The following is a 908156-nucleotide window of genomic DNA, read 5'->3' on the forward strand; positions in this document are numbered from 1 at the left end:
AGGTGCTGGCTGACCAGCGGCTGGGGGACGTCGAGCGCATCGACGAGCTCGTGCACGCAGCGCTGGGACTCCCGGAGCTGCATCACGATGGCGATGCGTATCGGGGCGGCCAGGGCGCGCAGCAACTCACCGGCGCGATCCAGGAGGTCGGCGGACAGCTGCGGTGCCGCATCGACATCAGCCCAATTGGAAACGGTTTTCATATACGGCCAGAATACATGCGCAGTTGTGCATGTCAACGCCACCGGCGGCGGCGGGGCGGCATCGCCGGGTCGCTAGGCTAAGGGACTGTTGCCCGATAAGCCGAGACAGATACAGCAGACAAAGGAGTGACACCCTCGTGGCGTCCGTGATCGATAACGTCGTCAACCTGGCCAAGCGACGTGGCCTGGTCTACCAGTCCGGCGAGATCTACGGCGGTACCAAGTCGGCGTGGGACTACGGCCCATTGGGTGTCGAACTCAAGGAGAACATCAAGCGGCAGTGGTGGCGCTCGGTGGTCACCGGTCGCGACGACGTCGTCGGCCTGGACTCCTCGATCATCCTGCCCCGCGAGGTGTGGGTGGCCTCCGGTCACGTCGCGGTGTTCAACGACCCGTTGGTCGAATGCCTGAACTGCCACAAGCGCCACCGCCAGGACCACCTGCAGGAGGCCTACGCCTCCAAGAAGGGAATCGACGATCCCGACTCGGTGCCGATGACCGAGATCGTCTGCCCGGACTGCGGCACCAAGGGCCAATGGACCGAGCCGCGTGACTTCAACATGATGCTCAAGACCTACCTCGGCCCGATCGAGTCCGAGGAAGGCCTGCACTACCTGCGCCCGGAGACCGCGCAGGGCATCTTCGTCAACTTCGCCAACGTGGTGACCACATCGCGCAAGAAGCCGCCGTTCGGCATCGGCCAGATCGGCAAGAGCTTCCGCAACGAGATCACCCCCGGCAACTTCATCTTCCGCACCCGCGAGTTCGAGCAGATGGAGATGGAATTCTTCGTCGAGCCCGACACCGCCAAGGACTGGCACCAGTACTGGATCGACACCCGCCTGCAGTGGTACGTCGACCTCGGGATCAAACGCGACAATCTGCGGCTCTACGAGCACCCGCTGGAGAAGCTGTCGCACTACAGCGCGGGCACCACCGATATCGAGTACAAGTTCGGCTTCGCCGGCAACCCCTGGGGTGAGCTGGAAGGTATCGCCAACCGCACCGACTTCGACCTCAAGACGCATTCGGAGCACTCCGGCACCGACCTGTCGTTCTACGACCAGGCCTCCGACACGCGCTACGTCCCTTACGTCATCGAACCCGCAGCGGGACTGACCCGTTCGTTCATGGCGTTCCTGGTCGACGCCTACTCCGAGGACGAGGCGCCGAATGCCAAGGGTGGGGTGGACAAGCGCACGGTGCTGCGGCTGGACCCGCGGCTGGCGCCGGTCAAGGCTGCGGTGCTGCCGCTGTCGCGCAACGAGGAGCTCAGCCCCAAGGCCCGCGACCTGGCCGCCGAGCTGCGCAAGTACTGGAACATCGAGTTCGACGACGCCGGCGCCATCGGACGCCGCTACCGCCGCCAGGATGAGATCGGCACACCGTATTGCGTCACAGTCGATTTCGACACCCTCGACGATCAGGCCGTGACCGTGCGCGAGCGTGACCAGATGACCCAGGAGCGGATCGGCCTGGACTCGGTGGTCGACTACCTGGCCACCCGGCTCAAGGGCTGACCGCTCACCCTCCAGCGCGAGCGTGCGTGTCGGTACAGCGACACGCCGCTCAGGCGTGCATTTCGTGCACGCTCGCGGCCGAAACCGACCGCTAGAACCGGCCCCCGCCGCCGAGCATCCCGCCGCCCGAGGAGCCCTGCGAGCCGCCGTAGGTTGCGCCCCCGCCGAACCCGCCACCGAATCCGCCGCCGCGGCCTCCGCCGGACAGGATGTTGCCCAGGATGATGCCGCCGATCACCGCACCCATGTCCGACGAACGGCCAACGCCGCCATAGTGATTCATGTAGGCGCGCTGGGCGGCCTGCACATCGCTGTTGGCCAGCTGCTGGGCCTGGGCAGCCAGCATCGACGCGCCGTTGGCGTGGGCGATGGCCTCGGAGATGTTGGACTTCTTCTTCGACTGTGCGGCCTCGAGCTGGCGCACCGCCTCATTGAGCCGGGTGCGGGCCTCCGGGCCGACGCTGCCGCGGCGGGTGTCGACGTAGTCCGACACCGAACGCACCCGCGACTGCGCGGTGAACAGCGCCTGGTCGTAGGACCGGTTGAGCCGCTCGGTAGCTTCGCGCTCCTCGGCCACCGCCGCCAGCAACCGGTCCAGCTGCGCGTCGGCCTCGGTGAGGGTGGTGAATGCGCCGAGCGGATCGGCGGTTCCGGTGCTCTGGGCGGCCGTCACCGCCTTGACCGCGGCGTCGCGCGCCGCCGACAGTTCTGCCGGGTTGGCCAGCTCACCCTGGGCGAGCTGGGTGGCGGCCTGGTTGATGCCGTTCTGAATGTCGGCGATCGCCGCCGGCAGCGTGGACACCGCGCGCCGGATGTCGGTGGCCGCGCTGTCCACCGCGTCGAGCATCGAACCCGCTTGCTGCAGAGCCGATTCCGCACCGCGGACGGAGTCGACCAGTTCGGATTGCTTGCCGGCCACCGGCTTGGCCACCAGCTCACGGCCGCGGGTGATGGACTCGTCGGCGAAGGCCAGCCGCTCCTTGGCGGCATTGACGTTGCGCGCCACCGATGCCAGGGCGGACTCGGAGAACTCGGTGTGCAGCTGGGTGAGCTTCTGCTGGGACGGATCGATCCGGGCGGTGATGTCGACCAGCTGCTGGGTCAGCGCGTCGAGCCGGTCCGGTGCGTTGATCACCAAATCGCGCAGCTGGTGGAACGACTCGGTCTGGGTTTCCAGTTCGCGGTTGGCCTTGGCCGCGGCCACCACCACCCGGGTCAGCAGATCGCGCCGCTGGGTCGGTGTCTCGGGGACGTCGTCGTCGAGCTGCTGGCGGACGTTGAACGCCTGCTGCAGCGTGATCCGGGCGTTCTCGACGGCCTTGGCGAACGGCGCGGTCTGCTGCTCGCCGAACTCCTCGACGGCCAGCGTCAGTTCGTTGTTGCTGGTGCGCACGGCGTTGTCGACGTCGACGACGATCGAGCGGGATAGCTCGTCGAGAGCATCCAGCGGTACCGCGGCCAACGCGGTGGGGTCGGTCGGGTCGACCCGCTTGGCGGCGGCGACCTCGGCCTCGTGCCGCTTGCGCTTGCGGTGCTTGCTCCACAGGATGAGCAGCGCGATCGCCAGCAGCACGATCGCGGCGATGATCAAGGCGGGCACGATCGAGATGCTCCCCGCCGCCGCACCGCTCGAGGCGCCCAGTGCGGCCAGGCCGTTGGCGGCCGCGATCGCCGAGCCTGCCCAGTCGTTGGATCGCAGTGCCGGTTCGATGCGGTCGCGCCGGATGTCGTCGACCTTCGTGGAGCTGCCGCCCGCCGCGGCTGACGGCACCAGGAACGAGTACGACCGGTCCTTGGTCGCCACCGCCAGGATCGCGTCCTCGTCACCCAGATCGCTGACCACCCGGGTGTCCTGGGCCCACGACATCGCGCCCTTGGGGGCGAACGAGTCCACGAACACCACCCACAGCCGTACCCGTCGGTCGGAGTAGAGCTGGTCGACGGCCTTCTGCACGTCGGCGAGCTGCTTGTCGGAGAGCACCCCGGCGTTGTCGGTGACGTAGTCGGGCAGCCGGAACGGTGGCTCGGCGGTGGCGGCCGGTGCCACCAGGGTCGCCACCGTCAGGATGGCGGCGAGCAGGCTGAGCAGACGGGCGAGGCGCATGAGCATCCAATCTAGTGGTGTACAGGCGGCGCGCCCGTGAAACTTCGACGCAATCGTCGTCGTCGGGGCCTGGCAGACTGTGCCCCGGTATGACGAATCAGTACGGCCGTTACGACGAGGCCGACCGCGAACGGGTGGTGACCGAGCCGCCCAAGGCTGCCGGGCTCCCCGGCACCAGCACCGAGCACCGCAGCGACTTCGCCCGCGACCGTGCCCGCGTGCTGCACTGTGCTGCCCTGCGCCGGCTGGCCGACAAGACCCAGGTGGTCGGGCCGCGCGAGAGCGAGAATCCGCGCACCCGGCTGACGCACTCGCTGGAGGTGGCGCAGATCGGGCGGGGGATGGCCATCCCGCTGGGCTGCGACCCCGACCTGGTCGACATGGCCGGCCTGGCCCACGACATCGGCCACCCGCCCTACGGGCACAACGGCGAACGCGCGCTCGACGAGTTCGCGGCCTCCTGCGGCGGGTTCGAGGGCAACGCCCAGAACTTTCGCATCCTGACCCGGATCGAGCCGAAAGTGCTTGATGCGCAAGGGCGCAGCGTCGGGCTGAACCTCACCCGCGCCGGGCTGGACGCGGTGACGAAGTACCCGTGGTTCCGCGGTGAGCAGGGCCGCAAATTCGGCTTCTACGACGATGACCGTGAGCTGGCGCAGTGGGTGCGCGGCGGTCATCCGGCGCGCCGGCCCTGCCTGGAATCACAGGTGATGGACTGGGCCGACGACGTGGCCTACTCCGTGCACGACGTCGAGGACGGTGTAGTCTCGGGCCGTATCGACCTGCGGGTGCTGGCCGACGACGACGCCGCGGCCACCCTGGGCAAGCTGGGGGAGTCCGATGCCGTGGCCGCCGCCGAACTGGAGGAGGCGGCCCGGCGGCTGTCCCGGCTGCCGGTGGTGGCGGCGGTGGGCAAGTACGACGGCACGCTGACCGCGGCGGTGGCGCTCAAGCGGTTGACCAGTGAGCTGGTCGGCCGGTTCGCCTCAGCCGCGATCGCGCTGACCCATGAGGTCGCCGGGCCGCAGCCCCTGGTGCGCTACCAGGCCGACCTTCAGGTGCCGGCCACCGTGCGCGCCGAGGTCGCCGTGCTCAAGACCCTTGCGCTGCAATTCATCATGTCCGATCCGCGGCACCTGGAACTGCAGGCCCGCCAGCGCGACCGCATCCATCAGGTGGCGAACTGGCTGCTGTCCGGCGCGCCCGCCACCCTGGACGCCATCTTCGTCCCGGAGTTCAACGCGGCCGCCGACGACGCCGCCAGGATGCGGGTGGTGGTCGACCAGATCGCCTCGTTCACCGAGGGCAGACTCGAGCGCATCGTCGCGCTCTAGACTGTGCCGATGGCAGCAGGCGTGGGCGGGGACCGCAAGGGGCGCATCTCCGACCGTGACATCGCCGCCATCCGGGAGCGCGTCCGGATCGAGGACGTCGTCGGCGACTACGTCCAGCTGCGCCGGGCCGGGGCGGACTCGATGAAGGGGCTGTGCCCGTTCCACGACGAGAAGTCGCCGTCGTTCCACGTTCGGCCCAACCACGGCCACTTCCACTGCTTCGGCTGCGGTGAGGGCGGCGACGTCTACGCCTTCCTCCAGAAGATCGAGCACGTCAGCTTCGTCGAGGCGGTGGAGACGCTGGCCGACCGGATCGGCTACTCCGTCACCTACAGCGGCGGCGGCACCAGCGTGCAGCGCGACCGCGGCAGCCGCAGCAGGCTGATCGCCGCCAACGCCGCGGCCCAGGAGTTCTATGCGGCCGCACTGGACTCCGATGAGGCCGCACCGGCTCGAAAGTACTTGACGGAGCGCAACTTCGACGCCGCCGCCGCCCGCCAGTTCGGCTGCGGCTTCGCCCCGTCGGGCTGGGACTCGCTGACCAAGCACCTCATCCGCAAGGGTTTCGAGTTCAAGGAACTCGAAGCGGCGGGACTCTCCCGGGAAGGCCGTCGCGGCCCGATGGACCGCTTCCACCGCCGGCTGCTGTGGCCGATCCGCACCGCCAGCGGCGAGACCGTCGGCTTCGGGGCGCGCCGCATCTTCGACGACGACCAGATGGAAGCCAAGTACGTCAACACCCCGGAGACGGTGCTGTACAAGAAGTCCAACGTGCTCTTCGGCATCGACCTGGCCAAGCGGGATATCGCCAAGGGGCATCAGGCCGTGGTGGTCGAGGGCTACACCGACGTGATGGCCATGCACCTGGCCGGGGTCACCACCGCCGTCGCCTCGTGCGGCACCGCGTTCGGCGACGAGCACCTGTCGATGCTGCGCCGGCTGATGATGGACGACAAGTTCTTCCGCGGCGAACTGATCTACGTCTTCGACGGCGACGCTGCGGGCCGGGCGGCCGCGCTCAAGGCGTTCGAGGGTGAGCAGAACCTGGCCGGGCAGAGTTTCGTCGCGGTGGCTTCCGACGGGATGGATCCCTGCGATCTGCGGCTGGCCCAGGGTGACGGCGCGCTGCGCGACCTGGTGGCCCGGCGCACCCCGCTGTTCGAGTTCGCGATTCGCACCGCCCTGGCCGAGCACGACCTGGACCTGGCCGAGGGCCGGGTGGCGGCACTGCGCCGCTGCGTGCCGATGGTCGCCCAGATCAAGGACCCGACCCTGCGCGACGAGTACGCCCGCCAGCTGGCCGGCTGGGTGGGCTGGGACGACGTGGCCCAGGTAGTCGGCCGGGTCCGCGAGGAAGCCGGCCACAAACCCGGCGCCCGCGCCGACAACCGGCGTCAGGCCACGGCCCGGCCCCGGCCGGCCGGTGATGCCGGTGCGGCCCGCCCCGACCCGCGCGACCCGACACTGTGGCCGCAGCGCGAGGCGCTCAAGGCGGCGCTGCAGTACCCGGCGCTGGCCGGTCCGATCTTCGACACCCTGACTGTGGAGAGCTTCACCCATCCCGGCTATGCGGCGGTGCGCATGGCGATCGAGACAGCCGGCGGCACGTCGTCGGGAGCCACCGGTGGGTTGTGGATCGACATGGTGCGGGAAAAGGCCGGGTCCGCGGCGGCTCAAGGCCTGATCACCGAGCTCGGCGTGGAGACCATCCGGGTCGAGGACGAGGACAAACTGCCCCGCTATATCGGCGGCGTGCTGGCCCGCCTGCAGGAAGTCTGGGTGGGGCGGCAGGTCGCCGAGGTGAAGTCCAAGCTGCAGCGGATGTCGCCGGTGGAGCAGGGAGACGAATATCACGCCCTGTTCGGTGACCTGGTGGCCCTGGAGTCCTATCGCCGCAGCCTGCTCGAACAGGCGAGCGGCGACGACCTGACTGCGTGACCACTGTGATCACGGTATGGTTAACACGCTGCCTGTCTCCGGCGAAAGGTCAGATATGACTACCGCGAATTCTCGTGCACGGCGTCTCGCCGCCTTCGGCGCGCTTGCCGTGGCTGCGGCTGCGGTGCCGGCCCTGGCGGCGCTGACCGACGCCAGCACGTCGAGCACCTCGGCGACCGGCACCTGCCTGGCCTGGGTGGGTTCCCGCAACGACGGCCAGTGCATCTCGTACTCCAACGGCACCCCGGCCTTCATCGGCACCCCGGACTTCGGCATCTACGGCCCGGACGCCAACGGTGGCAATGGTGGCGGTATCGGTGTCACCACGGGTCCGCTGCTGCCGGGCCAGACCATCAGCATCCCGCTGGGCTGAGCTTTCTGATCACAGCCCTCCGCCATCGCGGCGTGAGGGCTGTTTTCGCGTGCGCTCAGCGATCTCGCTGGACGGGTTCCACCACGGTGGTCTCCGCGTCGATCTCGGTCAACGTCACCATCTTGGGATCCGGGTCCGGTGAGACCCGGTCAGCGATCTTGCGTCGGCCGGCGTCGAGCACCGTCTTGGTGGTCGGATTCTCGGTGAGCGCACGGTAGGTACCTACGATCTGCTCGTAGCGACGACGTCCGGCTTTGGTGCCCAACACGTAGCCCACGCCCAGTACGGCCAGATACCGAATCACTGCGCTCCCTTCCTCGGCTCTGCCCCCATCCTGCCTGACGCGGTTGGGTGCCCGCTCGTCCGCCCGTTTTGGCATCAGGGGACCCCGGTAGGCTAGAGTCACTTTCCGGTCCGAGTCAGCGCGCGAGCGCCTGGACGGACAGGTAGTCCCCTGTAGCTCAATTGGCAGAGCTTCCGACTGTTAATCGGACGGTTGATGGTTCGAGTCCATCCGGGGGAGCAAGATCTCCCCAGTGCCGCGCTTCTAGAGCCAGAGATACAGGCCCGAGAGCACCGCCCACAGCCCCACACAATAGATCTCGAACGCCACGCGCAGCGGGATCGGGGCGTGCCGCAGCTCCATGAAATCCAGCCCCACCAAACGCACCTTGATGGCCGCGATCCCGAGCACGGCGACGGCCACCCAGGACCCGGTGCCGTGGTCGGCGCCCACCGCCCAGGACGCCAGCGTGGCGGCGATCAGGATCAGCCAGCTCAGCCCGGCCCGATTGCGGATCAGCGACAGCATCAGCTCACCAGGTACAGCAGCGGGAACAGGACGATCCAGAGCAGGTCCACCAGGTGCCAGAAGCATCCGCCGCCCTCGATCACGGCCAGCCGGGTGGCCGACAGCTCGGTCCGGCGGGTCTGGGTGAGCAGGAGCACCAGCACGACGATGCCGATGAGCACGTGCAGCAGGTGCAGCCCGGTCAGGATGAAGTAGTACAGGTAGAAGTTGTTGTCGCCCGGGCTGTGTCCGGCCCCGGCCAGCAGCACGTATTCGGTGACCTTGAGCGCCACGAACAGCACACCGCAGCCGATGGCGCCCCACAGCGCGCGGGCGGCGATGGTGCGGGCACCGGTGCGGATCCCGCCCACCGCGGCGACCACCAGCAGTGAACTGGTGAGCAGCACCAGGGTGTTCACCAGCCCGATGTTGAGGTGCAGTGTCTTGCGGGCGGCGTCGAAAACAGCTGGTGCTTTTGCTCTTTCGACCATGAACGTGGCGAAGAACACCCCGAACACCAGCATGTCGCCGAACAGGAACACCCAGGTGCCCTGCTCGCCGGGGATGCGGCGGGGCGCCGGCGGTGCGGACGGGCCCACCGCCGTCACGCGGCCTGCGCCTTCTGCTGGGCCGTGATGCCGCGCAGCAGGACGTAGGTCGTGGTGAACATCCAGACCGTCAGCGCCGCACCGGGGATGTAGAACGCGAACACCCCGGCCCAGGCCAGCGGTCCGTCGTTGAACACCACCACCACACACCCCGGCAGCGACAGCAGCGCCACCCACAGGTTCAGGTAGCCGTACCACCGCGGGAAGGTCTGGGGCTCGGTCTTGTCGATGAACGCCGTGATGGCCAGCACGATGTTCTGCATGATGATCGTGCCGACGATGCCGATGAACATCAGCCAGAACACGTCGTTGAGCGCGAGGGTGACCTCCGGCGGCCGGGTGTCGGGCCGGAAGGCCGCGGCGGCCATGATCAGGAACGGGAACAGCAGCGCGGGAACGAAGATCGCCGCGGCGAACAGCTGGGTGACCGTGAGCATGCCCCAGTGGCCCTCGACGCGGCGGATCCGCAGCACGATGGTGGCCAGGAACGGCAGCGCGATCACCGAGGTCAGCAGGCAGCCCGCGACGCCGATCCGGATCCAGATCTTGTGGTCGATGTAGAAGTCGGCGACCGTCTCGGCAGACCAGACCGGTGACATCGGCGGGAACATCCGCGCGATACCCGACATGGACGTTCCATAGAGGATCAGCATGACTGTCCCGGACCAGGCACCGATGCGCTGCAACGTCAGTTCCACGCCGCAGACCTTACTGCGCAATCAGCTGTGTTTTGTCAAAATTGTCAAAACTAGGCGAGGTGCTCCGGGTGCAGCATCTCCGCGTAGCGCAGCTGCTCAGGAATCCCGAACCCGTCGACGAGGGCTTCGGCGTAGGGCCGCAGCGCCCGGCAGCGTTCGTTGATGCCCCGGGTGACGGCCTTGGCCCGCTCGGTGGACAGATACCGGTGCTCGATGAACCAGGCCTTGTCCGCGTCGATCACCGACAGTGCGTACAGGTCGCAGACCATGCCCAGCACCCGGCGCGCCTCGGCGTCCTCACAGGCGTCGATACCGGCGACGAATGCCTCGAGCACGATCCGGTCGATGTGGGCCTGCGCGGTGTGCAGCACGTGATCCTGCACGGCGTTGAACGCGTCGAAGGCCGACATCTCCTTGGACTTGCGCTGCAGCCGGCGGGCCACCGAGGACAGCAGGTATTGCTCGCGGTCCTCGAACATGTTGACCTGGGTGCCCCGGTTGAACAGGCTGCCCTCCTCTTCACTGTCCTGGCGGGTGTCGAGGATGGTCTGCATGATCGTTTCGGCCGCAGTCCTTTTCAGTACCCGGTCACCGGCGAAGTTGGCCGCGAAGCGCACCCATTCGACCGGGCTCATGCCCTTGATGTCATCGGCGTAGGCGGTCAGCAGTTCCTTGGCGACCAGCTGGGTGAGCACGTGGTTGTCACCCTCGAAGGTGGTGAACACGTCGGTGTCGGCGCGCAGCGCGATCAGGCGGTTCTCGGCCAGGTAGCCGGCGCCGCCACAGGCTTCCCGGGCCTCCTGGATGGCCGCGCTGGCGTGCCAGGTGTTGGCGGCCTTGAGCCCGGCGGCCCTGGACTCCAGCTCGCGCTGCTCCTCGGCGTCGGGGTTGTCGGAGGTCTGCAGGTCATGCAGGCGGGCCACCAGCTCGTTCTGGGCGAACTGCAGCGCATACGAGCGGGCGATCAGCGGGAACAGCCGGCGCTGATGCACCAGGTAGTCCATGATCAGCACCTCGCCCTCGTCGCCCGGGGCACTGAACTGCCTGCGCTGCAACGCATATCGCACCGCGATGTCCAGTGCCACCCGGGCCGCGGCGGCCGCGCTGCCGCCGACGGTGACCCGGCCGCGGATCAGGGTGCCCAGCATTGTGAAGAACCGGCGGTTGGGGTTCTCGATCGGCGAGGAGTACGTGCCGTCGGCGGCGACGTCGGCGTACTTGTTGAGCAGGTTCTCCCGCGGTACCCGAACGTGGTCGAACATGATCCGGCCGTTGTCGACGCCCGGCAGCCCGCCCTTGTACTGACAGTCCGAGGTGGTGATGCCGGGCAGGTCGTTACCGTCCTCGTCGCGGATGGGGACGACGAAGCAGTGCACGCCGTGGCCCTCACCGCCCGTGATCAACTGGGCGAAAACAGCTGCCACCCGGGCGGTTTCGGCCGCACCGCCGATGTAGTCCTTGCGCGACGACGGGGTGGGGGAGTTGATGACGAACTCGCCGGTGCCCGGGTCGTAGGTGGCCGTGGTCTCGATGGACTGGACATCGCTGCCGTGGCCGGTCTCGGTCATCGCGAAACAGCCGAGCAGGTCGAGGTCGATGATGCGCCGCACGTAGGCCTGATGATGGCGTTCGGTGCCGAGGTTCTCGATCGCCCCGCCGAACAGCCCCCACTGCACACCGGCCTTGACCATCAGCGACAGGTCCGACATCGCCAGCATCTCGATGCGCGTCACCGCCGCACCCACGTCGCCGTTGCCACCGTGCTCCTTGCGGAAGCCGTCCTCGGCGGCGCCGGCGGCGGCCATGATCTTCAGCTGCTCGGCCACTTTCGCCCGGGCGATGGCGGTGTTCGGTGTGTAGTGCGGCCGGAACACCTCGGTGGAGAGTTCGGCACGGACCCCGTTCTTGACGTCGCGCCAGCGACCGTCGAGCGCATTACGAAGATGCTCCGCAGTGGTAGTCATACGTGAAAGTAGCCCGCTTCTTGTTCGCGCAAACGCTCTTGTGGCAAACACAGGTAAACCTGAGTCGCAGTGGCGCAGACGGCACGCGTTGAATAGCGGTCATGCCCGATCAGACCGGGGGCACCACGCAGCCTGAGGTTGCCCTTCCACACGAGATCGACCACTCGCACGCCGATGTCACCGGCGGCTGGCTGCGGGCCGCCACCTTCGGCGCCATGGACGGCCTGGTGAGTAACACCGCGCTGATCGCCGGCGTGGCCGCGAGCGCCAACGCGCAAACAGTCGTGCTCAGCGGCGTGGCCGGCCTGCTGGCCGGCGCGTTCTCGATGGCGCTGGGTGAGTACACCTCCGTCACCACCGCCAACGAGCAACTCGACTCGGAGGTGCGCGCCGAGCGGCTGGCCTTCGAACGCCATCCGCACGCTGAGCAGATCGAACTCGTCGCGATGCTGATGGACATGGGGATGACCGAGCCGACGGCCCGCAAGGCCGCCGAGGAGATCCACCTCGACGAGGACAAGGCCGTGCACTTCCACATCTCCCAGGAGCTGGGCGTGGACCCGCGCGAGAAGCCGTCGGCGATGGTGGCCGCGGTCTCCTCGTTCCTGCTGTTCGCGGTGGGGGCCATCATCCCGCTGCTGCCGTACCTGTTCGGCGTTGAGGCGCTGTGGCCGGGCTTGATCTGCGGCGGGGTGGGTCTACTGCTGGCCGGTGCCATCGCCGCCAGGTTCACCAAGGGCTCGCTGTGGTTCGGTGCCGGGCGCCAGCTCGCGTTCGGCGTCGTCGCGATCGCCGCCACCTACACCGTCGGAAAGCTCATCGGCACAGTCGTGTGACGGTGTGGCGCTAGCGGCTCACCGGCATTTGGCGACGACGGCTTCGGCGAACCGTTCGATGGGGGCGCGGTAGCGCTCGACGTCGGTGCCGTTCTCGATCTCGGGGACGGTTACCCACGGGGCGCACATCACCGCGGTGATCCCGATGTCCTCGGCCCGCTTGTACAGATCCGGGGTGGGGCGTTCCAGCAGCGCCACCATGATGTCGAAAGGTTCATCGGCGCGGCCGAATTCGCGGCGCAGCGCGGTCAGCTTCTCGACGTAGGCCACCGCGCCGTCCCAGCTGTAGGCCGTGCCGATCCAGCCGTCACACAGACCCGCCGCCCGGCGCAATGCCGCATCGGACTCGCCGCCGCACCAGATCGGAACCGGCTGCGGGGGATGGGGTTCGATCATCATCTCGGGAACCTGGTAGTAGGTCCCCTCCCAGGACACCCAGCCGCCCTGCCACAGCGCCCGCAGCGCCGGGATCATCTCGTTCAGCCGCTTGCCGCGGTTGGCGAACTCCTGGCCGAGAAGCTCGTATTCCTCACGCATCCAACCGATTCCGACGCCGAGCGACACTCGGCCGTCGGACAGCGAGGCGGCGGTGGCGACCTGCTTGGCCACCTCCACCAGCGGGCGTGCGGGTGCGACATACACCGCGTTGGAGAACCGCAGCCGGGTGGTCACCGCGGCCATCGCGCCGATCAGAACCCAGCTGTCCGGCCACGGCGTCTCCGGGGCCCAGCCGGGTTCACCGCTGGGCGATGGATACGGCGAGCGCAGCTCTCGCGGATAGATCAGGTGGTCGGCGGTGATCATGCCGTCGTAACCGGCCTCGTCGACCATGCGGGCCACCGCAGGGCCCTCGGCCGGTCGCTTCATGAACGGGGTGCCGCACCAGAACTGCATCGTTCTCCTCGGGTCCGGCCCCGCCGCGGCCGGTCAGCTGTCGCTGCCGACCGTCACCGCCGTGGCCTGATCGGTGATCTCCTCGAGCTCATCCTCCTCGAAGTCCACACCGCTCAGATGCCGACTCGTCATTCCCAGCACGCCAGCGCCGAGCAGCACCGCAGCCGCGCCCACCCAGAACGGGAGATGCGCGCCGTACCGCTCACCGAGCACACCGGCCAGCCACGGCGCCGCCGCCGCGCCACCGAAGCGCACGAAGCTGTAGGCCGCCGACGCCACGCCCCTTTCCACCGGTGCCGCCTTCATGACGGTCTCGGTGATCAGCGTGTTGTTGACGCCGATGAACAGACCCGCCACCACCACGCAGGCGGCCAGCACGGCCTTGTGGTCGGTGCCCAGCGCCATCACCACCAGTACGGCCGACATGCACAGCAGGTTGACCAGCAGCGTGGGGACGGTGCCGAAACGTGCCTGCAGCCGGGGTGCCACCACCACCGAGGTGAAGGCCAGCGCCAGGCCCCAGCCGAAGAAGATCAGCCCGATCTGGTGGGCGCTCATGTCCAGCGGGAACGGGGTGAACGCCAGCAGCGTGAAGAAGCCGAAGTTGTACAGCAGCGCGGTGATCGCGACCCCGAGCAGGCCCCGGTGGCGCAGCGCGCGGAACGGGTCGGCCAGCGTGGTGGCCCGCTGCGGGCGCGGGGTTTCCGGCAGCAACACCGCGGTGACCACCAGGGCGACGGCCATCAGCACCGAGACCCCGAAGAACGGCCCGCGCCACGAGATCGAGCCGAGCACCCCGCCGACCAGCGGGCCGACGGCGATGCCCAGGCCCAGCGCGGCCTCGTAGAGGATGATCGCCTGCGCCACCGAACCGCGCGCCGAGCTGACGATGGTGGCCAGCGCGGTCGCGATGAACAGCGCGTTACCCAAGCCCCACAGGGCCCGCCAGCCGACGATGCCCATTACGGTGTCCGACATCCCGGCCAGGCCGGCGCCGGCAATGATGATGACGAGGCCGAGCAGCAGCGTGCGCTTGGGGCCGATGCGGCTCGACACCACTCCGGTGATGAGCATGGCCACTCCCATGACGGCCATGTAGCTGGTGAACAGCAGCGACACCTGGGACGGTGTGGCATTGAGGTTGTCGGCGATCGGTTTGAGGATCGGGTCGACGAGTCCGATGCCCATGAAAGCGACGACGGACGCGAAAGCAACGGCCCAAACAGCTTTGGGTTGGCGCCACATGTGTGGCCCCTCCTAACTTCTGTTGTGCGGTCAGTGACTATTGGGGAGAGGTGTCGAGATCGCCGAGGAGGCGGTGCAGGGCACCGACGGCGTCCGACAGAATGGCGCGGTCCTCCGCGGAGAGCCGATCGATCCGCGGGTCGATCACCGCGGCGCGATCCGCACGGACCTGTGCCAGCACCCGCTGACCTTCGGCCGTGATGCGGATCCGCACGGCACGGGCGTCGTCCGGATCGGGGGTGCGGGCCACCAATCCCGCGTCCTCGAGTCGGCGCACCTGGGTGGTCATCGTCGGCTGCGAGCAGTGGTCGAGTTCGGCCAGATCCGAGATCCGCGCCTCGCCCTGGTCGTCGATCGTGCTGAGCAGCCGGGCCTGCGCCCAGGGCAGCGGTAGCCGGATGCGCTGGGTGGCCAGCCGGTTCAGTTTGGCGACGACGCTGAGCAGTTCGGAACCCAGGCCAGTGGTCTGTGGGGGCGTCGAACTCATCTCTCCATATTTACATAGATTTACTATGTTAAGCGAACCCGGTAAGGGGTGGCTTTCCTCACAGGGGCCTCGGATCGGCGACCAGGACGTCCCGACTGGCAGAATCGTGAGATGACCGCGACGCGACCGGGAGCGCTTGAGCACTCTCCCGACTCCCCGTCGCAGGCCCCCGTCAGCCGATCGATGACGCCAATCGAGATGGCGCACGCCTCGGTGATGGCCGCCCTCGCTGCAGCGTTGTCCATCCTGTCGGTGGTGATCCCGTTCGCCGGCGGGCTGTCGCTGCTGGTGACCGTGCCAATGGGGCTGCTCGGCTACCGCTATCGGCTGCGGGTCCTGGTCGCGGCCACCTTCGCCGGCAGCATCATCGCGTTCCTGATCGGCGGGATCGCCGGATTCATGGTGGTGCTCAACTGCGCGTACGTGGGCGGGCTGACCGGCATCATTAAGCGCCGCAAGCGCGGGACACCCACGGTGATCGCGGTGTCGGTGGTGGCCGGGGTGATCTCCGGGCTGTTCATCATCGCCGCCCTCACCGTGCTGGTCCGGCTGCGCACCCTGACCTTCGACGCGATGACCGCCAACGTCGACGGGGTGGTGTCGGTGATGTCGCGGTTCGAGCCGTTCCGGCCCGCCGCGCAGGACTTCAAGGCGTTCTTCAGCACCGCGCTGCAGTACTGGCCGCTGATCATCATGGTTTACGCGATCTTCTCGATCATGGTCGTCACGCTGGTCGGGTGGTGGGCGCTGTCCCGGGTGCTCGAGCGGCTGCGCGGCATCCCCGACGTGCACAAGCTGGACGTCCCCGCCGAGACGGGCCCGGTCGCGCCGGTGCCGGTGCGGCTGGCCGACGCCCGCTTCCGCTACCCGGGTGCCGACCATGACGCGCTGCGGCCCCTGTCGATGACGGTCGAGGCTGGGGAGCACGTCGCGATCACCGGGGCCAACGGGTCGGGCAAGACCACCCTGATGCTGCTGCTGTCCGGACGGCAGCCGACGTCGGGCACCCTCGAGCGTCCCGGCTCGGTCGGGCTCGGGCAGGTCGGTGGGACGGCGATCATCCTGCAACACCCCGAGAGCCAGGTGCTGGGCACAAGGGTCGCCGACGACGTGGTGTGGGGTCTGCCGCCGGGAACGCAGACCGATGTGGCCACCCTGCTCGACGAGGTCGGCCTCACCGGGATGGAGGAGCGCGACACCGGTGGGCTGTCCGGCGGTGAGTTGCAGCGGCTGGCCGTCGCGGCGGCTCTGGCCCGGCAACCCTCGATGCTCATCGCCGACGAGATCACCAGCATGGTGGACCAACGCGGGCGCGAGGGTCTGCTCACCGTGCTGTCCGGGCTGACCGAACGGCACCGGATGGCCCTGGTGCAGATCACCCACTACGCCAACGAGGCCGACACCGCCGACCGGATCGTCAACCTCAGCGAGTCGCTGGACAACATGACCATGGTCGACAGTGCGGACGCACCGACCACCACCGCCTCGGCGCACGTGCCGCGCGGCGGTGCTCCGGTGCTGGAGTTGCAGGGCGTCGGGCACGAATACGCCAGCGGCACACCGTGGGCCAAGCCCGCGCTGCGCGACGTGAACTTCACCGTCCGCGAGGGCGAGGGCCTGCTCATCCACGGCGGCAACGGATCCGGGAAGTCGACGCTGGCCTGGATCATGGCGGGGCTGATCACCCCGACCACCGGCTCCTGCCTGGTGCGCGGCCGGCCCGCTGACGAACACGTCGGGGAGGTGGCGATCGCGTTCCAGGCGGCCCGCCTGCAGTTGATGCGGGCGCGCGTCGACCTGGAAGTGGCGTCGGCAGCGGGCTTTTCGCCCGATGACAAGGCCCGGGTAGCCGAGGCGCTGGCGACCGTCGGACTGGACGCCTCACTGGCGCGCCGGCGCATCGACCAGTTGTCGGGTGGTCAGATGCGGCGCGTCGTGCTGGCCGGTTTGCTGGCCCGCTCGCCGCAGGCGCTGATCCTCGACGAACCGCTGGCCGGTCTGGACGCCGGCGCTCAGCGCGGGCTGCTGCGCCTGCTGACCGATCTGCGCCGCAACACCGGGTTGACCGTCGTGGTGATCTCGCACGATTTCGTCGGACTCGAGGAGCTGTGCCCGCAGACACTGCATCTCGACGACGGGGTGCTGGCCGCGGCCCCGACGGCGGCAGGAGGGATGGCATGACGTCCACCCGCCAGCGCCGGCCTGTGGTCCTGCTGCGCCCGACGCCGGGCACCTCGACTATCCACGAACTGTGGGCCGGCACCAAGATCCTGATCGTACTGGCGCTCTCAGCGCTGCTCGCGTTCTATCCGGGCTGGGTGCCGATCGCGTTGGTCACCGTCCTGGTCGGCGTCGCGCTGTGGCTGGCGCGTGTCACCTGGGGTGTGGTGCCGACCATCCCGAAGTGGTTGTGGCTGTTGATCTTCCTGGGCGGTGTCACCGCAGCGCTAGCGGGTGGCAGCCCGGAGATCCACCTCGGACCGCTCACGATCGGCCTGCACGGCCTGCTGAACTTCCTGCGCCTGACCGCGGTGTCCTTCCTGCTGATCGCCCTGGCCGGCCTGGTGTCGTGGACGACGAATGTCGCCGACGTCGCTCCGGCCGTGGCGAAACTGGGCCGTCCGTTCAAGGTCTTCCGCATCCCGGTCGATGACTGGGCGGTCGCACTGTCGTTGGCGCTGCGGGCTTTTCCGATGCTGCTCGACGAGTTCCGGATGATGTATGCCGCCCGGCGGCTGCGCCCCGCCCCGGTGCTGACGTCGCGGCGGGCCCGCCGCCGGCGCTGGGCCATCGAGATCGTCGACCTGCTGGCGGCCGGTATCACGGTGACGCTGCGCCGGGCCGACGAGATGGGCGACGCCATCACCGCCCGCGGCGGCACCGGTCAGATCGCGGCCGCCCCCTCGGGTCCGCGCCGCGCCGACTGGGTGGCCCTGGCGGTCACCGCCACGGTGTGTGTGCTGTCGATCGTCCTGGAACTGACCGTCTTCGGCTAGCGGGTTGCCGCGATGTTGGCCGCCCGTTGTGCGGCGGCCAGGGCGTCGGCCACCGGCGTTCGGCCCAGGAACATCTCGTCGAAGTAGGGCTTGATCGCCTGATACCCGGCCGCGAAGCCCGCTCCGCCGGGTGCGGCGATCCGCGGGCCGTCGAGCACCCGGAAGAACGGGCTGACGTCGATGCCCTTGGCCGACCAGTAGTCGAAGTAGACCTGTTGTGCGGGCAGGACGGCGGGGATGGCTGCACCGCGCCGGCCCAAGTACGCGTTGCCCGGAGTGCTGCCCAGCCAGGCCAGTACCTCGCGGACCGCACCCGGGTGCTTGCTGGCCGGATTGCCCGCGGCGGCAATGCCGTTGGTGACGCTGACCCGCCCCGCCGGGCCGATCGGAAGCATCGCCACGCCCCAGCGGAACGGCGCCTGCTCGGCGATCTGCGCCAGGTTGTAGGTGCCGGACTGGAACAGTGCCATCCGCCCGGCCAGGAACTGGTTGCGGGAGAAGTCGCCATTGCCGTTGGTGTCGGATGCCGGCGGTGCGACCTTGTCGGTGTTGATCAGGCCGACGATGTAGTCGAACGCGGTGACCGCCTGCGGGTTGTCGAAAGCGAACCGGTCGTCGGTGGCGAACACGCCGCCGGCTGAGCCGATGTAGTTGAGATAGATGCCCTGTAAGTCGTTGGCGGCGTTGTAACCCCACTGCCTGCCGTGGGTGAGGCGCTTGAGCAACGGCCGCAGGTTGTCGACGGCGGGGTCGGGATCCCACCGCAGCGTGTCGAGTTCGTTCGGGCGCACGCCGTCGGCGGCCAGCAGGTCGGCGTTGTAGTAGACGGCAATACCCGCGTCGGTCAGTTGTGGCACACCCCAGAGCACACCGTTGCGGGTGAACTGGTTGACCACCGAGCGGTCCCAGTCCGGGCCGGGTTGCAGGGCCATCAGTCGGTTGTTGTCGGCGTATTCGGCGAAGTAGGCGTTGTTGATCCAGAAGATGTCATCGGCGCCGCCGCCGGCCACATCGGTGCGCAGGGTGTCGAAGTAGCTGGCGTAGGCCACCACATTGGTGCGCACCTCGATACCGGGGTGGGTCCGGTTGAACTCGGCGAAGGAGTCGCGGTAGGCGGCGGCGACCTGCTGATCCCACAACCGCACCGTGATCACGACCTTGCCGCTGGGCTCGTCGGTGCGGCCGAGGACCCACACACAGCCGATCAGCACCAGCACCACGGCCAGCAGTGCGCCCAGCAGGAGAGTCGAAGAGCGCGGCCTCATTTCAGCCCCGTCACCACGATCGAGCGCACGATATGGCGCTGGAACGCCAGGAACAGCCCCAGCAACGGGACGATCGCCACCGTCGTCGCCGCCATCACCAGCGTCCACTGCGCGTTGTACTGCGTCTGCAGGCCCGCGGTGGCCACCGTCAGCACCCGCCAGGTGCGGCCGCTGGTGATGACCAGCGGCCACATGAACGAATTCCATTGCGAAACAACAGTGATCAACGTCAGCGTCACCAGGATCGGCTTGCTGGCCGGCAGCACCACATGCACGATCACGTCCAGGGTGTTGGCGCCGTCCAAGCGGGCGGCGTTCACCAGATCAGCCGGGATGGCCCGAAAGTACTCCCGCAGCAGGAAGATCGCGTACGGCGAGCCGAACAGGAACGGCAGCACCAGCGCCCAGAACGTGTTGCGCAGCCCGAGTTCGGCCATCATCAGATACAGCGGCACCACCGTCACCGTCGCCGGCACCATCAGGGTGGCGATGTACACCCAGAACAGGGCGTCGCGGCCGCGGAAGTTCAACCGGGCGAACGCATACCCGGCCAGCACCGAGAACACCAGTTGTGCAAGGGTGATGATCGCCGTCATCAGCGCGGTCACCGCCAGCGCCCGCCCAAACCCCGCGTCGCCCAGAGCGCCGTAGTTGGCCAGCGTCGGCGGGTTCGGCATCGACAGTGGGGTACCCGTGGCGAACTGCTGAGCCGAGGTGAACGACGTCAGCAGCCCGAGGCCGAACGGCGCCAGCGTGATCACCGCCCCGGCCACCAGGCAGCCGTAGACCAGCGCGTTACGTGAGGTCATAGCTGATCCGTCGACGGAAGTAGAGGTGCTGCACGATCGTCGCGCCGACCAGGATCACGAACAGCACCAATGCCATCACCGCGGCCCGTCCGATCGCGGCCGCCCCGAACGCCTCGGCGTAGATGCGATGCGCCACCAGGTCGGTGCGGCCCGCCGGCCCGCCGCCGGTGAGGGCGTAGACGGTGTCGAACACCTGCGCGGCGCTGACGATGCCGGTGACCGACACGAAGAACAGCGTCGGGCGCAGCATCGGCAGGGTGACATGCCAGAACCGCTGCCAGCTGGTCGCACCGTCGAGGCGGGCGGCGGCCTGGATCTGCGGCGGGATCGCCAGGATCCCGGCCAGGAAGAACAGCGTCACGTAGCCGACGTTGGTCCACACCGTCACCGCCGACACCACCGGCAGGGCCAGGCCGGGGTCGGTCAGCCACTCCACGGGCCGGCCCAGCACGGTGCTCACCGCGCCGTCGGTGGGTGCCAGGATCCAGTGCCACAGGACGGCCACCGCCAGCGGCGAGCACACCCACGGCAGCACGTAGAGGGTGCGGAACACGCCGCTGCCGGGAAGTTCGCGGGCCAGCAGCCAGGCCGCCAGCAGTCCGAGCAGAATCTGGGCGGGCACCACGATCGCGATGAACGCCAACGTCACCAGCAGCGAGTTGCCGAACCCGGGATCGGTCAGCACCGAGCGCCAATTATCCAGTCCCACATAGCGGATCGGGCCCAGCAAGTCCCAGCGGTGCAGGCTCAGCCACACCACCACCAGCATCGGCAGCAGCAGAAAACACACCACGCCGAACAGGCTCGGCGCCAACAGCGCGTACCCCAGCAGGGTGCTGCGCCCACGCCGATTACTCACCTGAGCATTAAAGCCCGTGAGCGGGGCCGCCGGTTACGGTGTAGCGGTGAGTTCTCGTGACGTCGACCCCGACTTCCTGGCCCTGCCACGTCACAAACTGGCCGACGCCGCCCTGTCCGCGGCCCGGGCCGCCGGCGCCAGCTACGCCGACCTGCGCATCCACGCGATCACCAACGAGGTGGTCCAGCTGCGCGACGGCGAGCTGGAGGCGGCGGTCACCGACCGCGAGATCGGCCTGGCGGTGCGGGTGATCGTCGACGGCACCTGGGGCTTCGCCTCGCACGCCGAACTGGCACCCGAGGTCGCCGCCGACACCGCCCGCCGGGCAGTGTCCGTCGCGACCACCCTGGCCGCGCTGAACGCCGAGCGCATCGAGCTGGCCGCCGAGCCGGTCTACTCCGATGCCACCTGGGTCTCGACGTACGCCATCGATCCGTTCAGCGTGTCCACCGCCGACAAGATCGCGCTGCTGGGGGAGTACTCCGGCCGGCTGCTGGCGTCCGACGGGGTGGACCACGTCTCGGCGATGGTCAACACCGTCAAGGAGCAGGTTTTCTACGCCGACACCTTCGGCTCGAGCATCACCCAGCAGCGGGTGCGGGTGATGCCGATGCTGGAGGCGGTGGCCGTCGACGCCGCCGCGGGCAGCTTCGAGTCGATGCGCACCCTGGCCCCGCCCACCGCGCGCGGGTGGGAGGCGGTCGCCGGTGACGAGGTCTGGGACTGGACCTCCGAGCTCGCCGAACTGCCCACCCTGCTGGCCGAGAAGACCAAGGCGCCCAGCGTCGTCGCCGGCCCCACCGACCTGGTGATCGACCCGACCAACCTGTGGCTGACGATCCACGAATCCATCGGGCACGCCACCGAATACGACCGCGCGATCGGCTATGAGGCGGCCTATGCCGGCACCTCGTTCGCCACCCCGGACAAGCTCAACACCATGCGCTACGGCTCACCGGTGATGAACGTGACCGCCGACCGTACCGTCGAATACGGTTTGGCGACAATCGGTTACGACGATGAAGGGGTGGCCGCGCAGAGCTGGGATCTGGTGCGCGACGGCATCTTCGTGGGCTACCAGCTGGACCGGGTGTTCGCCCCGCGGCTGGGCCAGGCCCGCTCCAACGGCTGCTCCTATGCCGACTCTCCGCACCACGTGCCGATTCAGCGGATGGCCAACGTCTCGCTGCAGCCGGGCGCCGAGGACCTGTCCACCGACGACCTGATCAGCCGGGTCAGCGACGGCATCTACATCGTCGGTGACAAGTCGTGGTCAATCGATATGCAGCGCTACAACTTCCAGTTCACCGGGCAGCGGTTTTTCCGGATTCGCGACGGCAAGCTGGACGGCCAACTGCGTGACGTCGCCTATCAGGCCACCACCACCGACTTCTGGAACTCCATGGAAGCCGTCGGCGGGCCCTCGACCTGGCGCCTGGGCGGGGCGTTCAACTGCGGCAAGGCCCAGCCCGGTCAGGTCGCCGCCGTCAGCCACGGCTGCCCGTCAGCCCTGTTCCGCGGTGTGAACGTGCTCAATACCCGTGAGGAGGCCGGCCGGTGATCCCCGCACAGCAGGTCGTCGAACTCGCCCTGGCCGCCGCCACTGCCGACGAGACCATCGTCATCGTCACCGACCGGGCCGAGGCGTCGCTGCGGTGGGCCGGGAACTCGATGACCACCAACGGCGTCGGAACCACCCGCACCACCACGGTGATCTCCATCGTCCGCAAGGGCAGTGCCGCCCACACCGGGGCGATCCGCACCAGTGACGTCGACCCGGCAGCGATCCCCGCCGTGGTGGCCGCCGCCGAGCAGGCGGCCCATGCCGCACCCGAGGCCCGCGACAATGCCCCGCTGCTGTCCGGTGGCAGCACACCGCAGGACTGGAACGAGGCGGTCGCCGGGACCGGGGCCGAGGTGTTCAGCGACGTCGCCGAATCCCTGACCCGCGGATTCGCCGGCACCGACAAGCTCTACGGCTACGCCCATCACCTGGTCGAGACGACGTTCCTGGCCACTTCGACGGGGGTGCGCCGCCGCTTCACCCAGCCCACCGGAACTGTGGAGATCAACGCCAAACGTGACGGCGCCAGCGCCTGGGCCGGGGTCAGCACCCCGTGGTTCACCGACGTGCCCACCGACGCCCTGCTCGACGACCTCGCCCTGCGGCTGGGTTGGGCGAAGAGGACCGTCGAGCTGCCCGCCGGCCGCTACGAGACGCTGATGCCGCCGTCGACGGTGGCCGACATGATGATCTACCTGGGCTGGTCGATGGACGGTCGGGGCGCGCAGGAGGGCCGCACCGCGCTGTCGGCGCCGGGCGGCGGAACCCGGGTGGGGGAGAAGCTCACCGACCTACCGCTCACGATGTACTCCGACCCGTTCGCGGCGGGCCAGGAGTGCGCGCCGTTCGTGCACGCCACCAGTAGCTCGGAGCGAATCTCGGTGTTCGACAACGGAATCGACATCGGCCGCGTCGACTGGATCCGGGACGGCGCCATCCACGCGCTGGCCTACCCGCGCGCGGCCGCCGCCGAGTTCGGTACGAACCCCGCGGTGCCCGCCGACAACCTGCTGATGACCGGTGGTAGCGCCGATCTGGCCGATATGGTGGCCGCCACCGAGCGGGGTCTGCTGCTGACCACCCTGTGGTACATCCGTACCGTCGACCCCACCACGCTGCTGCTGACCGGGCTCACCCGCGACGGGGTGTACCTGATCGAGGATGGCGAAGTGACCGCCGCGGTCAACAACTTCCGGTTCAACGAGAGCCCGCTGGACCTGTTGCGGCGGGCCACCGAAGCCGGTGTGGCCGAGGCGACCCTGCCGCGCGAATGGGGTGACTGGGCCACCCGCGCGGTGATGCCCACCCTGCGAATCCCGGACTTCCACATGTCCTCGGTCAGCCAGGCGCAATAATCCTGAAGATGAGCGACGATCTCGATGCTGAGCTGACCTCCCTCGTCGTGCAGTCCGCGCCCGACCAGCAGCGGCTGGTGGGGTTGATCCGCTCGACGTGCGCGACCGCACTGCAGCTGACCCCGCTGCCGTCCGAGCAGGCGGTGACCGAACCCGAGTCGGACACCGAGCGGATCGTGGCCGATTTCGCCGAACAGTTCAGCGTGGACGTCTCCGCGGTGTCGGATGCCCAGCGCGCGGCGCTCACCGGTGCGCTGGGCGCGGCGAGCTTCGGGGCGGTGATCCAGATGTTCGTCGCCGACTTCCTGCCGCGGGTCCGCAACGGGCTGGAGGTACTGGGGCAGCCGATCCCGTGGCTGCCCGAGTCGCCGCGCTGGGACGCCGGCATCGACGTCGGCGACGTGGTGTTCAACCGGCTGCTGCCCGGGGTGGCCCGGCTGCGGGCACTGGATCCGGTGACCTCCGAGGTGGTGCGGCTGCGCGGCGCGGCCCAGCACAACTGCCGGCTGTGCAAGTCGCTGCGCGAGGGCAACGCGCTGGACGCGGGTGGTTCGGAAACCCTCTACGAGGACATCGAGCACTACGAGAACTCGGCGTTGCTCTCCGATGCGCACAAGGCCGCCCTGCGCTATGTCGACGCGCTGATCTGGTCGCCGGCCCGGATCAGTCCCGCGGTGGCGGCCGGGGTGCGCGAGCACTTCACCGCCGAGCAGGCCCGCGAGCTCACGCTGGATGTGATGCGCAACGCCAGCAACAAGATTGCGGTGGCGCTGGCTGCCGACGCCCCCCGGGTTGCCGAGGGCACCGAGCGTTATCTCATCGACGCGGACGGTCAGACGCAGTACGCCTGAGCACGCCGAGTGCGGCGTCGACGTCTTCGTCGGTGGTGGCCCACGAGCAGACGAACCGCACCGCCGGTTTGTGCGGGTCGGGGACGTGGACGACGAAGTGCTCGCGAATCGCACGCAGGGTGTGCGGGTCCAGCTCGACGAACACCTCGTTGGCGTCGGCGGGGGAGGCCAGCGGCAGACCGAGATCGGTCATGCCGGTGGACAGCCAGGCTGCCATCGCATTGGCATGGGCAGCCGCTCGCAGCCACTCGCCGTCGGTCAGCATGGCGTCGAATTGCGCTGATACGTAACGATGTTTACTGGCGAGATGGCCGATCTGCTTCTGGGTGAACTCGATACCGGTGAAGTGTTCGGGGCGACGCACCAGAATGGCGTCGCCGAACATCATGCCGATCTTGGTGCCGCCGACCGTCACGATATCGGCGTCGGCGATGGCTTCGGCCGGTGTAACGCCTAGAGCGGCAATGGCATTGGCGATCCGGGCGCCGTCGACGTGGACCAGCAGATCCAGGCTGTGGGCATGCTTGACGAAAGCCGCCAGGGCATCGGGCTGCCAGACCCGGCCGTTCTCGGTGGACTGGGTGATGCTGACAATGCGCGGCTGGGAATGGTGCACCTCACCGCGGCGGGTGATCCGCCGGGTCAGCAGCTCCGGGTCAATGATGCCGTCGTCGCTGGGCAGTGGGACCAGGCTGGCGCCGGAGATGCGGACCGGGCCGCCGGCCTCATCCATCAGGGAGTGCGCGATATCGCTGCACAGGATTTCGTCCCAGGGGCGTACCGCTGCGGACAGCGCAATGATGTTGGCGGCGGTGCCGGTGAAGGCGAACAGCACTTGGGCCTCCGGCGCCTCGAACGTTTCCCGGATCCGCTCGCTGGCCCGGTGGGTGATCGGGTCGGCGCCGTAGGAGGACAAAGCGCCGTGGTTGGCGGCGATCACGGCATTGAGTGCGGCCGGATGTGCGGGGGCGGCGTTGTCGGAAGCGAAGGCGGCGGACGTGTGCGGCACAGGTTTCATCGTTACACCCGGATTCGGAGTGAGGGAAACGCTCGACCATCCCGACCGCCGCTGGGACACTCCGGGTATGGCGAGCGCAGAACCCCACAAGACCGATACCACCGCAGGACTGGCGCCCTTGGCCGGCCGGTTGGACAAGATCGCCGAGCAGTTGGGGGTGAAGTCGGTGCTGGTGATGCGTTCGGAGCCTGACTCGATGGTGGTGGCTGCGACCGCAGGTGAGGCCACCCAGCACTACACCGTCGGCGCGGCGGGCAAGAAGGCGCTGGCCGACGAGTCCCGGGTGCCGCTGTACTGCGAGCGGGTGGTCGACTCCGACAGCCCGGTGTTCGTCCGCGACTCCCGGGAGGACGCGACCTTCGCCGGCAACGAGGACGAGGTGGAGTTCGGTCTGCACAACTACCTGGGCCTGCCGGTGCACGACGGTTCCGGCCGGGTGGTGGGCACGGTGTGCGTGCTCGACGACTCGGCGCGCGAGTACACCGAGGACGAGCTGGCGCAGCTGTCGGCCCTGGCCGGCGAGGTCGAGGGCATCATCGACAGCGACGGCAGCGCGCTGGGCTGACCTGGGGCTTGTCGCGGCCGAACCCCCGAGCATGCGACCATAGGTCCGCACCGGGGGCGGTAGCTCAGTCGGTTAGAGCCGCGGACTCATAATCCGCTGGTCGCGGGTTCGAGCCCCGCCCGCCCTACTCAAGATCAATCCGCCGCGGCCCGGCCATACTGGGTCTGGTGAGGCAACTGACATTCGTCGAACCAGGCGTGCTGGCGTGGCAGGACGCCCCTGACCCGCAGCCCGGCGCCCGCCAGGCCGTGGTGCGGCCCTTGGCCGTCTCCCGCTGCGATCTCGATATCGCGATGGCCGCCTTCGGCCTGTTCCCAGGGCCCTTCACCGTCGGCCACGAAATCGCCGCCGAGGTCATCGACGTCGGCCCCGGCGTCGACCGCATCCGACCCGGTCAGCGGGTCGCCGTGCCGTTTCAGGTCTCGTGCGGCACCTGCGCGCCCTGCTCCGAGCGGCACTACGCCGCGTGTCTGCCCAACCAGGCCCGCGCCGGGGCGGCGTTCGGCTTCGGCGCGGCAGGCGGCGGCCATGGTGGCGGACTGGCCGACCTGCTGCTGGTGCCCGATGCCGACCATCTCCTTGTGGAGGCGCCGCCCTCGATCAGCGACGTCGCGCTGGCCACCATCCCCGACAACGTCATCGACGGATACCGGGCCGTCGTCGACGGCCTGCGGGAACGGCCGGGCTCTGACGTCCTCATCGTCGGCGGAGACGCGCCGTCGATCAGTCTCTATACGATCCTGTGCGCGCAGGCCTTGGGCGCCGGACGGATCCGCTATGCCGACGGTGACCCGCAGCGGCTGGCCGCCGCCGCCGACCTGGGCGCCGACGTGATCGACGTGGGCGGTGAGTTTCCGCGCCGCCTCGACCGGGCCCCGATCGTCGTCGCCGCTTCCCTGCAGCAGGAGGGCCTGCACTGCGCGATCCGATCCACTGAGGCGTACGGCCGGCTGACATCGGTGACGATTCACTTCACCCCGGAGACGCCGCTGCCGTTGCTCGAGATGTACACGCGCGGAATCACTTTCCACACCTCGCGAGCTGATTCCCGGCGCTACCTTCCCGAACTACTCGACCTGGTGGCGGCCGGCCGTATCGATCCGCTCGCCGTGCCCACCACCACGGTCGGCTGGGACGACGCGGCCGGGCACTGGCTGCAACCGGCATTGAAGATGGTGGTCGTCCGGAACTAGTGCGCCAATTGTTCACGTTTCAAGTGATCTGATTCTGCATCCGTCCGGACCAAGATTTGCCATGCTGAGGCAACATCGTGAGGGACGGGGGTCCCAGTATGGGCAAAGCTGCCCGATCAGGGATGGCGACCATTCTGGTTTTCGGCGCCGTGTTGTTGCTGGCACTGACGCCGCTGCCGTCGGTGGTCGTCGCGCTGACTGCCACGGCGCTCTACCTCGGCGGCACGGGTCATCCGCTCAGCATTCCCGAGGACACCACCGAGTTCATCACCCAGTACATCGACAAGGCCGGCTCCCTGTACGTCTCACCGTCGGGATTGTGTGGCGGGGTGTGCTCGCCGGCCGCCGTCTACAGTCCCGAGCAGTTCCGGTTCGACACCGGCTTCTGGGACCTGCCCTACGACGAGTCGGTGGCGATCGGACTGGCGAATCTCGATGCCTGCCTGCGCAAGAAGCCGTGCACCGTCACCAAACCTCCGTACACCCTGACCGAGACGGCGACACTGACCGACGCCTCGTATGTGGTGTTCGGGTACTCCCAGAGCGCGGGGATCGCCGCTCTGGAGAAGTACGACCTCATTGCGCACCCGCCGCCGGGAACCACGGTGAGCTTCGTGCTCAACGCGAACCCGAACCGGCCCAACGGCGGCATCCTGGAGCGCTTCGTCGGGTGGTACCTGCCCGTCATCGGCGTGACGTTCAACGGGGCGATGACCACGAATTCGCCTGAGCCGCATCCGATCACGACTGTCGACGTCGCCAATCAGTACGAGCCGGTGGCTGACTTCCCGACCAACCCGCTCAACCTACTCGCCGATCTCAACGTCCTCGTCGGGTTCCTCTACCTCCACCCCGAGACGGCCTACTTCGCGGCGACCGATATCCGGCTGCAGGGCCAATACCAGGACACCACCTACTATCTCGCGCCCGCCAAGACGGTGCCGCTGCTGATGCCACTGGAGCAGATCCCGCTCATCGGCCCGGCGTTGGCCGCCACCCTGGATCCGCCCCTACGCGTTCTCATCGAAGCCGGCTACGACCGTACGATCAATCCCGGCCAGCCCACGCCGGCCCAGTGGCTCTACGTGCCCGACCTGCTCAAGACCACGGTCAACTTTCTCGAAGCGATCCCGACGGGATGGGACAACGGGATTGCCCTGCTCACCGGCGATCCGGCGAACCGGCCGTTCCACACCACCCCGCCGGGACCGTACGGGGTGGGCGGGCCGCCGGTGTACGCCGGCGCTATCGACCCTTACGGCGATCCGACGCCCCTGACGCCCACACCCAGCCCGGTGGCATCGACGCGGACTGCCGCCACCGCCACGGTGGCCCGGCCGGCCCGCAGCAAGCGGTCGGCCCCGGCCAGGCCGTCCCGCACCGCGACCGAGCCACGTGAACGCGGCACGTCGCATACCGGGGCCAGCGGACGGCATCGCGCCCCAAGTCAGGCTGACTGAGCGTGATGAACCGGCACCGGTGTGCCGCCCCGCGTGATATGTCTTCGCCAGGAAGCTGTGCATCAGCACTGTTCCAGAGCCCACGGGGGGTCAGGATGTCTGGTTCATCGAGAAAGACACTGCCGGTGGTGCGGTGGCTGCAGGTGGGTGCCGCTGCGGCTGGCGTGGGCATGGCCCTTCTCGCCGCGCCGGGAACAGCCCTGGCCGATGACGACACGGGCTCGGCCCCGTCCGCCGGGTCGCACTCCACAGCAGGCCACCACAAGCCACGATCGTCGGCGGCCAGCACCAACTCGGCCCGTCCCGCGTCGGCAACCCGGCCCACCGCTTTTGCCAGCAGAGCACCGGTGCGCCGCGTGGTCACCGTCGTGGGATCGACACGGCGAGTTCTGTCCACCGCCCCCACGCCGGCGCTGTCCTCCGCACCCACCCCGGCCCCGACGCTGCCGCAGGCCGTGAACGGACTGCTGTATTCGGTGGCGAACCTGCTCTCGGTCCTTCCGCAGGGGCCCGTCAACTACGTTCTCGAAGCTGCCGCAGGCCGTGAACGGACTGCTGTATTCGGTGGCGAACCTGCTCTCGGTCCTTCCGCAGGGGCCCGTCAACTACGTTCTCGAAAGCGCGCTGTGGGTGGTCCGCCGGACGCTGTTCCCCGCCAGCGTCGGCGTCATCACCACACCCATCACGGTGCCGCTCTACTTCACCGACATCGACTCCGACGGGGACGGAACAGCCGATACCAAGAAGCTTGGCATCTACGCCACCCTCGGTAACGGCGCCACCCCGAAACTCTTCGAATTCGACACGGGCGCTTCAGGATTCTTCGCGGCCTACGCATCCAATGACCCGAAGATCTCGGACTGGTGGGGCAACGGCGTGCGCGGCTCGACCACCCTGGTCTCGCGTGGCGACGACAGTGGGATCACCTACAGCGGCGTGGCCGCCACCACCACGGTGTCGTTGTTCGCGCAGGGCAACTCGCTGCCGCTGGCGTCCACCGGGAGCGTGCAGGTCGGGCAGGCCAACCTCATCACCAACGGAAGCAGAAATCTGTGGACGCCCAGCGGAACGTCGATCGACGGCGGCATCCATCCGCCGCCGGTGGAGAAGGCGTTCTACGGCGATTTCGGCGTCGGGCCCAACTACGAAGCGGACGGCCTCACAAGTCTGCTGTCCCAGTTCACCTTCGCCAATGGCATCGCACCAGGATTCATCGTTCATGCCGACGAACAGAGCCAGACGGCCTGGGTTCAGATCGGGCTGACGGCAGCGGATCTGCAGAACTCCGCGACGGCCTTCTTCGCCATGGACAAGGACAAGTCGGCCGAGGACAAAACGGTTCCCAACAGCGGGGTTCGCTTCTACAAGCAGGACCTGATCAAAGCCAAGATCAATATCTTCGACGGCACCGAGCACGTCATCAAGGACTCCGAGGTCAAGGTGGTCGTCGATACCGGTGCCAAGACCACCATCCACAACACCGACAAGAGCCCTGAGGCCACCGACTACGACAAGATTCTGCAGCCGTCGCACGACGACGAGAAGAAGGGCGTTCTAGTCGCCAATCTGTCCTTCTCGCTGAAGGGCGACACCACGTCCGGAAACCATCAGACGTACTTCGAGATCACCACGACCACCGATCGCCAGGAGGCGGAGGGCTCGACACAGGTGGTGGAGTATCGCAATGACGGGGACCGCTACGGTGTGGACTCCGACAAGGCCAAGTACTACCTCAACTCCGGGATCCAGCTGTTCTACCAGTACGACGTGGTCTACGACCTTGGCACCTCAGCCGGTGGCGGCCAGCTCGGGGTGACCCCGGTGACGACCTAGGACAACCCGCCGAGGTCGTCGGGCACGTCGACGGCGTACTGCTGCAACGTTTCCAGCGGCACCAGGTCCAGCGTGCGTTCGTGGGTGCAGGCCAGCACCACCGGTGCCGCACAACCGTCCTGATGCGCCCGCAGCCAGTTTCGGGCGGTGACGCACCAGCGGTCCCCGGGTGCCAGCCCGGGAAATCGGTACTGCGGCATCGGCGTGGCCAGGTCGTTGCCGATCGAACGCTGGTGGTCCAGGAACTCCGCGGTCACGACCGCGCAGATGGTGTGCAGGCCGACATCCTCCGGACCGCTCGAACAACAGCCGTCCCGGTAGAAGCCGGTCAGCGGTTCGGTACCGCAGGGTTGCAGTTCGCCTCCGAGGACGTTGCGATCAGCCACCGCACCATTATCGGCCCCGAGCGCGCCAACTGCGGTAACCCCGGTGCGCGGCGAACGCCCCGATGATCGCGGTCACGCACCAGACCCCGATGGCGGCATACGCCAGCGGAGAGGAAAGATCCGAGATCGAGGCCCCCAGTGCGGTGTAGACGAAGGCGCGCGGCGCCGACCCGATGAACGCACCGATTGCCATCTGCCACAACGGCATTCCGAACGCGCCGAACGCGTAGGAGGCCAGCGCGTCGGAGATGCCGGGGATGAAGCGCTGTCCGACGACCGCCCACAGCCCGCGGCGCTTGATCTGGCCGTCGATGCGCTGGGACCACTCCTCGCCGATTAGTGCCCGCGCGCTGTCCCGTCCGGCGCGCCGGCCCACGAGGGCGGCGATGGTCGCCGTGGTCACCGTCGACCCGAGCGTCACGAACGTGCCCAGAACAGGCCCGAACAGAAAGCCGCTGCCGGCGGCCAGCAGTGGGCCGGGGACGAAGATCGCGGCCAGGACGGCCGCCACCAGGAGGTAGGCCACCGGCGCGACAGGGCCGGTGGCGGCGACGGCATCGCGGATCTGGTCGACGTTGATCACGCGAGCGATGGCGACCAGGTAGAACATCGTCAGCAGCAGGGCGACGAAGACCGCCAGACGCAGGATGTGCGGCCAGCGCCGAACTGCGGGGGAGTCCTCCCCGTCAGCCATTGAGGATCTGCAGCGCGGCGGCCTGACCTTCGCGGAGAAACTCGACGATCTCCGTCGCGGTGGTCTGTACCTGCTTGCGGTTGGCCCGTTCGGGTCCCAGCAAGGCGGTCACCGCAGGGCCCAACACCTGGAGCGGATCGGTGCCGACCCAGTCCGGCTCGGGCCGCACGATCGAGGTCACGGCACCGGTGATCAGGAGGTGCAGTGCCATTGCCTGCTCTTTGACTTCCCAGTCCTCGCGGGCCAGCCCGTGGCGGCGCCAGATCGGCAGGATGCCGTGCAGCATGGCGCTCGGTCCGAGCTCACGGTGCAGGGTCACCGACCGGGGGTGGTCGGCCAGCACGCCGAGCAGGTCCTCGTTGTGGTCCTGCAACGCGGAGATGAGGGGATTGGTGGCCACGTTCTGCAGCATCATCGGGCAGAAGCGTGACGGCCGGACCAGGTCGGGCTCGTCGGTGACGCGCTGAACCAGGCCGTCCATGATGCTCATGAAATTGCGGCCGAGCAGCCCGATCAGCAGGTCCTCTTTGGTGGGCCAGTACAGGTAGACGGTCCCTTTGCCGACGTGCGCCCGCTGCGCGACATCGGCGACGGTGAATCCCTTGACCCCGCGCGCGACCAGCAGGTCACTGGCCGCCGCCAGCAGCCGGGCCGCCTTGGCCGAGTGCTGCTCGGGCAGGCCGTCGAGGGAAGTGCTCACCGTCGTGACTATATCGGCGGGCACGTTGATCACTGACACATCGCCGTCTATCGACACGCCGACCATTGTGACATACTGACCAAAATGGTCGATTGGTCAGTTTTGGGTTAGCATCAGATGCCTCGCCGGGACCCCGGCCGAGGACACGTACCGCGCCGTTGAGGAAGTCAGCCGAAAGGGGAGTCCGTGTTAAAGGTGTTGAGGCGCATATGGATTCCCCTGCTGATCGTGGCGATACTGGCGCTGGCGGCCACCACGATGTCGCGGGTACGCACCTTCTTCGACACCGGCGCGCAGTTCGGTGCGCCCAAGCCGGTTGCCGACGATGCCAAACCCTTCGACCCGAAGATCGTCACCTATCAGGTCTGGGGTGACGGGACTGCCGCCGACATCAACTATCTGGATCTCAAGACCCAGCCGCAGCGCCTCGACGGGGCAGCACTGCCCTGGTCAGTGACATTGCAGACCACCGACCCCTCGGTGTTCCCGAACCTGGTGGCCAAGGGCAACGGCCAGTCCATCAGCTGCCGCATCACCGTCGACGACGTCGTCAAGGACGAGAAGACCGCGACCGGAACCGGTGCGCAGACCTTCTGCCTGGTCAAGTCCGCATGAGCGCCGTCGAGCCGCCCGAGCATCGCGGCCCCGCGGTGTGGATCCGGAAGCTGGCCGTCCCGATCATCCTGGGCTGGATCGGCATCATGATCACGCTCAACGTGGTGGTGCCCCAGTTGGAGGTGGTGGGCAAGCTGCGTTCGGTATCGATGAGCGCCAACGATGCCGCCTCGGTGGTCGCGATGAAACACATCGGCACGGTGTTCGGCGAGTACAACTCCGACAGCTCGGTGATGATCGTCCTGGAAAGCGATCACGCCCTCGACGACGCCGCGCACACGTACTACGACGAGTTGGTCCGCAAGCTCGAAGCGGACACCAAGCATGTCGAACACGTTCAGGACTTCTGGGGCGACCCGCTGACCGCTGCGGGTGCGCAGAGTAAGGACGGCCGGGCCGCCTACGTCCAGATCTTTACCGCCGGAAACCAGGGTGAGGATCTGGCCAATGAATCGGTCGCGGCGGTCAACACCACCGTCAACAGTGTCTCGCCGCCGTCGGGGATCAAGGCCTACGTCACCGGAGCCTCGGCGATGACCAGCGACCAGCAGGTCGCCGGTGATCGCAGTATGAAGGTCATCGAGAACCTCACCTTCGCGGTGATCATCGTGATGATGATGTTCGTCTACCGCTCGATCATCACCACCGTGCTCACCCTGCTGATGGTGATGCTCAGCCTGGCGACGACCCGCGGGGTGGTGGCTTTCCTGGGCTATTACAACGTGATCGGGCTGTCGACCTTTGCCACCAGCCTGCTGGTGACGCTGGCCATCGCCGCCGCAACGGATTACGTCATCTTCCTCATCGGCCGGTATCAGGAGGCGCGAAGCAGGGGTCAGGATCGGGAAGCGGCCTATTACGAAATGTTCCACGGAACCGCTCACGTGATCCTGGGCTCCGGCCTGACGATCGCCGGGGCGACGCTGTGTCTGCACTTCACCAACCTGCCCAACTTCCAGACGCTCGGCATTCCGCTGGCCGTCGGCATGCTCGTCGTGGTGCTGGTCGGCTTGACCCTGGGGCCCGCCGTCATCACCGTCGCCAGCCGGTTCGGCAAGGTCCTGGAACCCAAGCGCGCCATGCGAGTTCGGTTGTGGCGCCGTATCGGCGCGGCCGTGGTGCGCTGGCCCGGGCCCATCCTGGTTTCGGCTGTCGCCTTGTCACTGGTGGGTCTGCTCGCCCTGCCCGGGTACCGCACCAACTACAACGACCGGCACTACCTGCCGTCTGACCTGCCGGCCAACTCCGGGTACGCCGTCGCCGACCGGCACTTTTCGCAGGCCCGGATGAACCCCGAATTGCTGATGCTGGAAAGCGATCACGATCTGCGTAACCCGGCCGACTTCCTCGTCATCGACAAGCTGGCCAAGGCCGTGTTCCGGGTGTCCGGTATCAGCCGGGTGCAGACCATCACCCGACCCCAGGGAACGCCCATCGAGCACACCTCGATTCCGTTTCAGATCAGCATGCAGGGCATCACCCAGACGATGAACCAGAAGTATCAGCAGGACATGATCGACGGACTGGGCGACCAGGTCAACGCGATCCAGAGTTCCATCGACTCCCTGGAGAAGATGCAGAGCGTCACCGGTCAGATGTCGGAATCGATGCACCAGATGGTCGCCAAGATGAAGACGATGTCGATGGACGTCGCCGAAATGCGGGACGGCATCGCCAATTTCGACGACTTCTTCCGTCCGATCCGCAACTACCTCTACTGGGAACCGCACTGCTACGACATCCCGATGTGTCAGTCAATGCGGTCTGTCTTCGACACCCTCGACGGTATCGACACCATGACCGATGACATCCAGGACATGCTGCCGGTGATGGAACGGCTGGACGGTCTGATGCCTCAGATGGTCGCGGTCATGCCCAACATGATCGAGACCATGAAGACCATGAAAAAGACCATGGAGACGATGTATCACACCCAGAAGAGCCAGCAGGATCAGTCGGATGCGATGCAGAAGAACTCGACGGCCATGGGGCAGGCCTTCGACGCCGCGCAGAACGACGACTCGTTCTACCTGCCACCGGAGACCTTCGACAATCCGGACTTCAAGCGGGGCATGAAGATGTTCCTCTCGCCGGACGGGCATGCGGTGCGGTTCATGATCAGCCATGACGGAGATCCGCTGACACCGGAAGGGCTCAGTCACGTCGAGGCGATCAAACATGCTGCCAAGGAGGCCATCAAGGGCACGCCGCTGGAAGGTTCCGGACTTTATCTCGCCGGTTCGGCGTCGATGTTCAAGGACATGCAGGAAGGCGCGAACTGGGATCTGGTGATCGCCGGAATCGGCTCGCTGTGCCTGATCTTCATCATCATGCTGATCATCACCCGCAGTGTGGTGGCCGCAGCAGTGATCGTCGGAACCGTGCTGCTGTCCCTGGGTGCCTCTTTCGGTCTGTCAGTCCTGTTGTGGCAGCACATCATCGGTCTCGAGCTGCACTGGATGGTGCTGGCCATGTCGGTCATCATCCTGCTGGCGGTCGGCGCGGACTACAACCTGCTGCTGGTGGCGCGACTCAAGGAGGAGATCCACGCCGGTATCGGCACCGGCATCATCCGGGCGATGGGCGGCAGCGGTTCGGTGGTGACCTCGGCGGGCCTGGTGTTCGCCTTCACGATGATGTCGATGGCGGCCAGCCAATTGACCGTGATCGGCCAGGTCGGCATGACCATCGGGCTCGGTCTGTTGTTCGACACCCTGATCATCCGGGCTCTCATGACACCGGCGATCGCAGCACTGCTCGGCAAGTGGTTCTGGTGGCCGCAGCGGGTCCGGGAACGGCCCGTCCCCGAGCCGTGGCCCGCCCCCATCCAACAGGATCCGGCAGCCACCCTGACAGGAGCCACCTCATGACGATGCGACGGGTCGCGTTGGCGGTCCTGCTGGCCGCCGGTGCGATCACCATGGCCCCGACGGCCCAGGCCGACCCGGACACCGACTTCGCCACGCAGTTGCACCAATTCGGCATCTACGGGCCCAGGGATTACAACGCCTGGATCGGCAAGATCGCCTGTACCCGGCTGGCCGGCGGGGTGGACGCCGACGCCTACCAATCGGCAGCGTTCGTCAGCGAACAACTGCAGCACGGCAGCACCACCGACCAGGCCTGGAAGTTCCTCGGCCTGGCGATCGCCACCTACTGCCCCGATCAGACCCCGGCGCTGCAGCGCGCCGCGCGCACATCCTAGGAGGCCCAGCATGATTCGGTATCTGCGCGCCGCGCTTGCGGCAGTGGCGGCATGTGCGGTGCTTGCGGCCGCGTGTGCGGCGCTGCTGGCAGCATCGCCGGCGGCCTCGGCGGACGCCACCGACGACTATCCGATTCCGCACCGCATTCTGACGACGGGGTGCACCGCCGAGCAGATCATGGCCGCCGCCCGAGACGTCGAGCCGATCTACTACGAGCGCTACATGATCGACTACAACAACAAGTCGGCCGATGTGCAGCAGGCGGTCCAGGACCGGATCCACTGGTTCTTCTCGATGGACTACGCCGGACGCCGGCAGTACTCGGAAGACACCGCCACCAATGCCTTCTACGAATCGCTAGCCTGGAATTGGCCGAACTGGGCCAAGCTGTTCTTCAACAACAAGGGCGTCGCGGCCCACAGCACCGACGTCTGCCAGAACTATCCGCCCGCCGACATGTCGGTCTGGGCGTGGACGTAGCAAGGGAGCGATTTCATGCCGAACACCGTGCCGGACAACGAGTCCAACGACGTTCCCGAGCTGGATCACCTCATCAACGAACCGAGCCGGGTGCAGACCCTCACCAAAGCGATCCTGGCGGTGGCCGACCGATTGAACCCGATCGTGGATTTCGGTAAACCCTATGTCGACGGATTGGAGAACCTGCCCCGGGACGGGCGCTTCCTGCTGGTGGGTAACCACACGGCATTCGGGATCGCCGAGATCCTCATGATCCCGTATTTCGTGCACCGGGAACTCGGGATCCGGGTGCGCGCGCTGGCCGACCAGCAGTTCGGGACCATGACCGGCTTGGTCGCCGACGTCATGGCGGCGGCCGGAGGGGTCGTCGGCACCCCGGAGAACGCCGCCATGCTCATGGCCAACGACCAGACCGTCCTGGTGTTCCCGGGCGGTGGGCGGGAGATGCCGAAGTTCAAAGGCGAGAAGTACCAGTTGAATTGGGAGCGCCGGATCGGATTCGCCCGGCTGGCAATCGCGCATGAGTACCCGATTGTCCCGGTCGGGCTGGTGGGCGGTGACGACGTCTATCACGGCCTGGTGGAACGAGACAGCCTGGTGGGCCGGATCAGTCAGTTCCTCGGCAGTCGCATCGGTGGCAGGCCGGAGATGGTCATGCCGCCGGTTCGTGGCCTCGGGCCGACACTATTGCCCGATCCCCAGCGGATGTACCTGCGGTTCGGGACGCCCATCACCACCGTGAAACCGGCGCGGACGAAAGTCGAGACCTGGCAGGCGACGGTCAAACAGGAGACGCAGACCGCGCTTGAAGTGATCCTCGCCGATCTGCAGAAGCTGCGCGCCACCGACCCCTACCGCAAGCTCAACCCGCTGGGCTGGGCGCGGGCCGTGCAGCCGTCAGCCGCGTCCTAGCCGCTCCCGCACGGTGTCGGTGATGAACCGCACCGGTGACGCCGGCCGAAATGCCTTGGCGGCCGCGGTCAGCGCATCCCGGGACGCGGCGGGCAGTTCGATATCGGCTGCGGCCACGTTGAACTCGAGTTGCTCGACGCTGGAGGCGCCGGGGATGGCGACCACCCCGGGAAGGCTGATGAGCCAGGCCAGTGCCACCTGAGCCGGCTGGGCATTCACCTCGGATGCCACCTCGCGCAGCGTCTGCAGCAGCGGTTCGGCCCGCCGCAGGTTCTCGGTCCCGAACAGCGGGTTGACCGCGCGAATCCCGCCCGGGCGGTTATCGAGTCCGTACTTGCCGCCCAGCAGACCCTGCTCCAGCGGGCTCCACGCGATGATGATCCGGTTCTCCTGCTCGGCGAACGGCACGAGATCGTCGAGCGGGCCGGCGTGCGCCAGCGAGAAGTGCACCTGATTGCTGATCACCGGGCGGCCCAGCGCGGCATCGGCTTTGCGCCACCGGGACAGCGAGTAGTTGGACACTCCGGCCGCGCCGATCGCGCCGCTGTCCAGCAGATCGCGCATACCCGGCATGATCACCGAATCCGGCACCACCGGGTTGGGTTGATGAATCTGGTAGAGCGGAATCCGGTCCAAACCCAGTCGCTGGGCGCTGGCCTTCTCGCGCTGGCGGATCACCGGCGGGAAGGGCGCCACCGGGAACACCTTGCTGGCCACCGCCACGTTGGCCCGTTGCGCGCCGAGTGCCTCGCCGAGAATCCGCTCACTGCGCCCGAAGCCGTAGACCTCGGCGGTGTCAAAGAATGTCACGCCCAGCGCCAAAGCGCGTTGCACGATCTCGCGGGCCGCGCCCTCGGCGTACTCGTCGCCGTAACCCCATTCGCTGGAACCGAACTGCCAGGTGCCCAGACCGATCCGGCTGACCCGGCCCACACCCTCGACGTCGATGTACTTCATGCCACCAACCTACGTGGCCGGCAGCTGTGCCTGCATCGCGGTCTTGTCCGGGTCAAAGCTGAGGAGGCCGGCGATGGGCAGGCTCTCCGGCAGCGGGTCGTCATAACTCCACGCGACGTCGTCGACCACGACGTCGCCGATCCTGGCCGACCAATAGGTCGCCACGCCCTTGTAGTTGCAGTAACTGGTGGTCTCGGTTGGGGTGAGCAGGTCCATCCGGACCTGGTCGCGGGCGACATACAGCCGCGGCTCGAGTGCGGTCTCGAACAGGATCATGGTGTCGTCGGTGTCGACCAACGTCGTGCCGGCGACCTCGACGCGCAGCCGCCGAGTGGTCGGCCGGCAGTCCACCCGGTGATACGGGTTGGGCGGATAGTGGACCAGCCGCCGGCCCTCCTCGAGCCAGGTGTCCACCGAATTCCAGCGCACCACAACGTAGCCCGGCGCCAGCGGTTCGGGCTCATGGGGCAGGTCGCCGACCTCGTCGTGCGGGAAGGCGTAGCTCAGCGGCTCGCCGGCGCGGTGCACCAGCAGCGCCCGCTCGGTGTCGATCACCGTGCGGCCGTGGCGAATTGCCTGCACGCGCCGGGGGTGTGGCTCCAGGTAGACCAGCGCCTCGGGGATCGGGGCGGAGAACCTGCCTGCGGGATCAGGCCCCAGCGGTCCCCGTCCCGCCACCAGGCTCACCGGATCACACCACCGTGGTGTGCAGCGGCGTCAGGTCGGTCTGCATCAGCGTGACGTTGTACGGACCCCACAGCGACATGTTCCAGTACAGGTTGCTGACGTCGGCGTTGCCGCTGCTGTCCGTCAGCTTTCCGGTGCCCGACCACGGATGGATCATCGGCGCGTAGAGCCCCGGGTACTGCACCGAGGTCGCGATGGTGATCGGATCCGACCACGGGCCCTCGGGCCGGTCGGCGGTGCGCAGCACCACGTTGTTCTGGCCGTTGCCGTACAGCACCACGTACTTGTCCAGATACTCGTTGTACTGCACCGACATCTCGCTGACGTTGCCGCCGGTCTTGGCTCCGGTCAGCCCGGCGAACCAGCCGCCGAAGAAGTTCGGGTTGTTGGCCAGATCGATGATCGGCCCGAACAGGCCGGGGGAGCTGGTGGAGTCACCGAGGATCGGTGCGGCGACGGCGGGTTTGCCCTGCACCCAGTTACTGCCGTCCCAGTACTCGTACTTGCTCAGATCGGTGATGTTGTCCTTGGCCACCCGCGACAGGTAGGCCGACCCGGCCCGCCCGGACGGTGTGCCGAAGGCGTACACATACTGCGGGTCACCCTCGGCCACCTGGTCGGCGGGCTGCAGCACGTAGGCGGCCTGCTGGAAGTTCTGGCTGCCCGGCACATACGGCGTCGAGGACCGGAACCACCCGGCCGAGCGGATCGTCGAGGGCACCAGCACCCACTTGTCGGTGGCCTGGTCGTACATCGAGATCGCCGAGTAGTTGGTGGTCCAGCGGCCCGGGGTGTCCCAGGACTTGACCGACATGTAGTTGACGTACTGCTGCTGGTTCACCGAGATCGCCGCCGTCGGGATGATCGTCACCTCGGAGTTGAGGATCGGGAACAGCGCACCCGGCGCACTCGGAATGAACTGGTAGGCATAGCCGGTCTGCAGCAGGCTCAGTCCGTTGGTGAGGTTCGTGTCGGTGCTGAGCAGCAAGACGTTCGAGCGCCAGTCGCCGGTCATGTTCGGCCCGCTGAAGGTATCGCCGAACGCCAGCTGGATCTTGCCGGTCAGCCCGTTCTCCCACATGATGCCGAGATCGGTCCCGTAGATCCCGAAGCCGTTGGTGATTCCCGGACCGGTCACCCAGCCGACGTTGCGGGTGGCCAGCGTCCCCGTCGAGGTGGTTGCCGCGGCGGCCACAGCAGCCGTCTGGGCGGCCTGGGCAGCCTGGACGGTGGCGGGCGTGGTGTCGAGTTCACGTCGCGTCCAGGCGGCCAGCGTCCAGATCGCCGGGGACGGAGCGGGTGTCGGGGCGACCGGCGAGGTGGCGGTTCCCACTGGGGCCAGCCCGACGGCCGACAGGATGCGCGACACCACGGGTGCGGCGACTGGGATGGCGGTGGCTTTCGGCGGTGTGACGATGCGGTTTACCGGTTCGGTGACGGCGGTGCTTCCCGTCGCTGCTGCCGGGACCGGTTCGGCCGCGGCACTCTCCGGAGCTGACGACGCAGCCGACGATGAGGTCGTGGTCCCGCTGGTGACGGCGCCCCCGGAACTCGTCACGACGGGCCGCGCGGCCGCGCTCTTGCCGGACTTCTTCGACGATGACGCACTGGAATCCGATCCCGGTGTGCGCGGGCTGCGTGCCGAGGACCCCGTCGACTTCGACGCGTCCTTACCCGGGGAACTCGCGGTCGAGCCGGCGCCGCCGGCGCCCGGGCTGTCGTCAGCCCAGGCCGCCGCGCTGCCGTTGGCGATGGCCGCGCCGACCCCCAGCGCTACCGCCAGCGCCCCCATCCGGCCCACGTACATCCCTGCATTCTTCGAAGCACCCATCAAAGCCACCCCTCATCAACTGTTCTGCAGCAGTTCACCCATCGCGGGAACGATCGTGTGTAAAGCCTTCAGCGGTCTGATCATCACCTTGACGGAGGTGATCTTGCCGTCGTCGTTCCAGTGGATCATGTCGATGCCCTCGACAGTCACGCCGTCGACCTCAGCGGCGAATTCCAGTACCGCCGAACGGCTCTCGATCCACTTGCCGACGTAGCGGAAGTTCGCAGCGGAGAACAACGTCTCGGCGGCCCGCAGATACTTCGCCGTCAGCTCCCTGCCCCGCTGGGGGGTGAACACCGCGGGCGAGTAGAACACGGCATCCTCGGCGAGCAGGTCCTCGAGTTCGTCGGTCTTCCCGGACTCGATGACGCGCAGCCATCGATCGATGACAGAAACGGTCACCTCGCTGGTCCTTTCGCATTACGGGCTTCCAGCGTCCCACAGCCGCCCGGTTCGGTGGTTCGGGTAGGTCCAGTCGACGCGAAATTGGGACCTTCGTACCCCGATGCCCGCGAAGCCAGCAAAGAAAAAACATTGCTCAAGTGGTTGCCAGTTCTGCAGATTCGTGACAGTATTCTCCCGTCCGGCGAAGTCAAATGCCGCCGGCCAGAATTTTCGCGGCGAACCTTTTTCTCGCCGCCAGAAGAGGAGAAATCCCATGAACGCAGGTCGTTCCTACGCCAGCCTGGCAATTGTTGCCGGCACCTCCATGCTGATCGCCTTCAGTTCGCTCGTCGCCGGTTGCGGCAACGACAGTAAAGAGGCTCCGGTCAGCACGACCCCGACGAGCAGCACACCGGCCTCCAGTGCGCCGGTGTCGCCGACGGAGAAGTCGCTGAGCCCGACCGAGGGCAACAAGTTCACCCCGCCGGTGGTCGCCCCGCCCGCACCCACCGAGGGCACCGGCAACCACCATCACGGCCTGAACGGCATCGGCTAGGCCGATCCGGCCTGCAGTTCCCGCGCGATCGCGGCGTGATAGCGATCGATGTTGGCCGGGTTGACGATTCGGAAGAAGCCGTCGGGCATCGGTTCGTCGCGGGGCGCTTCGATGGTCATGGTGCGGCGGAACAGGGTGAGGCCCTCGCCGGGCTGGGTGAAGTGATACTGCACGGTGATCCGGCCTGCCATCCCGCCGTTGCCCTGCCGGTCGTGACCGAGTCGGCCCACCGAGGTGAACTCCCACAGTGACGGCCGGACCGCGATCGCCAGGTGCCAGGTGAAGATGCGCTCGCCATCGGGCCCGCCCTCTTCCCAGGTGTCACCGACCTTCAGCGGCAGTGCGTCGAGCTTGCCGACGTAGTTGCTGCCGGGGTAGGTCTTGGTCCAGTTGGCCGGATTGGTGACGAAGTCGTAGAGCGTTTCCGGCGAGTGCTGGAATACCGTCTCCGAACTCGTTGTGACGATGCCCAATTGGGGTGCCCTTTCACCTCGGCGATGTGTGCGTAGTTTACACATTCGCGTCGATTTGTAACTATCTACCGGCTCCGCCGGATAGTGTTCGACGATGCGTTCGGTGATCCGGTTCGGAGCTCATGTCGGCCGCGGGGTGCATCGGCTTGCCGTCGACACCGCGCTGGGCGCCCGTCGTGACTTCCCGCGCCGCATCGACGATCTCGACGCGGCCGCCCTGTCGACGATCATCGGCCGGTCGGTGGCCACCGTCTCCCGGCTGGACGGCACCGCGGGCACCTCGAGTCGCGCCCGGCTCGCCCTGAGCGGCGACGGCGTTCCGGACTCGGTGTTCGTCAAGATGTCGGCGGCCACCGCGGGCATCCGGATGCTGGGGGAGTTGGCGTCGCTGGGTGAAACCGAGGCGCGCTTCTACGGCGAACTCGCCCCGCTGCTGCGCACCGGCGTGCCGCACTGCCACGGCTCGGCGTTCGACGCGGTCACCGGGCGGTTCGTCATCGTCCTGGAAGACATGGCCGCCACGGACTGCCTGTTCCCCGACACCCTGCATCCGCTGTCGACCGACCAGCTGGCTCAGGTGCTCGAGGTGCTTGCCGGACTCCACGCCACGTTCTGGGGTCGACTGCCTGTCCAGCCCGGGGGCAGCGGCCCGTTCGGCTGGCTGCAGGCCCCGTCGTCGGATCCGGCCAACCTGCTCACGCCATCGGTGATGAAGCTGTCGGCTCGCAAGCTTGCACAGACCACCTCGATCCCGGTGGACGCCGGCCGCTACCTCTGGGAGAACTTCGGCCACGCCACCGCCGTTGTCGACAGCGGCCCGCATACCGTCCTGCACGGCGACAGTCATCCCGGAAACACCTACTTCCGGGATGGCCGGGCCGGACTGCTGGACTGGCAGGTGGTGCGCCGTGGCCATCCGTCACGCGATCTCGCGTATGCGATCGTGCTCGGCACGCCCGCCACCGACCGCCACGACGTGGAGGCTGACCTGCTGGCCGTCTACCGGTCGGCTCTGAAGGCCGCTGGCGGGCCGGATCTCGACGGCGACGAGCTGTGGACCCGGTACCGGCAGGCGGTGGTCCACCCGTACCTGTCCGCGCTGAGCACGGCGGGTCTGGGCGGGCTGCAGGATGACGATATCGCCCTGGAGGGATTGCGCCGGGCGGTCACCGCGCTCGACGAGCTCGAGACGGTCACCGCCCTGGCGGCGGCCCGGTGAACTACTTGGCGCAGTTGATCGTCACGTAGGCTATCGGCTGGCTGCCCGCCGAACCGGCGGTGTTGATGTCGGTCACCGTGCACTGCGACAACCCTGCGTTGGGGACGCCGTTCTCGTACTGCAGAGACACGTCGTATCCCGCGGCATCGAGGTCGCCGATGGTGGCGGCTGCCGACTCCGAACCGGGCTCGGGGATGTTGGGCGGATCGGCAAACGCCATGGGAGCCAAGGCGATCGACACGCCAAGGCCGATCGTCACAGAGGTGGCGCAACGCAAGCGGATCGACATGTCAGGACTGTCGCGGTTGCGGCTTGCCAACCGGGGGACGACAGGTGAACGGATCCCTAACGGGACGTGTCGGGTCAGCTCACCAGTTCCACACGGACATATCGTCCGGCGGGTAGTTCATGCAGACGTCGGTGGTCTTGGCGGCCACGCCCTTGTTGTTGAAGAACAGCTTGGCGTGGTTGGGCCAGCGGAAGACCAGCGGATCGGAGTAGATGTTGGTGGCCATCTCCTCCGACCAGCCGCGGCGCGCCGCGGCGTCCAGCGAGTAGAACCAGTGCACGTAGTCCTGGGCTGCCTGCTGCACGTCGGCCGGCTTGTTGTTGTAGTCGATCATGTAGCGCTCGTAATAGACGGGCGTGACGTCGCGGGCCGCCGCCATGATCTGCTCGGCCGTGCAGGTCGTGATGATCATGCGGTGCGGGATCGGGTAGTCATCCGAGGCGTCCGCCGACGCCGTCGCCGGCATCGCCAGCGCGGCCATACCCAGCGCCGCCGCAGCCGCTCCCATGCGGACAGTCCTGCTCATCGTTGTCATGTTGAACCTCCCTCAGGGCTGGCGCCCACGGATAGCCGATCCGTATCGTCCGATTCGTCGCGGCGCGGTGCCGGCCAGTTCTGCGGGAGCGGGCGCTGGCGCACCCGCTGCGGCCACCAGAACCACCGGCCCATCAGCGCGGCGATCGACGGTGTCATGAATGACCGGACGATCAGTGTGTCGAACAGCAGACCCAGCGCGATCGTCGTGCCGACCTGGCCACCGACCCGCAGCGGGCTGATCACCATCGACCCCATCGTGAACGCGAAGACCAGGCCCGCCGATGTCACCACCGAACCGCTGCCAGCCATCGCCCGGATGATACCGGTGTTGAGTCCGGCGTGGATCTCTTCTTTGAACCGGGCGACCAGCAGCAGGTTGTAGTCCGAACCCACCGCCAGCAGGATGATCACCGCCATCGCGATGACCATCCAGTGCAGCGGCTGGCCGAGGATGTGCTGCCACAGCAGGACCGACAGACCGAACGAGGCGCCCAGCGACAACAGCACCGTGCCCACGATCACCGCCGAGGCGACCACCGCCCTGGTGATCACCAGCATGATGACGAAGATCAGGCACAGCGCCGCGATTCCGGCGATCAGCAGGTCGTAGTTGGCGCCGTGCTGCATGTCCTTGTAGACCGACGCGGTGCCGCCGAGGTAAACCCTCGACCCCTCCAGTGGACTGCCCTTGATGGCCTCGAACGCCGCGTTCTTGATCTTGTCGATGTGCGAGATGCCTTCCGGCGTCGCGGGGTCACCCTCGTGAGAGATGATGAACCGCACCGCTTTTCCGTCCGGGGAGACGAACATCTTCAGACCGCGCTTGAAGTCCGGGTTGTCGAACACTTCCGGTGGCAGATAGAACGAATCATCGTTCTTCGAGGCATCGAACGCCTGGCCCATCGCGGTGGCGTTCTCCTGCATCGCCTCCATCTGGTCCTGGAAGCCGTTCATCGTCGACTGCATCGTCAGCATCGACGCCTTCATGTTCTTCATGGTCGCGATCATCGGCGGCATGATCTGGACCATCTTGGGCATCAGGACGTCGAGCCGATCCATGTCGACGACGATCGACGACAGGTCGTCACTAAGGGTGTCGATGCCGTCCAGGGCGTCGAAAATGGACCGCAGCGCATGGCAGATCGGGATGTCGTAGCAGTGCGGTTCCCAGTAGAAGTAGTTGCGGATCGGCCGGAAGAAATCGTCGAAATCGGCCAGGTTGTCCCGGATTTCGTTGGTGTCGGCGACCATCTGCTTGGTCTTGGCCACCATGTTGTGGGTGACCCCGACCATCTCTTTGGTCAGGGCCAGCATCCGCTCCATCGTGTCGATGGTGACCTGCAGTTCGTCACCCATCTTCAGCAGGTCCTTCATGCGGTCCTGCAGGTAGGACATGTTCATCGTCTGGTTGGTGCCGGACATGCTGATGATGAACGGAATCGAGGTGTGCTCGATCGGGGTGCCCAGCGGGCGGGTGATGGTCTGCACCCGGCCGATGCCCGGGATGTGGAAGACGGATTTGGCGACCCGGTCGATGACCAGCATGTCCGCCGGATTCCGCACGTCGTGGTCGGTTTCGATGAGCATCAGCTCGGGGTTCATCCGGGCCTGCGGGAAGTGCCGGTCGGCGGCGGCGTAGCCCACATTGGCCGGGATGTCCTTGGGCAGATAGTTCCGGTCGTTGTAGCTGGTGGTGTAGGACGGCAACGCCAGCAGGCCGACCAGCGCCAGCGCGATCGAGGCGACCAGGATCGGCGCGGGCCAGCGCACCACCGCGGTGCCGACCCGGCGCCACATGTGGGTGTTCATCTTGCGCTTGGGCTCGAAGATGTTGCGGAACCGGCTGCCGATCGAGATCACGGCGGGTCCGAACGTCAGCGCGGCGAAGACCACCACGAGCATGCCGATGGCCAGCGGGAAGCCCAGCGACATGAAGTACGGCAGCCGCGCGAAGTGCAGGCAGAACGTGGCGCCCGCGATGGTCAGACCCGAGCCCAGGATCACGTGGGCGGTGCCGTGATACATCGTGTAGTAGGCGGTCTCGCGGTCCTCGCCAGCGAGGCGCGCCTCGTGATAGCGCCCGATCAGGAAGATCGCATAGTCAGTGGCCGCGGCGATGGACAGCGTCGCCAGCAGGTTCACCGCGAACGTCGACAGACCGATGACCTCGGCGTTGCCCAGGAACGCGATGACACCGCGGGCTGCGGTGAGTTCCAGGAACACCATCACCAGGATCAGCACCGTGGTGACGATGGATCGGTAGACCAGCAGCAGCATCACCAGGATGACCGCGATGGTGACCATTTCGACGACCTTGACTGCCGAGTCGCCGACGTTGTGCTGGTCGTGGCTCAGGGCCGTCGGCCCGGTGACGTACACCTTGATCCCGGCCGGCGGGGGGTTGGCCGCGACGATCTTCTGGACCGCGTCCACCGATTCGTTGGCCAGCGCCTCGCCCTGGTTGCCGGCCAGATACACCTGGACGTAGGCGGCCTTGCCGTCAGCGCTCTGCGAACCGGCCGCCGTCAGCGGATCGCCCCAGAAGTCCTGGATGTGCTCGACGTGCTTGGGGTCCTCGCGGAGCTTCTTGATCAGCCCGTCGTAGTACTGGTGGGCGTCGGCTCCCAGTGGCTGGTCGCCTTCCAGCAGGATCATCGCGCTGCTGTTGGAGTCGAACTCCTGAAAGTCCTTGCCGACCTTCTGCATCGCCTTCATCGACGGCGCGTCCTGCGGCGCCAGCGAGACGGTGTGTTCCTGGCTGACCTGCTCCAGTGGCGGGACCGCGACGCTGAGCACCACGACCAGGCCGACCCAGAACAGCACCACGGGGATCGCGAAGGTCCGAACCAGCCGGGGGATCAGCGCATGCGCTCCGGATGACGGGCTCATGCGGACTTCACCAGGCAGAAGGTCTGGGCGTTGACACCGGTGGAGGTCTTCTCGTCCTTGAGCACACCGTCGACCAGGATCCGGCAGCCGATGGTGTCGGTGTCACCCTGGGCGACGATGTTGGCACTGGCCGCCGGCGCGGTGGTGGTCAACGTGATGGACCAGGGCAGGGTGACGTCGCGCGCGATCTGGGGCTGGGCGTCCAGGTCGAGGTAGTTGATGGTCGCGACCGCCCCCTGCGGTCCGTAGATCTCGTAGGTCACCTGCTTGGGGTTGAACGGCTTGGTGTCATTGGCCAGACCGCTGCCCGGACGGGTCAGTTCGGTCTTGCCGAAGACGCCGTGCAGGCGGAACACCGCAAACCCCGCGATGGCCACCACGATGACGATGACCACCGGTATCCACCCGCGTCTGAGTGCCTTGACCATAGGTTTCTTCCGACGAGGTCAGGACGCCGACACGGGCAACGCGCAGAATCCTGCGACGCCGATCGTGAGGGTGCCCGTTCGTCTCATCTCAACCCCGATTTTCTCGCGCCGCGACCGATTAGCTGATGTAACCCAAGAGATTAGCCCACTTAACTGATCGGACAATACCCCCGGGTAGCTCGACGGTCCGATTTCCCTCACCCGTTCGTGCCCGAGGTCACACCGGGCTTCCGCGCGTGTGGTTAGCAGGCCTACAATTCCGACTCATGAACGTCACGAGGCTTGCCATGGTCGCCGCAGCTGCCATCGCGGCACCGCTGGTCCTGGCCACGCCGGCGCACGCCGACCCCGACATCGATTTCGCCAATGAGCTGCACGGTTTCGGTATCTACGGGCCCCGGGACTACAACGCCTGGATCGGCAAGATCACCTGCAAGCGGCTGAACAACGGCCTGGACAAGGACGCCTACCAGTCGGCCAAGTTCGTCCTGACCAATCTGCCGAACGGCTCGACCCAGACCCAGGCCGTGCAGTTCCTGGGGGCGGCGATTACCACCTACTGCCCGGAGCAGATCGGCGTCCTGCAGCGGGCCGCCGTCCAGTAAGGCCTGCTCATGGCCGGGCCGGTTGACCGGACCATCAGCGAGGACGTACCCGGTGCGCCGGACGACGTCCGCGACCACTACGTCGACCTGGACAACATCACCGACATCCACCCCTTGGTGGTCTCGGTGCGCACCCTGCATCGCAGCGAGTCGCCCGAGGGATATGTCCACACCTACCAGGTGGCCGACCGCATTCCGCTGGGCCCGGCAACCCTGCCGATCAGCTACACGGCGACCCTGCGGGTGCCCCGAACCGGCCCCGTCATCACCGAAGCCCGCCAGTTCCCCCGGGTCCGGCTCGACGGGGTGGTGTCCTTCGACCCCACTCCCGGCGGTACCCGGCTGACCGAGCGGATCCGGATCAGCGCGCCCTGGCCGCTGCTCGCGATGACCGCCCGGCAGGCGGTCGCAGCGCATCAGGAGATGCTCGCCGGGATCCGGCGACGCTTCGAAGAGGGGGCTTAGCCCGCGGTCTTGCCGTTGTCCACGTTGTAGACCGCGCCGTGGATGGTCGATGCATCGTCGCTGGCCAGGAAGGCGATCACCTTAGCGACGTCGCGCGGGTCCATCATTCCGCGGGGTGCGGCGATCCGCATGATCAGGTTCCAGTCGGCGTCATCGGGCGTCGCGAACTCGGTGACCTGCGGGGTGAGCATGCCGCCCGGGCACACCACATTCACCCGCAACTGCTCCTTAGTGAATTCCACCGCCAGGGCCCGGGTCAGACCGACCAGGCCGTGCTTGGCTGCGCAGTAACCGGCCGAGTAGACCTCACCCTCGATCCCGGCGATCGACGCGACGTTGACGATGTTGCCGCCGGCTTCGAGCAGGTGGGGCAGCGCCGCCCGGCACAGGTAGAACGGGCCGTTGAGGTTGACGGCCAGGTCGTAGTCCCAGTCGGCGTCGGCCACCGCGGGGGTGTGCCGCATCTGGTGAAAGCCCGCGGCGTTGACCAGCACGTCGAGCCGGCCGAACCGCTCCACACAGCCCGCGACGGCATCCCGGCAGGCCTGGGCGCTGGTGATGTCGACCGAGGCGAACTCACCGCCGGGGACGGACTCGAACACTCCTGCCATCCGCTCGGTGTCGCGGGCGATCCCGTAGACCGACGCACCGCGTTCGGCGAAAACCTGAGCCACCGCCGCCCCCAGTCCCGACGACGCTCCGGTCACCAGGGCGACTTTCCCGCTCAGCTGTGTCATCTTCCAACCTCTCCAGGCCCGATTTCTCCGCCCGGCTGGGCGTGGACGTTGCGCAGGCCCACCGCGTTGCGCAGTCCCGAGCAGTTGTAGCACCCGACACATCCCACGCAGTCGGTGCACCGGGCACAGGCCAGGCACGCCATGCACGTGCGGCACGCGAAACATGCTGCGCAGGCCACACATTCGCGCATCGCGATGCACAGCAGCGTCAGCACGCAGCCCGTCAGCACCGCGCTGCCGGCGCTCAGGATCGAGCCGGCGATCACCGCGCTGCCCGCGGTGGCGATAGACCCCGCCACCACGGCGCTGCCCGATGTGGCGATCGAGCCGCCGACCACCGCGCTGCCCGCGGTCGCGATCGATCCGGCCACCGCCGCGCTGCCGGTGGTGGCGATGGATCCGGCAATGGTCGCGACGTCCTCGCTGGCGGTCCGCATCGGCCCAGTATTCCAGCAGGTAGACGGACTTTTGGGGGCATCTCGGTCGCGGTGCAGAAAATTACGCGTACGTGACCATGTGCGTTCTGACAAGGCATCGAGGTCACTACTCGCCTTGAATTGGACCCAAGAGCACCACCGTCTGGTTGCATCGGCTATCAGAGGGGTATCGCATGCACGGTGCTCGGCCCGGGTCGAGGTGGCCCGCCACGGGGAAGGAGCAGCCATTGCGCGCATCTGACGCAGTCTCGCTGAACGGCGCGCGTGTGCCCGCGGCCACGGGTGTGGCCGTCGAACACGACGCGCAGTTCGAGATCTGGCGCAACGGTGTGCGGCAGTCTGCGCTCGCCCACGTCGCCGACTTCGTCGACGGCCACTGTGTTCCGCAACTGGCCGGCGCCGGAATCGACGTCGCCGCCGACATCCTTGTGCAGTTCGTGGGCGGCGGAAAGTGCTTGCGCTCCACGTTCATGTACCTGGGCTGGCTGTGCGGCGCGCCGGCCGACGACGCCGCGCTGCGGGCCTCCGCCGGTCTGGAACTGCTGCACGCCTTCGCCCTGCTGCAGGACGACGTGATGGACGACTCGGACATGCGTCGCGGCGCTCCCGCCGCGCACGTGCAGTTCGGCCAGTGGCATCGCGACCAGGGCTTCAGCGGATCGCAATGGCGCTTCGGTGCCTCGGCGGCGATCCTGCTGTCGGATCTGTGCCTGGTTTGGGCCGAACAGATGATGCGTGACAGCGGCGTGCCCGCCGATGCGCTGGCACGCGCCTGGCGGCGCTACGACGCGATGCGGGTGGAGCTGGCCGTGGGCCAGTTCGCCGACGTCGCCAATGACTACGGTGCCCTGCCCACCCTGGACCAGGTGCTCGACGTCGCCCGCCGCAAGTCGGGCAACTACACCGTGCGACGGCCGCTGGAGATCGGTGCGGCGATGTCCGGCTGCGAGGACCTGATCGGCGCGCTGGGGGAGTATGGCAGCGCCGTCGGCGAGGCGTTCCAGTTGCGCGACGACATCCTCGGCGTGTTCGGGTCACCGACGGTGACCGGCAAGCCGATCGGGGGAGACCTGGCCGAGCGAAAGGCCACCAGCGTCGTGGTCGCGGCTCACCAGATGGCCGATGCCACCATCCGCAGGCAGTTCGTCGAACTGATGAACGCCGAGGAACTCGACGCCGCCGACATCACCCGGTGGCGCAACCTGATCGTCGCCACCGGCGCCGTCGAGTGGATCGAGGACATGATCGACGAACTGGTCGGCACCGCGGTGAACCACGTGTGCGACAACCGAATTGACGACTGGGTGCAGTCGACGCTGGCCAATATGGCGGCGGCCTGCACCCTGCGAGTGACCTAGAGAACAGGAGACGATGATGCGTACCGTCCCAGGGGCGACCGACCACGTCGTGGTGGTCGGAGCCGGGCTGTCCGGGCTGTCTGCTGCCCTGCAGCTGGCGGGCCGCGGCCGGAGGGTGACGGTGGTCGAGCGCTACCCGTTCCCCGGCGGGCGAATGGGCCAGGCCGACATCCGCGGTTACCGCATCGACACCGGACCCACGGTGCTCACGATGCCCGACATCATCGAAGAAGCGTTCGCCGCGGTCGGCGCCTCGATGGACGACCACCTGCAGCTTGACCTGGTGGACCCGGCCTACCGGGCATCGTTCGCCGACGGCTCGTCGCTGGACGTGCATACCGATGCCGCCTCGATGGCCGCCGCCATCGAGGAGTTCGCCGGTCCGGCCGAGGCGGCCGGCTACCACCGGCTGCGCGACTGGCTCACTGAGCTCTACCAGCTGGAGATGAAGGGCTTCATCGCCTCGAACTTCGACTCCCCGCTGTCACTGCTGACCCCGCAGCTGGCCCGGCTCGCCGCGATCGGCGGCTTCCGCGGCTGGGAGAAGATGGTCAGCAAGTACATCAAAGATGAACGGCTGCAACGGGTTTTCACCTTCCAGGCGCTCTACGCCGGAGTTCCGCCGCAGCATGCGTTGGCCGCCTATGCGGTGATCGCCTACATGGACACCGTCGCGGGTGTCTACTTCCCGCGCGGCGGTATGCGTGCGGTGCCCGAAGCGCTGGCCGCTGCCGCAGCCGCTGCCGGGGTGGACTTCCGCTATCAGGCCTCGGTGACGTCGCTGGAGAAGTCCGGCTCGCGGGTGACCGCGGTGCGTACCGACAACGGTGACCGGATCGCCTGTGACGCGGTGGTTCTCACCACCGAGCTGCCGCTGACCTATCAGCTGCTGGGTCGTACCCCGCGGCGCGCGGTCAAGATCCTGCCCGCCCCGTCGGCGGTCGTCGTCCACGCCGGGGTGCCCGCCGTCGGCGACAAGCTGGTGCACCACAACATCAGCTTCGGCAAGCAGTGGTCGCGGACGTTCGATGAGATCATCCGCGACGGCACCTTGATGAGCGATCCGTCGCTGCTGGTGACCAGGCCCACCGCGGGTGACGCCAGCTTGGCTCCTGTCGGCCGCGACCTGCTCTACATCCTGGCACCGGCCCCGAATCTTGATGTGGGCGTGGTGGATTGGTCTTCCGCCGGTGAGGCATATGCCCACCAGGTGGTGGCCAAGGCCGGGGAGCGGCTGTTGCCGGGCCTGGACGAGGACGCCGACATCCTCGACATCGTCACCCCGGCGGACTGGGCCAAGCAGGGCATGGCTGCCGGCTCGCCGTTCGCACTGGCCCACACCTTCTCTCAGACCGGCCCGTTCCGGCCCGCCAACCTCGTGCGCGGGATCGACAACGCGGTGCTGGCCGGCGGATCCACGGTGCCCGGCGTCGGTGTTCCCACCGCCCTGCTGTCCGGCCGGCTCGCCGCCGAGCGGATCGCCGGCCCCGTTGACGAATTGTTCCGCAAGCGCATCATCACCAGGTCGGGAAGCAGGTAGCGATGATCCACACCGAGTTACACGCCGCGGGGATCGACGACGAACGGCTGCGCGAGTCCTACCGGTACTGCCGCAGGCTCAACGCCCAGCACGGCCGGACGTACTTCCTGGCCACCCGGCTGCTGGCCCCCTCGCAGCGGCCGGCCGTGCACGCGCTGTACGGGTTCGCCCGGTACGCCGATGACATCCTCGACGATCTGGAGTCGACGGCCACCATCGCCGAACGGGAGGCCCGCCTGGATCGGCTGTCGGCCAAGTTCTTCAGCGGCACAGCCGATCCCAGTGAGCCGGTGTTGCCCGCGGTGCTGCATACCGCGCGCACCTACCGCATTCCGCTGGATCTGTTCGACGATTTCCTGACGTCGATGCGGATGGATCTGACCGTCACCGACTATCCGGACCGGGCCGCGCTCAACCACTACATGCGCGGGTCGGCCGAGGTCATCGGTCTGCAGATGCTGCCGATCCTGGGCACGGTCGGTCCGACCGCCGAGGCCGAGCCCTTCGCCGAGGCGCTGGGCCGGGCGTTCCAGCTGACCAACTTCCTGCGGGACATCGACGAAGACCTCGACCGCAACCGGGTCTACCTGCCCGCCGACGAGATGGCCGCCTTCGGGGTGGACCGCGACCTGCTGACCTGGTGCCACCAGAGCCGTCGCACCGATTCCCGGGTCCGTCAGGCCCTGGCCGCCCAGCACGACATCACCCGGGAGATCTACCGCGAGGCCCGCAAGGGCATCGCGCTGCTGGCCCCGCAGTCGCGGCCGTGTGTGGCCACCGCGTTCACGCTGTACTCGGAGATCCTCGACCGCATCGAGTCGATCGACTTCGAAGTGTTCAGCCAGCGGGCTACCGTCGGTACGGGTCGCCGGGTCCAGGTGTTCGCCGGCGGACTGGTCCGTGCGCGACGGGCCCGAAGGTACGGCGCTGCCTGATGTACTGCATCATCGGCGCTTTCGATCGAAAGGATCGCCAGTGGTAAGTGTCGGCCAGCGAGGACTGCAACGGGAACAGGTTCCCGGCGCCTTCGACGTCGGCGCGGCGGCCTACGACCGGCTGGTCGGCGCCAACCCCGGCTATCACGACCACCTGCGCATCTCGGCACGCCGGATGCGGATCGCCGACGGCGGCCGCGGGCTGCGCCTGCTGGACGCCGGCTGCGGCACCGGTGCGTCGACCGCGGCCCTGCTCGAGGCAGCCCCGCATGCCGAGATCGTCGCCGTTGACGCCTCGGCGGGCATGCTGACCGAGGCCAGGGCCAAGTCGTGGCCGGACAATGTGCGCTTTGTTCACACCCCGATCGAGGGGATCGCCGAGGCCGGGGTCGAAGGGCCGTTCGACGGCATCCTGGCTGCCTACCTGCTGCGCAACCTGGCCGATCCCGACACGGTCCTGCGGACCTTCCGTGGCCTGCTGCGGCCAGGTGCCACCCTGGCGGTGCACGAGTATTCGGTGAGCGATTCGCGTGCGGCCAAAGCGATTTGGAACGCCGTGTGCTGGGGCATCATCATCCCGGCGGGCTGGCGGCAGACCGGGGACAGCACCCTCTACCGCCACCTCTGGCGCAGTGTGAACACCTTCGACGGTGCCAAAGACTTCCAGCGCAGGCTCGCCGCCGCCGGGTTCACCGGCGTGCACAGCGAGACCATGCCCGGCTGGCAGCGCGACATCGTCCATACCTTCCTGGCGGACGCACCACAATGATCGATCCACGCCGAGTCGCACATCCGGCTCAGTCCGGGCTGCCGCATGCCAACGCGCTGCCCAACACCCCGCACGTCGTCGTCGTCGGCGCCGGTATCGCCGGTCTGGCCGCGGCCACCGGCCTGGCCGAGCGCGGGGTCTCCGTCGAGGTCCTGGAACGCCAGGACTATCTGGGCGGCCGCGTCGGCGGCTGGACCGAGACCCTCGATGACGGCACCGAGGTGGCCAACAACCGCGGCTTCCACGCCTTCTTCCGGCAGTACTACAACCTGCGTGCCCTGTTGCGCCGCAGCGATCCCGGACTGGACCGGTTGCGCCCGGTCGAGGACTACCCGCTGGTCGACGGCGAGGGCCGCCGGGACACCTTCCGCGGCCTGCCCAAGACACCGCCGTGGAACGCACTGGTGTTCGCGCTGCGCAGCCCCACCTTCCGGATACGGGATCTGTTGCGGCTCAACGCACCTGCGGCGGCTCCGCTGGCCGCGGTGTCGGTGCCCGAGATCTACGATCAGCTCGACGATCTGGACGCCGAGACGTTCCTGACCAACATCAACTTCCCGATCGCGGCCCGGCACCTGGCCTTCGAGGTGTTCGCCCGCAGCTTCTTCGCCCGCCCTGAGCGGTTGTCGGCCGCGGAGCTGGCGGCGATGTTCCACATCTACTTCCTGGGCTCCAGCGAAGGTCTGGTGTTCGACGTCGCCGAGTCGAACTTCAACACCGCGCTGTGGGATCCGCTGGGGGAGTATCTCGTCGAGCAGGGTGTCGTCTTCCGCACCGGGGTGTCGGTGGATTCGGTCAACCAGGGTGGTTCCAAGACGCTGCAGGTGAGCGTCTCCGACGGCACCACCATTGATGCCGACGCCGTGGTGCTGGCCACCGATCCGGGCGGCTTGCAGCAGATCGTGGCGGCCTCGCCGGGACTGGGTGATGAGCAGTGGCGCGAGCAGGTGGCACGTTTGCGCACCGCGCCGCCCTTCGTGGTGCAGCGGCTGTGGCTGGACCGGCCGCTCGACGCGGGCCGCCCGCCCTTCCTGGGCACCGGCGGACTTGAACCGGTCGACAACATCAGCGTGGTCAGCAACTACGAACGCCAAGCCGCCGAGTGGGCCCGCGCCCACGGCGGTTCGGTGGTCGAGGTGCACTCCTACTCGGTGGTGGACCCGCCGCCGTTCGAGGGGCTGCGGGAACGCATGCTGGGCCGGTTGCACCAGCTCTACCCGGAGACCGCGCAGGCCGGGATCGTCAAGGAGACCATCCTGTTCCGCGAGGACTGCCCGCTGTTCTACCCGGGTTCCTTCGCCGACCGGCCCACCGTCGAGACCCCGGTGCCCAACCTGATGCTCGCCGGTGACGGCATCCGCATCGACCTGCCGGTAGCGTTGATGGAGCGCGCCGCCACCACCGGGTGGACGGCCGCGAACCGGCTGCTGGCCGGCTGGGGGGTCAGCGGACATACGGTGCACACCGTTCCGGTGCAGGGTCGTTCGCCGGTTCTGCGCCGGCTGGCCACCCCGAGAAAGGCTCAGGCGTCATGAGCATCACGTCGCGGCTGGCCGCCCGTTTTCCCAAAGGCATTCCGCTGCAGGTTGTTCCGAAGCTGGACTGGGCCAACCAGAAACCCACCTATCAGGATGCCCAGCCCGCTCTGATCAACTCGGCACTGCAACGCGCCGAGCAGCGGGCCAGCGGTAACTGGTTCGTCTTCGCCGCCAGTTCGGATGTCAAGTCCGACAAGCCGTTCGGCACCCGGGTCGGCGGTGTGGAGATCGTGGCCTGGCGCGACCAGCAGGGCGGGCTGCACGTCGGCCCGGCGGCCTGCCCGCACCTGGGCGCGGACCTCGCCACCGGCACGGTGGACTGCGGTGCGTTGATCTGCCCGTGGCACGGCCTGAAACTCGCAGGCAAGCGGGAGTTCGGCTGGAAACCGTTGCCCGCGTTCGACGATGGCGTGCTGGTGTGGGTCCGGCTGGATCGCGTCGGCGGTGAGGAACCGCTGGAGCAGCCGGTGATCCCGCCACGGCCGACGGGTGCGCGGCTGGCCGCCGTGACCCGGCTCGAAGGCATCTGCGAACCGTCCGATGTCATCGCCAACCGGCTGGACCCGTGGCACGGCGCCTGGTTCCACCCTTATTCGTTCACCCAGCTCGAGGTGCTCAGCGCCCCGCCGGACGATGCCGACGAGGACACCGACCGGTTCCTGGTCGCGGTGACGTTCCGGATGGGTCGCCTCGGTGTCCCGGTGATCGCGGAGTTCACCACCCCGGAGCCGCGCACGATCGTTATGCGGATCGTCGACGGCGAGGGCGCGGGCAGCGTGGTGGAGACCCATGCGACCCCGATCGGCCGCGGACCCGACGGGCGGCCCCGCACCGCGGTGATCGAGGCCGTCATCGCCCAGTCCGACCGCACGGGTTTCAAGTACTCGCTGCGGGCCGCTCCGTTGATCACCCCGCTGATGCGGGTGGCCGCCGCGCGGCTGTGGCGCGACGATCTGGCTTACGCCGAACGTCGATTTGCTTTGCGGGACAACTCATCCAGCTAGGCTCCGAGCGTGGCTAAGCGAATAGTGATCTGGGGTACCGGTTTCGTCGGCAGGATGGTCATCCCGGAGGTGCTCAAACATCCCGAGTTCGAACTGGTCGGGGTGGGGGTGAGCAACCCGGCCAAGGTCGGTGTCGACGTCGGCGAGATCTGCGGACTGTCCGAGCCGACCGGGGTACTGGCAACCGATGACGTCGACGCCCTGATCGCGCTGAAGCCCGACGCCCTGGTCCACTACGGGCCCACGGCCGCGCACGCCGACGCCAACATCGACCTGATCAGCCGGTTCCTGACGGCCGGCATCGATGTGTGCTCGACGGCCATGACGCCGTGGGTGTGGCCCAAGATGCACCTCAACCCGCCGAACTGGATCGACCCGATCACCAAGGCTTGCGAGGAAGGCCGCTCGTCGTGCTTCACCACCGGCATCGACCCGGGGTTCGCCAACGACCTGTTCCCGATGACCCTGATGGGGCTGACCTCCGAGGTGCGCCGGGTGCGAGCCTCCGAACTGCTGGACTACACGAACTACGAGGGTGACTACGAGTTCGAGATGGGCATCGGCCGCGAGCCGGAGTTCAAGCCCCTGCTGCAGAACTCCGACGTGCTGGTGTTCGCCTGGGGCGCCACGGTGCCGATGATCGCCTACGCGGCCGGGATCGAACTCGACGAGATCACCACCACCTGGGACAAGTGGGTGACCCCCACCGAGCGCAAGACCGTCAAGGGCGTCATCCAGGCGGAGCATGTGGCTGCGGTGCGATTCACCATCAACGGCGTCTACCGGGGCGAGACCAGGATCCAGCTCGAGCACGTCAACCGGATCGGCAGAGACGCCGCCCCGGATTGGCCCTCGGGTGACCAGGACGACGTCTACCGGGTCGACATCGAGGGCACGCCGAGCATCTTCCAGGAGACCGCGTTCCGCTTCACCGACGGTTCCGGACGCGATGCCGCCACCGCCGGCTGCCTGTCCACCGGCCTGCGCGCGCTCAACGCCGTCCCAGCCGTGAACGACCTGTCCCCGGGCTGGGTCACACCCCTGGACCTGCCCCTGATCCCGGGTCGCGGCATCATTCGCTGAGTAACGTCCGCGGCGGTCAGACCGACATTTCCGGTGATGACTGACGCAACGAAACCGGCCATTGGCCTGTCGGTCGGAGCTACCACACTGGCTGCTGTGACGTCGGACCGAAGTGTCACGCGCAAGCCCGTTCTCACGCTTCCCGGCCTGACGATCAGCGACTTCGTCGACCGTGTCGGCGATCCGGTGGGCATCGTGGCCGCCGACGGATCGGTGCATTCGGCAGGAGATTTGCTGGCCGACGCGCTGCGCGGGCTGGGCTACGAGGCCACCGCCGGCCGTCCGCTGCCGCCTGCCGCCGCGCTGACCTACCCCGCGCACTGGGCACCGGCAGCTGTTGAGGGTCTGCGCCGTGCCCTCCGCCGCCTCCCCGAGTGGTCGGCCGCTGACCTGCTGCTGGTCCCCGATGCGGCAGCGGCTGCGACGGCCTTGCAGGTCGACCCTGGGCTGCCGGCACGCGGGTTGGTGGCCCTGTGTGACGTCGGCGGCAGCGGGACCACGGTGACCCTGCTCGATGCGGCGGCCGGATATCGGCCGATCGAGGCGCCCCTGCGCTACCAGGACTTCTCCGGTGACCTGGTCGACCAGGGTGTGCTCGCCCATGTGGTGGGGGAACTGTCCGCGGGCATCGACATCACCGGCACCTCGGCCATCGGTTCGCTCACCCGGCTGCGGGCTGACTGCCGGGCCGCCAAGGAACGGCTGTCCACCGCCTCGGTGACCGCGATCCCGGCCCAGCTGCCCGGTTTCACCGGTGACGTCCGGCTGACCCGGCTGGAACTCGACGAAGTGCTGCGCCGGCCGCTGGCCGACCTGGCAGCGGCAGTGATGGACCAGCTGAGTCGGGCGGGGGTGCGTCCGGCCGAACTGGCCGCCGTCGCGACGATCGGCGGCGGCGCGGCCATCCCGGCACTCACCACGACCCTGTCCGAGCATCTGCGGGTGCCCGTCATCACCGCGCCGCGCCCGGGCCTCATCCCGGCGATCGGTGCCGCATTGCGGGCCGCCCGCGGCCCGGCTGACGACAACCCGACCGCGCTGGCCGCCGCCCCGGTTGCGGCGCCCCTGGTCGCACCGGCCGCCGATCCCGCGCCCCTCACCGGCGCCGCGCTGGCCTGGTCGCAGGCCCCGGACGTGCCGGACATCAAGGCACCCGAGCCCGAACCCGCCGTCGCTATCCGGCCGCCCATCGACTTCGAGCACGAGCCCGCCGAGGTGGCCGACGGCCCCGCGCCCTGGTATCGCAGGCCGTTGCCGGTGGTGGCGGCTGCACTGGCCGTGATCGCGCTGGCCGGGGCCGGAACGGCCGTTGCGCAGCGTCGCCCAGTCCGGTGCAACTGCAGGCGCCGGTCGAGCAACCGGCACCGCGGACCGTGGTGCAAGCCCCGGCGCCGGTGACCCAGGTGGTCGAGGCTCCGCCGCCCCCGCCAGTGACCGAGACGGCGACGACGACCGTCGTCACCACGACAGTGTCGACCCCGCCGCCGGTCACCGAGACGGCCACTGTCACTGCGCCGCCGCCGATCATCCCGACGATTCCGCCGATCCCGACGATTCCCGGCCTGCCGCCGTTCTTGCAGCCCACAATCTCAGGCTGACGGCCGCTTCTCCAGGACCAGCTTGGCCAGCGGGATCGACATCTGCTCGGGCGCGGCAGCCAATTGGGCGGCTACCCCGGCCTCCAACCGGTCGACGAACTCGGTGCCCCGTGGGTCGCCTAAGCCGCCGTCGAGCGCGGCGGCCAGCGTGGGGAAGATCGAGGCACGAAGGAACCCAGCCCAATTCGCGCCGAATACCGTCGCGTCCTTATTAGTGCGGTACTGCGCCCAGAACCGGTCCTCGGCGTTGAACAACTCCAGATGCTCGATCGACAACCCCTCGAACCGGCCCGACGGCGCGAACGGTGCGCGAAAGTCCTTCTCGTCGCGGCCCATTGACGGTATCGACATCCGTCGCACCTCATCGCTGGTGACGAACTTGTCCTCGACCATCTGCCGCAGCTGGGCGACCACCGCGTCGAACGCCGGCCGAAACCCCGAGCCGCCATCGGGTTCCAGCCCGACGGTCAGCACCACCAGCCGGCCGCCGGGGGCCAGTTCGCGGCCGCGGAATGCGACGAACTCGTGCCAGTCCTCGGCGGCCTGGCGCGCGTAGGCGCGGCGGGCCTGTTCGTCGGAGCTGTAGGAGATCTGTACGTGGTCGGGGATCGGCGTCGGCACCCGGCTCAGCCAGTGCACCGCCCACGAACTCCAGCCCAGCGCAATGCTGTCCGAGGGCAGGATCTGCTTGTAGAACGATCGCCCGACCGCGGAGGCGAAGGTGGCGGCGTCCTTCTTCAGGTAGCTGTCCTGATCATCGGACAGGGTGGCGAACAGCGCACTGAAGTCGTTGTCGGGGACGTCGGTGTGGGCCACCAGGATGGCGTGGTCGGGACGGGTGCGCCCGCGCACGATCGCGATGGCCGCGCTGATCGGGAGCAGCGAGTTGAACCCGTTGGCCGCGCCGTAGTCCGCGATCGCGATCGGCTGCGGGGCGCGCGGCAGCGGCACACTGCGGGCGGCGTCCTCGAAAAGGGCGATGGCAGGGCGCAATCCGGCTGCCTGCAGTCGCGAGGAGGCAGTGTAGGTGGCGCTGTCCATCGGTTGTGGACGCACCACGATGCTGGACTCGGGCACGTCAGTTTCGGCGACGGCGACCCAGCAGCAGGCCGACCACGACGCCCACGACGAGCATCGCGGTCAGCAGCAGCCACATCGGTGACTCCACGGTGATCCACAGAACGTGCACCTGCTGGCGATCGCGGTTCTGGCCGATGAAGACCGCCGCGAGCACCACCAGCAGGATGGCCAGCCAGTAGCGCAGCGCGAATCGCTGTACCGCCCCGCCGGTGGGCTTGGACTCGTCAGGGGACATGGCGACCTCCCGTACTCGCTGCTGTGCAGGTGACGGTAGTCGCCCCGGGATCAATTGTTGGGATAACGCACGCCGGTGAGATCTTCCGAGATCTGCCAGAGCCGCCGGCATCCGTCGGCGTCGGTGGCGCGGGGCAGGATCTTGCCTTCCTTGACCCCGCCGCCGGCCATTTCCATGAAGCCCTTGGGCCCGTAGAACTGGCCGCCGCGGGCGTTCGGGTCGGCGGCGGCATAGAGCACCGGGAGGATGCCCTCGTCGACCTCCTGCCACATGAACGGCATGTAGCGCCAGCTGAACTGGTAGAACCGGGCGAGTGCGGTGGGCTTCTCGCGGCCGTGTGACGGTCCGCTGATCTGCAGGTTCGTCTTGCACAGGCCGGGGTGCGCGGCGTTGGACAGGATGCCCCAGCCGTGCTGGCGGCTGAGCCGGTCCAGTTCGATGGCGAACATCAGCGTCGCGCTCTTGGACTGCGCGTAGGAGGCGTTGGCGGAGTAGCTGCGCTCGAAGTTGGGGTCGTCGAAGTTGATGCCTCCGATCCGGGCGGCCAGGCTGCTCAGCGAGACCACGCGGGGGTTGGTCGCGGCCCGCAGCAGCGGCAGCAGGTGGGCGGTGAGGGCGAAGTGGCCCAGGTGGTTGGCGCCGAACTGCAATTCGAAGCCGTCGGAGGTGGTGTCGCGCTGCGGCGGCTGCATGACGCCGGCGTTGTTCACCAGGATGTCGATCGGGCGGCCTTCGGCGTTGAGCTCCTCGCCGAGCGCGGCGACGCTGGCCAGCGAGGACAGGTCGATGCTCTTGAGCGTGAGTTTGGCGGCCGGGTTGGCGGCGCGAATCTCGGCGGCCGCGGCTTCGCCTTTGGCCTGGTTGCGGATCGCCATGATGACTTCGGCGCCGGCGGCCGCGAAGCGCTTGGTGACGCCGAGGCCGAGGCCGCTGTTGGAGCCGGTGACGACGGCGAGCTTGCCGGACAGATCGGGAACGGTGAGGGAGAGGTCAGCCATGGCCGCGACAGTAACAGAACGCTGGTCTGATAACAAGAGAACGGTGGTCTGCTAAATTATGGCCGTGACGTCGACGTTCCAGCGGGCCCGCCGGCCCGAGCAGATGGCCGCCCGGCGGACGGCCATCCTGGCCGCCGCGCGCGAGGCGCTGGCCGTCAGCGGTGTCGACGGCGTCACATTGCGCGATATCAGCGAACGCGTGGGGCTGGCGAAGTCCAATGTGCTGCGCTACTTCGAGAGCCGCGAGGCGATCTTCCTGGAGCTGCTCGACTCGGAGTGCCGGTCCTGGCTCGTCGAGCTGGATGAGCGTCTGGGTGCACCACAGCCGCGAAAGCCGAACTACGACAGCGAGATCCGGGTCGCGGCCGTGATCGCCGAGACACTGGTGGAGCGGGCTCTGCTGTGCGAGCTGCTCGGCGCGATGGCCGGGGTGCTCGAGCGCAACATCTCCGCCCAGTTCGCTTTGGACTTCAAGGTCCGGGCCATGCAGACCATCGGTGAGCTGTCGGCCGTGGTGGGCAGGCAACTGCCGTGGCTGGCCGAGGAGTTCCTCGGATTCATCGGGGAGGGCATCCTGACGCTGGTCGCCGGGATGTATCCGTTCTCGGTGCCGACCGAGCCGGTGCGCCAGGCCGTCGAGGAACTCGGCTTTCCCGACCCGGCATGCCGGTTCGCCGACGGGCTGCAGGCCGGGCTGACGACCTGGCTGATTGGGGCGGCGGCGCAGAGCCCGTCGTGACACACTTGGCGGCCATGAAGGGCAGCTGGTCGGCCTCCCGGATCATGGCCATCACCGGAATCCTCGGCATGGTCGTCGGCGGGGTCGGGTTCATCATCGTCATGGTGCTCAATGCCTTCGTCCTCGACGAGTTCGATGCCTACGGCGAGATCCCGATCCCCGGCTCCGGTCAGATCGAACTGCCGGCCGGCGAGGTGCAGATCAGCTTTCACACCTCGGTGACCGGATCGCCGTCAGGCAACTTCCCGGTGCCGGCCCTGAAGCTGAGCATCATCCCACCGGAGGGCGCCCCCGACCCGGTGCTGACCGAAAAGCCCAGTGGGACAACGACGGTCAACAGTGATACCCACCTGCGAATCTGGATCGCCCAGGTGGACACCGCGGGCGTCTACCAGATCAAGACCGGCGGCGACGTCAACGGTTACATCAACCCGAGGCTGGCGTTCGGTCACGAGAGCGACTACGACTTCCTGCACTGGGTGTTCCTCGCGGTGTTCGGGGTGGGGTTGCTCGACGTGATCCTGTCGCGGGTGTTCAAGCGGCTGCACAACAGCGGGTCGCAGGGGGTGGGACTGCAGGAGATGCCGACTGCCCTGTCCCCGCCGGTGGACCCGTTCGCCCCCACTGACCAGGGCGTTCGTCTTGAGCAGCTGAAAACCATTGCGGCCCTGCGAGACTCGGGTGCGCTGACCGAGGCCGAGTTCGAAGCGGAGAAGCGGCGAATTCTGCGGGGATAGCGCGGCCTACACTCGGCGCTGTGAAGGCTGTCAGCTGTGTGCAGGGAACATTGTCGGTTGTCGAGATCGCCGCTCCGCGGCCCGCGGACGGGCAGCTGGTGCTCGACGTGCGAAGCTGCGGGATCTGCGGGTCTGACCTACACGCCAAGGACCATGCCGACGAGTTGGCCGGGATCTTCGAGGAGACCGGTTATCCGGACGGCATGCGCGGCGACACCCCGACCGTCTTCGGACACGAGTTCTCCGGCGAGGTGGCCGAGCGGGGGGCCAAGACGCCGAAGGCCTTCAAGGTGGGCACCAGGGTGGTGTCGTTCCCGATGGTGCGGGCCCACGGTGGTGTCCAGCTGACCGGGCTGTCCCCGCTGGCACCCGGTGGTTATGCCGAGCAGGTCCTGGTCGAGGCGGCGATGACCTTCGCGGTGCCCAACGGGCTGTCGATGGACGTCGCGGCCCTGACCGAACCGATGGCGGTGGCGTTGCATGCGGTGCGACGCGGCGAGGTCACCAAGCGCGATACGGCCATCGTGATCGGCTGCGGGCCGGTCGGGCTGGCGGTCATCTGCCAGCTCAAGGCCAGCGGCGTCGAGACGATCGTCGCCAGCGATTTTTCGCCCGGCCGGCGCGCTCTGGCCGCCCGCTGCGGTGCCGACATCGTGGTGGACCCGAAGGTGGAGTCGCCTTATGACCGGGCGTCAGGCAAGGGGGTGGTGACTGACTTCTCCGGCCTGACCGACCTCGCGGTCGGGTCGATGGAGAAGCTGCGCAAGCTGCCCGGGTGGCAGCACGTGTACCGCATCGCCGATGCGCTCGGTGCCGCTGGACCCAAGCGCCCGGTGGTCTTCGAATGCGTCGGCCTTCCGGGGATGATCGACGGAATCATCGCCGCCGCGCCACTGGGCTCACGCGTGGTCGTCGTCGGCGTGTGCATGAGTCCCGACACGTTCCGACCTGCGCTGGCCGGCGGCAAGGAGATCGACCTGCGCTTCGTGTTCGCCTACACGCCATTGGAATTCCGCGACACCCTGCACATGCTGGCCGACGGCAAGCTCAACGCGTCACCGTTGATCACCGGCAAGGTGGGCCTGGCCGGGGTGGCTGCGGCGTTCGAGGCGCTGGGGGATCCGGAATCTCACGCGAAGATTCTGGTGGACCCCCGCAGCGCTGCGACCACGCCCTAGTGGCCTCTGGCGACCCAGTCGTCGTAGTTGACCAGCTCGTCGCCGATCCGGGTGGTGTCACCGTGGCCGGTGTACACCACGGTATCGGCGGGCAGTTTGCCGAGCTTGTCCTTGATCGACCCGAGGATGGTCGGGAAGTCCGAGAACGAGCGTCCGGTGGCACCGGGGCCGCCCTGGAACAGGGTGTCCCCGGAGAACACCGCACCCAGTGCCGGTGCGTAGAGGCAGGTTGAGCCGGGGGAGTGCCCCGGGGTGGCGATCGCGTGCAGCTCGATGCCGTCGGCCTTGAGCACCTGACCGTCCTCGATGGCGCGGAACTGCTTGTCGCCGTGGGTCATCCGCCAGAGCATGTCATCGGCCGGGTTGAGCAGGACGGGTGCGTCGAGGTCCGCGCTGAGCTGCGGGGCGACGGTGATGTGGTCGTTGTGGCCGTGGGTGCAGACGACCGCGACGACGTGCCGGTTGCCGACGGCATCCTCAATGGCTTTGGCGTCGTGCGCGGCGTCGATGACGATGACCTCCTTGTCGTCACCGACGATCCAGATGTTGTTGTCGACTTCCCAACTGCCACCGTCGAGTTCGAAGGTGCCGTGGGTGACGAGCCGCTCGATGCCACTCACAGGACGACCACCGAACGCAGCACTTCGCCGGCGTGCATCTTGTGGAAGGCGTCCTCGATACCTTCCAGGCCGATGCGCTCGGAGACGAACTTCTCCAGGGGTAGCCGGCCCTGGCGGTAGAGGCTGATCAGGGTGGGGAAGTCGCGCTCGGGCAGGCAGTCGCCGTACCAGGACGACTTCAGCGCCCCGCCGCGGGAGAAGAAGTCCACCAGCGGCATCTCCAACTTCATGTCCGGCGTCGGAACACCCACCAGCACAACGGTTCCGGCCAGATCGCGGGCGTAGAAGGCCTGCTTCCAGGTCTCCGGACGGCCGACCGCGTCGATCACCACGTCGGCGCCGAACCCGTCGGTGAGGTCCTGGATGGTCTCGACGACGTCGAGCTCCTTGGCGTTGATGGTGTGGGTGGCGCCGAATTCGCGGGCCCAGTTCAGCTTGGTGTTGTCGGTGTCGACGGCGATGATCGTACGGGCCCCGACCAGAGCCGCACCGGCGATGGCGGCATCGCCCACGCCACCGCAGCCGATGACCGCGACGGTGTCGTCACGGCCGATATGCCCGGTGTTGACCGCGGCGCCCAGACCGGCCATCACGCCGCAGCCCAGCAGGCCCGCGACAGCGGGGTCAGCCTCGGGATCGACCTTGGTGCACTGACCTTCGTGCACCAGCGTCTTGTCGGCGAACGCGCCGATGCCCAGCGCCGGGGTGAGCTCGGTGCCATCGGTCAGGGTCATCTTCTGGGTGGCGTTGAAGGTGTCGAAGCAGTACCACGGACGGCCGCGCTTGCAGGCGCGGCACTGGCCGCAGACCGCGCGCCAGTTGAGGATCACGAAGTCACCGGGGGCGACGTTGGTGACGCCGGGGCCGACGGCTTCGACGGTGCCCGCGGCCTCATGGCCGAGCAGGAAGGGGTATTCGTCGTTGATGCCGCCCTCGCGGTAGGTCAGGTCGGTGTGGCAGACGCCGCACGCGGTCACGTCGACTACGACTTCACCCGGACCGGGGTCGGGGATGATGATGTCGACGAGCTCGACGGGCTGCTTCTTGGATCGAGAAATCACACCGCGCACTGTTTGACTCATGAGTCAAACCTTAGCGTGAGTCCGCCGGAATGCCGCATGCCAGTTCCAACCAGCGATACGGTTGAGGCTTGCTTGCCGTACGACTCGAAACCCAGCCTGATCTCCTCGCCGCCGCCCGCGCCGCTTACCGGGAGGGCGACTGGGAGAACAGCTATGCCGCGTTCTCGCGGGCCGGTGCGGTCGGTCCGCTGAGCCTCGACGACCTTGATGCGATGGCCGTCGCGGCCTGGCGGTTGGGGCACGGCCGAGAGGCGGTGCGCGTCGCGGAGATGGTCTATGTGCGGCTGGTCAGAACCGATCCCGGGGCCGCGGCGGCCAAGGCTGTCGAGCTGGGATCGGCGTGGCTGGCCCGCGGGGACGTGGCTGTCGGACAGAGCTGGATCAGCCGGGCCCGCGGCTTGCTGGGTAGTGCGCCCGACGGCCCGGCCGTGGTGCGGCTGACGTATCTGGAGACCGTGGTCGCGGTGCTGACCGATCACGCTGAGGGGGTGGCCGAGCGATCGGCGGCGCTGCGCGGGGTGTCGCGGCCGTTCGATGCGGCGGTTGAGGGCGAGCCGGTAGAGGCTGCGGCGCGGCGGGCCCGCGGGGAGGCGTTCTACGAGTTGGGCGAGGTGCGCCGGCGGCGCGGGGATGTCGACGGCGCGTTCGCTGCATACGCCAGGGCCCGCGAACTCGGGGTGGATCCGCAACCCGGTGAGGCGCTGCTGCGCTGCGCACGCGGCGACGTGGACTCTGCGCGCGAGCATGTGCAGGCGGCGCTGGCCGAGGCTGACCCGCGTCACCGGCTGCGGCTGATTCGTGGCGCGGCTGAGATTGCCCTTGCCGCAGGTGATCTGGATGCCGTGGCAGGTTATCTGCGCGAGCTTGACGAGGCCGGATCGCCCGATGTGGTGCTGCGTGGGGCGCTGCTGGCGTGCCGGGGCCACTACCGCGATGCGACTGTCGCTCTGCGGGCGGCGTTACGTGACCCGCGGGTCAACGGGGTGGAGTACGAGGTCGCCGAGGTCTACCGCTGGATGGCGGTGGCACACCGGGGACTCGGCGCCCGGCTGGGCTAGCCTCACCGGATGCACACGCCACTCGACGTCATTGCCGACTGGCCGGTGCCCGCGGCGTCGGCCGCCGTGGTCGGACCGGCCGGGGTGCTCGCCCGGTATGGCGACCTCGATGCCTCGTACCGGCTGGCGTCGGTCACCAAGCCACTGGTCGCCCGGGCGGCGCAGGTTGCGGTGGAGGAGGGGGTGGTGGAACTCGACACCCCGGCAGGCCCGCCCGGGAGTACGGTCCGCCACCTGCTGGCGCATGCGTCGGGGCTGGCCATGCACTCGGCCGAGGTGATGGCCGAGCCCGGCAAGCGGCGGGTGTATTCGAACTACGGGTTCACTGTGCTGGCGGAGACGATCGAGGCGAACTCGGGGATCGAGTTCGGGCAGTACCTCACCGAGGCGATCTTCGAACCGCTGGGGATGGCGTCCTCGGGATTGGCTGATGGCGCGGTCGCGGCCGGCTATGGGGCGGTGTCGACGGTCGCTGACCTGGCGGTATTCGCCGGCGACCTGCTGGTGCCGCGGACGGTGTCGGCCTCGATGCATGCCGAGGCGACCAGCGTGCAGTTCCCCGGACTGACCGGCGTGCTGCCCGGGTTCGGGGTTCAGCGGCCCAACGATTGGGGGCTCGGCTTCGAGATCCGCGACGGGAAGTCGCCGCACTGGACCGGGGCGGGCAACTCGGCGCGGACGTTCGGGCATTTCGGCCAGACTGGCACGTTCATCTGGGTGGACCCGGAGCGGGCATTGGCCCTGGTAGTGCTCACATCGCGGGACTTCGACGAGTGGGCCAAACCGTTGTGGCCGGCGTTGTCTGATGAAGTTCTGAGAGAGTACGGCACCGACTAGCGCAACAGGCGCCTCACAAGGCACAATAAACACGCACGAAACAACTGCATCTTCTGCACACACCAGGTCGTTGGGGAAGACGTCCCTCGTGGAGCCGAAGGAGCAAGTTATGCGTGCGTCGAACCAGTTCGCCGACGCGACGACTGGCGTGGTGTATGTCCATGCCTCGCCCGCGGCGGTGTGCCCACATGTCGAGTGGGCGTTGTCGTCGACCCTGAATGCCAGGGCGAATCTGAAGTGGACCCCGCAACCGGCCATGCCTGGCCAGCTGCGCGCGGTCACCAACTGGGTGGGCCCGGTGGGTACCGGTGCCCGGTTGGCGAATGCGCTGCGCTCGTGGTCGGTGTTGCGTTTCGAGGTCACCGAGGACCCCAGTGCGGGCGTGGATGGCCAGCGGTTCTGCCACACCCCGCAGCTGGGTCTGTGGAGCGGATCGATGAGCGCCAACGGTGACACCATGGTCGGCGAGATGCGCCTGCGAGATCTGATGGCCGCCGGCGCCGACACCTTGGCCGCTGAGTTGGATTCGGTGCTCGGCACCGCGTGGGACGACGCGCTGGAGCCCTATCGCGATGGTGGCGACAGCGGCGAGGTCAGCTGGCTGAGCCGCGGGGTCGGCTGAGCCGCGGTCAGAACGGCGGCGGTGCGTTGCGTTCCGCGACCCGTGCGTCATTGAGTGCGCGTTCGCGGCTGATGTAGCGGGCCCGGTTCTGGGCCCGGGTTCGTCGCCGGGTCGGCATCATCAGGGTGCGGGCACGCGATGGATCGACTTTTCCCGGTGGCGGCAGCGAACTCGTCGTGGTGTTCCACTGCGGGAGAAGTAGCCGGCTGCCCGGTGTGGTCAGGTAGACCCTGCCGGTCGGAGACGTCCACTCGACAGTGCCGTCGGGGAACTGCACATCGGACCATCCGTCCCAGAACGTCTTGAGCAAGTGGTCTTTTCGGCACATGCACTTGAGGTTGGACGCATGGGTCGGGCCGAATGGCCACGGGATCGTGTGGTCGATATCGCAGAGTTCGGCCGGCACGTCGCAGTTCGGGAATCGGCAGGTGAGATCGCGGAGGCGGACGAACTCCGCCAAAGCCGCCGACGGGCGGTAGCCCGACTCGGGCTCGTCGGCGGGCCTGCGGATGTTCCGCACCCGGGCGCCGCCACGGATGTACTCGGCCAGCAGCGGTGTCGGAACGACCCCGCCGCGACCGGTCAACGTCGCGGTGCCTGTCTGCCCCGGCGCGTCATCGTCGGCATCGACATCCTCGCCGGACATCGCTGGATCCGGGGTGAGGGTGGTGACGTCGGCATCGGTGATCACATGGATCACGACGCTGCCGGCGCGTCCGTCGTCGTCGGCCGCCGGGCAATCCGGTGCGCCGCACTGGCAGGCCAGCCGATCCGACCCGGCCGCCAGGGCGCCGAGTGCGTCCGCTCGGCGTTGCCCCGTGGTGCGCGGATCGTCGTCGCAGACACCGCGGGCCATTTGCATGAGGCGGCGGTCGAGCAGGGCGGCGTCGGTGGCGTAGAGGCGGCCGCGCACTGAGGTCGTCCCGCCCGCATCATTGCGTGAGCCGAATTCGACGTCGCGATCCCTTGCCCGCGAACGGGTCTGATGCAGTGCGCCAGGATCGATCCGGTCCACCCAGGCATCGACGGCCTTCTCCAGCTTGTACGCCGACAGCACGCCCCACGAGCGGGCGTGCTCGGCGATCGCGGAGTCGATGAGGTGAAGGGCCGTGCGGTCCTGGATCAGGTCGGTGCGGTCGGCGATCGCGGCGCACACCCGGTAGCTGATGAGGCCTTCCAGAAACAGGTCGGCGACCTGGGGCAGGCGGTGGCGCAGCGAGAGACCGAGGAACATGTCACCGGAAGCGCGGCCCCGGCTCACCCCGAGGGCGGCGCCGATCTCGGCGGCAGCGGCATCCCACGGGTCGCAGGCCCAGTAGCCGCGCTCGTCATCGCCGCAGCGCCTGCGCACCAGTTCGCTGATCGCCGCGACGCGCCTGGCGGCAGTCCTGGCCTCCTCGCGGGCGAGGTCCGCGATCGCCGTCACGACGTCGGCGTCGCTGGCGAATCGAAGACCATTATCGAACATGTGTTCGAGTATGCCAGATGGGTCTGACAAGATGTGTTCGCGCGACGATCTGGTAAGTGACCTGCGACGTGACGAGTTCGCTGACGGGCGCGAAGCCGAGGCTGCGGGTGAGGGACAAGCTTCGGGTGTTCCAGGACTGGACGGCCGCGCGCACCGTCTTGCTTGGGAATCGCTCCTCGACGAAACGCAGGACGATGGCTCCGAACTGCTGACCGTTGCCCCGGCCGGTGAGGTCGGGACGCAGTCCGAGACCGAGATCGACCGTGTCCTTCTCTTCGGTCATCCCGGCTACTCGCGCGGCCGCTCCGGTGCAGAGGAAACCGACGGGCCCGGAGCCGTCCTCGACAACGAAGTACAGGGGGAGCTGATCGAGGAAGGCGGACACCGACGGCTGGTCGTATACCGCCCAATCGCCGTCGTAGCGCCACCCCGCGACGAGTTCGGCGTCCGCGGCCGTCATCGCCCGCACACGAGCGCTCGGCCACTGCACCATCGAATCCACCTGAGACCCCCTCTCGACAATGGGGTACCCCAACACTAGTTTCCGGTCCGCGGTGACCGTATACGGCCTAGCCTGCAAATATGCTGCACCTGCGCGTCGAGCGGACCATCGCGGCGCCGCCGGAACGAGTCTTCGACTGGCTGGCCGATCCGGTGAACCTGACCGCGACGCCGCTGATCTTCCGGGCTGGTTGGTCCGCGCCGACCGTTGAGCCGGGGGTGGGTGCGGTTCGCGAGGCGGTGGCGGTCTCGATGTGGCTGCGAGAGGAGATCACTGCGTTCGATCGGCCGCACGGATACTCCTACCGCATCATCCGATCGTTCCCACCGATGCACCATGACGGTGGGAGCCTCACTCTCACCCCCACCGCCGCCGGAACTCACGTGGTGTGGGTGAGCGATCTGGCCTATCCGCTGCGGGCCGGCGGGCGACTCACCGAGGCGATCGCCGCGCCGCTTTTGCGGTCCGGGTTCTCGTCCATCCTCGCGGGCTGCGCAAAGGCGCTCGAGGGCTAGGCCGGAACGAAAATCTTCAGCGCGCCGGGCACCGCCGAGATCTCGGCGGGCAGCGGGCAGACGTAGTCACCGTCGGCGTAGGCGTTGATGCCGGGGCACTCCACGGTCACGGTCCGGGCCCGGTCGACGGTCACCTCGTCGAGGTTGACGTGGGTGCCCTTGAACACCGTGGGGAACAACCGGATCAACCGGGTCCGCGATTCTGAGTGCACCATCGTGATGTCGAGCATCCCGTCAGAGTGGTTGGCGCCCGGGCAAATCTGCATCCCACCGCCGTAGCTGCGGGTGTTGCCGAACGCCGCCAGCGTGAGTCGGGTGTTGATCTCTCGCTCGCCGTCGAGCACCATCCGGAACGGCAGCAGCCGAAGCTTCGACAGCTCGGCCACCATCGCCAGGTTGTAGCGCATCCGCCCGTGCGGCCAGCTCATCCGGTTCACCCGGTCGCTGACCAGCGAGTCGAAACCCGTTGCCGCGACGGTGCCGAACCACGTGCTGCTGCCGTCGACACCCTTGATCAAACCCAGGTCGACAGTCTCGAGACGTCCGGCCGCGATGATGTCCACCGCGCCTTCGGGATCGCTTGTCGGCAAACGGTATTCGCGTGCATGGTCATTTCCCGTGCCGGCCGGCACGATCCCCAGCGGAATCTCGGTACGCGCCACCGCCTGCAGCGCCAGCCGGATCACCCCGTCACCGCCCACCACGACGAGTGCGTCGGTGTCCTGGCTCAGCGCCTCGTCCACCAGTTCACGGGCATGGGCGGCGTCACGGCCGACAACCTGGACGACATCGATTCCCAACTCCTGGAACCGGGCCACCGCCCGCTCCGAGGCATGCGGGGCATTGCCATGCCCCGACATCGGATTCGTCAGCAGCGTGACATGGCTGATCATGGAATCAGCTTGCCCGGGTTCAGGATTCCGGCCGGATCCACCGCCTGCTTGACGGCCTGCAGCACCTTCACTCCGAGTTCGCCGACCTCGGCGGTCATCCACGGACGGTGGTCGGCACCCACCGCGTGGTGATGGGTGATCGTCGCTCCGACGCGCGTGATCGCCTCGCAGGCAGCCACTTTCGCGGCCCGCCACTGCTCGGTGACATCTCCGCGCTGGCCCGCCACGACAGTGAAGTACAGCGACGCTCCGGTGGGGTACACATGCGAAATGTGGCACATCACCAGCGCCGGTGTGCCGCTTTCGGCCAGCGAGGTCGTCAGCGCCTCCGTCACCGCCGCCTTCAGCACCGGAAGATTCGACCACGTGGTCGCTGTCTCGAGCGTTTCGCACAGTGCCCCGGCCGCCAGCAGCGAGTCGCGCAGATAGGGGGCGTCGAAACGGCCGTGCTCCCAGGCGCGTGCCGGGCCTTCACCCAGCGACGTCCCGCCGTTGGCCTCCAGTACCGCCCGGGTCTCGGCGTGCCGGCTCTCGGCATGCTCGGGGGTGCCCTCGAACACCGTGATACCCAGGCAGCCGCCGGTGATGGTCTGCTCGCCGATGCTGCCGGTGGTGGCAAGGTTGACGCCGGTCTCGGCCTCGTCGGACAGCCGCATCACGGTCGGGCCGGTGCCGGTCTGGGTCACCGCGCGCAGGGCCGCGGCGCCGGTGCTGAAGTCCGGGAACGACCATGCCTCGTAGCGCACCGCCGCCGGAACCGGGTGCACCCGCAGCCGGACCCGGGTGATGACGCCGAAGACGCCCTCGGATCCGGAGAACAGCTCACGCAGATCCGGCCCGGCCGCGGTCTCCGGCGCCCGGCCGAGGTCGAGAACGCCGACCGGCGTGACGACGGTGAGTCCGCGGATCATGTCGTTGAACCGGCCGTACCCCGCGGAGTCCTGTCCCGAGGACCGGGTGGCCGCGTACCCGCCGATGGTGGCGAAGCGGAAGCTCTGCGGGAAGTGTCCGAGGGAGAAGCCGCGCTCGCCGAGCAGTCGCTCGGCGTCCGGGCCGGTGACGCCCGCCCCGAGTTCGGCCTCGCTGGACGTCTCGTCGAGCCAGTGCAGTGCGTCGAGGCGTCGCAGATCCAGGGAGATGACCGAACCGAACTGTCCGCGGATCGGATCCAGACCGCCGACCACACTGGTGCCGCCGCCGAAGGGGACCACGGCGATGCCGTGCTCGGTGCAGTACGCCAGCACGGCGGCGATCTGATCCTCATCGGCGGGCAGCAGCACCGCGTCCGGCGCATCCTGGTGAGTCTGCTTGCGGCGCAACAGGTCCAGCGTGGACTTGCCGCCGGCGTACAACAGACGCTCACGGTCGGCGGTCCGCACATAGTCTGCACCGACGATCGCGACCAGGCCCTCCCGGTCGCTGGCCGGCAGTGACGACGGCCGCAGCACGACCTCGTCGATGCTCGGGGCTGCCACGGTGGAGGTGGTCACTCCCAGGGCCTGCTCGAGCAGGCTACGAATGCCGTCGGACAGCGGTTTGGCCGCTTCCGGGTCGCCCCAGGCGTTCCACGCCATCGGCGGAATGAGGGTCTTCTGGCCATCGTCGTTGATCATGCGTTACAGTATTACACATGCTGTCAATCAGTAACGCAGATTCGGTCGCCATCGACGATCGCATCATGACCGCCGCGGCCAGCTGTGTCCGCGATTTCGGCGTCGATCGGGTCACCCTGGCCGAGATCGCCCGTCGCGCGGGCGTCAGCCGCCCGACCGTCTACCGGCGCTGGCCCGACACCCGCACGATCCTGGCGTCGCTGCTCACCGACCGGATCACTGGAACGTGGACGTCCATCCCGGCCCGCCAGCCGGGGCGCGAAGGTGTGGTGGCCCGGGTTGTCGAGGTCGCCCAACGGCTGCGTGACGACGAACTGATCGTCGCGGTCCTGCGGTCGGCCCCGGACCTCGCGATGGTTTACATCACCGGCCGGCTCGGTACCAGCCAGCAGATCCTGATCGACCTCGTCGAGAAGGAACTGCGCACCGCCCAGGCCGACGGCAGCGTGCGGGCCGGTGACGCCCGGCAGATGTCGGCCATGGTCCTGCTGATCGCCCAATCGTCGATCCAGTCCGGCCCGATCGTGGAAACCATCCTCGACGCCCAATCCCTGGCCGTCGAACTCGCCCATGCACTGAACGGATACCTCGCACCATGAGTGACCTCACCGCCCTCAACGCCGCCCGCCGCACCGCCGACCTGACGGCACTCGGAGACGACGGCCGCGTCGACGTCATCGTCATCGGTGGCGGCATCACCGGCGCCGGCATCGCCCTCGACGCCGCCAGCCGGGGACTGTCCGTCGTACTGGTCGAAAAGCACGATCTGGCGTTCGGCACCAGCCGCTGGAGTTCCAAGCTGGTCCACGGCGGCCTGCGCTACCTGGCCACCGGCAACGTCGGTATCGCACGCCGCAGCGCGGTCGAGCGCGGGATCCTGATGACCCGTAATGCGCCGCATCTGGTGCACGCCATGCCGCAGTTGGTGCCCTTGCTGCCCTCGATGAGCCGGGCTCAGCGTGCCCTGGTCCGGGTCGGGTTCGTCGCCGGTGATGCGTTGCGCGCGTTGGCCGGAACGAAATCCGCCACTCTGCCGCGGTCGCGGCGGATCGGCCCCCAGCAGGCCGTGGCGATGGCGCCGACGGTCCGGCGCGACGGCCTCGACGGAGCACTGCTGGCCTACGACGGCCAGTTGATCGACGACGCCCGCCTGGTCACCGCGGTTGCGCGAACCGCCGCCCAGCACGGCGCGCGGATCCTGACCCGGCTGTCGGCGACGTCGGCCACCGGCGACTCGGTGCTGCTGACCGACGAACTGACGGGGGAGACGCTGACCGTGGCGGCCCGCGTGGTCATCAACGCGACGGGAGTGTGGGCGGGCGAAGTGGACTCGTCGATCACGCTGCGTCCGAGCCGGGGAACCCATCTGGTGTTCGACGCCGCCTCGTTCGGTAATCCCACTGCGGCACTGACCATTCCGATCCCGGGGGAGATCAACCGCTTCGTCTTCGCCATGCCCGAACAGCTGGGCAGGGTGTACCTGGGACTCACCGACGAGGACGCCCCGGGGCCGATTCCCGATGTCCCCGAACCGACTCCGGCCGAGGTCGGCTTCCTGCTCGACACCGTCAATACCGCGCTGGGCACGGCACTGGGCACCGCTGATGTGCGCGGCGCGTACGCCGGTCTGCGGCCACTGATCGACTCCGGTGAAGGCCGTACCTCCGACCTGTCCCGCGACCACGCCGTCATCGAATCCGGTGCCGGGGTCTTCAGCGTGGTCGGCGGCAAGCTGACCGAGTACCGGCACATGGCGCAGGACACGCTGGACCGCGCGTTCGCCGCCCGATCGGTGAGCGCCGGTCCGTGCCGCACCCGCAACCTGCCCCTGGTTGGTGCGCCGGCCAATCCCGTTGCCACGCTGCGCACGACGGCTGAGCTGCCCGGGTCGCTGGTCGCCCGCTACGGCGCCGAGTCGCCCAACGTCATCGCCTCGGCGCGCTGCGAGCGGCCCACCGACCTGGTCGCCGACGGGATCGACGTGACCCGTGCGGAGTTCGAGTTCGCCGTGACGCACGAGGGCGCGCTGAGCGCTGACGACGTCCTGGACCGGCGCACGCGGATCGGCTTGGTGGCGGCCGACCGTGAGCGGGCGACCGCGGCCGCCGAGGAGTTCCTCGCCGCGACCAGCTGACAGGCTTAACCGCCGGCTGAAATGGGCATTCAACGTCTGTTTCCCGCGACGCCGGAGGATGCCATGACAGCGACACCGACCTTGAAGAAGGCCCTCAACCAGCGGCAATTGCGAATGATCGCGATCGGCGGCGTGATCGGCGCCGGCCTGTTTGTCGGGTCCGGAGTCGTGATCGGCGATACCGGTCCGGGAGCGTTCATCACCTACGCGCTCTCGGGCGTCCTGATCATCATGGTCATGCGGATGCTCGCCGAGATGGCGGTGGCCAACCCGTCGACCGGGTCGTTCGCCGACTACTCCCGCGAAGCACTCGGCCACTGGGCCGGCTTCTCGGTTGGCTGGCTGTACTGGTACTTCTGGGTGATCGTCGTGGGCTTCGAGGCGATCGCCGGCGCCAAGATCGTCCAGTACTGGGTCGATGTCCCGCTGTGGTTGTGCGCCTTGGTGTTCATGGTGCTGATGACGGCGACCAACCTGTTCTCGGTGAAGTCCTACGGCGAGTTCGAATTCTGGTTCGCCGGAGTCAAGGTCGCGGCCATCCTGGTCTTCATTGCGATCGGAGCCTGCTTCGTGCTGGGGCTGTGGCCCAACAAGTCGCTCGACTTCGGCAACCTCACCAGCAACGGCGGCTTCCTGCCGATGGGTGCCGGGGTGATCACGGTCGGTATCGTCACGGTGATCTTCTCCATGGTCGGCCCGGAGATCGCCACCATCGCCGCTGCCGAGTCCTCAGATCCGGAGAAAGCCGTTGCGCGAGCAGCGAATTCGGTGATCATGCGGATCCTGGTGTTCTACGTGCTGTCGGTGTTCCTGATCGTGACGATCGTGCCGTGGAACGACAGCGGCCTGGCGGCCTCACCGTTCGTGGCGGCGTTCACCAAGATGGGCATTCCCTACGCCGACGACATCATGAACGCCGTCGTGCTCACCGCGGTGCTGAGCTGTCTGAACTCCGGGATGTACACCGCGTCGCGGATGATGTTCGTCCTGGCGGCGCGACGGGAAGCACCCAAGGCGTTGGTCCAGGTGACGGCACGCGGAGTGCCGGCCAATGCCATCCTGTTCTCGTCGATCATCGGCTTCGCCTGTGTCATCGCCGCCGCGTTCGCCGAGGACACCATCTTCGCGTTCCTGCTGAACTCCAGCGGCGCGATCATTCTGTTCGTCTACCTGCTGATCGCGGTCTCACAGATCGTGCTGCGCTACCGGCACGGACACGCCGAACTGCGGCTGAAGATGTGGCTGTTCCCGGTCCTGTCGATCCTCACCATCGTCGCGATGCTGGCGATCCTGGTGCAGATGTACCTCGACGACAAGCTCCGCTCGCAACTGCTGCTGAGCCTGCTGTCGTGGGCGGTGGTGGTGGTCCTGTACTTCGTGGCGCGCAGATTCACCCGCGAGCCCGAATCCAGGGAACCGGCCACGGCCTCCCGTTAGGGACGGGTTACAGCGGAATGTTCTTGTGGCGGCCGCGACGGGCGGGTGCCTCGGCCAGGGCCTGGGTGACCTTGCCGCGGGTGTGCGCCGGGTCGATCTTCTCGTCGACCACGCCGATCTCGATGGCGGAATCCACCCCGCCGGCGATCCGCTCGTGCTCGGCGGCCAACTCCTCGTGCAGCGCCTCGCGCTCGTGATCTTCAGCGGCGGCCAGCTTCTTCTTGTGCAGAATGCCGACCGCGGCCTTGGCGCCCATGACCGCGACCTCGGCGTCCGGCCACGCGAACACCTTGGTGGCACCGAGCGAGCGTGAGTTCATCGCGATGTAGGCCCCGCCGTAGATCTTTCGGGTCACCAGCGTGACGCGGGGGACCGTCGCCTCGCCGAAGGCGTGCAGCAGCTTCGCGCCGCGACGCACCACGCCGCCCCACTCCTGGTCGACACCGGGCAGGTAGCCCGGCACGTCGACGATGACCACCAGCGGGATGCCGAACGCGTCGCACAGGCGAACCAGACGTGCTGCCTTCTCGGCACTTTCGGAGTTCAGGCAGCCGCCCAGGCGTAGCGGGTTGTTGGCAAGGATGCCGACGGACCGGCCGGCCAGCCGGCCGATGCCGACCACGATCGACGGCGCCCACTTGCCCTGGAACTCTTCGAATGTCGAGTTGCCCTCGTCATCCTTGTCCAGCAGTGCCTCGACGAGCGGGTGCACGTCGTAGGCGCGGCGCGGGGACTCGGGCAGCAGTGCATGCAGATCGACCTCGCCGGCCTCGGCCTTGCTGCGGTCGAAATGACCCTGCTGGCTGAACAATCCGACCAGCCGGCGGCCGCGGGCGTAGGCGTCGAGCTCGCTGTCGGCGACGATGTGGCACACGCCGGACTTCTTGTGGTGGGTGTCGGGGCCACCGAGCGAGGCCATGTCGACGTCCTCACCGGTGACGCTGCGCACCACGTCCGGACCGGTGACGAACACCCGGCCCTCGCTGGCCATGATGACGACGTCGGTCAGCGCCGGCCCGTAGGCGGCACCGCCGGCGGCGAAGCCGACGACCACCGAGATCTGCGGGATGTAGCCGGACGCCCGGATCATGGCCTCGAACACCAGGCCCACGGCGTGCAGGGCCTTGACGCCCTCGGCCAGCCGCGCGCCGCCGGAGTGCCAGATGCCCACGATCGGACTCTGCTCCTCGATGGCGGTGTCGTAGGCGTTGACGATGTGCTGGCAGCCCTCCACACCCATGGCGCCGCCCATGACGGTGCCGTCGGTGCAGAACGCGATGGTCCGCACACCGTTGACGGTGCCGGCCGCGGCCAGGACACCTGAGCGGTCACGCTCGTGCAGCAGCTCGACGCTGTCGTCGTCGAAGAAGGTGCGCAGGCGCAGCAGCGGGTCGCGCGGGTCGAGCGATTCGCCGACCGTCTCAGGTGCCATGATCGTCATCCAAATCTCCTTAGTGCGCGCCGGTCGTCCGACGCCTTCGGTACTCAGTACTTTCCGAAAGCGATCGCGACGTTGTGACCACCGAATCCGAACGAGTTGTTTACCGCGTATTGGTAGTTGCCTGGCCGGGGTTCGCCGGCCACCACGTCCAGATCGATCTCCGGATCGAGGTTGCGCAGGTTGAGCGTGGGCGGGATGACTCCATCCCGCAGCGCCATGATGGTCAGGATCGACTCCACCGCTCCGACGGCACCCACCGAGTGGCCCAGCGCCGACTTGGGCGCGTAGACCGCGGGCCGGTGTGAGCCCATCGCGTTGTTGATCGCCTTACCTTCCGCCACGTCACCAACCTGAGTGCCCGTCGCGTGTGCGTTGATGTGATCGATATCTGTCGGTTGCAATCCAGCCACCCGGATGGCCCGGGTGATCGCCTGTCCTGCTTGGTCTCCCGTGGGATCAGGCGCCACGATGTGGTAGCCGTCCGAGGTGATGGCCGCCCCCATGATGCGGGCCAGAATGTTGGCGCCGCGGGCCTTGGCGTGCTCCTCGGTCTCGATCACCAGCAGCGCGCCACCTTCGCCGAACACGAACCCGTTGCGATCCTTGTCGAAGGGCCGGCAGGCGCCGGCGGGATCGTCGTTCGTGGTCGACAGGACGATGCGCATCTGGGCGAAGCCGGCGATCGGCACCGCTTCGATCTTCGTCTCGACGCCGCCGCACACCGCGATGTCGGCCTCGCCGAGCACGATCTGCCGCCACGCCTGCGCAATACCCTCCGACCCGGATGCGCACGCGGACACCGGGGTGATGACCCCGGCCTTGGCGCCGAGTTCCAGGCCGACCGCCGCGGCCGCGGCGTTGGGCATATACATCTGAACTGCCAACGGCGACACGGCGCGAAGACCCTTCGCGCGCATGCCGTCGTAAGCGAACACCAGCTCCTCGGTGGACCCCATGCCGGTACCGATGGAGACCATCAGCCGTCGGGTGTCGACCTCAGGGGAGCCGGCGTTCTGCCACACTCGCCGACTCAGAACGACGGACATCTTCTGGAGGTAGGACAGCCGACGCAGTTCGACCCGCGTCAGTTCCCCGTCGAAGTCCTCGACCAGATGTCCGCCGATCCGGACGGGCAAGTCGTACTTCTCGACGAACTCGTCTTCGAGCAGTCGGATACCACTTTGCCCGTCCAGCAGCGCCTTCCAGGTGCTGTCGGCGTCAGATGCCAGGGCTGTCGTCATGGCAATACCCGTGACGACCACGTTGGGGAAACCGTTCCCCGTTGACAGTTGTGTCAACCCTGCCATTCGCTGTTGTTCGTCCTTTCCCCCCGGATCAGTAGCGCCCGAAGGCGAGCGCCACGTTGTGTCCTCCGAATCCGAACGAGTTGTTGATCGCGTACTGGTAGTCGCCGTAACGCGGTTCGCCCGCAACGACATCCAGGTTGATCTCCGGGTCCGGAGTCTCGTAGTTCAGCGTCGGCGGGATGACCCCATCCCGCAGTGCGAGCACGGTGAGGATCGACTCCAACGCACCCACGGCACCGATCGAGTGGCCCAGGGCCGACTTCGGTGCGTACACCGCGGCGTGGTCCACACCGGCGACCCGGATGGCGTTGGCCTCGGCGACGTCACCGATCGAGGTGGACGTGGCGTGAGCGTTGACGTGGTCGATGTCCTTGGCGGACAAGCCCGCCAGCTCCATCGCCCGGGTCATCGCCCGGCCGGCCCGCAGGCCGTCCGGAGCCGGCGCCACCATGTGGAAGGCGTCCGACGTGATACCCGCACCCATCAACCGGGCCAGCGGCTTGGCGCCGCGAGCCTTGGCGTGCTCCTCGGTCTCGATGATCATGAGCGCACCGGCCTCGCCGAAGACGAAACCGTCGCGATCCTTGTCGAACGGACGCGAAGCGCCCGCCGGATCATCGTTGCGGGTCGACATCGCGCGCATCATCGAGAACGTCGCGATGGGCAACGCCTCGATTCCGCCCTCGACACCGCCGCAGACCGCGAAATCAGCGTCACCCATGACGATCTGGCGCCACGCGTGGGCGATGGCCTCCGACCCCGATGAACAGGCCGACACCGGCGTGATGACGCCGGCGCGGGCACCGAGCTCGAGGCCGACGACCGCCGCCGCACCGTTGGGCATGATCATCTGAACGGCGAGCGGGGACACCTTGCGAGGCCCGCCCTCGTTCATCGCGTCATAGGTTTCGACGATCTTCTCGCCGCCACCCAGGCCCGTGCCGACAACGACGGCGAAGCGGTCCGGGTCGACCTCCGGCTTACCGGCGGTCTCCCACAGCTGAGCGCTGAGGAACTTGGACATCCGCTGGACGTAGGACATCCGGCGGAAGTCGAGCCGACCCATGTGGTCGTCGACCGGATCCTTGAGGTGTCCGCCGATCTTGACCGGCAGATCCCATTTGGTGACGAAGTCGTCCTCGAGAACGCGGATGCCGCTCTCGCCGGCCAACAAACCCTTCCACGTGCTCTCAATGTCGCCCGCGATGGAGGTGGTCGCCGTAACGGCGGTCACCACCACATTGGGGAAACCGCCGTTAGAAAGGGAAGGCTTGGTCACTGTGCGAACTTCTTGCGCACGCCGCCCAACAACCCCTCCCACGTGCTCTCAATGTCGCCCGCGATGGAGGTGGTCGCCGTAACGGCGGTCACCACCACATTGGGGAAACCGCCGTTAGCAGTGGAAGGCTTGGTCACTGTGCGAACTTCTCGCGCAGCGCGGCAGCAGCCTCGGGGTTCTCTTCCTCGAGCTTCTGGATGTAGCTGACCACGTCACCGACGGTGCGCAGGCCGGCCAGATCCTCATCGGGGATCTTCACGCCGTACTTGTCCTCGGTCTGAACGGCGATCTCCACCATCGACAGCGAGTCGATGTCCAGGTCGTCGACGAACGACTTCTCGGGGGTCACCTCAGACGGCTCGATACCGGTGACCTCTTCGATGATCTCGGCGAGACCGGCGATGATTTCTTCCTGGCTGGCGGCCACAATGGCTCCTTCGTAATTGGTTGTGTTACTTGGTGAATCTGTGTTGACGTGCGTTATGTGGTTGTCTGGCGGATGCCGGCCCAGGTCTAGAGCTCGGTCAATTCGTCCAGGTCTGCGGGTGTCTTGACGGCGCGCGTCGCGACCCCCCGAAGTTCTCGTTTGGCGATTCCGGTCAGAGTGCCCGCAGGCGGGAACTCGACGATCGCCTCGACAGCAAGCTGCCGCATGGTCTCGGTGCACAGGTCCCAGCGCACCGGACGGGTCAGTTGGGCGACGAGCTTGTCCATCGCGTCGGCCGCCGAGCTGACCGGCTGGCCGTCGGCATTGGACAGCAGCGTGGTGGTCGGCTCGCTGGTCGCGACCTCGGCGGCCGCGGCGGCGTAGCCGTCCAGCGCGGAGGCCATGAAGTGGGTGTGGAAGGCACCGGCGGTGGCCAGCTGGCGCACCCGGGCCTTGGCCGGGGGATCCTCGGCCAGCTTCTCCAGTGCCGCGACCGCACCGGCGGCCACGATCTGGCCTGCCGCGTTGCGGTTGGCCGGGACGAGATCCAGCGCCTCGAGGCGGGCCAGGACCTCGGCCTCGTCACCGCCCAGGACGGCGGACATGCCGGTGGGCTCGACCGCGCAGGCTTTGGCCATCTCGGCGCCACGGACGGCAGCCAGCTTCACTGCATCGTCGGGGGAGATGACGCCGGCGATCGCGTAAGCGGCGATCTCGCCGACGGAGTGGCCGGCGACGACGGTCTTCTTGCCGGCGAGCACGCCGCGCTTGACCAGTTCGGCGTTGGCCAGCAAGGTCGCGGCCACCACCAGTGGCTGGGTGACCGCGGTGTCCGTGATTTCCTCGGCCGTCGCCGTCGTACCCAGCTGGGCCAGATCCAGGCCGCTGATCTGCGACCACGCCGCAATCTGATCGGCAGCACCGGGCAGCTCGAGCCAGGGCGCGAGCATGCCGGGGGTCTGTGATCCCTGTCCGGGAGCGAGCAAAGCAATCACGTTCTTAAGGGAACACTGTGAAACCGGTTTTGCGCGGTGTAAGAGATTATGAACCTTGTCTTAGGTTTTTGTAGCTTGTCCACAAAAGTGCATGTGATGCGACTTCGTTGAGATCTTCTCGCAATCTGTGGCCTGGGTCACTTGAAGCCGTTGACGCTCGCCAGTATCGGTGTGAGCTGCGCTACAGATCTGTTTGCCATGGTCTGAGGCGGCGCAGGGTAGCCGAGGCGGGCGACGGTAGCCGCGACCCGCAGCACGTACGCATCGCGCGGCATGGTCGGATCACGGCCGGTGAAGTCGGTGATCCGCTTCAGGCGGTACCGCACAGTATTTGGATGAACGAACAGTTTTCTGGCGCAAGCTTCAATTGCTCCGCCGCTGTCGAGGTAGGCGTCGAGCGTCTCGGTGAGCGCCGGGCCCGCGTCGGCCAGCGGCCGCATGATCTCGGTATGCAGGGATGCGATGGCCAGGGTGTCGCCGAGCAGCGCCCGCTCGGGCAGCAGTTCGCGGGCCAAGACCGGTCGGGGCGCCCCGCTCCAGCCGACCACGGCGTTCATCCCGGAGATCGCTTCGATGGCGCTGTGGTGGGCCGCGGTGAGCATCGCTGCCGTCGGCCCGATCACCACCGGGCCGTCGGAAAACGCGGTGAGCAGCTGGTTGAAGAACTTGTCGGTCGGTGACAGCGGGCCGGAGATGATCGCGATGAGCCAGGTGCCGTGTACGTCGGCCAGCGCGCCGCGCTCGAAACGCAGCGCGATCTCGCGGATGTCCTCGCTGGCCAGGTCCTCCCGGCCCGGTGGCGGGGTGCCGACGACCACCGTCGCCGGTGCGGTGGTGTCCCAGTTCAGGGCGGCCGCGCGGGACAGCAGCTCCGGACCGGCGTCCCCGCGGACGATCGCGTCGACCACGCTGGCTTCCATCCGGCTGTCCCACGAGCCGCGAGCCTCGGCGGCGTCGGCGTAGGAGGCGGCCGCCGCGAAAGCCAGGTCGCGGCTGTAGCGCAGGATGCCGATGGTCAGGGCGGTGAGCTGCTCGTCGGTGCGGGCCAGCAGCGGCACCACCTCTTCGAAGAACTCCATGGTGACCCGGACCATGTCGACGGTTTGGGCCAGCGCGATGCGCCGGGTCAGATCCTGCGGAACCAGTTCGAAGGCCTGGGCGGTGTAGCCGACCTGGCTTTCCGGGTTGCGCATCCACTCGACGAAGTTGACCACCGCGGCCTGCACCACCAACTGGACGCTGGCGCGCTGGGAGGCCTCGAGGTCACCGAAGAACGGCAGCCGCTCCTCCATGGCGTGCACGGCCTGGGTGGCCAGCCGCCCGGAGTATTGCTTGAGCCGGCGCAGGGTGGAGTCCGGAACGTTGGCCAAAAGCTCCAACGGCGGGCGCGGCCCGTCCGGGCGCGGGTTGTCGGGCATCCCTAAAAGCTACGCCTTGGTTATGGATGTTCCCACCAAAGACGCGGCTGGCCGCCCCGCGCTTCCCCCGCGAGTGTGCGGTTTCATCCGCAACACGCCGCCGCGGGCGTATGCCGATGCACACTCGCGAGAGGAGCAGGGGCAGGCTAGGCGCTCCCGGTGTCCACGTAGGAGACCTGAGCCGCCTGCACGTCGTCGATCTGGTACTCGCGTGCCGCGGCGACCGCCACCGACGGGTCGATCTCGCCGTCGCGGGCCAGCGCCTCCAGCACGGCTACCACCACCGACTCGGCGTCGGTGTTGAAGTACCGGCGCGCGGCAGGCCGGGTGTCGGAGAAGCCGAACCCGTCGGTGCCCAGCGTGACGTAGGTGTTGGGCACCCACGGCCGGATCTGCTCGGGCACCGCCCGCATCCAGTCCGACACCGCGACGGCCGGGCCTGCGGTCTCGGCGAGCACCTGGGTGATGTACGGCGTCGCGGCCGGACGATCCGGATGGCGCAGCAGATCCTTCTCGATCGCCACCCCGTCGCGGTTCAGCTCGGTCCAGCTGGTGACCGACCAGACGTCGGCGGCCACATCCCAGCGCTCGGCCAGCAGGTCGGCCGCCCGCAGCGCCTCCGGCATCGCCACACCCGAGGCCAGGATCTGCGCCACGTTGGAGCGCTTCTCGGTGGCCGCGCGGTAGCGGTAGATGCCGCGCAGCAGACCTTCGGGGTCGAAGTTCTCCGGCTCGGCGGGCTGGGCGTAGGGCTCGTTGTAGATGGTGACGTAGAAGTAGATGTTCTCCGGGTTCTCCCCGTACATCCGGGACAGCCCGCTCTCGACGATGTAGGCGATCTCGTAGGCGAACGCCGGGTCGTAGGCCACCACGGCCGGGTTGGTCGACGCCAGCAGCAGCGAGTGACCGTCGGCGTGCTGCAGACCCTCACCGGTCAGCGTGGTCCGGCCAGCGGTCGCACCGAGGACGAAGCCGCGGGCCATCTGGTCGGCGGCCGCCCAGAAGCTGTCGCCGGTGCGCTGGAACCCGAACATCGAATAGAAGATGTAGATCGGGATCATCGGCTCGTTGTGCGTGGAGTACGACGTGCCGACGGCGGTGAACGATGCCGTCGAGCCCGCCTCGTTGATGCCCTCGTGCAGGATCTGGCCGACTTCGGATTCCTTGTAGGCCAGCATCAGCTCGGCATCCACCGCGGTGTACAGCTGGCCGTTGCGGTTGTAGATCTTCAGGCTGGGGAACCACGAGTCCATCCCGAAGGTGCGGGCTTCGTCGGGGATGATCGGAACGATCCGATCGCCAATGTTCTTGTCGCGCAGCAATTCCTTGAAGGTGCGGACGATGGCCATGGTGGTGGCCACGTGCTGCTGGCCGGAGCCCTTCTTCAGCGGCTTGTACACGTCCCGCGACGGCAGGGTCAGCACCTTGGACTTGGTGCGCCGCTCGGGCACGAACCCGCCGAGCGCGCGGCGGCGATCCACCAGGTAGCGGATCTCGGGTGCCTCCGGTCCCGGGTGGTAGTACGGCGGCAGGTAGGGGTCTTCCTCGAGCTGGGAGTCGCTGATCGGGATGCGGATGGCGTCGCGGAAGTCCTTGAGGTCTTGGAGCGCAAGCTTTTTCATCTGATGGGTGGCGTTGCGGCCCTGGAAATGGGCGCCCAGCGAATACCCCTTGATGGTCTTGGCCAGGATGACCGTCGGCTGGCCCTTGTGCTCCATCGCCGCGCGGTAGGCGGCGTACACCTTGCGGTAGTCGTGGCCGCCGCGCTTGAGGTTCCAGATCTCGGCGTCGGACATGTTGGCCACCAGGGCCTTGGTGCGCGGGTCGCGGCCGAAGAAGTGGTCGCGCACGTAGGCGCCGTCGTTGGCCTTGTAGGTCTGGAAGTCACCGTCGGGCGTGGTGTTCATCAGGTTCACCAGCGCGCCGTCCTTGTCGGCGTGCAGCAGGGCATCCCATTCGCGGCCCCACACCACCTTGATGACGTTCCAGCCGGCGCCGCGGAAGAACGACTCCAGCTCCTGGATGATCTTGCCGTTGCCGCGCACCGGGCCGTCGAGGCGCTGCAGGTTGCAGTTCACCACGAAGGTCAGGTTGTCCAGACCCTCGTTGGCGGCCACCTGGATCAGGCCGCGGCTCTCCGGCTCGTCCATCTCGCCGTCGCCGAGGAACGCCCACACGTGCTGATCGGAGGTGTCCTTGATGCCGCGGTCGTGCAGGTAGTGGTTGAACCGGGCCTGATAGATGGCGTTCATCGGGCCCAGGCCCATCGACACCGTCGGGAACTCCCAGAAGTCGGGCATCAACCGCGGGTGCGGGTAGGACGGCAGCCCGCCGCCGGGGTGGCTGTGCTCCTGGCGGAAGCCGTCGAGCTGGTCTGCGGACAGCCGCCCTTCCAGGAACGCCCGGGCGTAGACGCCGGGGGAGGCGTGGCCCTGGATGAACACCTGGTCGCCGCCGCCGGGATGGCTCTTGCCGCGGAAGAAGTGGTTGAAGCCCACCTCGTAGAGCGCGGCGGAGGAGGCATAGGTGGAGATGTGGCCGCCGACGCCGACGCCGGGCCGCTGGGCCCGGTGCACCATGATCGCGGCGTTCCAGCGGATCCAGGCCCGGTAGCGGCGCTCGACGTCCTCGTCGCCGGGGAACCACGGCTCCAGCTCGGTGGGGATCGTGTTGACGTAGTCGGTGGAGGTCAGCGCCGGAATGGCAACCCGCTGCTCACCGGCGCGCTCCAGCATGCGCAGCAGCAGATAGCGGGCCCGGGCCGGCCCGGAACGCGACAGCAGTTCGTCGAACGACTCCAGCCACTCGGCCGTCTCCTCCCCGTCGATATCGGGCAGGTAGGACGCAACTCCCTCACGGATCACTCGCACACGATCAGATTCGGTTGGGCTGTTTGAGTTTTGAGCCAGATCGTGGCGCGCGAACTCGGTGGTCAACATCAGCTCCTTAGTAGCTGGTGCAGGTTTTGCACCCTCTGCCCACTATCGTGCCGCACTTGGGGCTATACCGACGAGTAGTCAAAGAGCCGACCGGTGAAATTAATGCACCGCGCCGAGCTGGGCAGTTTGCCGGTAACCTCTCGGGCTGTGCTCATCAGAACGGCTCGGGGGTTGCGGATTGGCGGACTGCTGGCCGGCAGCGCCGCGGCCATCGTCATGGGCGTCGTGGGTTGTACGACGGTCAGCGACGGCACCCCCAGGGTCAATGCCGGTGATGCACCGGCCTACCGGACCTCGATGTCGGTGTCGTTGTCGGAGTCCGCGGCCTCGTCGAGCGCCCGCGAATCCGAGCGGCAGGCCTCGCTGACCACCCAGGCCATGCACGACACCTGCGAGACGCTGTCGACCACCAGCGCCGACGCCATCGACGCGGTCAACACCTATGTCGGCGCCTTCAACGAAGGTGGCGGCAACACGTCGGCCACCGAGGGGCCGGCCGTCGACGCTCTGAACCAGAGCGCCGATGCCGTGCAGGGCAGCATCACCGACGCCATTCCGGACGAACTGCGCCAGGCGTTCACCGATTGGGTGGACGGAGCTCGCGCCACCGCCAAGGCGATCACCGATCAGGCCCCGGCCGACGAGTTCAACAAGACGATCAGCGACCTCAACGACACCCGGTCCAACGCCTTGAGCCTGTGCGACGCGACGTATTGAGTCGCCACCGCGCGGCGTGCAATCGCGCGTGTCGTGCGACGATAGCCCTAGACAGCCGACCCTGACGATGAGGAGGTCCTGAAGGTGGTCGCGGAGAGTGGCCCCCCGAACTACGCCCAGAGGCTGGGCGTACTGAAGGGTCAGGTCGTTCAGGAGTTGGGCTGGGACGAGGACACCGACGACGACATCCGGGCCGATGTCGAGGACGCCAGCGGTTCTGAGCTGCTCGACGAGGACGCCGACGAGGTGGTTGACGTGGTGCTTCTATGGTGGCGCGACGGTGACGGCGACCTGGTGGACCGGCTGATGGACGCCATCGCACCGCTGGCCGACGACGGCATCATCTGGGTGCTGACGCCCAAGACCGGTAAGCCGGGCCATGTGGTGCCCGCCGAGATCGCCGAGTCGGCGCCGACCGCAGGGCTGATGCCGACCTCGTCGGCCAACCTCGGCGACTGGAGCGCCAGCCGGCTGGTGCAACCGAAGTCGAAGGCTGCCGGACGGCATTCGTGACGGCCGCCGTCGGTAGCGAGGCGCCCGACTTCACCCTCAAAGACCAGAACGGCCAGCCCGTCACGCTCAGCGACTTCCGCGGCCGCAAGAACGTGCTGCTGGTGTTCTTCCCGCTCGCGTTCACCGGAATCTGCCAGGGCGAACTCGATGAGATCCGCGATCATCTGCCGGTCTACGAAAACGACGACACCGCCACCCTGGCGATTTCGGTCGGACCGCCGCCCACGCACAAGATCTGGGCCGTGCAGAGCGGCTTCCTGTTTCCCGTGCTGTCCGACTTCTGGCCGCACGGGGCGGTGGCCCAGGCCTACGGCGTCTTCAACGACGGGGCCGGCTATCCCAACCGCGGAACGTTCGTGATCGACCGTGCCGGGGTGATCCGATTCGCCGAGTGCCTGGAGCCGGGCCAGGCCCGCGACCAGTCGGTGTGGACCGAGGCATTGGCCGCGCTGAGCGCCTGACCGGGATTTCCCTGCACCCGCGCACTCCGTGTAACCTGCCCGGGCACGGGCGTGTAGCTCAGTGGTAGAGCTCTGGTTTTACACACCAGCGGTCGGGGGTTCGAAACCCTCCGCGCCCACCAAGAAATCCGCAGTTCAGCGGTTCGCTAGCCGGCTTCTCCGGATACCCACTAACCCCCGTTGTGCCAAGAATGTGCCAACAGTTTTCGAGCGCTGGTTGGTCCGCGCGCGGTGCAACCTGCTGGAGGACGTACCAGTTCTGCGGCTAACTTGGTCCGGTGACATTGGTACTTGCGCTGGCGTCAGAACACGAAGTTCATATGACTTGTGATTTCAGGCTCACCTACCTGGATCCGCCCGACCGTCAACCCGATGACAACACGCACAAACTGATTACGGTGGCACGGAGCGACTTTGAGGCAATCATCGGCGTTACGGGGTGGGCGTTTCTAGGCAGGACGCCGATCGGCAAATGGGTCGCAGAGAAGACTTCGGATCTAGCATTCGACGCCACACTCAACGATTTGCTCGATGTGCTGCACAGTGCATCCGTGTCGCTATCCCGCGTGCAAAATCGTTACAAGCAGCATCGCAGACTCACTCTTGTGGTGGGGGCCATCCAAGGGTCTCAGTCGGTCGTATGCATGCTCTCGAACTTTGAGAATCTGCGTGGACGATTTCTCGCGGATGGTGAGGAGCCGGGCCACGAACTCGTCTCCGACATCACGAGGCCGAGCAGCGTCCAGCTTTTCACCGCCGGGTCAGGTGCTGCATTCGTCCATGAGGATGAGAAGAAGCGACTCGAATATCTCCTCCGGAGCGGCCTTTCCACGCCCGAACGGATACAGGAAGCAATGGCCGGCCTTAACGAGCAGGTAGCAGGACGCACTACCGATGTCAGCCAGGGCTGCTATGCCGCGAGTCAATTTGCGACCGGCTTCGGGCAGACGCGCCCGTTCCTCGTTGAACAAGTCGGCAATTTCAACCCGCCCGCGTTCCACGAGTTGTTTAAGCGTATGGGTATCGTTTTGAATCCAAAGATTCGACCTGACGGCACGCCGGAACCAATCCAGATGACAAGTTCAAGCTCATTCAGCTACAACCCGAGTCCGGCCTGGTTCCGCGAGCAGTTTAAATTGCGGCCGCACGACGCTGAACTCTGGAATAACTTTGGCACCTTTAAACAAGGACGCGGTCTCGTAGACGAAGCAATAGAAGCGTACGAAAAGGCTCTCGAACTTGACTCGAAGTATTACAATGCAGCACGCAACCTTGCAAATTTGCTATGGTCCGCTCGTGGCGAACGAACGCGCGCCCTTGAATTATTTGAAGTCGCCCTTGAGAACCCTGATTCAACCCAACGTCGCGAGACATTAGCCTTGCGCGCTGATTGGGCGGCGTTTCGGGACAGGGATCTAGACGCGGCACGTGAATACTTCGCCGAGGCTGTGGTTGGCGACTTCATGCCGAGCGTATCGGTTCTCTGGTCTCGCATGATGCTCGTTTTTGACCCTCCGGAACACTTGGTAACCGTAGAACAGTTAGCGGATCAAACGTTGCAAACGACACCTTCAGATGCCATGGCAACGACCATTAAGGCGACCTGTATATGGTGGCTGCATGGAGATCTTCCGGCGGCGAATTCCCTAATCGCGACCTCGCTCGAAGGCTATCCTAAAGATCAACACTTATTGGCGACTGGCATTCGTCTGGGTGTGGCCGCTAATGATCTAGACCTGGCCGAATCTTTGCTAGCCCGGCTATCGAAGGTTATCGCGGATGAAGATAGTCAACTGTTATTGTGCTATCGAGTGATACTGGGTATTTGCCGCGGAAATAGTTTGTCCGATCTGATCGCACTGTTTCACGGTCCGGGCCTCGATAATGCAGTAAGTCTTGCGCTGTTACTTTGGGCTCAAGAGCGAGATGAGGAATGCGAAGAGATAGTCGCTTGCGTCGCGCGTGACGCCCTCACCTATCAGGGGAGAATCGAGTTCGATGTGCTGCAACGCTTGCTCCACGCCGACGTCTCCAGCGAGTACACCGATCTGGCCGGCCACTTGCTCGACCCGACCACCTTGCGTGCGATTTCGGCACATCCCGAGCTGTCAGAGTCACGGCGGGACCGACTGAATGCTGTTCTCGACGCTATCCGCGCCTGAATTCTTGCCAGAGATGTTGTCTAGCAGCGCATTTAGGCGAAGGTGTAGCAATGGCGCGTATCGAAGTGCTACCGGCCGTTCCTTAGAGTTCTCGCGCCCCTGGCCATCCGGCTTCGACGTCGGGCATGCGGACTTTGTCGAGCACATAGCGAATGGACCTGCGGCCAAGACCTCGCTTCGGGAGTCGTGGCCACGAGACTTCCAATACGGGTCTGGGCGTGATCTAGTTCCTGGCGGGCCGCGCCGCTGACTGAGTGGCGTCACACGACAGAAAATGTCGGAGGCCGTTGGCATACTCCCGCCATGACCGAGAGCACATGGGACAGCCGAGATCTGCCGGTGTTGAGAGCGGCGGTGGACATCTACGAGCGGACTGGACGCACGATGAGGCCGCGCCAGATCGAGCAGGAGACCGGCTTCGATGGGGACACCGTTCAACGTGCGCTGCGGGTGCTCAACCGCGAGCCCTATTTCGAGAAGGTCAGTGGTGCGTTCGGGGGTCAATTCCTCATGGTGGGCGCACCGACTGCCGACGCCTTGCGCGTGGCCGGGCAGTGGCCAACACCAGAGAACCAACTGGAGCGGATGATCGCCGCCTTCGAGGCTGTCGCCGCCGATGAGGCCCGCCCAGAGGAGGAGCGGAGCCGCGCCAAACAGGTTGGGCTCTGGCTCGCCGGGGCGCTGTCCCAGGTCGCCATCGGGGCGCTCGGCGGCGCTGGCGGCAACATGCTGACCGGGTAGCGGCACGCCTATGTCTAGTGCGTATCTTGTCGTGACGGTGTGTCTGCGGAATCGCCCCGCAGACAGGCCGTTTCGTCTATCCCGTCTGGTTTGGTGTCGGGCCGTTTGGGCGCATCTTGGCCACTTCTTGGCCATCCGGGGGTCAGCTCGCCCAGGTGTTCGACGGACGCAAGTTCGGCGCTTGGCGGGCTTGAAAAGTCATTGCTCAAAAATGGGCAAGGTCCTAGGGGTCGCCTACAGAGTCCGGGCCGGCGGCATCGCTAAGCTCGTTATAGCGAACCATCACTCGATCAAGTGCGCTTTGGAGACGCGGACGTTCTGAGGAAAGCGCCTCAAGATCCACCACCCGGTACAACTCGCGCGCGACTTTCTTAAGGGCTTCATGCAGCGAAAGCAGCACGTAGTCTGCGTAGTTGTTCAGCCCTAAGAGTCGATCGACGCCGGCAAGGGCCTCGTCCACACGATCGATGTGGAGCTGTGCAATGACTCTCATGGCGTCGAGAATTACTTCGCCCTCCAGCGAGGTGCTCGCCGCCGCGAACTGGTCTGTGAAATCGAGGAGTTCTGCGAACCGACCCGCCTCGTAGAGCTCGTTGGCCCGTCTCATTTGAGTCGCCTCCTGCGTAGCAAGTGACGGGTCTCGTTGGGTCACTTCGGAAAGTCTTTGCCTGATTGCAGAGAGTCCCGGGGCATCACGGTAGACATCCAGTCGGTCTATGGCAGCCAACGTATCGCCCGCAAGGGTGTAGGCCAACGCGCGGACTGCTTCATTGCCGTCGAATTCAGCCTCAGCCACTGAGCTAACAAACGGTATCGCACACCTCCGAAGTGCTTCTGGAGGTGCCTGCGCCATGCTCAGATCCGCAATCAAGTTGGCGAGTATCTTCATTGCTATCCGCCGAGCGTAAGGCTCGTGCATGTACCGCGACAGTGTCTGAAGAGCTGATCGTCCGAGATCAAATGCCGCCTGCAACCTGCCGCGGCTAGCCGCGCAAGTGCTTAACTCCGCCTGCAGCAGCGTCTTTGCGTATGTGTAGACCCGCGCGCTGTTCGGCGAGAACGAGGACATTGGTTCGTTGTCAGCCACGAGCTCCAAAAGCGCGTTGGCGTGCAACCGCAGTTGTTCGACTGCGAAGTATTCGCCCGCGGTCCGCATCGACCCAAGCCAACCGATCAGGAAGTACATGAACACTGTGCACTGCGATTCCAGGTAGCCGGGTGGAACCGCTGCCAAGTAAGAGCGTTGGAGAATGTCGTGAACTAGCGGGTGGATTGCGACTGTGTCGCTGACCGCCGTGTGACCGCCGTCTCCCTCGTTGACTACTCGCCGCGCGATTGTCTGCGTTCGCAAGGTGGAGAGGACTCCCCTTAAGGTCACCTTGTCGACTTCCGCGGGCTTTGGCAGATTGGCCAAGTCCAACTGCATCTCTCCGGGCGTCGCGAACAGAATGAAATTCAGGGGCAAGAGCTCTGGGGCCAGCAAAGATCCGATCTCTAACACCGCCCGAGCCGACCTGCCGTAGGTGTCGCCGGCGGGCGTGCCCTTCCCGAGGTTCCGGACCGCGTACTGAATTGCCGCGAAGGCCGTTCTTGGAAAGCCCGGGGGTCTGGAATCGCTGTCCGCTAGAGCTTCGAGATCGCTAAAATACCGCAGCGCCATCTCATGAAGCTGGCCCTCAGTGTTCTTGAAGTAGATTGCGGACATACTGACTGCTAAAGGTATTAATCCCAGCCGCCTTACAATCTCCAAAATCGAAGACCGAACATCTTCGAGATTTGCTTCACCAACGCCCGCGTAGCTGGCGAAGCAGTCGACAGCCTCGGCTTCTGTCATTTCGCCAACTTCTATCACGGGCACGTCTGGCCACCAATTGAGGCTGTTGTTGGAGGTCACAAGAATTGAACCGTTTCCCATTGACGGAATATATGCATCGATGTCACTTCGATTTTGGATGCCGTCGAATACGAGTAACCATGGCCCGCTGTGGCGTCCAAGTATGCCGGTAAATACCGAAGGGATCGCCGCGTCAGGAGCCATCTGCTCCCTTGTCAGCTGGAAAATGAGGTTCCGAACCTGTGCCTCAATGAAGTCGACCTCGCGGCAATCGATCCAGCATATGAATTCGTACGAGATAGATTCGACATGGCAATAGTCGGTTGCAAGTACGGTTTTGCCGTTGCCTGTGCGGCCGGTCAACACAACCCTGGCTGGTGAGGTGGTCGCGTCATCGGGGGCGAGATACTCCTGCATCTGCTCCAGATAGTCGACCCGAGGGACGGTTGACAAGTAGTTTGGGATACCGGTGATTGGGACGCCCCAATCAAACCCGCCGGCAACGTGGGCAATACGCGGATCCGGCATAGCCAGCATTTCGAGCAGGTCAAGCGCACTGATTCTGCTCTGCTGCTGTCCCGCAGCTGCGGAGAATATGTAGTCCTGCAATATCGGTACGAGAAGCCTGGCTGACACCACGCCTTGGCGTAGCTCTCGTTGGCCCCGGAAGAACCTTATAAGTTCCGCGATCGAGTTGCGGATCTCGACCGGCTTTCGAGAATCAACGATGATATTGGGTGGAGCTCCAGTTTCACCGGGTTGCCTCTGCGGGCCTTTTGCCCACGTGTAACGGGTAGTCGTTTCTACACCGTCTCCGGGCTCGGTTTCGACCTCGTCGAGCAAATCTGGAGAAATCGGCTTATTCGTCAGAAGAATAATGTTTGGCGCTCGGTGGACAACTAGTCGGTCCAACGCAGTGCGTGCGGGAGCGGGTTGGAGTGGATACTTGTCAGGCTCCGAGGAGGCTTTTACCTGAACGCTGTACAGCACCTCGCCGTCAACCTCAATGGCGAAGTCGACGACATCGTCGTCCTTGCCATCGGCTTTTATTCGCAAAGGCTCAATCACTAGCGCCGCACGGGCGATGAGCTCGGGGTTCTCCCGGAGCAGACTGAGAAATACTTCGGCAGTCTGCAAATACTGATAGTTGAATCCGAAAGCGGCGACCCCACCACCGCCTAGACCACTATTCATTGGGTCCTGCCCTTTTGGTCGGACATCGACCGCGCCGGCTTGCTGCGCCAGAGACGATCTCCAGTTTCGTTGGCTAGACCCTAAACCGTTTCATCTCGGCAGTGGGCTTGTCTACGCCTTTCTAACGAGGCGCTTACGGCCACGGCAGCTAGCGCGGGCGAAGCGATGTAGCTTCGGCGTGGGTGTCGCACGGCTTACAGTGATCGACAGCTTGATGCCGCCCCGGCCGCCGCGTCGTCGGTGACCCCGAATGCAGCTAGGACGTCTGCGTGGCTGATCTCACCACGGGCGGCGTTATTGGCAAACGGCCCGCGCGAGTCCGACCCATCAGCGCGTCGCCAGCCGCCGCCAACGCGTCGTCAAAGACATGCCCGTACACCCGCAGGGTGATGGCAGGACCGTGGCCTATCCATCTCGCGGTCGCGGTCGCGGTCGCGGTCGCGGTGGTTCCGCCATCCACTAGCATGGTCGCAGCAGTATGGCGAACGTCGTGCAGTCGAATCCCAGGGACTCCAGCAGCTTTCGACTGGTGGGCGAAATCAGCCGAGTAGTTTTCTGGCCGAATCGCCGATCCGTCCTCGTTGACGGCCACCAGCCCGCTGTCGCGGTAATCGTTCCCCAACGCAAGGCGCTCGGCGGCCTGCTGAACCCTGAATGTGCTTAGCGCGGGGAAAATCTCAGGAGTCATCGGAAACGCGCGTCGTGATCGCTTCGATTTCGGATCACCTGTCACAGTTCCAACACCTTGGACCACGACGCGGCCCTGGGCCACGGACACTGTGCCCGCGTCGAAGTCCACATCAGACCACCGCAGCCCCAGGACATCTGATCGCCGCAGCCCCGCGAGGGTGAGCAGCCAACACGCTGCAAGGCGATCATCACGGATGTGGTCCCAAGATTGCGTCGCTTGCTCAGGTGTCCACGTGGCCATCTCGTAGTGCTTGACCGCGGGACGCTTCACCATGCGGGCGACGTTGCGGGTCACCAAAACCCTGCCTCACCGCGCCGTCGAGCGCCGCTGAGAAGATAACCAGCATGCTCACCACCGTTCGCGCCGTGACTCCGCCGGGTATCTTCGGACGCTGAGGATCTGCGGGCTGTGCCGCCAGCTAACGTCCCCGCGTTGGCCGCATCACATCGCCGGCTTTCACCAGTCGATCGAGTGCCTTGCTGTCCGAATTGCCCAAGGCGGCATAGATATCCGAGTACTGCGCTCAAGCGGGGTGACTGCGAGAAATGCGAGCACCTCTGCTGCGCGCCGGCCCCACTTGTCCCGTTGCGCGACGGGCTTTCCTTCGAGCCAACGAATCATCTTGTGTCGTCGAGATCGTCATAGGCCCGGGCGGCAATGTTCACTCTGAGCGTGCTGTTCGAATGCTGTTGCAATCCAAGGGTTATAACCCAGATCAGGTGACGATCATCTAGTCTTTGGCCCCATGCCGCGACTAGGAGGACCGGCTTGGCCGTGCGCGATCCTCCCGGCGCGCTTCGTTGAGAGCTACATGGATTAATCAAGGATCCAAGTCAGGTTATTCATGGTGACGGGCAGGGCCTATCGGCAGCAAAGTGGTTCTTCAGCTATCGACAGGCTTTGCCCTGGGCCGCCGACACAGTTGCGGAGCGGTCAATCAGCGAGCAAGCGCCTACGGCACAGGCACCGGAACAACCGCACGCGTGGACGATAGCGTCGCGCCCGCTGGCGCGATTGATACCGCCGGCTCACCCAAACTCAACTACGACGGCGGCATGGTCGAAATGTCGCAGCTACGTTGGCATTGCATTTCAGGTCTCGTTAGTCAGTCTCGGCAAGCGTGAACTCGCTGCGGCGGCTGCCATCGCTTCCCGCTGCTCACCAGTCGTCATCGCGTTCGTAAGGTGCATCGAATTCGTAATCCGACCAGTCACGATCTTCCTCAGGCCACGATGAATGAGGGTTAGCGGATTGGTACATCTCACGCAGTGGAATTAGGCCGAACAGGGCGTCCAGGCAGCCGGGGTGAAACGCGAGCGGTAGTTGGCTCTCTGGCAATTTTTCGATGTCCCAGGCGAAACGCTTGCCGGCGTCGTTGACCTTCGTATGGGCGCTGTAGTCGTCGAGCAAGGCCTCGTCGAGGTGCACCAGCGAGTTCCGAAGCTGACGAACGAGGTCATCGACGCCGTCGCCGTGGGCCTTTCTGCGCCACATCTGGAAGTGAAAGTACGCCTCGACTGCTTGTTGGCCGCTGACCCACCATGCCGCTAACTCGTCCCGCAATTCGCGCTCAGTGGGTGACCAATCCTCGCCCTTGTCTATCGCCCAATCTGTCCAATTGACCAAGCATGCGAGACGGTAGTACCGCTCGCCCGTCCTTACCGCTTCCCTCGCCCAAGTGATCAGCATCCGAGCTTCGTGCTGTGCCGCGGAATCCTTGGCTGGGGCGCTAGCGGTAATCCCATCGGGGGGAATCAACAGCAGCCCCTCGCCGGAAAGGGGTATGGCTGGACGATTGAACTTAGGCCTGAAACTAGGCGGCACCTCTCGTTGATAACTCGTGAACCAGCGTGTGGGTGGCCAAGGGGTGATGTCTGGATCATCCATGCCGGAGATGGTGCCACTTGCTCCGTCGATTGACGTGTACGCCTATCAGGCACACAATGGAGGGCATGGCTACGAAGTCTGAACGTTTCGCGGTGCGCCTGACCCCTGAGCAGGACGCGCTGATTCGCCATGCCGCCGAGGTCGAAGGGACAGACCTCACCACTTTCACTGTGACGGCGACCGTTGCGCACGCGCGTGACGTGCTGGCTGACCGCCGGCACTTCCTAGTCGACGACGCCGCGTGGTCCGAGTTCAACGCCTTACTCGACCGGCCAGTCCAGTACAAACCCGCGTTGGCAAAGCTATTCGCCAAGCCGTCGTTATTCGATCCCGAAGCGTGAGCGGATACACCCTTCCAAGGCCGATCAGCGCCGAGGACGACACCACGGCATTCGACAGCGGCGAATCCAGCCTCGACGACTACCTGCGGAAAAGGGCGTTAGCCAACCATATTGGTGGAGCGTCTCGGTGTTTCGTCACCTGCCTAGATGGCCGAGTCGTCGGCTACTACGCGATCGCCTCTGGGTCGGTATCTCACTCCGGAACCAGCGGCAAGTTTCGCCGAAATATGCCCGACCCGATACCAGTGATCCTGTTGTCCCGCCTAGCGATTGATCGTAAACACCAAGGCTGCGGGCTTGGCGAGAACCTGCTGCGCGACGCAATTGCACGCTGCGTCGAAGTCGCCGATCAGATCGGTGTCCGAGCGATCCTCGTCCACGCGCTTCACGATGAAGCAAAGCGGTTCTACCTCCGATACCAATTCGAGCCGACACCCACTGATCCCCTCCACCTGATGCTGCTAATCAAAGATGCCAAGGCGAGCGTCGGGGGCTTGGGGCAGCAAGCGGACCAAGCAAGCCAGCGTCGCGCATTGACCGACGACATGGTGGCCGAGGGAGCGGACCGTGACCATCTGGACTCGTTGACTGACGAGCAGTTCAGACGTTTAGTCGCCCTTTCGATGCTCGCGAACGCTGAGCGTTTGCGAGAGCTTATCCCAGACGGCGCAGAGTCGGCGCTGGCTCTTGCGCGGGAAATCACCGGCTTCGTCGACCGAGAATTACGAACGGTGACGCTCTCGGATGGCACTGGGGTCCTCCTCGGTGACGATAACGAGGCGACCGACGATGAGATCCGCGAGGCGTTCGACGGCGAGGACTGAAGAATGTGGACCGGCTCATTGGCTCACTAGAGGTTGTCCTCTGGTTCCACAAGGAACAAAACTGACCCCCCGTTGTGCCGAGGGTGTGCCAAGAGAGGCAAGAACAGACGATTGTCCGTCGACGTAGTGGAACGGCTACGACGCCCTCAGCTGCATAGACTCGGATCGGACGCATCAGACTAGACGCCACGAATATCTCAACAAACCCTTTACACACCAGCGGTCGGGGGTTCGAAACCCTCCGCGCCCACCACATCTCAGTCCAGTTCGGCGAGAGCCTTTCGGGCTGCTTCCAGTTCGGCCTCCAGTGCCGCCACCCGGGCGGCCTGCTGGCGGCGGGCCTCGTCGATCACCTCGTCGATGGGCCCCGAGAGATCCTCGTGCAGTTCCTTGGCCGCCCGCGATACCGCCGCGGCGGCGACTGCCAGATCACGGGCCAGGTAGCTGCTGCCCTGCTTGAGTTCCGCGCGCCACTCACCGTCGGCGGTGCCGGTCACCGTGAGGGTGAGCTCGAGAGTCTTGGCTTTCTTGCCGGGCCCGCGTTTGGCGGGAGCCTTGGCGGGGGCGGATTCGCTGGCTTCGGCGACCGGGCTGTCGACCGAATGCAGCAGCGGCGGGGTGAGGGTCTCTACAGTCATCGGGTGGCGCTTTCCTGGTGGATGTCGCCCGTGATGCGGGCCGGGGACACCATTAGAACATCTGTTCGACTTAGTGCCAAGCTTCGGCGCGCCGCCCGCTAATCGGGTTGTGCCTCAAGTGCTTCGACTCTGCGGCCAGGCAGGTATGACAGGCTAGCGCGGTGAACCGCCACGAACCGGACCTGTCAGCGGCGGAACGCACAGCGGCGAGTGCCCTGCTGGTGCTCGCGGTGGTCCTGGTGGCGATCAATCTGCGTCCGGCGGTCACCAGCGTCGGTCCCGTCCTGGGCGACATGCAGCGGGCCATGGGCGCGTCGGCCGTCTGGGCCGGCGTGCTGACGGCCCTGCCCGGGTTGTGCTTCGCGGGGGCGGGCCTGGCGGCGGCACACGTGTCGCGCCGATTCGGGCTGTTTCGTTCGATCAGTCTGGCGCTGGTCGCTGTGGTTGTCGGTCTGCTGATCCGCGTGGTCGATGGGCCGTGGGTCGTCATCGGCGGAACGCTGATCGCGACTTCGGGGATCGCCGTCATCAACGTGCTCATTCCGGCGGTCATCAAAGAGTCGTTTCCCGCTCGCCTGGGCATGATGACCGGGATCTACACCGCGGCGCTCCAAGGGGGAGGGGCGCTGGGCTCGGCCGCTACGCCGCCGCTGGAAACTCTGGGTGGTGGGTGGCGGCCGGCGCTGGGCAGCTGGGCCCTGCTGGCGGCCGCCGCATTGGCCTTGTGGCTCATGGCTTCCCGTCGTGACGACCCTGCGCCGGACCGCACCGACGTGCCGGTCGCGCGTCGCTCACTCCTGCGCAACCGGCTGGCCTGGACCATCACGCTGTTCTTTGGAACGCAGGCGATGCTGGCCTACATCATGCTGGGCTGGTTGCCCGAGGTGTTCATCGATCACGGCGTGAGCAAGACGAACGCCGGACTGCTGGTCGGGCTGCTCTCGGTGATCGCCGTGCCGATCAGCCTGATCCTCGCGCCAATCGCTGCCAGAGGTAGCCATCAGAGTGGCTGGATCGCAGCCCTGGGCGTGGCCGGCGTCGCCGGTGTGGTGGGGCTGCTCGTCGCGCCCGATTTCAGTCCGCTGCTGTGGAGCTTCCTGGTCGGTGTCGGCATGAGCGTGTTCTCGTTGGCGCTGACGGTGATCGGATTGCGGGCCCGCACACATGAGGACACGGTGCAACTCTCGGCGATGGTCCAAGGATTCGGGTATCTGCTCGCCGGGATCGGGCCGTTCCTGTTCGGGATGCTCCACGATGTGTCCGGTGGCTGGACGGTTCCCTGGCTGCTGGTTCTGGCCGTCTACGCCGTCCAGATCGTCACGGGCGTGCTGGCTGGGCGCAATCGCTACGTCTGAGTGGGAAGTGCTGAACGCCGCGAGCCCGCCCGGTGATCGTCACGGGCGGGCTCGGGCGGGTTCGGTGGGTCAGCTACCGGCGTAGCAGCGCTCGTCGCCGTTGTCGTTGATCCAGCAGTTGTTGCTGATGAAGTGGGCGCCGGGGCCGGGCAGGTTGAGTACGCAGGTGCCGTTCTCCAGGTGGTAGCCGTAGCCACAGCCGTCGGCGGCATTCGCAGCGGGGGCGAAGCCGAGGCCCATCGCGAGCGCGCCGGTGGCCAGAGCACCGGTGAAGAGTCCTGCGGCCCGCTTGGTGATCTTGCTGTTCATGGTTTTCTCCAGGGTTGTTCGTTGTTCTTTGGTTGGTGGGCGTTCGGGGTGTTCTCGAACGTCGAGATGAATAGTGCGCCCGCTCACAGTCGCTGTATGTCCCCCTGCCGGCCATTGCATGTGATGAACCTCGGGTCCCCCGATCGGTGGACAGCTCAGCCAAAGGCGCTGGCGCACAACACAATTCTGCCCGGACCCTCAGGGCCCGGGCAGAATTGGTCAGTTGTTGGCTCAGTAGCAGCGCTGATCACCGTTGTCGTTGATCCAGCAGTTCGGGTGGCCGGGGTCGGCCTGTGCGCCCGGGCCGGGCGCGTTGGCCACGCAGCTTCCGCCGTCGAGGTGGTAGCCGTAGCCGCAGCCGTTGGCGGCGCTGGCGGTCGGCGCGAAGCCGAGGCCGAGGGCGAGCCCGCCGGTGGCCAGTGCGCCGGCCAGCAGTCCTACCACGCGCTTTGAGATCTCAGCAGTCATTGTGTCCTCCAGGTCTTGGGTCCGCCCTCCCATGAGCGGCTCGAGATGAATATTGCGCCGCCGCCACCGGTGTCGTCTGTCCGCCAAGTGGGCCCTGAACTGGACGAATCGCGTGTCCCCCGATCGGTGGACACGGCCGTTTCTGACACGTTCGACAATCAACCCCGGATCGTGATCGCGGCAGCCAATACTGGACGGGCGATCAAGGGGGTAGTGCATGCGAACAGCGGCGTACGTAGGCCGAATCGGCGGGCTGGCGATAGCTCTGGGTGTGGGCACCGCACTGGCCACCGGCACCGGGATTGCCGCGGCCGATTCCGGTGACTCCACGTCCAGTTCGTCCTCGACGGCCCACTCGCCGCGCCACCAACGCACCGCCGCCAAGCCCACCGCGGCCAAGCCGGCGAGAGCGGCGGCCACCACCACGGCCAGAGCGGCTGCCGCCGCCGACACCATCGACACACCGAAAGCGCTGCCCCGCAGCGCTTCCCGTAGCACCGGCCGGTTCGCCCCCAACCGCCCCGCCGCCCCGGTCGACCCAACTCCGTTGATCGCGTTCGCATCCTCCCGTAGCACCGGCCGGTTCGCCCCCAACCGCCCCGCCGCCCCGGTCGACCCAACTCCGTTGATCGCGTTGGCATCCTGGACCCGCCGCGATCCGGAGACCGCCGCCGTGACCGCGGTGACGTCGGCGCCGGTCACCACGAGAGTCGGCTGGGTCACCGGACCCGGCAACGGCACGTCGGCCCGGTTCGGTATCTACGGCACCGACGTCGGGATCATGTGGGACAACGGCATGACCGGCGACCAGCACCAGGTGCTGATGATCTTCGGCGACACCTTCAGCGGCCCCAACCAGAGCGGCGTGTGGCGGTCGAACGTGCTACTGCGCACCACCGACCCGATCACCCGTGCCTTCGCGACCGGCTCGCTCACCGACCCCTTCGCGGGCTCGCCGTTGACCTCCACCGGTATCTCCAAGCAGGTGATCCGCGGCAATGCCAGCTATCTGGGCCTGTTCGGCTCCGAGGTGACGATCATCCCGACCGCGGCGATCTCGGTGCCCTACGACAACACCTATGGCGCGCGGCAATACTTCAACTTCATGTCGGTGCGCTCGTGGGACTTCGGCGGGCAGTGGACCACCAACTACTCGGCGATCGCCTACTCCGACGACAACGGGCAGAACTGGACGGTGGCCCCGCAGACCATCCGGGCCGCCAGCTGGCTGCGCTCCAGCCGGTCATTCGTCTACGGAAATCAGAACTTTCAGCAGGGGGCCTACGTCAAGCCGCCCGCCGACTCCGCGGACGCGGGCTACGTCTACTCCTACGGAACGCCCTCGGGCCGGATGGGTTCGGCCTACCTCTCCCGGGTCAAGGAAGCCGACATCCTCGACCTCACCCAGTACGAGTACTGGAACGGCTCCTCGTGGACCATCAACGACCCGGCCGCCGCGGTGCCGATCCTGCCGCCGACCTCCCAGAACCAGAACGCCGGCGGCTTCCTGGGACAGCTCGGTCTGTTCTTCGGAAGCTGGGTGGCAGGCGTATTCGGTGTCGGCGGACCCAACGGGCATGTCAGCGAAATGTCCGTGCAGTACAACACCTATCTGAACAAGTACGTGGCGATGTACTCCGACGGCACCGGCACCGTGGTGATGCGGACGTCGGACTCCCCGCAGGGCACCTGGTCGTCGGCCACCCCACTGGTCACCTCGCTGCAGTACCCGGGGCTCTACGCCCCGATGATGGACCCGCTGTCCACCGGCCAGGACATCTACTGGAACCTGTCGCTGTGGGGTGACTACAACGTGGTCCTGATGAAGACCACGCTGGCCTAGCAGCAGGTGCGGTGTGCCTTATCGTTGAGATGGGTGTGCTCGCCGGCGTCGACACCCTTGACGGCGCCGAGGAAGGCGTCGAGGTCGATTCGCTTGCCGCTCAACCACGTTCCACTGACCTGAGCCTTCTCGGCCAGCGTCGCGGGATCGACGGTGTACGGGTCGGCCGTCAGCTCGGTGAAGTCGGCGAGCTTGCCGACGCTGATCGACCCGACGAGGTCCTCACGGTGCAGAGTGCGCGCCGCGTCGATGGTGTGGGCTCGCAGCCCGGCGTCCAGCGAGATGGCCTGTTCGGGGCCGTGCACGTTGCCCGCCCGGGTTCGCCGGCTGACCGCGGTCTGGATGTTGAGCACCGGGGTGGGCGGGGACACCGAGCCGTCGTTGTGCAGTGACACCACCGCGCCACTGGCGACCGCGTCGCCGAAGGCCTGCCACCGGCTGCCGTGCTCGTGGTCGAAGAGCTTGCCGTCCAACAGCTCTCCCCAGTAGTAGTACTGGAACGGCGCCATCGAGATGTAGACGCCCAGGGCGGCCGCACGCTCGAACTGAGCTCGGGTGCCGGCCCCCAGATGTTCCAGCCGCCAGCGGTGATCGGTGCCGATCAGGTTGTAGCGGTGCAGCGCAGCCTCGTAGGCATCCAGCGCCAGATCGATCGCCAGATCACCGTTGGCGTGGAACGCCATCTGCCAGCCGGCCGGCGCGGCCTTGTCCAGCGTGGCGTCGAGCTGTTCTCGGCTGTAGTTCATCGATCCGATCCCACCGGCCACCGCGGGATCGATCCCGGCGTCGCGGGTGGTCTCGTTGCTCAGGTACGGAAAGGAGATCGCGATATTGCCGATCCACGGCGAGCCGTCGGTCCACAGCTTGACGCCGCGCTTGACCAGCATGGCCTCACCCGCGGCGAAGCTCTCCGGCTCGGTGAAGCCATCCGAGGTCGACATCTCCCACATGCTGATCCGCAGCGGACACGACGGTGCGGCGGCCAGTGCCTCGTAGGCGGGTTTGAGCGCCCGGTCGTAGGTCATGTCCGAGGTGGAGGTGTAGCCGCCACGCGCCATCGTCGCGTAGTACTCCGCGGCGCTGACCAGCGGATTGCCGCCGATCTGTGTCATCACGGGCGCGGCGATGGACATGATGGCCGGGGTTTCGAAGGCCTGCCCGTTGAGGCTGCCGTCGGGATTGCGGCCGAACCGGCCGCCGACCGGATCCGGCGGGACCGTCACGTCCCAGCCGTTGCGCTTGATCAGCGCGGTGTTGAAATACGCGCCGTGCCCGGAGTTGTCGGTGATGACCGCGATCCGGTCGCCGAAGATCCGGTCGAGTTCGTCGACCCTGGGGGAGGGCCGGCCGTGCAGCAGGGCGTCGAACCCGGCGAACAGCAGCGGGGTGGCCGGGTCGGTGGTGGCGATCGCGTCGGTGATGATCGCCTCGGCATCGGCCCATGACGGCGCCACCCAGGGTGCGATCGAGCGGGCGGGCGGTTGGGTGGCCACCCCACTCATCACCGGATGGCTGTGCGGTTCGATGAATCCGGGCAGCAGCGCGGCCACCCCGGTGTCGACGACTTCGGCGTCCGGGCTTGCTGCCCGGCACTCGTCGAGCGACCCCACTGCCGTGATCCGCCCGTCGGTGATAGCGACGGCCTGCGCCCGCGGACGGTCCGGATCCATCGTGATGATCGTTGCGGCCGTGAGTATCTGGCTGGACATGTATTCCCCCTCGATGGTGATCAGACGATGCGTTGTCCCAGGCGGGCTCGGGCCCGCATATCCCAGAGATACATCTGGTAGCCGAGAATCCAGGCGCGGTGCGGGATCAGCGCGTCGGCCAGCCGAAGCGCGCTGAGTAGCCACTCGAAGCGGCGCTGCTGGGTTTCGCCCCAGGGCAGCTTCATCATGGCGCGAAACTCCGGGGGCAGGAATCCCGTGGTGGCGAACAGGTTGAAGCGGCCCAGCGTGGCGCGCACCGGCCACGGCATGAACGCCATGCCGGCAACACCTTTCAGGTGCTCGCGCACTGGCGGATCGATGGACAGCTCGTCGAGCGAGCGCTTCCAGTACTCGTCGAAGGCCAGCCGGTCGGCCGGCCACATCGTCTCGCGCACCTGCAGTGTGGTGCCCAGCCGCTTGGCGTCGGCATACACCGCGTCGGCGGCTTCGTCGTCGAGCGGGCCGTGCAGGAACTCGTGCTGGTCGACGTAGTAGCGGTACAGGCAGGCTGCGACCCACAGCTGCAGCTTCGGGTCGAATGCCCGGTAGGACACCGGGCTGTCCGGCCGCGAGCGCACCTGGGCGTGCGCGGTGTCCACCGCCGACCGGATCATGGCGCGGTCGGCGTCGGTGCCGATCGTCGCCACCGCCAGGTAGGTGCCGGTCGTGCGGGCCCGCTTGATCGGGTGCTTGTAGACGTTGCCGCTGTCGACCGGGCTTTCCAGGACGCCGTAGCCCACCCCGGGGTGGGCGAGTTGCATGACGACATTGGCCGCGGGCAACAACACCGCGGCCGGGTTGAGCAGGTCGGCAACCCGCATCGGGTGTCGCGTCATCGCGGCCTCATGGGGGCAGTACACCACGTGTGAGAGAGTGCCGGGGTGTTTGTGCGCAGACCGTGGCGAGCCGCCGGGATCGCGCTCGGCCAACTGGCCGACGTCGCCTTCGCCGACCCCGCCCACTGGCACCCCGTCGCGGGGTTCGGTTGGTGCGCAGCCGCACTCGAAGCCAGGACCTACCGCGACAGCAAGGCCGCCGGAGCGGTGCACGTGGGTGTCCTGCTGGGTGGGTTGGCGCTGCTGGGAGTGGCGGTGCAGCGCGGCGCCCGGGGCGGTCCAGCGCTGGGTGCGGTGACGGCCGCGTCGACCTGGGTCACGCTCGGCGGGACGACGCTGGCCCGGACCGGCACCCGGCTCGCCGATCTGCTCGACGCCGGCGATATCGACGGGGCCCGCGCCCTGCTGCCGTCGCTGTGCGGGCGTGACCCCTCGGTGCTCGACGCCGACGGCCTGGCCCGCGCAGCGCTGGAGTCGGTGGCCGAGAACACGTCCGACGCCCAGGTTGCCCCGCTGCTGTGGGCGGCGGCGGGCGGGGTGCCGGGGGTGCTGGTGTATCGCGGGGCCAACACGCTGGATGCGATGATCGGCAACCGCTCGCCGCGCTACGCCCAGTTCGGCTGGGCGGCAGCACGATTGGACGATGCGGCCAACTACGTCGCGGCCCGGGTGGGTGGGGCCCTGGTGGTGCTGTGCGCACCGCTGATCGGCGGGTCGGCGGCCGGTGCGCTACGGGCCTGGCGCCGCGACGCAGCGCGGCATCCGAGCCCGAATGCCGGGGTGGTGGAGGCGACGTTCGCCGGTGCACTCGGGGTGCGGCTCGGCGGGCCCACCCAGTACCGGCAGCGCACCGCTGATCGGCGGGTCGGCGGCCGGTGCGCGACGGGCCTGGCGCCGCGACGCAGCGCGGCATCCGAGCCCGAATGCCGGGGTGGTGGAGGCGACGTTCGCCGGTGCACTCGGGGTGCGGCTCGGCGGGCCCACCCAGTACCGGCACGAGCTGGAGATCCGCCCCACCCTCGGCGACGGGCGGGTACCGCAGGTGGCCGACCTGCGCCGCTCGGTGCTGCTGTCGCGGGTGGTTCAGCTGGCCGCGGCGGTGCTGGCCGTCGGGCTCAGCGCCGCCGGCCGTAGCGGTCGGCGAGCTTGTCCTCGACGGTGAGCGGTTCGGCGGGCGTGACGGCCGCCGCGGCCTCGGCCTCGCGGCGGCGGGCTTTGAGCTCGGAATACACGAAGTAGCCCAGCCCAATCGGCGCCACGATGCCGAACGCGATCCACTGGATGCCGTAGGACAGGAACGGCCCGGCGTCCAGGTGCGGCAGTTCGGCGACGCCGAGCCCACCGGGCTGGTTCTCGACCAGCTGCAGGTAGGTCCCCGCCAGCGGAACCCGGGTGGCCGCCGACACCGCGCGGGTGTCGATCGCATACACCTGGGTGATGCCGTTCTCGGTGAACGGACCCTTGTCCGGCGGTGCGGTCTCCGAGTCGCGCAACCGCGCGGTGATCGACACCGTGCCGGACGGTGCGGGCGGGATATCCGGCACTGCGGTGCCCTTCACCGGCCGGACGTACCCCCGGTCGACCAGAACGGTGGGCCCACCGTCGACGGCGAACGGCACCAGCACCTCGTAGGCCGGTTCACCGCCCACCACCCGCAGCCGGGCCAGCACCTGGGCCTCGGTCAGGTAGCGGCCGGTCGCGGTGACGCGGTGCCACTGCGTATCGGGCGCCGACGAATTCTGTTGCGGCAGATACGTTGTCACCGGGACCGGCTCGGCCGACAGCGACGACTGGATCTGCTGATTCTCCCGCTCGGTCTTGGTGTTCTTGCCGAGCTGCCAGGGGGCCAGCACCGTGAAGCACAGGTAGGCGAACGCCACGACCACCAGGCCCAGCGCCCACCAGCCGGGCTTCAGCAGGAACGACCACCGCTTCATCTAGCCCGCCAAACCCTCGGTGGCCAGTCGCTCGTCGACCCAGCTGTGCAGACCGGGCAGGGCCGCCTCGATGACGGTGAAGGTCTCCTCGAAATCAGCGTGGTCGCCGTAGTAGGGGTCCTCGACGTCCGGGGCGTGCGCACCGGACCGTGGGTCGAAGGAGCGCAGCAACCGCACCCGGTCGGGCTCGACCCCCAACTCGGTGAGGAACCGCAGGTGGTTGCGGCCCAGGGCGATCACCAGGTCGGCGCTCAGGTGGTCATCACCGAGGCGGGCGGCCCGGTGGTCGGTGGGGTAGCCGTGCTGGCGCAGGACGGCGTTGGCCCGGCGGTCGGCCCCTTCGCCGACATGCCAGTGGCCCGTCCCGGCGCTGCTCACCCGCACCACGTCGGCCAGACCGCGCTGGGCGATCTGGTGGCCGAACATCTTCTCGGCCATCGGCGAGCGGCAGATGTTGCCCGAGCACACGAACGTCACATGCACGAGGTCAGACACCGAGCACCTCCCGCAGTGCGGACACCGAGGTGACGTGGGCGGCGGCCGCGGCGGCGGCTTCCGGGTCGGTGAAGTCCTCGGCGCCGTAGCCCCAGCCGACGACGACGGTGTCGATCCCGTGCTCGGCTGCGCCCTCGACGTCGTGGGCGCGGTCGCCGACCATGACGACCCGCTCGGGCAGCGGCTGCAACTGGTCCAGGGCGTGCGCTACCACGTCGGACTTGCTGGAGCGGGTGCCGTCGACGCTGGCCCCGGCGATGACGTCGAAGTGTTCGGCCAGGCCGAAGTGCTCCAGGATGCGGCGCGCGGTCGGCTCGGCTTTGGAGGTTGCCACCGCCAGCCGCACGCCAGCGGCCCGCAGGTCTTCCAGCAGCTGCGGAATGCCGTCGAACAGGCTGTTCATCGACCATCCGCGGGTGGTGTAGTCCGCCCGATAGGCGGCGATCGCGTCGTCGGCCAGGTCCCCGAGCCCCATGCTCTGCAGCGTCAGGTGCATCGGCGGACCGACGATGCGGCCGGCCAGATCGCCACCGGGAACCTCGGCACCCACCGCGGCCAGGGCATGGCGGAAGCTGGCGACGATACCGTCCGCCGAGTCGGTCAGGGTGCCGTCGAGATCGAAGAGCACCAACTGCGGGCGGGTATCGGAGGCCGTGCGGGTCACGGCCCCATTGTCCCTGATCGCCCGACGGTACTGTGCTTCACGTGGTGGAGACGACGCGATGAGCACAACACTCGCCGAGATCATCGCCGTGCTCGACGAGGCCTACCTGCCTGGTCTGGCCCACAGCTGGGACTCGGTGGGCCTGGTCTGCGGCGACCCGGCCGACACCATCGACTCCGTCACCGTCGCCGTCGACGCCACCGCCGAGGTGGTGGCGTCGGTGCCCGAACGCGGACTGCTGCTGGCCCACCACCCGCTGCTGCTGCGCGGGGTGGATACCGTCGCGGCCAGCACCCCGAAGGGCGCCCTGATCCACCAGTTGATCCGTCGCGGCGCCGCGCTGTTCACCGCCCACACCAATGCCGACGCGGCCGATCCGGGGGTGTCCGACGCGCTGGCTGAGGCCCTCGGCCTGACCGTCGAGGCGGTGCTCGACCCGGCGGCCGCAGCGCCGGACACCGACAAGTGGGTGATCCTGGTCCCGCCGGAGAACACCGACGCCGTCCGCGACGCCGTGTTCGCCGCCGGTGCCGGTCATGTCGGCGCCTACTCGCACTGCAGTTGGAGCGTCACCGGCAGCGGGCAGTTCCTGCCGGGCGAGGGCGCCACCCCGACGGTCGGGACGGTCGGCACCGTCGAGCACGTCGCCGAGGAACGCCTGGAAGTGGTAGCCCCGACGCGGCTGCGAGCCCAGGTGCTGGCCGCGCTGCGCGCCGCGCATGTCTACGAGGAACCGTCGTTCGACTTGCTGAGCCTGGCACCGCTGCCCGCCGGTGTGGGCATCGGCCGGATCGGCCGCCTCGCCGAGCCGGTGCGGTTCGCCGACTTCGTCGCCCGCGCCGATGCCGCGTTGCCGCGGACCACCTGGGGGGTGCGGGCCTCCGGTGATCCGGATGCGACGGTGTCCCGGATCGCGGTCTGTGGCGGGGCGGGGGACTCGCTGCTGGGCGCGGCCTCGTCGGCCGGAGTCGATGTCTATCTGACGGCCGACCTGCGCCACCATCCGGCCGACGAACATCGCCGGGCCGGCGGTCCGGCGCTCGTCGACGTCGCACACTGGGCCAGCGAGTACCCGTGGTGCGCGCAGGCCGCCGCGCTGCTGAGCGCGCACTTCGGCCCGGCGCTGCCGGTCACGGTGTGCGATATCCGAACCGATCCGTGGAATATCGAGCATCACTCATCGAAAGGCAGCCTGTGAAAGCTGACGTGACACAGCAGCGTTCGCTGCTGGAGCTGGCCGAGCTGGATGCCGAGCTGAGCCGCGCCGCGCATCGGGCGGCCAACCTGCCCGAGCAGCAGACCTACGAACAGGTGCAGGCCGATCACCGCGCCGCCGGTGACCAGCTGGCCGCGCTGACGCTGGCGATCGAGGATCTCGACGCGCAGGTGTCGCGGTTCGAGTCCGAGATCGACGGGGTGCGCCAGCGGGAGGACCGCGACCGGGGACTGCTGGACTCCGGCACCGTCAACCCCAAGCAGCTCGAGGAGTTGCAGCACGAGCTGGAGACGCTGGAGCGCAGGCAGGCCAGCCTGGAGGACTCGCTTCTCGAGGTGATGGAACGCCGCGAGCAGTTGGTCGCCGAGCAGTCCGAGGCGTCGGCGAAAGTCGAAGCGCTGCAGCATGATCTGTCCACCGCGGCGGCCGGCCGGGACGCGGCATCAGAGGAGATTGACAAGGTGCGGGCCGAACGGTCGGCGCGTCGTGGTGAGGTGCTGGCCGGGCTGGACACCGCGCTCGCCCAGCTCTACGAACGCCAGCGCACCTCGTCGGGCGTCGGTGCGGCCCGGCTGCAGGGTTCGCGGTGCGGGGCGTGCCGGATCGAGATCGACCGCGGCGAAATGGCCCGGATCTCGGCGGCCGCCGAGGACGAGGTGGTGCGCTGTCCCGAATGCGGGGCAATCCTGTTGCGTATCACCGGGTTCAGCCGATGAAGGTGATCGTCGAGGCCGATGGCGGGTCGCGGGGTAATCCCGGGCCGGCCGGTTACGGCTGCGTGGTGTGGTCGCAGGACCGGCAGCGGGTGCTGGCCGAGCATGGCAACGCGATCGGTGTCACCACCAACAACGTCGCCGAGTACCGCGGCCTGATCGCCGGGCTCGAGGAGGCGCGCAGCCTGGGGGCCACCGAGGTCGCGGTGTTCATGGACTCCAAACTCGTCGTCGAGCAGATGTCCGGGCGCTGGAAGGTCAAGCACGCCGCGATGGCCGAGCTGCACCAGCAGGCCCGCGCGCTGGCGTCGACCTTCGATGAGGTGACCTACGAGTGGATTCCGCGCGAGCAGAACGCCTATGCCGACCGGTTGGCCAACGAGGCGATGGATCAGCCCGCCTCGATCGCGGACCCGCCCGCCGGGGCGGTGGCCGTCCCGCCGTCGGCCTGGACCGGCAATCGGGGTGCCCCGACCCAGCTGCTGCTGTTACGGCACGGCCAGACCGAACTGTCTGTCGCACGGCGCTATTCGGGACGCGGCAACCCGGAGCTGACCGAGACCGGCCGCCGGCAGGCCGAGGCGGCGGCCCAGTATCTGGGGGAGCGCGGCGGGGTAGCCGCGGTGGTGTCCTCACCGCTGCAGCGCTGCGTCGCGACGGCGACGGCGGCGGCCACCGCGCTCGGTTTGGACGTGACGATCGATCAGGACCTGATCGAGACGGACTTCGGGGCATGGGAGGGTCTGACGTTCTCCGAGGCCGCCCAACGCGATCCCGACCTGCACGGCAACTGGCTGCGCGACACCAGCCTGCGCCCGCCCGGCGGAGAGAGCTTCGATGACGTCGCCCTGCGGGTGCGCCGCGCCCAGGACCGCATCATCGGTGAGCATCCCGGCCAGACCGTGCTGGTGGTGTCGCACGTGACGCCGATCAAGACCATGCTGCGGCTGGCGCTGGACGCCGGGGCCAGCATTCTGCACCGGCTGCATCTGGATCTGGCGTCGCTGAGCATCGCGGAGTTCTACCCCGACGGCGGGTCGTCGGTGCGGCTGGTCAACCAGACGTCGTATCTGGCCTAGTCGCGCAGGTGCACGCGCTCGCCGTGCGGGCCGAACAGGATGATGGCCTCCACGGCGGTGTCGACGGCGCCGAACCAGTGCGGTGTCCAGGTGCTGAACTCGACCGCTTCGCCGGGGTCGATGACGAAGTGGCGCTCGCCCAGGATCAGCTGGAGCCGGCCGGAGAGCACGTAGAGCCACTCCTGGCCCTCGTGGGTGGGCAGTTCGGCCGGTGGGGTGCGGCGGCGGGCACTGATCCGGATCTTGAAGGCCTGTAGGCCGCCCGCCCCGCCGCCGCGGGTCAGCGGCCAGTAGGTGACCTGGTGGCGGGTGTGCGACGCGGCCCGCACGCGGGGGTCGGCGGCCTGGTGGCTGCCCAGCAGCTCGTCGGTGCTGACCGAGAGCGCGGCTGCCAGGCGGGGCAGGTGGTCGAGGGCCAGCCGTCGTTTCCCGGACTCCAGCCGGCTCAGCGTCGAGACGTCGATTCCGGCTCGCGAGGCGACGTCGTCGAGCGTCATGCCCTGGCGGGCCCGCAGCTCACGCAGCCGCCGGCGCACCCTGAGGTCGACGTCGTCGTCGTTTGCCTGCATGGCAAACAACATTGCCAGTCAGGCGGGGGACCGGCAAGCTTTGAGGCATGGACAACGAACACCACAGCCACTGGGAACAGCGCTACGCCGAGAAGCCACAGATCTGGAGCGGACGGGTCAACGCCCGGTTGGAGGAGATCGTCCCGCAGATCGACGGCGACATCGTGCTGGATCTGGGCTGCGGTGAGGGTGGCGACGCCATCTGGTACGCCGAACACGGCTGGGAGGTGGTGGCCGTGGACGTGTCGAGTACCGCGCTGGCCCGGGCCGCCAAGGAAGCCGACAAGCGGGGAGTGCTGTCGCACATCGACTTTCAGCAGCACGACCTGACCCAGACCATGCCGGAGGGACCGTTCGATCTGGTGTCGGCGCAGTTCTTCCACAGCATGGTGGACATGGACCGGCCGGCCATTCTGCGCCGCGCCGCGGCCACCGTGGCACCCGGCGGCACGCTGTTGATCGTCGACCATGGCGGCGCGCCGCCGTGGGCACCCGAGGAGGTTCGCCATCACGTGTTCCCGGCGGCCGAGGAGGTGGTCGAGAGCCTGGCGCTGGACCCCGTCCAGTGGGAGCGGGTTCGGGTGGACAGCGTGGCGCGGTCGGCCACCGGGCCGGACGGTCAGCAGGCCGAACTGCTCGACAACGTGATCCAGCTGCGACGCCGATGAGCTACCGTGATCAGGCGGACGAGTTGGCCGGGCGGCCGCGGCGAAAGCCGAGGAAAGTCCGGACTTCACAGAGCAGGGTGATTGCTAACGGCAATCCGAGGTGACTCGCGGGACAGTGCCACAGAAAGCAAACCGCCACCCTTCGGGGTGGTAAGGGTGAAACGGTGCGGTAAGAGCGCACCAGCATCCCGGGTGACCGGGATGGCTCGGTAAACCCCACCCGAAGCAAGGCCAAGAGGCCGCACCTGGTGCGGCTGCGCAGGCGTTCGAGGGCTGCTCGCCCGAGCCTGCGGGTAGGCCGCTCGAGGCACCCGGCGACGGTGTGCCCAGATGGATGGTCGCCGCCGCCTTGCCACGGTCAACCGGGGCAGGGCGGAACAGAATCCGGCTTACAGGCCAACTCGTCCGCCCCGCGTGGGTCCCACGCTCGGGGGCGGCATGGCTGCATGCTGAGTGGATGTCGAAACGCGCGGAGTACGTCATGGCGCTGTACGAGGGGTCGTTGGCAGAACCTGGCGATCGGAACCCCTACGCCGGAGAGTCGCTCGTTTTGGCGAAGTTGTGGATGCGCGGGTATCTGCGGATGTTGCACGTGCGGGTCGAGACTGGGCCGGCGATGCAGAGGTACCGCCGAGCGCGCGCCGAACGTGGGGTTTATGCATGCTTGTGCTGGATTTCGCGTACATAACCCCCACAGTCGGCGCACCGTCTAGTGCGACTTGGCCACCGCCCGCTTCAACGCCGCCAAGGCCTCGTCGAGCTGCTCGCGCGAGGTCCGGGCCAGGTCGTCCTCCTGCTGGTAGAGCAGGCCATAGGTGAAGGTGTCCTCACCGGCGGCGTGCGCAGCCTCAGCCTGCTGGCTCAGGTGCGTCCGGCTGACCACACTGTCCTGGTGATCGCCCAGCAGGGTTTGGATCGTCTTGGCCTTGTCGGAGACCTTCGACTCGCCGGTGGCCGCCGCGACATAGCGAAGACGCTTGGCGCCCTTGCGAATTCGGTGGAGTGCCTCATCCTTGTGCTCTTCTTCGGCGTGCGCGGCCGTCCTGGCGGCCTTGCGGATCCGCTTGTACGCCGAGTCGATGGTCACCGGCGCGTGCTCCTCACCGGGCGCCGGCGGGGCGGGCTCGGCGGCCACCAGCGCCTCCAGCGCATCGAGCAGCCGGAAGTAGCGCGGCGAGCGCATCGCCGTCAGCGAGCGGCGCAGGCCGGCCTGGTAGCGGCGATTGGCGCCGTCGACCAGCCGCTCGCGCACCTGCCCGCGGACCAGCTCCGGCGGCAGTTCGTCCAGCGCCCGCTCGTAGCGCTCGGCGAGCACCTCGGCGTCGCGCGCCACTCCGAGCACACCGGCGAGCTGACGCAGCTCATCGAGCACCCAGGCGTCGTCGGTCAGCCCGAATGCGTCCTCTGATGCCTGCAGCAGGCTGCGAATCTTGCGGGTGGTCACCCGCATCTGGTGCACGGAGTCCCAGGTGTCGGCCCGCACCGCACGATCCCACTCCAGCAGCTGATCCACCTGCTCGGCCACCGCGCGGTGCACCGGGTCGGCGGACGGTTCGGGACGGGCAGGCGCGGGTGCGCCGCCCTGCAGCACCTTGGCCAGCTTCGAGCCATGCCCGGCCGGAGCGGCACCGGCGTCGATCAGCCGGTTGGCCAGCCGGCGCAGCACGTCCTTGCCGCCGGCGACTTCGCCGTCGACCAGTTCGAGCTCCCACTCGTGCCAGCGCTGCTCCTCGCCCGGGGTGCCGTCGGCGGGGTCGATCGCCGACGCGCTGACCTCGTCATCGCAGAATTCGGCCAGTGCGGTGCCATCGGTGCCGTAGATCATCACCACATTGCGGGTGGTGCTGATCCGGGCGACCGGCACCAGCGGCCGGTCGCGCACGATGGCGAGCACGATATCGACGAGGTCCGCGGGAACCTCGCTGCCTGCCGCGTGGGCGCCGCCCTCCAGTGGCGCGTGCACCTCGGTGCGGGCGTCGGGACCGGCGGGCAGTTTCAGGTGCCAGCCGGCGTCCGGTCCGCCGGTTCGCCGGCGCAGGGTGACACGCCGCCGGGCCAGATCCTGACCGGATGTGTCGAAGTACACCGCGTCCAGGGATTGTGACGGGAGCCGCTCGACCCGGGAGACGAACGTCAATCCCTCGAACGACGGGAACACCGTCGCCGGGGGGACGTCGAACTTTTGCTCAACCTCCACGTGGCGGGACGAACCCGCAGCTTTTGCAGCCATTTCCACCTTCGCTCGTGCCACCGTTGGCGGTCCGTGTGCCGCACAGGGTGTCACATCCAAGTGAACACGAAGCCGCGCCGCGGTGTCGGCGGCTGTCGCCGTGGTCAATAACGGCCGGGCCTGCGGGGGGCGCGGCAGCCGGGGAAATGCGCTGGCCGACCGTAAAATTCGCTCATGAGCCACGAACCCGCAGCTGCCTCCGGTCAGGGGATTCGGCTCAAGCTTGAGGACTATCTCGACGAGCACGGGAACATCGCGCTGCCCGCAGACCAGACGATCACCCGGTTCCTCGACCACAACATCGATCAGTTCGGCGAGACCGCCGCTTACCGCTACCTGGACTTCGAGCACGACGCCGCAGGCGCGCCCGTCGAGCTCACCTGGCGCGAACTCGGCGTCCGGCTGCGCGCTGTCGGTGCGCGGCTGCAGCAGGTCACCTCGCCCGGCGATCGGGTGGCGATCCTGGCGCCCCAGGGTGTCGACTACGTCGTCGGCTTCTTTGCCGCCATCCAGGCCGGCAACATTGCGGTGCCGTTGTTCGCCCCGGAGCTTCCCGGGCATGCCGAGCGCCTGGACGCGGTGCTCTCGGATGCGCTGCCCTCGGCGGTGCTGACCACGACGGCGGCCGCCGAGGCTGCCCAGGCTTTCGTGCGCAAGCTGCCCCGCGCCCGACGCCCGCGGGTGATCGCCATCGACGCGGTACCCGATTCGGTCGGCGAGACGTTCGTGCCGGCCGAACTGGAGAGCAATGGCATTGCGTATCTGCAGTACACCTCCGGCTCGACCCGCACGCCGGCCGGTGTCGAGATCACCCACCGCGCGGTGTGCACCAACGTGGTGCAGATGATCATCTCGGTGGGTCTGGACTGGGACACCGCCAGCGTCAGCTGGCTGCCGCTGTTCCACGACATGGGCCTGCTGATGATCATGTTCCCGGCGCTGTTCGGCGCCCAGTTGACGTTGATGTCGCCGACAGCGTTCGTGCGCCGGCCGCACCGCTGGATCAAGGAGCTGGCCGCAGAGGCCAAACGCGGGCGTACGTTCGCCGCGGCACCGAACTTCGCCTTCGAACTCGCGGCCCAGCGCGGTCTGCCGGCCGCCGGCGACGACCTCGACCTGAGCAACGTCGCCGGCCTGATCAACGGCTCCGAACCGGTGAACATCACGTCGATCGACAGGTTCAACGCGGCGTTCGGTCCCTACGGGCTCTCGCCGACCGCGGTCAAGCCGTCCTACGGGATGGCCGAGGCGACGCTCTTCGTGTCCACCATCGGCTCCGAGGACCGCGCGACCGCGATCTACCTGGACCGCGAGGAACTCGGCGCCGGCCGTGCCGTGGTGGTGGCACCAGATGCCCCCAATGCCGTCCCGCAGGTGTCCTGCGGGAAGGTCGCCCGCAGCCAGTGGGCGGTGATCGTGGACCCTGAATCCGAGGCCGAGCTGCCCGACGGGCGGGTGGGCGAGATCTGGCTGCACGGCGAGAACGTCGGCCGCGGCTACTGGGGTCGCGACCGCGAGACCGACCAGTCCTTCCGCAACAAGCTGCAGGTGCGGTTGGACGCCGGTAGCCACGCCGACGGCGTCGCCGCTAACGCGATGTGGTTTCGCACCGGCGATATGGGCGTCTACCTCGACGGCGAGCTCTACATCACCGGCCGGATCAAGGATCTGGTGATCGTCGACGGCCGCAATCACTACCCGCAGGACATCGAGGCCACCGTCGCCGACGCGTCGAGCGCGGTGCGGCGCGGTTTCGTCGCAGCGTTCTCGGTGCCCGACGGCACCGGCGAAGCGCTGGTGATCATCGCCGAACGCGGGCCCGGCGCGGGCAAGGCCGATCCCGAACCGATCATCGAGGCGATCCGCGCCGCGGTGTCCCGACAGCACGCGCTGCCGGTGGCCGACATCCGGCTGGTGGCGGCCGGCGCGATCCCGCGCACCACCAGCGGCAAGCTGGCCCGCCGGGCCTGTCGCGCCGACTACCTGGCCGGTGTGCTGGCCGCACGCTAGCTGGCCAGCTGACCGGAGAACTCACCGGCCTTGTCCCAGGCCTGCCGTTCGGCGGCGAACGCCTCGGCCTGCTGGGCCCGGAACGTCGCGATGCTCTCGGCGTTGGATGCCAGGAACCGGTCGTACTCCGACATCGAGAACTGGCCGTCGTGGATTTCGACGTTGCCGCGCCCGGCTGCCATATCGGCCCGCAGATCCAGTAGTTCCTCGGCGCTGACCGGGTAGAAGCCGATCCGGTCGAAGTAGCGCAGCAGCCACGGAGTGCCCGGCTCGAACGACTGAGAGTCGTTGGGGTGCTGGTGATTCCACACCTGGGTGGTGCGCCCGACGAACTGGTAGCCGCCTGGGCCCTCCATCCCGTAGATGCACAGGTAAGCACCGCCGATGCCGACGGCGTTCTCCGGTGTCCAGGTGCGCGCCGGGTTGTATTTGGTGGTGACCAGTCGGTGGCGCGGATCCAGGGGAGTGGCCACCGGCGCGCCGAGGTAGACGTCGCCGAGGCCGAGCACCAGATACTGGGCGTCGTAGACGATGTCGTGCACCGCATCGACATCGGCCAGACCGTTGATGCGCCGGATGAACTCGATGTTCCACGGGCACCACGGGGCATCGGCACGCACACCGTGGATGTAGCGCTGGATGGCCTCGTGCGTCGAGGGGTCGTCCCACGACAACGGCAGCCGCACGGTGCGGCTGGGGACCACGAGTTCGTCTGTGGCAGGCAGGGATTCCTCGGTGCGGGCCAACAGGTCGACGAGTTCGGGCATCGAGATCACCGCGGGGTCGAACTGCACCTGCAGCGAGCGCACCCCGGGGGTCAGCTCGGTGACGCCGGGGACGCCGGTGGCCAGCATCGACTCGTAGAGCACGTGGACCCGCGCGCGCATCGCCAGGTCGAGCACCATCGGCCCGTACTCGACGAGCAGGCCGCCGTCGCCGGCCCGGCGCACGGTGATCGCGGTGTCGTCGGCCGCGGTGAAACGGGTGAGCACGCCGTCGTCCTCGTCGCCGGAAGTGGAGATCACCAGCGGCAGCGAGGCCCGGCGGTCGGCGTCGATACTGCCCAGGGACGGGGCGCGGTCGGCGCGGACCGGCACGAAGCGCACCGTGTCACCGGGTGCCATCTGGCCGAGCTTCCACCGGTCGCCGCGCACCACGGTGACCGGGCAGACGAACCCGCCCAGGCTCGGGCCGTCCGGTCCGAGCAGGATCGGGGTGTCGCCGGTGAAGTCCAATGTGCCGACGCAGTAGGCGTTGTCGTGGATGTTCGACGGGTGCAGGCCGGCCTCGCCGCCGTCGGTGCGGGCCCACTGCGGCTTGGGGCCCTCCAGGCGCACGCCGGTGCGATCGGAGTTGAAGTGCACCGTGTAGTCGGTGTTGACCAGGGTGTCGATATCGGCGCGGGTGAAGAACTCCGGTGCCGCGTGCGGGCCTTCGGTGACCGCCACCTCCCAGCGATGCCCGATTGCGGGCTGCTCGTCGATCGCGGCGCGGGCCGGCCGGCTCGACACCGGCCCGGGATCCTCACCCGCGGTCAGCTCGTCACCGACGCGCAGCGGCCTGCCGTCGTGCCCACCGAACGTGCCGAGGGTGAATGTCGCTGTACTGCCGAGATATTCGGGTTCGGTGAGCCCGCCGGCGATCAGGATGTAGCAGCGCATACCGGGGCCGTCGACCATGCCGACGTCGAGCACTCCGCCGGCCGGAACGGTGACCGATTGCCACTGGGCAACCGGGGTTCCGTCGAGGGTGACCGGGGCCGGTGCGCCGGTGACGCACACCCGTCCACCGTCGGGAAACCGCAGTGCCGGACCGGCTTTGGTGCACTCCAGGCCGGCGGCGCCTTCGGGGTTGCCCAGCACGCGGTTGCCGATCCGGAACGAGAGGTCGTCCATCGGACCGGACGGGGGCACGCCGACATGCCAGTAGCCGATCCGGCCGGGCCAGTCCTGAACGGTGGTCAGCATTCCCGGCCGGACCACCTCGAGGGTCGTCATGATGACGTGATCACCATCCGCACCGGCGTGGGGTCGAAACCGTTACAGGGGTTGTTGATCTGCGGGCAGTTGGACACCAGTACCAGCGTGTCGCTCTCGGCGCGCAGCGTCAGCGACTTGCCCGGGGCGGACAGGCCGTCGACGATGCCCAGGGTGCCGTCGGCCTCGACCGGCACGTTCATGAAGAAGTTCACGTTGGAGACGATGTCGCGCTTACCCATTCCCCACTTGGCGGCTTCGGCGAGGAAGTTCTCCGCACAGGCATGCTGATGAACCGTGTGGTGGCCGTAGCGCAGAGTGTTGGACTCCTTGGAGCAGGCGCCCGCGATGGTGTCGTGGTTGCCCACCTCGTCGGCGACGATCGTCACCAGCGGACGGCCGTCGGCGGCGAGCAACGTCGATCCCGTGGTCAGGAAGATGTTGCGCTGCGCGGCGATGGTGGTCTGAGCGCTGTAGCGACCGGCCGGATCGACGCGGTCGCCGTCGACGGCGTAGAAGAGCGTGTCGACCGCCTGGTTGCCGTGCAGGTCGATGATCTGCAGGGTCTGGCCGGTGCGCAGGATGGCCGACCACGGCGCGCAGGCGCCCACGACCTCGTCGGCGATCACCGTCGGTGTTGCGGTTGTCATCGAAGTGCCTCACTGGATTGTGCTGCGGCCCAGGTTGATTCGGTGTTGAACAGGGCCCTGAGATATTCGGGGTCGTCATTGACCGGGGTGGCGAGCTCCTCGGGGGCGCGCCAGCCGACGATGTCGAGTCCGGTGACAGCTGGCGCGGGGTCGAGCGGATGGGCGGTGTTGACGACTGCCACGATCACCGGCAGGTGGATCAGCAGGTCGATGGAGGCGCCGGGGCCGGCCGAGCCGGTGAAGGTCAGTGCACCGGATTCCTCCACCGCGGCGCCCTTGAACAGGGTGGCCGACGGCGCCACGTCGCGAATGTCCATGCCGTGCTTGATCGCGGCAAGCAGCATGGTCGGGCGTGCCGACGGCGGCAGGCCGCAGAGCATGTCGTGATGGCCGGAGGTATCGGCGACGACGGTGGCCAGCACCCGGCCCTGATCGGACAGCAGGGGATGGCCCGGACCGAGGTAGGCCTGCCACGGCACCTTCATGGTGTCGGCGACGTTGAGGCGCTCCCATGACGCGTCGGCGCGAAAGAGCAGCAGGTGCGCGCAGGCGCCGCCGTCGGGGTCGGTGAACCGCAGGCGGGTGCCACGGCCCAGCACCCGGGTGGCGTAGGACTCCGCGGGCACGGCCTCCGACCACACCAGGCGAGTGTCGTCCACACCGTCCGGCAGGGCCGGGATGCGCATGTCCGCTGCCGCCGCCTGAGAGCGGGCGTGCGAGCGGGCGCCGTCGGTCGACGCGGTGGTCATGGTGTCACTCCTGTCCGGGCAGGGCCCGATTAACTGTCACTTGAAAGTTTTCTGCGACACCGTTCCCGTCGGGTGTCACCGGTGTAACGTCTGCGTTGACTCTATTTCTATCAAATGACAGGTATTCCCGCATTCCGGGAATGCAACAATGTCGTATGCGCAGCGAGGGCCGAGGAAGGCCGCGGCTCGAACAATCCCGCCGACCGGGCAACACGGCGCGCGAGGAGATCCTCGATGCGGCAGCTGAGCTGTTCACCACCGTCGGGTACGCCGCGACGTCCACCCGCCGGATCGCCGACGCGGTGGGGATGCGGCAGGCCTCGCTGTATCACCACTTCGCCACCAAGGACGACATCCTGGACGCGTTGCTGGCCGGCACCGTCGACCAGCCGCTGGCGCTGGCGGCCGATCTGCTCGACCAGCCGGGGCCGGCGGCCGAGCGATTGCATGCCCTGGTGGTCGGCGACGCCTCGCAGCTCTGTGCCAAGCGCTGGAACCTCGGTGCCCTCTACCTGCTGCCCGAATTGCGGGTGGACCGCTTCGAACAGTTCCGGATCAGCCGCGAGCAGCTGCGCGGGCGCTACCGGCAGCTCGCGGCGGCGGTGATCCTCGAATGCGACGGGGTGCCCGACGCCGACGACCTCCCGTTCCGGCTCGTCGAGTCGGTGATCAACAGGCGCTCCGACGATGGCGTGTGCCCGCCGGAGACGCCGTGGATCATCGCCGACGGGGCGGTGCGCATCCTGGGCTGGCGGGGTGACGTCGCCGCGCTGCGGGAGCGCAGTGCCGCGCGGCTGGAGACCCGGCGTGAGGAGCCCGCGGTCACCGGTTAACGTGTGCCGCGTGAGCGAATACGAGACGCTGAGCTTCGAGCAGAGTGGCCCGATCGTCAAGATCGTGCTGGACCGCCCTGAAGCCGCCAACGGCATGAACGACACCATGACGCGTGAACTCGCCGTTGTCGCGCAGCGGTGTACCGCGCCGGAGGTCAAGGCCGTCGTGCTCACCGGTGCGGGCCGGTTCTTCTGTGCCGGTGGCGATCTGAAGGCGATGGCCGCCTCCCCGCTGGGGCCGGGCCGGTTCGTCAAGGGCATCGCCGACGATCTGCACAAGGCCATCGCGATCTTCGCCCGGATGGACGCGGTGCTCATCACCGCCGTCAACGGAACTGCGGCCGGAGCTGGCTTCAGCCTTGCGGTGGCCGGTGATCTGGCGCTGGCCGCCGACACCGCGTCGTTCACCATGGCCTACACCAGGGCCGGTCTGAGCCCGGACGGCAGCTCGTCGTACTACCTGCCGCGACTGGTCGGGGTGCGCCGCGCCACCGAACTCATGCTGACCAACCGGACGCTGAAGGCGGCCGAGGCGCTGGAGTGGGGATTGCTCACCGAGGTGGTCGCGGCCGACGAGCTGGCCGCCAGGGCTGACGCTCTGGCCGCTCAGATCGCCTCGGCGGCAAAGGGTTCCAGCGGTGCGGTCAAGAAGCTGCTGCTGGCGTCGTTCGGCAACACCATCGAGGACCAGATGGATCTGGAGTCCGAGTTCATCGGCGCGTGCGCCGACAGCCCGGACGGCCGCGAGGGTATCGACGCGTTCCTGAACAAGCGGGCTCCGAACTTCAGCTGACCGCGGGTTCGCGCCGAGCCCTAGAAGCTGTGCTCCTCGGCGGGGAAGGTGCCGGTCGCCACTTCGCTGGCGTATTGCGTTGCCGCACGGCGTAGTTCAGCGCCGACGTCACCGAATCGCTTGACGAACTTGGCCGTCTTGCCACTGGTGAGCCCGGCCATGTCCTGCCACACCAGAACCTGGGCGTCGCAGTTGGGGCCGGCGCCGATGCCGACGGTCGGGATGGTCAGCTTGCCGGTGATCTGGGTGGCCAGCTCCGCGGGCACCATCTCCATCACCACCGCGAACGCACCGGCCTCCTGGACGGCGATCGCATCGTGAATCGTCTGCTCGGCGGCGTCGCCGCGACCCTGAACCTTGAAACCGCCGAGGCCGTTGACGCTCTGCGGTGTGAAACCGATATGGGCCATCACCGGGATACCGGCGGCGGTCAGCGTGGCGATCTGGTCGGCCACCCGCTCGCCGCCCTCCAGCTTGACCGCGTGCGCGCCGGCTTCCTTCATGAAGCGGGTCGCGGTCTGGAGGGCTTGTGCAGCGCCACCCTCGTAGCTGCCGAACGGCAGGTCGGCGACCACCAGGGCGTGCTCGGCGCCCCGCACCACACCGCGCACCAGCGGGATCAGCTCGTCGACCGAGATCGGCACCGTGGTGTCGTAGCCGTAGACGACGTTGGCGGCGGAGTCACCGACCAGCAGCACCGGAATCTCGGCCTCATCGAAGGCGCGTGCGGTGGAGTAGTCGTAGACCGTGAGCATGGCCCACTTGTGGCCTTCGGTCTTCCACTTGAGCAGGTGCGGGGTGCGTACCTTAATGCGAGGTGCAGAAGGCGCGCTACAGCCACCGTAGACAGTCTGTTCAGACATCATTGTCCCCATGTGATGGTCGGGTCGATCCTCGTGGCCCATCCGGGTCCCCGGGTTCGTCTGACGTCCTTCAGTCTGCCACCGCGCCATGGCGAAAATGAACGCGAACCGCAGTGGACTTTGTCACACCACAATCCGTGCGAGCTGCTCAGCGTTGGGCGAATCCGGCTCGGCTGACAGGCTGCGGACATACCATCGGCGCATGGTCCAACACCTGCAGCGGCTCAGCGGACTCGACGCCAGTTTCCTCTATCTCGAAACACCCTCCCAGCCACTGCACGTGTGCTCGGTGCTGGAGTTGGACGCCTCCACGATTCCCGGCGGCTACACCTTCGACCGGCTGCGCGACGCGCTGCAACTACGGATCAAGGCCATGCCCAACTTCCGGGAGAAGCTGGCCAACAGCTTCCTGAACCTCGACCATCCGGTGTGGGTGGAGGACGAGGACTTCGACATCGACCGGCACGTGCACCGCATCGGGCTGCCCGCACCCGGCGGCCGCGTCGAACTCGGCGAGATCTGCGGCCATCTGGCGTCCCTGCCGCTCGACCGCCGTCACCCGCTGTGGGAGATGTGGGTGATCGAAGGGGTGGCCGGCACCGACGCCCGTGAGGGCGGCCGGCTGGCCGTGCTCACCAAGGTCCACCACGCCGCCGTCGACGGTGTTACCGGCGCGAACCTGATGTCGCAGCTGTGTTCCACCGAACCCGACGCCCCGCCGCCGGCGCCGGTCGACGGTCAGGGCGATGCCAACCCGCTGCGGATCGCGCTGGGCGGGCTGGGCAACTTCGTCTCCCGGCCGCTGCACCTGGCCACCAACGTGCTGCCCGCCACCGTCACCACCGTCGTCGACACCGTCAAACGGGCGGTCGGCGGCCGCGCGATGGCGGCCCCGTTCGCCGCGCCGCAGACGCCGTTCAACGCCAGCGTCACCGCGCACCGCAACGTCGCCTTCGCCCAGCTGGAACTCGAGGACATCAAGAAGGTTAAGAACCACTTCGGGGTCAAGGTCAACGATGTGGTGATGGCGCTGGTGGCCGGGGTGTTGCGCCAGTTCCTGCTCGACCGCGGCGAGCTGCCGGATTCGTCACTGGTGGCGATGATCCCGGTTTCGGTGCACGACCGCTCGGATCGGCCCGGCCGCAACCAGGTTTCGGGGATGTTCTCCAAACTCGAGACGCAGATCGAGGATCCGGCCAAGCGGTTGCAGGCCATTGCCGAAGCCAATGACATGGCCAAGGAACACAGTTCGGCGATCGGGGCCACCCTGCTGCAGGACTGGAGCCAGTTCGCCGGCCCGGCGATCTTCGGTGTCGCGATGCGGGTGTACGCCCGGAGCCGGCTCACCGAGGCCCGGCCGGTGCACAACCTCGTCGTCTCCAATGTGCCCGGCCCGCAGATCCCGTTGTACTTCCTGGGCGCCGAAGTGACCGCCATGTATCCGCTCGGGCCGATCTTCCACGGCTCGGGCCTGAACATCACCGTGATGTCGCTCAACGGCAAGCTCGACGTGGGGCTGATCTCCTGCCCCGAGCTGCTGCCCGATCTGTGGGATATGGCCGACGACTTCGCCGTCGGGATGAAAGAACTGCTCGACGCGACGAAACCGGCCGCAAAACAAGGCCGGAAGTGACCGTCGGCTGACGTCACAGCCCCGTCGGCGGGTCGGTGTGCGAGGCACCCCCGCCGAACATGGCAGCATGTTTGCCATGAGGCAGTACCCCCGCCCGCGCGTCGTCCGCACCGCACTGGTGCTCACCGCTGTGGCCGGGCTCGTCGCGAGCGCCGGTTGCAGCACCATGGTCTCGGGACGGGCGGTCATCGCCGAACCGCAGATCGGCCAGCCCGTGCAGTGGGGGCCGTGCCGGGTAGCCGGCGGTGGCGGGGGTAATGCGCTGCCGATCCCGGCGGGTGCGCAGTGCGGCAAGATCGCCGTCCCGGTGGACTACTCCAAACCCGACGCCGGGACCGCCAGCCTGGCGCTGATCCGGTTCCCGGCGACCGGCGACAAGATCGGCTCGCTGATCATCAACCCCGGCGGGCCGGGGGAGTCCGGTATCGAGGCGGCCGCCAGCATCGTCGAGAACCTGCCTGCCAACGTGCGGCAGAAGTTCGACCTGGTCGGGTTCGACCCGCGCGGTGTCGGAGCGTCGACCCCGGCGCTGTGGTGCAACTCCGATGCCGACAACGACCGGCTGCGCGCCGACCCGCAGGTGGACTACAGCCCCGAGGGTGTCGCGCACATCGAGAACGAGACCAAGGCGTTCGTCCAGCGCTGTATCGACAAGATGGGCAAGGACTTCCTGGCCAACGTCGGTACGGCCAGTGTGGTCAAGGACATGGACGCGCTGCGCGCGGCCGTCGGCGACGAGAAGATCACCTACCTCGGCTACTCCTACGGCACCCGCATCGGTGCGGCCTACGCCGAGGAGTTCCCGGAGAAGGTCCGGGCGATGATCCTCGACGGCGCCGTCGACCCCAACGCCGACCCGATCCAGGCCGATATCGACCAGGCCGCGGCGTTCCAGCAGGCGTTCAACGACTACGCCGCCGACTGCGCCAAGGATCCCACCTGCCCGCTGGGTACCGATCCGGCCAAGTCCGTCGACGTCTACCGCAGCATGGTCGACCCGCTGGTGGACAAGCCGCTGCCCACCGCCGATCCGCGCGGTCTGGGCTACAGCGACGCGATCATCGGCACCATCATGGCGCTGTACTCGCCCAACCTGTGGCGGCATCTGACCCAGGCGCTCAGCGAGATGAAGGACGGGCGCGGAGACACCATGCTGGCGCTGGCCGACATGTACATGCGCCGGGACGCCCAGGGGCACTACACCAACGCCACCGATGCGCGCATCGCGGTGAACTGTGTGGACCAGCCGCCGATCACCGACCGCACCAAGGTGATCGAGGAAGACCGCAAGATGCGCGAGGTCGCGCCGTTCATGAGCTACGGCGACTTCACCGGCCACGCCCCGCTGAGCACGTGCGCGTTCTGGCCGGTGCCGCCGACCAGCACCCCGCACCTCGCCAGCGCACCCGGTCTGCCGCCCGTGCTGGTGGTCTCGACGACCAACGATCCGGCGACGCCGTACCAGGCCGGTGTCGACCTGGCCAAGCAGCTCGGCGGATCACTGTTGACGTTCAACGGAACCCAGCACACGGTGGTGTTCCAGGGCAACACCTGCGTGGACAACTACGCGGCCGCCTACCTGGTGGATCTCACCCTGCCGCCAGCCGGGGCCACCTGCTGAGGCCCGGGGCCGTCAGTCCACCTTGACGACGAGCTTGCCGACGTTCTTGCCGTCGAAGAGCATGTTGATCGCGGTGGGCAGCTGCTCGAAGCCCTCGACGACCGTTTCCAGCGGTGTCAGCTTGCCCTCGGCGATGAGGCCGCCGATCTCGGTAGCCGCCTGCGCCGACTGACCGAGGTGGTCCAGGACGATGAAGCCGCGCAGCGTCACCCGCTGGATCAGCAGGTTGCCGAAGGCGCTCGGTCCGGGCGGCGGGTCGGCCTCGTTGTAGCCGGAGATCAAGCCGCACAGCGCAACTCGCGCGCCGATATTGAGCCGGGCGAAGATCGCATCCATCAGCGGGCCGCCGACGTTCTCGAAGTCGACGTCGATACCGTTGGGCGTCGCAGCGGCGAGCTGGGCGCGCCAGTCCTCGGCGCGGTGGTCCACCGCGGCGTCGAAGCCGAGTTGTTCGGTCAACAGCGCGCACTTCTCGGGGCCGCCGGCAATCCCGACCACCCGCGCACCGTCGGCCTTGGCGAGCTGCCCCGCCACCGACCCCACCGCGCCGGCGGCCGCCGACACGATGACCGTTTCGCCGGGCTTCGGCTTGCCGATATCGCGAATGCCGACCCAGGCGGTGAGCCCGGTGCTTCCGAGTGCACCCAGCAACGCGCTGGGGGAGACGCCGTCGGGGATCTCGGTCGGCATGACGAACGCCCCCTCGGACGCCACCAGGTAGTCCTGCCAGCCGAGAAGGCCCTGGACAGCCTGTCCCACAGGGAGATTCGGGTTCTTGGAGGCCACCACCCGGCCCAGTCCGGCGGCGCGCATCACCTCACCGATCGCGACCGGAGGAAGGTAGGACGGGGTGTCGTTGATCCACATCCGGTTGGTCGGGTCCAGCGAAATCCACTCGACCCGGACCAGTGCCTCGCCGTCGGCGATGTCGGGAACCGCCTCCTCGACGAGTTCGAAGGTGTTCGGCCCGATCCGTTCGGTGGGGCGTTCGCGGAGCAGGAATCGACGATTGCGTTCAGCCATGAGCGCACCGTACCCGCACCTCGCCCGCGTTTTCGGGGCATTGCCGTTCTGCAGGGCCTACACCGATTGACGTCAGCGAAAGTTCATTGTTATTGACACTGCGCGCTTCTGAGATCAACGTGTGACCCCTCCGGGGCGACCCGGTCGTTGCCGCCGTGCGACGATGACAGCTATGGGAAGCACGAGTCGGATCGGCTCGGCTCTGCTCCTCTGCGCCGCGCTGACCGCCGGTGTCACGGCCCCCGCGGCCATGGCCACCGAACCAGGGACGGGTCAGACGACAGCGCCGCAGGCTGCGTGGGGAAGCTGTGCACGTTTCCTCGGGACGGCGTCGGCTGAGCTGCCCACCGCGACATGCACCACCGTCGCAGTCCCGATCGACGATGCGGATCCCACTGGCGCACAAGCACAACTGGCCGTGATCAAGATCCCGGCGACCGGGCAGCGCATCGGCTCACTGTTTATCAACCCCGGCGGCCCGGGCGCCTCCGCCGTGGATGCTGCGGCTGCCATGGGCTACGCGCTGGCCGGCAGTCCGATCAACGAGCACTTCGACCTCGTCGGCTTCGACCCGCGGGGAGTGGGGTACTCCACACCCGAGCTGCGCTGCCGCACCGATGCCGAGTTCGACGCCTGGCGACGCAACCCGATGGTCGACTACAGCCCCGAAGGCGTCGCGGCGATCGAGCAGCTCTACCGCGACTACGCCCAGGAATGTGCCGACAAGCTGGGCCCCGCGTTCCTGGCCGGCGTCGGAACCGCCTCGGCGGCACGGGATATGGACACCGTCCGCCAGGTCCTGGGTGACGAGCAGATCAACTACCTCGGCTTCAGCTACGGCACCGAGTTGGGTACCGCCTATCTGGAGCGGTACCCCGAGCGGGTGCGCACGATGGTGCTCGACGGCGCGATCGACCCGGCGCAGGACACCGTGGACTCGGTGATTCAGCAGATGACCGGCTTCCAGGTGGCGTTCAACGACTACGCGGCCGACTGCGCCAAGTCGCGCGGCTGCCCGTTGGGCACCGACCCGACGCAGTGGGTCACCCGGTTCCACGAACTCGTCGACCCGTTGGTCACCACACCTGGGCCGACCTCCGACCCGCGGGGACTGTCCTACCAGGACGCGATCACCGGAACGTTCAACGCGCTGTACGCGCCGCAGTACTGGAAGTTCCTGACGAGTGGCCTGCTCGGATTGCAGCGCCACACCGACGCCGGTGATCTGCTGTTGCTCGCCGACGAATACCAGGGGCGGGACCCTGCGGGTCGCTACAACAACGGGCAGGACGCCTTCAACGCCATCCGCTGTGTCGACGATCCGACGCCGACCGACCCGGCGGTGTGGGCCGAAATTGACCAGCGCACGCGCGAACTCGCGCCGTTCCAGGCCTACGGTCAGTTCACCGGTTACGCGCCGCGAGACCTGTGCGCCTTCTGGCCCGCGCCGCCGACGATGACCCCGCACGCAGCGTCACCGGCCCCGCCGGGCAGCGTCGTCGTCGTCTCCACCACGCATGATCCCGCCACCCCGTACGAGGCCGGGGTGAACCTGGCCCAGCAGCTGGGCGCACCGCTGATCACCTACGACGGCACCCAGCACACCGCGGTGTTCAACGGCGACCTGTGCGTGGACTCCGCGGTCGTCCGCTACCTCGTCGACCAGGTGGTGCCCGGAAATCTGACCTGCTAGTCGGCAGCCTTCTTGGCGCGCTTGGAGCCGCCGGAGGATTTGGCGCCATCGCCTGACGACTTCTTGGCCGAGGGTTTCGACGCGGCCGCCGGAGAAGCCTTGCGGGCGTTGACCGCCGAGGCGCCGCCGACGGTGACGCCGTTGATGTTGATGCCGGGGCCAGTCTTGGTGATGTTCTTACCGCTCTGCCCGATCGATCCGGCGATAGCGAGGGGCCCAGGGCCGGCAACCACGGTGTTGTTGTCGCCGAAGATGGCGAAAGCGGTGTTGAACACCCCCACTTGCGGAGGGGACGCTCCGGCGCCGACTGTGTTGTCGGTTCCGCCGAGTCCTACCGCGATGTTGAACAGGCCGGACGTGCTCACGACTTGGCCGGACTGTGTCGTACCGTTTCCGAAAAGATTGACGCTCAGATTTCCCAGACCTGCGGCGAACGCTTGACTGGCTTGCGTTGCACTGTTCGCCAAGGACACGTTCAGCGCGATATTGAGCCCCAGGTTGCCTGGGTTGCCCAGGTAGTTCGATCCAACCGTGACGGCCTGAGCGTCGTTGGCCAGATTGATCGCAATCCCGAACAAGCCCTTGGCTTCGGCTACTCCGTTTGCGCCGGCGTTGATAGCGAAGGTGAATGCGTCACCGGTCGCGGCGTAGGACTGGTCACCCACGCTGAAGGCCGCGCCGAACAGGCCGTCTGCGAACGCCTGGGCGTTGTTGCCGATGGCGACGGCGAGGCCGAAGACGCTACTGCGGCAGTCCGGGCCGGAGCTGAGGCCGAAGGCCGATACACAGCTGGCTGTTGCCGTCGGGGCAGTGCTGACGCCCGCGCCGATCACGGTTGCGGTGACGGCAGCCGCGGCTGTTATCGCCCCCGCGATCGCAGTGCGGTGTGGCACCATCGTGACTCCTTCTTCTAGTCGGCGGCCTTCTTGGCGCGCTTGGAGCCGCCGGTGGAGGTGTTGTCGCTTGATGACTTCTTGGCCGACGGCTTCGACGCGGCCGCCGGAGAAGCCTTGCGGGCGTTGACCGCCGAGGCGCCGCCGACGGTGACGCCGTTGATGTTGATGCCGGGGCCGGATTTGGTGATGTTCTTACCGCTCTGCCCAATCGATCCGGCGATAGCGAGGGGCCCAGGGCCGGCAACCACGGTGTTGTTGTCGCCGAAGATGGCGAAAGCGGTGTTGAACACCCCCACCACGGGAAAGCTTCCGGCGGTGAGTCGGTTGTCGTTTCCGCCAAGACCTACCGCGATGTTGAAAAGGCCGATCGCGTCGGCGCCTTGGCCGCCGGGTGTCGTGCCGTTTCCGAAAAGATTGACGCTCAGATTTCCCACACCTGCGGCGTACGTGGTGCTGGTCAACGGTCCATTGTTCGCTGCGGACACGTTCAGCGCGATATTGAGCCCAAGGTTGACGAGCCCGCCTACTCCGATGTTGCCCGGTCCAGACGTGGCGGCCTGACCACCGTTGGCCATGTTGATCGCGATCCCGAACACGCCATTGGCGTAGGCCTTTCCAGCAGTGCTGGCATTGATGGCGAAGGTGAATGCGTCGCCGGTCTGGGCGTCCGACTGGTCACCGACGCTGAAGGCGGCACCGAACAGGCCATTCGCGCGAGCCTGGGCGTTAGTGCCAATGGCCACGGCAATCCCGAAAACGCTGCTGCTGCAGTCCGGGCCGGAACTGAGGCCAAAGGCCGATACACAGCTGGCTGCTGCCGTCGGGGCGGTGCTCAGGCCCGTACCGGTCAACGTCGCGCTGATCAGTGCGGCGGCTGTCATCGCGCCGGCGATCGCAGTGCGGTTGGACATCGTGGGTACTCCTTGTCTAGTCGTCGGCGGTCTTCTTGGCGCGCTTGGAGCCGCCGGTGGAGGTGTTGTCGCCTGACGACTTCTTGCCCGAGGCTTTGGCCGCGCCCGCGGGGGAGGCCTTGCGGGCGTTGACCGCCGAGGCGCCGCCGACGACGAGGCCGTTGATGTTGATACCGGGGCCGGATTTGGTGATGCCCTGGCCGTTCTGCAGGAGCGCTACCGAGATGGCGACCGGGCCCGGGCCTGCGTAGACGCTGTTGGTGCTGCCCAGGGCATTGATGGCGAGGTTGAGCCCGGGGCCACCGCTGTTGGCCGCCACTACGGTGTTGCTCACGCCGCCGAGATTGGCTGCGATGTTGGCCACCCCGCCGGCGACGACTGCATTCTGCTGCACGATATTGCCGGAGCCGAAGAGGTTGACCGCGAGGTTGCCGACGCCGGTGGCCTGCACCGAACTGTAGGTATTGGCGCCCACCCCGACGTTGAGCCCAATGTTGAAACCTAGGTTGCCGAGGCTGGGTGCCCCCGTCACCGTGACCGCGCCACCTCCGCCGAACTGAGCGGCAATGGTGAACGAGCCGAGCGAATGCGCGGTGGAGTTGTCGCCTGCGGTGACCGCGAAGCTGAAGGAGCCTGGGTTGACGGCGATCGCACTGGAGCCGATCGCGAACGCGGTTCCGAACAGGCCCGTCGAGCTGGCTATCGCGTTCGGACCGATCGCGATGGCGATGCTGGTGGGGGTGCTCGTGCAGTTTCCGCCGTTGCCGAGTCCCCAGAACGAGGCGCAGGTGGCGTTGGCGCTGGGGGCGGCCAGCCCGGTGCTGAGCAGAGCCGCAGTGGTGAATGCCCCGACGGCCGCCGCAGTGGTGGTGCGACGAGAGTTGATAGCGGTGCCTTTCGTGGTGGGGTTAGTCGGCAGCCTTCTTGGCGCGCTTGGATCCGCCGGTGGACTTGCTGTCGTCGTTCGCGGAGCTGCTCTTGGCTGACGGCTTGGATGCCGCTGCGGGAGAAGCCTTGCGGGCGTTGACCGCTGAGGCGCCGCCGACGACGAGGCCGTTGATGTTGATGCCGGGGCCGGATTTGGTGATGTTCTTGCCGTTCTGCAGGATCGCACCGGCGATGGCGAACGGACCGGTACCGGCGCCAACGTCGTTGCCGCCACCGAGGATGTTGAATGCGGTGTTAAACGCTCCGCTGGTACCCCCGTTGGCCAGTACGTTGTTGTTCTGGCCGCCGAGGTTGATTGCGGTGTTGGTGATACCGGTCGCGGCGACGTTGTTCGACGTCATGGCGCCGGTTCCGTCCCCGAACAGGTTGACGGCGAGATTGCCGATGCCGACTGCCTGGGCGGTGCTGTACGACGTACTGCCCAGCGAGACATTCAGCGCGAAGTTGAAGCCGAGGCCGAGGGTCGTGCCTGCCGTGACGGTCTCGCCATTGGCTCCCAGCTGAGTGGCGATGTTGAAGAACCCGTTGCTGATCGCAATCGCGTTGTCGCCGACCGCGGTAGCGAAATTGAAACCGCCGATGTTGGTGGCCTCGGCATTGGCGCCGATCGCAAAGGCAGTCCCGAAGATGCCGTTCGCCGTCGCTTTGGCGCCGGGGCCGATGGCGATGGCGATACCGGTGACGGTGCTCGTGCAGTCGGCGCTGTTGCCGATTCCCCAGAATGAGGCGCAGGTGGCGTTGGCGCTGGGGGCGCCAATCCCGGTGCTGAGCAGAGCCGCGGTGAATGCCCCGACGGCCGCCGCGGTGGTGGTGCGACGAGAGTTGATAGCGGTGCCTTTCGTGGTGGGGTTAGTCGGCAGCCTTCTTGGCGCGCTTGGATCCGCCGGTGGACTTGTTGTCGTCGTTTCCGGAACTGCTCTTGGCTGACGGCTTGGATGCCGCAGCCGGAGAAGCCTTGCGGGCGTTGACCGCCGACGCGCCGCCGACCACGACGCCGTTGACGTTGATGCCAGGGCCGTTCTTGATGATGGTCTGGCCGTTCTGCAGGATCGCTGCCGAGATGGCGAGCGGGCCGGGGCCCGCGTAGACGGTGTTGCCGCCGCCCAACGTATTGATCGCCAGGTTCAGCCCTCGGTCGATCGCCGAGACGGAGTTGCCCGCGCCGCCGAGGTTCGCCGCAATATTGGCGACGCCGCCCGCGGTCACCGTCGTGACCTGCACAAAGTTGGCGCCGGGGCCGAACAGGTTGACCGCGAGGTTGCCGATGCCGGTTGCCTGGACGTAGCTGTAGGAGTTGTCTCCCACCCCGATGTTGAGGGCGATGTTGAGGCCGAGGCCGCCAGCGCTGGTCAGACCCGTGGTCGCGGCCGTACCGCCGGTTCCCAACTGTGCCGCGATGTTGAACAGGCCGCTGGACTGGCCGATTGATTCGTCGCCCACGGTGACGGCGAAGCTGAAGGAGCCACTGTTGGTGGCGATCGAGTTGGCGCCGACCGCGAATGCGGTCCCGAAGAGGCCTGCCGAGTTGGCTGTCGCGTTCGGGCCGATGGCGATGGCGATGCTGGTGGGTGTGCTGGTGCAGTTGGCGCTGTTGCCGATTCCCCAGAACGAGGCGCAGGTGGCGTTGGCGCTGGGGGCGCCGAGTCCGGCGCTGAGCAACGTCCCGGCGGCCAGGGCGCCGAGTGTGGTGGAGCCGATGATCTTGTGGGTATGCATGGCCGAGCCTCTTCCATTGGTTGCCTTCGCAAGCAAAATAGTGCTCGCCCGGGCAACTCGGGCCGGAATTGACTCCGGGGACAGATTTGGCGTGTCCGGCGCGTCAGCCACCCTGCGGCACTACGTACGTCGGCTGATACGGGTTCTGGCCCGCCTCAATGGCCTTCGCCTTCAGATAGGCGTCGATCGAGGGGTAACCCGCGATCTCAGCCTGCTTCTGCAAGGCCCGCTGGCGGGCCAACTCGGTCTGGGCCTGGGCTGCCGACACATCGGCGTCGGCCTTGGCCTTGGCGGCTTCCGCGTCGGCAACACCCTTGGCCTTGACGGCATTCGCGTCGGCGATGGCCTGCTGCTCGGCAGTGATGGCGGCCTTCAGGTTCGGATCCACCGGATCGGGTTTCATCACCGTCACCTGGAAGTTGGTGAAGTACTCCTCGCCGTTGGTGCGGTTCTTGGTGGCCTGCGGCAGGGTGTCGCGCAGCGCGTTCTGGAACTCGATGCGGACCTTCTCGTCGTTCCAGATCTGCCGCCAGGTGTACTTCTGCGCGACCGACACCAAGGTGTTCTGCAGTGGCTGGCCCACGACGTAGCGCAGCAGGTTCTTCCAGCCCAGTGACACGCTGCCGTCGCTGTTGAGCCAGCCCTGGTACTTGGTGCCGAAGTCGCGGTGGAAGTTCATCAGCTTCCCGCAATCGGTGGTCAGGTCGAAGGTGACCGACACCGGCACCTTCAACTCGGCGGGAGCAGAAGCGTTCGACACGACGATGGTGGCCGGCGCTTCGGCGTCGTCGGCGTCCAGGGCGTCCCAGCTGATCTGACGGGCGGGATAGAGGTAGGCCTTGAAGCCTCCCGGCGGGTTGAACTCGGAGGTTTCCGGGTTGATGCAGCCCTCCACCTTCGGGTCGGTGGGGATGATCAGGAAGTCGTCGACCTTGACTGCCGTGGTGCCCGCCCCGACTTGGGTGCTGCAGCCGGACAGGATGAGGCCGCCCACAATGAGCACCGCGACGACGGCGCCGATGACGATCCTTCGAGCTGTCACGTGTCGTTCGCTCCTTTGTTCCAGATGATCTGGTTCAGCCGTTCCTGGCGCTCGGCCTCGTACCGCTCTTTCTCGCGCGCCATCAACTCGCGCGCATAGGCTCGGCGCTCCTTGGGGGACAGAAATATCAGCGGATCGTCGACGCCGCGCAGCATCTTGCGCAAGTGGTGGATGTAGATCGCCATGGCGAGAATGACGATGCCCACGATCACAAGAATCGGGATGACCGCCCTCATCGGACAAGTATCGGGACAACCTCCTCAATTCGCCTGGTGATGCGGCATTTACCCCGCGTGTAACACAGAATTAACAGCCGGTGCATACGCTCGCGTCATGGACCGCCAGAAGGAATTTGTGCTGCGCACGCTGGAGGAACGCGATATCCGGTTCGTCCGGTTGTGGTTCACCGACGTGCTCGGCTTCCTCAAGTCGGTCGCCATCGCGCCCGCCGAACTGGAGGGTGCCTTCGAGGAGGGCATCGGCTTCGACGGTTCCTCGATCGAGGGTTTCGCGCGCGTCTTCGAATCAGACACGGTGGCGCGCCCCGATCCGTCGACCTTCCAGGTGCTGCCCTGGACCACCAGCGGCGGTCAGCATCACTCGGCTCGGATGTTCTGCGACATCACCATGCCCGACGGCTCGCCGTCGTGGGCCGACAGCCGGCACGTGCTGCGCAGGCAGTTGGCCAAGGCCTCTGATCTCGGGTTCTCCTGCTACGTGCACCCGGAGATCGAGTTCTTCCTGCTCGAGCCCGGACCGTACGACGGCAGCGTGCCCGTCCCCGCCGACAACGGCGGCTACTTCGACCAGGCCGTGCACGATTCGGCGCCCAACTTCCGCCGCCACGCCATCGACGCGCTGGAGCAGATGGGCATCTCGGTGGAGTTCAGCCACCACGAGGGCGCCCCCGGCCAGCAGGAGATCGACCTGCGCTACGCCGACGCCCTCTCGATGGCCGACAACGTGATGACGTTCCGCTACGTCGTCAAAGAGGTCGCGCTCGCCGAAGGGGTGCGGGCATCGTTCATGCCCAAGCCGTTCGCCGAATATCCCGGCTCGGCCATGCACACCCACATGAGCCTGTTCGAGGGTGAAACCAACGCTTTCCACAGCCCCGAGGACCCGCTGCAGCTATCCGACGTCGCCAAGTCGTTCATCGCCGGAATCCTCGAGCACGCCAGCGAGATCAGCGCCATCACCAACCAGTGGGTGAACTCCTACAAGCGCCTGGTGCACGGCGGCGAGGCGCCGACCGCGGCCTCCTGGGGTGCGGCCAACCGGTCGGCTCTGGTGCGGGTGCCGATGTACACCCCGCGCAAGGCGTCGTCGCGTCGCATCGAGGTGCGCAGCCCCGACTCGGCCTGCAACCCCTACCTCACCTTCGCGGTGCTGCTGGCCGCCGGGCTGCGCGGCGTCGAGAAGAACTACGTGCTGGGCCCGCAGGCCGAGGACAACGTGTGGATGCTGACTCCCGAGGAGCGCCGCGCGATGGGCTACCGCGAGCTGCCGTCCAGCCTGGGCATGGCGCTGGCGGAGATGGAGAGCTCCGAACTGGTGGCCGAGGCGCTCGGCGAACACGTCTTCGACTACTTCCTGCGCAACAAGCGCAAGGAGTGGGAGGACTACCGCAGCAACGTCACGCCGTTCGAGCTGAAGGCTTACCTGTCTCTGTAGCCGACCCCCTGAACCGCGTGCGATACCGTCGTGGGCGTGGCCAAACCAGCGACGCAGCGTCCACGCGTACCCAGCGTGGGCCGACTCGGTTTGGTCGAGCGGTCGGCACCCGCTGACCTGGCCACTCTCGGCTGGGACACCGATGCTCACGTCGAGCTGCTGTGGTCGTTGTCCCGGGCACCCGATGCCGACGTCGCGCTGCACACCATGGTCCGGCTGGCCGAGGCGCTCGGCCCGGATTGGCAACAACTGAACGCCGCTCTGCTGAAGGATCGTGGACTTCGGGGCCGGCTGTTCTCGGTGATCGGTTCGTCACTGGCGCTCGGCGACCATCTAGTGGCCAACCCGCGGTCCTGGCATCTGCTCGAAGGTGCGGTGACCCTTCCCGACGCCGGGCACCTGCGCCAGATCTTCGATGACTGCATCGCCGAATTCGGCACGGCCGCAGCCACAATCATGCCGAAGCTGCGCACGCTGTACCGCGACCAGTTGTTGATCCTGGCCGCACTGGATACCGCGCCGACCGTTGAGAACGAGCCGGTGCTGCCGTTCGAGACCATCGGTGCCCACCTGTCGGACATGGCCGACGCCGCCCTGCACGCCGCGCTGCAGGTGGCCGCCGCGACGGTCTGCAAGTGCGACACCCCGGTACCGCGGCTGGCCGTCATCGCGATGGGCAAATGTGGTGCCCGCGAATTGAACTACGTTAGCGACGTCGACGTGATCTTCGTCGGGGAGAACGCCGACGCCATCACCACCCGGGTGGCGGGGGAGATGATGCGGCTGGCCTCGGACACCTTCTTCGAGGTGGATGCCGCACTGCGGCCCGAGGGGAAGCAGGGCGCGCTGGTCCGCACGCTGGACTCCCACGTCGCCTACTACCAACGGTGGGCCAAGACGTGGGAGTTCCAGGCCCTGCTGAAGGCCCGGCCCGCGGTCGGTGACGCCGAACTCGGCCGCCAGTACATCGAGGCACTCATGCCGATGGTCTGGACTGCTTGTGAGCGTGAGGATTTCGTGCCTGAGGTGCAGGCGATGCGCCGGCGGGTCGAGGCGCTGGTTCCGGCGGACGTTCGCGACCGCGAGATCAAACTGGGCACCGGCGGGCTGCGCGACGTCGAATTCGCCGTCCAGTTGCTGCAGTTGGTACACGGCCGCACCGACGACTCGCTGCACGTCGCCTCCACCCTGGAGGCTCTCACGGCGCTGGGGTCCGGGGGATACGTCGGGCGCGACGACGCCGCCAACCTGACCGCGTCGTATGAGTTCCTGCGCCTGCTCGAGCATCGTCTGCAACTGCAGCGGCTCAAGAGAACTCACATGCTGCCGGCACCCGACGATGTCGAGGCGCTGCGCTGGCTGGCCCGCGCGGCGCATATGCGTCCCGACGGCACCCACGACGCGCTCGGCGTGCTGCGTGAGGAGATCAAGCGACAGAACCTGCGGGTGTCGCGGTTGCACGCCAAGCTGTTCTACCAACCACTGCTCGAATCGGTCGGCCCGTCGGTGGGTATCGCCGGCGGCCTGACCCCGGCTGCGGCCGAAAGGCAGCTTGCGGCACTGGGTTACGAGGGACCGCAGACCGCGCTGACCCATCTGAGCGCCCTGGTGAACGAGAGCGGTCGTCGTGGGCGGGTGCAATCGGTGCTGTTGCCCCGGCTGCTGGACTGGCTGTCGGACACCCCGGACCCCGACAGCGGACTGCTGGCCTACCGTCGCATCAGCGAGGCGCTCTCGGAACACCGGTGGTACCTGGCGACCCTGCGCGACGAGAGCGCGGTGGCCAAACGCCTGATGCGGGTGCTGGGCACCTCGGCCTTCGTGCCGGAACTGCTGATGCGCGCGCCCGAGGTGATCCAGCAGTACGCCGACGGACCGACCGGCCCCAAGTTGCTCGACGTCGAACCCGACGGGGTGGCGCGCGCGCTGATCGCCTCGGCCGCACGGCATCCCGACCCCGTTCGGGCCATCGCGGCCTCGCGGACGTTGCGTCGCCGGGAACTGGCCAGGATCGCCTCGGCCGACCTGCTCGGCATGCTCGAGGTGCGGCAGGTGTGTGCGGCGCTGACGTCGATCTGGGTGGCGGTGCTGCAGTCGGCCCTGGAGGTGGTGATCCGGGCGAACACTCCCGCCGAGGGTGTACCGGCCAGGCTCGCCGTCATCGGCATGGGCCGCCTCGGCGGCGGCGAGCTGGGGTACGGCTCGGACGCCGACGTGATGTTCGTCTGCGAACCTCACGACGGGGTGGAGGAGTCCCGGGCGGTGAAGTGGTCGGTGTCGATCGCCGAGCAGGTCCGCGCACTGCTGGGTACCCCGAGCGCCGACCCGCCGCTGGAGGTCGACGCGAACTTGCGCCCCGAGGGCAGGCAGGGTCCGCTGGTCCGCACCCTGGCCTCCTACGAGGCGTACTACGACCAGTGGGCGCAGCCCTGGGAGATTCAGGCGCTGCTGCGCGCCCACCGGGTGGCCGGCGATCTCGAACTGGGCCACCGCTTCCTGCTGATGGTGGACAAGACGCGCTATCCCGCCGGCGGCGTGTCGGCCGAGGCCGTGCAGGAGATCCGGCGGATCAAGGCACGGGTGGATGCCGAGCGGCTGCCACGCGGTGCCGATCCCAACACCCACACCAAGCTCGGTCGCGGTGGTCTGGCTGATATCGAGTGGACCGTGCAGCTACTGCAACTGCGCCACGCCCATCAGGTGCCCGCCCTGCACAACACCTCCACGCTGGAGACACTGGACGCCATCGGCGCCGCGGAGTTGCTCGCCGAAGACGATGTGGATCTGCTGCGCCAGGCCTGGCTGACGGCGACCCGGGCACGCAACGCGCTGGTGCTGGTGCGCGGCAAACCCACCGACCAACTGCCGGGTCCCGGCCGGCAGCTCAACGCGGTGGCAGTGGCCGCCGGCTGGCACAGCGACGACGGCGGGGAGTTCCTGGACAACTACCTACGGGTGACGCGGCGGGCAAAAGCGTTCGTGCTCAAAGTCTTCGGGGGTTGAGGCGGAATGGAGTTCGAGTGGGACACCATCAGCGCCGAGGACTACGAACGGATAGCCTCGCTGCATGAGCCGTTGGCGCAGGCGGTACGCAGGTTGATCCACGCCACGATCCACACCGGTGCCGACGCCGACACGATCGAGCGCGCCCGGCTGGCCATCGACGAGGCCAGCCAGACGCTGGAGGACACCCCGGCCGGACGACCGCGGACCTTGCGCCACGCGGAGACAGGTCTGCCGGTGGTATGGATCAATCCCGCTGCGGGGAGCCACAATCCCATCGCACCGCCGATGACGACGCACCACGACGAGTCCGGTCGGTGCTGGAGTGAGTTCACGCTCGGCCCGGTGTACGAGGGTCCGCCCGGGTTGGTGCACGGGGGCATCTGCGCACTGCTGCTTGACCAGATCCTCGGCGAGGTTGCCACCGAACGGCTCAGCACGCCGAAGTTCACCGGCACGATCACGCTGAAATACCTTCGCGGTACCCCGCTGGGGCCGCTGCGGGCGCAGGCGTGGGTGGACCGGACAGAGGGACACAAGACGTATGCGCGTGGCTCGTTGAGTGATGCGCAGGGCACCACCGTGGAAGCAGAAGGGGTATTCATCATGCCGGCGTGGGCGAGGGTGACAACGGGATGAAGTTCTACGTCAGCTGTGCATTCCTGAAGACCAGTGACGTCATCGAGATCGCCAAGGCCGCCGACGATCTCGGTTACGAAGGCCTGGGCATCCCCGACCATGTGGTGAACCTGGAGAAGCTGGCCACCCCCTATCCCTACACCCCCGACGGTGAGCGCCGGTGGCAGCCGTTCACCGACTGGCCCGACCCGTGGGTTCTCGTCGGCGCCCTGGCGCAGGCCACCGAACGGCTGAAGTTCCTCACCACCGTCTACATCCCGGCGATGCGAGACCCATACTCGGCGGCCAAGGCCATCGGCACCGCGGCCTACCTGGCCGACGGGCGGGTGGAACTCGGCATCGGCGTCGGCTGGTGCGAAGAGGAATTCACCCTGATGGGCCAGCAGTTCGCCAAGCGCGGCAAGCGAACTGACGAGATGATCCGCCTGATGCGGGCCCTATGGGAGCCGGGCTGGACGGAGTTCGACGGCGAGTTCTACCAGACACCGCGCCTGGAGATGACGCCCACGCCGCCGCCCATCCCGGTCTACAGCGGCGGGCTCTCGGATATCGCGCTGCGCAGGGCCGCGGGTCTGGACGGCTGGATCGGTGATCTGATCACGCTGGACCAGGCCATCGAGCGGGTGGAGAAGGTGCGGGCGCTGCGCGCCGAGAAGGGCCTGAGCATGGACGGCTACACGGTGGTCACACCGCTGTCGGATGCCTTCCTGCCCGAGCACTACGAGCGCGCAGCGGCCGCCGGAATCCACGGCATCATCACCATGCCGTGGGTGTTCTACTGCGGTGCTGACGCCACCGTGGCCGAGAAGATCGACGGCATGCGGCGGTTCCGCAAGGACCTCGGTCTCGACACCTAGTTCGAGTTCGCCTCGTGTAGGACGGTCAGGATCTCGCCGATGTGGTGACCCCGCTCGACGGGGTGACGCAGCGGGCGATCTGCCTTGACTTTGTAGTAGTTGCGCCGACCGTCGCGCAGCCGGTCCAGATAGCCGGCTTCGACCAGGTCGCTGACGATGCGCTGGGCTGCGCGTTCGGTGACACCGACGCGTTCGGCCACGTCACGCAGCCGAATCCCGGGATCTCGAGCGATACACAGCAGCGTGTGGGCGTGATTGGTCAAGAACGTCCACTCTGCCATACCGGAATTCTAGGTCGTCAACGTCATATCAGGAAACACCCATCTCCGGTTCTGCGGCACACCAGCTGACTCAAACAAGATTCATATTTCCCGAAGATTGACACCGGAAACTAAACACATGTAATTTCTGTCGTATGTTGAGCGGAATCGAGACCACAGCGACCGGATCACCGGTCATGAATGCAGTGTTGGTGGCCAGCGTGCTCGGCCCGATCGCAGTTGCGGCGCTGGCCGCGGTGCTCGGCCGTAGCAACGCCCGGCTGATCGGTCGGCTCGGGGCGGGGGTCGCCGGCTTCGGATTCGTCGGCGCGGTCGCCCTGGCCTTCGCTTCGGCCCGCGGCGAGGCGGTGTCCATCACCGCCAGCGGGGCCGACGGACAGCCCATCCTCGCCGTCTCGGCCGACCGGCTGGCGGTGGTCCTGCTGCTCCTCGTCTTCGGAGTCAGCACCATCGTGCAGGCCTACGCGGTGCGGTATCTGGCCGAGGATCCCCGCGCCGGCTGGTTCACCGCGGGCGCCGGGCTGCTCACCACGTCCTCCGCGCTGCTGATGACCGCGCAAACTCTGGTGGTCCTGGCCCTCGGCTGGACACTGGCCGGGATCGCGCTCTGCCTGCTGCTCGCGACCTACTGGCACCTGCCCGCCGCACGCGACGGCGTCCGGCGCACCGCCACCGCCTTCCTGATCGGCGATCTCGCGCTCTGGGCCGCGGTCATCCTGGTCGCCAATCACACCGGCACCGTCGACCTCGCTGCCCTGCGCACCGAACCGCTGGCCGGCACGCTGATGGGAATCGCGGCGGTTCTGGTGGTCGCGGCCGCCCTCTCCCGGTCGGCGCAGATCCCCTTCCACCGCTGGCTTCCCGCCACACTGGCCGCCCCCACCCCGGTGTCCGCGCTGCTGCACGCCGGTGTGGTCAATGCGGGCGGCATCCTGCTCATCAAGCTCAGCCCGCTGATGGCCGCCTCCGGACTTGCCCAGGCGCTGACCATCGTCGCGGGCATCGCGACCCTGGCCTACGGCGCGGTCATCATGCTGGTGAAGCCGGATATCAAAGGGGCGCTGGCACATTCGACCATGGCTCAGATGGGCTTCATGATCCTCACCTGCGGGCTGGGGCTCTGGGCGGCCGCGGTCTTCCACCTCGTCGCCCACGGCTTCTACAAGGCCACGCTGTTCCTGTCCTCCGGATCGGCCATCGCCTACCGGCGCCGCAAGGCAATGCTGCCGGCGAGCACCCTGGCTCCCGCCCAGCGACGGGCCGCCCTGGTTGCGGCGCCGATCCTGCCGGCCGCAGCACTGGCGCTGGCGGTCGCGGTGGTCCCGGCCGGACCCGGTGACCACATGGCCGAGTGGGCGCTGCTGATCTTCGCCTGGGTCACCGGTACCGCCGCGACCTGGGGCTGGCTGACCCGACGCCCGGGAGGCCGGGGAGTGCTCAGCGCCGCAGCCTTCCTGCTGCCGGTCGCCATGGCCTACGTCTGGCTCATCGCGACTGTCAGCGGATTCCTCGCCCCCGCGCTGCCCGCCGCAATCCTGACCGCCGGCGTGACCTGGTTCATCACCGGTATCGCACTGACGGTGCTGGTCAGCCTGGCCGCGCTGCGCTGGGCGCCGGCCGGCAACCGGCTGCAGCGCACCCTCTACACCCGCGCCCTGAGCGCCGGGCATATCGCAGCACCCGCACCGAACCGTCCCGCCACCGAACTGACAGGAGCACGTTCATGACGACCGCCTACCTCGAGCCCGGACTCGCCAAACGACGGTCCCAGCTGCGCAGCGACATCACGCTGGCGGCGCGGGTGTTGCCCACCCACTACCCCCTGGAGACCTTCATCGCGGTCAACCCCCTGGCTGGCCTGGAGAACCTCCCCTTCGAGCAGGCGGTCCGCCGCGCCGGTGACCTCTACGGCATGCGGGGGACGCTGACCGAGGACGGCTTCCGCGATCTGTACCGGACCGGACGGATCACCGATGCCGACCTGGACCGGGTCCTCGAGCGGCGCTACCAGAACCTGCTGGCCGAACCGGGACTGCGGTTCGGCGACCGGGACGTCACGCCCGCCGAGTTGCTGCGGGGCGACCTGCTACACGGCACCGGCACCCCTCAGCCGACCCGCCGGTACCGGACCAACGGTGAGCGGTTCGCGCCCGAGGTCGCACGGATCGTCGATGCGCAGGCGGCCAAGTGGTGCTCAGCCTTCTTCGGCTCGGCCGGCTGGCCGATGCCGGGCCGGGACGGCGGCTTCTACGCCGCCTGGCGCGGGCTGGCAGCTGCCGATCCGACGCTGTCCCGCAAGACCAGGGCCAGGCTGCGCACGGTGGCCGGGCGCGCTGACGACGCTGTGCTGCAGGCGCTTTCGGCGCTCGGTGTCGGCGACGACGAGCGGGCCGCCTATCTGCAGGCGCACCTGACCCGGCTGCCCGGCTGGGCCGCGCACATCCAGTGGTGCGCGGGTCGCGGGGAGGGTATCGACCTGATGGGTTACCTGGCGATGCGGCTGAGCTACGAGGCCGTCCTGCTCGCCGAGCGCAAGAACGGTACCCCCACCGAGCCGCAGGACGAACGGGTGCCTGCCGCGCGGCAGCGCGCACTGCACCTGGCCGAGGTCTGGGGTGTCGGCGAGGTGGCCGACGCCGATCTGACCGCAGCCGCCCGAGTGCTCGCCGCACTGCCGGTGAGCTCGCGGGAGATGGTGTGGCAGAACGCCTTCGAAGGCCACTACCGCGACGGGCTGCTGGCCGCGCTTGCCGAGGCCGCGACGGTGGCGCCGTCGGGCACCCCGCACACCCAGGTGGTCACCTGCATCGACACCCGCTCCGAAGGGTTGCGCAGGCACCTCGAATCGCTCGACGGGTACCAGACCTTCGGGTTCGCCGGGTTCTTCGCGGTGGCCATCCGGTTCACCGACCTGCTCGGCGGGGCGTCATGCGACCTCTGCCCGGTGCTGATCGAACCGAACCACGACATCCACGAGGTGCCTGCCCCGGATGCAGCCGATGCGGCCGCCCGCCGGGTCTCGGGCATCACCGGATTGGCGGGAGCCGAATCGGCCTTCCACGCGGCCAAAGATGCTCTGGCGGCACCGTTCACCCTCGCCGAAGCGGCCGGCTGGGCCGCTGCACCGCTGTCCGCGGCCAAGACCCTGACTCCGAGTGTGAGCGGGCGACTGCGCCAGCGGCTGCGGGATCTGCTGGCCCCGCCCGCCCCGACCGAACTCAACGTCGATGACCTCGCGTTGGAGCAGCGGGCGCTGTTCGCTCAGGTGGCGCTGACCACCATGGGTCTGACCCGCGACTTCGGTCGGCTGGTGGTGCTCTGCGGACACGGCAGCACCACCGAGAACAACCCGTACCAGGCCTCGCTGGACTGCGGCGCCTGCGGCGGGCAGGCCGGCGGGCCCAATGCTCGCACCGCAGCGGCGATCCTGAACCAGGCCGAGGTCCGTGACGAGTTGCGGCCGCTGGGTATCGACATCCCGGACGACACCTGGTTCATCGCCGGCCAGCACGACACGGCCACCGACCGCGTGACGGTGCTCGACCATCACCTGATTCCGGCCTCGCACCGCGACCAGGTGGTGGACCTGCAGCAGGCACTGGCGATGGCGGGCGCGGCACTGGCCGCCGAGCGCAGCGCGGTCCTGCCCGGTGCACCGCGGGAGATGTCGCCGGCACGGGCTGCCCGGCACGTCGTCGGCCGGTCGCTGGACTGGGCCCAGGTGTACCCCGAGTGGGGTCTGGCGGGCAACGCCGCCTTCCTGGTCGGGCCGCGCGGGATGTCGCAGGGAATCGACTTGCAGCGCAGGACGTTTCTGCACTCCTACGAGGCCGAAGTGGACACCGACGGTAGTGCGCTGGAGACGATCCTGACCGCCCCCCTGGTGGTCGCGCAGTGGATCAACTGCCAGTACTACTTCTCCACGGTCGCGCCCGAGGTCTTCGGCGCAGGCACCAAGACCATTCACAACGTGGTCGGAACCGCGGGTGTGATCGCCGGCCACGAAGGCGACTTGCGGCTGGGCTTGCCCTGGCAGTCGGTGGCGACCGGCCAGGGTCTCACCCACGAGCCGATGCGTCTGCTCGCCGTGGTGCAGGCACCGCTGGAGCGCATCGACATGATCGTGGCCCGCAACCCGATCCTGCAGCGACTTTTCGGTAACGGCTGGGTCTGCGTCGCGGCCCGCGAGGAGCCGGGGCAGGACTGGCAGAGATGGACGCCGTCGGGATGGCGTTCCTGGTCCGAAAACCACAGCACACCAGAAGTTCTCGACAAGGAGGAGATGGTCCGATGACAGCACCGACGCTGACCAAGATGATCAAGATTGAGGTGGTCGTCGCCGGAAGCGACGCACCGGCGGTACGCGAGCTCATTCAGAGCGTCGGTGCCACCGGGTTCACCAGCCTGTCCGGGGTGTCCGGACTGGGGCACAACGGTTACCACCAGGGCCGGCTGCTGTTCAACCAGCAAGCAGCGCTGGAACTGCTGATCACCGTGGTGCCCGAAGACAAGGTCGACGCACTGCTGGCCGGTCTGCGGCCACTGCTCGACGCCTCATCCGGCGTGATGTTCGTGACCGAGACCTACGTCAGCCGTCCCGACTACTTCTCCTGATTCACCAAACACGAAAGGTGTACTGACATGTCTGATCCCATGACGGCCTGGCAGCGGCTGCGTGCCGGCAACGAGATGTTCTTCCGCCCGGTGCGTGTGCAGCGGCAGACCTTCCACGACGGCGCGCCAGTGGCAGCGGTGTTCCGCTGCGCCGACGCCGAGGTGGCCAGTGAGGTGGTCTTCGGCCAGAGCTGGGGTTCGCTGATCGACCTGAGCACCTGGGGTCACGTGGTCGACACCGGCGTGCTCGGCACCCTCGAGCATGCCGTCGAGAACTACAACGTGCCACTGATCGTGGTCCTCGGACACCACCACTGCAGCGCGATGCAGGCGGCATTGCGGGCCTGGGACACCGCCGAGGTTCCGGACGGCGCCAGCCGGCTGGCCATCGAGCAGGCGCTGTCCTCGATCGTCCGGAGCGGGTCTGCCGCCGACAGCGTGGACGCGGTCTCGGCTGCACACATCGTCTCCGTCGGCATGTCGCTGCTGGAGAAGTCGCCGGTGGTCGCCCGCCGGGTCGACGCCGGTCTGTGCGGAATCGTCTGCGCCACTACCGATCACGACGGCAGGATCCAGCCTTACGCCACCGTCGGCGCGGTCGGGGAGCGGGGCGACTCGCTGCTGGAGTACGTCTAGCCGCTACAGCGATCGGCTGATGATCTGTTTCATCACCTCGTTGGCGCCGGCGTAGATCCGCTGGACCCGGGCGTCTTCGTACATCCGCGCGATCAGGTACTCCCGCATGTAGCCGTACCCGCCGTGCAGCTGTACGCAGCGATCGATGACGGCGCACTGCTGGTCGGTGATCCAGTACTTGGCCATCGCGGCATCGCTGCCGTCGAGCTCACCGCGCAGGTGAGACTCGACGCAGTGGTCGAAGAAGGTGCGGCACGTGCGGGCGATGGTGGCGCACTCGGCCAGCTCGAAGGCGGTGTTCTGGAAGTCGAACAGGCTGTGGCCGAAGGCTTCCCGCGACTTCGTGTAGGAGATCGTCTCGTCGACCGCCCGCTCCAGGCCGCCGATGGCCTGGGCGGCGACGACGAGGCGCTCCTGGCCGAGCTGGTCGATCATCTGCCCGAACCCCTGGCCCTCCTCGGGGCCGAGCAGGTTGGCCACCGGAACCCGGACGTCAGTGAACGACATCTCGGCGGTGTCGGCGCCGTGCTGGCCGACCTTGTCCAGCACCCGGGTCACCTGGAAGCCGGGCGCGTCGTGAAGATCGATGAGCAGCAATGAGATTCCGCGCGCGCCGGCCTTCGGGTCGGTCTTGACCGCGAGAAGGATCATGTCGGCCGAGCCGCCGTTGGTGATGAAGGTCTTGGAACCGTTGACGATGTACTCGTCACCATTGCGGACGGCGGTGGTACGAATGGCCTTGAGGTCCGACCCCGCGCCGGGCTCGGTCATCCCGATGGCGCAGAGCATCTCGCCGGTGGCCATCGGCGGTAGCCAGGTGCGCTTCTGCTCCTCGGAGCCGTACTTGGCGATGTAATGCGGCACGATCCCGCTGTGCACGCCGATACCCAGCGACAGGTCACCGGCGTAGCCTTGGGCCTCCAGGACGGCCAGGTCATGGGCGAATGTGCCACCGCCGCCGCCGTATTCCTCGGGCACCGAACACAGCAGCAGCCCCAGTTTGCCCGCCTCCAGCCAGACGCTGCGGTCGATGCGACGCTGGGCATCCCAGGTGTCGACGTGAGCGACGACCTCACGTTCGAAGAAGCCCAATGCCAGTTCGTAGAGCGCCCCGACTTCGTCGTCGTGCCAGGAGGGTGTGTGCTTGCGGCCCATGGCTAGCTCTTGCGCACCGCGAGGCCACCGACGCCGGCGAACGCGATCAGCAAGAACGAGAAGCAGTACAGGATCGCCAACTCACCGCCGTTCTCGATGGGCCACAACGCTTTCGGCTGGTGTTCGGTGAAGTACGCGTAGGCCATCTGGCCCGAGCCGATGATCGCCGCGATCCGGGTGATCACGCCGAGGCCGAGGATCACCAGCACGCCGACGACGAGTTCGATCACGCCGGCGTACCAGTACGGCCAGGTGCCGACGGGTACGGCACCGCCGCCCTGATCGATGGGCCAGGCGAACAGTTTCACCGTGCCGTGAATGGCGAACAGGAAGCCGACGACGATGCGGAAGATGCCGAGCACAGGGGAGTGGTAGGTGGTCAGGCGGGCGTCCAGTTTCTGTGACATGGCTGAAAGCCTACTATTCGGACCGCAGTCCGGATAGGGCTGGATCGGTGAACTCTGTCCTTCGCGCTCGTCAGAGCGTTACCGTCCTGTCCAGGGGGAGCACTCTCTCGGAGGTCCACATGACCCACTCCGTCCCCATCGTGAAGAAGGCGCGCCCGGCGGGTGTCCTCGCCGGTGTTCTGGCCTGCGGTGCGCTCTCGGTCTCGGCGCTCGGCACAGCGCCGCCTGCGTACGCGACATGTGCGTCGTTCTTCGGGCTTGGCAACAGTGCGGAATGCAAGAGCGGTTTCGGCAGTATCGCGATCGGCATCGGGCCGGGTGCCACCGCGTGGGCTGAGGGACTCTTCAGTGCGGCGCTTGCGATCGGCACCAATTCGACGGTCTACACCGCCAACACCGGTGTTCTACAGATTGGCGTGGCGTTGGGAGATTCAGCGGAAGCTGAGTCCTACGGCGCGCTCAACATCGCCATCGCGACTGGCGATGATGGCGCAGCGAGGGCGGAGAACGGAATCGCCAATATCGCCCTCAACCTTGCGACGCAGTCTTCCTTCACCTTGGCCAAAGGCAGTCTCAACATCGCCGTCAACCTATTGGGCGGCCAGACGGGCGGAACGGCCAACACCACGGTGGCGCTGGGAACCGCAAACCTCGCTGTCAATGTCAATGTGCTGGGCGACAACAAGGTGGAGGCAGGCGAATACTTCCCCGACGTTCCCGCTGTCGGCAGCGTGGCCGTGAATCTGTTCGGCAACGGAAACACGGTCACCGCCGGACCCGGCCCGCTGGCGATTGCGGGCTCGATCGGTCAGAGCGGGGCCACCGTCACCAAGACAGGTCCGGGCTTCAACATCAACGGCGTTCGGGTGTTCGGGGCGGCCGCGGAGCGCTCGGGCGCCAAGAAGGCGTCGGCCAGTAGCGGTGCGACGAAGTCCGGCGGTTCGACGGGCGGCTCGGGGCGCCAGCGCGACTGACGATTCTGTCGGTGCCCCGCAGTACGGTGCCGACATGTTGACCATGCTCATCGCCATACTGCTCGCCGTCGGCGGTGCCGGCCTGATGGCCATCTCCGTCGTGGGGCTGCGTCGCCGTGACGCCGACCTCGAGGATCTGGCCCACAACGCCAGCGAGCCCACCCACAACGCGATTCGGAGGGATCGCGGAGCGGGTGGGCTCGGCCGGCCTACTGCGACGAGTGGTTACACGTCGTAGTACAGCGCGAACTCATACGGGTGAGGCCGGATCTGCACGGGCAGGATCTCGTTCTCACGCTTGTAGGAGATCCAGGTCTCGATCAGGTCCGGGGTGAACACGCCGCCCTCGGTGAGGTAGTCGTGGTCTTCCTCGAGCCGGTCGATGACCGACGCCAGTGACGTCGGCGCCTGCGGGATGTTGGCGGCCTCCTCGGGCGGCAGCTCGTAGAGGTCCTTGTCGACCGGAGCCAGCGGCTCGATCTTCTTCTTGATGCCGTCGATGCCGGCCATCAGCATCGCCGCGAACGCCAGGTACGGGTTGCCCGAGCTGTCCGGGCAACGGAACTCGAGGCGCTTGGCCTTCGGGTTGTTGCCGGTGATCGGGATACGGACGCAGGCTGAGCGGTTGCGCTGGCTGTACACCAGGTTGATCGGGGCCTCGTAACCCGGGACCAGACGCTTGTAGGAGTTCACCGTCGGGTTGGTGAACGCCAGCAGCGACGGCGCGTGGTGCAGGATGCCGCCGATGTAGTGGCGCGCCAGGTCGGACAGGCCCGCGTAGCCGGACTCGTCGTGGAACAGCGGCTTGCCGTCCTTCCACAGCGACTGGTGGGCGTGCATGCCGGAGCCGTTGTCACCGAACAGCGGCTTGGGCATGAAGGTGACCGTCTTGCCCGCCTGCCACGCGGTGTTCTTGATGATGTACTTGAACAGCAGCACGTCATCGGCTGCGTGCAGCAGCGTGTTGAACTTGTAGTTGATCTCGGCCTGGCCGGCGGTGCCCACCTCGTGGTGACCGCGTTCGAGGGTGAACCCGGCGTTCTGCAGGTTGGTGGCCATCTCGTCGCGCAGGTCGACGTAGTGGTCATACGGCGCGACGGGGAAGTAGCCGCCCTTCGGGCGGACCTTGTAGCCGCGGTTGGCCGAACCGTCGGCCTCGAACGGCTCGCCGGTGTTCCACCAGCCCGACTCGGAGTCGATCTCGTAGAACGTGCCGTTGATCTTGGAGTCGAAGGTCACCGAGTCGAAGATGTAGAACTCGGCCTCGGCGCCGAAGAAGGCGGTGTCGGCGATGCCGGTGCTCGCCAGGTAGTTCTCCGCCTTGCGGGCGACGTTGCGCGGGTCGCGCGAGTAGGCCTCGCGGGTGAACGGGTCGTGCACGAAGAAGTTGAGGTTCAGCGTCTTGGCGGCGCGGAACGGGTCGATGCGCGCGGTCTCGGGATCAGGCAGCAGCATCATGTCGGACTCGTGGATCGACTGGAAGCCGCGCACCGACGAACCGTCAAACGCCAGGCCGTCCTCGAACACGCTCTCGTCGAATGCCGATGCGGGGATCGAGAAATGCTGGACGACACCGGGCAGATCGCAGAAGCGGATGTCGACGTACTCGACCTTCTCGTCCTTGATCAGCTTGATGATGTCGTCAGCGGTCTTTTCTGCCACTTACAAACTCCTTCGTTGCAGCCGGTGATGCATGTCCAGGCACACATTCTTAACCCGCAGGTGACGCTAGGTAGGTGATGTTGCACGCCAGTCAAGGCCATGTTGCGCCGACGTTACGCATCTGCGCGACGCAGGTCACCGCCGGGGTCCACCTATCCTGGGGCCATGGCGCGTGAAATCGGATCGTGGCTGTCAGGACCGGAGTCGGTCGAGCCGGACGGTCCAACCGGCTATCCCGGCCAGGCCCTCGGTTTGCCCGAGACCGGCTCGCGTTCGCTGGCAGGTATGGGCCGGCGCTTCGCTGCGCTGATCGTCGACTGGTTCATCAGCTACGGGCTGGTTGGTCTTCTGATCGCCACCGGTGTGGTGACCACGTCCATGCTGTCCACCGCGGTGCTGGTGATCTGGTTCCTGCTCGGCGTGCTCTCGGTACGCCTCTTCGGGTTTACCCCGGGCCAATACGCCCTCGGCCTGATGGTGGTGCCGGTCGACAACCGCCTGCATGTGGGTACCGGTCGCGCGATTGTCCGCGGCCTGCTCATCGCGATCGTGATCCCGCCGCTGTTCACCGATTCCGACGGCCGTGGCCTGCACGACCGCCTGACCGCGACGGCCGTCGTCCGGCGTTGATTCAGAAGTGACGACGCAGTTCACTCGCAGTTTTTCTGCCTGAGGTCTGACTCAACGAGGCTGTGGATGGCTGGCGGCGCGATTTGTCTGCGATTGACATCGTTCCCGCATGCGAGTGTTCATCGGCAGTGAAGCTTTAGCCGCTGGTGTGGTGTCGAGGTACGAACTGTGCTCTGCATACGACCGCCTTTTGCCTGATGTGTATGCGCCGAAGGGCGCGGCGCTGGCCCTGGCGGATCGCACCGCGGCCGCCTGGCTCTGGTCAAAGCGGCGCGGCGTTGTCAGTGGTTTGGCGGCGGCAGCCTTGCATCATGCCAAGTGGATCGATGCCTCCGTCCCGATCGAGCTGATCTACGCGAACAACAAGTCCCCGAACGGTGTCGTGGCTCGGCAGGAGACATTGATCGCAGGTGAGGTCCGGCGACTCGGGGAGATGTCGGTGACCACCGCTGAGCGAACGGCATTTGACCTGGCGCGACGCGGTTCCATTGTCGACGCGGTTGCCCACCTCGACGCGCTGGCCAGGGCGACGGGTTTCAAGGCAGACGATGTGCTGGCGGTCGCCGATCGGCATCCCCATATGCGAGGTGTTCGCAGGATCCCCCGAGTCCTCGACCTCGTCGACGAGGGTGCCCAGTCACCGAAGGAATCCTGGCTGCGGGTGCTTCTCATCGACGCGGGGTTTCCCCGGCCGCAGACGCAGATTCCGATCCTCGCCCCAGACGGCTATCCGCGTTACTTCCTCGACCTCGGTTGGCCAGAACTCAAGATCGCTGTCGAGTACGACGGCGAGCAGCATCGCACCGACCGGATCCAATTCCGGGGCGACGTGACGCGGGCGGAGTACATCGAACACCTCGGCTGGCGGCGGATCCGAGTGCTTGCGGGCGACCGCGGACCAGAGGTGATCAGACGGGTCGAGCGGGTATGGCCGCGTTGATGCAGAACTGACGCAGAGATCTACTCGCACTTTCGCAGCGTGAGGTCTGGATCAACGCTCAGCGGCGGCGAACGGTGCGCTGCACGCCCTTCATCTTGGCCTGCGCCGGCAGCGGGCCCTTCGGCATCGCGGCCGGGCCCATCCGGGATCCCAGCGCCACGAGCTTGGACTCCAGGGTGTCCATCTGCTTGACGGTGATGTTGGCGGGCAGCCTGGTCAGGTGGCGCTCCAGCTTGGACAGCGGAACCTCACCCTCGCCGTTGCCGACGATCACGTCGTAGATCGGGACATCGCCGACCAGTCGGGCGGTGCGCTTCTTCTCCTGCGCCAGCAGCGGCTTGACCCGCGAGGGTGCGCCCTCGGCGACGAAGATGACGCCCGGACGCCCGATCACCCGGTGCACGGCATCGAAGTGTCCGGTCGCGGCGACACCTGGGGTGACCCGCCACTTGCCGCGCAGATTGTCCAGCGCCCACGCCGCAGCACCGGTCTGCCCCTCGGCCTTGCTGTACACCGATTTCTGGGCGCGCCGACCAAAGATGATGAACGCCACCAGCGCGCCGAGCACGACACCCAGCAGGATCATCAGGTACATCGTGAACCCGCCGGTGTAGATGCCGACGGCCACCGAAGCGGCGACGATCAGCACGAATGCGCCGATCATGTAGGGAAGCAGCCGCTTGTCCTCTTTGCGCTGCATCTGGAACGCCTGCCACAACTGCTTGCGGCGCTGCTTGGACGCGGCCTTCTGGGCGGCCTTCGCCTCGGCCTTGGCGGCCTTGGTCTCGGCGGGAGTACGGGATTTCGCCATCAGAACAGGATACGGGTCAGGCTATGGGTGGCCGAGCGGCGATCGTCTGCGCATACAGCCGGCCCGCACGGTATGACGAACGCACCAGTGGTCCGGCCAGCACACCGGCGAAACCCAGACCCTCGGCGTAGGCCGCGAGATCGACGAACTCGTCGGGATGGACCCAGCGCTCGACGGGGTGATGCCGCGCCGACGGCCGCAGGTACTGGGTGATGGTGACGATGTCGCAGCCGGCGGCGTGTAGATCGGCCAGCGCGGTGTGCACCTCGTCGATGGTCTCGCCCATCCCGAGGATGAGGTTGCTCTTGGTCACCAGGCCGAAGTCGCGGGCGGCGGTGATGACGTCCAGGCTGCGCTGGTAGCGGAACGCCGGCCGGATCCGCTTGAAGATCCGCGGCACGGTTTCGACGTTGTGCGCGAACACTTCTGGACGGGACTCGAACACTTCACGCAACAGATCGGGATCGCCGTTGAAGTCCGGCGCCAGCAGCTCCACCCCGGTCGCCGGGTTGAGCGACTTGATGGCGCGCACGGTCTCGGCGTACAGCCACGCCCCGCCATCAGGCAGGTCGTCGCGGGCCACGCCGGTGACGGTGGCGTACTTCAGACCCATCGCGGCGACGCTCTCGGCGACTCGGCGCGGCTCGTCACGGTCGAGTTCAGCGGGCTTACCGGTGTCGATCTGGCAGAAGTCGCACCGCCGGGTGCACTGTTCGCCGCCGATCAGGAAGGTGGCCTCGCGGTCTTCCCAGCACTCGTAGATGTTGGGGCAGCCGGCTTCCTCACAGACGGTGTGCAGACCCTCGCGGCGCACCAGTCCCTTCAGCGCGGTGTACTCCGGGCCCATCCGCGCGCGGGTCTTGATCCACGGCGGCTTGCGCTCGATGGGAGTCTCGGCGTTGCGAACCTCCAGACGCAGTAGTTTCCTGCCGGCCGGTTCGACGCTCACGAGGTCAATGCTACGTGAGTCGACACTGGTAGGCGGCCGTCGAGTGCGTCACATACCGCCTCGGCAACCCGGGTGCGGACGTCACCGATCCCGACCTGCCTGCCGAGTTCGGCGCTCAGCGACGTCACCCCGGCATCGGCGATTCCGCACGGCACGATCGCGGTATAGGCCGACAGGTCGCAGTCGCAATTCAGGGCGAAGCCGTGCAGTGTGGTGCCGCGTGCCACTCGGATGCCGATGGCCGCGATCTTGCGGGCTGGGCGGGTGGCGTCGGCGGGTAGCCACACCCCCGATCGGCCCTCGACGCGGCCGGTGGTCAGACCGAAGTCAGCGCACACCGCGATCAGCGATTCTTCAAGTCGCCGAACATAATTCACCACATCCAGCGGCTCGGCCATCCCGATCACCGGGTAACCCACCAACTGGCCGGGGCCATGCCAGGTGATCTTGCCGCCCCGGTCGGTGTCGACGACGGGGGTGCCGTCCATCGGACGTTCGTGATCCTCGGTGCGCTTGCCGGCGGTGTAGACCGCGGGGTGCTCGAGCAACAGCAGGGTGTCGGGGCCGCCGGCCACCCGGGCGTCGGCTAGGTCGCGCTGCAGCTGCCAGGCGGTCAGGTAGTCGACCGTTTCCAGTTGACGCACCTCGACCGGCGCGGAACTGGATCGGATGGACTCTCGCACGCCTTCGACGCTACTAGCCCTGCGCCGAGGAGGTGGCATACGCCAGCGCCTCACCGATGGTGTTGTGGTGGAACACGAACCCGGCCCGCTCCAGGGCGGCCGGGATGGCTCGCTGGCCGCCGAGCAGACCCTCGTCGGCGAACTCGCCGAGCAGCGTGCGTAGTGCGAAGCCGGGCACCAGCCACGGTGTCGGGCGGTTGAGTGCGCGGCCCAACGCGGCGGTGAATTCCGAGTTGGTCACCGGCGCGGGCCCGGTGAAGTTCACCGGTCCGGCCAGCTCCTCGGAGTTGATCGCGAACAACAGGGCGCGGACCTCGTCCTCCAGGCTGATCCACGGCATGTACTGGCGTCCGCCGCCGAGCCGGCCGCCCAGACCGAACGAGAACAACGGACGCAGCTTGCCGAGCACCCCGCCGCCGCCGGGGGAGAGCACCAGCCCGGTGCGCGCCAGTACCACCCGGACACCGGCGTCCTCGGCGGACAGAGCTGCGGCCTCCCAGTCCACGCAGAGCTGGGCCAGGAAACCCGTTCCCGCAGGCGCGGTTTCGTCGACGACCCGACCGCGGGTGTCACCGTAGAAGCCGACGGCACTGGCGTTGATGAGGACCGGAACACCGGCATCGACGACGGCGGCCGAGATCACCTCGGTGGGGGCGATGCGACTGTCGCGCAGGGTCTGCTTGAACGAGCCCGACCACCGCTTGTCGCCGACACCTACGCCGCAGAGATTGACTACGGCGTCGACGCCCTCCAAGCCGGCGGGGTCGAACTCGCCGCTATCGGGATTCCAGTGCAGTTCGTCACCGTTGGCCGGGGCGCGCCGCACGATGCGGATCACCCGGTTGTCCGCGGCGCGCAGCGCCGAGACCAATGCCGAACCGATCAGCCCGGACGAACCGGCGATGGCCAGGACCATCCCGCCACCACGCCCGGCAACCGAGTCGCCCATGGTGTCTACAGCCCCAGGTCGGCCTCGAACGCCCCTTCTTCCAGCCGCCGCTTCACCGTGGTGAGGAAGCGGCCGGCGTCGGCGCCGTCGATGAGCCGATGATCGTAGGTCAGCGGCAGGTAGCAGATCGACCGCACGCCGATCGACTCGTTGCCCAGTTCGTCGACGATGACGCGGGGCCGCTTGACGATCGCGCCGGTACCCAGCATCGCCGCCTGCGGCGGCACCAGGATCGGGGTGTCGAACAGTGCACCCTGGCTGCCGATATTGGTGATGGTGAAGGTGCCCCCGGACAGCTCGTCGGGCTTGAGGTCACCGGAGCGGGCACGGGCGGCGATGTCGTTGATCGCCCGGGCCAGCCCGGCCAGCGACAGATCACCGGCGTTGTGGACCACCGGGGAGAGCAGACCCTGCTCGGTATCCACCGCGAAGCCGAGGTTCTCGGCGTCGTAGTAGGTGATCTCCTTGGTGTCCTCGTTGTAACTCGCGTTGATGTTCGGGTGAACCTTGAGCGCGTCGATCACCGCGCGGGCGATGAACGGCAGATAGGTCAGGTTCACGCCCTCGCGCTCGGCGAACTTGTTCTTGGCCTTGGCCCGCAGCGCCACGATCTTGGTCATGTCGACCTCGTGGGTCTGCGTCAGCTGCGCGGTGGTCTGCAGCGACTCACGGGTCTTCTTGGCGGTGAGCTGCCGGATCCGGTTGGCCTTTTGCGTGGTGCCCCGCAGGTGAGCCAGCGGGGAGGCCGCGGCGGCAGGCGCAGGCGCGGACGCGGCAGGCGCGGCGGCCGGTGCCGGAGCCGCGGCAGGGGCCGGGGGAGCCTTCTTGGCTTCCGCGGCCGCGAGCACGTCCTGCTTGCGGATGCGGCCGCCGACCCCGGTGCCCTTCACCGTCGCGAGGTCAACTCCGTTCTCGACGGCCAGCTTTCGCACCAACGGCGTCACGTAGGGGCTGCCGTCACCATCGGACTCCGCGGCCGGTGCGGGCGCGGGGGCGGCCGCAGGGGCAGGTGCCGGTTCGGGCTTGGGCTCCGGCTTGGCTTCGGGGGTGCAGCGGGCGCGGGCGCCTCGGCAGCAGGCTCCGGTGCAGCGGGCTCGGGTGCCGCGGCGGGCTTCTCCTCCTCGGCGGGTGCCGGCGCGGGTGCGGACTGAGCAGCCTCGCCCGCCTCACCGATGACGGCCAGTTCGCCGCCGACCTCGACGGTGTCGTCCTCCTGCGCGACGATCTTCGTCAGCACGCCGGAGGCGGGCGACGGGATCTCGGTGTCGACCTTGTCGGTGGACACTTCCAGAAGCGGCTCGTCGACCTCGACGGTGTCACCCTCTTGCTTGAGCCAGCGGGTGACAGTCCCTTCGGTCACGCTCTCACCGAGTGCGGGCATCTGGACGGAGACGGCCATAGGTGTTGACTCCCTCGAACGGTCAGTCGTGCGGGTCGATGTCCATCCTGTCATCACCGGGCCGCAGATACGCACTCAGGGCGAAGCATGTTTTTTCTCTGGCACCATCGAAGAAAGCCCGCCGAAAGGAGTTCAGCAAAAGTTGGGGTTGTTCGACAGGTTCCGGTCCGGCCGCCGCGGTGCGTCGGGGTCGGCCGCCGACCAGAAACACCTACGCGAGTGGGCTGCGCAACGCACCGGTGTCGAGGCGTTCGTCGAGCCTCAGACCAGCGTGACTCCGATGACGATCGTGCTGGTGGCTGCCGACGGCGAATGGACCCGACGCCCGGTCGGTGGGGCTGCCGGGGCGCGTCGCCTTGGTGAACAGCTGAAGATCCCGGTGTATGACGTGCAGAAAGTCGGCTATCCGCAGCGGATGCGGGATTACGACGCCAAGCGGCGCATCGAGCGCCGCCGGGCCCTGCGCGACGAACTCGAGGAACGCTGACGTCTTGACATCGGCTCGCGATGGCGGGCAGGGTCAAAGTTGTTCGGTACCAACGGTATGAGCTACTGGCCGTTACAGGTAATCGTCTCGAGAGGGGTCTGATGCCCGCGCGCTACGTCGACAGCAAAGACGGCACCCGCATCGCGGTGTACGAGGAGGGCAATCCGGACGGGCCAACCGTCGTCCTGGTGCACGGCTGGCCGGACTCGCATGTGCTGTGGGACGGCGTCGCACCCCTGCTCGCCGGAGCATTCCGCGTCATCCGCTACGACAACCGGGGTGCCGGGGAATCGTCGGCACCGGCGAAGGCGTCGTCGTACACGATGCCGTTCTTCGCCGACGACTTCGCGGCCGTCATCGCTGAACTGAGCCCAGGGGAGCGCGTGCACGTGCTGGCCCACGACTGGGGGTCGGCCGGGATGTGGGAGTACCTGAGCAGACCGGGTGCCGTCGACCGGGTGGCGTCGTTCACCTCGGTATCGGGTCCGTGTGCCGACCACTTCAGCCGGTACGTACGTGACGGCCTCAAGCGGCCGTATCACCCAAAGCGCTTCTCACACGCCCTTTCCCAGGCCGGCCACCTCAGTTACATGGCCGGGTTCTCGGTTCCCGTACTCGCACCCGCGCTGATGAAGGTAGGGGCAAAGCGGTTGCGGCCGTTGATGACTCGTGGCATCGCCGCCGACCGTGTGCACGACGGGCCGACCTACGTCACCGATGCAGCCAACGGGATGAAGATCTACCGGGCCAACTTCTTCCGGTCGCTGCGCCGGGCCCGCACCGACCGCTACATCGACGTTCCCGTGCAGCTGATCGTCAACCTCGACGACGCCTACGTGCGGCCCTACGTCTACAACGACACCCCTCGCTGGGTGCCGCGGCTGTGGCGGCGCGAGATCCGGGCCGGGCACTGGTCACCGTTCTCGCACCCGCAGGTGCTGGCCACCGCGGTACGCGAACTCGCCGAGCATCTCGACGGCAAGCCGGCCAGTCGCGCGCTGCTGCGCGCCGAAGTGAACCGGCCGCGTAAGGAATTCGGCGACATGCTCGTGTCAGTGACCGGTGCGGGCAGTGGGATCGGGCGCGAAACCGCGCTGGCCTTCGCCCGCGAGGGCGCGGAGCTGATCGTCAGCGATATCGACGAGGTCGGTCTCAAGGAGACGGCGGGCCGGATCGCCGCTCTGGGCGCCGTCGCCCACTCCTATCCACTCGACGTCTCCGACGCCGCGGCCGTCGAACGCTTTGCCGACGAGGTGTGCACTACGCACGGGGTGCCCGACATCGTCGTGAACAACGCCGGCATCGGTGTCGCGGGTGCGTTCCTGGACACCCCGGCCGAGCAGTTCGACAAGGTCCTCGACGTCAACCTCGGCGGGGTGGTCAACGGCTGCCGTGCCTTCGCCCGCCGCCTCGTCGAGCGCGGCACCGGCGGCCATATCGTCAACGTGGCCTCGATGGCCGCCTACGCGCCACTGCAGTCGCTGAACGCTTACTGCACGTCCAAGTCCGCGGTGTACATGTTCTCCGATTGCCTGCGTGCTGAATTGGACCCGGCCGGAATCGGTCTCACCACAATCTGCCCCGGCGTCGTCAACACCAACATCGTGTCCACCACCAACTTCCACGCCCCCGACGGCCAGCGGGCCGCAGTGCCCGGCCGGCGCGCGCAGCTGGAGAAGATGTTCGAACTACGCCGCTACACCCCTGACAAGGTGGCCAAGGCCATCGTGTCCGCGGTCAAGAAGAACAAGCCGATCCGGCCTGTCACCCCGGAGGCCTACCTGCTCTACGGCACGTCACGGATCGCGCCTCAAGCGCTGCGCAGCACCGCGCGTGGCAAGGTTTTGTAGGACGCTCCTCGCCGAATAGTGTGGCCTAAGTGGCCATTCGGCGAGGTTCTCGAGGGTCTCAGCCGTTCGCGGCGATGTCCTCGAGGACCGCGAACATCGTCCGTGTCGGCACGCCGGTGCCGCCCTTGGGGGTGTAGCCCCACGGACCCGCGGTGTTGTAGGCCGGACCCGCGATATCGATATGCGCCCACTGCACGCCGTCGGCGACGAACTCGCGCAGGTACACCCCGGCGACCAGCATGCCGGCGAACCGCTGCGAGCTGACGTTGGCCAGATCGGCCACCGAGGACTTGAGATCATCTTTCAATTCTTCGGGCAACGGCATCGGCCAGGCGTTCTCACCCTCGGCCTGCGACAGCGCGGCCACCCGGTCGCGGAACTCGTCGCTGCCCATCACACCCGGCGTGCGGGCGCCCAGCGCGACGGTCTGCGCGCCGGTCAGCGTCGAGGTCTCGATCAGATAGTCCGGGTTGTCCTCGCAGGCCCGCACGATCGCGTCGGCCAGAATCAGCCGGCCCTCGGCGTCGGTGTTGAGCACCTCCACGGTGATGCCGCCGTACTGGGTCAGCACGTCGCCGGGCCGCTGGGCCGTCGAGGACGGCATGTTCTCGGCCATCGGCACCGTGGCGATCACGTCGATCGGCAGCTGCTGACGCGCGGCCAGCACCACGGTGGCGATCACCGCGGCCGCCCCGCCCATGTCGGAGGTCATGTGATGCATCGAGGCGGCCGGCTTGATCGAGATGCCGCCGGTGTCGAACGTGACGCCCTTGCCCACCAGCGCCACACGTTTTGAGTTCTTGCCCTTGGCTCCCCGATGCGCCAGCCGCACCAGCCGCGGCAGCCGGGAGGATCCCTTGCCCACCCCAACGATGCCGCCGTACCCGCCCTTGGCCAGTGCCTTGTCGTCGAGCACCTCGACCTCGAGACCCGCTGCTTCGCCGAGGGCTTTGGCGCGCTTGGCGAACTCCGCCGGGAACAGATGGCTCGGCGGGGTGTTCACCAGATCCCGCGCAGTGTTGACCGCAACCGCGATGTCAGTGGCCCGCACCGCCGCCTTCTTGGCACCGGGCGCCGTGCTCAGTGCGGTGATCTTGGCCAGCGCAGCGTCTTTGGGCGCGGTCTTGGCGCTGCGGAACTCGGTGAACCGGTAACTGCCCAGGATCAGCCCCTCGAGCGCGGCTTCCAGGTGCAACTCGGTCAGGGTGGTGAGGACCGACTCCACGCCGGCCAGCGACCGGACGGCCACGCCCGCGGCGCGCCGGATGGTCTCGGCAGGCCACTCCTCGCGTGCCGCGCCCAGACCGACGGTCAGCACGCTGGCGACCGGAAGCGACGGCACGTGCAGCCGGGTCACCTGTTCGGCGCCGCCCTTGGCGCCCAGCGCGCGCAGCGCCACCTCGATCTCGCCGATCGCCTCGGCGTCCAGGAACGGGCCGCCGACCACCTCGGGCGAGCCGTTGTCCTCGCCGGTGATGACGGGAACGACCAGCACCGCCGAGCCGACCCCACGCTTGGGCAGCGAGGTGGCGACGGTGATGACGGGGGCGCGGTATCCAGGTTCGGTGCTCACGGGTTCACCCTAACGATGGGGCACTAGTGTTGTTGGCCGTGACCGACACAGAGCTGCTGCACGGCCCCCTGGAGAACCAGCACCGCGAGCTGGGCGCCACGTTCGCCCCCTTCGGCGGGTGGCTGATGCCGGTGTCCTACGCGGGCACCGTCGGTGAGCACACCGCCACCCGGGAGGCCGTCGGGTTGTTCGACGTGAGCCATCTGGGCAAGGCGCTGGTGGTAGGTCCGGGCGCGGCGGAGTTCGTCAACTCCGCACTAACCAATGATCTGCGCCGGATCGGCCCGGGCAAGGCCCAGTACACCCTGTGCTGCACGGCCGACGGCGGGGTGATCGACGACCTGATCGCCTACTACGTCAGCGACGACGAGATTTTCCTGGTGCCCAATGCCGCGAACACCGCGGCAGTGGTCGCCGAACTGAAGAAGGTTGCCCCAGAGGGTATTTCGGTCACCGACGAGCACCGGTCGCACGCGGTTCTGGCGGTGCAGGGACCGCGGTCCACCCAGGTGCTCGCAGCACTCGGGCTGCCCACCGATATGGACTACATGGAGTATGCCGACGCCGAGTACTCCGGGGTCCCGGTGCGGGTCTGCCGCACCGGCTACACCGGCGAGCACGGCTACGAGCTGCTGCCGCCCTGGGACTCTGCGCCGGTGGTGTTCGACGCCCTGGTCGCCGCCGTCGGTGACGCGGGTGGTCAGCTGGCCGGCCTGGGCGCCCGCGACACCCTGCGCACCGAGATGGGCTACCCGCTGCACGGCCACGAACTCTCGCTGGACATCTCGCCGCTGCAGGCCCGCTGCGGCTGGGCGATCGGCTGGAAGAAGGATGCCTTCTGGGGCCGCGATGCTCTGCTGGCCGAGAAAGAAGCCGGGCCGCGCCGGCTGCTGCGCGGACTGCGGGCCGTCGGCCGCGGGGTGCTGCGCCCCGAGCTGGCGGTGCTCGACGGCTCCACCCCGGTCGGCGTGACGACCTCGGGGACGTTCTCGCCGACGCTGAAAGTCGGTATCGCCCTTGCCCTGATCGACACTGCGGCCGGGATCGAGGACGGCGCGACGGTGACGGTGGACGTGCGTGGCCGGGCGCTGGAGTGCGAGGTGGTCAAGCCGCCGTTCGTCGAGGTCAAAACTCGGTAGCTGCCCGGTCTACAATTCCAGCTATGACCAACGGCCCCCTCGCATTCACGGTTGAGCGCAACGCGAACCCGGTGAGCGATGAGGTACGGGGTCAGATCCTGGCCGATCCCGGGTTCGGCCGCTACCACACCGACCACATGGTCTCGGTGCTCTACAGCCACGACCGCGGCTGGCACGACGCACGCGTGCTGCCCTACGGGCCGATCGAGCTGGACCCGTCGGCCGTCGTCCTGCACTACGCGCAGGAGGTTTTCGAGGGACTGAAGGCGTACCGCTGGGCTGACGGATCGATCGTGTCGTTCCGGCCGGAGGCCAATGCCGCGCGGCTGCGTGCCTCAGCGCGGCGGCTGGCCATCCCGGAACTGCCCGAGGACCTGTTCATCGAGTCGCTGCAACAGCTGATCTCCGTGGACGAGCAGTGGGTGCCGCCGGCCGGTGGTGAGGAGTCGCTGTACCTGCGGCCGTTCATCTTCGCCACCGAACCCGGCCTGGGGGTGCGGCCCGCGACCGAATACCGCTACCTGGTGATCGGTTCCCCGGCCGGCGCCTACTTCAAGGGTGGCCTCAAGCCGGTCAGCGTGTGGCTGTCGACCGAGTACGTGCGCGCCAGCCCCGGTGGCACGGGTGCGGCGAAGTTCGGTGGCAATTACGCCGCCTCGCTGCTGGCCCAGGCCGAAGCGTCCCAGCACGGCTGCGATCAGGTGGTGTGGCTCGATGCGATCGAACGCCGCTACATCGAGGAGATGGGCGGGATGAACCTGTTCTTCGTCTTCGGCAGTGGCGGGTCGGCGCGTCTGGTCACCCCGGAACTGAGCGGCTCCCTGCTGCCCGGCATCACCCGCGACTCCCTGCTGCAACTGGCCAGCGACGCCGGCTTTGCCGTGGAGGAACGCAAGATCGACGTCGAGGAATGGCGCAAGGGGGTGGCCGCCGGTGAGATCACCGAGGTCTTCGCCTGCGGGACGGCCGCGGTGATCACTCCGGTGTCGCACGTGAAGTTCGGCGAGGGCGAGTTCACCATCGCCGACGGCGAGCCCGGCGAGGTGACGATGGCCCTGCGCGACACGTTGACCGGCATCCAACGCGGCACGTTCGCCGATACGCACGGCTGGATGGCCCGGCTCGGCTGACGAGCTAGCTGCTGACCGCGTTTCGGCCGGATCGCTTGGCTCGGTAGAGCGCCTCGTCGGCGCGGGCCAGCCACGAGTCCAGGCTGTCACCGGCCCACCGCTCGGCGGCGCCGATGCTGACTGTCACCGGCCCGACGTCGACGAAGATCATGTCGGCCATCTGGCCGCGCAGCTTCTCGGCCGTGGCCATACCCTCGTCGATGTCGGAGCCGCGCAGCAGGATGACGAATTCCTCGCCGCCCCATCGGGCCACGATGTCGGTGCTGGGCAGGTTGGCCTGCAACCGTCGGCTGACCTCGATGAGCACCCGGTCACCGGCCTGATGGCCGTAACGGTCGTTGATCGCCTTGAAGTGGTCGATGTCGAGCATGAGCAGGGTGAGGGGCCTGCTGGTCTGGCGGGCCTGGGTGAGTTCGGCGTTGAACAGTTCCTCGCCGTGCCGCCGGTTCCACACCCCGGTGAGCGCGTCGGTGACCGCAAGCCGCCTCAGTTCCGACTCGAAGGCCTTGCGTTCGCTGATATCCCTTGTGACACCGATGATTTCGACGACGCAGCCGTCCTCATCAAGGTGCGGGATGACCTGGATCTCGGCCATCATCGTGGTGCCGTCGCCGCGGTACATCTCATGTTCTTCGCGCAATGTCGGCGGCGGGGTGCCGTCCCGGATGGACAGGTGCAGGTTGCGGAAGTAGGTGCGGATGCTGTCTGCCGACGACGGCGGGTAGATCTCGTCGAGCGGCTGGTTCATGGCCTGCTCGACGGTGATGCCACGGACCCGCTCCACCGACGGACTCACATAGGTCACCGTCCCGGTGGCATCGGCGGTCCAGATGATCTCCCAGGCGTTCTCGGCCATCAGCCGGGACCGTTCCTCGGACTTGCGCAGCTCGGCCTCGACCCGTTTGCGTTCGCTGACGTCCCGGCTGACCCCGAGCAACTCGATGAGCTCCCCGTTGTCGTCGACATGCGGAATCACCTGCAGGTCGGCCGACATCACCGCCCCGTCCTTGCGGTAGAAGTCCAATTCGCCGCGGAAGGTCGGCAACTCGTCGCCGTTCTCCTTGGCCTCGAAGATCTGGCGGAAGTAGTCCAGCGCGATGGCGGTGGACTCCGGTGTCAGGGCCTCGGCGAGCGACTCGCGCATCGCCTCGGCGGGTGTCAGTCCACGCTGCTGCTGCACGGCCGGGCTGACGTAGGTGATGGTGGTGTCCATCCCCATGGTCCAGATGACTTCCCAGGCGTTCTCCGACAGCAGCCGGTGGCGCCTCTCGGACTGCTGCAGTTCGAGTTCGGCCTCGCGCAGCTGGGTGACGTCGCGGGCACTGCCCTCCAGCACCACCGAACCGTCGTCGCGCCGCCGGGAGCGCACCCGGATGCGACTGGCGGTGTCGCGGCCGTCGCGGTGCCGCCACACCATCTCGATCGCCGTCTCCTGGCCGGGTTCCAGGGCCAGTGTCTCGGCCAGCCGCTCGGTGTAGCCGGCATCGATGCGGCCGAGTACGGATTCGGCATCGGCCAGGGCCTCGGCGGCCGAGACGCCGATCTGGGCCTCGATGGCGTCGTTGATGAACTCGAACGCCACGTCGGGCTGCACCCGGAGGAGGAAGAAGACCAGACCGTTGCCGTCCGCCATCCGGCGGAACCACTCAGCGTCGGGCAACTCGCGTGCCTCGTCCATCTCACCCCCTTGTTTGAAGGTGACGCCTGGCGCCAGGTTAGTCCTCGACCCCGAGTGGCACGCCGATTCGGCACGTTCAGTGCCCGTGAATGACCAATCCCACCGCGGCCATCGTGGTCGACAACTCGAGGACCGCGCCCAGGACGTCACCGGTGATGCCGCCGAAGCGCCGCACACAGTGCCGGACCAGCAGTCCGGCCACGGCCAGCACCACGAGCACCGTCAACGGTCCCTGCCACGGTCGACCTGTCGCAAGCACCGACAGACCGCCGAGCAGCACCACCCACAGCGCCACGACCGCGAGTGGCTGGGTGCCTGCGACGCGTTCGCCGAGAACACTTCCCGACGCGGCGGGCACAGTGCGCCGACAGGCCAGCACTGCCGCGACGCGGCCGGTGCTCACCGCGGTGACCACCGCTGCCACCCCGGTCGGCCCCGGCGGGACGGCGGCGAAGGCCAGTGCCTGGGTCACCACCACCACGACGACGGCGGCGACCCCGAACGGCCCGGCGGTGCCGTCGCGCATCACCGACAGCGCGCGCTCGGGTGGGCCGTAGCAGCCCAGCCCGTCGACGGTGTCAGACAACCCGTCGATGTGCAGGCCCCTGGTGATCATCAGCAGCAGGGCCACGGCCAGCACCCCGGCCAACGCACTGTGCGGACCGAATGCCCAGCGGCCCGTCCACAGCAGGCCCGCCGCCAGGACCCCCAGGACGACACCGACCACCGGGAACACCGTCATCGTCGACCGGCCGACACCTCCTCGGGCCGGCACCGGCAGAACGGTGCCGAACGCGAAAGCCGTTGCCAGCGAGCCGAACACGGTCAGTCCGGAAGTCGGTCGGAGACGCCTGCGCCTTCGAAGGTGGCCATCGAGGCCAGCGTGGCCACCGCGGCCCGCACGATCGGCAGTGCGACGGCGGCGCCGGTGCCTTCGCCGAGGCGCAGTCCGAGATCTACGATCGGTTCCAGGCCGAGGTGATCCAGCGCCAGCGTGTGCGCCGGTTCGGTGGACCGGTGCCCGGCGCGCCACCACGCCCGCGCCCCGGTCGCCATCCGGTCGGCCACCAGTGCCGCCGAGGTCACCACGAGACCGTCGAGCAGCAGCGGAGTGCGGCGCACCGAGGCCTGTGCGCAGAACCCCGCCATCGCCGCGAGGTCGGCCCCACCGCACGTCCGCAACAGGCTGACCGGATCGGAGCGGAACCGGCGGGCCCGGAACATCGCATCGCGCACCGCCGCGGTCTTGCGGGACCAGCCCGCGTCGTCGATCCCGGTGCCGCGCCCGACCACGACCACCGGCTCGGTGTCGGTCAGGGTGGCGATGAGTGTGGTTGCGGCCGTGGTATTTCCGATACCCATGTCGCCGGCGATCAACAGGTCGGCGCCAGCGTCGACCTCCTCGTCGGCGATCCGCTTGCCGGCCTCGAGTGCCGCGCGCACCTCGTCGTCGGACAGTGCGTCCTCGATCGCAATGTTGCCGCTGGAGCGGCGCACCTTGTATTCGGCGGTCTCGGGGTCCCCGCCGTCGCAGTCCACCGCGACGTCGACCACCCGCACCGTGGCGCCCGCCGCCTCGGCCAGGACGTTGATCGCCGCACCGCCGGCGCCGATGTTGGCCACCATCTGGGCGGTCACCTCGGGCGGGTAGGCCGATACCCCGGCGCGCGCCACGCCATGGTCCCCGGCGAAGACCACGACCCGGGCGCGCTCGAATTGCTGTGGCGGACAGAGTCCTTGGCAGGACGACACCCACACCGAGAGATCTTCGAGCCGGCCGAGCGCACCAGCCGGCTTGGTCAGGATCTCCTGCCTGCGGCGGGCCGCAGCGGCAGCACGCGAGTCCGGTGGGGCAACCGGGGAGAATTCCATCAGTTCGGTACCTCCGTCGGTTTGACCCAGACCGGCAGTCCGGCGACCACCAGCACCACGCGGTCACAGCTGTCGGCAAGGCGTTGATTGAGCAGGCCCAGCTCGTCGGCGAAACGGCGACCGGCCGCGGTGGCCGGTACTACCGTCAGACCGACCTCGGGGCTGACCAGGACCAGTGAACCGGCGAATTCGTCGACCGCGGTGACCAATTCGTCGATGTCGGTCGCCACCGAGCCGCCCTCCCAGCCGCGCCGATCCAGTGCGGCGGTCAGCCAGCCGCCGATGTCGTCGACCAGCGTCGGGGTGTGCGGCTGGGCGCGGAGCTGGGCGGCGACGTCGGTGCTCTCCACGGTGTCCCACGAGGCGGGCCGACGGTCACGGTGCCGGGCCACTCGCTGCGCCCAGGACGAGTCGTCGTCATCAGCCCCGGGCCCGGTGGCGATGTAGCGCACCGCCTGTCCGGTATCGACCGCTGACTCCGCCCAACGCGATTTGCCCGACCGGATTCCGCCGAGCACGAAGGTGCGCACCGTGCTCAGAGGGACTCAGGCGACCTTGGCGCCGCGCTCGACCCGAGGTCGCGGGGCGCGCATGCGGCGCATCTGAGACGCCCGGCCCGCGGCGTAGAGCCCGAGCTTGAAGGAGCCTTCGGTGTTGTCCGGGAACTTGGCGGCCACCGCCTTGTTCACCTTGCGGCCCAGCAGAACCGCGTCCAGGCCCATGATCGCCATCAGCACCAGCATGGCGGGGGAGATGAACAGCTGGACCTTGGGCATGGCCAGCATGACGAAGATCATGAACAGCGCGGCCGGCATGAACAGTCCGAGCACATTGCGCCGGGAGTCGACGATGTCGCGCACATAGCGACGGACCGGGCCCTTATCGCGCGGCAGCAGGTAGTCCTCTTCGCCGGCCATCATCCGCTCGCGGCGATCGTTCATCGCCGCGCGGCGCTGCAGCTTGTCGGCCTTGCGCTCCTCCTTGGTCAGCGTCGCGCGCATCTCCTTGCGGCGCTTACGTGCCTCGGCGGTCGTCATCGGGGCCGGTGCCACCGGCCCGCGGCGCTTGGCGGACTGGCTGCGCTTGGGCGTCGGCCTGCCCTTGGGTGCCGTCGTCCGTGCCGCCGACTCGTCGATCTCGGTCGTCGGCTCGGCCTCCGGCGCGTCGCCGTCGTCGTTCTTGCGGCCCAGCAGCTTCACGCCTGCCAGGTTACTTCGCCATGCCGCGGCTCTGCGCATGCACCTCTGGATGCCTGCCCTTACCCTGCAGGAATGACCGGCTCCCAGGCCGCGCTCCGGGTGCTCGTGGCCCCGGACTGCTACGGCGACAGTCTGACCGCGGTGCAGGCTGTCGACGCCATCGCCGCCGGCTGGCTGCGGGCCCGGCCGGGGGACCAGATCGTGCGGGCGCCCCAGTCCGACGGTGGGCCGGGTTTCGTCGGCGTGCTGGCCGAGCGGTTCGGCGGCACCCGGCACGCCCGGGTGTCCGGGCCGCTGGCCGAGGAGGTGGACGCCGAATGGGTCTACGACAGCGCCACGGCGACCGCCTACATCGAATGCGCGCAGGCCTGCGGGCTGTCCCTGCTCGGCGGGCCGCCGACTGCCCAGACCGCGGTGGCCGCGCACAGCCGCGGGGTGGGCCAGTTGGTCGACGCGGCGCTGCTGGCAGGCGCGACCACGATCGTCGTCGGCCTGGGCGGCAGTAGCTGCACCGACGGCGGGCGCGGTCTGATCGATGCGCTGGGCGGTGTGCAGCAGGCCCGGGCGCACCTCGACGGGATCCGGCTGATCGCGGCATCCGACGTCGAACATCCGCTGCTGGGACCGATGGGTGCGGCCCGGGTCTTCGGACCGCAGAAGGGTGCCGATCCGGCGACCGTCGAGATCCTCGAAGAACACATGACAACCTGGGCGGCGCAGCTGGACGCCGTGGCCGGCGAGCCCGTCAGCGGGCTGCCAGGAGCAGGCGCGGCCGGGGGATTGGGGGCCGCGCTGCTGGCGCTGGGCGCCCGCCGGGAGTCGGGGGCCGCGGTCATCGCCGCCCACACCGGCCTGGCCGATGACATCGCGGCCGCCGACGTGATCGTGACCGGCGAAGGCCGCTTCGACGACCAGTCCCTGCACGGCAAGGTGGTCAGCGCGCTGGCCGACGGGGCGCGACCGCGCGGCATCCCGGTGCTGGTCCTGGCCGGACAGGTCACGCTGGATCCGGCGGTGCTGGCCGACGAGGGCATCGCCGCGGCCCACTCGATCACCGACTACGCCGGGTCGGTCCAGCTGGCCATGGACGACGCCTTCCACCAGCTGACCGGGCTGGCCGAGCGCACCGCGGCCGGACTGGACAGCGCCTGAGTCGGGAATAGCGGCCGAACAAGGTACCGTTGATTAGGTGGGCCTCATCCCACGGGAACCCACCACAGACATCTAGAGGGAGACGTAATGACTGTTTCCGACGAGTCGACCACCACGACCGCTCACGGCGTGACGCTGACCGACGCCGCGGCCGCCAAGGCCAAGTCCCTGCTCGACCAGGAGGGCCGCGACGACCTGGCCCTGCGCATCGCCGTGCAGCCCGGTGGCTGCGCAGGTCTGCGCTACAACCTGTTCTTCGATGACCGCGCCCTCGACGGTGACCTCACCGTCGAGTTCGGCGGTGTGAACCTGACCGTCGACCGGATGAGCGCTCCCTACGTGCAGGGCGCGACGATCGACTTCGTGGACACCATCGAGAAGCAGGGCTTCACGATCGACAACCCGAACGCCACCGGCTCCTGCGCCTGCGGCGACTCGTTCAACTGATCGATTCGACCAACGTCTGACGTGACGGCCGCCCGGTTAGAACTGGGCGGCCGTTCGCAATAGGTAGGAGCACACCAGCAGCTGGTTGTCCTGGCGCAGCACCTGCGCGACACCCTGCTCCTCGTCGCGGCCATTGCGGGCCGCCGACGTCGGTGCCACCCGCATGGTGAACAGCACCTGGGCCTGATACGACGACCACGGCACGATCTTGTCGATCGAGATCACCTCGGCGCGGGCGAACTGCCTGCGGAACGCGTCGCTGGCCAGCTTCGCCAGCGCCTGATCGGCGCGCTTGTCTTTGACCGCGTCGAACATGCCGCAGGACGTGTTTCGCGCGATCGTCTCGGTGTCGCCGTTGGACAGCGCGGTCAGATAGTTCTGGATCGTCGACTGGGTCGAGGCTGCGGTGAAGGCCCCGCCGCCCGCGCCCGGCCGCTCGGTGCGAATGATCAGCACCGCCGCGACCAGTGCTCCCACGAGGACCAGGGCCAGCAGGCTCAGCCACACTGCCTTGCGCCGGCGCGGCTTGGCGGTCGGATAGGACACCGCCGGCGGCAGCATGCCCGGATAGGGCACACCCGGCTGCGGCGGGCCCGGGGGTGCGAACCGGTCGTCGGGGTACGGCTCGGAGTACGGGGGCTGGCCGGGGAAGGGTTGACCCTGCGCGCCGGCCTGCTGAGGCGGCGGAAAGGGGTCAGCCATCGATGTGTCTCCTGGGGTCTGCGGAGTGAGCTACGGACCTACCGCCCACATCGGCACCGATGCCGGGCCATATAGTCGGCTCTTGTAGGCAGGCTAGCGCACCGGGCTGGAAATGAACGGTCGCGCGACGCCGGTATGGTTGCCTAGGTTAGCTATCAATCGAAGGGCGGACGCGTCGTGACCATCGCGGTGACCGGATCCATTGCCACCGACCACCTGATGCGGTTCCCCGGGCGGTTCTCCGAGCAGCTGCTCGCCGAGCACCTGCAGAAGGTGTCGCTGAGCTTTCTCGTCGACGATCTGGTGGTGCACCGCGGCGGGGTGGCCGGCAACATGGCCTACGCCATCGGCGTACTGGGCGGCAAGGCCGCCCTGGTCGGGGCCGCCGGCCAGGATTTCGCCGACTACCGCGCCTGGCTGGAGTCCGCCGGGGTGGATTGCTCGGGCGTGCTGATCTCGCAGACCGCCCACACCGCGCGGTTCGTCTGCACCACCGACACCGAGATGGCCCAGATCGCCTCGTTCTACCCGGGTGCGATGTCGGAGGCGCGCAACATCAAGCTGGCGAGCGTGGTCGACGCGATCGGCACACCGGAACTGGTGATCGTCGGCGCCAACGACCCCGACACGATGTTCCTGCACACCGACGAGTGCCGCACGCTCGGGTTGGCATTCGCCGCGGACCCGTCGCAGCAGCTGGCGCGACTGTCCGGCGCGGAGATCAAGCAGCTGATCGACGGCGCGACCTACCTGTTCACCAATGACTACGAGTGGGACCTGCTGCTGTCGAAGACCGGCTGGACCGACGCCGACGTGCTCAGCCAGGTCGGCCTGCGGGTCACCACCCTGGGTGCCAAGGGTGTGGACCTGGTCAGCCCCGACGGCAGCACCATCCACGTCGACGTCGTGCCGGAGACCGCCCAGGTGGACCCGACCGGTGTCGGCGACGCGTTCCGGGCCGGCTTCCTGACCGCCCGCAGCGCGGGCCTGGGCCTGGAGCGCGCGGCACAGCTGGGCTCGCTGGTGGCCGTGCTGGTGCTGGAGACCACCGGCACCCAGAACTGGACGTGGGACCTCGAGGTGGCCACTTCGCGCCTGGCCGATGCCTACGGCGCCGAGGCGGCTGCCGAGATTTCGGCCGCGCTGGGTTAGACGCTCGGGTTAGAGCTGCACCGGGTAGTGCGGCTCGCTGATCGTCGGGGTGATGCTGTGCTCGACGAAGATCGCGTGCCACAGCATGAAGATCAGCACCGTCCACAGCCGGCGGCTGTGATCGCTCACACCGGCCCGGTGCTCGTCGAGCATCGTGCGCACCGCGGCGATGTCCACGAGGTGGCCGGCCTGTGAGGTGTCGATCATCTGGTAGGCCCAGTCCATCAGCTCACCGGAGCGCAGCCAGTGCCGAATCGGTACGGGGAAGCCAAGTTTCGCGCGGTTGAGCACATGCGCGGGCACGATCGGCTCCAGCGCACGGCGCAGGGCGTACTTGGTGGTGGTCCGGGTGATCTTCTGGTCGTAGGGCAGCCGCGAGGCCACCGCGAACACCTCCGGATCCAGGAACGGCACCCGCAACTCCAGGGAGTTGGCCATCGTCATCTTGTCGGCCTTGACCAGGATGTCGCCGCGCAACCAGGTGAACAGGTCGATGTGCTGCATGCGCGCCACCGGATCCCAGCCAGCCGATTCCGCATAAACCGGTGCGGTGACGTCGGTGTGGGTCCAGGCCGGGTTGAAATCCGGCAGTACCGCGCGCAGGTGGTCGTCGGAGAAGCTGCGGGCGTTGCCGTAGTAGCGCTCCTCGAGCGTCAGCGAGCCGCGATGCAGCAGGCTCTTGCCCCGCATTCCCTCCGGCAGTGGCCGTGACGCCCGGCCCAGCGACTTGCGCACCGGTCGCGGCAGGTAGTCGAAAGGCTTGAGCGACAAAGGTTCCCGATAGATCGTGTAGCCGCCGAAGAGTTCGTCGGCACCCTCGCCGGACAGCACGACCTTGACGTGCTTGCGGGCTTCTCGGGCGATGAAGAACAGCGGCACCAGCGCCGGGTCGGCCACCGGTTCGTCGAGATACCAGACGATTTCGGGCAGGGCGGCCACGAACTCCGACTGGCTGACCACCTTGGCCACGTGCCGGGCGCCGATGGCCTCGGCCGAGGCCACCGCCACGTCGACCTCGGAGAAACCCTCACGCTCGAACCCGGTGGTGAAGGTGATCAGCCGCGGGTTGTGCCGGATCGCCAGCGCGGCGATCGCGGTGGAGTCGATGCCACCGGACAGGAATGCCCCGACGGTGACGTCGGCGCGCATGTGCTTGGCCACCGAGTCCTCGAGGACGGCGGTGATCTCGTCGTAGCGGGCCTGCTCGCCGCCGGGGCGGAACGGCACGGCGGAGAACCGGGGCACGAAGTAGCGGCTGGTCTTGGGCTCCTCGCCCGGGCGGATCACCGCGTAGCAGCCCGACTCCAGCCGGCGAATGCCGCGATGCAGCGTCTCCGGTTCCGGGACGTACTGCAACACGGTGTAGTGCTGCACCGCGCGGACATCGATGCCGGTGTCGAGGTCCAGGGTCGGGGCGAGGTCCAGCAGGCACTTCTTCTCGCTGCCGACCACGGTGCCGCCGGGACCGGTGGCCATGAACAGCGGCTTGATACCGAACGGGTCGCGGGCGCAGAACAGCACCTGCTCGCGGGTGTCCCACAGCGCGAAGGCAAACATGCCGCGCAGCCGGCTCAGCGCCGCGGTGCCCCAGAAGTGATAGGCCGCCAGGATGGCCTCGCCATCGCCGTCGGTGGCGAACACCGCGCCGAACTCGGACCGCAGTTCCTCGCGCAGTTCGAGGTAGTTGTAGATCTCGCCGTTGAACACCAGGACATAGCGCTCCGGATCGTCCTGCGGACCCCAGCGCAGCGGCTGGTGCGAGTGCGCGATGTCGATGATCGAGAGCCGGTTGAAACCGAGCACCACCCGATCGTCTGACCAGGTGCCGGGTTCGTCGGGCCCGCGGTGACGCATCAGCGGCGTGGCGCCGGCCACCGCCTCGACGGTCTGGGCGGAGATCCCGCTTGCCGGGGCAGAAACCAGGGCAAGCAGTCCGCACACGCGGCCAAGTATGCCGCACGTCGCGGGGCGCTTCGAACGCGCCACATGACGGAAATGGAGGTGTGTCGGGCTTGGTGTTCCCGCGTGGTCTACGCTGCGTAGTATTCGATTCGCGGAAAAGTTCCCGTGATCCGAAAAATGCGGTTCATTAGGGCCACGAGCAGGACCTGAAACAGGAGGCGCCAAAGTGAAGACCCGCGGTTCCCGGCTCCGTTCGGTGGCGCTGGCCGTCACCTTCGGTGTACTGGCGCTGACGCTCAGCGGGTGCAGCTGGCAGGAAGTCCTGGGCCTCGGCTGGCCCAAGGGCATCACCCCGGAGGCGCATTCCATGCGTGAACTCTGGGTGGGCTCGGTGATCGCCGCCCTCGTCGTCGGTGTGATCGTGTGGGCGCTGACCTTCTGGACCATGGCCTTTCACCGCAAGAAGAAGGGTGACGACTCGCTGCCCCGCCAGTTCGGCTACAACATGCCGCTGGAGCTGGTGCTGACCGTCGTCCCGTTCCTGATCATCTCGGTGCTGTTCTACTTCACCGTCGTGGTGCAGGAGAAGGTGCTGCACCGGGATCCCAATCCCGAGGTCGTCATCGACGTCACCGCCTTCCAGTGGAACTGGAGGTTCGGCTACCAGAAGGTGGCCTTCGCCGACGGCACCTTCAACTACGACGGCGCCGACCCGGCCCGCAAGGCCGCGATGGTCTCCAAGCCCGAGGGCGTCGACGCCCACGGCGAGGAGAAGGTCGGCGCGGTGCGCGGCCTGAACCCCGAGGATCGCACCTACCTCAACTTCGACAAGGTCGAGACGCTGGGCACCAGCGACGAGATCCCGGTGCTGGTGGTCCCGCAGGGCAAGCGCATCGAGTTCCAGGTGGCCTCCGCCGACGTCATCCACTCGTTCTGGGTGCCGGAGTTCCTGTTCAAGCGCGACGTGTTCCCGGATCCGGAAGCCAACCACTCCGAGAACAAGTTCCAGGTCAGCGAGATCGAGCAGACCGGTGCGTTCGTCGGGCGCTGCGCCGAGATGTGCGGCACCTACCACTCGATGATGAACTTCGAAGTCCGGGTGGTCTCGGCCAACGACTTCAAGGCGTACCTGGACGCCCGCATCGCCGGCAAGACCAACGCCGAAGCGCTGCAGGCCATCAACCAGTCGCCGGTCGCCATCAGCACGCACCCCTTCGATACCCGTCGGGGCGAGCAGGTCATTCCGCAGGCGAGCAAGTAGGGAATCGCTCATGCATATCGAAGCCAGGCTGTTTGAGATCCTGACCGCGTTCTTCGTCCTCGCCGCTGTGGTGTACGGAGTGCTCACCGCGCTCTTCCAGCACGGCGGCATCGAGTGGGCCGGCACCACTGCGCTGGTGCTGACCGCCGGTCTGTCGTTGATCATCGGCACCTTCTTCCGGTTCGTGGCCCGTCGTCTCGACACCCGGCCCGAGGACTACGAAGAGGCCGAAATCAGTGACGGCGCAGGGGAGTTGGGCTTCTTCTCGCCGCACTCCTGGTGGCCGATCCTGATCGCGCTGTCCTTCTCGACCGCCGCCGTCGGCGCCGCGCTGTGGCTGCCGTGGCTGATCGCCGCCGGTGTGGTGTTCGTGCTCGCCGCGGTGTCCGGTCTGGTCTTCGAGTACTACGTCGGCCCCGAGAAGCACTGACCATTCGAAGGTCACAATCGGGGCGTCACTTGGCGCCCAACGGTGTGCTGCGACGCGCCCGGCTCGCCCGGTTGGGTAGGGTTCTGCCAGGGCAACGCGATCCGTCGGCATGCTGCGCGCCAGTCCTTGGCCCGCGTGCTGCGGTGATGTAGTCGAAAGAGGACGGGCGAGGATGAGCGGGCCGAATCCGCCACATGAGGAGCCGGGCGGTCAGCCCCTGGATCAGCCGACCGAGGAATACCGCGAGGACACCAGCGGTACCGGATTTCAGGCCTACTCCGCGCCCGAGTCCGAGCAGTGGACCGCAGGCCCCTACGTGGCCCCCGATCCGCGGCTCTACGACTACGACAGCTACGACTCGGCCACTGAACTCGTCGAGGATGCCGAACCGCCGAAATGGCCATGGGTCGTCGGCGTCACTGCCATCATCGCCGCCATCGCCCTGGTGGTTTCGGTGTCACTTCTGGTGACCAGCACCGACACCGACCAGTTGGCCACCCCCCAGACCACCACGACGGTCAGCCTGCCGCCGGTTCAGGACGAGATCACCACCCCACGACCACCACGCCGGCCGGGCCGCGACAGGTGACCTACAGCGTCACCGGGACCAAGGCGCCCGGCGACATCATCACGGTGACGTATGTCGACGCCTCCGGCCGGCGCCGCACCCAGCGCAACGTGTACATCCCGTGGTCGCTGACGGTGACACCGATCTCGCAGTCCGACGTCGGCTCGGTGCAGGCATCCAGCCTGTTCCTGGTGAGCAAGCTGAACTGCTCCATCACCACCAGTGACGGAACGGTGCTGTCGTCCAACCAGAACAACGCCGCGCAGACGAGCTGCTGATGGCGCGCGACACGGAGTTCGCCGGGGCAGGGGCGACAGAGGACAACGACCGGTCACCGGAGACGGTGGACCGCATCCTGGTCGGCATCTGCGGGGCGATCTGGCTGGTGCTGCTGGCGGTCACGGTCATCGCGATCGTCGCGCTGGTGGATCTGGGCCGCGGCCATACCCTCGGCGGCAGCGCGGGTAAGGAGACGCCGTGGGTGCTCTACAGCGTCATCGTGGTCTCCGCGCTGATCATCGTCGGCGCGATCCCGCTGCTGCTGCGCGCCCGGCGAGCCGCCCTAGCCGAACCGGTCACGCCGCCCGCGGCCAAACCCGCCGGAACGACGCCACAGCCGCCCGCTTCGCCGTCTGTACGCCCCGCTGAGGCGCCGACGGAGAAGCTGAAGGTATTCGGTGCGACGGTCGACCCGTACGAGCCGTATCAGCCGGCGTTCGCCCAGTCCTCGACCGCGCGGGCCGATCTGCTGATCCCGCCGACCGAACTGGACCGGCTGTGGCTGCGCGGCACCGTGACCCTGCTGGGTGCGATCGGCCTGGCGCTGGTCGGAGTATCGCTGGCGACCTATCTGCTGGCTGTCGGCAGCGATACCGTGGCCTGGGTGTCACTCGGGGTGGCCGCCATCGTCACGATCGCCATGCCGGCCATTCCGGTGTTCTATCTGCGTGAGCTGCGCACCGCCCTGGATGAGGCCGCGCCCGCTCAGTGAGCCTGGGCGCCGCGACGTGGGTTGTGGCGCAGGCGCTTTGGCCGCGAGAGTGTCGGCCCGCACCGACCACCACCTTTGTGCTGAACCCCATGTGCGGTGTGCTGTTCGCGACGCTGCGCACCGTGACCGGGTCACCCTGGTACGCCCACGACGCGACCTATGACGTGATGCCGGTCCGTGACGAAGCCCCGATGACCACTCGTGCGCTGGACCGGCTGGCTCGCCAGGTCCTACCCGGCGCCACCGTCCGCCGGCTGCTGTTTTGGCGCTACCTACTCGTCTGGCACAAGCCACCGGGGTAGGGGAGCGCTGAACGCCGAAACCCCGGATCACAAGGACCCGGGGTTTCGACTGGTGGAACTGTTTAGTGGTGGGCGCTGCCGTTGGAGCCGTTGCTGCCATTGCTGCCGTTGGTGGCGCCGGACTCTTCGTCCTGCCACTCGCGCAGCGCGGTCAGCGCCTTGTGTTCGGTCGCATGCGCGGCCTCGGTGAGGGCAGCATCCTCGGAAGCCGGATCGGCCGTGAGGAAGCTGCCGCGACCCGGTGCGCCACCGGAGCCCAGCTTGTTCATTCGCTTGGGTAGCGCAGCCCCCTGGTATTCCAGCGGGATCGGGTGGCCGTGGTCGTCGACCGGGCCCAGCGGCTGGTGCAGCTCTATGTAGGCACCGTGCGGCAGCCGCTTGATGATGCCGGTCTCGATACCGTGCTCGAGCACATCGCGGTCGCTGCGCTGCAGGCCGACGGCCCACCGGTAGGCGATGAAGAACACCAGCGGCGGCAGGACCACCATGCCGATGCGGCCGATCCACGTCGTCGCGTTCAGCGAGATGTGGAACTTCAGCGCGATGATGTCGTTCATGCAGGCATACGTCAGCAGGATGTAGAACGAGATCGCCATCGCGCCGATGGCCGTGCGCACCGGTGCGTCACGCGGACGCTGCAGCAGGTTGTGGTGCGCGTCGTCCTTGGTGAACCGCTTCTCCAGGAACGGCCAGACCATGAGCAGGATGAACACCAGGCCCATGCCCAGCGCAATCCACACCGGCTGCGGGATGGTGTGGTTGCCGAAGTAGATCTCCCACGGCGGGAACAGGCGGATCAGGCCGTCGGTCCACATCATGTAGAAGTCGGGCTGGCTGCCCGCGGACACCTGGGACGGCTTGTAGGGACCGATCTGCCAGATCGGGTTGATCTGCAGCAGGCCGCCCATCAGGCCGAGGATGCCGAGCACCATCGCGAAGAAGGCGCCGGACTTCACCGCGAACACCGGCATGACCCGGACACCGACGACGTTCTTCTCGGTGCGGCCGGGGCCGGGGAACTGGGTGTGCTTCTGGAACCACACCAGCGCCAGGTGAATCCCGATGAGCGCCAGGATGATTCCCGGGATCAGCAGGATGTGCAGGGCGTAGATGCGGGGGATGAAGATGGTGCCCGGGAAGTCGCCGCCGAACAGCGCCCAGTGCATCCAGGTTCCGACGACCGGGATACCCATCGTGATGCCCGACAGGGCGGCGCGAACGCCGGTGCCCGAGAGCAGGTCGTCGGGCAGCGAGTAGCCGAAGAAGCCCTCGAACATGGCCAGGATGAGCAGCAGCGAGCCGATCACCCAGTTGGCTTCACGGGGCCGGCGGAACGCGCCGGTGAAGAAGATGCGGGCCAGGTGCACCATGATCGCCGCGGCGAACATCAGTGCCGCCCAGTGGTGGACCTGCCGAACGAACAGGCCGCCGCGCACCTCGAAGCTGATGTCCAGGGCCGTCTCGTAGGCTCGCGACATCTGCACACCGCGAAGCGGCTGGTACACGCCGTTGTAGGTGACCTCGGCCATCGACGGATCGAAGAACAGGGTCAGGTACACGCCGGTGAGCAGCAGCACGATGAAGCTGTACATCGCGATCTCACCCAGCAGGAACGACCAGTGCGTGGGGAAGACCTTGTTCAGCTGTCGCCGGACTGCGGCCGACGGGTGATAGCGGGAGTCGATGGCATCGCCTTGGACGGCAAGGCGGTCAGCGATCTTGGAACTCATGATTTGCGCTCCCAGAATGCAGGTCCGACAGGTTCGATGAAGTCGCCGTTGGCGACCAGGTAACCGTCCTGATCAATCGTGATCGGCAACTGCGCCAGAGCCCGGGCGGCCGGACCGAAGATCGGCCGCGCGAAATGCAGTGCGTCGAACTGGGATTGATGGCAGGGGCACAGGATGCGGTAGGTCTGCTGCTCGTACAGCGAGGACGGGCAGCCCAGGTGCGAGCAGACCTTGGTGTAGGCGAACAGATCACCGAAGTTGAAGCTCTCCTGGCCCTGACGCTTGACCACCCGCGGCATGTCGACCGGCTTGATGCGGATCAGCATCACCGGGTTGCGCACGCCCATGGCGATCTCGCCGAGCTTCTCGTGCGATTCGACGGTGGTGCCGTCGCCGTCGGACTCGCGCCACGGGAAGACCGTCTCCATACCGCCGGCGTCGATGTCCTCGGGGCGAACCTTCACGAACGGCGACTCACCCGGCAGGCCGGTGGCCCGGGCCAGGAAGATGGTCTCGCCCTTGAAACGGGGCGTCCACCCGGAGGTCCACAGCACCGCCTTCTTGCCTTCGGCGGTGGGCACGACCGGCTTCCACGGGTTCTTGATCAGACCGCCGATGAAGGCCACCAGGGTGCCGACACCGAAGGCGCCGATACCGATCCCCAGCGACAGGCCGATCATCTTGCGGCGCCGGATCGTCGAGCCTTCGAGGGCATCGCTGAGGTTGGCCACCACGGTCTTGCGGTCGAGTTCGGAGGAGGGCCCGTCGTGGCGCTCCTGTACCGAGATCTCCTGCGGGATGAACCGCTTCTGGAAGAGCACCGCGCCGATGCCGATCGCCAGGATCGACAGACCGAAGGTCAGGCCGTACAGCGGGGTCGCCAGGTTGTACAGGAAGTTGCCCTTGGCGCCGTCCGGCTTGTACTCCCACGGCCAGAACAAGAAGATCAGCAGCAGAGCCAGGCCGGACACACCGCCGAGCAGCAGCCAGAACGCCACCAGGCGCTCGGCACGCTTCTCGGCGCGGGTGCCCTCGACCGGCCAGCGCGGCTCCTTGAGGATGGTCTCGACGCCGTCGATGCGGCCACCGAGTTCGACCAGCTCCTCGCGCGACATCTCCGCGAGCTGCTCGTCAGTCGGCTTGTTCACGTCGCTCATGCCCTCGCCCCGATCCACAGCGCCACACCGATTGCGGCGACCATGCCGATGATCCACATCGCCATACCTTCCGGCGCCGGCCCGAAACCGCCGAGCCCGTAACCGCCGGGATTCGGTGTGTCACTGGCCATCTTGACGTAGGCGACGATGTCCTTCTTCTCCTCCGGCGACAGCTGCCGGTCAGAGAACTTCGGCATGTTCTGCGGCCCGGTGAGCATCGCGGTGTAGATCTGCGCCGGGGTGGCCGCGTCGAGCTCCGGTGCGTACTTGCCCGAGGACAGTGCACCGCCCCTGCCGGTGAAGTTGTGGCAGGACGCGCAGTTCAGCCGGAACAGGTCACCGCCGCGGGCGACGTTGCTGCCCATCAGCGAGTGATCGGCGATCTGACCGTTGGCGTCGCGGGGGACCAGCGGGCCGCCACCGTTGGCCTGGATGTAGGCGCCGAGGGCGTCGATCTGGTTCTCGTCGAAGATCGGGTCCTTGCGGGGGGCCTGGGCCTCACCGCGCATCGCCGGCATGCGGCCGGTCGACACCTGGAAGTACACCGCCGCCTCGCCGACGCCGATCAGGCTGGGCCCGCGGCCGTCGACGCCCTGGAGGTTGGCGCCGTGGCAGGTGATGCACGCCGTGTCGTAGAGCTGCTGACCGGTGCGCAGCAGTGCCGACTGGGACTCGTCGGCGACCGCGACCTGCGGGGTGGGAGTCAGTGTGGCGGCCAGACCACCGGCGAAGCCGAGTCCGGCCAGCAGCAGCACGGCGCCGGTCAGGCGACGACGCAGTCGGCGGCGCGACTTGTCGCTCATGCCGGATCCGAACCGCCCCGTTTTCTTGAGCATCGAACCCCTTCTCATCAACGGATGAAGTAGATCGTCGCGAACAGTGCGATCCACACGATGTCGACGAAGTGCCAGTAGTAGGACACCACGATCGCCGCAGTGGCCTGCGCCGGTGTGAACTTGCTCATCCGGGTGCGCAGCAGCAGCAGCACGAAGGCCACCAGACCACCGATGACGTGCAGGCCGTGGAAGCCGGTCGCGAGGTAGAAGACGCTGCCGTAGGCGCTACCCGGGATCGTGGTCCCGTGGGTCACCAGGTGGTAGTACTCGTAGCCCTGGCCGAGCACGAAGAAGATGCCCATCGCCAGGGTGATCGTGTACCAGCGGCGCAGCCCGAACACGTCACCGCGCTCGGCCGCGAACACACCCATCTGGCAGGTGAACGACGATGCGATCAGCACCAGCGTCACCGGAACCGCCTGATACAGGTTCAGCTCGGTCGGTGGCGGCGGCCATACCCCGCCGGCCTGAGCACGGGCAGTGAAGTACATCGCGAACAGCCCAGCAAAGAACATCAGCTCACTGGAAAGCCACACGATGGTGCCAACACTGACCATATTCGGCCGGTTCAGCGAATGTACGCGCGATGTGATCGCAGTTCCCGAAGTGCCAACAGCGCTCGTCACATCAAGAAGTATGACGCTTTGTAGTTGTCGAGGTACAGCCAGGGGCCGAATTAGTCATAACTGTCGTTGATCGGCACTGTGAAGTTCCCGGTCGGCATGCGAATATCGGCGCGTGACCCAGCCCGATTCGCACCCCGCGTCCGACTCTCCGATTTCGACATGGCCGCAGCTCCTGGGCCGATTGACGGCCGGGCTGGAGCTCGAGCCCGGGGAGGCCGGCTGGGCGATGGACCAGATCATGACGGGAGTCGCGACACCGGCTCAGATCGCGGCTTTCGGCGTGTCGATGAAGATGAAGCGCCCGACGGCCGCCGAGGTGCGGGAGTTGGCCGACACGATGCTGTCCTACGCCCAGCGGGTGCCCACCGATGTCATCGGTACCGACACCGTCGACATCGTCGGCACCGGCGGCGACCGCGCCAATACGGTCAACCTGTCGACGATGTCCTCGATCGTGGTCGCGGCGGCCGGGGTGCCGGTGGTCAAGCACGGCAACCGGGCGGCGTCGTCGAAGAGCGGCGGTGCCGACATGCTCGAGGCGCTCGGGTTGCGGATCGACCTGGGGCCCGAAGAGGTCGCCCGCTGCGTTGCCGAGGTCGGCATCGGGTTCTGCTTTGCCCCCGTCTTCCACCCGTCGCTGAAGTACGCCGGGGCGCCGCGGCGCGAGATCGGGGTGCCCACGGTATTCAATCTGCTTGGGCCACTGACCAATCCGGCCGGACCGCGCGCCGGGCTGGTGGGCTGTGCCTTCGCTGATCTCGCCGAGATCATGGCCGGGGTGTTCGCCGCCCGGCGCTGCAGTGTGCTCGTGGTGCACGGCGACGACGGCCTCGACGAGCTGACCACCACGACCACCAGCACGATCTGGCGCGTCCAGGCCGGCACCATCGACAAGCTCACCTTCGATCCGCTCGGTTTCGGGTTCCCGAGGGCCCGGATCGAGGAACTCGTGGGCGGCGACGCCGCGTTCAACGCGGCCGAGGCGCGCAACGTGCTGGCCGGTGCGCAGGGGCCGGTGCGCGATGCGGTGATCCTCAACGCGGCCGGCGCGATGGTGGCCCACTCGGGGTTATCCAGTCGCGCCGAATGGCTGCCGTCCTGGGAGGAGGGGCTGGACCGGGCTGCCCGGGCGCTCGACTCCGGGGCGGCCGAACAGCTCCTCGCGCGTTGGGTGCGGTTTACCCAGCAGCTCTGAGTCCAGCCGCTCGGCCTGCTCGGCGGCCAGCCGGGCCGAGCGTGCGGTGGCCGCCCAGGACGACCACGGCCCCGCCGACCCGATCGGGGATGCGAAACCTGTTGTCGCGCTGACGATTCGGACACCCGGGGCGGTAAGCCAGCGGGCGATCAGGGCCGTCTCCTCCACCAGCGCGCCGCCCAGCGGTGCGGCCTGCGGCAGGATCGTCTGTGCGCCGGCCTGCAGCGCCTCGACCACCGGCATCGGGGGCACCCGACGGGGTGCCACCCCGGCCGCGGCCAGCTGTCCGTGCCGGACCACCGCCAGCTGCCAGCCGCCGGCGCCGTCGGGTGCGGCCGCCACCAGTTCCTCGACGGCGGCCAGCGCCCGCAGCCGCTGCCCGCGCCACAGCACGTCGACGGCGGCCGCGGTCTGATCGCGCAGCCGGGCCGCGCTTTCGTAGCGGGACTTTGCGGCCAGCTTGGCGACCCGGCCGACTGCGGCGGCCAGCGCGCCGTTGTCGAGCCCGTCGATCAGCGCGGCCGCCCGCGCCGGCGCCGCGGCGTAGTCGGCGACGCCGATACCGCGGGGGGCGGGGCAGGGTGCGACCTCGCGCTCCGGGCAGGCCGGGCCGTGCTCGCCGGTGCGACCGATCCGCGAGGTGCAGGTGCGCACCCCGGTGAAGCGGGCGACGAGGTCGGCGGTGTCCAGGGCATCGGCACGGGAGCGGAACGGGCCGATGGCGCGATCGTGGCGGGGCTCGCGGACCACCGACAGCCGCGGGAATGCCTCGTCGGTGAGCACCACCCACCACCACCGGTGCGGAAAGCGGGAGCGGCGGTTGTAGGGCGGGGCGTGGGCGGCCAGCAGGCGCAGCTCGCGGACGCCGGCCTCCAGCGGGTGGGCGCACTCGACGTGGTCCACCGCGGTGGCCAGGCCGACCATCTCCTTCATCCGGCCGCGCGGATCCGAGCCGTTGAAGTACTGACCCACCCGGCGGCGCAGATCGGTGGCCGTTCCGATGTAGAGCACTTCGGCGCCCGGTCCGCGGAACAGGTACACCCCGGGCCGGTTGGGCAGCCGCTGGGCCAGGGAGCGCTTACTGCGCTGGGCGTTGGAGACGTTCGGTAGGTAGCCGCGCAGATCGGTGTAGGTGTGGATGCCCTGATTGCCCACCCGCTCGATCAGCGCGTGCAACACGTCGACGGTGGCCCGGGCGTCGTCGAGGGCACGGTGGGTGGGCCGGGTGGCCGAGCCGACCAGGGCGGCCAGCGTGGCCAGCCGCACGCTGGGCGCCTCCTCGCGGGTCAGCACCCGGCGGGCCAGCTTCACCGTGCACAGCACCGGGGGCCGGGGCCAGGTGATCCCGCACTGCTCGGCGGCCGAGCGCAGGAAGCCGATGTCGAAGCCCGCGTTGTGGGCGACCAGCACCGAGCCGCGGGCGAATTCGAGGAACATCGGCAACACCGCGTGGATGGTCGGTGCGTCGTGGACCATCGCCGTGGTGATCCCGGTCAGCTGGACGATCTGCGGCGGAATGGACCGCTGTGGGTCCACCAGGGTGGCGAATTCGCCGAGCACCTCGCCGCCGCGCACCTTGACCGCACCTATCTCGGTGATGGCGTCGCGGGAGCCGTCGGCCCCGGCGGTGGCCCGCCCGCCGGTGGTCTCCAGATCGACCACGACGAAGGTGGTTTCCCGCAGCGAGATGTCAGCGGCCGGGTCAACGTCGGCGAAGCTCAGCTGAGCGTCGATCGGTGAACCGGCCACAGCTGCAGACGGTAGGCAGCCGCACCGACAGGTCCGGGATGCCACTCCGCGGCCGCCGGAACTTGTCGGTGCCGCGAGCTAGCGTGCGGCCAAGCCGAAGAGAGGAGACCCGTCATGGGTACGGAGCCAGGCGATCCGGTCGTCATCGACTGCGACGACTGCGCGGTGCGCGGTCCGGGCTGCCGGGATTGTGTCGTGAGTGTTTTGCTGGGAGTTCCGGAGACATTGCTCGACGACGAACGCGCTGCACTCGAGGTTCTCGCCGAAGCGGGGTTGGCACCCCGGTTGCGGTTGGTGCCGATCCATCGTCACGGGGGGCCGGGCCTGGCCAGCTGATGGCTGGTAGGTTGGCCGTCAAGGTTGTGACTTGTGTGGCAGGCGTGACTGGCCATGTGTTAAATCTTGGTCTCACGTTGGACAATGCCGATGCCATTTCGTAACCTATTCGAGACCTAAGGCAGCTCGATGCAGACGGCGTCGACGGCACTTAAAAGGATGCTTTATCTTGAGGTTTGATCGCAGGTCCCTGGCTCAACGCGTTCTTCGACGCCATGTAGTAGGTGGGATTGCGGGCCTCGCGGTGTTCTCCGCCGTTATCTCCGGCACTGTGCACGCCGATCCCGCCGAAGACGGTGTGGCAAAGCTCAACGAGTTGTCCCGCCAGGCCGAGCAGCTCACCGAATCCATGCATTCCGCTCAGCTTGATCTGGACAAGAAGCTGCAAGTGCAGGCCGCCGCCGAGAAGAAGCATGTCGATGACCTGGCCGCCGCCGATGCCGCCAGGGCGCAGCTGGCTACCTATCAGGTATCCGTCGACAAGTTTGCTGCCGCCATGTACATGGGTGGCCGCACCGATGGTTTCAATGCGATCCTGACCGCCGAGTCGCCGCAGGGCCTGATCGACAAGATGGCCGTCCAGAAGGTGATGGCCACCGAGATGTCGGCGCAGATGCAGAACTACCGCCGCGTCTCCGACGAGTCCGTCAAGGCCGAGGCCGCCTCGGCCAAGTCCGCCGCGGACGCCAAGACGGCCGCCGAGCAGGCCGCCGCCGTACGGGCCGACCTGCAGCGCAAGCAGTCCCAACTGCAGGTCCAGATCGCGATCGTGAAATCCCGCTACCAGATGCTGACCCCCGAGCAGCGGACCGCACTGGCCGCTCCGGGCCCGCCGCCGCCGGCCGAGATACTGGCCGCGCCCGCACCGGATGCGCTGCCCCCGATCGATGCCCCGCCGCCTCCGCCCGAGGCCGCCGAGGTGGTTCCGATGGCCGCCGTGCCCGCACCCAGCGAGGGCTCCGGTGAAGGTGCCATCGCCGTGCAGGCCGCACTGACCCGCATCGGTGACCCGTACGTGTGGGGCGGTTCCGGTCCCAACCAGTTCGACTGCTCGGGTCTGGTGATGTGGGCCTTCCAGCAGGCCGGCATCTTCCTGCCGCACTCCAGCCAGGCGCTGGCCGCCGGCGGACAGCCGGTGTCGATGGACAACATCCAGCCCGGCGACGTCGTCAACTACTACTCCGACGCCTCGCACTCGGCGATCTACATCGGCGACGGCATGATGGTGCACGCCTCGACGTTCGGCGTACCGGTGCGGGTCGCCCCGGTGAACAACGCGCCGATCTACAACATCCGCCGGTACTGATCCACCGCTCCGTTCGCCGGTGGCTTCCGGTCACGCTGGCCGTGGTGATCGCGGCCGCGGCCATCATCACCGCAGTTCTGCTCAATACCCGCACTGACGAAGCCACTTCGGGCAATACACCGTCAGCCGTCCCGACCACCGCACCGCTGATCGTCGGCGACCACCGCACGGTCCGGTTGATCAGCCTGGGTGGCCCCCGCACCGACGCCCTGCTGAGCCGGGTGGCCGCCGATATCGGCGACGCGGTCGCGGCGGTCGAGAGGTTCTGGGGCACCGACTGGGAGCACGAGATCGTCATCATCGCCACCGACTCCCAGGCCCAGTTCGTCGCCGAGGCGGGCCTGGACCCGGCCCGGGACTGGTCGGATATCGCCGCGGTGTCGGTGGCCGACAGCGTCGACCTCGACCGGCGCCGCGCCACCGGCCAACGGATCGTCCTGGCGCCCGGCGCTTCGGACATGAGTGCGGGCTCCCTGCGGATCGTGCTGACCCACGAGCTGTTTCACCTCGCGGCCCGCACCGGCACGGCGCTGGACGCACCGCGCTGGCTGGTCGAAGGTGTCGCCGACTTCGTCGCCCGGCCGGCCACCCCGCTTCCGGCAGGTGCCGCCGCCGACACCGCGCTGCCCACCGACGCCGCCCTGGATGCTGCCGGCCCGGCCCGGGCGATGGGCTACGACCGGGCCTGGTGGTTCGCCCGCTTCGTCGCCGACACCTACGGCGTTGACGCGTTGCGCCGGCTCTACATCGAAGCCGCCGGTCCCGGTCACCCGGACTTCGCCACCGCCGTGCAGCGCGCCCTCGACACGGACCTCGCCGAGGTGCGCGCCCGCTGGGCGCAATGGCTGAGCAGATAGCGTGTGAGGCGATGACGCGGGTCCTGCTGGTTACCAATGACTTTCCGCCGCGCCCCGGCGGCATCCAGTCCTACCTCGAACAGTTCGTCGGCCGGCTGGCCGCCGCCGGCGAGCATCAGCTGTGGGTGTACGCCCCGCGGTGGAAGGGCTGCGAGGACTATGACGCCGGCGCCGGTTACCCGATCGTGCGGCATCCGGGCACGCTGATGCTGCCCGAGCCGGGCGTCGAGCGCCGGATGCGCGAACTGATCGCCGACCACGAGATCGAGACGGTGTGGTTCGGGGCCGCCGCCCCGCTGGCGCTGCTGGCCACCCGGGCGCGCCGGGCCGGCGCTGACCGGGTGCTGGCCTGCACCCATGGCCACGAGGTCGGGTGGTCCATGCTGCCGGGCGCGCGGTCGGCCCTGCGCCGGATCGGCGACACTACCGACGTGGTCACCTACGTCAGCGACTACACCAGGGGCCGGTTCGCTTCGGCCTTCGGGCCCCGCGCCAACCTGCAACACCTGCCGCCCGGCGTCGACACCGACCGGTTCCGCCCGGACCCCGGCGCCCGCGAGGAACTTCGCGAGCGTTACCGGCTGGGGCAGCGGCCCACCGTGGTCTGTGTGTCCCGGCTGGTGCCGCGCAAGGGCCAGGACATGCTCATCAAGGCGTTGCCCGATATCCGGCGCCGCGTTCCCGAGGCCGCCCTGGTGATCGTCGGCGGCGGCCCGCATGCCGACCAACTGCACCGGCTGGCCCGCGACGCCGGAGTCAGCGACCACGTGGTGTTCACCGCCGGGGTGCCCAGCGCCGAACTGCCTGCCCACTACGCCATGGCCGACGTCTTCGCGATGCCTTGTCGCACAAGGGGTTACGGGCTGGACGTCGAGGGTCTGGGGATCGTCTTCCTGGAGGCGTCGGCCACCGGGGTGCCCGTGGTCGCCGGCCGCTCCGGCGGGGCACCCGAGACCGTCCGGGACGGCGAGACCGGCCGCGTGGTCGACGGCCGCTCGCACAGCCAGATCGTCGAGGCCGTGAGCACCATCCTGGCTGACCCGGCGCTGGCCGCACGGATGGGGGCGGCCGGGCGGGCCTGGATCACCAGCGACTGGTCGTGGGCCTCCCAGGCTGACCGGCTGTCCGAACTGGTCTCGCCGAGGCGCCCCGACGTGTGACCATGTGCGGCATGCACAACCCGATGACGACGATCGCCGCCGTCGCCCTGGCGGTCGCCGCGATGATCACGGGCGCCCCGGCGGGTCCCGCCGCCGACGACTGTCCCGATGTCGAGCTGATCTTCGCCCGCGGCACCGGGGAGCCACCCGGCGTCGGACGGGTGGGCCAGGCCCTGGCCGATGCCATGGCACCGCAGCTCGGCGGGCGTTCACTGGGCATCTACCCGGTCAACTACCCGGCGAGTATCAACTTCCTGGCGGCATCCAGCGGAGCCAACGACGCCGCCGCACGCATCGCCGACATGGGCGCGCGCTGCCCCCAGACCCAGCTTGTCCTCGGCGGCTTCTCCCAGGGCGCGGCCGCGGTGGCCATGCTGGCCGGGGTGCCCCCGGTGGGAGACCGGATCGGCAGCGTCGGCTCGGCACCGCCGCTGCCGCCCGCCGCGGCAGCCCGGGTGGCCGCGGTCGCGGTGTTCGGCAACCCGGGTGGGCGATTCGGCAGCCCGCTGTCCAGCACCGGCGCCTTCGCGGGCCGGGCCATCGACCTCTGCGCGCCAGGTGATCCGATCTGCGAGGTGGGGGCCCGCGACCGCGGCGCCCACAGCGCCTACGAGCTGCCGCCCTACCCGCAGCAGGCGGCCGGCTTCGTGGTGGGATTCCTCTGAGCGGCTACTTGGTGTAGATCGCGTCGATCTCGTCGGCGAACTTCTGCGCCACGACGTTGCGTTTGACCTTCAGCGTCGGAGTCAGCTCGCCGGTGAGCACGGTGAAGTCGCACGGCAGAATCCGGAACTTGCGGATCGACTCGGCATGGGACACATGCTGATTGGCGTCCTTGACGGCCAGCTCGATCTCGGCCACCAGGTCCGGATCCTCACGCAGGTCACCGACCGAGGCGTCAGCGGCCTTGCCGTGATGCTGCTTCCAGACCTCGAAGGACTCCGGGTCGATGGCGATCAGCGCACCGATGAAGGGCTGGTTGTCCCCGACGGCCATCGCCTGGCTGATCAGCGGGTGGGCCCGCAACGCATCCCCGAGCACCGCAGGCGCCACGTTCTTGCCGCCCGCTGTGACGATGATCTCCTTCTTGCGGCCGGTGATCGACAGGAATCCCTCGGAGTCGATGCTGGCCAGATCACCGGTGTGGAACCAGCCGTCGACGATCGCCTCGCTGGTGGCCTTTTCGTTGTGCCAGTACCCGCTGAACACCACGCCGCCCTTGACCAGCAGTTCGCCGTCCTGGGCGATCTTCATGCTGTTGCCCGGGACCAGCTTGCCGACCGAGCCGACCTTGAGTTCGCCGATGCGGTTGACGGTGATCGCCGCGCTGGTCTCGGTCAGACCGTAGCCCTCGTAGATCGACAGGCCCACGCCGCGGTAGAAGTGGCCCAGGCGCTTACCCAGCGGTGCCCCGCCGGAGATCGCCGCCCGGCAGTCACCGCCGAGAGCGGCCCGCAGCTTGCCGTACACCAGCCGGTCGAACAGCGCATGGCTTGCCTTGAGTAACAGGTTCGGCCCGCCGGATTCCAGTGCCTCGCTGTAGCTGATCGCGGTCTTCACGGCCAGCTCGAAGATCCGGCCCTTGCCGCTGTCCTGGGCGTTCAATTCGGCTGTGTTGTAGACCTTTTCGAACACCCGCGGCACCGAGACCACGATGGTCGGCTTGAACACCTGCAGCATTGGCACCAAGTTCTTGATGTCACTGGTGTAGCCCAGGGTCACCTTGTTGGCGAACGCCGTCATCGACAGCGCGCGGGCCAGCACGTGAGCCAGGGGCAGGAACACCAGCAGCCGCTCGTTCTGGCGCAGCAGGGTGGGGAAACACGCTGCCGCACCTCGGGTCTCATGCAGCAGGTTGGAGTGGGTCAGCTGCACGCCCTTGGGCCTGCCGGTGGTGCCCGAGGTGTAGATCAGGGTGGCCGGGTCGCTGGACCGCAGGCCGTCGATCCGCCGGGTCAGCTCGGCGCCGTCGACGGAGGCGGCGATCTCGGCGAGCTCGTCGAGTGCCAGCGGGCCCGCACCCTCGACACGGAACGTGGTGCGCAGCGCCGGCAGTTCACCGCGCAACTCGGCGACCATCTGGGCGTGCGCCTCGGTCTCGGTGAACGCCACCACGGCCCCGGAGTCCTCCAGCACCCACCGGACCTGCTCGGCTGAGGAGGTCTCGTAGATGGGCACCGTGACGCCACCCACCGACAGGATCGCGTAGTCCAGGATCACCCACTCGTAGCGAGTGGCCGACAGGATCGCCACCCGGTCGCCGGCCTGCACACCGGCCGCGATCAATCCCAGCGCGGCCGAGCGAATCTGGCCGGCCACCTCGGCGCACGTCACGTCCACCCAGGCGCCGTCGACCTGGCGCTGCAGGATCACATAATCGGGGTCGTTCCGCTCGTGGTCGTAGACCGAGCTGACGACGTTGTCGTGCTCTGAAATGGTGAACGGCGCCGGAACGCTGTACTCACGCACATGAACCCCTCGTGGAATCGCGCTGTAGATGCCGCCAGCCTAGTCAACTGCGTGGCGCCCGCTGTGACGGCGTTCACCCGCCGGGCCGCGACGGGCGCAGGCGGCCCATATGTGAAGCTTGTCGCATGCACAGCATCCAGATCGCCGACGAGACGTTTGTCGCCGCGGACCCGGCGGCCGTCGGCCGGGCGGTGGGGGATCGCGCGAGCTGGCGGCGGTGGTGGCCGGACCTGCGGCTCGAGGTCGTCGAGGACCGCGCCGACAAAGGCGTGCGCTGGACGGTTACCGGGCCATTGACCGGCACCATGGAGATCTGGCTGGAGCCGGTGCTCGACGGTGTTCTGCTGCACTACTTCCTGCATGCCGAACCGACCGGGGCGGCGGCCTGGCAACTGGCCAAGATGAACCTGCCGAAGCTGACCCACCAGCGCCGGGTGGCGGGCAAGCGGGTCGCCTTCGAGGTGAAGGCCGCCCTGGAGGCGAACCGCCCGGTGGGGGTCGCACCCCAGCGGTGATATCCGGTCACAGTCCGGGCCGGGAGGGTACCGTTTGTGGCCAAGGAGGCAAGGCATCAGTGGCTGACAAAACGGCGCAAACCATCTACATCGATGCGGATCCGCGCACCGTGATGGACGTGATCGCCGACATCGGGTCCTACCCGCAGTGGGTGTCGGAGTACAAGGAGACCGAGGTTCTCGAATCCGACGAGCAGGGTTATCCGCTGACCGCGCGGCTGCACCTGGACGCCGCCGTCCTGCGCGACACCATGGTGCTGTCCTACGTGTGGCCAGCCGACCGCAAGTCGGTGCGCTGGTCGCTGGTGTCCAGCTCGCTGCTCAAGGCTCTGGACGGGGCGTACACGTTGCGGCCCAAGGGTTCTGGAACCGAGGTCACCTACGAGCTCTCGGTCGACCTGATGATCCCGATGATCGGTCTGCTCAAACGCAAGGCCGAACGCAGGCTGACCGACACCGCGCTGAAGGACCTGAAGAAGTGGGTCGAGGGCTGAGTGAAGCCCCCGCACCCTCCCGCCGCCGATGCGGGCACCGATGCCCGGGCCCGGATCAGCTTCTTCGTCGGCAAGGGGGGAGTCGGTAAGTCCACGCTCGCCTCGGCGACCGCGGTCCGCGCCGCGCTGACCGGTGAGCGGGTCTTGGCGGTGTCCACCGACCAGGCGCACTCGCTGGGCGACGTCCTCGGTGTCGCCGTGCCGCCGACGGGTGCCCGCGAGCCCGTGCGCATCCTCACCGAGCAGGAAGGCGGGCACCTCGACGCCCTGGCGCTGGACACGCTGGCACTGCTGGAAGCCCGCTGGCGTGAGGTGGCACCGGTGCTGGCTGCACGCTTCCCAGAGTCGGACATCAAAGACCTTGCACCCGAAGAGCTTTCGGCCTTTCCCGGCGTGCAGGAAGTCCTCGGCCTTGCCGAGGTCGCCGCGCTGGCCGACAGCGGTCAGTGGGATTACGTGGTGGTGGACTGTGCCTCGACCGCCGACGCGATGCGGATGCTGACCCTGCCCGCGGCGTTCGCCATGTACGTCGAACGGGCCTGGCCCCGGCACCGCAGGCTCAGCTCCGCCGTCGAGGACATCCGCGGGGTGGCCACCGTGGCGGTGGTCGAGTCCATCGCCGCCGGGATGGAGGGTCTGTCGGCACTGCTCACCGACGGCGAGCGGGTCAGCGCGCATCTGGTGCTCACCGCCGAGCGGGTGGTGGCCGCCGAAGCCGTGCGCACTCTGGGCTCGCTGTCGCTGATGGGGGTGGCTGTCGCCGAACTCATCGTCAACCAGGTTCTGATTCAAGATGATTCATACGAGTACCGGAACCTGCCGGACCATCCCGCCTTCGACTGGTACGCCGAGCGGATCTCCGAGCAGCAGGCCGTCCTCGACGAACTGGCCACCACGATCGGGGACACCGCTCTGGTGCTGGCGCCGCACCTGGCCGGTGAGCCCATCGGCGCCAAGGCGCTCGGCCAGCTGCTGGACAGCGTGCGCCGCCGGGACGGCTCGGCGCCGCCGGGACCGCTGCGTCCGATCGTCGACCGCGAATCGGGTTCCGGGCTCGATGCCGTCTACCGGTTGCGGCTAGAGTTGCCGCAGGTCGACTCGGGCACGCTGACGCTGGGCCGGGTCGACGACGACCTGATCATCGGCGTCGCCGGGATGCGGCGCCGGGTGCGGCTCGCCTCGGTTCTGCGCCGATGCATCGTGACCGACGCCGCCCTGCGCGGCCATGAGCTGACCGTGCGTTTTCGACCCAACCCGGAGGTGTGGCCGGCGTGAGTGGCACCAGCCACCCCGATCTCGGGCCCGAGCTGCGCGCGCTGGCCCAGGCGATCCTCGACCGCCTGGACCCGGCCGTGCGCGCCGCGGCGGCGATGGCCGCCAACCCCGACGGTGGACCCGGTAAGTGCCAGCAGGTGTGGTGCCCGGTGTGCGCGCTGGCGGCACTGGTCAACGGCGAACAGCATCCGCTGCTGACCGTGATCGCCGAGCACAGCGTCGCCCTGATGACGGTCATCCGCACGATGGCCGGCGACACCGCGACGCCGCCCGGGCCCGATGCGCCGCCGCCCCCCGACGGTGCGGCCGCCGATGAACCGCCGCCGCGCAACCGGTACCAACCCATCCCGGTGGTCGTCGAAGAGTTCGGCGGGCCATCCTCGGAAGATCAGGTCTGAAGATCCGGTGTGAACCGGCACCGACCAGTGGTCGGTGCATCACCACCTGGGTAGAGTTGGCCCAAAGCGCGCGCGCCCGATCGGGAGGCTCCATGTGGTATTGGCTGTTCAAGTACATCTTCATGGGACCGTTGCTGTCGTTGCTCGGTAGGCCGAAAGTCGAAGGGCTGGAATATGTTCCGGACTCCGGGCCGGCCATTCTGGCGAGTAATCACCTGGCGGTCGCGGACAGCTTCTACCTTCCGCTGGTGGTCCGGCGGCGGATCACGTTCCTGGCCAAACAGGAATACTTCACCGGCACCGGTCTCAAGGGCTGGTTCACCCGGTGGTTCTACACCGTGGCCGGACAGGTCCCGATCGACCGCACCGATGCCGATGCCGCCCAGGCCGCGCTGGATACCGCTGAGCGTCTGCTGAGCCAGGGCAAGCTACTGGGCATGTACCCGGAGGGCACCCGTTCGCCCGACGGCCGGCTCTACAAGGGCAAGACCGGGCTGGCCCGCCTCGCCCTGGAGACCGGTGTTCCGGTCATTCCGGTCGCGATGATCGGAACCGACGTGGTCAACCCGCCGGGCTCCAAGATGTGGCGCTTCGGCCGGGTCACCGTCAAGTTCGGCAAGCCGATGGACTTCTCCCGGTTCGACGGTCTGGCCGGCAACCGGTTCATCGAGCGTGCCGTCATTGACGAGGTGATCTACGAGCTGATGAAGCTCTCGGGTCAGGAGTACGTCGACATCTACGCCGCCTCGATCAAAGAGGCACAGGACAGCCCTAAGCCGGGTGGACCAGGTCAGCCACCGGCGCGGATCCCGGAGAAGGCCGCAGGCTAGTCCGCGGCATACGCACGGTCAGGCCGGCCACGACGAGCACGGCCAGCGCCCACCACACGTAGGACATCCCGAGCAGCTGACGCCACCACGAGGCGGTTTCTTCGTGGTGCTTGGGCATCAGCTCCAGCGGAATCCACACCATCAGCGCCACCCCGACCGCACTGACCACCGCGAGCCACAGGTTGTGACGCTGGTAAGCCAGCACCAGGGTGACCACGACCGTCGGCAGTGCCCACACCCAGTGGTGTGACCAGGACACCGGCGAAACCATCAGCCCGAACAGCGCCACACAGATCAGCGCCAGGGTCGGTTCGCCGGCTGTCAGCACCCGCCGGGCTGCCCAGATGGTCAGACCCAGCACCGCGAAGCAGGCCGTGGTCCACAGCAGGAAATGGGTGGAGTGACCCAGTTCCAGCCGGGCCAGCGACCCGGCGATGTTCTGGTTGGTGTTCAGCGCCGCGCTGCCGATCCGGTCAGTGTGACGCACCGTGGTGGTCCAGTACTCGACGGAGTCCTGCCAGGCGAACACGAATCCGACCACGCCGGCGGCGAGGAAGGTGACGAGGGCGGTCACGGTGGCGCGCACGTCGCGGCGCAGCACGAAGTACAGCAGGAACACCGCGGGGGTGAGCTTGAGGGCGATGGCCACGCCCAGCAGCAGCCCCCGTGGCCACGGCGTGCGGCGCGGCACGCAGTCGGCGATCACCAGCGTCATCAGCACGACGTTGATCTGGCCGAAGGCGAAGTTCGCGATGATCGGCTCCAGGTAGATCACCGACAGCGCCACAATGCCCGCCGACAGCCAGCAGCGCCGCAGCCAGGCCGGTTCGCGGGTCAGCGCCGAGTTCGCCCAGACGTCCAGGCGGGTCAGCACGATCCAGGTGGACAGCAGCAGCAGAACCAGGGTGATCACCGTGATCGCGATGCTCGCGCCGTCCAGACCCAGCCAGGCGAACGGGCTGAACACGATGGCGGCCAGCGGGGGATAGGTGAACGGCAGGTCCAGGCCGATGCGGGTGTGGAACGTCGCATCCCCGGCATAGAGCGGGCGACCGTCGAGCCAGGCCTGGGCGCCCATCCGGTAGACGTCGATGTCGATGCGGTAGGGGATGTGCCCGAGCAGTCGCCACCCCGCGTAGACCAACAGGCCGACGATCGCCAGCTGGGTCACCCGCCAGCCTGCGGTCAGCCAGGGCTGAGCCTTCGGCGATAGCGCCAAGCGCCCGAACACACTGCCCTCATCGGACGCCTGCCACGTACTCATCTCGCAGACAGACTATCGGTGCGGGCTGTGTGCAGGCCGCATATCCCTGGCTGGGCGGGCATTGCGCCGCTGGTTGGGTAAGTTCTCTGCTCGTGCCCCTGACCGTGCACTTCGACGTCGTCGCCCCCGGGCGGATCCCACTGATGTGGTGCCTCATCGCGTTCATCGTGACGTTCTTCGTGACCAGGACGATCGTGCGCTACATCCGCAGCAACGCCGGCAAGACCGGCCCACGCAAGTGGTGGCAGCCGCGCAACATCTCCAGCAAGGGCGGATTACACATCCACCATGTGGTCATCGGGATCGTGTTGGTGATGATCTCCGGGGTCACCATGGTGACCATGGCGACCGAGGGGACCGGCGGCGAATTCACCGCCGCCGCCATCGTTTTCGGTATCGGTGCGGCCCTGGTGCTCGACGAGTTCGCCCTTGTTCTCGACCTAGACGATGTCTACTGGTCCGAGGACGGCCGGGCTTCGGTCGACGCGGTGTTCGCCGCCGTGGCGGTGACCGGACTGCTGATCCTGGGGTTCAACCCGCTGTCGTTCTTCGATATCGGCATCTGGCGCGACGACGACTCGGTGGTGGCCCGCACGACGGTGATCGTGATGGCCGCGCTGACGCTGGGCCTGGCGGTGATCGTGCTGCTCAAGGGCAAGGTGTGGACCGGTCTGATCGGGATGTTCATCACCCCACTGCTGTTCATCGGGGCGATCCGGCTGTCCCGGCCGCACGCCCCTTGGGCGCGCTGGCACTACCAGGACAAACCCCGCAAGATGCACAAGGCGCTCGAGCGGGAGCGGTACCTGCGCAGGCCTGTCGTGCAGGCGAAGCTGTGGCTGCAGCATGTTGTCGCTGGTGAGCCGCGGTTCCCGGCCGACGCCGAGGTGGATGCCGAACTGGATCGCGAGATCCATGCTGCCCCTGTGAAACAACCTGGCCGCTCGACATATAGCGCCGACTCGCGTTTTGTTGCTGAACCACATGACGTTGGATAGGCCGTCGCAGAAAGCGAATATCAATTGCTAGATCGAATGTTGACCAGCCCGATCCCCGTCTGCTGGATCTCCAAAAAGAATTTGGTGGTCAGTCGCTAGAAAGGTGAGGGGAAACCTGGACTTTGCGGCAGCGAGGACTGCATTTGAATCAACGGCGGGATTCAGGTGTGTCAGGTAAAGGCCACCCACGCCAGCGGAGGCTGCAACTTGACCAGCCTGTACGCCGGATGCATGTCCGATTTCGGCGTCGCACGCGCCCCACGCTTCGTGCAGGAGCCATTTGACGTCCGCCGCGAATGAAATTGAGGATTCATCATATTCAGTATCCGTCACATATGCGAATTCATCAGCTATGCGGAAAGCCATTGAGGGAAGGGTATGGCGGAATTGGCCTCGACTGGCCAAATTCCAGCCATTCACCTCACTATCGCCTTCGATTATGTCAACAAAACTGGCATCAATAAGAGGGTTCGAGGTCTTGAAAGGCTTTCCGAGAATCTCAAATAGCAAGTTCTTTGTAGACATTCCATAGAGAGACAAGCCTGGGCCACCAATTGTTACCGGGATATCGAACCCGTTCGTCATCGAAAGTCCCTCGATATGATCCAGATGAAAGTGCGATAACAATATCGTTAGATCCGTCACATCGTTCAATAACTCTGGTTCGAGTGTTAACCGACCGAATCCAGACCCTGCATCTAAAACCAGGGCTCGATTGCCCGACTTGAACAAGTAACACGATGTCAGGCGAGTGTTTGTTGGAATCCACCCGCCGGTCCCTAGTGCAGTCATGCTGCCGAGAGTCGACACGATGGCTGAAGACTTGCGCTTGTCACTCATCTTGCAGCGTCTTCGATCTGGGGTTGAATCTCGCCCTCTCGAACTGATGGCTTGTGCCTAAGCCACCGCCAGTAGCGCAATCCAGACACCGCAATGACGGCAAGAACAGCAAAGGATGTCAAAGTCCAGGCTGGCCAATAACGCTCAAGATCCCACATCGAGGTCGCAGGCTGAACGTCGCTTTGTGTCCCGGTTCCAAAGTAAGAAAGCAGAAGCGCAAATGGCACAATCAGACCAGAGAGAACGCTAACCCAAAACTGCCATTGGCGTTGCCTCGCTTCGAATCTTGCCGAAGTTGCCAGTTCTTGCTCAGTGACCGACGTCTCGACCACTTCGGAAAGTGTCGACAATTGTACTTGTGCGCTCTTGATCAACGGAGAAACGGCAAGTAACTGTGCGAATGTCCCTCTTACTGAGTCGAGCACGCGGTCGGGCGAGTCTACTCCAGCGACAGCTGGGATGACGTCGAGCGCTAGTGTGAGTCTAGTTTGTCGAATCTCGATAATCAGGCGTCGCAACTCTGCAATTGAGTGGGCGTGATTCTCCGCTGTTATCCTATAGCGGAGGCCCTCCATTTCGGTTGAAAGTCTTCTACGTATACGCCGAACTTCTGCAGCTGCAAAGAGCAGGTCTAGTATAGTCATTAAAGCGGCGGCGATAACCTCGGACTCGTGGCCGGCAGTTACTACTACGCCTCGACCGTGTGCAAAGCACACTTCCGAAGATGAGTTCAGTTCAGATGGTAATGCGACGGCCGTCTCCCGACGCTGCTCCGACCATTCGCGCGAAACAATCGATTGGCATAGCGGAGTTGGCATTTGATGTTCGTAGAGTATCTCGGCCGGTTCGTTTATGAACCTCACGGTTTGGAGTACATCCGTGGCGAGGCCTATGCCGTGTCGACCGGGAATGCATCGGGCCAGCCAGTCGCTGAAAGCAATTCCATCGATATGCAAGCGATGCCGCCTTCGGCACATAGTGTGGAGATGTTCCACCAAAGCTCTACTATCTAGATCTGCCTCGTAATCTAGGGTTACGAAAACCACATTGATGTTTGCCGACACCATCGAAATCCGGACATCGGTAAGCTCGAGTGCTGCGTTGCTGTCCAGATGGCAGACAGTCATACTGCGCCTCGATTGAATTTCTGCTACGTGTGCCGGGTTAGCCATCTGTCCAAAGTGAACATCGAACCTGCCGACATCGTAATAGTCATTCCAACGGCGGCCGTACTGGACTCTCGCGGCGGTGGTAACAGCGAAGGCGTGCCAAATGTTAACCAGCATCCCGAGATTCGATTCCTATCTTTATCGGATTTCTGCACAGCTTTTGTCGGCGAGCCACTGATCTGTGGGAATGCCGCAACTCAAGTCGCTGCTGGTCTCGTCGAAATATCTATAGGCTACCCTGTGCGCGCAAATTATGTATCAGATGGGAGCCAAGTGCGGTACTTCTACGACACCGAGTTCATCGACAACGGGCGCATCATCGATCTGATCTCGATCGGCGTGGTCGCCGAAGACGGCCGGGAGTTCTACGCGATCTCCACCGAGTTCGACCCGGAGTCGGCCGGCAAGTGGGTCCGCACCCATGTCCTTCCCAAGCTCCCGTCGCCGTCGTCGCAGCTCTGGCAGTCCCGACGGCAGATCCGCGAAAGCTTGGAGACGTTCTTCGACATCGACGGCGACGAGCCGATCGAGCTGTGGGCCTGGGTGGCGGCCTACGACCACGTGGCGCTGTGCCAGCTGTGGGGGCCGATGACCAGCCTGCCGCCGCAGATCCCGCGGTTCACCCGCGAGCTGCGGCAATTCTGGGAGGACCGCGGGTGTCCGCGGATGCCTCCGCGGCCGCAGGACACCCACGATGCACTCGTCGACGCCCGGCACAACATGCGGCGCTACGTGCTGATGACCACGGGTGTCGACCTCGGCGCGGTCCCCACCGACACCCCTATCCGCAGGTAGCCCCACCTGGCGGGTGGTAAAAGCGGTGGTTTTGCCCGGTTACCATGGATGGGTGAACTGGACCGTTGACGTACCGATCGAGCAGCTCCCGTCGCTGCCGCCGTTGCCGGCGGACCTGCGGGCGCGCCTGGATGCCGCGCTGAGCAAGCCGGCCGCCCAGCAGCCCAGCTGGGACGCCGGGCAGGCCAAGGCGATGCGGACGGTGCTGGAGAGTGTGCCGCCGGTGACGGTGCCCTCGGAGATCGAGAAGCTGTCCGGTCAGCTCGCCGCGGTGGCCCGCGGCGAGGCGTTCCTGCTGCAGGGCGGCGACTGCGCCGAGACGTTCGCCGACAACACCGAGCCGCACATCCGCGCCAACATCCGCACCCTGCTGCAGATGGCCGTGGTGCTGACCTACGGTGCCAGCCTGCCGGTGGTCAAGGTGGCGCGCATCGCCGGGCAGTACGCCAAGCCCCGCTCCGCTGATATCGACGCGCTCGGGCTCAAGTCCTACCGCGGCGACATGGTCAATGGGTTCGCCCCGGACGCCGCGGTGCGCGATCATGACCCGTCGCGGCTGGTGCGCGCCTACGCCAATGCCAGCGCGGCGATGAATCTGGTTCGCGCCCTGACCTCGTCGGGGCTGGCCTCGTTGCACCAGGTGCACGACTGGAACCGTGAGTTCGTCCGCACCTCGCCCGCCGGTGCCCGCTACGAGCAGCTGGCCGGGGAGATCGACCGCGGCCTGAAGTTCATGAGCGCCTGTGGGGTCAACGACCGCAATCTCGACACCGCCGACATCTACGCCAGCCACGAGGCGCTGGTGCTCGACTACGAGCGCGCGATGCTGCGGATGGATGCCGACGCCGAGGGCGGCCCCAAGCTTTATGACCTGTCGGCGCACTACGTCTGGATCGGGGAGCGCACCCGCCAGCTCGACGGCGCGCACGTCGCGTTCGCCGAGGTGATCGCCAACCCGATCGGCGTCAAGATCGGCCCCGGCACGTCACCGGAACTGGCGGTCGAGTACGTCGAGCGGCTCGACCCGCACAACCAGCCGGGCCGCCTGACCCTGGTCAGCCGGATGGGCAACCACAAGGTGCGCGACGTGCTGCCGCCGATCATCGAGAAGGTCCAGGCCTCAGGTCACCAGGTGATCTGGCAGTGCGACCCGATGCACGGCAACACCCACGAGTCCTCGACCGGCTACAAGACCCGCCACTTCGACCGCATCGTCGACGAGGTACAGGGCTTCTTCGAGGTGCACCGCGCGCTGGGCACCCACCCGGGCGGCATCCACGTCGAGATCACCGGCGAGAACGTCACCGAGTGCCTCGGTGGTGCGCAGGACATCTCCGACTCCGACCTGGCCGGCCGCTACGAAACGGCCTGCGATCCGCGGCTGAACACCCAGCAATCTCTCGAGCTGGCGTTCCTGGTCGCCGAAATGCTGCGCGACTGACGGGTGTGACGCGCGCGCAACGCCGTCTCCCACTGGGGGCCTTGGCGTTTCGCGTCGTACCGCTGTTGCTCGTGCCGGTGTTCCTCGGGCTCAGCGTCTTTCCCGGCCGGTTCCAGGTGTCCTGGTGGTACGCGCTGCTGTCGATGGGCTCGGCGGTCTGCTTCGGTGCCGGGTGGCGCTGGCCGGCGCCCGCCTCGTTCGCGCTGTCGGCACTGGCGGTTCCGTTGTTCGCCGCCGAGGCGTGGGGGCTGTCCGGCCTGATTCGGTGCCGGGTGGCGCTGGCCGGCGCCCGCCTCGTTCGCGCTGTCGGCACTGGCGGTTCCGTTGTTCGCCGCCGAGGCGTGGGGGCTGTCCGGCCTGATCCCGTACCTGGGTGCGGTGGCGCTCGCCGACGCCATCGCCCGCAGTTCCCGTGTCCTGCCGGTCGTCGCCACGACTGCGGCATGGTCGGCGGCGGTGGTCATCGGCAACGCGCTCGACCAGCACACCTCGTTTCGCAGCGCCGCCACGGTGGTGACGGTCGCGGCGGCGGTCGCGGTGCCGGTTCTGGCCGGACTCTACCTGCGGGCTCAGCGGCGCCTGGCGGACCTGTACCGGCAGCGCGCCGAGGATGCCGAGATCCGCAGAGCGGCAGCGGAATCCGTGGTGCGATCGCAGGAACGCACCGCGATGGCGCGGGAGTTGCATGACGTGGTGGCCCACCACATGGCCTCGATCGTGCTTCGAATCGCGGTGGCGCAGAATACGATTCGCGATGCCGACCCTGGTATGACCGCGGTGCTCGATGATGTCCACGGCACCGCCGCGGCCGCGCTGGCCGATATCCGCCGGCTCAACGAGGCGTTACGTGACCCGGGGCTGAACGAGGTGGTGATGGTCGAATCCGAGACGCTGTGGACCGAGCTCGACGCGGCCGTCGAGCGTGCGGTGGCCGCCGGTTTCGGTGTGCAGGCGGATATCGATCGCGGTGTGGGCGAGTTGGACGTCCTGTCGCGGCTGACACTGCTGCGGGTGACGCAGGAGGCGCTGACCAACGCGATGAAGTACGCCGACGCCGCAGACCCGGTGCAGCTGACCATCGAGAGCCGCGATGACGGCGTAGCGGTTCGGGTCATCAACACCTGCGCAATTGCGCTGCCGCCCAACGCAACCGGCCACGGAATCATCGGCATGGCCGAGCGGCTGCACCTCGTCGGCGGCCGCTTCGACGCGCGGCGCCTGGACCGGCGGTGGGTGCTGGACGCGTGGATTCCACTGCGGGTCGCCAGCCTGGGAGAGGTGCGATGACGACCTCGATTCGGGTGCTGATCGTCGACGACCAGAAGCTGGTACGTGCCGGACTGCGCATGCTGTGCGAGGCCACCGAGGGTCTTGAGGTGGTGGGCGAAGCCGCCGACGGTGAGCAGGCGATCCGGATGGCCGCCGAACTCGCGCCCGATGTGATCCTGATGGATCTGCGCATGCCGGGCGTGGACGGCGTCGCCGCCACCCGGACTCTGATGTCCACCAAGCCGGAGTCGAAAATCCTGGTACTCACCACCTTCGACGACGACGAGCATCTCTACCCCGCACTGGCCGCGGGCGCGGCGGGCTTCCTGGTCAAGGACACGTCGCCGGCCCAGCTGGTCGACGCGATCCGGCGGACCGCGCAGGGGGATATGACGGTGTCCCCGCACCTGTTGCGGCGACTGATCGCCAGGGCGGTGTCGGACAGTCCTGTTGCCCCATCGCCGCGACCGGTGGCGTTGACGGCGCGCGAGCGTGAGGTGCTGGCACTGATCTGCACGGGGTCGTCCAATCGGCAGATCGCCGAGAACCTTCACCTGGGGCTGACGACCGTGAAGACCCATGTCGCCAATCTGTTGGAAAAGACGGGCTGCGCCAACCGTGTGCAACTGGCGCTCTACGGGTCTCACGACATCGAGTGATGGCCGGCGTGCATCTGTTCGGGCATGGGGGCAGGTGTCTGACCCGGCGCGAGCACCAGGAACTGGCCCATCATGCCGCGGTCTTCATGCATCGCCAGGTGGCAGTGGTACATGTAGGGCAACATCGCATCGGTGTAATCGGCGAATCGGACGGACAGCGCAATCCGTTGTCCCGGAGCGACGTACACGGTGTCCTTGTACCCGGCCAGCGCTGGTGGCGGTGGTGACCCGTCGATGTCGATGACGCGGAACTGGGTGTCGTGCACGTGGAAGTTGTGCGGCCAGTTGTCGGTGTTGTGAACGGTCCAGATCTCGGTGGTGTCGACGGTGGTGTTGAAGTCGATGACCGCCATGTCCATCCGTTTCCGGTTGATCATGAACCAGCGCAAGTCAAAGTTTCGGGTCGCTGCTGCGTTGGAGATGTCGGGTGCGGGGACGGCGGCCAGCACCGCCGGGATATCAGGACCGGATCGCAGTGTCGGGTCAGCACGCAGCGCGAGAATCTCGAAGGTGTCCTGCAGGCCGCAGCGTTTCGACTCCGACGGGGCCACTCCGGCGCGGTCGTCGAAGGCGAATGACCGCAGGGAAACTGCTGAGCCGGAACGCAATTCGACCACGATCTCGGCCCGTTCACCGGGGCTCAGCCGCACCCGGGTGGTCTCGACCGGCGCCGCCAGCAGACCTCCGTCGCTGGCGACGATGTGGAAGGATCGGTCGTCGCTGAAGCCCAGGTTGTAGAGCCGGCCGCCGGAACCGTTGAGGATGCGCAGGCGAACCCGATCGGAGCGGACGCGCAGGAACGCATCGGTCACACCGTTGGTGATGATGGTGTCGCCGAGCAGCCCGACGTCGGTCGGGTCGGACTCGTCGAGTTCGCCGGAGGCGGTGAACCGGCGGTCCTGGATGATCAGCGGGATGTCGTCCACGCCGTACTCATGCGGAAGTTGTTCTGAGCCTGCGTCGTCGACGATGAAGAGCCCGGCCAGGCCGCGGTAGATGTGCTTCTCGGTCGCACCGTGGGGGTGCGGGTGATACCAGAGCGTCGCGGCCGGCTGCCGGATCGTCCAGGTCGGTCGCCACTGGCCGCCGGGTGCGACGGGCTGGTGCGGTCCGCCGTCGCAGTTCGCGGGGACGTGCATGCCGTGCCAATGCACGGACGTCGGCTCCGGTAGTGCGTTCTCGAACCGCACCGTGACGGTCTCGCCGTCCCGGGCCCGCAGCGTCGGACCGAGGATCGCGCCGTTGTAGCCCCACGTCGGGGTGTGCTGTCCGGCCCGGATCTCCGATGTTCCGGGCGCAGCGCGCAGCGAGAAGACCCGATTTCGCTGGTCGTCGATCGTCGACTCGGCGAGCGGCGGGATCGGCAGCGGCCGCTTGCCGCCGCCGTCGGCCGACGACTGTCGGGTCGTACACCCAAGCGACAGGGCGATCGGGCTGACCGCCAGCCCGAGCAGGAATCCTCGACGGGATACCGGTAACACGTTGACTCCGAAGGATGCGGGACAGGGACATCCACAGTCTTCGGCCTGCCGGCACTGCGGCGTATCGTCCCGGAGGCCGGTCAATCCCGGACAGAAATCCTCCTTCGGGCCCTTGAATCCGGCGCTCCGTTCCGGTAGGAGATCGGTCGCGCTTAACCCATTGGCGCCGCCACGATCGCCGCTGCGGGGTCGGCGGTGATCTCGTCGGTATCGGTGTCGTAGTCGAACAACTCGCCGTATCGGCCCCAGGCGATCGCGGTGTCGAGTTGCCGGCGGGCATCGTCGGGCCCGAATCCGCGGCGCAGCAGGTCCAGGAAGAACTCCGAGCGCAGCGTGCCGTCGGCCGATGAGCTGAGGGCGCGGCAGATCGTGCGCACCAGCGGAGCGTGCTCGCGCGCCGCGGTGGCGAAGATCTGCTTGCTGGTCTGGATGTCGGCGCAGGTGAACGACCGACCCATCGCGGTGACGGTCAGATCGCCCCCGCTGACGGTGAGGAACCCCAGCATGGCGGCGGCATCGACGAGCGGCAGCAGGTCGTCGATGTCGAAACTGAGGTCCGCGGCGATATCGGGTAGATCAACCCGGCCACCGCGCGCCGCGGTGATCTCAACCAGACCGGCCAGCCCGCCGACCGTCGCATCGGGCAGCGGGCTGCTGGTGGGCGTGGCCTCGGCGGTGCCGGTGCCGACCTCGGCCGGACCGCTGCCGGTCAGCAGCCCGTACAGGGTGTCCACCACCGCGGCGAATGCCGGTGACCGCCGATTCCGGGGGCGGGCCAGGTCGATCGGCAGCTGGGCCCGGACCCGGCCGGGGTTGGCGCCGAGCACCACCACACGGTCGGCCAACAGCACCGCCTCCTCGATGTTGTGGGTGACCAGACAGATGGCCTTGGTGGGGAAATCGTCGCGGCTCCACAGGCTCATCAGCTCGGTGCGCAGGTTCTCCGCGGTCAGCACGTCGAGGGCGGAGAACGGCTCGTCCATCAACAGTAGATCGGGCTCGAGCACCAGCGCGCGCGCGAAGCCGACCCGCTGCCGCATGCCGCCGGAGAGCTCCTTCGGGTAGGCCGACTCGAAGCCGTCCAGCCCGATGACGTCGATGGCATTGAGCGCCCGGGCTTTCCGCTGTGCGGGTGGCACACCGCGGGCGGCCAAACCGAGTTCGACGTTCTCCTGCACGGTCAGCCACGGCATCAGCGCGAAGGTCTGGAACACCATGGCAGTGCCCGGGTTGGCCCCGTTGAGTTCGGCGCCCCGGTAGCGGACCGCGCCGCTGGTCGGGGCGATCAGACCGGCGATGGTGCGCAGCAGTGTGGACTTGCCGGAACCGGAGCGCCCGAGCAGCGCCACGATCTCACCCTCCCGCAGCTCCAGACTGATGTCGTCAAGGACCCGCAGCGGCTCACCGGCGGCGCCGGGAAAGCTCTTGTCGATGTGCTCCAGGCTCACCAGAACGTTGTTCACGATCTGTTCCTTTCCGTTCGAATCCTCAACTGGCTACAGCGAATACCGGTTCTGGGCCAACGCGTACATCCGGCGCCAGAACACCCGGTTGGTGGTCACCACGAACATGCTCATCACGATCACGCCCACCAGGATCCGGCCGGAATCCCCGGCTGCGGTGGCCTCGGTGATGTAGGAGCCCAGGCCGGTGGCGGTCAGGGTGGTGCCGTGGAAGCTGACCACCTCCGCGACGATCGAGGCATTCCACGCGCCACCGGCTGCAGTGATTCCGCCGGTGACATAGCTGGCGAAGATCGCCGGAAGAATCAGTGTGCGCCAACGCAAGAGGGGCGGCAGGCGCAGATTGGTGGCGGCCTCGCGCAGGTCGTTGGGAATGGCGCTGGCCCCGGCGATGACGTTGAACAGGATGTACCACTGCGAACCCAGTGCCATCAGCAGGATCCCACCGATGTCGAGGCTGACCCCGGTGGCGATCAGAGCGGCGGTGACCAACGGGAACAGGAAGTTGGCCGGGAACGACGCCAGCACCTGCACGACCGGCTGGGCCAGCCGGGACACCCTGGGGTTCATCCCGATCCACACTCCGACGGGCACCCAGATGACGGTCGCGACCACCACCACGGTCAGTACGCGGGCGAAAGTGGCCAGGCCCAGCAGGAACGCATGCCCGACCTCGGGCAACCCCACGCCGTGGTGGATGTAGCTGATCACCCGGTACGTGCCGTAGGCGATCACCGCGCCGACCACGACGGCGAAGATCACATCACCGGTGCGCCGCCGAAACTCGATGCTGCGCAACGGCCGATCGGCGATCCCGAAGACCGACATCACCCGGTCCACCGGATGGTTCAGCCGGCCCAGCGGTCCGAGGGCCAGGCGCGGCAACCGGGAGCGGCGCAGCACATCGAGGGTGATGCTGCGCGGCGCCTCGGCGGTCTCGGACTCTTCGACGCGGAAGCGCTCGGACCACGCCGTCAGCGGGCGCCAGAACAGGGCATTGACCGCCACGACGACGACGATCATCACCACCACCGCCAGCCCTACCCGGCCGAGCTGGCCCTCGTCGGCCGCAGTGGCCACGTACGAGCCGATGCCGGGCAGGGCGAACTCATGGCCGTTGACGCTCAACGCTTCCGAGGCCGTCAGGAAGAACCAGCCGCCGCCGAAGCTCATCATCCCGTTCCAGACCAGCGGCATCATGCCGCCCGGTAGGTCGACGCGCCAGAACCGCTGCCAGCGCGACAGCCGCAGCAGCCGGGCGGCCTCGTCGAGGTCGCGGGACTGCGACTTCAGTGAGTGGTAGAAGGCGAACGTCATGTTCCAGGCCTGGGAGGTGAAGATCGCGAAGATCGACGCACATTCCAGCCCGAGTTGTGATCCGGGGAACAGCGCGATGAACCCGGTCACCGTGATGGAGAGAAAGCCCAGGATGGGCACGGACTGCAGGATGTCGAGCAGAGGGACCAGGACCTTCTCCGCCCGGCGCAGCCGCGCGGCGGCGGTGGCGTAGATGAACGTGAACACCACCGACAGCCCCAGCGCGATGAACATCCGCAACAGCGAACGGGCCGTGTAGTACGGCAGATTCGCGGGATCGGTCGACACCGACGACGGTGCGGTGTCGACGGTCCAGGGCACGGTGGTACCCGAGGCCACCCGGACCACGAGCCACAGCAGCACCGCCGCGCCGGCGAACACCGCGACGTCGGCAAACCGGCTGCCGGCGGGCCGCAGCAGCGCGGCACGGCTGGAAAAGGTGGTGACGGACATCGGAATTCACCCGGCTTTCGGCAGTCGGCGGGCGGGCGTGACAGAGCCCGTACATGAAACGAATCGATCCATGCCCACCAGCCGATGACGCCGGGGTCTACCGAAAGCGAAACTCAGCCGCAGAGATGCGATGCCGGCACGCCAGACAGCAGGGCATGGGTGCGGCTTCTACTTCCGTCTTCCATGTCCTCACCTCCTGCTGTCGATCGCGGCACAGCGCCCTGGGGCGCGCAGAAAGTAGACCCCACCGAGGTGGCCGGGGTCAACTGGGAATTCGCTGTGTGCCTAGCGGCCGCTCACCGGCTGGGCGGCCGCCGACGCGGAGGACGACGGCACCGTCGAGGGGCGCTCGATGATCGTCGACCCGGGTCCACCGACGCGGTAGCGCGCACCGCGATGCTCCTGCGGCAACCGGTCACCACGGCCAAGGAGCTTGTGGCGCAACGTCCCCGGGGCATACTCCGCCTGATAGGCCCCACGCTCGGTGAGCACCGGAACCACATGGTCGATGAGATCGGCGAAGGTGCCTGGGCTGATCGCATAGGCGAGGTTGAAGCCGTCGACGTCGGTCTCCTCGACCCACTCCTGCAGCGTGTCGGCCACGTGCCGGCCCGATCCCACGACCCGCGGCCCCATCCCGCCGATCTCGCCCCATTCGGCGATATCCCGCACCGCCCACTCGCGACCGTCGGGGTCGGCGGACTGGAAAGCGGCCACGGCCGACAGGATCGCATTGGAGTCGACGTTGCCGATCGGCTCGTCGAGCCCGTACCGGGCCAGATCGACGCCCATCCAGCCGGACATGAAGACCAGCGCTCCCTCGGGATCGCCGTAGGACAGGTACTCGGCGTGCTTGGCGTGGGCTTCCTCGTCGGTCTCCGCGGTCACCACGGTGGTGAGGTTGAAGATCTTGGCGGCGTAGGGATCTCGACCGGCCAGCTCGAGTTCGCGGCGGATGGTGGTGACCGTCTTGGTCAGGATCTCCTTGGTGGGTGCCGCGGTGAAGATCGCTTCGGCGTTCTCGGCGGCGAACCGTACCCCGCGCGGGGACGATCCGGCCTGGAAGATCACCGGTGTGCGCTGCGGCGAGGGCTCGGACAGGTGCACGCCCGGCACGCTGAAATGCGTTCCCTGATGGCCGATGTGGTGCACCTTGGCCGGGTCGGTGAACACGCCCCTGTCCCGATCGCGGACCACCGCGTCGTCCTCCCAGGAGCCCTCCCACAGCTTGTAGAGCACCTCGAGGTATTCGTCGGCGTGGTCGTAGCGCGCATTGTGGGCGGGTTGGTCGGTCTGGCCCATGTTGCGGGCCGCCGCGGGCAGGTAGCCGGTCACCACGTTCCAGCCGATTCGGCCCTTGGTGAGGTGGTCCAGCGTCGACATCCGGCGGGCGAACGGGTACGGATGCTCGAAGCCGGTGCCGGTGGTCAGGCCGAACCCGAGGTTCTTGGTCACCAGCGCCATCGCCGACACCAGCAGCAGCGGGTCGTTGACCGGGATCTGCGCGGCATGCCGGATCGCGGCCTCGTCACTGGCCCCGTACACGTCGTAGGTGCCCAGGACATCGGCGATGAACAAACCGTCGAAACGACCGCGTTCCAGCAGCGTGGCCAGTTCGGTCCAGTACTCCAGATCCTTGTACCGCCAGGATCGATCGTCGGGGTGGCGCCAGAGGCCGGGGGACTGGTGGGCGACACAATTCATGTCGAAGGCGTTGAAGCGGATCAGACGGGTCACTGGCCGAATACTGTCCGATCCGCTCGATCAGAGCACCGGTTGCACTCAAACCGATTGTATTTCAGCCTGTTACGGCGCCGCTAATTTCCGAGCAGGCCGTCCAGGTTGGTACCCAGGGTCCACGCGCCCGCGGCCACCAGGCCGGTCAGGATCAGCACGGCCAGCACCCAGAACACCACGGTCCGGCGGGCCCGTTGCCGGGCCCAGATGAAGTCGGTGATGTCGATGCCCGCGAATTGCTGTGGCACCTCGTCATACTCGGGCTCGTACTCGTCCTCGACCGGTTCGGCTGCGGCGGCGGGGGGCTGCTGCCAGTCGGGGTCGCGGATCAGCGCGCGGGGTGCTCGGTGGTGGGCTGCTCGGCCATCCGGCTGTGATAGGCCGTCGCGGCGGTGTGCTGTGCGGAGTTCTGCGGTGCCGGCACCCGAAATGCCGGCAGTGCGAGTTCGGCGGCGATCGCATCGAGATCGGCGGCCATCTCGGCGGCATCGGCGTAGCGCTGTTCCGGGTTGCGCGCGGTGGCATGTGCCACGAACTCGTCGAACTGCGGCGGCACCCCGCTGATCGCCGCACTCGGCGGCGGCACGTCGGCGTCCATCCGCTGATAGGCGACCGTCAGCGGATTGTCACCGCTGAACGGTGTTGTCCCCGTGATCAATTCGTAGGTCAGGATGCCGACGGCATAGACGTCGCTACGCGGGTCGGCCGTGCCGCTGCTGACCTGCTCGGGGGACAGGTAGGCGGCGGTGCCCAGGATCACACTGGTGGAGGTGATGCCGGCCTCGGCGACAGCGCGGACCAGGCCGAAGTCGGCCAGCTTGACCTCGCCGTCGTCGGAGATCAGCACGTTCTCCGGTTTGATGTCGCGGTGCACCAGCCCGGCTCGGTGCGCCACCGCCAGCCCGCCCAGCATCGGGCGCAGCACCGCGGCAGCCGCATGCGGGGGCATCGGGCCGCGCTCGGCCAGCAGTTCGCGCAGGGTGCCCCCGTCCACCAGTTCCATGACGAGGAACGGGTGGGTGGCGTCCAGGCCCTGGTCGTACACGTCGACCAGGCCGGCATCCTTGAGCCGGGCCACTGCCCGGGCTTCGCGCTGGAACCTGGTGAGGAACTGGCTGTCGTTGGCGTAGCGGCTGTCCATCACCTTCAACGCGACCGGGCGGTCCAGTCGGACGTCGAGCCCGCGGTAGACCGTCGACATGCCGCCGGTGGCAATCCTGGTCTCGACGCGGTAGCGGCCGTCGAGCAGCGTGCCTTCCAGCGGGTCCGACATCACCGCCACATGGTACGTGGCGCGACCACGGCTCTAGACTGACGCCGTGAGCAGTATTCCGGCCGGTGATGACGTCCTGGATCCCGACGAACCCCTCTACGACCTGCCGAAAGTCGCCGAATTGCTGCGTCTGCCGGTGACCAAGGTGCATCAGCAGTTGCGCGACGGGCACCTGGTCGCGGTCCGGCGGGGCGGCGTCCCGATGGTGCCGCAGGTGTTCTTCACCGAGTCCGGACATGTGGTCAAGTCGCTACCCGGTCTGCTGGCGGTGCTGCGCGACGGCGGCTTCCGCGATACCGAGATCCTGCGCTGGCTGTTCACCGCCGACTCGTCGCTGACGCTGACCCGCGACGGTGTGCGCGAGCCGATCACCAACGCCCGGCCCGTCGATGCGCTGCACTCCCACCAGGCTCGCGAGATTCTGCGCCGCGCGCAGGCCGCAGCGTACTGATCAGGCGCCGTCGGCCGGCTGCGGCTCCGGGGTGCGGTGCAACGAGTACCAGGCCGCCAGCGCACACGCTGTGGCCAGCAAGACGTGAATCCACGAATACATGCCGTGCGAACCGTCCGGTTTGAAGATCACCATGATCCAGGTGGAGAACCCGGCGATCAGCGCGATCGCGGCCCGGGACTGGGCCAGTGCCGCGACCACCGCCAGCGGCCAGGTGTAGTACCAGGGCAGGGCAGCCGGCACGAACAGGACCACCACCAGCATCGCCCAGGCGATCCCGGTCAGAGCCTCCCGGTCGGTGTGCCGAAAACGCCACCACAGCAACGGAAGTGACACCGCGATGATCCCGATGCCGATGATGCGGGTGACCTGCAGGACGGCATAGAAGTTCACCGGGAACAGCAGCCCGCCCACGGCGTTGGTGAGGTTTGCGATCGCGGTCGGCACGGTGAGCCAGTTGATGATCTTCACCGAACCGGCCAGCGCGGTGAGCCAGCCCAGACCCACTCCGGCCAGACCCGACAGCACCGCGAACACGGCGATGAAGACGGCGATCGCCGCCGCCGTCGCGGTCGCGAATGCCTTTGCCGCCGAAAGGTTTCTACTCTCCTTGAGATGGCGCATCCACACCCACACCATGAACGGCAGGGCCAGCACCGCGGTGGCCTTGACCGCCACCGCGATCGCGATCAGTGCGGTCCCCGCGACGTGATGGCGGGCGAAGGTCAGGGCGATACCGGCCATCATCATGCCGACCATCAGCATCTCGTTGTGCACACCACCCATCAGGTGGATGATCACCAGCGGGTTGAGCACGCAGATCCACAGCGCCACCGCACCGTTGCCGCCGACGTGGCGGGCCACCCGCGGCGCGGCCCAGATCAACAGCACCAGCCCGGGCAGCATGCACAGCCGCAGCAGCATCGTGCCGGCCACCACGTGATCGCCCACCAGCATCGTCACGAACTTGGCCACCAGAATGAATGCCGGACCGTACGGCGCGGTGGTGGTGGTCCAGATCGGACTGACGTTGTCCAGCAACGAGTTCTCGTTCTCGATCGGCCCCACCGCGTACGGGTCGAAGCCGTCACGCAGCAGCGCGCCCTGAGCCAGATACGAGTAGGTGTCGCGGCTGAACAGCGGCACGCTCAACAACAGCGGCGCCAGCCAGAACCAGGTGGTGGCCTTCATCGCGTACTCGGTGACGCCGGAGTCGATCAGCCGCCGTCCCAGCCACAGCCAGGCCAGCAGCATCACCACCACACCGCCCCACAGCAGCACCGAGGACACCACCAGACCGTGGCCGAATCGCAGCCAGGACAGGTGCAGCGACTCCAGCAGCGGATCGTGCAGGCGGGTGCTGCCCGCGCCGAGGCCGCCCAGGGTGATCAGGACTGCGCCCAGGAATCCGAGCCGGGCCGGCCGCCCCTCGTCGCCGGAGGCGAACGCCGCCAGCCGGGCCAGGCCCGTCGGGGCCGGTGCCGGCATCATCGGTGTCGTGCTGGACATGGGCCTATGCCGACCGGTCGACGGCCAATCTGGCGAGCTCGGTCAGACCCGCCCTGGCCGGTGCGTTGATGGGTGCGCTCTCCAGCAGGGCCAGTCCACGCCGGGTCAGCGTGCCGATGTGCTCTTCGACGGCGGCCAGCGCGCCGACCGATTCGATGACCCCGCATAGCTCGCGCACCTGGGCGTCGGTCAGGTCGGTGCCGATGCCGTTTCGCAGCAGTTCCGCGGCGGTGGTGTCGGTCTGGTCGGCTCGTTTGAGCGCCTCGGCCAGCAGCACAGTGCGCTTGCCCGAGCGCAGGTCGTCGCCGGACGGCTTACCGGTCACCGCCGGGTCCCCGAACACCCCGAGCACGTCGTCGCGCAGCTGGAACGCCACCCCGAAGTCGGTGCCCAGCTCATAGAACAGCTCCTGGACGTCGGGGCGGTCGGCGGCGGCCGCGGCGCCGAACTGCAGGGGGCGCGAGATGGTGTAGGAGGCCGTCTTGTAGGTGTTGACGTTCATCGCCGATTCGATGGTCTCCGCACCGCTGGACTCGGCGACGATGTCGAGGAACTGGCCGCCGAGGACCTCGGTGCGGATGTCCGACCAGACCCGCTGCACCCGGAGCTGGGTGTCGCGCGGCACGTCGGCGCCGGTGACGATGTCGTCGGCCCAGACCAGCGAGAGGTCGCCGAGCAGAATGGCCGCCGAGCGGCCGAACTGCTCGGGTGAGCCGCGCCAGCTCTGGCCGCGATGCACGTCGGTGAAGTGCACGTGCACGGTCGGCCAGCCGCGCCGGGTCGCCGAGTCGTCGATGACGTCGTCGTGCACCAGAGCGCAGGCGTGCAGCAGCTCGAGCGCCGAGAACAGCAGGAAGATGTCGTCGTCCACCGGGTCGTCGGGGTTCTCGGTGACGGCGCGGTAGCCCCAGTAGGCGAACGCCGGCCGGACCCGTTTCCCGCCGCGGAGGACGAAATCCTCCAGCGCAGCGATCAGACCGTCGTAGTCGGTGCCGATGTAGGCGGCCTTGGCGCGGCGGTCGGCCAGATATCTCCGCAGCTGCTCGGTGACCGCGCTGGCCAGCTCGACCGCTGACGGAGCTGTTGCTTCGACGCTCAGCGCAACGCCCCTTCCTGTGTGCTTCGCAGAACCCTCGGTGGGTTCACCCAGAGTAGAGCGTGACAGCGGATTTGCCCTACCGACAGTTACTCGTCGCCCTGGTCGGCACTGGCGAAACGGGGGGACTGGTCCCGGCTGTGCCAGGCCAGGGTGCCGATGAGACCGGCCACCACGAGGGCGCCCAGCCCCAGCCACAGGGCGGCCGCGGTGAACGAGCGGGTGCTCGGGTCGGTGACCCGGGCCTGGGCGCTCATCGTCGACACCACTCCCGGCTTGAGTTTCCACTCGACGATGTCGGAGTCCACCCGGTCGCCGTTGGTGGAGGTGACCTCGCCGGGGAAGGCGACGGTGAACTGGACGTCGGCGTCGGGGTCGCTGAGGTTGGTGAGGTCGACGCGGCCCTCGAGGATCACCAGGTTGCCTGCGCGGCGCAGCGAGATGTCCACCCCGGTGGCGTCCCGGTTCAGGTTGGCCAGCTGGGGGACCTCGGCGAAGGTCAGATCGGAGAACACCGCCTCGGAGCCGACGTAGTCGTCGGATTCGTACTTCGAGACGGCGACTTTCTGGCTGAACGGGACGTTGAGGTCGAACTGCGGGCCCTGGTCGTCGCTGTTGCGGGCTTTGGCCGCCGCGACGATCTGGCCGGAGACGCGGTCATCGGGGGAGACCGTGATCGAAGCGTGGACGCGGATGCAGCCGACCATCAGCGGTGCCACGACGAGCAGCAGCATCGCCAGCGCGCGGACGCGCGGGCGGTGTGATCGGTTGCGCACGATGGGTATCGTGCCAGACCCGGCCCGGTGGCGTGCCGTCTCACAGGGGCAGGGCGCGTCCCAGGATTGCGAACGCCCGCGGGTCACCGGCGAAGTGGTAGCCGCGGATCACGTCGCCGAAGCCCAGCCGGCGGTACAGCCGCCAGGCGCGGTTGGCCTCGCCGATGATCTCCGGGGTGGACAGCAGAACGTTGGCCTCGGGCCGTCCGGCCAGCAGCCGCCGCGCTAACGCCTCGCCGAGGCCGCGGCCCTGGGCCCCGGGGTGGATATGCAGCTCGGTGAGCTCGAAGTAGCTGCTCATCAGGCGGCTGATCTCCTCGGCGGGCACCCCGACCCGCTGCAGCCCGGAGACCACCTGTTGCTGCCACCACTGGTCGGGCGCCCCGCAGTAGCCGTAGGCGATTCCGAGCAACGGGGCCGCGCCCAGCTCGGTGGCGCTGGGTTCGCTACCGGCCGGGGTGTCGGTCTCGACCGCGGCGACGGCCTTCCAGCCGTGCCTGCGGGTGTGCTCCAGCCACATCGAGGCCCGTTGACCCTCGGTTCCACGCGGGTAGCGCATGGCGTCGACATACACCGTCAGCGCGTCGTGAAGACGGCGTTGCATGTCGTGGGGCGACAGATCGATGAGGAATGTCGCCAACGCCTCGGGGCCTTTCGTCGCGTGCGGATTGGTCGTGGTTCTCCGCCATTATCTTCGGTCCCGGTGCCGGGCTGACGCCGCGACTGGTGACGACCGGCTGACGTCCGTGCGGTGGTGGCCGAACATCCCCAGGACACAGCTACAATCGGGTGGACCAACTAGGTGGTACAGCGCACTTTCAGCTCGTATCATGTGGTTAGTTGCCCGGCCCGTGCTGGGCAGCCATGTCTTATCGCCTGATGTGACCCGCCGTGTCGGCAAGGAGGGACGAATGCCACTCTCCGATCATGAGCAGCGCATGCTCGATCAGATCGAGAGCGCTCTCTATGCCGAGGACCCCAAATTCGCCTCGAGTGTGCGGGGCGGGAATCTGCGGGCTCCGTCGACGCGGCGCCGACTCCAGGGCGCCGGTTTGTTCGTCATCGGCTTGGCGATGCTGGTCGCCGGCGTGGCGTTCAAAGCCACGATGATCGGAAGCTTCCCGATTCTGTCGGTGCTCGGGTTCCTGGTGATGTTCGGCGGCGTGATCTTCGCGATCACCGGCCCCCGGCTTCCCGGCGGCCGCGACGGTGGCGTCGCAGGTCCGGGACCGTCCGGCTCGCGCCAGCGCCGGGTGAAGGGTTCCGGCTCGTTCACCAGCCGCATGGAGGACCGCTTCCGGCGTCGTTTCGACGAGTGACAGCGCGTTCGCTGACGGGGTAGCCAACCGGCTGCCCCGTTTTTTTGTGCCGCCTACCGCCGTGGTGTCGATCTCGGCGTTCCCCACAACGCCCCACCAGGGTTTGACCTGGGCTTTCAGCATGCGCTGAGGGGGAGAGGCGAGGGTCGAATTGGTTGAGGGTGGGACAAGGTGGAGGACATGCCCCAAAATGCCCCGCAATGGTGGAGCAAAGTGGGGGATTGTGGGGTATTGTGGCGGCTAACGGAGTGAAGGAGGCTCCGGGGCGGCAGGAGGTACGGGGATGTTTCTCGGTACCTACACGCCCAAGCTCGACGACAAGGGGCGGCTGACACTGCCCGCCAAGTTCCGCGACGCGCTGGCAGGAGGGTTGATGGTCACCAAGAGCCAGGACCACAGCCTTGCGGTCTACCCGCGTACGGAATTCGAGCAGCTGGCCCGGCGGGCCGCGCAGACCTCGCGGAGCAATCCCGAGGCGCGTGCCTTCCTGCGCAACCTGGCGGCCGGCACCGACGAACAGCATCCCGACTCCCAGGGCCGGATCACCCTGTCGGCCGATCACCGCCGCTACGCGAACCTCTCCAAGGATTGCGTAGTGATCGGCGCGGTCGACTTCCTGGAAATCTGGGACGCCCAAGCCTGGCAGGACTACCAGGAGACCCACGAAGAGAACTTCTCCGCGGCCAGCGATGAAGCACTCAGCGACATCATCTGACCTGGCCCGTGCACCGTGGCCTCTGCCCGAACCGACCCTGACGTACTTCCCCAACGCCAGGTTCGCGATCCCGGGCAGGGACCTCGGTGCAGGGGCACCGTCTGATCTACCGGGAGGTTCCGTCGTGGTTGACACCCCCGACCACGGACACGTCCCCGTCCTGCTGGACCGCTGCGTCGAACTCCTGGCCCCCGCGCTCACCCGCCACGCCGCCGACGGATCCGGTGCGGTGCTCGTCGACGCCACCCTGGGGGCAGGCGGGCACGCCGAACGGTTCCTCACCGAGTTTCCCGGACTGCACCTGATCGGCCTGGACCGCGACTCCACCGCGCTGGTGAACGCCGGCCGCCGGCTGGCCCCGTTCGCCGACCGCATCACCCTGGTGCACACCCGCTACGACGGAATCGTCGACGCGCTGGCCGAAGCCGGTTGCGCAGCAACCGAATCCATCGACGGCGCACTGTTCGACCTGGGTGTCTCCTCGATGCAACTCGATCAGCCCGAGCGCGGCTTCTCCTACGCCAAGGACGCACCGCTGGACATGCGGATGGACCCCGAGGCCCCGCTGACCGCCGCGGAGATCCTCAACACCTACGACCGTGGCGAGCTCACCGACATCCTGCGCCGCTTCGGTGAGGAGAAGTTCGCCCACCGGATCGCCGGCCTGATCGTCGAGCGCAGGCAGCGCGCCCCGCTGACCACCACCAGCGAACTGGTCGAGATCATCTACCAGGGCATCCCCGCTCCGGCCCGGCGCACCGGCGGCCACCCCGCCAAGCGCACCTTCCAGGCGCTGCGGATCGCGGTCAACGCCGAACTGGACTCACTGAGCGCAGCGTTGCCCGCTGCGCTGGCCGCGCTGCGGCCGGGCGGCCGGGTGGTGGTGATGGCCTACCAGTCGCTGGAGGACCGGATCGTCAAGACCACCTTCGCCGCTGCGACCGCGTCCCGCAGCCCGGCCGGCCTGCCCGTCGAATTGCCCGGCTATGAGCCGGAATTCACGGCGATCACCCGCGGTGCCGAGCGGGCTGACGCGCAGGAGATCGAACGTAATCCGCGTAGTGCGCCGGTGCGGCTGCGGGCCGTTGAGCGTGTCACGACCAGCAACCCGGGACGGGGAGGGAACAAGTCATGAAGGTCGGGCGCAAGGCAGCCGGTCCCGCGGATCGCGACAAGAAGGCCAAGAAGGGCGGGGGTACCGCGACTCGTCGTCGTCCCAGCGAGACCGCCGCCCGCGGTGGCCGGCCCCGCGCCCTGAAGCAGGGGCCGCAGACCGCGCCGATGCCGCGGCCCGTCGAACGACCGGCCCGGCCCAAGACCACCAGTCAGGCCAAGGCCCGTGCCAAGGCCCGGAAGGCCAAGGCGCCCAAGGTTGTCCGGCCGCCATTACGCGAACGGCTGATCGCCCGGCTGGCCACCGTCGACCTGCGCCCGCAGACCTTGATGGCGAAGGTACCGTTCGTCGTCCTGGTCATCGGCTCGCTGGCGGTGGGCCTGGGCGTCACGCTGTGGCTGTCCACCGATGCCGCCCAGCGCTCCTACCAGCTGGGCACGGCCCGGGCCACCAACGAGGCGCTCACCCAGCAGAAGGAAGCCCTCGAGCGCGACGTACTGGAAGCCGAATCCGCCCCGGCACTGGCCGAGGCCGCCCGCAATCTCGGCATGATCCCGTCCAAGGACACCGCGCACCTGGTGCAGGATCCTTCGGGGAACTGGATCGTGGTGGGTAAGCCGAAGCCGGCCGAGGGTGCCCCGCCGCCGCCGCTGAACTCCAAGCCGTACCCCTGGCCGGAGGAGCGCAGTGAGCCGCAGTCCCAAGTCGTCGCCGCGGACGGCCGGTGGCCGTCAGCGCGCCCAGGTGGCCAAGCAGTCATCCGAGATCGGTCATTCGGCGAAGGCGCGCCGTACCCGCCAGCCCGCCGAAACCGAATCGCGCACAGCCTCATTCGTGTTCCGCCACCGGGCCGGCAATATCGTCATCGGGGTCGCGCTGCTGATCGCCGCCGCGCAGCTGTTCAACCTGCAGGTGCCCAAGGCCGCCGGTCTGCGCGCCGAGGCCGCCAGCCAACTGAAGGTCACCGACATCGAGAAGGCGGTGCGCGGCAGCATCGTCGACCGCAACAATGACAAGCTGGCCTTCACCATCGAAGCCCGGGCGCTGACCTTCCAGCCCACCAAGATTCGCAAGCAGCTCACCGAGGCCAAGCAGAAATCGCCGTCGGCGCCCGATCCGGACAAGCGCCTGATGGAGATCGCCAAGGATGTCTCGGCCAAGCTCGACAACAAGCCCGATGCCGCAACGCTACTCAAGAAGCTGCGCAGCAACGAGACCTTCGTCTACCTGGCCCGTGCGGTCGACCCGGCCGTCGCCACGGCGATCATCAAGAAGTTCCCCGAGGTGGGCGCCGAACGTCAGGACCTGCGCCAGTATCCCGGCGGGGCGCTGGCCGCCAACATCGTCGGCGGTATCGACTGGGACGGGCACGGCCTGCTCGGCCTCGAGGATGCGATGGACTCGCAGCTGGCCGGCACCGACGGGTCCATCACCTATGACCGCGGATCCGACGGCGTGGTGATCCCGGGCAGCTACCGCAACAAGCACGATGCCGTCGACGGTTCCACCGTGCAGCTGACCCTTGACGATGACATCCAGTTCTACGTCCAGCAGCAGGTTCAGCAGGCCAAGGATGTCTCCGGTGCCAAGAACGTCTCGGCGGTGGTGCTCGACGCCAAAACCGGTGAGGTGCTGGCGATGTCGAACGACAACACCTTCGACCCCAGCCAGGACATCGGCCGCCAGTCCGACAAGCAGATGGGCAACCTCGCCGTCACCTCGCCGTTCGAGCCCGGATCGGTCAACAAGATCGTCACCGCCTCCTCGGTGATCGAGTACGGCCTGTCCAACCCCGACGAGGTGCTGCAGGTCCCCGGCTCCATCGACATGGGCGGCGTCACCGTCGGCGACGCCTGGGCGCACGGTGTGATGCCCTACACCACCACCGGGGTGTTCGGGAAGTCCTCCAACGTCGGCACCCTGATGCTGGCGCAGCGGGTCGGCCCCGACCGGTTCTACGACATGCTCGGCAAGTTCGGTCTCGGCCAGCGCACCGGCGTCGGCCTGCCCGGCGAGAGCTCCGGCCTGGTGCCGCCCATCGACCAGTGGTCGGGCAGTACGTTCTCCAACCTGCCCATCGGGCAGGGCCTTTCGATGACCCTGCTGCAGATGGCGGGGATGTACCAGGCCATCGCCAACGACGGGGTGCGGATTCCGCCGCGCATCCTCAAGGCCACCATCGCCGCCGACGGCACCCGCACCGAAGAGGCCCGGCCCAACGGCATCCGGGTGGTCTCGCCGGAGACCGCCCGCACCGTGCGCAATATGCTGCGCGCCGTCGTCCAGCGCGACCCGATGGGATACCAGCAGGGCACCGGTCCGGCCGCCTCGGTCGACGGGTATCAGATCGCCGGGAAGACGGGCACCGCCCAGCAGATCAACCCGGCCTGCGGCTGCTACTACAGCGACGTCTACTGGATCACCTTCGCCGGCATGGCCCCGTCGGACGACCCGCGGTACGTGATCGGAATCATGATGGACAACCCGCAGCGCAATGCCGACGGCACGGCCGGGCATTCCGCTGCCCCGCTGTTCCACAACATCGCCGCCTGGCTGCTGCAACGGGAGAACATCCCGCTGTCGGCAGACCCCGGTCCGCCGCTGACGCTGCAGGCGATGTAGTAGCCGGGCTACCGGCCCGGCTCGGTAGGGTGTCAATCCGATGACCAACCCCCTGCGGCCCCGAACGACACCGGCCTTGGCATTGCCGACGCTGGCCACCCGGATCGGCGCTGTACCGGCTGCCGGCGGTGCGGTTCCCGACGTCCGGATCACCGGTGTCACCCTGCGCGGCCAGGAGGCCCTGCCCGGTGACGTGTTCGCCGCCCTGCCCGGATCGTCCTCGCACGGCGCCGCCTACGCCGGCGACGCACTCGCCCGTGGCGCGGTGGCGGTGCTCACCGATGCCGACGGTCTGGCCGTCCTGCATGACAGGCTCGGCGATCCCGCCCCGGTGCCGGTGCTGGTGCACCCCAATCCGCGGACCGTCCTGGGCGAGCTGGCCTCCGCGGTGTACGGCCACCCATCGGACCGGGTCGTGGTGCTGGGCGTGACCGGGACGTCGGGCAAGACCACCACCACCCACCTGATCGAAGCCGGGTTGCGCTCGGCTGAGCGGGTCCCCGGGCTGATCGGCACCGTCGGGGTGCGGATCGCCGGGGCCGACGTGCCCAGCGCACTGACCACACCGGAGGCACCCGCCCTGCAGGCGCTGCTGGCGGTGATGGCCGAGCACGGGGTCGACACCGCGGTGATGGAGGTGTCCAGTCACGCCCTCGAACTCGGCCGGGTGGACGGAATCCGGTTCGCCGTCGGCGGATTCACCAACCTGTCCCGCGACCACCTCGACTTCCACCCGACCATGGAGGCCTACTTCGAGGCCAAGGCCAAACTGTTTGATCCGGCCTCGCCCGTGCACGCGGCGCTGTCGGTGATCTGTGTGGACGACGATGCCGGCCGGGCGATGGCCTGGCGGGCCGCCGAGGTGGTGACGGTCAGCGCCGAGGGGCATCCGGCCGACTGGCAGGCCCAGGACATCGTGGTGCTCGACAGCGGGATCCAGGAGTTCACCGCCCAGGATCCGGCCGGCGTGCACCATCGGCTGCGCATCCGGCTGCCCGGCCGCTACAACGTCGCCAACACGCTGCTGGCCCTGGCCATCCTCGACGCTGTCGGGGTGTCGCCCGAGCAGGCCTCGCCCGGCCTGCGGGAGGCCTCGGTGCCCGGCCGCCTGGAGGCTGTCGAACGCGGGCAGGACTTCCTGGCCGTGGTGGATTACGCGCACAAGCCGGGCGCGCTTCAGGCGGTGCTGGAGACCCTGCGCAGGCCCGGTGCCCGGCTGGCGGTGGTGTTCGGGGCCGGGGGAGACCGTGATCCGGGGAAGCGTGAGCCGATGGGACGGATCGCCGCTGAGCTGGCCGACCTCGTGGTCGTCACCGACGACAACCCGCGTGACGAGGATCCCGCGACCATCCGGGCAGCCATTCTGGCCGGCGCCGCCGCGGCCGGCACCGACGCCGAGGTCGTCGAGATCGGGGACCGTCGCACCGCCATCGGGCACGCGGTGGCCTGGGCGCGCCGCGGCGATGTCGTGGTGATCGCGGGCAAGGGCCACGAGAAGGGCCAGACCGGCGGCGGCCAGACCCGGCCTTTCGATGACCGCGACGAACTGGCACTGGCCCTCGAATCGTTGGGAACCGCACCATGATCCCGTTGACCATCGCCCGGATCGCCGAGATCGTCGGCGGAGAACTCGCCGACATCAGCCCGGCCGAGGCCGCTGAAGTCCAGGTCACCGGCACGGTCGAGTTTGACTCCCGGGCCGTTACCCCCGGCGGACTGTTCCTGGCCCTGCCCGGCGCGCGCTCCGACGGCCACGATTTCGCCGCCGCGGCCGTGGCGGCCGGCGCGGTGGCGGTTCTGGCGGCCCGTCCGGTCGGTGTGCCGGCGATCGTGGTGCCGCCGGCGACGGCGTCGGACGCGAATGCCGGGGTGTTCGAGCACGACAGCGACGGTTCCGGTGCGGCGGTGCTGGCCGCGCTGGCCAAGCTGGCCTCGGCGGTGGCCGCCGAACTGGTCGAGGGCGGACTGACGATCATCGGGATCACCGGGTCGTCGGGCAAGACCTCGACGAAGGATCTGATCGCCGCGGTGCTGAGTCCGCTCGGCGAGGTGGTGGCCCCGCCCGGCTCGTTCAACAACGAACTCGGCCACCCGTGGACGGTGCTGCGCGCCACTACCGACACCGACTTCCTGGTGCTCGAGATGTCGGCCCGGCACCGCGGCAACATCGCCGCGCTCGCCGCCATCGCGCGCCCGTCGATCGCGGCCGTGCTCAATGTCGGTACCGCCCACCTGGGCGAGTTCGGCTCGCGCGAGATCATCGCAGAGACGAAATCCGAACTGGTGCAAGCACTTCCGGAGACCGGTGTGGCGGTGCTGAACGCCGACGACTCCTACGTTGCGGCGATGGACGCCAAGACCGTCGCCCGGGTGGTGCGCGTCGGGCGGTCCGAGGGTGTTGATCTGCGCGCGGAGAACGTCGAGCTCGACGAGTTGGCCCGGCCCCGGTTCACCCTGCGCACCGCCACCGGGTCGGTGGATGTGCAGCTGGCCGTGCACGGCGAGCACCAGGTCAGCAACTCGCTGTCGGCGGCGGCGATCGCGCTGGAGTGCGGGGCCAGCCTGGCGCAGATCGCGCAGGCGCTGGCCGGCGCCGGTCCGGCGTCGCGGCATCGGATGGAGGTGCGCACCCGCGCCGACGGGGTGACCGTGATCAACGATGCCTACAACGCCAACCCCGACTCGATGCGCGCCGGGCTGCAGGCGCTGGCGGTGATGGCGCGGGCGACTGGGCGCAGCCGAGTCGACGATGCGGCCGAGGGACGAGGCCGAGGAGGAGCGAGGCAGTCAGGCAGGAGAAGCTGGGCCGTGCTGGGCGAGATGGGTGAACTCGGGGAAGACTCGATAACCGAGCATGACCGCATCGGCAGACTCGCGGTGCGCTTAGATATCAGTCGACTCGTCGTCGTCGGAACCGGGAGGCCTATGAGCGCCATGCATCACGGGGCGGTCATGGAGGGTTCCTGGGGTTCGGAGTCCGTCATGGTCCCCGATGCCGACGCCGCCCTGGAGTTGCTGCGCGCCGAGCTGGCGCCCGGCGACGTGGTGCTGGTCAAGGCGTCCAACGCCGCGGGTCTGGGAGCGCTGGCCGAAGCGCTGGTGGCCGATACATGAGACTGATCCTCATCGCCGTCGGCATCGCGCTGGCGGTGTCGATTCTGCTTACCCCGGTACTGATCCGGCTGTTCACCAAGCAGGGCTTCGGCCACGAGATCCGCGAAGACGGCCCGCCGAGCCACAAGACCAAGCGCGGCACGCCGTCGATGGGCGGGGTGGCGATCATCGCCGGCATCTGGGCCGGTTACTTCGGCACCCATCTCGTCGGCCTGGCGATGGGCGGCGACGGGCCGTCGGCCTCGGGCCTACTGGTACTCGGCCTGGCCACCGCGCTGGGGGCGGTCGGGTTCGTCGACGACCTCATCAAGATCCGGCGTTCCCGCAACCTCGGGCTGAACAAGACCGCCAAGACCGTCGGCCAGATCACCGCCGCGGTGCTGTTCGGCATTCTGGTGCTGCAGTTCCGCAATGCCGACGGCCTGACGCCGGGCAGCCCCGAACTGTCCTACGTGCGCGAGATCGCCACCGTGACGCTGACCCCGCTGCTGTTCGTGCTGTTCGTCGTCGTCGTGGTGAGCGCCTGGTCGAACGCGGTCAACTTCACCGACGGGCTCGACGGCCTGGCCGGCGGCAGCATGGCAATGGTCAGCGCCGCCTACGTGCTCATCACGTTCTGGCAGTACCGCAACGCGTGCGCCACCGCGCCGGGGCTGGGCTGCTACAACGTGCGCGACCCGCTGGACCTGGCGCTGATCGCGGCTGCCTCCGCGGGTGCCTGTATCGGGTTCCTGTGGTGGAACGCCGCCCCGGCCAAGATCTTCATGGGCGACACCGGCTCGCTGGCCCTCGGCGGCATCATCGCCGGGCTGTCGGTGACCAGCCGCACCGAGGTGCTGGCCGTCGTGCTCGGGGCGCTGTTCGTCGCCGAGGTGACCTCGGTGGTGGTGCAGATCCTGGCGTTCCGCACCACCGGGCGCCGGGTGTTCCGAATGGCGCCGTTCCACCACCACTTCGAGCTGGTGGGCTGGGCTGAGACGACGGTGATCATCCGGTTCTGGTTGCTCACCGCGATCGCGTGCGGCCTGGGCGTGGCCCTGTTCTACGGCGAGTGGCTCTCGGCCATCGGGGCCTGAGGTGACAGGCCTGCAGCCGCTGGCGCCCGGAGCCCGGGTGCTGGTCACCGGGGCCGGTATCACCGGACGCGCGGTGGTCGCCGCGCTGGCCACCCTCGACGTTCATATCCAGGTCTGTGACGACAACGCCGACGCACTGAACACGTTCTCCGCCAACGGGATCGGCGTCATCGAACCGCAGCGCGCCATCGCCGGGATGGACACCGTGGACCTGGTGGTCACCAGCCCCGGCTTCCCGCCGACCGCACCGGTCCTGGCCGCCGCGGCCGCGGCGGGCGTACCGATCTGGGGTGACGTCGAACTGGCCTGGCGGCTGGACGCCGCCGGACACTACGGCACACCCCGGCGCTGGCTGGTGGTCACCGGAACCAACGGCAAGACCACCACCACCTCGATGCTGCACGCGATGCTGGTGGCCGACGGCCGTCGGGCCATCCTGTGCGGCAACATCGGCGACCCGGTCCTCGATGTGCTGTCCGAGCCGGCCGATCTGCTGGCCGTGGAGCTGTCGAGTTTCCAGTTGTTCTGGGCACCGTCGCTGCGCCCGGCGGGTGGAGCGGTGCTCAACATCGCCGAGGACCACCTGGACTGGCATGGCAGTTTCGCCGCCTACGCCGCGGCCAAAGCACGCGCGCTGGACGGCCGGGTGGCCGTCGTCGGACTCGATGACGCGCCGGCCGCCGCGCTGTTGCCCGACGCCGCAGCGCCGGTGAAGGTCGGCTTCCGGCTCGGTGAGCCGGGCCCTGGTGAGCTCGGGGTGCGTGACGGGATGCTCGTCGACCGCGCCTTCGCCGACGACCTGGCGCTGGCCCCGGCCGCATCCATCCCGGTGGCCGGTCCGGTGGGGGTGCTCGACGCGCTCGGCGCCGCCGCCCTGGCCCGGTCGGTGGACGTGCCGGCCAGCGCCATCGCCGAGGCCCTGGCCGGATTCCGGGTGGGCCGGCACCGCGCCGAAGCCGTCGGCGTGGTCGACGGCGTGCACTATGTCGACGACTCCAAAGCCACCAACCCACACGCCGCGCAGGCGTCGGTGCTGGCCTACCCACGGGTGGTGTGGGTGGCCGGTGGCCTGCTCAAGGGCGCCTCGGTGGACGAGATGATCACCGCGGTGGCCGACCGCCTGGTGGGCGCCGTGCTGATCGGCCGTGACCGTGCCGTGATTGCCAAGGCGTTATCGCGACACGCACCCGATGTCCCCGTCATCCAGGTTGTGACGCGGGAGGATGCTGTGGTGCAAGGGACTAATGAGTCAGATGTTGCTCATGGGACTCGACTGGTCGATGCCTCCGGACCAGGGCTTGGGGCGCAGGTGATGACCGAGGTCGTCGCCGCCGCTGCCGGCCTGGCCCGGCCAGGTGACACGGTGCTGCTGGCCCCTGCCGGTGCGTCGTTCGATCAGTTCGCCGGCTACGGCGATCGCGGGGACGCGTTCGCTGCTGCCGTGCGCGCCGCGGCCCGGTAGCGGCGATGGCCGACAACATCCTGACCCGGCTACGGCGTCGGGGCGCCAAGGGTGCCACCGACAGCACCGACACGTCCGCACCCGCTGACGAGACCACCACGCCGGACGACGGCGACACCACCACAGCCGCCGCTGCCGCCGTGGCGGTTGCCACCGAACCGGCCCCGTCCCGGTTCCGGTTCGGCCTGCACAAGACTTTCGGCACCTGGCTGAACCGGCCGATGACGTCATTCCACCTGATCATCTCGGTGGCGGCCCTGCTGGTCACCCTCGGCCTGACAATGGTGCTCTCGGCCTCCGGTGTGCACTCCTACGACGAGGACGGCTCACCCTGGGCGATCTTCGCCCGGCAGGTGGTCTGGACCCTCCTCGGCCTGTTCGCCTGCTGGATCGCCCTGCGCCTGCCGGTGCGCTTCCTGCGCAGCACGGCGTTCCTCTCGTTCGCGATGACGATTGTCATGCTGGTGCTCGTGCTGATCCCGGGGATCGGCCACGAATCCAATGGCACCCGCGGCTGGTTCATCGTCGGCGGCATCTCGATGCAGCCCTCCGAGCTCACCAAGATCGCGTTCGCCATCTGGGGTGCCCACCTGCTGGCCACCCGCCGCATGGAGCGGGCATCGCTGCGCGAGATGCTGGTGCCGCTGATCCCCGCCGCGGTGATCGCACTGGCGCTGATCGTCGCCCAGCCCGACCTCGGCCAGACGGTGTCACTGGGCATCATCCTGCTGGCCCTGCTCTGGTTCGCCGGCCTGCCGCTGAAGGTGTTCCTGTCCTCGGTGCTGGCCGCTGTCGCCGCGGCCGCGGTCCTGGCGGTCTCGGAGGGTTACCGCTCCGACCGGGTGCGGTCCTGGCTGGACCCCAGCGCCGACGCACAGGGCTCGGGCTATCAGGCCCGGCAGGCCAAGTTCGCGCTGGCTAACGGCGGGGTGTTCGGCGACGGTCTCGGCCAGGGCACCGCGAAGTGGAACTACCTGCCCAACGCCCATAACGACTTCATCTTCGCGATCATCGGCGAGGAACTCGGGTTCGTCGGCGCCTTCGGGCTGCTGGCGCTGTTCGGTCTGTTCGCCTACACGGGTATGCGGATCGCCCGGCGCTCGGCGGATCCGTTCCTGCGGCTGCTGACCGCCACCGCCACCATGTGGGTGATCGGCCAGGTCTTCATCAACGTTGGCTACGTCATCGGCCTGCTGCCCGTCACCGGCATCCAGCTGCCGCTGATCTCTGCCGGTGGAACCTCCACGGCCACAACGCTGTTCATGATCGGACTGATGGCGAACGCGGCCCGGCACGAACCCGAGGCGGTGGCCGCGCTGCGGGCCGGCCGCGATGACCGGATGAACCGGCTGCTGCGCCTGCCGTTGCCCGAGCCCTACGTGCCCACCCGGACGGAGGCGCTGCGCGACCGGCTGCGGTCGCGGACCGACGGCGCCAAACCGGCCAAACCGGCCAAGAAGGCCCCCAAGAAAGTCGAGAAGAAGCCCACCCGTGGTCGTGCCGCGGTACCCGCCAAATCGAGGACGGCCGAGCGGCCCACTCGGCGCGCAGGGCATCATGGTGATGCTTCGCCTCGCGGGGCACAGCGATATGGCAACCACGGAGCCGGCCAGCCACGGCGGTCCCGCACATTGGAAGGTCAGCGTTACGGGTGAGTGTCTCGGGGGTCGACGGCGGTGAGCGCGGCGCATCGTTCTCGGTCGTCCTGGCCGGTGGTGGCACCGCCGGACACGTTGAGCCCGCGATGGCCGTGGCCGACGCACTGAAGGCACTGGACCCCAACGTTCGCATCACCGCTCTGGGCACCGCCCGTGGGCTGGAGACCCGGCTGGTCCCGGATCGCGGTTATGACCTCGAACTCATCACCCCCGTTCCGCTGCCCCGCAAACTCAACGGTGACATGCTGCGTCTGCCGCTGCGGGTGCGCCGGGCGGTCCGCGAGACCCGCGCGGTGCTCGACAACGTGGATGCCGACGTGGTGATCGGGTTCGGCGGCTATGTCGCGGTGCCCGCCTATCTGGCCGCCCGCCGCAGGCACGTGCCCGTCGTGGTGCACGAGGCCAATGCCAGCGCCGGGGTGGCCAACCGGGTCGGCGCGCGAACCGCACGCCGGGTGCTGGCCGCAGTGCCCGACTCGGGCCTGGCGAATGCCGAGGTGGTCGGCATGCCGGTGCGCGCCGCGATCACCGAACTGGACCGCGCGGCGCTGCGATCGGCGGCCCGCGCCCACTTCGGCTTCGCCGAGGATGCCCGGGTGCTGCTGGTGTTCGGCGGATCGCAGGGCGCGGCCTCGATCAACCGTGCGGTGTCGGGTGCCGCGGCGCAGCTGGCGGCCGCCGGGATCTCGGTGCTGCACGCGCACGGACCGAAGAACACCCTGGAGCTGCCGACCCCGCAGCCGGGCGACCCGCCGTATGTCGCGGTGCCCTACCTCTACGAGATGAACCTGGCCTACCCTGGAGCTGCCGACCCCGCAGCCGGGCGACCCGCCGTATGTCGCGGTGCCCTACCTCTACGAGATGAACCTGGCCTATGCCGCCGCCGACCTGGCGATCTGCCGGTCCGGGGCGATGACGGTGGCCGAGGTGTCGGCGGTCGGGTTGCCTGCCGTCTACGTCCCGCTGCCCATCGGTAACGGCGAGCAGCGGCTCAACGCGCTGCCGGTGGTCAACGCGGGCGGCGGTCTGCTGGTCGCCGATGCCGACCTGACCCCGGAATTCGTCGGGCGTGAGGTCGTCGGCCTGCTCACCGACCCACCGCGCTTGGCCGCGATGACCGCCGCCGCTGGGCAGGTCGGGCACCGGGATGCCGCCCGCCGGGTGGCCGAGGTGGCTCTCGACGTCGCCAGGACCCACCGATGAGCGCCGCCAAGACCCTGCCGCCGGAACTGCAGCGGGTGCACATGGTGGGCATCGGCGGCGCCGGCATGTCCGGGATCGCGCGCATCCTGCTCGATCGCGGGGGACAGGTGTCGGGTTCGGATGCCAAGGAGTCGCGCGGAGTCGTGGCACTGCGGGCCCGTGGCGCGCAGATCAGCATCGGCCACGACGGGGCCAACCTGGACCTGCTGCCCGGCGGGCCCACGGCCGTCATCACCACCCAAGCCGCGATCCCCAAGACCAACCCCGAACTCCTCGAGGCGGCCCGCCGCGGCATCCCGGTGATCCTGCGGCCGGTGGTGCTGGCCAAGCTGATGGCCGGGCAGCGCACCCTGCTGGTGACCGGCACGCACGGCAAGACCACCACCACCTCGATGCTCATCGTGGCGCTGCAGCATGCCGGGATGGACCCGTCGTTCGCGGTGGGCGGCGATCTGGGCGAGGCAGGGACCAACGCGCACAACGGAAGTGGCGACTGCTTCGTTGCCGAGGCCGACGAGAGTGACGGCTCGCTGCTGGAATACACCCCCAACGTGGCGGTGGTGACCAATGTCGAAGCCGACCATCTGGACTTCTTCGGCAGCCCGGAGGCCTACAGCGCGGTGTTCGACGCCTTCGTCGACCGGCTGGCACCCGGCGGTGCGCTGGTGGTGTGCACCGACGACCCCGGCGCCGCCGAACTCGCCGAGCGCAGCGCGCAGCGCGGGGTGCGGGTGCTGCGCTACGGCAGTGGACCGGCCGACGGACTGGCCGGCGCGCTGGTCGACTGGGAACAGCACGGCACCGGGGCGGTGGCCCACGTCCAGCTGGCGGGGGAGTCCCATCCCCGGGTGATGCGCCTGGCGGTGCCGGGCCGGCATATGGCGCTCAACGCGCTGGCCGCCCTGCTGGCGGCACTGGAGGTCGGTGCGCCGGTCGAGGACGTACTCGACGGGCTGGCCGGATTCGAAGGTGTGCGTAGGCGTTTCGAGCTCGTCGGGGTCGCCGGTGGGGTCAAGGTGTTCGACGACTACGCCCACCACCCGACCGAGGTGCGGGCCGCGTTGACCGCGCTGCGCGCGATCGCCCGCCAGGACCGTACCGGGCATCCGACCATCACCGGGGCCCGCAGTGTCGTGGTGTTCCAGCCCCACTTGTATTCGCGGACAAAGACTTTCGCTCGCGAGTTCGGCCATGCCCTGGACACCGCAGACGAGGTGTTCGTGCTCGACGTCTACGCGGCGCGGGAACAGCCGATGGCCGGCATCAGTGGGGCGACGGTGGCCGAGCACGTCAGCGTGCCGGTGCACTACGTCGCGGACTTCTCCGCGGTGGCCGCCCGCGTCGCGGCCTCGGTGGGCGATGGTGACGTGGTGGTCACCATGGGAGCCGGCGACGTGACGATGCTCGGCCCGGAGATCATCGCCGCGATCCAGGACAAGGTCGGCCGGGAGGCACGGTGACCGAGCCGGATCCCCCTGACGCCCCCGATCCGCCGAACCCCACGGACGGGCGCGAAACTGCGAGTGACGACGTGCAGAACGTCGATCTCGACGACGCGCAAGAGGCCCCAGCACCCGCAGAACCCGAAGCCGCCGAGGACGCCGAGGCGGCCGAGGAGCCCGATCTCGAGGGTCCCCGACGCAAGGCGCGCCGGGAGCGTGCCGAGCGCCGCGAGGCCCAGGCCCGCGCGCGGGCCATCGAAGACGCCCGCCGTGAGGCCAAGCGCCGGGTGCGCACCCAGCACGACGATGCGCCGAAACAATTGGGGCGCGGGACCGTTCGCGGACTTCGGCTGCTGGTCTGGCTGATCCTGCTGAGCGTGATCGGCGTCGGTCTCGGCCTGATCCTGTACTTCACCCCGGTGATGTCGGCCCGCTCGCTGGTGATCACCGGGATCGGCGCGGTGACCCGCGAGGAAGTGGTCGACGCGGCGAAGGTCCAGATCGGCACGCCGCTGCTGCAGATCAATACCGATGCGGTGGCTGACCGGGTGGCCGGTATCCGCCGGGTGGCCAGTGCTCGGGTGCAGCGCGAGTACCCCTCGACGCTGCGCATCACGATCGTCGAGCGCATCCCGATCGTGGTGAAGGACTATCCGGACGGTCCGCATCTGTTCGACAAGGACGGGGTGGACTTCGCCACCGCACCGCCGCCGCCGGGACTGCCCTACATCGATGTCGACAATCCCGGGCCCACCGATCCGCCGACCCGCGCCGCACTGCAGGTGATGACGGCGCTGAGCCCCGAGGTCGTGGGTCAGGTCAGCCGGGTGGCCGCCCCGTCGGTGGCCTCGGTGACGCTGACCCTGACCGATGGGCGGACCGTGGTGTGGGGGACCACCGACCGCACCGAGGAGAAGGCCGAGAAGCTCGCGGCGCTGCTGACCCAGCCCGGCCGCACCTACGACGTGTCGAGTCCGGATCTACCGACGGTCAAGTAGGCGGGGTTGCCGCGCGTGATCGACATCGCGGGAAATTCGCTCGCAACACGTCGGCGCGCCTCCCCAATACAGCGCGGACCGGCCATACCGTTCTGGTTGCGCGGAACTACTTGACATAACTCTAAGCCTGAGGTTGAGGTTGAGGGTTTGCAGAGTGACATCAGGGAGCCGCGTCCAGCCCGATCCCCACCAGGGAGGAAAGACGAGACGATGACCCCCCCGCATAACTACCTCGCCGTAATCAAGGTCGTTGGCATCGGTGGCGGCGGTGTCAACGCCGTCAACCGCATGATCGAGCAGGGACTCAAGGGTGTGGAGTTCATCGCGATCAACACCGACGCCCAGGCGCTGTTGATGAGCGACGCCGACGTCAAGCTCGACGTCGGCCGCGACTCCACCCGGGGTCTCGGCGCCGGCGCCGACCCGGAGGTCGGCCGCAAGGCTGCCGAGGACGCCAAGGACGAGATCGAAGAGCTGCTGCGCGGCGCCGACATGGTGTTCGTGACCGCAGGTGAGGGCGGCGGCACCGGCACCGGTGGCGCGCCGGTGGTGGCCACCATCGCCCGCAAGCTCGGCGCGCTGACCGTCGGCGTGGTGACCCGGCCGTTCTCCTTCGAGGGCAAGCGCCGCTCCAACCAGGCTGAGGCCGGTATCACCGCGCTGCGCGAGAGCTGCGACACCCTGATCGTCATCCCGAACGACCGTCTGCTGCAGATGGGCGACGCCAACGTCTCGCTGATGGACGCCTTCCGCAGCGCCGACGAGGTGCTGCTCAACGGTGTGCAGGGCATCACCGACCTGATCACCACGCCCGGCCTGATCAACGTCGACTTCGCCGACGTCAAGGGCATCATGAGCGGTGCGGGCACCGCGCTGATGGGCATCGGCTCGGCCCGCGGTGACGGCCGCGCGCTCAAGGCCGCTGAGATCGCCATCAACTCCCCGCTGCTGGAAGCCTCGATGGAAGGCGCCCAGGGTGTGCTGATGTCCATCGCGGGCGGCAGCGATCTGGGGCTGTTCGAGATCAACGAAGCCGCCTCGCTGGTCCAGGACGCCGCCCACGCCGAGGCGAACATCATCTTCGGCACGGTCATCGACGACTCGCTCGGCGACGAGGTCCGGGTCACGGTCATCGCCGCCGGTTTCGACGCCGCGGGTCCTAGCCGCAAGCCGGTGGTGGGTTCAGGCCCGGCCATCGCGCCGGGAGCGGCGGGCAAGCTCAGCTCCTCGCTGTTCGACCCGATCGACGCCGTCAGCGTGCCGGTGCACACCAACGGCGCCACGGTCAGCATCGGTGGTGACGACGGCGGCATCTCCGATGACGACGTCGACGTGCCGCCCTTCATGCGGCACTGACCGCCGTCCGTCACGCGCCCGGATACTGGGTTCTGTGACTGTTCGCATCCGTCGGGTGACCACGACCCGGGCCGGCGGAGTCTCCAAGCCGCCCTTCGACACCTTCAACCTCGGTGACCACGTCGGCGACGATCCGGCTGCGGTCGCGGCCAACCGGGCCCGGCTGGCGAAGGCCATCGGGCTTGCCGATGACCACGTGATCTGGATGAACCAGGTGCACAGCGCTCACGTCGAACTGGTCACCGAACCGCGCACCGACGCGCTGCCCGACACCGACGCTCTGGTGACGACCACGCCGGGGCTGGCGCTGGCCGTCGTGACCGCCGACTGCGTGCCAGTACTGCTGGCCGACGCCCGTGCCGGCGTCGTGGCCGGGGCCCATGCCGGCCGCGTCGGGGCGGCCAACGGCGTCGTGCTGCGCACCCTGGAGGCGATGCTGGCCGCCGGTGCCCGTACCGAGGACATCTCGGTGCTGCTCGGGCCCTCGGTCAGCGGGGCCAACTATGAGGTGCCCGAGGAGATGGCCGCCGACGTCGAAGCGAAGCTCCCCGGCAGCCGGACCAGGACGGCGCGGGGGACGGCCGGACTGGACCTGCGCGCCGGTATCGCCCGCCAACTTCAGGGCGCCGGTGTCAAGGCGATCGATATCGACCCGCGCTGCACCGTGGCCGACCCGAATCTGTTCAGCCATCGCCGTGGCGCCCCGACGGGCCGGCTGGCCTGTCTGGTGTGGATGGAATGAGCGACCGCGAATCGGATCTGGCCGCGGCGCTGAGCGGGCTGCGGGACCGGCTGGCCGCCGCCGCGCAGGCCGCCGGGCGCGACGTGGCCGATGTCGAACTGCTGCCGATCACCAAGTTCTTCCCGGCCACCGACGTGGCCATCCTGTGGCGGCTGGGGTGCCGCAGCTTCGGTGAGTCCCGCGACCAGGAGGCCTCGACCAAGGTCGCCGAGCTGCAGGCGTTGACCGGAGCCGACGACGCACACTGGCACATGGTCGGACAGATTCAAAGCAACAAGGCCAAACACATTGCGCGATGGGCGGATACGGTCCATTCGCTGAGTACGGCCAAGGTTGCGGCCGCACTGGACCGCGGCGCGCTACAGGCCATCGACGAGGGTCTGCGTACCGGACCGGTGAAGGTCTTCGTGCAGATCAGCCTGGACGGTGACACCGAACGCGGCGGCGTGGACGTCGGCGACCCGGCCGCCGTCGACGCGATCTGCGACCAGGTGGCCCGCGCACCCGGGCTGGCATTGATCGGCCTGATGGCAGTCCCGCCGCTGGGCGCCGACCCGGACACGGCCTTCGCCGCGCTGGCCGATGAGCACCGCCGCGTGCTGCGCAACCATCCCGAGGCCACCGAACTGTCCGCGGGGATGTCCGGTGACCTGGAAGTCGCGGTGCGACACGGTTCAACGTGTGTGCGTGTCGGTACAGCGCTTCTGGGACAACGTCCTCTAACGTCTCCCTGAGTAGTCACTCCAGTCACATCTTCATCACAGACACCGAACTTCACGCTCTAGAAGGGTCCAGCGATGAGCACTCTCCACAAGGTCAAGGCCTACTTCGGGATGGCCCCGATGGACGATTACGACGACGAGTACTACGACGACGAAGACCGCGGCGCCGGCCGCGGCTACCCGCGTCGCGGTGAGCGGTTCGCCGAGGACTCCTACGAGCGGGGCGGCCGCTACGACGACCGCGATCCGCGCGGTGCCCGCGAGTACGACGATCCGCGTGGCGATTACGACGCCCCGCCCACCGGCGGGTTCCGCTACGCCGAGGAGCCGCGGTTCCGCCCGCGCGAGTTCGACGACATGCCGCGGCCTTCGCGGTTCGGTTCCCTGCGCGGATCCACCCGCGGCGCCCTGGCGATGGACCCTCGCCGGATGGCCGAACTGTTCGAGGCGGGCAGCCCGCTGTCCAAGATCACCACGCTGCGTCCCAAGGACTACAGCGAGGCCCGCACCATCGGTGAGCGGTTCCGCGACGGCCAGCCGGTGATCATGGACCTGGTCTCGATGGACAACGCCGACGCCAAGCGGCTGGTGGACTTTGCCGCCGGCCTGGCCTTCGCCCTGCGCGGATCCTTCGACAAGGTCGCCACCAAGGTCTTCCTGCTGTCCCCGGCTGACGTCGACGTCACCGCCGAGGAGCGGCGCCGCATCGCCGAAGCGGGCTTCTACAGCTATCAGTGACTCAGCCGACACCCGGCGCCGCCGGTCTACTAGGTAGGCTGGCGGCGTCGCGCTGGAGTCATCCCAGCGATGTCGGCAATGTCACATCCGCTGCTGAGTAAGGACCGGCTTTAGTTGGCGCTGTTCTTCGAAATCCTGGGCTTCGCGCTGTTCATCTTCTGGCTGCTGCTCATCGCCCGGGTCGTCGTCGAGTTCATCCGTTCGTTCGCCAGGGATTGGCACCCGCGCGGTCTCACCGTGGTGGTCCTCGAGGCGATCATGACGGTCACCGATCCTCCGGTGAAGCTCCTGCGCCGGTTGATCCCGCAGTTGACGATCGGGGCCGTCCGCTTCGACCTGTCGATCATGGTGTTGCTGCTGGTGGCCTTCATCGGCATGCAACTGGCCTTCAACGCGGCGGCCGCGGCGGCCTGATCCGGCCGGGGAAGATACTGCACCCGAGGCAAAAATCCGGTGAGGCGCGCCGTGGCGCAGGGGAGTGAAAGTTTGAAATTCGCTCTTAATTATTGGTCTCGCGCGCAACCGGCGGTTCTGGTGTGACAGGATGGACGCCAGTTACAGTACGGAACGATGAACGTGACATGCGTTCTTCTACACTTTGACATCGGTTCGACCGTCCAGACTCGAGGGGGCAGACAATGCCACTTACACCGGCCGACGTGCACAATGTGGCGTTCAGCAAGCCACCCATCGGCAAGCGCGGCTACAACGAGGACGAGGTCGACGCCTTTCTCGACCTGGTGGAGAACGAGCTGACCCGCCTGATCGAAGAGAACTCCGACCTGCGGCAGCGGGTCAGCGAGCTCGATCAGGAGCTGGCTGCGGCCCGGGCCGGCGGCGGCGGACCGCAGCCCACCCAGGCGATCCCGCTCTACCAGCCCGAGCCGGAACCGGAGCCCGCTCCGGCCCCCGTCCCGCAGCCGGCGCCCGCGCCGTCGCCGTCGGTCAGCGAGGAGCAGGCCATCAAGGCGGCCCGCGTGCTGAGCCTGGCCCAGGACACCGCCGACCGGCTGACCGGTACCGCCAAGGCCGAGGCCGACAAGCTGCTCGCCGATGCCCGCGCCAACGCCGACCAGATCCTGTCGGAGGCCCGGCACACCGCCGAGACCACCGTCGCTGATGCCAAGCAGCGCTCCGAAGCGATGCTGGCCGACGCCCAGACCCGGTCGGAGACGCAGCTGCGGCAGGCCCAGGAGAAGGCCGACGCCCTGCAGGCCGACGCCGAGCGCAAGCACTCCGAGATCATGGGCACCATCAACCAGCAGCGGACCGTCCTGGAGGGCCGGCTCGAGCAGCTGCGCACCTTCGAGCGCGAGTACCGCACCCGCCTCAAGACCTACCTCGAATCGCAGCTCGAAGAGCTGGGCCAGCGCGGCTCGGCCGCCCCGGTCGACTCCGGTGCTGCCACCGACGGCGGTGGGTTCAACCAGTTCAACCGGGGCAACAACTAAGGTTCCGTCGGGCCGGTCCGTCGGGCTGTGCCGTCCGCGGGTCCGCGTCCACCGAAGAATCTGGCTGCCGGAGGTTGACCGATGCTGATCGTTGCGCTGGTACTGGCGGTGATCGGCCTCGCCGCCCTGGTCACCGCAGTCGTCACCAGTAATGAACTGGTTGCCTGGGTGTGCATCGCGGCCAGCGTGCTCGGGGTGATCCTGCTGATCGTCGATGCGATCCGCGAACGCTCGCAGAAGGAGCCGGCTGTCCCGGCCGAACCTGAACCCGCCGACGAGCCGGCGATCGCCTACTCCGACGAGGACGTCGTCGAGTCGACGTACTCCACGTTCGACGCCGACTACCCGGCCGATGACCTGACCGAAGAGGACCACCCCGACGAGGTGGTATCCGAGGATCCCGAGTCCGATCTGCCCAGCGACGACGAGCCCGACCTGCCGGAACCGGCCGAGGAGGCAGCCGTCCATCCGGTGGACGAGGCGGACAGCACCGAGGAATCGGACGAGACCGCCGATGAGACCCCCGATGAGACCGCCGGCGAGGCCGACGACGTGGCGGAGAACACCGAACGCCGCTGACGGCACGGCCCATCCGGGCCACCCTTGGCTCCGAATGCTCATCGTGGGAATTGAATACGCGAGCATCGTCGACCATCCGCTCGACGAGGTGTTCGCCTGGCACACCCGTCCCGGCGCCATGCGCAGATTGGTTCCGCCCTGGCAGCCGATGCGGGTGGTCGCCGAGACCAACTCGCTGGCCGACGGCGTGGCCATCCTCGGACTCCCGGCCGGGCTGCGCTGGATCGCCCGCCACGATCCGGCCGGCTACGATCCGCCCCACCAGTTCGTCGATGTGCTGTCCTCCGACGGCCTGATGACCCTGCCGCCGCGGATCATCGGATGGTGGCGGCACACCCACCGCTATAGCGACGCTGGCGATGGCACCACCCGCGTGCATGACATCGTCGACACCACGGTGCCGGGCGCGGCGCTGCGGTCCACCTTCGCCTATCGGCACCGCCAGCTCGCCGACGATCTCGCCGCGCACCGCGATGCCGCGCAGGCCGGTGCGGGCAGCCTGGTGATCGCGATGACCGGATCCTCCGGCCTGGTCGGCACGGCGCTGGCCGCCTTCCTGTCCACCGGCGGCCACCGGGTCATTCGGCTGGTTCGGCGTGACCCGGCCAACGCCGACGAACGACGTTGGGACCCAAGCGATCCCGCGCCTGATCTCTTCGACGGAGTGGATGCCGTCGTCCATCTGGCGGGTGAGTCGATCGCCGGTCGCTTCACCGACAAGCACCGGGCCGCCATCCGCGACTCGCGCATCGAACCCACCCGCAAGCTCGCCGAACGTGCCGCCGCATCGGGCCCCGGTCTGCGGGCCTTCGTCAGCGCGTCGGCCATCGGCATCTACGGCTACGACCGCGGCGACGCGCTGTTGTGCGAGGACAGCGCCCGCGGCGACGGCTTCCTGGCCGACGTGGTCGCCGACTGGGAGGCCGCCACCGCGCCGGCCGCCGACGCCGGATTGCGAACGGTGCTGGTGCGCACCGGCATCGTGCAGGCCGCAGCCGGTGGCACGCTGCGCCTGATGCGTCCGCTGTTCGCCGCCGGGCTCGGCGGCCGGCTGGGCAGCGGCAGGCAGTGGCTGTCCTGGGTCGGCATCGACGACCTGCTCGACGTGTACTACCGCGCCCTGTGGGACGACCGGTTGTCCGGTCCGGTCAACGCCGTCGGCCCCAACCCCGTGCGCAACAGCGAGTACACCGCCGCGCTGGCCACGACGCTGCACCGGCCGGCCCTGCTGCCGGTGCCGTCGATCGGGCCGCGGGTGCTGCTCGGCGAGCAGGGCGCGCGTGAGCTGGCCGAGGCCGACCAGCGGGTGCTACCCACCAAGCTGCAGGCGCTCGGGCACCGGTTCCGCCACCAGACCGTCGACGACGCGCTGGCCCACCAACTCGGGCACGACCCCGCACCCGGGGTGCTGTAACTAGGGTGCGGCGGCGGCCCACGAGTGCAGCGGGCGCAGCAGCGAACTCTTCTTGTACTCGTGGCCGGCCATCCGGCCCAGGATGTCATCCAGCGCGATCACCGCATCGGTGATGTAGGGCCCCTTGTTGAGCATCACGCACTCGGCGCGTTCGGCCATCGCGGCGTCACTGATCTCGGCGCGTGACGGCAGCCCGGTTTTGGCCAGCTGTTCGAGTACCTGGGTTGCCCAGATCACCGGCAGGTGCGCCGCCTCGCACAGGCACAGCGTCTCCTCCTGCACCTCGGCCATCCGTTCGTAGCCGCATTCGACCGCCAGATCCCCGCGCGCGATCATCACCCCGACCTTCGGACGCCGCATCGCGATGAGCATCAGCTGCGGCAGATGTTCGAAGGCCCGCCGGGTTTCGATCTTGAGCACCACCCCCAGGTCGGCGTCGCCGAGCCGGGCGAGTTCGTCGAACAGGCGGATCACGTCAGCGGGTTCCCGGACGAACGAGAACTGGACGACGTCGGCGATGGCGACCACCGTCGGGAGGTCGGCGAGGTCCTTGTCGGTCAGCGCCGACACGGTCAGGTCGGTGTCGGGCACGTTGATGCCCCGGCCCGCATGCAGTTTCACCGTTCGGTGCACCGGGTGCTCGATCCGGACATCGGCCCGGTCGGGGGCAATGGCCACCACCCGGCCGCCGATCTTGCCGTCGTCGAAGAAGATTCGCTCGCCGGTCTCCACACTGTCGAATACCTCCGGCAGCGTGCAGCCGATCCGCGGCGGATCGTCGTCGGCTGGCACCGGCGCGCAGTCGCGGGTCAGGCGCAGCACGTCACCAGCCGTGAGCGCGATGCTCTCGTCGACCACCGGCAGTGCTCCGACCGCGGTGGTGTCGTGGGTGGGATGCGACGCCGTCAGCACCGTCCCGGTTTCCAGGTACGTCGTCTTCTCCGTGGTCACCACCACGCCGCCGGGAGCGGCGGCCCCCACCAGCAGCCGCCGCTTGGAGCCGCGGCTGTCCTGCAGCAGCACCTCTTCCCCCTCGACCCGCCTGCTCAGCCACGCCGGGTCCACCGGGACCGTGGTCAGCCCCGGTTCGGGTGCCCGCGCCGGGCGCTGACTGGAGGTCAGCCAGCCCCGTGCGGCGGCCACCACCTGCCCACGGACGTTGCGGCTGGGATGCAGTCGCACCACCTGCGGACCGTCTTGAAGCGGGCCGGTCCGCAGCTTCGGCCCGGCGAGGTCCATCGCGATCAGACATGTCCGGCCGGCACCGGCCGCGGCAGCCCGGACGTTGGCGGCCATGGCTTTCCAGTCGGCGGCGTCATCGTGGGCGCAGTTGATCCGCGCGATCCGCATCCCGGCGTCGATCAGGGCACGCACCAGGGCGATGTCGGCGGCCGCTTCCGACGGCAGGGTGACCATGATCCGGGCGGCACGGTCCTGCGCGCCCGGCCCCAGCAGGGCGTCGGCATTACGGCCGAGCAGGCTCGCCCCCTGCGCGGGGGTGACGGTGACGTCGGTGCGCGGCTGCCACCCGCGGCCCCGCATCGCCGCGATGGCGGCCGACACTGCCGTCAATGTGGCCTGCACGTGGGCTTCGCTGCGCCCCAATGACGAGAGGCCCAGTGCCGCCAGGCGGCTCTGCAGGTCGCGCAGGTCGCACTGCCGCAGTGCCCAGTAGTGCACCAGATTGATTGCACTGCATCGGTTTTCGGGTTCCACCGGATCGGTCCAGGGGCGCCAGCGGGCTTGGGCATCGGCCAACTGCTCCAACACGGCGTCGACATCGCGCGCAAGGGCGTCCAGCTGATCTGTTTCGGCAGACATGATCCGGACGCTAGTGAGGTCAGGTTGCAATCCGGTGAACGATAGGGGTGATGTGACTTTAGGCCCTCACCGGTAGCCCGAATGACCCACGCGCCGGGCCGTCTACGTGCGCAACGATGGCGGCATGGCAGCCAGCGATGCCGTCGTCCTCGACGGCGCGGGTTTGCACCGACTCGTCGACGAACTGCGCGGGCGGGGCTACACGGTGGTCGGTCCGACACTGCGCGACAACGCGATCGTGCTCGCGGAGCTGACGAGTGCCGATGATCTGCCCCGCGGCTGGGGCGTCGACGTCGCGCCGGGCAGCTATCAACTGCGCCGCCGCACCGATTCCGCGGCGTTCGGGCACTCTTCGGGACCACAGTCCTGGAAGCAATTCCTGCACCCGCCCCGCCAGAAGGTGTGGGGGTGCAGCGCCGAGGGTCTCGACGCGGCAGACGAACCCGAGCCCAAGTACGCCTTCCTCGGGGTGCACGGCTGCGACCTGGCCGGTATCGGCGTGCTCGACCGGGTGCTGTCCGGCGGCACCCACCCCGACGGGTCCTATGTCGGCAGGCGCAGGCAGGTGTTCGTGGTCGCGGTCAACTGCACCGAGCCCGGCCGGCTGTGTTTCTGCGCCTCGATGGACACCGGGCCGGCCTGCCGCTCCGGCTACGACCTGGCCCTGACCGAACGCCTCGACGGCCCGGAACCCACCTATGTGGTCGAGACCGGCAGCGCGGCAGGCGTCGACGTCCTTTCCGCTGTGCCGCATCGGCCCGCGCAGCCCGCCGAATCCGCCGCTGCGGCCGAGGAGGTCCGCGCCGCGGCCGACCTGATGAGCCGCCGCATGCCGGAGGTCGACCTGCGTCAACTGCTGATCGACTCGCGCGAATCCCCGCACTGGGAGGATGTCGCCAGTCGCTGCCTGACCTGCGGCAACTGCACCATGGTCTGCCCAACATGCTTCTGCACCAGCACAACTGAGGTCACCGACCTCACCGGCGAGCACGCTGAACGGTGGATGGAGTGGGCGTCGTGTTTCGAGCTGGACTTCACCTTCGTCCACGAAGGTCCGGTGCGCCAGTCCGGCCCGTCGCGCTACCGGCATTGGCTCACCCACAAGCTGTCCAGCTGGCACGACCAGTTCGGCACGTCGGGCTGTGTCGGCTGCGGCCGGTGTATTGCGTGGTGCCCCACCGGGATCGACATCACCGAGGAGATGGCGACGTTCGCCCGGCTGGCCGGGGAGGACGGCGATGAGTGAGGCCGTGACGCGCGGGTGGGCGACGGAGTCCTCAGCGATGGCGCCGACGCCCTACCGGGTGCGCTCCAAGGTGGTCGAGAACGCCGACTCGGTGACGCTGTGCCTCGAGCCGATGGCCACCGAGCTGTCAGCCCCGCAGCCGGGGGAGTTCATGATGCTGTACGCCTTCGGCGTCGGTGAGGTGGCCATCTCGGTCAGCGGTGACCCGTCGCTGTCCGATGGCACCATCACCCACACCATCCGTTCCGTCGGCGCGGTGAGCGCTGCACTGTGTGCGGCCGAACCGGGCAGCACCCTCGGCGTCCGGGGGCCGTTCGGCACCAGCTGGGGTCTGGACGAGGCGGCCGGGCGTGACCTGGTGATCGTTGCCGGGGGTGTCGGCCTGGCCCCGCTGCGGCCCGTCGTTCTCGGGGCGCTGGCACATCGGGATCGTTACGGCCGGGTGATCCTCATCGCCGGTGCCCGCGCGCAGCGCGACTTCCTCTACACCGAGGAAATCCAACGCTGGCAACAGGATTCACGACTCGAGGTGCACCTGACCGTGGACGTGCCGATCCAGGGCTGGCCCGGTGAGACGGGGTTCGTCACCGAACCGCTGCGGCGGCTCGCGCTGGACCCCACCCGGGTCACCGCGTTCCTGTGCGGTCCCGAACCGATGATGCGTTTCGGCGCCCAGGCGCTGCTGGACAAGGGTGTCGCCGACACCGACATCCGGGTATCGCTGGAACGGAACATGCAGTGCGGCATCGGCTGGTGCGGGCACTGTCAGCTCGGACCGTTGCTGGTGTGCCGCGACGGGCCGGTGGTCGGCTACGACGTGGCGCGCCCGCTGCTGGAAGTCAAGGAGCTCTGAGATGCCCAGCCTGGCCGTGTGGAAGTTCGCCTCCTGCGACGGATGTCAGCTCACCCTGCTCGACTGCGAAGACGAGCTGCTGACGCTGGCCGAGCAGGTGCAGATCAAGACGTTCGCCGAGGCGTCGAGCGCCGTCGTCGGCGGTCCCTACGACGTCTCCCTGGTCGAAGGATCGGTCACCACCGCGTCCGATGAGCGCCGGATCCGCGAAATCCGCGAGCAGTCCGGCATTCTCGTGGCGATCGGAGCGTGTGCCACCGCAGGCGGTGTGCAGGCGCTGCGCAACTTCGCCGACGTCACCGAGTTCACCTCCGTGGTGTATGCCCGGCCCGACTACATCAGCACGCTGGCCACCTCGACCCCCGCCTCGGCGCACGTCACGGTGGACTACGAGCTGCGCGGCTGCCCGATCGACCGGCGCCAGCTGCTCGACACCCTGGCCGCGCTGCTGGTCGGGCGCAAACCCCGGCTGCCCGCCGCGACGGTGTGCACCGAGTGCAAACGCGCCGGGGTGACCTGCGTGACGGTAGCCGACGGGATCGCCTGCCTGGGCCCGGTCACCCACGCCGGCTGTGGCGCGCTGTGCCCACGCCATCACCGCGGCTGCTACGGGTGTTTCGGGCCGATGGCCACCCCGAACATGCCCGCCCTGATCCCGCTGCTCCATCGCGACGGCATGTCCGGCCCGGATGTCGACCGGGTGTTCGCGACGTTCAACGTCACTCAGTTCACCGCGGAGCGCGACGCCCATGACTGAATCCCGGACCATCCGTGTCGGTGCGCTCACCCGGGTCGAGGGCGAAGGCGCGCTGAACGTCGAACTGCGCAATGGGGTGCCCGAGCGCGTCGAACTCAACATCTATGAGCCGCCGCGGTTCTTCGAGGCTTTCCTGCGCGGCCGGGCCCACACCGAGCCGCCCGACCTGACCGCGCGGATCTGCGGCATCTGCCCGGTGGCCTACCAGATCAGCGCCTGCAACGCTCTCGAGGACGCCTGCGGGGTCACGCTCGATCCCCAGGTGGTGGCGCTGCGCCGGCTGCTGTACTGCGGGGAGTGGATCCACAGCCACGCCCTGCACATGTACATGCTGCACGCGCCGGACTTCCTCGGGGAGCCCGACATCATCGCCGTCGCCAAGAACCACCGGGCCGCCGTCGAACGCGGTCTGGCGCTGAAGAAGGCCGGCAACCGGTTGATGGAACTGGTCGGCGGCCGCTCGATCCACCCGATCAACGTGCGCCTCGGCGGGTTCTACTCCGTGCCCACCAAGGCCGATCTGGCGCCGATGGCCGAACTCCTGCGCACGGCACTGGACGACGCATTGGCCACGGTGATCTGGGTGGCCGGCTTCGACTTTCCCGACCTGACCGTGGAGCACGAACTGCTCGCACTGACCGGGCCGAAGTATGCCATCGAGGACGGCGTGATCGCCCGCAGCGCCGGTGCGCCGTTCGCGATCGCCGAGTTCAGTGAGCACGTCCGCGAAACCCAGGTGCCGCACTCGACCGCGTTGCATGCCACGCTGGACGGTGCCCGCCATCTGACCGGGCCGCTGGCCCGCTACTCGCTGAACTCCGGTCTGCTCTCACCGATCGCCCGGCAGGCGGCGAGTGCGGCCGGGCTCGGCGACGAGTGCCGAAACCCGTTCCGCAGCATCGTGGTTCGTGCCGTGGAAACCGTCTATGCGGTGGAGGAGGCGCTGCGGATCATCGCCGACTACGAGCCGCCGGCCCGCCCGTTCGTCGATGTGCCTGCCCGGCCGGGGATCGGGCACGGGGTCAGTGAGGCGCCGCGCGGGCTGCTCTACCACCGCTACGAGATCGGTGCGGACGGGCTGATCACCGCCGCGGTGATCGTGCCACCGACGGCACAGAACCAGGCCGCGATCGAAGACGATCTGGCCAGGGTGGTGCTGGCCGGGGCGGACCTCGATGACGCCACCCTGACGGCGTTGTGCGAGCGGGCCATCCGCAACTACGACCCGTGCATCTCCTGCGCGACGCACTTCCTCACGCTGCGGATCGACCGCCGGTGAGGGTGGTCATCGGTCTGGGCAACGAGCAGCGCCGCGACGACGGTGTCGGCCCGGCCGTGGCCGCCGAGGTGGCCCGTCGCCGGCCAGGGGTCACCGTGCTGACCTGCGCGGTGGAACCGGCCGCCATCATCGACGCCTGGGACGGTGCCGACCTCGCGGTGGTGATCGACGCGGTCGCCGGGCCGGGAACGCAACCCGGCCGGGTCCGGCGCTGCGAGGTCGGCGATCTGGTGTCGCCGGGTGTGCTCACCTCCCACGACCTCGACCTGGCCGCGACCTACGAGTTGGCCGCCGCCCTGGACCGCGCCCCCGCGACGGTGGTGGTCGTCAGCCTCGACGTGGCCGATGTCGGCTACGGAGCCGGTTTGAGTCCTGTTGTGGCCGAGGCTGTTCCGCACGCCGCCGCAATGGTGTGCGCGGAACTCGACGTGCTAGCGGCTGACACCGAGCAGCAGCGCTGAGGCGGCCGCTCCGGTGCGGTCAGCCGGATGCAGGCGGGCCTGATGGGCATAGTTCACCTGCCAGCCGGCGCCGAGGATGTCGTCGAGGGCGGGGGTGGCGGCCGCCGGGAGAATGTGGGTGTCGATGATGAGGTGGAACCGGGAAACGCCCTGGGGGGAGGATGTCGCGACTTCACGCAGCGGCGGTGGCAGCGCCCCGTCGTAGCCGAGGTACCAGCTGATCTCGGCCACCGTGAAGCTCACCGTCGCCCTCTCGTTGCCGCCGGCATAGCTGCATTCCAGGCTGACGGCGGTCGGGGACAGGTCCAGCACGATGATCGTCGGGCGGTCGGCGGTGCGGGATACCAGGATCACCGCCTCGTCACCGCCCGGATCGAGGAGATCGCCGAAGAATCGGCCGGGCTCGCGCAGGGCGATCGCCTCACCGTCGGGTCCGCCGGATGTGCCCGGCAGCCACTTTTCGGCCATCCGATCGCCGTCCCAGCCGCAGCGCAGCGAGGTGGTAGTCATGGCAAGACCGTACCGACCAGAATAGTCATTTGGTCAGTTAGTGATCTAGATCACGCCGAGTGGGCGGTTGGGGCGTCGGCGACGGTGTCCAGAAACCCTCGCACCAGCCGGCGCAGCCGTCGCGCGGCGTCGTCCCCATGGGTGCTGGTGTGGGCGCGCAGGTCGTCGTGACTGAGGCCGAGCCGCTCGACGTCGCGGGTGCCGTGGTAGTCGTCATTGATCCACAGCTCCAGCAGGCCCTGGTCGAGTTCGGGATGGAACTGCAGCCCCATCGCCCGGCCCTTGACGAAAGCCTGTGAGGCGCGGTCGTTTCTGGCGATCTCCACCGCGTCCGGCGGCGGGGTGAACCGGTCGAAGTGCCACTGGAACCACAGCCCTTCGGGCACCAGGTTGTGGTCACTGCTGTGGACGTGGTGCCAGCCGACCTCGGGGGAGTCCGAGCGGGCGACCGAGCCGCCGAGTGCGGCGGCCACCAGCTGACCGCCGAAGCAGACGCCCAGCACGCCCACTCCGGCGTCGACCGCGCGGCGCACGGTGTCGATCTCGTCGGCGATCCAGGGCAGCGTGTCGTCGTAGACCGCCCACCGCGAGCCCAGCGGCACGATCACGTCGTAGCGCGTCGGGTCGGGGAAGCTCACCTCGACGGCGGGGTCGGCCGCTTGATGGGCGGCGACCACCTCGAAGGTATCGACGTCGAACCCGAGTTCGGTGAACGTCTCCCCGAGTTGCGCCTCCGGGGCGATCGGATCGTTGTAGATGAACAGGACCTTGCGCGGCACCCGATTACGGTACGACAGATCGGCGGCGCCGTCAGATGCAGTCCGAGCCGCCGTCCACCACGATCACCGCGCCGTGGGTGTAACTGCTCTGCGCCGTGCACAGAAACGCGATCGTCGGGGCGATCTCGTCGACCCGGCCCATCCGGCCGAACGGGATGTGCGCCATTTCGCTCGCCACGATTTCAGGTGCGGCCTGCATCGGCGCGGTCATCGGGGTGTCGACGGTGCCCGGTGCCACCGCGTTGACGCGGATGCCGTACTTGGCCCACTTGACCGCCAGGTTGCGGGTGACGTTGATGATTCCGGACTTGGCCGCCCCGTAGCCCGGCACCATCGGCACCGAGCGCAGCGCGGACATCGACGCCAGGTTCACCACGCTGGCCCCGCCGGGCAACTGCGAGGCGCGCAGTGCCGTGCGCAGGCCGACCGTCAGCCGGTACGGCCCGGTGAGGTTGACGGCGACCGAGGCGGCAAACCCGTCCGGGGCCGACTCGTCGAGGCCGCCGGGAAAGTTGACGCCGGCGTTGTTGACCAGGATGTCGAGGGACGAAAACGATTGCGCCAGTTCATCGATCGAGGCGTTGTCGGTCAACACCAGCTGCCGGTAGGTCATGCCGGACAGGTCAGTGTCGTAGTCGGCGGCCGAGGCTTTGGTTCCGGTGACGGTGACGGTGGCGCCGGCGTCGCGGAACAGCACGGCCGTGGTGTGGCCGATACCGCTGGTTGCCCCGGTGATGAGCACCGTGGCGCCGGTGAAGTCGAAGGTGACGCTCGCAGTCATGAGTACCTTTCGATCTGTTTGGTCAGCCAGGCGGTTTCCCAGAAGTTGACGCTGCCGGACAGCAGGGCCTCGTGGGCACTTTTGAGGACCGCGCGGGCCTGCGGGTGGTCGGGATCGGTGTCGGTGACGATCTCGGCGAGGTGGATCGCTTCCAGCGGCCGCCCGCCGTCCAGGTGTGCGCGGGCCCGCGCCACCACGGCGTCGGCCCCGGCCAGCTCCACCAGGTCGGCACTGACAGTCTCCGGTCCGACGGGGTAGAGCTCGGTGGTGGAGCGGTGGTGGAACCAGCCGGAGTAGTTCTCCCAGATGGCCCGCACGTCCCACGCCACCTTGCCGTACCCCTGGCCGACCTCCAGGTGGTCGGGCAGCGTGATCTCGCGCATCAGCGTCCGGACGTCCTTGCCGGCGTTCATCCCCGCCACGGTCTGGTCGTGGAGGTACTGGATGGCATCGCGCAGCCGGGTCAGTTCGGCATCGATCAGATCGGCGCCGACGATGGGGTCGAAGTGCCCGGTGAGCAGGATCTCCGGGCGCAGCGCGCGCACCCGTTCGACGGTGTCGATCACGGTCAGCGCATCGCGGTAGCGATCGCCGCGGATGGTCACCAGGTTGGGGATGTGCCCGAAGACCGGGCCGAAGGTGTTGCTGCACAGGCAGACCCGCTCGTCGGGCAGCCACACCACCATCGAGTCGGTGGTCTCTCCGCCCGGGGTGGCGATGAACTCGAAGCGCCGACCGCCCAGTTCCAGGCTGTGCCGGTCGGTGACGACGATATCGGCGGTGGCACTGCTCTGCGGTGGCAGTTTCTTGCCGAACCGGCGCTGAATGCCGGCGATGCCGTCGGCCAGCCGGCCCGAGAAGGCGAAGGCGCTGCGGTTGGCGCGGTAGGGCAGCAGGCGTTCATTGTCATCGCGCCACTGCTCCCAGTTAGCTTGTGCCACAACCTCGGTCTGCGGGTCGCGCAGGGTGTCCAACCCGCCGACATGGTCGTAATGGCCTTGGGTGATCACGATGTAGCGCACCGGGGAGTAGTCGACGGCGTCGAAGTTGGCCCGGTGCACCGGACCCTCGAAACCCATCCCGGTGTTGACGACCACCCGCCCCGCGGAGGTGGTCAGCAGGTAGGTGTTGGTCAGGCCCGGTGAGCACCAGATCCCCGGTGCCACCTCCTGCGCGGATTCGGCCGACGCGGGCGCCATCGCGTCGGCACCCGGGCGGCTGCGGTAAATCGGTTGCACAGGTGGGCCTCTCAGATCTCGGGTCGGACGTCAAAGCGGTTGAAGTAGAAGTCGAACCGGGAGCGCAGCTCCGCCGGATCCACCCCGAAGTGGCCGCGGATGTCGTACGGGATGCGGCCTTTGCCGCCGCGGCGGTTGCTGTCGATGTAGGCCTGGAACCGTGCGGCCACCTTGTCCGGGATGTCCACCCCGGCGCGGGTGTAAAACTGCTCCAGCACCGGCATCTCGTTGCCGTTGAGGTGGTGGAACGAGACGTCGACACTGCGATCGGCGGGCACCAGGTCGCGGTCACGCACACAGGCGCTCAACAGCCGGTGGATCCGGTCCGACCAGTAGTCGACCAACCAATCGGGGTCAATCGCGCTGCGGCGCAACCGGTCCGAGTAGGCCATCATGGTGATCGCGGACTGGATCACCGCCACCGGGTCGCGGTGGGTGAACGCCACTGTCGCGTCCGGGAAGGTCGCCATCAGCGGGCCGAGTTGCTCGGCGTGCTGCGGTGACTTCAGCACCCACGTACGTGGCCCGCGCAGGAATGTCAGCGCCTGCAGCACTTTTCTCATGTAGAGGTAATGGCGGTACTGGTCCAGGCCCAGGTAGTAGTCGCGCCACTGCGGAACCCGGGCATGCCATTCCAGGACGTAGCCGGCCAGGTCGAGGTCGAGCAGTTCGACCTCCTCCTCGATGGCCTCGGGGAACTGGTCGTGCATGGCGGCCACATACGGGGTGCTCGCCATCAACGCATCGTGTTCGGCCTTCGCCCGGGCGAAACGCGGGTCGACACCGAATTGGTCCGGCCCCTGACCGGGGGCCGGGATGGGCTCCTGACTCTCCCAGTAGGGCAGTGCCCGGCGCCGCGGGTCCTGGGCGATCAGGTTGACCAGGTGGGTGGTCCCGGAGCGCGGCATCCCGACGACGATCAGCGGCCGCTCGATCTCGATGTCCTCGATCTCGGGGTAGCGCGTGAGCAGGTCGGTCAGCGACAGTCGGTTGCGCAACAGACGCACGACGCGGGCGCGCAGGGTGCGCCGATTGAGTTGTCGCATCCCGGTGTCGGATTCGATGGCCGCGACATGCGCCGTCAGCCGCTCGCCGAAACCGTCGTCGTCGGCGAGGTCGTGGCAGCCGGCCTGCGCCACGGCCTCGGCCAGCATCCGGTCGACGTCGAACACCACCTCGCGCGCTTCGGTGTAGTCCAGGATCTGCCGCTGCAGGTCGGTGAGGACGGGGGAGGTGAGGTCGTCGAGGTTGAGGGTCTCGGTGGACGACATTCACGCACCCCTTGCTGGTGTCGAATATTCGACGTACTGTTCGGAAATATGACGCTCAACGTAGACACGGCTATTACCCCGCGTCAAGCGTCCTCCCCACCCACCGAGCGGGTGATCGGAATCATGGAGATGCTGGGTGCGGACCCCGGCCGGTCCTTCTCGCTGGCGGAGATCTCCCGCCGCCTCGGGATCAGCCGGGCCACCGGGCACGCGATCATGTCGACGTTGTTCGACCACGACTGGGTCAGCCGCGATCCGCACACCGCCAGGTACGCCTGGGGTCCCGCCATCAGCCGCCTGGCAGGCACCGGGCTGTTCGGGACGGAACTCGAACGGCTGGCCGCGTCGACCGGAACCCAGGTCTATCTGGCGCATCGCGACGGCGACACTCTGGTGATCACCGATGTGGCCGGCGAGAATCGCAACGCGCTGGGCATCGGGAGGGGAACCCGAACCCCGCTGGTTGCGCCCTTCGGTCGCGACTACGTGGCGTGGTCCACGGCGCAGGAGCAGGAGTCGTGGCTGGAAGGTATCGGAGCGCCCAGTGACGCACTGCGCACCCGAATCTCGCTGGTGCTCAATGAAATCCGGCAGCGGGGTTTCGTGGTCGACCGGCTCACCACGGATTACGTGCGGGTGTACAGCGCCGTACAGGCGCTCAGCAGCGGTGGCGAGGTCGACGCGATGACCGCGCAGCTGGCACGGGCCTTCGCCGATCTGAGCGTCATCGACGTGCTGCCCGACGAGTTGGGTGCCGGTGCCACCCACAACGTCGCGACGGTGTCGGCCCCCATCTTCAACGCCGAGGGCGTCGTCACGATGTCGGTCACCGCCGCCCCGTTCACCACATTGGACGCCACAGCCATCGCCCGGCTGGGTGAACAGGTCCGCGTGGCCGCCGCACAGATCGGCCATCCCCAGCGAGAGGACGCCTCAGCATGACTATTGAACAGGCCCGGATCCACGGCCCCGGCCTCGTTGCCGTCGACGAGGTCGAACTCGCCGAGTGCGGCCCCCGCGACGCCATCGTCGACGTCCACGCCTGCGGCATCTGCGGCAGCGACCTGAGTTTCATCGGCATGGGCGGCCTGGCCGGACCCGGTCAGCCGATGGCGCTGGGTCACGAGTTCTCCGGCGTCGTGCGCACTGTCGGCGCCGAGGTGACCGACGTCAGCGTCGGGCAGCGGGTCGTCGTCCATCCGGGTGACGACGAACTGGGCCGGATCGGGGCCGGATCTCCCGAAGGCGGGCTGGCATCCGCCGTACTGGTACGCGAAGCCGTCCGACCCGGGCGGCTGTTCGGCATCCCGGACGGCATCTCGCTGGACGTCGCCGCGCTGGCCGAGCCGCCGTACTGGTACGCGAAGCCGTCCGACCCGGGCGGCTGTTCGGCATCCCGGACGGCATCTCGCTGGACGTCGCCGCGCTGGCCGAGCCGGTGGCCGTCGGCATGCACGCCGCCGAGCGCGTCGACGTCGGGGTCGACGACAAGGTCGCGGTATTCGGTTGCGGGCCAATCGGACTGGCGGCCATCGCCGCGCTGGCCGACCGGGGTCTGACCGATATCGTCGGCATCGATCTGTCGGCGACCCGGCGAGGCCTGGCCGAGCAGGTGGGCGCCGCCGTCACCATCGACCCCGCCGCCCAGAGTGTGTGGCGCGAACTCGGCCGGGTGCACGGCACCACCACGCAGACCTTCGGCAAGGCCCCGGCCACCAAGGGATACATCGAGGCCTCCGGCTCCGACGCGGTGCTGACCGACATCGTGAACCGCGCTGGACGCAAGTCGCACATCAGCGTGGTGGCGTTGCACTACAACCCGGTGCCGGTGAACTTCGTCAATGTCCTGATGCGCGAACTGAGCATCCATGGCTCGATGGAGTATCCGGACCGGTTCAGCGACGCCCTGGATCTCCTGGAACGGCGCGACCTGTCGGCGCTGATCACCGACCGGTTCCCGCTCAGCCGGCTCGATGAGGCGCTGGCGCTCCTGCAGAACAGCAGGGAGTGCGGCAAGGTGCTGATCGAGGTACACGCCGCGCAGTAGCGGCGGGCACCGCTGCCGCCCGACTATCCTGTGGCATAGCACGGCATGGTCTCGGGCAGGTGGGAGATGACGACGTTCTACACCCTGGTAGTCTGGCTGGTGGTCGTCGCGCATTTCGCGTTTCTCGTCTACCTGCCCAGCGGTGGCTTCCTGGCGCTGCGCTGGCGGCGCTCGATCTGGCTGCACGTCCCGGTGGTGCTGTGGGGCATCGGTAGCGTCGCGCTGCACTTCTGGTGCCCGTTGACCGCGCTGGAGCAGTGGGCTCGTCCGCGCGCGGGGATGGCACAGCTGGGTTCGGAGGGCTTCATCGACCACTACATCACCGGGGTGATGTACCCCTCCGGCGGCACGGGTTACGCCCAGGCGGCGGCCTTCACCGCGGTCCTGGTGTCGTGGATCGCCTACGCCGTGACGGCCCGCCGATCAGGCCCAGCCGTCGGCGCGCCAGCACACCCAGTCGATCTCGACCAGGGCGCCCACAGCCAGGCCCGTCGAGCCGACGCAGGTTCGGCTCGGTAGCCGGTCGGGAAACCACGGCGCGTAGGCGGCGTTGAACGCCGCGTAGTCCGACCAGTCGGTCAGGAACGCCCGCACCGACACCACGTCGGCGATCCCGCCGCCGCACAGTTCGGTGACCCGCAGCAGATTCCGCAGCACCTGGTCGGTCTGGGTGGCCACCTGCGAGCCGACCAGCGCACCGGTGGTGTCGGTGGGCATCTGCCCGGTCACATAGAGGGTCTGCCCGGCGGCGGTGGCATGGGAGAACGGGGCCACCGCCGGCGGCACCCCCTGCGCCGGGGTGAACGTGAACGCCTGGATCATGCCGCCGGATTCTGCCACCGCGGGAAGCACCGCTTGTCGATCCGGGCGTGCACACCCTGGCGCTGATCGACCACCTGCGTCACGGTGAAGTCCACCGCCACCGACATGAACGAGTAGGCATCGGCGCGCGACAACCCGAAGTGGCGCACCAACAGGTCCAGCGCCCGCAGCGCCGCAGCCTTCATCGCGGCGTCCAGACTCTCGCCGAATCCGTGCACCAGCAGTTCGGTCGCGGTTTCCAGCACCGGCACGGTGAACGGGAGATCACGCCGAATCGTCAAGCGCAGCAACCCGTTCAGCGATGACTCCAGTGCGGTCCCGCTGACCTCGCCGTCACCCTGCGACACATGCGGGTCACCTGCCGACAACAGCGCGCCGGGAACCTGCACCGGGTAGTACATCCGGCCGCCGGTCCCGATCCGCCAGTTGTCGACGTTGCCGCCGTGATCGCCCGGCGGCACCGACGAGACCCGGACGGGCTCGGCCGGGGCCACGCCCATGGTGCCGAAGTGCGGGCGCAGCGGCACCACGACGCCGGGCAGTGCTGGTTCGCGGCTGCTGTCCGAGGGGGTGACGATGGTGCCCGGGGCGTCGGCCAGCGGTGTGGCCGTCCAGTCGTAGCCGAACAGGGCGCGGCCCAGCAGCGCCTCGGTGTCCAACTCGTAGACCGTCACCCGCTCCACCGGCAACTCGCCGTAGAGGTAACCCCAGTGCGCGGCCAGGTTGGATCCGTAGGGCAGTCGCGGGGTGGCGGCCAGGATGTCGACCTGCAGCACATCGCCGGGGCGCGCCCCGGCGACCGCGATCGGCCCGGTGAGGATGTGCGGGCCGGGGCCGCGGTCGTCGACCTGCTCGAACACCCGGGTGATGCCGTCGTCCATCAGCAGGTCGGGGGCGTCACCGGCGTGATGGGTCAGCGTCTCGATCACCACCAGGTCGCCGGACTCGACGGTGAGCGCGGGGGGGTTGCCGCGGATCGAAGTAACCCCAGTGCACCGTCTGCGGTGTCGCCGGAAGCTGGTGCAGCGTCATAAGCACCGGATCATGCCAGCGGGATGCGCCCGGCGCGCGCTGAGACGACGGCCGCTAGACGGCGTGATAGCGGCGCTCGGGCCGGCCCGCGCCGTACTGCAGTCGCAGACCGACGGCGCCCTCGGCGAGGAAGTGCTCGAGATAGCGCCGTGCGCTGACCCGGGAGATGCCGACCAGGTCGGCGCATTCGGCCGCCGACACCTCCCCGGCGGTGCGGACCGCGTCGAGGACCAGCCGGCCCGTCTCGGCGCCCAGGCCCTTGGGCATCGGCCGGGCCGCGACCGGCGCCGACGCGCGACCGAATACCGAGTCGACGAACGTCTGGTCCACACCGTCGGCCGATCCGAGCGCGTCGGCCCGCGCGGCGTAGGCCTCGAGTTTCGTTCGCAGCTGGTCGAATTCGAACGGTTTGATCAGGTAGTCGGCCGCGCCGCCGGCCACGGACCCGCTGACGGTGTCCAACTCGCGGGCGGCGGTGATCATGATGACGCCCACCGCGTCGCCGTCGGCCCGCAACTGCTGCAGAACCTGAAGTCCGGTCATATCGGGCAGGTAGACGTCGAGCAGGATCAGGTCGGGGCGCAGCTCGCGGGCGGCCTGCAGGGCGGTGGCGCCGGTGTTGGCCACCCCGACGGTGCGGAAACCCTCGATCCGGTCGACGAACCGGCGGTGGATCTCAGCCACCATGAAGTCGTCATCGACGACGAGCACCTCACGCATGGCTCACCGACTCCACCCGCGGCATCCGGGCGGCGAACAGCGCACCGCCACCCGGCGCGTCGTGCACCTCGACCGTGCCGCCGTGCTGGGCGGTGATCAGCCGCACCAGCGCCAGGCCGATCCCGCGCCCACCGGGGACGTCCGGTTTGGACGTCACTCCGCGCGCGAAGATCTCACTCCGAAGCTCCTGCGGCACACCAGGTCCGGAATCGCTGACCTCGATGTCCAGCCCGTCGGCGTCGGTCACGCGCACCGTCACCCGGGCGTGGGCCGACCCCACCGACACGTCGACGGCATTGTCGATGAGGTTGCCCAGCACGGTGATCACATCGGTGGCCAGCGCCGGACTCAGCGGTGCCAGATGGGAGTCGTCGGCAAGGTGTAGTGAAACCCCGCTCTCGGCGGCCAGGGTGGTCTTGGCGATCAGCAGGGCTGCCACCGCGGGGTCCGAGATACGGTGCGTCACAGCGTCACTGATCTCGGCCCGCCGGCGGGTGAGCGTGCCCACCAGTTCGCGCACCGAGTCGTACTCACCCAGCTGGACCAGCCCCGAGATGGTGTGCAATTGGTTGGCGAACTCGTGGGTCTGAGCCCGCAGGGTGTCGGTCACGCTCTTGTGCGAGGAGAGTTGACCCTGCATCGACGCCAGTTCGGTGCTGTCGCGCATCGTGGTCACGGTGCCGATCCGCTGGCCCTGGCTGGTGGCCGCCCGGCGGTTGAGCGCCAGTACCCGGTGGGGCGTGGCGATGACGACATCGTGGCCATCTTCGCGGGACAGCAGGAAGTCGGCGACCGCAGGGTCGATCCCGGCTTCCCTGACCCGGCGGTTCACGGCGTCGGGTCCGATTCCGAGCAATTCCTGCGCGCTGTCGTTGACCACGGTGATCACCCCGTCGGTGTTCACCCCGATCACACCCTCACGAATGCTGTGCAGCAACGCTTCTCGATGTTCGGCCAGGCCGGCGATCTCGGCGACCTCCAAACCGCGGGTGTGCCGCTTGATCCGCCTCGACAGCAGCCACGAGGCGCCCAGGCCCAGCACCGCGCCCAGACCCAGGTACACCAACAGGCGTTCGCCGGCACCGCTGAGCAGCTGCCACGCCGACGGGTACGGCTCGCTGACCGACACCACCGACAGCACCTCACCGGTGGTGGACAGGATGGGCACCTGACCGATCAGGGCGTGCCTGCCGTCGACGTCGCCGTCGCCGAACCACGCCCGGCCCTCAGTGACCAGGCTGGGCCCGAAGCCGACCTGCCGCCCGACGCGGGACGGGTCGGAGGACACCCGCACCACGCCCGCGGGGTCGATGATCTCGGCCAGGCCGGCCCCGGACAGTGCGATCGCGCGATCCACGTCGGGTGCCAGCAGGCGGGCCGCGAACGGGTCGCTATAGCGTTCGCGCACCAGTGGGGTGGAGGCCACGTTCTCGGCGACAGCGATCATCCGTTGGCCGCGGACATCGCGAAACTCCTTGGTGGATTGGGCTACGGACACCGCCGCCACCGCAATCAGCACAACGGCGACGACGAGCAACTGGAACGCCAGGAACTGTCCCGCCAGGCTTCGGCCGCTACGGACCAGCGATGACCACAACGACCAAAACTTCCTTTGCGTCCCAAAGAGTGACCCCCGTCACCCTGTCTACCAGTATTGCTGAGCATCACATCAATGCGAAGGGGCACCACGATGTTGCGGCGCAGTCGACGACCGTTGTTGCGGGTGATTGCCACCATGGTGATCCTCGCCGTGACACTCACCGCGTGTGGGGTCACCCGAGGATCCGATCCACAAGGCCTGCACCGGCTGCGAATGATGGTGCCCAACAGCCCCGGTGGCGGATACGACCTGACCGCGCGCACCGCGGTGAAGATCATGGAAGACAACGACATCACCGGTCGCGTCGAGGTCTTCAACGTCATCGGTGCCGGCGGCACGGTCGCGATGGCCCGGCTGATGAACGAGCGGGGCAATGACGACTTGATGATGACGATGGGTCTGGGTGTGGTCGGCGCGACCTACACCAACGGGTCCAAGATCAAGGCGTCCGATGCGACGGCCATCGCCAAGTTGATCGAGGACCCGGGCGCGGTTTTCGTCCCCGCCGACTCACCGTTTCGCACGATCGCCGACTTCGTCGCGGCATGGAAGGCGGATCCGAGCAAGGTGACGATCGGCGGGGGCTCCTCACCGGGTGGTCCCGATCACCTGTTCCCGATGGAACTCGCGAAGAAGGTGGGCGTCGACCCGAAACAGGTCAACTTCATCACCTACGACGGTGGCGGTGATCTGTTGACGGCGCTGCTCGGCAAGAAGATCACCGCGGGCACGTCCAGCCCGGGCGAGCTCATCGACCAGATCGAGGCCGGTGAGTTGCGGGTGCTCGCGGTGTCGAGCGCACAACGTATCGACGGCATCGATGCGCCGACACTGATCGAATCCGGGATCGACCTCACGTTCGCCAACTGGCGTGGTGTCCTTGCGCCACCGGGCATTTCGGACAGAGCCAAGCGCGCGATGGTCAAGGTGCTCGAAGAGATGCACGGCACGGATCAGTGGAAGCAGGCGCTGGTCAAGAACGGCTGGACGGACGCCTTTATCACCGGCGCGGACTTCGAGAAGTTTCTGATCGACCAGGACAACCGGGTCTCGTCGACACTGACCGAATTGGGGCTGCTGTGAGCATCGAAGACAAGCAGACAGAACAGTCGGCGACCCGCACGGTCGACTACGCGCAGTACCTCGTGGTGGCCGTCCTGGCGCTCGTCGGCGGGTTTCTGGTCTACAGCGGACTGACGTTGGAGGAGGGGTTCGCCAAGGTCGATCCCGTCGGGCCTACGTTCTTCCCCTTGGTCATCGGTGTTGCCGCGCTGCTGCTCGCGGTGATCCTGGCCGTCGCGATCCCGCGCGGCAGTAAGGGTGAGGCCGACGCCGGTGAGGACATCGATCCCGAGGCGCCGGGGGACTGGCGCACCGTCGGGCTGCTCATCGCGCTGTTCGTCGCGCTGATCTTCTTGGTCAACCCGCTGGGCTGGGTGATCACGAGCGCGTTGTTCTTCGCCGGTGCGGCAACGGTTCTGGGCAGTAAGCACTACGTGCGCAATGTCGTGATCGGTGCGGTCTTGGCGCTGGCGAGTTTCTACGCGTTCTACTCCGGGCTCGGAATCCCGCTGCCCGCAGGCATCTTGGACGGGATTCTGTAAATGGACAACTTCGACTGGCTGATGCAGGGGTTCGCCGAGGCAGCGACCCCGATGAACCTGCTCTACGCCGTCATCGGCGTGCTGCTGGGAACCGCCGTGGGCGTGTTGCCCGGCATCGGGCCGGCGATGACGGTCGCCCTGCTGCTGCCCATCACGTACAACGTCAGCCCGAGCGCGGCATTCATCATGTTCGCCGGCATCTTCTACGGCGGCATGTACGGCGGATCGACCACGTCGATCCTGCTGAACACGCCGGGGGAGTCGTCGTCGGTGATCACCGCGATCGAAGGCAACAAGATGGCCAAAGCGGGGCGGGCCGCGCAGGCACTGGCGACCGCGGCCATCGGCTCGTTCGTCGCGGGCAGCATCGGCACCGCCTTGCTGGCCGCGTTCGCACCCGCGATCTCGCGGTTCGCCGTCACCCTCGGCGCGCCGTCCTATCTGGCGATCATGCTCTTCGCGTTGGTGGCGGTGACCGCGGTACTGGGTTCGTCGAAGCTCCGCGGCGCCATCTCGCTGGTGCTCGGCCTGGCGATCGGCATCGTCGGCATTGACTTCCTCACCGGCCAGCCCCGCGCCACATTCGGTATCCCGCAACTGTCGGACGGCATCGACATTGTGGTGATCGCCGTCGCGATCTTCGCTGTCGGGGAAGCGCTCTGGGTCGCTGCACACCTGCGCCGCCGCCCGGCCGACGTGATCCCCGTGGGACGTCCGTGGATGGGCCGGGACGACTGGCGGCGATCGTGGAAGCCATGGCTGCGCGGCACCGCATTCGGCTTCCCGTTCGGGGCGCTCCCCGCTGGCGGGGCCGAGCTGCCCACGTTCCTGAGCTACATCACGGAGAAGAAGCTGTCGAAGCATCCGGAGGAGTTCGGGCGGGGTGCGATCGAAGGGGTGGCCGGACCAGAGGCGGCCAACAATGCTTCCGCCGCAGGCACCCTGGTGCCGATGTTGTCGCTGGGCCTACCGACCAACGCGACCGCCGCGGTTATGCTCACCGCGTTCGTCTCGTACGGAATACAGCCGGGGCCAACACTTTTCAGCAAAGAGCCGCTGCTGATCTGGACGCTGATCGCCAGCCTGTTCATTGGCAACCTGCTGCTGCTGGTGCTCAACCTGCCGCTGGCGCCGTTGTGGGCCAAGCTGCTGCGCACGCCGCGGCCGTACCTGTATGCGGGCATCTTGTTCTTCGCCACCCTCGGGGCGTTCGCGGTGAACCTCCAGCCGCTGGATCTCGGCCTGCTGCTGTTGTTCGGGCTGCTCGGTCTGATGATGCGCAGGTTCGGCCTACCGGTGCTACCGCTGATCATCGGGGTCATCCTCGGCCCGCGGATCGAACGGCAGCTGCGGCAGAGCCTGCAGCTCGGCGGCGGTGACTGGTCGAGTCTGTTCACCGAGCCGGTCGCCATCGTGACTTACGTATGCATGGCGGTGCTGCTGGTCATCCCGCTGGTGTTGCGGCTGCTGCACCGCGACGAGGAGACGCTACTGGTCGTCGAGGACGACAAGGATCAGCGAGAGAAGGCACAGACCTCATGATTGTCGTGGGGTACACCAACGACCAGTACGGCGCCGCGGCGCTGGACGCCGGCATCGCCGAGGCGGTGCTGCGCGGCACCGACCTGCTGGTGGTGAATTCGACGGCAGGGGATTCCTACGTCGACGCGGCGTTCGCCCAGCCGGGGCAGGTCCGCGATATCGAGGAACGCCTGCGCAGCTGCGGGGTGAACTTCGAGGTGTCGCAGCCGGTCGGGGTGTATGCCGCCGACGCGTTGCTGGAGGCGATGGAGCGGCCCGACGCCGAGCTGCTGGTGATCGGCCTGAAACACCGCAATCCCGTCGGCAAACTCCTTCTCGGCAGCGTCGCGCAGCAGCTACTTCTCGAATGCCCAAAACCCGTGCTCGCGGTGAAGTCTGGCTAATACCGCATAATGGCAGCATGGACGTGTCGTTGACGATCTGGGTCGTCACCTGTGTCGTGATCCTTGGCCTGTTCGTATTCGACTTCTTCGCCCACGTGCGGGTGCCGCACGAACCGACCTTCCGCGAGTCGGCCACCTGGTCGGCGGTCTATATCGCGCTGGCCATCGTGTTCGGGTTCCTGATCTGGTGGCTGTGGGGCGGGCAGTTCGCCGGGGAGTACTTCGCCGGGTACGTCACCGAGAAGGCGCTGTCGGTGGACAACCTGTTCGTCTTCACCGTCATCATGGCGACCTTCGCGGTGCCCCGGGAGTTCCAGCAGAAGCTGCTCCTGATCGGCATCGTGATGGCCCTGGTCATGCGGGCCGGGTTCATCGCCGTGGGTGCCGCCGCCATCAACACCTTCAGCTGGGTGTTCTACATCTTCGGCATCTTCCTGGTGCTCACCGCGGTCAAGCTGGCCCGGGAGGCAGGCCACGAGAAGGAGGTCGAGGAGGAACGCGACAGCCGCATCATCGCGCTGGTGCGCAAGTTCGTGCCCACCACCGACGACTATCACGGCGACAAGTTCCTCACCACGATCGAGGGCAAGCGCACCGTCACGCCGATGTTGCTGGCGCTCATCGCGATCGGCTTCACCGACCTGCTGTTCGCCCTGGACTCGATCCCGGCGATCTACGGTCTGACCGAAGAGCCCTACATCGTGTTCACCGCCAACGCTTTTGCGCTGATGGGTCTGCGCCAGCTGTACTTCCTCATCGGTGGGCTGCTCGACCGCCTGGTGTACCTGTCCTACGGGCTGTCACTGATCCTGGCGTTCATCGGTGTGAAGCTCGTGCTGCACGCCCTGCACGAGAACACCCTGCCGTTCATCAACGGCGGCGCGAAGGTCAAGGTGCCGGAGATCACCACCGGCCTGTCGCTGAGCGTGATCGGCGGAATCCTCGTCATCACCACCGTCGCCAGCCTGATCAGGACCAGGGGGCGCACGGCGGCCGACGAGGGCGCTCACGGGTAGTCCCGTCAGTTATTGCTTGACGGGCACGAGACGTCGACGAACACGTCACCCGGGTTGCTCTCGTCCATCGACATCATCAGGCTGCCGTCGGGCATCATCATGACCACCAGGCCGTGCACACCGGTGACCGAACACTTGGCCAGCGGCCCGAGCACGGTGCCGTTGAACTGCACGCTGTAGCCCTGATCCTGAAGGGTTCTGACGACGTCGGCGGCGGACCCGCTGGGCGGGATGGCGGCGGCCGTCCCCGCCGTGGCTACTGCGGCCGCCGCGGCCGCACCGGCGATGGCGGAGATCAGAACGGTCTTCTTCATGAAAGGTCCTCGGGTTTCGGGGCCCCGCTCTGCGAGGCCGCAATGATGTTCCACGGCTTGGTGGTTCGGCCCGGCCCATGCGTTACGCCCCGCGTGTAACGGATTGCGGGTGGGGGAGCACCCAACGGATGACGCACTGACGCAGCCGTTGAAAGGACACCCCGATGACCGTTACTGAGGCCGACCGCTTTGTCCGCCTACCGGATTCGACGCTGAGCCGGTTCGGCGCGTTCGCAGCCCGTTACGGGCTGGTGGTGGTGATCGCGTGGATCGGCGCGCTGAAGTTCACCGCCTATGAAGCCGAGGGAATTGAACCTCTGGTGGCGAACAGTCCGGTGATGAGCTGGGTCTACACACTGTTCACCGTGACGGCGTTCTCGGCGGTGCTCGGCGTCATCGAGCTGGTCACCGCCGGGCTACTGGCGATCAAACCGTGGTTTCCGCGGCTGTCCGCGCTGGGCAGCATCTCGGCCATCGGACTGTTCCTGGCCACACTGAGCTTCCTGATCACGACGCCGGGAATCGGGGAGGAGTCCGCGGGCGGTTTTCCGGTGCTGTCGTCTACCGGCCAGTTCCTGGTCAAGGACATCGCCCTGCTCGGCATCGCGGTGTGGACATTCGGGGATGCGCTGAGCGCGGCCCGCCGCGGCTGATCCCAACAAGCGAAACGGCCCCGGGTGACCGGGGCCGTTCTGCTGTGTCCGAGGGGGGACTTGAACCCCCACGCCCGTTAATAGGGCACTAGCACCTCAAGCTAGCGCGTCTGCCATTCCGCCACTCGGACCGATCTTGGGCAGCTAAGGCTAACGGATCGACGACCCGAGTCCCAAACTAGGCCGACGGCAGCCGGCCGGCGATCTGGCCGGCGATGGTCGAGGCCGCCGACGTCGGCCCGTCCAGGCTGCACGCTTCGACGTCGACCGCCACATTGCTGTGCACGGTCAGCGCCCGCTGGCAGGACCATTTCTCCGGGGTCTGCTGCACCCGGGACACCGCCAGCACGTCGTGATCGGTGCTCGGGCGGCCCACCGACCACACCTGCGACGGGCCTATCGGCTGCGGGTAGCTCAGCTCGCGATCCGAGCACTTCGACCACTGCTGCTGGGAGGCGGTGAAGAAATCGGCCGCCGCCCGGGCGGTGGGGAACAGCACCACGGCCTGCACGGCGTAGTGCGACCAGGCCGGCGCCGTCGGCGGATCCCGCAGCACCTGGCCATGCACCGCCGTCGAACCGGTCTGGGCGTACACGCTCTGCTGGGCCGCACCCGCGATGGCCAGGCAATTCACATCAGCCAGTCGGGCGCTGTCGTTCCAGGCCTTGGTCACGTCGGCGGTGATCACCACATCGTCGCTGGCCAGTGCCGCACCCACGGCACTGGCGGGCAGCAGCAGCGAGGGCAGCGCGTCCGCGGTGGCCAGCGGAGCACGGTCAGCGGACATCGCACTGCCCGAGGTGGTGGCCGTGCAGCCACTGATCGTCAGGCACAGCAGCGCGGCGATCATGGGCAGGCGGAAGGTCACGGGTAAATAAAACCCTAAAACGGCGTGTTGCGCATGTGGTTGGAGAGAAACGTGTGGTAAGGCCCGGACGCCGCACCTCCAGGCTCGGGCTGCCAGTGGTAGGAAAGGTGACTGTGACAGAACCCGTCGACGAGGTGGTTGATCTCGTCAGCGCCCTCATCCGCTTCGATACCTCCAACACCGGTGAGCTCGAGACCACCAAGGGCGAAGCGGAGTGCGCGCTCTGGGTCGCCGAGCAGCTCAGCGCGGTGGGTTACGCCACCGAGTACGTCGAATCCGGCGCTCCGGGTCGCGGCAATGTGTTCGCGCGGCTCGCCGGGGCCGACCCGAACCGCGGCGCCCTGCTGATCCACGGCCATCTCGACGTCGTCCCGGCCGAACCCGCCGACTGGAGTGTGCACCCCTTCTCCGGCGCCATCGCCGACGGCTACGTGTGGGGTCGCGGTGCGGTCGACATGAAGGACATGTGCGGCATGATGATCGCCGTCGCACGGCACTTCAAGCGCGCCGGCATCGTCCCGCCGCGGGATCTGGTGTTCGCGTTCGTCGCCGACGAGGAACATGGCGGCACCTACGGTGCGCAGTGGCTCGTGGACAACCGGCCTGACCTGTTCGACGGCATCACCGAAGCCATCGGTGAGGTCGGTGGTTTCTCACTCACCGTGCCGCACAAGGACGGTGGCGAGCGCCGGCTGTATCTGATCGAGACCGCCGAGAAGGGCCTGTCGTGGATGCGGTTGACCGCTCGCGGCCGCGCCGGACACGGCTCGATGGTGCACGACGACAACGCCGTCACCGCCATCGCCGAAGCCGTGGCGCGGCTGGGTCGTCACCAATTCCCGCTCGTACTCACCGATTCCGTGCAGCAGTTCCTGACCGCGGTGGCCGAGGAGACCGGCTACAGCTTCGACCTGGACTCTCCGGATCTCGACGGCACGATCGCCAAACTCGGTGGTATCGCCCGCATCGTCGGCGCCACCCTGCGCGACACCGCCAACCCGACCATGCTCAAGGCGGGCTACAAGGCCAACGTCATTCCGCAGACGGCCGAGGCCGTTGTCGACTGCCGCGTGCTGCCCGGCCGCAAAGAAGCCTTCGAGCGCGAGATCGACGAGCTCATCGGTCCCGACGTCACCCGCACCTGGGAGCGTGACCTGCCGTCTTACGAGACGACGTTCGACGGCGACCTGGTGGACGCCATGAACGCCGCCCTGCTGGCCGTGGATCCGGAAGCCCGCACGGTTCCCTACATGCTCTCCGGCGGAACGGATGCCAAAGCCTTTGCCCGCCTTGGTATCCGGTGCTTCGGCTTCATTCCGCTGCAACTGCCGCCGGAACTGGACTTCGCGGCGCTGTTCCACGGCGTCGACGAGCGGGTACCCATCGACTCGTTGCACTTCGGTGTCCAGGTGCTCGAGCACTTCTTGAAAAACTGCTGATCTCACCCCGAAAGGACTGGCTCACATGGCCTTTGACTACAACCCCTACGACTTCCTGCCGGAACTACCCAGCTTCACGCTGACCAGCACCGACATCACCGACGGCCAGCCCCTGAAGAACGCTCAGGTCAGCGGCATCATGGGCGCCGGAGGCGAGGACGTCTCACCGCAGCTGAGCTGGTCGGGTTTCCCGGAGGAGACCCGCAGCTTCGCGGTCACCGTCTACGACCCCGACGCCCCGACGGCATCGGGCTTCTGGCACTGGGCGGTGACCAACCTGCCCGCCACCACCACTGAACTGCCCTCCGGTGTCGGCGACGGCTCGCTGCTGCCCGGGGACGCGCTGACCCTGGTCAACGACGCCGGTGTGCGCCGGTTCATCGGTGCCGCCCCGCCGGCCGGGCACGGCTACCACCGCTACTTCGTGGCCGTGCACGCCCTCAACGTCGAGAAGCTGGAGCTGTCCGAGGACGCCAGCCCGGCCTTCCTCGGCTTCAACCTGTTCATGAACGCGATCGCCCGCGCCGTCATCCACGGCACTTACGAGCAGAAATAGCGGTCAGCGCACCGCGGAGCCGACGGCCTCGCTCAGTGAGCTGAACCCACCGGCGTGCAGCCGCTGGGCGATCCCGTCGTGAATCTGCTTGGCCCACAAGCCTCCGCCGTAGACGAAGCCGGTATACCCCTGCAGCAGAGCGGCGCCCGCGGTGATGCGCTCCCACGCGTCGTCGGCGGTTTCGATGCCGCCGACGCTGATGAGCACCAGTTTGTCGCCGACGCGGCCGTACAGGCGGCGCAGGATCTCCAGCGAGCGGCGGGCTACCGGCGGTCCGGAGATGCCGCCGGTGCCGAGGTCCTCGACGCCGGGGGTGCGTAACCCGGCCCGCGAGATGGTGGTGTTGGTGGCGACGATGCCGGCCAGGCCCAGTTCGACGGCCAGGTCGGCGACGGCGTCGACGTCCTCGTCGGACAGGTCGGGGGCGATCTTGACCAGCACCGGCGTCGAGGTCTCGGCCAGCACGGCACTCAGGATCGGCCGCAGCGACTCGACGGCCTGCAGGTCACGAAGGCCCGGGGTGTTGGGGGAGCTGACGTTGACCACCAGGTAGGCGGCCAGCGGGCCGAGCAGCCGTGCGCTGGAACGGTAGTCGTCGGCAGCCTGTTCGGGAGGCGTCACTTTGGACTTGCCGATGTTCACCCCGATCGGCACGTCCGGATGATGGCGGGCCAGCTGCAGCGCGAGCTGGCCCGCGCCGTGGTTGTTGAAGCCCATCCGGTTGAGCAGGGCACGATCCTCGGCGAGCCGGAACAGCCGCGGCAGGGGATTGCCGGGCTGCGGCACCGCAGTCACCGTGCCCACTTCGGCGTAGCCGAAGCCCAGTGCGCCCCAGGTGTGCAGGCCGATCCCGTCCTTGTCGAATCCCGCTGCCAGCCCGAGCGGTCCGGGGAAGCGCACCCCGAACACCGTGCTGGCCAGCACGGGATCGTGCGGGGCCAGCCGGCGACCGAGCTGCCTGCGGGCCGGTCCGGTGGCCGTCGCGGCGCGCAGCGCGCTGAACACCAGCGTGTGGATACGTTCCGGCGGCACCAGGAACAGTGCCCGCCGCAGAGCTGTGTACATCACAGCCCCGGCTGATCGGCGGTGCGGCCGTCAAGGCGGGTTTTCTTGCGGCGCAACAAAACCCGTCTGCTCCCGTCGGTATACAGCCGCACTCGGGTGAGCTCCCAGCCGCGGTACTCGGCCTCGATGGACAGCCGCGTCGACGCGGTGATGCGGGTGACCTCCGGTGGCAGCCGCAGCGGAATCCACTCGTAGTCGTCGGACAACTCGACTTCCCAGCTCGCCGGCATCCGGCCCCGGCTCGCTGCGCTCACCGGCGACCGTCCGCGTTGCGGATCACCTGAACCCCCGCGCCGGAACCCGACACGACGTAGAGCGTGCCGGACGTATCGTCGAAGGCGAGCGAGTTCGGTTGCTGCACGGTCGGGTAGCGCACCTTTTCCACGGGGATACCAGTAGCGAGATCGTAACCAATGACGACGTTGGCCGCGGTCTGCGAAACCCACACCAGCGTCCGCGATCCGGTGACCCCGTACGGCGCCTCGGGCACCGGATAGGCCTGCCGTTCGATCAGCGGATCGACACCGAACACCAGCAGCTGCCCGCCGCGGGTGTCGGCCACGAGCACCCGGCCCACCGGATCGGCGGCCAGTGTGGTGGCACCTTCGCCGGCCCGCAGCGCCTGCTGGGCCTTACCGTCGCTGCTCAGCGCCGTCACCGAAGTTTGTCCGCGATCCAGGATCACCGCACTGTCACCCTCGGTGACGATCGCGTCCACCCGGGCGAAGATCTCGGCTTTCGAGGCCACCGTGTTATCCGTGGCCAGCGTGTACGCGGCGCCGTGGTCACTGCCCAGGACCAGCCGGCCGTCGGCCCGCCGGGCGATCGCGGTGAAGTCGGTCTCGCGTTCGCCGTCGATGTCGACCCGGCGGGAACTCCCGGCCGCCAGGTCGACGACGAAGTAGCCGCCCCGCGTCGACAGGTACGCGGTGCCCTCGCCGTCGCCGGTGATCGCCGACGCGGGACCGCCGAGGGTGACCACCCGGGGTGCGCCGGAGGCGTTGAGCACGCTGACCGTCGCTGGGCCCGCCGGCTCGGGGCTGGGTGTGAACACCGCCAGGGCGGCCGTCTTGGCGTCGAACAGGGCCGCCTGCGGCCGGCCGCCCAGCGGCAGGACCTGACCGGCGGGCTTGGCGGCGGCAGGTGGGGACACCGCGGGCTGGGCGGGCTCGATGGGCGGCGGCGGCGCGTCGAACGGGGTGGGCGAGCAGCCGGTGGCCAACGCGGCGGGCCGGCCGCCCAGCGGCAGGACCTGACCGGCGGGCTTGGCGGCGGCAGGTGGGGACACCGCGGGCTGGGCGGGCTCGATGGTCGGCGGCGGCGCGTCGAACGGGTTGGACGAGCAGCCGGTGGCCAACGCGGCGACGACCAGAAACACGCTGGCATACCTGCGCAAACCAGCGCCGTTTACAACCATTGGCAACGGGTAGCCCCCGGATGTGTGCATGATCGAGCGACCTGGTCGCCCTCTGTCGATCACCGATTCTAGGTGTCAGCGCAGCAGACAAATTTACGGACATGTCTACTGGAATGCCGTAACTGGCGTTATGGTGGCTTCATGACGCTGGCTGCAACACCGGAGTCCGACGGACGAGAGTTTGCCATCGAGGATCTGTCGACCGGCATGTTCGCCAGTGGTTTCGGTCACCTCGGGGACGGCCGGAGCTTCTCGTTCCACGTTCACCGCGGCCAGCTGATCGTTGAGGTCTACCACCCGCGCCTGGCCGGACCGGTTCCGCACGCCGAGGACGTCATTGCTGCGGCCACCCGCAATATCGGTGACATCGACGTCGACGACGAGCGCCGCCTGATCGCCGCGCTGCGTGACGCGGTTGCCGACGCGCAGCCGGTGCCGCGACCGGCGCGCTGAAACTCCAGCTTCATCCAGTACGGTCGGCGGCGTGGATGTCGCGCCGATGTCGTGGTTGCAGGTCGTCGTTCTGTCGATCGTCCAGGGTCTGACGGAGTTCCTGCCGGTTTCGTCGTCGAGTCATCTCGCGATCGTTTCCCGCGTCTTCTTCGATGGTGACGCCGGCGCCTCGTTCACCGCGGTGTCGCAGCTGGGGACCGAAGCCGCCGTGCTCATCTACTTCGCGCGCGACATCGGCCGGATCATGAAGGCCTGGTTCAACGGAATCTTCGTCAAGGCGCACCGCGACAATGTCGACTACCGGATGGGCTGGTACGTCATCATCGGCACGATTCCGATCGTGGTGCTCGGGGTGGCGTTCAAGGAGGCGATCCGCGGTGAGGTTCGCAACCTGTGGGTGATCGCCACCGCGATGCTGGTCTTCTCCGCTGTCATCGCGGCCGCCGAGTACTTCGGCAGGCAGACCCGGCATGCCGAGAATCTGACCTGGCGCGACGGTCTGCTCGTGGGTATCGCGCAGTGCTTGGCTCTGGTGCCCGGAGTGTCCCGATCGGGGTCGACCATCAGCGCCGGTCTGTTCCTGGGTATGGATCGTGAGCTGTCGGCGAGATTTGGCTTTCTGCTTGGTATTCCGGCGGTCTTGGCTTCGGGGCTGTTCTCGCTGCCGGATGCCTTCCATCCGGTCACCGAGGGTATGAGCGCGACGGGCGCGCAATTATTGGTGTCGGTGGTCATCGCCTTCGTCGTCGGCTTCGTCGCCATCGCCTGGCTGCTGCGGTTCGTGGCGAACCACGCCATGTACTGGTTCGTGGGCTATCGGGTGGTGCTGGCGCTGGTCGTCATGGCACTGTTGGCCACCGGGGTCGTGGCGGCTTCATGAGGGGTGCCCTATGACGGTGATCCTGTTGCGACACGGCCGCTCCACCTCCAACACCGCCCACACCCTGGCCGGCCGCACCGAGGGAGTGGAACTCGACGACAAGGGCCGCGCCCAGGCCGCCGGGTTGGTCGACCGGGTCGAGGGTTTGCCGATCAAGGCGTTGGTGCGTTCGCCACTGCTGCGCTGCCGGATGACGCTCGAGCCGCTGGCCGGTGCACTCGGCCTGGACCCCCTGATCGACGACCGGCTGGCCGAGGTGGACTACGGCCAGTGGACCGGGCGGGCGCTGAAGGAACTGGTCAAAGAGCCGCTGTGGTCGGTGGTCCAGCAGCAGCCCAGCGCCGCGGTCTTTCCCGACGGCGAGGGCCTGGCCCAGGTGCAGGCCAGGGCGGTCGCCGCGGTCCGTGAGCACGATCGCAGGCTCGCTGAGGAGCACGGCGCCGACGTGCTGTGGGTGGCGTGTACGCATGGTGACGTCATCAAGTCCGTGGTCGCCGACGCGCTCGGCACCCACCTGGACAGCTTCCAGCGCATCACCGCTGACCCGGCCTCGATGAGCGTCATCCGCTACACGCCGATGCGGCCGTTCGTCATCCACGTCAACCACACCGGCGGCCAACTGGCCTCGGTGCTGACCGCCCCGCCGCCGTCCGACGGCGACAAACCAGCCGACGACGCCGTCGTCGGCGGATCAACGGACTAGAACATCTCCGCGCCGAGCGGCTCTGTCGAATTACGGCTCAGCTGCTTCTGACGGTATTTTGGAGGTAACCATGGCCCGCGCTATTCACGTCTTCCGCACTCCCGACCGATTCGTGGCCGGGACGGTCGGCCAACCCGGAAACCGGACGTTCTATCTGCAGGCGGTGCACGACAGCCGGGTGATCTCGGTCATCCTGGAAAAGCAGCAGGTCGCAGTGCTAGCCGAACGTATCGGTGCGCTGCTCGTCGAGATCAATCGCCGGTTCGGCACCCCGCTGCCTCCGGAGATCGAGGTCGAGGACCTCAGCCCGCTGATCACCCCGGTCGACGCCGAATTCCGGGTCGGCACGATGGGGCTGGGCTGGGATTCCGAAGCCCAGACCGTGGTAGTCGAACTGCTGGCGGTCAGCGATACCGAGTTCGACGCGTCGGTGGTGCTCGACGACGCCGAGGAGGGCCCGGACGCGGTGCGGGTGTTCCTCACCCCGGAGTCGGCGCGGCAGTTCGCCAGCCGCTCCCATCGCGTCATCTCCGCCGGACGCCCACCCTGCCCGCTGTGTGACGAGCCGCTGGATCCCGAGGGGCACATCTGCGTGCGTACCAACGGATATCGGCGCGGCGCATTCGGCGAGGCCGAGGACGACCTGGACTCGTGACCGCACCGGACGAATCCGCGGCCCGCGAGGTGCTGCAGGGCGGAGAGCTGAACGTTCTCGGCCGCATCCGGTCGGCCAGCAATGCCACCTTCCTGTGCGAGGCCACACTCGATGACCGGATGCTGCACTGCGTCTACAAGCCGATCGCCGGCGAGCAGCCGCTGTGGGATTTCCCCGACGGCACGCTGGCGGGCCGCGAGTACTCGTCCTATCTGATCTCCGCGGCATTGGGCTGGAACATCGTGCCGCTCACCGTGATTGGTGATGGACCGGCCGGGCGGGGGATGCTGCAGCGGTGGGTCGATCAGCCCGGCGACGCCGATGCCACCGAGTCCACCGGCCCGGAACTAGTCGATCTGTGTCAGCCGGGATCGATTCCGCCAGGCTATCTTTCGGTGCTCAATGCCTACGACTACGCGGGCAATGAGGTCACCCTGGTGCACGCCGACGACGACCGGCTGCGCCGGATGGCCGTCTTCGACGTCATCGTCAACAACGCCGACCGCAAGGGCGGCCACATCCTGGCGGGGGTGGACGGCCAGGTCTACGGCGTGGATCACGGTATCTCCCTTCATGTTCAGGACAAACTGCGGACCGTGTTGTGGGGCTGGGCCGGTAAGCCGGTCGATGACGAGACACTCGCCGCGGTCGCAGCCCTCGGTGAGAAGCTCGACGGCCCGCTGGCCGACGAACTGTGTGGTCACATCACCGACGTCGAGGTCATCGCGCTGCGCAGGCGTGTACGCGCGCTGCTGGACGAGCCGGTGATGCCCGGTCCGGACCGGCGCCGGCCGATTCCCTGGCCGGCCTTCTAGGGTTTCGGCGCCGGGTTGGGCTCCCAGTGCAGGATGCCGCCGTCGGCCAGCAGCGACATGTGCAACTGACCGTCCTTGAGCAGGTAACCCCGCACATAGCCCAATGCAGTGGACACCTGGGTGTCCAACGAGGGCTGTGGGCAGGCCATCCGGGTGGTGGCGATCGGCCCGAAGGTCAGGCTGCCGGAGTCCTCGGCTGCCGCGCTGGCCTGCCAGGTCGCGTTGCCGCGGTTGCAGTCAATGCGAAACGCCGCCCGGCCGTCGGGGCCGAACTCCACCGTGAACGCCGACGGATCGGCAACCCGTGTGGTGCCCTGCTTGTCGTCCATCGACTCCAGGCTGAGCAGTCGCCAACTGGTTCCGTCCAGCGGATGCTGGGGCGTGCTCGACCCGCAGGCGGCCAAGGCCAGGATCAGGGTCGGCAGGAGCCAGATCAGGCGCATTGGCAGCAATCTACGGGCGGCCGTGCTGGGCTGATCGTGATTCGGAGATACTGGCACGGTGAGTCTGACTGACGCGGAGCTTGCCGCCGATCTGGCCGAACAGGCCGGACGGCTGCTGCTGGCGGTCCGCGACGAGGTCGGGCACGACTACCCCTGGGAACTCGGTGACGCCGGGGACTTCCGGGCCAACGCCTACATACTGCGTCGGCTGCGGGAGGAACGCCCGCACGACGCGGTGCTCTCCGAGGAAGCCTACGACGACCTCAAGCGGCTCCAGGCCGACCGCGTCTGGATCATCGACCCCCTCGACGGCACCCGCGAGTTCTCCATGCCGCGGCGGGTGGACTGGGCGGTGCATGTGGCGCTCTGGCAGCGCACCGGTGACGACGACGGCCGGCTCACCGACGCCGCCGTCGCGCTGCCCGCCATGGGGGAGGTGTATCGCAGCGACACCGTGACCGCCCCGACGGCGCCGCAGTCCGGTCCGATCCGCATCACTGCCAGCTCCAACCGCCCGCCCGCGGTGCTGTGGCGGCTGCGCGACCGCCTGGACATGGAATTCATCCGGATCGGATCGGCGGGTGCCAAGGCGATGGCGGTGGTGCGCGGCGATGCCGATGCCTACATCCACGCCGGTGGGCAGTGGGAGTGGGACAACGCCGCGCCTGCCGGTGTGATCCAGGCGGCCGGTCTGCACGCCACCCGGCTGGACGGGTCGCCGCTGCGCTACAACCAGCCCGACCCCTACCTGCCGGATCTGCTGATGTGCCGTCCCGAGGTGGCCGATCTGCTGCTCGACGCCATGTGGCTGGCCAGCTAGGGAATGTATCCGGCCGCGCCGTTGTAGGAGTGTGGCGAAGGACGAAGCAGGATGAGGCCCCTCACCACCCGGAGCGACGTGACGAGCGAACCCCTTAGAGTCAACGCCATGCAGTCGTGGCCGGCCGTCGATATCCCGCAGCTGCCCGGTCAGGGGCCGGCGCTGCGGCTCTACGACAGCGCTGACCGTCAGGTGCGGCCCACCTCGCCCGGTTCGACCGCCACGATGTACGTCTGCGGCATCACCCCGTACGACGCGACTCACCTAGGGCACGCTGCCACCTATCTGACCTTCGATCTGGTCTACCGGGTGTGGCGGGACAACGGGCACCAGGTGCATTACGTGCAGAACATCACCGACGTCGACGACCCGCTGTTCGAGCGGGCCGAGCGCGACGGGATCGACTGGCGGGATCTGGGTTCCCGCGAGATCCAGCTGTTCCGCGAGGACATGGCCGCGCTGCGGGTGCTGCCGCCGCAGGACTACGTCGCTGCCACCGATGCGATCACCGAGGTTGTCGAACTCGTCGAGAAGCTGCTGGCCGCCGGGGCGGCCTACGTGGTCGACGACCCGGAGTTCCCCGACGTCTACTACCGGGCCGATGCCACCGCCCAGTTCGGGTACGAGTCGGGCTATGACCGCGACACCATGTTGCGGTTGTTCGCCGAGCGAGGTGGTGATCCGGACCGGCCGGGCAAGGTCGACGAACTCGATGCGCTGCTGTGGCGTGCGCAGCGGCCGGGGGAGCCGAGCTGGCCGTCGCCGTTCGGCCCGGGCCGTCCCGGCTGGCATGTGGAGTGTTCGGCTATTTCGTTGGACCGCTTGGGTTTTGGATTCGACGTGCAGGGCGGCGGCAGCGACCTGATCTTCCCGCATCACGAGTTCTCCGCTGCGCACGCCGAGTGCGCCACCGGCGAGCGCCGGTTCGCCCGGCACTACGTGCACGCCGGAATGATCGGCTGGGACGGGCACAAGATGTCCAAGAGTCGCGGCAATCTGGTGCTGGTCTCACGGTTGCGTGAGCAGGGTGTGGACCCGGCCGCCATTCGGCTCGGACTGTTCGCCGGGCACTACCGCAGCGACCGGTTCTGGAGCGACGAGGTGCTCGCCGAGGCCAACGCCCGGCTGCACCGCTGGCGCAGCGCGGCGGCTCTGCCCGCCGGCCCGGATGCCACTGATCTGCTCGCCCGGCTGCGGCAGTATCTCGCCGACGATCTGGACACTCCCAAGGCCCTGGCCGCGGTTGACGGATGGGTCACCGACGCGCTCGAGTACGGCGGTCATGACGAGTCTGCGCCGGCCACCGTCGCGGCGGCCGTCGACGCGCTTCTGGGTGTGCGCCTGGCGGTGTAGTTTTGGCGGCCATGAGCTCCGTCACCAACACAGTCGTCTTCATCACCGGTGGTGCCCGCGGCGTCGGCGCCGACGTGGCACGCCGGCTGCGCCGCAAGGGCGCCAAGCTGGTCTTGACCGATATCGATGCGGCACCGCTGGCCGAGCTGGCCGCCGAGCTCGGCGAGGAACATGTGCTGACCGCGGTCGCCGACGTCCGTGATCTCGCCGCCATGCAGGCCGTCGCCGATCAGGCCGTGCAGCGCTTCGGCGGGATCGACGTGGTGGTGGCCAATGCCGGGATCGCCACCTACGGCTCCGTCCTGCAGGTCGACCCGGAGGCCTTCAAGCGGCTGATGGACATCAACGTCAACGGCGTCTTCCACACCGTGCGGGCCACCCTGCCGTCGGTCATCGAGCGGCGCGGGTACGTGCTGATCGTGTCGTCGCTGGCCGCCTACAGCGCCGCGCCGGGTCTCGCGCCCTACCATGCGGCCAAGGCTGCGGTGGAGCACTTCGCCAACGCGCTGCGCATCGAGGTGGCCCATCAGGGTGTCGATGTCGGCTCGGCCCACATGTCGTGGATCGACACCCCGATGGTGCAGGACGCCAAGAAGGACCTCAGCAGCTTTCAGCAGATGCTGGCCAGCCTGCCGAACCCGTTGGGCAAGACCACCAGTGTGGACAAGTGCGGCGAGGCCTTCGTCAAGGGCATCGAACGCCGCAGCCGCCGGGTGAATGTGCCCGGCTGGGTGGGCGCCTTCCGCTGGCTGCGTCCAGTCCTGTCGACCCCGCTGGGGGAGAAGCAGGTGACCGCCGTCGTCCCGACGATCCTGCCCAAGATGGATGCCGAGGTGGCATCACTCGGGCGCTCGACGAGCTCGCGGCTCGAGGAGCTGGAGAGCCGCTGACCTACAGCGCGACGGTGCTGTAGTTGCCGACCTGCGCGGACAGGAACCGCAGCTGGTCGGTCGCCGAACCGAGGGTCTGGTCGATACCGGTCAGCCGGGCCGCGTAGTGCGCGATCGGGTACTCGGCGGTCACGCCGATACCGCCGTGCATCTGGATCGACTCCTGCGAGATGTGCTTGGCGGAGCGGCCGATCTGCAGCTTGGCGCGCGCCGCCACCACCGGATCGAGCCGGCCGTCGATGATCGACATCGCCGCGTAGTAGCTCATGCTGCGGGCCAGTTCGAGGGAGACGTACATGTCGGCCGCCCGCTGGGTGAGCGTCTGGAACGTCTTGAGCGGAACGCCGAACTGCTTGCGCTGCTTGAGGTAATCGGTGGTCAGCCGCAGCGACTCGTCCATGGCGCCGACCGCTTCGGCACACAGTGCCGAGGAATACCGGATCAGCGTCGCGTGGATCTTCTCGCTGGCGTCGCCGCCGCTGCCCAGCGGCTGGGCCGGGGCGTTGTCGAAGTCGATCTGCGCGCCGCGCTGACCGTCGAACGTCCGGTAGGACTTGCGGGTGGTGGCGTCACCGTCGACCAGGAACAGTCCGGTGCCGCCGCCGGGCAGGGCCGCGGTCACGACCAGGACGTCAGCCGAATCACCGGCCAGGACCGGGTTCTTGCGGCCGGTGATGGTCCAGGTGTCGCCGTGGTGGCTGGCATGGGTCGACAGCTCGTCGGACCCGCGCAGTCCCGGCTCGAAATGCGCCAGCGCCAAGAGCTTTTCGCCACCGGCCACCTCGTCGAGCAGAGCGCGCTGTTCGTCAGTGCCGAGTTCGGCGATGACGCCACCGGGGATCAGGGCAGCCGCGGCCACCGGCTCGGGGGCCAGCCGTCGCCCGATCTCGGTCATCACGACCATGATCTCGATCTGGCCGGCCTCCTCGGGATCGAAACCCAGTCCCAGGATGCCGATTTCGGCGAGCTGGCCCCAGACCTCGCGGCTCCAGCCGAGCTCGGAGTCGACGGCCTTGTTGCGGCTCTCGGTGTCGTAGCTGCGCGATAGCACATCGCGTGCGGTGTCGGCCAGTAGTTGCTGCTCTTCAGTCAGGTCAAAGTTCATGGCCGGTTCTCACAGTCCCAGGATCGTCGAGGAGATGATGGTGCGCTGAACCTCGTTGCTACCGCCGTAGATCGAGGTCTTGCGGAAGTTCAGGTAGTGCGGCGCGGCGTGCTGTGCCCACTCCGGCGATTCGATGGCGTCGCCGCCGTCGAACGGCAGCGAATCCGGGCCGGCCACCTCGACCGCCAGCTCGGTGACGGCCTGCTGCAGCTGGCTACCCCGCAGCTTCAGGATCGACGACGCGGGGTTGGGCTTGCCGGTGCCCTCGTCGCCGCTGACCCGCAGCTGGGTCAATTCCAGTGCCAGCAGCTCGTTTTCGATCTCCGCGACCTTGGCCGCGAACAGGGTGTCCTCCAGCAGGGTGCCGGAGCCGACCTTGGTCTTGGCGGCGCGCTCCTTGACGTCGGCGAGCCAGACCTTGGTGGTGCCCACCCGCGCAATACCGGTGCGCTCGTTGGACAGCAGGAACTTGGCGTAGCTCCAGCCCTGGTTCTCTTCGCCGACAAGCTGATTGGCGGGCACCCGCACGTCCTCGAAGAAGACCTCGTTGACCTCGTAGCTGCCGTCGATCAGCTTGATCGGGCGCAGCGTGATGCCCGGGGTGGACATCTCGACGAGGATGAAGGAGATGCCGGCCTGCTTCTTGGGCGCGTCGGGATTGGTGCGGGCCAGCACGAAGATCCAGTCGGCGTACTGGCCGAGCGTGGTCCACGTCTTCTGGCCGTTGATCACGTACTCGTCGCCATCACGGACGGCGACGGTCCGCAGACCGGCCAGGTCGGAACCGGCCTCGGGCTCGGAAAAGCCCTGGCACCACCAGATGTCGAGGTTGGCCGTGGCCGGCAGGAAACGCTCCTTGAGTTCCTGGGAGGCGAACTGCGCGATCACCGGGCCGACCATGCTGGCGTTGAACGCCAGCGGCTCGGGTACACAGGCCATGCGCATCTCGTCGGCCCAGATCTGGCGCTGCAGCGGCGACCAGTCCTTACCGCCCCATTCCACCGGCCAGTTCGGCACCGCCAGGCCTGCCTCGTTGAGGATGCGCTGGGTGGTGACGATGTCGTCGGGCCAGATCAGTTCTTCGCGGCGGGCCCGATCCCGGATGTCGGCGGGAATCTTCGTGGTGAAGAACTCCCGCAGCTCATCGCGGAATGCTACGTCCTCGTCGTTCAGTGCCAGTCTCACGACTTCGACCTCGATTCGTCGTTACTCGCGGGTATCCGATGGGAGCAACGGTAGCGCAGCCCGACCAACTGGTCGGCAGGACCACCCCCTTGCGCCGCTGACGCTTCCGTGACGAAGATTTTCTGTCGGTGGCCCGGCGTAGTGTTTCGAACATGAGTTCGATCATCGCGGCGTTGGACGCGCTCGATGCGGCGGTCGAACAGGTCGGCGCGATCGATCTCGAGGAACTGCCGGCCCATCAGCGGTTCGGGGTCATTCAACGGGTGGAGTCCGCGCTGCGCCGCCAGGTCGCGATCTCCCACGAACAGATCAGTCATCTCGAGCAGTACGAGGGCTGCCCGCCGATCCCGATTGTGCTCGCCGATGTGCTGCGGATCAGCCGCGCGGCGGCCAAACGCCGCATCCGTGATGCCGAACAGCTCGCACCGCGGCTGACGCTGACCGGCCAGTCGCTGGCCCCGCTGTTGCCGGCCACCGCCAAAGCCTGGGATGCCGGATTGCTCGACATCGAGCACGTCCGGGTCATCCAGAAGTTCTTCCGCGACCTGCCCGACCATGTGGGCCCCGACGAGCGGGCCCGTGCGGAGCGCTCCCTGGCCGAGCACGCCGAGAACCTGCGCCCGGACCAGTTGGAGAAGGTCGCCGCGCGGCTGGCCACCTTTCTCAATCCCGACGGGGTCTTCTCTGATGTCGACCGGGCCCGTCAGCGAGGCTTCGTGTGGTGCGGCGGGCAGCGCCCGGACGGGATGAGCGTCGGCAAGCTCACCGCCACTCCCGAACTGCGCGCGATGATCGAGGCGTTGTTCGCCAAACTGGCCGCCCCCGGACAGTGCCACCCCGACGGTGTCGGAGCCGACGCTGATGCCCGCGGGCTGGGGCAGCGCCAGCACGATGCCCTGGCTGAGTTGGCCCGCCGGCATCTGGGGGATCCGAAACTGGGCCAGCACAACGGACTTCCGGTCACCGTCATCGTCACCACCACGCTGCAGGACCTGGCCGCGAAGGCCGGCTACGGGCTGACCGCCGGGGGCACCCTGCTGCCGATGACCGACCTGATCCGGATGGCCACCCCGGCGTGTCACTACCTCGCCGTCTTCGACGGTGTCACCGGCCGCTCACTGTGGCTGGGCCGCACCAAGCGCCTGGCGTCGGCCGATCAGCGCATCATGCTTTTAGCCAAAGACCGCGGCTGCACCGCGCCCGGATGCAGCGTGCCGGGCTATCACACCCAGGTGCACCACGCCGCCGCCGACTGGAAACACGGCGGTGCCACCAACATCGACGACCTCACCCTGGCCTGCAAACGCGACAACCTGCACGCCGAAAACGACGGCTGGGGCACCCGAAAACTCCCCAACGGCGACACCGACTGGATCCCACCGCCCAACGTGCCCCTCATCGGCGGCACGAACAGCTACCACCACCCCGAACGCCTACTCCGGGGCAACGAGGACGACGACGACCCTTAGGTGTACTGACCCGAGAGGTTAGGTACGCGGCTGGCGGGGGGTTGTCCTCCGAGTGCGGTGTGGCCGCGGTGGTGATTGTAGGTGTGCAGCCAGATGGCGAACTCCGAGCAGCGTTCGGCGTCTGTGCGATAGAGCCTGACGTAAGCCCATTCGTCGGCCAGAGTGCGGTGAAATCTTTCGACTTTGCCGTTGGTCTGCGGTCGATAGGGGCGTGTGCGACGGTGCTCGATGTCACCGAGTGCGTCATGGAAAGCGTGGGAACGGTAGCAGGAACCGTTGTCGGTGAGGACTTTTCGCACGGTGATCCCGTGGTGGGAGAACCAGCTGTTGGCGCGCCGCCAAAACCCGGCGGCGGTCTCTTTGCGTTCGTCAGCCAGGATCTCGCTGTAGGCCAATCGGGAATGTCCATCCAAAGCGGTGTGCAGAAAGTGGTATCCGCGCACTGGGTTGCGGTGGTTGTTGGTCAGACCGGTCTTGTCGGCTTGGGAGTTGCGGTGGCCCATTGATCGGCCGACCATGCGCCATCCTCCGCCGGCGGGGATCTTGCCAAGCTTCTTGACGTCGATGTGCACCAGGTCCCCGCAGCGGGCCGGTTCCATGCGCCGGATCACCCGGCCGGTGGGCCGATCCAGCCAGCTCAGCTTGGCCAGGCCGTAGCGGGTCAGTACTCGGTGCACGGTAGACGGATGGATTCCGAGCAGATAGCCGATCCGCGCCGGCCCCCACCGGCGGATAACCCGCACCTTGATGATGCGGCGCTCGGTACGAGTAGGAGTCTGGTGGGGGCTGTGATGCGGACGTGAACTGCGATCAGCCATGCCAGCTTCACCCAGTGCGCGGTAGCGGCCAGCCCACCGCGACGCGGTGGTCACCGCCACCTGGAATCGTTCAGCCGCTCGCCGAAGCGGCCAGCCGTCCTCGACGACGCAGCGGGCCAGACGCAGACGCCCAGTTTCCGACAAAGGGGCATTACGGTGGGACACGAAGACCTCCGAGGTGAGTTGGTGCGTTCCTAGACAGCTCGCACTTCACTCGGAGGTCTTCGTCATGTCACCACGCCACGCCGTCACCAACGTCCGTGGTCAGTACACTTAGGTCAGCGGCCAGACCTGCCGGACCCGCCGGTCGAGCGCTTGCCCGACGATCCGTTGTCATCGTTGGCGCGGCTGCTGGCGGCCGCGGGCCGGGCCTTCTTGCCGCTGTTGATCGCGGCGGCGGTGTTGGGGATCTTGAATCCGTTGATGTTGATGCCCGGCTGCTGCTTGCTGACAACCGCGCCGGTTTGTCCGACCGAGACCGCGATAGCGAGCGGACCTGGGTTGGCGTAGACCGTGTTTCCGCTTCCGCCGAGGTTGGTCGCGTTGTCCAGGAATCCTTCTCCAGACTTGACCGAGGTGTCGCTACCGCCGAGGTTGAACGCCGAACTGAGGATGCCGCCGCCCGTCCACACGTCGTTGTTGTTGCCGCCCACATTGACGGCAAGGCCTAAGTAACCGATGGACAGGACTTCCTTGGTTCCGAAGGTTGTACTCGTGCCGAACAGGTTGACCGCCAGGCTGCCGACACCGCCAGCCGCCACGGGATAGAAGCCAGGGTTGGTGGGTGAGATGTTCAGGGCGATGTTGAAGCCGAGGTTGCCCAGGTTGGGGTCGCCTTGAGTTCCGGCGCTCGTCCCCTGGCCCAGAGCAAGGCCGATGCCGAACAGGCCTTTGGTGACGACGATGGTGTTGTCGCCGGCAGCGATTGCGAACTCGAAGGCGTCGTTGGTGACACTTGCCGCTCCGGTTCCGGCCGAGAAGGCAGCGCCGAACAGACCGTTGGCCTGGGCCTGCGCGCCGTTTCCGATGGCGATGGCGATGCTCAGCGGTGTGCTGGTGCAGTCGGCGCTGTTGCCGAGACCGAAGAACGACGCGCACGTCGCGTTGGCGGCCGGAGCCGTTGCGAAACCGGCGGTGGCGATCGCCGCTGCCGTCAGCATCGTTCCGGTGATCCTGGCCGTACCCGAGGTGCGCATGCGCATTGCTGTCTCCCGCCTGTGAGTTCCCTGACCGTCAGGCGATATCTAACGGTTGAGGACCCCGGGGCGGACGAAAATTGACTAAAAAGTCAATTACCCTGATTTAGGGCCGGAAGCCGGGACCGCGCCGGCGCAGGTACCGCTCGAACTCGGCAGCCAGCGCATCACCGTCCACTTTCGACAGCGCCTCGTTGACGTCCACGTCGGCGTCGCCGCGCTGCTCCAGCGCCGTCACGTACTCGGCGATCTCTTCGTCGTCGGCGGTCATCTCCGTGACCGCCTGCTCCCACTCCTCGGCCTGGGCCGGGAGGTCGCCAAGGGGCACCTCGATGTCGAGCACGTCTTCGACCCGGCGCAGCAGGGCGACGGTGGCCTTGGGGTTGGGCGGTTGCGAGACGTAGTGCGGCACCGCCGCCCAGAACGTCACCGCCGGAATCCCGGCCGCTACACACGCGTCCTGGAACACCCCGGCGATCCCCGTCGGTCCCTCGTAGCGGGTCTCTTCGAGTCCGAAGAACTTCGCCGACTCGGGGGAGTAGGCAGCGCCGGACACCGGAACCGGCCGGGTGTGCGGCGTGTCGGCCAGCAGCGCCCCGAGGATCACCACGGTGTCGACGTTCAGCTTGTCGGCGATGGCCAGCAGCTCGGCACAGAACGTGCGCCAGCGCATGTTGGGCTCCACACCGTGCATCAGCACGATGTCGCGATCAGACCCCGGCGGACGGCAGTGTGCGATGCGCATCGACGGCCACACCAGTTCGCGGGTGACGCCGTCGACCTGCCGGATCACCGGCCGATTCACCTGGTAGTCGTAGTAGGCCTCGTCGTCGATCTCGACGATCGTCTCGGCCTCCCAGATCGCATCGAGATGTTCCAGCGCGTCACTGGCGGCGTCACCGGCGTCGTTCCAGCCCTCGAACGCCGCAACGATGATCGTGTTGTGGAGTTCGGGCAGGTCCGGGCCCTTGGCGCCGCTGTAGCTCGACGGTGTCACCAGTTCAGCCTAAGGCTTGCGCGGCTGCAATGAGCCCTCTCCGACCGATACCCTGGAGTGGTGGCTGCGCCTGACGAAATTGGTTTGGGTGCAATCCGGTTAACCCAAGGGGTTGGGCGTCCCGACGTCGATTTCCTGACGTCGTAGACTTTTCTCCGTCGAGAGGCGTTGCAACGGATCTGGTATCCGCCACGCTCGACAGAGTTAAGGACGCCTTCCGCTATGGAAGGAACGTATGAGCGCTGACGTGAACACCCCAGCGTCGAAGTTCGAGCCGAACCTTCGTCCCGACTGCACCGATGAGCTGGCCGCCACCCTGCGCCAGCGGATCATGGTGATCGACGGTGCGATGGGTACCGCGATTCAGCGGGACCGGCCGGACGAGGCGGGGTATCGCGGCGAGCGGTTCAAGGACTGGCCCAGCGATCTCGTCGGCAACAACGACCTGCTCACCCTGACTCAGCCGCACATCATCGAGGCGATCCACCGTGAGTACCTCGAGGCCGGCGCCGACATCCTCGAGACCAACACGTTCAATGCCAATGCGGTCTCGCTGTCGGATTACGGCATGGAGGCGCTGAGCTACGAACTCAACTACGCCGGCGCAGCCCTGGCCCGCTCAGTGTGCGACGAGTTCAGAACCCCGGACAAGCCGCGCTATGTCGCCGGAGCGCTGGGGCCGACCACGCGGACGGCGTCGATCTCACCGGATGTCAATGACCCCGGTGCGCGCAACGTCTCCTACGACCAACTGGTCGCCGCCTATCTCGACGCCGCGCGCGGCCTCATCGATGGCGGTGCGGACCTGCTCATCGTCGAGACGATCTTCGACACGCTGAACGCCAAGGCCGCGATCTTCGCCATCGAGACGCTGTTCGAGGAGCGCGGCCGCCGCTGGCCGGTCATCATCTCGGGCACCATCACCGACGCCTCCGGGCGCACGTTGTCCGGTCAGGTGACCGAAGCGTTCTGGAACTCGATCCGGCACGCCAAGCCGATCGCGGTCGGCCTCAACTGCGCCCTGGGCGCCCCGGAAATGAGGCCCTATCTTGCCGAGATGTCGCGGATCGCCGACATCTTCGTCTCGGCCTATCCAAATGCGGGCCTGCCCAACGCTTTCGGCGAGTATGACGAGTCGCCCAAGCGTCAGGCCGGCTACGTTGCCGACTTCGTCGAGGCCGGTCTGGTCAACCTGGTCGGCGGCTGCTGCGGCACCACCCCGGCGCACATCGCCGAGATCGCCGCGGTCGTCGAGGGTAAGCCGCCTCGCATCGTGCCTGAGGTCGAGGTGGCCACCCGGCTGGCCGGGCTGGAGCCGCTCAACATCACCGACGACTCGCTGTTCGTCAACATCGGTGAGCGCACCAACATCACCGGCTCGGCCCGGTTCCGCAACCTGATCAAGGCCGAGGACTACGACACCGCGCTGTCGGTCGCCCTGCAGCAGGTCGAGGTCGGTGCGCAGGTCATCGACATCAACATGGACGAGGGCATGATCGACGGCGTCGCCGCGATGGACCGGTTCACCAAGCTGATCGCCGCCGAGCCGGACATCAGCCGGGTGCCGGTGATGATCGACTCCTCCAAGTGGGAGGTCATCGAGGCCGGCCTGAAGAACGTGCAGGGCAAGCCGATCGTCAACTCGATCTCCCTGAAGGAGGGCGAGGAGAAGTTTGTCCGCGAGGCCCGGCTGTGCCGCAAGTTCGGCGCCGCCGTCGTCGTGATGGCCTTTGACGAACAGGGCCAAGCCGACAACCTCGAGCGCCGCAAGGAAATCTGCGGGCGCGCCTACCGGATCCTGACCGAGGAGGTCGGCTTCCCGGCCGAGGACATCATCTTCGACCCGAACTGCTTCGCGCTGGCCACCGGTATCGAGGAGCACGCCACCTACGGCATCGACTTCATCGACGCCTGCGCGTGGATCAAGGCGAACCTGCCGGGAGTGCACATCTCCGGCGGCATCTCCAACGTGTCGTTCTCGTTCCGCGGCAACAACCCGGTCCGCGAGGCGATCCACTCGGTGTTCCTGTTCCACGCCATCAAGGCCGGACTGGACATGGGCATCGTCAACGCCGGCGCGCTGGTGCCCTACGACTCGATCGACCCGGAACTGCGGGACCGTATCGAGGACGTCGTGCTCAATCGCCGGGAGGACGCCGGCGAGCGTCTGCTGGAGATCGCCGAGCGGTTCAACACCAAAGACAAGGGTGAAGACCCCACCGCAGCGGAATGGCGCAGCCTGCCGGTCCGCGAGCGCATCACCCACGCCCTGGTGAAAGGTATCGACGCCCACGTCGACGACGACACCGAGGAACTGCGCGCCGAGATCGCGGCGGCTGGCGGTCGCCCGATCGAGGTGATCGAAGGCCCGCTGATGGACGGGATGAACGTCGTCGGCGACCTGTTCGGCTCGGGCAAGATGTTCCTGCCGCAGGTGGTGAAATCGGCTCGGGTGATGAAGAAGGCCGTCGCTTATCTGCTGCCCTACATCGAGGCCGAGAAGCAACCGGGCGATGCCGATCGGTCCAATGGCACGATCATCATGGCCACCGTCAAGGGCGACGTCCACGACATCGGCAAGAACATCGTCGGGGTCGTCCTGCAGTGCAACAACTACACCGTGATCGACCTCGGTGTGATGGTGCCTGCCCAGAAGATCCTGGATGCAGCCAAGGAGCACAACGCCGACATCATCGGGCTGTCCGGTCTGATCACCCCGTCGCTGGACGAGATGGTCAACTTCGCCGTCGAGATGGAGCGCCAGGGTTTCGACATCCCGCTGCTGATCGGCGGCGCGACCACGTCCCGCGCGCACACGGCGGTCAAAGTGGCCCCGCGGCGCAGCGGCCCGGTGGTCTGGGTCAAGGACGCCTCCCGCTCGGTACCGGTGGCCGCCGCCCTGCTCGACGACCGGCAGCGCCCCGCTCTGCTGGAAGCCACCGAGAAGGACTACGCGTCCCTGCGCGAACGGCACGCTCAGAAGAACGAACGGCCGATGCTGACGCTGGAGAAGGCCCGTGCCAACCGCACCCCGATCGACTGGGACGGTTACACCCCGCCGGTGCCCGCCCAGGGTCTCGGCGTGCGGGAGTTTCACGACTACGACCTGGCTGAACTTCGTGAATTCATTGACTGGCAGCCATTTTTCAACGCCTGGGAGATGAAGGGCCGGTTCCCCGACATCCTCAACAACCCGGCCTCCGGCGATGCGGCGCGCAAGTTGTACGACGACGCCCAGGAAATGCTGGACACCCTGATCAAAGAGAAGTGGCTGACCGCCAACGGGGTGATCGGCTTCTTTCCCGCGAACGCGGTCGGTGACGATATCGAGGTCTACACCGACGACACCCGCACCGAAGTGCTGACCACGCTGCACAACCTGCGTCAGCAGGGCGAGCATCGCGAGGGCATTCCGAACCGATCCCTCGGCGACTACGTCGCCCCCAAGGACACCGGTCTGCGGGACTATGTGGGCGCTTTCGCTGTCACGGCCGGGCTCGGCAGCGCCGACAAGATCGCCGAGTTCAAAGCGGTGCACGACGACTACAGCGCAATTCTGCTGGAGTCGCTGGCCGATCGGCTGGCCGAGGCATTCGCCGAACGCATGCATCAGCGGGTCCGGCAGGAGTTCTGGGGTTACCAGCCCGACGAGCAGCTGGACAACGAGGCGCTCATCGGGGAGCGGTACGTCGGAATCCGGCCCGCGCCCGGCTACCCGGCCTGCCCCGAGCACACCGAGAAGCTGACGCTCTGGAAGTTGATGGACGTCGAGGCGCGGACCGGTATCGAGCTGACCGAGTCAATGGCGATGTGGCCGGGTGCTGCGGTGAGCGGCTGGTACTTCTCGCATCCGCAGTCGCAGTACTTCGTGGTCGGCCGGCTGGCTCAGGACCAGGTCGCCGACTATGCCCGCCGCAAGGGCTGGACGCTGGCCGAAGGCGAGCGTTGGCTGGCTCCGAACCTGGGGTACAACCCGGAGGACTGAAACCCGTTGCTGGGCAACGGGTTAAAGTGGACAGCTGTCTTGACATCTGTCAAGTGCGGTAATCGTGCAGTGTCGCAAGGGAATGCGTATGTGTTGACCGCTGCACTCACCGGCCGCTTCGAACGAAAGTTTGCTGCAAGTTAGCTCCATCACTTGAACCGTGGTACAGTCGACGGCGTTCTGGATCAGCGTGCGTATCCGCTGAATGACCCCAGGGCATGACAATGACTGTCAGCGGTTCACGTGCACGTCGACGTAGACCTTGGTGCCGATGGCCCAGGGTGTCCGTGCTCCCGGCTCTGTAATACCCCCGCACTAGTGGCTTCTAGCTGCGGATTTTAGCCTGCGCACAGGTCGTCGACGACACCCGTATGCCGTGCTGCGCCGGGTGATCCGCTGCGCATCCCATCGTGCGACAAGCGCGACGCAGTAGGAAGGCGAATGTAGTGAGCGAGACGGAGTCGACAACCCTGTTCGACCGCGGTCGGGTAACCCGTCGTGACGAGATGATGTTTGCTGCCAGGCTTGTGCTGGTAGCGGTACTGCTGACTTTCGGTGTGACAGTTCAGATCTGGGGTGGCCCGATCGGGATCGCACTGGGCATTCTGGTCCTGGCCGCCACGTATACCCATATGGTGGAACTGCAGCATCAATGCCTGCATCATTCGGCCTTCCGAACCCCGGGGTGGCACCGCGCCGTCGGTGTGCCGCTGGGCCTGCCCTCGCTGGTGTCCTACACCCATTACCGGGTGCGGCACCTGCAGCACCATCGGTATCTGGGCACGCCGAACGACTCCGAGTTCTTCGGATTCGACACCCGCCGCCCGATCACCTGGGGCCGGCTGCTCGCCGGCGCTTTCGACTATCTGCGGATCCTGCACGTGCTGCGCGCGATCGGTGCGGCCAGCGTCGGGCGATGGGACTACACCGAAGGACAGATCTCGGCCCGCCGCCGCACGGAGGTCAACGCCGAGTACCGGCTGATGGGTGTGCTGCTGGCCGCGCTGGTGGTGGTCGCGGCATTCGGTGGCTGGCGAGAAGTGCTGCAGTTCTGGCTGATTCCGATGCTCGTCGCGGTCCCGATTCACTTCCTGGTCGAACTGCCCGAGCACGCCTTGTGCGACCGCGACTCGACGGATGTCCTGCGCAACACCCGCTCGATCACCGGGTCGCCGCTGACCACCTGGTTCACCAACGGCAACAACCTGCACGTTGAGCACCACGCGGCGATGACGGTGCCGATGAACCGGCTGCGCGAACGCCACGGTGAGGTGCAGCGCACCGCCGAGAATGTCGAGCCGACGTACCTCGGGTTCTACTGGCGGGTGGCCAAAGCTGCCAGTGGGCGCTCGGAGTCCTGACGTGGTGCAGGCCACATGGATTTCCGCCCCGGGGCGCGGTGATGCGAGAATGGCACCCATGCGTGCGGTGCTGTTCGACATGGACGGCACCCTTGTCGATTCCGAAAAGCTCTGGGACATCTCGCTGCAGGAGCTCTACAGGCGGCTCGGTGGTGAGCTCACCCCGGAGGTGCGCGACGCCACGGTCGGTGGCTCGGCAGAGGGTGTCATGCGGATCGTCTACGACGACCTCGGCCTGGACCATGACCCCTCCCACATGGCGGAGAGCGCGGACTGGCTGCATGACTACACCGCCGAGCTGTTCGACGGTGGTCTGCCGTGGTGCGACGGCGCCCGGGAGCTACTCGACACCCTCGCCGACGCGGATGTCCCGATGGCGCTGGTGACCAACACCCGTCGCGCTCTGACCGAGCGGGCATTGAACAGCATTGGCCGCCATTACTTCTCGGTCAGTGTCTGTGGTGACGAGGTGGCGCGAGCCAAGCCGGCACCCGATCCTTATCAGCGGGCCGCGGCGTTGCTGGGGCTGGAACCCGCACACTGCCTGGCCGTCGAGGATTCCATCACCGGGGCCGCCGCCGCGGAGGACGCCGGGTGCCCGGTCTTGGTGGTGCCCAACGACGTCGAGGTCCCGGCCACGCCCCGGCGTCGGCACGTTTCGTCGCTGTCGCAGGTGGGCATTCCGGAGCTGCGCGAGATCTACACCGAGTTGCGGCTTGGCCTCGGGGAACGCTCCGCCTGACGGCACGCCCAATAACGTCGTGCCGCCTGGCTGACTGTGCAAAGGTAGTCCTCACCGAGTCTCGCAGTGCTGCGGAAAGGACGCCTCATGGCCGGCCAGGGCCCCATCGACCAAACACCATCGGTCATCTCTGATGAAGATTTCTCGTCGGGCGGGACGGCTGTCCGGATCGCCTCGGTGGCCGCCCTGGGCGGCTTCCTGTTCGGCTACGACAGCGCCGTGATCAACGGTGCCGTGGCCTCGATCCAGAGCCACTTCGGCATCGACAACTACGCGCTCGGGTTCGCCGTCGCCTCGGCCCTGCTCGGCGCTGCCGCGGGCGCGATGACGGCGGGTCGTATCGCCGACCGCATCGGCCGCATCTCGGTGATGAAGATCGCCGCGGCGCTTTTCTTCATCAGCGCATTCGGAACCGGCCTGGCCAACAGCGTGTGGCTGATCGTGGTGTTCCGCATCGTCGGCGGTATCGGCGTCGGTGTGGCCTCGGTGATCGCGCCGGCCTACATCGCCGAGACCTCGCCGCCGCGGATCCGCGGGCGCCTCGGCTCCCTGCAGCAGCTCGCGATCGTGACGGGCATCTTCTTGTCGCTGGCCGTCGATTACCTGCTGGCCCATATCGCCGGCGGCGCGAGCAAAGAACTGTGGCTCGGCATGGAGGCCTGGCGGTGGATGTTCATCGTGATGGCCGTCCCGGCGGTGGTCTACGGCCTGCTGGCCTTCACGATCCCGGAGTCCCCGCGTTACCTCGTTGCCAGCCACAAGATTCCGGAAGCCCGCAAGGTGCTGACGATGCTGCTGGGCGAGAAGAACCTGGAGATCACCATCAGCCGGATCCAGCAGACGCTGGAGCGCGAGGACAAGCCGTCGTGGCGGGATCTGCGTAAGCCGACCGGCGGGCTCTACGGCATCGTCTGGGTCGGCGTCGGGCTCTCGGTGTTCCAGCAGTTCGTCGGCATCAACGTCATCTTCTACTACTCCAACGTGCTGTGGGAGGCGGTCGGCTTCGACGAGAGTTCGTCCTTCGTCATCACCGTCATCACCTCCGTCGTCAACATCCTCACGACGCTCATCGCGATCGGATTGATCGATAAGATCGGCCGTAAACCGTTGCTGCTCATCGGATCAAGCGGGATGGCGATCTCACTGGCCACGATGGCCATCATCTTCGGCACCGCCCCACAGGTCGACGGCACGCCCCAGTTGGGCGATGTCGCCGGCCCGGTTGCGCTGATTGCCGCGAACCTGTTCGTGGTGGCCTTCGGCATGTCCTGGGGTCCGGTGGTCTGGGTGCTGCTGGGTGAGATGTTCCCCAACCGCATCCGGGCCGCGGCGCTGGGTCTTGCGGCGGCGGCGCAGTGGGCGGCCAACTGGGCGATCACCGTCTCGTTCCCCGAACTGCGCAACTACCTCGGTGTGGCCTACGGCTTCTACGCGCTCTGCGCGATCCTGTCGGGATTGTTCGTGTGGAAGTGGGTCCGCGAGACCAAGGGCGTCTCGCTGGAGGACATGCACGCCGAGCTGCTGCACGAGGACAAGACCGCGACGGCGTAGTCGGCGGCTAGCCGACGTCGGTGTACTGCCAGCTCGTTCCGGTGGAGGAGAACGTGAATCCCTTGCCGGTCTCCTCGCTCAGACAGGCGATGCCGGTGGCCTCCTGCACATTGCAGTGGAAGCCGGCCGCGGCCAGGATCCGGCCGAACGGCAGCGTCTTGGCCGTGCCGGTCGGCGGCTTGAACTGATCGGCGGTCACCGCCGCGAACTGCGGATCACCCTCGGTGCGGACCAGGATCGCGTTCGGGCTGACGCTCTGGCCGCTGTCGTCGGTCACGGTCTGGGGCGCGCCCTGGACACCGAGGCTGCCGCCGGAGGACTGGCACCCCGCCCAGCTGCGCGGCACGATCACGCACCGCCAGTTACCGCTCGGGCTGACGAAGTAGTAGCCGGCCCGGTCATCGGTCTTCACGTAGTAGTCGAAGGCGTTGACCAGCTTGTCGTTGCTCGGCCGGGTGGTGGTGGTCGGCGGCGGAGCCTCAGGCGGGGGCTGGTTGGTGTCGTTGCTGATCGAAATCGGGCTCGAGCAGCCCGCGACCGCCACCGCGGCAGCCATCATGATCGTCACCCGGATTGCACCCACGGCACCGCAGCCTAGTCGGCGCCGGAGAAACCGCCGTGACGCCGGTTCGGCCGCCATGAAACAATCGCTGCCCGTGAAGACCTTCGAGGAGCTGTTCGCCGAACTGGGGGAGCGTGCCCGCACGCGTCCTGCGGGCAGCGCCACCGTCGCCGCGCTCGACGCCGGCGTGCACACCCTGGGCAAGAAGATCCTCGAGGAGGCCGGCGAAGTCTGGCTGGCCGCCGAGCACGAGCCCGACGAGGCGCTCGCCGAGGAGATCAGCCAGTTGCTCTACTGGACCCAGGTCCTGATGGTCGCCCGTGGGCTGACCCTCGACGACGTCTACCGGAAGCTCTGATGGCCGCCATGTTGCGTGTTGCCGTCCCCAACAAGGGGGCACTGTCCGAACCCGCCGCCGAGATCCTCTCGGAGGCCGGCTACCGCCGGCGCAGCGATCCCAAGGACCTCACCGTCATCGACCCGGCCAACGGCGTCGAATTCTTCTTCCTGCGCCCCAAGGACATCGCCATCTACGTCGGGTCCGGCCAGCTCGACTTCGGGATCACCGGGCGGGATCTGGCTGCCGAGTCTGAAGCGCCGGTCAACGAGCGTTTGGCGCTGGGCTTCGGATCGTCCAGTTTCCGCTACGCCGCCCCCGCCGGCCGGGACTGGCAGATTGCCGACCTGGCCGGTAAGCGGATCGCCACCGCCTACCCGAATCTGGTGCGAAAAGACCTGCGGGACAGGGGAATCGACGCCACCGTGATCCGCCTCGACGGGGCGGTGGAGATTTCGATCCAGCTCGGTGTGGCTGACGCGATCGCCGATGTGGTCGGCTCCGGGCGCACCCTGAGCCTGCACAACCTGGTGGCCTTCGGCGAACCGCTGTGCGATTCCGAGGCGGTGCTCATCGAGCGCGCCACCAACGGCGACGACGCCGACCGGGCAGCCCGTGACCAGCTCGCCGCCCGCGTCCAGGGTGTGGTGTTCGGCCAGCAGTACCTGATGCTGGACTACGACTGTCCGCGCACGGTCCTGGACCGGGCCACCGCGATCACCCCGGGTCTCGAGTCGCCCACCATCGCACCGCTGGCCGACGCGGACTGGGTGGCCGTGCGGGCCCTGGTCCCGCGCCGCGACGTCAACGCCATCATGGATGAACTCGCCGCCATCGGCGCCAAGGCGATCCTGGCCTCCGACATCAGGTTCTGCCGGTTCTGAGCGTGCTAGCGTCCGCATGTGACGCACGCACTCGTACTGCTGCTGGCCCTGCTGATCGGGGTCGTCGCCGGCCTCCGCGCGTTCACCGCCCCGGCGGTGATGGCCTGGGCCGCCTTCCTGGACTGGATCAACCTGTCGGGCACGTGGGCGTCCTGGGTCGGCCACTGGGCCACCGTGACGGTTCTGACGATCATCGCGCTGGCCGAGCTGATCTCCGACCAGATGCCGCAGACCCCCAGCCGCAAGACCGCGGTGCAGTTCATCACCAGGATCGTCGCCGGTGCCTTCGCGGGCGCCGTGCTGGGTACCGCGTGGGGCTACCAGTGGAGCAGCCTGGGCGCCGGCATGATCGGCGCCGTGCTCGGCACCATCGGCGGCTACGAGATCCGCACCCGGCTGGTCCGGGCGAACGGTGGCCGGGATCTGCCGATCGGCGTGCTCGAGGACGTGGTGGCGGTGGTGGCGGGGTTGGCGATCGCCTCGCTGGTCAACGTGCTCTGAGTCAGCGCCGCTGCACCAGCAGCGTCTGGGCCGAGGTCCCGAGGAAACCGTCCCGGTCGAACAGATCCGCGGTGGTGGCCCCGATCCCGTCGGGCCCGATCGAACCCCGCGCGCGCAGTGCGAAGTCGTGTCCCGTGGGCAGCCGATGCAGGTGGACGGCGGTGTCAGTGTTCATGAACACGAACGCTTTCGGATCCAGCGCCGCGCCAACACCATTCGCCGAATCGACCACCATGGCCAGCCGCTGCAGGCCGGTTGTCGGCTCATCGTCGACCAGGCCCACCAGCGGGGTCAGCCAGTAGACCGCACCGGAGGGCTCGTCGTACTGGGGCCGCCACTGCACCGTATCGAGGTAGCCGCCGGCGTCCTGCCACTGCAGGGCCAGCGGCGCTGTCTCGCCCTCGATCAGCGGCTCGTAGCGATCGGTGACGGCGTCGGCGGTGTCGGAGGTGGCCAGCGCCCAGGCCGACACCCGGGCCACCGCACGGTCGGCGGACATCTCGGCCGACCACAGCGAGATCCTGCTGCCGGGCCGGTCCACCCGGACCCGCACTCGCACCTCCGTCACCGGAATCGCCCCGAGGATGTCCAGGGTCATCCGGCCGATACGCATCCCCGGCGGCAACTGCTCCTCGATGGACTTGGTCAACAAGGCCAGCGGCGGTGAGCCGTGCTGAATCTCGGGAGTCCAGTTGCTGCGGGTGTGATCGGTGGACGCGAACACCGCGACGTCACCGTCGGCGCCGAGCCGGCGGTAGTAGCACTCGGTCATGCCTGCGGCCAGCCGGGGTAGGGCGGAGGTGTGCCGTCGTAGGCCGGGCACAGCGCACGATGGCTGCACCACCCGCACAGCCGGGACGGGTTGGCCCGGAAATCGCCTGTCGCACCGGCAGATTGAATGGCACGCCAGATCGCCATCAACGTCTTCTCGAAGCGCAGCAGCTCGTCGAGGTCGGGGGTGTAGTCCAGCAGTTGGCCGTCGGCGAGGTAGATCAGCCGAAGTCGGGTGGCCAGCACCTCACGGGAGCGCAGCAGTGCCACCGCGTAGAACTTCATCTGGAACAGCGCCTTGAACTCCGCCAGCGCCCGCGCTTCCGGCGGGGCCTTGCCGGTCTTGTAGTCCACGATCCGAACCTCGCCAGTGCCCGCCACATCGATACGGTCGACGAAACCGCGCAGCAGGGTGCCATCGGACAGCTCCACCTCGATGCGCTGCTCGCAGCTCTGCGGATCGAAGCGGGTCGGATCCTCCAGCCGGTAGTAGCCGGTGAGCAGGGCGCGGGCCTCGGCCAGCAGCTTGCCGGTGTCCTCGGCGCTCAGACCGTCGACCAGGTCGGGATGGGTGGCCAGCACCTGCTGCCAGGCCGGTTCCACCAGCGCGGTGGCCATCTCGGGCGCGCGCTCGGCGGCGGGCATGCCGTAGAGCTGCTCGAGTGCGCCGTGCACCACGGTGCCGCGCAGCTGGGCCACCGACGGTGGTTCGGGCAGCCGGTCGATCGCCCGGAACCGGTACAGCAGCGGGCACTGCTTGAAGTCGGCCGCCCGGGACGGCGACAACGCCGGCCGCGGCCGATCCACCGAGGCCTGGCCGGCCTCCGCTGTGAGCAGCGCCTGATCAGGCATAGCCCGAGCCTAGGCCCCGACACCGACAACCGGAGGCCACGCCGTGCGGCGAGTCCGCTATGGCAGGCTGAACGGCTGTGACCGACGCCCTGCGCAGGACCGGACCCTTCGTCACCGGAGACCGGGTACAGCTGACCGACGCCAAGGGCCGCCACTACACGATGATCCTGTCGCCGGGCAGCGAGTTCCACACCCACCGCGGCGCGATCGAGCACGACACCGTCATCGGGCTGCCCGAGGGCAGCGTGGTCAAGTCGACCAGTGGGGACGCCTTCCTGGTGCTGCGGCCGCTGCTCATCGACTACGTGCTGTCGATGCCGCGCGGCGCCCAGGTCATCTACCCCAAGGACGCCGCCCAGATCGTCCACGAGGGCGATATCTTCCCCGGTGCCCGGGTGCTGGAGGCCGGCGCCGGTTCCGGGGCGCTGACGTGCTCGCTGCTGCGCGCGGTCGGCCCCGGCGGGGAGGTGATCTCCTACGAGATCCGCGACGACCACGCCGAGCATGCGCGACGCAATGTGGACACCTTCTTCGGCCAGACCCCGGACAACTGGCGGCTGCTGATCGGCGACCTCGCCGAGTCGGATCTGCCGGAGGCGTCCGTCGACCGGGTGGTGCTCGACATGCTGGCACCCTGGGACGTGCTGGAGACCGTCGCGCGGCTGCTGATCCCCGGCGGCGTGCTCATGGTCTACGTGGCCACCGTGACCCAGCTGTCCAAGACCGTGGAGACGCTGCGCGAACAGCAGTGCTGGACCGAGCCGCGGGCCTGGGAGTCGCTGCAGCGCGGCTGGAACGTCGTCGGCCTGGCGGTCCGTCCGCAGCACAACATGCGCGGGCACACCGCATTCCTGATCTCCGCGCGCCGGCTGGCTCCGGATACCGTGACGCCGACGCCATTGCGGCGCAAGCGACTTCCGGTCTGATCGTTCAGTCGTCGCTGTGGTGCAGGCCGCGGCGGGCGGACAGCAGCTCGATCTCCGGGCGTGCGGCCACCAGCCGTTCGGCGGCATCGAGGACCTCCACCACATGGGCCCGGTCGGCGGCCACCACCGACACCCCGATGCCGGCTCGCCGGTGCAGGTCCAGGGAGTCGGTTTCGGCAGCGGCGACCTCGAAGCGGCGACGCAGTTCGGCCACGATCGGCCGCACCACCGAGCGCTTCTCCTTCAGCGAGCGGACGTCACCGAGCAGGACGTCGAACTGCAGCCAGCCGATCCACATCTAGGGGGTCGGCGTCGGTGACGGCGTCGCGGGAGCGCTCGACGGCGGGGGAGGCGCGTCGGGAGGCCGGGGACTGGCGCCGGTGGCCTCGGTGCGGGCGTTGCCGAACGCCAGCAGCATCTCGGCGGTCTGCCGGGACAGCTGCCAGGCGCCCTGGTGGGAGCGGAATTCCATCGGGAACGTGAAGCCACCGGGGTTGGCCGGGTTCGACGTGGTGATGTTGATCGTGGCCAGGGCATCGTCGGGCTGGCGATCCGACCACCGGATATCGGCGGCGGTGAAGGTCAGCGGGGTGAAGCCGCCGTCGCGAAGGGCGGCGGCGAACTTGTCGATGGTGGTCGCGTCGTCCGGTGTGGTGCCCTCGACCAGGCCGAGCTTGTCACTGCCCTTCACCGCGGGGTCGGACAGCCGGTACAGCACGTCGGTCAGCGCGTCCGGTGCGGGGAGGGCAGCCGACGTCGCCGGCGCCGCGACCGCCGGGACCGACGGGTCGACCGGACTGCTCGCCGGTTTCGACTCGTCCTGGTTGGAACACCCCGATAGTGCGAGCGCCGCCACAATTGTGGCGGCGCCCAGCACGACGAACGGGTTGCGACTCATCCAGCGGCGACTCAGCTGGCCGCGCTCATGAGCGCCAGCGCCGACGACTTCGTCAGCTGCCAGCCGGTGGGGCTGGGACCTGCGATGAACTGGATGCTCTGGCTGGCGGTGGCGCCGTTGGACGCGGTCGCCGTGACGTTGGCGGTCGCCGTCGGCCCCTCCTGGTCGATATCGGCCACGGTGAAGCTCAGCGGGAAATACCCCTTGGCCGAGGCGTTGTTGAAGGCGCGGTCGGCGGTGATGCCCTCGATCCGGCCCAGACCACCCTGGATGAAGGCGGCCTTCGAGCCCGAGAACGACCCACCGCTCTGCAGGCCGTCCAGCGTGGCCACCAGCGCACTCTGCAGTTCGGGAGCCGGCTGCTGAGGCAGCGGAACGCCGAAGACGACGGGCGCCACGGCAGGCGATGCGGCGGGCGTGCTGAAGGCGACCGAGGTCACTCCAGCGGCGGCACCGGCGACGATTGCGGCGGCTGCTACGCCCGTGGCTAGCAGTTTCAGGGTCACGGCTGTCCTTTCGATCGGCCCGACTCATCCATGAGGTTAACAGTGTTGCCAGTGTGTCGAAATTCCCCGAGCGCACATGATCGGCTGTGGGCCGGTAGCGTTGAGGTATCCGCCGCACCAACTCTCGGTGTGGGAAAGGAGCGCAACATGACTGAGTCACAGCACGAAGAGCCACAGCTGTCCAGCGATGACGCTGCCGAACTGGAGCAGCTGCGCCGGGAAGCGTCGATCTTGCGCGAGCAGCTGGAGAACGCCGCCGGGCAGGGCACCTCGCGTACCGCCCGCGACGTCCACCAGCTCGAGGCCCGGATCGATTCGCTGGCCGCCCGCAACGCCAAGCTGATGGACACTCTCAAAGAGGCCCGTCAGCAGCTGCTGGCTCTGCGTGAAGAGGTCGACCGGCTCGGTCAGCCGCCCAGCGGATACGGCGTCCTGCTCGGCGCCCACGAAGACGACACCGTCGACGTGTTCACCTCCGGCCGCAAGATGCGGCTGACGTGCTCGCCCAACATCGACGTCAAGTCGCTCAAGCAGGGACAGACCGTGCGCCTGAACGAGGCGCTGACGGTGGTCGAGGCCGGCAACTTCGAAGCGGTCGGCGAGATCAGCACCCTGCGCGAGATCCTGGCCGACGGGCATCGCGCCCTGGTGGTCGGGCACGCCGACGAGGAGCGCATCGTCTGGCTGGCCGAACCGCTGGTCGCGGTCGAGGATCTGCCCGCCGACCTGGCCGATGAGCTCGACGACGATCTGCGCCCGCGCAAACTGCGCCCCGGCGACTCGCTGCTGGTCGACACCAAGGCCGGGTACGCCTTCGAGCGCATCCCCAAGGCCGAGGTCGAGGACCTGGTCCTCGAAGAGGTGCCCGATGTCGCCTACAACGACATCGGCGGCCTGACCCGCCAGATCGAGCAGATCCGCGACGCCGTCGAGCTGCCGTTCCTGCACAAGGAGCTCTACCGGGAGTACTCGCTGCGTCCGCCCAAGGGTGTGCTGCTCTACGGTCCGCCCGGCTGCGGCAAGACGCTCATCGCCAAGGCGGTGGCCAACTCGCTGGCCAAGAAGATGGCCGAGGTCCGTGGTGACGACGCCCGCGAGGCGAAGTCCTACTTCCTCAACATCAAGGGCCCCGAGCTGCTGAACAAGTTCGTCGGCGAGACCGAACGGCACATCCGGTTGATCTTCCAGCGGGCCAGGGAGAAGGCCTCCGAGGGCACCCCGGTGATCGTGTTCTTCGACGAGATGGACTCGATCTTCCGCACCCGCGGCACCGGCGTCAGCTCCGATGTGGAGACCACGGTCGTGCCGCAGCTGCTCTCCGAGATCGACGGCGTCGAGGGCCTGGAGAACGTCATCGTGATCGGCGCCTCCAACCGTGAGGACATGATCGACCCGGCCATCCTGCGGCCCGGCCGCCTGGACGTGAAGATCAAGATCGAACGGCCGGATGCCGAAGCCGCCCTTGACATCTTCAGCAAGTACCTCACCGAGGAACTGCCGGTGCACGCCGACGATCTGGCCGAGTTCGACGGCGATCGCGGCCAGTGCATCAGGGCGATGATCGAAAAGGTTGTCGACCGGATGTACGCCGAGATCGACGACAACCGGTTCCTGGAGGTCACCTACGCCAACGGTGACAAGGAAGTCATGTACTTCAAGGACTTCAACTCCGGGGCGATGATCCAGAACGTCGTCGACCGCGCGAAGAAGTACGCGATCAAGTCGGTGCTGGAGACCGGCCAGCGCGGCCTGCGCATCCAGCACCTGCTCGACTCGATCGTCGACGAGTTCGCCGAGAACGAGGACCTGCCCAACACCACCAATCCGGATGACTGGGCGCGGATCTCGGGCAAGAAGGGCGAGCGGATCGTCTACATCCGCACGTTGGTCACCGGCAAGAGCTCGAGTGCCTCGCGGGCGATCGACACCGAGTCCAACCTGGGTCAGTACCTGTAAGCGACGCGCTCAGCAGAGGTGGATGACGGCGGCCTCGTAGATGAAGGTCGCCTCGTCCACCCCGACGCTGTCGGCGGTGTTGTTGTAGATCGCCTCGACTGTGGTGTCCTGCGGAACACCGTGCTTGACGTCGGTGCAGATCTCGTAGCCCATGCTCAGCGCCGCGGACGTCGGGCCGTCAAATCCGTTGTTGGCCAAGTCCTGTAGGTAACTCGACTCGTCCGCGGAGGCGGGGGCGGCAGTGGCCAGGCCGGCGGCCAGGGCGGCGGCGGCCAGCGGCAGCAGTAACTTCTTCATTGATCTCTCCTTTCACCCGTGCCGCGGAGTTTGCCCGCACAGGGCATTCACCGCTGACGCACAGCATTTGCGCAGTGTAGGAGCGTCGGCGGTGTTGCGCAGCGCAATCGCTGGGAGCGCTGTCCTAGAACTCCAGCGAATAGGTGTTGGTCAGATCGTCCTGGGTGACATGCGCGTCGCGGGTGGTGGTGTCCACGCTCAACCGTTCGGTGAGCACCCGGGTTTCGTAGCGCCAGCCGTCCGGAAGGTTCAGGCGGCGACCCAGACCGGGCAGATCTTCCAGCCCCAGATCGCCGTCGACGATCTGACTCCAGGTCTGCATCACCCAGCGCTGGCCCTCGGTGTCGACGAGCTCGAACACCGGCCGGCCGGCGTCGAAGTGGAACACCGTGTGGCGCGAGACGTGGTTGACGCTGTAGGGCTGCGGGTTCTGCGACGCCAGTTGCACGGTGGCCTGTTTGATCATGTCGATGCCGCCGAAGGACTTGATCTCCGGCTCGCCCTGCGTGACTTTGTCGATGCTGCTCATCAGCCAGTAGCGCGGACCGTTCAGCAGTGCGGCCACGGCATCGTTCTCCCGTGCCAGCGCCTGGGCGTCCAGTTTGTCCCACAATTCGGCGGGGCAGTCGTTGAGGGGAAAGCTGTTGTACACGCTGGCTTCCGGGCCGGATTCACCGATGTTGACCAGAAGCACTTCACCGTAACGTTTTCCGAACAGATCGCCGGTCTGCTCAACCATTGCGCCCCTCCATTTCCAAGTATGCGTCCCGCCCCGCCAGGCTCACCGCCACATCGGCAATCAACGGATCAAAGAACCGTTGCCGGTACAGCGGGTCCACGCTTGTGCTTACCGTGAAGTAAAGACCTGACAGAACAGCTACGAATAGCGAAGTATGCACCACCGTCTGGGGCACCGGCACGTGGATGCCGAACCACGTTCCCGCACAGGGCGGTTGGCCCACCGAACACTGCTCCTCAGCCGACCACAGCACGGTCACGTCGTCGGGAATCGCAATCGTTCCCAGCGCCAGGAAGAACACGAACAAGCCCGTGGTGAAGAACACCACCTGAATCGCCTGGGATACCACCATGACCGCGACGACGTTGACCTGCTCGGCCAGTGACAGCGGGGTGCGGGCCGGTTCGGTGTCGGTGGCCAGTGGGGTGCCGGCCAGCAGCGCGGTGGTGTCATGCGCGCCGGATCGGTCCTCGCGCAGGGCGGCCACCTCGTCGCGGATGGTGACGACCATGAAGGCGATCGCCACCAGGGCCAGGAAACCGATCGTCTGCCACAGCCGTTGGCGGGTCATCCGGGCCGCCAGCTGCCACAGCTCACCGGTGAAGTAGACGACCACGGTCAACATCAGCAGCGGCAGCGCCCGGCTCATCAGCGTCCCGAGCGCGCCGAACTGCACCCAGGCATAGCGGAACGCCCGTAGCAGAATCGAGCCGATCCCGATGTAGGTCAGCCAGACCGCCAGCAGGGCAACGATTCCGAATCCGGCCACCTCGGCTAGCGTGAGCCCGGACCAGCCGCTCAGCGCGAACGGGAAGCCGATCACGAACAGCGCCATGACGACCAGCGCCGCGCTGCGCCTGCCGGCCTCGCTGCGGGTGGTACCCGCCTGGTGCAGCAGGTACAGCGCGAAGGGGGCGGCCGTCAGCAGCACGGCCAGCAGGATCAGTTTGATCACATTGCCGGTATCGGCCTTGCCGTCGCTGATGTCGGCGACCGCGGCCGTGGCCGCGATCAGCGCCCCGATACCGCTGACCACCGGCGCGGACCGTTCGATCAGGGCCCGGGAGCGCACCCGGCGGGTCAGCACCAGGGGCAGGCCGCGGGCCAGGAACCACTCGTGGACGCGACGGATGTCCGACATGCTCACCGCTTCGGCAGCATCGAGCGGTAGCGGTCCCGCGCCACCAGCGTCAGCCGCACCTCGTCGAGCAGCGGGTCGATGAACTGCGCGCGGTAGGCGGTATCGCTGACCGCCTTCGCCGACAGGTACATGAAGGTGATCGCGGCCAGCAGCATGCTGGTCTGCAGCAAGGCATCTGGCACCGGCAGGGTCATCCCGAACAGTTGACCGTCGGGCCGCCCGACACCGCGGGTCCAGGCGTCCAGTGTCTCGGGGCTCAGGATGATGAGCCCGAACATCACGAAGATGGCACCGGTCAGCATCGCGACGGTGAGCACCTGGCTCAGTTGTGAGGAGGCGACGACGAAGACCACGTTGACCCGCTCGGTGCGGGACAGCGGTGCGGCGCCGGGACGGTCCGGCAGGTCGGCGAACGGCGTGCCGTCGAGGGTTTCGTCACCCTGCAGTGTCGGGCTGGACTCCGCCAGAATGGGCCGCACCTTGTCCAGGGTGGTCGACACCAGGAAGGCCGCGGCGATGGCAACCAGGAAAAGCATTCCTGCCCAGAGCCTTTGGCGGCTGATGACTGCCGTCATCTGCCAGACCGGGCCATTGAAGAAGACCAGGAACGTCAGCAGCACGACCGGTAGCGCGCGGACGAACATCCCGCCTATCGATGCCAGATTGGTGCGCGTGACGTAGAACAGGAAACCGAGCACCGATCCGGCGCCCGTGGCGGTGGCGGTCAGGATGATGGCGACCGTGATCGCGGCGCTGACCAGATTCACCAGAATCCGGTAACTCGGCCCGCCGAAAACCATTCCGATGACGATGAGCACCAACGCCACGTTGGCCGCCATCACCCGGTGTAGTGGCTCGGTCAGGCGGGACACCAGCCAGCCCACGAGTGCGGCGACCGGCAACACCAGCACCACCAGTGCGAGCGCGACGCCCTCGGCCAGATCGGGGCGGCCGGGAATGTCGACGGTGTGCTGGCCGGTGACCGCGACGATCGCGATCGAGTTCAGCGAGATGACGGCGTACGCCGCCAGCGCCGGCGCCGACCGGCTCCACACCCGGCGCACCAGGGCGCGTCTGCGGACCACGGCGGGCAGCCCGTGGACCAGGAACCAGTGCTCGGCGGCCAGGGGCGGAGGGGATGTCTGGGTCATCGGGAGGGGGTCGCGGGTCAGGAACCGTAGAAGAGTTGATGGACGAAGGGCGTCGAGTCGGCCATGGACGCCAGCACGGTTCCGCTGTGGTCCTCGTCCGGGTAGATCTTGAGGATCACATCCTGGTTGTTGGCCCGCAACTGGTCGAACAGCAGGATCGACGACCGGGCGGGCACGTCGGTGTCGAGCAACCCGGCGCCGAGGAAAATCGGCCGGTCGTAGCCGGACACCGGGGTCCCCATGTAGTTGTCCAGGGCCGCGTCCACACCGGGCAGGGACGCCAGAGGAGCGCGGAAGAACGCGTTGGGCGTCATGGCCTTCAGTCTTTCGTCCAACGCGGGTTTGCACAGCGTTTCGGCCGCGTCCACGGCGGAGCGCCCGGCCGGGGTGAGTACCGAGTCGATGTCGAGATCGGGGTTGGCTTCCCGCAGGCCGGCCAGGATGTAGGCGGTGTAACTGTTGGCGGCGGGGCCGAGTTCGGCCGGCAGTTCGAGATCGGGTCCGCCGAGTTTGACGATGGCCTCGATGTTGGCGGGCGTGCCGGTGGCGACCACGCCGCGGTAGTCGAGTCCGGAGCCGGCGCTGAATTCGGTTGCCCAGCGCGCACTGTTGACGGCAGCCCCGCCGCCCTGGGACTGCCCGACGATCGCCCACTCCGGCGACAACGGAAGGTCCATGCGGTGCATGGCGATCACGGAATCGACCACCGCGTGGGCGGTGGTCACGCTGTTGAGGTAGCTCATCAACCCGGGCGTACCCAGCCCCACGTAGTCGGTGCCGACAATGGCGTAGCCCTGATCGAGCCAGTGGGACAGGTACTCGTTGTCGCGGGGGCTGCGGGGCAGTGCCGACGGTGTGCAGTCGTCGCCGAGGCCCACGGTGCCGTGCGCCCACGCGATCACCGGCCAACCGCCCTGTGGCGCCGGTGTTTTCGGGGTGTACACCACCGCTGTGCTCACCGCGGGATCGCCATGCTGGTTGGTGGTGGCGTACAGGATCCGGTAGGCCGCACCGGCGCCGCCGACCGACAGTGCGGGATCCAGTGGCACGGTCTGGATCAACCCGCCCGGCGGGGGAATCGGGCCGTCGTAGGAGCGGGCATCCAGACCGGACCACTCCGGAGTCGCCGCCGCGGCCACGGGGGCCAGGAGAACAGCGGCTGCGGCTAACACGACCGCGAACAGGATCCGGTGCAGTCGCGTCATGTCAGTGCGAACCCGCCGCGATTGCCCACCGTCTTGCCCTCCTTCATCACCAGCAGGATATTGGCCGCATCGCCGAGGGAGTCGATGTCATCGAGGGGATTGCCGCGCACGACAACCAGATCCGCGGTCTTGCCGGATTCGACCGAGCCGAGGGTGTGGTCGAGTCCGCACAGGGCCGCCGATGTCAGCGTGCCGGCGACGATCGCCTGCATCGGGGTCAGGCCGCCGAACTTCACCAGCAGGCCCAGCTCTTTGAGGTTGGTGCCGTGGTCGGGGGACAGGCCCGCGTCGGTGCCCACCGCGATCTTGATCCCTGCTGCCGCGGAAGCGGCAATCGAATCATGGGCCATGGCATGCCATTTCGCGCTCTTGGCCGCGCCCTGCGGAGTCGCCGTCACCTCTGTCATGGTTTCCAGCAGCGTCGGCACCAGGAACGTGCCCTGCTCGACCATCTGGTGGCGCAGGTCGTCGTCGAGTTCGTAGCCGTGTTCGATGCTGTGCACACCGGCGTCGACGGCGGCCTTGATGCCGGCGTAGCCGATCGCGTGGGCAGCCACCGGACGGCCGCCGTAATTGTGACCCTCCTCGACGATCGCGGCGATCATCTCGCGGCGCATCCCGAGCCAGGTGGGGTCGTCGTTGGGCGAGGCCACCCCTCCGCTGGAGGCAACCTTGAGGACGTCGACCCCGGCGCGCAGCAGTTCGCGGGCCCGGGTGCGGGCGGCATCGACGCTGTCGACCAGGTAGGCGCCGATGAAACCGCCGAGGTCGATCCCCGAGGGCAGGTGGAAGTCGGCGTGGCCGCCGGTCTGGCTCAGCATGTTCACGGCGACCAGCAGCCGCGGGCCGCTGATGAGCCCGTCGGCGACGGCCTCCCGGACGCCGGTGTCGATGCCCATCAGATCCCGAGCGGTGGTCACCCCGTTCGCCACGGTCACCCGCAGCCGCTCGATCAACTCGAAGTAGCCGTAGGACGCCGGCTTGAGCGCCTTTTCCAGCGGGCTGCCCGAGGCGCCGGGCAGCCCGAAGTGGACGTGGCAGTCGAAGAAGCCGGGGCACACCGTGTGCCCTCCGAGATCGATACGGACCGCGCCGGGCGCCGCCGGGGCGTCGTGTTCGGGCCCGGCCCAGGAGATCCGGTCGCCGTCGACCACCACCGCGGCGTTGTCGACGGGTGCGGCGCCGGTCCCGTCGATCAGTTGGGTGTTGTGTAGGACGTAGGTCGTCATCGTGCTGCCCACTCCACCAATTCCCCCGGCGGCGCGCAATCGCCCACGCCGCTGCTACTCCTGCGCAGCCGGGAGAGGCGTCCCGTTAGGCTTACGGCATGCAACGGATTATCGGGACCGAGGTCGAGTACGGCATCTCCTCGCCGTCCGACCCGACCGCCAATCCGATCCTGACCTCAACCCAGGCGGTGCTGGCCTATGCCGCGGCCGCGGGGATCCAGCGGGCCAAGCGGACCCGCTGGGACTATGAGGTGGAATCCCCGCTGCGCGACGCCCGCGGCTTCGACCTGAGCCGCGCCTCGGGGCCGCCGCCGATCGTCGACGCCGACGAGGTCGGCGCGGCCAACATGATCCTGACCAACGGTGCGCGGCTCTACGTCGACCATGCTCATCCGGAGTACTCGGCACCCGAGGTGACCGACCCGATGGACGCGGTGATCTGGGACAAGGCCGGTGAGCGGGTGATGGAGGCGGCCGCGCGGCATGTGGCCAGCGTGCCCGGGGCGGCCAAGCTGCAGCTCTACAAGAACAATGTCGACGGCAAGGGCGCGTCCTACGGCACCCACGAGAACTATCTGATGAGCCGCCAGACCCCGTTCTCGGCGGTGATCTCCGGTCTGACGCCGTTCATGGTGTCCCGGCAGGTCGTGACGGGTTCGGGCCGGGTGGGCATCGGACCCGCCGGTGACGAGCCCGGGTTCCACCGCCGGTGACGAGCCCGGGTTCCAGCTGTCCCAGCGGGCCGACTACATCGAGGTCGAGGTCGGCCTGGAGACCACGCTCAAGCGCGGCATCATCAACACCCGCGACGAACCGCACGCCGACGCCGACAAGTACCGCCGGCTGCACGTCATCATCGGTGACGCCAACCTGGCCGAGACCTCGACGTATCTCAAGGTGGGCACCACCTCGCTGGTACTCGATCTGATCGAGGAGGGCCCCCAGCACGGGCTCGATCTGTCGGATCTGGCGCTGGCCCGGCCGGTGCACGCGGTCCACGTGATCAGCCGGGATCCGTCCCTGCGGGCCACGGTGGCGCTGGCCGACGGCCGCGAGTTGACCGCCCTGGCGCTGCAGCGCATCTACCTGGACCGCGTCGCCAAACTGGTGGACGCCCGCGATCCCGACCCACGGGCCTCGCACGTCGTCGAAACCTGGGCGCACGTGCTTGACCTGCTGGAACGCGACCCGATGGAATGCGCCGAGCTGCTGGACTGGCCGGCCAAACTGCGGCTGCTCGAAGGTTTCCGCAACCGGGAGAACCTGAGCTGGTCGGCGCCCCGACTGCACCTGGTCGACCTGCAGTACTCCGACGTCCGGCTGGACAAGGGCCTGTACAACCGGCTGGTCGCCCGCGGGTCGATGAAACGCCTGGTCACCGAGCAGCAGGTGCTCGACGCGGTGGACAACCCGCCCACTGACACCCGGGCCTACTTCCGCGGTGAATGTCTGCGCCGGTTCGGCGCCGATATCGCCGCCGCGAGCTGGGACTCGGTGATCTTCGATCTGGGTGGTGACTCGCTGGTCCGGATCCCGACCCTGGAGCCGCTGCGGGGGAGCAAGGCTCATGTCGGTGCTTTGCTGGATTCGGTGGATAGCGCCGTCGAACTGGTGGAACAACTCACGACCTGACGATCGTTAGAACGAGCAATACCGGCCTCGACCGGTACTGTGGAAGAACCGGCGGCCCGTACCGGATGGCACGACACGGTCGCCTGACGAGCAGGAGGCAGCGATGGCTCAAGAGCAGACCAAGCGTGGTGGCGGCGGCGGCGAGGACGACGACCTCACCGGCAATGCGGCCGGCGGGCAGGAGCGTCGCGACAAGCTCGCCGAGGAGACCGACGATCTGCTGGATGAGATCGATGACGTCCTTGAAGAGAACGCCGAGGACTTCGTGCGCGCATACGTCCAAAAGGGCGGACAGTGACCTGGCCGTTCTCTGATCGCCTGGCCACTAGTTCACCCCTGACGGATCTGTCTTCGTTCTCCGAGTTCCTCCGGCGCGAAGCACCTCAGCTGTTGCCCACGGCAGGGACCGTTGGCGCCCCCGCGCCCGGTGATGCCCTGCCGCACGGCACCACGATCGTCGCGCTGAGGTATCCCGGCGGGGTGCTCATCGCCGGCGATCGGCGTTCCACCCAGGGGCACATGATCGCTGGGCGTGACGTCCAGAAGGTCTACATCACCGACGATTACACCGCGACCGGCATCGCGGGCACCGCGGCCATCGCCGTCGAGTTCGCCCGGCTGTACGCGGTGGAACTCGAGCACTACGAGAAGCTCGAAGGCGTGCCGCTGACGTTCGCCGGCAAGGTGAACCGGTTGGCGATCATGGTGCGCGGCAACCTCGGTGCGGCCCTGCAGGGTTTCGTGGCGCTGCCGCTGCTGGTGGGCTACGACCTCGACGACCCGGATCCACAGGCGGCCGGCCGCATCGTGTCCTTCGACGCGGCGGGCGGCTGGAACATCGAGGACGAGGGCTACCAGTCGGTGGGCTCGGGTTCGATCTTCGCCAAGTCGTCGATCAAGAAGCTCTACGCCGGTGTGACAGACGCTGATTCGGCGCTGAAGGTCGCTGTCGAGGCGCTCTACGACGCCGCCGACGACGACTCGGCGACGGGCGGGCCGGACCTGGTCCGCGGGATCTTCCCGACCGCGGTCACCATCGAGGCCGACGGCGCCGTCGAGGTGGCCGAGGAGCGGATCTCCCGGCTGGCCCGCGAGGTCATCGAAACACGTTCCCGGACAAACACGTTCGGCCCCGGTAAGGGCCCGAGCAACGAAGCACCGCGGGTGGATTAGTGAGCTTCCCATATTTCATCTCGCCCGAACAGGCGATGCGCGAGCGTTCCGAGCTCGCGCGCAAGGGTATTGCCCGGGGACGCAGCGTGGTCGCGCTGGCTTATGCCGGCGGTGTGCTGTTCGTCGCCGAGAACCCGTCGCGGTCCCTGCAGAAGGTCAGTGAGCTCTACGACCGGGTGGGCTTCGCGGCTGTCGGCCGGTTCAACGAGTTCGACAACCTGCGGCGCGGCGGTATCCAGTTCGCCGACACCCGCGGCTACGCCTATGACCGCCGCGACGTCACCGGCCGTCAGCTGGCCAACGTCTACGCCCAGACCCTGGGCACCATCTTCACCGAGCAGGCCAAGCCCTACGAGGTGGAGCTGTGTGTCGCCGAGGTGGCGCACTACGGCGAGACGAAAGCCCCTGAGCTGTACCGGATCACCTACGACGGGTCGATCGCCGACGAGCCGCACTTCGTGGTGATGGGCGGTACCACCGACCCGATCATCACCGCGCTCAAGGAGTCCTACTCGGAGAACGCCGAGTTGGCCGACGCGGTCAAGATCGCGGTCGACGCGCTGCGCGCCGGTATCTCGAGTGCCACCAACAACGCCACCCCACCCGCCGAGCCGCGGGTGCTGGGACCGTCCACCCTGGAGGTGGCGATCCTGGACGCCAAGCGGCCGCGCCGGGCGTTCCGCCGGATCACCGGTGCCGCGTTGGAAGCCTTGCTGCCCAAGGATGATTCATCGGCTCCTGCGGCTGAGAGCCCCAACGCCGAGTAGATCTACCGGATGTGGTCCCGGTCGCCGGTGATCACCGCCAGGATGGCGCGCCACGCGTCGGATGGTTCGGTCAGCACGTCGCTGTGGGTCGACGGACCGACCATCGGCCATCCGGTGAGACGCCGGCCGGCCGGCAGCGCGATGACGCCGGGCATCTCGTCGGGGTCGGCGCCGTGCGGCCCGAACGGGATGCCCTGAACCGCGCTGATCAGATCGCCCGGTGCAGTCATGCTGAACCGCAGCACATCCCGATTGCGGTTGTGCCAGTCCGCGGGGCTGTGCACCCCCACGCCCGCGCCCGCGGCTTCGACATAGATCACCCGGTCGGCGGTCAGCCCCATCCGCTCGGCGGTGCCCACGATCGACCCGCCGTAGGAGTGCCCGATGACGGTCACCGGGATAGCCCCGGCGCGGCGTTCGACATCCTCGCTGAACGCCACCAGGCGCGGCGCCATCGCCTCGGCGTAGTGCGGGTCGGCGGCATCGGCGATACCCGCCAGCAACGGTCCGGTGGGGAACTGCCCGCCCAGATAGCTGATCATCGCGACGTCGCCGCCGGAACCCGCGACGAAACGCCGGGCGGTGGCGACGTCGTCGGCGATGTCAGCGAACCGGGTATTGAGACCGGGTACCAGCACGGCGATGGCCCTGGCCCGGGACAGATCGCCGGACAACTCCACCAGCGATGCGCGCTGCGGGTCGAATGCCAGGATCTGGCGGGGAATCCGGCGCTGCGGGTCCATCGGGTCGGGGACGTCGGCGATAAGTGTTTCGTAGTAGGCGATCCGCTGCCGGGCCGCGCGGTCGTGGCCGGCGATCGCGGCGTCGCGCAGCACGGGATCGGTGTGCAGGACTGCCCAGAGTCGTTCGGCGTCAGCGGGATTGAGGGCAGGGGAGATGGCTGCCCGGAGCTTGTCCTCGACGGGACGATCCAGGGTGCGCCGCTCGTCGAGGATGGCGGTGGCGATGTTGACGCGGTTGGCGGCGATCCTGAGCTCCCAGGGCACGCCATCGGTGTTGCCCACCTCGTGCGGGTGTTGTTCGGCCAGCAGGTGCTGTTCGGCGGGGGACAGGGCGGCGATCTGCGCGCCGATGCGGTCCTGGGCCAGCGTGGACCAGCCGGCCGGGTCGGGACCGCTGACCCCGGCGGGGCGGGTCGCGGCCGGACCGGGGGTGATGTCGAAGGCGGCGTCGATGGCACGGGCCGCGTCGGCATCGGCCCTGCCGAGTCGCTCCAGGCTGTCCTGCACGCGCCGGGTCAGGTCGGCGCACCGCACGTCGAGCATCACCGTGGCGGCCGCCGCCGACCCACCGGCGCAGGCCACCAGGAGTTCGGGCGGATTCGGCGGCGGGCCGGCGGTGCCGTCGTCGGCGATCGGACATCCCTCGGCGTGCGCCTCGGCGAGCACGGCGAGCACCCCGTCGCGGGCGGCACCCAGCGTCACTGCCGCATCGCGGGCTTGCGCCGCGGCCAGCACCAGAGCCCGGCACATCGTCCGCAGTCCGGTGGCGGCGGGTGTGATCGCGGTTCGGGCCGCTTGTGCCGCGGTCCCGTTCCACGAGGTGGTACCGGCTGCCTGGTCGACGGTGTCGGCGTGGCTCTGCAGCGCGCCGGCCGCACGGTCCCACTCCTCGGCGAGCTCACCGAGTGCCTCGGGTTGCCACGCCAACGCCTGGGAGACGGTCGGCCTGCTCACCGCAGTCGCTCGGCGTGGTCCTGTTCTGCGGTGGTCAGTTCGCCGGCGCAGCGCCGGGCGGCCTCCGCCCATCGGCCGGCCGTCGCGGCGTGTCGGTGCACGTCAGCGGTAGCGCGCGCGGGTGCCTGCGAGGCGGCGAGCGCCGAACCGGTCAGCCCGCGTACCTCGGCGATGGACAGCGCCGACAGCGCCGTCGCGCACCGGGCCACCCGGTTGGTCAGGGCCCCGAGTGCGGCGGTGTCGAGGCCGACGGGTTCGGGCATGGCTCATGCTCACACGGGTTCCCGGCGACGGTATTCGCCGATGCACAGGGCAATCCGCCGCGACCCGAGCAGGTTTCGCTGACGGCTTGCCCACCGCTACCGCATGACAACCAGTACGCTCGGTGATGTGCAGCGACGGATCATGGGCATCGAAACGGAATTCGGTGTCACCTGCACGTTCCACGGCCATCGTCGGCTCAGTCCGGACGAGGTCGCCCGGTACCTGTTCCGCCGGGTGGTGTCGTGGGGCCGCAGCTCGAACGTATTCCTGCGCAACGGCGCGCGCCTGTACCTGGATGTCGGCAGCCATCCGGAGTACGCCACCGCCGAATGCGACAACCTGGTGCAGCTGGTCACCCATGACCGCGCCGGCGAGCGGGTCCTGGAAGACCTGCTCATCGATGCCGAGCAGCGGCTGGCCGATGAGGGCATCGGCGGGGACATCTACCTGTTCAAGAACAACACCGACTCGGCAGGCAACTCTTACGGGTGCCATGAGAACTATCTGATCGTGCGGGCCGGGGAGTTCTCCCGGATCTCCGACGTGCTGCTGCCGTTCCTGGTCACCCGCCAGCTGATCTGCGGTGCGGGCAAGGTGCTGCAGACGCCGAAGGCCGCGACGTTCTGCCTGTCGCAGCGCGCCGAACACATCTGGGAAGGCGTGTCGAGTGCGACCACGCGCTCGCGGCCGATCATCAACACCCGCGACGAGCCCCACGCCGACGCCGAGAAGTACCGCCGGCTGCACGTGATCGTGGGCGACTCCAACATGTGCGAAGCCACCACCATGCTCAAGGTGGGCACCGCCTCGCTCGTGCTGGAGATGATCGAGGCCGGTGTGGCGTTCCGCGACTTCTCGCTGGACAACCCGATCCGGGCCATCCGCGAGGTCAGCCACGACCTGACCGGCCGCAGGCCGGTGCGGCTGGCCGGCGGGCGGCAGGCCAGCGCCCTGGACATCCAGCGGGAGTACTTCACCCGCGCGGTGGAGTACCTGCAGACCCGCGAGCCCAACACCCAGATCGACCAGGTGGTCGACCTGTGGGGCCGTCAGCTCGACGCGGTCGAGAGCCAGGACTTCGCCAAGGTCGACACCGAGATCGACTGGGTGATCAAGCGCAAGCTGTTCCAGCGCTATCAGGACCGCTACAACATGGAGTTGTCCGACCCGAAGATCAGCCAGCTCGACCTGGCCTACCACGACATCAAGCGCGGCCGCGGCGTGTTCGACCTGCTGCAGCGCAAGGGGCTGGCGGCCCGGATCACCACTGACGAGGAGATCGAGGCCGCCGTCGACACCCCGCCGCAGACCACCCGCGCCAAGCTGCGTGGTGAGTTCATCAGCGCGGCGCAGGAGGCCGGCCGGGACTTCACCGTCGACTGGGTACACCTCAAGCTCAATGACCAGGCCCAGCGCACGGTGCTCTGCAAGGACCCGTTCCGCTCGGTCGACGAACGGGTCAAGCGGCTCATCGCCAGCATGTAGGGCCAGGGGCGCGCCGCACTGCTGACCGGCCGATTCCCGCTAAGGTTGGGCGAGTGGCGACATCCAAGGTCGAACGGTTGATGAACCTCGTCATCGCCCTGCTCTCCACCCACGGCTACATCACCGCCGAGCGCATCCGCGAGAGCGTCGCCGGTTACGCCGACAGTCCCAGCGACGAGGCGTTCTCCCGGATGTTCGAACGTGACAAGAACGAGTTGCGCGACCTGGGTATCCCGCTGGAGACCGGACGGGTGTCGTCGTTCGACCCCGCCGAGGGCTACCGCATCAACCGCAACGCCTACGCCCTGCCCGATATCGAACTCACCGCCGAGGAAGCCGCCGCCGTCGCGGTGGCCGTCCAACTCTGGGAGTCACCCGAACTCATCACCGCCACCCAGGGCGCGCTGCTGAAACTGCGCGCCGCCGGGGTCGACGTCGACCCCGATGCGGCGGTCGCGATCACGACCGCCGCGGGTCCGCCGGGACTGCGTGGCTCGGAGGATGTGCTGGGAATCCTGTTGTCCGCCATCGATTCCGGGCAGCCGGTACGGTTCCGGCACCGGCCGCTGCCGACCGAGCCCTACACGGTGCGCACTGTCGAACCCTGGGGTGTGGTCACCGCGCGGGGACGCTGGTATCTGGTCGGGCACGACCGGGACCGCGACGCCACCCGCACCTTCCGGCTGTCCCGGATCGGGGCCGACGTTCAGACCGTGGGGCCGCCGGGATCCGTGACCCGGCCCGAAGGCGCCGATCTGCGGGCCATCGTGGAGAAGGCGATCGGCGAGGCGCCCACCGGGGTGCGCGCCGCGGTGTGGGTGGCCGACGGGCGGGCGACCGCGCTGCGCCGGGCCGGGACCTCGACCGGCCCGCGCACCATCGGTGGCCGCGCCGGCGAGGTCCTCGAACTCGACCTCGGCACCCGCGACCGGCTGGCCCGCGAGATCGCCGGCTACGGTGCGGATGCCTTGGTCCTGGAACCGCAGTCGCTGCGCGAGGACGTGGTGGCACGGTTGACGGCGCAGGCCAAACCATGACCCCCGTCTCGACCCGCCTGGTGCGGCTCCTCAACATGGTCCCGTACCTGAAGGCCAACCCGCAGATCACCTACGACGAGGCCGCCGCCGACCTTGGCGTCACCCGCAAGCAACTGCAGCAGGACCTCGACCAGTTGTGGATGTGCGGCCTGCCCGGCTACGGGCCCGGCGACCTGATCGATTTCGAGTTCTCCGGCGACTCCATCAACGTGACGTTCACCGCCGGGGTTGACGCGCCGCTGCGGCTGACGTCCCCGGAAGCCACCGGACTGCTCGTCGCGCTGCGGGCCCTGGTGGACATCCCCGGCGTCGTCGACCCCGAGGCCGCGCGCAGCGCCATCGCCAAGATCGAGTCGGCAGCGGGCACCATCGCTCACGACCAGACCCATGCCGCGGCGGCCGAGAACGAGCCGGCGCCGATCGAGAGCGGCGCCGCCGCGGCGGTGCGCGCCGCGGTCCGCGGCGGGCGGGCACTGAGTATCGAGTACTACTCGGCCTCCCGGGACATGCTGTCCACCCGCATCGTCGACCCGATCCGGGTGGTCCTGGTCGCCGACCACAGCTATCTGGAGGCATGGTCGCGCGAAGCCGAGGGGGTTCGGCTGTTCCGCTTCGACCGCATCGTCGACGCCCACGTCCTCGACGAACCCGCCGCACCCCCGGCACCGGCGGTGCAGGCGCAGCCGGACACCTCGCTGTTCACCGGCGGTGCAGGCGCAGCCGGACACCTCGCTGTTCGACGCTGACCCGGCGCTGCCGTCGGCCACCCTGCTGGTGTCGCCGACGGCGTCCTGGATGCTCGAGTACTACCCGATGCGGGTCGGCAAGCAACTGCCCGACGGCTCGTGCGAGGCGGCGATGACGTATGCCTCCGACGACTGGATGACGCGGCTGATCCTGGGCTTCGGCCCCGATGTGCGGGTGCTCGCGCCACCGTCCCTGGTGACGCGGGTGGCCGAGGCGGCCAACGCGGCCCTGACCGCCTACCGGGAGCTGACCGGCTGAATCCGCGTCCACGCTCGTCACCGGGCAGGTGGGGTAGCATCGAACAGACATCTGGAGGTGACCAAATTGGGTGCTCTACAACCGTGGCACTGGCTGATCCTTATCGCCGTCGTGGTGCTGCTTTTCGGGTCGAAGCGGTTGCCTGATGCTGCGCGTTCGCTGGGTAAGTCGATGCGGATCTTCAAGTCCGAGGTCAAGGAACTGCAGAGCGAGAGCAAGGCGGACACCCCCGTCACGCCCGCGCAGCCTGCCACGCAGGTGCAGTCCGAGCGCGTCGAGGCTCCGGTGACACCGCCGCCTGCGCAAAACCCGACCGACGCCCGACCGGCCTGAACCGACCGCGATCCGGCGCCCCGGCGCTCGTAGTCAGACGCTGCCGTGCGCACCCCTAAGTTCATGTCGCGGCTCGATCCGCGACTCGGCCCATTGTCGCGGCTCGACCCGCGGCAGCGACGGAGCCGCACCAATCCCGACGGGACGATGTCTCTCGTCGACCACATCCGGGAACTGCGGACCCGCCTGCTGATCTCGATGGGTGCCGTCGCCGTCACCACGATCTTCGGCTTCCTCTGGTACAGCCACGGATTCTTCGGGGTGGAGAGTCTGGGTGAGTGGCTGCGCGAGCCGTACTGCTCGCTGCCGCCCTCGGCCCGCGCCGATATCAGTGCCGACGGCGGTTGCCGCCTGCTCGCCACCGCACCGTTCGACCAGTTCATGCTGCGCCTGAAGGTCGGGATGACCGCGGGCATCGTGCTGGCCTGCCCGATCTGGCTGCATCAGCTGTGGTCCTTCATCACCCCCGGGCTGTACAAGAACGAGCGCCGCTTCGCGGCCGCGTTCGTCACGGTGGCCGCGGTGCTGTTCGTCTCCGGCGCCGTGCTGGCCTACATCGTGCTGTCCAAGGCCTTGCACTTCCTGCTGACCGTTGGCAACGACGTCCAGGTCACCGCCCTGTCCGGCGACCGCTACTTCGGCTTCCTGATCAACCTGCTGCTGGTGTTCGGCGTCAGCTTCGAGTTCCCGCTGCTGATCATCATGCTGAACGTGGTCGGCGTGCTGCACTACGAGAAACTCAAGAACTGGCGCCGCGGGCTGATCTTCGGGGTGTTCGTCTTCGCCGCGTTCGCCACACCCGGCTCCGACCCCTTCTCGATGCTGGCGCTGGGTCTGGCGTTGTCACTGCTGATGGAGTTCGCCATCCAGGTCACCCGACTGCATGACCGGCGCAAGGCCAAGCGGGAAGCCGCCGCCCGGGCGGCGATTCCCGACGACCAGGCCGCGCCGCTGGAGCCGCCGGAACCGGTGGCCGCACCCGCGCAGCTCGGGGCCCAGCATGACGACATCACCTGAGGCGCCAGGTGCGGGCCTCACCCAGTTCGCCGAGCTGCTGACCTTCACGCTCGACCCATTCCAGGTCCAGGCCTGTGAGGCCCTCGAGCGCGGGCACGGAGTACTGGTCTGTGCGCCCACCGGCGCCGGCAAGACCGTGGTGGGCGAGTTCGCCGTGCACCTCGCCCTGGCGGCCGGCCGAAAGTGCTTCTACACCACGCCGATCAAGGCGCTGAGCAATCAGAAGCACAACGACCTGGTGCGCCGGTACGGACCCGAACAGATCGGGCTGCTCACCGGAGACCAGTCGGTCAACGGTGACGCGCCGGTGGTGGTGATGACCACCGAGGTGCTGCGCAACATGCTCTACGCCGGATCTGATGCCTTGCAAGGACTTTCGTACGTCGTCATGGACGAGGTGCACTTCCTGGCCGACCGGATGCGCGGTGCGGTGTGGGAGGAGGTCATCCTGCACCTGCCCGAGGACGTCCGGCTGGTCAGCCTGTCGGCCACCGTCAGCAATGCCGAGGAATTCGGCGGCTGGATCCAGACGGTGCGGGGTGACACCACCGTCGTCGTCGACGAGCACCGGCCGGTGCCGCTGTGGCAGCACGTGCTGGTGGGCAAGCGGCTGTTCGACTTGTTCGACTATTCCAACGACAGGGGCGGCGCAGGTAAGCAGCACCTGGTCGATCCCGAACTGCTCCGCCACATCGCGCACCGCCGCGAAGCCGACCGGCTGGCCGACTGGCAGCCGCGCCACCGCGGGCGGGGCCGCCCCGGTGGTGGGCCCGGGTTGCACCGGCCGCCGTCGCGTCCCGACGTCATCGCCGCCCTGGACCGCGAGGGGCTGCTGCCCGCCATCACCTTCATCTTCTCCCGGGCGGGCTGTGATGCCGCCGTCAAACAATGCCTGCGCAGTTCGTTGCGGCTCACCACCGACGAAGACCGGGCCCGGATCGCCGAGGTGATCGACCGCCGCTGCGGCGAGCTCGCCGACGCCGACCTGGCAGTCCTGGATTACTACGAATGGCGCGAAGGCCTGCTGCGCGGTTTGGCCGCCCACCACGCGGGCATGCTGCCGATCTTCCGGCACACCGTGGAGGAATTGTTCACCGCGGGGCTGGTCAAGGCGGTGTTCGCCACCGAAACACTGGCGCTGGGCATCAACATGCCCGCCCGCACCGTGGTGCTGGAGAAGCTGGTGAAGTTCAACGGCGAGCAGCACATGCCGCTGACGCCGGGGGAGTACACCCAGCTGACCGGTCGGGCCGGCCGCCGCGGCATCGACGTCGAGGGACACGCGGTGGTGTTGTGGACCCCGGAGGTCGAGCCGGCCGAGGTCGCCGGACTGGCCTCGACCCGCACCTTTCCGCTGAAGAGTTCGTTCGCGCCGTCCTACAACATGACGATCAACCTGGTGAACCAGATGGGCCGCGAGCAGGCGCACCAGCTGCTGGAGCGATCGTTTGCCCAGTATCAGGCGGACCGCTCGGTGGTCGGGTTGGTTCGCGGGGTGGAGCGCGGGGAGAAGATGCTCGACGAGATCGCCGCCGAACTGGACTGGGACCGGCGGGCCAAGCCGATCCCGGAGCCGGCGGTCCTCGACTATGTGCGGTTGCGGGCCAGGATCAGCGAGCGGGAGCGAGCCCAGTCGCGGGCGTCGCGGCTGCAGCGCCGGCAGGTGGCCAACGATGCGCTCACCTCGTTGCGCCGCGGCGACATCATCAACATCACCCACGGCCGCCGCGGTGGGCTGGCCGTGGTGCTGGAGGCGGCCAACGACGCCGACGACCCTCGCCCGCTGGTGCTCACCGAAGACCGTTGGGCGGGAAGGATTTCCTCGGCGGACTACCCGTCGGCGGCCGCGCCGATCGGGTCGATGTCGCTGCCCAAACGGGTCGAGCACCGCCAGCCCCGGGTGCGCCGCGACCTGGCGTCGGCGCTGCGTTCGGCGGCGGCCGGGCTGGTGGTGCCCGACCCGTTTGGGCCCGGGTGCGCCGCGACCTGGCGTCGGCGCTGCGTTCGGCGGCGGCCGGGCTGGTGGTGCCGTCGGGTCGGCAGCGGCGCGGCGGCGGCGACGATCCCGATATCGACCCGGAACTGATCGCCCTGCGCGACCAGATGCGCCAGCATCCGGCCCACCGCATCGCCGACCGGGAGGCCAAGGTCCGCATCGGCGAGCGCTATCTGCGGGTGGAGCGCGACAACGAGCAGATCCGCAAGAAGGTCAACGCCGCGACGAATTCGCTGGCCCGCACCTTCGACCGGATCACGGGGCTGCTGACGGAGCGCGGGTTCATTGCTGAGGGCCCCGGCGGGCAGGAGCGGGTGACCGCGGACGGTCGGCTGCTGGCCCGGATCTACAGCGAGAGCGATCTGCTGGTCGCCGAATGCCTGCGCAAGGGGGTGTGGAACACCCTGCAGCCGGCCGAGCTGGCGGCAGTGCTGTCGGCCATGGTCTATGAATCGAGGGGCGGGGACGGCCCCACCCAGGCCGTCGATATGCCGACCCCCGCGGTGCGCCGGGCCCTGGTCGAGACCCGCAGGTTGTCCGGTCAGTTGCGGTCCGACGAGAACCGGCACCGGATCAGCCCGACGCGCGAGCCCGACGAAGGCTTCGTCGCCGCGGTGTACCGATGGGCCACCACCGGCAACCTGGCCGCGGCCTTGGATGCCTCGGATATCACCGGCACCGGCACCCCGATGTCGGCGGGCGATTTCGTGCGCTGGTGCCGCCAGGTGCTCGATCTGCTCGACCAGGTTCGTAACGCCGGGCCCGAGGCTGGCTTGCGCAGTGCCGCGAAACGCGCCATCGACGACGTCCGGCGCGGCGTCGTTGCTGTTGATAGCGGGTAGGGTGATGCAAACGCTACGGTGGGAGCGGCGAATCGCTACCAGACCAAGGAGAGACGATGAGCGGACCGCAGGGATCTGACCCCAACCCCTGGCAGGCCCAGCAGCCCGCCCAGGGTGAGGATCAGCCTGCCCCCAGCTCGGAGCAGCCGCAGTCCGCGGCGCCGTCCTGGCAGCCTCCGGCCAGCCCCGAGCCGCAGGCGACCGAGACCCCGGCCTGGCAGCCCACCGGCGGCGAGACCCCGGCCTGGCAGCCGCCGCCGGCGTACAACCAGCAGCAGCAGTACCCGCAGTACGGCCAGCCGCAGCCGGGCTACCCGCAGCAGCCCTACCAGCAGCCCACCGAGTACAACCCGGCCGCCTACGGCCAGCCGGGGCAGTACGCGCAGCCGCAGTACGGTCAGCCGCAATATGGGCAGCCCCAGTACGGTCAGCCGCAGTACGGCCAGTACCCGCAGCAGCCGGGTCAGCCCGGCCAACCGGGACAGCCGGGTCAGCCCGGGCAGTACGCCCCCTACCCCCAGCCCGGTACCGAGGAGGCCGCCAAGAAGTCGACGGCGGCGATCGGCATCATCATCGGTGTCCTCGCGGCCATCGTGCTGGCTGTGGTGCTGGTGCTCGGGTTCTGGAAGCCGGGCTTCTTCGTGACGACCAAGCTGGACATCAACAAGGCCCAGCAGGGTGTTCAGCAGATCCTGACCGACGAGACCAACGGCTACGGCGCCAAGAACGTCAAGGACGTCAAGTGCAACAACGGTCAGAATCCGACTGTGAAGAAGGGTGACACCTTCACCTGTGAGGTCAGCATCGACGGGACCAAGCGGCAGGTGACCGTGACCTTCCAGGACGACAAAGGCACCTACGAGGTCGGCAGGCCCAAGTAAGCCGGGTTAACACTCGGTATGAATTGACGCGCGCGCAGTCCAATTGCGCTGTGCGGCAAGATAAATCCAACTGCATCCAGGCTGAACCCGCCTGGATGCGCACGCGCGGTGCTACCGTCGGGTCATAACGACGGTGAGCGGAGTGCCCTGATGACCAGTGCAGCGGAGCGTGCCGAACAGTTGGCGTTGATCTCGCGGCTCAAGACCACTTTTCCCGAGGTCTCCGAGTGGCCGATGCCCGACGAGGTGGACAGCGACCACTACTGGGCGTACCAGAAGACGGTGCACGACGTCGGCGGTGAACTGCAGGTGCCGCTGCCCTACGAGAACAAAGAAGAAGAGCAGTGGGAGCTGATGACCTACGTGCTCTGCGAGGTTCTCGGCTGGCGGGGCATCTGGGTGTCCGAGGAGCGGCGCCGGATCGGCAATGTCGACGTGGGCCGGGCGATTTATCTGGGTCTGCCGTACTACAGCCGGTGGCTGTGGGCGGTTGGCCGGGTGCTCATCGAGAAGGGCTACATCAGCTGGGGTGAGCTCACCGACCGCCTGGCCGAGGTGCAGGCCCGCTATGCCGGCGGTCTCGACGGACGGCAGCCGGACGCCGAGCCGAAGTTCGAGGGCGACGGCAGCGCGGTCAAACGCAACGGACACCACCGCGAAGCCGTCGGCATCGGGGATCCGCAGATCTACGCGGGGAAGGCCGGCCCGGCCAAGTTCAAGGTCGGCGACCGGGTCCAGGTGCGAGACCTGCCGGCCATGTTCTACACCCGCACCCCGGAGTACTGCCGCGGGGCGCAGGGCGTCATCGCCGAGGTCACCTACGAAAGCCCCGCACCCGAGGACGAGGCGTGGGACCGCGAGGACGCCGCACCGGAGTGGTTCTACATCGTTCGGTTCAGGCAACGCGATCTCTGGGACACCTACACCGGACCCGATACCGACACCTTGCAGACCGAGATTCCCGAACGCTGGCTACAGGCCGTCTGAGAAGGAGTGCACCCGATGTCTGATCACGGGCACGACCACGACCACGACCATGACCATGACCATGACCATGACCGCACCGTCAAGCCGATGGTCGACGAGATCACCGACTTCGAGGTCCTCGAGATCGCACTGCGCGAATTGTGCATCGAGAAGGGGCTTTTCACCGCCGCCGAGCATCGGGTGTTCACCGAGTATGCCGAACAGATCGGGCCCACGCCGGCGGCTCGGCTGGTAGCAAAGGCCTGGCTGGATCCGGACTTCAAGCAGCTCGCGCTGACCGATGCCGTTGCCGCGGCCAAGGAGGTCGGGGTGGACTGGCTGGACCCGACCGGTTTCGGCACCCCGAGCGATTTCGTGGCCTTCAAGATCCTCGAAGACACACCGACAGTGCACAACGTCATCGTCTGCGCGCTGTGCTCGTGCTACCCGCGGCCGATCCTGGGTAACTCCCCGGAGTGGTACCGCACCCCGAACTATCGCCGCCGTCTGGTGCGCTGGCCCCGACAGGTGTTATCCGAGTTCGGCTTACAGCTGCCCGACGATGTCGAGGTCCGGGTGGAGGACTCCAACCAGAAGCACCGCTTCATGGTGATGCCGATGCGTCCGGACGGGACCGACGGCTGGACCGAGGAGCAGCTGGCCGAGATCATTACCCGCGACTGCCTGATCGGCGTCGCGCTGCCTAAGCCGGGCGTCACCACCAACGTCTACACCACCGCCCGCCCGGCTGTGCGGCCGATCGTCGAGTCATGAGCGGCGACGAGTTCGTCGTGCTCGACGAGATCGTGGCGCGCCGGCAGGTCTGGCGGGTGATGGCCGAGAAGTACGGTGTTGAGAATCCGCTGCCGCCGTGGAAGACCAGTCTGGACGGCCTCTGCGATGTGCTCGACAAGTCGTGCAGCACAACTGATCTCGACTTCAAACAGCGCCGGGACGAAGAGGACGAGCTGTCCGCCACCCGGTACGCCGATCTGCCGTATCCGGAGAACCAGTTGGTGGCGCTGGCGCACTCGCTGATGGCGCGCGGCGTCATCGACGAGGCTGAACTACGGCAGCGGCTGGCCGCGGTGCGCGCCCGGCTCGAGGCGCACTAACGCCGAATCAGCGCGCGGCGCCGACGAACGGGATCGACGCCGGCGGCGCCTGCGTGGTGCGCCCGTCGAACAGGCCGCGCTCACGCAGGATCGGCACCACGCCCTCGCCGAACCAGAACAGCTCCTCCAGGTGCGGGTACCCGGAGAAGATGAACTCGTCGATACCGGCCTGGGCGTACTCGGTGATCCGGTCGGCCACCTCGGTGTGGCTGCCCACCAACGCCGTTCCGGCCCCGCCGCGCACCAGGCCGACGCCGGCCCACAGATTCGGGGCGATCTCCAGACTGCGTGCGTCATGCCAGGAGCCGTCGGCCCGGTTCGCCTCGTGCAGGGCCAGCATTCGGCGCTGCCCCTCGGACTGGCTGCGCGCCAGGCCGGCCTGCGCCGAGCGCACGGTGTCCTCGTCGAGAGCGGCGACCAGCTTGTCGGCCTGGGTCCACGCTTCATCGGAGTCGTCCCGGGAGATCGTGTGCAGACGGATGCCGAAGCGCACCGTCCGGCCCTCGTCGGCGGCCAGCCTGCGGATCCACTCGATCTTCTCGCGCACCGCGGCCGGCGGCTCACCCCAGGTCAGATAAACATCGGCGTGCCGTGCCGCGATCGGGCCCGCCGCCGCAGAGCTACCTCCGAAGTACAACGGCGGCAACGGGTTCGGCAGCGTAGCCAGGCTGGCCTCCTCGACGCTGACGTACTGGCCGTCGGTGGTGACGGTCTCACCGCGCCACAGCCTGGTGACGATGTCGAGGAACTCGTCGGCGCGGGCGTAACGGGCGTCCTTGTCCAGGTGGTCGCCGAAGGCCCGCTGCTCGTGGGCCTCGCCACCGACCACCACATTGAGCAGAATGCGCCCGGGGGCATGACGGGCGAAGGTAGCCGCCATCTGCGCCGACAACGTCGGGCTCACCAGGCCGGGCCGGAACGCCACCAGGAACGCCAGGGAGGTGGTCTCCCGGGCCAGCAGGGCTGCGGTGATGAACGCGTCCTCGCACCACGCCCCGGTCGGGATCAACGCTCCGGTGAAGCCGAAGGTCTCGGCCGCGCGCACGATCGAGGCCAGGTAGTCGATGGAGGCGTCGCGGTCACTGTGCGCGGCACCCGCCGGTGTGCCGTGGCCGCCGCCGACGATCAGCCGGCTGTCGCCGTAGGTGGGCAGAAACCAGTGCAGCGCGATCGACATAGCTATCGACCCTAGACAATCAGCGGGCCGGCCCGTACCGCTCGGACATCGGCCGCCGCCCGCCATCTGCGGCCATGGTTTTCGTCGTCGTGATTCCTAGCCGTCGCTAACCGGGCAGCGCGTCCAGGGCCTTCTGCAGCCGCGCGATCGACGAGCCCACCCCGTAGGCCTTGGCCAGCTCAGCCACCCGCTGCGGATCGGCCGCCGTGAGCGGCAGCGTGTCATCGGGTGTGGAGAGTTCGACCGGAGCGTCGCGGGCCACCGCCACCACCGGTCCGGCCGCCGAGATGTAGTCGGTGGCACCCAGGATCTTGGTCCGGAAGGCTTTGGGCAGCTTCGACTTCGGATCGTGGGCCGCCGCCAGGATGTTCTCCAGCGACTCGTACTGGGACAGCATGGTGGCCGCGGTCTTCTCACCGACGCCCGGCACGCCGGGCAGCCCGTCGGACGGATCACCGCGCAGCAGCGCCAGTTCCGCGTAGGCAGGCCCGGCGCGATGGGCCGGCACCCCGTACTTCTCGGCCACCTCGGCGGGACCGAACAGCACCGCATTGGACAGGCCGCGGCCCAGATACAGCACCCGCACCGTCACCGGGTCGTCGGCCACCAGCTGCAGCAGATCACGGTCACCGCTGACCACCACCGCAGGACCGTGCCGCTCGGCGGCGGCGAGAGTGCCCAGCACGTCGTCGGCCTCGAAGCCGGGCGCTCCGGCGGTGGCGATACCGAACGCCTCGAGCAGTTCCATGATCATGTCGACCTGTGGCGTCAGCTCGTCGGGCACCTCTTCGAGATCCGGCTCCCCGGAGTAGGTCTCTTCCGCGACGCGGTGGGCCTTGTAGGACGGGATCGCGTCCACCCGGAACTGTGGGCGCCAATCCAGGTCCAGGCACACCGCCAGCCGGGTGGGGCGCTCCCGGGTGACCAGGGTGGCGATGCTGTCGAGGAAGCCGCGCACCGCGTTGACCGGCCGCCCGTCGGGTGCGGTGATCGACGAGGGAACGCCGAAGAACGAGCGGAACCACATGCTGGCCCCGTCGAGAAGTAACACCGGACCGGACATCAGTTCTGGATCCTGATCACGGTGTGATCGTATGCCCGCGGCTAATGTTGCTGGCATGAGCGCCAGCCGTTTTCCCTCCGAGGTGTACGCCCGCAGGCTCGAGGCCGCCGCCGCGGCGGCATCCCGGGCCGGGCTCGCCGGACTGGTCGTCACGCCCGGCTATGACCTGCGCTACCTGCTCGGCTCCCGCGCCCAGACCTTCGAGCGGCTGACTGCGCTGGTGATCCCCGCCGCCGGCGCGCCGATCGTGGTGCTGCCGCGCCTGGAGCTGGCCTCGCTCAAGGAGTCCGCCGCGACCGATCTCGGCCTGGCGGTGCAGGACTGGGTGGACGGCGAGAACCCCTACGACCTGGTGGCCGACGCCCTCGGCGGGCAGGCCCGCGCCGCGGTCACCGACGCGATGCCCGCGCTGCATCTGCTGCCGCTGGCGCAGCGCCTGGGCACCGTGCCGGTGCTGGCCACCGACGTCCTGCGTGAGCTGCGGATGCACAAGGATCCGGCGGAGATCGAGGCGTTGCGCACCGCCGGGGCGGCGATCGATCGGGTGCACGCCAGGGTGCCGGAGTTCCTCAAGCCCGGCCGCACCGAGGCTCAGGTCGCCGCTGACATCGCCGAAGCCATTGTGGCCGAAGGACATTCGGAAGTGGCCTTCATCATCGTCGGCTCCGGGCCCAACGGTGCCGACCCGCACCACGAGTGCTCCGAGCGGGTGCTGCAGGACGGTGACATTGTCGTCGTCGACATCGGCGGACCGGTGGAGCCCGGGTATAACTCGGACTGCACCCGCACCTACAGCCTCGGCGAGCCGAGTGCGGAGATCGCCGAACAGTACGCCCTGCTGCAGCAGGCACAGGCCGCCGGCGTCGCTGCCGTGCGCCCGGGGGTCACCGCCGAGGAGGTGGACGCCGCCGCCCGCGACGTGCTGGCACAGGCGGGGCTGGCCGACTACTTCGTGCACCGCACCGGGCACGGGATCGGGCTGTCGGTGCACGAGGAGCCCTACATCGTCGCGGGCAACGACCTGACGCTGGCCGAGGGCATGGCGTTCTCCGTCGAGCCGGGGATCTACTTTCCGGGCCGCTGGGGTGCCCGCATCGAGGACATCGTCATCGTCACCGCCGACGGTGCGCTGGCCGTCAACAGCCAGCCGCACGACCTGGTCGTGGTGGGCTGATCGCCGCTCAATCCTTGGCGCGGTCCAGCAGGCTCGAGGAGCCCAGCACCCGGGTGACGTGCACCTCGATCACGACGCGGCGCGGGTTCACCCGCGGGGTCCGGTAGCGCTGGGCGTACCGCAGCTCGGCTTCCCGGACCGCCGCCGGGTCGCGGTTCACGCTGGCCTGGCCCTCCAGCGACAGCCAGCGGGCACCGTCGACCTGGGACAGCACACCCACGCCGGACCGCTCGGCATTGATCGCCTTCTGGGAACCGTCGCTGGTGATCACCCGGGCGATGTGCGTGATGGGGTCGAAGGTGAATCCGACGGCCACGACGTGCGGCGAGTTGTCCGCGCGCAGCGTGGTCAGCATCGCGAGGTGGCGCTCGGTGAGAAATGCCAGCGCATCGCTGGTCAGTCGCGTGGTTGAGTTCGCCATCAGGCTCCACGCTAGCGCAGTGAATAATCGACACCCGTGAGTGACACGGGGGCCGGTCCGGTGGTGATCTTCGGCGGCCGCAGCGAGATCGGACTCGAGCTTGCCGTCCGCTTGGCGCCGGGGGCGACGGTGGTGCTGGCGGCCCGGGGTGCCGACCGGCTGGAAGCCGAGGTGACCGCGGTCCGGGCGGCGGGAGCGGCTGCTGTACACACCGTCGAGTTCGACGCCGACGACCTGGCTTCCCACGGCCCGCTGGTCTCGACGCTGGTGGCCGAGCACGGCCCGCTGGGCACCGCGGTCCTGGCGTTCGGCATTCTGGGCGATCAGAGCCGCGCCGAGGCGGACGCGGGGCACGCGGTCGCGATCGTGCACACCGACTATGTGGCACAGATCAGCCTGCTGACCCACCTGGCCGCGGCCATGCGAGCCGCAGGCCGTGGCGCGCTCGTGGTGTTCTCCTCGGTGGCCGGGGTGCGGGTGCGCCGCGCCAACTATGTGTACGGCTCGGCCAAGGCCGGTCTGGACGGTTTCGCCTCCGGGCTTGCCGACGCGCTGCACGGCAGCGGGGTGCGGCTGCTGATCGTGCGACCCGGCTTCGTGATCGGCCGGATGACCGAGGGGATGGATCCGGCGCCGCTGTCCAGTACACCCGCCCAGGTGGCCGAGGCTACCGCGCGCGCACTGGCCGCAGGCCGCCGCACGGTGTGGGTACCGTGGGCGTTGCGCCCGATGTTCTTCGGGATGAAACTGCTGCCGCAAGCGGTGTGGCGGAGGATGCCCCGATGATCGTGGTGGTGGGGATCGGAGCCGACGGGATGGCCGGTCTGACGCCGGCGTCGGCTGCCGAATTGCGCAGCGCCACCGTCATCTACGGCTCGCAGCGTCAACTGGATCTGCTGGACGACACCGTCACCGCCCTGCGGCACTGCTGGCCTTCGCCGCTGTTGCCTGCGCTGGACGGCCTGCTCGACGAGAACCCGGGCACAGACGTGCATGTGGTCGCCAGTGGCGACCCACTGATGCACGGCATCGGCACCGCCCTGATCCGCCGGCACGGCGCCGACCGGGTCCGGGTGCTGCCGCACGTGTCGTCGGTGACCCTGGCCTGCGCCCGGATGGGCTGGCCGGCGCAGAGCACCGAGGTCATCAGCCTGGTCACCGCGCCGGTGCATACCGCGGTCCGGCGCGGCGGTCAGGCGCTGGTGCTGTCCCGGGACGCCTCGGTACCCGCCGAACTCGCTCGGCTTTTGACTGAAACCGGCCGTGGTGCATCCGAATTCACCGTTCTGGAGCAGCTAGGTGGCCCGGGTGAGCGGATCCGCAGCGCAGCCGCCGACGCCTGGGCGGCGGCGCCGCCAGGTGACGTCGACGATCTCAACGTCATCGCGGTGCGTTACCTGCCCGACGAGCGCATCGCCCAGGTGCTGCCCGACGACGTGCTGGCACACGACGGTCAGCTCACCAAACAGACCATCCGGGCTGTCACGCTGGCCGTGCTGGCACCGCGCCCGGGTGAACTCCTGTGGGACGTCGGCGCCGGATCTGGCAGTATCGCGGTGGAGTGGTGCCGCAGCGCACCGGGATGCCGGGCGGTGACCTTCGAAAGCCACCAGGAGCGGCGCGACCGGATCGCGGTCAACGCCACCGCCTTCGGTGCCGAGATCGAGATCCGCGGCGCCGCACCGGAGAGTCTCGATGGCGCTCCGCAACCCGATGCCGTGTTCGTCGGTGGCGGGCTGACCAGCCCCGGCCTGCTCGCCGCATGCCTGGACCGGCTGCGGCCGGGTGGCCGACTCGTCGCCAACGCCGTCACCGCCGAGTCCGAAGCGCTTCTGGTGGAATGGTATTCGCGTCTTGGCGGCGAGCTGCGGCGCTTCCAGCACTACCGCGGCGAGCCCCTCGGCGGGTTCACCGGGTGGCGGCCCGCGATGCCGATCACCCAGTGGGCGGTGACGACCCTGTGACGGTCTACTTCATCGGCGCCGGTCCGGGTGCGGCCGATCTCATCACGGTGCGCGGTCAGCGTCTGCTGCAACGCTGCCCGGTCTGCCTCTACGCCGGGTCGATCATGCCCGACGACTTGCTGGCGCTGTGCCCGGCCGATGCCACGGTCGTCGATACCGGGCCGCTGACGCTCGACCAGATCGTCGACGAGATCGCCGCCGCCGACGCCGCCGGCCAGGACGTCGCCCGCCTGCACTCCGGTGACCCGTCGCTCTACAGCGCCGTCGCCGAGCAGTGCCGTCGCCTCGACATTCTCGGGATCGGCTACGAGATCGTCCCGGGCGTCCCGGCCTATGCCGCCGCCGCCGCGGCCCTGGGCCGCGAACTCACCGTGCCCGGCGTCGCACAGACTGTCACCCTCACCCGGGTGGCCACCCTGTCCACCGCCATGCCTGATGGTGAAGACCTCGGCACCCTGGCCCGCTCGGGCGGGACCCTGGTGATCCATCTCGCGGCCCACCGCATCCAGGCGATCGTCCCGGAGCTGCTGGGCAGCGGCTACCGGCCAGACACCCCGGTTGCCGTTGTCGCCTTCGCCAGCTGGCCGCAGGAGGTGGTACTGCGCGGAACGCTGGTCGATATCGCCGGGCAGATGCAGGAAGCGGGGATCACCAAGACCGCGGTGATCATCGTCGGCGATGTGCTTGCCGCCGAAGGGTTCACCGACAGCTACCTGTACTCCTCGGGGCGGACCCGGGGCAGCAGTCACTGATGCGGGTCCTGCTGCTCGGCGGAACGGGGGAGGCCAGGGCGCTGGCCGCCCGCCTGCACCCGGATATCGACGTCATCAGCTCACTGGCCGGCCGGGTACCCGACCCGGCGCTGCCCGTCGGTCCGGTGCGGATCGGCGGGTTCGGCGGTGTCGACGGCCTGGTGGCTTGGTTGCGCGACAACGATATCCGCGCGGTCGTCGACGCCACCCATCCGTTCGCGGCCACCATGACCGCGCATGCGGCGCAGGCCTGCGGCGAGCTGGCGTTGCCGCATCTGGTGCTGGCCCGGCCCGCCTGGGATCCCGGCACCGCGATCATGGTCGGCTCTGATGTGGAGGCGGCAGAAGTCGTTCATCAGCAAGGCTTTACGCGCGTCTTCCTGACCAACGGCCGATCCGGGGTGAAGCCATTCGCCGGCAGCGACGCCTGGTTCCTGATCCGCGTCGTCACCGCCCCCGATGCCGATGTGCTGCCCACGCATCATGAGGTGCTGCTGTCGCGCGGGCCGTACGGCTACGACGACGAGTACACCCTGCTGCGGGACAACGCCATTGACGCGCTGGTCACGAAGAACAGCGGGGGAGACCTGACCAAGGCCAAGCTCGCGGCCGCCGCGGACCTGGGCGTGACGGTGGTGATGATCGACCGCCCGCCGCTGCCCGCCGGGGTGACGACGGTCAGCACCGTCGACGACGCCGCGGCGTGGGTGGCGGGGCTGCACCCCTCGCCGACTGGCCACTTATGACACGGTTTTGCCCGAAAAGCGTGCGCTAACTGGCCACTCGGCGGGAATCAGGTCGGGTAGCGGCGCGGCGTGAACACCGTGTCGCCCGTCGCGGCGGTGTACCACTGGGTCTGCGATGACCCGATGATGAGCAGGCAGCGCATATCGACGTCGGCCTGATCCAGGTCGGCCAGGCGCACCACTTTCACCGTCTCCTGCGGCCCGGCCACATCACGGCCGATGACGACGGGGGTGCCGGGGTCGCGGTGCTCCAGCAGCAGATCCCGCATGGCGGCGACCTGCCAGGTGCGGCTCTTGGAGGCCGGGTTGTAGATCGCCAGCACCATATCGGCGGCAGCCGCGGCGGACAGCCGCGCGGAAATGACCTCCCACGGCTTGAGCCGGTCGGACAACGAGATCACCGCGTAGTCATGGCCCAGCGGTGCGCCGACCCGGCTGGCCACCGCCTGGGCGGCCGTCATCGCAGGGATCACCCGCACCGCGACATCGGGCCACTGCTTGGCTTCCTCGAGCACCGCGGTCGCCATGGCGAACACGCCCGGATCGCCGGAGGACACCACCGCCACCGCCCGGCCCTGCTCGGCGAGCTCACAGGCCAGCCGGGCGCGGGCCGGTTCGTCGGTGTTATCGCTCGGATGACGGATCTGGCCGCTGCGCAACGGAATCCGATCCAGGTATGGCCCGTAGCCGATGAGATCCGTTGCGGTGTCCAGCTCCCGGCGGCTCTGCCGGGTCATCCAGTCGACGTCACCCGGGCCCAGCCCGACCACGACGACGCTGCCCGCGGTCGGTGCCACCCGACGCCCACCCGGCACGATGGCGATGGAGAAATACGGCACGGTGGCCACGTCGACCTCACCGGCAGGCAGCACCCGCTGCGCATCGGTGCTCGCCCGCTCCACGTAGAAGGCCTCGTCGAGCCGGCCGGCCATCGACAGTGCCTCGCGCACTTGGGGATACGTCCGACCGAGCTTCATCACCACGGCAGCGTCGGCGTCTGCCAGCCGGCGGGCCAGCTCGCGCACCGGCATGGTGCCGGGCAACACCGACAGCACCTCCTCGCCGGTCACCAGCGGAGTAGCGATCGCTGCCGAGGCGGCACTGACCGACGTCACGCCGGGGATGATCACCGCGTTGAAGCGCTCGGTGAGCCGGGTGTGCATGTGCATGTAAGAGCTGTAAAACAGCGGATCACCCTCGGCCAGCAGAGCGACATCGCGCCCGGCATCCAGGTGGGCGGCGATCCGTTCGGCGGCCTCGCGGTAGAAGTCCTCCATCGCACCGGCGTAGCCGCCGGGGTGGTCAGTGGCCTCGGTGGTCACCGGGTACACCAGGTGCTCCTCGAGCTGACCCGGCCGCAGATACGGCTCGGCGATCCGCCGCGCGATGCTACGGCCATGGCGCGCACTGTGATACGCCACCACGTCGGCTGCACCGATGATGCGGGCGGCCTTGACCGTCACCAGTTCAGGATCGCCCGGGCCCAGCCCCACGCCGTAGAGGGTGCCGCTCATTCGCGTTCACTCGCAATCGCGTTCACCGCTGCGGCCGCCATCGCACTGCCGCCGCGACGGCCACGCACCACCAGGTACTCCATCCCGCGTGGCCGCTCGATGAGCTCGTCCTTGGACTGGGCGGAGCCGACGAACCCGACCGGCCCGCCGAGCACCGATACCGGGGCGGGCACACCCTCATCGATCAACTCCAGCAGCCGGAACAACGCGGTCGGCGCGTTCCCGATGGCCAGCACCGCGCCGTCGAGCCGATCGGCCCACAGCTCCACCCCGGCCGCCGATCGCGTCGTCTCCCGTCGCGTCGCCAGTTCGGGGGCACGCGGGTCGGCGACCAGCGAGACCACCTCGTTGCGCGCCGGCAGCCGGGCGGCGGTGATCCCTGCCGCCACCATCGACGAGTCGCACAGGATGGGCGCTCCGGCAGCCAGCGCAGCATGCGTGGCGGCGACGACGCCGGGGGTGAAGGCGACGTGCTCGGTGAGGTCGACCTGGCCGCAGGTGTGGATCAACCGGACCACCACGCGCGCGACATCCTCGGGAAACGGGGCGAGGTCGGCCTCGGCGCGGATGGTCGCGAACGACTGCCGATAGATCTCGGCTGCGTCGCGGGTGTAGTCGAGCACCTGCCCACCCTACGACCTAGCGCTCGACGGCTCGGAACCCCTCACCATCGGCGATCATCACCACTCCCGACAGTGGACTGCCACAGGCTCTTTCGCAGCCCACATAGTGCACATGGCCGTGCACAGTCTGATCAGTGACCGCCCGGGTGGCCTCCGCGCGGACGTCGGCCAGCGACTTCTCACAGCCGGGACTGCCGACGCAGGCGCTGACATCCAGCCACCGCGAGGTCTCATCGAATACCAAACCCATCGGGGCGAGCACCCGCAGCGAGGTGTCGGCCACCGGCTCGTCGAGATCGCACACCAGAACCGAACGCCACGGCGTGATCACCACCGGTGCCTCGATCGCGGCCAGGAAGTGCGCCTGCCGGGCGGTCAGTACCCCCAGCGGCACACCGGCCCCCAGCGCCACCCGGCCGTCGTCCTGGACGATCCAGCCGACCGGCGGGCGCACCGTCGGGGGATAGCACGCGCCAGGCGGCTCGGTCACCGGGTAACCCGCCCCCCAGCGGCACACCGGCCCCCAGCGCCACCCGGCCGTCGTCCTGGACGATCCAGCCGACCGGCGGGCGCACCGTCGGGGGATAGCACGCGCCAGGCGGCTCGGTCACCGGGTAACCCGCCAGCAGCGAGGTGGCATCGGCCAATTCGGCCACCCGCCAAGTCTTTCCGCGCACGGCGACGAATCGTCGCGCAATCTCCAGCAGGGTGTTCACCACCTCGTCGGCACCCAGCCGTACGCCGGTATCTGAGCCGGCTAGCAGCAGTGCCACCTGCTCGCCCAGCACATGTGCCCCCACGTCGGCTCGCAGCCCGGAGACGTCGCCGGAGCCGTCGTCGACGCTGAACAGGAAGCGACCGGGTAGCCGGGCCAGGTCCGGATCGGCCTGGATGCCGCGGTCGAGTTCGGTCACCCACGGCCGCACATCGGCCAGGCCACCGACCCGTCCGGACAGCGGCGAGGCCACGATATTGCGCACCCGCTCGTGGCTCGGCGAAGGAAGCAGCCCGGCGGTGGCCGCCGCGTCGGCGACCGCCTCGGTGTCGCTGACACCACGCAGTTGCAGATTGCCGCGCGCGGTCAGTTCGATCGTGCCGTTGCCGTACTGGTCTGCCGCCTCGGCCAGCGCCGACAACTGCGCAGCGGAGATCATGCCGCCGGGGATCCGCAGCCGGGCCAGCGCGCCGTCGGCGGCCTGGTGCACCTGTAGTGCGCCCGGGCACGCGTCGTCGTCACGCGTCCTGATCATCCATCCACCGTACGAGACCTGACATCACCGCGAGCGTGCGTGTCGGTACGCCGACACGCCGCGGCAGCGGGCGTTTGGCGCACGCTCACGGGCGAGGGAGCGGGTGCCTGCTCAGGCCCGGGGCAGCTGGTAGCCGTTGAGCCACTGCAGCGCCGGCCCGGCGGCCGCACGCGCAGCGACCACCCCGTCGACCTCCTCCTGCTGCAGCGCGAACACCCGGGGATCACCGAACCCGCGGTCGATCCGGTCCCGCACGAACGCCAGCTCGATGACCTGGTGGGCGAACTTCTTGACCCCGCTGGCCGCGGGTTTTCCGCCGAACTGCCGCGCTGCGGCCACCACCTGCTTGCGGGTCTTGATCGAGCCCAGCCATGCCGTCTCGGCGGGGGTCACCAGTCCCGCCGCCACCATGCCGGGCAGCTTCTGGGCGACGATCACCTGCTCGCGCTTGCGGCTCTTGACGGCCAGCACGATGGCCAGGGCGAACACCGGCATCATCCACACCACGTACAGACCGAAGTAGGCACCCGGACTCACCAGCGCCGAGCCGTTCCACAACGCGTGCATGATCACCGCCCCGGCGAACCCGAGCGCGATGTAGCCCACCTTGGCCGCCGTATTGCGTTGCTGCAGAGCGAAATACACGCCGATACCGGTGAACGTGGTGAACAGCGGATGGGCGAACGGCGCCATGATCAGCCGCATCGCCGCGGTCACCAGCGAGCTGGCCAGCGATTCGCCGTTGGCGATGTAGAAGATGTCCTCGAGCCAGGCGAATCCCACCGCGGTCACGCCGGCGTACACCAGGCAGTCGGTCAGCGAGTTCAGCTCGTGGCGGCGCACCCCGGTCATCATCAACAGCAGGAACGCCCCCTTGGCGGCCTCCTCGATAACCGGCGCGGCGACGGCCACCGTGAAGAAGCTGGTCTCGTCCTGGCCGGCGTTCACCGCGGACTCGACGAGCAGTTCCAGGATCACCGACACCACGATCGCCACCGACGCGCCCCACAGGAACGCGAAGACCAGCAGTCGCGGCGGTTCGGGCTCCCAGCGGTCCAGCCACAGGTAACACAGCAGCACCAGGACCATGGCCAGGGTCGACAGGACGAACCCGATGGTCGTGCCGACCGGGTTCACCGCGGTCAGCAGGATCAAGATCAGGCCCGCGACGGTGCCGCAGGCGATGATCGCGGCCAGGGGCGCTCCGACCTTGCGGATCGGGCGCGGCAGCGGTGGCAACGTGGCGTAGGACACGAGTGGAGACTAGTCGGCGGGAAGAGCCTCGCGGACCCGAGTTTGTCCAGCGTGTGCCCAGTCGAGTAGGCTCGGACAGTACCTGTGTGCGCTCGCTCTGAATAGGCAGCGTGCGGGTACACCCAAAGAAACTGTCCCTACGATCGACCCTGTCCGGAGCAACCCAACAATATGCCAAGTCCCACCGTCACCTCGCCGCAAGTAGCCGTCAACGACATCGGCTCGGCTGAGGACTTCCTCGCCGCCATCGACAAAACCATCAAATACTTCAACGATGGCGACATCGTCGACGGGACGATCGTCAAGGTCGACCGGGACGAGGTTCTGCTCGACATCGGTTACAAGACCGAAGGCGTCATCCCGTCCCGTGAGCTCTCCATCAAGCACGACGTCGACCCCAATGAGGTTGTGTCCGTCGGCGACAAGGTGGAAGCCCTGGTCCTCACCAAGGAGGACAAGGAAGGCCGCCTGATCCTGTCCAAGAAGCGCGCCCAGTACGAGCGCGCCTGGGGCACCATCGAGGAGCTCAAGGAGAAGGACGAGGCCGTCAAGGGCACCGTCATCGAGGTCGTCAAGGGCGGCCTGATCCTCGACATCGGCCTGCGCGGCTTCCTGCCCGCCTCCCTCGTCGAGATGCGCCGTGTCCGCGATCTGCAGCCCTACATCGGCAAGGAGATCGAGGCCAAGATCATCGAGCTCGACAAGAACCGCAACAACGTGGTTCTGAGCCGTCGTGCCTGGCTGGAGCAGACGCAGTCCGAGGTCCGCAGCGAGTTCCTCAACCAGCTGCAGAAGGGCGCCATCCGCAAGGGTGTCGTGTCCTCGATCGTCAACTTCGGCGCGTTCGTCGACCTCGGTGGGGTCGACGGCCTGGTGCACGTCTCCGAGCTGTCCTGGAAGCACATCGATCACCCGTCCGAGGTGGTTCAGGTGGGCGACGAGGTCACCGTCGAGGTGCTCGACGTCGACATGGACCGCGAGCGCGTCTCGCTGTCGCTGAAGGCCACCCAGGAAGACCCGTGGCGTCACTTCGCCCGCACCCACGCGATCGGTCAGATCGTGCCGGGCAAGGTCACCAAGCTGGTGCCGTTCGGTGCGTTCGTCCGCGTCGAGGAGGGCATCGAGGGTCTGGTCCACATCTCCGAGCTGGCCGAGCGCCACGTCGAGGTGCCGGATCAGGTCGTCCAGGTGGGCGACGACGCCATGGTCAAGGTCATCGACATCGACCTGGAGCGTCGCCGCATCTCGCTGAGCCTCAAGCAGGCCAACGAGGACTACACCGAGGAGTTCGACCCCTCGAAGTACGGCATGGCCGACAGCTACGACGAGCAGGGCAACTACATCTTCCCCGAGGGCTTCGACGCCGACACCAACGAGTGGCTCGAAGGCTTCGACAAGCAGCGCACCGAATGGGAGGCCCGGTACGCCGAGGCCGAGCAGCGGCACAAGATGCACACCGCGCAGATGGAGAAGTTCGCCAAGGCCGAGGCCGAGGCCGCCGAGCGGCCCGCGGGCAACGGCTCGTCGTCCTCCTCCTCGAGCTCGGGCGAGTCGGCCGGCGGTTCGCTGGCCAGCGACGCCCAGCTCGCGGCCCTGCGGGAGAAGCTGGCGGGCAACGCCTAGCTCTCACCTGTCGAGATTGGAATCGCGCAGGAAGTCTTCGGGCTTCCTGCGCGGTTTCGTTTGAGGAGCCTAGGAGGAGTCGAAGATGCTTCGGATCGGACTCAGCGGCGGGATCGGCGCCGGCAAGTCCACGGTGTCCGCGACGTTCTCGGAGTGCGGCGGCATCGTCGTCGACGGTGACGTCATCTCCCGCGAGGTCGTTGAGCCGGGCACCGAGGGGTTGTCCAAGCTCGTCGACGCGTTCGGGGTGCAGATCCTGCGGCCGGACGGCGCCCTGGATCGGCCCGCCCTGGCCGCGATCGCCTTCAGTGACGAGGACAAGCGGCAGACCCTGAACGGGATCGTGCACCCGCTGGTGGCCCACCGTCGCTCGGAGCTCATCGCCGCCGCCGGTGAGGATGCGGTGATCGTCGAGGACATTCCGCTGCTGGTGGAGTCCCAGATGGCGCCGATGTTCCCGCTGGTGGTGATCGTCAACGCCGATCCCGAGGTGCGGGTGGCGCGACTGATCGAGTACCGCGGGTTCACCGAGGCCGACGCCCGGGCCCGCATCGCCGCCCAGGCGACCGAGGAGCAAAGACGCCAGGTTGCCGACGTCTGGCTGGACAATGCCGGCAGCTCGGGTGAACTCGTCGAGAAGGCCCGCGACCTCTGGTACCAGCGCATCCTGCCGTTCGCGCACAACCTCACCACCGCGACCCCGGTGCACGGCAAGCCGGACCTGGTCGCGGCCGACCCGACCTGGGCCGACCAGGCCCGCCGCATCGTGGCCCGGCTGAACACCACCTGCGGGCATCGCGCCGTGCGGATCGACCACATCGGCTCCACCGCCGTCCCGGGCATGGACGCCAAGGACGTCATCGACGTCCAGGTGACGGTGGCCTCGCTCGAAGTGGCCGACGAACTCGCCGCGGACCTGCTGCGCGCCGGGTACCCCCGGGTCGGGGCGATCACCGCCGATGTACCCAAGGCCGACGCCCGCAGCACAGTCGGACAGTTCGACCACACCAACGAAAACTTGCTGTGGCACAAGCGATTCCACGCCTCAGGAGATCCGGGACGCCCGACGAATGTGCACATCCGGGTGGACGGCTGGCCCGGCCAGCAGTTCGCTTTGTTGTTCGTCGACTGGCTGACCGCCAACCCCGGTGTGCAGTCGGACTATCTGGCGGTCAAGCGCGCCGCGGCCCGCCACGACGATGTGGCGCGCTACGCCGAGGCCAAGGAGCCGTGGTTCCTCGACGCGTACCGGCGCGCGTGGGAGTGGGCCGACACCACCGGTTGGCGCCCCTGAGTGCTCAGGCGGCCGGGGCCGGCGCGTCGGCCGGCGCCGCCTCCGAGGGGCTGGGAGTGTTCAGCGGCGCACCGCACTGCAGCGTGCCGTACAGCGGGTCGTCCTTGACCCGGAAGAGACGCGGGGCGATGAACTGATCAGCCTGGGCCACGGTCTGGTCGTCCACGAGAATCTCGCAGTGCAGGTTGGACCCGTAGGGCCACTGGATCGAGATCTCCATGCCGGCCTGCTTCGGGTCTTTCATGACCGTGTTTACCTCGAACGTGAAGCCGGGCAGCAGCGTCGGCTGGTCACTGTTGACGTTGTTGTCGTCGATCTTGTAGGCCACCACGGCGCCGCGGGAGGTGCCGTCGGCACGGGCCCGGTAGGTCACGTTGTGCAGCACCTCGCCGGTGGGCGCCGGTGCGTCGGTCGGTGCGGGCGGTTCCGGGTCGGCCTGAGCCGGAGCCAGGCTTAACTGAGACCCCGCGACCATCACCGCGCCCAGGGCTGCGGCCAGCCATCTGTGCTTGGTGGGGCTCATGTGTAGCGAGACTACTCGTTACGCCCCGGGCTGCTGAAACGTTGCCGGTCAGCGCCAGCTCAGGGTGATACCCGCGGCGGCAAGCCAGGCGTTCAGGTCGTGGCCGAACCGGGCCAGCCCGGCGATCGTCGCCGTGGCCTTCTGGACGGCGGAGTCGGCGACCGCGGTGCTGACCAGGCCGTCGCGGTGCGCGTCGAGCAGTTCGTCGACGTCGACGAGGTCGGCGCTGACCCCGGTGCGGACCACGATGTCGAGGTAGTGGTCCTCGGTCTGCCAGACGGCGTCGCCGACGGTGATCTCACCGATGTCCAGGTAGTAGTCCTGCGGCTGTTCGTGGCCGGGATTGAAGTGGAAGACGTTGGCCCGCAGACCCAGCGAGGGCAGCAGCCAGGACTCCAGGTAATGGAATTGGGCCCGGCCGGGTGTCGGGCGGGCCATGTAGAGCCCCCACGGCTGCACCACGAACTCGTCGACCGCACGCACGATGCCCTTGTTATCGGTGTTCGTCCGTGCCGCCAGATCGAAGGTCTCGCGTTTGGGGGGATGGACGTGACCGCTCACCGGCGACGCAGCCAGCGCAGGTCGAGAGTGCGGGGACCCTGCCCGGCCGGGCGGGTGATCAGGCGCAGCACGAATCCGCCGACCAGGGTGACACCGAACGCGGTCAGCAGGATGTCGGCGGCGTCGAGCCAGTCGCACTGGTAGTTGGTGCCGAGCCGATCGTTGGCGCAGCTGCGGCCCATCGCCTCGGCCACCCGGAACGGGCCCGGCCACACCAGGGCGACCAGACAGCCCAGCGCGACGATGAGCAGCACTAATCCCAGGATGCGCAGGCTGATCCGCAATGGTTCGGGCACGGCGATAGCGTACGGAATCCAGCGGGAATGAATGTGTCGGTGGGGGCGCTTAACCTGGACACATGGCCTTCGCAACCGAACATCCCGTCCTCGCGCATTCGGAGTACCGCGCGGTTGAGGACGTCGTGCGTACCGGGGCCCGGTTCGAGGTGGTCAGCGAGTACTTGCCGGCCGGGGACCAGCCCGCCGCGATCGAGGACCTGGAACGCCGGATCAGGTCGGGGGAGCGCGACGTGGTGCTCCTGGGCGCCACCGGCACCGGCAAGTCGGCCACCACCGCCTGGCTCATCGAGCGTCTGCAGCGGCCCACCCTGGTGATGGCACCCAATAAGACGCTGGCCGCGCAGTTGGCCAACGAGCTGCGAGAGATGTTGCCGCACAACGCTGTCGAATACTTCGTCAGCTATTACGACTACTACCAGCCCGAGGCGTACATCGCCCAGACCGACACCTACATCGAGAAGGACAGCTCGATCAACGACGATGTCGAGCGGCTGCGGCACTCGGCCACCTCGAGCCTGCTGTCGCGGCGCGATGTCGTGGTGGTGGCCTCGGTGTCGTGCATCTACGGCCTGGGCACCCCGCAGTCCTACCTGGATCGCTCGGTGGAACTGCAGGTCGGCTCGGAGGTGCCGCGCGACGGCCTGCTGCGGCTGCTGGTCGACGTGCAGTACACCCGCAACGACATGTCGTTCACCCGCGGATCCTTCCGGGTGCGGGGCGACACGGTGGAGATCATCCCGTCCTACGAGGAACTCGCCGTGCGCATCGAGTACTTCGGCGACGAGATCGAAGCGCTGTACTACCTGCACCCGCTGACCGGTGATGTGGTCCGCAAGGTCGACTCGCTGCGGATTTTCCCGGCCACCCACTACGTCGCGGGGCCGGAGCGGATGGCCCAGGCCATCTCGACCATCGAAGAGGAATTGGCGCAGCGGCTGGCCGAGTTGGAGAACCAGGGCAAGCTGCTGGAGGCCCAGCGGCTGCGGATGCGCACCAACTACGACATCGAGATGATGCGCCAGGTCGGCTTCTGCTCGGGGATTGAGAACTACTCACGGCACATCGACGGCCGTCCCGCCGGATCGGCGCCCGCCACGCTGCTCGACTACTTCCCGGACGACTTCCTGCTGGTCATCGACGAATCGCACGTGACCGTCCCGCAGATCGGCGGCATGTACGAGGGCGACATGTCCCGCAAGCGCAACCTGGTGGAGTACGGCTTCCGGCTGCCGTCGGCGGTGGACAACCGCCCCCTGACCTGGGAGGAGTTCGCCGATCGGATCGGCCAGACGGTGTACCTGTCGGCCACCCCGGGTCCCTACGAGCTGGCCCAGACCGGTGGCGAGTTCGTGGAACAGGTGATCCGCCCGACCGGCCTGCTCGATCCGAAGGTGGTGGTCAAGCCCACCAAGGGTCAGATCGACGACCTGATCGGCGAGATCCGGGCCCGCACCGAACGCGACGAGCGGGTGCTGGTCACCACGTTGACCAAGAAGATGGCCGAGGACCTCACCGACTACCTGCTCGAGATGGGCATCCGGGTCCGGTACCTGCACTCCGAGGTGGACACGCTGCGCCGAGTGGAGTTGCTGCGCCAGCTGCGGCTGGGGGAGTACGACGTGCTGGTCGGCATCAACCTGCTGCGTGAGGGTCTCGACCTGCCTGAGGTGTCGCTGGTGTCCATCCTCGACGCCGACAAGGAAGGGTTCCTGCGCTCCACCCGAAGCCTCATCCAGACCATCGGCCGCGCGGCGCGCAACGTGTCCGGTGAGGTGCACATGTACGCCGACAAACTCACGGACTCGATGAAAGAGGCGATCGACGAGACCGAGCGCCGCCGCGCCAAACAGATCGCCTACAACACCGAGAACGGCATCGACCCGCAGCCGCTGCGCAAGAAGATCGCCGACATCCTCGACCAGGTGTACCGCGAAGCAGACGACACCGAGTCGGTGGAGATCGGCGGATCGGGCCGCAACTCGTCGCGCGGACGGCGCGCACAAGGCGAGCCCGGCCGGGCGGTCAGTGCGGGCATCGTCGAGGGCCGCGACACTTCGACGATGCCGCGCGCCGAACTGGCGGATCTGATCAAGGACCTCACCGCGCAGATGATGGCGGCGGCCCGGGATCTGCAGTTCGAACTGGCGGCCCGGATCCGCGACGAGATCGCCGACCTGAAGAAGGAACTGCGTGGAATGGACGCCGCCGGCCTGAAATAGGCCGCCGCGCTTGAGCTCAACCGCGGTTGAGCCTCTACGGTGATGCACATGACCGGGAAGACGGCGTCAGCCGCGGGGAGTTGGCGCGAACTACTGGGCAACCACCTCGGCGCCACCGTCGTCCTGGCCGGTGGGGTGGCGATCTACGCCATCAACGAGTTCATCACGATGAGCCTATTGCCCAGCACCGTCGCCGATATCGGCGGCGAGCGGCTCTACGCGTGGGTGACGACGGTGTATCTCGTCTCATCGGTGGTGGCCGCAACGACGGTGGGGCCGTTGCTGACCCGGTTCGGTCCGCGCTCGTCCTATCTCGGTGCCCTGCTGAGCTTCGCCGCCGGAAGTGCGCTCTGCTCGGCCGCGCCCTCGATGCAGCTGCTGTTGGTGGGCCGGGTGGCCCAGGGGCTGGCCGGGGGTGTGCTCGCGGGTCTGGGCTATGCGGTGATCAGCGCTGCGCTACCGGACCGGCTGTGGACCCGCGCCTCGGCGGTGGTGTCGGCGATGTGGGGCATCGGCACCCTCGTCGGACCCGCGACGGGTGGGTTGTTCGCCCAATTCGGTTTCTGGCGAGGCGGATTCGGATCGCTGGCCGTGCTGGCGGTCGCGATGAGCGTGCTGGTGCCGATCGCGCTACCGGCCCGCACCGAGTCGACGGGCGAGGATCCGGCGCGCACCGGTATCCCGATCTGGTCACTGCTGCTGCTGGGGATGGCCGCGCTGGCGGTCAGCGCCGCCGCGATCCCGCGCAACCCCGCGGTCATCGCAGGCCTGCTGGCGGTAGGCCTGGTATTGGTGGGGACCTTCCTTGTGGTCGATCGACGGCTCAAGGCTGCGGTGTTGCCGCGCTTGGCGTTTGGGTCCGGACCGCTGAAGTGGATCTACCTCACGCTGGGCTTGCTGATGGCCGCCACGATGGTGGACATGTACGTTCCGCTTTTCGGTCAGCGGCTCGGCGGGCTGGCACCGATCTTCGCGGGCTTCCTCGGGGCGGCGCTGTCGGTGGGGTGGACGGTCGGTGAGATCGCCAGCGCCTCGATCACCAATGCCCGTCGCACCGTGCAGGTGGTCGCCGTCGCGCCGCTGGTGATGGCGGTCGGTCTCGCTGTGGCCGCGGTGACCCAAAATGACCATGCCTCAACACAACTCGTCCTGGTGTGGGCGGCGGCGCTGGCGCTGACGGGGGCCGGCATCGGGATGGCGTGGCCGCATCTGTCGGCCTGGGCGATGGGCTCCGTCGTCGGCGACCCGGCGCAACAGGCGGTGGCCGCGGCCGCGATCAGCACCGTTCAGCTGATGTGCGGTGCGTTCGGGGCGGGTCTGGCCGGTGTTGTGGTCAACCTGCGCGACACCCCCGACGTCACTTCGAGTCGCTCGATGTTCGGGTTGTTCGCGGTGCTGGCGGCGGTCGGTGTGGTGGCCTCCACCCGTTCGGGGCGCGGTCGGGTGTCGGCCTAGTCGTCGTCCTTGCCGGCCATGCGGCGGACGCTGGTGACGCCGTCGACGCTGGCGACGGCGCTGGGGGCGTGCCGGATTCCCGCGCCGGTCAAGGTCAGCAGGACCCCGCCGTCGGGATCGCTGTTGAGTTCGGACAACGTCCACTGGTGTTTGTCGCAGGCGTGCAGGATGCGGCCGATCACACCGTGATTCGGCACATAGGTGATGTGCAGCCGGACCGAGCCGGACAGCCGCGCGGTCAGCCGCTGCGTCAGCGGGGTGAAGCCCAGCACGATCACGAAATGCAGGATCGTCACGACGATCGCCAACTTGACCAGACCCGCGCCGGCGGCCATGCCGATAGCGGCGCACTCCCAGATCGCCGCCGCGGTGGTCAGACCGTGCACGGCGCCCTGTCGGGTGATGATCAGACCGGCGCCCAGGAACCCGATACCCGAGACGATCTGGGCGGCCACCCGGGACGGATCAACCTCGACCGTCCCGGGGCTGAGCACGTCGGAAAAGCCGTACTTGCTGATGATCAGGATCAGCGCCGCCGCGGTGCCGACGATCGTCTGGGTGCGCAGACCCGCGGCCTTGCCGTGCACCTCGCGCTCGAGTCCGATCAATGCGGTGAGGCCGAACGCGATCAGCAGTTCGACGATCTGGCGGGTGCCCTGTCCGGGGCCGCCGAGCAGGGGCGGGTCGGCCAACCAGGTCTGCATGACGACACGGTAAGGCGCGTGGGGCCCGGTCAGCTAGTGCTCACGCTGATCGAAACGCTGGTCGGGGCCGTGCCGTGCTGGAATCGTGACCAACACGTGCGGGTGTGGCTGAGTGGCTAGGCACCGGCCTGCAAAGCCGTTTACACGGGTTCGAATCCCGTCACTCGCTCCACGTTCTTGGCCCCGTTCCGGCGTCGTGTCACGGCCCGGGTAACTGCCGCGGCACCGCTTAGCAACAGTTCGGTAACCCCCCGAAGGGCACCGCCGCGCGGAACTTACACGTCTGTAGTTTTCCCGTCAGGCCTCACCACAAGAACGGGGGAACCATGTCTCGAACCACCAATCGCATAGCGGCGGTCACCGCTATGGCGACTGCTGGGTGCTTCTGGACGGCTCCTTTGTTCAGCCCACGCGCGGTGGCCGACATTGCACCCGGTATTCCGTGCGTCAACATCATCCAGCAGGTCGCCGCCAATCCGCCCGACCTGAGCCAGGGCGTGCCCGGCGCGGCGTCGTCGATCTTCACCAACAACCCGCCGGTCGCCGGCGGGCCGGTCCCGCCGGCCACCGTTCCCGGCACCATCAAGGTGCCCCCGGCCAGCGTTCCCGGCGCCCCTGGCACCCGCGCGGTGACCAGTGGCGCGACGCCGCCTGCCTCGGTCCCCGGCGCCCCGGGCACCGGAGTTTCCCGCACCGTGCCCACTCCGCCCGCCGCCGTCCCCGGTACCCCTCCGGGCGGCATCGTCGGTGGCACCTCCACCCCGCCTGCCGCGGTCCCGGGCGGGGTGCCCGGGACCGCCTCCGCGTGCCGTGCCCGGCAACCCGGGCGTCAACGCCGCGGCCAGCACCCCCGGGCTGCCGAGCCTGATCCCGGCCGCACCGATCGCCAACGCCGCAGGATCGTTGCCGACGCCGCCCGCCGAGGTGCTGCCCGCGGTGGCCCAGGGTGTCGCGACGCTGCTGTCACCGCCGCAGGTCACGATCCCGGGCATCCCCGGGTTCGGGATCCCGCTGCCGACGTCGATCTCCACACCGCGCGACCTGCTGTGCGTCGGTACCGGATGGTCGGCGGGCAAGGTGGGTCCGACCTCGGGTGCACCCGCCGGCGCGGTGCTCGGGGCGGACCTGCCCAAGGGTGGTCGCTGGTTCGACGACTGAGACCGGCCTACCGGCGGTTACCGCGTCGACTTGGTCACCTGGGCGAAGCTGAACTGCCAGCGCTCCACCACCCGGAAGCCGAAGCGGCTGGGAACCTGATAGGCCATCGCCCGGCCCAGCCGGGGACCGGGCTTGAGGTCGGGACCCTGCTCGTGGTCGGGCAGCGTCGCGTCACGCTCGGTGACCGTCCAGATCGCCGGGCAGCCGGGCATCTTGTCGGCCCAGGTCCAGATCGCAACATGGCTGTCCCACAGCCGGTTTCGCTGGATCGCGGGCATCCCTCGGCCGTAGTCGTGCAGCGTGGCGAAGGCAGCGGGCCGGGCGGCGATCAACGGTCGGATCGGGCCCGGCTTCCATGCCGCCGAGTTGTCCATCACCAGGCAGTCACCGGGCTTGGCGTGCCGGGTGATGATGTCGGCGACCTGGCTGTAGTCCATGCCCTCTTTGGCGTAGGGGCCGCGTTGCGCGAGGTAGTTCGGGGTTGCCGCGAAGGCGAATGCCAGCAGCAGAGCGGTGATCCCGGCCCGTGAACGCCCCACGACGACGACGCACAGACCGAGCAGCAGGGCGATCGCCGGTGCGGTGAACGACAGGTAGCGCGGGTAGTAGACGGGGTGGCGCACCACCGAGTAGATCAGCAGGGCAACGGTGGGGATCGCGATCCACGCGACGGCCACGATGACGAGCCGGGCCGGCTGATCGCCGCTGACGCCGAGGGCCCGGGAGCGGCACAGCAGTGCGGCCACGATTGTCACCGCGGCCAGGATGGCGAAGGACAGCGAGTGGTCGAAGTATTGCTCCTGCAGGATCTTTCCCACCGTCTGGGTGCCCAGCCGCGAGATCCACCCGACCTGGAACAGCTGGGTCTGGGAGAACAGCAGGAACGGCGTCACCGCCGCGGCAGCGGCTAACGCCGCGCCGCCCCAGCGCAACCGGATACTGCGCGCATCGGTCAGAACGGCCACCAGGACGGCGTGCACACCGAGAATCAGCACCACGAACACGTTCAGCACTGTCCCGACCGCCACCAGCGCGGAGTACGCCGCCCACCACCGCGCCTGGTTGTGCCGAATTGCGCTGATACACAACACCGTCAGCCACACCCCGGCCACCATGCACAGGGCATACGAGCGGGTTTCGATCCCCGCCCAGGTGACGCGGGGGAGAAGAGCGAACATCACGCCGGCCGTCACGGCAACCGATCGGGTCGAGAGTTGACGGCCCAACACCACCACGCCCGCCGCGGCCAGTCCGATCGCCAGGGAACTGGACAACCGCGACCAGAACTCGGTCGCCGGCACGATCGCGAACCAGCCGTGCATCACCAGGTAGTAGAGGCCGTGGACGGCGTCGATGTTGCCGAGCATGCGCCACAATTCCGGAACGCTGCGCGTGCCGGCGGAAATGGTGGCTGCCTCGTCGAACCACAACGAAGGCCGTGCTGCGCCCGCCGCGCTGACCACGACGGCGAAGATGCCGACCGCGACAGCATCGAGTTGCCGCGCGGGGCGCACTGACCCCGCAACGACGCCAGTGACTCGCTCTGGCCGGAAAGTAATGCTCACGCCGGTGATCCCGTACCCATCTCCTTTGGTGCAAAACGGTAGCCTGCACGGCTGGCGGCCGCGCGGCAGGCGGTGTCGGATGCGCTGAATTCGGAGCGCAATTAGATATGGCCAATGGTGTGGCGCCACCGACAAACGTCATTCCGTGCGATCCGGATTTGCAATTCGGCGTGTTGTCGCGAAACTCACCGCACCTACCGGGAAATGCGTTTTCCCCGGTAAAGTGGCGTCCCACGACGTTGCGAAAGTGCCGCGTGGGGTGAATCGCACCCTGGCGTGGTGCCGAGGCGTTACTGTTCCGGATGGCGCTGTCATTGGAGACTGGAGGGTACGGATGGGCGGTTACAAGACCGTGGTCGTCGGCACGGACGGCTCGGATTCCTCGCTGCGTGCAGTCGATCGGGCGGGCCAGCTCGCCTCCGACCCTGACGCGAAGGTCATCGTGGCGACCGCTTACTTCCCGGCCTCGGAGGACACCCGCGCCGCCGACCTGTTGAAGGACGAGGGTTACAAGATGTCGGGCAACGCCCCCATCTACGCAATCCTGCGCGAGGCCCGTGACCGCGCCAAGGCCGCCGGTGCGGCGAACATCGAGGAGCGGGCCGTCGTCGGCGCGCCCGTGGATGCCCTGGTGGAGCTCGCCGAAGAGGTCAACGCCGATCTTCTGGTCGTCGGCAACGTCGGCCTGAGCACGATCGCCGGCCGTCTGCTGGGCTCGGTGCCTGCCAACGTGGCGCGCCGCTCCAAGAGCGACGTGCTCATCGTGCACACCACCTGAGCGCGGGAAACTCTCCGTCCACGTCGGTGAGCACGGCACCGAACGCCGTTCGCACTCGGCTCTGGGTCTCCGGTGAGCTCAAGGCCGAGAACTTCCCGCTCGCCGACGTGTCGATGCACCTCGGCGAGGACGACTCGCTGGTCTGGGTAGACCTGTGCAACCCCGACCACGACATGTTGTGCCGGCTGGCCGAGGAGCTCAGTCTCGACGAACACGCGGTCGAGGATGTCGTCGAGCGCAGTGAGCGCACCAAAGCGACTCGGTATGCCACACACACGTTCCTGACCGTGTACGCCACGGCTCTGGGTCCACAGCTGCCCAACGATCTGGAGTCCCGGTTGCTCACCGCGCGGGTGTCGATCTTCGTGCTACACGGTGGCATCGTGACCGTCCGCCACGAAAACCATCCTGCTGCACCGGTTTTCGATGTCGACGAGGCGGTTCGTCGCTGGGATGACAACGCCGATTTGTTGAGGCTGGGAAGTCCTGCGCTGCTGCACGGACTGCTCGACGTGATCGTCGACGGCCAGTTCGAGACCATCCAGGACCTCGACGACGCCATCGAGGCACTCGAGGACGGCCTGTTCGATGACCGGGCCCAGACTCGCACAATCCAGCGCGATACCTACCGGCTCCGCAAGGAACTCGTCGAATTGCGGCGCATCGTCCTGCCCATGCGCGAGGTGATCAACACGATCATGCGGCGCCGCGCCGAGCGCGGGGACACCGTCGAACTCGACAGCTGGTACGCCGACCTCTACGACCACGTCATCCGCGCCGCGGAGTGGACCGAGTCGCTGCGCGACATGATCACCACCGTGTTCGAGACGAACCTGTCCCTGCAGGATGCCCGGCTGAACACGATCATGAAGAAGCTGACCGGCTGGGCGGCGATCATCGCGGTCCCGACGGCGGTGACGGGGTGGTACGGCCAGAATGTGCCGTACCCGGGTTTCAACAGCGCAGTCGGGGTGATCGCGAGCGCCGCGATCATCCTGATCACCTCGGCCTTGCTCTATGTGGCGTTCAAGCGGCGCGGCTGGATCTGAGGCGGGCGGGTGTTCGGTTAGCGGCTAGGTGTCGTCGTCGACGTCATCGCCGCCGGTGAACACCTCTTTGGTGCGTTCCACGGCGTGGGTGGCGATGTCGACGGAGTCGGACACGATCGCGCCGACGCCCTCGGTGACGTTTCCGCGCAGCACGTGTGCCGCGTCCTCGACGATGTCGGAGGCCTTCTCGACGGCATGGGTCGCGATGTCCCTGGCCGCGTCGAGTGCGTCTTTCGGATCAAAGCCCATCGGATCCTCCTGGTGTTGGCTGGTGTCGACACTAGACCCGTTCGCCGCGCCGCGGGGGATGCCGGCTATCGGGCGCTGCCGCCGGTGCTCTTGGAGCCCGAGCGGCCGGCGGCCTTCTTCGTGCTGTTCGAGGTGGAAGTTTTTGCAGCAGAACCTGATTGGGGCGAGCGCTTGCCGAGAGCCGAGGCGCCCCCGACGGCGATGCCGTTGATGTTGAATCCCGGTCCGGCCTTGGTGACGATGGCGTCGGTCTGGAAGATCGAGCCGGCGATCGCGAATGGACCTGGACCGGCCTGGACCACTTGTGTCACCGATCCGGTGCCACGGCTGCCGATAGTGAAGGCGGTGCTGAGGAACGCGACCGTCATCGAGCTCGCCGAGGTGTTGCTCTTGGTACCGAACAGCGACAGGGCGTTGCTGAAGTTGCCGTACACCGACGTGAACGATTCCGTGCCCCCGACGTCAGCCGCGACAGTTGCGCTGCCCTGGACGCCGACATCGGACGTATCGCCGAAGAGGTTGATCGCGACATTGGCGATGCCCCGGGAATCGGCGATGCAGTCCTTGGTGCACAAGGCGACAGCGACGTTGCCGACTGACGCCGGTGCGTAGGGGGTGGCTTGTCCGGCACTGGCCGAGGCGTTGACGCCACCGGCGAGCGCGACCGAGAGGGCCCCGCTGTCGGTGGTCGCCGCGCTTCCGTCACCCACCGCTGTCGCGAAGCTCAGCGGACCGTCGGTCTGCGCCCCGGCGTTGGTTCCCACCGCGAACGCCGCGCCGAACAGTCCGTTGGCCTTCGCCGTGGCATTGGTGCCGATGGCAATGGCGATCGACGTCAGATTGCTGGTGCACTCGGCGGTGTTGCCGATCCCGAAGAACGACGCGCACGAGGCGTCGGCGTTCGGGGCGGAGGCCAGCCCGCCCAGCGTCAGCGCCCCGAGGGCCGCAGTGGCAACGAAGGTGTGAGTGCAACAGGCGCGGCGATTCATTTCGCCTCCTTGGTCACGAGGCTGGGTGTGTCCTGTGAGCCGATGCTATGCCGGGGACGGGCCTGCGGTGGCCGGATCGCGTTGAAACGTCACACAGACACACAGCCCCCGGCCCGATGTGCCTCACCAGCCGCGTTCGCGCCATTCCTGCAGGTGCGGGCGTTCGGCGCCCAGGGTGGTGTCATCGCCGTGGCCGGGGTAGACGACGGTGTCGTCGCCATAGGCGTCGAACAGCCGGCTGCTGACATCTGCCAGGAGTTCCTCGAAAGCGCCTGGTTCCCAAGTCTTTCCGACGCCGCCCGGGAACAGGCAGTCGCCGGTGAACAGCTGGGTGGCGGTGCGCTCACCGCCGGGCCGCAGCGCAAGGGCCACCGAACCGGGGGTGTGGCCGCGAAGATGGATGACGTCGAAGGTGAGATCACCCACGTCGATGGTGTCCCCACCCGCCAGGAACCGGTCCGGGGTGACCGGCAGCGGCTCGGCGTCGAGCTGGTGGACCGCCGTCGGGGCGCCGGTGGCCTCGGCCACCGCCGACAGCGCCTGCCAGTGGTCGAAGTGCTGGTGGCTGGTCACGATGAGATCCAGCTTGGGTGCGTACTCGCCGACCAGTTCGACGAGCAACTCCGGGTCGTTGGCGGCGTCGATCAGCAGGCTCTGCCCGGTCGTGGAACACGTCACCAGGTAGGCGTTGTTGTCCATGGGGCCCACCGACGTCTTGATGATCGTCGCCCCAGGCAGCGTGCGCCGCGCCGAGGCCTGCGGCTCGACATGTCCGGTGTAGGTGTCGTCGACGACTGTCATGGTCGCCACGTTACTTGTCGGAGGGTCGACATAGCATGGGGGCGATGTGTTGGGTGCCCGGAAAACCCGCAGGAAGGGGAGCTGGTGGCTGACCGGCTGATAGTCAAGGGCGCGCGTGAGCACAACCTGCGGAGCATTGATCTCGAGCTGCCCCGGGACAGTCTCATCGTGTTCACCGGGCTGTCCGGTTCGGGTAAGTCGTCGCTGGCCTTCGACACCATCTTCGCCGAGGGGCAGCGCCGCTACGTCGAGTCGCTGAGTGCCTACGCGCGCCAGTTCCTCGGCCAGATGGACAAGCCGGACGTGGACTTCATCGAGGGTCTGTCGCCCGCGGTGTCGATCGACCAGAAGTCCACCAACCGCAACCCGCGGTCCACGGTCGGCACCATCACCGAGGTCTACGACTATCTGCGTCTGCTCTATGCCAGGGCCGGTACCCCGCACTGCCCGGTCTGTGGTGAGCGCATCGCCCGGCAGACCCCGCAGCAGATCGTCGACCAGGTACTGGCCATGGACGAGGGGCTGCGCTTCCAGGTGCTGGCGCCGGTGGTGCGCACCCGTAAGGGAGAGTTCGTCGACCTGTTCGACAAGCTCAACACCCAGGGCTACAGCCGGGTCCGGGTCGACGGTGTGGTGCACCCGCTGACCGACCCGCCGAAGCTGAAGAAGCAGGAGAAGCACGATATCGAGGTGGTCGTCGACCGGCTCACGGTCAAGGCCAGCGCCAAGCAGCGGCTCACCGACTCGGTCGAGACCGCGCTGAACCTCGCCGACGGCATCGTCGTGCTGGAATTCGTCGACCGCGAGGACGATCACCCGCATCGCGAGCAGCGGTTCTCCGAGAAGCTGGCCTGCCCCAACGGGCACCCGCTGGCCGTCGACGACCTCGAGCCCCGGTCGTTCTCCTTCAACTCGCCCTACGGCGCCTGCCCGGAGTGCAGCGGCCTGGGCATCCGCAAGGAGGTCGACCCCGACCTGGTGGTTCCCGATCCGGAGCTGACGCTGGCCGAGGGCGCGGTGGCGCCGTGGTCCATGGGCCATAACGCCGAGTACTTCACCCGCATGCTGTCCGGCCTCGGTGAGGCGCTGGGCTTCGACATCGACACCCCGTGGCGCAAGCTGCCGGCCAAGGCCCGCAAGGCGATCCTGGAGGGCTGCGACGAGCAGGTTCACGTGCGCTACAAGAACCGTTACGGGCGCACCCGGTCGTACTACGCCGACTTCGAAGGTGTGATGGCCTTCCTGCAGCGGCGGATGGAACAGACCGAGTCCGAGCAGATGAAGGAACGCTACGAGGGCTTCATGCGCGACGTTCCGTGCCCGGAGTGCGACGGCACGCGGCTCAAGCCGGAAATCCTGGCGGTGACGCTCGCGGCCGGCGACCGCGGAGCGAAGTCCATCGCCGAGGTCTGCGAACTGTCCATCGCCGACTGCTCGGACTTCCTCAACGAGCTCACCCTGGGGACCCGCGAGCAGGCGATCGCCGGACAGGTGCTCAAAGAGGTGCAGTCCCGGCTGGGCTTTCTGCTCGACGTGGGCCTTGAGTACCTGTCGTTGGCGCGTGCCGCGGGCACGCTGTCCGGTGGCGAGGCGCAGCGGATCCGGCTGGCCACCCAGATCGGCTCCGGCCTGGTCGGGGTGCTCTACGTGCTCGACGAGCCCTCCATCGGGCTGCACCAGCGTGACAACCGCCGGCTGATCGAAACCCTCACTCGCCTCAGGGATCTGGGCAACACCCTCATCGTCGTCGAGCACGACGAGGACACCATCGCCCATTCCGACTGGGTGGTCGACATCGGTCCGGCCGCCGGTGAGCACGGTGGCCAGGTGGTGCACAGCGGGCCGTACCAGGACCTGCTGAAGAACCCGAACTCCATCACCGGCGCCTACCTGTCGGGCCGGCAGAGCATCGACGTGCCGACGATCCGGCGCCCCACCGACCGGCGCAGGCAGCTGACCGTAGTCGGTGCCCGTGAGCACAACCTGCGTGAGATCGACGTGGCCTTCCCGCTGGGTGTTCTCACCTCGGTGACGGGCGTGTCGGGCTCGGGAAAGTCCACACTGGTCAACGACATCCTGGCCTCGGTGCTGGCCAACAAGCTCAACGGCGCCCGTCAGGTGCCGGGCCGGCACACCCGGATCAACGGGCTCGAGCATGTCGACAAGCTGGTCCGCGTCGACCAGTCGCCGATCGGGCGCACGCCGCGGTCCAACCCGGCCACCTACACCGGGGTGTTCGACAAGATCCGCACACTGTTCGCCGCGACCACCGAGGCCAAGGTCCGGGGCTACCAGCCCGGCCGGTTCTCGTTCAACGTCAAAGGTGGCCGCTGCGAGGCGTGTTCAGGTGACGGCACCATCAAGATCGAGATGAACTTCCTGCCGGACGTCTACGTCCCGTGCGAGGTGTGCCAGGGCGCCCGGTACAACCGGGAGACCCTCGAAGTGCACTACAAGGGCAAGACCATCTCCGAGGTGCTCGACATGTCCATCGAGGACGCCGCCGAGTTCTTCGAGCCGATCACCGGTATCCACCGGTATCTGCGCACGCTCGTCGACGTCGGCCTGGGCTATGTGCGGCTGGGTCAGCCCGCGCCGACCCTGTCCGGTGGTGAGGCGCAGCGGGTGAAGCTGGCCGCCGAACTGCAGAAGCGGTCTACCGGGCGGACGGTCTACATCCTCGACGAGCCGACCACGGGCCTGCACTTCGAGGACATCCGCAAGCTGCTCAAGGTCATCAACGGTCTTGTGGACAAAGGCAATTCGGTGATCGTCATCGAACACAACCTCGACGTCATCAAGACCTCGGACTGGATCATCGACATGGGGCCCGAAGGCGGTGCCGGCGGCGGGACGGTCGTGGCACAGGGCACGCCCGAAGACGTCGCGGCGGTGCCGGAGAGCTACACCGGCAAGTTCCTCTCCGAGATCCTCGAAGCTCCGGCGCCCAAGCGCACCACCCGGCGGCGCAAGGTCAGCGCGTAGCAGCTCAGCCGTCGGCCGGTTTGCGCATCGAGGCGCGGATCTCTTCGAGCTTGTCGTGCGCTGCGCGCTGACGGGCCTCGTACTGTTCCTCGATGCTGCGGCCCTCGGGAGTCTCGGCGTCCAATTCAGCTGAGCCGAGGGCGGTTCCGTAGCGCGTCTCAATCTTGTCGCGGACCGAGTCGAACGTCGGCACGCCGTCCGAGGTGTAGCCGGTGTCCACGGCGGGCGCGGTCGCCGGTGGCGGGGTCACCGGGGTCGGCGCGGGCGCCGGAGCCGGTTCCGGCTCGGGCTTGGCGTGGCGGGGGATGTAATCGTCGGCCATAGCAGTCACCGTACTCCCGGCAGGTGCCCGCCCCGGCGGGTTAGCGCACCGCGGCCTGCAGTGGCGGCGGACCACCGGCCGCGGCGATCGTCACCGGTCCCGGCGGTCGCACCGGCGGTACCGGCAACGCCACCGCCGGGACGTCCGGCGTCCCGATCTGGCCGGCCAGCCAGGGCAGCGAGGCAGTGAACACCCGCGCGGCGAACGGCCAGTCGTGTTTACCCGGCTGGGCCACCACCGCACAGTTGATCCCGTCCGCGCTGCCCAGGGCGCACAGCGTGTTGGCCGCGGCGGTTTGGTCGCCGGGGTTCGGGTTGGCATCCCGACCGCCCAGCCCGGTCGCGCTGACGGTGATCGTCTGCGGTGTGGTCGGCTGGCTGGAGGGACTGCCCGAGATGGCGAACCAGGCCGAAATATCTTGGTATCGGCCGTGCTTGGTGATCACGGTCGCCGGGTCGAAGGCGGCGTACGCCGCGGCGTCCCCGCCGAACAGCCGGTCGATGGTCTGGGTTTTGGTGCCCGAATTCGGGGCGAAGTCACCGGCGATGTCGACGATCGAACTGAACATGTCCGGATGCATGGTCGCCAGGTCGACGGCGCACGTGCCGCCCATCGACCAGCCGACGATGCCCCAGCGGGCACGGTCGGGGCTCACACCGAAGTTGGACTCCATGTACGGCACGACGTCCTTGGTGAGGTGGTCGGCGGCATTGCCGCGCGGACCGTTCACACACTCGGTGTCGTTGTTGAACGATCCGCCCGAGTCGACGAAGACGAATACCGGCGCATTGCCATGGTGCGCGGCGGCGAACTGATCGATGGTCTTGATCGCATTGCCGGCCCGCATCCAGTCGGCCGGGGTGTTGAACTCCCCGCCGATCATCATGACGGTCGGCAGTTTCGGCGGCGGGTCGGTGGCGAAGTAGGCCGGTGGCAGGTACACCCACTCGTTGCGGTGCTTGAACTGCGATGCGGTGGACGGGATGGACACCGAGACCACCGTGCCGGTGGCCGGGATCGCATGGTGGGCGACCATCGCCGTCACGGTCGCGCGGTCGGTCTGATCGGGCAGTGGACCGGCGGTGAGCTGATTCCACGCCGTCTGCACGGTCGGGAAGTAGCCCACCCAGAGGTTGAGCATCAGCGCCGCCGACAGAGCGCACAGCGGTATCGCGAGCACCGACATGCCGCGGCGCCACCACCGCGCGCTGCGCCACCCCACGACCGCGACCGTCGCCGCCAGGCCGGTCACCGCGATCCATACCCACAGTTGTCGCGGCGCCGGGTCACCGGCCAGGCCGTCGTCGGCGATGCTCCAGTAGGCGTAGCCGGCCAATGCGACGCCGACAGCGGCCGCCAGCGGCAGCCACAGCAGCCGCCAGCGCCGGCTTCGCCAGCCCACCGCCAGCACCAGCACCACGCCCGCGACGATCTGGGCGCTCAGTGGCACCCAGCCGTGCATCAACGAAATGTGTTGGTGGAACGGACTCGCCGGGTCCGCGAGGAACGTGTCGGCGACCATCGTCGTCGAAGGTGTCACCGCTCTATCGTGACGAAGGTTCCTTGAAGGTCGCTGTGAGGACGCCGTGAGCCGGCGTCAATTTCAGCGTGGTTTGGCCAGCGGGAAGGGCAGCGTCTCGCGGATGCTGCGCCCGGTGATCAACATGACGACGCGGTCCACACCCACGCCCAGCCCTCCGGTCGGGGGCATCGCGTACTCCATCGCCTGCAGGAAGTCCTCGTCGAGTTCCATCGCCTCGGGGTCACCGTCGGCGGCCAGCAGCGACTGCTCCTGCAGCCGGCGGCGCTGCTCCACCGGATCGGTGAGCTCGCTGTAGGCGGTGCCCAGCTCCACGCCCCAGGCCACCAGATCCCACCGCTCGGCGACACCGGGCTTGCTGCGGTGCGGCCGGGTCAGTGGCGAGACCGAGGTGGGGAAGTCGGTGTAGAACGTTGGCGCCTCGGTGCGGTCCTCGACCAGCCGCTCGTAGAGCTCCAGCACCACCGCGCCGGCGTCCCAGTGCGTCAGGTAGGGGACCGACGCGGCGTCGCACAGCCGGCGCAGCACCGGCAGCTCGGTCTGGGCGTCGATGTGCTCGCCGAGGGCCTCCGAGACGGCGTCGTGCACGGTCTTGACCGTCCACGTCCCGGAGATGTCAACCGGCTCCAGGGCGCCGTCGCCGCCGTCGGCCGGCCGCATCACCACCGCCGAGCCGTTGGCCGCGATCGCCGCGTTCTGGATCAGCTCGCGGCAGCCGTCGATCCACACCAGGTAGTCGGCGTGCGCCTGATACGCCTCCAACAGGGTGAACTCCGGGTTGTGGCTGAAATCCACACCCTCGTTGCGGAACGCCCGACCCAGCTCGAAGACCCGTTCCACACCGCCCACGCAGAGCCTCTTGAGGTAGAGCTCGGGGGCGATGCGCAGGTAGAGGTCCAGGTCGTAGGCGTTGATGTGGGTGGTGAACGGTCGGGCGTTGGCTCCGCCGTGGATCTGCTGCAGGATCGGGGTCTCGACCTCCAGGAAACCCTTGGCGAACAACGTTTCCCGGATGGCGTGCAGCACATTGCTGCGGGCCCGGATCAGCTCGCGCGCTTCGGGGTTGATGGCCAGATCCACATAGCGGGCCCGCACCCTGGCCTCGGGGTCCTGCAGGCCTTTGCGTTTGTCGGGCAAGGGCCGCAAGCACTTTCCGAGCATCCGCCAGTGCGCCACGATCAGCGACCGCGTGCCGTTCTTGCTGTAGCCCATGTGACCGCCGGCCTCGACCAGGTCCCCGAGATCCACGCCGGCGAAATCCTCGGCAGCGCCGTCCAGCGCCGACTTGTCGAGCAGCAGCTGCACATCGCCGGACCAGTCCCGCAATTGGGCGAACACCACACCGCCGTAGTCGCGGGTGCGCAGGATCCGCCCGGCGACGGTGAGGGTGACGTCGTCGGCTTCGGCCAGGGCCTGGGCGACCGTGTGGGTCGGCGGCTTACCGACCGGGTAGGCGTCGATTCCGTTGTCCTGCAATGCCTTCAGCTTGGCCATCCGGACCCGGACCTGGTCGGGGAGCCGGGCTTCGGCGGATTCACCGGCCGGCTCGGCAGCGGGCCGGTCGGTGTCGGGGGCACTGCCGTCGGCATGCAGCCGGCCGCTGGCGGCAAGATCGTGCGGTACCGAGGAGCGGTGGCCGGTGTGCTGCTTGTTGCGCCGCGAGAACGGCAGGACCAGGAAGCCTTCGGCGATCACCGAGGCAACGCCGACCCGGGGGATCAGCCGGGCGTCCTCGTAGCAGGCGTAGCGCGGTACCCACTGCGGCTGGTACTTCATGTTGGACCGGTACAGCGTCTCCAGCTGCCACCACTTGGAGAAGAACACCAGCAGCGCCCGCCACAACCGTGCCACCGGGCCTGCGCCCAGCTGTGCGCCCTGCTCGAAGGCCGACCGGAACATCGCGAAGTTCAGCGAAACCCGGCTCACACCAATGTCTTCGGCGTTCTGCATGAGGTCGCTGACCATCAGTTCGATGGTGCCGTTGGGGGACTGCGGGGAGCGGCGCATCAGATCCAGCGACAACCCGTTGTTGCCCCACGGCACGAGGGACAGCATCGCCACCACCTCACCGGCATCTGACCCCGAGTCGCTTCGCTCCTGCCCACCGGAACCAGAAACGGCCTCCACCAGCAGGCAGTCCCCGTCGGCGGCGTCGCCGAGCCGGCCCAGCGCCATCGAGAAGCCCCGCTCGGTCTCGGTGTCACGCCAGGCGTCGGCGCGCTTGATCACCGCAGCCATCTCCTCGGCGGAGAAGTCGCGATGCCGGCGCATCCGCACGGTCAGCCCGGCGCGGCGGGCCCGGGTCACGGCCTGGCGGACCGCCCGCATGTCCGACCCGGACAGGTGGAACTTGTCCGGATACAGGATGGCCTCGTCACCGAGTTGCAGGGCGTTGAGCCCGGCCTCCCGATACGCCTGCGCGCCGGTGGAACTGGCGCCCATCACACCCGGCGCCCATCCGTAGGTCTGGCACAGGTCCAGCCAGGCGCCGATGGCCTGCTGCCAGGCCCGCGGATCACCGATCGGGTCGCCACTGGCCAGGCACACCCCGACCTCGACGCGGTAGGTGATCGCGGCGCGGCCGCTCGGCGCGAACACCACCGACTTGTCCCGGCGGGTGGCGAAGTAGCCCAGCGAGTCGTTCTTGCCGTAGACCTCGAGCAGGCCGCGGATCGCCGACTCGTCCTCACCGGTGAGCGCGTTGTCGGCCTTCTGGGACTGGAACAGCACGATCGCGGCCACCATCAGGGCCACCGCCCCGAACAGGCCGAGTAGCGCGTTGACGAAGACGTGGGGGTGGCCGGTGAACGCGTCGGCACCCGCCCCGGCGAACGCGCCGACCCGGTTCAGCGCGTACCAGAACCGGTCTTCGCGGGCCAGTGTGCCGGGGAACAGTTCGAGCAGGCCCCAGCCGACCAGGGTGCCGATGGCCATCCCCGCGACCAGGGTGGCCGCCGCCTTGAGCAGGGCGCCGGATCGCACTCTGGCCCAGAACTCGCGGTAGGCCAGCAGCAGGAAGCCGACCGAGGCCACGTGGAAGACCAGGCCGATGACCTCGCCGACATCGACGGCGGCGGACTCTTCGCCGGTCAGCAGATCAACGGTGTTCCAGACCGCGGCCGCGACCATGTAGAAGACGAGGATCCACCACGCGATCCGCTTGCGGGCGGCCAGCGCAGCGGCCAGCAGTCCGAGGACGAAGGCCCAGGCGAAGCTGGTGTCCGGGAAGTTGAAGATGTAGTCGTTGATGAACTCGCGCGGCACCTTGATGATGTGCCGCAGCAGCGGCGAGACGCTGGACAGCAGCGACAGGGTCGCGATGACACCGATGATCCAGCCGGCTGCGGCGGGTACCCAGTGGAAGCGTGAGGTTGGCCGACTCGTGGTGACGGTCATAGGCCGCGAGGATATTCGCTCGGCCTGCTAAATGGGTGCACCGCTACCACACGGGACCTGTGTACTTCTCGCCCGGACCGGTGCCGGGTTCCTCGGGTGCGGCGCTGGCCTCCCGGAAGGCGAGCTGCAGACTCTTCAGCCCGTCACGCACCGGGCCGGCATGCGGTCCCAGATACTCGGCCGAGGCGGTGACCAGGCCGGCCAGCGCGGTGATCAGCCGACGGGCCTCGTCCAGGTCGCGACGCTCGCTGGCGTCCGGATCGGGGTCGGCCAGACCCAGTTTCTCGGCGGCGGCGCTCATCAGCATGACCGCAGCCCGGGTGATGACCTCGACCGCCGGGATGTCGGCCAGGTCGCGGATGCTAGGGGAATCCGTCATGCCTGTTAGACTGGCATGCACGACCGTCCCGGCGTACGCCAGGGACAGCAAGTGGAGTCCCACTCCCACCGCCGGCCGCGGAATTCTCCGAAGGCCACGCGGTCCGGTCACAGATACCGTCACGGTATCTGTTCTGCGGTTTCGCAGGCAGCTCAGGCTGTGATCGGTCGGCATTGGGCCCTGCTTCTACGCAGGGCCTTACTGTTCGGTTGAACAGTGTGCTGGTGGCGTGGTGTCCGCACCGCTGCTCCCGCCGTCACCGCGGGCGGTCAGCAGAGAAACGCTAACCAGGGAGGCCCCATCAGCACTGAGACACGTGTCAACGAGCGCATTCGCGTACCTGAAGTCCGCCTGATCGGACCGGGTGGCGAACAGGTAGGCATCGTGCGCATCGAAGACGCCCTCCGCGTCGCCGCGGATGCCGATCTCGACCTTGTGGAAGTAGCCCCAGACGCCAGACCGCCGGTCTGCAAGATCATGGACTACGGCAAGTACAAGTACGAGACGGCCCAGAAGGCGCGCGAGTCTCGCAAAAACCAGCAACAGACCGTCGTCAAGGAACAGAAGCTCCGTCCCAAGATCGACCCGCACGATTACGAGACCAAGAAGGGTCACGTCATCCGCTTCCTGGAAGCCGGGTCGAAGGTCAAGGTGACGATCATGTTCCGCGGTCGCGAGCAGTCCCGGCCCGAACTCGGGTACCGGCTCCTGCAGCGCCTGGCCGGTGACGTGGCCGACTTCGGCTTCGTCGAGACCTCGGCCAAGCAGGATGGCCGCAACATGACGATGGTGCTGGCACCGCACCGCGGCGCGAAGACTCGCGCCAAGGCTGCGCAACAGACGATCGGAGCGCCGGCGGCAGAACCCGCCCCAGAGCCCGACGCTCCCACCGACAACTGATAACGACGAGAACTGAGGACACATGCCCAAGGCCAAGACCCATAGCGGTGCCAGCAAGCGTTTCCGCAAGACGGGCACCGGCAAGATCGTGCGGCAGAAGGCGAACCGTCGCCACCTGCTCGAGCACAAGCCCAGCAAGCGGACCCGTCGCCTCGACGGCCGTACCGTGGTGGCCCCCAATGACACCCGGCGTGTCAACGCGATGCTGAACGGCTAAGCGCCGTAACCCCTTTGCTTCTGACCGACCAAGAATAGGAACACCCCCATGGCACGCGTGAAGCGCGCACTGAATGCCCAGAAGAAGCGGCGCACAGTACTGAAGGCGTCGAAGGGCTACCGCGGCCAGCGCTCGCGGCTCTACCGCAAGGCCAAAGAGCAGCAGCTGCATTCGTTGACCTACGCCTACCGGGACCGTCGTGCCCGCAAGGGCGAGTTCCGCAAGTTGTGGATCTCCCGCATCAACGCGGCCGCCCGCGCCAACGACATCACCTACAACCGGCTGATCCAGGGCCTGAAGGCCGCCGGTGTCGAGGTGGACCGCAAGAACCTCGCCGAGATCGCCGTCAGCGACCCGGCCGCGTTCACCGCGCTGGTCGAGGTGGCCAAGGCCGCCCTGCCGGAGGATGTCAACGCTCCCTCCGGTGAAGCCGCCTGATAACGGCACTCACTGAACGATCCGCCCGGGTGGTGGCTGCAGTAAAACTGCAGCGCCACACCGGGCGTCGTCGTGCTGGGCGCTTTCTGGCCGAAGGTCCCAACCTGGTGCAGGCCGCCGCCCGGCGCGGACTGGTCGACGAGGTCTTCGCCACCGAGGCTGCCGCGGAGCGGCACGCCGACCTGCTGGCCGGGCTGGCGGTGCAGCCGGTCACCGAGCGCGCCGCCAAGGCGCTCTCCGAGACGGTGACACCCTCCGGGCTGGTTGCGGTCTGCACGCTGCCCGAGACCGGCCTCGACGACGTGCTGAGCGGATCTCCGGCCCTGATCGCGGTCGCGGTGGATCTGTCCGAACCCGGCAATGCCGGGACGCTGATCCGGCTCGCCGACGCGATGGGCGCCGCAGCGGTGGTCTTCGCCGGGCACAGCGTCGATCCCTACAACGGCAAGTGCCTGCGGTCCTCGGCGGGCAGCATCTTCGACGTCCCGGTGGTGGTGGACGAGGACACTCCCGCCGTGTTCGCGCGGCTGAAATCTGCGGGCCTGCAGGTACTGGCGACGACCCTCGACGGCGATGTGGACCTCGACGACGCCGAGCAGATGCTGCGCGCCCCCACGGCGTGGGTGTTCGGGCCGGAGGCCCACGGCCTGTCACCGGAGCTGGCGGCACTGGCCGAGCACCGGGTGAGCATCACGATGGCCGGGGGAGCCGAGAGCCTCAATGTCGCTGCAGCAGCGGCGATCTGCCTCTACCAGAGCGCGCGGGCCCAGCGGCGGGCAGGCTCAGGCGAGCCGGGCTAGGTCATAGACCGTCATCGCCGCGGTGATGTGCACGATCGCCGCCGGATCGTCCAGCTCCTGATGGCACAGCTTCTCGATGCGGCGCAGCCGCTGCGCCACCGTGTTGGGATGGATGACGAGTTCAGCCGCGGTGGCGCCCCGGTCTCGCCGGCAGTCCAGGTAGGTCCGCAGCGTCGTGAGTAGCTGGGTGCGGTGCTCGGTGTCATACTCGATCACCGGACCCAGTGTGCGCAGGGCGAATTCGTCCAGTTTTGTCGAGTCCTCGACCTGCAGGAGCAGCCCGACGATACCCAGATCGTCGACCGTGACCACGCTATTCGTCCGGCCGGAACGGATCGCGATCTCGAGCACTCCCTTGGCGATCCGGTAGGCGTCGGCCGAAACCGCCGACGGGCGTTCGGAGACCGCGACGGTGACAACGCCACCGGGCACCGATTGCTCCAGGGTGCGCATGACCGCGGCCGGTGCCCCGTCGATATCCGGTGCCGTCGTCTGCGGCCACAGGATCACGATGTGGCCGCGATGCATGGCGACCAGCGGCCGGGGACGGAACCCGGCCGCCAATCTGGCGACCTGGGTGAGCGCCCGCTCGTAGGCCATCGACTCGCTCTGCCCGTCCGGCGGAGCCACCGCGGCGACCATCGCCACATGCGCGACGGTGAGATCGTGGCCCAGGCGCTGGGCCCGCAGCAGAAGCTCGTCGGCGGGTGCGGTGCGGCTGGCCAACAGATCGGCGAGCAATTCACCGCGCAATCGGTGTTCGACCTCGGCGGCGGTCCGGTCGCGCAGCAGTTCCAGCGCCACCACCAGCGATCCGTGCTCGACGGCCCGCGAGTCGATCGGACCGATCGCAGAACCGTTGGCGGGAAACCAGATTCGGGCTACCACGTCGCTACCGAGCCGGACGGTGCTGACGTACATCTGCTGCGGTCCCGACTCGCCGACGAGCACCGGAGCGGACTCGGTGTCGTCCTCCCCGTTGGCCGCCCGCCAGTGCGAGTCGGGGAACTGGCTGCTCTCGCCGGCCAGTGCCAGGACGGTATGGCGGGCGTCGTCGATGAGCACGGGGCGGCCCAACAGTTCCCGTAGCGTGGCGGCGATTCCGGCCAAGCCGCCGGAGCGCAGCGTGACACCGAGCAGACGTTCATGGATCTGCTCGGAACGGCGCAGTGCGTCACGCTGTTCGCGCAGTGAGGCGTTCAGCGTCCGCAACTCCTCGAGCCGGCTCGCCGAGGTCAGCGCGATAGCAGCGTGGTTGGCCAGCAGCGTCATTCGTTGGATGCCGTGCTGGGTGAAGGTGTGCGCGGGGCTGTAGTAGCCGTTGAGCGTCCCCAGCACTTCGTTGTGGGCGATCAGCGGCACTGCTATCACCGCGCGGTAGCCCTGCTCGCGGGCGATGCCTGCCCACAGGGCGAACCCGGGCTCTGCGGTGACGTCGCGGACCGCGACCGCCGCGCCGGTGTGGAACGCCCGGCTGGACGGCGACGTGCTGTCGAGTTGGATCGGCCGATCGGAGTTGACCCGTTGGACGTAGTCGTCGGACAGGCCACTGAATCCTGCGATCAGTAGCCGCTGTCGCTGTTCGTCGGGCACCAGGACCCCGCAGAAGTCGAAGCCCAGCAGGCTTCTGGCCGTATCGGCGACCAGGTTCAGCACCTGCTGCAGGTCGGCGTCGGCTGTTGCCGCGGTACTCAGCACGCTCAGGGCGTCGAGCCAGGTGAGCAGCTCGCGGCCCGGCCGGAGCGGGGTGGTGTCGGGCATGCCCCCATTGTGCCGGTTATGTCGTTAGAGACATTGCAGATACCAAAGTATGTCGACACGAACATTGAGTGCCTGCCCATGAGTGACGACACTCATATCCGACGGCCCATAGCGGGCACATCACGCACCGAGAAGACCGACGGATGTGAGGACAGATGAACTACGCGAACGCCGAGACCGCCGCGGCGCCGATCGGCGACACCAGCCCGCCGAACACGCGCGACATCGTCAACCCGTCCACTGGCGAGGTGATCGCGACGGTCGCCGAAGCGTCCGCCGCAGACGTGGACGTCGCCGTCGCCCGGGCCCGAGCCGCCTTCGACAGCGGGCCGTGGCCGGAGATGACCCGGACGGAGCGGGGTCGGCTGCTATTGCGGATGGCCGACGCCATCGATGCCGCCACCGAGCGGCTCTACACCCTCGAGGCGCAGAACAACGGTCGCCCCATCACCGAGACGCGAGCCCAGCTGGCGCGCGTGCCGGAGTGGTTCCGTTACAACGCCGCTCTGCTCGCCGCCCAGCGCACCGCGGTGCTGCCCGGCGACGGACCGTACCTCACTTATCAGCAACGGTTACCGCTCGGGGTGTGCGGCATCATCACTCCGTTCAACCACCCGATGCTCATCCTGGCCCGCAGCCTGTCGGCGGCACTGGCCAACGGCAACACGGTGGTGGTCAAGCCGTCCGAGCTGACGCCGCTGACCACGCTCGCGCTGGCCGAAATCCTCACCGAGGCAGGCCTTCCCGACGGGGTCCTGATGGTGGTGACCGGCGGTCGTCCGGCCGGTGAGCGGCTGACCACCCATCCCGACATCGCCAAGATCACGCTGACCGGCGGCACCGAGGCCGGCCGTGCCGCGGCCGTGGCCACCGCCTCGCGTTTCGCGCGGGTGACCGCCGAACTGGGCGGCAAGACCCCGATCCTGGTCTTCGATGACGTCGACCCGCACATCGCCGCCGAAGGCGCAGCCTTCGCCGCGTTCGTCGCCGCCGGCCAATCCTGCGTCGCCGGTTCACGTTTCCTGGTCCAGCGGCGCAGCTATGACGCCTTCGTCGAGACCCTCGCCGCCCGGGCCCGCGCGATCCGGGTGGGTGACCCGGCCCTGCCCATCACCCAGATGGGCCCGCTGATCAGTGCGACCCAGCGTGACAAGGTGCGGGCACTGATCGACAGCGGTCTTGCTCAGGGAGCGCGGCTGGCCGCCGGTGGCGGGGTGCCCGCACTCGACCCGCGCCTGCAGTCCGGGTTCTTCCTGGAGCCGACGGTGCTGTCCGAAGCCAGCATGGACATGGCGGTCGCCAGCCAGGAGATTTTCGGACCGGTGGCGGTGGTGATTCCGTTCGACGACGAGGCCGACGCCGTGCGGATGGCCAACGACAACCGCTACGGGCTGGGTGCCGGCGTCTGGACCACCGATGTCGCCCGCGCCCATCGGGTCGCCTCGCGCATCGTGGCCGGGATGGTGTGGGTGAACGACCATCACCGGCTCGAGCCGTCCCTGCCCTGGGGCGGGGTGAAGGAGTCCGGTCTGGGCAAGGACGCGGGTACCGAATCCTTCGACGACTTCTCCTGGGTCAAGACCATCGTGGTCCGGACGGCAGCCGAGCCGGTCGACTGGTACGGCGCCGAGACACCCGGCCGGCTGAACTGACGGCGCGATGACTAATCACCAACGTACTGAGGGGAATTCGATGACTATCGACACAAGCCGACAGGCCCGCACACGAATGGGCTGGCGGCACGAGATCAGCCGTACCCAGTGGCTGGTCCTGGCCGGCACCACGCTGGGGTGGGGGCTGGACGGCTTCGCGGGCAGTCTCTACGTTCTGGTTCTCGGGCCGGCCATGACGGAGCTGCTGCCCAACAGCGGTATCACCGCCGACCGCGGCGCGATCGGACTCTACGGCGGCCTGACCATGGCCCTGTTCCTGGCCGGCTGGGCCACCGGCGGCATCCTCTTCGGAATCCTGGCCGACTATTTCGGCCGGACGAAAGTGCTCTCCGTCGGCATCCTCACCTACGCGGTGTTCAGTGCGGCCGCGGCGTTCGTCGACAACTGGTGGCAGCTGGGGATCCTGCGCTTCATCGCAGGCCTGGGGTCGGGTGTCGAGGCCCCGGTGGGTGCCGCACTGATCGCCGAGACCTGGCGCAACCGATTCCGGGCGCGGGCCGGCGGTGTGATGATGGCCGGCTACGCGGCAGGATTCTTCGCCGCCGCCGGCGCCTACGCCGTGCTGGGCGGTCAGGGCTGGCGCGTGATGATGATGCTCGCCGGGCTGCCGGCCCTGGTGGTGTGGTTCATCCGGCGGTTCGTCCCGGAACCAGCGGAGATCACCGAGCACCTGCATTCCCGCCGGCAGCGTAAAGCCCAGGGAGCCAGCACATCCCAGGATCGCTTCGTGCTCTGGCGGCTGTTCAGCCCGCCGCTGCTGCGTCCGATGCTGGTGTGCACGGCGCTGGCCACCGGCGCGCTCATCACCTTCTGGAGCGTCTCGACGTGGTACCCGCAACTCATCAGGCAGATCACCACGGCAGCAGGTCTGCCCGGTGCCGTGGCCGACCACCGGGTGGCACTGGCGGCGATGTTGTTCAACGCCGGCGGCATCATCGGCTACGCATCATGGGGGTTCATCGCCGACCTGATCGGCCGTCGCACCACATTCCTGATGAGCTTCACCGTGTCGGCGGTCGCCATCGCCTGGACATTCCCGTTCGACCGGGACTACCCCGAATACCTGGTCGCCATGCCGATTCTCGGGTTCGGGCTCTTCGGTGCACTCTCCGGCACCTTCATCTATGCACCGGAGTTGTTCCCGCCCAGCGTCCGGGCCACCGCGCTGGCCGTGTGCAACAGCGTGGGCCGCTACATCACCGCACTCGGGCCGCTGGCGGCCGGCGTCATCGCCACCACCTGGTTCGACGGCAACCTGGGCCAGGCCACCGCGGGGGTCGCCGCCCTCGGCCTGATCGCCGTTGTCGGGCTGGCGTTCGCGACCGAGACCCGTGGTGCGCCCATGCCGTCGGACACCGAGGTCACACCTGTGGAAGGGAGCCGGTCATGACCGCCTACTCCAGTGCCTCAGCCGCCGTCATCGGTGGCTCCATCGGAGGCCTCACCACCGCACTATTGCTCCGGGACTTAGGCTTTCACGTCGATGTCTACGAGCGCACGCCGACGCCTCTGGACGGCCGGGGCAGTGGGATCGTGCTGCAACCCGACACTGTGCGCTGGTTCGCCGAACGCAGCGGCCAGGACCTCGCCGATCTGAGCACCTCGACGTCCCACGTCCAGTACCTGCAGCGCGACGGCGGAATCGCGCACCGGGAGAAGGCCACCTGGACCTACACCTCCTGGGGGACCTTCTATCGCGCCCTGCTCGCCGACTTCGGCACCGAGCACTACCACTACGGTGAATACGCCTGTGGCTTCAGCCAAAACCACGATCAGGCCACCGTGCGGTTCGTCAGCGGCGCCACCGCCACGGCCGATCTGGTGGTGTTCGCCGACGGGATCACCTCGACGGCACGGGAACGGTTCGACCCCGATGCCTCCCTGCGGTACTCGGGCTACATCGGCTGGCGCGGCACCGTGCCCTGGGCGGCCCTCGGCGATGCGACCCGCGCGATTCTCGACGATGCGATCACCTATGACGTGGTGCCCAACTCCCACATCACCATGTATCCGATCCCGGGTGAGGACGGACTCGACGTGGACCACCGGTTGATGAATTACGTCTGGTATCGCAACGTCGCGCCGGGTCCCGACCTCACCGAGATGCTCATCGACAAGCGTGGCTTCCACGGCTCGGTGTCCGTGCATCCCGGCCAGGTCCAGGATCGATATGTTAGCGAGATGCGCACTGCAGCAACGGAATTGTTCGCACCGGCGGTCGCTGAGGTGGTGACCGCCACCGAGACGCCCTACCTGCAGGTGCTCTCCGATGTCCGCTCGGCCCGGATGGCGCAGGGCCGGGTCGCGCTCATCGGCGACGCCGCCTGTGCATCGCGTCCGCATGCGGCGGCCGGCACCGCCAAAGCGGCTGCGGACGCGTGGGCCCTGGCGGCGGCGCTGAGCGACGCCGCCGGCGACATCACCTCGGCGCTGACCAAGTGGGAACCCGCGCAGCTCCAGCTCAGTGACGCGCTGCTGCGCCGGGTCGTCGACATGGGGGAGCGCTCACAGTTCCACAACACCTGGGTTCCCGGGGACCCGGACCTCCGGTTCGGACTCTACGGGCCCGGCCGCTAACCACCCTGAAAGGAAATCCGATGACTGACAACAACTTTCTGGCCGATCTGCCGCTCGCCGGTGAGCTGGTGGCCACCGACTTCGAGACCTGGCCGGAGTGGCTGCGCCTGGAGTTCGCCGAGCACGCTCACGACGGTCACGTTGGATCGCGGCTGCTGAGCCAGAATGACCGGGTCCGGGTGTGGGAGATCCGACTGGCCCCCGGTGAGCGCTGGCATGCGCACCGACATGTGCTGGACTACTTCTGGACCGCCGTCAACGCCGGGCGCAGCCGGCAGCACACCCATGACGGCACGGTCCGCGAGGTCTCCTACTCGGCAGGCGAGACCCGGCATTTCCACTTCGGTCCCGGCGAGTTCCTTTTGCATGACATCGAGAACATCGGCGACGATGATCTGGTGTTCACCACCGTGGAACATCTCGACAGCGCCAATGCGCCGCTGGATCTGCACGCCGGTGCGACAGGCGATGGGGAGCCCCGGTGATCACGAACCCGATCGCCGACGGCGTGGTCGACGTCCACGCACACTGGCTGCCACGCGAGCTGTTCACCCTCCCGCCCGGCGCCCCGTACGGGCCGATGCATGACCGGGACGGTCAGCTGTATCTGGGTGATCTCCCGCTGTCGATCGCCACGGAGGCCATGAGCGATCCCGACGCGGCAGTGCGCGATATGGATCACGGTCAGCTGTATCTGGGTGATCTCCCGCTGTCGATCGCCACGGAGGCCATGAGCGATCCCGACGCGGCAGTGCGCGATATGGATCGTGCCGCAGTCGGCGTGCGCGTGCTGTCGGCACCGCCGTTTGCCTTCCCGCTCGCCCCCGGTGACGAGGCAGCAGGCTACGCCGACGCCTTCAACGCCGCCCTCGGCGAGGTGGTCGCCACGTCCGAGGGTCGGCTGCTCGGGCTCGGCATGGTCACCCTCGGTGATGCCGCCCAGGCCACCCGACAACTGACGATGCTGGCCGAGACCGAGGGGATCGGCGGGGTGGCTATTCCACCGGTGGTGGGCGGTGGATCGCTCGACAGCGACCCACTGCGACACGTCCTGGCCGAGGCCACCCGCCTGGGTCTGGCGGTGCTCGTCCACCCGATGCAGCTGGCACGGCCGGAATGGTCGAACTACTACCTGGCCAACCTGATCGGAAATCCGGTGGAATCGGCCACCGCGGTGGCCACTCTGCTGCTCAGCGGCCTCGTCGACGAACTGCCTGGTCTGCGAATCTGTTTCGTGCACGGCGGCGGCTGCGCACCAGGCCTGGTGGGCCGGTGGAGCCACGCCTGGACGGCGCGTCCCGACGTCAACGCCCGCGCGTCGCGTCGCCCGGGTGACGCGTTTCGCGATCTGTACTTCGACACCGTGACACACGGCGAGGCCCAGCTGGCCCTGCTCAACCAGCTCGCGGGTACGGACAAGATCCTGTGCGGCAGCGACTATCCGTTCGACATGGCCGAGTCCGAGCCGGCTCGCTTCGCCACCGAGTACGGGCCGGGAGCCGACGCACTGGACCGTGCCGCACAGGCCTTCCTGGGAGTGCGGGCGACGCACACTGCCTCCTTGGCGGCGTCATGACCGCGCTCTTCACCCCTCTGACGTTGCGTGAGGTGACTTTCGCCCACCGGCTGTGGATGTCACCGATGATGCAGTTCTCCGCAGTCCCGGAGGGCCCGCAGATGGGAGCGCCGACAGACTGGCATGTGCAGCACCTCGGCGCCCGCGCGGTCGGCGGGGCGGCGCTGGTGATGACCGAGGCGACGGCTGTCGACCCGGTGGGGCGCAGCAGCATCTACGACCTCGGGCTGTGGAACGACGCGCAGGCCGAGGCCTTCCGCCGGATCACCGGTCTGCTCACCGCCCAGGGCGCCGTGCCCGGAATCCAGCTCGTGCACGCCGGGCGTAAGGCCTCGACCGGCAGGCCGTGGCCGGATCCGAGCCGGGACCCGCAGCAGTGGCCGACGGTCGGCCCCAGCCCGGTGCCGTTCGGGCGCTTGCCTGCGCCGCAGGAACTCGACACCGCGCAGATCAGTTCGATCGTCGACGCGTTCGCCGCTGCTGCGCGGCGGGCCGCGCGGGCCGGATTCCGGGTCCTCGAACTGCACGGTGCCCACGGCTACCTGATTCACCAGTTCCTCTCGCCGGCCTCGAATCTGCGGACCGACCGCTACGGCGGGAGCCTGGAGAACCGGATGCGATTCGCACTCGAGGTGGTCACCGCCGTGCGCGAGCAGTGGCCCGCGGAGCTGCCGCTGTTCTTCCGGGTATCGGCGACCGATTGGCTGGCCGGCGACACCGACGATCCGCGGCCGGGCTGGACGCTCGAGGAATCCATCGAGCTCGCCCGGCGGCTGCAGAAGCTCGGCGTCGACCTGGTGGACGTCTCGACCGGGGGACTGGTGCCGGACGCCACGATCCCGGTGAGTCCCGGCTACCAGGTCCCGTTTGCTGCAGCGGTACGCAGCAAGGCCGACATCCCGGTCACCGCGGTTGGACTGATCACCGAGCCCGACCAGGCCGCGGCCATCGTCGAGACCGGGCAGGCCGACGCTGTTTTCCTGGCTCGTGCGTTGCTCCGAAGCCCGACATGGGTTCGTGAGGCCGCCGCAGCACTCGGCGTGTCCCTGCCCTTCCCGCCGCAGTACACCAGGGCGTTCACGTGACGATCGGGCTGCCCGTCACCAGGGTCGAAGGCGCCGACAAGGTCACCGGCCGCGCCCGCTACACCGCGGACACCGCGGTCGACGGACTCGCTTATGCCGCCGTCGTGCAGTCCGAGGTGGCCCGCGGGGTGGTCAGCGCGGAGTCACTGCAGCACAGCAGTGCCCGGGCCGCCGCAGCACCCGGCGTCCTGCATGTCCTGACTCCGCTGAATTGTCCTGTTCTGCAGCGCCTTCCACGGGATCTGACATTCGATCTACCGCTGGAGCGCCGCCCTCCGCTGTCGGATCTGAGCGTCCAGCATGTCGGGCAGCACATGGCGGTCGTGGTCGCCGAGACACCGGAGGCCGCCACCTATGCCGCCTCGTTGTTCGACCTGCACTACGACGTTCACCCGGCCGCCTCCAGTGCCGCCGACGTGCTCGGCTCCGCTGCGCCGCCGGACGAGAAGGACGGCGAGATCCGCTATGGCAGTTACCTTCCCGATCACTTCGTGAAACTCGAGGAGGAGAAACTGCAGGACCATCGAGGTCCCGCGGAGGAGCCGGTGTCATCGGCGCGGGTCGCCACGCGCTACACCACACCGTTGCACGCGCACTACCCGATCGAATTGTCGGCCACCATCGCCGACTGGACCGGCGACGTCCTCACCGTGCACGACACCACTCGCTGGATCACCGGTGAGCGCACCGCGTTGGCGGCCTACCTGGGTCTGCCGGAATCCCACGTCCGCGTGATCGCGCCTCTGGTCGGTGGGGCATTCGGCTCGAAGAGCTTCCTGTGGATGCATGTCGTGTTGTGCGCGGTGGCCGCCAGGGAGATCGGCCGGCCGGTGAAACTGGTGCTGACCCGCAACCAGATGTTCTCCTCGACGGGGCATCGGCCGCGCACCTACCAGGACGTGGCCTTGGTGGCCGACGACAACGGTGCACTGGCCAGCATCGAACATCACACGCTCACCGAGACCTCGACGGTGGCACACTTCTGCGAGCCGGCCGGACTGTCGAGCCGGTTCCTCTATCGCTCGCCGCGTCTGGTGGTCTCGCACCGGGTGGCCCGAATCAACGCTCCGACACCGTGTTTCATGCGCGGACCGGGAGAGGCGCCGGGCCTGTTCGCCCTGGAGTCGGCGATGGACGAGCTGGCCTGGGAGCTGGGCATGGATCCGCTGGACCTCCGGATCCGCAACCATGCCGGGATCGACCAGGCCAGCGGCAAGCCGTGGTCCGGTAATCATCTGCTGGACTGCTATGCCCTCGGGCGTGAGCGGTTCGGCTGGGACAAGCGGCCGCTGCAGCCGCGGTCGTTGTCAGCCGACGGACTCCAGATCGGCTGGGGGATGGCGACAGCCACCTACCCCGGCCGACGGATGCCGGCCTCGTGCCAGGTCACCACGTCATCTGACGGGACTGTGCGATTCGCCTCGGCCACCCACGAAATCGGCACCGGTGTTCGCACCGTTATGGCGCAGGTCGCGGCCCAGGCCACGGGTCTGCCGCTGGCCCAGGTGGAGTTCGACTCCGGCGACTCGCTGTTCCCTGACGCCCCCTACAGCGGAGCGTCGCAGACCACCGCTACGGTCGGCTCGGCGGTCTTCGCCGCGGCAACGCAGTGGGCGGGCCGACTGCTCGACCTGGTCCGCACCGACCCCGCGAACCCATTCCACGAATGCCGGCGTGACGAGATCGCCATTGACGCAGGAGATGTGGTGGCCCGCGGGCATCGGGTCGCCGTCGCCGAGGTGATCGCACTCGGAGGCCGGCGCTATCTCGATGAGCTCAGTTTCACGGCATCGGTGGACGGTGGTGATCAGGCGGATGTCACATCCCAGTCGTTCGGGGCACACTTCTGCGAGGTGGAGGTCGACGAGCAGATCGGCCGCGCGACGGTGACCCGCTGGGTCGCGGTCATGGACTGTGGGCGGGTGCTCAACCCCGTCCTAGCCCGCAACCAGGTGATGGGCGGCATCACCTTCGGGGTCGGCATGGCCTTGCTCGAGCAGGTGTCCTACGACCCGCGCACCGCACAGTTGATCGGCGAGTACTACGTGCCCACCCATGCCGACCGCCCGGACTTCGACATCACGTTCGTCGACGAACCTGATTACGCGCTCGATCCGATCGGGGTGCGCGGTATCGGCGAGATCGGGGCGTGTGGTGTGGCGGCCGCAGTGGCCAACGCAGTCTTCCATGCCACCGGTCGCCGACTCCGCGACCTTCCGATCACGATCGAAGACCTGATGGGGGACCTGTGACGGAAACCGGATCATCGCAGGAGGTTTCGCTCACCGTCAACGGCGCGCGACATGCGGTCGCGGTCGATGTCCGGACCACGCTGCTCGATCTGCTGCGCGAACGGCTTGGGCTGACGGGTACCAAGAAGGGCTGCGATCACGGATTGTGCGGCGCGTGCACGGTCGTCGTCGACGGGGAGCGGATCGTGAGCTGCCTGGCGCTGGCCATCTCGTTCGACGGATCGACGGTGACCACGATCGAAGGCCTCGCCGACGGTGACGATCTGACAGCGGTCCAGGCTGCCTTCCTCGAACACGACGCTTTCCAGTGCGGGTATTGCACACCGGGACAGATCTGTTCGGCTACGGCGATGCTGCGCGAACACGACCGGGGTGACCTGAGCGCGGCCTCCTTCGACGGTGACCGCCGGGCAGCGCTGCAGGGCCCCACTGCCTTGACCGAGGCCGAGATCCGGGAACGGATGGCCGGCAACATCTGCCGGTGTGGCGCTTACTCCCACATCGTCGATGCCATCGCGGCGGCGGAAGCGCAACCACGATGAAGCCCTTCGCCTTCCAGCACGCGGTGTCGGTGGCCGATGCCATCACGGCGGTCAGCGAGTCCGGTGGCGCCTATCTGGCCGGCGGAACGAACCTCGTCGATCTGATGAAAAACGGAGTAGTCCAACCCGATCGGCTGATCGATATCCGCCGGCTGGGTCTGGCGATGGTGGAGCCGACCGCGTCCGGCGGAGTGCGCATCGGGTCGGGCGTCACCAACAGTGCACTGGCGAATCATCCGCTGATCAGGTCGCAGTACCCGGTGCTCTCGCACGCGATTCTCAGTGGTGCCACCACCCAGCTCCGCAATATGGCCACCGTCGGCGGCAATCTGCTGCAGCGGACCCGGTGTCCCTACTTCATGCAGCCCGAGTTCAGCCAGTGCAACAAGCGGCAGCCGGGATCGGGATGTGCTGCACTCGGCGGATTTCACCGGGAACACGCCATCTTCGGGGCCAGCGCGAGCTGTGTGGCGATCAACCCCTCGGATATGGCGGTGGCCCTGAGCATCCTCGACGCCGTCGTGCACGTCGAGGGCCCCGACGGTCCGCGGTCCATCCGGTTCGGGGACTTTCACACCCTGCCCGGCGCCAACCCGGAGGTCGAGAACTCCCTGCGGCCGGGCGAGCTGATCCTGGCCGTCGAACTGCCACCGTCCCCCTATGCCGATCGTTCCTGGTATCTCAAGCTGCGGGACCGGCACAGTTACGCCTTCGCGCTGGTGTCCGCGGCGGTGGGCCTTGAACTGTCCGACGGGGTGATCACCTCAGCCGCTGTGGCATTGGGTGCAGTGGCGGCCATCCCGTGGCGGGTGCCGGCAGCGCAAGAGGCGTTGATCGGTCGCCGCGCCGACCACGACGCGTTCGAGGCCGCGGCACAGCTGGCGATCGAAGGTGCCGAGCCGCTCCAGCAGAACGCGTTCAAGGTCCCGCTGGTCCGCCAGGCCATCATTCGGGCGCTCAGCCGGGCGGCGGCCGCCTCCGACAGTCGGGATTAACCGCCCGGTAGCGGTCGCGACGGCACGCCCGGTGTCCCGATCCGGCCCGCCAGCCACGGTAGCGCGTCACGGAAACCGCTTGCTGCCGAACCGAAGTCGTGGCCGCCGCGATAGCCCACGACCGAACACTCGACACCGTGCGCAGCGAGGAGCTCGCAGAGCTGGTTCGCGGTCTTGTTGTGGTCCTCGGAGTAGGTGTCCCAGTCGGGATACTCGGCGTCGCGCGAACCGCTGCCTGCCGCTCGGTGCACCGTCGGAACATCGGCGGACACTCCGAGCCAGGCCGCCACGTCGTAGTAGTACCCGCGCTTCTCGACGATGGTCTTGGGATCGAAAGCCGCCCAGGCTTGTTCGTCCCCACCGAAGAGCCGGGCGATGGTCTGCTGCCTCTTCCCGGCGTTCGGCCCCAGCTGGCCGTCGAGGTCGACGAAGGCGCTGAACTTGTCGGGGTGGCGCACCGTCAGGGTCAACGCGCACGTTCCCCCGGACGACCATCCCACCAGACCCCAGTTCGCGGCCTGATCGCTGACGCCGAAGGTGGAGATGACATAGGGCACAAACTCGTTGACGAGGTGATCGGCGGCGTTGCCGCGCGGCCCGTTGACACACTCGGTGTCGTTGGTGAACGAACCGCTGGTGTCGGGGAAGACCACTACCGGTGTCACCCCGCGGTGCTGCAGGGCGAAGTCGTCCAGGATGCTCAGCGCATGACCGGATTGCAGCCAGTCCGCGGGGGAGCTGAGCTCGGCGCCGAGCATCATCACCACCGGTAGTTCGGGCGGCGGGTTCGAGGTGAACCACACCGGCGGCAGGTAGACCAGTTCGGTGCGGTGGGCGAACCCGGACACATCGCCTGGTGTCACGATCGACACCACGGTGCCGCGCGTCGGGCGCACCCCATCGCGTTGCATCGCAGCCAGTTTCGCCTGATCGATCCATTGCGGCGGCAGCTGGCCGGTGACCCGCTGCCACGCTGTCTGGACTGTCGGCAGATAGCCCAGCGAGGCATTGAGCACGGCCGCGGCCGCCACTACACACAGTGGAACCGCGAGGATCGCCACGAGGCGGCGCCACCACGGCGACCCCGGCCAGCCGAGCACCAGCACCGCGGCGGCCAGGCCGGTCAACCCGATCCACACCCACATGCCCCACGGATAGACCGAACCGAGTCCCTGGCGGTCGACGAACCACCACACCGCGCCGATCAGGACCACCCCGACGGCCGCGCTCACCGGAAGCCAGCGCAACCGCCATCGCCTCGTCCGCCAGCCCACCGCGGCGATCACCGCGGCACCCGCAACGACCTGCAGGGCCACCGGCAGCCAGCCGTCGATCAGTGACAGCCCGGGGGATCCTGCGGGCGCGATATCGCCCGGCGGGCTGGCCGCCGGAACAGCGCTGGGGCTATTGCCCGGTTGGGGTTCGGCTTCCGGTTCCGGGGCCGGGATGGGATGGGCAGCCAGGAAGGACTCGCAGTCATTGGGTACCGGCTGTTCGGACAGCCGGCTGGCGATCCACGTCAGCACGTCGGGATCGAGGGTGGGCGACGGTTGCGGGCGGACGGTGATCTGGTCGCCCATCCCACAGGCCCGCGCGATGGCCCGCTCGGTCCACGATGCGGGTGCCAGTGTGTCCTGATCGCCGTAGCTCACCAGCATGGGCTGCTGCGCAGGTCCTTGTGGCAGTGAGGTTTTCCGTAGATAGGTGCGCAGTGTCGCCAGCGCAGCCGGGGTGGCTGGCCGCAGGTCGTCGGGGCTGATCTGGGCGCTGGCCGCCGCCCGCGCCGCGTCGTCAGCGGGCTGGCAGCCCAGCAGCAGATCCCAGTGCTGGGTCGCTGCACCGCGGCGGTAGTCATCGAGCCGGAACTGGCCCTTGTACTCAGTTGCCAGGGCGGCCAGATAGGAGATGTAGAGGCGTTGCTGTTCGGGTGTCAGCGTGCCGTCGGCGGCCGCGTCGGCCAGCCCCGCGAGATCCGTCAGCGGCGACAGGCTGACGGTCCCGCGCAGGCTTCCGAAGCCGTAGTTGTCGGCGAGTTCGTTGAGCGCCCAGGCCGCCTGCCCGCCCTGCACCTCGCCCATCGCGGCCCAGATCGGTGAGGTGTCGGCCACCAGGTTCTTGGCGGCGCGCACGGCATCGATCAGGTTGTAGCCGGCGGTGGTGGAATCCAGCGCGGGATAGTAGAGCCGCTTGCCGTCGGACGGGTCGCCCAGCCCCTGGTAGTCGGGCACCGCGACGACATAACCGGCGGTGAGCAGATCATTGATCGTGTTCGGTTGCGGCCGTGCGCATCCGGGGCCGGATCCGGCGATTGCCGGACCGTAGGCCACCACGTGATAACCGCCCGGCGGTGCCGGGCTACGGGGAACGTAGACCGATCCGGTGACGTGGGTGGTGGAGTCGTCGACGCCGGAGCGCGACACGTAGGTGATGCGCCGCGCCTCGGCCGCCGCAGCGGGCACGGTTCCCGACACCGTCTCCTGCTGCAGGATCGCCCCCGAATCAGACGCCTGTTGCGGTGGCTTCGGGGCTGATCCGCCGCAGCCGGCCAGCAGGACCGCGACGACGATCGCCAGGACGATGCGCACACCGGCCATCGACTGCCTCCCCGAACTGTGCGGTGCTAGCTTCCGCTGAGCAGACCCTTGGCCACGTGGGTGATCTGCACCTCGTTACTTCCGGCGTAGATCATCAGCGACTTGGCGTCACGGGCGAGCTGCTCGACCCGGTACTCGGTCATATAGCCGTTGCCGCCGAACAATTGGATGGCCTCCATCGCCACGTCGGTGGCGGCCTGCGAGCAGTAGTACTTCATCGCCGACGCTTCGGCCAGCGAGATCGTGGTACCGGTCTCGCCGCATTCGATGACCCGGAAGAGCATGTTGCGGACGTTCATCCGGGCCACTTCCATGTTGGCCAGTTTGAGCTGGATCAGCTGGAACTGCCCGATCTCCTTGCCCCACAACGTCCGGGTCCTGGCGTAGTCCACACACAGCCGCAGGCATTCCTCGATGGCCCCGAGTGCCATCGCCACCACACCGATCCGCTCGGCGGCGAAGTTGGACCGCGCACTGGCCCGGCCGTCGCCCGAGGCGTTGTCCTCGGTCTCGCCGAGCAGCCGGTCCCGGCCCAGACGCACGTTGTTGAAGAACAGCTCACCGGTGCGGGAACTGTGAATACCCATCTTGCGGAACGGCTTTGCCTGGACGAAGCCCTCCATGCCCTTCTCGAGGACGAAGGTCAGCACCTTGCGGTCGCGCTTGTCGATGGTCGGGTCGCCTTCGTCGAGCTTGGCGTAGACCACCACGATGTCGGCGTCGGGCCCATTGGTGATGAACGTCTTCTGCCCGTTGAGGATGTAATCCTCACCGTCACGAACGACATAGGATTTCATGCCGCCGAAGGCGTCCGACCCGGAATCCGGCTCGGTGATCGCCCACGCGCCGACCTTCTCGTAGGTCACCAGTTCGGGCAGCCAGCGCTCCTGCTGGGCCAGCGTGCCGCGCGAAGCGATGGTGGGCACGGTCAGCCCCAGGCTGACCCCCATCCCGGTGACCAGACCCATGCTGACCCGGCACAGCTCGCTGATGAGCGCGAAACCCATACCGCCGGAGCCGCCTTCGCCGAACATGCCGGACGACTTCGAGCCCGCATCGCTCTGTCCGGTGGCTTCCTTCTCGCGGGCACGGGCCAAGCGCTTGTCCAGCGATTCGCGTGCCATGTCGGCGATGCCGAAGGTGGCGAACAACTTCCGGATGATGGGGTAGGGCTCCATCTCGCCGCTCTCGAGCGCGTCGATGTGCGGGCGCACCTCTTTGTCGACGAATTCGCGGACGGCGTCACGCACGGCAAGGTCGACGTCGGACCATTCGATCACGGGTTAGCTCCGGTTCACGCGGCTGCGGTACGTCCTCGGGCGGGCCGCAGTCCGGCAAGTGAGAACGTCGTGTGGACCAAGGATCCGGCGCGCGCGACGAGCCCTTTGTGTCTGGGGACATAGTGCATGGGCATGCCGCGGCGATCTTTCGGGGGTGCCATGAAGCCGGGTGCTTCCACCAGTGGCGAGTTCTCGGGGACCTTTCCGGCAGCCCGGCGATACGCCGACAACGCGCGCGGATGCAGCCGAATCTCGTCGGGAACGCCCCAGAACGCCACCTCGACGGCCTTGCCCAGCAGCCTCAGCAGAATCTCGTCGGCCGGGGTCCACCGCATCCCCGCCTTTTCCCGCACCACCGGGTCGAACAGGCCGGCGGCGATCCAGCGCTGGCCGGCCACCATCGGCTTGAACAGCTGGTCCCAGACCGGGGTGGGCATCATGACGAACTTCGGTTTGGGAATGCGGATGTCGAAGATGTCCAGCGTCGCCCGATTGATCTCCAGCTCGTCGCGGCACACCCGGTCCCAGTACTCGCAAAATTCCTCCCACGACTTCGGGACCGGCCGCATGCTCATGCCGTACATCTCGTACCACTGCACGTGCTCGTCGAACAGCTGGCGCTTCTCGGCCTCGGTCAGGCCGCCGCAGAAGTACTCGGCCACCTTGAGGATCAGCATGAAGAACGTGGCGTGCGCCCAGTAGAAGGTCTCCGGATCCAGCGCGTGGTAGCGCCGGCCGGCCTGGTCCACGCCTTTGATGGAGGTGTGGAATCCCTTGATCTGCTCACCGGTCTGACGGGCCCGCTGGCCGTCGTAGACCACCCCCATGATCGGGTAGACCGACCGGGCGACGCGCTGCAGCGGTTCGCGCAACAGGATCGAGTGCTCCTCGACGCCGGCACCGAGTTGCGGATACATGTTCTGCAGCGATCCGATCCACACCCCGAGCATCCCGGTGCGCAGATCGCCGAAGTACTTCCACGTCAGCGAGTCCGGCCCCAGCGGAGTCGGCTCGGCGGGTTTCTGGGTCTTCTTCGACCTCATCGTCTGACGATAAGGCTGACAACACGCGTTGTCTAGAATGGCGACGAAGCTGTGACCAGTCGTTTGGCGAAGCGATACGTTGGCCCGCTCACACCTGGTTGGCTGCACCGAAAACCGTTCCCTACCCTTGATCTTGTGGACGTCGAGCCGTCCGACGGTCAACCTGTTCCCGACGTTGACGTCGACCAACTTCCGCGGCAAGGACGGGGTCCCGCCGCGTGGCTGCACCACACCAACCACCACCCCGATGTGATCGCGCTGATCCGCCGTGCCCGCCGCATCCTGCCGGGTGATCCGGACTTCGGTGACCCGCTCTCGGCGGCGGGCGACGGCGGCGCCAGAGCCGCCGCCCGGGCTGCCGACCGCCTGCTGCGCGACCGCGACGCCGCCACCCGGGAAGTGAGTTTGGCCACCCTGCAGGTCTGGCAGGCGCTGACCGAACGGGTATCGGGACGGCCCGCCAACCCGGAGGTGACGTTGGTGTTCACCGACCTGGTGGGTTTCTCCAGCTGGTCCCTGCAGGCCGGTGACGACGCCACGCTGCGGCTGCTGCGCCGGGTCGCCCAGGTTGCCGAGCCGCCTCTACTCGACGCCGGCGGCCACATCGTCAAGCGCATGGGCGACGGGATGATGGCCGTCTTCCGGGACCCCGCGACCGCGCTGCGGGCCACTGTCGCTGCCCGCGAGGCCGTCCGAACGGTCGAGGTAGACGGCTATACGCCGCGGATGCGGGCCGGTATTCACACCGGCCGCCCGCAGCGGATCGGCTCGGACTGGTTGGGTGTCGACGTCAACGTCGCCGCCCGGGTGATGGAACGCGCCACCCGGGGCGGACTGATCGTGTCCGAGAAGACCCTCGAACGCATCGACCAGGACGATCTCGATGCGCTGGGCGCCACCGTCAAGCGGGTCCGGCGCCAAGTGTTCGGGTCACGCTCCCACGGGGTGCCGCCCGATCTGGCGATGTACCGGGTGCGGACCCGCAGGGACCTCCCAGCCGAGGACGATGCCGAGGACCTCGACGCGCAGGCATAGTGGAGAGCGATGTTTCGTGCAGTACTGGCCCGGCTGGCTCGCGTCCGGGTGACCCTCGGCTACACCGCGGCCCTGGTGGCGGTCGCAACCGCCCTGCTGGCGCTGGGTCCGCATGTGCGCGACCAAGTCATCCGGCACGCCAGTACCAATCTGCACAATCTCGGTGAAGGCCGGATCGGCACGCTGATCGGCAGCGCCTTCGTCAACGAGGCCGGACCGATCTACGTCTGGCTGCCGGGGCTGGTCGCTCTGCTGGCCGTGGCCGAACTGGTGCTGCGCAGCTGGCGGGTGGTGGTGGCCTTCGTCGTCGGCCATGTCGGCGCCACTCTGCTGGTCGCGGCCGGGCTGGCCGCCGCGGTCGGCGTCGGCGTGCTGTCGATGTCGATCGTCGATGTCACTGATGTCGGGATGAGCTACGGCGCCATCGGGGTTCTCGGAGCGCTGACCGCAGCGATCCCGCGGCGATGGCGGGCCGCGTGGACCGGGTGGTGGCTGGCGGTGGCCTTCGGCTCGGCTGCCGTCTCCGGTGGAGACTTCACCAGCGTGGGGCATGCCGTCGCCCTGGTATTGGGCATGGTCGTCGGAACCCGCTTCGGGCATCCCGCGCACTGGACCACGGCCCGATACGGGCTGCTCGCCGTCGCTATCGCCTTCGGTTACATGATCCTGGCCTACACCCCGGTATCGATTGCCGCGACGGCCGCGCTCGGCAGTGCCGGCGCCGTGATGGCGTACTGGGTCGACCGGCGCCGGCAGGTCCGGCGCACGATCGCACCCGCTCCGGCTGCCGCGCCACTGACCGCCTCCTGACCTTCCGCTGATCGGGTTCAGGGAATTCGCCGCACTCAAAATTGAGTCATATATGACGCAAATCTAGTCACATGTGACATCGCTGTGGTACGAATTCTCCTGACGCCGAAGGGAGCCACCGCATGACCGGATCACTTGTCGACATCGGGCGCGGGTAGGGGAATCGGCGACCGGACATGACACACCGGCATGCGACACCGGCAGTGCGACGAGCGGTCCGCCCCGTGGTGGGGCTGGTGTCGGTGGCGTTGCTGGTTGCGGTCGTCGCCACCGCGGTGATGATGTTCCGCGGCGACGCGGGAGACGGCGTTCCGATCACGGTCGTCGCCCCCCGCGCCGGTCTGGTGATGAATCCGGGCGCCAAGGTCAAGATGCGCGCGATCCAGGTCGGCACTGTCACGGCGATCGATCAGTCACCGAATGGCCAAGCCGTGCTGCATCTTTCGATGGACCCGGCGCAGCTGCACCTGATCCCGTCGAACGCGACGGTCGACATCGCCTCGACCACCGTGTTCGGGGCCAAGCTCGTCCAGCTCAGCTCACCCGAGCAGCCCTCACCACAACCGATGCACGCCGGGCAGGTCATCGACGCGGGCAACGTGACCGTGGAGATCAACACCGTCTTCCAGCAGCTCACCTCGATGCTCTCGCGGATCAAGCCCGAACAGCTCAACGAGATCCTCGGCGCGCTCGCCGCCGGGTTCGACGGCCGCGGCACCACGCTCGGCGAGACGTTCTCCCACTTCGATGCGGTCCTGGCCCAGATCGAGCCCAGCCTGGACAACCTGCGGCACGACATCTCCGCGGCCGATACCGCCGCCGCATCGTATGCGGCGGCGGCGCCCGACCTGATGCGCACCGCCGCCAACGCGACCCGGATCAGTGACACGATCATCGATCGTCAGGGTGACCTGGATGCGTTGCTGCTCAGTGCAATCGGGCTCGCCGACATCGGCACCGACGTCATCGACACCAATCAGCACGCCATCACCGACGTCCTGCACCTGCTGGCTCCCACTACCGATCTCGCCAGCAGTTACCACGAAGCGCTGAACTGTTCGCTGCTCGGACTGCTACCCATCGCCAAGGCCCCGCCCCAGGCAGAACCGGGCGCGGTGGTCTCGGTGAGTTTCACCTTCGGCCTCGAGCGCTACCGCTACCCGGGCAATCTCCCGAAGGTGGCCGCCACCGGCGGACCGCACTGCGCCGACCAGGGCCTGCCGTACGTGGCGCCGGAGACCAGTCCGCCCTTCGTGGTGACCGATATCGGTGCCAACCCCGCCCAGTACGGCAACCAGGGCATCCTGCTGAACTCCGACGGGCTCAAGCAGGCGCTCTACGGTCCACTCGACGGGCCACCACGCAACTCCGCGCAGATCGGGCAACCCGGATGAGGTCCACCGGGGTGAAGTTCACCGTGTTCGCCGTGGCGATGGTGCTGGCGACCGTAGGGCTGTTCGCGACATTCGGGCAGTACCGCACCGGTGCCACCTACGGCTACTCCGCGGAGTTCACCGACGCCTCCCGGCTGAAGGCCGGTGACAGCGTGCGCGCCGCCGGAATCCGGATCGGCACCGTGAACTCCGTCGAACTGCGCAGCGACGCAACCGTTCTGGTTACCTTCGAAGCCGACAGGGACGTCGTCCTGACTACCGCGACCAAAGTGGCGGTGCGCTACCTGAACCTGGTCGGTGACCGCTACCTCGAACTGGTCGACGCGCCGGGATCCACCGCATTCCTGGCGCCGGGGGCCCGTATCCCGGTGAGCCGCACCCAACCCGCGCTCGATCTCGACGTCCTGCTGAACGGACTCAAGCCCGTCATCGCCAGTCTGGAACCGCGAGACGTCAACGAACTCACCACCGCGCTGGTCGGGATTCTGCAGGGCCAGGGCGGCACCCTGCAGTCGCTGTTCTCCAAGACCGCATCGTTCACGACGGCGCTGGCCGACAACGACCAGGTGATCCAACAGCTCATCGACAACCTCAAGACGGTGCTGACGGCGCTGACCAAGGAGGGGAGCCGATTCAGCGACGCCATCGACCGCATCGAGAAGACCATCACCGACTTCTCCGGCGACCGTGACGACATCGGTACCGCCATCGACGCATTGGATCGGGGCACCGCCTCGCTTGCCGACCTGCTGGGAACGGCCCGGCCGCCACTGGCCGGTGTCGTGACTGAATTGAGCCGGGTGGCACCACTTTTGGATCAGGACAAAGAACGCGTGGATCTGGCACTGCAACGCGCGCCGGAGAACTATCGCAAGCTCACCCGGCTGGGTGCCTACGGCAGCTTCATCCAGATGTACGTCTGCGGGATGTCGGTGCGGGTCTCCGACCTGCAGGGCCGGACCGCGGTATTCCCGTGGATCAAGCAGACCGAAGGCAGGTGTTCCGAACCGTGATGCTGCGCTACCGGGGTGCCGCACTGATTCGAGCCGGGGTCATCGGCGTCGTACTCGCGGTGCTCGTCGTGCTCGTCGGGCTGGCACCACAGCGGCTGTGGTCGTGGGGAACCCAGGTGCGGTATCAGGCCCTATTCCCGGAGGCCGGTGGACTGGTGGCCGGTAACGACGTGCTGGTCGCCGGGGTCAAAGTCGGCACCGTGTCGGCGGTGAGCTTGCGCCGCGGTGACGCGCTGGCCACCTTCACCGTGGACGGCAGCGTGTACCTGGGCTCCCAGACCACGGCCCACATCAAGACCGGCACCGTACTGGGTGCCCGGGTGGTGACACTGATCCCGGCCGGAAGTGGTGCCCTGCACCCCGCCGATGTCATCCCGGTTACCCGGACATCATCGCCCTACGTGCTCACCGATGCTATCGGTGACCTCACCACCAACGCCGCCGGTGTCGACACCGCAAGCCTGAACGCCTCATTGCAGACCCTGTCGGACACCGTCGAGGCCATCGCACCGCAACTGGGGCCGACGCTGGACGGGCTGACCCGGCTGTCCCGATCGATCAACGGCCGCAACGAAACCCTGCGCGAGTTGCTGCATCAGGCCGGCGATCTGTCCGCGGTGCTGGCGCAGCGCCGCCAACAGGTCAACGCGCTCATCCTCAACGGATCCGAGCTCGTCTCGGCCCTCGCCCAGCGGCGCCAGGCCATCGCCGCCCTGCTCGCCAACACCTCCGCGGTGAGCCGTCAACTCTCCGGCCTGATCCACGACAACGAAGACAAGCTCGCCCCCACCCTGGCCAAGCTCAACTCGGTGATGGCCGTCCTGCAGAAGAACAACGACAACATCGCCAAGGCGCTGCCCGGGCTCGCCAAGTACGAGATCACCATGGGGGAGGCGGTATCGAGCGGGTTCTACTACCAGGCCTACACCGCCAACGTGGTGCCCGCCGAATTCCTGCAGCCCTTCCTCGACTACGCCTTCGGCTTCCGCCGCGGCACCGACGCCGGCCAGCCCCCGGACAATGCCGGGCCGCGCGCGGAGTTTCCGTTCCCCTACAACGCGATTCCGCAAGCAACTCCCCAGCAGCAGGAGGGCCCACCGTGATCACCCGCCGCAGAATGACGATCGTTCTGGCTGCCGTGCTGGTTGGGATCGCCGCCGCCGGTGGCGGGCTGCTGGTACGCGACATGTTGTCGCGGCCCACGGTGCTGACCGCCTACTTCCGCACCGCCAACGCCATCTATCCGGGTGACGAGGTCCGCGTCTCGGGTGTTCGGGTGGGGCGAATCGACACCATCGAACCGGTCGGCGATCAGGTCAAGATGGTGCTGTCGGTCGACCACGGTGTGTCGATCCCGGCCAACGCCGGTGCCGTGATCGTCGCCCAGAATCTGGTCGCCGCGCGGTATCTGCAGCTGACGCCGCCCTACCGCGACGAGGGTCCGACGATGCCCAGCGGCGCCGTCATCCCGGTGGACCGTACTGCCGTGCCGGTCGAGTGGGACGATGTGAAAGCACAGCTGATGCGTCTGTCCACCGATCTTGGCCCGAGTGCGCAGGCATCCAAACCGGCTCTGGCGCAGCTGATCTCCACGACCGCCGACGCCATGGGCGGCAACGGGGAGAAACTGCGGCAGACCCTTGCTCAGCTGTCCGGGGTCGCCCGTATCATCGGCGAGGGCAGTGGCGACATCGTCGGGGTCATCCGGGACTTGCAGGCGCTGGTGTCGACGCTGCGGGACAGCAGTGACTCCATCGTGGAGTTCGAACAGCAACTCGCGGCCCTGACCGGAACCCTCGGGCAGAGCACCCCGGATCTGGATGCGGCGCTACGGGATCTGTCGACCGCCACCGTCGACATCCAGCGCTTCGTCGGCGACACCCAGCAGGCCACCGTCGAACAGGTCACCCGGCTGACCGACGTCACCAGAACCCTCGCCGACAACCGCAAGAACCTCGAACAACTCCTGCACGTCGCCCCCAACGCGTTCGCCAACTACTACAACGTCTACAACCCGGACACCGGGGACAACATCGGCTCCATCGTGTTCAACAACTTCTCCAACCCCGTCCAGTTCATCTGCGGGCAGATCGGGGCCATCGAAAACGCCACCGCGGCCGAGACCGGAAAGCTGTGCGCCCAGTACCTGGGTCCTGCACTGCGATTGCTCACCTTCAACCTGCTGCCCATCCCGATGAGCCCCCTGCTCATGAAGGCGCCCGACCCCGCGAACCTGATCTACTCCGAACCGGGGTTGGCCCCCGGCGGAACGGGCGGCAAACCGGGCCCGCCGGAGATCCCCCCGGCGGTGTCGGCGTACGGCGGCGAGAGTCCGGCGCCGTGATCGCCCGCCGGTTTCTCGCCTTCCTCACCGCCGTGTGCGTCGCGGCCGGCGCATCGGGTTGCTCCTTCCGCGGACTCAACTCGCTGGCCCTGCCGGGCACCGACGGCCACCAGCCAGGTGCGGCGGTCTATCACATCCAGATCGCCAATGTCGGCATGCTGGAATCGAATTCGCCGGTCCTGATCGACGACGTGGTGGTTGGCAGCGTAGGCGCGATGCGGCTTCGGGATTGGCACGCCGACGTCGAGGTGTTCATTCGCCCCGGCGTGGTCGTTCCGGGCAACGTGATTGCCTCGGTGGGGCAGACCAGCCTGCTCGGCTCGGTACATCTGGAACTCGATCCGCCCCCCGGCGAGCCACCCCGGGGACAGTTGCCCTCCGGCGCCACGATTCCGCTGAGCCGGTCATCGACGTACCCGTCGACCGAGCGCACTCTGTCCACCCTGTCCGCGGTGGTCAACGGCGGGGGGCTCGGACAGATCGGCGACATCATCAAGAACGCCAACGCCGCCCTGTCCGGCCGTCAGGACCAGGTCCGCGACCTGCTGCAGCGACTCGACACCTTTGTCGGCGCACTCGACGGGCAGCGCGACGAGCTGATCGACATGATCCACCAACTCAACAGCTTCACCGCCGTCGTCGCCGATCAGCGTGAGGTGGTCAGCCGAGCCCTGCAACGGCTACCGGACGCCCTCGACGTCCTGCTGCGCGAGCGGCCCCGCATCATCACCGCACTACAGAAGCTGAGAGCGTTCAGCGAGTCGGCCACCAATCTGGTCGACACCACCCAAGCCGACCTCGTGACGAATCTTCAGAACCTCGAACCGACCATCAAGGCGCTCGCCGATGTCGGTCCCGACCTGGACACCGCACTCGCGTTCGCGGTGACCTACCCCTACAGCCAGAGCTACATCGACCGCGCTATCCGCGGTGACTACGTCAACATGTTCCTGGTCGCGGACCTGACCGTGCCGCGGCTCAAGCGGACCATGTTCCTGGGCACCCGGTGGGGAGAACAGGGCGCCAAACTCGTTCCGGCGCCTGGTGATCCGTGGTATCTGAACTACACCTACGACCCGCTGGGAGTCGGGGTTCAGGATTCGCCGCCGGCACCTACGGGGGGTCGCTGATGCTGACCCGTCTGGTGCGTGCGCAACTGGTGCTGTTCGGCATCGTGTCGATCGTCGGTGTGCTGGCGATGGCCTTCGTCTTCGTCCAGGTCCCGACGCTGCTCGGCCTGGGCCGCATCACCGTCACATTGCAATTGCCCAGTGGCGGCGGGCTGTACCGGTTCTCCAACGTCACCTACCGCGGTGTGCAGGTCGGCAAGGTGACCGCCCTGCGGCTGACCCCGCAGGGCGCCGAAGCAACGCTGTCACTGAACACCTCGCCCCCGATCCCTGCGAACCTGCGCGCTGAGGTGCACAGCGCCTCGGCGATCGGCGAACAGTACGTCGACCTGCGGCCGCTGACCGCCGCCGGGCCTTACCTTCGGAACGGTTCGGTCATCCCGGTCGGGCGCAGCACCGTCCCGCAGGCGGTCGGGCCCATGCTGGACAACGTCAGCGCGTTGGTCGGCAGCATCCCCGACGACAAACTCGCCGACCTGCTCGGCGAGGCCCACCGCGGGCTCAACGGAGCAGGCTATGACCTGGCCTCGCTGGTGGATTCCTCCGCTGCCATCGCCACCCGACTCGACGGTGTCGGGCCCCAGACCCGAAGCCTGATCGACGATTCCGTGCCGCTGCTGGATTCCCAGGTGGCCAGCGCGGAGTCGCTGGCGGTGTGGGCCCGTGGTCTGGCCGATGTCACCCAGACGGTGGCCGACGACGACGATCAGGTCCGGGCACTGTTGCGCACCGGTCCGGTGGCTGCCGATCAGGTAACCGGTCTGCTGAATGATCTCAAGCCGACGCTGCCGGTGCTGCTGGCGAACCTCGGTGCGGTCGGCCAGGTTCTGCTCACCTACAACGCCTCACTGGAACAGCTGCTCGTCCTGCTGCCACCGGTCATTGCGAGCACGCAGGGTTTCGGTCTGCCGACGAACAACCCGACTGGTCTGCCGGTGGGGGAATTCGCGATCACCCTCGGTGATCCGCCGCCGTGCACGGTGGGATTCCTGCCGCCCTCGTCCTGGCGGTCGCCGGCCGACACCACCACCCTGGACACCCCGGACGGCCTGTATTGCAAACTGCCGCAGGACTCTCCGATCGCGGTGCGGGGTGCGCGCAACTATCCGTGCATGGGCAAGCCGGGCAAGCGGGCTCCCACCGTCGACATCTGCGACAGCGACCAGCCGTTCATCCCCACCGCGGTGCGCCAGCACGCCGTCGGCCCGTATCCGATCGATCCGAACCTGATCGCACAGGGCATTCCGCCCGACAGCAGGGTCGAACCCGACCAGAACATCGTCGGACCCGGCACGGGAACTCCGTTGCCGCCCAACGAGTCCGGCGTGCCCGCACCGGACCAACAGCCGCCGGTCTCGGTTGTTCCGTACAACCCGGCCACCGGCGGGTACGTCGCGCCCAGCGGGCGCCGCTTCGTCCAACAGGGTCTGGGCACACCGGCGCGGCCGGCCTCGTGGCGGGAGATGTTGCCGTGGTGACCCGCGCCTCAGACGCCCGGGCTGTTCTCCCGCCACAGCGGTGCCAACCCGGAACGAAGCAGGTTGACGCTGGAGAGCACCACCTCGCGCAGGTCGGTGGTGCAGCCGTCGCGGCCCCACTTCTCCACCGAGGCCACCAAGGCCCCGGCCAGTGCGGCCGCGGCCACCTCGGCGACCAGGTCGATGTCGGGGATGTCGGTGTAGCGGGTGGTGATGAACTCGGTCAGCACCGCGGCGAACGAACCCTGCACCACCCGAAGGTGACCCGCCGCCTTGTCGCCGTCGATCAGGGTCGCCCGCAGCATCGCCGCCTGGCGGACGACCTCCAGATCGTGGGGGAAGCTGACCACGCTGCCGAGCACGGCATCGAACACCGACTCGGTGGCCGGCCGGCGGGCGAGCGCCTCGGCGAACCACTGCAGCTGCGTCTCGTAGTCCTGGAACAGCACGGCTTCCTTGGTGGGGAAGTGGCGGAAGAACGTGCGCTGGGTGACGCCTGCCTCCTCGGCCAGCTGGGCCACGGTCACGTTGGCGAAGCCGTCGCGGGCGAATCGTGCGAGTGCTACTTCGCGGAGGGTCTCATGCGTCGAGCGCCTGCGGCGCTCGTGCAGGTTCGTCATTACGACATTATCGCACAATCGTTTTCGCAAATCCCGGCACTAGCACTTCTCACACAGAAACCGGAATGAGCCGGAGTCTGGACCGACAAGTAAGGAGAGAGAACACATGACCGATTACGACGCGATCGTCGTCGGTGGGGGCCACAACGGCCTGACCGCCGCGGTGATCCTGCAACGCGCGGGTCTTCGGACCCTGGTGCTCGAACAGAACACCTATTCCGGCGGAATGGCGGCCACCGTCGAACTGATCAACGGCTTCCGTTACGAGATCGCCGGTTCGGTGCAGTTTCCCACCGCCCCCGAGGTGGCAGAGGCCCTCGAGTTGCACACGATTCCCCAGGTGCACGCCGAGGTGCAGTCGGTCAACATCGGCGAAGCGGGCGAGGAGCCGATGATCTTCTACAGCGACCCGATGAAGTATCTGATGCACCTGTCGGAGAAGCACGGCGACGACGCGGTGATGGGAATGGCCAAGACCCTGGAGTGGACCGTCGGGCCCGCCAAGGCGCTCGGCCGATTCGAAGCGCGAACACCACCGAAGACCCTTGATGAGATGTATGCCTGTGCCGCAAACCAATCCGAGCGTCGGGCTATCCACGAGATGCTGTTCGGCACCGCAATGGACGTCATCGACCGCAACTTCCCCGACAAGGACAAGTTCGCCACCATCCGTGGCATGCTGGCCTTCCTCGCCATCAACTCCACCTACCGCGGCCCGTTCACTCCTGGCAGCGCAACATGTTTGGCCTTCGCGATGTGCGTGCCCGACGAGAGTGCCACCATGATGACCAAACTTGAAGGCGGCATCGGTGCGGTATGTGAACACCTCAAGAATCTGCTGCTCACCACCGGCGGCCAGATCCGCTACCGTGCCAAGGTCGAACAGATCCTCGTCGAGGCCGACCGGGTCACCGGTGTGCGTCTGCACGACGGATCGGTGATCACCGCGCCGGTCGTGGTGTCCAATGTGTCCCCGGATGTGACGTTGACCGATCTGGTCGGCACCGAGAATCTGCCCGGGGAGTGGGTGATCCGGCTGTCCGGCCGCGACCACCGCGCGACCTTCATCCAGATGCACTTCGCGCTGGACGGTTTGCCGAAGTTCGCCGCACCGTACGAACTGCTCAACGAGGACGGCATGCAGCAGTCCGTCGGGATCTTCGGAACCCCCGAAGAGCAACAGCGCCAATGGGAAATGGCCCGCGCCGGCTTCATCCCGGACAACCCGTCGCTGGGCATGCAGATCCCGTCGGTCAGCGATCCCGGGCTCGCTCCGCCGGGCAAGCACGCCGCCAGTGCCTACGCGTACGGATTCCCGGTGGCGGCCCCGCGTGAGCAGCACGGCAAGCTCAAGGAAGAGATGGCTCGTCGCGTGATCGACAAGATCACCAAGTTCGCGCCGAACTTCAAGGACATCCAGATCCGCCACATCACCTTCGCGCCCTATCACATGCAGACGATGTTCGGCGCTCCCGACGGAGACTTCTGCCACGGGCTGCTGCAGCCGGAGCTGATGGGCCCGAATCGCCCGGGGCCCAAGGGTTTCCTGGACATGCCGTTGCCGATCGAGGGTCTCTACCTCGGTGGGGCCGGCTGCCACGGCGGGCCCGGCATCACGTTCGTGCCGGGATACAACGCTGCGCATCAGGTGCTCGACGATCTGCAGACGTCATGACCTACGTCATCGGCGAACCGTGTGTGGACATCCTCGACAAGGCATGTGTCGACGAGTGCCCGGTGGACTGCATCTACGAGGGGGAGCGGATGCTCTACATCCACCCCGAGGAATGTGTCGACTGTGCGGCGTGCGAACCCGCCTGCCCGGTCGAGGCGATCGTCTACTGCGAGGAGGCGCCCGACGACTGGCTGCCCTATGTGCAGGCCAATGCCGACTTCTTCGCCGATCTCGGGTCCCCGGGCGGGGCACGCTCACTCGGGAAGCAGGCGTGCGATCCGCCGCTGATCACCCAGCAGCCGCGCCGGGACACCGCCCACGGGTAAGTCGGTAGCTCAGCGGAATTCGTCGGCGCTGGCCTCGATCCAGTCCGATAGCCACGCCTCGGGGGCGTCCTCGAGGAGCTCACCCGGCATCAGCCAGTCGTAGATCTCGGCATAGGTCCGGGTGCGCTGACCCTCGATGCGGCGGTTGAGCATCGAAGGTTCCAACTGGTCGAAGCCGTCGAGCCCCATCGAGGCGACGATCTGGGCCGCGCTGGCCACCGTCGCCTGCTGGAAGTTGGCGACGCGGTCGATCTTGTCCGGCACGTACAGGGCGCGGGCCAGTCCCGGGTCCTGGGTGGCCACCCCGGTCGGGCAGCGGTTGGTGTTGCATTTCATCGCCTGGATGCAGCCCAGGGCGAACATCATGGCGCGTGCGGACAGGGTGAAGTCGGCGCCCTGGCAGATGCGGGTCACAATGTCGACGCCGCTGGCCACCTTGCCCGATGCGCCCACCCGGATGTGCGGCCGCAGGCCGGTGCCCACCAGGCAGTTGTGCACCAGCATCAGGCCCTCGGTCAGCGGCATGCCGACGTGGTCCTCGAATTCCTGTGGGGCGGCGCCGGTGCCACCCTCGGAGCCGTCGACGATGACGAAATCCGGGGTGATGCCGGTCTTGAGCATGCCCTTGCAGATCGACAGGAACTCGGTGCGCGCCCCGACGCACAACTTGAAGCCGATGGGTTTGCCGCCGGACAGGCTGCGCAGGGTGGCGATGAAGTGCATCATCTCGACGGGGTTGTGGAATGCGGTGTGTGCCGGCGGTGACACCACGGTCTGGCCCTGCGGGACACCGCGTGTTGCGGCGATCTCGGCGCTCACCTTCGCACCGGGCAGCACCCCGCCCAGGCCGGGTTTGGCGCCCTGGGAGAGTTTGATCGAGATGGCCTTGACCGACGGCAGCGCCGCCTTCTCCTTGAACTTCACCGCATCGAAGTGCCCGTCGGCGTCGCGGCAGCCGAAGTAGCCGGAGCCGATCTCCCAGATCAGGTCGCCGCCGTGGGTGAGGTGGTAGGGGCTGATCGCGCCCTCGCCGGTGTCATGGGCGAACCCGCCACGGGCCGCGCCACCGTTGAGTGCCTCGATGGCATTGCCGGACAGCGCCCCGAAACTCATCGCCGACACGTTGAACAGTGCGATGTCATACGGCTGCGCGCAGTCCGGGCCGCCGAGACGCACCCGCGGGTTCAGCTCGGTCGCGGTCCTGGCCCGCAGGGAGTGCCGCAGGAACTCGTAGCCCAGGCCGTACACATTGCGTTCGGTGCCGAACGGCTCATCGCTCTTGATGCCCTTGGCCCGTTCGTAGACCATGTCGCGGGTTTCCCGGTCGAACGGGCTGGCCTCGGTGTTCGACTCGATGAAGTACTGCCGGATCTCCGGGCGCAGCAGCTCGGCCAGGAAACGGGCATGGCCCAGGATGGGGAAGGCCCGCAAGATCGTGTGCTTGGTCTGCAGGACGTCCCAGGTGCCGAGCCCGGCCAGGGCCGCGACGACGGCGGCCAGAATCCACCACCACGGGCTGACGAACACGGCGAGCAGTGCCGCGGCCAGCGCCGCCACCCATACTGCTGCGACGGCGAGGGCTCTGAGCATCGGACATCCTCGGGCAGTGCAACCCGGCCGCCGGCGGCCGGCCGGGCGAAATGCCCGCGAAGCGTCATTCTGGCATCACCTATGATCGGCACTTGCGTCACACCCGTGCCGCGCCCCAAGCCTGCTAGCCAAGGAGAGTCTCGCCGCGTGGGTGAGCAAGCCGCCGACCTGCTGTCTCAGGACTCGCTGACCGACGCCGTCAGCGCGGCCCGCCAGGCGTTCAGCCAGGCCGGCGACCTCGACGCGCTGGCCAAGGCCAAGACCGAGCACCTGGGTGACCGCGCCCCGCTCGCCCTGGCCCGCCAGGCACTGGCCTCGCTGCCCAAGGAAGACCGCGCCGACGCCGGCAAGCGCGTCAACATCGCGCGCACCGACGCCCAGCAGAGCTATGACGACCGCCTGGCCGTCCTGCGCGCCGAGCGTGACGCCGCGGTCCTGGTGGCCGAGTCCATCGACGTCACGCTGCCGTCCACCCGCCAGCCCCTCGGCGCCCGGCATCCGATCACGATCCTCGCCGAGCACATCGCCGACACGTTCGTGGCCATGGGCTGGGAGCTGGCCGAGGGCCCCGAGGTCGAGACCGAGCAGTTCAACTTCGACGCGCTGAACTTCCCGCCGGACCACCCGGCCCGCAGCGAGTCCGACACCTTCCACATCGCCCCGGAAGGGTCGCGCCAACTACTGCGCACCCACACTTCGCCGGTGCAGGTGCGCACCCTGCTGGACCGGGAGCTGCCGGTATACATCGTCTCGATCGGCCGGACCTTCCGCACCGACGAACTGGACTCCACCCACACCCCGGTGTTCCACCAGGTGGAGGGGCTGGCGGTGGACCGCGGTCTGACGATGGCCCACCTGCGCGGCACGCTGGACGCCTTCGCCCGCTCGGAGTTCGGGCCGACGGCCCGCACCCGCATGCGGCCGCACTTCTTTCCGTTCACCGAGCCGTCGGCCGAGGTCGACATCTGGTTCCCGAACAAGAAGGGCGGCCCCGGCTGGGTCGAATGGGGTGGCTGCGGCATGGTCAATCCGAATGTGTTGCGCGCCGCCGGGATCGACCCGGAGGTCTACTCCGGGTTCGCCTTCGGAATGGGTCTTGAGCGAACTCTGCAGTTCCGCAACGGAATTCCCGACATGCGTGACATGGTCGAGGGTGATGTCCGGTTCTCCCTGCCGTTCGGAGTCGGTGTCTGATGCGTCTTCCCTACAGCTGGCTGCGTGAGGTCGTCCAGCGCGGTGCCCCCGGCTGGGATGTCGAGCCGCACGATCTGGAGCAGGCCCTGATCCGGGTCGGGCATGAGGTCGAGGACATCATCACCCTGGGACCGGTGAGCGGGCCGCTGACGATGGGTCGCGTGACCGCGATCGAAGAGCTGACCGAGTTCAAGAAGCCGATCCGGGCATGCAAGGTCGATGTCGGTGAGGCCGAGGACCGCGACATCGTCTGTGGCGCAACCAACTTCGCCGTCGGAGATCTGGTCGCCGTTGCGCTGCCGGGTACCACGCTGCCCGGCGACTTCCACATCGCCAGCCGTAAGACCTACGGTCGGCTCTCGGACGGCATGATCTGCTCGGCCGCCGAACTCGGCCTGGGTGCCGACCATTCGGGCATCATGGTGTTCCCGCCCGGGACCGCGGAGCCGGGTGCCGACGCCGCCGCGGTGCTGGGCCTGGATGACGTGGTGTTCGACCTGGCCGTCACCCCGGATCGCGGCTACTGCATGTCGGTGCGCGGCATCGCCCGCGAAATCGCCTGCGCCTACGACCTGGACTATGTCGATCCCGCCGACGTTCCGGCGCTACCGGTCGAGGGGCCCGCGCTCGGTGTGACCATCGCCCCGGGTACCGGAGTCAGCCGGTTCGCCCTGCGTCCGGTCACCGGCATCGACCCGAAGGCATTGTCGCCGTGGTGGTTACGGCGACGGTTGCTGCTCTCGGGGATCCGGCCGATCTCGCCGGCGGTCGACGTCACCAACTACGTGATGCTCGAGCTCGGCCACCCGATGCACGCCCACGACAGCAGCCGCATCCACGGCGACTTCGCCGTGCGCTTCGCCGAGCCGGGGGAGACCGTGGTCACCCTGGACGACATCACCCGCACCCTGGACCCCGGTGACGTCCTGATCGTCGACGATGTGGCCACCGCGGCCATCGGCGGCGTGATGGGTGCGGGCACCACCGAAATCGACGACGACTCCACCGACGTGCTGCTGGAAGCCGCGGTGTGGGATCCGGCCGCGGTGTCACGCACCATCCGCCGGCTGCACCTGGTCAGCGAGGCGGGCCGCCGCTACGAGCGGTCGGTGGATCCGGCGATCTCGGTGGCCGCGCTGGACCGCTGTGCGGGGCTGCTGGCCGAGATTGCCGGTGGCACAGTGCAACCGCGGCTGACCGACTGGCGTGGCGACCCGCCGCGACAGGACTGGTCGCCCGCGCCGGTGCGGATGCGCTTCGACCTGCCCGACCAGATGGCGGGTGTCGAGTACGAGCCGGGCGCCGCAGTGAACCGGCTGACCCAGGTCGGCGCCGACGTCGTGGAGGATGACGCGGATCCGGCGATCCTGGTCGTCACCCCACCGAGCTGGCGTCCGGATCTGGTGCAGCCCGCCGACCTGGTCGAGGAAGTACTGCGGCTGGAAGGCCTGGACAAGATTCCGTCGGTGCTGCCGACCGCGCCTGCCGGACGGGGCCTGACCGTGACGCAGAAGCGCCGCCGCGCCGTGGGTAAGTCGCTGGCGCTCTCGGGCTATGTCGAGGTGCTGCCGACCCCGTTCCTGCCCGCCGGCATCTTCGATGTCTGGGGGCTGGCGGCTGATGACCCCAGGCGGGCCACCACCTCGGTGCTCAACCCGCTGGAGGCCGAGCGGCCGCACCTGGCCACCACGCTGCTGCCGGCGCTGCTGGAAGCGTTGTCCCGCAACGTGTCCCGGGGCTTCTCCGACGTCGCGCTGTTCTCCATCGCCCAGGTGGTGCAGCCGACCGCCGACACCGGCGCCGTCGAGTTGATCCCGACCCATCGACGGCCCACCGATGAGGAGATCGCCTCGCTCAACGCGTCGCTGCCGCATCAGCCGGTGCATGTCGGCGCGGTGCTGAGCGGTTTGCGGGAGCCACGCGGTCCGTGGGGGCCCGGCCGGCCCGTGGAAGCGGCCGATGCCTTCGAGGCGGTACGGGTCATCGCGCGCGCCTGCGGTGTCGAGGTGACGCTGCGGGCGGCCCAGCATCTGCCGTGGCATCCCGGCCGGTGCGCCGAGGTCCTGGTCGACGGCCACGTCGTGGGCTACGCCGGTCAGTTGCATCCCGCGGTCGTCGAGCGTGCCGGGTTGCCGAAGGGCACCTGCGCGGTGGAGGTGAACCTCGACCTAGTGCCGATCACCGAGACGCTGCCCGCGCCGCGGGTGTCGCCGTTCCCGGCGGTGTTCCAGGACGTGAGCCTGGTAGTCGGTGCCGATGTCGCTGCCCAGGACGTGGTCGATGCGGTGCGCGACGGTGCCGGCGAGCTACTGGAAGATGTCGCACTGTTCGACGTCTACACCGGGCCGCAGATCGGGGAGGGCCGCAAGTCGCTGACGCTGGCGCTTCGTTTCCGGGCCGCTGATCGCACGCTGACCGAGGACGAGGCCAGCGCCGCCCGCGACGCCGCCGTGGCCGCCGCACAGCGCCTCGGAGCCGAACTGCGGGCCTGACCGCGCTCCCACTGCCGCCCAAACCAACGTTTGGCTGCACTTTCTCGGGTAGATCCCGACATTTCGTCGATCTCGCCGCGATACTCAGGGTCTCGTCCAGACACAGGGGGCCGCGGGTGAAGACGTCGTCCGTGGGCCGCGCCGGTTCCCAGTGGCCCGCGCTGCTGGCGGTGGTCGTCATGGTCATCGGCTTCACCTACAGCGACGACATCGTCGAGTTCGCCCTCACCGTCATCGGTGCGTCCGTGAGCGGCTGGCGCTGGTTCGTGCTCGCGATCGACCTCGCCCTGCTGGCCGGTGCCGCCTACCTGAAGTGGCGGATCACCCGGCAGAGTGAACCCGGCCTGACGTGGCGACAGTTCCAACCGCGGCTGCTGCACAGTTGGTGGGCGCTCGGCACGGTGGTGGTGCTGGCCCTGCACGTGACGATCATCCTTCTGGCCGGCGCGGAGAAACACCTGCCGCTGTGGGGCAGCCTGGCCGGTGCGGCGGTCTTCGTGGCGGCGATGGGCCTGGTCCTGGCGTCCACACTGGACACCAATGCGGCACCGGGGGTTGGCTTGACGCGCCACGGCTGGGCGGTGCCGCTGGTGGCCGGCACCTTCGTTGTCCAGGTGGCGTCGGCGCTGTGGTTTCCGGTGATCGACTACCGGCCCTCCTGCGCCAACGACATCTCGACCGACTTCTTCGCCCAGATGGTCCAGGTGATCCCGGTGCTGCTGATCACCCTCGGTCTCGAGATGGGCTTCCTGCGGTGGCGTAACACGGTGATGCGGCCCGCCGATCGGGCCGCACCGCTGCTGACCGTGCTGCTGCTGTGTGTCGCCGAAGGGCTGGCGTTCTCCATGTTGGTCCACACCGGCGTCGAACACTGCGGGGTGGCCGCCGTCTGGCACGAGTACATCGCCTTCGTGGTCTGTGTCCACGCGACCGCCATCGGCCTGGCCACTCTGGCGTGGTTGCTCATCGCGGAAAACTCGGCACAACGGCCGGTTCCAGAGGGCGCCGAAGAGCCCAAGGAATGAATTTGCATGATTCTGCATAAACATGCAGAATCGCTGAATGACTTCGGTGGCTGTTGCCGGTGCTAGCGGTTATGCCGGCGGTGAGATCCTACGGCTCCTGCTCGGCCACCCCGCCTACGCCGACGGCAGGCTGACCATCGGCGCGCTCACCGCCGCCGCCAGCGCGGGTTCGCCGCTCTCCGAGCACCACCCCCATCTGCTGCCGCTGGCCGACCGGGTACTGCAGCCCACTGACGTCGATGTGCTGAGCGGGCACGACGTCGTGTTCCTGGGCCTTCCGCACGGCAACTCGGCGGAGTTGGCCGAGCAGCTAGGCCCCGACACCGTGATCATCGACTGCGGTGCGGACTTCCGGCTCACCGACGCCGCGGCCTGGGAGCGCTTCTACGGCTCGCCCTACGCCGGAAGCTGGCCCTACGGGCTGCCCGAGCTGCCGGGCAACCGGGAACGGCTGCGCGGGGCGACCCGCATCGCGGTGCCCGGCTGCTACCCGACGGCCGCGCTGCTGGCTCTGCTGCCTGCCGTGGCCGCCGACCTGGTCGAGCCCGCGGTCACCGTGGTGGCCGTCAGCGGCACCTCCGGTGCGGGCAAGTCGGCCAAGGTCGATCTGCTGGGTTCGGAGGTCATCGGCTCGGCCCGGGCCTACAACATCGCCGGCGTGCACCGGCACACCCCGGAGATCGCGCAGGGGCTGCGCGCGGTCACCGACCAGCCGGTGACGGTGTCGTTCACCCCCGTGCTGATCCCCACCTCGCGGGGCATCCTGGCCACCTGCACGGCGCGCACCACCGCGTCGGACTCTGAGATCCGCGCGGCCTATGACAAGGCTTACGGCGCAGAACCTTTCATCCACCTGCTGCCCGAGGGGCAGTTGCCGCGCACCGGGTCGGTGATCGGCAGCAACGCCGCGCAACTGGCGGTCGCCGTGGATGCCGACGCCGGGGTGCTGGTGGCGGTGTGCGCCATCGACAACCTGGTGAAGGGCACCGCCGGTGCAGCGGTGCAGTCGATGAACCTGGCGTTGGGATGGCAAGAAACGGAAGGACTGTCGATCGTGGGAGTGGCGCCGTGAGCAAGCTGGTGCGCACGCAGGGCGTCACCGCCCCGGCCGGGTTCCGCGCCACCGGAATCGCCGCGGGCATCAAGAAGTCCGGAGCACTCGACCTGGCACTGGTGTTCAACGAAGGCCCGGATTACGCCGCGGCCGGGGTGTTCACCCGCAATCAGGTCAAGGCCGCCCCGGTGCTGTGGAGCCAGCAGGTGCTGACCACCGGGCGGCTGCGCGCCGTGCTGCTGAACTCCGGTGGTGCCAACGCCTGCACCGGTGCCCTCGGTTTCCAGGACACCCACGCCACGGCCGAGGCGGTGGCCGCCGCGTTGTCGGAGTGGGGCACCGAGACCGGTCCTATCGAGATCGCCGTCTGCTCGACGGGACTGATCGGTGACCGGCTGCCAATGGATAGGGTGCTGGCCGGTGTCACCGAGATCGTGCATGAACTGGGCGGCGGTCTCACCGGGGGTGAGGAAGCCGCCCGGGCCATCATGACCACCGACACCGTGCCCAAACAGGTTGCGCTGCATCACAGCCCCGACTCGGGACAGAACTGGACGGTTGGCGGAATGGCCAAGGGCGCGGGCATGCTGGCCCCGTCGCTGGCCACCATGCTGGTGGTGCTCACCACCGATGCGGTGGCCGACGCCGAGGCGCTGAACACCGCGCTGCGCCGCGCCACTGCCAAGACCTTCGATCGGCTCGACGTCGACGGCAGCTGCTCCACCAACGACACGGTGCTGCTGCTGGCCTCCGGGGCCAGCGAGATCGCGCCCAGCCAGGCCGATCTCGACGAGGCCGTGTTGCGGGTGTGCGATGACCTATGCGCGCAGCTGCAGGCCGACGCCGAGGGAGTGACCAAGCGGGTGGCGATCACCGTCACCGGCGCGCCGACCGAGGCCGACGCCGTCACCGCCGCGCGGGTGATCGCCCGCGACAGCCTGGTCAAGACCGCGCTGTTCGGTTCCGACCCGAACTGGGGCCGGGTGCTGGCCGCCGTCGGCATGGTGCCGTTCCCGATCGAGCACGAGCGGATCACCGTGTCCTTCAATGGTTTCCCGGTGTGTGTCGACGGTGCCGGGGCGCCCGGCGCCCGTGACGTCGACCTGTCCGGACCCGATATCGACGTCACGGTCGCTCTCAACCTCGGTGACGGTCAGGCCACCATCCGCACCACCGACCTGTCGCACGCCTACGTCGAAGAGAACTCGGCGTACAGCTCATGACCGTCAGCACCCAGACCAAGGCCGCGGTCCTCGCCGAAGCACTGCCGTGGCTCAAGGCGCTGCACGGCAAGATCGTCGTGGTCAAGTACGGCGGTAACGCCATGACCGATGATCTGCTCAAGGCCGCGTTCGCCGCCGACATGGTGTTCCTGCGCAATGTCGGCAGCTATCCCGTCGTCGTCCACGGCGGTGGGCCGCAGATTTCCGCCATGCTCAAGAAGCTCGGCATCGCAGGCGATTTCAAGGGCGGCTTTCGGGTCACCACCCCGGAAGTGCTCGACGTCGCCCGGATGGTGCTGTTCGGTCAGGTCGGCCGTGAGCTGGTGAACCTGATCAACAGCCACGGCCCGTACGCGGTCGGTCTGACCGGTGAAGACGCCCAGCTGTTCACCGCAGTGCGGCGCAGCGTCACCGTCGACGGGGTGGCCACCGATATCGGACTGGTCGGCGACGTCGATCACGTCAACACCGCCGCGGTCATGGATCTCATTGCCGCCGGGCGCATTCCGGTGGTCTCGACCATCGCACCCGACGCCGACGGGGTGGTGCACAACATCAATGCGGACACCGCCGCGGCCGCCCTGGCCCAGGCGCTGGGTGCCGAGAAGTTGTTGATGCTCACCGATGTCGAGGGTCTCTATACCCGGTGGCCCGACCGCGAGTCACTGGTCAGCGAGATCGACACCGTAACCCTGAACCAGCTGCTGCCCAGCCTGGAGTCGGGCATGGTGCCCAAGATCGAAGCCTGCCTGCGCGCCGTGGAGGGCGGGGTGCCCAGCGCCCACGTCATCGACGGCCGCGTCGAGCACTGCGTGCTGGTGGAACTGTTCACGGATGAGGGGACGGGGACGAAGGTGGTGGGAGTATGAGCGGCGGGCAGGAGCGCAGCGACTCGGGGGATCAACACAGCCTGTTGGACCGCTGGCAGTCGGTCATGATGAACAACTACGGCACCCCGCCGGTCGCGCTGGTCAGCGGCGACGGGGCCGTGGTCACCGACGAGAGCGGCAAGACCTACGTGGATCTGCTGGCCGGTATCGCGGTCAACATCCTCGGCCATCGCCACCCCGCGGTCATCGAGGCCGTCACCACCCAGCTCAACACGTTGGGCCACACTTCGAACCTGTACGCCACCGAACCCGGTGTCGCACTGGCCGAAGCGCTCGTCGACCAGCTCGGGGCGCCGGCCCGGGCGTTCTTCTGCAACTCCGGTGCCGAGGCCAACGAGATCGCCTTCAAACTCACCCGGCTGACCGGGCGCACCAAACTGGTCGCCGCCGAGAACGCCTTCCACGGCCGCACCATGGGTGCGCTGGCGCTCACCGGTCAACCCGCCAAACAGGCTCCGTTCGAACCGCTTCCGGGCTACGTCACCCACGTGCCCTACGGCGACGTCGAGGCCTTGGCGGCCGCCGTGGACGATGACACCGCGGCAGTGTTCCTCGAACCGATCATGGGGGAGGGCGGCGTCGTCGTCCCACCGGCCGGGTACCTGGTGGCGGCTCGCGAGATCACCAGCCGCCACGGCGCGCTGCTGGTGCTCGACGAGGTCCAGACCGGGGTGGGCCGCACCGGTGCGTTTTTCGCCCACCAGCACGACGGCATCACCCCGGACGTCGTCACGCTTGCCAAGGGTCTCGGCGGCGGCCTGCCGATCGGAGCGTGCCTGGCCATCGGACCGGCAGCCGATCTGATGACACCGGGCTTGCACGGCAGCACATTCGGCGGCAACCCGGTGTGCACCGCTGCGGCACTCGCGGTGCTGCGGGTGCTGGCCGCCGAGGATCTGGTCGAACGCGCCGACGTGCTGGGCAAGACCCTCAGCCACGGTATCGAGGCGCTGGATCACCCGCTGGTCGACCATGTCCGCGGGCGCGGGTTGCTGCGCGGCGTGGTGCTCACCGCCCCGCAGGGCAAGGTGATCGAGACCGCCGCACGCGACGCCGGCTTCCTGGTCAACGCCGCCGCACCCGACGTGATCCGGCTGGCTCCGCCACTGATCATCACCGAGGCGCAGATCGACAGCTTCCTCACCGCCCTGCCCGACATCCTCGAAAAGGCAGCCCCATGAGCACACTTCGGCACTTCCTGCGCGACGACGACCTGTCACCGGCCGAACAGGCCGAGGTGCTCGAACTCGCCGCGACTCTCAAGAAGGAGCCGCTGAGCCGGCGTCCCCTGGAGGGGCCGCGCGGGGTGGCGGTGATCTTCGACAAGAACTCCACCCGCACCCGGTTCTCCTTCGAGATCGGCATCGCCCAACTCGGCGGGCATGCGGTGGTGGTCGACGGTCGCGCTACCCAGCTCGGCCGGGAGGAGACCCTGGAGGACACCGGACGGGTGCTCTCGCGCTACGTCGACGCGATCGTGTGGCGCACCTTCGCCCAGAAGCGGTTGAACGCCATGGCTTCTGCGTCCACCGCTCCGGTGGTCAATGCGTTGTCTGACGAATTCCACCCCTGCCAGGTGCTCGCCGACCTGCAGACCCTGGTCGAGCGCAAGGGCTCGCTGGGCGGTCTGCGGATGACCTACTTCGGTGACGGCGCCAACAACATGGCGCACTCGCTGATGCTGGGCGGGGTCACCGCCGGGGTGCACGTCACCATCGCCGCCCCGGCCGGTTTCGAACCCGATCCGCGGTTCGTGGCCGCCGCTGAGCAGCGTGGTGCCCAGACCGGCGCCACCGTGACGCTCACCTCCGATGCCACCGCCGCGGCCAAGGGTGCCGATGTGCTGGTCACCGACACCTGGACGTCGATGGGGCAGGAGAACGACGGTCTGGACCGTGTCGGTCCGTTCAAACCCTTCCAGGTCAACGCCGAACTGCTGTCGCACGCCGACTCGGAAGCGGTTGTACTGCACTGTCTTCCGGCTCACCGCGGATTCGAGATCACCGACGAGGTGATCGACGGGCCGCACAGCGCGGTGTGGGATGAAGCAGAGAACCGGCTGCACGCCCAGAAGGCACTCCTGGTCTGGTTACTGGACAAGCGATGACCACCGAAGTCAGCTCCACCCGCGCCGGACGGCAGGCCAGGATCGTGGCGATCCTGTCCTCGCAGTCGGTGCACAGCCAGAGCGAGTTGGCCGCGCTGCTGGCCGACGAGGGGATCGAGGTCACCCAGGCGACGCTGTCGCGTGACCTCGAGGAGCTGGGTGCGGTCAAGCTGCGCGGCGCCGACGGCGGGGTGGGCGTCTACGTCGTCCCCGAGGACGGCAGTCCGGTGCGCGGGGTGTCCGGTGGCACCGAGCGGATGTCGCGGCTGCTGGGTGATCTGTTGGTGTCCACCGACGCCAGCGGTAATCTCGCCGTGCTGCGTACCCCGCCGGGCGCGGCGCACTACCTTGCCAGTGCAATCGACCGGGCAGCGTTGCCCGACGTCGTGGGCACCATCGCCGGCGACGACACCATCCTGGTGGTGGCCCGTGAGCCGATGACCGGTGCCGAGCTGGCCACCATGTTCGAAAACATCCGATAGAGCCCACAACAAAGGAGACACTTCATGTCCGAGCGCGTCATCTTGGCGTATTCCGGCGGTCTGGACACCTCGGTGGCCATCAGCTGGATCGGCAAGGAGACCGGCCGTGAGGTCGTGGCCGTGGCGATCGACCTTGGTCAGGGCGGCGAGGACATGGAAGTGGTCCGCCAGCGCGCCATGGACTGCGGTGCCGTCGAGGCGGTGGTGGTCGACGCCCGCGACGAGTTCGCCGAGCAGTACTGCCTGCCTGCCATCCAGTCCAACGCCCTCTACATGGACCGCTACCCGCTGGTGTCGGCGCTGAGCCGGCCGCTGATCGTCAAGCACCTGGTGGCCGCGGCCCGCGAGCATCGCGGTGGGATCGTGGCCCACGGCTGCACCGGCAAGGGCAACGACCAGGTGCGCTTCGAGGTCGGATTCGCCTCGCTGGCACCCGATCTGGAGGTGCTGGCCCCGGTCCGCGACTACGCCTGGACCCGGGAGAAGGCCATCGCCTTCGCCGAGGAGAACGCCATCCCGATCAACGTCTCCAAGCGCTCGCCGTTCTCGATCGACCAGAACGTGTGGGGCCGCGCGGTGGAAACCGGCTTCCTCGAGCACCTGTGGAACGCGCCGACCAAGGATGTCTACGACTACACCGAAGATCCGACGCTGAACTGGAACACCCCCGACGAGGTGATCGTCGGGTTCGAGAAGGGTGTTCCGGTGTCCATCGACGGCAACCCGGTGACCGTGCTGGAGGCCATCGTCGAGCTCAACCGCCGCGCCGGAGCACAGGGCGTCGGCCGCCTCGACGTGGTGGAGGACCGCCTGGTCGGTATCAAGAGCCGCGAGATCTACGAAGCCCCCGGCGCCATGGTGCTGATCACCGCCCACACCGAGCTCGAACACGTCACCCTGGAGCGCGAGCTGGGCCGGTTCAAGCGCGGCACCGACCGCAAGTGGGGCGAACTGGTGTATGACGGTCTGTGGTTCTCGCCGCTGAAGCGCTCGCTGGAGGCCTTCGTCGCCGACACCCAGAAGCACGTCACCGGTGAGATCCGGATGGTGTTGCACGGCGGGCACATTGCCGTCAACGGCCGTCGCAGCCCGACCTCGCTGTACGACTTCAACCTGGCCACCTACGACGAGGGCGACACCTTCGATCAGTCCTCGGCGAAGGGCTTCGTGCACGTGCACGGCCTGTCGTCGAAGATCGCGGCCCGCCGGGATCTGGGCCTGTGACCCGCAGCGGGCAGCGATGAGCACCAACGAAGGGTCGCTGTGGGGCGGGCGATTCGCCGACGGGCCGTCGCCCGCGCTGGCAGCCCTGAGCAAGTCCACCCACTTCGACTGGGTGCTGGCCCCGTATGACATCGCGGCCTCGAAGGCACACGCCAAGGTGTTGCATCGCGCCGGGCTGCTCACCGACGAGCAGCGCGACGGATTGCTGGCCGGGCTGGACAGTCTGGGTAGTGACGTCGCCGACGGCAGCTTCGTCCCGCTGGCCACCGACGAGGATGTGCACGGCGCGCTGGAGCGCGGCCTGATCGATCGGGTCGGCGCGGATCTCGGGGGGCGGTTGCGGGCCGGCCGGTCCCGCAACGACCAGGTGGCCACGCTCTTCCGGATGTGGTTGCGCGACGCCATGAGTCGGGTCGCCGCCGGCGCGCTGGAGGTGGTCTCGGCGCTGGCCACCCAGGCCGCCGCCCATCCCACGGCGATCATGCCCGGCAAGACCCACCTGCAGGCCGCACAGCCCGTGCTGCTGGCGCACCATCTGCTGGCCCATGCCCATCCGCTGCTGCGCGACGTCGACCGGATCGTCGACTTCGACCGGCGCACTGCGGTGTCCCCGTACGGCTCCGGGGCGCTGGCCGGTTCGTCACTGGGACTGGATCCCGATGCGATCGCCGAGGAACTCGGTTTCGCCGCGGCCAGCGACAACTCGATCGACGCCACCGCCTCCCGCGACTTCGCCGCCGAGGCCGCCTTCGTGCTGGCGATGATCGGTGTCGACCTGTCCCGGCTGGCCGAGGACATCATCCTCTGGAGCACAACCGAATTCGGCTACGCCACCCTGCACGACTCGTGGTCGACCGGTAGCTCGATCATGCCGCAGAAGAAGAACCCGGATATCGCCGAACTCGCGCGCGGCAAGTCCGGCCGGCTGATCGGCAACCTGACCGGCCTGCTGGCCACGCTGAAGGCGCAGCCGCTGGCCTACAACAGGGACCTCCAGGAGGACAAGGAGCCGGTATTCGACTCGGTGGCCCAACTGGAGCTGGTGCTGCCCGCCATGGCCGGGCTGGTCGCCACCCTGACCTTCGACGAGGATCGGATGGCCGCGCTGGCGCCGGCCGGTTACACCCTGGCCACCGATATCGCTGAATGGCTGGTGCGCCAAGGAGTTCCGTTCCGCGTCGCCCACGAGGCCGCGGGCGCGGCGGTCCGCACCGCTGAGGGCCGGGGTGTCGGCCTCGACGAACTCACCGATGACGAACTGGCTGCGATCAGCGAGGCGCTCACCCCGGACGTGCGCGAGGTGCTGACCGTGGACGGGTCGGTGTCCTCCCGCGACGCCCGCGGCGGGACCGCACCGGTGCAGGTGGCCAAGCAACTCGCCGTGGTGCGCGATACCGCCGACAGGTTGCGGCTGCGCCTGCGGTGAGCGCCACGGGTGCGGGCGGGGGATACCGGCTCTTCGCGCAGCGACAGTTCCGCGAGTTATGGTCGGCCAATCTGCTGTCCAGCCTCGGCCTGGTCATGCTCCTGCTCGGCGCCGCCTGGGTGATGTTGTCCCTGACCACGAGTCCCCTTCTCATCAGCATGGTGCAAACCGCGACGAGCTTGCCGTTTCTGCTCCTCGGGATACCGGCCGGGATCATGTCGGATCGCTACGGACACCGGCGGTTGCTGCTGGGGGCGCACACCTGGATGCTGGTGGCGGTTGCCGGCCTGGCCGGGCTGACGTTCGGGGGCCTGCTCAGCGCCGGCGCGGTGTTGGCCGGGCTGTTCCTCGTCGGTATCGGCCTGGTGTTCCAGCAGGCAGCATGGAAACCGTTCCTGCATGATCTGCTGCCCGCCGATCAGCTGGTCGCGGCGATCTCGTTCAACACGCTGAGCAACAAGCTCGCTCAGGTCGCCGGACCGTTGATGGGCGGTCTCCTGGTCGGCTTCAAAGGCGCGCTGGTGGTCTTCGGTACCCGGGCGCTGTCGCATGTCGTGATGATGGTGGTCGTCAGCCGGGTCCCGAAACCCGTTCGCCCGGCCCCGGCCGGTTCGGTCGGGGAGGCGTTGGCGTCCTTTGGTGACGGGTGGCGCTCACTGCGGGCGTCCCGCGAGTTGCACGGCCCGCTGATCCGGTTGGCGGCGTTCATGCTGCCGGGCACCGGAATGGTGGCGCTGCTGCCGCTGGAGGCCAAGGAGAACATCCAGACCGATGTGATCGGTTACGGCGGTCTTCTCACGGCGCTCGCGGTGGGCACGGTGTCCGCAGTGTCGCTGATGCCCTGGATGCAGAACCGAGTGCGGATGACGACCTTGAGTTCGGTTGCGCTGGCGTGCTTCTCGATCGCGACGCTGGGAATCAGTCAATGGGACAGCATGCTGCTCGACGCGACCTTCCTGCTGGTGGCCGGATTCTGCTGGGGCATCCTCACGGTGGCTCATCAGTGGGCGGTGCAGACGGCGGCACCCGAGGAGAATCGTGGCTTGATGACGTCCTTCCACAGCCTGACCCTGCAGGGCTCGCTGGCGGTGGGCAGCTTCGCGTTCGGGTTGCTCGCGACCTGGGTCGGTGTCAGCCCGACAATCCTGATCTGCGGCCTGGTCGCCGCGTCGGGGCTGCTGTTGGTGCGGCTGTTCCCGATGCCCGACGGCGTCGCGGGGCACTGAGCTATTCGATCAGCTCGGACAGCTCCAGCCAGCGGGCCTCCTTCTCGGCGACCTCGTCTTCCAGCTCGCGCAGTTCCTTCGTCAGCCGGCCCAGTCCGACGTGGTCGGACTGATCGTGCTCAGCCAGCTCGACGTGTTTGGCGTTGACCCGGTCGGACAGCTTGCCCAATGCGCGGTCCAGCGCGGCGATTTCCTTTTCCACCGAACGTAATTCGGCACCGGACAACGCGGCGCGGTCCGGGACGGCAGACGGTGTGACCCCGGAGGCTTCGCCGCTGTGCCGGCGGGCGGCGATGCGCAGGTATTCGTCCACCCCGCCGGGCAGATGGCGCAGGTGGCCGTCGAGCACCGCGTACTGCTGATCGGTGACCCGCTCCAGCAGATAGCGGTCGTGGGACACCACGATCAGGGTGCCCGGCCACGAGTCGAGTAGATCCTCGGTGGCCGAGAGCATGTCGATGTCGACGTCATTGGTCGGCTCGTCGAGCACGAGCACGTTGGGTTCGGAGAGCAGCACCAGCATCAACTGCAGCCGGCGCCGCTGACCACCGGACAGCTCACCCACCCGGGATGACAGCTGTTCGCGTCGAAAACCCAGGCGCTCCAACAACTGTGTCGGGGTGAGCTCGCGGCCGTCGACCTCGTATCCGGCTTTCAGCCGGCCGATCACATCGCGAACCAGGTCACCTTCGATGTCGGCGAGCTGGCTGGACTGCTGGTCGAGCATGGCCAGCCGAACGGTCTTGCCGCGCTTGACCCGTCCGCTGTCGGGTTCCAGGGTGCCGGCGATCAGCCCCAGCAGCGTCGATTTACCCGCGCCGTTGGCGCCGACGATGCCGGTGCGCTCGCCGGGCCCGATGCGCCATTCGACGTCGCGCAGCACGGGCTTGCCGTCGAACGACACCGATGCGTCGAGCAGGTCGATGACGTCCTTGCCCAGCCGTGCGGTCGCCAGCCGGGACAACTCCACCGTGTTGCGCAGCGGCGGCACGTCGGCGATCAGCTGGTTGGCCGCATCGATGCGGAACTTCGGCTTGGAGGTTCGGGCCGGGGCCCCGCGGCGCAGCCACGCCAGCTCCTTGCGCATCAGGTTCTGGCGCTTGGCCTCGGTGGCGGCCGCGATCCGGTCACGTTCCACCCGCTGCAGGACATAGGCGGCATACCCACCGTCGAACGGTTCGACGACCCCGTCATGCACCTCCCACGTGGTGGTGGCCACCTCGTCGAGGAACCAGCGGTCGTGGGTGACCAGCAGCAGCCCGCCCGCGGTGCGCGCCCACCGGTTCTTCAGGTGCTCGGCCAGCCAGGTGATGCCTTCGATGTCGAGATGGTTGGTCGGCTCGTCCAGACCGATCACGTCCCAGTCGCCGATCAGCAGGGCGGCCAGCTGAACACGGCGCCGCTGACCACCCGACAGCGATCCCACCGGCGTCTGCCAGTCGATATCGGCGACCAGGCCGTCGACCACGTCGCGCACCCGGGCGTTGCCCGCCCACTCGTGCTCGGCTTGTTCCCCGACCAGCGCGGAGCCGACGGTGCTCGCCGGATCCAGGGTGTCGGCCTGGTCCAGGGCCGCGACCCGGACCCCGCCGCGGCGGGTGACGCGCCCGGAGTCGGGGGTGATCCGGCCCGTCAACATGCCCATCAGGCTGGACTTTCCGTCCCCGTTGCGACCCACGATCCCGATCCGGTCGCCCTCGTTGACGCCGACGGTCACGGACGCGAAGACCACCTGAGTCGGATACTCGAGGTGAAGGGCTTCGGCCCCCAGCAGGTGTGCCACTGGAAGGACCCTATAGGTGATGCCAAAGTGGCAGGAGGCACACCTGGGCTGTGCCATGATGTGCTGGCTGTCGGGGGCCGCATGCAGCAGAGACGGTGGACAGGGGAGCAGTTCGTGGATCTGAACTTGTCGGCGGTCACCAGGCCTGTCGAGCGTCTGATGGCGACCGCCCAGAACGGCTTCGAGGTCTTGCGCTGGGGCGGTCTGGAGACCGGTGTCGTGCCGTCACCGTTCCAGATCGTCGAGAGCAAGTCGATGTACAAGCTGCGGCGCTACTTCCCGCCGGACACCCGCCCGGGCCAGCCGCCCGCGGGTCCGCCGGTGTTGATGGTCCACCCGATGATGATGTCGGCCAACATGTGGGACGTCACCCAGGAGGACGGCGCCGTCGGCATCCTGCACGCGGCGGGCATCGACGCGTGGGTTATCGACTTCGGCTCGCCCGACGAGGTCGAGGGCGGCATGGAACGCACCCTGACCGACCACATCGTCGCCCTCAACGAGGCGATCGACACCGTCAAGGAGACCACCGGCCAGAGTGTGCATCTGGCCGGCTACTCCCAGGGCGGCATGTTCTGCTACCAGACCGCGGCCTACCGCCACACCAAGGACATCGCCAGCATCGTGGCGTTCGGCTCGCCGGTGGATACCCTCGCCGCACTGCCGATGGGGATCCCCGCCAATTTCGGCGCGGTGGCCGCCGACTTCATGGCAGACCATGTCTTCAACCGCATCGACATCCCAGGATGGTTGGCGCGCACCGGTTTTCAGATGCTCGATCCGCTGAAGACGGCCAAGGCCCGGATCGATTTCGTGCGCCAGTTGCATGACCGTGACGCGTTGCTGCCCCGCGAGCAGCAGCGCCGCTTCCTCGACAGCGAGGGCTGGATCGCGTGGTCGGGTCCCGCCGTCTCCGAACTGCTCAAGCAGTTCATCGCCCACAACCGGATGATGACCGGTGGCTTCGTCATCAACGAGCAACTGGTGACGCTCTCCGACATCACCTGCCCGGTGCTGGCGTTCGTCGGTGAGGTCGACGACATCGGCCAGCCGGCGTCGGTGCGCGGTATCAAGCGTGCCGCGCCCAGTGCCGACGTCTACGAGGTGATGATCCGGGCCGGCCACTTCGGCCTGGTGGTGGGATCCAAGGCGGCCACCGCGACGTGGCCGACGGTGGCGGACTGGGTGCTGTGGCTGTCGGGCCGCGACGCCCGTCCCGCGGCCATCTCGCCGATGGAGGACAGCAGCGCCGAGCCCGAGGACTCCGGGGTGGCGCTCAGTTCGCGGATCATGCACGGCGTGGCCGAGGCCTCGGGTCTGGCGGCCTCACTGGTCCGCGGCGTCGCCGACGCCGTCGTCACCACCAACAAGTCGATGCGCACGCTGGCCGTGGAAACCGCGCGCACCCTGCCTCGCCTGGTGCGCCTGGGCCAGATCAATGACCACACCCGCATTTCACTGGGCCGCATCATCGACGAACAGGCCGACGGTGCACCCAACGGCGAGTTCCTGCTGTTCGACGGGCGCGTGCACACCTATCAGGCGGTCAACCGGCGTATCAACAACGTGGTGCGCGGCCTGATCGCCGTCGGGGTGCGCCAAGGCGTGCGCGTCGGGGTTCTGATGGACACCCGGCCGTCGGCACTGGTGGCGATCGCCGCACTGTCCCGGCTCGGTGCCGTCGCCGTCCTGATGCCCCCGGACGCGGACCTCGCCGAGGCCGTCCGTCTCGGCGGAGTCACCGAAGTCATCACCGACCCGGGCAACCTCGAGGCCGCCCGCAAGCTGCCCGTCCAGATCCTGGTGCTCGGCGGCGGTGAGGCACGCGACCTCAACCTGCCCGGGGACAGCGGCGTCATCGACATGGAGAAGATCGACCCCGACGCGGTGGCGCTGCCGGGCTGGTACCGCCCCAACCCCGGGTTCGCCCGCGATCTGGCGTTCGTGGCGTTCAGCACCGTCGGCGGCGGGCTGGTGCCCAAGCAGATCACCAACTACCGCTGGGCGTTGTCGGCGTTCGGCACCGCCTCGGCGGCCGTCCTGGGCCGCAGCGACACGGTGTACTGCCTGACCCCGCTACACCACCAGTCCGGTCTGCTGGTCAGCCTGGGTGGCGCGGTCGTCGGCGGGGCGCGCATCGCCCTGTCGCGCAGCCTGCAGCCGGAACGGTTCTCCGCCGAGATCCGCCAGTACGGCGTGACGGTGGTGTCCTACACCTGGGCGATGCTGCGTGACGTCGTGGATGACCCGGCCTTCACGTTGTCGCCCAACCACCCGGTGCGGCTGTTCATCGGCTCCGGTATGCCGACCGGTTTGTGGCAGCGCGTGGTCGATGCGTTCACACCCGCCAACATCGTGGAGTTCTTCGCCACCACCGACGGGCAGGCCGTGCTGGCCAACGTCGCGGGCGCGAAGGTCGGTAGCAAGGGCCGCCCGCTGCCCGGTGGCGGTGAGGTGGAGCTGGCTGCCTACGACGCCGACGATGACCTGATCCTCGAGGACGAGCGCGGCTTCGTGCAGATCGCCGAGCCCAACCAGGTCGGTCTGCTGCTGGCGCGGCCGTGGGGTCCGATCGACCCGACGGCCTCGGTGAAGCGCGGGGTGTTCGCCCCCAGCGACACCTGGATCTCCACCGAATACGTGTTCCGGCGCGACGCCGACGGTGACTTCTGGCTGCTCGGCAACCGCAATCTGCTGATCCGCACCCGGCGCGGGGTGGTGTTCCCGGAGCCGTGCACCGAGGCGGTCGGCCGCATCCCGGCGATCGATCTGGCCGCGACCTACGGCGTTGACGCACCCGGCGGCACCCTGGCCGTCACCGCCGTCACCCTGCGGCCCGGTGCCAGCGTCACCGCCGCTGACCTCACCGAGGCGGTGACGGGGATGCCCGTCGGGCTGGCTCCCGACGTCATCCACGTCGTGCCCGAGCTGCCGCTGACCGCCACCTACCGGCCGACGGTGACGTCGCTGCGGGCGGCCGGACTTCCCAAGGCCAGCCGTAACAGCTGGTACCTGGACGCCGATACGGGAAAGTACAAGCGGTTCACGGCCGCGGTTCGGGCGCAGCTGGCGGGAAGCCAGAACTGAGCTTCTGCCCAGGTCGTGCCGCACTGTTAGGCTCGCCGGGAGTCCCAGATCGCCACGCGTCGGAGGAATGCATGACAACCCAGACAGTTTCACGTCACTGGCGTCGCGCCGTCCTCGGCGCGGCGATCGGTGCCCTGACCGCGGGGCTGCTGGTCGGCGTGGGTACGCAGCAGGCGCTGGCTGATCCGACCACAGCACCGGCCACCCCCACGGCGCCGGCGACAGCGGATGCCAACGGCGTCCCGCAGTTCCAGAACGCCGACCAGTTGCTGCTCTTTATCGACCAGGAGTATGACCAGGGTGCCGGCGGCGGTCAGCTGTCCAACCTGATCAAATCGGTGATGAAGCTGCGCGCCCAGGGCATCAAGCCCTCGAAGACCAATGTCGCCGAGATCCAGGACGCCCTGCAGTACCGCCCGAATCAGAAACCGCTGATCCAGGCGCTCCAGGACACCCTCGGTTACCAGCAGAAGATCCAGGCCCAGATGCAGATCCTGCAGCAGGCGCAGCAGGCACAGCAGAACAATGCGGTGATGGGCGCCGGCCAGATGCCCTCGGACGGCAACCCGAACATCCCGGGGCAGTAAACGCGTGCTCGACGAGAAGCTTCTCAGCATTCTGGTGTGCCCCGCTGACCGCGGTCCGCTGCTGTCGGTCGACGGGTTGCTCTACAACCCACGTCTTCATAAGGCCTACCGCATCGAGGACGGCATCCCGGTATTGCTGGTCGACGAGGCCGTCGAGGTCAGCCCCGAAGAGCACGAGCGCCTGGTGGCACTCGCCGGAACGTAACCGCTTCTGGCGCAACGTCTTTCGGTCACAACGGCAGGTCGCCGGTGAGATAGCGCTGCAGGGTCGGCCCGAGGACCTCGGCGATCTGGTCTGGCGGTAGCGAAGCGAACGGCTCGACGCCGACGATGTAGCGGGCGATCGCGACACCCAGCATCTGGCTCGCCACGAACTGCACCCGCAGCTGGCCGGTGCCCGGCGGGCTGTCCACCCGTGGCGCGATCTCGGCGGTGATGATGTCCTCGATGAAGGTGCGGATGAGGCTGACGTCGGCACCGCCGAGGATCGACCGCATGGTGGCCACCAGGGCCGCACCCATCTCGGAGTCCCACAGTGCGACGAGCATGGCCGGCAGCGTGTGGCCGAGTTCCTCCACCGGCGTCTGCCGCATCCGGTCGATGATCACGGTCGGGTCGATGGGCATCCGAATCGCCGCGGCGAACAGCTGCTGCTTGGTGCCGAAATAGTGATGCACCAGCGCCGAGTCCACCCCGGCTGCGGCCGCGATGGCGCGAATGGAGGTTTTGTCAATTCCGTTGCGCGCGAACATCTCCCGGGCGTTGGCCAGGATGCGTTCGCGGGTGTCGGAGTTACCCGGCGGGCGGCCGGGACGTCTCACGGGGTCCGCCGCCGCAGCGTCGCGGCCGCCAATGCCAGGGCCACCACGGCGAAGCCGAGCACCACGAGCATGTCGCGCACCGCGGTACCGGTCAGCTCGGCATGGGCGCTGACCTGCTGCAACGCCTCCAAGGCATAGCTGGCCGGCATCGCATTGCTGATCCACTCCAGCCAGGTCGGCATCAGCGAGCGGGGCACGATGATCCCGGCCAGCAGCAGCTGGGGGACGATCACCACCGGCATGAACTGCACGGCCTGGAACTCGGTGCGGGCGAAGGCGCTGGCCAGCAGGCCCAGTCCCACGCCGAGGACGGCGTTGATCACCGCGATGACGAACACCCACAGCGGGCTGCCTTCGGTCTGGAAGCCGAGCAGCCAGAACGACACCACGCACGCCAGGACCGCCTGCGCGGCGGCGGCGATGGAGAACGCGGTGCCGTAGGCGGCCAGCAGGTCGAGGCGGCGCAGCGGTGTGGTCAGGATCCGTTCCAACGTTCCCGAGGCCCGTTCGCGCTGCATGGTGATCGAGGTGATGAGGAACATCACGAACAGCGGGAACAGTCCCAGCAGGATCAGGCACGCGTTGTGGAACGGCGAGACGGCACCCGGCCGGGTCGGCACGTCGGCGAACATGAAGTACATCAGTGTGATGACCGCGCTGGGCACCACCAGGATCATCGCGATGCTGCGGTGATCGGAGCGCAGTTGGCGCAGGATGCGGGTCGTTGTCGCCAGGTAGGCGCGGGGGCTCAGCCGGCTGGCGTGGCGGTGGTGCGCCGGATGACGGACAGGAACGCTTCCTCCAGTGACGTACATCCGGTGTCCTCTCGTAGCCGGGCGGGGGTGGTGTGGGCCAGGAGCCGGCCTTCGCGCATGAGCAACAGGTCGGCGCAGTGCTCTGCCTCGTCCATGACGTGGCTCGACACCAGCAGCGTGGTGCCGCGCCGGGCCAGGGCGTGGAACTGCGCCCACAGGTCGGCGCGGAGTACGGGGTCCAGGCCGACGGTCGGCTCGTCGAGGACCAGCAGGTCGGGGCGGCAGACCAGCGCGCAGGCCAGCGAGACCCGGGCGCGCTGTCCGCCGGAGAGGTTGCCGCAGTAGGCGTTGGCATGGTCGCGCAAGCCGACACTGTCAACGGCCTCGTCGGCGGCCGAGGCGTGCACGCCGTAGAGCGCGGCGAAATAGCGCACATTGTCGATGATTTTGAGGTCGTTGTAGATGGTCGGGTCCTGGGTGACGTAGCCGACGCGGCGTCGCAGCGGGGGAGAGCCCGCCGGGTGCCCGAGCACGGTTACGGTGCCCGACGCGACGATCTGGGTTCCGACGATGCTGCGGATCAGGGTGGTCTTGCCGCAACCGGACGGGCCGAGCAGTCCGGTGACCGTGCCGCGGGCGATGTCGACCGAGAAGTCGTGCAGGGCCACCCGCTTGCCGCGCACCACCCGCAGATGCCGGACGTGCACTGCGCCGTCGGCGGCGTCGGGAATTAATTCATCAGCCGATGAACTCATCACACGATGAATAATGCGCCGGGGATGTCGGGCTGTCAACGAAACGGGGCACAATCCCTGACGTGACGGCCGAACTGCTGACCACCGATCCGGTGACGGCTGCCCGGCGGCTGCTCGGTGGGGTGATCAGCTGCCGCGGGGTCAGCGCGCTGATCGTCGAGGTCGAGGCCTACGGCGGACCACCGGATGGGCCGTGGCCGGACGCCGCCGCGCATTCCTATCGCGGGCCAACGGTCCGAAACAGCGTGATGTTCGGTCCGCCCGGGCGGCTCTATACCTATCGCAGCCACGGGATCCACGTCTGCGCCAATGTGTCGTGCGGACCGGACGGTGTCGCCGCCGCGGTCCTGTTGCGGGCGGCGGCCATCGAATCGGGTCTCGACGCCGCTCAGGCCAGGCGGGGTCCGGACGTGCGCCCGCTCGCATGGGCGCGCGGCCCCGGGAATCTGTGCTCCGCGCTGGGGATCGTGATGGACGACAACGGGCTCGACGTGTTCGACGCCCGCTCGCCGGTTACCGTGCAGCTCGGCGACCACGGTCCGGACAGCTGCGGGCCGCGGGTCGGGGTCAGTCAGGCCGCCGACCGGGCCTGGCGGTTCTGGCTGGCCGGGCGGCCGGAAGTGTCGGCCTACCGGCGCAGTCCGCGTGCCCCACGGCCGGGCGCGAGCGACTGAGCCGATCCGATACGGGAAGATCAACCCATGAGCACGACGATCCTCGACGAGTTGGGTTGGCGGGAACTGATCGCACAGTCCACCGATCTCGACGCGCTCGCCGCCGCCGCGGCGCAGCCTCCAATGACGGTGTACGCGGGATTCGACCCGACCGGGCCCAGCCTTCATGCGGGACATCTTGTTCCGTTGCTCACACTGCAGCGTTTTCAACGGGCCGGTCACCGGCCGATCGTGCTGGCCGGCGGTGCCACCGGGTTGATCGGTGATCCTCGCGACGTCGGCGAACGAACCATGAACACCACCGACACCGTGGCCGAGTGGTCGGACCGCATTCGCGGTCAGCTCGAACGGTTCGTCGACTTCGACAATTCGCCCACGGGCGCGGTCGTGGAGAACAACCTGAACTGGACCGGCCAACTGAGCGCGATCGAGTTCCTGCGCGATATCGGCAAGCACTTCTCGGTGAACGTGATGCTCGACCGCGACACCATCCGGCGTCGGCTGGACGGTGACGGCATCTCCTACACCGAGTTCAGCTACATGCTGCTGCAGGCCAACGACTACGTGGAGTTGCACCAGCGGTACGGCTGCTCGCTGCAGATCGGCGGATCCGATCAGTGGGGCAACATCATCGCCGGCGTGCGACTGGTCCGCCAGAAGCTCGGCGCGGCCGTACATGCGATGACCGTGCCGTTGGTCACATCTGCCGACGGGGCCAAGTTCGGCAAGTCCACCGGCGGGGGCAGCCTGTGGCTGGACCCCGAAATGACCAGCCCCTACGCCTGGTACCAGTACTTCGTGAACACCGCGGATGCCGACGTGATCCGGTATCTGCGCTGGTTCACGTTCTTGACCGCCGACGAGCTGGCGGAGCTGGAAGTGGCCACCGCCGAGCGTCCGCACGAGCGGGCAGCGCAGCGCCGGCTGGCCCAGGAACTCACGACATTGGTGCACGGTGAAGCCGCGACCGAGGCGGTTGAGCACGCGTCGCAGGCGTTGTTCGGCCGTGGCGAACTGTCGCGGCTGGACGAAGCGACTCTGGCCGCGGCGCTGCGGGAAACCTCGGTGGCCACGCTCGAACCAGGGGCGCCGGACGGAATCGTCGACCTTCTGGTCGCCACGGGGTTGTCGGCCAGCAAGAAGGAAGCCAAGCGCACCATCGCCGAGGGCGGGGTGTCGGTGAACAACGAGAAGATCGCCAGCGACGACTGGGTGGCACAACCGTCCCACTTCCTGCACGGCAGCTGGTTGGTGCTGCGCCGCGGGAAGCGGAATATCGCTGGGGTGCAGCGGGTTTGAGCCTTCAGTGCGGGTTCGAAACGCCGATCTAGCAGGCGATTTGACTCCCAGTTAGCACTCACGTAACTTAATCCACGTCGCCGCGACGCGGGTCAGCCCGAAGAGCGCGACGGCATCCTCGAGGAATACTCCCGGATTCCGGGTTGTTCCGACTGTCCGCACACCGCACGCGGCGAAAGCCGCGGGTTTGTTGCGCGGCCGGTGAAGGTGCCGAGGTGTGTTGTTTGAGAACTCAATAGTGTGTTTGGTGGTTTTTGTTTGTTGTTTTTTGCCATGCTCTGATACCCCCGTGTTGGGGTGTGGCTGTTTTTGATGCCAGTTTTGGTGTCGTTTTTGTTAGGTCAGATTTTCTCTGATTGGAATTCGCCTCGTTTGTCGAGGGGTTTTTGTTTGGAGAGTTTGATCCTGGCTCAGGACGAACGCTGGCGGCGTGCTTAACACATGCAAGTCGAACGGTAAGGCCCTTCGGGGTACACGAGTGGCGAACGGGTGAGTAACACGTGGGTGATCTGCCCTGCACTTTGGGATAAGCCTGGGAAACTGGGTCTAATACCGAATACACCCTGCTGGTCGCATGGCCTGGTGGGGGAAAGCTTTTGCGGTGTGGGATGGGCCCGCGGCCTATCAGCTTGTTGGTGGGGTGATGGCCTACCAAGGCGACGACGGGTAGCCGGCCTGAGAGGGTGACCGGCCACACTGGGACTGAGATACGGCCCAGACTCCTACGGGAGGCAGCAGTGGGGAATATTGCACAATGGGCGCAAGCCTGATGCAGCGACGCCGCGTGAGGGATGACGGCCTTCGGGTTGTAAACCTCTTTCAATAGGGACGAAGCGCAAGTGACGGTACCTATAGAAGAAGGACCGGCCAACTACGTGCCAGCAGCCGCGGTAATACGTAGGGTCCGAGCGTTGTCCGGAATTACTGGGCGTAAAGAGCTCGTAGGTGGTTTGTCGCGTTGTTCGTGAAAACCCACAGCTTAACTGTGGGCGTGCGGGCGATACGGGCAGACTTGAGTACTGCAGGGGAGACTGGAATTCCTGGTGTAGCGGTGGAATGCGCAGATATCAGGAGGAACACCGGTGGCGAAGGCGGGTCTCTGGGCAGTAACTGACGCTGAGGAGCGAAAGCGTGGGGAGCGAACAGGATTAGATACCCTGGTAGTCCACGCCGTAAACGGTGGGTACTAGGTGTGGGTTTCCTTCCTTGGGATCCGTGCCGTAGCTAACGCATTAAGTACCCCGCCTGGGGAGTACGGCCGCAAGGCTAAAACTCAAAGGAATTGACGGGGGCCCGCACAAGCGGCGGAGCATGTGGATTAATTCGATGCAACGCGAAGAACCTTACCTGGGTTTGACATGCACAGGACGCCGGCAGAGATGTCGGTTCCCTTGTGGCCTGTGTGCAGGTGGTGCATGGCTGTCGTCAGCTCGTGTCGTGAGATGTTGGGTTAAGTCCCGCAACGAGCGCAACCCTTGTCTCATGTTGCCAGCACGTTATGGTGGGGACTCGTGAGAGACTGCCGGGGTCAACTCGGAGGAAGGTGGGGATGACGTCAAGTCATCATGCCCCTTATGTCCAGGGCTTCACACATGCTACAATGGCCGGTACAAAGGGCTGCGATGCCGTGAGGTGGAGCGAATCCTTTCAAAGCCGGTCTCAGTTCGGATCGGGGTCTGCAACTCGACCCCGTGAAGTCGGAGTCGCTAGTAATCGCAGATCAGCAACGCTGCGGTGAATACGTTCCCGGGCCTTGTACACACCGCCCGTCACGTCATGAAAGTCGGTAACACCCGAAGCCGGTGGCCTAACCCGTAAGGGAGGGAGCCGTCGAAGGTGGGATCGGCGATTGGGACGAAGTCGTAACAAGGTAGCCGTACCGGAAGGTGCGGCTGGATCACCTCCTTTCTAAGGAGCACCACGATGTTTGGGCCGGCCCGCAGAGCGCGGATTCTCCGGTGTCCCGAACGGATTCGTTGGATGGCCCCGCACCTGTAGTGGGTGGGGGTCTGGTGCACGACAAGCAAAGTAACCAGGACCGGGGCCTTGAGGGTTTCCTTGAGCGGTTTTTGGTGCTGCCAAACACACTGTTGGGCTTTGAGACAACAAGCCCGTTGTTCCTGGACTGCGGTTCGGGAGGCGTGTTGTTGCTCCATCTTTGGTGGTGGGGTGTGGTGTTTGATTTGTGGATAGTGGTTGCGAGCATCTAGCACGCAGGAGGCTTTTGGGTCTGTTGTGTGTTGATGTGCAATTTTTCCTAATCTCATTTTTTGGTTTTGTGTTTGTAAGTGTTTAAGGGCGCATGGTGGATGCCTTGGCACTGGGAGCCGATGAAGGACGTGGGAGGCTGCGAAATGCCTCGGGGAGCTGTCAACCGAGCGTTGATCCGAGGATGTCCGAATGGGGAAACCCGGCACGAGTGATGTCGTGTCACCCAACGCTGAATATATAGGCGTTGGGGGGGAACGCGGGGAAGTGAAACATCTCAGTACCCGTAGGAAGAGAAAACAATTGTGATTCCGTGAGTAGTGGCGAGCGAAAGCGGAGGATGGCTAAACCGTATGCATGTGATACCCGGCAGGGGTTGTGTGTGCGGTGTTGTGGGGCTTGTCTTCCTGGATCTGCCGGTCTGGGCTGCAGTGAGAAAAGAATGTGTTAGTCGAAGTGGCCTGGGATGGTCTGCCGTAGTGGGTGAGAGCCCCGTAGGCGAAAACATGTTCTCTGTAGTGGCGAGTTCCCGAGTAGCAGCGGGCCCGTGGAATCTGCTGTGAATCTGCCGGGACCACCCGGTAAGCCTGAATACTTCCCAGTGACCGATAGCGGATTAGTACCGTGAGGGAATGGTGAAAAGTACCCCGGGAGGGGAGTGAAAGAGTACCTGAAACCGTGTGCCTACAATCCGTCAGAGCCCTCGACTTGTCGTGGGGTGATGGCGTGCCTTTTGAAGAATGAGCCTGCGAGTCAGGGACATGTCGCGAGGTTAACCCGGGTGGGGTAGCCGTAGCGAAAGCGAGTCTGAATAGGGCGTATCCAAGTCGTAGGACTTGGTGTAGTGGTGTGTTCTGGACCCGAAGCGGAGTGATCTACCCATGGCCAGGGTGAAGCGCGGGTAAGACCGCGTGGAGGCCCGAACCCACTTAGGTTGAAGACTGAGGGGATGAGTTGTGGGTAGGGGTGAAAGGCCAATCAAACTCCGTGATAGCTGGTTCTCCCCGAAATGCATTTAGGTGCAGCGTCGCGTGTTTCTTACCGGAGGTAGAGCTACTGGATGGCCGATGGGCCCCACAGGGTTACTGACGTCAGCCAAACTCCGAATGCCGGTAAGTCCAAGAACGCGGCAGTGAGACGGCGGGGGATAAGCTCCGTGCGTCGAGAGGGAAACAGCCCAGATCGCCGGCTAAGGCCCCTAAGCGTGTGCTAAGTGGAAAAGGATGTGCAGTCGCAGAGACAACCAGGAGGTTGGCTTAGAAGCAGCCACCCTTGAAAGAGTGCGTAATAGCTCACTGGTCAAGTGATTGTGCGCCGATAATGTAGCGGGGCTCAAGCACACCGCCGAAGCCGCGGCAACGTAGTAATACGTTGGGTAGGGGAGCGTCCTGCACCCAGTGAAGCAGCCTGGTAATGGAGCTGTGGAGGGTGTGGGAGTGAGAATGCAGGCATGAGTAGCGATAAGGCAAGTGAGAACCTTGCCCGCCGAAAGACCAAGGGTTCCTGGGCCAGGCCAGTCCGCCCAGGGTGAGTCGGGACCTAAGGCGAGGCCGACAGGCGTAGTCGATGGACAACGGGTTGATATTCCCGTACCCGTGTGTGAGCGCCCAATGATGAATCCATTGTGCTAACCGCCCAAAACCTGTTCCACCAAGTCCTTCGGGACGCGGGGAACGGGGGCTGCGCGGGACCCTGATGGGTAGTAGTCAAGCGATGGGGTGACGCAGGAAGGTAGCCGTACCAGTCAGTGGTAATACTGGGGCAAGCCCGTAGGGAGTCAGATAGGCAAATCCGTCTGGCACATATCCTGAGAGGTGATGCATAGCCGAGTGAGGCGAATTCGGTGATCCTCAGCTGCCGAGAAAAGCCTCTAGCGAGCACACACACGGCCCGTACCCCAAACCGACACAGGTGGTCAGGTAGAGAATACCGAGGCGTACGAGTGAACTATGGTTAAGGAACTCGGCAAAATACCCCCGTAACTTCGGGAGAAGGGGGACCTCCTACTGTCATGGCCCTCGCGGCCGGCAGCGGTGGGGGGTGGCACAAACCAGTGAGAAGCGACTGTTTACTAAAAACACAGGTCCGTGCGAAGTCGCAAGACGATGTATACGGACTGACGCCTGCCCGGTGCTGGAAGGTTAAGAGGACCCGTTAACCCCTCGGGGTGAAGCGGAGAATTTAAGCCCCAGTAAACGGCGGTGGTAACTATAACCATCCTAAGGTAGCGAAATTCCTTGTCGGGTAAGTTCCGACCTGCACGAATGGCGTAACGACTTCTCAACTGTCTCAACCATAGACTCGGCGAAATTGCACTACGAGTAAAGATGCTCGTTACGCGCGGCAGGACGAAAAGACCCCGGGACCTTCACTATAGCTTGGTATTGGCGTTCGATACGGTTTGTGTAGGATAGGTGGGAGACTGTGAAACTCACACGCCAGTGTGGGTGGAGTCGTTGTTGAAATACCACTCTGATCGTATTGGACTTCTAACTTCGGACCGTATATCCGGTCCAGGGACAGTGCCTGGTGGGTAGTTTAACTGGGGCGGTTGCCTCCTAAAATGTAACGGAGGCGCCCAAAGGTTCCCTCAACCTGGACGGCAATCAGGTGTTGAGTGCAAGTGCACAAGGGAGCTTGACTGCGAGACGGACATGTCAAGCAGGGACGAAAGTCGGGACTAGTGATCCGGCACCCCCGAGTGGAAGGGGTGTCGCTCAACGGATAAAAGGTACCCCGGGGATAACAGGCTGATCTTCCCCAAGAGTCCATATCGACGGGATGGTTTGGCACCTCGATGTCGGCTCGTCGCATCCTGGGGCTGGAGCAGGTCCCAAGGGTTGGGCTGTTCGCCCATTAAAGCGGCACGCGAGCTGGGTTTAGAACGTCGTGAGACAGTTCGGTCTCTATCCGCCGCGCGCGTCAGAAGCTTGAGGAAAGCTGTCCCTAGTACGAGAGGACCGGGACGGACGAACCTCTGGTCCACCAGTTGTCCCACCAGGGGCACCGCTGGATAGCCACGTTCGGACAGGATAACCGCTGAAAGCATCTAAGCGGGAAACCTTCTCCAAGACCAGGCTTCTCACCCATTAAGTGGGATAAGGCCCCCCGCAGACCACGGGATCGATAGACCAGACCTGCAACCGTAGTAATACGTTAGGGAACTGGCACTAACCGGCCGAAAACTTACAACAACCAACAACCCCACAAAATGGGGGAAACGTTGACACACAATGCCTCGCAACCACACCACAGCGGTCAAACAACACGACCACACCCCACCACCAAAACACACCTCCCCACACACGGGGAATCACTGAAAAAGTGAATAGAGTTACGGCGGCCATAGCGGCAGGGAAACGCCCGGACCCATCCCGAACCCGGAAGCTAAGCCTGCCAGCGCCGATGATACTACCCAACCCGGGTGGAAAAGTAGGACACCGCCGAACACACATTAGGAAACGCCCCCCGAGAAATCGGGGGGCGTTTCTCTATTCTCGAATGAATTGCATTGGGCGAATTGAAGAATGCCGAATTGTGGCGCTCTTGGTGCTGCCCGTATCCTTTACAGGTGGTTGACGACAGGCAAGGCAATTCCGGTGGGCGTCCGATTCGGCGCCCAGCCGGCGCAAACGGCGCTGCAGGCCGCGATCGTCGAGGACCCAAAGCTCCCTACCGCTCCGGCGGTGGCCGCGCCCGGCCGGCTCAGCCGCAGCATCAGCCGGAGGCCGAGGAGGCCGCCCGCCCCAGCGGCCCGCGCATCCCGGAGTCGATCGAAGCCAAGCAACTCGCGCCCGAAATCCGCGGCGAGCTTTCGACTTTGGACCGCTCCACCGCTGACACTGTCGCCCGTCATCTGGTGGCGGCCGGGGAACTGCTCGACGAGGATCCCGAAGCTGCACTCGCCCATGCGCAGGCGGCCCGAGCGCGTTCCGGGCGCATCGCCGCGGTGCGCGAAGCCGTCGGTATTGCGGCCTATCAGTGCGGCGACTGGGCCCAGGCGCTCTCCGAATTCCGTGCTGCCCGCCGCATGGGCAGTAAGTCCCAACTTCTTCCGTTGATCGCCGACTGCGAACGCGGTGTGGGCCGTCCCGAGCGTGCCATCGAACTGGCCCGCAGCGCCGAAGCTGCCGCCCTGACCGGCGACGATGCCGACGAGATGCGCATCGTCGCGGCCGGCGCCCGATCCGACCTCGGCCAACTCGAGCAGGCGCTGGCGCTGCTGTCGAGTCCGCAGCCGGACCCGTCGCGCACCGGTACCACTGCGGCTCGACTGTTCTACGCCTACGCCGAGACACTGCTGGCTCTTGAGCGTTCCGAGGAGGCGCTGCAGTGGTTCATCCATGCCGCAGCCGCCGACGTCGACGGCGTCACCGACGCCGAAGAGCGGGTCAGCGAGCTGGCCTGACGTGACAACACTTGCGCAGCAACACGATTGCCTGCTGCTGGATCTCGACGGCACCGTCTTCCGCGGCCACGAACCCACCGAGGGTGCTATCGACGCACTGGACCGGGCGCAGACCCGCAAGCTGTTCGTCACCAACAATGCCTCCCGTGCGGCCGACGAGGTGGCCGAGCATCTACGCGAACTCGGTTTCACCGCTACTGCCGAGGACGTGGTGACCAGCGCCCAGAGTGCGGCCGGTCTGCTTGCTCAGCAGCTGCCCGCCGGGGCGAAGGTGCTGGTGGTCGGCACTGACGCACTCGCCGGGGAGATCACCGCTGTCGGTCTGCAGCCGGTGCGACTGTTCGACGACGCTCCGGTAGGCGTCGTCCAAGGCCACTCGACCACCACGGACTGGGCGATCCTCGCCGAGGCGGGTCTGGCGATCCGCGCCGGGGCCCTGTGGGTGGCGGCCAACGTCGACCGGACGCTGCCCACCGAACGAGGCCTGCTTCCCGGTAACGGATCCATGGTGGCCGCCCTGCGGGCCGCCACCGACGCCGAGCCCCAGGTCGCGGGCAAGCCGGCGCCCGCGCTGATGCGAGATGCGTTGGCCCGCGGCACCTTCAACGCCCCGCTGGTCGTGGGCGACCGGCTCGACACCGACATCGAAGGGGCCAACGCCGCTCAGTTGCCCAGCCTGATGGTGCTCACCGGGGTCAACAACGCCGTCGACGCGGTGCACGCCAGCGTCGCGCAACGGCCCACCCATATCGCCGCCGACCTTCGCGATCTGCACCGTGCGGCGGCCGATCTCGCGGTGGCCGCCCACCCGGCCTGGCGGGTCGAGATCGGCGACGGGATCGTCACGGTCTTTGCGGCCGACAACGAGACCGACGACGAGCTGTCGATCGTTCGCGCCACTGCCCGTGCGGTGTGGGACGCCTCGCCCGGCGGGGAGGCCATCACCGTCGCCGCGGGTGATGACACGGCCCGCGCCGCGCTGGAACGCTGGTCACTGCTGACGGCGGCTGATCGGCTAGCGTGAACGGTGAGATGAACACCGATCCCGAACAGATCCGCGCCGAGGTCGATGCCGTGCTGGCTGAAGTGCCCAGCATCGACGCTGACCGTGCCGACCTTGACGGCGTCGACATTGATGAGGTCGGCCGCCGGCTCGAGGACGCGCACCAAATCCTGGTCCGTGCGCTGGAGTCGGTAGAGAAGGGCTGAGGTCGGCGTGGCGCGGCGTGCCCGGGTTGACGCAGAACTGGTGCGGCGTGGTCTGGCCCGGTCGCGCCAGCAGGCCGCCGAACTGATCGGTGCCGGCCGGGTCAGCATCGACGGGATGCCGGCCGTGAAACCGGCGACGGCGGTGTCGATCACCGCCAATCTCACCGTCGAGGGTGATGACGAGAAGACGTGGGTGTCGCGCGGGGCGCACAAGCTGATCGGCGCACTCGATGCGTTCGGCATCGACGTGACCGGCCGGCGGTGCCTGGACGCGGGGGCCTCGACCGGCGGATTCACCGAGGTCTTGCTGCACAGAGGCGCCACCGAGGTGGTCGCCGTCGACGTCGGGTACGGACAACTGGCCTGGTCGCTGCGCTCGGATGAGCGGGTGCGGGTGATCGAACGCACCAATGTGCGCGACCTGACGCCGGAGGCGATCGGCGGTCAGGTGGACATCGTGGTCGCTGACCTGTCGTTCATCTCCCTGGCCACCGTGTTGCCCGCGCTGACCGCATGCGCGCAACCCACCGCCGATATCGTCCCCATGGTGAAGCCGCAGTTCGAGGTCGGCCGCGACCAGGTGGGCTCCGGGGGGGTGGTGTCCGACCCGCAGCTGCGGGCCACCGCTGTGCTGGCCGTGGCCGCCCGGGCCGAGGCGCTGGGCTGGCAGACCGTCGACGTGACGGCCAGCCCGCTGCCCGGGCCGTCAGGCAATGTCGAATACTTCTTGTGGTTGCGCGCCCAGACCGATCGCGCGCTGCTGGGAACCGAACTGGACGCCGCGGTGCGCCGCGCCGTCGCGGAAGGACCGCAATGACTCAGGAGCGGGAGATCCTGCTCGTCGTCCATACTGGCCGGGACGAAGCTACCGACACCGCGCGTCGCGTCGAGAAGGTGTTGAGCGCCAACGGAATCAGGCTTCGGGTGCTGTCGGCCGAGGCCGTCGACCGTGGTTCGGTTGACGTGGTCGACGCCGACGAAAGTGCCGCCGAAGGCTGCGAACTGGTGCTGGTGCTCGGCGGCGACGGAACGTTCCTGCGCGCCGCGGAACTGGCCCGCAACGCCGAGATTCCGGTGCTGGGCGTCAACCTCGGCCGGATCGGCTTTCTCGCCGAGGCCGAAGCCGAGGCCATCGACACCGTGCTCGAACATGTCATCGCGCGCACCTACCGCGTCGAGGAGCGGATGACCCTCGATATCGCCGTGCGCGTCGAGGGGCAGGTCGTCTCCCGTGGCTGGGCACTCAACGAGGCCAGCCTGGAGAAGGGCACCCGCCTGGGCGTCATCGGCGTGGTCCTCGAGATCGACGGCAGGCCGGTGTCGTCCTTCGGCTGCGACGGCGTGCTGGTGTCCAGTCCGACCGGCTCGACGGCGTACGCGTTCTCCGCGGGCGGACCAGTGGTGTGGCCCGACCTGGAAGCAATCCTGGTGGTGCCCAACAACGCCCACGCGCTGTTCGCCCGGCCGATGGTCACCAGCCCGCACGCGGTGATCGCCATCGAGATCGACGCCGACAGCCACGACGCGCTCGTGCTGTGCGACGGCCGCCGCGAGATGCGGGTGCCGGCGGGTGGCCGCCTCGAGGTGACCAAGTGCAGCACACCGCTGAAGTGGGTGCGGCTGGACAGTGCGCCGTTCACCGATCGTCTGGTGCGCAAGTTCCGGCTGCCGGTCACCGGCTGGCGCGGGAGGTAGGCGATGCTCGCCGAGATCCGAATCCAGGCTCTGGGAGCGATCAGCGCCGCGACCGCCGAATTCGACAAGGGTCTGACCGTGCTCACTGGTGAAACCGGTACCGGCAAGACAATGGTGGTCACCGGCCTGCACCTGCTCGGTGGGGCCCGCGCTGACGCCACCCGGGTGCGCTCGGGCGCGCCGCGGGCCGTGGTCGAAGGCCGGTTCAGTACCGAGGACCTCGACCCGGTGACCGCAGCCCAGATCGACGAGATCCTCGATTCGGCCAGCGCCGACCGCGACGAGGACGGCAGCATCATCGCGCTGCGCTCGGTCAGCCGGGAGGGCCCTTCGCGCGCCAACCTCGGCGGCCGCAGCGTGCCGGCCAAGTCGCTGACCACCTTCACCAACGGTCTGCTCACCCTGCACGGCCAGAACGACCAGCTGCGGTTGATGCGGCCCGACGAACAGCGCGGCGCCCTGGACCGGTTCGCCGGGGTCGAGGGCAAGCTCGAGCGCTACCGGAAGGTGCGCAACGAGTGGCAGATCGCGCGCCGAGACCTCGTCGACCGGACCAACCGGGCCCGTGAACTCGCCCAGGAAGCCGACCGGCTCAAGTTCGCCCTGACCGAGATTGACGGGGTGGATCCGACGCCGGGCGAGGACGAGACGCTGGTGGCCGACATCCGGCGGCTCTCCGAACTCGACGCTTTGCGGGAAGCGGCTGCCGGCGCGCGGGCCGCCCTGTCGGCATCGCTGGATGACGTCTCCGACGGCGAACCCCACTCGGCCACCGACACTCTGGGCCGGGCCATCGCCCTGCTGGAATCCACCGACGACACCGCGCTGGCCGCGCTGGCGCGTCAGCTCACCGAAGTCCTGACCGTGGTGGGAGATGCCGCCCGCGAGCTCGGCGACTTCCTCGGTGAATTGCCCACCGACGCCAGCACGTTGGAGACCAAGCTGGCCCGCCAGGCCGAATTGCGCAGCCTGACCCGCAAGTACGCCGCCGATGTCGACGGGGTGCTGCGCTGGGCGGCGGAATCCCGGGAACGGCTGGCCCAACTCGACGTCTCCGAGGAGGCGCTCGGCGGCCTGGCCCGCCGGGTCGAGGAACTGGCCGCCCAGGTGGCCGCCGCGGCAGGCGAGCTGTCCAAGGCCAGGGCCAAGGCGGCCAAGGGTCTGGCCAAGGCGGTCACCGCCGAACTGGCCGGACTGGCGATGGCCGACGCCGACTTCACCATTGCGGTGTCGACCATGCCCGCCCGAGATGACGACAGCGCACCGCTGCGACTGCCCTCCGGGGAGCTGGTGCACGCTGGCGGTGAGGGCGTCGACCTGGTCGAGTTCGGCTTCACTGCGCATCGGGGTACCGATGTGCTGCCGCTGAACAAGAGTGCCTCCGGCGGTGAGCTGTCCCGGGTGATGCTGGCGCTGGAAGTGGTGCTGGCCGCCTCGGCCGAGGGAACCACGATGGTGTTCGACGAGGTGGACGCGGGCGTGGGTGGGCGGGCTGCCGTCCAGATCGGCCGCCGGCTGGCCCGGTTGGCGCGCAGCCACCAGGTCATCGTCGTCACGCACCTGCCGCAGGTCGCCGCCTACGCCGACACGCATCTGGTGGTCGAGTCCGGCCGAAACGGGGCCAGTGAGGTGCGGCGTCTCGATGACGAGCAGCGGGTGGCGGAGCTGGCTCGGATGCTGGCCGGGCTGGGGGAGTCCGACACCGGGCGGGCGCATGCCCGCGAGCTGTGGGCCGCTGCCCAGGAGGATCGCGCCGCAACATAACCGTGTTACTTCTGTGACAGAATGTGACTTGTGGGGCTGGTGTTACGGCGCGCCTCCACGGATATGTGTGTTCTCGCCGACAGAATCGGCGCATGAAGATGTCAGCGCTCCTCTCGCGAAATACCAGTGCACGCCCAGGTGTGACGGGGACAGCCCGCGTCGACCGCGACATCGACCGACTGCTGCGGCGGGTCGGGGCGGGCGACATCGTGGTGCTCGACATCCTGGACCTGGACCGGATGACCGCCGACGCGCTGGTGGACGCCCGGATCGCCGGAGTGGTCAACGTCTCGCCCTCGATCTCAGGGCGCTACCCGAACCTGGGCCCCGAGGTGTTGGTGGCCAACAACATCGCCCTGATCGACAGCGTCGGCGACGAGGCCTTCAAGAAGATCAAGGACGGCGCCAAGATCCGGCTGCATAACGGCGGCGTGTACGCCGGTGACCGTCGCCTGGTGCACGGTGTGGAGCGCAGCGACGAAGAGATCGCCGACCTCATGCACGACGCCAAGACCGGGCTGGTCGCGCATCTGGAAGCCTTCGCGGGCAACACGATCGAGTTCATCCGCAGCGAGAGCCCGCTGCTGATCGACGGGATCGGCATCCCCGATATCGACGTCGACGTCTTTCGCCGCCACGTCGTCGTGGTCGCTGACGGAGCCGGCGCCGAAGACGACCTCAAGGCGCTCAAGCCGTTCATCAAGGAGTATCAGCCGGTCCTGGTCGGTGTCGGTGCCGGCGCTGACATCCTGCACAAGTCCGGCTACCGGCCCGCGCTGATCGTCGGCAATCCCGACTCGATGAGCGCCGACGTGCTCAAGTGCGGCGCCCAGGTGGTGCTGCCCGCCGACGCCGACGGCCACGCCGTCGGTCTCGAGCGCATCCAGGACCTCGGCATCGGAGCCATGACGTTCCCGGCCGCGGGGTCGGCCGCCGACCTGGCCCTGCTACTGGTCGACCACCACGGTGCGTCGCTGATCGTCACCGCAGGCCACTCGGCCACCATCGAGGAGTTCTTCGACCGCTCCCGTCAGCAGAGCAACCCGTCGACCTTCCTGACCCGGCTCAAGGTCGGCGAGAAGCTGGTCGATGCGAAAGCTGTTGCCACGCTGTACCGCAACCACATCTCCGGCGGTGCCATCGCCATGCTGGTGCTGGCGGTGTTGTTCGCGATCATCGCCGCGCTGTGGGTGTCGCGAGCCGACGCGGTGGTGATCGACTGGATCGTGACCTACTGGAACCGCTTCACGCTGTGGGTGCAGGGCTGGGTGACATAGCCCGGCCGCAGAGCAGAAAGGCTCATCGGCTGTGATTTCGCTACGCCACCATGCCATTTCACTGGCAGCGGTGTTTCTCGCCCTGGCCCTCGGGGTCGTCCTCGGCTCCGGGTTGCTCTCCGATACGTTGCTGTCCGGGCTGCGCAGTGAGAAGCAGGATCTGGCCAACCAGATCAATGCACTCACCGATCAGCGCAACGCGCTCAACGAAAAGCTGGGCGCCGCCAACGAATTCGACACCCAGATGTCGGGCCGGATCGTGCGTGACGCGCTCGCCGGCAAGACGGTGGTGCTCTTCCGCACCCCTGATGCCGACGACGACGACGTCGAGGCGATGAGCCGGGTGGTCGGGCAGGCCGGCGGCGCGGTGACCGGGACGGTGGCGCTGACCCAGGAGTTCGTCGACGCCAACTCCGCCGAGAAGCTGCGCACGGTCGTCAGCTCGTCGCTGCCGGCCGGCGCCCAGCTCAGCACCACGATGGTCGACCAGGGGTCACAGGCCGGTGACCTGCTCGGCATCGCCCTGTTGATCAACCGCAACCCGGAGATCAAGCCGGTCGACGACCAGCAGCGCGACACCGTGCTGGCCGCCATGCGCGAGACCGGCTTCCTGGCCTATCAGGGCGACCATGTCGGTGCTGCCAACACCGCGGTCATCGTCACCGGGGGCGCGCTGGGCGACGACGCCGGCAACCAGGGCTCCACCGTCGCGCGTTTCGCGGCGGGGCTGGCCCCGCATGGCACCGGCACCGTCCTGGCCGGTCGCGACGGCTCGGCCACCGGAACCTCGGCGATCGCGGTGACCCGCGCCGACGCCGGTATGGCCGCCGCGGTGACCACCGTCGACGACATCGGGCTGGAGTCCGGCCGGATCACGAGCGTCCTGGCGCTGCAGAAACTGATCGGCGGCGCACCCGCGGGGCAGTTCGGGACCGGGCCGGGCGCCGCCTCGCTGACGGTTCCGCAGTAGCGGCAGGCGTAGCAGGGACGTAACGCAGCCCACTGGCGTGTTAGCGACGGCTTGTCGGCGTCGGTGTTAAGGTGAGTTTCCGTGGGTCGGCAGGCCCCAACTAGGTCTCGAACCCCTGTCAAGATCTGGAAAACCAAGCCCTGCGCCGTCATCACGGAGGTTGCTCTTGCCACCATTGCGCAAGCACCCACAGACCGCGACCAAGCATCTCTTCGTCACGGGCGGTGTGGTTTCGTCGCTCGGCAAGGGTCTCACCGCGAGCAGCCTCGGTCAGTTGCTGACCGCGCGCGGCCTGCAGGTGACGATGCAGAAACTCGACCCGTACCTCAATGTGGACCCGGGCACCATGAACCCGTTCCAGCACGGTGAGGTGTTCGTCACCGAGGACGGTGCCGAGACCGATCTCGACGTCGGCCACTACGAGCGCTTCCTGGACCGGGATCTGTCGCAGTCGGCCAATGTGACCACCGGTCAGGTGTATTCGACCGTGATCGCCAAGGAACGCCGCGGCGAGTATCTGGGCGACACCGTGCAGGTGATCCCGCACATCACCGACGAGATCAAGCGCCGGATCATGGCGATGGCCCTGCCCGATGCCTCCGGAAACCGTCCCGATGTGGTGATCACCGAGATCGGCGGCACCGTCGGCGACATCGAGTCGCTGCCGTTCCTGGAGGCCGCCCGCCAGGTCCGCCACGAGGTCGGCCGGGAGAACTGCTTCTTCCTGCACGTCTCGCTGGTGCCGTACCTGGCCCCCTCCGGTGAGCTGAAGACCAAGCCGACCCAGCACTCGGTGGCCGCGCTGCGCAGCATCGGCATCTCCCCGGACGCGCTGATCCTGCGCTGCGACCGCGACGTCCCTGAACCGCTGAAGAACAAGATCGCGCTCATGTGCGACGTCGACATCGACGGTGTGATCTCCACCCCCGACGCGCGGTCGATCTACGACATCCCCAAGGTGCTGCACCGCGAGGAGCTCGACGCCTACGTGGTGCGCCGGCTGAACCTGCCGTTCCGCGACGTCGACTGGTCGGAGTGGGACGACCTGCTGCGCCGGGTGCACGAGCCCAAAGAGACCGTGCGAATCGCGTTGGTGGGCAAGTACGTTGACCTGTCAGATGCCTACCTGTCGGTGGCCGAGGCACTGCGCGCCGGTGGATTCGCGCACCGCGCCAAGGTTGAGATGCGCTGGGTGGCCTCCGACGACTGCGAAACCGACAGTGGTGCAGCCGCCGCCCTCGACGATGTGCATGCGGTGCTGATTCCCGGCGGTTTCGGCATCCGCGGTATCGAGGGAAAGATCGGTGCCATCCGCTATGCGCGGCACCGCGGACTGCCGGTGCTCGGCCTGTGTCTGGGTCTGCAGTGCATTGTGATCGAGGCGGCCCGCTCGGTCGGCCTGACCGAGGCGAACTCGGCCGAATTCGACCCGGGCACACCGGATCCGGTGATCTCGACGATGGCTGATCAGCGTGATGCGGTGGCTGGCGAGGCCGATCTGGGCGGCACCATGCGGCTGGGGGCGTACCCCGCCGTGCTGGAATCCGGGTCGATCGTGGCAGAGGCTTACGACTCCACCCGGGTGTCGGAACGTCATCGGCACCGCTACGAGGTCAACAACGCCTACCGCGACCAGATCGCCGAAAGCGGGCTGAAGTTCTCCGGTACCTCACCGGACGGGCACCTCGTCGAGTTCGTCGAGTACCCGCGTGAGGTTCACCCGTTCCTGGTCGGCACCCAGGCACACCCCGAGCTCAAGAGCCGCCCGACCCGTCCGCACCCGTTGTTCGTCGCCTTCGTCGGCGCGGCCATCGATTACAAGGCGGCCGAACGGCTTCCGGTGGAGATCCCCGAGCAGAATTCCAACGGCAAGGAGCATCCCGACCCCGCGGCACAGGCGCTGCCCGATCAGGTTCCAGAACACGTCACCCGTGGCTAACCACGATTTCGACACCGTCTTCTCTGAAACCGTTTACCGCGGAAAGATTCTCGCGTTGCGCACCGACGAGGTGCGGATGCCCGGCGGCAACACCGCCATCCGGGAGGTCGTCGAGCACTTCGGTGCCGTCGCCGTCGTCGCCGTGGACCAGGACCGCCGCGTCGCGATGGTCTATCAGTACCGCCACCCGGTGGGCCGGCGGCTGTGGGAACTGCCCGCCGGCCTTCTCGACGCGGCAGGCGAAGACCCTGCGGTCACTGCCGCCCGGGAGTTGCACGAAGAGGCCGGTCTGGCCGCCGAGCACTGGAGCGTGCTGGCCGACATGGTCACCTCGCCGGGGTTCAGCGATGAGGCTGTGCGGGTCTATCTGGCCCGCGGGCTGACTCACGTCGGCCGGCCCGAAGCCGATGACGAGGAAGCCGACCTCACGCTGCACTGGTTCGACATCGAGCACGCCGCGCAGCGGGTGCTGGCTGGTGAGATCGTCAATTCCATTGCTGCCGTGGGTATTCTGGCCGCCCACGCGGTGATCGTCGACGGCGAACCGACCCGCCCGGTGGATGTCGAGTGGCCCGACCGGCCGACCGCGTTCGCCGCCCATCGGGAGGGCTCGTGACCACATTTCACGTTGCCGCCCTCGACGGGCAGCTGCAGGGCTACCTCGATCACCTCACCATCGAGCGTGGCGTGGCGGCCAACACCATCAGCTCCTACCGCCGTGATCTGCGCCGCTATGCCGAGCACCTGACCCAGCGGGGGATCGACGACCTGCGCAATGTCACCGAAAACGACGTCAGCGACTTCCTGGTGGCGCTGCGCCGCGGTGATCCCGAGGCCGGGGTGACCCCGCTGTCGGCGGTGTCGGCGGCCCGTGCGCTGATCGCGGTGCGCGGCCTGCATCGGTTCGCCGCCTCGGAGGGCATCATCGACCTCGACGTCGCCCGCGCGGTCAAGCCGCCGACCCCGAGCCGGCGGCTGCCCAAGAGCCTGAGCCTGGACGAGGTGCTGGCCCTGCTCGACGGTGCCGGTGGTGACGAGCCCTCGGACGGACCGCTGACGCTGCGCAACCGGGCCCTGCTCGAACTGCTGTACTCGACCGGCGCGCGGATCTCCGAGGCCGTCGGTCTGGACCTCGACGATGTCGACACCGAGGCCCGCTCGGTGCTGCTGCGCGGGAAGGGCGGCAAGCAGCGCCTGGTGCCGGTCGGCAGGCCGGCGATTGCTGCACTGGACGCCTACCTGGTGCGTGGCCGCCCGGACCTGGCCCGGCGGGGCCGCGGCACCCCGGCGATCTTCCTCAACGCCCGCGGCGGTCGGCTGTCCCGGCAAAGCGCGTGGCAGGTGCTGCAGGACGCGGCCGAACGGGCCGGTATCACCGCGGCGGTGTCCCCGCATACGCTGCGGCACTCGTTCGCCACCCACCTGCTCGACGGCGGCGCCGACGTTCGCGTGGTCCAGGAACTACTCGGGCACGCCTCGGTGACCACCACCCAGATCTACACCCTGGTCACGGTGCATGCGCTGCGCGAGGTCTGGGCCGGGGCCCACCCACGAGCGTGATGTCACCGGTATGGCTCTCGGGGAAACAACAGATGGATAGACTTGCGCGGATGTTCACGCCGCCGATGTGCCTGTTCCGGGGGGCTTGGGCGTGACCGACGAGGCAGACGACGACGCACCGATCGGTCTCACCGGCCGCCCGCCCCGCACCATTCCCGCTCCCGCACCGCTGACCTCCCACGGTCCGGCGCGGGTCATCTCCATGTGTAACCAGAAGGGTGGCGTCGGCAAGACCACCTCGACGATCAACCTCGGCGCCGCGCTCGCCGAGTACGGCCGCCGGGTTCTGCTGGTCGACCTCGACCCCCAGGGCGCGCTGTCCGCGGGTCTGGGCGTGCCGCATTACGAGCTGGCGCAGACCGTGCACAACCTGATGGTCGAGCCGCGGGTCAGCATCGACGACGTCCTGATCCATACCCGGGTCAAGGGCCTGGACCTGGTGCCCAGCAATATCGACCTGTCGGCGGCCGAAATCCAGCTGGTCAACGAGGTGGGCCGGGAGCAGACCCTGGCCCGCGCACTGCACCCAGTGATCGACCGCTACGACTACATCCTCATCGACTGCCAGCCGTCTCTGGGCCTGCTCACCGTCAACGCGCTGGCCTGCTCGGACGGGGTGATCATCCCGACCGAATGCGAGTACTTCTCGCTGCGCGGCCTGGCCCTGCTCACCGACACCGTCGACAAGGTCCGCGACCGGCTCAATCCGCGGCTGGCCATCAGCGGCATCCTGATCACCCGTTTCGACACCCGCACCGTCAACGCACGCGAGGTGATGGCGCGGGTGATGGAACGCTTCGGGGATCTGGTGTTCGACACCGTCATCACCCGGACCGTGCGTTTCCCCGAGACCAGTGTGGCCGGTGAGCCCATCACCACGTGGGCCCCGAAATCGGCTGGCGCACAGGCGTACCGATCGCTGGCCCGTGAGGTCATCGACCGCTTCGGCAAGTGACCGCCGAGCCCGCGCCGGACAAGGGTGGTTTCCGCGTCCGGCTGACCAACTTCGAGGGCCCGTTCGATCTGCTGCTGCAGCTGATCTTCGCGCACCGGATGGACGTCACCGAGGTGGCGCTGCATCAGGTCACCGACGAGTTCATCGCCTACACCAAGGAGATCGGGCCCGAACTCGAACTCGACGAGACCACCGCATTCCTGGTGATTGCCGCCACACTGCTGGACCTCAAGGCGGCTCGGCTCTTGCCGGCCGGCGAGGTGCACGACGAGGAGGACCTGGCGCTGCTGGAGGTGCGCGACCTCTTGTTCGCGAGGCTGCTGCAGTACCGGGCGTTCAAGCATGTCGCAGAGATGTTCGCCGAACTGGAGGCGGCCGCGCTGCGCAGCTACCCGCGCTCGGTGACCCTCGAGGAGCGCTACAACGACCTGCTGCCCGAGGTCATGCTGGGTGTCGACGCCGCCAGCTTCGCCCAGATCGCGGCCGCCGCATTCACCCCGCGGCCGGTGCCGACGGTGCGCACCGACCATCTGCACGAACAACAGGTGTCGGTGCCCGAGCAGGCCGAGCGGCTGCTGGAGTTCCTGGAGCGGCGCGGGGTGGGGCAGTGGGCGTCGTTCAAAGAGTTGATCGCCGACTGTGACGCACCCATGCAGATCGTCGGACGCTTCCTGGCGCTGCTCGAATTGTTCCGTTCCCGGGCGGTAGCATTCGAGCAGTCAGAACCGCTTGGTGTGCTCCAAGTTTCGTGGACCGGGGACCGGCTGGTGAATGAAGAGCTGGTCAAAGCCGAGTGGGAAGAAGAGTAAGCCGACCATGACCGACGAAGTACCCGATATCGACCTGGGTATCGACGTTGCCCATGCCGAATTGGACGACGACGAACTGACCCGGGTGCTCGAGGCACTGCTGTTAGTTGTCGACACCCCGGTCAGCGCCCAGACTCTGGCCTCGGTGACCGAGCAGCCGCTGGATCGGATAAGTACCAAGCTGGAGACTCTGGCCGGCGAGCTCACCGAGCGCGACAGCGGTATCGAGCTGCGGGAAGCCGGCGGTGGCTGGCGGATGTACACCCGCGCGCGGTTCGCCCCGTATGTGGAGCGCCTGCTGCTCGACGGGTCGCGCTCCAAGCTGACCCGCGCCGCCCTGGAGACCCTGGCGGTGGTGGCCTACCGCCAGCCGGTGACCCGGGCCCGGGTCAGCGCGGTGCGCGGGGTCAATGTCGACGCGGTGATCCGCACCCTGGTGGCTCGCGGGCTGATCACCGAGGCCGGCACCGACGAGGACAGCGGTGCCACCACGTTCGCCACCACCGAACTGTTCCTGGAGCGCCTCGGTCTGACCTCGCTGACCGACCTGCCGGATATCGCGCCGCTGCTGCCGGATGTCGACGTGATCGATGACCTCAGCGAAACCCTGGACAGCGAGCCGCGTTTCGCCAAACTCTCCGGAGGCGGGCAATCCGCCGGACCGGCCGTTGCCTTCGATGTGGATACCGATGCCTGAACCAGAAGGCGTACGCCTGCAAAAAGTCTTGTCCCAGGCCGGAATTGCCTCCCGGCGGGTCGCCGAGCGGATGATCATGGACGGCCGGGTGGAGGTCGACGGCCACATCGTCACCGAACTGGGCACCCGGGTGGACCCCGATGCTGCCGACATCCGGGTGGACGGCAGCCGCATCGTGCTCGATGACTCGATGGTGTATCTGGCGCTCAATAAGCCCAAGGGTATGCATTCGACGATGTCGGATGACCGGGGGCGACCGTGCATCGGTGATCTGGTGGAACACCGGGTGCGCGGTAACAAGAAGCTGTTCCACGTCGGCCGGCTCGACGCCGACACCGAGGGACTGTTGCTACTGACGAACGACGGTGAACTGGCGCACCGGTTGATGCATCCGTCCTATGAGGTGCCCAAGACCTACCTGGCGACGGTGACCGGTTCGGTGCCAAGGGGTTTGGGCAAGACGCTGCGGGCCGGGATCGAACTGGAGGACGGACCGGCAGCGGTCGATGATTTCGCGGTGGTCGATGCCGTGCCGGGAAAGACGCTGGTGCGGTTGACCCTGCACGAGGGACGCAAGCGGATCGTGCGCCGGCTGCTGGCCGCGGCCGGATATCCGGTGGAGTCGCTGGTGCGCACCGAACTCGGTGCGGTGGCGCTCGGGGAGCAGCGGCCGGGCAGCATCCGGGCGCTGACCCGCAAAGAAGTGGGCGACCTGTACAAGGCGGTTGGGCTGTGAACGTGATCGTGGCGGTCGATGGACCTGCCGGTACCGGAAAGTCCTCGGTATCAAGGGGTTTGGCGCGCGCCCTGGGGGCCCGCTACCTCGACACCGGGGCGATGTACCGGATCGTGACGCTGGCGATGCTGCGCGCCGAGGTGGATCTGGATGATCCCGCGGCGATCGCCGCGGTCTCCGATGTGCCGCTGTCGGTGGGTCACGACCCGGATGTGGACCGCGCTTACCTTGCCGGCGAGGATGTGTCGGCCGAGATCCGGGGTGACGCGGTGACCCGGGCGGTGTCGGCCGTCTCGGCGGTGCCGCAGGTGCGCGAGAAGCTGGTGGCGTTGCAGCGCGAACTGGCTTCTGGCTCCGACAACGTCGTCGTCGAAGGCCGTGACATCGGCACCGTCGTGCTGCCCGACGCCGACGTCAAGATCTTCCTCACCGCCTCGGCCGAGACCAGGGCCCGGCGCCGCAACGACCAGAACATCCGGTCCGGTCTGGGCGATGACTACGAAACCGTGCTGGCCGATGTGCGCCGCCGCGACCATCTGGATTCCACCCGCGCGGTGTCACCGCTGCGACCCGCCGAAGACGCCCTGATCGTCGACACCAGCGACATGACCCAGGACCAGGTGGTGGCCCGGTTGGTCGAACTGGTCGAGCAACGAAGCGGAGCGATGCGATGACCCAGGACGGAACCTGGTCCGACGAGAGCGAATGGGAACTCGGCGAGGAAGGATTCGACGAGGAGTCCGGCGAGGGCGGTGCCCCGCCGCCGGTGGTGGCCGTCGTCGGCAGGCCCAACGTCGGCAAGTCGACACTGGTGAACCGGATCCTGGGCCGGCGCGAGGCCGTCGTGCAGGACCTTCCCGGGGTGACCCGCGACCGGGTGTCCTACGACGCGTCCTGGACCGGACGGCGGTTCGTGGTCCAGGACACCGGCGGGTGGGAACCCGACGCCAAGGGTCTTCAGCAGTTGGTGGCCGAGCAGGCCTCGGTGGCCATGCAGACCGCCGACGCGATCATCCTGGTCGTCGACGCCGTCGTCGGCGCCACCACCGGCGATGAAGCGGCGGCCAAGATTCTGCGCCGTTCGGGCAAGCCCGTCTTCCTGGCGGCCAACAAGGTCGACAACGAGAAGATGGAAGCCGAGGCCGCCGCGCTGTGGTCGCTGGGTCTCGGTGAGCCACACGGGATCAGTGCCATGCACGGTCGCGGGGTGGCCGACCTGCTCGACGAGGTGCTGGCCGCGCTGCCTGAGTCGTCCGAAGTCGGTGCTGTCACCGGCGGTCCGCGCCGGGTGGCCCTGGTCGGCAAGCCGAACGTCGGCAAGAGTTCGCTGCTCAACCGGCTGGCCGGTGCGCAGCGCTCGGTGGTGCACGACGTCGCCGGCACCACCGTCGACCCGGTGGACTCGCTGATCGAATTAGACGGCAGGATATGGCGTTTCGTCGATACCGCCGGGTTGCGCCGCAAGGTCGGCCAAGCCAGCGGCCATGAGTTCTACGCCTCGGTGCGCACGCACAGTGCCATCGACGCCGCCGAGGTGTGCGTCGTCCTGATCGACGGTTCGCAGCCGATCACCGAGCAGGACCAGCGAGTGCTGACGATGGTGATCGAGGCGGGCCGCGCGCTGGTGCTGGCGTTCAATAAGTGGGATCTGGTCGACGAGGACCGCCGCTATCTGCTGGACCGCGAGATCGATCTGCAGCTGCACCAGTTGCAGTGGGCGCCGCGGGTCAACATCTCGGCCATGACGGGCCGGGCGGTGCAGAAGCTGGTACCGGCGATGGAGACGGCGCTGGAGTCCTGGGACAAGCGGATCTCCACCGGTCAGCTCAACACTTGGATCAAGGAGGTCGTGGCCGCCACGCCACCGCCGGTGCGCGGCGGCAAGCAGCCCCGGATCCTGTTCGCCACCCAGGCCACCGCACGGCCGCCGACGTTCGTGCTGTTCACGTCGGGTTTCCTGGAGGCCGGCTACCGGCGGTTCCTGGAACGGCGGCTGCGGGAGACCTTCGGGTTCGAGGGCACTCCGATCCGGATCAACGTGCGGGTCCGGGAGAAGCGCAAGCTCAAGCCGCGCTGAATCCTCGGTTCGAAGCGTTCTGGTGGCGTTCGCACAGTAGATTGGCAGCATGAGGTTTGCTGTCGCGGGCGTTGCCGCCCTGGTGATCGTGGGTGCTCCCGTCGTGGCGGTGCTGTCCGGGGTGACGTCCGCTCCGGCCCCGCAGATGCTGGCCTGCCAGGAGACCGACCAGGAGGACAGCTTCTCGATGAACTGTGCTCCTGCGGTGATCCCGGATACCACGGACCAGTTGACCGAAGCCGAAGTCGCCGAGCCGGGCTGGAATGCCCATCCCGGCGGCAACGGCGGCGGTGGCGGCGGCCACGGGCACGGCTAACCGCCGTCAGCCGTTGAGCCACACCCGCTTTCCGTAGCTGTCCAGATGCACCACCTGCTCGACGGGTTTGCGGGTGGTGGGTCCGTAGCGTCCCTTCGGCCAGCCCAGCGGGACCACGCACACCGGTGTGACGCTGAGCGGCAGGCCCAGGATCTTGCGGGCTGAGGCGACATTCCACAGCGGCATGGTGATCAGCGAGGCGCCCAAGCCCATGGCGCGGGCGGCCAGCAGAAGGTTCTGCACGCTGGGATAGATGGAGCCGAAGAACGAGGTCTCGGCGACGAACGGTGACGGCACATAGGGCGGGCGTCCGCCGCGCAGGCAGGGGATCACGAGCACCGGGATCTCGCTGAAGTGCTCGACCTGCCACTGCACCGCCCGCAGGATTTTCTGCATCGACTCGTCACCGGCGGTGCGGCGCTGGCCGATCTTCTCGTAGATGGCCCACGGCTGGCGGTAGCGCTTTCCCAGCTGATCCTTGGTGTGCTGGTCCTTGACGACGATGAACTCCCAGTTCTGGCCGTTGGATCCGGTGGGTGCCCGCAGGGCCAGTTCGATGCACTTGAGCACGATCGCGTCGTCGACCGGATCAGGCCGCACCCGGCGCACCGCGCGCTGGGTCATCATCGCCTCGACCAGAGGCATGTCGAGGGCGGCCAGGGCCTCCTCGGTGGTCGGGATGGGGCTGGGGGAGTCGCTCATGAATCCGAGGCTACGGCGCTTGCTTGCGGGCGAACAGCTTTCGTCCGTTGGAGTCCCCTAGGGTTGTCGGGTGTCCGTCGCCCACATGATCCTGATCGCGCTGGCCGGAATGGGAGCGGGGGCGATCAACTCGCTCGTCGGCTCGGGGACGCTGATCACCTTCCCGACCCTGGTGACACTCGGGTATCCGCCGGTGACGGCGACGATGTCCAATGCCATCGGGTTGGTGGCCGGCGGGGTGTCCGGAACCTGGGGGTATCGGCGCGAGCTCACCGGGCAGTGGCGACGACTGCGCTGGCAGATCCCGGCATCGCTGACCGGGGCGGGTATCGGGGCCTTCCTGCTGCTGCACCTGCCGGAGAAGGTCTTCACTCAGGTCGTGCCGGTGCTGCTGATCGGGGCGCTGGCGCTGGTGATACTGGGCCCGCGGATTCAGGCCTACGCCCGGCGGCGCGCCGAGGAGGCCGGCCGGTCGGCCGAGCACGTGTCGGCGGCGCGGATGACGGCGCTGGTGGCCGGGACGTTCGCGGTCGGGGTGTACGGCGGCTACTTCACCGCCGCGCAGGGCATCCTGCTGATGGGGGTGATGGGCGCGCTGCTGCCCGAGGACATGCAGCGGATGAATGCCGCGAAGAACCTGCTGTCGCTGCTGGTGAACATCGTCGCGGCGGTGGCCTACACGGTGGTGGCGTTCGACCGGATCAGCTGGGCGGCGGCGGGCCTGATCGCGCTGGGCTCGCTGATCGGCGGCTGGCTGGGAGCGCACTACGGGCGGCGACTGTCGCCGAACGCGTTGCGCGCGGTGATCGTGGTGGTCGGCCTGATCGGGCTGTACCGGCTGCTGTCGGTGTGAGACACCGGTGCCCGGATTCGGGTCTGCGGTGGGGGTTGGGGTAGTCTTTCGTCCTGCTGCCGGCGATCCCGGCAGCGCCGCGGGCTGTGGCGCAGCTTGGTAGCGCACTTGACTGGGGGTCAAGTGGTCGCAGGTTCAAATCCTGTCAGCCCGACTGAGGTTCTTGCAGTTCAGAGGCGGTTTCCGAGACATCGGCAGCCGCCTTTTCCGCACTGTGCCGGTCGAGGAATTCGATGACGGCGGAGGCGAAGATATCGTTGCGGTCGCCGACGACCATATGCCCCGCGCCGCGAACATCAGTGAACTCGATCTGCGGATAGCGCGCGAGCAGCCGGTCGGCATTCGCCTGGCTGACCAGATCGCTCATCTGGCCACGCACCAGCAGCATCGGCGTCTGGTCTTGCAGAATCCTGCCGATGGCGGTGTACAGACGTTCGTGGTCGCCGATCTCGACCGGTCCCTGCGTCGTCATGCCCGTGATGAAGCGCGGATCCCAGTGCCAGTACCAGCGATCGCCGCGGCGGCGCAGGTTGGTGGCCAGGCCGGCCAGATCGGTCGGCCTGGCCCGGTGCGGGTTGAACCCGGCCAGCACGTCGGCCACCTCGTCCAGCGATGCGAACCCATCACTCATGTTGTCGGCCATGAAGTCGAAGATGCGCCGGGCACCGGACTCGTCCATTTCGGGCACGATGTCGACCAATACGACGGCGCGCGCCACGCCGGTGGCGATCTCACCGGCGAGCAGCATCGCGGTGAACCCGCCCAGGGAGGCGCCGATCACCACCGGGCTGTCGGGAAGAGTGCGCAGCACCGCGAGCACGTCCCCGGCGAAGCTGACCACCCGGTAGTCACCGTCTTCGGCCCAGTCCGAGTCACCGTGGCCGCGCAGATCGACGGTGACGGCCTGCCAGCCGCGGGCTGCTACGGCTGCTGCGGCCTTGGCCCACGACCGGCGGGTCTGTCCTGCTCCGTGCAGAAAAACTACCGCGGGCGCGTGCGCAGCACCGCGACGGTCGCAGGCGATGTCCAGTCCGCCGTCGCTCTGGACGGCGAAGGTCTGCACGCCGGGGAGGCTCATCGCCGTGATCGTGTTGTGGACTTGACCGAGCTGGCGGCGACCGTGCGGTGGCGCCGGCGCGTTGCCAGGGGACGGTGAGCGTCGACCTCGGACCGAAAGACTGGCCCCACCCAACGACGTAGATAGGCCCGCAACGCCTTTCCCGTGCGCAGGTCCGCCGGGTCGACCATCACCAGCTCGATGATGCGCAGCATGTACTCGCAGATCTCCTCCAGCTGCACATCGCCGATTCCGGCGGCGCGCCAGTCGACGTCCAAGCGCTGCAACAGGTCGCGATTGAACTGGATCACCTCCGTCGAGGTGATCCGTTGAGAGGCTCTCGGCAGGTCGTAGGAGAACAGCAGCCGAATCCCCTTTTGTTCGGCAAGAAAATCGATCGTGAATGCCAATGCTTCCAGCAGCGCTTCCACCGGATCCGTCACGCCGGCGAGGTGCTCGGTGATGCGGTCGGAGAACCGTACGGCGGCCCGCACTGCGACGGCTTCCAGCAGCGCTCCCGTTCCGGGAAAGTGGTTGTAAACCGTCTGGCGTGAAATTCCCAGTGCCCGAGCAACTTTCGCGACATTGAATTCGCCCTCGTCGGACTTGATCACGGCGTCGGAGGCATCGAGGATCCGTTCGATCGCTTCCTCGTCAGACGCAGGGGCTGAGCCCCCCCAACCACGGGTGCGCATCGTGGCTCACCGCGCCTTACGGCTGTCGAACGGCGAGCAATGCATGCCTGCGATTGTGTTGGCGGCGGGGGACAGTGTCAATCACCCGACCCGATTGGACACTCTTGACTCAAGTGTCCAATCATCCCTACTCTCGGAGAAGCATCGCCTCGGTACGGTGCGGCGGAGAGGATGGAACCGCATGACGGATGTGACATTCCGCAAGATGCGCTTCGACATCGACGAATCGGTGCCATTCCAATGGCATCCGGCCAATCCCGCCGCGGGCATGATGGCCAACGCCATCTCATTCATCGCAGTCGGTTTCGAGCGCTACATCGTGCTGGCGGTCAAAGAGGCGCTGCAGTCGCGCATCACCGATCCCGAGTTGCGAGCCGAAGCTGAAGTCTTCCTGGCCCAGGAGTCACAGCACTCCGCGGCACACCGTCGTCATGTCAAGGCACTGACCGCACGCTATCCCGGTCTCGCCGACGTGCTGGACCGGGTGATCGCATCCTACGAAACTCTCTTTTCAGCAGAAGATTTGAACTTCCATTTGGCCTACGTGGCCAATATCGAGGCATCCTTTCCGCCGATCTTCGGGTTCTTCATCGAACGACGTGACTGTTTGTACAGCGGTGACAACCGGGTGGCGTCGCTGTTCCTGTGGCACTACATCGAGGAGATCGAGCACCGCAGTTCGGCGGACATCATCTTCGAAGGTGTCGTCGGCAGCCGGCGCTACCGGCTGAGCACGGTCCGCCGCACATGGCGCCACCTGATGGAGGTGCTCGACATCGTCATCGCCGGATTCACCGAGCATGTCCCGTCCGGCGACATCGGAATCAGTCCGCAGGCGTTCCGCACGGTGATCTTCCGCAACGAGGCCATCTATCGGATACCTATGCTGCGCAGGCGGTTTCCGCCGCAGGAACAGCAACTGCTGGCCGGAGTCAGTACCCCGCGACTGGTGCGGATGTTCGGCGGGATCGCCTTGTCGCAGCTTCCGGGCCGGCGGCCCGCAGACGCCCCGGTACCGGATTGGTACTACACCTGGATGCGCAGCTACGCCGCCGGGGAGGACATGGCTCACTACTACGGGACTGCGTGCGCGGGTTGATCGCGTCGACAAGACGGTGTGTTGTCCACTGCGTGGATAGATCTGGTCGGCAGCGCCACAACGGTGAAGCGGACGCACGGTGGCCGTCACAGTCGCCGCCTGTGTGGGCTCCCAGGGTCGCGACGAATCGAGCATTGTGGTGGCGCGACAAGCAGGCCCAATTCTTTGGCGGCTCGTCACGAGTGCCGTCACGGGCTGCGCTCTAGCTTCTCTATTGACGCCATTGGCGTTGCTCGCGGATGCCGGTTTTCTCCTTTCCGGCCGAGGTGAGCGGCTGGGGCGGTCGGCGGAGTGTTCAAGAAGGGGGCACTCGGCTGCCGCCCCGGCCCCCTGGCCGTGTCCGGCGTAGCCTTGCCGCCGAGATTCACAGCGATGTTGCCATCCTCCATCGACGCGCTATAAATCAACGGTGAGCACACACGTGAATCTGACCGCGCAGGAAACCGCGCTGATCGACCAGTCGCATCCCGCCGCGCTGGAGCGCATGGACGCCGCGGCACTCAAGGACCTGCAGGGTCAGCTGCGACGCGCCCGCGACAAGAACTTCAGCCAGTTGCGGCGCCAGGGCGCGGCCCGGGTGGAAGCCGAGGGCGCCCGCGGGGCCGCCCAGCCCGCCAACGAGAAGCGCGGCGAGAAGGTCGACGTGTTCGACGAGGCGCTGGCCCGCGTGCAGGCCCGCCTCGACACCCTGGCGGATTAGCTCGCCGCCTCCTGCTGCAAGCCACCGCCGCTGCCGCCGAATCCGCCGCCGCCACCGGTCCGCTCCACCTGCTCCGCCCATGGCGTCCTTGCTCGCACCCTCGCCACCGAACCCGCCGTTACCGCCGCGTCCGCCGAACACTCCCGCGTTTCCGCCGCTGCCGCCGTTTCCGCCGTTGGCACCCGGGGACCCGATGCCACCGGACCCGCCATTGCCGCCACTGCCGAACAGCAGGCCGCCGCCACCGCCGTCGCCACCGTTGCCGCCGCCGGCGGCGCCGGTGCCCCCATCAGCACCGAACCCGGCGATCAGACCACCGCGACCACCGTTTCCACCGTTGATGTGTTGGTCATTGCCATTCCCGCCCTGCCCGCCGTTGCCGAACAGCCCCGCGTTCCCGCCATCTCCGCCGTTGACGCCGTTTCCGCCATTACCGGCCAACAATCCGCCGTTGCCGCCATGGCACGCGGTGCCACAGGTGGTGGGGTCCGGGGTGTAGCCGTTGCCGATCAGCAGGCCGGCGTCAGGGTGTTCGGCGGTGCCGTCACCGACCAGGACCATGCTCAACGGTGCCGCCGCAGGGCCCGGTGATACCGCTGTGCCGAGGCAGGGTGATCCTGGAAGGCATTGGATGGCAGCGGTATTCGGATCGGCTGACGCTGACGCTGCAGTCATTGCCGACATCAGATAGCCGGTTCCGGCCAGCGCGGCACCGGCCAGTGCAGTGCGCAGGTAGGGCGGCGAGGACGCCAGGGAGCGGTGTTTAGCCATGGGCGGCAACCTTTCTCGCGCGGCCGATCTTCAGCGGGTGCACGATGGCAGGCATCCCATGCCAGAGGTCATCCTGTGCGTCGACGGCATAGCCGTGTGCGGTCATCAGCTCGACAGTCGGGCGGTTGCACACGCATCCCCCGGCGAAGCCGCGCCAGGCGCGCATGAGTGCGTCCTGGCATGCGGCGATCAGCGTCGACCGCGACCGCACGTGTTCGATGAACAGCACTTGACCGCCGGGGCGCAGTACCCGTGCGATTTCCCGCAGTGCGGGGGCGGCATCCTCGACCGTGCACAGCACCAGGGTGCTGATCACGGTGTCCACCGACGCATCGGCTAGCGGCAGGCGTTCGGCGGGTGCATCGAGAACCCGGGCGTGGCGGTCATGGCGTGCCAGTCGGCGCTCGAGCTTGCGGCGCATACCGGGTTCGGGCTCCGCGAGCAGCAACGTGTCAACGGCCTTTGGGTAGTGCGGCACATTGAGTCCGGTGCCGGCGCCGATCTCCAGGACCCGGCCGTAGGCCTGCGCCAGCAGCTCACGGCGGTGCTGGCGCATCCCGACGATCTCGCCGAACCATAGGAACGGGTCGTAGAGCACCGCCATCACCCGCAACCAGCGGGTCGACGTGGTCGGGGCATGCGCGGTCTCGGTCATACCCGGAATCTAGGAATCGGCACGGTGTGGCCGCATCGCTCGATGCGGCCATCTTCTCCGGATGGCCGGTTTCGGCTACCTCAGAGCAGACCCAGGCGCGCGGCTTCGGCCACCGCCGCCGTACGGGACGTCCGACCCAGCTTGCGCCGGATGTTGGCGACATGGCGGTGGACGGTATGCGGGCTGAGCACAAGCTGTTCGGCGATTTCCCGGTCAGCCAGGCCGCGGGCAATACAGGCCAGGACTTCCCGCTCCCGGTCCGACAGCAGCACCGGATCATCCCCGGCGGGTGTCATCGATGCCTGCTCTGCGGTCAGGGCCTGGCGACAGGCGCGCGCGACCGATTCCACGTCGCCGTGCCAGGGAAAGTGCGAACTACCCTGCAGCGGAACGAATGTCGCTCCCGGGATCGTCGCGGCCACCTCGCGGCCGAGCCGGTAGGGCACGGCACGGTCGTCGCGTCGGTGTACGACCACGGTGGGGGACTGGATCCGCGGGAGGTGCTCGCGCACATCGAGGCGATACACCAGAGCCAGCAGGGCAGCAGCGGTCTGCGCGCTGGCCGAATCACGCTGCAGGCGGGCGAACCGATCATGGTCGGCGGCGTCGCCCCCGTCGAGGAACAGATCGCTGAGCATCCGGGAACCCAGACCCCAGTGCGCGCGGACCGCACCGATGATCGCCTCGTCGACGCCGGGTGGCGTCAGCTGCTGACCGTCGGTGTAGGAGCCGTAGAGGACCAGGCGATCCACCCGCTGCGGATGGGCCGCGGCGAAGGCCACGGCGGTACAGCTGCCCGATGATCCACCCAGCAGTGACACCCGGTCGATCCCGAGTTCGTCGAGCAGCGCCTGCAGCACCGCGACTTCGCCATCCAGGATGAGATCCGCGTCGCCGACGATGCGGTCCGACATACCCACGCCGAGCCGGTCGTAGCGGATCAGGGTGTAGCCCTGCGCGACGGTCTCCCAGAACCGTCGTACCGCCGGGTCCTGCCAGTCGAGTTCGAGATGGCTGACCCACCAGGCCGGAGCCACCAGTGGCGGCCCGCTACCGCGCACCTCGAAGGCCACCCGGCGGCCATCGAAGGGCAGAAAGCGGATCTGCGACTTCCCGGACATCGTGTTGAGCCTACGGCGGGACCGCGGCGCAGCTGGGAAGTACAGAGAGACGGCTGGGGCTACAAGACGTAGTTTCCGATCAGCTTTCCTATCGTGTTGATGTCAACCTGACCCTTGAAGTCGAGGTGAACTTTTCCCAGGCCTGAGAACCACAGCTCCAATTCAGCATCGAGGTCGAAGCGTCCGGCAGATTCGATGCTCCAAGCCTGGACCTTGCTATAAGGAAGGGACGAGTAGTCGCGCTTCTTTCCGGTCAATCCCTGCACGTTGATGGCTATGAGCCGCTTATTCGTGAAGACGACGGAGTCGCGCATGCCCTTGAAGCTCAGATGAACAACTTCGCCGTCCACCAGGATTGGGGCTAGCTCTTGTGCAAAGGGCCTTGGATCAGTTGGACCGAGCTTTGCGAAGGTGCCGTTTTGGAAGTCGATCATCACTGAAACTTAGCGCGGTCGGAGGTCGTATCCAGCCCTTCTTACATTGACCACGTACTGGTCCACCAATAGCCAGACAGGTGGGTCGCAGCCCGGCTACCGTGTGTTTTCCCGCAGGATTCGCGGACGACGGGTTGGCTGAGGGGGGTGCAGGCGTGGGTGCGTCACGGTGGGTCGGTCGAGTAGGGATGCTCGCCGTCGCCTTGGGCATCGGCACTGCCATCGCCTCCGGTTCGGCCATCGCCGCCGCCGACACCGCCGGTGACACGGGCTCCTCGGCGACCACCACCCGTTCCGTCGGCTCGCCGTCACCACGCGGACCGCAGAAGCGGCCCACCACCGCCGGCACGACGGCGCGCACGCAGCTGACCCCCGCCCGGTCGGCCTCCGCACGCCCGAGAGCGGTCCCGGCGCGCACGGCGCCGCGCAGGGTCGCGGCACAAACCAGCGCACCGTCGTTCGACGACATCGTCGAGTACACCTTCTTCAACACGTCGCCGACCGCCAGCCCGGCACAGAACCCGGGGCAATCTGCCACCGGTGTGGTCACCGGCGATCTGCGCGCCAGCACGACCAACGACGGCGTGCTGACCTATGCGCTGACCACCGCACCCACGCACGGCAGCGTCGACATTCACGCCGACGGCACCTACACCTACACGCCCACCAGCACCCTGGCCGCGGCCGGCGGCGTCGACAGCTTCACCGTCACGGTAGACAACGGCAGTACGTTCCGGCTCACCGGTCTGGCCGGCGCAATCCAGGCCATCCTGCACTCGCTGGCCCAGGCCGTCGGCATCAGCCGATCCGACACCGTGCTCACTACCGTCCCCGTAACCATCGCCGCCACAAGTCTTTACGACGGGTTCGACGGACCGGCCGGAGCCGCGCCCGATCCCACCAAGTGGTCTCCCATCGAAGGAACCGGGTGGGACATCGGGGTGCAGGACTACCGCGCGGGCAACGCTGTGCTGGACGGGCAGGGCAATCTCGTCATCCAGGCGGTCAAGACCGACACCGGTTACACCTCCGGGCGGGTGCAGACCAGAGACCTGGCCAGCTTCGGCTACGGCACCTTGACCGCACGGATCAAAATGCCGTCAGGACAAGGACTGTGGCCCGCGTTCTGGTTGGTCGGTGCCGACGAGAGCACCAATCCGTGGCCCGGCGCAGGGGAGATCAACGTGGTGGAGATGGTCAACGAGGCCGTCACCCACTATTCGGCGATTCACGGGCCGATCACCGGCGTCGGGGACTACCTCCAGGTCCAGATCACCGGCACCGGAAGCGATCTGAGTACCGACTTCCACAACTACTGGGTGACCCGCGCCGAGAACTCCATCACCGTGGGTGTCGACGACACCGTCTGGGGAACGTTTACGCCCGACATGCTGCCGCCGACCGCACAGTGGGTGTTCAACAAGCCGTTCTACGCGATCCTCAACCTCGCCGTCGGCGGCCCGTGGGCCGGACCGCCCGACAGTTCCACCCAGTTCCCGGCCACCATGCTCGTCGACTGGGTGGAGTGGAAACCGGCGTCCTGAGACCAACGCCATCGTCGAGCAAAGGGTCGTGCCGTCAATAACCGGCCGCCGCCTGCTACGGTAGAACAGTTCCAACTGGTCCTCGGCTGCGCGGATCTTCCATGCCGCGCGGGCCACCCTGCCCCTGCCGCTCGATGCAGGTGAGGTGTGATGGTCAACCAGTTAACGGATGCAGTCTTGCTATCCGAGCTCGAACCCACTGCAGAGGCCAACCTCAACCGGCATCTCGCGGCAGCGGTCGATTGGCACCCGCACGAGTATGTGCCCTGGGAACGAGGTCGGAACTTCGCCGCGACGGGCGGTACCGACTGGGCTCCGGAGCAGTCCCCGCTGGGCGAGGTGGCTCAGGCGGCGATGATCACCAACCTGCTGACCGAAGACAATCTGCCGTCCTATCACCGGCAGGCTGCCGACAACTTCTCTCTCGACGGAGCCTGGGGCACCTGGGTGGGCCGCTGGACCGCTGAAGAAGGCCGGCACAGCATCGCCATCCGCGACTACCTCGTGGTCGGGCGCGGTGTGGACCCGGTGGCGCTTGAACGTGCCCGCGTCGAACACGTCACCAACGGGTTCGGGCCGACCGCCGAGGAGGAAGCCCGGCACAAAACGGATTTCCTGCTGTCGATCGCCTACGTGTCCTTCCAGGAACTGGCCACCCGCGTCAGCCATCGCAATACTGGCAAGGTGTGCGACGACCCCGTCGCCGATCGGCTCCTGCAGCGGATCGCCGCCGACGAGAACCTGCACATGATCTTCTACCGCGATATGTGCGGTGCGGCTCTCGATCTCGCGCCCGACCAAGCACTGGAAGCCATTGCCGCCGTGGTGGAAAACTTCCGGATGCCCGGCCAGGGGATGCCGAACTTCCGCCGCAATGGCGTGCTGATGGCCAAGCACGGCATCTACGATCCGCGTCAACACCTCGACGAGGTGCTCCTGCCGACCCTGCGCAAGTGGCAGCTCTTCGACCGCACGGACTTCACGTCGGTGGGGGAACAGCGCCGCGAACAGCTGGCGGACTACCTGACGACGTTCGAAGCCCAGGTGCGCAAGTTCGAAGAACAGCGCGACCGTCTGCTGGCCCGTAAAGCTCAGAAGGCCGCGCAGTAGATCAGCCGGCCGCGCACCCGGACAGGAATAGCTTCGCCGGAATGGTCGCGTCGGCCGGTGGGGTGGTGGTGGTCGGGTTGGTCCCGCACACCTTCGCTTTGTCCTGGAGCACCCAGAACTGGCCCTCGGCGCGGAACACGAACGACGTCGGGGCCCCCTGGTTCGGGTTCTGCGTGCTGGCCAGCAATCCGCTGGTCACCGCCCAGCCGTCGGCACACTCCAGATTGTCGATGCTATAGACGTTGTCGCTGCCCAGCGAGCGCGCCGCGGACGTCGCAGCGTCGGCGAGTTTCTTTTTGCTGCAGTGAGTTTCGCCGCCAACCTCGGCTTCTGTGGTCTCTGTCTGCGTCTGCGTCTCTGTCTGCGTTTGGGTCTGGGTCTGGGTCTGGGTTCGGGTCTGCGTCTGGGTTTGTGCCGTGGTGGCCGGAGACGTCGAGCTGGCTGCCGGGTTCTCCGTCACTTGCACGCAGCCGACGGTGGTCATCCCAACCATCAGGAGTACTGCGGCGAGGTGACGGTTCATTGTGGCCTCCATTAATTGACGGTGATGCTTGGCAGGGTACCGCTCGGGGCGCTGGATGCCAGTCCGGCGAAGTAACTTCCCGACCACATCCACAGACCGGCCTGCAGTCGCAGCGATGTGCTGCCGATCCCTGCGTCACCGTCGGCGGCGGCGATCATGCTCGAGAGCACCGCAGCCTTGCTGACCATCAGGTACGCCGAACTCAAATCCACCAGCGCCGCATAGGATGTCGGCGACAGCCCGCCGGCCGCGACGATGGCTTGCCACACGAATCGTCCGGCGCCGGTAGCACTTTCAAGCACCTTGCTCCACACAGCCATCTCCGCCCAGCCCAGCGTGGTCGGCTGGTCCAGCTGCGTCAGGGCGCTGTCATAACGGGTGGCCAGTTCCAGCGGGAAGGCGCTGGAATTGCAGTCCAGGAATCCGTTGCAGGTCAGGGTGTCGGCCATTGACGGCACGCCCGGCGGCGGGTTCTCCAGCACCACTTCGAGATAGCCCTTGTTGTATCCGTACAGCGCCAACAGCACCGGCACTGACAGGTGTGCAACGGTATTGACGATCCACGGGTTGCTCTGTGCCGCGCCGACCAGGCCGGCTGCCAATCCGTCGAACAACCGCAGGCCGAGCGCTGCGGGCGAGAGGTCGATCACCGGCGCGGTCGCGGCGGTCACCGTGGCCTGGGTGGCGGCGGTGGCGGTGTCACGGAGGTTGTCCCGCAACCAGATTCCACCGAAGTACCCGGAGACCGCGAGGTTGCCCAACAGCAGCCGGGTCTGATCCGGGGTGACAGTGGGGTCGGCGAGTTGCTCGAGGCTGGCCACCGCGAGATCGCCGAAGAAGAAGCGCGGGCTGTCGGCTGGATCACCACCACCGGCGACGTAGTTCGCCGCGAACTCGGCGATCACGTCTCGGGACACGGTGAACGACGCTCCACTTTCCACCGGCATGGCGGGAACGTCGACCGACACGGTCTGCGGTGTCGAGGTCAGCGGAGCGGGGTCGGGTGAGCCGGTGTTCGCCTCGGTGGGCGCTGTGACGAGGACGCGTCGCGATCCGGCCACCGTGGACGCGGCGGGGCGCACGGCGGCGGCCGAGCGAGTGCGTGACGCCGCGGCCGGTCTGGTCTTGGCGGCCTGCCGCGCCGAATGCCCAGCGCTTGAGGAGGTCGCACGCGAGGCGGACGGGCCCGGCCCGGAATCAGCGTCCGGGGTGGCCCATGCCGAGCCGGCCCCGAACAGGACGGCGGCGCCGACACCGAGCCCGATCGCCAGACCTCCGACTCGGCCGATGTACCTCGAAGCGCCCATGCTTCCTTCCCCGGGCAATGATGCCCTTGACTGCTCGCCTGCAGAGGCTATCAGTCCAGCAAATATTCACGCAGGCGCTCGGTGGCCTCAGTCGTCGTCCAGCGCACGACGCACCGCCACCAGCGTCTCGTCATCGCACAGCCCCTGCGTGTGCGCCACGGCGGCCGCCTCCGAGGCGTCGGCCACCAGATAGAGCGGAATGCCCTCGTCGCGCAGGGCTGCCGCGCGTTCCGAAACCTGCCGGTTGCGGTCGTCGTCCTCGGAGCCGACCAGGCGGATCAGCACCAGCTTGACGTGGCCGGGGAAGTCGCGGGCCATCTCCTCGTAGGTCAGCGGATCACGCTGACCGCTGTCCCCGATGAGGACGAACTGCATCCCGGGGTAGGCCTCGAACAGCCGCCGAATCGCCGTGCGTTTGTGTTCGGCCCCGCTGCGCCGTAGATAACGCTCGGTGGGACCCCAGTCGGTGAGGAACATCGGGCCGGTGGGAAAGTCGCGCAGCTCGGCGAACTGCTCGAGCAACGGATAGAACGACCAGCTTCCGGTCGAGACATAGAAGAAGGTCGGCTTGGGTTTGCGGCTGCCGGATCGAGTCGGCAGACCCCGCTGCAGCCCCCGATACAGCGCCGACATCCCCGGTATCGCCCGGCGCTGCTCGGCGTCACGCAATAGCGTGCGGGTCACCATGGCCACCCCTTCGGTGAGCCCGGTCAACAGGATTGTGTCGTCGATGTCGGAGATCACCAGGAACGGCGCCCGCAGCGAGGGCTTGACCACCGACCCGGTACCCGATGCCGTCTCACCGTCCTCGATCGGCTGCGTCTGCGCCACCGCCGTATGCCACCCGACCCGCAGGCCCGGCACCGGCAGCGCGAAGGTGGCGAAACCATGATCGTCGGTGATCTCAGTGGCCGCATGCGCGCCGATCCGCAGCGTGACCTCGGCGCCGACGATATGCAGTGCAGCGTGCCTGCGCAGGTTGGCCTGGGCGACGTCCCAGTACGGAATTCGGCTGTCGCCGGGCAGTTCCGGGGCCTCGATCACCCGGACCCGCACCCGCGCCACGTCGTCGGCGACGAAACCGCGGTAGACGATGACGTGCACCCCGCGAAACGCACCCGACTGGATCTTCTGCTCGCGCCGCCGCGCGGTGAGCTTGCCTTCGATTCCGGCCACCGCACCGGCCACCTGCGGGCTGCGCAGCGTCGCGGTGAACTCCGAGGCGATGCGACGGGGGAGGCGTGGCATGGGTTCAGCATGCCGATGACCGCGCGGCTGCGCCGCATTATCGGGTCATCCCAGGATTCGGTCGGCCTCGCGCAGTCCACTCAGATACGCCCCGTGCACGGTGGCGAAGTGCTCGGGGTAGGTGGCTTCGCCGGCGAAGAGCAGCCGGTCGGAGGCCGGCTCGGCCAGTGCGTTCTGGTCGGCCGGGCTCGATCCGACTGCCAGATAGCTGTAGGAGCCGCGGGCGTATGGGTCGGCCGCCCACCGGGTGACCAGCGACCCCTTCACCGCAGGCGCCCCCAAGGCGGCGCGCACCTGCTCGACGCTCTGCTGATCCGAGAGTTGTTCGCGGTCACGGGCGGCCGCACCGCCGCGCACTCCGATCAGGAGCGGCCCCGCGCCGAAGGACAGCCCGTTGACCAGCACCGGCAGCGGCGCGTCGGGACCGGCCAGCCCGATCGCATCGGGCGAGGTTGGCCAGAAGGGCGTGTCGAAACTCAACACGACCTTGTCGAGCACGCCGACGCCGAGGCGCTCGATCGCGGTGCGCTTGGCTGCCGGAAGGGCAGGTTCGAACGTGATGGTGCCGGCCTTGAGCACGCCCAGCGGGACGGTGACGATCACCCGGTCACCTGCCAGCGCCCCGCGCGAGGTGTCGACGCGGACCTGCGTGCCGTCGTCGGTGATCCGGGTGACCTCGGTGTCGAGCTGAATGGTCAGGCCGTCGGCGAGATGGCGGGCCAGCTGCTGATATCCCTGGGGCAGGATCAGGTCCGGGCCGTCGAACTGTCCCTCGGCGCCGAACCACCGCAGCGACAGTTGCTCGGGGTCGGCGGCGTACTCCGCGGCGATGTCGGTGGCCACGTGCCAGGTGGTCAGCGAGTCGTCGAGATCGGTGACCCGGGCCAGGGCATTCTCCAGCGAGGCGTCCGGCGCGGCATCGGCGGTCATCGAGGTGACCTTGTCCAGCGCCGCCTCCCATGCGCCGGTGGCTTTCTCGATGGCCGCCTCGCCGACCTCGGTGCGCCCCTCGTACAGCACGAGATTGTCCCAGTCGGTTTCAGAGGTCCGTGCGCCAGCCTTCTCGGCAAGGGCGACAAGGGGATTGCCCTTGGTGCCGTGAATCCACGCCGCACCGAGGTCGATCGGCACGCCCAGCGAGGTGTCGGTCCACATCCGGCCACCGATCCGGTCACGGGCTTCGAGCACCGTGACCGTAATCCCGGCGTCGGCCAGTTTCCGTGCGGCAGCCAACCCCGCCATCCCGGCGCCGATCACCACGACGTGCTCGCCGGTCCGGGCCTGCTCGGACCCGCAGGCCGCCAGCGCCGCCGCTGCCGCCAAACCACCCGCGCCGCAGAGGAAGTCACGTCGCGTCAGCCCGGCCATGTTGCTGAGGTTAAGCCCGAGCGCCGTCGCCGCGCGGGAGGTATCGCCACACTGCTCTGCCACACTGGTGTGGTGAGCGATAGGGAGTCCCTGGTTTCGGGTGTCTCGGACACCGCACGCTGGGTCGCGGTGTACCGGGCCCAGGAATCCGCCCGGCCCGACGCCCTGTTCCGCGACGATCTCGCCGACCTGCTGGCCGGCGAGCAGGGCCGCGCGATCGTGGCCGCGGCACCGCGCCGGATCCGGGATGGCTGGTGGTTGGTGGCGCGCACCAAGCTCATCGACGATCTGATCGAAGACGCCATCGCCCAGGGCTGCGATCGCGTGCTCAACCTCGCTGCCGGCCTCGACACCCGGCCCTACCGGCTGGACCTGCCCGCTGATCTGGTGTGGGTGGAGGCCGACCTACCGGCCCTGGTCGCGGAGAAGGACCGGCTATTGGCTGACCGGACCCCGCGCTGCCAGCTGTCCCGCCACGCCGTCGACCTGGCCGATCCGGCGGCCCGGGACCGCTTCCTCGATGAGGCGCTCGCGGGTGCCCGCAAGGCGTTCGTGCTGACCGAGGGTCTGCTCATGTACCTGTCCGCCCAGGACGTCACCGGGCTGTCGGCCGCCTTCACCCGTCCCGAGATTGCCTGGTGGACATTCGATTTCGCCTCCCGTGGCCTCCAGAAGACGATGAACGAGAAAGCCGACGGCCTGCTGCGCAACGCCCCGTTCACCTTCGCCCCCGACAACGGCCTGGCGTTCTTCGAAGACCTGGGGTGGACGACGGTCAGCGTCGAGTCGGTGATGACGGCGGCCTACCGGTACCGGCGGCTGCCCCGGCTCATGCGGCTGCTCGCCCGGCTCCCGCAACCGGACCCGCGCCGGCCGGGCACCAAGGTGCTCAGCGCCGTTGCCTGCATGACGCGTTAGGCCAGCATCGGGTCGATAGCCGAGCGGGGCACCAGCACCTGCAGCGGTCCGGCCGCCTCGGCCAGCAGCGTGCCCTGGCTGAAGAAGAAGATCACCCCGTCATTGGTGATGGCGAAGTTCTGGTAGTTGGCCGGGTCCAGGCCGGCGCCGGCGGGGATCACCACCTGCTGGCCGGTCTGCTTCTGCAACTCGGCCGCCACGATCGGGTACACCACCGGAAGTGGATCGGCGGTGGGCTGCCACAGGGTGTCCCAGGTGATGGCCTTGCGGTAGGTCTGATCCCAGTTGAACGACGCGTAGGACGTCTCCGGGTGCGCACCGCCGGTGTTCCGGTAGGTCTGCAGTACCACCGCCTGCGTGCCGCGCGGCGGGACCGACGAGTTGTAGGTGGTCGCGGTGATGTCCAGGGCGTACGGCAGGTCGTGCGGGGCGGAGGACTTGGCGACGTTGAGGAACTCGTCGCGGGTCTTGCTGACGTAGTCGGCGATCGACTTGGTGTCGGGATAGCTGCTGGGGAAGCTGATGGACACCTCGTAGGCCGGATCGTTGAGCTCGATCTGGCAGGTCTGCCCGGTGTCGACGCCCTTGAGATCGGCGCAGTAGTTCTTCGGTGCGGCCGAGGCGACTGCTGGGCAACTCGCTACGGCGGCCGCCGTGACCAGGGTGGCAATTCTCAGTGTGCGCATGGTTCGACCTTCCTCCCCGTCCCCGGGCGGTGCCGTCACCGCCGAGCACATGCTAGGACACCATCCTGATCGGCGTCCTGATCGTGGTGCCGTAGCAGCAGCACGCTCAGCAGGCTGACCGCGCAGAAGCCGGCCATCATGACGGCGATCGCTCCGCTGCCGTGGGCGCTCATCAGCACAGGTGACAGGACGGGCGGGATTGCGCCGCCGGCGATTCCGGCGAGGTTGCTGGTCATCGCCGTGCCGGTATAGCGGTAGTCGAACGCGAAGATGCCGGGGATGAATGACGCCATCGGGCCCATCACGATGCCGGTGATCGCGTAGGTCACCACGATGGCCAGGCCGTAGAGCAGCGGTTCGCCTGTTTCGATCATCGGGATGACGACGAAGGACCAGGGCACCGCCAACGCAAACCCGGCCGCAATCGTGCGCCGGGCCCCGATGCGACGGCTCAGCGTCGCGGACGCAAACACCAGCGCCACCGTCGCCAGTCCGCCGAGAACCCCGACGACGAAGATGTCGGTCCGGGAAATGCCGGCTTGGCGGTGGGCCAGAGTCGTGAAATAGGTGCCAGCCTGGAACGCCAGCATGAACAGTCCGCTCATCACGCCGACGGCCAACAGCAACTCGGTGGCCTGTCGACGCAGCAGCTGCAGGATCGGTACCTCGATCGGGCGTTCGGGGGCCTCGGTGAAGACCGCCGTCTCGTCGACCTTCAGCCGGATGTACACGGCGGTGCCGAGTAGTACGGCACTGAGCAAAAACGGTATGCGCCAACCCCATTCGAGGAAGGCGGTACTGGCGGTGCCCAGCAGGGTGTGCGCCAGCAGGAACACCAGGTTGGCCAGGACGAGTGCGCTACCGAGCCCCAACTGGATGAACATACAGGCATACGAACGCTTTTCACGGGGAGCGCTCTCCGCACATAACAGCGCCGCACCCGCCCACTCGCCACCCACCGCGAAGCCCTGGATCAGCCGCAGCGCAATCAGCAGTGCCGGTGCGGCCAGGCCGATGGATGCGGTGGCCGGAATCAGACCGACACCCACCGTCGCGAGCCCCATCATCAGCAGCGTGATGACCAGAGTGCGCTTGCGTCCGATCCGGTCACCCATGTGGCCGAAGAACGCGGCACCGACCGGGCGGGCCAGGAATGCGCTGGCGAAACTGCCCAGCGAGGCCACCGTGCCCATCGTGGGACCCAGGTGCGGGAAGAACACCACCGGGAACACCAAAGCGGCCGCGGTGCCGTAGATGAAGAAGTCGTAGTACTCGATCGTCGAACCGACGTAGCTGGCCATGGTGGCGCGGCGCATCGTGGCCCGCGCGGGCACCGCGATACGTCCGGGATGTTCCCGCACTGACTGCATCGGATCATCGTCGCCGGATCCGGCCCGCCGCGGTGTCGGCCGGTCGACGGGTCCGGTGGGGGATTGTGTTGTCCCCCAATCGGAGGACCGGGTCAGCGGCGCCGAGTAGCGTGATGACGGCGAACCGATCTGCGACGAACGAGCTCGAGGTGCACAACCATGCGTGCGATACATGACATCCTCGACGCGCACGGCGGTCTTGAGTACTGGAATTCGCTGTCGGCCATCGATATCGAGATGTCGGCGTGGGGCTTCCTGTTCACGGCGAAGCGGGTAGCGCCGCAGCGGCACGCGCGGTTGACGGTGGACACCCGTGCACCACACGTTGTGCTGCATGACTATCCGGCACAGGGCCGCAGGGCAGTCCTTCACGGCGGCGTCCGTGTCGAGATTCTCGACGCCGCCGGTGCTGTCGTCGAGTCACGGGACAATCCCCGCGATGCCTTCCGTTCCGGTCGCGTACTGCGCTGGGATGCCATCGATTTCGCCTACTTCTGCGGCTACGCCATGTGGAACTATCTGAGTTTGCCTTTCCTGCTCGTTGCCCCTGGCGTCGCCGTGGATACCTCGCCGGAGCCCACCCCTGCTGGCTGCACCCGATACCGGGTGCGTTATCCGCCAGAGGTACCGACACATTCGCAGGTGCAGGACCTCCACTTCGACAACTCGGGTCGTCTGCTGCGCCACGACTACACCGCTGAGGTGGTCGGTTCCTGGGCCAAGGCCGCACACATGTGCCGGGACTACCGGCAGTTCGGTGGCTTGTGGTTGCCGACCACACGACGGGTCTATCCCCGAGGTCCGTTGAACCGTCCGCTACCGTTGCCGACCTTGGTCGCCATCGACATCCACAGCGCCACCCCGTGCTGACTCAGAGCAGCGACTGAATCCAGTCACGGGCGAAGTACACCACGAAGCCGGCGGTGACGATCCACAGCAGCGGGCTGATCTCGCGGGCCTTGCCGGCGGCCGACCGCACCACCACCCAGCTGATGAATCCCACGCCGATGCCGTTGGCGATCGAATAACTGAACGGCATCACCGCCACCGTCAGCACCACCGGTAGCGCCACCGAGAACTCGGAGACGTCGACGTGGCGAAGCTGGGAGAACATCATCGTCCCGACGATCACCAGTGCGGCGGCGGCCACTTCGCTCGGCACGATCGAGGCCAGCGGCGAGACGAACATCGCCGCCAAAAACAGCACGCCGGTGACCAGGTTGGCCAGCCCGGTGCGCGCGCCTTCCTCGATGCCGGCCCCGGACTCGATGAACACCGTGTTGGAGGAGGCGGAGACGCCGCCGCCGACCATCGCTCCGGCACCTTCGACGATCAGCGCCGAGCGCAGCCGCGGAAACTTGCCCTGCGCGTCGGCGACACCGGCCTCACGTGACAGGCCGGTGAAGGTGCCCATGGCGTCGAAGAAGTTGGCGAACACCAGGGTGAACACCAGCATGGTGGCGGCGAGAATGCCGATGCGGCTGAAGCTTTCGAGGCTGAACGCGCCGACCAGTGACAGGTCGGGCAGGGCGAACGGTGATCCGGACAGGGTCGGCACCGACAACGACCAGCCGCCGGGGTTCTTCACCGCCGGACCCAGATGCCAGATGGCCTCGATGGCCATCGCGACCAGGGTGCCGATCACCAACCCGATGAGAATGCCACCCCGGACCCGGCGCACCACCAGGATGGCGGTGAGCAACAACGTGAAGATGAAGACCAGCGTCGGGACGGTGCTGATGGATCCGTTCCCCCCGCTGCCCAGCCCGACCGGGGGAGAGGGCACCCCGGTGGACTCGATGAAGCCGGAGTCGACCAGACCGATGAAGAGGATGAACAGACCGATGCCCGCGGTGATGGCCAGCTTCAGTTGCATCGGCACGGCGTCGAACACCATCCGGCGCAACCCGGTGGCGGCCAGCACCACGATTATCAAGCCGTTGATCACCACCAGGCCCATGGCCTCGGGCCATGTCACGGTGCCCACCACCGTGGTGGCCAGGAACGAGTTGATGCCCAGGCCCGCGGCGAACGCGAACGGCAGCCGGGCCACCAGACCGAAGACGATCGTCATGACACCAGCGGCCAGAGCCGTGGTGGCCGATACCTGACCGAACTCCAGTTTGTTGCCGGCGACGTCGGGAGCGCCGGCCAGGATGATCGGGTTCAAGACGATGATGTAGGCCATCGCGATGAACGTGACGAGGCCGCCACGGATCTCCGCACCCATCGTCGACCCTCTGGCCGACACCTCGAAAAACCGGTCGAGACGATTCACGTCTGGAACCCTAAGATCCCGGGCACGGAAATTCCGTGTAACGGCGAGCCGCGCGTGGCGCACGATAGCGGCATGACGTCGGGGCGCGGAACCCGGACGGCGCAGCGCCGTTCGACGGTACTGCTCGCGGCGCTGGGTCTGATCACCGTGACTGCGGCCGTTCTGCAGACCGGCGTCGTCCCCATTCTCGGCGCCATCGCCTCCACACTGCAGTCGCCCGCGGTGGACGTCAGCTGGGTGCTCACCGCGAACCTGCTCGCGGCGGCGGCAAGCACCCCGCTGATCGGCCGGCTGGCCGACGTCTACCCCAAGAAGACGGTGCTGCTGGTGGTGCTCGCCATAGTTCTGGCCGGATCACTGCTCGCAGCGACTACCACGTCGCTGCCCCTGCTGGTGGTGGCCCGGGTGCTGCAGGCCGGGTCCTTCGCCTTGTTTCCAGTTTGCGTCTCGATTCTGCGCGACGAGATTGCTCCGCAGCGCCTGGTGCGGGCCATGGCGGTGCTGTCGGCGACGCTGGGTCTCGGCGGTGGACTGGGGCTGGTGCTGACTGGGCTGCTCTCGACGAGCGGCGCGGACTATCACGTGGTGTTCTGGCTGCACTCGGCGATGTCGGTGGCGGTGTTGATCGCCGCCGCCCTGGCCGTCCCCCGGCGACCCGGGCAGGGCCGGGTGCACATCGACTGGCTGGGGGCCGTTGGGCTCGCGGTTGGTCTCTCGGCGCTCCTGCTGGCTCTGACCCAGGGGCGCGGCTGGGGCTGGGGATCGCCGAGAACACTGGCTGGGGGCCGTTGGGCTCGCGGTTGGTCTCTCGGCGCTCCTGCTGGCTCTGACCCAGGGGCGCGGCTGGGGCTGGGGATCGCCGAGAACCGTTGCGACCGCGGTGGGCGGGGTGGTGGTTCTTGCGGTGTGGTGGTGGTGGAGTCGGCGCATCACCGCACCACTGGTGTCGACGGCGATGCTGTCGCGGCGTCCGCTTCTTCTCACCAATGCCGCGACGGTACTGGTCGGGATGGGTCTCTACATCGCCTTCCTCGGGGTGACCGACTTTGTCGAGGCGCCTGCCGGGCGAGGTTATGGCTTCGGGGCCACTGTGCTCGAGGCCAGTCTGGCGTTCCTGCTGCCCGGCGCGATCGCGGCAGCGCTCACCGCGCTCGTGGGCGGCTACTACGTCGACCGTTTCGGTGCTCGTGTGGTGGGGATGGTCGGCGCCGCGGCCGGTCTGGCCGGGTTCGTGTTGCTGGCCGTCCTGCACAACACCGGTTGGGAGATCGTCGCCGGCTACGTGCTGGCCAACGCCTACATCAGCCTCGCCTACGGGGCGTTACCCGTGCTGGTCGTCGATGAAGTGGAACCCACGGAGACGGCCGTTGCCACCGGGATCAACGCCATCGCCCGGACGGTGGGCAGCGCCATCGGTGCGGCGGTGGTGGCGGTGCTCGTGATTCCCAGCGACGTGGGACAGGTACCGGAAGGCGACTTCGTCGCCGTCTTCACCGTGGGCGGACTGACGGCGCTGGTCGCGATGGTGCTGTTGTCCCGGGTGAAGTCGGTTGTCCCGCAACGGCTGTCAGGTCAGCCGACGTAAATCTCATTACCCGAAGGGTACCCACCGCCATTGGTGGCGATGTGGACATGGGTGTAATGGTTGGCATCGTCGGAGCCGTAATTGCCCATCAGTGACGGGGCGCCGTTGTGCGAGTACAGCACCCGCCGCCAGATCACGTGGTTCAGCGACAGCCGGTCGGCGTTGGCCAGCGCGAACGCCGCGATCCGGTCACCGAGTGCCTTACCCGCCGGAGTTTGGTAGTTCGGGATCATCACGTCGATGGCCAGGCCGTTGGGATGCCACTTGAGGGCATCGGCGCGTACCCCGCCGATGGTCGTGATCTCCGGGAAGTACGCGCTCACGAGCCGCTCGGCGAGGATGGTGTTGACCTGCAGCCCCTTCTCGTCGCAGCGGCCCACGGGAAGCACCCGCCGGTTCGCCGCGGCCCGGCTGGCCGCCACGTCCGCTGCGGACATGACGATGTAATGGGCGGCAACCGGTGCGGTGCGGATGTCGAGGTCGGTCGCGGCCACCAACTCCGCTCCGTGGGCCTCGATGCTCGCCGGCGGGGTGCCCGGATGGGACACGGTACTGCTACCGACGGCGAGGACGATGACGGCGGGGATGGCGGCCCGCACAGCGCTGCTGATCGACCAGCGGCGCCGTGGCTTGGCTAACCGATGCTTCCCCACGCGCGGCACTTTACCTGCCCTGTCCTGCGGCGATGGCATCGTTCGCTATCTTCGGTGCCTCGCCGAAGCGGGTCCGAAGGGCAGCCGTGACGGCCGCGGCCGTTGCTATGTTGCGCCGACGCAAATTCTCGTCGGCGGCAGGCATTGACCGGAAATTCACGCCCTGAACTGGGCGTTCATCTTCCGTTCACCGAACCGAATCCCCAGCGATACTGTTGGAGTTTCAGTTCGCTCCGAGCGGCCTCGTTGCAGCGGAAACTCGCGGGCCTATTTTTTGAATCGGCCAGCAAATCCGCGCAGCGGCAGGTCTGCGCTTGTGATCAGACCGGGCGGGGCTGCGACCACCGAGGCGATGGCGTTGAGCGCGGGCAGCCCGGTGACCGTCATGCCGATGGAGGCGAACGAGTCCGGATCGGAGAGGTCCACGCCGGGCTTCGGGAAGATCATGTGCTTGTTGTAGATGCACGGATCACCCTTGATCTGGGTGATGTAGCAGCCCTTGATGTCCCAACTCGGGTCGGTGTGCGGTGTCATCTGCCACTCCAGGTGGGTCTCGACGCGTGGCACACCGTCGACCAGGCCCTGGTACTTGATGTAGTTGCCGCCCAGCGATCCCTTCGGCAACACGTACCAGCCCAGGTCGACATCCTTGGTGCAGGCTCCGAGTTCGTAGCTGAAGGTCACCTCGTCGAGCTGCAGGTCGAAGCAGTCCGCCATCATCAGCACGCTGTCGGTGAAGACGCGGGTGTACTTCTCCAACTTGCCCGGGATGCTCGGGTCATCCACGGGCAGGCCATAGCCCACCTCGATCCAGGTGTCCTTGGAGTGATGGCAGGACACGTCGACCGACTCGATGGTGGTGACGTTCTCGATCTCCGCCACGTCCGCCGAGCAGACCACACCGAGAATCTGGTTGACGCCGGGGTTCATGCCGGTGCCGTAGAACGTGGAACCGCCCTTCTCGCAAGCCTCTTGGAGCAGCTGGGTGACCGGCTTGCCGGAGGGGTGCGGATGGTTGGTGTCGCGGTGCCAGCCGGTGATCCAGTCGGCGGTGGTCACGATGTTGATTCCGGCTTCGAGCACTGCGACGTAGAGGTCTTCGTCGGGGAAGACGCCGTGGAACGTCAACACATCGGGTTTGGCGGCGATGATCTCCTCGACTGATCCTGTCGCGGTGACGCCGATCGGGCCGATGCCGACGATCTCGCCGGCGTCCCGCCCGATTTTGTCCGGCGTATAGCAGTGCAGGCCGACCAGTTGCAGGTCGGGACGATGCGCCATCCGCTTGATCATCTCGGAACCGACATTGCCGGTGGCGACCTGGAAAACCCGGACCGGTGTGGACATGGACGTACTCCTCAATCGTGTTGTGCCGCAGCGGGATGCAGCTGGGCCGGATTATCGGGGTAGAACTGGTTGGCCCACGTGCGGAATGCCGTGAAGCCGTCGTATTCGGAGGTCGCCAGGGCCGGGCGCAGCGTGTAGCGCTGGTGCTGCCAGATCTCGATGTCGGCGGCGAACTGGTCGATCACCATTTGGGCGAACTCGCGGGCCTTGCGCTCGGCCTTCTCGCTGTCGTCGCCGGCGACCCGGCCGATGTAGACCATGAACCGGATGTCGGAGGTGTACTCGTCGACGGGGGTGATCGCGGAGATGGTCCGGTTGTCCACCATCCCCCAACTCTTGGTCACCGCCACGCCCAGTCCGCCGTTGATCGCCTCCACGCCGCTGTTGACGTCGTCGATGATCTGACCCTCGTCGCCCTCGAAGGTGATCGTGAAGTCGACGTAGGACACCGGGGTGTCGAAATCGTGGCGGGTGAACAACGGCACGATCGGTGTTTGGTGCACGTACTTGAAATGGGCGAAGTCGACGCCGTTTTCGAGCACGTACTGCGGATGGATCTGCAGCCGGGAGCGGAATAGTCGCGCTTGCGGGTAGTAGTCGTCGGCGCAACTGTTGTCGTGGAAGTCGGCGAAGATGTCCGGAACGTCGAAGTAGGGCTCGCGGGCTTCGGTGTCGTGCCAGATGTAGATCGACGAGTTGCGCTCGACCACCGGGTAGGTGCGGATGCGCCGGCCGCGGTTGGGCCGGTCCTCGTAGGGGATGCAGACGTTGCGGCCCTCGCTGTTCCACTGCCAGCCGTGGAACGGGCACTGGATGACCTCGCCGACGACGGTGCCGCCGTACCCGAGATGGGCGCCGAGGTGCTCGCAGTAGGCGTCCATCACGGTCACCGCGCCCGACTCGGCGCGCCAGGCCACCATGTCGAGATCGAAGTAGGTCATCCGGTGGACGTCGCCGACATTGATCTCGTCGGACCAAGCCACCTGAAACCACCCGGTCGGCTTCATCGGCAGGGCTGGTTTGGGCATGTCGGCGAGTCTAGGAATCCTTCATAGAGGTGTCAATGAAACTCGCGGGGCGGGCTACCATCCAGGGATGGCGGAAGCGGACAGCGCGCGGCGCAGGCCGAACCGGCGGGGTTCGGCCACGCGCGAGAACCTGCTGGAGGCGGCCTTGACCGCCTTGGCGTCCGGGGACCCGGGCGCGGTGTCGGCCAACCGCATCGCCAAGGAGATCGGCGCGACGTGGGGCACCGTTCAGTACCAGTTCGGCGACACCGACGGGTTCTGGGCCGCGGTGCTGCGCTACACCGCCGAGCGGCGGGCCAACATCTTCAGCCCGCCCGACCGGCCGGCCAGCCTGCGGGAGCGGGTGTCGCGGATCATCGACACGCTCTACGCCGGGCTGACCAACCGCGACTCGCGGGCCATCGAGAACCTGCGAGCCGTATTGCCCAGTGAGAACACCGAACTCGAGCGGCTCTACCCGCAGACCGCGGCCGAGCTGATCTCCTGGCGGCAAAGCTGGCTGGAGACCTGTCAGAAGGCCTTCGCCGATCTGCATGTCGACCCGCAGCGGGTGCGCGAGGTCGCCACCCTGATCCCCGGTGCCATGCGGGGCATCGCCTCGGAGAAGCAACTGGGCACCTATGCCGACCTCGACGAGGCGCGCCGGGCCTTGACCAACGCCATCGTGGCCTACCTCGACGACGGCCGTGACGTCTCGGCGTAGACGCCGCGGCGCGTTCGTGATGCTCGCCGTACTGGTGGTCGGCGCCGTCCTGAGTCTGGTGCTGTGGGATCGGCATCAGGCCGAGCGGCGCACGTCCGGCCCGTCGCCGACGTGGACGGCGACACCCTCCACAAGCGCGCCTGCACCGCCGCCGGCGACAGGTGCTGCGACGCCGCGGTTCGATCAGGCACGCGCTCAACTCGCGGCGCTGCCGGTCAAGGGCTGGGATCGCACCCAGGACTTTCAGCGCTGGCGGTTCGGCAAGGCCTGGAGTGACGACGTGAACGTCGAGTTCGGCCACAACGGCTGCAACACCCGCGATGACATCCTGCGGCGCGACCTGACCAACCTCGTCGTGCGCTCCGGTACCTGCTACGCCCAGACGGGAGTTCTGCACGACCCGTACACCGGCACCGTCATCGATTTCGTTCGCGGTCCCGAGACGTCCAACACCGTCGAGATCGACCACGTGGTCTCGCTGGCCGACGCCTGGTACAAGGGCGCCCGAGCCTGGGATCCGCAGCGCCGCCTCGATTTCGCCAACGATCCGCGCAACCTGCTCGCGGTGAGCCCGAAGGCCAACTTCGACAAGGCATTCCGCGACGCCGCCTCGTGGTTGCCGCCCAACGAGGCCTTCCGCTGTGACTTCGTGGCGCGTCAGGTGGAGGTCAAAGCCGCCTACGGGCTGTGGCTGTCGGCCAAGGAGAAGCAGGCGATGGCCGACGTGCTGGCCCGCTGCTGAGCCTCAGGTGATCAGGCGCCGGGCGTGCTTGAGCAGATAGGCGCGCAGTGCGTCGTCGTCGACGTCGACGGTCAGCGGGTGCATCACCGCCACCCCGATCGCACCCGCCAGCATGGCCGCGCCCAGTCGCGCCTCCTGGCCCGCCTCGCCGATCAGCACTCCGTAGAGCCGCGCGATGTACTGCTGAAACGGGGGATGGGCGGCCAGTAGCCGCACCACCACCGGATCGAACTGCAGCGTGCTGGCCAGCCGCCGGTCCTCGACCGCCAGATCGATGATGGCTTTGAGCAGGGTGTCCTTGGCGCGCTTGGTATTCGGTGCGGATTCAGCCGCCTCCAGCGCCTCGTCGAGCCGTCCCAGCCCGCGCTCGGTGGCGGCGATGACGATGTCGTCCTTGGCCTTGAACTGCCGGTACACCGCAGCTTTGGTGACGCCGAGGCTGTCGGCGATCATCTGCAGCGAGGTGCCACTGACACCGTGCTGTGCGAACAGGTCCAGCGCGGCATCCAGCACCCGGGTCTGCGCGGCGGTGCGTGGCACTCGGGACCATGCCGGCGTGCCGGCGCTGTCGGCGCTCACGAGAGCCAGGATAGCCGAACACTATTGACCCCTTAGTTGCCGATCGGCTACTTTCGCCGGTAGCCGATCGGCAACCAAACGCGCTCGTGAGGACTCGACGATGAGACGACTCGACGGTGAGCTCATCCTGTGGTGGACGCTTCCGGTGCTGCTGATCCTGTGGGTTGGCGCATTCCTCATGTTCCCGGGCTTCCACCCGCCGATGGCCCCGACCATGCCGGTCGACGACGTCGCGGCCTTCTATCGCGACAACACCGCGCGGGTGCAGTACAGCATGATCCTGTTCAACTGGTTCGGCGCGGGACTACTGCCGATCCTGATGCTGATCGCCATGCAGATCCGCCGGATGGCCCATCGCACCCCGATCCTGCGCTATTGCGTGATCAGTTGCGCCGCAGGCGGGCCCACCCTGTTCCTCGTGGGCAATCTGTTCTGGCTCATCGCCGCCTTCCGGCCTGAGCGCGCCCCCGAACTGACCCAGCTGCTCAACGACCTCGCCTGGATCGCCTTCACCGCCGGCGTACCGTTCCTGATCGCCCAAAGCGTCTTCATCGCGCTGGCGATCTTCCTGGACGACCCCGCGAGCCCGGTCCTGCCGCGCTGGGTGGCCCCCTTCAACCTCGCTGTCGCCGCTGCGCTGACGCCTGCCGCCTTCACCGCGCTGGCCCACGACGGCCCGTTCGCCTGGAACGGCGCGCTGTCCTTCTGGTTGAAGAACGCGGCGATCGCGGTCTGGATCCTGGTGATGGCAGCGGTGCTGGGGCAGGCGATTGCGCGGGAGCGCCGGGCGGCGGCGGTCGGGGCGTGATCACCGCGTGGCGGGCGAATCCGAAGAGCGAGCTGTGGTTCGCGTGGTGGACCACGGTGGTGTTCTATCAGGTTTTCGGGTTGGTGTTCTTCGTGCTCACCCGAACCCAGCCGCCGCCACCGCCGGGCTGGGACGCCGCCCGGATCGCGCAGTGGTTCAACGACAATCACCACGGTCTGCTGATCGGCTTCGCGATGATGTTCCTGGTCACCGGAATGGTCGCGCCGGCCAACGCGCTGATTGCGTACTCCATGCGCCGCATGTCGATCAGTCCGGCCTTCGGGTACGCCTACCTGGTGATGTACGCGCTCAGCGCAGTCCCCGGACTGCTCCTGCTATGCATCGCCCTATCGGTGGGGGCGATGCGGCCGGACCGCGACCCGGAACTCATCGCCTGGATCTACGACTTCGCCTTCCTCACGTATATCGGCACGATGGGGATCTTCCTGCTGGGGTCGCTGGTGTGGATGGCGGCCATACTCATCGACACCAACCGGGTGTTCCCGACATGGTTCGGCTACCTGAACCTGTGCAACGCCCTGACTGAGGTGGTGGTGTCCCCGGCCTGGCTGTTTCATCGCGGCGTCTTCGCCTGGAACGGACTGATCGCCTGGTGGATCAACATGGTCGTGTTCGTCACCTACACCGCGGTCTTCATCACACTGCTGCGCAGGATGATCCAGCGCGAGGACTTCGGTACCGGAAAGTTGCCCGACCTGGCCGGAGCGCCGGCATGACCGCCACCGCGTCCCGCGAACAGCACCGCTTCATCCCGGGCCAGCCCGACATGTGGGCGTTCGTGCTCTTCGAAACGCTACTGTTCACCAGCTATTTCGCGGTGTACCTGTTCTCCCGGGCGCGCGAGGAGAACCTCTACCTCCAGGCCCAGTCCCACCTCGAACTACGCGTCGGGGTTCTCAATACCGTGGTGCTGCTGTCCAGTTCCTGGGCCGTCGCCCGGTGTGTCCAGGCGGCCCGCGAGGGCCGTTATCGATCGGCGCTGTCCCACGCGCTGCTGACCGGTGGGCTGGGCGTGGTCTTTCTGGCGTCCAAGACCGCGGAGTGGGTCAAGCAGGTGCGGGCGGGCAATACGTTCACCACCAACGACTTCTTCATGCACTACTACTTCCTGACCGGTCTGCACTGTGTTCACCTGCTGATCGGCTTCGTGGTCATCGGCATCGTCGTCCACCAGATCCGTGGCCCGGCCCGCCGCTCGCAAATCCTGATCGAGACCGGGGCCACCTACTGGCACACGGTGGACTTCCTGTGGGTGCTGATCTTCGCGATGCTCTACGTGGTGAGGTGACACCGGATGCGACTGGTCATCGTCTGGGCTGCGCTCAGTGCCCTCACCCTGAGCTATCTGTGGCTGGATCATTCCGCGGGCCGGGCCGCGAGCACCGCGGTGACCGCAGCCGCCATCGCCATCGCACTGGTCAAGGTGCGCCTCATCTTTCGTGAATTCATGGAGGTCCGGCACGCCCCGGTGCTGCTGGGCCGGCTCACCGATGCCTGGCTGGCGGTGATGGCGATCAGCCTGCTGGGTGCCTACGTCGCGGGTAGCGCGCTGAACTGATCACGACCGCCGGGGCGGGCGCGGGAAGAACCCACTGGTGCGGGCGACATAGGCGTCGTAGGCCGGGCCGCGGCTACGGCGCATGTTCTTCTCCAGCAATGCCTTTCCGCTGACCTTGACCAGGAAGAAGCCCATCAGCAGCGGTGAGATGACGGTGACCAGACCGGCTGGATGGCCCAGCGCCAGCAGCCACAGCCCGACCCAGACGCACACATCGCCGAAGTAGTTCGGGTGCCGAGTCCACGCCCACAGGCCACGGTCCATGATCTGGCCGGCGTTGGCCGGGTCCTTCTTGAACCGGGTGAGTTGCAGATCCCCGAGCGCCTCGAAAGCGAACCCGATCACCCACACCGCGATGCCCAGTGCGCCAACGATTCCCAATGGAGCGCGCTGGTACATCGCGAACTGGACCGGCACCGACACCAGGTACAGGATCACCGCCTGCGGGAGGTAGATCTTGCGGGCGACGTACCCGGCCAGCGATCCGGCGCGATGACTCATGATCGCGTCGTAGCGCGGGTCCTGGCCGTGGCCGACGTTACGGATCCCGATATGCAGACCGAGCCGGATACCCCAGATCGCCGTCAGCGCCAGCACCACCAGACGGCGGACGTCGTCACCTCCGCTGTGCCGCGAGGCCAGGTAGCTGACCACGGCCACCAGGACGAACCCCGGTCCCCAGAAGATGTCAACGATCGACTGGTTGCGCACCCGGATCGACAACGCCATGATCGCGGCGAAGTACACCGCGACGACCAGGGCACACAGCAACAGGTTGACGCCGACGGCGCCCCAGGACAGCTCAGTCCTCCTTGTTGATCAAGCGGGTGAGGGCGGCGCGGTCAGGCTCCAGCAGTTCGGCGATGCGGGCCTGGTTGACATCGGCCACGAGGATCTCGCCGACATCCTTGTGCACATCGCTGAAGATGCCGTGCGCCTTCATCTTGTCGGCCTGGTACACGTTGTCCTCGGTGGGCGTCACGTAGTACACGGCGTCGGCCTTGAACCGGTGCACCATCCACAGGTGGATCACCGTCATCAGCCGCTTCTGGCGCAGCTTCTCGGCGTAGGTGTTCTGGTCGCGCACCTGCAGGATGCTGCGGCCGTGGCGGTCCTTGATCGGGTCGAAGACCACGTCGGCCAGCTTCTCACCGTCGTCGGCCCCGTAGATGCCCAGTTCTAGGACGTCGGAGCCGGCGCGGCGCGGCCGCAGCTGGACCCGCAACTTCTCACCGAGTTCGTAGTGCTCGCTCCACAACGCCAGCCAGTCCTCGAGCAGCTTCTTGGGCACCTCGGTCTGCACCAGATGCTGATGCTGCGTGGAGCCTGCGCCCATCGCCTTGGTGGTCGCGGTGCGACCCGAGGAAGCCGCCAGCGCGGCATCGCTGCGCGGTCCGCCGACGAGGGTTTGCGGTGTGCGGTAAGGAGATTCGACGAGCCGCATCTTGCGCTGCAGCCGGGCCAGCGCGAGCATGCCGTCCTGTCGCAGTGCGGTGGCGAACTCCTCAGCCGCGACACCGTCGATCTGGTGACCGCCGTACGTCATGAAGTTGAAGACGAAGCCCATCTTCCCGATCTCCTCCGGGAAGGCCCGCATCTGCTCATCGCTCATACCGGTGGTGTCCCAGTTGAAGGATGGCGAGAGGTTGTAGGCCAGCATCTTGTCCGGGTAGACGGCGTGGATGGCGTCGGCGAACTCCTTGGCGTCGGCCAGGTCGGCGGTTTTGGTCTCCATCCACAACAGATCGGCAAACGGTGCTGCGGCAAGGGATTTGGCGATCGCATACGGAATGCCGCCGCGCACCTGGTAATAGCCCTCGGGTGTCCTGGCCCGCTCGCAGTCCCAGGCGGCGTCGACACCGAGCCCACGCGCCTTCTCCCGCGCGGCGTACAGCGAGGCTGTCTTGGCGAACGCCTTCCAGTCCGCGACGCTCATGTCCAGCGACTCGCCTTCGCTCTCGCGGAACTTGAGCAACTCGGCCACGGCGTCGCCGTAGGTCTCCAGGCCCGCGTCGTCCTGCCAGGCTTCGACGAACGCCGACTCGACCTTGTCGAACAGCGAATCCAGGGAACCCTTGCGGCCGTCGAGCCACGCCGTCGCGGCATCGCTGACCGCAGCGCCGATGCCGTGCTTGTCCAGCCAGGCGTCGGCCACGGCGTACTCGCCCTCGGGCAGGGCGTAGAGGAGGTGGCCGTTGAGTTCGGTGACACCGGAGTCGTAGAAGCGGCGCACCATCGCCAGGAAACACGCCTTGTAGGGCGGGATCTTGAGATTGGTGGCACCCAGCAGGAACGGCTGGTCGCGCTCGTCGGCGCGGCTCTCGACCAGGTTGGCGGCCTCGGCGTCGGTGCGGGCGACGATGATGCCGGGCACCCGCATGATGTCGAGCTGGAAGCGCGCGGTGTTGAGGCGCTTGATCTGCTCATCGGAGGGAACCAGAACCTTGCCGCCCTGGTGACCGCATTTCTTGGTACCCGGACGCTGATCCTCGATGTGGTAGCCGGACACCCCGGCCTCGACGAAGCGCCTGATGAGGTTGCGGACGTGCGGATCCCCACCGTGGCCGGTGTCGGCGTCGGCGATGATGAACGGCCGGTAGTCGACGGCCGGGGTGGCGGCACGCTGCTCGTCGGTCATCTGCAACCGCAGGAACTGCTGGTTGCGGTCGGCGGTCAGCAGCGCCCGCACCAGGCCGGCGGCCTCGTCGGGGACCTGGCTGAGCGGGTAGCTGGCGAGGTCGGGACCCGGGTCCTCGGTGACCGAGCCCTTGGCCGAGGTGGCCCACCCACCCAGATAGATGCCCTCGATCCCCATCCGCTTCATCGTCACGGCCTGGCCGGGGGAGTACGGGCCGAAGGTGGTGATGCTCTTCTTCTGCGCGAACAGCTCTTTGAGCCGCTGATAGAAGGCGGTCGAGGCTTCCCTGGCCACGGTGTAGTCGACCGGGATGGTGCCGCGTTGCTCGACGACCTGCCGGGCGGTGTAGAGGCGGGTGATCCCCTCGAAACGTGGGCTGTCGAAGTACCGCTGGGTGTCGGCGACCTCCTCGTCGAATCCCGACTGGGTCACTGGGTCCGCTTCGATGATGGACATGAGTCGTACGCTCCTCGTTGAGCTGGTTCCCGCGCAGGCGTCGTCGCCCTGGCGACGTTGTCGATTATCCCGACTCCACTGCCAACTGGAGTAGCTTTGGCCGCACTCGGCATCGACCGTCCCGAAACCCGTGCGCCCACGGTGACGCGACAGACCCGCTCTCGCGCGATGGGCAAACGGATTCGCGTGTGGTTCGGAATTTATTTCGGAGCCCGTCAATAATTGCGAGCAATCATGGAATCAGCTGTGCGACAGCACCATTAGACGAAATCCTATGAATTGACATCCGGGACACAAATTCGGCGATGTCCAATATGCGGCGAATTACGCGAATGCGCTTCACTCGAATTCCTCACTCGGGTACATTCCTGTGGTCCGCCTCACTGTGATCGACGGGTGGACGGCACCGAATCGCACTTCGGGTTGGGGGAAGGAGACGGGCATCGCGATGAGCTTCGCCGATCGCCCCCCACTCAAGACCGTCGGGCTGGTCACGGTGCTGGTCTGCGCGCTGGTCCTGACGCTGATCTATCTGCAGTTCCGCGGCGATCTGTCGCCGAAGACGACGCTGACTATGGTGGCCAACCGGTCCGGCCTGGTGATGGATCCGGGATCCAAGGTGACCTACAACGGGGTGGTGATCGGGCGGGTCGGCACGGTGTCGTCGACCAACCGCGACGACAGGTCGGTGGCGCGGGTCACCCTGGATGTCGACTCGCGCTACCTGTCGTCCATCCCCGCCAACGTCCGCGCCGACATCAAGGCCAGCACGGTGTTCGGCAACAAGTACATCGCGCTGACCGCACCCCAAGACCCCTCGGCTGCGCGCATCAGCGCCACCGACGTCATCGACGCGACGTCGGTGACGACCGAGTTCAACACCCTGTTCGAAACGGTCACCTCCATCGCCGAGAAGGTCGACCCGATCCAGCTCAATCTGACGCTGTCGGCCACCGCTGAGGCGCTGAATGGGCTGGGTTCCAAGTTCGGCCGTTCCCTCGTCAACGGCAACGCGATCCTCGACGACGTCAACCCGCAGATGCCTCAGATCCGCTTCAACATCCAGCGGCTCGCCGACCTCGCCGACGTCTACGCCAAAGCCAGCCCGAATCTATGGGACGGTCTGGAGAACGCGGTGACCACGGCCCGATCGCTCAACGAGCAGCAGTCGGACATCGACGCGGCGCTGCTGGCATCGATCGGATTCGGCAACACCGGTGCCGACATCTTCGAGCGCAGCAGCCCCTACTTGGTCCGCGCGGCCGCCGACCTGGTGCCCAGCACCCGCCTGCTGGATAAGTACAGCCCCTCGATTCTGTGCGGCATCCGCAACATCGCCGGGGCCCTGCCCGCCGCGTCGGACTCCTTCGGGGGCAACGGCTACTCCCTGAGCACCGTCACCGAGATCCTCGGGGCGCCGAACCCGTATGTCTATCCGGACAACCTGCCAAGGACCAACGGTCAGGGCGGCCCGGGCGGGGCGCCCGGATGTTGGCAGACGATCGACCGAAACTTCTGGCCCGCACCGTATCTGGTGGTCGATGACGGTGCCTCGATCGCGCCGTACAACCACTTCGAACTCGGCCAGCCGCTGCTCACCGAATACGTGTGGGGCCGCCAGGTCGGGGAGAACACCATCAACCCCTAAGGTTGCTGGCCTACCCTGTCCCCGATGAACGCGGGAGAAGAGCCGAACACCGGGGCGACCCTGCGGCGGACGCTCAACGTCTGGTCGGCAGTCGGAGTCTCGGTGGCACTGATGGCCCCGTCGATGGCCATCAACATCAATCCGCAGGGCACCGCGGCGGCGGTCGGCCGCGCCGTTCCGCTGGCCTTCCTGATGGCCACCGTGGGTGTGCTGCTGATCGCCCACACCTTCGTGCGGCTCTCGCAGCGCTACAGCCACTCCGGCAGTGTCTATGCCTTCGTCGGTCTGACGCTCGGACCGCGCGCCGGCAGTGTGGCCGGCTGGCTCAACGCGGGTACTTACCTCTTCTACGGAGCGGTGACCTCCACGGCGGCCGGGATCTTCCTGACCGATCTCGCACGAAAGGTGTTCGGCGCCAGTGCAGTACCGGACTGGGCGGGCTTCCCGTTCGCCTGGCTGGTGCTGATCGCGGTGTGGCTGCTGTCGGTGCGGGAGATCAAGCGCGGGACGGCGCTGCTGCTGGCGGTCGAGGGTCTGACGATCGCCGTGATTCTGGTGGTCGCGGCGATCACCCTGGGCAAACTGATCACCGGCCATGCCCCGGGTGGTCAGCGGGTGGACTTCTCGGTGTTCACCATTGCGCCGGGAACCTCGGTATCGACGGTGTTCCTCGGAATTGTGTTCGGCTTCTTGTCTTTTGCCGGTTTCGAGGCGGCCGCGACACTGGGCGAGGAGACCCGCGAGCCGCGCCGCAACATCCCCCGGGCCATTCTCGGTACCGCACTGTTCGGCGGTGCCTTCTTCGTCGTCGTCACGGCGATCGAGATGATGGCATTCGGCACCGACCCCCAGGGAGTCGCGGCGTTCACCAAATCCGAAGCGCTGATGGGGGATCTGTCCGAGCAGTATGTCGCCCCGTGGCTGTCCTATGTGATCGTCGTCGGCGCCACCTTCAGTGCGGCGGCGTGCTGTCTGGCCAGTGTGGTGGGAGCCTCCCGGTTGATGTTCGCCCTCAGTCGCGACGGGATGGGCCCAGCCGCGCTGGCGGCGGTTCATCCCGTGCGCAACACGCCCCACCTGGCGGCGACCGCGGGTGTGCTGGTGGTGCTGGCGATTCAGGCGCTGGGCTGGGCAGCCCTGCGTGCCGCGCCATTCGACGTGTTCACCATCTCGGCAACAGCGGGCACTCTCATTCTGTTGGTGGCCTACGCGCTGGCTACCGTGGGTGCCGTTCGGCTGCTGTTCTTCTCCGCTCGCGGCGAGGTCCGCGCGTGGGAGGTGGTCATCCCGGTGCTGGGTCTGGCGCTCCTGGGCTACACGCTCTACCGCAATGTCATTCCGCTCCCAACCGGGTCGGCACTGTGGGGACCGGGGCTGGCTATCGGGGTGCTAGCCGTGGTCGTGATCGTGACCTTGGCCCGACCGGCCGCGGCGCGGCAGGCGGGTGCCAAACTGCTCAGCCAGTCCGGCTTCTGACGCAAGAACCGCACTGCGTCGGTGCGATGCAGTGCGGTTCTTGTGCGATCAGGGTCAGGCGGGCATTCCCGCGGGGTCACCGGGCAGTGGCGTGACGTTGCCGACCGGGACGACGTCCGGAGCCGGCGGGAGTCCGTCGGCAGGCGGCGGAGGCGGAGGAGCATCGGTGACGCCCACGACCTCGGGGGCAGGTCCCTCCGGCGGCGGCGGGGGCAGCGGAACGTCGGGTGCCGGCGGGGCATCCGGTGCCGGTGCGGCCGGATCGGTCTGCATCTCCTGCGCCGGCATCGGCAGGTACATGTGATGGGTGAACTGCTTCTGGTAGGCGATCGGTCTGCATCTCCTGCGCCGGCATCGGCAGGTACATGTGATGGGTGAACTGCTTCTGGTAGGCGCCGCCGCCACCGACGCGCACCCCGCCGCCTTCGCCGCTGGACACCGGTGTGCCGTCGGGCAGCGTGACAGCGGTGTGGCGGCTGTTCCAGCCGATCACCAGGGAGTTGGGGGCAGTGCCGTAGTGGAAGCCACGGGCGAGCAGAGCGGCCTCTTCGTTTCCGGTGTGAAACCGGCTGCCGAACGCGGGTCGGCCGGTGGCCACATTGGACACCCACGAGGCCAGCCCCGAGCAGTCGGTCCCGGCGGGTGTGTCACCACCGGGGATGTACGGCGTGCCGGATACCTGGTTCACCAGGGCCAGCAACGACGCGGTCGCGATACCAAACATGCGGCCGAACGTAACAACATATTTTGGGCTTCGCCAAAACCTGTGGTTTCCATCACGTTTGGCGAAAACCTATGGCGCACAGCATAAAAACAGCGATAAATGCGAACACAATCGGCGTCGCAGAGTTTGAGCAGTAAGCGAATTATGTTGTGGAGAAGCAGGTTTCGAGAAGTGAAATCGGCAGCGGAATCGGGGGCCGTGGTGGGTATGGTCAACGGGCCGATGTCAATTCGGCTGGCGCTAGCAACGAAATTTCGCTGAACGCGTGACGTTCCCGATACTGCTTAATCGATTCAGAAGACCCGATCCGACGTACCGCCGTGATCTTCGGCGAGACGTCGGATCGTGGGCTTTCAGTCCTGTGCGCGGACCTGATCCTTGACCGCGGGCACGATCGGCGGGGCGGTCCGCCAGTTAGGCAAACCGTCTTCCTCAAGGCCGACCGGGAACCCGTTCTCATGCACCTGCGCCCAATGCGAGTGATTGAGCTGATGCAGCGTGAAACAGGCGTTGAGGGCGTTGTAGAACCCCATGTTGTCCACCGACTGGTTCACGGCCTCCTTGGCCAACAGCGCCGCCATCGTCGGGACCTCGGCGATGCGACGGGCGAACTGCAGCGTTTTGTCGGCGAGCTCGTCTTCGGGGAAGACCTTGGACACCATGCCGAGCTGGTAGGCCTCGTCGACGGTCAGCGCGTCGCCGGTGAGCATCAGTTCCTTGGTCTTACGCGGACCGAACTCCCACGGATGCGCGAAGTACTCGACACCGCACATCCCCAGCCGGGTGCCCACCACGTCGGCGAAGCGGGTGTTCTCGGCGGCAATGATCAGGTCGCAGGCCCACATCAGCATCAGTGCGGCGGCATACACGTCACCATGCACCTGCGCGATGGTGATCTTGCGCAGATCCCGCCAGCGCCGGGTGTTGGCGAAGAAGTGGTGCCATTCCTGCAGCATCAGGCTCTCCGCGCCCTCCCGCGTCCCGCCATTGACCCGGTAGCTCGGGTGCTGGTCGGGGCCCGGGGTGTATTCGGCGCGCGAGACCGCCGAGCCCAGGTCGTGGCCCGAGGAGAACATCGGTCCGAGTCCGCCGAGAATGACGACGCGCACCTGGTCGTCGGCCTCGGCGCGCAGGAACGCCTCGTTCAGCTCGACCAGCAGGCCCCGGTTCTGGGCATTGCGGGCGTCGGGGCGGTTGAGCATGATCCGGGCGATGCGGCCCTCGTCGAGTTCTTCGTAGGTGACGAAGCGGTAATCCTGTGACATATCGGCATTCTATGCAGACGAGAATGTCGTTACCCGAGCCGGGCGCGCAGCTCGCGTTTGAGTACCTTGCCGTAGGCGTTCTTGGGCAGATCCTCGACGAAGACGTAGCGTTTGGGCCGTTTGAACCGGGCGATCCGGTCCAGCAGATGCGCATCGAGAGCCGCCTCGGAGACCGATCCGACGACGAAGGCCACCACCACCTCGCCCCACTCCTGATCAGGCGCCCCGACCACGCAGGCCTGCGCCACCCCGGGGTGTTCGAGCAGGATCTCCTCGACCTCGCGCGGGTAGATATTGCTGCCGCCGCTGATCACGACGTCCTTGGACCGGTCCCGCAACGTCAGGTAGCCGTGGGAGTCGAACGAGCCCAGATCGCCGGTGTAGAGCCAGCCGTCACGCAGTGTGTCGGTGGTGGCAGCCGGGTTGTTCCAATAGCCGCTCATGACAACGTCACCGCGACAGACGATTTCGCCGATCTGACCGACCGGGGCTGGTGTGCCGTCGGCCCCGAGTACCCGCACCTGCACCCCCGAGCGGGGATAGCCCACCGAGCCGAGCACGGCATCATCGCCTGACTCGTGATCGGCACGGCGCAGGCCGGTGATCGTCATCGGGGACTCGCCCTGGCCGTAGATCTGGGCGAAGACCGGGCCGTACGCGGCCATCGCCCTTTTCAGGCTCTCGACGTACATCGGACCGCCGCCGTAGACGATGGTCCGCAGCGCGGCCGGCCGCGGACGGCCGGTGTCGACCAGTCGCGCGATCATGGTCGGGGCCAGAAAGGCGCTCGAACCGGGATGGTGGGAACACAGGTCGAGGAACTCGCCGAGGTCGAAGGCGCCGGACGCCGGTATCACCTGGCGCGCACCGCGCAGGACGTAGGGCGCGATGTAGAGCCCGGACCCGTGCGACATCGGTGCGGCGTGGACCAGGCTGCAGTGCTCGTCGGGGTGGTCGATATCGGCCAGGTGCGCGACCGTCATCGCCATCAGGTTTCGGTGGGACAGCATGGCGCCCTTGGATCGCCCGGTGGTGCCGCTGGTGTAGAACAACCAGGCCAGTGCCGCGGGGTCGGTCGACGGCACCGCGGTGGGGGCGGCGCCCAGGCGGTCCCGGTAGCCGGGGCTGTCGATGACCTCGACGGGGGTCGCGGTCAGCGGCTGCAGGCTGGCCCCGATCTTCGGTGAGGCGAAAACCGTTGCTGCATCGCAATCCTGCAGAATCTGGTCCATCTCGCGTGGATGCAGCTTGAAGTTGATGGGCACCACCACGCACTCCGCCGCCCACACCGCGTAGAACAGTTCGACGAGTTCGGGCCGGTTCTCACTGGCCAGTGCGATCCGGGTGCCGGCCGGATAGGTCGCCCGCAGCGTGGCGGCCAGCCGTAAAGCCCTGTCCCGTAACTCGTTCCAGCTATGCATCCGGCGCTCACCGCAGAACACCGCGCCGTCGTCGCCGAACCGGGCGGCGGCCTGGTCGAGCGTGGCGAAGATGTTCACCGCGCAGTCCACTCCGAGGACAGGGCGAACTCGGAGAGGTACTTCGTAGAACTCCAGCCGCCGTCGACCACGATGGTCTGGCCGTTGATGAAGCTGCCGCCGGGGGAGCACAGGAACGCCACCGTCGAGGCGATGTCCTCCACCCGCCCGAGCCGGGGATACGGCGTCATCTCGGTGTTGATCTTGCGGAATCGCTCATCGTCGAGACGGTGCTCGACCATCGGGGTCAGCGTGACCCCCGGCGCCACGGCGTTGCACCGAATCCCTTGCGGCCCATACTGGCACGCGATGTGCGTGGTGAGCGCCGTCAGCCCGCCCTTGGCGGCCGAGTAGGCCCCGCCACGCAGGCCTCCGACGACGGCGAAGGTCGAGGTGACGTTGATGATGGCCGACCCGGACTGCATGTGTCCGATGACGTCGCGGGCCAGCCGGAACGGGGCGCGCAGCATGACACCCAGGAAGTAGTCCAGGGTGTCATCGTCGGTCTCGTGCAGCGGTTTCGGGCTGCCGACGCCGGCGTTGTTGACCAGGAAGTCGATCCGGCCCCACCGCGAGATCGCGAGATCGACGATGCGCTGCGGCGCGTCGTCCGCGGTGAGGTCCACGGCGATGGTCGCCACCCGGTCCGGATCGCCGATGGCGGCGGCCAACCCCGCCAGCCGCTCCTCGTCACGGCCGGTGCCCAGCACGGCCATCCCCATCTCGGCCAGTGCCGTCGCGCAGCCGAAGCCGATACCGCTGCTCGCGCCGGTCACGATCGCTACCTGGACATCACCCATTGTCGACCAACCTCGCTCGAATCAGATGTTTGAGAATCTTGCCGGCGTCGTTCTTGGGCAACGACTCCCAGACGGTCACCTGCTCAGGGCATTTGAACCGGGCGACCCCGGCAGCAGTGAGATACGAGCGCAGGTCGTCCACGTCCGGGCCGGGATCCTGCGCCGGGACGATGACGGCACACGCCCGTTCCCCGGTGCGTGAATCGGGCACGCCGACGATGGCGATCTCGGCGATCCCGGGATGGCCGGCCAGCAGGTCCTCGATTTCCTTGGGCGCGATGTTCTCACCGTTGCGGATGATGATGTCCTTGGCTCGTCCGGTCACGACCAGATAGTCGCGGTCGGCCCAGCGGCCCAGATCGCCGGTGCGGAAGAAGCCGTCCTCGTCGAAGGCCTCGACATCGTCGTCGGGGTGTAGGTAGCCCACCAGCATCTGGGGACCGCGGGCGCAAATCTCACCGTCGCGGTCGGGGGCCGCCTCGTGACCGACGATCCTGATGGTCGCGATACCTGCGCGGCCATCGGTGCCGGCGGCATGCTCGGGATCATCCGGGGAGCCGATCGTGGTGACCGGAACCTCGGTGGACCCGTAGACCCGGCTGACGATGGCATGCTCGAATGCGGCTGTGGCCCTTCGGATCAGGGTCGGTGAGACCGAGGCGCCACCGCAGATGAACACCTTCAGGGTGGGCAGGCGGGTACCGGCCTGCCCGGCCGCGGCCAGGATCTGCTCGAGGAACGGGGTGGCACCGGCCATGTGGGTACAGCGTTCGGATTCCAGCAGTGCCACCGCGGCCCGTGCATCCCAGCGCTCCATCAGCACTGCCGTCGTCCCGAGCAGGACGGGGCATTCGAAGGCGTAGATCGAGCCACCGATGTGCGCGATCGGCGAGGGCACCAGGAAGCGATCTCCGGGGTCGACCAGCCAATGCCTGCCGATCTGGCAGATCAGGGCGTGGATCGAGTTATAGCTGTGCAGAACACCTTTTGGCCGGCCCGTGGTGCCCGACGTGTAGAGCAGCATGCGAACCGAATCGGCGTCCACCGCGGGGAACACCGCAGGCGCCGCGGTGGCCGCCAGGTCCTCGAATGCCGACTGGCCGTCCACCGGCTGGCCGCGGAGCACCACCACCTCCGGTGGCGCAGCCAGTCCGGCGGTGACCCGCTCCAGCATGGCCGCGTAGTCGTATCCGGCGAACTGCGCGGGGATGACGATCATCCGGACGTCGGCGTCGGCGAGGATGAACGCCAGCTCGCGGTCCCGCAGCGAGGGCAGGATGGGATTGACCACCATCCCGGCCAGGGTGGCGGCGTGGTAGACGATGGCGGCCTCATGCCAGTTCGGCAGCATGAACGACACCACCGAACCGACCGGGATGCGGGTCAGCATGGCGCCGGCCAGTGCGGCGGCCCGCTGGTAGAGACTCTGGCAGTCCAGTCGCACCGCACCGTCGACCAGAACCTCACGGTGCGGAGTCTCGGTGGCCGCCGCGCGCAGGGCGGCGCCGAGCGTCTCGGACACCCACAGCCCGTCGGCATAGGCCTGCTCCGCCAGCGAGGAACTCCGCACCACGGCTAGGGCCGCACCCGTCGCATCGTCATCGAATGCCGGAACCGCGACGCCGGGTGGGTGTTGACGGTCACCTGGGCGATCTCGTCATCGGAGGTGGTGTAGGTGCGTTGCATCTGCAGTGCGGGGGACCCGGCCGGCACCCGCAGAACCGCGGCCAGGTGCGGGGAGATCTGCACTGCGGCTATCTCCTGATGCACCTCGACGACGCTGATCCCGAATAGATCCTCCAGCAGCGGGAAGATCGGCCCGGTGTGGTTCTGCAGCATCCGGCCCACGGCGGCGAACGACCGGTTGATGTAGTACTCGGTGTGGCACACCGGCGACGGGGAATCCTCGGCCTGCCGTACACCTTCGACGGCAAGCCACTGTTGCCCGACCGCCAGGCCGGTGCGCTCGGCGATGTCGGCGTCGATGGTGACCATCGATGTCGAGGCGATGGCGAACCGCGCACCCGTGGCGAAGGCCAGCAGGTCGTTGATCGACACCACATCCTGGGCGTAGGCGTGCGAGGCGGGTCGGGGCACCACCATGGTGCCCGCGCGGGGGCGGGACGTGACGAGATTGTCATCACGCAGCCGGCGCAGGGCCTCCCGCACGGTGTACCGGCTCACCGAGAATCGTTGGCACAGTTCGTGTTCGGTGGGTAGCTGGGAGCCAACCGGGTAGATGCCGTCGACGATGTCCTTGCGCAGGGCGCGGGCGACCTGAATGTAGCGGTGATCTCCGGCAGGCTGAGTCATGTCAGCCCTGCCTGCGGATGGCCAGGACGCTGCCCTCGGCGTCGGCGGAGAGGTAGATCGTCCCGTCGGCGCCGGCGGCGATCCCGGTGAAGGGGCCCTGCGGGCCGGAGAACGGCGGCATCCCCAGCAGGGGCTTGGGCGTCACACCGGGCGGGGCGCCCACCGGCAGCCCGGAGGCCACGACCTTCCGTCGGCCGCTGTCGAGGTCCACCTCGATGAGGGACTTGGCACCGGCGTCGACCACGTACAGGAGTCCGTCGAGCACCAGAATGCCGTGCGGGCAGGACAAGTCGTCGATCACGGTCTCGGTGCGCGCTGCGGTAACCCGGCTGACGCGTCCCGCCCCGGACTCCGATACCAGTGCCGATCCATCCGGCGCCACGCTCACTCCGACCGGGATGTCCAGCTGGTCGGCCAGCACCTCGACGTGGCCGGCCGATATCGACAGCAGTCGCCCAGCACCCTGCTCGACGGCCAGCACCGGGCCGCCCGGCGTCGCGCTGACTCCGTACAGCTGATCGAAACCCTCAGCGAGGACGGCACTTTCGCCCTTTCCGGGCCAGAACCGGGCCACCTGTCCGCTGGACGTGGTCACGGTGAATTCGCCATCACCGGATGTGCACAGGCCTCTGGTGTAGCCGGGAAAGCCGGGGGTGAACAGCATGCCGACGGGCGTGACCGTACCGTCAGCGAGCAGGGCGTGCAGGTAGGGGCCGTCGGCGATGTACAGCAGGCCGTCGGATCCGACGGTCAGGTCCAGCGGCCAGTTGAAACCACCCGGTAGCAGGGAACGGGTGGTGCCGTCGGCGAGGATCTCGGTGATCTCGCCGGAGAAGTTGGAGACCAGCAGGCGACCGTCGGCGAAGGTCAGGTTGTCCAGGCCGGGATACAGCTGGGCCAGCACGGTGGTGTCCCCGTTGCGCGGATCGATGCGCAGCACCTGCCCGGTATGGGCCTGGGTGGAGACGATGAACCCGTCGCCGTCGAACTTCACCGAATCGGGCACGCCCAATCCGGTGGCCACGGTCTGGGCCGGACCGCCGTCGGGATCGATGCGCCAGATCTCGTTGGCGCCCATCACCGGGAAGTAGAGCAACCCGTCTGGGCCCACCTCCATGGCATTGGGCATCGGGACGTCCTCCAGCAGCACCCGCGGCGGGCCACCGGCCAGGTCCAATTCGAGGATGCGTCCACCGGGCCGGCACTCGCCGATGAAAAGCCGGCCGCGGTGGATCGTGATGCCGTTGGCGACCGGCAGGTCATCTCGCAGCACGCGGCTGCGACCGGCCGGGTCCAGGACGGCGACCCGGCCGTTGAGCACCTCGGTGGCATACAGGTTGCCTGCCGCGTCGAAGGCGATGTCGTCGGGCGCGACGATGTCGCTGCCCTTGGCGCTGACGGTGGCCAGACCGCCGGTGGCCAGATCCAGTGCGCTGATCTGGCTGCCGCTGACCTGGGCGATGTAGACGCGGCCGTCGGGACCGGTGCGCAGGCCGTTGGCGCCGAAGAGCCGGCTGGGGGAGGTGGCGCGCTGGACGCTCCACCCCGGTGCCGGGGTCGCGGCCGTCGCCGCGGCGAACCGGCTGTCCTGCACTGACATCGTCATCGGTGGCGAGACCCTCCTCCGGACTGTTCCGCCTGGACGGTATCAAGGTCAACTAGTCCAGACAATAGCGCCGAAAAGTCCGAATCATCCCCTTGACCGCGATATAACTGCTGCGGAATGATGTTCTCCATTCGGCAGAGTCATGATGTTGGTCCGGACAAATCGGCGAGCGAAAGTGGGTCATGGCAGATCTCCTGAGCCTTGACGGTCGCATCGTCGTGGTCTCGGGCGCTGGTGGCGGGGGGATCGGGACCACGGTCACCGAGATGGCCGCCCGCGCCGGGGCGACAGTGCTCGCGGTCAGTCGATCCGCCGACAACCTGGCCGAGCACATCGGACCGTTGGTGGACGCGGGGTTGCCGGTGGTGCCGGTGGCCGCCGATGCCGGCACCGATGACGGGATCGCGACAGTCCTGGCCGCGGCGCGGGAGTGTCCCGGCCGGTTGTACGGCCTGGTCAACATCGCCGGCGGAGCCGCCCCGTCGACATGGATGCCTGCCACCCGCGTCACCCGATCCGACTGGCGCGAGTTGTTCGCCGCCAACCTCGAGACGATGTTCTTCATGAGCCAGGCGGTGGCCGCCGAGATCCGGGCAGCCGGCGGTCCCGGGTCCATCGTGTCAGTGTCCTCGATCAGCGGGATGAACACCGCACCCTTCCACATCGCCTACGGCACAGCGAAAGCCGCGATCGTTGCCGCGACCCGCACCATGGCACTGGAGCTGGCGCTGGACAACATCCGGGTCAATGCGATCGCTCCCGGCGTGACCGAAACCGAGGCCTCGCGCACCTACGTCGAGCCGGACCCGCAGCGCGACGCCGCTGCCATCGCCATGGGCCGCCGCGGCCACCCGCAGGAGCAGGCCGGTCCGATCCTGTTCCTGCTGTCAGACCTGGCGAGCTACATCACCGGCCAAACCCTGCTCGTCGACGGCGGATTGGACCTGAAGTGGAGCCATCTGGGCGCCGATAACACCTCGCTGTTCCTGAAGGACGACGCCTTCAGACAAGCCATCCGGAGGATCTGATGGACGACGAACTCGGTGAACCGATGACGGTGCCGGTCCAGGCCTACATCTCGCCGGAGTACGCCCGCGCCGAGCGCGACCGGTTGTGGCGCAAGGTGTGGCAGCAGGTCGGCCGCGTGGAGGAGCTGCCCGAGGTTGGCGGCTACCTGACCTATGACATCCTTGACGATTCGATCATCATCGTACGAACGGGCCCAACGGAATTCGCTGCCCATCACAACGTGTGCATGCATCGGGGCCGTCGGCTGGTCGACGTCCCGGCCGGGGCCCGCAACGCCGTCGGGCGGGCCCGGAAGTCCTTCGTCTGCGGATTCCACGGCTGGACATACGGGTTGGACGGCTCCTGCACCCACATCCGGGAAGAGGCCGACTGGAAAGGCGCGCTGACGCCGGCCAACACCCACCTGCGGCCGGTCGCCGTCGACACCTGGGGCGGCTGGCTGTGGATCAACATGGATCCCGATTGCGAACCGCTGGCCGACTATCTGCACCCCGCCGCGAAGATCCTGGACCCGTTCGGGCTGGAGAACATGCGGTGCAAATGGCGCAAGTGGCTGCAGTTCGACTGCAACTGGAAGGTCGCCCTGGAGGCCTTCAACGAGACCTATCACGTGTACACCACCCATCCGGAGTTCAACCGGTTCGGCGAGTTCAAGGGCTGGGCCCGGGCGCAGGGCAAGCACAGCAACATCGGCTACGACGCGCCCGAGGAGATGGCCGAGACCCAGTCCAAGATCAGGCTGGGCACCGGTGATCCGCGCATCTCGACCGCGGAGATGCAGGTGTACACGATGGAGGAAACCAACGCGACCACCACCCAGACGTTGGTGAACGCCGCCCTGCGCCTGGTCGACGAACTCCCCGAGGGCACCCCGGCGGACAAAGTGCTCGAACACTGGCTGGCCTCGGCGCGCCGCGATGACGCCGCCCGCGGAGTGATCTGGCCGGAGATTCCGCCCGACGTGCTCGGGCAGAGTGGGACGGCCTGGCAGATCTTCCCGAACTTCCAGATCGGCCAGGGCCTGACCAGCGCGCTGTGCTACAGCGCGCGACCCGATCCCGGGTACAACCCGGACAGGTGCATCTTCGAGGCGGCCGTCTACGAGCTCTACCCGAAAGGCCAAGAGCCGCAGACAGAGTGGGAGTACACCCCGGTCGGCGATCCGCGGTGGCGCAGCGTCCTGCCGCAGGACTTCTCCAATATGGCAGCCGTGCAACAAGGCATGAAGTCGATGGGATTTCCGGGCACCATGCCCAACCCGTACCGCGAGCGCAGCACGGTGAACCTGCACTACCAGTTGTCCAGGTACATGGGCGCCGGGGAACCCCGCGCGCTCGGCGAGGAGGGTGGCCAGTGATCCCGGACTGCGGGCCCACCGATGTACCGCAGGACGTCGACATCGACGCGCTGCGCGAGAAGTACCGGTTGGAACGGGAGAAGCGGCTGCGCCGGGAAGGCTCCGCACAGTATCTGGAGCTTTCCGGCGAGTATTCGGACTTCTACGAGGTGGACCCCTACACGCCTGCGCCGGAACGTGATCCGATCGCCGAGGACGCCGATGTGGTAGTGCTCGGCGGGGGGTTCGCCGGACTGCTGGCCGGGGCGTATCTGAAGAAGGCCGGTGTTGAGGGCGTCCGGATGATCGAGATGGCCGGCGACTTCGGCGGGGTCTGGTACTGGAACCGGTTTCCCGGAATCCAGTGTGACAACGACTCCTACTGCTACATCCCGATGCTGGAGGAACTCGGCTTCATGCCGAGCAAGAAGTACGCCGACGGCGCCGAGATCTTTGCGCACTGCCGCAATATCGGCAAGCACTTCGGGCTCTACGACGGCGCGCTGTTCTCCACCCAGGTGCGCGAACTGCGCTGGGATTCCGCGCTGAACCGCTGGCGCATCAGCACCGACCGGGGCGACGATATCCGGGCCCGGTTCGTGGTGATGGCGCAGGGCTCCTACAACCGGCCCAAACTGCCTGGTATCCCGGGCATCGACACGTTCCGGGACGCCGGCGGTCACGTGTTCCATTCGGCCCGCTGGGATTACGACTACACCGGCGGCGACGCCAGCGGCGGATTGACCAAGCTCGCGGATAAGCGGGTCGCCCTGGTCGGCACCGGAGCCACCGGTGTCCAGCTGGTCCCGCACCTGAGCCGGGACGCCCAGCAGCTCTACGTGTTTCAGCGCACCCCCTCCTCGGTGGATGAGCGGGCCAACACCCCTACCGACCCGGACTGGGCCCGTTCGCTACAGCCCGGCTGGCAGGATGAGCGCAAGCGCAACTTCCACAACTGGTCGCCGTTCGTCGGCGTGGTCTTCGGCGAACCGGATCTGGTGTGCGACTTCTGGACGGAACTGGGCCGCAACGTCACCGCGCGGATCGGGGCCAGCGAGAACCCCGCGGCGCTGGGCGTCGAGGAGATCATGGCCATCCGGGAGGAGGAGGACTACAAGATCATGGAGCGCCTGCGTCGGCGCATCGCGGGCATCGTGACCGATGCGCGGACGGCTGAGGCGCTCAAGCCGTACTACCGGTTCATGTGCAAACGGCCCTGCTCGAGCGAGGATTACGTGCCGGCGTTCAACCGGCCGAATGTGACGCTGGTCGACGTGTCAGCGGCCAAAGGGGTGGAACGGCTGACAGAGAAGGGCATCGTCGCCAACGGCACCGAATACGAGGTCGACTGCGTGATCTTCGCCAGCGGATTCGAGATCTCCACCGAGATCAGCCGGCGTTACGCCATCGACGTCATCGAAGGCCGCGACGGGCTGTCGTTGTTCGACCACTGGAAGGACAGTTACAAGACGCTGCACGGGATGACCAGCCGGGGTTTTCCCAACCAGTTCTTCACCGGTTTCATCCAGGGCGGGGTCTCGGCCAACACCACCGCGATGTTCGAGCAGCAGGCTCAGCACATCGCCTACATCATCGCCGAGGCGCAGAACCGGGGTGCGGTCACCGTCGAACCCAGCAGCGCGGGCCAGGACAACTGGATCAGGACCGTCCGCAACCTGTCAATTGACAACTCCGCCTTCGAATTGTCCTGCACTCCGGGCTATTACAACAATGAGGGCCGGGGCGGGTCCGAGGGCAACGCCTCGTTCCTGGGGGACTTCTACACACCGGGCTTCTACGCGTTCGACGACCTGCTGGCGCAGTGGCGTGCCGCCGGCGACCTCGACGGTCTGGAGCTGAGGAGTTGACGGGCTGGGTCGCGACAGTAACCTCACGGCGGAAAATCCGGCCAATCTCCGCCGTGAGGTTACTGTCGGCGGGGGTAGGGCTGGCCGATGGCTGACCTGAGGTTCGACGGCCGGGTGGCCGTGATCACCGGCGCCGGCCGCGGACTCGGCCGCCAGTACGCCCTGCTGCTCGCCGCCAGGGGAGCAGCCGTGGTGGTCAACGACAGCGGAGCCGGCCTGGCCGGTGACGGTGCCGACACCGCCCCCGCACACCAGGTGGTCGAGGAGATCCGCGCCGCCGGTGCAACGGCGATCGCCAGCACCGAGTCGGTGGCCACCGCCGCCGGCGGCGCTGCCGTTGTCGCCGCCGCGCTGGAACACTATGGGCGGGTGGACATCCTGATCCACAACGCGGGCATCGTGCGCCGCGCCCCGCTCTCGGAGATGACCGAGACAGACTTCGACACCGTGCTCGACGTACACCTGCGCGGTGCCTTCCACGTGTTGCGCCCCGCCTTCGCCACGATGTGCGAGGCGGGCTACGGCCGGGTGGTGCTGACCTCGTCGATCGGCGGACTGTACGGCAATCACGGGGTGGCCAGCTACGCGGCGGCCAAGGCCGGGATCATCGGCCTGTCCCACGTCGCCGCCCTCGAGGGGGCGCCGCACAATGTGACCTCCAACGTCATCGTCCCCGGCGCGCTGACCAGGATGGCCGAGGGGATCGACACCTCGGCCTACCCGCCAATGGGACCCGAGCTCGTCGCTCCGGTGGTGGGCTGGCTCGCACACGAAACCTGTTCGATCACAGGCGAACTACTGGCTGCGATCGCCGGGCGGGTGGCCCGGGTGGTGGTCGCCGAGACGCCGGGTGTGTACCAGCCGGCCTGGACAATCGAGGGTGTCGCGCAGCGGATCGACGAGATCTGCGACGCCACTGCGCCACTGATCTTCCCGGTGGTCCCCGCCGGTCACAACGACCACATCGGCTACAGCTTCGCGATGGCAGGCGGGGGCGGGGATGTCTGAGACCTCTGGTGGCGGACCGTTGGCCGGGGTGCGGGTGGTGGACCTGACCGCGATGGTGATGGGGCCCTACTGCACACAGATCCTGGCCGATATGGGCGCCGACGTCATCAAGATCGAACCGCCGCAGGGTGATGACACCCGCTACGTCTCCGTCGGTCCCGCACCGGGAATGAGCGGTGTGTTCGTCAACGTCAACCGCGGTAAGCGCAGTGTGGTGCTCGACCTGCGCAGTGACGAGGGCAGGGCGGCGTTGCGGGCACTGATCGCCGAGGCCGATGTGTTCATCCATTCGATGCGCTCCAAGGCGATCACCCGGCTCGGTTTCGGCTACGACGACGTTACCGCCCTCAACCCGTCGATCGTCTACACCAACTGCTACGGCTATGGGAGGCGTGGTCCCGAGTGCGACCGGCCCGCCTACGACGACACCATCCAGGCCGAATGCGGGCTGCCCGCTGTGCAGAAGGAGCTGACCGGTGAGGCCAACTACGTGGCCTCGATCATCGCCGACAAGGTGGCCGGACTGACCGCCGTGTACGCCACGATGATGGCGCTGTTCCACCGCGAGCGCACCGGCGAGGGGCAGGAGGTGGAGGTCGCGATGTTCGAAACGATGGCCTCCTTCATCCTCGTCGAGCACGCGAACGGGGCGATGTTCTCACCGCCGCTGGGCCCGGCCATGTATCACCGGACCATCGCGCCCAACCGCAAGCCCTATCGCACCAAGGACGGTTATCTCTCGGCGCTGATCTACAACGACAAGCACTGGGCCAGTTTCGTCGAGGCGGTGCGCCCGGACTGGAACAACGAGCGGTTTGCGACGCTGGAGGCACGCGCCGCCGAGATCGACACCATCTACGGGCTGGTGGCGCAGACGATGACCGAACGCACCACCGCCGAGTGGCTGGACCTGTTCGTACGCCTGGAGATTCCGGCGGCGCCGCTGAACACGCCCGAGGAACTGTTCGGCAACGAACATCTCAACGCTGTCGGCTTCTTCGAGACGGTGGACATGCCGCACGGCACCGCCCGCCTGCCGGGTATCCCCACCTGGTTCTCCCGTACCCCGGGCCACATCAGGGGCGGCGCCCCGCAGTTGGGCGCCGACACCGAGGCCGTGCTCGCCGAACTGGGCCTGGCCGAGGCGGACCTGACGTGAGCATGGACTTCGACATGGGGCCGGCGGCCGCGGCGCTGCGCACCGAACTGCGCGCGCTCATCGCCGAGCACGTGCCGCCGACCTTTCTTGGCGCCTTCACCGACAATCCCGCGGATCTTGCGGTCGCACAGCAGTTCTGCCGCACGTTAGCCGAGAAGGGTCTGCTCTGCCTGGCCTGGCCGGAGGAGTTCGGCGGGCGCGGCGCCTCGGTATGGGAGCAGACCGTGGTGCGCGAGGAGATGTGGGCGCATCACGAACCGCGCGGCGCGCAGTACATGGGCGTCAACTGGGTCGGTCCGACACTGATGCGGTACGGCACCGACGAGCAGCGCCGCCGGCATCTGCCGCCGATCGCGGCCGGTGAGGTGATCTGGTGTCAGGGCTTCTCCGAACCCGAGGCGGGCTCGGATCTGGCGTCGCTGCGCACCACGGCACGCCGGGCCGCAGATGGTTCAGACGGCTGGCTGATCAGCGGCCAGAAGATCTGGACCTCGTACGCGACCATGGCGCAGTGGTGCTTCCTGCTGGCCCGAACCAGCAGGGGCGAGAAGAAGCAGCAGGGGCTCAGCATCTTTCTGGTGCCGATGAGCGACCCCGCCATCGAGGTGCGGCCGATCCGGTCGATGATGGGTCCGCACCACCTCAATGAGGTGTTCTTCGACAACCTGCGGGTCACCGAGGCTGATCTGCTCGGCCCCCTCGACGGTGGCTGGTCGATCGTGCAGGACGTACTGTCGTTCGAGCGGGTCGGGATCGCGAGATATGCCCGCTGCGAACGACTTCTGATGCTTGCCCCCGAGGTGCTCGGTGATCGCTGGGAGCGGGTTCCCGAAGAGCTGCGCGGCCGCTGGGCCCGGATGTTGACCCATTGCCGGCGAGCCCGCCTGCTGGCCTATCGAGTGGTGGCACTGCAGACCAGTGGGCGCATCCAGCCCGCTGATGCCGCCGGCTACCGCATCGCGGTGACCCGGCTGGACCAGGACAGTGCCGAGGTGTTGATGGAGATCATCGCCACCGTGCCCCGTGATGATGAGACGAGCCGGTATTTCCGGGCCGAGGTTGAAGACCATTGGCGCTACTCGCAATCGGCGACCGTGGCGTCGGGCAGCATCGAGATGCAGCGCATCCTGATGTCGCGAGCCCTGCTCGGAGGCGGCCGGCGATGAAGCTCGAACTCTGCGATGACGCCGTCGAATTCGGCCGCCAGGCGCTGCGGGCGTTCGACGCCGCCGGCGGCGACGAGCTGGTTGCGCGGGCCGAAGCCGCGCCGGGGGAGCGCGCCGCCCTGGTGGCCCCGGTGCTGGCCGAACTCGGTGCGTGGGATCTGGAGGTGCGCAGCGATCCCGACTCGCGGGAGGCGGCCGCGGCACTGTGCCGAAGCGCCGGGTACTGGGCGTTGCCCTACCCGCTGGCCGAACGCCTGGCCCGGCCCGTCGACCTTGACGTGGACGGCCTCATCGTCATCTCGGACACCCCGGAGGGTGCGGTGGCCGGACTCGACAACCGTTGGGCTGCCGTCACTCTCGACGGACACCGCGGTATCGCGACGCCCGGCCGCACCGGTGGCCCGGCCTTCATCACGACGCTGGACGTGGCCCCGCTGGACACCGACGGTGCTGCCGACGTGGCCCTCGGCCTGATCCTGCCGTGCTGGACGCTGCTGGGCATGCTCGACCGCGCCATCGAACTCACGATCGCGCACATCACCCTGCGCCAGCAGTTCGGCCAGCCCCTCTCGGCATTCCAGGGGGTGCAGTTCCAGCTCACCGAGGCCGAGGTGGAACGCAGCGGGTGCGAGATCCTGGCCAAGCATGCGCTGTGGACGCTGGACACCGATGACGCGCTGGCCCTTCGGATGGCCGCGATCGACGCCGCCGACGTGGTGTTCCGGGTCTGCCACCAACTGCACGGCGCGGTCGGCTTCTGCGACGAGACGACACTGTCGTGGCTCTCGCGCTACAGCCAGCCGCTGCGGCGGCTGCCATTCGGCCTGTCGGCCACCAGAACTCAGCTGACCCGCCGCCTCGGCAGGCGAGGGCTGACGGGGCTCTATTCGTGACGCAGATCGACAACAGGAGACGATGACGATGGCGGTACCGGTCTACACACGCATTCTCGACCTCTTCGAGGCCGAGGGAGTACGCACGCTGTTCGGCATCCCCGACCCCAACTTCGTGCACATGTTCACCGAAGCCGACGCCCGCGGGTGGTCGGTGGTGGCACCCCATCATGAGCTCAGCGCGGGTTTCATGGCCGAGGCGGCATCGCGGATGACTGGCGCGCCCGGGTTGTGCATCGGCACGCTCGGCCCGGGGATGGCCAATATGGCCGGTGCGATCCAGTGCGCGCTGGTGGAGAACTCGCCGGTGATCTTCCTCGGTGGGCAGCGTGCTCGCATCACCGAACGCCGGGTACGCCGCGGCCGCATCCAATTCGTCGCGCAGGAGCCACTGGTCGCGCCGTCGGTGAAGTTCCACAGCTCGATCGAGTACGCCGACCAGACCGACGAGATCATCCGCGAGGCCATCCGTCAGGCCATGTCCGGCACCCCGGGCCCGGCCTATGTCGAGTTCCCGTCCCACGTCATCCTCGAGGAGCTGGACGTCCCGGACCCGTTGCCGCCCAGCGTCTATCGACTCGTCGCCCAGGGTGCCGGCAGCCGCGAGATCGCCGAGGCCGCCGATCTGATCCGCGCGGCGAGCAACCCGGTGCTCTTGGTCGGTCATGGTGTGCACACCTCGCGGACCCAGGATGCCGTCCGCCAGCTGGCCGAGCTGATGGCGTGCCCGGTGATCCAGACCTCTGGCGGCACATCGTTCATCCCCGGCCTGCAGGACCGGACCTTCCCGTACCTGTTCTCCCCGGCGGCCAACGACGCCGTCGAGGAGTCCGATCTGTGTGTGGCGCTGGGGACCGAACTCGGTGAACCCATGCACTACGGCCGCACCCAGCACTGGGCTGCCAACAACGCCACCCGTAAGTGGGTCTACGTCGAGCAGGACCCGGCCGCCATCGGCGTCAACCGGCCGGTCGACGTGGCACTGGTCGGCGATCTGCGCGGCGTGGTGCCGCAACTGGTGGAGGCGCTGCGGGACAGCCCGCGCACCCCCTCGCCGAAGCTGGCCGCACTGATCGAGGCCGACGCCGCCGAACTGGCGCGGGTGGCCGAGGAAGCCCCGACCGGCCGCACCCCAGTGCACCCGGCGCGCTACGTCGTCGAGGCCACCAAGGCCTTCAACGATCTCGACGACGGCATCCTGGTCCGCGACGGCGGCGCGACCGTGATCTTCCAGTGGACCTACTCGCAGACAAAACCCCGCGACGTCATCTGGAATCAGAACTTCGGGCACCTCGGCACTGGCCTGCCCTATGCGGTGGGCGCTTCGGTGGCCGAGGGCGGTAACCGCCCGGTCATGCTGCTGACCAGTGACTCGGCGTTCCTGTTCCACATCGCCGAGCTGGAGACGGCGGCCAGGCTCAACCTGCCGCTGGTGTGCGTGGTCGGCGTCGACCACCAGTGGGGGCTGGAGGTCGGCGTCTACAAGCGGACCTTCGAGCAGCCCTCACCCCAGCCTGGGGTGCACTGGAGCAAGGATGTCCGAATGGACCGGATCGCCGAGGGTTTCGGCTGCTATGGCGAGTACGTGGAGAAAGAGGAGGAGATCGGTCCGGCGATCGCCCGCGCGTACGCCAGCGGCAAGGTCGGCGTGGTGCATGTGTGCATCGACCCCAAGGCCAACTCCGAGGAGATGCCGAAGTACGACCGATTTCGAACGTGGTATGCCGAAGGCACCCAGTAAAAACCCGCGCGATGACAGGATGGCCCCATGCGTGATTACTTGAAGTTCTACATCGACGGACAGTGGGTGGACCCGGTCGAGCTGCGCACGCTCGACGTCGACAACCCCACCACCGAACAGGTCGGCGGCAAGATCGCACTCGGCTCCAGCGCCGACGTGGACAAGGCGGTCAAGGCCGCCCGCGCCGCCTTCGCCAGCTGGTCGGTGAGCACCAAGGAAGACCGCCTCGACGTGCTGCAGGCGATCCTCGACCAGTACCAGAAGCGGGCGAAGGACCTCGCCGACGCGGTGCACGAGGAGATGGGCGCACCACCGTCGCTGGCCGCCGGCCCGCAGGTGATGATGGGGCTGGGCCACCTGTCCACCGCCATCGACGTGTTGAAGAACTTCAGCTTCGAAGAGCAGCGCGGCGAGACCATGGTGGTCAAGGAGCCGGTCGGGGTGTGCGGGCTGATCACTCCGTGGAACTGGCCGATCAACCAGATCGCCTGCAAGGTGTTCCCGGCGCTGGCCGCCGGCTGCACCATGGTGCTCAAACCGTCCGAGGTCGCCCCCTACTCGGGCCAGATCTTCACCGAGATCATGGACGCTGCCGGTCTGCCCGCCGGCGTCTACAACATGGTGTTCGGCGACGGGCCCGGCGTCGGCGTCGCGCTGTCCAGCCACCCCGGCATCGACATGGTGTCGTTCACCGGATCGACGCGGGCCGGTATCGAGGTGGCCCGCAACGCCGCCCCGACCGTCAAGCGGGTCAGCCAGGAACTCGGCGGCAAGAGCCCGAACATCGTGCTCGATGACGAGGCCTTCGGTCAGAGCGTGGCCGCCGGTGTCGCGGTGATGATGATGAACTCCGGACAGAGCTGTAACGCCCCGTCGCGGATGCTGGTGCCGAACTCACGGATGGACGAGGCCGTCGCCGTGGCGAAGGCCACCGCCGAGGGTGTCAAGGTCGGCGACCTGTCCGACAGCTCGGCGATCGGGCCGGTGGCCTCCCGGATGCAGTTCGACAAGGTGCAGGGGCTGATCGAAAAGGGCATCGCCGAAGGCGCGACGGTGGTCGCCGGCGGCCCGGGCCGGCCCGAGGGACTGACCACGGGGTATTACGTGCGCCCGACCGTGTTCGCCGGGGTGAACAACGAGATGACGATCGCCCGCGAGGAGATCTTCGGCCCGGTGCTGTGCATCCTCGGCTACGACGACCTGGACCAGGCCGTCGAGATCGGCAACGACACCGACTACGGCCTGTACGGCTACGTCTCCGGCGCCGATCTGGATCAGGCCCGGGCGCTGGCCAAGCGGATCCGCGCCGGCGCGGTCACCATCAACCACGCCTTCGACATCAAGGCGCCGTTCGGTGGCTACAAGACCAGCGGCAACGGCCGGGAGTGGGGCGAAGACGGTTTCACCGACTTCCTGGAGACCAAGGCCATCCTCGGCTACGCACCGGCCGGTTCGGAGTAGTTAGCATCAGCGCCTATGCGGGTGCTGGTGCAGCGGGTCACGTCGGCCTCGGTGTCGGTGGGTGGTGAGGTGGTCGGAGCGATCCGGCCCGAGAGTCAGGGTCTGCTGGCCCTGGTCGGCATCACCCACACCGACACCGGGGACACGGCCACTCGGATGGCCGAAAAGCTTTGGCAGCTCAGGATTCTCGACAATGAGAAGTCTGCTGCCGACGTCGGCGCACCGATCTTGGTGATCAGTCAGTTCACGCTGTACGCCAACACCACCAAGGGCCGCAGGCCGACGTGGAACGCAGCCGCGCCCGGCGCGGTGGCCGAACCGCTGGTGGCGGTGTTCGCCGACACGCTGCGGACACTGGGTGCCGAGGTGGCGACCGGGCGCTTCGGTGCCGACATGAAGGTCCAGCTGGTCAACGACGGACCTGTCACGGTGATGCTGGAGCTGTGAGGCCGTCCGGTGTCGGAGAGCCGAGTGCGTGTAGCGGTCGGGCAGCGGTTTCGCGCAACGTCAGCACCGCGACGAGGGACACCACCGCGGCGACCGTGAGATAGATGCCCGCGGCGTAGTCGTTGCCGGTGTTGGCAGCCAGCAGCGTCACGACATACGGCGTGGTGCCGCCGAACACCGCGACCGAGACGTTGTAGCCGACCGACAGGCCGCTGTAGCGCACCCGGGTGGCGAACTGCTCGGTGGCGGTGACCAGGGAGACCGAGACGAAGATCGATTCGAACGCCGCCAGCAGGAGGTAGGCGGTGAGCGCGGCGGCCAACGACCCGGAGTTCAGCAGCAGAAAGCCCGGGTAGGCCAGCACCGCGAAGGCCACCGCACCTGTCATCAGCAGGGGCCGTCGCCCGATCCGGTCGGAGAGCGCGCCCAGGGGCAGGACCAGCGCCAGCATCACCACGCAGGCCAACGTCAGCGCCACGAACGACACGGTCTTGGAGAAGTGCAGCGTCTTGATGAAATACGTTGGCAGATAGGTGAACACCACATAGAAGCCGACATTGTGGACCACCAGCAGGGCGATGACCCGCAGGATCGGGCCCCATGCGGTGGTGACCGCCTCCTTCAGCGGTGAGGCGGCGACGTCATCGGCGGCGGACAGCTCGGCGAACGCCGGACTGTCCTTCAACTTCGTCCGTATGTAGAGGCCCACAATGCCCAGCGGCCCGGCGACCAGAAACGGAATCCGCCAGCCGTAGTCATCCATGGCGCCGGCCGGCAGGAGGGCCTGCAGCAGGGTTACGGTCACCGCGCCGAGGAGGAATCCCAGATTGCCTGACCACACCATGTAGGCCACCACGTACCCGCGCCGGTGGTCGGGTGCGAACTCGGCGAGATAACTTGCGCCACCGCTGTATTCGCCGCCGGCGGAGAACCCTTGCAGGCACCGCAGCACCAGCAGGCCCAGCGGGGCGAACACCCCGGCGGTGGCATACGTCGGAAGCAGGCCGATCGCCAGAGTGGACCCCGACATCAGCAGGATGACGATCGCGAGCACCCGCTGGCGTCCGATGCGGTCGCCCAGAGGGCCGAAGAACAGGCCGCCCAGCGGTCGCATGAAGAAGGCGGCCGCGAAGATCGCGAACGTGTTGAGCAGGGCCGCCGTTTCGTTTCCGGGGGGAAAGAACTTCACCGAGATGAACGTGGCGAGAAAGCCGTAGATGGCAAAGTCATACCACTCCACGGCGTTTCCGATCGAGGCACCGCTGATGACCCTGCGCAGCGGTGACTCGGATGGGCGCTCGTCGGTCGGCAACATGTTCTCCCGCAGTCGAAGTCATGCGAACTGTAACGAAGATTCGCCGACTTCGACTGCGGGATAGGGTAACCGGCGCGCTTAGAAACGCATATCGCCGCTGACGCGGGTCGCGGTGACCGGGACATCATGCACAACAGTGGTCCAGGTGCCGTACTGCATCGGCGGGGCCTGCTGCATCTGCTGGTCGAGCCGCATCTGGCGGACCTGGTCGCGGTACTGCTGCTGTTGCATGGCCAGCGCGTCGGTGACCTTGTGGTCACCTGGGGCGCTGTTGTCCATGACACCGGTGATGGTGCGATCGGGGCGCACCACGTAGGAGGCGCGCGCCTCCTGCATGGTGGCGGTGTAGATACCGGCCGGCGCCGCCGCGGCGGCCGCGCTGAAGGCGTACGGGGTCTGATCACCGTTCATCGTGAGGGTTCCGCGCAACGTGCTGCCGTCGTAGTCGGCCTGGATACGGTCGGCGTACATCGACATCAGGTCAAGCTTTCCGCCGTTCTGGGTGCCGAAGAACCAGGCCTCTTCGTTGCTGCCGTTGGTGGCGTAGGCAACCACCTGCTCCTTGTCGACGGTCACCGCCAGCGTCATCGGTTCGGCGCCGGTGGCCGCCATATCGGTGACGTAGGTGGCATCCGCGGGCATGGTTGCCGCCTGCGCCTGCGGGACGGCCGGGGCCGCGAGGGCGAGTGCCAGCGCCGCGACCGCGGCGGCGATGGTGCGGTGGGTGCGCTTCATATCAGTGCTCCTTCGGAGTGGTCTTGCTCATGGGTGCCCGGCGGGTTTCGAAGCGTTACAGCCGTGTCGGTGAAATCTGTCCGGGGTACCTGGGTAAGTGGTTGTATGACGGGCGGGGTCGGGAGTGGGAACACATGCAGTCGGAATTCGTGGATCCGGGCGTACCCGAGGAGCTTCGGCGTCGGGTGTTCGAGGCCGCCTTCGACGAGCTGACCCGGTGGGGTTTGGAGCGGTTCAGCGTCGCGACGATGTGCGCACGGCACGGTATCGACGAGAAACTGGTGGCCACCTATTGGCACGACGGCCGGCGACTCGCCCTGGACACGTTGCTCAGCTGGAGCGAGGAACTGCTTCATCCGCCCGATACCGGATCGTTGCGCACCGACCTGCAGGCGCTGGCGGCGGCCGTGGCTCGTCAGGTCAATACCGACGTGGGCCGCAGCCTCATGCGGGCGATGGTGGTCGACGACCGGGCCGCGTTCACCGACGACACCCGGATGGAGTTCTGGAAGCAGCGTTTCAACGCGGTGCGCACGATCACCGACCGGGCCGCGCAACGCGGCGAACTGCGGGCCGGCGTGGATGCGCTGGCCGCCGTCCAGCTGGTCATCGCCCCGCTGAACATCCGGGCGCTCTACACCCGCGAGCCGATCGACGACGCCTACTGCCAGTCCATCGCTGACCTGGTCTGGCACGCCATCAAAAGCTGAGACGGGCCGGCCTGGCACGACCGAACTGTTACCGGTCCGCGTTCTTGCATCGACATCGGGCGTGAGAACGTAGAGGCCTATGCACACGCACACCTTTGTCACCTACGAGGAATTCGGCCGCCGGTTCTTCGATGTCGCGGTGACCGAGGAACGGGTGGCCGCCGCACTCGCCGAGATCGCCGGCGGCGAATTCGAGATGGGCCCGATGGCCCAGGGGCCGGCCGGACTGGCCAAGGTCACCGCGAAGGTGCGCATCCAGCAGCCGATCGTGCGGCGCAACGTCGGCGACACCATCACCTTCAGTATTCGCATCCCGCTGGTCATCGAACTCGTCGTCGACCTTCGGGTAGACAAGCAGCGCTTCACCGTCGACGGGGATATCGCGCTACGGGCCACCGCCAGGGCCGCCGAACCGCTGCTGCTGGTGATCGATGTGGCCAAGCCCCGGCCGTCCGATATCGCCGTGCATGTGACCTCCAAGTCGGTCCGTGGGGAGATCCTGCGCATCGTCGCGGGGGTCGATACCGAGATCCGGCGATTCGTCGCGGCCTACGTCGCCGACGAGATCGACAGTCCCGGAACGCAGCAGGCCAAGGTCATCGACGTCGCCGAAGCTGTGGCCTCGGCATGGGACGCGGACTGACCTGCCGGGTGAACCCCCGGCGAACGCGAAGTTTCGCGAATATGGGTAATCCACGACGGTGACCGGCTTAAGTGGTAACTGATGACCGCGACCCAGATCGCCGACGTGCGAAACCGCCGGCTGACGCTGCTGCGTCGCCTGGCCATCGCGGTCTGGATCGGTGTGATCGTATTTCGCACCGCCACAACCGGTTTGGCATTCAACCGCGAACTCATTCTGCTCTACATCTGTACCGGCCTGCTGGCGGCCAGTATCGGACGGCGCCAGGTGCTGCTGGTGATCCGGGACTGGTTGCCGTTCGCGCTGGTGCTGGTGGTCTATGACCTGAGCAGGGGAGCGGCCGATCTCATCGGCACGCCCACCCAGTGGGCGTGGCAGCCGGATGTGGACCGGCGGATGTTCTTCGGGTCGGTGCCCACGGTCTGGCTACAGGAGCGGCTCAAGATGCCCACCCCGCCCTGGTGGGAAGTGGTGGTCAGCACCGTCTACATGTCGTTCTTCATCCTGCCGTACGTCGTGGCCGGGGCGTTGTGGCTGCGCGACCGCGAGGTGTGGAAAGCCTTTGTGCGGCGGTTCGTGGTGCTGTCGTTCGGGGCGCTGGCGATCTACGCGGTGTTGCCGGCGGCGCCACCATGGGCGGCAGCACGCTGCCAGTCGGCGGACATCTCCGGCGGGCCTGCCGACCCGCCGTGCATGTTCCGGCCCGGGCCGGCCGCCGACGGCGGCCTATTGGGTCCGGTGGGAGCGATGCACGACGGTGCCCGGGACTGGGTGGAACGGATCTCCACCCGCGGTTTCAACACCCTGCACCTCGACGTCGCCCGTGCCCTGCTCGACGAGGGCCAGGCCAGTGTGAACCTGGTGGCGGCCATCCCGTCCCTGCACGCTGGCCTCTCGGTGATGATCGCGGCGTTCCTCTGGGGCCGGGTGGGCCGCTGGTGGCGACCCGCCCTGGCGGCTTACGTGCTCATCATGGCATTCGCGCTGGTGTACTCCGCTGAGCACTACGTCGTCGACATCCTGCTGGGGTGGGCTCTTGCGGTGCTCGTGGTGCTGGCGATCCGGCGCTTCGAACGCCGCCGGTCAGTCGCGGCGCCGCCGGGACAGGTTCAGTGGCCGTCCGACCGCCGCGAGTTGGGTGAGGACGTCCTCGACCCGGGCCCGGGGCACCTCCGCGCGCCACTCGGGCAGGCTGCCGGACAGGGTTACGGTGCCCGGCCCGAGGCTCAGATCGGTCAACGTCAGACCGCTCCCCAGTTCCGGTAACGCCACCGGGTAGGCCGGCACCCGGGTCGGCAGCCGCCAGCGACGCCGACCCAGTTGGACCACCCGCGGCTGCAGCAGCAGCGTGGTGCCGTCGACTTCGACGCCGACCTCGACCCAACCGATACCGGGGCGGCGCGCCCAGGTCAGCCGGGCCACGCCGTCCTCACCGACATGTGCGGCCAATCGCGGGAAGGTGAACCCCACCACCTCGGTGAGGGCCTGTGACGACATGTCCAGGGTGATCTCCACCGGAGCGGCGACCAGGACCGGCGGGACACCAGGCCGCACGTGCACGTTGCGCAGGATCAGTCGGGCGTCGTCGAAACGTCTTTGCTCCCAACCGATGTCGCTGGCCGCAAGATGGACGTCGTTGAGCTGCCCGACCGCCAGGCGGCGTACGTCCAGGCGCGAGTCGAACTCGGTGATCGTCAACGTCATGTCACCGCTGTCGAGCCGTACGGTCAGGGTCCGGCCGACGACCAGGCGCTTGATGGTGATGAACAGAGTCCGATAGGCCACTGCCGCGCCCGAACTGACCGGGGGCAGCGCGGCCGCCGATGACCACACCGAGGAGAGCATGTCCAGCGGCCGCAGGAGATCCCAGCGGGCAAGACCGAGCGATCGCGCCATAAGGCCTCCCATCCTGCTCGGGGGTCACGGCGCGGCGCAACCGCCGGCGACGTTTGTGATGCGGGGGCCCGGGTACCCGAGCGCTCGATGACTTCTGTGGTGATCGTCGGCAGCGGTTTCACCGGGTTCGAATGCGCCCGTCGACTGGCCCGCGAGTTCCGGCGCACGAAGGCCGACGTCGAGGTGACGATCATCTCGCCGGTCGACTACATGCTGTACACACCGCTGCTGCCCGATGTGGCCGGCGGACTGGTTGACGGCCGATTCGTCACGGTTCCGTTGGCCGGGACCCTGAAGGGTGTGCGGGCCGTCCGCGGTCGCGTCGAGAAGGCCGATCTGGCCGGGCGCACGCTCACCTACACCGATCCCGAGGAGCGCAGTCATGAACTGCGCTGGGATCGGTTGGTGCTCACGCCCGGGTCAGTGACCCGGCTGTTCGACATTCCCGGTCTGGCGATTCACGCCCGCGGGCTGAAGTCCACCGCAGAGGCCCTGTATCTGCGTGACCATGTCCTCGAACAGCTCGAACTGGCCACTCTCGACGACGATCCGGCCGTGGCGGCAGGCCGGCGCACTGTGGTGGTGGTGGGGGCGTCCTACTCCGGAACCGAGCTGATCGCGCAGCTGCGCGCGCTGGCCGATGCCGCGGCCCAGCAAGGTGGGTTCGACCCGGCGTCGGTGCGTTTTCTGCTGCTCGACGTTGCCAAGCAGGTCATGCCGGAGGTGGGGGAGAAGCTGGGCAGTGCCGCCATGCGAGTGTTACGCGATCGCGGGATCGACGTCCGGCTGGGCATGACGTTGAAGGAGGTGCACGCCGATCATGTTGTGCTCAGCGATGATTCGCGGGTCGACACCCGCACCGTCGCGTGGGTGACCGGAGTGACCGCAGCGCCCCTGATCGAGACACTGGGACTGCCGACCGACAAGGGCAGACTGAAAGTTGATACCCGGCTGCAGGTTCCGGGTCACTCCGATGTGTTCGCCGCGGGGGATGCCGCAGCCGTACCCGATCTGACTCGGCCCGGCACGATCACCCCACCGACCGCTCAGCATGCCACCCGGCAGGGAAAGATGTTGGCGCGCAATGTTGCTGCGAGCCTCGGATATGGCAGACCCAAGGACTACCGGCACCGCAACATGGGTCTGGTGATCGATCTGGGCCCGCGCTACGCGGTGGCCAACCCGCTCAACATCCCGTTGTCCGGATATCCGGCAAAGGTGGTGACCCGCGCGTACCACCTTTACGCGATGCCGAGGGCGGTCAACCGCTGGGCGGTGGCCCTGGCCTACCTGACCGATGTGCTGTTCCCACGCACGGTCGTTTCGATGGGACTGTCCACCCAGGAGGATGCGCAGTTCAGCGCCAGCGAGGGCATCTTGATGCCCAGGGCTGACTGACGGACTAGCCGACCTGGGTCGGGGTAACCGTCACGACGCCGGGCGCGCCGGGTGTCGGCCGGGCACCGCCGCCGTCCTGGGTGCCGGCAGTGGGCGCCGTCGACACCGATGTCGCCGACGGCGGCTCAGGCTGGGCGGCCTCGGTGCAGTTCAGCATCAACTGCATCTTGCCGCTGGCCAGATACTTCTGGCTCTGCACCACACACTTGGCCTGCTGGACGTCACTGCCGACCGAACCGCCGAACACCGTCGAGACACCCTGGGCGTGCAGGATGGCGACCGCCTTGTAGTAGGGCTCGCCGAGAACGTTGAGAGTGCCGCCCGCGTTGGGGTCGGCGCTGCTGGATCCCATGCCGAGGGCCGCGGCTGCCGAAGCTACCGCAACCGCACCGGCAGCACCGAGGATGAGCTTCTTCACGGAACCTCCGTCTGTGTCTCGGTCGAACATAGCGCAGTTGTGACAGCTGCGAGAAACCTGAAAGCCAGCTCACAACGGTGCGCCAGCGCCTTCTCAGGCCCTTCTGCGGGATCTATCGTCACAACCCCGCCCTGACGTTTCATCCCGAATGAAATCAGGTGCCCCTCCATGCGGAGGGGCACCTGAGCTGGGGGGTTACTCGGCCGAGTCCGAGGAACCGGCGTCCTTCTTGGGCGTGGTCAGGTTCTTGACCGCGTCGCGGACGCTGTCGGCCACCTTCTTGGCCGGTTTGGCCGCAGTGGGCGGGGTCGCCGTGGTGGAGGCAGTCGCCGAGCGGCGGCTGCCGCCCGTGGCGCCGGTCTTGGTGGTGGTGGTGCCGGCATCGTCATCGGCCTTCTCGGAGTCCTTCGAGCCGGCGCTCTCGGTGGTCTCGGTGCTCTCGGTGGACGTGCTGGTCAGCGCGGGTGTGCTGGCCTCGGTTGCGGCGGCCTTCGAGCTGGTCAGCGCCGCCGACGGCTGCGGCAGCTGGCTCGCCGGCCCGCCGATCGCCACGTTGATGTCATTGATAGCCGACCCGATCGCCGAGGTGATGCTGCCCGCTCCGCCGCCGATCGTGGTGGCACGCAGGGTGTCGAGGATGCCGGTGGTGCCCAGCACGCCGTCGATGATGGAGTTCCACATCCCCTCGAAGTTCAGCGTCTGGAGGTTGTTCGCAAACTGCTGGCCGGTGGCGACGGTCGCCCCGATGGTCGCGGTGACCGCGTTGACGGTGGCGGTGATGATGCCCAGCACGGCCGACGGCAGCACGTTGACCAGGGCGGTGAGGTGGTCGATGGTCTGCGTGACGACCTTGGTGATCTTCGGGATCGTCACGTTGGTCAGCTCGACGGCGATGGGCTCGATGAACGCAGCCTGCAGCGCCAGGATCGCGCCCTGGACGTCACCGCTGAGTAGTTCGGTGGTCGCGGTGATCACGCCGGACGGGATGTTCCACAGCGAGGCGCCGACGCCGATGCCGATGGCTCCGGCAGCGACCAGGAGGTCGGTGACATTGCCGATCTGGTTGACGGCCAGCGTCCGCAGAATCGGCAACGGATCGGCCACCGGACCGGAGATCAGCGAGGCGATGTCCTCGACGGTGTATTCCAGGACAGGGCCGAAGACGATGAACGGATTGTCGAACTGCACCAATTGAATGGCAGGAGCGTGCACGGTGGGGAGGACGTTCGGCTGCGTGATCGGCGTGATGGCGATGGCACTGGCCCCCACCACCGCGACTCCCGCGATGAGCTGCGAACGTAACGAGATCTGCATGTCTGCCCTTCTGGGAATTACGGCGGTCCTAAGAACCTACCTGAGAACGTGCTGAGACTGTGATACCACAGCAAAGTTTTTTGCCACCAGAGGCTGGACCTGAGTGTTTCCGACCTACCGTCGGATTTCTGGAAGCGGCAGTTCACGGCAGATATGCGGATCACAGTGATGCGCTGAGCCAGGGCGGACGGGTAACCGGCCTACCGCTACCGCCACTTGCAGCAAAAATTCGGGGCAGGCGGCCGGTGGTAGCTCAGAATTCCTCGCGGTGGGCTTCCTGCTCCAGCACCGCATCGAGGTCGGCGAGCTTGCGCATCGAGGACACCGACCGCGCCGTCCGCATATTGGCGGCCAGCAGGTCCTGGTGGCGGTGCACGAAAGCCCAGTAGCCGGCGGTGAAGGGGCAGGCATCCTCGCCGAGCCTCTTCTTCGGGTCGAACCGGCAGCTCGAGCAGTGGTTACTCATCCGATTGATGTAGGCGCCGCCGGAGGCGTACGGCTTGGTGGCCAGCAGGCCGCCGTCGGCGTGCTGGCTCATGCCGATCACGTTCGTCGGCATCACCCACGCGAAGCCGTCGACGAAGGCGGTGGCGAACCAGTCGCTGAGTTCGCGCGGCTGATAGCCGCGCTCCACGGCGTGGTTGCCCAGGATCATCAGGCGCTGGATGTGGTGCACCCAGCCGCGGTCGCGGACGCCGGCCACGGCGTGACGCAGACATTCGGCGGAGATCGCGTCGGCGTCCAGGTCGGCCCACCACGGCGGCAGCGGGGTGTCGGCCTGCAGCCGGTTGTTGTCCAGATAGTCCGGCCCGAAATGCCAGTACAGATGCCACATGTATTCGCGCCAGCCCAGGATCTGGCGGATGAAGCCCTCGGTGGCGGCCAGCGGGGCGGCGCCGTCGCGGTACGCCTTCTCGGCTGCATGTACCGCGTCCAGCGGGTGCAGCACCCCCAGATTCAGCGGGACCGACAGTAGCGAGTGGGCCATCGCCCAGTCCCCGCCCATCATGGCGTCCTCGTAGCGGCCGAACAGCGGAAGCCGGTCGTCGATGAACTTCTTCAATGCCCGGCGCGCCTCGGCCGGGGTGACCGGGAACAGCCGGGGTCCGTCGCGGCCGACGGTGTCCAATCCCATGGCGTCGAGATCGCGGCGCACCGCGTCATCGATCTCGTCCTCGCGCGGCCGGTACGGAGCGGGTACGTCGAGGGTGGTGCTGCCCTTGGGCGGGGACTCCCGGTTGTCGGTGTCGTAGTTCCACCGGCCTCCCACCGGTTCGGAGCCGTCCATCAGGACATCGAACCGACGCCTCTGGTCGCGGTAGAAGTCCTCCATCCGGAATCGCTTGCGGGTTCCGGCCCAGGTGTGAAAATCCTTGCGCGGCAGCGCAAATGTCGGCGTCGGGAGAATATCGGCGACCAGGCCGTCGCGGCGCAGCCGCTCGACGAACTCGGCGGCGGCGAAGGACGTCGGTTCGTGCACCAGGACCGGGCGCCCGTAGTCGCGCAGCGCCTGGGTGTAGGTGTCGGCCTGCAGCAGCGTGGCGCGCTCCCCGAGATCGGCGGCAGCGTGTCGCAACGCCGAGACCACCAGGTGCAGCTTCTGCCGGTGGAAGCGGCGTCGGCGCAGTGCGGAGGCGGCCTCCACCAGCAGCACCGGCCGGTGCGCGTGCTCGCCGCCGTAAACCCTGGGCCCCAGCTGGTCGGCGAACAGCCACAGCGGGGTGTCGTCGGCAGCGCTGCTCATGGAAGCCCTAGCCGCCGTTGCCGCGCAGAATCTCCTCCGCGCAGCGCAGTCTGCTGTGTCCGGTCTCGGCCATACAGATGCGCACCGGGGACTCGTCCTCCGACGGCGGTGCCGCGCTGGGCGGCGCGGACAGGATCGGGTTGGGAATCTCGGTCTGATGCACTGACCACAGGTAGCGGTTTGTGTACTGCAGTTGGCTGCAGTACACCGTGGCGCCGTCGGCGGTGGTGCCGGTGGCGCCGGGTTCGCCGCACCGGGCGCCGACAACGGCCGCCGGCGCCTGGTCGACGGTGACGGTGTTGGTATCGGTCACCGCGGGGCTCGCTGTGGTGGTGGTGGTTTCGGTGGCCGTCGTTTCGGTGGGTGTCGTGGTGATCGGCGGGGGAGCCGGGGCGGGGCTGCTGGAGGTGGTGGAGTCACGCATCTCGCTGCTCATCACGTCCTCGCCGCGGAACCGGCCGGCGACGAATGCCACCGCCACCACCAGGAGCAGGCCCAGTAGCGCCGGCAGCAGAACCCGCGGGCGCGTCCACCAGCGCCCGTGGGCAGGCACGGCTTCGGCGCCGGTGGGTGCCGCGTCGGCGATGGGCGTGATGCTGGTGGCATCGGGGTCAGCGCCGATGTCGCCGGACATCGGCGTGGTGATGTGGTGGGCCAGCGCCCGGGCGAAGTCGACGCAGCGGTCGAAGCGCTGGGCGGGGTCCTTCGACATCGCCTTGCGCAGCGCCGAATCGAGAGTGGCCAGCTCTGGACGGGAATCGGCCAGGCTCGGCGGCATAGCGGTCAGGTGCTGGCTGATGACGACGGCCGGGTTGGAGTGTGAGAACGGTGGTGAGCCGGTCAGCAGGTGGTAGGCGGTGGCGGCCAGCGCGTACTGATCGGCCCGGCCGTCCAGATCGCGGCCCATCAGCTGCTCGGGCGCGGCATAGGACACCGTGCCGACCGTCATATTGGTCTGGGTCAGCCCGCTGGCTTCATTCTCCCAGCGCGCAATTCCGAAGTCCGCCAGCACAATTCGCTGTTCGCCGGATTCCAGGCGGGCGAGCAGGATGTTCGCCGGCTTGACGTCGCGGTGCAGCAGGTGGCGCTGATGGGCGTAGTCGAGCGCCTCGGCGACGGAGGTGACGATGTTGAGCACGTCGCGCTGGGGCAGTCCGGTGGGATGGCTGCGCAGCAGATTGGCGGCGTCGGTGCCGTCGACGTAGTCCATCGCAATCCACAACTGGCCGTCGACCTCACCGCGGTCGTGTACCCCGACGATGTTGGGGTGCCAGAGCGTGGCGGCGATATCCGCCTCGCGCTCGAATCGGGCCCGGTATTCGGCGTCGGTGCTGACCGAGGCCGGCAGCACCTTGAGCGCGTCGCGGCGGGGCAGGCGGGGATGCTGCGCGAGGTAGACCTCGCCCATCCCGCCCACGCCCAGCAACCGCAGGATGGTGTAGCCGGCGAACGTCTCGCCCTCGGCCAACGGCATGGACCCGATCCTACGGGCGCGGCTGAGCTCAGCCGACACCCTGTAGCGCGGCGCCGGCCGCGTAGCGCCGCAGCCGCTCGCGGGTACCGTCGCGCAGCGCGGTCAGCGCGTCATCGGTGACGCCGAGCACTCGCAGACAGGCGTCGGCAACGTGGTGGGGCAGCGCGATGCGGTCCGGTCGTGGCTGTCCTGACCACATGTTCACCAGCGACTCGACCAGGCGGAACGGCAGGTCGGCGGCATCGTCGTGGACTCCGGTGGTGGCCAGGATCGTCCGGCTCAGGTCCAGGTAGCCCAGCCGCAGCCGCTCCCGCTCGGTCCAGAACGTGGCCAGTCGGGCTTCGCGCAACTCCGGGAGCAGATAGAGCGCGCCGAGATTCCATCGCGAGGTCAGCAGCTGGGCGCCGTCGAAGGCGGCGAGCGCATGCAGGCATTGGGTCGCCGACAGCGGCGGATCGCCATCGCGCAGATCGGCCAGGAAACACAGTGTCGGCGTCACCGTCTGGTGCAGCAGCGCCGACAGCAGTTCGTCCTTGGTTTTGAAGTAGTGGTAGAGCGAGGCCTGCCGGATACCCACCGCGGCCGCGATGGCCCTGGTGGACGTGCTGGCATAGCCGCGCGTGGTGAACAGTTCCCCCGCGGCGTCCAGAATCTCGTCTCGGGCGGTCGTACCGGGCCTGCGCTGTTCGGTCAGGCGCGGGCGCCCCGCCCGCGGTGTCGCCATGGTTTCGATGGTGACCCACGCGACCTGGGAAAAAACAGACCTGCGGATTTTCTGTCACACGACAGAAACGCGCGATACCTATCGGTTACGCCGCGATAAGTATTGGTTACGCCAGCGACACCAACCGCGACATCGCTACCGCAAAACTGTCAAACGACAGGCTGGTGCCTCACCGACGAGCACCGCCACCGTGAACCCCTCACCCTCACGGGAGCAAACTGGTGATGGCGAGTACCGCAAGCGTCGAGCTACAGGCGGACGTGGCGCCCGCGCCCGGCGGCGGCGACGCGGTCGCGGTGGTCGATGACGTGCATGTCACGTTCCGCCGGGCGGGCAAGGACGTGCACGCCCTGCGTGGCGTGTCTCTGCAGATCGAGCCCGGCGAAATCATCGGGCTGGTCGGCGAATCCGGCTCCGGCAAGAGCGTTTTGGGCTTCAGCATGCTGGGCCTGCTCGGGAGCAAGGCCACTGTCACGGGCAGAGTCCGGGTGTGCGGCACCGATATGGTCAGCGGGGAGGCCAAGCAGCTGCGTAAGGTCCGCCGCCTGGACCTCGGAGCGGTGTTCCAGGACCCGATGACGTCGCTGAACCCGACGATGCGCATCGGCAAGCAGGTCGAGGAAGTCGCGGGCAGTCCCGAGGAAGCGCTCAAACTGCTGACCGCCGTGGGTATCCCGGAGCCGGAACGGCGGATGCGCGCCTACCCGCACGAACTGTCCGGCGGTCTGCGCCAGCGGGTGATGATCGCCATCGCGGTGGCCGGCAACCCGGAACTCATCATCGCCGACGAGCCGACCACCGCGCTGGACGTCACGGTCCAGGCGCAGGTGCTGGCGCTACTGCAACGCCTGCGCAGCGACATCGGTTGCAGCATCGTGCTGATCACCCACGACCTCGGGGTCGCCGCCCAGATCGCCGACCGGATAGCCGTGCTGTATGCCGGTCGGATCGCCGAGATAGGGCCCACCGCTGAGGTTCTCGACGCGCCGGCACACCCTTACACCTACGGTCTGCTGCGCTCGCGGCTCACCCTGGAGACCTCGCGGGACCATCGGCTCACCGCGATGGCCGGACAGGTCCCCAGCCCCACTGCACCGTTGTCCGGCTGCGCGTTCGTGCCGCGGTGCCCGCTGGCCCGCCCGGACTGCTCCGTCACACCGCCGGAGCCGGTCGCCGTCGACGCCGGGCGGGTCAGCGCCTGCCTGATCGCCCCGCCGGAGATGCGGACCCTGCTCGAGGCCGAGATCGGTTCGCTGGGTGAGGCTTTCGCCGCCGGTGAGGGCACCTCCGACCAACCGCCGGCAGTCCAGGTCAAGAATGTGATCAAAGCCTTCACCGTGCGCCGCCGCTGGCTGGACCGGTCCGGGCCGAAGCAGAGCAAGCTGCAGGCCCTGCGCGGGGTGTCGCTGACCGTGGCCCACGGCGAGTCGGTGGCTTTGGTGGGGGAGAGCGGCTCGGGCAAGTCCACTCTGTTGCGCATCATCGCCGGGCTGGACACCCCCACCTACGGCGACGTCGACCTGGCCGGCGGGCAGCGGCCGCAGATGGTGTTCCAGGACGCCGGTGCCTCGTTGACGCCCTGGCTGTCGGTCGGTGAACTGATCGGCGAGCGGCTGCGCGCCACGTCGATGTCACGCAGCGAGCGCAAGCAGGCTGTTGCCGAGGTCCTCGAGCGCGTCGGCCTGCCCCAGGAGGTGGCCAAGTCCCGGGCCGCGCAACTGTCCGGCGGTCAGCGCCAACGGGTTTCGCTGGCGCGGGCCACGGTGATCCCGCCGCAGGTGCTGCTGTGCGACGAGCCCACCAGCGCCCTGGACGTCTCGCTGGCAGCCTCGGTGCTCAACCTCATCGGTGACCTGCGGCGCAGTCTGGACATGTCGGTGGTCTTCGTGACCCATGACCTGTCGGTGGCGCGGGTGGTGGCCGACCGGATCGCCGTCATGTACCTGGGCCGCATCGTCGAGATCGGACCCGCCGATGAGGTCATCGGCAACCCGACGCATCCCTACACCCAGGCGCTGGTCGATGCGATCCCGGACCTCGGCCGGGACTGCCGGGTGCTCGCCGGGGAACCCGCCAGCCCGCTGTCACCGCCCACCGGGTGCGCCTTCCACCCACGGTGCCCGATTGCGATCGACGCCTGTTCGGACGCCGGACTCGACGTCCGGCTCGAGGGCGTCCCGGGAAGTCCGCACCAGGTGGCCTGTATCGAACGGAAGGCGCGCTGATGGCCGTCGCGATTCCCACACCCGCCCTGCTGCGCAGCAGACAGCGCCGGCTGGCGGCATTGCCCAAAGACCGTGCGCTGATCGTCAATTGGATCGGGCTGTCATTGATCTTCGTGGTCACCCTGGTCGCCGTGGCGGTGCCGGTGCTGGCCCCGCACAACCCGCTGATCCCGGTCGGTATCCCCCTGCAGGCGCCGGGCAAGAACGGCTTTCTGCTGGGCACCGACAGCGTGGGCCGTGACATCCTGAGCCGGGTCCTCTACGGCGTGCGGTCGAGTTGGTTCGCCGCCCTGGTGGTGGTGGCCGGCGGCCTGATCATCGGCGGACTCATCGGGCTCATCGCCGGGGCGGCCGGCGGCTGGCTGGACGCCACGCTCATGCGGATCACCGACGGCTTTCTGTCGCTGCCGGCGCCGGTGCTGGCGATCGCCGTCGTCGCGGCGCTGGGACCGGGCTTCGTGCACACCCTGATCGCCGTGTCGATCGTGTGGTGGCCGTTCTACGCCAGGCTGGTTCGCGGCGAGATCGCCCGGCTCAAGGCGCGCCCGCATGTGGAGGCGGCCCGGCTCTCCGGCGTCGGCCGCGTGCGACTGGCGCTGCGACACCTGCTGCCCGGTGCGGTTCCCAACGCCCTGGTGGCAGCCAGCCTCGATATCGGCACGCTGATCCTGACCCTGGCTGCGCTGTCGTTCCTGGGGCTCGGCCAGTCGGCGCCGGCACCTGAACTCGGCGCCGACGCGGCCCGCAACCTGAGCTACTTCCTGCAGCAGTGGTGGGTTCCGGTGATGCCCGGTCTCGGGGTTCTGGTTCTTGCCCTGATCGGCAACATCGCCGGCGACAGCCTGCGCAACCTGATGAAGACGAACTAGGAGGGCGGCGATGAGAACGTTCATAGCTTCCCGGCTGGCCGCGACGATCGCGATCCTGGTCGCGCTGACCGCGGTGATGTTCGTGCTGCAGAAGATCTCCCCGCTGGATCCGATCAAAGCCCAGATGGGCGCGCAGGCGTCGGCGTCGGCGGTCGCCGCCCGTCGCGAAGCACTCGGCCTCAATGAGCCTGTGCTGGTGCAGTTCTGGCACTACCTGACAGGGGCGGTACGCGGCGATCTCGGAACGTCCTACCGCACACGGCATCCGGTCGCATCAGACCTGAGCTCGTTCTTCCCCGCCACCCTCGAACTCGCGATCTACGGGATCATCATCGCGCTGATCCTCGCCGTGCTGCTCGCCTTCAGCACCACCCTGAAGTGGCGGGGATCAGCAGTGCTGCGCGCCATCCTGTTCACCGGAGCCTCAGCACCGATGTTCCTCCTCGGCATCGTCGGGCTGATCGTCTTCTATCAGAAGCTCGGCTGGGTGCCGGCCAACGGCCGCACGGCCATCAGCAATCCACCGACCGGACCGACCGGGCTGCTGACCGTCGATGGTCTGTTGGCCGGCAGGTTGGACGTCGTCTCCGACGCCCTGCACCACCTGATCCTGCCCGCACTGGTGATCGCACTCGGTCCGGCGGTCGCGATCGGCCGTGTGCTGCGCTCGAGTCTGCTGACCGACATGGACAGTGACTACGCGCGCACCGCGCGGGCCAAGGGCTTGCCCGAGAGCCGGATCGTGGCCGGCCACGTGCTGCGTAACTGTGTCGGCTCGGCACTGTCGATGACGGGCCTGCAGGTCGGCCTGATGTTCTCCGGTGTGCTGGTCGTCGAGCAGGTATTCGGCTGGCCCGGGATCGGTCAGTACATCGCCCAGAGCATCCCCGTCGCCGACTTCCCGGCCATCGCCGGCGTCACGCTCATGCTGGGCGCGCTCTATGTCTTCATCAACACGGCCGTGGACCTGCTCCAGGCCGCCGCAGACCCCCGTATCGCAGTGACAGGAGGATAGGTTAGGTGCCGAAACAGCCACTGATCGTGGGCAATCCGGTTCTGGTCGTCGTCGACATGCAGGAGAGCGGCGACATGCCCGCCGAGGAGATGGGCATCGCCCATATGCCCGGTTACGAGGGCCGGATCGAGGTGGCCGAGCGCTTGATCTCGGCCGCCCGCGCCGCCGGCATCCCGATCGTGTTCTTCCAGGAAGTACACCGGCCCAGTGGGGTGGACTTCGGGCGTGAACTCGACGGCGCGGAAGGGGTGCACTGCGTGGACGGCAGGCGCGGCACCCCGCTGCATCCGCGGCTGCTGCCCGACCTCGACGGGCCCAACCACGAGTTCCACATCGTCAAACGGCGCTACTCCGGTTTCATCGGAACGGAATTCGAGATCGTGCTCTCCGGTCTGAAGGCCGACACGTTGATTCTCGTCGGCGGCCTGACCAATGTCTGCGTGCACTACACGTTTGCCGATGCACACCAACGTGACTTCTACGTCCGGGTGGTCTCCGACTGCGTCGGCGGTTCGTCGGTGCCCGCGCACGAGGCCGCCCTCGAGGCCATGGAATACCTGCAATCCGGCGCAGTGCGCACCAGCGACGAAATCCTTTCCGCCTTCACCTCACTGACCACCCCGGTACTCGAAGGAGCCGCCCGATGAAGACACTCCGTACGATCCTCGCGATCGGCGCCACCGTGGCGCTCACCGTAACCGCGTGTGGCGGCTCCAATTCCGGTGGGAGCAGCACCCCGAACGCGGCCCCGACCGACAAGGTGCTGCACCTGTCCTTCCTGCAGGACCCGGGTCAGCCGCCGGACCCCGACATCTACTACGCCGGCCAGGGCCTGCTCCTGACCACCAACACCTACGAGGGCCTGCTGCAGTACAAAGCCGGCACCGACAAGGCGGAACTGCAGCCACTGCTGGCCACGGAGTGGACCGCATCCCCGGACAACAAGGTCTTCACCTTCAAGCTGCGTGAAGGCGTGAAGTTTCACGACGGCACCCCCTTCACCTCCGCGGCCGTCAAGGCCTCGTTCGACCGGCGGGCAGCGGTGAACCAAGGTCCCGCCTACATGGTCTCCGACGTGGAATCGGTGACCACACAGGGTGATTACGGCGTCACCGTCACCCTCAAGGCGCCGAACTCGGCGTTCCTCGACTACCTGGCATGTCCCTACGGGCCGCGGATGATGAGCCCCGAAGGCCTGCAGAAGAACGGCGGCAGCGACCACGCCCAGACCTACCTGACCACCCATGATCTGGGTACCGGGCCCTACACGCTGACCGCCGCCGAGGTGGGCTCGAAGTATCAGCTCACGGCATTCCCGGACTACTGGGGCACCAAGCCGTACTTCGAGAAGGTCGAGCTGCCGGTGATCACCGACGTATCGGCACAGCAGCTGCAGTTCAACAACGGCCAGCTCGCCGCGATCCTGCACGACCTGCCGTCCTCGGCGGTGCAGTCCTACCTGGACAACAAGGCGTTCGCCAACTACTCGTTGCCGACCATGATGTCGAACTTCGTCTACATCAACCCCAAGAAGGGGATGATGACCGACGTCAAGAACCGCAACGCGGTGATGCAGGCCATCGATGTCGATGAACTGGTCAAGCAGACCTACTTCGGCCGCGGCAAGAAGGCCGAGCAGATCTATCCGGCCAACATGATGGCCGCCGAGTACGGCAAGCAGTCGGTGACACACGATCCGTCGGTGCTGACCGGAATCGCCGCGAGCCTGCCCGCTGACCAGAAGTCCGTCACCATCGGGTACGACTCGAGCAACCCGGACAACCAGCTGATCAGCAACCTGCTCCAGACACAGTTGGCCGCAGCGGGATTGAACGCCAAGGTACAGGCCTACCCGACCTCGGAGATCTACGGCTGGGTCGGCACCGACGGCCAGTCCGCGCCGGAGATCATGACCTACCTCGGCTGGCCGGATGCGCCGTCGCCCTACACCTGGGGGCACATCTCCTGGGATGCCGACGGCGGACTGAACTTCTTCGGCTGCTCGGCACCGGCGGTCACGGAAGCATTGGCCAAGGGTCTGCCCACCGGCGACAAAGCTGACTTCTCCACGGCCGGCGAGGAAGCCGTGAAGACGGGCTGCTGGCTCAATGTCGCCGACGTCAACGACTTCATGGTCGCCCAGCCGTGGCTCAAGGGTGTTGAGCAGGCGCACGTGGTGACCGACCCGAACACGCTGCGGCTGGCCGCGTTGTCGGTCGGGTAGCCGGTGACGTCGGGGCTGGGCGTGGGAACGACCGGGGTTCGCCGGATAGTCCTGTTGACGCTGGGCTGGGAGGACCTTCCCAAATCGGTGTCGGTTTACGGGGCCGCGCCGGAGTTGCGGATGCGGGAGCCGGTGCCGGGTGTGCTGTTGCAGACAGACGGCGGCTGGGTGTTGCTCGACACCGGCTTCAACACCGCGCTGATCCGCGACCCGGCGCTGTACCGGCGGTTCTTTCCCACCGTCGAGTACATCCCGGTGCTGCCGGGGCTGGGCGAGCCGATCGAGGAGTCGTTGCACGACATCGGAATCGACATCGACGACATCCACACCGTGGCACTGTCACACCTGCACCACGATCACTCCGGGGGGCTCAAGCTGTTCGCCGGGAAGGTGCCGGTGCACGCCCAACGACGCGAGCTGGAGTACGGGATGTCGAATCATCCTGAGCCCGAGCACAATGCGATCAACCGCATCGATTTCGACGATCCACGGATCGACTGGGTGCTCGCCGACGGTGAGGCGCAGATCGCTCCCGGCATCACCGCGGTGCCCACGTATGGGCATACGCCGGGGCATCAGAGCTTCGTCGTCGAACTCGACCGCAGCGTCGGTGGCGGGGGCTTCGTGTTCGCCTTCGACGCCGCTGATCTCACCGAGAACATCGAGCACGAGTTGCCGATCGGCGGCTTCATCGATGTCGACCCGGCCGAGACGGTGGAGCCGATCCGGCGGCTCAAGAAGCTGGCCGCCGACAAGGGCTACGAGCTGGTGCCCGGCCATGATCCGCACGTCTGGCCCGAGCTCACCCACCGGCTCGAGGAACGCTTCGGACCGCTGCGCCCCCGATGAACATGCTCGACCAGGTGATCCGCGCACCGCGCGCGGTGATTGACGACGCCGTTCGGCCCGCCGCGATCGGCGTGGCCGACGGCGTCATCCGGGTGGTCACCGACCTGGAGGCGCCGCTGGACACCGTCGCGGAGACCTCGGTGCCGCCCGGTGCGGTGGTGCTGCCCGGGCTGGTCGACACCCACGTACACGTCGACGAACCCGGCACCGACTGGGAGGGTTTCGCCTCGGCGACGGCGGCCGCGGCGGCCGGTGGCATCACCACCATCGTCGACATGCCCCTGGACAGCGACCCGGTGACCACCACCTCAGCGGCGCTGGGGGTCAAACGCGCTGCGGCGCAGGCACAGTGCCGGGTGGACACCGGGTTCTGGGGCGGCATCGTCCCCGACACCCTGCACACCTTCGGTGAGCTCGCGTCCGACGGGGTGCTGGGTTTCAAGTGCTTCCTGTCCGAGTCCGGCAATCCGCAGTTCCCACCGCTGGACCCCGATCAGTTCCGCACCGCCATGGCCGGTATCGCTGCGTTGGATTCGGTGCTGCTGGTGCACGCCGAGAGCGCCCGGGTGCTGGCCGACTGCGCGCCACCGGCGGGTCGCGGGTACAGCGCCTTCCTGCAGTCGCGGCCGGAGTCCGCCGAACTCGACGCGGTGCACATCGTTCTCGACGCCGTCGCCGATACCGGAGCCCGAGCCCACATCGTGCACATCTCCAGCGCGGCCGTGCTGCCCCTGATCGCTGCTGCCAAGCACGCGGGCCTTCCGGTCACTGCCGAAACCTGTCCGCATTACCTGACATTCGCCGCCGAACAGGTGCCCGACGGGGGGACGATCTTCGCGGCCTGCCCACCGATCCGGTCCGAGAGCAACCGCCGGCTGCTGTGGGCAGGGCTGGCCGACGGGACCCTGGACATGGTGGTATCCGACCACTCGCCGTGCGCACCGGAATTCAAGGACCTGGGCGGCGGTGACTTCGGCTGTGCCTTCGGCGGGATCAGCTCGCTCCAGATCGCGCTGCCCGCGCTGTGGACCCAGGCCGCGGCACTGGGGTTCGGACTGCCCGATGTCTGCCGGTGGATGGCACAGGCCCCGGCGGCGCTCGCCGGGTTGACCGACCGCGGCGTGATCGCCGTCGGTGCCCGCGCCGACTTCTGCGTCTTCGACCCCGCGACCACCTGGGTAGTTCGCGGATCCGATCTGTTGCACCGCCACCCGGTCACCCCCTATGACGGGATGACGCTGACCGGCACGGTACTGCAGACCTGGCTGGCCGGGCGCGTGGTCGACGGGAGTACCCGGGCCGGGTTGCTGGGCGGCGCCTTACGTCAGGAGCCGGCGTGAAAATCCTTGTCCTGAACCCGAACACCTCGGCGTCGATGACGGCCGAGATCGCCGCCGCCGCGCGCGCCGCCGCGGCCCCCGGAACCGAGATCGTCACCGCCGAACCGGCGTTCGGCGCGGTGGCCATCGATTCCGCGGCCGAGAGCTACCTGTCGGCCGTCGGGGTGATGGACGTGGTGGCCAGCGCACTGGCCGACGGGACGTTCGACGCCGACGCGGTGGTGCTGGCCGGCTTCGGCGAACACGGTAAGGACGCGCTTCAGGAGATGCTCGACGTCCCGGTGCTCGACATCGCCGAATCCGCCGCCCACGTCGCCCATCTCATCGGTAGACGGTTCTCGGTGGTGACCACTCTGGCCCGTTCGATCGCGCCCATCGAGGACCGGTTGCTGCTCGCCGGGCTGGCGGCGCACTGCGCCTCGGTGCGAGCCTGCGGGCTGGGCACCGCCGAGGTGGACGCCGACCCCGACGGTGCGGTCGCCGCGATCGTCGCCGAGGCCGCCCGCGCGGTATCCGAGGACGGCGCCGACGTGATCTGTCTGGGCTGTGCGGGAATGGCCGGTGTCACCGAGGCGATCTCAACCACCCTTGGCCTGCCCTGCGTAGACGGCGTTGCCGCCGCGGTCGGGCTGGCGCAGATGTTGGTCGGCCTCGGCCTGTCCACCAGCAAGGCGGGCGTTCTCGCGCCGGGGCCGGACAATCCACGGTCGCACTGGCCGCTGAGCGCGGCGTTAGGAGTCCGGTGAACATCGATTTCAGCGCCGCTCTGGATCTCGCCTCACGCGCGGTCGGCGGCAGTGTGGTGGCGGCCAGTGACGAGTCGTTCGGGTTCAAGGAGAACCTGATCGAGCCGGCCGAGCCGAATTTCGTTCCGGGGACCTTCGACCTGCGCGGCGAGGTCGTCGACGGGTGGGAGACCCGCAGACACGCCTCGGCGGGGGATTGGGCCATCGTCCGGCTCGGGGTGCCGGGGCGGGTGCGTACGGTCGACGTCGACACCCGGTTCTTCACCGGCAACCATCCCACCGGTGCCAGTGTCTACGGGGCGTCGCTGGCGCCCGGTGACGATCCCTGTGGTGAGGCGTCCTGGCACCTGCTGGCCCCGCCCACATCGCTGAAACCCGATGCGCACAACCTCATCTCGGTGAACGACCCGCGGCGCTACACCCACCTGAAGCTGGTCATCGAGTCCGACGGCGGGGTGGCCCGGTTGCGCGCGCACGGTGATCCCATTCCTGATCCGCGACTGTGGTCCGGGGTGACCGTCGAGGTGTCCGGTGCCGAACAGGGCGGCCGCGTGGAGCACTGCAGTGACACGTTCTACTCCGATGCCCGGTCCCTGATCGCCGGTGGCCGCCCGGCGAACATGGGCGCGGGCTGGGAGGCTCGGCGCAGGCGTGATATCGGGCCCGACACCCATGACGCGGTGACGATCTCGTTCCTGGTCCCCACCGACGTGGTCCGCATCGAGATCGACACCTCGTACTTCGTTTTCAACGCCTCCCGGGAAGTCTGCATCCTGGGCACCCACGACCGGCCGAGTCAGTGCCGGCCCTGCTGGGCGCTGCCGTTCGACGAGGTCGTGTTGCCGCGCACCACACTGGTGCCGGATGCCCGCCAGGTCTTCGTCGTCGACGCTGACGACATCACCGCCATCCGGGTGGCGGCCTATCCCGACGGCGGTATCGCACGGGTCCGAGCGCTGGGCCGGCCGACCGCCGCGGGAATGACCGATCTGCAACGGTTGTGGGACGGGGCCCAGTGACACCACAGATCGCGCAGTGCTCCGGACTGTGGCGGCGCACCCTGCTGATCGACACTGACGGCTCCCGGGACACCACGACGCAGGTGCTGTGGCTGCAGGGTCTGTCGGCGTTCGTCGACTTGCGCGGTCCCGGTGCAGGTTTCGCCGGGCGGCTCTCCCAACGCGACGACGTCTTCGAGTGGACCAGGACCATCGATCTGCAACCGCCGGGTCCGCCCGACGCCGGGCGGATGAGCTGGGAGGGCGACATCCTGGTCGAGGTCGGCGTGCACGCCGACTACATCGAGCACTGGCAACGTGACGTCGAGCCGCTCGAACCCTGCTGGGGCCTGCTGATGTCCGGTCCGGAGGGCGGGGTGGCCATCCTGGTACGCGTCGGTGCCCGCTTCGGCTGGGCGGTGACCAGCACGACCCGCGCCGAGATCTCGCTGGGCACGGTCACCGGTACCGACTGGCTGATCACCGACTCCGCGCACTCCGGCCGAGTGGGCGTGACACTGCTACCCCGGCTGGAATCGGGGCATCTGCGAGTCGACGACGACTTCGCCTGGACCGTCGAAGAACAAGAAGGAAGCGTGACACTGTGAGTGGGGCGACGTCATTTCAATCGATCCCGGTGATCGATATCAGCGGACTGCGATCGGACGATCCGGCGCAGCGGCAACGGGTTGCCGACGAATTGGGCGCAGCGGCACGGGATGTGGGGTTCTTCTACATCTCCGGTACCGGCATCGGAGAAGATCTTTTCGAGCGGATGCTGGCGGCCACCAAGGAGTTCTTCGCCTTGCCGATGGCGGAGAAGATGAAGTCCTACATCGGCCTGTCCACCTGCCACCGAGGTTATGTGCCCGTCGGCGAGGAGGGACTCTACGGCGACAAGACCGACCTGAAGGAGGCGTTCGACACCGCGCTGGACCTTCCCGCCGATGATCCGGACCACCTGGCAGGCAACCCCATGCTCGGCCCCAACGTCTGGCCGGATCTGCCGGACTTCGCCCAGGCCGTCACCGACTATTACCAGGCCGTGCTCGGTGTCGGACGGGAATTGTTGGGCGCGTTCGCGATTGCCCTGGGTGAGAACCCCGACACCTTCACCCGGTTCGCCACCAAGACCCCCAGCCAGCTGCGGCTGATCTACTACCCGCACAACCCCGAGGCGCAGGATGTCCAGGGCATCGGTGCCCACACCGACTACGAGTGCTTCACCCTGCTCAAGCCGACGGCGCCGGGGCTGGAGGTGCTCAACGGTGACGGCGAGTGGATCGATGCACCGCCCATCCCGGGGACCTACGTGGTCAACGTCGGCGATCTGCTCGAGCTGTGGACCAATGGCGCCTTCGTCGCCACCTCGCATCGGGTGCGAAAGGTCAAGGAGGAGCGGTACTCGTTCCCGCTGTTCTTCAATGTCGACTACCACACGGTGGTCAAGCCGCTGCCGCAGTTCGAGACCACGGGCGGACCGGCCCGCCAACCCCTGGTGGCCGGTGAGCACCTGTTCGCCCAGACCGCCCAGACGTTTGCCTACCTGCGGTCCCGGCTGGAGTCCGGCGACCTGGTCCTGCCCGAAGGTTCGCTGGAGACCGGCACGTTCGGTCAGCAGGCCCTGCAGTCGCGGAACTGACCGGTCATCGCAGCCGGCGCGCCGGGCGGGTCTCGATAGCGTCGATGGTGAGTCGGCGACGTGCCACCAGCCACCCGCCTGCGGTTCGGACGTAGTCGTCGTCGTAGCGCAGATACCACACCAGGTCGGTGATCTCCTCGCCCCGGCGGCTCCAGTGATGGGCCGTGGCAGCGATCCGGCCGTGGGCCTGTTCGGTGCTTGCCGCGCGGTAGACCTCGGAGTCAATGACGTGATGGGTACGTCCCACCCGGGTCGCCGCGCCCAGTGCGCTGCGGATGGCCTCGGTGCCGCGATGCGACAGCGTCGCCTCCAGTACGTCCGGGGGATCGGGGAGCACCAATTCACCGTCAGCAGTGAACAATTCGGCCACCGCGTCCACGGCACCATCATCGATACCGGCGGCGTACCGGTGCACCAGATCCGACAGGGCCACTCGGTCGGTGCCCGCCAGGCTCACGATGTCAGGCCCAGCCGCTGCGCGCAGGCCGATAACTGGTCCTTGGCCTCCTGCAGGTCGGTGACCGCAGGCATGGCCAGCACCACCCGATCGGCGCCCGCCTCGGCCAGTCGCCCGGCCCGGTCGCCGTCCACCTTGGTCACCAGATGGCCCAGCGACAGTTCGAGATCGTCGGGATTGCGCCCGGCATCCTCGGCGGCCGAGCGCATATCGGAGATCAGGTTCGCGAGCTTCTCACCGGCCACACCCAGTGGTTGCAGACCATTGCCGAGCCGGCCGGCCCGGCGTGCAGCGATCCGGCTGTGACCGCCGATGTGGATCGGAACACCGTGAGCTGCAGCGGGTTTCGGATAGCTGGTGGCGGCGTCGAAATCGAAGAACTGGCCGTGGTAGCTCGCCCCGTCCGGCGAGTCGGCCCACAGCGCGCGCAACACCTCGATCTGCTCGTCGGCGCGCCTGCCCCGGCTGTCGAAATCCACCCCGCAGGCCTCGACCTCTTCGCGCAGCCAGCCGACCCCGACGCACAGCCGCAGCCGCCCACCGCAGAGAGCGTCGACAGTGGCCGCCCGCTTGGCCAACACCACCGGGTGGTGGTTGGGCAGCACCAGCACGCCGGTGGCCAGCCCCAGCGTGCTGGTCTGACCGGCCAGGAACGCCAGCAGGTCGAGGGGATCGGGCACGGGGCAGTCCGCGGCCAGTTCGACCCGCCCGCTGGCGTCATAGGGGTAGACACTGTCATAGCGGGTCATCAGCACGGTGTGCTCGACGACCACGATCGATTCGAATCCGCAGGCCTCCAAGTGCTGGGCGAACTGCGACATCCACAGCGGATCCGCGGTCACCCCGGCGCCGACGGGCGCGACGACGGCGAACTTCACACCCTGCAGGCTATCCCCGCACGTCGGCCGAACCCTCGGATAGTCCCACCAGATGAGGCTGGGCCATCAGCCGATCGAGAAACGCCACATGGCCCTTGAGCAGCTTGCGGCGCGCCGAGGCGACCGGCAGCCACGCCACCCGGTCGAGTTCGGGGAACTCCTGCAGCCGTCCCGACCCTTTCGGCCACTCCATGCTGAAGGTGTTGCTGCGGGCCGCGGTGACATCCAGATCGGCGCCGACGGCGAACACGGTGAGCACCTTGCCGCTCGGCTGCTTGACCGGGTCGAAGGCGATCGGCTCGCCGGCGGGCAGTGCCATGCCGAGTTCCTCGGCGAACTCCCGTCCGGCGGCGATCCACGGATCCTCGTCCGGCTCGTACTCGCCCTTGGGGATCGACCAGGCGCCGTCGTCCTTACGGGCCCAGAACGGTCCACCGGGATGGCCGATGAGCACCTCGACGACACCGTCGCAGACCCGGTAGAGCAGCACCCCGGCACTGAACTTCGGCACCTGGCAACACTAGTCTGCGACCGGCTCGATCGAATGCCGCAGGGCATCGGCCAGCGCCGCCGCCCGGGGATCGGCCAGCACGTCCTCCAGCAGCAGGGGGGTACCGTCCGGCCCGGTCAGCGGGACCCGCCAGTTCGGATACTCGTTGGTGGTGCCGGGCTGGTTCTGGGTGCGCCGGTCGCCGACCGCGTCGGTCAGCGCCAGGGCCAGCAGCCGCGACGGGGTCCGGCCGAGATAGCTGTACAGCCCGCTGATGACGTCCTGCTCGTCGGGCTCGGGGCCGAGCAGCCCGACCCGGCGCAGTTCGGCCAGCCACGCCGCCTGTTCGGCACGGTCGTCGGCGAGCTCGTCCTCGGCGGGCCGGGTGAGCAGACCCAGCGCGTCGCGCAACCGGACATGTTCTCCGGCAAGGTAACCCGGAGTGGGGGGCAGGTCATGGGTGGTGACGGAGGACAGGCACAGCTCGCGCCAGCGTTCCGCAGGCAGCGGCCCGCCGCCGCCGTCACGATCCAGCTCGAACCACAGGATCGAGGTGCCCAGGATGCCGCGGGCGGACAGGTAGTCGCGCACCCACGGCTCGACGGTGCCGAGGTCCTCACCGACGATCACCGCCCCGGCCCGGTACGCCTCCAGCGCTACGATGCCGATCATCGCGTCGTGGTTGTAGCGGACGTAGGTGCCCTCGGTGGGCGGGACACCCTGCGGGATCCACCACAGCCGGAACAGTCCGATGATGTGGTCGATGCGTACCCCGCCGGCATGCCGCAGAATCCCCTCGATGAGTGCCCGGAAGGGTTGGTAGCCAAGCTCTTCGAGACGATCCGGCCGCCACGGCGGCTGCGACCAGTTCTGGCCGAGCTGGTTGAACTCGTCCGGCGGGGCGCCTGCCGTGGCGCCGAGGGCCAGGACGTCCTGCAACGACCAGGCGTCGGCGCCGTCGGGATGTACGCCGACCGCCAGGTCGTGCATGATGCCCAGCGGCATGCCGGTGCGCACCGCCTGCGACTGTGCGACGGCCAGCTGCTCGTCAAGCTGCCATTGCAGCCAGCGGTGGAAATCGACTGCGCGGCCGTGCCGTTCGACGAACTCGGCGACCTCGGGGCAGGCCGGATGCTGCAGACCCGCCGGCCAGCGATGCCAGTTGCCGCCGTGTTTCTCGGCCAACGCACACCACGTCGCGAAGTTGTCCAGGGCCTGGCCTTCACGTTGTTTGTAGGCTGCGAAGGCGAGCTCGCGGCCGGCCGACCGGGGCACCCGGTAGACCAGCTTCAGTGCCTCCCGTTTGGCCGCCCACACCGCATCACGGTCAATCCCGTCGAAGTTGGCGGTCCGCCGCTGGATGGACTCCCGCAGTTTCCACACCCGGCTGCGCTTGGGCAGGTAGGCGAACTCGGGGATGTTCTCGACGCGCAGATACAGCGGATTGGCGAACCGGCGCGACGTCGGCAGGTAGGGCGAGGGTTCCATCGGAGCGGTGGGTGCGGCCGCGTGCAGCGGGTTGACCAGCACGTAGCCCGCTCCGTGGCGGGCGCCCGCCCACACCGCGAGATCGGTCAGATCCGCCAGATCGCCGATGCCCCAGGAGTTTTTCGACCGCACGCTGTAGAGCTGGGTGGCCAGCCCCCAGGTGCGCCGTGCGCCCAGCCGCGGCGGCAACCCCAGCCAGGCCGGGGTGATGATCAGCGGTGTGCTGGTCTCCTGCCCGCCCGAGCGCAGGTGCACGCGGTGGTAGCCCAGCGGGAGATCGGCAGGCAGGACGAACGTCGCCTCGCCGATCAGCCGGCCGTCCAGATCGTACGGCGGGGTGAAGTTGTCGGCCTGTCGGACCCCGGACCGCACGGTCCCGTCCTCCAGACGGACCCAGACGTGGGCGGGGTCACCGTGGCTGACGTGCACCCAGAACGACGTCTCGGCGTCGGCGCGGCCCACGATCGTGGGCGGCAGAGCCCGCGACCAGTACCGCCTGTCCTGGTCGGAAAGTGCTGCCGCACAGCTTTCTTCGGTACTCGCATCGACACCGAGGGCCGCCAGTACCGCCACCAGGGTGGCCCGCTGGACCGGGACGTAGCGCCCGGTCCAGTCGTAGTAGTCGGTGGCCACACCGAACCGGTGGGCCAGTTCGGACAGCGACGCGTCCAGCTGTGTCATGGATGCCATCTTCCTTGGTTACCCGCGATCGCGTGCAGTACAGCGGATCACCCGCACCTGCGGTACCGTCGCGCCACGTGAGCAGCCAAGAACCGGACATCCGCGATCGGCGGTCGCGGGTCGCGGTCGCGGCGTTGTTCCTCACCAACGGCGCACTCTTCGCCAACCTGCTGCCGCGCTATCCGGAGATCAAGTCCGACCTTGCGCTGAGCAACACCGTCTTCGGTCTCGCGGTGGCGGCGTTCTCGGCCGGCGCGCTGCTCACCGGTCCGGCCGCCCCGACGCTGATCCGGCGGTTCCGCTCGTCGGTGGTCGCGGTGGCGGGCAGTGTGCTGCTCGCGGCGTTCGTCCTGGCTGCCGGGCTGGCACCGTCGGGTGTGCTGCTGGCGGCGGCACTGTTCTGCGCCGGGGCGGCGGATTCGGTGGTCGATGTGGCGCAGAACGTGCACGGGCTGCGGGTACAGCGCAATTACGGCCGGTTCATCATCAACTCGCTGCACGCGGTGTGGTCGATGGGCGCGGTGCTGGGCGGACTGATGGGCGCCGGCGCGATCTATCTGCACATCCCGCGGACGGTCCAGCTGTCGGTCTCCGGCGTGCTGTTGAGCGTGACATGTCTGGTGAGTTACCGCTTCCTGCTGCCGGGCCACGACCACGCGGCCGCGGAGGCCGATACCTCGTCCACCTCGGCGGGCTCGCGGCGATCGGTGTACCTGGTGCTGGCCGCGCTGGTGGGGATCGCGATCGCCGGGTCGGTGATCGAGGACGCCGGTAACTCGTGGGCGTCGCTCTATCTGCGCGATTCGCTGGGCGCCCCGGCCGCCCTGGCCGCCTTGGGATTCGTGGCTGTCGTCGGTTTCCAGTTCGTCGGGCGGCTGCTCGGTGACCGGATGGTGGACCGGTTCGGGCAGCGGGCGGTGGTGCGTTCCGGTGGTGTGCTGATCGCCGTCGGGATGGGTGTCGCACTGGCGTTCCCGACGGTGCCCGGCACGATCGTCGGGTTCGCCGCCGCGGGATTCGGCTCGGCCACTCTGGTGCCGGCCGCCTTCCACGCCGCCGACGAGGTGCCGGGGCTGCGGGCGGGCACCGGGGTGACGGTGCTGAGCTGGCTGATGCGGGTGGGCTTTCTGACCGCGCCGATCGTGGTGGGGGCGATCGCCGATGCGGCCAGCCTGCGAGCGGGCCTGCTGATCGTGCCGGTGGCCGGTGTCGCGGCCGTCCTGCTGGCCCGGGTGCTCAGCCCGCGGATCCGCTCAGTTCGATCGTGAGCACACCGGCGATGATCAGCGCGATGCCGCCGATCATCACCGGGGTCAGCGGCTCGCCGAAGATCGCGCGGGCGATCACCGCGACCAGCGCGACCCCGGCCGCCGACCAGACCCCGTAGGCGATGCCGACCGGCATACCCTGCGCCAGCGTGAGCGCCAGCAACGTGAACGCCACCACATAGCCCGACACCACCGGGACGATCCACTTCCGGTTGCGGAAACCATTGGAGGCGCGCAGCGACAGCGTGGCGAACACCTCCACCAGAATCGCGCCGGCCAGCGTCAGCCACATCATGAGCTGCGGTCCCCGGAGTGCCGGGACCCGAGTTCCACCATCAACACCCCGGCGATGATCAGGGCGATCCCGGCGATGATCGGCGTGGTGAACGGGTCGTCGAAGATCACCGTCCCCAGCGCGGCGGTGATGGCGGTGCCCAACGCACCCCAGATGCCGTAGGCCACCCCGACCGGCATGCCGGCCCGCAACACCATGGTGAGGAAGAAGAACGAGGCGATGTAGCCCGACACCACGACGATCAGCCAGGCGGATTGGTCGAGGGAAGCGCGCAGCGACAGGGTTGCGGTGACCTCGGTGCTGATGGCCCCCAACAGCAGACCCCACTTCCGCACCCGCGGCACCTCCGTTGGCCACTCCGCGCCAATCCGAGAGTGATCAGCCCGGCCAGGATATCGGTCATGTGAGCAGCCCTACGCCCCGCACAGCGGCCACGGCCATTACCCGTCGGTAACGTGGACAGGTGGTGAGGAGAACGATGACAGCGAATGTGGTGCAGACCGGGTACGGACCGGTCCGGGGCAGTGATGACGGCCGGGTGCGGACCTGGAAGGGGATTCGCTACGCCGCGGCTCCGGTCGGCGACCTGCGCTGGCGCGCCCCGCAGCCACCCCAGCCGTGGACCGAGGTCCACGACGCCACGACGTTCGGCCCGGTCAGCCCGCAGCCGCGCAGCCCGATCCCGATGGGGCTGGGTACCCGCGCCGACGAGGACTGCCTGTTCCTCAACATCTGGGCACCCTCCGATTCAGCCGACGACTCGTCAGGTGATCCCAAACCGGTCATGGTCTGGGTGCACGGTGGGGCCTACATCTTCGGCTCCGGCAGTCAGCCGCTCTACGACGGCACCACCCTGGCGGCTGACTCCGACGTCGTCGTGGTGACCATCAACTACCGGCTCGGCGCACTGGGGTTCGTCGACTTCTCGTCATTCGACCCGAGCTTCGACAGCAACGTCGCATTGCGCGATGTGCTGGCCGCGTTGCGCTGGGTGCGCGACAACATCGCCGGGTTCGGCGGCGACCCGGAGCGGGTCACGCTGTTCGGTGAATCGGCAGGTGCCGGGATCGTCACGACGCTGCTGACGGTGCCGCAGGCCGCCGGCCTGTTCTCCCGGGCGATCGCCCAGAGCTCGCCCGCCACCTCGGTGTACGACAGCAGCCGCGCCCGCGCGGTGGCTCAGCTCGTGCTCGACCGGCTCGGTATGACCGCGCAGGAGGCCCACCGCGCACCGGTGCAGGCACTGGTCGATGCCTCGGCACATGTCTTCGACCACGTCCCGACGGCCACCCCGGGCCGGCTGGCCTTCGCCCCGACCGTTGACGGCGACCTGGTCCCGGACTATCCGGTGACCCTGGCCCGGGCCGGCAAGACGCACCCGGTCCCGCTGCTGATCGGCACCAACAAGGACGAGGCCGCCCTGTTCCGGTTCATGCGCTCACCGCTGATGCCGATCGCCCCCAAGGCCATTCGCACCATGTTCGAGGAGATCGCCGACGACCAGCCAGGGTTGCAGATCCCCACCGAGGAGCAGATCGGCGCGGCCTACCGGGCCCGCCGCGCCCGCACCCGCAGCCTGGGTGTGGCCAGCGATGTCGGCTTCCGGATGCCCACGGTCTGGTTCGCTGAGGGCCACAGCGAGGTCGCGGGGGTGTACCTGTACCGATTCGATTGGGCGACACCGATTTTCAAGCTGATCCGGCTGGGCGCGGCGCATGCCACCGAGCTGATTTACGTATGGGGCAACCTGGTGTCGGGTTCGCGCGACGTGACCTTCAAACTCGGCGGCCTCAAGACGGGGGAGGCGCTCTCCCAGCGGATGCGGGCCCGCTGGGCCAGCTTCGCCGCCACCGCCGAACCGGCAGGCCCGCCCGGTGAGCCGCACTGGGCGCCGTTTCGCACCGACGGCCGTTGCACGCTGGTGATCGACGCCGTCGACCGGGTGGTCGACGACCTCGACGGCACCATTCGCGCGGCCTGGGGGGATCAGGTCCTCAGCTTCCGCTGACGGCGGGAAAACTCCCCGTTGACGCCGGCGTCAACCATTACAGTGGGCCCACGACCGGAGGGGGGCCAGCCGTGACGACCACAGCCGAGCCTGGCACCAGATCCCGTTCCTTGAGTGCGCCGGCCTTCGGCGTGATCGTCCTGCTGCTGTTCGGCTTCGCCTTCAGCGAGGAGATGGTCACCGCCGTCCTGGAAGCCTTCGGCCGTGATGACTCCGCCGCGCCGATCATCGTGATCGCGGTGGATGCCGTGATCCTGCTGCTGGTCGGTGTCCTCAAACGGATCGTCGACCGGATCGACGGGGGCGGGCCGGGGCTCAAACGGATCGTCGACCGGATCGACGGGGGCGGGCTGGGGCTGTGGGGCTGGTGGTGGACCGGGGCGGTGACCATCCTGGCGTGCGATCTGCTGCTCAGCCTGATGGGCGCCCACCCGCCGGTGTGGGCGGACCAACTCCTCGCGGTGCTGCTGGCCGTGGCCATGGGGCTGGTGTTGGTGTCCTCGCTGAACGCCGACCCGCTGACTCTGGTCAGCGCACGCAAACGCGCCGAGATGCCGCTGGACTGGCAGCGGGTCCGTGCCGTGGTTCCGCTGGTGATCGGCAGTTACGCCGCCTATGCGGGTGCGGCGCTGTGGTGGGACGCCCGCAGCATCGACGTGATGCGTGAACTCGACCCCGCCATTGCCGCGGAAATCCCGAACATCCCAGTCAGCCTGCGGGGCCAGTTCTTCGTGTTCTCCTGCTGGGGGGCGGTGAGCCCGCGCTACTTCGACCAGATGGCGTACGTGATTCCGATGCTGCTGATCACCCTGGGCATCGAGGCGGGATTCTTCCGCCGCCACCTGCGCGACCCGATCCAGCGGGTGTCGACCGGTGTGGTGGTCATGGTGATGTCGCTCGGCCTGGTCGGCGCCCTCTCGACGCTGCCCTGGGAGGGCCTGGGCTGCGGCCAGGTGCTGTCCAAGTGGCACGAGTACATCGTGTTCGTCCTGACCCTGCAGGCCGTCTTCATGGGACTGGCCACGCTGGTCTGGCAGCTGCTGGTCGCACTTCCCGACGCCAGGCCGGGTCCGGCGGACGACGCCGGATAAACTCGCGCCAGGAGGTGTCAGGGTGGACCGAATCGGGGAGTGGTTGTCCGTTCTCCCACCGCAGATGCGCGAACCCGTGTTGTTCGCGATCCCATTCTTTCTGCTGCTGCTGACCATCGAGTGGACCGCGGCACGCAAGCTCGAGCGGCTCGAGAACGCGGCCGAACCGGGACGCCCGGGAGCCGGCGCGTACCTGACCCGAGACGCCTGGACGTCGATCTCGATGGGGCTGGTATCGGTGGCGACAATGGGCGCCTGGAAGTTCCTGGCCCTCATCGGCTACGCCGCGCTGTACACCTACGTCGCGCCGTGGCACCTGTCGCCGAGCAAGTGGTACACCTGGGTGATCGCGATCGTCGGGGTGGACATCCTCTATTACGCCTACCACCGCATCGCGCACCGGGTGCGGCTGATCTGGGCCACCCATCAGGCCCACCACTCGTCCACGTACTACAACTTCGCCACCGCGCTGCGTCAGAAGTGGAACAACAGCGGCGAGATCATCATGTGGACTCCGTTGCCGCTGTTGGGCGTTCCGCCGTGGATGGTGTTCACCGGCTTCTCGATCAGCCTGATCTACCAGTTCTGGATCCACACCGAACGGATCGGCACCCTGCCTGCGCCCATCGAGTTCATCTTCAACACCCCGTCGCACCACCGGGTGCACCATGGGATGGACCCGGAATACCTGGACAAGAACTACGGCGGCATCCTGATCATCTGGGACCGGCTGTTCGGCACGTTCCAGCCCGAAACCTTCCGCCCGCACTACGGGTTGACCAAACCGGTGAACACCTACAACCTGTGGACCCTGCAGACCCGCGAATACGTGGCGATCGCCCACGACGTCCGGGCCGCCACCCGCTGGCGCGACCGGCTCGGGTACCTGTTCGGGCCGCCCGGGTGGGAACCCGCCCGCGGATAGCCGCCGTCATCGAGGATGGAGCCCATGGAGGTCAAGGAAGTCCTGCTGCCCGGTGTCGGCCTGCGCTATGAGTTCGACAATCACGACGGTGCCCGGATCGGGGTGATCGCCCGTCGCTCAGGCGATTTCGAGGTTGTGGTCTACGCGGCCGATGATCCGGATCAGGCCCGACCGGTGTTCCGGCTGACCGAGGAGGAAGCCGAGGCGCTGGCCCAGATTCTGGGCGCCCCGCGCCTGGTGGAACGCTTCGCCGACCTCACCAAGGAGGTGCCCGGCCTGGACGCCGGCCAGGTGGAGGTGAGTACCGGTTCGCCGTTCGTCGACCGGGCGCTCGGCGAGACCAAGGCACGTACCCGCACCGGCGCCTCGATCGTCGCCATCGTGCGGGACGACGACGTGCTGGCCTCACCCGGACCTGAGGAGGTGCTGCGCGCCGACGACGTCCTCGTCGTGATCGGCACCGAAGACGGCATCGCGCGGGTGCGGCAGATCGTCGACCAGGGCTGACCGGCGTGGCTGTGTCGGTGGCGCTGCTCCTCGAACTCGGCGTCATCCTCACGGTGCTCACCATCCTGGGCTCGCTGGCCCGCCGGTTCGCGCTCTCACCGATCCCGCTCTACCTGCTGGCCGGACTGGCACTGGGCAACGGCGGTATCGCGCCGGTTCCGGCGGCGGGGGAGTTCGTGTCCACCGGCGCGACGATCGGCGTGGTGCTGTTGCTGCTGACCCTGGGCCTGGAGTTCTCCATCGCCGAGTTCGCCGCCAGCATGCGCCACCATCTACCGTCGGCCGGCGTCGACCTCGTCCTCAACGCCACTCCGGGCGCCATCGCGGGCGTGCTGCTCGGGCTGGACGCCGTCGGCATCCTGGCCATGGCCGGCATCACGTTCATCTCCTCGTCCGGCGTGATCGCCCGGCTGCTCAACGACCTTCGCCGGCTGGGCAACCGGGAAACCCCGGCGGTGCTCTCGGTGCTGGTGCTCGAGGATTTCGCGATGGCGGCCTACCTGCCGCTGCTGGCCGTGCTGGCCGCCGGCGGCGGCTGGTGGGAGGCGCTGCTGTGGATGGCGGTGGCCCTGATCGCGCTCGGTGGGGCGTTCGCCGCGTCCTACCGCTGGGGCCATCATGTCGGCCGGCTCATCTCCCATCCCGACGACGAGCAACTGCTGCTGCGCATCCTCGGGCTGACCCTGATCGTGGCCGCGCTGGCCGAGCACCTGCATGCCTCGGCGGCCGTCGGCGCCTTCCTGGTCGGGCTGACGTTGACCGGTCAGGCCGCGCAGCGGGCGCGCAGCGTGCTCGGACCGTTGCGCGACCTGTTCGCCGCGGTGTTCTTCCTGGCCATCGGGTTCTCGGTGAACCCCGCTGATCTGGTGCCGATGCTGCCCGCTGCGCTGCTGCTCGCCGTTGTCACCGCAGCGACCAAGGTGCTCACCGGCGCCTATGCGGCACGGCGGGACGGGGTGGCCCGGCCCGGTCAGATCCGGGCCGGGACGGCGCTGATCGCCCGCGGTGAGTTCTCCCTGGTGATCATCGGGCTGGCGGGGACGACCGTCGCCGCGATCGGCCCGATCGCCACCCCGTACGTGTTCGTTCTGGCCATCGTCGGACCCCTGCTGGCCCGGTTCGCCAAGTAGAGCCCGTCCGGCGTGGCACCATGGCCTGGTGCAGACCGTTTTTGACCGTCACGTCGATCCTGACCTGATTGCGCGCTCGCTGGGCTCCGCCGCCTTCGGTTCGATGTGGCTGGACATCCCCCGGCCCGAGTACCCGGCGCTGCCCGGCGCCCTGAGTTGTGACCTGCTGGTGGTGGGCGGCGGCTACGCCGGACTGTGGACCGCGCTGCACGCCGTGGAACGCAATCCCGGCGCGCGGGTGGTTCTCATCGAGGCCGAGCGGATCGGCTGGGCGGCCTCCGGCCGCAACGGCGGCTTCGTCGAGGCCAGCATCACCCACGGCGCGGAGAACGGAAAGTCCCGCTGGCCAGATGAATTCGAGCGTCTCGAGGAACTCGGCCTGGCCAACCTCGACGGGATGCAGGCCGATATCGACACCTACGGCATGAAGGTGGACTGGGAGCGCACCGGCATGCTGGCGGTGGCCACCGAGCCGCACCAGGTGCCGTGGCTGCGCGAGGCGGCCGACGAGGGGGAGGGCCGCTTCCTCGACGAAGCGGCGATCCGCGCCGAGGTGGCCTCGCCGACCTATCTGGCCGGGTTGTTCGCCGAGCAGACCTGCGCGATCACGCACCCCGCGAAGCTGGTGTTCGAGCTGGCCCGGGCCGCCACCGAGCACGGCGTGCAGATCTACGAGCACACCGCAGCGGTGGACGTCGAGCGGGAGCGGTCCTCGGTGCGGGTCACCACCCGCGCCGGGGTGATCACTGCCGACCAGGTTGTGTTGGCCACCAACGTGTTTCCCAGCCTGCTGCGCCGCAACCGGCTCTACACGGTTCCGGTGTACGACTACGTCCTGGCCACCGAACCGCTCAGCGACGAGCAGCTCGACCGCATCGGCTGGCGCTCGCGACCGGGCATCGGCGACAGCTCGAATCAGTTCCACTACTACCGCCTGTCGGCCGACAACCGGATCGTGTGGGGCGGCTATGACGCCGTCTACCACTACGGCCGTCGGGTGGACCCGATGTACGAGGACCGGCCCGAGACCTACCGCAGACTGGCGGCGCACTTCTTCATCACCTTCCCGCAACTCGATGATGTCCGGTTCACTCACCGCTGGGCCGGAGCGATCGACACCAACACCCGGTTCTGCGCGCACTGGGGGTTGGCCGGGCGCGGGCGCATCGCCTACGTCAACGGGTTCACCGGCCTCGGGGTGGGGGCCGCGCGGTTTGCCGCCGACGTCTGCCTGGACCTGCTGAGCGGTCGCCCCACAGAGCGCACCGAGTTGGAGATGGTCAACCGCAAGCCACTGCCGTTCCCGCCGGAACCACTGGCCAGCATCGGAATTCAGGCCACCCGCTGGTCGCTGGACCGGGCCGACCACAACGCGGGGAAGCGAAATGTCTTCCTGCGCACCCTGGATCGCTTCGGGCTCGGGTTCGATTCGTAGACCGCGCCATTGGCCGATGTTGGCAAACGTTTTCTGTGTGTTTCCGTCGTATTGATCACAACACGACACTTCACTGAGCTTCCTCAGTAGGCTTTCGACGCGCGCCCGAGAAGAGGGCGTCTTACAGGAGGAAAGTTCGTGGGAGACACACTCACCGAAGGACAGAAGCTGGGGAAGGGCGATTCGCTCACCTCACCCAACGGGGCCTACACCCTGACCCTGCAGGAGGACGGCAACCTCGTGCTTGCCGCCCGCGGCGAAGCGGTCTGGGCGACCGGCACCAACGGCCAGGACGTGGTCCGCGCCGAAGTGCAGACCGACGGCAACTTCGTGCTCTACACCGCCGACAAGCCGATCTGGCACACCGACACCAAGGGCAAGAAGAACGTCAAGCTGGTGCTGCAGGACGATCGCAACGTCGTGCTGTACGCCGCTGACGGGCCGGCCTGGTCGTCGCGCACCGAGACCGACGCCCCGCCGCCGCCCGAGGTGGTCGAGGAAGAGGTCGTCGAGGTCGCTCCGGTGGCTGTCGAGGAGCCCATCGAAGAGCCGACCCCTCCGCCGGCTCCGGAGCCCCGCACCTACACCGTCGTCGCCGGCGACACCCTGTGGGCGATCGCCGAGCGCTTCTACGGTGACGGCAACCGTTACCCGGAGATCGCGGCCGCCAGTGGCATCGCCAACCCCGACCTGATCAACGTCGGACAGGTCGTCACCATCCCTTAAGCGGGATTCCTGCGGGAACGACGCGGGTACGCAATAGTGCGTTGGTAACGATCGGCGCGTCACGCCGATACACAGTCGACACACTATTGCGACCGCGTCGTTGACGGGTCGCCGACCGATCGGAGTGTAAGGTGGCCCGCTTACCTCTGCGATATGCCCTCGCCGCGGTTGCGGCAGCGGCGCTGTGCTCGACGGTGGCACCCGTGGCGCAGGCCGATCCCGGTGTTGTGGTGTATCCCGGGATGGAGATCCACCAGGACAGCAATGTCTGCACTCTGGGCTATGTGGATCCGGTCGCGCGGATCGCCTTCTCCGCCGGGCACTGCCGCGGCAGCGGGCCGGTCACCGACAAGGACGGCCGGTTCATCGGCATGGTCACCAATTTCCGGGACAACACCCCCGACGGTTCGGTGGTTCGCACCGATCAGGTGATCACCGACTACGAGACGATCGGGCTGGCCGCCGACGTCGCGGTCAACAACATTCTTCCCGGCGGCCGCCAGCTGGTCGCCGACCCGGCACCCCCGATGACCGTCGGCCAGCCGGTGTGCCACTTCGGCGTCATCACCGGCGAGAGCTGCGGGACCATCGAGCGGGTCAACAACGGCTGGTTCACCATGACCAACGGTGTGGTCAGCAAGAAGGGCGACTCCGGCGGTCCGGTCTACCTGCAGGTCGACAACAACAAGGCCGTGATCATCGGTCTGTTCAACAGCACCTGGGGCGCCTTGCCGGCAGCGGTGTCCTGGCAGGCCACCGGCCAGCAGGTTCGCGAGGACGTCGGCGGCGTGGTCAGCGTCGCGGCCTCCCAGCAACCGCAGCCTTAAGTCAGCGCGAACACCGGAATCAGTGGCGCGGCCGACCGCAGTTCGTCGGGCGTGGACGTCGGTGTCAGACCGGCGATGTGGCCCTTGACCTCCCAGTACCACCGGTCGAGGTAGCGCTGCAGTAGTGCCGGCTTGGCCGCATCGTCGACCTCGGTGACCGGCACCGTCCGGCGCCGCCAGCGCGGTCCGACCTCCACCGCGCCCGCCGCGCGGGCATTGCGGACCCACTGGGTGGCCCCGCGTGGGGAGACCACATAGTCGACGCCATCGACGCGAAGGATGTTGACCACCACAGCGCGCATCACACCGCTACTGCGGCCGCGGACCCGCAGCGCGCGGGTGCCTGCGACGCTGATGCCGAGCTCGGCGAGGTGGCGGATGACGGTGTTGAAGGTGCGGGCGGCCACGCCGGGCCGGTCGTAGTGGATGGTCATCGGAACTCCTCATCGGTAGAAGTGTGAGCACTGCTCTCGTTTGCAGCGTGCCACGCCGTCGGATGAAAAACAAGAGCAGTGATCTCGTTTTGTGTCAGACTGCTCGGATGGGGAAGCGACAGGAGTCCCGGCAGCGCATCGAGGCGCAGATCCTCGACCTCGCCCGCCGGCAGCTCATCACCGACGGCGCGGCCGGGCTGTCGGTCCGCGCCATCGCCCGCGACCTCGGGATGGCGTCCTCGGCCGTCTACCGCTACGTCGCCAGCCGTGACCAGTTGCTCACCCTGTTGCTGGTGGCTACCTACTCGGAGTTGGCCGAGTGCGTCGAGCAGGCGCGCGCGCAGATCGACGGGGACTGGCGTGCCGACGTGATGGCCATCGCCCACGCGATGCGAACCTGGGCGCTCGACCAGCCGGCCGGCTGGGCGCTGCTGTACGGCAGCCCGGTGCCGGGATACCACGCGCCGGCGGAGCTGACCGTCGGGCCCGGCACCCGGGTGGTCGGCGTGCTGTTCGACGCGGTGGCCAAAGGTCTGGCCAGTGGTGACATCCAGGGCGGCGAATCGGCTGTGGGACAGCCGCTTTCCGGCGACCTCCAACAGATACGCGCCGAGTTCGGCTTTCCCGGCGACGATGCCGTGGTGCTGCGCTGCACCACGCTGTGGGCCGTCGTGGTGGGGGCGATCAGCCTCGAGGTCTTCGGGCAGTACGGCGCCGACACCTTCACCGACACCCAGGCCCTGTTCGACCACCAGGTCGGTCTCGTGGTCGATCTTCTGGACGCCCGGGCCTAACTAGAACACGTTCTAGCCACCGGCGCGGTGCGGCGATATCCTTCGTAGCGATGACAAATCAGACACCTGTCCAGATTGCCTGGGTGACCCGTGATCTCGGCGCCACCGAGGCAATGCTCTCGGCGCTGTTGGGCGCCAAGAAGTGGGTGCGGATGCCCGATATCCACTTCGGCCCAGACACCTGCCGCCACCACGGCGAACCGGCCGATTACCGGGCCGACATCTCGCTGAGCTACGCCGGTGACACCCAGCTCGAGATCATCGCTCCGACCTCGGGCACGAGCATCTACACCGAATTCCTCGACGAGCACGGGCCAGGCCTGCACCACATCTGCCAGGAAACCGACGACTTCGAGGCCACCCTGGCCCACGTCGCGTCCTCCTCGGCCGTCGTCGCCCAGGGCGAGATGCCCGGCGGCATGAAATTCGCCTACGTGTCCGCCCCGGCGGCCGGGGTGCCCTACGTCGAGTACGCCGCCATCCCAGCCGAGATCAAGGCCTTCTTCGACCACATCAGACAGGAGCAGAAATGAGCGGGCTCGACATCCCGGCGACCGTCGCGGCATCCGAGGTCACCGAGTGGTCCGATGAGGTCGACGTCCTGGTTCTCGGCTTCGGCATCGGCGGCGGCTGTGCCGCGGTGAGTGCGGCCGCGGCGGGTGCGCGGGTGCTGGTCCTCGAGAAGGCCGCCGCCGCAGGCGGAACCACCTCGATGGCCGGCGGCCACTTCTACCTGGGTGGCGGCACCGCCGTCCAGATCGCGACGGGCCATCCGGACACCGCCGAGGAGATGTACAAGTACCTCGTCGCTGTCTCGCGGGAGCCCGAACTGGACAAAATCCGGGTCTACTGCGACGACAGCGTCGAACACTTCAACTGGCTCGAAGACCTCGGCTTCGAGTTCGAGCGCAGCTTCTACCCGGGCAAGGTCGTCGTCCCGCCCGGTACCGAGGGCCTGTCCTACACCGGTAACGAGAAGGTCTGGCCGTACTGCGAACAGGCCAAGCCTGCGCCCCGCGGACACTCGGTGCCGGTGCCCGGTGAGCTCGGTGGTGCGTCGATGGTGATCGACCTGCTGCTCAAACGTGCCGACGAGCTCGGGGTGCAGGTGCGCTACGAGACCGGTGCCACCAACCTGGTGGTCGAGGACGGCGCCGTGGTGGGGGTGCGCTGGAAACACTTCACTGAGACCGGCGCCATCAAGGCGGCCTCGGTGGTGATCGCCGCCGGCGGTTTCGTGATGAACCCCGACATGGTGGCCGAACACACCCCGGAGCTGGGCCAGCCGCGCAAGACCAAACACCACGGCCTGGTCGCCCCCTACATCCTGGGCAACCCCAACGATGACGGCCTGGGCATCAAGTTGGGTGAATCCGTGGGTGGGGCAACGAAATTCATGGACGAGAAGTTCATCACCGCTGCCGCCTACCCGCCGGAGATCCTGCTGACCGGTGTGATCGTCAACGCCGAGGGCAAGCGGTTCGTCACCGAGGACTCCTACCACTCGCGGACCTCGGCCTTCGTGCTCGAACAGCCCGAGCAGACCGCCTACCTGATCGTCGACGAAGCCCATACCGAGATGCCGGAGATGCCACTCATCCGGTTCCTCGACGGCTACGAGACCGTCGCGGAGATCGAGACCGCGTTGGGGATCCCGGCAGGCAACCTGGCCGCAACCCTGCAGCGCTACAACGAGTTCGCGGCCAAGGGCGAGGACCCGGACTTCCACAAGCAACCCGAGTATCTGGCCGCGCAGGACCAGGGGCCCTACGCCGTGTTCGACCTGTCGCTGGGCCGGGCAATGTACTCCGGCTTCACCATGGGCGGGCTGGCCACCACGGTCGACGGGGAAGTCCAGCGCGCCGACGGCAGCGTGATCCCGGGCCTGTACGCGGCGGGCGCCTGCGCCTCCAACATCGCCCAGGACGGCAAGGGGTACTCCAGCGGCACCCAGCTGGGGGAGGGCTCCTTCTTCGGCAGGCGGGCCGGCACCCACGCCGCGCAGCACGCGAAGGCCTGACCGGCGTTGGGCGCCAACGTGATCGACCTCGGCGACGTCACCGTCGCGCGCATCGAGGAGAGCGGCGGCACGGCCGTTCCGGCCGGGCTGCTGGTGCCGTCGTTCGACGCCGGCCACCTGGCCGATCTGGGGCCCGACACGCTGGCCCGGCTGCTGGTTCCCGGCACCGACCAGATCGTGCTCAGCATGCACACCTGGCTGATCCGCACACCGCAGAAAACCATCCTGGTCGACACCTGCAACGGCAACCACAAGAAGCGCAATCCGCCCAATATCGGCATGCTGCAGACGGATTGGCTTGAGCACCTGCTGGCAACCGGCATCACACCCGACGACGTCGACGCCGTGGTGTGCACCCACCTGCATGCCGATCACGTCGGCTGGAACACCACCCTGGTCGACGGGCAGTGGGTGCCGACCTTCCCGAACGCGCGCTATTTCATCAATGCCACCGAATACCGGTTCTGGGACCCAACGGTGGCCGGCCCCGGTGACGAGGAGTTCAACGGGCTGGTGTTCGAGGACTCCGTCAAACCGGTGTTCGACCGCGGCATGGTCGAGTTGTGGGATGGCGACGGCTGCGACGTCGACGACCACCTGCGCCTGGAACTATGCCCGGGCCACACCCCGGGACACAGCATCGGCTGGCTGCGCGGATCGCGGGGCAGCGCGGTGTTCTCCGGGGACTCCATGCATACCGCGCTACAGGCCTACCACCCGGACTGGAACAGCGCCTTCTGTCTCGACGGCCCCACGTCGGCAGGCAGCCGGCGCAGGATCTTGGAGACCGCCGTCGAGCGGGGCGCGATGCTGCTACCTGCCCACTTCGCCGCGCCGCACGCCTTCACGGTGCAGGTGCGCGGTGACGATTTCGCACTGTCCGACGCGTCGTAAACCGTTGGGGCGCAGGCTCACACACCGACCGGATCAGAGCGGCGATCAAGCTCCCAGGCGCCGCCACCGAGCAGTCGCAGATGGTGTTCGTGGTGCTGCTCGACGGTCGTGCGGTGGGTGACCGAGACGACGATGCAGTCCGGCAGGCGGGTGCGCAGCAGGCGGTACAGGGCGTACTCCTGGCCCTCGTCGACCGCGGAGGTCGCCTCGTCGAGGCACACCGCCCTGGGTTCGCGGAGCAGGATGCGGGCGAACGCGATGCGCTGCTGCTCACCGGGTGAGAGCACCTTGGCCCAGTCCTGTACCTCGTTGAGCCGGGTGCCCAGGTGCCCCAGCGCCACATCCTCCAGCGCGGCCAGCAGCCGCTCGTCGGGGATGCTGGCCTCGGTCGCCGGGTAGCTCAGCACCGCCCGCAGATCTCCCAGCGGCACATAGGGCACCTGGGACAGAAACATCGTCTGCCCGTCCCCGCCGCCGGGCTGGCTGACCTCACCGGAGCTATACGGCCACAACCGGGCCAGGCTGCGCAGCAGGGTGGTGCGCCCGCACCCCGACGGGCCGGTGATCACCAGTGCCTCACCGGGTTCCAGGCGCAGGTCCAGACCGTCGATCAGGATGTCGCCGTTGGGCCGCCGGACCTGGACATCGCGCAATGCGATCGCACCGTCGGGACTGTCCTGGGCGTCCAGCCGCGGCAGCTCCCGGGCCCGCTCGTTGGCGTCCACCAGCCCGTCGAGGCGGATGATGCAGGCGCGGTAGGCGGCGAACGAGTCATAGACACTGCGGAAGAACGCCAGCGAGTCGTGGATGTTGAGGAAGGCGCTGGAGGACTGGGTGACGTCGCCGAAGGTGATCTGCCCGGCGAACAACCGGGGTGCCTGCACCACCAGGGGCAGCGGGGTGATGATCTGGCTCATCGTCTGGTTCCAGCCCAGCAGGTACAGGCTGCGCACCACGAAAGCCCGGTAGTTGGCGATGATTGCGGTGAACCGGGAGCCCAGGATGGTGCGCTCGGCGGTCTCGCCGCGGTAGAAGCCGATCGCCTCGGCGGCATCGCGCAACCGCACCAGGGCGTAACGGAACGCGGCGTTGGTCAGCTCGTTGCGAAAGCTCAACAGGATCAACGGTTTACCGATCCAGAATGCGATGACGGTGGCCACCGCCACATAGAGCAGCACCAGCCAGAACAGCGCGTGGTCGAGGGTGAACCCGAACAGGCTCAGCGGCCCGGACAGGTTCCAGAGAATCGGGGTGAACGACACCACCGACACCAGCGAGTTGATGGCACCGAACAGCAGTGTGGTCGACGTGCCCACGGTCGGCGTGTTCGTCTCCGCGCCGGTGCAGGTGGTGAACACGTCGATGTCCATCTGGATGCGCTGGTCGGGGTTGTCGATCGGCTTCTCGATGAATCGCCCGCGGTAGTAGGCCTCCTGGCCCAGCCAGTCACCGGTGAGCCGGTCGGTCAGCCACACCCGCCAGCGGATGATGAAGCGCTGCATCAGATAGATGTCGACGATCTGCCTGCTGATGTAGACCGTCGCGATGAGCGCGAACGTCAGGATGGCCAGCCAGAATCCGTTGACACCGGAGTCGCGCACCGCGATGTTGCCGGCCCCGGCGCCCTCGAAGGCCACCTGCAGCGACGAGTAGAGGTCGTTGCTGTAGTAGCTCAGCAGCACGTCGAGACGGACGGCGATCATCGTCGAGAACAGCAGCACCCCGAGCCACGCCCAGACCACGATGCTGGACCGGCCGCGGAAGTAGCCACCGGTGATCCGCCAGAACTGGCGGCCCCAGACCGTATAGCGGGCCAGCAGCACCAGCACCAAGACGGCCACCACCGCGCTGATCGCCCACGCCTTGCAGGCCCACAGCAGCGAGTGCGGGATCTCGTTGCTCCAGTCCAGGGAGGGTTTGTACATCTCCATGGGGCGACTCCTCGCCGTCGGCTCAGACCGGAGCCGGCTCGTTACCCTCGATCCGGCCCAGCCGCCACTGGCCTTCCCCGAGCAGTTCCAGGTGCCGTTCGTGATGCTGCTCGACGGTGCTGCGGTGGCTGACGCTGACCAGGATCGTGTTCGGCAGCTCGGTGCGGATCAGGTCGTAGAGCGCGTACTCCAGACCCTCATCGAGTGCCGAGGTGGCCTCGTCGAGGAACACCGCCTTGGGGCAGGTCAGCAAAACCCGGGCGAACGCGATGCGCTGCTGCTCGCCCGGCGAGAGGACCTTGGCCCAGTCCTGCACTTCGTTGAGCCGAATTGTCAAGTGCGACAACGCCACCTGGGTCAGCGCCCGCTGCAGCGACTCGTCGTCGATCTCCCCGCAGTTGGCCGGGTAGGACACCACCGTGCGCAGATCTCCCAGCGGCACGTAGGGCATCTGGGACAGGAACATCGTCGCGTGGTCGTCGATCGGGCGGCGCAGCGTGCCCGAGGTGTAGGGCCACATCTGGGCCAGGCTGCGCAGCAGGGTGGTCTTGCCGGCCCCGGACTTGCCGGTGATGACCAGCGTCTCGCCGGGCTCCAGGCGCAGGTCGATCGGGTCGACCAGCTGGGCCCCGCCGGGGGTGCGGACCTCGACGCGCTCCAGCTCGACCGAGCCGTCGTGGCTGGCCACCGTGGTCAGCTTGGGCAGCTCGCGGGCCACCGAGTTGGTCTCCACCAGTCCGTGCAGACGGATGATCGCGGCGCGGTAGGCGGCGAACGAGTCATAGGCGTTGCGGAAGAACGACAGCGAGTCGTGGATCGAGCCGAAGGCACTGGAGGACTGGGTGACGTCACCGAGTTTGATCTGCCCGGCGAACAGTCGCGGCGCCTGGATGACCAGCGGCAGCGGGTTGATGATCTGGCTCATCGTCAGGTTCCACCCGGTCAGCGCGATGGTCCGGTTCACGTAGCGCTTGTAGTTGGCGATGATCTCGGCGAACTTGCGTCGCAGCAGACCCCGCTCGGCGTCCTCGCCGCGGTAGAACCCGACCGCCTCGGCGGCGTCGCGCAGCCGCACCAGGGCGTAGCGGAACACGGCGTTGGTCAGCTCGTTGCGGAAGCTCAGCCGGATCAGCGGATGGCCGATCCAGAACGCGATGATGGTCGCGAATAGCACGTAGACGATGACCACCCAGAACAGCGCGTGCCCGAGGGTGATGCCGGCGATGGTCAGCGGACCGGACAGGTTCCACAGGATCACCGTGAACGAGACGACCGTCATCAGGGAGTTGATGGCGCCGAACAGCAGTGTGCTCGACGTCCCGATCATCGGGGTGTTGGGTGAGGAGCCCACCCCGGCGGTGAAGATGTCGACGTCCATCTGGATGCGCTGGTCGGGGTTGTCGACGTCGGAGTCGGTGAACCGGGTCCGGTAGTAGGCGTGATCGTCGAGCCAGTCACACGTCAACCGGTCGGTCAGCCACATGCGCCAGCGGATGATGAACCGCTGGGTCAGGTAGATGTCGAGCATCACCCGGCTGATGTAGATGGTCGCCAGGATCGCGAAGATGATCAGCGCGATCCAAAAGCCCTTCACACCCGAGTCGCGCAGGGCCGTGTCGCCCGCGCCCGCACCCTGGAACGCGGTCTGCAACGCCGAGAACAGGTCATTGCTGTAGTAGCTGAGCAGGACGTCGATACGCACCGAGATGACCGTCGACAGCAGCAGCACCGCGATCCAGACCCAGACCCGAATGCTCTGGCGGCCCTTGAAGTAATCACCGGTGATGCGCCAGTACTGCCTGCCCCACACCGTGTAGCGGGCCAGCAGAACCAGCACCAGCAGACTGATCACGGCGCTGATCGCCCACGCTTTGGCAATCCACAGCAGTGAGGGCACGAGTTCGTGCCCCCAGTCCATGGACGGCGTGTACATCTCCAACGAGCACTCCTCCTACGGCGGCGTCGCATGACGACCCGATCCAGTAGCTTCCCGGCGAACCTACCTTGGAAGTCCCGGTACGGGCGGCTGGCCGGACCAGATCACTGGCGAAATGTCAGCTTCGGCACGGACACCTCGCGTCTGGCCGCCACTGCCGCCGGTACCGTTGACGCGTGGCGAAGAATCGCAAGACCACCACGGCCGGGCCGGGCCGCCTCAGCCGGGGGTTCTGGCGTCTGCTCGGGGCGACGACGGAGAAGACGAAGGCCGAGTCGATGGCCGAGGTCGATGCCTCTGCCGAGTTCGATGAGAAGGCCAGCGGGCTCGACGATGAGCAGCTGAAGAAGGCCGCCGCCCTGCTCGAGCTCGACGAGCTCGCGGGTTCGGCCGACATCCCGCAGTTCCTGGCCATCGCCCGGGAGGCGGCCGAACGCACCACCGGGCTGCGCCCGTTCGATGTCCAGCTGCTCGGTGCGCTGCGGATGCTGGCCGGTGACGTCGTCGAGATGGCCACCGGTGAGGGCAAGACGCTCTCGGGTGCCATCGCCGCCGCGGGTTACGCCCTGGCGGGACGGCACGTGCACGTCGTGACCATCAACGACTACCTGGCTCGTCGCGACGCCGAGTGGATGGGGCCGCTGATCGAGGCCATGGGCCTCACGGTCGGCTGGATCACCGAGGACTCCACCGCCGAGGAACGCCGCGCCGCCTACCAGTGCGACGTCACCTACGCCTCGGTCAACGAGATCGGCTTCGACGTGCTGCGCGACCAGCTGGTCACCGACGTCGCCGACCTGGTCTCGCCGAACCCTGACGTTGCCCTGATCGACGAGGCCGACTCGGTGCTCGTCGACGAGGCCCTGGTTCCGCTGGTGCTCGCCGGCACCACCCACCGCGAGACGCCCAAACTGGACATCGTGCGGTTGGTCGGTGAACTGCAGGCCGGTCAGGACTACGACACCGATGAGGACAGCCGCAACGTCCACCTCACCGAGACGGGCGCTCAGAAGCTGGAGAAAGCCCTCGGCGGGATCGACCTCTACTCCGAGGACCACGTCGGCACCACCCTGACCGAGGTCAACGTCGCCCTGCACGCCCACGTGCTGCTGCAGCGCGACGTCCACTACATCGTGCGCAACGGCGCGGTCCAGCTGATCAACTCCTCCCGCGGGCGCATCGCGCAGTTGCAGCGCTGGCCCGACGGCCTGCAGGCCGCCGTGGAGGCCAAGGAAGGCATCGAGACCACCGAGACCGGCGAGGTCCTGGACACCATCACGGTGCAGGCGCTGATCAACCGCTATCCCACGGTCTGCGGGATGACGGGCACCGCGCTGGCCGCCGGTGAGCAGCTGCGCCAGTTCTACAAGCTGGGCGTCTCACCGATCCCGCCGAACACCCCCAACATCCGCGAGGACCAGCCCGACCGGGTCTACATCACCGCCGCGGCCAAGACCGAAGGCATCATCGAGCACATCATCGAGGTGCACGCCACCGGCCAGCCGATCCTGGTCGGCACCCACGACGTCGCCGAATCCGAGGAGCTCTTCGAGCGGCTGGTGCGCCGCGGCGTGCCCGCGGTGGTGCTCAACGCCAAGAACGACGAGGAGGAGGCCGCCGTCATCGCCGAGGCGGGAAAGCTCGGCGCGGTCACGGTGTCGACCCAGATGGCCGGCCGCGGCACCGACATCCGGCTCGGCGGCTCCGATGTCGACGACCAGTCCGCCGACCATGAGAAGGTGGCCGACCTCGGCGGCCTGCACGTCATCGGCACCGGCAGGCACAACACCGAACGGCTGGACAACCAGCTGCGCGGCCGAGCGGGCCGCCAGGGCGACCCGGGTTCCACGGCGTTCTTTGCCAGCTGGGAGGACGAGGTCGTCACCTCCCATATCGAGCGCGGGAAGCTGCCGCTGGACACCGACGATGCCGGACGGATCACCAGCCCGAAGGCGGCCTCGCTGCTCGACCACGCCCAGCGGGTCGCCGAGGGCCGGTTGCTCGACGTGCACGCCAACACCTGGCGCTACAACCAGCTCATCGCCCAGCAGCGGTCCATCATCGTCGAGCGGCGCAACACGCTGTTGAGCACGGCGGCCGCGCGTGAGGAACTCGCCGAGCTGTCACCGGAGCGCTACGAGGCACTGGCGGACAAGGTCTCCGAGGAACGGCTCGAGAAGATCTGCCGCGACATCATGCTGTATCACCTGGACCGCGGCTGGGCCGACCACCTGGCCTACCTGTCCGATATCCGGGAGAGCATCCACCTTCGCGCGCTGGGCCGGCAGAACCCGCTCGACGAGTTCCACCGGATGGCCGTCGACGCGTTCGGGCACCTGGCCGCCGACGCGATCGAAGCCGCCCAGCAGACCTTCGAGACGGCCAACGTGCTCGAGGAGGAGCAGGGCCTGGATCTGTCCAAGCTGGCCCGGCCCACCTCGACGTGGACGTACATGGTGCACGACAACCCGCTCAACGACGACACCCTGTCGGCGCTGAGCCTGCCCGGGGTGTTCCGCTAGCGATAGGTTCAACCCATGACCAACCGCGGCGACGATCGGGTGCTGACGATCCCGAACGTGCTGTCGGTGATCCGGCTCGTGCTGATGCCGGTGTTCCTCTACCTGCTGCTGGTCACCCATGCCTATGGCTGGGCGGTGGCGATCCTGATGTTCAGCGGATTCTCCGACTGGGCCGACGGCAAGATCGCCCGCCTGGTCGACAACCAGTCCTCCCGGCTGGGCGCGCTGCTGGACCCGCTGGTGGACCGCATCTACATGCTCGCCGTCCCGCTGGGGCTCGGACTGTCCGGTGTGGTGCCGTGGTGGGTGGTCGGCACGCTCGTCGGCCGGGATGCCGTGCTGGCGGCCACCCTGCCGGTGGTCCGCAGCCGCGGCCTGGATGCCCTGCCGGTGACCTACATCGGCAAGGCCGCCACCTTCGCGTTGATGTCCGGATTCCCGCTGGTGCTGCTCGGCCAGTGGGACGCCACCTGGAGCCGGGTGATCGGCGCCTGCGGATGGGGCTTCGTCATCTGGGGCATGGGTATGTACCTGTGGTCGGCGGTGCTCTACCTGCTGCAGGTGCGTCTGGTGGTCCGCACGCTGCCCCGAGTCCACGCCGCACGCGATGCCCACACAGGCTGACCCCGCCCTCGGCGGCTACGACCCGCAGGCCGGGCGGCCGCCCGGCGGGATCGACCATGCCGCCCGGATTCCGCTGCCCTCACTGCTGCGCTCCCTGCTCACCGACCACCTCGACCCCGGCTACGCCGCCGCGGCGGCGCGCCGCGAGGCCGGCCAGGTCCGCACCCGCGGCGCCGACCGGCTGTGGCAGGCCGCGGCCGCATTGCTGATCGCCGCGGTGTTCGCCGGCGCGGTCGCCCAGGCCCGCTCGACAGCGCCCGGTGTCAGCGCCGCCCAGCAGGTGCTGGCCACCAGCGTGCGCACCGCCGAGGTCAACACCGACCGGCTGACCGAACGCCGCGACGCGCTGGCCGCCCAGGCCGACGACGTCCAGCGGCGCGAATTGCGCGACGACGCCACCGGCCGCGACCTGCTCAGCCGGCTGGATCAGCTGAGCCTGTCGGCCGGCACCACCGCGGTGATCGGGCCCGGCCTGGACATCACCGTCACCGACCCGAACATCGGCCGCGACCTGACCGACGTCTCCAAGCAGCGGGTCCCCGGCAGCCGCCAGGTGATCCTGGACCGGGACCTGCAACTGGTGGTGAATTCGCTGTGGGCCAGTGGGGCAGAAGCGATTTCGGTTGGCGGGGTGCGCATCGGGCCCAACGTCACCATCCGCCAGGCCGGTGGCGCCATCCTGGTGGACAACCACCCGATCGCCAGCCCGTACACGATCCTGGCGGTCGGCCCGCCCAACACCATGCGGGAGACCTTCGAGCGCAGCGCGGGCCTGCAGCGGATGCGGCTGCTGGAGGCGTCCTACGGCGTCGGTGTCCAGGTCAGCAGCGGCGACGGCCTGTCGCTGCCCGCGGGCCCGGTCCGAGAGATTAAATTTGCCAAGCAGATCGGGCCCTAGGAAGAGGACATGATCGGAATCGCGGCACTCGTTGTGGGCATCGTGCTGGGCCTGGTGTTCCACCCGAGCGTGCCCGAGGTGATCCAGCCCTACCTGCCGATCGCCGTGGTGGCCGCACTGGACGCCGTGTTCGGCGGCCTGCGCGCCTATCTGGAGAAGATCTTCGACGCCAAGGTGTTCGTGATCTCGTTCGTCTTCAACGTCCTGGTCGCCGCGCTCATCGTCTACGTGGGCGACCAGCTCGGGGTGGGCACCCAGCTGTCCACGGCGATCATCGTGGTGCTCGGTATCCGGATCTTCGGCAATGCCGCCGCCTTGCGCCGCAGACTGTTCGGGGCCTGAGATGACCGAGGGGGAGCAGCACACCGAGCCGGACCCGCCGCCGCGGCGCACCCGGACCCAGCTGGTGTTCGGGGTGCTCGGGGTGCTGCTGTGTCTGGTGCTCGGCATCGCGATCGTCACCCAGGTCCGCCAGACCGAGTCCGGGGATGCCCTGGAGAGTGCCCGGCCCGCCGACCTGCTGGTGCTGCTGGACTCGCTGCAGCAGCGGGAGGCCGCGCTCAATACCGAGGTGGCCGAGTTGCAGCGCAACCTGGCTGCCATGCAGGCCGCGGGCAACAGCGACCAGGCGGCCATCCAGAACGCCCAGACCAGGCTGGCCGCGCTGTCGATCCTGATCGGCACGGTGGCGGCCACCGGCCCGGGAGTGAGCATCACGATCAACGACCCGGGGCCCGGGGTGGCGCCGGAAACCATGCTGGATGTGATCAACGAACTGCGGGCCGCCGGTGCCGAGGCCATGGAGATCCGGTCCGGCCAACAGGCTGTACGGGTGGGGGTCGACACCTGGGTGATCGGGGCTCCCGGCGCGCTGCAGATCGATAACCAGATCCTGAGCCCGCCGTATTCTGTTCTCGCCATTGGCGATCCGCCGACGCTGGCCGCCGCCATGAACATCCCCGGCGGTGCCGTCGACAGTGTGGAACGGGTCGGCGGAACCATGACGGTGTCCCAGACCGATCGTGTGGACATCACCACCTTGCGGCAACCGAAAGCACGCCAATACGCTCAGCCCGTCAAATGAGCGTTCTCGAAGGAGCACTGTGAGCGAAATCCCAGCCGACCTGCGTTACACCCCCGAGCACGAGTGGGTGCGTGTCACCGGTGGCAGCACCGTGCGGGTCGGGATCACCGACTTCGCCCAGTCCTCCCTCGGCGACGTGGTCTACGTCCAGTTGCCCGACGTCGGCACCGAGGTCACCGCGGGTGAGGCGTTCGGTGAGGTGGAGTCCACCAAGTCGGTGTCGGACCTCTACGCGCCGGTCACCGCGAAAGTAATTGCCGTCAACGGCGATCTGGATGCCAACCCGGCCCTGGTGAACTCCGACCCCTACGGCCAGGGGTGGCTGTTGGAGCTCGAGGTCGACGGCGATAGTCTCGAACAGGGGTTGGCGGCGTTGCTCGATGCGGACGCCTATCGGGGCACAGTGACGGAATGAAGTTGTTAGGGTGCCTGCCAGTCACCGATCCGGCGGTGGTGGGCACATCGGCGACCACCGCGCGGTACGGTCGACGGAAGTGATGATGAGGGCGGACGGGCGCCTGGTGGGGCACCCCGCCAGAGATCGCCACGGCAGCCAGTGAGGAGCAGCGGGTGACGGACAAGGACCAGAACTCTGGGGCGGACCAGGTGTCTGACGAAGTCACCGTGGAGACGACATCTGTCTTCCGCGCGGACTTCCTCAACGAGCTGGACGCACCGGCGAGCGCAGGCGGCGAGGGCACGGTGTCCGGGGTGGAAGGCCTCCCGGTCGGTTCGGCGCTGCTGGTCGTCAAGCGTGGGCCCAATGCGGGCTCGCGGTTCCTGCTCGACCAGCCGACCACGTCGGCAGGCCGGCATCCCGACTCCGACATCTTCCTCGACGACGTCACCGTCAGCCGCCGGCATGCCGAGTTCCGGTTGGACGGCAACGAATTCCAGGTCGTCGACGTGGGCAGCCTCAACGGCACCTACGTCAACCGCGAACCCGTCGACTCGGCCACCCTGGCCAACGGCGACGAGGTGCAGATCGGCAAGTTCCGCCTGGTCTTCCTGACCGGACCGAAGCCGGCCGACGACGAAGGCGGTCCAGGAAGCTAGTGACCGCTCCCGATACTCCCGCGCTTGCCGGGATGTCGATCGGAGCGGTCCTGGACCTGCTACGACCGGACTTCCCGGACGTGACGATCTCCAAGATTCGGTTCTTGGAAGCTGAGGGTCTCGTCACGCCCCAGCGCACGGGATCGGGGTATCGGCGGTTCACCGCTTATGACTGCGCGCGGCTGCGGTTCATCCTCACCGCGCAGAAGGATCACTACCTTCCGCTGAAGGTGATCAAGCAGCAGCTGGACGCCTCACCGGACGGCGAGCTGCCGCAGGCCGGATCTCCTTACGCCGTACCACGATTGGTGCCGGTGTCCGAACAACCCGGCGCCGAGGAGACCGCGGCGGTGGCCCGCGCCCAGGTGCGGCTGAGCCGGGAGGACGTGCTGGACCGTTCCGGCGTGGGCGATGCACTGCTGACCGCGTTGTGCAAGGCCGGGGTGATCACCACCGGCCCCGGCGGTTTCTTCGACGAGCATGCCGTGCTGATCGCCCAGTGCGCCCAGGCCCTCGGTGAGTACGGCATCGAACCGCGGCATCTTCGGGCGTTCCGCTCGGCGGCCGACCGGCAGTCGGATCTGATCGCCCAGATCGCCGGCCCGGTGGGCAAGGCGAGCAAGACCGGCGCCCGTGACCGCGCCGACGATCTGGCCAGGGAGGTCGCGGCGCTGGCCATCACGCTGCACACCTCGCTGATCAAGTCCGCTGTGCGCGACGTTCTCGATCGCTGAGGATTAGACTCGCAACGGACGGCACAACCAGCTCGGAGGTCAGACACAAATGGGTGAGGTTCGTGTAGTCGGCATCCGGGTCGAGCAGCCCCAGAACCAGCCGGTTCTGCTGCTGCGCGAGTCCAACGGTGACCGTTACCTGCCCATCTGGATCGGTCAGTCGGAAGCCGCGGCCATCGCGTATGAGCAGCAGGGCGTGGAGCCGCCGCGGCCGCTCACCCACGACCTGATCAGAGATGTCATTGCCGCCCTTGGGCATTCGCTCAAGGAGGTGCGGATCGTGGATCTGCAGGAGGGCACCTTCTACGCCGACCTGATCTTCGACCGTGACATCAAGGTCTCGGCGCGACCGTCGGACTCGGTGGCGATCGCGCTGCGGGTCGGTGTCCCGATCTACGTCGAAGAGGCGGTGCTCGCCGAGGCGGGTCTGCTGATTCCCGACGAGAGCGACGACGAGTCCACGGGAGCCGTCCGCGAGGACGAGGTCGAGAAGTTCAAGGAATTCCTCGACAGCGTGTCCCCGGACGATTTCAAGGCCACCTGAGCGGGTAGCCCGCTGCCGGTCAAGATCACGGATCCGTCTCATCTCGGTCGGCAGCGGTTCGACACGCGTGGCGGATGCCGGGCAGCATGCCCGGTGGCGGCCATACTTTGATTGCGACGACGAGCACGACCGCCCGTCGACAAGCGTATGCTCGAAAGACTCGGACGCAGGGCAAACGCGGTGGGGCAGCGGTCAGCGGGCCATGGTTCGAACGGCGAGAGGAAGCATCGTGGGCGAGCAGCCACGTCAGGGACAGCTGGATCTTGCCGGCGCGGGCCTTTCCGATTCCGCGGGCCACTTCGAGGACGACAGCGCCGTGCGCCCGGTGAGTGAACCGGTGCAGGCCGGGCTGTTCCCCGATGACTCGGTGCCCGACGAACTCGTCGGCTACCGCGGCCCGAGCGCCTGCCAGATCGCCGGTATCACCTACCGTCAGCTCGACTACTGGGCCCGCACCTCGCTGGTGGTGCCCTCGATCCGCGGTGCGGCCGGCTCCGGCAGCCAGCGGCTGTATTCGTTCAAGGACATCCTGGTCCTCAAGATCGTCAAGCGTCTGCTCGACACCGGCATCTCGCTGCACAACATCCGGGTCGCCGTGGACCACCTGCGCCAGCGTGGCGTCCAGGATCTGGCCAACATCACCCTGTTCTCCGACGGCACCACGGTCTACGAGTGCACCTCGGCCGAAGAGGTCGTCGACCTGCTGCAGGGCGGTCAGGGCGTGTTCGGGATCGCGGTCAGCGGTGCCATGCGCGAGCTGTCCGGTGCGATCGCCGACTTCCCCGGTGAGCGGGCCGACGGTGGCGAGTCGATCGCCTCGCCCGAGGATGAGCTGGCCTCACGGCGCAAGAGCCGCGACCGCAAGATCGGTTAACAGCTAGAATCTGTTCTGCATCGCCCTTGTGCGGGAGAGTTCCGTGGCCGCCAGTCACGGACGCCGAAGGAGCAATACCTCTCCGTCAACCTCTCAGGCCCCCGGACCGCACTCGGCCACGATGCCTCTGGAAAGTGGTGACCCCTGGTCACCCGCCCATGGGGAAAGGCGTCTGAACCGCGCCGAATCTCTCAGGCACCCGGCACGGGTCGACGACAGAGGGAGAGGACGCCGCTGACGGCTGCGTCCGCCCGAGTCCAGGAGCCCTCCCCGTGTCAGACCACACCCAGCCCAGCTTCGCCGATCGCCACATCGGACCGGACTCCCACGATGTGGCGCGGATGCTCGACGTCATCGGGGTTGCCACCCTCGACGAGCTGGCCGCCAAGGCGCTACCCGCCGGCATCCTCGACCTGCCAGGCTCCGACGGCACCGCGCCGGGCCTCGACCGGCTGCCCGCCGCGGTCGGTGAGCACGAGGCGCTGGCCGAACTGCGGGCCATGGCCGACAGCAACACCATCGCCGTATCGATGATCGGGCAGGGCTACTACGACACGCTGACCCCGCCGGTGCTGCTGCGCAACATCCTGGAGAACCCCGCCTGGTACACCGCATACACGCCGTACCAGCCGGAGATCAGCCAGGGCCGGCTGGAGGCGCTGCTGAACTTCCAGACCATGATCGCCGACCTGACCGGACTCGAGGTGGCCAACGCCTCGATGCTCGATGAGGGCACCGCGGCCGCCGAGGCGATGACGCTGATGCACCGCGCCTCGCGTGGATCGTCGGCCCGGCTGGCGGTGGATGCCGACCTGTTCACCCAGACCGCGGCGATCCTGGCCACCCGCGCCGAGCCGCTGGGCATCGAGATCGTCACCGCCGATCTGCGGAACGGATTGCCCGAGGGTGAATTCTTCGGCGTCATCGCGCAGCTGCCCGGGGCCAGTGGCCGGGTCACCGACTGGTCCAAGCTGGTCGAGCAGGCCCACGAGCGTGGCGCGCTGATCGCGCTGGGCGCCGACCTGCTGGCGCTGACCCTGATCGCCCCGCCCGGGGAGATCGGCGCCGACGTGGCCTTCGGCAGTGCCCAACGCTTCGGTGTGCCAATGGGATTCGGCGGACCGCACGCCGGCTTCCTGGCGGTGCACTCCAAGCACGCCCGGCAGTTGCCGGGCCGGCTAGTCGGGGTGTCCGTGGACGCCGACGGGTCGCCGGCCTACCGGCTGTCGCTGCAGACCCGCGAACAGCACATCCGTCGCGACAAGGCGACCTCCAACATCTGCACCGCCCAGGTGCTGCTGGCCATCATGGCGGCGATGTACGCCAGCTACCACGGTGCCGACGGTCTGGCCGGGATCGCCCGGCGGGTGCACGGCCACGCCCGCACGCTGGCCGCCGGCCTGGCCGCCGCGGGTGTCGAGGTGGTGCACGACACCTTCTTCGACACCGTGCTGGTGCAGGTGCCCAACCGGGCGGCCGCGGTGCAGGCCGAGGCCAAGGGCCGGGGTATCAACATCTGGCGGGTGGACGCCGACCACGTGTCGGTCAGCTGTGATGAGGCCACCACCGCCGTACACGTGGCCGCGGTCCTGGAGGCCCTCGGTGCGGCCCCGGCCGGGGAGTATGCGGGTCCCGAGATCGACTCGCGGACAACGGACTTCCTGACCCACCCGGCGTTCACCAAGTACCGCACCGAGACCGAGATGATGCGCTACCTGCGCTCGCTGGCCGACAAGGACATCGCGCTGGACCGCAGCATGATCCCGCTGGGCTCGTGCACCATGAAGCTCAACGCCGCCGCGGAGATGGAGTCCATCACCTGGCCGGAGTTCGGCCGCCAGCACCCGTTCGCCCCCGCCGGGGACACCCCGGGCCTGCGCAGGCTGATCGCCGACCTGCAGGACTGGCTGACCGCCGTAACGGGCTATGACGCAATCTCGTTGCAGCCCAACGCCGGATCGCAGGGCGAGTACGCCGGGCTGCTGGCCATCCGCGACTACCACGTGGGACGTGGCGAGGGTCACCGCGATGTGTGCCTGATCCCGTCGAGTGCGCACGGCACCAATGCCGCCTCGGCCGCCATGGTCGGGATGCGGGTGGTCGTGGTCGCCTGCCGGGAGAACGGTGACGTGGACCTCGACGACCTGCGGGCCAAGGTGGCCGAGCACGCCGAGCGGCTGGCCGCGATCATGATCACCTATCCGTCCACCCACGGCGTGTACGAGCACGACATCGCCGACATCTGTGCCGCCGTGCACGACGCCGGTGGGCAGGTCTACGTCGACGGTGCGAATCTCAATGCGCTGGTCGGTCTGGCCCGGCCGGGCAAGTTCGGCGGCGATGTGAGCCACCTGAACCTGCACAAGACGTTCTGCATCCCGCACGGCGGCGGTGGCCCCGGTGTCGGGCCGGTGGCGGTGCGGGCGCATCTGGCCCAGTACCTGCCGGGCCACCCGCTGGCCGAGGAATTGCCGCACGGCCATGTGGTGTCGGCGGCGCCCTACGGTTCGGCGTCGATCCTGCCGATCACCTGGGCCTACATCCGGATGATGGGCGGGCGCGGCCTGCGCGACGCCACGCTGACGGCGATCGCGTCGGCCAACTACATCGCCCGCCGGCTCGACGAGTACTACCCGGTGCTCTACACCGGCGAGAACGGCATGGTGGCCCACGAGTGCATCCTGGATCTGCGGGGGATCACCAAGGCCACCGGCGTGACCGTCGACGATGTGGCAAAGCGCCTGGCGGACTTCGGCTTCCACGCCCCGACCATGAGCTTCCCGGTGGCCGGGACTCTGATGGTGGAGCCGACCGAGAGTGAGAGCCTGGCCGAGGTCGACGCATTCTGCGAGGCGATGATCGCCATCCGCGCCGAGATCGACAAGGTCGGTTCGGGCGAATGGCCGGCCGAGGACAACCCGCTGCACAACGCGCCGCACACCGCGGCCTGCCTGCTGGTCGACGAGTGGACGCACCCGTACACCCGCGAGCAGGCGGCCTACCCGCTGGGTCAGGCGTTCCGGCCCAAGGTCTGGCCGCCGGTGCGCCGCATCGACGGCGCCTACGGTGACCGCAACCTGGTGTGCTCGTGCCCGCCGGTGGAGGCCTTCGCCTGACGATGGCGTTCAGACCGCACTGAGGGCGAAGAATTCGCCAGGGTTTCGCTCTCAGTGCGATCTCAACCCCTGATAGCGTCACACCTGTGTTGCCCGCCAGCGTTCGCCAGTGGCAAGAAGGTGGCCGGCTCGTATCGACGAGCGCGGGTCAGGTGTTCGTCCGCTCCTCGCCCGGTGCTGGACCGACTCTGCTTCTGCTGCACGGGTTTCCGTCCAGTTCCTACGACTTCCGCGGGGTGGTCGACCGGCTGGGCGACCAGCCCTGGCTGACCCTGGACTTCCTCGGGTTCGGCCTGTCGGACAAGCCGCGGCCGCACCGCTACAGCCTGCTCGAGCAGGCTGACATCGTCCAGGAGGTCGTCGCCGACGCAGGCGTGGGCCCGGTCGTGCTGCTGGCCCACGACATGGGCACGTCGGTGGCCACCGAGCTGCTGGCCCGCGACCTGTCCGGCGCGCTGCCGTTCGATCTGCAGCGGGCGGTCCTGACCAACGGCAGCGTCATCATCGAGCGGGCCAGCCTGCGCCGCAGCCAGAAGATCCTGCGCGGGCCGCTGGGCCCGCTGTTCGCCCGCCTGACCAACAAGAGCGGCTTCATCCGTGGCTTCGCCGAGCTGTTCAGCGCGGCGCATCCGCTCTCACCCGAGGAAGCCGAAGCCCAGTGGGCGATGCTGGCCCGCGATGACGGTCACCGCATCTTGCACCTGCTGTGCGCCTACCTCAACGAGCGAGTGCGCTTCGCGCCGCGCTGGCACGGTGCTGTGCGGGACTGGGCGAAACCGCTGAGCTTTCTGTGGGCCACCGGCGATCCGGTGGCGACCACCGATGTGCTGGCCGGCCTGACCGAACTGCGCCCGGCCGCCGAGGTCATCACCCTGCCGGGGATCGGGCACTACCCGCAGCTGGAAGTGCCCGACGAGTTCACCGCCGGCGCCCGCCGACTGCTCGGGCTCGATTAGGACAGCAGCTGGCTGACCGCCGCGATGAGGTCGGGGGAGTCCGACGTCGCGACGTTCTGATAGGAGCCGCCGGAGATCTGGGCGACGGCCTCCCAGGTGGCGCGATCCGGGTCGTCACCGAGATCGATCACGTTGACCGCGACCGGCCGGGCCGGATCCACCGCCGACTTGATGTACTCCTGCAGTCCGGGACCGTCCAGGGACTGGTCGGTATGCGGGCCCTGGGTGATTACCAGAATCGAGTTCGCTTGTCCCTGGCGGAAGTTCGTCAGCGCATCGCCGTAGACCAGACGCAGCGTGGTGAAGGAGACCGCCCCGCCGCCCGAGGATGACAACCCGTTGAGGGTGTCGGTCAGGACCGCCGAACGGGCCTGCCCGTCGAGCTGATCCGACAGCGGTCCGATGCCCACCGCCGAGCGGCCCTCGACACCGTTGAATGTCCACAGCCCCACCGCGGCGTTCGGCGGCAGCGCCCCGATCCGGCCGTCCAGAGCGGCCACGACATTGGCCAGCCGGGACTTGCCGCCCTCGTCACCGGTCATCGCCTGGTCGAGCATGATCGTGGTGGCCGATCCGGTGGCCGGGGCCGACAGCGCGGCGGCCAGGGTGGCCCGCACCGAATCGTCGCCGACCACCAACGGGGCGCCGAGCTGGCCGAAGCTCACTACGTCGTTGCCGGACGGCGTGGTGCCCTCGGCACGGAACCCGGCCTTGGCCAGTTCGGCGAGCTGCTCCGGTTTGCGCATGTAGCGGGCGAACTCACTGGCCGCGCTCACCTGCTCTTCGGACAGCCAGTTTCCGGCCAGCAGCACGGTCGGATAGTCGGCCAGCGCCACCGGGCCCGGCGGCAGGACACCCGCCACGGCGTTCTTGGCATCCGAGATCGACGCCGACCGCGCGAACAGTTGCTGTTCGGTGGTCGCCACCGCATGGACCGGGGCCGCGGCGACGTCGCCGGATGCCAGCAGCGCCTTCCAGGCCTCGTCGGCGGTGTTGTCGGCCAGTTTGGGCTGACCGCCGAACAGGGTGTTGACCGCGCCGAGCCCGGCAGTCGCAGGACCGTCCGGGGGAGCGGCCGCCGAGGCCACCGCCTCGCCGACAAGGTAGGTGGCGTCACTGTCACCGACGGTGGGCAGCGCCAGCCGCAGCGATCCCCAGCCGGGCAGATCCAGGGAGTCCAGTGCGGTGGGGTTGGTCTGCAAACCGGGCAGCGCGCCCCAACCCTGTTGCTCCAGGGCGGCTTTCAGCGGCGGGCGGACCGCCAGCAGCACCGGCGAGGTGACCAGGGAGCGGGCGTCACTGACCACCTCTTTGCCCGCGGTGGCCTGCAGCCGGGCCGCCGACACCGAACTGGCCGGAATCCACAGGGCGGGCCGCTCGCCGAGGTCGGCGGGCCACTGGTTGACGAATCCGTTGATCACCGGGTCTGAATCGGCAATCGTGACAACGACTTTCACGCAGCGATCGCCGACCGGCGTCGCGTTCGCGTTGTAGCCCTCGGCGAACTTCTTGACGTTGTCCGCGATCGACGGGTCGACCACGACGGGCACATTGGCGGTGCCGGCCAGGCACTGCTGGGCGGCTTCGGTGGACCGATGGGACAGCACGCCGCCGAAGAACCGCCACAGGATTACCGCGCCGACGACCACGACCACCGTAATCAGCGCAGCGATCACGCCGAGGCTCACTCCGCGCCGTCCGCCTTCGCTGCGATGGCCACCTTCCCAGCCGCTGCGCCGCCGTCCACCGGTCGCCGGTGGCGGCGGGGGCGTGGCGCCATACGAGTCGGCCGGACCGTCGTCGTACTCGTCGCGGTAGTCGGGTTCGTCGTCGGGCAGATAGCGGTCATCGAGCGGCTCGTAGTGCTCGAACGGCGCGTCCTCGGGCTGCTGAGCGAACCGGCCGGTGGGCGACTCCGAGGAGTCGGCGGGCTCAGCAGGTTCGCCGAAGGATTCCCCGGGACCGGGTTTGCTGTGCCTGCCCATGGCGGTGCCTAATCCTCTTTCGTCGAACGGTTCGCGCCAGACCCCGCACGAGTCTAGCGATCAGCAGTCCGCCACCTCGCAGTGGCGAGCCGGGCGGTTCAGGACCCGACGCTCGCCTTGTACTCGCGGCGGCGGCGGTGCAGGATCGGCTCGGTGTAGCCGCTGGGCTGGGCCGCCCCCGCCAGGATGAGTTCCTGCGCCGCCTGGAAGGCGATGCTGCCCTCGGGGTCCGGCGCCATCGGGCGGTAGTCCGGATCCGAGGCGTTCTGCCCGTCGACCACGGCGGCCATCCGGCGCAGGCTGGCCTTGACGTCGTCCTCGGTGATCACGCCGTGCCGCAGCCAGTTGGCCAGCAGCTGGCTGGAGATGCGCAGCGTGGCGCGGTCCTCCATGAGCGCGACGTCGTGGATGTCGGGCACCTTCGAGCAGCCCACGCCGGCGTCGACCCAGCGCACCACATAGCCCAGGATGGACTGGCAGTTGTTGTCGACCTCTTCGTGGATCTCCTCCGGCGACCAGGCCAGTTCGGCGGCCAGCGGGATGGTCAGCAGCTCATCGCGGGTGGTCCGGGACTTACCGGCCAATTCCTTGTGCACCGCGTAGACGTCCACGTAGTGGTAGTGCATGGCGTGCAGGGTGGCTGCGGTGGGTGAGGGCACCCAGGCGGTGGTGGCGCCGGCGCGCGGCTGGCCGATCTTCTGCTCGACCATGGCGGCCATCAGATCGGTCATCGCCCACATGCCCTTGCCGATCTGGGCCTTGCCGGAGAACCCGGTGGCCAGCCCGACGTCGACGTTCTGGTCCTCGTAGGCCAGGATCCAGGGCTGCGTCTTCATCGCACCCTTGCGGATCACCGGGCCGGCTTCCATCGAGGTGTGGATCTCGTCGCCGGTGCGGTCCAGGAAGCCGGTGTTGATGAAGGCGACCCGGTCGGCGGCCGCCTTGACGCAGGCCTTGAGGTTGGCCGAGGTGCGGCGCTCCTCGTCCATGATGCCGACCTTGATGGTGTTCTGCGGCAGGCCCAGCACGTCCTCGACCCGGCTGAACAGCTCGCAGGTGAAGGCCACCTCGTCGGGGCCGTGCATCTTGGGCTTGACGATGTAGATGGACCCGGTGCGGCTGTTCTGGCCGCCCAGCCCGTGCAGGGCGATCAGCGTGGTGAACAGGGCGTCCTGAATACCCTCGAAGACTTCTGCGCCCTCGGCGTCCACGATCGCGTCGTTGGTCATCAGGTGACCGACGTTGCGGACGAACAGCAGGCTGCGGCCGGGCAGGGTGAACTCACCATCGCCGTCGGCCTTGGTGTAGGTGCGGTCGCCGTTGAGCACCCGGGTGAAGGTCTTACCGCCCTTGCTGACTTCCTCGGCCAGGTCGCCCTTGTTCAGGCCGAGCCAGTTGCGGTAGCCGAGCACCTTGTCGTCGGCGTCGACCGCGGCCACCGAGTCCTCGAAGTCCATGATCGTGGTGATCGCGGACTCCAGCACCACGTCCTTGATGCCCGCCTTGTCGGTCGAGCCGACCGGGGACTCCGGGTCGATGAGGATTTCGATGTGCAGGCCGTTGTTGACCAGCAGCACCGACCAGTCGGGGGAGCCCAGCGTGCCGGTGTAGCCGAGGAACTTCTCCGGCTCGGCCAGGCCGGTGACCTGATCGCCCTGCGCGATCTCCAGGACGCCTTCGACGACCGACAGGCCGGTGGCGTCGCTCCAGGATCCACTGGCCAGCGGCACGGCCTTGTCGAGGAACGTGCGGGCGTAGGCGATGACCTTGTCGCCGCGCACCTTGTTATAGCCGGAGCCAGGCTCGGCGCCGCCTTCGGCGCTGATCACGTCGGTGCCGTACAGCGCGTCGTAGAGCGATCCCCAGCGGGCGTTGGCGGCGTTGAGGGCGAAGCGCGCGTTGAGGATCGGCACCACCAGCTGCGGGCCCGCAGTGGTGGTGATCTCGTCGTCGACACCTGCGGTGGTGATGGTGAAGTCGTCCGGCTCGGGCAGCAGGTAACCGATGTCGGCAAGGAACTGCTGGTACTCACCGGCGTCGATGCCGCCGATGATGCGCTGGCGGTGCCACTTGTCGATCTGGGCTTGCAGGTCGTCGCGGCGAGCCAGCAGCTCCTGGTTTTTCGGGGTGAGGTCGGTGACCACCTTGTCCACACCCGCCCAGAAGCTGTCGGGGTCGATCTCGGTCCCGGGCAGCGCCTCGTTGGTGATGAAGTCGTACAGCACCTGCGCCACCCGCAGGTTGCCGACGGACACGCGTTCTGTCATCAAGCCTCCCTCACGACAATCCATTCAGCTTACCCGTCAGTAACGTGCCCTCTTGCGCCGCGGCGGCCTCCAGCAGCAGCTCACAGCGCGAGAGCAGCGCAGCCCGCAACGGTGCGGCGCGCTGGGCGACAACGTTCTGGCAGCGGACGTATTCCGCCCGCCCGGCGGGGTCTTCGACGCGAATCGGTTCGAACCCGAACGCGCTGAGGTCATAGGGGCTGGCCCGCATGTCGAGTTCGCGGGCCTGCGCGGCCAGCCGCAGACAGGCCAGCACGAGGTCCGATCCGACCAGCGGGCCCAGCTTGTAGGCCCACTTGTAGAGGTCCATGTTGGCGTGCAGGCAGCCCGGCTGCTCCCAGTCGCGTTGGGTCGCGCGGCTCGGTGTCACCTGATTGCGCGGGACAGCCGCCGGGGTGAAGAAGCGGAACGCGTCGAAGTGGCTGCAGCGCAACGGCATTGACTCGACGACGGCATCAGTGCCGTCGGCTCCTAGCCGCAGCGGCACCGCGCCGTGCCGGACGTCTTCGGTGCGGTAGACCATCGCCCATTCGTGCATGCCGAAGCAGGTGTACTGCGGTGGGCGGTCGGCAGTCGCCTGCAGCAGGCCGGCAACGAAGCCTACGGTCTCCAGCCGCGAGTGCAGGTACTCCGGGTCGGCCGTCACCCCGGCCGGGCGCGAGCAGTAGCCGGTCCGGTCGAGGTACTCCCGGGCCGCCGGGCCGGCCAGCGCGGTGCCGTAGCCGGGATGCCACACCCGCAATTGGCGGGGCCGCAGGCTGTAGTAGGTGAAGAGGAAATCCCAGACGGGGTGAGCTTCACCACGTTGGGCGCGACGCTGGTGGTCAGCGGTGAGCGCCTCGACGTCGGCGCGGTGGGCGGCGGCCCGGGCCAGCCAGTCGTCCTCGTCGAGAACGACGACTTCAGGCACGGTGGGTTCCGTCGCGCACGGTGCCGACGAGGTCCTCCACCAGGTCTTCGAGGGCAGCCATCGCGCAGACCCGGCCGTCGGGGGCGATGACCATCGCCAGGTGGCTGTTGTCGGCGCGCATCCGCGACAGCGCATCCGGCAGCGGCAGATCAGAGGCCAGCTGCGGCAGCGGGCGCACCACCGAGGCGTCCAGCACGGTCTGCGGGTCGTCGATCTGGGACAGCACATCCTTGATGTGCAGATAGCCGATCAACGAGCCGTCGGTGCCGACCACGGGGAACCGGGAGTACCCGGTATCGGTCAGCGCCTCGGTGACCGCGCTGACCGTGGGGCCCTGACCGGGCCCGGCGACCGGTACCGCGCGGACCTGGGCCAGCGGGACGGCGATGTCGTTGACCACTCGGTTGCGGATCTGCAGGGCGCGGGTCAGGCGCAGATGTTCTTCGGGGTCCAGCAGTCCCTCGGAGCTGGACTCGGCGATCATCTCGGCCAGTTCGACGGTGGACACCGTGACGTCGAGTTCGTCCTTGGCTTCCACACCGAACACGTGCAGCGTGGCGTTGGCCGCCCAGTTGTAGAACGCGATGAACGGCCGGGCGATCCGCACGTACACCAGGTAGAACGGCACCACCAGCATGGCGGTCTTCTCCGGTCCGGCGATCGCGATGTTCTTCGGCACCATCTCGCCGAGCAACACGTGCAGCGTCACCACGATGCCCAGCGCCACCAGGAACGACACCGTGTGCAACACGGCATCGGGCACACCGACGAGGTCGAACGGTGTCTCCAGGAGGTGGGCCACGGCCGGCTCGCCGACCCGGCCGAGCAGGATCGAGCACACCGTGATGCCCAGCTGCGCCCCGGCCAGCATCAGCGACAGCTGCTCACCGGCCCGCAGCACGGTCACCGCGCTCTTCTTGCCCTGTTCGGCGAGGGCTTCCAGCCGGTCCCGCCTGGCCGAGATCAACGCGAACTCGGAGCCGACGAAGAACGCGTTGGCCACCAGCAGCAGCACGGTCAGCAGCACGCCGAAGATGTCACCGCCCATCAGTCGGCCTCCACCGTCGCGTCGTCATCGTGGCCCAGCTCGATCAGCGCCAACTGGTCGATGCGCCTGCCGTCCATCGCGATCACGGTGGCCCGCCAGCGCACCGGGTCATCAAAGGGGCCGTCCGGGTCGAACGCCGACAGTTCGATGGATTCGCCGAGTTCGGGGATATGTCCGAGCTTCTCCAGAACCAGGCCGCCGATGGTCTCGTACTCGCCCTCGGGCGCCCGGAAGCCGGTGGCCTCGTCGACCTCGTCGATGCGCAGCAGCCCGGAGACCTGCCAGCCCAGCGGGGTCTTCTGCACGTCAGGGGTGGAGTCGTCGTGCTCGTCACGCACGTCGCCGACGATCTCCTCGATGAGGTCCTCGACGGTCACCATGCCGGCGGTGCCGCCGTACTCGTCGACCACCAGCGCGGTCTGCAGGCCGTTGGCCCGCACCTGCGCCATCAGGGCGTCACCGTCGAGCGTGGACGGCACCGTCGGCACGGGCACCGCCAGTAGCTTGAGTCGGGTGCTGGCCCGCATCTCGGCGGGCACCGCGAATACCTGCTTGACGTGCACGATGCCGATGGTCTCGTCGAGATCGCCGTCGACCACCGGGAACCGGGAGAACCCGGTCTCGGCGGCAGCAGCCACCAGGTCGGTGATCGTGTCGTCGGCCTGCAGCACCTCGATCTCGGTGCGCGGGGTCATGAACTCCTCGGCGATGCGGGAGCCGAACTGCAGCGAGCGGTTGACGAGCTCCGCGGTGGACTCGTCCAGCGCCCCGCGCTCGGCGGAGTTGCGCACCAGCGACCCGAGTTCCTCCGGCGAGCGCGCCGAGCGCAGTTCTTCGGCCGGCTCGATCCCGAACCGGCGCAGAATCCAGTTGGCGGTGCCATTGGTGGCCTTGATCAGCGGGGTCATCACGGTGGAGAACATCAGCTGGAAGCCCGCGGTGGCCCTGGCCGTCGGCAGCGGTCGGGCGACCGCCAGGTTCTTGGGCACCAGCTCGCCGAACACCATCGACAGCGAGGTGGCGATCAGGATCGCCAGCACCAGCGAGATCCCCGGCACGACGCTGGCGGGGATCCCCACGGCGTCCAGCGCCGGGTCCAGCAGCCGGGCCAGCACCGGTTCCGCGAGGTAACCGGTGGCCAGCGTGGTGATCGAGATGCCGAGCTGGGCGCCGGAGAGCTGGAAGGACAAGGTCCGGTGGGCGCGCTGGACCATCTTGTCGCGGCGGCCGCCGGTGCGGGCGTTGGCGTCGACGGTGCTGCGTTCCAGGGCGGTCAGGGAGAACTCCGCCGCCACGAACATGGCGGTGCCCAGGGTCAGCAGGACGATCGCCAGCAGGCTCAACACGGTATAGAGGACGTTCACCAGGCCCTCACCGACTGGGAGCCGGGCCTTGCGCCCGGCTGTCTAGGGGAGGGTTCGGCCTCGGCCCCGTCCGGTGCCTGCTCGGCCAGGGCAGCCCGATCCGCGGGGGCCTCGACGGGTGCCAGCGGCACTCAGATCCCTTTCCTCAATGGCTCGAACAATCCCTAATGGTAGCGGCTTGCGCGCGCCGCACGGTCTCACCAGCCGGTCGGCAGGGGGTGTCCCTCGGCGAATCCGGCCGCCGACTGAACTCCCAGCACCACCCGGTCGTGCAGTTCGGCGATGGTCGTGGCGCCCACGTAGGTGCAGGTGCTGCGCACCCCGGAGGTGATGTGGTCCAGCAGATCCTCGACGCCACCGCGGTCGGGATCCAGCGCCATCCGCGAGGTGGAGATGCCCTCTTCGAACAGTGCCTTGCGGGCCCGGTCGAAGGCGCTGTCGGCGCTGGTGCGCGCCGCCACCGCACGCTTGGACGCCATCCCGTAGCTCTCCTTGTAGGGCTGGTTGTCGCGGTCGTACATCAGGTCGCCGGGCGATTCGTAGGTGCCGGCGAACCACGAGCCGATCATCACGTTGGAGGCACCCGCAGCCAGTGCCAGTGCGACGTCGCGCGGGTGACGCACCCCGCCGTCGGCCCAGACGTGTCCGCCGAGTTCCCTTGCTGCCGTGGAACATTCGACTACCGCCGAGAACTGGGGCCGGCCGACGCCGGTCATCATCCGGGTGGTGCACATCGCGCCGGGGCCCACGCCGACCTTGACGATCGAGGCGCCTGCCGTGATCAGGTCGCGCGCTCCGTCGGCAGAGACCACGTTGCCGGCGGCCAGCGGGATGCCGAGGTCCTGCGCGGACACCGCCTTGATGGCGTCGAGCATCTTGCGCTGGTGGCCGTGCGCGGTGTCGACGACCAGCACGTCCACCCCGGCCTCGGCCAGCGCGCGGGCCTTGGCCGCCACGTCGCCGTTGATCCCCACCGCGGCGGCGATCCGCAGCCGGCCCGCGGCGTCGACGGCGGGACTGTAGATCCCGGCGCGGACCGCACCGATACGGGTCAGCACACCGGCTAGCGAGCCGTCGGCCTCGGTGAGCACCGCCACATCGACCGGGGCGTGCTCCAGCAGGGCGAACACCTGCTTGGGGTCGGTGTGCACCGGCGCGGTGATGAAGTCGGTGACGGCGACGTCGCGGACCCGGGCGAACCGGTCGACGCCGGTGGTGGCAGCCTCGGTGACCAGCCCGACCGGCTTGCCGTCGGCCACCACCACCGCGGCACCATGGGCGCGCTTGTGGATCAGGGCGACCGCGTCGGATACCGAGTCCTCCGGGCCGAGGGTGACCGGGGTGTCGGCGATCAGGTCACGGCTCTTGACGAAATCCACGGTCTGCTGGACCGCCTCGATCGGCAGATCCTGCGGCAAGACCACGATCCCGCCGCGGCGCGCCACGGTCTCGGCCATCCGCCGGCCTGCGACGGCGGTCATGTTGGCCACCACCACCGGGATGGTCGTGCCGGTGCCGTCCGAGGTGGACAGGTCCACGTCGAACCGGGAGGCGACGTCGGAGGAGTTCGGGACGATGAAGACGTCGTCGTAGGTCAGGTCGTACGGAGGCCGGTGGCCGTCGAGGAATCGCACCCGACCAGCCTAGTTGGCCGGGTTAGGCCTCCACCTCGGTGCGGTCCCCGCTCCACAGCGTGTGGAAGCGGGCGGCCGGGTCGGCGTCGGTGCGGCCGTAGGTGTGGGCGCCGAAGAAGTCACGCAGACCCTGGGTCAGCGCGGCGGGCAGTCGCTCGGTGCGCAGCGCGTCGTAGTAGGACAGCGCGGAGGCGAACCCGGGGATCGGGATGCCCAGCTCGGTGGCGGTGACCACCACTCGGCGCCAGCTGTCGATGCCGGCCTCGACGGCATCACGAAAGTACGGCGCGGCGATCAGTGTGGCCAGGTCGGGGTTCTCGTCGAAGGCCTCGGTGATCCGGTTGAGGAACTTGGCCCGGATGATGCAGCCGCCGCGCCAGATCCTCGCCATGTCGCCGGGAGTGATGTTCCAGTTGTATTCGGCCGAGCCGGCCTGGATCTGGTTGAAGCCCTGTGCGTAGGCGATGATCTTCGACGCGTACAGCGCCTTGCTGACATCGTCGATGAATTGCGTTGCGTCCGCGGGGCGTTCGCCGAGAGCGCCGGAGGCCAGGCCGGTAGTGGCCCGGCGTTGCGGAACCGAGCCGGACAGGGCACGGGCGAACACCGCCTCGGCGATGCCGGTGACCGGCACCCCGAGGTCCAGGGCGGACTTGACCGTCCAGCGGCCGGTGCCCTTCTGCTCGGCCTCATCGACGATGACGTCGACGAGCGGCTGTCCGGTCTTGGCGTCGATCTGGCGCAGCACCTCGGCGGTGATCTCGATGAGGTAGCTGTCCAGGTCGCCGGAGTTCCAGTCGGCGAAGATGTCGGCGATCTGCGGGGCGGCCAGGCCCAGCCCGTCGCGTAGCAGCTGGTAGGCCTCGCCGATGAGCTGCATATCGGCGTACTCGATGCCGTTGTGCACCATCTTCACGAAGTGCCCGGCCCCGTCGGGTCCGATGTGCGTGCAGCAGGGCACGCCGTCGACATGTGCGGAGATCTCTTCGAGCAGCGGGCCCAGCGACACGTAGGACTCGGCCGGGCCGCCGGGCATGATCGAGGGCCCGTTGAGTGCGCCCTCCTCGCCGCCGGAGATGCCCGCGCCGACGAAGTGCAGCCCGCGCTCGCGGATGGCCTTCTCGCGCCGGATCGTGTCGGTGTAGAGAGCGTTGCCGCCGTCGATGATGATGTCGCCGGGCTCCATGGCGTCGGCCAGCTCGTTGATCACGGCGTCGGTCGGGTCACCGGCCTTGACCATGATGATGACCCGGCGCGGCTTCTCCAGAGCGGCCAGGAATTCCTCGATGGTCTCGCTGCGGACGAACGTGCCCTCCGAGCCGTGCGCGTCGAGCAGGGCGTCGGTCTTGGCCACCGACCGGTTGTGCAGGGCGACGGTGTAGCCGTGCCGGGCGAAGTTGCGGGCCAGGTTCGAGCCCATCACGGCCAGGCCTGTCACGCCGATCTGTGCGGTGCCGTTCGTGCTGCTTTGCGACGAGCTCATCTAACGCCTTTCGAATAGGTGTGGTGCGGCAGAGCGGCTTTCGCCCGTAGAGCTAGGTCAAAAACAATCGGTGCAGCTCGGTCAGCCACGGCACCGCGACGGCGACGGTGGGAACGACGAGGATCGCGGCGGCCGCGGTGTAGGCGCCCAGTGACAGCCACACGCTGTTGGGTCTGCCGCACAACCGCCGCACCCGGATGACGGTGGTGGGACCGCCGGCGGCCAGTGCCCCGGACGGGGTGCGGCCCGACGCGCAGGCCACCAGTGCGCGGGCCAGCGGACCGGGCCCGGCGCTGCGCACCGCGGCGTCGTCGGCGAGCAGTTCGACCAGCAGTCGCACGGCGCTCAGCGCACTGCCGCTACGGACGAAGCGGGGGAATGCGGTGTGTACCGCAATGAAGGCTTCCAGCACCAGGTCGTGGCGGGCCCGCAGGTGAGCGCGTTCGTGGCTGAGGATCGCGACCAGTTCGGGATCGGTGAGCGCCGACAGCGTGCCTTCGCTGAGCACCACCCGACTGCGGACCCCGGGCAGGCAGTAGGCCAGCGGTTCGTCGACGTGCAGCACCCGCAGCCCGCTCGCGCCGTCCGGACAGTCACCCAGCAGGTCGACGACCATCCGGTGGTGGGCCCGGCGCCGCCGGGTCGCGATCGCGACCTGGACCGCGGCGACCATCAGTCGCGCGCCGATGAACAGGGTCACCCCGAACACCGAGATGTAGAGCAGCCACAACGGCCAGCCCAGCACCGCGATCTCGCTGGTGATGGTGGCGGTCGGGCGACCATCGGGTCCGGGGACGAACAACCGGCTGGCGATGGCCAGACCGGCGCTGAAGGCGGACAGCACCGCGGCCACGGCAACCGACTGCCAGAGCACGATGGCGGCGCGTGGTGCACGCATCGGCCAGGACGCCCGCGCCAGCACGGCCGGCACAGGGCCGACCAGAGCTAAGGCAAGAAGAGCGAAGGCCAGTGCGGACACACTGTCAGTGTCCCTCAGACGACAGGCGTACCGCCAGCGGGCTGGGATGACCGGTGTTTGGCCTCGAGTTCGGCCAGGGCCCGGCGCAGGGCGTCGGCCTCGTCGGCGCCGACGCGTTCGACGAAGTGCACCAGCGCGGCGCGCCGGTCACCGGAGTCGGCGGCCTGGTCCAGGGCGTCGACCATCAGGCCCGCGACGAGTTCGTCGCGGCCGTGCACGGGGGCGTACTGATGGGCGCGATCGTCACGGATCTGCGACACCAGATTCTTGCGGGCCAGCCGCTGCAGGACCGTCATCACGGTGGTGTAGGCGAGGTCACGTTCCGCGGAGAGGGCCTCATGCACCTGTCGGACGGTCAGCGGCTGGCCGGCGGCCCACAAGTGATCCATCACCGCGCGTTCGAGTTCGCCGAGACGATTCAACTTGGGCATTTTCCGTTCATCTCCGTAGCAATGACGTAAGGGTACTCCCGGTTACTACCGGGCGTCGTATCCAACTTGCCTGGCTCAACTCCCCGCTGCGCTGCGAGTGTTCCCGGCCGTTCGCCGTGATTCAAAAAACGCGCAGGCCAGCACATAGATCTCCTCGCAAAGTGTGACAGCACTCACATAAGGCAAGCCTGTACTAGCTCGTGGTATTTATGGTTAGGCTTGCCTAACTTACACGAGGAGGTGCTGTGACCGCAGCTGTCGCCGACCCACTGATCCGGGCCATGACGATTCGCCGGGTACTGCCGGTGCACGAGTCCAGCCGGCGGTTGCGACGACTGACCCCCGACGCGCCCCGGGTGCACGGTGTGGCCCTGATGGCTGACGTGTCGCGGCGGCGATGGTGGCCGCTGGAACCGGTGGTCCGCAGCGGCCGGCTGGCCGTCATGTACGAGGCCGCCGTCGCCGAGCTGGACAACCGGCGGACCGCCGCCGCGCAGGTCGCTGCGGCCTTCACCCACGCGGTGCTGGGCCGGGTGCTGACGCTGCTGATGCTCGAGGGGCGGGCCTGGGACGCCGGCCCGGACAACCTGTGGATGCACGTCGACTCCGAGGGGGCGATCGACTGGGCCGGCGTGGTCAACCCGACGCTGCGGGTGCTGCCCGACGACCCGGCCAGCACCGGCGTGGTCCGGCTGCCGGGCGAGGCCGCCCTGGCCACCTGGACCGCCCACCGCTGCCACCGCTCGCTGGCTCCGCTGTTCGAGGAACTGCAGGACCTCAGCGGCGGCGCGCTGACCACGACCGCGATGTGGCAGTCGGTGGGGGCCGCCGCGGTGATCACCGCCACCCAGGTGCCGCTGATGTCCGGTGCCGGCGAGGTGGTCTGCATGCGCCGAGCCCAGGCGGTTCTGGACGCGCTGGCCGGCTTCGGCCTGCCGGTGCGCGCCGTGCGCCGCATCGCTTCCTAGCTTCGGACCGCGCCGGAGTCCTGAGGGCTGCAGAGACTCCCGGTCCATCCCGAGGACGGACCCCGCGTATCACGCGCGGGGTCCGTCCCTGTAAACACGTAAATCGTGCAACCGGATCAGTCGCTCACCGAGCAGATCGCCTTCGACGCCCCCTTCGACAACCAGCTCGGGTTGCAGTTCACCGAGCTCACCGTCGACGGCGCCAAAGCCCAGCTCGAGGTGACGCCCAAGCTGCTGCAGCCGATGGGCATCGTGCACGGCGGGGTGTATTGCGCGGTGATCGAGTCGATGGCCAGCACCTCGGCCTACGTCTGGCTCGCGGCCAACGGCGGCGGCAACGTGGTCGGCGTCAACAACAACACCGACTTCCTGCGGGCCATCGGCTCCGGCACGGTCTACGGCGTCTCGGAGCCGATCCACCGCGGCCGCCGCCAGCAGCTGTGGCTGGTCACCATCCGCGATGACAAGGATCGTCTGCTTGCCCGCGGCCAGGTGCGGCTGCAGAACCTGGAAGTCGATCCGCCGCAGCAGTAGCGCCGCCGCCCTGCCGATGCGTGCGCGCCGTGGCAGGATCGCGCACTATGCGCCTGACACCGCATGAAACCGACCGGCTGCTGATCTCCTACGCGGCCGACCTCGCCCGTCGCCGACAGGCCCGCGGACTGAAGCTCAACCATCCCGAGACGGTCGCGATCATCACCGATCACATCCTCGAGGGTGCCCGGGACGGCCGCACCGTCGCCGAGCTGATGGTCAGCGGACGTGAGGTGCTGACCCGCGCCGACGTCATGGACGGCGTGCCGGAGATGCTGCACGACGTACAGGTCGAGGCCACCTTCCCGGACGGCACCAAACTCGTCACCGTCCACCATCCGATCCCGTGACCGCCAGGAGCGCGCAGTGATTCCCGGAGAAGTCCTCCTCGGTGACGGCGACATCGAGCTCAACGCCGGTGCGCCGCGCCTGGAGCTGGAGATCGTCAACACCGGCGACCGCCCGGTCCAGGTCGGCAGCCATGTGCATCTGCCGCAGGCCAACGCGGCGCTGGCCTTCGACCGCACCGCCGCCTACGGCTACCGCTTCGACATCCCGGCGGGCACCGCGGTCCGCTTCGAACCCGGTGTCGCCCAGCGGGTCTCGCTGGTGCCGCTGCGCGGCTCCCGTGAGGTCCACGGGCTGAGCCTGAACCCGCCCGGAAGGCTCGACTTGCGATGAGCGCTTGCGCGAAGAGAATCGACCGATGACCGCGCTGTCCCGCGCGCGCTACGCCGCGCTGTTCGGCCCCACCACCGGTGACCGGATCCGGCTGGCCGATACCGACCTGTTGGTGGAGATCACCGAAGACCGTAGCGGCGGACCGGGCCTGGCCGGTGACGAGGCGGTGTTCGGTGGCGGCAAGGTGCTGCGCGAGTCGATGGGGCAGGGTCGGGCCACCCGCGCCGACGGCGCACCCGACACGGTGATCACCGGGGCGGTGATCGTCGACTACTGGGGAATCATCAAGGCCGACATCGGCATTCGTGATGGCCGGATCGTGGCTATCGGTAAGGCCGGCAATCCCGACATCATGTCCGGGGTGCACCCCGACCTGGTGGTGGGCCCGTCCACCGAGATCATCGCCGGCAACGGCCGCATCGTCACCGCGGGCGCCATCGACTGTCACGTCCACCTGATCTGCCCGCAGATCATGGAGGAGGCCATCGGCGGCGGTATCACCACGATCGTCGCCGGCGGCACCGGACCGGCCGAGGGCAGCAAGGCCACCACCGTCACGCCCGGAGCGTGGCATCTGGCCCGGATGCTGGAATCGCTGGACACCTGGCCGCTCAACGTGGCGCTGCTCGGCAAGGGCAACACCGTGAGCTCCGAGGCCATGTGGGAGCAATTGCGCGGCGGCGCAGCCGGTTTCAAGCTGCACGAGGACTGGGGGACCACCCCCGCCGCGATCGACGCGTGCCTGACAGTGGCCGACGCCGCCGGGGTACAGGTGAACATCCACACCGACACGCTCAACGAAGCGGGCTTCGTCGAGGACACCCTGGCCGCCATCAAGGGCCGCGCGATCCACGCCTACCACACCGAGGGCGCCGGCGGCGGCCACGCACCGGACATCATCACCGTCGCCGCCGAGTCCTATGTGCTGCCCAGCTCCACCAACCCGACCCGCCCGCACACCGTCAACACCCTCGACGAGCACCTCGACATGCTGATGGTCTGCCACCACCTGAACCCCAGCGTGCCGGAGGATCTGGCCTTCGCTGAGAGCCGGATCCGGCCCTCGACCATCGCCGCCGAGGACCTGCTGCACGATATCGGCGCGATCTCGATGATCGGCAGCGACGCCCAGGCGATGGGCCGCATCGGCGAGGTGGTGCTGCGCACCTGGCAGACCGCGCATGTGATGAAGCGCCGCCGCGGGGCCCTGGAGGGCGACGGCGCCGCGGACAACAACCGGGTCCGCCGCTATGTCGCGAAATACACCATCTGCCCGGCAGTAGCGCACGGCCTGGACCATGAGATCGGCAGCGTCGAGGTGGGCAAGCTGGCCGATCTGGTGCTGTGGGAGCCGGAGTTCTTCGGTGTGCGCCCGCACGCGGTGCTCAAGGGCGGCATGATCGCCTGGGCCGCGATGGGTGACGCCAACGCCTCCATCCCGACCCCGCAACCGGTGTTGCCGCGCCCGATGTTCGGCGCCGCACCGGCCGCTGCCGCGGCGACCTCGGTGCACTTCGTTGCCCCGCAGGCCATCGAGGACGGTCTGGCCGACCGGATCGCGGTCAACCGGCGGCTGGTGCCGGTCGGTAATGTCCGCTCGATCGGCAAGGCCCAGATGCCGCTCAACGACGCCCAGCCGCAGATCGAGGTCGATCCCGACACCTTCACCGTGCGCATCGACGGTCAGGTGTGGCAGGAACAGCCGGCCACCGAACTTCCCATGGCGCAACGCTATTTCCTGTTCTGATGTCCATCACGCTGCTCACCCTCGCCGACTCCCGGTTGCCCACCGGGGGACACGTGCACTCCGGCGGGGTGGAGGAAGCGGTCACCAGCCGGCTCGTGGTGGACCTCGCCACGCTGGAGGCCTACCTGCTCCGCCGCATCCGGACCAGTGGTCTGGTGACCGCGTCGATCGCGGCCGCCGTACACCGGGGCGAGCTGACTGTGGCGGCCGCCGACGCTGAAACCGATGCCCGCACACCGGCTCCGGCCACCCGGCTGTCCTCGCGCGCGCAGGGCCGTGGGTTGCTGCGGCTGGCGCGGCGGGTGTGGCCCGAGGGCGATTGGGACGCACTCGGCGCCCGGCCCCATCTCGCGGTGGCGGCAGGCCGGGTGGGCGCGGTCAGCGGGCTGAGCCCCGAGCAGACCGCGCAGTCGATGGTGTACACCACCATGACCGGCACCGCGACCGCCGCCCAGCGCTTGCTGGCCCTGGACCCCGCCGACGTCGCGGCGCTCACGTTCGGGCTGGCTGAGCTCTGCGAACGTACCGCCGTCGAGGCCGCCCAGGGTCTCGCCGACCTGTCCGACCCGCTGCTCGACGAATTGGCCCAGCGCCACACCGAGCGGGACCGCCCCCTGTTCGTCTCCTGAAAGAAGCCTCATGCCACCACATTTCATTGACGGCGAACCGCATTCCCATATCGAGCGGCCCAAGCGGGTGCGGCAGCCCGGCGAGCCGTTGCGGATCGGGATCGGCGGGCCGGTCGGCTCCGGTAAGACCGCTCTGGTGGCCGCGCTGTGCCGGCAACTGCGTGACGAACTGTCGCTGGCGGTGCTGACGAACGATATCTACACCACCGAGGACGCCGACTTTCTGCGCCGCCATGCGGTGCTGCCCGACGACCGGATCGCCGCCGTGCAGACCGGCGGCTGCCCGCACACCGCGATCCGCGACGACATCACCGCCAACCTCGACGCCATCGACGACCTGATCGCCGGTCACGACCACCTTGACCTGATCCTGGTGGAGTCCGGCGGTGACAATCTGACCGCGACGTTCTCCTCCGGTCTGATCGACGTCCAGATCTTCGTCATCGACGTCGCGGGCGGCGACAAGGTGCCCCGCAAGGGCGGACCCGGCGTGACGTTCTCGGATCTGTTGGTGGTCAACAAGACCGACCTCGCTCCGCTGGTGGGTGCTGATCTGGACGTGATGCGCCGCGACGCCGCGAAAGTCCGTGAGGGCCGCCCGACGGCGCTGATCTCGCTGACCGAGGACCCGGCCGCCACGCCGGTGCTGGACTGGGTGCGCGAGCAACTGCGCGTGCACCAGCCGGCCTAGAGTCCGCGCTGTGCATTCCGACGTCGTGGTGGTGGCCGAACCCGGCCGATTACCGCGCATCGAGTGCCGCGGGGGAGTCGCGGCACGCTATACCGAAACCGACACCGTGCACTTCGTGTCGGCGGCGGCCACCCCGCTGGGCGGTGACACCATCGCCGTGCGGTTGATCGTGGAACCCGGTGCGAGGCTGCGGGTGCGCAGTGCCGCGGCCACCGTCGTGCTGCCCGGCGCGGACTCCCGCGAGTCGCGGGCCTGCTGGCAGATCGAGGTCGGCGGGGAACTCGACCTCGACCCGGAGCCAACCGTGGTGGCCGCCGACTCCCGGCACCTGAGCCAGGTCCGCGTCCAGCTGGCCGACACGGCCCGGCTGCGTATCCGCGAGCGGGTCCAGATCGGCAGAACCGATGAACGGGAAGGGTTCTGGAGCGGGGCGATGTGGGCCGACCGGTCCGGGACCCCGCTGCTGCGGCACCGCGTCGAGCTCGGGACCGGGTCGGTGGCCGACGATGCGCTGGGCGTGCCGCTGGCATGTGTCAGCGAGCTGCGCTTCCCCGAACCCGCCGAGGACGCGGCGGGCACCACCTTGGAGCTGGCCGGCGGCGGCAGCCTGTCCACCTGGCAGGGTGCGCGCCTCTATTCGTGACGGCCGGCCAGCGTCAGCACCAGGCGGGCGCCACCCAGCGGGCTGCTATCCAAATGTGCTGTGCCACCATGCAATTCGGCCTGCTGCGCCACCAGGGCCAACCCCAGGCCGGAACCGGACCGCGACGCCGTCGAGCCGCGGGAGAACCGTTCGAACACCGCCGCCCGCTCCGACTCGGGCACCCCGCTGCCGTTGTCATCGACGGCGATCTGCACGCCGTCTGCCGAACTCTCCAGCGACAGCCGCACCTCGGTGGCCCCGCCGTGCTTGACCGCGTTGGCGATCGCGTTGTCGATGACCAGCCGCAGGCCCACCGGCAGACCCACCATCAGCACCGCCGGTGAGGGCACCAGCGAGACTTTCAGATCCTGATAGATCCGCTCGGCATCGTGCGCGGCCCGGTCCAGCAGGTCGGTGACGTCGAACGGCACAAAGTCGTCGGCAGTGGTCAGCTCACCCTGGGCCAGGCGCTCCAGGGCCGTCAGGGTGGCCTCGATGCGGCTCTGGGTGCGGATCACGTCGCCGATCACCTCGGTGCGCTGCTCGGGGCCGAGATCCAGCGTGGAGAGCACCTCGAGGTTGGTGCGCATCGCGGTAAGCGGGGTGCGCAATTCGTGGGAGGCCACCGCGGCGAAGTCCCTGGCGGACTCCAGCGCGGCCTTGGTGCGGTCCTGCTCGTCGCCGATACGGGCCAGCATGCCCTCGACGGCCTCTGCGATCTCGACGGCCTCCCGGACACCGCGCACCTGCACTTCATCCGGGTTGGACTGCGCGTTGATGGCCCGGGCCTGCTGGGCCAGCAGCCGGAACGGGTTGATCATGATCAGCGAGATCAGCCAACCCACGACGATGGTGCCGACGATCACCCCGGCGCAGATCAGCAGCACCCGCAGGTGCAGCTCGTCGATCCGGTGTTTGGTCTCGGTCAGCGGGGCGCCCAGCGCGATCGTCGCCCCGGCCACCGAAAACGTCCGCACCCGGTACTCGACGCCGCCGATGGTGGTGTTCGCGTAGCCGTTGGGCAGCTCGGGCAGTTCCACGTTGGGGGGCACCGACATCGCGAGCCCACCGACGCGCACGGTGCGCACCAGGTTGCCGTCCGGGGTGGGTGCGCCCTCGCCGGGCGGGCGCGTGCTCAGCAGGGTGCTGAAGTCACCGAGGCTGCTCACCGAGTCCAGCCGGCGGTCGAGCTGGCTGTACTGGTCGTGGGTGACGCCGATCCACACCCAGGTGCCCAGCGTGAGCACCAGGATCACCACCGACAGCGCCGCGACGATGACGATGCTGCGCAGCGAAAGAACCCGGGTCGGCAGCCGTTGCAGAACCCGGTAGACGAGTTCGTCGGGCTTCATGACCACGCCGACCACCTTAGAGTGCGCCGGCTTTCACGCTCGGGTCAGACCACCCCGGGGGCCAGCGGCCGCTGCCCGATCCCGCACCGGTTGCGGAAATCGGTCGACGGCTGACGGATGTTGTCCAGGTCGGTGCGGACCTGCGGGTTGGCATCCAGGTAGGCCTGCGTCTTGGCGCCGATCTCCTTCTTCGGCAGGCCCTGCAGGCTGCTGAAGAAGTCGTTCACGTCCGGATGCGTGAACAGGTAGGTCGACATGGCCGCCGACACACCGGCCATGATTCCGGTCATGTCGGCGGTGGTGCAGTTCGGCGGCTGATCCGCTGCGGCGGGGCCGGCAGCAGTCAGCAGCACCGCAGCAGCGCCCAGCGCTGCAGCGGCCGCGCGGCGCACAGACCTTGATGACATGGAGCCCCCTCGGTGTGGTGTGTCCTGGCGATCATCGTAGGCCAGCGCACCTGCTGGAACGGTCGAATCACCCGCGGGCGCGGGGATACCCAGCGAACGCACAGACCTCGTCGTCAGGACGCGGCTTTCTCGTCCTCTACGGCGGCGGCGATCTCCTCGAGTTGCTCGATCCGCGTTCGCGCGTAGGCCTGCTGCTCGGTGATCGTCAACTGGCCGCGGTGGCTGCCGATGAACGTGCTGATCCACGACAGCGATGTGGTCAGTCGCGCCTTGAACCCGACCAGGTAGATCAGGTGCAGGAACAGCCAGGCCAGCCAGGCGAAGAAGCCGGCGAACTCGATCTTGCCGATCTTGGCCACCGCCGAGTATCGCGACACCGTGGCCATCGAGCCCTTGTCGAAGTACTCGAACGGCTCGCGGGCGGCCGGGTCGGCGCCCTTGAGCTCGGCCTTGATGAGCTTGGCAGCATAGGCGGCGCCCTGGATGGCGCCCTGCGCCATTCCGGGGACACCGTCGACGAAGGCCATGTCGCCAATCACGAAGACGTTCGGGTGACCGGGGACGGTCAGGTCGGGCAGCACCTTGACCCGGCCGGCGCGGTCGACCTCGGCGCCGGATTGGTTGGCGATGATCTTGCCCAGCGGGCTGGCCGACACACCGGCCGACCACACCTTCGTCGCGCATTCGATGCGGTCGATGGTGCCGTCACCACGCTTGACGCTGATGCCGTTGCGGTCGACGTCGGTGACCATCGCGCCGAGCTGAATCTCGACACCCAGCTTCTCCAGCCGGGCGGCGGCCTTCTGGCCCAGCTTCTCGCCCATCGGCGGCAGCACCGCCGGTGCGGCGTCGAGCAGGATCACCCGCGCCTTGGTGGAATCGATGTGCCGGAAGGCGCCCTTGAGGGTGTGGTCGGCGAGCTCGGCGATCTGGCCGGCCATCTCCACACCGGTGGGCCCCGCGCCGACCACCACGAAGGTGAGCAGCTTGTCGCGGCGCACGGGGTCGCTGGAGCGCTCGGCCTGCTCGAAGGCGCCGAGGATGCGGCCGCGCAGCTCAAGGGCGTCGTCGATGCTCTTCATGCCGGGCGCCCACTCCGCGAAGTGGTCGTTGCCGAAGTAGGACTGACCGGCGCCGGCGGCCACGATCAGGGTGTCGAAGGGCGTCCGGTAGGTGTGGCCCAGCAGGATCGAATCGACCGTCTTGTTGTCGAGGTCGATGTTGGTGACCTCGCCGAGCAGCACCTGGCAGTTCTTCTGGTCCTTCAAGACCACGCGGGTCGGCGGGGCGATCTCGCCCTCGGAGATGATGCCGGTGGCCACCTGGTACAGCAGCGGCTGGAACAGGTGGTGGGTGGTCTTGGCGATCATCTTGATGTCGACGTCGGCGCGCTTGAGCTTCTTGGCGGCGTTGAGCCCGCCGAAGCCGGATCCGATGATGACGACCTTGTGCTTATCCGATGGAGTGGCACCGGGATGGGTCATTCTCTACTCCTCATTGACATGCACAGGACACCTTCTACGGTAGTCGCCCCGGCGTCAGACTTCGCGTCGGTCCCCCCACGGCCCAGGTGATATCAGCCACCCGGGCCTCGGGTCAGCTCCCGACCACCGGCCGCAACGCCTCGCCGACCTTGGTGATCGCACCGGGCACGTAGCCGGGCATGTTGATGATCACGCCGTCGATACCGGCGTCGATCACGTTGGTCTTGATCTGCTCGGCGACGTGGTCGGGGGTGCCGACCACCATCCGGCCTGCCATCTCCTTGGGGATCAGGTCCTGGCTCAGGTTGTCGCCGGCGACCACGCTGACGAGCACGCTGGTCTCCAGGGTGGCCGGGTCGCGATCGACCTCCTCGCACCGCTGGGCCAGTACCGACACCTTGCCGGGCAGCTCCGGGAAGCCCGCGATGATGTTGAGGTGGTCGAAGTGGCGGGCGGCCAGGCCGAACGTCTTCTTCTCGCCGCTGCCGCCGATCATCAGCGGGATGTGGTCGCGGAAGCGGGGATTGGCCAGCGCCTCCTGGGTGCGGTAGTAGGTGCCGTCCACCGTCGGGCGCTTGCCCTCGATCATCGGCACGATGATCGACAGCGCCTCCTCGAGCTTCTTGAAGCGATCGGTGAAGGTGCCGAACTCGTAGCCGAGCTGATCGTGTTCGAGCTCGAACCAGCCGGTCCCGATGCCCAGGATGGCCCGGCCCTGGCTCATCACGTCCAGCGTGGTGATGGCTTTGGCCAGCAGGGTGGGGTTGCGGTAGGTGTTGCCGGTGACCAGGGTGCCCAGCTGGACCCGCTCGGTGGCGGTGGCCAGACCGCCGAGCGCGGTGTAGGCCTCCAGCATCGGCTGGTCGGGGGAGCCGAGCATGGGCAGCTGATAGAAGTGGTCCATCACGAAGACGGAATCGAACCCGGCGGCCTCAGCCTCCTGGGCCTGGGCGATCACGGTGGGGAACAGCTCGGCCACACCGGTGCCGTACGAGAAGTTCGGGATCTGGAAACCAAGTCGGATCGTCACCCAGCCGACAGTAATCGTCGCCGGCGAACGAGAGGTGAATCAGCCGAAGTTGGCCAGGGCCCCGCGACCGACGTGCAACGTCTGACCGGTGATGTGCCGGGCCGACGGGCTGGTCAAAAACAGTGCGAGACGGGCGATTTCGGACGCCACCGACGGCGGAGTGCTGCTGAGCCCGTCGTAGGACGGCTCGGCGCCCAGCCCGCACGCCACGGTGTTGATGGTGATCCCGCGGGTGCCGAAGTAGTCGGCCTGCCCGGCGGTCCAGTTCGACAGCGCGCCCTTGACCGCGGCCTCGGCGCTGCCATCGCGGGGGTGCTCGGGCACGACGGTGACGATGGCGCCGCCGGACCGCAGGTGATCGCCGATGTTCTGGATGAGCAGCACGGCCGACAGGACGGTGGCGTCCAGCGCCGACCGCCACGCGTTGGCCGTGTCGGCCATCGTGTAGGTCCGGGGATCGCCGCCGACCCAGCGCGGGGCAGGCACATGGACGATGGTGTCGAGGTGGTGCGGGAACTGGGTGCGGGCTTCGGCCAGTGCGGCCGGATCAGCGGTATCGCAGACGATCGCGTCGACCTCGAGTTCCTTGGCCGTGACCTCCAGGTCCTCGCGGCGCGCGCCGCTGATGACGACCTTGTGGCCGGCGTCGCGGAAACCTTCCGCCACGATGCGACCCAGTTCGGTATCACCGCCGGTGACCAGCACGTCCATCGCCGTTGACCTCCTCGTGCTCGACGCTGAACCCGGCATGTCGACGCCGGTTCGCTGATGAATGTTACTGGACAGTAGCTAGAAGGTGCTAATACGCCGCGACACGATCAGGACACGAGCCGATGCAGCGACCTAGGGTGTGACGGATGAGGCGGATCGGGGTGCCTGCGCTGCCGCGCTGGGTGTACCTCCCGGCCGCCCTGGGCGGCGCCTTCGTGGTGCTGCCGCTGGTCGCGATGGCCCTGAAGGTCGACTGGTCGCGATTCTGGCCGCTGATCACCAGTCCCTCCTCGCGGGATGCGCTGCTACTCAGCCTGCGCACCGCGGCCGCCAGCACCGTGCTGTGTCTGCTGCTCGGGGTGCCGATGGCGATGGTGCTGGCCCGCAGCAGCGGCCGGTTCATCCGTGCCGTGCGACCGCTCATCCTGCTTCCCCTGGTGCTGCCACCCGTCGTCGGCGGTATCGCCCTGCTCTACGCCTTCGGCCGCCTCGGCCTGCTCGGGTCGTACCTCGAGGCCGCCGGGATCCGGATCGCCTTCACCACTACGGCGGTCGTGCTGGCCCAGACGTTCGTCTCGCTGCCGTTCCTGGTGATCGCTTTGGAGGGTGCGGCACGAACTGCCGGTGCCGACTACGACGTGGTGGCCGCGACGCTGGGGGCGCGCCCGGGCACCGTGTGGTGGCGGGTGACACTGCCGCTGCTGGCGCCGGGCCTGGTTTCCGGTGCGGTGCTGGCCTTCGCCCGGTCGTTGGGGGAGTTCGGCGCCACACTGACGTTCGCAGGCTCGCGGCAGGGCGTCACCCGCACGCTGCCGCTGGAGATCTATCTGCAGCGCGAAAGCGATCCGGACGCAGCGGTGGCACTGTCGATCCTGCTCGTCGCGGTGGCGGCCGTCGTGGTCCTCGGCCTCGGTGCGCGGCGCCTGGCCGGCTGGAACGCGCAGGTGGGCAGCTGATGGCCGGGCTGCGTTTCGCCGCGACCGTCCGCGACCGCGATGTCACCGTCGAGTTCTCGGTCGAACCCGGCGAGGTACTGGCCGTCCTGGGTCCCAACGGGGCGGGCAAGTCGACGACCCTGCACGTTCTCGCCGGTCTGCTTGTGCCCGACTCCGGTGTCGTCACCGTCGGCGATCGGGTGCTGACCGACACCTCGGCCGGAGTCCAGGTGGCCACCCACGACCGCCGGGTGGGCCTGCTGTTGCAGGATCCGCTGCTGTTTCCGCACCTGAGCGTGCGGGCCAACGTCGAGTTCGCGCCGCGGGCACGGGGGTTGGGCCGGGGGACAGCCCGGCAATGGGCCGAGTACTGGCTGACCGAGGTGGGGCTGGCTGAGCTGGCTGACCGCACACCGGCGCAGCTGTCCGGTGGGCAGGCCCAGCGGGTGGCGATCGCGCGTGCCCTGGCCGCTGAGCCGGAGGTGCTGCTGCTCGACGAGCCGCTGGCGGGGCTCGACGTGTCGGTGGCGGCGTCGGTGCGTGCGGTGCTGCGCCAGGTGGCCTCGGCAGGCGGGCGGGCCATCGTGCTGATCACGCATGACCTTCTCGATGTGCTGACACTGGCTGATCGGGTGCTGGTGCTGGAAGACGGTTCGGTGGCCGAGATCGGTTCGGTGGCCGACGTGCTGGCCGCCCCACGCAGCCGGTTCGGGGCGCGGATCGCCGGCGTCAACGTGGTGCGCGGGCTACTGACCGGCGCCGACACCGTGCGTGATGCCGACGGCGTCGGCTGGCACGGCACGCCCGCCGAGCCGCTCACGCCGGGAAGCCGGGCGGTCGCGGTGTTCACCCCCGCGGCGGTGGCGGTGTACCGCGATCAACCGCACGGCAGCCCCCGCAACTGTGTCGCGGTGACCGTGGCGGAGCTGGACGTCACCGGGGCCACCGTCCGCGTGCGCGGCACCCCTCAACGGGACGGCGCACCGGGCCTGGCGGCCGACATCACCGCCGACGCCGCCGCGGACCTCCGGCTCAGCCCGGGGCAGCCGGTCTGGTTCACCGTCAAGGCGCAGGAGGTCGCAGTGCACGGCGCGGCCCGGGAAGCTGTGGACTGACTGGGAGCCGCTGCCCGGGGCGCGGTCGGCCCGGACCGGTGGTACCGGGCGCTGAGCTGGGAATTCGGCGAAATTTGTGGGTTGGTCACAGCGCGTCGGCACACCACATCGTGAGCAGGCCACACTTGCGTCACGGCTGTAACACGGTAGGTTCAACGCCATGAGTGAGCCGGACCCGACATCACGTCGCACAGGACTGTGGTCGGCGCTGGCGGTCACTGCAGTGACCGCGGCCAGCGCTGTCACGATCGTCCTTCCGTCGACTTCGGCGACCGCCGATCCCGCGACGCCCACGCCGTCCACGACGGCCGCCATACCTGCGCCTGTCGCGCCGCCGGCCTCCGAGGTCCCGCCGCCTCCGGCCGATCCGAACGCTCCGCCTGCCGATCCGAACGCCCCGCCGCCGGCCCCGCTGGACCCCAACGCGCCGCCGCCGCCGCCAGCCGATCCCAACGCTCCGCCAGCCGATCCGAACGCGGCTCCGGCGCCGCCGCCGGAGCCCGGCCGGATCAACAATGCCAGCGGCGGCTTCAGCTACCTGCTGCCCGCTGGCTGGGTGGTGTCGGACGCCTCCCGGCTGAACTACGGTCAGGCGCTGCTCAGCAAGGAGACCGGTCCGGCCCAGAACGGCCAGCCCGCGCCGACCGCCAATGACACCAGCATCCTGCTGGGCCGGCTGGACCTGAAGCTGTTCGCCGGCGCCGAGCAGGACAACAGCAAGGCCGCTGTCCGGCTGGCCTCCGATATGGGCGAGTTCTTCATGCCGTTCCCCGGTGTGCGGGTGAACCAGCAGACCGGTGCGCTGCAGGCCGGTGACCTGCCCGGCTACTTCTCGTCGTACGAGGTGAAGTTCACCGACACCTCCAAGCCCAACGGCCAGATCTGGGCCGGTGTGGTCGGCACCGCCGTACCCAACGCCCCGCGCAACGAGCGCAACCAGCGCTGGTTCGTCGTCTGGCTGGGCACCGCCAAGGATCCGATCGATCCTGCGGCCGCCAAGGCACTGGCGCAGTCGATCAAGCCGTACACCCCGCCGCCTCCGCCGGAGCCGGACCCGAACGCCCCGGCTCCCACGCCGACGCCCGGTAACCGTGTCGGGGTGCCGATTCCGGTCGAAACCCCGGTTCCGGAGATGATGCCGGCCGGCTGAACCGGCTTCGTGGCCGTTTCGACGAGCAATTCGTTACCCGCCAGCGGTATACCAGTGGGATAGCGCGCGGCAGCCACGCCGTTCGCCGACGACAGGGAGACCCTCATGGACGTGATGGCGGCGACTGAATTCCTCGCCCGGTCAACCACGCTGACCAGCGTGGGCTGGATCGGCTACATCATCATCGGCGCGCTCGCCGGCTGGATCGCGGGCAAGCTGGTCAAGGGCAGCGGCTCGGGCATCCTGATGAACATCGTCATCGGTATCGTCGGTGCCCTCATCGGCGGCTTCCTGCTCAGCTTCTTCCTGGACACCGCCGCGGGCGGCTGGTGGTTCACGCTGTTCACCGCGGTGCTCGGCTCTGTGATCCTGCTGTGGATCCTCGGCAAAGTCCGTAAGTAGCTAGTTGGCTGTCTGCAGCGACGACCCGTCGAGGTAGGCCGCCACGTCGGTGAGCGGCCGGCGCGGGGTCGCGGGCAGCGGGTCGGCGTTGAGCGCTGCCCACCCGATACGCAGCAGCATCTGCGGGAAACCGTCGCCATCGAGCAGCCGGGTGCGCACCTGCTCGCGGGTGCGGTCGATCTCCAGCGGCTCGGTCAGCGGGCAGCTGGCGAGCCCCAGTGCTGTCGCGGTGAGCAGGACGGCGCCGGTCGCCTCGCCGGCCCGCAGCAGTGCCTCCGGGTCGTCGGTGGCGGTGGCCAGGACCAGCACCACACCGGCGTCGTCGCGCGGTTCGATGCCACCGGGCTGCTCCAGCGCCGGGTTGGCGAACACCCGTGACGGAAACGTGCCCTGCTTCTCGGAGGCCGGCGTGTTGCGGGCGGGCACCCCGGCGACCGTGCCGTGCCGTCCGCTCCACATCGACAGTTCGGCGAGGTACTCGGGATCGCTGATGTGTTGGCGCACAGCCTGTGCCACCACCGCCGCCAGCTCGCTCTCGTCCTCGACCCGGCGTAGTGAGATGCCCGCGCGTGCGGCCCGTGCCGCCATCAACGCGATGTCGCCGCTGGGCACCGGCCATGACGAGAACCACCGGCGGTCGGTGCGCCGCCGCGGGATGGCGGCCGCCAGGGCGATGTCTTGATCGTTGGCCGCACCGCCGAGGATTTCGATGCTGGCCAGGTGGTCAGCGTCGGCCGGATTCGGGAAGCGGTGCACTTCGGTGGCCCAGCCCAGTGCTGAGAGCGCGACGGTGAAGTGTTGCAGCGCAACACCGCAGCTGAGCATGAGGTCGCGTCGGGCCGGGTCGATGTGGGGCAGGTGCCGGGCCGGATCGGCGTACAGGTGCACGCTCTCGTCGCCGATCCGCCAGCGCCAGGGCTGGGAGTTGTGCACCGAAGGCGCCCGGACCGCCAGAGCCAGGGCGGCCTCCAGAGTCGCTTTGTCGGGCAGTTCCTTCTGCATGCTGACTCCTCCTCGCTCGATGGCCGTGCTTCACCGTCGCACCGAAAACCCTGACGGCACAGGCATCGAAAGGCCCCGATCACGGGCCATTGGTCCCTTGATCCCGGCACCCCTGTCGCCGGCGGCGCGCGCGTTGCACGATGGAGTGATGCCGACCCAACCGACCACCATGCGGGCGTGGCGGGTGCGCAGGCCCGGGCCGATGCGCACCGGCCCCCTCGACCTCGATACCGCAGCGGCCGTGCCCGAGCCGGGGCCCGACGAACTACTGGTCGCGGTGCTGGCGTGCGGCGTCTGCCGGACCGACCTGCATGTCAGTGAGGGTGATCTGGCCGTCCACCGGCCCGGCGTGACGCCGGGGCACGAGGTGGTCGGCGAGGTGGTGGCCGTCGGTCCCGACGCCGGTGCCGGGTTCGCGGTCGGGGACCGGGTGGGGATCGCCTGGCTGCGGCATACCTGCGGGGTGTGCGCCTACTGCGTGCGGGGCGATGAGAACCTGTGCCCCGACTCCCGGTATACCGGGTGGGACGCTGACGGCGGTTACGCCGACTTTGCTACTTTGCCAGCCGCTTTCGCCCACCATCTGCCGCAGGGTTACACCGACAGCGAACTGGCGCCGCTGCTGTGCGCGGGCATCATCGGCTATCGCTCGCTGCTGCGGGCCGAACTGCCTGCCGGTGGACGGCTGGGGCTCTACGGGTTCGGCGGCAGCGCCCACATCACCGCCCAGGTGGCGTTGGCTCAGGGGGCGCAGGTGCACGTGATGACCCGGGGTGCCCAGGCCCGTGAGTTGGCGCTGGGTCTCGGCGCCGCTTCGGCGCAGGAGGTGACCGATCCGCCGCCGGTCGCACTCGACGCCGCCATCCTGTTCGCTCCCGTCGGCGACCTGGTGCTCCCGGCGCTGGAAGCGCTCGACCGGGGTGGCACTCTGGCGATCGCCGGGATCCACCTGAGCGACATCCCGACGCTGAACTATCAGCGACATCTGTTCCAGGAGCGCCAGATTCGTTCGGTGACGTCGAACACCCGCCAGGACGCCCGAGAATTCCTGGCGTTCGCCGAGCGGCACCGCATCGAGGTGACGAGTCCGGAATACCCGCTGGCGCAAGCTGATCGGGCGCTGACCGATCTTGCCGAGGGCCGAATCGCCGGCGCCGCGGTCCTGCTGCCCTGACTACAGGGCGGCCAGAACTCCGCGCAGTTCGGCTGCCAGGCTGCCACTGCCGTTGCGGTACAGCGGGCCGCGGCCGTCGGACAGCAGAATCCGCAGCCGCGCCATCCCGCGGGCCCGCACCGGACGAGGAGAGTGCAGCAGCAGGGTGATGTCGTCGATCACCGACTCACACGTGGCCACCCGCTCCGGATGTACCGGGATACGCAGCGGCACGCCGGGACGCCCGTGCTCGGGTTCGTGCAGGACGCTGCGCAGCGAGCGGGCCAGACCTTCGCGTTCCCCGGTGGAGGTGATGGTGGCCATGTGCAGTGCGAGCGCGCTGCCGGGTTCGGGGAGTAGCCCCGCCTCCACGTCGCGGTCGAGCCGGCCGGCCAGGAACCGCGCGTAGAGCCGTGCGGTGAGAGGTGCCCCGCTGATGGCCGGCGGCACGTCGGGCGCGCCGGATACGTCGAGGTCTTGGTGGAAATTCTTCTGCCCCATGGGCTGTTCCTTGCTGTTGGACGCCGTTGTCCCCATTCGGGTGTGACTGGTGAAAACGCTACACCGGTCACTCATGACCAGTCAAGTTGATTTGATGGTCACGTCTCTCTATGCTTTCTCTCATGCCTCAGGCTCCCTGGCTCGGCGATGCCGAGGCCAAACCTGCGCCCGAACCGCTTACCCGGATTCAGGCGTTGGTCAACACCCTTGATCTGGAATCGGGTGCCGACCGGTTGGCCCAGGCGGATGACGCTGAGCCCTGGTTGCGTGCCCACGGGCTGCTCACCGACGGCGGTGTCGCGACCAGCGCAGACCTGCACGCCATTCGCGAAATGCGGGAGGCGTTGCGGGCGATGCTGGTGCACAACGCCGGCGGCCCCGCCCCGAGCGCCACCGAGTTGCTCCCCCTGAGACACGTTGCCGAGTCTGCCACTGCCCGGGTCCGTCTGGACGCAGACGGGGCCGTTGCGGTGGGTGCTGACGAGGATTCGGTGCAGGGCCGCCTGTTGGGGCTCCTGCTGGTGGTGGCCCAGGCGCAGCGCGACGGCACGTGGAGTCACCTGAAGGCGTGTGGCAACGAGGAGTGCCGGTGGGCGTTCTACGACCGCTCCCGCAACCACGGCGGCACCTGGTGCGATATGGCGACGTGCGGCAACAAGCTCAAGAATCGCGAATTCCGCGCCCGGCGCAGCCGGACCCCCTGAGGCTTACGTCGACAGGTGCCACACCAGCGCGGCCGCCAGCGCGCCCATGCCGTTGAGAGCCCAGTGCAGTGCGATCGGGGCGATCAGGCTGCCGCTACGGCGGCGTAGCCAGGTGAAGACGAAACCGGCTGCGGCGGTTGCCACCACGGCCATCGCGACACCGGCGACCATGCCGAACACGCCGCCGCCGAGAATGCGGGTGAATCCGACGTTGCTGCTCGTCAGCCCCAGCGACGTGGCGATGTGCCACAGGCCGAACAACAGCGAACCGGCCGCCGCGACACCGCGGAACCCCCACGCCCGGTCGAGTGCTCCGTGCAGCACGCCGCGGAAGGCGAGTTCTTCGGGGATGACGGTTTGCAACGGGATGATGATCATCGAGGCCACCAGGGCGCCCGACAACGTCGCATAGTGGTTGTTCAAGAACATCGGCCGAGTCCACGGCAGCAGGGCGCCGATCGCGATCACCGTCAGGACCAGCAGCACCGCGCCGAGCGCGTAGAGGGCACCGGACTTCCAGTGCTCGCGGCCCAGTCCCAGTTCGGCCCAGCCGAGCCCGCGGGAGCGCACCAGGAACACCAGTCCGATCGCCGCGGCGGGCACCACCGCGACATTGGCCCACGGGGTGGTGAAGTGGGCGATCAGGTTGGTCAGCGCCAGCACCACCACCACGATGCCGACGTCGACGTAGACGCGGGCATGATGCAGCGCCGCGAGCTGGGACAGCGCGGGATGCGGATGCTGCGCGACCACCGCGCTCGACTCAGACATGTGCTGCCTATTGTACGCGCGCGTAAGAGGGCGTTATTCGTTATCGCCGCCGGTCGCGGCGGTGGCGTCCACCACAGTGGCGGCGCCCACGTCGCGGGCGCCGGGCCACACCCAGTCGCGCACCTCCGGGATGTCATCGCCGTGCTCGCGGGTGTACTCCCGGGCGGCCAGCCGCTTGTCGACCATCTGCTGACGCAGGGTGGCGTACCGGGAGCCCAGGCCGGGCACGCGGTCCAGGACGTCGATGACCAGGTGGTAGCGGTCGAGGTCGTTGAGCATCACCATGTCGAACGGCGTGGTGGTGGTGCCTTCCTCCTTGTAGCCGCGGACGTGGATGCGGCTGTCGTTGCTGCGCCGGTAGGTCAGCCGGTGGATCAGCCACGGGTAGCCGTGATAGGCGAAGATCACCGGCTTGTCGGCGGTGAAGATCATGTCGAACTCACGGTTGGACAGTCCGTGGGGATGTTCGGTCTCGTCCTGTAACCGCATCAGGTCGACGACGTTGACGAACCGGACCTTCAGCTCCGGCAGGTGCTGGCGGAGCAGGTCGACGGCGGCCAGTGCCTCGAGAGTGGGCACGTCGCCGGCGGCGGCGATCACCACGTCGGGGTCGGTACCCAGGTCCTCGTTACCGGCCCACTCCCAGATGCCCAGGCCACGGGTGCAGTGCGCGATCGCCTGCTCCATCGTCAGGAAGTTGGGGTGCGGTTGTTTGCCGGCGACCACCACGTTGACGTACTGCCGGGAGCGCAGGCAGTGGTCATAGGTGGACAGCAGGGTGTTGGCGTCCGGCGGCAGGTAGACCCGGACCACCTTGGCGCTCTTGTTCACGACGTGGTCGATGAAACCCGGGTCCTGATGGGAGAAGCCGTTGTGGTCCTGGCGCCAGACATGGCTGGACAGCAGGTAGTTCAGGCTGGCGATCGGCCGCCGCCACGCGATGTGGTCGGTGACCTTCAGCCACTTGGCGTGCTGGTTGAACATCGAGTCGATGATGTGGATGAACGCCTCGTAGCAGTTGAACAGCCCGTGCCGCCCGGTCAGCAGATACCCCTCGAGCCAGCCCTGGCACTGATGCTCGGAGAGCATCTCGACCACCCGGCCGCTGCGCGCGAGATGTTCGTCGACCTCCGCGGAGACGAACTCGGCGTTCCACTGCTTGTCGGTGACGTCGAAGACCGCCTGCAGCCGGTTCGACGCCGTCTCGTCGGGCCCGAAGATGCGGAAGTTCTCCGGGTTCAGCCGGATGACCTCGGTCAGCCACTGGCCGAGCACCCGGGTGGCTTCGGCGATCGTCGCGCCGGGGGCGGCGACATCGACGGCGAAGTCCCGGAAGTCGGGCAGCCGCAGATCCTTGAGCAGCAGACCGCCGTTGGCGTGCGGGTTGTCGCTGATGCGCAGGGAACCCGCCGGGGCCAGCGCGCTGATCGTGGGATCCACGACGCCGTCGTCGCCGAAGAGTTCCTCGGGCCGGTAGGAGGCCAGCCAGTCGGCGAGCACCTGCAGATGTTCGGGGGTGTCCCTGGCGTTGGCCAACGGCACCTGATGGGCGCGCCACGACCCGGTGGTCTTCTTGCCGTCGATGTAGGCCGGGCCGGTCCAGCCCTTGGGCGTGCGGAAGACGATCATCGGCCAGGCCGGGCGCTGGTCGCCGGGGGAGGCCTTGATGGCGGCGATCTCGTCGAGCACCTCGTCGAGCAGCGCCGCGAACCGGCGGTGCGCGCCGGCATGGTCGGCGGCATCGGCGTCGGTGACCTCGAAGAAGTAGGGCTGGTGGCCGTAGCCGACCATCAGGCTGCGCAGCTCGTCCTCCGGAATGCGTGCCAGCACAGTCGGATTGGCGATCTTGTAGCCGTTGAGATGCAGAACGGGCAGCACCACGCCGTCGCTGGCCGGGTTCAGGAACTTGTTGGAATGCCAGCTCGTCGCCAACGCCCCGGTTTCGGCTTCACCGTCTCCGACGACCGCCACCACCAGCAGGTCGGGGTTGTCGAAGGCCGCCCCGTAGGCGTGCGACAGCGCGTATCCGAGTTCGCCGCCCTCGTGGATCGACCCCGGTGTCTCCGGTGCGACGTGCGACGGGATGCCGCCCGGGAAGGAGAACTGGCGGAACAACCGGCGCAGACCCTCGGCGTCGCGGGTGATGTCCGGGTAGGTCTCGGTGTAGGTGCCGTCCAGATAGGCGTTGGCCACCAGTCCGGGGCCGCCGTGGCCGGGGCCGGTGACGTAGATCGTGGACTGCCTGCGCTGCGCGATCGCCCGGTTGAGGTGGGCGTAGAGGAAGTTGAGACCCGGAGTGGTGCCCCAGTGCCCCAGCAGGCGGGGCTTGACGTCGTCGCGCGACAGCGGCCTGCGCAGCAGCGGGTTGTCCAGCAGGTAGATCTGACCTACTGAGAGGTAGTTGGCCGCGCGCCACCAGCGGTCGATCTGGTCGAGTGTCGCCTGGTCGGGTTGCGCTGTCATAACCCCATTGAACCTTCGCTGATCGGTGCCGGGCATTCCGAGAACGGGTTGTTTACCCAGGCTTCGATATCGTGAACCCGTCTTGCCGTCCGAAGCACACTTTCGAGGAGAACCGGTCATGCGCGTCAGGGAGCCGTTGCTGGCTGGGGTTCGGGTGCTCGACCTGTGTGGCGGACCTGGTGACACGGTGACCCGATTGCTGGCCGACCTCGGTGCCGACGTGCTCAAGGTCGAGCCCGCCGAGGGCAGTGCCGCCCGGCATGCACTGCCCACCATCGACGGGGTCAGCATCCCGTTCGCGTTGCACAACGCCAACAAGCGCAGCACCGTGCTGAACCCCTCGAACGAGGCCGACCGGCGGCTGTTCTTCGAACTGGTCGCCGGAGCCGACATCGTCGTCGACGACGGGGACACCGGCCAGGCCGCGGCGTTCGGCACTTCGTGCGCGGCGTTGGCCGACCGATTCGAGCAATTGGTGACGATGTCGGTCACCGACTTCGGTGCCGAGGGGCTGCACAGCTCCTGGCAGGCGACCGACCCGGTGATGTATGCGATGTCGACCGCGCTGTCCCGGTCGGGGCCGGCCACCGGAACGCCGGTCCTGCCGCCCGACGGTATCGCCTCGACCACCGCGGCGGTCCAGGCCGCCTGGGCGGTGCTGGTCGCGTACTTCAACCGGTTGCGTTGCGGTGCAGGCGATTACATCGACTTTTCCCGGTTCGACGCGGTGGTGTTGGCACTGGATCCGCCGTTCGGCACCCAGGGTCAGGCCGCCACCGCCGGCAGTGCCGCGAGTCGCTGGCGCGGCAGGCCGCGCTACCAGGACGCCTACCCGATCTTCGCGTGCAGCGACGGCTACGTCCGGATCTGTGTGCTGGCGCCGCGGCAGTGGCGCGGGCTGCGGGCCTGGCTGGGGGAGCCCGAACAGTTCCAGGATCCGCGGTTCGACAGCATCGCCGCGCGCACCCAGGCATTCGGTGAACTCGGCGCCCTGATCGCGGAGTTCTTCGCCGGTCAGACGATGGAGCAACTGGTGGCCGACGGGCAGGCGCATGGGGTGCCGATCGCCGCCGTGCTGACCCCCGCCGAGGCGCTGAAATCCGAGCATCTGGCCGAGGTCGGTGCTCTGGTCGACACCGAACTGGCGCCCGGCGTGACGGCCCGCGTTCCGGTGGGCTACTGGGTGGTCGACGGCGAGCACGCCGGCTACCGCACTCCGGCGCCCGCCGTCGGCAGCAGCGATGTGGATTGGCAGACAACATCATTCGCGCCGGCGCCGACCCATCCGGTTGGGGGTAGGCCGCTGGAGGGGATCCGGGTCGTCGACCTGGGCGTCATCGTCGCGGGCGGCGAGCTGAGCCGGTTGTTCGGCGATCTGGGCGCCGAGGTGATCAAGGTCGAGAGCGCGAGCTACCCGGACGGACTGCGTCAGACCCGTGAGGGCCAGGCGATCAGCGAGGCCTTCGCCCGCGCGCATCGCAACAACCTGGCGCTCGGACTGGAACTGCGCAGTCCCGGCGGCGCCAAGATATTTGCTGATCTGGTGGCCGCTTCCGACGCGGTGTTCGCGAACTTCAAGCCGGGGACGCTGGATGCGCTGGGCTTTACCTACGAGCGGCTCACCGAGCTCAATCCCGGTCTGGTGCTGGCTGAAAGCAGCGCGTTCGGTGACACCGGGCCGTGGAGCAGGCGGATGGGCTATGGCCCGCTGGTGCGGGCGACCATCGGTGTGACTCGGTTGTGGACGTCCGCCGACGCTCCGACCGACACCGCCCGGCACCCGTTCTTCGACGCCACCACGATCTTCCCCGACCACGTCGTGGGGCGGATCAGTGCGATCGGCGCGCTGGCCGGGCTGATCCGTCGCCAGCGCCTCGGTATCGGTGCGCGCATTCACGTCTCGCAGTCCGAGGCGGCCATCAATCAGCTCGACACGCTCTATGTCGCCCAGGCCGCCGAGGTGTCCGGGGTCGGCACCGTCGTCGCGGATCAGGCTGAGCATCATGTGCTGGCCTGTGCCGGAGACGACGAATGGGCTGTGGTGTCGCTGCGCGGCGAGAATGACCGTCGGGCCGTGGCGAGTGTGGTCGGGCGCGACGGCATCGATGCGCTGACCGAGTGGGCCGCGACGCGGTCACCGGGGGAGGTGGCCGCGGCACTGCAGGCCGTCGGGGTTCCCGCCGGGCCGATGCACCGGGCCGCCGACGTGCGGGACGATCCCCAGTTGCAGCTGCGAAAGGTGTTCAGCGACATGGTGCATCCGCTCTTCGAGCATCCGCTGCCCACCGAGGCCGGGCCCGCGCCGTACCGGCACATCCCGCCGGCGTTGCAGAACCCCGCGCCGCTGCCGGGCGCCGACACCCGCCGGGTGTGCCGGGAGGTGCTCGGCATGGCTGACGAGGCGATCGACCAGTTCATCACCGACGGTGTGCTGTTCAGCGCACCGGCCCGAACAGGAGTGGGCGCATGAGTGGGACGGCACAGCTGTTCATCGACGGCCGACTGGTCCACACCGACAACGTCGAGCCCGTGATCGAGGCCGCCACCGGCGAGCCACTCGGTGACGGCGCCAGCGCCACCGAAGCGGACATCGACGCGGCGGCGGCGGCGGCCCGGGCGGCCCTGCCCGAATGGCGTTCAGCATCACCGGAGCATCGCGCGGAACTTCTCGGCGCCTTCGCCGCCGCGCTGGACAGCCGGGCCCGCACCACCGACGAACTGGTGACCCGGGAGAACGGCATGCCGATGTCGTTGTCCCGCGGCGCCAATGGCCGTTTTCCTGCTGCCCTCCTGCGCTACTACGCCCAGCTGATCACCGAGACTCCGATCGAGGAGATCCGGCCGAGCATGATCGGCCACACGATCGTGCGCCGCGAGGCCATCGGCGTGGTGGCGGCGATCGTGCCCTGGAACTACCCGCAGGCGCTGGCCGCGTTCAAGCTGGCGCCCGCGCTGGCCGCGGGATGCACGGTGGTACTCAAGGCGGCACCGGAAACGGCACTGGATGCCCTGGTGTTCGCCGAGGCCGCGCAGGAAGCCGGCCTGCCGCCGGGTGTGTTGAACATCGTGCCCGGCGGGGTGGCGGCGGGTCGGCACCTGGTGTCGCATCCGGGTGTGGACAAGGTGACGTTCACCGGGTCGACGGCAGCGGGGCGGATCATCGGTGAGGTCTGCGGGCGGCTGCTGCGCCCGGTCACCTTGGAACTCGGCGGCAAGTCGGCGGCGATCATCCTTGACGACGCCGACCTGGAGGCCACCATGAAGGGCCTGCGGGTGGCGTCCTTCGTCAACAACGGCCAGACCTGCCACCTGAGTTCGCGGATCCTGGCACCGCGGTCCCGCTACGACGAGATCCTCAGCGCGCTCGCGGAGATGGTCGGCGGGCTAAGGGTCGGTGATCCGCTGGACACCGCCACCGACATCGGTCCCGTGGTGAGCCGCAGACAGCTCGACCGAGTGCTGGACTACATCGCCGAAGGCAAGAGCAGCGACGCGAAACTCATTGCGGGCGGCGGAGTTCCGGACGATCAGCCCCGCGGCTGGTTCGTGGCCCCGACGGTCTTCGCCGATGTGCACAACTCCGATCGGATCGCGCAAGAGGAGATCTTCGGACCGGTGCTGGCCGTGATTCCCTATGACAGCGATGAGGAAGCCATCGCACTGGCCAACGACAGCGAGTTCGGTTTGGCGGGAACGGTGTGGTCCACCGACGATGAGCGCGCCACCGAGGTGGCCCGCGCGGTGCACACCGGCACCATCGGCATCAACGACTATCAACTGGACTTCCGCGCCCCGTTCGGTGGGGTGAAGGCCAGTGGAATCGGTCGCGAACTGGGTCCGGAAGGCCTCGAGGCGTTCTTCGCGCTGAAGTCGATCTACCGGGTGGGTCCAGCCGGCGCCTGACGCGTTGAAACGTCACACTTTTCCGGTCCGATCAGGCGTATCTGGCGGTGTCATTGCATAGCATCCGTCAGGGGAACGTGTTGGAGGTAAGTGACATGTCCACAGTTCTGCGTCGACCCGTCCTCGCGGCCGCCGCGGTCAGCGCCGCGATGGTGGTCGCGGTCAGTCCCATCCAGCCGGTCGAGACGAGTGCGGTCGTCGCCCCTCGCGCCGTGTCGGCGGAGGTGCGGTTGGCCGTGGATCCGATCACCGCGCTGCTCCAGGTCGCCACCGACACCGCCGACAACATCAAGACGTTGACCGCGAGCTTCGCGGCAAATCCCACACCGGTGATCACCAAGATCATCCAGAACCAAATCGCTTACGCCACATACCTGGCCAGTAATCCGACGCCGGCTGCGCTGCTGGCCGTCGCGGCGTCCCAGGCCACCAATCTGGTCAATGCGCTGGGTGCCGTCTTCAGTCTGGATGTGCTGTCGCGGGTGGTGGCCATTCCGACGGCGCCGCTGCTCAGCCTCGCCGGCGGAGTGGTGGCGACGTTCCAGGACCCGATCAACGTGGTGGCGATTCTGGCCGGGGCATTCCTGAACGGGATCAAGGTGCCGACCGGGCCCAGCAGCACCGTGCAGCTGTACGGTGTGTTCACCCCTGGTGGGCCGACCGTGCTGGACCCGGGCGGGTCGATTCAGGACATTCTCGATATCCGTGTGATCATCGCCAACGCCATCAAGCCGTTCACCCCGCCGGTCATGCTCGTTGCCAGCGCCACGGCGCGGAACGCCGCCGCTCAGGACGACACCGCCACGTCCACGCCGGCTCCGAAGCGGGCCACCGGAACCAGCGGGCGTTCGGTTGTCACCCGATCGACGGCAGCCGCCGCGGCCTCCGCGGCGGCGGGCACGTCCAGCCCGTCGAACGAACGCTCGACGTCAGCGAAGAAGACCGCGCACAGCAGCGGTTCGAGCGGAAGGTCCGCCCGAACCGCCGACTGATGCTCGAGGTGGGTGTCAGCCGCCGGTTCCGATGCAGCCGACACCGTTGATGCAGCCACCACCGCCGTTGGGGCCTCCGCCGCCGCTACCCACACCGGGGATCGAACCGCTACCGCCGCCGGGGCCGCCGCTGCCGGTCGGACCACCCGGGATTTCGCCGCCGCCACCGCCGGGGCCGCCGCTGCCGGTGGGGCCACCGGGAATCGCGCCGCCGCCACCGCCGGGCCCGCCGCTGCCGGTCGGTCCTGCCGGGGCCTCGGTCGTCGCGGTGTCGGTGGCGGCCGGGCTCGTGGTGACGGTGACCGACGTCGTCGTCACCTCGCTGGAGGACGGCGCCACGGTGCTGCTCTCTGAGCCGCCGCTGTCACTGTTCCCACAGCCGACGGCCAGGGCGAGCACGGCCGCTCCACCGGCGAGCGTCAGTGCGGCCCTTGATGTCGGTCTTCCGAAAGGCATGCGTTCTCACTTTCTTTGTCGGGACGGATGGTCCCGTACCCGAAAAGCCGCAGCACAAACCCTCGGACCCGGTCGTCAGGCTGCGATCACCTTGACGAGCTCACCGTTCAGGTACATCTCCGCGGCGCTAGGGGGCCGGGTGGCGGTACCGGGTGCCGGCGGCGCGACCGAGTGGTAGTGCGCGCCGGTCGGTGTGGTGAATTCGGCTGTGTGCCTTCCCTTTTCCGTGCTCGTGACGACCGTCCAGCCGCGGGTCTCCTTGGTGTAGTTGCAGGCCTCGCACAACCCGGCGCCGTTGTGAGCGCTGCTGGCGCCACCCCGGCGGTGCGGGGTGGCATGGTCGGTGTGCCGGAACGGCGCATCGCAGTACGGGGTGCGGCAGCGGTGATCCCGCAGAACGATGAACTGAGCCAGGCCCTTCGGGAAGATCCGGGCTCTGGACTCCATCGCCACCAGCGCGCCGCTCGCCGGGGTGGCGTACAGCCGCCGCAGCGTGGCTCGGGAGCGCTTGTCACCGACGGCATCGAGCACCATCGCCTGCGCCACCGCCGAGGGCACCGACCCGTAGCCGACGATGGCCGCCGCGGAATGTTCGGCGCCCAGCAGTGCCTGATCCGAGATGACGACGTTGACCGCGACCGGCACCGGCACATCCGCGGGCCGTCCGGTGACCCGTTCGACCAGGGCATCGGCCATCACCTGCCCGCGCGTACGCCCGTCGAAGCACCCATCAGCCTCGCGCTTGAGGGCGGCATACACCGACACTCCCTGGGCCACCGGCAACAAGGCGGTCAGATACGTCATGGTGTCGGGGGCCGGCCGAATCGTGACGGTCCGCTCGCCGGCCGCCTTGGCCGCCCGGTCCACCACCGCGCGCGGATCGAGCCGGTAGGCGATGGCCTTGGCTGCGGCTACCAGGGCCGCATCTCCAAGGCCTTCCAATGTGGCCGGATCGGAGCACAATTCGGCGTCCAGGCACCGTCGGTCGGCCACCTCTAGGCAGGCGGACTCGCGGACCACCAGGGTGGCCCGCCACTCTGACAGCAGCCCCTGCTCCAACGCCGCGAGGGTGTGCGGCATCTCGTACACCAGAGCCTTGGCGAAGCCCAGGTGCCGCCCGCCGCGCGCCGGGGCATCGCGACGTGCCAGCGCCACCTCGGCGCCGACCCCCTTACCCCGGCGTGCCACGGGTATCCCGGCCGCCTCGTCGGCCGCACGGCGCGAGGCATCCAAGGCCACGGCCAACCGCGCCTGTCCCGCGGCGGCCGCGGCCTTGAGCCGCTCCAGGGCGGCAATGCGCTCTACCAGCACCGATTGCTCGGCACCGGTGTCGATCTCCACTACTGATTCGAACATGCGTTCGACAGTAATGGAGGGGTCCGACAATTCAGTCCCGGGCGAACGCGGCGGCTGCGAGCTTCTCTAGATCCAGGTATTGGTCCTCGCCGACATCGACACCGACGCCGACGATGCGGCCACCGGTGAACGGGAAGTTCGGCGGGTAGGACCGGCTCACCGGGTCGGCGCTGTCGTAGCCCACGCAAAGTCCGTCGCCGCACAACGTGAACGGCCCGATCTGGGCGCGCATCGGCCCCTCGGCCACCACCTGGTCACCGACGTACAGCTTCGCGGTGCCCAGCGACTCCTGGTGCTCGCCGGCGCCTTCGCGGATGAACTCGACACCCAGCGTCAGCTGGCCGGGCTCCAGGACATCGGAGACGAACGTCTGCTCCGGCTTGATGCCCAGGAAGTTGTAGACGTAGTGCAGCTTGCGGTCCTTGATGAACAGCGTGTGCCCGCCGAAACGGGATCCGTGCGCAAAGATCACGCCCTCGGACTCCGCGGTGACCTCCACATCGGCCAGGATCTTGTAGGACCGGCCGCGGATGTTGACCGCCGTGGACTCGGGCACCGGCGAGGTGTCCGGGTAGTAGATGTAACGGGACCGGGGCGGCTCGCCGGACGGCCGGTCGTCGCCACTGATCTGCTCCAGGGCTGTCCGGTCATCAAGCGGCAGAACGAAATTCGCCTCCGCCTCCTCGAACCAGACGTTGATCAGCTCCTGCAGCTTCTCGGGGTACTGGTCGGCGAGGTTGCGCGATTCCGCCCGGTCCTCGTCGACGTGGTACAGCTCCCATTGGTCCTGGTCGAAATGCCCCTTGCCGCTGATCGGCGCGTGCAGTGCGGCGGCTTTCCAGCCGTTCTCCCAGATGCCGCGGGTGCCGAGCATCGAGAAGTATTGGCGCTTCTTGGTTGTCGGCGCGTGCGCGTCGTCGAAGCTGTAGCGCATCGACACGCCGTTGAGCGGGTATTGCTCGACTCCGCGGTAGACCTTCGGCATCTCGAGGCCGACGGCTTCCAGGATGGTCGGCACGATATCGGTCGAGTGGTGGTACTGATGCCGCATCTCTCCGCGGGCCTTGATTCCCCTGGGCCAGTGGATGACCAGCGGGTCACAGGTGCCGCCCGCGTACTGCGAATACCGCTTGAACATCTGGAACGGAGTCGAGAACGCCACCGCCCAGCCGGTCGGGTAGTGGTTGTAGGTCTCCGGGGTGCCCAGCTCGTCGAAGTAGGACATGTTCTCTTCCAGGCTGTCCGGGAAGCCGTTGAAGAACTTGTTCTCGTTCACCGAACCGTTGGGCGTGCCCTCTCCGGATGCGCCGTTGTCGGCGCAGTAGAAGATCAGCGTGTTGTCCAGCTGGCCGGTCTTCTCGAGGAAGTCGACGATGCGGCCGACCTGGGCGTCGGTGTACTCGGAGAACCCGGCGAACACCTCGGCCATCCGGCAGAACAGGCGCTTCTCGTCGTCGTTGAGTTCCGCCCACGGCCGCACGTAGTCGGCCTCGTTGGCCACGTCGTCGGGCATCGGGTTCAACGGGGTCAGCTCAGTGCCCTCGGGCACCACGCCGCGTTCGATCATCCGGGCCAGCACCCACTCGCGGTAGGCCTCGTAACCGTCGTCGAACACACCCTTGTACTTGTCGATGTATTCCTTGGGGCTGTGGTGCGGGGCATGGTTGGCGCCTGGGCAGAACCACATGAACCACGGCTTGGACGGCGCCGACGACCGCTGGTCGCGCAGCATCCGGATCGCTTGGTCGGCAAGGTCTTTCGACAAGTGATAGCCCTCGTCGGGGGTGTAGGGCGGCTCGATGGCGCGGTTGTCCTCGACCAGGTCGGGATACCACTGGTTGGTCTCGCCGCCGAGGAACCCGTAGAACCGGTCGAAACCCTTCGACAGCGGCCACTCTGACTTACTCCCACCGGGGGACAGGTCCTCCACCGGGACGTTGTGGTTCTTGCCCAGCCAGAACGTGCCATACCCGTTGTCCTGCAACACCTGTGCGACCGTGGCGCACTCGGCGGGCAGCCGGCCGGCCGCACCCGGGAAACCCATCGATCCCTCGGTGATCGAGGCGCACCGGTTCACGTGGTGATTGCGCCCGGTGAGGAAGGTTGAGCGGGTGGGCGAGCACAGCGCGGTGGTGTGCCACTGGGTGTAGGTGACGCCGTTGTCGGCCAGCCGGTCCATCGTCGGCATGTTGATCCGGCCCCCGTAGGGCGACCACGCGGCCAGGCCGGTGTCGTCGTAGAGCACGATCAGGATGTTCGGCGCGCCCTCCGGCGGCTGCTTGAGCAGATACGGCGTCCAGTCCGGAACCGAATCCCGCACGTCGAGTTTGATGACTCCGTTGAAAGGCTGCGTCACGCTCATTCCTCCCGGACCGCGGCGGCTCGCTTCTCGACCGCCGACTCGGCGCCCATCGTGGCACCGCGATGGGCGCCGTGCTGGCCAAACGCGCCGAAGACACAGAATCCCGTAAGAACCCCGCCCAGGCTCCCTGATAGGTTTTGACAGGCGTCAACAGAAAGGACTCTCCGATGGGCCTGGATCCCCGAACACCGGTCATCGTCGGCGTCGGTCAGGTCAACGAGCGGGAAGACTCCGCTGACGTCGAGCCTGTCGACCTGATGGCGGCCGCCGCGCGCGAGGCCGCCGACCCGCGCGTGCTGCAGGCCGTCGACGCCATCCGGGTGGTCAACCTGCTGTCCTGGCGCTACCGCGATCCCGGGCTGCTGCTCGGTGCGCGCATCGGCGCCCCGAACGCCTCGACCTACTACACCGGTGTCGGCGGCAACACCCCGCAGTCACTGGTCAACCAGGCCTGCCTCGACATCCAGGCCGGCCGGGCCGACGTCGTGCTGCTGGCCGGTGGTGAGACCTGGCGGGCCCGGAAACGTTTGAAGACCAAGGGAATCCGGCCGGACTGGACGCGCCAGGACGACAGCGTCGCCGTCCCGCCCGGCGCCGAGGACGAGGTGCCGATGTCGGGACCGGCCGAGGAGCGCATCGGGCTGCTGCTGCCCTCCCACGTCTACCCGTTGTTCGAGCAGGCTCTGCGGATCGCGAACGGAGAGGGTGTCGAGGAGCACCGTCAGCGCATCGGCGAACTGTGGGCCCGGTTCAGCGCGGTGGCCGCGGCCAATCCGCACGCCTGGAGCCGCGATGCCGTCCCGGCCGAGCAGATCTGGCAGGCCAGCGCCGACAACCGGATGATCAGCTGGCCGTACCCGAAGCTGATGAACTCCAACAACATGGTCAATCAGGCGGCCGTCGTGGTGGTGTGCTCGGCCGAGAAGGCCGACTACCTGCAGATCCCGCGCGACGAGTGGGTGTTCCCGTACGCCGGCACCGACTCGCACGACACCTACTCGATCGCCGAACGCGGCGAGCTGCACCGCTCGCCGGCGATCCGGCTCGGTGGCCGCCGGGCCCTGGAACTGGCCGGTGTCGGTGTCGACGACCTCGACTACGTCGACGTGTACTCGTGCTTCCCGTCGGCGGTCCAGATCGCCGCGACCGAACTGGGCCTGGCGCTCGATGACCCGCAGCGCCCGCTGACGGTCACCGGCGGGCTGACGTTCGCGGGCGGTCCGTGGAACAACTACGTGATGCACTCGATCGCCACGATGACCGAACTGCTGCGCGCGAATCCGGGATCTCGCGGCTTGATCACCGCCAACGGCGGCTTCCTGACCAAGCACAGCTTCGGCGTCTACAGCGCGACTCCGCCGCCTGCCGAGTTCCGGTGGCAGGACGTGCAGGACGAGGTCGATCAGCTGCCGACCACGGTCTCGCATGCGGACTGGGCGGGTGACGGCACGGTGGAGTCGTGGACGGCGCCGTTCGACCGCGACGGTCAGCCCGAGAAGGCCTTCCTGACGGTGCAGACCCCCGACGGCGGTCGTGCGCTGGCGGTGATCGCGGATCCCGATGCCGCCGCGGTCACCGTGCGCGAGGACATCGCCGGAGCCAAGGTCACGGTCGGCGCCGACGGCAGGGCCAGCTTGAACTGAGGGGCCAAAGCCCCGAAATTTTGCCCGCACCTCCCATAAGCTCGTCGCAGCGCACGGGGGAAGTAGGGCCTGGAATGCAGATCTTGCTCACAGAGGTCACCAGTGGGCTCGGTCGTGCGCTGGCCGCAAGCTTGCTGGCAGCCGGACATGACGTCACAGGGATCGCCGATGGCGCGCACCGCGACCTCTACCCGCTGGCCGCCGAGGCCGATGTGGTGCTGGTGTTGCCCGGCCCGCGCGCCGGGGTCCGATCGGCCGACGTGGTCCGCGTCTGTGATGCCGCCGCCCGCGGCGGCGCGCGGATCGTCTTCCCGTCCCTGTCGCTGCTGGAGCCCGCCCGCTGGAGCCAGGCCGAGGAACTCGTGCGCACCGGATGGGCGCCGAACCTGATCGTCCGACTGGCCGCCCCGCTGGGTAGACAGGTCGATGCCCCGGTGTGCCGGTCGGTGGCGGCGGTGCTGGTCGCACCCACGACTGGGATGGTGCACGTCATCCATGTCGACGACGTCGTCCGATTCCTGGTGGCCGCGGTGGACTCCGACCGCACCGGGACGGTCGACCTCGCCACCGCGGACACCGCCACGGTGGTGTCTGCACAGCAGATCCTGGGCCGGGTGGACCCGCGGCCCAAAGCGCGGCCCGCCGACGGCTGGGCGGTGCTCTGCCCGGCCGTGGACCTCGCCCCGCTGCGCGACGAGTGGCGCTTCGAATGCGCCTGGGGGGCAACTGAAACCGTCCTCGACACCGCACGCGGTCTGCAGGGCCGCAAGCTGTCGCCGGACGGGGCGCTGACCGTGGCCGGGCGGATCCCGATGCCGGTCAGCCCTGCTGGCCGGCCGGCCCGGCCGGATCTGCTCCGCGCCGCCCCCGACGAGGCCGAGTTCGACGACCGCATCGATCCACGCTTCCCGGTGTTCGTGGCCAGTCCGTTCGCCGAGACCAGCAGTGGCCCGCTGACGCCCATGTCGCTGGACCTGCACCTGCCCGGTGTGCGGGCCGCCGCCGGTGCGCTGGCTGAACTGCTCGACGTCCCCGCAGCACTGGCGCCGGAGTGGGGCGAGCGGCTGGTGGCGGTCTTCGGGCACCGGGTGTATCTCGGTGCCTCGGCCATCGCCGCGGCGGCTTCCCGCCTGCCCGGGCGCGCCGCGGACCTGGGCGCCCAGTTGTGTGCCGCCGCCGACATGTCCACGGTGTCCGCGCATCGTCGGCTCCTGCGCAATAGCCCGCTGTCGATGACGCGGATCATCTCCGGGGCCCGCATGATCGGCCGGCATGTCGAGGCCTACACCGACGCCGCCGAGGACGAGTACCGCGATGCCGACGCGGTGAGCACGCTCGGCGATGCCCAGCTCGACGCGCGTATCCGATTGTTGTGCAGCCGAATTCACGAGGGCTGGACGCTGGCCGCCCAGGCATGGCTGTTGTCCGAGCTGGCGCCTGCCCAGCTCGCGGGCGCCGGCCGGGACGGTATCCGTATCGAATCGGAACTGGCGTCACTGGCCAGTGTGCTGCGAGCCCACCCCTACATTCAGGACGCACTGAGCAAAGGCGACCTCGACGCGGTGCGGGCCGCGGCACCCATGGTGGCCACGGCGTTCGACTCCGTCATCGCCCACCTCGGACATCGCGGTCCGGGTGGCGTCGAGGTCGCCGCATCGGTGATCGGGGATCGCACCGATGCCCTGATTGCCGCCGGTGAGCGTGCCCGGCAGCGCTATTCGAGCGGCGACTCGGGCGAACCGCAGCCCTACCACCTGCTGGCCTACGACAGCCTGTTGCGCTTCACCCATCAGATGCGGTTGGCGCTGCGCGAACTGGCGCGCCGGCGGGTCGCCGAGGACAAGCTCGCCGCGATCGACGACGTCTTCCTGCTCACCGTCGAGGAGGCACTGGTCATGCCGGTCGACGCCCGGCTGCGAGTCAAGCGCCGCGCCGCCGAACGGGAGCGGCTGCAGACGGTGCGTGTGCCCGCGGTGATCGACGGCGGCTGGACACCGCAACCGCTGGTCGATGTCGCGGCCGCCGGCGAGCAGCTTCGGGGGACACGCTGCGGGGGAGGCACTTTCGAGGGGACGGTGCGGGTGGTCAGCTCGGACGCCGATACCGGCCTGGGGCCGGGTGATGTCGCGGTGGTCGCGACGGCCGACGTGGAATCGCTGGCATTGTTCGGCACGCCCGGCGCGGTGATTGTCGAAGACGGGGTGACGCTGACCGACACGAGTGGTCTGGGGATCCCCGTCGTGGCCGGTGTCGCCGACGCGACGGCCCGGTTGGTCACCGGCACTTCGGTGCGGGTCGATGGGGCCACCGGCACCGTCGTGGTGCTGGCCGACTCCGGGGCCGTCGCCGAACTGGTCGCCGGGGCCGCGACCTGACGGCGCTGTGTACCGTGGCCCGATGATGTGGCGCGGAATTGCGGTGCTCTCGGCACTGTGGTGTGTGCTGGTCGTCGCACCGGCGGTGCTGGCCGCGCACCTGCTCGCCGAAGCCACCCAGACTTCCCAGAAGGGCTGGGCGCTGGGGGTGTGGGTGGTCGGCTACATCGCACAGTTCGTGGTCTTCCTGCAGATTTCGCGTCGCTGTCCGCGGACCGTCGCGCTGGGCTGGCTGATCGCGTCGACGGTCCCATGGGCGGCGGACTGGACCGCGCCGCTCGCCGGCTGGGCCGTCGCAGTGTGCGCCGCCATCGTGGTCGCCTACTCGGTTTGGTTGATCTCGGCGGTGCGGCGGGTCGATCGGCTGCGGGATGCCGGGGTCGAGGCGTGGGTCGAGGTGCTCGAGGTCGTGCGGCCGGCTCTCAACGTCGTGGTCACCAAGGACTCGGCCCGGCGGACGATGCGGGTGCGCGTCGAACCGGCTGACGGCGCCGCGCCCTACGAGGCCAGGGTGACGGGCACCTTCACCCTCGGTGAGATCCCCGAACAGGGGGACCGGCTCACCGTGCTGGTGGACCCGGCCGACCCGCAGCACCTCGAACCGGTACCCGATGAGCCGATCGTCCGCAGCGCGCCGGTGCCGGAGGATCTGGACGCCGAGGCGGCCGAGATGCTGCGCCGCCTGGTGACGATGCGCGACCGCGGCGACATCACCGACGCCGAGTTCAGCGCCGCCAAGAAGCAGTTGCTGAGTCCCTAGCCGAGCAGGTCGCGCAGCTCGAGTGCGTTACGCACGGCGTGACCGCTGCCGTCGTTGTTGAAGTACGTCAGCACTCGGCGCCCCTGCTGCCGCCACTCGTCGATGCGGTCGGCCCACCACCGCAGATCGGCGCTGGTGTAGCTGCCCGCGTACAGCGGTGCCGTGTCGGGGCCGTGCATCCGGACATAGACGACATCGCTTGTGGCGCAGAGGTGACAGCCCATTCCCGGCCCGCTGGTCACCACATAGGCCGCGTGGTGGCGCTCCAGGAGTTCGTAGACGTGCGGATCGTTCCACGACGGGTGCCGTGCCTCGATTGCGATGGTGATCCAGTCCGGGATCAGACTGAGGAACCGCTCCAGCCTGGCGTCGTCGCGTGGCAGGTCGGGATGCAACTGGACCAGGACGGCTTCGCGGGTGCTACCCAGCGCGCGCTGGCAGCGTTCGATACGGTCGGCCCACGGCTCGGGCGTCAGCAGGCGGCGGAAGTGACTGAGCCCGCGATGCGCCTTGACCGACATCGTGAAGCCGTCGGGCAGCCGTCGATGCCAGCCTTCGAAGGTGGCATCGCGCGGCCAGCGGTAGAAGCTGGCGTTGAGTTCCACGGTGTCGAACACCTCGACATAGCGGGCCAGCCGCTTGGCCACCGGGAGGCCGGGCCGGTAGAGCACGCCGTCCCAGTGGTCATACGACCAGCCCGAGGTGCCGATGCGGACTGTTCCCGCGGAAGTGGCCATCGCAGAACGGGTTACCCGCGCACCACGCGCCCAACCGCGCTACTTCGCGGGCAGTTCGGCGGCGTAGCCCGCGCCGACGTTGACCCACTGCTGCAGTTGGCGTGCGGTGCGTACCCCGGCGAGGTCGATACGGACCCAGCCCCGGGTTTCGCGACCGGACATGATCATCGGCGAGACGTGGGACCGGGTCAGCATCGTCTCCGTCGCTTCCGGCGGTACCCGCACCATCAGATCGCCGCGGCCGCTGGCGGCCACCGCCATGTTGCCGTTCACCAGGAAAGCCAGCCCGCCGAACATCCGTTTCTCGGTGACGCCGCGCACACCGCTGAGCGTCTCCCGGATGCGATCGGCCAGTGCTGGGTCGTGGGCCATAGCTGACAAGGCTATCGTCGCAGACCCGGCACCGTCGCGCGATCAGGCCGCCGAGCTGACCGCCTCACCGGCCGGTTCCAGCGCCAGCGCGACGATCTCGGCCACATCGGTCATCGGCTTGACGGCCAGGGCGGCGAGCACTTCAGCGGGCACGTCGTCCAGGTCGGGCTCATTGCGAGCCGGGATGAAAACCGTTGACAGACCGGCGCGTTGGGCCGCCAGCAGCTTCTGCTTGACGCCGCCGATCGGCAGCACCCGGCCGTTGAGGGTGACCTCACCGGTCATGCCCACATCCGAACGCACCTGCCGTCCGGTGGCCATCGACACCAGGGCGGTCACCATGGTGACACCGGCCGAGGGGCCATCCTTGGGCACCGCGCCCGCAGGCACGTGCACGTGGATCTTGCGGTCCAACGCCTTCGGGTCGACACCGAGTTCGGCGGCATGCGAGCGGACGTAGGACAGCGCGATCTGCGCCGACTCCTTCATCACATCACCGAGCTGACCGGTCAGCTGCAGTCCGGGCTCACCCTCGGTCGATCCGGCCTCGATGTAGAGCACGTCGCCGCCCAGGCCGGTGACGGCCAGGCCGGTAGCCACGCCCGGCACCGCGGTGCGTTCGGCCGACTCCGGGGTGAACCGCGGCCGGCCCAGGTACTCGACCAGGTCCGGCTCGTCGATCGTGACAGGGGCGTCGTGCGAGTCCAGCGTGGTGGTCACCTTGCGCATCGCCTTGGCCAGCAGCCGCTCGAACTGCCGCACACCGGGTTCCCGGGTGTAGTCCGCGGCGATCTTGCGTAACGCGTGATCGGTGACGGTGACCTCCTCGGGGGTCAGCGCTGCCCTTTCCCGCTGCCGGGGCAGCAGGTAATCGCGCGCGATCGCCACCTTGTCGTCCTCGGTGTATCCGTCGATCGTCACCAGCTCCATCCGGTCCAGCAGTGCTGACGGGATGTTCTCGATGACGTTGGCGGTGGCCAGGAAGACGACGTCGGACAGGTCCAGGTCCAGATCCAGGTAGTGGTCGCGGAAGGTGTGGTTCTGCGCCGGGTCCAGGACCTCCAGCAGCGCCGCACTCGGGTCACCCCGATAGTCCGAGCCGACCTTGTCGATCTCGTCCAGCAGCACAACGGGATTCATCGAACCCGCCTCGCCGATGGCGCGCACGATGCGGCCGGGCAGGGCGCCGACGTAGGTGCGCCGGTGGCCGCGGATCTCGGCCTCGTCGCGCACGCCGCCGAGCGCGACGCGCACGAATTTGCGGCCCAGCGCGCGAGCCACGCTCTCACCGAGCGAGGTCTTGCCGACGCCGGGCGGACCGGCCAGCACCATCACAGCACCGGATCCGCGACCGCCGACGACCTGCAGGCCGCGCTGGGCGCGACGGGCCCGCACCGCCAGATACTCCACGATGCGGTCCTTGACGTCGTCGAGTCCGTGGTGGTCGGCGTCCAGAATCTCCCGGGCCGCCGTCAGGTCGGTGAAGTCCTCGGTGGTGACGTTCCAGGGCAGGTCCAGGACGGTGTCCAGCCAGGTGCGGATCCAGCCGCCCTCCGGGCTCTGCTCGCTGGAGCGTTCCAGCTTGCCGACCTCGCGCAGCGCGGCCTCGCGCACCTTCTCGGGCAGCTCGGCCGCCTCGATGCGGGACCGGTAGTCCGCCGAGTCCTCGGACCCGTCGGGGTCCAGCTCGCCGAGTTCCTTGCGAATGGCATTGAGCTGCTGGCGCAGCAGGAATTCCTTCTGCGTCTTCTCCATGCCCTCGCGGACGTCCTGGGAGATCTTGTCGCTCACCTCGACCTCGGCGAGGTGCTCGGCGGTCCAGTCGATCAGCACCCGCAGCCGCTCGTCGACGTTCTCGGTCTCCAGCAGCTGCCGCTTCTGCACATCGCTGAGATAGGACGCGTAGCCCGCCGTGTCGGACAGGGCCGACGGTTCGGTGAGCTTGTTGACCGCGTCCACCAGCTGCCAGGCCTCGCGGCGCTGCAGCAGGGCCAACAACAGTTTCTTGTATTCGGCGGCAAGCGCTTTCGTGTCGTCGGTGGGCTCGGGCTCGGTTACTTCCTCGACCTCGACCCACAGCGCGGCGCCGGGGCCGGTGGTGCCGCTGCCGATATGTGCCCGACGCTCACCACGCACCACCGCGGCCAGCCCGCCGGCCATCCGGCCGACCTGCACGATCGACGCGAGCACACCATAGGCCGGGTAGCGATCCTCCAGGCGCGGGGCGATCAGCAGCTTGCCGGAATCGCTGGCGCGGGCAGCGTCGACCGCGGCACGGGCGGTGTCGTCCAGGGTGATCGGCACGACCATGCCGGGCAGCACGATCGGGTCGCTCAGAAACAGGACGGGCACAGATGTGGCTTCAGCCATCAGTCCTCCAAAGTTCAGTCTGAAGGGCTCAACCTTGGTGGAGGTTCGAATGTTCCCGAACGCGTGTTCGCTCAGGGTGGACAACGCAGCGAGCCTGCCGCCGAAGGGCGACAGGCTCGCTGTTGTGTGTGTTGGATCAGCCGGCGGTCGGGGTGGCTCCCAGGGTCCGCTGGATGTCCGGGATCATCGACTGGAGCTGTTGGCCCCAGTAACCCCAGCTGTGCGTGCCGTTGGCCGGGAAGTTGAACACGCCGTTGCGTCCACCAGCCGCCAGGTAGTTGTCCATGAAGGTCTTGTTGGTCCGCAGGGTGAAGCCCTCCAGGAACTGCGCCGCCATCAGGTTGCCGCCACCACCGGAGGTGTCCAGCTCCGACGGCGTACCGGTGCCGCAGTAGATCCAGATCCGGGTGTTGTTGGCGACCAGCTGGTTGATGTTGACCATCGGGTCGTTGCGGCGCCACGCCGGATCAGACGACGGACCCCACATGCTCTGGGCGTTGAAGCCGCCCGCGTCATTCATGGCCAGACCGATCAGCATCGGCCACCAACCCTCGGAGGGGTTCAGGAAGCCGGACAGCGATGCCGCGTAGGGGAACCGCTGCGGGTAGTAGATCGCGTAGGTCAGGGCCGCGCTGCCGGCCATCGACAGACCGACGACTGCGTTGCCGTTGGGGTCGATGCCGTAGTTGGTGGCCAGGTAGGTCGGCAACTCCTGGTTCATGAACGTTTCCCACTTGTAGGTGTAGTTCTGACCGTTGCCCTGCGACGGCTGGTACCAGTCGGTGTAGAAGCTCGACTGTCCGCCGACCGGCATGACCGCCGACAGGCCCGAGCCGTAGAACCACTCGAACGCCGGGGTGTTGATATCCCAACCGCTGTAGTCGTCCTGCGCACGCAGGCCGTCCAGCAGGTAGACCGCGTGCGGTCCGCCGCCCTGGAACTGGATGCGGATGTTGCGGCCCATCGAGGCCGACGGAACATCAAGGTAGAGAACCGGAAGCCCGGGCTTGGAGAAGGCGGCCGCTGTCGCCGAACCGCCGACAACGCCGATCAAGCCGGGCAAGAAGAGTGCGGCCACGAAGGCTGCGGCCACGCGGCGCAACCAAGTGCCTCGCATCATCTCGACGATTTTCATGACGACAACCATCACCTTTCGTATGTATTCAGTCCTGAGGACAAAAGCTGTGCGCGGGTAGCTAAACACGCACGGCACCGCCGACTCGGTACGCCAAGCGGTGTGCCAAGTCGCGGTTAGCTAACGATCGGGAGACGCGCAGGACTCGCCAGCCTGATCACATCCGTCACATGAGCCACAGCATCGGGCTAGGAGATGTGCTCTGACGTGCGGCGACCTGAGGGATGGCTGGTTGGCACTACCGCGGGTCGATAACGGCCCGATCACGCCCCAGCAACAGCACGGGGTGGCACGGTGGAGAGATGGACGACCCGTTCGACCTCCAGCGTTTCGTCGACGCCCAGGGCGGCGCCTATGAGCGCGCCGTCGCCGAACTGCGCGCCGGGGCCAAACGCAGCCACTGGATCTGGTATGTCTTCCCACAGCTCAAGGGGCTCGGAAGTAGTTCGACTGCAACGTTTTACGGCATTTCCTCGCTCGCCGAGGCCCAGGCTTACCTCGCCCATCCGGTGCTGGGGCGGCGGCTACGGGACTGCGCCCGCATCGTCGCCGGATTGCGTGGCCGGTCGGCCAGTGACATTTTCGGCTGGCCCGATGACATGAAGGTCCGGTCCTCGATGACGTTGTTCGCCAACGCCACTGAGGACAACGCCGACTTCCTTTCGGTGCTCGACACGTTGTACGGCGGCGAGCAGGACGCCCGGACCCTCGCGCTGCTCTAACTCACTCGGGACGCAGCACCAGCCAGCCCTGCGGGGGCACCACCACGTCGCTCACCAGATCCTCCGGTGGTGCTCCGGTACCGCCGACCAGCCGGGCCGGGTGCCCCGCGACCTCGGCCACCGCGAACCGCATCGGAGTGTCGTCGACGTTGAGCGCGACGATCAGCGCGTCGTCGCCGTTGCGGGTTTCGTAGGCATAGCAGCGGTTTTCCAGCTGCAGTGCCCGGGTGGTGGCCTCGTGCAGCCAGGGGTTGCGGCGCCGCAGTCCGATCAGATACTGATGCAGGTTCAGGCTCGCCCGGCCGTCGTCGTCGAGAGGCAGTGGTGGCGAGCCGAATTCGGGCCGCACCGCATCATCGCCGCCGGCCCGCTCCTCCTTGACGCCCCGATAGCCGAGTTCATCACCGGCGTAGACCGTCGGCACCCCACCGGTGGTGAACAACAGCACCAGGGCGTGGGCCACATGCTCGGCGCGGTCAAGCTGGCTGGCGATCCGGGTGACGTCGTGGTTGCCGACGAAGGTCTGCGGGACGAACCGGGCCAGGAAGTCGTTGTGCCGCTGCAGGGCCCAGTCGAGTTCGTGGAAGTTACCGTCGTTGAGGCTGCTCCACACGGCCTTCCACAGTTCGTACTGGGTCACCGCATCCACGCCGGATCCGTCGACGAAGCCGACATAGTCGCCGTGGATGACCTCGGCGACGAACCAGGCCTCGGGGTGGTGTTCGCGCACCCGCGGTAACACGGTGGCCCAGAACGACTCCGGCACCGCGTAGGCGGCATCCAGCCGCCAGCCGTCCGCGCCGCGATGCAGCCAGTGATTCATCACGTCGACGACGTAGTCCACCACCGCGGGACTGCGATGGTTGAGCGTGATCAGCTCGCCGTGCCCCTCGAAGGTGTGGAACCGCCCGGGACGGCCGCGGAACCAGCCCGCTGCCTCGTCGTCACCGTCCAGCGCGGCGCGGTAGCGTGCGAAATCCGTTCCCACATGGTTGAACACGCCGTCGAGCAGCACCCGCAGGCCGCGCTGGTGGGCTTCGGCGATCAGCGTGTCGAAGTCGGTGTCATCGCCCAGGCGTGGGTCGATCCGGTAGTGGTCGGTGGTGTCGTAGCCGTGGGTCCGGGAGGCGAACACCGGACCCAGGGCGATTCCCGACGTCCCGAGTTCGACGGCGTGGTCGAGCCAGTCCACCAGCCGGCCAAGCCGATGCTCCTCAGGGCCCGGTGCTGGGTCGGCGGGGAACGCGCCGACGAAGCCCAGGGGATAGACGTGCCACCAGATCGCGTGGCGAACCCACGACGGCGCGCTCACGGCCGGAACTTCGCGGCGTAGAGGGCCATCATCTCGTCTTGGTACTGCGGTGCGGGGCCATCGGCCACCAGGTGCGGGGCCACCGCGGTGACCGGCAGCGGCGCCACCGGGGGCAGCGGCGCGCCCCAGTCGGTCAGCCACTGGGCCAGCTGGGCGCCGGAAGCGGCAAACACGATGCGCCCCAGCCCAACCCACGCATGGGCGGCGGCGCACATCGGGCAGTGCTCGCCGGAGGTGTACACGGTGGCGGCCGCACGTTGTTGGGGTGAGAGGTGCTGTGCCGACCAGCGGGCGATCGCGAACTCGGGATGCTGGGTGGCATCGCCGCCGGCGACGTGGTTGTGGTCTTCGAAGAGCAGCTGACCTTCGGCGCTGATCAGCACCGAGCCGAACGGTTCGTCACCGGCGTGCAGGGCGGCGCGGGCCAGTTCGACGCAGCGGGCGAGCCATCGGGTGTCCTCGTCGCTGAGCGCCACGGTGTCCTACTCTACGCAGCGGCACGGCGCCTGCGCGGCGTCACCGGATAGAGCGCCAGGCCGATCAGCAGGGCGGCCAGATGGCCGACCGCGGTGAAGGTCGGATGCAGGGCGACCGATCCGGCGAACCAGCCGAGTGCGGCCACCAGGTAGAGCAGCCGCCAGCGCCGCGGGATGGCGTAGGTGAGCACCCCGATGATCCCCACCACCACGTAGCTCACGCCGACATCGCGGGCGTTGAGGTAGCGCGGCGACACCATGGACTCCTGGATTTGCCAGTACAGGAAGCCCTCGCTGAGATAGGTCGCCACGACGTGGGCGATCAGGCCGACGAGGACGAACCGCAGCGAGCCCAGCCAGCGTTCGGCCGGGGCCAGGAAGACGCAGAACACCAGCAGGTAGAGCCACCACCACCGGTAGCCGTCCAGCCAGAGCAGGCTGGTGCCCAGCACCCGCAGCGGATCCTGCGCCAGGTGGTGCAGATTGGTCGAGTCGTTGCGCAGCATGCGGATCAGGTGCCACCGCGGCAGCACGTGCTGGGCGACGGTGGTCATCAGCAGCACGGTCAGCCAACTGAACGTGACGGGGGCTGAGCTGACGAAGCGGGCGATCGCCTGCGGCCAGCTGCGCTGGTCAACCCCGTCGGTCACGTGTCGACGATACGTGCCGTCAGCCGCAGCAACTCTTCTCGAACACCTCGAGACGGCAGGCGCAGGAGGCCAGGATCGGCACATCGGCGCGAGCCTTGGCCAGTTCCAGCTGGCGGCCGATGATCACCGCCTCCTCGTCGCGGCCCAGCCGCTGCAGGCATTCGTGGTAGCCGTGCAGGCTCCAGACATTGTTGGGGTGCTGACAGGACCGGCTCAGCGTCGGGTCCAGGCCGAGGTCGGCGGCATACACCCGGGCGGCCTCCTCGACATGGTTCTGCTCGAGCAGCAGTGCCCCGTAGGCGTGCCGGGTGGGCTGCATCCAGCCCCACGGTTCATCGTAGGGCAGCGCGTCGTCGAGTTCGATCGCCCGCCGCAGATGCGAGTAGGCCTCGGCGTAATGGCCTTCGCGGTAACTGATCTCACCGTCGAGCATGGCCGCCCCGACCGCGAGGATGTCCCGGCTGGTGTTGTTGAACAGGTACCGGGACTCCGGAATCGTGGCGTAGGCCTGGTGGAAGGCGTCGCGCTCGGCGTTGGCTGCGGCCAGCGCTCCGGTGGCGGCGTAGGCCACGCCACGTCCGTAATGAATGGTTGCCGTTGTGGTGCAATATAATTCGGGATCATCCGGGAGCGGCAGGGCGATCAGGTCGGCCCACCGGCCGAACCGGATCAGCACGTGCACCCGCAGCGGGACGAAGGCCTCCAGCCAGTCCGCCATCGGGGGAGAGGCGATGGAGAGCAGTTCCGGCGTCAGCTGCCCGGCGAGTTCGTCGGCGGCGGCCAGCGCCACCTGCGACTGTCCGGAGAACATCGCTGAATACACCACGAAGTGAAGGTCGTGGGCGCGGTAGAGCGAGTAGAAGTTCAGTGGACCGGCATGCTCGACGAACCGCCGGTCGGCGCGCACCGCCGACTGGTTGGCCAGCACCGAGGAGCGGTACTCGCCGCACAGCACGTCGATGTGCGACGGCATGTGCTCGAGGTGCCCGGCGTCGGGGACCAGGCCGCGCAGCAGGTCCGCCGCGGGCAGCGCATCCTCCGGGTGCGCCGACATCTCCATGGCATGGATGTACAGGTGCAGCACGCCGGGATGGGCCCGGCCGATTTCGGTGGTCAGCGCCCGGTCCAGGAGCGCCTTGGCCTCCACCACCCGCGACCCGGGTGCCGGTTCACCAGTTCGGCTGTCCCACAACGCCCATGCGGTCACGTTGACCAGCGCATCGGCGGCCAGTGCCAGCACGTCGACATCGTCGGGATAGGTCGCGGCCAGCTGCGCCATCGCCTCGGCGTAGGCATCATGCCCGGCGGCCAGCGCATCGGCGTCGTCGGGGTCGTCGGTGGGGAAGCGGGCGGCCAACGCAGCGATCAGGCCCTGCTCGACCGCGCTGGCCCGGCCACCGGCGGCCAGCCGCAACTCGGTGCGCGCGCGAGCCAGCGACTCCGCCAAGTCGATGGGATCAAAGGCCTCCCAGGCCTTGTTGTAGTTCGGTCCGATCGCATACGCCACACCCCAGCGGGCGATCGCCAGATCGGGATCCAGGGCCAGCGCCCGCTCGAAGCATCGGATCGCCTCCTCGTGGTTGAACGCATAGGCCCACACGAGTCCGCGGTTGAACCAGACCTGGGCCGGCGCCGACCCGGTATCGACGTGCCGGTGGTAGGAGCCCAGGTCGTAGTACGGCTCGAGGTCGCCGGGTTGTACCGCCATGGCGCTGAGAATAGGCCAGCGGCACCGGAGTCGATACCGTTGCAACCCGGCAGAACGAAAGGATGCGACCGTGATCCGCTGTGTGCGCTTGTTCACCGGTGCCGACGATCAGTCCCATGTGCAGATCGGCAGGCTGGATCTGACCCCGGGCCGCAACGACGACCTGGTCTCGACGGCGATGGCCGCCGCCCGCGTCACGGCCGAGGAGACGGCCAGCGGTGGAACTCTGGCCTGGCACACCGCCCCGGTCCGCCAGCTCGTCGTCACGCTGGCCGGCACGCTGGTGTTCAGCACCCGCGACGGCGAGGAGTTCACCCTGAACCCCGGCGACATCCTGCTCGCCGAGGACACCGCCGGCTCCGGCCATCAGTGGCGGCTGGTCGGCACCGACCCGTGGCGCCGACTCTACGTCGTGCTGGCCGATGACGTCGAGGTGCCGTTCGTCGCCGGCTAGCCCGGACTAGTGGCCAGCGACGACGTCCGACTCGTCGACCGTGACCGGCTCGTTGGCGCCCGGCAGGAACGAGTACGCCAGGCACACCACGGCGAAGAACAGATAGCCCAGTGCCACTTGCGGATTGGCCGCCCAGGAGATCTCCGGGGCGTGGATCAGCCCGATGAACGACAGCACCGCGGCCACCACTGAGGCCAGGGCGGCGAAGCGGAACTTCTTCTCCAGGATGAAGGTCACCATGGTGCCCAGCAGCAGGCCGACGAGGATCGCGCCCTCGCCGAGGGTCTGCAGTCCGTCGTAGACCACACCGGCGCCGCCCAGTGCGTCCATTCCGACCTTGGTGGCCGAGGTACCTGCCGCGTTGAGCGCGTTGTCGATCAGCCCGCTGGCCCACTGCGCCAGGTTGGGCAGCAGCGCGGCCACCACGGCCACGGCGTGCAGTCGCGGCACCGCCTGGAAGGCCTGCGCACCGATCAGCAGACCGATGTAGAGCAGGATCGGCACGATCGCGGGCACCGGCAGCAGCGCGGCCAGCACACCGAACAGGCCCAGGAAGCACAGCAGGCCGATCACCACACCGCTGGCCAGCGAGTAGCCGGCCCGCCCGCCGGCGTCCTTCCAGCCCGGGTGGCCGATGTAGACCGCGGGCGGGAACGGCGAGCCGAACGCCGACCCGATCACCGCACCGGCACCGTCGGCGAGCAGCACGCTGCGCAGGTTGTAGTTGTCACCGGCGGCCGCCGCGCTCTCGACGTTGCTCATGGCCTCGGTGAAGTTGTAGACGCCCAACGGAATTGCGGTGCCCAGCAGCGGCGCCAGATGCGACAAGCCGGAGAACAACAGATCGATCCGCAGATCGGGGATGCCGATGGCGATGTCGGAGACGGCCTGGCTGACGTCGGGCGCCGACATGAAGCCGCCGATCCAGCCGATCGCGGTACCGACGAGCAGCGCCACCAGGCCGACCGGGATGTTGCCCGGCAGTTTCACGTCGGTGAAGAAGCCGATCAGGATGATCGCCAGCACCGGCAGGCCGATCCAGGCGGCCTCCCACATCTGGGCGGCGGGCCGCATCGAGATGAACGTGATCGAGATACCGGCCAGCGTGCCCAGCATGGCCGCCCGCGGCGTGAGCTTGCGGATGTAGGGGCCGACGAACCCGCCGATGATGACGATGACGCCGATCATGAAAGCCCATGCAAGGCCGGACTTCCAGGCCTCGATCGGATCTTTGGTGGCCAGATACACCGGCAACATGACCACGAAGACGACGATGAACATGTGCGGGACGCTGGGCCCGTACGGCAGTGCGGTGACGTCGGTGCGGTTCTCCCGCTGGGCCAGTCGGCGGGCCAGGAACGTGTAGTAGAGGTTGCCCAGTACCAGCGCCACCCCGAGGGCCGGCAGCACCGTGCCCAGCACATCGTCGGCGGGCAGCTTGATCACGCCGATCATCAGCGTGGTGAGCGTCAGGACGTTGACCAGAATGTTGAACCCGAGGCCGAAGAAGGCATTGAGATCACCGCGGGTCCACCACGCGATCTTCACGTCGTTGGGTGAGGATGCGGGTTGGTCGGTCACGTCGGTGCTCATCTATTGGCCTCCTGGGGCGCTAAGGGCTACCTGCAGATTCTCGACGGAATGATTCCGAACAGGGTACGGCTGTGTGTCAATCGTGTTAGCCGATATCGGGAGGCCGGTTAGACACCCGCGGTAGAACCGTGTTCTAGTGCAGGGGTGCTGGAATTCACCGTCGAGGACATCTCCGCCGAGGAGGTCGCGCGATTGCGCGCGATCTACGAGCCGCTCGCCGAATCAGTGCGCGATCTGGTCGACGCGACCATCCGCACCGAGGTCGACGCCGAGACGGTGGCCGCGGTCAAGGCCGATATCGACGCAGCGGTCGCGCGCCTGCGCAGCCGGCAGATCGAGGGGGCGTTCGGCGCGCGCCGCAGCACTGACGGCGAAGCCATGAACTGGGGCAATGCCGTCATCGGTGTGCGCAACGCGCTGGCTCCGCCACTGCAGGTGCACCGCGAGCCCGATGGCCGTCGCTGGGCCGAGTTCCACCTGGGTGCCGCCTACGAAGGTCCGCCCGGGCACGTCCACGGCGGGGTGTCGGCACTGATCCTGGACCACGTGCTGGGGGAGGCCGCCAGCCCGGACCGCAAGCCGCGGTTCACCGGCAGCATCACCATGCGCTACCTGCGCGCCACCCCGCTGGGGCCGCTGCGTGTCGAAGCCGGTATCACCCGCACCGACGGGGTGAAGACCTTCTGCGCCGGTCACATCTCCGACGCCGAGGGCATCACCGTGGAAGCCGAAGGGGTGTTCATCATCCCGCGCTGGCTCCGGGACTGACTACTGCTTGCCCATCGCCAGCTTGAGCCGGTCGGCCGGGGTGATCAGATGATCGTGGTTGTCCTCGCCGATGTCGATCTGCACCCAGTCGATGGTTCCGGTGAACTCGTTGTGGGTGGGCCCGTAGTCCGGTGAGGCCGGCGACCCGGTGTCGCGGCCGACGTCGCAGGCTTCGTCGGCGGAGAACCCCATCGGGATGGTGATCTCGACCCGGCCGCTGCCCACCGCTTGGCCGTCGTGATACAGCGTGACGGTGCCGCCCTTGGCCAATCCGCCTCCGTCATAGGCGAATTCCATCCGCACCTGATGCTTGCCCGCGGGCAGCGGGGTGTCGGCGGTGACGGTGAAGTACTGGATGCCGAAGAAGTTGTAGCAGTACTTCAAGGTGCCTTCGTGCACGTAGAGCGACCAGCCGCCGACCTGACCGCCCTGGGTGATGATGACACCGGCGGCACCCTCGTCGGGCACCACCAGGTCGGCGGTCACCGAATGCGACTTGTTCTTGATGTTGAGCACGCAGCTTTCGCTGACCCGCATCCCGGAGAACAGCAACTGGCTGGTGCCCTTGATCAGCTGTGGGCGTCCGGCGATATCGGGGTTGATCCGCTCGAACGACCGGTCATCGAGCGGCACCACGTTGTACTTGACCGCCTCGATAAGCCAGAGTCGTTGCAGCTCGGCAAGTTTGGCCGGGTTCTCCTCGACCAGGTTGTGCCGCTGGGTCCAGTCGTCGGGGCCGTAGAGCTCCCACACGTCGGCGTCGAAGGCGGGCGGGGCATCGACCTTCCACGGGGTGCGGTGCTTGGTGCAGGCCGTCCAGCCGTTGTGGTAGATGCCGCGGTTGCCCATGATCTCGAAGTACTGCACCAGATGGGATTCATCGGCCTTGGGGTCGCGCAGCGTCGGCAGCATGCTGACACCCTCCAGCGGCGCCTGCTGAATCCCGTTGACGCTGAACGGTGCCGGGATACCGGCTGCCTCCAGGATCGTCGGGGCGACGTCGATGACATGGTGGAACTGATTGCGGGTGCCGCCGGTGTCGGTCAGTCCGGCCGGCCAGTGCACGATGGTGCCGTTGCGGGTGCCGCCCCAGTGCGAGGCCACCTGCTTGGTCCACTGGTACGGCGTGCACAGCGCGTGCGCCCAGCCGACGGCGTAGTGGTTGTAGGCCTCCGGGGTGCCGAAGTCGTCGATCTTGGACAGCAGGAACTCTTCGGTCTCGATACCGCCCATCCCGTTGAGCACGGCCATCTCGTTGAAGCACCCCACCGGGGTGCCTTCGGCGGAGGCCCCGTTGTCGCCGATGATGTAGTAGACCAGGGTGTCCTCGAGCACCCCGAGATCTTCGAGGGCGTCGACCACCCGGCCGATCTCGTGGTCGGTCTGCTCCAGGAAGCCGGCGTAGATCTCCATCTGGCGCGCCAGCACCGGCTTGAGTTCGTCGGACATGTCGTCCCAGGCCGGGATCTCGTCGTGGCGCGGGGTCAGTTCGGCCGATTCCGGGATCACACCGAGCTTCTTCTGTACGGCGAAAATCTTCTCCCGCAACACATCCCAGCCCTCATCGAACTTCCCGCGGTATTTGTCCGACCATTCGGCGGGCACGTGGTGGGGAGCGTGGGTGGCACCGGGCGCAAAGTACATGAAGAACGGCTTGTCCGGCATCAGCGCTTTCTGCTGACGCACCCAGGTGATGGCGTGGTCGGCCAGGTCGGCGGTCAGGGTGTAACCCTCTTCGGGGGTGCGCGGCGGCTCGACCGGCGTGGTGCCCTCGTAGAGCCCCGGGTAGTACTGGTTGGCCTCGCCGCCGATGAAGCCGTAGAAGTACTCGAACCCCGACCCGGTCGGCCACTGCTGGAACGGGCCGACGGGGGACACCTCCCACACCGGCACCTCATGGCACTTGCCGAACTGGGCGGTGGAATAGCCGTTGAGGCGCAAGGTCTCGGCGATCGGCGCCTTGTTCTTCGGCCGGATACTGCTGTTGCCCGGCGCCGACGTGGCCATCTCGGTGATGGCGCCCATCCCGACCGAGTGGTGGTTGCGGCCGGTCAGCAGGGCCTGGCGGGTCGGCGAGCACAGGGCGGTGGTGTGGAAGCGGTTGAGCTTGACCCCCTCGCCGGCCAGTCGCTCGGCCACCGGGGTCTGGCACGGCCCGCCGAACGCCGAGGACGCGGCGAAGCCGACGTCGTCGATCAACACGATCAGCACATTGGGTGCGCCCTTCGGCGGGCGCAGCGTGGTGATCGGCGGATAGCTGGTGTTCGGGTCCTTCGCGTCGTAGGTGGTCAACCCGACGTGCTGCGGATCAGGGATGGGAAGAACGTCGCGTGCAACGGCGTCGGTCATGGAGCTCTCCTGTGTCCCGGGGGCGAAAGTGCCGCCAGAGTACGCGGCGAAGCTATGGGTGGAGCCGGATCGACACGGCTCAGTGGACGTCGTCGCCGACGGCGTAGGCGTAGCTCAGGTGACCGGTGACGCGTTCGGCCATGTCGCCCAGCGCGAGCGCGTGCCGGGTGATCGCCTCGATCTGGGTCAGTGCGGCAGCCACCCCGTCATCGCCGGCCAGCACCGAGCCCTCCAATCGCAGTCCCTCGCCGGCGGATCGCAGCCAGCTGGAGTCCAGCCGCCACGGCACTCCCGCGCCCACCAGTGCGGTGGCGTACTCGTCGGCGGCGTCGGCCAGCAGATCGGCAGGCAGCGCAGGTGCGTTGTCCAGCGTGGCGATCGCGACGGCCAGGCCGGTGGCCTCCTGCCGGGCCGCATCCAGCAGCTGTGCGGTCGCGGCGGTGGTCACCCGGGTTGCCGAGGCCACGCTGTCGAATGCCCGCCGGGCCGCCACCGCCCGGCGGCGAGCAGCGTCCCGCTCGGTGCCGTCTACCGCCGCCCCGGTGCACGCCCGGACCGTCACGGCCGCGTACTGCAGCTGGGCCCGCAGCATCTCGGTGATGCCGCGGTAGAGCTTGGCCCGCGGCGGATCGGGCAGCAGTGCATACATCCAGAGGGCGATGGCGGCGCCGATCGCGGCCGCGTACAACCGGTCGCCGAGCACGTCGGCCACCGAGCCCGCGCTTTGCGTCACCGTGGCCACCGCGGCCACGATCACCATCGCGGTACCCCAGGCGCCGCGGGCCTGGACCGCCCATCCCGCGGCCAGGAAGGCGACGGTGAGCAAGGCCAGCACTGGCGGGATCGGATGCCAGAACACCGTGATCACCGTGGCGATCGTCAGGCCGGCCGCGAGCCCGGCGATGCGTTCCAGGGACCGTACGTAAATGCGTGCACATCCCGGACGAAGCACCATCAGGGTGATCAGCGGAATCCACAGACCCTCGGGTAGTGGGCGCAGCGAGATGAGGGTCAGCGCTGCGCCGACACCCACCGCCAGCCGGACCGCGTGACGGAAAATCGGCGAACTCCAACGGATTTCGCGCGACACGACGGTCAGCGTCCGGCGGTGCAGCCGGGCCAGCGGCTCCTCGATGCCGAACCGGGCGGCCACTGCCTCGTGCAACTGCCCGCGCAGCCGCCAGGACGCCGCGGTGGCGTTCGGCGTGCGGGTGGCGTCCAGGCGCCGCAGCGCCTCGGCGGCCGGACCGGCTGCCTGCCGGCGGTCGTCGCCGAGGGCCGTCAGCACCTCGACGGCGGCGCTGACGCAGCGGTGGTCGGCGCCGGGTGCCTGCAGAGTCGTCGCGATGCGATGGGGAAGGCCGTGTAGCGCAGCATCGGTATCGGTGCGGGCGGCCCCGGCCAGAACGGACCTGGCGAGGTCGGCCACCCGGCGGTACTGCGCGGCCGCAGCCATCTCGGCGCAGCGCCGGCCGGGGGAGCGCCAGCGTGGGACGAGCAGCACCTGCGCCGCGCCGAAGCCGAGCACCAGAGCTGCCGTGGTCACGGTGGCGGCCAGGGTGGCCGGGACGGCACCCGCGCTCACCGCGACTGTCGCCAGACCGACGCCCACCAATCCCGCGCCGCCGCCGAGTGTCCACATCGCCGCGGCAGCCAGGCAAACGACCATCACGACAACAATGCGAACCGGCGGATAAGCGGCGGCCGGTACGGCGACTATCACTGTTGCGGTCAACACCGACAACAGAACAACGGCCACCGGACGGCGAATCGGAGCGCCGTCGTCGCTCAGTGTCGATCCCAGCACGCCGGTTGCCACCCCGACCGGCACGGCCGCATGCACGGGACCCCATGTCAACGCCACCCAGACTGCGGCGAACACCAGTAGCAGACCGCGAAGGGCCGGACCGGCATCCGCCGACAGCCAGTGACCCCCGCGCCAGCGCATCGGCCAATTGTGGCGTGCCGAATTCAAAAGCGAAAGCCCTTGAATTTGTTATGGGAAAAGTAACGGCGGGATACCCGGCTTTCGCGCCAGCGAATGCGCAGTGAATTTCCTTGCATTTCGAATGGGCTGCAGTGGGACAGGCCCTCGACATCGCGGCGCCGCCCGCTAAGTTCGGGCGAATGGAAAAGGTGATCATCACGTTGCGAAGCGGGAGTGCTGACGACGACTGGGCGCAGCGCCTCCGGGGGCCGATCGCCGACCAACTGCTCGCCCTCGACGTGCCCGGGCTGACCATCAATGTCCGCGACGCCGATGTCCGCGACGCCCTGATGACGCTGACGACACTCGACCCGCCCGTCCAGGGTTTCGTCACGCTGTGGACCCAGCAGTACTACGGCGAGCAGGTGCGCGCGGCGCTCGATCTGCTCGCCCGCCACGCCGATCAGGTGGCGCCCTATCTGGTCACCGAGTCGGCCCCGATGCCGGCGCCCGTGACGGCTCCCGGGCAGCGTACGGCCGCACTCGCCAACATGGCCCTGCTGCGCCGTCCCGCCGATATGGACGAGCCGACCTGGCTGACCCGCTGGCACGGCAACCACACCCAGGTCGCCATCGACACCCAGTCCACGTTCGGGTACATCCAGAACTACGTGGTCCGCGCGCTGACGCCCGATGCGCCCGTCGTCAATGCGATCGTCGAAGAACTCTTCCCCAACGAGGCGGTCGGCAGCCTGCACGCGTTCTTCGGCGCCGCCGACGATGACGATCTGCGCGACCGGATGGAGCAGATGGTCGCCAGCACAGCGGCATTCGGGGCCAACGTCAACATCGACGCCGTGCCGACCAGCCGCTACCTGTTCCGCAGCCCGTTCCGCGACTAGGGTCGCCCGCCGAGTGGCCACTTGCGTCACGGATTCGGCGCGATCGCGTGACGTAACTGGCCACTCGAGGCGAAAGGGGTGGGTCGCGCGCCAGTCCTGGTCTCGGCGACCCGTTTTCGTCCCAGCCGTTAGGTTCGTGGCCATGACGCTGCTCATCGACGACGAGAACCGGGTTCGCACCATCACGCTGAACCGGCCGGAGGCCCTCAACGCGTTCAACGAGGCACTCTACGACGCGACCACCGAGGCATTGCTGGCCGCCGCCGAGGATCCCGAGGTCGCCGTCGTCATCATCACCGGCGCGGGGCGGGCGTTCAGCGCGGGCCAGGACCTCGGCGATATGCAGGCCCGGATCACCGACCCGGATTTCCCGGCCGGCAAGCACGGCTTCCCGGGGCTGATCACCGCGCTCACCGACTTCCCCAAGCCGTTGATCTGCGCGGTCAACGGCGTCGGACTGGGGATCGGGGCGACGATCCTGGGCTACGCCGACCTGGTATTCATGTCCAGCACGGCGCGGCTGAAGTGCCCGTTCACCAGCCTCGGCGTGGCGCCGGAAGCGGCCTCGTCCTACCTGCTGCCGCAGTTGATGGGCCGGCAGAACGCAGCCTGGTTGCTGATGTCCTCGGAGTGGGTCAACGCCGAGGAGTCACTGCGGATGGGGTTGGTCTGGCGGGTGTGCGAGCCCGACGATCTTCTCGCCGAGGCCCGCAAGCACGCGGATGTGCTTGCCTCCCGGCCGATTCCGAGCCTCATCGCGGTCAAGCAGACCATGGTTGAGCCCACCCGTGCCGAGATCACCGCCGCCACTGCGCGGGAGTACGCGCTCTTCGAGAAACTGATGGGTGCGGCGGCCAACGCCGAGGCACTCGCCGATTTTCACCGGGGCCGCTCGAGTTAGGTCAGCGCGAGGCGGCTTTCCACCCGTGCGACGCACGCACCGCAATCCGGCGCGGCGGCCGTGGCCCGTTCGCGGTGGGCATTGATGATGGCCTGCACCGACTTGCGGCAGCGTCCGCAATCGCGTCCCGCGCCGCACGCCGCGGCCACCTGCTTGGACGTACAGGCCCCGGCCGCCACCGCGTCGTTCACGGCCTGGCTGGTGGCACCGGTGCAGAGGCAGACGTACACGAGCGCCATATTAGCGCAGCCTTACTTAAGTTAGGTAGGCCTACAACACTCGGGGTGTCAAAGTCGGCGCCCACCCAGTTCGCTGGACTAGATTGAAAACGCACCAGCCAGCCCGACTGACGAGCCCGTCCAGGAGACATGCCATGCAAGGTGATCCCGAAGTACTGCGTCTGCTCAACGAGCAGCTCACCAGTGAGCTGACCGCCATCAACCAGTACTTCCTGCACTCCAAGATGCAGGACAACTGGGGCTTCACCGAACTGGCCAAGCACACCCGCGAAGAGTCCTTCGACGAGATGCGCCACGCCGAGGCGATCACCGATCGCATCCTGCTGCTCGACGGCCTGCCCAACTATCAGCGACTGGGCTCGCTGCGCGTCGGCCAGACCCTGCGTGAGCAGTTCGAGAGCGACCTGGCCATCGAGTACGAGGTGGTGGCCCGGCTCAAGCCGGCGATCATCCTGTGCCGCGAGAAGCAGGACTCCACTACCGCGGTGCTGTTCGAGGGCATCGTGGCCGACGAGGAACACCACATCGACTACCTCGAGACGCAGCTGGAGCTGATGGACAAGCTCGGTGTGGAGCTGTACTCGGCGCAGTGCGTCTCACGCCCGCCGAGCTGACCGTCACATCCGCACCGCGGGTCGGTGCTCGATCACGGCATGAGAATGCGTGCCGAGGGGAATACTTCGCGTCGGTCGGCGACGAAAGGTACCCATGACATCCACGGCCGAGGCGGCGATCGCCGATCCGGAATCGAGTAGCGCGGGCATCAGCCCGCAGCGGCGCAACCTCATCTTCGTCGCGATCCTGCTGGGGATGCTGCTTGCCGCACTCGACCAGACGATCGTCGCGACGGCGCTGCCCACCGTGGTGGCCGACCTCGGCGGAGCGGGCCACCAAGCCTGGGTGGTGACCAGCTACCTGCTGGCCTCCACGATCACCACCGCGGTGGTGGGCAAGCTCGGCGACCTGTTCGGTCGCAAGACGGTGTTCCAGACCGCCATCGTGTTTTTCTTCGCCGGCTCGGTGCTATGTGGACTGTCGTCGTCGATGTCGATGCTGGTTGCCTCGCGCGCCCTGCAGGGCATCGGTGGCGGCGCCATCATGGTCACCGCGATGGCCGTCATCGGCGAGGTGATCCCGCTGCGGGAGCGCGGCCGCTACCAGGGCGCACTCGGCGCGGTCTTCGGCGTCACCACCGTCATCGGCCCGCTGCTGGGCGGATTCTTCACCGACCACCTGTCCTGGCGCTGGGCGTTCTGGATCAACGTGCCGGTCTCGGTGGTCGTGTTCATCGTGGCCGCCGCCGCGATCCCGCGGCTGGCCCGCGGCGGCAAGCCGGTGATCGACTACGCCGGCATCCTGTTCGTCGGCCTCGGCGCCTCGGGCCTCACGCTGGCCACCAGCTGGGGCGGCAGCACCTACCCGTGGACCTCGCCGATGATCATCGGGCTGTTCGTGGCCTCGGCGGCAGCGCTGGCGATCTTCGTCTGGGTGGAACTGCGCGCCGAGGAGCCGGTGCTGCCGATCCGCCTGTTCGGCAGCCCGGTGTTCACCGTCTGCTGTGTGCTCAGTTTCGTCGTCGGCTTCGCGATGCTCGGTGCGCTGACCTTCCTGCCGACCTTTATGCAGTTCGTCGACGGAGTCTCGGCCACCACCTCGGGGCTGCGCACCCTGCCGATGGTGGTCGGCCTGCTGATCACGTCGATGGGCAGCGGCGTGCTGGTGGGACGCACCGGCCGCTACAAGATCTTCCCGGTGGCCGGCACCGCGATCATGACCGTCGCCTTCGCGCTGCTGTCCCAGATGAATGCGGCCACCCCGATCTGGCAGCAGTCGCTATACCTGTTCATCCTGGGCACCGGCATCGGGCTGTGCATGCAGGTGCTGATCCTCACCGTGCAGAACACCGTGAACTTCGATGACCTCGGGGTGGCCACCTCGGGAGTGACGTTCTTCCGCACCATCGGCAGTTCGTTCGGGGCGGCGATCTTCGGTTCGCTGTTCGCCAACTTCCTGCAGGACCGCATCGGCCCGGCGTTGATGGCCAGTGGCGCGCCACCGGAAGCCGCCCAGTCGCCGCAGGCGTTGCATCAGCTTCCGGCTCAGATGGCCGCACCCATCATCGACGCCTATGCCGACTCGCTGGGCACCGTGTTCCTGTGCGCGGCACCGGTCGCCGCGGTCGGCTTCGTGCTCGCGCTCTTCCTCAAAGAGGTGCCGCTGCGCGAGATGGAGGATGTGCTCGCCGTGGACCTCGGGGAGGGCTTCGGCATGCCGTCCACCGAAACCCCGGAGGAGATCCTGGAAGTCGCCGTCGGACGGATGATGCGCGATTCGCCGGACCTTCGGCTGCGCTCGATGGCGCAGCGGCCCGAGTGTGATCTGGACGTGGCGTCGTTGTGGGGGCTGCTGCAGATCTACCGCAACAAGCAGGTGTTCGGCACCGCCCGGCTCACCGATATCGCCGAACGGCTGCGCGTGCCGTGCGAGGTGCTCGAGCCGACGTTCGCCCGGTTGGTGGACGGGGGCTATGCGCTGCACACCGGCGACGAGCTGTGGCTGACCCAGGCCGGCGCGCGGGAGGTCGACGCGGTGTCGACGGCGCTGGTACGCAAAATCGTTCACCGGCTTGCCAAGTCGACCAATTTCGAGGGCCGGCCCGACCGTACCCAGGTGGAGGCGGCCCTGGAGCGGATCGCCCAGCGGATGCTGGTCCAGCGCGAGTGGGCCCGCGACGAGATGCGGACGCCGGCCGCCCCCGGCACCTAACTAGAACGTGTTCTCATTTTGCGGATCCCGGCGTACCATCGCGCCATGAGCCGAATCGGAAACTTCGCCGACGACGACGTATCGGGCTGGGCCGTGAAGTCCCCGCATCTGGGTGGGGCCATGGCGGCCTTCAGCAGTGCGGTGTACAGCGACAAGAACCGGTTGCCGCTGCGGACGCGGGAACTCGCCCGCGCCGTGATCGCGCTCGACAACGAGTGCGTGCTGTGCCAGAACACTCGCGACGCCGACGGGCCGGCGGCCGGGGTGGACGAAGACCTCTATGACCACGCCGCCGAATGGCGCACCTGGCCCGGCTACAGCGATCAGGAGCGGATCGCCGCCGAGTTCGCCCACCGGTTCGGCACCGAACACGCCAAACTGCGTGACGACGACGACTTCTGGGAGCGGGCCCGCCCCCACTTCTCCGACGAGCTGATGACCGACCTCACGATCTCCTGCGCCATGTGGGTCGGGATGGGCCGGATGCTGAGCACTCTGGATATCGGTCAGTCCTGCATGATCACGCTGCCCAGCCGCGCCTGAGGCAGACGAACCCGCGCACCCCGGCGCGGCGGTCGGCAGAATGGCTGCCATGACCACTCCGCTCGCCGGCGCCGGGATCGCCCAACTCGAGGCCGATGGCGTCGACACCGTCATCGGCACCGTGGTGAACCCGGCCGGTCTGACCCATGCCAAGACCGTGCCGATCCAGCGGACCAACGCGTTCGCCAACCCCGGTCTGGGTGCCAGCCCGGTCTGGCACGGGTTCGCCATCGACCGCGCCGGAATCGCGTTCACCGAGGGCATCAGCGTCGTCGGCGACGAACGGGTTCGCATCGACCTGGAGGGCCTGCGGGTCCTGGGCGACGGTCTGGCGTGGGCGCCCGGGGCGTTCTTCGACCAGGACGGCCGACCCATCCCGTCGTGCGCGCGAGGCACATTGGCGCGCATCGAATCCCGGTTGGCCGACGCCGGCTTACGGGCCCTGGTGGGTCACGAGATCGAATTCCTGCTGGTCGATCCCGACGGAAACCGGCTGCCCGGCAACCTGTGGGCCCAGTACGGGCTGGCCGGGGTCCTCGAACATGAAGGGTTCGTGCGTGACGTCACCGCCGCGGCCGGTGCGGCGGGGGTGGCGATCGAACAGTTCCACCCGGAGTACGGCGTGAACCAGTTCGAGATCTCGCTGGCTCCCCGGTCCCCGGTGGCCGCCGCCGACCAGCTGATCCTGGCCCGGATCATCATCAGCCGCGTCGCGCGCACCTACGGTATGCGGGTGAGCCTGTCGCCGGTTCCGTTCGCCGGCAGTGTGGGTTCCGGTGCCCACCAACACTTCTCGCTGTTACGCGGTGACGATCCGGTGTTCTCCGGCGGCGACGGCCCACACGGCCTGACCGCCGAAGGGCAGGCGGCCATCGGCGGGATCGTTGCCGGCCTGCCCGCCGCGCAACTGATCTTCTGCGGCTCGATCGTGTCGGGTCTGCGGATGCAACCCGGTAACTGGGCGGGCGCCTACGACTGCTGGGGCACCGAGAACCGGGAAGCCGCGGTCCGCTACCTGCACGCCGGGCCGGGAAACCCCTACGGCGCCAACGTCGAGGTGAAAATCGTCGACCCGTCGGCAAACCCGTACTTCGCCACCGCGGCGATCCTCGGACTGGCGCTCGACGGTATCGAGCGCAACGCCGCACTGCCCCAGGAGATCCCGGTGGATCCGGCCACCCTGTCCGACGAGCAACGCAGCGCGGCCGGGGTGGTCGCGCTCTCGGCGGACCAGGGCGTGCAGATCGCCGCACTGGACGGCTCGCAGACGATGCGGGCCATCCTTGGCGACCCGGCGGTCGACGTGCTGGTAGCCGTGCGTCGCTACGAGCAGGAGACGTACTCGCATCTGGACGCCGAAGCGCTGACCGACAAGTTCCGGATGGCGTGGAGCCTGTAGGTGCCTGGGAACCCCGTGCTCGCCGAGCACATCGCCGGACTGCGCCTGGTCGACAACCACGTGCACGGCTATTGGCTGGCCGATGCCGACCGGCGCCGGTTCGAGAACGGGCTCAACGAGGCCAATACCGAGCCGCTGGCCGACTTCGACAGCGGTTTCGACACCCAGATCGGGTTGGCGATCCGGGCGCACTGCGCGCCCATGCTCCGACTCCCCAGACATGCTGCACCACAGGACTATTGGCAGCGACGCTCGGAGCACTCCGAGGCTGAACTGGCGCAGCTGTTCCTGCCCGCCGCCGGGGTCAGTGACTGGCTGGTCGATACCGGACTTGCGGGGGTGGCCGGTCTCGCCGAGATCTCCGCGGCCTCCGGCGGGCTGGTGGGGGAGATCGTGCGCATCGAGCAGGTGGCCGAGCAAGCGGCCGCGGCACCGGGGGAGTACGCCGAGGAGTTCCGCCGGATCCTGCATCAACGGTGCGCGCAGGCGGTGGCCACCAAATCGATCCTGGCCTATCGCGGCGGTTTCGACGGCGACCTGTCGGAGCCGGACCCGGTCGCGGTCGCCGAGGCGGCGGCACGCTGGCGTGACGATGGCGGGCGACGGCTGACCGACCGGGTGCTGCTGCGGTTTGGACTGCACGAGGCGCTGCGGCTGGGCAAGCCACTGCAGTTGCACGTCGGCCTCGGCGACCGGGACTGCGATCTGCACCGGACCAATCCGATGCTGCTGCTGGATTTTCTGCGCAACTCCGGCGGCACCCCGGTCGTGCTATTGCACTGCTACCCGTACGAACGCGAGGCCGGCTACCTCGCCCAGGCCTTCAACAACGTCTATCTCGACACCGGGCTGAGTACCAATCACCTCGGCGCCCGCGCCCAGGCTTTCCTGGCCCGCACACTGGAACTCGCACCATTGCGCAAGATCCTGTATTCCTCGGACGCGTTCGGCCCCGCCGAACTGCACTATTTGGGAGCACGCTTGTGGCGCAACGGAATCAGCGCGGTGCTCGGGGAGTTTGTCGATCGCGACGAGTGGAGCCTGGCCGACGCCATGCGGGTGGCCCAGCTGATCGGCCGGGACAACGCCCGCCGGGTCTACGCCCTGGACTGAATGCTCACCAGGCGGGGACGTCGAAGTGCACCCACTTGGCGGCGCCCGGCGGGCCGACGCACTGCAGCGGGATTCCGGGAACCTGGATCTGCAGCGTATTCCCGCTCAGCCGGGTCTGGGCCGTGGTGCCGGGTGTCGCGCAGCGCAGCGCGGGAGCCGCCTCACCCTGAAGGGGCCCGGTGGGAACCCAGGTGCCGGCTGCCGAGCAGATCACCGTGTTGTTCGCCGCGTCCAGGCCGAAATTGAAGTTGATACTCGGCGTGCACGGCATCCCGGCGGAAACGTTGCGCGCCACGTTGGGCAGGCAGCTCGCCGAGTCACAGGCCGCCGACGCCGGACCCGCCAATGGCAGTGCCGCCGTAAGCAATCCCGTGACTGCCGTTGCAACCAAGATCGAGCGCATGCTGGCCCTTCCGACGATCAAACGTTCCCGGCCAGTCGAGAGTAGCCCGGGGACGGCCGCTCCGAGCTACATTTGGGGCTGCGTACCAGGGGGAACCATGATCAAGCACCTCATCGTCGCGGTCGCTGCGGTGGCTGTGGCATTCGGGCTGTCGGAGCCGGCGCACGCGGACGCCTCGGGATCCTGCTTCGCCCCGGCCTTCATGAACAACTTCGGCATCCCCATCGCCGCGACGCCGTCGCTGTGGCTCAACCCCAGTTGCGAGGGGCCGCAGAGCGGTCGGCGCTGCGCCTGGACGCACCTCCCGGTCGACGGGTGTATCGATTTCCCGCCCGGCCCCTGACTGACCGGAGTACCTTCCAGCCACATCACAGCTTCGAGGCGAGGAGCACCGCCGTGGCCCGGACACCAGGTACTTTCCTGCTGGCAGGCGCGGCAGCAGTCGCGATGGCCACCGCGTCGATCCAGTCCGCGCCGACGGCCAACGCCACCTGCGCATCGTTCTTCGGCATCGGCAACAGTGCGAATTGCCAGAGCAACCTGACCAGCATTGCCATTGCCATCGGCACCAACGCCCAGGCGCTGGCCCCCGGCTACTTCGGTGCGGCGTTCTCCGTCGGTACCGACGCCGTGACATTGGCACCCGGTCTGTTCGGGATCGCCGCGGCCGTCGGGGACAACACCGGCGCGGTGGCCAACGGCGTGTTCGGAATCTCCGGCGCGTTCGGGAACTACGCCCAGTCCAGCGCGGGCGGTCAGGGTCTTAACATCGCGCTGAACCTCACGCCCGGCACCACGGTCAGCGGCGGCAGCAAGGTCGGCGCCATCGGGTTCGGCAACATCGCCGTCAACCTGTTCGGCAGCGGCACCACGTTCGAGGCCAACCAGGCACTGGCGACCGGGATCGCCAACACCGCAATCGATCTCGGCGGCAACGACACCATCGTGTGGGCCGGCGGCGGCACAGGTGTTCTCAATGGCGCACTCAACGTGGGCGGCAACGACAACTTCGTGGCGGCGGGTCCTGGCCCGGTCTCCATTGCGGTGTCGATCCTGCAGAACAGTCAGGGCGTCACCAAGTCCGGGCCCGGCTTCAATATCAATGGCTTTACGGTCGGGGGAGCCGCCGCCACCGGCCGCGACACCCCGCACCGCAGCGCGACGCCGTCCGCTGCGTCGGACAACGGGGACGGGCCGCGCAGCACCGGCTCGTCAGCCCGCGGGCGGCGCGGCTAGATCAAGCCGGTCGCGTCGAACACCCAGGACATGTCGGCCGTCGCGAAATCCTCCAGCCAGGTCGGCGGCGCGAAGCTCGTCAACCCGTTCATGTCCCAGTAGTCCTTCCACAGCGTGATCTTGCCGTCCTGAACCTTGTGCACGGTCACGAACTGCAGCACACCCTGTTCGCCGGACGTGAACGTCCAGGTCTCGGAGTGCTCGTACATGGTGTCCACGCCGTTGCTCACCAGCACACCGTCGTGGTTCTCGTAGCCGGCCAGCGACTCCAGGCCGACCTTGAGCCGCTTGACGATGTCCTCCGGTCCGCGGGCGGCCGCGGCGGGGCCGACCGGCATGTCCACGTAGATGCAGTCCTCGGACAGGAAGGTCTTGACGGCCTCCCAGTCCCGCGCCGAGAGCGCCTTCCACATACCCAGGACCGTCTCGGCGACGGTGGCGGGAACGGCTGCGGTCTCAGTGGGCATGGGCGAACTCCGATGTGGTGGTGGTGGTGGTGGACGACGGGGCCGGGGCGGACTGGCCGACCCGTAGGAAGCTGCCGGTGCGCTGGGCGCCGAGCACGTCGGTGGGCTGGCCGTGGCGCACCACGGTGCGCCCGCCGATCAGGACCAGTTCGACGGTGTCGTTGTTGCGGTTGACCATCCGCGGCAGGCCGGCGTACTGCTCGACGGGTTCCTCGGCATACTCGTCGAGCTGGCTGTCGAGGTGGTCGGGGTCGATCACGACGAGGTCGGCCCGGTCTCCGAGCCGTAGATGCCCCGCGTCGATCTGGTACCAGTCAGCCAGCTCGCCGGTCATCCGGTGCACGGCCTGTTCGATCGTCATGAACGGCGAGCCCATGCGCTCGGCGTCGCGGACGTGGCGCAGCAGCCGCAGCCCGTAGTTGTAGAACGCCATGTTGCGCAGGTGGGCGCCGGCATCGGAGAAGCCCATCTGGATACCCGGATCGCGGGCCAGCTTCTTGAGCACCTCGGGCCGGTGGTTGGAGATCGTGGTCCGCCACCGCAGCTTGGTGCCATGCTCGAGCACCAGATCCAGGAACGCGTCGACCGGGTGCAGCCCGCCGCGGTCCACGCCGACCTGGCCGAAGGACTTGCCGACCACGGATTCGTCGGGGCAGGCCACGATTTCGGCGTCGAAGAAGTCCCGGTGCCACACCCGCACGCCGAACTTGCTGTCGTAGTCCTTGCGGAACTGGCGGCGGTACTCCTCGTCGGCCAGCAGGGCGTTGCGCTCGACCTCGTCGCGCAGGTGCAGTGCGGCGGCACCGGAGCCGAACTCCTCGAACACCACCAGGTCGATCCCGTCGGCGTACACCTCGAACGGCACCGGCAGGTGCTGCCAGCGGAAGTCCGCGCCGAACCTGTTCACCAGCCGGGCCAGCGGGCCCATCATCAGGATGGCCAGCGGGTTGGCCTTGACGTCGGCGGCCGACAGCAGGCTGGTCTTGAGCTTCTTGCGAAGCACCGGAAGTGATTGCGCCACTTGGGAAGCCAGATTCAGCGGGTTCTGGATGTCCGGGCCGGACTGCAGCACGCGGCCGCGCTTGCGCACCAGGGACTTCAGCCGGCGCAGCTCGCGCGGTCTGGCGTAGGTGGACGGCAGGGTGCGCGACCGGCAGGTCTCGCCGTCGATCTTGTCGAACAGCAGCTGCTGGGAGGACAGGCCGACGAACCCGGCGTCGAGGGCGTCGACGAGCATCCGTTCCATCTGCGCCTGCTCAGTGGCCGTGGGGCGCTGGTCCTTTCGGGTGGCGCGGTCCAGACCCATAGTGGCGGTACGCATATCGGAATGACCGATGAACGAGGCGACGTTGGGGCCCAGGGGACGTGACTCCAGCGCCTGTACGTACTGCTCGGCGTTGCTCCACGTTTTGGAGTCGTCCACGGCCTTCATCACGTGTTCGCGCGGGATCGCCTCGACCCGGCCGAACAGGTCACCGGCATCGCTGCCGTCCACGTACAGCGTCGACAACGAGCACGAGCCCAGCAGCACCGTGGTGACACCGTGGCGTACCGACTCCGGCAGGCCGGGACCACCCAGCACTTCCACGTCGTAGTGAGTGTGGACGTCGACCATTCCGGGCAGCACCCACTTGCCGGTGGCGTCCACGACCTCCGCACCGGTCTCGTCGAGCGGGTGTGGTGTCACCGCCACGACCCGGCCGTCCCGGATTCCGATGTTGCGGATCGCCGAGGGCGCGCCGGTGCCGTCGAACCAGCGGCCGTTGCGGATGATCGTGTCGTAGGTCACGACGTCCATAGAACCGGCTGGCAGGACGGGTGTCAACGACCAAGTAGACATTTTTTTGGATGTGTTCACAGCTGCTGATCAGGCGTCATGGTCAGGGGTGCCGACCGCGCGCATACTCGCGGAGGTGACTCCGCTACAGCGCTACATCGCCGAAGAGATCGCCACCGACCACGTCGACGGTCTGCTCAGTCGCCGGGAAGCGTTGCGGCGCCTGGCCCTGCTCGGGATGGGCGCCGCCGCAGCGAGCGCACTGATCGCCGCCTGCGGTCAGGACAAGCCCGCCGGCGCACCGGCGGCGTCATCGTCGTCACGTGCGGCGGCACCCCCGCCCGGGATGGACACCGCGGTGGAGGCGACACCGGCCAGTTGGGCCGGCCCCCGCGGCGAACTCCTGGGCCGATGGGCGCCGGCCGCCACCCCACGCGGGGCCGTACTGGTGATCCACGAGAACAAGGGGCTCAACGACTGGGTCGGTTCGGTGGCCGGCCGGCTCGCCGGTGTCGGTTACTCGGCACTGGCCATCGACCTGCTGTCCGAAGAGGGTGGCACCGCCACGTTCAGCGACCCGGCCGCCGCCACCGCGGCCCTTGGCGCCGTCGCCCCCGACCGGTTCCTCGCGGACCTGCGCTCCGGCCTCGACGAAGTACAGCGCCGGGTTCCCGGCCAGAAGGTGGGTGTCGTCGGCTTCTGCTTCGGCGGGGGTCTGGTGTGGCGACTGCTCGCATCGGGGGAGCCGCGCCTGTCTGCGGCGGCGCCGTTCTACGGTCCGGTGCCCGACAACCCGGATTTTGCCGGTTCGAAAAATGCTGCGGTACTCGGCTTCTACGGTGCACTCGACCAGCGGGTCACCTCCACCGAGCCGACCGCGAAGGCCGCCCTGGAACGGGCCGGGCTGGTGCACGAACTGATCGTCGAACCCGACGCCGACCACGCCTTCTTCAACGACACCGGAGCGCGGTACAACGCGACAGCCGCCGCTGACGCGTGGCAGCGGCTGCAGGACTGGTTCGGCCGCTACCTGGCGTAGGGGAGTTCACCGGCCGTTCAGCAGGCGGCAGCGTCGCGGTCGGTGTGCGCACATCGGCGCGCGGTCGGATGGGGCCATGATGCGCGTCGCGCAGGTCGCGAACTTCTACGGCCCGCGCTCGGGTGGCCTGCGCACCGCGGTGGACCGGCTGGGCGCCGAGTATGTCGCCGCCGGCCACGAGGTGTTCCTCATCGTCCCGGGCGCACAGCCGAGCACTGTCCAGCTGCCAACCGGGGTGGTGCGAATCGCGGTGCCCGCCAGGCAGATTCCCTTCACAGGTGGGTACCGCGCGGTGCTGCCGGCACCGGTCGTCGGGGTGCTCGACACGCTGTCTCCGGATGCCATCGAGGTGTCCGACCGGTTCACGTTGCGCTCGCTGGGGCGCTGGGGTGCCAGGCGCGGTGTCACCACGGTGATGATTTCCCACGAGCGCCTGGACCGGCTGACCGGCCAGATTCTGCCCACACCGCTGGCCCGCAGGCTGTCCGATGCCGCCAACCGGCGCACCGCCGCCGACTATGACACCGTGCTGTGTACCACCGCCTTCGCCCGCGAGGAGTTCGACCGCATCGGCGCCAGCAATGTCATGACGGTGCCGCTGGGAGTCGACCTCGACACGTTTCACCCCCGTAGGTTCTGTGCAGACACCCGCCGCCGGTGGGCCGCTCCCGATCAGGTGTTGCTGGTGCACTGCGGCCGGCTGTCGGTGGAGAAGCGTGCCGACCGCAGCATCGATGCCCTTGTCGCCCTTCGTGATTCCGGTATCGACGCGCGACTGGTCATCGTCGGCGACGGTCCGCTGCGAGCCCGGTTGCAGCGATACGCCGCCGGGCTACCTGTCGACTTCACCGGGTTCGTCACCTCCCGCGACGACGTGGCCACCCTGCTGGCGACCGCCGACGTCGCGCTGGCACCCGGACCGCACGAAACGTTCGGGCTGGCCGCGCTGGAGGCGCTGGCGTGTGGTACCCCGGCCGTGGTGTCGCGCACCTCGGCGCTGGCCGAGATCCTCACCCCGGACAGCGGCGCCAGCGCGGACAACGACCCGCGGGCCTTCGCCGGTGCGGTGGCCGATGTGATCGACCGACCCGAACCGGACCGGCGATCGTGCGCCCGGCAGCGAGCGGAGAACTTCCCCTGGCCGCGGTCGGCGGCCGGGATGCTCTGTGCGCTCGGCGCGGTTTGAGGCGGTGCCGGGGCGGGAACGAGTGGTTATTGACGGTGCCGCGTCCGGCGACACCGCGCGACGAAGGAGCCCTCGATGACCACCAACACCATCGTCTGGATCGTCATCGGCGTGATCGCGGCGGTCGTCGTCATCGGCGCAATCGCCTGGCTGGCCCGTAACAAGCAGGCCAGCCGCCGGCACGCCCAGGCCGAGGAGATCCGCGAGCAGGTCCGCGAGGAACATCAGACGGTGGCGCGCCGCGAAGCCATCGCCGAGGAGACCGCCGCGAAAGCCCGTGCGGCACAGGCTGAAGCAGAGGCGAAGGTGGCTGAGGCGCGACGCCTGCAGGACAACGCCGACAAGCACCGTACCGAAGCGGCGGCGCGTCGCGAGGATCTCGACGAGCGGCTGTCGCACGCCGACTCGATCGACCCGCATGTCGACGCCGAGGCCGCCGACGCGCAGAACCGGCCTTGAGTCAGTCCCGCGACGGGATCAGACCGGGCGCGCCCAGGCTGACCGGAAGCTCGGCCCAGCCCCGCAACACCCGGGTGTCGCGGCGGGTGCCCAGCCCGGCCAGCCGGACGTCGGGGAAGTGGGTGAAGAACCGGCGCAGCCCGACCTCCCCTTCGGCGCGGGCCAGTGCGGCACCCAGGCAGAAGTGCCGGCCGCCGGAGAATGCCAGGTGCTTACCAGCGTTCTCGCGGCGCACGTCGAAGCGGTGCGGATCGGCGAACACCGCCGGGTCGCGATTGGCCGCGGCCAGGTAGGTCACCACCATCTCGCCGGCGCGCACCGTCGTCCCGGCCACCTCGGTGTCGGTGCGGGCCACCCGCGCCGAGAGCTGCACCGGTGACTCCAGCCGCAGGATCTCCTCGACCGCGTTGGGCCACAGCGACGGATCTTCGGCCAGCACGGCCAGCTGGTCCGGTGAATTGAGCAGCAGCCGAATGCCGTTGCCCAGCAGGTTCACCGTGGTCTCGAAACCGGCGGCCAGGACCAGCCCGGCGGTGGCCTGCAATTCGGTTTCGTCGAGCAGCGCGCCGTCATCGGCGACCTTGATCAGCTGGCTCATCAGATCGTCACCGGGGTGCTCGCGCAGGCTGCGCAGGTGGGCGGCAAGCCAGGAGTTGAAGCCGGCGATCCCGTGCTGCACCCGCTGGTACTGCTGCCAGCTCAGCCCGACGTCGAGGCTGGGTGCGGCCAGCTCACCGAACTCCAGCACCTTGGGCCGGTCGCGATCCGGAACACCGAGGATGTCGCTGATCACCGCGACCGGCAACTGCGAGCAGTACCGCGCCACGATGTCGACCACGCCCCGGCCGTCGCCCAGTCCGTCCAGAAGCTCACCGGCGGTGTCCTCGACACGATCACGCAGCGCCGCCACGGCCCGGCTGGTGAACACCGAGGACACCGTCTTGCGGTAGCGGGTGTGGTCGGGCGGTTCGACCGCGAGCAGCGACGGCGGCCGCAGCGGATGCAGCAGGGTGTCTCGGGTGCGCCGCTCCAGCCAGCCCACCGGCCCCGGCAGGTTCGCGCCCAGCGAGATCACCCGGAAATCCTCGGACCGCAGGATGTCGTTGGCGATCGCGTGGTCGACGGTCAGGTAGCTGACCCGGGAGCGCACCAGCGGGCCGATCGCCCGCAGTTCGTCATAGAACGGCACCGGGTCGGCGCGCACCGCGGGGTCGGCCACCAACCGGGCCTGGGCATCGCCGCGCCGGGCCGACCACCCCGCCACCGCGCGCACCACCCCGTGCATCGCGAACCAGTGCAGCCGTTGCTTCATGGTGGCTCTCCTTAGCTCCCGCCCGTGCACCACGCTACGAGGGTGGCAGCCGCCGCGCCAGCAACGCTCAGGACGGCGGGGTCCAGCTGACCGGTAGCCGCTTGATGCCGTGGATGAACGCCGACAGCAGCATGGCCGGTTCTTCGGTGACCTCGATGTCGGGGATGCGGTTGCGCAACTCCTCGAACACCACGGCGATTTCCCGGCGGGCCAGGTTGGCGCCCAGGCAGAAATGCGCTCCGCCACCGCCGAATCCGACGTGGTGGTTGGGGTTGCGGGTGACGTCGAACAGCCACGGGTTGTCGAATTTGTCCTCGTCGCGGTTGGCCGAGGCGTACCACATGGTCACCTTGTCGCCCTGCGCCATCTTGACCCCGCTCAGTTCGATATCGCGGGTCACGGTGCGGCGCATGTAGATCACCGGCGAGGCCCAGCGCACGATCTCCTCGACGGCGCTGGACGTGGTGGCCTCGAAATCGTTCCACCAGATCCGGCGCTGATCCGGATAGCGGGTCAGGGCCAGCACACCGTGGCTGATCGCGTTGCGGGTGGTCTCGTTGCCGGCCACCGCCAACAGGATGAAGAAGGACGCGATCTCGGCGGAGGTGAGCTGTTCCCCGTCGACCTCGGCGGCGACCAGTGCGGTGGTCAGATCCTCCCGCGGATTGCTCCGGCGGTCCTCGGCCAGCGCGGTGGCGTAGGCCCCGATGTCGATGGCGACCTTCATGAACTCGTCGAAGTCGGTGGTCAGGTCGGGGTCGCCGAAGCCGAGGATGATGTTGGTCCAGTGGAAGATCTGCTGGTGGTCGGACTCCGGGATGCCCATCATGTCGCAGATGACCTGCAGCGGCAGCGGCCCGGACAGCTCGGTCACCAACTCACCGGTGCCGTCTGGATTGTTCTCGACCATCGCCGCCACCAGGCTGCGGGCGCGGTCGCGCACCGAGGCCTCGGTGCGGGCCACCACCTTCGGGGTGAACGCGCTGCGCACGATGTTGCGCAGCCGGGCATGCCGTGGATCGTCCAGGGCGATCATCGAGCCGAAGTACTCGGCGACCTCCGGGATCTGGTCGCCGATGGTGATGTTCGGGTAGGAGCTGAAGATGTCCGGGTGCCGGCTGGCGTAGAAGACGTCGTCGAGTTTGGTCAGCGCCCAGTGCCCGGGCCCGGCGGGCACCCCCTCGAATTCCACCTCGTGGAAGAAGGTGATGGGCGATTCCCGGCGCAGGGTGGCGAACGCTCCGTCGCGCACGCTGTCGTCGAGTTGCCAGAACTCGAATGTGCCCAGGTTGATGTCGCTCAAGGCGATCTCGGGTGGTGGCTGACCGTTGACTCGAGTGGCGATGCCCATGCTCGGAGACATTAGGGGCGCAGGCTTGGTCTCGTGATCGTTTCGGAAGTAGGGCATGCTTGCGATTCGATGACGCGTACCACCACCACCCTGCACTTCGCCCTGCTGCTCACGGTGACCAACGCATTCCTCGACGCGCACACCTACATCGCCCGCGGTCACGTCTTCGCCAACGTCCAGACCGGCAACGTGATTTTCTTCGCGATGGACGCCAGCGAAGGGCACCTGATGACCGCCCTGGCCCACGTCTGGCCGATCCTGGCGTTCATGGCCGGGGTCTGGCTGGCGGCCTACCTCAAATCCGGCCGCGGCGACCGCCACCTCAAGCACCCGCTGCGGTGGACGATGCTGGTGCAGGCCATCGTGCTGGCCGCCTTCGGGTTCGCGCCCGCTTCGATACCGCACGTCCTGGTGACGGTGCCGATCTCGTTCGTCGCGGGCATCCAGATCGGGTTGTTCCGCAGTATCGGCGACCTGGTGTACGTGCCGCTGGCCACCACCGGCAACATCATGCGACTGGTGGAGTTCGGCTACTCCCGGTTCGCCGAACACGATGACAAGAGCCGGGCGGGTTTTCGTACCTATGGGCTGCTCACGCTGTTCTTCGCGCTCGGCGCGGTGGCCGGGGCCTACGCCACCCGGGTGATGGGGGTGCGGGCCATCTGGCTGCCCGCCGCGCTGCTCGCCATCACCCTGCTGCTGTTCGTCATCGACGAGCGGCGCGGCATCGAGCCGTGACGCAGATGTATTGATCAGGCTGACCGCAAACCTGGTGTCACCGCGCCCGGTATCCCTACCTTGCCGGGTATGACGCAGTTGCACGATGCCCCGACCGCCGCTGACCGATCGGTCTCCGATGCGGAGACCGATCTGCTGCGGCGGCTACACGAGGGCAGCCTGCGTGAAATCGAGGTGGCCTGGAGCGATCCGTTCGGCCACGCCGCGGGCAAGCGCATCCCCGCCAAGCAGTTCCTGGACCGGGCCCGGCACGGGTTCGCGTTCTGCGAGGCCGCGCTCGGCTGGAACACCGACGGCACCGTGATCGACGGGTTGCAGCTGACCAACTGGGACGACGGGTACTCCGACGTCCACGCCATCCCGGATTTCTCGACCTTCCACCTGCTGCCCTGGCGGCCCGGCGTCGGCCATGTGATCTCCGACATCCTGCGCCCCGACGGCAGCCCGTCGCTGCTGGATCCGCGCGGGGTGCTGCGCCGGGTGCTGGCACGGCTGGCGTCGCTGGGCTACACCGCGAAAGTGGGGGTGGAGTTCGAGTTCTACCTTCTCGAGCGCGATGGCTCACCGGTGCAGAACGACATCCACGCCTACTCCCTGGAGAACGCCAACACCCTCGACCCGCTGCTGACCGATCTGTACGAAACCCTGGACGCCTTCACCCGACTGGAGGGCGTGCAGACCGAGTACGGTCCCGGCCAGGTCGAGACCAACCTGGTGTATGCCGACGCGCTCGACGCCGCCGACGACAGCGCCCGGCTGAAGTACGCGGCCAAGGAGGTGGCGCGCAAGCACGGCAAGGTCGCCAGCTTCATGCCCAAACCGTTCTCCGATCAGTCGGGAAGCTCTGCGCACCTGCACATCTCGCTGTGGCGTGACGGCCGGCCGGCGTTCGCGCCGGTGGACGGCGCCGAGAACGAACTCGAACTGTTCGCGATCGCGGGCCTGCTCGAGCACCTGCCGTCCATCACGCTGTTCGGTGCGCACTCGGTGAACGCCTACCGGCGCTACACGCCCGACTCGTTCGCCCCCGACACGGTCAACTGGAGCCGCGACAACCGGAGTGCGGCCGTCCGCTCACTGGTCGAATCGCCGGAGGGCACCCGCATCGAGTTGCGCACCGGCGCTTCGGATTCCAACCCCTACTGGCTGGTGGCCTCGGCGCTGGCCGCGGTGATCGCCGGGATCGAGGCGCGCCGGCTGCCACCCCCGGGCGGGGAGGGCAACCTGTACGGCAAGGGTTCCCCGCTGCCGGACTCGCTGGGCACCGCGCTGGCGTTGACCGCCCAGGACGACACGATCCTGGAGATCCTCGGCGCCGCGTCGGTCACCGACTTCATCGCGATCGCACGCAGCGAATGGCAGTCGTACACCAGTCACGTCAGCGACTGGGAACGCCAGCGCTACCTGACCTCCTCATGAGCGGCCCCCGATTCGGGGTCTGGGCGCCGGTCTACGGCAATCACGGTGCCCGCAACCATCCCGACGACCTGCCTGATCCCAGCTATCGCCGCAACCGGGACCTGCTGGTGCGTGCCGAGCAGGCCGGATTCGACGCCACCCTGGTGGCCCAGCACGTCATCCATCCCAGCGACACCGAGAACGACGTCCTGGAGACCTGGTCGACGCTGGCCGCACTGGCCGAGGCCACCTCGACCATCGAGCTCATCGGCGCGGTGAAGCCGCTGCTGTTCAACCCGCTGGTGTTCGCCAAGATCGCGGCCAACATCGCCGACATCGCGGACGGCCGGTTATCGATCAACGTGGTGACCGGCTGGTTCCTGCCCGAACTGGAGGCCCTGGGCATCGACCCGCTGGCCCACGACGACCGCTACGCCTACACCACCGAATGGCTGGACACGGTGGTGGACCTGTGGCGTGGCAAGCAGGTCGCCATCGGTGACGGCCACGGCCAGCAGGCCCTGGTTCGCCCTGTGCCACAGGAGATTCCACCGATCTATGTCGGGGGCGAGCTGCCGGACACCGTCGAGCTGATCGAGGATCTGCGCGGCCGCCCACGTGACCGCGAGCCGTTGCGATTCGGGTTGTCGGCGTTCGTCATCGCGCGGGAGACCGAGGCCCAGGCCAAGGCTGAAGAGGCCCATCTGCAGGCGCTCATCGACAGCGAGAGCAGACCGGAGATCTCCTCGGGCACCGATCCCAACACCGCGATGTACCAGGTGCTGGCCGGTACCCGCCGGATCGGCTCGAACGGTGGCACACTGGCCGGTCTGGTCGGCAGCTACGAGCAGGTCATCGAGCGGATCGACGCGTTCCACGAGGCCGGCGTCGAGCTCTTCATGCTGCAATTCCAGCCCATCGAAGCCGAACTGGATCGCTTCGCCGACAACATCATCGCGCACTACCGTTGAGAGGTTCCGTCACCGCATGACCGCCGTATCCGAGGCGGCGCGCCCCGTCGCGCCGCGCCCGCGTTTCACCACCGAACCCCTCGGCGGATCGCCCGCCGAGCGTCTCGACCGGCTGACTGCGGTCGTCGACGGATTGCGGGGCACCGACGCCGCCGCCGAGCGCGATCGGGTGCTGCAGTACGACGCCGTCGAGGCGATCCGCGGCACCGGCGTCCTCACGCTGCGGGTTCCGGCCCGCTATGGCGGCCCCGGCGGTTCGGTGCGCGACGTGCTCACCGCGGTCATCCGGATCGCCCGCGGGAGTTCCAATGTGGCTCAGGCACTTCGGCCGCACTTCGGCTTCGCCGAGCGACTGCTGAGCAACCGGGCCACCGAAGCCGAACGCGCCGAATGGTTTCCGCGGATCAACAGCGGCATCATCGTCGGCAACGCGATCACCGACGCCAAGGGTAGGACCCCGTCGGGCGCCGACACCACGCTGCTGGCCGACGGCGACGGTGTGCTGCGGCTCAACGGCTACAAGTTCTATTCCACCGGAACGCTGTTCGCCGATCTGATCGCGGTGTCGGCCAGCGATGACCAGGGCCGCGACCTGCAGGCGATCGTGCCGGTGGACCGCGAGGGCGTCGAATTGTTCGACGACTGGGAGGGTTTCGGCCAGCGGACCACCGCCAGCGGCGGCACCCGGTTCACCGACGTCGAGGTCCGCCCGCACGAGGTGACGACCGTCTCCGACGGTAACCACCTCGGCCACAGCACGGCCTTCCTGCAGCTGTACCTGGCGGCGGTGGCGGCCGGGATCGCCGCGGCGGTTCGCGACGACGCCGTCTGGTACGTGCAGAACAAGGCCCGTCCGGCTGCGCATTCGCTGGCCGACTCGGCCGCCGAGGATCCGTTCACCCTGCACGCGGTCGGGGAAATCTCGGCCCATGCGTCGGCCGCCCAGACCCTGGTGCTCGGTGCGGCCGATGCGATCGACGCAGTGGTGGATTCGGGCCGGGTCGATGACGCCGACGAACTGGCTCGCGTGGCGATCGTGGTCGCCGAAGCCCAGTTAATCGCTGAGCGGCTCACCCTGGATGCCGCCGAGCGGCTGTTCGACACCGGCGGCGCCTCGGCCACTGCGCGGTCGCTGAACCTCGACCGGCACTGGCGCAACGTGCGGACGGTGTCGACCCACAACCCGCTGGCCTACAAGGCCCACGCGGCGGGCAACTACGCCGTCAACGGGGTGTGGCCGCCGGCCAACGGCTACTTCTGAGAGCCGCGGCTAGGACTCCCAGCCCATCTTGCGGGCGAAGGTGATCGCCTCGTCGGAGGCGGTGCCGAGTTCTTTGCAGCGCTGGATGTAGCCGCGGACCATCGGGGTGAAGTTCATCGGGTTGTAGGCGTCTTCCTCGTAGCTCCACAACCCGTCGCCGGCGTACTTGAGCACCGAGAGGTTGGGCTCCTCGTGGATGCTGCCGTCGCCGGGATCGCGCATCCGGTTCTGGAATTCGCAGATCACCCAGCCCTTCTCCTCGTCGATCGAATGCCAGGTCGACGGGTAGAACGGCATCTCGCTGCCGGGGAAGGTGCTCATGGTCTTCACGATCCAGGCCCGGATCTGCTCGCGGCCGTGCATCTTGCCGTACATGTGCTCGACGTAGGTGGCGTCCTCGGTGAACTGATCGGCGAACCGTGCCCAGTTCCATGTCTCACCGATGCCGACGACCACCTGCTTGTGCGCGATGAACGCGGACTCCAACTCGTTGCGTGACCACTGACCCATGCAGCGGTTCTACCAAACGAACTCGGGGCCCGACCTAGGTTTCCTCGACAACTGCCTTGATCCGCTCCAGCGTCTTGCGCATGTCGCGGACGTTGCGCCGGCCGCGCAGATACCCGGCGAACAACCAGAACACCCGCATCACCGGTGAACTGTTGAGGCGGAACGACTCGGTGACATCGGTGCCGTCACCGCTGGGCTCCAGCTTGTAGTGCCAGTTGTTCAGGGCGCGGTCACCGGCGAGCACCGCGAACCCGAACTCGCGGCCCGGCTCGCATGCGGTGACCCGGCAGGTGGTCCAGTAGACCGGGCCGATCTCGTTGCGGCGCACATGGCCGCGGAACTTCGCGCCCAGGGCCGGTCCGGTGGCGCCGTCGAGCCATTCGGCCTCGAACACCTCCGGCGAGAATCGCCCGGTGTTGCGGACATCGGCGATCAGATCCCAGATCTTGTCGGCCGGTGCGGCCATGTGCACGGTCACGGAGCCATCCATGGCGCGATCTTATGCGGCGTAGCGTCGATCGCGTGGGCATCGACCGCTACATCGACGCGCCGGCCGCCGCGGTGTGGCAGATCCTCGTCGACCTCGACACCTGGCCGCAGTGGGGTCCGTCGGTGGCGTCGGCCGCCCTCGACGACGGGACCCGGCAGCTCTCAGCGGGTGCCACCGGCCGGGTCAGGACGGCAGTCGGAGTCGAATTGCCGTTCCGGATCACCGAATTCGAGCCGGGTCGGCACTGGGCGTGGGCGGTGGCGGGAGTGGGAGCCACGACGCACACCGTCACCGAAGACGGCGACGGCTGCCGGGTGAGCTTCGGGGCGCCCTGGTGGGCCACGCCGTATCTTGCGGTGTGCGGGATCGCGCTGGCCCGCATCGAACGGCTGGCTAGGCCGAGGTGACGTACGGGATCTCCGGCTGCAGAAAGACGTCGTTGAGCGTGACGGTGCGCAGGTTGCGTGACCGGATGATGTCCACCAGCGCCGGATAGACGTGCGTGACCGGCAGATGGTTGAGATGCCCGATGACGATGTTCTGCTGGATGAAGTACTGGTCGGCCATCTTGACGATGTAGTCCTCGGTCACCGGGACCGAGTCGGCGAGCGAGCCTGCCCACATGGTCGGCACCCGGTAGCCCATGTCGGCGGCGATCCCGTCGACCACGTCGTTGTGGTTGCCGTACGGCGGGCGGAAGTACGGGGTGGCGTCCGCGCCGTAGGTGTTGCGCAGGAACTGGTCGTTGCGCCGCAGCTGGTCCTTGATGTCGTCGGCGCTCAGGGTGGTCAGATCGGGATGCGACCAGGTGTGGTTGCCGAGCTGGATCTGGCCGGAGTCCACCAGCGGACGCAGCAGTGCGGCATTGTCCCGCCACGAGTCGTACACCCCGTTGACGAAGAAGGTCAGCCGGATACCGGTGTCCTTGGCCAGCTGGGTGTAGGCCCGCACCACTTCGGAGTTCACCCCGTCATCGACGGTCAGCGCCAGCAGATCCCCGTCGCCGGGCAGCTTGGCCAGCTCGCCACCGCCGGGAAGCGCGACCCGCGCGGTGACGGGAGGAGGCGGCAGTAACGGTGCCGAGCCGATCGGCGGGGGTGGCGGCGCCTGGGCGGCGGCCTGCGACCCGCTTCCGGAGATGCCAATCGTGCGGGATGCTCCCACCAGGGCTGCCGAGGCCAGCAGGCCGACGACGAACTGGCGTCGGGTTACCTCAGGCACTAGTCCCACCCGTCACACCAGTCACATGCTCAGGGTACGGGCGGGGGGCGGTGAAACCGTGCAGCCACGCGCCTGTGTCGCCTGCGGATCGACTGTGCAATCTGGGCGTCGAGTGTGCACACTCGAACGCCGTGCGTCGGGCGGCACCGGCTAGCGTGGGTGGCGTGAAGATCCGGTTCGGAGTGAGCCTGGGCACCGGGACACCCGTGGAGGCCCTGCCACGGCTGATCGACCGGCTGGAGACCGCCGGCGTCGACTCGCTGTGGTTCTCCGAACTGGTCTACACCGACGCCGTTGACCCTTTTGCCGGAATGGGTTTCGCACTCGGCCGCACCACCCGGCTCAAGGTCGGCACCTCGGTGGCCGTGCTGCCGGGCCGCCACCCGGTGCTGGTAGCCAAACAGCTTGCGTCGCTGGCCGCCCTCGGACCCAAACGGGTGCTGCCGGCGTTCGGGCTGCGGCCCGCGTCGGCCGCCGAACGCACCCTCTTCCCAGTGCCCGATGGGCAGCGGGCCGCGGTGTTCGACGAGGCGCTCGAGCTCATGCGGGCACTGCTGTCCGGCGACGACGTCACCTTCTCGGGACGGTTCTTCCAGGTCGAGGGGGCGACACTGGGTACCCGCCCCTCGACGCCGGTGGATATCTGGCTGGGCGGCTCGGCACCGGCGGCCTTCCGGCGCATCGGCCGGTTCGCCGACGGCTGGCTGGGCAGCTTCCTGACTCCCGCCGAGGCCGGTGCCGCACGGGTCAGCATCGACCGGGAAGCCGCCGCCGCGGGCCGCGAGATCGAGCCGGACCACTTCGGCCTGAGCTTGGCGGTCGGTGACGGCGACCTGCCGGAGCAGGTGATCACGGCGGTCCGGGCCCGCAGGCCCGACGCCGACCCGGCCGATCTGCTGGCCGCCGACTGGCCGCAATTACACCGGCAACTCGACGGATTGATCGCCGCGGGTCTGACCAAGTTCGTCATCCGGCCACTGGGCGCGACACCCGCCGAAGAATTCATCGACCGTTTCGTCGAAGAGCTGTTGCCGCGCCAGAACTGATCGGGCACAGTGCCGATAACGCGGTAGGTTGGAGCACACCGAAACAGCCGACTAGGAGTCGTCGATGTCGAACCATTTCACCGGTCTGAGCCTGGGTCCGCCGCTGGGTGATCAACGGCTGGATCTGTGCGACCTGTATGCCTTTCCGTCGCCGGCCAATCCGGACAACACGGTGCTGATCCTCAATGCCAACCCGAATGCCGATGCGCTGCACCCGGATGCGATCTACCGGCTGGCGATCGACAACGACGGCGACCTGCGCAACGACATCGCGTTCAGCTTCGTCTTCTCCGAGCCCCAGGACGGCGCACAGACCGTCGATGTGTACCTGGCCTCCGGTGAGGAAGCGGAATCACCACAGGCGGTGGGGGAGAAGATCTTCTCCGGCGTCGAGGTGTCGTTCGGGCCGACGCCCAATGTGGTGCAGTCCGACAGCATCACGTTCTTCGCCGGGGCCCGAAGCGACGCGTTCTTCTTCGACTTCGACGGGATCAAGAACCTTTTCGACATCACCGGTGGGCGCAACTTCACCGCACCCCACCTGGGCGGCACATCGCCGTGGACCGGGGTGGACTCCAACACCGAGGCCAATGTGTTCTCGATCGCGATCGAACTGCCGACCGCCGCACTGGGTGCCGATCCTGACATCCGGATCTGGGGCCGCTGCAGCCTGTGGCGCGACGGTGAACTGGTGCACGTCGACCGGGCCGGTCATCCGTCAGTGAGCAGTTTCTTCAACACCGACGAGACCAAGGAGGAGTACAACGCCAGCGAGCCGGTCCACGATCGGGAGCGCTGGATCGGACAGTTCATCCACCTGATGGGGCACACCGGCGACTACAGCCGGGACGAGGCCATCGCGGCGATCGACGCCGAAGGCACGCTGCCCGACATGCTCACCTACAACCCGTCCAAGCCGGCGAAATACCCGAACGGCCGGGTGTTCACCGATGACGTCATCGACTACCGGCTGGCGTTCCTGACCAAGGGTGACTGCCCGCCGACGGGGCTGTCACCGCACACCGACACCCTCGACGTCTTCCCCTACCTGGGGCATCCGCACCCGACGGGCTAGCCGCCGGTTGACGGGCACCATTGGGCGAGGTAGCCGGGTGCTCCCTTCGGCACCAGAGCGCGGTCGCGGCGTAGCACCGAAATCCGCGGCGCCTCCTCGGCACATGCCGCGCTGAAGTCGGCGAACGGCTGATCGCCGTATTCGATCTCGATGACGTGGGGACCGTAAACGTCGGTGTACGAGTCGCATTCGCGGTAATGCTGACACTCTTCGGCGACGGCGAAATCGAAGCCTGCGTCGCGAGCGCGCTGGCCGAGTTCGGCAGTGTTCTTCTGGGCCACCGCCAGTCCGTTCTGATGAGCTCGGGCCACCAGGGTCGTAGCCAGCGCCAGGTTGTCCTCCGGTGACAGCAGTCCCTCGGAGCGGGAGTACGAATCCAGGTTGTCGAGTTCGACTGCGCGAAAACCGGCGCGCCCGCACTCGTCGATCCAGTTGTTCACCACCTGAGCGATCGCCAACCGGCGGGTGGCTGTCGAGGTATCCAGCAATGCCTCGTCCCAGTCGTGGTCGACCACCTGTCGACCGTCGCGATCGCGCAGCGTCAGCTCCTGCCCGTCGATCGTCCAGTTGGCAGTCTCGCCGGGTTGAGCCTGGAACGCGTTGAGGTAGCACACGTTGTACAGGCCGGCCGCAGGTCCGGCGGTCCGGTCGCGGACGACAACCTCGACTCCGGGATCAGGTGGGTAGGCTCCGCCGAGCTGGTAGTCGACACGCACCCCGACGGGCGGCGTCTGCACGGCTGGCGCGGCTGAGGTCGTCGGCGTGGAGGTACACGCTGACAGCAGAACGACCGCGAGTGATGCCAGACTTGCCCCGCGTCGCACAGCCGTCGCCGCTAGCCGCCGCAGTAGGACCGGGTGGCCACGTCGAGGGCCGCGCGGTAGAGGTCGTCGAAGCTGCGTTCCGCCGCGACGGTGGCCTTGGCGTCGGCGAGCTCGGCCGCACACTGCGGGGACTGCAGCACCGGCCACTGCACCGCGATCTGGTCGACCATGCGGCGGTTGAGGCCGTCGATCACCGACCGCGATGCCGACAGGTCGGGAGCCACCGCCGGCGCGGTGGCCGGATCGAACTTCCAGCCGGCGAAGCGGCTGTACTGAATCCCTTCGGTGGCGTTGATCTGGTCGGTAAACACCTTCTTGACGTAATCGGTTGACACACCGTCCTTTTCGGCTTCGACGGACACCTGGTCGAGAACCTGGCCGACCCGGGCCGGATCGGTGATCGGCCCGCCACTGAGCCACTTCGAGGCCGCCACCGGATCGGCCGTCTGCAGCCGCTGGGCGGCCGCGTCGATCAGGTCGTAGAGCGGGTCGCCCGGATCCGCGGACGCCGGAGCGGCCACCGGCGCTGCGAGCACCGCCATCGTCACCATTGCCAGCCGAATTCTCATGGTCTCTATAGTGCACGCCGTTGCCGAGGCAATGGCGGTGGCGTTAACTGTGTCGGTGGCGAACTGGAGCGGCGAGGACTATCAGCGGGTCAGTGCCCTGCAACGGACGGTCGCCAGCGAGACGCTGGCCGAACTCGTCCTCAACGGTGCCGAGTCGGTGCTCGATGTCGGCTGTGGCGACGGATTTCTCACCCGCCAGATCGCCGCGAACCTGCCCGACGGCCTGATCGTCGGGATGGACGCCTCGCCGTTGATGGTTGCCGCCGCCCATCGCGCCGAGTCTTCGCACGGGGCAACGTATTTCGTGCGCGCCGATGCCCGCCGGCTGCCGTTCGGGCGGCAGTTCGACATGGTGGTCTCCTTCAATGCGCTGCACTGGGTTCCGCAACTGGACGAGGCGCTGGCCGGGATCGCGGCAGTGCTGCGCCCCGGCGGCCGAAGTGTGATCCAGATGGTGTGTGCCACGGCGCGCCCCAGCATCGAGTCCACCGCCATGCAGGTGGCGGCCGACCCGAGGTGGGCGGCCTACTTCGACGGATTCACCGCGCCGTTCCGGCATATCGACCCCGCCGTGTTCGCCGACCTGGCCAACGGGTGCGGGCTGCGCGTGTCGGCACTGACCGTGCGTGACCGGGAGTGGGACTTCGGGTCACGGGAGCAGTTCACCGCGTGGTGCTCGGTGGGCAGCACCGCATGGAGCGACCGGATCCCACCCGAACAGCGCAGCGCCTTCGTCGACGACCTGGTGGCCGCCTACGAGCCGGTGACCGGGCGGCCCGGGCTGTTCCGCTTCATGCAGATGCGCGCCGAACTGCTTGCCTGAGACGGTCAGCCGACCGGGCCGCGGGCCAGCACGATCGGTGCACTGCGCGGTGCGCCGGTGCGATCGATCCAGGTCAGGGTGACGGTGTCGCCCGGGCGGTGGCTGTCCATCACGTCGGACAGGTTGGACGCCGAGTTGATCGGCACACCGTCCACCGCGGTGATCACATCACCGCTCATCAGACCGGCGCCGCGGGCCGGGGTGTCGGGAAGCACCTGGCGGACCACCGCCCCGCCGGCTCCGTTGGCGTCGGCGATACCGACCCCGATGAACGCGGTGTCACCGAGATGGATGCCGGGCGCCGGGGCGCCGCTGCGGATCTGGTTGGCTACGCCGAGGGCCCGGTCGATCGGGATCGCGAAACCCTCGCCACCGCGGACCCCGCCCATTCGGTAGGTCAAGGTGGCGGCCACGTTGACACCGACCACCTGGCCGGCACTGTTGACCAGTGGCCCGCCCGAGTCGCCGGGCCGGACATCGGCGGCGACCCTAATCAGATCAGTGAGTTCCCTTGCGCCACCGCCAGATTCGTCAGAGGCGCGCACCGAGGCGCCGATCTCGGTGACGGATCCGGGGGCGAAGCTCGGTGCGCCGCCCGCACCACCGGCGTTGCCGATCGCGGCGATCGGATCGCCGACGGCCACCGATGACGAGGTGCCCAGCGCGGCCACCGGCAGGTCGCTGGCGCCGCGCAGCCGCACCAGGGCGATGTCGTTGGTGCGGTCATAGCCGATGACGTCGACGGGGTAGGTGCGCCCGTTGGCCAGGCTGGTAGCGGTGATCTCGGTGGCGCCTTCGATGACGTGGTTGTTGGTGAGCACTTCGCCGTTGGGGTCGAGCACGATGCCGGTGCCCGCGCCCACCGCACCCTGGTAATCCAGCGTGGTGTTGATGTCCACCAGACCCGGGGTGACCTGGCCCATGACGGCGGACTGATCCAGCGGAGCCTGCGGCTCCGGGACGGGCGTGGCGTGGGCCGGGGCTGCCAGCAGCCCCGGGACCAGCACGAGCGCGGCCAGCACCGCCGAAAGGCGGCGACCGCGACGAAGTGGATGCTGTGCGTCCATCTCTCAACTCTGCCTGAAAAGTGACGCGCGTGGCAGCACGGCGCTCCGATCGTTGCTGGCTGAATTGGTCGTGTTTTGTGGGTCACACATTCGGGCAATCCAGTACCGCGCCATGACACGGCGTGTTCCACCAGGGCAGAACGGATGGCGAATGTGAACAGCTCGCACGGCTCCGAACCAAGTGACGAGGCGAAGGCTAAGGCCAAGGAGATGGCCAGGGCGTACGAGGATCGCCCGACCGCCGTGCTGCCGGGATCGGACAACACGATCACCGGCACCGCGGTCAACGACTGGCTGGACGACGACGGTAATCCAATTTACGGACGCGACAACGCGATCGAGAACCCTCGAGAAAGCTGACAAACCTCTGACAACCCCTTTGCTCGACTGGGGCCGGGCTACCAGGTCCCGTAAAGTCAGCCCGGTACGACACGAGGGGAGTGCGGCCGGTCTCGCGGGGGTGGGTCGGTACGAGACGCAAGAACAGGACAGACCATTGTCGAATACGCCCGCAAACATCACCCATATGGAGCCGCACTTCGACGACGTGCAGCACCACTATGACCTGTCCGATGATTTCTATCGGCTGTTCCTGGACAGGACCCAGACCTACAGCTGTGCCTACTTCGAGCGCGACGACATGACGCTCGAGCAGGCCCAGATCGCCAAGATCGATCTGGCACTCGGCAAGCTGGGGCTGCAACCGGGGATGACCCTGCTGGACGTGGGATGCGGCTGGGGCGCCACCATGATGCGCGCCGTCGAGAAGTACGACGTCAACGTCATCGGCCTGACGCTGAGCAAGAACCAGGCCCTGCACGTACAGCAACTCTTCGACGATTCCGAGAGCCCCCGTTCCAAGCAGGTGCTGCTGGAAGGCTGGGAACAGTTCCACGAGCCCGTCGACCGCATCGTGTCCATCGGGGCCTTCGAGCATTTCGGCTACGACCGCTATACCGCGTTCTTCAACCGGGCGTTCAATCTGCTTCCCGATGACGGAATCATGTTGTTGCACACCATTGTTCAGGGCGCTACCGACGAGTTCGGCCAGCGCAACCTGCCTATCACGATGCGGCACCTGAAGTTCTTCAAGTTCATCATGGACGAGATCTTCCCGGGCGGGCGGCTGCCCAGCGTCGGGCTCGTCAAGGAGCACGCGGACCTGGCCGGCTTCGAAGTCGCCCGGGTGCACCCGTTGCGACTGCACTACGCCCGGACGCTGGAGATCTGGGCCGCTGCGCTGGAGGCGAACGAAGAAGAGGCGGTCGCGCTGCAGTCTCGCGAGGTCTACGACCGCTACATGAAGTACCTGACCGGTTGCGCCGAGCTGTTCCGCGACGGTTACACCGATATCTGCCAGTTCACCCTGGCCAAGGGCTGAAGTGGTCGCAGCGAGCCCTTGGCCTCCCCCCGGGTGAACCCATCGGGTACATCGCCAGCGCATCCCCCTGGTGCGCCGTAACGCGATGTCGTCTCCGACGCTATAAGGGCCGACGGTGTCCCGTCGCGGGCCGAAGGGCCGAAGCTGCAGGGCCGTTGGTCCCCAACCCGGTGCTAGCATGCGCCGCATGACGCGCGTGTTGGCTGTGGCGGGGGCGGTGTCGGCCCTGGCGTTCGCGGCCGCACCGGCCAGTGCCGACAGCACCCGGTACATGTTGCCCAGCTGCTATGACCCCAGCCAGCCGGTTGCCGAGCGACCGCAGCAGGTGGTCTACGGCTGCGACGCGACCAACGTCATGGAGAACATGACGTGGACGTCCTGGGGAGCCGACGGGGCCCGCGGCACCGGCACCGACAATGCCGTGCAATGCCAACCGAACTGCGCCCAAGGACCGCACCTGATCAACCCGATCGTGGTGCACGCGTGGAACCCGGTGCCCGCCGATAAGCCCGGCTGTCCGGACAACGTGCTGTTCTACTCCGACATCACCGTCGCCTACCCGGCCGGTGTGCCGCCCTGGGTGATCCCGGGGACGACGTGGAGTTCCGATGTCGAGTACACCTACGTCGACGGTATGCCCGCCGTGCACTTCTCCGACCAGCACCCGTACAGCTGCACGCCGTTGAGCTGATGTCCGCGTCGAGCACCCTCCGCTCCAGGCCCGTCGTGCTCCTGATCGCGGCGGCGCTGACGATGTCGCTGGTGCTCGGCGTGACTTACCTTCTGCTGCACACCTTTCGGGAATCCCGGGGCGCTGCGGTGGAGCCGGTCGCCCATCCGCTGACCGACGACCAGTCCCGGGCGCAGGTGCTCGGGCCGGCCCGCGACATCGTTACCGCCGGCCGGCTGACCGGTGTGTCGGGGACCTACCTTCTGATGTCGTGCCAGAACGCCGACGATCCGCCCTACCAGGGTGCGGTCTACCTCAACTTCGACGTACCGGGAGTGATGGGGACGCCGAAGTTCTTCGCGGCGATCGCCGGCGCGATGCGGGCCAGGGGCTGGCAGGAGGCACTGCCGCCCAACCGTCACCCCGGTGGTCACGCCCTGACGCGGGACGGCGTGACGATCCTCTACTTCCGCAACGACGACACCTCGACCCGCGGCACCATGCAGATCTACGGCGAATGCCGCAACGTCACCGACCACCGGTTGGACACCACCGGCTGGGCCGATATCACCGCCGAACTCCGCCCATAGCTGCTGACCAGCCACAACGTCTTCGGTCCCGGAAAATTGGGGTCTTTGGTCCCCGGCGTGCCGGGCCTTCTATCCGTGTCTGGTACGACGAGTTACAGATAGGCTGCCAGTCATGACCTACGTGATCACCAGTGCGTGCGTGGACGTCAAGCACAAGGCATGCATGCAGGAATGCCCGGTCGACTGCATCTACGAGGGCGACCGGACGATGTACATCAACCCCGAGGAGTGCGTCGAGTGCGGCGCGTGCAAGATCCTCTGCGAGGTTGACGCGATCTACTTCGAGTCCGATCTGCCCGACGAGGAGAAGAGGTTCCTCGCCGACAACGCGGCGTTCTTCAACGAGATCCTGCCTGGGCGGGATGCTCCGATCGGAAGCCCCGGCAGCGCAAGCGATTTCGGGCCGACCGGGGTCGACACCCCGATGGTGGCGGCGCTCCCGCGCACCGAGCACACCACCGCGGGCGTCTGATCGGGCTCAGGTCGCCTTCGGTTCGGCGGCATCGGCGAATTCGCTGAACGCCTGGTAGGCCCGGGCTCCGTACACGGTGCCCGGGCCGCCGTGCATCATGATCGCGACACCGATGGCCTCGGCCGCCTGCTCGCGGGTGGCGCCGGCCCGCACGGCCGCGCGGGCGTGCGAGGCGATGCAGCCGTCGCAACCGTGCACCACGCCGATCGCCATCGCCATCAATTCCTTGACGTGGGGCTCGAGCGCCCCGGCCGCCATCGCGGCACCGCTCATATCGTTGAACGCGCGATAGACGTCGGGGATCATCTGCCGCAAGGCGCGATGCTGGGGGCGCAGTTCGTCGAGGACCTGGTGGTAGTGGCCGTGTTCCATGCCGATCATCCTATACCCCTGCAGGTATTCGAACTGCGGTTTCCGTAAGGCAATCGAGCCCTGTTTGTGACCGTCCCGCGGCCATTCGCCGGTATAGGCCGCTGCGGGTAGGCTCCACGGAGGTCGACCCGGCCGCACGTGATGCGGCCCGCGTGTCCGACGCTCTGGAGTATCGCAGCCCGGCACGAGAGGAGTGCTTCTTGGACACCGTCCTGGGTCTGTCGATGACACCGACCACCGTGGGGCTGGTTCTGGTCGAAGGCGACGGAGTGGACGGGGCCACCAAGAACCATGACGCATTCGAGGTACGCCGCGGCGGTTATAGCCCGGTGACCACCTCGGAGTTCGTGGCCGAGGCACTCTCCCGCACCCAGGCCATCGCCGGCGGACAGCGGCTGCAGTCGATCGGTGTGACCTGGAGTGACGACGCCGCCGTCGAAGCCTCGCTGCTGCTGGACTCGCTGGCCGACTCCGGCTTCCACAATGTCGTCCCGATCCGGCTGCCGGAGGCCACCGAGGCCTTCGCCCGCGGGATCGGCCAGGTCATCGACTCTCAGGTGACCGCGGTCTGCGTCGTCGAACCCGAGGCCGTGGTGGCCCTCGTCGTCGACACCGTCACCGACACGACCAACAGTGTGGTGAGCTACGAACTCCAGACCGAGCAGGACCTGATCGGCTGGCTGGCCGACGTGCTCGCCCACGACGGGTGGCAGGCGGACAGCCTGGTGCTGCTGGGATCCGGGGAAGAACTCGACCAGATCGCCCGGGAACTCGAACAGGTGCTGGGCATCCCGGTGTTCGCCCCGGCCGAGGCGGAACTGGCGCTGGCCCGCGGTGCTGCGCTGGCGTCGGTGAACAGCGTCGGGCTGCTCGATGACCCCCTCTTCGTGCTTCCGGAGCCGCCGCAGCGCCGCCGCCCGCTGGCCCAGAGCGCGCCGGTGGCGATGCTCGTCGGCGGGGTGCTGACTTTTGTGGTGTCGGCCTCGGTGGCCGTCGGCCTGGCGGTGCTCCCCGAAGGTGATGCCCCGCGCGCCGCCGAGCCTGTCGTGACCACCGCGGAAACCCCGGCGGTCAAGCCGGTCAACGCGCCGGTGGCCCCGCCGCCCGTGCTGGCGCCGCCGCCCGCACCCGAGCAGGCCCCGCTTCCCGCACCCGCGCCAGAGGTGGCCCCTGAGCCCGCCACCGAAGTGGCGATCACCGAGGACCCGGCCGCCGCGGTGCCTGCCGAGGTGCCCGCCGACGTGCCCGCCGCGCCGCCGGTGGCCGATCCGGTCGAGGCGGCAGCCCCGCCGCCGGTGGTCACCCAGCCGACCGTCCCGCCGGTGCCCACCGAGAAGCCGTCACTGCGCACGCGCATCCTGGAGCGCCTGTCCGGCCTGCGCGACGGTAACGGGTAACACCTCGCGCCGTTTCGCTGATACATCAGCGTGGTACCTGTGCAGCATTCGCATGTCGCCGTTATGGCACGTACCGCGCGCGTTCCCGGTCCGAACTGCGGCCAGGAACTAGACTGTGACTTTGCTGATCTCCACGAGGACGGGAGCTAATGGTCAAGGCAGTACGACGTGCACTTGCCGCCGTGGGTATCGCGGCGCTGGCCCTGACAATGTCGGCCCCCGCGAGCAACGCCTCGGTGGCCCCGTCCTTCGGCGGGGCGACGGTGGCCTCGGTTCAGCCCATCAACGGCCAGACCGTCGGCGTGGCGCATCCGATCATCGTGACGTTCACCGGACCGGTGACCGATCGGGCGGCGGCCGAACGTTCGATCACCGTGACCGCACCGGCCCAGCTGTCCGGCCGCTATGAGTGGCTGCAGGACAATGTCGTTCAGTTCGTGCCCGACCAGTACTGGCCGGCCCACTCCCAGATCACCATGATGGCCGGCGGCATCCCGCGCAGCTTCGGCACCGGAGCCGCCGTCCTGGGCGTCGCCGACATCTCGGCACACACCTTCACGGTCAGCATCGACGGCCAGGTGGTCCGGCAGATGCCGGCCTCGATGGGCAAGCCCAAGCACCCGACTCCCGTTGGCTCGTTCGCCGTGCTGGAGAAGCAGAGCTCGGTGGTGATGGACTCGCGCACCATCGGTATCCCGCTGAGCGATCCGGAGGGCTACAAGCTCACCGTCGCCGACGCCGTGCGCATCACCTGGGGCGGGGTCTACGTGCACTCCGCACCGTGGTCGGTCGGATCGCAGGGCTACGCCAACGTCAGCCACGGCTGCATCAACCTGAGCCCGGATAACGCCGCCTGGTACTACGACCAGGTCAACATCGGCGACCCGGTGGTCATCAACGCCTAGGGGCGCACGTCGGCCGCGGCGTGCAGATTCTTGGCCGTCGGCGAGGTCGGCACACTCGCCGGATCGGGGTAGGTCCGCAGTACCCGGTCAGCGGTGCCCGGCGTGGTGACGCCGAACCAGTAGTGCTCGTTCTTGAAGTGATGCAGCCGGTGATCGCGCCAGATGGCCCGGTAGACAACGCCTTTGGGCTTGTAATCGGTGTGGATCAGGTAGTGGCACCACTCGTAGATCAGGCCGAAGGTCAGGATCGTCACCAGGAAGGTCAGTCCCATCGCGGTCCTGGGGAACGCCAGCAGCGCGATCAGCAGGGCCGAGACGAGCGCGCCGATCAGCGACTGCAACGGGATGAATACCAGGGGGATGTCGCGCGGGGCGATGTGATGCTCGCGGTGCTTGCGGGCCAGCATCGGGTCCACCACCAGCCTGCCGACCCGGCGCGGACGCCAGTGCAGGACGAACACGTGGATCAGCCATTCGAAGAACGGGAACGCCGCCGCCGTCAGCACCGGAACCAGGGCGTCGCTGGGCCGCCAGTCGCCGACGGCGATCCGGGCGACCACCGCGGCGGTCAGGGCGCCGCCGAGAATCCACGGGGTCCGGTGGCGCAGGAACTCGCGCGCCGCATCGGCCAGGGTCATACCGCGCATGGCTCCAGCATGTCGGGTGGACCCCGATTGGTCAAGTGGTCAGACCAGTTCTATTTCGGGTGTCGCGCGGTGAAGCGCAGGGTCACCTCGTCGGCCACCTTCATCGTGCCCATCAGCAGGGAATACGGCTTGACCCCGAAGGCGGACTGGACCACGCCCACCTCGGCCGACATCACCCACACTCCGCCGGAGTCGGTCACCACCAGGTCGACGGTCTGCGGGGCGGTGGTGCCGTGGATCTGCACCTCACCGGTCATCCGGTAACCGGCCTTGGTCTTGGTGATACTGCCGGCCTCGAACCGGATCTGCGGATACTTCTTGGCGTCCAAGGACTTCAGCGCATTCGTGCGCACCACGACCTTCTCCGGCCCGGTCAGCGGGGTGACGCCACCTTCGCCCTTGAGAACCTGCAACGAATCCACATCGACCACGAGCGCGGCCGCCACCGGCTTGCCGGCCCGCCAGTCCACCGTCGCCTGCCAGGACGCCATCGCGATGGTCAGGCGGTGGCCCATCTTCGCCGCAGGCCCGCCGACACCGGTCAGGATCTGCAGTTCGCCATCAGCTGCGGTCAGTGTCCAGGAATCGGTCACGCCCCGACTGTATCGCCGAGCGCGGCAGGGGTCTTGCCCGCACCGGTGTAGTCGACCTGCCAGTGCTTGATGCCGTTGAGCCAGCCTGAGCGCAGCCGTTCGGGTTTGGCCAGCGGTGTCAGGTCGGGCATATGGTCGGCGATCGCGTTGAACATCAGATCGATCGTCATCCGGGCCAGGTTGGCGCCGATGCAGTAGTGCGCCCCGGTGCCGCCGAACCCGACGTGCGGATTGGGATCGCGGAAGATGTTGAACGAGAACGGATCCTCGAACACCTCCTCGTCGAAGTTGGCCGAGCGGTAGAACATCACCACCCGCTGGCCCTTCTTGATCGACACCCCGCTCAACTCGGTGTCCTTCAGCGCGGTGCGCTGGAACGACGTCACCGGGGTGGCCCACCGGACGATCTCGTCGACCGCGGTGACCGGGCGGTGCTGCTTGTAGAGCTCCCACTGCTCGGGGAAGTCGGTGAACGCCGTCATCCCGTGGGTGATCGAGTTGCGGGTGGTCTCGTTACCGGCCACCGCCAGCAGGATCACGAAGAACCCGAACTCGTCGTCGGAGAGCTTGTGTCCCTCGACGTCGGCCTGGACCAGCTTGGTCACCAGATCGTCGCGCGGATTGGCCGTCCGGTCGGCGGCCATCTGCATGCCGTACATGATCAGCTCGCCGGCCGCGCCCTGCGGATCATTGCGGGCGAACTCCGGATCGGCTTCGCCGACCATCTGATTGGACCAGTCGAACAGCTTCTTGCGTTCGTCCTGCGGTACGCCCATCAGGTCGGCGATCGCCTGCAGCGGTAGCTCGCACGACACCTGCTCGACGAAGTCGCCGGATCCCTCCGCGGCGGCGGCCTTCACGATGGCCTCGGCACGCCGGGCCAGGTCCGCCCGCAGCGTCTCGATGGCCCGCGGGGTGAACGCGCGCGAGATGATCTTGCGCAGATGGGTGTGATGCGGGGCGTCCATGTTCAGCAGGACGAACTGGCCGGTGTCCTTGTGCGACACCGCGGCGTTGTCGGGGTAGCGGGGCAGTGCGGTGTTCTCCAGGCTGGAGAACACATCGCTGCGCCGGGAGATCTCCTTGACGTCCTTGAGCTTGGTGACGACCCAGTACCCGTCGTCGTCGAAACCGCCTACCCCGGGCGGCTGCTCGTTCCACCAGATCGGCGCGACCCGGCGCAGCTCGGCGAGCTCCTCGACGGGCAGCCGTTCGTTGTTCAGATCGGGGTCAGTGAAGTCGAAACCAGGGGGCAGGTTCGGACTTGGCATAAACAGCGCACCTCCACACGAAGTCATCTAGTGCCCGATGATCCATGCCTACACCACGTGCGGAGGCCTCGTTGGCACGTTGGGAAAACTCACAACTGAAACGTGTTCTAAGGCGAGGTCGCGGCGGCCCGTAGCGCCTGCGCCGTGGATTCGTCGGCGGGCAGGAACGCCTCGATGCCGAGTTCGGCGGCGGTCAGATCCAGCGCGGTGCCGAACGTGCTGACCAGGCTGAGGAACCGCAGCAGGATCCCGTCGGTCCGGTAGAGCTCCAACGGCACCGCCACATCGCCGAGGCCGGCCGGATCGTCGTCACCGCCGGGATAAGCCTCGAGTTCGGCCAGCAGTTCGCGAGTTGCAGCCGTGCCGGCGACCGCGGCTTCCCGGCGCAGGCGACCGATCACATGATGTCGCCACTGGGCGAGATTGCGGATCCGCGGTGCCAGGCCGTCCGGGTGCAGGGCGATCCGCAGCGCATTCGGTCGCTCCAGCAGCTGTGGCGCGACACCCTCGAGGAGCACCGCGGTCCCGGTATTCACCTGCAGCACATCCCAATTGCGGTCCACCACCAGGCAGGGATAGGGGTCGTAGGCGGCCAGGACCCGGTCGATGCCGGTGCGGACCGCGGCCATCGCCGGGTCGTCGAGCGGGCGTTCGGGGTAGGCCGGTGCCAGCCCCGCGGCGATCAGCAGCTGGTTCTGGTCCCGCGGCGGGACGGCCAGCGCCTCGGCCAGCCGCAACACCATCGTCCGGCTGGGAGCCGACCGGCCGGTCTCCACGAAGCTGACGTGGCGGGCCGAGACATCGGCCTGCAGGGCCAGATCGAGCTGGCTGAATCGCCGCTTGTGCCGCCAATCCTTCAGCAGCTCACCGAACACCGGATGACGGCTCATCGGTCCAGCATGGCCCAGCGTCGGCGGCCAGGCCATTACCTGTCAGGTAATTGCGGGCATTACCTGGTGGGTAGACCGTGGAGACATGACGCGCACACAGCAGACCCGGCCCGTCCCGCGGTGGCTAGGGCTGGTCATGAAGGCCGATCGGGCCGGCTCATCGTGGTACGTCGGTACCGGTTTCTTCTTCGCGCCGGTGCTGGCGGTGGTCGCGCCGTGGCCGGCGGTGACGACTGCGATCTGGGTGGCCGTCGCGCTGGCCGGGTTGTGGCTGGGCCTGCTCGGGATCGCGATGGCCACCGGCCTGGCGATGGTGCTGCGGTCGAATACCGAGATCCCCGAGGACTATTGGCGCTCGATCGTCGACTACCCGGCCACCCCTAGCTCACGATGATGGCGTTCTCCGGGCAGGCCTGTGCGGCTTCCCGGACACTGTCGGCGAGGTCGTCGGGCACCTCGTCGACGATCACCTCGGCGTAGCCGTCGTCAGTGAGAACGAAGACCTGCGGACAGATCGTGGTGCACACACCGTGGCCGCGGCAGCGGCCGTCATCGACATCGGCTTTCATGGCAGGTCGAACTCCAGGTGCAACTCGGTGAGCCCACGCAGGATATAGGTGGGCACGTACTTGTAGCTGCGGGCACCGGCCGGGCCGTGGTGCGCCTCGCTGATGCGGATGTCGGTGGTGCGGTCGAGCAGTCGCTCGAGGGCGACCCGGGCCTCGGCGCGGGCCAGTGGCGCACCGGGGCAGGTGTGCACACCGCGGCCGAACGCGATGTGCTGGCGCGCGTTGGATCGGTTGGCGTCGAACGTGTTCGGATCGGTGAACCGGCGCGGGTCGCGGTTGGCCGCACCGTTGACGACCATCAGGGTGGACCCCGACGGTACGTCCACGCCGCCGAGCGTCACCGCCTCCTTGGACAACCGGAAGTCGCCCTTGACCGGGCTCTCGAAGCGCAGCGCCTCCTCGATGAAGTTGCCCACCTTGGACCGGTCGGCGCGCAGCATCTGCTGGATGTCGGGCCGGTCGCCGAGGATCTGCAGTGCGGCGCTGAGCAGCCGCACCGTGGTCTCCTGGCCGGCGGTGTAGAGGTTGGCGGCGACTTTGGCCACGTCACTGGGGTCCGGCACCGAGCCGTCCGGAAAGGTCGCCGCCGCCATCTCGGACAGCACGTCACCGCTGGGGTTGGCGCGGCGGTTGACGATGTAGGCGCTGAACTTGTCGTAGAGGTATTCCAGCGGGGACTTGGCCAGGGATTCGCCCTTGACGCTGCCGATTCCACCACCGTGGTGGTCACCCTGCTGCATCTCGGCCAGGAACTCGTCGCGGTCGGCATCCGGGACGCCGAGCAGGTCGGCGATCACCATCAGGGTGAACGGCTGGCCGAAACCGGCAATGAACTCGCCGCCGCCACCCACCAGATAGTCGTCGAGGGCCCGGTCCACCATGGTCCACATGGCGTCCTCGTTCTCCTTGAGGCGCTTGGGGGTGATCAGCCGCATCAGCAAGGCCCGGTGGTCGGTGTGGACCGGCGGGTCGAGCGTGGGCAGCTGATCGTTGAAGGGCAGTTCGTCGCGGTGTGCGGCAATGAGTTCGGCGACATCGTCGCGACCCTCGACCGGCACCGGGAAGCCGGGGAAGGGCCCGGTGACCGAGATGCACGACGAGAACCGGTCGGCGTCGCCGGCCACCTCGCTGGCTTCCTCCCAGCCCGTCACCATCCAGACGCCGTGATGCGGTTCGCGAGCGACCGGGCACTGTGCCTGCAGTGCTTCCAGATACGGGTACGGATCGGCGACCACGTCGCGGTCCATGAAGAAGTCCACGTTGTCGGTCATCGAGATCCCTCCAGATCGAGTGTTTGCCCATACGATCGGCAAGGGCGATGCTAGCCGATCGTATGGTAGATTACTAGCCGATCGTAAAGGTGATTGCTTGTCGATCGGCAAGCAGACAGGGAGGTGTCGACCGATGAGTGCCACGACTCTGGCCAGCGCACCGCAGACCGACACCAGGGCCCGGCTGATCGATGCCGCCATCGCACTGTTCATCCGGCACAGCTTCGCCGGCACCTCGCTGCAGATGATCGCCGACGAGCTGGGGATCACGAAAGCCGCTATCTACCACCATTTTCGGACCCGTGAGCAACTGCTGACCGCTGTTCTGGAACCGATCTTCGCCAGCCTCACCGAGATCGTCGACGACGCCGAGAAGCACCGCGGCACCCATGCCAGGGCCGAGCGGATGCTCACCGGCTACGCCCGGGTCGCGGTCGACAATCCGCTGCTCGTGGCGGTGCTGGCCAACGATCCCGGCGTGCACAGTGTGGTGAAGTCCAACCCGGTGTGGACCGACATGATCGCGCGTCAACTCGCACTGTTCGCCGACCTCGACCCGGGTCCGGAGGGGTTGATGCGGGCCCGCTTCACCTATGCCGGTCTGGCCGGGTCGGCCGATCCCCGGCTGGCCGCCGATCGGGACTGGCTGCACCAGCAGTTGGTCGAGGCCGGCAGGCGCACCCTGGGCCTGCGTGCCCCGCGCCGAAACAGATAGTCCAGCAAGAGAATTCGCGAACTCAGCGGCTCGTCCGCCGGAAGGGAGAACAACGTGTCCAAAACAGCGGTGGTGACCGGCGGTGGTTCGGGAATCGGGGCGGCGGTGGCCGACCGGTTGCGCGCCGACGGTTACCACGTCGCCGTCATCGACCTCAACCCGTCGGAGCACGACTTCTCCTACGTCGCCGACGTCACCGACCGCGCCCAGCTTGATACCGCACTCGATGAGATCCGCGGGGCGCTGGGGCCGGTGACGATTCTGGTCAACGCTGCCGGCAAGGACAGCTTCCGCCGCTTCACCGACATCAGCTTCGAGGAGTGGAAGAAGATCATCGACATCAACCTGCACGGGGTGTTCCACACCATCCAGGCCGTGCTGCCCGACATGCTCGAGGCCGGCTGGGGCCGCATCGTCAACATCTCGTCGTCGAGCACCCACTCCGGAGTGCCCTACATGTCCGCCTATGTCGCGGCCAAGTCCGGCGTCAACGGGCTGACGAAAAGCCTTGCGCTGGAATACGGCCCGGCCGGCATCACGGTCAACGCCGTCCCCCCGGGCTTCATCGACACGCCGATGCTGCGCAGTGCGGAGGCCCGCGGCAACCTCGGTGACGTGCAGGCCAACATCGAGGCCACCCCGGTTCGGCGGATCGGCAAGCCGGAGGACATCGCGGCGGCGTGCGCGTTCTTCATCTCCGAGGAGGCCGGCTACATCACCGGTCAGATTCTCGGTGTCAACGGCGGGCGCAATACCTAGCCGCTCTAGTTGCCGGACTTCGTCGTCGTCGCGGTGACCGTGACGGTGGTGGTGCTGACCGTGGTGGTCGCGGCTGCTGAGCTGCTGGCTGAGGTCGTCGTGCTCTCACCGGAGAATCCGGGCTGCTGGAACTCGATCCACGAATCGCGGTAGATCACGCTGTCGCCCTCGGAGACCAGGAAGACCGTGGGGGAGATGGAGTAGGTGACGCCGTCGTTATCGGCGACGATGGTGCCGTCGGAGCCCCGGCTGGCCGCGACCTGGATACCGGCGTCATCGCGCAGCCGCAGGCCGCGGTACTCCAGCTTGCCGTCGGGGTCCACACAGACCACCGCCAGCGAGCGTTCGGTGCGGCCGTAGGCCACCACGGTCTGGCTGTCGTCGCAGCGGGCCTTGGTGTTGGCGTAACCCTTGCTGTCCGGCTTGTAGGTCGGCGCCGCCGACCCCGAGGTGGTGGTGGTGCTCGTGGCCGAGGTGGTGGCTGTCGCGGACGTGGAGGCCGTGGTGGAAGCCGTGGTCGACGTAGTGGACGGCGCCGCCTGGGCGGCGGGCAGGGTGTCGGGGGAGCCGGCGGTGATGGTCACCCCGACCACCAGGCCCACCGCGGCCAGCACGGCTGCAGCGCCGGTGGCCGCCCACAGCCTGCCGCCGGACGGGGTGGGCGCGTCGTGATCGTGCGGGTCGTGGACCGACATGGGTTCCCTCCGGCGGCGACGGGTGATGTCTCTAAGCGAACCACCACGGAGCCGGTTTTCGGCGCTGCCCAGGCGGCGTTTCGCCTGTCATTTGGCCCACGGCGCCGGTGCGGTCCCGATCGCTACCCTCGATCTGGTGAATGGGCAACGTTTCGTCTTCACCGGACACATCGCCGGGGTGGGCACCGAGTCCGGCGTCCGGCTGGTCATCGGCCGCTGGCCGGTCTCCCCGTTCGGCTCGTTCGCCGACGTGATGGTCCAAACTCCCGACGACGAGCGCATCCTGCTCGCGCCGAGCTCCGAGGTCGCCGACTTCGTGTCCTCGACCTATCAGTTCGACCGCATCGAGCTCGGCGAGGTGACCGCGGACCTCACCAGCGACCGGCTCACGGTCGGCGCCCCCGGACTGGACGTCACCGTGCGGATCGGCGCGGCGGCTCCCGTCGACCGGCTGCTGCGCCTGGTACCCGGCCGGCTGGCCACCGCACCCTGGTGGCTGGCTGCGATCAATCCGGTTGCCGCGCTGATCGTCCCGGGGGTGCGCACCGCGGGCAGTGCGGGCAACGGCCGCCGCGAGTACTACGGGGTGCGGCGATCCCGGCGGGTCATCGGTGCGCAGGGCACGTTCTGTGGGCGCGACCTCGGCGGCCTGGCCCCGCTGCTGCCGGCCGTCAGCTTCGGGTTCTCCTCGGCGCCGCCGGACCCGCAGATCGTGTCGGTGACGACGACGATCGACATGCCGGCCTCAGTTGCCGGGTGATACCGGTTTCGAGGCGTGGGTCAGTACCGCCCACAACAGCCGGGCGGCCTTGCGGGCGGACTCGTCCGGGACGATCGGGGTGCCGACGTCGGGCTGTTCGGCGGGCGAGCCGCTGATCTGTTCCATCAGTGCCACCGCCAGCACCCGCAGTTTCACGTTCGACTCGTGGCTGGCACGGCGCAGGGTCGACCACGCGGTTTCGGCATCGCAGCCCAGCGCGCCCATGATCGCGCCCTTGGCCTGCTCGATCGCCCCCCGGGACTGCAGCACGGCCATCATGTCGGCGACCGCCGTGCCGTCCTGAGTGCCCGCGGTGATCATCGCGGCCGAGACCAGTTGTTCGTAGCCGATCAGGGTGTTCACCGTGCCCGCCGTCGCGGGACGGTCCAGCGTGCACGACAGCACCACGGTCCCGTCGGCTTCCCAGACACCCGGGACGGCGACCGAACCGGCGGCACGGCGCAGGTCCTCGCCGTGCTCGGGTGCGCGGGCGAGCATCGCCTCCGCGGTCAGCGCCGGCCAGCGGTCATCGGGCCACAGGTCCAGGCTCAGGACGGGAACCTGATGGGTGAACGCGTCCACCACCGGTCCGCCCAGGCCGTCGAGTTGGCCCTGCACGATCGGGCCACCGATACCGACGGCCGCGACGATCGTCATACCTTCGTAGAGCCGGTGGTCGTGAACCGTGATCGCCAGGCCCAGCGCCTCGGGCACGTCGCGGTGGACACGCTCCAGAATGCGATCGAAAAGCTCACTGTGAGCGGTGTTTTCGCGGGGCTGGAAGGTCGGGGCTGGCACGGTGCGTCTCACTCCTTGGTGACCACGGCGGCGACACGGTCCAGTCCGGAGATCCCGAGAAGCGTGGTGATGGGTCCGGCGGCGGACACGATCATGGTGAGTTCGGTGCTCGCGGCGATGGCGAACAGGGCTCGTACCGCCGCACTGTCACAGTAGTTGACCTCGGTCAGGTCGACGGTCAGGGCAGGGGAGCCCGCGGCAGCCTGGTTCATCACCGACTGAAACTCCGCGACGTTGGCCAGATCGACGTCCCCGGAGGCGGCGACGACGGGTGCCGTCCCCTCCGCGGGAGGGATGACCCGGAACTGGGCCTCTGTCATCGAGTCGACTCCTTGGTCATGTCAACGGTGGTTCCGTGCGGGGTGGGCGTCAGGCGCATCGTGTCGACCAGAGCGGCGATGAGCCGTAGCCCGTGGCCCCGAAAACCGGGCGACTCCGGTGGTTCCCTCCAGCACCCGTCATCGGAGACAACCAGTCGGACGCCCGCAGCGGTGATCGAGGCGGTCACGGTCAGCATCACCCTATGCCGTGCGCCGATCGGGGCGTGCTCGGCGGCATTCGATGCGGCCTCACCCACCGCGAGCAACAGGTCGGCTGCGGTCTCCGGATCGATCCGCGCGGCCGGGAACCATTGCCGCAGCTGGGCCCGGACGAGCGCGAGGTTGGCCGGATCGGCTTCGACGCGCAGCCGGAAAGGTCCCGGCGGGAACCCGTCGGGCGGTGGCGGTTGCGCCGCGCCACTGTTCATCCACCCCATTCTGTCGCCGTATGCGTTCCCCCGACGGCGTAACCGCCGCAGCGTATCAACGCCACCTGAACCCACCCAGGGTTTGCCCGCGCGCCTTTGCGGTTTCACCCGAAGTCATCGTGTCGTACCCACTAGGCTCACCGGGGAGGGCCTCGGGGCACAGGGCCCGGGGACCCGCGACTGGTGAGGGTGGATATGTTCCGCGAGATCGTTACCGCAGCAGCTGTGGCCGGCACCGCGTTGTGTGCGGCCCCGACCGCCGGAGCCGACGAACCGCACGGGCCGTTCCCCGGGGACCCGCCCGGCACCAACTACGAGGCCTACCTGCACGCCCCGTGCTACAACTTCGACCGCTTCATCTTCGGCCGCGGCCCCGGCGGTGAACCCCTGGCCTGCCATTGGATTCCGAACCAGTCGACGGTCGGGATGGACCGCTCGCCGGCCGACGCCGGTGCGTGGGTCATCTCCTACAAGCTCTACGGCGTGCAGACCGTCGGCTCGCCGTGCCCGGGCCCGCAGGCCGCGGCTCAGTCGCCCGACGGGCTGCCGATGCTGTGCCTGGGCGCGCGGGGCTGGCAGCCGGGCTACCTGACCTCCGGCGAGTGGGGTAACGGAAGTTCGTTCAACCCGGTCGGCTGAGCCGCAGCCGACCGGGCCCGCGCCGGCCACCGTCAGACGGCGGCCGCCGCCTCGTTGATCTCCTCGAGCCGACCGGTGGCCTTCAGGTACTCCTGCACCCAGCGCTCGATCACCGCCGAGGTCTTCTCGACCTTGCTGAACTGCCCGACGACCTGTCCGACCGGGTTGAACGCGACGTCGACCGTCTCGTTCGGGTACTTGTTGGTCGCGGCCACCGCCATCCCGGACACCATGTACTGCAACGGCATTCCGAGCGGTTCGGGGTTGCCGGGGGTCTGCCAGGCCTCGGTCCAGTCGTTCTTGAGCATCCGGCACGGCTTGCCGGTGAACGAGCGGCTGCGCACGGTGTCGCGGCTGCTGGCCTTGATGTAGGCGGCCTGCTGCACCGGGGTGTTGTGGGCCTCCTCGACCATCAGCCACTGCGATCCGGACCAGGCGCCCTGGCACCCCAGCGCGAGCGCGGCGGCGATCTGCTGACCGGTACCGATACCGCCGGCGGCGAGTACCGGACGGGGTGCGACCTCCTTGACGACCTGCGGCCACAGCACGATCGAGCCGACCTCGCCGCAGTGGCCGCCGCCCTCGCCGCCCTGGGCGATGATGATGTCGACGTCGGCCTCGGCGTGCTTGCGGGCCTGGGCCGGCGAGCCGCACAGTGCGGCGACCTTACGGCCGGCCGCGTGGATGTGCTTGATCATGTCGACGGGCGGGGTGCCCAGCGCGTTGGCGATCAGCGTGACCTTGGGGTGCTGCAGGGCGACGTCGACCTGCGGGGTGGCGGTCGCCTCGGTCCAGCCGAGCAGCTGCAGGGCGTTGGAGTCCGCGTCGGAGGTGGGCACGCCGTGGTCGGCCAGCAGCTTCTTGGCGAAGTCCAGGTGCTGCTGGGGGACCATCTTCTTGAGCATGTCGGCGAGTTCGTCACCGGACATGTTGGCGTCCATGCCCTCGTACTTGTTCGGGATGACGATGTCGACGCCGTAGGGATGGTCGCCGATGTTCTCGTCGATCCACTTCAGTTCGATCTCGAGTTCTTCGGGGGTGAAGCCGACCGCGCCGAGAACGCCGAAGCCGCCGGCCTTGCTGACGGCCACCACCACGTCGCGACAGTGGGTGAAGGCGAAGATCGGGAACTCGATGCCGAGCTCATCGCAGAGGGAAGTGTGCATGACCGGCTCCTTAAAGCGGGCGGTAGGCGACTGGAACGTGTTCTAGTTTAGTACGCCCGCATGGGGTCCAGTCCAGGTGTTCCCCACAACGAACTCACGAATGGCTATCTGCCCAGGTGGACCAGGGGTACACGTCAGCCGCGCGTCACGCATTCGCGGGTCGCACAGGAGTACCGTCGATTGTGGTGCCCGACGACGAGCACCGAGCAACGAATAGGGGTTCGCCATGGCTGCCCTTCGGCACACCTCGCACCGCGTTCTGATGACCGCATTCGCCCTCGGAGCATTGACCGCGGGACTGCTTCCCGCCGTCGCCGACACCCTGACCCCACCGGAGGCGCAAGCCAGTGCGGGGCCGCAGAGTTGCGTCAACGGCGTCATTCCGCTGAACCCCTACGTGGTGAACTGCAACCTTCCGCGGCGGGGCAATCAGGTGATCGGTGCCGCACCCGATGCGGGCGCGCTGATCGCCTGCCGGCACAGCCCGACCTGCATCTCGTACTACGTGAATTACCCGGGGACGCTGATCGTCCCCGGGTATCCGAGCTACTAGGTTTTCGAGCCCACGCCGGTCCGGCCGCCGACCAGTAGCGCGCCGGCGCCGACGAGCACGCCGATCACGGTGACCGGGATCGACCAGGCCCGCCGCTGGGAAACCGCCGACTGGCACTGCGCGACATAGTCGGCGTGCGGGACGACCTGATTGAGGATCGGAACGTTCGCCACCGTCTTGCTATTGGCTTCCCGGGCGGCCGACAGGTCAGCCGCGACCGCGTTGCCGCAGCCGATGCTTCCGCCGTTGCCGTCCGAGGTGGACACCGGAACCAGCAGCGCGATGACGCCCACCACGAACAGGGCCACACCAACCAGCAGGACCAACCGCTTCACCGTCACGTCTGTCTCTCCTCTGCTTATCGCCGGGTCGACGAATCGCAGCGGGGACTACCCAACGGGGTGCCGGGCCAAACCCCGGCGCACTTCGCTAGGGCGCCGAGAACAACTCCACGTCGGACACCAGCGGCAGGTCCAAGGTGGTGCGCAGACCGGGCGGTCCGGCTACGACGGCCGGGATCGCGTTGACCACGCGGGCCGCCCCCGCGGCGATGGCCGCGTGGTTGTGATCGCCCTTCGTGCTCGTCGGGCAGATGTCGACGACATAGGACGGCTCGCCGGTGATCTCGACCCGGTAGGAACCGCCCTCCTGGGCGGGCTGTGCCCAGTCCGGGCGCAGGTCACCGCGCACCCGGGTGACGTGCTCGACGACGATCACCGGGTGATCGCCCACCATGCCCTTGATCTCGAAGCGGACGGCGGCCACCCCGCCCTTCGGGATATGCCCGGCAGCGATGTCGAAGGCCTCGGGCGCGGGCTCGCGCTCGTAACTCTCGGTGACGGAGTCCAGTTCGATGTTCAGCCCGGCAGCCAACTGCCGGATCGCGCACCCCCACGCGACGCTGAGGACCCCGGGCTGGAACAGCATCGGCACCTCGTCGAGCGGCTGGCCGAAGCCCATCACGTCGAACATCACCGTCGCGCCGTCATAGGTGGCGTAGTCGGCGATCTCCATACACCGCACCTGCTCGATGCTCGCGCAGGTGCTGGCGAACGCCAGCGGGATCAGATCGGTGATGAAACCCGGATCCACGCCGTTGATGTAGATACTCGAATTGCCTTGCTGGGCAGCCTGTTCCAGTGGAGTGATGTACTTGTCGGGCATCACACCCCAGGGGTACTGCAGCACACCGGGAGAGGTGCCCACCACGTTGATGCCGGCGGCCGCGATCTTGTAAACGTCGGCCATCGCCTGCGGCATCCGGTTGTCACCCATCGCGCAGTACACCGCGCAGTCGGGCTTGGTGGCCAGCACGGCGTCGAGGTCCTTGGTGGCCAGAATGCCGGTGCGCACGTCGAGACCGGCCAGTTCCCCGGCGTCCTTGCCCACCTTCTCGTCGGCCGACACGCACAGTCCGGTCAGCTCGAACCCCGGATTGCTGATCAGTTCGGACAGCGCCAGCCGGCCGACGTTTCCGGTGCCGATATGGGCGACGCGGATAGCCATTCGTTCTCCTCGCGACGGTGATGTGTCGACCCAGTATGCGCACACGACGAGGAAACTGGAACAGGTTCTATTTCAAGAATTGTCGCTGAGGTAGCCTGTCGCGTCATGGGACGCGTAGACGACAAAGTTGCGATCATCACGGGTGGGGCGCAGGGGATGGGTGCCGCTGACGCGCGGATGCTCGTCGCCGAGGGTGCCAGGGTGCTCATCGCCGACATCCTCGACGAGAAGGGTGAGCAGCTGGCCGCGGAACTCGGTGACGCCGCCCGCTACGTCCACCTCGACGTCAGCGACGCCGAGCAGTGGCAGACCGCCGTGGAGACCGCCGTCAGCGCGTTCGGCAAGGTCAACGTCCTGGTGAACAACGCTGGCATCGTTCAGGTTTCGCCGCTGAAGTCGATCGACGTGGAGAAGTGGAACCGGGTCCTGGCGGTCAACCTGACCGGCGCGATGCTGGGGATCAAGGCCGTGCTGGAGCCGATGAAGGCCGCCGGTGGGGGATCCATCATCAACGTGTCGTCCATCGAAGGGATGCGCGGCGCCTCCTGGGTGCACAGCTACGTCGCCTCCAAGTGGGGCCTGCGCGGTCTGACCAAGTCGGCGGCGCTGGAGCTGGCCTCGGACAACATCCGGGTCAACTCGGTGCACCCCGGCTTCATCCGCACCCCGATGACCAAGCACTTTCCCGACGATATGGTCGGCGCCCCGCTGGGCCGTCCCGGTAAGCCCGAAGAGGTGGCGACCTTCATCGTGTTCCTGGCCAGCGACGAGTCGTCCTTCTCGACCGGCTCGGAATACGTGGTCGACGGCGGTCTGATCACCGACGTGCCGCACCGGGCGCTGCCGTAGGTCAGCTCCGCGGGCCGCGGCGGGTCCGCAGGGCCAGCGAGCTGAAGGCGGCCCCGAGAGCGGCCCGGCCCAGCGCCGGCAGGTGGCCCAGTGCATTGGCCGTTGCTCCCGGCCGTCCCGGAATGGACAGCGCCAGCACCGGCCAGTCGTGGGCGGCGGCCTTCGCGGCCAGACCCGGTCGCGGATTGACCGGTCGCGGCTGGCCGACCAACGCCATCAGGTGGGCATCCTCGTCGCCGTCGGCGTAGAAGTAGCTGTGCGCCAGATCGACGTCGTTGGCTTCGCAGAACCGTTGCACCGCAGCGGCTTTGCGCCGTCCCCAGACGATCGGCTTGGCTACCCGGCCGGTGAGCAGACCGGCCTCGTCGAGTTCGAAGGTGTTGCACACGACGTGGGTGATACCCAGCGCGCGGGCCACCGGCTCGGCGTGGATGGTCAACGCGGAGGAGCTGAGCACCACGGTGTGGCCGCGGTCCTGGTGGGCGGCGACGATCCGGCGCATCAGCGGGTAGACCCGGTTGGCCACCTGCTCGGTGTAGAGCCGCTCGCCGATCTCGTCGAGCTCGGCCAGCGACTCCCCGCGCAGGTATCCCGCGGCCCGGTCCAGCAGCCGTTCGAACTGCATCCGCCCCAGCTTGTAGCGCACCGAGGCCTCCACCACGCCGAGCACCTCGCCGACCCGGGCCTGGCCGCGCCGGATCCGGTCACTGGCATGAGCGGTGGCGGTGAAGCCGGCCACCAGGGTGCCGTCGAGGTCGAAGAACGCGCCGACCGCAGGGCCCGGCGGGCTCTCGGCGATCTGCGTGACGGGGTCCACCCCACCATCATGCCGATCTTCCGTGCGTCGGGTTGACGCTGAGTCCACAAGACCCCACACTTGCAGTCATGTTCAGGCAGAAATCCACAGTTTCGGTCATGTGACGTGCTGCCTGTCGAGCGCCACGAGGCGATCATCGAGGCGGTCAGCGCCGGTCAGGCGGTGAGCACCGACGAACTGGTGCGGCTGTTGAGCGTGTCCGCCGAAACCGTTCGCCGTGATCTGGCGCTGCTGGAAGACCAGGGTGCGATCCGCCGGGTACACGGCGGGGCCGCCGCGGTGGCCGACCGACCCGGATCCGAGCCGTCCTTCACCGAACGGTCGCTGATCTTCCACCAGGCGAAGGCACAGCTGGCCAAGACGGCCGTTGGTCTGCTGCAGACCGGGCAGACCGTGGTCATCGACATCGGCACGACAGCGGTCGCCGTGGCGCGCGCCATTCCGCGGTCCTTCACCGGCACAGTGATCACCCCGTCGCTGCCGGTCGCGGTGGAACTCGCCGACCGGCCCGGAGTGCAGGTCCTGCTGGCCGGCGGTCGAGTCCGGCCCGGCGATCTGGCGTGTTCCAACGCGCACGCCAAGGCATTCTTCGCCGATGTCTACGCCGACATCGCCTTTCTCGGCTCCGGCGGGGTGGACGCGCGCGCCGGGCTGACCGACTTCCATCTCGACGAGGTCGACGTGCGGCGCACCATCATCGCCAACAGCTCACGCAGTTTCATCCTGGCCGACTCCTCCAAGCTGGGGCAGGTCGCGCCGTACCGGGTCTGCGGTCTGGCCGATATCGCCGGCCTGATCACCGACAAGCCTGCGCCGCCGGCCATCGCCGCGGCGTTCGACGAGACGGGAGGTGTGGTGCTGTCGGCGCGGCCTGCTTCGCAGGGCGACTGACCTCATTTCCCGGCAAAAGGGTGCGGGCGGCGTTGCAGCGCCGCCCGCGGGACCGAACCGCCACTACCGAAACCGTCAAATCTCAGTCAAGGAGTTCGATCCGATGACAGATTCTTCCACATCAACCGGCGCACCCCTGGTACGTGCGGGCGCCTATACCGACACCCTCGAGCGCTCCACCGGGCGCTTCGCGTCGTTCGCCGTCGCGTTCGCGTTCGTGTCGATCGCGACCGGAATCTTCACCACCTACGGAAGCGTGCTGAAAAGCTCGGGCCCGCTGGGCATCTGGACCTGGCCTCTCGTGATCGTCGGTCAGCTCGCGGTGGCGCTGCTGCTCGGGGCACTGGCCGCCCGCATCCCGGTAACCGGGTACGCCTACCAGTGGGTGTCCCGCCTCGCCAACCCCGTGCTGGGCTGGATCACCGGATGGATCTCGTTCACCTTCCTGGTCATCGTGGCGGTGGCCGTCGACTACACCGTGGCCGCCACCGTGGTGCCGGCCCTGTTCGACTTCACCGGGACGGCGCTGACCTCCTTCCTGATCACCGCCGGCGTGCTGGTGCTCCAGGGTCTGCTGGTCGGTTTGTCCACCAAATGGACTGAACGGGTGAACAATTTCGCGGTGACCGCCGAACTCGTCTGCATGGTGGCCCTGGTCGTGCTGCTGTTCGTCGTCGGTGTGATCGCGCACAAACTCTCGATGGGCAATCTGTTCTCCCGCGGTGACATCCCGGCCGACGGGTACTGGAGCTTCGGCACCGCGACCAGCGTCGGCCCCTGGATGCTCGGCTTCCTGCTCGGCGCCTTCACCATCGTGGGATTCGAGTCGGCCGCCAACCTCGCCGAGGAGACCAAACGTCCCGAAGTCGTTGTGCCCCGAGCCATGTGGCAGGCGGTGCTGGCCTCCGGCGTGCTGGGATTCCTCTTCCTGCTGGTGGTCACCGCGGCGGTCAACGATCCGACCGCACTGGCCGAATCCGGCACCCCCATCGCCGACGTCATCCAGGACATCCTCGGTTCCTTCGTCGGCACCGCGCTGCTGGTGCTGGTGGCCATCGCCATCTTCGCGTGCGGGCTGGTGATCGTGATGAGCGGTGTCCGGCTGGTCTGGGCGATGTCGCGTGACCAGCGCTTCCCCGGATGGCAGGTACTGCACAAGGTTTCACCGCGGTTCAAGACACCGCTGAACGCCACGATCGCCGTCACCACGATCTCGGCGCTGATTCTGGGCCTGTTCTCCACCAGTACCGACGCCCTGTTCATCCTGTTCTCGGCGGCCACCCTGCTGCCTGCGATCATCTACGCCATCACCGTCACGCTCTACATCGCGACCCGCCGCCGACTGCCCGACAGCACAGGATTCAGCCTGGGTCGCTGGGAGATTCCGATCATCGTGGTCGCCGTGATCTGGCTGGTGTTCGCACTGTCGCTGTTCCGGGACGCCTCGTTCGCCCAGCCGTGGCTGTATGTGGCCGTCATGGTCGCCATCGGCGCGGTCTATCTGGGCTACCTGCTCGTGACCCGCGGGACGAAAGGACTCAAGATGCCCGAACTCCGGTCCATCGACGCCGAGTTGGATCTCCTCGGCACCCACCACAACCAGGGGTAGTACGTGAGCGTTCTGGCAATCGATCAGGGGACCTCCGGCACCAAAGCCATCGTCGTCGACCCCGAGGACGGGGTTGTCGGCCAGGCCGAGATCGCGGTGCACCCGCGGTATCTCGACGGCGGCGGTGTCGAACAGGACCCCGACGAGATGCTGAACTCGGTCCTGGATGCCGGACGGGCGGCGGTCGCACAGGCCGCCCGTCCCATCGAGGCCGTCTCACTGGCCAATCAGGGTGAGACCGTGCTGGTCTGGAACCCCGACACCGGCCGGCCGATGAGCCAGGCGATCGTCTGGCAGGATCGCCGCGCCGAGACGGTGTGCACCACCCTCGGCGACCATGCGGACCTGCTGGCCGCGCGCACCGGACTGGTTCTCGACCCGTACTTCTCGGCCCCGAAGATGGCCTGGCTGCGCCGCAACGTCGAGCGCGGTGGCGTGGTCACCACGTCGGATACCTGGTTGCTGCACCAGCTCACCGGCGCGTTCGTCACCGACGCCACCACCGCGAGCCGCTCGCTGGTCGTCGAACTCGGCGAGCAGGGGTGGAGCCCGGAACTGCTGGCGGTGTTCGGCCTGGCTGACGAACGGCTGCCGGCGATCGCCTCGAATGACGAGATCATCGGCAGCACAACCGCATTCGGTGGGGATATCCCGGTCGGCGGTATCGTCGTCGATCAGCAGGCGGCATTGCTGGCCGAGGGCTGTGTGGACCAGGGGATGGCCAAGTGCACCTTCGGTACCGGAGCGTTCCTGTTGGCCAACACCGGTTCTGAGCCGGTGCTGTCGACCAGCGGCCTGACCTCGTCGGTGGCCTGGCGGGTCGGCGGCAGGGACACCTTCTGCGTGGACGGCCAGGTCTACACGGCGGCCTCGGCGGTGCGGTGGCTCTCGACGCTGGGCATCATGGCCAGTGCCGCCGAGATGGACGGTCTGGCCGCGGCCGACAACAACGGCGTGCTGTGTGTGCCCGCCCTGGCCGGACTGGCCGCCCCCTGGTGGAAGGCCCACGCCACCGCCACCTTGTCAGGCATGACACTGGCTACCGGACGCGGCCACGTCATCCTGGCCGTCCTGCAGGGCATCGCCGCCCAGATCGCCGAACTGGTCGGCGCCATCGATGCCGACGCGCCGGCACCCCTGATCGCGCTGCGCGCCGACGGCGGCCTGACCCAGTCGCGGGTGCTGATGCAGGCCTGCGCCGACATCGTGCAATTGCCCGTCGAGATCTACCCATCCCCGCATGCCACCGCACTCGGTGCGGCGGCACTGGCCCGGCTCAGCCTGCAGCCGCAGTTGTCGGTCCGCGACGTCGTCCCCGCCTGGCAGCCGTCGGCCACCTACGAACCGGCGTGGACACCGGAGCAGGCCGGCGAATTCCGCGACCGCTGGCGGCGGTTGGCGGCCACCACCTACCCCGAACAGGAGTCGTCATGACCGCCCTGGATTGCGATGTCGCCGTCATCGGTGCCGGCATCGTCGGATCCGCCATCGCCCGCGAACTGGCCGGCGGTGACCTCCGCGTCGCGCTGATCGAGGGCCGCGCCGATGTCGGCGACGGCACCAGCAAGGCCAACACCGCGATCCTGCACACCGGCTTCGACGCCACACCCGGCACCCTGGAGTCGCGGATGGTCAGCCGCGGCTACCGGCTGCTGTCCGACTACGCCGCCCGGACCGGAATTCCTGTCGAGCCGACCGGCGCCATCCTGGTGGCCTGGGACGCCGAACAACTCGAGGCGCTCCCCGGGCTGAAGGAGAAAGCCGAAGCCAACGGCTACCACCACTGCGAGATCATCGATGCGGCAGGCGTCTACGCCGACCTCCCACACCTGGGCCCCGGCGCACTCGGCGGACTGACCGTGCCCGACGAATCCATCATCTGCACCTGGACGGTCAACCTTGCGTTGGCCACCGATGCGGTCAACCGCGGTGTCACGCTGCTGACCGATCATCGCGTGGCGCGCGTCGAGGTGGGGGACACGTCGACCACGGTGCACACCGAACGCGGACGTGCGCTGACGACCCGGTGGGTGGTCAATGCCGCGGGACTGGGTGCCGACCACCTCGACGCGCTGTTCGGCTATCACCGGTTCACCGTCACCCCCCGGCGTGGGGAACTCATCGTCTACGACAAGCTGGCCCGGGCGCTGGTGGACAAGATCGTGCTGCCGGTTCCCACCGCGCGGGGCAAGGGCGTGCTGATCAGCCCGACGATCTACGGCAACGTCATGCTCGGCCCGACGTCGGAGGATCTGCAGGATCGGACCGCCACGGGTACCTCGGAAGCCGGTTTCGAGTTCCTGCTCGACAAGGGCCGCCGACTGATGCCGGCGCTGCTCGACAAAGAGGTGACCGCCACCTATGCCGGTTTGCGCGCGGCGATCGACCACGGCGACTACCTGATCGAGGCCGACCCGGCGCAGCGCTATCTGCTGGTCGGCGGCATCCGGTCCACCGGGCTCACCGCAGGCATGGCGATCGCTGAGTATGCGCGCGAGGTGCTGGCTGCGGCGGGGTTGTCGTCGACACCCCGGCCGGATCTGCCGGACCCGCCCCGGATGCCCAACCTCGGTGAGGCGTTCCCGCGGCCCTACCAATCCACCGGGCTCACCGCAGGCATGGCGATCGCTGAGTATGCGCGCGAGGTGCTGGCTGCGGCGGGGTTGTCGTCGACACCCCGGCCGGATCTGCCGGACCCGCCCCGGATGCCCAACCTCGGTGAGGCGTTCCCGCGGCCCTACCAACAGGCCGACCTGATCGCGGCCGACCCGACCTACGGTCGCGTCGTGTGCTTCTGCGAGCGGGTGACCGAGGGGGAGATTCGCGATGCCTGCCAGTCGGTGATCCCGCCTGCCACCCTCGAGGGGGTGCGCCGGCGCACCCGCGCGATGAACGGCCGCTGCCAAGCCTTCTACTGCGGTGCCGAGGTACAGGAGATGTTCGAATCCCGCTGCCACGCAGCGATCCCGGAGAGTAAGCGATGAGCGCTACCGACACCACCGACGTCGCCATCATCGGGGCCGGACCGGCGGGTCTGACCGCCGCCACCGCGCTGGCTCGCGGAACCGGCTTGAAAGTCGTTGTGCTGGAACGTGAATCACATCCCGGGGGGATACCCCGGCACAGCGACCATCCGGGCTACGGCATCCGCGATCTGAAAACCTTCATCAGCGGGCCCGCCTATGCCCGCCGCCTGACGGCCGGTGCCCTGGCCGCCGGTGCCACGATCCGGACCAATGCGACGGTGACCGGCTGGGCCGATGAGATGACGGTGGAAGTCACCTCACCCCAGGGCCGTTCGCTGTTGCGGGCCGGCGCGGTGGTGCTGGCCACCGGCGCCCGGGAGCGCGCCCGGCCCGCCCTGCTGATTCCCGGTGACCGGCCGTCGGGGGTCTACACCACCGGGCAGCTGCAGAACCTGGTACACCTCAAGCACCGTGACATCGGACAGCGAGCTGTGGTCGTGGGGGCCGAATTGGTCAGCTACTCCGCCGTTCTCACCCTCAAGCACGCCGGTTGCCGCACCGTGCTGATGACCACGACGTACCCGACCCCGGAGTCCTACGGCGTGTTCAACCTGGCCGGCCGAACGCCGCTGCTGGACGTCCGCGTCGCCTGTCGCACCCGGGTGGTCCGCGTCATCGGCAAACCCGTTGTCACCGGGGTCGAGATCGAGGATCTCGACAGCGGTGCCCGCCGGGTCGTCGACTGCGACACCGTGGTGTTCACCGGCAACTGGATCCCCGATCACGAACTCGCACGCTCGGCGGGACTGGCGATCGACCCGGGCACCTTGGGGCCGGTGGTCGACACCGGGCTGCGCACCAGCCGACCGGGGGTCTTCGCCGCGGGGAACCTGCTGCATCCGGTGGATACCGCCGATATCGCCGCCCTGGACGGCCGGCACGTGGCGGCCCAGGTCCGCGCCCATCTCGACGGTCGGCGGCCCGCCGACCCCGGGGTGCGGATTCAGGCGGCGCCCCCGCTGCGGTGGGTCGCGCCGAATCTGCTGCGGCCGGGCGATCCGGCCCCGGCCCGCAACCGGCTGCTGCTGTGGACCGACACACTGGTGCGGATCCCGACCGTGGTCGCCCGCCAGGACGGTCGCGTGGTGGGCACCAAGCGGCTGCCGTGGCCGGCGGCTCCCGGCCGGGTGTTCCGGGTTCCCGGCGGGATTCTCGATGGCGTCGACCACAACGGTGGTGCGGTGACGATCGCGCTGGGCTAGGGAATTCTGCGTGACCGGCGGCGTTGCACACCGACATGAAGCTCAACGACGCCGCACGCGCTCTGATCGGCCGGGGTGCCGATGCCACCCTGGTGACCCTCAACCCGGACGGCAGTCCCCAGGTGTCGCTGGTCTGGGTGGCTCTGCAATCGGGTGACGACGGCGACGAACTGGTGGTCGCCCACCTGGGTGAGCACCAGAAAGTCCGCAACATCCGCCGCGACGGCCGCGTCGCACTGACCATCGTCGCGCCCGACCCGGCCGCGCCGATGACGCCCTACCTGTTGGTCAACGGCACCGCCAGGGTGGTCGAGGGTGGGGCACCCGAACTGCTCACCGAGCTCGCCGCCGCGCTGTACTAGGGCGACGACTTTCCGCCCAAGGACGCTCCACCCGGATTCTTGACCCGCATCCGCATCGACCGGGTCGGTGGCATGGGCCCCTGGGTCTGATCAGGACGTCGGTTCGGCGCCGGCCTTGGCCGCTGAGGCCGAGGCCTCCAGTTCGTCCTCCCAGGCGCCCTCGTCGCGACCCAGCGCGATCGTGGCCGCGGCCATGGTGGCCGCCGCGATCAGCAGCGCGACCGCGACAGGTTTGCTCACCGCCAAGTGCTCACCGAGCACCACTTCGCCGAGCAGCACCGCCACCACCGGTTCGAGCACCAGCATGGCCGGCACCGAGGCCCGCAGCGAGCCCGCGTGGAATGCCGACTGCTGCAAGAGGGTTGCGATCACACCGACGAAGATCAGCAGGTACAGCACCGGCGAGGCGAACAGTCGCTGCAGGTTGCCCTCGGTGACGATGTGCATCACGAGTTTGGTCAGCACCGCCACCACACCGAACAGGACGCCGACCCCGACCGCCAGCATCAGGGCCCGTCGCCAATCGGTCAGCCGCAGCGCCACCGGCACGCAGCACGCGACGAACAGCAGGCAGATCCCGGCGGCGATCGCCGCGGTCCACGTCGACCCGTCGTAGTCGCCGGGCTCGGTGCGGGCCAGCGCCACGAACACCCCGAGTGACAACGTCAGCAGTACCGCCCAGCCCCACTCCGAGCGGGTGACGCGGCGATGGGCCAGCCGTGCGCTCAGCGGCAACGCGAACAGCAGCGCCGAAACCAGCAGGGGAGCGACCAGGATGATCGAGCCGTAGGCCAGGGCCACCGCCTGGAAGGCGTACCCGGTAACCGCCGCGGCATTGCCCGCCCACCACAGTCGCCGGCGCAGCAGCGTCGCGATCATCACCGTGCTGACACCCTGATCCGCGGGAACGTCCATGGTGGCCCGCTGGCGCACCACGATGCCGATGGCGGCGAACACCGCGCCGGCGAGGGCAGCTGCCACAACCAGGGCGTGCTGCAGCAATGTCCTCAGTCCCTTCCACGACGACGGCGGTGCCACCCGAACCCTAGGGCAGACCGGCGAACTCAGCGCACCTGCACGACCACGGGCGCGCTGTTGTATCCGGTCACTCTCACCCATTGTGCCGGTGGACCGCCGTCGGGCACGGTTCCGGTGACGGTGACGGTCTCGCCGGGGAAGACGGTCACGTAGTTGTCGTCGTACTGGATCGGCAGGATCTCGTCGGCCAGCGGACCGGTCAGCAGTTCGGCCCGCTCGAAGAAGGCGATCTTCGTGGTCGGGTTGTGCAGCGCCACGCTGACCTCACGGCCGCCGTCGGAGGCGCTGGCGGTGATATCCAGCGGCACCTTCGGCAGGGTGTTCAGCGCCGTCATATCGGCCCAGCTGACCTGCTTGGAGTCGAAGGCGGCGTCGTTGGCCGGCGGCCCGACGTCGTCGACGGTCCGCGACTGCCAGTAGATGTTGTCGGCTACCACCGCACCTGCCGAGTCGAGCAGCTCGCAGCGCACGAAGAACACCGGTGCATCGGCAGGCCCGGGCGGCAACGTCATCGCCTGGGTCGCCGACCCGGAGTCGACGCTGACGTCATCGGCGGCGCGATCGTCGCGCAGCCTGCCGGTCACGTCATAGGTACGCACCCGCACCCGCAGGTTCTCGTGCTTCTCCGGGGTCTGGTTCACCACGGTCACTCTGGCCTGGCGGTGATTGCCGGTCGCGTAGGAGTCGAACACCACCGACAGCGGTTGCAGGCCCTTCTTGGCGCCGTAGTACGCACCGCCGGGACGCAGGTAGTAGTCGAAGATGTTGCCGAAGAACGACGGCCAGTGGCTGTTGAGCATCCAGTAGATCGTCATCTTGTGGCCGTCCCAGCCGTTGGCGGCGAACGACTCGAACTGGGCCCGGGTGGCCTCGTAGTGCGCGAGTTGTGCCTTGGCGGCGAACATCTGGGCGCTGCTGGACGGGCCGTAGCGGCGGTCGATGACACGGCGGACGTTGACCAGTTGCGAGTTCTGCGGGCCGGACCCGGCGTGGAAGAACCAGGTGTCGTTGATCGGCCACAGCTTGTCGGGCGGGATGAACTTGCGCAGGCTCGCGAACGGCGGAATGTGTTCGTTGTCGCCCTGTTCGGCCGAGGAGCCGCGGGCGGCGCCGTAGCGGCCGCTGAACCAGTAGGACGGCGGGCGCCAGCTGTAGGGCCCGGCCATCTGGATGCCGTCCCACTGCGGCTGGCCGCTGGCGTCGCGGGCGAACGACGACACCGTGTCCACGGTGGCGTTCTGCCAGTGCAGGTCGTCGAGGATGCGGTGGTAGTTGGCCAGGACTTCGGCAGGCGGGCGCCCGTCGCTGCCGTTGGCCCAGATGAACACCGACGGGTGGGAGCGCAGCATGTCGATCTGGGACCGCATGCTCTCCTGGGCGACGCGGCGGTCCTCGTCGTCCCACTGCGGCCACTTCTCCCACTGGTTGCAGCACATCCAGCCGTACATCAGCGGGATGCCCAGTTCGTCGGCCATCTCGACGAAGCGGCTCGAGGAGATCTTGGACTCCAGCCGCAGCATGTTCAGGCCCAGATCCTTGACGTAGCGCAGGATCGCGGCGTCGCGGTCGGGGTCGTACTTGAACAGCAGGTCAGGGGTGTAGGTGGCGCCGCGGACCAGGAAGTCCTTGCCGTTGACCTTCAGGTAGAAGTTGCCGCCGGTGCCCAGTTCGGCGAACGAGTCGTCGGTGTCGCGGCCCTGGGTGATGCTGCGAATCCCGAACTTCTGGGTGGCGACGTCGGTGACGACCCGGTTCTGGACGAACTCCAGCCGCAGGTCGTAGAGGTTGGGCGGACCCATCGTGTAGGGCCACCACAGATCGGGGTTGGCCACCGCGAGCGCGGCGAACCGATCCGGGGTCAGCGCGATCTCGCGATCTTCGCCGGGCTGCAGCGACACCGGCTCGTCGACGTGGATCGGCGCCTTGCCGTCACGGGTGATGGTCGCGCGCAGCACGCCGCGGACCCGGTCCGCCGAATAGTTGTGCACGGTGGCGTAGACGGTCAGCTTCGCGCGGTCGGTGTCAGGCAGCGGAAGTTCGGTGTTGACGGTGGCCGCACTGATCTGGACGGGTCCGGATGTCTTGAGGTGCACCGGTTTCCAGATCCCCGCATTGCGGTCCGGAACGAACGAGTTGCCGTTGGCCGGGTTCTTGTCCGGCCCCTGATAACCCAGGTAGCGCCAGTTGATCCAGTCATACCAGCTGTCGGCGAGCTCGACGCCGTCGACGTCCTGGATGGCCCGTTCCGGGGTGACCTTGACGGCCAACGTGTTCGGCTTGCCGCGCACGATCGCGTCGGTGACATCGAGTTCGTGGTCGTTGTACATGCCGACGATGTCGCGGTTGGTGGCCACCCGGCGGCCGTTGAGCCAGATGTCGGCGCGGTAGTTGATGCCGGGGAAATCCAGCACATAGGTCTGCTGGTCGGCGGGGGCGTCGAAGGTGGTCCGGTACCACCAATCCTGCTTATAGAGGTCCTGGGGAACCTCGGTGAGCATGTTCTTGCCGTAGTACAGATTCGGGTAGACCCCGTCCTGCTGCAGGATCTCCAGCACGGTGGCGGGCATCCGCTGGATCGGGTGCCAGGCCGCGTCGTCGTAGCCGGCCTGCGAGACTTTCGCGCCGTCGGCGCCGAGTCCGGTCGCCGAGGCCAGCTTCCAGCCGGTGGCCAGTTCGATGTCCTGTGCGCCCGTCGGCGGGGGACCGGAGAACACCCGGTAGTCGCCCGCACACACCAGCAGGAGCACGACGGCGAGGAGCGCTGCGAGCCTCTTCGCCACGGTCGTCCGACTCCTTGTTTCCCAGAATGCGACACGACAACCGCTCGGCAAACGGCAGGTGTCGCGGGTCCATCTTGGCAGAGCCCCACCGGGCACGCCCGCGCTGGTTTATGTGGGCCTGCGCACAGGCGCCTAGGGGGCGGTGCGGGTGATGCAGGTGAAGGGTTCGTCGATCCAGTACGTGTTGTGCTGCTGGTCGTACACCACCGGGTAGGTGGTGGCGGGGTCGCACAGCGTGTCGATCTGCGCCTTGTCCGCCGAGGCGATGGTGAACCAGTACTTGTTGACGCCGGGGCCGATGTTCTCGCACCGGTAGAAGAAGCCGCGTAGACCCGGACCGAACACGACGCTGAGGAAGTCGGTGGACAGCTTCTTGTTGAGGTTGATGTTGTCGCAGTCGGCGCGCATCCCCTCGACGCTGGTGGTCTGGGCGGCCTCGGTGGTGTACCCGCGCGCGGTGTGGGTGCCCGAGGCGGTCCAGACCTGGGCGGGCAATCCGATCTGGGTGGCGACTTCGGTGAGGAACGGGTTGGGCGGTGAGGTGGTGTCCGGGTCGGCGGCGGCGGGGCCGGCACAGACGCCGACCACGATCGCCGGGCCGGCCGCCAACGCGGACCATCGGGCCACACGCCTCATCTCAAGCCTCCTTCTGCAGGGTCGCTGACTGGAATCGCACCCTAATCGTCCTGCGGCGGCAACCGCGGGAAATGTCCGTCTTCGGGGGGACGCCGCCGAACCCCGCTCGCCGTTCTACGCTTGGGGCCATGACCGACCAAGACCGTGCCGCCGCCCGCCGCGAGATCGCCGACGCCCTGCTCAATGCGCTCGAACGCCGGCACGAAGTGCTCGACGTCATCGTCGAGTCCGCTGATCGAAACACCGCGGTCAAGGAGATCACCACCCTGCTCGGCATCTCCCGCCGCGGCGGCGAGGCCGTCATCGGGATGTCCTTCGACCAGCTGACGAAAGATTCGCGGCGCCGGATCGCCCAGGAGATCGAGGACCTGAACAGCCAGCTGAGCTTCACCCTCGGGGAGCGTCCGGCCAGCTCGGATGACCGCCTGCAACTGCGGCCGTTCTCCCACGACGACGATCGCGACCTGTTTGCCACCCGTACCGACGAGATCGGCGCCGCCGGTGACGGCTCGGGATCACCCGCCGGTGACCTCGATGACGAAATCCGTTCGGCGCGTGAGCGTTCCAACGCCGAGGAGGCGGCCTGGTTCGTCGCGATCGACGGCGAGGACAAGGTTGGCCTGGTGTTCGGCGAACTGGTCGACGGTGAGGTCAACGTCCGGATCTGGATTCACCCCGAGCACCGCAAGAAGGGCTACGGCACCGCCGCGCTGCGCCGGTCGCGCTCGGAAATGGCCGCGTGCTTCCCGGCCGTGCCGTTGGTCATCCGTGCTCCCGGCAGTACCCGCGGCTAGCTGCTCATGCCGGGCGGCCAGGCTCAGCTGCTGTGGCTGATCGCCGCCCTGGTGGTGGCGTTGGCGGCCATCACGCTGGCAGTGGTCCTCAGATTCCGCAGCCGGTACCGCGCGGCGGCCCAGTGGGCGAGTACGGTGCTCGACGCCGACGGGGTGATCCGCCCATTCGAGAAGGGTGTCTACCGGGGTACCACCGCAACCGGCTACCCGGCGGTGAAGAACAACGGCCGGATCGCACTGACCCGCAGGCGGCTGGTGTTCGTCACGCTGACCGGGGTGCGCATCGAGATCCCTCTGGCGGCGATCACCGCCCTGCGGCAGGCCAGATCCTTCAACGGCAGTGTCGTGGGCGGCTACACCCACCTCGTCGTCGGCACCGATACCGGCGAGATCGCTTTCTTCGTACCCGATCTCGCGGCCTGGCTGCGCGATCTGGGGGAGGCGTCCGGCGTCACCCCGGCCCCGTCCTGACACCCCGACCGCGCTGCGTAGTCTCGCAGCTATGAGCGCACGCGCGGGAATCGTGGTCACCGGTACCGAGGTGCTGACCGGCCGGGTGGCCGACCGCAACGGACCGTGGGTGGCCGACCGGTTGCTGGAGCTGGGTGTCGAACTCGCCCACATCACGATCTGCGGAGATCGTGCCGCCGACATCGAGGCGCAACTGCGCTTCCTGGCCGCCGAAGGGGTGGACCTCATCGTCACCTCCGGCGGGCTGGGCCCGACGGCCGACGATATGACGGTGGAGACGGTGGCCCGATTCTGTGGCCGCGACCTGATCCTCGACACCGAACTCGAAGCGACGATCGCCGGGATTCTGAAGTCGCTGATGGCCCGCTATACCGGGGTGGATTTCGACGCCGTGATGGCGGCCAACCGCAAGCAGGCGATGGTGCCCGCAGGCGCGGAGGTCATCAACCCGGTGGGCACGGCACCCGGGGTGGTGGTGCCGGGCAAGCCCGTGGTGATGGTGCTGCCCGGGCCGCCCCGCGAACTGCAGGCCATGTGGCCCAACGCCGTTGCCAGCGATATCGTCGCGCAGGCCATCGCCGGCCGGACCGTGTACCACCAGGACACCGTGCGCATGTTCGGGCTGGCCGAGTCCGGACTGGCCGAGACGTTGCGGGAGGCCGAGCGCGTCATCCCCGATTTCGAGGCCCTCGAGATCACCACCTGCCTGCGCCGCGGCGAGGTCGAGATGGTCACCCGCTACGAGCCGCACAGTGCCGCGGTGTACCAGAATCTGATGGCCCTGGTGCGTCAGCGGCATGGGGCGATGGTGTTCTCGGAGGACGGGTCGCTGGTCGACGACCAGATCGCCGAACTGCTGTCGGGGCGGCGAATTGCCACGGCCGAATCCTGCACGGCCGGGATGCTGGCGGCCCGGCTGACCGATCGGCCGGGCTCGTCAGGATACGTCGCAGGCGGTGTCGTCGCCTACGCCAACGAGGCCAAGATCGATCTGCTCGGGGTCGACGCCGCACTCATCGACGCCCACGGCGCGGTGTCGCAGGAGGTCGCCGAGGCGATGGCCGCCGGTGCGCTGGCCCGCTTCGGTGCCGATACGGCCGTGGCGATCACCGGGATCGCTGGTCCCGGTGGCGGCACCGCCGACAAGCCGGTGGGCACGGTGTGGTTCTGTGTGCGACTGGCCGACGGCACCACGGTGAGCCGGTCGGTACGTCTGCCCGGGGAGCGGTCCGACATCCGGGAACGGTCCACCACCGTGGCCATGCACCTGCTGCGCCGGACGTTGCGTGGCGAGGCGGGTTCGGCCTAGTTCAGGCAGATTTCGGCGTCGTCGGGATCGATGTCGAAGGAAACGGTGGCCTGCAGATCGCACAGCGCGAAAAACCGGCCGCCGAGATTGGCCAGTTCGATGACGAGTTCGGCCCGGTCCAGGCCGGCATCCAGCGCTTGGTCGAGCAGCGCGATGACCTCGTCGCGGCACTGCTGCGCACCGTCGACCCGAAGCCCGGTCGCCTGAGCCTGACGCGCGGCCCGAATCATTCGCCAGGCGTAGCGCCTCTCGTCGGCGAAGTCGTTCATCCGGAGAGCCTTTCGACGGCGGTGCGACGAGAACGCCGTCTGTGCACCGGGTTTCTGCAGTACACCTCTACAGTGCCAACCCGGCCGAACGGGGGACAGGGACTTGTGGCCCACGCTTGGTAGGACGTTCGCCATGACAAACAGACGAATGGTTGGAATGGCAAACAACAATCAAGCCATTTACCCGTAGCCCAACAAATTCCGCGCGTAATGTGTGCCCAATCCGCTATTCCGACCACCATTCTGGGAGCGCATATGCGAAAAATCATGATCGGTTTTGCCGCAGCCGGAATCATCGCCGGTTCTTTTTCCGGCGTGCAATCCGCCAATGCGGCGCTGCCGAATAATGCGACGCCGTCGAACCCGAACAATTCGGTGCCGAGCATCACCGCACTGGATTGCTACGGCACCACCGGCAACATGGGCTGCGGTCCCGGGTTCTTCTGGCGCGATGGCTGGCGCGGGTGGGGCTGCTACCCCTGCTGAGCCCGTCCATCGACCGCACTTTCCAGCCCAACGAAGGACCTTTCTCATGACAGCACATCATGTCGGCGCGCTGACCGGCGTGCTCTTCTCCGCGGCGCTCACCGTCGGTGCCGGACTGGCCTCGGCGGCGCCCAACGACTACACCGCTCTGATCGTGGACCCCAACGTGGTGACGGACTCCCAGGCCTACGCGGCCGGCCCGGCGACCGTCGATCCCGGCGGCCAGCCGGGGGCGGCGATCGTGTTCACCCATCGGGACGGGCGCACGATCACCGACACCGTCTGGGTGCTGCCCGACCCGGCGGCGGCATCCGGTGCGATCGCGCAGGCCCAGGCCAACACCCCGGTGGGTAACCAGAAGTTGACGGCGTCCCCGGTGGGCTCCAATGGCCAACTCATCACCGGCACCTCGCCCGACGGAACGCAATCGCTGAGTGTTCTGTATTTCACCGAGGGCAACGCGGCCTCAGCCATCGAATTCGCCGGCCCCGCCGCCGATCCGGTGCCCGCGGATCTGGTCACCGAAATCGGTCAGAAGCAGGACGCGCTGATCAAGAGCCAACTCGGCGGGTAGTTCCGGTTACCCGGGCAGTGCCGCACGGTCGACCGGGAAGTCGAAGTAGGTCTCGGGGTAAGGCTCGGGCTGGTAGGTGAAATGCCACCACTCCTGGTCGTAGTTGACGAAGCCCTGACGCTCGAGACCTTCGGTGAGCAGTAACCGGTTCTTCAGTTCGTCGCCGCCGATGCGGGCATCGAAGGTGTGGGCCAGGGTGTCGAAACAGTCGAACCCGGTGCCCATGTCGACCGAGTTGTCGGCGAACCGGATACCTTGCGGCGCAGCGCAATCCACCAGGGGCTGGCCTGGGAGGTACGGCGGCTCGGCGGCGGCGGGCAGCGCGACCAAGGTCAGGTCCACGGTGCTGCCGCGGCTGTGGCCGGACTTCTCGGCGATGTAGCCGTCGGCGAACAGGGTCGACTTGTCCACCCGCGGATAGAACTCCGTCTTCATCCGCTGATCGCCCAGATCCTGTGCCCAGGTGACGAAGTCGTTGACCGCGCGTTGTGGGCGGTAGCAGTCGTAGACCTTGAGGGTGTAGCCGCGTTCAGTGAACTCCTGCTGTGCCCGTTGCAGCGCCTCGGCGGCCCGCCTGGTCAGGATGCAGGTGGCATCGCGATAGCCGTCCACCGGCTCACCGGTGAAGTTGTGCGGGGTGACGTAGCGCATGTCCTGCAGGATCGACGGGTCGACGTCCTGCAGGGCCACGAAGTCCGCCGGCGCCACCGGATCGGGCGCGGCGATTGCGGGCGGGGCGGTGACCATCGCGATCGCCACCGCGGCGATCAGTGAAAAGTATTGGTATTCAGCGCTTTTCGTCACGATTCCAGATGTCCAGCATGGCGCTCAGGATATCTTCGGCGCGGCCGAGCCCGGCGAGATGACTTTCGCCCGGAAGGTGGTACAGCTCGGCATCGGGCAAACCGTTGACCACGTGCTGGCCGTGGGCGAACGGAACGATGTGGTCCCGGTCGCCGTGCCACCACCGGACCGGCACTTTGACCTCATCGAGCCGGAAGCCCCAATCCCGGGCGAAGACCACGATGTCGGCGAACGGGGCCGCCAGCTGCTTGCGGCTGCCGTTGAGCAGGTCGTCGAGGAACATGGCCTTGAACTCCGGGCGCACCAGCATCTTGCGGTCCGCCTCCGGCGAGATCGCCGCGTAGAGGTAGACCGCGGGTTCGGCGACCGGCCGGACCAGCCGGATGAAGGTGCTGGCCGCCAGCCGGATCGGCCCGCCCGCCACCTCGATGAGCGGGGCGGCGACCGTGCCCAGCGCCATCAGCCCCCCGCCGATCGCATCGGGTCCCACCGTCGGTGCGACGCCCCCCAGGACGCCGGCCGCCACCACCCGCTCGGGCAGTGCAGCCGCGCAGCCCAGGGTGTACGGGCCCCCACCGGAGAGCCCGACGACGGCCATCTTGTCGACCCCGAGCGTGTCGGCGATGGTGGTGAAGTCGTTGGCGAACGACAGCACGTTGTCGTACTGGAACGGCGTGGATGAGCCGATACCGGGGCGGTCCAGGCCGATGAGCCGGATCCCGCGCTGCTCGGCGAACACCCGCGCCTCCAGCGGGATCTGGCGGCGCGCCCCGGGGGTACCGTGCAGCCAGAACACGGCCCTACCCTGCGGGTCGCCGAACTCGGCAAAGCCGATCTGCCGGTCCTCGCCGACCGCGATGTTGCCTTCCAGCTTGGGACGGGCGATAGAGACAGCCATGGGCACAGTCTCGCACGCGGGGCCGGGGGTCCCGGACGAGTTCAGCGGCGAGCGCTCACCGGCTGCCCAGCCAGCCTGGTGGCCGGCGATCCGCCCACGGCAGCGCGGTCTCCAGCTGCGCGGCCAGTTGCAGCAGAACGGTTTCCTCGGGTGCGGTGAGCTGCACGCCGATCGGCAGTCCGTCGGGGGTGACTGCCAGCGGCAGCGAGATGGAGGCCCAGCCGGTGACATTGGCCATCGTCGTCCAGCCGGTGTGGGCGAACTCCACGTCGAAGAACGCCCGGGTGGTGCCGCGCGGCTGGTCGAGCACCCGGTAGGGCGGCGGCGGGGCGAGCAGAGTGGGAGTCAGCAGCACGTCGTGGGCGGCCATCCCCGCCGCGTACCGGCGGGTCTGGGCGTGCAACGTGCCGATGGCGTCGGCGTAGGCCACGCCGGTGGTGGTGAATCCTTCCCGCATCATCACCCAACTGCTCGGCTCGAATTCGTCCTCGCGGGGTTCGCGGCCCAGATGCTCGGTGGCCAGGTTGTACAGCTGGACGTTGCTGACGTTGTGCAGCACGGCGATGGCGTCGGCCACCGCGTCGGCGTCGAACACCGGGGCGCCGGCCTCGATCCGGTGGCCCAGGCTCTCCAGCGCGCGAGCCGTGGCCTCCACAGCCGCCACCACCAGGGGATCGGTGCCGGGTCCCGGGAAGGGCGAGTCGGTGGCGACCAGGATCCGCTGCGGGCCCGGATCGACGGCCAGTGCGCTGGTGAACGACTGCGCGGGAAGCGGGGCGTTGTACGGGTCACCCGGTGCCGATCCGGTGACCGCATCCAGCAGCGCGGCGCTGTCGCGGACGGTCCGGGTCAGGGCGTGCTCGACGGCCAGGCCCTCGAGCAGATGCCCGCCGGGCGCGAACGAGGTGCGGGCCCGGCGCGGTTTGAGCCCGACAAGGCCGCAACAGGATGCCGGCACCCGGATCGAGCCGGTGCCGTCGCCGCCCGAGGCGGCGGGCACGATGCCGGCGGCCACCGCCGCCGCTGACCCGCCTGAGGAGCCGCCCGGCGTGATGTCCGGCGACCACGGATTGACGGTCGGGCCGAACAGGGACGGCTCGGTGGTGCAGTGGTTTCCCCACTCGGGGGTGTTGGTCTTGCCGAACACCACCAGATCGGCCTGCAGGTAACGCTGCACCAGCCAGGCGGTCTCGTCGGCGATGTAAGTGCGCAGCGCGCGGCTACCCATCGCCTCGGGGGCACCGGCCAGCGAGGCGCCAAGATCCTTGAGCAGGAAGGGAACTGCGGCCAGCGGGCCGGCGGAGCCGCTCCGGACGGCCCCCGCGGCGTCGAGTGCGGCGGCCTGGTCGCGACCGCGTTCGAAGAGGTCGGTGATCACCGCGTTGAGCCGACGGGCCGACTCCAGCCGGGCGATCGCAGCTTCGAGAAGCTCGACCGCCGACACCTCACCGGTTGCGGCGAGCGCGGCCTGTCCGATCGCATCGAGTTCCGCGAGTTCCGCGGCGAATGTGGCGTCCATTGCTCGCGATCCTTGCCGCCGTCGAGCGCGGCGGCAACCCGAGGGGTCAGTGCTTGTTGTTGGCGTCGAGCAGTTCGCTGGACTGGCTCTGGTCGCTGGCCGCCTGCTGAGCGGCCTGCTGCTCTTCAGTTGCCTTCTCCGCCTGGCCTTCCGGGCTGGCCAGCGAGTTGCCCGGCGTGCCCGCCGAGGCGAGTTTGGCGTTGCAGTTCAAGAACAGCAGCACGGTATCGGTCACCGGGCTGAAGTTGTCGCCCTTGAGCCAGGGCGCTTTCTGCGAGCGGGTCACCACGCAGTCGGCCTGATCCACGGCGTCACCGACGGACGAGGCGATCACCGCCTTCTGGCCGGCACCGCTGATCGCCGAGGATGCGTCCGAGTAGGACTTGCCCGCATAGTCGTCGGCGCTCGCCACGCCGGTGCCGAAGAAGGTGACTGATACCGCGGACAGGGCTAACGCTCCCAGTCCAACTCCGATGACCTTGTTCACGTCGTGTGGCCTCCCATGCCGGTGTGCTACCTGCTGCGTCACAGCCATCGGGACGCGAATCCACAGGCTAGAGGGGCATTCTGCGAACAAGCTGGGCGGCGACTGCGAGCCCGCTGCGGGGGATTGACCACCGTCGGCACGGCACCGGACACCTTGGCGTCAGCCGTCGTTCGCCGGAATGCGGTTCACTGGAGGCATGGCATCGATACGCCGACACCGCACCTCGCGGCTGCGCCACCCGCTGTCCGTGGGGTTCGAGGCACATCGTGGACTGCTGATCCTGCGATTGCGCTGGCACGAGCGCGCCGCGCGCCGGGCGCCGGGCGCAGCCATCAGACCGCGGAGCTGGTGACCCGCGCCCGGTATGACGACGGCGTCTCGCCGCAGAATCCGGCGAATGCCCGGGTGAACGACCCGACGCTGTCGAAGCCCACCGCCGATGCGGTCTGCGCCACCCCCTGACCCGGGGCCGCGAGTAGAGCCATCGCCCGTAGCATCCTGGCATGCAAAAGGTAAGTGCGCCATGACAATCCGGCTTCGCTCTGGAATTGGCGGCGTAGCGTGCGTTCGGAGACAGCGACCGCACGGCAGACCTGCTCGAGAGTGACCGTCTGCAGATTGTCCTTGGTGAAGGCCATCGCCGCGGCCACCACGGGATCCTCGGAGGTCGGCAGGCTCAGCGGCGCTTCATGATCCAACGCCTCGGCCACCAGGTTGGCCAGCGCGATGAAGAACGAGTCCGAGATCGCGTCGCCGGCCGCGCGGGCGATCGGCCAGCGCATCGCGTAGAGCATCATCTCGCGCAGCAGCGGGGAGACCGCCAGAATCCGGGCCCGGTCGCCGGGGTCGGTCAGCAACGACGGGTCGAACATCACCGCCAGCGTCCTGACCGACGGATTCATGGTCGCCTGGTGCTCCAGCCCGGCCGGAATCCAGGCCGCCTGCTGGGGCGGGAGCAGGTAGTGACCGGCCGCGGTTTCGACCTCGACCACGCCGCCGATCGCGTACTCGATCTGGTGGACATCGTGGACGTGCCAGCCGGTGACCAGCAGATCGCCCTCGTAGAGATAGCTGCCGGCGAGGACTCGGCCACCCCGCCGCAGCTCGATCTGGGCGACGTTGGCCGGTTCGGACAAACCTCTGGCCGAATGCGCGGAGACGGTCATGTTGATCGAGGGTACAACTAACCGCATGAACGTTGACGATCTGATCCTCGTGAGCATCGACGACCACGTGGTGGAGCCACCTGACATGTTCCTGCGCCACGTTCCGGCCAAGTACCGCGATGAGGCCCCGATCGTGGTGACCGACGCCAACGGCGTCGACCAATGGATGTACCAGAGCAAACCGCAGGGCGTCAGCGGCCTGAACGCCGTGGTGTCCTGGCCGGCCGAGGAATGGGGCCGCGACCCTGCCGGATTCGCCGAGATGCGGCCCGGCGTCTACGACGTGCACGAGCGGGTCCGGGACATGAACCGCAACGGCATCCTGGCCTCGATGTGCTTCCCGACGTTCACCGGCTTCTCGGCCCGTCACCTCAACCAGCACCGCGAGCAGGTCACCCTGGTGATGGTGTCGGCCTACAACGACTGGCACATCGACGAGTGGGCCGGCGCCTACCCGGACCGGTTCATCCCGATCGCGCTGCTGCCGACCTGGAATCCCGAGGCGATGTGCGAGGAGATCCGCCGGGTGGCAGCCAAGGGCTGCCGCGCGGTCACCATGCCCGAACTGCCGCACCTGGAAGGTCTGCCGAGCTACCACGACGACGACTACTGGGGCCCGGTGTTCCGGACGCTGTCGGAGGAGAACGTGGTGATGTGCCTGCACATCGGCACCGGCTTCGGCGCGATCAGCATGGCGCCCAACGCGCCCATCGACAACCTGATCATCCTGGCCACCCAGATCTCGGCGATGGCCGCCCAGGATCTGCTGTGGGGTCCGGCGATGCGCAAGTACCCCGACCTGAAGTTCGCCTTCTCCGAGGGGGGCATCGGCTGGATCCCGTTCTACCTGGATCGCTGCGACCGGCACTACACCAACCAGAAGTGGTTGCGCCGCGACTTCGGCGACCAGCTGCCCAGCGATGTCTTCCGCGATCATTCCCTGGCCTGCTACGTCACCGACAAGACGTCGCTGAAACTGCGCCACGAGATCGGTATCGACATCATCGCCTGGGAGTGCGACTACCCGCACTCGGACTGTTTCTGGCCCGATGCCCCCGAGCAGGTGCTGGCCGAACTGAATGCCGCGGGTGCCGACGACACCGACATCGACAAGATCACCTGGCAAAACGCCTGCCGTTTCTTCGGCTGGGATCCGTTCGCCCGCACCCCGAAGGATCAGACCAGTGTCGGCGCGCTGCGCAGCAAGGCCACCGACGTCGACACCTCCATCCGCTCCCGCAAGGAGTGGGCCGCCCGCTACGCCGAGAAGCAACTGGCCAAGGCGTGAGCCTTCCCGGGGTGGCCGGCAAGGCCGCCGTCGTCGCCGGCGGCGCCACCGGGATCGGGGCGGCCACGGCGATCCGGCTCGCTGCCGAGGGAGCGGCCGTCATCGTCGGGGATATCTCGGCTGACGGCGCCGAGGCGACGGTCAGTGCGATTCGTGCCGCCGGCGGCACCGCGCAGGCGGTGGCGTTCGACCTCGCCGACCCGGATTCGGTGAAGGCGCTGATCGACGCGGCGAGTGCGGCATTCGGCGGTCTGGACCTGTTGTTCAACGTGGGCTCGGATATGAGCCTGCTGCGCGGTGACACCGATGTCGTCGACATCGATTTCGCGATCTGGGATCGCACGATGACCGTCACCCTGCGCGGCTACCTCGCGGCGATGAAGTACGCCATCCCGGCGATGCTGTCCGCAGGGGGCGGGGCGATCGTCAACATGTCGTCGGCCGCGGCATTCATCGGCGAACCCAGCAGACCGGCCTACGCCGCGGCCAAGGCGGGAATCGGTGCGCTCACCCGGCACGTGGCCTCGCGCTGGGGCCGCGACGGGATTCGTTGCAACGCAGTGGCTCCCGGGTTCACCGGCACCGACGCGATGCGGGCAGCCCCGCAATGGCCGCAACTGGAGGCCGGTGCCCTGCGTGGCGTGCGTTCCACCCGGGTCGGTCACCCCGGCGATATCGCCGCGATGGTCGCATTTCTGATGTCCGACGACGGCGCCTGGATCAACGGCCAGGTCATCAATGTCGACGGCGGTGCGGTCCTGCGCTAGCTCTGACCGGCCGCCACGGAAGTTGGTATCGGTAGCCGCGGGTCACCTCTGTACTTGCTCGTGACGGCGCCACCAAGGCGACCGGACATGAGCGAAGGGAATACAGGTGAAACGAGTTCTCGCGGTCGGTGTCGGCGTGATCGGCTGCAGCATGCTGCTGATGGCCTGCTCCGACAACAACAGCAGCAGTAAGGGCAGCACGTCGGCGTCCGCCTCGGCCCCGGCGTCGGCCACGGTGGCCAGCGGCGGCAAGACCTCGGTGAAGGTCGAGGGAAACGACCTGCCGGGTTTGGACACCAGCACGGTGACGTGCGTGAAGCAGGGCGGCAACATCAACATCGCCAGTGGAGCGATCGGCGGGCAGCAGGGCCTCGGTGTGGTCATGACCAACGAACCGACGCCGAAGGTGACGTCGCTGGGCATGGTCGTCGATGGCAACGCACTCGCGGTGAGCGACACCATGGGAGTCAAGACTGGTTCTGCCGACGTCAAGGTTGACGGCAACACCTACACCATCAGCGGTGAGGCCGCGGGCGCGGACATGAAGAACCCGATGGCGGGCATGATCACGAAGAAGTTCGAGATCACCGTCACCTGCAGTTGAGGTGAGCCAGCAAGGGGAGGGATGGCGGACGTGTCACGCACGTCCGCCATCCCGGCGTTTGTCCAGTTTGGCGGGGCGGCCGCCCTATGATTGCGCCGTGTCGATCCCCGGCGAGTTGCAGCGCGCTCGCCAGCTCATCCTGGCCGCCAAAGAGGAAGCGGCCAAGGATGTTCTGCTCGCGGTGCTGCCCGAGATCGAGCGCGAGGAGCGCGACGATCTGGCGCTGGAGGCCTTCGCCCTCCTCGGCGAGTTGTACCTGAACCGGACGGCTTACGACGGCACCGAAGAATGCCTGCGCCGGATCGCGGACTGCCTGGCCGGCTACACCCCGGCCCCACCCGGATCCGAGATCGACCGGATGGTCTCGCGCTACCGGATGCGAGCGCAGTTCCTGCGGGTGGGGCTGGTCGCGGCGCGCGGTGAGCACGAGCAGGCCGCCGTGGAGCTGGCTGCTCTGGGCGACGACGACTGCGTGGCACGATTCGACGACCTGGCGGCCGAGCGGCAGCATCTGATGGCACTGGCCGGTGTGCTGTGCGCGACCGCGCTGGCCGATGACGATCTGCACGCCCGCGCAGCAGCGTTGTGGCGCAGCATCATTCCGGTCATCGACGAGCTGGCCGAACCGTCCGATGACGCCGATCAATTGCTCGTCGCCGGCGGTCTGGCCTACGGCCGGTTCTGCGTCGAGACCGGCCGGCTGGACGAGGGGGAGCAGTGGCTGCGCCGGGCCGGTGCCCGCGCACAGCGTCGGGACTGGGCATTGTATTGCGCGCGAGCCGAACTCGAGACGGCCGCGGCGAGCTGGATCCGGGGCGATCACCAGACTACCGAGCGACTGGTCGGCGGCGCCTATCCGGTGATCGTCGAGGGCAACCGCGCCCATGACGTCTCGCGGTCCTGGCTGTACTTCGGGTTGACCCGGCTCGGGGTCGGCATGGTCGAGGCTGCCGACGAATCCTGGTCGCATGCCGAACGGCACTGGCGTGAGCTCGGCAAGCCGCTCTACATCCACCGAATCCTGGTACAGCGCAGCTGGATCTCGGTGTTCCGGGGCCGGTTCGCCGAGGCCGTCGAACTGGTGGCACAGGCCCGCGAACTGCTGGATCAGTGGCCGCGCTCGAGCTGGCTGCAGTACGCCCGGCTCGACGACCACCTCGGCAACATCTGGCGCGCTGATGCGCTGGCGGACATGGGCTTCGACGGGATCAGTGAACCGACCGACGATTACCAGGCCACCGAGGCCCGGCAGGCCGCAGCCTTGGGAGTCATGCACGTCGAGCCCGGCAGCGACGCGCACCGCAGCGCGATGGCCAAACTCGAACGAGCCGCGGAGCTGAAGATCCCGGCGGCACTGGCCGTCGATTCGGTGCGGTACTCGATGCTCGACGCCGAATCCCGCTGGCGCTGGGGAGCCCACGTGTCGGGCGCTATGCTGGCCGGCGCGTTCTCGGTGGCCTGGGAGTGGGAGAACACCGAACTGGTCAGTGAGCTCGTCGAATATCACAGTGCCCGAGGAACTTTCGCCCACGAGCCGCTCGGCGAGTCAGCGACGTGGGACGGTGCGGTCGCCACGACGGTGGTGGCCGACACCGCGGTGGAGGAGGCGCTGGCCGCGGCCGGGTCGTCGGTCGACGCCCTCACGCTGACCACCCTGGGACCGCTGCCCGCGCTGCAGATGGATCCCACCCGCGGACCCATCCTCGAGCACTACCGGCAGTTGGCGCAGACCCGCTACGGCCAGATCGTCACCTCCGACGGACCGGTCTGGACGACATGGCCATGACCACCACCACGCTCGTCCTGCGCTTCGCCGATCTCGGCGTCGCGACCTACGGCAGCCTGCGCATCGTCGGGCGCCCCGACCAGACGGTCACCTGGGTGGTCGAGGAACCCATCCTGCTGGCGGCCATCGAGGAATTGCAGGGCGCGTTGCCGGATCCCGACGGCACCGAGACACTGTCCGATGCGCTCAACCGGGCACTGACCACGGGTCCGTTCGCCAGCCCGGACCGCGAACTGACCCTGGCCTACATCCTCGGTGTGCTGTTGATCCCCGCACCGGCCTGGCAGCTGCTCACCGACTGCGTATCCGATCCCCGCCCGCTGCTGTACATCTCGCCGAGCGCGCGGCTGGCCCGTATCCCGTGGGGGCTGCTGGCCGTGCCGCTCGCCGGTCCCAGCCGTGAGGAGCTGGTTGCCGCACGGGCCGAGGCGATCACCACCAAGGGCACCAGGGCGGCCCGCATCCCGTGGCAGCTCGCCGATATCGGCACCCTGACCGAGGGGCACCGGCTGATGGAGCTGGCCGATGTGGCGATGGCAGTCCCGCCGAATATCGCGCACGCTCCCCGGGCATCGGTGAGCTGGTCTGAACGGGAAAGCGCTGCAGCACTTCTGGTGCTCGATCCGCGGGTGCCCGGCCAGCGTCCCGACTCTGCGCTGGGCTCCGTGCTCGGGCGGCCGTCGGCGCAGGGCCGGCTCTCCCAGCACTTCGACCAGGTGATGGCCGAACGCGCGGTGCTCCCGGATGCCGACTCCGCGGTCGAGCTGTTCCGCCGCAGCGACGCCGACCGCGGCTGGCTGGCCTCCCAGCTCCAGCGGAATCCGGGTCGGCTGCTCTACGTCGGGCATGCCAGCGCCGCCGACCGGGCCCACGGCTATGCCGACCGCGCCGCCATCCACCTGGCCTGCACGTCTGCGCTGCCCGGTGCGGCCGAGCCGGTCGGGGACCATCGCCCACTGCTGGCGGCCGACCTGATGTCCGCGCAGTTGCCGATGCCACCGCGGGTGGCGTTGCTTGCCTGCGGCTCCGGCGGTGACTACCAATTCGACGAGGCCACCGGACTGGTCGCGGCCATGGTGCTGTGCGGCGCTCAACTGGTCACCGCGACACTGTGGTCACTGCCCACCACGGCGGGTTACCGGCGCTTTGCCGGGCGCCTAGAGGACCCGATGGCCGACGTGGTCGTCGCCGTCGACGAGGCCCATGAACAGGATGACGCGATCGTGGCCCTCAACCGCTGGCAGCGGAGCCAGATGCGGCGCTGGCGGGACGGTGACACCAGCGCCAGCCCGTTGTACTGGGCGGCGCTGGTGACGTTCTCGGTGGATGGTGCGCGGTGAACCGGTCAGGTGCTCGGCAGGCACACCGCGACGGCGCTCTCGTCCTTCGGGCGGTAGTAGGCGTCGATGATGCTGCCGGGGGAGAGCCGGGGCAGCGAGGAGGCCGGCACCACCGTGGTTTCCTGGGCCGGGAACTGCCCACCCCCGCGGCGACGGACCATCACGTCGAGCTCGACCTCGCGCAGATCGTGGCCGGCGCTGCCGGTGGTGCGCATTCCCGTGACCACACCCGAGGAGCGGGTGCCGTGCCGGATGAGGTCGAGCTGGTCGTCGGTGAGCAGCCCGCGGCGCACCGGGGACTGCGCCGCCCGCACGGCGACCACGTCATCGGCCAGCGACAGCCGGCCGGGGGCCTGCGGGTCGAAGGACACCAGCAGGATCATCCCCGGCCGCAGCGCCGACACGGCCGGGTCGCCCTCGCGGTGGCACAGCCGGCCGGCGAACCGTTCACCGTCGACACGTTCGACTTCGATGACCACCAGCGGGTCGGCGGAGTCGGCGACGGCCCAGACCGTGCCGAGGGCGACCGCCCGGGCGGCGGGGCTCCGGCGCCGGGGCGTCCGGGGCGGCTGGCCGCACAGACCGGCGGCGACGAGGATCGTGGCGAGTGCGATGGCGGAGACGACGGCGATGGCGCCCAGCAAGGTGTCAGACATGCGGGGAAGGTTGCCGTGGCGGCCGCACTACCGAACCCAACTTTGCCGGGGCTCTATTCTGACGGGATGGACGCCGGGCCGGGATCGGTGCTCACCGCCGGCGCGGCCGTGCCGCGGCGGGCGGTCATCGACGCTGCGTGGCGGGCGATCGGTCCCGGTGTCGAGGTGCTCAGCGGAGACGACGGCGGTCCGCTGCGCCGGACCGTCAAACGCATCATCGACGCTGGTGGCGGGCGATCGGTCCCGGTGTCGAGGTGCTCAGCGGAGACGACGGCGGTCCGCTGCGCCGGACCGTCAAACGCATCCTCGACCCGCTGGTGCTCAGGTTGCGCGTGAACGCCGCCTACTCGGCGCCGTTCGTCGCCACCGAGGTCGCCGACGAGATGACCGGGCTGATCGCCGAGCACGCCGAGACGTTGCGTGCCACTGCGGCCTGGTTTGCACTGATGAAATCCGAGCGCCGCCGGCTGCGGGTCACCTCCGGCAACGCCCAGGACCTCTATTTTCCGGTGTGTTTCGAGCTGGCCGTCACCAAGGGCGCGCCCGCCCAGGATGGCGCGGAGGTGGCCGCGGCCACCTTGCGCGCTCTACACGAGGACCGCGACCGCACCGACGTCGAGGTGCTCAACCGGCACCTGGCCAACCCCCAGGTGGTCGCGCGGCTGTCCCGTCAGCTACAGCACAGCTGGGGTGACGTACGGCCCGACGACACCATCACCGGACCGTTCTTCGCCGGCCTGACGACGGTCCTCGGTCCCGCCGATTCCCATCGCGAAACCGTTGCCCGCCAACGGGTGTGGAGCGCGCTGATCGCCGATGCCACCCCCTACAACCTGGGGGCGGGCGCCCGCGTCGCCGGTTCGCCGCTGCCGTGGTCCATCGTGGTGCTGGGGCTGACCTCGCAGCTGCCGCTGCAAGCGCCCCCGTTGACCGCTGACGGCGACGCCGAGCGGCCGCTGGATCGCGGTGTCGTGGACCGGGTCCGGGCCACTCTGCGCCGCGCCCTGGACCGCGACGAGCTGCCCGACGTTCCGCTGCTGTGTGCAGAAGAAGTCGACCGCGCCTGCGCGCCATGGGGTTTCCTGGGCGAGGACAAGCAGGCCACCCTCGTCGTCGGCATCGAGGTGGCCGGTGAGCTTCGGCCCCTCGACGAGCAGGCGGTGGCCCGCTACGGTCTGGCGGCCACCATCCAGGCCCGGCTGCGCAAGGAGGCCTATGTGTTGCACGCCCGCCGTGCACTGGCAGCCGGGCAGCCGATGCATCCGCGCCAGCGACCCGTCGTCGACGACCTGGCAGCTTTTGCACGGCCGTACCTGAGCCGGTTGTGGGCCCGTCTGCACGGTCGCGACGTCTGGCAGGAGCCCTGCGATGATGTCGACGATATCCGCGCTCTGCTCGAAGGAGTGGCCCGTTCGGTCAGCCTCGATCACCGCCAGCGCATCAAGGCGATGCTGGAAGTGCAGGTGGCGCAATGAAATTGGTGGTGGATTCCGGATTGTGGAGCACCGGTCCGGCGCCGGCCCCGGTGCCGCTGGCCGCGGTGATCGAGGTCGACGGTGCGGTGCTGTCCTGGACGGTTGACGCGCCACCGGGGGCCGCCGCACAGATCACCCTGACCGACCCCGCCCGGGCGGACTGGCTGTGGCGCATCGTGGGCGAGTCCGGCCACCGGCTACTTGCGGAGGCGACCGGCAGCGCCCCGCCGGATGACGCGGCGGCGGTGGAACTGCCCGGCCTCGACGTGCTGCCGGGCTCGTTGGCGCCGCTGCACCGGCTGGCGCTGGGCCACTGGCTGCGCCGGTTCTGGCCGGAGAGCATCCAGGAGGCGATCGCCGGCTTGGATCCGGCCCTGCTGGATGCCGAACTCGCGGTGGCCACGGTCGAGGCGGAGGACTTCTTCGGCGACGGCACACTGGATTCGGATGTGGCCGAACTGCTCGCCCCGCACGCCGCCGCGGTCGAACTGCTGGTGGCTTCCGGTGATCCCCGGATCGTGGAACTGGCCGGCCGGTGTGTTGATCTGGTCGAGGAGATGGGCTTGGACGCGCCGGGCTGGTCCGCGGTGGCCGAGGCGATCGAGGACCTCGCCGTGTCGTCCGGGGTGCCCGGCCGCCAGGACGACTATGCGCTGGCCGCGGGCCGCGGAGTGGGTATCGATCCGGTCGAGGTGATCGCCCGTGGGGTGGCGTCGACGACCTTCAGCGGTGTGCCGGCCGCGGTGTTCGACGCCGCCGACGACACCGTGGGCTGGGCCATCGCCGTACAGGATGGACAGGCCACCGCTGTGCTCAGCACTCTCACCCTGGGCCGCCAGTCCCCGGAAGGGATCCCGGTAGCACTGCGTTGCAAGGGAATTCGAGCCGAAGGCGCGCTCGACAGCCAGGGTCGCGCGACGCTGCCACTGGTCGACGAGGCGGGCGGCCCGGTTACTCCGTCGCTGGCCTGGGATACCGACTGGTCGGCGACCACGGTGATCGTCGGGGTCGAGGTCGACGAGCCCGCCGAGGTCCGCGCGCGGATCCGGCGGTTCGCCAGGGATCGACTGGCCAGTCCTCGCCCGGATGCGTTCCTGGCCGAGATCCTGGCCGCCGAATCGGACTACTAGATTCGGGGGCCGGGGAAACTAGGTCGCCAGCGGTGACGGTGGTCCCGGTTTGGCCTTGGCGGCATCGCGGCGACGGGCGGCCATCCCGGCCAGTGCCTCGAACACCACCCGGTGCGCGGCGTTGACGGTCAGCTCGGCGTGGTCGTAGGCCGGTGCCACCTCGACCACGTCCACCCCGGCCACATCGTGCTCGTAGCACAGCTGCCGAACCATCCGCAGGAGGTCGGCACTGGTGATACCGCCCGGCTCGGGGGTTCCGGTACCGGGGGCGTGCGCAGGATCGAGCACATCGATATCGACTGATACATAGAGCTTTTCGGCCTTCGCCAGCGCCTCGCTGACCGCCTGGTCCATGACCGCCTTGAAACCGCGGTCCCAGATCTCTTGCATGGTGTGCCAGACCATGCCCTGCTCCTGCATCCACTCGAAGGTGTCCTGCGGCGGCCAGTAGCCGCGCAGCCCGACCTGGACGAAGTGGGTTCCCGGGACCGCCCCGGATTCGATCAGCCGCCGCATGGGGGTGCCATGGCTGGCCAGATTGCCGTCGATGATGTCGGCGGTGTCGGCGTGGGCGTCGAAGTGCACGATCCCGACGTTGCCGTGTCCGTGGAAGTCGGCCACCGCGGTGGCCGCGGGCCAGGTGATCGAATGGTCACCGCCGAGGATCACCGGCACGATGCCGCGCGAGGCCACCGTATGCACGCGTTCGCGGATGTTGGCGTGGGACTGTTCGGTCAGCCCGTGCGGGCACCACGCGTCACCGAAGTCCACCACCTCGAGCCAGTCGAAGATCTCCAGGCCCAAGTCCATGTGATAGGTCCCGGGCTCATAGGCGGTGGATCTGATGGCGCGCGGGCCGAACCGGGCACCGGGCCGGTTGGTGGTGGCCACGTCGAAGGGTGCGCCGACGATCGCCACGTCGGGCTGCCAGGAATCGAGCTGCTCCGGCTCGGTCAGGAACGGCCGGTTACCGAACGACGCGACGCCGGCGTACGGCAGATCCAACTGCTCGGCCATGCCGGGCGGCAGTTCACGGTTGGGCTTGTGGTCATGGCCGGAGCTCATTCGGCAGACAATACCGCCGGGCGGGCAGATGAGCGGTGCCGTTGGCCCCATCCGGTGGGGGACCTAGTGCCCTTGGCCGCGGCACCCGAGCGGCAGGACAGTGGTAGAACACCGGCGCAAGGGGAGGAAACGCCATGTTTCGATTGGTGCGCAACGGGTTCGGATCCCATCGACAGTCCACGCGCAGTCGCGGCGGCCCGCCCAGCTTCCGGCTGACCGACCGGCTGCACGAGGGCCGGACGGTGACGGTGACGGTCAATGAGATCGCCGCCACGGTGTCGGGCTGGCTGGCCGAGCTCGGGGTGCACAGCCCGCTGGTCGACCAGCTGGCCGCTGCGCTGCGTGGCGGCGACTGGGCGGCGGCGCAGGCCATCGCCGATCACCTCGCCGTGGAGATCACCACTGCGCCGTGAAGCCGCTCTGCGCCGCGCTACGGTCAGCAGATGAGCGAAACCGTGGATCGCGTCGAGATCGCGCGTGCCTTCTCCCAGCACCGCTTCGCCGACGCGCTGCCGCATCTGGCGAAAGATGTGCGCTGGACGATCGTGGGCTACTCGGTGCTCGAAGGTGCCGATGCGGTGGCGCGAACGTGCCGGGACACCGCGGGCAGCATCGGCGAGACCACTCCCAGCTGGGAGCACTGCCTGACGGTCGAGCAGGGCGACACCGTGGTGGTCGAGGTGCACGGGCGGTACACCGGCGGAGACTCGGTGACCGCTGTGGCCACCTGCTACCTCTACACCTTCACCGGCGACCGGATCGCCAGCATCACCTCCTATGCGGTGGAGGTGGATCCCGAGTCCGTGGGTGCCCCGCCCAACGCGATCCAGCGCTGAGCGCGACCTCCGGTCACAGCAGCGGCGTCTCGGGTTCGTCGTCCTCGTCGACCACGCTCAGCGTGGGGCGCACGATATAGCGGGCCTGGTTGCCGCCGGCTCGGCGGGCGTCGTACATCGCCGTCGTCGCCAGCGCCACGATTTCGTCGAGAACATCGTGCGGGGGAGCCTCGACCAGGGGCCGCAGCGGCGTGGCGACCACCCCGATACTGGCCGTCATCCCGGTCGGGGTCGCGGCAATGGCGCCGCGTACCCGCTCGACCAGGGGCGAGGGATCGGTGGTGGTGAACGTGTCGGCGATCAGATACTCGGCCTCGCCGATGTGCGCGACGATGGCGTTGCGCCGCACCGTTTCCCGCAGCGCCTGGCCGGCGGCGATCCGGGCCCGATTACCGCCGCGATTGCCCAGCACGCTGACCATCGCCGCAAAGCTGTCGATGTTCACGACGGCCACCACCAGGTAGCGGTCATCGTCGCGATTACGGGAGGCGAGCAGGGTCGCGGTCTGCTCGTAGAACGACTCCCGGTTGAGCAGCCCGGTCAGCGGTTCGAAGCCGTCCGGACCGACCGCCGTCCCGGTCAACCTGACCACCAGCCGGCAGGAGAACGCGGCAAACGCGAAGAGCAGGAACAGCATCACCGTCGACACCACGGCCATCAGCACGTCGTGATCGGCCACCTTGATCGCCAGATAACCGACGGTGAGCACCGCGACCGTGATCATCGCGCTCAGCAGCCGCATCCCGTGCAGTAGAGCGACATAGCCGATCATCAGAGCGAACGACGGCGCGCCCACGATGCCGAACATCGGGTCCACCGGGACCAGGCAGGCAATCGGAACGCCGATCATGGAACCACCGGCGAGCAGGGCGGACTCGGTGCGTGTCGGCCACCGGTGGCGCAACCAGATCGCCCCCGTGACGAAACACGCCGCCACCACCGCACCCAGCAGCGGCGGGCCGGCCGGCCGATGCAGCGGCAGCGGGCTGACCAGCACCACCAGCAGCATGGTGCCCAGCGCGATGAGGAACGAGGCGATGACGCGGGAGGTGAAGGTCTGGGCGCCGCGGGCGGCCAGCATCGCGGTGAGGGTGTAGTACTGGTTGAGGCTGCGGCCCACCCACGGCAACCTCATGCGCAGTTCCCCTCAACGATTCCCGTCGGCTTCGCGGATGCCCAGCAATCCCCGAACACCTTTTGGCCATGGCCGGGGACCGAGCCTAGCGAACACAGACAGCGCTGACCACCCTCGCGGGATAAAAACCGGCAGCTGGGATTTTCGGCCGGATTTCCGCCGGGATTCAGCCGCCGCCCGTACCGGCGGCCCGGTGCACCGACACCGCGTAGTCGCCGCCGGCGAACGGCTGGCGATCCCAGGTCGACCACCGCGACACCGGGACCAACCCGGCCGCCGCGGCGAGCTCGTCGTAGCGCTCGACGGGCAGCCGGTCGGGCCGCACGCTGAAACCGGCGACCAGCAGTGCCCCCGGCGCCAGCCGGGCCGTCAGGCCGGCCAGCACGCGGTCTTCGGTGCCGGGTTCCAGGAAGATCATCACGTTGCCCGCCAGCAGGATGAGGTCGAACGGTCCGGGCAGTCCAGCACCCAGATCAGCCAGATCGCCCTGCACCCAGTCCAGATCGGGCGCTTTGCGGCGGGCCGCGGACAACATGCCGGCGTCGGCGTCGACCCCGGCGACCGCGAATCCCCGGCGGGCCAATTCGATGCCGACCCGTCCTGTTCCGCAGCCCGCGTCCAGCACCGAGCGGGCACCGGACGGGCGCATCAGGTGTTCGACGAGGTCGGCTTCGCCGTGGATGTTCTGCCCGGCCTCGGCCAGCGACCGCCAGCGTGCGTCGTAGTCGTCACCGCGTGGCGCGGTGGACTCCTGCCAACGGTTGCTCATCGCACCATCGTCGCAGAGGCCCGGGTCAGGCCGGAACGACGATCGTCAGCTCGTTGCCGTCGCGCTCGACGCGCATCGTGGCCCGGCGCGCCACCGCCGCCACCGCCGCGGCATCGCCGGGTTCGGACCTGCTGGCCGCCAGTACCCGGGCCAGCCGGCCCTTGTGGGCCTTGTTGAAGTGGGTGACGACGGTGCGCCGGCTGTCGGGATGCTCGGCGAGGACGTCCACGCGCACGGCGCCGGGCACCTTGCCCAGCCCCGCATAGGAACCCGAACGCAGGTCGACCACGAGCTCATCGGCGGCCCACTGCGCGAGCACTGGTTCCAGTACGGGCCGCCACCGCGACGCCAGCGTCGGGCTGCCGGGCAGCTTGGAGGATGCCGACAGGCGATAGGCCGGAATCAGGTCGTCGGCGCGCACCACCCCGAACAGCGCCGAGCCCACGGCGAGCCGGGCCCGGGCCCGGGCCGCCTCGGTAGCGCGCAGGGACCCGACGTCGAGCGCGTCGTAGAGCACACCGGTGTAGCGCTCGATGGCCGGCAGTGTCGGCGAGGTCAGCAGCGTGGCGTTGCGCTCGATCTCGGCGTCCTGGGCGGCCGACAAGCCCAGCGCTTTCCTGCTCGCCGCGACATCGCCGGCCAGGTCCACCAGTTCACCGACCAGTGCGGTGCGTAGCGGGGTCAGGTCAGGGGAGCTCAGCGCGTCAAGCCGCAGCGCAGGGCCGTCGCCTCCGGCCCGTTTGGTCTCCGACGGCGGCAGCAGCACGATCACGACGCAGTACCTTAATGCCCGCCGCGCCGGTTCCTTTACCCCCATTTGACCGCAGGGTAAATTGGGCGGCGGTGGTGCGCGGATTTGTATTGGGGGCGTGCTCAGTGCTCGATGAAGAGCTCTCCGCCGCGGAGGACGTCCGCAGGCTGCGGCTGCTCATCGACCGACTGCCCGCCATCATCGGTTACTGGGATCGGGACCGGCGCAACCTTCTGGCCAACGACACCTACATCGAATATTTCGGGCTGGCGCCGGGTGAGAGCCGCGGCAGGCACATGCGCGAGATCGTCGGCGACGAGGTCTACGCCGCGGTGCAGCCGTACGTCGATGCGGTCCTCGAGGGTCACGCCCAGGTGTTCACAACCACGCTGACCGACCCGCTCGGGCGGCCCCGCCAGTTCGAGGCGTCCTACATTCCCGACATCATCGATGGGGAGGTCCGCGGCTTCTACTGCCACGCCGTCGATATCACCGACCGGCTCGAGGCCGAGCGGGTGCGCGACGCGGCACTGCAGCTCTTCCAGATCAGCATGGCTAACGCTCCGTTCGGCGAGGCGGTGCTGACCACCGACGGGCGGGTGCTGCGGGCCAACCCGGCTTTGTGCCAGATGATCGGCTACCGCGCCGAGGAGCTGGCCGGGGCCGACTACCGCGCGTACGTGCACTCCGACGATGTGGGCACCGGCGAGGACGAGATGGAGGCGTTGCTGGCCGGCGCGGTCCAGCAGATCTCCTCGGAGCGCCGGTATGTCCGCAGCAACGGCTCGGTCATCTGGTTGCAGCGCACCGCGGTGCTGGCACCGGGCGCCGAGTACGGCGCCGACGATGTGGTGATCGCCCAGTTCCAGGACGTGACCGCCCGCCGGTGCGCGGAGGCCGAACTGGCCCGGATGGCGGTCACCGACCATCTCACCTGCCTGCATAACCGGCATGCCCTGGTGAACCGGATCGAGGAACACCGCGCGGCCGCACCGGCCGCACCCGTCGGCATCATCTTCGCCGACCTGGACGGCTTCAAGCGGGTCAACGACGACTACGGCCACGCGGCCGGCGACGAGGTGCTCGCCGAGGTGGCGCAGCGACTGCGACGCGGGGTGCTTGCGCCGAACTCGGTGTTCCGCCTGGGCGGCGACGAGTTCATCGTGCTGGTGCCCGAAGCCGACGAGACCGCCGTGGTGGCTGCGCTGGCCGACCGGATCGCCACACTGGTGACCGGGCGTTACCGGGTCGGCTCGCTCGACGTCTGGTTGTCGGCATCGGTGGGCTGGACCTGGGGTCCCACCGACGATCTCGAGGACCTGATCCGCAGTGCCGATGCGGACATGTACCGGAACAAGGCCCGGTTGCGGCAGTCCGCTCAGCCGTAGGCCAGCAGCAGCGGGACCAACTGCTCGGCGCTGGTCAGCGAGCCGTGGTGGCCGATGAGGGCGGACTCACCCGGCTCCACCGTGCGGCGCAGCAGGGCAGCGTTGTCGCGGGCGGCCGCCACGATGTCACCGATGCGGGGCCGGACGCGGTCGGCTACTGCCGGGCCGAACCAGCCGGCGTCGATCGCCTCGTCGCGGGTCAGCACCCACGCCCGCGAACCGAGTGTCTGCCGCCAGGCCGCCAGCACGTCGTCCGTAGCGCCGTCGGCGGTGTACACGTGACGGGCCCGCGGTTCGCCGCCCACCGCCGATACACCATCGAGAAGTGTTGGCGCACTGTCGATATCGACGGACTCCTTGCTATCGACGGCCACCATGCCGTGATCGGCGACCACGGCGAGCAACCCGCCCGGCGGCAGTGCGGCGACCACGGATTCCACCAGCCGATCGATCTGGCGCAACTGCATTCGCCAGGCCGGCGAGCCCGGGCCGGACAGATGACCGAGCAGATCCAGCTCGCTGTGATAGCCGTAGCAGAAGCCGCCGGCGGCCACCGCGGCGTTCACCTGTGCGGCCAGGTCACCCAGCGCGTGCACCCCGACGTAGCGGCCGCCGCGCAGCACCGCACGGGTCAGCCCGGAGCCGGTGAACTCCGCACCCGAGATCACACTGACGGCGATCCCGGTGGACTCGGCGCGCTCGAAGGTGGTCGGCAGCGGCTGCACTGTCTCCGGTGGCACCGTCTCACGTAGATCCTCACCCCATGGGTGCGGGCGCCAGCGCAGTGCATTGATCACCCCGGTGTCGGGCAGCCTGAACGAGTAGCCCACCATGCCGTGACCGCCGGAAGCGCAACCGGTTCCGATCGCGGCCAGACCGGCGGCCGTAGTCGACGGGAACCCGACCGTCAGCGTCGGGCCACGGAGCTCGGCCAGCACCGGTGCGTCGGCGCGATAGGTGTCCAGTAGTTCAGCGCCCAGCCCGTCGATCAGCAGCACGCATGCTCCGGCGATCGGGCCCGGCAGCGCGATGGGGGAGTCGAAACCGTGGTCTCCCATCGCGGTCAGCACCGCGGGCACCACGTCGGCCAGGTGCGGGACGTCGGGGTCGGGGCGGGGCAGATCCACGTCCCGAGCCTGCCACATCAGGGCTTGCCGAACCCGGCCTCTCCGAGAATCTGCTGACCGGTCGGCCCGGTTACCAGATCAACGAATTTGCCTGCCAGCGTGGGGTTTTTAGCCTGAGACAGGGTGGCGATGGGGTAGGTGTTGACCGCACCGGCTGCTTCCGGGAAAGCCACCGCGGTCACCTTGTCACCGGCGGCGGCGGTATCGGTGACGTAAACCACGCCGGCGTCGGCCTGGCCGCTGGTGACCTTGCCCAGCACGTCGGTGACCGACGACTCCTCGCTCACCGGGGCGATGTCGACGCCTGTGGCGGTCTCCACCTTCTGGGTGGCCGACCCGCACGGCACCTGTGGTGCGCACACCACTACGGTGACGCCCGGCTTTGTCAGATCGCGAAAGCTGGTGATCTGCTTGGGGTTTCCGGGTGCCACGGCGATCGTCAACGTGTTGGACGCGAAGTTCACCGGCTGACCGGCGAGCAGTCCGGCGGCGGACGCCTTGTCCATGTTCTTGGTGTCGGCGGAGGCGAAGACATCGGCGTGGGCGCCCTGGGTCAGCTGGGTGACCAGATCGGAGGAGCCGGCGAACGAGAATTCGACGGAGGAGCCGGGATTGGCCTTGTTGAACTCCTCGCCGATCTGGGTGAAGGTCTTCTTCAACGAGGCTGCGGCGAACACGATGAGCGTGTCCCCGGTGGCACTGGAGCTTGGTGCCGGTGAGGTCTTCTCGGACCCGCACGCAGGCAGCGCGAGCAGGGTCAATGCGGTGGCAAGGGCGGGCAGGACGCGGTTCACGACTGGCCTCCCGGGGTTTCGACGATCACCGTGGTGGCCTTGACCACCGCGACCGCGACGCTGCCCGGCTCGAGCTTGAGGTCGCGGACCGCCTCGCTGCTCATCAGCGAGACCACGGTGAAGGGGCCGCACTGCATCTCGACCTGGGCCATCACGGTGTCGGTGACCACTCGGGTCACCAGCCCGGCGAACCGGTTTCGCGCTGAACTGGCCACCGACAGCGGATCTTTCGGCGCGGTCGAGGCGTTCTCGCGGGCGAAGGCCGCCAGCGCAGCACCGTCGATGGTCTTGGGCCCGCCCGCGTCGTTGCTGACCGGCAGGGCGCCGTCATCGATCCAGCGGCGGACTGTGTCGTCGCTGACGCCGAGCAGTTCGGCGGCCTCGCGGATTCTGAGCTGGGGCACCAGGGCAGCCTAGCGAATGATCCGCAAATACGGAGAAATCAGAGCTGAATTGCCGTGACTGCGGATGGCAGAGTAGCGCCACCGCCATATCGGGCGCAGTGGGCCGTAGGGTGTGACGGTGCCCGGCAAGACATGCGCTGCGCTGGCGGCGGTGGCCATGGTGTTCATCAGCTCTGTGCCCGCCCACGCCGACCCGAACGCACTCTGGACGATCGTGCACGACCATTGCGTGGCCGACGAATTCGCGCATCGCGATCCGGCTCCGTGCGCGCAGGTGAACCTCGACGGTGGCGAGCGGTACGGCTACGCCGTCATGAAGGACATCGACGGCGACCGGCAATACCTGCTGCTACCCACGGCGCGCATCACCGGAATCGAAAGTCCTGAGCTCCTCGAACCGGGTGCCACCAACTATTTCGCCGAGGCGTGGCTGGCCCGGGCCTTCACGGAGCAGCGGGCCGGCGGCACGCTACCGCGGGACTGGGTGAGCCTGGCGGTCAACTCCGAGGTCTCGCGCTCGCAGAACCAGTTGCACATCCACATCGACTGCGTTCGCGCCGACGTGCGGGCGGCGCTGCGTGCCCAGGCCGCCGCGATCGGCCCGGCCTGGGCGCCGTTCCCGGCGCCGCTGGCCGGTCACACCTACTGGGCGATGACCGTTCCCGGCGCGGATCTGACCGTCAACCCGTTCACCCTGCTGGCCGACGGCCTGGCCGGGGCGCGTACCGATATGGGCAGCTACACGCTGGTGATCGTCGGGGCTGACGACGTGGCCGGGCAGCCCGGATTCATCGTGCTCGCCGACCGGGCTGACGGAGAAACCGGCGACTTCGCAGGCGGGGAACAGCTGCAGGACCACGATTACTGCCCGCCGCCGCTGCCGCCCAGCGGCGCCACCGCCAAGTAGCAGGTCAGGACGGCGGCAGCTGGCCGTTGCCGGACGCGCCCGAGAGGCCGTTGATCACGTCGAGGTAGTGGCGCAGCTGAATGCCGGACAACCACGGCGGGTTCTCGTTCGGCGGCGGCGCATCGGTGAGCTGCCACGGCTGGCAGCCGTTGGTCTTGAATGCGGTGTCGGTCGGCTCGATCTGCACGATCTGCGGCTTTCCGCTCAGCGCGTTGTCCAGGGTGGTGGCGCCGTCCGGGCCGCCGACCCGCTTCCAGTAGCACTTGTCGCCTTCGACCGGACCGGCCGAGGAGTAGGTGCCGGCGACGATGTCGGTACCGACGGTGTAGGTGCCGTTGTGGTCCATCGCCGACTGAGGCACCGCCGGTGGGGTGGTGGTCGGCGAGCTGGCAGCGGGCAGTGACAGGGCGGGCACGCTCGGAGCGGTCGTCGACGTGGACGGTGCCGGCACGGGATCCGGCGTCGCCGGATCAGCTCCGGCCGCACCGGCTCCGACGAGCACCGCAACCGCGGTCAGCGACGCAGCGGTCAGGATGACAGATGTTTGACCCACGACGATCAGGGTACGCGCGCCGGAGAACCCGGCGGTTTTCGCTCAGGCCGTCTTGCTCAGCAGCGGCAGCAGGAAGCGGCGGCGGTTGAGGATCGCGTCGTCGAACTCGTGCTCGGCTTCGGCCAGTGAGGCCACCACCGGGAACAGCACGTCGTTGTTGCGGATCCGCAGCCGGCGCTTGACGGCCTCGCTGGCGACCACCGCCCAGTCGACACCGACGGCGGTGCACCGGTCATCGAGAGCGAACAGCAGCCGAAGCGCTTGCGGGGTAAAGGAATCCACGCCGCTCAGGTCGAGCACGAACGGCTGGTCGGCCAGGACGAAGCGCTGGACGAACTCGGTCAGGTGATCGACGTTGGAGGCGTCGACGCGACCGCTGATCGCCGCCACCGTCGCGACATGCCGGAAGTGGGCCCGAACGTGCGCACCCTTGTAATCAACAGCGGGGTTGCCGTAGCGAGAGGTGAAACTCGTCATGTGCAGCCTCATTCCGGTCAGTGTTGCGGATGCGGGTATGCCGTGTGGCCTCCCCACCGATGAAACGTATGCCGCAAATTTAAGGCCCCAGGGAGCACTGCCTAAAACTCTGGTAAGAACCCAACTTTCACGCCGATGACGGTCGTCGGGCAACTTCGGCAGGCTACTGATCAGTAGCGACGGCGGGCCGCGACCAGATCGATCGCCGACTGGAAGACCAGCGTCGCGTGCAGTTCGAAGAGTTCGACCAACCGGTCCGGATCGTCGTCGATCTCACCCACGATGAACAACCCGTCGGCCCCGGCGATCAGATAAGTCGTCAGCAGATCGACCTTGTCGTCGTCGAGTTCGGGGGCGATCTGGCGGATCAGCCGGGCGAATTGATCGAACGTACTGGCCCGGCTCTGCAGGAACTCCCGCTTCGCGCGGCGTTCGACCGGGCGGCGGTCTAGCGCCAGTTTGAGCCCCAGTCGCAGGAAGTCGGGCGCCTCCTGCAGCGCCTTGGCCACCTGGGTGCCGATCTGGCCGGCCCAGCGGGCGGCATCGGCGCCCTCGGGCAGGCTCAGGGCGCCCATCCAGCGCTGGTAGCTGCGTTCGATCACCGCGGCGATCAGGTCGTCCTTGTCGGTGAAATGCCAGTAGATCGAGGTCGGAGGCAGGCCGCTGGCCTTGCTCACCGCCGAGATGGTGGTCCCGTCGTAGCCGCGCTCGGTGGCGACCTCGGTGGCCGCATCCAGGATGCGTTCGCGGGACCGGTCGCCGTTGGCCCGGGTGCGCCGAGCCGGGCGCGCGGGCGTCGATCGTGATTCCTCGGACATGGCCTGCCGATCCTCGCATGGTTGACCGGGCAACAACACGACCTTAGTGTACGTATCGCTACATCAACAATGGAAGGGGCGCGACCGCGTGACACCTACTCCCGAAGGAACCAGCCGGCGGACCTTCCTGGCCATGGCCGGCGTCTCGCTGGCCGGGGCCTCACTGGCTGCGGCGGCCTGCGCACCCAAACCGGCGAGCACGCCGTCGGCGCCCAAGACCGGACTTCCGTCGGCGGCCAAGCACAACATCGTGTTCGTCTTCACCGATCAGGAGCGCTACTTCTCCGAGTGGCCGGCGGGGATGTCGCTGCCGGGCCGGGAGCGGTTGCGTACCGACGGCGTCACCTTCACCAACCACTACTGCCCGGCCGTGATGTGCACCAGTTCGCGCGCGGTGATCCTGACCGGACTGCAGACACCGGACAACGGGATGTTCGAGAACGTCGACATGCCCTACGTCAACTCGATGAGCACCGACATCCCAACAGTCGGGGACATGCTGCGCAAAGCCGGCTACTACACCGCCTACAAGGGCAAGTGGCATCTCAACAGCGCCTTCGAGACCGAGCAGCCCGACCACCTGTTCACCAAGGAGATGGATGCCTACGGCTTCTCCGACTACGTCTGGCCCGGCGACGTCCTGACCCACACCCTCGGCGGGTACCACTACGACAACATGATCGGCGGCAGCGCGGTGTCGTGGCTGCGCGACCAGGGCCGGTCGCTGGCCGACGAGAACAAGCCCTGGGCGTTGTTCGTCAGCCTGGTCAACCCGCACGACATCATGTACTTCAACACCGATGCCCCCGGACAGAACGTCCAGGACACCGGCAGGCTGCTGATGGAGGCCGCCCGGGCACCGGAGAACGAGCTCTACGCCAAGACCTGGGACACCGCGCTGCCCAAGAGCCTCGCCCAGCCGATGGACGAGCCGGGCCGGCCCGCCGCACACGGCGAATACCTCAAGGCCTGGGCCTACGCGCTGGGCGCCATCCCACCCGAGGAGGAGCGCTGGCGGCGCTTCTCCGACTTCTACCTCAACAGCATCCGCAGTGTGGACCAGCAGTTGCAGCTGCTGCTCGCCGAGCTCGACAACCTCAAGCTGACCGACAACACGATCGTGGTGTTCACCAGCGACCACGGTGAGATGGGCGGCGCACATGGCCTTCGCGGCAAGGGGCCGTTCGCCTACCAGGAGGCCATCCACCTTCCGATGCACGTCGTACACCCGGATGTGGCTGGGGGACAGGATGTCTCCTCGCTGACCGGCCACATCGACCTGGCCCCGAGCCTGCTGGCCTTCGCCGGGGTGACGGGGGGCAACGAAGGCGAGGTCGCCGGCCGGGATCTGCCGGGCCGGGATTTCAGTGCGGCACTGGGCAATCCGCGCGGTGCCAACGAGCACACGGTGCGCGACGCGCTGTTGTTCACCTACAGCGGGCTGGCCACCAACGACAGCGAGGTCATCCGGATCATCGCCGATGCCAAGGCCGCCAAGAAAGACCCCAAGCAGGCGATGGCCGAAGCCGGCTATCGGCCCGACCTGAACAAGCGGGGCAGTCTGCGCACGATGTTCGACGGGCGCTACAAGTTCACCCGCTACTTCGCGCCGACACAGCGCAACCTGCCGCGTGATCTCGATGAGCTGTACCGGTTCAACGACGTCGAGCTCTACGACCTGCAGAGCGATCCGGCCGAGATGACCAATCTGGCTGCCACCAAGGGGCAGAACGCCGAGCTGGTGCTGGCGTCCAGCGCCAAACTCGAGGCGCTGATCAAGCAGGAGATCGGGGTCGACGACGGCCGCGAGATGCCGCACTTCGACCACATCAAGTGGACGATCGACCGCCTGGATCTCTAGGTGTACTGACCACGGACGTTGGTGACGGCGTGGCGTGGTGACATGACGAAGACCTCCGAGTGAAGTGCGAGCTGTCTAGGAACGCACCAACTCACCTCGGAGGTCTTCGTGTCCCACCGTAATGCCCCTTTGTCGGAAACTGGGCGTCTGCGTCTGGCCCGCTGCGTCGTCGAGGACGGCTGGCCGCTTCGGCGAGCGGCTGAACGATTCCAGGTGGCGGTGACCACCGCGTCGCGGTGGGCTGGCCGCTACCGCGCACTGGGTGAAGCTGGCATGGCTGATCGCAGTTCACGTCCGCATCACAGCCCCCACCAGACTCCTACTCGTACCGAGCGCCGCATCATCAAGGTGCGGGTTATCCGCCGGTGGGGGCCGGCGCGGATCGGCTATCTGCTCGGAATCCATCCGTCTACCGTGCACCGAGTACTGACCCGCTACGGCCTGGCCAAGCTGAGCTGGCTGGATCGGCCCACCGGCCGGGTGATCCGGCGCATGGAACCGGCCCGCTGCGGGGACCTGGTGCACATCGACGTCAAGAAGCTTGGCAAGATCCCCGCCGGCGGAGGATGGCGCATGGTCGGCCGATCAATGGGCCACCGCAACTCCCAAGCCGACAAGACCGGTCTGACCAACAACCACCGCAACCCAGTGCGCGGATACCACTTTCTGCACACCGCTTTGGATGGACATTCCCGATTGGCCTACAGCGAGATCCTGGCTGACGAACGCAAAGAGACCGCCGCCGGGTTTTGGCGGCGCGCCAACAGCTGGTTCTCCCACCACGGGATCACCGTGCGAAAAGTCCTCACCGACAACGGTTCCTGCTACCGTTCCCACGCTTTCCATGACGCACTCGGTGACATCGAGCACCGTCGCACACGCCCCTATCGACCGCAGACCAACGGCAAAGTCGAAAGATTTCACCGCACTCTGGCCGACGAATGGGCTTACGTCAGGCTCTATCGCACAGACGCCGAACGCTGCTCGGAGTTCGCCATCTGGCTGCACACCTACAATCACCACCGCGGCCACACCGCACTCGGAGGACAACCCCCCGCCAGCCGCGTACCTAACCTCTCGGGTCAGTACATCTAGGACAGCGCGGGCAGGACCCGATCGGTCAACAGCTGCACGGACTTGCAGGCCTCCTCGACCGGCATCCCGCCGACCAGGGGATGCAGTGTGATCGGCCCGAAATCGACGGCGGACCGGTGCTCCTCGATCAGTTGTTCGGGAGTCAGGAAGCGGTAGCGCCCCGAGGCCCTGACCTCCTCGATGGTCTGCACGCCGGGCAGGTGCATCAGGGACCGGGTCTCGGTGGACCACTGGCCGTAGGTGACGGCCTCCCAGAGGATGTGCTCGCCGAGTTCGGCCCACGCCCGCTCGGGGTCCTCGTGCAGATAGATCATGCCGCGGTTGACCTCGGCGGGCATGATCACGAACGGCCGCTGCCCGGCCTCGGCACACAGCTCGGCGTAGTACGCCGCCAGGTCGGGCCGGTGATCGGGCAGGCTCAGCGGCAGGCCGAAGCGCACCGCGCGGCGCACGGTGGCACGCACCCCACCCCCGACATACAACGGCGGGTGCGGGCGCGACCAGGTGCCCGACACCACCCCGGTGTCGCCGGACCAGGCCGCGAGCATGGTCTGCAGCGCAGTGTCCATCAGTTCGCCGCGCCGCGCGAAATCGACGCCCAGAGTGGTGTACTCGGCTTCCCGGTAGCCCAGTCCGACGGTGGTGTGTAGCCGGCCGCGGCTCATCCCGTCCACCAGGGCGATGTCCTCGGCCATCCGGACCGGGTTCCACAGCGGCCCCAGCGCGCAGTCGATGCTGGCGATGATGGAGCGGGTACGGGCCAGCAGCATCCCGGCCACCATCACCGGGTTGCAACTCCAGCCGTGCCCGGTGACGTGGTGCTCGTCGACGCTGACGGCGGCCACGCCGCGGGTATCGACATACTGCGCCATTTCCAGTGCTGCCGAGAGCAGTTCGCCCTGGACCTTCGGATCGCCGCCGGGGGAGGCGAAGTTGAACCGGAGAACCGCGAACGCCATCCCCGCACTGTATGGGTTCCGGTCACGGTTTGGCAGAGGAGTCCCGTTGCGGCGCCGCGATGTCGGTGCGACTGGCTACGGTGTCGGCGTGCGCCAGGACTCCAGCATGAACACCGGCCTGCAGTGGCTGGGCCTGTGGCTGGCGGCAACCGGACTACTGGCCCTGGCCGGCCTGCTCAACCGCGGTGCGTGGGTGCTGGCGGCCATCACCGCGGTGATCGCGCTGGTCAGCACGTGGCGGGCGATGCTGGCCTATCTCGATGACCGGCAGGACCGACGGCTCGACGCCCTGTATCGGGCCTCCGGGCAGGCCGCCGTCGACGAGATGACCGGGGTGGAGTTCGAGCATTACGTCGCCGCGGTCCTGCGCGGCCGCGGCTATACCGTCGAAATGACCAAGGCGACAGGCGATTTCGGGGTCGACCTGATCGCCACCCGGGATGACGTGCGCACTGCGGTGCAGTGCAAACGCCAGGGCCGGGTGGTCAACGGTGCCGCCATCCAGCAGGTCGTCGCCGGTGCGGCCGTCTACGAGTGCCAGACCACGATGGTGGTGACCAACCATCGCTACACCGCAGCCGCCCAGCAGTTGGCCGAGGTCCACGGTTGCACGCTGGTGGATCGGACCCGCCTGGCGCGGTTGGCCCGCAGCCCGCGTCAGCCGACGAAGCGGTCGCGGTAGCCCTTCAGCCGGGCAGCCACCTCGTCGGTATCCAGTCCGACGTCGGCCAGGTCGTAGATCACCTCGCCGTAGCGGCCCCGCGGATGCTCGGCGATGAAGGTGTCCATCGCGGCGTGGACCTCGTCGTCGTAGGGTTGCCCGGCCAGCTCGTAGATCGCTGCCAGGGTGCCCTGCTCGTCGGCCATGAAGTCACTGAACCGGACGTCGATCGACTGGTCGGCGGGCAGCACGTCGCGGTCGCGCAGGCAGCCGTCGAACAGGTCACCGGCTCGGCCGAGCCAGTACCGCCCAACCCGGTGCGGGTCGGGCGCGGCGGTGGCCATCCGCGACGAGTACGCGATCATGGTGGCCATCGACCGGGTCACCTCCACCGGATCGCGATGTGTCACAACGAATGTCGCATCCGGGAACGTGGCGTACAGGGTGGCGAACTGTTCGAGGTGCTGTGGCGACTTGAGCACCCAGCGGGTACCGCCGCGCAGGAACTGCATGGCCTGCAGACTGCGCTTGAGGTAGGCGTAGGACGGTCCCTGGTCGTGCGACTTGTAGTACTCGGCGAATGTCGGGATGTAGTAGGTGGTTTCGAACAGCATTGTCGAGATGTCGTTGGCGAGGATCTGGATTTCCTCGTGCGCGTGGTCCACGGTCATGTCGTGCATCCGCTTGAACTCGGGCATCGAGGTGTTGACCAGTTCCAGCCCGGCGCTACATCGGTCGCGGCGGGCCTGCTCATCGTCACCGGGCGCCGGGAAGGGTTCCAGACTCTCCCAGTACGGCAGATACCGCAGGTTCGGGTCGGCGGCCATCAGGTTGTGCAGGTGGGTGGTGCCGGTGCGGGGCAGCCCGCAGATGATGATCGGCCGGGCGATCTCGACATCCTCGATCTCCGGATGAGCCGTGATCAGAGCTTCCAGTCGGAGCCGGTTCACCAGATTGCCGACCAGCTGCTCGAAGACCACCGCCACACCGACATCGGAGAGGCCGGCCTCCTCGCGCAGGGCCGCACACAGCACCTCCAGGCGCTCCCGGAACGCCGGATCGCCGAAGTCGTCGAGTCCGGTGCGTTCGGCGGCGGCCGCCAGCATCGCCTCCGGCGTCAACTCCAGGATCGTGCCGTACCCGGCCAGCGCCTCGCGCATCGGCCACGCCGCTTCGGGATACACCGGATCGGCCAGGTCGGTGAACCGGATGGGCGCCGGTCGCGTCACCCCGGCGGTCATGCGCTGACCTCGGCCACGTCGACCACCCGGCAGACCGGGCGTTTCGGGGTTTCCGATGGCAGGAACCAGCGCAGCCAGATCAGCCCCTTGCGGCGCCCGGCCGTCGAGACCCAGTTGGGGTGGCCCGGGTCGGTATCGCTGACCACGATGCGCCACGATCCGTCCGGCTCGTAGGTGACGTGTGCGCCGTTGATGGTGACCCGTTCGTAGGTGTAGTCGTAGGTGTGCAGCCAGGGGTTCCACAGGCACAGGTTCCAGAACACGCACTCCGGTGAGGTGCCCTCGATGATCAGCGCCTGGTTGGGGCCCAGCTCGTAGGCGCCCATCGCGTAGGCCGCATCGCCCGCGGCCCACCCGAAGGTCTGCTGTGGGACCGGATACGGTTCGGCGATCTCGTTGGGCGGTTCGACCTTGGTGGGGATGAACGAAACCTGGTCGGTCAACCAGGTTTTCGCCGACCGTAGCCGGCGGATCAGGTCGGTGCGGGTCTCGACCAGGCGGGCCGGCGGGTCGATCGCCTCGATCGTCCACTGCACCCGCCGATCGGTCTCCGGGTTCTCCAGATAGTCCCGGGTGAGTGCGACGACGGCATCGGGCTCCAGTTTGAGCCAGGCGCCGGGTTGTGGGTCGGGGCTGATCATGAATTCGAAGTTGCCGTCCTCGTCGAACTCCAGGGAGCGGTCGTTCATGGTGCCGACGATGCGGTTGCTGTAGTGCCCGTCATCAGGGCCGCCGTAGACGGTGATCGACAGGTACACCGAGTCGCCACGGTTACCGGTGACCCGGTAGGTGCGGTTCGGGTCGATCGGGGCCAGTTGGTAGAACGCGTCGGAGTTGTCCCCGCCCCACCGCTGATAGGGGCCGATGACGTCGACGAAGCGCGGGTTGTCCTTGTCGCCCCACACGTAGGCGTCCACCGCCACCCGTAACAGGCTGAACGTCAGACGGTAACCATCGATGACGTCCGGCTCGTCCAGTGGGGGATCGGCGCCCAGGATCTTGCTCTCGATCGCCGCCACCTCGTCGAGCAGGTCGCGGAAGGCCGTCGAAAGTTCCTGTCCCACAGCATCTGTCGTCATCGTGCGTCCTTGTCCTCTCGGTGTGCCTGTACGCCTCGCAGTACCAGCGAGCAGAGTGTGTCGGCGAGGTGCTCGGGGCTGCCTCGTCCGTCGACCAGCGTCGAATAGAAGGCCGTGCCGACGACGGTGTTGAACAGCGTGTCGGTGTCGACATCGGGGCGGACCACGCCCTGTTCGGCACCGGCGCGAACCAGCGCGGCCAGTTCACCGCGGATCATGTCGTCGAGCAGTCGCTGGGTGCGGATGTGCAGTTCGGGGTCCCGGTGCCAGTCGGCGAGGATGCCTATCGTGGCGGCTTCGACGACGGGCTGTCGCCAGAACGCGACGGTGCGGCGGACGAACTCGCGCAGGTCGGTGTCGAAGTCGCCGGTTCGCGACACCAGATCAGGGTCGGCAGCCGTACCGAAGGCCGCTTCGAAGACCACATGCGCTTTCGAGGGCCAGCGGCGGTAGATCGTGGGTCTGCTGACCCCGGCCGCGCGGGCGATCGATTCCATCGACACCTGGTCGTAGCCGACCTCGGTGAGCAGCCGGCGGGTGGCGGCCATGATCGCCGCATCGGTCCGGGGGTCGCGGGGACGCCCCCGTACCGGCTCCGATGCCGGCTCCGGGGCCGGTCTGTCGGCCGCGGTAGCGCTCACGGCGATTTATGTTCCAGCGTGTCACGTAAATTGTCAAGGGTGTCCGGCGGTCGGCGATGACGCATTTCTGACCGTTGGCCCGAGGCCGTGGCGAGGGTGTAAACCCGCCCATACCGTGATCTCCAGAACCGTCGCACCCGTGACACCAGCGTGAGCCCGTCACGCCCACATCCACGACGGCCGGGAGGTCTACATGAAGAGTCCGTTGCACCGAGTGCTCCGATCGGCGGCCCTGATGCTGGCTGCCACCGCACTGGCATTCAGCGTCACCGCACCGCCTGCCGCGCTGGCCGACAATCAACTGGACTTCACCGGGACGACGCTCAGTGGCGCGCCGTTCAATGGGTCGAGCCTGCAGGGTAAGCCTGCCGTGCTGTGGTTCTGGACGCCGTGGTGCCCGTTCTGCAACGCAGAGGCTCCCAACGTCAGCGCCGTCGCCGCGGCCAATCCGAAGGTCACCTTCGTCGGGGTGGCCGCCCGCTCCGACGTCGGGCAGATGGAGAACTTCGTCTCGAAGTACAACCTGAACTTCACCAACCTCAACGACGCCGACGGCTCGATCTGGGCCCGCTTCAACGTGCCGTGGCAGCCCGCCTACGTCTTCCTGCGTCCGGACGGCACGTCGACCTTCGTCAACAACCCCACCTCGGCGATGTCGCAGCAGGAACTCAGCGACCGGGTGCGCGCGCTGGCATCCTGACCCGCCGTGGACCCCAATCTGGTCGGCCTGGCGTTCGCCGCCGGACTGGTGGCCGCGCTCAACCCGTGCGGATTCGCCATGCTCCCGGCGTATCTGGCGCTCGTGGTCAACGGCGATGACGCCGGACGCCTGACCGCGGTGGGCCGGGCGCTATTCGCCACCCTGGCGATGGCGTTGGGCTTCCTGGCGGTGTTCGCCACGTTCGGTCTGCTGACGGTGTCGGTGGCTTCGACCGTCCAGCGGTACGCGCCCTACCTCACCGTCGTCGTCGGGACTTTTCTTGTCGCCCTTGGTCTTTGGCTGGTGTCGGGGCGCGAACTGGGAATCGGGTCGGGTGCCGCTCGGCTCGGCGGCCGATGGGCGCCCACCGCGAAACTCGGGTCGATGTTCGGGTATGGGGTCGGCTACGCGATCGCCTCGCTGTCGTGCACCATCGGCCCGTTCCTGGCCGTCACCGGTGTCACGGCGCGGGGCGGCTCGCTGCTCGACGGCCTGCTGGTCTACGTGGCATACGCAGCCGGGCTGGCCCTGGTGGTCGGCGTGCTCGCCGTGGCCGTCGCGCTGGCCAACTCGGCGCTGGTCGACCGGATGCGCCGGATCCTGCCCTACGTCAACCGGATCAGCGGTGTGGTGCTCATCCTGGTCGGCCTCTACGTCGGCTACTACGGCATCTACGAGATCCGGCTGTTCAGCGCCGGCGGCAGCGCGCAGGACCCGGTGATCGACACCGCCGGCCGGGTGCAACGGGCCGTGGCCGGCTGGGTCTACGAACACGGCGGATGGCCGTGGGTGCTGGCGCTAGGGCTGCTCATCATCGCCGCCGCCGTCGTCTGGCGACGGCGACGGCGGAGCGCAGTCGGCTGACGGGCCCACGGCCTGCGGCGATGCTCAGATCCGCGGGGCGCACAGCGGGCGTCGATATACTCCGCTGCACGTCCGACACCGGCCCGGCCGACGAGGAGATGAGAGACAGATGAAGTACTCGGTGCGAACCCTGAGCTGTGCCGCCGCCGCGGTCATGGCCATCACCGGCATCCCCCTGACGATCACCACGATCCAGCCCAGCGGAGAGGCGCAGGCCGACGTGTGCGCCAGCGCCGGCCGGCGCGTGACCGTCAGCGGCTGCGCGAACCTGGCCGACGTGGTGGCGCCGTACGTGCCGCCACCGGCCTACTACGCGCCCATGCCCGAGGACTACCCGCCGCCGCCTCCGCCACCCCCGCCCGCCGTCAACGGCTGCGTCGGCTGGAACGGCCGGTGGGTCAGCGCGAACGCCTGCAACTAGCCCACCATGACGAAACCCCGCGGACTCCAGGTCCGCGGGGTTTCGCCGTTTAGCAGAGATCAGGCCAGATCGAAGCGATCGCTGTCCATGACCTTGGCCCACGCCGCGACGAAGTCCTTGACGAACTTCTCCTTGGCGTCGTCCTCGGCATACACCTCGGCCAGCGCCCGCAGCTGCGAGTTCGAGCCGAACAGGAGGTCGACCCGGCTGGCGGTGTACTTGGTCGCACCACTGGCGCGGTCGGTGCCGATGTAGGTGCCGTCGTCCGCGGGCGACGGCGCCCACTTGGTGCTCATGTCGAGCAGGTTCACGAAGAAGTCGGTGCTCAGCACACCCGGCTTGTCCGTGAACACACCGTGCTTGGTGCCACCGAAGTTGGTACCCAGCACCCTCAGACCGCCGACCAGAACGGTCAGCTCCGGACCCGACAGGCCGAGCAGGTTCGCCCGGTCGATGAGGTGGTACTCGGCAGGCAGGTTCAGGCCCTTGCCGGCGTAGTTGCGGAAACCGTCGGCCTTCGGCTCCAGGTACGCGAACGACTCGACATCGGTCTGGTCCTGGGTGGCGTCACCACGACCCGAGGTGAACGGCACCTCGATGTCGAAGCCCGCCGCCGCGGCGGCCTTCTCCACACCCACATTGCCGGCCAGCACGACCAGGTCGGCGAAGGACACTCCGAAGCCCGCCGAGGACTGGATGCCCTCCAGGGCCCGGATCACCTGGGCCAGCTCGTCGGGCTCGTTGACCTCCCAGCCGAGCTGCGGCTGCAGCCGGATGCGGCCGCCGTTGGCGCCGCCGCGCATATCGCTGTTGCGATACGACGACGCCGCCTTCCATGCGGTCGAGACCAGCTGGGGCACCGTCAGACCCGAGTCGGCGATCGTCGACTTGAGTGCTGCGACCTGATCGGCCGACAGGGGAGTGCCCGCCGGGACGAGGTCCTGCCACAGCCAGGTCTGCTGCGGGGCCTCCGGTCCGAGGTAACGGACCACCGGACCCATGTCGCGGTGCAGCAGCTTGAACCACGCCTTGGCGAACTCTTCGGCGAGCTCCTCGGGGTGATCCAGCCAGCGGCGGGTGATCTCGCCGTAGATGGGGTCGAACCGCATCGACAGGTCGGTGGTCAGCATCGACGGGTGGGTCTTGCCGTCGCCCTGCGCCATCGGCACCGAGTTGGCCCAGCCGTCGTTCTTGGGCTTCCACTGATTGGCACCGGCCGGGCTCTTGGTGAGCTCCCATTCGTTGCCGTAGAGGATCTCCAGGAAGCTGTTGTCCCACTTGGTCGGGGTGTGCGTCCAGATCACCTCCAGACCACTGGTGAAGGCTTCGTTGCCGACCCCGCTGTTCTGGGTGTTGCGCCAGCCCAGGCCGAGCTCCTCGAGCGGAGCGGCCTCCGGCTCGGGCCCGATCAGATCGGGGTTGCCGTTGCCGTGGGTCTTGCCGAAGGTGTGCCCGCCGACGATCAGCGCCGCGGTCTCCACATCGTTCATCGCCATCCGGCCGAAGGTCTCGCGGATGTCGACCGCCGCGAGCAGCGGATCCGGATTGGCTTCGGGGCCTTCAGGATTCACATAGATCAGGCCCATCATGGTGGCACCCAGCGGGTTCTCCAGCTTGGTGCGGTCACTGCCGGAGTAGCGCTCCTGCGAGCCGAGCCACTCGGCCTCGGCGCCCCAGTAGATGTCCTCTTCGGGCTCCCAGTAATCCGGGCGGCCGAACGCGAAGCCGGCGGTCTTGAAGCCCATGTTCTCCAGCGCCCGGTTGCCGGCGTAGACGATCAGGTCCGACCAGGACAGCTTCTTGCCGTACTTCTTCTTGACCGGCCACAGCAGCCGGCGCGCCTTGTCCAGGCTGGCGTTGTCGGGCCAGCTGTTCAGCGGGGCGAAGCGCTGCATACCCTTGCCGCCACCACCGCGGCCGTCCTGCACGCGGTAGGTGCCCGCGGCGTGCCAGGCCATCCGGATGAAGAACGGACCGTAGTGGCCGAAGTCGGCGGGCCACCAGTCCTGCGAGTCGGTCATGATGGCGTCGACGTCGCGAGCGAGCTGATCGAAGTCGAGCGAGAGGACCTCGGAGCGGTAGTCGTAACCGGGATCCATCGGGTTGATGACGTCGGGATCCTTCTGCAGGATCTTCAGGTTGACGGCATTCGGCCACCAGTCCCGATTGCTGCCGCCCTCGACCGGCGGCTTGATACGCATGGGGCAGCCGCCGTTTTCGGCGGGTTCGGTCTGCGCCTCACCAATGGGTGGGGTTTCCTCAGCCACGTTCATTCCTTTCGGGTGTGGGTGTTGGTGAATCTCAGCGGAATCACGGATGCGATCCCGAAGTTCGGGTGGAGCAATCGGGGCACAGCCCCCAGTAGATGACCTCGGCCTCGTCGATGGCGAAGCCGTGATCGTCCGCGGCCGTCAGACACGGGGCCTCGCCGACAGCGCAGTCGACGTCGCCGATGACCCCGCACTGACGGCAGACGATGTGGTGATGGTTGTCGCCGACCCGGGACTCGTAGCGGGCCACCAGTCCGGATGGCTGGATCCGGCGGACCAGGCGGGCCGTGGTGAGTGCATGCAGCACGTCGTAAACGGCCTGCCGGGATACGTCGGGCAGACCGGCACGGACGACACCGAAGATGGTCTCGGTGTCGGCGTGCGGGTTGGCCTGCACTGCTTCCAGCACCGCCACCCGCGGCCGGGTCACGCGCAGATCAGCTGACCGCAGCTGATCCGCGAAATCCGACATCGAGCTCACGCCCGAAATACTTCCACCGTTTTCTGGACTGAGTCAAGACTAAGTTGGCGGCGTGTCGGACGAAACGCGCTCAGGCTCCCGGCTTGGTATCGGTGTCGTTGGGCACCGTCGGGGTCAGCGGCGGCAGCGGCTTGGGACTGAAGTTGTTCGGACCGCCCGTCACCGACTTCTGGGTGGGGGTGGCCGACGGGCTGGTGGTGGCCGGTGCGGGCTTGTCCTCGGCCTTGGCGCACCCGGCCAGAACACCGACCGCGGCCAGCGCTGCGGCCAGTGCCACCGCGCTGCGGCGCGGGTTCGAACGGGTCATCGGCTGTTCCTCCCGCGATGTGGGCCGGTGGCCCCCGAAGCTACCCGCCGGCGGGGGACCGAACAGGAGTTTGCCGCATAAGTGTGGTGGTGTCGCGCCGACGAGCCGGTATCCGCCTGTCTGAAGCCGGACGCAGGCCGCTGGGTATGGTGATGCATCCGGTGGACCCCGCTGAGGATGCGGCCCGGTACCGCCGGGACCACTGTCGTCTGATCAGGAGCAGCTTGGTGCCCCTCAATACGGTCGCGCTCGAACTCGTGCCCCCGAACACCGACCGCAGTCCGGAGGAGATTCTCGACGAGGCCCGCAAGGTCGTGCGGTTTTCGGCTGAGACCGGACTCGACGGGGTGATCCGGCACGTGATGATCCCGGGCATGATCGCCGAGGACGACGACCGTCCCGTCGAGATGAAACCGAAGCTCGACGTCCTGGATTACTGGTCGCGGATCGCACCGGAACTGCCCGGCATCCGGGGCCTGTGCACCCAGGTCACCGCCTTCATGGACGAGGCCACCCTGCGGGCCCGGCTGACCGAACTGCTCGCCGCGGGTATGGAGGGCATCGCCTTCGTCGGCGTCCCCCGCACCATGAGCGACGGCGAGGGCTCCGGTGTGGCGCCCACCGATGCGCTGACCATCTACCGCGACCTGGTACCCAACCGCGGTGTCATCCTGATCCCGACCCGCGACGGCGAGGCCGGCCGGTTCGGCTTCAAGTGCGGGCAGGGCGCCACCTACGGCATGACCCAGCTGCTGTACTCGGATGCGATCGTGCCGTTCCTCACCGAGTTCGCCCGCGAACACGACCACCGCCCCGAGATCCTGCTGTCGTTCGGTTTCGTGCCGAAGGTCGAGACCAGGGTCGGGCTGATCCACTGGCTCATCCAGGATCCGGGCAACGCCGCCGTCGCCGCCGAACAGGAGTTCGTCCAGACCCTGGCGGCCAACGAACCCGACGTGAAGCGCAAACTGCTCGTCGACCTCTACAAGCGGATCATCGACGGTGTCGGAGATCTGGGTTTCCCGCTGAGCATCCATTTCGAGGCCACCTACGGCATGTCGAAGGCGGCGTTCGACACCTTCGCCGAGATGCTGGCCTACTGGTCCCCGACGTCCTAGCGTTTGCGCCCGTGCAAACCCTGGTCGACTTCGACACCGCGCCGGTCTTCGCGATCCCGGTGCGCGACGGCTACCGCGGCTTCGCGGGCCGGGAGGGCATGCTGCTGGAAGGCCCGCAGGGGTGGGGCGAGTTCAGCCCGCCCGGCACCGAGGCCGACCTGGCGGCGGTGCGATTCCTCACCGCGGCCGTCGAAGCCGGCACCGTCGGCTGGCCGGACCCGGTTCGCGGCCGCGTGCCGGTCGCGGTGGCCATTCCCGCCGTCGGCCCTGAGCAGGCCGCCGCCATCGCCGCCGACAGCGGATGCGCCGCCGCCGACATACGGGTCGGCTGTGCACCGGACACGCTGTCCGATGACGTGGCGCGAGTGGCGGCGGTGCGCGAGGCGCTGGGCCCGTCGGCTGCCCTGCGCTGCGATGCCGCCGGAGCCTGGGATGTGGAGACCGCGGTCTCGGCCATCGCCGCCCTTGACCGCGCCGCGGGCGGCTTGCAGTTCGTCGAACAGCCGTGCGCGACGCTGGCGGAACTGGCTGCGGTACGCGGGCGGGTCGGGGTCCGGATCGCCGCCGACGAATCCATCCGCGACGCCGCCGATGCGTTCGCCCTCGACATCGGCGAGGCCGCCGACATCGCGGTACTCACCGTCGGTGCGCTCGGCGGGGTGCGCCGCACGTTACGGGTCGCCGAACGCTGGGGGGTGCCGTGTGTCGTGTCCTCGCCACCGGACAGCAGCGTCGGGCTGGCCGGCGGGCTGGCCGTCGCGGGCGCGCTACCCGACCTGCCGTTCGCCTGCGGGCTGGCCACCGTGGTGGCACTGCAGGGTGATCTGGTGTCCCCGGGGCGATCGTTGCGCCCGGTCGACGGCCACCTTCCGGTGGCACCCATGCCGCCGGCGCCGGACCGCGAGCAGCTACGGCAGTTCGAGGTGACCGACCCTGCCCGGGTCGCCTGGTGGCGACAGCGGCTGGCGGCCGTCCAGAACCTGCTGTGACGCTAACGGCGCCGCCACGCCGCGATCGCGACGCCCAACCCGACCAACGCGATGATCGGTCCGAGCACCGACCACGTGGTCGTGTTGCTCATCGGGCTGCCCTGGACGGCACCAAAACCCTGCAGCGTGAACAACAGGCCGAACAGCGCCACCAGGACGCCGAGCCCACCCACGACGTGGCGCATGTCAGTTCCTTCCTCCGCTGGGGATGGCGGCGGACACCGCCCGCATCAATGCTCGTTTGACCTTGCCCGCCCCCGACTCGGCGGCCGGCCGCTGCGGCGGTTCCAGCTGCAGCACATCGCCTTCGGCGATCTGACCCGCCTTCGTCACCGTGCCGTAGGCGCCCAGGCACCGCCGGGAATGCGCCGCGATGGTGCGGGTGATGCCCCGGTCCTGCTTGAGTTCGGGCTGCTCGTGGGAGGGCATCACGCAGCGGATCGTCGGGATCATCGGGGCCAGGTCGGCGTGCGGACCGTGCAGCACACCACCGCACCAGTCCCACTCCGGATGATCCGACGTCGAGGCGGCCTCGACCAGGATGGTCGGCCGGAACCGGCGGACGTCGAAGTCGGAGTCGGGTGCCACTGCGGCCATCGCGGCCAGGCTCTGGGTGGTCAGGATGTGCACCGGGTAGGCGTCGACGTAGCTGCCCACCGGGGTGGCGTACCGGGTGATCTCGGCGAGCTTACGCACCGGGAACATCGACAGGTCAGGCAGCGGCTCGTCGTCGGCCAGCCCGAAGATGGTGCGCAGGTCGCTCTTGGTGGCCATCGGGGTGCGGTACTGCTGGCGATCCGACATCGGCGGCAGCGGATGCAACGCGACGTCGTGGTCGACGTACTCCGACAGCGCGCGGTGCACGGCGGGATCGGAGCTGGAGAACTCCCGGCCGTCGGGCAGGCCGACGATGACCTCGGGAGCCTTGCCCGGGCCGGCGTCCGGCGGGGGTGCCTGCGCGTAGCGGGCGGTGCACCACAGCAGGCCGGGCAGCTTCTTGGCGCTGGTGGTGCAGTCGTGCTCGAGGTCGCGTACCGCCCAGGTGCGGTCGGCGTGCAGGCCGAGCGTCCCGATCGGTGCGGCGGCGATCTGCTCACCGGCCATGGACTTCACCGGATACCGCCAGAGGGACACGATGCGACCGGCCTCGACCATGACCCCACACTATGGCCTCGGGGCGCTGCTGCCAGGATGGACCCGGACATCTGCAGTACGGAAGGCACCAGGGCACCACCATGTACGACCAGAGCAGCGGCTGGGATTCGCACGATTCGCACGACGTCGGATTCCGCATCGACCCCGTACTGGCCCGCAGCTGGCTGCTGGTCAACGGAGCGCACGCGGACAAGTTCGCCGCGGCGACGCGGTCGCGGGCCGACATCGTGGTGCTCGATATCGAGGACGCCGTCGCGCCCAAGGACAAGACCTCGGCCCGCGACAACGTGGTGCGCTGGCTGGCCGCCGGCAACAGTGACTGGGTGCGGGTGAACGGCTTCGGCACGCCGTGGTGGGCCGACGACCTCGAAGCGCTGTCCTCGTCCTCGGTGGGCGGGGTGATGCTGGCGATGGTGGAGTCGGTGGACCACGTCACCGAGACCGCCAAGCGGCTGCCGAACAAGCCGATCGTCGCGCTCGTCGAGACCGCGCGGGGGCTGGAGCGGATCACCGAGATCGCCTCGGCCAAAGGGACTTTCCGGCTGGCCTTCGGTATCGGTGACTTCCGCCGGGACACTGGCTTCGGCGACAACCCGGCCACCCTGGCCTACGCCCGGTCGCGGTTCACCATCGCGGCCAAGGCGGCACACCTGCCCGGCGCCATCGACGGCCCGACCGTCGGGTCGAGCGCGCTCAAGCTCAGCGAGGCCACCGCGGTGTCGGCCGAATTCGGTATGACCGGCAAGATCTGCCTGACGCCCGACCAGTGCCCGGCGGTCAACGAGGGGCTGGCCCCGTCCCAGGAGGAGATCACCTGGGCCAAGGAGTTCTTCGCCGAGTTCGAACGCGACGGCGGCGAAATTCGCAACGGCTCCGACCTTCCGCGCATCGCCCGGGCCAACAAGATCCTCGACCTGGCCCGCGCCTACGGCATCGAGGTCTCGGAGTTCGACGACCAGGCCGTGCACGTGGCCGCGCCGTCGGACACCTACCACTACTGAGTTCTCGCGCCGACGTCATAAATGACCTAAGCGTGACCGGTTGGCCCACAGGCCATCCGGCGGGTGCGCGGCACCGAATCGCGGGTGCATCATCGACTCAGCCCCGCGTAGCTTTCAGGAGCAGCGCAATGAACTCACCACTGTCCACGGTCGCGGCAGCCCAAGGCGATGCGATCGATTCCCGTTATCACCCGTCGGCCGCGGTCCGGCGGCAACTCAACAAGGTCTTCCCCACGCACTGGTCGTTCCTGCTGGGTGAAGTCGCCTTGTACAGCTTCATCGTTCTTCTCATCACCGGCGTCTATCTGACGCTGTTCTTCGATCCGTCGATGGCCGAGGTCACCTACAACGGGGTCTATCAGCCGCTGCGCGGGGTGGAGATGTCGCGGGCCTACGCCTCGGCGCTTGACATCAGCTTCGAGGTGCGAGGTGGACTGTTCGTGCGGCAGGTGCACCACTGGGCTGCGCTGATGTTCGCCGCGGCGATCATGGTGCACCTGGCCCGGGTGTTCTTCACCGGCGCGTTCCGCCGGCCGCGCGAAGCCAACTGGGTGATCGGCGGTCTGCTGCTGATCCTGGCCATGTTCGAGGGCTTCTTCGGCTACTCGCTGCCCGACGACCTGCTCTCGGGCACCGGGATCCGGGCGGCGCTGTCCTCGATCACGTTGGGCATTCCGGTGATCGGCACCTGGCTGCACTGGGCGCTGTTCGGCGGCGACTTCCCGGGAACCATCCTGATCCCGCGCCTGTATGCCATCCACGTCCTGATCTTCCCGGCAATCATGTTGGCGCTCATCGGGATTCACCTGGCGCTGGTGTGGTTCCAGAAGCACACCCAGTTCCCCGGGCCGGGAGCGACCGAGAAGAACGTGGTCGGGGTGCGGGTGATGCCGGTGTTCGCGGTGAAGTCCGGCGCCTTCTTCGCGATGGTCCTGGGCATCCTGGGCCTGATGGGTGGGCTGCTGCAGATCAACCCGGTGTGGCAGCTCGGCCCGTACAAGCCTTCGCAGGTCTCAGCGGGCAGTCAGCCCGACTTCTACCTGATGTGGACCGACGGCCTGATCCGGTTGTGGCCGGCCTGGGAGCTCTACATCGGCAACCACACGGTGCCTGCGGCGGTCGCGGTGGCGCTGCTGATGGGCCTGATCTTCATCCTGCTGCTGGCCTACCCGTGGATCGAGAAGCGCCTCACCAAGGATGATGCGCACCACAATCTGCTGCAGCGCCCACGCGACGTTCCGGTGCGAACGGGTATCGGCGCCATGGCGATTGCGTTCTACATCGTGCTCACCTACAGCGCGATGAACGACATCATCGCCTACAAGTTCCACATCTCGCTCAATGCGACCACCTGGATCGGCCGCATCGGCATGGTGGTGCTGCCGCCGCTGGTGTTCTTCATCGCCTACCGCTGGGCGGTGGCGCTGCAGCGCAGCGACCGCGCTGTGCTCGAGCACGGTATCGAGACCGGCATCATCAAGCGGTTGCCGCACGGTGCCTACATCGAGCTGCACCAGCCGCTGGGCCCGGTCGACGACCACGGGCATCCGATCCCGCTGGAGTACCAGGGCGCGCCGGTTCCCAAGCGGATGAACAAGCTGGGCTCCGGTGGCGCACCCGGACGGGGCAGTCTGCTCACCGCGGATCCGCCTGCCGAGCAGGAAGCGCTCGCCGAGGCTGACGAGGCCACCGAGCGTAGAGTTCTTATCGCCCTGCGCACCCGCCAGGCGTTCAACGGATCCTCCGAAGGCGGTGGCTGATGGCGGAGAAGTCGCGGCTGTTCAGCTTGGCCGGCGGCGTGATGAGCCGGCCGTGGATGCGACCGGTGACGCGGACGTTCAGCGACCTGCACGCCACCCTGTACCGGGTGACCGGGGGTGCGGCGCAGAATCCGAACTATCCGACAATGCTGCTGACCGTCACCGGTCGCAAGAGCGGCAAGCCGCGGACAGTTCCGCTGATCTATCTGCAGGACGGCGACCGGTTGGTGATCGCCGCGGCGTATGCCGGCAGTGATTCGAATCCCACCTGGTGGCTGAACCTCAAAGCCCACCCGGAAGCTGTTGCGCGGCTGCGGGATCGGGAGATACCGGTACGTGCAGAGCTGGCCGCGCCGGAGGAGCGGCCCGAGTTGTGGCGGCGGCTGGTCGAGATGTACCCGTACTTCACCGAGTACCAGCAGCGGACCGATCGGGAGATTCCAGTCATCGTGCTCAACCCGGCTTGACCGCCTGCAGCGTGTAGCTCAACGGCAGCCGCTCGCCGTTCTCGACCAGGCGCCACTCGCCGTCGTCATCGCGGCGCATCCGCTCGTAGAGCGCGTTCCAGGGCACCGAGTCGTGTTCGACGAGCATGGTGAGCTGCAGCCCGGCGTCCAGGATCGCGGTGACGATCTCACCCAATCCGTGGTTCCATTCCCGGGACTGGGTGTGGGCGAAGACGGCGTCGGTCTCGACGTAGGTGTCCGGGGAATCGAAGCGCAGCGGTTCTGCGTGCTCGAAGTACGGGTAGCCCAGCGTGATCGCATCAGCGCGCTGCTCGTCGACCGCCCACAGCACGGGGTGACCCTCGCGCAGGAACAGCCGGCCGCCCGGCCGCAGCAGCCGGGCCACCACCTGCGCCCAGCGCCGCACGTCCGGCAGCCACACCAACGCGCCGATGCCGGTGTAGACCAGATCGAAGGTGTTCTCGCCGAGGGCTTCCGGCGCGGAGTACACATCGGATTCGACGTAGTCGACGTCGAGGCCGGCCGAGTCGGCGATCGTCCGGGCGATCGCCAGTGCGGCGGGGGAGAAGTCCAATCCTGTCATCCGGGCGCCGAGGCGCGCCAGTGAGATCGTGTCGGTGCCGATGTGGCACTGCAGGTGCACGCCACGCAGGCCGGTAACGTTCCCGAGTCGGGGTACATCGAACCGTACGACATCGGACAACCACCGGGTATCGGCGAGCAACTCCGTCACCGCGTAATCCGGCGAAGCGGCGTGGGCCGGGGCGCGCTCGTCCCACATGGCGCGGTTGACCTCGCGGTGTTCGTCGTACACACCATTCACTGTGACAGCGTCATCAAGTGACCCTTGAAACACGAAATGTATTTCCGTAGTCTGGTGTCGTCATTCCACCCCACTGAAGGAGACGACGATGTCAACCACCGCCCGCTACTCGGTGCTGACCGTCCCCCTGCTCGCCGCGTCGATCATTCTGGCGCCCAACGCTTCTGCCGAACCCAACCCCGTCCTGCCGCAGCCCGGCAGCGGTCCCGCTGATGTGATCATCGGCGAACTCCAGGCACTCGGGTACAACGTCGCCATCAACTGGACCAACGGACAGGACTCCTCGCCGCTGCTGTCCCGTTGCCGGGTGGTGGCCTTCCACAATCCGGATCGGTCGGGGGGTCCCGCACCGGAGGGCGCGACCGTGCACGTGGACGTGCTGTGCCCCGATGAGTCCGAGGACTGAGGGGCCGCCCGCTACAGGTCTACCGGCATCGGGGTGACATTCCAGATGTCGTCGCAGTACTCGGCGATTGCCCGATCCGAGGAGAACTTTCCGCTGCGGGCCGCGTTGAGGATCGACATGTGCGACCACGTGTCCCGGTCCTGCCAGGCGGCACTGACCTTGGCCTGGCAATCGACGTAGGACCGGTAGTCGGCCAGCACCAGGAACGGATCGTGGTGAATCAGGTTGTCCACCACGGGCCGCAGCACCTCGGTGTCGCCATGGGTGAAGGCGCCCTGCAGGATCAGCTCGAGTACCTCGGCCAGTTCGGGATCGCTCTCCAGGTAGCTGGCCGGCCGGTAACCCTCGGCCTGGATTCGCTCGACCTCTTCGACGGTGAGTCCGAACAGGAAGAAGTTCTCGGGGCCGGCCTCTTCGCGGATCTCGACGTTGGCACCGTCCAGAGTGCCGATGGTCAGCGCGCCGTTCATCATGAACTTCATGTTCCCGGTGCCGGAGGCTTCCTTACCGGCGGTGGAGATCTGCTCGGAGAGGTTGGCCGCTGGGTAGATCAGATGGGCGTTCTGCACGTTGAAGTTCGGCAGGAACACCACTTTCATGTAGCGGTTGACGTCGGGGTCGTTGTTGACGGTGGCCCCGACGGCGGTGATCAACCGGATGATCCGCTTGGCCATGAAGTAGCCGGGCGCGGCCTTGCCGCCGAAGATGAACGCCCGCGGCGCGATGGCGAAGCTCGGGTTCTGCTTGAGCCGGTTGTAGAGCGTGATGATGTGCAGCACGTTGAGGTGCTGACGCTTGTACTCGTGGATTCGCTTGACCTGGATGTCGAACATCCAGGTGGGATCCAGTTCGATACCGGTGGTGGAGTGAACGAACTCGGCCAGTCGGCTCTTGTTGGCCCGCTTCACTTCTCGCCAGCGCTGCCGGAAGGCCGGGTCGTCGGCGAAGTTCTCGAGGGCGCGCAGCTGGCCGAGTTCGGTCAGCCAGCCGTCGCCGATGGTCTCGTCGAACAGGGTGCGCAGCCCCGGATTGGACAGGGCCAGGAATCGCCGCGGGGTGACACCGTTGGTGACGTTGCCGAAGCGCTCCGGCCACATCTCGTAGAAGTCCTGCAGCACACTGGCTTTCAGCAGCTCCGAGTGCAGGGCCGCGACACCGTTGATCGCGTGGCTGCCGACGGTGGCCAGGTGCGCCATCCGGACGCTCTTGCCGCCGTCCTCGCCGATCAGCGACATCCGGCGCAGCCGGTCCTCGTCGCCGGGGAAGCGTGCCTTCACTTCGTCGAGGAAGCGGTTGTTGATCTCGTAGATGATCTCCAGGTGCCGGGGCAGCGACTCCGAGAAGATGCCCAGGGGCCACGTCTCGAGTGCCTCGGGGAGCAGGGTGTGGTTGGTGTAGCCGAAGGTCTCCAGCGTGATCGCCCAGGCCTCGTCCCAGCCCATGTGGTGCTCGTCGATCAGCAGCCGCATCAGCTCGGCCACCGCGATCGAGGGGTGGGTGTCGTTGAGCTGGATGGCCCACTTCTGCGGCAGCGCCTCCAGCAGTAGCTCGGCGCGCTCGGTGTGGATCCGCAGGATGTCCTGCAGGGAACAGGAGACGAAGAAGTACTGCTGCTGCAGGCGCAGCCGCTTGCCGGCGTCGGGCTCGTCGTTGGGGTAGAGCACCTTCGAGACCTTCTCGGCCACGACCTCGTCTTCGACCGCCTTGTAGAAATCGCCGGTGTTGAAGGCCTCCAACGCGAACGACTCGACCGAGCGGGCGCTCCACAGCGTGAGCGTGTTGCAGGTGTTCACGCCGTAGCCCTGAATCGGGGTGTCGTAGGAGACGCCCTTGATCACCTGCTGGGGGATCCAGCGCACCCGGTGGTGGCCGGCCAGATCCTCGTACTGCTCGGTGTAGCCGCCCCAGTTCACGATGTAGCTGGCATCCGGTTTGTCGATCTCCCACGGGTTGCCGCCGACCAGCCAGTTGTCGGTCTTCTCGACCTGCCAGCCGTTCTGGATCTCCTGGTCGAAGATGCCGAACTCGTAGCGGATGCCGTAGCCGATCGAGGGCCGCTCCAGGGTGGCCAGCGAGTCCAGATAGCAGGCGGCCAGCCGGCCCAGGCCGCCGTTGCCCAGCCCGGGCTCCTCCTCACAGGCCAGGATCTCGTCGAGTTCCTGGCCCAGCGCGGCCAGCGCCTCCCGGGCCTGCTTCTCGATTCCCAGGTTCAGCAGGTTGTTGCCCAACTGGGGGCCCATCAGGAACTCCGCCGACAGGTAACAGGTCACCTTGTTGGACAGATCCAGCCAGTCCTGGGTGGTGGCCATCCAGCGCTGCTGCATGCGGTCGCGCACGGCCAATGCCAGGGCCCGGTAGTAGTGGTCTGGCGTCAGCACCGCCGCCGGGCGGGCGATCGAGTAGGTGAGGTGGTCGCTGATGGCGCGGCGCAGCGCGTCGGCGGACAGACCGGTGCGGCTGTGCTCGTGCACCTGCGGGGTGGACCCGGTGGCGTCGAAGTCGCCCACATCGCCCGCCGTGGTGTTGACGACATCGGTCATGGCCTGCTCCCTGCGTCTCGACAGCTGGTGGTGAGGACCGCAGTGTGGCATCGCCATGTTTCGGCACGGCGAGGTCCGCGAGTCGCTCCCGTGAACTATGGCCCATCAGCGGCCATGGCGCGCGTCGAGCAAATCTGACGCGTCCCGCGTCTTGCCCCGCCGCCGGGATCCGGTCTATACACTTTTTCAAGGTTGTTCACTGCCGTGCAGCCCACCGCGTCAAGATCGGAGAAGTTCAGTGACGGCGATGCTGGAAGCGGGGGATCAGGTTCTCGACGTCGCGCGGGGGATGCGCGATCTGGTGGCCGATCAGGCCGCCGAGTCCGAGCAGTTGCGCACGATGTCGCGGGCGATCGTCGAGGAGATGTGGGGCAGTGGTCTCATGTCGGCGTTCAACCCCGTGGAAGCCGGCGGGGTGGAGCCCAGCTTCGCTGAGATGATCGAGACCTGGATCGAGATGGCCTGGCAGGACGGTTCATTCGGCTGGATCGGCATCGCCAATTTGCCCTCGACCTTCGCCGCGGCCGCCTACCTGCCCGATGCCGGGTTCGCCGAGGTGTTCACCGCCAACGACAACCATGTGACGATGGGCGGCCAGTTCTTCCCCAACGGGCAGGGCGCGGTGGTCGACGGCGGCTACCGGGTGACCGGGTCGTGGAGCTTCGGGTCGGGGACCGGTCACGCCGAGTACGTCTGTGCAGGCTTCTTCCCGCTCGACGACGGCCAGCCGCGGATGGCCCCCGACGGTCTGCCCGAGATGCAGGTGGCCGTCATCCCGCGCGAGGAAATCATCTTCAAGGACGGCTGGCATGTGCAGGGCCTGAAGGGAACCGGGTCCTACGACTACAGCGTCGAGGACGTCTTCGTCCCCACCCACCGCACCTTCCCGCTGTTCTCCAAGACCCCGCACCGCGGTAGCTCGCCGGCCACCCGGATGGGCTTGATGCCGGTGACGGCCGCCGGCCACGCGGCATGGGCACTGGGCGTGGCCAAGAGCATGCTCGACGACGTCCAGGCGCTGGCGGCGACCAAGTTCCGGATGAGCGATATGGCCTCCCTGGCCAGCCGCCCGACCTTCCAGAAGGATCTCGCCCTCCATGTCTCGGAGTGGCGCGCGGCCCGGCTGCTGATCCTCGACGCCTTCGGCGCCGCCGAGTCCGCCGTCGCGGCGGGGCAGGACCTGACCCCGCTCCTGCGCGCCGACATGCGCGCGGCCGCGGTGTATGCCACCGATGTGGCACGCCGGTGCGCCGAATGGGCGCACCTGGCCGCGGGCACCACGGCGATCCGCGAGGGCAGCCGGCTCGAGCGCGGATTCCGGGACATCTACACCGGAACCCAGCACGCGTTCATCAGTGAGAAGGTCGCCATGGACGCCGCGCAGATCTGGTTGGGGATCATCGAGGATCAGCCCGGCCTGTAGGGCGCGGCACGCTGAGAAATACGGCGCGGTGCGGGCCGGGCGCGGCTAGAGTCAGGAAGCTATGACGACCTGGTCGGCCCCCGCGACACTGGATCGGTCATGCAGCCGCCGACAGGCCAAACGCCTCAGCCAGCAGTTCGCCGAAGTGGGCGTGACCATCAGCCCGGACCGGCTGCGCCAGATTTCGATGGGCAGCCCGACCAGCGAAGCCGAGCTGATCGACGTGAGCTTCGCGCTGAGCGCCAGCCAGCTGCTCAGCGAGAAGCGGCAGTCCAAACGTGGTCGTAAACAACGACGTTGGACGCATTCGCTGATCGTGCTCGGCGCGATCGTGGTGGCGTTGAACCTGCTGCTGTGCCTCGGTCTGGTGATGTTCGTCCTGACCCAGCACACCTCCCCGTACTGAGCCGTACTGATCGGCTACTGCAGCCGCGCCACCTCGTCGGTGCGGTTACGCACCAGGTCGTTGTAGGCCTCGCCGGGTCCGATGTGGTCCCACAGCGCCGGCGGGTAGTAGGTGACGTACATGGTGCGGCGCCCGCCGGTCCCGGTCGGTGGCGGTGAGGCGTGCATGACGTCCTGGACGTGGACGGTCACGTCACCGGGTTCGGTGTCGATGCTGACGTAGGCGATGTCGTCGGACCGTTGCATCCACCGGTAGTGCACCGCCTGGCCGTGACTGCCGGGGATCACCTGCAGGTTGCCGGTGGCGGCGCTGGATCCGGTGAGCTGGATACCGATGCCCACCGCCGGGCACAGGATTGAGTGCCCGCCCAGCCCGCAGTCCTGATGCCAGGGGATGTTGGACAGTCCGCTGGTCTTGCCCGGAACCTTCAGCAGCACCGCAGCACCTTCCATCCGGTCCGGTGCGGCCCGCAGCGCAGGGTTGAGCAGCGTGCCGAGCCGGCGGATGCGGGCGTCGCGTTCCAGTTCGGCAAGGACCGTCGAGCGCAGGCTGGCATACACCAGCCGGCACAGCGCACTGTCGCCGGATTCACCGGTCACCCACCAGGATTGGTCGTCACCGGGTGCGGCGGCGGCCGCCAGCCGGTCCACTTCGCGGTTGGCCGCCGCCATCTCCTCGGCGCTGAACACCGACCGCACATGCAGGTAGCCCATCGCGTTCAGCTGCGCGCGCAGTTCGTCGTCATCGTCGTCGAGGGTGAACGACGCCAGCGGGTCGCGGCCGCCCAGGTCGATGCGGTCGGGATCGTAGGGCGGGATGCCCGCATGCAGATACTTCAGCACCGGGTCCCAGTCGGCCAGCTTCTCGAAGCTGCCGCGCTCGACGGTCAGCTCACCGGCGATCATCAGACCCATCACGGTGCGGACCTGGGATACCAGGTCGTCGAACGCCGTCCGGCTCAGCCGGACCGCGGTGCCGCCGAGGTCTCGCGGCACCACCTCGACGGCCGCGTCGTCGGGCAGGTAGCCGATCGCCTCATCCTCGAGGAGGAACGTGATCGGCGCGAGCCCGCGGGTGGCGTCAGCCAGCACCGCGGGGTCGCTGCCGACCAGGGTGGGAACGACGGTGTTCACCGCCTCAGTATGACTCTCAGCCGGTCACATACGTGTCGGCAACGTCGAGCGCCTTGTCCAGGATCGCCAGACCTTCGGCGACCTCGGCGTCGGTGATGTTGCAGGCCGGGACCGCATGGATCCGGTTGAAGTTGGCGAACGGCAGCAGGCCGCCGGACTTGCACGCCGCGATGACGGCGTTCATCGCCTCGCTGGATCCGCCATAGGGCGCCAGCGGCTCGCGGGTGGCCTGGTTGGCGACCAGTTCGATCGCCCAGAACACACCGAGCCCGCGGACCTCGCCGACCGAGCGGTGCCGGGCGGCCAGCTCGTGCAGACCCGGGCCGAGCACCTTCTCGCCGAGGCGGGCGGCGTTGGCCACCATGCCCTCGTCCTCCATCGCGTTGATGGTCGCGACGGCGGCCGCGCAGGCCAGCGGATGACCGGAGTAGGTCAGGCCACCGGGGTAGGCGCGGTCGGCGAAGGTCGCGGCGATGGCGTCGTTGATGGCCACCCCGCCGAGCGGCACGTAGCCGGAGGTGACACCCTTGGCGAACGTCATCAGGTCGGGCACCACGTCGAAATGGTCGATGGCGAACCACTTTCCGGTCCGGCCGAAGCCTGCCATCACCTCGTCGGCGATCATCACGATGCCGTGGCGGTTGCAGATCTCCCGGACGCCGGCCATGTAGCCGGGCGGCGGCACCATGATGCCTGCGGTGCCGGGCACCGACTCCAAGATGATGGCCGCGATGGTCGAGGCGCCCTCGTGGGCGATAAGGCGCTCCAGGTACTCCAGCGCACGCTCGGATTCCTGCTGCTCGTTCTCGGCGTAGAACGACGAGCGGTAGAGGAACGGGCCGTTGAAGTGGATGACGCCGGCGCTGGCGTAGTCGTTCGGGTAGCGGCGCGGGTCACCGGTCAGGTTGATCGCGGTGTCGGTGCCGCCGTGGTACGAGCGGTAGCGGGAGAGCACCTTGCGACGGCCGGTGTGCAGCCGGGCCATCCGCACCGCGTGCTCGACGGCGTCGGCGCCGCCGTTGGTGAAGAACACCCGGTTCAGGTCACCCGGGGTGCGCTCGGCGATCAGCCGGGCGGCCTCCGACCGGGCGGCGTTGGCGTGCTGCGGGGCGATGGTGCACAGCTTGGCGGCCTGCTCGGCGATCGCGGCGACCACCTTCGGATGCTGGTGGCCGATGTTGGTGAACACCAGCTGGCCGGAGAAGTCCAGCAGCTTGTTGCCGTCACCGTCCCAGATGTAGGAGCCCTCGGAGGCGACGACGGTCATCGGCTTGATCTGCGCCTGCGCCGACCAGGAGTGGAAGACGTGCTGACGATCGAGCTCGTAGGCCCGGGCGGCCTCGGCGCGGGCGGTCTCGGCATCCAGGCCGTTGGGCAGCAGGTGCGAAGTCGTTGCGGTCATGAGTGTGCGTTGCCTCTTTCGGGCTCAGTTGTTCTGGGGGAAGCCGAGATTGATGCCACCGTGGCTCGGGTCGAGCCACCGGCTGGTGACCACCTTGCCGCGGGTGAAGAAGTGCACTCCCTCGGTTCCGTGCGCGTGGGTGTCGCCGAACAGCGACGACTTCCACCCACCGAAACTGTAGTAGGCCGTCGGCACCGGGATCGGGACGTTGATGCCGACCATGCCGACCTCGACCTCGTTCTGGAACCGGCGGGCCGCGCCACCGTCGTTGGTGAAGATCGCGGTGCCGTTGCCGTAGGGGTTGGAGTTGATGAGAGCCACTGCTTCTTCATAGGTTGCCACCCTTACCACCGACAGCACCGGGCCGAAGATCTCGTCGGTGTAGACGCTCATCTCGGGGGTGACATTGTCGATCAGGGTCGGGCCCAGCCAGAAGCCATCGGCCTCACCGTCGACCTGCACACCGCGGCCGTCGACCACGATGGTGGCGCCGTCGGCTTCGGCGGCGTCGACGTAGGAGGCCACCCGGTCGCGGTGGGCCTTGGTGACCAGCGGGCCCATGTCGGACTCGCGGGTGCCGTCACCGGTCTTCAGGGTGCGGGTGCGCTCGGCGATCTTGGCGACCAGTTCGTCGGCGATCGGGCCGACGGCGACGGCGGCCGAGATGGCCATGCAGCGCTCACCGGCGGAGCCGAAACCGGCGTTGACCATGGCATCGGCGGCCAGGTCCAGGTCGGCGTCGGGCAGGATCAGGGCGTGGTTCTTGGCGCCGCCGAGGGCCTGGACGCGCTTGCCGTGCATGGTGCCGGTCGAGTAGACGTACTGGGCGATCGGGGTGGAGCCGACGAAGGACACCGCCTTGATGGCGGGGTTGGTCAGCAGTTCGTCGACGGCTACCTTGTCACCCTGCAGCACGTTGAACACGCCCGCGGGCAGGCCGGCCTCGGCCCACAGGTTGGCGATCCACAGCGCGGCCGACGGATCCTTCTCGGATGGCTTGAGCACGACGGTGTTACCGGCGGCGATGGCGATGGGGAAGAACCACATCGGCACCATGGCCGGGAAGTTGAACGGCGAGATGACGGCCACCGGGCCCAGCGGCTGGCGGATCGAGGCGACGTCGACGTTGGTTGAGGCGTTCTCGGTCATGCCGCCCTTGAGCAGATGGGCGATACCGCAAGCGAATTCGACGACTTCCTGACCGCGGCTGACTTCACCGAGGGCGTCGGAGAGCACCTTGCCGTGCTCGGCGGTGATGAGCGCGGCCAGTTCCTGCTTGCGGGCGTTGAGCAGCTCCCGGAACGCGAACAGCACCGAGGTGCGCTTGGCGATCGAGGTGTCGCGCCAGGCCGGGAAGGCGGCGCGGGCGGCCTCGATGACCGCCTTGGCATCGGCGACGTCGGCCAGGGCGACCTGACCGGTCACCTGGCCGGTGGCGGGGTTCGTGACGGGGGCGGTGCGGTCACTGTTGCCAGCGAAGAGCTTGCCGTCGGACCAGTGGGCGATGGTGCGGACGCGGGTATTGGGCGCGGTGAGAGTCACGGGAGTCCTGTTCGTTGTCGATGTCTGTCCTCGATTCTGGGCCCTACGGAGGTCCAATGCGTCCGACGATCTGTCATGTTCTGCACTCAATCTTTTACACTGTGTCAATGCAACCCACGGTCCGCGAGGTTCTGGATCTCCCGGCGCTGCGCGCCGGTGATCCGGAGCTGGTGTGCGTGGGCGACCTGGACCGGCCGGTGCGCTGGGTGCACGTCAGCGACCTGGCCGATCTATCCGGGCTGCTGACCGGTGGCGAGCTGGTGCTCACCACCGGTCAGGCGCTGGCCGACCCTCGTGTCGCCGATGACTACCTGCCCGGCCTGGCCGACGCCGGCGCGGTGGGCGTAGTGGTCGAACTCGGGCTGCACGTCGATGAACTGCCCGCCTCGGTACTGCAGGCGGGTGCGGCCGCCGGCTTACCGGTGGCCGTCCTGCACCGGCCCGTGCGGTTCATCGACGTCACCGAGGAGGTGCACCGGCGCATCGTCGCCGACCAGTACGCCGAGGTGGCCTACGCTCAGCGCGTCCACGAGGCCTTCACCGCGCTGAGCATGCGGCGCGCCTCGATCGACCAGATCGTCGCGGCGACCGCGGACATGCTGGAGACCCCGGTGGTTCTCGAGGACCTGAACCGTCAGGTGCTGGCCTTCGCCGCCCGCGACGTGCCAACCTCGCGGCTGCTCGCCGACTGGGAGCGGCGCTCCCGGCTGGCGGCCGACGACTCCTGGACCGCGCGACCGGTCGGCCCCTATCGGGAGGTGTGGGGACGGCTGATCGACCCCGAGGTTGCCGACGCCGACCCCCGCACCGTGACCACGCTGGAGCGGGCGGCCCAGGCGCTGGCCCTGCACCGGATGGTCGAGCAGAACCGGAGCTCGCTGGAACTGCGAGCCCAGAGCGGGCTGGTGGACGACCTTCGCCGCGGGCGCATCGTCGACGAGGCCGAGGCCACTGCGCGGGCGCACGCACTGGGCTTGCGTCCGGCGCTGACCTACGTTCCGATGGCCGCCCGGCTGCAGGAGAGTGCGGCCGCCGATCAGGTGGTGGTGCAACAGCGCCGGGTGCGCACGCTGGACGCGATCATGCACGCGGTCCGCGCGGCCGGGCACACCGGACTGGCCGCCACCCGCGATGACGGCCAGATCGACCTGGTGCTCGCACCGCAGCGGGTCGGCGGTCAGGCCGGCTCACGGGATGCCGCGTTGAGCGCGGTGTGCTCGGAGATCCGGCGCGCGGTGGTGCGGCTCGACGGAGTCAGTGACTGTGTGATCGGGGTCGGGCCGGAGTCCAGCCGCCTCATCGATGCTGTCGGCGGGTTGCGGGAAGCCGGTCACGTCGCCGAGGTCGCGATGTCAATGCCGTTGCACGACAAGCCGTTTCACCGATCGGCCGATGTCCGGCTGCGCGGGCTGATCTCGCTGATCCGGTCCGACCCGCGGGTGCAGGCGTTCGCCGAGACCGAACTGGCCGGCCTGCTGGCGCACCGGGCCGTGCACGGCGATGAGGCGTTCGACCTGTTGCGCAGCTTTCTTGAGGCCGGCGGCAACAAGGCCGAACTCGCCCGCACGCTGCACATGTCGCGCCCGACGCTCTATTCGCGGCTCGATGCCCTGGAACGGATCGTGGGCCTGGATCTCGACGACGCCGAGTCGCGGACCTCGCTGCATGTGGCGATGTTGATCCTCAGCCTGGCCGGGGAGTAGACCGTTCCATCTCGCGGCGCTCGTCCTTGAGCCGCTCCTTGCTGCGCAGCAGCCGCAGCAGGGTCACCAGCACCAGGCCGCCCACCATATTGCCGATCACCGTGTAGCCGAACCAGCCCAGCCAGTCGAGATAGCCGAATGGGGCGTCGCCGGTGATCAGCGCGCCGAAGATGAGCAGCGAGTCCAGGATCGAGTGGAACAGCTGAAGTCCGGCCAGCAGGAACGCCCCGGCCACCGCTGCGGCGATCTTGCCGGGCACCGAGTCGGTGCCGTGCTGCATCCGCGTCATCAAGGTGATGACCATGCCACCGAGAACGGCCAGCGCGGCGGTCTCCATCGACAGCGGCGCCGTCGCGAAGTGGCCGGCCGATTCGATCGTCTGATCGGCCAGCTTCGGCAACGCCGTGATGATCAGCGCCATGATCACCCAGCCGCCGACCAGGTTGGCCACCAGCGTCCCGCTCCACAGCTTGACCAGTTGACCGAAGGCGGCACGCTTGGCTACCACCGTGGTCACCGGGACCAGGAACCCTTCGGTGAACAACTCGCTGCGGCCGAGCAGCAGCGCCAGGAAGCCGATCGAGAAGGCCAGACCCGCCAGTAGCTGGTTGTGGGTCTGAGCCAGCACCGCCAGATAAGCCAGCACGCCCATGGCCACCTCGGTGCCACCGAAGAACCCGGTCACCAGAACTTCCCGCCAGCTGCGGTGCAGGCGCTGGCTGCCCTCGTCGACCATGCGGGTGAACGCCTCTTCGAGCTCGTCTTCGATCGGGCTGTCGGAGTCGCCGAGCTCACGCTGACTGGTTTCGGTCACGACCTGCACATACCCACCCGAGGTACCGCCATACACTCGACAGCCGTGGGTATTCTCATCGGTTTCGCACCGTGGATCGTGTACTGGGTGCTGGTCGGCAACGTCCCGTTCGAGACGGCCGTCCTGGTTGCGCTGGCGGTGGCGGTCGCCGGCCTGGTGTTCGGGCGGGCCAAGAAGGCTCCCGGCTTCACGTTCGAGATCGGGGCGGTGGGCACCTTCGCGGTGCTGACGCTGCTGACGTTTACGGTCAGCCAGGCCTTCATGGAGCGCTGGATGCAGCCGCTGAGCAACCTGGGGATCTTCCTGGTGACACTCGGCGGTGCGCTGATCGGCAAGCCGTTCGTCCGCGAATTCGCCGCCGCGGGGCGACCGGACGACGTGGTCAACAGCGAGCTGTTCGGGCGGATCACCACTCTGCTGACATGGATCTGGGTGGCGGCGTTCGCCGGGATGACGGTGTCTTCGGCGATCCCGCCGATCGTCCAGGGCGATGCGACGATCCTGGACACCAAGACCCCGCTGTCGTTCGTCTGCTATTGGGTGATCCCGTTCGTTTTCATGGCGTCAGCGGCGCTGGCTTCCCGGATTCTGCCTGACCGGATGACCGTGCCCGACAACGTCGTTCGGGAGACATCGTTCGTGGCCTACAGCGAGGCCTCCATCGACGAGCTGTACTACCTGGCCCAGCAGCACGCCAACCGCGAAGTCGGTGCGGGCAGGGAGGCCTACGACGTCAAGGTCGGTGGGATGGGGATGGCGTTGACCGGGGATGAGTCCCGCAAGTCGTGGCCGTCGACGTATCGGGTGCGCGACGCCACGCGCTAGGCGCCCGTCTCGGCGATCCGTTTGATGCCGGCCACCACGGTCTGCATCGCGGTGCTGAACTGACCCATGCGGCGGGCCACGATCTCCTCCGCACGATCGGGGTCACGGTCGATCAGCATGGTGACACCGGACTTTCCGGGGCCCAGCCGAGCCGAGTAGCGCAGCTGCGTCCCGTCCGTTGCTGGGGAGAGGTCGAATCGCCACACAGCCGCCGGTGCGGTGACGTCGCCGACGGCCCATTCGAAGACTCGGTGCGGCTCGCAGGCGGTGATCTGCGAGCGAGTGGTCCAGGTGCCGATCGCGTCGTGGCAGTTGGTGCCCAGGAACTGGGCCCCGAGGCACGGTCGGTCGAATCCGTCGGCCCACTCGACCCGCTGCAACTCCGTACTCAGGTCGGGCATCAGAGTGATGTCGCTGACCAGGTCCCAGACCCTTTCGACGGGTGCGTCGATAGCGACGAACACCTCCACCTCGCGGCCCACCATGGCCCTGAGCCTAGGGGAGCGGCGCGGCGCCGAAGGCGGTCCTGCCAAACACGCTGAGCGCCAACCGCACAGCGGGCGCGCCGGATGAAACCGCAACTGTTCGGCCAACTTTGGGGCGCGCTACGGACACCGTTTCATCACGGTTCGGACAAACTGCCTGGTCAGCGAAAAATCCGGGTGGCCGGGCGCTGCGGGTTTGCTGTAGAAGTTACTGAAGTGACTTTTGTGAACATCGCGGGTTTTGCTCCCGGGGCGTTCCCGTCACGGGGGACACGAAGTGGGCGCGGGGCCGGATCACACGATCACCACCGGGCCCGGAGGAGATGGAGAACACGATGAAGCGCCTCTATGCCATTGCGATCAGCCTGGCCGTGCTGCTGGCGATCCCGGGTCTGGTGTCGGCGAGCGCCAGTGCCGCCCCGGTGACCCGCGACCAGTACGTCAAGATCGTCATCGACCGCGGGCTCGCCCAGCGCGGTGTGCCGTACTCGTGGGCCGGTGGCGACATCACCGGGCCCACCCTCGGTAAGGGGACCGGCGCCACCACTGTCGGTTTCGATTCCTCGGGCCTGATCCAGTACGTCTACGCCGGCGTCGGAGCCAAGCTGCCCCGGTCCTCCGGCGATATGTACAAGGTCGGCCAGCACGTGACCGCCGATCAGGCCCTGCCGGGCGATCTGATCTTCTACGGACCGGACGGCACGCAGAGTGTGTCGATGTTCCTGGGTAATGGTCAGATGCTGGAAGTCACCGACACCGCCGTGGCCGTCTCGCCGGTCCGTACCAAGGACATGGCTCCCTATCTGGTTCGCGTCATCGCCTAACCCGGCTGACCGGCTTCCCCACGGGGCGCGCTGATCTCGTCGACGATTCGTCGGCGGGCGGCGCGCCCTTCGGGTATCGGCAGCAGGGGATAGACGTGGACCATGCCGTCGCCCTCGACGTAGTCGATGTCCACACCCGCCTCGCGCGCCTTCCGGGCCAGCACGCGGGCGTCGGGGTTGAGGATGTCGCGGGTGCCGGAGAACAGCGTGGTGGCGGTCAGCCCGGCCAGAGGTGCGAACAACGGGCTCACCCGCGGGTCCTCGATCGGGAGCTCACCGCGCCACTGCTCGGCGTACACCACGACACCGGGACGTGCCAGCCACGGATCGTGCGGCTGGACTCTGCCGATCTCGGGGTTGTTCAAGGTGGCGTCGACAACCGGGGAAATCAGAAACACCCGGCCGGGCTGTTGAGAATGGTTGTCGCGCAGCCAGATCGACGCCGATAAGGCGATCTGGCCACCTGCGGAATCGCCCAGCAGGAAGACGTTGGCCGCTCCGGCTTCGGTTATCTCGGCGCTCACCAGATCGGCCACCTTGGGTACCACCTCACTAGCGGTTCCCCACGGAATCAGGGGATAGATCGGCACCCGCACCGTCGTGTCGGACGCGGTGGCCAGGTGGGCGATGAACCTCCAGTGGGCGGGGTCGATCTCGTTGACCCAACCGCCGCCATGGACATAGACCGCGCGGCGCCGGCCAGTGCGACCCTTCGGGCTGACGGTATAGACCGGCCACCCGGCCTCGTGACCGACGCTGACGTCGACGTCAGTACCGAGCCGGCGCGGGGGACCGAATGGCGCTGGGCGCAGCCGCCGTTCGGCGATCCACCGATGGGCTGCGGTGGCGCTGGACAGCTCGTCACCACGGCCGGTGATCCGGATGGCGGCGACGACGAGCCGGCTTGGGAGGCTGGGCACCCGCTCATTGTCGCCGAGCGGACCGCCGGTTTAGGCGCAGTCGGTGCAGATCAGCGCGGCGGCGTCGGCCAACCGGCTGCGATGGTGCACCAGAAAGCAGCTGGTGCAGGTGAACTCGTCGGCCTGCTTGGGGATGACCCGGACGGTGAGTTCCTCATCGGACAGGTCAGCACCGGGCAGCTCGAACGAGTCAACGGCATCGGCTTCATCCACATCGATGACCGCCGTCGCGGCGTCATTGCGCCGACCCGCGAGATCTTCCAGCGATTCGTCCTCAGGCTCAGCCTGCGTGCGACGGGGGGCGTCGTAGTCAACCGTCATATCCGTGCCTTCCCGTAAAGATCTTTAGTCAACCGACGCGACAACGTGGCTGAATGCGGGTTTGTTCCCGAACCGGCCGCCGGCTAAACACCGGACTTCCGGTCAATGCGCCCAGCCCTCGGCGGCCTGCTCATCGAAGGTGCGATCGATGCGTTCGAACCGGCGCCGGATGGAGCCACGTGCATTGCTGTGCGGCACAACATACAGCCTGTTGGCCGCCACGGCATCAACCGTGAGCCGCGCCACCTCGTCGACGTCGAGCACCACGTCGTCAGTGACGTGCTCGGCGAACGGCGGGTCAGCGTCGTCGGCGGCGGGCTCGGCGAGCAGGCCGGCCCGGCTGCGCTGTGAGTTCGTCTCCAAGTTGGTGCCCACCAGCATCGGGCACAGGACTGAGACGCCGATGCCGTCGGTGCGCAGTTCGCGCGACAGCACTTCGGCCAGCGCGACGACGCCGTACTTGGCCACGCAGTACGGGCCCAGGCCGACGTTGGCCACCAGTCCGGCGAACGAGGCGGTGAACAGCAGGTGGCCGCCGCCGGCGCGCTGCAGCCGCGGGACGAACACTTCCACGCCGTGGATCGGACCCCACAGGTCGATGTCGATCAGCCAGCGCCAATCCTCGTGGGACATCTCGGCGATCGGGCCGGCCAGCGCCACACCGGCGTTGTTGAAGACGATGTCCGCCGGGCCCAGGAGACGCTCGGCCTCGTCGGCCAGGTTTTCGACGTCCTCGAGCCGGGTCACATCGCAGATCACGCCATGGGCGACGTGGCCGTCGGCCCGCAGGGCGGCGACGGCGTTGTCGAGGGCGGGCTGTGCGACGTCGGCCAGGACGAGGTGCGCACCGCGGCGGGCGAATTCCCGGGCGGTGGCCAGGCCGATCCCACTGGCGCCTCCGGTGATGACCGCTCGACGGCCCTCGAATGTCTCCACGGGGCGCAAACCTAGCGCACCCGGCAGATCGCCATGCTCAGATGCGCCAGAGCGACTCCTGGGCCACACTGGCGACCAGCGTGCCGTCTTCGGCGTGGATCGACCCACGGGCCAGGCCACGGGCATCGCTGTGGCTCAGTGCGACCGAGTCGTAGAGGTGCCACTGATGCGGATCGCTGCGGCGGTGCAACCACAGTGCGTGGTCAAGGCTTGCGGCGCCGCCCCGACCCGGCATCACCTGCCCGGGTGGACGGGCCGAGGACACCAGGCCCAGATCCGAGATGAAGGTCATCGCACAGGCCCGGATCACTGCGTCGTCCTCCACCGGCTCGCGGGTCCGGAACCAGAACGGCTGTTCCGGCCAGTCCGGCGAGGTGTCGGGGGCGACCCGTACCTCGAAATGGTCGGCCCATTTCTCGGGAAGGGCCGTCACCACTGTCGCGTCGTCCAGTGCGAGCCTGCGGGTCTCCGGACGCTGCCAGTCGGTCGTGGTTTCCGGCTGGTGGAAGGAGGCGAGCATCTCGAAGATCGGTACCCCGTTCTGGGCGGCGGTGATCCGGCGGGTGTTGAAGGAGCGCCCGTCGCGGGTGCATTCGACGGTGAACTCGACGTCGACACCGACCTTGCCGCCCTTGATGAAGTAGGCGTGCAGCGATTGGGGCAGCCGGCCGGGGTCGACGGTCGCCGCCGCGGCCGCCAGGGCCTGCGCCGCGATCAGCCCGCCGTAGAGTCGCGGACCTGCCCCGAACGCCGCCGAGGTGCTGAAGGTGGTGCCACTTCCTTCGAGCCGGACCAACTCGGCAATCCAACTCGGCATGCTTCCCCTGAGGCCGCAGTGACAAAAATCGCACCCACGATAGCGTGCGACGATCGCCTCAGGATCCCCGGACCTGGGGCTTGCGCTGCATAGACTTCGGTCATGGATCGGGGGCACAGCGCGGTGCCGGACGGCCTGCTGCGCATCGAGGACTGCATGGACGGACGGGGCGGCGTGGTGCTGCCACCGGGTGTCACCCTGATCTCCCTGATCGAGCGCAACATCGCGAATGTCGCTGACGCCGTTGCCTATCGGTACATCGACTACGGTCACGACGCCGACGGCCACGCCACCGAGCTGACCTGGACGCAGTTGGGCACCCGGTTGCGGGCGATCGCCGCGCAGGTGCAGTCGAGTGCGGATCGGGGTGACCGGGTGGCGATCCTGGCCCCGCAGGGGTTGGACTACGTCGCAGGGTTCTTCGCCGCGATCAAGGCGGGCACCATCGCGGTGCCGCTGTTCGCCCCCGAACTACCCGGCCACGCCGAGCGACTGCATACCGCCTTGGCCGACTCCGGCCCCACCACTGTGCTGACCACGTCGGCGGCCCGTGCGGCGGTGCAGGGCTTCCTCGATCAGCTGCCCCCGGCGCGACGCCCGAGAGTGCTGGAACTCGACACCATCGCGGATTCGGCGGGTGAGGCCTTCATTCCCACCGAGATCGACGTCGACGACATCTCCCATCTGCAGTACACCTCGGGATCAACCCGGCCACCCGTCGGCGTCGAGATCACCCACCGCGCGGTCGGGACCAACCTGATCCAGATGATCCTGTCGATCGACCTGCTCGACCGAAACACCCACGGCGTCAGCTGGTTACCGCTCTACCACGATATGGGTCTGTCGATGATCGGCTTTCCGACCGTCTACGGCGGGCATTCGACCCTGCTGTCGCCGACCGCGTTCGTCCGCCGACCGCAGCGCTGGATCCAGGCCCTGTCGGACGGCTCGTCGGTAGGCCATGTGGTCACCGCCGCACCGAATTTCGCCTACGAGTGGACCGCCCAGCGCGGCAGGCCCGATCCCGGCGCGGCCATCGACCTGTCGAATGTGGCGATGATCATCGGCTCCGAACCCGTCAGCGCCGATGCCATCGACGCTTTCACCACGGCGTTCGCCCCGTTCGGGTTGGTGCCGACGGCGTTCAAACCGTCCTACGGCATCGCCGAGGCCACACTGTTCGTGGCGACGATCGCCCCCACGGCAACCCCGACCGCGGTGCACCTGGATCGCCGGCAACTGGCAGCGGGCCGTGTCGTCCCGGTGTCGGCCGACAATCCCGCTGCAGTCCAACATGTTTCGTGCGGTCAGGTGGCTCGCAGTCTGTGGGCGGTGATGGTGGATCCCGAGACGGGCCGGGAGCTGGCCGACGGTCAGGTCGGCGAGATCTGGTTGCACGGCGACAATATCGGCCGCGGGTACTGGGGCCGGCCGGAAGAAACCCGCGAGGCCTTCGGCGTGCCGCTGGCGTCGCGGCTGGGCGAGGGCAGCCACGCCGACGGAGCGCCTGCGGGGGCGGGCTGGTTGCGAACCGGTGATCTCGGCTTCTACCTCGACGGCGAGCTCTATGTCACGGGCCGACTGGTCGATCTGGTCACCGTCGACGGGCATACCTTCTACCCGCAGGACATCGAGGCGACGGTGGCGGACGCGTCGCCGATGGTGCGCCGCGGTTACGTCAGCGCATTCTCGTTCTCCGGCAGGGACGGTGACCAGCTGGTGGTGGTAGCCGAACGGGCAGCGGGAACCAGCCGGTCCGATCCGCAGGCCGCGATCGCGGCGGTCGGTGCGGCAGTGTCGGAGCAGTACGGTATCGCCGACGCGCAGATTGTCCTGGTTCCCGCCGGCACGATCCCGCGCACCACGAGCGGCAAGCTGGCCCGCCGGTCCTGCCGCACCGCGTATCTCGACGGCCACTTCGCGGCGCGCTGAGCGCGCCGTAGGACAGGCTTGCCTCATGACATGCGGCAGCCGTTCGGCGCTGCTAGCGTCGGCGCACCATGATGGAGGTTGTTGCCGGAGAGCCGATCTGGGACTTCCACGTCGAATGTGACCGATGCAGCGCGGCTATCGACGTGTCGGTTCTGGTGTGTCGCCCGAATCCGGCGATCGCCAAGCACACCCTCAACGAGCTGCTGGTCGACTTCGGCTGGCTACCCACCGTCCAAGGCGGGTTCTGCCGCTCGCACGCCCTGCAGCTGCGCGGTCGATAACCGTTATCCGGCAAGACCTTTGACGACGGCAAAGAGCGGATCGTCCGGCCCGATGTCCAGCGTGCACTCGTCGAGCCGGGGGTCGGGGACGAAGGCCCAGAAGAGCACGCCCGCCGATCCGGCCCGACGCTGGGCGTCGGCCTTGCGGGCCAGGTCGTCAGCGCGAGCCGACAGCGGCCGGCACGACCCGGCCGGCTGGCCCATCTCGGCCACCACCAACGGCTTTCGGGCAGTGGCAGCCTGCTGTAACCGTCGTTGCACGCCGTCTGCCGTGCTGCCCGGCAGGGGCACACCGGGCGGGCCGTAGTCGTGAAGGTCGAGGACGTCGACGCCGGGGGATTGGGCCATCGTGAGGTAGTCGTCGCCTGCCGAGCCGCACTGACCGCCCCCGGCCAGGCCGGCCCAGATCGGGGTGTCGGCGTCCAGCGAGCGCAGCCTGGCCCCGGCGCTGTCGAAAAACCCGCGCAGCGCTGCCGCCGCATCGGGTGGGCAGGACCGCTGCTGCCATCGGCACTGCTGGTCACCGCACACGCTGGGCTCGGGTTCGCCGACGAGCTCCCAGCCGGCCAGGGCGCGGGACTGTCCCCAACGGGCGACCGCCGTGTCGAGCCAGTCGGCATACGGTGACGACGTCCAGCCACCCCCATACCAGGCGGTGTCCTTGAAGTTCCCGTCGTCGCAGGCTCCCTCACCAGAGGCCAGCGTGACGACCAGCAACTGCTGGTGCCGTTGCGCCGCGGCGAAGACCGCATCCAATGCGCTGAAATCCGCCGCCCCGGTACGCCGATTGCGGGCCAGGGGCGCATAGGCGTTGAACCGGGTCAGCGAATTCGGCGGCAGCGACCCGAAATAGCGGTCCAGGTCCACCTGCGCGCCACAACCGGAATTCACCGCCCAGTTGGTGCCGAGTTCGTAGGCATCGAACCCGACCGGCCACCACGGCTGGCCGTCGAGGGTGAAGGCGCCCGCGGACACCGCGACCCGGGAACCGGACTGCGCGCCGGCCGTTCCGGGCGCAACCGTCACACCGGCGGTCGCGACCACCGCGGCAGTCAGGGCCGCCACCCACCGTCGAATTCGCATCGCACCGCAGACCCTAGGGGGTTTGCGCGCACGCTGTGCAGCGAACGTCGTCGGTAACGCGTCACGGAACGGTGTCGATAGGGCGGGTAAGCGGCGTGACCCGGGCGAATGGGAGTCGGCGATGAAGCCAGCGTATGCAGCAGTGACGGCGTTGGTCGCCGTCTGGACCGTCACGGCGGTCCCGATGGCGGGCGCCACCACCGAAAGCGTGCCCTGCGGGGTGCTCGACCAACTGCGCGACAGCCTCGACACCGGCGTTTCGGCCGGGATCGCCGGGGTGCGGACCGTCATCACCTCCCCCTACGTCAGCGGCGTGGCACAGAAGCGTGATGCGGAGGCCAACCTGGTCCTGGTCAGCCACGGCGTGCACGTCATGGAGGACACCAACCGCGCCGGCGTCGTACCAGGTCTGGCGCCGCTGCTGGAGAACCTGGACCGCGCAACGTCGGATATGAGCGATGCGGTGGAGGCGCTGTTCCAGGTCACCTGGGGCGGCGGTTACGACCTCGACTTCGGGTCGACGTACACGCTGGCCTTTCCGCAACCCGCGACGTGGACTGTCATCGACTATGCAGACCAGAAGAAGGACGAAGTGTACGCCCTGATCAACAGTCTGCAGCCGACGTGCGCCCGGTAGCCGTGCGAATGGCTCCGCAGCCAACGGCAAGCGACGATAATCAAACCGGGTCGGGAGGACCCCCGGGGATGAGAAGGACAGGGAGATGAAGAAGCTTTCTGCTGCAGTACTGGCCGCCATGGCGCTGGGTGTGGCACCGGTCGCGATCGCGCCATCTGCGAGCGCTGACGTGTGTGGTGATGTCGGCGGCCGGCATGTGTCGGTCGGCGGATGTACCGATGTCGCAGGCGATGTCGCCACCGGCGCCGCAATCGCCGGGGCCGCTACGGCCGACGACGCCGCCGCGCAGGCGGCCGCCGGTCAGCCGCCCTGCTACACGCCCGAAGGGGTGCCGTACTACACGCCGGGCGACGCGCCCTGTAACTGAGCGGCCCGGGCGGCACTGGGTACCTGGCCCGTCCACCGTCGATAGGCGCGCCGGAACTCGCGGCCGTCGGAGAAGCCGACCTCGGCGGCGATGGCGGTGATCGGCAGCGGCGAATCCGTCAGCAGGAAGGTGGCCCGCCGCTCGCGCATCCGGTCACGAATCGCCGCGAAACTGTCGCCGGCTGCCTCGAGTTGACGGCGCAGGGTGCGGTCGCTGATGTGGAGTTGCGCTGCCACGTCACCGATACTCGGCGGCCGGCGCAGATTGGCGTTGATCACGGTTTCGACGACGGCGACGACGTCGGGTTTGGTCTGGCCGGGATTCAGCAGTCGCCGGCAGGCATCGACGGCGGCCGCGTGCATGAACCGGTCGGGCGTGGGCATCTCCCGCTCGAGCACCTTGAGCGGGAACAGCATCCGGTTCGCGTCCCCGCCGTAGCGGATCGGGCACCGGAAGTAGCGCTGGTACTCGCGGGCATACACCGGTTGCGGATAGCTCAACTCGAGATAGGACGGGTCGCGGTCGGCGCCGAGCAGCGACCGGATCAGCGCCAGGGTGCTGCATAACGCCTCCTCGCAGAGGAAGGCCACGAGTTCGGGCTCGGGCGAGCGCTCGTGCAGACGCAGCGCGAACTCGGCCGGAAAGTACTCGACCTCGGTGTCGACGAGGCTGCCTGCGGCCTGGTGAAGCTCCACGCCGACCGTCAACGCCTCGGTGATGGTCGAGCAGGATTGGATGGCCACCCCCAGCATGCCGAAGGTGGACAACACGTCACGCGCCCCGGTCTGCAGTCCCAGCGGTCGGTCCGGGTAGTCCCGTACCGCTCGGCGTAGCACGGTGCTGGCCTGCCGGAACGACACCAGCGGGGCGTCGGCCGCCAGAATCTGTGCCGGCGTGAGTCCGGTGCCCGAGAACCAGCGAGACACCTCGCGGCTGTCGTTCTGGCCCACAGCGATGACGCCGGCGAGCACCGATGGCGGGATGACCGCCGCCGCCAGCCGATCCATGCCGGCCCCTCCATCCTGTCCGCTTTGCCCCCCATTGTGACCGCTGCTGCCCTCACGCCGCAGCCTCGATCCGCGATTGGGTAGGACCACCACCGACAAAGAGGAGGACCTGACCATGACAGTGCCCACCGAACAGCGGGTGTGCATCATCGGCGCCGGACCGGCCGGGCTGTCTGCGGCCCGAGCGCTTCGGCGCCTCGGTATCGACTATGACCAGTTCGAGCGCCACAGTGACGTCGGCGGAATCTGGGACCTCGACAACCCGGGTACGCCGATGTACGAGTCCGCACACTTCATTTCCTCGCGCGACGTGTCCGGCTTTTTCGATTTCCCGATGCCCAAGACGTTTCCGGATTACCCGGCGAATCGCCAGATCCTCTCGTACACCAAGAGTTTCGCGCAGTCCTACGGCCTGTACGACAACATTCGCTTCGACACCGCGGTCAGTGACGTCCGGGGGACTACCGAGGGCTGGGAGGTCGCCCGTGCCGACGGCACCACCTCGCGCTACCGCGCGGTGATTTATGCTACCGGGGTCACCTGGTCGCCGCGGATGCCCGAGCACCCGGGTACGTTCGCGGGCGAACGGCGTCACGCCGTGACCTACCGCAGCCCGGCTGAGTTCCGCGGCAAGCGAGTCTTGATCGTCGGGTTGGGGAACTCCGGGGCGGACATCGCCTGCGACGCCGCCACCAATGCCGAGGCGACGTTCGTCAGCATCCGCCGCGGCTACCACATCATCCCCAAGCACCTGTTCGGGCTGCCGTCCGACGAGCTCACCGCGCGCGGACCACAGTTACCGCTGCGGCTGGAGCGGCCGGTGCTCAGTGCCCTGCTGCGACTACTGCAGGGCGACCTGACCCGCTACGGCATGCCGAAGCCGGACCACAAGTTGTTTGAAACCCATCCGCTAATGAACAGTCAACTGCTGCACCACCTTCAGCACGGCGACGCCCAGATCCGGCCCGATATCGACCATCTCGACGGCGGGCGGGTGGTCTTCGCCGACGGCAGCAGCGAGGACATCGACCTGATCCTCTACGCCACCGGCTACGACTGGTCGCTGCCCTACATCGACGACAGTTACTTCACGTGGCGGCACGGCCGTCCCGACCTGTATCTGACCGCATTCAACCGCGGGCACCGCAACCTGATCGGCCTGGGATATCTGGAGACCAATTCCAGTGCCTACACATTGTTCGACCACATCAGCAATGTGGTCGCGAACTATCTGCACGACCAGGTGCACGACCCGCAGCGCGCGGCGAGGTTTGACCGGCTGATTGCCACCGACCAGCCCGACCTGACCGGCGGCATTGCCTTCGTCGACTCACCCCGGCACGGCAACTACGTCGACTCGCGGACGTACCGGAACTACTTGCGCACGCTGGGTAAACGCATGGGATGGGCCGGCCTGACCCCGGGCATGTTCGATGCGTTGCGCACCACGGCGACGATCGGAGCATCGGTATGAGGACCGCCGTCGTCACCGGTGCCGCGGGCGCCATCGGTTCTGCGGTGTGTTCGTTGCTGATCGGCCGCGGCTTTCGGGTGGTGGCGGTCGACGTCGATGCCGACGGGTTGGCGCGCCTGCCCGACGATGTCAGCCCGGTGGTCGCCGATCTCACCGATCCCGACTTCACTTCCGCTGTCCGCGAAGCCGTCGAACGCCTCGGGGGGCGCTGCGACGTCCTGGTGAACAACGCCGGGATCGTCAACACCACGCCGGTGGACCAGCTTCGTCCCGAGCAGGTCCTCCGTGAGCAGGCCATCAATCTGCAGGCCCCGATCCTGCTGTCGCTGGCTCTGATGCCGGCGCTGAAAGCGGCTGGGGGACAGATTGTTTCCGTCGTGTCGCTGGCATCGATGCTGCCGCTGGCCGAAAGTCCCGGCTACTGCGCCTCCAAAGCCGGGTTGCGGGCGTTCATGTCCTCACTCGCCCTCTCGGAGAACACCACCGGAGTGCGGATCAGCATGGTGCACCCCGGCGCGGTCGATACCCCCATGCTGCAGCACGAAGCCCGCTCGGGTGGCTCGGCGCTGAACTTCCTGACTCCGCCGATGAAGCCGGCGGCCGTGGCGAAAGCGGTGGTCGGGCAGATCGACCGGCCCAAGCTGGAGGTGCTGGTTCCGGCATCCGACGGGTGGCTGGTGAGGCTGGCCGCGACCGTCCCCGCGGTGTTGCGCCGCTCGAACGCCGTGTTGTGCCGGCTGGGCGAGCGGGGACGGACCCGCTATCTCGGCAGCCTCGGATAGCGGCGCGGCGTCAACGAGCCTTCCACTGGGGCGGGCGCTTGTCCCGCCACGCTGAAAGGCCCTCGGCGACATCCTCGGTGGCGCCGGCGACCTTGCGCATCACCTCACCGAAGCGCACCGATTCGATCCAGCCCATGTCGGCGGTGCGCCACGCCACCTCTTTGGTGGCCCGCTGCGCCAGGGGCGCGGCCTCGGTGAGGACCCGCGCCCACGCCTGAGCTTCTGCGAGCAGATCGGCGGCGTCCACCAATCGCCACACCAGTCCGATCTCCTTGGCCCGCTCGGCGTCGATCGGGCGTCCGGTGAGCAACAGTTCCATGGCGTTGGCCCAGCCCACCCGGCCCGGGAGCCGGATCGCACCGACGATGGTCGGCACGCCAAGCCGCACCTCCGGATAACTGAACGTCGCCTCGGTGGAGGCAATCACGAAGTCGCAGAACAACACTCCGGTCAACCCGTAGCCGACACACGGCCCGTGCACCGCGGCGATCGTGGGCTTGTAGAGCTCCATACCGGATTCGAACGAGTTGATCGTCGGCTTCTCCCAGAAGGTGCCTGCGAAGGTACCGACCGAGCCCTCGCCGTCCTTGAGATCACCGCCGGCGCAGAACACGTCACCGCTGGCGGTCAGGATCGCCACCCAGGCGTCCTCGTCACCGCGGAAGCGCTCCCAGGCGGCGTTGAGGTCGGTCCGCATTGCTCCATTGATCGCATTGCGGGCCTCGGGCCGGTTCATCGTGATGGTGGCGACGTGGTCGTGCACGTCGTAGGTGACGAGGCTCATTGCTGCACTGTAGTTTCGCCGCGCCGGGTGTCGTCAGCCCTGTGCTGAGAGGGCAAGAGGTTGCCACTGTTCCCAGGTGTCCAGCCGGCTGGCGTATTCCGCCCGGGCCAGTGCCAGCGGGCCGGCACCGAAGAACGCCCGCAGCGGCGGATCGGGGCAGTCGACGATATCGAGCAGCGCGGTCCCGGCAGCCTGGGGTTGACCCATCGCCGACATCCGCTCGGTGCGGTCCCGTTCGAATCTGCGGTGCTCTGCGGCGTAGGCGGGCAGCCGGACGGACTGCTGTGCCGATCCCACCCACGCGGTGTCGAAGCCGCCCGGCTCGACGAGGGTCACGCGGATGCCGAACGGTTCCACCTCCTGGGCCAGCGACTGCGAAAAGCCCTCCAGCGCCCATTTCGAAGCGTGGTAGATCCCGAGATGGGGGAACGCGGTGACCCCGCCGATCGAGGACACCTGGATCAGGTGTCCGCTGCCCTGGGCGCGCAGGTACGGCAGCGCCGCCTGGGTGATCCACAGCGCTCCCAGGAAGTTGGTGTCCATCTGATCGCGGACTTCGGATTCGGAGAGCTCTTCGACGAACCCGTACTGGCCGTAGCCGGCGTTGTTGACCACGATGTCGAGCTGCCCGAAGTGGTCGTGGGCACGGCTGACGGCGGCAAAGGCGGCATCCCGGTCGCGTACATCGAGGCGGATCGGCAGGACGGCGTCGCCGAAGTCCCGGACGAGATCGGCCAGGGCGTCGGTGTTGCGGGCCGCAGCAGCCACCCGATCACCGCGCCGCAGGGCCGCCAGCGTGAACTCCCGGCCGAGCCCGCGCGACGTTCCGGTGATGAACCAGACCCTCATCGGTCAGGCGCTTCGCTTGGTGAACAGCTCGGCCCCGGGCGCGGACACCGGCGCGGTCCCACCGAAGTCGATGCGGGCCGCCGGGTTGGCGATCGCGGTCACCAGTCCAGTGCCGAAGGGGCCGCTCTCATCGAACAAGGTGGCGTTGCCCACCGAGATGCCGTCGGCCGACCAGTGCGAATCAGCCTGAATACCAAGGTGTTCGCTGCGCGGCAGCCGCGACAGCGCCACCGTCAGGTCGCCGTTGATGTAGCCGATACCCTCGGTGCCGAGGTTGGTGACGAGGTTGGTCGCCGCCTCGGCGACGATCACTGAGCGAACGAACGGGCTGGTGCGACGGCCGGCCACGACATCGCAGCCGCGATAGTAGGCCCGCTTGCGCTGGACGTTCTGATGATGCACGCCCATCGGGCTCCAGCCCACCTCCTCGCTGCCCACGTACACGTCGTCGCCGGATGCGTCGCGGGGCGGCTCGAAGGACGACTCGGTGGTCCACTCCAGACCGCCCGGGGCGCCCGAGATCAGGTACTGCAGCATGGTCGCTCGCGCGACCAGTCTGCCGTCCTGCACCACATCGCATTCGCTGCTGCGCATCCGCCTGCCGTCCCGAAGGACACGGGTGTGCACGGTGGTCGGTGCCGAGGTCGCGGGCCGGAGCAGGTCGATGGTGAACCGGGACGGCAGCAGGTCGGTCGCACCGAACCTGTCGTCCAGTGCCCAGGCGGCCAGTCCGGCGACCGCGGGTCCACTGAGCACTCCGTCCCCCCAGTACCCGGCGGCGACCGGAGTGGGGCGGAAGGTGTCCGGGCCGGACGCCACGAAGTAGGTGGGGGAGTTCGCCGGGGTGCCGACGCTGACGAGTGGAGCCATGGTGCAGTCCTTCGTGCGGGGGGCCGCTGCCTGTTCAACGTGCCCTGCGTCACTATGGCGCGGTCAACCGCCCGACACCGTCCCCCGGCCGGACCGACTTGAGGTGGACCTGCGCGTCCCCCGATCGGAGGACGGCTACTGCTCGCCGAGGCCCATCATCTCGGTGACGCCGTGATCACGGCCTGCCGTGTAACCGCCATCGACGGCGATCGCCTGCCCGCTGACGAAACTGGCATCCGGCGAGACCAGGAACGCCGCGACCGCCGCCACCTCGTCGGGCCTGCCGAAGCGGCGAAGTTTGTGCTCGTGGCGCAGCCCCTCCCGGGAATGCTCCAGCCCGGGCAGGCCGATCACCGATTCCAGTAGAGGGGTCTCGATGAATCCCGGGCAGATGGCGTTGGCCCGAATTCCGCTGGGGCCGTAGTCGATCGCGATGTTCTTGGTCAGCAGGACGACACCGCCCTTGGAGGCGTTGTAGGAACTGCCGCCGGCGGTACCTTCCAGACCCTCGATACTGGCGAGGTTCACGATCGATCCGCGCTCGCCCTCGGCGCGGTCCTGCTGGGTCATCTGGGTCAGCGCCGCCCGGTTCACCACGAAGGTGCCCTTCAGGTTGATCCCCAGCACCCGGTCCCATTCCTCGTCGGGGACCAGGTGCACTGGACCGCCGCCGGCCACCCCCGCGGAGTGCACCACGCCGTCGAGACGTCCCGCGGCCGCCACCACATCGGCGACAGCGGCGGCAACGGCCTCAGCGTCGAGCACGTCGGCCTGCCGGTAGGCACTGATCCCCGCCGGGGCGTCCGCGGCGAGGTCGATACCCACCACGGTCGCACCCGCGGCCAGCAGTCGCTCGACGGTGGCCAGCCCGATTCCGGAGGCCGCACCGGTGACCAGAATGCCCTTGCCCTGTAAGCCTTGCGCTGTGCTCAACGTCGGATCCTTTCGTGGCCCGGGACGGCCCGGTGATCAAGATGCCAGACGTCCTGGGATCAGTCGAAGAACTGTCCCAGTCGTTCGGCGATCGCCGCCGGGCTTCCGCCCTGGTCCTGCGCCGCACCGTGGTTCGCCCCGGGCACGTCCACAGCGCGGGCGTGGGGGAGCACTCCCAGCAGGGCATCGCGGGTCGCGGTGAACAGTGGTGGTGCGCCGGTGCCGCACATCAGCAGACATTCGGCGAGCACGCCGCTGTAGTAGTCGATGGTGTCCTCGGTGGCCGCGACCACCTTGAGTTCCGGGATGAGCGCGGGCACCAGATCGCGCAGTGCTACGCGGTCGCCTCGCGCGGCCAGCGCATCCAGAGCCAGCAGCACCCGGCATACCGCCGGCGTGGTCAGAACCCGGCCCAGTGCCCGGTAGGGAGCGGAAACAGTCTGTGTCCGAGGATCATTCGCGGCATCGGCGGCCAGGCTCGACATGGCCGTTGCAAGGTCACCACTGGCGATCAGGTACTCGGCGCGGGCGATGGTCGCCCTGAACTCGGGCAATCCGGGCTGACCGACGAACAGGACCGGCTCGAAGACGGCGACTTTGCGGATCTGGGGGAGCGCGGCCGCGCCGTGGAGGGCGAACAGGCCGCCGTCGGCAGTGCCGAAGACGCGTTCGGCACCGGTGGCCGCCACGATCGCGGCAAGGTCCTCATCCTCCCGCTCGATGCAGTAGTCGGGTCCGTAGGGTCCGCTCATCCCGCGGCCGCGCCGGTCGGGGATACAGACCGTGAAGCGGTCAGCTAGTGCCGCACCCAGCGTGCGGTAGTGCTGGGAGGCCAGGGCACCGCCGTGGAGGATCAACACGGCGGGTCCCGAGCCCATTTGCCGGAAGCCGATGGTCGTGCCGTCGCGCGACGTCACCGACTTCCAGATGGTGTCCACGGGATGTCAGGCCAGTCGGTCGGCGGCCGCGGCCAGTTCCTTCTGTGCATCGGCCCAGGTGCTGCGGATGATGTCGGCGACCGGGGCGATCTCCTCGATGCGGGAGGACACCTGGCCGGTGTTGGCGACGCTGGCGTCCATGTCACCCCCGAAGTACAGCTCGGTGATGGCGCCGAGTAGGGGCGAACCGTCGTGGTCAGCGACGCGGCGGGCCAGACCGGTCCGCAGCACGCGCATGGTCGGGTTGCCCGGGATGTCGAGCAGCACCGTGCCGGCGTCATCGGCGGCCACGATCGCCTCCTTGAAATTCGCGTGCACGGCGGATTCTCGGCTGGCCAGCATGCGGGTGCCCATCTGGACGCCCTCGGCACCCAGCACGACGGCAGCCGCCGCGGACCGGGCATCACAGATCCCGCCGGCCGCGATGAGCGGCAGATCGACGTGTTCGGCCACCAGCGGAAGCAAGACCATCGTCGACGCCGCGAGGGCGGATTTGAACCCGCCGCCTTCCACCCCCTCGACAACCAGGGCATCCACCCCGGCGTCGACCGCCTTGCGGGCACCGGCCAGCGAACCCACCACGTGCACCACGATCATCCCGGCGTCGTGCAGCCGGTCGGTGAACAGTTTCGGGTCACCGGCGGAGGTGAAGACGTGCCGGACGTCGGCCGCGGCGAGCACGTCGACGATCGACGGGTCGCGCTTCCAGCCTTGGATCATCAGGTTGGCCGCCACCGGCCGGTCCGTCAGCTCGCGCACCCGCAGCAGGTCGGCGCGGCCGTCTTCGGTCAGCGTCTCGATCATGCCCAGACCACCCGCCTGCGACACCGCGGCGGCCAGCTCCGCACGGGCGATGTAGGTCATCGGGGCCTGGACGACGGGGTAGGCGATATCGAACAAGCGCTGAATCCGGTTGGGCACGCCTCATCTCAGCACACCCCCGCGAGCGGCCACGACGTAACAGGTCGGCCGATATGTGCGACGATGCCGATAGAGTTCGCTGACGTCGTGCCCACTGCAAGTCCCGGCGAGCCCAACAGAGAGGACCGCCGGATTGAAGACCGATCGGCATCGCACCGTCACGTTTCCGCTGGCCGGCGCATTCGCGCTTGCCGTGGCGCTCACCGCGTCCGTCCCGGCCGGCGCTGACCCTGCCGATCCCGCTCCCGCACCCGTCACGACCGTGGCCGACGCTCCGCCACCGCCCCCGGTTCCCGGCGACGGCGCCTCGATGACACCGAACCAGCCTGCGGCCGCCCCCGCCGATCCCGCCGCACCGCCGGCTCCGGTGTTCCGGCAGGAGGTTCCTGAGATCGCCAACCCCACCTACGGGTCCGGCGGTGGAGTTCTGGGCACCCTCAAAGACTTGTGGCACCAGGCGCAGAACCCGTACTACGCGCCCGACGAAGTAGCGGGCGGAGGTTCGGTCGCACCGCCGCCCGGTGCCGGACCGGCACCCGCGCTGCCGCCGGGATACGTCTCGATCAACGCACCCGGCTCGGAGACCCCGGCCAGTTCCACCGGCGGTGCCGGACCGGCGACCGGCCGTCCCGCGTTGCCGCCCGGCTACTACTCGACGAGCGGACCTCCGCCGCCGGGCTATGAGTACAACGCCGGACCGGGATCTCCTGCGGCGCCGACCACGACCGCGGTGCCCGCACCTACTCCCTAGCGGAAGGCTTGTGCCGCAGCGGTTTTCAAGACCAGCGCGCCGCCAGCGGTTCGGGCGCCCACGACGGCCAGCGGGGCGCGCCGATCAACTCCCCTCCGGAGACCTGGGCGATGATGCGCGGCCCGGCCAACCGGCTGTTGTCGTAGGTGGTCGCCGTGTCAGCGCGAACCATGGCAGTGGCGACCAAGCCCACCAGTCGCTGATGGCGCTGGCGAATCTTGTCCTCGGGCACATGGTGTCCACCGGCCCGGACCCGATGGATCACCCGCTCGACGGCCAGGTTCTCCGGGACGAGCACGACGTGCACCACCACGATGAAGCCGGCCGACTGTGCTTCGGTCAGCAGGTCGAGTTTGGACGGGTGGGAGAACACTGTCTCGGCGATGAAGGAGCGACCGCGGGAGATCAGCGCTGACCGGGTGGCGGCAGCGATCGTGGCCGCCTCATAGGAGTGCGCGGCGGGATCCTGCGGCCAGCGCCGTTTGGCGATCTCGTCGGCGTTGACCACCACGCTGGCGGGCAGCAATGGGGACAACGTCAACGCGATGAAGGTGGACTTGCCGGCGCCATTCGGGCCGACGACGAGATCGAGCCGCTTCATGGAGTGACGGGGCCGATCAACTGTCCTGGGACAGCACCACCGAGGTCCCGTCCGGGCGGTATTCGACGATCTCACCGGCGTCGTCGAGCGCCACCGTGGTCACGCCGCCGGCGGCCAGCATGTGACCGTAATGCGTACGGGTGAGGTTCTCCTCGATCGCCGCGCTGATCTCAGAGTTGAACACCACACCCTCTTCGACCGTCAGATCGGCGAGATCGAGCTCGCCCGCCAGTGCTGCCTCGACGCGGCGCCGGGCGGCCGTGTGCTGGCTGGACACCGCCCGGCCCACCCGGGCCCAGTGATCTAGCTGCTGCTTGGCCGAGCGGCTTTGGCGTGCGCCTTCCGCGGCTGCGCTGTCGACCAGGTCGGCAGCCATCCGAATGACGCGATCCGCGGTATCAGCCATCACACCCTCCGTGTAGCAATTCGTAACAAAGTGTAGCAGTCTGCTACACGGACGGGTGGCGGCCGATTACGAGGCGCTGAGGATCTTGATCGCGAAGATCAAGGTGTCACCGGGGGCGATCCCGGCACGGGGCTCGCCATCGGGGTAGCCGTCGGCCGACGTCATGGCCACCGCCACGGTGGAGCCGACCTTCTGGCCCGCGATGGCCTTCTGGAAGCCCTTCACCACACCGTCGAGTGGGAAGTCGGCGGGCTCACCGCGTTCGTAGGCGCTGTCGAACACCGACCCGTCGCGCCCATTGACACCCATGTAGCAGACCGAGACGGTCGCAGTCGGCGCGACGACAGGACCGTCGCCGGCGGTGAGGGTGTGTACCTGGGTTTCGGAGACGCTGAAGGGCGCAGTGACCTTGATGTAGGGCGCCGTGGTGTCGGTGGATCCGGTGACCGCGACGCTGCCGGTGGCACCGGACAGCGTCCACTCCGGGGTGGGAGCACTTGCCGGTGCCGCCGACGGGCACCCGCCGGACGCGGCCGGCGGAGCCTCGGGCATCGAGGAGGACAGCGCGTCGGCGATCGATGACGACGTCGTCGATGACGCCGAGGATGTCGAGGCGGTTTCGGAGTTGGAGCCACATGCGGTGAGTGTCATGCCAAGCGCGACGGCACAGGCGGCCAGCGCGGCAGAAGAAGATCCACGGGAGAAGTTCACGGTCGCCACGCTACAGCCACCCGGGCCGGCAGCGACCTGCTGCCCCCGCGGCCGGATCAGGTGCGCACAACGAAATTGTGCACAGTCGTGCACATACAGCGAAGCGAGTGCTGGCAAACATCTCGGGTTCTGTTCTGCATATTTGCCGAATTGTCGCGGATTCGGCAAATAAATCCTTCTACGTACGCGTCAATACCCGCGGTCCGCTTAGTGCTTCCCCGGAACAGACAATGTGCGAAATCGCTTGATGAACAAGGGCTTCGGTGGCCCAATTCGGGTCCGGACCAGACGCCCGCGGTTCAGATTATTTTCACCAATTCACGCTGCACCGCGAACTCTGCTGAGTTATCTTTCGCCCGTTAGCGTTTGATGCCACAAATAACTGCACAGTAGGGGAAGCGCAATGGGGAAGTTGGGCTCGGTCAGTGCGGTCGGCGCGAAAGTGCGCACAACTCTTGAGAAGCAAGGGCTTCCCCGATCTACCGAGGTTTACGCTGCCTTGGCTGCGAGCGTCTTCGCTCTGGGTGCGAGCGCTTTGCTCGCGACCGGGTGCGGGGTGGCTCACGCCGACAGTGGCCGAAACACCAGCAATTCCACGTCCTCCGGCGACAGCAGCAGTTCCAAGTCCACCACCGCGGCGTCAGCGGCGTCAGCCCGCGCGGCGAGCAGCTCGGCCACCCAGGCGGCCTCGGGGCTGCCGAAGGCCGTTCGCCGCTCACTCGTCCAAGCGCTACCCGCCACGGCACGTCAGTCCCGCATTCTGACTGTGCCGACGGCGGTTTCGTCCCCGCCGGCCACCCAGGAAGCCACCGCGGCCGCAGCATCCACCGGTACCTCACCTGCGGTTCTGGCCCTTGGCCTGGTCGCCGCAGTCGGCTCGGCGGCCCCGGCTGCCGGCGCGACTCCCGCCGCAGCGTCGACCACCACGGCTACGAAAACCACTGCCGCGGCGTCGACCTCAAGCCGCACCACAGGCGGCTTCGCGAAAAACCGGACGCCGTCGGCATCCTCGACCGACAGCACCGCCACGCTGCAGGCCCTCTTCGACAACCTCAAGCCGGGCCAGACCCTGACTCTCAACGCCAACACCACCTACAAGCACAGCGGTGTCCTGACGATCAACGTCCCCAACGTCACGATCAACGGCAACGGAGCCACCCTGGTGGCCACCAACGACCTGACCTCATCGCTGTCGATCGTCGGCGACGGCGTGACGCTGACCAACCTCAACCTCAGCGCCGCCCTGACCGGCACCCGCTACTCCGACCTGAACCAGAACAGCCTCAACATCCTGGGCGACAATGCGACGGTCAGCAACGTCACCATCACCGGTTCGGCGGCCGCGGGCGTGTTCGTCTACGGTGCAACCGGTTTCACCCTGACCAACGTCACCGTCCAGAACACCCGCGCCGACGGTGTCCACATCACCAACGGCTCGTCCTTCGGTCAGCTGACCAACGTCACCACCAAGTGGACCGGCGACGACGGCATCGCGGTGGTGTCCTACGGCGACGACCCGTCACCGTCGCATGACATCGTCATCAATTCTTCGACCGTCGCCGGCACCACCTGGGGCCGGGGCCTGTCGGTGGTCGGTGGCTACAACGTCACCGTCAACAACATCACCGTGTCGTCCACCTCGGCGGCCGGGATCTACATCGCCACCGAGGGCGCGCCCTACTACACCAGTTCGGTCAGCAACGTCACCATCACCGGCGGCACGGTGACCGGCGCCAACACCAGCACCACGGTGATCCACGGCGCGGTTCTCATCTACTCGGGCAACGCCGGCGCGAGCATCAGCGGTGTCACCATCTCCGGCCTGACGGTGGCGAACACCACGAGCACCGCCGGGCGCAACCTCGGCATCATCGTCGATGCGGGCACCGTCAGCGGTATCAAGCTGCTCAACATCGCCCTCAAGAACACCAACCTCTGGACGCTGGGCCTCTGGAACGTTCCGGCAGGCAGCTACACCGCCACGGGGTGGACGCTGAACGGCGCACCGCTGTCCGTCGCGTAAATCTCTGCCGGTCGTTTCGCCGCCGTCCCGGCGTTGCGGCGTGGCGTAGCCGTTCCAGGACTTATCTTCATGGGTAGGGAACAGGCAGCGCTTTAGAAGACAGGCGGAGTCGTGGTCGCGGAAGACAGCTTCGGGTTATCGAAGCAGGAGCGCATCGTCGAAGCTGCCTTGGACGTGTTCGCCGAGCACGGCACCTCGGGTTCGACGTTGCAGATGATCGCACAAGCCGCAGGCGTGTCGGTGGGACTGGTCCAGCACCATTTCGGTTCCAAGGACAATCTGATCGAGGCTGTCGATGTCCACGCCTTGACCGTGATCGGGGCCGGCATGTCGGCTCCGCTGCCGGAAGATCCCACCGAGGCCGTCCTTGAACTGGGCCGACGGGTGATCTACCTGCTCTCTGAGCACCTGGCGGCAGTCGACTACCTGGCCAGGCTGTTGGTCGAGGGCGCGCCCGCGGGGGCGGCGTTCTTCGATGCGACCGCGGCCATCGTGATGGGGCACTGGCGTCAGCTTGACGCCATCGGCGCCACCGCGGACAACCTCGACCTGGTCTGGGCGGCGCTCAACCCCATCATCCTGACCATGGGTGCGGTGATCATGCGCCGCCACATCGACCGGCACCTGCCGGAACCCCTCACCACGCCGGCCCAGCTGCGGAGGTGGGAAGAGTCGGTCAACGGCCTGCTGGAGCGCGGTCAGATCAAGCGGCCACCTGACTAGCGGTCCCATCTGATTAATTAGCGATCCTACAATATCTACGTATTGTAGGATCAGCAAACTATGGTTGGTTCGCCCTCGCCAGACGCCCACGTCAGTGCCGAACGGCTCGCGCGCGCACTCGCCACGTTGGGGGAGTCGGCGCGGGCAGCCGTCCGCACGGCACACGACGAAGCGTATTCGTACGCCAGCAACTTCGTCGGATCGGCACATCTGCTCCTGGGGTTGGTGGCCGACACGTCGCATCGGATCACTGCCGGGCTGCTGGAGCACGGGGTCGCGCTGCCGGTGATCCGAGAGCGCGTGGAACAGGTGTCCGGGGTGCGCCAGCGGGCCTCACCTCGGTTCGTACATTTGCCGTTCAGTCCGCACGCCCGGTCCTTGCTGGTCACCGCGTCGCAGCTGGCGCAGGACGCAGGGGCCGCGGCCACCGAGCCGGATCACCTCTGGCTGGCTCTGACGCGCAGCCACGGCCTGCTGGCCGGGCAGGTTCTCGCCGATCTCGGTCAACTCGACTTCGTTCGCCAGCTGGCCCTGCGCGGCCAGCAGCTCTGAGCTGCCGGCGTCTCAGGTATTTCGGCGAATCTTTGCTGTCGCCAGGCTCCCGCGACCTAAACTAATCATTCGGTTGATTACGCATGGTCGGCCGAGACGGGGGGGATTGCACGATGAACGCCATCGTTGTGGGCCGCGTCGGCGCCCTGGCCATTGCACTGGGCATCGGAACGGCGATCGCGACAGGAGTGGGCTGCGCGGTAGCCGCCGCCGAGACCGGGGATTCGACAGGCGGCCCGGCGCACACGTCCAGCGCCGGACACTCACCACGCGCCAAGTCCGCGGCGGCGCAGGGCGCCGTGACGCGCGCTCGGCCCGCGCCGAAGGTCAGCGCGCCGGTGAGTTCGACCTCGCCCGCCGGGCCGGCCGACACCGCAACCGCGGTGTTGCTCAGCGCCGCGCGACGGGAGCGAGCCACCGCCGCGGCCGCGTCCCGAAAAGGGGCCGCCCAGGTCGCCGCCTCCACGACGGTGAGCTCGGTCGAAGCCGAGAGCATGACCGTAACTCCCACCGCGTCGGCGCGGGTGATCAGCGATGCGAACGCCTCCGGCGGTGCGGCACTCGCCCTGACCGACAACGGAACAGCCTCGGCCACAGTCGCTTTGGCGGCATCGAACGGCTTGGTGATTCGCGCCAAGGCATCACTGAGTTCGGGTCCGCCGAATCTGGCGTTGGCCATCGACGGCGTGGCGGTGACCACGATCATGGTGAATGCGACGTCGTGGTCCAATTACACCTTCGCCGGCGCGATTCCGGCCGGAACCCACACGCTCAGCATCACCTATTCCAACAACTACGACGCCAGCTCCACGTCGCAGCGCAATCTGTACCTCGACAGCATCTCGACCATCAACGGCGCGGTCGGCGATGAGTTCCTCGGCAGCGCCGGGGCGGCCCCCAACAGCGCGCTGTGGACGATCAAGACCGGAACCGGCTGGGATCCGGGCGTTGAGAACTACACCACCAAGAACGTCACCCTCGACGGGCAAGGGCACCTGGTGATCTCGGCGACCAAGACCGGTAGGGGATACGCCTCGGGCTGGATCGAGTCCAAGAACAAACTAAGTATGGGATACGGCACGATCATCGCGCGCATCAAAGTGCCCAAGGGGCAGGGTCTTTGGCCGGCATTCTGGCTCAAGGGCGCTGACGAGGACACCACGGCCTGGCCGCAATCGGGCGAGGTCGATGTGCTCGAACTGCCGAGCACCACCACCACGGTGTACTCGACTCTGCACGGCCCGATCAGTGGCACCACCGCCACCCAACAGGCCCAGATCATCGCCAACCTGCCGGACCTGTCCACGGACTACCACGATTTCTGGGTTCGCCATCTGGAGAACGAAATCACCTTCGGCGTCGACGGCACGACCCTGGGGACCCTGACTCCGGAATCGCTGAGCCCCGGATCGACGTGGGTCTACAACCGCCCGATGTTCGCGATCCTGAACCTCGCCGTCGGCGGACCGTGGGCCGGGGCGCCGAACAGCTCGACCCGGTTCCCGGCCAAGATGCTGATCGACTCGGTGCAGTGGGTCCCGGCCTGACCAGTGGGCTAGATCACTCCGCCGGTACGGAATCCCCGGTCAGGCCTGCCGACTTGTAGGTAGCAGTCGCCAACGAGAACGGGGTTCATCTCATGACTGCATCGCAACTGGCTCGCAAGGTCACGCAAACCGCGCTGTTCGCCACGCTGGTCGCCGCGGCGGTCATGGGTGGACCCGTCGCAACGGCCAACGCCGCCGACGATGCCTGCCCCTCCGTCGAGGTCGTGTTCGCGCGCGGCACCTTCGAGGCTCCCGGCGTCGGTGCCACCGGCCAGGCTTTCGTCGATGCATTGAGCGCCCGCCTGCCGGGCAGAACGGTCGAGGCCTACGGGGTGAACTATCCGGCGTCGCTGGACTTCGGGCAGGCCGCCGACGGTGTCGCCGACGCGGCCAACCGGATCCAGGCGATCAGCGCCCAGTGTCCGTCGACCAAGATCGTGCTCGGCGGATACTCGCAAGGTGCCGCCGTCGCGGGCTACACGACCGCCAGCGCGGTTCCGGCGGGATACGCACTGCCGGCCAGCATCTCCGGACCCATGCCGGCGTCGGTGGCCTCGCACGTCGCCGCTGTGGCCCTGTTCGGCACCCCGGACAGCTGGTTCCTGGGCCTGGCCGACCGGACCGCTCCGCCGATCACGATCGGCGACGCTTATGCAGGCAAGACGATCCAGCTGTGCGCGGCCGGTGACCCGGTCTGCTATCCCGGCGGACTCGACCGCGCGGCGCACAGCTCCTACAAGGTCAACGGCATGGCGGACCAGGCTGCCGACTTCGTGGCGGCCAAGCTGGGAGCGCCGGTCGCGGCGGCACCGGTGGTGCAGACCGCAGGCGAGATCGACCCAGCCAACTGAGTCCACGACCACCAGGCCCGGCCGAGACCATACTGTGACCCGGCCGGGTCATCGCTTTATCGGCTGATCTGCTCCCGTCGCTGGCATCGAATAGTGTTGTGGGACAGTCGATATACCCCATGGGCGAGGCTGCGGATCGGTGTTTCTTACCCGCGTCGAGCCCTGAAAAAGTCTTCGACGGAACCGAACTCATTCTCAGCAACGACTCAGTCGGTGCCGTCATCCTTGTGACATCCGCCGGTTAGGCGCAGGTATCCATGTCTCGAGGAAGCAGAAGCACACGCAATGAGCGACCGCTATACATACCCGTCTCAGGGTAGCGATCACTACGGCCGTCCCAAAGAAACTGTCGACCAACACAACTCGCAGCCGTGGAGCACGGGCGGGTACTACCAGCCCTACGGCTCTCCCTACGGCGCTCCCGGCTACCAGCATCCGTACGGTCAGCGTCCCGGAATGAGTGATCCCGCCCACACCGCCGTCAAGGCTTCGTCTCGGCAAAGGAAGACTCCGCGCGCCGGCCTGCTGGTCACCGGTACCGCTGTCGTGGCCATGGCCGTCGGCGCCGCCACCGCGGTGGCGTTGGTGGACCACAACGACCATCCGGCAGCCCCCGCCCCGGTGGCTCCGGTAGCCGTCGGCAAGACGGCCCCCGCCCAGGGCCAGCCGACCGCGGTGACCGCACCGGGCTCGGTCGAAGAGGTGTCGGCGAAGGTCCTGCCCAGCGTGGTCAAGATCCAGATCGACAGCGGCCAGGCACGCGAAGAGGGCTCCGGGATTATTCTCAGCGCCGACGGCCTGATTCTGACCAACAATCACGTTGTGGCCGCGGCCGCAGGGAGCCAGGGCAGCCCGTACGGACCCGGGTCGCTGAGCCAGTCCGGCGACGGACTGAAGGCCACCGTGACCCTGTCCGACGGCCGGACCGCGCCGTTCACCGTCGTGGGCACCGACCCGGCCGACGATGTCGCGGTGATTCGCGTCCAGGGTCTGGACAACCTGACACCGATCAGTATCGGCTCGTCCAAGGACCTCAAGGTGGGCCAGAACGTGGTGGCGATCGGCTCCCCGCTGGGCCTGCAGGGCACCGTCACCACCGGCATCATCAGCGCGCTGAACCGGCCCGTGGCCACCGGCGACGATCAGACCGGACAGCACTCGGTGATGAGTGCGATCCAGACCGACGCCGCCATCAATCCGGGTAACTCCGGTGGTGCGCTGGTCGACATGAGCGGCAATCTGATCGGGATCAACTCGGCAATTGCCTCGATGGGCGGCGGCCAGGATTCGCCTGGAGCACAGGCGGGTTCGATCGGTCTCGGCTTTGCCATCCCGGTTGACCAGGCCAAGCGCATCGCCGACCAGCTCGTCGCCACCGGTACCGTGCAGCGGGCCTCCCTGGGCGTGAAGCTCAGCGCCGACGACAGCGGCCACGGCGCCGCCATCGCCGGCGTGGTCCAGGGCAGTGCGGCGGCCGAAGCCGGTCTGGAGAAGGGCTCGGTGGTCACCAAGGTCGACGACATGGTGATCGACGGGCCGGAGGCCCTGGTGGCAGCCATCAGCTCCAAGGCGCCGGGCGACAGCGTCGCGCTGACCTACGAGGACCCGTCGGGTTCGTCGCACACCGCGCAGGTGACGCTGGGTCAGCAGCAGCAGTCCTAGCGCGTCGTTGACGCCGTCGAGTGGCCACTTGTGAGCGCCTGGTTCGTCTCAGGCGTGTCGTAGGTGGCCACTCGGCGTCGGGAAACGGTAGACCTGTTGATCGTGCATACCCAGATCGGGCCGTACTCGTTCAGTGACCGCGATGCCCGTCGAATGCTGGCTCAGGCGGGCCCCCTGTTCGGCGGGCTCGTGGCCCGCTCGACGGTTCCCGGTTACACCGAACGCATCGAAGTCCACCGCGATACCGCCCTCGACGTGATCGCCGACGAGGGGGAATCGCAGGCCGAGAAGCTGCGTGCGGTGTGGGAAGCCTGGGAGGCGGCGGCCGCGGCGCTACGAACCTCCGGCGCGCTCGGACCATCGGTCACCGGCCGGATTGCGCACCTCGCCGCGTCCGGCGGTGGCGTCCCCAAGGTGCCACTCGAGCGAGCCGAGATCACCTGGTCGGGTGTGGCGGGCGATCGCCAGTCGAATCGCAAACACCATGGCGCACCATGGCAGGCGCTGTGTCTGTGGAGCAGCGAGGTGATCGACGCGTTCGCCGCGCAGGGGCACAACCTCGCGCCGGCCCGCGGCGGCGAGAACGTGACCGTGAGCGGATTACCCTGGGACAGAGTCGGTCCCGGCTCACTGATCAGCCTCGGCGACACCGTCTGCCAGGTATGGGACTACACGACACCGTGCAAGAACTTCACCCAGTGGTTTGCGGGCGGGCGCCTCAAACCCGAACACCGCGGCCCCGAGGTGGCGCGGGTCTACGCGTCTGTCGTGCAGCCCGGCACGGTGTCGGTGGGGGACCCTGTCGTCCTGCACTGAGGGACGAACGGTCGGCTCACACACCCAGTTCCCGGGCCGCGACGGCGAAGATGTCGTCGACTGATCCGATGGCCACAAAGTGTCCGGCGCCCTCAACCGGATGCCACACCGCCCCGGGCATACGGTCAGCCACCGTCTTATTGATGACCGCCGGCACCAGGGTGTCGGCGAGCCCTTGCCACAGGTGGACGGGCCTTTCGATGGTAGTGACGTCGCAGTCCCACGACCGGTACAGCGGGAGGGCGTCGCGCACCAAACCGTCGGAGCCCTGGGCGAAGCACTCGACGGTTGCGGCGTAGAAGGCTTCCTCGACGTCGGGTGCAGCCAGAATGCGCCGATCGTCGTCGTTGACTGCGGTGCGCAGCTGAGTCATGTACGTGTCGCGGAAGTGGACCGCGGTCACGTCGAGCACCTTGTACATCAACCGGAAGCCGGGCGTGAAGTGCAGCGCCAATCGTCCACCGAGCGCGTCGGCCGTGCTGAGATGCGATGCTGCCCAATTTTCTCCGAAGGTGCCGTAGCTCGCCCCGGCGATGCTGCTGACGTGGCGGAGTCGGACCGGATCGATGTAGGCGGCGGCGGTCAACGCCCAGGGGCCGCCCTCGGACCATCCCGTCACACCGAACTCGTTGTGGCCCAGGGCATCCGCGAGCATGGTGAGATTGTGGGCCCACGCGGCGAAAGTACGGGTGTCCTGCGGATCGGATTGGCCGATACCCGGCCGGTCGACGCCGATGAGCCGCAGACCCTTCTGCCTCGCGGCATCGGCGAAGAGGCAGGCTTCCCATCGGCTGCTGGGGCCGCCGTGGTTGTGGATGACGAGGGCGCCCTCCGGATCTCCGGCGTCGATGTAGGCGAGATGTCGGCCGTCCGCTGTCACCACCGTCTTGGTTTGCACCGGAAGCTCCCTCGCTGTGGTCGGGTCAGGCGTCCACTTACCATCAAGCCCATGGCATCCCCATTACAGCAAGTTCCGGCGATGAGACGTCGATGGCGCGCGTAATCGTGGTGGGCGCCGGCGCGGCGGGACTGGCCGCGGCCCGGACGATGGTCGCCGGGGGAGCTGAGGTCACGGTGCTGGAAGCCCGTGACCGGGTGGGCGGACGGATGGAAGGCGGCCGCACCGCCGATGGGGTGCCGGTCGAACTGGGCGGCCAGTGGATTGGCCCCACCCAGGACCGGATGTATCAGCTGGTCGACGAACTCGGCCTGCGGACGTTTCCCACGTTTAACGAGGGTCAGATGGTGATTCATCTAGGTGGCCGTTCGTCTCGGATGAGCAGCAAGAAGGGCGCTGTGCCCAAGCTCAATCCGTTCGTCCTGCTTGATCTGGCCCAGGGCCTGCTGCGCTTCAACCGGGCATCACAACGGGTCGACCTCCACCGACCGTGGCAATCGCGCGCCGCTCGTGATCTCGACGGGCAGACGTTCGAGACGTGGATCCGCCGCCACCTGCGTACCCCGTTGGGGCGCGCCTACTTTCGCATCGCCACCGAGGCGGTGTTCTCCGCCGAATCCACCGACCTGTCGGCCCTGCACGCGATGTTCTATGCGCACTCCGGCACCGATCTGGAGACCCTGCTCGCGGTGGAAGGCGGTGCGCAACAGGACCGCATCGTCGGCGGGTCGGTGCGCATCGCCGAAGCGATGGCCGCGGAACTGGGGGACCGGGTACGGCTGTCGCATCCGGTGCGTCGCATCGACCATGGGCCCCACGGCGTACGCGTGCACACCGACACGTCGACGTTCGACGCCGACCGCGTGATCATCACGCTCCCACCCACGCTGGCCGGCCGATTGGTCTACCAGCCGGGGTTGCCCTCGTGGCGCGATCAACTCACCCAGCGGTTGCCTGCCGGATCGGTGATCAAGCTGTACTGCATCTACGACGAACCCTTCTGGCGCGCCGCCGGACTCAACGGCCAAGCCGCCTCGGACGTTGGACCGGTCAAGGTGACCTTCGACAATTCACCACCCGAGGGCGGCCCGGGCGTGCTCATGGGTTTCATGGAGGCCAACGACGGACGGTTCTGGGGGCGGCGTAGCCGCGAGGAACGCCAGGCGGCCGCCGTCGAGTGCTTCGCTCGCTATTTCGGCGAGAGGGCCCGGCATCCGATCGAGTACCTGGAACGGGACTGGATGGCCGAGGAGTACACCCGCGGGTGCTATGGCGCCCATTTCACGCCGGGTGTGTGGACCGCATTCGGGGGTGCGCTCAGTGAGCCCATCGGACCGATTCACTGGGCCGGCGCGGAATGCGCGACGCGGTGGAATGGGTACCTGGAGGGCGCGGTGCGCTCCGGTGAGTCGACGGCCCGGACCGTTTTGGAAGGTCTGTGACGGCGTCAGGCCCGAATTGCCGGAAAGCGCGAATCCCGTTGCATGAACGTGGAATCGGGTGCGACGAAACCGAACGTGGCGTACAGATCATGGGCGTCGTCGGTATGCAGCATCCACCGGAAGTCCCGGCCCGGTCCGTCGTCGATCATCGTCCGCACGATGCCGGTCCCGATGCCACGGCCGCGCTCGTCGCGGTGCACATAGACATCGGCCAGATAGGCGGACGCGACGCCGTCGGAGAAGGCCCTGCAGAATCCCACCATCCGGCCGTCATCGCGGTCGTAGGCGCCGACCACCCGCCAGGCTGTGTCGAGCTGTCGGTCGAACATCTCGCGGGTGCGGTACTTGGCCCAGTAGGCGTGTTCGGTCAACTCGTGCCAGAGCCACTCGCGATCGACCCGGCCTATGTCGGTGGAGAACTCGACCTCTGCCATGCCGCCATTATTGCGTACGCCTACATGGCGTCGCGACAGTGACTGTGGCGCTTGGTATTACCGGTCTTGACTTGCTATTCGAAGCGCTCGGCGAGACGCTCCAGCGTGGCGGTCATGCCGCGCTCGAGGTGACTCCGGCGATCCCGTGCCCCCACGATGTCCTGCAGGAGCACCACCGCCCGCAGCTGCGGAGCGTGCTTGCGCATCGTCTCGGTCACCAGTGTGCCGCCCTCGACGTCGGAGAAGGCATAGTGCCAGTGAGTCTCCGACGGTGAGTCGGTCAGGAAACCGAACGATTCGCCAGGGATGTCATCGGTGACCGTGGCGGTCATCGACCACCGGTAGAGGGGACCGATCCGATTGCGTCCGGTGAACCGACGGCCCGGTTCGATCCAGCGCGCCGCGGTGGTCTCGGGACTGATGGAGCCCATGTTGGTGATGTCGCTGACGAAGGAGTACAGCTCGTGCCGTGGCGCTCTGATGACGCGGGAGACGCTCAGGTGCATCGCCGGCGGGCTGAGTTCGGCGACCAGCCGACGCGCCAGTTTCTCCGATGATTGCGGGTTCTGACCGGTGTAGAGGTTGCCGTCCACCACCACATAGGGCCGAAACGGCAGTACAGCCTTGCTGTAGTCGACACTCATTTCCTTGAGGCGGTCCTCGAGAAGCCAGGGTCGGCGCACGACGCCGGTGATCTCTTGGACGCCAAGCATCTGCTCGCGCTTCGGCAGCGGGGCCGTAGCGGCGCCGACCTCATCCACACCGTCGAGACCTACCTGCGGCACGACCGCAACGTCGATGCCACGGCACAGGCATTGTTTCTGCACCGCAACAGCATTCGCTATCGATTGACGCGCTTTATGGAGGTCACCGGCTTGGATGTGGAGAGCACCGATGGGGTAGTGCTGACCTGGTGGCTACTCAACCGGTCAGGTCCGATCGGCGGCCTCAGGGATGCAGATTCCACTGGCCCACATCAGACGCCAGCGCATCGTTGACGTCAACCTCGAGGCCACCGACCAGCGGGCCCGGATTTGATGCGGTGGCGACCACCCGCTGATAGAGAACCGCGCCGGGATGAACCTGATTGCCGGACCAGGCCTTGGTCTGCCATGCCCACCAGCGACCAGGTGTGCTGGACCGTCCGATCACGCCGTCGGCTGCCGCCCACTCGCAGACGTCGATTCCGCCATACACTCCGGTCCGCTGTACGCCGATCACCGAATTGATCCCTTTAAACCACTGCAAAGCAACGGTGTTCCACGTATTGCGGTTGATGTCCTCGTCGATGGTGAAGAAGATCGGGGCGCTCTGCCCGCCGCCGGCCGCGGTGTGCAGCTGCCACGCGGTACGGGCGTCGGCGATGCCGCCGGCATAACCCCGGGTGAAATCCGACGGCGCCGTACCGCCCGGCTTGCCGTACTGATAGTTGCTCACGATCACCAGGCCCGCTGCGGCAAGCGACTGGGCGTAGGGCCGGGTGATCGGCTTGGCGCCGAACGACGACCCCGGGCGGGACAGCGAGACGTAGTTGACCACCCCGGAATGCCCGGCGGCGCGGATCGCCTGCGCGGGGATCTGTTTGGCGGCGAAATCGATCAGAGTCGGCGCCGCGGCGGACGCCGTCGGGGCGCCGGTTCCCAACGACACCGCTCCCAGCCCCGCCAATGCAGTGGCATAGCGCAGCGCGTCACGCCGGGTCACCGGTCGTGACACCCGTGGGTTGAGGTGATCGGACACGCCGCGACACTAGCGGCGGCACAACACAGATCGGTGTATCCACGCTGGCCGTGTTCGATCTCTGGCCAAGTTGAGTTCGGGTCGTTATGACTGTGACATATTTGTGGCCGGCGGGACTTTCGGGAGAGGATGACAACCGCGGCAACTGGATCTGTCGAATGCCCCGGCACCCATAGCTCACCAGTCAGTAGTGAACGTTTAGGAGCAGGGGATGACCACGCGCGAATTCGGTGCGGATCTTGAGGTTGCGGTGATCGAACCCGCGATCCTCGAATTTCAGATCACGCTCGCTCAGCAGACCGGAGCCGACGTCACGGAAACGCTCGAGTTCCAGGCGAACGGCAAGACCGTCCACCCTGAGGTGATTGTCGGTGATGTCGGCTCGCGAATCCACCGGTTCGCGGCCGACAAGGGCACGGTGACCGCGAGGTACCGGGCGACCGCGGTCGGGGCGTCCGACCCGTCGCCGGTCACCGACTTCGACCTGACGAACTACCTGCGACCGAGCCGTTACGCCGAGTCGGACAAGTTCTTCGGTTTCGCGGCAACGGAATTCGGCGAGTATGCCAGTTCAGTGACCGTGCTGGAGAAGGTGTCGTCCTGGGTCGGTACTCGGCTGGATTACGTGCCGGGTTCCAGTGATCCGATCGACGGCGCCGTCGACACGCTGCTCGCAGGCCGGGGTGTGTGCCGGGACTACGCCCATCTTGTCGTTGCCCTGCTGCGGGCGGTGAAGGTGCCCGCGCGACTGGCCGCGGTGTACGCGCCCGGGTGCGAGCCGATGGACTTCCATGCGGTGGCCGAAGCACTGGTCGACGGTGCATGGCGAGTTGTCGATGCGACGTGTCTGGCGCCGCGCCAGTCCATGATGCGGATCGCGACCGGGCGTGACGCCGCCGACACTGCCTTTCTGGACAACCACGGCGGCGCGATCTCGTTGGAGCACATGGAAGTCACCGCGGTGGTCGACGGCGACCTTCCCCGCGACGCGGTGACGGATCTGGTGTCGCTGCGCTGAGTTCGGGCTGGCGCCAGGGGAGTCTGCGCTGTTAGCGTTTCGTGCTGTAGGCGCGCTGTCGCGCGTCTCCGGACGAGATGTGCGCCGTACCCGGACTGCCAAGACGACGCACTCTGGAGGTTGTCATGTCCGGTGTTTCGTTCGATCCGAAGCTGTCCGCCAAGCCGCTCGAGGTGAGCTGGATTCACGGCTCGGTGTCCGCCAAGCACAACACCGATCCTGATCTTCAGATTTATTGGTACGACGACAACACCGTCATCCTGCGGCAGAACAAGGCGATCGACTACGAGGCGCCGTTCTTGTTTCTGCTGTTCGGCCGTGAGCGTGCCGTTCTCCTCGACACCGGGGCGACAGCCTCGGCGGAGTATTTCCCGCTGCGCCGGGCGGTCGACGAGTTGATGGGGCAGTGGTTGGGGCGCAATCCCCGGGACGGATACGGATTGCTGGTCCTGCACACCCACTCCCACGGCGATCATGTTGCCGGCGACGGGCAATTCGTGGACCGGCCCGATACCGAGCTGGTATCGGCAGATCGAGAAATCGCGTGGGAGTTCTTCGGCTTTTCAGAAGACTCGGACGCGATCAGACATGTCGATCTGGGGGACCGGGTCTTGGACGTCATCGCGACGCCAGGTCATGATGCGGCGGCTGTCACCTTCTACGATCCCTGGTCGGGCTTCCTCCTCACCGGGGACACGGTCTATCGGGGGCGTCTCTACATTGTCGATTGGCCGGCTTTCACACGAAGCATCGATCGCATGATCGAGTTCTGTCAGACGCGACCGGTGACGCATGTGATCGGGTGTCACATCGAGATGACACGCCAACCCGGTGTGGACTATCCGGTGCGGACCACCTATCAGCCCGATGAGCCGCCGCTGGAGATGGCGGTGGAGCACTTGTACGCGGTACGGGCAGCGCTGCGTGAGGTTGGCCCGGAGCCGGCCCGCCGCGCCTTCGACGACTTCATTCTGTGGCCCGAGGACGACGAGTCGGAGAACGGCTAGCCCTCACGCCACACTGCTGATGATCGCGGCCACTAACCCGGCCAAGGTCAGCACGCCGACCACCACAGCGGCGGCGATGGCGCGCCCACGTCGGCCCCGACGAACGTCGTAGATCGCCATCGCGAGGCTGGCGAAGATCAGCGCCGCATAGGCGGCCAGCCCGATCGTCAGTGCTGCTGTGGAGGAAGCACTGGCCAGCAGCGTCACAGTGTGCACCCGGCGAGCCTACTTCGCTGCGCAGGCGAGCCTTCAGCGCTCAGGCCTTCACTCCAATGGCTCGGGGGTAAAGGTGACGTCGACTGCGCCTATGCTCATCGTCACCTGACCTTCGAGCAGCATCACCTGCGCAGAGATCCGTCGATCGACAGTCTGGGCCAGTTGCTGCACTGCCGCGTGCGGTATCTGCACCACCGACAGGTTTGGCAGTCCGGCCACTTTGGGGCCGACCGTCCGCCACCAGGTGGTCACGCTGGAGGCGAACGGAAACAACAGCACCTGTTCGGCCTGGCCTGCCGCCTTAGCCAACGCTCGTTCATCTGGCTGGCCGACGTCGATCCACTCCAGGATGCGGCCCGTGTAATCGGCGAGCCGCAAGTCCGGTACACCAGGGGTGGACAGCCCCGCCCCGAACGTCAACTCACCGTCGACGTCGTTGAGTCGGTGTGCGCGCAGCCCAAACGCCAACAACCGCACCACCATCCGCTCGTCGGTCTCACTGGGGTGGCGGGCCACGGTCAGCGCGTGATCGGCGTAGTAACCGTGTTCGACATCGGAGACGCCGAGATCGACTTTGAATACCGTTGCGGAAAGAGCCACGCCATAGTGTCCACCAGGTTCTGCGAACTTGGGACCGGTAGGCACCCGGATGGTATTCACTCGACGCCATGAAGAACATCATGATCGGCGCGATCGCGACGGGTTGCGCCGTCGCCAGCGTCGGCCTGGCCGCACCCGCCAACGCGGAACTGGCTCCGGGCGACTACAACTACCACAGCGTTATGGCCAACGGGGCCGTCACCGACAACCTGGTGCGGGTGACGAGTTGCGGCCCCAGCTGCATCTCACTGTTCAATGTCACGCTGAATGCCGACCAGGGTCAGGCGTACGTCCAGGGCAACCAGTACGTGCTCGACCAGTTCATTCGCGGTGGCGCGTACTGCCCGGACGGTCGCCCGGTCGACGTGGCCACCCGCTACACCTTCGACCTCGACGGGACGAACGGGCTCCTCACCCTCAACGGTCCCAATCCTTGCGGCAACAACGGCCCGGTGGGCGAGACGCGGTTCACGTTCACTCCCGCGTGAGCGACGCGATAGTCGCATGTGCTGACGAAGGCGCCGATGACCAGGACTTCGTTGAGGCCATCTCGACGCCATGGGACGACCTACGCTACTGGTGATCCTGCATATTCGATTGCCACACATTCTCCGTTCACGGCTGCTGTAGCCGACTGAGGACGCGCGCGTATATACTCAATGAACATTTCGTATATACGTAAGGTGGCGATGACCAAGCGTTTGATTGACCTCGATGACGACCTGTTGGCCGCCGCGCAAAAGGAACTCAAGACATCCGGCGTTTCAGATACCGTCCGCATCGCGTTGCAGCAGGCTGCAGCGGCGTCTGCACGCGCTCGCCAGATCGCGTGGTTGAAGTCTGGCGGTATGGGGGAGATGGCGGACCCTGGTAAACGAGGTGATGTGTGGCGGTAGTAGCGCGCTATCTCATCGACACCAGTGCCGCGGCACGGATGACAAACCCCGAGGTCGCCGACCGACTTGCTCCGCTTATCGAGGCCGGATTGGTCGCAACCACCGCTCAGCTTGATGCCGAGGCTCTCTACAGCGCCCGCACCGCCGCGGACTACATGCAGATATGGTCAGATCGCCGCCTCGCATACGAGTACCTGCCGACCAACGATGACCACTGGCAGGCGGCGTTGGCTGCGCAGCGGTCGCTGGCCGGCACTGGTCGTCATCGTGCCGTCGGCATGGCCGACCTCCTGATCGCCACCCTTGCCAACGCCCATGATGTGACACTGCTGCACTATGACGCTGATTTCGAGATCGCTGCCGAGGTATTGCCCTTCCAGCATCGGTGGACGTTGGAACGGGGCACGATCAGTTAGGCCAGGGCAGGGTGTGGTGGAGTCGAAACCGGTTGGTGCGAAGTGCAATACGTACTGGCTCACTAGTAACCTCGCATATTCGATTACTGCATATGCCTTTTGGGTGGTGGACCCGTGGTCCAGCATCGGCATCGACGTCGGCGCCGGATCGGACCTAAGGGGCAAGGCCTCCACGCATCGCCCCGGCGTTGCTGCAGCGAAAAGCGCAGGTCGCCCAGCAGGGCCAGGAAGCCTGTACCGCGATCGACTCGGCATGTTTCACGTCGATCTTGCGTTCGGCGAACTGGCCGACCCGGGTAGCAGAAGGCCTGGGCCCGAAGGCTGAGGGACTTAATCTACGAAAGATATTGATACACAAATGATTACACCTGTATTCGACCTAGTCTCCAGATCGCTCATTCACGATCGCCGGTGGAAGCCCCGGCCACCTCCAGCCCTGTGATGTGGGCGCATCCGCTGCAGCACCTCGACCACGTGATAGGGCCCAGGCTCCACCCTCGCGGCCTCGTCGGCAAACGCGCTACCCAGCTGCATCGCCACTTCAACGTCACCGACTAGGCAATGTTCGTTGACCGCTTGCTCGTCCGCGATGCTGTTGCAAGACAGTGGCGAGCAATCAAACCACCCGCCGAAACTGGTGTTGACGATGTCGTAGCCGATCGGCGCGTACGCCGACAGGTCTGGGCTGGTGGGTAGGCCCGGCCAGTCGTCGGCGGGCGACCAAAGCTCACTGTTCCCGTCGCCGAAGCGGATACAGACCGCTCGGTACGCGAACAGCGTGTACGCGTACCGCTCGTCCGCGGGCACCACGCTCCACGCTAGAGCCTCGGTGTCGTAGAACCCGGCGGAGTTGTGGGCGCAGCGCTCAAGCCGATCAGGCGCGCTCGGCGAGATGTGCTCGCTGACACTGCAGACGTCGTCGATCGGGGCCTGCGCGAGGAACTCTGGCCGCACAGCGACCTGGCGGGCCACGAAGCCGACAAAGGCAGACTCAAACATGTTCGGTCCGAGGCTATCGCACAATCGACCAGGATTGCGGTCGCGGCTGAATGGCGATGATCGCCGCTAGCGGCTCAGATGCCTGGCCAAGGGTTGCGTCTGTGTTCATGAAAGCCAGGTCGGGGTAGGTGCTGCGGGCGATGGCAACCATGTGTCGGGCGAGGCCACTCAAGGCGTCCGCGATTCACGATCAACATGGCGTACTTCAACTGACATAATGTGGCTTATCGGCAAAACGTCATGCGTGGAGAAACCTGTCGCACCAGGTCAACGCCGGTCACTGTTCGCCGATGCTCGACTTGAGCGGCCTGGACCACACCCTCCCTTCACGTCCGCCACTCTGCGGACAGAGTGCCATTCGTCGCCAGGACGCGCTCTCTACAAACAGACTCGGCGTACGGCGTGCCTGAAGTATCGGGCCGGCGTTCCAGGTCGACCTCTCGGATCACCCTTCGGTCCTCTCCACTACCACCTTCGACACCTCAATACGTCACAGTGACAGAATGATATGGTGTGGCTGGATAGCCCAAATACATTCCTGCTCAGCATCTTTGGCCCGTGCAGGCGCCTCACACGCCCGCGGCTCCGTCGATCCGCTCGCGGATCAGGTCGGCATGGCCGCAGTGTCGCGCGTACTCGGTCGCCATGTGGGTGTAGATCCAGCGCAGGCTCACCTCGCCGCCGGCGAACGCACTCGTGTGGTCGAGTGAGCGCTGCGCGCAGATCGATCGTGCCTGCTTGATCTCGCGCTGCCACGTCTCAAGCGCTGCATTCAGAGACGACTCCGCCTTGATGTTGAAACCACCGTCGTGTCCCTGCGGATGTACTGCCGGCCCGTAGATCGCGGGCGCCGATTCGCCGGCCAGCACCCGGCGAAACCAGTTCCGCTCGACCTCGGCGGCATGCTGTACCAAACCCAACAACGTCAACGCCGACGGCGGCACCGACGCAAACCGGACCTGATCTTCAGTGAGACCCTCGCACTTGGCGGCCAGCGTGGCCCGGTAGAACTCCAGCCAGCCCTCCAGCGTGGAGCGCTCGTCGGCAGTCATGGGCGGTGTAGGTCGAGGTGTGGACATCACTCCTCCGATGCTGCCAAGTTCCGACTGGTCCTTACGTCACGTGATGATTTAGCGGACAGCCGCTGCCGCCTGGCAGGATTTACTGATGTTATCGTCGTATATGATGGTTTCGTCAGTTAGCGAACTACCGCCCTTCTGAAAGCAGCCCGACCTGTGAATGACCTGCTCTGGCCGCGATACGCCGCCCCCGCCGACGTCATCGCTATCGAGTCCGTCGCCCTGGCGCAGCGCGGCCTGCCGGAATCGACCTACGCGGTACTCACCCGCGCAGCCACGCTGTGGCCCGACCGCATCGCGGTCTCGGTTCTCGCGGACGCCGAGCGCTGGCGGCAGCCGACGTCACGCACCTTCGCCGAACTTCTCGCCGACGTGCATCGCGGCGCAAATGTGTTGCGCTGCAGCGGTATTAGCCGCAGTGACCCGGTTACACTGATCAGCCCTAACTGTGACGAGCTGATCACCGCAACGCTGGCCGCCCAGCTCGCCGGCATCGCGGCACCGATCAACAGTGGCTTGTCCGCCGCGCATATCAGTCACCTCATCGAACGGTCCGGGTCGCGCGTTCTCGTGACGGCCGCACCCGAGCTCGACGACGCCAGCTGGCAGATCGCCCGCCATCTGGTGCGTGCGGGCGTCATCGACACCGTTCTGCTGCTTCGGCCCACCGGTGCGTCGCCAGGCATCGCGGCACCAGCCATCGACGGCGCAGTGGTCCGCTATTTCAGTGACTTTCCGCCGGACGACGACGGGTCGGTGTTTCACGGCGATGCTCCCCGCGCCGGCGATCTGGCGGCGCTGTTCCACACCGGCGGCACCACCGCCAAACCGAAACCTGCCGCGCACACCCACGCCAACCAGGTCACCGACGCCTGGATGATCGCCGCCAACAGCCTGCTGGACCAGGATTCGGTGCTGTTCGCCGCCCTGCCGCTGTTCCACGTGAATGCACTCATGGTGACCGTGCTCGCTCCGCTGCTGCGCGGTCAGCGCACAGTCTGGGCCGGACCGCTCGGGTATCGCGATCCCGCGCTGTATGCGAACTTCTGGAAGATCGTCGAGCGCTACGACATTAGCGCCATGAGCGCGGTGCCGACGGTCTATTCGGTGCTCGCACAGATCCCCCGCGACGCCGACATCACCAGCCTGCGTTACGCATTGGTCGGCGCCTCGGCACTGCCGGCAGCGGTCCGCCGGGACTTCGAATCCCATACGGGAGTGTCACTGCTGGAAGGCTATGGGCTCACCGAAGCCACCTGCGCCAGCGCCCGCAGCTTTACCGACCACCCTCGCCCTGGATCGGTGGGTCAGCGCTTGCCCTACCAGCACGTCAAAACGATCCGGATCGACGACGAGGGCAATTGGCACGACCTGCCCGTCGGCCAGGTCGGCAACCTCGCCATCAGTGGACCCACCGTCTTTCCCGGCTATGTGATCGGCCGGACGGACGCAGGTTACGTGCTCGACGGTCTCGGCAAGCTCAACGACGGATGGCTCGACACCGGAGATCTGGCTCGGATCGATGCCGAAGGTTTCGTGTACCTGACCGGACGTGCCAAGGATCTGATTATCCGAGGCGGCCACAATATCGATCCCGCCACGATCGAGGACGCCCTGCTGGCACACCCGGATGTCACCGGCGCCGCAGCGGTGGGTCGCCCGGACGCTCACGCCGGTGAGGTACCCGTTGCCTACGTGACTGTCTCGTCCGACTCCTCGGTCACCGAGGACGATCTCCTGCGCTGGGCCGCAGATCGAGTCGCCGAACGTGCGGCTATCCCCAAGGCTGTGACGATCGTGGATGCCATTCCGGTCACCGCGGTGGGCAAACCGTACAAGGTGAGCTTGCGCGCCGATGCGACGCGAATCGCGGTCCAGGAGGCGCTCGCCGGTGTGGATGGAGTGGAAGCCGTCGAAACCCACATCGACGACGGTGCGATCATGGTGACCGTATGCGTAGGACCCGACATCGAAACTGATTCCCTCACCGACATTCTCGGCCGTTACCCGATCAGCTGCGAGATCCGGCACGGCGCATCCGCAGCCGTGGATCTCAACACCTAGTCCAGATTCAGATACAGCGTCAGGCTTCGCGGCGGCAGGCTGGTGCCACCGAACCAGGTGTGCACCCGGAAAGCGGTCCACCGGTTGGGGTGTAGGTCGGCCGGGATCGGTTTGAACACCGAGGTGGCACCGTAGGACACGGTGATGCCGCTGTAATCGACTGAGAACGTGAAGGTTTGGCCCACCGGTACCGGGATGATCTCCGAATCCGACGGCAGGATCCGGGCCAGATCGACGTTGTAGTACGGCGCAACCTCGAACTGCTTGCTGTCCACGTTGTATCGCCACGCCACCATCAACGCGTTCTGGTCGGGTCGCAGGATGTTGAACGAGATCCCGGTCAGCTTGTTCCAGTCGTACTGGTCGACGGTCTTCAGGTCGTAGATCGTGTTCTCGGTGAGCATCGCGTTGCCGGAGACCTTCGTGATGAAGAACGCCGGCATCCGGGGCAGGCTGAACGGCAGGTTCTTAAAGATCGAGATCTGTCCCTTGAACCCGACGTGAAACTTCACCGGTGTCAACGGAGTCGCCTTGATGCCGGTCCCCTCAGGGACATTGGTGGACGGCCACGGGATGGTCTCAGTGCCGGGCAACGGCAACCGGACAGGCTCAGCAGAGGCCACCGCACGCGGGGGTGACACGCTGCGGTGAGCCACACCCACTGCGCGCGGTGTGCGCGCCGAGGCGGAAACGGGCCGAGCCGATTCCGTGCGTGCCGCACGGGCGCGCGCCGATCCGGCGGCCCGTGGTCCGGTGCTGCCGGTTGCCGACACCGAGTGATCGGAGCCGGTATCGGCGGCTGCCGGCGAGGCCATGGCGGATCCGATCGCGGCCCCGATCCCCAGCGCAACCGTCACCGCACCGATACGCCCGACAAGCGCTGCTGTCGTCATCATCATCGTCACCACCCCGGCCACTGCTAGGGAGCGAGCCTAACCGTGCCGACCTGCTGCCGGGGTGCGCTTGGACGGATCCGTACCCACCGATCGGGGGACGCGAAAGTCCCTGCGGACGGAGGATGGCGGCCGGGCACCGCCCCTGGGATGCTTCCTCCCAACCGGTCCGCGGAGAAAGGCTCAGCGCATGCTCGACATTCTGCGTGGCCGCTGGTCGCTGCTGTGGCTGCTGGCTCCGGCAGTGCTGTTCCTGGGTCCGCTGCCTTTCGTCAACCGACCACATCTGCTGGGGCCGTGGCTGCTCGGCGCGACCCTGCTGACCCCGCTGTTCGTCTACCTCGCCGCCCGCGGCGACCCGGTGTTCGGTAGCCAGCCCCCTACCGAGGATGACGTCGATTGAATCCGGCCGTCTCGGTGACCGTGCTCGCGGTCTTCCTCGTCATCACCGTCGCCCTCGGCGTCGCGGCGCGCAACCGGGCGGCAGGCACCGTCGACCTCGCCGAGTGGTCGATCGGCGGTCGCAGCTTAGGTCTGGTGTTCACCCTGGTGTTGATGGCTGGTGAGAGCTACACCAGCTTCAGCTACCTCGGCGCCGCCGGATGGTCGTATACCCATGGACTTTCGGCCCTCTATGTCGTCGCCTACGTCTCGATCGGCATGAGCGTGAGTTATCTCATCGGCCCGATCCTGTGGACCTACGCCCACCGGCACAACCTGGTCGGCATCAGCGATATCGTTGCGCACCGATTCGCCGCGCCCTGGCTGGGAGCGCTGACCGCGGTCCTGGCCACCGTCTTCGTCCTGCCCTACATCCAGTTGCAGATCACCGGAATGGGCGTGGTGGTCAGCACGGTGAGCTACGGGGCGATCGGCCTGTCGGTGGCCTACCTGGTGGCGTTCGTGGTCTCCGAGGCGTTCATTCTGGTCAGTGGATTACGCGGCAGTGCCTGGGTTTCGGTGCTCAAGGACCTCCTCGCGGTGAGCACGCTGAGCCTGGTGTTCGTCTACATCCCAGTGCACTATTTCGGGTCCTACGGCGAGATGTTCCACCGGATCAGCCAGGCCCACCGGGACTGGCTGACTCTGCCCGGACCAGCCGGCCACGCCCTGGGCATCAGCTGGTTCGTGTCCACGGTCGTCCTCAACGGTGTGGTGATGACGGTGTTTCCCACCCAGGTGACGGCCTACCTCAGTGCGAAAAGTGCTCAGACACTGCGGAAGAACGCCATCATCCTGCCGTTCTATCAGGTACTGCTGTTTGTCCCGGTGATATTGGGCCTGGCTGCGTTGATCATTGTGCCCGGACTGAAGGACTCCAACCTGGCGCTGTTCAGGATGATCGAATCGGTCATGCCGTCCTGGCTGCTCGGCGTGATCGGCGCGGCCGGTGCGCTCTCGGCCATCGTGCCGATGGCCATGTTCATGCTCGTGATCGGAACCATGTGGGGCCGTTCGGTGTTGGGCATCCATCCACGCACCGCACCTCGACAGCGCGAACTGTCACAGGCGGTGGCGCTTCTGGCCGGCGTCATCGCCCTCGGCATGACCTACGTCTGGCCCAACGCCCTGGTTCGGCTGTCCCTGCTGTCCTACGAGGGCATGGCCCAGCTCATGCCCGCGGTGCTGCTGGCGCTGCTGTGGCGCAAGATCTCGGCGAGCGCGATCGTCAGCGGCCTGCTCGTCGGGGTCAGCCTGGTGAGCTGGCTGGTGTTCACCGACCGGGATCCGTTCCACGGGGTCAACGCCGGTCTGGTGGCGCTGGCCGTCAACATCGCGGTGGTGGCCGCGGTCAGCCTGGCCCGACCGGCCCGGACACCCCGGGAGCGGATGGCGCAGCCCGAACGGCTCGTGCGGGCCTATCGTTGAGGCGTCGCGCGCACCAGGAGGAGACGATGCCGGCAGCAGGTCTACCGCAACCCGCCGCGCCGCGCGTCGATCTGGCCGCCCGCCTCGACCGGTATCTGCTGGCCGGATTCCGGCTGCAGCTCGGGCTGCGGATCCTGCTCCTGGCGTTCATCACCATCACCCTCCTGATCGAGCATCCGCACGACAAATTCGGGCTCTGCATGCTCATCGTGGGCGTCTATCTGGCCATCGTGGCGGCCTGGGCGGTGTGGGTGTTCACTCCCCGCCCCGCCGAGCAGCGCAACTCCCGGCGGATCGCCTTCGCCATCCTGCTCGCCGACATCACGGCCGTCGCCTCCGTCACCGCGATCACCGGCATCGCGTCCCCGACCAGTTGGACCTCCGACATCCTGCGCGAGGGATTGTTCCTGATCCTGTTCATCGCCGCCGCTCAGCTCAGCGCCGGCATTACCGCGGCCACCGCCGTGCTCACCGTCCTGGCCCAGGTGGTAGCCAACTGGATCAACCAGGCGGCCAACGAAGAGCCCTGGCCGCCGATCATCCTGCACGCCTGCTTGCTGGCCACCGTGGCCGCGGGCTCGGTGATGCTGTCCTACCTGCAGCGGGCGCGGATCGCCACGATCCGGAACCTGCTGGTCCAGCGCACCGAGTTGCTCGACGAGATGCTCGGCTTGGAGAAACGCCAGCAGACCGAACTGTCCGAACGACTGCATGACGGTGCCCTGCAATCGGTGCTCGCCGCCCGCTACGACCTGGCCGCGGTCCGCACCGGATCGACCGAGGCGATCGACCGGATGAGCAGCACCCTCACTGATGCCGTCCACCTGCTGCGTGATGTCGTCCGCGAGCTGCATCCCGAAGTGCTCAACCGGTCCGGTCTGCACACCGCCGTCGAACAACTCGCCGACACAGTCGCCGAACGCGGCGCTCTCACAGTCGATCTCGATACCGACGACTGGCCGGAAGGCGTCCGTACCGACGCCGACGTCCTGCTGTTCAGCTGCGCCAGAGAGCTGACCAACAACGTGGTCAAACATGCCGGTGCCGGCACCGTCGCGATCAGCCTCGCGCTGACGGATACCTTGGGCCGCATCACTATTGCCGACGATGGCGGGGGCATGGCTGAGGTGGATCTGGCGGCGAAGCTCGAGGACGGCCACATCGGCCTGGCCGCCATCCGGACCAAGGTGCTGGCCGCCGAGGGACAGTTCGACGTCGACACCGGCCCGCACGGCACCCGGGTGACGGTGACGGTTCCGCTGCGCCACACGGCGTGATCCGGGTGCATCACGGTAAAGTCCAGCCCAGCGACACGAGGAAGGCGGGTGTGGCTCAGTGCAGACGTCGGAGACCCGCACCAGGGTCGTGGTGTGTGACGACCATCCGCTGTTCCGCGAAGGCATGGTCCGGGTGCTGCGTGCCAGTGGCCTGGACGTCATCGGCGAGGCCGCCGATGGCCGCACGGCCCTGGACACCATCCGGGAGCTGAGCCCCGACGTCGCGGTGGTCGACTACAAGATGCCTGGGCTCGACGGGGTGGCGCTGGTCCATGCCGTCACCCGCGACGAGCTGCCCACCAAGGTGTTGCTGGTGTCGGCGTTCGACGACAGCAGCATCGTGTACGAAGCGTTGTCGTCGGGAGCGCTGGGGTACATCAGCAAGGAGGCACCCCCCGAGCAGGTGGTGGACGCGGTCCGCGCCATCGCCCGCGGCGAGGAGGTCGTCCCGCCGGAGCTGGCCCGGGGTCTGGCCGCCGAGGTCCGTAAGCGCGCCAAGGGCAACATGATGGTGCTGACGCCGCGCGAACTCGAGGTGGTCCGGTTCATCGCCGAAGGCCTGTCAGTACCCGATATCAGCAAGCAGATTCACCTGTCCCCGGCCACGGTTCGCACCCACATCCAGAAGCTCTACGAGAAGCTCGGGGTCTCCGACCGGGGTGCGGCCGTTGCCGAGGCGATGCGCCGCAGGCTGCTGGAGTAACGGCGCCTACCGGGAGGTATTGACGGCGATCGCGGCGTGGATGAGGGCGGTCAACGCCTCCTCGTCGATAGCGTCACCCTCGCGAAAGTCGATGGCCCGCCGGGTGTTTCCATCCAGACTGGAGTTGAACAGCCCGGACGGATCATCCAGCGCCGCACCTTTCGCGAACGTCACCTTGACGACGTTCTTGTAGGTTTCGCCGGTGCAGATGATGCCGTCGTGCGACCACACCGGCACCCCACGCCATTTCCACTCCTCGACGACATCCGGATCGGCCCGGGTGATCACCGCCCGGATCCGGGCCAGCATCTCACCGCGCCAGTCGTCGAGTTCGGCGATCCGGGCGTCGATGCGCTGCGTTGCGGAAGCGTTGTCGTCCATGGTGGTTGGCCCTCCCCGTGTCGCTGACATCACCGGCATCTCCCTGATTAACCTGGGCGAACGCTGTGGTAAACCTCCGCCGCGGATTTGGTAAAACAACCCGTACGGTTGTATCTTTTCCGGCGGCCCAAAATCGTTTCGGAAAGCAAGAAGATGCGCACCCATTACAGAACCCGCGGCTTCTCCACCCGTCCGCAACGTAGCGTCCGTTCCCACCGAGTGCTGCAGCCTGTCGCCGGCCAGTGCTTCGAGATCGACATCCGCCCCGAGAACAATCGGTGGATCATCGCGATTCCCGAAATCAACGCCGTGACCGAGGCTGCCAACCGGGCCGCCGTCGAGCTCGCCGCCCGCGAATGCATCGCCACTCACACCGGCATCCCGATCGGCTACATCTCGGTCTGGGTGCGCGACTGATCCGGCTCAGGGCACTGGCCGAAACAGTGGTATCCAGACCCGGCTGTCCTCCTCACCCGACAGCCCGGTCCATTCTTCGAAGAACACCTCGACGTCCAAGCCCACGCGCATGTCCTCGGGCGCGACGTCGACGACATTGCTGATCAACCGGGTGTCCGGTTCCTCGGCGAGTTCGATCATCGCCACGATGTAGGGCGGCTCGAAACCCGGTATCCACGGCTGCCGATTGACGGTGAACGCCGCCACCGTCCCCCGGCCTGACGCTTTCTCCGGGGCAACATCGGTGCTGCGGCAGCGCCAGCAGATTGGTCCGGGCGGGTGAAAGAAATGGCCGCACCCGCGGCAGCGTGAGATCAGCAGGTCGCCGTCGCGTCCCCCGGTCCAGAATGCGGCGGATTCCGGTGTGGGACTGGGGGCCAGCCGCAGTGCCGGCCGCTGGTAGCCGGTCATCGGCTGCTCAGCAACATCGACCCGGCCACCGGGCCGCCGCCCACCCCGACAGCCACCACCTCCGGGGTACGCGGTGCCTGGCGCTCACCGCCCTCGCCCCACAGTTGCACACACGCCTCGTGCAAGAAGCCCATGCCGTGCAGCCGTCCACCGGACAGCTGGCCTCCGCTGGTGTTCAGCGGCAGCTCGCCGTCGAGCGCGATCCGGTGTCCACCGTCGATGAACTCGCCGACCCGGCCGTGTTCGCAGAATCCCAACGCCTCCAACCACATCACGGTCAGGAAGCTGAACCCGTCGTACAGCTGCGCCATGTCGACATCGGCGGGCCGCAAGGTTGTGTGCTCCCAGAGGGTCGCCGCCGAATCGTGGGCGGCCATCGTCGTGAGATCGAAACGCTCCTCCCACGTGGGCCTTTCGAACATCCCGGGACCCACCGACTCCACCGTCAGCGGATGCCGCGGCAGGCCCGCTGCGGCATCCCGGCGCGAGATGATCACCGCGGTGGCTCCGTCGCACGGGACGTCGCAGTCGTACAGGCAGAGCGGCTCGGAGATCATCCGAGCCGACAGGTAATCCTGCATCGACATCGGATCGCGGTACACCGCATCGGGATTGAGCCCGGCGTTGCGGCGGGCATTGATGGCGATGGCACCGAGTTGTTCGCGGGTCAATCCGAAGTCGTGCATGTAGCGCTGTGCGGGCAGCGCCAGCCAGGTGGCCGCCGACAGCGCGCCGAACGGCGCCGTCCACTCCATCTGCGGGGGTAGCTTGCCACCGCCGCTGAGCAATACCGAGGCGTGGCCGCCGCCCGCCTGCGCCGCCGCGGTGGATTCCCAGACCGACCGATACACCACAACGTGATTGGCCAGACCGAGCGTCACGGCCATACACGCCTCGATCGCCGGGCCGATCTGGCCGGCGGTCTCCAGCGAGGACAGATACCACCGGCTACGGAGCCCGAGCGCGGTGCGCACCTCGGTGACGTTGGCCCCGGAGAACCCGGCCGCCCCGGCCGCCGGTCCCGGATAGCTGGCGATGCCGTCGACCTCGTCGACCGCCAGTCCGGCGTCCTCGATGGCCCGCAATACCGCTTCCAGCGTCAGGTCCAGACCGGTGCGGCCCAGCCGGCGACCGACGGCGGATTTGCCCGCGCCGGTGATCACGGCCTTGCCGTCGAACGGTCCTCGGCTCACGTGTCGAGGTCTTCGCGGGGTTTCATCGACGGTTTCGGGGCAACAGCCTGCTGGGTCAGGCCCAGCGCGATGAGGATGTCGACCGCGGTGATCACCAGACCTGTGTAGTACATCCAGCGGACCGTCGGATCGGGTTGGACGACGAAGTACAGCGCCAGGAAGATCGGGCCGACGATGCCGAACATGAAGATCATCGCCTGGATCCGCAGATAGGTCCACAGCGTGGACATCGCTACTCCGCCCCGCGGGCGACCGCACGCCCGGCGTCCGAACTCCATTGCGACCAGGAGCCGGGAAACAGTGCGGCCGGCTGGCCGAGTGCGGTCAGTGCGGCGATCGCCACCGCCGCCGTGACACCCGATCCGCAGTAGACGCCGACCGGTTCGTCCTCGATGACGCCCCGCTGTGCCAGCTGTTCGCCGATGGCGTCGTCGGGTAGGAAGGTGCCGTCGGCGTTCAAGACGGCCGTGCTGGGCAGGTTTCTTGCGCCCGGGATGTGGCCGGCCACCGGGTCGACGGGTTCGACGTCTCCGCGGTAGCGCTCCGGGGCGCGGGCGTCGAGCAGCAGCACCGTATCGACCTCGTCGGCACTCAGCGTCGGCATCGCGCCGCGGTAGAGGTCGTCGTGCGGCAGCGTGACGTCACCGGGCTCGGGGTCCACGGCCCCGCTCTCCAGTGGTCCGCCGGCGGCCCGCCACGCGGCCAGTCCCCCGTCCAGGATGCGGACGTCGGTCAGCCCGGCCGCCCGCAGCACCCACCAGGCGCGTGCGGAGCCGGCCCGATTCCAGTCGTCGTAGACGACGACCGGCCGGCCGTCGCGCACACCCCAGCGCCGCGCGGCCTCCGTCAGCGCCGCTGCCGACGGCAGCGGATGACGGCCCCGCCCGCTGACCGTGTGATCGCTGAGCTCCTCTTCCAGCGAGACGTAGACCGCGCCCGGGAGATGTCCGCTCAGGTAGGCGGCTCGCCCGTCGGGTTCGGCGAGCTGCCAGCGGACGTCGAGCAGGGTTATCGGCTCATCTGCGCCGATGCGGCCGAGCAGGTCGTCGGCGGTGATCAGCACGCCGGAACGGGTCGCCATCGATCTCCTTCACACGGATGTGAGGACGATCATGCCCAATGGCCAGCGGGTGTGTCAGCCGATGTCCCTCGGTAGGGTCTGCGACGTGACCTCACCGCAGGCCTTTACCAGCGACGGACGGCCGCGGGCGCGCGGTCTGGGCATCACCACGCTCGGCGAACCGGGGCCGCTCAACGCGATCACCGATGTGCCGGGCGTCGAGGTCGGGGTGGTGACCCTCATCGACGGGGACGGCCCGCTGCAGGTCGGCCGCGGGCCGGTGCGCACCGGTGTGACCGCCATCCTGCCCCGCGGTCGGTCCGGGGTCGGGCAGCCCTGTGCCGCGGGCTGGCATTCGCTCAACGGCAACGGTGAGATGACCGGCACGACCTGGATCGAGGAAGCCGGTTCCTTCAATCTGCCTGTGCTGCTGTCGAATACGCATGCGGTCGGGCCATGCCACACCGGGGCGATCTCCTGGATCAACCGGGTGAATCCGGTACTGGCGCGCCAGTGGCTGCTGCCGGTCTGCGCGGAAACCTGGGACGGCTACCTCAACGACATCAACGGCGGTCATGTCCGCCCCGAGCACGCCGAGGCTGCCCTCGACGCCGCGGCGGGCGGTCCGGTCCCGGAGGGTTCGGTAGGCGGCGGGACCGGAATGAACTGCTATGAATTCAAGGGCGGCAACGGAACCGCCTCCCGTCTGGTCCGTTATGGCAGCCACACGTTCACCGTCGGCGCCTTCGTCCAGGCCAATTTCGGCTCGCGCGAGGAACTCACCGTCGCCGGCTGGCACGTGGGTGCGCAACTGGCCCAGGACAATCCACTGGCAAGCGACTGGTTCGAGCACGACCTCAACCGGCCCCCGCCCGGTGCCGGTTCGGTGATCGCCGTGATCGCCACCGACGCCCCGTTGCTGCCCGGCCAGTGCAAGGCGCTGGCCCGCCGGGTGCCGCTCGGTCTGGCGCGCACCGGGACCACCGGAAGCCACTTCTCCGGCGACATCTTCCTGGCGTTCTCCACCGCACCGGCGCCGGGCCTGGCCAGCCGCTTCCCCATCGGCGCACCCGCCGACGACGAATTCGGGCAGCTGACGTTCCTGCCGTGGGGGCGGATGGACGACATGTATGCCGCCGTCGTGCACGCCGTGGAGGAGGCCGTCCTCAACGCGCTGATCGTCAACGCCGACATGGTGGGCCGCGACGGGCACCGCTCCCCCGCGCTCCCGCACGACCGACTGCTCGAACTGCTCTGAGGCTCACACCTGCAGAGTCGGCACCGCATTGAAGCCACCGAAGTCGAGCTGCGCGGCGGGGTTGGCGATCGCGGTGACCATCCCGGTACCGAACGGCCCCGCGTCGTCGAACAGTGTCGCGGTGCCCACCGACACACCGTCGGCGGCCCAATGCGATTCTGCCTGCAACCCAAGGTATTCGGAGTTCGGTAGCCGGGTCAGCGCCACGGTCAGATCGCCATTGATGTAGCCGATACCCTTGGTGCCCAGATTGCAGACCAGGCTGGTGGCCTCGCTGACGATGACCGCCCGCACGAACGGGCTGATCCGCTCACCGGCGACCGCGTCGATCGGCTTGTGGTAGAAGCGCTTTCGCGACGTGTTCTGGTGCACTCCACCCCTGGTGTCCCACCCGGCGTCCTCGCTGCCGATCAGGTAGGCGTTCTCGTGGGTGTGCTCCGGCGGACTGAACGTCGGGTCGCCGAACCACTCGTCACCCGGTGGCGGCGCCGAGGTGCGGTACTGCACCAGCGTGGCCCGCGCCACGACGACGTCATCCTGGACGATGTCGCACTCGGAGTTGCGGATCCGGTGGCCGTCGCGCACCAATCGGTTGTGCACGTAGGTCGGCTTCTTTCGCGCCGCCTTGAACAGGTCCACGGTCAGCCGGCCGGGCAGGAATTCCGGCAGGCCGTAGTGCTGCTCCAGATTCCAGGCCGCCAGCGCCACCACGGCCGGTCCGTTGAGCATGTCCTCACCCCAGCGGCTCTGCGCCCACTGCGTCGGACGGAACGTGCCGTCGGATTCCGCGGTGAAATGCGCTGGACCGTTCCCCATCCGCGCATCCTCGCACAACCCCCTCCTCCGGTGAGCGCCCGGATCATTAGTCGACATAATCAAGGGGGTCGGCGCGACGGAAGGGAGGGACCGTGTCCGAACTCGGCGCCCTGCACCCCCGGACCGGCCCGGCTGACGGCCATCCCCGGCCCGGATTGCTGCTCGCCACGCTCAGCGTGGTGGCGCTGACCGTCGCCGTCCTGCAGACCGGAGTGGTGCCGATCCTCGGCGTGATCGCCCGCCAGCTCAATGCCTCGACCGTCGACGTCAGCTGGGCGGTCACCGCCAACCTGCTCGCCGCGGCGGCCAGCACTCCGTTGATCGGGCGGCTGGCCGACCTGTACAGCAAGCGCCGGGTCCTGCTGGTGGTGCTGGCGGTCGTGCTGGCCGGGTCGCTGCTGGCCGCGCTGACCGCGTCACTGCCCCTGCTGATCGTCGCGCGGGTACTGCAGGGGGCGTCGTACTCGCTGTATCCGATCAGCGTGTCGATCCTGCGCGATGAACTGCCGCCGGACCGGCTGATGCGCGCCATGGCGGTGCTGTCCGGAACGCTCGGGTTCGGCGGCGGCGCGGGACTCGTCGTCACCGGGCTGCTGATGCGCGGCGACGCCGGTTACCACCGGGTGTTCTGGCTGACCACGGTGTTCACCGCGCTCGTCATCCTCTCCGTTGTGCTGGTCGTACCGTCACGGCCCCGCACCGCCACGGGCACCATCGACTGGGCCGGAGCGGCGGGCCTGGGCGCGGGGTTGTCGGCGGTGCTACTCGCCATCACCCAGGGCACCGGCTGGGGCTGGACTTCACGGCGCACGATCGGTTGTGCGGTGGCCGGCCTGGTGGTGCTCGGCCTCTGGTGGTGGTGGGAGCGCCGGTGCCGTCAACCGCTGGTGTCCACCGAGATGCTGTCCCGTAGGCCGATCCTGCTGACCAACATCGCCACCGTGCTGGTGGGCATGGGCCTGTATCTGAGCTTCCTGGGCCTGACCGATTTCGTGCAGACGCCCGTGCAGAGCGGCTACGGGTTCGGCGCCACTGTGCTGGGCGCCAGTCTGGTGTTCCTGCTGCCGGGTGCGATCGCCGGGTTCGTGACCGCCGTGGCCAGCGGGCGCTATATCGACCGGTTCGGGGCACGCATCGTGCTGGTGGTCGGCGCCGTCGCCGGTGTCATCGGATTCGCGCTGCTGGCGCTCGCCCATGACCAGCCCTGGCAGGTCATCGCCGCCACCGTGCTGGCCAACGCCTACATCAGCCTGGCCTATGGCGCGCTCCCGGCCCTGGTGGTTCAGGAAGTGGATGCCGGCGAGACCGGCGTCGCCACGAGCATGAACGCGATCGCGCGGACCATCGGAAGCTCGGTAGCGGCCGCGATCGTGGCCGTGCTGCTGAGCCGGTCGCACCACGGCTACCCGGCCGAGAGCAGTTTCATCGCGATCTTCGTCCTCGGCGCGGTCACCGCCCTCGGCGCGCTCGTCCTGATCGCCACCACCAGACCCCGGTTGCGCCGGCTGGAATCGCTCGACGACATCACCGACTCTCGGGCGATGAACCATGAGTGGGGCTGACCGGGCGGGCACCGCCACGCGCGGCACCGATGCCGGCCGCCACCACGAACCCGATGCCGACGACCGCCGAGACGGTCGGAACCTGGTGTAGGACCAGGAATCCGATCACCAGAGCCAATGCGGGTTCCAAGCTCATCAGCGTGCCGAACGCCGCGGTGTTCAGGCGGCGCAGCGCCAGCAGTTCGAGTACGAAAGGCGCCATCGGCAGCAGCAGCGCCAAACCGAGGCCGATGAGCAACAGCTCCGGGGTCATCCTGGACAGTACGGCGTGGCCGACGGCCGCGGTGGCCACCAACGCGGCCACCGGCATCGAGACTCCGAGACCCTGCAGCCCGTCGACACCGTCACCGACCCGCTGGGTCAGCAGGATGTAGGCCGCCCAACACAACGCCGCGCCCAGCGCCAGCCACACCCCGACCGCATCGATGGTGCCGTGCCACGGTTCGGTGAGCAGCAGGACACCGGCACCGGCCAGAGCGGGCCACACCAGCCGGCCCCGGCCCCGGCCGCTGACCACGGCCACCCCGAGGGGCCCGAGGAACTCCAGCGCACTGGCCGTCGCCAGCGGAATGCGCGCCAGGGCGAACATGAACAGCAGCGTGGTCAGCGCCGTCACCGCGCCCAGCGCCACGCACGTCGCAAAGGTGGTCCTGGTGAACGCTGACGGGCGGGGCCGCACCAGGATCAGGAACAGCACCCCGGCCCAGGCCAGCCGCAACCAGACGGCACCGTCGGCACCGATCCGGCCGATCAGCCCGACCGCGACCGCCAGGCCCAACTGGACGCAGACCATGGCCCCCACCGCGAGGGCCGCGCCGGTCCTCGCGGGGTGAGCAGTCATGGTTGGCATGATTGCAGAGGACAATCAGGCCACCCTCGCCAGAACGGACCGCTCGTGAGTTCTTCACCGAAGGACGAGTCGCTGGACTCGATCAGCGCCACGCTGGCCCAGGTGATGCGCCTGAGCGGTAGCCGGTCGATGTTCGCTCGCCAGGCCGAGGCGGCCGGGGTGGGCCTGACCCAGCCGTCCTACCTGTTGCTGCGGGTGCTCATCGACGAGGGGCCGCGCGCGATGGGCACCCTGGCCCGCACGGCGCACATGGACGTCGGGATGGCCACCCGGCAAGTGAGTGCCCTCGTCGAGGCGGGTCTGGCGACCCGGGAGCCGGATCCGGCCGATGCGCGGGTGATCCTCATCGCGGTCACCCCGGCAGGCCGCCGCGTCGCCGGGTCCCTTCAGGACATCCGCCGAATCCACTTGCAGCGCGCGCTGTCCCGATGGACCAGAGCCGAACTCGACGAGTTCGATCGCCTGCTGTCCCGGTTCCTTCAGGACACAGTGGCCACCCCGTTCGAGGACTGACCGCTCACCCGGCCTGCAGAGCCCGGATGCACTCCCGCAACGGGCCGTCGTCGCCGGTGCCGGCGATCTGCGGCAGCTGCACTCCGTCGGCCAGGCCCTCGTAGCGCGCCAGCAGGATGGCCGGCAGTTCGTCGTAGCGGCCGCAGACCAGCAATGTGTCGAGCACCTCATCGGTCAGCACGGACGGCAGCTCCTGCCAGCGGTCGCCCTTGACGACCGCGCGTAACCGGTCGCCGAGATCGGTCAGACCCTGACGGTCCAGTGCCGGCGCGTAGGCCGGGGTGGAGTACAGGAATGCGAGCATGCCGCGCTGACGCTCGCGGTCCCGGGCCAGGGCCGCATCGTCGGCCCCGGTGGCGATGGCGCAGGACGCGATGATCGACGGCGTCTGCCGACGATGGGCGGCGGCCGCGCCGCGGTCTAGCGCCGGGCGCACCACGGACCGCAGGTAACCCGGGTCGGCGTTGGTGGAATGGGTGACGACGCCGCAGGCGAGTTCGCCGGCCAGTTCACACATTCCGGCGTTGACAGCACCGAGCCATACCGGCGGCGGTGTGACGTCGACGTCGGGGCCCGGGTTGAAGTAGGGCTGCAGCCGGGTCAGCTGATAGCTCTCGCCGTCGAAACTCAGCGGCCCGCCGGTACGGAAGACAGTGAACAGCGCATCCAGTGCCCCGAGGTAATCCCGCATCCGGGCCCGCGGCTCGCTCCACGGCATGCCGAATCGGCCGGTGATGTTCTGCTTGATCTGGCTGCCCAGACCCAGTTCGAAGCGGCTCCCCGACAGGACGGCCAGGTCCCAGGCGGTGTAGGCCACCAGCGTGGGGCTGCGTACGAAGGCCAGAGTGACGGAGGTCCGCACCGTGATCCGGGTGGTGTGCTCCAGCGCCAGCAGCGCCACCGCGAGCGAGTCGTGAATCGTTTCGGCGACGTGCAGCCCGTCAAAGCCCAGCCGCTCGACCCGCTGGGCGTAGTCCGCGACCGCGGCCAGCGGCATCCGGGGATCCATGCCCGCATAGACCTTCATGGCGCCTCACCCTAACACTTGCTTGACATTGTCAACTTTTAAGTCTTAGCCTTCGGCCATGGCCGGAGCACGCTTCCACTTCGACTGGGGCAACTATCTGACCATGCTGCGCCTGTTGCGGGCCGAACCCGATGCGGCGCGGCGGCGCAGGTTGCTCACCCTCTTTCTGGTCGGCATCCCGCTGATGGCCGCAGTGCACACCGTGTGCTTCGCGCTGGATCCGTTGCTGTTCCCCGCCCTGCGCCGCACCGAGGTTCGCGAGCCGGTGTTCTGTGTCGGGCACGCCCGCAGCGGCACGACGTATCTGCACCGGCTGATGGCCGCCGACGACCGGTTCAGCACGGTGATGCTCTACGAGATGCTGTTCCCGTCCCTGCTCGAAAAGCGTCTGTTGCGCCTGCTGGTCCGCGCCGACCAGCGCTTCGGCGGCCGCCTGCGCCGCAGTATCGATGAGGCCGAGGAACGCGCGTTCGCCAAGACCAACGACATGCACCGCACCGGGTTCTTCTCCCCCGAAGAGGACGATTTCCTGCTGACCTGCTCGATCGCCTCGGGCGGCTGGATCGCCCTGTTTCCCTATATGGGTCAGTTCGACTTCTACCATCTCGACCGGTGGAGCCCGGCCAAACGCCGCAAGGTGATGACCTTCTACAAGGAGTGCGTGCGCCGTCAGTTGGTGCTCAATGCACGACCGATTCACCTGAGCAAGAATCCGACCTTCTGTGGCCGCATCGAGACGCTGATCGAGGTGTTTCCGGATGCGAAATTCGTTGTGCTGATGCGTAATCCGTATGAGACGGTACCCAGCCTGCTCAAGATGCTGCAGACCGGCTGGGCGCTGCGAGGCCATGACCCGCAGTTGATCGACGATTCGATGAAGCGGCTGGCCGACCAGTCCTATCACTCCTACCGCCACCCGCTCGAGGTGCTGGCCCGCCACCCCGAAACCCGATCCTGCGTGGTGGATTACCGCATTCTGGTCGCCGAGCCCGGTCAGACCATGCGCGAGGTCTACGCAGCCCTCGACCTCGACCTGGCACCGGAACTCGCCCAGCAGTTCGACGCCTCTCGCGGCAAGGGCCACGAGACTCTGCACCGCTACAGCCTCGAGGAATTCGGGCTGGATCCCGCGACGATCCACCACGAGCTGGCTGATCTGTTCGAGCAGTACGGCTGGGATACCGAAGGAGAACACGCACGTGCCCACTGATCACGGCTCCGCCGAGTTGCGCGCTGCCTGGGACGATCTCATCGCGGGACTGCAGCGCGCGCGGGACGCCATCGAGTCCCCGGACCTGCACGCTCCCCCGCCTGACGAGCGGGTGCTCGCCGAGGGCTACCGCTATCTGCTCGGCTACACCTTCTCCGCCATCGAGCGGGCGTTCTTCGAGGATCCCGGCTTCCCGTACTTCCGGCGCGCGATCCAGCCCGTCGACAAGGCCACCATCGACAACGCCGACGCGCTGTACTTGTCGGCCGCCATCGATGGCGAAAAGACCTACCGGATTCGGGGCACCGTCGTGCCGAACGCCCCGCAATACATCATCTTCGAGACACACGTGTCCTACGCGGGTGACTCGGGCAGCCTGGCTGAGCTCAGCCCGGTCACCCGGATGATCACCGGATCACTGGACAGTGCTGAGCTCCAGATCGCCGATGACGGCACCTTTGAGATCCTCGTCGCGCCGGAGAAGCCGGCAGCTTACACCGGCAACTTCCTGCCCAGCCGCAAGGTCACCGACGCCGCAACCGGGGTGGCGCGCTACATCATCGTCCGGATGCTGTTCCACGACTGGGAGACTGAGGCCTGCCCCGAACTGCACATCGTCCAGGACGGCAACGAAGGTGCGCACCCCGCTGCCGTGGATACCGCGGCGGCTGCGGCCGCGATGCGGCGCATCGGCTCGATCGTCGACGGGCAGATGAGGTTCTGGAACGACTTCTACGACATCGTCCTGGAGACGCACGGCGACCGTAACGGCGACGGCAAGCAGTTCATGCCGACCAACGCCCTCAACGCACCGGCCCGGGCCAATATCGCCGCCGGTGGCGGGCAGAACACCAACGTCTATGCCGGCGGCGTCTTCGACCTCGCCGCCGACGAGGCGTTGCTCATCGAGATCACCGTGCCGGTCCAGCCGGCCTACAGTGGCTTTCACCTGGCCAACCTGTGGGGTGAGTCGCTGGACTACGCCAATCACCAGTCCAGTCTCAACGGATTCCAGGCCGAGCCCGCCGCCGACGGCGTGCTCCGCTACGTCGTTTCCCACTCCGACCCCGGTGTGCCGAATTGGCTTGACACCACCGGGATTCCGCGCGGATTTCTCAGCCTGCGCTGGACCTACTCCGAGGAACCCGAAGACCTGCCGGAAGCGACGGTCAGCACAGTGCGCCTCGAGGATCTCCGCGAGCATCTGCCCGCGAGTACCCGGCAGGTCTCGGCGGCCGAGCGGGCCGAACAGATCGCCATTCGGCAGGCCCACGTTCAGCGCCGCTACCGGCAGTACTGAACCTTCAGGCGGTCACCCGGTCCACCAGTTCGCGGGCCAGCGCGAAGGCGGAGGTGGCCGCCGGCGACGGAGCGTTGCGGACGTGGGACACCGCACCGGTACGGGAGATCACAAAGTCGTCCACCAGGGCGCCGTCCCGGCCCACGGCCTGCGCCCGTACCCCGGCATGGGACGTCCCGTCCAGATCAGCCAGCGACAAACCGGGCATGTAGCGGGCCGCCGCCTCGACGAAAGCCCGTCGGCTGGCGGCCATCCGGATCTCGTCGACCCCCACCCGCCAGTACCGCTGGGCCACCCGCCAGGTACCCGGCCAGGTCAGGGTCTCCCAGGAGTCCCGCCACCGCCACCGGCGCAGCGAGTAGCTGTCCCGTGCCGGAACCATCATCGCGGTCGGCCCCAGCGTCACCGCGCCGTCGATGTGCTTGGTGATGTGCACGCCCAGAAACGGCAGGTCCGGATCCGGGACCGGATAGATCATGCCGTTCAGCCGCGGCTGGGCCGTGGGTTTCAGGCCGAGGTAGGCACCGCGGAACGGCACGATCTGCGGGTCACGGGGTGCCCCGGAGCGGCGGGCCAGTCGATCCGACCACAATCCGGCACAGGCGATCACGGTGGTGGCCCGCAGCGGGCCCTCCGCGGTGTGCACCAGCGGATCCCGGCCGCTGTCGATGGCGGTGACCGCGGTGCCGAACCGCACCGCCGCACCCAGTCCGGCCAGTTCGGCGACGAGCGCCCGTGCCACCCCCGGGTAGTCGACGATCCCGGTGTTCGGGGCGTGAAGCGCTTGCAGACCAACGGCATTGGGTTCGATGTCGGTGATCTCGCCGGCGGTGATCCGGCGCAGTCCGGGTACCGCATTGGCGTGTCCGCGCGCCTCGAGATCGTCGAGGCGGGGCAGTTCGCCGGCCGACACCGCGACGATCAGCTTGCCGCAGCGCTGATGGGCGACACCGTGCTGCTCGCAGTACTCGTACATCAGGCGGGCGCCTTCGACGCACAGCCGGGCCTTCAGCGAGCCGGGCTGATAGTAGATCCCGCCGTGGATCACCCCGGAGTTGTGTCCGGTCTGATGCTGGGCCGGACCGGATTCGCGCTCGAGCACCAGGACCGAGTCGGCGGGTCTGCGCGACAACCATTCCCGCGCGACGGCCAGACCGACGATGCCCGCCCCGACGACGATCAGGTCATGTGTCGGGGCTGTCATCGTCCTCAGTGGTTGCCGCGGCGCGCAGGACATGCGCCCGGCGCTGTTCGATCACCCGGCCGAATTCCTGGAGCAACAGCGGATTGTCTTGCACCACAGCCTCGATCCGGTCGCGGCCCACGAAGACGATGGTGACTTCGTCGACGGCGTACACCGATCCGATGACCGGTTGGCGGGTCAGTGCGCTCTGGCCGAGGAACGAGCCTTCGTCAAGGGTGTTGACCTCCACTTCGGAGCCGTCCTCGGCGTTTGCGGTGACCTGGACTTCCCCGGACACGATGAACTTCATGCCGGCCGGCACCTCACCGGAGCGCTGCACCAACTCGCCGGCGCCGTAGCGCTCCAGCCGCGCATGGGCCAGCAGCTGCTGCTCCTCCTCGCGGTTGAGCCGCAGGACCGGTGCCACCACGCGGTGAACGGCCTTGGCCACCCGCTCGGGTGAGGAGAACTCGTCCTCGGTCTCGTCGAGGTGGAGTCCGGCCCGCCGCGCCGAGTACCAGACCCAGCGCAGGAACGTGGCCTTGGCCTTGCCGTCGTCGGCGGGGGTGCGAAGCGGGATCTTGGTCTGATACTCCTTGGCGCCCAACGCCACTGCCGACGGAGTGCGATCGGGATGACACTGTGGCAGTTCGGATGCCACCCGGGTGAGCATGGCACAGACCTCGTCGGGCGCATCGTCGATGGCGAACACGCTCGTCACCGTGAGGGTGTGCTTGCCGGGCGGGCGACTCAGGTTGGTGATCGACGCCGCCGCCAGTACCGAGTTCGGGGTGATCTGCAGGCCGGTACCGGTCTCCAGGTGCACTGCGCGCCAGTTGACCTCGACCACACGGCCTTTCGCCGTCGGGGTGTCGATCCAGTCGCCGAGTTTGAAGGGCTGCTCGAACAGCATCAGCAGACCGGAGATGATCTGGCCGACCGAGTTCTGCAGGGTGAGACCGACGACGATGGAGGTCACGCCCAGCGCGGTGAACAGACCCTTGACGTTGGCACCCCAGATGTAGGCGAAGATCATGGCCAGACCCACGGCGATGACCACGAATCGGGCCACGTCCAGGAAGATGCCGGGAATCCGCCTGCGCCACGAGCCTTCCGGGGCGCCCTGGAACAGCGTCGCGTTGATCCCCGAGAGCACCAGGACCAGCACGACGAAGGCCACCAGCGTGCTGACCATCCGCACCGAGGTGGCCTCCGGCGGGATCTGGGTGGCTTGCAGCATCAGCAGCAGCAGCGCCCCGAGCGGCAGCAGGTAGTTGCGCAGCACCGCCACCGGCCGGGCAAGGAAACTCTGCCGCCGTTTGAGACTGTGCTGCCACTCGGTGAGGGCCACCAGGATCAGCGGCAGGCCGATGGTGATGCCGATCGCCCACAGGAACCACGAGGAGGTGAAGATGTCGGCCATCAGCCGCGCTCCGGGATGCGCCAGATCGGTTCAGGCTCGCCGTCGACGGTGACCGAGCCGGCCTCGGTGAAGGTCATCGTCTCGGCGAGTACGTCGTGCACGCGTGAGGTGACGTAGATGCCGGGCTGTGCCACCCCGTTCTTCACCTGGCGGGCCAGGTTCACCGCCGATCCCCACATGTCGTAGATCACCGACGGGCGGCCGACCAGGCCGCTGCTCACATTGCCCGAATCGATACCGGCATGCAGTTGCAGGTCGGTATCGGCCTCGTTGTTGAAGCGCTCGATGATCCGCTGGCACTCCAGGGCGAATTCCACCGTGCGCCGGGCGTTGTCCAGCCGTGGCACGGTCAGCCCGCAGCTGGCCAGATACCCGTTGCGTACCGTGCGGACCCGCTCGATGCCGAATTCCTCGGCGGCAGCGTCGAACTGGCGGGACAGGTCATTGATCATCGCGAGCATGTCGTTGGACGTCAGTTCGGCCTGCAACCGATCCATGCCGACGATGTCGGCGAAGATCACCGAGACATTGTGGTGCTCGGTGGCGATGATCTCCTCGCCCTGCATGTAGCGGTCGGCCATCATGTCCGGCATCAGCGAGCGCAGCAGTTGCTCGTTCTCGGCACGCTGCTGGTTGAGCAGGTCCTCCTTGACCGTCAGGCTGCGGCTCATCTCGTTGAACGAGCGGGTGAGATCACCGATCTCATCGCGCGTGTCCACCGGAATCGACACGTTGTAGTCGCCCTCGCTGATCCGGTGGGCCCCTTCTTCGAGTCGGCGGATCGGCCGCAGGAAGACCTGGGCGAGGAAGATCGCCAGGATGCAGACGGCGAAGATGATCCCGGTGGTGGCCAGCACCATCACCCGGGTGAAGTTCGATTCCCGGTCGAAGGCCTCGGAGGTACTGACCGTGGCGACGATCGTCCAGTGCAGCTCTGATCCTTTGGCCACCAGCGGGGCGTAGGCCTGAAGGGCCTCCTGCCCCAGATAGTCCTTCGTGATCAGCGTGCCCGACAAGCCTTTCTGGGCCTCTCGGGTGGCTGCCGACGCCGCGGGTTGGACTAGCGTGGTGCCCCCGAGGCGGATCGCCATATCGGCGACATCCGGTGGGGTGCCGGCCTGAACGACGTCCTTCTTGTACTGCTCGGGGTTCTCCAGGAACATCCGGGAGTCCGACCGCATCAGACCGTCGGAGCCCACCAGATACGTCTCGCCGGTCTTCCCGAGTCCGGTGCCCTGCCAGTTCCGGTCGAACGTCATCAGCCGGTTGATCTTGGTGATCGGGAACTGCAGCGCCAGAACGCCTTCGGCCTTGCCGTTGGGTGGCAGCGGCGCCACCATCCAGGCGGTGGGCTGCATCTCGGCCGGCTGGTAGAACTCGAAGTCCGTGAAGGCGACGAAGTCGACCTCGTTGGCGGACATGGCCTTCTGATAGGCGTCGTGCAGCAGCGACCCGCTGTATGGGCCGTTGAGGATGTTGGTGCCCAGATCGACGTCCTTGTAGGCGCTGTAGACCACGTTGCCCCGGCCGTCGATCAACAGGGCGTCCTGGAACTCGAAGCGGGTGACGATCTCGCGGAAGTACTCCTGATAGCGGGCATTGGCTGCCGACCAGGGGCTACCGTCGCGCGCGTCGGTCACGGTGAGCGCGACATCGTCGTTCTGCCGCTGCGCGGTGTAGTTGGCCTGCAGGTAGCGCTGTGCGGGCGACGTCGGCAGCAGGGCGTCCGGATCCAGTTCGGCCCCGGTGTACTTCTGCGTCTGCTTGATGAAGTCGTTGTTGTAGTAGTTCACCACCGACTGCCACTGCTCGGGCTTGACGGTGCTGGTGGCCAGTTGGTCGAAGCCGGCCGTGAAGTCCCGCAGGGCAGCCTGGGTGGTGCCGCCGTGGGTGTAGACGATCAGGGCGTCCTTGAGATCGGTGATCTGGTTCTCCAGCGCCCTGGACTGGAATTCCCGGACCTGGACGAGACGGTTGAACACCGCGGTGCGCAACGCCTCGCGGCCCGCGGTGAATGCAATGCCGCCCACCACCGCCGCGGCCAGGATGGCGCACAGCACGAGCATCAGGATGAGCTTGGACTGGATGCTGATCCGCGACAGCACGAAACGTCGCCGCAGGCCGCCACGCCGAGCGCGGCTATCGTGACCCCGTTCCGGCGCTGTGTCAGCTATGTCCTGCTCAGACACCTGCGTCATCGGCATCCCTCCGCCGGCCAGGCGAACACAGCACTGACCAGGGAGCAGACTAGCAGTTGATGTGACCCATGGGACTGATGTGACCGTTGGCCGGGGGCCTGATGTCGCCGACTCACTGACCGGAACGCCCCATTGAGCAACGGCCCCGCAAATGATCGGATACCAGGCGTGGAGATCACCTACGAGGGCACACTGCGCGAAGTCAGCACCGACAAAGGCGTCCTGCGCTATCACGAGGCCGGCGACGGTCCGCCGCTGTTGCTGCTGCACGGCTCCGGACCGGGTGTCACCGGGTGGCGCAACTTCCGCGGCAACCTCGGGTTCTTCGCCGAACACTTCCGCTGTCTGGTGCTGGAGTTCCCCGGATTCGGCGTCAGTGACGACTTCGGTGGCCACCCGATGCTCGACGCCCAGGGCGCCGTCCCGATGTTCCTCGACGCCCTCGGCGTCAAGAAGGTCGACGTGATCGGCAACTCGATGGGTGGCGGCGTCGGGATCAACTTCGCCATCACCAAGCCGGATCGGATCGGCAAGCTGATCACCATCGGCGGGATCGGCACCAACATCTACAGCCCCGGCCCCAGCGAGGGCATCCGGCTACTGCAGGAGTTCACTGAGGACCCCACCCGGCAGCGTCTGGTGGACTGGCTCAACTCGATGGTCTACGACCCCGAGCTGGTGACCGAGACCCTGATCAACGAGCGCTGGGAACTGGCCACCGACCCGGAGACGCTGGCCAGTGCCCGGCGGATGTACGGCAAGGCGGCGTTCGCCGCGACCATGAAGATGATGCGCAACGCCGACTTCCCGCTTCCGTGGGCGATCATGCACAAGGTCAAGGCGCCCACGCTGCTCACCTGGGGGCGTGACGACCGGGTCAGTCCGCTGGACATGTCGCTGGTGCCGATGCGCACCATCCCCAACGCCGAATTGCACGTGTTCCCCAACTGCGGACACTGGGTGATGATCGAGCAGAAGGCGGCCTTCGAAGCCACCGCACTGGGCTTCCTGCAGCGCGCCTAATCGGCGGACGGGATCAATTCGAAGCCCTTGTACCCTGAGGCCGCCACATCGGCGCAGATGTCGTTGTAGGCCGCGAACCCACCGCAGAACAGCATGAAGACCCGTGGCTTGCCGGGCACGTTGGCGCCGAGGTACCAGGAGTTCGCCTTGGTGAACAGGGTGCCCTCGGCGCGCTGGGACAGCTCGGCAACCCAGTTCTCCACCGCGTCAGCAGTGGCTTCGATTGCGGCATAACCATTGTCGTCGAGGTGGGCGATGGCCTCAGCGATCCAGTCGACGTGCGACTCCGCGCCGAGCACCATGTTCGCCAGCACCGCAGGGCTGCCCGGACCGGTGATCACGAACAGGTTCGGGAATCCGTCACACCCCAGACCCAGATAGGTGCGCGGCCCGGCCGCCCAGTCCTCGGACAACGCCTGTCCCCCGCGCCCGACGATGTCGATCTTGCCCAGCGCACCGGTCAGCGCGTCGAATCCGGTGGCGAAGACGATCGCGTCGACGTCGTAATGGGCTGCCGTGGTGGCGATCCCGGTGGCATCGATCGACTCGATCGGGGTGCGGCGCACACTGACCAACTCGACGTTGGGCCGGTTGAAGGTCTGGAAGTAGGAGGAGTCGGTGCAGATCCGCTTCGCACCGATCGGATGGTCATCGGGGATCAGCAACTCGGCCACCGCGGGATCGTCGATGACGGCGCGCACCTTCTCCTCCCAGAACTTCCTGGCCTCGTCGTTGGCGGCCAGATCCGTCATCTGATCGGGGAAGGTCTTGGAGAACAGCACACCGCCGAGCTGCCAGCGTGTTTCGAAGGCTTCCCGCCGCTCCTGCGGGGACACCTCCAGCGTCGGCTTCGGATGCGCGATATGCGGAGAACCGCCCCCGCTGCGGAAGGACACCCGGCGCCGCTCGGCGTAATCCGCCTTGATCCCGGCCAGCTCCTCGGCGCTCAACGGCCGATTACCGGCCGGCACGCTGTAGTTCGGGGTGCGCTGGAAGACGTAGAGCTGCTCGGCCTGCTCGGCGATGATCGGAATGGACTGGATGCCCGAGGATCCGGTGCCGATCACCGCGACCCGGCGGCCGGTGAAGTCGACGCCGCCGTGCGGCCAGTGTGCGGTGTGGAAGATCTCACCGGCGAAGGTGTCCAGCCCGGCGATATCGGGGGTGAGCGCCGACGACAATGCTCCGGTGGCCATGATGCAGAACCGGGCGGAGATCACCTCGCCGGAGTCGGTGCCCACCGTCCAGCGCAGTGTCGACTCGTCGAGCACCGCCGACGTGACGCGGGTTCCGAAGGTGATGTCGCGGCGAAGGTCGAGTTTGTCCGCCACCCAGTTCAGGTAGTCGAGGATCTCGGCCTGGGTGGCGTAGCGCTCGGTCCAGTTCCATTCCTGCTGCAGCTCATCGGAGAACGAGTAGCTGTAGTCCACACTTTCGACGTCACAACGCGCCCCCGGGTACCGGTTGTAGTACCAGGTTCCGCCCACCCCGTCGGCCGCCTCGATGACGCGAACGGTCAACCCCTGCGCGCGCAGTCGGTGCAGGGCGTACAACCCGGCGAAACCGGCTCCTACGATGACGGCGTCGAGGTGTGCTGGGCCGGTCTGCTGCATGCTGGTCACAGTGACAAAATCTAAGGTATTTGTAAACCCCCGCAAGGGGGGTGGTCCGCTCATCGGGACAACTCGTCGCGCGGGGTGCACAGCTGCCGCACTATGGAGGAACCACGCCCGACAGATGAGGTAAAACGCATGACCACACGGGTTATTGACAAAGTCATGGATGCCGCGGACCAGATGCGCGAGCATGCCGTGGAGGCCGAGAAAATCGGCAAGCTCACCGAGCAGACCGTCAAGATCATGAAGTCGGCGGGCAACATCCGCCTGCTGCAGCCCAAGGAGTACGGCGGCCTGGAGGTACACCCCCGGGAGTTCGCCGAGACCGTGATGGCCACCGCCGCCCTCGACCCGGCCGCGGGCTGGATCAACGGCGTGGTGGGTGTCCACCCGTATCAGCTGGCCTACGCCGATCCGCGTGTGGCCGCCGAGATCTGGGCCGACGACGTCGACACCTGGGTCGCCTCCCCCTACGCGCCGCAGGGCATTGCGGTGCCGGTCGACGGCGGCTACATCTTCAACGGCCGCTGGCAGTTCAGCTCCGGCACCGACCACTGCGACTGGATCTTCCTGGGCGCGATCCTCGGTGACGCCGAGGGCAAGCCCGTCATGCCGCCGCAGATGCTGCACATGATCCTGCCCCGCAAGGATTACGAGATCGTCGAAGACTCCTGGGATGTGGTGGGCCTGCGCGGAACCGGGTCCAAGGACGTCATCGTGCGCAACGCTTTCGTGCCCGACTACCGCACCATGGATGCCTTCAAGGTGATGGACGGCTCCGCCCAGCGGGAAGCCGGCATGACCGACACCCTCTACCTGATGCCGTGGTCGGCGATGTTCCCGCTGGGGATCTCCGCTGCCACCATCGGTATCTGCGAAGGCGCGCTGGCCGCCCACCTGGACTACCAGCGCGAGCGTGTCAGCGCGGCCGGCACGGCCATCAAGGACGACCCGTACGTGATGTACGCGATCGGTGAGGCAGCCGCCGACATCAACGCTGCGCGTCAGGAGATCCTGGCCAACATCGACCGCATCTACGACATGGTCGACTCCGGCCAGGAGGTGTCGTTCGCCGACCGGGCGGCCGGCCGGCGCACCCAGGTACGCGCGGTCTGGCGCGCCGTGATGGCCGTCGATCAGATCTTCTCCCGCTCCGGTGGCAACGGAATGCGGATGGACAAGCCGCTGCAGCGCTACTGGCGCGACGCCCACACCGGCATGGCGCACGCGATTCACGTACCGGGCACCGTCTTCCACGCATCCGCGCTCAGCTCCTTCGGCGTCGAACCCGAAGGTCCGCTGCGGGCGATGATCTGACACGGCGAACTCGATGAGTCTGTTCTCCAGCCTCGGCTACGTCACCATCGCGACCGCCGATATCGAGCGCTGGCGTCAATTCGCCTTCAGTCTGCTGGGTTTCGCCGAGGGCAAGGGCCCGGATCCCGATTCGCTGTACCTGCGGATGGACGAGAGGGCCGCCCGGATCATCGTCACCCCCGGAGATGGCGACCGAATCGTGGCCTCCGGGTGGGAGGTTCGCGACCGTATCGGCCTGGACCGGGTGCGTCAGACCCTCGACGCCGCGGGGGTGCCCTATAAGAACCTTCCGCAGAGCGAGGCCGATGATCGCCGGGTGGAGGAGGTCATCACCTTCGACGACCCGGCAGGCAACACGCTCGAGGTGTTCCACGGCGCCGTTCTCGACCACAGCCCGGTCGTCACGCCGTACGGCGCCCGGTTCGTCACCGGCGACCAGGGTCTGGGACATGTCGTGCTGCCCGCCCTGGACGCCAACGGTCTGTTCGAGTTCTACACCGAGACACTGGGTTTCCTGTCCCGCGGCGCATTCCGGGTCCCCCTGCCCAAGGAGTTCGGCCCAATCCGGATTCGGTTCCTCGGAGTCAACGAACGCCACCACAGCCTGGCCATCGCCCCGGCGACCACCCTGCGCGATCCCGGCCTGATCCACATGATGGTGGAGGTCGACAGCCTCGACGCGGTGGGCGCCGCACTCGACCGGGTGAACAAGGAGGGCTTCCAGCTGTCCTCCACACTGGGCAGGCACACCAACGACAAGATGGTGTCGTTCTACGTCCGCGCACCCGGCGACTGGGACATCGAATTCGGCACCGGCGGTCTGCGCATCGACGAAAACCATTACACCGCTGAGGAGATCACCGCCGACAGCTACTGGGGCCACCAGTGGGTCAGCGACCTCCCCGCTGCCATGCGGCCCTGACATGCCGACGTTCGATGAGACAGTCGACGTCATCGTCGCCGGATCCGGTGGTGGCATCACCGGGGCCTATACCGCGGCACGCGAAGGCCTGTCGGTAGCCCTGGTCGAGGCCACCGACAAGTTCGGCGGCACGACGGCCTACTCCGGTGGCGGTGGAATGTGGTTCCCCTGCAACCCCGTTCTGCAGCGGGCGGGCAGCGACGACACCGTCGAGCGCGCACTGAACTACTTCCACTCCGTGGTCGGTGACCGAACCCCGCGCGAGTTGCAGGACGCCTACGTCCGCGGCGGGTCGGCACTCATCGAATACCTGGAGGCCGACGAGAACTTCGCGTTCACCGTCCTGCCGTGGCCGGACTACTTCGGCAAGGCACCCGACGCGCGCACCGACGGGTTGCGCCACATCGTCGCCGTGCCGATCCGCGACGAAAAGCTGGGACCCTATGCCGGTACCGTCGGCGGACCCTTGGACACCGAACGGCTCGGGGCCCCGGCGCCGGGCAAGTTGTTCGGCGGGCGCGCTCTGATCGGCCGATTTCTGGCCGCGCTCAGCGGGTTTCCCGATGCCGCGCTCTACCGCAACGCCGAACTGGTGGAGCTGATCACCGATGACGGCCGAGTGGTCGGGGCGGTGGTGCAGCGCGCCGGAGTGCAGGTGAGCATCGGCGCGCGACGTGGTGTCTTGCTGGCGGCCGGCGGATTCGAACACAACCCGGCGCTGCGGCAGAACTTCGGCGTGCCGGGCGATCCCGCCGACTCGATGGGCTGCCCGGGCAATACCGGCGCGGCGCTTCAGGCGGCCATCCGCATCGGCGCCAGCCTGGATCTGATGGATCAGGCGTGGTGGTCACCGGGTCTGACCCATCCTGACGGCCGGTCGGCCTTCGCGCTGTGGTTTACCGGCGGCATCTTCGTCAACGACGCCGGGGAACGCTTCGTCAACGAATCCGCCGCCTATGACCGGATCGGCCGGGAGATCATCGAGGAGATGCGAGCCGGCCGGCTCAGCCTGCCGCTGTGGATGATCTACGACGATCGGGAGGGCGAGGTACCGCCCGTCAAGGCCACCAACGTGTCCATGGTGGAGACCGAGCGCTATCGCGACGCCGGATTATGGCGTACCGCAAGCACTCTGGCGGAGCTGGCCGAGTCCATCGGTGTTCCGGCTGATGGCCTGCAGCAGACGGTGGCGCGGTTCAACCAGCTGGTCGCCGACGGCGCCGACGCCGACTTCGGCCGCGGGGACGAAGCCTACGACCGGGCCTTCTCGGAGGGAAAGCTCCCGTTGGTGCCCGTCGACCAGCCGCCGTTTCACGCCGCGGCATTCGGGCTGTCCGATCTGGGCACCAAGGGCGGATTACGCACCGACGCCCGGGCCAGGGTCCTCGATCAGGACGGTCAGCCGATCCCGGGCCTCTACGCCGCGGGCAACACCATGGCGGCCGTCAGCGGCACCACCTATCCCGGTGGCGGAAACCCGATCGGGGCGTCCATGTTTTTCAGCCACCTCGCGGCACTCGACATGGCCGCGACAACGGGTTAGGTCTGCTTGACCAACTTGAAGGGCATGCTGATGTAGAGCGGCCCACTGCGGCCGCAGGCCCCCGGCGCGCCGGTCGTGCCGTCCTCCCCCACCAGGATGTTGGAGGTCGGGTCGGACGCCGAGCCGTCCGGGGTGACCCCGTGGAAGCGGTACACCTGCTTACCGGGTGCGGTGGAACCGTCGTAACACGGCATCCAGTCCGGGATGACGCGCTTGACGTACCATTCGCCACCGGTCTGGTAGATCGGGGCCGTCCACCCCCAGTCGCTGGACACCGTCCCGGTGCACTCGGTGGGATAGCTGCACTGCGAGGAGATGGTCCAGATGCTGCGGACGCTCTTCTCGTCGTGGAACACGTCGTTGTTGGTGGCCCACTCGCCGTTGGATGTCGCGATGAACGTCCCGTTGAGCGCCCACCGGTCCGAGGCCTGCGCCGTCGCCGGGTTCAGGCCGGTGCCGACGACGGCGGCGGTCAGTGCCGCCACGGCCACCAGCGTCGGTGTCGTACGCATCCAGCCACCTCCTGTCATGTCGTGGGCAACAGGTCTTTCCACGACCGCTCAGCACCCGGCTTCACCAGATCCGACTGCCGGAACACGCTGCCGTCCGGGGTGGCGTACTGACCGGTTGCCGGGTCGTACGTCGCAATGGCCACCGAGGGTCCCGTCGGCCCTCCGGTGAAGGCGCTGGGCGCCACCCCACCACCGGAGTCCATCGGCGCCAGGTCGGGAACCGGTGCCGGCGGCGGGGCGTCGGCGGGCGGTACCTGGGCCGCGGCCGGAGCCAGCGGAGCCTCAGCCGGCGGTGCCGGTGCCGCGGGGGCAGGTCCCGGTGGCCGCGGGGTGCCCTGCAGCGGTCCGTAGATGTTGTCGTTGAGGGTCACCCGGTCATCCGGCGGAATGCCCTGCGAGACCAGGTTCGGGTCGAACGGGTAGGGCCCGGTCGCGTGCTGGCGCATGGCCAGCGGCTCGAACGGCTTGTCGCTCTCGCACAGCTCGGCCGTGGGCGCCCGCTTTCCGGGCTGCCCCTGGCACGGGTAGTTGCGCGCACCGCGGACCGCGATCGGCGAGTCCTGCGGAAGCTTGCAATACAGCCCGTCCGGGGTGTCGATATCGGACAGGTCAGCAGGCGAACGCCACGAGGACGGCGGCAGGAAGCCGACGGTGCACGCCGGTGGGTCGCTGATGCCGACGGTGAAGTCGCCCTTGGCCATACCGACCGGGTTGTTCATCGGGCCGATGGACTGGATGGAGGCGATGTAGGGCGGCAACAGCACGAGCAGCTGCTCCAGCGACGCGTGATAGGTCACGCCCACCTGGCCGATGGTTGTCAGGTTGGCCAGCAACACCGGCAACGTCGGCTTCACCTGGTTCAGCAGGGCCGAGGCTTCATCGGCCGCGCCGGGACCGTTCTGCAGGATCTCCCGCCACTGCGGATCGTTGGTCACCAGCTGGCCGCTGATCCCCGCCAGGCTGCGGGCCCAGGTCTTGATGGAGTCAGTGGAAGCCAGCTGACCGTCGAGCAGCGGCCGGCTGTCCTCGATCAGGGTGCGGGTTTGGTCTCCCGAGCTGTTGAAGTCGGCAGCCAGCCGCGACGCCGAATCGGCCAGCACACTGAGGTTGTCAGCGGTGCCGTTGAGCGCCTTGAACGACTCGTCGAGCAGGTCCGGGATCCGGTCCTTGGGGATGCTCTTGAGCAGCGCGCTGACCTGGTCGAGCATCGGCCCCACCGCCTGCGGCACGGTGGTGTTCTTGGCCGGGATCACCGAACCGTTCTCCAGGTACGGCCCGGAGTCGGTGTTGGGCACCAAGTCGACGTACTGCTCACCGACCGCGGACACACTGAGCACCCGGGCCTGCAGATCAGCGGGTACCTTCGGCGACGTGGCCAGCGACAGCGTGGCTTCCGCGCCGGTCTTGGTCGGCCGCACCTCGGTGACCTTGCCCAGCTGCACGCCGCGATAGGTCACATTCGAGAACTGGTAGAGCCCACCGGTTCTCGGCAACTCCAGTTTGACGGTCATCCGGCCGATCCCGAGCAGTGTCGGGGCCTGCAGGTAGGCGACCACCATCACCGCGATACCGACGATCGAGGCGATCGTGAAGATGATCAGCTGGTTCCGAACGAAGCGGGTCAGCATGTCAGTTGCCACCTCCGTCCTGCGGCACCGCATCGGGTGCCGGTCCGGGAAGCGGGCCGGTTCCCGTGCCGTGGGCGGTGGAGGTGTCGGCGGTCAGAGCCGACTGCGAACTGGTCGCCGAGGCCGGCGGGTCCACCAGCGGCGGAATATCTGCCACCTGGGCCGGTGTCGGGGTCAGCGGTGCCTGCAGCGGATCGTAGGTGTACGTCGCGTAGAACGGATCACCCGGCGCCGGAACCAGTTTCGCGTTCTCATCACCCCAGCGAGTGCCCAGGAACAGTGTGCGCTTGAGCCGCGGCACGGTGAAGTCGAAGATGATGAACTGGTTCATGTAGTCGCCGCGAATGGCACGGTCGACGACGCTCTGGGTGTACGGGAATGTCGGGAAGTAGGACAGTGCGGTGTCGAGCTTCGGGCCGACATCGGCGAGCGCCTTCAAGGTGGGTTCCAGATTCTGCAGGTTGCGCACCAGGTCGGCACCGGAGTCGTTGACCAGCCCGGTGGCCAGGTTGGAGAAATCGCGGAACTTCTCCAGCGCTGTGGTGATACGGGGCCGTTCGTTGATGAGCACGTCGAGCGCCGGAGGGATCCGGTTCAGCGCACTGGTCAGCACCTCGCGCTGGCCGGCGAACGTGCCGGCCAGGTTGTTCAGCGAGGTGACCGCCGCGTTGATGCTGTCGCGCTGATCGGAGAGCAGCCCGACGAAGTCGTTGAGCTGGGTCAGCAGATCCCGGATCTTGTCCTCGCGGCCGTTGAGTGCCGCACTGAACTCGCGCACGAAGTCGCCGATCTGGCCCAGCCCGCCGCCGTTGACCACCACCGACAACGCCGACAGCGTCTGCTCGGTCGACGGGTAGGTCGAGGACCGGTTCAACCCGAGCGTGGCGCCGGGCTGCAGGACCCCGCTGGGTGCCTGGCCCAGTGGCGGGTTCAGTGCCAGGTGCATGGAACCCAGCAGGCTGGTCTGCCCGACCGTCGCGACTGCGTTGGCCGGGATGACGATCCCCGGCTTCACCGAGATCTCAACGTTGGCGTGCCAATCGCTGACCGTCATCTTGCCGACACTGCCGACTACCACATCGCCGACCAGAACCGGTGAATTCGACTCGAGCTGACCGACATTGGCGAGCTCGACGTGATAGGTCTTCGAACCTTCACCGTGTCCGACCGTGCCCGGCAGGGGCAACGAGTTCAGGCCACCGAAAGCACAACCGCTGGTGCTGATCGCGACGCAGGTCGCGATCACCGCCAGGCGGCGCACCGAGTCACGACGGGTCATGATGGCGGTGTCCCTTCGACGGGTGGCGCTGCCGGTGCGGCCGATTCAGCCGGGAGCAGCATGCCTTCGACGGTGGACGGCGGCGGTGCTGCAGGTCCGGTCACCGGTGCCGGCACACCGGGCGGAACGGGGGCACCCGGATACAGCGCGGGCTGAGGGTCGGCAGGAAGACCGTTGGGCGCATACGCACCACGGAAGTTGGGATCCGCGGGCGGGACACCCCAGCCGGCCGGGCCGGGAACGTCACCGTTGTAGCCGGTGTAGGCCGACACCGTCGGCGGAATCTCCGCCGGTGGGGCGTAGCGCGAACCGCCGGGGGCGATCGCGGGATCGGAGTAGATGAGGTTCTCCGGGCTTGGTGACTTGCCGAGGTAGCTGTTGAACGGCAACGGCAGGTAGTTGAAGTTCAGCAACCGCAGCGCCGGACCCAGGTACTGCGCGCACAGCTTGGCAGTCTCGGCGGACGTGGCGTTCTCGATCGCCGCGATCGCGGTGCACACCACGCTCACCGGGTTGGAGAAGTTGGCCAGCGCGAAACCACCCAGTGCGCTTTGGGTGTCGGGGTTGTAGATGTTGTAGGCGTTGCCGATGGCGTTGGGCGCCACGTGCAGCACGTTCTTGAGCACCATCTGGTTGTCCGCGAGGTTCTTGGTCACGCTGGTCAGCCGCTGCAACTGCTCAGTGGTCTGGTTGCGGCTGCCGGCGATGAAGCGCTGGACGTCCACCACGGCACTGGACAGATTGGTCAGCGCGGCATCCAGGTCGGACCTGCTGCCGTCCACCACGCTGGTCAGGCTGGCCAGCCGGTCCTGGAACTGCACGATCTGCACGTTGCTGTCCTTCAGCGCGGTGACGAAGGTCTGCAGGTTCTTGATGGTGTCGACGATGTTGCCGCTGCCGTCGGCGAGCACCCGGCTCACCCCGGACAGTTCGGCGATCGTGTCATGCAGCTTCTGGCCGTTACCGTCGAGCGCATTGGCGGCGCTGTCGATGAACCGGCTGACCGCGGTGGTGGACTCGGCGTCCTTCGGGCCCAAATCCGTTGCCAGCCGGGTCAACTGGGTCTTGACCTCATCCCATTCGACCGGAACCGCGGTGCGGTCGAGGCCGATCACCGCCCCGTCGGCCATCTTCGGGCCACTGTCCTCGTACGGCGGCGTGAGCTGGACATACCGTGCCCCGACGAGGTTCTGCGAGACGATGATCGCCTCGGCATTGGCCGGGATGGGGACATTGCGGTCGACCGCCAGCGACATCTTGGCCTTGGTGCCCTGCGCCTCGATCGACTTGATGGTGCCGACTTTCACGCCGGCCACCCGCACCTCGTCACCCGGGTAGATCGCGGTGGCGCTGCTGAAGTAGGCGGTGATGGCCGTCGGCTTGAAGAAGGCCTGCCGCACCAGCAGTCCGACCCCACCGGCCACCAGCAGGGCCAGGATCACCGCGGCGATCGCCGTCAGCCTCTTGCGGGTCATGGCTGCCCCCATCGCTCATTGGGCTGCGGTATGCCGTTGTACGGGAACGGAATCTCGGCCCGCGGTCCGGCGTTGTCCGGCGGCTGTCCGGCGTCGATGCCGCGGCGGAAGCCCAGCGCGTAGTCGAAGAACGGCTGAAGCGTCTGAGCCGGGCTGAGGTTGGCCACGAACGCGTTGTAGAGGAACCCGCTGTTGACCGCCTCGGCCTGGGTGATCTGGTACTTGGCCAGGCCCTTCATCGCGGCGGTGATGTTGTCGTTGTTGCGCTCCAACATCGCGGTCACCGAGTTGAGCTTCTCCAAGGCGGGGGCCAACTCCTTCTCGTTGTCGGCAACGATTCCGGTCAACTGCTGGGACAGCGCGGAAGTGTTCGCCAGCAGGTTGACGATCGCGTACCGGCGCTCGGCGAGCACGCCCACCAGATCGTTGGCGTTGAGCAGCAGGGTGTTCACCTGTTGGCTGCGCTCCCCCAGGATGCTGGTCACGTTCGCCGCGCTCTTAAGCAGGCTCGCCAGAGATTCGTTGCGCTCATTGATCATTCGCGACAGCTTGCTCAGACCGTCGAATGTCGGCCCGATCTGCGGCGACACCCGGTCCAGGGTGTCCGACAGTGTGTTGAGCGACTGATTCAGCGCGGCGGTGTCGGTGTCGGCGGTGTTCGCGGTGAACTCCGAGAGCGAGTCGGACAGCGAGTACGGCGCCCCGGTGCGCGACACCGGGATGACCTCGGCTGACTTCAGCTCGCCCTTGCCATTGGATTCCAGAGTCAGAATCCGTTGGCCCAGCAGCGTTCCGGTGCGGATGTGAGCGGTGGTGTCGGTGCCCAGGTGCACATTGCCCTTGACCATGAACGTCACCAGCGCCTTACCGCGCTCGAGCGACACGTCGGACACCGTGCCGACCTTGACGCCGGACACCTTGACGTCATTGCCGGCCTGGAGCCCACCGGCCTCGGTGAACAGCGCCTGGTGCTTGACCGAGGTGGCCCAGGTGAGGATCCGTTCGGGCGCCAGCCCGACGGTGATGACGAGCACGATCAGCGCCAGGCCGATGAAGCCCGACCTGATCAGAGAGGAACCGCGGTATTTGAGCATCAGGGCTCCCCACACCTTCCACTGTGTTGCATGATCCAGGGGAAGTAGGCGGTACGGCCCTGCAGGTCGGTGACCCGGAAGGACAGCCCGCACAGATACTGGTTGAGGAAGCTTCCGTAGGCGCCCAGGCGCACCAGCTTCCGGTAGTTCTTCGGCGCCTTCTGGATCGAGATGTCCAGCAGCTCCTTGTCCTGATCGAGCAGCGGGGCCAGCCGGCCGAGCTGGTCGATGGTGCCGGCCAGCGGGGCGCGCGCCTGACCGAGCAGGTCGGTCAGCGAGGCGGTTCCGTTGTCCAGCGCGGTGACGGCCTCACCGATCGGGTCCTTGTCGGCGGCCAGGCCGGTGACCAGTTTCTCCAGCTTGTCGACGGCGCCGGAGAACTTGTCACCGTCCTTGGAGATGGTGGCCACCACCGTGTTGAGGTTGTCGATCAGCGCTTGCACGGTCTGTCCGTTGTCGGCCAGTGCGTTGGAGAACGACGAGGTCTTGGAGAACAGCGACTCGATGCTGCCCTCCTGACCCTGCAGGATCTGGATCAACGAGTTGGTCAACGCGTTGACGTCCTGCGGGTTGAGGCCCTGCACAACAGGTTTGAGGCCGCCGAGCAGAAGGTCGAGGTCCAAGGCGGGCTCGGTGCGGTCCAGTGGGATGCGGGAGCCGGCGGGCTGGATCTTGCCCGATCCGGGGCTGTCGACCAGTTCGAGGTAGCGGTCACCGACCAGGTTCAGATACCGCACCACGGCCTTGGTGCCCTGGGTCAGGACGATCGTGCGGTCGGCGTTGAAGTCGACGATCACCTTGTTGTCCGGTTGCAGCGCAACGTCGGTGACGGTTCCGACCCGGACGCCGGCCACCCGCACCGAATCTCCGGACTTCAGGCTCGAGGCGTCGGCGAACTCCGCGGAGTAGCCGTTGTCCGAGCCTGACCGGTACTGGCCGAAGATGGCGAACAGCGCCGCGGTCAGCAGCAACATCACGACCCCGAAGATGCCGACCTTGACGAGGGTCTTCCACGTCGCGGTCATCCGGGCTGTCCAATCTGTGCGGTGTTGCGGGGCGGCCCGTCGATCGGCCCGAACAGCGCCTGCTTGAGCGCATCCGAGTTGAGCAGGATGCCCTGGTTGCCGTACTGGGCCTGGTTGGTGCCGATGTCGGTGACCACGAACGGTGCGCTCTTTTCGAACGGCACCTTGGGCAGGTCCGTGCACTGCGGGCCGCCCTTGGCGGCGACCTTAGGCAGGTCCTGCGGGTAGCGGTAGCGCTCACGGCCGAGGAAGAACGACTGCAGCAGAACGACACCCGGTAGCGACTGGCCGGGACCGGTGGCCAGCGGGAGCAGGCCGGCGATTCCGCAGTAGAGCGCGTCGTGGTACTGGTTCAGCAGGTCGGTGGTGGGCACCAGCAGGTGCAGCACGTCGGTGAGCGCCTGGCGGTTGGTCGACAGCACCTCGGTGCCGACATCGGCCAGGCCGATCGCACTGACCAGCAGGGTGTCCAGGTTCTGGTTCTGGTCGACGATGGTGTCGCTGATCTTGCTGGCGTTGTCCACCGTCGCCACCAGATCCGACGAGGCCGATGCGTAGGCATCGAAGACCGGTGGGGCAATCGCGATCTCGTGATTCAGGGTGTCAAGGCTCGGGTTCAGTTTGGCCAGTGCAGAGTCGAGGTCGACCAGCGACTGGCCGAACTTCTGGCCGCGGCCGTTGAAGCCCTTTGCGATCGCTCCCAGCGTCTGGTTCAGCTTGGCCGGTTCGATCTCGGACAGCACGTTGACCAACTGCTGGAAGACGGTGTTGATCTCGACAGTGACGTGGTTGCCCTGGATCACCTGATCGGCGCGCAGCGTCTGCGCCGAGGGATCCGCCGGCGGCACCAGTTCGACGAACTTGGACCCGAACACCGTCGAGGAGGTGATGTCAGCGCCGACATTGGCCGGGATGACGTCGACCATCTTGGGGTCGATCGCCAGGTGCAGGGCGGCCTTGCCATCCGGCAGCGAATCGATCGAGGCCACCTTGCCCACCTGGGCGCCGTTGATCTTGACCTTCGCGTCGGGGTTCATCACCAGGCCGGCGCGGTCTGAGATCACCGTCACCGGAACAGTTTTGGTGAAGCTGTCATTGAACAGCCCGACTGCAATGGCGACGATCGTCGCGAGGGCGACGACTGTCACCAAGCCCGCCAGCGGGCGGGCGATACCTGATTTCATCGGGTTCCTCGCCTATCCGGACAGGTTGAAGTTGCCGTTGGAGCCGTAGATGGCCAGGGAGACCAGCAGGGTCACCGAGACCACCACGATCAGGGATGTGCGTACCGCGTTGCCCACCGCGACCCCGACTCCCGAGGGTCCGCCGGTGGCGAAGTAGCCGAAGTAGGTGTGGATCAACAGGATCGTGATCGCCATCAACACCGCCTGCAGAAATGACCACAGCAGATCGATCGGGTTGAGGAAGGTATTGAAGTAGTGGTCATAGAGGCCACCGGACTGACCGAACAACACCACGGTGGTGAACTGGCTGGCCACGAAGGACAGGATCACCGCGATCGAGTACAGCGGGGTGATCGCCACCATGCCGGCCACGATCCGGGTGCTCACCAGGTATTCGACCGGGCGGATGCCCATCGACTCCAGGGCGTCGATCTCCTCGTTGATCCGCATCGCGCCCAGCTGGGCGGTCACCCCGGCGCCGAAGGTGGCGGCCAGCCCGATCCCGGCGACTACCGGCGCACTGATGCGCACGTTGATGAACGCCGCCAAAAAGCCGGTCAGCGCCTCGATGCCGATATTGCCCAACGAGCTATAGCCCTGCACCGCCAGCGTGCCACCGGCGGCCAGGGTCAAGAACCCGACGATGACCACCGTGCCACCGATCATCGCCAACGTGCCCGCCCCCATGGAGATCTCGGCAATCAACCGAATGATCTCCTTACGGAAATGCACCGCCGCATGCGGCGTCCCACCAATCGCACGGGCATAGAACAGCGTGTGATCACCAATGCGGCCCAGCGTCCCGATGGGTCGCTTGAGCTGCCGGGTCAATCGCGGGTAGACCGCTGGGAGTGCCATGGGTGCGTTCCTCTACCGGGTGGTCATGCGGATGCCGATGGCCGTCACGACCACATTGACCACGAACAACGCCATGAAGGCGTACACCACCGTCTCGTTGACCGCATTACCCACCGCCTTGGCACCACCACCGGAAATCGTCAACCCCCGATAACAGGCCACCAACCCCGCGATCAACCCGAACAACGCCGCCTTGACACACGAGATGATCACCTCCGGCACCCCGGTCAACAACGTGATCCCCGCCGCGAACGCCCCCGGATTCACATCCTGAACAAACACCGAAAACACATAGCCACCCAAAATGCCGATGATCACCACCAACGAATTGAGCAACAGCGCAACCAGACCCGAAGCCAACATCCGCGGCGTCACCAACCGCTGCACCGGGTTGATCCCCAACACCTCCATCGCGTCGATCTCTTCACGAATCGTGCGCGACCCCAAATCCGCACACATCGCCGTCGCCCCCGCACCGGCCACGATCAACACCGTCACCAGAGGGCCCACCTGCGTCACCGCACCAAACGCGGCACCGGCACCCGAGAGATCCGCCGCGCCCAACTCCCGCAACAGGATGTTCAACGTGAAGCTCACCAACACCGTGAACGGAATCGCCACCAACAACGTCGGCGCCAACGACACCCGCGCCACAAACCACGACTGCTCCAAAAACTCCCGCCACTGAAACGGCTTATGGAACACATAACGCACCGCATCAGCCGACATCGCAAACAACCCACCGATCGCCTGCATCGGCCCCGACACCCCACTGCGCAGGGCAATACCCGGCGACCAACGATCTGCTGCGCGGTTTGTCATTGCGTGTTCAGAGCCTCCATCGTCGTGCCGGACGGACATTCGGCTATGTACCTACGCGTCAATAAAACTGGAACACGTTTCAATGGCGCTTTGGCAGAGTAGTGCACTTATCGCCCGTCTGGAAGCAGATCCCGAGAATCGAGACGATAGGCGCGTCGCGGTACCCAACAGGCTTCCATGAGCGACTAGTGCACCCCAGATTCCACGTCGCCCACCGCGGTCTCCCACCCAGTGGGACCACGGCAGAGCGGCCGTAACCGCGCTGCACAATTCTCTTCTACGAGCACGCCGACAAGCCGCATTCACCCAAGGAGAGCAGTCCCTTATGGCCAGCAGTGAGCGTTATGCCGACCGTCGAGTCCTGATCACCGGCGGCGGTTCGGGGATCGGCCAGGCGTGTGTCTTGCGCATCCTCGACGAGGGTGGCCGGGTGGTGGCCGCCGATATCAGCGAGTCGGGCCTGAAGGACACCACCGCCAAGGCCGGCGACTTGGCGGCCCGGTTGTCCACGGTGGTGATCGACGTCGGCAGCGAGGACTCGGTGAAAGCCGGTGTCGGCGAGGCGGTCTCCACGTTGGGCGGGCTGGACACCTTGGTCAACGTGGCCGGCATTCTGCGCTCGGCGCATTTCGAGAACACCTCGCTGGCCGACTTCGAGCAGGTGTTGCGGGTGAACCTGGTCGGCACCTTCCTGGTCACGCGGGAGGCGCTGCCGGCTCTGCGCGGGGGCAACTCCCCCGCGGTGGTCAACTTCAGCTCGACTTCAGCGGCGTTCGCCCACCCCTACATGTCGGCCTATGCCGCCTCCAAGGGCGGCGTGCAGGCGATGACGCACGCACTGGCCGCCGAGTTCGCCAGGGACGGCATCCGGTTCAACTCTGTACAGCCCGGCTCGATCTCATCGGGGATGACCGACGGCAGCGGCGAATCGAAGCAGAGCGTCGGCCCCGGGCTGCCCGAGGACGCCAACTACAAGTTGTTCGGCCGGGTGGCCCCGCTGCTGCCGTTGCCGGACGGTGCGATCTTCGCCAACCCGGATGCGGTGGCCGCCGTGGTCGCGATGCTCGGTAGCCCGGATGCGTTCTTCGTCTCCGGCACCGAAGTGCGCGTCGATGGTGGCGCGCACATGTGATCAGGCGTTGATGCCTGCGGTCAGGATGGCCGCCAACTCCCGGTAGGCGGCCGCGTCGTCGAGACCGGTGGCCGTGCGCACCGTCCCCTGCTGGATGCGGACCATCGCGGCTGCCGCGAGGTCGGCGGCGAAGGCTGCGTGTACGTCGCGGAAGTCCCCGGCGGCGACGCCGTCGGCGATCAGCTCCCCTACCCGGCGGGCGGCGATGGCGGTGTTCTGTTCGTAGACCGCCCGTGCGGGCCCGAACGCGTCGAGATCCGCCATGAACCTCGCTGAGGCCGCTCCCAGCGCGGCCCCCACCGCGGTCAGATAGGCGGTGATCCGCTCCCGCGCTCCGGTCACCCCGGCGACCTGCTTTTCGACGTCGTCGGTAGCACAGCGGAAGAAGTGCACGGTGACCGCGTGCACAAGTTGTTCCTTACTTCCGGCGAGGGTGTAGAGCGTGCCTTTCGAGCAGTGCAGCCGGGCGGCGATGTCGTCGAGCGTCAGATGGGCGAACCCTTCGGCGAGGAACAGCGCCAGCAGTGCGTCGAACAGCTCGCTGCGACGTTTGGTGCCGAAGTCGGGGCGGGTCGCCATCCCTGAATAGTACTGCAGGATGTAATTCAGTACTATCTCTGGTACCAACAGAGAGGCCATCCATGCCCGTCGACCGACTCCTTCCGAACCAGGACGCCACTGATCTCATCGCACTCACCCGCGAGATCGCCGACAAGGTGCTCAGCCCGATCGTCGACGAACACGAACGCTCGGAGACCTATCCCGACGGAGTGTTCGCCCAGCTCGGAGCGGCCGGGCTGCTGAGTCTGTCCCAGCCCGAAGAGTGGGGCGGCGGCGGTCAGCCCTATGAGGTGTATCTGCAGGTTCTCGAGGAACTGGCGGCCCGGTGGGCGGCGGTCGCCGTCGCGGTCAGCGTGCACAGCCTGGCGTGTCACCCACTGCTGGCGTTCGGCACCGACGAGCAGAAGCGGCGCTGGCTGCCCGGCATGCTCTCCGGGGAGCAGATCGGCGCCTACAGCCTGTCCGAACCGCAGGCCGGGTCCGACGCCGCCGCCCTGCGCTGCGCCGCGGTTCCCACCGGGGACAGCTACCTCGTCAACGGCTCGAAAGCGTGGATCACCCACGGCGGGATCGCCGACTTCTACAACCTGTTCGCCCGCACCGGAGAGGGATCGAAAGGCATCACCTGCTTCCTGGTTCCCGGCGACCAGGCCGGCCTCAGCTTCGGCAAGCCAGAGGAGAAGATGGGACTGGCCGCGGTGCCCACCACCTCGGCCTTCTATGACAACGCCGAGATCGGCGCCGACCGCCGGATCGGCGCTGAAGGCCAGGGTCTGCAGATCGCCTTCAGTGCACTGGACGCCGGCCGGCTCGGTATCGCCGCCGTGGCCGTCGGCATCGCCCAAGCCGCGCTTGACGAGGCGTGCTCCTATGCCCACGAGCGAACGACATTCGGCCGCAAGATCATCGATCACCAGGGTCTGGGTTTCCTGCTCGCAGACATGGCCGCGGCGGTCGCCAGCGCCCGAGCCACCTACCTGGATGCCGCGCGCCGCCGCGACGCGGGCCTGCCGTACTCGCAGGCCGCCAGTGTCGCCAAGCTGATCGCCACTGACGCCGCCATGAAGGTCACCACCGACGCCGTTCAGGTGCTCGGCGGCGTCGGCTACACCCGTGACTATCGGGTGGAGCGCTACATGCGGGAAGCCAAGATCACCCAGATCTTCGAAGGAACCAATCAGATCCAGCGGCTGGTTATCGCACGCGGGCTCGCAACGGTCTGAACCCGGATAAAATCCGTCCGGCGACACTGATGACCGGTGCCGTCCCACGGAAAGCCGCGTCCCTACCGGGGTTCTGACGAGGGATTCCATCGAATAGATCCAACTTTGTTGCGGAATCGGTTGCGCGAAGCCCGTAAATCCGCGATGGTTTTAGCCACGGGAGCCGACGCATCGTCATGTCTGTCGGCCGACGGGACTATAAGGAGGACGGGCCCTGACCGAGACCGGCGCCACCGCCACCGAACAGACCACCGGGGATACCGGATCCACGCGAACCAACGGCAAGCCCGTCATCGAGATCGACCATGTCGTCAAGCGGTTCGACGACTACATCGCGGTCGCCGACGCCGACTTCTCCATCGGAGCCGGTGAGTTCTTCTCGATGCTGGGTCCCTCCGGGTGTGGAAAGACCACCACCCTGCGGATGATCGCGGGGTTCGAGACACCGACCGAGGGCGCCATCCGCCTCGAGGGTGTCGACGTCTCGCGCGTGCCACCGCACAAGCGCAACGTCAACACCGTGTTCCAGCACTACGCGCTGTTCCCGCACATGACCGTGTGGGACAACGTCGCGTACGGGCCGCGCAGCCAGAAGAAAGACAAGGCCAAGATCAAGAAGAGCGTCGACGAGATGCTCGAGGTGGTCCGGCTGACCGACTTCGCCCAGCGCAAGCCCTCCCAGCTCTCCGGCGGCCAGCAGCAGCGCGTCGCACTGGCCAGGGCGCTGGTCAACTACCCCAGCGCGCTGCTGCTCGACGAGCCCCTGGGTGCGCTGGACCTGAAGCTGCGCCACGTCATGCAGTTCGAACTCAAGCGGATCCAGCGCGAGGTCGGCATCACGTTCGTCTACGTGACCCACGATCAGGAGGAAGCCCTGACGATGAGTGACCGGATCGCGGTCATGAACCAGGGCAACGTCGAGCAGATCGGTACCCCCACCGAGATCTACGACCGGCCCGCCACGGTCTTCGTCGCCGGCTTCATCGGCCAGGCCAACCTGTGGCATGGCCGCCAGACCGGCCGGGCCAACCGTGACTACGTCGAGGTCGAGGTGCTGGGCAGCACGCTGCGCGCCAAGCCGGGTGATACCACGATCGAGCCGGGTGGTCAGGCCACGCTGATGGTTCGCCCCGAACGGGTGAGGGTGGCGATGGAACAGCTCACCGGCGATGTCGCCACCGTGCCGGCCAAGGTCGTCGACCTGACTTTCCAAGGGCCGGTGCTGCGGTTGTCGCTGGCGGCCGACGACGGTTCGCCGATCGTCGCCCATGTCGGTCCCGAGCAGAATCTGCCGATGCTGCGCCCCGGTGACGACGTGTACGTGGGCTGGTCCCCGGATGCCTCGCTGGTGCTGCCGGCCGCCGACATCCCGACCACCGAAGACCTCGAAGAGATGCTGGACGACTCCTAAACCGCCCCGCGCTCGCCCGACAACCTGCTTTCATCAATCGACCTCCCCTTACGAAAGGCTTTACGGCACATGGCCAAAGAGATCGACCCTCGACTTCTCGCCCAGCTCGCCTCCCGGCGCCGGTTCATCGGTGGCGGTGCCGCCGCTGCCGCCGCCCTGGTCCTGGGCCCCTCCTTCCTGGCCGCGTGTAGCAAGTCGGAGGAATCCTCGGGCACCGCGAGTGGCCCGACCACACCGTCCGACGACGGTTCGCCGGCGACCGGCAAGCTGCGCATCTCCAACTGGCCGCTGTACATGGCCGACGGTTTCGTGGCCGCCTTCCAGACCGCGACCGGCCTGACCGTGGACTACAAAGAGGACTTCAACGACAACGAGGAGTGGTTCGCCAAGAACAAGGAACCGCTGTCGCGCAAGCAGGACATCGGCGCCGACCTGGTGGTGCCCACCCAGTTCCTGGCCGCCCGGCTCAACGGTCTGGGCTGGCTCAACGGCATCAGCGAAGCCCGCTGGACCAACAAGAAGAACCTGCGCCCCGATCTGCTGGACGCCAAGGCCGACCCGGGTCGCAAATTCAGCGCGCCCTACATGTCCGGCATGGTCGGTCTGGCCTACAACCGGGCTGCGACGGGCCGCGACATCACCAAGATCGAGGACCTGTGGGATCCGGCCTACAAGGGCAAGGTCAGCCTGTTCACCGATATGCAGGACGGTCTGGGGATGCTGATCCTCAACACCGGCGGTTCGGTGGAGGACCCGACGACCGAAAGCGTGCAGAAGGCCGTCGACCTGGTCAAGGAGAACAAGGACAAGGGCCAGATCCGGCGCTTCACCGGCAACGACTACGCCGATGACCTCGCCTCGGGCAACGTCGTTATCGCACAGGCGTATTCGGGCGACGTGGTGCAGCTGCAGAAGGACAACCCGGACCTGAAGTTCGTGGTTCCCGAATCCGGCGGCACCACCTTCGTCGACACCATGACGATCCCCTACACCACGCAGAACCAGAAGGCTGCCGAGGAGTGGATCAACTACGTCTACGACCGGGCGAACTACGCCAAGCTGGTGGCCCACACCCAGTACGTGCCGGTGCTGTCGGACATGACCGACGAGCTGAACAAGATCGATCCGGGCCTGGCCACCAACCCGCTGATCAACCCGCCGAAGGCCACCCTGGACAAGCTGAAGTCCTGGGCGGCGCTGACCGACGAGCAGACCGCGGAGTTCAACAAGCTCTACGCCGAAGTCACCGGCGGCTGACGGCATGGCCGGTGTAGCCAGTAGCAACCGGCAGCGGAGCAAGCTCGCTCCGTACCTGATGATCCTGCCCGCTCTGATCTATCTCGGGATCTTCTATGTGGTGCCGTTCATCTCGCTGTTCCGCACGTCGCTGTCGAACATGGGCGGGTCGATCTACCTGCCGAAGCTCACGTTCGCGTGGGACTTCAGCAACTACGGTCACGCGCTGAGCACGTATCAGGAGCAGATTCTGCGCTCCTTCGGGTACGCGCTGGCCGCCACGGTGCTGTGTGCTCTGCTGGCCTTTCCGCTGGCCTATGTCATCGCGTTCAAGGCAGGCAGGTACAAGAACCTGCTGCTGGGGTTGGTGATCCTGCCGTTCTTCGTCACGTTCCTGATCCGGACGCTGGCGTGGAAGACGATCCTGGCCGACGACGGCTGGGTGGTCAGCGCACTGAACACCATCGGCCTGCTGCCCTCTGATGGCCGGCTGCTCTCCACCAGCTGGGCGGTGATCGGCGGTCTGACCTACAACTGGATCATCTTCATGATCCTGCCGCTGTACGTCAGCCTGGAGAAGATCGACGCCCGGCTGCTGGAGGCCTCCCGTGACCTCTACGCCACCAACCGGCGGATGTTCGGCAAGGTGATCATGCCGCTGGCTATGCCGGGTGTGCTGGCCGGCAGCATGCTGGTGTTCATCCCGGCGGTCGGTGACTTCATCAACGCCGATTACCTGGGCAGCACCCAGACCAAGATGATCGGCAACGTCATCCAGAAGCAGTTCCTGGTGGTCAAGGACTATCCCGCGGCCGCGGCGCTGAGCTTCGTGCTGATGGCGCTGATCCTGGTCGGCGTTCTGATCTACACCCGGGCGCTGGGCACGGAGGATCTGGTATGACGACCCAGCGAGGAGCGAAGGCGGATCGCGCATGAGCACCGAAGCCGGGGTGGCGATCGCCCACACCATGGACCAGGGCGGTCTGGCCAAGCCGGGCCGGAACTTCCGCGGCACGTTCAAACTGGGCGATCTTGCACTGCGCATCATCGCCGGGCTGGTGCTGTTGTACCTGTTCCTGCCGATCCTGGTGATCATCGTCTTCTCGTTCAACAAGCCGGCGGGCAAGTTCAACTACACCTGGCAGGGTTTCACCCTGGACAACTGGGCCAACCCGTTCAAGTACCCGGCCCTGACCGAGGCGCTGAAGCTGAGCATCAACGTGGCAGCGGTATCGACGGCGATCGCCGTGGTGCTGGGTACCTTGGTCGCCATCGCCCTTGTGCGCCAACGGTTCCGGGGCAGCAAGGCGGTGGACACCTTCCTGGTGCTGCCGCTGACCTCCCCCGAGGTGGTGATGGGTGCCTCGCTGCTGACCCTGTTCCTGGACCTGGGCTGGGCAACCGGTTACACCACCATCCTGATCGCGCATGTGGCCTTCGAGATCAGCTTCATCGCGATGACGGTGCGGGCCCGCATTCGCGGCTTCGACTGGACGCTGGAGGACGCCTCGCTGGATCTGGGTGCCAACCCGGCGCGGACGTTCTTCAAGGTGACGCTGCCGTTGGTGGTGCCCGGCATCGTGGCGGCGGCGATGCTGTCGTTCGCGCTGTCGCTGGACGACTTCATCATCACCTACTTCGTCAGCGGTTCGACGGTGACCTATCCGCTGTACGTCAACGCGGCGGTGAAAGCCGCTGTGCCGCCTCAGATCAACGTGTTGGCCACCGCGATCCTGGTGATCAGCCTGCTGCTGCTCGGGTTGGGCACGCTGTACCGCCGGAAACGCGAGGCCTGAGCTCCGGCACGCTTATCCTTGGCGGGTGAACGTCGAGGCGATCCTGGAGTCCATTCCACCGCTCGCGGTGTACCTGGTGGTGGGTCTCATCATCGGCATCGAGAGCCTGGGCATCCCGCTACCGGGTGAGATCGCACTCGTCAGCGCCGCACTGCTGGCCTCGCGGCACACGCTGGACATTTCGCCGGTTTGGGTGGGCGCGGCCGCCACCATCGGTGCGATCATCGGCGACACGATCGGCTACACCATCGGCCGCCGCTTCGGGATGCCGCTGTTCGAGAAGCTCGGTAAGCGGTTCCCGAAGCACTTCGGTCCAGGACATGTCGCACTGGCCAAACAGCTCTTCACCCGATGGGGCGTGTGGGCGGTGTTCTTCGGCCGCTTTATCGCACTGCTGCGAATCCTCGCCGGGCCGTTGGCCGGTGCCCTGCGGATGCGGTACCCGTACTTCCTGGCCGCCAACGCTTCTGGGGCCATCTGCTGGGCGGGTGGTACCACCGCCGTGGTGTACTACCTCGGGCTGGCCGCCGAGAAGTGGTTGTCGCGCTTCTCCTGGGTGGCCCTGGTGGTGGCCGTCCTCATCGGTATCGGGATGACCATGCTGCTCAAGGACCGCACGCGCGCGCTGATCGAACAACTCGAAGCCGAGCACGACTGGGAGACCCTGCGGCACGCCAAGTAGGCTCCGCAGCCCCTTGCCTGCGCGCCGACAGTAACGTCACGGTGAGATTCCGGCGTCAGAACCGCCATGAGGTTACTGTCGGCGACCTCGCCTCCGCCGCCGGGATGCGGTTTGCCCGCGGCGAATCGGGGGAAGCCCAATTGCCATGGCCGACAATATGGTGCACGGCACCGTGGACCGCGCAACGGACAGCCCGGCATTCGTCAACGCCGCCCGCACCGGCTACGGCGTCAGCGGTCTGCTCCATCTGCTGATCGCCTACATCGTGCTTCGCCTGGCGTTCGGCTCGGCGGGCAATGCCGACCAGTCCGGTGCGATCGCCACGCTGGCCGCCCAGCCCGGCGGCGCGGTGGCGCTCTGGGTCGTGGTGGTCGGCCTGGCCGCGCTGGCGCTCTGGCGGCTGGCCGAGAGTGTGGTGGGATCGCACCCCAACGAGCCGGGCCACTCCGATACGGGTGCCAAGAAGACCTTCAAGCGCGTGAAATCCATTGCGCTGGCGGTGGTGTACGCCGGTATCGCGATCACGGCGATGCGCTTCGCCACCGGCGGCGGCAAGTCCAACAGCGCCGACAACGTCACCCTCACCGCACGACTGTTGCAATCGGGCTGGGGCAAGGCGGTGCTACTGGTGGCGGCCGTGGCGATCATGGCGGTCGGCGGCTATCACATCTACAAGGGGCTGTCGCAGAAGTTCGAGGACGACCTGTCGGTGTCCGGCAATCGTGCCGTGACGGTGCTCGGCACCATCGGGTACGTGGCCAAGGGCGTGGTCCTCGGCGGCGCCGGTGTGCTGCTGGTGGTGGCGACGCTGACCTCCGACCCGGCCAAGGGTGCGGGATTGGACGCCGCGGTCAAGAGCCTGGGCCAGGCGCCGTTCGGCAAGGTACTGCTCGTTGCGGCGGCATTGGGGTTCGCCGCCTACGGCGCCTACTGTTTCGTGCTGGCCCGGTTCGCCCGGATGTAGGTCACTCGGCGAAGTACGTGAGCCGGCTGATGGCCCGCCCGCCCTGGGCCAACTCGGCGATGAGCACCGCGGGTTGCGGACCGGTCAGCGAGACGGTGACCGACGATCCGGCCAGCAGGATCTTGGTCGGCACCCGTCGTTGGATTTCTTCGCGAAAAGCGCTGAACTTCAGGGTTGTTCGTTCGGCCCGGGTGATGGTGGCACCGGAGGTCAGCGTACGCCTGGCGCGCAGTTCATCACCGGCCGCAACGGCATCGAGGAGCGCTCGCACCGTCCGCTTGCCACGGATTCGGGGACCGCGGAACCCTGCCGCGAAACCGACCGCCCCGCGCAACCCCTGGTTGGCCAGCAGCGCCCGGCTCAGTGCCATCCCCTGCGAGCCGGCTGCCACACCGTTGCCCAGGAACTGCCACACCATGGCGGGCAGCTCCCAATATGCCTGCAGCCGTTGAAATTTCCACTCGCCATCCACCGCGCGCAGGTCGTAGCGCAGTACAGCCGGGATCCGCATCCGTACCGTCGGGCCCATGCCCACTTCGAGCACCACATCGCGGATCACCGTCGATCCGCAGACGATGTCGGCGGCGCGGTGAAAGACGATGTCGCGCGGCCCGATGAAGGTGTCATAGAACCGGCCGATCGACAGTGCGCCGACATGCGGTCGTGACCCGACCGGATCCTCGACGCGGCCGTCGGGGGCGAACAGTCCGACCCATCCGGCCCGATCGTGCGCACCGGCTGCTTCCGGTGAACGATCCACCGTTGCAACGAGATCCGAGCGCAGCACAGCCATCAGGAGCTGTGCACCAGTTCCACCCCGTGCCCGCGCATCTCCTCGAGCGCGGCAGCGGTGCTCTGTTCGGCGACTCCGGCGGTCAGGTCCAGCAGCACCCGCGTCTTGAACCCGGCGTCGGCGGCGTCATCGGCGGTTTCGCGCACGCAGTAATCGGTGGCGATGCCGACGACGTCGACTTCGTCGACGCCCCGGGAACGCAGCCATTCGTCCAGTGGGGTGTCGTCGGCGGCACCCTCGAAACCGCTGTAGGCCGCGGTGTAGGTGCCTTTGTGGAACACCGCCTCGATCGGCGCGGTGTCCAATTCCGGGTGGAATTCGGCACCCGGGGTACCGGCCACGCAGTGCGGCGGCCAGGAGTCGACATAGTCCGGCTCGTCGGCGAAATGACCGCCGGGATCAATATGCAGATCCTTGGTCGCGACCACATGGGCGTAGCCGTGCTCCCCGGCCAGCAGCGCGTTGATCGCCCGCACCACCGCGCCGCCGCCGGCGACCGCCAGTGAGCCGCCCTCGCAGAAATCGTTTTGTACGTCAACGATGATCAGCGCCCGCATCCTGTCACCGTATCTGTTGCTCAGCTGGCCTCGCAGCGTTCGCGGCGGCAGTACAGTGAGACCGCCAAATTGCCAGACGAGGATGCCCGAGTAGCGAGATGACCCTGTTCGACTTCTTCCAGGCCGAGGAACTGCCCGTCCCGGCGATCACTGCTGACCAGGCGCGCGAGATCGCCTCGGCGCACTTCGGTGTCGATGCCGAGATCACCCCGCTGGGCAGCCAGCAGGACGCCAACTTCCTGCTCACCGGCGCCGGCGGCGAGCCGGTCGGCGTGCTCAAGATCGCCAATCCGGCGTTCTCCCGCATCGAGTTGGAGGCCCAGGACGCGGCCGCGGCCTACATCTCCCAGACCGAGCCCGGTGTCCGGGCAGCCACCAACATCGAGCTGCCCGGCCACCCCCCGATCGCCGAGTTCCGCGCCGAGGACGGCACCGTGCTCTACGGCCGGATCATCGCCTACCTGTCGGGCGGCACGATGAGCGGCGACCGGTACGTCACCCCGACCCAGGCCGCCGCGCTGGGCACGTTGGCGGGCCGCACCTGCCGGGCGCTGGCCGACTTCGAGCACCCCGGCGTCGACCGGATCCTGCAATGGGACCTGCGCTATGCCCAGCGGACCGTGGAACTGCTGTCCGGGCACATGACCGACACCGCCCGCCGCGAGGCCGTCGAGGCCGCCACCGCCACAGCGTGGAACGTTCTCGCCGATCTCGGCGACGACCTTCCGGTCCAGGTGATCCACGGTGATATCACCGACGACAACGTGGTGTGCGGGACGCTGGCCGACGGCAGGCTGCCCGACGGCATCATCGACCTCGGTGACCTCACCCGGTCCTGGACGGTCGCTGAACTCGCCATCGCCGTCTCCTCGCTGCTGCGCCACGAGGGCGGGGAGCCGGCGGCGACGCTGCCCGCGATCGCCGCATTCAACGCCGTACGTCCGCTCTCCCCCGCGGAGATCGAGGCGCTGTGGCCGCTGGTTGTGCTGCGCGCCGCCGTGCTGGTGGTCAGCGGTATCCATCAGGCCAGCATCGACGCGGACAACGAATACGCGACCGGCGCGCTGGACTTCGAGTGGCGGATTTTCGAACGCGCCATCGAGGTGCCCAACGAGGTGATGACGGCCCTGATCCGCGACCGTCTGGGCATCGCCCACCCACCGGCTCCGGTAAGCCCGGAGGCACTGCTGATCGACGGCCTGGACGCCGGGTCGGTCGTGCGGCTCGACCTGTCGGTGGACTCCGACGCCGTGGATGCCGGGGCATGGCTGAATCCGGCCTTCGAGGCCGATCTCGCCGCTGCCGAACTGGCCCGCGGGGCGGGCGCGGTGATCACCACGTTCGGCCAGCCCCGGGTGAGCAGGTCGGCGCCGCTGAGCCCCGAGTCACCGGCGACCGTCGGCACCGGACTCGACCTGTGGCCCGGGGCCCCGCTCACCCTCACCTCGCCCTGGGCGGGTGTGGTCGAATCCGCGACCGGCGACACCGTGGTCGTGACCGGGACGTCCGGTTCGGTGCGGGTGAGCGGTGCGCTCAGCGTCGACCCCGCTTTGCGGACGGGCCAGAGCGTGGCCGCCGGCGCGGCGCTCGGCGTGGTCGATGGCCATGTCTGGATCCAGTGCCTCACCCACGCCGATGTCGTGGTCCCCGACCTGGTGCGTCCGGAGTACTCACCAGGCTGGCTGCATCCGGTGTCCGATCCCGCTCCCCTGCTCGGGCTGGAATCCCTGGTCGGATCGGCCGGCGACAGCGAGGCCCTCTGGCAGCGGCGGGCGGACTCCTTCGCCACCGTGCAGGAGCACTACTGTGCAGGAGCACTACTACCTCAACCCGCCGCAGATCGAGCGCGGCTGGCGCGAGCACATGCTGGCCACCGACGGCCGCAGCTATCTGGACATGGTGAACAACGTGGCGATCCTGGGCCACGGTCACCCGGTGCTGGCTGATGCCGTCGCCCGCCAGTGGCGCCGGCTCAACACCAACTCGCGGTTCAACTACGGCGCCGTGGTCGAACTCTCGGAGCGGCTGGCGGCAACTCTGCCCGACCCCCTGGACACCGTGTTCCTGGTCAACTCGGGCTCGGAAGCCGGCGACCTGGCGCTGCGGCTGGCGATGGCCAACACCGGCAGGCATGACATCGTCGCGGTAGCCGAGGCCTACCACGGCTGGACCTACGCCACCGACGCGGTGTCCACGTCGGTGGCCGACAACCCGAACGCGCTGGAGACCCGCCCATCCTGGGTGCACACCGTGCCATCGCCGAACGCCTACCGGGGCGACTACCGCGGCCGCGACGCCGCACGGTACGCGCCGGAAGCGGTGGAGATCATCGAAAAGCTTGCTGCGCAAGGACATCCGCCGGCGGCGTTCATCTGTGAGCCGTTCTACGGCAACGCCGGCGGGATGGCCTTGCCGGACGGTTATCTGCGGGCGGTCTACGGCGCCATCCGGGCGGCCGGCGGTCTGGCGATCGCCGACGAGGTGCAGGTCGGCTACGGCCGCACCGGCCGCTGGTTCTGGGCGTTCCAGCAGCAGGAGGTCGTGCCCGACATCGTCACCGTGGCCAAGGCGATGGGCAACGGCCAGCCGCTCGGCGCGGTGATCACCACCCGGGCGATCGCCGACAAGTACCGCACCCAGGGGTACTTCTTCTCCTCGGCGGGCGGAAGCCCGGTGTCGTGCGTGGTCGGGCTGACCGTTCTGGACATGATCGAGAAGGAAGGCCTGCAGGAGAACGCGCTGAGCGTCGGCGACCACCTGCGGGCCCGTATCGAGGCCATGGCCGACCGGCATCCGCTGATCGGCACCGTGCACGGCAGCGGCCTCTACATGGGTATCGAACTGGTCCGCGATCGCACCACGCTGGAGCCGGCCGCCGAGGAGACCGCCGCCATCTGCGAGCGGATGCGTGAACTCGGGGTGATCGTGCAGCCCACGGGTGACCGGCAGAACGTGCTCAAGGTCAAGCCGCCGATGTGCATCACCCGCGAGTCGGCGGACTTCTTCGTCGACATGCTCGACCGGGTCTTCAGCACCGGCTTCTGAGCCAGTCCCGCTGCCGTCGCACGAACGCGGCGTCGACGGCCGCGCCGTGGCCCGGGATGTAGACCGCATCCGGGCCACCCAGCCCCAGCACGTGGTCCAGGGTGGCGACCCACGCGGCGACGTCGGACTCGGCGTTGACGGCCGGATCCGCCGATTCCTCGACGAGGTCACCGCAGAAGACCACGGTGGGGTCGTCTGCGGTGATCGGCGGGACGACCACGACCAGGTCGTGGTCGGTGTGGCCGGGCCCGGGATGTTCGACGTGCACGGTCCGGTCGCCGAGGTTTAGGTCTGCGTCGGTGATGACGTGGTCGGGGGTCCGCGCCACGGCGATGGCCCGGTCCAGTTCAGCCGGGTCGGCGTCGTACTGCAGGGCATGTGCGCGAACCTCGGCAAGTCCGGTGCTCAGCGCGCGTGCCACCGCCGCAGGGGCGTAGCTGGTGGCACCGGCGAAACCGGGTGCGCCCAGGATGTGATCGAAGTGGTGGTGGGTCATCACCAGCTGCGTCACGGCCCCGCCGGTGATCTCGGCGATATCGGAAACCAGCTGCTCTGCTTCCAAAAGCGTTGTGCCGCAATCAATGAGGACAATGCCGTCGCGACCCTGTACCACACCGACCGTCACGTCGAGGTACGGTAACCGGCACCGGTGGACGCCGCGCGCCGGCGATTCCCAGTCATAGAACATGCGGCTGAAACTAGTCGCTGGCGGGGCCCTGCGCGCGGGACTTACGTTGCAACATGTAGCTAATCGAATTATAGTCCAGACACATGTCCAGACAGCTCGCTACCGATGTCCGGATACCTCAACGATGACACATGCGAGCCTGACGGGTAACCCGGCCGCGTCGATCACGGACAGTTCAGGAGCGTGACCATGCGAATTGCGTTGCTGTCCTATCGCAGCAAGACACACTGCGGTGGGCAGGGCGTCTACGTCCGTCACCTGAGCCAGGGACTCGTTGAGCTGGGCCATCAGGTCGAGGTGTTCTCCGGCCAGCCCTACCCGGAGATCCTCGATCCCCGGGTCCGCCTGACCGAGGTCCCCAGCCTGGACCTCTACCGCGAGCCCGATCCCTTCCGGGTGCCCCGGCCCAGCGAGATCCGGGACCGCATCGACGTGCTCGAACTGGCCACGATGTGGACCTCCGGGTTCCCCGAGCCCCGCACCTTCAGCCTGCGGGCGGCCCGCCTGCTCGCCGCGCGCCGCGGTGATTTCGATGTGGTGCACGACAATCAGTGCCTGGGCACCGGACTGCTCAAGATCGCCGCCGGTGGTCTTCCCGTCGTGGCCACCGTGCACCACCCCATCACGCGCGACCGGGTGCTCGACCTGGCCGCCGCCAAATGGTGGCGAAAGCCGTTGGTGCACAGGTGGTATGGCTTCGCCGAAATGCAGAAGAAGGTGGCTCGCCGGATCCCCGATCTGCTGACGGTGTCATCGTCGTCGGCCACCGACATCGCCGACGATTTCGGGGTCGACCCCAATCAGCTCAAGGTGGTCCCGCTGGGCGTGGACACCGATCTGTTCAAGCCCCGTGACACCCCTCGGGTGCCCGGGCGGATCATCGCCATCTCGAGTGCCGACCGGCCACTCAAGGGCATCGGGCACCTGTTGCACGCGGTGGCCCGGCTGCGCGCCGAGCACGATATCGAGCTGCAGTTGGTCGCCAAGCTGGAGCCCAACGGGCCCACTGAGAAGCTGCTCGCCGAGCTGGGCATCTCCGATATCGTGCACACCTCCAGCGGCCTGAGCGACGCCGAGCTCGCCGAGCTGTTCGCCTCCGCGGAGATCGCCTGCATCCCCTCCCTCTACGAGGGGTTCTCCCTGCCCGCCGTCGAGGCGATGGCCAGCGGGACGCCGATCGTCGCCAGCCGCGCCGGTGCGCTGCCCGAGGTCCTCGGACCCGACGGCGAGTGCGCCGACCTGGTCACCCCCGGTGACGTCGGCGAGCTGACCTTCGCCCTGGACCGGCTGCTGGCGTCGCCGGAGCGCAGGCAGTGGCTGGGTACCGCGGGTCGCCGCCGCGCACTCGACGTGTTCAGCTGGGAGTCGGTGGCGGCCCAGACCGTCCGGGTCTACGAACAAGCGATCGCCCGCACCGGCCGGGTCCGCTCCGATATCGAGGTGGTCGACGAACCATGCTGACGGTGGATTACGACCGGCTCGGTGTCGGTCCGGGACGCAAGGTCATCGACGTCGGCTGCGGCGCCGGCCGGCACAGCTTCGAGGCCTATCGCCGCGGCGCGAACGTGATCGCGTTCGATCAGGACGCCGAGGAACTGGCCAACGTCGACACCATCCTGCAGGCGATGGGTCAGGCCGGTGAAGCGCCCGCATCCGCCAAGGCTCAGGTGGTGGTCGGTGACGCGCTGGCCCTGCCCTATCCCGACGGCAGTTTCGACACGGTGATCGCCTCGGAGATCCTCGAACACATCCCCAACGACGATGCCGCGATCTCGGAGCTGATCCGCGTGCTGCGGCCCGGCGGCACGCTGGCCGTCACGGTGCCGCGGTGGTTGCCTGAGAAGATCTGCTGGCTGCTCTCCGACGAGTACCACGCCAACGAGGGCGGCCACATCCGGATCTACAAGGCCGACGAGTTGCGCGACAAGCTCACTCGCGGTGGCCTCACCTTCACCCACGCCCACCACGCGCACGCGCTTCATTCACCGTTCTGGTGGCTCAAATGCGCTGTGGGCGTGGACAAGCCGGAACACCCGGCGGTCAAGGCCTATCACAAGCTGCTGGTGTGGGACATGATGTCGCGGCCCGCAGTGACGCGGGTGGCCGAGTCCGCACTCAATCCCCTGGTGGGCAAGAGTGTCGCGCTCTACTTCGAGAAGCCGGTCACCGATGGCGCGGCGACCTGACCTCGACGGTGTGCCCGGCATAGCCGGGGTCCTCACTCCGCAACAGTGCCGGCAGACGGCGGAATCGATTGCCGCCGTGCAGCAGCGGTCCGGCGAGATTCCCTGGTCGGATACCGGGCACACCGATGTCTGGGATCACGTGGAGTGCGCCATGGCACTGACCGTGGCCGGACTGACCGAGCAGGCCCGGGCCGCCTACGACTGGTGCCGTCGCGAGCAACGTGCCGATGGGTCCTGGCCCATCCAGTACCGCCGCGGTGTCATCGAGGATGCCAACAGCGACAGCAACTTCTGCGCGTACATCGCCACCGGGGTGTGGCATCACGTGCTCGTCACCGGTGACCGCCGGTTCGGTGAGCTGATGTGGCCGACGGTGCGCGCGGCCATCGACTTCGTCCTGGAACTGCAGGCCGGCACCGGTGAGATTTATTGGGCGAAAAGCCCTTCCGGTGTACTGCCGGAAGCATTGTTGACCGGATGCGCCAGCGTCTACCACTCGATCCGGTGCGCACTGGCGCTGGCCGACTTTGTGGACGACCCGCAGCCCGAGTGGGAGGTCGCCCTGGGCCGCCTCGGCCACGCGATCAGCGAGCACCCTGACTCGTTCACCGAGAAGCCGCACCACTCGATGGATTGGTACTACCCGATCCTGGGCGGGGCGATGCGCGGTGCGGTGGCCAACGCCCGCATCGCCGAGCGCTGGGATGAATTCGTTGTCGACGGGCTGGGCATCCGGTGCGTCAACGACCGCCCGTGGGTCACCGGCGCCGAAACCTGCGAACTGGTGCTGGCACTGGACGCGATGGGCGAACGCCACCACGCGCTGACCCAGTTCACCGCCATGCAGCACCTGCGGGAGGCCGACGGCTCCTACTGGACGGGACTGGTGTTCTCCGACGGCAAGCGCTGGCCGGTCGAGCGGACCACGTGGACCGGTGCGGCGGTGATCCTGGCAGCCGACGCCCTCTCGGCCACCACCGGCGGCAGCGGCATCTTCCGCGCCGCCGAACTGCCCCGCGGACTGGAGGGCGACTACGACTGTGAATGCGTCAGGCGCTGAGCGGGTCCTCGCCGGCGGCTCCCGCGGTGCGCTCCAGAACCCGCAGCGAACCCATCGCGCTCGCCTCGGTGAAATGCCCGGATTCCAGTGCGCGGCAATAGATGTTGTACGGAGGCCGGCCGCCATCACGCGGATCCGGGAACACGTCGTGGATGACCAGCGTGCCGCCCGGCGCCACCCACCGAGCCCACCCTTCGAGATCCTGCTGCGCGGCGGTTTCACTGTGCCCGCCGTCGATGAACAGCAGTTGCAGCGGGGTGCGCCAGCCGCGGGCAACCACGGTCGACTTGCCGACCACGGCGACAATGGTGTCGTCGAGGCCCGCCGCGTCCAGCGTCCGGCGGAACATCGGCAGCGTGTCAAAGCGTCCACTCACCGGATCGACCATCGAGGTGTCGTGGAACTCCCAGCCCGGCTGGTGCTCCTCGGATCCGTGATGGTGATCGATCGTGTAGAGCACGCTGCCCGTCTCCGCGGCGGCTGCACCCAGCAGAACCGTGGACTTGCCGCAGTACGTGCCGATCTCGACGGCGACCCCATGGTCCAGGAAGCGGATCGCCGCGTCGTACAGCGCCCGCCCCTCGTCAGCAGGCATGAAGCCGATCACCTCGTCGGCAAGATCGAACAGTCGGGAAGTTTGCGCGGCAAGGGTGCTGTCGGTACGGCTCATGCTTCGAACCTAGCCTGTCGCCGTGCCTGATGGCCAGCGCGCATCTTGTCCGCCGGTAGTCGTTGTAGTAGCGTCCGGACATGTGTCTGAACCGGTAGCTCGCGAGGCGACGCGACGCCGGTTGACAGCGAAACAGGCTGCCACCGTGGAGCGCCTCGGCCGGGCCGCGGTCGACGTACTCAGCCGTGAGGGTTTCGCCGGTCTGACGATCCGGATGGTCGCGGCCGAGGCGGGAGTCGGCGCGGCCACCGCTTACACCTACTTCTCGTCTAAGGAGCACCTGGTCGCCGAAGTGTTCTGGCGACGGCTGGCCTCCACGCCGGCTCCCCCGTTCGACTCCGCCGACACGACCGACCGCGTCGTGACAGTACTGCGCAATATCGCGCTGCTGGTGGCCGACGAGCCCGAACTGGCCGGTGCGGTCACCACCGCGCTGCTGGGCAGAGACCCCGACGTCGAACACCTTCGCTTCCGCATCGGCCGCGAGATTCACGAGCGACTGTGCTCAGCGCTTGGCGCACAAGCGGATTCGGCGATCATCGAGTCACTCGAGCAGTTGTATGCCGGTGCGCTCGTCCGCGCCGGGATGGGGTACGCCTCCTACACCGAGATCGCTGCCAAACTGGAGCGATCCGCCCGGCTGCTGCTGGCCTGAACCGGTTTCGGCCGGCCGTCGGCCGGGCATGCCATCGAGGTGGACGTCGACCATCCCGAACTCGACCGGTCATGGGATGCCGCGGCCCGGTCGGAGAGCGAGATGCAGCGACTGGACCGCAACTGGTCGAGCCTGCTGCAAGAGTTGCGGGTCACCCAGACCGGCGTCCAGCTCCTCACCGGTTTCCTGTTGACCCTGCCGTTCCAGGCCAGGTTCACCACGCTCGGAACAGGTCTGCACGATGCCTACCTCGCCACCGTGGCGGCGTCGCTGGGCGCCACGGTGCTGCTTGTGGCACCGGTCGGGATGCATCGCATGCTGTTCCGCCAACACCGGCTCGCCACCCTGGTCTCGGCCGCCCACCGATGCGCCTACGTCGGGCTGCTCCTGCTCGGGGCGGCACTCACGGGCGTGGCAGTGGTCGTCTTCGGCACCGTGCTCGGCCCGCGAGCAGCCGTCGCCGCGGGAGCGGTGACCGGCGTAGCGATGACCGTCGCCTGGGTCGGGTACCCGCTGTGGATGCGGCACCGGTCACCGAACTGACCCTCGGCGCAGCCGGGTTTGGCGATCGGTGCGTTCGGGAACACCGCGCCCATGTTGATTCGCAGAGTGGCCCGTCCCATGCTGGCGGCCGTATTCATCGGCCAGGGTTTTGACGCGTTGCGCAGCCCCAAGCTCGCCGCCGACGCCGCCCGGCCCACGCTGGAGGGTCTGCAGAAGCTGCCCGATCCCGTCGGCGGCGGTGTGCCGACAGATGCCGAGACGTTCGCCAAGGTGACCGCCGCAGTGCAGATCGGTGGCGGCCTGCTGCTCGCGACAGGACGGCTGCCGCGATTGGCCTCAGCGGCGTTGGCCGCCACGGTGATTCCGGCCAACCTCGGTGCGCACATGTTCTGGAACGAGAACGATCAACAGCTCAAGGCACAGAAACGCCGCGAGTTCCTCACCGACATCAGCCTGCTCGGCGGGCTGATCATCGCCTCGGCCGACACCGCGGGCAAGCCGTCACTGGGATGGCGCGGCCGTCGCGCAGCCCGCAAGGTGGCAGACGCGGTTTCGGCCACCCTGCCGAACTCGAACTCCGCCCTGATCGACAGCGAGCTGGCGGACAAGGTCGGCCACGGGTTGAAGGAAGGCGCCGAGCGCGGCCGTGAACTCGCGCTGGTGGCCGGCGAGCGCACCGCACCGCTTCTGGAGGCGGCGCGCAAACGCGGCGCCGAGCTGGCCGATGTGGCCCTCGAGCGCGGTGCGGTACTGGCTGATGTCGCACGGGAACGTGGCACCGAGATCGCCGATGCCGCCCGCGACCTGGCCCGGGAGCAGGGCGCCGAGCTTGTCGATACCACCCGGTCACGGGCCAAGAAGTTGGCCAAACGCTGAGGTTCTGATCGCCGCGCGGCGAAGCCTCCGACGGCCGTGGGTGTGCGGGGTAGATTGGGTGCCCCATGACATCGGCACCAAGGAGATCTGATGACGACGGGTGATTACGATCCGAACGCCTACGGGCAACCGCAGGGCTTTCCCCCGCCGCCACCGCCTCCGCCGGGTCAGTACGGCCAGCCCGGCGGCTACCCGCCGCCGAATCCCTACGGTCAGCCGGGTTACCCGCCGCCGCCCGTTCCCGGGGTCGAGCCGGGCAGTCTGGGCCTGCGGTTCGCGGCCCGTCTGATCGACGGCATCTTCGTCGGCATCGTGGCGTTCGTGCTGGCCTTCGTATTTCATGCGACCAGCAATATCCTTGTCACCGGCCTGTTTTCGGGTCTGCTGACGTTCGCCTACTTCGTGATCTTCGAGGTCAGCCAGGGCTGGACACCGGCCAAGAAGCTCCTCGGCCTGTCGGTCCGCGGACCGGGTGGGGCGCCCAAGCCGACCGCCCAGCAGTCGGCGATCCGCAACTCGTTCACCCTGCTGTCGGTGATCCCCTACATCGGTGGCCTGCTGGCGTTCATCGCCTACATCGTGATCGCGGTGACCATCAACAACAGCCCGACCAAGCAGGGCAAGCACGACGAGCTGGCCGGCGGCACCCAGGTGGTCAAGGGCTGATCGGCTCTCGCCGGACCCGGTTCATCGCGGCGGTTGCCCGGCGCTGCAGCCGCAGTATCGTGGCCGACCCGGCCACATAGTCGGGCAGCGAGCTGTGGTGCCCCAGATAGAGGCGACTACGGCGCAACCAGATCGGGATGCTGCGGTTGCAATTGATCATGTTCTGCGCGGTGGTCACCAACTGAGCAGGCAGGTCGTCCTTGCTCTGCGGATGCGGGACGGGTGTGCAGATTCCGTTGCGCCGTCGATCATCGACATCGAGTAGTTCCAAGTGCGCGATCAGTGCCGCGCTGAATGTCTGCTGGCACATGAAGATCGGTTGCAGTGTGACACGGCCCGGTGCGAACAACGGCTGTGCGGGCCGCCTGGCCAGGCCGTCCGCCGAGCAGTCGATGAACAGACTGTCCGGAACGATGTCGATCGACCCGCGGTCGAGGACGACCTCATCGCGGCCGACGCGTTGCACCCGGCCCATCCGGACGACGTTGCGGATCTGGCGCAGCTTGGCCAATTCCGGCCGGTCGACGGTGGCGCACCGCCATTTGGTCGGCAGCGTGTCCGGATCCAGCCGCATGATGACGCCCTGGCGTTCCAGCTGCAGAAAGATGTCGTCGACAGTGGCCGCGTCCACCAGGCTGCGCACCATCGACACCACCGAGTCCAGGACGATGCCCGGTTGCATCGCACCACGGTTGAGCAGCCACGCGTCCTGCGAGACGATCCACTGGATGCGCTCGGGTGCAACCCCATTGGCCAGTAGGAAGAGAATCGAGTCCATCCCCGTCTTGCCGGCGCCGATCACCACGTAGCGCTGCGACGGTTGGCCGATCGTGGCCAGTCCGTTCGGCGGAATCAGGGCGACGCCAGGGTCGACGGTGTAGCGCGGAGGACAGACCGACGGCACCGTGACGTTCATGAACGTGGCGTCGACAACGCGGCGCGCTGCGGTCACCGTGGTGACCCGGTCATCGTCGACGGTGGACACCACCCGGCCCTCACCCCGGTACTCACTCATCGGCAGGAAGTCGACCCGGCCGCTGGCCAGGAAGCGATCCATCGCCCTGCGGAAGTAGGCGACGATCTCGGCACCCGAGCTCAGATCGGCCCCGCCCTGTCCCAGCGGTGTGGTCTGCAAACCATAGAATTCCGCGGGCTGGTGCAATCGGACGAAAGGGTAGGCGTCGTTCCAGTGACCGCCGGGGTTGGCGTGCCGGTCGACCATCACGATGCGCGCCGCGGGATCCTCATCGAGGATCACGTCGGCGAACGCCATACCCATGGCGCCGGCACCCACGATCAGATAGTCGGTATCCAGATGCTGTACCGCTGGATTCATCAGCTCCGCCTCTCTCCCACTGCGACCGGCTCAAACTAAGTCGCCCGGGAAGCGGATTTCTTCGCCACAAGTGGTACACGTTGTAGCCATTCGGGGTGAAACCGCTGTATTCCGGGTGTAGCTGCAGCGCGTGGATCGGGATCATGGGACCCGATCCAGCAGACGGCGCCACACGTCCGCACCGCACAGCAGAGGACAGCAATGACACCACCCACCGCGATCCGAAACACCCAGCGCCTGTTGATCGGTCACGGCGCACTGCTGATCTTCTTCGGCGGCGTGGCCGGGTTCGGGTTTCTGTTCTATCTGCTCGGGCGGATCGACGTCTGGCCGTTCCCGGTGTTCGACGTCCAACTTCCGGGGAGCGAAAAGGCCTGGCGGATGACGCATTTGGAAGCCATCATCAACGGCTTGATCCTGTGGATCCTGGCCCTGTTGCTGCCGCTGTTGCCATTCGGTGGCCGCGGCCTACGCCGGGTCTCGATCGGCATGATCGGGGTCGGGTGGATGTTCTCCATCGCATCGTTGTTCGACGCGATCTTTCCCAACAGCCGCGGACTCTATTTCGGCGGGCCGCTGACCAACCGCATTCCGTTCTTTCTCTTCTACGTCGGCATCGTCATCGTCATGGTCGTGTTGGCGATGATCGCCTGGCGCTCGCTGGTCACCAAGCGGCCCACGGCTGTTGACTCGGAGACGCCGCTCACCGGCTCCGACGTCTAGGTGCCGGGCCGGATGTCACGGTTGTTGCGCCCGAAGCCAGATGGTCGCCGCCTCGACGCGGTTCGCCGCTCCGAGCTTGCGCAGAATCCGCTTCACATGTGACTTCGCGGTGTCCTCGGCAATCACCAGCCGCGCAGCGATATGCGCATTCGAGGCACCGGTGCCCAGCAGCGCCAGCACCTCGAGTTCGCGCTTGGAGAGTTGCCCGGGTGTCGCACTGTCGACGGGTGGCAGGATCGCGGCGGTCGCACTCGTGGCTCCCGCACCCGCCGAGTCGACGCTGACGAGTTCCACTTCGGCATCGAGGTATTCGGCAACGACCGCGTCGGTTCGCTGCAGCAGCTTGCGCAACTCGTCGCCTTGGGCCCGCAGTCGATCGGCGAGCTGGGCTCGCTCGACCACGTGCCCGAAGCCTTCCGCGAACGCCCACAGGCTGTCCCGGTCGAACTCGTCGACCCGGCGTGGTTTGAGGCGATGGTCAGCATGCAGGAAGCCGATGACCCGGCCCTCCGGCATGATCGGCGCCGCGACGTAGGAATGGCTGTCGTAGGCCTCCACCAACGTGGCGAGCACCCGCGGATCCCCGATGGCATCCTGGATCGCCATCGGCTTCCGGCCCCGGATCATCTCGGATTCGAGGATGCCCGCGGTCAGCTCGGCGGGGTGATCGCGGCTGAACTCCAGCAGCCGCACGGATGTGGCGGGATCGCCGTTAACCCAGAGCGACTCGGCCAGCATCTGATTGCCGCGCAACCGGTAGAGCACCGCCCGATCGAAGCCGCAGGCTTCGCAGGCCTGCCGGGGGGCTGCCGCGATGATCGCCTCGGCGCTGGGCATCCGGCGCAGATGGGACAGGGCCTTCTGCACTCGGCCCAGCACGTCGAGGCGCTCGCGCAACTGGGCATCGGCGGCCCGGTCGCGTCGTTCGTGCAGATCGGCCAACGCTCGCACCGCCGCTTGCACTTCTGGCGGGCTGGACGCGGTGAGACGTCCCAACAACTCCTCGAGATCGGCCAGCTCGTCATCGAGTGCCGCGCGCTGTTCGGAGCTCACGCTGGCGGGCGGGTTGTCCGGCCACGCCGGCAGCACACCTGCGAGGCCGTAGCTGCGCAGATCGCTGCCGGCACGGGTCACGAGTGGACGCTAACAGCGCGCCGCAGCCCGTGGTCCGAGATGCCGCTAGATCACCAGGCCGAGCAGCAACACCACCACCAGACCGGTCACCGAGAGCACTGTCTCCATGATCGACCAGGTCTTGATGGTCTGTCCGACGCTGAGCCGGAAGTACTGGTTGACCAACCAGAACCCGGCGTCGTTGACGTGCGAGAAGAACAGCGAGCCCGCGCCGACGGCGAGTACGACCAGCGAGACCTGCGAGCCACTGAGTCCCTCGACCAGTCCGAGTACCAGTGACGACGCGGTGATGGTCGCGACCGTGGCCGAGCCGGTGGCCAGCCGGATCAGGACCGCGAGCAACCAGGCCAGCAGGATCACCGAGATGTTGACGTCCTTGGCCCAGTCGGCGAGCAGGGTGCCGATGCCGCTGTCGACCAGAATCTGCTTGAAGCCGCCGCCCGCGGCGACGATCAGGATGATCCCGGCCACCGGCGGCAGCCCCGACTCCACGCACGTCGTCAGCTGACTGCGCGACATTCCCGCGCCCAGACCCAACGTGAAGATCCCCACGATCACGGCGATCAGAAGAGCCACCAGCGGGGTGCCCAGGACATCGAAAGTGACTCGGAACCACTGGTTTTTGTCATCGATGAAGATGTCCACCAAGGCCTTGCCGAGCATCAGCACCACCGGCAGCAGCACGCTGAACATCGTCATCCCGAAGGACGGGCGGTGCAGCCGCCGCTCCTCACCGGTGGCCAATGCGGCTCCGGGACCCTCACGGCGCGCGGCGAATTCGTCGGGCGCGAAGGTGTCCGGCGCTTCCACGACCACCCACCGCCCGGCGAGCTTTCCGAACAGTGGGCCGGCGACGATGATCGTCGGGATCGCGACGCCGACGCCCAGCGCCAGGGTGAGACCGAGGTCGGCTCCGAGCAGATTGATGGCGGTCAGCGGACCGGGGTGTGGCGGTACGAAACCGTGCATCGCGGAAAGCCCTGCCAGCGCTGGGATTCCGACCGTGATCAAGGACAGCCCGGAGCGGCGCGCGACCAGGTAGATCACCGGCATGAGCAGTACCAGACCGATCTCGAAGAACATCGGGAGCCCGATGATGGCGCCCACCAGAGCCATCGCCCACGGAAGGGCGCGTGGCGAGGCATGTCCGACGATGGTGTCGACGATCTCGTCGGCGCCACCGGAGTCAGCGAGCAGTTTGGCGAACATCGCCCCGAGCGCGATGAGAATGCCCACGCCGGCTGCGGTCGAACCGAAGCCGTCGGAGAACGACTTGAGCACCTTCTCCAGGTTCTCCCCCGCGACGATCCCGACCGAGAGGGCACCGAAGATCAAGGCCAGGAACGGATGCAGTTTGGCGATCGTGATCAGCACGACGATCACACCGATCCCGGCGAGGAAGGCCAGGATGAGCTGCCAGCCGGAGGCCACCGGTTCGGGAAGCTTCGGCGCTTCGGCCAGAAGAAGGCTGGACGGATTCATGCGGTCTCTCCTGTCGTGCGGGACATGTAGCTCTCGACAATCGCGTCGATGCTCTGGTCGATGTCGATGGCGACGCCATGCTCGTCGTCGTCGAGGGGTTCAAGGGTGTCGAACTGCGAGGCCAGCAGGGAGGCCGGCATGAAGTGGCCCGGCCGGCTCGCCTGCCTGCGGGCGATCACGTCGGGAGACCCGCTCAGATGCAGAAAGATCACCCCGGGGCAATGCCGCCGCAGTTGATCGCGGTAGCTGCGCTTGAGTGCCGAACAGCTCATCACTCCACCCCCGGCATGGTCGGCAAGCCAGCGGCCGATGGTCTCCAGCCAGGGATAGCGATCGGTGTCGTCGAGCGGATGACCGGCCGTCATCTTGGCGATGTTGGCCGGTGGGTGGAAGTCGTCGGCATCGGCGAATGGCACTCGGAGTCGTTGGGCCAAGGCGGCACCGACGGTCGACTTCCCCGAACCGGACACCCCCATGACCACGATCGGTGAGGTCATGCCTGCGTCTACCCTGCTGTGCGGCATGTCACACAGCATGCCTCAATAGTCATACTTATTCAAGACCAAATCGTTATGAATCTGTTTTTATGGTTAGCAGAGCTCGTATGACAGCATGTATGGGTGACCTCGGAGCCAATAGTCGGCGAGTTGCATGGCAATGTGCTGACCGCATTGGGCCAGGACATCGTCTCCGGGCGCTACCAACCCGGTCAGGTGCTGACCCTGGACTCCGTCAGCGCCGCCCACGGGGTCTCCCGGTCCGTCGCACGCGAAGCCATCCGGGTGCTCGAGTCGATGGGCATGGTTGCCCCGCGCCGTCGGGTCGGCATCACCATCCAGCCCTCGACCAACTGGAACGTTTTCGACCCCCGGGTGATCCGTTGGCGCCTCGACGTCGGCGACCGCGCAGCCCAACTACTCTCGCTGTCCGAACTACGGCGCGGGTTCGAGCCCGCCGCCGCGGCACTGGCCGCCCGGCGAGCCGACCCCCATCAGTGCCGGATCATGGCGGCTGCGGTGTCCGACATGGTGGTACACGGCCGATCCGGCGATCTGGACGCATACCTGTTGGCGGACAAAGTCTTTCACCGCGCGTTGCTGGAAGCCAGCGGCAACGAGATGTTTCGGGCGCTCTACGACGTGGTGGCCGAGGTGCTCGCCGGCCGCACCCACCACGGGATGATGCCCAGTACCCCCAACCCCGCCGCGATCGAATTGCACGATCAGGTGGCGCGCGCGGTCCGGCTGCGTGACGAAGACGCCGCCGAGCGCGCGATGCGCGCCATCATCGACGAGTCAGCCGCGGCGGTGGCCGCGGACTCCTCGGGGGCACCCGGCTAGGGTCAGGCCTTCGGCTCGAAGCTGTAGTTGACCGTATCGCCGTCGACGGTGGTGACCGTCAGCGTGAAGTCCTGGTTCTCCTCGCCCGCAACCACCGCACAGTCCACCGTGGTGCCCGGCTTGCCCTCGAGATCGCCGGAGCAATCCGCGGAATCAGGCCGCTGCCCCAGCTGAGCTTCGAGCTGATCCAGCAGCGAGTTCTCCACCTGGGCCTTGGGCAGCACAGGGATGACGGTGAAGTTCATCAGCAGGTTGTTCACCTCGGTCACCTCGACGGTCCGCTTCAGGGTGACCCCGCCCGCCGTGACATCACAATGCGCCTCGGCGCCCTGCTTGCCGTCCAGACCGGACTCGCAGCTGACCGAATCGACCTTGGCGCCGGAGGCCTGCGACACCATGTTGGCCACGGTCTTCTCCAGCTGCTCCTTGTTGACCGCAGGCGACATGTCGTAGCTGACGGTGGAACCCTCGACCTTGGTCACGGTGACGATCGGCTCGAAACTGTTGGTGCTGCTGAGCACCACCTCGCAGCGGGTGGTCTTGCCGACCTCGCCCTCCAGATTGTCCTTGCACGTCACCGATTCCGGCTTGGCGCCCGCCTTGGTCAGCCGCTCAGTGATGTCTTTCTGCAGATCGGCCTTGTCCACCACCGGCTTTCCGGTCGAGACGTTGAACGAACAGCCCGCCAACGCCGCACCGCCGACCACCAGCGCCGCCACCACAGCACTCGTCCGTCGCATTCTGGCCTCCCAAAGTTTGCCGTCACCACGGGTTCCGTGGATTTCTGCGAGCAAGATACCAAGTTGCTGAGAGCCCGACGAGGTAACCGCCCAAGTCCCGTGCCGACCGGGTCGCGGCAGGTGATTGACTGCTGAGGTGAGCAGAACTCCCCGGCTGGCCCGCCGCTTCTTCGACCGGTTCGAACCCATCCACGCCGTCACCTATTTCGCCCCCGAAGTCCAAACCGAATTGGGCGCCATGGGATTCACCGGCTTCTGGCGGGGCTACTTCGCTGCGCGGTCCGCACCGCTGGGCGTCGTGGCACCCGAGGTGGTGACAGCGATCTTCTACAACTTCTCCGCCGACCGCGTGCACCGGATGCTGCCCTCAGTCTGGGAGATCGCCGCACCGCCGGAGGTGCTGCGCGTCCGCGAGGAGACTGCGGTCATCGCACTGCGCCGCTACGGGTTGACCGATGACACCCCCGGAGTCGCCGAGGCGGCCCGGCTGGCCGCCGATGCTGCCCGGCGCGCCCCCCTGGATGGCCGACCGCTGTTCGCCGCGAACCTGGCGCTACCGATGCCCGAGACGCCACTGGCCTTGTTGTGGCACGCCGCGACTCTGCTGCGCGAGCAGCGCGGTGATGGTCATGTGGCCGCTCTTGTGGCCGAAGGTATCGGTGGCCGGGAAGCCAACGTGCTGCATGTCGCGGCCGGCGCCGTCCCTGAGGCGTTCATCAAGCGCAGCCGGGACTACAGCGACGACGAATGGCAGTCCTGTGTCGAGAGCCTCGCGGCGCGCGGATTACTCAGTGCCACAGGTGATCTCACCGACGCGGGCCGGGCACTTAAGGATCGGGTCGAGGATCGCACCGACACAGTGGCGCTCGGCGGACTTGCCGGCCTCGACGACACCGAGGTCCAGCGCCTGTTCGCAGCACTGACACCGCTGACCCGGCAGGTGATCGCCGCCGGCGATATCCCGGCGACCACCCCGATGGGTTTGCAGCGCGACGACCTCGACGACGACGCCGCGCACCTCTAGTTCAGAGGTTGCGGTTCCACTCGGCCCAGCCGACCCCGCGCCGCCCGTCGGCGGTCTCGACCTCGACCCAGGCCCGCGGGAACTGGGCCACCCGGCCATCCGGTCCGACCAGTCGTACCGGTGCGTGGCCGAGCACCCGGATCGTGGTGTCGACCGGGCCCGGTTCGTAGACGATCCGGGTCTGCACCGGCAGGCCGTTGTCCTCGAAGGTGGCTTCCGCGGTCACCGAGGTGGTCTCCACGACCGGCTCATCCCCGCGTTGGAGGTAGCCGACGCTGACCGGACCCAGCCCGGGGATGCTCAGGGCCACTCCGTGCAGATGGCTGCCGTCGTCGAGGTGCAGTGCACTCCACACCCAGTCCATCCCCCACCAGTCCCGCACACCGTGGGAGTGGTCGCGCTGCCCCGGCACCGAATCGAAGGTGTAGGTGTGGCCGTCGACGGTGACCGTTCCGCTGATGGTGCAGGGAATTTCGTAGCGGGTGGAGATCCGGTAGGCATACGGCGTGCCCGTGGTGGTCCAGGTGAGATCCATCTCCACGTCGACCGGTCGGCCCGGCTCGCCGCGCAGGATCGCCGACGGATCGTCATAGGCCTGGCCCACGCCGCGGACCTCGACCCGATAGGACCGCAGCGGATCCGTTGCGCCGTGCCGCAATTCGACGCCGTCGCCGACAACAGTCCAAGGATCGGCGGGGACCGGCGCCTCGAAGTCCAGCAGGGCGATCGTCGGCATGTCCGGCCCGCACACCAGCGCGTTGATCCACGACACCTGCTGGTTGGGCACCAAACCGAGCCTGATCCAGCCACCGATGCCCTGGCCCGGATCGGCGAAGTCCCAGTACCAGCTTTCATTCCATAGCGGTTCGTCGTCGGGCTGGTGCGGACCCTCGTCGACGGGGTCGGGTACCAGGGCCGGTTCAGCGACATCGGGCAGGATCGCCAGCGCATCGGTGTCCAGCACGTGACTGCTATGCCGATCCAGCATGGTCAGGAACATCTCGTCGCCACGTTCGGTCCGCTCGACGAGCATCGAGGAGACGACGGCCATCATCACGCCGGCAAAACTCTGTCGCCGGACACCGTCGCGTACCTGCTCCAGGGTGACCGACGTGTCCGGGCCCAGGCCAGCGTGGTAGGCCCGCAGCAGGTCGTCGTAGTGCTCCCGGCGATCCTCGATCGTCAGCGCGCACCCGATGAAGTAGGCGGCATCGGTCATCGCCGGGCCCCACCCGACGGTCTGCCAGTCCACCACCGTCAGATCTCGTCGTGAACCGGGGCGACCGAACAGCATGTTGTCCAACCGGTAGTCACCGTGGACCAGGCCCTTGATCCGGTCCGATGCGCGTTCCTCGGCGAGGTAGGCGTCGAAGCTGTCCACCAGACGCTGACACACGGTGCGCTGGTCGGGTGTGACCGCGTCGCCGTAGCGGTCGAGGAAACCGGCGTACAGCTGGGAGATGAGCGCCTGGTTCATCGGGGCCTCGCGGTTGAGCCAGTCGGCCTCGGCGAAGGTTTCGCTACCGATCACCGGGGCGTGCAGCCGGCCGAGTTGGGTCAGTGCCAGTTCCGCGTCCTGCTTGGTCGCACCGCGGATCTCATCCCCCACGACCGCTGGGGCGGCGTCATCGATCAGCAGGGTGAAGATGCCGGTCTGCGGGTCGTAGTAGGAGTGAAAGCACTCGGCGATCGGCCCGCCGAGACGGGGCGCGACCTCGGTGTAGAACCTCACCTCACGCTCGTAAAGCCCCAGCGCGAGACCGGTCTGCCGGCTCACCGGGTCGGTGGCGGCAACCTTGAGGATGACCGTCGCCGGCCCGTCCTGACCGTCGGCGTAGGTGAGCCCGATGCGGTAGCACTCGCTCATCTGGCCGGTGCCGATGCGATCGGCGGTGAAGGCGGTGACCGTACCGGCCCCGACGACGGCGGTCAGCCATTCGGCGGTCAGGTCACTGGGGCGTTCGACGACGAGGTCATTGGTCTGCACCCGACCAACCTAGGGCACCCGGGGTCTTCGGCGATAGACCTTGCGGGCTATTTTTTGACGGCTGTCAAACAGCTAGCGGCCGGCCAGTGAGAACCCGGCCCATGCTTCGCGGCGGTGGGCATGCGGGTCGTATTCGATATGGGTGTGCCGGTCGAACACCAGGACGGGCCGCTCCGGGTGCGAGTAGGTGGGCCAGCCGTCGCCGGGGACCCCGGTGCGGCTGAAGTTGCGCCACCGGCTCTGCACCTCCCGGCTCACCCGCAGTGCGGAGGGCCGGTCGATCCCGACGGTCAGGGCACCCCCCAACCGGGTCCGGTAGATGTCGAACACCGCCAGCAGTTCCATCGCGTGGGTGGCACCCAGACCCGACCAGTGCAGCGTGCGCGGTGCGTAGTCATACCGGTACACATAGGTCGGGACGTGGGAGCCGTGCGCTTCGGCGATCTGCCAGGCCGCCGTACCGAAGGCGAAGTCGCCGCCGAGTTGCACGCAGGCCTCCGGACGGGGGTAGCCGGGGTAGGCCGCGGTGATGCGCTCGCGGGTCTCGGGTTCGGCGAACGCCAGCAGCTTCTCGATGGCGTGCTCGGAGGTCGGCAGTAGCTTCATGAACCGGGTGAACAACTTGCCCTCGTCGGCGTTGGTACCCACGATCAGCGGAACCTTGTGCGCTGCACCGGTTCTCATCGCCTCGATCGGGTCGAGCGGCAGAATGTCGTCACCGTGGGTCGGGCCGACAGCGAAAGCGCCGTCCATTTCGTGCAGGCTACGTTCGAGCAGCAGGTCCAGGGTGGTGACCAGATCGGCGGGCCGGGCCCGCATCAGGGCCGCGGCGGCATCGGTACCCTCGGCGCCGAGCGCGTCGGCGAATTTACGGGCAATCGCCGCAGCGGTCTCTCCGGTGCTGACCAGACCCGAGGCCGGGCTCTCCGAAATCGCCTGCCGGAACAGGCCTTCGGCCTCGGGAACGGCGAGCAGGGTCGCCACGGCGTGCGCGCCGGCGCTTTCCCCGAAGATCGTGACATTGTCGGGATCGCCGCCGAACGTGGCGATGTTGTCGCGCACCCAGCGCAGCGACATCACCAGATCACGCAGGAACAGATTGCTGTCGATAGGGAACTCGGGTGTCGACAGCGAGGACAGGTCCACGCAGCCGAGCGCCCCCAGCCGGTAGTTGACCGACACGTACACGCACCCTCGGCGGGCCAGCGCCGCGCCGTCATAGAGCGGTGTGGCCGAACTGCCCATGATGTAGCCGCCGCCGTGGATGAAGAACATCACCGGCAGCGGCTCGCCCTCGGGTGCCGGGCCCGGCCACTGCGGCGTCACCACGTTGAGGGTCAGGCAGTCCTCGCTCATCGGCTGGTACTTGCCGACCCCGAGCATCGTGTAACGGCGCTGCTGCGGGGCGCAGTTGGCAAAGCTGTGGCAGTACCGCACCCCACGCCAGGGCTGGGGCGGCTGCGGGGCGCGAAGCCGCAACGCACCCACCGGCGGCCGGGCGTAGGGAATGGACCGCCATCGGTTGACGCCGTCGCTGGTGAACCCTTCGACGACGCCGCCGGTGGTCGTCGCGCGGACGGTGTGTTCGTGCATCACTCGACGGTAGCGAACAACCGCCACCGACGCGCCTGACGTCCCGCTCAGCTGGGTGCCGTTAGCCTTGCTGGATGCGAATTGCCGTGTTGCTCGCAGCGTCGCTGCTGGTCGCCGGATGTTCCGGGTCGACAGGCGGACAGCCGCGCCCGACGGCCCTGACACCCATCACACCGACGCCCAAAACCTCGTCGACGTCACCGACGACGACCACCAGCTCGACCGCCGCGCCGCCGCCGGGAGTCCCGATCGCCGGGGTGATCACCTGGATCGAAGGCGGCGCCCCGGTCGACGCCGCCGGGTATCACATCGCGCTGCGCGGCGGGGCCAGTACCGATCTCGGTGACGACATCGCGTTCACCACAGCGGCGGGCACCACCTGCATGACCGACGCCAAGCACGGCGCTGCCGGCCTGGCCTGCCTTGTGGAGCTGACCGACCCGCCACCGCAACCGCCTGATGTGTACGGGCAGTGGAAGGGCGGCTGGGTCGACTTCGACGGTGCCACCGTGCTGATCGGCTCAGCGCACGGCGATCCGGGCCGGTTCGGCAGCGGACAGGGCCCGGCTCTGCCACCGGACTCCTCGCTGTCCTTCGGCGATTACCGGTGCCGCACCGACGCCGAGGCACTGTACTGCGTCAACTACGCCCATCAGTCGGCCATCCGCATGGCCGCCAGCGGGGTGGACTCCTACGCGTGCGCCCAGCAGATCACCCCGCCGCCCGGGATCGGGCTGAAATACGTGTGCTAGTGCGCCGGATAGGCGTGCACGACTGCGGTGTTCAGTGTGGGGATCGCGTGGGTCAGCGCGTGCTCGGCGTCATGCGCGAGTTGGTGGGCCTGACGCAGGCTCAGCTGCGGGTCCACGTCGAGCTCCACGTCGGCGTCCAGCCGTAACCCGACCCACCTCATCCGGACCCGTTGCACCCCAAGTACTCCGGGCTGCCGGGCCAGTTCGCGGTAGGCGGTGTCGACCAGAGTCGGGTCCACACTGTCGAGCAGCCGGCCGAAGACCTCCCGGGCGGCGACGACCATGACCACCACGATCGCTGCCGCGATGAGCAGCCCGATGATCGGGTCGGCGGCCGGGAACCCCAGCGCCACCCCGATCGCCCCGAGTACCACGGCCAGCGACGTCAAACCGTCGGCGCGAGCGTGCATTCCGTCGGCCTGTAGCGCAGCCGAGGAGATCCGCTTGCCGACCCGGATGCGGTAGAGCGCCACGAGCTCGTTGCCGACGAAGCCGACCAGACCGGCCGCGGCGACCCAGCCGACGTGGGAGATCGGCGCGGGATGGAGCAGACGCTGGATCGCCTGGACGGCGGCGACCACGGCGGAGATCCCGATCACCGCGACGACGAACAGCCCGGCGAGGTCTTCGGCCCGGCCCAGCCCGTAGGTGTAGCGCCGACTCGGGTTCCGTCTGCCGAGTGCGAACGCGATCCACAGCGGGATCGCGGTGAGCGCGTCGGAGAAGTTGTGGATCGTATCGGCAAGCAGCGCAACAGATCCCGATATCACTACGATGGCCACCTGCACCACGGCTGTGACGGCCAGCGCAGCCAGGCTGATCTTGACCGCGCGGATGCCGGCGGCGCTGTCGCGCATCGCGTCGTCAACCCGGCCCGCGTGGTCATGGCTGTGTCCGTGCCCCATCACGCTCCCCCGCCCTGATGGTGTGCCGGTACCCCACCGGCGGCATGCTCGGCGTTGAACACCGCATCGGTGACCAGTTGGCGCACATGGTCGTTCTCCAGCCGGTAGAACACCTGGGTGCCCTCCCGCCGGGTCCGGACCAGTCGCGCCATCCGTAGCTTGGCCAGGTGCTGGGACACCGACGGACCCGGTTTGCCGACCCGTTCGACAAGGTCGTTGACACTGAGTTCGGCGTCCCGCAGCGCCCACAGCAGTTGCACCCGGGTGGCGTCGGCGAGCATGCGGAACACCTCGACGACGAGGGCGGCATGATCGTCGGCCAACCTAGATGCATCAATATCTGCATTCATAAGCAGATAGATTAGCGGACCGGCTCCCATGCGATGATGGGCAGCACGTCAGCGGCGTGCAGCGTGCACACCGCGATGGTGTAGGTCTCGCCGTTCTCCGCTGCACGGACCACCCGGATTCGGGCGGGGTGTCGACATTCCTCGCTGTCGACGAGGAACTCGCACGCAATCATGTCGATCATCCTTTCGTTGAGGACGACCGTATGGCCGGGGCCACCTGCCTGGCTTGTGCCGGTGATCCAACGTCTGCGCGGCCCTTGTGGGCCGGACACGACGGTCAGCCGGCGATGACGCCTTTGGCCCGCAACAGCGGGAACACCCCTTCGGCGAACCAGTACGCCTCTTCCAGATGCGGGTAGCCGGACAGGATGAACTCGTCGAACCCGAGCGAGTGGTACTCCCAGATCAGGTTGGCCACTTCTTCATGGCTGCCGACGAGGGCCGTACCGGCCCCGCCGCGCACCAGACCGACGCCCGCCCACAGGTTGGGGTAGATCTCGAGTTTGTCGATCTGGCCGCCGTGCAGTGCGGTCATCCGGCGCTGACCCTCGGAGTCCGACCGGGAGTGCAGCTTGGTGGCCTCCTGGATCTGCTCGGGTGTCAGTTCCTTGACCAACTCCTCGGCCAGCGCCCACGCCGCCGCCGAGGTGTCCCGGCTGATCGTGTGCAGGCGGATCCCGAATCGCAGGCTCCGGCCCCGCTGCGCGGCGAGGTCACTAACCTTGCTGATCTTCGCGGCAGCGGCCTGTGGCGGCTCACCCCAGGTCAGATAGACGTCGACATGCTCGGCGGCGATCGGAAGCGCGGCGGCCGACGAGCCGCCGAAATAGAACTGCGGCAACGGATTCGGTGGTTCGGAGACCCGGCCGTCCCGGATCGTGAAGTACTCGCCGCTGAAGTCGAAAGACTCGGTCTCCCAGATCGACTTGACGATGTGCAGGAATTCCCCGGTGCGCGAATACCGTTCGTCGTGGCTGAGCCAGTCCCCGAACCGGCGCTGTTCGGAATCGTCGCCGCCGCTGACCACGTTGAGCAGCAGCCGGCCGTCGGAGAACCGCTGGAACGTCGCAGCCTGCTGGGCGGCCAGGGTGGGCGGCACCAGGCCGGGCCGGAAGGCCACCAGGAATTTCAGCCGCTCGGTTTCGGCGAGCATGGCCGAGGCCGTCAACCAGGCGTCCTCGCACCACGTCCCGGTGGGCGTGAGAACGCCTTCATAGCCCAGCCGGTCAGCGGCCCTGGCGATCTCGGCCAGATACCGTCGGCCGGGTGCCCGGTACCCGGCCGGGATCGCATGGTGGGTCGACGCATGCGAGGCGCCGACGATGGAGCGGCTGTCACCGTTGGTGGGCAGGAACCAGAAGAACTTCGCCGACATCCGTTACCCCCTAGTTGGCGCTGATGAGACTGGACTGAAGTGCGCTGTTGTAGCGGCGGTCGACCCACTTGGCGAAGTCCAGGCGCTGGCGCGTTCGGTCGACAGTAGGAACAGCCCGCGACACGGATAAGGGTTTGATTCGTGATGAAGAAATCGCCGGGGTCAGCTCAGCCGGCGCCGACGTCGCGACGGGAGGTCGGTCAGCGCCATCCGTCGGCGGCTTTGGCCGCCTTCACCAGTGCGTCGCAGAGGTGCCGAAGCTCGGCGCGGTCGGCACCCTCATCGACCGCGGTCGCCACATCCTCGGCAGCGCATCGCACCTGGTAGACCCGGTCGGACAACTCGGCGGCCTCGTCGGCAGTCAGGACCACGGCGTCGGCGGGCACCGAGGTGCCCTTGACCATGGCGCGCTGCTCGTAAGCGCGCTGGCGGCAGGACTGCCGGCAGTACTGCCGGCGCCGGCCCAACCCGGAATCGGCCACTTCGCGGCCGCACCAACGGCACGGCTGCGGGCGGGTACGACGCGTCACGCCTAAGGACTGTAGACGGCTGGGGCCGGTGATCCCGGTATCATGGACGGTCGGGTCGGGAACTGCGGACATAGGTCTTGCGTTCACTATCCGGACTTCATATTTGGCTTAGGAGATGTTGACGATGGCTGATCGTGTCTTGAGAGGCAGCCGGCTCGGAGCCGTGAGCTACGAGACTGACCGCAACCACGACCTGGCGCCGCGTCAGATTGCGCGGTACCGCACTGAGAACGGCGAGGAGTTCGACGTTCCGTTCGCCGACGACGCCGAGATTCCCGGCACCTGGCTGTGCCGCAACGGCCTGGAGGGCACCCTGATCGAGGGTGACCTGCCCGAGCCCAAGAAGGTCAAGCCGCCGCGCACCCACTGGGACATGCTGCTGGAGCGCCGGTCGATCGAGGAACTCGACGAGCTGCTCAAAGAGCGCCTCGACCTGATCAAGACCAAGCGTCGCGGCACCTAGTCCGAAACGGGACTAGCGGACCACGCCCCGGGCGCGGTCCAGGCGCCCGCCGATCCCCCACTGGGCGACCTTCACCATCGCCTCACGGATGTTCGAACCGCTCATCTTCGACACGCCGAGTTCGCGCTCGCTGAAGGTGATCGGCACCTCCACCACGCTGAATCCGCTGTTGATGGTGCGCCAGGTCAGGTCGATCTGGAAGCAGTAGCCCTTGGAGTCGACGGCCGACAGGTCGATCTTCTCCAGCACCTCGCGCCGGTAGGCGCGGTAGCCGGCGGTGATGTCATGGATGCCGACACCCAGCAGCACCCGCGAGTAGGTGTTGGCGGTCTTGGACAGCACCAGCCGCCGCCACGGCCAGTTGCGCACCGTACCGCCATCGACATAGCGCGAGCCGATCGCCAGGTCGGCCCCGTTGTCGATGGCGTCCAGCAACCGGTAGAGCTGTTCGGGGGCGTGGCTGCCGTCGGCGTCCATCTCGACCAGGACGTTGTACTGGCGGCTGAGCCCCCAGGCGAAGCCGGCCAGGTAGGCCGCACCGAGCCCGTCCTTGGCGGTGCGGTGCATGACGTGCAGACGGTCCGGGTCAGCCAGGGACAGCTCGTCGGCCAGCGCACCGGTACCGTCCGGGCTGCCGTCGTCGACGACCAGCACGTGCACGTCGGGACGGGCCTTGTGCACCCGGCCCAGGATCAACGGCAGGTTCTCCAGCTCGTTGAAGGTGGGGATGATCACCAGGGTGCGCTGGCTGGGACGCGGCGCGCCCTTGTCAGAGCCCTTCTTGCCCTGGTCGCTCATGAATCTCCTCTATCGTGCTGCCCGGCCAGGGCAGACGGCTCGTCGCCCTCGTCCGGCGGGGCCTCGTCGCGTTGCTGCCGTCGGCGGCGCAACGGTCGTATGAACCATCCATTGTGCAGTATGGCGGCGCCAATCACGGCAACCGCTGCTCCTACCAGCACCCATTGCACCAGCGGCCCCCACCGCGTCGCCGGTGTCTCGGTGGTCTTGAGCCGGATCGGGACGTCGAGGTAAGCCGGGCTGAAGAACTGGGTGCGGGCGATTTCGCTGCCATCGGGGGCGATGACGGCACTGATCCCGGTGGTGCCGGCGACGATGACGTAGCGGTCGTGCTCGACGGCCCGGGCCCGGGCGAACGCCAGTTGCTGCTCGCTCATGTTCTGGTCGAAGGTGGCGTTGTTGGTCGGCACTGTCAGCACCTGGGCGCCATTGCGCACCGATTCCCGCAAAGCGCGGTCGAAGATGACCTCCCAGCAGGTCGCCACTCCGATCGGTACCCCGGCTGCGTGGACCACGCCGTCGCCGGTGCCGGGGACGAAGTAGCCCGCCCGGTCGGCGTAGGACGACAAATGCTTGAAGAAGCTGCGCCACGGCAGGTACTCGCCGAACGGCTGGATGATCTGCTTGTCGTGGCGCTCCCCCGGCCCGGACACCGGATCCCACACCACGACGGTGTTCGACGCGGTCGGGTTCTCCGGCGTCCACTCCGGGCGGGCCAGCACCGTGCCGACCAGAATCGGCGCCCCGATGGCCTGGACGGCCACCGAGATCTGCTGGGCGGCGTCCGGGTTGGTCAGCGGGTCGATGTCGGAGGAGTTCTCCGGCCACACCACGAACTGCGGTTGCGGCACCAGCCCGGCACGCACGTCCTCGGCGAGTTGCACGGTCTCGCGGACGTGGTTGTCCAGCACGGCGCGGCGCTGTTCGTTGAACTCGAGCCCGAGGCGCGGCACGTTGCCCTGGACCGCGGCGACGGTCACCGTGGGTTCGTTGCCCGCACCCGCCCGGCGCACCTGGGGTGCGGCCAGTGCGGTGGTCAACAGCACGGCGGTGATGCACAGGCCGGGCACCAGGACTGCCACCGGCGAGGGAGTCTGGTGCTTCTTGCCCGACCCGCTGTGCTGCCACCAGCGCACGATCTCGATCCCCAGCGCGCACAACGAGGTGCCGACCAGGGCGATGCCGAACGACAGCAAGGGCACCCCGCCCAGCTGGACGAGCGGCAGGAACGGTCCCTGGGTTTGGCCGAATCCGACGACACCCCAAGGGAATCCGCCGAACGGCACACTGGATTTGAGCCATTCCTGCAGCGACCACACCAGCGCCAGCCAGACCGGCCAGCCCGGCAGCGTGCGCACCACGACGGCGAACATGCCGAACACCGCACAGAACAGGGCCTGCAGCGCCGCCAGGGCAAGCCACGGGATCGGCCCGACGAGTCCACTGATCCACGGCAGCAGCGGGATGTAGAACGCCAGGCCGAATAACAGGCCGTAACCGAATCCGCCGGCCACGGTGGTCCTGGGGTGAACCAGTACCCAGGTCAGCAGCACGAAGCTGAGCACCGCCGACCACCACCAGCCGATGGGCGGGAAGCTGATGCACATGGCCAGCCCCGCGGTGGCGGTGGCGAGTAGCCGGAACATCCGCGGTGTGAGCGCGGCGATGATGCGCTGCAGGCGCGATGGGGTGTCAGCCATGCAGCACGACGCCTCGGTGCACCGTCTGCAGGCAGCGCGGTAGCGGATCGGAGGGATCCAGGCGCGGCAGCGCCGGAACCCGCGAACGGGGGTCGGTGGACCACCGCTGCACGGTGTCGGCGGGGGCGGCCACGTCAAGGTCGCCCACGTCCCACACCGCGTAGGACGCCGGTGCACCGGGCACCAGCGTGCCGGTGATGCCGTCGCGGACACCGCCCGCACGCCAGGCGCCGCGGGTGGCGGCGGCGAAGGCGGCACGCATGGAGATGGCACTTCCCGGGGTCTGGTGGTGGCCTGCCGCGCGCACCGTCGCCCACGGATCGATGCTGGTCACCGGGGCATCTGAGCCGAACGCCAGGGGCACGCCTGCCGATGCTAACAGCGCGAATGGATTGAGCAGTGCGGCTCTGTCGATACCGAGGCGACGCGCATACATGCCGTCGGTGCCGCCCCACAGCGCGTCGAAAGAGGGCTGCATGCTGCCCGTGACACCCCACTGACCGAGCTTGGCCGCCTGGTCGGCCGACACCATTTCCAGGTGTTCGAGGCGATGCCCGCAGCGTGCCACCGCGGGCGCACCGAACCTATCGACGACCTGTTCCAGCGCATCGACCACAGCGCCGACGGCCGCGTCGCCGATGACGTGGAACCCGGCGGTGACGCCCGCCTCGGTGCAGGCCATCAGGTGCTCGGTGACGGTCGCGGGGTCGAGGTAGCAGTTGCCGCAGGTGTCCGGTTGGTCGGTGTACGGCTGGGACAGCCAGGCGGTGTGCGATCCCAGGGCACCGTCGATGAACAGGTCGCCGGCCAGCCCCTGGGCGCCGGTGGCCTGGATCAGGGCCCGGGCCTGGGCGGCACTGGAGACCGCCTCACCCCAGTAGCCGATGACGTCGACACCGTGCTCGGTGGCGCGCAGTTCCTGCCAGTCGTCACTGCCGCCGATATCGGGGCCTGCGCATTCGTGGACGGCGACGATGCCGGCGGCTGCGGCTGCGTCCAGTGCGGCACGGCGGGCCTCGGCGCGCTGCTTCGAGGTGAGCAGGGCCCTCGCCTGTGCGCGGACCAGGTGGTGCGCGGTGGACGACAACGGCCGCTGTGGATCGAACCCGGCGACAGCGGACAGCCCCGGCACCAGCGCGCGCAGCGCGCTCGACGCCACCGCCGAATGCACGTCGATACGGGCCAGGTAGGCCGGGGTGGTCCCGACAACGGCGTCGAGTTCGTCGGTGCTGGGGGCCCGGTCACCGGGCCAGGCGGTGTCGTCCCAGCCGTGCGCCCAGATCGGTTGACCGGGATGGGCGGCGACGTGCTCGGCGATGCGCCGCAGGCAGTCGCTCGCAGACGTGGCGGTGGTCAGGTCCAGTCCGGTCAGCAGCAGCCCGGTCGAGGTGACGTGGATATGGCTGTCCACAAACGCCGGGGCGACGAACGCGCCGTCGAGGTCGATGATCTCGGCATCGCCGAATTGGGTGCGGCCGACGTCGTCGCTGCCCAGCCATGCCACGACACCGTCGCGTACGGCCATGGCGGTGGCGTCCGGGTGCGACGGGCTGTGCACGCGCCCGCCCAACAGCAGTGTGGTCACGTCGGTCAGTGTCCCGCGCGAGGCAGGTGTGGAAGAAACCGAGTCGGGCTAGTTGTAGCGGCGGACGATGTTGGCGTCGTGGATGCGGCCGTACACCTGATCGTCGATGACCTCGCCGTCGATGTAGTCACCGGCATAGCGCGGCGGTGCGTACATCCGGCCCGGGGCGTTCAGGTTGATGACACTGACACGGCGGGTGATGCCACGGGTCAGGAGCAGCCCGGCCAGCGGGCGCATCGCGCTGCGCGTGGGTGGCAGCAGCATCAGCGCACCGACGACGGTGGTGACCAGGCCCGGGATGAACACCAGGAAGGTGCCCAGCGCCACCAGCATGCCGTCGGCCACCGCCCCCTGCGGATTGGTGCGCGAGCGCTGCAGCCGGGCGATCTGCCGCTTCACCTGTGATCCGGCCAGTGCCACGCTGACCACCGAGGTGGCCAGCAGCACGAGCAGGGTCCACCCCAACCCGATGGACCAGGTCAGGGCGGCCAGCACCGCCAGTTCGACGAGCGCGTAGACGAGGAACGTCCGCATCACCATGTCTAGGCAACGACTCGGGTGCGGGCCGGGTTCCGACCGGGCCTGATAAGACCCTGTGAGTTTCAGGCTGCGCGCAGTTCCAGGCCGACGTTGCGGTGCGCTCCACCCCGCAGCTTGCTGAAGAAGTTGAAGACCTTGCCCAGCAGTCCGTAGCGGTTTCCGATGGCGCTGTAGACGGTCTCGAGGTGATTGTCGTCGAGCACGGTGGCGACGGCTTCGACGGTCTCCCCGGTGACCTTGCCCCGGCGGTCACACGGCGCCAGCGTCACCCGGGAGGTGTTGCGGATTCGCTTGACCTTCCACGAGTCGCGGCCGGTGATGACCAGGGCGCGATCACCATCAGGAGCGAGCCAGATCGGCGTCGGCTTGGGCCGGCCGTCCTTGGTGAAGGTCGTCAGCGAGACGTACTGCGACTTGATCACGTCGGCGAAAGTGGTAGCCATCTCCCTAATGTAGTTCCCCGGGTCGCTACGCTCCTGCCCGCCGGTCCGAGCGAATCAGCGTGCTTCAAGATCGCCCTCGGTTTCCAGCAGCACCTGACGCAGTCCCTGCAGGGTTTGCGGGTCGGGTTCGGCCCACATGCCGCGGCCGACCGCCTCCAGCAGTCGCTCCGACATCCCGTGCAGCGCCCAGGGGTTGGATTCGCCCAGGAACTTGCGGTTCTCGGGGTCCAGGACATACTTCTCGGTGAGCTGTTCGTACATCCAGTCGGCCATCACCCCGGCGGTGGCGTCGTAGCCGAACAGGTAGTCCACCGTGGCGGCCATCTCGAAAGCGCCCTTGTAGCCGTGCTTGCGCATCGCCGACATCCACCGCGGATTGACCACGCGGGCACGGAACACCCGGGTGGTCTCCTCCGACAGGGTCCGGGTGCGCACGGCATCGGGCCGGGTGTTGTCGCCGATGTAGGCCGCCGGCGCCTTCCCGGTGAGCGCGCGCACGGTGGCGATCATGCCGCCGTGGTACTGGAAATAGTCGTCGGAGTCGGCGATGTCGTGCTCGCGGGTGTCGGTGTTCTTGGCGGCCACCACGATTCGGCGGTACTGGATGGACATGTCGTCGGCGGCCGGCCGGCCGTCGAGTTCGCGCCCGTACGCAAATCCTCCCCAGGCGGTGTACACCTCGGCCAGATCGGCGTCGTCGCGCCAGTTGCGGCTGTCGATGAGCTGTAGCAGGCCTGCCCCGTAGGTACCCGGCTTGGACCCGAAAATCCTTGTGGTGGCTCGTCGTTCATCGCCGTGCTCGACGAGGTCGACCTGGGCGTGGGCGCGCACGAAGTTCTGGTCGGCGGGTTCGTCGAGAGCCGCGACCATGCGCACCGCGTCGTCGAGCATCGTCACCACGTGTGGGAAGGCGTCCCGGAAAAAGCCGGAGATGCGCACCGTGACATCGATACGCGGCCGGCCCAGTTCCTCGAGTCCGATGGCCTCCAGGTCCACCACCCGCCGGGAGGCGTCGTCCCACACCGGCCGAACACCCAGCAGCGCAAGGACTTCGGCCACGTCGTCGCCGGACGTTCGCATCGCCGAGGTACCCCACACCGACAGGCCCACCGAGCGCGGCCAGTCGCCGTAGTCGGCGCGGTAGCGGGCCAGCAGCGAATCCGCCATCGCCACCCCGGTCTCGTAGGCCAGCCGTGACGGCACCGCCTTGGGGTCCACCGAGTAGAAGTTGCGCCCGGTGGGCAGCACGTTGACCAGGCCCCGCAACGGGGAGCCCGAGGGGCCGGCGGCGATGAATCGGCCCTCCAGCGCCCGCAGCACCTGGTCGATCTCAGCCGAGGTACCGGCCAGCCGGGGCACCACCTCGGTGGCGGCGAACCGCAGGATGCGGGCCACCTGGGGGTCGTCGGTGATGTGGTCGACCCGCTCGGGATCCCAGCCGCTGTCCTGCAGGTCGGCCAGCAGGTGGCGGGCCCGCTCCTCGGCGGCGTCGACCACGGTCCGTTCGTCGCTACCGTCCTCGGCCAGGCCGAGCGCCTCGCGAAGCCCGGGCAGGTGCTGTTCCCCGCCGAAGAGCTGACGGGCTCGCAGGATCGCCAGCACCAGGTCCAGTTCACCCTCACCCTGTGGCGCTACACCCAGGATGTGCAGGCCGTCGCGGATCTGGACGTCCTTGATCTCGCACAGCCAGCCGTCGACGTGCAGCAACATGTCGTCGAAGCTGTCGTCGGCTGGACGGTCGTCCAGGCCCAGGTCGTGGTCCATCTTCGCCGCCCGCATCAGCGTCCAGATCTGCTGGCGGATGGCCGGTAGCTTGCCGGGGTCCAGTGCGGCGATGTTGGCGTGCTCGTCGAGCAGCTGCTCAAGCCGCGAGATGTCACCGTAGGTTTCGGCGCGGGCCATCGGCGGGATCAGGTGGTCGACCAGCGTCGCATGCGCCCGGCGCTTGGCCTGGGTGCCCTCACCGGGATCGTTGACCAGGAACGGGTAGATCAGCGGCAGGTCGCCGAGCGCGGCATCGGTACCGCACTGCGCGGACATGCCGACGGTCTTGCCGGGCAGCCACTCCAAGTTGCCGTGCTTGCCCAGATGAACCAGGGCGTGCGCCCCGAATTCGTGGCGCAGCCAGAAGTAGGCCGCCAGGTAGTGGTGGCTCGGCGGCAGGTCCGGGTCGTGGTAGATGGCCACCGGGTTCTCCCCGAACCCGCGGGGCGGCTGCACCAGGATCACGATGTTGTCGGATTGGATTGCCGCGACGACGATCTCGCCGTCGGGGTCGCGGCTGCGGTCGACGAACAGCTCGCCGGGCGGTGGCCCCCAGTGCTCCACCATCGCCTCGGCCAACTCGCCGGGCAGCGTGGCGAACCACTCGCGATACCGGGCGGCGGGCACCCGGACGGGGTTGCCCGCCAACTTGGCGTCGGTGAGCCAATCCGGATCCTGGCCGCCGCGTTCGATGAGCGCGTGCATCAGCGCGTCCCCGTCGCCGGCCTCCACACCGGGCACCTCGCCGATCCGATAGCCGTTGTCCCGCAACGCCGTCAACAACGCCACCGCGCTGGCCGGGGTGTCCAGCCCGACGGCGTTGCCGATGCGGGCGTGCTTGGTCGGATAGGCCGAGAACACCAGACCCAACCGCTTCTCCGATGCCGGCACCGTGCGCAAGGTGGCGTACTTGACCGCCAGGCCGGCCACCCGGGCGCACCGTTCGGGATCGGGCACATAGGAGATCAGTCCGTCGGAGTCGATCTCCTTGAACGAGAACGGCACCGTGATGATGCGGCCGTCGAATTCGGGTACCGCGACCTGAGTGGCCACATCCAGCGGGGTCAACCCGTCATCGTTGGCGGACCAGGTGGACCGTGAGCTCGTCAGGCACAGGCCCTGCAGGATCGGAACATCCAGGGCGGCAAGATGGGTGACGTCCCAGCTGCCGTCGTCGTTACCCGCCGTGGCGGTCGCCGGGCGCACCCCGCCCGCGGCGAGCACAGTCACCACCAGGGTGTCGGCGGTCCGCAGCAGGTCCAGCAGTTCGGGTTCCGGGTTGCGCAGCGAGGTGCAGTACACCGGCAGCGGTCGGCCACCCGCCTGCCTGATCGCCGTACACATCGCCCGGATGTAGGCAACGTTGCCCGCCAACTGCTGGGCCCGGTAGAACAGCACCGCGATCACCGGTCGTGGATCGCCGTCGCGCTGCACCCCGCAGCCCTCGCATCCCTCACAGGGCGGGTCCAGCAGACCCCACGACGGCGTCGGCGCCGGCGGACTGAACCCGTAGCCGGTCATCAACAGCGTGTCGGACAGGAAGGCATGCAACTGGCGCAGGTTCTCCACCCCGCCCTGGGCCAGATAGATGTGGGTCTGCATGGCGATGCCGGCGGGCACCGTCGAGCGTTCCATCAAGTCGGCGTCGGGCGCCTGTTCACCACTGACCACCACCACCGGCACCCCGGCGGCGACCACGGTATCGATGCCCTCCTGCCAGGCCCGGTAGCCGCCGAGGATGCGCACCACCACCGCGTCGGCCCCGGCCAGCAGGTCAGCGAGTTCTCCCTCTGCCAGCCGCGACGGGTTGGCCCACCGGTAGCCCGCCCCGCTGGCCCGCGCGGTGATCAGGTCGGTGTCGGACGTCGACAGCAGCAAGACGGTGGGAGGCACCCTCCATTCGTACCGTACGACCGCAGGTAGAGCCCATTCGGATCGTGGCTAGCACAATGGTGTACGGCCAGCGTCGCGCCGCCCAGGATGGCGTCATGCCTGCTTCCCTCGACGTTTCCAAGCTCGGCGCCAACATCGGCGCGGTGATCTCCGGTGTCCGCCTCGGCGGCGATCTGGATTCCGCAACCGTCCGCGCCATCAACGACGTGCTGCTGGAACACAAAGTGATCTTCTTCCGCGGCCAGCATCATCTCGACGGCGAGGGGCAGGTGGCGTTCGCGCGACTGCTCGGGGTGCCGACCATCGCCCACCCGACGGTGACCTCGCGCGGCGAGACCCTGCTGCCGATCGACTCGCGGTTCGGCGCGGCCAACTCGTGGCATTCCGACGTGACATTCGTCGACCGCATTCCCAAGGCCTCGCTGCTGCGGGCGGTGACGCTGCCCAGTTACGGCGGCAGCACGGTGTGGGCGTCCACCGAGGCTGCCTACGAACAACTGCCGCCGCCGCTGCGGGCGCTGGCCGAACAGCTGTGGGCCACGCACAGCAATCTCTACGACTATGCCGCCGACCGCGCCGAGCCGGACACCGAAGTCACCGAGGAGGTCCGCGCGTACCGCAATGAGTTCGAATCGGATTACTACGAGACAAACCATCCGGTGGTGCGGGTCCACCCTGAGACCGGCAAGCGGGTATTGCTGCTCGGCCACTTCGTCCGGAGTCTGATCGGCCTGGGCAGCGCCGAGTCGGCCACGCTGTTCGCCCTACTGCAGAGCCGGATCACCCGGCTGGAGAACACGGTGCGCTGGGACTGGGCCGAAGGCGATCTGGCGGTGTGGGACAACCGCGCCACCCAGCATTACGGGGTGGCCGACTATGACGGCCAGGCCCGCTATCTCGAGCGGGTCACCCTGGCCGGCGACATCCCCGTCGACGTGCACGGCCAGTCCAGCCAGTCGATCGCCGGGGATGCCGCACACTACTCCGGCATCGTCGCCGCGGACACGGTTGCCGCGCAGGCGGTTCCGGCCTAGCGGCTAGTGCGCCGCGGCATCCCAGCTGCGGCCGTAACCGACCGACACTTCCAAGGGCACGTCCAGCGGGTAGGCGCCGCCCATCTTGTCGCGCACTAGCGCCTCGACGGTCTCACGTTCGCCGTCGGCGACTTCCAGCAGGAGTTCGTCGTGGACCTGCAACAGCATGCGGGTCTTGAGGCCGGCGTCCTTGATGGCCTGGGCGACGTTGATCATGGCCACCTTGATGATGTCGGCGGCGCTGCCCTGGATCGGCGCGTTGAGGGCGGCCCGCTCGGCGGCCTCGCGCACCTGACGGTTGCTGCTGTCCAGCTCGGGCAGGTAGCGACGGCGGCCCAGCACGGTCGAGGTGTAGCCGTCTTTACGGGCCTGGTCGACGATGTCGCGCAGGTAGTCGCGGATGCCGCCGAAGCGGGCGAAGTACTGGTCCATCTGGACTTTCGCCTCTTCGGTGGAGATCTTCAGCTGGGCCGACAGACCGTAGGCACTCAGCCCGTAGGCCAGGCCGTAGGACATCGCCTTGACCCGCCTGCGCAGCTCCGGGGTGACCTCGTCGATGGGCACCTCGAACGCGCGGGAGGCCACGAAGGAATGCAGGTCCTCCCCGGTGCGGAACGCCTCGATGAGGCCCTCGTCTTTGGACAGGTGCGCCATGATGCGCATCTCGATCTGGCTGTAGTCGGCCGTCATCAGCTCGCTGTAGCCCGCTCCGACGATGAAGGCGTCGCGAATGCGGCGGCCGGCGTCGGTGCGGATCGGGATGTTCTGCAGGTTGGGTTCGGTCGAGGACAGCCGGCCGGTGGCCGCGATGGTCTGGTTGAACGTGGTGTGGATACGCCCGTCGGCGGCCACCGACTTCAGCAGCCCGTCGACAGTGACCTTCAGTCGCGTCGAATCACGATGGGCCAGAAGGTGTTCCAGGAACGGATGGCCGGTCTTGTCGAACAGCGACTGCAGCGCATCGGCGTCGGTGGTGTAACCGGTCTTGGTGCGTTTGGTCTTCGGCATGCCCAGCTCATCGAACAACACCACCTGCAGCTGTTTGGGCGAGCCGAGGTTGATCTGCTTGCCGATCACCGCGTACGCGGCGTCGGCGGCCTCGCGGATCTGGTCGCCGAACTCCCGCTGCAGGGTGTCGAGGGTGTCCAGGTCGACGGCGATACCGGCACTTTCCATCCCGGCCAGGACGGTCTGCACGGGCAGTTCCATCTCGCCGAGCAGCGAGGCGGAGTCGATGCGGGTGAGTTCCTCGTCGAGCGCGTCGGCCAGGTCGGCGACAGCACGAGCCCGCAGGATGAGGGTCTGCACCGCCTGATCGTCAACGCCGTCGGTATCGTCGAGCAGCGAAAGCTGTTGCTGCTCAGCGTTGTCCGCACGCAATTCGCGCCGCAGGTAGCGCAGGGACAGGTCATCGAGGGCGAAGCTGCGCTGACCGGGCCGGACCAGGTAGGCCGCCAGCGCGGTGTCGGAGGTAACCCCGTCGAGCGTCCACCCCCGGCCGGCCAGATCGTGGATCCCGATCTTGGCTTCGTGCAAGGCCTTCGGCTTGTGGGTGTCGGCCAGCCAGGTGCCGAGCGCGGATTCGTCCTCGGGTGTCAGCGTGGTGGTGTCGATGTAGGCACCGTCCCCGTCTGCGGCGGCGATGGCCAGCGCCGTGGCGTCACCGTCGTACACGCCGTGCGTACCGACCACGGCCAAACCGCTACGGCGTCCGTCACTGGCGTGCTCGGCCAGCCAGGCCGCGACCGATCCCGGGGCCAGCGCCCCGCCGCGCACGTCGAAGCCCTCGTCCACCTCGGGCTCCACGGCGGCCAGCGTGTCGAACAGCCGATCGCGCAGCACCCGGAATTCCAGGTCGTCGAACAGGCGGTGGATCTGGTCGCGGTCCCACGGCAGCAGGCGCAACGTGTCCGGCGTCTGCGGCAACGGCACGTCCTTGACCAGATCGGTCAGTTCCCGGTTGAGCACCACGGTGGACAGGTTGTCGCGCAAGGCATCGCCCACTTTGCCCCGCACGGTGTCGACGTTGTCGACCAGGCCCTGCAGCGAGCCGTATTCGACGATCCACTTCGCGGCGGTCTTCTCCCCCACCCCCGGGATGCCGGGCAGGTTGTCGCTCGGGTCGCCGCGCAGCGCCGCGAAGTCAGGGTACTGGGCCGGGGTCAGCCCGTACTTTTCCACCACCGCCTCCGGGGTGAAGCGCGTCAGGTCGCTGACCCCCTTGCGCGGGTAGAGCACCGTGACGTCCGGGCTGACCAGTTGCAGCGAATCACGGTCGCCGGTGACCACCAGGACGCGGTAGCCCTCCTGCTCGGCCTGGGTGGCCAGCGTGGCGATGATGTCATCGGCCTCGAAGCCCGGTTCGGCCAGCACCGTGATCCCGAGCGCGGCCAGCACTTCCTTGGTGATGTCGATCTGGCCGCGGAACTCGTCCGGGGTGGCCGATCGACCGGCCTTGTACTCCGGGTACTTGTCCACTCGGAAGGTCTGGCGGGACACGTCGAAGGCGGCGGCGATGTGGCTGGGCTGCTCATCGCGCAGCAGGTTGATCAGCATGGCGGTGAATCCGTACACCGCGTTGGTGGTCAGCCCGTTCTTGGTCTTGAAGTTCTCGGCGGGAAGCGCGTAGAACGCCCGGTAGGCCAGCGAATTGCCGTCCAACAGCATGAGGGTGTGCTTCTGGTCCGTCGCGCTCGCCGTCACGGACTTCACTCTAGGCCCCGCCACTGACGCCGGTAGGCGGTGGGAGCGCAGCCGAACCACCGATGACAGGACCGGGTCAGCACACTCTGCTCGGAGTATCCGAGTTTCTCGGAGAGATGTTCGATATCGATATCGGTGTCGCGCAGGTAGCGCTCGGCGTCGTGCCGGCGCACCTTGTCGACCAGTGCCGCATACGTGGTGCCCTCGGCCGCCAACCGTCGCTGCAGCGCCCTGGGGTGCAGGTGCAGATGCCCAGCGACGGTGTCGATGCTCAGCGTTCCGCTCACCAACAGTGCGCGAACCAGGCTTGTGACGGATTCCGGCAGCGAAGGATCAGGGCCCGGCACTAGAGCGGCAAGAATCTCGTCTGCATCGTGAAAACCCGACCCTGGCGGGAAGAGACGGCGTCGAAAATCGTTTTGCGACAGCGTGAATCCGGCTTCGGGTTGGGCAAAACGGGCACTACAGCCGAAGTCTCGGACATAGCTCGTCGGGCTGGTCAAGGCGGTGTGCGGCAGATGAACTGACCGGGGTGCGTAATCGTCACCGACAAGGGCACGCATGATCTGCAGTGCCGCCCCCAAGAGGACCTCGACTGCCTGGCGCTGGCGAGGTGGCGGGTCCAGAACGATCGCAAAACCCACGAACGACGACAACCCGTCATCCGTTGGTGTCAGTTGCACCCGCAAACCGGGACTATGCGCGCTGATGTACCTCACGAAGATGCCGAGGGCCTCACCGAGGGTGCCTACCGAGCGGGCCGCAAGACCCACCGCACCGATCGTCTCGATTCCCCGTCGGGCAGCGAGGCGACGCCCGAAGTCGGGCACGCCGGTCACATCAGCGGCGAGATCAACCGCCTCGACCGCCCCCAGCAGCGGGATGAAGCGATCGAACCGACCGGCGTCCCGGGGCGACAGGCCCACGGCGGCCAGGATCGCCTCAGAGTCACCACCGAGTTCGGTGACAAGTTCGTCGAACTGGAGAAGGCAAGAAGCCCGGATGACAGGCACACCCGGCAATCTCAGCTAGGTGTCGCGAATTGTCAAGCGGGGTTCGGTGGCCCCCCGCAGAATCGACGCATGCTCTCCCCCCGAGCAGATCATGGCGAGGACTCAGGTCTCTGGGGTCCCGCACTATCCATTCTTCGGCGTTGGGATCCCACGTGGGCCCAACGCAGTTGGGCGATGAGCGTTCACCCCTGGTCGGCCGCGGTGCTCGGGACTCGCTTCGCCGAGCTGATCTGCGTGGCACTCAATGCCGCACCCACCACGCTGGACCCAGAGGCCACCCGTCGGCATATCCGCGCCGCCCTCGACGCCGGCGCGACCCGCGATGACATCGTGTTCGTCACCAAGTGCGCAAGTGTGGTGTCAGTACACGCGCTGTCGGTCGCGGCTCCAGAACTGCTGGCCGAAGCGGGCCCTGCGCACAACCAGGCCGAACAGGTACCGACTCCGTGGTGCGATGCGATGCACAACAACGGCCAGTGGAATGCCGCGTGGGACCCGTTTCTGGAGTTGGACGCCGAGTGGACCGAACTCTTCATGGCCGTCGGCATCGACATCTACAGCACGGACCTGTTCTCCCCCAAGGAAATCGAGCTGCTCAGTATCGCGCTGGACGCCAGCGTCAACCACCTGTATGCCCCAGGCATCCGCCGCCATATCCGTACCGCACTCGATCTTGGTGCCAGTACGGCTGAGATTGCTGCGGTGTTGCAACTGTGCGTCAGCCAGGGCATGCAGTCGTGCAACGTAGCCATCCCGATCCTCGACGACGAACTGTCTCGAAAAGAAAAACTCAGCACCGAGGAGATCTGAATGTATTTCACCGACCGGTCACTCTTGCCGGAAAACCAGCCGCCACTCGTGATCACCGCTGCCCCATACGGGCCGGTGTGGATACCGTCGGACTTTCCCGGCGAGATCCCCGTCACCTGGGACGAACAGGTCCAGAAAGCGGTGGACTGCTATGAGGCGGGCGCGCGCATCCTGCACGTGCACGTGCGAGATCCCAAGACCGGCAAGATCTCCAAGAATTTCGAGGAATACGGGGCCCAGATCGCGCGATTGCGGGAGGCGGTCCCGGACATGGTTCTCCAGATCGGCGGGTCAATCTCGTTCTCCCCGGAGGGCGACGACGTCGCCAAATGGCAGAGCTACGACACCCGGCACATGCTGGCCGAGATCGATCCGAAACCCGATCAGGTGACCGTCGCGATCGGGTCGACACAGTACGACATCACCTCGCTGGCAACCATCGACGATGTGGCCGGGACCCACGCCGCCGACCCGCACGTTTTGTGGCAGTTCTCCCAGATGGTCGCCGACGCCACACCGGAGTTCTACATCGAACACCTGAAGCGGCTGCGCAACAACAAGATTCAGCCGTACTTTGCGCTCGCCCACGTCCACTCCCTGGAGATCGTCGAACGTCTGATCCGCCAGGGCCTGTACATGGGGCCCGTCAACGGCTTTTACAGCATGGTCGGCGGCGGCGTCACCGGCTCCAACCCATTTGACCTGATGGAACTGATCCGGCGGGCACCGCAGGGATCCTCATTCACCTACCAGTCAGTGTGGCGACTGGTCTGGCCGCTGTCTGCCGTCTGCATTGCCCTCGGACAGCATGTGCGCGCCGGTATCGAGGACAACCTGTGGGGGCCGGTCAAGGGCCAACGACTAACCAGCGTGGAGATGATCCGCAAAATGGTCAACATCGCCAACGAGTTGGGTCGTCCCATCGCCACCGCCGCCGAGACTCGCACGATCCTCAAGCTCGGCGAGTGGTACGACACCCCCGACGAGACGTTGTACAACCTCGGTCTGCCGCCCAACCGGGACGAAGGTCAACGCGGGTTCCTCACCTACAACACCGACGGTCGGATCCAGACACCGCTGGAGACGCCGTCGGATCCTCGGCACCTGCTGTAGGTCGGCCTCTCAGTAGCCGAGGAACTTGCGGAACTGCTGTCCGACGGCCATCGACTGCCCCATCCGCTGCACCCAGCCGTCGAGGGCGGCCTTGACGTCGGCCGGATCCCAGCCGCGCTCCTGTCCCAGGGCGATCATGCCCGCCTCGTCGGTGACGCCGCGGCTCTGGGCGGTGCGGGCCAGGTCGGCGTAGTCCTGCAGCGAGATGCCGTTGATGGGTTCCCAGATCGGGTCGGTCTCGGACACCGATCGGGTGGACGGGCCGCCGAGCACCGCCGGGTCGACCAGGCCGGCGCCGCGAACGTGCACCATCCCGTCTCCCTGCGGCTGATTCATGGCCTGCGCAGCGGCAGCAGCCGCCTCTTTCGCCTTCTTGAAAATCCCCATGACTGGTCTCCGATCCTCTGTGCGCCAGACGGGATGTCCGGGACGCTACTCGCGGACCAGTGCACGCGGAGCAGATCGCTACCGATCCCAACCTCCCGCCAACTGGAACACGTTTCAGTTCACTGCCGCGGATCACTTACGATGACGACGTGCCAGCTTCTCCAGACGCCCCCACGCAACTACCGGCCATCGACGGTTGGTGGGATCACGACGATGCCGGTGTTCCCCATCTCGTCGGCGCCAAGTGCCCCCAGTGCGGCACCTACGTCTTCCCGCCGCGGGCCAACAACTGTCCCAACCCGGCCTGTGACAGCGACGTACTCGAACCCGTGGCCCTGTCCCGGCGCGGCACGGTGTGGAGCTACACCGAGAACCGCTACGCCCCGCCGCCGCCGTATCCGTCCCCGGATCCGTTCGAGCCGTTTGCAGTCGCCGCGGTGCAGTTGGCCGACGAGGGTCTGATCGTGTTGGGCAAGGTGGTCGAGGGCACGCTGGCCGCCGACCTGGAAGTCGGTATGGAGGTGGAGCTGACCACCATGCCGCTCTACACCGACGATGAGGGTATCGAGCGGGTCACCTACGCCTGGAGGATTGCGAAATGAGCCCGGATCCGGTGTACATCCTCGGTGCAGGTATGCACCCCTGGGGCAAGTGGGGCCGTGACTTCACCGAGTACGGCGTGGTGGCCGCCCGTGCCGCCCTGGCCGAAGCCGGATTGGACTGGCGCCAAATCCAATTGGTCGCCGGTGCGGACACCATTCGCAACGGCTACCCCGGCTTCGTCGCCGGCGCCACCTTCGCCCAGAAGATGGGCTGGAACGGCATCCCGATCACATCGAGCTACGCCGCCTGCGCCAGCGGCTCCCAAGCGCTGCAGAGCGCCCGCGCCCAGATTCTGGCCGGCCTGTGCGACGTCGCGCTGGTGATCGGTGCCGACACCACCCCCAAGGGCTTCTTCGCCCCCGTGGGTGGTGAACGCCGCAATGACCCGGACTGGCAGCGCTTTCACCTGATCGGCGCCACCAACACCGTGTACTTCGCGCTGCTGGCCCGCCGGAGGATGGACCTCTACGGCGCCACTCTGGAGGACTTCGCGCAGGTCAAGGTCAAGAACGCCCGCCACGGCCTGAACAACCCGAACGCCCGCTACCGCAAGGAAGCCAGCGTCGAGGACGTGCTGGCCAGCCCGGTGGTCTCCGATCCCCTGCGCCTGCTAGACATCTGCGCCACCTCCGACGGCGCCGCCGCGCTGATCGTGGCGAGCAAGTCGTTCGCCGAGAAGCACCTCGGGTCGCTCAAGGGGGTGCCCTCGGTGCGGGCCGTCAGCCTGCAGAGCCCGCAGTACCCGCAGCATCTGCCCGAATTGCCTGATATCGCCACCGATTCCACCGCCGCGGTGCCCGGCCCGGAGCGCGTCTTCAAGGACCAGATTCTGGATGCCGCCTACGCCGAGGCCGGCATCGGACCCGAGGACCTGTCGGTGGCCGAGGTCTACGACCTGTCCACCGCCTTGGAACTCGACTGGTACGAGCACCTGGGACTGTGCGCCAAGGGTGAGGCAGAGCAGCTGCTGCGCAGCGGGGCCACCAGCATCGGCGGGCGGATCCCGGTCAACCCGTCCGGCGGTCTGGCCTGCTTCGGCGAGGCCATCCCGGCCCAGGCGATCGCGCAGGTCTGCGAACTCACCTGGCAGCTCAAGGGTCAGGCCACCGGCCGCCAGGTCGAAGGCGCCAGCGTCGGCGTCACCGCCAACCAGGGCCTGTTCGGCCACGGCTCCTCGGTCGTCGTAGCCCGGTAACCTCACCCCGGTGGCCGAAACCGTCGTCGTCACCGTCAAGCCCGGCAGCAGCAAGGGCCCGCTGGTCGACACCGGCCCCGACGGTGCGCTGACGATCTTCGTGCGGGAGCGCGCGATCGAGGGCAAGGCCACCGAAGCCGCCGCACGTCTGCTCGCTGAGCATCTCGGCGTGCCACGCAGCCATGTCCGGCTAGTCTCAGGTGCCACCTCGCGGGTCAAGCGCTTCACGATCGACTGAGGAGAAACCGATGAGCGACGCCGCATCGGATGCCGAGCTGGAACGGCTCTGGGAACGTCACACCGAGCTCGAGTTCGAAACCCGGGACGCCGAAGCCACCGTCGCCACGATGACACCGGACAACTACGTCAACCACGTGCCGGTCATGACCGGCGGGCGCGGCAGCGCGGAGATGATCGAGTTCTACGGCAAGCACTTCATCCCGAAGATGCCCGCCGACACCACATTACGACTGCTGTCGAGGACCGTCGGAAACCAGCGGGTGATCGACGAATTCGTCTTCGCCTTCACCCATGACGTGGAGATGGACTGGATGCTGCCCGGCGTCGCCCCCACCCACCGCCCCGTGGAGGTGCCGATGGTGGTCGTCGTGCAGTTCGACGGCGACAAGATCGCCTGCGAACGCATCTACTGGGATCAGGCCTCGGTTCTGGTCCAGGTGGGTCTGCTCAACGCCGAAGGTCTGCCGGTCACCGGGTCCGCGCAGGCCCGCAAGTTCGAGGACCCAGCTCTGCCGGCCAACGAGCTGATGGGCGAGGCCTGGCGGGGCTAGGCCACACCCAGATACGCCGCACGAATACTGTCGTCGGCCAACAACTCTCGCGCCGGACCGCTGCGGGTGACCGTGCCGGTCTCCAAAATGTAGGCGCGATCCGAGCGGCTCAGCGCCTGTTGGGCGTTCTGCTCGACCAGCAGCACCGTGGTGCCCGCGGCATTGATCTCGGAGATGATCTTGAAGATCTGCGAGATGATCATCGGGGCTAGGCCCATGGACGGTTCGTCGAGGAGCAGCACCCGCGGCCGGGCCATCAGCGCCCGGCCGATCGCCAGCATCTGCTGCTCGCCGCCGGAGAGCGTACCGCCGACCTGGGTGCGGCGCTCGGCCAGGCGCGGGAAGGTCTCCAGGACCCAGTCCAGGCGTTCATCGTGCTCGGCCTTGCTGGCGAACTTACGCCCGTAACAGCCCATTTCGAGGTTCTCCAGCACCGACATCCCCGGGAAGACACCACGACCCTCCGGGGCCTGGACCAGACCGTCGATGGCGCGTTCGTGTGCCTTGACCTTCGAGATTTCCTTGCCTTCAAACCACACCGAACCCGCCGACAGCGGTCGCAGACCGGAGATGGCGCGCATCATGGTGGTCTTGCCAGCACCATTGGATCCGAGCAGGGTGACCAACTCCCCCTGGCGGACTTCGAGCGAAACACCGTGCAGCGCTTCAATTCTGCCGTAGTGCACGACGACGTCGCGCACCTCCAGCAGGATGGGGCGGTCGTCAGAGCTGGTCATCGGGGACTCCCAGGTAGGCGGCGATGACAGCCGGGTCCTCGCGGATCTCGGCGGGCAGGCCGTCAGCGATCTTGCGGCCGAATTCGAGCACCACGATGCGATCGGTCACTCCCATGACCAGTCGCATGTCGTGCTCGATCAGCAGCACGGTGTAGCCGTCGTCGCGGATGGCGCGGATGAGGTCGATCAGAGCGGCCTTCTCGCTGGGGTTGAAACCCGCTGCGGGCTCGTCCAGGCACAGCAGCTTGGGCTCGGTGGCCAGTGCCCGGGCGATCTCCAAGCGACGCTGATCGCCGTAGGGCAGGTTCTTGGCCTTCTCCTCGCCACGGTGTGCGATACCGACGAATTGCAGAAGGGCCGCGGCCTTTTCGATGGCAGTGCGCTCCTCGGCGCGGTGCCGTGGGCTGCGGATCAGGGCGCCGGGCACCGACGTCTTGTGCCGGGCGTCGGTGCCGACGATGACGTTCTCCAGCGCCGTCATCTCACCCCACAACCGGATGTTCTGGAAGGTGCGGGCGATGCCGCGGCGGGTGATCTGGTGGCGCTTGATCCGGCCCAGCGGTTCGCCGTCGAAGGTCACCGACCCCGAGCTGGGCCGGTACACCCCGGTGATCGCGTTGAAGCAGGTGGTCTTGCCGGCGCCGTTGGGTCCGATCAGGCCGAGGATTTCGCCGCGCTTGATCGAGAAGCTGACCGAGTCCAGCGCGGTCAGGCCACCGAACTTGACGGTGAGATCCTGTGTTTCCAGCAGCGTTTCGCCCTCCGCGGCGTTGACGTCGCGGTGCAGGGCCGCCATGCCTTCGTCGATCACCGGCTCGCTCATGCCGCCGCCTTGGTGTCGTCGGCGGCGCCCAACAGCTTTCGCGCCGACTTGCCGTAGGCCAGCAGCTGCTGGCGCACCGGGAACAGGCCCTGCGGGCGGAAGATCATCAACACCACCAGCGCCAGACCGAAGAACAGGTACTTCAGGTCGCCGAGGTTGATGCCCAGGAACTCCACGCCGAGTAGCCGGTTGGGCAGGTACACGATGATGAACGCCCCGAAGACGACGCCGAGCTTGTTGCCCTGCCCGCCGAGCACCACGGCACAGAGGAAGAGCATCGAGTTGATGATGTTGAACGTCGGCGGCGCGACGTACTGCACCTGCCCGGCGTACAGCGCCCCGGACAGGCCGCCGATCGCCGCGCCGATCACGAACGCCCACAGCTTGAACCGGAAGGTGTTGACGCCCATTACTTCTGCGGCGTCCTCGTCCTCGCGGATGGCCACCCAGGCGCGGCCGACCCGGCTGCGTTCGAGGTTGCCGACCAACAGCAGGATGACGATCATCAGGATCAGGCCCAGCCAGAACCACCACGTGCCGTAGTTGGCGTTGCCCGTGGAGTTGCCGCTGGAGAACACGCCGTCGGGGTATCTCGCGGTCTCCACGACGTGCGGGTAGGCGATCTGGTTCAGGCCGCGCGAACCGTTGGTGACCCCGGAGAGGTTGTCGGCCAGCAGCCGGATGATCTCGCCGAACCCGAGGGTGACGATGGCCAGGTAGTCACCGCGCAGCCGCAGCGTGGGGATACCCAGGATCAGCCCGGCCAGTGCGGTGGCGGCCATCGCGATCGGCACACAGGTCAGCCAGGCCCACTTGTCGCTGAACAGCCAGCCCGAACCCAGCCGATTCCAGGGTGAGTCCGGACTGGTGAGCAGCGCGACGGTATAGGCGCCGACGGCATAGAACCCGACGTAACCGAGGTCGAGCAGGCCGGCCTGGCCGACCACTACATTGAGACCGATCGCGATGATGGCCACCATCGCGAACTGCGCCATAGTGCCGCCAAAGCTGATGCCCGGGGTATCCAGGAACGGGGGCGGAAACAGCGGCATCAACGCGAGCAGACCGAAACCGATGACGCCGAAGCCCCACTTCTGCACCCGGCTGAGCCCGGCCCACCAATCGCGCAGGCCATCGCCGGGGGCCAGCAGCCGCTTGCTCCAGCCGCCTGCCGTCTGGGAATCGTTGCGATGCGTCATGCCCTCGCCTTTCCGAGGCTCTCCCCGAGTATCCCGGTGGGCCGCACCAACAGCACCAGAACCAGGAGCACGAACGCGACGACGTCACGCCACTGGGTGCCGAACACCGCCTGCCCGTAGTTCTCCATGATGCCCAGGATCAGGCCACCGAGAAGGGCGCCGCGCAGGTTGCCGATACCGCCGAGGACGGCTGCCGAGAACGCCTTGATACCGAGCAGGAAGCCGCCGGAGTAGATGATGCCCTGGGGCACCTTCAGTGTGTAGAGCAGCGCGGCGGCGCCGGCGAGCATGCCACCGATGAGGAACGTGGTCATGATGATGCGTTCCCGGGAGACACCCATCAGCGTCGCGGTGGTCGGGTCCTGGGCCACCGCCCGGATACCGCGGCCGAACTTGGTCCGGTTGATCGCCATGTCGGTCAGCAGCGCCAGCACCAGGGCGGCGGCGACGATCACCAGGGTGACGTTGCTGACCGAGGCGCCGAAGATGTGGAACTGGGTCTTGGGCTGCACCAGGGTAATCGGCTGCTGGGCGTTGCTGCCGCCGTAGCCCTTGATGATCTTGGGCAGCACGAAGTGCACGAACTCCTGCAGCACGAACGACATACCGATGGCGGTGATCAGGAAGGTCAACGGCCGGGCATTGCGTCGCCGCAGCGGCCGGTAGGCCACCGCCTCCAAACCGACTGCCGCAGAACCGGATACCAGCATCGCGAACAACATCGCGATGCCCAGATACAACACCGTCAGCAGCACGCCCTTGTTGTAGGCGTTCCCGCTGGGGGTGAACCCCAGGATAATGTCCAGGCAGAAGTAGGCGCCGAACATGCCGAGCATGAAGATCTCGGAATGCGCGAAGTTGATCAACCGCAGCACGCCGAAGACCAGGGTGTAGCCGACGGCCACCAGGGCATAGATCGCACCCCAGGACAACCCGTCGATAGTCAACTGCCAGAAGCCGTTTCGCAGGTTCTCGATGTTGAAACCGATGTCGCCGGCGAGACAGGCGTACTGACCGAGGCACTCGTGGATCATCCTGGGGCCGACTCCTTGCTACTCAACGAGAACGCGCCCGAGCCAAGTGGTCCCGGACGCGTCTCGCGAATCACTTACTGAACCTTGTAGATCCAGATCAGGGTCGTGGTGAGTTCACCCTTGTCGGTCCACTGGTACTTACGGGCCACACCCTGACCGTTGTAGGTCTTGACCCACTCGAGCAGGTCCGGACGGGTGATCTTGCCGGCGTCGATACCCTTCAGCAGCACGGTGCCCAGGTCGTAGCCCTCGGTGCTGTAGGTGCCGGGAGCCTGACCGAACTTCTTGGTGTACTCGTCAGCGAAGGCGCCGGTGGCCGGGCCGCACGGGCAGGACAGGATCGCGTCCTTCGACGACGAACCGGCCTGCTTGACGAACTCCGGGTCCTTGGTGCCATCGGCACTGACGAACTTGCCGGTGAATCCGCCGTCGCGCAGCTGCTGGACGAACGGTGCCGCCTCGGCGTAGTAGCCGCTGTAGAACACCGAATCCGGCGACTGACCCTTGACCTGGGTCACCGCGGCCGAGAAGTCCTTGTCGCCCTTCTTGACCGAGATGTTGCAGTCGGACACCGCCACCGAGCCGAGGGTCTCGCGGACCGCCTGCGCCAGGCCGGTGCCGTAGTCGGTGCTGTCGTCGACGACGCAGACCTTCTTGTCACCGAGGGTGTTCTTCAGGTAGTTGGCGACCGACGGACCCTGCACACCATCGTTGGCCAGGCCGCGGAAGAAGGTCTTCCAGCCCTGCTCAGACAGTGTGACGTTGGTGGCCGAGGCGGTGGCCGAGACCAGACCCGCCTGGTCGAAGACGGCACCGGTGGCCTTGGTCTCGCCGGAGAACGCCGGGCCCACCAGACCGATGGTGAAGGCATCGTCGACGATCTGCGGGGCGATAGCCGTGGCCTTCTGCGGGTCGCCTTCCGTGTCGAACGGCTTCAGCTGAACCTGGCAGCCGGGGTTGGCGGCGTTGTGCTTGTCGATGGCCAGCTGGACGCCGTTCTTGATATTGATGCCGAGGGCGGCGTCGGGGCCGTTGAGGGCACCGGCCATGGCGATCGACACCGGCGGGCAGGTGGCCTTGCCGTCACCGGCGGGGTCGGCCGGGACCGCACCCGCTTCGGGCTTGACCTCGGCACCGTTCTGGTCGATCTGGACCTGCTCGACGATCTTGAGATCGCTCTGCGACGAGTTCTCACTCGGCGTGGACTGGTTACAGCCGGCAATGCCAAACACCACCAGCAGCGCCGAACTCGCGGCGATTGCACTCCGTGTCGTGCGAGAGCGCACCTTTCACCTCCGGGTCAGTAGTTTCGTCGGGTGGGTAGAACATAGCCAACGCTGGGCTGCAGCGCGTGATCTTGGCCAACGGCTGGCTGCGAGCATATTGCGGTTGCCGCCAAACGGCGCGGTCAGACGGCCACGTGCCGACGGCGGGCCGACCAGGAAACGCAGAGTTAACGCGGCGCGTCGGAGAAGTCAGCTCTCCGACGCGGAGTCTTTGGGGGTGTCCAGGGTTTCCAGGACCACTTCGGCAACCCGCTTCATGGTGGTGCGGCGGTCCATGGCGGCCCGCTGAATCCACTTGAACGCCTCCGGCTCGGTCATACCCTGCTTGCTCTGCAGCAGGCCCTTGGCCCGCTCGACGAGCTTGCGGGTCTCCAGCCGGTCGGAGAGGTTGGCCACCTCGCGCTCGAGTTCGGTGATCTCGGCGAAGCGGCTGACGGCGACCTCGATAGCGGGAATGAGGTCGGTGATGGAGAACGGCTTGACCAGGTAGGCCATCGCGCCGGCGTCACGCGCCTTCTCCACCAGATCACGCTGACTGAAGGCGGTGAGCACGACGATCGGGGCGATCCGCTTGGCGGCGATCTCGGCGGCCGCGTCGATCCCGTCGCGGCGGGGCATCTTGACGTCCATGATCACCAGGTCGGGCCGCAGCTGTTCGGCGAGTTCGACGGCTTCCTGCCCGTCGCCGGCCTCACCGACGACCTCATAGCCTTCTTCGCGCAGCATTTCGGCGAGATCCAGCCGGATCAGCGCCTCATCTTCAGCGATCAGTACACGGTGGGTAGCGCGGCCGTCGGCGTCGTTGGTGGACCCGGTCATGAGGCTATTGTCGCGTGGACTGTGCCAAACAGCGACCGCGGGGCCACTCCCCACACCGCTTGGCCGGTTCCCCGCGGCCATCCACTATGGTGGACAACCGCAGCCACGCGGCCCGCCCTCGTATCCCAACTGGCAGAGGAAACGGATTCAAAACCCGTGCAGTGTGAGTTCGAATCTCACCGAGGGCACCAGCACACCTGTTCAGACGCGACCCGGTAGCGGACGAACTGGGCGAGGCCAGTAGCGCCTAACCCGCCTTGTTCAACAGGAATTCGATGTTGTCCGCGCCGGGATTCGTGTTCGGGCTGACCTTGTCGCTGTTGAGGACGATCAAGCCGGTGCAGGTCTTGGGAGCGCATTCGGTAACGAGCATGGTCTGGTTGCGCATCTGCACCTTGAAGGGTGTGACGATCTCGTTGTTGAGGTGCGCGAACAGGTTGTGCTCCAGGCTCCCGACGTTCCACGCGCGGAACTTCTTGCCCATCACGGTGATTACGCTGTCCTTCCACTTGCTTTCCTCAGTAGCGATGTTCCGCCACTGGTTGTCGATGTCGGCACGGGCAGCCTGCTGCAGCCTGCTGATGTGGATGTGCAGTTGGTCTTTGCTGCGGTTGTCGGCCGATTCGATGCCCAAGGCCCAGTCAGTCCCCTTGGGCAGAAAGCTGCGCTGGTTGTAGGCGTCCAGGAAGTACTCGGGAGCATCCGACTGCAACAGGGTCGGGCATTCAATGCCCTCCTGACGCCCGGTCGCCAGGAGCAGCCAGTTGTACTGCGCGCCGCCGCGAGCGCCGTCGTGGATGGCGAACCCGCGGGACCGGTCGTTGCCCCCGGGGAATTCGACGAGCTTGTTGTTGCCCGGATCGGAGGGGGAAGCGTTTTTGACGTCGCTCCACAATTCATCGGTGGAATTGGGATCGCCGCACGCGGGTAACGGATTGATGCCCGCCGGCTCCTGCGGAACAGCCGGCAACGCCTCGGCGCGGGGTGCCTGAGAGCCCCAAATCAGCAAACCACCCAGCGCTGCAGAAATCACCGACATGAGAGCGATTGCCCTCATGCCATGGCCCGAGCCGCGCCGGTTGTCGGAAGAATTCATGCAGCGTTCAGGGCACATTGTGATTGTCCTTCGCGATTAAGCCGGCGCTATACCCGGGCGGTCGGCTCACACTATAGGTTCACGAGTAGTCCCGCAGCAAATTATCGGTGACGTCACCGAATGGGTCCGGCGTTGCTGTGTACGAACGCCGATGCCATCAACCGTTCGGGCAATTCGTGGTCGGCAGGAACAGCGACCAGCACCAGCCCTCCGGCAGCGGCGGGGTCAGGTTCGGCGGCGGTGGCGGTGGCGGTGGCGGCGCGTCCCCTTCGAAGATGTTCTGCGCGACGTTGCCCTGCCCGGAGTACACGTAGAAGTAGGTGTGGCAGACGTTGTTGTCCCACACCACCGGATTGACCTTGAGATTGCCGGTCTGCACCGGCGGGTCGCCCGGGCACCAACGGCACGGTCCGGACGGGCTGTCGGGTGGGCAGCCCGGCCAACTGTTGCCGGGCTGCGCCTGGGCACTGACCTGCGGCAGGGCCAATCCCCCGAGAGCGAGGCTCATCGAGAGCACGGCGCCTGCGGCGATCCGGGTGCGGTGGCGACTGATGTTCATAGCGGTATCCCTCTGCGACATCCCCGACGTCTGAACGGTAATCGCCACTATTGACGTAATTGTTAGTTTGCGCAGTTGCGTTGCCGCGAGACGACAAAGCCGGGCGGGGTGTTCGCACCACCGCCCGGCTTTGCCTGATCAGCTACCTAACGCATTCGTTGCCGACAACTTCCTTGCACACCGGTCCCGGCGGTGCCGGATTCACGGTCGGCGAGAACGAATTGTTGCCACCGGGGCCCACCGCCTTTTCGGTGGGCGATACCGACGGCGCCGACGTCGACGTCGTCGTGCTCGTCGCCGGGGCTTCCTTTTCGCTCGGGCTGCAGGCGGTCAGCGCCCCCATCCCGACGATCGCGGCACCGCCAGCAAAGAGGGCAATCTGACGAGTCAAGCGACCAGACCTCATAGCGCTTCCTATCTGTGTGTGCCGAAAGTCGAATGTCCACATCGCTGGCCCCGGCCCGTTACCAGCATCCCCCACTGGGGTGGACAATCGCTGAACGTATCGCAATAGCGCGTTGTGCAGGGCAAAGTTCGGCCAATCCGCACCGACCGGACCATGGACGACCGGCAGCCCCTACGCTGCCGTGTCGCCAGAATCCCCCGATTCAACGCGACCACGCGATCGTGGTCCAACAAACGGAGCGTACCCACGAGGCAAAGCCCGACCTAGGGCACAAGGTCATCTTGCGGGCTATCGCCGCCCGGGCAGTTCAGTAGAGGTCGATGCGCCGGTCGGCGAACAGGTCGACGTGCTCAGTCAGGGTCTTGTCGTGCGTCAGGCTCAAGTCCACATCCGCGATCGCCAGTCCCGCACCCGCACCGGCCACCGCCACCACCCAGCCGTCGGGATCGACGATCGCCGTCCCCTCGGTCCACGGCTGTCCCCGTTCCACCCCGGCCCGATCGCATGCCGCCACGGCGACCTTGTTGGTCCGCGCCGTGGACATGGCGGTGATCACCTCACCGGGGCGCTCCCCCTCCGGACGGGGAAACAGCGGCCAGTTCACGGGCGCCGCAATCAGTTCCGCACCAGCCAGGGCCGCCCGCCGGGTCAGCTCGGCGAATTCCAGGTCGTAGCAGACCATCACGGCGATCACACCGTGGCGCGTCGTCAGCACCGGCGGCAGAGCAGCACCCGGGGTGAAGATCAGCTTCTCCCGATCCCACAGATGTGTCTTGCGGTAGCTGGCGAGCACGCCGTCGCGCTCCAGCACCACCGCGCTGTTGTAGAGCAGGCCGTCATCGCCGAGTTCGCAGAAGCCTCCGATCACCACTGCGTCACCGGCTGCCGAGCGCCACGCGTCGAACTGCGGCGCATCAGGACGCAGCGCCACCGAGCGGGCCTCGTCGGCGTCGGCAAACATGTAGCCCGAGGTGGCCAGCTCCGGCAGCACAACGATGTCGGCTCCGGCCGCCGCCGCATCGGCGATCGCAGCGGCCGACAACTCCAGGTTGGCGTCGAGCTCTCCGACGGTCGGGGCGATCTGGGCGCAGGCGATCCGGCTCACCTCTGCAGGCTAACCGCTGAGCGGGCTTTGAGCGCGAGCCACAGCTCCATCCGGTCCTCACCATCATCGAGACGACGGCCGGTCAATGTGGCGATCCGCTCGATCCGGTTACGAACGGTGTTGCGGTGCAACGACAATCGAGCCGCCGCAGGATCCCAGGCGCCGTTGGCCCGCAACCACTGTTCGAGTGTGCGCAGCAGTTCGAGTCGCTCCCGGGGATCGAGTGCATCCAAGGGTGCCAGCACCGCGTCGGCGAACCCCCGCACCGCATCAGGCGCCCCCAGGGACAGCAGCAGCGACACCGTCTCACCCTCACTGGCCGTCACGATGCGCCCGAGCCGGATGCTCACGGGCACCAGGGATCGAGCCTGCATCGCCGAGATGGCCAGCGCGGCGGCACTTGTGGCTGCCCCGACACCGCATGGCAGGCCGGCCGCATGGGTTTTCAACGTTTCGAGCAACGAGTCGAGATCGGCATTCACGATCTCGACCGCGTCGCCCCGCACCAGCACCAGGCTGTCCTGCAAGCTCGCCTGCACGCGGAAGGCCAGCGATTCGGGATCGTCGGCGATGACGACGGCCACCTGGCAGGGGCCGGTATCCAGGCCAACCGTGCCGGCCAGCGCCAGCGCCCGCTCCCGTTTCAGGCCGGGCCGCAGCAACTGGGCCAGAACCTGCGAGCGGCGGGTGCGTTCGGCCTGACCGGACAGGTTGCGCCGTTCGATGTCGACGGCGATCAGCGAGACCAACACCGTCGAGGAACTGCGCGACCGCAGATCCATGTCGGCGCCGAGCGCAATGAACGCCAGCGGATTTCGGGCGCCGACAGCATGGACCTCGAACCCGTCGATCACCGACCACCCCGCTCCCGACCGCTGGGCGGCAGCGACAGCCGCCACCGCCGCATCCACCACCGTGGGGGTGGTCGCCGGTGTCTCGCCGATCACCCGCCCTGCCGCATCGCAGACCACGCACGGTGTGCTGCTGGCCTGCGACCACGCCGACAGCAGCGCGGCCAGCGGCGCCGAGCTAGTGGCCACCGCGGTCAGCGAGCGGTTGATCTCCAGCGCCGTCTGCAGCTCCTGACGCTCCTGACGGGCGATGGTCTCGAACACCCACTTGGTGACAGCGATGAATGGAGTCTCGTCGGGAACCGTCAGCAGCGTGACACCGCACTCGCGGGCGGCCTCGACCAGCGGCTCCGGGCAGTCCCGGTAGGGCAACCCGTGGCCGAGACCAAGTGCCACCGCCGCCACTCCCGCGGTCGCGCACTCGGCCAGGTAGGCGCGGCACTCCTCCCGCCGCATCGGCAGCAGCAGGCCGACGGTCATCAGCAGCTCGCCACCGCGCAGCCAGTCACCCGGCGACGTCAGCTCGGAGACATGAGCCGAGGTCACCGCGCGGGATAAGTCCCCGCTGACCAGGACCTGGAGATTGAGGCTGGGTTCGGTCGCGACATCAGCGACGGTGACCACAACGTGCCTTCGTTGTACACATCGTCCAACCGTAGTAGATGGATTGAACAATTTCGCCATGGTGCCAGCCACACCAACAGCGCATCGTGAGACGCACTACCCCGACTCCCCCTCGGAGGCACCGTGACCACTCCCACGACTCGCTCCGCGACGCTCATCGAAACCCGTTCCATCGACTACGTCCCCGACGACGAACGTCACGGCAAGGTCGGCCATCAGGGGCCGTTCTGGTTCGTCGGCAACTTCCAGCCGTTCACGCTGGCGTTGGGTTTCGTTGGCCCGAGTCTGGGCCTGTCACTGTGGTGGACCATCGTCGCCGGCCTGGCCGGTATCGCGTTCGGCACGGTGTTCATGGCGTTCCACGCCACCCAGGGCCCGGTGCTGGGTCTGCCGCAGATGATTCAGTCCCGCGCCCAGTTCGGCTATCGCGGTGTCCTGCTGCCCCTGATCGGAACGCTGTTCACCTTCGTCGGCTTCAACGTCGTCGACGTGGTGATCATCAAGTCCGGTCTGGAGTCGATCTTCGGCTGGAATCCGGTTGTCGTCGCCGTCGTCATCACGGTCGCTGCTGCGCTGCTCGCCATCTACGGGCATGACCTGCTGCACCGCACGTTCCGCATCCTGTTCTGGCTGTCCCTTCCGCTGTGGGTGGTGCTCACCTTCGGCGTCGTATTCGGCTCGGTGACCGGAACCACCACTGCTACAGGCGGTTTCAGTCTGGTGGCCTTCCTGGTCCAGTTCAGCGTGGCCGCCTCCTACAACATCACCTATGCCCCCTATGTCTCGGACTACAGCCGCTATCTGCCCCGCGACACCAAGCCGTCGTCGATCATCGCCTCGGTGTTCATCGGGGCGTCGGCCTCGCCGGCCTGGCTCATTCCGTTGGGCGCGTGGATGGCGACCTATCTCGGCGCCAGTGATGCGCTGTCCGGGATCAACACCACCGGTAACGACGTGGTGCCCTTCCTCGGTGCGGTGCTGGCCGTGGTGTCCACCCTGGTGCTGGTGGCCACCATGGGCCTGAACGCCTACAGCGGGATGCTGACGGTGGTGACCGCCATCGACTCGCTCAAACCGGTCACCCCGACCCGCCGGCTGCGGGTGGTGACGATCGCGGCACTGGCGGTGGCCTGGCTGGCGATGAGCCTGGCCCTGACCAACGCCACCACAGCCTTGAACACCACGCTGCTGATCATGCTGTACCTGCTGGCCCCGTGGACCGCGGTCAACCTCACCGACTACTTCTTCGTCCGGCGCGGCCACTACGCGATCGCCGACCTGTTCACCCCGGCCGGCATCTACGGCGCCTGGTCCTGGCGAGGTCTGACGGCGTTCACCGCCGGTGTGCTCGCCGAGATCCCGTTCGTGGACCTGCCGTTCTTCGTGGGGCCCGCCGCCGAGGCGATGGGCGAAGTCGACATCGCGTTCGTCGTGGGGATGCTGGTTTCCGGTGTGGCCTACGTGGCGCTGACCCGAACGCTGAATGTCTCCGCCGAATTGGCGATTATTAGGGCCAACCCGGCGCTGGCCGATCCCGTTGATGCGGTCGCCATCGCGAGAACCGTTGCCGAGGAGGAACAATGACGGCCGAGATCGTCGGGCAGACCGACGCCACCAAGTACCCCCGCTACACCGAACCGAGCACCTTCGCCCGGCTGCCCCGAATCTCCGAGGTGCCCGACGCGGCGGTCGGGATCGTCGGCGTGCCATTCGACAGCGGGGTGTCCTACCGGCCCGGCGCCCGGTTCGGCCCCTCGCACGTACGAGCCGGCTCGAAGTTGTTGCGGCCCTTCAACCCTGCGCTGGGCGTGGAACCGTTCGCCGTACATCAGGTGGCCGACTTCGGCGACATCCCGGTGAACCCGTTCAACATCGACGAGGCCATCACCACGATCGACACCGAGATCACCGCACTGCGCAAGCATGGTTCGACGCTGCTGACCATCGGCGGTGATCACACCATCGCACTGCCGATCCTGCGCTCCCTGGCCCGCGACCACGGCAAGATCGCCGTGCTGCACTTCGATGCCCATCTGGACACCTGGGACACCTACTTCGGCGCGGCCTACACCCACGGCACACCGTTCCGGCGGGCCAGCGAAGAGGGCCTGATCGACATGGAGCGCTCGCTGCACATGGGCATCCGCGGACCGCTCTACAGCAAGACCGATCTCGAGGACGACGCCGTACTGGGCTTCCAGGTGATCCGCTCCGACGACTATGAATTCGACGGTGTCGCCAGCATCGTGGAGCGCATGCGGGCACGGCTTGACGGCGGCCCGGTCTACGTCTCGGTCGACATCGACGTGCTGGATCCCGCGCACGCCCCGGGCACCGGCACCCCGGAGGCCGGCGGCCTGACATCACGGGAACTGCTCAACACGCTGCGCGGCCTGGTCGGGCTCAACGTGATCGGTGCCGACATCGTCGAGGTCGCGCCCGCCTACGACCACGCCGAACTCACCGGGATCGCCGCGGCGACCGTTGGCTACGAGTTGCTGTCGGTGCTCGCCGCCAACAGTTAGTCTCGGGGGGTGGGCACCAGGCGGAAATGCGCTGACCCGGTGCCGCCTGACGGCGTACCCCGGGAGTCGGACTGCGAGCGGATGCAGCGCCGCCCGTCGGCCCGCAACCAGCACTGGGTCGAATCGGTGTCCCGGCAGATGCGGGTGCTCAACATCGCGGCCTACATTGCCGGCTTCGTCACCGCGTGCATCGCGATCATGCAGATCCTCACCGGCCCCGGCGCGATGTACATCGGCTTCATCAATCTCGGCACGGCGCTGATCTTCTTCTTGATTCCACTGCTGCAGCCCTTCGGTGAGGTGATCGCCTCACTGGTGTTCGTGTTCTTCGCGTTCGCCTCGCTGACCATCGTCGGCTGGCAGGTCGGCACCGACTCGGGTCTGCAGTTCTACTACCTGGTCTCGGCCTCGCTGGCCGTGCTGGTCCTCGGCGTCGAACACGCCGTGCTGGCCTCGGTGGTGGTGGCGATCGGAGTCGGGCTGACCATCGCCTCACAGTTCCTGGTGCCCGGCGACACCCACCTGCAACCCCGCTGGGCGGTCAACGCCGGCTTCGTCATCACCACGGTGTCGGCGTCCGTGCTGATTTTCGCGACCGTCTGGTACGCCATGCGCGAGGTGTACCGCGCCGAGAGCGCCATGGAAGTCGAGTACAAGCGCTCCGAAGCACTGCTGGCCAACATCCTGCCCGGCAGCGTGGCCGAACGGCTCAAGGATCCGGCCCGCGGCACCATCGCCGACCGCTACGACGACGCCTCGATCCTGTTCGCCGACATCGCCGGCTTCACCGAACGGGCCAGCCAGATCCCGGCGGCGGACCTGGTGCGGTTCCTCGACCGGCTCTACACCACCTTCGACCGCCTCGTCGACAAACACGGGCTGGAGAAGATCAAGACCACCGGCGACTCCTACATGGTCGTCAGCGGCGTACCCGAACCCCGGCCCGACCATGTCGAGGCGCTGGCCCGGCTGGCCCTGGACATGTCCCGTGCCGTCGCCGACCTGCGCGACCCGAACGGCCAGCGGGTGCCGCTGCGGATCGGGATGGCCTCCGGCCCGGTGGTGGCCGGGGTGGTCGGTGCCCGGCGCTTCTTCTACGACGTGTGGGGCGATGCGGTCAACGTCGCCTCCCGGATGGAATCCACCGACCCCGAGGGCCGGATCCAGGTGCCCGAGAACGTCTACGAGCGACTCAAGGACGAGTTCGTGCTGGAGAAGCGCGGCGAGGTGGACGTCAAGGGCAAGGGCATCATGTGCACCTGGTACCTGATCGGCACCCGGGAACCGAAAGCAATTGCGCCAGAGAATGTTCGGGTCGAGAGCCCGGCCGGCTAGCCGGTTACATCACCTTCGACAGGAACGCCTTGGTGCGATCGTGCTGCGGGTTGCCCAGCACCTCGCGGGGGGCACCGCTCTCGACGATCACACCGCCGTCCATGAACACCAGCTGGTCGGCGACCTCGCGGGCGAAGCCCATCTCGTGGGTGACGACGACCATCGTCATTCCTTCGCTGGCAAGCTTTTTCATGACGGCCAGCACTTCGCCGACGAGCTCGGGGTCCAGGGCCGAGGTGGGCTCGTCGAACAACATCAGCTTGGGGTCCATGGCCAGCGCCCTGGCAATGGCCACGCGCTGCTGCTGACCACCGGAGAGCTGAGCCGGGTAGGCATCGGCCTTGTCGCCCAGGCCAACCTGGCCGAGCAGATCGCGGGCGCGCTCTACCGCCGTTGACTTCTTGACCTTCTTGACGTGGATCGGTGCCTCGATGATGTTCTCCAGCGCCGTGCGGTGCGGGAACAGATTGAAGTGCTGGAACACCATGCCGATGTCACGCCGTTGTTTGGCGGCGTCCCGTGGGGACATCTCGAAAAGCTTGCCCTGGCCCTCGCGGTAACCCACCAGTTCACCGTCGACGTAGAGCCGGCCGGCATTGACGGTCTCGAGGTGGTTGATGCAGCGCAGGAAGGTCGACTTCCCCGAGCCGGACGGCCCGACGAGCACCAGCACCTGACCACGGTCGACGGTCAGCGTCACACCCTTCAACACCGACAACGCCCCGAAGTTCTTGCACACCTGCTCGGCGCGCACCATGGGTTCGGTCGTCATACGTGTCCTGCCTCCGTGCCGGTCTGCGCTTTGGCCAGCGCCTCGAGCTGCTTGGAGGTCAGCCGGCGCGAGATGCCCTTGGAGAAGTACTTCTCCAAGTAGTGCTGGCCGACCATCAGGATGCTGGTGACCACCAGATACCAGGTGGCGGCGACCAACAGCAGCGGGACGGGTTCGAAGATGCGGGCGGCGATCTCCCGCGACGCGATGCTGTACAGGTCGTAGGAGTACGGCACCGCCGTGACCAGTGAGGTGGTCTTCAGCATGCTGATGACCTCATTGCCGGTCGGCGGGATGATCACTCGCATCGCCTGGGGAAGCACGGTGCGCCGCATCGTCATTCCCCATGACATACCGAGTGCCGTCGACGCCTCCGACTGGCCTTCGGGCACAGAAGTGATTCCGGCCCTGATGATCTCGGCCATATAGGCCGCCTCGTTCAGCCCCAGGCCGACGACCGCCAGCACGAACGGGATCGACAGGCTCTGCAGGTTCAGGTGGAACAGCGACGGCCCGAACGGCACGCCGAGCTGGATGTTCTGGTAGATCGTCGGGATCAGACCCCAGAACACCAGCTGCACGTAGACCGGGGTGCCACGGAAGATCCACAGGAACACCCAGGCCACCGAGCGGAAGACCGGATTCGGTGACAGCCGCATCACCGACATGATGACGCCGAGCACCACACCGAGCACCATCGAGTAGATGGTCAGCTGCAAGGTGTTGAACACACCCAGCAGGATTCGCTCGTTGAAGAGGTACTCACCGTAGGTCGACCAGCCGTAGGCCGGGTTGGTGGCCGCCCCATAGAGGAACAGCCCGACCAGGATGACGATGACGGTCGCCCCCACCCACCGCCACGGGTGCCGAAGGGGCACAGCATTGATTGCGGGCGGGGCCGACACGTCAGCTGCCATGTCGCTTAGCTGGTCCCGCCGTTGATGACCGGCTTGTCGATCATGCCCGCCTCGACGCCCCAGTTACTGGCGATCTCCTTGTAGGCACCGGTCTCGATCAGGTGCTCGAGCGCCTTCTGCAGCGACTGCGCCAGCGGCGAGCCCTTCTGCACCGGCCAGCCGTAGGGTGCCGAATCGAAGATCTCGCCGGCGGCTTCCAGCTTGCCCTTGCTCTGCTTGATCGCGTACGCGGTCACCGGGGAGTCCGCCGACATCGCGTCGGCCTGACCGAGCACGACGGCATTGGTCGCGGCGTCCTGGCCGTCGAACTTCAGGATCTCGATCGCCGGCTTGCCCTCATCGGTGCACTTCTTGCTCTTGGCGGGAAGCTCGTCGGTCTCCTCGGTGGTGGTCGCCTGCACGGCCACCTTCTTGCCGCAGGCGTTGTTCGGGTCGATCGGCGAACCCGGGCGCTGCGCCCACAGGATGCCGGCATTGAAGTAGTCGACGAAGTCGACCGAGGCCTGGCGCTCCTTGGTGTCGGTGAACGAGGACATGCCGACGTTGTAGGTGCCCTGCTGGATGGAGGGGATGATCTTGGCGAAGTCCGACTCGCGGTACTCGGCCGTCAGGCCCAGGGTGGAGGCGATGGCGTTCATCAGATCGACGTCGAAACCGACGATCTTGCCGCTGGCGTCCTTGAATTCATTGGGGGCGTAGGGAATGTTGACGCCCACGATCAGCTTGCCGGACTTCTTGATGTCCTCGGGCAGGGTGGCTGCGATGTCATCGACCTTCTCGGCCTTGACCGCGGTCGACGATTCCGACGGGCCTGCGGTGGGCTCGGATTTGCTGCTGCAGCCTGACAGTGCCAGGGAACCCGCTACTGCGACGATCCCGACGACACGCCACCAACGTCCGGTCCCTCGTCGGTCTTGACATCCACTAAGCACGTTGACTCTTCTTTCTGCTTCGGGCCGCTCCGCGCCCTCACGCCGAGGACGCCGGTAACGGAACACTAGGCCATCGTGTGCGTCGTACGGGGAAACTTAACCCTGTTGATACTGATGTGCTGTCCGAGCTGGGGAGGAAGTTGTGACGTCCGTGGAAATTCCCGTATCGCGATGCCGCTGACGTGCAAGAATCGGTGTTTCCGCACACAGGAGTCAGCAATGGGTCCACAACGCCGTTTCCTGACCGCCTGCGCCGGGTTGGCCGGCGTCGCCCTGGCCACCTCAACGCTGGCCGCACCGCCGACAGCCCATGCCACGTGCGCGTCGTTCTTCGGAATCGGCAACAGCGCCAGCTGTTTCAGCAACCCGACCAGCATCGCGATCGCCATTGGATCGATCGCGACCGCTCGCGCCCAGGGCTGGTTCGGACTTGCCATATCACTGGGCGATTCCTCAGATTCGCTGACCTACACGGGCAGCGTGCTGAACCTGGCGATCGCGGCCGGCGACAATGCGACGGCAGGCGCGGATGGCTATCTGTCAGTCGCCGCCGCGATCGGCAATGAAGACGGATACGCGTTGGCCGGAGACACCGGCACCTTCGCCAACCTCGCACTGACCCTCGGTCCCGGCGACACGCCGTTCTCGCGGGCCGACAACGGGAACTTCAACACTGCGATCAGTCTGTTCGCCGACGGCGAGGTGTCCAGCATCGGCAACTTCAACGCCGCCTACGGCGTCGGCACCCGAGGCAACGCTGGCAGTGTGAGCGCCACCGGGACTGCGAGCCAGGCATTCGATCTGTTCGGCACGAACAACACCGTGACGGCCGGTCCCGGCCCACTGGCGATCGCCGGCTCCGTGCTGCAGACCGGGGCATCGATCACCAAGAGCGGACCAGGTTTCAACATCAACGGCATCGTCGTCGGAGGCGCCGCAGCCACCTCCGGCAAGAAAAAACCGGCGGCGAGCCCAACAGCCCGTTCGAACGCCAAGGAAGCAGCCAAAAGCACTGGTCGTAGCAATCGCAAGAATTAGCCGGGACTTAAGGCCTCAATCAGTTCACGAAGCCTTCAAATGCTCCAACCGGCCATCTCGCTGTGTCACACTTCGGCCATGACAACGACATCTGCGCCACCACTGCTGCCACACCTGTGGAAGTCAGTCCTGCTGTCCGGAATCCTGTCGCTGGTTCTGGGCATCCTGGTTCTGGTCTGGCCGGGCATCTCGATCCTGGTTGCCGCGATCTTCTTCGGCGCCTATCTATTGGTCACCGGTATCACCCAGGTGTTCCACGCGTTCACCCTTCACGTGTCGGCAGGCGGCCGGGCTCTGCTGTTCATCAGTGGCGCGGCTTCGCTGGTGTTGGCGGTGCTGTGCTTCCGCAGCATTGCGAACTCGATCCTGCTGCTCGCCATCTGGATCGGCGTCGGCTTCATTTTCCGCGGTGTCGCGACGGCGGCTTCGGCGATCAGCGACCCCGACACCCCCGGCCGCGGCTGGGAGATCTTCGTCGGCGTGATCAGCCTGCTGGCCGGCATCGTCGTGCTGGCCTCGCCGTTCCCGTCGCTGGCCACCCTGACTCTGGTCGTCGGCATCTGGCTCGTCGTGATCGGCGTGTTCGAGATCGTGTCGTCGTTCGGGATCCGCAAGGCGTCCAAGAACCTTCGGGAGCGCGTCGCCGAAGCCGTCTAGCTCGCCTATGACCCTGGTCACCTAGGACGAAAGACCCTAGCGCCGAAGGCGCGGATCGCTACTACACTATGTCGTAGATAGGCGATCCGCGTCTTCGGTCTTTCGTTTTGGGGAGACTTTTGTTATGGGTGCTCTTGACGTTTCACGGTGGCAGTTCGGCATTACGACCGTCTACCACTTCATTTTCGTACCGCTGACGATCGGGCTGGCTCCCCTGATCGCCATCATGCAGACGGTCTGGGTGGTCACCGACAACCCGGCCTGGTATCGGATGACCCGCTTCTTCGGCAAGGTCTTCCTGATCAACTTCGCCATCGGTGTCGCCACCGGCATCGTGCAGGAATTCCAGTTCGGCATGAACTGGAGCGAGTACTCGCGCTTCGTCGGGGACATCTTCGGCGCACCACTGGCGTTGGAGGGCCTGGTCGCCTTCTTCCTGGAGTCCACCTTCATCGGGCTGTGGATCTTCGGCTGGAACCGGATCCCCAAATGGCTGCACCTGACCTCGATCTGGCTGGTGGCCATCGCGGTGAACCTGTCGGCGTTCTTCATCATCACCGCCAACTCGTTCATGCAGCACCCCGTCGGAGCCAAGTACAACCCGGAGACCCGGCGGGCCGAATTGCAGAGCATCACCGAACTGTTCACCAACAACACCGGTGTCGCCGCGTTCTGGCACGCGGTGGCGGCGTCGTTCCTGACGGCGGCAACCTTCGTGGCGGCGGTCTGCGCGTGGTGGATGGTCCGGGCCAAGGGATCGCCCGACGCCGCCGCACTCTTCCGGCCCGGTGCGATCCTCGGTGCCTGGATCGCCATCGTCGCCTCGTTCGGCCTGTTCTTCACCGGCGACGTCCAGGGCAAGCTGATGTTCCACCAGCAGCCGATGAAGATGGCCGCCGCGGAATCGCTGTGCCACACCGAACTCGACCCCAAGTTCTCGGTGCTCACCGTGGGGACGCACAACAACTGCGACAGCATCACCCGCGTTATCGAAGTGCCCTACGTGCTGCCGTTCCTGGCCGAGGGCAAGTTCAGCGGGGTGACGCTGGAGGGCGCCAAAGACCTTCAGCAGCAATATGAACAGCGGTTCGGCCCCGGCTGGTATGTGCCCAACCTGTTCGTCACCTACTGGTCGTTCCGCGCGATGATCGGGTTCATGGCGATCCCGTTCCTGTTCGCCCTGAGCGTGCTGTGGCTCACCCGACGCGGCCGCGTCCCCGACAAGCGGTGGTTCTCCCGGTTCGCGCTGGTGACGATCCCCACCCCGTTCCTGGCGTCGATCTCCGGCTGGGTGTTCACCGAGATGGGCCGGCAACCGTGGGTGGTGGCACCCAATCCTGATGGGGACCAACAGGTTCGGTTGACCGTTCAGGAAGGGGTATCCCTGCATGGACCGGGTCTGGTCTGGGTGTCGCTGATCTCGTTCACGCTGATCTACGCCGTCCTGGCGGTGATCTGGTTCTACCTGATCCGCCGTTATGTCGTGGCCGGACCGCAGGACCACGATTCCGAGCCCGCACCGCCGACGCCTCCCCGCGAGGACGAGGTGGCTCCGCTGTCCTTCGCCTACTGAGGAGGTGAGCATCATGGGTCTTCAAGAATTCTGGTTCGTCATCGTCGCGGTGCTGTTTCTGGGCTTCTTCATCCTGGAAGGCTTCGACTTCGGCGTCGGCATGCTGATGGAGTGGCTGGGCCGAATCGGCAAGGGCGACATCGAGTCCCACCGTCGCGCCGTGCTGAACACGATCGGCCCGGTGTGGGACGGCAACGAGGTGTGGCTGATCACCGCCGGCGGCGCCATGTTCGCGGCGTTCCCGCACTGGTACGCCACCGTCTTCTCCAGCCTGTACCTGCCGCTGCTGGTGATCCTGCTGGCGATGATCGCCCGGATCGTCGCCATCGAATGGCGCGGCAAGATCGACGACCCCAAGTGGCGGTTCTGGTGTGACATCGGAATCGCGGCGGGCTCCTGGCTGCCGGCCATCCTGTGGGGTGTCGCCTTCGCCGTGTTGGTCAGCGGGCTGCCGGTGGGCCCCGACAAGAACGTCGTCGGCCTGTCCTTCACCGACGTGGTCAACCCCTACACGCTGTTGGGCGGACTGGCCACCTGCTCTCTGTTCCTGTTCCACGGCGCAGTCTTCCTGGCGCTCAAGACCGGTGGTGCGGTCCGCCTCGACGCGGTGCGTCTGGCCCGCATCCTCAGCATCCCCGCCACGGTCCTGGTCGCCGCCTTCGGCCTGTGGACCCAGCTGGCCCACGGGACCAGCTGGACGTGGGCGCTGGTTGCTCTGGCCGTCGTCGCCCAGTTGGCGGCCGTGGCCGCCGTCGGTGCCGACCTCGAAGGCTGGGCATTCCTGTCCACCACGCTGGTGGTCGCCGCGGTGGTGGTGCTGCTATTCGGTTGCCTCTACCCGAACCTGGTGCCCTCCACCCTCGACCCGGCCTACAGCGTCACCATCTACAACGGCTCCTCGAGCCCCTACACGCTGAAGGTGATGACCTGGGCGGCACTGATTTTCACCCCGATCGTCCTGGTGTACCAGGGCTGGACCTATTGGGTGTTCCGGAAACGGATTTTCGCTGAATCCATTCCGCCGTCCATCGGGCTGTCGCTGAGGCGGGTGCCCTGACCCGGTCCGGGCAACGACGATCGGGCCCGCTTGATCCACGGCTATGGCGGGCCTCCCCGGCGGTGCGCCGATTCCTGATCGCCACCGTCGCCTGCGGCACCGTCATCGCGGGCTGCGCGATCGGCACCGCCGTCATCCTCGGACATCTGGTGGCCGGGGTGATCACCGACCCGGCCACCCGCAGCATCGGCTACTGGCGCACCGATCTGATCCTGCTCGCCGCGCTGTGGACGCTGCGTACCGCCGCCCAGTGGCTGCAGGGCCGGCTCGGTCAACGCGGTGCCAGTGCGGTCATCGCCGATCTCAATGGGCAGGTGCTGCGGGCGGTGACCGATCTGCCGCCGCTGGCCCGGCAGGCACAGCGCGACGAGGCCGCCACCCTGGTGACCGCCGGTCTGGACAAGCTGCGGCCCTACTTCACCGCCTACCTCCCGGCACTCTTTCTGGCTGCCGTGCTGACCCCGGCCAGCATTGTGGTGATCGCTCTCAACGATGTGCAGTCCGCTCTGATCGTGCTGATCGCCTTACCGCTGATCCCGGTCTTCATGGTGCTGATCGGCCTGGCCACCGCCGAGCGATCCGCCGCCGCGCTGACCGCGATGAGCACGCTGCAGTCCCGCCTGCTTGACCTCATCGCCGGGATCCCCACCCTGCGCGCGCTGGGCCGGGCCGACGGACCGGCACACCGGATCGATGCGTTGGGCGCCGCCCATCGACGGTCCGCGCTGGCGACGTTGCGGATCGCGTTCCTGTCCTCCTTGGTGCTCGAATTGATTGCGACGCTGGGGGTGGCTCTGGTCGCGGTGAGCATTGGGCTGCGCCTGGTATTCGGCGAGATGACGCTGGCGGCCGGGCTCACCGCACTGCTGCTCGCGCCCGACGTGTTCTGGCCGCTGCGCCGGGTCGGGGTGGAGTTCCACGCCGCCCAGGATGGAAAGACAGCCGCCGACAGGGCTTTTGCGCTGATCGAGCAGACCCCGCTCACCACCGGCGGCCGGCGCGGACCGGCCGGCGGCGCGGTCACCATCGCGTTCGACGAGCTGTCGGTGGCCGGGCGCGACGGGCTGGCACCGGCACGGCTGTCCGGCCGGTGTGAGCCCGGTCAGGTCACCGTCCTGACCGGTCCGAACGGGGCAGGCAAGAGCACGACGTTGCAGATCGTCGCCGGCCTGATGACGCCGACCGAGGGGCGGGTCACCGTCGACGGCATCGACGTTCGCGATCTAGACCTCGATTCCTGGTGGCGTGAGCTGGTGTGGCTGGCCCAGCGTCCGGTCATCATCCCCGGTACCGTGGCCGAGAATCTGGCCCTCTTCGGTGAGCTTGTCAACATCGAATATGCCAGTCGTGCTTCGGGTTTCGATCAGGTGCTTGCCGATCTCCCCGATGGCATGAGGACTGTGCTGGGCCGCTCGGGTGCCGGGCTGTCGCTCGGACAGCGCCAACGACTCGGTCTGGCACGGGCGCTCGGGTCCTCAGCCCGGGTGCTGCTGCTCGACGAGCCCACGGCCCACCTCGACACCGGCACCGAGGCAGCCGTCCTCGAGGCCATCGCGGCGCGAGCGGCCGCGGGCGACACGGTGGTGATGGTGGCCCATCGTGACAGCGCGGTGGCCATCGCCGACCGTGTCATCACTGTGCAGGCGGACACCCATGCCCGGCTCTGAACTGCTGCGCGCGGCGCTACCCCTGTTACGTCCCCGACTCCCCCGGCTCCTGCTGGCCGTGACACTCGGCGCCCTGTCGCTGGGCAGCGCGCTCGCACTGGCCGCGGTGTCAGCCTGGCTGATCACCCGGGCCTGGCAGATGCCGCCGGTGCTCGACCTGTCGGTGGCGGTGGTGGCAGTCCGCACGTTCGGCATCTCCCGCGGCGTCCTGGGCTACTGCGAGCGACTGGCCTCGCACGACACCGCATTGCGTGCCGCGGGCACCGCCCGCACCGAGATCTATCGCAGGCTCGCCTACGGCCCGCCGCAGGCCACCGCGCGACTGCACGGCGGCGACCTGCTCACCCGGGTGGGGGCCGACGTCGACACCCTGGCCGATGTTTTGGTTCGCGCCCTGGTGCCGATCGGGGTGGCGGTGGTGCTGGGCCTGGCGGCCACCACGGTGCTGGCGTTCATCTCTCCCGCCGCTGCCATGGTGCTGGCCGCCTGTCTGCTGATCGCCGGTGTCCTGGCACCCTGGCTGGCCGGCCGGGCGGTGCGCGGCCAGGAAGACCTCGCCCGCCTGCACCACGCCGGCCGCGATATTGCCGCCATCACCGCACTCGACCATGCCGCCGAGCTTCGAGTCGCCGGCCGGCTGCCGGATCTGATCGCCGATGCCGAAGCCCGGCAACGTGATTGGGGGACCGCGATCGACCGAGCCGCAGCACCGGCCGCGCTGGCGGCCGCAGTGCCCACCGCCGCCATGGGGGTCAGCGTGATCGGCGCGATCGTCATCGGGATCACCCTGGCGGCCGGCACTGCGCCGACCACCTTGGCGGTGCTCATGCTGCTGCCGCTGTCGGCGTTCGAAGCCACCGGCATGTTGCCGGGCGCCGCGGTCGCGCTGGCGCGAGCCAGGATCGCGGCCGCACACATCCTGGACCTCGTACCGGCCGGCACGCCCGCCGCGCGCACCCCTGTCACGATCAGCACCCCGCCCAGCACGCCCCGACTGCAGGCGGCGGCCGTCGCTGCCGGCTACCCCGACGGTCCCGAAACACGAAGTATCACAGTTGATCTCGAGCCGGGTTCGCGACTGGCGGTGACCGGTCGTAGCGGGGTGGGCAAGACGGCGCTGTTGATGACGCTGGCCGGGCTGCTTCCGCCGCTGCGCGGTGACGTGCTCATCGACGGAACAGCCACCGACCACCTCAGCGAATCCGACGTGCGCAGCGCAGTCTGCTATTTCGCCGAGGACGCCCACCTGTTCGCCACCACGGTCCGGGACAACCTGCTGGTCGCCCGGGGCGACTGCGCCGACCAGAAACTGATCCACACACTGGGCGTAGTGGGCCTGGACGACTGGCTCAGCGCCCTGCCCGAGGGGCTGGGCACGGTGCTGATCGGTGGTGCGGCGGCGGTCTCGGCGGGACAGCGTCGCCGGCTGCTGCTGGCCCGTGCGCTGTTGTGCCCGGCACCGATCATCGTGCTCGACGAGCCGACCGAGCACCTCGATGCCGCCGATGCGCACCGGGTACTGGCGGCACTGCTCGACGCCCACCACGGCCTGTTCTCACCAGCCCGCACCGTCGTCGTGGCCACCCACCAGCTCGACGGGGACATCACCTGTCCGCGACTATCGATCAGCCGCGACGGGTAACGTGCACACCATGACTGAGCCTCCCACCCCGCCTCAGCAGCCCGGCCCGCCGCCGCAGTACCCGTATCCCTACCCCTATCCGCCAGGGCCGGCCTCTTCCACCCCGCCTCAGCAGCCCGGCCCGCCGCCGCAGTACCCGTATCCCTACCCCTATCCGCCAGGGCCGTATCAGGGTGGGTACCCGCCGCCGCCTCCGCAGCCCTACGCCGGCTACACCCCGCCGCCGGTGGGTCCCCGCAACGGGCTGGGGGTGGCTGCACTGGTCGTGGCGATCGTTGCGCTGGTGTCGTCGTTCACCGTCGTGGGCGGTGTGGTGCTGGGCATCGTGGCCGTCATCATCGGTTTCGCCGCGCGGGGCCGGGTCAAGCGGGGCGAAGCCGACAACGGGGGTATCGCCCTGGCCGGTGTGATCCTGGGTGCCGTCGCCATCATCGTCGGCCTGATCTTCATCGTGATCTACGTCAACGCCCTCAAGGACACCGGTGTCGGCGACTACTTCGACTGCCTGAGCAAGGCCGGCTCGGACAAGACCGCGCAACGGCTCTGCGAGAACGAATTCCGGCAGTCGGTGGAGAACCAGTTCAGTGTGACGCTGACGCCGACGCCATAGCGGCGGTCAGCTGCCGCCGCCTGGGCATGAATTCCAGCGAGAGCAGCACCACCAGCAGCGGCAGCACCTGGCTGTAGGACAGCAGAACGTAGCGACGATCTGCCAGCGCGTGGAACTTGCGCAGGTAGCGATACAGCGACTCCAGCGCGATCAGGGCATCGCCGAGGTGGATCGCGGTGTAGAAGAAGCTGCTCAGCGGCCCGCGTTCCTTGTCGTTGAAGATCTCCGGGAACGCCGCAAACGCCAGCGAAAGACGTTGCGCGCCAGCTTTCTTCATGGCGGCAATCATGTCCACTGACAGCCGTTCGTCGATCCCGTTGGGCGCCCCGCGACGCCGCCACGGGACGTCGAGGGTGACGTCGCTGCCGGCACCGGCCAGCGCGTAGCGGTGAAAGCCCTGCACCCGTCCGGTGCTGTCGCGGGCGACGATGAGCAGGATGCCGGGATAGCGGCCGGTGAGCGCGCCGTCGAGGATCATCGAGAAGCCGCGCTCGCTGCGCGACCCTTTCGGCGAGGACAGCAGGACATCGGTCAACTCAGCGATCTGGGCGTCGTCGAGGTCCTGTTCGGCCACGATCTCGGTGGTGATACCGAAGTTGCGGGTGCGCTGCACCGCCTGGCGAAGGTTGCGGAAGCGACGGCCGACCATGTCGAAGGCCGGCACGTCGATCACCACGTCGCGGCCGATCGGGACCGGACGCAGCGTCTGTCCGACGATCGCCGGATCAGACCACAGCCCGAGGCGGCGTTGACTGCATCCGAGCACCACCACCCGCCAGCCGTGCGCATGGCACATCGCTGCGAAGTCGGCCACGAGCTCCTGATAGCGATCCTGCTCCCCGATTGGATCTCCGCTGACGACGGCGTAGCCGAGCCGGGTGCGGTAGGCGATGGCCGCCGATCCGTCGGCGGTGAAGTGATAACTCTTGTGCGCCAGCATGGCGAACGGCGCCACCGGGTCACCGCTGGTCTTGTCCACCAGCGCCCAGACCCGGGGTAGCTCTTCGGGCTGCGGGCGCATCGAGGTCGGCCACATCAGCACCAGCCCCGAGAATGCGATCAGGACATTGCCCAGCACATCGGAGGCCACGATGTGGGCACCGAAGCCGGCGAGCACGGTCAGCGCCGCCGCACCCGCGTGCGCCGCGGTCACCGGCCTGCCCAGATAGATCCCCCGAGCGATCAGGGTGACCCCGGCCAGGATCGTCAACGACCAGGCCAGCCGGCCGTCAGCGTGCCAATTCGCGTGGTGATGGGAACGCGCGACCAGGGTGACCAGCCAGCTCGCGGCGATGAGCAGGGCCAGCGCCCCGAGCCATCGGGCAGCCGGGGAGTCGACATGCACGACCACCCGCTCGCGGGCGCGAAGCCGCGGCGCGACGTGCAGCGGCGGCTCTGTCATTGCACCTCCCCCAGGTCAACAACGTCCTTGCGGACAGATAAACAGTACGCCTGCGGTCAGGGATTACCCGGGAAGTGCTTGACGATGCCCTCCTGGACGACGGTAGCCACCACCTGGCCGGCTCGATTGAAGAAGTGGCCGGTACCCAATCCGCGGGACTCGGCGGCCACCGGTGATTCCGTCGAATACAGAACCCAGTCGGAGAAGTCGACCTGGCGGTGAAACCACACCGAGTGGTTGATGGTGACCGCGAAGATCCGGTCCCAGCCCCAGGACAGCCCGTGGGTGGTGATGATCGAGTCGAGCACCGTGGTGTCTGAGGAGTACACCATCGCGGCGGTGTGCAGGGTCGGGTCGTCGGGCATCGGGCCATCGGCGGTCAGCCACACCCGGTTGTGCGCCAGTTGGCCGCCCTTATCGCGCATCACCCATGCCGGGTCATTGGTGTAGCGCCACTGGATGGGGCGCAGCGCGGTGACGAAGTGCGGCACGACCTCCTCGTACCCGACCAGAAGCTCGTCGATCGTCGGCAGGGTGGCCGGGTCGGGCAGTTCGGGCATCGCGGTGTTGTGCTCCAGGCCCGCCCCGCCGGACAGGTAGGACACCAGGGCGGTGGCCAGCAGCTTGCCGTCCTGGATGGCATCGACCCGCCGGTTGGCGAACCGGCGTTCGTCGCGCAGCCGGGTGACGTGGAATTCGATATCGGCCGCGGGGTCGCCGCCGGCGATGAAGTGCACCGACAACGCCGTGGGCGGCAAATCGTGCGCCAGGGTTCGGGTGGCGGCGACGAAGGCCTGGGCCATCAGCTGCCCGCCGAACGTCCGCACCGGATTCTTGCGCGGATGCGCGCCGGCGAAGACGTCGTCACCGATCGCGGAGAGATCGAGGATGGCCAGCAGGTCAGCGAGGTCCGCGTTGGCCACGTGTCGATATCTCCTTTAGTGGTCGTCCTCCCCGATGCGGTGGACGTGGATCAAGTTCGTCGAGCCTACTGTGCCCGGCGGAGCACCCGCGACGATGACAACCAGATCACCGCGCTTGTAACGGCCCAGCTCCAGCAGCGAATGGTCGACCTGCCGGATCATGTCGTCGGTCGCCTTCATGTGCGGAACGATGAAGGTCTCGGTGCCCCAGGTGAGCGCCAGCTGGCTGCGCACCTCCGGCAGCGCGGTGAACGCCAGCAGCGGCAGCGGGGTGTGCAGCCGGGCAAGCCGGCGCACGGTGTCACCGGACTGGGTGAAGGCGACCAGCGCCTTGGCGTCCAGGCGCTCGCCGATATCGCGGGCGGCGTAGGAGATCACACCGCGCTTGGTGCGCGGCACGTGGGTCAGCGGCGGTGCCGCCGTCGAGTTCTCCTCGACCGCGGAGATGATCCGGGCCATCGTGCGCACCGCCTCGAGGGGGAACTTACCCACCGAGGTCTCACCGGACAGCATCACCGCGTCGGCGCCGTCGAGCACCGCGTTGGCGACGTCGGAGGCTTCGGCGCGGGTCGGCCGGGAGTTCTCGATCATCGACTCGAGCATCTGGGTGGCCACGATCACCGGCTTGGCGTTCTCGCGGGCCATCTGAATAGCCCGCTTCTGCACCAGCGGCACCTCTTCGAGGGGCAGTTCGACACCCAGGTCACCGCGGGCCACCATGACTGCGTCGAACGCGAGCACGATCGCCTCGAGGTTGTCGATGGCCTCGGGCTTCTCCAGTTTCGCGATCACCGGCACCCGGCGGCCCACCCGGTCCATCACCTCATGCACCAGTTCGGCATCCGAGGGCGACCGGACGAACGACAGCGCCACCAGGTCCACCCCGAGCCGCAGCGCGAACTCCAGGTCTTCGATGTCCTTCTCGGACAGGGCGGGCACCGAGACGTTCATGCCGGGCAGCGATAGACCCTTGTTGTTGCTGACCGGGCCGCCCTCGGTGACGGTGCACACCACGTCATCGCCGTCGATGTGCTCGACGACCAGGGCCACCTTGCCGTCGTCGACCAGCAGCCGGTCACCGGGCTGGGCGTCCTTGGACAGCTGCTTGTAGGTGGTCGACACCCGGTCATGGGTGCCTTCACAGTCCTCGACGGTGATGCGGACGGTTTCACCGTTGGCCCAGTAGGTCGGGCCGTCGACGAACCGGCCGAGCCGGATCTTCGGTCCCTGCAGGTCGGCCAGGATGCCGACCGCCCGGCCAGTGGCATTGGATGCCTTGCGTACCCGGTTGTAGGCCGCTTCGTGGTCGGCGTAGTCGCCGTGGCTGAAGTTCAGGCGGGCGACATCCATGCCCACCTCGACGAGCGCCTTGACCGATTCGTCGGTGCTGGTGGCCGGGCCGAGGGTACAGACAATCTTGCCGCGTCTAGTCACGGCGCCTCAGCATAGTCGCGGTTCATGGGCATCTCGACCGATACAGATCGGGGTGGCTGCTTGTTCACTCAGACGACCGCCAACGGCAACTGATTGGGCCGCACCGGTTCGGGCAGGTCCGACTCCCCCATCAGGTAGGTGTCCACGGCATGCGCGGCGGCCCGGCCCTCGGCGATCGCCCACACCACCAGCGATGCGCCGCGGTGCGCGTCGCCGCAGACGAAGACGCCGGGAGCCGAAGTCTGCCAATCGGATCCGCAGGAGATGGACCCGCGCTTGCTCAACTCGATGTCCAGATCGTCGAGTAGCGGCATGTGCTCGACACCTTCGAAACCGATAGCCAAAAGCGCCAGATCACAGGGGATTTGGAAGGGCTGGCCGATCGGGGAGATGATCCGCCGACCGTCCACCCGCTCCACCTTCACCTCGGCGATCTCCATGGCCCGCACGTGGCCCTCCTCGTCACCGACGAAGCGCTGGACCGCCACCTGGTAGTGCACGGTGCCGCCTTCGGCGTGCGCCGGTGAGGTGCGCAACACCAGCGGCCAGGTGGGCCACGGTGAGCGGGCGTCATCGCGGACGTCGGGTGGCTGCGGGTTGTAGTCCAGCTGCGTGACCGACACCGCACCTTGGCGATGGGCCGTGCCCAGGCAGTCCGCGCCGGTGTCGCCGCCGCCGATGATCACCACATGCTTGCCCTTGGCGGTGATCTTCGACGGGCCGTCGCCTTCGCACTCCCGGTTGGCGGGCACCAGATGTTCCATCGCCAGGTGGACTCCGCGCAGCTGACGTCCCTCGACGGTGTTGTCACGCCCGCGCAGTGCGCCAACGGCCAGCACGACGGCATCGAACCGGTGCCGGAGCTCCTCCACGGAGACGTCGACGCCGACTTCGCAGTCGGTGACGAAACGTGTTCCCTCCGCGCGCATCTGGGAGAGTCGCTGGTTGAGCGTGGCCTTCTCGAGCTTGTATTCGGGGATGCCGTACCGCAGCAGACCGCCGAGCCGGTCGTCCCGCTCGTAGACCGTGACGTGATGGCCGGCCCGGGTCAACTGCTGGGCCGCGGCCAGACCCGCCGGTCCGGAGCCGACGACGGCGACGTTCTTGCCGGTGCCGATGGCGGCCGGCTGGGCTTCGACCAGACCCAGGCGCCAGGCGTTGTCGACGATGGTGTTCTCGATGCGCTTGATCGTGACGCTGCCACCGGTCTGGTCCTCGGCGATCGAGAGAACACAAGCCGCCTCACACGGTGCCGGGCACAGCCTGCCGGTGAACTCGGGGAAATTGTTGGTGGCGTGCAGACGCTCACTGGCGGCATCCCAGCGGCCGCGGCGCACCAGGTCGTTCCATTCCGGGATCAGGTTGCCCAGCGGGCAGCCCGCAGTACCGGAGTGGCAGAACGGAATCCCGCAGTCCATGCAGCGGCGAGCCTGCTGAGCCACCTCGGCAGCCCGCTGCTGTGGGTCCTGGGCGTCGTACACCTCATTCCAGTCGCCGACACGTTCGTCAACGGGCCGCTTGGCGGCCTCGATCTTGGGAACCCTCAGAAATCCGGTCGGATCAGCCACGGGTCGCCTCCATGATCGCGGTGTCCACGTCACGTCCTTCCGCCTTGGCCATCCGGGTGGCCTCCAGCACCTTCTGGTAGTCCGTCGGCATGATCTTGGTGAATTGCGAACTGCGCCTTGGCCAGTCCGACAGCACGGAACGGGCCAGCGTGCTCCCGGTGTAGCGGGCGTGCTTGGTCACCGCATCGTGCAGCCACACCAGGTCGTCGGGTTCGGGCCGCTGCAACTCGACCATCGCGGTGTTCACCTTCGCCGGGTCCAGACCCAGCACGTAGGCGATACCACCGGACATCCCGGCAGCGAAGTTGCGTCCGGTGCGGCCCAGCACCACGACCCGGCCGCCGGTCATGTACTCGCAGGCATGATCACCCACGCCCTCGGTCACGGCCAGCGCACCGGAGTTGCGGGCGGCGAAGCGTTCCCCCACCCGGCCGCGCAGGAACACCTCGCCGGAGGTCGCACCGTAGAGCAGGGTGTTGCCGGCGATGACGTTGTCCTCGGGCAGGAACAGCACATCGTCGGGCGGGCGCACGATCACCCGGCCGCCGGACAGTCCCTTGCCGACATAGTCGTTGGCGTCACCGATGAGTTCGAGCGTGATACCCGGCGGCAGGAACGCACCGATCGACTGGCCGGCCGAGCCGGTGAGGGTGACGTGGATGGTGTCGTCGGGCAGGCCCTGGGCGCCGTAGCGCCGGGTCACCTCGGAGCCCAACAGTGTTCCCACGGTGCGGTTGACGTTGCGCACCGGCAGCTCCAGGCGCACCGGATAGGCGTCCTCGAGGGCACCTTCGGCCAGCGCGATCAGGGTGCGGTCCAGCGCTTGATCGAGGCCGTGATCCTGGTCGCGGACCCGGCGGCGCCCGGCGATCGGCTCGCCGTCGGCGCCGGTGGGGACGGCGAAGATCGGGCTAAGGTCCAGGCCCTGGCTCTTCCAGTGCGCGAGCGCTTCGTCGGTGTCGAGCACCTCGGCATGCCCGACCGCCTCGTCGATGCTGCGGAAGCCCAACTCGGCCAGCATCTTCCGGACGTCCTCGGCGATGAAGCGGAAGAAGTTCTCGACGAACTCCGGCTTGCCGTTGAACCGCTCGCGCAGTTCGGGGTTCTGGGTGGCCACGCCGACCGGGCAGGTGTCGAGGTGACAGACCCGCATCATGATGCAGCCGGCCACCACCAGCGGTGCGGTGGAGAAGCCGAACTCCTCGGCACCGAGCAGGGCCGCGATCATCACATCGCGGGCAGTCCGCAGGCCACCGTCGCACTGCACGGTGATGCGATCACGAAGTCCGTTGAGCAGCAAGGTCTGCTGGGTGTCGGCCAGGCCGATCTCCCAAGGCGCACCGGCATGCTTGAGGCTGGTGAGCGGGGCTGCACCGGTGCCACCGTCATGCCCGGAGATCAGCACCACGTCGGCATGCGCCTTGGACACCCCCGCCGCGACGGTGCCGACACCGACGGAGCTGACCAGCTTCACGTGGATGCGGGCCTGGGAGTTGGCGTTCTTCAGATCGTGGATCAGCTGCGCGAGATCCTCGATGGAGTAGATGTCGTGGTGCGGCGGCGGGGAGATGAGCCCGACGCCCGGGGTGGAGTGCCGGGTCTTGGCGATGCTCGGGTACACCTTGAACCCGGGCAGCTGACCGCCCTCCCCTGGCTTGGCACCCTGGGCCATCTTGATCTGGATGTCGGTGGCATTGACGAGGTAGTCGCTGGTGACACCGAATCGTCCGGAGGCCACCTGTTTCACGGCGCTGCGCCGGCGCGGATCGTAGAGCCGGTCGACATCCTCGCCACCCTCGCCACTGTTGGAGCGGCCACCGAGGTTGTTCATGGCGATCGCCATGGTCTCGTGGGCTTCCTTGGAGATCGAGCCGTAGCTCATGGCGCCGGTGTTGAACCGGGCACAGATGGAGTCGACGGATTCCACCTCGTGTAGCGGGACCGGGGTGCGCAGGTCGGCCTTGAAGGTGAACAGACCGCGCAGTGTGCCGCCCTCGCGGGAGAGCCGGTTGACCTCCTCGGAGTACTTCGCGAACACCTCGTGGCGTCCGGTACGGGTCGAATGCTGCAGCAGGAAAACGGTTTCCGGGGTGAACAGGTGCAGTTCGCCCTCGCGGCGGAACTGGTATTCGCCGCCGACCTCGAGGCGACGGTGCACCCGCTCGGTCGGGTTCTCCGGGTAGGCCCGGCGGTGACGCAGCTTGACCTCCTCGGCGAGCACGTCCAGGCCGACGCCGCCGATCTGGCTGACCGTACCGGTCAGGTACTCGTCGACGACCTCCTTGCTCAGGCCGATGGCCTCGAAAGCCTGTGCGCCGGTGTAGGACCCAACGGTGGAGATGCCCATCTTGCTCATCACCTTCATGACGCCCTTGCCGAGCGCCTTGAGGTAGTTGCGCACCGCGGTGTGGGCCTCGATGCCGGTGAGCTCGCCTTCGCGGATCAGGTCCTCGATTGACTCGAAGGCCAGGTACGGGTTGACCGCCGCGGCGCCGTAACCGATCAGCAGGGCGATGTGGTGCACCTCGCGGGCGTCACCGCTCTCCACGACCAGCGCCACCGTGGTGCGCTTCTTGGTGCGCACCAGGTGGTGGTGGACGGCCGAGACCGCCAGCAGCGACGGGATCGGGGCCCGGGTGTGGTCGGAGTCGCGATCGGAGATCACCAGGGTGCGGGCACCCTTGGCGATGGCCTCGGTGGCCCGGTGGCGCAGGTCCTCGATAGCCTCGGCCAGACCTTCACCACCGCGTTCGACGTCGTAAAGCGCCCGCAGCACAGCCGTTTTCAGGCCGGGGTGCTCACCGTCGTCGTTGATGTGGACGATCCGGCTGAGTTCGTCGTTGTCGAGCACCGGCCAGTGCAGCAGGATCTGGCGGCACGACGCGGCGGTCGGGTCGAGCAGGTTCTGTTCGGGCCCCATGACGCGGGCCATCGAGGTGACGATCTCCTCGCGGATGGCGTCCAGGGGCGGGTTGGTGACCTGGGCGAACAGTTCGACGAAGTAGTCGTAGATCAGCTTGGAGCGCTGCGAGAGCACCGCGGGCGGGGTGTCGGTGCCCATCGAGCCCAGCGGCTCCTGCCCTGAGGCGGCCATCGGGGTGAGCAGGATCCGAAGGTCTTCTTCGGTGTAGCCGAAGGCGATCTGGCGACGCACCACCGATTCGTGATTGGGCTGAACCCGGCAACGGGCCGGCAGGGTCTTCAGGTCGAGCAGACCGGCGTGCAGCCACTCCGCATACGGTTCGGCGGCGGCGAGTTCGCCCTTGATCTCGTCGTCGGAGACGATTCGTCCGGCGGCGGTATCGATGAGGAACATCTTGCCCGGCTCCAGTCGGCCCTTGGCCACCACTTCGCCCGACGGGATGTCCAGCACGCCGCTCTCACTGGCCAGGATCACCCGGTCGTCGATGGTGCGCCACCAGCGGCCGGGCCGTAAACCGTTGCGGTCCAGGACAGCTCCGACCACGGTGCCGTCGGTGAACGTCACGCAGGCCGGACCGTCCCACGGCTCCATGAGCGAGGCGTGGTACTGGCAGAACGCCCGGCGGGCCGGATCCATGGTGGTGTTGTTCTCCCAGGCCTCCGGGATCATCATCATCACTGCGTGCGGCAGGCTGCGGCCACCGAGGTGCAGCAGTTCGAGCACCTGGTCGAAGGATGCCGAGTCGGAGGCCTCCGGGGTACAGATCGGCGAGAGCCGGGCCAGATCGCCCTTGATCGTGGAGCTGGCCAGCATGGCCTCACGGGCGTGCATGCGGTTGCGGTTGCCGCGCACGGTGTTGATCTCACCGTTGTGCGCGACGAAGCGGAACGGGTGGGCCAGCGGCCAGGACGGGAAGGTGTTGGTGGAGAAGCGGCTGTGCACGATGGCGATGGCGCTGGCGCAGCGTTCGTCGCGCAGGTCCGGGAAGTACTTGGGCAGCTGCATCGTGGTGAGCATGCCCTTGTAGGCCATGGTGCGACTGGACAGCGACGGGAAGTAGACGTCCTGCTGCTCGGCGCGCTTGCGGGCGGGGTAGACGAGACGGTCCAGGTCGATCCCGCCGGGGCGGGAGCCGTTGCGCTCGGGGGCGGCGACGAACAGCATCGCCATGTAGGGCATACAACCGAGTGCGGTCGCACCGACCTCGGCGCCGTCGGGGTCGACCGGGACGGCGCGCCAGCCCAGGACCTCCAGGCCCTCGTCACGCACGATGTCCTCGACCCGCGCGGTGGCGGCCTGCCGGGCGTCAAGACTTTGCGGAAGGAAGCAGATTCCGGCGGCGAACGTGTTGGTGCCGTCCGCGGCAGGCTCAGGAAGTGCGAAGGCCACGACGTCACGCAGCAGTTCGGTCGGCAGTTGCAGCAGGATGCCGGCACCGTCGCCGCTGTTGGGCTCGGCTCCGGCGGCACCGCGGTGTTCGAGGTGTTCGAGCGCGACCAGGCCGTCGTGGACGATCGCGTGGGAGCGTCGGCCCTGGATGTCGGCGACCATCGCAACACCGCACGAGTCAGCCTCGTGCTGTGGGTCGTAGAGCCCCTGGGCTTCCGGAAGTGCCGAATACAGCATCTTCACGCTCCTCCGCGGTCGATCATGCGGGTCGTGAAAGCTGTTGCGCCTCAATAGCACTGGGACTTTCGGCCGTACCGCAGTCTGACGTGTGACGTCCGGGACTGCGCCGGCCCGATGAATCGGCACGGCGAAGAGCCGTACCGACCTCCGAGTGTATCAGCGCGGGGCGGCGCCTACCGGTCGAGAAGTGTGGGGACCAGCGGAAAGCCGGGCAGGTTGCGGGTGATCGTCCACGCGATGGCGGCGACCACGATGACGACGACGGCGGGCACAGTGAACACCCGCTGGCCCGTCTTGAGACGCCAGATCGCCCAGAGCGCCAGGGCGGGCAACCCGACCAGGAGGAAGAGATTCTCGACCACCGCGGCCGACAGGTTGCCGTGCAGCAGGTCGTGGGTCATCCGCAGGCCACCGCAGGCCGGGCAGTTCCAGCCGGTCAGCAGCTTGAACGGGCACGGCGGGAACAGGAAGCCCGGGCGGTGCGGGTCGCCCAGTCCGACGTAGGTCAGCGCCGCCGCGGCCAGGATGCCCGTGCCGAGTGCGGTGTAGGCGCGGGTGTGGCGGTGTGGCGCGCTAGGTTCCATCACGCAGTGGGCGGCCCTGGGGGTCGCGCACCTTGTCGGTGAGGATCAGCACTGCGTCGACGATGCCCCAGATGACGGCGCCGATACCGCAGGTGATGAGGCCGACGACCAGCTGGGCCACACCCAGGCCGGTGTAGCCGAGGTAGATCCGGCCGATGCCGACGATGCCGAGCAGACCGAGCAGCTGCAGCAGGCCCCCGACCACCTTGGACTTGTCCGAGAGAGGTTCACCGGTCAGCGGGTGGCGGCCGTACGGCGCCGAGGGGTCCTGATAGGCGCCGGCTGGGTACTGGGTGGGCGGCGGGTACTGCCCTGGTGGCGGGTAGTCAGGCGGCGGGAGGTAGTTGGGCGGCGGTGTGCTGCCTTCGGTGCCTCCGAACTGCGGCTCGGTCATGTGTTCAGCATGCCAGAGCCGGGCGGTAGCTACTGTGACTAGGGGGATTGCCGATCAGTCAGGAGAACATCGTGGGGCGCTGGCGACCGGTCGTGGCCGGTCTTCTCATCGTCGCGATGGCGGTGGCGTCGGCTCCCCTGGCCCACGCCGACACCGTGTTCGACGACTTCGACGGCCCGGCGGGGGCTCCACCCGATCCCGACAAGTGGACCGTCGTGGAGGGTGACGGATGGGATGCCGGTATCGAGGAGTACACCGCGCCGAATGCGGTGCTCGACGGTCAGGGCAATCTGGTCATCACGGCGGCGCGGGACGGCTCCGGGTTCGCCTCAGGCCGGGTGCAGACGAAGAACAAGGCGAGCTTCGGGTACGGGACGTTGGTGGCCCGGATCAAGATGCCGTCCGGCCAGGGGCTGTGGCCGGCGTTCTGGCTGGTCGGCGCCGACGAGGACAGCAATCCGTGGCCGGGGGCTGGTGAGATCGACGTGGTGGAGATGGTGTCGGATGCGACCACCCACTACTCGTCATTGCACGGGCCGATGCCAGGCGTGCGGGACTACCTGCAAGCACAGATCGTGGGTGACGGACCCGATCTCAGCGACGGCTTCCACAACTACTGGATGACCCACACCGAGGACTCGATCACACTCGGCGTCGACGACACCAATTGGGGCACATTCACGCCGGATTCCCTTCCGCCGGAAGCGGACTGGGTGTTCAACAAGCCGTTCTACGTCATCCTGAATCTTGCGGTCGGCGGCGGCTGGGCCGGCCCGCCGGACAGGTCGACGAAGTTCCCAGCGGCCATGGTTGTCGACTGGGTGAGTTGGGAACCCGCCTGAACTAGAACGGCGGCGGATCGTCGTCGTCGACCGGTGGCGCCGGACCGAAGAGGACACTGTCACGGTCGTGTTGTTCGGTGTGGTTGCGGTTGCGTTCGGTGGTGATGGCGTGGGCGCGGGTGGTGGTGCGGGTGGGCATCTTGGCCCCGCAGGAGGTTCCCCGGCCGCACAATCGGGCTGCCCGCACCGGCACGCCAGCCGATCCAGCCCCACCGCGATCGCCCCCAACGCATCAGCACGACGCTGCTCCTTGGTGCGCGGATCACCACCGCACACCGTGGCGGCCACCGCATCCAAACGCTGGTCGAGGGCGGCGGCCTCCACCGACCCCACCCGCCCATCAAGCTTGGCCGTGCCATCCCCGCTATCCCACACCGACACATGCCGGTCCTCGCGGCGCTCCCGGGAGCGGCGCACCGCATCCCGGTCATGGCGGGCCACCACCCGATCAATCTCGGTATCCACCCGGCCCCGCGACATCGACGGCCAGCGCGCCACCCGGGCCGCCAACTCCGCGTCGACCGCCGCCATCACCGCCTCATCAGTGATGCACTCGGTGCGAAACACGATCGCCGCGAACACACCCAGATCGATCTCCCCGGCCTCGAACACCGCCGACACCGCCGGCAACCGCAGCATCGCCGTCGCATAACTCATCACGCTGCCGGCCTTGGCCAGACTCACCCGCAACGCCGCGGCCAACTCCGCCCCAACCGCCGCCCAGGTATCCACCGCCCACTGCGCACGCTCCCCACGCTGCTCACGACGCATCTCAAAGAGCTCACACACCGCCCGCAACCGCGCCGCCGCCGCCCGATTCTCCGACCGGGTCCCCCCCAATCCGGGCCATCACCGCCTCAGAAGCCGCCGACACCGGCGGCTCCCAATACTCGTGATACCCCGAACCGAACATACGTTCGAACATACCCCACCCACCGACAAGATCTAGTTGCGGTGGATCGGAGGGATCGCGGGCTTAATCCCGGCGGATCTCGACACCCCAGAGGACGCGGCGCACAGTCGCACCGAAGCTGCGGCGCTGGACGGCAGGCTCAGCGGCGGGCGCCGCTGCAGGCTCCGGCTCGGGCTCGGGCTCGGGCTCAGCTTCCGGCTCAGGCTCCGCTTCGGCCTCAGGTTCCGGCTCTGCCTCCGGCTCCGCTTCAGCCTCCGGCTCAGGCTCGGCTTCACCCTCCGGCTCAGGCTCGGGTTCAATCTCAGGCTCGAGTTCCGCCTTAACCTCGGGCTCGGGCTCCGCTGCGGCCGCGGACTCGGCTTCCGGCTCTGTCTCGGCTTCAGCCTCCGGCTCGGCTTCTGCCTCAAGCTCGGGCTCGGACTCGACTTCAGCCTCAGGCTCCGCTTCGGCCTCCGCCTCAGGCTCGGGCTCGGCTTCGGCCTCGGGTTCCGGTTCTGGCTCGGCTTCGGCCGCAGACTCAGCTACAGCCTCAGGCTTGGCCTCAGCCGCCGCCTCAGGCTCAGCCTCCGCCTCGTCGACATCGCCGACGGCCTGGGCATCCTCGGCCTCATGCTCACCCGCGACGCTCGCGGCAGCGACGATGCCGCTGCCCTTTGCGGCCGCGACCAACTCTTCGGCAAGCTCCTCGACCGGGCTCTCCTCAAGATCGGTCTGGTTACCGCCGAGGGTGGCCGGATCTTCACGGCCCTTTGGCGCCAACATGATGTAAACCACCGCGCCGATGAACACGAACACCGAGGTGAACGAGTTCACCCGGATTCCGGCGATATGCGTGGCGGTGTCGTCGCGCAGCAGCTCGACCCAGAACCGGCCAACGCAATACCCGGCGACATACAAGGCGAACAACCGCCCGTGGCCCAGCTTGAACCGCTTATCGGCCCACAGCAGGAGCACGAATACGAGCAGGTTCCACAGCAGTTCGTAGAGGAACGTCGGCTGCACGACAGCGGCCACCTGGCCGGTGGAAACCCCGTCGAGGGAGTGCACGTCGACCATGCCCGACGAGTCGCGCCGGTAGAAGATCTCCATCCCCCACGGCAGCGTCGTCTCGCGCCCGTACAGCTCCTGATTGAAGTAGTTGCCGAGCCGGCCGATCGCCTGCGCCAGGATGATGCCCGGTGCAATCGCGTCACCGAAGGCCGGCAGCGGAATCCCCCTGCGGCGGCACGCAATCCAGGCACCGACGCCGCCGAGTGCCACCGCACCCCAGATACCGAGGCCGCCGTCCCAGATGCGCAGCGCCGCGCCGATTCCGGCGCCACCTTCACCGAAGTACGTCCGCCAGTCCGTCATCAGGTGATACAGCCGGCCACCGATCAGACCGAACGGCACCGCCCAGAGCGCGATGTCGTAGATGACGCCACGCTCGCCACCGCGGGCCTCCCAGCGGCGATCACCGATGACCAACGCCGCGATGATGCCCGCGATGATGCACAGCGCGTACGCGCGGATCGGGATCGGACCCAGGTGCCAGACACCCTGAGACGGGCTCGGGAAATAGGCCAGCACAGTCGTCGTCACGAAGCAGGCACCTTCTGTCGCACACCAACGGCCAACTCTTCGGTCAGCGCCCGCACCGCCGAAACCCCGTCGGTCAGCGCCGACACCAACGCGGATCCGACGATCACCCCGTCGGCGAACGCTGCGATCTCGGCGGCCTGCTCACGCGAGCGCACACCCAGACCCACTCCGACCGGGATGTCCGAGACTTCCTTCACCCGGTGCACGAGCTCCGGCGCGGCGCTCGACACGACGTCACGCGCACCGGTCACACCCATCGTCGACGCGGCGTAGACGAATCCGCGGCAGGCCTGCACCGTGCGCGCCAGCCGCTCCGGCGTCGATGACGGCGCCACCAGGAAGATCCGGTCGAGGTTATGGGCCTCGGACGCGGCGAACCACTCGTCGGCCTCGTCGGGGATCAGGTCGGGGGTGATCATGCCCAGTCCCCCGGCCGACGCCAGGTCCCGAGCCCAAGCCTCAATGCCGTAGTGCAGCATCAGGTTCCAGTACGTCATGACCACCGGGCTGCCGCCCGCGGCGCTGATCGCCTCGACCGCGCGCAGCGAATCACGGACCCGGACGCCACCCTGCAACGCGGCTTCGGTCGCCGTCGCGATGACGGGGCCGTCCATCCCGGGATCGGAGTACGGAACCCCGACTTCGATGATGTCGCAACCAGATTCGGTCATCGCCACCATGGCCTCGATGGACGTCTCGACGTCCGGGTAGCCGGTCGGCAGATACCCGATCAGAGCGGCCCGGCCGTCGGCGCGGCAGGCATCGAACACCGAACCGAGCCGCCCCGGCTGGCTGTGCTGAACGGTCACGAGTCCCCCTTGGCCGGGCCGTCCATCAACCCGAACCACTTGGCTGCCGTTTCGACGTCCTTGTCACCGCGACCCGAGAGGTTGACCAGGACGATCGAGCCGGTGCCCAACTCTGCCGCCAGCTTCACCGCACCAGCCACCGCGTGCGCCGACTCGATGGCCGGGATGATGCCCTCCATCCGGCACAGCAGCCGGAAGGCGTCCATGGCCTCGACATCGGTGATCGGGTAGTACTCGGTGCGGCCGATGTCCTTGAGGAACGCGTGCTCAGGACCGACGCCGGGGTAGTCCAAACCGGCTGAGATCGAATGGGA

The 908156-nt window shown here is 67.8% G+C and carries 875 protein-coding genes, 7 tRNA genes, 3 rRNA genes, 1 other RNA gene, 20 pseudogenes and 3 riboswitches (2 of these 909 running past the window's edge); of the genes and pseudogenes, 497 read left to right on the forward strand and 409 right to left on the reverse strand.

The genetic code is table 11. The features are described from left to right. On the reverse strand, nt 1-203 hold the 5' portion of the coding sequence (locus tag BN3385_RS16635) for an ArsR/SmtB family transcription factor (protein ID WP_059018228.1). 133 nt of this gene lie to the left of the window's left edge; only the first 203 of its 336 coding nucleotides appear in the window; it begins with the start codon at nt 201-203; the stop codon falls past the left edge of the window. 137 nt (nt 204-340) lie between these two features. Here BN3385_RS16635 and BN3385_RS16640 point away from each other — a divergent pair, with 137 nt between their 5' ends. Further along, nucleotides 341-1723 carry a glycine--tRNA ligase gene (locus BN3385_RS16640; protein ID WP_059018230.1) on the forward strand — a complete coding sequence of 461 codons (1383 nt, stop codon included), beginning with the start codon at nt 341-343 and terminating at the stop codon, nt 1721-1723. A 91-nt stretch (nt 1724-1814) separates the two neighbouring features. Here the strand turns inward: BN3385_RS16640 and BN3385_RS16645 are convergent, their stop codons facing one another. Beyond that, nucleotides 1815-3827, reverse strand: a complete 2013-nt coding sequence (locus BN3385_RS16645) for a TPM domain-containing protein (RefSeq protein ID WP_059018232.1) — start codon at nt 3825-3827, stop codon at nt 1815-1817. An 89-nt stretch (nt 3828-3916) separates the two neighbouring features. Here BN3385_RS16645 and BN3385_RS16650 point away from each other — a divergent pair, with 89 nt between their 5' ends. The 3 genes from BN3385_RS16650 to BN3385_RS16660 are packed head-to-tail and all read left to right on the forward strand — an operon-like array spanning nt 3917 to nt 7472. Continuing rightward, complete coding sequence (locus BN3385_RS16650; protein WP_059018233.1) at nt 3917-5161, forward strand: deoxyguanosinetriphosphate triphosphohydrolase; 1245 nt, start codon at nt 3917-3919, stop codon at nt 5159-5161. A gap of 9 nt (nt 5162-5170) precedes the next feature. Then, on the forward strand, nt 5171-7099 hold the full coding sequence (gene dnaG / locus BN3385_RS16655) for a DNA primase (protein ID WP_059018235.1): 1929 nt from the start codon (nt 5171-5173) through the stop codon (nt 7097-7099). A 55-nt stretch (nt 7100-7154) separates the two neighbouring features. Continuing rightward, nucleotides 7155-7472, forward strand: coding sequence for a DUF7155 family protein (locus tag BN3385_RS16660; RefSeq protein WP_059018237.1), 318 nt, complete (start codon nt 7155-7157; stop codon nt 7470-7472). 55 nt (nt 7473-7527) lie between these two features. Here BN3385_RS16660 and BN3385_RS16665 read toward each other — a convergent pair whose 3' ends face one another. Further along, a complete protein-coding gene (locus tag BN3385_RS16665) occupies nt 7528-7776 on the reverse strand; it encodes a hypothetical protein (protein WP_059018240.1) in 249 nt (82 codons plus the stop codon). A 146-nt stretch (nt 7777-7922) separates the two neighbouring features. On the opposite strand from BN3385_RS16665, the gene BN3385_RS16670 reads away from it, so the two are divergent. Further along, nucleotides 7923-7995, forward strand: a tRNA-Asn gene (locus BN3385_RS16670). 24 nt (nt 7996-8019) lie between these two features. Here the strand turns inward: BN3385_RS16670 and BN3385_RS16675 are convergent. The 4 genes from BN3385_RS16675 to BN3385_RS16690 all read right to left on the reverse strand — a co-directional run bounded on the left by BN3385_RS16675 (nt 8020) and on the right by BN3385_RS16690 (nt 11532). Then, nucleotides 8020-8283, reverse strand: a complete 264-nt coding sequence (locus BN3385_RS16675; protein WP_059018242.1) for a cytochrome C oxidase subunit IV family protein — start codon at nt 8281-8283, stop codon at nt 8020-8022. Continuing rightward, complete coding sequence (locus BN3385_RS16680; RefSeq protein WP_231748862.1) at nt 8283-8786, reverse strand: cytochrome c oxidase subunit 3; 504 nt, start codon at nt 8784-8786, stop codon at nt 8283-8285. The genes BN3385_RS16675 and BN3385_RS16680 overlap by 1 nt, the downstream gene beginning before the upstream one ends. Before the next feature lie 80 nt (nt 8787-8866). Further along, nucleotides 8867-9523 (reverse strand): hypothetical protein, encoded by a 657-nt coding sequence (locus BN3385_RS16685; RefSeq protein WP_059022042.1) that lies wholly within the window; start codon nt 9521-9523, stop codon nt 8867-8869. A gap of 95 nt (nt 9524-9618) precedes the next feature. Next, nucleotides 9619-11532, reverse strand: coding sequence for an acyl-CoA dehydrogenase family protein (locus BN3385_RS16690; protein ID WP_059018246.1), 1914 nt, complete (start codon nt 11530-11532; stop codon nt 9619-9621). Between the two features lie 101 nt (nt 11533-11633). Between BN3385_RS16690 and BN3385_RS16695 the strand changes: the two genes are divergently transcribed. Next, entirely contained in the window at nt 11634-12368 is a 735-nt protein-coding gene (locus BN3385_RS16695) for a VIT1/CCC1 transporter family protein (protein WP_059018248.1), read from the forward strand. 18 nt (nt 12369-12386) lie between these two features. Here BN3385_RS16695 and BN3385_RS16700 read toward each other — a convergent pair whose 3' ends face one another. Genes BN3385_RS16700 through BN3385_RS16710 form a run of 3 tightly spaced genes read right to left on the reverse strand, consistent with a single transcriptional unit; the run spans nt 12387 to nt 14994 of the window. Next, nucleotides 12387-13262, reverse strand: coding sequence for a TIGR03619 family F420-dependent LLM class oxidoreductase (locus BN3385_RS16700; protein WP_059018250.1), 876 nt, complete (start codon nt 13260-13262; stop codon nt 12387-12389). Nucleotides 13263-13295: 33 nt separating this feature from the next. Further along, nucleotides 13296-14507 (reverse strand): MFS transporter, encoded by a 1212-nt coding sequence (locus BN3385_RS16705; RefSeq protein WP_059018251.1) that lies wholly within the window; start codon nt 14505-14507, stop codon nt 13296-13298. 37 nt (nt 14508-14544) lie between these two features. Next, on the reverse strand, nt 14545-14994 hold the full coding sequence (locus BN3385_RS16710) for a MarR family winged helix-turn-helix transcriptional regulator (RefSeq protein ID WP_059018253.1): 450 nt from the start codon (nt 14992-14994) through the stop codon (nt 14545-14547). Nucleotides 14995-15105: 111 nt separating this feature from the next. Between BN3385_RS16710 and BN3385_RS16715 the strand changes: the two genes are divergently transcribed. Further along, entirely contained in the window at nt 15106-17175 is a 2070-nt protein-coding gene (locus tag BN3385_RS16715) for a DUF2232 domain-containing protein (protein ID WP_059018255.1), read from the forward strand. Continuing rightward, entirely contained in the window at nt 17172-17990 is an 819-nt protein-coding gene (locus BN3385_RS16720) for an energy-coupling factor transporter transmembrane component T family protein (RefSeq protein ID WP_059018258.1), read from the forward strand. The genes BN3385_RS16715 and BN3385_RS16720 overlap by 4 nt, the downstream gene beginning before the upstream one ends. Here BN3385_RS16720 and BN3385_RS16725 read toward each other — a convergent pair. The 3 genes from BN3385_RS16725 to BN3385_RS16735 are packed head-to-tail and all read right to left on the reverse strand — an operon-like array spanning nt 17987 to nt 20923. After that, nucleotides 17987-19255, reverse strand: a complete 1269-nt coding sequence (locus BN3385_RS16725; RefSeq protein WP_059018259.1) for an ABC transporter substrate-binding protein — start codon at nt 19253-19255, stop codon at nt 17987-17989. The genes BN3385_RS16720 and BN3385_RS16725 overlap by 4 nt on opposite strands. Further along, entirely contained in the window at nt 19252-20064 is an 813-nt protein-coding gene (locus tag BN3385_RS16730; RefSeq protein ID WP_059018261.1) for a carbohydrate ABC transporter permease, read from the reverse strand. The genes BN3385_RS16725 and BN3385_RS16730 overlap by 4 nt, the downstream gene beginning before the upstream one ends. After that, nucleotides 20051-20923 carry a carbohydrate ABC transporter permease gene (locus tag BN3385_RS16735; protein WP_059018263.1) on the reverse strand — a complete coding sequence of 291 codons (873 nt, stop codon included), beginning with the start codon at nt 20921-20923 and terminating at the stop codon, nt 20051-20053. The genes BN3385_RS16730 and BN3385_RS16735 overlap by 14 nt, the downstream gene beginning before the upstream one ends. Before the next feature lie 46 nt (nt 20924-20969). Here BN3385_RS16735 and BN3385_RS16740 point away from each other — a divergent pair, with 46 nt between their 5' ends. Genes BN3385_RS16740 through BN3385_RS16750 form a run of 3 tightly spaced genes read left to right on the forward strand, consistent with a single transcriptional unit; the run spans nt 20970 to nt 24693 of the window. Next, entirely contained in the window at nt 20970-22484 is a 1515-nt protein-coding gene (locus BN3385_RS16740) for a TldD/PmbA family protein (protein WP_059022044.1), read from the forward strand. Further along, entirely contained in the window at nt 22481-23842 is a 1362-nt protein-coding gene (locus BN3385_RS16745; protein WP_059018264.1) for a metallopeptidase TldD-related protein, read from the forward strand. The genes BN3385_RS16740 and BN3385_RS16745 overlap by 4 nt, the downstream gene beginning before the upstream one ends. A gap of 8 nt (nt 23843-23850) precedes the next feature. Continuing rightward, nucleotides 23851-24693, forward strand: a complete 843-nt coding sequence (locus BN3385_RS16750; RefSeq protein ID WP_059018267.1) for a carboxymuconolactone decarboxylase family protein — start codon at nt 23851-23853, stop codon at nt 24691-24693. On the opposite strand, the gene BN3385_RS16755 is transcribed toward BN3385_RS16750, so the two are convergent. After that, the gene (locus BN3385_RS16755) at nt 24659-25711 is read right to left on the reverse strand and encodes a threonine aldolase family protein (protein ID WP_059018269.1); all 1053 of its coding nucleotides are present in this window, start codon (nt 25709-25711) and stop codon (nt 24659-24661) included. The genes BN3385_RS16750 and BN3385_RS16755 overlap by 35 nt on opposite strands. A 67-nt stretch (nt 25712-25778) precedes the next feature. On the opposite strand from BN3385_RS16755, the gene BN3385_RS16760 reads away from it, so the two are divergent. The 5 genes from BN3385_RS16760 to BN3385_RS16780 all read left to right on the forward strand — a co-directional run bounded on the left by BN3385_RS16760 (nt 25779) and on the right by BN3385_RS16780 (nt 30762). Continuing rightward, nucleotides 25779-26276 (forward strand): GAF domain-containing protein, encoded by a 498-nt coding sequence (locus tag BN3385_RS16760; RefSeq protein ID WP_059018273.1) that lies wholly within the window; start codon nt 25779-25781, stop codon nt 26274-26276. Nucleotides 26277-26329: 53 nt separating this feature from the next. Beyond that, a tRNA-Ile gene (locus BN3385_RS16765) sits at nt 26330-26403 on the forward strand. A 40-nt stretch (nt 26404-26443) separates the two neighbouring features. Then, the gene (locus BN3385_RS16770; RefSeq protein WP_059018275.1) at nt 26444-27469 is read left to right on the forward strand and encodes an alcohol dehydrogenase catalytic domain-containing protein; all 1026 of its coding nucleotides are present in this window, start codon (nt 26444-26446) and stop codon (nt 27467-27469) included. A gap of 122 nt (nt 27470-27591) precedes the next feature. Beyond that, nucleotides 27592-28929 carry a PE-PPE domain-containing protein gene (locus tag BN3385_RS16775; RefSeq protein WP_059018277.1) on the forward strand — a complete coding sequence of 446 codons (1338 nt, stop codon included), beginning with the start codon at nt 27592-27594 and terminating at the stop codon, nt 28927-28929. Nucleotides 28930-29472: 543 nt separating this feature from the next. After that, nucleotides 29473-30762 carry a hypothetical protein gene (locus BN3385_RS16780; RefSeq protein WP_059018278.1) on the forward strand — a complete coding sequence of 430 codons (1290 nt, stop codon included), beginning with the start codon at nt 29473-29475 and terminating at the stop codon, nt 30760-30762. Here BN3385_RS16780 and BN3385_RS16785 read toward each other — a convergent pair. Genes BN3385_RS16785 through BN3385_RS16795 form a run of 3 tightly spaced genes read right to left on the reverse strand, consistent with a single transcriptional unit; the run spans nt 30759 to nt 32542 of the window. Beyond that, on the reverse strand, nt 30759-31148 hold the full coding sequence (locus BN3385_RS16785) for a DUF2237 family protein (RefSeq protein WP_059018281.1): 390 nt from the start codon (nt 31146-31148) through the stop codon (nt 30759-30761). The two genes, BN3385_RS16780 and BN3385_RS16785, sit on opposite strands and share 4 nt — an antisense overlap. Nucleotides 31149-31155: 7 nt before the next feature. Then, nucleotides 31156-31842 (reverse strand): TVP38/TMEM64 family protein, encoded by a 687-nt coding sequence (locus BN3385_RS16790; RefSeq protein WP_059018283.1) that lies wholly within the window; start codon nt 31840-31842, stop codon nt 31156-31158. After that, a complete protein-coding gene (locus BN3385_RS16795; protein ID WP_231748750.1) occupies nt 31835-32542 on the reverse strand; it encodes a TetR/AcrR family transcriptional regulator in 708 nt (235 codons plus the stop codon). The genes BN3385_RS16790 and BN3385_RS16795 overlap by 8 nt, the downstream gene beginning before the upstream one ends. A 186-nt stretch (nt 32543-32728) precedes the next feature. Here BN3385_RS16795 and BN3385_RS16800 point away from each other — a divergent pair, with 186 nt between their 5' ends. The 5 genes from BN3385_RS16800 to BN3385_RS16820 are packed head-to-tail and all read left to right on the forward strand — an operon-like array spanning nt 32729 to nt 37755. After that, nucleotides 32729-33157, forward strand: coding sequence for an MmpS family transport accessory protein (locus BN3385_RS16800; RefSeq protein ID WP_059018285.1), 429 nt, complete (start codon nt 32729-32731; stop codon nt 33155-33157). Continuing rightward, entirely contained in the window at nt 33154-36027 is a 2874-nt protein-coding gene (locus BN3385_RS16805) for an MMPL/RND family transporter (RefSeq protein ID WP_059018287.1), read from the forward strand. Before BN3385_RS16800 ends, BN3385_RS16805 begins: the two co-directional genes overlap by 4 nt. A gap of 2 nt (nt 36028-36029) precedes the next feature. After that, the gene (locus tag BN3385_RS16810) at nt 36030-36362 is read left to right on the forward strand and encodes a DUF732 domain-containing protein (protein ID WP_059018289.1); all 333 of its coding nucleotides are present in this window, start codon (nt 36030-36032) and stop codon (nt 36360-36362) included. Nucleotides 36363-36372: 10 nt separating this feature from the next. Continuing rightward, on the forward strand, nt 36373-36843 hold the full coding sequence (locus BN3385_RS16815; RefSeq protein WP_059018291.1) for a DUF5078 domain-containing protein: 471 nt from the start codon (nt 36373-36375) through the stop codon (nt 36841-36843). Nucleotides 36844-36858: 15 nt separating this feature from the next. Further along, nucleotides 36859-37755, forward strand: coding sequence for a lysophospholipid acyltransferase family protein (locus tag BN3385_RS16820; RefSeq protein WP_059018293.1), 897 nt, complete (start codon nt 36859-36861; stop codon nt 37753-37755). Here the strand turns inward: BN3385_RS16820 and BN3385_RS16825 are convergent. The 4 genes from BN3385_RS16825 to BN3385_RS16840 are packed head-to-tail and all read right to left on the reverse strand — an operon-like array spanning nt 37741 to nt 41632. Next, the gene (locus BN3385_RS16825) at nt 37741-38712 is read right to left on the reverse strand and encodes an aldo/keto reductase (protein ID WP_059018295.1); all 972 of its coding nucleotides are present in this window, start codon (nt 38710-38712) and stop codon (nt 37741-37743) included. The two genes, BN3385_RS16820 and BN3385_RS16825, sit on opposite strands and share 15 nt — an antisense overlap. Nucleotides 38713-38721: 9 nt before the next feature. After that, the gene (locus BN3385_RS16830; protein ID WP_059018297.1) at nt 38722-39399 is read right to left on the reverse strand and encodes a DUF427 domain-containing protein; all 678 of its coding nucleotides are present in this window, start codon (nt 39397-39399) and stop codon (nt 38722-38724) included. A gap of 4 nt (nt 39400-39403) precedes the next feature. Next, complete coding sequence (locus tag BN3385_RS16835) at nt 39404-41230, reverse strand: glycoside hydrolase family 183 protein (RefSeq protein ID WP_059018299.1); 1827 nt, start codon at nt 41228-41230, stop codon at nt 39404-39406. Nucleotides 41231-41245: 15 nt separating this feature from the next. Next, on the reverse strand, nt 41246-41632 hold the full coding sequence (locus BN3385_RS16840) for a nuclear transport factor 2 family protein (protein ID WP_059018300.1): 387 nt from the start codon (nt 41630-41632) through the stop codon (nt 41246-41248). A 256-nt stretch (nt 41633-41888) separates the two neighbouring features. Between BN3385_RS16840 and BN3385_RS16845 the strand changes: the two genes are divergently transcribed. Then, nucleotides 41889-42170: a hypothetical protein gene (locus tag BN3385_RS16845; RefSeq protein WP_082690514.1), complete on the forward strand. Its 282-nt coding sequence runs from the start codon at nt 41889-41891 to the stop codon at nt 42168-42170. Here BN3385_RS16845 and BN3385_RS16850 read toward each other — a convergent pair. Further along, entirely contained in the window at nt 42167-42643 is a 477-nt protein-coding gene (locus BN3385_RS16850; protein WP_059018305.1) for an SRPBCC family protein, read from the reverse strand. The genes BN3385_RS16845 and BN3385_RS16850 overlap by 4 nt on opposite strands. A 94-nt stretch (nt 42644-42737) precedes the next feature. On the opposite strand from BN3385_RS16850, the gene BN3385_RS16855 reads away from it, so the two are divergent. Next, complete coding sequence (locus tag BN3385_RS16855) at nt 42738-43862, forward strand: phosphotransferase family protein (RefSeq protein WP_059018306.1); 1125 nt, start codon at nt 42738-42740, stop codon at nt 43860-43862. A gap of 1 nt (nt 43863) precedes the next feature. Here BN3385_RS16855 and BN3385_RS16860 read toward each other — a convergent pair whose 3' ends face one another. The 4 genes from BN3385_RS16860 to BN3385_RS16875 form a co-directional block, all read right to left on the reverse strand. After that, nucleotides 43864-44151 carry a hypothetical protein gene (locus BN3385_RS16860; protein ID WP_156432779.1) on the reverse strand — a complete coding sequence of 96 codons (288 nt, stop codon included), beginning with the start codon at nt 44149-44151 and terminating at the stop codon, nt 43864-43866. A 79-nt stretch (nt 44152-44230) separates the two neighbouring features. Beyond that, nucleotides 44231-44686: a DUF5078 domain-containing protein gene (locus BN3385_RS16865; protein WP_059018310.1), complete on the reverse strand. Its 456-nt coding sequence runs from the start codon at nt 44684-44686 to the stop codon at nt 44231-44233. Then, complete coding sequence (locus BN3385_RS16870) at nt 44683-47577, reverse strand: MMPL/RND family transporter (protein WP_059018312.1); 2895 nt, start codon at nt 47575-47577, stop codon at nt 44683-44685. Before BN3385_RS16870 ends, BN3385_RS16865 begins: the two co-directional genes overlap by 4 nt. Then, on the reverse strand, nt 47574-48005 hold the full coding sequence (locus tag BN3385_RS16875) for an MmpS family transport accessory protein (RefSeq protein ID WP_059018314.1): 432 nt from the start codon (nt 48003-48005) through the stop codon (nt 47574-47576). Before BN3385_RS16875 ends, BN3385_RS16870 begins: the two co-directional genes overlap by 4 nt. Before the next feature lie 266 nt (nt 48006-48271). Between BN3385_RS16875 and BN3385_RS16880 the strand changes: the two genes are divergently transcribed. Both BN3385_RS16880 and BN3385_RS16885 read left to right on the forward strand, forming a co-directional pair. Beyond that, the gene (locus BN3385_RS16880) at nt 48272-48610 is read left to right on the forward strand and encodes a DUF732 domain-containing protein (protein WP_059018316.1); all 339 of its coding nucleotides are present in this window, start codon (nt 48272-48274) and stop codon (nt 48608-48610) included. Nucleotides 48611-48619: 9 nt separating this feature from the next. Beyond that, the gene (locus BN3385_RS16885) at nt 48620-49075 is read left to right on the forward strand and encodes an SRPBCC family protein (protein WP_059018318.1); all 456 of its coding nucleotides are present in this window, start codon (nt 48620-48622) and stop codon (nt 49073-49075) included. Here the strand turns inward: BN3385_RS16885 and BN3385_RS16890 are convergent. After that, nucleotides 49072-49812: an SDR family NAD(P)-dependent oxidoreductase gene (locus BN3385_RS16890; RefSeq protein WP_059018319.1), complete on the reverse strand. Its 741-nt coding sequence runs from the start codon at nt 49810-49812 to the stop codon at nt 49072-49074. The genes BN3385_RS16885 and BN3385_RS16890 overlap by 4 nt on opposite strands. Next, nucleotides 49809-50249 (reverse strand): hypothetical protein, encoded by a 441-nt coding sequence (locus tag BN3385_RS16895; protein ID WP_059018321.1) that lies wholly within the window; start codon nt 50247-50249, stop codon nt 49809-49811. The genes BN3385_RS16890 and BN3385_RS16895 overlap by 4 nt, the downstream gene beginning before the upstream one ends. A 227-nt stretch (nt 50250-50476) precedes the next feature. On the opposite strand from BN3385_RS16895, the gene BN3385_RS16900 reads away from it, so the two are divergent. The 9 genes from BN3385_RS16900 to BN3385_RS29350 all read left to right on the forward strand — a co-directional run bounded on the left by BN3385_RS16900 (nt 50477) and on the right by BN3385_RS29350 (nt 60074). Further along, nucleotides 50477-51607, forward strand: a complete 1131-nt coding sequence (locus tag BN3385_RS16900; protein ID WP_502688072.1) for a polyprenyl synthetase family protein — start codon at nt 50477-50479, stop codon at nt 51605-51607. Between the two features lie 16 nt (nt 51608-51623). Next, nucleotides 51624-53147 carry a phytoene desaturase family protein gene (crtI, locus tag BN3385_RS16905; RefSeq protein WP_059022050.1) on the forward strand — a complete coding sequence of 508 codons (1524 nt, stop codon included), beginning with the start codon at nt 51624-51626 and terminating at the stop codon, nt 53145-53147. Between the two features lie 2 nt (nt 53148-53149). Next, nucleotides 53150-54082 (forward strand): phytoene/squalene synthase family protein, encoded by a 933-nt coding sequence (locus BN3385_RS16910; protein WP_059018323.1) that lies wholly within the window; start codon nt 53150-53152, stop codon nt 54080-54082. A 40-nt stretch (nt 54083-54122) separates the two neighbouring features. Then, complete coding sequence (locus BN3385_RS16915) at nt 54123-54851, forward strand: class I SAM-dependent methyltransferase (RefSeq protein ID WP_231748751.1); 729 nt, start codon at nt 54123-54125, stop codon at nt 54849-54851. Beyond that, the gene (locus tag BN3385_RS16920; RefSeq protein ID WP_059018325.1) at nt 54848-56386 is read left to right on the forward strand and encodes an FAD-dependent oxidoreductase; all 1539 of its coding nucleotides are present in this window, start codon (nt 54848-54850) and stop codon (nt 56384-56386) included. The genes BN3385_RS16915 and BN3385_RS16920 overlap by 4 nt, the downstream gene beginning before the upstream one ends. Beyond that, nucleotides 56383-57393: a Rieske (2Fe-2S) protein gene (locus tag BN3385_RS16925; protein WP_059018327.1), complete on the forward strand. Its 1011-nt coding sequence runs from the start codon at nt 56383-56385 to the stop codon at nt 57391-57393. The genes BN3385_RS16920 and BN3385_RS16925 overlap by 4 nt, the downstream gene beginning before the upstream one ends. A gap of 9 nt (nt 57394-57402) precedes the next feature. Beyond that, on the forward strand, nt 57403-58476 hold the full coding sequence (locus tag BN3385_RS16930; protein ID WP_082690516.1) for an NAD(P)H-dependent amine dehydrogenase family protein: 1074 nt from the start codon (nt 57403-57405) through the stop codon (nt 58474-58476). A gap of 96 nt (nt 58477-58572) precedes the next feature. Next, nucleotides 58573-59874, forward strand: a complete 1302-nt coding sequence (locus BN3385_RS16935) for an Hsp70 family protein (RefSeq protein WP_353612231.1) — start codon at nt 58573-58575, stop codon at nt 59872-59874. Then, complete coding sequence (locus tag BN3385_RS29350; RefSeq protein ID WP_197415226.1) at nt 59871-60074, forward strand: hypothetical protein; 204 nt, start codon at nt 59871-59873, stop codon at nt 60072-60074. Before BN3385_RS16935 ends, BN3385_RS29350 begins: the two co-directional genes overlap by 4 nt. Here BN3385_RS29350 and BN3385_RS16945 read toward each other — a convergent pair. From BN3385_RS16945 to BN3385_RS16955, 3 genes are read right to left on the reverse strand one after another with little or no spacing between them, the layout of a single operon-like run. Next, entirely contained in the window at nt 60066-61151 is a 1086-nt protein-coding gene (locus BN3385_RS16945; protein WP_059018334.1) for a class I SAM-dependent methyltransferase, read from the reverse strand. The genes BN3385_RS29350 and BN3385_RS16945 overlap by 9 nt on opposite strands. 1 nt (nt 61152) lies before the next feature. Beyond that, nucleotides 61153-61389, reverse strand: a complete 237-nt coding sequence (locus BN3385_RS16950) for a hypothetical protein (protein ID WP_059018335.1) — start codon at nt 61387-61389, stop codon at nt 61153-61155. A 50-nt stretch (nt 61390-61439) separates the two neighbouring features. Further along, nucleotides 61440-62387 carry an SDR family oxidoreductase gene (locus tag BN3385_RS16955; RefSeq protein ID WP_059018337.1) on the reverse strand — a complete coding sequence of 316 codons (948 nt, stop codon included), beginning with the start codon at nt 62385-62387 and terminating at the stop codon, nt 61440-61442. A gap of 58 nt (nt 62388-62445) precedes the next feature. Between BN3385_RS16955 and BN3385_RS16960 the strand changes: the two genes are divergently transcribed. From BN3385_RS16960 to BN3385_RS16970, 3 genes are read left to right on the forward strand one after another with little or no spacing between them, the layout of a single operon-like run. Beyond that, nucleotides 62446-63126 (forward strand): TetR/AcrR family transcriptional regulator, encoded by a 681-nt coding sequence (locus BN3385_RS16960; RefSeq protein ID WP_231748752.1) that lies wholly within the window; start codon nt 62446-62448, stop codon nt 63124-63126. 14 nt (nt 63127-63140) lie between these two features. Further along, entirely contained in the window at nt 63141-63863 is a 723-nt protein-coding gene (locus BN3385_RS16965; protein ID WP_082690730.1) for an SHOCT domain-containing protein, read from the forward strand. Between the two features lie 20 nt (nt 63864-63883). Beyond that, the gene (locus BN3385_RS16970) at nt 63884-65041 is read left to right on the forward strand and encodes a zinc-binding dehydrogenase (protein WP_059018339.1); all 1158 of its coding nucleotides are present in this window, start codon (nt 63884-63886) and stop codon (nt 65039-65041) included. On the opposite strand, the gene BN3385_RS16975 is transcribed toward BN3385_RS16970, so the two are convergent. Both BN3385_RS16975 and BN3385_RS16980 read right to left on the reverse strand, forming a co-directional pair. Further along, nucleotides 65038-65661, reverse strand: coding sequence for an MBL fold metallo-hydrolase (locus BN3385_RS16975; RefSeq protein WP_059018340.1), 624 nt, complete (start codon nt 65659-65661; stop codon nt 65038-65040). The two genes, BN3385_RS16970 and BN3385_RS16975, sit on opposite strands and share 4 nt — an antisense overlap. Next, a complete protein-coding gene (locus BN3385_RS16980; RefSeq protein WP_059018342.1) occupies nt 65658-66743 on the reverse strand; it encodes an S-(hydroxymethyl)mycothiol dehydrogenase in 1086 nt (361 codons plus the stop codon). The genes BN3385_RS16975 and BN3385_RS16980 overlap by 4 nt, the downstream gene beginning before the upstream one ends. Nucleotides 66744-66811: 68 nt before the next feature. Between BN3385_RS16980 and BN3385_RS16985 the strand changes: the two genes are divergently transcribed. From BN3385_RS16985 to BN3385_RS16995, 3 genes are all read left to right on the forward strand, one after another. Then, nucleotides 66812-67801, forward strand: a complete 990-nt coding sequence (locus tag BN3385_RS16985; protein ID WP_059018344.1) for a tetratricopeptide repeat protein — start codon at nt 66812-66814, stop codon at nt 67799-67801. A gap of 9 nt (nt 67802-67810) precedes the next feature. Then, the gene (locus BN3385_RS16990) at nt 67811-68638 is read left to right on the forward strand and encodes a serine hydrolase domain-containing protein (protein WP_059018345.1); all 828 of its coding nucleotides are present in this window, start codon (nt 67811-67813) and stop codon (nt 68636-68638) included. A gap of 109 nt (nt 68639-68747) precedes the next feature. Further along, nucleotides 68748-69260, forward strand: a complete 513-nt coding sequence (locus BN3385_RS16995; protein ID WP_059018347.1) for a DUF3145 domain-containing protein — start codon at nt 68748-68750, stop codon at nt 69258-69260. Between the two features lie 7 nt (nt 69261-69267). Here BN3385_RS16995 and BN3385_RS17000 read toward each other — a convergent pair whose 3' ends face one another. Continuing rightward, on the reverse strand, nt 69268-70728 hold the full coding sequence (locus BN3385_RS17000; RefSeq protein WP_059018349.1) for an HNH endonuclease signature motif containing protein: 1461 nt from the start codon (nt 70726-70728) through the stop codon (nt 69268-69270). After that, the gene (locus BN3385_RS28675; RefSeq protein WP_197415227.1) at nt 70718-71188 is read right to left on the reverse strand and encodes a GNAT family N-acetyltransferase; all 471 of its coding nucleotides are present in this window, start codon (nt 71186-71188) and stop codon (nt 70718-70720) included. Before BN3385_RS28675 ends, BN3385_RS17000 begins: the two co-directional genes overlap by 11 nt. Nucleotides 71189-71310: 122 nt before the next feature. Between BN3385_RS28675 and BN3385_RS17010 the strand changes: the two genes are divergently transcribed. Beyond that, entirely contained in the window at nt 71311-71745 is a 435-nt protein-coding gene (locus BN3385_RS17010; protein ID WP_059018354.1) for an SRPBCC family protein, read from the forward strand. On the opposite strand, the gene BN3385_RS17015 is transcribed toward BN3385_RS17010, so the two are convergent. Further along, nucleotides 71742-72638, reverse strand: coding sequence for a diacylglycerol kinase (locus BN3385_RS17015; protein WP_059018356.1), 897 nt, complete (start codon nt 72636-72638; stop codon nt 71742-71744). The genes BN3385_RS17010 and BN3385_RS17015 overlap by 4 nt on opposite strands. Next, complete coding sequence (locus BN3385_RS17020; RefSeq protein ID WP_082690731.1) at nt 72635-74212, reverse strand: FAD-binding oxidoreductase; 1578 nt, start codon at nt 74210-74212, stop codon at nt 72635-72637. The genes BN3385_RS17015 and BN3385_RS17020 overlap by 4 nt, the downstream gene beginning before the upstream one ends. A gap of 56 nt (nt 74213-74268) precedes the next feature. Between BN3385_RS17020 and BN3385_RS17025 the strand changes: the two genes are divergently transcribed. From BN3385_RS17025 to BN3385_RS17035, 3 genes and pseudogenes are all read left to right on the forward strand, one after another. Then, nucleotides 74269-74850 (forward strand): TetR/AcrR family transcriptional regulator, encoded by a 582-nt coding sequence (locus BN3385_RS17025; RefSeq protein WP_059018359.1) that lies wholly within the window; start codon nt 74269-74271, stop codon nt 74848-74850. Further along, the gene (locus BN3385_RS17030; RefSeq protein ID WP_059018361.1) at nt 74847-76385 is read left to right on the forward strand and encodes a glycerol-3-phosphate dehydrogenase/oxidase; all 1539 of its coding nucleotides are present in this window, start codon (nt 74847-74849) and stop codon (nt 76383-76385) included. Before BN3385_RS17025 ends, BN3385_RS17030 begins: the two co-directional genes overlap by 4 nt. Nucleotides 76386-76448: 63 nt before the next feature. Next, nucleotides 76449-77774 (forward strand): annotated as a pseudogene (locus BN3385_RS17035) (amino acid permease); the annotation flags it as partial. 55 nt (nt 77775-77829) lie between these two features. Here BN3385_RS17035 and BN3385_RS17040 read toward each other — a convergent pair. The 8 genes from BN3385_RS17040 to aceE all read right to left on the reverse strand — a co-directional run bounded on the left by BN3385_RS17040 (nt 77830) and on the right by aceE (nt 87625). After that, entirely contained in the window at nt 77830-79263 is a 1434-nt protein-coding gene (locus BN3385_RS17040) for an acyl-CoA carboxylase subunit beta (RefSeq protein ID WP_059018363.1), read from the reverse strand. Nucleotides 79264-79307: 44 nt separating this feature from the next. Continuing rightward, nucleotides 79308-80570 (reverse strand): 3-oxoacyl-ACP synthase KasB, encoded by a 1263-nt coding sequence (kasB, locus tag BN3385_RS17045; RefSeq protein ID WP_059018365.1) that lies wholly within the window; start codon nt 80568-80570, stop codon nt 79308-79310. Nucleotides 80571-80598: 28 nt separating this feature from the next. Next, nucleotides 80599-81849, reverse strand: a complete 1251-nt coding sequence (kasA, locus tag BN3385_RS17050) for a 3-oxoacyl-ACP synthase KasA (protein WP_059018367.1) — start codon at nt 81847-81849, stop codon at nt 80599-80601. Further along, on the reverse strand, nt 81846-81986 hold the full coding sequence (locus tag BN3385_RS28255; protein WP_197415228.1) for a hypothetical protein: 141 nt from the start codon (nt 81984-81986) through the stop codon (nt 81846-81848). Before BN3385_RS28255 ends, kasA begins: the two co-directional genes overlap by 4 nt. Continuing rightward, a complete protein-coding gene (gene acpM, locus BN3385_RS17055) occupies nt 81983-82276 on the reverse strand; it encodes a meromycolate extension acyl carrier protein AcpM (protein ID WP_059018369.1) in 294 nt (97 codons plus the stop codon). The genes BN3385_RS28255 and acpM overlap by 4 nt, the downstream gene beginning before the upstream one ends. Nucleotides 82277-82362: 86 nt before the next feature. After that, nucleotides 82363-83271, reverse strand: coding sequence for an ACP S-malonyltransferase (locus BN3385_RS17060; protein ID WP_082690518.1), 909 nt, complete (start codon nt 83269-83271; stop codon nt 82363-82365). Between the two features lie 137 nt (nt 83272-83408). After that, nucleotides 83409-84689 (reverse strand): PucR family transcriptional regulator, encoded by a 1281-nt coding sequence (locus BN3385_RS17065; protein WP_059018374.1) that lies wholly within the window; start codon nt 84687-84689, stop codon nt 83409-83411. A 146-nt stretch (nt 84690-84835) separates the two neighbouring features. Next, entirely contained in the window at nt 84836-87625 is a 2790-nt protein-coding gene (aceE, locus tag BN3385_RS17070) for a pyruvate dehydrogenase (acetyl-transferring), homodimeric type (protein ID WP_059018376.1), read from the reverse strand. 150 nt (nt 87626-87775) lie between these two features. On the opposite strand from aceE, the gene BN3385_RS17075 reads away from it, so the two are divergent. The 6 genes from BN3385_RS17075 (at nt 87776) to BN3385_RS17100 (ending at nt 92222) form a co-directional block, all read left to right on the forward strand. Beyond that, complete coding sequence (locus BN3385_RS17075; protein ID WP_231748753.1) at nt 87776-88345, forward strand: Rv2240c family protein; 570 nt, start codon at nt 87776-87778, stop codon at nt 88343-88345. Nucleotides 88346-88429: 84 nt separating this feature from the next. Then, a complete protein-coding gene (locus tag BN3385_RS17080; RefSeq protein ID WP_059018380.1) occupies nt 88430-88858 on the forward strand; it encodes a DUF3052 domain-containing protein in 429 nt (142 codons plus the stop codon). Beyond that, the gene (locus tag BN3385_RS17085; RefSeq protein WP_059018382.1) at nt 88855-89319 is read left to right on the forward strand and encodes a peroxiredoxin; all 465 of its coding nucleotides are present in this window, start codon (nt 88855-88857) and stop codon (nt 89317-89319) included. Before BN3385_RS17080 ends, BN3385_RS17085 begins: the two co-directional genes overlap by 4 nt. A 47-nt stretch (nt 89320-89366) precedes the next feature. Beyond that, nucleotides 89367-89441 (forward strand) — tRNA-Val (locus BN3385_RS17090). A 156-nt stretch (nt 89442-89597) separates the two neighbouring features. After that, complete coding sequence (locus tag BN3385_RS28260) at nt 89598-91481, forward strand: tetratricopeptide repeat protein (protein ID WP_156432782.1); 1884 nt, start codon at nt 89598-89600, stop codon at nt 91479-91481. A 303-nt stretch (nt 91482-91784) separates the two neighbouring features. Further along, nucleotides 91785-92222, forward strand: a complete 438-nt coding sequence (locus BN3385_RS17100; protein ID WP_059018386.1) for a hypothetical protein — start codon at nt 91785-91787, stop codon at nt 92220-92222. A gap of 223 nt (nt 92223-92445) precedes the next feature. On the opposite strand, the gene BN3385_RS17105 is transcribed toward BN3385_RS17100, so the two are convergent. The 3 genes from BN3385_RS17105 to BN3385_RS17115 form a co-directional block, all read right to left on the reverse strand. Continuing rightward, the gene (locus BN3385_RS17105; RefSeq protein ID WP_156432783.1) at nt 92446-95193 is read right to left on the reverse strand and encodes a tetratricopeptide repeat-containing protein; all 2748 of its coding nucleotides are present in this window, start codon (nt 95191-95193) and stop codon (nt 92446-92448) included. Between the two features lie 313 nt (nt 95194-95506). Further along, entirely contained in the window at nt 95507-96235 is a 729-nt protein-coding gene (locus tag BN3385_RS27730; RefSeq protein ID WP_231748754.1) for a site-specific integrase, read from the reverse strand. 864 nt (nt 96236-97099) lie between these two features. Continuing rightward, nucleotides 97100-97828: a hypothetical protein gene (locus BN3385_RS17115; RefSeq protein WP_156432784.1), complete on the reverse strand. Its 729-nt coding sequence runs from the start codon at nt 97826-97828 to the stop codon at nt 97100-97102. A 56-nt stretch (nt 97829-97884) separates the two neighbouring features. On the opposite strand from BN3385_RS17115, the gene BN3385_RS17120 reads away from it, so the two are divergent. Together BN3385_RS17120 and BN3385_RS29025 are read left to right on the forward strand one after the other, a co-directional pair. After that, on the forward strand, nt 97885-98169 hold the full coding sequence (locus BN3385_RS17120) for a type II toxin-antitoxin system TacA family antitoxin (protein ID WP_502688073.1): 285 nt from the start codon (nt 97885-97887) through the stop codon (nt 98167-98169). Then, a pseudogene (locus BN3385_RS29025) lies at nt 98166-98660 on the forward strand (GNAT family N-acetyltransferase); the annotation flags it as partial. The gene BN3385_RS17120 and the pseudogene BN3385_RS29025, both read left to right, overlap by 4 nt. 590 nt (nt 98661-99250) lie before the next feature. On the opposite strand, the gene BN3385_RS17135 reads toward BN3385_RS29025, so the two are convergent. Beyond that, nucleotides 99251-99631, reverse strand: a complete 381-nt coding sequence (locus tag BN3385_RS17135; protein WP_059018398.1) for a DUF6319 family protein — start codon at nt 99629-99631, stop codon at nt 99251-99253. A gap of 161 nt (nt 99632-99792) precedes the next feature. Between BN3385_RS17135 and BN3385_RS17140 the strand changes: the two genes are divergently transcribed. After that, on the forward strand, nt 99793-100986 hold the full coding sequence (locus tag BN3385_RS17140) for a CynX/NimT family MFS transporter (protein WP_059018399.1): 1194 nt from the start codon (nt 99793-99795) through the stop codon (nt 100984-100986). Nucleotides 100987-101055: 69 nt separating this feature from the next. On the opposite strand, the gene BN3385_RS17145 is transcribed toward BN3385_RS17140, so the two are convergent. Continuing rightward, nucleotides 101056-101295 (reverse strand): hypothetical protein, encoded by a 240-nt coding sequence (locus tag BN3385_RS17145; RefSeq protein WP_059018401.1) that lies wholly within the window; start codon nt 101293-101295, stop codon nt 101056-101058. 231 nt (nt 101296-101526) lie between these two features. Then, a complete protein-coding gene (locus BN3385_RS17150) occupies nt 101527-101763 on the reverse strand; it encodes a hypothetical protein (protein ID WP_156432785.1) in 237 nt (78 codons plus the stop codon). 217 nt (nt 101764-101980) lie between these two features. On the opposite strand from BN3385_RS17150, the gene BN3385_RS17155 reads away from it, so the two are divergent. After that, nucleotides 101981-103606, forward strand: a complete 1626-nt coding sequence (locus BN3385_RS17155) for a glycoside hydrolase family 183 protein (protein WP_082690521.1) — start codon at nt 101981-101983, stop codon at nt 103604-103606. Here the strand turns inward: BN3385_RS17155 and BN3385_RS17160 are convergent. Beyond that, a complete protein-coding gene (locus BN3385_RS17160) occupies nt 103603-105315 on the reverse strand; it encodes an amidohydrolase (protein ID WP_059018406.1) in 1713 nt (570 codons plus the stop codon). The two genes, BN3385_RS17155 and BN3385_RS17160, sit on opposite strands and share 4 nt — an antisense overlap. Before the next feature lie 20 nt (nt 105316-105335). Next, nucleotides 105336-106151, reverse strand: a complete 816-nt coding sequence (locus BN3385_RS17165) for an oxygenase MpaB family protein (RefSeq protein ID WP_059018408.1) — start codon at nt 106149-106151, stop codon at nt 105336-105338. Nucleotides 106152-106196: 45 nt separating this feature from the next. Here BN3385_RS17165 and BN3385_RS17170 point away from each other — a divergent pair. Together BN3385_RS17170 and BN3385_RS29450 are read left to right on the forward strand one after the other, a co-directional pair. Next, nucleotides 106197-106991 (forward strand): annotated as a pseudogene (locus BN3385_RS17170) (cobalamin biosynthesis protein); the annotation flags it as partial. 7 nt (nt 106992-106998) lie between these two features. Beyond that, nucleotides 106999-107313, forward strand: a pseudogene (locus BN3385_RS29450) (cobalamin biosynthesis protein); the annotation flags it as partial. On the opposite strand, the gene BN3385_RS17175 reads toward BN3385_RS29450, so the two are convergent. From BN3385_RS17175 to BN3385_RS17185, 3 genes are read right to left on the reverse strand one after another with little or no spacing between them, the layout of a single operon-like run. After that, entirely contained in the window at nt 107267-108088 is an 822-nt protein-coding gene (locus BN3385_RS17175; protein ID WP_059018410.1) for an SURF1 family cytochrome oxidase biogenesis protein, read from the reverse strand. The pseudogene BN3385_RS29450 and the gene BN3385_RS17175 overlap by 47 nt on opposite strands. Beyond that, on the reverse strand, nt 108089-108583 hold the full coding sequence (locus BN3385_RS17180) for a low molecular weight protein-tyrosine-phosphatase (RefSeq protein WP_059018412.1): 495 nt from the start codon (nt 108581-108583) through the stop codon (nt 108089-108091). Beyond that, nucleotides 108576-109247 carry an HAD-IA family hydrolase gene (locus BN3385_RS17185; protein ID WP_059018414.1) on the reverse strand — a complete coding sequence of 224 codons (672 nt, stop codon included), beginning with the start codon at nt 109245-109247 and terminating at the stop codon, nt 108576-108578. Before BN3385_RS17185 ends, BN3385_RS17180 begins: the two co-directional genes overlap by 8 nt. A gap of 58 nt (nt 109248-109305) precedes the next feature. Between BN3385_RS17185 and BN3385_RS17190 the strand changes: the two genes are divergently transcribed. From BN3385_RS17190 to BN3385_RS17200, 3 genes are read left to right on the forward strand one after another with little or no spacing between them, the layout of a single operon-like run. Beyond that, nucleotides 109306-110445 (forward strand): Nif3-like dinuclear metal center hexameric protein, encoded by a 1140-nt coding sequence (locus BN3385_RS17190; protein WP_059018415.1) that lies wholly within the window; start codon nt 109306-109308, stop codon nt 110443-110445. Then, nucleotides 110442-111179, forward strand: coding sequence for a zinc ribbon domain-containing protein (locus BN3385_RS17195; RefSeq protein ID WP_059018417.1), 738 nt, complete (start codon nt 110442-110444; stop codon nt 111177-111179). Before BN3385_RS17190 ends, BN3385_RS17195 begins: the two co-directional genes overlap by 4 nt. After that, a complete protein-coding gene (locus BN3385_RS17200) occupies nt 111176-112255 on the forward strand; it encodes a bifunctional RNase H/acid phosphatase (RefSeq protein ID WP_059018419.1) in 1080 nt (359 codons plus the stop codon). Before BN3385_RS17195 ends, BN3385_RS17200 begins: the two co-directional genes overlap by 4 nt. On the opposite strand, the gene BN3385_RS17205 is transcribed toward BN3385_RS17200, so the two are convergent. Next, nucleotides 112252-112824 carry a helix-turn-helix domain-containing protein gene (locus tag BN3385_RS17205; RefSeq protein ID WP_059018421.1) on the reverse strand — a complete coding sequence of 191 codons (573 nt, stop codon included), beginning with the start codon at nt 112822-112824 and terminating at the stop codon, nt 112252-112254. The two genes, BN3385_RS17200 and BN3385_RS17205, sit on opposite strands and share 4 nt — an antisense overlap. A gap of 47 nt (nt 112825-112871) precedes the next feature. Here BN3385_RS17205 and BN3385_RS17210 point away from each other — a divergent pair, with 47 nt between their 5' ends. The 3 genes from BN3385_RS17210 (at nt 112872) to BN3385_RS29455 (ending at nt 114180) form a co-directional block, all read left to right on the forward strand. After that, complete coding sequence (locus BN3385_RS17210; RefSeq protein ID WP_059018423.1) at nt 112872-113492, forward strand: SAM-dependent methyltransferase; 621 nt, start codon at nt 112872-112874, stop codon at nt 113490-113492. Between the two features lie 19 nt (nt 113493-113511). Beyond that, an RNA gene (gene rnpB, locus BN3385_RS27350) (RNase P RNA component class A) lies at nt 113512-113900 on the forward strand. A 73-nt stretch (nt 113901-113973) separates the two neighbouring features. Next, nucleotides 113974-114180, forward strand: a complete 207-nt coding sequence (locus tag BN3385_RS29455) for a ribosome modulation factor (protein ID WP_502688074.1) — start codon at nt 113974-113976, stop codon at nt 114178-114180. A gap of 21 nt (nt 114181-114201) precedes the next feature. On the opposite strand, the gene BN3385_RS17220 is transcribed toward BN3385_RS29455, so the two are convergent. Then, entirely contained in the window at nt 114202-115722 is a 1521-nt protein-coding gene (locus BN3385_RS17220; protein WP_059018427.1) for a CYTH and CHAD domain-containing protein, read from the reverse strand. Between the two features lie 174 nt (nt 115723-115896). Between BN3385_RS17220 and BN3385_RS17225 the strand changes: the two genes are divergently transcribed. Then, nucleotides 115897-117732, forward strand: coding sequence for a fatty acyl-AMP ligase (locus BN3385_RS17225; RefSeq protein WP_156432786.1), 1836 nt, complete (start codon nt 115897-115899; stop codon nt 117730-117732). Here the strand turns inward: BN3385_RS17225 and BN3385_RS17230 are convergent. The 3 genes from BN3385_RS17230 to BN3385_RS17240 are packed head-to-tail and all read right to left on the reverse strand — an operon-like array spanning nt 117729 to nt 121107. Beyond that, complete coding sequence (locus tag BN3385_RS17230; protein ID WP_059018429.1) at nt 117729-119729, reverse strand: 5-oxoprolinase/urea amidolyase family protein; 2001 nt, start codon at nt 119727-119729, stop codon at nt 117729-117731. The two genes, BN3385_RS17225 and BN3385_RS17230, sit on opposite strands and share 4 nt — an antisense overlap. Then, nucleotides 119726-120358 (reverse strand): urea amidolyase associated protein UAAP2, encoded by a 633-nt coding sequence (locus BN3385_RS17235; protein ID WP_059018431.1) that lies wholly within the window; start codon nt 120356-120358, stop codon nt 119726-119728. The genes BN3385_RS17230 and BN3385_RS17235 overlap by 4 nt, the downstream gene beginning before the upstream one ends. Continuing rightward, complete coding sequence (locus BN3385_RS17240; RefSeq protein WP_059018434.1) at nt 120355-121107, reverse strand: DUF1989 domain-containing protein; 753 nt, start codon at nt 121105-121107, stop codon at nt 120355-120357. The genes BN3385_RS17235 and BN3385_RS17240 overlap by 4 nt, the downstream gene beginning before the upstream one ends. 155 nt (nt 121108-121262) lie before the next feature. On the opposite strand from BN3385_RS17240, the gene BN3385_RS17245 reads away from it, so the two are divergent. Together BN3385_RS17245 and BN3385_RS17250 are read left to right on the forward strand one after the other, a co-directional pair. Then, nucleotides 121263-121940: a TetR/AcrR family transcriptional regulator gene (locus BN3385_RS17245; protein WP_059018435.1), complete on the forward strand. Its 678-nt coding sequence runs from the start codon at nt 121263-121265 to the stop codon at nt 121938-121940. Between the two features lie 10 nt (nt 121941-121950). Then, a complete protein-coding gene (locus BN3385_RS17250; protein ID WP_059018437.1) occupies nt 121951-122733 on the forward strand; it encodes an enoyl-CoA hydratase/isomerase family protein in 783 nt (260 codons plus the stop codon). A 20-nt stretch (nt 122734-122753) separates the two neighbouring features. On the opposite strand, the gene panB is transcribed toward BN3385_RS17250, so the two are convergent. Then, nucleotides 122754-123596, reverse strand: a complete 843-nt coding sequence (panB, locus tag BN3385_RS17255) for a 3-methyl-2-oxobutanoate hydroxymethyltransferase (RefSeq protein ID WP_059022064.1) — start codon at nt 123594-123596, stop codon at nt 122754-122756. Between the two features lie 214 nt (nt 123597-123810). Between panB and BN3385_RS17260 the strand changes: the two genes are divergently transcribed. Both BN3385_RS17260 and BN3385_RS17265 read left to right on the forward strand, forming a co-directional pair. Continuing rightward, the gene (locus BN3385_RS17260) at nt 123811-125229 is read left to right on the forward strand and encodes a WS/DGAT/MGAT family O-acyltransferase (RefSeq protein ID WP_059022067.1); all 1419 of its coding nucleotides are present in this window, start codon (nt 123811-123813) and stop codon (nt 125227-125229) included. A 76-nt stretch (nt 125230-125305) separates the two neighbouring features. Beyond that, nucleotides 125306-126850, forward strand: coding sequence for an alpha/beta hydrolase (locus BN3385_RS17265; RefSeq protein ID WP_059018440.1), 1545 nt, complete (start codon nt 125306-125308; stop codon nt 126848-126850). A gap of 12 nt (nt 126851-126862) precedes the next feature. On the opposite strand, the gene BN3385_RS17270 is transcribed toward BN3385_RS17265, so the two are convergent. Beyond that, entirely contained in the window at nt 126863-127873 is a 1011-nt protein-coding gene (locus BN3385_RS17270; protein ID WP_059018441.1) for an NADP-dependent oxidoreductase, read from the reverse strand. 163 nt (nt 127874-128036) lie between these two features. On the opposite strand from BN3385_RS17270, the gene BN3385_RS17275 reads away from it, so the two are divergent. Beyond that, a complete protein-coding gene (locus BN3385_RS17275) occupies nt 128037-129566 on the forward strand; it encodes an alpha/beta hydrolase (RefSeq protein WP_156432787.1) in 1530 nt (509 codons plus the stop codon). On the opposite strand, the gene BN3385_RS17280 is transcribed toward BN3385_RS17275, so the two are convergent. Genes BN3385_RS17280 through BN3385_RS17290 form a run of 3 tightly spaced genes read right to left on the reverse strand, consistent with a single transcriptional unit; the run spans nt 129563 to nt 131905 of the window. Next, the gene (locus BN3385_RS17280; RefSeq protein ID WP_059018446.1) at nt 129563-130462 is read right to left on the reverse strand and encodes a hypothetical protein; all 900 of its coding nucleotides are present in this window, start codon (nt 130460-130462) and stop codon (nt 129563-129565) included. The genes BN3385_RS17275 and BN3385_RS17280 overlap by 4 nt on opposite strands. A 14-nt stretch (nt 130463-130476) precedes the next feature. Continuing rightward, the gene (locus BN3385_RS17285; RefSeq protein ID WP_059018448.1) at nt 130477-131373 is read right to left on the reverse strand and encodes a hypothetical protein; all 897 of its coding nucleotides are present in this window, start codon (nt 131371-131373) and stop codon (nt 130477-130479) included. Between the two features lie 16 nt (nt 131374-131389). Next, nucleotides 131390-131905: a hypothetical protein gene (locus BN3385_RS17290; RefSeq protein ID WP_059018450.1), complete on the reverse strand. Its 516-nt coding sequence runs from the start codon at nt 131903-131905 to the stop codon at nt 131390-131392. A gap of 34 nt (nt 131906-131939) precedes the next feature. Between BN3385_RS17290 and BN3385_RS28680 the strand changes: the two genes are divergently transcribed. Then, nucleotides 131940-132359: a hypothetical protein gene (locus BN3385_RS28680; RefSeq protein ID WP_197415229.1), complete on the forward strand. Its 420-nt coding sequence runs from the start codon at nt 131940-131942 to the stop codon at nt 132357-132359. On the opposite strand, the gene BN3385_RS17295 is transcribed toward BN3385_RS28680, so the two are convergent. Next, entirely contained in the window at nt 132282-132662 is a 381-nt protein-coding gene (locus BN3385_RS17295) for a hypothetical protein (protein WP_059018452.1), read from the reverse strand. The two genes, BN3385_RS28680 and BN3385_RS17295, sit on opposite strands and share 78 nt — an antisense overlap. A 169-nt stretch (nt 132663-132831) precedes the next feature. Here BN3385_RS17295 and BN3385_RS28265 point away from each other — a divergent pair, with 169 nt between their 5' ends. Beyond that, on the forward strand, nt 132832-133248 hold the full coding sequence (locus BN3385_RS28265) for a hypothetical protein (protein ID WP_156432789.1): 417 nt from the start codon (nt 132832-132834) through the stop codon (nt 133246-133248). On the opposite strand, the gene BN3385_RS17300 is transcribed toward BN3385_RS28265, so the two are convergent. From BN3385_RS17300 to BN3385_RS17310, 3 genes are all read right to left on the reverse strand, one after another. Continuing rightward, nucleotides 133171-134037 carry a hypothetical protein gene (locus BN3385_RS17300; protein ID WP_059018454.1) on the reverse strand — a complete coding sequence of 289 codons (867 nt, stop codon included), beginning with the start codon at nt 134035-134037 and terminating at the stop codon, nt 133171-133173. The two genes, BN3385_RS28265 and BN3385_RS17300, sit on opposite strands and share 78 nt — an antisense overlap. Nucleotides 134038-134140: 103 nt before the next feature. Further along, nucleotides 134141-135079, reverse strand: coding sequence for a hypothetical protein (locus BN3385_RS17305; RefSeq protein ID WP_059018455.1), 939 nt, complete (start codon nt 135077-135079; stop codon nt 134141-134143). Then, nucleotides 135076-135315, reverse strand: coding sequence for a hypothetical protein (locus tag BN3385_RS17310; protein WP_059018457.1), 240 nt, complete (start codon nt 135313-135315; stop codon nt 135076-135078). Before BN3385_RS17310 ends, BN3385_RS17305 begins: the two co-directional genes overlap by 4 nt. A 97-nt stretch (nt 135316-135412) precedes the next feature. Here BN3385_RS17310 and glnA (BN3385_RS17315) point away from each other — a divergent pair, with 97 nt between their 5' ends. Genes glnA (BN3385_RS17315) through BN3385_RS17330 form a run of 4 tightly spaced genes read left to right on the forward strand, consistent with a single transcriptional unit; the run spans nt 135413 to nt 141252 of the window. Then, complete coding sequence (gene glnA / locus BN3385_RS17315) at nt 135413-136753, forward strand: type I glutamate--ammonia ligase (protein WP_059018459.1); 1341 nt, start codon at nt 135413-135415, stop codon at nt 136751-136753. Between the two features lie 30 nt (nt 136754-136783). Then, complete coding sequence (locus BN3385_RS17320) at nt 136784-139756, forward strand: bifunctional [glutamine synthetase] adenylyltransferase/[glutamine synthetase]-adenylyl-L-tyrosine phosphorylase (RefSeq protein ID WP_197415230.1); 2973 nt, start codon at nt 136784-136786, stop codon at nt 139754-139756. 6 nt (nt 139757-139762) lie between these two features. Beyond that, on the forward strand, nt 139763-140395 hold the full coding sequence (locus tag BN3385_RS17325; protein ID WP_059018461.1) for a PaaI family thioesterase: 633 nt from the start codon (nt 139763-139765) through the stop codon (nt 140393-140395). After that, nucleotides 140392-141252, forward strand: coding sequence for a TIGR03619 family F420-dependent LLM class oxidoreductase (locus BN3385_RS17330; protein ID WP_059022070.1), 861 nt, complete (start codon nt 140392-140394; stop codon nt 141250-141252). The genes BN3385_RS17325 and BN3385_RS17330 overlap by 4 nt, the downstream gene beginning before the upstream one ends. Here BN3385_RS17330 and BN3385_RS17335 read toward each other — a convergent pair. Then, on the reverse strand, nt 141249-141533 hold the full coding sequence (locus BN3385_RS17335) for a helix-turn-helix transcriptional regulator (protein ID WP_059018464.1): 285 nt from the start codon (nt 141531-141533) through the stop codon (nt 141249-141251). The two genes, BN3385_RS17330 and BN3385_RS17335, sit on opposite strands and share 4 nt — an antisense overlap. Before the next feature lie 176 nt (nt 141534-141709). Here BN3385_RS17335 and BN3385_RS17340 point away from each other — a divergent pair, with 176 nt between their 5' ends. The 4 genes from BN3385_RS17340 to BN3385_RS17355 are packed head-to-tail and all read left to right on the forward strand — an operon-like array spanning nt 141710 to nt 146783. Beyond that, complete coding sequence (locus tag BN3385_RS17340; RefSeq protein ID WP_197415231.1) at nt 141710-143260, forward strand: proton-conducting transporter transmembrane domain-containing protein; 1551 nt, start codon at nt 141710-141712, stop codon at nt 143258-143260. Then, nucleotides 143257-145827 carry a DUF2309 domain-containing protein gene (locus BN3385_RS17345; RefSeq protein ID WP_059018467.1) on the forward strand — a complete coding sequence of 857 codons (2571 nt, stop codon included), beginning with the start codon at nt 143257-143259 and terminating at the stop codon, nt 145825-145827. The genes BN3385_RS17340 and BN3385_RS17345 overlap by 4 nt, the downstream gene beginning before the upstream one ends. Further along, the gene (locus BN3385_RS17350) at nt 145824-146147 is read left to right on the forward strand and encodes a P-II family nitrogen regulator (protein ID WP_059018469.1); all 324 of its coding nucleotides are present in this window, start codon (nt 145824-145826) and stop codon (nt 146145-146147) included. Before BN3385_RS17345 ends, BN3385_RS17350 begins: the two co-directional genes overlap by 4 nt. 27 nt (nt 146148-146174) lie before the next feature. Next, entirely contained in the window at nt 146175-146783 is a 609-nt protein-coding gene (locus BN3385_RS17355; RefSeq protein ID WP_082690522.1) for a carbonic anhydrase, read from the forward strand. 3 nt (nt 146784-146786) lie between these two features. Here BN3385_RS17355 and BN3385_RS17360 read toward each other — a convergent pair whose 3' ends face one another. Both BN3385_RS17360 and BN3385_RS17365 read right to left on the reverse strand, forming a co-directional pair. Next, on the reverse strand, nt 146787-147938 hold the full coding sequence (locus BN3385_RS17360; protein ID WP_059018473.1) for an acyl-CoA dehydrogenase family protein: 1152 nt from the start codon (nt 147936-147938) through the stop codon (nt 146787-146789). 2 nt (nt 147939-147940) lie between these two features. Then, on the reverse strand, nt 147941-148345 hold the full coding sequence (locus BN3385_RS17365) for a DoxX family protein (protein WP_059018475.1): 405 nt from the start codon (nt 148343-148345) through the stop codon (nt 147941-147943). A gap of 119 nt (nt 148346-148464) precedes the next feature. On the opposite strand from BN3385_RS17365, the gene BN3385_RS17370 reads away from it, so the two are divergent. Together BN3385_RS17370 and BN3385_RS17375 are read left to right on the forward strand one after the other, a co-directional pair. Continuing rightward, entirely contained in the window at nt 148465-149319 is an 855-nt protein-coding gene (locus tag BN3385_RS17370; protein WP_059018477.1) for a hypothetical protein, read from the forward strand. 34 nt (nt 149320-149353) lie between these two features. Further along, entirely contained in the window at nt 149354-149557 is a 204-nt protein-coding gene (locus BN3385_RS17375; RefSeq protein ID WP_059018479.1) for a hypothetical protein, read from the forward strand. On the opposite strand, the gene glnA (BN3385_RS17380) is transcribed toward BN3385_RS17375, so the two are convergent. Next, the gene (glnA, locus tag BN3385_RS17380; RefSeq protein WP_059018481.1) at nt 149545-150981 is read right to left on the reverse strand and encodes a type I glutamate--ammonia ligase; all 1437 of its coding nucleotides are present in this window, start codon (nt 150979-150981) and stop codon (nt 149545-149547) included. The two genes, BN3385_RS17375 and glnA (BN3385_RS17380), sit on opposite strands and share 13 nt — an antisense overlap. Before the next feature lie 165 nt (nt 150982-151146). Between glnA (BN3385_RS17380) and BN3385_RS17385 the strand changes: the two genes are divergently transcribed. Both BN3385_RS17385 and BN3385_RS17390 read left to right on the forward strand, forming a co-directional pair. After that, nucleotides 151147-151611 (forward strand): RDD family protein, encoded by a 465-nt coding sequence (locus BN3385_RS17385; protein ID WP_059018483.1) that lies wholly within the window; start codon nt 151147-151149, stop codon nt 151609-151611. 109 nt (nt 151612-151720) lie between these two features. Next, nucleotides 151721-152551: a PDDEXK family nuclease gene (locus tag BN3385_RS17390; protein WP_059018485.1), complete on the forward strand. Its 831-nt coding sequence runs from the start codon at nt 151721-151723 to the stop codon at nt 152549-152551. 58 nt (nt 152552-152609) lie between these two features. Here BN3385_RS17390 and BN3385_RS17395 read toward each other — a convergent pair whose 3' ends face one another. The 5 genes and pseudogenes from BN3385_RS17395 to sucB all read right to left on the reverse strand — a co-directional run. After that, complete coding sequence (locus tag BN3385_RS17395) at nt 152610-153362, reverse strand: DUF4191 domain-containing protein (protein ID WP_059018486.1); 753 nt, start codon at nt 153360-153362, stop codon at nt 152610-152612. A gap of 16 nt (nt 153363-153378) precedes the next feature. Next, nucleotides 153379-154311, reverse strand: a complete 933-nt coding sequence (lipA, locus tag BN3385_RS17400) for a lipoyl synthase (protein WP_059018488.1) — start codon at nt 154309-154311, stop codon at nt 153379-153381. Next, nucleotides 154308-154994 (reverse strand): lipoyl(octanoyl) transferase LipB, encoded by a 687-nt coding sequence (gene lipB / locus BN3385_RS17405; protein ID WP_059018490.1) that lies wholly within the window; start codon nt 154992-154994, stop codon nt 154308-154310. Before lipB ends, lipA begins: the two co-directional genes overlap by 4 nt. A 13-nt stretch (nt 154995-155007) precedes the next feature. Beyond that, entirely contained in the window at nt 155008-155943 is a 936-nt protein-coding gene (locus BN3385_RS17410) for a TIGR01777 family oxidoreductase (RefSeq protein ID WP_059018493.1), read from the reverse strand. A 5-nt stretch (nt 155944-155948) separates the two neighbouring features. Next, nucleotides 155949-157339, reverse strand: a pseudogene (sucB, locus tag BN3385_RS17415) (2-oxoglutarate dehydrogenase, E2 component, dihydrolipoamide succinyltransferase); the annotation flags it as partial. 145 nt (nt 157340-157484) lie between these two features. Here sucB and BN3385_RS17420 point away from each other — a divergent pair. Together BN3385_RS17420 and BN3385_RS17425 are read left to right on the forward strand one after the other, a co-directional pair. Beyond that, a complete protein-coding gene (locus BN3385_RS17420; RefSeq protein WP_059018494.1) occupies nt 157485-157829 on the forward strand; it encodes a hypothetical protein in 345 nt (114 codons plus the stop codon). 101 nt (nt 157830-157930) lie between these two features. Further along, entirely contained in the window at nt 157931-159679 is a 1749-nt protein-coding gene (locus tag BN3385_RS17425) for an SDR family oxidoreductase (protein ID WP_059018496.1), read from the forward strand. A 58-nt stretch (nt 159680-159737) separates the two neighbouring features. Here BN3385_RS17425 and BN3385_RS17430 read toward each other — a convergent pair whose 3' ends face one another. Continuing rightward, nucleotides 159738-161252: a leucyl aminopeptidase gene (locus tag BN3385_RS17430; RefSeq protein ID WP_059018498.1), complete on the reverse strand. Its 1515-nt coding sequence runs from the start codon at nt 161250-161252 to the stop codon at nt 159738-159740. 26 nt (nt 161253-161278) lie between these two features. Between BN3385_RS17430 and gcvT the strand changes: the two genes are divergently transcribed. Beyond that, complete coding sequence (gcvT, locus tag BN3385_RS17435) at nt 161279-162391, forward strand: glycine cleavage system aminomethyltransferase GcvT (RefSeq protein ID WP_156432791.1); 1113 nt, start codon at nt 161279-161281, stop codon at nt 162389-162391. Nucleotides 162392-162414: 23 nt separating this feature from the next. After that, entirely contained in the window at nt 162415-163521 is a 1107-nt protein-coding gene (locus BN3385_RS17440) for a branched-chain amino acid aminotransferase (protein ID WP_059018500.1), read from the forward strand. A 4-nt stretch (nt 163522-163525) separates the two neighbouring features. On the opposite strand, the gene BN3385_RS17445 is transcribed toward BN3385_RS17440, so the two are convergent. The 5 genes from BN3385_RS17445 to BN3385_RS17465 all read right to left on the reverse strand — a co-directional run bounded on the left by BN3385_RS17445 (nt 163526) and on the right by BN3385_RS17465 (nt 168270). Next, a complete protein-coding gene (locus BN3385_RS17445; protein ID WP_059018502.1) occupies nt 163526-165199 on the reverse strand; it encodes a sensor domain-containing diguanylate cyclase in 1674 nt (557 codons plus the stop codon). A gap of 76 nt (nt 165200-165275) precedes the next feature. After that, nucleotides 165276-166022 carry an adenosylcobinamide-GDP ribazoletransferase gene (locus BN3385_RS17450; protein WP_059018504.1) on the reverse strand — a complete coding sequence of 249 codons (747 nt, stop codon included), beginning with the start codon at nt 166020-166022 and terminating at the stop codon, nt 165276-165278. A gap of 2 nt (nt 166023-166024) precedes the next feature. Next, nucleotides 166025-167071, reverse strand: coding sequence for a nicotinate-nucleotide--dimethylbenzimidazole phosphoribosyltransferase (gene cobT / locus BN3385_RS17455; protein WP_059018506.1), 1047 nt, complete (start codon nt 167069-167071; stop codon nt 166025-166027). Continuing rightward, entirely contained in the window at nt 167071-167601 is a 531-nt protein-coding gene (locus BN3385_RS17460) for a bifunctional adenosylcobinamide kinase/adenosylcobinamide-phosphate guanylyltransferase (protein WP_059018508.1), read from the reverse strand. The genes cobT and BN3385_RS17460 overlap by 1 nt, the downstream gene beginning before the upstream one ends. Before the next feature lie 15 nt (nt 167602-167616). Beyond that, entirely contained in the window at nt 167617-168270 is a 654-nt protein-coding gene (locus tag BN3385_RS17465) for a DUF3043 domain-containing protein (protein ID WP_059018510.1), read from the reverse strand. Between the two features lie 72 nt (nt 168271-168342). Here BN3385_RS17465 and BN3385_RS17470 point away from each other — a divergent pair, with 72 nt between their 5' ends. Continuing rightward, complete coding sequence (locus BN3385_RS17470) at nt 168343-169422, forward strand: glycerate kinase family protein (RefSeq protein ID WP_059018512.1); 1080 nt, start codon at nt 168343-168345, stop codon at nt 169420-169422. A gap of 87 nt (nt 169423-169509) precedes the next feature. After that, nucleotides 169510-169869, forward strand: a complete 360-nt coding sequence (locus BN3385_RS17475) for a HesB/IscA family protein (RefSeq protein ID WP_059018514.1) — start codon at nt 169510-169512, stop codon at nt 169867-169869. Nucleotides 169870-169905: 36 nt separating this feature from the next. On the opposite strand, the gene BN3385_RS17480 is transcribed toward BN3385_RS17475, so the two are convergent. Further along, nucleotides 169906-170571, reverse strand: coding sequence for an Rv0361 family membrane protein (locus tag BN3385_RS17480; RefSeq protein ID WP_059018516.1), 666 nt, complete (start codon nt 170569-170571; stop codon nt 169906-169908). Nucleotides 170572-170748: 177 nt separating this feature from the next. Between BN3385_RS17480 and BN3385_RS17485 the strand changes: the two genes are divergently transcribed. Next, nucleotides 170749-171723, forward strand: coding sequence for a carbohydrate kinase family protein (locus BN3385_RS17485; protein WP_059018518.1), 975 nt, complete (start codon nt 170749-170751; stop codon nt 171721-171723). A gap of 9 nt (nt 171724-171732) precedes the next feature. Here BN3385_RS17485 and asnB read toward each other — a convergent pair whose 3' ends face one another. After that, nucleotides 171733-173664, reverse strand: a complete 1932-nt coding sequence (gene asnB / locus BN3385_RS17490; protein ID WP_059018520.1) for an asparagine synthase (glutamine-hydrolyzing) — start codon at nt 173662-173664, stop codon at nt 171733-171735. A 187-nt stretch (nt 173665-173851) separates the two neighbouring features. On the opposite strand from asnB, the gene ctaC reads away from it, so the two are divergent. From ctaC to BN3385_RS28685, 5 genes and pseudogenes are all read left to right on the forward strand, one after another. Beyond that, complete coding sequence (gene ctaC, locus BN3385_RS17495) at nt 173852-174886, forward strand: aa3-type cytochrome oxidase subunit II (protein ID WP_059018522.1); 1035 nt, start codon at nt 173852-173854, stop codon at nt 174884-174886. A gap of 10 nt (nt 174887-174896) precedes the next feature. Next, nucleotides 174897-175316, forward strand: coding sequence for a cytochrome c oxidase subunit 4 (locus BN3385_RS17500; protein WP_059018524.1), 420 nt, complete (start codon nt 174897-174899; stop codon nt 175314-175316). Between the two features lie 172 nt (nt 175317-175488). Then, a pseudogene (locus BN3385_RS17505) lies at nt 175489-176162 on the forward strand (MmpS family transport accessory protein). Next, complete coding sequence (locus tag BN3385_RS17510) at nt 176162-176875, forward strand: DUF2561 family protein (RefSeq protein WP_059018526.1); 714 nt, start codon at nt 176162-176164, stop codon at nt 176873-176875. The pseudogene BN3385_RS17505 and the gene BN3385_RS17510 overlap by 1 nt, the downstream one beginning before the upstream one ends. Before the next feature lie 89 nt (nt 176876-176964). Continuing rightward, a complete protein-coding gene (locus tag BN3385_RS28685; RefSeq protein ID WP_059018527.1) occupies nt 176965-177177 on the forward strand; it encodes a hypothetical protein in 213 nt (70 codons plus the stop codon). A gap of 62 nt (nt 177178-177239) precedes the next feature. Here the strand turns inward: BN3385_RS28685 and qcrB (BN3385_RS17520) are convergent, their stop codons facing one another. Genes qcrB (BN3385_RS17520) through ctaE form a run of 4 tightly spaced genes read right to left on the reverse strand, consistent with a single transcriptional unit; the run spans nt 177240 to nt 181526 of the window. Beyond that, nucleotides 177240-178907, reverse strand: coding sequence for a cytochrome bc1 complex cytochrome b subunit (gene qcrB, locus BN3385_RS17520; RefSeq protein ID WP_059018529.1), 1668 nt, complete (start codon nt 178905-178907; stop codon nt 177240-177242). Further along, nucleotides 178904-180064, reverse strand: coding sequence for a cytochrome bc1 complex Rieske iron-sulfur subunit (gene qcrA / locus BN3385_RS17525; protein ID WP_059022074.1), 1161 nt, complete (start codon nt 180062-180064; stop codon nt 178904-178906). Before qcrA ends, qcrB (BN3385_RS17520) begins: the two co-directional genes overlap by 4 nt. Next, a complete protein-coding gene (gene qcrC, locus BN3385_RS17530) occupies nt 180061-180900 on the reverse strand; it encodes a cytochrome bc1 complex diheme cytochrome c subunit (RefSeq protein WP_197415232.1) in 840 nt (279 codons plus the stop codon). Before qcrC ends, qcrA begins: the two co-directional genes overlap by 4 nt. A 14-nt stretch (nt 180901-180914) precedes the next feature. Next, nucleotides 180915-181526, reverse strand: a complete 612-nt coding sequence (gene ctaE / locus BN3385_RS17535) for an aa3-type cytochrome oxidase subunit III (RefSeq protein ID WP_059018531.1) — start codon at nt 181524-181526, stop codon at nt 180915-180917. A gap of 112 nt (nt 181527-181638) precedes the next feature. Between ctaE and trpD the strand changes: the two genes are divergently transcribed. Beyond that, nucleotides 181639-182721, forward strand: a complete 1083-nt coding sequence (trpD, locus tag BN3385_RS29030; RefSeq protein WP_082690523.1) for an anthranilate phosphoribosyltransferase — start codon at nt 181639-181641, stop codon at nt 182719-182721. On the opposite strand, the pseudogene BN3385_RS17540 reads toward trpD, so the two are convergent. Beyond that, nucleotides 182659-184515, reverse strand: a pseudogene (locus tag BN3385_RS17540) (DEDD exonuclease domain-containing protein); the annotation flags it as partial. The gene trpD and the pseudogene BN3385_RS17540 sit on opposite strands and share 63 nt — an antisense overlap. A 69-nt stretch (nt 184516-184584) precedes the next feature. Here BN3385_RS17540 and BN3385_RS17545 point away from each other — a divergent pair. The 5 genes from BN3385_RS17545 to BN3385_RS17565 all read left to right on the forward strand — a co-directional run bounded on the left by BN3385_RS17545 (nt 184585) and on the right by BN3385_RS17565 (nt 188794). After that, nucleotides 184585-184806, forward strand: coding sequence for a hypothetical protein (locus BN3385_RS17545; RefSeq protein ID WP_059018533.1), 222 nt, complete (start codon nt 184585-184587; stop codon nt 184804-184806). 169 nt (nt 184807-184975) lie between these two features. Next, nucleotides 184976-186112 (forward strand): peptidoglycan hydrolase RipC, encoded by a 1137-nt coding sequence (gene ripC / locus BN3385_RS17550; RefSeq protein ID WP_059018534.1) that lies wholly within the window; start codon nt 184976-184978, stop codon nt 186110-186112. 44 nt (nt 186113-186156) lie between these two features. Continuing rightward, nucleotides 186157-186969, forward strand: coding sequence for a hypothetical protein (locus BN3385_RS17555; RefSeq protein ID WP_502688075.1), 813 nt, complete (start codon nt 186157-186159; stop codon nt 186967-186969). Between the two features lie 11 nt (nt 186970-186980). Beyond that, nucleotides 186981-188129, forward strand: a complete 1149-nt coding sequence (locus tag BN3385_RS17560) for a glycosyltransferase family 4 protein (protein ID WP_059018536.1) — start codon at nt 186981-186983, stop codon at nt 188127-188129. A gap of 62 nt (nt 188130-188191) precedes the next feature. Beyond that, entirely contained in the window at nt 188192-188794 is a 603-nt protein-coding gene (locus tag BN3385_RS17565) for a cutinase family protein (RefSeq protein ID WP_156432938.1), read from the forward strand. Nucleotides 188795-188798: 4 nt separating this feature from the next. Here the strand turns inward: BN3385_RS17565 and BN3385_RS17570 are convergent, their stop codons facing one another. Next, entirely contained in the window at nt 188799-190598 is a 1800-nt protein-coding gene (locus BN3385_RS17570; RefSeq protein ID WP_059018538.1) for an AMP-dependent synthetase/ligase, read from the reverse strand. Between the two features lie 125 nt (nt 190599-190723). Between BN3385_RS17570 and BN3385_RS17575 the strand changes: the two genes are divergently transcribed. The 5 genes from BN3385_RS17575 (at nt 190724) to BN3385_RS17595 (ending at nt 194110) form a co-directional block, all read left to right on the forward strand. Beyond that, nucleotides 190724-191113 (forward strand): hypothetical protein, encoded by a 390-nt coding sequence (locus tag BN3385_RS17575; protein WP_059018540.1) that lies wholly within the window; start codon nt 190724-190726, stop codon nt 191111-191113. A 59-nt stretch (nt 191114-191172) separates the two neighbouring features. Beyond that, nucleotides 191173-191607 carry an SRPBCC family protein gene (locus BN3385_RS17580; protein ID WP_059018542.1) on the forward strand — a complete coding sequence of 145 codons (435 nt, stop codon included), beginning with the start codon at nt 191173-191175 and terminating at the stop codon, nt 191605-191607. Then, a complete protein-coding gene (locus BN3385_RS17585; RefSeq protein WP_059018544.1) occupies nt 191608-192882 on the forward strand; it encodes an ArsA family ATPase in 1275 nt (424 codons plus the stop codon). Next, on the forward strand, nt 192879-193280 hold the full coding sequence (locus tag BN3385_RS17590; protein ID WP_059022084.1) for a hypothetical protein: 402 nt from the start codon (nt 192879-192881) through the stop codon (nt 193278-193280). Before BN3385_RS17585 ends, BN3385_RS17590 begins: the two co-directional genes overlap by 4 nt. Before the next feature lie 92 nt (nt 193281-193372). After that, entirely contained in the window at nt 193373-194110 is a 738-nt protein-coding gene (locus BN3385_RS17595) for a lysophospholipid acyltransferase family protein (RefSeq protein ID WP_059018546.1), read from the forward strand. Here BN3385_RS17595 and BN3385_RS17600 read toward each other — a convergent pair. Next, nucleotides 194052-195374 (reverse strand): glycosyltransferase 87 family protein, encoded by a 1323-nt coding sequence (locus BN3385_RS17600; protein WP_082690524.1) that lies wholly within the window; start codon nt 195372-195374, stop codon nt 194052-194054. The two genes, BN3385_RS17595 and BN3385_RS17600, sit on opposite strands and share 59 nt — an antisense overlap. 143 nt (nt 195375-195517) lie before the next feature. On the opposite strand from BN3385_RS17600, the gene BN3385_RS17605 reads away from it, so the two are divergent. Continuing rightward, nucleotides 195518-196372, forward strand: a complete 855-nt coding sequence (locus tag BN3385_RS17605) for a hypothetical protein (protein WP_082690735.1) — start codon at nt 195518-195520, stop codon at nt 196370-196372. Between the two features lie 27 nt (nt 196373-196399). Here the strand turns inward: BN3385_RS17605 and BN3385_RS27750 are convergent, their stop codons facing one another. Next, nucleotides 196400-197212 carry an MBL fold metallo-hydrolase gene (locus BN3385_RS27750; RefSeq protein ID WP_082690525.1) on the reverse strand — a complete coding sequence of 271 codons (813 nt, stop codon included), beginning with the start codon at nt 197210-197212 and terminating at the stop codon, nt 196400-196402. Then, nucleotides 197209-198498, reverse strand: coding sequence for a hypothetical protein (locus BN3385_RS28275; RefSeq protein ID WP_156432793.1), 1290 nt, complete (start codon nt 198496-198498; stop codon nt 197209-197211). Before BN3385_RS28275 ends, BN3385_RS27750 begins: the two co-directional genes overlap by 4 nt. A gap of 156 nt (nt 198499-198654) precedes the next feature. Here BN3385_RS28275 and BN3385_RS17610 point away from each other — a divergent pair, with 156 nt between their 5' ends. The 4 genes from BN3385_RS17610 to BN3385_RS17625 all read left to right on the forward strand — a co-directional run bounded on the left by BN3385_RS17610 (nt 198655) and on the right by BN3385_RS17625 (nt 202545). Then, on the forward strand, nt 198655-199176 hold the full coding sequence (locus tag BN3385_RS17610; protein ID WP_059018550.1) for a polyadenylate-specific 3'-exoribonuclease AS: 522 nt from the start codon (nt 198655-198657) through the stop codon (nt 199174-199176). Between the two features lie 52 nt (nt 199177-199228). After that, nucleotides 199229-200617, forward strand: coding sequence for a class II 3-deoxy-7-phosphoheptulonate synthase (locus BN3385_RS17615; protein ID WP_059018553.1), 1389 nt, complete (start codon nt 199229-199231; stop codon nt 200615-200617). A gap of 324 nt (nt 200618-200941) precedes the next feature. Further along, nucleotides 200942-201904: a sensor histidine kinase gene (locus tag BN3385_RS17620; protein WP_059018555.1), complete on the forward strand. Its 963-nt coding sequence runs from the start codon at nt 200942-200944 to the stop codon at nt 201902-201904. Beyond that, complete coding sequence (locus tag BN3385_RS17625) at nt 201901-202545, forward strand: response regulator (protein ID WP_059018557.1); 645 nt, start codon at nt 201901-201903, stop codon at nt 202543-202545. Before BN3385_RS17620 ends, BN3385_RS17625 begins: the two co-directional genes overlap by 4 nt. Here the strand turns inward: BN3385_RS17625 and BN3385_RS17630 are convergent. The 5 genes and pseudogenes from BN3385_RS17630 to BN3385_RS17650 form a co-directional block, all read right to left on the reverse strand. Beyond that, nucleotides 202530-204026, reverse strand: a complete 1497-nt coding sequence (locus BN3385_RS17630; RefSeq protein WP_059018559.1) for a multicopper oxidase family protein — start codon at nt 204024-204026, stop codon at nt 202530-202532. The two genes, BN3385_RS17625 and BN3385_RS17630, sit on opposite strands and share 16 nt — an antisense overlap. Nucleotides 204027-204178: 152 nt before the next feature. Then, the gene (locus BN3385_RS17635; protein ID WP_231748755.1) at nt 204179-205489 is read right to left on the reverse strand and encodes an ABC transporter ATP-binding protein; all 1311 of its coding nucleotides are present in this window, start codon (nt 205487-205489) and stop codon (nt 204179-204181) included. Nucleotides 205490-205522: 33 nt separating this feature from the next. Then, on the reverse strand, nt 205523-207259 hold the full coding sequence (locus BN3385_RS17640) for an ABC transporter permease (protein ID WP_059018562.1): 1737 nt from the start codon (nt 207257-207259) through the stop codon (nt 205523-205525). A 285-nt stretch (nt 207260-207544) separates the two neighbouring features. Then, entirely contained in the window at nt 207545-208996 is a 1452-nt protein-coding gene (locus BN3385_RS17645) for an LLM class flavin-dependent oxidoreductase (protein ID WP_059018564.1), read from the reverse strand. An 80-nt stretch (nt 208997-209076) separates the two neighbouring features. Then, a pseudogene (locus BN3385_RS17650) lies at nt 209077-210257 on the reverse strand (protein kinase domain-containing protein). Between the two features lie 58 nt (nt 210258-210315). Here BN3385_RS17650 and BN3385_RS17655 point away from each other — a divergent pair. After that, on the forward strand, nt 210316-210720 hold the full coding sequence (locus tag BN3385_RS17655) for an Rv2175c family DNA-binding protein (RefSeq protein WP_059018566.1): 405 nt from the start codon (nt 210316-210318) through the stop codon (nt 210718-210720). Here the strand turns inward: BN3385_RS17655 and BN3385_RS17660 are convergent, their stop codons facing one another. From BN3385_RS17660 to BN3385_RS17675, 4 genes are all read right to left on the reverse strand, one after another. Next, on the reverse strand, nt 210721-212229 hold the full coding sequence (locus BN3385_RS17660; RefSeq protein WP_059018568.1) for an alpha-(1->6)-mannopyranosyltransferase A: 1509 nt from the start codon (nt 212227-212229) through the stop codon (nt 210721-210723). It lies immediately after the preceding gene. 4 nt (nt 212230-212233) lie between these two features. Further along, nucleotides 212234-213292 (reverse strand): bifunctional (2E,6E)-farnesyl/geranyl diphosphate synthase, encoded by a 1059-nt coding sequence (gene idsA2, locus BN3385_RS17665; RefSeq protein WP_082690736.1) that lies wholly within the window; start codon nt 213290-213292, stop codon nt 212234-212236. 122 nt (nt 213293-213414) lie between these two features. After that, nucleotides 213415-214059 (reverse strand): LppM family (lipo)protein, encoded by a 645-nt coding sequence (locus tag BN3385_RS17670; RefSeq protein ID WP_059018571.1) that lies wholly within the window; start codon nt 214057-214059, stop codon nt 213415-213417. Between the two features lie 82 nt (nt 214060-214141). Then, on the reverse strand, nt 214142-214741 hold the full coding sequence (locus BN3385_RS17675; RefSeq protein WP_059018573.1) for a GNAT family N-acetyltransferase: 600 nt from the start codon (nt 214739-214741) through the stop codon (nt 214142-214144). A gap of 271 nt (nt 214742-215012) precedes the next feature. On the opposite strand from BN3385_RS17675, the gene BN3385_RS17680 reads away from it, so the two are divergent. From BN3385_RS17680 to BN3385_RS17780, 21 genes and pseudogenes are all read left to right on the forward strand, one after another. Next, entirely contained in the window at nt 215013-215420 is a 408-nt protein-coding gene (locus BN3385_RS17680) for an SCO2097 family morphological protein (RefSeq protein WP_059018575.1), read from the forward strand. Between the two features lie 283 nt (nt 215421-215703). Continuing rightward, a complete protein-coding gene (gene mraZ / locus BN3385_RS17685; RefSeq protein WP_059018577.1) occupies nt 215704-216135 on the forward strand; it encodes a division/cell wall cluster transcriptional repressor MraZ in 432 nt (143 codons plus the stop codon). Continuing rightward, complete coding sequence (gene rsmH, locus BN3385_RS17690; protein WP_082690526.1) at nt 216110-217270, forward strand: 16S rRNA (cytosine(1402)-N(4))-methyltransferase RsmH; 1161 nt, start codon at nt 216110-216112, stop codon at nt 217268-217270. Before mraZ ends, rsmH begins: the two co-directional genes overlap by 26 nt. Continuing rightward, nucleotides 217267-218052: pseudogene (gene ftsL, locus BN3385_RS27755) on the forward strand (cell division protein FtsL); the annotation flags it as partial. The gene rsmH and the pseudogene ftsL, both read left to right, overlap by 4 nt. Beyond that, on the forward strand, nt 217994-219871 hold the full coding sequence (locus BN3385_RS17700; RefSeq protein ID WP_059022090.1) for a peptidoglycan D,D-transpeptidase FtsI family protein: 1878 nt from the start codon (nt 217994-217996) through the stop codon (nt 219869-219871). The pseudogene ftsL and the gene BN3385_RS17700, both read left to right, overlap by 59 nt. A gap of 40 nt (nt 219872-219911) precedes the next feature. Next, nucleotides 219912-221456 carry a UDP-N-acetylmuramoyl-L-alanyl-D-glutamate--2,6-diaminopimelate ligase gene (locus BN3385_RS17705; RefSeq protein WP_059018583.1) on the forward strand — a complete coding sequence of 515 codons (1545 nt, stop codon included), beginning with the start codon at nt 219912-219914 and terminating at the stop codon, nt 221454-221456. Continuing rightward, nucleotides 221453-222985: a UDP-N-acetylmuramoyl-tripeptide--D-alanyl-D-alanine ligase gene (locus BN3385_RS17710; RefSeq protein WP_059018585.1), complete on the forward strand. Its 1533-nt coding sequence runs from the start codon at nt 221453-221455 to the stop codon at nt 222983-222985. Before BN3385_RS17705 ends, BN3385_RS17710 begins: the two co-directional genes overlap by 4 nt. Further along, nucleotides 222982-224061 carry a phospho-N-acetylmuramoyl-pentapeptide-transferase gene (gene mraY / locus BN3385_RS17715; RefSeq protein WP_059018587.1) on the forward strand — a complete coding sequence of 360 codons (1080 nt, stop codon included), beginning with the start codon at nt 222982-222984 and terminating at the stop codon, nt 224059-224061. The genes BN3385_RS17710 and mraY overlap by 4 nt, the downstream gene beginning before the upstream one ends. Nucleotide 224062: 1 nt before the next feature. After that, the gene (murD, locus tag BN3385_RS17720; protein WP_231748756.1) at nt 224063-225523 is read left to right on the forward strand and encodes a UDP-N-acetylmuramoyl-L-alanine--D-glutamate ligase; all 1461 of its coding nucleotides are present in this window, start codon (nt 224063-224065) and stop codon (nt 225521-225523) included. 5 nt (nt 225524-225528) lie between these two features. Then, nucleotides 225529-227178 (forward strand): putative lipid II flippase FtsW, encoded by a 1650-nt coding sequence (gene ftsW / locus BN3385_RS17725; protein WP_059018590.1) that lies wholly within the window; start codon nt 225529-225531, stop codon nt 227176-227178. Nucleotides 227179-227267: 89 nt separating this feature from the next. After that, nucleotides 227268-228384, forward strand: a pseudogene (locus BN3385_RS17730) (UDP-N-acetylglucosamine--N-acetylmuramyl-(pentapeptide) pyrophosphoryl-undecaprenol N-acetylglucosamine transferase). Continuing rightward, the gene (murC, locus tag BN3385_RS17735; RefSeq protein ID WP_059018591.1) at nt 228381-229844 is read left to right on the forward strand and encodes a UDP-N-acetylmuramate--L-alanine ligase; all 1464 of its coding nucleotides are present in this window, start codon (nt 228381-228383) and stop codon (nt 229842-229844) included. Before BN3385_RS17730 ends, murC begins: the two are co-directional and overlap by 4 nt. Further along, nucleotides 229841-230824 (forward strand): cell division protein FtsQ/DivIB, encoded by a 984-nt coding sequence (locus BN3385_RS17740; protein ID WP_082690528.1) that lies wholly within the window; start codon nt 229841-229843, stop codon nt 230822-230824. The genes murC and BN3385_RS17740 overlap by 4 nt, the downstream gene beginning before the upstream one ends. Before the next feature lie 210 nt (nt 230825-231034). Beyond that, nucleotides 231035-232180 (forward strand): cell division protein FtsZ, encoded by a 1146-nt coding sequence (gene ftsZ / locus BN3385_RS17745; protein ID WP_059018593.1) that lies wholly within the window; start codon nt 231035-231037, stop codon nt 232178-232180. Nucleotides 232181-232214: 34 nt separating this feature from the next. Next, on the forward strand, nt 232215-232922 hold the full coding sequence (gene pgeF / locus BN3385_RS17750) for a peptidoglycan editing factor PgeF (protein WP_059018595.1): 708 nt from the start codon (nt 232215-232217) through the stop codon (nt 232920-232922). Further along, nucleotides 232919-233656: a YggS family pyridoxal phosphate-dependent enzyme gene (locus tag BN3385_RS17755; RefSeq protein ID WP_082690529.1), complete on the forward strand. Its 738-nt coding sequence runs from the start codon at nt 232919-232921 to the stop codon at nt 233654-233656. Before pgeF ends, BN3385_RS17755 begins: the two co-directional genes overlap by 4 nt. 63 nt (nt 233657-233719) lie before the next feature. Beyond that, nucleotides 233720-234382, forward strand: a complete 663-nt coding sequence (locus BN3385_RS17760) for a cell division protein SepF (protein WP_059018599.1) — start codon at nt 233720-233722, stop codon at nt 234380-234382. Nucleotides 234383-234496: 114 nt separating this feature from the next. After that, the gene (locus BN3385_RS17765) at nt 234497-234796 is read left to right on the forward strand and encodes a YggT family protein (RefSeq protein ID WP_059018601.1); all 300 of its coding nucleotides are present in this window, start codon (nt 234497-234499) and stop codon (nt 234794-234796) included. Nucleotides 234797-235020: 224 nt separating this feature from the next. Continuing rightward, nucleotides 235021-235833, forward strand: a complete 813-nt coding sequence (gene wag31, locus BN3385_RS17770) for a DivIVA-like cell division protein Wag31 (protein ID WP_059018603.1) — start codon at nt 235021-235023, stop codon at nt 235831-235833. An 81-nt stretch (nt 235834-235914) separates the two neighbouring features. Next, nucleotides 235915-236412 (forward strand): hypothetical protein, encoded by a 498-nt coding sequence (locus BN3385_RS17775; protein ID WP_082690530.1) that lies wholly within the window; start codon nt 235915-235917, stop codon nt 236410-236412. 43 nt (nt 236413-236455) lie between these two features. Next, nucleotides 236456-237826: a TIGR01777 family oxidoreductase gene (locus tag BN3385_RS17780; protein WP_059022095.1), complete on the forward strand. Its 1371-nt coding sequence runs from the start codon at nt 236456-236458 to the stop codon at nt 237824-237826. Here BN3385_RS17780 and BN3385_RS17785 read toward each other — a convergent pair whose 3' ends face one another. Beyond that, a complete protein-coding gene (locus BN3385_RS17785) occupies nt 237827-239647 on the reverse strand; it encodes a pyruvate kinase (protein ID WP_059018604.1) in 1821 nt (606 codons plus the stop codon). It abuts the gene before it with no gap. Between the two features lie 124 nt (nt 239648-239771). Here BN3385_RS17785 and BN3385_RS17790 point away from each other — a divergent pair, with 124 nt between their 5' ends. From BN3385_RS17790 to BN3385_RS17810, 5 genes are read left to right on the forward strand one after another with little or no spacing between them, the layout of a single operon-like run. After that, the gene (locus BN3385_RS17790; RefSeq protein ID WP_059022097.1) at nt 239772-240893 is read left to right on the forward strand and encodes a 4Fe-4S dicluster domain-containing protein; all 1122 of its coding nucleotides are present in this window, start codon (nt 239772-239774) and stop codon (nt 240891-240893) included. Continuing rightward, nucleotides 240886-241746 carry an FAD/NAD(P)-binding protein gene (locus tag BN3385_RS17795; protein WP_059018607.1) on the forward strand — a complete coding sequence of 287 codons (861 nt, stop codon included), beginning with the start codon at nt 240886-240888 and terminating at the stop codon, nt 241744-241746. Before BN3385_RS17790 ends, BN3385_RS17795 begins: the two co-directional genes overlap by 8 nt. A 1-nt stretch (nt 241747) precedes the next feature. Continuing rightward, nucleotides 241748-242503, forward strand: a complete 756-nt coding sequence (locus BN3385_RS17800) for an NADH-quinone oxidoreductase subunit B family protein (RefSeq protein ID WP_059018608.1) — start codon at nt 241748-241750, stop codon at nt 242501-242503. Next, nucleotides 242496-243782, forward strand: coding sequence for a Ni/Fe hydrogenase subunit alpha (locus BN3385_RS17805; RefSeq protein ID WP_059018610.1), 1287 nt, complete (start codon nt 242496-242498; stop codon nt 243780-243782). Before BN3385_RS17800 ends, BN3385_RS17805 begins: the two co-directional genes overlap by 8 nt. Next, on the forward strand, nt 243779-244243 hold the full coding sequence (locus BN3385_RS17810; protein ID WP_059018612.1) for a hydrogenase maturation protease: 465 nt from the start codon (nt 243779-243781) through the stop codon (nt 244241-244243). Before BN3385_RS17805 ends, BN3385_RS17810 begins: the two co-directional genes overlap by 4 nt. Here the strand turns inward: BN3385_RS17810 and BN3385_RS17815 are convergent. Genes BN3385_RS17815 through BN3385_RS17835 form a run of 5 tightly spaced genes read right to left on the reverse strand, consistent with a single transcriptional unit; the run spans nt 244214 to nt 248822 of the window. Continuing rightward, nucleotides 244214-244753, reverse strand: a complete 540-nt coding sequence (locus tag BN3385_RS17815; RefSeq protein ID WP_059018615.1) for a hypothetical protein — start codon at nt 244751-244753, stop codon at nt 244214-244216. The genes BN3385_RS17810 and BN3385_RS17815 overlap by 30 nt on opposite strands. A gap of 50 nt (nt 244754-244803) precedes the next feature. Beyond that, nucleotides 244804-245532, reverse strand: a complete 729-nt coding sequence (locus BN3385_RS17820; RefSeq protein ID WP_082690531.1) for a type 1 glutamine amidotransferase — start codon at nt 245530-245532, stop codon at nt 244804-244806. 31 nt (nt 245533-245563) lie between these two features. After that, on the reverse strand, nt 245564-246313 hold the full coding sequence (locus BN3385_RS17825; protein ID WP_059018618.1) for an SDR family NAD(P)-dependent oxidoreductase: 750 nt from the start codon (nt 246311-246313) through the stop codon (nt 245564-245566). Then, nucleotides 246310-247512: an alkyl sulfatase dimerization domain-containing protein gene (locus tag BN3385_RS17830; RefSeq protein ID WP_059022099.1), complete on the reverse strand. Its 1203-nt coding sequence runs from the start codon at nt 247510-247512 to the stop codon at nt 246310-246312. The genes BN3385_RS17825 and BN3385_RS17830 overlap by 4 nt, the downstream gene beginning before the upstream one ends. Before the next feature lie 50 nt (nt 247513-247562). Then, nucleotides 247563-248822: a sulfotransferase family protein gene (locus BN3385_RS17835; protein ID WP_059018619.1), complete on the reverse strand. Its 1260-nt coding sequence runs from the start codon at nt 248820-248822 to the stop codon at nt 247563-247565. Between the two features lie 48 nt (nt 248823-248870). Between BN3385_RS17835 and BN3385_RS17840 the strand changes: the two genes are divergently transcribed. The 4 genes from BN3385_RS17840 to BN3385_RS17855 are packed head-to-tail and all read left to right on the forward strand — an operon-like array spanning nt 248871 to nt 251388. After that, entirely contained in the window at nt 248871-249764 is an 894-nt protein-coding gene (locus tag BN3385_RS17840) for a helix-turn-helix domain-containing protein (RefSeq protein WP_059018621.1), read from the forward strand. Next, nucleotides 249761-250381 (forward strand): alcohol dehydrogenase catalytic domain-containing protein, encoded by a 621-nt coding sequence (locus tag BN3385_RS17845; protein WP_059018623.1) that lies wholly within the window; start codon nt 249761-249763, stop codon nt 250379-250381. Before BN3385_RS17840 ends, BN3385_RS17845 begins: the two co-directional genes overlap by 4 nt. Then, a complete protein-coding gene (locus BN3385_RS17850; protein WP_059018625.1) occupies nt 250273-250869 on the forward strand; it encodes a zinc-binding dehydrogenase in 597 nt (198 codons plus the stop codon). Before BN3385_RS17845 ends, BN3385_RS17850 begins: the two co-directional genes overlap by 109 nt. Before the next feature lie 45 nt (nt 250870-250914). Next, nucleotides 250915-251388 (forward strand): DUF2784 domain-containing protein, encoded by a 474-nt coding sequence (locus BN3385_RS17855; RefSeq protein ID WP_502688076.1) that lies wholly within the window; start codon nt 250915-250917, stop codon nt 251386-251388. Here BN3385_RS17855 and BN3385_RS17860 read toward each other — a convergent pair. The 4 genes from BN3385_RS17860 to BN3385_RS17875 form a co-directional block, all read right to left on the reverse strand. Next, nucleotides 251293-251691: a RidA family protein gene (locus tag BN3385_RS17860; protein ID WP_059022101.1), complete on the reverse strand. Its 399-nt coding sequence runs from the start codon at nt 251689-251691 to the stop codon at nt 251293-251295. The genes BN3385_RS17855 and BN3385_RS17860 overlap by 96 nt on opposite strands. Next, entirely contained in the window at nt 251688-252623 is a 936-nt protein-coding gene (locus BN3385_RS17865; protein ID WP_231748757.1) for an acetamidase/formamidase family protein, read from the reverse strand. Before BN3385_RS17865 ends, BN3385_RS17860 begins: the two co-directional genes overlap by 4 nt. Nucleotides 252624-252777: 154 nt before the next feature. After that, entirely contained in the window at nt 252778-253443 is a 666-nt protein-coding gene (locus BN3385_RS17870) for a response regulator (protein ID WP_059018627.1), read from the reverse strand. Further along, nucleotides 253436-255040 (reverse strand): sensor histidine kinase, encoded by a 1605-nt coding sequence (locus tag BN3385_RS17875; RefSeq protein WP_059018629.1) that lies wholly within the window; start codon nt 255038-255040, stop codon nt 253436-253438. The genes BN3385_RS17870 and BN3385_RS17875 overlap by 8 nt, the downstream gene beginning before the upstream one ends. 93 nt (nt 255041-255133) lie before the next feature. On the opposite strand from BN3385_RS17875, the gene BN3385_RS17880 reads away from it, so the two are divergent. Genes BN3385_RS17880 through BN3385_RS17900 form a run of 5 tightly spaced genes read left to right on the forward strand, consistent with a single transcriptional unit; the run spans nt 255134 to nt 259588 of the window. Next, the gene (locus BN3385_RS17880) at nt 255134-256126 is read left to right on the forward strand and encodes a Bug family tripartite tricarboxylate transporter substrate binding protein (RefSeq protein WP_156432797.1); all 993 of its coding nucleotides are present in this window, start codon (nt 255134-255136) and stop codon (nt 256124-256126) included. Next, nucleotides 256123-256647 carry a tripartite tricarboxylate transporter TctB family protein gene (locus tag BN3385_RS17885; protein WP_059018633.1) on the forward strand — a complete coding sequence of 175 codons (525 nt, stop codon included), beginning with the start codon at nt 256123-256125 and terminating at the stop codon, nt 256645-256647. The genes BN3385_RS17880 and BN3385_RS17885 overlap by 4 nt, the downstream gene beginning before the upstream one ends. Next, nucleotides 256648-258189 (forward strand): tripartite tricarboxylate transporter permease, encoded by a 1542-nt coding sequence (locus tag BN3385_RS17890; RefSeq protein WP_059018636.1) that lies wholly within the window; start codon nt 256648-256650, stop codon nt 258187-258189. Next, complete coding sequence (locus tag BN3385_RS17895) at nt 258186-258572, forward strand: universal stress protein (RefSeq protein WP_059018638.1); 387 nt, start codon at nt 258186-258188, stop codon at nt 258570-258572. Before BN3385_RS17890 ends, BN3385_RS17895 begins: the two co-directional genes overlap by 4 nt. 17 nt (nt 258573-258589) lie before the next feature. After that, nucleotides 258590-259588, forward strand: a complete 999-nt coding sequence (locus tag BN3385_RS17900; RefSeq protein WP_059018640.1) for a TerC family protein — start codon at nt 258590-258592, stop codon at nt 259586-259588. A 5-nt stretch (nt 259589-259593) separates the two neighbouring features. On the opposite strand, the gene BN3385_RS17905 is transcribed toward BN3385_RS17900, so the two are convergent. Beyond that, on the reverse strand, nt 259594-259902 hold the full coding sequence (locus BN3385_RS17905) for a hypothetical protein (protein WP_059018641.1): 309 nt from the start codon (nt 259900-259902) through the stop codon (nt 259594-259596). Between the two features lie 164 nt (nt 259903-260066). Between BN3385_RS17905 and BN3385_RS17910 the strand changes: the two genes are divergently transcribed. Next, nucleotides 260067-260555 (forward strand): YkgB family protein, encoded by a 489-nt coding sequence (locus BN3385_RS17910; protein ID WP_082690532.1) that lies wholly within the window; start codon nt 260067-260069, stop codon nt 260553-260555. Nucleotides 260556-260600: 45 nt separating this feature from the next. Here BN3385_RS17910 and BN3385_RS17915 read toward each other — a convergent pair. Further along, a tRNA-Leu gene (locus tag BN3385_RS17915) sits at nt 260601-260686 on the reverse strand. Between the two features lie 47 nt (nt 260687-260733). Continuing rightward, a complete protein-coding gene (locus BN3385_RS17920) occupies nt 260734-261423 on the reverse strand; it encodes a sensor domain-containing protein (protein ID WP_059018643.1) in 690 nt (229 codons plus the stop codon). Between the two features lie 95 nt (nt 261424-261518). Between BN3385_RS17920 and BN3385_RS17925 the strand changes: the two genes are divergently transcribed. Further along, nucleotides 261519-262862 (forward strand): M20/M25/M40 family metallo-hydrolase, encoded by a 1344-nt coding sequence (locus BN3385_RS17925; RefSeq protein WP_197415234.1) that lies wholly within the window; start codon nt 261519-261521, stop codon nt 262860-262862. 25 nt (nt 262863-262887) lie between these two features. Then, entirely contained in the window at nt 262888-263418 is a 531-nt protein-coding gene (locus BN3385_RS17930; protein ID WP_059018647.1) for a YbhB/YbcL family Raf kinase inhibitor-like protein, read from the forward strand. A gap of 3 nt (nt 263419-263421) precedes the next feature. Here BN3385_RS17930 and BN3385_RS17935 read toward each other — a convergent pair whose 3' ends face one another. Genes BN3385_RS17935 through BN3385_RS17945 form a run of 3 tightly spaced genes read right to left on the reverse strand, consistent with a single transcriptional unit; the run spans nt 263422 to nt 265732 of the window. Next, complete coding sequence (locus BN3385_RS17935) at nt 263422-264483, reverse strand: quinone-dependent dihydroorotate dehydrogenase (RefSeq protein WP_059018649.1); 1062 nt, start codon at nt 264481-264483, stop codon at nt 263422-263424. After that, entirely contained in the window at nt 264483-264737 is a 255-nt protein-coding gene (locus BN3385_RS17940; protein WP_082690533.1) for a DUF5703 family protein, read from the reverse strand. Before BN3385_RS17940 ends, BN3385_RS17935 begins: the two co-directional genes overlap by 1 nt. Continuing rightward, nucleotides 264734-265732 carry a YncE family protein gene (locus BN3385_RS17945; RefSeq protein ID WP_502688104.1) on the reverse strand — a complete coding sequence of 333 codons (999 nt, stop codon included), beginning with the start codon at nt 265730-265732 and terminating at the stop codon, nt 264734-264736. Before BN3385_RS17945 ends, BN3385_RS17940 begins: the two co-directional genes overlap by 4 nt. Nucleotides 265733-266041: 309 nt before the next feature. On the opposite strand from BN3385_RS17945, the gene BN3385_RS17950 reads away from it, so the two are divergent. The 5 genes from BN3385_RS17950 (at nt 266042) to BN3385_RS17970 (ending at nt 269406) form a co-directional block, all read left to right on the forward strand. Beyond that, nucleotides 266042-266353, forward strand: a complete 312-nt coding sequence (locus BN3385_RS17950) for a hypothetical protein (RefSeq protein WP_059018652.1) — start codon at nt 266042-266044, stop codon at nt 266351-266353. Between the two features lie 46 nt (nt 266354-266399). Continuing rightward, nucleotides 266400-267233, forward strand: coding sequence for an undecaprenyl-diphosphate phosphatase (locus BN3385_RS17955; protein WP_059022106.1), 834 nt, complete (start codon nt 266400-266402; stop codon nt 267231-267233). 10 nt (nt 267234-267243) lie between these two features. Continuing rightward, nucleotides 267244-267936 carry a histidine phosphatase family protein gene (locus tag BN3385_RS17960; protein WP_059018654.1) on the forward strand — a complete coding sequence of 231 codons (693 nt, stop codon included), beginning with the start codon at nt 267244-267246 and terminating at the stop codon, nt 267934-267936. A gap of 70 nt (nt 267937-268006) precedes the next feature. Then, complete coding sequence (locus BN3385_RS17965) at nt 268007-268591, forward strand: DUF3090 domain-containing protein (protein ID WP_059018656.1); 585 nt, start codon at nt 268007-268009, stop codon at nt 268589-268591. After that, nucleotides 268588-269406 (forward strand): SCO1664 family protein, encoded by an 819-nt coding sequence (locus BN3385_RS17970; protein WP_059018658.1) that lies wholly within the window; start codon nt 268588-268590, stop codon nt 269404-269406. The genes BN3385_RS17965 and BN3385_RS17970 overlap by 4 nt, the downstream gene beginning before the upstream one ends. On the opposite strand, the gene BN3385_RS17975 is transcribed toward BN3385_RS17970, so the two are convergent. Next, on the reverse strand, nt 269403-269849 hold the full coding sequence (locus tag BN3385_RS17975) for an META domain-containing protein (protein WP_059018660.1): 447 nt from the start codon (nt 269847-269849) through the stop codon (nt 269403-269405). The two genes, BN3385_RS17970 and BN3385_RS17975, sit on opposite strands and share 4 nt — an antisense overlap. A 58-nt stretch (nt 269850-269907) precedes the next feature. On the opposite strand from BN3385_RS17975, the gene BN3385_RS17980 reads away from it, so the two are divergent. From BN3385_RS17980 to BN3385_RS17990, 3 genes are all read left to right on the forward strand, one after another. Further along, nucleotides 269908-270669 (forward strand): 3'(2'),5'-bisphosphate nucleotidase CysQ, encoded by a 762-nt coding sequence (locus tag BN3385_RS17980; protein WP_059018662.1) that lies wholly within the window; start codon nt 269908-269910, stop codon nt 270667-270669. Nucleotides 270670-270777: 108 nt separating this feature from the next. Beyond that, nucleotides 270778-272022, forward strand: a complete 1245-nt coding sequence (mshC, locus tag BN3385_RS17985) for a cysteine--1-D-myo-inosityl 2-amino-2-deoxy-alpha-D-glucopyranoside ligase (RefSeq protein WP_059018664.1) — start codon at nt 270778-270780, stop codon at nt 272020-272022. An 11-nt stretch (nt 272023-272033) separates the two neighbouring features. Then, nucleotides 272034-272912: an SDR family oxidoreductase gene (locus tag BN3385_RS17990; protein ID WP_082690739.1), complete on the forward strand. Its 879-nt coding sequence runs from the start codon at nt 272034-272036 to the stop codon at nt 272910-272912. A gap of 1 nt (nt 272913) precedes the next feature. On the opposite strand, the gene BN3385_RS17995 is transcribed toward BN3385_RS17990, so the two are convergent. Both BN3385_RS17995 and BN3385_RS18000 read right to left on the reverse strand, forming a co-directional pair. After that, the gene (locus tag BN3385_RS17995; RefSeq protein ID WP_059018668.1) at nt 272914-274017 is read right to left on the reverse strand and encodes an acyl-CoA dehydrogenase family protein; all 1104 of its coding nucleotides are present in this window, start codon (nt 274015-274017) and stop codon (nt 272914-272916) included. A gap of 9 nt (nt 274018-274026) precedes the next feature. After that, nucleotides 274027-275202, reverse strand: coding sequence for an acyl-CoA dehydrogenase family protein (locus BN3385_RS18000; protein WP_059018670.1), 1176 nt, complete (start codon nt 275200-275202; stop codon nt 274027-274029). 152 nt (nt 275203-275354) lie between these two features. Between BN3385_RS18000 and BN3385_RS18005 the strand changes: the two genes are divergently transcribed. Further along, nucleotides 275355-276671 carry an HNH endonuclease signature motif containing protein gene (locus tag BN3385_RS18005; RefSeq protein WP_059018672.1) on the forward strand — a complete coding sequence of 439 codons (1317 nt, stop codon included), beginning with the start codon at nt 275355-275357 and terminating at the stop codon, nt 276669-276671. On the opposite strand, the gene BN3385_RS18010 is transcribed toward BN3385_RS18005, so the two are convergent. The 3 genes from BN3385_RS18010 to BN3385_RS18020 all read right to left on the reverse strand — a co-directional run bounded on the left by BN3385_RS18010 (nt 276668) and on the right by BN3385_RS18020 (nt 279682). After that, nucleotides 276668-277654, reverse strand: a complete 987-nt coding sequence (locus BN3385_RS18010) for an IS481 family transposase (RefSeq protein WP_059018674.1) — start codon at nt 277652-277654, stop codon at nt 276668-276670. The two genes, BN3385_RS18005 and BN3385_RS18010, sit on opposite strands and share 4 nt — an antisense overlap. Nucleotides 277655-277767: 113 nt before the next feature. After that, the gene (locus BN3385_RS18015; protein WP_059018676.1) at nt 277768-278691 is read right to left on the reverse strand and encodes a hypothetical protein; all 924 of its coding nucleotides are present in this window, start codon (nt 278689-278691) and stop codon (nt 277768-277770) included. A gap of 100 nt (nt 278692-278791) precedes the next feature. Beyond that, nucleotides 278792-279682 carry a PAC2 family protein gene (locus tag BN3385_RS18020; RefSeq protein WP_059018678.1) on the reverse strand — a complete coding sequence of 297 codons (891 nt, stop codon included), beginning with the start codon at nt 279680-279682 and terminating at the stop codon, nt 278792-278794. A gap of 235 nt (nt 279683-279917) precedes the next feature. Here BN3385_RS18020 and metH point away from each other — a divergent pair, with 235 nt between their 5' ends. The 4 genes from metH to BN3385_RS18040 all read left to right on the forward strand — a co-directional run bounded on the left by metH (nt 279918) and on the right by BN3385_RS18040 (nt 287321). After that, nucleotides 279918-283667, forward strand: coding sequence for a methionine synthase (gene metH, locus BN3385_RS18025; protein WP_156432798.1), 3750 nt, complete (start codon nt 279918-279920; stop codon nt 283665-283667). A gap of 446 nt (nt 283668-284113) precedes the next feature. After that, on the forward strand, nt 284114-285028 hold the full coding sequence (locus BN3385_RS18030; protein WP_197415235.1) for a fatty acid desaturase family protein: 915 nt from the start codon (nt 284114-284116) through the stop codon (nt 285026-285028). A gap of 58 nt (nt 285029-285086) precedes the next feature. Beyond that, entirely contained in the window at nt 285087-285770 is a 684-nt protein-coding gene (locus BN3385_RS18035) for an HAD family hydrolase (RefSeq protein WP_059018683.1), read from the forward strand. An 87-nt stretch (nt 285771-285857) separates the two neighbouring features. Then, complete coding sequence (locus tag BN3385_RS18040) at nt 285858-287321, forward strand: sugar porter family MFS transporter (protein WP_059018685.1); 1464 nt, start codon at nt 285858-285860, stop codon at nt 287319-287321. 7 nt (nt 287322-287328) lie between these two features. On the opposite strand, the gene BN3385_RS18045 is transcribed toward BN3385_RS18040, so the two are convergent. Next, entirely contained in the window at nt 287329-287904 is a 576-nt protein-coding gene (locus BN3385_RS18045) for a hypothetical protein (RefSeq protein ID WP_231748758.1), read from the reverse strand. Between the two features lie 55 nt (nt 287905-287959). Here BN3385_RS18045 and BN3385_RS18050 point away from each other — a divergent pair, with 55 nt between their 5' ends. The 3 genes from BN3385_RS18050 to BN3385_RS18060 are packed head-to-tail and all read left to right on the forward strand — an operon-like array spanning nt 287960 to nt 289605. Further along, a complete protein-coding gene (locus BN3385_RS18050) occupies nt 287960-288241 on the forward strand; it encodes a phosphoribosyl-ATP diphosphatase (protein ID WP_059018686.1) in 282 nt (93 codons plus the stop codon). 8 nt (nt 288242-288249) lie between these two features. Then, nucleotides 288250-289104, forward strand: a complete 855-nt coding sequence (gene hisG / locus BN3385_RS18055) for an ATP phosphoribosyltransferase (protein ID WP_059022110.1) — start codon at nt 288250-288252, stop codon at nt 289102-289104. 18 nt (nt 289105-289122) lie between these two features. Continuing rightward, nucleotides 289123-289605, forward strand: coding sequence for a DUF4126 family protein (locus tag BN3385_RS18060; RefSeq protein ID WP_059018688.1), 483 nt, complete (start codon nt 289123-289125; stop codon nt 289603-289605). Nucleotide 289606: 1 nt separating this feature from the next. On the opposite strand, the gene BN3385_RS18065 is transcribed toward BN3385_RS18060, so the two are convergent. Both BN3385_RS18065 and BN3385_RS18070 read right to left on the reverse strand, forming a co-directional pair. Beyond that, entirely contained in the window at nt 289607-290377 is a 771-nt protein-coding gene (locus tag BN3385_RS18065) for a thioesterase family protein (RefSeq protein ID WP_059018689.1), read from the reverse strand. Further along, nucleotides 290374-291228 carry a RecB family exonuclease gene (locus tag BN3385_RS18070; RefSeq protein WP_059018692.1) on the reverse strand — a complete coding sequence of 285 codons (855 nt, stop codon included), beginning with the start codon at nt 291226-291228 and terminating at the stop codon, nt 290374-290376. Before BN3385_RS18070 ends, BN3385_RS18065 begins: the two co-directional genes overlap by 4 nt. An 89-nt stretch (nt 291229-291317) precedes the next feature. Between BN3385_RS18070 and BN3385_RS18075 the strand changes: the two genes are divergently transcribed. After that, entirely contained in the window at nt 291318-292154 is an 837-nt protein-coding gene (locus tag BN3385_RS18075; protein WP_059022112.1) for a tRNA (adenine-N1)-methyltransferase, read from the forward strand. 4 nt (nt 292155-292158) lie between these two features. On the opposite strand, the gene BN3385_RS18080 is transcribed toward BN3385_RS18075, so the two are convergent. The 3 genes from BN3385_RS18080 to BN3385_RS18090 are packed head-to-tail and all read right to left on the reverse strand — an operon-like array spanning nt 292159 to nt 293558. After that, nucleotides 292159-292452, reverse strand: coding sequence for a DUF503 domain-containing protein (locus tag BN3385_RS18080; RefSeq protein WP_059018694.1), 294 nt, complete (start codon nt 292450-292452; stop codon nt 292159-292161). Next, on the reverse strand, nt 292453-293052 hold the full coding sequence (gene lppK, locus BN3385_RS18085; protein ID WP_059018695.1) for a lipoprotein LppK: 600 nt from the start codon (nt 293050-293052) through the stop codon (nt 292453-292455). Between the two features lie 11 nt (nt 293053-293063). Then, nucleotides 293064-293558, reverse strand: a complete 495-nt coding sequence (locus tag BN3385_RS18090; protein ID WP_059018697.1) for an MTB12 family secreted protein — start codon at nt 293556-293558, stop codon at nt 293064-293066. A gap of 147 nt (nt 293559-293705) precedes the next feature. Here BN3385_RS18090 and arc point away from each other — a divergent pair, with 147 nt between their 5' ends. Further along, nucleotides 293706-295514, forward strand: a complete 1809-nt coding sequence (arc, locus tag BN3385_RS18095) for a proteasome ATPase (protein WP_059022114.1) — start codon at nt 293706-293708, stop codon at nt 295512-295514. 9 nt (nt 295515-295523) lie between these two features. Here arc and BN3385_RS18100 read toward each other — a convergent pair whose 3' ends face one another. From BN3385_RS18100 to BN3385_RS18125, 6 genes are all read right to left on the reverse strand, one after another. Then, nucleotides 295524-295811 (reverse strand): DUF732 domain-containing protein, encoded by a 288-nt coding sequence (locus tag BN3385_RS18100; RefSeq protein ID WP_059018699.1) that lies wholly within the window; start codon nt 295809-295811, stop codon nt 295524-295526. 124 nt (nt 295812-295935) lie between these two features. Next, nucleotides 295936-296550, reverse strand: coding sequence for a hypothetical protein (locus BN3385_RS18105; RefSeq protein WP_059018701.1), 615 nt, complete (start codon nt 296548-296550; stop codon nt 295936-295938). Beyond that, complete coding sequence (locus BN3385_RS18110; RefSeq protein ID WP_059018703.1) at nt 296543-297691, reverse strand: hypothetical protein; 1149 nt, start codon at nt 297689-297691, stop codon at nt 296543-296545. Before BN3385_RS18110 ends, BN3385_RS18105 begins: the two co-directional genes overlap by 8 nt. 2 nt (nt 297692-297693) lie before the next feature. Beyond that, the gene (locus BN3385_RS18115; protein WP_059018705.1) at nt 297694-298842 is read right to left on the reverse strand and encodes a hypothetical protein; all 1149 of its coding nucleotides are present in this window, start codon (nt 298840-298842) and stop codon (nt 297694-297696) included. Nucleotides 298843-298859: 17 nt separating this feature from the next. Continuing rightward, entirely contained in the window at nt 298860-300047 is a 1188-nt protein-coding gene (locus BN3385_RS18120) for an alpha/beta hydrolase family protein (RefSeq protein ID WP_059018707.1), read from the reverse strand. After that, nucleotides 300044-301276 carry a metal-dependent hydrolase family protein gene (locus tag BN3385_RS18125; protein ID WP_059022116.1) on the reverse strand — a complete coding sequence of 411 codons (1233 nt, stop codon included), beginning with the start codon at nt 301274-301276 and terminating at the stop codon, nt 300044-300046. The genes BN3385_RS18120 and BN3385_RS18125 overlap by 4 nt, the downstream gene beginning before the upstream one ends. 98 nt (nt 301277-301374) lie before the next feature. Here BN3385_RS18125 and dop point away from each other — a divergent pair. The 4 genes and pseudogenes from dop to prcA all read left to right on the forward strand — a co-directional run bounded on the left by dop (nt 301375) and on the right by prcA (nt 304848). After that, nucleotides 301375-302908, forward strand: a pseudogene (gene dop, locus BN3385_RS18130) (depupylase/deamidase Dop). 103 nt (nt 302909-303011) lie between these two features. Beyond that, a complete protein-coding gene (locus BN3385_RS18135; RefSeq protein WP_059018709.1) occupies nt 303012-303206 on the forward strand; it encodes a ubiquitin-like protein Pup in 195 nt (64 codons plus the stop codon). Then, complete coding sequence (gene prcB, locus BN3385_RS18140) at nt 303203-304081, forward strand: proteasome subunit beta (protein WP_059018712.1); 879 nt, start codon at nt 303203-303205, stop codon at nt 304079-304081. The genes BN3385_RS18135 and prcB overlap by 4 nt, the downstream gene beginning before the upstream one ends. Next, nucleotides 304081-304848, forward strand: coding sequence for a proteasome subunit alpha (gene prcA / locus BN3385_RS18145; RefSeq protein WP_059018714.1), 768 nt, complete (start codon nt 304081-304083; stop codon nt 304846-304848). Before prcB ends, prcA begins: the two co-directional genes overlap by 1 nt. A 2-nt stretch (nt 304849-304850) precedes the next feature. Here the strand turns inward: prcA and BN3385_RS18150 are convergent, their stop codons facing one another. Then, a complete protein-coding gene (locus BN3385_RS18150) occupies nt 304851-306545 on the reverse strand; it encodes an alpha/beta hydrolase (protein WP_059018716.1) in 1695 nt (564 codons plus the stop codon). Continuing rightward, nucleotides 306542-306808, reverse strand: a complete 267-nt coding sequence (locus tag BN3385_RS18155) for a hypothetical protein (protein ID WP_059018718.1) — start codon at nt 306806-306808, stop codon at nt 306542-306544. The genes BN3385_RS18150 and BN3385_RS18155 overlap by 4 nt, the downstream gene beginning before the upstream one ends. A 127-nt stretch (nt 306809-306935) precedes the next feature. Between BN3385_RS18155 and pafA the strand changes: the two genes are divergently transcribed. The 11 genes and pseudogenes from pafA to BN3385_RS18205 all read left to right on the forward strand — a co-directional run bounded on the left by pafA (nt 306936) and on the right by BN3385_RS18205 (nt 317486). Beyond that, entirely contained in the window at nt 306936-308294 is a 1359-nt protein-coding gene (gene pafA, locus BN3385_RS18160; RefSeq protein WP_156432941.1) for a Pup--protein ligase, read from the forward strand. Between the two features lie 53 nt (nt 308295-308347). Further along, nucleotides 308348-309331 (forward strand): helix-turn-helix transcriptional regulator, encoded by a 984-nt coding sequence (locus tag BN3385_RS18165; protein WP_059018720.1) that lies wholly within the window; start codon nt 308348-308350, stop codon nt 309329-309331. Then, a pseudogene (locus tag BN3385_RS18170) lies at nt 309328-310336 on the forward strand (helix-turn-helix transcriptional regulator). Before BN3385_RS18165 ends, BN3385_RS18170 begins: the two are co-directional and overlap by 4 nt. A gap of 66 nt (nt 310337-310402) precedes the next feature. Further along, nucleotides 310403-310669 carry a Sec-independent protein translocase subunit TatA gene (gene tatA / locus BN3385_RS18175; protein WP_059022120.1) on the forward strand — a complete coding sequence of 89 codons (267 nt, stop codon included), beginning with the start codon at nt 310403-310405 and terminating at the stop codon, nt 310667-310669. A gap of 63 nt (nt 310670-310732) precedes the next feature. Continuing rightward, nucleotides 310733-311686 carry a twin-arginine translocase subunit TatC gene (gene tatC / locus BN3385_RS18180; protein WP_059018722.1) on the forward strand — a complete coding sequence of 318 codons (954 nt, stop codon included), beginning with the start codon at nt 310733-310735 and terminating at the stop codon, nt 311684-311686. After that, nucleotides 311670-313644, forward strand: a pseudogene (locus tag BN3385_RS18185) (DEAD/DEAH box helicase); the annotation flags it as partial. The gene tatC and the pseudogene BN3385_RS18185, both read left to right, overlap by 17 nt. A gap of 16 nt (nt 313645-313660) precedes the next feature. Then, on the forward strand, nt 313661-314524 hold the full coding sequence (locus tag BN3385_RS29460; protein ID WP_502688077.1) for a hypothetical protein: 864 nt from the start codon (nt 313661-313663) through the stop codon (nt 314522-314524). 56 nt (nt 314525-314580) lie between these two features. Beyond that, entirely contained in the window at nt 314581-315405 is an 825-nt protein-coding gene (locus BN3385_RS18190; protein WP_059018724.1) for a DUF4333 domain-containing protein, read from the forward strand. 150 nt (nt 315406-315555) lie between these two features. Beyond that, the gene (locus BN3385_RS18195) at nt 315556-316392 is read left to right on the forward strand and encodes an SH3-like domain-containing protein (protein WP_059018726.1); all 837 of its coding nucleotides are present in this window, start codon (nt 315556-315558) and stop codon (nt 316390-316392) included. 15 nt (nt 316393-316407) lie between these two features. Continuing rightward, nucleotides 316408-317145, forward strand: coding sequence for a thiocyanate hydrolase subunit gamma (scnC, locus tag BN3385_RS18200; protein ID WP_059018728.1), 738 nt, complete (start codon nt 316408-316410; stop codon nt 317143-317145). Further along, nucleotides 317142-317486, forward strand: coding sequence for a hypothetical protein (locus BN3385_RS18205; protein WP_059018730.1), 345 nt, complete (start codon nt 317142-317144; stop codon nt 317484-317486). The genes scnC and BN3385_RS18205 overlap by 4 nt, the downstream gene beginning before the upstream one ends. 7 nt (nt 317487-317493) lie before the next feature. Here the strand turns inward: BN3385_RS18205 and BN3385_RS18210 are convergent, their stop codons facing one another. Beyond that, entirely contained in the window at nt 317494-318663 is a 1170-nt protein-coding gene (locus BN3385_RS18210; RefSeq protein WP_059018732.1) for an LLM class flavin-dependent oxidoreductase, read from the reverse strand. A 106-nt stretch (nt 318664-318769) separates the two neighbouring features. Beyond that, complete coding sequence (locus BN3385_RS18215; protein ID WP_059018734.1) at nt 318770-319726, reverse strand: 5'-3' exonuclease; 957 nt, start codon at nt 319724-319726, stop codon at nt 318770-318772. A 55-nt stretch (nt 319727-319781) separates the two neighbouring features. On the opposite strand from BN3385_RS18215, the gene BN3385_RS18220 reads away from it, so the two are divergent. Beyond that, a complete protein-coding gene (locus BN3385_RS18220) occupies nt 319782-320900 on the forward strand; it encodes a M24 family metallopeptidase (RefSeq protein ID WP_059018736.1) in 1119 nt (372 codons plus the stop codon). 7 nt (nt 320901-320907) lie between these two features. Here BN3385_RS18220 and BN3385_RS18225 read toward each other — a convergent pair whose 3' ends face one another. Further along, complete coding sequence (locus BN3385_RS18225) at nt 320908-321321, reverse strand: F420-dependent biliverdin reductase (RefSeq protein WP_059018738.1); 414 nt, start codon at nt 321319-321321, stop codon at nt 320908-320910. 36 nt (nt 321322-321357) lie between these two features. Here BN3385_RS18225 and dprE2 point away from each other — a divergent pair, with 36 nt between their 5' ends. Genes dprE2 through BN3385_RS18245 form a run of 4 tightly spaced genes read left to right on the forward strand, consistent with a single transcriptional unit; the run spans nt 321358 to nt 324783 of the window. Next, a complete protein-coding gene (gene dprE2 / locus BN3385_RS18230) occupies nt 321358-322107 on the forward strand; it encodes a decaprenylphospho-beta-D-erythro-pentofuranosid-2-ulose 2-reductase (protein ID WP_059018740.1) in 750 nt (249 codons plus the stop codon). Then, nucleotides 322104-323285, forward strand: a complete 1182-nt coding sequence (cbiE, locus tag BN3385_RS18235) for a precorrin-6y C5,15-methyltransferase (decarboxylating) subunit CbiE (RefSeq protein ID WP_197415236.1) — start codon at nt 322104-322106, stop codon at nt 323283-323285. The genes dprE2 and cbiE overlap by 4 nt, the downstream gene beginning before the upstream one ends. Continuing rightward, a complete protein-coding gene (cobM, locus tag BN3385_RS18240) occupies nt 323282-324037 on the forward strand; it encodes a precorrin-4 C(11)-methyltransferase (protein WP_059018742.1) in 756 nt (251 codons plus the stop codon). Before cbiE ends, cobM begins: the two co-directional genes overlap by 4 nt. Then, complete coding sequence (locus tag BN3385_RS18245; protein WP_059018744.1) at nt 324037-324783, forward strand: cobalt-precorrin-6A reductase; 747 nt, start codon at nt 324037-324039, stop codon at nt 324781-324783. Before cobM ends, BN3385_RS18245 begins: the two co-directional genes overlap by 1 nt. A gap of 47 nt (nt 324784-324830) precedes the next feature. On the opposite strand, the gene BN3385_RS18250 is transcribed toward BN3385_RS18245, so the two are convergent. From BN3385_RS18250 to BN3385_RS18270, 5 genes are all read right to left on the reverse strand, one after another. Then, nucleotides 324831-326297 (reverse strand): precorrin-2 C(20)-methyltransferase, encoded by a 1467-nt coding sequence (locus BN3385_RS18250; protein ID WP_059018746.1) that lies wholly within the window; start codon nt 326295-326297, stop codon nt 324831-324833. Then, a complete protein-coding gene (locus tag BN3385_RS18255) occupies nt 326294-326920 on the reverse strand; it encodes a precorrin-8X methylmutase (RefSeq protein WP_059018748.1) in 627 nt (208 codons plus the stop codon). Before BN3385_RS18255 ends, BN3385_RS18250 begins: the two co-directional genes overlap by 4 nt. A gap of 16 nt (nt 326921-326936) precedes the next feature. Beyond that, nucleotides 326937-327170 (reverse strand): hypothetical protein, encoded by a 234-nt coding sequence (locus BN3385_RS28690; protein WP_231748759.1) that lies wholly within the window; start codon nt 327168-327170, stop codon nt 326937-326939. Beyond that, nucleotides 327151-328170, reverse strand: a complete 1020-nt coding sequence (locus BN3385_RS18265; protein WP_082690537.1) for a ferredoxin-like domain-containing protein — start codon at nt 328168-328170, stop codon at nt 327151-327153. The genes BN3385_RS28690 and BN3385_RS18265 overlap by 20 nt, the downstream gene beginning before the upstream one ends. A 111-nt stretch (nt 328171-328281) precedes the next feature. Further along, a complete protein-coding gene (locus BN3385_RS18270) occupies nt 328282-329424 on the reverse strand; it encodes a PrsW family intramembrane metalloprotease (RefSeq protein WP_059018750.1) in 1143 nt (380 codons plus the stop codon). Nucleotides 329425-329595: 171 nt separating this feature from the next. On the opposite strand from BN3385_RS18270, the gene rpsA reads away from it, so the two are divergent. Further along, complete coding sequence (rpsA, locus tag BN3385_RS18275; RefSeq protein WP_059018751.1) at nt 329596-331047, forward strand: 30S ribosomal protein S1; 1452 nt, start codon at nt 329596-329598, stop codon at nt 331045-331047. A gap of 85 nt (nt 331048-331132) precedes the next feature. Beyond that, entirely contained in the window at nt 331133-332341 is a 1209-nt protein-coding gene (gene coaE / locus BN3385_RS18280; protein WP_059018753.1) for a dephospho-CoA kinase, read from the forward strand. Nucleotides 332342-332345: 4 nt separating this feature from the next. On the opposite strand, the gene BN3385_RS18285 is transcribed toward coaE, so the two are convergent. Genes BN3385_RS18285 through BN3385_RS18295 form a run of 3 tightly spaced genes read right to left on the reverse strand, consistent with a single transcriptional unit; the run spans nt 332346 to nt 333721 of the window. Further along, nucleotides 332346-332864, reverse strand: coding sequence for a hypothetical protein (locus BN3385_RS18285; protein WP_059018755.1), 519 nt, complete (start codon nt 332862-332864; stop codon nt 332346-332348). 48 nt (nt 332865-332912) lie between these two features. Further along, a complete protein-coding gene (locus BN3385_RS18290) occupies nt 332913-333425 on the reverse strand; it encodes a ribonuclease FAU-1 family protein (protein ID WP_082690538.1) in 513 nt (170 codons plus the stop codon). Then, the gene (locus BN3385_RS18295) at nt 333422-333721 is read right to left on the reverse strand and encodes a hypothetical protein (protein ID WP_059018757.1); all 300 of its coding nucleotides are present in this window, start codon (nt 333719-333721) and stop codon (nt 333422-333424) included. The genes BN3385_RS18290 and BN3385_RS18295 overlap by 4 nt, the downstream gene beginning before the upstream one ends. Nucleotides 333722-333783: 62 nt before the next feature. Here BN3385_RS18295 and uvrB point away from each other — a divergent pair, with 62 nt between their 5' ends. Then, nucleotides 333784-335943, forward strand: coding sequence for an excinuclease ABC subunit UvrB (gene uvrB, locus BN3385_RS18300; protein ID WP_059018759.1), 2160 nt, complete (start codon nt 333784-333786; stop codon nt 335941-335943). Between the two features lie 48 nt (nt 335944-335991). Then, nucleotides 335992-337398: an MFS transporter gene (locus BN3385_RS18305; protein WP_059018761.1), complete on the forward strand. Its 1407-nt coding sequence runs from the start codon at nt 335992-335994 to the stop codon at nt 337396-337398. Here the strand turns inward: BN3385_RS18305 and BN3385_RS18310 are convergent. Continuing rightward, complete coding sequence (locus tag BN3385_RS18310) at nt 337395-338102, reverse strand: MgtC/SapB family protein (protein WP_059018764.1); 708 nt, start codon at nt 338100-338102, stop codon at nt 337395-337397. The two genes, BN3385_RS18305 and BN3385_RS18310, sit on opposite strands and share 4 nt — an antisense overlap. A gap of 98 nt (nt 338103-338200) precedes the next feature. Here BN3385_RS18310 and BN3385_RS18315 point away from each other — a divergent pair. Then, a tRNA-Cys gene (locus tag BN3385_RS18315) sits at nt 338201-338274 on the forward strand. Nucleotides 338275-338406: 132 nt separating this feature from the next. Here BN3385_RS18315 and BN3385_RS18320 read toward each other — a convergent pair. Further along, nucleotides 338407-338844: a hypothetical protein gene (locus tag BN3385_RS18320; protein WP_059018766.1), complete on the reverse strand. Its 438-nt coding sequence runs from the start codon at nt 338842-338844 to the stop codon at nt 338407-338409. Nucleotides 338845-338849: 5 nt separating this feature from the next. Between BN3385_RS18320 and BN3385_RS18325 the strand changes: the two genes are divergently transcribed. Continuing rightward, nucleotides 338850-339260, forward strand: coding sequence for a hypothetical protein (locus tag BN3385_RS18325; protein WP_231748760.1), 411 nt, complete (start codon nt 338850-338852; stop codon nt 339258-339260). 17 nt (nt 339261-339277) lie between these two features. Here BN3385_RS18325 and BN3385_RS18330 read toward each other — a convergent pair whose 3' ends face one another. Further along, on the reverse strand, nt 339278-340774 hold the full coding sequence (locus BN3385_RS18330; RefSeq protein ID WP_059018770.1) for a glycosyltransferase family 39 protein: 1497 nt from the start codon (nt 340772-340774) through the stop codon (nt 339278-339280). Between the two features lie 385 nt (nt 340775-341159). On the opposite strand from BN3385_RS18330, the gene BN3385_RS18335 reads away from it, so the two are divergent. Both BN3385_RS18335 and BN3385_RS18340 read left to right on the forward strand, forming a co-directional pair. Continuing rightward, entirely contained in the window at nt 341160-341603 is a 444-nt protein-coding gene (locus tag BN3385_RS18335) for a universal stress protein (RefSeq protein ID WP_059018772.1), read from the forward strand. A gap of 26 nt (nt 341604-341629) precedes the next feature. After that, nucleotides 341630-342652, forward strand: coding sequence for a magnesium transporter CorA family protein (locus tag BN3385_RS18340; protein ID WP_059018774.1), 1023 nt, complete (start codon nt 341630-341632; stop codon nt 342650-342652). Nucleotides 342653-342676: 24 nt separating this feature from the next. Here the strand turns inward: BN3385_RS18340 and BN3385_RS18345 are convergent, their stop codons facing one another. The 3 genes from BN3385_RS18345 to BN3385_RS18355 all read right to left on the reverse strand — a co-directional run bounded on the left by BN3385_RS18345 (nt 342677) and on the right by BN3385_RS18355 (nt 344691). Beyond that, nucleotides 342677-342901: an Rv1893 family protein gene (locus tag BN3385_RS18345; RefSeq protein WP_059018776.1), complete on the reverse strand. Its 225-nt coding sequence runs from the start codon at nt 342899-342901 to the stop codon at nt 342677-342679. A gap of 65 nt (nt 342902-342966) precedes the next feature. Continuing rightward, entirely contained in the window at nt 342967-343890 is a 924-nt protein-coding gene (locus tag BN3385_RS18350; protein ID WP_059018778.1) for a hypothetical protein, read from the reverse strand. 123 nt (nt 343891-344013) lie between these two features. Then, the gene (locus tag BN3385_RS18355) at nt 344014-344691 is read right to left on the reverse strand and encodes an MBL fold metallo-hydrolase (protein ID WP_059022127.1); all 678 of its coding nucleotides are present in this window, start codon (nt 344689-344691) and stop codon (nt 344014-344016) included. Between the two features lie 84 nt (nt 344692-344775). Between BN3385_RS18355 and uvrA the strand changes: the two genes are divergently transcribed. Continuing rightward, nucleotides 344776-347676, forward strand: a complete 2901-nt coding sequence (gene uvrA / locus BN3385_RS18360; RefSeq protein ID WP_059018780.1) for an excinuclease ABC subunit UvrA — start codon at nt 344776-344778, stop codon at nt 347674-347676. 4 nt (nt 347677-347680) lie between these two features. Here uvrA and BN3385_RS18365 read toward each other — a convergent pair whose 3' ends face one another. The 4 genes from BN3385_RS18365 to BN3385_RS18380 form a co-directional block, all read right to left on the reverse strand. Further along, complete coding sequence (locus tag BN3385_RS18365) at nt 347681-347998, reverse strand: PspA/IM30 family protein (RefSeq protein ID WP_156432799.1); 318 nt, start codon at nt 347996-347998, stop codon at nt 347681-347683. 40 nt (nt 347999-348038) lie between these two features. Then, nucleotides 348039-349520, reverse strand: a complete 1482-nt coding sequence (locus BN3385_RS18370; RefSeq protein ID WP_197415314.1) for an alpha/beta hydrolase — start codon at nt 349518-349520, stop codon at nt 348039-348041. Nucleotides 349521-349601: 81 nt separating this feature from the next. Then, complete coding sequence (lysX, locus tag BN3385_RS18375; RefSeq protein ID WP_059018782.1) at nt 349602-352934, reverse strand: bifunctional lysylphosphatidylglycerol synthetase/lysine--tRNA ligase LysX; 3333 nt, start codon at nt 352932-352934, stop codon at nt 349602-349604. Nucleotides 352935-352977: 43 nt separating this feature from the next. After that, entirely contained in the window at nt 352978-353313 is a 336-nt protein-coding gene (locus BN3385_RS18380) for a DUF1844 domain-containing protein (RefSeq protein WP_059018784.1), read from the reverse strand. 300 nt (nt 353314-353613) lie between these two features. On the opposite strand from BN3385_RS18380, the gene infC reads away from it, so the two are divergent. Genes infC through BN3385_RS18400 form a run of 4 tightly spaced genes read left to right on the forward strand, consistent with a single transcriptional unit; the run spans nt 353614 to nt 355668 of the window. Continuing rightward, nucleotides 353614-354213: a translation initiation factor IF-3 gene (gene infC / locus BN3385_RS18385; RefSeq protein WP_082690741.1), complete on the forward strand. Its 600-nt coding sequence runs from the start codon at nt 353614-353616 to the stop codon at nt 354211-354213. A 22-nt stretch (nt 354214-354235) separates the two neighbouring features. Further along, nucleotides 354236-354430 (forward strand): 50S ribosomal protein L35, encoded by a 195-nt coding sequence (rpmI, locus tag BN3385_RS18390; protein WP_059018788.1) that lies wholly within the window; start codon nt 354236-354238, stop codon nt 354428-354430. 48 nt (nt 354431-354478) lie between these two features. After that, the gene (gene rplT / locus BN3385_RS18395) at nt 354479-354868 is read left to right on the forward strand and encodes a 50S ribosomal protein L20 (protein WP_011780528.1); all 390 of its coding nucleotides are present in this window, start codon (nt 354479-354481) and stop codon (nt 354866-354868) included. Further along, nucleotides 354868-355668: a TrmH family RNA methyltransferase gene (locus BN3385_RS18400; protein ID WP_231748866.1), complete on the forward strand. Its 801-nt coding sequence runs from the start codon at nt 354868-354870 to the stop codon at nt 355666-355668. Before rplT ends, BN3385_RS18400 begins: the two co-directional genes overlap by 1 nt. Here BN3385_RS18400 and BN3385_RS18405 read toward each other — a convergent pair. Beyond that, nucleotides 355651-357429: a helix-turn-helix domain-containing protein gene (locus BN3385_RS18405; RefSeq protein ID WP_059018791.1), complete on the reverse strand. Its 1779-nt coding sequence runs from the start codon at nt 357427-357429 to the stop codon at nt 355651-355653. The two genes, BN3385_RS18400 and BN3385_RS18405, sit on opposite strands and share 18 nt — an antisense overlap. Nucleotides 357430-357584: 155 nt before the next feature. Between BN3385_RS18405 and BN3385_RS18410 the strand changes: the two genes are divergently transcribed. From BN3385_RS18410 to BN3385_RS18450, 9 genes are read left to right on the forward strand one after another with little or no spacing between them, the layout of a single operon-like run. Continuing rightward, nucleotides 357585-359081, forward strand: coding sequence for an aldehyde dehydrogenase family protein (locus tag BN3385_RS18410; RefSeq protein ID WP_059018793.1), 1497 nt, complete (start codon nt 357585-357587; stop codon nt 359079-359081). A gap of 40 nt (nt 359082-359121) precedes the next feature. Next, nucleotides 359122-360492 carry an MFS transporter gene (locus BN3385_RS18415; RefSeq protein ID WP_231748761.1) on the forward strand — a complete coding sequence of 457 codons (1371 nt, stop codon included), beginning with the start codon at nt 359122-359124 and terminating at the stop codon, nt 360490-360492. Beyond that, the gene (locus BN3385_RS18420; RefSeq protein ID WP_059018796.1) at nt 360489-361679 is read left to right on the forward strand and encodes an FAD binding domain-containing protein; all 1191 of its coding nucleotides are present in this window, start codon (nt 360489-360491) and stop codon (nt 361677-361679) included. Before BN3385_RS18415 ends, BN3385_RS18420 begins: the two co-directional genes overlap by 4 nt. Before the next feature lie 20 nt (nt 361680-361699). Further along, the gene (locus BN3385_RS18425) at nt 361700-362164 is read left to right on the forward strand and encodes a cupin domain-containing protein (protein ID WP_059018798.1); all 465 of its coding nucleotides are present in this window, start codon (nt 361700-361702) and stop codon (nt 362162-362164) included. After that, nucleotides 362161-363255: an amidohydrolase family protein gene (locus tag BN3385_RS18430; protein WP_059018800.1), complete on the forward strand. Its 1095-nt coding sequence runs from the start codon at nt 362161-362163 to the stop codon at nt 363253-363255. The genes BN3385_RS18425 and BN3385_RS18430 overlap by 4 nt, the downstream gene beginning before the upstream one ends. Then, nucleotides 363252-364340: an NADH:flavin oxidoreductase/NADH oxidase gene (locus tag BN3385_RS18435; RefSeq protein ID WP_059018802.1), complete on the forward strand. Its 1089-nt coding sequence runs from the start codon at nt 363252-363254 to the stop codon at nt 364338-364340. The genes BN3385_RS18430 and BN3385_RS18435 overlap by 4 nt, the downstream gene beginning before the upstream one ends. Further along, nucleotides 364337-366592, forward strand: a complete 2256-nt coding sequence (locus BN3385_RS18440; RefSeq protein WP_059018804.1) for a xanthine dehydrogenase family protein molybdopterin-binding subunit — start codon at nt 364337-364339, stop codon at nt 366590-366592. Before BN3385_RS18435 ends, BN3385_RS18440 begins: the two co-directional genes overlap by 4 nt. Continuing rightward, on the forward strand, nt 366589-367134 hold the full coding sequence (locus BN3385_RS18445) for a (2Fe-2S)-binding protein (protein WP_059018806.1): 546 nt from the start codon (nt 366589-366591) through the stop codon (nt 367132-367134). Before BN3385_RS18440 ends, BN3385_RS18445 begins: the two co-directional genes overlap by 4 nt. Beyond that, the gene (locus tag BN3385_RS18450; protein WP_059018808.1) at nt 367131-368129 is read left to right on the forward strand and encodes an FAD binding domain-containing protein; all 999 of its coding nucleotides are present in this window, start codon (nt 367131-367133) and stop codon (nt 368127-368129) included. Before BN3385_RS18445 ends, BN3385_RS18450 begins: the two co-directional genes overlap by 4 nt. On the opposite strand, the gene BN3385_RS29465 is transcribed toward BN3385_RS18450, so the two are convergent. From BN3385_RS29465 to BN3385_RS18465, 4 genes and pseudogenes are all read right to left on the reverse strand, one after another. Continuing rightward, nucleotides 368126-369496 carry an alpha/beta hydrolase-fold protein gene (locus BN3385_RS29465; RefSeq protein ID WP_059022132.1) on the reverse strand — a complete coding sequence of 457 codons (1371 nt, stop codon included), beginning with the start codon at nt 369494-369496 and terminating at the stop codon, nt 368126-368128. The two genes, BN3385_RS18450 and BN3385_RS29465, sit on opposite strands and share 4 nt — an antisense overlap. A gap of 129 nt (nt 369497-369625) precedes the next feature. Beyond that, nucleotides 369626-370723: pseudogene (locus BN3385_RS29470) on the reverse strand (lipase family protein); the annotation flags it as partial. A 26-nt stretch (nt 370724-370749) separates the two neighbouring features. Then, nucleotides 370750-372003, reverse strand: a complete 1254-nt coding sequence (locus BN3385_RS18460; RefSeq protein ID WP_059018810.1) for an acyl-CoA dehydrogenase family protein — start codon at nt 372001-372003, stop codon at nt 370750-370752. Nucleotides 372004-372017: 14 nt separating this feature from the next. Continuing rightward, on the reverse strand, nt 372018-373046 hold the full coding sequence (locus BN3385_RS18465; RefSeq protein WP_059018812.1) for an oxygenase MpaB family protein: 1029 nt from the start codon (nt 373044-373046) through the stop codon (nt 372018-372020). A 102-nt stretch (nt 373047-373148) separates the two neighbouring features. On the opposite strand from BN3385_RS18465, the gene BN3385_RS18470 reads away from it, so the two are divergent. The 8 genes from BN3385_RS18470 to BN3385_RS18505 all read left to right on the forward strand — a co-directional run bounded on the left by BN3385_RS18470 (nt 373149) and on the right by BN3385_RS18505 (nt 382250). After that, nucleotides 373149-374081 (forward strand): adenylate/guanylate cyclase domain-containing protein, encoded by a 933-nt coding sequence (locus tag BN3385_RS18470; protein WP_502688105.1) that lies wholly within the window; start codon nt 373149-373151, stop codon nt 374079-374081. Nucleotides 374082-374090: 9 nt separating this feature from the next. Continuing rightward, nucleotides 374091-374891 carry a rhomboid-like protein gene (locus tag BN3385_RS18475; RefSeq protein WP_059018815.1) on the forward strand — a complete coding sequence of 267 codons (801 nt, stop codon included), beginning with the start codon at nt 374091-374093 and terminating at the stop codon, nt 374889-374891. A gap of 176 nt (nt 374892-375067) precedes the next feature. Continuing rightward, entirely contained in the window at nt 375068-376285 is a 1218-nt protein-coding gene (locus BN3385_RS18480; protein ID WP_059018817.1) for an MCE family protein, read from the forward strand. Continuing rightward, nucleotides 376282-377298 (forward strand): MCE family protein, encoded by a 1017-nt coding sequence (locus BN3385_RS18485; RefSeq protein WP_059018819.1) that lies wholly within the window; start codon nt 376282-376284, stop codon nt 377296-377298. The genes BN3385_RS18480 and BN3385_RS18485 overlap by 4 nt, the downstream gene beginning before the upstream one ends. Next, nucleotides 377298-378401: an MCE family protein gene (locus BN3385_RS18490; RefSeq protein WP_059022134.1), complete on the forward strand. Its 1104-nt coding sequence runs from the start codon at nt 377298-377300 to the stop codon at nt 378399-378401. Before BN3385_RS18485 ends, BN3385_RS18490 begins: the two co-directional genes overlap by 1 nt. Nucleotides 378402-378415: 14 nt before the next feature. Beyond that, the gene (locus BN3385_RS18495; protein WP_059018821.1) at nt 378416-379642 is read left to right on the forward strand and encodes an MCE family protein; all 1227 of its coding nucleotides are present in this window, start codon (nt 378416-378418) and stop codon (nt 379640-379642) included. After that, entirely contained in the window at nt 379639-380772 is a 1134-nt protein-coding gene (locus BN3385_RS18500; protein ID WP_059018823.1) for an MCE family protein, read from the forward strand. Before BN3385_RS18495 ends, BN3385_RS18500 begins: the two co-directional genes overlap by 4 nt. Further along, on the forward strand, nt 380772-382250 hold the full coding sequence (locus BN3385_RS18505; protein WP_059018825.1) for an MCE family protein: 1479 nt from the start codon (nt 380772-380774) through the stop codon (nt 382248-382250). Before BN3385_RS18500 ends, BN3385_RS18505 begins: the two co-directional genes overlap by 1 nt. Before the next feature lie 8 nt (nt 382251-382258). Here the strand turns inward: BN3385_RS18505 and BN3385_RS18510 are convergent, their stop codons facing one another. Further along, nucleotides 382259-382870: a TetR/AcrR family transcriptional regulator gene (locus BN3385_RS18510; RefSeq protein WP_059018826.1), complete on the reverse strand. Its 612-nt coding sequence runs from the start codon at nt 382868-382870 to the stop codon at nt 382259-382261. A 106-nt stretch (nt 382871-382976) separates the two neighbouring features. Between BN3385_RS18510 and BN3385_RS18515 the strand changes: the two genes are divergently transcribed. Further along, nucleotides 382977-384545, forward strand: coding sequence for a phytoene desaturase family protein (locus tag BN3385_RS18515; RefSeq protein WP_059018831.1), 1569 nt, complete (start codon nt 382977-382979; stop codon nt 384543-384545). After that, entirely contained in the window at nt 384542-384871 is a 330-nt protein-coding gene (fdxA, locus tag BN3385_RS18520) for a ferredoxin (protein WP_059018832.1), read from the forward strand. The genes BN3385_RS18515 and fdxA (BN3385_RS18520) overlap by 4 nt, the downstream gene beginning before the upstream one ends. A gap of 9 nt (nt 384872-384880) precedes the next feature. Here the strand turns inward: fdxA (BN3385_RS18520) and BN3385_RS18525 are convergent, their stop codons facing one another. Beyond that, the gene (locus BN3385_RS18525; RefSeq protein WP_059018835.1) at nt 384881-386461 is read right to left on the reverse strand and encodes an FMN-binding glutamate synthase family protein; all 1581 of its coding nucleotides are present in this window, start codon (nt 386459-386461) and stop codon (nt 384881-384883) included. Between the two features lie 147 nt (nt 386462-386608). Between BN3385_RS18525 and pheS the strand changes: the two genes are divergently transcribed. The 12 genes from pheS to BN3385_RS18585 all read left to right on the forward strand — a co-directional run bounded on the left by pheS (nt 386609) and on the right by BN3385_RS18585 (nt 400804). Further along, nucleotides 386609-387655 carry a phenylalanine--tRNA ligase subunit alpha gene (pheS, locus tag BN3385_RS18530; protein ID WP_059018837.1) on the forward strand — a complete coding sequence of 349 codons (1047 nt, stop codon included), beginning with the start codon at nt 386609-386611 and terminating at the stop codon, nt 387653-387655. After that, complete coding sequence (pheT, locus tag BN3385_RS18535) at nt 387655-390147, forward strand: phenylalanine--tRNA ligase subunit beta (RefSeq protein WP_059018839.1); 2493 nt, start codon at nt 387655-387657, stop codon at nt 390145-390147. The genes pheS and pheT overlap by 1 nt, the downstream gene beginning before the upstream one ends. A 116-nt stretch (nt 390148-390263) precedes the next feature. Then, the gene (locus BN3385_RS18540; RefSeq protein WP_059018841.1) at nt 390264-391172 is read left to right on the forward strand and encodes a hypothetical protein; all 909 of its coding nucleotides are present in this window, start codon (nt 390264-390266) and stop codon (nt 391170-391172) included. Between the two features lie 37 nt (nt 391173-391209). Next, nucleotides 391210-392244, forward strand: coding sequence for an N-acetyl-gamma-glutamyl-phosphate reductase (argC, locus tag BN3385_RS18545; protein ID WP_059018842.1), 1035 nt, complete (start codon nt 391210-391212; stop codon nt 392242-392244). Further along, nucleotides 392199-393449 (forward strand): bifunctional glutamate N-acetyltransferase/amino-acid acetyltransferase ArgJ, encoded by a 1251-nt coding sequence (gene argJ, locus BN3385_RS18550; protein ID WP_059018844.1) that lies wholly within the window; start codon nt 392199-392201, stop codon nt 393447-393449. Before argC ends, argJ begins: the two co-directional genes overlap by 46 nt. After that, the gene (argB, locus tag BN3385_RS18555) at nt 393446-394318 is read left to right on the forward strand and encodes an acetylglutamate kinase (RefSeq protein WP_059018846.1); all 873 of its coding nucleotides are present in this window, start codon (nt 393446-393448) and stop codon (nt 394316-394318) included. Before argJ ends, argB begins: the two co-directional genes overlap by 4 nt. Next, complete coding sequence (locus BN3385_RS18560) at nt 394315-395520, forward strand: acetylornithine transaminase (protein ID WP_059018848.1); 1206 nt, start codon at nt 394315-394317, stop codon at nt 395518-395520. Before argB ends, BN3385_RS18560 begins: the two co-directional genes overlap by 4 nt. Then, nucleotides 395517-396446 carry an ornithine carbamoyltransferase gene (gene argF / locus BN3385_RS18565; RefSeq protein WP_059018850.1) on the forward strand — a complete coding sequence of 310 codons (930 nt, stop codon included), beginning with the start codon at nt 395517-395519 and terminating at the stop codon, nt 396444-396446. The genes BN3385_RS18560 and argF overlap by 4 nt, the downstream gene beginning before the upstream one ends. Next, complete coding sequence (locus BN3385_RS18570) at nt 396443-396928, forward strand: arginine repressor (protein ID WP_059018852.1); 486 nt, start codon at nt 396443-396445, stop codon at nt 396926-396928. Before argF ends, BN3385_RS18570 begins: the two co-directional genes overlap by 4 nt. Before the next feature lie 24 nt (nt 396929-396952). Beyond that, nucleotides 396953-398152 (forward strand): argininosuccinate synthase, encoded by a 1200-nt coding sequence (locus BN3385_RS18575; protein ID WP_059018854.1) that lies wholly within the window; start codon nt 396953-396955, stop codon nt 398150-398152. Between the two features lie 16 nt (nt 398153-398168). Next, complete coding sequence (gene argH / locus BN3385_RS18580; protein ID WP_059018856.1) at nt 398169-399578, forward strand: argininosuccinate lyase; 1410 nt, start codon at nt 398169-398171, stop codon at nt 399576-399578. After that, a complete protein-coding gene (locus BN3385_RS18585) occupies nt 399575-400804 on the forward strand; it encodes an MFS transporter (protein WP_059018858.1) in 1230 nt (409 codons plus the stop codon). The genes argH and BN3385_RS18585 overlap by 4 nt, the downstream gene beginning before the upstream one ends. Before the next feature lies 1 nt (nt 400805). On the opposite strand, the gene BN3385_RS18590 is transcribed toward BN3385_RS18585, so the two are convergent. Continuing rightward, entirely contained in the window at nt 400806-402587 is a 1782-nt protein-coding gene (locus BN3385_RS18590; protein WP_059018859.1) for an ABC-F family ATP-binding cassette domain-containing protein, read from the reverse strand. Between the two features lie 81 nt (nt 402588-402668). Here BN3385_RS18590 and BN3385_RS18595 point away from each other — a divergent pair, with 81 nt between their 5' ends. The 3 genes from BN3385_RS18595 (at nt 402669) to BN3385_RS18605 (ending at nt 406466) form a co-directional block, all read left to right on the forward strand. Continuing rightward, a complete protein-coding gene (locus BN3385_RS18595) occupies nt 402669-405674 on the forward strand; it encodes an acyl-CoA synthetase (RefSeq protein ID WP_156432800.1) in 3006 nt (1001 codons plus the stop codon). A 71-nt stretch (nt 405675-405745) separates the two neighbouring features. Beyond that, nucleotides 405746-406261, forward strand: coding sequence for a hypothetical protein (locus BN3385_RS18600; RefSeq protein ID WP_059018863.1), 516 nt, complete (start codon nt 405746-405748; stop codon nt 406259-406261). Nucleotides 406262-406265: 4 nt separating this feature from the next. Next, nucleotides 406266-406466, forward strand: a complete 201-nt coding sequence (locus BN3385_RS18605; protein WP_059018865.1) for a Trm112 family protein — start codon at nt 406266-406268, stop codon at nt 406464-406466. Between the two features lie 25 nt (nt 406467-406491). Here the strand turns inward: BN3385_RS18605 and BN3385_RS18610 are convergent, their stop codons facing one another. From BN3385_RS18610 to BN3385_RS18620, 3 genes are read right to left on the reverse strand one after another with little or no spacing between them, the layout of a single operon-like run. Beyond that, a complete protein-coding gene (locus BN3385_RS18610; RefSeq protein ID WP_231748763.1) occupies nt 406492-407082 on the reverse strand; it encodes a TetR/AcrR family transcriptional regulator in 591 nt (196 codons plus the stop codon). Next, on the reverse strand, nt 407079-407897 hold the full coding sequence (locus tag BN3385_RS18615; protein ID WP_082690541.1) for an ABC transporter permease: 819 nt from the start codon (nt 407895-407897) through the stop codon (nt 407079-407081). Before BN3385_RS18615 ends, BN3385_RS18610 begins: the two co-directional genes overlap by 4 nt. Continuing rightward, nucleotides 407831-408595 (reverse strand): ABC transporter ATP-binding protein, encoded by a 765-nt coding sequence (locus BN3385_RS18620; protein WP_059018868.1) that lies wholly within the window; start codon nt 408593-408595, stop codon nt 407831-407833. The genes BN3385_RS18615 and BN3385_RS18620 overlap by 67 nt, the downstream gene beginning before the upstream one ends. Before the next feature lie 59 nt (nt 408596-408654). On the opposite strand from BN3385_RS18620, the gene BN3385_RS18625 reads away from it, so the two are divergent. From BN3385_RS18625 to BN3385_RS18740, 23 genes are all read left to right on the forward strand, one after another. Beyond that, on the forward strand, nt 408655-409266 hold the full coding sequence (locus BN3385_RS18625) for a DNA-3-methyladenine glycosylase (protein WP_059018870.1): 612 nt from the start codon (nt 408655-408657) through the stop codon (nt 409264-409266). Between the two features lie 27 nt (nt 409267-409293). Continuing rightward, nucleotides 409294-410565, forward strand: a complete 1272-nt coding sequence (gene tyrS / locus BN3385_RS18630) for a tyrosine--tRNA ligase (RefSeq protein ID WP_059018872.1) — start codon at nt 409294-409296, stop codon at nt 410563-410565. A 387-nt stretch (nt 410566-410952) separates the two neighbouring features. Beyond that, nucleotides 410953-412473 (forward strand): 16S ribosomal RNA (locus BN3385_RS18635). A gap of 374 nt (nt 412474-412847) precedes the next feature. Beyond that, a 23S ribosomal RNA gene (locus BN3385_RS18645) occupies nt 412848-415967 on the forward strand. 141 nt (nt 415968-416108) lie between these two features. After that, nucleotides 416109-416222, forward strand: a 5S ribosomal RNA gene (gene rrf / locus BN3385_RS18650). Together the 16S, 23S and 5S rRNA genes form the textbook arrangement of a ribosomal RNA operon. A 122-nt stretch (nt 416223-416344) precedes the next feature. Further along, on the forward strand, nt 416345-417181 hold the full coding sequence (locus BN3385_RS18655) for a tetratricopeptide repeat protein (protein WP_082690542.1): 837 nt from the start codon (nt 416345-416347) through the stop codon (nt 417179-417181). A 1-nt stretch (nt 417182) separates the two neighbouring features. Next, nucleotides 417183-418205, forward strand: coding sequence for an HAD-IIA family hydrolase (locus tag BN3385_RS18660; protein ID WP_059018875.1), 1023 nt, complete (start codon nt 417183-417185; stop codon nt 418203-418205). A gap of 8 nt (nt 418206-418213) precedes the next feature. After that, nucleotides 418214-418390 carry a hypothetical protein gene (locus BN3385_RS28695; RefSeq protein WP_197415237.1) on the forward strand — a complete coding sequence of 59 codons (177 nt, stop codon included), beginning with the start codon at nt 418214-418216 and terminating at the stop codon, nt 418388-418390. Between the two features lie 7 nt (nt 418391-418397). Then, the gene (locus BN3385_RS18670) at nt 418398-419207 is read left to right on the forward strand and encodes a TlyA family RNA methyltransferase (RefSeq protein ID WP_059018879.1); all 810 of its coding nucleotides are present in this window, start codon (nt 418398-418400) and stop codon (nt 419205-419207) included. After that, a complete protein-coding gene (locus tag BN3385_RS18675; protein ID WP_059018882.1) occupies nt 419204-420085 on the forward strand; it encodes an NAD kinase in 882 nt (293 codons plus the stop codon). Before BN3385_RS18670 ends, BN3385_RS18675 begins: the two co-directional genes overlap by 4 nt. Nucleotides 420086-420088: 3 nt before the next feature. Continuing rightward, entirely contained in the window at nt 420089-421849 is a 1761-nt protein-coding gene (gene recN, locus BN3385_RS18680; protein ID WP_059018884.1) for a DNA repair protein RecN, read from the forward strand. Nucleotides 421850-421941: 92 nt separating this feature from the next. Beyond that, entirely contained in the window at nt 421942-423126 is a 1185-nt protein-coding gene (steA, locus tag BN3385_RS18685; RefSeq protein WP_059018886.1) for a putative cytokinetic ring protein SteA, read from the forward strand. A gap of 31 nt (nt 423127-423157) precedes the next feature. Then, nucleotides 423158-424096 carry a copper transporter gene (locus BN3385_RS18690; RefSeq protein WP_059018888.1) on the forward strand — a complete coding sequence of 313 codons (939 nt, stop codon included), beginning with the start codon at nt 423158-423160 and terminating at the stop codon, nt 424094-424096. Nucleotides 424097-424271: 175 nt separating this feature from the next. Then, nucleotides 424272-426035, forward strand: coding sequence for a CTP synthase (pyrG, locus tag BN3385_RS18695; protein WP_197415238.1), 1764 nt, complete (start codon nt 424272-424274; stop codon nt 426033-426035). Beyond that, nucleotides 426028-426651, forward strand: a complete 624-nt coding sequence (locus BN3385_RS18700; RefSeq protein ID WP_059018892.1) for an NUDIX domain-containing protein — start codon at nt 426028-426030, stop codon at nt 426649-426651. The genes pyrG and BN3385_RS18700 overlap by 8 nt, the downstream gene beginning before the upstream one ends. After that, nucleotides 426648-427595: a site-specific tyrosine recombinase XerD gene (gene xerD, locus BN3385_RS18705; RefSeq protein ID WP_059018895.1), complete on the forward strand. Its 948-nt coding sequence runs from the start codon at nt 426648-426650 to the stop codon at nt 427593-427595. Before BN3385_RS18700 ends, xerD begins: the two co-directional genes overlap by 4 nt. 91 nt (nt 427596-427686) lie before the next feature. Beyond that, nucleotides 427687-428550 carry a ParA family protein gene (locus BN3385_RS18710; RefSeq protein ID WP_059018897.1) on the forward strand — a complete coding sequence of 288 codons (864 nt, stop codon included), beginning with the start codon at nt 427687-427689 and terminating at the stop codon, nt 428548-428550. Further along, nucleotides 428547-429359 carry a segregation/condensation protein A gene (locus BN3385_RS18715; RefSeq protein ID WP_059018899.1) on the forward strand — a complete coding sequence of 271 codons (813 nt, stop codon included), beginning with the start codon at nt 428547-428549 and terminating at the stop codon, nt 429357-429359. Before BN3385_RS18710 ends, BN3385_RS18715 begins: the two co-directional genes overlap by 4 nt. Before the next feature lie 7 nt (nt 429360-429366). Continuing rightward, nucleotides 429367-430056, forward strand: coding sequence for an SMC-Scp complex subunit ScpB (scpB, locus tag BN3385_RS18720; protein ID WP_059018901.1), 690 nt, complete (start codon nt 429367-429369; stop codon nt 430054-430056). Continuing rightward, the gene (locus BN3385_RS18725) at nt 430049-430792 is read left to right on the forward strand and encodes a pseudouridine synthase (RefSeq protein WP_059018903.1); all 744 of its coding nucleotides are present in this window, start codon (nt 430049-430051) and stop codon (nt 430790-430792) included. The genes scpB and BN3385_RS18725 overlap by 8 nt, the downstream gene beginning before the upstream one ends. Further along, nucleotides 430789-431466: a (d)CMP kinase gene (cmk, locus tag BN3385_RS18730; protein ID WP_059018905.1), complete on the forward strand. Its 678-nt coding sequence runs from the start codon at nt 430789-430791 to the stop codon at nt 431464-431466. The genes BN3385_RS18725 and cmk overlap by 4 nt, the downstream gene beginning before the upstream one ends. Then, complete coding sequence (gene der / locus BN3385_RS18735) at nt 431463-432869, forward strand: ribosome biogenesis GTPase Der (protein ID WP_059018906.1); 1407 nt, start codon at nt 431463-431465, stop codon at nt 432867-432869. The genes cmk and der overlap by 4 nt, the downstream gene beginning before the upstream one ends. 49 nt (nt 432870-432918) lie before the next feature. Next, the gene (locus BN3385_RS18740) at nt 432919-433185 is read left to right on the forward strand and encodes a hypothetical protein (RefSeq protein ID WP_059018908.1); all 267 of its coding nucleotides are present in this window, start codon (nt 432919-432921) and stop codon (nt 433183-433185) included. Between the two features lie 6 nt (nt 433186-433191). Here the strand turns inward: BN3385_RS18740 and BN3385_RS18745 are convergent, their stop codons facing one another. Further along, nucleotides 433192-433887, reverse strand: coding sequence for a nitroreductase family protein (locus tag BN3385_RS18745; RefSeq protein WP_059018909.1), 696 nt, complete (start codon nt 433885-433887; stop codon nt 433192-433194). An 85-nt stretch (nt 433888-433972) separates the two neighbouring features. On the opposite strand from BN3385_RS18745, the gene BN3385_RS18750 reads away from it, so the two are divergent. After that, complete coding sequence (locus BN3385_RS18750) at nt 433973-434740, forward strand: sulfite exporter TauE/SafE family protein (RefSeq protein WP_197415315.1); 768 nt, start codon at nt 433973-433975, stop codon at nt 434738-434740. 80 nt (nt 434741-434820) lie between these two features. Continuing rightward, nucleotides 434821-434894: transfer RNA gene (locus tag BN3385_RS18755), tRNA-Pro, on the forward strand. Here BN3385_RS18755 and BN3385_RS18760 read toward each other — a convergent pair. After that, nucleotides 434886-435818 (reverse strand): alpha/beta fold hydrolase, encoded by a 933-nt coding sequence (locus BN3385_RS18760; RefSeq protein ID WP_082690543.1) that lies wholly within the window; start codon nt 435816-435818, stop codon nt 434886-434888. The genes BN3385_RS18755 and BN3385_RS18760 overlap by 9 nt on opposite strands. Then, complete coding sequence (locus BN3385_RS18765) at nt 435815-436492, reverse strand: TetR/AcrR family transcriptional regulator (RefSeq protein WP_082690544.1); 678 nt, start codon at nt 436490-436492, stop codon at nt 435815-435817. The genes BN3385_RS18760 and BN3385_RS18765 overlap by 4 nt, the downstream gene beginning before the upstream one ends. 181 nt (nt 436493-436673) lie before the next feature. On the opposite strand from BN3385_RS18765, the gene BN3385_RS18770 reads away from it, so the two are divergent. Next, a complete protein-coding gene (locus BN3385_RS18770; RefSeq protein WP_059018913.1) occupies nt 436674-437591 on the forward strand; it encodes a metal-dependent hydrolase in 918 nt (305 codons plus the stop codon). A 403-nt stretch (nt 437592-437994) separates the two neighbouring features. Here BN3385_RS18770 and BN3385_RS28285 read toward each other — a convergent pair whose 3' ends face one another. From BN3385_RS28285 to BN3385_RS18790, 4 genes are all read right to left on the reverse strand, one after another. Beyond that, nucleotides 437995-439062: a hypothetical protein gene (locus BN3385_RS28285; RefSeq protein WP_156432802.1), complete on the reverse strand. Its 1068-nt coding sequence runs from the start codon at nt 439060-439062 to the stop codon at nt 437995-437997. Continuing rightward, nucleotides 439055-439717, reverse strand: a complete 663-nt coding sequence (locus BN3385_RS18780) for a class I SAM-dependent methyltransferase (RefSeq protein ID WP_059018917.1) — start codon at nt 439715-439717, stop codon at nt 439055-439057. Before BN3385_RS18780 ends, BN3385_RS28285 begins: the two co-directional genes overlap by 8 nt. Before the next feature lie 80 nt (nt 439718-439797). Further along, complete coding sequence (locus BN3385_RS18785) at nt 439798-440838, reverse strand: alpha/beta fold hydrolase (protein WP_059018918.1); 1041 nt, start codon at nt 440836-440838, stop codon at nt 439798-439800. Between the two features lie 59 nt (nt 440839-440897). Further along, nucleotides 440898-441272, reverse strand: coding sequence for a PH domain-containing protein (locus BN3385_RS18790; protein ID WP_059022140.1), 375 nt, complete (start codon nt 441270-441272; stop codon nt 440898-440900). 155 nt (nt 441273-441427) lie between these two features. Here BN3385_RS18790 and BN3385_RS28700 point away from each other — a divergent pair, with 155 nt between their 5' ends. Next, nucleotides 441428-442816, forward strand: coding sequence for a family 16 glycosylhydrolase (locus tag BN3385_RS28700; RefSeq protein WP_197415239.1), 1389 nt, complete (start codon nt 441428-441430; stop codon nt 442814-442816). A 150-nt stretch (nt 442817-442966) separates the two neighbouring features. Next, complete coding sequence (locus BN3385_RS18800) at nt 442967-443926, forward strand: acyl-ACP desaturase (protein WP_059018920.1); 960 nt, start codon at nt 442967-442969, stop codon at nt 443924-443926. Nucleotide 443927: 1 nt separating this feature from the next. Here the strand turns inward: BN3385_RS18800 and BN3385_RS18805 are convergent, their stop codons facing one another. The 4 genes from BN3385_RS18805 to BN3385_RS18820 form a co-directional block, all read right to left on the reverse strand. Beyond that, nucleotides 443928-444449 (reverse strand): hypothetical protein, encoded by a 522-nt coding sequence (locus BN3385_RS18805; RefSeq protein WP_156432803.1) that lies wholly within the window; start codon nt 444447-444449, stop codon nt 443928-443930. Nucleotides 444450-444460: 11 nt separating this feature from the next. After that, a complete protein-coding gene (locus BN3385_RS18810) occupies nt 444461-445756 on the reverse strand; it encodes a hypothetical protein (protein ID WP_059018923.1) in 1296 nt (431 codons plus the stop codon). Nucleotides 445757-445843: 87 nt separating this feature from the next. Beyond that, nucleotides 445844-447004 (reverse strand): phosphatase domain-containing protein, encoded by a 1161-nt coding sequence (locus BN3385_RS18815; RefSeq protein WP_059018925.1) that lies wholly within the window; start codon nt 447002-447004, stop codon nt 445844-445846. A 45-nt stretch (nt 447005-447049) separates the two neighbouring features. Continuing rightward, the gene (locus tag BN3385_RS18820; protein ID WP_059018927.1) at nt 447050-448372 is read right to left on the reverse strand and encodes a flavin monoamine oxidase family protein; all 1323 of its coding nucleotides are present in this window, start codon (nt 448370-448372) and stop codon (nt 447050-447052) included. Between the two features lie 72 nt (nt 448373-448444). On the opposite strand from BN3385_RS18820, the gene BN3385_RS18825 reads away from it, so the two are divergent. Then, nucleotides 448445-449290, forward strand: a complete 846-nt coding sequence (locus BN3385_RS18825; protein WP_231748764.1) for a class I SAM-dependent methyltransferase — start codon at nt 448445-448447, stop codon at nt 449288-449290. Here the strand turns inward: BN3385_RS18825 and BN3385_RS18830 are convergent. Together BN3385_RS18830 and BN3385_RS18835 are read right to left on the reverse strand one after the other, a co-directional pair. Then, nucleotides 449287-449976 carry an esterase gene (locus tag BN3385_RS18830; protein ID WP_059018928.1) on the reverse strand — a complete coding sequence of 230 codons (690 nt, stop codon included), beginning with the start codon at nt 449974-449976 and terminating at the stop codon, nt 449287-449289. The two genes, BN3385_RS18825 and BN3385_RS18830, sit on opposite strands and share 4 nt — an antisense overlap. A 35-nt stretch (nt 449977-450011) precedes the next feature. Next, entirely contained in the window at nt 450012-451346 is a 1335-nt protein-coding gene (locus BN3385_RS18835) for an MFS transporter (RefSeq protein WP_059018930.1), read from the reverse strand. A 159-nt stretch (nt 451347-451505) separates the two neighbouring features. Here BN3385_RS18835 and BN3385_RS18840 point away from each other — a divergent pair, with 159 nt between their 5' ends. After that, nucleotides 451506-452216 (forward strand): hypothetical protein, encoded by a 711-nt coding sequence (locus tag BN3385_RS18840; RefSeq protein ID WP_059018932.1) that lies wholly within the window; start codon nt 451506-451508, stop codon nt 452214-452216. A gap of 1 nt (nt 452217) precedes the next feature. Here BN3385_RS18840 and BN3385_RS18845 read toward each other — a convergent pair whose 3' ends face one another. Further along, a complete protein-coding gene (locus BN3385_RS18845) occupies nt 452218-453624 on the reverse strand; it encodes an NCS2 family permease (protein WP_059018934.1) in 1407 nt (468 codons plus the stop codon). A 72-nt stretch (nt 453625-453696) separates the two neighbouring features. Here BN3385_RS18845 and BN3385_RS29355 point away from each other — a divergent pair. Together BN3385_RS29355 and BN3385_RS29360 are read left to right on the forward strand one after the other, a co-directional pair. After that, a pseudogene (locus BN3385_RS29355) lies at nt 453697-454233 on the forward strand (MFS transporter); the annotation flags it as partial. Between the two features lie 211 nt (nt 454234-454444). Continuing rightward, nucleotides 454445-455209, forward strand: a complete 765-nt coding sequence (locus BN3385_RS29360; protein WP_353612236.1) for an MFS transporter — start codon at nt 454445-454447, stop codon at nt 455207-455209. Here BN3385_RS29360 and BN3385_RS18855 read toward each other — a convergent pair. The 3 genes from BN3385_RS18855 to BN3385_RS18865 all read right to left on the reverse strand — a co-directional run bounded on the left by BN3385_RS18855 (nt 455197) and on the right by BN3385_RS18865 (nt 458237). Beyond that, the gene (locus BN3385_RS18855; RefSeq protein WP_059022146.1) at nt 455197-455862 is read right to left on the reverse strand and encodes a VldE C-terminal domain-containing protein; all 666 of its coding nucleotides are present in this window, start codon (nt 455860-455862) and stop codon (nt 455197-455199) included. The genes BN3385_RS29360 and BN3385_RS18855 overlap by 13 nt on opposite strands. 267 nt (nt 455863-456129) lie before the next feature. Next, complete coding sequence (locus BN3385_RS18860) at nt 456130-457209, reverse strand: NAD(P)H-dependent amine dehydrogenase family protein (RefSeq protein ID WP_059018936.1); 1080 nt, start codon at nt 457207-457209, stop codon at nt 456130-456132. 11 nt (nt 457210-457220) lie between these two features. After that, nucleotides 457221-458237, reverse strand: coding sequence for an aromatic ring-hydroxylating dioxygenase subunit alpha (locus BN3385_RS18865; protein WP_059018938.1), 1017 nt, complete (start codon nt 458235-458237; stop codon nt 457221-457223). A gap of 67 nt (nt 458238-458304) precedes the next feature. Between BN3385_RS18865 and BN3385_RS18870 the strand changes: the two genes are divergently transcribed. Continuing rightward, nucleotides 458305-458940, forward strand: a complete 636-nt coding sequence (locus BN3385_RS18870; protein WP_059018940.1) for a TetR/AcrR family transcriptional regulator — start codon at nt 458305-458307, stop codon at nt 458938-458940. Between the two features lie 19 nt (nt 458941-458959). Further along, nucleotides 458960-459682, forward strand: coding sequence for an HNH endonuclease family protein (locus BN3385_RS18875; RefSeq protein WP_059018942.1), 723 nt, complete (start codon nt 458960-458962; stop codon nt 459680-459682). A 3-nt stretch (nt 459683-459685) separates the two neighbouring features. On the opposite strand, the gene BN3385_RS18880 is transcribed toward BN3385_RS18875, so the two are convergent. Then, nucleotides 459686-460261: a TetR/AcrR family transcriptional regulator gene (locus tag BN3385_RS18880; RefSeq protein WP_059018944.1), complete on the reverse strand. Its 576-nt coding sequence runs from the start codon at nt 460259-460261 to the stop codon at nt 459686-459688. Between the two features lie 100 nt (nt 460262-460361). Between BN3385_RS18880 and BN3385_RS18885 the strand changes: the two genes are divergently transcribed. Genes BN3385_RS18885 through BN3385_RS18900 form a run of 4 tightly spaced genes read left to right on the forward strand, consistent with a single transcriptional unit; the run spans nt 460362 to nt 462648 of the window. Next, entirely contained in the window at nt 460362-461069 is a 708-nt protein-coding gene (locus BN3385_RS18885; protein ID WP_059018946.1) for a hypothetical protein, read from the forward strand. Further along, nucleotides 461066-461806 carry a hypothetical protein gene (locus BN3385_RS18890; RefSeq protein ID WP_059018948.1) on the forward strand — a complete coding sequence of 247 codons (741 nt, stop codon included), beginning with the start codon at nt 461066-461068 and terminating at the stop codon, nt 461804-461806. Before BN3385_RS18885 ends, BN3385_RS18890 begins: the two co-directional genes overlap by 4 nt. After that, nucleotides 461803-462378 (forward strand): cytochrome c oxidase subunit 3, encoded by a 576-nt coding sequence (locus BN3385_RS18895; RefSeq protein ID WP_059018951.1) that lies wholly within the window; start codon nt 461803-461805, stop codon nt 462376-462378. Before BN3385_RS18890 ends, BN3385_RS18895 begins: the two co-directional genes overlap by 4 nt. Nucleotides 462379-462384: 6 nt before the next feature. Then, a complete protein-coding gene (locus BN3385_RS18900) occupies nt 462385-462648 on the forward strand; it encodes a cytochrome C oxidase subunit IV family protein (RefSeq protein ID WP_059018952.1) in 264 nt (87 codons plus the stop codon). Here the strand turns inward: BN3385_RS18900 and BN3385_RS18905 are convergent, their stop codons facing one another. Together BN3385_RS18905 and aceA are read right to left on the reverse strand one after the other, a co-directional pair. Next, entirely contained in the window at nt 462649-463419 is a 771-nt protein-coding gene (locus BN3385_RS18905) for a DUF1295 domain-containing protein (protein WP_231748765.1), read from the reverse strand. A 31-nt stretch (nt 463420-463450) separates the two neighbouring features. Next, complete coding sequence (gene aceA, locus BN3385_RS18910) at nt 463451-465742, reverse strand: isocitrate lyase ICL2 (RefSeq protein ID WP_059018957.1); 2292 nt, start codon at nt 465740-465742, stop codon at nt 463451-463453. 448 nt (nt 465743-466190) lie between these two features. On the opposite strand from aceA, the gene BN3385_RS18915 reads away from it, so the two are divergent. Both BN3385_RS18915 and BN3385_RS18920 read left to right on the forward strand, forming a co-directional pair. Then, nucleotides 466191-467390: an MCE family protein gene (locus BN3385_RS18915; protein WP_059022147.1), complete on the forward strand. Its 1200-nt coding sequence runs from the start codon at nt 466191-466193 to the stop codon at nt 467388-467390. A gap of 24 nt (nt 467391-467414) precedes the next feature. After that, entirely contained in the window at nt 467415-468866 is a 1452-nt protein-coding gene (locus BN3385_RS18920; RefSeq protein ID WP_059018959.1) for an APC family permease, read from the forward strand. A gap of 352 nt (nt 468867-469218) precedes the next feature. On the opposite strand, the pseudogene BN3385_RS28300 reads toward BN3385_RS18920, so the two are convergent. The 7 genes and pseudogenes from BN3385_RS28300 to BN3385_RS18955 all read right to left on the reverse strand — a co-directional run. Continuing rightward, nucleotides 469219-469590, reverse strand: a pseudogene (locus BN3385_RS28300) (peptidoglycan endopeptidase); the annotation flags it as partial. Between the two features lie 353 nt (nt 469591-469943). Next, the gene (locus BN3385_RS18930; RefSeq protein WP_059018960.1) at nt 469944-470855 is read right to left on the reverse strand and encodes an enoyl-CoA hydratase; all 912 of its coding nucleotides are present in this window, start codon (nt 470853-470855) and stop codon (nt 469944-469946) included. 29 nt (nt 470856-470884) lie between these two features. Continuing rightward, entirely contained in the window at nt 470885-472366 is a 1482-nt protein-coding gene (locus BN3385_RS18935) for an AMP-binding protein (protein ID WP_059018962.1), read from the reverse strand. After that, nucleotides 472351-473133 carry an SDR family NAD(P)-dependent oxidoreductase gene (locus BN3385_RS18940; RefSeq protein ID WP_059018964.1) on the reverse strand — a complete coding sequence of 261 codons (783 nt, stop codon included), beginning with the start codon at nt 473131-473133 and terminating at the stop codon, nt 472351-472353. The genes BN3385_RS18935 and BN3385_RS18940 overlap by 16 nt, the downstream gene beginning before the upstream one ends. After that, entirely contained in the window at nt 473126-474703 is a 1578-nt protein-coding gene (locus BN3385_RS18945; protein WP_082690745.1) for an AMP-binding protein, read from the reverse strand. The genes BN3385_RS18940 and BN3385_RS18945 overlap by 8 nt, the downstream gene beginning before the upstream one ends. Nucleotides 474704-474708: 5 nt before the next feature. Next, a complete protein-coding gene (locus BN3385_RS18950) occupies nt 474709-475446 on the reverse strand; it encodes a GntR family transcriptional regulator (RefSeq protein ID WP_059018967.1) in 738 nt (245 codons plus the stop codon). Nucleotide 475447: 1 nt separating this feature from the next. Beyond that, the gene (locus BN3385_RS18955; RefSeq protein ID WP_059018969.1) at nt 475448-477052 is read right to left on the reverse strand and encodes an NHL repeat-containing protein; all 1605 of its coding nucleotides are present in this window, start codon (nt 477050-477052) and stop codon (nt 475448-475450) included. A 182-nt stretch (nt 477053-477234) separates the two neighbouring features. Between BN3385_RS18955 and BN3385_RS18960 the strand changes: the two genes are divergently transcribed. From BN3385_RS18960 to dtd, 10 genes are all read left to right on the forward strand, one after another. Beyond that, a complete protein-coding gene (locus BN3385_RS18960) occupies nt 477235-478080 on the forward strand; it encodes an SDR family NAD(P)-dependent oxidoreductase (protein WP_059018972.1) in 846 nt (281 codons plus the stop codon). Then, the gene (locus BN3385_RS18965; RefSeq protein WP_059018974.1) at nt 478080-479438 is read left to right on the forward strand and encodes an aromatic ring-hydroxylating oxygenase subunit alpha; all 1359 of its coding nucleotides are present in this window, start codon (nt 478080-478082) and stop codon (nt 479436-479438) included. The genes BN3385_RS18960 and BN3385_RS18965 overlap by 1 nt, the downstream gene beginning before the upstream one ends. After that, entirely contained in the window at nt 479438-481285 is a 1848-nt protein-coding gene (locus tag BN3385_RS18970) for a flavin-containing monooxygenase (protein WP_059022149.1), read from the forward strand. Before BN3385_RS18965 ends, BN3385_RS18970 begins: the two co-directional genes overlap by 1 nt. 87 nt (nt 481286-481372) lie before the next feature. Further along, nucleotides 481373-482293, forward strand: coding sequence for an SDR family NAD(P)-dependent oxidoreductase (locus BN3385_RS18975; RefSeq protein WP_059018976.1), 921 nt, complete (start codon nt 481373-481375; stop codon nt 482291-482293). After that, nucleotides 482286-483452, forward strand: coding sequence for a CaiB/BaiF CoA transferase family protein (locus BN3385_RS18980; RefSeq protein WP_059018978.1), 1167 nt, complete (start codon nt 482286-482288; stop codon nt 483450-483452). Before BN3385_RS18975 ends, BN3385_RS18980 begins: the two co-directional genes overlap by 8 nt. 2 nt (nt 483453-483454) lie before the next feature. Further along, nucleotides 483455-484618, forward strand: coding sequence for an acyl-CoA dehydrogenase family protein (locus BN3385_RS18985; RefSeq protein ID WP_059018980.1), 1164 nt, complete (start codon nt 483455-483457; stop codon nt 484616-484618). Continuing rightward, complete coding sequence (locus BN3385_RS18990; RefSeq protein ID WP_059018982.1) at nt 484615-485511, forward strand: acyl-CoA dehydrogenase family protein; 897 nt, start codon at nt 484615-484617, stop codon at nt 485509-485511. Before BN3385_RS18985 ends, BN3385_RS18990 begins: the two co-directional genes overlap by 4 nt. 28 nt (nt 485512-485539) lie before the next feature. Next, complete coding sequence (locus tag BN3385_RS18995) at nt 485540-487252, forward strand: thiamine pyrophosphate-binding protein (RefSeq protein ID WP_059022151.1); 1713 nt, start codon at nt 485540-485542, stop codon at nt 487250-487252. 27 nt (nt 487253-487279) lie between these two features. After that, the gene (locus BN3385_RS19000; RefSeq protein ID WP_059018984.1) at nt 487280-488713 is read left to right on the forward strand and encodes an aldehyde dehydrogenase family protein; all 1434 of its coding nucleotides are present in this window, start codon (nt 487280-487282) and stop codon (nt 488711-488713) included. A 15-nt stretch (nt 488714-488728) separates the two neighbouring features. Further along, nucleotides 488729-489160 carry a D-aminoacyl-tRNA deacylase gene (dtd, locus tag BN3385_RS19005; RefSeq protein ID WP_059018986.1) on the forward strand — a complete coding sequence of 144 codons (432 nt, stop codon included), beginning with the start codon at nt 488729-488731 and terminating at the stop codon, nt 489158-489160. Here the strand turns inward: dtd and BN3385_RS19010 are convergent. Together BN3385_RS19010 and BN3385_RS19015 are read right to left on the reverse strand one after the other, a co-directional pair. After that, nucleotides 489138-490475 carry an MFS transporter gene (locus BN3385_RS19010; RefSeq protein WP_059018988.1) on the reverse strand — a complete coding sequence of 446 codons (1338 nt, stop codon included), beginning with the start codon at nt 490473-490475 and terminating at the stop codon, nt 489138-489140. The genes dtd and BN3385_RS19010 overlap by 23 nt on opposite strands. A gap of 78 nt (nt 490476-490553) precedes the next feature. Continuing rightward, the gene (locus tag BN3385_RS19015; protein WP_059018990.1) at nt 490554-491210 is read right to left on the reverse strand and encodes a hypothetical protein; all 657 of its coding nucleotides are present in this window, start codon (nt 491208-491210) and stop codon (nt 490554-490556) included. A 134-nt stretch (nt 491211-491344) separates the two neighbouring features. Between BN3385_RS19015 and BN3385_RS19020 the strand changes: the two genes are divergently transcribed. The 4 genes from BN3385_RS19020 (at nt 491345) to BN3385_RS19035 (ending at nt 495857) form a co-directional block, all read left to right on the forward strand. Next, nucleotides 491345-491920 (forward strand): TetR-like C-terminal domain-containing protein, encoded by a 576-nt coding sequence (locus BN3385_RS19020; protein ID WP_059018991.1) that lies wholly within the window; start codon nt 491345-491347, stop codon nt 491918-491920. 79 nt (nt 491921-491999) lie between these two features. Further along, nucleotides 492000-492563, forward strand: coding sequence for a hypothetical protein (locus BN3385_RS19025; protein WP_059018993.1), 564 nt, complete (start codon nt 492000-492002; stop codon nt 492561-492563). A gap of 81 nt (nt 492564-492644) precedes the next feature. Further along, complete coding sequence (locus tag BN3385_RS19030) at nt 492645-493829, forward strand: phosphatase PAP2 family protein (RefSeq protein ID WP_156432807.1); 1185 nt, start codon at nt 492645-492647, stop codon at nt 493827-493829. Between the two features lie 717 nt (nt 493830-494546). Beyond that, nucleotides 494547-495857, forward strand: a complete 1311-nt coding sequence (locus BN3385_RS19035) for an NAD(P)/FAD-dependent oxidoreductase (protein WP_059018995.1) — start codon at nt 494547-494549, stop codon at nt 495855-495857. Between the two features lie 4 nt (nt 495858-495861). Here BN3385_RS19035 and BN3385_RS19040 read toward each other — a convergent pair whose 3' ends face one another. The 5 genes from BN3385_RS19040 to BN3385_RS19060 form a co-directional block, all read right to left on the reverse strand. Next, the gene (locus BN3385_RS19040; protein ID WP_059018997.1) at nt 495862-496275 is read right to left on the reverse strand and encodes a hypothetical protein; all 414 of its coding nucleotides are present in this window, start codon (nt 496273-496275) and stop codon (nt 495862-495864) included. A gap of 195 nt (nt 496276-496470) precedes the next feature. Beyond that, on the reverse strand, nt 496471-497589 hold the full coding sequence (locus BN3385_RS19045) for a hypothetical protein (protein ID WP_059018999.1): 1119 nt from the start codon (nt 497587-497589) through the stop codon (nt 496471-496473). A gap of 253 nt (nt 497590-497842) precedes the next feature. Continuing rightward, entirely contained in the window at nt 497843-499333 is a 1491-nt protein-coding gene (locus tag BN3385_RS19050) for a cryptochrome/photolyase family protein (protein WP_059019001.1), read from the reverse strand. Nucleotides 499334-499340: 7 nt separating this feature from the next. Then, a complete protein-coding gene (locus tag BN3385_RS19055; protein WP_059019003.1) occupies nt 499341-500807 on the reverse strand; it encodes a serine/threonine-protein kinase in 1467 nt (488 codons plus the stop codon). Between the two features lie 28 nt (nt 500808-500835). After that, nucleotides 500836-501531: a TetR/AcrR family transcriptional regulator gene (locus BN3385_RS19060; protein WP_059019005.1), complete on the reverse strand. Its 696-nt coding sequence runs from the start codon at nt 501529-501531 to the stop codon at nt 500836-500838. Between the two features lie 224 nt (nt 501532-501755). Here BN3385_RS19060 and BN3385_RS19065 point away from each other — a divergent pair, with 224 nt between their 5' ends. From BN3385_RS19065 to BN3385_RS19115, 11 genes are read left to right on the forward strand one after another with little or no spacing between them, the layout of a single operon-like run. Then, entirely contained in the window at nt 501756-503756 is a 2001-nt protein-coding gene (locus BN3385_RS19065) for a dipeptide ABC transporter ATP-binding protein (RefSeq protein WP_059019007.1), read from the forward strand. Further along, nucleotides 503756-504625, forward strand: coding sequence for an ABC transporter permease (locus tag BN3385_RS19070; protein WP_059019009.1), 870 nt, complete (start codon nt 503756-503758; stop codon nt 504623-504625). The genes BN3385_RS19065 and BN3385_RS19070 overlap by 1 nt, the downstream gene beginning before the upstream one ends. Before the next feature lie 10 nt (nt 504626-504635). Further along, the gene (locus tag BN3385_RS19075; RefSeq protein ID WP_059019011.1) at nt 504636-505640 is read left to right on the forward strand and encodes an ABC transporter permease; all 1005 of its coding nucleotides are present in this window, start codon (nt 504636-504638) and stop codon (nt 505638-505640) included. Between the two features lie 5 nt (nt 505641-505645). Then, on the forward strand, nt 505646-506287 hold the full coding sequence (locus BN3385_RS19080) for a cysteine hydrolase family protein (RefSeq protein ID WP_059019014.1): 642 nt from the start codon (nt 505646-505648) through the stop codon (nt 506285-506287). Then, entirely contained in the window at nt 506284-507864 is a 1581-nt protein-coding gene (locus BN3385_RS19085; RefSeq protein ID WP_059019016.1) for an ABC transporter substrate-binding protein, read from the forward strand. Before BN3385_RS19080 ends, BN3385_RS19085 begins: the two co-directional genes overlap by 4 nt. Nucleotides 507865-507867: 3 nt before the next feature. Continuing rightward, nucleotides 507868-508713, forward strand: a complete 846-nt coding sequence (locus BN3385_RS19090; protein ID WP_231748766.1) for an N-acyl homoserine lactonase family protein — start codon at nt 507868-507870, stop codon at nt 508711-508713. After that, nucleotides 508710-510053 (forward strand): allantoinase AllB, encoded by a 1344-nt coding sequence (allB, locus tag BN3385_RS19095; RefSeq protein WP_059019018.1) that lies wholly within the window; start codon nt 508710-508712, stop codon nt 510051-510053. Before BN3385_RS19090 ends, allB begins: the two co-directional genes overlap by 4 nt. Then, nucleotides 510050-510799 carry an aspartate/glutamate racemase family protein gene (locus BN3385_RS19100; protein ID WP_059019020.1) on the forward strand — a complete coding sequence of 250 codons (750 nt, stop codon included), beginning with the start codon at nt 510050-510052 and terminating at the stop codon, nt 510797-510799. The genes allB and BN3385_RS19100 overlap by 4 nt, the downstream gene beginning before the upstream one ends. Next, nucleotides 510796-511818, forward strand: coding sequence for an allantoicase (alc, locus tag BN3385_RS19105; RefSeq protein ID WP_231748767.1), 1023 nt, complete (start codon nt 510796-510798; stop codon nt 511816-511818). The genes BN3385_RS19100 and alc overlap by 4 nt, the downstream gene beginning before the upstream one ends. Next, nucleotides 511815-512405, forward strand: a complete 591-nt coding sequence (locus BN3385_RS19110) for a hypothetical protein (RefSeq protein ID WP_059019022.1) — start codon at nt 511815-511817, stop codon at nt 512403-512405. Before alc ends, BN3385_RS19110 begins: the two co-directional genes overlap by 4 nt. Further along, nucleotides 512402-513439: an isopenicillin N synthase family dioxygenase gene (locus BN3385_RS19115; protein ID WP_059019023.1), complete on the forward strand. Its 1038-nt coding sequence runs from the start codon at nt 512402-512404 to the stop codon at nt 513437-513439. The genes BN3385_RS19110 and BN3385_RS19115 overlap by 4 nt, the downstream gene beginning before the upstream one ends. A gap of 4 nt (nt 513440-513443) precedes the next feature. Here the strand turns inward: BN3385_RS19115 and BN3385_RS19120 are convergent, their stop codons facing one another. The 4 genes from BN3385_RS19120 to malQ are packed head-to-tail and all read right to left on the reverse strand — an operon-like array spanning nt 513444 to nt 517433. After that, a complete protein-coding gene (locus BN3385_RS19120) occupies nt 513444-513896 on the reverse strand; it encodes a nuclear transport factor 2 family protein (RefSeq protein WP_059019025.1) in 453 nt (150 codons plus the stop codon). Further along, a complete protein-coding gene (locus BN3385_RS19125) occupies nt 513893-514774 on the reverse strand; it encodes an LLM class F420-dependent oxidoreductase (RefSeq protein WP_059019027.1) in 882 nt (293 codons plus the stop codon). Before BN3385_RS19125 ends, BN3385_RS19120 begins: the two co-directional genes overlap by 4 nt. 10 nt (nt 514775-514784) lie before the next feature. Then, nucleotides 514785-515285 (reverse strand): NUDIX hydrolase, encoded by a 501-nt coding sequence (locus tag BN3385_RS19130; protein WP_059019029.1) that lies wholly within the window; start codon nt 515283-515285, stop codon nt 514785-514787. Between the two features lie 9 nt (nt 515286-515294). After that, complete coding sequence (gene malQ, locus BN3385_RS19135; protein ID WP_059019031.1) at nt 515295-517433, reverse strand: 4-alpha-glucanotransferase; 2139 nt, start codon at nt 517431-517433, stop codon at nt 515295-515297. A 77-nt stretch (nt 517434-517510) separates the two neighbouring features. On the opposite strand from malQ, the gene BN3385_RS19140 reads away from it, so the two are divergent. Then, complete coding sequence (locus BN3385_RS19140) at nt 517511-518701, forward strand: MFS transporter (protein ID WP_059019033.1); 1191 nt, start codon at nt 517511-517513, stop codon at nt 518699-518701. Here BN3385_RS19140 and BN3385_RS19145 read toward each other — a convergent pair. Both BN3385_RS19145 and BN3385_RS19150 read right to left on the reverse strand, forming a co-directional pair. Then, nucleotides 518670-518993 carry a DMT family transporter gene (locus BN3385_RS19145; RefSeq protein WP_059019035.1) on the reverse strand — a complete coding sequence of 108 codons (324 nt, stop codon included), beginning with the start codon at nt 518991-518993 and terminating at the stop codon, nt 518670-518672. The genes BN3385_RS19140 and BN3385_RS19145 overlap by 32 nt on opposite strands. After that, entirely contained in the window at nt 518993-519331 is a 339-nt protein-coding gene (locus tag BN3385_RS19150; protein ID WP_059022157.1) for a DMT family transporter, read from the reverse strand. Before BN3385_RS19150 ends, BN3385_RS19145 begins: the two co-directional genes overlap by 1 nt. A gap of 143 nt (nt 519332-519474) precedes the next feature. Here BN3385_RS19150 and BN3385_RS19155 point away from each other — a divergent pair, with 143 nt between their 5' ends. The 8 genes from BN3385_RS19155 (at nt 519475) to BN3385_RS19190 (ending at nt 527645) form a co-directional block, all read left to right on the forward strand. Then, nucleotides 519475-521004: a carboxylesterase/lipase family protein gene (locus BN3385_RS19155; RefSeq protein WP_059019037.1), complete on the forward strand. Its 1530-nt coding sequence runs from the start codon at nt 519475-519477 to the stop codon at nt 521002-521004. Nucleotides 521005-521114: 110 nt separating this feature from the next. Beyond that, nucleotides 521115-522095 carry a hypothetical protein gene (locus tag BN3385_RS27785; protein ID WP_082690549.1) on the forward strand — a complete coding sequence of 327 codons (981 nt, stop codon included), beginning with the start codon at nt 521115-521117 and terminating at the stop codon, nt 522093-522095. Nucleotides 522096-522159: 64 nt separating this feature from the next. After that, nucleotides 522160-523020, forward strand: coding sequence for a sterol desaturase family protein (locus BN3385_RS19165; RefSeq protein WP_059019038.1), 861 nt, complete (start codon nt 522160-522162; stop codon nt 523018-523020). Nucleotides 523021-523044: 24 nt separating this feature from the next. After that, on the forward strand, nt 523045-523527 hold the full coding sequence (locus tag BN3385_RS19170; RefSeq protein WP_059019040.1) for a cation:proton antiporter regulatory subunit: 483 nt from the start codon (nt 523045-523047) through the stop codon (nt 523525-523527). A gap of 5 nt (nt 523528-523532) precedes the next feature. Further along, the gene (locus BN3385_RS19175) at nt 523533-524657 is read left to right on the forward strand and encodes a cation:proton antiporter (protein ID WP_059019042.1); all 1125 of its coding nucleotides are present in this window, start codon (nt 523533-523535) and stop codon (nt 524655-524657) included. Nucleotides 524658-524685: 28 nt separating this feature from the next. Beyond that, a complete protein-coding gene (locus BN3385_RS19180) occupies nt 524686-526092 on the forward strand; it encodes an NAD(P)/FAD-dependent oxidoreductase (protein ID WP_059019044.1) in 1407 nt (468 codons plus the stop codon). Between the two features lie 138 nt (nt 526093-526230). Next, the gene (locus tag BN3385_RS19185; RefSeq protein WP_059019046.1) at nt 526231-526818 is read left to right on the forward strand and encodes a LysM peptidoglycan-binding domain-containing protein; all 588 of its coding nucleotides are present in this window, start codon (nt 526231-526233) and stop codon (nt 526816-526818) included. 131 nt (nt 526819-526949) lie between these two features. Continuing rightward, complete coding sequence (locus BN3385_RS19190) at nt 526950-527645, forward strand: Rv1815 family serine proteinase (RefSeq protein ID WP_502688078.1); 696 nt, start codon at nt 526950-526952, stop codon at nt 527643-527645. On the opposite strand, the gene BN3385_RS19195 is transcribed toward BN3385_RS19190, so the two are convergent. Continuing rightward, nucleotides 527642-528079: a nitroreductase/quinone reductase family protein gene (locus BN3385_RS19195; protein WP_059019048.1), complete on the reverse strand. Its 438-nt coding sequence runs from the start codon at nt 528077-528079 to the stop codon at nt 527642-527644. The genes BN3385_RS19190 and BN3385_RS19195 overlap by 4 nt on opposite strands. A 107-nt stretch (nt 528080-528186) precedes the next feature. Here BN3385_RS19195 and BN3385_RS19200 point away from each other — a divergent pair, with 107 nt between their 5' ends. From BN3385_RS19200 to BN3385_RS19215, 4 genes are read left to right on the forward strand one after another with little or no spacing between them, the layout of a single operon-like run. Further along, nucleotides 528187-528873, forward strand: coding sequence for a TetR/AcrR family transcriptional regulator (locus BN3385_RS19200; RefSeq protein ID WP_059019050.1), 687 nt, complete (start codon nt 528187-528189; stop codon nt 528871-528873). 50 nt (nt 528874-528923) lie between these two features. Next, on the forward strand, nt 528924-529406 hold the full coding sequence (locus BN3385_RS19205; RefSeq protein ID WP_059019052.1) for a VOC family protein: 483 nt from the start codon (nt 528924-528926) through the stop codon (nt 529404-529406). Then, on the forward strand, nt 529403-530893 hold the full coding sequence (locus tag BN3385_RS19210) for an FAD-binding protein (protein WP_059019054.1): 1491 nt from the start codon (nt 529403-529405) through the stop codon (nt 530891-530893). Before BN3385_RS19205 ends, BN3385_RS19210 begins: the two co-directional genes overlap by 4 nt. Nucleotides 530894-530911: 18 nt before the next feature. Further along, nucleotides 530912-531787 (forward strand): MBL fold metallo-hydrolase, encoded by an 876-nt coding sequence (locus tag BN3385_RS19215; RefSeq protein WP_156432811.1) that lies wholly within the window; start codon nt 530912-530914, stop codon nt 531785-531787. Nucleotides 531788-531804: 17 nt separating this feature from the next. Here the strand turns inward: BN3385_RS19215 and BN3385_RS19220 are convergent, their stop codons facing one another. Next, entirely contained in the window at nt 531805-533718 is a 1914-nt protein-coding gene (locus BN3385_RS19220) for an ABC transporter ATP-binding protein/permease (protein ID WP_059019058.1), read from the reverse strand. A 22-nt stretch (nt 533719-533740) separates the two neighbouring features. Beyond that, the gene (locus BN3385_RS19225) at nt 533741-535657 is read right to left on the reverse strand and encodes an ABC transporter ATP-binding protein/permease (RefSeq protein WP_502688079.1); all 1917 of its coding nucleotides are present in this window, start codon (nt 535655-535657) and stop codon (nt 533741-533743) included. A 173-nt stretch (nt 535658-535830) separates the two neighbouring features. Here BN3385_RS19225 and secA2 point away from each other — a divergent pair, with 173 nt between their 5' ends. From secA2 to BN3385_RS19285, 12 genes are all read left to right on the forward strand, one after another. Continuing rightward, complete coding sequence (gene secA2 / locus BN3385_RS19230) at nt 535831-538176, forward strand: accessory Sec system translocase SecA2 (RefSeq protein ID WP_059019062.1); 2346 nt, start codon at nt 535831-535833, stop codon at nt 538174-538176. A 15-nt stretch (nt 538177-538191) separates the two neighbouring features. Next, on the forward strand, nt 538192-538800 hold the full coding sequence (locus BN3385_RS19235) for a CDP-alcohol phosphatidyltransferase family protein (protein ID WP_059019064.1): 609 nt from the start codon (nt 538192-538194) through the stop codon (nt 538798-538800). Beyond that, entirely contained in the window at nt 538784-539698 is a 915-nt protein-coding gene (locus BN3385_RS19240; RefSeq protein WP_059019066.1) for a DUF881 domain-containing protein, read from the forward strand. The genes BN3385_RS19235 and BN3385_RS19240 overlap by 17 nt, the downstream gene beginning before the upstream one ends. A 9-nt stretch (nt 539699-539707) precedes the next feature. Next, nucleotides 539708-540040: a small basic family protein gene (locus BN3385_RS19245; protein ID WP_059019068.1), complete on the forward strand. Its 333-nt coding sequence runs from the start codon at nt 539708-539710 to the stop codon at nt 540038-540040. A gap of 1 nt (nt 540041) precedes the next feature. Next, nucleotides 540042-540782 carry a DUF881 domain-containing protein gene (locus tag BN3385_RS19250; RefSeq protein WP_059019070.1) on the forward strand — a complete coding sequence of 247 codons (741 nt, stop codon included), beginning with the start codon at nt 540042-540044 and terminating at the stop codon, nt 540780-540782. A gap of 19 nt (nt 540783-540801) precedes the next feature. Next, nucleotides 540802-541197 carry a glycine cleavage system protein GcvH gene (gene gcvH, locus BN3385_RS19255; RefSeq protein WP_059019072.1) on the forward strand — a complete coding sequence of 132 codons (396 nt, stop codon included), beginning with the start codon at nt 540802-540804 and terminating at the stop codon, nt 541195-541197. Between the two features lie 155 nt (nt 541198-541352). After that, a complete protein-coding gene (garA, locus tag BN3385_RS19260; protein ID WP_059019075.1) occupies nt 541353-541838 on the forward strand; it encodes a glycogen accumulation regulator GarA in 486 nt (161 codons plus the stop codon). Continuing rightward, nucleotides 541838-542572, forward strand: coding sequence for a transcriptional regulator FtsR (gene ftsR, locus BN3385_RS19265; RefSeq protein WP_059019077.1), 735 nt, complete (start codon nt 541838-541840; stop codon nt 542570-542572). Before garA ends, ftsR begins: the two co-directional genes overlap by 1 nt. A 49-nt stretch (nt 542573-542621) precedes the next feature. Beyond that, on the forward strand, nt 542622-543116 hold the full coding sequence (locus BN3385_RS19270) for a bifunctional nuclease family protein (RefSeq protein ID WP_059019079.1): 495 nt from the start codon (nt 542622-542624) through the stop codon (nt 543114-543116). A 229-nt stretch (nt 543117-543345) separates the two neighbouring features. Then, nucleotides 543346-543990, forward strand: a complete 645-nt coding sequence (locus BN3385_RS19275) for a MerR family transcriptional regulator (RefSeq protein WP_059019081.1) — start codon at nt 543346-543348, stop codon at nt 543988-543990. A 21-nt stretch (nt 543991-544011) separates the two neighbouring features. Continuing rightward, nucleotides 544012-544109: riboswitch (glycine riboswitch) on the forward strand. Further along, nucleotides 544110-544219, forward strand: a riboswitch (glycine riboswitch). A 43-nt stretch (nt 544220-544262) separates the two neighbouring features. After that, the gene (gcvP, locus tag BN3385_RS19280; protein WP_059019082.1) at nt 544263-547106 is read left to right on the forward strand and encodes an aminomethyl-transferring glycine dehydrogenase; all 2844 of its coding nucleotides are present in this window, start codon (nt 544263-544265) and stop codon (nt 547104-547106) included. 86 nt (nt 547107-547192) lie between these two features. Continuing rightward, nucleotides 547193-548062, forward strand: a complete 870-nt coding sequence (locus BN3385_RS19285) for an alpha/beta fold hydrolase (protein WP_082690551.1) — start codon at nt 547193-547195, stop codon at nt 548060-548062. Here the strand turns inward: BN3385_RS19285 and BN3385_RS19290 are convergent. From BN3385_RS19290 to BN3385_RS19330, 9 genes are all read right to left on the reverse strand, one after another. Further along, nucleotides 548059-550047 carry a substrate-binding domain-containing protein gene (locus tag BN3385_RS19290; protein ID WP_059019087.1) on the reverse strand — a complete coding sequence of 663 codons (1989 nt, stop codon included), beginning with the start codon at nt 550045-550047 and terminating at the stop codon, nt 548059-548061. The genes BN3385_RS19285 and BN3385_RS19290 overlap by 4 nt on opposite strands. A gap of 98 nt (nt 550048-550145) precedes the next feature. Further along, a complete protein-coding gene (locus BN3385_RS19295; protein ID WP_059019089.1) occupies nt 550146-552314 on the reverse strand; it encodes a malate synthase G in 2169 nt (722 codons plus the stop codon). 10 nt (nt 552315-552324) lie between these two features. Next, nucleotides 552325-553242: a hypothetical protein gene (locus tag BN3385_RS19300; RefSeq protein WP_059019091.1), complete on the reverse strand. Its 918-nt coding sequence runs from the start codon at nt 553240-553242 to the stop codon at nt 552325-552327. Beyond that, nucleotides 553235-554290, reverse strand: a complete 1056-nt coding sequence (locus BN3385_RS19305; protein ID WP_059019094.1) for a hemolysin family protein — start codon at nt 554288-554290, stop codon at nt 553235-553237. The genes BN3385_RS19300 and BN3385_RS19305 overlap by 8 nt, the downstream gene beginning before the upstream one ends. Then, the gene (locus BN3385_RS19310) at nt 554290-555654 is read right to left on the reverse strand and encodes a hemolysin family protein (protein WP_059019096.1); all 1365 of its coding nucleotides are present in this window, start codon (nt 555652-555654) and stop codon (nt 554290-554292) included. Before BN3385_RS19310 ends, BN3385_RS19305 begins: the two co-directional genes overlap by 1 nt. A 197-nt stretch (nt 555655-555851) precedes the next feature. Further along, nucleotides 555852-557288 carry a GuaB1 family IMP dehydrogenase-related protein gene (locus tag BN3385_RS19315; protein WP_059019097.1) on the reverse strand — a complete coding sequence of 479 codons (1437 nt, stop codon included), beginning with the start codon at nt 557286-557288 and terminating at the stop codon, nt 555852-555854. 22 nt (nt 557289-557310) lie between these two features. Next, the gene (gnd, locus tag BN3385_RS19320) at nt 557311-558771 is read right to left on the reverse strand and encodes an NADP-dependent phosphogluconate dehydrogenase (protein ID WP_059019099.1); all 1461 of its coding nucleotides are present in this window, start codon (nt 558769-558771) and stop codon (nt 557311-557313) included. Nucleotides 558772-558823: 52 nt separating this feature from the next. Beyond that, nucleotides 558824-559750: a M56 family metallopeptidase gene (locus BN3385_RS19325; RefSeq protein WP_059019102.1), complete on the reverse strand. Its 927-nt coding sequence runs from the start codon at nt 559748-559750 to the stop codon at nt 558824-558826. A 14-nt stretch (nt 559751-559764) separates the two neighbouring features. Further along, nucleotides 559765-560181 carry a BlaI/MecI/CopY family transcriptional regulator gene (locus BN3385_RS19330; protein WP_059019104.1) on the reverse strand — a complete coding sequence of 139 codons (417 nt, stop codon included), beginning with the start codon at nt 560179-560181 and terminating at the stop codon, nt 559765-559767. A gap of 245 nt (nt 560182-560426) precedes the next feature. On the opposite strand from BN3385_RS19330, the gene BN3385_RS19335 reads away from it, so the two are divergent. The 8 genes from BN3385_RS19335 to BN3385_RS19370 all read left to right on the forward strand — a co-directional run bounded on the left by BN3385_RS19335 (nt 560427) and on the right by BN3385_RS19370 (nt 566074). Next, a complete protein-coding gene (locus BN3385_RS19335; RefSeq protein WP_059019106.1) occupies nt 560427-561149 on the forward strand; it encodes a hypothetical protein in 723 nt (240 codons plus the stop codon). 105 nt (nt 561150-561254) lie between these two features. Continuing rightward, a complete protein-coding gene (locus BN3385_RS19340) occupies nt 561255-561683 on the forward strand; it encodes a PaaI family thioesterase (protein WP_156432813.1) in 429 nt (142 codons plus the stop codon). A 47-nt stretch (nt 561684-561730) separates the two neighbouring features. Beyond that, on the forward strand, nt 561731-562033 hold the full coding sequence (locus BN3385_RS19345) for an urease subunit gamma (protein WP_059019110.1): 303 nt from the start codon (nt 561731-561733) through the stop codon (nt 562031-562033). A 16-nt stretch (nt 562034-562049) separates the two neighbouring features. Continuing rightward, nucleotides 562050-562364, forward strand: coding sequence for an urease subunit beta (locus tag BN3385_RS19350; RefSeq protein ID WP_059019112.1), 315 nt, complete (start codon nt 562050-562052; stop codon nt 562362-562364). Nucleotides 562365-562389: 25 nt separating this feature from the next. Next, nucleotides 562390-564111 carry an urease subunit alpha gene (locus BN3385_RS19355; protein WP_059019114.1) on the forward strand — a complete coding sequence of 574 codons (1722 nt, stop codon included), beginning with the start codon at nt 562390-562392 and terminating at the stop codon, nt 564109-564111. Then, a complete protein-coding gene (locus BN3385_RS19360; RefSeq protein ID WP_059019116.1) occupies nt 564111-564740 on the forward strand; it encodes an urease accessory protein UreF in 630 nt (209 codons plus the stop codon). Before BN3385_RS19355 ends, BN3385_RS19360 begins: the two co-directional genes overlap by 1 nt. 10 nt (nt 564741-564750) lie before the next feature. After that, nucleotides 564751-565431, forward strand: coding sequence for an urease accessory protein UreG (gene ureG / locus BN3385_RS19365; protein ID WP_059019118.1), 681 nt, complete (start codon nt 564751-564753; stop codon nt 565429-565431). A 10-nt stretch (nt 565432-565441) separates the two neighbouring features. After that, nucleotides 565442-566074, forward strand: a complete 633-nt coding sequence (locus BN3385_RS19370; RefSeq protein ID WP_059019120.1) for an urease accessory protein UreD — start codon at nt 565442-565444, stop codon at nt 566072-566074. Here the strand turns inward: BN3385_RS19370 and BN3385_RS19375 are convergent. The 5 genes from BN3385_RS19375 to BN3385_RS19395 all read right to left on the reverse strand — a co-directional run bounded on the left by BN3385_RS19375 (nt 566065) and on the right by BN3385_RS19395 (nt 571058). Continuing rightward, nucleotides 566065-567426, reverse strand: a complete 1362-nt coding sequence (locus tag BN3385_RS19375) for a sensor histidine kinase (protein ID WP_059022163.1) — start codon at nt 567424-567426, stop codon at nt 566065-566067. The two genes, BN3385_RS19370 and BN3385_RS19375, sit on opposite strands and share 10 nt — an antisense overlap. A gap of 44 nt (nt 567427-567470) precedes the next feature. Continuing rightward, nucleotides 567471-567833, reverse strand: coding sequence for a heme-binding protein (locus tag BN3385_RS19380; protein ID WP_059019122.1), 363 nt, complete (start codon nt 567831-567833; stop codon nt 567471-567473). A 113-nt stretch (nt 567834-567946) separates the two neighbouring features. Continuing rightward, a complete protein-coding gene (locus BN3385_RS19385; protein WP_059019124.1) occupies nt 567947-569317 on the reverse strand; it encodes an NAD(P)/FAD-dependent oxidoreductase in 1371 nt (456 codons plus the stop codon). 112 nt (nt 569318-569429) lie between these two features. Next, a complete protein-coding gene (locus tag BN3385_RS19390; RefSeq protein ID WP_059019126.1) occupies nt 569430-570347 on the reverse strand; it encodes an LLM class F420-dependent oxidoreductase in 918 nt (305 codons plus the stop codon). A 39-nt stretch (nt 570348-570386) separates the two neighbouring features. Beyond that, the gene (locus BN3385_RS19395) at nt 570387-571058 is read right to left on the reverse strand and encodes an SDR family oxidoreductase (protein ID WP_059019127.1); all 672 of its coding nucleotides are present in this window, start codon (nt 571056-571058) and stop codon (nt 570387-570389) included. A 146-nt stretch (nt 571059-571204) separates the two neighbouring features. On the opposite strand from BN3385_RS19395, the gene BN3385_RS19400 reads away from it, so the two are divergent. The 4 genes from BN3385_RS19400 to BN3385_RS19415 all read left to right on the forward strand — a co-directional run bounded on the left by BN3385_RS19400 (nt 571205) and on the right by BN3385_RS19415 (nt 574660). Continuing rightward, the gene (locus BN3385_RS19400; protein WP_059019129.1) at nt 571205-572014 is read left to right on the forward strand and encodes an ABC transporter permease; all 810 of its coding nucleotides are present in this window, start codon (nt 571205-571207) and stop codon (nt 572012-572014) included. Next, nucleotides 572014-573108, forward strand: a complete 1095-nt coding sequence (locus BN3385_RS19405) for a sulfate/molybdate ABC transporter ATP-binding protein (protein WP_059019131.1) — start codon at nt 572014-572016, stop codon at nt 573106-573108. Before BN3385_RS19400 ends, BN3385_RS19405 begins: the two co-directional genes overlap by 1 nt. Before the next feature lie 160 nt (nt 573109-573268). Continuing rightward, nucleotides 573269-574258 (forward strand): APA family fibronectin-binding glycoprotein, encoded by a 990-nt coding sequence (locus BN3385_RS19410; protein ID WP_059019133.1) that lies wholly within the window; start codon nt 573269-573271, stop codon nt 574256-574258. Nucleotides 574259-574363: 105 nt separating this feature from the next. Further along, nucleotides 574364-574660 (forward strand): GlsB/YeaQ/YmgE family stress response membrane protein, encoded by a 297-nt coding sequence (locus BN3385_RS19415; RefSeq protein WP_059019135.1) that lies wholly within the window; start codon nt 574364-574366, stop codon nt 574658-574660. Here the strand turns inward: BN3385_RS19415 and BN3385_RS19420 are convergent, their stop codons facing one another. Beyond that, complete coding sequence (locus BN3385_RS19420) at nt 574661-575662, reverse strand: Acg family FMN-binding oxidoreductase (protein ID WP_059019137.1); 1002 nt, start codon at nt 575660-575662, stop codon at nt 574661-574663. 148 nt (nt 575663-575810) lie between these two features. Between BN3385_RS19420 and BN3385_RS19425 the strand changes: the two genes are divergently transcribed. Continuing rightward, the gene (locus BN3385_RS19425) at nt 575811-576836 is read left to right on the forward strand and encodes a zinc-binding alcohol dehydrogenase family protein (RefSeq protein ID WP_059022165.1); all 1026 of its coding nucleotides are present in this window, start codon (nt 575811-575813) and stop codon (nt 576834-576836) included. On the opposite strand, the gene BN3385_RS19430 is transcribed toward BN3385_RS19425, so the two are convergent. Beyond that, nucleotides 576837-577316 (reverse strand): hypothetical protein, encoded by a 480-nt coding sequence (locus BN3385_RS19430; RefSeq protein WP_059022166.1) that lies wholly within the window; start codon nt 577314-577316, stop codon nt 576837-576839. 122 nt (nt 577317-577438) lie between these two features. Here BN3385_RS19430 and BN3385_RS19435 point away from each other — a divergent pair, with 122 nt between their 5' ends. Then, a complete protein-coding gene (locus BN3385_RS19435) occupies nt 577439-578020 on the forward strand; it encodes a CGNR zinc finger domain-containing protein (RefSeq protein WP_059019139.1) in 582 nt (193 codons plus the stop codon). 3 nt (nt 578021-578023) lie between these two features. Here the strand turns inward: BN3385_RS19435 and BN3385_RS19440 are convergent, their stop codons facing one another. Further along, a complete protein-coding gene (locus BN3385_RS19440; protein ID WP_059019141.1) occupies nt 578024-578791 on the reverse strand; it encodes a CPBP family intramembrane glutamic endopeptidase in 768 nt (255 codons plus the stop codon). Between the two features lie 33 nt (nt 578792-578824). After that, complete coding sequence (locus tag BN3385_RS19445) at nt 578825-581254, reverse strand: phosphoketolase family protein (RefSeq protein ID WP_059019143.1); 2430 nt, start codon at nt 581252-581254, stop codon at nt 578825-578827. A 118-nt stretch (nt 581255-581372) separates the two neighbouring features. On the opposite strand from BN3385_RS19445, the gene BN3385_RS19450 reads away from it, so the two are divergent. The 3 genes from BN3385_RS19450 to BN3385_RS19460 all read left to right on the forward strand — a co-directional run bounded on the left by BN3385_RS19450 (nt 581373) and on the right by BN3385_RS19460 (nt 586149). Further along, complete coding sequence (locus BN3385_RS19450; protein WP_059019144.1) at nt 581373-583724, forward strand: CaiB/BaiF CoA transferase family protein; 2352 nt, start codon at nt 581373-581375, stop codon at nt 583722-583724. Continuing rightward, nucleotides 583721-585157, forward strand: coding sequence for an aldehyde dehydrogenase (locus BN3385_RS19455; protein WP_059019146.1), 1437 nt, complete (start codon nt 583721-583723; stop codon nt 585155-585157). Before BN3385_RS19450 ends, BN3385_RS19455 begins: the two co-directional genes overlap by 4 nt. 95 nt (nt 585158-585252) lie before the next feature. Beyond that, nucleotides 585253-586149 carry a hypothetical protein gene (locus BN3385_RS19460; RefSeq protein WP_156432814.1) on the forward strand — a complete coding sequence of 299 codons (897 nt, stop codon included), beginning with the start codon at nt 585253-585255 and terminating at the stop codon, nt 586147-586149. 15 nt (nt 586150-586164) lie between these two features. On the opposite strand, the gene BN3385_RS28305 is transcribed toward BN3385_RS19460, so the two are convergent. From BN3385_RS28305 to BN3385_RS19475, 3 genes are all read right to left on the reverse strand, one after another. Continuing rightward, on the reverse strand, nt 586165-586605 hold the full coding sequence (locus BN3385_RS28305) for a hypothetical protein (RefSeq protein WP_059019150.1): 441 nt from the start codon (nt 586603-586605) through the stop codon (nt 586165-586167). Nucleotides 586606-586680: 75 nt separating this feature from the next. Next, complete coding sequence (locus BN3385_RS19470) at nt 586681-587961, reverse strand: HNH endonuclease (RefSeq protein ID WP_059019152.1); 1281 nt, start codon at nt 587959-587961, stop codon at nt 586681-586683. Nucleotides 587962-587992: 31 nt separating this feature from the next. Beyond that, entirely contained in the window at nt 587993-590323 is a 2331-nt protein-coding gene (locus tag BN3385_RS19475; protein WP_082690552.1) for an arylsulfatase, read from the reverse strand. Nucleotides 590324-590490: 167 nt separating this feature from the next. Here BN3385_RS19475 and BN3385_RS19480 point away from each other — a divergent pair, with 167 nt between their 5' ends. The 3 genes from BN3385_RS19480 to BN3385_RS19490 all read left to right on the forward strand — a co-directional run bounded on the left by BN3385_RS19480 (nt 590491) and on the right by BN3385_RS19490 (nt 595101). After that, the gene (locus BN3385_RS19480; protein WP_059019154.1) at nt 590491-591966 is read left to right on the forward strand and encodes an acetyl-CoA acetyltransferase; all 1476 of its coding nucleotides are present in this window, start codon (nt 590491-590493) and stop codon (nt 591964-591966) included. Nucleotides 591967-592040: 74 nt separating this feature from the next. Continuing rightward, nucleotides 592041-594341 (forward strand): hypothetical protein, encoded by a 2301-nt coding sequence (locus BN3385_RS19485; protein ID WP_059019156.1) that lies wholly within the window; start codon nt 592041-592043, stop codon nt 594339-594341. 22 nt (nt 594342-594363) lie between these two features. Then, a complete protein-coding gene (locus tag BN3385_RS19490) occupies nt 594364-595101 on the forward strand; it encodes an SHOCT domain-containing protein (protein WP_197415241.1) in 738 nt (245 codons plus the stop codon). Here BN3385_RS19490 and BN3385_RS19495 read toward each other — a convergent pair. The 4 genes from BN3385_RS19495 to BN3385_RS19510 form a co-directional block, all read right to left on the reverse strand. After that, nucleotides 595098-595838, reverse strand: a complete 741-nt coding sequence (locus tag BN3385_RS19495) for a DUF72 domain-containing protein (RefSeq protein ID WP_059019159.1) — start codon at nt 595836-595838, stop codon at nt 595098-595100. The genes BN3385_RS19490 and BN3385_RS19495 overlap by 4 nt on opposite strands. 39 nt (nt 595839-595877) lie before the next feature. Continuing rightward, complete coding sequence (locus tag BN3385_RS19500; RefSeq protein WP_059019161.1) at nt 595878-596210, reverse strand: TfoX/Sxy family protein; 333 nt, start codon at nt 596208-596210, stop codon at nt 595878-595880. A 42-nt stretch (nt 596211-596252) separates the two neighbouring features. After that, on the reverse strand, nt 596253-598580 hold the full coding sequence (lon, locus tag BN3385_RS19505) for an endopeptidase La (protein WP_059019163.1): 2328 nt from the start codon (nt 598578-598580) through the stop codon (nt 596253-596255). 136 nt (nt 598581-598716) lie between these two features. Next, nucleotides 598717-599715, reverse strand: coding sequence for an esterase family protein (locus BN3385_RS19510; RefSeq protein ID WP_059022171.1), 999 nt, complete (start codon nt 599713-599715; stop codon nt 598717-598719). 302 nt (nt 599716-600017) lie between these two features. On the opposite strand from BN3385_RS19510, the gene BN3385_RS19515 reads away from it, so the two are divergent. Further along, nucleotides 600018-600437 (forward strand): DUF1810 domain-containing protein, encoded by a 420-nt coding sequence (locus BN3385_RS19515; RefSeq protein WP_059019165.1) that lies wholly within the window; start codon nt 600018-600020, stop codon nt 600435-600437. Nucleotide 600438: 1 nt separating this feature from the next. Here the strand turns inward: BN3385_RS19515 and BN3385_RS19520 are convergent, their stop codons facing one another. Genes BN3385_RS19520 through BN3385_RS19535 form a run of 4 tightly spaced genes read right to left on the reverse strand, consistent with a single transcriptional unit; the run spans nt 600439 to nt 604583 of the window. Continuing rightward, complete coding sequence (locus tag BN3385_RS19520; RefSeq protein WP_059019167.1) at nt 600439-601749, reverse strand: alpha-amylase family glycosyl hydrolase; 1311 nt, start codon at nt 601747-601749, stop codon at nt 600439-600441. After that, nucleotides 601746-602225 (reverse strand): nucleoside deaminase, encoded by a 480-nt coding sequence (locus tag BN3385_RS19525; RefSeq protein ID WP_059019169.1) that lies wholly within the window; start codon nt 602223-602225, stop codon nt 601746-601748. The genes BN3385_RS19520 and BN3385_RS19525 overlap by 4 nt, the downstream gene beginning before the upstream one ends. Nucleotides 602226-602236: 11 nt before the next feature. Then, on the reverse strand, nt 602237-602875 hold the full coding sequence (locus BN3385_RS19530; RefSeq protein ID WP_082690553.1) for a rhomboid family intramembrane serine protease: 639 nt from the start codon (nt 602873-602875) through the stop codon (nt 602237-602239). A gap of 19 nt (nt 602876-602894) precedes the next feature. Beyond that, nucleotides 602895-604583, reverse strand: coding sequence for a tetratricopeptide repeat protein (locus BN3385_RS19535; RefSeq protein ID WP_059019171.1), 1689 nt, complete (start codon nt 604581-604583; stop codon nt 602895-602897). Between the two features lie 70 nt (nt 604584-604653). Here BN3385_RS19535 and BN3385_RS19540 point away from each other — a divergent pair, with 70 nt between their 5' ends. Continuing rightward, nucleotides 604654-605037: a cupin domain-containing protein gene (locus BN3385_RS19540; RefSeq protein WP_059019173.1), complete on the forward strand. Its 384-nt coding sequence runs from the start codon at nt 604654-604656 to the stop codon at nt 605035-605037. A gap of 6 nt (nt 605038-605043) precedes the next feature. Here BN3385_RS19540 and BN3385_RS19545 read toward each other — a convergent pair whose 3' ends face one another. Then, complete coding sequence (locus BN3385_RS19545) at nt 605044-606630, reverse strand: SulP family inorganic anion transporter (RefSeq protein WP_059019175.1); 1587 nt, start codon at nt 606628-606630, stop codon at nt 605044-605046. Nucleotides 606631-606774: 144 nt separating this feature from the next. On the opposite strand from BN3385_RS19545, the gene BN3385_RS19550 reads away from it, so the two are divergent. Continuing rightward, entirely contained in the window at nt 606775-607398 is a 624-nt protein-coding gene (locus tag BN3385_RS19550; protein WP_059019176.1) for a PaaI family thioesterase, read from the forward strand. Here the strand turns inward: BN3385_RS19550 and BN3385_RS19555 are convergent, their stop codons facing one another. Further along, nucleotides 607399-609747, reverse strand: a complete 2349-nt coding sequence (locus BN3385_RS19555; protein WP_059019179.1) for an arylsulfatase — start codon at nt 609745-609747, stop codon at nt 607399-607401. 79 nt (nt 609748-609826) lie between these two features. Then, complete coding sequence (locus BN3385_RS19560; RefSeq protein ID WP_059019181.1) at nt 609827-611695, reverse strand: FUSC family protein; 1869 nt, start codon at nt 611693-611695, stop codon at nt 609827-609829. A 179-nt stretch (nt 611696-611874) separates the two neighbouring features. Between BN3385_RS19560 and BN3385_RS19565 the strand changes: the two genes are divergently transcribed. Next, nucleotides 611875-612576 (forward strand): EthD domain-containing protein, encoded by a 702-nt coding sequence (locus tag BN3385_RS19565; RefSeq protein WP_059019183.1) that lies wholly within the window; start codon nt 611875-611877, stop codon nt 612574-612576. 142 nt (nt 612577-612718) lie between these two features. Beyond that, nucleotides 612719-613477: an enoyl-CoA hydratase/isomerase family protein gene (locus tag BN3385_RS19570; protein WP_059019185.1), complete on the forward strand. Its 759-nt coding sequence runs from the start codon at nt 612719-612721 to the stop codon at nt 613475-613477. Here the strand turns inward: BN3385_RS19570 and BN3385_RS19575 are convergent. Continuing rightward, the gene (locus BN3385_RS19575) at nt 613474-613716 is read right to left on the reverse strand and encodes a (2Fe-2S)-binding protein (protein WP_502688080.1); all 243 of its coding nucleotides are present in this window, start codon (nt 613714-613716) and stop codon (nt 613474-613476) included. The two genes, BN3385_RS19570 and BN3385_RS19575, sit on opposite strands and share 4 nt — an antisense overlap. Nucleotides 613717-613850: 134 nt before the next feature. Here BN3385_RS19575 and bfr point away from each other — a divergent pair, with 134 nt between their 5' ends. From bfr to BN3385_RS19600, 5 genes are all read left to right on the forward strand, one after another. Beyond that, nucleotides 613851-614330, forward strand: a complete 480-nt coding sequence (gene bfr, locus BN3385_RS19580) for a bacterioferritin (protein ID WP_059019186.1) — start codon at nt 613851-613853, stop codon at nt 614328-614330. Between the two features lie 94 nt (nt 614331-614424). Further along, nucleotides 614425-616482 (forward strand): MDR family MFS transporter, encoded by a 2058-nt coding sequence (locus tag BN3385_RS19585; RefSeq protein WP_059019188.1) that lies wholly within the window; start codon nt 614425-614427, stop codon nt 616480-616482. Nucleotides 616483-616527: 45 nt separating this feature from the next. Then, complete coding sequence (locus BN3385_RS19590; RefSeq protein ID WP_059019190.1) at nt 616528-617025, forward strand: carboxymuconolactone decarboxylase family protein; 498 nt, start codon at nt 616528-616530, stop codon at nt 617023-617025. Nucleotides 617026-617065: 40 nt separating this feature from the next. Next, nucleotides 617066-618424 carry a glutamine synthetase family protein gene (locus tag BN3385_RS19595; protein WP_059019192.1) on the forward strand — a complete coding sequence of 453 codons (1359 nt, stop codon included), beginning with the start codon at nt 617066-617068 and terminating at the stop codon, nt 618422-618424. Then, nucleotides 618425-619537 (forward strand): amidohydrolase family protein, encoded by a 1113-nt coding sequence (locus tag BN3385_RS19600; RefSeq protein ID WP_059019194.1) that lies wholly within the window; start codon nt 618425-618427, stop codon nt 619535-619537. A 4-nt stretch (nt 619538-619541) separates the two neighbouring features. On the opposite strand, the gene BN3385_RS19605 is transcribed toward BN3385_RS19600, so the two are convergent. Next, entirely contained in the window at nt 619542-619832 is a 291-nt protein-coding gene (locus tag BN3385_RS19605; RefSeq protein ID WP_231748768.1) for a hypothetical protein, read from the reverse strand. 205 nt (nt 619833-620037) lie between these two features. Here BN3385_RS19605 and BN3385_RS19610 point away from each other — a divergent pair, with 205 nt between their 5' ends. Both BN3385_RS19610 and BN3385_RS19615 read left to right on the forward strand, forming a co-directional pair. Then, complete coding sequence (locus BN3385_RS19610; RefSeq protein ID WP_059019197.1) at nt 620038-620283, forward strand: hypothetical protein; 246 nt, start codon at nt 620038-620040, stop codon at nt 620281-620283. A gap of 53 nt (nt 620284-620336) precedes the next feature. Then, nucleotides 620337-621176 (forward strand): hypothetical protein, encoded by an 840-nt coding sequence (locus tag BN3385_RS19615; RefSeq protein WP_156432818.1) that lies wholly within the window; start codon nt 620337-620339, stop codon nt 621174-621176. On the opposite strand, the gene BN3385_RS19620 is transcribed toward BN3385_RS19615, so the two are convergent. Next, the gene (locus BN3385_RS19620) at nt 621173-621643 is read right to left on the reverse strand and encodes a nuclear transport factor 2 family protein (RefSeq protein ID WP_059019201.1); all 471 of its coding nucleotides are present in this window, start codon (nt 621641-621643) and stop codon (nt 621173-621175) included. The two genes, BN3385_RS19615 and BN3385_RS19620, sit on opposite strands and share 4 nt — an antisense overlap. After that, nucleotides 621633-623432, reverse strand: coding sequence for an N-acyl-D-amino-acid deacylase family protein (locus BN3385_RS19625; protein WP_082690749.1), 1800 nt, complete (start codon nt 623430-623432; stop codon nt 621633-621635). Before BN3385_RS19625 ends, BN3385_RS19620 begins: the two co-directional genes overlap by 11 nt. A gap of 124 nt (nt 623433-623556) precedes the next feature. Between BN3385_RS19625 and BN3385_RS19630 the strand changes: the two genes are divergently transcribed. The 3 genes from BN3385_RS19630 (at nt 623557) to BN3385_RS19640 (ending at nt 626104) form a co-directional block, all read left to right on the forward strand. Beyond that, a complete protein-coding gene (locus tag BN3385_RS19630) occupies nt 623557-624459 on the forward strand; it encodes a dienelactone hydrolase family protein (RefSeq protein ID WP_059022177.1) in 903 nt (300 codons plus the stop codon). Nucleotides 624460-624538: 79 nt separating this feature from the next. Next, the gene (locus BN3385_RS19635; protein ID WP_059022179.1) at nt 624539-625645 is read left to right on the forward strand and encodes a glycosyltransferase; all 1107 of its coding nucleotides are present in this window, start codon (nt 624539-624541) and stop codon (nt 625643-625645) included. A gap of 75 nt (nt 625646-625720) precedes the next feature. Beyond that, the gene (locus tag BN3385_RS19640; protein ID WP_059019204.1) at nt 625721-626104 is read left to right on the forward strand and encodes a hypothetical protein; all 384 of its coding nucleotides are present in this window, start codon (nt 625721-625723) and stop codon (nt 626102-626104) included. A gap of 1 nt (nt 626105) precedes the next feature. Here the strand turns inward: BN3385_RS19640 and BN3385_RS19645 are convergent, their stop codons facing one another. Then, entirely contained in the window at nt 626106-627416 is a 1311-nt protein-coding gene (locus BN3385_RS19645) for a cytochrome P450 (RefSeq protein ID WP_059019206.1), read from the reverse strand. A 67-nt stretch (nt 627417-627483) separates the two neighbouring features. Next, the gene (locus tag BN3385_RS19650; protein ID WP_156432819.1) at nt 627484-628767 is read right to left on the reverse strand and encodes a cytochrome P450; all 1284 of its coding nucleotides are present in this window, start codon (nt 628765-628767) and stop codon (nt 627484-627486) included. 69 nt (nt 628768-628836) lie between these two features. Here BN3385_RS19650 and BN3385_RS19655 point away from each other — a divergent pair, with 69 nt between their 5' ends. From BN3385_RS19655 to BN3385_RS19670, 4 genes are all read left to right on the forward strand, one after another. Further along, nucleotides 628837-629505: a YoaK family protein gene (locus tag BN3385_RS19655; protein ID WP_059019209.1), complete on the forward strand. Its 669-nt coding sequence runs from the start codon at nt 628837-628839 to the stop codon at nt 629503-629505. A gap of 69 nt (nt 629506-629574) precedes the next feature. After that, nucleotides 629575-630924 (forward strand): glutamine synthetase family protein, encoded by a 1350-nt coding sequence (locus BN3385_RS19660; protein WP_059019212.1) that lies wholly within the window; start codon nt 629575-629577, stop codon nt 630922-630924. Continuing rightward, complete coding sequence (locus tag BN3385_RS19665; protein WP_059019214.1) at nt 630921-631874, forward strand: LLM class flavin-dependent oxidoreductase; 954 nt, start codon at nt 630921-630923, stop codon at nt 631872-631874. Before BN3385_RS19660 ends, BN3385_RS19665 begins: the two co-directional genes overlap by 4 nt. Nucleotides 631875-631890: 16 nt before the next feature. Continuing rightward, nucleotides 631891-633135: an acyl-CoA dehydrogenase family protein gene (locus BN3385_RS19670; RefSeq protein ID WP_059019216.1), complete on the forward strand. Its 1245-nt coding sequence runs from the start codon at nt 631891-631893 to the stop codon at nt 633133-633135. Nucleotides 633136-633144: 9 nt separating this feature from the next. On the opposite strand, the gene BN3385_RS19675 is transcribed toward BN3385_RS19670, so the two are convergent. Together BN3385_RS19675 and BN3385_RS19680 are read right to left on the reverse strand one after the other, a co-directional pair. Further along, nucleotides 633145-633645 carry a nuclear transport factor 2 family protein gene (locus BN3385_RS19675; protein ID WP_059019218.1) on the reverse strand — a complete coding sequence of 167 codons (501 nt, stop codon included), beginning with the start codon at nt 633643-633645 and terminating at the stop codon, nt 633145-633147. Between the two features lie 34 nt (nt 633646-633679). Further along, nucleotides 633680-634135: an SRPBCC family protein gene (locus BN3385_RS19680; RefSeq protein WP_059019220.1), complete on the reverse strand. Its 456-nt coding sequence runs from the start codon at nt 634133-634135 to the stop codon at nt 633680-633682. Between the two features lie 32 nt (nt 634136-634167). On the opposite strand from BN3385_RS19680, the gene BN3385_RS19685 reads away from it, so the two are divergent. After that, nucleotides 634168-634542, forward strand: coding sequence for an SRPBCC family protein (locus tag BN3385_RS19685; RefSeq protein WP_353612232.1), 375 nt, complete (start codon nt 634168-634170; stop codon nt 634540-634542). Here BN3385_RS19685 and BN3385_RS19690 read toward each other — a convergent pair. After that, nucleotides 634529-635356, reverse strand: coding sequence for a polysaccharide deacetylase family protein (locus tag BN3385_RS19690; RefSeq protein WP_059019224.1), 828 nt, complete (start codon nt 635354-635356; stop codon nt 634529-634531). The genes BN3385_RS19685 and BN3385_RS19690 overlap by 14 nt on opposite strands. Before the next feature lie 164 nt (nt 635357-635520). Between BN3385_RS19690 and BN3385_RS19695 the strand changes: the two genes are divergently transcribed. After that, entirely contained in the window at nt 635521-636402 is an 882-nt protein-coding gene (locus BN3385_RS19695) for a TIGR03854 family LLM class F420-dependent oxidoreductase (protein WP_059019227.1), read from the forward strand. Between the two features lie 64 nt (nt 636403-636466). Next, the gene (locus BN3385_RS19700; RefSeq protein WP_059019229.1) at nt 636467-637477 is read left to right on the forward strand and encodes a DUF4331 family protein; all 1011 of its coding nucleotides are present in this window, start codon (nt 636467-636469) and stop codon (nt 637475-637477) included. Here the strand turns inward: BN3385_RS19700 and BN3385_RS19705 are convergent. After that, nucleotides 637474-638424 (reverse strand): endo alpha-1,4 polygalactosaminidase, encoded by a 951-nt coding sequence (locus BN3385_RS19705; RefSeq protein ID WP_502688081.1) that lies wholly within the window; start codon nt 638422-638424, stop codon nt 637474-637476. The two genes, BN3385_RS19700 and BN3385_RS19705, sit on opposite strands and share 4 nt — an antisense overlap. Further along, nucleotides 638313-638870 carry a chorismate mutase gene (locus BN3385_RS19710; protein ID WP_231748769.1) on the reverse strand — a complete coding sequence of 186 codons (558 nt, stop codon included), beginning with the start codon at nt 638868-638870 and terminating at the stop codon, nt 638313-638315. Before BN3385_RS19710 ends, BN3385_RS19705 begins: the two co-directional genes overlap by 112 nt. Before the next feature lie 55 nt (nt 638871-638925). On the opposite strand from BN3385_RS19710, the gene BN3385_RS19715 reads away from it, so the two are divergent. After that, nucleotides 638926-639693, forward strand: a complete 768-nt coding sequence (locus tag BN3385_RS19715; protein WP_059022185.1) for a class I SAM-dependent methyltransferase — start codon at nt 638926-638928, stop codon at nt 639691-639693. A 5-nt stretch (nt 639694-639698) separates the two neighbouring features. Here the strand turns inward: BN3385_RS19715 and BN3385_RS19720 are convergent, their stop codons facing one another. After that, the gene (locus tag BN3385_RS19720; protein WP_059019231.1) at nt 639699-640760 is read right to left on the reverse strand and encodes a S1C family serine protease; all 1062 of its coding nucleotides are present in this window, start codon (nt 640758-640760) and stop codon (nt 639699-639701) included. Between the two features lie 153 nt (nt 640761-640913). Here BN3385_RS19720 and BN3385_RS19725 point away from each other — a divergent pair, with 153 nt between their 5' ends. The 5 genes from BN3385_RS19725 (at nt 640914) to fdxA (BN3385_RS19745) (ending at nt 643873) form a co-directional block, all read left to right on the forward strand. After that, nucleotides 640914-641120, forward strand: a complete 207-nt coding sequence (locus tag BN3385_RS19725; RefSeq protein ID WP_231748770.1) for a hypothetical protein — start codon at nt 640914-640916, stop codon at nt 641118-641120. 166 nt (nt 641121-641286) lie between these two features. Beyond that, a complete protein-coding gene (locus tag BN3385_RS19730) occupies nt 641287-642141 on the forward strand; it encodes a cyclopropane mycolic acid synthase family methyltransferase (protein WP_059019234.1) in 855 nt (284 codons plus the stop codon). Between the two features lie 187 nt (nt 642142-642328). Beyond that, nucleotides 642329-642832 carry a hypothetical protein gene (locus tag BN3385_RS19735; RefSeq protein WP_231748771.1) on the forward strand — a complete coding sequence of 168 codons (504 nt, stop codon included), beginning with the start codon at nt 642329-642331 and terminating at the stop codon, nt 642830-642832. Beyond that, a complete protein-coding gene (locus BN3385_RS19740) occupies nt 642832-643401 on the forward strand; it encodes a lipoprotein LppJ family protein (protein WP_059019238.1) in 570 nt (189 codons plus the stop codon). Before BN3385_RS19735 ends, BN3385_RS19740 begins: the two co-directional genes overlap by 1 nt. Before the next feature lie 112 nt (nt 643402-643513). After that, the gene (gene fdxA, locus BN3385_RS19745) at nt 643514-643873 is read left to right on the forward strand and encodes a ferredoxin (RefSeq protein WP_059019240.1); all 360 of its coding nucleotides are present in this window, start codon (nt 643514-643516) and stop codon (nt 643871-643873) included. A gap of 6 nt (nt 643874-643879) precedes the next feature. Here fdxA (BN3385_RS19745) and BN3385_RS19750 read toward each other — a convergent pair whose 3' ends face one another. Next, entirely contained in the window at nt 643880-644245 is a 366-nt protein-coding gene (locus tag BN3385_RS19750) for a carboxymuconolactone decarboxylase family protein (RefSeq protein WP_059022188.1), read from the reverse strand. Nucleotides 644246-644445: 200 nt separating this feature from the next. Between BN3385_RS19750 and BN3385_RS19755 the strand changes: the two genes are divergently transcribed. Together BN3385_RS19755 and BN3385_RS19760 are read left to right on the forward strand one after the other, a co-directional pair. After that, the gene (locus BN3385_RS19755; RefSeq protein ID WP_082690751.1) at nt 644446-645642 is read left to right on the forward strand and encodes a DUF7159 family protein; all 1197 of its coding nucleotides are present in this window, start codon (nt 644446-644448) and stop codon (nt 645640-645642) included. A 149-nt stretch (nt 645643-645791) separates the two neighbouring features. Beyond that, the gene (locus BN3385_RS19760; protein ID WP_059019244.1) at nt 645792-646547 is read left to right on the forward strand and encodes a L,D-transpeptidase; all 756 of its coding nucleotides are present in this window, start codon (nt 645792-645794) and stop codon (nt 646545-646547) included. On the opposite strand, the gene BN3385_RS19765 is transcribed toward BN3385_RS19760, so the two are convergent. The 4 genes from BN3385_RS19765 to BN3385_RS19780 form a co-directional block, all read right to left on the reverse strand. Then, complete coding sequence (locus BN3385_RS19765) at nt 646544-647194, reverse strand: sterol desaturase family protein (protein WP_059019247.1); 651 nt, start codon at nt 647192-647194, stop codon at nt 646544-646546. The two genes, BN3385_RS19760 and BN3385_RS19765, sit on opposite strands and share 4 nt — an antisense overlap. Before the next feature lie 50 nt (nt 647195-647244). Next, nucleotides 647245-647787 carry a YceI family protein gene (locus tag BN3385_RS19770; RefSeq protein ID WP_059019249.1) on the reverse strand — a complete coding sequence of 181 codons (543 nt, stop codon included), beginning with the start codon at nt 647785-647787 and terminating at the stop codon, nt 647245-647247. Beyond that, a complete protein-coding gene (locus BN3385_RS19775; protein WP_059019251.1) occupies nt 647784-649058 on the reverse strand; it encodes a cytochrome P450 in 1275 nt (424 codons plus the stop codon). Before BN3385_RS19775 ends, BN3385_RS19770 begins: the two co-directional genes overlap by 4 nt. Nucleotides 649059-649165: 107 nt before the next feature. Then, the gene (locus BN3385_RS19780) at nt 649166-649948 is read right to left on the reverse strand and encodes a helix-turn-helix domain-containing protein (RefSeq protein WP_156432820.1); all 783 of its coding nucleotides are present in this window, start codon (nt 649946-649948) and stop codon (nt 649166-649168) included. Nucleotides 649949-650033: 85 nt separating this feature from the next. Between BN3385_RS19780 and BN3385_RS19785 the strand changes: the two genes are divergently transcribed. Further along, nucleotides 650034-650342: a hypothetical protein gene (locus BN3385_RS19785; RefSeq protein WP_059019255.1), complete on the forward strand. Its 309-nt coding sequence runs from the start codon at nt 650034-650036 to the stop codon at nt 650340-650342. Here the strand turns inward: BN3385_RS19785 and BN3385_RS19790 are convergent. After that, entirely contained in the window at nt 650329-650517 is a 189-nt protein-coding gene (locus tag BN3385_RS19790; RefSeq protein ID WP_059019257.1) for a ferredoxin, read from the reverse strand. The genes BN3385_RS19785 and BN3385_RS19790 overlap by 14 nt on opposite strands. Next, nucleotides 650514-651788, reverse strand: coding sequence for a cytochrome P450 (locus BN3385_RS19795; protein WP_059019259.1), 1275 nt, complete (start codon nt 651786-651788; stop codon nt 650514-650516). The genes BN3385_RS19790 and BN3385_RS19795 overlap by 4 nt, the downstream gene beginning before the upstream one ends. A 133-nt stretch (nt 651789-651921) precedes the next feature. On the opposite strand from BN3385_RS19795, the gene BN3385_RS19800 reads away from it, so the two are divergent. Both BN3385_RS19800 and BN3385_RS19805 read left to right on the forward strand, forming a co-directional pair. Next, a complete protein-coding gene (locus BN3385_RS19800; protein ID WP_059019268.1) occupies nt 651922-652503 on the forward strand; it encodes a TetR/AcrR family transcriptional regulator in 582 nt (193 codons plus the stop codon). Between the two features lie 54 nt (nt 652504-652557). Beyond that, on the forward strand, nt 652558-653262 hold the full coding sequence (locus BN3385_RS19805; protein ID WP_059019270.1) for an SDR family NAD(P)-dependent oxidoreductase: 705 nt from the start codon (nt 652558-652560) through the stop codon (nt 653260-653262). Between the two features lie 5 nt (nt 653263-653267). Here the strand turns inward: BN3385_RS19805 and BN3385_RS19810 are convergent, their stop codons facing one another. After that, complete coding sequence (locus tag BN3385_RS19810) at nt 653268-653957, reverse strand: hypothetical protein (RefSeq protein ID WP_059019272.1); 690 nt, start codon at nt 653955-653957, stop codon at nt 653268-653270. Nucleotides 653958-654093: 136 nt separating this feature from the next. Here BN3385_RS19810 and BN3385_RS19815 point away from each other — a divergent pair, with 136 nt between their 5' ends. Then, nucleotides 654094-654717 (forward strand): hypothetical protein, encoded by a 624-nt coding sequence (locus BN3385_RS19815; protein WP_059022190.1) that lies wholly within the window; start codon nt 654094-654096, stop codon nt 654715-654717. Here BN3385_RS19815 and BN3385_RS19820 read toward each other — a convergent pair. From BN3385_RS19820 to BN3385_RS19830, 3 genes are read right to left on the reverse strand one after another with little or no spacing between them, the layout of a single operon-like run. Next, on the reverse strand, nt 654703-655515 hold the full coding sequence (locus BN3385_RS19820) for an ANTAR domain-containing protein (RefSeq protein WP_059022191.1): 813 nt from the start codon (nt 655513-655515) through the stop codon (nt 654703-654705). The genes BN3385_RS19815 and BN3385_RS19820 overlap by 15 nt on opposite strands. Nucleotides 655516-655523: 8 nt before the next feature. Beyond that, nucleotides 655524-655835, reverse strand: a complete 312-nt coding sequence (locus BN3385_RS19825; RefSeq protein ID WP_059019274.1) for an STAS domain-containing protein — start codon at nt 655833-655835, stop codon at nt 655524-655526. Continuing rightward, entirely contained in the window at nt 655832-656263 is a 432-nt protein-coding gene (locus BN3385_RS19830) for an ATP-binding protein (protein ID WP_059019276.1), read from the reverse strand. The genes BN3385_RS19825 and BN3385_RS19830 overlap by 4 nt, the downstream gene beginning before the upstream one ends. 195 nt (nt 656264-656458) lie before the next feature. On the opposite strand from BN3385_RS19830, the gene BN3385_RS19835 reads away from it, so the two are divergent. Continuing rightward, complete coding sequence (locus BN3385_RS19835; protein WP_059019278.1) at nt 656459-656902, forward strand: hypothetical protein; 444 nt, start codon at nt 656459-656461, stop codon at nt 656900-656902. 32 nt (nt 656903-656934) lie between these two features. On the opposite strand, the gene BN3385_RS19840 is transcribed toward BN3385_RS19835, so the two are convergent. Next, nucleotides 656935-658068: a nitronate monooxygenase gene (locus tag BN3385_RS19840; RefSeq protein ID WP_059019280.1), complete on the reverse strand. Its 1134-nt coding sequence runs from the start codon at nt 658066-658068 to the stop codon at nt 656935-656937. Between the two features lie 262 nt (nt 658069-658330). Here BN3385_RS19840 and BN3385_RS19845 point away from each other — a divergent pair, with 262 nt between their 5' ends. After that, complete coding sequence (locus tag BN3385_RS19845) at nt 658331-658621, forward strand: hypothetical protein (RefSeq protein ID WP_231748772.1); 291 nt, start codon at nt 658331-658333, stop codon at nt 658619-658621. Here the strand turns inward: BN3385_RS19845 and BN3385_RS19850 are convergent. Together BN3385_RS19850 and BN3385_RS19855 are read right to left on the reverse strand one after the other, a co-directional pair. Then, a complete protein-coding gene (locus BN3385_RS19850; protein WP_059019284.1) occupies nt 658618-658962 on the reverse strand; it encodes a hypothetical protein in 345 nt (114 codons plus the stop codon). The genes BN3385_RS19845 and BN3385_RS19850 overlap by 4 nt on opposite strands. An 88-nt stretch (nt 658963-659050) precedes the next feature. Then, complete coding sequence (locus tag BN3385_RS19855) at nt 659051-660127, reverse strand: NAD(P)H-dependent amine dehydrogenase family protein (RefSeq protein ID WP_059019286.1); 1077 nt, start codon at nt 660125-660127, stop codon at nt 659051-659053. A 105-nt stretch (nt 660128-660232) separates the two neighbouring features. Between BN3385_RS19855 and BN3385_RS19860 the strand changes: the two genes are divergently transcribed. Next, nucleotides 660233-660976 carry a glucose 1-dehydrogenase gene (locus tag BN3385_RS19860; protein ID WP_059019287.1) on the forward strand — a complete coding sequence of 248 codons (744 nt, stop codon included), beginning with the start codon at nt 660233-660235 and terminating at the stop codon, nt 660974-660976. Between the two features lies 1 nt (nt 660977). On the opposite strand, the gene BN3385_RS19865 is transcribed toward BN3385_RS19860, so the two are convergent. Beyond that, complete coding sequence (locus BN3385_RS19865) at nt 660978-661793, reverse strand: HAD family hydrolase (protein WP_059019289.1); 816 nt, start codon at nt 661791-661793, stop codon at nt 660978-660980. Nucleotides 661794-661898: 105 nt separating this feature from the next. Here BN3385_RS19865 and BN3385_RS19870 point away from each other — a divergent pair, with 105 nt between their 5' ends. The 6 genes and pseudogenes from BN3385_RS19870 to BN3385_RS19895 all read left to right on the forward strand — a co-directional run bounded on the left by BN3385_RS19870 (nt 661899) and on the right by BN3385_RS19895 (nt 668973). Next, nucleotides 661899-662684, forward strand: coding sequence for a DeoR/GlpR family DNA-binding transcription regulator (locus BN3385_RS19870; RefSeq protein WP_059019291.1), 786 nt, complete (start codon nt 661899-661901; stop codon nt 662682-662684). Between the two features lie 103 nt (nt 662685-662787). After that, nucleotides 662788-664293 (forward strand): amino acid permease, encoded by a 1506-nt coding sequence (locus tag BN3385_RS19875; protein ID WP_059019293.1) that lies wholly within the window; start codon nt 662788-662790, stop codon nt 664291-664293. A gap of 3 nt (nt 664294-664296) precedes the next feature. Continuing rightward, entirely contained in the window at nt 664297-665727 is a 1431-nt protein-coding gene (locus BN3385_RS19880; protein ID WP_059019295.1) for an FGGY family carbohydrate kinase, read from the forward strand. Beyond that, on the forward strand, nt 665724-667277 hold the full coding sequence (locus BN3385_RS19885; protein WP_059019297.1) for an NAD(P)/FAD-dependent oxidoreductase: 1554 nt from the start codon (nt 665724-665726) through the stop codon (nt 667275-667277). The genes BN3385_RS19880 and BN3385_RS19885 overlap by 4 nt, the downstream gene beginning before the upstream one ends. Further along, nucleotides 667274-668521 (forward strand): NAD(P)/FAD-dependent oxidoreductase, encoded by a 1248-nt coding sequence (locus BN3385_RS19890; RefSeq protein WP_059019299.1) that lies wholly within the window; start codon nt 667274-667276, stop codon nt 668519-668521. Before BN3385_RS19885 ends, BN3385_RS19890 begins: the two co-directional genes overlap by 4 nt. Before the next feature lie 35 nt (nt 668522-668556). Further along, a pseudogene (locus tag BN3385_RS19895) lies at nt 668557-668973 on the forward strand (PPOX class F420-dependent oxidoreductase). On the opposite strand, the gene BN3385_RS19900 reads toward BN3385_RS19895, so the two are convergent. The 3 genes from BN3385_RS19900 to BN3385_RS19910 form a co-directional block, all read right to left on the reverse strand. Then, nucleotides 668974-669885 carry a DMT family transporter gene (locus BN3385_RS19900; RefSeq protein ID WP_059019301.1) on the reverse strand — a complete coding sequence of 304 codons (912 nt, stop codon included), beginning with the start codon at nt 669883-669885 and terminating at the stop codon, nt 668974-668976. A gap of 62 nt (nt 669886-669947) precedes the next feature. Then, a complete protein-coding gene (locus BN3385_RS19905) occupies nt 669948-672701 on the reverse strand; it encodes a glycoside hydrolase family 2 protein (RefSeq protein ID WP_231748773.1) in 2754 nt (917 codons plus the stop codon). Between the two features lie 132 nt (nt 672702-672833). Continuing rightward, complete coding sequence (locus BN3385_RS19910) at nt 672834-673337, reverse strand: hypothetical protein (RefSeq protein ID WP_156432821.1); 504 nt, start codon at nt 673335-673337, stop codon at nt 672834-672836. Between the two features lie 128 nt (nt 673338-673465). Here BN3385_RS19910 and BN3385_RS19915 point away from each other — a divergent pair, with 128 nt between their 5' ends. From BN3385_RS19915 to BN3385_RS19925, 3 genes are read left to right on the forward strand one after another with little or no spacing between them, the layout of a single operon-like run. After that, nucleotides 673466-674131 (forward strand): GNAT family N-acetyltransferase, encoded by a 666-nt coding sequence (locus BN3385_RS19915; protein WP_059019305.1) that lies wholly within the window; start codon nt 673466-673468, stop codon nt 674129-674131. Nucleotides 674132-674137: 6 nt separating this feature from the next. Then, entirely contained in the window at nt 674138-674602 is a 465-nt protein-coding gene (locus BN3385_RS19920; protein ID WP_059019307.1) for a hypothetical protein, read from the forward strand. A 31-nt stretch (nt 674603-674633) separates the two neighbouring features. Continuing rightward, nucleotides 674634-675911 (forward strand): competence/damage-inducible protein A, encoded by a 1278-nt coding sequence (locus BN3385_RS19925; RefSeq protein WP_059019309.1) that lies wholly within the window; start codon nt 674634-674636, stop codon nt 675909-675911. On the opposite strand, the gene BN3385_RS19930 is transcribed toward BN3385_RS19925, so the two are convergent. Then, the gene (locus BN3385_RS19930) at nt 675908-676180 is read right to left on the reverse strand and encodes a hypothetical protein (protein ID WP_059019310.1); all 273 of its coding nucleotides are present in this window, start codon (nt 676178-676180) and stop codon (nt 675908-675910) included. The genes BN3385_RS19925 and BN3385_RS19930 overlap by 4 nt on opposite strands. Before the next feature lie 267 nt (nt 676181-676447). Between BN3385_RS19930 and BN3385_RS19935 the strand changes: the two genes are divergently transcribed. Both BN3385_RS19935 and BN3385_RS19940 read left to right on the forward strand, forming a co-directional pair. Then, on the forward strand, nt 676448-676666 hold the full coding sequence (locus tag BN3385_RS19935) for a hypothetical protein (protein WP_231748774.1): 219 nt from the start codon (nt 676448-676450) through the stop codon (nt 676664-676666). A gap of 46 nt (nt 676667-676712) precedes the next feature. Continuing rightward, nucleotides 676713-677240: a hypothetical protein gene (locus tag BN3385_RS19940; RefSeq protein WP_059019314.1), complete on the forward strand. Its 528-nt coding sequence runs from the start codon at nt 676713-676715 to the stop codon at nt 677238-677240. A gap of 6 nt (nt 677241-677246) precedes the next feature. Here BN3385_RS19940 and BN3385_RS19945 read toward each other — a convergent pair whose 3' ends face one another. The 5 genes from BN3385_RS19945 to BN3385_RS19965 form a co-directional block, all read right to left on the reverse strand. Next, nucleotides 677247-678044 carry a M15 family metallopeptidase gene (locus BN3385_RS19945; protein WP_231748775.1) on the reverse strand — a complete coding sequence of 266 codons (798 nt, stop codon included), beginning with the start codon at nt 678042-678044 and terminating at the stop codon, nt 677247-677249. Further along, entirely contained in the window at nt 678028-678942 is a 915-nt protein-coding gene (locus BN3385_RS19950; protein WP_059019316.1) for an alpha/beta fold hydrolase, read from the reverse strand. Before BN3385_RS19950 ends, BN3385_RS19945 begins: the two co-directional genes overlap by 17 nt. Before the next feature lie 55 nt (nt 678943-678997). Next, nucleotides 678998-680461: an amidase gene (locus BN3385_RS19955; RefSeq protein WP_059019317.1), complete on the reverse strand. Its 1464-nt coding sequence runs from the start codon at nt 680459-680461 to the stop codon at nt 678998-679000. 46 nt (nt 680462-680507) lie between these two features. Next, complete coding sequence (locus BN3385_RS19960; protein WP_059019319.1) at nt 680508-680948, reverse strand: hypothetical protein; 441 nt, start codon at nt 680946-680948, stop codon at nt 680508-680510. Nucleotides 680949-681280: 332 nt separating this feature from the next. Further along, nucleotides 681281-682114: an AraC family transcriptional regulator gene (locus BN3385_RS19965; protein WP_059019321.1), complete on the reverse strand. Its 834-nt coding sequence runs from the start codon at nt 682112-682114 to the stop codon at nt 681281-681283. A gap of 25 nt (nt 682115-682139) precedes the next feature. Here BN3385_RS19965 and BN3385_RS19970 point away from each other — a divergent pair, with 25 nt between their 5' ends. From BN3385_RS19970 to BN3385_RS19990, 5 genes are all read left to right on the forward strand, one after another. Next, on the forward strand, nt 682140-683402 hold the full coding sequence (locus BN3385_RS19970; protein WP_059019324.1) for an amidohydrolase family protein: 1263 nt from the start codon (nt 682140-682142) through the stop codon (nt 683400-683402). Then, nucleotides 683399-684169, forward strand: a complete 771-nt coding sequence (locus BN3385_RS19975) for an SDR family NAD(P)-dependent oxidoreductase (RefSeq protein ID WP_059019326.1) — start codon at nt 683399-683401, stop codon at nt 684167-684169. Before BN3385_RS19970 ends, BN3385_RS19975 begins: the two co-directional genes overlap by 4 nt. Nucleotides 684170-684275: 106 nt before the next feature. After that, nucleotides 684276-684773: a lipoprotein LpqH gene (locus BN3385_RS19980; RefSeq protein WP_059019328.1), complete on the forward strand. Its 498-nt coding sequence runs from the start codon at nt 684276-684278 to the stop codon at nt 684771-684773. Between the two features lie 97 nt (nt 684774-684870). After that, nucleotides 684871-686559 (forward strand): hypothetical protein, encoded by a 1689-nt coding sequence (locus BN3385_RS19985; RefSeq protein ID WP_059019330.1) that lies wholly within the window; start codon nt 684871-684873, stop codon nt 686557-686559. Then, nucleotides 686550-687899: a CHAT domain-containing protein gene (locus BN3385_RS19990; RefSeq protein ID WP_059019332.1), complete on the forward strand. Its 1350-nt coding sequence runs from the start codon at nt 686550-686552 to the stop codon at nt 687897-687899. The genes BN3385_RS19985 and BN3385_RS19990 overlap by 10 nt, the downstream gene beginning before the upstream one ends. 5 nt (nt 687900-687904) lie before the next feature. Here the strand turns inward: BN3385_RS19990 and BN3385_RS28310 are convergent, their stop codons facing one another. Further along, nucleotides 687905-688555: a hypothetical protein gene (locus BN3385_RS28310; protein WP_197415243.1), complete on the reverse strand. Its 651-nt coding sequence runs from the start codon at nt 688553-688555 to the stop codon at nt 687905-687907. 53 nt (nt 688556-688608) lie between these two features. Beyond that, the gene (locus BN3385_RS28705; protein ID WP_197415341.1) at nt 688609-688773 is read right to left on the reverse strand and encodes a hypothetical protein; all 165 of its coding nucleotides are present in this window, start codon (nt 688771-688773) and stop codon (nt 688609-688611) included. Here BN3385_RS28705 and BN3385_RS20000 point away from each other — a divergent pair. Further along, nucleotides 688693-690030 (forward strand): hypothetical protein, encoded by a 1338-nt coding sequence (locus BN3385_RS20000; protein ID WP_059019335.1) that lies wholly within the window; start codon nt 688693-688695, stop codon nt 690028-690030. The two genes, BN3385_RS28705 and BN3385_RS20000, sit on opposite strands and share 81 nt — an antisense overlap. Continuing rightward, on the forward strand, nt 690027-691160 hold the full coding sequence (locus BN3385_RS20005) for a hypothetical protein (RefSeq protein WP_059019336.1): 1134 nt from the start codon (nt 690027-690029) through the stop codon (nt 691158-691160). The genes BN3385_RS20000 and BN3385_RS20005 overlap by 4 nt, the downstream gene beginning before the upstream one ends. Before the next feature lie 18 nt (nt 691161-691178). Here BN3385_RS20005 and speB (BN3385_RS20010) read toward each other — a convergent pair whose 3' ends face one another. Continuing rightward, complete coding sequence (gene speB, locus BN3385_RS20010) at nt 691179-692177, reverse strand: agmatinase (protein WP_059022198.1); 999 nt, start codon at nt 692175-692177, stop codon at nt 691179-691181. Between the two features lie 182 nt (nt 692178-692359). Here speB (BN3385_RS20010) and BN3385_RS20015 point away from each other — a divergent pair, with 182 nt between their 5' ends. Both BN3385_RS20015 and BN3385_RS20020 read left to right on the forward strand, forming a co-directional pair. Beyond that, nucleotides 692360-692638 carry an Rv2628 protein family gene (locus tag BN3385_RS20015; protein ID WP_231748776.1) on the forward strand — a complete coding sequence of 93 codons (279 nt, stop codon included), beginning with the start codon at nt 692360-692362 and terminating at the stop codon, nt 692636-692638. Between the two features lie 30 nt (nt 692639-692668). Beyond that, nucleotides 692669-693061, forward strand: a complete 393-nt coding sequence (locus BN3385_RS20020; RefSeq protein WP_059019339.1) for a nuclear transport factor 2 family protein — start codon at nt 692669-692671, stop codon at nt 693059-693061. Nucleotides 693062-693074: 13 nt separating this feature from the next. Here BN3385_RS20020 and BN3385_RS20025 read toward each other — a convergent pair whose 3' ends face one another. The 3 genes from BN3385_RS20025 to yaaA form a co-directional block, all read right to left on the reverse strand. After that, nucleotides 693075-694196, reverse strand: coding sequence for a GGDEF domain-containing protein (locus tag BN3385_RS20025; RefSeq protein ID WP_082690557.1), 1122 nt, complete (start codon nt 694194-694196; stop codon nt 693075-693077). 166 nt (nt 694197-694362) lie between these two features. Continuing rightward, entirely contained in the window at nt 694363-694965 is a 603-nt protein-coding gene (locus BN3385_RS20030; protein ID WP_059019342.1) for a class I SAM-dependent DNA methyltransferase, read from the reverse strand. Between the two features lie 25 nt (nt 694966-694990). Continuing rightward, a complete protein-coding gene (gene yaaA, locus BN3385_RS20035) occupies nt 694991-695737 on the reverse strand; it encodes a peroxide stress protein YaaA (RefSeq protein ID WP_059019344.1) in 747 nt (248 codons plus the stop codon). 104 nt (nt 695738-695841) lie between these two features. Here yaaA and BN3385_RS20040 point away from each other — a divergent pair, with 104 nt between their 5' ends. After that, nucleotides 695842-697104 (forward strand): diguanylate cyclase domain-containing protein, encoded by a 1263-nt coding sequence (locus tag BN3385_RS20040; RefSeq protein ID WP_059019346.1) that lies wholly within the window; start codon nt 695842-695844, stop codon nt 697102-697104. Here BN3385_RS20040 and BN3385_RS20045 read toward each other — a convergent pair. The 3 genes from BN3385_RS20045 to BN3385_RS20055 are packed head-to-tail and all read right to left on the reverse strand — an operon-like array spanning nt 697095 to nt 699429. Continuing rightward, nucleotides 697095-698231 (reverse strand): alkaline phosphatase family protein, encoded by a 1137-nt coding sequence (locus BN3385_RS20045; protein WP_059022202.1) that lies wholly within the window; start codon nt 698229-698231, stop codon nt 697095-697097. The genes BN3385_RS20040 and BN3385_RS20045 overlap by 10 nt on opposite strands. A 17-nt stretch (nt 698232-698248) precedes the next feature. After that, nucleotides 698249-699025, reverse strand: a complete 777-nt coding sequence (gene modA, locus BN3385_RS20050; RefSeq protein WP_082690559.1) for a molybdate ABC transporter substrate-binding protein — start codon at nt 699023-699025, stop codon at nt 698249-698251. Then, the gene (locus BN3385_RS20055) at nt 699022-699429 is read right to left on the reverse strand and encodes a TOBE domain-containing protein (protein ID WP_059019348.1); all 408 of its coding nucleotides are present in this window, start codon (nt 699427-699429) and stop codon (nt 699022-699024) included. Before BN3385_RS20055 ends, modA begins: the two co-directional genes overlap by 4 nt. A 118-nt stretch (nt 699430-699547) precedes the next feature. Here BN3385_RS20055 and BN3385_RS20060 point away from each other — a divergent pair, with 118 nt between their 5' ends. Then, a complete protein-coding gene (locus BN3385_RS20060; RefSeq protein WP_231748777.1) occupies nt 699548-700336 on the forward strand; it encodes a CDP-diacylglycerol diphosphatase in 789 nt (262 codons plus the stop codon). A gap of 4 nt (nt 700337-700340) precedes the next feature. On the opposite strand, the gene BN3385_RS20065 is transcribed toward BN3385_RS20060, so the two are convergent. The 3 genes from BN3385_RS20065 to BN3385_RS20075 all read right to left on the reverse strand — a co-directional run bounded on the left by BN3385_RS20065 (nt 700341) and on the right by BN3385_RS20075 (nt 702184). After that, the gene (locus BN3385_RS20065; protein ID WP_231748778.1) at nt 700341-700889 is read right to left on the reverse strand and encodes an Rv1352/Rv1906c domain-containing protein; all 549 of its coding nucleotides are present in this window, start codon (nt 700887-700889) and stop codon (nt 700341-700343) included. A 42-nt stretch (nt 700890-700931) separates the two neighbouring features. Further along, nucleotides 700932-701366: an STAS domain-containing protein gene (locus BN3385_RS20070; RefSeq protein WP_059019350.1), complete on the reverse strand. Its 435-nt coding sequence runs from the start codon at nt 701364-701366 to the stop codon at nt 700932-700934. Between the two features lie 170 nt (nt 701367-701536). Further along, the gene (locus BN3385_RS20075; RefSeq protein WP_059019352.1) at nt 701537-702184 is read right to left on the reverse strand and encodes a TetR/AcrR family transcriptional regulator; all 648 of its coding nucleotides are present in this window, start codon (nt 702182-702184) and stop codon (nt 701537-701539) included. 88 nt (nt 702185-702272) lie between these two features. Here BN3385_RS20075 and BN3385_RS20080 point away from each other — a divergent pair, with 88 nt between their 5' ends. Together BN3385_RS20080 and BN3385_RS20085 are read left to right on the forward strand one after the other, a co-directional pair. Beyond that, a complete protein-coding gene (locus BN3385_RS20080; RefSeq protein WP_231748779.1) occupies nt 702273-704045 on the forward strand; it encodes a sulfatase family protein in 1773 nt (590 codons plus the stop codon). Nucleotides 704046-704153: 108 nt separating this feature from the next. Beyond that, complete coding sequence (locus BN3385_RS20085; RefSeq protein ID WP_059015898.1) at nt 704154-705140, forward strand: IS481 family transposase; 987 nt, start codon at nt 704154-704156, stop codon at nt 705138-705140. On the opposite strand, the gene BN3385_RS20090 is transcribed toward BN3385_RS20085, so the two are convergent. Next, complete coding sequence (locus BN3385_RS20090; protein WP_059019357.1) at nt 705137-706099, reverse strand: LLM class flavin-dependent oxidoreductase; 963 nt, start codon at nt 706097-706099, stop codon at nt 705137-705139. The two genes, BN3385_RS20085 and BN3385_RS20090, sit on opposite strands and share 4 nt — an antisense overlap. A gap of 88 nt (nt 706100-706187) precedes the next feature. Here BN3385_RS20090 and BN3385_RS20095 point away from each other — a divergent pair, with 88 nt between their 5' ends. Further along, complete coding sequence (locus BN3385_RS20095) at nt 706188-706781, forward strand: restriction endonuclease (RefSeq protein ID WP_156432822.1); 594 nt, start codon at nt 706188-706190, stop codon at nt 706779-706781. Here the strand turns inward: BN3385_RS20095 and BN3385_RS20100 are convergent. Genes BN3385_RS20100 through BN3385_RS20110 form a run of 3 tightly spaced genes read right to left on the reverse strand, consistent with a single transcriptional unit; the run spans nt 706757 to nt 709721 of the window. After that, a complete protein-coding gene (locus BN3385_RS20100) occupies nt 706757-708001 on the reverse strand; it encodes a sulfotransferase family protein (RefSeq protein ID WP_059019361.1) in 1245 nt (414 codons plus the stop codon). The two genes, BN3385_RS20095 and BN3385_RS20100, sit on opposite strands and share 25 nt — an antisense overlap. Further along, nucleotides 707998-709080: a DUF1214 domain-containing protein gene (locus BN3385_RS20105; RefSeq protein ID WP_059019363.1), complete on the reverse strand. Its 1083-nt coding sequence runs from the start codon at nt 709078-709080 to the stop codon at nt 707998-708000. Before BN3385_RS20105 ends, BN3385_RS20100 begins: the two co-directional genes overlap by 4 nt. Beyond that, complete coding sequence (locus tag BN3385_RS20110; protein WP_059019365.1) at nt 709077-709721, reverse strand: TetR/AcrR family transcriptional regulator; 645 nt, start codon at nt 709719-709721, stop codon at nt 709077-709079. The genes BN3385_RS20105 and BN3385_RS20110 overlap by 4 nt, the downstream gene beginning before the upstream one ends. A 235-nt stretch (nt 709722-709956) precedes the next feature. Here BN3385_RS20110 and BN3385_RS20115 point away from each other — a divergent pair, with 235 nt between their 5' ends. The 3 genes from BN3385_RS20115 (at nt 709957) to BN3385_RS20125 (ending at nt 711706) form a co-directional block, all read left to right on the forward strand. Continuing rightward, nucleotides 709957-710421 (forward strand): protein disulfide oxidoreductase, encoded by a 465-nt coding sequence (locus BN3385_RS20115; RefSeq protein ID WP_502688106.1) that lies wholly within the window; start codon nt 709957-709959, stop codon nt 710419-710421. Between the two features lie 6 nt (nt 710422-710427). After that, nucleotides 710428-711285, forward strand: a complete 858-nt coding sequence (locus BN3385_RS20120; protein WP_059019369.1) for a cytochrome c biogenesis CcdA family protein — start codon at nt 710428-710430, stop codon at nt 711283-711285. Between the two features lie 121 nt (nt 711286-711406). Further along, the gene (locus BN3385_RS20125) at nt 711407-711706 is read left to right on the forward strand and encodes a hypothetical protein (protein ID WP_502688107.1); all 300 of its coding nucleotides are present in this window, start codon (nt 711407-711409) and stop codon (nt 711704-711706) included. Between the two features lie 59 nt (nt 711707-711765). Here the strand turns inward: BN3385_RS20125 and katG are convergent, their stop codons facing one another. From katG to BN3385_RS20140, 3 genes are all read right to left on the reverse strand, one after another. Further along, nucleotides 711766-713973: a catalase/peroxidase HPI gene (gene katG / locus BN3385_RS20130; protein ID WP_059022210.1), complete on the reverse strand. Its 2208-nt coding sequence runs from the start codon at nt 713971-713973 to the stop codon at nt 711766-711768. Nucleotides 713974-714016: 43 nt separating this feature from the next. Beyond that, nucleotides 714017-714457: a Fur family transcriptional regulator gene (locus BN3385_RS20135; RefSeq protein WP_059019373.1), complete on the reverse strand. Its 441-nt coding sequence runs from the start codon at nt 714455-714457 to the stop codon at nt 714017-714019. A gap of 70 nt (nt 714458-714527) precedes the next feature. Beyond that, nucleotides 714528-714764: a hypothetical protein gene (locus tag BN3385_RS20140; RefSeq protein WP_059019375.1), complete on the reverse strand. Its 237-nt coding sequence runs from the start codon at nt 714762-714764 to the stop codon at nt 714528-714530. 227 nt (nt 714765-714991) lie between these two features. Here BN3385_RS20140 and BN3385_RS20145 point away from each other — a divergent pair, with 227 nt between their 5' ends. Further along, nucleotides 714992-715882 carry a mycobacterial-type methylenetetrahydrofolate reductase gene (locus BN3385_RS20145; RefSeq protein ID WP_059022212.1) on the forward strand — a complete coding sequence of 297 codons (891 nt, stop codon included), beginning with the start codon at nt 714992-714994 and terminating at the stop codon, nt 715880-715882. Nucleotides 715883-715893: 11 nt separating this feature from the next. Further along, nucleotides 715894-716871, forward strand: a complete 978-nt coding sequence (locus tag BN3385_RS20150) for an o-succinylbenzoate synthase (RefSeq protein ID WP_059019377.1) — start codon at nt 715894-715896, stop codon at nt 716869-716871. 2 nt (nt 716872-716873) lie between these two features. On the opposite strand, the gene BN3385_RS20155 is transcribed toward BN3385_RS20150, so the two are convergent. Together BN3385_RS20155 and BN3385_RS20160 are read right to left on the reverse strand one after the other, a co-directional pair. Then, complete coding sequence (locus BN3385_RS20155; RefSeq protein ID WP_059019379.1) at nt 716874-717056, reverse strand: hypothetical protein; 183 nt, start codon at nt 717054-717056, stop codon at nt 716874-716876. A gap of 1 nt (nt 717057) precedes the next feature. Then, nucleotides 717058-718026: an MOSC N-terminal beta barrel domain-containing protein gene (locus BN3385_RS20160; RefSeq protein WP_059019380.1), complete on the reverse strand. Its 969-nt coding sequence runs from the start codon at nt 718024-718026 to the stop codon at nt 717058-717060. 80 nt (nt 718027-718106) lie between these two features. On the opposite strand from BN3385_RS20160, the gene BN3385_RS20165 reads away from it, so the two are divergent. The 3 genes from BN3385_RS20165 to BN3385_RS20175 all read left to right on the forward strand — a co-directional run bounded on the left by BN3385_RS20165 (nt 718107) and on the right by BN3385_RS20175 (nt 721254). Next, entirely contained in the window at nt 718107-719027 is a 921-nt protein-coding gene (locus BN3385_RS20165) for an HpcH/HpaI aldolase/citrate lyase family protein (protein WP_059022214.1), read from the forward strand. A 128-nt stretch (nt 719028-719155) separates the two neighbouring features. After that, nucleotides 719156-720787: a cytochrome bc1 complex cytochrome b subunit gene (qcrB, locus tag BN3385_RS20170; RefSeq protein ID WP_059019382.1), complete on the forward strand. Its 1632-nt coding sequence runs from the start codon at nt 719156-719158 to the stop codon at nt 720785-720787. Continuing rightward, nucleotides 720787-721254, forward strand: a complete 468-nt coding sequence (locus tag BN3385_RS20175) for a nitroreductase/quinone reductase family protein (protein WP_059019384.1) — start codon at nt 720787-720789, stop codon at nt 721252-721254. The genes qcrB (BN3385_RS20170) and BN3385_RS20175 overlap by 1 nt, the downstream gene beginning before the upstream one ends. Here BN3385_RS20175 and BN3385_RS20180 read toward each other — a convergent pair. Then, on the reverse strand, nt 721241-722068 hold the full coding sequence (locus BN3385_RS20180) for a class I SAM-dependent methyltransferase (RefSeq protein WP_197415244.1): 828 nt from the start codon (nt 722066-722068) through the stop codon (nt 721241-721243). The two genes, BN3385_RS20175 and BN3385_RS20180, sit on opposite strands and share 14 nt — an antisense overlap. A 97-nt stretch (nt 722069-722165) precedes the next feature. On the opposite strand from BN3385_RS20180, the gene BN3385_RS20185 reads away from it, so the two are divergent. Further along, the gene (locus BN3385_RS20185; protein ID WP_059019386.1) at nt 722166-722483 is read left to right on the forward strand and encodes a hypothetical protein; all 318 of its coding nucleotides are present in this window, start codon (nt 722166-722168) and stop codon (nt 722481-722483) included. A gap of 11 nt (nt 722484-722494) precedes the next feature. Here the strand turns inward: BN3385_RS20185 and BN3385_RS20190 are convergent, their stop codons facing one another. Continuing rightward, a complete protein-coding gene (locus BN3385_RS20190) occupies nt 722495-725023 on the reverse strand; it encodes a glycogen/starch/alpha-glucan phosphorylase (RefSeq protein ID WP_059019388.1) in 2529 nt (842 codons plus the stop codon). A gap of 247 nt (nt 725024-725270) precedes the next feature. Between BN3385_RS20190 and BN3385_RS20195 the strand changes: the two genes are divergently transcribed. Together BN3385_RS20195 and BN3385_RS20200 are read left to right on the forward strand one after the other, a co-directional pair. Further along, complete coding sequence (locus tag BN3385_RS20195; RefSeq protein ID WP_059019390.1) at nt 725271-726446, forward strand: acyl-CoA dehydrogenase family protein; 1176 nt, start codon at nt 725271-725273, stop codon at nt 726444-726446. 61 nt (nt 726447-726507) lie between these two features. Further along, nucleotides 726508-726852, forward strand: a complete 345-nt coding sequence (locus tag BN3385_RS20200) for a hypothetical protein (protein ID WP_059019392.1) — start codon at nt 726508-726510, stop codon at nt 726850-726852. A gap of 14 nt (nt 726853-726866) precedes the next feature. Here the strand turns inward: BN3385_RS20200 and BN3385_RS20205 are convergent, their stop codons facing one another. Genes BN3385_RS20205 through BN3385_RS20215 form a run of 3 tightly spaced genes read right to left on the reverse strand, consistent with a single transcriptional unit; the run spans nt 726867 to nt 730929 of the window. Further along, nucleotides 726867-727985: a phytanoyl-CoA dioxygenase family protein gene (locus BN3385_RS20205; protein ID WP_059019394.1), complete on the reverse strand. Its 1119-nt coding sequence runs from the start codon at nt 727983-727985 to the stop codon at nt 726867-726869. Between the two features lie 16 nt (nt 727986-728001). Further along, complete coding sequence (locus tag BN3385_RS20210) at nt 728002-729387, reverse strand: aspartate aminotransferase family protein (protein ID WP_059019396.1); 1386 nt, start codon at nt 729385-729387, stop codon at nt 728002-728004. A gap of 24 nt (nt 729388-729411) precedes the next feature. Beyond that, complete coding sequence (locus tag BN3385_RS20215; protein WP_059019398.1) at nt 729412-730929, reverse strand: CoA-acylating methylmalonate-semialdehyde dehydrogenase; 1518 nt, start codon at nt 730927-730929, stop codon at nt 729412-729414. Between the two features lie 107 nt (nt 730930-731036). Between BN3385_RS20215 and BN3385_RS20220 the strand changes: the two genes are divergently transcribed. Next, nucleotides 731037-732632, forward strand: a complete 1596-nt coding sequence (locus tag BN3385_RS20220; RefSeq protein ID WP_059019400.1) for a PucR family transcriptional regulator — start codon at nt 731037-731039, stop codon at nt 732630-732632. Here the strand turns inward: BN3385_RS20220 and BN3385_RS20225 are convergent. Continuing rightward, entirely contained in the window at nt 732613-733446 is an 834-nt protein-coding gene (locus tag BN3385_RS20225; RefSeq protein ID WP_059022218.1) for a formate/nitrite transporter family protein, read from the reverse strand. The two genes, BN3385_RS20220 and BN3385_RS20225, sit on opposite strands and share 20 nt — an antisense overlap. 45 nt (nt 733447-733491) lie before the next feature. Between BN3385_RS20225 and BN3385_RS20230 the strand changes: the two genes are divergently transcribed. After that, nucleotides 733492-734271 carry a hypothetical protein gene (locus BN3385_RS20230; RefSeq protein ID WP_059019402.1) on the forward strand — a complete coding sequence of 260 codons (780 nt, stop codon included), beginning with the start codon at nt 733492-733494 and terminating at the stop codon, nt 734269-734271. Here BN3385_RS20230 and BN3385_RS20235 read toward each other — a convergent pair. After that, nucleotides 734268-734756, reverse strand: coding sequence for an SRPBCC family protein (locus BN3385_RS20235; protein ID WP_059019404.1), 489 nt, complete (start codon nt 734754-734756; stop codon nt 734268-734270). The two genes, BN3385_RS20230 and BN3385_RS20235, sit on opposite strands and share 4 nt — an antisense overlap. A gap of 335 nt (nt 734757-735091) precedes the next feature. Here BN3385_RS20235 and BN3385_RS20240 point away from each other — a divergent pair. Beyond that, nucleotides 735092-735574: pseudogene (locus BN3385_RS20240) on the forward strand (NlpC/P60 family protein); the annotation flags it as partial. Between the two features lie 2 nt (nt 735575-735576). Here BN3385_RS20240 and BN3385_RS20245 read toward each other — a convergent pair. The 4 genes from BN3385_RS20245 to BN3385_RS20260 all read right to left on the reverse strand — a co-directional run bounded on the left by BN3385_RS20245 (nt 735577) and on the right by BN3385_RS20260 (nt 738574). Next, a complete protein-coding gene (locus BN3385_RS20245; protein ID WP_059019406.1) occupies nt 735577-736500 on the reverse strand; it encodes an alpha/beta hydrolase fold domain-containing protein in 924 nt (307 codons plus the stop codon). 30 nt (nt 736501-736530) lie between these two features. Beyond that, complete coding sequence (locus tag BN3385_RS20250; protein WP_059019409.1) at nt 736531-736821, reverse strand: DUF4193 domain-containing protein; 291 nt, start codon at nt 736819-736821, stop codon at nt 736531-736533. Nucleotides 736822-736923: 102 nt separating this feature from the next. Beyond that, nucleotides 736924-737757 carry an SDR family NAD(P)-dependent oxidoreductase gene (locus tag BN3385_RS20255; protein ID WP_059019411.1) on the reverse strand — a complete coding sequence of 278 codons (834 nt, stop codon included), beginning with the start codon at nt 737755-737757 and terminating at the stop codon, nt 736924-736926. A 37-nt stretch (nt 737758-737794) separates the two neighbouring features. After that, nucleotides 737795-738574, reverse strand: coding sequence for an acyl-CoA thioesterase (locus tag BN3385_RS20260; RefSeq protein ID WP_059019413.1), 780 nt, complete (start codon nt 738572-738574; stop codon nt 737795-737797). Between the two features lie 102 nt (nt 738575-738676). Here BN3385_RS20260 and BN3385_RS20265 point away from each other — a divergent pair, with 102 nt between their 5' ends. Together BN3385_RS20265 and BN3385_RS20270 are read left to right on the forward strand one after the other, a co-directional pair. Further along, complete coding sequence (locus BN3385_RS20265; protein WP_059019415.1) at nt 738677-740506, forward strand: fatty acyl-AMP ligase; 1830 nt, start codon at nt 738677-738679, stop codon at nt 740504-740506. A 68-nt stretch (nt 740507-740574) separates the two neighbouring features. Continuing rightward, a complete protein-coding gene (locus BN3385_RS20270; RefSeq protein ID WP_059019417.1) occupies nt 740575-740787 on the forward strand; it encodes a hypothetical protein in 213 nt (70 codons plus the stop codon). Between the two features lie 3 nt (nt 740788-740790). Here BN3385_RS20270 and BN3385_RS20275 read toward each other — a convergent pair whose 3' ends face one another. Further along, a complete protein-coding gene (locus BN3385_RS20275) occupies nt 740791-741870 on the reverse strand; it encodes a hypothetical protein (protein ID WP_059019419.1) in 1080 nt (359 codons plus the stop codon). Between the two features lie 121 nt (nt 741871-741991). On the opposite strand from BN3385_RS20275, the gene BN3385_RS20280 reads away from it, so the two are divergent. Beyond that, nucleotides 741992-742507, forward strand: coding sequence for a hypothetical protein (locus tag BN3385_RS20280; RefSeq protein WP_156432823.1), 516 nt, complete (start codon nt 741992-741994; stop codon nt 742505-742507). A gap of 85 nt (nt 742508-742592) precedes the next feature. Beyond that, nucleotides 742593-742874 carry a hypothetical protein gene (locus BN3385_RS20285; protein ID WP_059019423.1) on the forward strand — a complete coding sequence of 94 codons (282 nt, stop codon included), beginning with the start codon at nt 742593-742595 and terminating at the stop codon, nt 742872-742874. Here BN3385_RS20285 and BN3385_RS20290 read toward each other — a convergent pair. Beyond that, on the reverse strand, nt 742844-743881 hold the full coding sequence (locus tag BN3385_RS20290) for an AraC family transcriptional regulator (RefSeq protein WP_059019425.1): 1038 nt from the start codon (nt 743879-743881) through the stop codon (nt 742844-742846). The genes BN3385_RS20285 and BN3385_RS20290 overlap by 31 nt on opposite strands. Nucleotides 743882-743996: 115 nt before the next feature. On the opposite strand from BN3385_RS20290, the gene BN3385_RS20295 reads away from it, so the two are divergent. Together BN3385_RS20295 and BN3385_RS20300 are read left to right on the forward strand one after the other, a co-directional pair. Continuing rightward, nucleotides 743997-745355: a flavin-containing monooxygenase gene (locus BN3385_RS20295; RefSeq protein ID WP_059022222.1), complete on the forward strand. Its 1359-nt coding sequence runs from the start codon at nt 743997-743999 to the stop codon at nt 745353-745355. Further along, entirely contained in the window at nt 745352-746137 is a 786-nt protein-coding gene (locus tag BN3385_RS20300) for an SDR family NAD(P)-dependent oxidoreductase (RefSeq protein WP_059019426.1), read from the forward strand. Before BN3385_RS20295 ends, BN3385_RS20300 begins: the two co-directional genes overlap by 4 nt. Before the next feature lie 10 nt (nt 746138-746147). Here the strand turns inward: BN3385_RS20300 and BN3385_RS20305 are convergent, their stop codons facing one another. From BN3385_RS20305 to BN3385_RS20330, 6 genes are all read right to left on the reverse strand, one after another. Beyond that, nucleotides 746148-746921, reverse strand: a complete 774-nt coding sequence (locus tag BN3385_RS20305; protein WP_059019428.1) for an enoyl-CoA hydratase/isomerase family protein — start codon at nt 746919-746921, stop codon at nt 746148-746150. A 33-nt stretch (nt 746922-746954) separates the two neighbouring features. Continuing rightward, nucleotides 746955-747770 (reverse strand): SDR family oxidoreductase, encoded by an 816-nt coding sequence (locus BN3385_RS20310; protein WP_059019430.1) that lies wholly within the window; start codon nt 747768-747770, stop codon nt 746955-746957. Nucleotides 747771-747773: 3 nt separating this feature from the next. Continuing rightward, complete coding sequence (locus tag BN3385_RS20315; RefSeq protein ID WP_059019432.1) at nt 747774-748640, reverse strand: acyl-CoA thioesterase domain-containing protein; 867 nt, start codon at nt 748638-748640, stop codon at nt 747774-747776. 135 nt (nt 748641-748775) lie between these two features. Beyond that, a complete protein-coding gene (locus BN3385_RS20320; RefSeq protein ID WP_059019433.1) occupies nt 748776-749573 on the reverse strand; it encodes an SDR family NAD(P)-dependent oxidoreductase in 798 nt (265 codons plus the stop codon). 59 nt (nt 749574-749632) lie between these two features. Then, nucleotides 749633-750511 carry an alpha/beta fold hydrolase gene (locus BN3385_RS20325; RefSeq protein WP_059019435.1) on the reverse strand — a complete coding sequence of 293 codons (879 nt, stop codon included), beginning with the start codon at nt 750509-750511 and terminating at the stop codon, nt 749633-749635. Nucleotides 750512-750517: 6 nt separating this feature from the next. After that, a complete protein-coding gene (locus BN3385_RS20330; RefSeq protein ID WP_059019437.1) occupies nt 750518-751432 on the reverse strand; it encodes an NAD(P)H-dependent flavin oxidoreductase in 915 nt (304 codons plus the stop codon). A 133-nt stretch (nt 751433-751565) separates the two neighbouring features. Here BN3385_RS20330 and BN3385_RS20335 point away from each other — a divergent pair, with 133 nt between their 5' ends. After that, nucleotides 751566-752183: a hypothetical protein gene (locus BN3385_RS20335; RefSeq protein WP_502688082.1), complete on the forward strand. Its 618-nt coding sequence runs from the start codon at nt 751566-751568 to the stop codon at nt 752181-752183. A 25-nt stretch (nt 752184-752208) separates the two neighbouring features. Here the strand turns inward: BN3385_RS20335 and BN3385_RS20340 are convergent, their stop codons facing one another. The 4 genes from BN3385_RS20340 to BN3385_RS28710 all read right to left on the reverse strand — a co-directional run bounded on the left by BN3385_RS20340 (nt 752209) and on the right by BN3385_RS28710 (nt 754642). Further along, nucleotides 752209-752784, reverse strand: a complete 576-nt coding sequence (locus BN3385_RS20340; protein WP_059019439.1) for an ATPase — start codon at nt 752782-752784, stop codon at nt 752209-752211. Nucleotides 752785-752800: 16 nt separating this feature from the next. Continuing rightward, nucleotides 752801-753190, reverse strand: a complete 390-nt coding sequence (locus tag BN3385_RS20345; protein WP_059019441.1) for a TA system antitoxin ParD family protein — start codon at nt 753188-753190, stop codon at nt 752801-752803. A 66-nt stretch (nt 753191-753256) separates the two neighbouring features. After that, complete coding sequence (locus tag BN3385_RS20350; RefSeq protein ID WP_502688083.1) at nt 753257-753901, reverse strand: FKBP-type peptidyl-prolyl cis-trans isomerase; 645 nt, start codon at nt 753899-753901, stop codon at nt 753257-753259. Between the two features lie 561 nt (nt 753902-754462). Continuing rightward, nucleotides 754463-754642, reverse strand: a complete 180-nt coding sequence (locus tag BN3385_RS28710) for a hypothetical protein (RefSeq protein WP_197415246.1) — start codon at nt 754640-754642, stop codon at nt 754463-754465. Nucleotides 754643-754667: 25 nt separating this feature from the next. On the opposite strand from BN3385_RS28710, the gene BN3385_RS20355 reads away from it, so the two are divergent. From BN3385_RS20355 to BN3385_RS20385, 7 genes are all read left to right on the forward strand, one after another. Further along, on the forward strand, nt 754668-755924 hold the full coding sequence (locus BN3385_RS20355; RefSeq protein WP_059019443.1) for a right-handed parallel beta-helix repeat-containing protein: 1257 nt from the start codon (nt 754668-754670) through the stop codon (nt 755922-755924). A 111-nt stretch (nt 755925-756035) separates the two neighbouring features. Next, a complete protein-coding gene (locus tag BN3385_RS20360; protein WP_059019445.1) occupies nt 756036-756647 on the forward strand; it encodes a TetR/AcrR family transcriptional regulator in 612 nt (203 codons plus the stop codon). Nucleotides 756648-756707: 60 nt separating this feature from the next. Further along, nucleotides 756708-757199, forward strand: a complete 492-nt coding sequence (locus BN3385_RS20365) for a Clp protease N-terminal domain-containing protein (RefSeq protein WP_059019447.1) — start codon at nt 756708-756710, stop codon at nt 757197-757199. Nucleotides 757200-757312: 113 nt separating this feature from the next. Continuing rightward, nucleotides 757313-758746, forward strand: a complete 1434-nt coding sequence (locus tag BN3385_RS29045; protein WP_231748780.1) for a family 16 glycosylhydrolase — start codon at nt 757313-757315, stop codon at nt 758744-758746. Nucleotides 758747-758838: 92 nt separating this feature from the next. Next, on the forward strand, nt 758839-759597 hold the full coding sequence (locus BN3385_RS20375; RefSeq protein WP_059019449.1) for a cutinase family protein: 759 nt from the start codon (nt 758839-758841) through the stop codon (nt 759595-759597). A gap of 525 nt (nt 759598-760122) precedes the next feature. Continuing rightward, on the forward strand, nt 760123-761259 hold the full coding sequence (locus tag BN3385_RS20380; RefSeq protein WP_502688108.1) for a S1C family serine protease: 1137 nt from the start codon (nt 760123-760125) through the stop codon (nt 761257-761259). Between the two features lie 102 nt (nt 761260-761361). Then, complete coding sequence (locus BN3385_RS20385; RefSeq protein ID WP_156432825.1) at nt 761362-762075, forward strand: MOSC domain-containing protein; 714 nt, start codon at nt 761362-761364, stop codon at nt 762073-762075. 16 nt (nt 762076-762091) lie between these two features. Here the strand turns inward: BN3385_RS20385 and BN3385_RS20390 are convergent, their stop codons facing one another. Further along, complete coding sequence (locus tag BN3385_RS20390) at nt 762092-762973, reverse strand: alpha/beta fold hydrolase (RefSeq protein WP_156432826.1); 882 nt, start codon at nt 762971-762973, stop codon at nt 762092-762094. A gap of 14 nt (nt 762974-762987) precedes the next feature. Between BN3385_RS20390 and BN3385_RS20395 the strand changes: the two genes are divergently transcribed. After that, nucleotides 762988-764415 carry a flavin monoamine oxidase family protein gene (locus BN3385_RS20395; RefSeq protein WP_286141859.1) on the forward strand — a complete coding sequence of 476 codons (1428 nt, stop codon included), beginning with the start codon at nt 762988-762990 and terminating at the stop codon, nt 764413-764415. Between the two features lie 5 nt (nt 764416-764420). Here the strand turns inward: BN3385_RS20395 and BN3385_RS20400 are convergent, their stop codons facing one another. Together BN3385_RS20400 and BN3385_RS29475 are read right to left on the reverse strand one after the other, a co-directional pair. Beyond that, the gene (locus BN3385_RS20400) at nt 764421-764849 is read right to left on the reverse strand and encodes a GNAT family N-acetyltransferase (RefSeq protein ID WP_059019455.1); all 429 of its coding nucleotides are present in this window, start codon (nt 764847-764849) and stop codon (nt 764421-764423) included. Between the two features lie 74 nt (nt 764850-764923). Next, nucleotides 764924-765676: an SRPBCC family protein gene (locus tag BN3385_RS29475; protein WP_059019457.1), complete on the reverse strand. Its 753-nt coding sequence runs from the start codon at nt 765674-765676 to the stop codon at nt 764924-764926. Between BN3385_RS29475 and BN3385_RS29365 the strand changes: the two genes are divergently transcribed. Beyond that, nucleotides 765626-765847, forward strand: a complete 222-nt coding sequence (locus tag BN3385_RS29365; RefSeq protein ID WP_502688109.1) for a helix-turn-helix domain-containing protein — start codon at nt 765626-765628, stop codon at nt 765845-765847. The two genes, BN3385_RS29475 and BN3385_RS29365, sit on opposite strands and share 51 nt — an antisense overlap. Here the strand turns inward: BN3385_RS29365 and BN3385_RS20410 are convergent. Continuing rightward, complete coding sequence (locus BN3385_RS20410; RefSeq protein WP_197415320.1) at nt 765798-766553, reverse strand: DUF1906 domain-containing protein; 756 nt, start codon at nt 766551-766553, stop codon at nt 765798-765800. The genes BN3385_RS29365 and BN3385_RS20410 overlap by 50 nt on opposite strands. A 247-nt stretch (nt 766554-766800) precedes the next feature. On the opposite strand from BN3385_RS20410, the gene BN3385_RS20415 reads away from it, so the two are divergent. Both BN3385_RS20415 and BN3385_RS20420 read left to right on the forward strand, forming a co-directional pair. Further along, on the forward strand, nt 766801-767607 hold the full coding sequence (locus BN3385_RS20415; RefSeq protein ID WP_059019460.1) for a transglutaminase-like domain-containing protein: 807 nt from the start codon (nt 766801-766803) through the stop codon (nt 767605-767607). A 46-nt stretch (nt 767608-767653) separates the two neighbouring features. Beyond that, nucleotides 767654-767720, forward strand: a riboswitch (guanidine-III (ykkC-III) riboswitch). A gap of 12 nt (nt 767721-767732) precedes the next feature. Then, nucleotides 767733-768614, forward strand: a complete 882-nt coding sequence (locus BN3385_RS20420; protein WP_059019462.1) for an MBL fold metallo-hydrolase — start codon at nt 767733-767735, stop codon at nt 768612-768614. A gap of 3 nt (nt 768615-768617) precedes the next feature. Here BN3385_RS20420 and BN3385_RS20425 read toward each other — a convergent pair whose 3' ends face one another. Continuing rightward, nucleotides 768618-768830 (reverse strand): hypothetical protein, encoded by a 213-nt coding sequence (locus BN3385_RS20425; RefSeq protein ID WP_059019464.1) that lies wholly within the window; start codon nt 768828-768830, stop codon nt 768618-768620. Nucleotides 768831-768878: 48 nt separating this feature from the next. After that, complete coding sequence (locus BN3385_RS20430; protein WP_059019466.1) at nt 768879-769430, reverse strand: YaeQ family protein; 552 nt, start codon at nt 769428-769430, stop codon at nt 768879-768881. Between the two features lie 68 nt (nt 769431-769498). Here BN3385_RS20430 and BN3385_RS20435 point away from each other — a divergent pair, with 68 nt between their 5' ends. The 3 genes from BN3385_RS20435 (at nt 769499) to BN3385_RS20445 (ending at nt 770742) form a co-directional block, all read left to right on the forward strand. Next, nucleotides 769499-769918: a hypothetical protein gene (locus BN3385_RS20435; RefSeq protein WP_059019468.1), complete on the forward strand. Its 420-nt coding sequence runs from the start codon at nt 769499-769501 to the stop codon at nt 769916-769918. Nucleotides 769919-770119: 201 nt separating this feature from the next. Next, entirely contained in the window at nt 770120-770326 is a 207-nt protein-coding gene (locus BN3385_RS20440) for a hypothetical protein (RefSeq protein ID WP_059022234.1), read from the forward strand. Further along, entirely contained in the window at nt 770317-770742 is a 426-nt protein-coding gene (locus BN3385_RS20445; protein WP_059019469.1) for a PIN domain-containing protein, read from the forward strand. The genes BN3385_RS20440 and BN3385_RS20445 overlap by 10 nt, the downstream gene beginning before the upstream one ends. Before the next feature lie 399 nt (nt 770743-771141). On the opposite strand, the gene BN3385_RS20450 is transcribed toward BN3385_RS20445, so the two are convergent. Together BN3385_RS20450 and BN3385_RS20455 are read right to left on the reverse strand one after the other, a co-directional pair. Further along, complete coding sequence (locus BN3385_RS20450) at nt 771142-771741, reverse strand: hypothetical protein (protein ID WP_059019471.1); 600 nt, start codon at nt 771739-771741, stop codon at nt 771142-771144. A 569-nt stretch (nt 771742-772310) separates the two neighbouring features. After that, complete coding sequence (locus tag BN3385_RS20455; protein ID WP_082690569.1) at nt 772311-772793, reverse strand: DinB family protein; 483 nt, start codon at nt 772791-772793, stop codon at nt 772311-772313. Between the two features lie 183 nt (nt 772794-772976). Between BN3385_RS20455 and BN3385_RS20460 the strand changes: the two genes are divergently transcribed. After that, nucleotides 772977-774884, forward strand: a complete 1908-nt coding sequence (locus tag BN3385_RS20460; protein WP_059019475.1) for an acyl-CoA synthetase — start codon at nt 772977-772979, stop codon at nt 774882-774884. On the opposite strand, the gene BN3385_RS20465 is transcribed toward BN3385_RS20460, so the two are convergent. Next, a complete protein-coding gene (locus tag BN3385_RS20465) occupies nt 774881-775783 on the reverse strand; it encodes a hypothetical protein (RefSeq protein WP_231748782.1) in 903 nt (300 codons plus the stop codon). The genes BN3385_RS20460 and BN3385_RS20465 overlap by 4 nt on opposite strands. A 184-nt stretch (nt 775784-775967) precedes the next feature. Between BN3385_RS20465 and BN3385_RS20470 the strand changes: the two genes are divergently transcribed. From BN3385_RS20470 to BN3385_RS20485, 4 genes are read left to right on the forward strand one after another with little or no spacing between them, the layout of a single operon-like run. Next, on the forward strand, nt 775968-776180 hold the full coding sequence (locus BN3385_RS20470) for a hypothetical protein (RefSeq protein WP_059019479.1): 213 nt from the start codon (nt 775968-775970) through the stop codon (nt 776178-776180). After that, nucleotides 776177-777646: a sodium:solute symporter family protein gene (locus BN3385_RS20475; protein WP_059019481.1), complete on the forward strand. Its 1470-nt coding sequence runs from the start codon at nt 776177-776179 to the stop codon at nt 777644-777646. The genes BN3385_RS20470 and BN3385_RS20475 overlap by 4 nt, the downstream gene beginning before the upstream one ends. Nucleotides 777647-777672: 26 nt before the next feature. Then, nucleotides 777673-778923, forward strand: a complete 1251-nt coding sequence (locus BN3385_RS20480; protein WP_059019483.1) for a sensor histidine kinase — start codon at nt 777673-777675, stop codon at nt 778921-778923. A 58-nt stretch (nt 778924-778981) separates the two neighbouring features. Continuing rightward, entirely contained in the window at nt 778982-779626 is a 645-nt protein-coding gene (locus BN3385_RS20485; RefSeq protein WP_059019485.1) for a response regulator transcription factor, read from the forward strand. A 6-nt stretch (nt 779627-779632) separates the two neighbouring features. Here the strand turns inward: BN3385_RS20485 and BN3385_RS20490 are convergent, their stop codons facing one another. Further along, nucleotides 779633-780007 (reverse strand): DUF1801 domain-containing protein, encoded by a 375-nt coding sequence (locus tag BN3385_RS20490; RefSeq protein WP_197415249.1) that lies wholly within the window; start codon nt 780005-780007, stop codon nt 779633-779635. Nucleotides 780008-780226: 219 nt separating this feature from the next. On the opposite strand from BN3385_RS20490, the gene BN3385_RS20495 reads away from it, so the two are divergent. Further along, nucleotides 780227-780424: a long chain fatty acid-CoA synthetase Faa4p gene (locus tag BN3385_RS20495; RefSeq protein WP_156432832.1), complete on the forward strand. Its 198-nt coding sequence runs from the start codon at nt 780227-780229 to the stop codon at nt 780422-780424. A 6-nt stretch (nt 780425-780430) separates the two neighbouring features. On the opposite strand, the gene BN3385_RS20500 is transcribed toward BN3385_RS20495, so the two are convergent. Genes BN3385_RS20500 through BN3385_RS20515 form a run of 4 tightly spaced genes read right to left on the reverse strand, consistent with a single transcriptional unit; the run spans nt 780431 to nt 783148 of the window. After that, the gene (locus tag BN3385_RS20500) at nt 780431-780874 is read right to left on the reverse strand and encodes a Zn-ribbon domain-containing OB-fold protein (RefSeq protein ID WP_059019487.1); all 444 of its coding nucleotides are present in this window, start codon (nt 780872-780874) and stop codon (nt 780431-780433) included. Beyond that, a complete protein-coding gene (locus BN3385_RS20505) occupies nt 780871-782067 on the reverse strand; it encodes a thiolase family protein (RefSeq protein ID WP_059019489.1) in 1197 nt (398 codons plus the stop codon). The genes BN3385_RS20500 and BN3385_RS20505 overlap by 4 nt, the downstream gene beginning before the upstream one ends. Continuing rightward, nucleotides 782064-782297 carry a hypothetical protein gene (locus tag BN3385_RS20510; protein ID WP_059019491.1) on the reverse strand — a complete coding sequence of 78 codons (234 nt, stop codon included), beginning with the start codon at nt 782295-782297 and terminating at the stop codon, nt 782064-782066. Before BN3385_RS20510 ends, BN3385_RS20505 begins: the two co-directional genes overlap by 4 nt. Before the next feature lie 2 nt (nt 782298-782299). Next, nucleotides 782300-783148, reverse strand: a complete 849-nt coding sequence (locus tag BN3385_RS20515) for a sulfurtransferase (RefSeq protein ID WP_059019493.1) — start codon at nt 783146-783148, stop codon at nt 782300-782302. Between the two features lie 85 nt (nt 783149-783233). On the opposite strand from BN3385_RS20515, the gene BN3385_RS20520 reads away from it, so the two are divergent. Further along, on the forward strand, nt 783234-784385 hold the full coding sequence (locus tag BN3385_RS20520; protein WP_231748783.1) for a DmpA family aminopeptidase: 1152 nt from the start codon (nt 783234-783236) through the stop codon (nt 784383-784385). 3 nt (nt 784386-784388) lie between these two features. On the opposite strand, the gene BN3385_RS20525 is transcribed toward BN3385_RS20520, so the two are convergent. Beyond that, nucleotides 784389-785201: an acyl-CoA thioesterase domain-containing protein gene (locus BN3385_RS20525; protein ID WP_059019497.1), complete on the reverse strand. Its 813-nt coding sequence runs from the start codon at nt 785199-785201 to the stop codon at nt 784389-784391. A 92-nt stretch (nt 785202-785293) separates the two neighbouring features. Here BN3385_RS20525 and BN3385_RS20530 point away from each other — a divergent pair, with 92 nt between their 5' ends. Continuing rightward, the gene (locus BN3385_RS20530) at nt 785294-786763 is read left to right on the forward strand and encodes an MFS transporter (RefSeq protein WP_231748784.1); all 1470 of its coding nucleotides are present in this window, start codon (nt 785294-785296) and stop codon (nt 786761-786763) included. Here BN3385_RS20530 and BN3385_RS20535 read toward each other — a convergent pair. Beyond that, entirely contained in the window at nt 786726-787604 is an 879-nt protein-coding gene (locus BN3385_RS20535) for an EamA family transporter (RefSeq protein ID WP_082690570.1), read from the reverse strand. The two genes, BN3385_RS20530 and BN3385_RS20535, sit on opposite strands and share 38 nt — an antisense overlap. A gap of 54 nt (nt 787605-787658) precedes the next feature. Here BN3385_RS20535 and BN3385_RS20540 point away from each other — a divergent pair, with 54 nt between their 5' ends. Next, entirely contained in the window at nt 787659-788126 is a 468-nt protein-coding gene (locus BN3385_RS20540) for a MarR family winged helix-turn-helix transcriptional regulator (RefSeq protein WP_059019502.1), read from the forward strand. A gap of 4 nt (nt 788127-788130) precedes the next feature. On the opposite strand, the gene BN3385_RS20545 is transcribed toward BN3385_RS20540, so the two are convergent. Then, complete coding sequence (locus BN3385_RS20545) at nt 788131-789153, reverse strand: TIGR03617 family F420-dependent LLM class oxidoreductase (protein WP_059019504.1); 1023 nt, start codon at nt 789151-789153, stop codon at nt 788131-788133. A 58-nt stretch (nt 789154-789211) separates the two neighbouring features. Between BN3385_RS20545 and BN3385_RS20550 the strand changes: the two genes are divergently transcribed. Both BN3385_RS20550 and BN3385_RS20555 read left to right on the forward strand, forming a co-directional pair. Then, on the forward strand, nt 789212-790363 hold the full coding sequence (locus BN3385_RS20550; protein ID WP_059019506.1) for a sulfotransferase family protein: 1152 nt from the start codon (nt 789212-789214) through the stop codon (nt 790361-790363). Further along, nucleotides 790353-791663 carry a DUF1214 domain-containing protein gene (locus BN3385_RS20555; protein WP_059019508.1) on the forward strand — a complete coding sequence of 437 codons (1311 nt, stop codon included), beginning with the start codon at nt 790353-790355 and terminating at the stop codon, nt 791661-791663. Before BN3385_RS20550 ends, BN3385_RS20555 begins: the two co-directional genes overlap by 11 nt. Nucleotides 791664-791667: 4 nt before the next feature. Here BN3385_RS20555 and lhgD read toward each other — a convergent pair whose 3' ends face one another. The 3 genes from lhgD to BN3385_RS20570 are packed head-to-tail and all read right to left on the reverse strand — an operon-like array spanning nt 791668 to nt 796467. After that, nucleotides 791668-792867, reverse strand: a complete 1200-nt coding sequence (gene lhgD, locus BN3385_RS20560; protein ID WP_059019510.1) for an L-2-hydroxyglutarate dehydrogenase — start codon at nt 792865-792867, stop codon at nt 791668-791670. After that, nucleotides 792848-794269, reverse strand: a complete 1422-nt coding sequence (locus tag BN3385_RS20565) for a mechanosensitive ion channel domain-containing protein (protein WP_059019512.1) — start codon at nt 794267-794269, stop codon at nt 792848-792850. The genes lhgD and BN3385_RS20565 overlap by 20 nt, the downstream gene beginning before the upstream one ends. Next, nucleotides 794269-796467 carry an adenylate/guanylate cyclase domain-containing protein gene (locus BN3385_RS20570; protein WP_059022241.1) on the reverse strand — a complete coding sequence of 733 codons (2199 nt, stop codon included), beginning with the start codon at nt 796465-796467 and terminating at the stop codon, nt 794269-794271. Before BN3385_RS20570 ends, BN3385_RS20565 begins: the two co-directional genes overlap by 1 nt. Nucleotides 796468-796635: 168 nt before the next feature. Here BN3385_RS20570 and BN3385_RS20575 point away from each other — a divergent pair, with 168 nt between their 5' ends. Beyond that, on the forward strand, nt 796636-797490 hold the full coding sequence (locus BN3385_RS20575; protein ID WP_059019513.1) for an alpha/beta fold hydrolase: 855 nt from the start codon (nt 796636-796638) through the stop codon (nt 797488-797490). Here BN3385_RS20575 and BN3385_RS20580 read toward each other — a convergent pair. Next, complete coding sequence (locus tag BN3385_RS20580; protein ID WP_059022243.1) at nt 797487-799103, reverse strand: flavin-containing monooxygenase; 1617 nt, start codon at nt 799101-799103, stop codon at nt 797487-797489. The genes BN3385_RS20575 and BN3385_RS20580 overlap by 4 nt on opposite strands. Nucleotides 799104-799241: 138 nt before the next feature. Between BN3385_RS20580 and BN3385_RS20585 the strand changes: the two genes are divergently transcribed. From BN3385_RS20585 to BN3385_RS20595, 3 genes are read left to right on the forward strand one after another with little or no spacing between them, the layout of a single operon-like run. Next, nucleotides 799242-800423 carry an acyl-CoA dehydrogenase family protein gene (locus tag BN3385_RS20585; protein ID WP_059019515.1) on the forward strand — a complete coding sequence of 394 codons (1182 nt, stop codon included), beginning with the start codon at nt 799242-799244 and terminating at the stop codon, nt 800421-800423. 13 nt (nt 800424-800436) lie between these two features. Continuing rightward, nucleotides 800437-801345, forward strand: coding sequence for a VOC family protein (locus tag BN3385_RS20590; protein ID WP_059019517.1), 909 nt, complete (start codon nt 800437-800439; stop codon nt 801343-801345). A gap of 1 nt (nt 801346) precedes the next feature. Continuing rightward, a complete protein-coding gene (locus BN3385_RS20595) occupies nt 801347-802888 on the forward strand; it encodes an FAD-binding protein (RefSeq protein ID WP_059019519.1) in 1542 nt (513 codons plus the stop codon). Here the strand turns inward: BN3385_RS20595 and BN3385_RS20600 are convergent. Genes BN3385_RS20600 through BN3385_RS20640 form a run of 9 tightly spaced genes read right to left on the reverse strand, consistent with a single transcriptional unit; the run spans nt 802885 to nt 812765 of the window. After that, the gene (locus BN3385_RS20600) at nt 802885-803400 is read right to left on the reverse strand and encodes an Rv2253/PknI dimerization domain-containing protein (protein WP_156432833.1); all 516 of its coding nucleotides are present in this window, start codon (nt 803398-803400) and stop codon (nt 802885-802887) included. The genes BN3385_RS20595 and BN3385_RS20600 overlap by 4 nt on opposite strands. 14 nt (nt 803401-803414) lie before the next feature. Further along, nucleotides 803415-805028 (reverse strand): MCE family protein, encoded by a 1614-nt coding sequence (locus tag BN3385_RS20605; protein ID WP_059019523.1) that lies wholly within the window; start codon nt 805026-805028, stop codon nt 803415-803417. Between the two features lies 1 nt (nt 805029). Next, nucleotides 805030-806307 (reverse strand): MCE family protein, encoded by a 1278-nt coding sequence (locus BN3385_RS20610; RefSeq protein ID WP_059019525.1) that lies wholly within the window; start codon nt 806305-806307, stop codon nt 805030-805032. Further along, a complete protein-coding gene (locus BN3385_RS20615; RefSeq protein ID WP_059019527.1) occupies nt 806304-807782 on the reverse strand; it encodes an MCE family protein in 1479 nt (492 codons plus the stop codon). Before BN3385_RS20615 ends, BN3385_RS20610 begins: the two co-directional genes overlap by 4 nt. Next, on the reverse strand, nt 807779-808876 hold the full coding sequence (locus BN3385_RS20620) for an MCE family protein (protein WP_059022245.1): 1098 nt from the start codon (nt 808874-808876) through the stop codon (nt 807779-807781). The genes BN3385_RS20615 and BN3385_RS20620 overlap by 4 nt, the downstream gene beginning before the upstream one ends. Continuing rightward, nucleotides 808876-809901 (reverse strand): MCE family protein, encoded by a 1026-nt coding sequence (locus tag BN3385_RS20625; protein ID WP_059019528.1) that lies wholly within the window; start codon nt 809899-809901, stop codon nt 808876-808878. Before BN3385_RS20625 ends, BN3385_RS20620 begins: the two co-directional genes overlap by 1 nt. Further along, the gene (locus BN3385_RS20630; protein WP_059019530.1) at nt 809898-811085 is read right to left on the reverse strand and encodes an MCE family protein; all 1188 of its coding nucleotides are present in this window, start codon (nt 811083-811085) and stop codon (nt 809898-809900) included. The genes BN3385_RS20625 and BN3385_RS20630 overlap by 4 nt, the downstream gene beginning before the upstream one ends. Nucleotides 811086-811097: 12 nt before the next feature. Next, nucleotides 811098-811943, reverse strand: a complete 846-nt coding sequence (locus BN3385_RS20635) for an MlaE family ABC transporter permease (RefSeq protein WP_059017737.1) — start codon at nt 811941-811943, stop codon at nt 811098-811100. A gap of 12 nt (nt 811944-811955) precedes the next feature. Further along, nucleotides 811956-812765, reverse strand: a complete 810-nt coding sequence (locus tag BN3385_RS20640) for an MlaE family ABC transporter permease (RefSeq protein ID WP_059019532.1) — start codon at nt 812763-812765, stop codon at nt 811956-811958. 325 nt (nt 812766-813090) lie between these two features. Here BN3385_RS20640 and BN3385_RS20645 point away from each other — a divergent pair, with 325 nt between their 5' ends. Further along, entirely contained in the window at nt 813091-813897 is an 807-nt protein-coding gene (locus BN3385_RS20645; RefSeq protein ID WP_059019534.1) for an SDR family NAD(P)-dependent oxidoreductase, read from the forward strand. On the opposite strand, the gene BN3385_RS20650 is transcribed toward BN3385_RS20645, so the two are convergent. Further along, on the reverse strand, nt 813898-814476 hold the full coding sequence (locus tag BN3385_RS20650) for a TetR/AcrR family transcriptional regulator (RefSeq protein ID WP_059019536.1): 579 nt from the start codon (nt 814474-814476) through the stop codon (nt 813898-813900). It abuts the gene before it with no gap. Nucleotides 814477-814538: 62 nt separating this feature from the next. Here BN3385_RS20650 and BN3385_RS20655 point away from each other — a divergent pair, with 62 nt between their 5' ends. From BN3385_RS20655 to BN3385_RS20685, 7 genes are all read left to right on the forward strand, one after another. After that, the gene (locus tag BN3385_RS20655; RefSeq protein ID WP_059019539.1) at nt 814539-815681 is read left to right on the forward strand and encodes an acyl-CoA dehydrogenase family protein; all 1143 of its coding nucleotides are present in this window, start codon (nt 814539-814541) and stop codon (nt 815679-815681) included. 382 nt (nt 815682-816063) lie between these two features. Further along, nucleotides 816064-817092: an ABC transporter ATP-binding protein gene (locus BN3385_RS20660; protein ID WP_286141842.1), complete on the forward strand. Its 1029-nt coding sequence runs from the start codon at nt 816064-816066 to the stop codon at nt 817090-817092. Nucleotides 817093-817161: 69 nt separating this feature from the next. After that, nucleotides 817162-818349 (forward strand): polyamine ABC transporter substrate-binding protein, encoded by a 1188-nt coding sequence (locus BN3385_RS20665; RefSeq protein WP_059019543.1) that lies wholly within the window; start codon nt 817162-817164, stop codon nt 818347-818349. A 4-nt stretch (nt 818350-818353) separates the two neighbouring features. Then, the gene (locus BN3385_RS20670; protein ID WP_059019545.1) at nt 818354-819229 is read left to right on the forward strand and encodes an ABC transporter permease; all 876 of its coding nucleotides are present in this window, start codon (nt 818354-818356) and stop codon (nt 819227-819229) included. Nucleotides 819230-819296: 67 nt separating this feature from the next. Further along, nucleotides 819297-820124 carry an ABC transporter permease gene (locus tag BN3385_RS20675; RefSeq protein WP_231748874.1) on the forward strand — a complete coding sequence of 276 codons (828 nt, stop codon included), beginning with the start codon at nt 819297-819299 and terminating at the stop codon, nt 820122-820124. 25 nt (nt 820125-820149) lie between these two features. Then, nucleotides 820150-820806 (forward strand): DedA family protein, encoded by a 657-nt coding sequence (locus BN3385_RS20680; protein ID WP_059019548.1) that lies wholly within the window; start codon nt 820150-820152, stop codon nt 820804-820806. 145 nt (nt 820807-820951) lie between these two features. Further along, nucleotides 820952-821770: a DUF1206 domain-containing protein gene (locus BN3385_RS20685; RefSeq protein WP_156432834.1), complete on the forward strand. Its 819-nt coding sequence runs from the start codon at nt 820952-820954 to the stop codon at nt 821768-821770. A 1-nt stretch (nt 821771) separates the two neighbouring features. Here BN3385_RS20685 and BN3385_RS20690 read toward each other — a convergent pair whose 3' ends face one another. Beyond that, the gene (locus BN3385_RS20690; RefSeq protein ID WP_059019552.1) at nt 821772-822563 is read right to left on the reverse strand and encodes a ketosteroid isomerase family protein; all 792 of its coding nucleotides are present in this window, start codon (nt 822561-822563) and stop codon (nt 821772-821774) included. Next, nucleotides 822563-823120 carry a pyrazinamidase PncA gene (gene pncA, locus BN3385_RS20695; protein ID WP_059019554.1) on the reverse strand — a complete coding sequence of 186 codons (558 nt, stop codon included), beginning with the start codon at nt 823118-823120 and terminating at the stop codon, nt 822563-822565. Before pncA ends, BN3385_RS20690 begins: the two co-directional genes overlap by 1 nt. Nucleotides 823121-823218: 98 nt before the next feature. On the opposite strand from pncA, the pseudogene BN3385_RS20700 reads away from it, so the two are divergent. Continuing rightward, a pseudogene (locus tag BN3385_RS20700) lies at nt 823219-826165 on the forward strand (aminotransferase). Here BN3385_RS20700 and BN3385_RS20705 read toward each other — a convergent pair. Then, on the reverse strand, nt 826149-826853 hold the full coding sequence (locus BN3385_RS20705; protein ID WP_059019556.1) for an MBL fold metallo-hydrolase: 705 nt from the start codon (nt 826851-826853) through the stop codon (nt 826149-826151). The pseudogene BN3385_RS20700 and the gene BN3385_RS20705 sit on opposite strands and share 17 nt — an antisense overlap. Nucleotides 826854-827042: 189 nt before the next feature. Between BN3385_RS20705 and manT the strand changes: the two genes are divergently transcribed. Genes manT through mmpH form a run of 3 tightly spaced genes read left to right on the forward strand, consistent with a single transcriptional unit; the run spans nt 827043 to nt 830099 of the window. Next, the gene (gene manT, locus BN3385_RS20710) at nt 827043-828314 is read left to right on the forward strand and encodes an MMP alpha-(1->4)-mannosyltransferase (RefSeq protein ID WP_059022246.1); all 1272 of its coding nucleotides are present in this window, start codon (nt 827043-827045) and stop codon (nt 828312-828314) included. After that, a complete protein-coding gene (locus BN3385_RS20715) occupies nt 828308-829039 on the forward strand; it encodes a class I SAM-dependent methyltransferase (RefSeq protein WP_059019558.1) in 732 nt (243 codons plus the stop codon). The genes manT and BN3385_RS20715 overlap by 7 nt, the downstream gene beginning before the upstream one ends. Further along, nucleotides 829023-830099, forward strand: coding sequence for an MMP endo-(1,4)-3-O-methyl-alpha-D-mannosidase (gene mmpH / locus BN3385_RS20720; protein ID WP_059019560.1), 1077 nt, complete (start codon nt 829023-829025; stop codon nt 830097-830099). The genes BN3385_RS20715 and mmpH overlap by 17 nt, the downstream gene beginning before the upstream one ends. On the opposite strand, the gene BN3385_RS20725 is transcribed toward mmpH, so the two are convergent. Further along, nucleotides 830089-830769, reverse strand: coding sequence for a class I SAM-dependent methyltransferase (locus BN3385_RS20725; RefSeq protein WP_059019562.1), 681 nt, complete (start codon nt 830767-830769; stop codon nt 830089-830091). The genes mmpH and BN3385_RS20725 overlap by 11 nt on opposite strands. Before the next feature lie 82 nt (nt 830770-830851). On the opposite strand from BN3385_RS20725, the gene BN3385_RS20730 reads away from it, so the two are divergent. The 4 genes from BN3385_RS20730 (at nt 830852) to BN3385_RS20745 (ending at nt 833470) form a co-directional block, all read left to right on the forward strand. Continuing rightward, nucleotides 830852-831424: a TetR/AcrR family transcriptional regulator gene (locus BN3385_RS20730; RefSeq protein WP_059019564.1), complete on the forward strand. Its 573-nt coding sequence runs from the start codon at nt 830852-830854 to the stop codon at nt 831422-831424. A 39-nt stretch (nt 831425-831463) separates the two neighbouring features. Continuing rightward, the gene (locus BN3385_RS20735) at nt 831464-831967 is read left to right on the forward strand and encodes a DUF6328 family protein (RefSeq protein WP_059019566.1); all 504 of its coding nucleotides are present in this window, start codon (nt 831464-831466) and stop codon (nt 831965-831967) included. Between the two features lie 51 nt (nt 831968-832018). Next, nucleotides 832019-832804, forward strand: a complete 786-nt coding sequence (locus BN3385_RS20740; protein WP_059022248.1) for a DoxX family protein — start codon at nt 832019-832021, stop codon at nt 832802-832804. Between the two features lie 90 nt (nt 832805-832894). Continuing rightward, nucleotides 832895-833470, forward strand: coding sequence for an RDD family protein (locus BN3385_RS20745; RefSeq protein WP_059019568.1), 576 nt, complete (start codon nt 832895-832897; stop codon nt 833468-833470). Here BN3385_RS20745 and BN3385_RS20750 read toward each other — a convergent pair. Further along, entirely contained in the window at nt 833460-834806 is a 1347-nt protein-coding gene (locus tag BN3385_RS20750; protein ID WP_059019569.1) for an NAD(P)/FAD-dependent oxidoreductase, read from the reverse strand. The genes BN3385_RS20745 and BN3385_RS20750 overlap by 11 nt on opposite strands. 201 nt (nt 834807-835007) lie before the next feature. On the opposite strand from BN3385_RS20750, the gene BN3385_RS20755 reads away from it, so the two are divergent. Continuing rightward, nucleotides 835008-835529 carry a styrene oxide isomerase gene (locus tag BN3385_RS20755; protein ID WP_059019572.1) on the forward strand — a complete coding sequence of 174 codons (522 nt, stop codon included), beginning with the start codon at nt 835008-835010 and terminating at the stop codon, nt 835527-835529. Between the two features lie 15 nt (nt 835530-835544). On the opposite strand, the gene BN3385_RS20760 is transcribed toward BN3385_RS20755, so the two are convergent. The 3 genes from BN3385_RS20760 to BN3385_RS20770 are packed head-to-tail and all read right to left on the reverse strand — an operon-like array spanning nt 835545 to nt 838642. After that, on the reverse strand, nt 835545-836663 hold the full coding sequence (locus tag BN3385_RS20760; RefSeq protein WP_059019573.1) for a LuxR C-terminal-related transcriptional regulator: 1119 nt from the start codon (nt 836661-836663) through the stop codon (nt 835545-835547). 45 nt (nt 836664-836708) lie between these two features. Then, nucleotides 836709-838145, reverse strand: coding sequence for a GntP family permease (locus BN3385_RS20765; protein ID WP_059019575.1), 1437 nt, complete (start codon nt 838143-838145; stop codon nt 836709-836711). Next, entirely contained in the window at nt 838142-838642 is a 501-nt protein-coding gene (locus BN3385_RS20770; protein WP_059019577.1) for a gluconokinase, read from the reverse strand. Before BN3385_RS20770 ends, BN3385_RS20765 begins: the two co-directional genes overlap by 4 nt. A gap of 123 nt (nt 838643-838765) precedes the next feature. On the opposite strand from BN3385_RS20770, the gene BN3385_RS20775 reads away from it, so the two are divergent. Beyond that, entirely contained in the window at nt 838766-839485 is a 720-nt protein-coding gene (locus tag BN3385_RS20775; protein ID WP_082690573.1) for a FadR/GntR family transcriptional regulator, read from the forward strand. Nucleotides 839486-839487: 2 nt separating this feature from the next. Here BN3385_RS20775 and BN3385_RS20780 read toward each other — a convergent pair whose 3' ends face one another. Next, nucleotides 839488-840225 (reverse strand): DUF4333 domain-containing protein, encoded by a 738-nt coding sequence (locus tag BN3385_RS20780; RefSeq protein WP_059019581.1) that lies wholly within the window; start codon nt 840223-840225, stop codon nt 839488-839490. Between the two features lie 136 nt (nt 840226-840361). On the opposite strand from BN3385_RS20780, the gene BN3385_RS20785 reads away from it, so the two are divergent. Next, a complete protein-coding gene (locus BN3385_RS20785) occupies nt 840362-841249 on the forward strand; it encodes an SCO6745 family protein (protein ID WP_059019583.1) in 888 nt (295 codons plus the stop codon). 1 nt (nt 841250) lies between these two features. On the opposite strand, the gene BN3385_RS20790 is transcribed toward BN3385_RS20785, so the two are convergent. Together BN3385_RS20790 and BN3385_RS20795 are read right to left on the reverse strand one after the other, a co-directional pair. Continuing rightward, nucleotides 841251-843236, reverse strand: coding sequence for a DUF7064 domain-containing protein (locus BN3385_RS20790; protein WP_059019584.1), 1986 nt, complete (start codon nt 843234-843236; stop codon nt 841251-841253). A gap of 72 nt (nt 843237-843308) precedes the next feature. Beyond that, nucleotides 843309-844829 carry a carboxylesterase/lipase family protein gene (locus BN3385_RS20795; RefSeq protein WP_059019586.1) on the reverse strand — a complete coding sequence of 507 codons (1521 nt, stop codon included), beginning with the start codon at nt 844827-844829 and terminating at the stop codon, nt 843309-843311. Between the two features lie 74 nt (nt 844830-844903). Here BN3385_RS20795 and BN3385_RS20800 point away from each other — a divergent pair, with 74 nt between their 5' ends. Beyond that, nucleotides 844904-845581, forward strand: coding sequence for a hypothetical protein (locus tag BN3385_RS20800; RefSeq protein ID WP_059019588.1), 678 nt, complete (start codon nt 844904-844906; stop codon nt 845579-845581). On the opposite strand, the gene BN3385_RS20805 is transcribed toward BN3385_RS20800, so the two are convergent. The 5 genes from BN3385_RS20805 to BN3385_RS20820 all read right to left on the reverse strand — a co-directional run bounded on the left by BN3385_RS20805 (nt 845578) and on the right by BN3385_RS20820 (nt 848741). After that, nucleotides 845578-846486, reverse strand: coding sequence for a cation diffusion facilitator family transporter (locus BN3385_RS20805; RefSeq protein WP_059019590.1), 909 nt, complete (start codon nt 846484-846486; stop codon nt 845578-845580). The two genes, BN3385_RS20800 and BN3385_RS20805, sit on opposite strands and share 4 nt — an antisense overlap. Next, nucleotides 846486-846836, reverse strand: coding sequence for an ArsR/SmtB family transcription factor (locus BN3385_RS20810; protein WP_059019592.1), 351 nt, complete (start codon nt 846834-846836; stop codon nt 846486-846488). Before BN3385_RS20810 ends, BN3385_RS20805 begins: the two co-directional genes overlap by 1 nt. A gap of 11 nt (nt 846837-846847) precedes the next feature. Further along, the gene (locus BN3385_RS28315) at nt 846848-847009 is read right to left on the reverse strand and encodes a hypothetical protein (RefSeq protein WP_156432836.1); all 162 of its coding nucleotides are present in this window, start codon (nt 847007-847009) and stop codon (nt 846848-846850) included. Nucleotides 847010-847113: 104 nt separating this feature from the next. Continuing rightward, nucleotides 847114-848211, reverse strand: coding sequence for an LLM class flavin-dependent oxidoreductase (locus tag BN3385_RS20815; RefSeq protein WP_059019594.1), 1098 nt, complete (start codon nt 848209-848211; stop codon nt 847114-847116). A gap of 200 nt (nt 848212-848411) precedes the next feature. After that, a complete protein-coding gene (locus tag BN3385_RS20820; protein WP_156432837.1) occupies nt 848412-848741 on the reverse strand; it encodes a hypothetical protein in 330 nt (109 codons plus the stop codon). A 124-nt stretch (nt 848742-848865) separates the two neighbouring features. Between BN3385_RS20820 and rbpA the strand changes: the two genes are divergently transcribed. Then, a complete protein-coding gene (rbpA, locus tag BN3385_RS20825; protein WP_059019597.1) occupies nt 848866-849204 on the forward strand; it encodes an RNA polymerase-binding protein RbpA in 339 nt (112 codons plus the stop codon). Nucleotides 849205-849216: 12 nt separating this feature from the next. Here the strand turns inward: rbpA and BN3385_RS20830 are convergent, their stop codons facing one another. The 6 genes from BN3385_RS20830 to cobN all read right to left on the reverse strand — a co-directional run bounded on the left by BN3385_RS20830 (nt 849217) and on the right by cobN (nt 857927). Beyond that, nucleotides 849217-850002, reverse strand: coding sequence for a polyprenol monophosphomannose synthase (locus BN3385_RS20830; protein ID WP_059019600.1), 786 nt, complete (start codon nt 850000-850002; stop codon nt 849217-849219). Then, a complete protein-coding gene (gene lnt, locus BN3385_RS20835) occupies nt 849999-851702 on the reverse strand; it encodes an apolipoprotein N-acyltransferase (RefSeq protein ID WP_059019602.1) in 1704 nt (567 codons plus the stop codon). The genes BN3385_RS20830 and lnt overlap by 4 nt, the downstream gene beginning before the upstream one ends. Beyond that, complete coding sequence (locus BN3385_RS20840; RefSeq protein WP_059019604.1) at nt 851695-853287, reverse strand: amidohydrolase; 1593 nt, start codon at nt 853285-853287, stop codon at nt 851695-851697. Before BN3385_RS20840 ends, lnt begins: the two co-directional genes overlap by 8 nt. 48 nt (nt 853288-853335) lie before the next feature. Continuing rightward, the gene (locus BN3385_RS20845) at nt 853336-853827 is read right to left on the reverse strand and encodes an FxsA family protein (protein WP_059019606.1); all 492 of its coding nucleotides are present in this window, start codon (nt 853825-853827) and stop codon (nt 853336-853338) included. 62 nt (nt 853828-853889) lie between these two features. Then, on the reverse strand, nt 853890-854270 hold the full coding sequence (locus BN3385_RS20850; protein WP_059019608.1) for a PPOX class F420-dependent oxidoreductase: 381 nt from the start codon (nt 854268-854270) through the stop codon (nt 853890-853892). 54 nt (nt 854271-854324) lie between these two features. Continuing rightward, a complete protein-coding gene (gene cobN, locus BN3385_RS20855) occupies nt 854325-857927 on the reverse strand; it encodes a cobaltochelatase subunit CobN (protein WP_059019610.1) in 3603 nt (1200 codons plus the stop codon). A 95-nt stretch (nt 857928-858022) separates the two neighbouring features. Between cobN and BN3385_RS20860 the strand changes: the two genes are divergently transcribed. Then, a complete protein-coding gene (locus tag BN3385_RS20860; RefSeq protein ID WP_059022251.1) occupies nt 858023-858961 on the forward strand; it encodes a TauD/TfdA dioxygenase family protein in 939 nt (312 codons plus the stop codon). 3 nt (nt 858962-858964) lie between these two features. On the opposite strand, the gene polA is transcribed toward BN3385_RS20860, so the two are convergent. Both polA and BN3385_RS20870 read right to left on the reverse strand, forming a co-directional pair. After that, entirely contained in the window at nt 858965-861628 is a 2664-nt protein-coding gene (polA, locus tag BN3385_RS20865) for a DNA polymerase I (protein ID WP_197415322.1), read from the reverse strand. 41 nt (nt 861629-861669) lie between these two features. Further along, nucleotides 861670-862677: an AraC family transcriptional regulator gene (locus tag BN3385_RS20870; RefSeq protein ID WP_059019614.1), complete on the reverse strand. Its 1008-nt coding sequence runs from the start codon at nt 862675-862677 to the stop codon at nt 861670-861672. Between the two features lie 174 nt (nt 862678-862851). Here BN3385_RS20870 and BN3385_RS27820 point away from each other — a divergent pair, with 174 nt between their 5' ends. Together BN3385_RS27820 and BN3385_RS20880 are read left to right on the forward strand one after the other, a co-directional pair. Then, complete coding sequence (locus BN3385_RS27820; protein ID WP_082690575.1) at nt 862852-863487, forward strand: carboxymuconolactone decarboxylase family protein; 636 nt, start codon at nt 862852-862854, stop codon at nt 863485-863487. After that, on the forward strand, nt 863488-864600 hold the full coding sequence (locus BN3385_RS20880) for a beta-keto acid cleavage family enzyme (RefSeq protein ID WP_059019616.1): 1113 nt from the start codon (nt 863488-863490) through the stop codon (nt 864598-864600). It begins immediately after the preceding gene. A gap of 9 nt (nt 864601-864609) precedes the next feature. Here the strand turns inward: BN3385_RS20880 and BN3385_RS20885 are convergent, their stop codons facing one another. Next, nucleotides 864610-864987, reverse strand: coding sequence for a hypothetical protein (locus BN3385_RS20885; RefSeq protein WP_059019618.1), 378 nt, complete (start codon nt 864985-864987; stop codon nt 864610-864612). A 149-nt stretch (nt 864988-865136) separates the two neighbouring features. Here BN3385_RS20885 and BN3385_RS20890 point away from each other — a divergent pair, with 149 nt between their 5' ends. Genes BN3385_RS20890 through BN3385_RS20905 form a run of 4 tightly spaced genes read left to right on the forward strand, consistent with a single transcriptional unit; the run spans nt 865137 to nt 867576 of the window. Further along, a complete protein-coding gene (locus tag BN3385_RS20890; protein WP_059022254.1) occupies nt 865137-865589 on the forward strand; it encodes a Zn-ribbon domain-containing OB-fold protein in 453 nt (150 codons plus the stop codon). Next, the gene (locus BN3385_RS20895; RefSeq protein ID WP_059019619.1) at nt 865586-866785 is read left to right on the forward strand and encodes a lipid-transfer protein; all 1200 of its coding nucleotides are present in this window, start codon (nt 865586-865588) and stop codon (nt 866783-866785) included. The genes BN3385_RS20890 and BN3385_RS20895 overlap by 4 nt, the downstream gene beginning before the upstream one ends. 10 nt (nt 866786-866795) lie before the next feature. Next, entirely contained in the window at nt 866796-867023 is a 228-nt protein-coding gene (locus tag BN3385_RS20900) for a DUF167 domain-containing protein (protein WP_059019620.1), read from the forward strand. Between the two features lie 10 nt (nt 867024-867033). Continuing rightward, entirely contained in the window at nt 867034-867576 is a 543-nt protein-coding gene (locus BN3385_RS20905; protein ID WP_059019622.1) for a nuclear transport factor 2 family protein, read from the forward strand. Here BN3385_RS20905 and BN3385_RS20910 read toward each other — a convergent pair. The 6 genes from BN3385_RS20910 to BN3385_RS20935 all read right to left on the reverse strand — a co-directional run bounded on the left by BN3385_RS20910 (nt 867573) and on the right by BN3385_RS20935 (nt 873474). Next, nucleotides 867573-868313, reverse strand: coding sequence for an ABC transporter ATP-binding protein (locus BN3385_RS20910; protein WP_059019624.1), 741 nt, complete (start codon nt 868311-868313; stop codon nt 867573-867575). The two genes, BN3385_RS20905 and BN3385_RS20910, sit on opposite strands and share 4 nt — an antisense overlap. Then, nucleotides 868300-869136 (reverse strand): ABC transporter ATP-binding protein, encoded by an 837-nt coding sequence (locus BN3385_RS20915; RefSeq protein WP_059019625.1) that lies wholly within the window; start codon nt 869134-869136, stop codon nt 868300-868302. The genes BN3385_RS20910 and BN3385_RS20915 overlap by 14 nt, the downstream gene beginning before the upstream one ends. Further along, nucleotides 869133-870335, reverse strand: coding sequence for a branched-chain amino acid ABC transporter permease (locus BN3385_RS20920; protein ID WP_059019627.1), 1203 nt, complete (start codon nt 870333-870335; stop codon nt 869133-869135). The genes BN3385_RS20915 and BN3385_RS20920 overlap by 4 nt, the downstream gene beginning before the upstream one ends. Beyond that, nucleotides 870332-871369, reverse strand: coding sequence for a branched-chain amino acid ABC transporter permease (locus tag BN3385_RS20925; RefSeq protein WP_059019629.1), 1038 nt, complete (start codon nt 871367-871369; stop codon nt 870332-870334). The genes BN3385_RS20920 and BN3385_RS20925 overlap by 4 nt, the downstream gene beginning before the upstream one ends. Before the next feature lie 74 nt (nt 871370-871443). Next, nucleotides 871444-872655, reverse strand: coding sequence for a branched-chain amino acid ABC transporter substrate-binding protein (locus tag BN3385_RS20930; protein WP_059019631.1), 1212 nt, complete (start codon nt 872653-872655; stop codon nt 871444-871446). A gap of 189 nt (nt 872656-872844) precedes the next feature. After that, nucleotides 872845-873474 (reverse strand): ANTAR domain-containing response regulator, encoded by a 630-nt coding sequence (locus BN3385_RS20935; protein ID WP_059019633.1) that lies wholly within the window; start codon nt 873472-873474, stop codon nt 872845-872847. Nucleotides 873475-873588: 114 nt separating this feature from the next. Between BN3385_RS20935 and BN3385_RS20940 the strand changes: the two genes are divergently transcribed. Further along, nucleotides 873589-873665: transfer RNA gene (locus BN3385_RS20940), tRNA-Leu, on the forward strand. Nucleotides 873666-873721: 56 nt separating this feature from the next. On the opposite strand, the gene BN3385_RS20945 is transcribed toward BN3385_RS20940, so the two are convergent. After that, a complete protein-coding gene (locus BN3385_RS20945) occupies nt 873722-874570 on the reverse strand; it encodes a CDP-diacylglycerol diphosphatase (RefSeq protein ID WP_197415250.1) in 849 nt (282 codons plus the stop codon). 157 nt (nt 874571-874727) lie between these two features. Then, a complete protein-coding gene (locus tag BN3385_RS20950; protein WP_059019637.1) occupies nt 874728-875129 on the reverse strand; it encodes a hypothetical protein in 402 nt (133 codons plus the stop codon). An 80-nt stretch (nt 875130-875209) separates the two neighbouring features. Between BN3385_RS20950 and BN3385_RS29370 the strand changes: the two genes are divergently transcribed. Continuing rightward, nucleotides 875210-875512, forward strand: a complete 303-nt coding sequence (locus BN3385_RS29370; RefSeq protein ID WP_353612233.1) for a hypothetical protein — start codon at nt 875210-875212, stop codon at nt 875510-875512. A gap of 330 nt (nt 875513-875842) precedes the next feature. Here BN3385_RS29370 and BN3385_RS20960 read toward each other — a convergent pair whose 3' ends face one another. Together BN3385_RS20960 and BN3385_RS20965 are read right to left on the reverse strand one after the other, a co-directional pair. Next, complete coding sequence (locus BN3385_RS20960) at nt 875843-876640, reverse strand: nitrilase-related carbon-nitrogen hydrolase (protein WP_059019641.1); 798 nt, start codon at nt 876638-876640, stop codon at nt 875843-875845. Further along, complete coding sequence (locus tag BN3385_RS20965; protein ID WP_059019643.1) at nt 876637-878115, reverse strand: PucR family transcriptional regulator; 1479 nt, start codon at nt 878113-878115, stop codon at nt 876637-876639. Before BN3385_RS20965 ends, BN3385_RS20960 begins: the two co-directional genes overlap by 4 nt. Before the next feature lie 123 nt (nt 878116-878238). Between BN3385_RS20965 and BN3385_RS20970 the strand changes: the two genes are divergently transcribed. The 3 genes from BN3385_RS20970 (at nt 878239) to BN3385_RS20980 (ending at nt 881975) form a co-directional block, all read left to right on the forward strand. Next, nucleotides 878239-879699: a purine-cytosine permease family protein gene (locus BN3385_RS20970; RefSeq protein ID WP_059019644.1), complete on the forward strand. Its 1461-nt coding sequence runs from the start codon at nt 878239-878241 to the stop codon at nt 879697-879699. Continuing rightward, on the forward strand, nt 879696-880640 hold the full coding sequence (speB, locus tag BN3385_RS20975; protein ID WP_059019646.1) for an agmatinase: 945 nt from the start codon (nt 879696-879698) through the stop codon (nt 880638-880640). Before BN3385_RS20970 ends, speB (BN3385_RS20975) begins: the two co-directional genes overlap by 4 nt. Before the next feature lie 81 nt (nt 880641-880721). Beyond that, nucleotides 880722-881975 carry an adenylate/guanylate cyclase domain-containing protein gene (locus BN3385_RS20980; RefSeq protein WP_059019648.1) on the forward strand — a complete coding sequence of 418 codons (1254 nt, stop codon included), beginning with the start codon at nt 880722-880724 and terminating at the stop codon, nt 881973-881975. 4 nt (nt 881976-881979) lie between these two features. On the opposite strand, the gene BN3385_RS20985 is transcribed toward BN3385_RS20980, so the two are convergent. The 3 genes from BN3385_RS20985 to BN3385_RS20995 are packed head-to-tail and all read right to left on the reverse strand — an operon-like array spanning nt 881980 to nt 884596. Beyond that, nucleotides 881980-882732 (reverse strand): amino acid ABC transporter ATP-binding protein, encoded by a 753-nt coding sequence (locus tag BN3385_RS20985; protein ID WP_082690758.1) that lies wholly within the window; start codon nt 882730-882732, stop codon nt 881980-881982. An 11-nt stretch (nt 882733-882743) separates the two neighbouring features. Beyond that, a complete protein-coding gene (locus BN3385_RS20990) occupies nt 882744-883664 on the reverse strand; it encodes an amino acid ABC transporter permease (protein ID WP_059019653.1) in 921 nt (306 codons plus the stop codon). A gap of 5 nt (nt 883665-883669) precedes the next feature. Continuing rightward, complete coding sequence (locus BN3385_RS20995) at nt 883670-884596, reverse strand: ABC transporter substrate-binding protein (RefSeq protein WP_059019654.1); 927 nt, start codon at nt 884594-884596, stop codon at nt 883670-883672. Nucleotides 884597-884767: 171 nt separating this feature from the next. On the opposite strand from BN3385_RS20995, the gene BN3385_RS21000 reads away from it, so the two are divergent. The 7 genes from BN3385_RS21000 (at nt 884768) to BN3385_RS21030 (ending at nt 892840) form a co-directional block, all read left to right on the forward strand. Further along, nucleotides 884768-885634 (forward strand): hypothetical protein, encoded by an 867-nt coding sequence (locus tag BN3385_RS21000; protein WP_156432839.1) that lies wholly within the window; start codon nt 884768-884770, stop codon nt 885632-885634. Nucleotides 885635-885712: 78 nt separating this feature from the next. Beyond that, a complete protein-coding gene (locus BN3385_RS21005; protein WP_197415251.1) occupies nt 885713-886291 on the forward strand; it encodes an HdeD family acid-resistance protein in 579 nt (192 codons plus the stop codon). Between the two features lie 124 nt (nt 886292-886415). Next, entirely contained in the window at nt 886416-887864 is a 1449-nt protein-coding gene (locus BN3385_RS21010) for a cytochrome ubiquinol oxidase subunit I (RefSeq protein ID WP_059019658.1), read from the forward strand. A 13-nt stretch (nt 887865-887877) separates the two neighbouring features. Next, nucleotides 887878-888921 (forward strand): cytochrome d ubiquinol oxidase subunit II, encoded by a 1044-nt coding sequence (cydB, locus tag BN3385_RS21015; RefSeq protein ID WP_059022258.1) that lies wholly within the window; start codon nt 887878-887880, stop codon nt 888919-888921. A gap of 62 nt (nt 888922-888983) precedes the next feature. Beyond that, nucleotides 888984-890588: a thiol reductant ABC exporter subunit CydD gene (cydD, locus tag BN3385_RS21020; protein ID WP_059019660.1), complete on the forward strand. Its 1605-nt coding sequence runs from the start codon at nt 888984-888986 to the stop codon at nt 890586-890588. Next, nucleotides 890575-892230, forward strand: coding sequence for a thiol reductant ABC exporter subunit CydC (gene cydC, locus BN3385_RS21025; RefSeq protein ID WP_059019662.1), 1656 nt, complete (start codon nt 890575-890577; stop codon nt 892228-892230). Before cydD ends, cydC begins: the two co-directional genes overlap by 14 nt. 10 nt (nt 892231-892240) lie before the next feature. After that, a complete protein-coding gene (locus BN3385_RS21030; RefSeq protein WP_059022261.1) occupies nt 892241-892840 on the forward strand; it encodes a DUF4190 domain-containing protein in 600 nt (199 codons plus the stop codon). Here the strand turns inward: BN3385_RS21030 and BN3385_RS21035 are convergent. The 7 genes from BN3385_RS21035 to BN3385_RS21065 form a co-directional block, all read right to left on the reverse strand. Further along, nucleotides 892812-894242 (reverse strand): bifunctional lysylphosphatidylglycerol flippase/synthetase MprF, encoded by a 1431-nt coding sequence (locus BN3385_RS21035; RefSeq protein ID WP_059019664.1) that lies wholly within the window; start codon nt 894240-894242, stop codon nt 892812-892814. The two genes, BN3385_RS21030 and BN3385_RS21035, sit on opposite strands and share 29 nt — an antisense overlap. A gap of 56 nt (nt 894243-894298) precedes the next feature. After that, a complete protein-coding gene (locus BN3385_RS21040) occupies nt 894299-895165 on the reverse strand; it encodes an acyl-CoA thioesterase II (protein WP_059019666.1) in 867 nt (288 codons plus the stop codon). Between the two features lie 15 nt (nt 895166-895180). Continuing rightward, on the reverse strand, nt 895181-896599 hold the full coding sequence (gene pyk, locus BN3385_RS21045; RefSeq protein ID WP_059019668.1) for a pyruvate kinase: 1419 nt from the start codon (nt 896597-896599) through the stop codon (nt 895181-895183). 68 nt (nt 896600-896667) lie between these two features. Further along, nucleotides 896668-898167 (reverse strand): glutamate synthase subunit beta, encoded by a 1500-nt coding sequence (locus BN3385_RS21050; protein ID WP_059019670.1) that lies wholly within the window; start codon nt 898165-898167, stop codon nt 896668-896670. Continuing rightward, nucleotides 898160-902716 (reverse strand): glutamate synthase large subunit, encoded by a 4557-nt coding sequence (gene gltB, locus BN3385_RS21055; RefSeq protein WP_059022263.1) that lies wholly within the window; start codon nt 902714-902716, stop codon nt 898160-898162. Before gltB ends, BN3385_RS21050 begins: the two co-directional genes overlap by 8 nt. A 176-nt stretch (nt 902717-902892) precedes the next feature. Next, nucleotides 902893-903303 carry a DUF2752 domain-containing protein gene (locus BN3385_RS21060; RefSeq protein WP_059019672.1) on the reverse strand — a complete coding sequence of 137 codons (411 nt, stop codon included), beginning with the start codon at nt 903301-903303 and terminating at the stop codon, nt 902893-902895. After that, the gene (locus tag BN3385_RS21065) at nt 903293-903697 is read right to left on the reverse strand and encodes an NINE protein (protein ID WP_059019674.1); all 405 of its coding nucleotides are present in this window, start codon (nt 903695-903697) and stop codon (nt 903293-903295) included. Before BN3385_RS21065 ends, BN3385_RS21060 begins: the two co-directional genes overlap by 11 nt. Nucleotides 903698-903768: 71 nt before the next feature. Between BN3385_RS21065 and BN3385_RS21070 the strand changes: the two genes are divergently transcribed. Further along, the gene (locus BN3385_RS21070; protein WP_231748785.1) at nt 903769-904539 is read left to right on the forward strand and encodes a glycoside hydrolase family 16 protein; all 771 of its coding nucleotides are present in this window, start codon (nt 903769-903771) and stop codon (nt 904537-904539) included. Between the two features lies 1 nt (nt 904540). Here BN3385_RS21070 and BN3385_RS28720 read toward each other — a convergent pair whose 3' ends face one another. From BN3385_RS28720 to trpB, 5 genes and pseudogenes are all read right to left on the reverse strand, one after another. After that, complete coding sequence (locus BN3385_RS28720; protein ID WP_197415342.1) at nt 904541-904678, reverse strand: hypothetical protein; 138 nt, start codon at nt 904676-904678, stop codon at nt 904541-904543. Between the two features lie 71 nt (nt 904679-904749). Next, nucleotides 904750-905310 (reverse strand): annotated as a pseudogene (locus tag BN3385_RS29375) (DUF222 domain-containing protein); the annotation flags it as partial. Nucleotides 905311-905515: 205 nt separating this feature from the next. Beyond that, nucleotides 905516-907033, reverse strand: coding sequence for a prolipoprotein diacylglyceryl transferase (locus tag BN3385_RS21080; protein ID WP_059019678.1), 1518 nt, complete (start codon nt 907031-907033; stop codon nt 905516-905518). Continuing rightward, nucleotides 907030-907842, reverse strand: a complete 813-nt coding sequence (gene trpA, locus BN3385_RS21085; protein WP_059019681.1) for a tryptophan synthase subunit alpha — start codon at nt 907840-907842, stop codon at nt 907030-907032. Before trpA ends, BN3385_RS21080 begins: the two co-directional genes overlap by 4 nt. Then, nucleotides 907839-908156, reverse strand: partial view of a tryptophan synthase subunit beta gene (gene trpB, locus BN3385_RS21090; protein ID WP_059019683.1) — the 3' end only. Its footprint extends 954 nt past the window's final position; the window shows 318 of its 1272 coding nt (coding positions 955-1272); its start codon lies off the right edge, out of view — the gene reads right to left on this strand; the stop codon is at nt 907839-907841. Before trpB ends, trpA begins: the two co-directional genes overlap by 4 nt.

Origin of the sequence: Mycobacterium sp. M26, from assembly GCF_001494595.1 — a bacterium.
In the GTDB taxonomy this organism is placed as follows: domain Bacteria; phylum Actinomycetota; class Actinomycetes; order Mycobacteriales; family Mycobacteriaceae; genus Mycobacterium.

What these genes read in the sequence shown, in the direction of transcription:
- BN3385_RS16645 (WP_059018232.1), bottom strand. Translation starts at nt 3,827, where the DNA reads ATGCGCCTCGCCCGTCTGCTCAGCCTGCTCGCCGCCATCCTGACGGTG.
- BN3385_RS16650 (WP_059018233.1), top strand. Translation starts at nt 3,917, where the DNA reads ATGACGAATCAGTACGGCCGTTACGACGAGGCCGACCGCGAACGGGTG.
- dnaG (WP_059018235.1), top strand. Translation starts at nt 5,171, where the DNA reads ATGGCAGCAGGCGTGGGCGGGGACCGCAAGGGGCGCATCTCCGACCGT.
- BN3385_RS16660 (WP_059018237.1), top strand. Translation starts at nt 7,155, where the DNA reads ATGACTACCGCGAATTCTCGTGCACGGCGTCTCGCCGCCTTCGGCGCG.
- BN3385_RS16675 (WP_059018242.1), bottom strand. Translation starts at nt 8,283, where the DNA reads ATGCTGTCGCTGATCCGCAATCGGGCCGGGCTGAGCTGGCTGATCCTG.
- BN3385_RS16680 (WP_231748862.1), bottom strand. Translation starts at nt 8,786, where the DNA reads ATGCTGGTGTTCGGGGTGTTCTTCGCCACGTTCATGGTCGAAAGAGCA.
- BN3385_RS16685 (WP_059022042.1), bottom strand. Translation starts at nt 9,523, where the DNA reads ATGCTGATCCTCTATGGAACGTCCATGTCGGGTATCGCGCGGATGTTC.
- BN3385_RS16690 (WP_059018246.1), bottom strand. Translation starts at nt 11,532, where the DNA reads ATGACTACCACTGCGGAGCATCTTCGTAATGCGCTCGACGGTCGCTGG.
- BN3385_RS16695 (WP_059018248.1), top strand. Translation starts at nt 11,634, where the DNA reads ATGCCCGATCAGACCGGGGGCACCACGCAGCCTGAGGTTGCCCTTCCA.
- BN3385_RS16700 (WP_059018250.1), bottom strand. Translation starts at nt 13,262, where the DNA reads ATGCAGTTCTGGTGCGGCACCCCGTTCATGAAGCGACCGGCCGAGGGC.
- BN3385_RS16705 (WP_059018251.1), bottom strand. Translation starts at nt 14,507, where the DNA reads ATGTGGCGCCAACCCAAAGCTGTTTGGGCCGTTGCTTTCGCGTCCGTC.
- BN3385_RS16710 (WP_059018253.1), bottom strand. Translation starts at nt 14,994, where the DNA reads ATGAGTTCGACGCCCCCACAGACCACTGGCCTGGGTTCCGAACTGCTC.
- BN3385_RS16715 (WP_059018255.1), top strand. Translation starts at nt 15,106, where the DNA reads ATGACCGCGACGCGACCGGGAGCGCTTGAGCACTCTCCCGACTCCCCG.
- BN3385_RS16720 (WP_059018258.1), top strand. Translation starts at nt 17,172, where the DNA reads ATGACGTCCACCCGCCAGCGCCGGCCTGTGGTCCTGCTGCGCCCGACG.
- BN3385_RS16725 (WP_059018259.1), bottom strand. Translation starts at nt 19,255, where the DNA reads ATGAGGCCGCGCTCTTCGACTCTCCTGCTGGGCGCACTGCTGGCCGTG.
- BN3385_RS16730 (WP_059018261.1), bottom strand. Translation starts at nt 20,064, where the DNA reads ATGACCTCACGTAACGCGCTGGTCTACGGCTGCCTGGTGGCCGGGGCG.
- BN3385_RS16750 (WP_059018267.1), top strand. Translation starts at nt 23,851, where the DNA reads ATGAGCGACGATCTCGATGCTGAGCTGACCTCCCTCGTCGTGCAGTCC.
- BN3385_RS16755 (WP_059018269.1), bottom strand. Translation starts at nt 25,711, where the DNA reads ATGAAACCTGTGCCGCACACGTCCGCCGCCTTCGCTTCCGACAACGCC.
- BN3385_RS16760 (WP_059018273.1), top strand. Translation starts at nt 25,779, where the DNA reads ATGGCGAGCGCAGAACCCCACAAGACCGATACCACCGCAGGACTGGCG.
- BN3385_RS16775 (WP_059018277.1), top strand. Translation starts at nt 27,592, where the DNA reads ATGGCGACCATTCTGGTTTTCGGCGCCGTGTTGTTGCTGGCACTGACG.
- BN3385_RS16790 (WP_059018283.1), bottom strand. Translation starts at nt 31,842, where the DNA reads ATGGCTGACGGGGAGGACTCCCCCGCAGTTCGGCGCTGGCCGCACATC.
- BN3385_RS16805 (WP_059018287.1), top strand. Translation starts at nt 33,154, where the DNA reads ATGAGCGCCGTCGAGCCGCCCGAGCATCGCGGCCCCGCGGTGTGGATC.
- BN3385_RS16810 (WP_059018289.1), top strand. Translation starts at nt 36,030, where the DNA reads ATGCGACGGGTCGCGTTGGCGGTCCTGCTGGCCGCCGGTGCGATCACC.
- BN3385_RS16815 (WP_059018291.1), top strand. Translation starts at nt 36,373, where the DNA reads ATGATTCGGTATCTGCGCGCCGCGCTTGCGGCAGTGGCGGCATGTGCG.
- BN3385_RS16820 (WP_059018293.1), top strand. Translation starts at nt 36,859, where the DNA reads ATGCCGAACACCGTGCCGGACAACGAGTCCAACGACGTTCCCGAGCTG.
- BN3385_RS16825 (WP_059018295.1), bottom strand. Translation starts at nt 38,712, where the DNA reads ATGAAGTACATCGACGTCGAGGGTGTGGGCCGGGTCAGCCGGATCGGT.
- BN3385_RS16835 (WP_059018299.1), bottom strand. Translation starts at nt 41,230, where the DNA reads ATGGGTGCTTCGAAGAATGCAGGGATGTACGTGGGCCGGATGGGGGCG.
- BN3385_RS16845 (WP_082690514.1), top strand. Translation starts at nt 41,889, where the DNA reads ATGAACGCAGGTCGTTCCTACGCCAGCCTGGCAATTGTTGCCGGCACC.
- BN3385_RS16855 (WP_059018306.1), top strand. Translation starts at nt 42,738, where the DNA reads ATGCGTTCGGTGATCCGGTTCGGAGCTCATGTCGGCCGCGGGGTGCAT.
- BN3385_RS16860 (WP_156432779.1), bottom strand. Translation starts at nt 44,151, where the DNA reads ATGTCGATCCGCTTGCGTTGCGCCACCTCTGTGACGATCGGCCTTGGC.
- BN3385_RS16865 (WP_059018310.1), bottom strand. Translation starts at nt 44,686, where the DNA reads ATGACAACGATGAGCAGGACTGTCCGCATGGGAGCGGCTGCGGCGGCG.
- BN3385_RS16870 (WP_059018312.1), bottom strand. Translation starts at nt 47,577, where the DNA reads ATGAGCCCGTCATCCGGAGCGCATGCGCTGATCCCCCGGCTGGTTCGG.
- BN3385_RS16875 (WP_059018314.1), bottom strand. Translation starts at nt 48,005, where the DNA reads ATGGTCAAGGCACTCAGACGCGGGTGGATACCGGTGGTCATCGTCATC.
- BN3385_RS16880 (WP_059018316.1), top strand. Translation starts at nt 48,272, where the DNA reads ATGAACGTCACGAGGCTTGCCATGGTCGCCGCAGCTGCCATCGCGGCA.
- BN3385_RS16885 (WP_059018318.1), top strand. Translation starts at nt 48,620, where the DNA reads ATGGCCGGGCCGGTTGACCGGACCATCAGCGAGGACGTACCCGGTGCG.
- BN3385_RS16890 (WP_059018319.1), bottom strand. Translation starts at nt 49,812, where the DNA reads ATGACACAGCTGAGCGGGAAAGTCGCCCTGGTGACCGGAGCGTCGTCG.
- BN3385_RS16895 (WP_059018321.1), bottom strand. Translation starts at nt 50,249, where the DNA reads ATGCGGACCGCCAGCGAGGACGTCGCGACCATTGCCGGATCCATCGCC.
- crtI (WP_059022050.1), top strand. Translation starts at nt 51,624, where the DNA reads ATGCGTACCGTCCCAGGGGCGACCGACCACGTCGTGGTGGTCGGAGCC.
- BN3385_RS16910 (WP_059018323.1), top strand. Translation starts at nt 53,150, where the DNA reads ATGATCCACACCGAGTTACACGCCGCGGGGATCGACGACGAACGGCTG.
- BN3385_RS16920 (WP_059018325.1), top strand. Translation starts at nt 54,848, where the DNA reads ATGATCGATCCACGCCGAGTCGCACATCCGGCTCAGTCCGGGCTGCCG.
- BN3385_RS16925 (WP_059018327.1), top strand. Translation starts at nt 56,383, where the DNA reads ATGAGCATCACGTCGCGGCTGGCCGCCCGTTTTCCCAAAGGCATTCCG.
- BN3385_RS16950 (WP_059018335.1), bottom strand. Translation starts at nt 61,389, where the DNA reads ATGTCCCCTGACGAGTCCAAGCCCACCGGCGGGGCGGTACAGCGATTC.
- BN3385_RS16955 (WP_059018337.1), bottom strand. Translation starts at nt 62,387, where the DNA reads ATGGCTGACCTCTCCCTCACCGTTCCCGATCTGTCCGGCAAGCTCGCC.
- BN3385_RS16960 (WP_231748752.1), top strand. Translation starts at nt 62,446, where the DNA reads ATGGCCGTGACGTCGACGTTCCAGCGGGCCCGCCGGCCCGAGCAGATG.
- BN3385_RS16965 (WP_082690730.1), top strand. Translation starts at nt 63,141, where the DNA reads ATGAAGGGCAGCTGGTCGGCCTCCCGGATCATGGCCATCACCGGAATC.
- BN3385_RS16980 (WP_059018342.1), bottom strand. Translation starts at nt 66,743, where the DNA reads ATGAGTCAAACAGTGCGCGGTGTGATTTCTCGATCCAAGAAGCAGCCC.
- BN3385_RS16990 (WP_059018345.1), top strand. Translation starts at nt 67,811, where the DNA reads ATGCACACGCCACTCGACGTCATTGCCGACTGGCCGGTGCCCGCGGCG.
- BN3385_RS16995 (WP_059018347.1), top strand. Translation starts at nt 68,748, where the DNA reads ATGCGTGCGTCGAACCAGTTCGCCGACGCGACGACTGGCGTGGTGTAT.
- BN3385_RS17000 (WP_059018349.1), bottom strand. Translation starts at nt 70,728, where the DNA reads ATGTTCGATAATGGTCTTCGATTCGCCAGCGACGCCGACGTCGTGACG.
- BN3385_RS28675 (WP_197415227.1), bottom strand. Translation starts at nt 71,188, where the DNA reads ATGACGGCCGCGGACGCCGAACTCGTCGCGGGGTGGCGCTACGACGGC.
- BN3385_RS17010 (WP_059018354.1), top strand. Translation starts at nt 71,311, where the DNA reads ATGCTGCACCTGCGCGTCGAGCGGACCATCGCGGCGCCGCCGGAACGA.
- BN3385_RS17015 (WP_059018356.1), bottom strand. Translation starts at nt 72,638, where the DNA reads ATGATCAGCCATGTCACGCTGCTGACGAATCCGATGTCGGGGCATGGC.
- BN3385_RS17020 (WP_082690731.1), bottom strand. Translation starts at nt 74,212, where the DNA reads ATGGCGTGGAACGCCTGGGGCGACCCGGAAGCGGCCAAACCGCTGTCC.
- BN3385_RS17025 (WP_059018359.1), top strand. Translation starts at nt 74,269, where the DNA reads ATGCTGTCAATCAGTAACGCAGATTCGGTCGCCATCGACGATCGCATC.
- BN3385_RS17030 (WP_059018361.1), top strand. Translation starts at nt 74,847, where the DNA reads ATGAGTGACCTCACCGCCCTCAACGCCGCCCGCCGCACCGCCGACCTG.
- BN3385_RS17040 (WP_059018363.1), bottom strand. Translation starts at nt 79,263, where the DNA reads ATGACGATCATGGCACCTGAGACGGTCGGCGAATCGCTCGACCCGCGC.
- kasB (WP_059018365.1), bottom strand. Translation starts at nt 80,570, where the DNA reads ATGGCAGGGTTGACACAACTGTCAACGGGGAACGGTTTCCCCAACGTG.
- BN3385_RS17065 (WP_059018374.1), bottom strand. Translation starts at nt 84,689, where the DNA reads ATGCCCGACAACCCGCGCCCGGACGGGCCGCGCCCGCCGTTGGAGCTT.
- BN3385_RS17100 (WP_059018386.1), top strand. Translation starts at nt 91,785, where the DNA reads ATGACCGAGAGCACATGGGACAGCCGAGATCTGCCGGTGTTGAGAGCG.
- BN3385_RS17115 (WP_156432784.1), bottom strand. Translation starts at nt 97,828, where the DNA reads ATGGATGATCCAGACATCACCCCTTGGCCACCCACACGCTGGTTCACG.
- BN3385_RS17120 (WP_502688073.1), top strand. Translation starts at nt 97,885, where the DNA reads ATGGAGGGCATGGCTACGAAGTCTGAACGTTTCGCGGTGCGCCTGACC.
- BN3385_RS17135 (WP_059018398.1), bottom strand. Translation starts at nt 99,631, where the DNA reads ATGACTGTAGAGACCCTCACCCCGCCGCTGCTGCATTCGGTCGACAGC.
- BN3385_RS17145 (WP_059018401.1), bottom strand. Translation starts at nt 101,295, where the DNA reads ATGAACAGCAAGATCACCAAGCGGGCCGCAGGACTCTTCACCGGTGCT.
- BN3385_RS17150 (WP_156432785.1), bottom strand. Translation starts at nt 101,763, where the DNA reads ATGACTGCTGAGATCTCAAAGCGCGTGGTAGGACTGCTGGCCGGCGCA.
- BN3385_RS17155 (WP_082690521.1), top strand. Translation starts at nt 101,981, where the DNA reads ATGCGAACAGCGGCGTACGTAGGCCGAATCGGCGGGCTGGCGATAGCT.
- BN3385_RS17160 (WP_059018406.1), bottom strand. Translation starts at nt 105,315, where the DNA reads ATGTCCAGCCAGATACTCACGGCCGCAACGATCATCACGATGGATCCG.
- BN3385_RS17165 (WP_059018408.1), bottom strand. Translation starts at nt 106,151, where the DNA reads ATGACGCGACACCCGATGCGGGTTGCCGACCTGCTCAACCCGGCCGCG.
- BN3385_RS17175 (WP_059018410.1), bottom strand. Translation starts at nt 108,088, where the DNA reads ATGAAGCGGTGGTCGTTCCTGCTGAAGCCCGGCTGGTGGGCGCTGGGC.
- BN3385_RS17190 (WP_059018415.1), top strand. Translation starts at nt 109,306, where the DNA reads ATGAGCACAACACTCGCCGAGATCATCGCCGTGCTCGACGAGGCCTAC.
- BN3385_RS17200 (WP_059018419.1), top strand. Translation starts at nt 111,176, where the DNA reads ATGAAGGTGATCGTCGAGGCCGATGGCGGGTCGCGGGGTAATCCCGGG.
- BN3385_RS17205 (WP_059018421.1), bottom strand. Translation starts at nt 112,824, where the DNA reads ATGCAGGCAAACGACGACGACGTCGACCTCAGGGTGCGCCGGCGGCTG.
- BN3385_RS17210 (WP_059018423.1), top strand. Translation starts at nt 112,872, where the DNA reads ATGGACAACGAACACCACAGCCACTGGGAACAGCGCTACGCCGAGAAG.
- BN3385_RS29455 (WP_502688074.1), top strand. Translation starts at nt 113,974, where the DNA reads ATGGCGCTGTACGAGGGGTCGTTGGCAGAACCTGGCGATCGGAACCCC.
- BN3385_RS17220 (WP_059018427.1), bottom strand. Translation starts at nt 115,722, where the DNA reads ATGGCTGCAAAAGCTGCGGGTTCGTCCCGCCACGTGGAGGTTGAGCAA.
- BN3385_RS17225 (WP_156432786.1), top strand. Translation starts at nt 115,897, where the DNA reads ATGAGCCACGAACCCGCAGCTGCCTCCGGTCAGGGGATTCGGCTCAAG.
- BN3385_RS17230 (WP_059018429.1), bottom strand. Translation starts at nt 119,729, where the DNA reads ATGACGACCCTCGAGGTGGTCCGGCCGGGAATGCTGACCACCGTTCAG.
- BN3385_RS17235 (WP_059018431.1), bottom strand. Translation starts at nt 120,358, where the DNA reads ATGACAACCGCAACACCGACGGTGATCGCCGACGAGGTCGTGGGCGCC.
- BN3385_RS17240 (WP_059018434.1), bottom strand. Translation starts at nt 121,107, where the DNA reads ATGACCACCGCGTCGACCGACGGCGCCCGCTCGCACGCCCGCTCTCAG.
- BN3385_RS17245 (WP_059018435.1), top strand. Translation starts at nt 121,263, where the DNA reads ATGCGCAGCGAGGGCCGAGGAAGGCCGCGGCTCGAACAATCCCGCCGA.
- panB (WP_059022064.1), bottom strand. Translation starts at nt 123,596, where the DNA reads ATGTCTGAACAGACTGTCTACGGTGGCTGTAGCGCGCCTTCTGCACCT.
- BN3385_RS17265 (WP_059018440.1), top strand. Translation starts at nt 125,306, where the DNA reads ATGAGGCAGTACCCCCGCCCGCGCGTCGTCCGCACCGCACTGGTGCTC.
- BN3385_RS17270 (WP_059018441.1), bottom strand. Translation starts at nt 127,873, where the DNA reads ATGGCTGAACGCAATCGTCGATTCCTGCTCCGCGAACGCCCCACCGAA.
- BN3385_RS17275 (WP_156432787.1), top strand. Translation starts at nt 128,037, where the DNA reads ATGACAGCTATGGGAAGCACGAGTCGGATCGGCTCGGCTCTGCTCCTC.
- BN3385_RS17280 (WP_059018446.1), bottom strand. Translation starts at nt 130,462, where the DNA reads ATGGTGCCACACCGCACTGCGATCGCGGGGGCGATAACAGCCGCGGCT.
- BN3385_RS17285 (WP_059018448.1), bottom strand. Translation starts at nt 131,373, where the DNA reads ATGTCCAACCGCACTGCGATCGCCGGCGCGATGACAGCCGCCGCACTG.
- BN3385_RS28680 (WP_197415229.1), top strand. Translation starts at nt 131,940, where the DNA reads ATGGTGAACGAGCCGAGCGAATGCGCGGTGGAGTTGTCGCCTGCGGTG.
- BN3385_RS17295 (WP_059018452.1), bottom strand. Translation starts at nt 132,662, where the DNA reads ATGACGTCGAACAACGTCGCCGCGACCGGTATCACCAACACCGCAATC.
- BN3385_RS28265 (WP_156432789.1), top strand. Translation starts at nt 132,832, where the DNA reads ATGTTGAAGAACCCGTTGCTGATCGCAATCGCGTTGTCGCCGACCGCG.
- BN3385_RS17300 (WP_059018454.1), bottom strand. Translation starts at nt 134,037, where the DNA reads ATGCATACCCACAAGATCATCGGCTCCACCACACTCGGCGCCCTGGCC.
- BN3385_RS17310 (WP_059018457.1), bottom strand. Translation starts at nt 135,315, where the DNA reads ATGAGGGCGGTCATCCCGATTCTTGTGATCGTGGGCATCGTCATTCTC.
- glnA (WP_059018459.1), top strand. Translation starts at nt 135,413, where the DNA reads ATGGACCGCCAGAAGGAATTTGTGCTGCGCACGCTGGAGGAACGCGAT.
- BN3385_RS17325 (WP_059018461.1), top strand. Translation starts at nt 139,763, where the DNA reads ATGGAGTTCGAGTGGGACACCATCAGCGCCGAGGACTACGAACGGATA.
- BN3385_RS17330 (WP_059022070.1), top strand. Translation starts at nt 140,392, where the DNA reads ATGAAGTTCTACGTCAGCTGTGCATTCCTGAAGACCAGTGACGTCATC.
- BN3385_RS17335 (WP_059018464.1), bottom strand. Translation starts at nt 141,533, where the DNA reads ATGGCAGAGTGGACGTTCTTGACCAATCACGCCCACACGCTGCTGTGT.
- BN3385_RS17340 (WP_197415231.1), top strand. Translation starts at nt 141,710, where the DNA reads ATGAATGCAGTGTTGGTGGCCAGCGTGCTCGGCCCGATCGCAGTTGCG.
- BN3385_RS17345 (WP_059018467.1), top strand. Translation starts at nt 143,257, where the DNA reads ATGACGACCGCCTACCTCGAGCCCGGACTCGCCAAACGACGGTCCCAG.
- BN3385_RS17350 (WP_059018469.1), top strand. Translation starts at nt 145,824, where the DNA reads ATGACAGCACCGACGCTGACCAAGATGATCAAGATTGAGGTGGTCGTC.
- BN3385_RS17355 (WP_082690522.1), top strand. Translation starts at nt 146,175, where the DNA reads ATGTCTGATCCCATGACGGCCTGGCAGCGGCTGCGTGCCGGCAACGAG.
- BN3385_RS17360 (WP_059018473.1), bottom strand. Translation starts at nt 147,938, where the DNA reads ATGGGCCGCAAGCACACACCCTCCTGGCACGACGACGAAGTCGGGGCG.
- BN3385_RS17365 (WP_059018475.1), bottom strand. Translation starts at nt 148,345, where the DNA reads ATGTCACAGAAACTGGACGCCCGCCTGACCACCTACCACTCCCCTGTG.
- BN3385_RS17370 (WP_059018477.1), top strand. Translation starts at nt 148,465, where the DNA reads ATGACCCACTCCGTCCCCATCGTGAAGAAGGCGCGCCCGGCGGGTGTC.
- BN3385_RS17375 (WP_059018479.1), top strand. Translation starts at nt 149,354, where the DNA reads ATGTTGACCATGCTCATCGCCATACTGCTCGCCGTCGGCGGTGCCGGC.
- BN3385_RS17385 (WP_059018483.1), top strand. Translation starts at nt 151,147, where the DNA reads ATGGCGCGTGAAATCGGATCGTGGCTGTCAGGACCGGAGTCGGTCGAG.
- BN3385_RS17390 (WP_059018485.1), top strand. Translation starts at nt 151,721, where the DNA reads ATGCGAGTGTTCATCGGCAGTGAAGCTTTAGCCGCTGGTGTGGTGTCG.
- BN3385_RS17395 (WP_059018486.1), bottom strand. Translation starts at nt 153,362, where the DNA reads ATGGCGAAATCCCGTACTCCCGCCGAGACCAAGGCCGCCAAGGCCGAG.
- BN3385_RS17410 (WP_059018493.1), bottom strand. Translation starts at nt 155,943, where the DNA reads ATGGGCGACTCGGTTGCCGGGCGTGGTGGCGGGATGGTCCTGGCCATC.
- BN3385_RS17425 (WP_059018496.1), top strand. Translation starts at nt 157,931, where the DNA reads ATGCCCGCGCGCTACGTCGACAGCAAAGACGGCACCCGCATCGCGGTG.
- BN3385_RS17440 (WP_059018500.1), top strand. Translation starts at nt 162,415, where the DNA reads ATGACCAACGGCCCCCTCGCATTCACGGTTGAGCGCAACGCGAACCCG.
- BN3385_RS17445 (WP_059018502.1), bottom strand. Translation starts at nt 165,199, where the DNA reads ATGGACGAGGCACGCGAGTTGCCCGACGCTGAGTGGTTCCGCCGGATG.
- cobT (WP_059018506.1), bottom strand. Translation starts at nt 167,071, where the DNA reads ATGGAATTCTCCCCGGTTGCCCCACCGGACTCGCGTGCTGCCGCTGCG.
- BN3385_RS17470 (WP_059018512.1), top strand. Translation starts at nt 168,343, where the DNA reads ATGACCGGCTCCCAGGCCGCGCTCCGGGTGCTCGTGGCCCCGGACTGC.
- BN3385_RS17475 (WP_059018514.1), top strand. Translation starts at nt 169,510, where the DNA reads ATGACTGTTTCCGACGAGTCGACCACCACGACCGCTCACGGCGTGACG.
- BN3385_RS17480 (WP_059018516.1), bottom strand. Translation starts at nt 170,571, where the DNA reads ATGGCTGACCCCTTTCCGCCGCCTCAGCAGGCCGGCGCGCAGGGTCAA.
- BN3385_RS17500 (WP_059018524.1), top strand. Translation starts at nt 174,897, where the DNA reads ATGCATATCGAAGCCAGGCTGTTTGAGATCCTGACCGCGTTCTTCGTC.
- BN3385_RS17510 (WP_059018526.1), top strand. Translation starts at nt 176,162, where the DNA reads ATGGCGCGCGACACGGAGTTCGCCGGGGCAGGGGCGACAGAGGACAAC.
- BN3385_RS28685 (WP_059018527.1), top strand. Translation starts at nt 176,965, where the DNA reads ATGTGCGGTGTGCTGTTCGCGACGCTGCGCACCGTGACCGGGTCACCC.
- qcrB (WP_059018529.1), bottom strand. Translation starts at nt 178,907, where the DNA reads ATGAGTTCCAAGATCGCTGACCGCCTTGCCGTCCAAGGCGATGCCATC.
- qcrA (WP_059022074.1), bottom strand. Translation starts at nt 180,064, where the DNA reads ATGAGCGACGTGAACAAGCCGACTGACGAGCAGCTCGCGGAGATGTCG.
- qcrC (WP_197415232.1), bottom strand. Translation starts at nt 180,900, where the DNA reads ATGCTCAAGAAAACGGGGCGGTTCGGATCCGGCATGAGCGACAAGTCG.
- BN3385_RS17545 (WP_059018533.1), top strand. Translation starts at nt 184,585, where the DNA reads ATGGGTACGGAGCCAGGCGATCCGGTCGTCATCGACTGCGACGACTGC.
- BN3385_RS17560 (WP_059018536.1), top strand. Translation starts at nt 186,981, where the DNA reads ATGACGCGGGTCCTGCTGGTTACCAATGACTTTCCGCCGCGCCCCGGC.
- BN3385_RS17565 (WP_156432938.1), top strand. Translation starts at nt 188,192, where the DNA reads ATGATCACGGGCGCCCCGGCGGGTCCCGCCGCCGACGACTGTCCCGAT.
- BN3385_RS17575 (WP_059018540.1), top strand. Translation starts at nt 190,724, where the DNA reads ATGCACAGCATCCAGATCGCCGACGAGACGTTTGTCGCCGCGGACCCG.
- BN3385_RS17595 (WP_059018546.1), top strand. Translation starts at nt 193,373, where the DNA reads ATGTGGTATTGGCTGTTCAAGTACATCTTCATGGGACCGTTGCTGTCG.
- BN3385_RS17600 (WP_082690524.1), bottom strand. Translation starts at nt 195,374, where the DNA reads ATGAGTACGTGGCAGGCGTCCGATGAGGGCAGTGTGTTCGGGCGCTTG.
- BN3385_RS17605 (WP_082690735.1), top strand. Translation starts at nt 195,518, where the DNA reads ATGTGGTGCCTCATCGCGTTCATCGTGACGTTCTTCGTGACCAGGACG.
- BN3385_RS27750 (WP_082690525.1), bottom strand. Translation starts at nt 197,212, where the DNA reads ATGAGTGACAAGCGCAAGTCTTCAGCCATCGTGTCGACTCTCGGCAGC.
- BN3385_RS28275 (WP_156432793.1), bottom strand. Translation starts at nt 198,498, where the DNA reads ATGCTGGTTAACATTTGGCACGCCTTCGCTGTTACCACCGCCGCGAGA.
- BN3385_RS17625 (WP_059018557.1), top strand. Translation starts at nt 201,901, where the DNA reads ATGACGACCTCGATTCGGGTGCTGATCGTCGACGACCAGAAGCTGGTA.
- BN3385_RS17640 (WP_059018562.1), bottom strand. Translation starts at nt 207,259, where the DNA reads ATGTCCGTCACCACCTTTTCCAGCCGTGCCGCGCTGCTGCGGCCCGCC.
- BN3385_RS17660 (WP_059018568.1), bottom strand. Translation starts at nt 212,229, where the DNA reads ATGTCCAGCACGACACCGATGATGCCGGCACCGGCCCCGACGGGCCTG.
- BN3385_RS17670 (WP_059018571.1), bottom strand. Translation starts at nt 214,059, where the DNA reads ATGCTGCTGCTCGTCGTGGCACCGCTGATGGTCGGCTGCATCCGCGTC.
- BN3385_RS17680 (WP_059018575.1), top strand. Translation starts at nt 215,013, where the DNA reads ATGCCACTCTCCGATCATGAGCAGCGCATGCTCGATCAGATCGAGAGC.
- mraZ (WP_059018577.1), top strand. Translation starts at nt 215,704, where the DNA reads ATGTTTCTCGGTACCTACACGCCCAAGCTCGACGACAAGGGGCGGCTG.
- rsmH (WP_082690526.1), top strand. Translation starts at nt 216,110, where the DNA reads ATGAAGCACTCAGCGACATCATCTGACCTGGCCCGTGCACCGTGGCCT.
- BN3385_RS17705 (WP_059018583.1), top strand. Translation starts at nt 219,912, where the DNA reads ATGACCAACCCCCTGCGGCCCCGAACGACACCGGCCTTGGCATTGCCG.
- BN3385_RS17710 (WP_059018585.1), top strand. Translation starts at nt 221,453, where the DNA reads ATGATCCCGTTGACCATCGCCCGGATCGCCGAGATCGTCGGCGGAGAA.
- mraY (WP_059018587.1), top strand. Translation starts at nt 222,982, where the DNA reads ATGAGACTGATCCTCATCGCCGTCGGCATCGCGCTGGCGGTGTCGATT.
- ftsW (WP_059018590.1), top strand. Translation starts at nt 225,529, where the DNA reads ATGGCCGACAACATCCTGACCCGGCTACGGCGTCGGGGCGCCAAGGGT.
- murC (WP_059018591.1), top strand. Translation starts at nt 228,381, where the DNA reads ATGAGCGCCGCCAAGACCCTGCCGCCGGAACTGCAGCGGGTGCACATG.
- ftsZ (WP_059018593.1), top strand. Translation starts at nt 231,035, where the DNA reads ATGACCCCCCCGCATAACTACCTCGCCGTAATCAAGGTCGTTGGCATC.
- BN3385_RS17755 (WP_082690529.1), top strand. Translation starts at nt 232,919, where the DNA reads ATGAGCGACCGCGAATCGGATCTGGCCGCGGCGCTGAGCGGGCTGCGG.
- BN3385_RS17760 (WP_059018599.1), top strand. Translation starts at nt 233,720, where the DNA reads ATGAGCACTCTCCACAAGGTCAAGGCCTACTTCGGGATGGCCCCGATG.
- wag31 (WP_059018603.1), top strand. Translation starts at nt 235,021, where the DNA reads ATGCCACTTACACCGGCCGACGTGCACAATGTGGCGTTCAGCAAGCCA.
- BN3385_RS17775 (WP_082690530.1), top strand. Translation starts at nt 235,915, where the DNA reads ATGCTGATCGTTGCGCTGGTACTGGCGGTGATCGGCCTCGCCGCCCTG.
- BN3385_RS17785 (WP_059018604.1), bottom strand. Translation starts at nt 239,647, where the DNA reads ATGTCTGCCGAAACAGATCAGCTGGACGCCCTTGCGCGCGATGTCGAC.
- BN3385_RS17790 (WP_059022097.1), top strand. Translation starts at nt 239,772, where the DNA reads ATGGCAGCCAGCGATGCCGTCGTCCTCGACGGCGCGGGTTTGCACCGA.
- BN3385_RS17795 (WP_059018607.1), top strand. Translation starts at nt 240,886, where the DNA reads ATGAGTGAGGCCGTGACGCGCGGGTGGGCGACGGAGTCCTCAGCGATG.
- BN3385_RS17800 (WP_059018608.1), top strand. Translation starts at nt 241,748, where the DNA reads ATGCCCAGCCTGGCCGTGTGGAAGTTCGCCTCCTGCGACGGATGTCAG.
- BN3385_RS17805 (WP_059018610.1), top strand. Translation starts at nt 242,496, where the DNA reads ATGACTGAATCCCGGACCATCCGTGTCGGTGCGCTCACCCGGGTCGAG.
- BN3385_RS17815 (WP_059018615.1), bottom strand. Translation starts at nt 244,753, where the DNA reads ATGACTACCACCTCGCTGCGCTGCGGCTGGGACGGCGATCGGATGGCC.
- BN3385_RS17825 (WP_059018618.1), bottom strand. Translation starts at nt 246,313, where the DNA reads ATGACTGCGAGCGTCACCTTCGACTTCACCGGCGCCACGGTGCTCATC.
- BN3385_RS17830 (WP_059022099.1), bottom strand. Translation starts at nt 247,512, where the DNA reads ATGGCGCCCGCGTCGGCCGAATCCGCGCAGGAGGTGGCACCGGGGATC.
- BN3385_RS17835 (WP_059018619.1), bottom strand. Translation starts at nt 248,822, where the DNA reads ATGTCGTCCACCGAGACCCTCAACCTCGACGACCTCACCTCCCCCGTC.
- BN3385_RS17840 (WP_059018621.1), top strand. Translation starts at nt 248,871, where the DNA reads ATGACGCTCAACGTAGACACGGCTATTACCCCGCGTCAAGCGTCCTCC.
- BN3385_RS17845 (WP_059018623.1), top strand. Translation starts at nt 249,761, where the DNA reads ATGACTATTGAACAGGCCCGGATCCACGGCCCCGGCCTCGTTGCCGTC.
- BN3385_RS17850 (WP_059018625.1), top strand. Translation starts at nt 250,273, where the DNA reads ATGCACGCCGCCGAGCGCGTCGACGTCGGGGTCGACGACAAGGTCGCG.
- BN3385_RS17855 (WP_502688076.1), top strand. Translation starts at nt 250,915, where the DNA reads ATGGTCTCGGGCAGGTGGGAGATGACGACGTTCTACACCCTGGTAGTC.
- BN3385_RS17860 (WP_059022101.1), bottom strand. Translation starts at nt 251,691, where the DNA reads ATGATCCAGGCGTTCACGTTCACCCCGGCGCAGGGGGTGCCGCCGGCG.
- BN3385_RS17870 (WP_059018627.1), bottom strand. Translation starts at nt 253,443, where the DNA reads ATGCGTGAGGTGCTCGTCGTCGATGACGACTTCATGGTGGCTGAGATC.
- BN3385_RS17880 (WP_156432797.1), top strand. Translation starts at nt 255,134, where the DNA reads ATGTTGCGGCGCAGTCGACGACCGTTGTTGCGGGTGATTGCCACCATG.
- BN3385_RS17890 (WP_059018636.1), top strand. Translation starts at nt 256,648, where the DNA reads ATGGACAACTTCGACTGGCTGATGCAGGGGTTCGCCGAGGCAGCGACC.
- BN3385_RS17895 (WP_059018638.1), top strand. Translation starts at nt 258,186, where the DNA reads ATGATTGTCGTGGGGTACACCAACGACCAGTACGGCGCCGCGGCGCTG.
- BN3385_RS17900 (WP_059018640.1), top strand. Translation starts at nt 258,590, where the DNA reads ATGGACGTGTCGTTGACGATCTGGGTCGTCACCTGTGTCGTGATCCTT.
- BN3385_RS17905 (WP_059018641.1), bottom strand. Translation starts at nt 259,902, where the DNA reads ATGAAGAAGACCGTTCTGATCTCCGCCATCGCCGGTGCGGCCGCGGCG.
- BN3385_RS17910 (WP_082690532.1), top strand. Translation starts at nt 260,067, where the DNA reads ATGACCGTTACTGAGGCCGACCGCTTTGTCCGCCTACCGGATTCGACG.
- BN3385_RS17930 (WP_059018647.1), top strand. Translation starts at nt 262,888, where the DNA reads ATGGCCTTTGACTACAACCCCTACGACTTCCTGCCGGAACTACCCAGC.
- BN3385_RS17935 (WP_059018649.1), bottom strand. Translation starts at nt 264,483, where the DNA reads ATGTACACAGCTCTGCGGCGGGCACTGTTCCTGGTGCCGCCGGAACGT.
- BN3385_RS17950 (WP_059018652.1), top strand. Translation starts at nt 266,042, where the DNA reads ATGACGCTGGCTGCAACACCGGAGTCCGACGGACGAGAGTTTGCCATC.
- BN3385_RS17955 (WP_059022106.1), top strand. Translation starts at nt 266,400, where the DNA reads ATGTCGTGGTTGCAGGTCGTCGTTCTGTCGATCGTCCAGGGTCTGACG.
- BN3385_RS17960 (WP_059018654.1), top strand. Translation starts at nt 267,244, where the DNA reads ATGACGGTGATCCTGTTGCGACACGGCCGCTCCACCTCCAACACCGCC.
- BN3385_RS17965 (WP_059018656.1), top strand. Translation starts at nt 268,007, where the DNA reads ATGGCCCGCGCTATTCACGTCTTCCGCACTCCCGACCGATTCGTGGCC.
- BN3385_RS17975 (WP_059018660.1), bottom strand. Translation starts at nt 269,849, where the DNA reads ATGCGCCTGATCTGGCTCCTGCCGACCCTGATCCTGGCCTTGGCCGCC.
- mshC (WP_059018664.1), top strand. Translation starts at nt 270,778, where the DNA reads ATGCAGTCGTGGCCGGCCGTCGATATCCCGCAGCTGCCCGGTCAGGGG.
- BN3385_RS17990 (WP_082690739.1), top strand. Translation starts at nt 272,034, where the DNA reads ATGAGCTCCGTCACCAACACAGTCGTCTTCATCACCGGTGGTGCCCGC.
- BN3385_RS17995 (WP_059018668.1), bottom strand. Translation starts at nt 274,017, where the DNA reads ATGAACTTTGACCTGACTGAAGAGCAGCAACTACTGGCCGACACCGCA.
- BN3385_RS18005 (WP_059018672.1), top strand. Translation starts at nt 275,355, where the DNA reads ATGAGTTCGATCATCGCGGCGTTGGACGCGCTCGATGCGGCGGTCGAA.
- BN3385_RS18015 (WP_059018676.1), bottom strand. Translation starts at nt 278,691, where the DNA reads ATGCGCATGCGCACCTCGGGTACGGCCAGGATCACCGGAACGATGCTG.
- metH (WP_156432798.1), top strand. Translation starts at nt 279,918, where the DNA reads ATGAGCGCTGACGTGAACACCCCAGCGTCGAAGTTCGAGCCGAACCTT.
- BN3385_RS18035 (WP_059018683.1), top strand. Translation starts at nt 285,087, where the DNA reads ATGCGTGCGGTGCTGTTCGACATGGACGGCACCCTTGTCGATTCCGAA.
- BN3385_RS18040 (WP_059018685.1), top strand. Translation starts at nt 285,858, where the DNA reads ATGGCCGGCCAGGGCCCCATCGACCAAACACCATCGGTCATCTCTGAT.
- BN3385_RS18050 (WP_059018686.1), top strand. Translation starts at nt 287,960, where the DNA reads ATGAAACAATCGCTGCCCGTGAAGACCTTCGAGGAGCTGTTCGCCGAA.
- hisG (WP_059022110.1), top strand. Translation starts at nt 288,250, where the DNA reads ATGTTGCGTGTTGCCGTCCCCAACAAGGGGGCACTGTCCGAACCCGCC.
- BN3385_RS18065 (WP_059018689.1), bottom strand. Translation starts at nt 290,377, where the DNA reads ATGACCGAGTGCTACTACCGCCGGCTCGGCGCCGACGGTGACGTCGCG.
- BN3385_RS18070 (WP_059018692.1), bottom strand. Translation starts at nt 291,228, where the DNA reads ATGCCTGATCAGGCGCTGCTCACAGCGGAGGCCGGCCAGGCCTCGGTG.
- BN3385_RS18080 (WP_059018694.1), bottom strand. Translation starts at nt 292,452, where the DNA reads ATGTGGATCGGCTGGCTGCAGTTCGACGTCCTGCTCGGTGACGTCCGC.
- lppK (WP_059018695.1), bottom strand. Translation starts at nt 293,052, where the DNA reads ATGAGTCGCAACCCGTTCGTCGTGCTGGGCGCCGCCACAATTGTGGCG.
- arc (WP_059022114.1), top strand. Translation starts at nt 293,706, where the DNA reads ATGACTGAGTCACAGCACGAAGAGCCACAGCTGTCCAGCGATGACGCT.
- BN3385_RS18100 (WP_059018699.1), bottom strand. Translation starts at nt 295,811, where the DNA reads ATGAAGAAGTTACTGCTGCCGCTGGCCGCCGCCGCCCTGGCCGCCGGC.
- BN3385_RS18105 (WP_059018701.1), bottom strand. Translation starts at nt 296,550, where the DNA reads ATGGTTGAGCAGACCGGCGATCTGTTCGGAAAACGTTACGGTGAAGTG.
- BN3385_RS18110 (WP_059018703.1), bottom strand. Translation starts at nt 297,691, where the DNA reads ATGTCGGACATCCGTCGCGTCCACGAGTGGTTCCTGGCCCGCGGCCTG.
- BN3385_RS18115 (WP_059018705.1), bottom strand. Translation starts at nt 298,842, where the DNA reads ATGACCCAGACATCCCCTCCGCCCCTGGCCGCCGAGCACTGGTTCCTG.
- BN3385_RS18120 (WP_059018707.1), bottom strand. Translation starts at nt 300,047, where the DNA reads ATGACGCGACTGCACCGGATCCTGTTCGCGGTCGTGTTAGCCGCAGCC.
- BN3385_RS18125 (WP_059022116.1), bottom strand. Translation starts at nt 301,276, where the DNA reads ATGACGACCTACGTCCTACACAACACCCAACTGATCGACGGGACCGGC.
- BN3385_RS18135 (WP_059018709.1), top strand. Translation starts at nt 303,012, where the DNA reads ATGGCTCAAGAGCAGACCAAGCGTGGTGGCGGCGGCGGCGAGGACGAC.
- BN3385_RS18155 (WP_059018718.1), bottom strand. Translation starts at nt 306,808, where the DNA reads ATGCCCGAACCCGTCGGCCTCGACACCGCCGCACTCGGGGCCCTGACC.
- tatC (WP_059018722.1), top strand. Translation starts at nt 310,733, where the DNA reads ATGTCGCGGCTCGATCCGCGACTCGGCCCATTGTCGCGGCTCGACCCG.
- BN3385_RS18190 (WP_059018724.1), top strand. Translation starts at nt 314,581, where the DNA reads ATGAGCGGACCGCAGGGATCTGACCCCAACCCCTGGCAGGCCCAGCAG.
- BN3385_RS18195 (WP_059018726.1), top strand. Translation starts at nt 315,556, where the DNA reads ATGACCAGTGCAGCGGAGCGTGCCGAACAGTTGGCGTTGATCTCGCGG.
- scnC (WP_059018728.1), top strand. Translation starts at nt 316,408, where the DNA reads ATGTCTGATCACGGGCACGACCACGACCACGACCATGACCATGACCAT.
- BN3385_RS18205 (WP_059018730.1), top strand. Translation starts at nt 317,142, where the DNA reads ATGAGCGGCGACGAGTTCGTCGTGCTCGACGAGATCGTGGCGCGCCGG.
- BN3385_RS18210 (WP_059018732.1), bottom strand. Translation starts at nt 318,663, where the DNA reads ATGTCGATCGCGCTGCACTGGTTTCTGCCCACCTACGGCGACAGCCGG.
- BN3385_RS18215 (WP_059018734.1), bottom strand. Translation starts at nt 319,726, where the DNA reads ATGTCCGGTCCGGTGTTACTTCTCGACGGGGCCAGCATGTGGTTCCGC.
- BN3385_RS18220 (WP_059018736.1), top strand. Translation starts at nt 319,782, where the DNA reads ATGAGCGCCAGCCGTTTTCCCTCCGAGGTGTACGCCCGCAGGCTCGAG.
- BN3385_RS18225 (WP_059018738.1), bottom strand. Translation starts at nt 321,321, where the DNA reads ATGGCGAACTCAACCACGCGACTGACCAGCGATGCGCTGGCATTTCTC.
- cbiE (WP_197415236.1), top strand. Translation starts at nt 322,104, where the DNA reads ATGATCGTGGTGGTGGGGATCGGAGCCGACGGGATGGCCGGTCTGACG.
- BN3385_RS18245 (WP_059018744.1), top strand. Translation starts at nt 324,037, where the DNA reads ATGCGGGTCCTGCTGCTCGGCGGAACGGGGGAGGCCAGGGCGCTGGCC.
- BN3385_RS18250 (WP_059018746.1), bottom strand. Translation starts at nt 326,297, where the DNA reads ATGAGCGGCACCCTCTACGGCGTGGGGCTGGGCCCGGGCGATCCTGAA.
- BN3385_RS28690 (WP_231748759.1), bottom strand. Translation starts at nt 327,170, where the DNA reads ATGGGTTTGGTATTCGATGAGACCTCGCGGTGGCTGGATGTCAGCGCC.
- BN3385_RS18265 (WP_082690537.1), bottom strand. Translation starts at nt 328,170, where the DNA reads ATGATCAGGACGCGTGACGACGACGCGTGCCCGGGCGCACTACAGGTG.
- rpsA (WP_059018751.1), top strand. Translation starts at nt 329,596, where the DNA reads ATGCCAAGTCCCACCGTCACCTCGCCGCAAGTAGCCGTCAACGACATC.
- coaE (WP_059018753.1), top strand. Translation starts at nt 331,133, where the DNA reads ATGCTTCGGATCGGACTCAGCGGCGGGATCGGCGCCGGCAAGTCCACG.
- BN3385_RS18285 (WP_059018755.1), bottom strand. Translation starts at nt 332,864, where the DNA reads ATGAGCCCCACCAAGCACAGATGGCTGGCCGCAGCCCTGGGCGCGGTG.
- uvrB (WP_059018759.1), top strand. Translation starts at nt 333,784, where the DNA reads ATGGCCTTCGCAACCGAACATCCCGTCCTCGCGCATTCGGAGTACCGC.
- BN3385_RS18305 (WP_059018761.1), top strand. Translation starts at nt 335,992, where the DNA reads ATGACCGGGAAGACGGCGTCAGCCGCGGGGAGTTGGCGCGAACTACTG.
- BN3385_RS18310 (WP_059018764.1), bottom strand. Translation starts at nt 338,102, where the DNA reads ATGCAGACCTGGTTGGCCGACCCGCCCCTGCTCGGCGGCCCCGGACAG.
- BN3385_RS18320 (WP_059018766.1), bottom strand. Translation starts at nt 338,844, where the DNA reads ATGCCGCCCGGAGGGGTACCGGGGACGGCGGCGGGCGGAGTGGGCACG.
- BN3385_RS18335 (WP_059018772.1), top strand. Translation starts at nt 341,160, where the DNA reads ATGGGCGGTTACAAGACCGTGGTCGTCGGCACGGACGGCTCGGATTCC.
- BN3385_RS18345 (WP_059018776.1), bottom strand. Translation starts at nt 342,901, where the DNA reads ATGGGCTTTGATCCGAAAGACGCACTCGACGCGGCCAGGGACATCGCG.
- BN3385_RS18350 (WP_059018778.1), bottom strand. Translation starts at nt 343,890, where the DNA reads ATGAATCGCCGCGCCTGTTGCACTCACACCTTCGTTGCCACTGCGGCC.
- BN3385_RS18355 (WP_059022127.1), bottom strand. Translation starts at nt 344,691, where the DNA reads ATGACAGTCGTCGACGACACCTACACCGGACATGTCGAGCCGCAGGCC.
- BN3385_RS18365 (WP_156432799.1), bottom strand. Translation starts at nt 347,998, where the DNA reads ATGGCCGACGATTACATCCCCCGCCACGCCAAGCCCGAGCCGGAACCG.
- BN3385_RS18370 (WP_197415314.1), bottom strand. Translation starts at nt 349,520, where the DNA reads ATGGTCGCCGACACGTTCCTCGCGGACCCGGCGAGTCCGTTCCACCAA.
- lysX (WP_059018782.1), bottom strand. Translation starts at nt 352,934, where the DNA reads ATGACCGTCACCACGAGTCGGCCAACCTCACGCTTCCACTGGGTACCC.
- BN3385_RS18380 (WP_059018784.1), bottom strand. Translation starts at nt 353,313, where the DNA reads ATGACGGATTCCCCTAGCATCCGCGACCTGGCCGACATCCCGGCGGTC.
- rpmI (WP_059018788.1), top strand. Translation starts at nt 354,236, where the DNA reads ATGCCCAAGGCCAAGACCCATAGCGGTGCCAGCAAGCGTTTCCGCAAG.
- rplT (WP_011780528.1), top strand. Translation starts at nt 354,479, where the DNA reads ATGGCACGCGTGAAGCGCGCACTGAATGCCCAGAAGAAGCGGCGCACA.
- BN3385_RS18405 (WP_059018791.1), bottom strand. Translation starts at nt 357,429, where the DNA reads ATGCCCGACACCACCCCGCTCCGGCCGGGCCGCGAGCTGCTCACCTGG.
- BN3385_RS18410 (WP_059018793.1), top strand. Translation starts at nt 357,585, where the DNA reads ATGAACTACGCGAACGCCGAGACCGCCGCGGCGCCGATCGGCGACACC.
- BN3385_RS18415 (WP_231748761.1), top strand. Translation starts at nt 359,122, where the DNA reads ATGACTATCGACACAAGCCGACAGGCCCGCACACGAATGGGCTGGCGG.
- BN3385_RS18420 (WP_059018796.1), top strand. Translation starts at nt 360,489, where the DNA reads ATGACCGCCTACTCCAGTGCCTCAGCCGCCGTCATCGGTGGCTCCATC.
- BN3385_RS18425 (WP_059018798.1), top strand. Translation starts at nt 361,700, where the DNA reads ATGACTGACAACAACTTTCTGGCCGATCTGCCGCTCGCCGGTGAGCTG.
- BN3385_RS18435 (WP_059018802.1), top strand. Translation starts at nt 363,252, where the DNA reads ATGACCGCGCTCTTCACCCCTCTGACGTTGCGTGAGGTGACTTTCGCC.
- BN3385_RS18450 (WP_059018808.1), top strand. Translation starts at nt 367,131, where the DNA reads ATGAAGCCCTTCGCCTTCCAGCACGCGGTGTCGGTGGCCGATGCCATC.
- BN3385_RS18465 (WP_059018812.1), bottom strand. Translation starts at nt 373,046, where the DNA reads ATGAGGTCGAAGAAGACCCAGAAACCCGCCGAGCCGACTCCGCTGGGG.
- BN3385_RS18475 (WP_059018815.1), top strand. Translation starts at nt 374,091, where the DNA reads ATGTTTCGTGCAGTACTGGCCCGGCTGGCTCGCGTCCGGGTGACCCTC.
- BN3385_RS18480 (WP_059018817.1), top strand. Translation starts at nt 375,068, where the DNA reads ATGACACACCGGCATGCGACACCGGCAGTGCGACGAGCGGTCCGCCCC.
- BN3385_RS18485 (WP_059018819.1), top strand. Translation starts at nt 376,282, where the DNA reads ATGAGGTCCACCGGGGTGAAGTTCACCGTGTTCGCCGTGGCGATGGTG.
- BN3385_RS18490 (WP_059022134.1), top strand. Translation starts at nt 377,298, where the DNA reads ATGCTGCGCTACCGGGGTGCCGCACTGATTCGAGCCGGGGTCATCGGC.
- BN3385_RS18495 (WP_059018821.1), top strand. Translation starts at nt 378,416, where the DNA reads ATGACGATCGTTCTGGCTGCCGTGCTGGTTGGGATCGCCGCCGCCGGT.
- BN3385_RS18505 (WP_059018825.1), top strand. Translation starts at nt 380,772, where the DNA reads ATGCTGACCCGTCTGGTGCGTGCGCAACTGGTGCTGTTCGGCATCGTG.
- BN3385_RS18510 (WP_059018826.1), bottom strand. Translation starts at nt 382,870, where the DNA reads ATGACGAACCTGCACGAGCGCCGCAGGCGCTCGACGCATGAGACCCTC.
- BN3385_RS18515 (WP_059018831.1), top strand. Translation starts at nt 382,977, where the DNA reads ATGACCGATTACGACGCGATCGTCGTCGGTGGGGGCCACAACGGCCTG.
- fdxA (WP_059018832.1), top strand. Translation starts at nt 384,542, where the DNA reads ATGACCTACGTCATCGGCGAACCGTGTGTGGACATCCTCGACAAGGCA.
- BN3385_RS18525 (WP_059018835.1), bottom strand. Translation starts at nt 386,461, where the DNA reads ATGCTCAGAGCCCTCGCCGTCGCAGCAGTATGGGTGGCGGCGCTGGCC.
- pheT (WP_059018839.1), top strand. Translation starts at nt 387,655, where the DNA reads ATGCGTCTTCCCTACAGCTGGCTGCGTGAGGTCGTCCAGCGCGGTGCC.
- argC (WP_059018842.1), top strand. Translation starts at nt 391,210, where the DNA reads ATGACTTCGGTGGCTGTTGCCGGTGCTAGCGGTTATGCCGGCGGTGAG.
- argJ (WP_059018844.1), top strand. Translation starts at nt 392,199, where the DNA reads ATGGCAAGAAACGGAAGGACTGTCGATCGTGGGAGTGGCGCCGTGAGC.
- argB (WP_059018846.1), top strand. Translation starts at nt 393,446, where the DNA reads ATGACCGTCAGCACCCAGACCAAGGCCGCGGTCCTCGCCGAAGCACTG.
- BN3385_RS18560 (WP_059018848.1), top strand. Translation starts at nt 394,315, where the DNA reads ATGAGCGGCGGGCAGGAGCGCAGCGACTCGGGGGATCAACACAGCCTG.
- argF (WP_059018850.1), top strand. Translation starts at nt 395,517, where the DNA reads ATGAGCACACTTCGGCACTTCCTGCGCGACGACGACCTGTCACCGGCC.
- BN3385_RS18570 (WP_059018852.1), top strand. Translation starts at nt 396,443, where the DNA reads ATGACCACCGAAGTCAGCTCCACCCGCGCCGGACGGCAGGCCAGGATC.
- BN3385_RS18575 (WP_059018854.1), top strand. Translation starts at nt 396,953, where the DNA reads ATGTCCGAGCGCGTCATCTTGGCGTATTCCGGCGGTCTGGACACCTCG.
- argH (WP_059018856.1), top strand. Translation starts at nt 398,169, where the DNA reads ATGAGCACCAACGAAGGGTCGCTGTGGGGCGGGCGATTCGCCGACGGG.
- BN3385_RS18595 (WP_156432800.1), top strand. Translation starts at nt 402,669, where the DNA reads ATGCAGCAGAGACGGTGGACAGGGGAGCAGTTCGTGGATCTGAACTTG.
- BN3385_RS18600 (WP_059018863.1), top strand. Translation starts at nt 405,746, where the DNA reads ATGACAACCCAGACAGTTTCACGTCACTGGCGTCGCGCCGTCCTCGGC.
- BN3385_RS18615 (WP_082690541.1), bottom strand. Translation starts at nt 407,897, where the DNA reads ATGTACGTCACTGGAGGAAGCGTTCCTGTCCGTCATCCGGCGCACCAC.
- tyrS (WP_059018872.1), top strand. Translation starts at nt 409,294, where the DNA reads ATGAGCACGACGATCCTCGACGAGTTGGGTTGGCGGGAACTGATCGCA.
- BN3385_RS28695 (WP_197415237.1), top strand. Translation starts at nt 418,214, where the DNA reads ATGAACACCGATCCCGAACAGATCCGCGCCGAGGTCGATGCCGTGCTG.
- BN3385_RS18675 (WP_059018882.1), top strand. Translation starts at nt 419,204, where the DNA reads ATGACTCAGGAGCGGGAGATCCTGCTCGTCGTCCATACTGGCCGGGAC.
- recN (WP_059018884.1), top strand. Translation starts at nt 420,089, where the DNA reads ATGCTCGCCGAGATCCGAATCCAGGCTCTGGGAGCGATCAGCGCCGCG.
- steA (WP_059018886.1), top strand. Translation starts at nt 421,942, where the DNA reads ATGAAGATGTCAGCGCTCCTCTCGCGAAATACCAGTGCACGCCCAGGT.
- scpB (WP_059018901.1), top strand. Translation starts at nt 429,367, where the DNA reads ATGACCGACGAAGTACCCGATATCGACCTGGGTATCGACGTTGCCCAT.
- BN3385_RS18725 (WP_059018903.1), top strand. Translation starts at nt 430,049, where the DNA reads ATGCCTGAACCAGAAGGCGTACGCCTGCAAAAAGTCTTGTCCCAGGCC.
- der (WP_059018906.1), top strand. Translation starts at nt 431,463, where the DNA reads ATGACCCAGGACGGAACCTGGTCCGACGAGAGCGAATGGGAACTCGGC.
- BN3385_RS18740 (WP_059018908.1), top strand. Translation starts at nt 432,919, where the DNA reads ATGAGGTTTGCTGTCGCGGGCGTTGCCGCCCTGGTGATCGTGGGTGCT.
- BN3385_RS18745 (WP_059018909.1), bottom strand. Translation starts at nt 433,887, where the DNA reads ATGAGCGACTCCCCCAGCCCCATCCCGACCACCGAGGAGGCCCTGGCC.
- BN3385_RS18750 (WP_197415315.1), top strand. Translation starts at nt 433,973, where the DNA reads ATGATCCTGATCGCGCTGGCCGGAATGGGAGCGGGGGCGATCAACTCG.
- BN3385_RS18760 (WP_082690543.1), bottom strand. Translation starts at nt 435,818, where the DNA reads ATGAGCCTCCCCGGCGTGCAGACCTTCGCCGTCCAGAGCGACGGCGGA.
- BN3385_RS18765 (WP_082690544.1), bottom strand. Translation starts at nt 436,492, where the DNA reads ATGCGCACCCGTGGTTGGGGGGGCTCAGCCCCTGCGTCTGACGAGGAA.
- BN3385_RS18770 (WP_059018913.1), top strand. Translation starts at nt 436,674, where the DNA reads ATGACGGATGTGACATTCCGCAAGATGCGCTTCGACATCGACGAATCG.
- BN3385_RS28285 (WP_156432802.1), bottom strand. Translation starts at nt 439,062, where the DNA reads ATGGCTAAACACCGCTCCCTGGCGTCCTCGCCGCCCTACCTGCGCACT.
- BN3385_RS18780 (WP_059018917.1), bottom strand. Translation starts at nt 439,717, where the DNA reads ATGACCGAGACCGCGCATGCCCCGACCACGTCGACCCGCTGGTTGCGG.
- BN3385_RS18785 (WP_059018918.1), bottom strand. Translation starts at nt 440,838, where the DNA reads ATGTCCGGGAAGTCGCAGATCCGCTTTCTGCCCTTCGATGGCCGCCGG.
- BN3385_RS18790 (WP_059022140.1), bottom strand. Translation starts at nt 441,272, where the DNA reads ATGATCGACTTCCAAAACGGCACCTTCGCAAAGCTCGGTCCAACTGAT.
- BN3385_RS18800 (WP_059018920.1), top strand. Translation starts at nt 442,967, where the DNA reads ATGGTCAACCAGTTAACGGATGCAGTCTTGCTATCCGAGCTCGAACCC.
- BN3385_RS18805 (WP_156432803.1), bottom strand. Translation starts at nt 444,449, where the DNA reads ATGAACCGTCACCTCGCCGCAGTACTCCTGATGGTTGGGATGACCACC.
- BN3385_RS18810 (WP_059018923.1), bottom strand. Translation starts at nt 445,756, where the DNA reads ATGGGCGCTTCGAGGTACATCGGCCGAGTCGGAGGTCTGGCGATCGGG.
- BN3385_RS18815 (WP_059018925.1), bottom strand. Translation starts at nt 447,004, where the DNA reads ATGCCACGCCTCCCCCGTCGCATCGCCTCGGAGTTCACCGCGACGCTG.
- BN3385_RS18820 (WP_059018927.1), bottom strand. Translation starts at nt 448,372, where the DNA reads ATGGCCGGGCTGACGCGACGTGACTTCCTCTGCGGCGCGGGTGGTTTG.
- BN3385_RS18830 (WP_059018928.1), bottom strand. Translation starts at nt 449,976, where the DNA reads ATGCGCACACTGAGAATTGCCACCCTGGTCACGGCGGCCGCCGTAGCG.
- BN3385_RS18835 (WP_059018930.1), bottom strand. Translation starts at nt 451,346, where the DNA reads ATGCAGTCAGTGCGGGAACATCCCGGACGTATCGCGGTGCCCGCGCGG.
- BN3385_RS18840 (WP_059018932.1), top strand. Translation starts at nt 451,506, where the DNA reads ATGCGTGCGATACATGACATCCTCGACGCGCACGGCGGTCTTGAGTAC.
- BN3385_RS18860 (WP_059018936.1), bottom strand. Translation starts at nt 457,209, where the DNA reads ATGTCCACACCGGTCCGGGTTTTCCAGGTCGCCACCGGCAATGTCGGT.
- BN3385_RS18865 (WP_059018938.1), bottom strand. Translation starts at nt 458,237, where the DNA reads ATGCCCAAACCAGCCCTGCCGATGAAGCCGACCGGGTGGTTTCAGGTG.
- BN3385_RS18870 (WP_059018940.1), top strand. Translation starts at nt 458,305, where the DNA reads ATGGCGGAAGCGGACAGCGCGCGGCGCAGGCCGAACCGGCGGGGTTCG.
- BN3385_RS18875 (WP_059018942.1), top strand. Translation starts at nt 458,960, where the DNA reads ATGCTCGCCGTACTGGTGGTCGGCGCCGTCCTGAGTCTGGTGCTGTGG.
- BN3385_RS18885 (WP_059018946.1), top strand. Translation starts at nt 460,362, where the DNA reads ATGAGACGACTCGACGGTGAGCTCATCCTGTGGTGGACGCTTCCGGTG.
- BN3385_RS18895 (WP_059018951.1), top strand. Translation starts at nt 461,803, where the DNA reads ATGACCGCCACCGCGTCCCGCGAACAGCACCGCTTCATCCCGGGCCAG.
- BN3385_RS18900 (WP_059018952.1), top strand. Translation starts at nt 462,385, where the DNA reads ATGCGACTGGTCATCGTCTGGGCTGCGCTCAGTGCCCTCACCCTGAGC.
- aceA (WP_059018957.1), bottom strand. Translation starts at nt 465,742, where the DNA reads ATGTCCATCATCGAAGCGGACCCAGTGACCCAGTCGGGATTCGACGAG.
- BN3385_RS18915 (WP_059022147.1), top strand. Translation starts at nt 466,191, where the DNA reads ATGAGCTTCGCCGATCGCCCCCCACTCAAGACCGTCGGGCTGGTCACG.
- BN3385_RS18920 (WP_059018959.1), top strand. Translation starts at nt 467,415, where the DNA reads ATGAACGCGGGAGAAGAGCCGAACACCGGGGCGACCCTGCGGCGGACG.
- BN3385_RS18930 (WP_059018960.1), bottom strand. Translation starts at nt 470,855, where the DNA reads ATGTCACAGGATTACCGCTTCGTCACCTACGAAGAACTCGACGAGGGC.
- BN3385_RS18940 (WP_059018964.1), bottom strand. Translation starts at nt 473,133, where the DNA reads ATGGGTGATGTCCAGGTAGCGATCGTGACCGGCGCGAGCAGCGGTATC.
- BN3385_RS18950 (WP_059018967.1), bottom strand. Translation starts at nt 475,446, where the DNA reads ATGACTCAGCCTGCCGGAGATCACCGCTACATTCAGGTCGCCCGCGCC.
- BN3385_RS18955 (WP_059018969.1), bottom strand. Translation starts at nt 477,052, where the DNA reads ATGACGATGTCAGTGCAGGACAGCCGGTTCGCCGCGGCGACGGCCGCG.
- BN3385_RS18960 (WP_059018972.1), top strand. Translation starts at nt 477,235, where the DNA reads ATGGCAGATCTCCTGAGCCTTGACGGTCGCATCGTCGTGGTCTCGGGC.
- BN3385_RS18965 (WP_059018974.1), top strand. Translation starts at nt 478,080, where the DNA reads ATGGACGACGAACTCGGTGAACCGATGACGGTGCCGGTCCAGGCCTAC.
- BN3385_RS18975 (WP_059018976.1), top strand. Translation starts at nt 481,373, where the DNA reads ATGGCTGACCTGAGGTTCGACGGCCGGGTGGCCGTGATCACCGGCGCC.
- BN3385_RS18980 (WP_059018978.1), top strand. Translation starts at nt 482,286, where the DNA reads ATGTCTGAGACCTCTGGTGGCGGACCGTTGGCCGGGGTGCGGGTGGTG.
- BN3385_RS18985 (WP_059018980.1), top strand. Translation starts at nt 483,455, where the DNA reads ATGGACTTCGACATGGGGCCGGCGGCCGCGGCGCTGCGCACCGAACTG.
- BN3385_RS18990 (WP_059018982.1), top strand. Translation starts at nt 484,615, where the DNA reads ATGAAGCTCGAACTCTGCGATGACGCCGTCGAATTCGGCCGCCAGGCG.
- BN3385_RS18995 (WP_059022151.1), top strand. Translation starts at nt 485,540, where the DNA reads ATGGCGGTACCGGTCTACACACGCATTCTCGACCTCTTCGAGGCCGAG.
- BN3385_RS19000 (WP_059018984.1), top strand. Translation starts at nt 487,280, where the DNA reads ATGCGTGATTACTTGAAGTTCTACATCGACGGACAGTGGGTGGACCCG.
- dtd (WP_059018986.1), top strand. Translation starts at nt 488,729, where the DNA reads ATGCGGGTGCTGGTGCAGCGGGTCACGTCGGCCTCGGTGTCGGTGGGT.
- BN3385_RS19010 (WP_059018988.1), bottom strand. Translation starts at nt 490,475, where the DNA reads ATGTTGCCGACCGACGAGCGCCCATCCGAGTCACCGCTGCGCAGGGTC.
- BN3385_RS19015 (WP_059018990.1), bottom strand. Translation starts at nt 491,210, where the DNA reads ATGAAGCGCACCCACCGCACCATCGCCGCCGCGGTCGCGGCGCTGGCA.
- BN3385_RS19020 (WP_059018991.1), top strand. Translation starts at nt 491,345, where the DNA reads ATGCAGTCGGAATTCGTGGATCCGGGCGTACCCGAGGAGCTTCGGCGT.
- BN3385_RS19025 (WP_059018993.1), top strand. Translation starts at nt 492,000, where the DNA reads ATGCACACGCACACCTTTGTCACCTACGAGGAATTCGGCCGCCGGTTC.
- BN3385_RS19030 (WP_156432807.1), top strand. Translation starts at nt 492,645, where the DNA reads ATGACCGCGACCCAGATCGCCGACGTGCGAAACCGCCGGCTGACGCTG.
- BN3385_RS19035 (WP_059018995.1), top strand. Translation starts at nt 494,547, where the DNA reads ATGACTTCTGTGGTGATCGTCGGCAGCGGTTTCACCGGGTTCGAATGC.
- BN3385_RS19045 (WP_059018999.1), bottom strand. Translation starts at nt 497,589, where the DNA reads ATGCAGATCTCGTTACGTTCGCAGCTCATCGCGGGAGTCGCGGTGGTG.
- BN3385_RS19050 (WP_059019001.1), bottom strand. Translation starts at nt 499,333, where the DNA reads ATGAGCAGCGCTGCCGACGACACCCCGCTGTGGCTGTTCGCCGACCAG.
- BN3385_RS19055 (WP_059019003.1), bottom strand. Translation starts at nt 500,807, where the DNA reads ATGCCGTTGGCCGAGGGCGAGACGTTCGCCGGCTACACCATCCTGCGG.
- BN3385_RS19060 (WP_059019005.1), bottom strand. Translation starts at nt 501,531, where the DNA reads ATGGCGACACCGCGGGCGGGGCGCCCGCGCCTGACCGAACAGCGCAGG.
- BN3385_RS19065 (WP_059019007.1), top strand. Translation starts at nt 501,756, where the DNA reads ATGGCGAGTACCGCAAGCGTCGAGCTACAGGCGGACGTGGCGCCCGCG.
- BN3385_RS19070 (WP_059019009.1), top strand. Translation starts at nt 503,756, where the DNA reads ATGGCCGTCGCGATTCCCACACCCGCCCTGCTGCGCAGCAGACAGCGC.
- BN3385_RS19075 (WP_059019011.1), top strand. Translation starts at nt 504,636, where the DNA reads ATGAGAACGTTCATAGCTTCCCGGCTGGCCGCGACGATCGCGATCCTG.
- BN3385_RS19085 (WP_059019016.1), top strand. Translation starts at nt 506,284, where the DNA reads ATGAAGACACTCCGTACGATCCTCGCGATCGGCGCCACCGTGGCGCTC.
- allB (WP_059019018.1), top strand. Translation starts at nt 508,710, where the DNA reads ATGAACATGCTCGACCAGGTGATCCGCGCACCGCGCGCGGTGATTGAC.
- malQ (WP_059019031.1), bottom strand. Translation starts at nt 517,433, where the DNA reads ATGACACAGCTGGACGCGTCGCTGTCCGAACTGGCCCACCGGTTCGGT.
- BN3385_RS19145 (WP_059019035.1), bottom strand. Translation starts at nt 518,993, where the DNA reads ATGTGGCTGACGCTGGCCGGCGCGATTCTGGTGGAGGTGTTCGCCACG.
- BN3385_RS19155 (WP_059019037.1), top strand. Translation starts at nt 519,475, where the DNA reads ATGACAGCGAATGTGGTGCAGACCGGGTACGGACCGGTCCGGGGCAGT.
- BN3385_RS19165 (WP_059019038.1), top strand. Translation starts at nt 522,160, where the DNA reads ATGCGCGAACCCGTGTTGTTCGCGATCCCATTCTTTCTGCTGCTGCTG.
- BN3385_RS19170 (WP_059019040.1), top strand. Translation starts at nt 523,045, where the DNA reads ATGGAGGTCAAGGAAGTCCTGCTGCCCGGTGTCGGCCTGCGCTATGAG.
- BN3385_RS19195 (WP_059019048.1), bottom strand. Translation starts at nt 528,079, where the DNA reads ATGACCATCCACTACGACCGGCCCGGCGTGGCCGCCCGCACCTTCAAC.
- BN3385_RS19200 (WP_059019050.1), top strand. Translation starts at nt 528,187, where the DNA reads ATGGGGAAGCGACAGGAGTCCCGGCAGCGCATCGAGGCGCAGATCCTC.
- BN3385_RS19205 (WP_059019052.1), top strand. Translation starts at nt 528,924, where the DNA reads ATGACAAATCAGACACCTGTCCAGATTGCCTGGGTGACCCGTGATCTC.
- BN3385_RS19210 (WP_059019054.1), top strand. Translation starts at nt 529,403, where the DNA reads ATGAGCGGGCTCGACATCCCGGCGACCGTCGCGGCATCCGAGGTCACC.
- BN3385_RS19220 (WP_059019058.1), bottom strand. Translation starts at nt 533,718, where the DNA reads ATGGAGATGTACAAACCCTCCCTGGACTGGAGCAACGAGATCCCGCAC.
- BN3385_RS19235 (WP_059019064.1), top strand. Translation starts at nt 538,192, where the DNA reads ATGACCAACCGCGGCGACGATCGGGTGCTGACGATCCCGAACGTGCTG.
- BN3385_RS19240 (WP_059019066.1), top strand. Translation starts at nt 538,784, where the DNA reads ATGCCCACACAGGCTGACCCCGCCCTCGGCGGCTACGACCCGCAGGCC.
- BN3385_RS19245 (WP_059019068.1), top strand. Translation starts at nt 539,708, where the DNA reads ATGATCGGAATCGCGGCACTCGTTGTGGGCATCGTGCTGGGCCTGGTG.
- BN3385_RS19250 (WP_059019070.1), top strand. Translation starts at nt 540,042, where the DNA reads ATGACCGAGGGGGAGCAGCACACCGAGCCGGACCCGCCGCCGCGGCGC.
- BN3385_RS19270 (WP_059019079.1), top strand. Translation starts at nt 542,622, where the DNA reads ATGGGTGAGGTTCGTGTAGTCGGCATCCGGGTCGAGCAGCCCCAGAAC.
- BN3385_RS19290 (WP_059019087.1), bottom strand. Translation starts at nt 550,047, where the DNA reads ATGGGCAGGCACAGCAAACCCGGTCCCGGGGAATCCTTCGGCGAACCT.
- BN3385_RS19295 (WP_059019089.1), bottom strand. Translation starts at nt 552,314, where the DNA reads ATGACAGAACGCGTGTCCGTCGGCAACCTGCGGGTGGCGCAGGTGCTG.
- BN3385_RS19305 (WP_059019094.1), bottom strand. Translation starts at nt 554,290, where the DNA reads ATGGGCGGTGACATCTTCGGCGTGCTGCTGACCGTGCTGCTGCTGGTG.
- gnd (WP_059019099.1), bottom strand. Translation starts at nt 558,771, where the DNA reads ATGAGCTCGTCGCAAAGCAGCACGAACGGCACCGCACAGATCGGCGTG.
- BN3385_RS19330 (WP_059019104.1), bottom strand. Translation starts at nt 560,181, where the DNA reads ATGCCCAAGTTGAATCGTCTCGGCGAACTCGAACGCGCGGTGATGGAT.
- BN3385_RS19345 (WP_059019110.1), top strand. Translation starts at nt 561,731, where the DNA reads ATGCGCCTGACACCGCATGAAACCGACCGGCTGCTGATCTCCTACGCG.
- BN3385_RS19355 (WP_059019114.1), top strand. Translation starts at nt 562,390, where the DNA reads ATGACCGCGCTGTCCCGCGCGCGCTACGCCGCGCTGTTCGGCCCCACC.
- BN3385_RS19360 (WP_059019116.1), top strand. Translation starts at nt 564,111, where the DNA reads ATGTCCATCACGCTGCTCACCCTCGCCGACTCCCGGTTGCCCACCGGG.
- ureG (WP_059019118.1), top strand. Translation starts at nt 564,751, where the DNA reads ATGCCACCACATTTCATTGACGGCGAACCGCATTCCCATATCGAGCGG.
- BN3385_RS19375 (WP_059022163.1), bottom strand. Translation starts at nt 567,426, where the DNA reads ATGAAGCCCGACGAACTCGTCTACCGGGTTCTGCAACGGCTGCCGACC.
- BN3385_RS19380 (WP_059019122.1), bottom strand. Translation starts at nt 567,833, where the DNA reads ATGTCATCAAGGTCTGTGCGCCGCGCGGCCGCTGCAGCGCTGGGCGCT.
- BN3385_RS19385 (WP_059019124.1), bottom strand. Translation starts at nt 569,317, where the DNA reads ATGACCCATCCCGGTGCCACTCCATCGGATAAGCACAAGGTCGTCATC.
- BN3385_RS19395 (WP_059019127.1), bottom strand. Translation starts at nt 571,058, where the DNA reads ATGGACGTGCTGGTCACCGGCGGTGATACCGAACTGGGTCGCATCGTG.
- BN3385_RS19400 (WP_059019129.1), top strand. Translation starts at nt 571,205, where the DNA reads ATGAGGCGGATCGGGGTGCCTGCGCTGCCGCGCTGGGTGTACCTCCCG.
- BN3385_RS19405 (WP_059019131.1), top strand. Translation starts at nt 572,014, where the DNA reads ATGGCCGGGCTGCGTTTCGCCGCGACCGTCCGCGACCGCGATGTCACC.
- BN3385_RS19410 (WP_059019133.1), top strand. Translation starts at nt 573,269, where the DNA reads ATGAGTGAGCCGGACCCGACATCACGTCGCACAGGACTGTGGTCGGCG.
- BN3385_RS19415 (WP_059019135.1), top strand. Translation starts at nt 574,364, where the DNA reads ATGGACGTGATGGCGGCGACTGAATTCCTCGCCCGGTCAACCACGCTG.
- BN3385_RS19420 (WP_059019137.1), bottom strand. Translation starts at nt 575,662, where the DNA reads ATGCAGAAGGAACTGCCCGACAAAGCGACTCTGGAGGCCGCCCTGGCT.
- BN3385_RS19425 (WP_059022165.1), top strand. Translation starts at nt 575,811, where the DNA reads ATGCCGACCCAACCGACCACCATGCGGGCGTGGCGGGTGCGCAGGCCC.
- BN3385_RS19430 (WP_059022166.1), bottom strand. Translation starts at nt 577,316, where the DNA reads ATGGGGCAGAAGAATTTCCACCAAGACCTCGACGTATCCGGCGCGCCC.
- BN3385_RS19435 (WP_059019139.1), top strand. Translation starts at nt 577,439, where the DNA reads ATGCCTCAGGCTCCCTGGCTCGGCGATGCCGAGGCCAAACCTGCGCCC.
- BN3385_RS19440 (WP_059019141.1), bottom strand. Translation starts at nt 578,791, where the DNA reads ATGTCTGAGTCGAGCGCGGTGGTCGCGCAGCATCCGCATCCCGCGCTG.
- BN3385_RS19445 (WP_059019143.1), bottom strand. Translation starts at nt 581,254, where the DNA reads ATGACAGCGCAACCCGACCAGGCGACACTCGACCAGATCGACCGCTGG.
- BN3385_RS19450 (WP_059019144.1), top strand. Translation starts at nt 581,373, where the DNA reads ATGCGCGTCAGGGAGCCGTTGCTGGCTGGGGTTCGGGTGCTCGACCTG.
- BN3385_RS19455 (WP_059019146.1), top strand. Translation starts at nt 583,721, where the DNA reads ATGAGTGGGACGGCACAGCTGTTCATCGACGGCCGACTGGTCCACACC.
- BN3385_RS19460 (WP_156432814.1), top strand. Translation starts at nt 585,253, where the DNA reads ATGTCCACAGTTCTGCGTCGACCCGTCCTCGCGGCCGCCGCGGTCAGC.
- BN3385_RS28305 (WP_059019150.1), bottom strand. Translation starts at nt 586,605, where the DNA reads ATGCCTTTCGGAAGACCGACATCAAGGGCCGCACTGACGCTCGCCGGT.
- BN3385_RS19470 (WP_059019152.1), bottom strand. Translation starts at nt 587,961, where the DNA reads ATGTTCGAATCAGTAGTGGAGATCGACACCGGTGCCGAGCAATCGGTG.
- BN3385_RS19475 (WP_082690552.1), bottom strand. Translation starts at nt 590,323, where the DNA reads ATGAGCGTGACGCAGCCTTTCAACGGAGTCATCAAACTCGACGTGCGG.
- BN3385_RS19480 (WP_059019154.1), top strand. Translation starts at nt 590,491, where the DNA reads ATGGGCCTGGATCCCCGAACACCGGTCATCGTCGGCGTCGGTCAGGTC.
- BN3385_RS19485 (WP_059019156.1), top strand. Translation starts at nt 592,041, where the DNA reads ATGCAGATCTTGCTCACAGAGGTCACCAGTGGGCTCGGTCGTGCGCTG.
- BN3385_RS19490 (WP_197415241.1), top strand. Translation starts at nt 594,364, where the DNA reads ATGATGTGGCGCGGAATTGCGGTGCTCTCGGCACTGTGGTGTGTGCTG.
- BN3385_RS19495 (WP_059019159.1), bottom strand. Translation starts at nt 595,838, where the DNA reads ATGGCCACTTCCGCGGGAACAGTCCGCATCGGCACCTCGGGCTGGTCG.
- BN3385_RS19500 (WP_059019161.1), bottom strand. Translation starts at nt 596,210, where the DNA reads ATGGCCCACGACCCAGCACTGGCCGATCGCATCCGGGAGACGCTCAGC.
- lon (WP_059019163.1), bottom strand. Translation starts at nt 598,580, where the DNA reads ATGGCTGAAGCCACATCTGTGCCCGTCCTGTTTCTGAGCGACCCGATC.
- BN3385_RS19510 (WP_059022171.1), bottom strand. Translation starts at nt 599,715, where the DNA reads ATGAAAATCGTCGAGATGATGCGAGGCACTTGGTTGCGCCGCGTGGCC.
- BN3385_RS19515 (WP_059019165.1), top strand. Translation starts at nt 600,018, where the DNA reads ATGGACGACCCGTTCGACCTCCAGCGTTTCGTCGACGCCCAGGGCGGC.
- BN3385_RS19535 (WP_059019171.1), bottom strand. Translation starts at nt 604,583, where the DNA reads ATGGCGGTACAACCCGGCGACCTCGAGCCGTACTACGACCTGGGCTCC.
- BN3385_RS19545 (WP_059019175.1), bottom strand. Translation starts at nt 606,630, where the DNA reads ATGAGCACCGACGTGACCGACCAACCCGCATCCTCACCCAACGACGTG.
- BN3385_RS19555 (WP_059019179.1), bottom strand. Translation starts at nt 609,747, where the DNA reads ATGACCGACGCCGTTGCACGCGACGTTCTTCCCATCCCTGATCCGCAG.
- BN3385_RS19560 (WP_059019181.1), bottom strand. Translation starts at nt 611,695, where the DNA reads ATGCGCTGGCGCGGGGGTCACTGGCTGTCGGCGGATGCCGGTCCGGCC.
- BN3385_RS19565 (WP_059019183.1), top strand. Translation starts at nt 611,875, where the DNA reads ATGGAAAAGGTGATCATCACGTTGCGAAGCGGGAGTGCTGACGACGAC.
- BN3385_RS19570 (WP_059019185.1), top strand. Translation starts at nt 612,719, where the DNA reads ATGACGCTGCTCATCGACGACGAGAACCGGGTTCGCACCATCACGCTG.
- BN3385_RS19575 (WP_502688080.1), bottom strand. Translation starts at nt 613,716, where the DNA reads ATGGCGCTCGTGTACGTCTGCCTCTGCACCGGTGCCACCAGCCAGGCC.
- bfr (WP_059019186.1), top strand. Translation starts at nt 613,851, where the DNA reads ATGCAAGGTGATCCCGAAGTACTGCGTCTGCTCAACGAGCAGCTCACC.
- BN3385_RS19585 (WP_059019188.1), top strand. Translation starts at nt 614,425, where the DNA reads ATGACATCCACGGCCGAGGCGGCGATCGCCGATCCGGAATCGAGTAGC.
- BN3385_RS19590 (WP_059019190.1), top strand. Translation starts at nt 616,528, where the DNA reads ATGAGCCGAATCGGAAACTTCGCCGACGACGACGTATCGGGCTGGGCC.
- BN3385_RS19595 (WP_059019192.1), top strand. Translation starts at nt 617,066, where the DNA reads ATGGCTGCCATGACCACTCCGCTCGCCGGCGCCGGGATCGCCCAACTC.
- BN3385_RS19610 (WP_059019197.1), top strand. Translation starts at nt 620,038, where the DNA reads ATGATCAAGCACCTCATCGTCGCGGTCGCTGCGGTGGCTGTGGCATTC.
- BN3385_RS19620 (WP_059019201.1), bottom strand. Translation starts at nt 621,643, where the DNA reads ATGCCCACTGAGACCGCAGCCGTTCCCGCCACCGTCGCCGAGACGGTC.
- BN3385_RS19635 (WP_059022179.1), top strand. Translation starts at nt 624,539, where the DNA reads ATGCGCGTCGCGCAGGTCGCGAACTTCTACGGCCCGCGCTCGGGTGGC.
- BN3385_RS19640 (WP_059019204.1), top strand. Translation starts at nt 625,721, where the DNA reads ATGACCACCAACACCATCGTCTGGATCGTCATCGGCGTGATCGCGGCG.
- BN3385_RS19645 (WP_059019206.1), bottom strand. Translation starts at nt 627,416, where the DNA reads ATGAAGCAACGGCTGCACTGGTTCGCGATGCACGGGGTGGTGCGCGCG.
- BN3385_RS19650 (WP_156432819.1), bottom strand. Translation starts at nt 628,767, where the DNA reads ATGGGCATCGCCACTCGAGTCAACGGTCAGCCACCACCCGAGATCGCC.
- BN3385_RS19655 (WP_059019209.1), top strand. Translation starts at nt 628,837, where the DNA reads ATGACGCGTACCACCACCACCCTGCACTTCGCCCTGCTGCTCACGGTG.
- BN3385_RS19660 (WP_059019212.1), top strand. Translation starts at nt 629,575, where the DNA reads ATGACGCAGTTGCACGATGCCCCGACCGCCGCTGACCGATCGGTCTCC.
- BN3385_RS19665 (WP_059019214.1), top strand. Translation starts at nt 630,921, where the DNA reads ATGAGCGGCCCCCGATTCGGGGTCTGGGCGCCGGTCTACGGCAATCAC.
- BN3385_RS19670 (WP_059019216.1), top strand. Translation starts at nt 631,891, where the DNA reads ATGACCGCCGTATCCGAGGCGGCGCGCCCCGTCGCGCCGCGCCCGCGT.
- BN3385_RS19675 (WP_059019218.1), bottom strand. Translation starts at nt 633,645, where the DNA reads ATGGGTCAGTGGTCACGCAACGAGTTGGAGTCCGCGTTCATCGCGCAC.
- BN3385_RS19680 (WP_059019220.1), bottom strand. Translation starts at nt 634,135, where the DNA reads ATGGATGGCTCCGTGACCGTGCACATGGCCGCACCGGCCGACAAGATC.
- BN3385_RS19700 (WP_059019229.1), top strand. Translation starts at nt 636,467, where the DNA reads ATGTCGAACCATTTCACCGGTCTGAGCCTGGGTCCGCCGCTGGGTGAT.
- BN3385_RS19710 (WP_231748769.1), bottom strand. Translation starts at nt 638,870, where the DNA reads ATGAGAATTCGGCTGGCAATGGTGACGATGGCGGTGCTCGCAGCGCCG.
- BN3385_RS19720 (WP_059019231.1), bottom strand. Translation starts at nt 640,760, where the DNA reads ATGGACGCACAGCATCCACTTCGTCGCGGTCGCCGCCTTTCGGCGGTG.
- BN3385_RS19730 (WP_059019234.1), top strand. Translation starts at nt 641,287, where the DNA reads ATGGAGCCGCACTTCGACGACGTGCAGCACCACTATGACCTGTCCGAT.
- BN3385_RS19735 (WP_231748771.1), top strand. Translation starts at nt 642,329, where the DNA reads ATGACGCGCGTGTTGGCTGTGGCGGGGGCGGTGTCGGCCCTGGCGTTC.
- BN3385_RS19740 (WP_059019238.1), top strand. Translation starts at nt 642,832, where the DNA reads ATGTCCGCGTCGAGCACCCTCCGCTCCAGGCCCGTCGTGCTCCTGATC.
- fdxA (WP_059019240.1), top strand. Translation starts at nt 643,514, where the DNA reads ATGACCTACGTGATCACCAGTGCGTGCGTGGACGTCAAGCACAAGGCA.
- BN3385_RS19750 (WP_059022188.1), bottom strand. Translation starts at nt 644,245, where the DNA reads ATGGAACACGGCCACTACCACCAGGTCCTCGACGAACTGCGCCCCCAG.
- BN3385_RS19760 (WP_059019244.1), top strand. Translation starts at nt 645,792, where the DNA reads ATGGTCAAGGCAGTACGACGTGCACTTGCCGCCGTGGGTATCGCGGCG.
- BN3385_RS19765 (WP_059019247.1), bottom strand. Translation starts at nt 647,194, where the DNA reads ATGCGCGGTATGACCCTGGCCGATGCGGCGCGCGAGTTCCTGCGCCAC.
- BN3385_RS19775 (WP_059019251.1), bottom strand. Translation starts at nt 649,058, where the DNA reads ATGCCAAGTCCGAACCTGCCCCCTGGTTTCGACTTCACTGACCCCGAT.
- BN3385_RS19780 (WP_156432820.1), bottom strand. Translation starts at nt 649,948, where the DNA reads ATGAGCCGTCATCCGGTGTTCGGTGAGCTGCTGAAGGATTGGCGGCAC.
- BN3385_RS19785 (WP_059019255.1), top strand. Translation starts at nt 650,034, where the DNA reads ATGACGCGCACACAGCAGACCCGGCCCGTCCCGCGGTGGCTAGGGCTG.
- BN3385_RS19790 (WP_059019257.1), bottom strand. Translation starts at nt 650,517, where the DNA reads ATGAAAGCCGATGTCGATGACGGCCGCTGCCGCGGCCACGGTGTGTGC.
- BN3385_RS19795 (WP_059019259.1), bottom strand. Translation starts at nt 651,788, where the DNA reads ATGACCGACAACGTGGACTTCTTCATGGACCGCGACGTGGTCGCCGAT.
- BN3385_RS19800 (WP_059019268.1), top strand. Translation starts at nt 651,922, where the DNA reads ATGAGTGCCACGACTCTGGCCAGCGCACCGCAGACCGACACCAGGGCC.
- BN3385_RS19810 (WP_059019272.1), bottom strand. Translation starts at nt 653,957, where the DNA reads ATGTCGGTCCACGACCCGCACGATCACGACGCGCCCACCCCGTCCGGC.
- BN3385_RS19825 (WP_059019274.1), bottom strand. Translation starts at nt 655,835, where the DNA reads ATGACAGAGGCCCAGTTCCGGGTCATCCCTCCCGCGGAGGGGACGGCA.
- BN3385_RS19830 (WP_059019276.1), bottom strand. Translation starts at nt 656,263, where the DNA reads ATGAACAGTGGCGCGGCGCAACCGCCACCGCCCGACGGGTTCCCGCCG.
- BN3385_RS19835 (WP_059019278.1), top strand. Translation starts at nt 656,459, where the DNA reads ATGTTCCGCGAGATCGTTACCGCAGCAGCTGTGGCCGGCACCGCGTTG.
- BN3385_RS19840 (WP_059019280.1), bottom strand. Translation starts at nt 658,068, where the DNA reads ATGCACACTTCCCTCTGCGATGAGCTCGGCATCGAGTTCCCGATCTTC.
- BN3385_RS19845 (WP_231748772.1), top strand. Translation starts at nt 658,331, where the DNA reads ATGACCGCATTCGCCCTCGGAGCATTGACCGCGGGACTGCTTCCCGCC.
- BN3385_RS19855 (WP_059019286.1), bottom strand. Translation starts at nt 660,127, where the DNA reads ATGGCTATCCGCGTCGCCCATATCGGCACCGGAAACGTCGGCCGGCTG.
- BN3385_RS19860 (WP_059019287.1), top strand. Translation starts at nt 660,233, where the DNA reads ATGGGACGCGTAGACGACAAAGTTGCGATCATCACGGGTGGGGCGCAG.
- BN3385_RS19875 (WP_059019293.1), top strand. Translation starts at nt 662,788, where the DNA reads ATGACAGATTCTTCCACATCAACCGGCGCACCCCTGGTACGTGCGGGC.
- BN3385_RS19885 (WP_059019297.1), top strand. Translation starts at nt 665,724, where the DNA reads ATGACCGCCCTGGATTGCGATGTCGCCGTCATCGGTGCCGGCATCGTC.
- BN3385_RS19890 (WP_059019299.1), top strand. Translation starts at nt 667,274, where the DNA reads ATGAGCGCTACCGACACCACCGACGTCGCCATCATCGGGGCCGGACCG.
- BN3385_RS19910 (WP_156432821.1), bottom strand. Translation starts at nt 673,337, where the DNA reads ATGAGGCGTGTGGCCCGATGGTCCGCGTTGGCGGCCGGCCCGGCGATC.
- BN3385_RS19915 (WP_059019305.1), top strand. Translation starts at nt 673,466, where the DNA reads ATGACCGACCAAGACCGTGCCGCCGCCCGCCGCGAGATCGCCGACGCC.
- BN3385_RS19920 (WP_059019307.1), top strand. Translation starts at nt 674,138, where the DNA reads ATGCCGGGCGGCCAGGCTCAGCTGCTGTGGCTGATCGCCGCCCTGGTG.
- BN3385_RS19925 (WP_059019309.1), top strand. Translation starts at nt 674,634, where the DNA reads ATGAGCGCACGCGCGGGAATCGTGGTCACCGGTACCGAGGTGCTGACC.
- BN3385_RS19930 (WP_059019310.1), bottom strand. Translation starts at nt 676,180, where the DNA reads ATGAACGACTTCGCCGACGAGAGGCGCTACGCCTGGCGAATGATTCGG.
- BN3385_RS19935 (WP_231748774.1), top strand. Translation starts at nt 676,448, where the DNA reads ATGATCGGTTTTGCCGCAGCCGGAATCATCGCCGGTTCTTTTTCCGGC.
- BN3385_RS19940 (WP_059019314.1), top strand. Translation starts at nt 676,713, where the DNA reads ATGACAGCACATCATGTCGGCGCGCTGACCGGCGTGCTCTTCTCCGCG.
- BN3385_RS19950 (WP_059019316.1), bottom strand. Translation starts at nt 678,942, where the DNA reads ATGGCTGTCTCTATCGCCCGTCCCAAGCTGGAAGGCAACATCGCGGTC.
- BN3385_RS19955 (WP_059019317.1), bottom strand. Translation starts at nt 680,461, where the DNA reads ATGGACGCCACATTCGCCGCGGAACTCGCGGAACTCGATGCGATCGGA.
- BN3385_RS19965 (WP_059019321.1), bottom strand. Translation starts at nt 682,114, where the DNA reads ATGACCGTCTCCGCGCATTCGGCCAGAGGTTTGTCCGAACCGGCCAAC.
- BN3385_RS19970 (WP_059019324.1), top strand. Translation starts at nt 682,140, where the DNA reads ATGAACGTTGACGATCTGATCCTCGTGAGCATCGACGACCACGTGGTG.
- BN3385_RS19990 (WP_059019332.1), top strand. Translation starts at nt 686,550, where the DNA reads ATGGCCATGACCACCACCACGCTCGTCCTGCGCTTCGCCGATCTCGGC.
- BN3385_RS28310 (WP_197415243.1), bottom strand. Translation starts at nt 688,555, where the DNA reads ATGTCTGACACCTTGCTGGGCGCCATCGCCGTCGTCTCCGCCATCGCA.
- BN3385_RS28705 (WP_197415341.1), bottom strand. Translation starts at nt 688,773, where the DNA reads ATGATGCGTTTGACGGTCCGGCGCAGCGGACCGCCGTCGTCTCCGCTG.
- BN3385_RS20005 (WP_059019336.1), top strand. Translation starts at nt 690,027, where the DNA reads ATGAAATTGGTGGTGGATTCCGGATTGTGGAGCACCGGTCCGGCGCCG.
- speB (WP_059022198.1), bottom strand. Translation starts at nt 692,177, where the DNA reads ATGGCCGAGCAGTTGGATCTGCCGTACGCCGGCGTCGCGTCGTTCGGT.
- BN3385_RS20015 (WP_231748776.1), top strand. Translation starts at nt 692,360, where the DNA reads ATGTTTCGATTGGTGCGCAACGGGTTCGGATCCCATCGACAGTCCACG.
- BN3385_RS20020 (WP_059019339.1), top strand. Translation starts at nt 692,669, where the DNA reads ATGAGCGAAACCGTGGATCGCGTCGAGATCGCGCGTGCCTTCTCCCAG.
- BN3385_RS20025 (WP_082690557.1), bottom strand. Translation starts at nt 694,196, where the DNA reads ATGAGGTTGCCGTGGGTGGGCCGCAGCCTCAACCAGTACTACACCCTC.
- BN3385_RS20030 (WP_059019342.1), bottom strand. Translation starts at nt 694,965, where the DNA reads ATGAGCAACCGTTGGCAGGAGTCCACCGCGCCACGCGGTGACGACTAC.
- BN3385_RS20070 (WP_059019350.1), bottom strand. Translation starts at nt 701,366, where the DNA reads ATGACGAGTTTCACCTCTCGCTACGGCAACCCCGCTGTTGATTACAAG.
- BN3385_RS20075 (WP_059019352.1), bottom strand. Translation starts at nt 702,184, where the DNA reads ATGTCCGAGGAATCACGATCGACGCCCGCGCGCCCGGCTCGGCGCACC.
- BN3385_RS20090 (WP_059019357.1), bottom strand. Translation starts at nt 706,099, where the DNA reads ATGGCGTTCGCGGTTCTCCGGTTCAACTTCGCCTCCCCCGGCGGCGAT.
- BN3385_RS20100 (WP_059019361.1), bottom strand. Translation starts at nt 708,001, where the DNA reads ATGACCGCCGGGGTGACGCGACCGGCGCCCATCCGGTTCACCGACCTG.
- BN3385_RS20105 (WP_059019363.1), bottom strand. Translation starts at nt 709,080, where the DNA reads ATGACGACAGATGCTGTGGGACAGGAACTTTCGACGGCCTTCCGCGAC.
- BN3385_RS20115 (WP_502688106.1), top strand. Translation starts at nt 709,957, where the DNA reads ATGCTGGCTGCCACCGCACTGGCATTCAGCGTCACCGCACCGCCTGCC.
- BN3385_RS20140 (WP_059019375.1), bottom strand. Translation starts at nt 714,764, where the DNA reads ATGACCCGTTCGAACCCGCGCCGCAGCGCGGTGGCACTGGCCGCAGCG.
- BN3385_RS20155 (WP_059019379.1), bottom strand. Translation starts at nt 717,056, where the DNA reads ATGCGCCACGTCGTGGGTGGGCTCGGCGTCCTGGTGGCGCTGTTCGGC.
- BN3385_RS20160 (WP_059019380.1), bottom strand. Translation starts at nt 718,026, where the DNA reads ATGGTCGAGGCCGGTCGCATCGTGTCCCTCTGGCGGTATCCGGTGAAG.
- BN3385_RS20165 (WP_059022214.1), top strand. Translation starts at nt 718,107, where the DNA reads ATGTACGACCAGAGCAGCGGCTGGGATTCGCACGATTCGCACGACGTC.
- qcrB (WP_059019382.1), top strand. Translation starts at nt 719,156, where the DNA reads ATGAACTCACCACTGTCCACGGTCGCGGCAGCCCAAGGCGATGCGATC.
- BN3385_RS20175 (WP_059019384.1), top strand. Translation starts at nt 720,787, where the DNA reads ATGGCGGAGAAGTCGCGGCTGTTCAGCTTGGCCGGCGGCGTGATGAGC.
- BN3385_RS20185 (WP_059019386.1), top strand. Translation starts at nt 722,166, where the DNA reads ATGTCAACCACCGCCCGCTACTCGGTGCTGACCGTCCCCCTGCTCGCC.
- BN3385_RS20190 (WP_059019388.1), bottom strand. Translation starts at nt 725,023, where the DNA reads ATGACCGATGTCGTCAACACCACGGCGGGCGATGTGGGCGACTTCGAC.
- BN3385_RS20195 (WP_059019390.1), top strand. Translation starts at nt 725,271, where the DNA reads ATGCTGGAAGCGGGGGATCAGGTTCTCGACGTCGCGCGGGGGATGCGC.
- BN3385_RS20200 (WP_059019392.1), top strand. Translation starts at nt 726,508, where the DNA reads ATGACGACCTGGTCGGCCCCCGCGACACTGGATCGGTCATGCAGCCGC.
- BN3385_RS20210 (WP_059019396.1), bottom strand. Translation starts at nt 729,387, where the DNA reads ATGACCGCAACGACTTCGCACCTGCTGCCCAACGGCCTGGATGCCGAG.
- BN3385_RS20220 (WP_059019400.1), top strand. Translation starts at nt 731,037, where the DNA reads ATGCAACCCACGGTCCGCGAGGTTCTGGATCTCCCGGCGCTGCGCGCC.
- BN3385_RS20235 (WP_059019404.1), bottom strand. Translation starts at nt 734,756, where the DNA reads ATGGTGGGCCGCGAGGTGGAGGTGTTCGTCGCTATCGACGCACCCGTC.
- BN3385_RS20250 (WP_059019409.1), bottom strand. Translation starts at nt 736,821, where the DNA reads ATGACGGTTGACTACGACGCCCCCCGTCGCACGCAGGCTGAGCCTGAG.
- BN3385_RS20260 (WP_059019413.1), bottom strand. Translation starts at nt 738,574, where the DNA reads ATGCCGAGTTGGATTGCCGAGTTGGTCCGGCTCGAAGGAAGTGGCACC.
- BN3385_RS20265 (WP_059019415.1), top strand. Translation starts at nt 738,677, where the DNA reads ATGGATCGGGGGCACAGCGCGGTGCCGGACGGCCTGCTGCGCATCGAG.
- BN3385_RS20270 (WP_059019417.1), top strand. Translation starts at nt 740,575, where the DNA reads ATGATGGAGGTTGTTGCCGGAGAGCCGATCTGGGACTTCCACGTCGAA.
- BN3385_RS20275 (WP_059019419.1), bottom strand. Translation starts at nt 741,870, where the DNA reads ATGCGAATTCGACGGTGGGTGGCGGCCCTGACTGCCGCGGTGGTCGCG.
- BN3385_RS20280 (WP_156432823.1), top strand. Translation starts at nt 741,992, where the DNA reads ATGAAGCCAGCGTATGCAGCAGTGACGGCGTTGGTCGCCGTCTGGACC.
- BN3385_RS20285 (WP_059019423.1), top strand. Translation starts at nt 742,593, where the DNA reads ATGAAGAAGCTTTCTGCTGCAGTACTGGCCGCCATGGCGCTGGGTGTG.
- BN3385_RS20290 (WP_059019425.1), bottom strand. Translation starts at nt 743,881, where the DNA reads ATGGATCGGCTGGCGGCGGCGGTCATCCCGCCATCGGTGCTCGCCGGC.
- BN3385_RS20295 (WP_059022222.1), top strand. Translation starts at nt 743,997, where the DNA reads ATGACAGTGCCCACCGAACAGCGGGTGTGCATCATCGGCGCCGGACCG.
- BN3385_RS20300 (WP_059019426.1), top strand. Translation starts at nt 745,352, where the DNA reads ATGAGGACCGCCGTCGTCACCGGTGCCGCGGGCGCCATCGGTTCTGCG.
- BN3385_RS20305 (WP_059019428.1), bottom strand. Translation starts at nt 746,921, where the DNA reads ATGAGCCTCGTCACCTACGACGTGCACGACCACGTCGCCACCATCACG.
- BN3385_RS20310 (WP_059019430.1), bottom strand. Translation starts at nt 747,770, where the DNA reads ATGAGGGTCTGGTTCATCACCGGAACGTCGCGCGGGCTCGGCCGGGAG.
- BN3385_RS20315 (WP_059019432.1), bottom strand. Translation starts at nt 748,640, where the DNA reads ATGGCTCCACTCGTCAGCGTCGGCACCCCGGCGAACTCCCCCACCTAC.
- BN3385_RS20340 (WP_059019439.1), bottom strand. Translation starts at nt 752,784, where the DNA reads ATGAAGCGGCTCGATCTCGTCGTCGGCCCGAATGGCGCCGGCAAGTCC.
- BN3385_RS20345 (WP_059019441.1), bottom strand. Translation starts at nt 753,190, where the DNA reads ATGGCTGATACCGCGGATCGCGTCATTCGGATGGCTGCCGACCTGGTC.
- BN3385_RS20365 (WP_059019447.1), top strand. Translation starts at nt 756,708, where the DNA reads ATGGTTGGTTCGCCCTCGCCAGACGCCCACGTCAGTGCCGAACGGCTC.
- BN3385_RS29045 (WP_231748780.1), top strand. Translation starts at nt 757,313, where the DNA reads ATGAACGCCATCGTTGTGGGCCGCGTCGGCGCCCTGGCCATTGCACTG.
- BN3385_RS20375 (WP_059019449.1), top strand. Translation starts at nt 758,839, where the DNA reads ATGACTGCATCGCAACTGGCTCGCAAGGTCACGCAAACCGCGCTGTTC.
- BN3385_RS20400 (WP_059019455.1), bottom strand. Translation starts at nt 764,849, where the DNA reads ATGGCAGAGGTCGAGTTCTCCACCGACATAGGCCGGGTCGATCGCGAG.
- BN3385_RS20415 (WP_059019460.1), top strand. Translation starts at nt 766,801, where the DNA reads ATGACCACGCGCGAATTCGGTGCGGATCTTGAGGTTGCGGTGATCGAA.
- BN3385_RS20420 (WP_059019462.1), top strand. Translation starts at nt 767,733, where the DNA reads ATGTCCGGTGTTTCGTTCGATCCGAAGCTGTCCGCCAAGCCGCTCGAG.
- BN3385_RS20435 (WP_059019468.1), top strand. Translation starts at nt 769,499, where the DNA reads ATGAAGAACATCATGATCGGCGCGATCGCGACGGGTTGCGCCGTCGCC.
- BN3385_RS20440 (WP_059022234.1), top strand. Translation starts at nt 770,120, where the DNA reads ATGACCAAGCGTTTGATTGACCTCGATGACGACCTGTTGGCCGCCGCG.
- BN3385_RS20450 (WP_059019471.1), bottom strand. Translation starts at nt 771,741, where the DNA reads ATGTTTGAGTCTGCCTTTGTCGGCTTCGTGGCCCGCCAGGTCGCTGTG.
- BN3385_RS20455 (WP_082690569.1), bottom strand. Translation starts at nt 772,793, where the DNA reads ATGACTGCCGACGAGCGCTCCACGCTGGAGGGCTGGCTGGAGTTCTAC.
- BN3385_RS20465 (WP_231748782.1), bottom strand. Translation starts at nt 775,783, where the DNA reads ATGATGATGACGACAGCAGCGCTTGTCGGGCGTATCGGTGCGGTGACG.
- BN3385_RS20470 (WP_059019479.1), top strand. Translation starts at nt 775,968, where the DNA reads ATGCTCGACATTCTGCGTGGCCGCTGGTCGCTGCTGTGGCTGCTGGCT.
- BN3385_RS20480 (WP_059019483.1), top strand. Translation starts at nt 777,673, where the DNA reads ATGCCGGCAGCAGGTCTACCGCAACCCGCCGCGCCGCGCGTCGATCTG.
- BN3385_RS20490 (WP_197415249.1), bottom strand. Translation starts at nt 780,007, where the DNA reads ATGGACGACAACGCTTCCGCAACGCAGCGCATCGACGCCCGGATCGCC.
- BN3385_RS20500 (WP_059019487.1), bottom strand. Translation starts at nt 780,874, where the DNA reads ATGACCGGCTACCAGCGGCCGGCACTGCGGCTGGCCCCCAGTCCCACA.
- BN3385_RS20510 (WP_059019491.1), bottom strand. Translation starts at nt 782,297, where the DNA reads ATGTCCACGCTGTGGACCTATCTGCGGATCCAGGCGATGATCTTCATG.
- BN3385_RS20515 (WP_059019493.1), bottom strand. Translation starts at nt 783,148, where the DNA reads ATGGCGACCCGTTCCGGCGTGCTGATCACCGCCGACGACCTGCTCGGC.
- BN3385_RS20525 (WP_059019497.1), bottom strand. Translation starts at nt 785,201, where the DNA reads ATGGGGAACGGTCCAGCGCATTTCACCGCGGAATCCGACGGCACGTTC.
- BN3385_RS20535 (WP_082690570.1), bottom strand. Translation starts at nt 787,604, where the DNA reads ATGACTGCTCACCCCGCGAGGACCGGCGCGGCCCTCGCGGTGGGGGCC.
- BN3385_RS20545 (WP_059019504.1), bottom strand. Translation starts at nt 789,153, where the DNA reads ATGAAGGTCTATGCGGGCATGGATCCCCGGATGCCGCTGGCCGCGGTC.
- BN3385_RS20550 (WP_059019506.1), top strand. Translation starts at nt 789,212, where the DNA reads ATGGCCGGAGCACGCTTCCACTTCGACTGGGGCAACTATCTGACCATG.
- lhgD (WP_059019510.1), bottom strand. Translation starts at nt 792,867, where the DNA reads ATGACAGCCCCGACACATGACCTGATCGTCGTCGGGGCGGGCATCGTC.
- BN3385_RS20565 (WP_059019512.1), bottom strand. Translation starts at nt 794,269, where the DNA reads ATGGCCGACATCTTCACCTCCTCGTGGTTCCTGTGGGCGATCGGCATC.
- BN3385_RS20570 (WP_059022241.1), bottom strand. Translation starts at nt 796,467, where the DNA reads ATGACGCAGGTGTCTGAGCAGGACATAGCTGACACAGCGCCGGAACGG.
- BN3385_RS20580 (WP_059022243.1), bottom strand. Translation starts at nt 799,103, where the DNA reads ATGCAGCAGACCGGCCCAGCACACCTCGACGCCGTCATCGTAGGAGCC.
- BN3385_RS20585 (WP_059019515.1), top strand. Translation starts at nt 799,242, where the DNA reads ATGACCACACGGGTTATTGACAAAGTCATGGATGCCGCGGACCAGATG.
- BN3385_RS20590 (WP_059019517.1), top strand. Translation starts at nt 800,437, where the DNA reads ATGAGTCTGTTCTCCAGCCTCGGCTACGTCACCATCGCGACCGCCGAT.
- BN3385_RS20595 (WP_059019519.1), top strand. Translation starts at nt 801,347, where the DNA reads ATGCCGACGTTCGATGAGACAGTCGACGTCATCGTCGCCGGATCCGGT.
- BN3385_RS20600 (WP_156432833.1), bottom strand. Translation starts at nt 803,400, where the DNA reads ATGCGTACGACACCGACGCTGGTGGCCGTGGCGGCACTGACCGCCGCC.
- BN3385_RS20605 (WP_059019523.1), bottom strand. Translation starts at nt 805,028, where the DNA reads ATGCTGACCCGCTTCGTTCGGAACCAGCTGATCATCTTCACGATCGCC.
- BN3385_RS20610 (WP_059019525.1), bottom strand. Translation starts at nt 806,307, where the DNA reads ATGACCCGTCGTGACTCGGTGCGCCGCCTGGCGGTGATCGCGACCTGC.
- BN3385_RS20615 (WP_059019527.1), bottom strand. Translation starts at nt 807,782, where the DNA reads ATGACCCGCAAGAGGCTGACGGCGATCGCCGCGGTGATCCTGGCCCTG.
- BN3385_RS20620 (WP_059022245.1), bottom strand. Translation starts at nt 808,876, where the DNA reads ATGCTCAAATACCGCGGTTCCTCTCTGATCAGGTCGGGCTTCATCGGC.
- BN3385_RS20625 (WP_059019528.1), bottom strand. Translation starts at nt 809,901, where the DNA reads ATGACCGCGACGTGGAAGACCCTCGTCAAGGTCGGCATCTTCGGGGTC.
- BN3385_RS20630 (WP_059019530.1), bottom strand. Translation starts at nt 811,085, where the DNA reads ATGAAATCAGGTATCGCCCGCCCGCTGGCGGGCTTGGTGACAGTCGTC.
- BN3385_RS20635 (WP_059017737.1), bottom strand. Translation starts at nt 811,943, where the DNA reads ATGGCACTCCCAGCGGTCTACCCGCGATTGACCCGGCAGCTCAAGCGA.
- BN3385_RS20640 (WP_059019532.1), bottom strand. Translation starts at nt 812,765, where the DNA reads ATGACAAACCGCGCAGCAGATCGTTGGTCGCCGGGTATTGCCCTGCGC.
- BN3385_RS20645 (WP_059019534.1), top strand. Translation starts at nt 813,091, where the DNA reads ATGGCCAGCAGTGAGCGTTATGCCGACCGTCGAGTCCTGATCACCGGC.
- BN3385_RS20650 (WP_059019536.1), bottom strand. Translation starts at nt 814,476, where the DNA reads ATGGCGACCCGCCCCGACTTCGGCACCAAACGTCGCAGCGAGCTGTTC.
- BN3385_RS20655 (WP_059019539.1), top strand. Translation starts at nt 814,539, where the DNA reads ATGCCCGTCGACCGACTCCTTCCGAACCAGGACGCCACTGATCTCATC.
- BN3385_RS20660 (WP_286141842.1), top strand. Translation starts at nt 816,064, where the DNA reads ATGCTGGGTCCCTCCGGGTGTGGAAAGACCACCACCCTGCGGATGATC.
- BN3385_RS20665 (WP_059019543.1), top strand. Translation starts at nt 817,162, where the DNA reads ATGGCCAAAGAGATCGACCCTCGACTTCTCGCCCAGCTCGCCTCCCGG.
- BN3385_RS20670 (WP_059019545.1), top strand. Translation starts at nt 818,354, where the DNA reads ATGGCCGGTGTAGCCAGTAGCAACCGGCAGCGGAGCAAGCTCGCTCCG.
- BN3385_RS20675 (WP_231748874.1), top strand. Translation starts at nt 819,297, where the DNA reads ATGGACCAGGGCGGTCTGGCCAAGCCGGGCCGGAACTTCCGCGGCACG.
- BN3385_RS20685 (WP_156432834.1), top strand. Translation starts at nt 820,952, where the DNA reads ATGGCCGACAATATGGTGCACGGCACCGTGGACCGCGCAACGGACAGC.
- BN3385_RS20690 (WP_059019552.1), bottom strand. Translation starts at nt 822,563, where the DNA reads ATGGCTGTGCTGCGCTCGGATCTCGTTGCAACGGTGGATCGTTCACCG.
- pncA (WP_059019554.1), bottom strand. Translation starts at nt 823,120, where the DNA reads ATGCGGGCGCTGATCATCGTTGACGTACAAAACGATTTCTGCGAGGGC.
- BN3385_RS20705 (WP_059019556.1), bottom strand. Translation starts at nt 826,853, where the DNA reads ATGTTCTATGACTGGGAATCGCCGGCGCGCGGCGTCCACCGGTGCCGG.
- manT (WP_059022246.1), top strand. Translation starts at nt 827,043, where the DNA reads ATGCGAATTGCGTTGCTGTCCTATCGCAGCAAGACACACTGCGGTGGG.
- BN3385_RS20715 (WP_059019558.1), top strand. Translation starts at nt 828,308, where the DNA reads ATGCTGACGGTGGATTACGACCGGCTCGGTGTCGGTCCGGGACGCAAG.
- mmpH (WP_059019560.1), top strand. Translation starts at nt 829,023, where the DNA reads ATGGCGCGGCGACCTGACCTCGACGGTGTGCCCGGCATAGCCGGGGTC.
- BN3385_RS20725 (WP_059019562.1), bottom strand. Translation starts at nt 830,769, where the DNA reads ATGAGCCGTACCGACAGCACCCTTGCCGCGCAAACTTCCCGACTGTTC.
- BN3385_RS20740 (WP_059022248.1), top strand. Translation starts at nt 832,019, where the DNA reads ATGTTGATTCGCAGAGTGGCCCGTCCCATGCTGGCGGCCGTATTCATC.
- BN3385_RS20745 (WP_059019568.1), top strand. Translation starts at nt 832,895, where the DNA reads ATGACGACGGGTGATTACGATCCGAACGCCTACGGGCAACCGCAGGGC.
- BN3385_RS20750 (WP_059019569.1), bottom strand. Translation starts at nt 834,806, where the DNA reads ATGAATCCAGCGGTACAGCATCTGGATACCGACTATCTGATCGTGGGT.
- BN3385_RS20755 (WP_059019572.1), top strand. Translation starts at nt 835,008, where the DNA reads ATGACACCACCCACCGCGATCCGAAACACCCAGCGCCTGTTGATCGGT.
- BN3385_RS20765 (WP_059019575.1), bottom strand. Translation starts at nt 838,145, where the DNA reads ATGAATCCGTCCAGCCTTCTTCTGGCCGAAGCGCCGAAGCTTCCCGAA.
- BN3385_RS20770 (WP_059019577.1), bottom strand. Translation starts at nt 838,642, where the DNA reads ATGACCTCACCGATCGTGGTCATGGGGGTGTCCGGTTCGGGGAAGTCG.
- BN3385_RS20780 (WP_059019581.1), bottom strand. Translation starts at nt 840,225, where the DNA reads ATGCGACGGACGAGTGCTGTGGTGGCGGCGCTGGTGGTCGGCGGTGCG.
- BN3385_RS20795 (WP_059019586.1), bottom strand. Translation starts at nt 844,829, where the DNA reads ATGCACGAACACACCGTCCGCGCGACGACCACCGGCGGCGTCGTCGAA.
- BN3385_RS20800 (WP_059019588.1), top strand. Translation starts at nt 844,904, where the DNA reads ATGCGAATTGCCGTGTTGCTCGCAGCGTCGCTGCTGGTCGCCGGATGT.
- BN3385_RS20805 (WP_059019590.1), bottom strand. Translation starts at nt 846,486, where the DNA reads ATGGGGCACGGACACAGCCATGACCACGCGGGCCGGGTTGACGACGCG.
- BN3385_RS20810 (WP_059019592.1), bottom strand. Translation starts at nt 846,836, where the DNA reads ATGAATGCAGATATTGATGCATCTAGGTTGGCCGACGATCATGCCGCC.
- BN3385_RS28315 (WP_156432836.1), bottom strand. Translation starts at nt 847,009, where the DNA reads ATGATTGCGTGCGAGTTCCTCGTCGACAGCGAGGAATGTCGACACCCC.
- BN3385_RS20815 (WP_059019594.1), bottom strand. Translation starts at nt 848,211, where the DNA reads ATGTCGGCGAAGTTCTTCTGGTTCCTGCCCACCAACGGTGACAGCCGC.
- rbpA (WP_059019597.1), top strand. Translation starts at nt 848,866, where the DNA reads ATGGCTGATCGTGTCTTGAGAGGCAGCCGGCTCGGAGCCGTGAGCTAC.
- BN3385_RS20830 (WP_059019600.1), bottom strand. Translation starts at nt 850,002, where the DNA reads ATGAGCGACCAGGGCAAGAAGGGCTCTGACAAGGGCGCGCCGCGTCCC.
- lnt (WP_059019602.1), bottom strand. Translation starts at nt 851,702, where the DNA reads ATGGCTGACACCCCATCGCGCCTGCAGCGCATCATCGCCGCGCTCACA.
- BN3385_RS20845 (WP_059019606.1), bottom strand. Translation starts at nt 853,827, where the DNA reads ATGGTGATGCGGACGTTCCTCGTCTACGCGCTCGTCGAACTGGCGGTG.
- BN3385_RS20850 (WP_059019608.1), bottom strand. Translation starts at nt 854,270, where the DNA reads ATGGCTACCACTTTCGCCGACGTGATCAAGTCGCAGTACGTCTCGCTG.
- BN3385_RS20860 (WP_059022251.1), top strand. Translation starts at nt 858,023, where the DNA reads ATGCCTGCTTCCCTCGACGTTTCCAAGCTCGGCGCCAACATCGGCGCG.
- polA (WP_197415322.1), bottom strand. Translation starts at nt 861,628, where the DNA reads ATGCTGTTGGACGGCAATTCGCTGGCCTACCGGGCGTTCTACGCGCTT.
- BN3385_RS27820 (WP_082690575.1), top strand. Translation starts at nt 862,852, where the DNA reads ATGAGCGTTCACCCCTGGTCGGCCGCGGTGCTCGGGACTCGCTTCGCC.
- BN3385_RS20880 (WP_059019616.1), top strand. Translation starts at nt 863,488, where the DNA reads ATGTATTTCACCGACCGGTCACTCTTGCCGGAAAACCAGCCGCCACTC.
- BN3385_RS20885 (WP_059019618.1), bottom strand. Translation starts at nt 864,987, where the DNA reads ATGGGGATTTTCAAGAAGGCGAAAGAGGCGGCTGCTGCCGCTGCGCAG.
- BN3385_RS20895 (WP_059019619.1), top strand. Translation starts at nt 865,586, where the DNA reads ATGAGCCCGGATCCGGTGTACATCCTCGGTGCAGGTATGCACCCCTGG.
- BN3385_RS20905 (WP_059019622.1), top strand. Translation starts at nt 867,034, where the DNA reads ATGAGCGACGCCGCATCGGATGCCGAGCTGGAACGGCTCTGGGAACGT.
- BN3385_RS20910 (WP_059019624.1), bottom strand. Translation starts at nt 868,313, where the DNA reads ATGACCAGCTCTGACGACCGCCCCATCCTGCTGGAGGTGCGCGACGTC.
- BN3385_RS20915 (WP_059019625.1), bottom strand. Translation starts at nt 869,136, where the DNA reads ATGAGCGAGCCGGTGATCGACGAAGGCATGGCGGCCCTGCACCGCGAC.
- BN3385_RS20920 (WP_059019627.1), bottom strand. Translation starts at nt 870,335, where the DNA reads ATGACGCATCGCAACGATTCCCAGACGGCAGGCGGCTGGAGCAAGCGG.
- BN3385_RS20925 (WP_059019629.1), bottom strand. Translation starts at nt 871,369, where the DNA reads ATGATCCACGAGTGCCTCGGTCAGTACGCCTGTCTCGCCGGCGACATC.
- BN3385_RS20935 (WP_059019633.1), bottom strand. Translation starts at nt 873,474, where the DNA reads ATGACCGGGTCCACCAACGACGCCGACGGCCGCGCTACCCACCGTGTA.
- BN3385_RS20945 (WP_197415250.1), bottom strand. Translation starts at nt 874,570, where the DNA reads ATGAATTCTTCCGACAACCGGCGCGGCTCGGGCCATGGCATGAGGGCA.
- BN3385_RS20950 (WP_059019637.1), bottom strand. Translation starts at nt 875,129, where the DNA reads ATGAACATCAGTCGCCACCGCACCCGGATCGCCGCAGGCGCCGTGCTC.
- speB (WP_059019646.1), top strand. Translation starts at nt 879,696, where the DNA reads ATGACGGCCGAGATCGTCGGGCAGACCGACGCCACCAAGTACCCCCGC.
- BN3385_RS20980 (WP_059019648.1), top strand. Translation starts at nt 880,722, where the DNA reads ATGCAGCGCCGCCCGTCGGCCCGCAACCAGCACTGGGTCGAATCGGTG.
- BN3385_RS20985 (WP_082690758.1), bottom strand. Translation starts at nt 882,732, where the DNA reads ATGGTGCGCGCCGAGCAGGTGTGCAAGAACTTCGGGGCGTTGTCGGTG.
- BN3385_RS20990 (WP_059019653.1), bottom strand. Translation starts at nt 883,664, where the DNA reads ATGGCAGCTGACGTGTCGGCCCCGCCCGCAATCAATGCTGTGCCCCTT.
- BN3385_RS21000 (WP_156432839.1), top strand. Translation starts at nt 884,768, where the DNA reads ATGCCGCTGACGTGCAAGAATCGGTGTTTCCGCACACAGGAGTCAGCA.
- BN3385_RS21005 (WP_197415251.1), top strand. Translation starts at nt 885,713, where the DNA reads ATGACAACGACATCTGCGCCACCACTGCTGCCACACCTGTGGAAGTCA.
- BN3385_RS21010 (WP_059019658.1), top strand. Translation starts at nt 886,416, where the DNA reads ATGGGTGCTCTTGACGTTTCACGGTGGCAGTTCGGCATTACGACCGTC.
- cydB (WP_059022258.1), top strand. Translation starts at nt 887,878, where the DNA reads ATGGGTCTTCAAGAATTCTGGTTCGTCATCGTCGCGGTGCTGTTTCTG.
- cydC (WP_059019662.1), top strand. Translation starts at nt 890,575, where the DNA reads ATGCCCGGCTCTGAACTGCTGCGCGCGGCGCTACCCCTGTTACGTCCC.
- BN3385_RS21030 (WP_059022261.1), top strand. Translation starts at nt 892,241, where the DNA reads ATGACTGAGCCTCCCACCCCGCCTCAGCAGCCCGGCCCGCCGCCGCAG.
- BN3385_RS21035 (WP_059019664.1), bottom strand. Translation starts at nt 894,242, where the DNA reads ATGACAGAGCCGCCGCTGCACGTCGCGCCGCGGCTTCGCGCCCGCGAG.
- gltB (WP_059022263.1), bottom strand. Translation starts at nt 902,716, where the DNA reads ATGCTGTATTCGGCACTTCCGGAAGCCCAGGGGCTCTACGACCCACAG.
- BN3385_RS21060 (WP_059019672.1), bottom strand. Translation starts at nt 903,303, where the DNA reads ATGGAACCTAGCGCGCCACACCGCCACACCCGCGCCTACACCGCACTC.
- BN3385_RS21065 (WP_059019674.1), bottom strand. Translation starts at nt 903,697, where the DNA reads ATGACCGAGCCGCAGTTCGGAGGCACCGAAGGCAGCACACCGCCGCCC.
- BN3385_RS28720 (WP_197415342.1), bottom strand. Translation starts at nt 904,678, where the DNA reads ATGCCCACCCGCACCACCACCCGCGCCCACGCCATCACCACCGAACGC.